This is a genomic window from Saccharococcus thermophilus (assembly GCF_011761475.1).
GTDB classification, from domain to species: Bacteria; Bacillota; Bacilli; order Bacillales; family Anoxybacillaceae; genus Saccharococcus; species Saccharococcus thermophilus.
In genome coordinates this window covers 1,612,389-2,535,134 of the sequence record NZ_JAASRS010000001.1, presented here as the reverse complement: position 1 = coordinate 2,535,134, position 922,746 = coordinate 1,612,389, and the positions used below count along the sequence as shown (strand labels likewise).

912 protein-coding genes, 19 tRNA genes, 2 rRNA genes, 1 other RNA gene, 36 pseudogenes, 8 riboswitches and 8 other annotated features (2 of these 986 running past the window's edge) are annotated in these 922,746 nt (G+C 44.5%); of the genes and pseudogenes, 783 read left to right on the top strand and 187 right to left on the bottom strand.

All coding sequences use genetic code 11. The features are described 5' to 3' along the window. The 8 genes and pseudogenes from BDD39_RS13160 to menC form a co-directional block, all read left to right on the top strand. Positions 1–531: the end of an IS200/IS605 family accessory protein TnpB-related protein gene (locus BDD39_RS13160; protein WP_166911322.1), read on the top strand. 1,038 nt of this gene lie to the left of the window's left edge; 531 of the gene's 1,569 nt are visible here — the last part of the coding sequence; its start codon lies off the left edge, out of view; its stop codon occupies positions 529–531. A gap of 221 nt (positions 532–752) precedes the next feature. Continuing rightward, positions 753–1,151 (top strand): fluoride efflux transporter CrcB, encoded by a 399-nt coding sequence (gene crcB, locus BDD39_RS13155; protein ID WP_341801495.1) that lies wholly within the window; start codon positions 753–755, stop codon positions 1,149–1,151. A 12-nt stretch (positions 1,152–1,163) separates the two neighbouring features. Beyond that, the gene (gene crcB / locus BDD39_RS13150) at positions 1,164–1,523 is read left to right on the top strand and encodes a fluoride efflux transporter CrcB (protein ID WP_166911318.1); all 360 of its coding nucleotides are present in this window, start codon (positions 1,164–1,166) and stop codon (positions 1,521–1,523) included. 71 nt (positions 1,524–1,594) lie between these two features. After that, the gene (locus BDD39_RS13145) at positions 1,595–2,347 is read left to right on the top strand and encodes a threonine/serine exporter family protein (protein ID WP_166911316.1); all 753 of its coding nucleotides are present in this window, start codon (positions 1,595–1,597) and stop codon (positions 2,345–2,347) included. A 19-nt stretch (positions 2,348–2,366) separates the two neighbouring features. After that, positions 2,367–2,795 (top strand): threonine/serine exporter family protein, encoded by a 429-nt coding sequence (locus BDD39_RS13140; protein WP_166911314.1) that lies wholly within the window; start codon positions 2,367–2,369, stop codon positions 2,793–2,795. Between the two features lie 186 nt (positions 2,796–2,981). Continuing rightward, complete coding sequence (locus BDD39_RS13135; RefSeq protein ID WP_166911311.1) at positions 2,982–4,151, top strand: M20 peptidase aminoacylase family protein; 1,170 nt, start codon at positions 2,982–2,984, stop codon at positions 4,149–4,151. Next, positions 4,126–4,272, top strand: a pseudogene (locus tag BDD39_RS13130) (GNAT family N-acetyltransferase); the annotation flags it as partial. The gene BDD39_RS13135 and the pseudogene BDD39_RS13130, both read left to right, overlap by 26 nt. A 136-nt stretch (positions 4,273–4,408) precedes the next feature. Beyond that, positions 4,409–5,527: an o-succinylbenzoate synthase gene (gene menC, locus BDD39_RS13125; protein WP_166911309.1), complete on the top strand. Its 1,119-nt coding sequence runs from the start codon at positions 4,409–4,411 to the stop codon at positions 5,525–5,527. Positions 5,528–5,682: 155 nt separating this feature from the next. Here the strand turns inward: menC and BDD39_RS13120 are convergent, their stop codons facing one another. Continuing rightward, a complete protein-coding gene (locus BDD39_RS13120; RefSeq protein ID WP_166911307.1) occupies positions 5,683–7,218 on the bottom strand; it encodes a solute symporter family protein in 1,536 nt (511 codons plus the stop codon). After that, positions 7,218–7,559: a DUF485 domain-containing protein gene (locus BDD39_RS13115; protein ID WP_166911305.1), complete on the bottom strand. Its 342-nt coding sequence runs from the start codon at positions 7,557–7,559 to the stop codon at positions 7,218–7,220. Before BDD39_RS13115 ends, BDD39_RS13120 begins: the two co-directional genes overlap by 1 nt. Positions 7,560–7,848: 289 nt before the next feature. Here BDD39_RS13115 and bcaP point away from each other — a divergent pair, with 289 nt between their 5' ends. The 3 genes from bcaP (at position 7,849) to BDD39_RS13100 (ending at position 11,170) form a co-directional block, all read left to right on the top strand. Then, complete coding sequence (gene bcaP, locus BDD39_RS13110; protein ID WP_166911303.1) at positions 7,849–9,267, top strand: branched-chain amino acid transporter BcaP; 1,419 nt, start codon at positions 7,849–7,851, stop codon at positions 9,265–9,267. 167 nt (positions 9,268–9,434) lie between these two features. After that, complete coding sequence (sigI, locus tag BDD39_RS13105) at positions 9,435–10,181, top strand: RNA polymerase sigma factor SigI (protein ID WP_341801494.1); 747 nt, start codon at positions 9,435–9,437, stop codon at positions 10,179–10,181. Next, positions 10,178–11,170, top strand: a complete 993-nt coding sequence (locus tag BDD39_RS13100) for an anti-sigma factor domain-containing protein (protein ID WP_341801468.1) — start codon at positions 10,178–10,180, stop codon at positions 11,168–11,170. The genes sigI and BDD39_RS13100 overlap by 4 nt, the downstream gene beginning before the upstream one ends. Before the next feature lie 286 nt (positions 11,171–11,456). Here BDD39_RS13100 and BDD39_RS13095 read toward each other — a convergent pair whose 3' ends face one another. Then, on the bottom strand, positions 11,457–11,666 hold the full coding sequence (locus tag BDD39_RS13095; RefSeq protein ID WP_166911299.1) for an alpha/beta-type small acid-soluble spore protein: 210 nt from the start codon (positions 11,664–11,666) through the stop codon (positions 11,457–11,459). Positions 11,667–11,862: 196 nt separating this feature from the next. Here BDD39_RS13095 and BDD39_RS13090 point away from each other — a divergent pair, with 196 nt between their 5' ends. The 7 genes from BDD39_RS13090 to BDD39_RS13060 all read left to right on the top strand — a co-directional run bounded on the left by BDD39_RS13090 (position 11,863) and on the right by BDD39_RS13060 (position 21,675). Further along, entirely contained in the window at positions 11,863–12,879 is a 1,017-nt protein-coding gene (locus tag BDD39_RS13090) for a substrate-binding domain-containing protein (RefSeq protein ID WP_166911297.1), read from the top strand. Positions 12,880–13,054: 175 nt separating this feature from the next. Next, positions 13,055–15,154: an amylo-alpha-1,6-glucosidase gene (locus BDD39_RS13085; RefSeq protein ID WP_166911295.1), complete on the top strand. Its 2,100-nt coding sequence runs from the start codon at positions 13,055–13,057 to the stop codon at positions 15,152–15,154. Positions 15,155–15,219: 65 nt separating this feature from the next. Beyond that, entirely contained in the window at positions 15,220–16,491 is a 1,272-nt protein-coding gene (locus BDD39_RS13080) for an ABC transporter substrate-binding protein (RefSeq protein ID WP_166911293.1), read from the top strand. A 140-nt stretch (positions 16,492–16,631) separates the two neighbouring features. Beyond that, positions 16,632–17,531, top strand: a complete 900-nt coding sequence (locus tag BDD39_RS13075; protein WP_166911291.1) for a carbohydrate ABC transporter permease — start codon at positions 16,632–16,634, stop codon at positions 17,529–17,531. A gap of 15 nt (positions 17,532–17,546) precedes the next feature. Next, positions 17,547–18,374, top strand: coding sequence for a carbohydrate ABC transporter permease (locus BDD39_RS13070; RefSeq protein ID WP_166911289.1), 828 nt, complete (start codon positions 17,547–17,549; stop codon positions 18,372–18,374). 171 nt (positions 18,375–18,545) lie between these two features. After that, positions 18,546–20,162 (top strand): glycoside hydrolase family 13 protein, encoded by a 1,617-nt coding sequence (locus BDD39_RS13065; RefSeq protein WP_166911287.1) that lies wholly within the window; start codon positions 18,546–18,548, stop codon positions 20,160–20,162. A gap of 277 nt (positions 20,163–20,439) precedes the next feature. Further along, positions 20,440–21,675 (top strand): MFS transporter, encoded by a 1,236-nt coding sequence (locus tag BDD39_RS13060; protein ID WP_166911285.1) that lies wholly within the window; start codon positions 20,440–20,442, stop codon positions 21,673–21,675. A 208-nt stretch (positions 21,676–21,883) separates the two neighbouring features. On the opposite strand, the gene BDD39_RS13055 is transcribed toward BDD39_RS13060, so the two are convergent. After that, the gene (locus BDD39_RS13055; protein WP_166911283.1) at positions 21,884–22,228 is read right to left on the bottom strand and encodes a DUF3905 domain-containing protein; all 345 of its coding nucleotides are present in this window, start codon (positions 22,226–22,228) and stop codon (positions 21,884–21,886) included. A 101-nt stretch (positions 22,229–22,329) separates the two neighbouring features. Here BDD39_RS13055 and BDD39_RS13050 point away from each other — a divergent pair, with 101 nt between their 5' ends. From BDD39_RS13050 to BDD39_RS13040, 3 genes are read left to right on the top strand one after another with little or no spacing between them, the layout of a single operon-like run. After that, complete coding sequence (locus BDD39_RS13050; protein WP_166911281.1) at positions 22,330–22,476, top strand: hypothetical protein; 147 nt, start codon at positions 22,330–22,332, stop codon at positions 22,474–22,476. A 3-nt stretch (positions 22,477–22,479) separates the two neighbouring features. Next, complete coding sequence (locus tag BDD39_RS13045; protein WP_166911279.1) at positions 22,480–22,641, top strand: hypothetical protein; 162 nt, start codon at positions 22,480–22,482, stop codon at positions 22,639–22,641. Next, positions 22,638–22,784: a hypothetical protein gene (locus BDD39_RS13040; RefSeq protein ID WP_166911277.1), complete on the top strand. Its 147-nt coding sequence runs from the start codon at positions 22,638–22,640 to the stop codon at positions 22,782–22,784. Before BDD39_RS13045 ends, BDD39_RS13040 begins: the two co-directional genes overlap by 4 nt. Before the next feature lie 10 nt (positions 22,785–22,794). Here the strand turns inward: BDD39_RS13040 and BDD39_RS13035 are convergent, their stop codons facing one another. Beyond that, a complete protein-coding gene (locus tag BDD39_RS13035; RefSeq protein WP_166911275.1) occupies positions 22,795–24,567 on the bottom strand; it encodes a B12-binding domain-containing radical SAM protein in 1,773 nt (590 codons plus the stop codon). Positions 24,568–24,763: 196 nt separating this feature from the next. Here BDD39_RS13035 and BDD39_RS13030 point away from each other — a divergent pair, with 196 nt between their 5' ends. Next, positions 24,764–26,983: a PAS domain-containing sensor histidine kinase gene (locus tag BDD39_RS13030; protein WP_166911273.1), complete on the top strand. Its 2,220-nt coding sequence runs from the start codon at positions 24,764–24,766 to the stop codon at positions 26,981–26,983. Beyond that, positions 26,973–27,470: a methylated-DNA--[protein]-cysteine S-methyltransferase gene (locus BDD39_RS13025; protein WP_166911271.1), complete on the top strand. Its 498-nt coding sequence runs from the start codon at positions 26,973–26,975 to the stop codon at positions 27,468–27,470. The genes BDD39_RS13030 and BDD39_RS13025 overlap by 11 nt, the downstream gene beginning before the upstream one ends. 122 nt (positions 27,471–27,592) lie before the next feature. On the opposite strand, the gene BDD39_RS13020 is transcribed toward BDD39_RS13025, so the two are convergent. The 6 genes from BDD39_RS13020 to BDD39_RS12995 all read right to left on the bottom strand — a co-directional run bounded on the left by BDD39_RS13020 (position 27,593) and on the right by BDD39_RS12995 (position 34,675). Beyond that, entirely contained in the window at positions 27,593–28,603 is a 1,011-nt protein-coding gene (locus BDD39_RS13020; protein ID WP_166911269.1) for an ABC transporter permease, read from the bottom strand. After that, positions 28,548–30,095: a sugar ABC transporter ATP-binding protein gene (locus tag BDD39_RS13015; protein WP_166911267.1), complete on the bottom strand. Its 1,548-nt coding sequence runs from the start codon at positions 30,093–30,095 to the stop codon at positions 28,548–28,550. Before BDD39_RS13015 ends, BDD39_RS13020 begins: the two co-directional genes overlap by 56 nt. After that, entirely contained in the window at positions 30,092–31,237 is a 1,146-nt protein-coding gene (locus tag BDD39_RS13010; protein ID WP_166911265.1) for a sugar ABC transporter substrate-binding protein, read from the bottom strand. The genes BDD39_RS13015 and BDD39_RS13010 overlap by 4 nt, the downstream gene beginning before the upstream one ends. Further along, positions 31,224–32,294 carry an S-methyl-5-thioribose-1-phosphate isomerase gene (gene mtnA, locus BDD39_RS13005; RefSeq protein WP_166911263.1) on the bottom strand — a complete coding sequence of 357 codons (1,071 nt, stop codon included), beginning with the start codon at positions 32,292–32,294 and terminating at the stop codon, positions 31,224–31,226. Before mtnA ends, BDD39_RS13010 begins: the two co-directional genes overlap by 14 nt. Positions 32,295–32,315: 21 nt before the next feature. Beyond that, positions 32,316–33,518 carry an S-methyl-5-thioribose kinase gene (gene mtnK, locus BDD39_RS13000; RefSeq protein ID WP_166911261.1) on the bottom strand — a complete coding sequence of 401 codons (1,203 nt, stop codon included), beginning with the start codon at positions 33,516–33,518 and terminating at the stop codon, positions 32,316–32,318. An 84-nt stretch (positions 33,519–33,602) separates the two neighbouring features. Then, positions 33,603–33,768, bottom strand: a riboswitch (SAM riboswitch). 91 nt (positions 33,769–33,859) lie between these two features. Then, on the bottom strand, positions 33,860–34,675 hold the full coding sequence (locus BDD39_RS12995; RefSeq protein ID WP_166911259.1) for a carbon-nitrogen family hydrolase: 816 nt from the start codon (positions 34,673–34,675) through the stop codon (positions 33,860–33,862). Between the two features lie 96 nt (positions 34,676–34,771). On the opposite strand from BDD39_RS12995, the gene BDD39_RS12990 reads away from it, so the two are divergent. The 7 genes from BDD39_RS12990 to BDD39_RS12960 all read left to right on the top strand — a co-directional run bounded on the left by BDD39_RS12990 (position 34,772) and on the right by BDD39_RS12960 (position 40,717). Then, on the top strand, positions 34,772–35,965 hold the full coding sequence (locus tag BDD39_RS12990) for a pyridoxal phosphate-dependent aminotransferase (RefSeq protein WP_166911257.1): 1,194 nt from the start codon (positions 34,772–34,774) through the stop codon (positions 35,963–35,965). Between the two features lie 81 nt (positions 35,966–36,046). Then, positions 36,047–36,158: riboswitch (SAM riboswitch) on the top strand. A 65-nt stretch (positions 36,159–36,223) separates the two neighbouring features. After that, positions 36,224–37,465, top strand: coding sequence for a 2,3-diketo-5-methylthiopentyl-1-phosphate enolase (mtnW, locus tag BDD39_RS12985; RefSeq protein ID WP_166911255.1), 1,242 nt, complete (start codon positions 36,224–36,226; stop codon positions 37,463–37,465). Then, positions 37,462–38,121, top strand: coding sequence for a 2-hydroxy-3-keto-5-methylthiopentenyl-1-phosphate phosphatase (gene mtnX / locus BDD39_RS12980; RefSeq protein ID WP_166911253.1), 660 nt, complete (start codon positions 37,462–37,464; stop codon positions 38,119–38,121). Before mtnW ends, mtnX begins: the two co-directional genes overlap by 4 nt. Then, the gene (locus tag BDD39_RS12975) at positions 38,118–38,753 is read left to right on the top strand and encodes a methylthioribulose 1-phosphate dehydratase (protein WP_166911251.1); all 636 of its coding nucleotides are present in this window, start codon (positions 38,118–38,120) and stop codon (positions 38,751–38,753) included. Before mtnX ends, BDD39_RS12975 begins: the two co-directional genes overlap by 4 nt. A gap of 28 nt (positions 38,754–38,781) precedes the next feature. Continuing rightward, positions 38,782–39,324 carry a 1,2-dihydroxy-3-keto-5-methylthiopentene dioxygenase gene (locus BDD39_RS12970; RefSeq protein WP_166911249.1) on the top strand — a complete coding sequence of 181 codons (543 nt, stop codon included), beginning with the start codon at positions 38,782–38,784 and terminating at the stop codon, positions 39,322–39,324. 296 nt (positions 39,325–39,620) lie between these two features. Continuing rightward, positions 39,621–40,064, top strand: coding sequence for a MarR family winged helix-turn-helix transcriptional regulator (locus BDD39_RS12965; RefSeq protein WP_166911247.1), 444 nt, complete (start codon positions 39,621–39,623; stop codon positions 40,062–40,064). An 86-nt stretch (positions 40,065–40,150) separates the two neighbouring features. Next, positions 40,151–40,717: a phosphate propanoyltransferase gene (locus BDD39_RS12960; protein ID WP_208404397.1), complete on the top strand. Its 567-nt coding sequence runs from the start codon at positions 40,151–40,153 to the stop codon at positions 40,715–40,717. A 42-nt stretch (positions 40,718–40,759) separates the two neighbouring features. On the opposite strand, the pseudogene BDD39_RS16795 reads toward BDD39_RS12960, so the two are convergent. Then, positions 40,760–40,941 (bottom strand): annotated as a pseudogene (locus BDD39_RS16795) (alpha/beta hydrolase family protein); the annotation flags it as partial. A 308-nt stretch (positions 40,942–41,249) separates the two neighbouring features. Here BDD39_RS16795 and BDD39_RS12955 point away from each other — a divergent pair. Next, complete coding sequence (locus BDD39_RS12955) at positions 41,250–41,975, top strand: CAP domain-containing protein (RefSeq protein ID WP_166911245.1); 726 nt, start codon at positions 41,250–41,252, stop codon at positions 41,973–41,975. A 182-nt stretch (positions 41,976–42,157) separates the two neighbouring features. Then, positions 42,158–42,372, top strand: a pseudogene (locus tag BDD39_RS16790) (group II intron reverse transcriptase/maturase); the annotation flags it as partial. A gap of 60 nt (positions 42,373–42,432) precedes the next feature. Here BDD39_RS16790 and BDD39_RS12945 read toward each other — a convergent pair. After that, a complete protein-coding gene (locus tag BDD39_RS12945; RefSeq protein ID WP_166911243.1) occupies positions 42,433–44,448 on the bottom strand; it encodes a S9 family peptidase in 2,016 nt (671 codons plus the stop codon). Between the two features lie 115 nt (positions 44,449–44,563). On the opposite strand from BDD39_RS12945, the gene BDD39_RS12940 reads away from it, so the two are divergent. Next, complete coding sequence (locus tag BDD39_RS12940; protein ID WP_166911241.1) at positions 44,564–44,812, top strand: hypothetical protein; 249 nt, start codon at positions 44,564–44,566, stop codon at positions 44,810–44,812. Positions 44,813–44,848: 36 nt separating this feature from the next. Here BDD39_RS12940 and BDD39_RS12935 read toward each other — a convergent pair whose 3' ends face one another. Continuing rightward, a complete protein-coding gene (locus tag BDD39_RS12935; RefSeq protein WP_166911239.1) occupies positions 44,849–46,273 on the bottom strand; it encodes an amino acid permease in 1,425 nt (474 codons plus the stop codon). A gap of 91 nt (positions 46,274–46,364) precedes the next feature. Next, a riboswitch (Lysine riboswitch) is annotated at positions 46,365–46,542 on the bottom strand. A gap of 157 nt (positions 46,543–46,699) precedes the next feature. Here BDD39_RS12935 and BDD39_RS12930 point away from each other — a divergent pair. The 8 genes from BDD39_RS12930 to BDD39_RS12895 all read left to right on the top strand — a co-directional run bounded on the left by BDD39_RS12930 (position 46,700) and on the right by BDD39_RS12895 (position 52,817). After that, complete coding sequence (locus tag BDD39_RS12930; protein WP_166911237.1) at positions 46,700–48,394, top strand: M3 family oligoendopeptidase; 1,695 nt, start codon at positions 46,700–46,702, stop codon at positions 48,392–48,394. Continuing rightward, a complete protein-coding gene (locus BDD39_RS12925; protein ID WP_243846034.1) occupies positions 48,378–48,806 on the top strand; it encodes a GNAT family N-acetyltransferase in 429 nt (142 codons plus the stop codon). The genes BDD39_RS12930 and BDD39_RS12925 overlap by 17 nt, the downstream gene beginning before the upstream one ends. Positions 48,807–48,965: 159 nt before the next feature. Then, a complete protein-coding gene (locus tag BDD39_RS12920) occupies positions 48,966–49,670 on the top strand; it encodes an ABC transporter ATP-binding protein (protein WP_208404546.1) in 705 nt (234 codons plus the stop codon). After that, a complete protein-coding gene (locus BDD39_RS12915) occupies positions 49,667–50,695 on the top strand; it encodes an ABC transporter permease (RefSeq protein WP_166911233.1) in 1,029 nt (342 codons plus the stop codon). The genes BDD39_RS12920 and BDD39_RS12915 overlap by 4 nt, the downstream gene beginning before the upstream one ends. Before the next feature lie 12 nt (positions 50,696–50,707). Then, positions 50,708–51,379, top strand: coding sequence for a TetR/AcrR family transcriptional regulator (locus BDD39_RS12910; protein ID WP_166911231.1), 672 nt, complete (start codon positions 50,708–50,710; stop codon positions 51,377–51,379). 455 nt (positions 51,380–51,834) lie between these two features. Continuing rightward, on the top strand, positions 51,835–51,960 hold the full coding sequence (locus tag BDD39_RS12905) for a YjcZ family sporulation protein (protein WP_166911229.1): 126 nt from the start codon (positions 51,835–51,837) through the stop codon (positions 51,958–51,960). Positions 51,961–52,051: 91 nt separating this feature from the next. After that, positions 52,052–52,156 (top strand): YjcZ family sporulation protein, encoded by a 105-nt coding sequence (locus BDD39_RS16785; RefSeq protein WP_166911227.1) that lies wholly within the window; start codon positions 52,052–52,054, stop codon positions 52,154–52,156. 424 nt (positions 52,157–52,580) lie between these two features. Further along, a complete protein-coding gene (locus BDD39_RS12895; protein WP_166911225.1) occupies positions 52,581–52,817 on the top strand; it encodes a GNAT family N-acetyltransferase in 237 nt (78 codons plus the stop codon). Between the two features lie 359 nt (positions 52,818–53,176). Here the strand turns inward: BDD39_RS12895 and helD are convergent, their stop codons facing one another. Beyond that, positions 53,177–55,516 carry an RNA polymerase recycling motor HelD gene (helD, locus tag BDD39_RS12890; RefSeq protein ID WP_166911223.1) on the bottom strand — a complete coding sequence of 780 codons (2,340 nt, stop codon included), beginning with the start codon at positions 55,514–55,516 and terminating at the stop codon, positions 53,177–53,179. Between the two features lie 200 nt (positions 55,517–55,716). On the opposite strand from helD, the pseudogene BDD39_RS12885 reads away from it, so the two are divergent. Next, positions 55,717–56,160: pseudogene (locus tag BDD39_RS12885) on the top strand (zinc-binding dehydrogenase); the annotation flags it as partial. A 60-nt stretch (positions 56,161–56,220) separates the two neighbouring features. Here BDD39_RS12885 and BDD39_RS12880 read toward each other — a convergent pair. Next, positions 56,221–56,766, bottom strand: coding sequence for a hypothetical protein (locus tag BDD39_RS12880; RefSeq protein ID WP_166911221.1), 546 nt, complete (start codon positions 56,764–56,766; stop codon positions 56,221–56,223). A 707-nt stretch (positions 56,767–57,473) separates the two neighbouring features. Beyond that, complete coding sequence (locus tag BDD39_RS12875) at positions 57,474–59,654, bottom strand: ATP-dependent Clp protease ATP-binding subunit (protein WP_166911219.1); 2,181 nt, start codon at positions 59,652–59,654, stop codon at positions 57,474–57,476. A 212-nt stretch (positions 59,655–59,866) separates the two neighbouring features. Between BDD39_RS12875 and BDD39_RS12870 the strand changes: the two are divergent. Next, positions 59,867–60,187, top strand: a pseudogene (locus BDD39_RS12870) (FixH family protein); the annotation flags it as partial. Between the two features lie 155 nt (positions 60,188–60,342). Here the strand turns inward: BDD39_RS12870 and BDD39_RS12865 are convergent. Continuing rightward, positions 60,343–61,512 carry an IS256 family transposase gene (locus tag BDD39_RS12865; protein WP_166911217.1) on the bottom strand — a complete coding sequence of 390 codons (1,170 nt, stop codon included), beginning with the start codon at positions 61,510–61,512 and terminating at the stop codon, positions 60,343–60,345. A gap of 147 nt (positions 61,513–61,659) precedes the next feature. On the opposite strand from BDD39_RS12865, the gene BDD39_RS12860 reads away from it, so the two are divergent. Both BDD39_RS12860 and BDD39_RS12855 read left to right on the top strand, forming a co-directional pair. Next, positions 61,660–62,031 (top strand): FixH family protein, encoded by a 372-nt coding sequence (locus BDD39_RS12860; protein WP_243846033.1) that lies wholly within the window; start codon positions 61,660–61,662, stop codon positions 62,029–62,031. Between the two features lie 314 nt (positions 62,032–62,345). Then, a complete protein-coding gene (locus tag BDD39_RS12855; protein ID WP_166911215.1) occupies positions 62,346–63,389 on the top strand; it encodes a YkvI family membrane protein in 1,044 nt (347 codons plus the stop codon). A 51-nt stretch (positions 63,390–63,440) separates the two neighbouring features. Here the strand turns inward: BDD39_RS12855 and BDD39_RS12850 are convergent, their stop codons facing one another. After that, positions 63,441–65,051, bottom strand: coding sequence for a methyl-accepting chemotaxis protein (locus BDD39_RS12850; RefSeq protein ID WP_166911213.1), 1,611 nt, complete (start codon positions 65,049–65,051; stop codon positions 63,441–63,443). Positions 65,052–65,191: 140 nt separating this feature from the next. On the opposite strand from BDD39_RS12850, the gene BDD39_RS12845 reads away from it, so the two are divergent. The 9 genes and pseudogenes from BDD39_RS12845 to queF form a co-directional block, all read left to right on the top strand. Continuing rightward, complete coding sequence (locus tag BDD39_RS12845) at positions 65,192–66,703, top strand: spore germination protein (RefSeq protein WP_166911211.1); 1,512 nt, start codon at positions 65,192–65,194, stop codon at positions 66,701–66,703. A 14-nt stretch (positions 66,704–66,717) separates the two neighbouring features. Then, positions 66,718–67,803, top strand: coding sequence for a Ger(x)C family spore germination protein (locus BDD39_RS12840; protein WP_166911209.1), 1,086 nt, complete (start codon positions 66,718–66,720; stop codon positions 67,801–67,803). Positions 67,804–67,829: 26 nt separating this feature from the next. Then, positions 67,830–68,942, top strand: a complete 1,113-nt coding sequence (locus tag BDD39_RS12835) for a GerAB/ArcD/ProY family transporter (protein ID WP_166911207.1) — start codon at positions 67,830–67,832, stop codon at positions 68,940–68,942. Positions 68,943–69,117: 175 nt separating this feature from the next. Beyond that, positions 69,118–69,783, top strand: a complete 666-nt coding sequence (gene queC, locus BDD39_RS12830; RefSeq protein ID WP_166911205.1) for a 7-cyano-7-deazaguanine synthase QueC — start codon at positions 69,118–69,120, stop codon at positions 69,781–69,783. Continuing rightward, the gene (gene queD, locus BDD39_RS12825; RefSeq protein WP_166911203.1) at positions 69,780–70,217 is read left to right on the top strand and encodes a 6-carboxytetrahydropterin synthase QueD; all 438 of its coding nucleotides are present in this window, start codon (positions 69,780–69,782) and stop codon (positions 70,215–70,217) included. The genes queC and queD overlap by 4 nt, the downstream gene beginning before the upstream one ends. Further along, on the top strand, positions 70,217–70,948 hold the full coding sequence (gene queE, locus BDD39_RS12820; RefSeq protein WP_166911201.1) for a 7-carboxy-7-deazaguanine synthase QueE: 732 nt from the start codon (positions 70,217–70,219) through the stop codon (positions 70,946–70,948). Before queD ends, queE begins: the two co-directional genes overlap by 1 nt. Positions 70,949–70,980: 32 nt before the next feature. Continuing rightward, a pseudogene (locus tag BDD39_RS12815) lies at positions 70,981–71,148 on the top strand (preQ(1) synthase); the annotation flags it as partial. A gap of 145 nt (positions 71,149–71,293) precedes the next feature. Then, positions 71,294–72,139 (top strand): hypothetical protein, encoded by an 846-nt coding sequence (locus BDD39_RS12810; RefSeq protein WP_166911199.1) that lies wholly within the window; start codon positions 71,294–71,296, stop codon positions 72,137–72,139. Between the two features lie 210 nt (positions 72,140–72,349). Continuing rightward, positions 72,350–72,679 (top strand): annotated as a pseudogene (gene queF, locus BDD39_RS12805) (preQ(1) synthase); the annotation flags it as partial. A 147-nt stretch (positions 72,680–72,826) separates the two neighbouring features. Here queF and BDD39_RS12800 read toward each other — a convergent pair. The 3 genes from BDD39_RS12800 to BDD39_RS12790 form a co-directional block, all read right to left on the bottom strand. After that, positions 72,827–73,003 (bottom strand): YkvS family protein, encoded by a 177-nt coding sequence (locus BDD39_RS12800; protein WP_166911197.1) that lies wholly within the window; start codon positions 73,001–73,003, stop codon positions 72,827–72,829. A 121-nt stretch (positions 73,004–73,124) separates the two neighbouring features. Beyond that, positions 73,125–73,715, bottom strand: coding sequence for a cell wall hydrolase (locus tag BDD39_RS12795; protein ID WP_166911195.1), 591 nt, complete (start codon positions 73,713–73,715; stop codon positions 73,125–73,127). Between the two features lie 192 nt (positions 73,716–73,907). Next, on the bottom strand, positions 73,908–74,102 hold the full coding sequence (locus tag BDD39_RS12790) for a hypothetical protein (RefSeq protein ID WP_017434575.1): 195 nt from the start codon (positions 74,100–74,102) through the stop codon (positions 73,908–73,910). Between the two features lie 172 nt (positions 74,103–74,274). Between BDD39_RS12790 and BDD39_RS12785 the strand changes: the two genes are divergently transcribed. The 4 genes from BDD39_RS12785 (at position 74,275) to BDD39_RS12770 (ending at position 77,498) form a co-directional block, all read left to right on the top strand. After that, positions 74,275–74,913 (top strand): hypothetical protein, encoded by a 639-nt coding sequence (locus BDD39_RS12785; protein ID WP_166911193.1) that lies wholly within the window; start codon positions 74,275–74,277, stop codon positions 74,911–74,913. Between the two features lie 155 nt (positions 74,914–75,068). Beyond that, on the top strand, positions 75,069–75,818 hold the full coding sequence (locus BDD39_RS12780; protein WP_166911191.1) for a glucose 1-dehydrogenase: 750 nt from the start codon (positions 75,069–75,071) through the stop codon (positions 75,816–75,818). Positions 75,819–75,877: 59 nt separating this feature from the next. Next, the gene (locus tag BDD39_RS12775) at positions 75,878–76,123 is read left to right on the top strand and encodes a YueH family protein (RefSeq protein WP_166911189.1); all 246 of its coding nucleotides are present in this window, start codon (positions 75,878–75,880) and stop codon (positions 76,121–76,123) included. Between the two features lie 112 nt (positions 76,124–76,235). Continuing rightward, a complete protein-coding gene (locus BDD39_RS12770; protein WP_166911187.1) occupies positions 76,236–77,498 on the top strand; it encodes an ATP-binding protein in 1,263 nt (420 codons plus the stop codon). Positions 77,499–77,534: 36 nt separating this feature from the next. Here the strand turns inward: BDD39_RS12770 and BDD39_RS12765 are convergent, their stop codons facing one another. Continuing rightward, positions 77,535–78,173, bottom strand: coding sequence for a nitroreductase family protein (locus BDD39_RS12765; protein WP_166911185.1), 639 nt, complete (start codon positions 78,171–78,173; stop codon positions 77,535–77,537). Between the two features lie 319 nt (positions 78,174–78,492). Here BDD39_RS12765 and BDD39_RS12760 point away from each other — a divergent pair, with 319 nt between their 5' ends. Beyond that, the gene (locus tag BDD39_RS12760; RefSeq protein WP_166911183.1) at positions 78,493–80,904 is read left to right on the top strand and encodes a GGDEF domain-containing phosphodiesterase; all 2,412 of its coding nucleotides are present in this window, start codon (positions 78,493–78,495) and stop codon (positions 80,902–80,904) included. 149 nt (positions 80,905–81,053) lie between these two features. Here BDD39_RS12760 and BDD39_RS16620 read toward each other — a convergent pair whose 3' ends face one another. The 3 genes from BDD39_RS16620 to BDD39_RS12750 all read right to left on the bottom strand — a co-directional run bounded on the left by BDD39_RS16620 (position 81,054) and on the right by BDD39_RS12750 (position 82,872). Then, positions 81,054–81,182, bottom strand: a complete 129-nt coding sequence (locus BDD39_RS16620) for a hypothetical protein (RefSeq protein ID WP_008878800.1) — start codon at positions 81,180–81,182, stop codon at positions 81,054–81,056. Between the two features lie 23 nt (positions 81,183–81,205). Beyond that, positions 81,206–81,970 carry an alpha/beta fold hydrolase gene (locus BDD39_RS12755; RefSeq protein ID WP_166911181.1) on the bottom strand — a complete coding sequence of 255 codons (765 nt, stop codon included), beginning with the start codon at positions 81,968–81,970 and terminating at the stop codon, positions 81,206–81,208. 95 nt (positions 81,971–82,065) lie between these two features. Then, complete coding sequence (locus BDD39_RS12750) at positions 82,066–82,872, bottom strand: HAD family hydrolase (protein WP_166911179.1); 807 nt, start codon at positions 82,870–82,872, stop codon at positions 82,066–82,068. A 181-nt stretch (positions 82,873–83,053) separates the two neighbouring features. Between BDD39_RS12750 and glcT the strand changes: the two genes are divergently transcribed. From glcT to ptsP, 4 genes are all read left to right on the top strand, one after another. Next, positions 83,054–83,911 carry a glucose PTS transporter transcription antiterminator GlcT gene (glcT, locus tag BDD39_RS12745; RefSeq protein WP_166911177.1) on the top strand — a complete coding sequence of 286 codons (858 nt, stop codon included), beginning with the start codon at positions 83,054–83,056 and terminating at the stop codon, positions 83,909–83,911. 277 nt (positions 83,912–84,188) lie between these two features. Next, complete coding sequence (gene ptsG / locus BDD39_RS12740) at positions 84,189–86,213, top strand: glucose-specific PTS transporter subunit IIBC (RefSeq protein WP_166911175.1); 2,025 nt, start codon at positions 84,189–84,191, stop codon at positions 86,211–86,213. A gap of 113 nt (positions 86,214–86,326) precedes the next feature. Next, positions 86,327–86,593, top strand: coding sequence for a phosphocarrier protein HPr (locus tag BDD39_RS12735; protein ID WP_043903928.1), 267 nt, complete (start codon positions 86,327–86,329; stop codon positions 86,591–86,593). Further along, the gene (ptsP, locus tag BDD39_RS12730) at positions 86,593–88,314 is read left to right on the top strand and encodes a phosphoenolpyruvate--protein phosphotransferase (protein ID WP_166911173.1); all 1,722 of its coding nucleotides are present in this window, start codon (positions 86,593–86,595) and stop codon (positions 88,312–88,314) included. The genes BDD39_RS12735 and ptsP overlap by 1 nt, the downstream gene beginning before the upstream one ends. Positions 88,315–88,504: 190 nt before the next feature. Here the strand turns inward: ptsP and BDD39_RS12725 are convergent, their stop codons facing one another. Together BDD39_RS12725 and BDD39_RS12720 are read right to left on the bottom strand one after the other, a co-directional pair. Next, a complete protein-coding gene (locus BDD39_RS12725) occupies positions 88,505–89,176 on the bottom strand; it encodes a GNAT family N-acetyltransferase (RefSeq protein WP_166911171.1) in 672 nt (223 codons plus the stop codon). A 92-nt stretch (positions 89,177–89,268) separates the two neighbouring features. After that, entirely contained in the window at positions 89,269–89,451 is a 183-nt protein-coding gene (locus BDD39_RS12720; RefSeq protein WP_166912409.1) for a DUF5370 family protein, read from the bottom strand. A 172-nt stretch (positions 89,452–89,623) separates the two neighbouring features. On the opposite strand from BDD39_RS12720, the gene BDD39_RS12715 reads away from it, so the two are divergent. The 4 genes from BDD39_RS12715 to BDD39_RS12700 all read left to right on the top strand — a co-directional run bounded on the left by BDD39_RS12715 (position 89,624) and on the right by BDD39_RS12700 (position 96,381). Beyond that, entirely contained in the window at positions 89,624–91,600 is a 1,977-nt protein-coding gene (locus tag BDD39_RS12715; protein WP_166911169.1) for a methyl-accepting chemotaxis protein, read from the top strand. Between the two features lie 262 nt (positions 91,601–91,862). Further along, complete coding sequence (locus BDD39_RS12710; protein ID WP_166911167.1) at positions 91,863–94,721, top strand: 2-oxoglutarate dehydrogenase E1 component; 2,859 nt, start codon at positions 91,863–91,865, stop codon at positions 94,719–94,721. A 25-nt stretch (positions 94,722–94,746) separates the two neighbouring features. Continuing rightward, on the top strand, positions 94,747–96,015 hold the full coding sequence (odhB, locus tag BDD39_RS12705; RefSeq protein WP_166911165.1) for a 2-oxoglutarate dehydrogenase complex dihydrolipoyllysine-residue succinyltransferase: 1,269 nt from the start codon (positions 94,747–94,749) through the stop codon (positions 96,013–96,015). A 135-nt stretch (positions 96,016–96,150) separates the two neighbouring features. Continuing rightward, the gene (locus BDD39_RS12700; RefSeq protein ID WP_166911163.1) at positions 96,151–96,381 is read left to right on the top strand and encodes a hypothetical protein; all 231 of its coding nucleotides are present in this window, start codon (positions 96,151–96,153) and stop codon (positions 96,379–96,381) included. Between the two features lie 86 nt (positions 96,382–96,467). On the opposite strand, the gene BDD39_RS12695 is transcribed toward BDD39_RS12700, so the two are convergent. From BDD39_RS12695 to BDD39_RS12685, 3 genes are read right to left on the bottom strand one after another with little or no spacing between them, the layout of a single operon-like run. Continuing rightward, positions 96,468–98,168 carry a b(o/a)3-type cytochrome-c oxidase subunit 1 gene (locus BDD39_RS12695; RefSeq protein WP_166911161.1) on the bottom strand — a complete coding sequence of 567 codons (1,701 nt, stop codon included), beginning with the start codon at positions 98,166–98,168 and terminating at the stop codon, positions 96,468–96,470. A gap of 16 nt (positions 98,169–98,184) precedes the next feature. Continuing rightward, positions 98,185–98,667 carry a cytochrome c oxidase subunit II gene (locus BDD39_RS12690; RefSeq protein WP_166911159.1) on the bottom strand — a complete coding sequence of 161 codons (483 nt, stop codon included), beginning with the start codon at positions 98,665–98,667 and terminating at the stop codon, positions 98,185–98,187. 17 nt (positions 98,668–98,684) lie between these two features. Further along, positions 98,685–98,825, bottom strand: coding sequence for a cytochrome c oxidase subunit 2A (locus tag BDD39_RS12685; RefSeq protein ID WP_166911157.1), 141 nt, complete (start codon positions 98,823–98,825; stop codon positions 98,685–98,687). A gap of 358 nt (positions 98,826–99,183) precedes the next feature. Here BDD39_RS12685 and BDD39_RS12680 point away from each other — a divergent pair, with 358 nt between their 5' ends. From BDD39_RS12680 to BDD39_RS12645, 8 genes and pseudogenes are all read left to right on the top strand, one after another. Further along, entirely contained in the window at positions 99,184–99,969 is a 786-nt protein-coding gene (locus tag BDD39_RS12680; RefSeq protein WP_166911155.1) for an SDR family oxidoreductase, read from the top strand. A gap of 120 nt (positions 99,970–100,089) precedes the next feature. Next, positions 100,090–100,956 (top strand): NAD(P)-dependent oxidoreductase, encoded by an 867-nt coding sequence (locus tag BDD39_RS12675; RefSeq protein WP_166911153.1) that lies wholly within the window; start codon positions 100,090–100,092, stop codon positions 100,954–100,956. Between the two features lie 128 nt (positions 100,957–101,084). After that, positions 101,085–102,293, top strand: coding sequence for an acyl-CoA dehydrogenase (locus tag BDD39_RS12670; protein ID WP_166911151.1), 1,209 nt, complete (start codon positions 101,085–101,087; stop codon positions 102,291–102,293). 17 nt (positions 102,294–102,310) lie between these two features. Continuing rightward, positions 102,311–103,090 (top strand): SDR family oxidoreductase, encoded by a 780-nt coding sequence (locus BDD39_RS12665; RefSeq protein WP_166911149.1) that lies wholly within the window; start codon positions 102,311–102,313, stop codon positions 103,088–103,090. Between the two features lie 19 nt (positions 103,091–103,109). Next, positions 103,110–103,298 (top strand): annotated as a pseudogene (locus BDD39_RS12660) (AMP-binding enzyme); the annotation flags it as partial. A 109-nt stretch (positions 103,299–103,407) separates the two neighbouring features. Continuing rightward, complete coding sequence (locus BDD39_RS12655; protein ID WP_481886301.1) at positions 103,408–103,974, top strand: TetR/AcrR family transcriptional regulator; 567 nt, start codon at positions 103,408–103,410, stop codon at positions 103,972–103,974. Positions 103,975–104,095: 121 nt separating this feature from the next. Next, positions 104,096–105,151, top strand: a complete 1,056-nt coding sequence (locus tag BDD39_RS12650) for a phosphotransferase family protein (protein ID WP_166911146.1) — start codon at positions 104,096–104,098, stop codon at positions 105,149–105,151. Positions 105,152–105,160: 9 nt separating this feature from the next. Further along, positions 105,161–105,928 carry a 2-phosphosulfolactate phosphatase gene (locus BDD39_RS12645; RefSeq protein WP_166911144.1) on the top strand — a complete coding sequence of 256 codons (768 nt, stop codon included), beginning with the start codon at positions 105,161–105,163 and terminating at the stop codon, positions 105,926–105,928. Positions 105,929–105,975: 47 nt separating this feature from the next. Here the strand turns inward: BDD39_RS12645 and BDD39_RS12640 are convergent, their stop codons facing one another. Together BDD39_RS12640 and BDD39_RS12635 are read right to left on the bottom strand one after the other, a co-directional pair. Beyond that, positions 105,976–107,133 carry an aminotransferase A gene (locus tag BDD39_RS12640; protein ID WP_166911142.1) on the bottom strand — a complete coding sequence of 386 codons (1,158 nt, stop codon included), beginning with the start codon at positions 107,131–107,133 and terminating at the stop codon, positions 105,976–105,978. A gap of 177 nt (positions 107,134–107,310) precedes the next feature. Then, a complete protein-coding gene (locus BDD39_RS12635) occupies positions 107,311–107,538 on the bottom strand; it encodes an IDEAL domain-containing protein (protein WP_166911140.1) in 228 nt (75 codons plus the stop codon). A 208-nt stretch (positions 107,539–107,746) separates the two neighbouring features. On the opposite strand from BDD39_RS12635, the gene corA reads away from it, so the two are divergent. The 5 genes from corA (at position 107,747) to BDD39_RS12610 (ending at position 112,517) form a co-directional block, all read left to right on the top strand. Then, positions 107,747–108,721, top strand: a complete 975-nt coding sequence (gene corA / locus BDD39_RS12630) for a magnesium/cobalt transporter CorA (RefSeq protein ID WP_166911138.1) — start codon at positions 107,747–107,749, stop codon at positions 108,719–108,721. 74 nt (positions 108,722–108,795) lie between these two features. Then, a complete protein-coding gene (locus tag BDD39_RS12625) occupies positions 108,796–109,350 on the top strand; it encodes a TIGR00725 family protein (RefSeq protein ID WP_166911136.1) in 555 nt (184 codons plus the stop codon). A gap of 80 nt (positions 109,351–109,430) precedes the next feature. Continuing rightward, entirely contained in the window at positions 109,431–110,081 is a 651-nt protein-coding gene (locus BDD39_RS12620; RefSeq protein WP_166911134.1) for a glycoside hydrolase domain-containing protein, read from the top strand. Between the two features lie 242 nt (positions 110,082–110,323). Beyond that, positions 110,324–111,229, top strand: coding sequence for a chemotaxis protein (locus tag BDD39_RS12615; protein WP_166911132.1), 906 nt, complete (start codon positions 110,324–110,326; stop codon positions 111,227–111,229). Between the two features lie 79 nt (positions 111,230–111,308). Continuing rightward, a complete protein-coding gene (locus BDD39_RS12610) occupies positions 111,309–112,517 on the top strand; it encodes a GGDEF domain-containing response regulator (RefSeq protein WP_166911130.1) in 1,209 nt (402 codons plus the stop codon). Positions 112,518–112,606: 89 nt separating this feature from the next. On the opposite strand, the gene BDD39_RS12605 is transcribed toward BDD39_RS12610, so the two are convergent. Continuing rightward, complete coding sequence (locus BDD39_RS12605) at positions 112,607–113,041, bottom strand: YkyB family protein (protein WP_166911128.1); 435 nt, start codon at positions 113,039–113,041, stop codon at positions 112,607–112,609. Between the two features lie 146 nt (positions 113,042–113,187). Then, complete coding sequence (locus tag BDD39_RS12600; RefSeq protein WP_166911126.1) at positions 113,188–114,063, bottom strand: metallophosphoesterase; 876 nt, start codon at positions 114,061–114,063, stop codon at positions 113,188–113,190. Between the two features lie 154 nt (positions 114,064–114,217). On the opposite strand from BDD39_RS12600, the gene fadH reads away from it, so the two are divergent. The 5 genes from fadH (at position 114,218) to cbpB (ending at position 117,743) form a co-directional block, all read left to right on the top strand. Next, positions 114,218–114,982 carry a 2,4-dienoyl-CoA reductase gene (fadH, locus tag BDD39_RS12595; protein ID WP_166911124.1) on the top strand — a complete coding sequence of 255 codons (765 nt, stop codon included), beginning with the start codon at positions 114,218–114,220 and terminating at the stop codon, positions 114,980–114,982. Positions 114,983–115,265: 283 nt separating this feature from the next. Continuing rightward, a complete protein-coding gene (locus BDD39_RS12590; RefSeq protein WP_166911123.1) occupies positions 115,266–116,483 on the top strand; it encodes an EAL-associated domain-containing protein in 1,218 nt (405 codons plus the stop codon). Positions 116,484–116,537: 54 nt separating this feature from the next. After that, positions 116,538–116,780 carry a hypothetical protein gene (locus BDD39_RS12585; protein WP_166911122.1) on the top strand — a complete coding sequence of 81 codons (243 nt, stop codon included), beginning with the start codon at positions 116,538–116,540 and terminating at the stop codon, positions 116,778–116,780. A gap of 198 nt (positions 116,781–116,978) precedes the next feature. Further along, positions 116,979–117,173 (top strand): antirepressor AbbA, encoded by a 195-nt coding sequence (gene abbA, locus BDD39_RS12580; protein ID WP_166911121.1) that lies wholly within the window; start codon positions 116,979–116,981, stop codon positions 117,171–117,173. Between the two features lie 117 nt (positions 117,174–117,290). After that, positions 117,291–117,743: a cyclic-di-AMP-binding protein CbpB gene (cbpB, locus tag BDD39_RS12575; protein ID WP_166911120.1), complete on the top strand. Its 453-nt coding sequence runs from the start codon at positions 117,291–117,293 to the stop codon at positions 117,741–117,743. On the opposite strand, the gene BDD39_RS12570 is transcribed toward cbpB, so the two are convergent. Next, complete coding sequence (locus BDD39_RS12570; RefSeq protein WP_166912405.1) at positions 117,724–118,458, bottom strand: TSUP family transporter; 735 nt, start codon at positions 118,456–118,458, stop codon at positions 117,724–117,726. The two genes, cbpB and BDD39_RS12570, sit on opposite strands and share 20 nt — an antisense overlap. A 173-nt stretch (positions 118,459–118,631) precedes the next feature. On the opposite strand from BDD39_RS12570, the gene dapD reads away from it, so the two are divergent. The 5 genes from dapD to BDD39_RS12540 all read left to right on the top strand — a co-directional run bounded on the left by dapD (position 118,632) and on the right by BDD39_RS12540 (position 122,200). Beyond that, positions 118,632–119,342 (top strand): 2,3,4,5-tetrahydropyridine-2,6-dicarboxylate N-acetyltransferase, encoded by a 711-nt coding sequence (gene dapD / locus BDD39_RS12560; protein WP_166911118.1) that lies wholly within the window; start codon positions 118,632–118,634, stop codon positions 119,340–119,342. Positions 119,343–119,410: 68 nt separating this feature from the next. After that, the gene (locus BDD39_RS12555; protein ID WP_166911116.1) at positions 119,411–120,544 is read left to right on the top strand and encodes an N-acetyldiaminopimelate deacetylase; all 1,134 of its coding nucleotides are present in this window, start codon (positions 119,411–119,413) and stop codon (positions 120,542–120,544) included. A 55-nt stretch (positions 120,545–120,599) separates the two neighbouring features. Then, positions 120,600–120,842, top strand: coding sequence for a YkuS family protein (locus tag BDD39_RS12550; RefSeq protein WP_166911113.1), 243 nt, complete (start codon positions 120,600–120,602; stop codon positions 120,840–120,842). A gap of 284 nt (positions 120,843–121,126) precedes the next feature. After that, positions 121,127–121,675 (top strand): peroxiredoxin, encoded by a 549-nt coding sequence (locus BDD39_RS12545; protein ID WP_166911111.1) that lies wholly within the window; start codon positions 121,127–121,129, stop codon positions 121,673–121,675. Positions 121,676–121,741: 66 nt separating this feature from the next. Next, entirely contained in the window at positions 121,742–122,200 is a 459-nt protein-coding gene (locus BDD39_RS12540; RefSeq protein ID WP_166911109.1) for a TlpA disulfide reductase family protein, read from the top strand. A gap of 46 nt (positions 122,201–122,246) precedes the next feature. Here BDD39_RS12540 and rnjA read toward each other — a convergent pair whose 3' ends face one another. Beyond that, complete coding sequence (rnjA, locus tag BDD39_RS12535; protein WP_166911107.1) at positions 122,247–123,914, bottom strand: ribonuclease J1; 1,668 nt, start codon at positions 123,912–123,914, stop codon at positions 122,247–122,249. A 2-nt stretch (positions 123,915–123,916) separates the two neighbouring features. Next, entirely contained in the window at positions 123,917–124,126 is a 210-nt protein-coding gene (locus BDD39_RS12530) for a DNA-dependent RNA polymerase subunit epsilon (RefSeq protein WP_166911106.1), read from the bottom strand. A 491-nt stretch (positions 124,127–124,617) separates the two neighbouring features. Here BDD39_RS12530 and BDD39_RS12525 point away from each other — a divergent pair, with 491 nt between their 5' ends. Then, the gene (locus BDD39_RS12525; protein WP_166911104.1) at positions 124,618–125,394 is read left to right on the top strand and encodes a Cof-type HAD-IIB family hydrolase; all 777 of its coding nucleotides are present in this window, start codon (positions 124,618–124,620) and stop codon (positions 125,392–125,394) included. Between the two features lie 44 nt (positions 125,395–125,438). On the opposite strand, the gene def is transcribed toward BDD39_RS12525, so the two are convergent. Further along, positions 125,439–125,993 (bottom strand): peptide deformylase, encoded by a 555-nt coding sequence (def, locus tag BDD39_RS12520; protein ID WP_166912403.1) that lies wholly within the window; start codon positions 125,991–125,993, stop codon positions 125,439–125,441. 542 nt (positions 125,994–126,535) lie between these two features. On the opposite strand from def, the gene pdhA reads away from it, so the two are divergent. From pdhA to BDD39_RS12495, 5 genes are all read left to right on the top strand, one after another. Continuing rightward, positions 126,536–127,645: a pyruvate dehydrogenase (acetyl-transferring) E1 component subunit alpha gene (gene pdhA / locus BDD39_RS12515; protein WP_166911102.1), complete on the top strand. Its 1,110-nt coding sequence runs from the start codon at positions 126,536–126,538 to the stop codon at positions 127,643–127,645. Positions 127,646–127,648: 3 nt separating this feature from the next. After that, the gene (gene pdhB / locus BDD39_RS12510) at positions 127,649–128,626 is read left to right on the top strand and encodes a pyruvate dehydrogenase complex E1 component subunit beta (protein WP_166911100.1); all 978 of its coding nucleotides are present in this window, start codon (positions 127,649–127,651) and stop codon (positions 128,624–128,626) included. Positions 128,627–128,713: 87 nt separating this feature from the next. Then, complete coding sequence (locus tag BDD39_RS12505; RefSeq protein WP_166911098.1) at positions 128,714–130,021, top strand: 2-oxo acid dehydrogenase subunit E2; 1,308 nt, start codon at positions 128,714–128,716, stop codon at positions 130,019–130,021. Between the two features lie 4 nt (positions 130,022–130,025). Then, entirely contained in the window at positions 130,026–131,438 is a 1,413-nt protein-coding gene (lpdA, locus tag BDD39_RS12500) for a dihydrolipoyl dehydrogenase (RefSeq protein WP_166911096.1), read from the top strand. A 133-nt stretch (positions 131,439–131,571) separates the two neighbouring features. Beyond that, complete coding sequence (locus BDD39_RS12495; protein ID WP_166911094.1) at positions 131,572–131,814, top strand: hypothetical protein; 243 nt, start codon at positions 131,572–131,574, stop codon at positions 131,812–131,814. Between the two features lie 25 nt (positions 131,815–131,839). Here BDD39_RS12495 and BDD39_RS12490 read toward each other — a convergent pair whose 3' ends face one another. Further along, complete coding sequence (locus tag BDD39_RS12490; protein ID WP_166911092.1) at positions 131,840–132,262, bottom strand: DUF1885 family protein; 423 nt, start codon at positions 132,260–132,262, stop codon at positions 131,840–131,842. Between the two features lie 124 nt (positions 132,263–132,386). Here BDD39_RS12490 and BDD39_RS12485 point away from each other — a divergent pair, with 124 nt between their 5' ends. Further along, the gene (locus BDD39_RS12485) at positions 132,387–132,689 is read left to right on the top strand and encodes a DUF3055 domain-containing protein (protein WP_166911090.1); all 303 of its coding nucleotides are present in this window, start codon (positions 132,387–132,389) and stop codon (positions 132,687–132,689) included. 136 nt (positions 132,690–132,825) lie between these two features. Then, positions 132,826–132,951, top strand: coding sequence for a GapA-binding peptide SR1P (locus BDD39_RS12480; protein ID WP_166911088.1), 126 nt, complete (start codon positions 132,826–132,828; stop codon positions 132,949–132,951). 151 nt (positions 132,952–133,102) lie between these two features. Here BDD39_RS12480 and BDD39_RS12475 read toward each other — a convergent pair whose 3' ends face one another. Continuing rightward, positions 133,103–134,575, bottom strand: a complete 1,473-nt coding sequence (locus BDD39_RS12475) for an aminotransferase class I/II-fold pyridoxal phosphate-dependent enzyme (RefSeq protein WP_166911086.1) — start codon at positions 134,573–134,575, stop codon at positions 133,103–133,105. Positions 134,576–134,753: 178 nt separating this feature from the next. Here BDD39_RS12475 and BDD39_RS12470 point away from each other — a divergent pair, with 178 nt between their 5' ends. The 4 genes from BDD39_RS12470 (at position 134,754) to BDD39_RS12455 (ending at position 137,255) form a co-directional block, all read left to right on the top strand. Then, positions 134,754–135,713 carry an NAD(P)H-dependent flavin oxidoreductase gene (locus tag BDD39_RS12470; RefSeq protein WP_166911084.1) on the top strand — a complete coding sequence of 320 codons (960 nt, stop codon included), beginning with the start codon at positions 134,754–134,756 and terminating at the stop codon, positions 135,711–135,713. A 17-nt stretch (positions 135,714–135,730) separates the two neighbouring features. Continuing rightward, positions 135,731–135,952 (top strand): UPF0223 family protein, encoded by a 222-nt coding sequence (locus tag BDD39_RS12465; protein ID WP_380741354.1) that lies wholly within the window; start codon positions 135,731–135,733, stop codon positions 135,950–135,952. A 199-nt stretch (positions 135,953–136,151) separates the two neighbouring features. Beyond that, on the top strand, positions 136,152–136,340 hold the full coding sequence (locus tag BDD39_RS12460; RefSeq protein WP_017434648.1) for a hypothetical protein: 189 nt from the start codon (positions 136,152–136,154) through the stop codon (positions 136,338–136,340). Between the two features lie 120 nt (positions 136,341–136,460). Then, a complete protein-coding gene (locus tag BDD39_RS12455; protein ID WP_166911082.1) occupies positions 136,461–137,255 on the top strand; it encodes an inositol monophosphatase family protein in 795 nt (264 codons plus the stop codon). Positions 137,256–137,286: 31 nt separating this feature from the next. Here BDD39_RS12455 and BDD39_RS12450 read toward each other — a convergent pair whose 3' ends face one another. After that, entirely contained in the window at positions 137,287–137,472 is a 186-nt protein-coding gene (locus tag BDD39_RS12450) for a YlaF family protein (RefSeq protein WP_166911080.1), read from the bottom strand. Positions 137,473–137,601: 129 nt separating this feature from the next. On the opposite strand from BDD39_RS12450, the gene typA reads away from it, so the two are divergent. From typA to BDD39_RS12435, 3 genes are read left to right on the top strand one after another with little or no spacing between them, the layout of a single operon-like run. Next, a complete protein-coding gene (typA, locus tag BDD39_RS12445; RefSeq protein ID WP_166911078.1) occupies positions 137,602–139,446 on the top strand; it encodes a translational GTPase TypA in 1,845 nt (614 codons plus the stop codon). 13 nt (positions 139,447–139,459) lie between these two features. Beyond that, on the top strand, positions 139,460–139,762 hold the full coding sequence (locus BDD39_RS12440; RefSeq protein ID WP_166911076.1) for a YlaH-like family protein: 303 nt from the start codon (positions 139,460–139,462) through the stop codon (positions 139,760–139,762). 26 nt (positions 139,763–139,788) lie between these two features. Next, positions 139,789–140,082 (top strand): hypothetical protein, encoded by a 294-nt coding sequence (locus tag BDD39_RS12435; RefSeq protein ID WP_166911074.1) that lies wholly within the window; start codon positions 139,789–139,791, stop codon positions 140,080–140,082. Between the two features lie 95 nt (positions 140,083–140,177). Here BDD39_RS12435 and BDD39_RS12430 read toward each other — a convergent pair whose 3' ends face one another. Both BDD39_RS12430 and BDD39_RS12425 read right to left on the bottom strand, forming a co-directional pair. Next, positions 140,178–140,378 carry a YlaI family protein gene (locus tag BDD39_RS12430; protein ID WP_166911072.1) on the bottom strand — a complete coding sequence of 67 codons (201 nt, stop codon included), beginning with the start codon at positions 140,376–140,378 and terminating at the stop codon, positions 140,178–140,180. Between the two features lie 186 nt (positions 140,379–140,564). After that, a complete protein-coding gene (locus BDD39_RS12425) occupies positions 140,565–141,164 on the bottom strand; it encodes a YhcN/YlaJ family sporulation lipoprotein (protein ID WP_166911070.1) in 600 nt (199 codons plus the stop codon). Positions 141,165–141,305: 141 nt separating this feature from the next. On the opposite strand from BDD39_RS12425, the gene BDD39_RS12420 reads away from it, so the two are divergent. After that, positions 141,306–142,637, top strand: a complete 1,332-nt coding sequence (locus tag BDD39_RS12420; RefSeq protein WP_166911068.1) for a PhoH family protein — start codon at positions 141,306–141,308, stop codon at positions 142,635–142,637. Between the two features lie 37 nt (positions 142,638–142,674). Here BDD39_RS12420 and BDD39_RS12415 read toward each other — a convergent pair whose 3' ends face one another. Continuing rightward, on the bottom strand, positions 142,675–143,184 hold the full coding sequence (locus BDD39_RS12415; protein WP_166911066.1) for a peptidyl-prolyl cis-trans isomerase: 510 nt from the start codon (positions 143,182–143,184) through the stop codon (positions 142,675–142,677). A gap of 224 nt (positions 143,185–143,408) precedes the next feature. Here BDD39_RS12415 and BDD39_RS16465 point away from each other — a divergent pair, with 224 nt between their 5' ends. The 3 genes from BDD39_RS16465 (at position 143,409) to pyc (ending at position 148,539) form a co-directional block, all read left to right on the top strand. Beyond that, positions 143,409–143,696, top strand: coding sequence for a DUF1507 family protein (locus BDD39_RS16465; RefSeq protein WP_166911064.1), 288 nt, complete (start codon positions 143,409–143,411; stop codon positions 143,694–143,696). A 124-nt stretch (positions 143,697–143,820) separates the two neighbouring features. Continuing rightward, positions 143,821–145,032 (top strand): FtsW/RodA/SpoVE family cell cycle protein, encoded by a 1,212-nt coding sequence (locus BDD39_RS12405; protein ID WP_166911063.1) that lies wholly within the window; start codon positions 143,821–143,823, stop codon positions 145,030–145,032. 63 nt (positions 145,033–145,095) lie between these two features. Further along, entirely contained in the window at positions 145,096–148,539 is a 3,444-nt protein-coding gene (pyc, locus tag BDD39_RS12400) for a pyruvate carboxylase (protein ID WP_166911061.1), read from the top strand. A 30-nt stretch (positions 148,540–148,569) separates the two neighbouring features. On the opposite strand, the gene BDD39_RS12395 is transcribed toward pyc, so the two are convergent. Beyond that, positions 148,570–149,529, bottom strand: coding sequence for a COX15/CtaA family protein (locus BDD39_RS12395; RefSeq protein WP_166911059.1), 960 nt, complete (start codon positions 149,527–149,529; stop codon positions 148,570–148,572). A 462-nt stretch (positions 149,530–149,991) separates the two neighbouring features. On the opposite strand from BDD39_RS12395, the gene cyoE reads away from it, so the two are divergent. From cyoE to BDD39_RS12355, 8 genes are all read left to right on the top strand, one after another. Beyond that, positions 149,992–150,921 carry a heme o synthase gene (gene cyoE, locus BDD39_RS12390; protein ID WP_166911057.1) on the top strand — a complete coding sequence of 310 codons (930 nt, stop codon included), beginning with the start codon at positions 149,992–149,994 and terminating at the stop codon, positions 150,919–150,921. Between the two features lie 87 nt (positions 150,922–151,008). Then, positions 151,009–152,079 carry a cytochrome c oxidase subunit II gene (gene coxB, locus BDD39_RS12385; protein ID WP_166911055.1) on the top strand — a complete coding sequence of 357 codons (1,071 nt, stop codon included), beginning with the start codon at positions 151,009–151,011 and terminating at the stop codon, positions 152,077–152,079. 34 nt (positions 152,080–152,113) lie between these two features. Further along, positions 152,114–153,973, top strand: coding sequence for a cytochrome c oxidase subunit I (gene ctaD / locus BDD39_RS12380; protein ID WP_166911053.1), 1,860 nt, complete (start codon positions 152,114–152,116; stop codon positions 153,971–153,973). Then, positions 153,973–154,593 carry a cytochrome (ubi)quinol oxidase subunit III gene (locus tag BDD39_RS12375; RefSeq protein WP_166911051.1) on the top strand — a complete coding sequence of 207 codons (621 nt, stop codon included), beginning with the start codon at positions 153,973–153,975 and terminating at the stop codon, positions 154,591–154,593. The genes ctaD and BDD39_RS12375 overlap by 1 nt, the downstream gene beginning before the upstream one ends. Positions 154,594–154,597: 4 nt before the next feature. Beyond that, positions 154,598–154,930 carry a cytochrome c oxidase subunit IVB gene (ctaF, locus tag BDD39_RS12370; RefSeq protein ID WP_166911049.1) on the top strand — a complete coding sequence of 111 codons (333 nt, stop codon included), beginning with the start codon at positions 154,598–154,600 and terminating at the stop codon, positions 154,928–154,930. Between the two features lie 183 nt (positions 154,931–155,113). Further along, positions 155,114–156,016, top strand: coding sequence for a cytochrome c oxidase assembly factor CtaG (gene ctaG / locus BDD39_RS12365; protein WP_166911047.1), 903 nt, complete (start codon positions 155,114–155,116; stop codon positions 156,014–156,016). A gap of 114 nt (positions 156,017–156,130) precedes the next feature. Further along, a complete protein-coding gene (locus tag BDD39_RS12360; protein WP_166911044.1) occupies positions 156,131–156,598 on the top strand; it encodes a DUF420 domain-containing protein in 468 nt (155 codons plus the stop codon). A 118-nt stretch (positions 156,599–156,716) separates the two neighbouring features. Then, the gene (locus BDD39_RS12355; RefSeq protein WP_166911042.1) at positions 156,717–157,013 is read left to right on the top strand and encodes an Asp23/Gls24 family envelope stress response protein; all 297 of its coding nucleotides are present in this window, start codon (positions 156,717–156,719) and stop codon (positions 157,011–157,013) included. 82 nt (positions 157,014–157,095) lie between these two features. Here the strand turns inward: BDD39_RS12355 and BDD39_RS12350 are convergent, their stop codons facing one another. Continuing rightward, complete coding sequence (locus BDD39_RS12350) at positions 157,096–157,455, bottom strand: YugN family protein (protein ID WP_166911040.1); 360 nt, start codon at positions 157,453–157,455, stop codon at positions 157,096–157,098. Between the two features lie 245 nt (positions 157,456–157,700). Between BDD39_RS12350 and safA (BDD39_RS12345) the strand changes: the two genes are divergently transcribed. The 8 genes from safA (BDD39_RS12345) to BDD39_RS12310 all read left to right on the top strand — a co-directional run bounded on the left by safA (BDD39_RS12345) (position 157,701) and on the right by BDD39_RS12310 (position 161,878). Next, the gene (gene safA / locus BDD39_RS12345) at positions 157,701–158,270 is read left to right on the top strand and encodes a SafA/ExsA family spore coat assembly protein (RefSeq protein ID WP_166911038.1); all 570 of its coding nucleotides are present in this window, start codon (positions 157,701–157,703) and stop codon (positions 158,268–158,270) included. A 19-nt stretch (positions 158,271–158,289) separates the two neighbouring features. After that, on the top strand, positions 158,290–158,715 hold the full coding sequence (locus BDD39_RS12340; protein WP_166911036.1) for a CBS domain-containing protein: 426 nt from the start codon (positions 158,290–158,292) through the stop codon (positions 158,713–158,715). A gap of 116 nt (positions 158,716–158,831) precedes the next feature. Continuing rightward, a complete protein-coding gene (locus BDD39_RS12335; RefSeq protein WP_166911034.1) occupies positions 158,832–159,839 on the top strand; it encodes a CAP-associated domain-containing protein in 1,008 nt (335 codons plus the stop codon). 106 nt (positions 159,840–159,945) lie between these two features. Beyond that, positions 159,946–160,335 (top strand): YlbD family protein, encoded by a 390-nt coding sequence (locus BDD39_RS12330; protein ID WP_166911032.1) that lies wholly within the window; start codon positions 159,946–159,948, stop codon positions 160,333–160,335. Positions 160,336–160,346: 11 nt separating this feature from the next. Then, a complete protein-coding gene (locus BDD39_RS12325; protein WP_166911030.1) occupies positions 160,347–160,580 on the top strand; it encodes a YlbE-like family protein in 234 nt (77 codons plus the stop codon). A 39-nt stretch (positions 160,581–160,619) separates the two neighbouring features. Then, positions 160,620–161,009, top strand: coding sequence for a hypothetical protein (locus BDD39_RS12320; protein WP_166911028.1), 390 nt, complete (start codon positions 160,620–160,622; stop codon positions 161,007–161,009). Positions 161,010–161,126: 117 nt separating this feature from the next. Further along, on the top strand, positions 161,127–161,573 hold the full coding sequence (locus BDD39_RS12315) for a YlbF family regulator (RefSeq protein ID WP_166911026.1): 447 nt from the start codon (positions 161,127–161,129) through the stop codon (positions 161,571–161,573). A gap of 20 nt (positions 161,574–161,593) precedes the next feature. Then, positions 161,594–161,878: a YlbG family protein gene (locus tag BDD39_RS12310; protein WP_166911024.1), complete on the top strand. Its 285-nt coding sequence runs from the start codon at positions 161,594–161,596 to the stop codon at positions 161,876–161,878. Between the two features lie 120 nt (positions 161,879–161,998). Here the strand turns inward: BDD39_RS12310 and BDD39_RS12305 are convergent, their stop codons facing one another. The 5 genes from BDD39_RS12305 to BDD39_RS12285 form a co-directional block, all read right to left on the bottom strand. Then, the gene (locus tag BDD39_RS12305; RefSeq protein WP_166909013.1) at positions 161,999–163,567 is read right to left on the bottom strand and encodes an IS1182 family transposase; all 1,569 of its coding nucleotides are present in this window, start codon (positions 163,565–163,567) and stop codon (positions 161,999–162,001) included. A gap of 143 nt (positions 163,568–163,710) precedes the next feature. Then, on the bottom strand, positions 163,711–164,100 hold the full coding sequence (locus tag BDD39_RS12300; protein WP_166911022.1) for a DUF7147 family protein: 390 nt from the start codon (positions 164,098–164,100) through the stop codon (positions 163,711–163,713). Between the two features lie 191 nt (positions 164,101–164,291). Next, a complete protein-coding gene (locus tag BDD39_RS12295; protein WP_015863777.1) occupies positions 164,292–165,950 on the bottom strand; it encodes an IS1634 family transposase in 1,659 nt (552 codons plus the stop codon). A gap of 278 nt (positions 165,951–166,228) precedes the next feature. Further along, positions 166,229–166,301 (bottom strand) — tRNA-Ala (locus BDD39_RS12290). 100 nt (positions 166,302–166,401) lie between these two features. After that, the gene (locus BDD39_RS12285) at positions 166,402–167,079 is read right to left on the bottom strand and encodes an MgtC/SapB family protein (protein WP_341801467.1); all 678 of its coding nucleotides are present in this window, start codon (positions 167,077–167,079) and stop codon (positions 166,402–166,404) included. Positions 167,080–167,145: 66 nt separating this feature from the next. Between BDD39_RS12285 and BDD39_RS12280 the strand changes: the two genes are divergently transcribed. Then, positions 167,146–168,048 (top strand): DMT family transporter, encoded by a 903-nt coding sequence (locus BDD39_RS12280; protein WP_166911018.1) that lies wholly within the window; start codon positions 167,146–167,148, stop codon positions 168,046–168,048. On the opposite strand, the gene BDD39_RS12275 is transcribed toward BDD39_RS12280, so the two are convergent. Beyond that, the gene (locus BDD39_RS12275) at positions 168,025–168,843 is read right to left on the bottom strand and encodes a protein-glutamine gamma-glutamyltransferase (RefSeq protein WP_166911016.1); all 819 of its coding nucleotides are present in this window, start codon (positions 168,841–168,843) and stop codon (positions 168,025–168,027) included. The two genes, BDD39_RS12280 and BDD39_RS12275, sit on opposite strands and share 24 nt — an antisense overlap. 119 nt (positions 168,844–168,962) lie before the next feature. On the opposite strand from BDD39_RS12275, the pseudogene BDD39_RS12270 reads away from it, so the two are divergent. From BDD39_RS12270 to BDD39_RS12145, 26 genes and pseudogenes are all read left to right on the top strand, one after another. Continuing rightward, a pseudogene (locus BDD39_RS12270) lies at positions 168,963–169,277 on the top strand (dTDP-4-dehydrorhamnose 3,5-epimerase family protein); the annotation flags it as partial. An 11-nt stretch (positions 169,278–169,288) separates the two neighbouring features. Continuing rightward, the gene (gene rfbB / locus BDD39_RS12265; RefSeq protein ID WP_166911014.1) at positions 169,289–170,302 is read left to right on the top strand and encodes a dTDP-glucose 4,6-dehydratase; all 1,014 of its coding nucleotides are present in this window, start codon (positions 169,289–169,291) and stop codon (positions 170,300–170,302) included. Then, entirely contained in the window at positions 170,299–171,159 is an 861-nt protein-coding gene (gene rfbD / locus BDD39_RS12260; protein WP_166911013.1) for a dTDP-4-dehydrorhamnose reductase, read from the top strand. The genes rfbB and rfbD overlap by 4 nt, the downstream gene beginning before the upstream one ends. After that, positions 171,156–172,223 carry a glycosyltransferase family 2 protein gene (locus BDD39_RS12255; protein ID WP_243846032.1) on the top strand — a complete coding sequence of 356 codons (1,068 nt, stop codon included), beginning with the start codon at positions 171,156–171,158 and terminating at the stop codon, positions 172,221–172,223. Before rfbD ends, BDD39_RS12255 begins: the two co-directional genes overlap by 4 nt. Before the next feature lie 299 nt (positions 172,224–172,522). Continuing rightward, positions 172,523–173,401: an IS982 family transposase gene (locus tag BDD39_RS12250; RefSeq protein ID WP_166907142.1), complete on the top strand. Its 879-nt coding sequence runs from the start codon at positions 172,523–172,525 to the stop codon at positions 173,399–173,401. Positions 173,402–173,956: 555 nt separating this feature from the next. Then, a 16S ribosomal RNA gene (locus BDD39_RS12245) occupies positions 173,957–175,513 on the top strand. Positions 175,514–175,781: 268 nt separating this feature from the next. Next, positions 175,782–178,712, top strand: a 23S ribosomal RNA gene (locus BDD39_RS12240). Together the 16S and 23S rRNA genes form the textbook arrangement of a ribosomal RNA operon. A gap of 574 nt (positions 178,713–179,286) precedes the next feature. Beyond that, positions 179,287–179,361: transfer RNA gene (locus tag BDD39_RS12235), tRNA-Asn, on the top strand. Between the two features lie 4 nt (positions 179,362–179,365). Then, positions 179,366–179,456, top strand: a tRNA-Ser gene (locus tag BDD39_RS12230). Positions 179,457–179,471: 15 nt separating this feature from the next. Next, positions 179,472–179,543 (top strand) — tRNA-Glu (locus tag BDD39_RS12225). A gap of 13 nt (positions 179,544–179,556) precedes the next feature. Further along, a tRNA-Val gene (locus BDD39_RS12220) sits at positions 179,557–179,632 on the top strand. 10 nt (positions 179,633–179,642) lie between these two features. Beyond that, positions 179,643–179,716: transfer RNA gene (locus BDD39_RS12215), tRNA-Met, on the top strand. An 8-nt stretch (positions 179,717–179,724) separates the two neighbouring features. Then, a tRNA-Asp gene (locus BDD39_RS12210) sits at positions 179,725–179,800 on the top strand. Between the two features lie 12 nt (positions 179,801–179,812). Then, a tRNA-Phe gene (locus BDD39_RS12205) sits at positions 179,813–179,888 on the top strand. A gap of 35 nt (positions 179,889–179,923) precedes the next feature. Beyond that, a tRNA-Thr gene (locus BDD39_RS12200) sits at positions 179,924–179,999 on the top strand. An 8-nt stretch (positions 180,000–180,007) separates the two neighbouring features. Next, positions 180,008–180,089 (top strand) — tRNA-Tyr (locus BDD39_RS12195). A 10-nt stretch (positions 180,090–180,099) separates the two neighbouring features. Further along, positions 180,100–180,173 (top strand) — tRNA-Trp (locus BDD39_RS12190). 21 nt (positions 180,174–180,194) lie between these two features. Further along, a tRNA-His gene (locus BDD39_RS12185) sits at positions 180,195–180,267 on the top strand. 15 nt (positions 180,268–180,282) lie between these two features. Continuing rightward, a tRNA-Gln gene (locus BDD39_RS12180) sits at positions 180,283–180,357 on the top strand. Between the two features lie 4 nt (positions 180,358–180,361). Continuing rightward, positions 180,362–180,433, top strand: a tRNA-Gly gene (locus BDD39_RS12175). Positions 180,434–180,439: 6 nt separating this feature from the next. Beyond that, positions 180,440–180,513 (top strand) — tRNA-Cys (locus BDD39_RS12170). 9 nt (positions 180,514–180,522) lie between these two features. After that, positions 180,523–180,608: transfer RNA gene (locus tag BDD39_RS12165), tRNA-Leu, on the top strand. A gap of 65 nt (positions 180,609–180,673) precedes the next feature. Further along, positions 180,674–180,758: transfer RNA gene (locus BDD39_RS12160), tRNA-Leu, on the top strand. A gap of 141 nt (positions 180,759–180,899) precedes the next feature. Next, positions 180,900–181,904: a tyrosine-type recombinase/integrase gene (locus tag BDD39_RS12155; protein ID WP_208404539.1), complete on the top strand. Its 1,005-nt coding sequence runs from the start codon at positions 180,900–180,902 to the stop codon at positions 181,902–181,904. Between the two features lie 678 nt (positions 181,905–182,582). After that, a complete protein-coding gene (locus tag BDD39_RS12150; RefSeq protein ID WP_166911009.1) occupies positions 182,583–183,602 on the top strand; it encodes a patatin-like phospholipase family protein in 1,020 nt (339 codons plus the stop codon). After that, positions 183,571–185,064 (top strand): hypothetical protein, encoded by a 1,494-nt coding sequence (locus tag BDD39_RS12145; RefSeq protein ID WP_166911007.1) that lies wholly within the window; start codon positions 183,571–183,573, stop codon positions 185,062–185,064. The genes BDD39_RS12150 and BDD39_RS12145 overlap by 32 nt, the downstream gene beginning before the upstream one ends. Positions 185,065–185,967: 903 nt before the next feature. On the opposite strand, the pseudogene BDD39_RS12140 reads toward BDD39_RS12145, so the two are convergent. Next, positions 185,968–186,705: pseudogene (locus BDD39_RS12140) on the bottom strand (Fic family protein); the annotation flags it as partial. A 130-nt stretch (positions 186,706–186,835) separates the two neighbouring features. Here BDD39_RS12140 and BDD39_RS12135 point away from each other — a divergent pair. From BDD39_RS12135 to BDD39_RS12120, 4 genes are all read left to right on the top strand, one after another. Next, entirely contained in the window at positions 186,836–187,219 is a 384-nt protein-coding gene (locus BDD39_RS12135; protein WP_166911003.1) for a type II toxin-antitoxin system SpoIISB family antitoxin, read from the top strand. A gap of 639 nt (positions 187,220–187,858) precedes the next feature. Next, entirely contained in the window at positions 187,859–188,047 is a 189-nt protein-coding gene (locus BDD39_RS12130; RefSeq protein WP_166911001.1) for a hypothetical protein, read from the top strand. A 557-nt stretch (positions 188,048–188,604) separates the two neighbouring features. Continuing rightward, positions 188,605–188,874 (top strand): helix-turn-helix domain-containing protein, encoded by a 270-nt coding sequence (locus BDD39_RS12125; protein WP_166910999.1) that lies wholly within the window; start codon positions 188,605–188,607, stop codon positions 188,872–188,874. A 606-nt stretch (positions 188,875–189,480) separates the two neighbouring features. After that, positions 189,481–191,451 carry a site-specific DNA-methyltransferase gene (locus BDD39_RS12120; protein WP_166910997.1) on the top strand — a complete coding sequence of 657 codons (1,971 nt, stop codon included), beginning with the start codon at positions 189,481–189,483 and terminating at the stop codon, positions 191,449–191,451. Here the strand turns inward: BDD39_RS12120 and BDD39_RS12115 are convergent. Beyond that, positions 191,442–193,100, bottom strand: coding sequence for an IS1634 family transposase (locus BDD39_RS12115; RefSeq protein WP_015863777.1), 1,659 nt, complete (start codon positions 193,098–193,100; stop codon positions 191,442–191,444). The genes BDD39_RS12120 and BDD39_RS12115 overlap by 10 nt on opposite strands. Positions 193,101–193,333: 233 nt before the next feature. On the opposite strand from BDD39_RS12115, the gene BDD39_RS12110 reads away from it, so the two are divergent. Continuing rightward, complete coding sequence (locus BDD39_RS12110) at positions 193,334–195,643, top strand: DEAD/DEAH box helicase (RefSeq protein WP_208404390.1); 2,310 nt, start codon at positions 193,334–193,336, stop codon at positions 195,641–195,643. Positions 195,644–196,507: 864 nt separating this feature from the next. Here BDD39_RS12110 and BDD39_RS12105 read toward each other — a convergent pair. The 3 genes from BDD39_RS12105 to BDD39_RS12090 form a co-directional block, all read right to left on the bottom strand. Beyond that, the gene (locus BDD39_RS12105) at positions 196,508–197,674 is read right to left on the bottom strand and encodes an IS256 family transposase (protein ID WP_166907797.1); all 1,167 of its coding nucleotides are present in this window, start codon (positions 197,672–197,674) and stop codon (positions 196,508–196,510) included. Between the two features lie 1,144 nt (positions 197,675–198,818). Next, complete coding sequence (locus BDD39_RS12095) at positions 198,819–199,103, bottom strand: hypothetical protein (protein ID WP_166910993.1); 285 nt, start codon at positions 199,101–199,103, stop codon at positions 198,819–198,821. A gap of 231 nt (positions 199,104–199,334) precedes the next feature. Beyond that, positions 199,335–199,826 (bottom strand): hypothetical protein, encoded by a 492-nt coding sequence (locus BDD39_RS12090; RefSeq protein ID WP_166910991.1) that lies wholly within the window; start codon positions 199,824–199,826, stop codon positions 199,335–199,337. Between the two features lie 209 nt (positions 199,827–200,035). Between BDD39_RS12090 and BDD39_RS12085 the strand changes: the two genes are divergently transcribed. The 4 genes from BDD39_RS12085 (at position 200,036) to BDD39_RS12070 (ending at position 204,848) form a co-directional block, all read left to right on the top strand. Continuing rightward, entirely contained in the window at positions 200,036–200,797 is a 762-nt protein-coding gene (locus tag BDD39_RS12085; protein WP_166910989.1) for a helix-turn-helix domain-containing protein, read from the top strand. A 926-nt stretch (positions 200,798–201,723) separates the two neighbouring features. Further along, a complete protein-coding gene (locus tag BDD39_RS12080; RefSeq protein WP_166910987.1) occupies positions 201,724–202,617 on the top strand; it encodes a hypothetical protein in 894 nt (297 codons plus the stop codon). Positions 202,618–202,871: 254 nt separating this feature from the next. Beyond that, positions 202,872–203,135 (top strand): CHC2 zinc finger domain-containing protein, encoded by a 264-nt coding sequence (locus BDD39_RS12075; RefSeq protein ID WP_166910985.1) that lies wholly within the window; start codon positions 202,872–202,874, stop codon positions 203,133–203,135. Between the two features lie 99 nt (positions 203,136–203,234). Beyond that, the gene (locus BDD39_RS12070) at positions 203,235–204,848 is read left to right on the top strand and encodes a DnaB-like helicase C-terminal domain-containing protein (protein WP_166910983.1); all 1,614 of its coding nucleotides are present in this window, start codon (positions 203,235–203,237) and stop codon (positions 204,846–204,848) included. Between the two features lie 46 nt (positions 204,849–204,894). Here the strand turns inward: BDD39_RS12070 and BDD39_RS12065 are convergent, their stop codons facing one another. Beyond that, on the bottom strand, positions 204,895–205,434 hold the full coding sequence (locus tag BDD39_RS12065; protein WP_166910981.1) for a hypothetical protein: 540 nt from the start codon (positions 205,432–205,434) through the stop codon (positions 204,895–204,897). 240 nt (positions 205,435–205,674) lie between these two features. Here BDD39_RS12065 and BDD39_RS12060 point away from each other — a divergent pair, with 240 nt between their 5' ends. From BDD39_RS12060 to BDD39_RS12010, 11 genes and pseudogenes are all read left to right on the top strand, one after another. Then, entirely contained in the window at positions 205,675–206,952 is a 1,278-nt protein-coding gene (locus BDD39_RS12060) for an IS110 family RNA-guided transposase (RefSeq protein WP_166910266.1), read from the top strand. 385 nt (positions 206,953–207,337) lie between these two features. Beyond that, positions 207,338–207,595, top strand: a complete 258-nt coding sequence (locus tag BDD39_RS12055) for a hypothetical protein (protein ID WP_166910979.1) — start codon at positions 207,338–207,340, stop codon at positions 207,593–207,595. Positions 207,596–207,794: 199 nt separating this feature from the next. Then, positions 207,795–208,415: a LysE family translocator gene (locus BDD39_RS12050; RefSeq protein WP_208404389.1), complete on the top strand. Its 621-nt coding sequence runs from the start codon at positions 207,795–207,797 to the stop codon at positions 208,413–208,415. 248 nt (positions 208,416–208,663) lie between these two features. Further along, entirely contained in the window at positions 208,664–208,909 is a 246-nt protein-coding gene (locus tag BDD39_RS12045) for a cytoplasmic protein (protein ID WP_166910975.1), read from the top strand. Positions 208,910–209,075: 166 nt separating this feature from the next. After that, complete coding sequence (locus tag BDD39_RS12040; RefSeq protein ID WP_166910972.1) at positions 209,076–209,510, top strand: RrF2 family transcriptional regulator; 435 nt, start codon at positions 209,076–209,078, stop codon at positions 209,508–209,510. A gap of 31 nt (positions 209,511–209,541) precedes the next feature. Further along, positions 209,542–211,200 carry an IS1634 family transposase gene (locus BDD39_RS12035; RefSeq protein WP_015863777.1) on the top strand — a complete coding sequence of 553 codons (1,659 nt, stop codon included), beginning with the start codon at positions 209,542–209,544 and terminating at the stop codon, positions 211,198–211,200. Positions 211,201–211,330: 130 nt separating this feature from the next. Next, positions 211,331–211,834: pseudogene (locus BDD39_RS12030) on the top strand (tRNA methyl transferase PRC-barrel domain-containing protein); the annotation flags it as partial. A 243-nt stretch (positions 211,835–212,077) separates the two neighbouring features. Beyond that, entirely contained in the window at positions 212,078–213,022 is a 945-nt protein-coding gene (locus tag BDD39_RS12025; RefSeq protein ID WP_166910970.1) for an LLM class oxidoreductase, read from the top strand. 63 nt (positions 213,023–213,085) lie between these two features. Next, entirely contained in the window at positions 213,086–213,730 is a 645-nt protein-coding gene (locus BDD39_RS12020; RefSeq protein WP_166910968.1) for an SDR family oxidoreductase, read from the top strand. A gap of 767 nt (positions 213,731–214,497) precedes the next feature. Continuing rightward, on the top strand, positions 214,498–215,724 hold the full coding sequence (locus BDD39_RS12015) for a threonine synthase (RefSeq protein ID WP_166912399.1): 1,227 nt from the start codon (positions 214,498–214,500) through the stop codon (positions 215,722–215,724). Between the two features lie 281 nt (positions 215,725–216,005). Beyond that, entirely contained in the window at positions 216,006–217,316 is a 1,311-nt protein-coding gene (locus BDD39_RS12010; protein ID WP_166910966.1) for a homocysteine synthase, read from the top strand. A gap of 85 nt (positions 217,317–217,401) precedes the next feature. On the opposite strand, the gene BDD39_RS12005 is transcribed toward BDD39_RS12010, so the two are convergent. Both BDD39_RS12005 and BDD39_RS12000 read right to left on the bottom strand, forming a co-directional pair. Further along, positions 217,402–218,352: a cation diffusion facilitator family transporter gene (locus tag BDD39_RS12005; protein WP_166910964.1), complete on the bottom strand. Its 951-nt coding sequence runs from the start codon at positions 218,350–218,352 to the stop codon at positions 217,402–217,404. 47 nt (positions 218,353–218,399) lie between these two features. Next, on the bottom strand, positions 218,400–219,278 hold the full coding sequence (locus BDD39_RS12000; protein ID WP_166907142.1) for an IS982 family transposase: 879 nt from the start codon (positions 219,276–219,278) through the stop codon (positions 218,400–218,402). A 274-nt stretch (positions 219,279–219,552) separates the two neighbouring features. On the opposite strand from BDD39_RS12000, the gene glgB reads away from it, so the two are divergent. From glgB to BDD39_RS11975, 5 genes are read left to right on the top strand one after another with little or no spacing between them, the layout of a single operon-like run. After that, positions 219,553–221,484 (top strand): 1,4-alpha-glucan branching enzyme, encoded by a 1,932-nt coding sequence (gene glgB / locus BDD39_RS11995; RefSeq protein ID WP_166910962.1) that lies wholly within the window; start codon positions 219,553–219,555, stop codon positions 221,482–221,484. Continuing rightward, on the top strand, positions 221,435–222,586 hold the full coding sequence (locus tag BDD39_RS11990; protein ID WP_166910960.1) for a glucose-1-phosphate adenylyltransferase: 1,152 nt from the start codon (positions 221,435–221,437) through the stop codon (positions 222,584–222,586). The genes glgB and BDD39_RS11990 overlap by 50 nt, the downstream gene beginning before the upstream one ends. 6 nt (positions 222,587–222,592) lie before the next feature. After that, positions 222,593–223,624: a glucose-1-phosphate adenylyltransferase subunit GlgD gene (gene glgD / locus BDD39_RS11985; protein ID WP_166910958.1), complete on the top strand. Its 1,032-nt coding sequence runs from the start codon at positions 222,593–222,595 to the stop codon at positions 223,622–223,624. After that, positions 223,621–225,057, top strand: coding sequence for a glycogen synthase GlgA (glgA, locus tag BDD39_RS11980; RefSeq protein WP_166910956.1), 1,437 nt, complete (start codon positions 223,621–223,623; stop codon positions 225,055–225,057). The genes glgD and glgA overlap by 4 nt, the downstream gene beginning before the upstream one ends. Positions 225,058–225,061: 4 nt before the next feature. Continuing rightward, positions 225,062–227,461, top strand: a complete 2,400-nt coding sequence (locus tag BDD39_RS11975; RefSeq protein WP_166910954.1) for a glycogen/starch/alpha-glucan phosphorylase — start codon at positions 225,062–225,064, stop codon at positions 227,459–227,461. 33 nt (positions 227,462–227,494) lie between these two features. Here BDD39_RS11975 and BDD39_RS11970 read toward each other — a convergent pair whose 3' ends face one another. The 3 genes from BDD39_RS11970 to BDD39_RS11960 all read right to left on the bottom strand — a co-directional run bounded on the left by BDD39_RS11970 (position 227,495) and on the right by BDD39_RS11960 (position 230,157). Then, on the bottom strand, positions 227,495–228,289 hold the full coding sequence (locus BDD39_RS11970) for a TIGR00266 family protein (protein WP_166910952.1): 795 nt from the start codon (positions 228,287–228,289) through the stop codon (positions 227,495–227,497). Between the two features lie 84 nt (positions 228,290–228,373). After that, positions 228,374–229,138 (bottom strand): yteA family sporulation protein, encoded by a 765-nt coding sequence (locus BDD39_RS11965; RefSeq protein WP_166910951.1) that lies wholly within the window; start codon positions 229,136–229,138, stop codon positions 228,374–228,376. 86 nt (positions 229,139–229,224) lie between these two features. Continuing rightward, positions 229,225–230,157 (bottom strand): 1,4-dihydroxy-2-naphthoate polyprenyltransferase, encoded by a 933-nt coding sequence (locus tag BDD39_RS11960; protein WP_166910948.1) that lies wholly within the window; start codon positions 230,155–230,157, stop codon positions 229,225–229,227. A gap of 168 nt (positions 230,158–230,325) precedes the next feature. On the opposite strand from BDD39_RS11960, the gene BDD39_RS11955 reads away from it, so the two are divergent. The 5 genes from BDD39_RS11955 to BDD39_RS11935 all read left to right on the top strand — a co-directional run bounded on the left by BDD39_RS11955 (position 230,326) and on the right by BDD39_RS11935 (position 236,703). After that, positions 230,326–231,705: an isochorismate synthase gene (locus BDD39_RS11955; RefSeq protein WP_166910946.1), complete on the top strand. Its 1,380-nt coding sequence runs from the start codon at positions 230,326–230,328 to the stop codon at positions 231,703–231,705. Beyond that, complete coding sequence (menD, locus tag BDD39_RS11950) at positions 231,698–233,452, top strand: 2-succinyl-5-enolpyruvyl-6-hydroxy-3-cyclohexene-1-carboxylic-acid synthase (protein WP_166910944.1); 1,755 nt, start codon at positions 231,698–231,700, stop codon at positions 233,450–233,452. The genes BDD39_RS11955 and menD overlap by 8 nt, the downstream gene beginning before the upstream one ends. Then, complete coding sequence (menH, locus tag BDD39_RS11945) at positions 233,449–234,258, top strand: 2-succinyl-6-hydroxy-2,4-cyclohexadiene-1-carboxylate synthase (protein WP_166910942.1); 810 nt, start codon at positions 233,449–233,451, stop codon at positions 234,256–234,258. The genes menD and menH overlap by 4 nt, the downstream gene beginning before the upstream one ends. A 1-nt stretch (position 234,259) precedes the next feature. Next, positions 234,260–235,078, top strand: coding sequence for a 1,4-dihydroxy-2-naphthoyl-CoA synthase (menB, locus tag BDD39_RS11940; protein ID WP_166910940.1), 819 nt, complete (start codon positions 234,260–234,262; stop codon positions 235,076–235,078). 149 nt (positions 235,079–235,227) lie between these two features. Beyond that, positions 235,228–236,703 carry an o-succinylbenzoate--CoA ligase gene (locus tag BDD39_RS11935; protein ID WP_166910938.1) on the top strand — a complete coding sequence of 492 codons (1,476 nt, stop codon included), beginning with the start codon at positions 235,228–235,230 and terminating at the stop codon, positions 236,701–236,703. Between the two features lie 18 nt (positions 236,704–236,721). Here the strand turns inward: BDD39_RS11935 and BDD39_RS11930 are convergent, their stop codons facing one another. Continuing rightward, positions 236,722–236,988, bottom strand: a complete 267-nt coding sequence (locus BDD39_RS11930) for a hypothetical protein (RefSeq protein WP_208404569.1) — start codon at positions 236,986–236,988, stop codon at positions 236,722–236,724. A gap of 21 nt (positions 236,989–237,009) precedes the next feature. Continuing rightward, positions 237,010–237,171, bottom strand: coding sequence for a DUF1540 domain-containing protein (locus tag BDD39_RS11925; RefSeq protein WP_166910936.1), 162 nt, complete (start codon positions 237,169–237,171; stop codon positions 237,010–237,012). 174 nt (positions 237,172–237,345) lie between these two features. Between BDD39_RS11925 and BDD39_RS11920 the strand changes: the two are divergent. Both BDD39_RS11920 and BDD39_RS11915 read left to right on the top strand, forming a co-directional pair. Then, positions 237,346–237,635, top strand: a pseudogene (locus BDD39_RS11920) (DUF2325 domain-containing protein). 51 nt (positions 237,636–237,686) lie between these two features. Continuing rightward, positions 237,687–238,034 carry a hypothetical protein gene (locus BDD39_RS11915; RefSeq protein WP_166910934.1) on the top strand — a complete coding sequence of 116 codons (348 nt, stop codon included), beginning with the start codon at positions 237,687–237,689 and terminating at the stop codon, positions 238,032–238,034. Here the strand turns inward: BDD39_RS11915 and BDD39_RS11910 are convergent. Then, positions 237,980–238,924 carry a metal ABC transporter substrate-binding protein gene (locus BDD39_RS11910; protein WP_166910932.1) on the bottom strand — a complete coding sequence of 315 codons (945 nt, stop codon included), beginning with the start codon at positions 238,922–238,924 and terminating at the stop codon, positions 237,980–237,982. The genes BDD39_RS11915 and BDD39_RS11910 overlap by 55 nt on opposite strands. 434 nt (positions 238,925–239,358) lie before the next feature. Next, positions 239,359–239,595 carry a membrane protein insertion efficiency factor YidD gene (gene yidD / locus BDD39_RS11905; RefSeq protein ID WP_166910929.1) on the bottom strand — a complete coding sequence of 79 codons (237 nt, stop codon included), beginning with the start codon at positions 239,593–239,595 and terminating at the stop codon, positions 239,359–239,361. 160 nt (positions 239,596–239,755) lie between these two features. Here yidD and BDD39_RS11900 point away from each other — a divergent pair, with 160 nt between their 5' ends. Continuing rightward, positions 239,756–240,229: an S-ribosylhomocysteine lyase gene (locus BDD39_RS11900; protein WP_166910927.1), complete on the top strand. Its 474-nt coding sequence runs from the start codon at positions 239,756–239,758 to the stop codon at positions 240,227–240,229. Positions 240,230–240,262: 33 nt separating this feature from the next. Here BDD39_RS11900 and ytzI read toward each other — a convergent pair whose 3' ends face one another. Together ytzI and BDD39_RS11890 are read right to left on the bottom strand one after the other, a co-directional pair. Further along, positions 240,263–240,400, bottom strand: a complete 138-nt coding sequence (gene ytzI / locus BDD39_RS11895) for a YtzI protein (RefSeq protein WP_166910925.1) — start codon at positions 240,398–240,400, stop codon at positions 240,263–240,265. A 479-nt stretch (positions 240,401–240,879) separates the two neighbouring features. Next, positions 240,880–242,055, bottom strand: a complete 1,176-nt coding sequence (locus BDD39_RS11890; RefSeq protein ID WP_166910923.1) for an RNA-guided endonuclease InsQ/TnpB family protein — start codon at positions 242,053–242,055, stop codon at positions 240,880–240,882. Between the two features lie 248 nt (positions 242,056–242,303). Between BDD39_RS11890 and BDD39_RS11885 the strand changes: the two genes are divergently transcribed. From BDD39_RS11885 to ytkD, 3 genes are all read left to right on the top strand, one after another. Then, the gene (locus BDD39_RS11885; protein ID WP_166910916.1) at positions 242,304–242,699 is read left to right on the top strand and encodes a phage holin family protein; all 396 of its coding nucleotides are present in this window, start codon (positions 242,304–242,306) and stop codon (positions 242,697–242,699) included. Between the two features lie 73 nt (positions 242,700–242,772). Continuing rightward, on the top strand, positions 242,773–243,108 hold the full coding sequence (locus tag BDD39_RS11880) for a hydrolase (RefSeq protein ID WP_166910914.1): 336 nt from the start codon (positions 242,773–242,775) through the stop codon (positions 243,106–243,108). An 87-nt stretch (positions 243,109–243,195) separates the two neighbouring features. Next, a complete protein-coding gene (gene ytkD, locus BDD39_RS11875; protein WP_166912395.1) occupies positions 243,196–243,675 on the top strand; it encodes an RNA deprotection pyrophosphohydrolase in 480 nt (159 codons plus the stop codon). Here ytkD and BDD39_RS11870 read toward each other — a convergent pair. From BDD39_RS11870 to BDD39_RS11860, 3 genes are read right to left on the bottom strand one after another with little or no spacing between them, the layout of a single operon-like run. Next, positions 243,672–244,481: an ABC transporter permease gene (locus BDD39_RS11870; protein ID WP_166910912.1), complete on the bottom strand. Its 810-nt coding sequence runs from the start codon at positions 244,479–244,481 to the stop codon at positions 243,672–243,674. The two genes, ytkD and BDD39_RS11870, sit on opposite strands and share 4 nt — an antisense overlap. Then, positions 244,465–245,238 (bottom strand): ABC transporter ATP-binding protein, encoded by a 774-nt coding sequence (locus tag BDD39_RS11865; RefSeq protein WP_166910909.1) that lies wholly within the window; start codon positions 245,236–245,238, stop codon positions 244,465–244,467. The genes BDD39_RS11870 and BDD39_RS11865 overlap by 17 nt, the downstream gene beginning before the upstream one ends. Positions 245,239–245,255: 17 nt before the next feature. After that, positions 245,256–246,254 (bottom strand): ABC transporter substrate-binding protein, encoded by a 999-nt coding sequence (locus tag BDD39_RS11860; RefSeq protein ID WP_166910907.1) that lies wholly within the window; start codon positions 246,252–246,254, stop codon positions 245,256–245,258. A gap of 91 nt (positions 246,255–246,345) precedes the next feature. On the opposite strand from BDD39_RS11860, the gene BDD39_RS11855 reads away from it, so the two are divergent. Further along, on the top strand, positions 246,346–247,134 hold the full coding sequence (locus tag BDD39_RS11855; RefSeq protein ID WP_166910905.1) for an alpha/beta hydrolase family protein: 789 nt from the start codon (positions 246,346–246,348) through the stop codon (positions 247,132–247,134). A 29-nt stretch (positions 247,135–247,163) separates the two neighbouring features. Beyond that, positions 247,164–247,406 carry a DUF2584 domain-containing protein gene (locus BDD39_RS11850; RefSeq protein WP_166910903.1) on the top strand — a complete coding sequence of 81 codons (243 nt, stop codon included), beginning with the start codon at positions 247,164–247,166 and terminating at the stop codon, positions 247,404–247,406. A gap of 31 nt (positions 247,407–247,437) precedes the next feature. Here BDD39_RS11850 and pckA read toward each other — a convergent pair whose 3' ends face one another. Beyond that, positions 247,438–249,024 (bottom strand): phosphoenolpyruvate carboxykinase (ATP), encoded by a 1,587-nt coding sequence (gene pckA / locus BDD39_RS11845; protein WP_166910901.1) that lies wholly within the window; start codon positions 249,022–249,024, stop codon positions 247,438–247,440. A 184-nt stretch (positions 249,025–249,208) separates the two neighbouring features. Next, positions 249,209–249,323, top strand: a riboswitch (SAM riboswitch). 161 nt (positions 249,324–249,484) lie between these two features. Here pckA and metK point away from each other — a divergent pair. The 5 genes and pseudogenes from metK to asnB all read left to right on the top strand — a co-directional run bounded on the left by metK (position 249,485) and on the right by asnB (position 256,158). Further along, positions 249,485–250,696: a methionine adenosyltransferase gene (metK, locus tag BDD39_RS11840; RefSeq protein WP_166910899.1), complete on the top strand. Its 1,212-nt coding sequence runs from the start codon at positions 249,485–249,487 to the stop codon at positions 250,694–250,696. 207 nt (positions 250,697–250,903) lie between these two features. Further along, positions 250,904–252,259, top strand: a pseudogene (locus tag BDD39_RS11835) (IS1634 family transposase); the annotation flags it as partial. A gap of 106 nt (positions 252,260–252,365) precedes the next feature. Then, positions 252,366–253,532, top strand: a complete 1,167-nt coding sequence (locus tag BDD39_RS11830; protein WP_166907797.1) for an IS256 family transposase — start codon at positions 252,366–252,368, stop codon at positions 253,530–253,532. A gap of 159 nt (positions 253,533–253,691) precedes the next feature. Then, positions 253,692–254,003, top strand: a pseudogene (locus BDD39_RS11825) (IS1634 family transposase); the annotation flags it as partial. A 256-nt stretch (positions 254,004–254,259) separates the two neighbouring features. After that, a complete protein-coding gene (gene asnB / locus BDD39_RS11820; RefSeq protein WP_166910895.1) occupies positions 254,260–256,158 on the top strand; it encodes an asparagine synthase (glutamine-hydrolyzing) in 1,899 nt (632 codons plus the stop codon). Here the strand turns inward: asnB and BDD39_RS11815 are convergent. Next, positions 256,155–256,996: pseudogene (locus tag BDD39_RS11815) on the bottom strand (C39 family peptidase). The gene asnB and the pseudogene BDD39_RS11815 overlap by 4 nt on opposite strands. A 417-nt stretch (positions 256,997–257,413) precedes the next feature. Further along, positions 257,414–257,932, bottom strand: coding sequence for a gamma carbonic anhydrase (locus BDD39_RS11810; protein ID WP_166910893.1), 519 nt, complete (start codon positions 257,930–257,932; stop codon positions 257,414–257,416). Positions 257,933–258,014: 82 nt separating this feature from the next. Between BDD39_RS11810 and BDD39_RS11805 the strand changes: the two genes are divergently transcribed. Beyond that, positions 258,015–258,809 (top strand): alpha/beta hydrolase, encoded by a 795-nt coding sequence (locus BDD39_RS11805; protein ID WP_166910891.1) that lies wholly within the window; start codon positions 258,015–258,017, stop codon positions 258,807–258,809. Positions 258,810–258,841: 32 nt separating this feature from the next. Next, positions 258,842–259,942 (top strand): tetraprenyl-beta-curcumene synthase family protein, encoded by a 1,101-nt coding sequence (locus BDD39_RS11800; RefSeq protein WP_166910890.1) that lies wholly within the window; start codon positions 258,842–258,844, stop codon positions 259,940–259,942. Between the two features lie 16 nt (positions 259,943–259,958). On the opposite strand, the gene mnmM is transcribed toward BDD39_RS11800, so the two are convergent. Then, positions 259,959–260,531, bottom strand: a complete 573-nt coding sequence (mnmM, locus tag BDD39_RS11795; RefSeq protein WP_166910888.1) for a tRNA 5-(aminomethyl)-2-thiouridylate-methyltransferase MnmM — start codon at positions 260,529–260,531, stop codon at positions 259,959–259,961. After that, a complete protein-coding gene (gene mnmL / locus BDD39_RS11790; protein ID WP_166910886.1) occupies positions 260,528–261,490 on the bottom strand; it encodes a tRNA modification radical SAM protein MnmL/YtqA in 963 nt (320 codons plus the stop codon). The genes mnmM and mnmL overlap by 4 nt, the downstream gene beginning before the upstream one ends. 157 nt (positions 261,491–261,647) lie before the next feature. On the opposite strand from mnmL, the gene BDD39_RS11785 reads away from it, so the two are divergent. From BDD39_RS11785 to BDD39_RS11745, 10 genes are all read left to right on the top strand, one after another. After that, positions 261,648–261,911: a YtzC family protein gene (locus tag BDD39_RS11785; protein ID WP_166910884.1), complete on the top strand. Its 264-nt coding sequence runs from the start codon at positions 261,648–261,650 to the stop codon at positions 261,909–261,911. A 14-nt stretch (positions 261,912–261,925) separates the two neighbouring features. After that, the gene (locus BDD39_RS11780; protein WP_380630376.1) at positions 261,926–262,090 is read left to right on the top strand and encodes a glycogen biosynthesis protein GlgD; all 165 of its coding nucleotides are present in this window, start codon (positions 261,926–261,928) and stop codon (positions 262,088–262,090) included. A gap of 101 nt (positions 262,091–262,191) precedes the next feature. Next, on the top strand, positions 262,192–263,391 hold the full coding sequence (locus BDD39_RS11775) for an MDR family MFS transporter (protein ID WP_166910879.1): 1,200 nt from the start codon (positions 262,192–262,194) through the stop codon (positions 263,389–263,391). A gap of 240 nt (positions 263,392–263,631) precedes the next feature. After that, positions 263,632–263,856 (top strand) — a binding site (T-box leader). 72 nt (positions 263,857–263,928) lie between these two features. Continuing rightward, positions 263,929–266,346, top strand: coding sequence for a leucine--tRNA ligase (leuS, locus tag BDD39_RS11770; protein WP_166910877.1), 2,418 nt, complete (start codon positions 263,929–263,931; stop codon positions 266,344–266,346). 50 nt (positions 266,347–266,396) lie between these two features. After that, the gene (locus BDD39_RS11765) at positions 266,397–266,711 is read left to right on the top strand and encodes a rhodanese-like domain-containing protein (protein WP_166910875.1); all 315 of its coding nucleotides are present in this window, start codon (positions 266,397–266,399) and stop codon (positions 266,709–266,711) included. Positions 266,712–267,080: 369 nt separating this feature from the next. Further along, positions 267,081–267,440, top strand: a complete 360-nt coding sequence (locus BDD39_RS11760; protein WP_243846031.1) for a helix-turn-helix domain-containing protein — start codon at positions 267,081–267,083, stop codon at positions 267,438–267,440. Positions 267,441–267,479: 39 nt separating this feature from the next. Then, positions 267,480–269,138 (top strand): IS1634 family transposase, encoded by a 1,659-nt coding sequence (locus BDD39_RS11755; protein ID WP_015863777.1) that lies wholly within the window; start codon positions 267,480–267,482, stop codon positions 269,136–269,138. A gap of 123 nt (positions 269,139–269,261) precedes the next feature. Then, positions 269,262–270,248, top strand: coding sequence for an XRE family transcriptional regulator (locus tag BDD39_RS11750; protein WP_208404386.1), 987 nt, complete (start codon positions 269,262–269,264; stop codon positions 270,246–270,248). 8 nt (positions 270,249–270,256) lie between these two features. Beyond that, positions 270,257–270,388: a hypothetical protein gene (locus BDD39_RS16615; RefSeq protein WP_279587944.1), complete on the top strand. Its 132-nt coding sequence runs from the start codon at positions 270,257–270,259 to the stop codon at positions 270,386–270,388. Positions 270,389–270,586: 198 nt separating this feature from the next. Then, a complete protein-coding gene (locus BDD39_RS11745) occupies positions 270,587–270,766 on the top strand; it encodes a sporulation protein Cse60 (RefSeq protein ID WP_166910873.1) in 180 nt (59 codons plus the stop codon). Between the two features lie 9 nt (positions 270,767–270,775). Here the strand turns inward: BDD39_RS11745 and BDD39_RS11740 are convergent, their stop codons facing one another. Next, positions 270,776–272,050, bottom strand: a complete 1,275-nt coding sequence (locus tag BDD39_RS11740) for a BaiN/RdsA family NAD(P)/FAD-dependent oxidoreductase (protein ID WP_166912393.1) — start codon at positions 272,048–272,050, stop codon at positions 270,776–270,778. Between the two features lie 123 nt (positions 272,051–272,173). Here BDD39_RS11740 and BDD39_RS11735 point away from each other — a divergent pair, with 123 nt between their 5' ends. Beyond that, on the top strand, positions 272,174–273,802 hold the full coding sequence (locus BDD39_RS11735) for a putative polysaccharide biosynthesis protein (RefSeq protein ID WP_166910871.1): 1,629 nt from the start codon (positions 272,174–272,176) through the stop codon (positions 273,800–273,802). Between the two features lie 20 nt (positions 273,803–273,822). Here BDD39_RS11735 and BDD39_RS11730 read toward each other — a convergent pair whose 3' ends face one another. Then, positions 273,823–274,059, bottom strand: coding sequence for a hypothetical protein (locus tag BDD39_RS11730; RefSeq protein ID WP_166910869.1), 237 nt, complete (start codon positions 274,057–274,059; stop codon positions 273,823–273,825). 105 nt (positions 274,060–274,164) lie between these two features. Here BDD39_RS11730 and BDD39_RS11725 point away from each other — a divergent pair, with 105 nt between their 5' ends. Then, entirely contained in the window at positions 274,165–274,887 is a 723-nt protein-coding gene (locus BDD39_RS11725) for a pseudouridine synthase (protein ID WP_166910867.1), read from the top strand. A 183-nt stretch (positions 274,888–275,070) separates the two neighbouring features. On the opposite strand, the gene BDD39_RS11720 is transcribed toward BDD39_RS11725, so the two are convergent. Continuing rightward, positions 275,071–275,292: a DeoR family transcriptional regulator gene (locus BDD39_RS11720; protein WP_015864852.1), complete on the bottom strand. Its 222-nt coding sequence runs from the start codon at positions 275,290–275,292 to the stop codon at positions 275,071–275,073. A gap of 261 nt (positions 275,293–275,553) precedes the next feature. Here BDD39_RS11720 and pepV point away from each other — a divergent pair, with 261 nt between their 5' ends. From pepV to BDD39_RS11690, 6 genes are all read left to right on the top strand, one after another. Beyond that, a complete protein-coding gene (gene pepV, locus BDD39_RS11715; protein ID WP_166910865.1) occupies positions 275,554–276,966 on the top strand; it encodes a dipeptidase PepV in 1,413 nt (470 codons plus the stop codon). 86 nt (positions 276,967–277,052) lie between these two features. Next, positions 277,053–278,243, top strand: a complete 1,191-nt coding sequence (locus BDD39_RS11710; RefSeq protein ID WP_166910863.1) for an MFS transporter — start codon at positions 277,053–277,055, stop codon at positions 278,241–278,243. Further along, on the top strand, positions 278,240–278,800 hold the full coding sequence (gene thpR / locus BDD39_RS11705) for an RNA 2',3'-cyclic phosphodiesterase (RefSeq protein WP_166910861.1): 561 nt from the start codon (positions 278,240–278,242) through the stop codon (positions 278,798–278,800). Before BDD39_RS11710 ends, thpR begins: the two co-directional genes overlap by 4 nt. Positions 278,801–278,827: 27 nt before the next feature. Beyond that, positions 278,828–279,763, top strand: coding sequence for an NERD domain-containing protein (locus tag BDD39_RS11700; RefSeq protein WP_166910859.1), 936 nt, complete (start codon positions 278,828–278,830; stop codon positions 279,761–279,763). Between the two features lie 119 nt (positions 279,764–279,882). Then, the gene (pulA, locus tag BDD39_RS11695; protein ID WP_166910857.1) at positions 279,883–282,024 is read left to right on the top strand and encodes a type I pullulanase; all 2,142 of its coding nucleotides are present in this window, start codon (positions 279,883–279,885) and stop codon (positions 282,022–282,024) included. 215 nt (positions 282,025–282,239) lie between these two features. Continuing rightward, the gene (locus BDD39_RS11690) at positions 282,240–283,025 is read left to right on the top strand and encodes a phosphotransferase family protein (protein ID WP_166910855.1); all 786 of its coding nucleotides are present in this window, start codon (positions 282,240–282,242) and stop codon (positions 283,023–283,025) included. Here BDD39_RS11690 and BDD39_RS11685 read toward each other — a convergent pair. After that, positions 282,996–283,265 (bottom strand): YtzH-like family protein, encoded by a 270-nt coding sequence (locus BDD39_RS11685; RefSeq protein WP_166910853.1) that lies wholly within the window; start codon positions 283,263–283,265, stop codon positions 282,996–282,998. The genes BDD39_RS11690 and BDD39_RS11685 overlap by 30 nt on opposite strands. Positions 283,266–283,457: 192 nt before the next feature. On the opposite strand from BDD39_RS11685, the gene trmB reads away from it, so the two are divergent. Together trmB and BDD39_RS11675 are read left to right on the top strand one after the other, a co-directional pair. Continuing rightward, positions 283,458–284,114, top strand: a complete 657-nt coding sequence (trmB, locus tag BDD39_RS11680; protein ID WP_166910851.1) for a tRNA (guanosine(46)-N7)-methyltransferase TrmB — start codon at positions 283,458–283,460, stop codon at positions 284,112–284,114. 76 nt (positions 284,115–284,190) lie between these two features. Next, positions 284,191–285,036, top strand: coding sequence for a YtnP family quorum-quenching lactonase (locus BDD39_RS11675; protein WP_166910849.1), 846 nt, complete (start codon positions 284,191–284,193; stop codon positions 285,034–285,036). 41 nt (positions 285,037–285,077) lie between these two features. Here the strand turns inward: BDD39_RS11675 and BDD39_RS11670 are convergent, their stop codons facing one another. After that, positions 285,078–285,374, bottom strand: coding sequence for a PepSY domain-containing protein (locus BDD39_RS11670; RefSeq protein WP_166910847.1), 297 nt, complete (start codon positions 285,372–285,374; stop codon positions 285,078–285,080). Positions 285,375–285,502: 128 nt separating this feature from the next. Between BDD39_RS11670 and BDD39_RS11665 the strand changes: the two genes are divergently transcribed. From BDD39_RS11665 to ccpA, 12 genes are all read left to right on the top strand, one after another. Beyond that, positions 285,503–286,579, top strand: coding sequence for a M42 family metallopeptidase (locus BDD39_RS11665; protein WP_166910845.1), 1,077 nt, complete (start codon positions 285,503–285,505; stop codon positions 286,577–286,579). 60 nt (positions 286,580–286,639) lie between these two features. Beyond that, a complete protein-coding gene (locus BDD39_RS11660) occupies positions 286,640–287,182 on the top strand; it encodes a DUF84 family protein (RefSeq protein ID WP_166910843.1) in 543 nt (180 codons plus the stop codon). Between the two features lie 15 nt (positions 287,183–287,197). Next, positions 287,198–287,512, top strand: coding sequence for a thioredoxin family protein (locus BDD39_RS11655; protein ID WP_166910841.1), 315 nt, complete (start codon positions 287,198–287,200; stop codon positions 287,510–287,512). 15 nt (positions 287,513–287,527) lie between these two features. Then, positions 287,528–288,328 (top strand): DUF1444 domain-containing protein, encoded by an 801-nt coding sequence (locus BDD39_RS11650; protein WP_166910839.1) that lies wholly within the window; start codon positions 287,528–287,530, stop codon positions 288,326–288,328. A gap of 20 nt (positions 288,329–288,348) precedes the next feature. Beyond that, entirely contained in the window at positions 288,349–288,954 is a 606-nt protein-coding gene (ytpR, locus tag BDD39_RS11645) for a YtpR family tRNA-binding protein (protein WP_166910837.1), read from the top strand. A gap of 77 nt (positions 288,955–289,031) precedes the next feature. After that, complete coding sequence (locus BDD39_RS11640; protein ID WP_166910835.1) at positions 289,032–291,206, top strand: DNA translocase FtsK; 2,175 nt, start codon at positions 289,032–289,034, stop codon at positions 291,204–291,206. 194 nt (positions 291,207–291,400) lie between these two features. Next, the gene (murC, locus tag BDD39_RS11635; protein ID WP_166910833.1) at positions 291,401–292,702 is read left to right on the top strand and encodes a UDP-N-acetylmuramate--L-alanine ligase; all 1,302 of its coding nucleotides are present in this window, start codon (positions 291,401–291,403) and stop codon (positions 292,700–292,702) included. Between the two features lie 157 nt (positions 292,703–292,859). Then, a complete protein-coding gene (locus BDD39_RS11630; RefSeq protein WP_166910831.1) occupies positions 292,860–293,309 on the top strand; it encodes a DUF948 domain-containing protein in 450 nt (149 codons plus the stop codon). After that, complete coding sequence (locus tag BDD39_RS11625) at positions 293,296–293,691, top strand: YtxH domain-containing protein (protein ID WP_166910829.1); 396 nt, start codon at positions 293,296–293,298, stop codon at positions 293,689–293,691. Before BDD39_RS11630 ends, BDD39_RS11625 begins: the two co-directional genes overlap by 14 nt. A gap of 5 nt (positions 293,692–293,696) precedes the next feature. After that, positions 293,697–294,029 (top strand): bacillithiol system redox-active protein YtxJ, encoded by a 333-nt coding sequence (gene ytxJ, locus BDD39_RS11620; protein ID WP_166910827.1) that lies wholly within the window; start codon positions 293,697–293,699, stop codon positions 294,027–294,029. Positions 294,030–294,220: 191 nt separating this feature from the next. Next, a complete protein-coding gene (locus BDD39_RS11615) occupies positions 294,221–295,303 on the top strand; it encodes a bifunctional 3-deoxy-7-phosphoheptulonate synthase/chorismate mutase (RefSeq protein ID WP_166910825.1) in 1,083 nt (360 codons plus the stop codon). 260 nt (positions 295,304–295,563) lie between these two features. Further along, positions 295,564–296,559, top strand: a complete 996-nt coding sequence (ccpA, locus tag BDD39_RS11610) for a catabolite control protein A (RefSeq protein ID WP_166910822.1) — start codon at positions 295,564–295,566, stop codon at positions 296,557–296,559. 36 nt (positions 296,560–296,595) lie between these two features. Here the strand turns inward: ccpA and BDD39_RS11605 are convergent. The 3 genes and pseudogenes from BDD39_RS11605 to BDD39_RS11595 all read right to left on the bottom strand — a co-directional run bounded on the left by BDD39_RS11605 (position 296,596) and on the right by BDD39_RS11595 (position 299,073). Continuing rightward, positions 296,596–297,766: pseudogene (locus tag BDD39_RS11605) on the bottom strand (acetoin utilization protein AcuC). Beyond that, positions 297,763–298,407: an acetoin utilization AcuB family protein gene (locus BDD39_RS11600; RefSeq protein WP_166910820.1), complete on the bottom strand. Its 645-nt coding sequence runs from the start codon at positions 298,405–298,407 to the stop codon at positions 297,763–297,765. Before BDD39_RS11600 ends, BDD39_RS11605 begins: the two are co-directional and overlap by 4 nt. A 33-nt stretch (positions 298,408–298,440) precedes the next feature. After that, positions 298,441–299,073, bottom strand: a complete 633-nt coding sequence (locus BDD39_RS11595; RefSeq protein ID WP_166910818.1) for a GNAT family N-acetyltransferase — start codon at positions 299,071–299,073, stop codon at positions 298,441–298,443. Between the two features lie 234 nt (positions 299,074–299,307). Between BDD39_RS11595 and BDD39_RS11590 the strand changes: the two genes are divergently transcribed. Then, positions 299,308–300,474, top strand: coding sequence for an IS256 family transposase (locus tag BDD39_RS11590; protein ID WP_166907797.1), 1,167 nt, complete (start codon positions 299,308–299,310; stop codon positions 300,472–300,474). Positions 300,475–300,693: 219 nt separating this feature from the next. Further along, positions 300,694–302,409 (top strand): acetate--CoA ligase, encoded by a 1,716-nt coding sequence (gene acsA, locus BDD39_RS11585; protein WP_166910816.1) that lies wholly within the window; start codon positions 300,694–300,696, stop codon positions 302,407–302,409. 42 nt (positions 302,410–302,451) lie between these two features. Here acsA and BDD39_RS11580 read toward each other — a convergent pair whose 3' ends face one another. Beyond that, on the bottom strand, positions 302,452–305,205 hold the full coding sequence (locus BDD39_RS11580) for a transglycosylase domain-containing protein (protein ID WP_166910814.1): 2,754 nt from the start codon (positions 305,203–305,205) through the stop codon (positions 302,452–302,454). Between the two features lie 162 nt (positions 305,206–305,367). Further along, positions 305,368–305,590: a binding site (T-box leader), on the top strand. A 45-nt stretch (positions 305,591–305,635) separates the two neighbouring features. Between BDD39_RS11580 and tyrS the strand changes: the two genes are divergently transcribed. Beyond that, on the top strand, positions 305,636–306,895 hold the full coding sequence (gene tyrS / locus BDD39_RS11575) for a tyrosine--tRNA ligase (protein ID WP_166910812.1): 1,260 nt from the start codon (positions 305,636–305,638) through the stop codon (positions 306,893–306,895). 69 nt (positions 306,896–306,964) lie between these two features. On the opposite strand, the gene rpsD is transcribed toward tyrS, so the two are convergent. Next, on the bottom strand, positions 306,965–307,567 hold the full coding sequence (gene rpsD, locus BDD39_RS11570; RefSeq protein ID WP_166910810.1) for a 30S ribosomal protein S4: 603 nt from the start codon (positions 307,565–307,567) through the stop codon (positions 306,965–306,967). Positions 307,568–307,901: 334 nt separating this feature from the next. Here rpsD and BDD39_RS11565 point away from each other — a divergent pair, with 334 nt between their 5' ends. Further along, positions 307,902–309,416: a sensor domain-containing diguanylate cyclase gene (locus BDD39_RS11565; protein WP_243846030.1), complete on the top strand. Its 1,515-nt coding sequence runs from the start codon at positions 307,902–307,904 to the stop codon at positions 309,414–309,416. 66 nt (positions 309,417–309,482) lie between these two features. Here BDD39_RS11565 and BDD39_RS11560 read toward each other — a convergent pair whose 3' ends face one another. Beyond that, the gene (locus BDD39_RS11560) at positions 309,483–311,141 is read right to left on the bottom strand and encodes an IS1634 family transposase (protein WP_015863777.1); all 1,659 of its coding nucleotides are present in this window, start codon (positions 311,139–311,141) and stop codon (positions 309,483–309,485) included. Between the two features lie 99 nt (positions 311,142–311,240). Here BDD39_RS11560 and BDD39_RS11555 point away from each other — a divergent pair. Further along, positions 311,241–311,672: pseudogene (locus BDD39_RS11555) on the top strand (GGDEF domain-containing protein); the annotation flags it as partial. 50 nt (positions 311,673–311,722) lie between these two features. On the opposite strand, the gene BDD39_RS11550 reads toward BDD39_RS11555, so the two are convergent. Next, entirely contained in the window at positions 311,723–312,202 is a 480-nt protein-coding gene (locus tag BDD39_RS11550; protein WP_166910808.1) for a GAF domain-containing protein, read from the bottom strand. Between the two features lie 41 nt (positions 312,203–312,243). Beyond that, positions 312,244–313,062, bottom strand: coding sequence for a histidinol-phosphatase HisJ (gene hisJ, locus BDD39_RS11545; protein ID WP_166910806.1), 819 nt, complete (start codon positions 313,060–313,062; stop codon positions 312,244–312,246). A gap of 196 nt (positions 313,063–313,258) precedes the next feature. Between hisJ and BDD39_RS11540 the strand changes: the two genes are divergently transcribed. The 5 genes from BDD39_RS11540 (at position 313,259) to mbcS (ending at position 319,224) form a co-directional block, all read left to right on the top strand. Then, the gene (locus BDD39_RS11540) at positions 313,259–314,677 is read left to right on the top strand and encodes a septation ring formation regulator EzrA (protein WP_166912391.1); all 1,419 of its coding nucleotides are present in this window, start codon (positions 313,259–313,261) and stop codon (positions 314,675–314,677) included. Positions 314,678–314,832: 155 nt separating this feature from the next. After that, entirely contained in the window at positions 314,833–315,978 is a 1,146-nt protein-coding gene (locus tag BDD39_RS11535; protein ID WP_166910803.1) for a cysteine desulfurase family protein, read from the top strand. A gap of 5 nt (positions 315,979–315,983) precedes the next feature. Beyond that, a complete protein-coding gene (thiI, locus tag BDD39_RS11530; protein WP_166910801.1) occupies positions 315,984–317,189 on the top strand; it encodes a tRNA uracil 4-sulfurtransferase ThiI in 1,206 nt (401 codons plus the stop codon). 80 nt (positions 317,190–317,269) lie between these two features. After that, entirely contained in the window at positions 317,270–317,479 is a 210-nt protein-coding gene (locus tag BDD39_RS11525; RefSeq protein WP_042407640.1) for an alpha/beta-type small acid-soluble spore protein, read from the top strand. Between the two features lie 155 nt (positions 317,480–317,634). Next, positions 317,635–319,224, top strand: coding sequence for an acyl-CoA synthetase MbcS (mbcS, locus tag BDD39_RS11520; RefSeq protein WP_166910799.1), 1,590 nt, complete (start codon positions 317,635–317,637; stop codon positions 319,222–319,224). Between the two features lie 81 nt (positions 319,225–319,305). On the opposite strand, the gene BDD39_RS11515 is transcribed toward mbcS, so the two are convergent. After that, on the bottom strand, positions 319,306–320,109 hold the full coding sequence (locus tag BDD39_RS11515; RefSeq protein ID WP_166910797.1) for an NAD kinase: 804 nt from the start codon (positions 320,107–320,109) through the stop codon (positions 319,306–319,308). Positions 320,110–320,237: 128 nt separating this feature from the next. Between BDD39_RS11515 and sppA the strand changes: the two genes are divergently transcribed. From sppA to BDD39_RS11455, 12 genes are all read left to right on the top strand, one after another. Continuing rightward, entirely contained in the window at positions 320,238–321,248 is a 1,011-nt protein-coding gene (gene sppA, locus BDD39_RS11510) for a signal peptide peptidase SppA (protein WP_166910795.1), read from the top strand. A 15-nt stretch (positions 321,249–321,263) separates the two neighbouring features. Beyond that, positions 321,264–321,743 carry an RDD family protein gene (locus BDD39_RS11505; protein ID WP_166910793.1) on the top strand — a complete coding sequence of 160 codons (480 nt, stop codon included), beginning with the start codon at positions 321,264–321,266 and terminating at the stop codon, positions 321,741–321,743. 68 nt (positions 321,744–321,811) lie between these two features. Beyond that, positions 321,812–322,495 carry a DUF2953 domain-containing protein gene (locus BDD39_RS11500; protein ID WP_166910791.1) on the top strand — a complete coding sequence of 228 codons (684 nt, stop codon included), beginning with the start codon at positions 321,812–321,814 and terminating at the stop codon, positions 322,493–322,495. A gap of 11 nt (positions 322,496–322,506) precedes the next feature. Continuing rightward, positions 322,507–322,965, top strand: coding sequence for a GerW family sporulation protein (ytfJ, locus tag BDD39_RS11495; protein WP_166910789.1), 459 nt, complete (start codon positions 322,507–322,509; stop codon positions 322,963–322,965). Between the two features lie 77 nt (positions 322,966–323,042). Next, entirely contained in the window at positions 323,043–323,543 is a 501-nt protein-coding gene (gene tpx / locus BDD39_RS11490) for a thiol peroxidase (protein ID WP_166910786.1), read from the top strand. A 121-nt stretch (positions 323,544–323,664) separates the two neighbouring features. Next, positions 323,665–324,654, top strand: coding sequence for a class I SAM-dependent methyltransferase (locus BDD39_RS11485; protein ID WP_166910784.1), 990 nt, complete (start codon positions 323,665–323,667; stop codon positions 324,652–324,654). A 227-nt stretch (positions 324,655–324,881) separates the two neighbouring features. Further along, complete coding sequence (locus BDD39_RS11480; protein WP_166910782.1) at positions 324,882–326,075, top strand: acetate kinase; 1,194 nt, start codon at positions 324,882–324,884, stop codon at positions 326,073–326,075. Between the two features lie 107 nt (positions 326,076–326,182). Continuing rightward, positions 326,183–327,214, top strand: a complete 1,032-nt coding sequence (locus tag BDD39_RS11475) for a tyrosine-type recombinase/integrase (RefSeq protein ID WP_166910780.1) — start codon at positions 326,183–326,185, stop codon at positions 327,212–327,214. After that, complete coding sequence (locus BDD39_RS11470) at positions 327,198–327,482, top strand: hypothetical protein (protein ID WP_166910778.1); 285 nt, start codon at positions 327,198–327,200, stop codon at positions 327,480–327,482. The genes BDD39_RS11475 and BDD39_RS11470 overlap by 17 nt, the downstream gene beginning before the upstream one ends. Continuing rightward, positions 327,483–327,665 carry a hypothetical protein gene (locus BDD39_RS11465; protein WP_166910776.1) on the top strand — a complete coding sequence of 61 codons (183 nt, stop codon included), beginning with the start codon at positions 327,483–327,485 and terminating at the stop codon, positions 327,663–327,665. Between the two features lie 40 nt (positions 327,666–327,705). Next, positions 327,706–327,936 carry a hypothetical protein gene (locus BDD39_RS11460; protein WP_166910774.1) on the top strand — a complete coding sequence of 77 codons (231 nt, stop codon included), beginning with the start codon at positions 327,706–327,708 and terminating at the stop codon, positions 327,934–327,936. Positions 327,937–328,321: 385 nt separating this feature from the next. Then, entirely contained in the window at positions 328,322–329,098 is a 777-nt protein-coding gene (locus BDD39_RS11455; protein ID WP_166910772.1) for a hypothetical protein, read from the top strand. Between the two features lie 130 nt (positions 329,099–329,228). Here the strand turns inward: BDD39_RS11455 and BDD39_RS11450 are convergent, their stop codons facing one another. Beyond that, the gene (locus BDD39_RS11450; protein ID WP_166907073.1) at positions 329,229–330,398 is read right to left on the bottom strand and encodes an IS256 family transposase; all 1,170 of its coding nucleotides are present in this window, start codon (positions 330,396–330,398) and stop codon (positions 329,229–329,231) included. A 300-nt stretch (positions 330,399–330,698) separates the two neighbouring features. Between BDD39_RS11450 and BDD39_RS11445 the strand changes: the two genes are divergently transcribed. From BDD39_RS11445 to BDD39_RS11425, 5 genes are all read left to right on the top strand, one after another. Beyond that, positions 330,699–330,860, top strand: coding sequence for a hypothetical protein (locus BDD39_RS11445; protein WP_166910770.1), 162 nt, complete (start codon positions 330,699–330,701; stop codon positions 330,858–330,860). A gap of 59 nt (positions 330,861–330,919) precedes the next feature. After that, the gene (locus BDD39_RS11440) at positions 330,920–331,645 is read left to right on the top strand and encodes a helix-turn-helix domain-containing protein (protein ID WP_166910768.1); all 726 of its coding nucleotides are present in this window, start codon (positions 330,920–330,922) and stop codon (positions 331,643–331,645) included. An 841-nt stretch (positions 331,646–332,486) separates the two neighbouring features. After that, entirely contained in the window at positions 332,487–333,311 is an 825-nt protein-coding gene (locus tag BDD39_RS11435) for a recombinase family protein (protein ID WP_013400173.1), read from the top strand. Positions 333,312–333,687: 376 nt separating this feature from the next. Beyond that, the gene (locus BDD39_RS11430; RefSeq protein WP_166910766.1) at positions 333,688–334,293 is read left to right on the top strand and encodes a tetratricopeptide repeat protein; all 606 of its coding nucleotides are present in this window, start codon (positions 333,688–333,690) and stop codon (positions 334,291–334,293) included. 523 nt (positions 334,294–334,816) lie between these two features. After that, positions 334,817–335,332: a MogA/MoaB family molybdenum cofactor biosynthesis protein gene (locus tag BDD39_RS11425; RefSeq protein ID WP_166910764.1), complete on the top strand. Its 516-nt coding sequence runs from the start codon at positions 334,817–334,819 to the stop codon at positions 335,330–335,332. A gap of 45 nt (positions 335,333–335,377) precedes the next feature. On the opposite strand, the gene BDD39_RS11420 is transcribed toward BDD39_RS11425, so the two are convergent. Beyond that, the gene (locus BDD39_RS11420; protein ID WP_166910762.1) at positions 335,378–337,036 is read right to left on the bottom strand and encodes an AMP-binding protein; all 1,659 of its coding nucleotides are present in this window, start codon (positions 337,034–337,036) and stop codon (positions 335,378–335,380) included. A 253-nt stretch (positions 337,037–337,289) separates the two neighbouring features. Beyond that, the gene (locus BDD39_RS11415; RefSeq protein ID WP_166910760.1) at positions 337,290–337,604 is read right to left on the bottom strand and encodes a hypothetical protein; all 315 of its coding nucleotides are present in this window, start codon (positions 337,602–337,604) and stop codon (positions 337,290–337,292) included. A 187-nt stretch (positions 337,605–337,791) separates the two neighbouring features. On the opposite strand from BDD39_RS11415, the gene BDD39_RS11410 reads away from it, so the two are divergent. Both BDD39_RS11410 and argH read left to right on the top strand, forming a co-directional pair. Continuing rightward, positions 337,792–339,000 (top strand): argininosuccinate synthase, encoded by a 1,209-nt coding sequence (locus BDD39_RS11410; RefSeq protein ID WP_166910758.1) that lies wholly within the window; start codon positions 337,792–337,794, stop codon positions 338,998–339,000. After that, positions 338,997–340,376: an argininosuccinate lyase gene (gene argH / locus BDD39_RS11405; protein ID WP_166910756.1), complete on the top strand. Its 1,380-nt coding sequence runs from the start codon at positions 338,997–338,999 to the stop codon at positions 340,374–340,376. The genes BDD39_RS11410 and argH overlap by 4 nt, the downstream gene beginning before the upstream one ends. A gap of 23 nt (positions 340,377–340,399) precedes the next feature. On the opposite strand, the gene BDD39_RS11400 is transcribed toward argH, so the two are convergent. Continuing rightward, positions 340,400–340,846: a universal stress protein gene (locus tag BDD39_RS11400; protein ID WP_166910754.1), complete on the bottom strand. Its 447-nt coding sequence runs from the start codon at positions 340,844–340,846 to the stop codon at positions 340,400–340,402. 112 nt (positions 340,847–340,958) lie between these two features. Between BDD39_RS11400 and BDD39_RS11395 the strand changes: the two genes are divergently transcribed. The 3 genes from BDD39_RS11395 (at position 340,959) to ald (ending at position 343,337) form a co-directional block, all read left to right on the top strand. Beyond that, positions 340,959–341,102 (top strand): hypothetical protein, encoded by a 144-nt coding sequence (locus tag BDD39_RS11395; RefSeq protein ID WP_166910752.1) that lies wholly within the window; start codon positions 340,959–340,961, stop codon positions 341,100–341,102. Between the two features lie 121 nt (positions 341,103–341,223). Then, a complete protein-coding gene (locus tag BDD39_RS11390; RefSeq protein ID WP_166910750.1) occupies positions 341,224–341,985 on the top strand; it encodes an SDR family oxidoreductase in 762 nt (253 codons plus the stop codon). A 233-nt stretch (positions 341,986–342,218) separates the two neighbouring features. Beyond that, complete coding sequence (gene ald / locus BDD39_RS11385; RefSeq protein ID WP_166910748.1) at positions 342,219–343,337, top strand: alanine dehydrogenase; 1,119 nt, start codon at positions 342,219–342,221, stop codon at positions 343,335–343,337. A gap of 60 nt (positions 343,338–343,397) precedes the next feature. Here the strand turns inward: ald and BDD39_RS11380 are convergent, their stop codons facing one another. Further along, on the bottom strand, positions 343,398–344,492 hold the full coding sequence (locus tag BDD39_RS11380; RefSeq protein ID WP_166910746.1) for a M24 family metallopeptidase: 1,095 nt from the start codon (positions 344,490–344,492) through the stop codon (positions 343,398–343,400). Between the two features lie 132 nt (positions 344,493–344,624). Here BDD39_RS11380 and BDD39_RS11375 point away from each other — a divergent pair, with 132 nt between their 5' ends. Continuing rightward, a complete protein-coding gene (locus tag BDD39_RS11375) occupies positions 344,625–345,305 on the top strand; it encodes a metal-dependent hydrolase (RefSeq protein ID WP_166910744.1) in 681 nt (226 codons plus the stop codon). 127 nt (positions 345,306–345,432) lie between these two features. Then, positions 345,433–346,746 carry a CBS domain-containing protein gene (locus BDD39_RS11370; RefSeq protein ID WP_166910742.1) on the top strand — a complete coding sequence of 438 codons (1,314 nt, stop codon included), beginning with the start codon at positions 345,433–345,435 and terminating at the stop codon, positions 346,744–346,746. A gap of 19 nt (positions 346,747–346,765) precedes the next feature. Here the strand turns inward: BDD39_RS11370 and BDD39_RS11365 are convergent, their stop codons facing one another. Then, positions 346,766–347,077, bottom strand: coding sequence for a YtpI family protein (locus tag BDD39_RS11365; RefSeq protein WP_166910732.1), 312 nt, complete (start codon positions 347,075–347,077; stop codon positions 346,766–346,768). Positions 347,078–347,197: 120 nt separating this feature from the next. Between BDD39_RS11365 and BDD39_RS11360 the strand changes: the two genes are divergently transcribed. After that, positions 347,198–348,145, top strand: coding sequence for a DHH family phosphoesterase (locus BDD39_RS11360; RefSeq protein ID WP_166910729.1), 948 nt, complete (start codon positions 347,198–347,200; stop codon positions 348,143–348,145). 43 nt (positions 348,146–348,188) lie between these two features. Here the strand turns inward: BDD39_RS11360 and ytrI are convergent, their stop codons facing one another. Continuing rightward, positions 348,189–348,698 carry a sporulation membrane protein YtrI gene (gene ytrI / locus BDD39_RS11355; RefSeq protein ID WP_166910727.1) on the bottom strand — a complete coding sequence of 170 codons (510 nt, stop codon included), beginning with the start codon at positions 348,696–348,698 and terminating at the stop codon, positions 348,189–348,191. Beyond that, positions 348,695–349,036 carry a sporulation membrane protein YtrH gene (ytrH, locus tag BDD39_RS11350; RefSeq protein ID WP_166910724.1) on the bottom strand — a complete coding sequence of 114 codons (342 nt, stop codon included), beginning with the start codon at positions 349,034–349,036 and terminating at the stop codon, positions 348,695–348,697. The genes ytrI and ytrH overlap by 4 nt, the downstream gene beginning before the upstream one ends. A gap of 106 nt (positions 349,037–349,142) precedes the next feature. On the opposite strand from ytrH, the gene dnaE reads away from it, so the two are divergent. The 7 genes from dnaE to BDD39_RS11315 all read left to right on the top strand — a co-directional run bounded on the left by dnaE (position 349,143) and on the right by BDD39_RS11315 (position 358,488). After that, the gene (dnaE, locus tag BDD39_RS11345) at positions 349,143–352,451 is read left to right on the top strand and encodes a DNA polymerase III subunit alpha (RefSeq protein ID WP_166910722.1); all 3,309 of its coding nucleotides are present in this window, start codon (positions 349,143–349,145) and stop codon (positions 352,449–352,451) included. 85 nt (positions 352,452–352,536) lie between these two features. Continuing rightward, a complete protein-coding gene (locus BDD39_RS11340) occupies positions 352,537–353,184 on the top strand; it encodes a FadR/GntR family transcriptional regulator (protein ID WP_279587943.1) in 648 nt (215 codons plus the stop codon). Between the two features lie 75 nt (positions 353,185–353,259). Next, positions 353,260–354,132, top strand: coding sequence for an acetyl-CoA carboxylase, carboxyltransferase subunit beta (accD, locus tag BDD39_RS11335; RefSeq protein WP_166910718.1), 873 nt, complete (start codon positions 353,260–353,262; stop codon positions 354,130–354,132). Then, positions 354,117–355,094, top strand: coding sequence for an acetyl-CoA carboxylase carboxyl transferase subunit alpha (gene accA, locus BDD39_RS11330; protein ID WP_166910716.1), 978 nt, complete (start codon positions 354,117–354,119; stop codon positions 355,092–355,094). The genes accD and accA overlap by 16 nt, the downstream gene beginning before the upstream one ends. Positions 355,095–355,271: 177 nt before the next feature. Next, on the top strand, positions 355,272–356,231 hold the full coding sequence (gene pfkA / locus BDD39_RS11325; RefSeq protein ID WP_166910714.1) for a 6-phosphofructokinase: 960 nt from the start codon (positions 355,272–355,274) through the stop codon (positions 356,229–356,231). Positions 356,232–356,258: 27 nt separating this feature from the next. Then, positions 356,259–358,022 (top strand): pyruvate kinase, encoded by a 1,764-nt coding sequence (pyk, locus tag BDD39_RS11320; protein ID WP_166910712.1) that lies wholly within the window; start codon positions 356,259–356,261, stop codon positions 358,020–358,022. A gap of 67 nt (positions 358,023–358,089) precedes the next feature. Then, entirely contained in the window at positions 358,090–358,488 is a 399-nt protein-coding gene (locus tag BDD39_RS11315; protein ID WP_166910709.1) for an FxsA family protein, read from the top strand. Positions 358,489–358,543: 55 nt separating this feature from the next. On the opposite strand, the gene ytvI is transcribed toward BDD39_RS11315, so the two are convergent. After that, positions 358,544–359,662, bottom strand: a complete 1,119-nt coding sequence (gene ytvI / locus BDD39_RS11310; protein ID WP_166910707.1) for a sporulation integral membrane protein YtvI — start codon at positions 359,660–359,662, stop codon at positions 358,544–358,546. 114 nt (positions 359,663–359,776) lie between these two features. Between ytvI and BDD39_RS11305 the strand changes: the two genes are divergently transcribed. The 5 genes and pseudogenes from BDD39_RS11305 to BDD39_RS11285 all read left to right on the top strand — a co-directional run. Then, positions 359,777–360,232, top strand: a complete 456-nt coding sequence (locus BDD39_RS11305; RefSeq protein WP_166910705.1) for a DUF441 domain-containing protein — start codon at positions 359,777–359,779, stop codon at positions 360,230–360,232. Between the two features lie 265 nt (positions 360,233–360,497). Then, complete coding sequence (gene citZ, locus BDD39_RS11300; protein WP_166910703.1) at positions 360,498–361,616, top strand: citrate synthase; 1,119 nt, start codon at positions 360,498–360,500, stop codon at positions 361,614–361,616. A gap of 77 nt (positions 361,617–361,693) precedes the next feature. Then, positions 361,694–362,965: an NADP-dependent isocitrate dehydrogenase gene (gene icd / locus BDD39_RS11295; protein ID WP_166910701.1), complete on the top strand. Its 1,272-nt coding sequence runs from the start codon at positions 361,694–361,696 to the stop codon at positions 362,963–362,965. Positions 362,966–362,989: 24 nt separating this feature from the next. After that, complete coding sequence (gene mdh / locus BDD39_RS11290; RefSeq protein ID WP_166910689.1) at positions 362,990–363,928, top strand: malate dehydrogenase; 939 nt, start codon at positions 362,990–362,992, stop codon at positions 363,926–363,928. 90 nt (positions 363,929–364,018) lie between these two features. After that, positions 364,019–364,276: pseudogene (locus BDD39_RS11285) on the top strand (hotdog family protein); the annotation flags it as partial. A gap of 63 nt (positions 364,277–364,339) precedes the next feature. Here the strand turns inward: BDD39_RS11285 and BDD39_RS11280 are convergent. Beyond that, a complete protein-coding gene (locus tag BDD39_RS11280; protein ID WP_166907872.1) occupies positions 364,340–365,521 on the bottom strand; it encodes an IS701 family transposase in 1,182 nt (393 codons plus the stop codon). A gap of 432 nt (positions 365,522–365,953) precedes the next feature. Here BDD39_RS11280 and BDD39_RS11275 point away from each other — a divergent pair, with 432 nt between their 5' ends. From BDD39_RS11275 to BDD39_RS11180, 20 genes are all read left to right on the top strand, one after another. After that, a complete protein-coding gene (locus BDD39_RS11275) occupies positions 365,954–366,661 on the top strand; it encodes a response regulator transcription factor (RefSeq protein WP_166910687.1) in 708 nt (235 codons plus the stop codon). Continuing rightward, the gene (gene pnpS / locus BDD39_RS11270) at positions 366,654–368,408 is read left to right on the top strand and encodes a two-component system histidine kinase PnpS (RefSeq protein WP_166910685.1); all 1,755 of its coding nucleotides are present in this window, start codon (positions 366,654–366,656) and stop codon (positions 368,406–368,408) included. Before BDD39_RS11275 ends, pnpS begins: the two co-directional genes overlap by 8 nt. Before the next feature lie 86 nt (positions 368,409–368,494). After that, on the top strand, positions 368,495–371,125 hold the full coding sequence (polA, locus tag BDD39_RS11265; protein WP_166910683.1) for a DNA polymerase I: 2,631 nt from the start codon (positions 368,495–368,497) through the stop codon (positions 371,123–371,125). A gap of 16 nt (positions 371,126–371,141) precedes the next feature. Further along, entirely contained in the window at positions 371,142–371,966 is an 825-nt protein-coding gene (gene mutM, locus BDD39_RS11260; protein WP_166910681.1) for a DNA-formamidopyrimidine glycosylase, read from the top strand. Between the two features lie 139 nt (positions 371,967–372,105). After that, positions 372,106–372,705 (top strand): dephospho-CoA kinase, encoded by a 600-nt coding sequence (gene coaE / locus BDD39_RS11255; RefSeq protein ID WP_166910679.1) that lies wholly within the window; start codon positions 372,106–372,108, stop codon positions 372,703–372,705. Positions 372,706–372,826: 121 nt separating this feature from the next. Next, the gene (locus BDD39_RS11250; protein WP_166910677.1) at positions 372,827–373,858 is read left to right on the top strand and encodes a glyceraldehyde-3-phosphate dehydrogenase; all 1,032 of its coding nucleotides are present in this window, start codon (positions 372,827–372,829) and stop codon (positions 373,856–373,858) included. A 270-nt stretch (positions 373,859–374,128) separates the two neighbouring features. Then, positions 374,129–374,503 carry an adenosylmethionine decarboxylase gene (gene speD / locus BDD39_RS11245; protein WP_003248680.1) on the top strand — a complete coding sequence of 125 codons (375 nt, stop codon included), beginning with the start codon at positions 374,129–374,131 and terminating at the stop codon, positions 374,501–374,503. A gap of 129 nt (positions 374,504–374,632) precedes the next feature. Continuing rightward, entirely contained in the window at positions 374,633–375,031 is a 399-nt protein-coding gene (locus tag BDD39_RS11240) for a cytosolic protein (protein ID WP_166910675.1), read from the top strand. A gap of 71 nt (positions 375,032–375,102) precedes the next feature. Continuing rightward, positions 375,103–375,564: a transcriptional regulator NrdR gene (nrdR, locus tag BDD39_RS11235; protein WP_017437237.1), complete on the top strand. Its 462-nt coding sequence runs from the start codon at positions 375,103–375,105 to the stop codon at positions 375,562–375,564. A 61-nt stretch (positions 375,565–375,625) separates the two neighbouring features. Beyond that, positions 375,626–377,014 (top strand): replication initiation and membrane attachment family protein, encoded by a 1,389-nt coding sequence (locus BDD39_RS11230; RefSeq protein WP_166910672.1) that lies wholly within the window; start codon positions 375,626–375,628, stop codon positions 377,012–377,014. A gap of 15 nt (positions 377,015–377,029) precedes the next feature. Further along, the gene (gene dnaI / locus BDD39_RS11225) at positions 377,030–377,965 is read left to right on the top strand and encodes a primosomal protein DnaI (protein ID WP_166910670.1); all 936 of its coding nucleotides are present in this window, start codon (positions 377,030–377,032) and stop codon (positions 377,963–377,965) included. A 100-nt stretch (positions 377,966–378,065) separates the two neighbouring features. Further along, positions 378,066–378,935, top strand: coding sequence for a putative sporulation protein YtxC (gene ytxC / locus BDD39_RS11220; RefSeq protein ID WP_166910668.1), 870 nt, complete (start codon positions 378,066–378,068; stop codon positions 378,933–378,935). A 345-nt stretch (positions 378,936–379,280) separates the two neighbouring features. Then, the gene (thrS, locus tag BDD39_RS11215; RefSeq protein ID WP_166910666.1) at positions 379,281–381,215 is read left to right on the top strand and encodes a threonine--tRNA ligase; all 1,935 of its coding nucleotides are present in this window, start codon (positions 379,281–379,283) and stop codon (positions 381,213–381,215) included. A 168-nt stretch (positions 381,216–381,383) separates the two neighbouring features. Continuing rightward, positions 381,384–381,516 (top strand) — a sequence feature (ribosomal protein L20 leader region). Positions 381,517–381,566: 50 nt separating this feature from the next. After that, a complete protein-coding gene (gene infC, locus BDD39_RS11210) occupies positions 381,567–382,133 on the top strand; it encodes a translation initiation factor IF-3 (RefSeq protein WP_341801466.1) in 567 nt (188 codons plus the stop codon). A gap of 20 nt (positions 382,134–382,153) precedes the next feature. Beyond that, on the top strand, positions 382,154–382,354 hold the full coding sequence (rpmI, locus tag BDD39_RS11205) for a 50S ribosomal protein L35 (protein WP_166910664.1): 201 nt from the start codon (positions 382,154–382,156) through the stop codon (positions 382,352–382,354). Between the two features lie 25 nt (positions 382,355–382,379). After that, positions 382,380–382,739, top strand: coding sequence for a 50S ribosomal protein L20 (gene rplT, locus BDD39_RS11200; protein WP_017437227.1), 360 nt, complete (start codon positions 382,380–382,382; stop codon positions 382,737–382,739). 63 nt (positions 382,740–382,802) lie between these two features. Further along, positions 382,803–383,060: a DUF1294 domain-containing protein gene (locus BDD39_RS11195; protein WP_166910662.1), complete on the top strand. Its 258-nt coding sequence runs from the start codon at positions 382,803–382,805 to the stop codon at positions 383,058–383,060. A gap of 11 nt (positions 383,061–383,071) precedes the next feature. After that, the gene (locus BDD39_RS11190; RefSeq protein WP_166910660.1) at positions 383,072–383,557 is read left to right on the top strand and encodes a dUTP diphosphatase; all 486 of its coding nucleotides are present in this window, start codon (positions 383,072–383,074) and stop codon (positions 383,555–383,557) included. 69 nt (positions 383,558–383,626) lie between these two features. Then, on the top strand, positions 383,627–384,712 hold the full coding sequence (locus tag BDD39_RS11185; protein WP_166910658.1) for a M42 family metallopeptidase: 1,086 nt from the start codon (positions 383,627–383,629) through the stop codon (positions 384,710–384,712). 135 nt (positions 384,713–384,847) lie between these two features. Continuing rightward, a complete protein-coding gene (locus BDD39_RS11180) occupies positions 384,848–385,621 on the top strand; it encodes a methyltransferase domain-containing protein (protein ID WP_166912387.1) in 774 nt (257 codons plus the stop codon). A 10-nt stretch (positions 385,622–385,631) separates the two neighbouring features. Here the strand turns inward: BDD39_RS11180 and sspI are convergent, their stop codons facing one another. After that, entirely contained in the window at positions 385,632–385,847 is a 216-nt protein-coding gene (gene sspI, locus BDD39_RS11175; protein ID WP_166910656.1) for a small acid-soluble spore protein SspI, read from the bottom strand. 97 nt (positions 385,848–385,944) lie between these two features. Here sspI and BDD39_RS11170 point away from each other — a divergent pair, with 97 nt between their 5' ends. From BDD39_RS11170 to BDD39_RS16460, 6 genes are all read left to right on the top strand, one after another. After that, the gene (locus BDD39_RS11170) at positions 385,945–386,706 is read left to right on the top strand and encodes a TrmH family RNA methyltransferase (RefSeq protein ID WP_166910654.1); all 762 of its coding nucleotides are present in this window, start codon (positions 385,945–385,947) and stop codon (positions 386,704–386,706) included. 107 nt (positions 386,707–386,813) lie between these two features. After that, positions 386,814–387,051: a binding site (T-box leader), on the top strand. A gap of 142 nt (positions 387,052–387,193) precedes the next feature. Continuing rightward, positions 387,194–388,228, top strand: coding sequence for a phenylalanine--tRNA ligase subunit alpha (pheS, locus tag BDD39_RS11160; RefSeq protein WP_166910652.1), 1,035 nt, complete (start codon positions 387,194–387,196; stop codon positions 388,226–388,228). A gap of 16 nt (positions 388,229–388,244) precedes the next feature. After that, a complete protein-coding gene (pheT, locus tag BDD39_RS11155) occupies positions 388,245–390,659 on the top strand; it encodes a phenylalanine--tRNA ligase subunit beta (protein WP_166910650.1) in 2,415 nt (804 codons plus the stop codon). A gap of 75 nt (positions 390,660–390,734) precedes the next feature. After that, on the top strand, positions 390,735–391,469 hold the full coding sequence (locus BDD39_RS11150; RefSeq protein ID WP_243846029.1) for an ABC transporter permease: 735 nt from the start codon (positions 390,735–390,737) through the stop codon (positions 391,467–391,469). Positions 391,470–391,621: 152 nt separating this feature from the next. Next, positions 391,622–391,858, top strand: a complete 237-nt coding sequence (locus BDD39_RS11145; protein WP_243846028.1) for a hypothetical protein — start codon at positions 391,622–391,624, stop codon at positions 391,856–391,858. Positions 391,859–392,114: 256 nt separating this feature from the next. Next, positions 392,115–392,483: a DUF5946 family protein gene (locus tag BDD39_RS16460; protein WP_243846027.1), complete on the top strand. Its 369-nt coding sequence runs from the start codon at positions 392,115–392,117 to the stop codon at positions 392,481–392,483. Here BDD39_RS16460 and BDD39_RS11140 read toward each other — a convergent pair. Continuing rightward, positions 392,471–392,659 (bottom strand): annotated as a pseudogene (locus BDD39_RS11140) (Uma2 family endonuclease); the annotation flags it as partial. The gene BDD39_RS16460 and the pseudogene BDD39_RS11140 overlap by 13 nt on opposite strands. Positions 392,660–392,805: 146 nt before the next feature. On the opposite strand from BDD39_RS11140, the gene BDD39_RS11135 reads away from it, so the two are divergent. From BDD39_RS11135 to BDD39_RS11125, 3 genes are all read left to right on the top strand, one after another. Beyond that, positions 392,806–393,258 carry a MarR family winged helix-turn-helix transcriptional regulator gene (locus BDD39_RS11135; protein WP_166910648.1) on the top strand — a complete coding sequence of 151 codons (453 nt, stop codon included), beginning with the start codon at positions 392,806–392,808 and terminating at the stop codon, positions 393,256–393,258. Continuing rightward, the gene (locus BDD39_RS11130; RefSeq protein WP_166910646.1) at positions 393,255–396,377 is read left to right on the top strand and encodes an MMPL family transporter; all 3,123 of its coding nucleotides are present in this window, start codon (positions 393,255–393,257) and stop codon (positions 396,375–396,377) included. Before BDD39_RS11135 ends, BDD39_RS11130 begins: the two co-directional genes overlap by 4 nt. Positions 396,378–396,486: 109 nt before the next feature. After that, complete coding sequence (locus tag BDD39_RS11125) at positions 396,487–397,149, top strand: type 1 glutamine amidotransferase domain-containing protein (protein ID WP_166910644.1); 663 nt, start codon at positions 396,487–396,489, stop codon at positions 397,147–397,149. 42 nt (positions 397,150–397,191) lie between these two features. On the opposite strand, the gene rnhC is transcribed toward BDD39_RS11125, so the two are convergent. Next, entirely contained in the window at positions 397,192–398,097 is a 906-nt protein-coding gene (rnhC, locus tag BDD39_RS11120) for a ribonuclease HIII (protein WP_166910642.1), read from the bottom strand. A gap of 119 nt (positions 398,098–398,216) precedes the next feature. Here rnhC and zapA point away from each other — a divergent pair, with 119 nt between their 5' ends. The 13 genes from zapA to BDD39_RS11050 all read left to right on the top strand — a co-directional run bounded on the left by zapA (position 398,217) and on the right by BDD39_RS11050 (position 410,061). After that, positions 398,217–398,480, top strand: a complete 264-nt coding sequence (zapA, locus tag BDD39_RS11115; protein ID WP_166910640.1) for a cell division protein ZapA — start codon at positions 398,217–398,219, stop codon at positions 398,478–398,480. 4 nt (positions 398,481–398,484) lie between these two features. Continuing rightward, positions 398,485–399,024, top strand: coding sequence for a CvpA family protein (locus BDD39_RS11110; RefSeq protein ID WP_166910638.1), 540 nt, complete (start codon positions 398,485–398,487; stop codon positions 399,022–399,024). Positions 399,025–399,113: 89 nt separating this feature from the next. Further along, a complete protein-coding gene (gene polX / locus BDD39_RS16455; RefSeq protein ID WP_166910636.1) occupies positions 399,114–400,841 on the top strand; it encodes a DNA polymerase/3'-5' exonuclease PolX in 1,728 nt (575 codons plus the stop codon). A 25-nt stretch (positions 400,842–400,866) separates the two neighbouring features. Continuing rightward, the gene (locus BDD39_RS11100; protein WP_166910634.1) at positions 400,867–403,221 is read left to right on the top strand and encodes an endonuclease MutS2; all 2,355 of its coding nucleotides are present in this window, start codon (positions 400,867–400,869) and stop codon (positions 403,219–403,221) included. A 15-nt stretch (positions 403,222–403,236) separates the two neighbouring features. Beyond that, complete coding sequence (locus tag BDD39_RS11095) at positions 403,237–403,644, top strand: DUF350 domain-containing protein (RefSeq protein WP_166910632.1); 408 nt, start codon at positions 403,237–403,239, stop codon at positions 403,642–403,644. Between the two features lie 14 nt (positions 403,645–403,658). After that, positions 403,659–403,823 (top strand): hypothetical protein, encoded by a 165-nt coding sequence (locus tag BDD39_RS11090; protein ID WP_166910630.1) that lies wholly within the window; start codon positions 403,659–403,661, stop codon positions 403,821–403,823. Between the two features lie 112 nt (positions 403,824–403,935). Next, positions 403,936–405,609, top strand: coding sequence for a long-chain-fatty-acid--CoA ligase (locus tag BDD39_RS11085; RefSeq protein ID WP_166910628.1), 1,674 nt, complete (start codon positions 403,936–403,938; stop codon positions 405,607–405,609). A 101-nt stretch (positions 405,610–405,710) separates the two neighbouring features. After that, complete coding sequence (locus BDD39_RS11080) at positions 405,711–406,295, top strand: TetR/AcrR family transcriptional regulator (RefSeq protein WP_166910626.1); 585 nt, start codon at positions 405,711–405,713, stop codon at positions 406,293–406,295. Between the two features lie 29 nt (positions 406,296–406,324). Beyond that, positions 406,325–407,095 (top strand): enoyl-CoA hydratase, encoded by a 771-nt coding sequence (locus BDD39_RS11075; protein ID WP_166910624.1) that lies wholly within the window; start codon positions 406,325–406,327, stop codon positions 407,093–407,095. A 64-nt stretch (positions 407,096–407,159) separates the two neighbouring features. After that, positions 407,160–407,933, top strand: coding sequence for an electron transfer flavoprotein subunit beta/FixA family protein (locus tag BDD39_RS11070; RefSeq protein ID WP_166910621.1), 774 nt, complete (start codon positions 407,160–407,162; stop codon positions 407,931–407,933). 29 nt (positions 407,934–407,962) lie between these two features. Further along, complete coding sequence (locus BDD39_RS11065; RefSeq protein WP_166910619.1) at positions 407,963–408,940, top strand: electron transfer flavoprotein subunit alpha/FixB family protein; 978 nt, start codon at positions 407,963–407,965, stop codon at positions 408,938–408,940. Positions 408,941–409,114: 174 nt separating this feature from the next. Beyond that, complete coding sequence (gene trxA, locus BDD39_RS11060) at positions 409,115–409,429, top strand: thioredoxin (protein ID WP_166910617.1); 315 nt, start codon at positions 409,115–409,117, stop codon at positions 409,427–409,429. 350 nt (positions 409,430–409,779) lie between these two features. After that, the gene (locus tag BDD39_RS11050; protein ID WP_243846026.1) at positions 409,780–410,061 is read left to right on the top strand and encodes a hypothetical protein; all 282 of its coding nucleotides are present in this window, start codon (positions 409,780–409,782) and stop codon (positions 410,059–410,061) included. A 246-nt stretch (positions 410,062–410,307) separates the two neighbouring features. Here BDD39_RS11050 and BDD39_RS11045 read toward each other — a convergent pair whose 3' ends face one another. Continuing rightward, on the bottom strand, positions 410,308–411,966 hold the full coding sequence (locus BDD39_RS11045) for an IS1634 family transposase (RefSeq protein ID WP_015863777.1): 1,659 nt from the start codon (positions 411,964–411,966) through the stop codon (positions 410,308–410,310). Positions 411,967–412,081: 115 nt separating this feature from the next. On the opposite strand from BDD39_RS11045, the gene BDD39_RS16450 reads away from it, so the two are divergent. The 4 genes from BDD39_RS16450 (at position 412,082) to BDD39_RS11030 (ending at position 416,818) form a co-directional block, all read left to right on the top strand. Further along, complete coding sequence (locus tag BDD39_RS16450) at positions 412,082–412,786, top strand: hypothetical protein (protein ID WP_243846025.1); 705 nt, start codon at positions 412,082–412,084, stop codon at positions 412,784–412,786. Positions 412,787–412,836: 50 nt separating this feature from the next. Next, complete coding sequence (locus BDD39_RS16445) at positions 412,837–413,451, top strand: hypothetical protein (RefSeq protein ID WP_243846024.1); 615 nt, start codon at positions 412,837–412,839, stop codon at positions 413,449–413,451. A gap of 18 nt (positions 413,452–413,469) precedes the next feature. Further along, positions 413,470–415,242 carry an excinuclease ABC subunit UvrC gene (uvrC, locus tag BDD39_RS11035; protein ID WP_166910615.1) on the top strand — a complete coding sequence of 591 codons (1,773 nt, stop codon included), beginning with the start codon at positions 413,470–413,472 and terminating at the stop codon, positions 415,240–415,242. A gap of 69 nt (positions 415,243–415,311) precedes the next feature. Beyond that, a riboswitch (Lysine riboswitch) is annotated at positions 415,312–415,492 on the top strand. 102 nt (positions 415,493–415,594) lie between these two features. Next, positions 415,595–416,818 carry an aspartate kinase gene (locus tag BDD39_RS11030; protein WP_166910613.1) on the top strand — a complete coding sequence of 408 codons (1,224 nt, stop codon included), beginning with the start codon at positions 415,595–415,597 and terminating at the stop codon, positions 416,816–416,818. Between the two features lie 35 nt (positions 416,819–416,853). Here BDD39_RS11030 and BDD39_RS11025 read toward each other — a convergent pair whose 3' ends face one another. Then, entirely contained in the window at positions 416,854–417,306 is a 453-nt protein-coding gene (locus BDD39_RS11025; protein ID WP_166910611.1) for a DUF2507 domain-containing protein, read from the bottom strand. Between the two features lie 260 nt (positions 417,307–417,566). On the opposite strand from BDD39_RS11025, the gene BDD39_RS11020 reads away from it, so the two are divergent. The 25 genes from BDD39_RS11020 to yihA all read left to right on the top strand — a co-directional run bounded on the left by BDD39_RS11020 (position 417,567) and on the right by yihA (position 444,743). Continuing rightward, complete coding sequence (locus tag BDD39_RS11020) at positions 417,567–418,175, top strand: succinate dehydrogenase cytochrome b558 subunit (RefSeq protein WP_166910609.1); 609 nt, start codon at positions 417,567–417,569, stop codon at positions 418,173–418,175. A 35-nt stretch (positions 418,176–418,210) separates the two neighbouring features. Next, positions 418,211–419,968 (top strand): succinate dehydrogenase flavoprotein subunit, encoded by a 1,758-nt coding sequence (gene sdhA / locus BDD39_RS11015; protein WP_166910607.1) that lies wholly within the window; start codon positions 418,211–418,213, stop codon positions 419,966–419,968. 3 nt (positions 419,969–419,971) lie between these two features. Further along, positions 419,972–420,733: a succinate dehydrogenase iron-sulfur subunit gene (gene sdhB, locus BDD39_RS11010; RefSeq protein WP_166910605.1), complete on the top strand. Its 762-nt coding sequence runs from the start codon at positions 419,972–419,974 to the stop codon at positions 420,731–420,733. 185 nt (positions 420,734–420,918) lie between these two features. Further along, positions 420,919–421,143, top strand: a complete 225-nt coding sequence (locus tag BDD39_RS11005) for a helix-turn-helix domain-containing protein (protein ID WP_166910603.1) — start codon at positions 420,919–420,921, stop codon at positions 421,141–421,143. Between the two features lie 246 nt (positions 421,144–421,389). Beyond that, positions 421,390–421,833, top strand: coding sequence for a MarR family winged helix-turn-helix transcriptional regulator (locus tag BDD39_RS11000; protein WP_166910601.1), 444 nt, complete (start codon positions 421,390–421,392; stop codon positions 421,831–421,833). Between the two features lie 10 nt (positions 421,834–421,843). Continuing rightward, positions 421,844–422,638 (top strand): glutamate racemase, encoded by a 795-nt coding sequence (racE, locus tag BDD39_RS10995; RefSeq protein WP_166910599.1) that lies wholly within the window; start codon positions 421,844–421,846, stop codon positions 422,636–422,638. 99 nt (positions 422,639–422,737) lie between these two features. After that, a complete protein-coding gene (locus BDD39_RS10990) occupies positions 422,738–423,814 on the top strand; it encodes a GerMN domain-containing protein (protein WP_166910597.1) in 1,077 nt (358 codons plus the stop codon). A 142-nt stretch (positions 423,815–423,956) separates the two neighbouring features. Continuing rightward, positions 423,957–424,727 carry a ribonuclease PH gene (gene rph, locus BDD39_RS10985; protein ID WP_166910595.1) on the top strand — a complete coding sequence of 257 codons (771 nt, stop codon included), beginning with the start codon at positions 423,957–423,959 and terminating at the stop codon, positions 424,725–424,727. Continuing rightward, the gene (locus BDD39_RS10980; protein WP_166910594.1) at positions 424,724–425,329 is read left to right on the top strand and encodes an XTP/dITP diphosphatase; all 606 of its coding nucleotides are present in this window, start codon (positions 424,724–424,726) and stop codon (positions 425,327–425,329) included. The genes rph and BDD39_RS10980 overlap by 4 nt, the downstream gene beginning before the upstream one ends. Before the next feature lie 6 nt (positions 425,330–425,335). Beyond that, positions 425,336–425,845 carry a metallophosphoesterase family protein gene (locus tag BDD39_RS10975; RefSeq protein ID WP_166910592.1) on the top strand — a complete coding sequence of 170 codons (510 nt, stop codon included), beginning with the start codon at positions 425,336–425,338 and terminating at the stop codon, positions 425,843–425,845. 217 nt (positions 425,846–426,062) lie between these two features. Next, positions 426,063–426,136 (top strand) — tRNA-Arg (locus tag BDD39_RS10970). A gap of 266 nt (positions 426,137–426,402) precedes the next feature. Then, complete coding sequence (ilvE, locus tag BDD39_RS10965) at positions 426,403–427,302, top strand: branched-chain-amino-acid transaminase (protein ID WP_166910590.1); 900 nt, start codon at positions 426,403–426,405, stop codon at positions 427,300–427,302. Positions 427,303–427,323: 21 nt separating this feature from the next. After that, positions 427,324–427,593 (top strand) — a binding site (T-box leader). 75 nt (positions 427,594–427,668) lie between these two features. Beyond that, positions 427,669–429,402, top strand: a complete 1,734-nt coding sequence (ilvB, locus tag BDD39_RS10960) for an acetolactate synthase large subunit (protein WP_166910588.1) — start codon at positions 427,669–427,671, stop codon at positions 429,400–429,402. After that, complete coding sequence (gene ilvN / locus BDD39_RS10955) at positions 429,381–429,899, top strand: acetolactate synthase small subunit (RefSeq protein WP_341801465.1); 519 nt, start codon at positions 429,381–429,383, stop codon at positions 429,897–429,899. Before ilvB ends, ilvN begins: the two co-directional genes overlap by 22 nt. A 27-nt stretch (positions 429,900–429,926) precedes the next feature. Then, complete coding sequence (gene ilvC / locus BDD39_RS10950) at positions 429,927–430,952, top strand: ketol-acid reductoisomerase (protein ID WP_166910586.1); 1,026 nt, start codon at positions 429,927–429,929, stop codon at positions 430,950–430,952. Further along, a complete protein-coding gene (locus tag BDD39_RS10945) occupies positions 430,939–432,486 on the top strand; it encodes a 2-isopropylmalate synthase (RefSeq protein ID WP_166910584.1) in 1,548 nt (515 codons plus the stop codon). Before ilvC ends, BDD39_RS10945 begins: the two co-directional genes overlap by 14 nt. Before the next feature lie 17 nt (positions 432,487–432,503). Then, positions 432,504–433,619, top strand: a complete 1,116-nt coding sequence (leuB, locus tag BDD39_RS10940; protein ID WP_166910582.1) for a 3-isopropylmalate dehydrogenase — start codon at positions 432,504–432,506, stop codon at positions 433,617–433,619. A 19-nt stretch (positions 433,620–433,638) separates the two neighbouring features. Further along, entirely contained in the window at positions 433,639–435,054 is a 1,416-nt protein-coding gene (leuC, locus tag BDD39_RS10935; RefSeq protein WP_166910580.1) for a 3-isopropylmalate dehydratase large subunit, read from the top strand. A gap of 12 nt (positions 435,055–435,066) precedes the next feature. Next, positions 435,067–435,660, top strand: coding sequence for a 3-isopropylmalate dehydratase small subunit (gene leuD, locus BDD39_RS10930; protein ID WP_166910578.1), 594 nt, complete (start codon positions 435,067–435,069; stop codon positions 435,658–435,660). Between the two features lie 114 nt (positions 435,661–435,774). Beyond that, positions 435,775–436,758, top strand: coding sequence for a tetratricopeptide repeat protein (locus BDD39_RS10925; RefSeq protein ID WP_166910576.1), 984 nt, complete (start codon positions 435,775–435,777; stop codon positions 436,756–436,758). Positions 436,759–436,940: 182 nt separating this feature from the next. Beyond that, complete coding sequence (gene tig, locus BDD39_RS10920) at positions 436,941–438,227, top strand: trigger factor (RefSeq protein ID WP_166910574.1); 1,287 nt, start codon at positions 436,941–436,943, stop codon at positions 438,225–438,227. A 226-nt stretch (positions 438,228–438,453) separates the two neighbouring features. Then, positions 438,454–439,719 carry an ATP-dependent protease ATP-binding subunit ClpX gene (clpX, locus tag BDD39_RS10915; RefSeq protein WP_043905664.1) on the top strand — a complete coding sequence of 422 codons (1,266 nt, stop codon included), beginning with the start codon at positions 438,454–438,456 and terminating at the stop codon, positions 439,717–439,719. Between the two features lie 112 nt (positions 439,720–439,831). Next, positions 439,832–441,502 (top strand): ATP-dependent protease LonB, encoded by a 1,671-nt coding sequence (gene lonB, locus BDD39_RS10910; protein ID WP_166910572.1) that lies wholly within the window; start codon positions 439,832–439,834, stop codon positions 441,500–441,502. A 326-nt stretch (positions 441,503–441,828) separates the two neighbouring features. Further along, complete coding sequence (gene lon / locus BDD39_RS10905) at positions 441,829–444,165, top strand: endopeptidase La (protein WP_166910570.1); 2,337 nt, start codon at positions 441,829–441,831, stop codon at positions 444,163–444,165. Continuing rightward, entirely contained in the window at positions 444,162–444,743 is a 582-nt protein-coding gene (gene yihA, locus BDD39_RS10900) for a ribosome biogenesis GTP-binding protein YihA/YsxC (protein ID WP_166910568.1), read from the top strand. The genes lon and yihA overlap by 4 nt, the downstream gene beginning before the upstream one ends. 43 nt (positions 444,744–444,786) lie before the next feature. Here the strand turns inward: yihA and BDD39_RS10895 are convergent, their stop codons facing one another. Beyond that, positions 444,787–445,272 carry a LiaI-LiaF-like domain-containing protein gene (locus tag BDD39_RS10895; RefSeq protein ID WP_166910566.1) on the bottom strand — a complete coding sequence of 162 codons (486 nt, stop codon included), beginning with the start codon at positions 445,270–445,272 and terminating at the stop codon, positions 444,787–444,789. A 177-nt stretch (positions 445,273–445,449) separates the two neighbouring features. On the opposite strand from BDD39_RS10895, the gene hemA reads away from it, so the two are divergent. The 8 genes from hemA to ysxE all read left to right on the top strand — a co-directional run bounded on the left by hemA (position 445,450) and on the right by ysxE (position 454,097). Beyond that, complete coding sequence (gene hemA / locus BDD39_RS10890) at positions 445,450–446,781, top strand: glutamyl-tRNA reductase (RefSeq protein ID WP_166910564.1); 1,332 nt, start codon at positions 445,450–445,452, stop codon at positions 446,779–446,781. Positions 446,782–446,797: 16 nt separating this feature from the next. Beyond that, positions 446,798–447,631, top strand: a complete 834-nt coding sequence (ccsA, locus tag BDD39_RS10885; protein WP_166910563.1) for a cytochrome c biogenesis protein — start codon at positions 446,798–446,800, stop codon at positions 447,629–447,631. A 14-nt stretch (positions 447,632–447,645) separates the two neighbouring features. Further along, a complete protein-coding gene (gene hemC / locus BDD39_RS10880) occupies positions 447,646–448,578 on the top strand; it encodes a hydroxymethylbilane synthase (RefSeq protein ID WP_166910562.1) in 933 nt (310 codons plus the stop codon). Continuing rightward, positions 448,578–449,360: a uroporphyrinogen-III synthase gene (locus BDD39_RS10875; RefSeq protein ID WP_208404378.1), complete on the top strand. Its 783-nt coding sequence runs from the start codon at positions 448,578–448,580 to the stop codon at positions 449,358–449,360. The genes hemC and BDD39_RS10875 overlap by 1 nt, the downstream gene beginning before the upstream one ends. Further along, positions 449,361–450,338 (top strand): porphobilinogen synthase, encoded by a 978-nt coding sequence (gene hemB, locus BDD39_RS10870; RefSeq protein ID WP_166910561.1) that lies wholly within the window; start codon positions 449,361–449,363, stop codon positions 450,336–450,338. It abuts the gene before it with no gap. An 18-nt stretch (positions 450,339–450,356) separates the two neighbouring features. Further along, positions 450,357–451,652 carry a glutamate-1-semialdehyde 2,1-aminomutase gene (hemL, locus tag BDD39_RS10865; RefSeq protein ID WP_166912381.1) on the top strand — a complete coding sequence of 432 codons (1,296 nt, stop codon included), beginning with the start codon at positions 450,357–450,359 and terminating at the stop codon, positions 451,650–451,652. A 124-nt stretch (positions 451,653–451,776) separates the two neighbouring features. After that, positions 451,777–453,030: a stage VI sporulation protein D gene (spoVID, locus tag BDD39_RS10860; protein ID WP_166910560.1), complete on the top strand. Its 1,254-nt coding sequence runs from the start codon at positions 451,777–451,779 to the stop codon at positions 453,028–453,030. A gap of 50 nt (positions 453,031–453,080) precedes the next feature. After that, on the top strand, positions 453,081–454,097 hold the full coding sequence (gene ysxE, locus BDD39_RS10855; RefSeq protein WP_166910559.1) for a spore coat protein YsxE: 1,017 nt from the start codon (positions 453,081–453,083) through the stop codon (positions 454,095–454,097). On the opposite strand, the gene BDD39_RS10850 is transcribed toward ysxE, so the two are convergent. Next, positions 454,063–454,251 (bottom strand): hypothetical protein, encoded by a 189-nt coding sequence (locus BDD39_RS10850; RefSeq protein ID WP_166910558.1) that lies wholly within the window; start codon positions 454,249–454,251, stop codon positions 454,063–454,065. The two genes, ysxE and BDD39_RS10850, sit on opposite strands and share 35 nt — an antisense overlap. 162 nt (positions 454,252–454,413) lie before the next feature. Beyond that, positions 454,414–454,654 (top strand) — a binding site (T-box leader). A 44-nt stretch (positions 454,655–454,698) separates the two neighbouring features. Between BDD39_RS10850 and BDD39_RS10845 the strand changes: the two genes are divergently transcribed. The 3 genes from BDD39_RS10845 to BDD39_RS10835 all read left to right on the top strand — a co-directional run bounded on the left by BDD39_RS10845 (position 454,699) and on the right by BDD39_RS10835 (position 461,947). After that, positions 454,699–457,341, top strand: coding sequence for a valine--tRNA ligase (locus BDD39_RS10845; RefSeq protein WP_166910557.1), 2,643 nt, complete (start codon positions 454,699–454,701; stop codon positions 457,339–457,341). A gap of 98 nt (positions 457,342–457,439) precedes the next feature. Continuing rightward, complete coding sequence (locus tag BDD39_RS10840; RefSeq protein WP_166910556.1) at positions 457,440–458,735, top strand: bifunctional folylpolyglutamate synthase/dihydrofolate synthase; 1,296 nt, start codon at positions 457,440–457,442, stop codon at positions 458,733–458,735. Between the two features lie 110 nt (positions 458,736–458,845). After that, complete coding sequence (locus BDD39_RS10835; RefSeq protein ID WP_166912379.1) at positions 458,846–461,947, top strand: VWA domain-containing protein; 3,102 nt, start codon at positions 458,846–458,848, stop codon at positions 461,945–461,947. 91 nt (positions 461,948–462,038) lie between these two features. Here the strand turns inward: BDD39_RS10835 and BDD39_RS10830 are convergent. The 3 genes and pseudogenes from BDD39_RS10830 to BDD39_RS10820 all read right to left on the bottom strand — a co-directional run bounded on the left by BDD39_RS10830 (position 462,039) and on the right by BDD39_RS10820 (position 464,816). Next, positions 462,039–463,644: pseudogene (locus tag BDD39_RS10830) on the bottom strand (hypothetical protein). A 13-nt stretch (positions 463,645–463,657) separates the two neighbouring features. Continuing rightward, complete coding sequence (locus BDD39_RS10825; RefSeq protein WP_166910555.1) at positions 463,658–464,224, bottom strand: PulJ/GspJ family protein; 567 nt, start codon at positions 464,222–464,224, stop codon at positions 463,658–463,660. After that, positions 464,208–464,816: a type IV pilus modification PilV family protein gene (locus BDD39_RS10820; protein ID WP_166910554.1), complete on the bottom strand. Its 609-nt coding sequence runs from the start codon at positions 464,814–464,816 to the stop codon at positions 464,208–464,210. The genes BDD39_RS10825 and BDD39_RS10820 overlap by 17 nt, the downstream gene beginning before the upstream one ends. A gap of 303 nt (positions 464,817–465,119) precedes the next feature. Between BDD39_RS10820 and BDD39_RS10815 the strand changes: the two genes are divergently transcribed. From BDD39_RS10815 to BDD39_RS10790, 6 genes are read left to right on the top strand one after another with little or no spacing between them, the layout of a single operon-like run. Continuing rightward, complete coding sequence (locus BDD39_RS10815; protein ID WP_243846023.1) at positions 465,120–466,340, top strand: hypothetical protein; 1,221 nt, start codon at positions 465,120–465,122, stop codon at positions 466,338–466,340. Beyond that, the gene (locus BDD39_RS10810; RefSeq protein ID WP_166910552.1) at positions 466,330–467,142 is read left to right on the top strand and encodes a PRC-barrel domain-containing protein; all 813 of its coding nucleotides are present in this window, start codon (positions 466,330–466,332) and stop codon (positions 467,140–467,142) included. The genes BDD39_RS10815 and BDD39_RS10810 overlap by 11 nt, the downstream gene beginning before the upstream one ends. 21 nt (positions 467,143–467,163) lie before the next feature. Continuing rightward, on the top strand, positions 467,164–468,516 hold the full coding sequence (locus BDD39_RS10805; RefSeq protein ID WP_166910551.1) for a hypothetical protein: 1,353 nt from the start codon (positions 467,164–467,166) through the stop codon (positions 468,514–468,516). A gap of 8 nt (positions 468,517–468,524) precedes the next feature. Continuing rightward, positions 468,525–470,192, top strand: a complete 1,668-nt coding sequence (locus BDD39_RS10800) for a GspE/PulE family protein (RefSeq protein ID WP_166910550.1) — start codon at positions 468,525–468,527, stop codon at positions 470,190–470,192. A 12-nt stretch (positions 470,193–470,204) separates the two neighbouring features. Beyond that, a complete protein-coding gene (locus tag BDD39_RS10795) occupies positions 470,205–471,263 on the top strand; it encodes a type IV pilus twitching motility protein PilT (protein WP_166910549.1) in 1,059 nt (352 codons plus the stop codon). After that, positions 471,250–472,461 carry a type II secretion system F family protein gene (locus BDD39_RS10790; RefSeq protein ID WP_166910548.1) on the top strand — a complete coding sequence of 404 codons (1,212 nt, stop codon included), beginning with the start codon at positions 471,250–471,252 and terminating at the stop codon, positions 472,459–472,461. Before BDD39_RS10795 ends, BDD39_RS10790 begins: the two co-directional genes overlap by 14 nt. A 332-nt stretch (positions 472,462–472,793) precedes the next feature. On the opposite strand, the gene BDD39_RS10785 is transcribed toward BDD39_RS10790, so the two are convergent. Then, positions 472,794–474,467, bottom strand: a complete 1,674-nt coding sequence (locus tag BDD39_RS10785; RefSeq protein WP_166910547.1) for an IS200/IS605 family accessory protein TnpB-related protein — start codon at positions 474,465–474,467, stop codon at positions 472,794–472,796. 266 nt (positions 474,468–474,733) lie between these two features. Between BDD39_RS10785 and BDD39_RS10780 the strand changes: the two genes are divergently transcribed. From BDD39_RS10780 to BDD39_RS10625, 32 genes are all read left to right on the top strand, one after another. After that, complete coding sequence (locus BDD39_RS10780; RefSeq protein ID WP_166910546.1) at positions 474,734–475,189, top strand: prepilin-type N-terminal cleavage/methylation domain-containing protein; 456 nt, start codon at positions 474,734–474,736, stop codon at positions 475,187–475,189. A 7-nt stretch (positions 475,190–475,196) separates the two neighbouring features. Next, positions 475,197–475,943 (top strand): prepilin peptidase, encoded by a 747-nt coding sequence (locus BDD39_RS10775; protein WP_166912377.1) that lies wholly within the window; start codon positions 475,197–475,199, stop codon positions 475,941–475,943. 19 nt (positions 475,944–475,962) lie between these two features. Continuing rightward, a complete protein-coding gene (pilM, locus tag BDD39_RS10770) occupies positions 475,963–476,910 on the top strand; it encodes a type IV pilus biogenesis protein PilM (protein ID WP_166910545.1) in 948 nt (315 codons plus the stop codon). Next, a complete protein-coding gene (locus tag BDD39_RS10765) occupies positions 476,900–477,493 on the top strand; it encodes a PilN domain-containing protein (protein ID WP_166910544.1) in 594 nt (197 codons plus the stop codon). Before pilM ends, BDD39_RS10765 begins: the two co-directional genes overlap by 11 nt. After that, positions 477,490–478,227, top strand: coding sequence for a pilus assembly protein PilO (locus tag BDD39_RS10760; RefSeq protein WP_166910543.1), 738 nt, complete (start codon positions 477,490–477,492; stop codon positions 478,225–478,227). The genes BDD39_RS10765 and BDD39_RS10760 overlap by 4 nt, the downstream gene beginning before the upstream one ends. Positions 478,228–478,231: 4 nt before the next feature. Continuing rightward, positions 478,232–478,693: a type II secretion system protein gene (locus BDD39_RS10755; protein ID WP_166910542.1), complete on the top strand. Its 462-nt coding sequence runs from the start codon at positions 478,232–478,234 to the stop codon at positions 478,691–478,693. Positions 478,694–478,803: 110 nt separating this feature from the next. Then, positions 478,804–479,760, top strand: coding sequence for a stage II sporulation protein B (locus BDD39_RS10750; protein ID WP_166910541.1), 957 nt, complete (start codon positions 478,804–478,806; stop codon positions 479,758–479,760). Positions 479,761–479,874: 114 nt separating this feature from the next. After that, positions 479,875–480,435, top strand: coding sequence for a Maf family nucleotide pyrophosphatase (locus tag BDD39_RS10745; RefSeq protein WP_166910540.1), 561 nt, complete (start codon positions 479,875–479,877; stop codon positions 480,433–480,435). Positions 480,436–480,480: 45 nt separating this feature from the next. Continuing rightward, positions 480,481–481,161: a RadC family protein gene (radC, locus tag BDD39_RS10740; protein WP_166910539.1), complete on the top strand. Its 681-nt coding sequence runs from the start codon at positions 480,481–480,483 to the stop codon at positions 481,159–481,161. Positions 481,162–481,334: 173 nt separating this feature from the next. Further along, a complete protein-coding gene (locus tag BDD39_RS10735) occupies positions 481,335–482,357 on the top strand; it encodes a rod shape-determining protein (protein ID WP_166910538.1) in 1,023 nt (340 codons plus the stop codon). A 21-nt stretch (positions 482,358–482,378) separates the two neighbouring features. Further along, positions 482,379–483,245 (top strand): rod shape-determining protein MreC, encoded by an 867-nt coding sequence (gene mreC / locus BDD39_RS10730; protein ID WP_166910537.1) that lies wholly within the window; start codon positions 482,379–482,381, stop codon positions 483,243–483,245. Then, a complete protein-coding gene (mreD, locus tag BDD39_RS10725) occupies positions 483,242–483,760 on the top strand; it encodes a rod shape-determining protein MreD (protein WP_166910536.1) in 519 nt (172 codons plus the stop codon). The genes mreC and mreD overlap by 4 nt, the downstream gene beginning before the upstream one ends. Positions 483,761–483,808: 48 nt before the next feature. After that, complete coding sequence (minC, locus tag BDD39_RS10720) at positions 483,809–484,480, top strand: septum site-determining protein MinC (protein ID WP_166910535.1); 672 nt, start codon at positions 483,809–483,811, stop codon at positions 484,478–484,480. Between the two features lie 16 nt (positions 484,481–484,496). Continuing rightward, entirely contained in the window at positions 484,497–485,300 is an 804-nt protein-coding gene (gene minD / locus BDD39_RS10715; RefSeq protein WP_166910534.1) for a septum site-determining protein MinD, read from the top strand. Between the two features lie 114 nt (positions 485,301–485,414). Then, positions 485,415–486,185 carry a M23 family metallopeptidase gene (locus BDD39_RS10710; protein WP_166910533.1) on the top strand — a complete coding sequence of 257 codons (771 nt, stop codon included), beginning with the start codon at positions 485,415–485,417 and terminating at the stop codon, positions 486,183–486,185. Next, positions 486,178–487,041, top strand: a complete 864-nt coding sequence (locus tag BDD39_RS10705) for a M50 family metallopeptidase (RefSeq protein ID WP_166910532.1) — start codon at positions 486,178–486,180, stop codon at positions 487,039–487,041. Before BDD39_RS10710 ends, BDD39_RS10705 begins: the two co-directional genes overlap by 8 nt. Positions 487,042–487,155: 114 nt before the next feature. After that, positions 487,156–487,236, top strand: a sequence feature (ribosomal protein L21 leader region). 16 nt (positions 487,237–487,252) lie between these two features. Continuing rightward, positions 487,253–487,561, top strand: coding sequence for a 50S ribosomal protein L21 (rplU, locus tag BDD39_RS10700; RefSeq protein ID WP_166910531.1), 309 nt, complete (start codon positions 487,253–487,255; stop codon positions 487,559–487,561). An 11-nt stretch (positions 487,562–487,572) separates the two neighbouring features. Beyond that, entirely contained in the window at positions 487,573–487,905 is a 333-nt protein-coding gene (locus BDD39_RS10695) for a ribosomal-processing cysteine protease Prp (RefSeq protein WP_166910530.1), read from the top strand. Positions 487,906–487,921: 16 nt separating this feature from the next. Then, the gene (gene rpmA / locus BDD39_RS10690) at positions 487,922–488,212 is read left to right on the top strand and encodes a 50S ribosomal protein L27 (protein WP_017435526.1); all 291 of its coding nucleotides are present in this window, start codon (positions 487,922–487,924) and stop codon (positions 488,210–488,212) included. Positions 488,213–488,364: 152 nt separating this feature from the next. Continuing rightward, complete coding sequence (locus BDD39_RS10685; RefSeq protein WP_166910529.1) at positions 488,365–488,907, top strand: sporulation initiation phosphotransferase B; 543 nt, start codon at positions 488,365–488,367, stop codon at positions 488,905–488,907. A gap of 309 nt (positions 488,908–489,216) precedes the next feature. After that, positions 489,217–490,503: a GTPase ObgE gene (obgE, locus tag BDD39_RS10680; protein WP_166910528.1), complete on the top strand. Its 1,287-nt coding sequence runs from the start codon at positions 489,217–489,219 to the stop codon at positions 490,501–490,503. 25 nt (positions 490,504–490,528) lie between these two features. Then, positions 490,529–490,972 (top strand): ACT domain-containing protein, encoded by a 444-nt coding sequence (locus BDD39_RS10675; protein WP_166910527.1) that lies wholly within the window; start codon positions 490,529–490,531, stop codon positions 490,970–490,972. Between the two features lie 21 nt (positions 490,973–490,993). Continuing rightward, on the top strand, positions 490,994–491,866 hold the full coding sequence (pheA, locus tag BDD39_RS10670) for a prephenate dehydratase (RefSeq protein ID WP_166910526.1): 873 nt from the start codon (positions 490,994–490,996) through the stop codon (positions 491,864–491,866). Between the two features lie 577 nt (positions 491,867–492,443). Next, positions 492,444–494,210, top strand: coding sequence for a sigma-54-dependent Fis family transcriptional regulator (locus tag BDD39_RS10665; protein ID WP_243846022.1), 1,767 nt, complete (start codon positions 492,444–492,446; stop codon positions 494,208–494,210). A 287-nt stretch (positions 494,211–494,497) separates the two neighbouring features. Further along, positions 494,498–496,438 (top strand): hydantoinase/oxoprolinase family protein, encoded by a 1,941-nt coding sequence (locus tag BDD39_RS10660; RefSeq protein ID WP_208404374.1) that lies wholly within the window; start codon positions 494,498–494,500, stop codon positions 496,436–496,438. Further along, positions 496,438–496,785 carry an acetone carboxylase subunit gamma gene (locus BDD39_RS10655; RefSeq protein ID WP_166910524.1) on the top strand — a complete coding sequence of 116 codons (348 nt, stop codon included), beginning with the start codon at positions 496,438–496,440 and terminating at the stop codon, positions 496,783–496,785. Before BDD39_RS10660 ends, BDD39_RS10655 begins: the two co-directional genes overlap by 1 nt. A gap of 3 nt (positions 496,786–496,788) precedes the next feature. Beyond that, positions 496,789–498,963 carry a hydantoinase/oxoprolinase family protein gene (locus tag BDD39_RS10650; RefSeq protein ID WP_166910523.1) on the top strand — a complete coding sequence of 725 codons (2,175 nt, stop codon included), beginning with the start codon at positions 496,789–496,791 and terminating at the stop codon, positions 498,961–498,963. Between the two features lie 18 nt (positions 498,964–498,981). Further along, positions 498,982–501,222, top strand: a complete 2,241-nt coding sequence (locus BDD39_RS10645; RefSeq protein WP_166910522.1) for a hydantoinase B/oxoprolinase family protein — start codon at positions 498,982–498,984, stop codon at positions 501,220–501,222. Positions 501,223–501,252: 30 nt separating this feature from the next. Beyond that, positions 501,253–502,104 carry a hypothetical protein gene (locus BDD39_RS10640; RefSeq protein ID WP_166910521.1) on the top strand — a complete coding sequence of 284 codons (852 nt, stop codon included), beginning with the start codon at positions 501,253–501,255 and terminating at the stop codon, positions 502,102–502,104. A gap of 111 nt (positions 502,105–502,215) precedes the next feature. Next, on the top strand, positions 502,216–503,787 hold the full coding sequence (locus tag BDD39_RS10635; protein ID WP_166910520.1) for a class I adenylate-forming enzyme family protein: 1,572 nt from the start codon (positions 502,216–502,218) through the stop codon (positions 503,785–503,787). A 21-nt stretch (positions 503,788–503,808) separates the two neighbouring features. Further along, a complete protein-coding gene (locus tag BDD39_RS10630) occupies positions 503,809–505,359 on the top strand; it encodes a long-chain-fatty-acid--CoA ligase (RefSeq protein ID WP_166910519.1) in 1,551 nt (516 codons plus the stop codon). A 17-nt stretch (positions 505,360–505,376) separates the two neighbouring features. Then, positions 505,377–506,564, top strand: a complete 1,188-nt coding sequence (locus BDD39_RS10625) for a thiolase family protein (RefSeq protein ID WP_166910518.1) — start codon at positions 505,377–505,379, stop codon at positions 506,562–506,564. Between the two features lie 180 nt (positions 506,565–506,744). Here the strand turns inward: BDD39_RS10625 and BDD39_RS10620 are convergent, their stop codons facing one another. The 3 genes from BDD39_RS10620 to BDD39_RS10610 all read right to left on the bottom strand — a co-directional run bounded on the left by BDD39_RS10620 (position 506,745) and on the right by BDD39_RS10610 (position 508,963). Then, complete coding sequence (locus tag BDD39_RS10620) at positions 506,745–507,206, bottom strand: NUDIX hydrolase (protein ID WP_166910517.1); 462 nt, start codon at positions 507,204–507,206, stop codon at positions 506,745–506,747. A gap of 76 nt (positions 507,207–507,282) precedes the next feature. Next, positions 507,283–507,822 carry a transcription repressor NadR gene (locus BDD39_RS10615; protein ID WP_166910516.1) on the bottom strand — a complete coding sequence of 180 codons (540 nt, stop codon included), beginning with the start codon at positions 507,820–507,822 and terminating at the stop codon, positions 507,283–507,285. Position 507,823: 1 nt separating this feature from the next. Continuing rightward, a complete protein-coding gene (locus BDD39_RS10610; RefSeq protein WP_166910515.1) occupies positions 507,824–508,963 on the bottom strand; it encodes an IscS subfamily cysteine desulfurase in 1,140 nt (379 codons plus the stop codon). Positions 508,964–509,068: 105 nt separating this feature from the next. On the opposite strand from BDD39_RS10610, the gene nadB reads away from it, so the two are divergent. The 15 genes from nadB to yajC all read left to right on the top strand — a co-directional run bounded on the left by nadB (position 509,069) and on the right by yajC (position 522,851). Beyond that, positions 509,069–510,622, top strand: coding sequence for an L-aspartate oxidase (gene nadB / locus BDD39_RS10605; protein ID WP_166910514.1), 1,554 nt, complete (start codon positions 509,069–509,071; stop codon positions 510,620–510,622). A gap of 36 nt (positions 510,623–510,658) precedes the next feature. Further along, positions 510,659–511,489: a carboxylating nicotinate-nucleotide diphosphorylase gene (gene nadC / locus BDD39_RS10600; protein ID WP_166910513.1), complete on the top strand. Its 831-nt coding sequence runs from the start codon at positions 510,659–510,661 to the stop codon at positions 511,487–511,489. 20 nt (positions 511,490–511,509) lie between these two features. Then, positions 511,510–512,613 carry a quinolinate synthase NadA gene (gene nadA, locus BDD39_RS10595; RefSeq protein WP_166910512.1) on the top strand — a complete coding sequence of 368 codons (1,104 nt, stop codon included), beginning with the start codon at positions 511,510–511,512 and terminating at the stop codon, positions 512,611–512,613. A 150-nt stretch (positions 512,614–512,763) separates the two neighbouring features. Continuing rightward, on the top strand, positions 512,764–514,245 hold the full coding sequence (gene safA, locus BDD39_RS10590; protein WP_166910511.1) for a SafA/ExsA family spore coat assembly protein: 1,482 nt from the start codon (positions 512,764–512,766) through the stop codon (positions 514,243–514,245). Next, positions 514,235–515,176, top strand: a complete 942-nt coding sequence (locus BDD39_RS10585; RefSeq protein WP_243846021.1) for a phosphotransferase — start codon at positions 514,235–514,237, stop codon at positions 515,174–515,176. Before safA (BDD39_RS10590) ends, BDD39_RS10585 begins: the two co-directional genes overlap by 11 nt. A gap of 37 nt (positions 515,177–515,213) precedes the next feature. After that, on the top strand, positions 515,214–515,954 hold the full coding sequence (gene nadE, locus BDD39_RS10580) for an NAD(+) synthase (protein WP_166912372.1): 741 nt from the start codon (positions 515,214–515,216) through the stop codon (positions 515,952–515,954). 106 nt (positions 515,955–516,060) lie between these two features. After that, positions 516,061–516,789 carry a YhcN/YlaJ family sporulation lipoprotein gene (locus BDD39_RS10575; RefSeq protein ID WP_166910509.1) on the top strand — a complete coding sequence of 243 codons (729 nt, stop codon included), beginning with the start codon at positions 516,061–516,063 and terminating at the stop codon, positions 516,787–516,789. A 186-nt stretch (positions 516,790–516,975) separates the two neighbouring features. Next, positions 516,976–517,719, top strand: a complete 744-nt coding sequence (locus BDD39_RS10570; protein WP_166910508.1) for a YebC/PmpR family DNA-binding transcriptional regulator — start codon at positions 516,976–516,978, stop codon at positions 517,717–517,719. A gap of 195 nt (positions 517,720–517,914) precedes the next feature. Next, positions 517,915–518,400 (top strand): intercompartmental signaling factor BofC, encoded by a 486-nt coding sequence (locus BDD39_RS10565; protein ID WP_166910507.1) that lies wholly within the window; start codon positions 517,915–517,917, stop codon positions 518,398–518,400. Between the two features lie 122 nt (positions 518,401–518,522). Then, positions 518,523–519,128 carry a Holliday junction branch migration protein RuvA gene (ruvA, locus tag BDD39_RS10560; protein WP_166910506.1) on the top strand — a complete coding sequence of 202 codons (606 nt, stop codon included), beginning with the start codon at positions 518,523–518,525 and terminating at the stop codon, positions 519,126–519,128. Between the two features lie 15 nt (positions 519,129–519,143). Then, entirely contained in the window at positions 519,144–520,145 is a 1,002-nt protein-coding gene (gene ruvB, locus BDD39_RS10555; RefSeq protein ID WP_166910505.1) for a Holliday junction branch migration DNA helicase RuvB, read from the top strand. Beyond that, on the top strand, positions 520,142–520,348 hold the full coding sequence (locus tag BDD39_RS10550; RefSeq protein WP_166910504.1) for a DUF2905 domain-containing protein: 207 nt from the start codon (positions 520,142–520,144) through the stop codon (positions 520,346–520,348). Before ruvB ends, BDD39_RS10550 begins: the two co-directional genes overlap by 4 nt. A 15-nt stretch (positions 520,349–520,363) precedes the next feature. After that, positions 520,364–521,392, top strand: a complete 1,029-nt coding sequence (gene queA, locus BDD39_RS10545; RefSeq protein WP_166910503.1) for a tRNA preQ1(34) S-adenosylmethionine ribosyltransferase-isomerase QueA — start codon at positions 520,364–520,366, stop codon at positions 521,390–521,392. 17 nt (positions 521,393–521,409) lie between these two features. After that, positions 521,410–522,552, top strand: coding sequence for a tRNA guanosine(34) transglycosylase Tgt (gene tgt / locus BDD39_RS10540; protein ID WP_166910502.1), 1,143 nt, complete (start codon positions 521,410–521,412; stop codon positions 522,550–522,552). A 23-nt stretch (positions 522,553–522,575) separates the two neighbouring features. Further along, positions 522,576–522,851 (top strand): preprotein translocase subunit YajC, encoded by a 276-nt coding sequence (gene yajC / locus BDD39_RS10535; RefSeq protein WP_166910501.1) that lies wholly within the window; start codon positions 522,576–522,578, stop codon positions 522,849–522,851. A 41-nt stretch (positions 522,852–522,892) separates the two neighbouring features. Here the strand turns inward: yajC and BDD39_RS10530 are convergent, their stop codons facing one another. Together BDD39_RS10530 and spoVB are read right to left on the bottom strand one after the other, a co-directional pair. Beyond that, the gene (locus BDD39_RS10530; protein ID WP_166910500.1) at positions 522,893–523,267 is read right to left on the bottom strand and encodes a TIGR04086 family membrane protein; all 375 of its coding nucleotides are present in this window, start codon (positions 523,265–523,267) and stop codon (positions 522,893–522,895) included. A gap of 67 nt (positions 523,268–523,334) precedes the next feature. After that, the gene (spoVB, locus tag BDD39_RS10525; RefSeq protein ID WP_166910499.1) at positions 523,335–524,897 is read right to left on the bottom strand and encodes a stage V sporulation protein B; all 1,563 of its coding nucleotides are present in this window, start codon (positions 524,895–524,897) and stop codon (positions 523,335–523,337) included. A 116-nt stretch (positions 524,898–525,013) separates the two neighbouring features. Here spoVB and BDD39_RS10520 point away from each other — a divergent pair, with 116 nt between their 5' ends. From BDD39_RS10520 to BDD39_RS10465, 12 genes are all read left to right on the top strand, one after another. After that, positions 525,014–525,307, top strand: coding sequence for a post-transcriptional regulator (locus tag BDD39_RS10520; RefSeq protein ID WP_166910498.1), 294 nt, complete (start codon positions 525,014–525,016; stop codon positions 525,305–525,307). A gap of 187 nt (positions 525,308–525,494) precedes the next feature. Next, positions 525,495–527,747, top strand: a complete 2,253-nt coding sequence (gene secDF / locus BDD39_RS10515; protein ID WP_166910497.1) for a protein translocase subunit SecDF — start codon at positions 525,495–525,497, stop codon at positions 527,745–527,747. A 173-nt stretch (positions 527,748–527,920) separates the two neighbouring features. Further along, a complete protein-coding gene (locus BDD39_RS10510; RefSeq protein WP_166910496.1) occupies positions 527,921–528,823 on the top strand; it encodes a cation diffusion facilitator family transporter in 903 nt (300 codons plus the stop codon). A gap of 57 nt (positions 528,824–528,880) precedes the next feature. Then, on the top strand, positions 528,881–531,238 hold the full coding sequence (gene recJ, locus BDD39_RS10505; protein ID WP_166910495.1) for a single-stranded-DNA-specific exonuclease RecJ: 2,358 nt from the start codon (positions 528,881–528,883) through the stop codon (positions 531,236–531,238). After that, a complete protein-coding gene (locus BDD39_RS10500; RefSeq protein ID WP_166910494.1) occupies positions 531,238–531,759 on the top strand; it encodes an adenine phosphoribosyltransferase in 522 nt (173 codons plus the stop codon). The genes recJ and BDD39_RS10500 overlap by 1 nt, the downstream gene beginning before the upstream one ends. A 190-nt stretch (positions 531,760–531,949) precedes the next feature. Then, complete coding sequence (locus tag BDD39_RS10495; RefSeq protein WP_166910493.1) at positions 531,950–534,148, top strand: RelA/SpoT family protein; 2,199 nt, start codon at positions 531,950–531,952, stop codon at positions 534,146–534,148. 14 nt (positions 534,149–534,162) lie between these two features. Beyond that, positions 534,163–534,618 carry a D-aminoacyl-tRNA deacylase gene (gene dtd / locus BDD39_RS10490; protein ID WP_166910492.1) on the top strand — a complete coding sequence of 152 codons (456 nt, stop codon included), beginning with the start codon at positions 534,163–534,165 and terminating at the stop codon, positions 534,616–534,618. Positions 534,619–534,705: 87 nt separating this feature from the next. Continuing rightward, a complete protein-coding gene (locus BDD39_RS10485) occupies positions 534,706–534,891 on the top strand; it encodes a hypothetical protein (protein ID WP_166907061.1) in 186 nt (61 codons plus the stop codon). Between the two features lie 68 nt (positions 534,892–534,959). Next, positions 534,960–535,191, top strand: a binding site (T-box leader). A gap of 47 nt (positions 535,192–535,238) precedes the next feature. Next, positions 535,239–536,510: a histidine--tRNA ligase gene (hisS, locus tag BDD39_RS10480; RefSeq protein ID WP_166910491.1), complete on the top strand. Its 1,272-nt coding sequence runs from the start codon at positions 535,239–535,241 to the stop codon at positions 536,508–536,510. A gap of 13 nt (positions 536,511–536,523) precedes the next feature. Continuing rightward, a complete protein-coding gene (aspS, locus tag BDD39_RS10475) occupies positions 536,524–538,299 on the top strand; it encodes an aspartate--tRNA ligase (RefSeq protein WP_166910490.1) in 1,776 nt (591 codons plus the stop codon). A 93-nt stretch (positions 538,300–538,392) separates the two neighbouring features. Beyond that, positions 538,393–538,576: non-coding RNA, 6S RNA (gene ssrS / locus BDD39_RS10470), on the top strand. 165 nt (positions 538,577–538,741) lie between these two features. After that, entirely contained in the window at positions 538,742–539,506 is a 765-nt protein-coding gene (locus BDD39_RS10465) for a tRNA threonylcarbamoyladenosine dehydratase (protein ID WP_166910489.1), read from the top strand. Positions 539,507–539,539: 33 nt separating this feature from the next. Here the strand turns inward: BDD39_RS10465 and BDD39_RS10460 are convergent, their stop codons facing one another. Further along, on the bottom strand, positions 539,540–540,175 hold the full coding sequence (locus tag BDD39_RS10460; RefSeq protein ID WP_166910488.1) for an RsfA family transcriptional regulator: 636 nt from the start codon (positions 540,173–540,175) through the stop codon (positions 539,540–539,542). 191 nt (positions 540,176–540,366) lie between these two features. Here BDD39_RS10460 and BDD39_RS10455 point away from each other — a divergent pair, with 191 nt between their 5' ends. The 27 genes from BDD39_RS10455 to BDD39_RS10320 all read left to right on the top strand — a co-directional run bounded on the left by BDD39_RS10455 (position 540,367) and on the right by BDD39_RS10320 (position 569,634). Further along, the gene (locus tag BDD39_RS10455; protein WP_166910487.1) at positions 540,367–543,417 is read left to right on the top strand and encodes an efflux RND transporter permease subunit; all 3,051 of its coding nucleotides are present in this window, start codon (positions 540,367–540,369) and stop codon (positions 543,415–543,417) included. 102 nt (positions 543,418–543,519) lie between these two features. Continuing rightward, a complete protein-coding gene (locus BDD39_RS10450; protein WP_166910486.1) occupies positions 543,520–544,392 on the top strand; it encodes a TetR/AcrR family transcriptional regulator in 873 nt (290 codons plus the stop codon). A 99-nt stretch (positions 544,393–544,491) separates the two neighbouring features. Continuing rightward, on the top strand, positions 544,492–545,781 hold the full coding sequence (locus tag BDD39_RS10445) for a replication-associated recombination protein A (protein ID WP_166910485.1): 1,290 nt from the start codon (positions 544,492–544,494) through the stop codon (positions 545,779–545,781). Between the two features lie 72 nt (positions 545,782–545,853). Next, entirely contained in the window at positions 545,854–546,513 is a 660-nt protein-coding gene (locus BDD39_RS10440; protein ID WP_166910484.1) for a YczE/YyaS/YitT family protein, read from the top strand. A 10-nt stretch (positions 546,514–546,523) separates the two neighbouring features. Further along, positions 546,524–546,940 (top strand): cysteine metabolism transcriptional regulator CymR, encoded by a 417-nt coding sequence (gene cymR, locus BDD39_RS10435; RefSeq protein WP_166910483.1) that lies wholly within the window; start codon positions 546,524–546,526, stop codon positions 546,938–546,940. An 18-nt stretch (positions 546,941–546,958) separates the two neighbouring features. Next, complete coding sequence (locus BDD39_RS10430) at positions 546,959–548,113, top strand: cysteine desulfurase family protein (protein WP_166910482.1); 1,155 nt, start codon at positions 546,959–546,961, stop codon at positions 548,111–548,113. 6 nt (positions 548,114–548,119) lie between these two features. Beyond that, entirely contained in the window at positions 548,120–549,235 is a 1,116-nt protein-coding gene (mnmA, locus tag BDD39_RS10425) for a tRNA 2-thiouridine(34) synthase MnmA (RefSeq protein ID WP_166910481.1), read from the top strand. A 133-nt stretch (positions 549,236–549,368) separates the two neighbouring features. Then, a complete protein-coding gene (locus BDD39_RS10420) occupies positions 549,369–550,031 on the top strand; it encodes a tetratricopeptide repeat protein (RefSeq protein WP_166910480.1) in 663 nt (220 codons plus the stop codon). Positions 550,032–550,049: 18 nt separating this feature from the next. After that, entirely contained in the window at positions 550,050–552,404 is a 2,355-nt protein-coding gene (gene recD2 / locus BDD39_RS10415) for an SF1B family DNA helicase RecD2 (RefSeq protein ID WP_166910479.1), read from the top strand. Between the two features lie 35 nt (positions 552,405–552,439). Next, positions 552,440–552,913: a PRC-barrel domain-containing protein gene (locus BDD39_RS10410; RefSeq protein ID WP_166910478.1), complete on the top strand. Its 474-nt coding sequence runs from the start codon at positions 552,440–552,442 to the stop codon at positions 552,911–552,913. Between the two features lie 15 nt (positions 552,914–552,928). Continuing rightward, positions 552,929–553,120: a hypothetical protein gene (locus BDD39_RS10405; RefSeq protein ID WP_043905574.1), complete on the top strand. Its 192-nt coding sequence runs from the start codon at positions 552,929–552,931 to the stop codon at positions 553,118–553,120. Between the two features lie 12 nt (positions 553,121–553,132). Continuing rightward, positions 553,133–553,267 (top strand): YrzQ family protein, encoded by a 135-nt coding sequence (locus tag BDD39_RS10400; protein WP_166910477.1) that lies wholly within the window; start codon positions 553,133–553,135, stop codon positions 553,265–553,267. A gap of 93 nt (positions 553,268–553,360) precedes the next feature. Further along, the gene (locus BDD39_RS10395; RefSeq protein WP_166910476.1) at positions 553,361–554,422 is read left to right on the top strand and encodes an AI-2E family transporter; all 1,062 of its coding nucleotides are present in this window, start codon (positions 553,361–553,363) and stop codon (positions 554,420–554,422) included. Positions 554,423–554,753: 331 nt separating this feature from the next. Next, positions 554,754–557,390, top strand: a complete 2,637-nt coding sequence (gene alaS, locus BDD39_RS10385; protein ID WP_166910475.1) for an alanine--tRNA ligase — start codon at positions 554,754–554,756, stop codon at positions 557,388–557,390. 65 nt (positions 557,391–557,455) lie between these two features. After that, positions 557,456–557,722: an IreB family regulatory phosphoprotein gene (locus BDD39_RS10380; protein WP_166910474.1), complete on the top strand. Its 267-nt coding sequence runs from the start codon at positions 557,456–557,458 to the stop codon at positions 557,720–557,722. 3 nt (positions 557,723–557,725) lie between these two features. Next, complete coding sequence (ruvX, locus tag BDD39_RS10375; RefSeq protein WP_166910473.1) at positions 557,726–558,142, top strand: Holliday junction resolvase RuvX; 417 nt, start codon at positions 557,726–557,728, stop codon at positions 558,140–558,142. A 15-nt stretch (positions 558,143–558,157) separates the two neighbouring features. Continuing rightward, on the top strand, positions 558,158–558,454 hold the full coding sequence (locus BDD39_RS10370; RefSeq protein ID WP_166910472.1) for a DUF1292 domain-containing protein: 297 nt from the start codon (positions 558,158–558,160) through the stop codon (positions 558,452–558,454). 113 nt (positions 558,455–558,567) lie between these two features. Further along, positions 558,568–559,662 (top strand): endolytic transglycosylase MltG, encoded by a 1,095-nt coding sequence (gene mltG, locus BDD39_RS10365; RefSeq protein WP_166910471.1) that lies wholly within the window; start codon positions 558,568–558,570, stop codon positions 559,660–559,662. A gap of 139 nt (positions 559,663–559,801) precedes the next feature. Further along, the gene (locus tag BDD39_RS10360) at positions 559,802–560,455 is read left to right on the top strand and encodes an O-methyltransferase (RefSeq protein ID WP_166910470.1); all 654 of its coding nucleotides are present in this window, start codon (positions 559,802–559,804) and stop codon (positions 560,453–560,455) included. Next, positions 560,452–561,381: a peptidase U32 family protein gene (locus tag BDD39_RS10355; protein ID WP_166910469.1), complete on the top strand. Its 930-nt coding sequence runs from the start codon at positions 560,452–560,454 to the stop codon at positions 561,379–561,381. Before BDD39_RS10360 ends, BDD39_RS10355 begins: the two co-directional genes overlap by 4 nt. Positions 561,382–561,545: 164 nt before the next feature. Further along, entirely contained in the window at positions 561,546–562,823 is a 1,278-nt protein-coding gene (locus tag BDD39_RS10350) for an IS110 family RNA-guided transposase (protein ID WP_166910266.1), read from the top strand. Positions 562,824–563,209: 386 nt separating this feature from the next. Further along, positions 563,210–564,478: a peptidase U32 family protein gene (locus BDD39_RS10345; protein ID WP_166910468.1), complete on the top strand. Its 1,269-nt coding sequence runs from the start codon at positions 563,210–563,212 to the stop codon at positions 564,476–564,478. A 1-nt stretch (position 564,479) separates the two neighbouring features. Continuing rightward, positions 564,480–565,115, top strand: a complete 636-nt coding sequence (udk, locus tag BDD39_RS10340; RefSeq protein WP_166910467.1) for a uridine kinase — start codon at positions 564,480–564,482, stop codon at positions 565,113–565,115. A gap of 142 nt (positions 565,116–565,257) precedes the next feature. Further along, positions 565,258–566,439, top strand: coding sequence for an IS701 family transposase (locus tag BDD39_RS10335; protein WP_166907872.1), 1,182 nt, complete (start codon positions 565,258–565,260; stop codon positions 566,437–566,439). Between the two features lie 173 nt (positions 566,440–566,612). Further along, positions 566,613–567,089 carry a transcription elongation factor GreA gene (greA, locus tag BDD39_RS10330; RefSeq protein ID WP_166910466.1) on the top strand — a complete coding sequence of 159 codons (477 nt, stop codon included), beginning with the start codon at positions 566,613–566,615 and terminating at the stop codon, positions 567,087–567,089. Between the two features lie 49 nt (positions 567,090–567,138). After that, a complete protein-coding gene (locus BDD39_RS10325; RefSeq protein WP_166910465.1) occupies positions 567,139–568,917 on the top strand; it encodes a peptidoglycan D,D-transpeptidase FtsI family protein in 1,779 nt (592 codons plus the stop codon). A 72-nt stretch (positions 568,918–568,989) separates the two neighbouring features. Next, positions 568,990–569,634: a YrrS family protein gene (locus BDD39_RS10320; protein WP_166910464.1), complete on the top strand. Its 645-nt coding sequence runs from the start codon at positions 568,990–568,992 to the stop codon at positions 569,632–569,634. 28 nt (positions 569,635–569,662) lie between these two features. Here the strand turns inward: BDD39_RS10320 and BDD39_RS10315 are convergent, their stop codons facing one another. Beyond that, a complete protein-coding gene (locus BDD39_RS10315) occupies positions 569,663–569,869 on the bottom strand; it encodes a YrzA family protein (RefSeq protein WP_013400339.1) in 207 nt (68 codons plus the stop codon). Between the two features lie 229 nt (positions 569,870–570,098). Here BDD39_RS10315 and BDD39_RS10310 point away from each other — a divergent pair, with 229 nt between their 5' ends. The 7 genes from BDD39_RS10310 (at position 570,099) to BDD39_RS10280 (ending at position 575,459) form a co-directional block, all read left to right on the top strand. Further along, positions 570,099–570,746, top strand: coding sequence for a class I SAM-dependent methyltransferase (locus tag BDD39_RS10310; protein WP_166910463.1), 648 nt, complete (start codon positions 570,099–570,101; stop codon positions 570,744–570,746). 14 nt (positions 570,747–570,760) lie between these two features. Continuing rightward, entirely contained in the window at positions 570,761–571,459 is a 699-nt protein-coding gene (gene mtnN, locus BDD39_RS10305) for a 5'-methylthioadenosine/S-adenosylhomocysteine nucleosidase (RefSeq protein ID WP_166910462.1), read from the top strand. Positions 571,460–571,512: 53 nt separating this feature from the next. Continuing rightward, positions 571,513–572,436 carry a PLP-dependent cysteine synthase family protein gene (locus BDD39_RS10300; RefSeq protein WP_166910461.1) on the top strand — a complete coding sequence of 308 codons (924 nt, stop codon included), beginning with the start codon at positions 571,513–571,515 and terminating at the stop codon, positions 572,434–572,436. After that, positions 572,437–573,573, top strand: a complete 1,137-nt coding sequence (locus BDD39_RS10295) for a bifunctional cystathionine gamma-lyase/homocysteine desulfhydrase (RefSeq protein ID WP_166910460.1) — start codon at positions 572,437–572,439, stop codon at positions 573,571–573,573. 61 nt (positions 573,574–573,634) lie between these two features. Then, a complete protein-coding gene (locus BDD39_RS10290) occupies positions 573,635–573,865 on the top strand; it encodes a YrhC family protein (protein WP_166910459.1) in 231 nt (76 codons plus the stop codon). A 457-nt stretch (positions 573,866–574,322) separates the two neighbouring features. After that, the gene (locus tag BDD39_RS10285) at positions 574,323–574,811 is read left to right on the top strand and encodes a DinB family protein (protein WP_166910458.1); all 489 of its coding nucleotides are present in this window, start codon (positions 574,323–574,325) and stop codon (positions 574,809–574,811) included. A 114-nt stretch (positions 574,812–574,925) separates the two neighbouring features. Further along, entirely contained in the window at positions 574,926–575,459 is a 534-nt protein-coding gene (locus tag BDD39_RS10280; protein WP_166910457.1) for a YjdJ family protein, read from the top strand. Positions 575,460–575,835: 376 nt separating this feature from the next. Here the strand turns inward: BDD39_RS10280 and BDD39_RS10275 are convergent, their stop codons facing one another. Beyond that, positions 575,836–577,002: an IS256 family transposase gene (locus tag BDD39_RS10275; protein WP_166907797.1), complete on the bottom strand. Its 1,167-nt coding sequence runs from the start codon at positions 577,000–577,002 to the stop codon at positions 575,836–575,838. 299 nt (positions 577,003–577,301) lie between these two features. Between BDD39_RS10275 and BDD39_RS10270 the strand changes: the two genes are divergently transcribed. Then, a complete protein-coding gene (locus tag BDD39_RS10270) occupies positions 577,302–579,050 on the top strand; it encodes a methyl-accepting chemotaxis protein (RefSeq protein ID WP_166910456.1) in 1,749 nt (582 codons plus the stop codon). Between the two features lie 102 nt (positions 579,051–579,152). Here the strand turns inward: BDD39_RS10270 and sigK are convergent, their stop codons facing one another. Beyond that, a complete protein-coding gene (gene sigK, locus BDD39_RS10265) occupies positions 579,153–579,863 on the bottom strand; it encodes an RNA polymerase sporulation sigma factor SigK (protein ID WP_166910455.1) in 711 nt (236 codons plus the stop codon). Positions 579,864–580,065: 202 nt separating this feature from the next. On the opposite strand from sigK, the gene BDD39_RS10260 reads away from it, so the two are divergent. The 3 genes from BDD39_RS10260 (at position 580,066) to BDD39_RS10250 (ending at position 582,569) form a co-directional block, all read left to right on the top strand. Then, positions 580,066–581,331 carry a cation:dicarboxylate symporter family transporter gene (locus BDD39_RS10260; RefSeq protein WP_166910454.1) on the top strand — a complete coding sequence of 422 codons (1,266 nt, stop codon included), beginning with the start codon at positions 580,066–580,068 and terminating at the stop codon, positions 581,329–581,331. 276 nt (positions 581,332–581,607) lie between these two features. Beyond that, the gene (gene uptA / locus BDD39_RS10255; RefSeq protein ID WP_166910453.1) at positions 581,608–582,201 is read left to right on the top strand and encodes an undecaprenyl phosphate transporter UptA; all 594 of its coding nucleotides are present in this window, start codon (positions 581,608–581,610) and stop codon (positions 582,199–582,201) included. Between the two features lie 206 nt (positions 582,202–582,407). Continuing rightward, positions 582,408–582,569 carry a hypothetical protein gene (locus tag BDD39_RS10250; RefSeq protein ID WP_208404568.1) on the top strand — a complete coding sequence of 54 codons (162 nt, stop codon included), beginning with the start codon at positions 582,408–582,410 and terminating at the stop codon, positions 582,567–582,569. Positions 582,570–582,669: 100 nt separating this feature from the next. Here BDD39_RS10250 and motB read toward each other — a convergent pair whose 3' ends face one another. The 3 genes from motB to pssA all read right to left on the bottom strand — a co-directional run bounded on the left by motB (position 582,670) and on the right by pssA (position 584,934). Continuing rightward, positions 582,670–583,434, bottom strand: a complete 765-nt coding sequence (gene motB, locus BDD39_RS10245) for a flagellar motor protein MotB (RefSeq protein WP_166910452.1) — start codon at positions 583,432–583,434, stop codon at positions 582,670–582,672. After that, positions 583,427–584,218, bottom strand: a complete 792-nt coding sequence (motA, locus tag BDD39_RS10240; RefSeq protein ID WP_166910451.1) for a flagellar motor stator protein MotA — start codon at positions 584,216–584,218, stop codon at positions 583,427–583,429. The genes motB and motA overlap by 8 nt, the downstream gene beginning before the upstream one ends. 176 nt (positions 584,219–584,394) lie before the next feature. After that, on the bottom strand, positions 584,395–584,934 hold the full coding sequence (gene pssA, locus BDD39_RS10235) for a CDP-diacylglycerol--serine O-phosphatidyltransferase (RefSeq protein ID WP_166910450.1): 540 nt from the start codon (positions 584,932–584,934) through the stop codon (positions 584,395–584,397). Positions 584,935–585,055: 121 nt separating this feature from the next. On the opposite strand from pssA, the gene BDD39_RS10230 reads away from it, so the two are divergent. Beyond that, entirely contained in the window at positions 585,056–585,835 is a 780-nt protein-coding gene (locus tag BDD39_RS10230; protein ID WP_166910449.1) for a phosphatidylserine decarboxylase, read from the top strand. An 18-nt stretch (positions 585,836–585,853) separates the two neighbouring features. On the opposite strand, the gene BDD39_RS10225 is transcribed toward BDD39_RS10230, so the two are convergent. Beyond that, positions 585,854–585,994: a sporulation histidine kinase inhibitor Sda gene (locus BDD39_RS10225; protein WP_166910447.1), complete on the bottom strand. Its 141-nt coding sequence runs from the start codon at positions 585,992–585,994 to the stop codon at positions 585,854–585,856. A 353-nt stretch (positions 585,995–586,347) separates the two neighbouring features. Between BDD39_RS10225 and BDD39_RS10220 the strand changes: the two genes are divergently transcribed. The 8 genes from BDD39_RS10220 to BDD39_RS10185 are packed head-to-tail and all read left to right on the top strand — an operon-like array spanning position 586,348 to position 591,409. Further along, entirely contained in the window at positions 586,348–586,863 is a 516-nt protein-coding gene (locus tag BDD39_RS10220; RefSeq protein WP_166910445.1) for a YqeG family HAD IIIA-type phosphatase, read from the top strand. After that, positions 586,863–587,969 (top strand): ribosome biogenesis GTPase YqeH, encoded by a 1,107-nt coding sequence (yqeH, locus tag BDD39_RS10215; protein WP_208404372.1) that lies wholly within the window; start codon positions 586,863–586,865, stop codon positions 587,967–587,969. The genes BDD39_RS10220 and yqeH overlap by 1 nt, the downstream gene beginning before the upstream one ends. 34 nt (positions 587,970–588,003) lie before the next feature. Next, positions 588,004–588,837 carry a shikimate dehydrogenase gene (gene aroE, locus BDD39_RS10210; protein WP_166910441.1) on the top strand — a complete coding sequence of 278 codons (834 nt, stop codon included), beginning with the start codon at positions 588,004–588,006 and terminating at the stop codon, positions 588,835–588,837. 3 nt (positions 588,838–588,840) lie between these two features. Next, entirely contained in the window at positions 588,841–589,134 is a 294-nt protein-coding gene (gene yhbY, locus BDD39_RS10205; RefSeq protein WP_166910439.1) for a ribosome assembly RNA-binding protein YhbY, read from the top strand. Between the two features lie 38 nt (positions 589,135–589,172). After that, on the top strand, positions 589,173–589,763 hold the full coding sequence (locus BDD39_RS10200) for a nicotinate-nucleotide adenylyltransferase (RefSeq protein WP_166910437.1): 591 nt from the start codon (positions 589,173–589,175) through the stop codon (positions 589,761–589,763). After that, positions 589,732–590,310 (top strand): bis(5'-nucleosyl)-tetraphosphatase (symmetrical) YqeK, encoded by a 579-nt coding sequence (gene yqeK, locus BDD39_RS10195; protein ID WP_166910434.1) that lies wholly within the window; start codon positions 589,732–589,734, stop codon positions 590,308–590,310. The genes BDD39_RS10200 and yqeK overlap by 32 nt, the downstream gene beginning before the upstream one ends. Continuing rightward, entirely contained in the window at positions 590,307–590,663 is a 357-nt protein-coding gene (rsfS, locus tag BDD39_RS10190; protein ID WP_166910432.1) for a ribosome silencing factor, read from the top strand. Before yqeK ends, rsfS begins: the two co-directional genes overlap by 4 nt. After that, a complete protein-coding gene (locus tag BDD39_RS10185) occupies positions 590,660–591,409 on the top strand; it encodes a class I SAM-dependent DNA methyltransferase (RefSeq protein WP_166910430.1) in 750 nt (249 codons plus the stop codon). The genes rsfS and BDD39_RS10185 overlap by 4 nt, the downstream gene beginning before the upstream one ends. Before the next feature lie 154 nt (positions 591,410–591,563). Here the strand turns inward: BDD39_RS10185 and comER are convergent, their stop codons facing one another. Then, complete coding sequence (comER, locus tag BDD39_RS10180) at positions 591,564–592,385, bottom strand: late competence protein ComER (RefSeq protein WP_166910428.1); 822 nt, start codon at positions 592,383–592,385, stop codon at positions 591,564–591,566. 99 nt (positions 592,386–592,484) lie between these two features. Here comER and BDD39_RS10175 point away from each other — a divergent pair. The 3 genes and pseudogenes from BDD39_RS10175 (at position 592,485) to BDD39_RS10165 (ending at position 595,984) form a co-directional block, all read left to right on the top strand. Continuing rightward, positions 592,485–593,115: pseudogene (locus BDD39_RS10175) on the top strand (helix-hairpin-helix domain-containing protein). 97 nt (positions 593,116–593,212) lie between these two features. Continuing rightward, entirely contained in the window at positions 593,213–593,668 is a 456-nt protein-coding gene (locus tag BDD39_RS10170; protein WP_166910426.1) for a ComE operon protein 2, read from the top strand. 33 nt (positions 593,669–593,701) lie between these two features. Further along, a complete protein-coding gene (locus BDD39_RS10165) occupies positions 593,702–595,984 on the top strand; it encodes a DNA internalization-related competence protein ComEC/Rec2 (protein ID WP_166910424.1) in 2,283 nt (760 codons plus the stop codon). A 46-nt stretch (positions 595,985–596,030) separates the two neighbouring features. On the opposite strand, the gene BDD39_RS10160 is transcribed toward BDD39_RS10165, so the two are convergent. Beyond that, positions 596,031–596,165, bottom strand: coding sequence for a YqzM family protein (locus tag BDD39_RS10160; protein WP_166910422.1), 135 nt, complete (start codon positions 596,163–596,165; stop codon positions 596,031–596,033). 284 nt (positions 596,166–596,449) lie between these two features. On the opposite strand from BDD39_RS10160, the gene holA reads away from it, so the two are divergent. Then, positions 596,450–597,484 (top strand): DNA polymerase III subunit delta, encoded by a 1,035-nt coding sequence (holA, locus tag BDD39_RS10155; protein ID WP_166910420.1) that lies wholly within the window; start codon positions 596,450–596,452, stop codon positions 597,482–597,484. 47 nt (positions 597,485–597,531) lie between these two features. Here holA and rpsT read toward each other — a convergent pair whose 3' ends face one another. After that, positions 597,532–597,801 (bottom strand): 30S ribosomal protein S20, encoded by a 270-nt coding sequence (gene rpsT, locus BDD39_RS10150; protein ID WP_166910418.1) that lies wholly within the window; start codon positions 597,799–597,801, stop codon positions 597,532–597,534. 204 nt (positions 597,802–598,005) lie between these two features. Here rpsT and gpr point away from each other — a divergent pair, with 204 nt between their 5' ends. The 13 genes from gpr (at position 598,006) to deoC (ending at position 612,873) form a co-directional block, all read left to right on the top strand. Next, positions 598,006–599,124 carry a GPR endopeptidase gene (gene gpr / locus BDD39_RS10145; RefSeq protein ID WP_166910416.1) on the top strand — a complete coding sequence of 373 codons (1,119 nt, stop codon included), beginning with the start codon at positions 598,006–598,008 and terminating at the stop codon, positions 599,122–599,124. 77 nt (positions 599,125–599,201) lie between these two features. Beyond that, positions 599,202–600,401, top strand: coding sequence for a stage II sporulation protein P (gene spoIIP, locus BDD39_RS10140; protein ID WP_166910414.1), 1,200 nt, complete (start codon positions 599,202–599,204; stop codon positions 600,399–600,401). A 14-nt stretch (positions 600,402–600,415) separates the two neighbouring features. Further along, positions 600,416–600,757, top strand: a complete 342-nt coding sequence (locus BDD39_RS10135; RefSeq protein ID WP_166910412.1) for a DUF3679 domain-containing protein — start codon at positions 600,416–600,418, stop codon at positions 600,755–600,757. A 173-nt stretch (positions 600,758–600,930) separates the two neighbouring features. After that, positions 600,931–602,760, top strand: a complete 1,830-nt coding sequence (lepA, locus tag BDD39_RS10130) for a translation elongation factor 4 (protein WP_166910410.1) — start codon at positions 600,931–600,933, stop codon at positions 602,758–602,760. 71 nt (positions 602,761–602,831) lie between these two features. After that, positions 602,832–603,974: a radical SAM family heme chaperone HemW gene (gene hemW / locus BDD39_RS10125; RefSeq protein ID WP_166910408.1), complete on the top strand. Its 1,143-nt coding sequence runs from the start codon at positions 602,832–602,834 to the stop codon at positions 603,972–603,974. Between the two features lie 83 nt (positions 603,975–604,057). Next, positions 604,058–605,092: a heat-inducible transcriptional repressor HrcA gene (gene hrcA / locus BDD39_RS10120; protein ID WP_166912370.1), complete on the top strand. Its 1,035-nt coding sequence runs from the start codon at positions 604,058–604,060 to the stop codon at positions 605,090–605,092. 97 nt (positions 605,093–605,189) lie between these two features. Next, positions 605,190–605,861: a nucleotide exchange factor GrpE gene (gene grpE, locus BDD39_RS10115; protein ID WP_166910406.1), complete on the top strand. Its 672-nt coding sequence runs from the start codon at positions 605,190–605,192 to the stop codon at positions 605,859–605,861. Between the two features lie 23 nt (positions 605,862–605,884). Then, positions 605,885–607,711: a molecular chaperone DnaK gene (gene dnaK, locus BDD39_RS10110; RefSeq protein WP_166912368.1), complete on the top strand. Its 1,827-nt coding sequence runs from the start codon at positions 605,885–605,887 to the stop codon at positions 607,709–607,711. A 147-nt stretch (positions 607,712–607,858) separates the two neighbouring features. Beyond that, the gene (gene dnaJ, locus BDD39_RS10105; RefSeq protein ID WP_166910404.1) at positions 607,859–609,001 is read left to right on the top strand and encodes a molecular chaperone DnaJ; all 1,143 of its coding nucleotides are present in this window, start codon (positions 607,859–607,861) and stop codon (positions 608,999–609,001) included. Positions 609,002–609,006: 5 nt separating this feature from the next. Next, positions 609,007–609,945: a 50S ribosomal protein L11 methyltransferase gene (prmA, locus tag BDD39_RS10100; RefSeq protein ID WP_166910402.1), complete on the top strand. Its 939-nt coding sequence runs from the start codon at positions 609,007–609,009 to the stop codon at positions 609,943–609,945. A 15-nt stretch (positions 609,946–609,960) separates the two neighbouring features. After that, the gene (locus BDD39_RS10095; RefSeq protein WP_166910400.1) at positions 609,961–610,710 is read left to right on the top strand and encodes a 16S rRNA (uracil(1498)-N(3))-methyltransferase; all 750 of its coding nucleotides are present in this window, start codon (positions 609,961–609,963) and stop codon (positions 610,708–610,710) included. 10 nt (positions 610,711–610,720) lie between these two features. Further along, positions 610,721–612,076 (top strand): tRNA (N(6)-L-threonylcarbamoyladenosine(37)-C(2))-methylthiotransferase MtaB, encoded by a 1,356-nt coding sequence (gene mtaB, locus BDD39_RS10090; protein WP_166910398.1) that lies wholly within the window; start codon positions 610,721–610,723, stop codon positions 612,074–612,076. A gap of 125 nt (positions 612,077–612,201) precedes the next feature. Continuing rightward, entirely contained in the window at positions 612,202–612,873 is a 672-nt protein-coding gene (gene deoC / locus BDD39_RS10085) for a deoxyribose-phosphate aldolase (protein WP_166910396.1), read from the top strand. Here deoC and BDD39_RS10080 read toward each other — a convergent pair. Next, entirely contained in the window at positions 612,870–613,802 is a 933-nt protein-coding gene (locus tag BDD39_RS10080) for a Na/Pi symporter (protein WP_166910394.1), read from the bottom strand. The two genes, deoC and BDD39_RS10080, sit on opposite strands and share 4 nt — an antisense overlap. 152 nt (positions 613,803–613,954) lie before the next feature. Between BDD39_RS10080 and rpsU the strand changes: the two genes are divergently transcribed. The 14 genes and pseudogenes from rpsU (at position 613,955) to BDD39_RS10010 (ending at position 624,307) form a co-directional block, all read left to right on the top strand. Continuing rightward, positions 613,955–614,128 carry a 30S ribosomal protein S21 gene (gene rpsU, locus BDD39_RS10075; protein WP_008879912.1) on the top strand — a complete coding sequence of 58 codons (174 nt, stop codon included), beginning with the start codon at positions 613,955–613,957 and terminating at the stop codon, positions 614,126–614,128. A gap of 14 nt (positions 614,129–614,142) precedes the next feature. Then, positions 614,143–614,592, top strand: coding sequence for a GatB/YqeY domain-containing protein (locus BDD39_RS10070; protein WP_166910392.1), 450 nt, complete (start codon positions 614,143–614,145; stop codon positions 614,590–614,592). Between the two features lie 103 nt (positions 614,593–614,695). Beyond that, the gene (gene yqfC / locus BDD39_RS10065; RefSeq protein ID WP_166910390.1) at positions 614,696–614,980 is read left to right on the top strand and encodes a sporulation protein YqfC; all 285 of its coding nucleotides are present in this window, start codon (positions 614,696–614,698) and stop codon (positions 614,978–614,980) included. Positions 614,981–615,001: 21 nt separating this feature from the next. Continuing rightward, a complete protein-coding gene (yqfD, locus tag BDD39_RS10060; protein WP_166910388.1) occupies positions 615,002–616,189 on the top strand; it encodes a sporulation protein YqfD in 1,188 nt (395 codons plus the stop codon). Between the two features lie 2 nt (positions 616,190–616,191). After that, on the top strand, positions 616,192–617,154 hold the full coding sequence (locus BDD39_RS10055; RefSeq protein WP_166910386.1) for a PhoH family protein: 963 nt from the start codon (positions 616,192–616,194) through the stop codon (positions 617,152–617,154). 55 nt (positions 617,155–617,209) lie between these two features. Further along, complete coding sequence (locus BDD39_RS10050; RefSeq protein ID WP_166910384.1) at positions 617,210–619,315, top strand: HDIG domain-containing metalloprotein; 2,106 nt, start codon at positions 617,210–617,212, stop codon at positions 619,313–619,315. Further along, complete coding sequence (gene ybeY, locus BDD39_RS10045) at positions 619,312–619,782, top strand: rRNA maturation RNase YbeY (protein WP_166910382.1); 471 nt, start codon at positions 619,312–619,314, stop codon at positions 619,780–619,782. Before BDD39_RS10050 ends, ybeY begins: the two co-directional genes overlap by 4 nt. Before the next feature lie 2 nt (positions 619,783–619,784). Further along, positions 619,785–620,138: a diacylglycerol kinase family protein gene (locus BDD39_RS10040; RefSeq protein WP_166910380.1), complete on the top strand. Its 354-nt coding sequence runs from the start codon at positions 619,785–619,787 to the stop codon at positions 620,136–620,138. 121 nt (positions 620,139–620,259) lie between these two features. Further along, positions 620,260–620,661 (top strand): cytidine deaminase, encoded by a 402-nt coding sequence (locus tag BDD39_RS10035; RefSeq protein ID WP_380630437.1) that lies wholly within the window; start codon positions 620,260–620,262, stop codon positions 620,659–620,661. Then, positions 620,654–621,562, top strand: a complete 909-nt coding sequence (gene era / locus BDD39_RS10030) for a GTPase Era (protein WP_166910376.1) — start codon at positions 620,654–620,656, stop codon at positions 621,560–621,562. The genes BDD39_RS10035 and era overlap by 8 nt, the downstream gene beginning before the upstream one ends. Positions 621,563–621,661: 99 nt before the next feature. Next, entirely contained in the window at positions 621,662–621,805 is a 144-nt protein-coding gene (locus BDD39_RS10025; protein ID WP_166910374.1) for a YqzL family protein, read from the top strand. A 31-nt stretch (positions 621,806–621,836) separates the two neighbouring features. After that, positions 621,837–622,646, top strand: coding sequence for a DNA repair protein RecO (gene recO / locus BDD39_RS10020; protein ID WP_166910372.1), 810 nt, complete (start codon positions 621,837–621,839; stop codon positions 622,644–622,646). Positions 622,647–622,857: 211 nt separating this feature from the next. Then, a complete protein-coding gene (gene ccpN, locus BDD39_RS10015) occupies positions 622,858–623,487 on the top strand; it encodes a transcriptional regulator CcpN (protein WP_341801493.1) in 630 nt (209 codons plus the stop codon). 19 nt (positions 623,488–623,506) lie between these two features. After that, positions 623,507–624,307, top strand: a pseudogene (locus BDD39_RS10010) (pyruvate, water dikinase regulatory protein). Between the two features lie 196 nt (positions 624,308–624,503). Here BDD39_RS10010 and BDD39_RS10005 read toward each other — a convergent pair. Next, positions 624,504–625,685, bottom strand: a complete 1,182-nt coding sequence (locus tag BDD39_RS10005; RefSeq protein WP_166910368.1) for an IS701 family transposase — start codon at positions 625,683–625,685, stop codon at positions 624,504–624,506. 302 nt (positions 625,686–625,987) lie between these two features. Between BDD39_RS10005 and BDD39_RS10000 the strand changes: the two genes are divergently transcribed. The 7 genes from BDD39_RS10000 to BDD39_RS09970 all read left to right on the top strand — a co-directional run bounded on the left by BDD39_RS10000 (position 625,988) and on the right by BDD39_RS09970 (position 632,465). After that, a complete protein-coding gene (locus BDD39_RS10000; RefSeq protein ID WP_166910366.1) occupies positions 625,988–626,437 on the top strand; it encodes a YaiI/YqxD family protein in 450 nt (149 codons plus the stop codon). 38 nt (positions 626,438–626,475) lie between these two features. Next, positions 626,476–628,278: a DNA primase gene (dnaG, locus tag BDD39_RS09995; protein ID WP_166910363.1), complete on the top strand. Its 1,803-nt coding sequence runs from the start codon at positions 626,476–626,478 to the stop codon at positions 628,276–628,278. A gap of 35 nt (positions 628,279–628,313) precedes the next feature. Continuing rightward, positions 628,314–629,438 (top strand): RNA polymerase sigma factor RpoD, encoded by a 1,125-nt coding sequence (gene rpoD / locus BDD39_RS09990; RefSeq protein ID WP_166910361.1) that lies wholly within the window; start codon positions 628,314–628,316, stop codon positions 629,436–629,438. Between the two features lie 82 nt (positions 629,439–629,520). Further along, positions 629,521–630,060 carry a hypothetical protein gene (locus BDD39_RS09985; RefSeq protein WP_166910359.1) on the top strand — a complete coding sequence of 180 codons (540 nt, stop codon included), beginning with the start codon at positions 629,521–629,523 and terminating at the stop codon, positions 630,058–630,060. A 134-nt stretch (positions 630,061–630,194) separates the two neighbouring features. Then, entirely contained in the window at positions 630,195–630,557 is a 363-nt protein-coding gene (gene cccA / locus BDD39_RS09980) for a cytochrome c550 (RefSeq protein ID WP_166910357.1), read from the top strand. Between the two features lie 85 nt (positions 630,558–630,642). Beyond that, entirely contained in the window at positions 630,643–631,347 is a 705-nt protein-coding gene (locus tag BDD39_RS09975) for a tRNA (adenine(22)-N(1))-methyltransferase (protein ID WP_166910355.1), read from the top strand. Continuing rightward, entirely contained in the window at positions 631,344–632,465 is a 1,122-nt protein-coding gene (locus tag BDD39_RS09970) for a Nif3-like dinuclear metal center hexameric protein (RefSeq protein ID WP_166910353.1), read from the top strand. The genes BDD39_RS09975 and BDD39_RS09970 overlap by 4 nt, the downstream gene beginning before the upstream one ends. A 43-nt stretch (positions 632,466–632,508) precedes the next feature. Here BDD39_RS09970 and BDD39_RS09965 read toward each other — a convergent pair whose 3' ends face one another. Both BDD39_RS09965 and vrrA read right to left on the bottom strand, forming a co-directional pair. Continuing rightward, positions 632,509–633,465 carry a 4-hydroxy-3-methylbut-2-enyl diphosphate reductase gene (locus BDD39_RS09965; protein ID WP_166910351.1) on the bottom strand — a complete coding sequence of 319 codons (957 nt, stop codon included), beginning with the start codon at positions 633,463–633,465 and terminating at the stop codon, positions 632,509–632,511. 208 nt (positions 633,466–633,673) lie between these two features. Next, positions 633,674–634,222 carry a VrrA/YqfQ family protein gene (vrrA, locus tag BDD39_RS09960; RefSeq protein WP_166910349.1) on the bottom strand — a complete coding sequence of 183 codons (549 nt, stop codon included), beginning with the start codon at positions 634,220–634,222 and terminating at the stop codon, positions 633,674–633,676. Between the two features lie 186 nt (positions 634,223–634,408). Here vrrA and BDD39_RS09955 point away from each other — a divergent pair, with 186 nt between their 5' ends. Beyond that, the gene (locus tag BDD39_RS09955; RefSeq protein ID WP_166910347.1) at positions 634,409–635,716 is read left to right on the top strand and encodes a DEAD/DEAH box helicase; all 1,308 of its coding nucleotides are present in this window, start codon (positions 634,409–634,411) and stop codon (positions 635,714–635,716) included. A gap of 22 nt (positions 635,717–635,738) precedes the next feature. Next, a complete protein-coding gene (locus BDD39_RS09950) occupies positions 635,739–636,635 on the top strand; it encodes a deoxyribonuclease IV (RefSeq protein WP_166910345.1) in 897 nt (298 codons plus the stop codon). A 21-nt stretch (positions 636,636–636,656) separates the two neighbouring features. Here BDD39_RS09950 and BDD39_RS09945 read toward each other — a convergent pair whose 3' ends face one another. Further along, on the bottom strand, positions 636,657–636,917 hold the full coding sequence (locus tag BDD39_RS09945; protein WP_166910343.1) for a DUF2624 domain-containing protein: 261 nt from the start codon (positions 636,915–636,917) through the stop codon (positions 636,657–636,659). Between the two features lie 89 nt (positions 636,918–637,006). On the opposite strand from BDD39_RS09945, the gene BDD39_RS09940 reads away from it, so the two are divergent. The 4 genes from BDD39_RS09940 to zur all read left to right on the top strand — a co-directional run bounded on the left by BDD39_RS09940 (position 637,007) and on the right by zur (position 640,007). Continuing rightward, positions 637,007–637,888 carry a YitT family protein gene (locus tag BDD39_RS09940; RefSeq protein WP_166910341.1) on the top strand — a complete coding sequence of 294 codons (882 nt, stop codon included), beginning with the start codon at positions 637,007–637,009 and terminating at the stop codon, positions 637,886–637,888. Between the two features lie 79 nt (positions 637,889–637,967). Next, positions 637,968–638,726: a metal ABC transporter ATP-binding protein gene (locus BDD39_RS09935; RefSeq protein ID WP_166910339.1), complete on the top strand. Its 759-nt coding sequence runs from the start codon at positions 637,968–637,970 to the stop codon at positions 638,724–638,726. A gap of 15 nt (positions 638,727–638,741) precedes the next feature. Further along, positions 638,742–639,575, top strand: a complete 834-nt coding sequence (locus BDD39_RS09930) for a metal ABC transporter permease (protein WP_166910337.1) — start codon at positions 638,742–638,744, stop codon at positions 639,573–639,575. A gap of 6 nt (positions 639,576–639,581) precedes the next feature. Further along, the gene (zur, locus tag BDD39_RS09925) at positions 639,582–640,007 is read left to right on the top strand and encodes a zinc uptake transcriptional repressor Zur (protein ID WP_166910334.1); all 426 of its coding nucleotides are present in this window, start codon (positions 639,582–639,584) and stop codon (positions 640,005–640,007) included. A 20-nt stretch (positions 640,008–640,027) separates the two neighbouring features. Here the strand turns inward: zur and BDD39_RS09920 are convergent, their stop codons facing one another. Next, a complete protein-coding gene (locus tag BDD39_RS09920) occupies positions 640,028–640,594 on the bottom strand; it encodes a hypothetical protein (protein ID WP_166910333.1) in 567 nt (188 codons plus the stop codon). 240 nt (positions 640,595–640,834) lie between these two features. Between BDD39_RS09920 and BDD39_RS09915 the strand changes: the two genes are divergently transcribed. Next, on the top strand, positions 640,835–641,179 hold the full coding sequence (locus BDD39_RS09915) for a DUF4190 domain-containing protein (RefSeq protein ID WP_166910332.1): 345 nt from the start codon (positions 640,835–640,837) through the stop codon (positions 641,177–641,179). Positions 641,180–641,202: 23 nt separating this feature from the next. Here the strand turns inward: BDD39_RS09915 and ispG are convergent, their stop codons facing one another. Together ispG and BDD39_RS09905 are read right to left on the bottom strand one after the other, a co-directional pair. Next, entirely contained in the window at positions 641,203–642,300 is a 1,098-nt protein-coding gene (gene ispG / locus BDD39_RS09910; protein ID WP_166910330.1) for a flavodoxin-dependent (E)-4-hydroxy-3-methylbut-2-enyl-diphosphate synthase, read from the bottom strand. An 87-nt stretch (positions 642,301–642,387) separates the two neighbouring features. Beyond that, positions 642,388–642,705: a LysM peptidoglycan-binding domain-containing protein gene (locus BDD39_RS09905; RefSeq protein WP_166910328.1), complete on the bottom strand. Its 318-nt coding sequence runs from the start codon at positions 642,703–642,705 to the stop codon at positions 642,388–642,390. A 171-nt stretch (positions 642,706–642,876) separates the two neighbouring features. Here BDD39_RS09905 and BDD39_RS09900 point away from each other — a divergent pair, with 171 nt between their 5' ends. The 3 genes from BDD39_RS09900 to pstA all read left to right on the top strand — a co-directional run bounded on the left by BDD39_RS09900 (position 642,877) and on the right by pstA (position 645,657). Further along, complete coding sequence (locus tag BDD39_RS09900; protein ID WP_341801492.1) at positions 642,877–643,782, top strand: phosphate ABC transporter substrate-binding protein PstS family protein; 906 nt, start codon at positions 642,877–642,879, stop codon at positions 643,780–643,782. A 65-nt stretch (positions 643,783–643,847) separates the two neighbouring features. Next, the gene (pstC, locus tag BDD39_RS09895; RefSeq protein ID WP_166910323.1) at positions 643,848–644,738 is read left to right on the top strand and encodes a phosphate ABC transporter permease subunit PstC; all 891 of its coding nucleotides are present in this window, start codon (positions 643,848–643,850) and stop codon (positions 644,736–644,738) included. A gap of 1 nt (position 644,739) precedes the next feature. Further along, positions 644,740–645,657 (top strand): phosphate ABC transporter permease PstA, encoded by a 918-nt coding sequence (gene pstA, locus BDD39_RS09890; protein WP_166910321.1) that lies wholly within the window; start codon positions 644,740–644,742, stop codon positions 645,655–645,657. A gap of 30 nt (positions 645,658–645,687) precedes the next feature. Here the strand turns inward: pstA and BDD39_RS09885 are convergent, their stop codons facing one another. Together BDD39_RS09885 and BDD39_RS09880 are read right to left on the bottom strand one after the other, a co-directional pair. Beyond that, positions 645,688–646,464, bottom strand: coding sequence for a DUF1189 domain-containing protein (locus BDD39_RS09885; RefSeq protein ID WP_166910319.1), 777 nt, complete (start codon positions 646,462–646,464; stop codon positions 645,688–645,690). 227 nt (positions 646,465–646,691) lie between these two features. Further along, on the bottom strand, positions 646,692–647,372 hold the full coding sequence (locus BDD39_RS09880) for a hypothetical protein (protein ID WP_243846020.1): 681 nt from the start codon (positions 647,370–647,372) through the stop codon (positions 646,692–646,694). A gap of 224 nt (positions 647,373–647,596) precedes the next feature. Here BDD39_RS09880 and sodA point away from each other — a divergent pair, with 224 nt between their 5' ends. From sodA to pstB, 7 genes and pseudogenes are all read left to right on the top strand, one after another. Then, positions 647,597–648,211, top strand: a complete 615-nt coding sequence (sodA, locus tag BDD39_RS09875) for a superoxide dismutase SodA (protein ID WP_166910317.1) — start codon at positions 647,597–647,599, stop codon at positions 648,209–648,211. Positions 648,212–648,370: 159 nt separating this feature from the next. Further along, positions 648,371–649,657, top strand: coding sequence for an MFS transporter (locus BDD39_RS09870; RefSeq protein WP_166910315.1), 1,287 nt, complete (start codon positions 648,371–648,373; stop codon positions 649,655–649,657). 86 nt (positions 649,658–649,743) lie between these two features. Continuing rightward, complete coding sequence (locus BDD39_RS09865) at positions 649,744–651,879, top strand: peptidoglycan D,D-transpeptidase FtsI family protein (protein ID WP_166910313.1); 2,136 nt, start codon at positions 649,744–649,746, stop codon at positions 651,877–651,879. A gap of 202 nt (positions 651,880–652,081) precedes the next feature. Continuing rightward, positions 652,082–652,768: pseudogene (locus BDD39_RS09860) on the top strand (IS1634 family transposase); the annotation flags it as partial. A gap of 106 nt (positions 652,769–652,874) precedes the next feature. Beyond that, the gene (locus BDD39_RS09855) at positions 652,875–654,041 is read left to right on the top strand and encodes an IS256 family transposase (RefSeq protein ID WP_166907797.1); all 1,167 of its coding nucleotides are present in this window, start codon (positions 652,875–652,877) and stop codon (positions 654,039–654,041) included. Positions 654,042–654,200: 159 nt separating this feature from the next. Continuing rightward, positions 654,201–655,181, top strand: a pseudogene (locus BDD39_RS09850) (IS1634 family transposase); the annotation flags it as partial. Between the two features lie 231 nt (positions 655,182–655,412). Continuing rightward, on the top strand, positions 655,413–656,228 hold the full coding sequence (pstB, locus tag BDD39_RS09845) for a phosphate ABC transporter ATP-binding protein PstB (RefSeq protein WP_166910308.1): 816 nt from the start codon (positions 655,413–655,415) through the stop codon (positions 656,226–656,228). A gap of 40 nt (positions 656,229–656,268) precedes the next feature. On the opposite strand, the gene BDD39_RS09840 is transcribed toward pstB, so the two are convergent. Together BDD39_RS09840 and BDD39_RS09835 are read right to left on the bottom strand one after the other, a co-directional pair. Further along, entirely contained in the window at positions 656,269–656,718 is a 450-nt protein-coding gene (locus tag BDD39_RS09840; RefSeq protein ID WP_166910305.1) for an MltG/YceG/YrrL family protein, read from the bottom strand. Continuing rightward, positions 656,715–657,071: a hypothetical protein gene (locus tag BDD39_RS09835; RefSeq protein WP_166910302.1), complete on the bottom strand. Its 357-nt coding sequence runs from the start codon at positions 657,069–657,071 to the stop codon at positions 656,715–656,717. The genes BDD39_RS09840 and BDD39_RS09835 overlap by 4 nt, the downstream gene beginning before the upstream one ends. A 157-nt stretch (positions 657,072–657,228) precedes the next feature. On the opposite strand from BDD39_RS09835, the gene rpmG reads away from it, so the two are divergent. The 6 genes from rpmG (at position 657,229) to BDD39_RS09805 (ending at position 661,043) form a co-directional block, all read left to right on the top strand. Next, the gene (gene rpmG, locus BDD39_RS09830) at positions 657,229–657,378 is read left to right on the top strand and encodes a 50S ribosomal protein L33 (protein WP_166910300.1); all 150 of its coding nucleotides are present in this window, start codon (positions 657,229–657,231) and stop codon (positions 657,376–657,378) included. A 76-nt stretch (positions 657,379–657,454) separates the two neighbouring features. After that, complete coding sequence (locus BDD39_RS09825) at positions 657,455–658,024, top strand: 5-formyltetrahydrofolate cyclo-ligase (protein WP_166910297.1); 570 nt, start codon at positions 657,455–657,457, stop codon at positions 658,022–658,024. Next, entirely contained in the window at positions 658,017–658,790 is a 774-nt protein-coding gene (locus BDD39_RS09820) for a DUF92 domain-containing protein (RefSeq protein ID WP_166910296.1), read from the top strand. Before BDD39_RS09825 ends, BDD39_RS09820 begins: the two co-directional genes overlap by 8 nt. Before the next feature lie 153 nt (positions 658,791–658,943). Further along, positions 658,944–659,120, top strand: coding sequence for a hypothetical protein (locus BDD39_RS09815; protein WP_166910293.1), 177 nt, complete (start codon positions 658,944–658,946; stop codon positions 659,118–659,120). A gap of 10 nt (positions 659,121–659,130) precedes the next feature. Next, entirely contained in the window at positions 659,131–659,877 is a 747-nt protein-coding gene (locus BDD39_RS09810) for an HAD family hydrolase (RefSeq protein WP_166910291.1), read from the top strand. Next, positions 659,874–661,043 carry a rhomboid family intramembrane serine protease gene (locus tag BDD39_RS09805; RefSeq protein WP_166910289.1) on the top strand — a complete coding sequence of 390 codons (1,170 nt, stop codon included), beginning with the start codon at positions 659,874–659,876 and terminating at the stop codon, positions 661,041–661,043. Before BDD39_RS09810 ends, BDD39_RS09805 begins: the two co-directional genes overlap by 4 nt. Here BDD39_RS09805 and BDD39_RS09800 read toward each other — a convergent pair. Further along, positions 661,040–661,903 carry a hypothetical protein gene (locus BDD39_RS09800; RefSeq protein ID WP_166910287.1) on the bottom strand — a complete coding sequence of 288 codons (864 nt, stop codon included), beginning with the start codon at positions 661,901–661,903 and terminating at the stop codon, positions 661,040–661,042. The genes BDD39_RS09805 and BDD39_RS09800 overlap by 4 nt on opposite strands. A gap of 129 nt (positions 661,904–662,032) precedes the next feature. On the opposite strand from BDD39_RS09800, the gene BDD39_RS09795 reads away from it, so the two are divergent. The 4 genes from BDD39_RS09795 (at position 662,033) to BDD39_RS09780 (ending at position 666,078) form a co-directional block, all read left to right on the top strand. Beyond that, positions 662,033–663,496, top strand: coding sequence for a spore germination protein (locus tag BDD39_RS09795; RefSeq protein WP_166910284.1), 1,464 nt, complete (start codon positions 662,033–662,035; stop codon positions 663,494–663,496). Between the two features lie 115 nt (positions 663,497–663,611). Next, positions 663,612–663,824 (top strand): YqgQ family protein, encoded by a 213-nt coding sequence (locus tag BDD39_RS09790; protein WP_017435093.1) that lies wholly within the window; start codon positions 663,612–663,614, stop codon positions 663,822–663,824. 8 nt (positions 663,825–663,832) lie between these two features. Next, complete coding sequence (locus BDD39_RS09785; protein WP_166910282.1) at positions 663,833–664,789, top strand: ROK family glucokinase; 957 nt, start codon at positions 663,833–663,835, stop codon at positions 664,787–664,789. A 125-nt stretch (positions 664,790–664,914) separates the two neighbouring features. Then, complete coding sequence (locus BDD39_RS09780; RefSeq protein WP_166910279.1) at positions 664,915–666,078, top strand: M14 family metallopeptidase; 1,164 nt, start codon at positions 664,915–664,917, stop codon at positions 666,076–666,078. 44 nt (positions 666,079–666,122) lie between these two features. On the opposite strand, the gene BDD39_RS09775 is transcribed toward BDD39_RS09780, so the two are convergent. After that, entirely contained in the window at positions 666,123–666,299 is a 177-nt protein-coding gene (locus tag BDD39_RS09775) for a DUF2759 domain-containing protein (protein ID WP_166910277.1), read from the bottom strand. A gap of 452 nt (positions 666,300–666,751) precedes the next feature. Here BDD39_RS09775 and BDD39_RS09770 point away from each other — a divergent pair, with 452 nt between their 5' ends. Together BDD39_RS09770 and BDD39_RS09765 are read left to right on the top strand one after the other, a co-directional pair. Beyond that, complete coding sequence (locus BDD39_RS09770) at positions 666,752–667,381, top strand: MBL fold metallo-hydrolase (RefSeq protein WP_166910274.1); 630 nt, start codon at positions 666,752–666,754, stop codon at positions 667,379–667,381. A 214-nt stretch (positions 667,382–667,595) separates the two neighbouring features. Further along, positions 667,596–668,732 carry a class I SAM-dependent methyltransferase gene (locus BDD39_RS09765; protein ID WP_166910271.1) on the top strand — a complete coding sequence of 379 codons (1,137 nt, stop codon included), beginning with the start codon at positions 667,596–667,598 and terminating at the stop codon, positions 668,730–668,732. 38 nt (positions 668,733–668,770) lie between these two features. Here BDD39_RS09765 and BDD39_RS09760 read toward each other — a convergent pair whose 3' ends face one another. The 3 genes from BDD39_RS09760 to BDD39_RS09750 form a co-directional block, all read right to left on the bottom strand. After that, entirely contained in the window at positions 668,771–669,013 is a 243-nt protein-coding gene (locus BDD39_RS09760) for a DUF2626 domain-containing protein (protein ID WP_166910269.1), read from the bottom strand. A 385-nt stretch (positions 669,014–669,398) separates the two neighbouring features. Further along, entirely contained in the window at positions 669,399–670,676 is a 1,278-nt protein-coding gene (locus BDD39_RS09755; protein ID WP_166910266.1) for an IS110 family RNA-guided transposase, read from the bottom strand. A gap of 404 nt (positions 670,677–671,080) precedes the next feature. Further along, positions 671,081–671,779 (bottom strand): helix-turn-helix transcriptional regulator, encoded by a 699-nt coding sequence (locus BDD39_RS09750; protein WP_166910263.1) that lies wholly within the window; start codon positions 671,777–671,779, stop codon positions 671,081–671,083. 198 nt (positions 671,780–671,977) lie between these two features. On the opposite strand from BDD39_RS09750, the gene comGA reads away from it, so the two are divergent. The 8 genes from comGA to BDD39_RS09710 are packed head-to-tail and all read left to right on the top strand — an operon-like array spanning position 671,978 to position 676,167. Continuing rightward, positions 671,978–673,042: a competence type IV pilus ATPase ComGA gene (gene comGA, locus BDD39_RS09745; RefSeq protein WP_166910261.1), complete on the top strand. Its 1,065-nt coding sequence runs from the start codon at positions 671,978–671,980 to the stop codon at positions 673,040–673,042. Then, on the top strand, positions 673,039–674,070 hold the full coding sequence (comGB, locus tag BDD39_RS09740) for a competence type IV pilus assembly protein ComGB (protein WP_166910259.1): 1,032 nt from the start codon (positions 673,039–673,041) through the stop codon (positions 674,068–674,070). Before comGA ends, comGB begins: the two co-directional genes overlap by 4 nt. Before the next feature lie 12 nt (positions 674,071–674,082). Next, on the top strand, positions 674,083–674,379 hold the full coding sequence (comGC, locus tag BDD39_RS09735; protein WP_166910257.1) for a competence type IV pilus major pilin ComGC: 297 nt from the start codon (positions 674,083–674,085) through the stop codon (positions 674,377–674,379). Continuing rightward, positions 674,369–674,806: a competence type IV pilus minor pilin ComGD gene (comGD, locus tag BDD39_RS09730; RefSeq protein WP_166910255.1), complete on the top strand. Its 438-nt coding sequence runs from the start codon at positions 674,369–674,371 to the stop codon at positions 674,804–674,806. Before comGC ends, comGD begins: the two co-directional genes overlap by 11 nt. After that, positions 674,790–675,113 carry a competence type IV pilus minor pilin ComGE gene (gene comGE, locus BDD39_RS09725; RefSeq protein ID WP_166910253.1) on the top strand — a complete coding sequence of 108 codons (324 nt, stop codon included), beginning with the start codon at positions 674,790–674,792 and terminating at the stop codon, positions 675,111–675,113. Before comGD ends, comGE begins: the two co-directional genes overlap by 17 nt. Continuing rightward, positions 675,110–675,532 carry a competence type IV pilus minor pilin ComGF gene (comGF, locus tag BDD39_RS09720; protein ID WP_166910251.1) on the top strand — a complete coding sequence of 141 codons (423 nt, stop codon included), beginning with the start codon at positions 675,110–675,112 and terminating at the stop codon, positions 675,530–675,532. Before comGE ends, comGF begins: the two co-directional genes overlap by 4 nt. A gap of 16 nt (positions 675,533–675,548) precedes the next feature. Next, positions 675,549–675,938 (top strand): competence type IV pilus minor pilin ComGG, encoded by a 390-nt coding sequence (comGG, locus tag BDD39_RS09715; RefSeq protein WP_166910248.1) that lies wholly within the window; start codon positions 675,549–675,551, stop codon positions 675,936–675,938. Positions 675,939–675,987: 49 nt separating this feature from the next. After that, on the top strand, positions 675,988–676,167 hold the full coding sequence (locus BDD39_RS09710) for a YqzE family protein (protein ID WP_166910246.1): 180 nt from the start codon (positions 675,988–675,990) through the stop codon (positions 676,165–676,167). A gap of 47 nt (positions 676,168–676,214) precedes the next feature. Here the strand turns inward: BDD39_RS09710 and BDD39_RS09705 are convergent, their stop codons facing one another. Both BDD39_RS09705 and BDD39_RS09700 read right to left on the bottom strand, forming a co-directional pair. Beyond that, entirely contained in the window at positions 676,215–677,006 is a 792-nt protein-coding gene (locus BDD39_RS09705; RefSeq protein ID WP_166910243.1) for a YqhG family protein, read from the bottom strand. Next, the gene (locus BDD39_RS09700) at positions 676,993–678,660 is read right to left on the bottom strand and encodes a DEAD/DEAH box helicase (RefSeq protein WP_380630386.1); all 1,668 of its coding nucleotides are present in this window, start codon (positions 678,658–678,660) and stop codon (positions 676,993–676,995) included. Before BDD39_RS09700 ends, BDD39_RS09705 begins: the two co-directional genes overlap by 14 nt. Before the next feature lie 224 nt (positions 678,661–678,884). After that, positions 678,885–678,973, top strand: a riboswitch (glycine riboswitch). 155 nt (positions 678,974–679,128) lie between these two features. Here BDD39_RS09700 and gcvT point away from each other — a divergent pair. The 4 genes from gcvT (at position 679,129) to BDD39_RS09680 (ending at position 684,634) form a co-directional block, all read left to right on the top strand. Next, the gene (gene gcvT, locus BDD39_RS09695) at positions 679,129–680,223 is read left to right on the top strand and encodes a glycine cleavage system aminomethyltransferase GcvT (protein WP_166910239.1); all 1,095 of its coding nucleotides are present in this window, start codon (positions 679,129–679,131) and stop codon (positions 680,221–680,223) included. 21 nt (positions 680,224–680,244) lie between these two features. Then, entirely contained in the window at positions 680,245–681,591 is a 1,347-nt protein-coding gene (gcvPA, locus tag BDD39_RS09690; protein ID WP_166910237.1) for an aminomethyl-transferring glycine dehydrogenase subunit GcvPA, read from the top strand. After that, positions 681,584–683,041 (top strand): aminomethyl-transferring glycine dehydrogenase subunit GcvPB, encoded by a 1,458-nt coding sequence (gcvPB, locus tag BDD39_RS09685; RefSeq protein ID WP_166910235.1) that lies wholly within the window; start codon positions 681,584–681,586, stop codon positions 683,039–683,041. The genes gcvPA and gcvPB overlap by 8 nt, the downstream gene beginning before the upstream one ends. A gap of 399 nt (positions 683,042–683,440) precedes the next feature. After that, positions 683,441–684,634 (top strand): ROK family transcriptional regulator, encoded by a 1,194-nt coding sequence (locus tag BDD39_RS09680; RefSeq protein WP_166910232.1) that lies wholly within the window; start codon positions 683,441–683,443, stop codon positions 684,632–684,634. Between the two features lie 166 nt (positions 684,635–684,800). Here BDD39_RS09680 and BDD39_RS09675 read toward each other — a convergent pair whose 3' ends face one another. After that, entirely contained in the window at positions 684,801–685,175 is a 375-nt protein-coding gene (locus tag BDD39_RS09675) for a rhodanese-like domain-containing protein (protein WP_166910230.1), read from the bottom strand. Positions 685,176–685,366: 191 nt separating this feature from the next. On the opposite strand from BDD39_RS09675, the gene BDD39_RS09670 reads away from it, so the two are divergent. From BDD39_RS09670 to BDD39_RS09640, 6 genes and pseudogenes are all read left to right on the top strand, one after another. Then, complete coding sequence (locus BDD39_RS09670) at positions 685,367–686,203, top strand: lipoate--protein ligase family protein (protein ID WP_166910228.1); 837 nt, start codon at positions 685,367–685,369, stop codon at positions 686,201–686,203. A 258-nt stretch (positions 686,204–686,461) separates the two neighbouring features. Then, a pseudogene (locus BDD39_RS09665) lies at positions 686,462–687,247 on the top strand (ribonucleotide reductase N-terminal alpha domain-containing protein); the annotation flags it as partial. 414 nt (positions 687,248–687,661) lie between these two features. Continuing rightward, positions 687,662–688,315, top strand: a pseudogene (locus BDD39_RS09655) (vitamin B12-dependent ribonucleotide reductase); the annotation flags it as partial. 202 nt (positions 688,316–688,517) lie between these two features. After that, positions 688,518–689,453 carry a PDDEXK family nuclease gene (locus BDD39_RS09650; protein ID WP_166912366.1) on the top strand — a complete coding sequence of 312 codons (936 nt, stop codon included), beginning with the start codon at positions 688,518–688,520 and terminating at the stop codon, positions 689,451–689,453. A 60-nt stretch (positions 689,454–689,513) separates the two neighbouring features. After that, positions 689,514–690,650 (top strand): annotated as a pseudogene (locus BDD39_RS09645) (vitamin B12-dependent ribonucleotide reductase); the annotation flags it as partial. 120 nt (positions 690,651–690,770) lie between these two features. Further along, positions 690,771–692,180 carry a glycoside hydrolase family 18 protein gene (locus BDD39_RS09640; RefSeq protein ID WP_166910224.1) on the top strand — a complete coding sequence of 470 codons (1,410 nt, stop codon included), beginning with the start codon at positions 690,771–690,773 and terminating at the stop codon, positions 692,178–692,180. Positions 692,181–692,260: 80 nt separating this feature from the next. On the opposite strand, the gene BDD39_RS09635 is transcribed toward BDD39_RS09640, so the two are convergent. Next, positions 692,261–692,635, bottom strand: coding sequence for a hypothetical protein (locus tag BDD39_RS09635; RefSeq protein WP_166910222.1), 375 nt, complete (start codon positions 692,633–692,635; stop codon positions 692,261–692,263). Positions 692,636–692,745: 110 nt separating this feature from the next. On the opposite strand from BDD39_RS09635, the pseudogene BDD39_RS09630 reads away from it, so the two are divergent. Beyond that, positions 692,746–693,062 (top strand): annotated as a pseudogene (locus BDD39_RS09630) (ASCH domain-containing protein). A gap of 51 nt (positions 693,063–693,113) precedes the next feature. Then, entirely contained in the window at positions 693,114–694,145 is a 1,032-nt protein-coding gene (locus tag BDD39_RS09625; RefSeq protein WP_166910220.1) for a DUF2332 domain-containing protein, read from the top strand. Between the two features lie 40 nt (positions 694,146–694,185). On the opposite strand, the gene BDD39_RS09620 is transcribed toward BDD39_RS09625, so the two are convergent. Next, positions 694,186–694,773, bottom strand: coding sequence for an ABC transporter transmembrane domain-containing protein (locus BDD39_RS09620; RefSeq protein ID WP_166910218.1), 588 nt, complete (start codon positions 694,771–694,773; stop codon positions 694,186–694,188). Positions 694,774–694,901: 128 nt separating this feature from the next. Here BDD39_RS09620 and BDD39_RS09615 point away from each other — a divergent pair. Continuing rightward, a pseudogene (locus BDD39_RS09615) lies at positions 694,902–695,024 on the top strand (spore photoproduct lyase family protein); the annotation flags it as partial. A 228-nt stretch (positions 695,025–695,252) separates the two neighbouring features. Here BDD39_RS09615 and BDD39_RS09610 read toward each other — a convergent pair. Then, positions 695,253–696,422, bottom strand: coding sequence for an IS256 family transposase (locus tag BDD39_RS09610; RefSeq protein WP_166907073.1), 1,170 nt, complete (start codon positions 696,420–696,422; stop codon positions 695,253–695,255). Between the two features lie 126 nt (positions 696,423–696,548). Here BDD39_RS09610 and mntR point away from each other — a divergent pair, with 126 nt between their 5' ends. After that, entirely contained in the window at positions 696,549–696,974 is a 426-nt protein-coding gene (gene mntR / locus BDD39_RS09605) for a transcriptional regulator MntR (protein ID WP_166910216.1), read from the top strand. 89 nt (positions 696,975–697,063) lie between these two features. After that, complete coding sequence (locus BDD39_RS09600) at positions 697,064–697,948, top strand: patatin-like phospholipase family protein (RefSeq protein WP_166910214.1); 885 nt, start codon at positions 697,064–697,066, stop codon at positions 697,946–697,948. 267 nt (positions 697,949–698,215) lie between these two features. Here the strand turns inward: BDD39_RS09600 and BDD39_RS09595 are convergent, their stop codons facing one another. The 3 genes from BDD39_RS09595 to BDD39_RS09585 are packed head-to-tail and all read right to left on the bottom strand — an operon-like array spanning position 698,216 to position 701,256. After that, a complete protein-coding gene (locus BDD39_RS09595; protein ID WP_015863777.1) occupies positions 698,216–699,874 on the bottom strand; it encodes an IS1634 family transposase in 1,659 nt (552 codons plus the stop codon). Between the two features lie 39 nt (positions 699,875–699,913). Further along, positions 699,914–700,291, bottom strand: a complete 378-nt coding sequence (locus tag BDD39_RS09590; RefSeq protein WP_166910212.1) for an SA1362 family protein — start codon at positions 700,289–700,291, stop codon at positions 699,914–699,916. Positions 700,292–700,311: 20 nt separating this feature from the next. Continuing rightward, positions 700,312–701,256: a DUF1385 domain-containing protein gene (locus BDD39_RS09585; protein ID WP_166910210.1), complete on the bottom strand. Its 945-nt coding sequence runs from the start codon at positions 701,254–701,256 to the stop codon at positions 700,312–700,314. Positions 701,257–701,449: 193 nt separating this feature from the next. Here BDD39_RS09585 and BDD39_RS09580 point away from each other — a divergent pair, with 193 nt between their 5' ends. From BDD39_RS09580 to spoIVB, 26 genes are all read left to right on the top strand, one after another. Beyond that, entirely contained in the window at positions 701,450–701,962 is a 513-nt protein-coding gene (locus tag BDD39_RS09580) for a YqhR family membrane protein (protein WP_166910208.1), read from the top strand. A gap of 74 nt (positions 701,963–702,036) precedes the next feature. Beyond that, a complete protein-coding gene (aroQ, locus tag BDD39_RS09575) occupies positions 702,037–702,483 on the top strand; it encodes a type II 3-dehydroquinate dehydratase (protein WP_166910206.1) in 447 nt (148 codons plus the stop codon). Positions 702,484–702,642: 159 nt separating this feature from the next. Next, positions 702,643–703,704: a Xaa-Pro dipeptidase gene (gene pepQ / locus BDD39_RS09570; protein ID WP_166910204.1), complete on the top strand. Its 1,062-nt coding sequence runs from the start codon at positions 702,643–702,645 to the stop codon at positions 703,702–703,704. Between the two features lie 27 nt (positions 703,705–703,731). Continuing rightward, complete coding sequence (efp, locus tag BDD39_RS09565; RefSeq protein WP_166910202.1) at positions 703,732–704,289, top strand: elongation factor P; 558 nt, start codon at positions 703,732–703,734, stop codon at positions 704,287–704,289. A 429-nt stretch (positions 704,290–704,718) separates the two neighbouring features. Further along, positions 704,719–705,000: a YqhV family protein gene (locus BDD39_RS09560; protein WP_166910200.1), complete on the top strand. Its 282-nt coding sequence runs from the start codon at positions 704,719–704,721 to the stop codon at positions 704,998–705,000. A gap of 60 nt (positions 705,001–705,060) precedes the next feature. Next, on the top strand, positions 705,061–705,993 hold the full coding sequence (gene spoIIIAA / locus BDD39_RS09555; RefSeq protein ID WP_166910198.1) for a stage III sporulation protein AA: 933 nt from the start codon (positions 705,061–705,063) through the stop codon (positions 705,991–705,993). Beyond that, positions 705,990–706,502, top strand: coding sequence for a stage III sporulation protein SpoIIIAB (gene spoIIIAB / locus BDD39_RS09550; RefSeq protein ID WP_166910196.1), 513 nt, complete (start codon positions 705,990–705,992; stop codon positions 706,500–706,502). Before spoIIIAA ends, spoIIIAB begins: the two co-directional genes overlap by 4 nt. A 17-nt stretch (positions 706,503–706,519) precedes the next feature. Further along, the gene (spoIIIAC, locus tag BDD39_RS09545; RefSeq protein ID WP_166910193.1) at positions 706,520–706,726 is read left to right on the top strand and encodes a stage III sporulation protein AC; all 207 of its coding nucleotides are present in this window, start codon (positions 706,520–706,522) and stop codon (positions 706,724–706,726) included. A gap of 18 nt (positions 706,727–706,744) precedes the next feature. Then, on the top strand, positions 706,745–707,131 hold the full coding sequence (gene spoIIIAD, locus BDD39_RS09540) for a stage III sporulation protein AD (protein WP_166912362.1): 387 nt from the start codon (positions 706,745–706,747) through the stop codon (positions 707,129–707,131). A 22-nt stretch (positions 707,132–707,153) separates the two neighbouring features. Beyond that, positions 707,154–708,320 (top strand): stage III sporulation protein AE, encoded by a 1,167-nt coding sequence (gene spoIIIAE / locus BDD39_RS09535; protein ID WP_166910191.1) that lies wholly within the window; start codon positions 707,154–707,156, stop codon positions 708,318–708,320. 10 nt (positions 708,321–708,330) lie between these two features. After that, positions 708,331–708,966 (top strand): stage III sporulation protein AF, encoded by a 636-nt coding sequence (gene spoIIIAF / locus BDD39_RS09530; protein ID WP_166910189.1) that lies wholly within the window; start codon positions 708,331–708,333, stop codon positions 708,964–708,966. Then, a complete protein-coding gene (gene spoIIIAG / locus BDD39_RS09525; protein WP_166910187.1) occupies positions 708,950–709,585 on the top strand; it encodes a stage III sporulation protein AG in 636 nt (211 codons plus the stop codon). Before spoIIIAF ends, spoIIIAG begins: the two co-directional genes overlap by 17 nt. Before the next feature lie 24 nt (positions 709,586–709,609). Then, complete coding sequence (locus BDD39_RS09520) at positions 709,610–710,182, top strand: SpoIIIAH-like family protein (protein ID WP_166910185.1); 573 nt, start codon at positions 709,610–709,612, stop codon at positions 710,180–710,182. 148 nt (positions 710,183–710,330) lie between these two features. Next, positions 710,331–710,849, top strand: coding sequence for an acetyl-CoA carboxylase biotin carboxyl carrier protein (accB, locus tag BDD39_RS09515; RefSeq protein WP_166910183.1), 519 nt, complete (start codon positions 710,331–710,333; stop codon positions 710,847–710,849). 15 nt (positions 710,850–710,864) lie between these two features. After that, positions 710,865–712,217 (top strand): acetyl-CoA carboxylase biotin carboxylase subunit, encoded by a 1,353-nt coding sequence (gene accC / locus BDD39_RS09510; protein ID WP_166910181.1) that lies wholly within the window; start codon positions 710,865–710,867, stop codon positions 712,215–712,217. A 15-nt stretch (positions 712,218–712,232) separates the two neighbouring features. Beyond that, the gene (locus BDD39_RS09505; protein ID WP_166910179.1) at positions 712,233–712,634 is read left to right on the top strand and encodes an Asp23/Gls24 family envelope stress response protein; all 402 of its coding nucleotides are present in this window, start codon (positions 712,233–712,235) and stop codon (positions 712,632–712,634) included. A 238-nt stretch (positions 712,635–712,872) separates the two neighbouring features. Continuing rightward, complete coding sequence (gene nusB / locus BDD39_RS09500; RefSeq protein ID WP_166910177.1) at positions 712,873–713,271, top strand: transcription antitermination factor NusB; 399 nt, start codon at positions 712,873–712,875, stop codon at positions 713,269–713,271. 19 nt (positions 713,272–713,290) lie between these two features. Beyond that, the gene (gene folD, locus BDD39_RS09495) at positions 713,291–714,145 is read left to right on the top strand and encodes a bifunctional methylenetetrahydrofolate dehydrogenase/methenyltetrahydrofolate cyclohydrolase FolD (RefSeq protein WP_166910175.1); all 855 of its coding nucleotides are present in this window, start codon (positions 713,291–713,293) and stop codon (positions 714,143–714,145) included. A gap of 29 nt (positions 714,146–714,174) precedes the next feature. Further along, positions 714,175–715,530, top strand: coding sequence for an exodeoxyribonuclease VII large subunit (gene xseA / locus BDD39_RS09490; protein WP_166910173.1), 1,356 nt, complete (start codon positions 714,175–714,177; stop codon positions 715,528–715,530). After that, positions 715,523–715,756 (top strand): exodeoxyribonuclease VII small subunit, encoded by a 234-nt coding sequence (locus BDD39_RS09485; protein ID WP_015864442.1) that lies wholly within the window; start codon positions 715,523–715,525, stop codon positions 715,754–715,756. The genes xseA and BDD39_RS09485 overlap by 8 nt, the downstream gene beginning before the upstream one ends. A gap of 3 nt (positions 715,757–715,759) precedes the next feature. After that, on the top strand, positions 715,760–716,653 hold the full coding sequence (locus BDD39_RS09480) for a polyprenyl synthetase family protein (RefSeq protein WP_166910171.1): 894 nt from the start codon (positions 715,760–715,762) through the stop codon (positions 716,651–716,653). A 210-nt stretch (positions 716,654–716,863) separates the two neighbouring features. Further along, positions 716,864–718,756, top strand: a complete 1,893-nt coding sequence (gene dxs, locus BDD39_RS09475; protein ID WP_166910169.1) for a 1-deoxy-D-xylulose-5-phosphate synthase — start codon at positions 716,864–716,866, stop codon at positions 718,754–718,756. A 3-nt stretch (positions 718,757–718,759) separates the two neighbouring features. Next, on the top strand, positions 718,760–719,593 hold the full coding sequence (locus BDD39_RS09470; protein ID WP_166910167.1) for a TlyA family RNA methyltransferase: 834 nt from the start codon (positions 718,760–718,762) through the stop codon (positions 719,591–719,593). Between the two features lie 67 nt (positions 719,594–719,660). Continuing rightward, a complete protein-coding gene (gene ahrC / locus BDD39_RS09465; protein WP_166910165.1) occupies positions 719,661–720,110 on the top strand; it encodes a transcriptional regulator AhrC/ArgR in 450 nt (149 codons plus the stop codon). A gap of 19 nt (positions 720,111–720,129) precedes the next feature. Continuing rightward, positions 720,130–721,851, top strand: coding sequence for a DNA repair protein RecN (gene recN / locus BDD39_RS09460; protein ID WP_166910163.1), 1,722 nt, complete (start codon positions 720,130–720,132; stop codon positions 721,849–721,851). Between the two features lie 126 nt (positions 721,852–721,977). Then, positions 721,978–723,267, top strand: coding sequence for a SpoIVB peptidase (gene spoIVB / locus BDD39_RS09455; protein ID WP_166910161.1), 1,290 nt, complete (start codon positions 721,978–721,980; stop codon positions 723,265–723,267). Positions 723,268–723,394: 127 nt separating this feature from the next. Here the strand turns inward: spoIVB and BDD39_RS09450 are convergent, their stop codons facing one another. After that, positions 723,395–724,273, bottom strand: coding sequence for an IS982 family transposase (locus tag BDD39_RS09450; protein WP_166907142.1), 879 nt, complete (start codon positions 724,271–724,273; stop codon positions 723,395–723,397). Between the two features lie 213 nt (positions 724,274–724,486). Here BDD39_RS09450 and BDD39_RS09445 point away from each other — a divergent pair, with 213 nt between their 5' ends. The 6 genes from BDD39_RS09445 (at position 724,487) to BDD39_RS09420 (ending at position 730,770) form a co-directional block, all read left to right on the top strand. After that, entirely contained in the window at positions 724,487–725,656 is a 1,170-nt protein-coding gene (locus tag BDD39_RS09445; RefSeq protein ID WP_166910159.1) for an IS256 family transposase, read from the top strand. A 358-nt stretch (positions 725,657–726,014) separates the two neighbouring features. Next, positions 726,015–726,797 carry a sporulation transcription factor Spo0A gene (gene spo0A / locus BDD39_RS09440; RefSeq protein ID WP_166910156.1) on the top strand — a complete coding sequence of 261 codons (783 nt, stop codon included), beginning with the start codon at positions 726,015–726,017 and terminating at the stop codon, positions 726,795–726,797. A 401-nt stretch (positions 726,798–727,198) separates the two neighbouring features. Further along, entirely contained in the window at positions 727,199–728,857 is a 1,659-nt protein-coding gene (locus BDD39_RS09435) for an IS1634 family transposase (RefSeq protein WP_015863777.1), read from the top strand. A gap of 123 nt (positions 728,858–728,980) precedes the next feature. Next, positions 728,981–729,829, top strand: coding sequence for a tyrosine-type recombinase/integrase (locus BDD39_RS09430; RefSeq protein ID WP_341801463.1), 849 nt, complete (start codon positions 728,981–728,983; stop codon positions 729,827–729,829). Between the two features lie 13 nt (positions 729,830–729,842). Beyond that, complete coding sequence (locus tag BDD39_RS09425; RefSeq protein ID WP_166910152.1) at positions 729,843–730,040, top strand: hypothetical protein; 198 nt, start codon at positions 729,843–729,845, stop codon at positions 730,038–730,040. Between the two features lie 178 nt (positions 730,041–730,218). Further along, a complete protein-coding gene (locus tag BDD39_RS09420) occupies positions 730,219–730,770 on the top strand; it encodes a hypothetical protein (RefSeq protein ID WP_166910150.1) in 552 nt (183 codons plus the stop codon). 109 nt (positions 730,771–730,879) lie between these two features. Here BDD39_RS09420 and BDD39_RS09415 read toward each other — a convergent pair whose 3' ends face one another. After that, positions 730,880–732,538, bottom strand: a complete 1,659-nt coding sequence (locus BDD39_RS09415; protein WP_015863777.1) for an IS1634 family transposase — start codon at positions 732,536–732,538, stop codon at positions 730,880–730,882. A 177-nt stretch (positions 732,539–732,715) separates the two neighbouring features. Here BDD39_RS09415 and BDD39_RS09410 point away from each other — a divergent pair, with 177 nt between their 5' ends. The 4 genes from BDD39_RS09410 to BDD39_RS09395 all read left to right on the top strand — a co-directional run bounded on the left by BDD39_RS09410 (position 732,716) and on the right by BDD39_RS09395 (position 736,207). Beyond that, complete coding sequence (locus BDD39_RS09410; RefSeq protein ID WP_208404369.1) at positions 732,716–733,144, top strand: hypothetical protein; 429 nt, start codon at positions 732,716–732,718, stop codon at positions 733,142–733,144. Positions 733,145–733,363: 219 nt separating this feature from the next. Next, positions 733,364–733,552 carry a helix-turn-helix domain-containing protein gene (locus tag BDD39_RS09405; protein ID WP_166910146.1) on the top strand — a complete coding sequence of 63 codons (189 nt, stop codon included), beginning with the start codon at positions 733,364–733,366 and terminating at the stop codon, positions 733,550–733,552. A gap of 114 nt (positions 733,553–733,666) precedes the next feature. Next, positions 733,667–734,848: an IS701 family transposase gene (locus BDD39_RS09400; protein WP_166907872.1), complete on the top strand. Its 1,182-nt coding sequence runs from the start codon at positions 733,667–733,669 to the stop codon at positions 734,846–734,848. 192 nt (positions 734,849–735,040) lie between these two features. Next, complete coding sequence (locus tag BDD39_RS09395; RefSeq protein WP_166910144.1) at positions 735,041–736,207, top strand: iron-containing alcohol dehydrogenase; 1,167 nt, start codon at positions 735,041–735,043, stop codon at positions 736,205–736,207. Positions 736,208–736,384: 177 nt separating this feature from the next. Here BDD39_RS09395 and BDD39_RS09390 read toward each other — a convergent pair whose 3' ends face one another. Next, positions 736,385–737,566 carry an IS701 family transposase gene (locus tag BDD39_RS09390; protein ID WP_166907872.1) on the bottom strand — a complete coding sequence of 394 codons (1,182 nt, stop codon included), beginning with the start codon at positions 737,564–737,566 and terminating at the stop codon, positions 736,385–736,387. A gap of 615 nt (positions 737,567–738,181) precedes the next feature. Between BDD39_RS09390 and BDD39_RS09385 the strand changes: the two genes are divergently transcribed. From BDD39_RS09385 to BDD39_RS09290, 20 genes are all read left to right on the top strand, one after another. Further along, positions 738,182–738,448 (top strand): hypothetical protein, encoded by a 267-nt coding sequence (locus BDD39_RS09385; RefSeq protein WP_166910142.1) that lies wholly within the window; start codon positions 738,182–738,184, stop codon positions 738,446–738,448. A 23-nt stretch (positions 738,449–738,471) separates the two neighbouring features. Then, positions 738,472–738,663: a hypothetical protein gene (locus tag BDD39_RS09380; protein ID WP_166910140.1), complete on the top strand. Its 192-nt coding sequence runs from the start codon at positions 738,472–738,474 to the stop codon at positions 738,661–738,663. A gap of 13 nt (positions 738,664–738,676) precedes the next feature. Further along, positions 738,677–738,937 (top strand): Mlp family lipoprotein, encoded by a 261-nt coding sequence (locus BDD39_RS09375; RefSeq protein ID WP_166910138.1) that lies wholly within the window; start codon positions 738,677–738,679, stop codon positions 738,935–738,937. Positions 738,938–739,071: 134 nt separating this feature from the next. Beyond that, positions 739,072–741,060, top strand: coding sequence for a hypothetical protein (locus tag BDD39_RS09370; protein WP_166910136.1), 1,989 nt, complete (start codon positions 739,072–739,074; stop codon positions 741,058–741,060). A gap of 585 nt (positions 741,061–741,645) precedes the next feature. Next, complete coding sequence (locus tag BDD39_RS09365) at positions 741,646–744,300, top strand: TraR/DksA C4-type zinc finger protein (protein ID WP_380630389.1); 2,655 nt, start codon at positions 741,646–741,648, stop codon at positions 744,298–744,300. 457 nt (positions 744,301–744,757) lie between these two features. Further along, the gene (locus BDD39_RS09360) at positions 744,758–744,937 is read left to right on the top strand and encodes a helix-turn-helix domain-containing protein (protein ID WP_166910134.1); all 180 of its coding nucleotides are present in this window, start codon (positions 744,758–744,760) and stop codon (positions 744,935–744,937) included. A 302-nt stretch (positions 744,938–745,239) separates the two neighbouring features. Further along, on the top strand, positions 745,240–745,680 hold the full coding sequence (locus BDD39_RS09355; protein WP_166910132.1) for a hypothetical protein: 441 nt from the start codon (positions 745,240–745,242) through the stop codon (positions 745,678–745,680). Further along, on the top strand, positions 745,677–746,153 hold the full coding sequence (locus BDD39_RS09350; protein WP_166910130.1) for a hypothetical protein: 477 nt from the start codon (positions 745,677–745,679) through the stop codon (positions 746,151–746,153). Before BDD39_RS09355 ends, BDD39_RS09350 begins: the two co-directional genes overlap by 4 nt. Next, a complete protein-coding gene (locus BDD39_RS09345; protein ID WP_166910128.1) occupies positions 746,150–746,290 on the top strand; it encodes a hypothetical protein in 141 nt (46 codons plus the stop codon). The genes BDD39_RS09350 and BDD39_RS09345 overlap by 4 nt, the downstream gene beginning before the upstream one ends. A gap of 101 nt (positions 746,291–746,391) precedes the next feature. Further along, positions 746,392–746,586, top strand: coding sequence for a hypothetical protein (locus tag BDD39_RS09340; RefSeq protein WP_166910126.1), 195 nt, complete (start codon positions 746,392–746,394; stop codon positions 746,584–746,586). A gap of 2 nt (positions 746,587–746,588) precedes the next feature. After that, the gene (locus BDD39_RS09335) at positions 746,589–746,756 is read left to right on the top strand and encodes a hypothetical protein (RefSeq protein WP_166910124.1); all 168 of its coding nucleotides are present in this window, start codon (positions 746,589–746,591) and stop codon (positions 746,754–746,756) included. Between the two features lie 46 nt (positions 746,757–746,802). Then, the gene (locus BDD39_RS09330; RefSeq protein WP_166910122.1) at positions 746,803–747,252 is read left to right on the top strand and encodes an HNH endonuclease; all 450 of its coding nucleotides are present in this window, start codon (positions 746,803–746,805) and stop codon (positions 747,250–747,252) included. Continuing rightward, on the top strand, positions 747,227–747,463 hold the full coding sequence (locus BDD39_RS09325; protein ID WP_166910120.1) for a hypothetical protein: 237 nt from the start codon (positions 747,227–747,229) through the stop codon (positions 747,461–747,463). The genes BDD39_RS09330 and BDD39_RS09325 overlap by 26 nt, the downstream gene beginning before the upstream one ends. A 31-nt stretch (positions 747,464–747,494) precedes the next feature. Further along, positions 747,495–747,568, top strand: a tRNA-Ile gene (locus tag BDD39_RS09320). Positions 747,569–747,642: 74 nt separating this feature from the next. After that, on the top strand, positions 747,643–747,858 hold the full coding sequence (locus BDD39_RS09315) for a DUF4177 domain-containing protein (RefSeq protein WP_166910118.1): 216 nt from the start codon (positions 747,643–747,645) through the stop codon (positions 747,856–747,858). A gap of 56 nt (positions 747,859–747,914) precedes the next feature. Beyond that, on the top strand, positions 747,915–748,277 hold the full coding sequence (locus BDD39_RS09310) for a hypothetical protein (RefSeq protein ID WP_166910116.1): 363 nt from the start codon (positions 747,915–747,917) through the stop codon (positions 748,275–748,277). A gap of 1 nt (position 748,278) precedes the next feature. Further along, positions 748,279–748,503, top strand: coding sequence for a hypothetical protein (locus BDD39_RS09305; RefSeq protein ID WP_166910113.1), 225 nt, complete (start codon positions 748,279–748,281; stop codon positions 748,501–748,503). Continuing rightward, positions 748,490–748,693 carry a hypothetical protein gene (locus tag BDD39_RS09300; RefSeq protein ID WP_166910111.1) on the top strand — a complete coding sequence of 68 codons (204 nt, stop codon included), beginning with the start codon at positions 748,490–748,492 and terminating at the stop codon, positions 748,691–748,693. Before BDD39_RS09305 ends, BDD39_RS09300 begins: the two co-directional genes overlap by 14 nt. A gap of 60 nt (positions 748,694–748,753) precedes the next feature. After that, positions 748,754–749,080 (top strand): hypothetical protein, encoded by a 327-nt coding sequence (locus BDD39_RS09295; RefSeq protein WP_166910109.1) that lies wholly within the window; start codon positions 748,754–748,756, stop codon positions 749,078–749,080. Between the two features lie 62 nt (positions 749,081–749,142). Further along, on the top strand, positions 749,143–749,562 hold the full coding sequence (locus BDD39_RS09290) for a phBC6A51 family helix-turn-helix protein (protein WP_166910107.1): 420 nt from the start codon (positions 749,143–749,145) through the stop codon (positions 749,560–749,562). Between the two features lie 16 nt (positions 749,563–749,578). Here BDD39_RS09290 and BDD39_RS09285 read toward each other — a convergent pair whose 3' ends face one another. After that, positions 749,579–750,463 (bottom strand): tyrosine-type recombinase/integrase, encoded by an 885-nt coding sequence (locus tag BDD39_RS09285; protein WP_208404368.1) that lies wholly within the window; start codon positions 750,461–750,463, stop codon positions 749,579–749,581. 222 nt (positions 750,464–750,685) lie between these two features. Between BDD39_RS09285 and BDD39_RS09280 the strand changes: the two genes are divergently transcribed. From BDD39_RS09280 to BDD39_RS09205, 16 genes are all read left to right on the top strand, one after another. After that, positions 750,686–752,464: a terminase large subunit gene (locus BDD39_RS09280; protein WP_208404367.1), complete on the top strand. Its 1,779-nt coding sequence runs from the start codon at positions 750,686–750,688 to the stop codon at positions 752,462–752,464. Positions 752,465–752,481: 17 nt separating this feature from the next. Continuing rightward, complete coding sequence (locus BDD39_RS09275) at positions 752,482–753,750, top strand: phage portal protein (protein WP_166910104.1); 1,269 nt, start codon at positions 752,482–752,484, stop codon at positions 753,748–753,750. Next, positions 753,743–754,600 carry a minor capsid protein gene (locus BDD39_RS09270; protein ID WP_166910102.1) on the top strand — a complete coding sequence of 286 codons (858 nt, stop codon included), beginning with the start codon at positions 753,743–753,745 and terminating at the stop codon, positions 754,598–754,600. Before BDD39_RS09275 ends, BDD39_RS09270 begins: the two co-directional genes overlap by 8 nt. Positions 754,601–754,716: 116 nt before the next feature. Then, complete coding sequence (locus BDD39_RS09265; RefSeq protein ID WP_166910100.1) at positions 754,717–755,334, top strand: DUF4355 domain-containing protein; 618 nt, start codon at positions 754,717–754,719, stop codon at positions 755,332–755,334. A 78-nt stretch (positions 755,335–755,412) separates the two neighbouring features. Further along, positions 755,413–756,225 carry a phage major capsid protein gene (locus tag BDD39_RS09260; RefSeq protein ID WP_166910091.1) on the top strand — a complete coding sequence of 271 codons (813 nt, stop codon included), beginning with the start codon at positions 755,413–755,415 and terminating at the stop codon, positions 756,223–756,225. Positions 756,226–756,290: 65 nt separating this feature from the next. Further along, positions 756,291–756,446 carry a hypothetical protein gene (locus BDD39_RS09255; RefSeq protein WP_166910089.1) on the top strand — a complete coding sequence of 52 codons (156 nt, stop codon included), beginning with the start codon at positions 756,291–756,293 and terminating at the stop codon, positions 756,444–756,446. Positions 756,447–756,450: 4 nt separating this feature from the next. Next, positions 756,451–756,750 carry a phage head-tail connector protein gene (locus BDD39_RS09250; protein WP_166910087.1) on the top strand — a complete coding sequence of 100 codons (300 nt, stop codon included), beginning with the start codon at positions 756,451–756,453 and terminating at the stop codon, positions 756,748–756,750. Beyond that, complete coding sequence (locus BDD39_RS09245) at positions 756,747–757,064, top strand: hypothetical protein (protein ID WP_166910085.1); 318 nt, start codon at positions 756,747–756,749, stop codon at positions 757,062–757,064. The genes BDD39_RS09250 and BDD39_RS09245 overlap by 4 nt, the downstream gene beginning before the upstream one ends. Continuing rightward, positions 757,064–757,387: an HK97-gp10 family putative phage morphogenesis protein gene (locus BDD39_RS09240; protein WP_166910083.1), complete on the top strand. Its 324-nt coding sequence runs from the start codon at positions 757,064–757,066 to the stop codon at positions 757,385–757,387. The genes BDD39_RS09245 and BDD39_RS09240 overlap by 1 nt, the downstream gene beginning before the upstream one ends. After that, positions 757,384–757,785, top strand: a complete 402-nt coding sequence (locus BDD39_RS09235; RefSeq protein ID WP_166910080.1) for a hypothetical protein — start codon at positions 757,384–757,386, stop codon at positions 757,783–757,785. The genes BDD39_RS09240 and BDD39_RS09235 overlap by 4 nt, the downstream gene beginning before the upstream one ends. A gap of 1 nt (position 757,786) precedes the next feature. Continuing rightward, positions 757,787–758,326 (top strand): hypothetical protein, encoded by a 540-nt coding sequence (locus tag BDD39_RS09230; protein WP_166910078.1) that lies wholly within the window; start codon positions 757,787–757,789, stop codon positions 758,324–758,326. A gap of 76 nt (positions 758,327–758,402) precedes the next feature. After that, a complete protein-coding gene (locus tag BDD39_RS09225; protein ID WP_061912172.1) occupies positions 758,403–758,720 on the top strand; it encodes a hypothetical protein in 318 nt (105 codons plus the stop codon). A 53-nt stretch (positions 758,721–758,773) separates the two neighbouring features. Continuing rightward, entirely contained in the window at positions 758,774–759,004 is a 231-nt protein-coding gene (locus BDD39_RS09220) for a hypothetical protein (RefSeq protein WP_166910076.1), read from the top strand. Then, positions 759,004–762,567 carry a tape measure protein gene (locus BDD39_RS09215; protein ID WP_166910074.1) on the top strand — a complete coding sequence of 1,188 codons (3,564 nt, stop codon included), beginning with the start codon at positions 759,004–759,006 and terminating at the stop codon, positions 762,565–762,567. Before BDD39_RS09220 ends, BDD39_RS09215 begins: the two co-directional genes overlap by 1 nt. 56 nt (positions 762,568–762,623) lie before the next feature. Continuing rightward, complete coding sequence (locus tag BDD39_RS09210) at positions 762,624–762,830, top strand: hypothetical protein (protein ID WP_166910072.1); 207 nt, start codon at positions 762,624–762,626, stop codon at positions 762,828–762,830. Positions 762,831–763,175: 345 nt separating this feature from the next. Further along, complete coding sequence (locus BDD39_RS09205) at positions 763,176–764,342, top strand: IS256 family transposase (protein ID WP_166907797.1); 1,167 nt, start codon at positions 763,176–763,178, stop codon at positions 764,340–764,342. A 136-nt stretch (positions 764,343–764,478) separates the two neighbouring features. Here the strand turns inward: BDD39_RS09205 and BDD39_RS09200 are convergent, their stop codons facing one another. Continuing rightward, positions 764,479–764,712 carry a helix-turn-helix transcriptional regulator gene (locus BDD39_RS09200; RefSeq protein ID WP_166910070.1) on the bottom strand — a complete coding sequence of 78 codons (234 nt, stop codon included), beginning with the start codon at positions 764,710–764,712 and terminating at the stop codon, positions 764,479–764,481. Between the two features lie 289 nt (positions 764,713–765,001). Here BDD39_RS09200 and BDD39_RS09195 point away from each other — a divergent pair, with 289 nt between their 5' ends. From BDD39_RS09195 to BDD39_RS09185, 3 genes are read left to right on the top strand one after another with little or no spacing between them, the layout of a single operon-like run. Beyond that, complete coding sequence (locus BDD39_RS09195; RefSeq protein WP_166910068.1) at positions 765,002–766,294, top strand: FtsK/SpoIIIE domain-containing protein; 1,293 nt, start codon at positions 765,002–765,004, stop codon at positions 766,292–766,294. Next, the gene (locus BDD39_RS09190) at positions 766,221–766,817 is read left to right on the top strand and encodes a replication-relaxation family protein (RefSeq protein WP_166910066.1); all 597 of its coding nucleotides are present in this window, start codon (positions 766,221–766,223) and stop codon (positions 766,815–766,817) included. Before BDD39_RS09195 ends, BDD39_RS09190 begins: the two co-directional genes overlap by 74 nt. Positions 766,818–766,832: 15 nt before the next feature. Further along, positions 766,833–767,285: a hypothetical protein gene (locus BDD39_RS09185; protein WP_166910064.1), complete on the top strand. Its 453-nt coding sequence runs from the start codon at positions 766,833–766,835 to the stop codon at positions 767,283–767,285. A 4-nt stretch (positions 767,286–767,289) separates the two neighbouring features. Here BDD39_RS09185 and BDD39_RS09180 read toward each other — a convergent pair whose 3' ends face one another. Continuing rightward, positions 767,290–767,532, bottom strand: a complete 243-nt coding sequence (locus tag BDD39_RS09180) for a helix-turn-helix domain-containing protein (RefSeq protein ID WP_166910062.1) — start codon at positions 767,530–767,532, stop codon at positions 767,290–767,292. Positions 767,533–767,656: 124 nt separating this feature from the next. On the opposite strand from BDD39_RS09180, the gene BDD39_RS16610 reads away from it, so the two are divergent. The 4 genes and pseudogenes from BDD39_RS16610 to BDD39_RS09165 all read left to right on the top strand — a co-directional run. Continuing rightward, positions 767,657–767,779, top strand: coding sequence for a hypothetical protein (locus BDD39_RS16610; RefSeq protein WP_279587940.1), 123 nt, complete (start codon positions 767,657–767,659; stop codon positions 767,777–767,779). 31 nt (positions 767,780–767,810) lie between these two features. After that, positions 767,811–767,963 carry a hypothetical protein gene (locus tag BDD39_RS09175; protein WP_166910060.1) on the top strand — a complete coding sequence of 51 codons (153 nt, stop codon included), beginning with the start codon at positions 767,811–767,813 and terminating at the stop codon, positions 767,961–767,963. 19 nt (positions 767,964–767,982) lie between these two features. Then, on the top strand, positions 767,983–768,207 hold the full coding sequence (locus tag BDD39_RS09170) for a hypothetical protein (RefSeq protein ID WP_166910058.1): 225 nt from the start codon (positions 767,983–767,985) through the stop codon (positions 768,205–768,207). 191 nt (positions 768,208–768,398) lie between these two features. After that, positions 768,399–768,491, top strand: a pseudogene (locus BDD39_RS09165) (sporulation transcription factor Spo0A); the annotation flags it as partial. A gap of 202 nt (positions 768,492–768,693) precedes the next feature. On the opposite strand, the gene BDD39_RS09160 reads toward BDD39_RS09165, so the two are convergent. After that, a complete protein-coding gene (locus BDD39_RS09160) occupies positions 768,694–769,116 on the bottom strand; it encodes a hypothetical protein (RefSeq protein WP_166910056.1) in 423 nt (140 codons plus the stop codon). Between the two features lie 153 nt (positions 769,117–769,269). Next, on the bottom strand, positions 769,270–769,416 hold the full coding sequence (locus BDD39_RS09155) for a YycC family protein (protein ID WP_070104534.1): 147 nt from the start codon (positions 769,414–769,416) through the stop codon (positions 769,270–769,272). Between the two features lie 112 nt (positions 769,417–769,528). Here BDD39_RS09155 and BDD39_RS09150 point away from each other — a divergent pair, with 112 nt between their 5' ends. Continuing rightward, positions 769,529–770,257 carry a glycerophosphodiester phosphodiesterase gene (locus tag BDD39_RS09150; RefSeq protein WP_166910054.1) on the top strand — a complete coding sequence of 243 codons (729 nt, stop codon included), beginning with the start codon at positions 769,529–769,531 and terminating at the stop codon, positions 770,255–770,257. Positions 770,258–770,265: 8 nt separating this feature from the next. Here BDD39_RS09150 and BDD39_RS09145 read toward each other — a convergent pair whose 3' ends face one another. Further along, complete coding sequence (locus BDD39_RS09145; protein WP_166910052.1) at positions 770,266–770,514, bottom strand: DUF2627 domain-containing protein; 249 nt, start codon at positions 770,512–770,514, stop codon at positions 770,266–770,268. A 138-nt stretch (positions 770,515–770,652) separates the two neighbouring features. On the opposite strand from BDD39_RS09145, the pseudogene BDD39_RS09140 reads away from it, so the two are divergent. The 17 genes and pseudogenes from BDD39_RS09140 to BDD39_RS09060 form a co-directional block, all read left to right on the top strand. Next, a pseudogene (locus BDD39_RS09140) lies at positions 770,653–771,900 on the top strand (PAS domain S-box protein); the annotation flags it as partial. A 2-nt stretch (positions 771,901–771,902) separates the two neighbouring features. Beyond that, positions 771,903–772,502, top strand: a pseudogene (locus BDD39_RS09135) (bifunctional enoyl-CoA hydratase/phosphate acetyltransferase); the annotation flags it as partial. A gap of 21 nt (positions 772,503–772,523) precedes the next feature. After that, positions 772,524–773,627, top strand: coding sequence for a leucine dehydrogenase (locus BDD39_RS09130; RefSeq protein WP_166910050.1), 1,104 nt, complete (start codon positions 772,524–772,526; stop codon positions 773,625–773,627). 74 nt (positions 773,628–773,701) lie between these two features. Further along, positions 773,702–774,814 (top strand): butyrate kinase, encoded by a 1,113-nt coding sequence (gene buk, locus BDD39_RS09125; RefSeq protein ID WP_166910047.1) that lies wholly within the window; start codon positions 773,702–773,704, stop codon positions 774,812–774,814. Between the two features lie 15 nt (positions 774,815–774,829). Beyond that, positions 774,830–776,251, top strand: coding sequence for a dihydrolipoyl dehydrogenase (lpdA, locus tag BDD39_RS09120; protein ID WP_166910045.1), 1,422 nt, complete (start codon positions 774,830–774,832; stop codon positions 776,249–776,251). A gap of 24 nt (positions 776,252–776,275) precedes the next feature. Next, a complete protein-coding gene (locus BDD39_RS09115) occupies positions 776,276–777,271 on the top strand; it encodes a thiamine pyrophosphate-dependent dehydrogenase E1 component subunit alpha (protein WP_166910043.1) in 996 nt (331 codons plus the stop codon). A gap of 13 nt (positions 777,272–777,284) precedes the next feature. Continuing rightward, positions 777,285–778,268, top strand: coding sequence for an alpha-ketoacid dehydrogenase subunit beta (locus BDD39_RS09110; protein ID WP_166910040.1), 984 nt, complete (start codon positions 777,285–777,287; stop codon positions 778,266–778,268). Between the two features lie 59 nt (positions 778,269–778,327). After that, the gene (locus tag BDD39_RS09105) at positions 778,328–779,632 is read left to right on the top strand and encodes a 2-oxo acid dehydrogenase subunit E2 (protein WP_166910038.1); all 1,305 of its coding nucleotides are present in this window, start codon (positions 778,328–778,330) and stop codon (positions 779,630–779,632) included. A 224-nt stretch (positions 779,633–779,856) separates the two neighbouring features. Continuing rightward, positions 779,857–781,902, top strand: coding sequence for a methylmalonyl-CoA mutase family protein (locus BDD39_RS09100; RefSeq protein ID WP_166910036.1), 2,046 nt, complete (start codon positions 779,857–779,859; stop codon positions 781,900–781,902). Then, positions 781,895–784,090 carry a methylmalonyl-CoA mutase gene (gene scpA / locus BDD39_RS09095; RefSeq protein ID WP_166910034.1) on the top strand — a complete coding sequence of 732 codons (2,196 nt, stop codon included), beginning with the start codon at positions 781,895–781,897 and terminating at the stop codon, positions 784,088–784,090. The genes BDD39_RS09100 and scpA overlap by 8 nt, the downstream gene beginning before the upstream one ends. Continuing rightward, positions 784,087–785,190: a methylmalonyl Co-A mutase-associated GTPase MeaB gene (gene meaB / locus BDD39_RS09090; protein ID WP_166910032.1), complete on the top strand. Its 1,104-nt coding sequence runs from the start codon at positions 784,087–784,089 to the stop codon at positions 785,188–785,190. Before scpA ends, meaB begins: the two co-directional genes overlap by 4 nt. A gap of 37 nt (positions 785,191–785,227) precedes the next feature. Beyond that, entirely contained in the window at positions 785,228–785,659 is a 432-nt protein-coding gene (locus BDD39_RS09085) for a BrxA/BrxB family bacilliredoxin (RefSeq protein WP_166910030.1), read from the top strand. A 232-nt stretch (positions 785,660–785,891) separates the two neighbouring features. Then, the gene (locus BDD39_RS09080; RefSeq protein ID WP_166910028.1) at positions 785,892–786,674 is read left to right on the top strand and encodes a transporter substrate-binding domain-containing protein; all 783 of its coding nucleotides are present in this window, start codon (positions 785,892–785,894) and stop codon (positions 786,672–786,674) included. 70 nt (positions 786,675–786,744) lie between these two features. Next, complete coding sequence (locus BDD39_RS09075; protein ID WP_166910026.1) at positions 786,745–787,404, top strand: ABC transporter permease subunit; 660 nt, start codon at positions 786,745–786,747, stop codon at positions 787,402–787,404. Further along, the gene (locus BDD39_RS09070) at positions 787,397–788,119 is read left to right on the top strand and encodes an ATP-binding cassette domain-containing protein (protein ID WP_166910024.1); all 723 of its coding nucleotides are present in this window, start codon (positions 787,397–787,399) and stop codon (positions 788,117–788,119) included. Before BDD39_RS09075 ends, BDD39_RS09070 begins: the two co-directional genes overlap by 8 nt. Before the next feature lie 67 nt (positions 788,120–788,186). Further along, entirely contained in the window at positions 788,187–789,152 is a 966-nt protein-coding gene (locus BDD39_RS09065) for an aromatic acid exporter family protein (RefSeq protein ID WP_166910022.1), read from the top strand. 89 nt (positions 789,153–789,241) lie between these two features. After that, the gene (locus tag BDD39_RS09060; RefSeq protein WP_166912354.1) at positions 789,242–789,745 is read left to right on the top strand and encodes a L,D-transpeptidase family protein; all 504 of its coding nucleotides are present in this window, start codon (positions 789,242–789,244) and stop codon (positions 789,743–789,745) included. A gap of 143 nt (positions 789,746–789,888) precedes the next feature. Here BDD39_RS09060 and prli42 read toward each other — a convergent pair whose 3' ends face one another. Beyond that, positions 789,889–789,981 (bottom strand): stressosome-associated protein Prli42, encoded by a 93-nt coding sequence (gene prli42 / locus BDD39_RS09055; RefSeq protein WP_166910019.1) that lies wholly within the window; start codon positions 789,979–789,981, stop codon positions 789,889–789,891. Between the two features lie 173 nt (positions 789,982–790,154). Here prli42 and mce point away from each other — a divergent pair, with 173 nt between their 5' ends. The 4 genes from mce to BDD39_RS09035 all read left to right on the top strand — a co-directional run bounded on the left by mce (position 790,155) and on the right by BDD39_RS09035 (position 794,043). Then, positions 790,155–790,571 carry a methylmalonyl-CoA epimerase gene (mce, locus tag BDD39_RS09050; RefSeq protein WP_166910017.1) on the top strand — a complete coding sequence of 139 codons (417 nt, stop codon included), beginning with the start codon at positions 790,155–790,157 and terminating at the stop codon, positions 790,569–790,571. A 3-nt stretch (positions 790,572–790,574) separates the two neighbouring features. Next, positions 790,575–792,125 (top strand): acyl-CoA carboxylase subunit beta, encoded by a 1,551-nt coding sequence (locus tag BDD39_RS09045; protein ID WP_166910015.1) that lies wholly within the window; start codon positions 790,575–790,577, stop codon positions 792,123–792,125. Positions 792,126–792,392: 267 nt separating this feature from the next. After that, a complete protein-coding gene (locus tag BDD39_RS09040) occupies positions 792,393–793,511 on the top strand; it encodes a tripeptidase T (protein ID WP_166910013.1) in 1,119 nt (372 codons plus the stop codon). 73 nt (positions 793,512–793,584) lie between these two features. After that, entirely contained in the window at positions 793,585–794,043 is a 459-nt protein-coding gene (locus tag BDD39_RS09035; RefSeq protein WP_166910011.1) for a chemotaxis protein CheW, read from the top strand. A gap of 291 nt (positions 794,044–794,334) precedes the next feature. Here BDD39_RS09035 and BDD39_RS09030 read toward each other — a convergent pair whose 3' ends face one another. Then, complete coding sequence (locus tag BDD39_RS09030) at positions 794,335–795,504, bottom strand: IS256 family transposase (RefSeq protein ID WP_166907073.1); 1,170 nt, start codon at positions 795,502–795,504, stop codon at positions 794,335–794,337. A 236-nt stretch (positions 795,505–795,740) separates the two neighbouring features. Here BDD39_RS09030 and dltX point away from each other — a divergent pair, with 236 nt between their 5' ends. From dltX to gndA, 8 genes are all read left to right on the top strand, one after another. Then, a complete protein-coding gene (gene dltX, locus BDD39_RS16605) occupies positions 795,741–795,887 on the top strand; it encodes a teichoic acid D-Ala incorporation-associated protein DltX (RefSeq protein WP_166912352.1) in 147 nt (48 codons plus the stop codon). Between the two features lie 15 nt (positions 795,888–795,902). Beyond that, entirely contained in the window at positions 795,903–797,423 is a 1,521-nt protein-coding gene (gene dltA, locus BDD39_RS09020) for a D-alanine--poly(phosphoribitol) ligase subunit DltA (protein ID WP_166910008.1), read from the top strand. Beyond that, a complete protein-coding gene (gene dltB, locus BDD39_RS09015) occupies positions 797,420–798,568 on the top strand; it encodes a D-alanyl-lipoteichoic acid biosynthesis protein DltB (protein ID WP_166910006.1) in 1,149 nt (382 codons plus the stop codon). The genes dltA and dltB overlap by 4 nt, the downstream gene beginning before the upstream one ends. Positions 798,569–798,594: 26 nt before the next feature. Then, the gene (gene dltC, locus BDD39_RS09010) at positions 798,595–798,831 is read left to right on the top strand and encodes a D-alanine--poly(phosphoribitol) ligase subunit DltC (RefSeq protein ID WP_166910004.1); all 237 of its coding nucleotides are present in this window, start codon (positions 798,595–798,597) and stop codon (positions 798,829–798,831) included. After that, the gene (dltD, locus tag BDD39_RS09005) at positions 798,828–800,006 is read left to right on the top strand and encodes a D-alanyl-lipoteichoic acid biosynthesis protein DltD (RefSeq protein ID WP_166910002.1); all 1,179 of its coding nucleotides are present in this window, start codon (positions 798,828–798,830) and stop codon (positions 800,004–800,006) included. The genes dltC and dltD overlap by 4 nt, the downstream gene beginning before the upstream one ends. A gap of 378 nt (positions 800,007–800,384) precedes the next feature. Then, entirely contained in the window at positions 800,385–800,552 is a 168-nt protein-coding gene (locus BDD39_RS09000) for a hypothetical protein (protein ID WP_166909999.1), read from the top strand. A 252-nt stretch (positions 800,553–800,804) separates the two neighbouring features. Next, complete coding sequence (locus tag BDD39_RS08995) at positions 800,805–801,974, top strand: IS256 family transposase (protein ID WP_166907073.1); 1,170 nt, start codon at positions 800,805–800,807, stop codon at positions 801,972–801,974. Between the two features lie 221 nt (positions 801,975–802,195). Further along, positions 802,196–803,608, top strand: a complete 1,413-nt coding sequence (gene gndA, locus BDD39_RS08990; RefSeq protein ID WP_166908021.1) for an NADP-dependent phosphogluconate dehydrogenase — start codon at positions 802,196–802,198, stop codon at positions 803,606–803,608. A 121-nt stretch (positions 803,609–803,729) separates the two neighbouring features. Here the strand turns inward: gndA and BDD39_RS08985 are convergent, their stop codons facing one another. After that, positions 803,730–804,347 (bottom strand): cyclase family protein, encoded by a 618-nt coding sequence (locus tag BDD39_RS08985; RefSeq protein WP_166908023.1) that lies wholly within the window; start codon positions 804,345–804,347, stop codon positions 803,730–803,732. Between the two features lie 20 nt (positions 804,348–804,367). Then, positions 804,368–805,849 (bottom strand): glucose-6-phosphate dehydrogenase, encoded by a 1,482-nt coding sequence (gene zwf / locus BDD39_RS08980; RefSeq protein WP_208404451.1) that lies wholly within the window; start codon positions 805,847–805,849, stop codon positions 804,368–804,370. Positions 805,850–806,037: 188 nt separating this feature from the next. Here zwf and rnz point away from each other — a divergent pair, with 188 nt between their 5' ends. Next, positions 806,038–806,964 carry a ribonuclease Z gene (gene rnz / locus BDD39_RS08975; RefSeq protein WP_166909997.1) on the top strand — a complete coding sequence of 309 codons (927 nt, stop codon included), beginning with the start codon at positions 806,038–806,040 and terminating at the stop codon, positions 806,962–806,964. A 21-nt stretch (positions 806,965–806,985) separates the two neighbouring features. Here the strand turns inward: rnz and namA are convergent, their stop codons facing one another. After that, positions 806,986–808,008: an NADPH dehydrogenase NamA gene (gene namA, locus BDD39_RS08970; RefSeq protein WP_166909995.1), complete on the bottom strand. Its 1,023-nt coding sequence runs from the start codon at positions 808,006–808,008 to the stop codon at positions 806,986–806,988. 87 nt (positions 808,009–808,095) lie between these two features. Beyond that, positions 808,096–808,950 carry a pyrroline-5-carboxylate reductase ProI gene (proI, locus tag BDD39_RS08965; RefSeq protein ID WP_166909993.1) on the bottom strand — a complete coding sequence of 285 codons (855 nt, stop codon included), beginning with the start codon at positions 808,948–808,950 and terminating at the stop codon, positions 808,096–808,098. A 463-nt stretch (positions 808,951–809,413) separates the two neighbouring features. Between proI and BDD39_RS08960 the strand changes: the two genes are divergently transcribed. Then, positions 809,414–810,379, top strand: a complete 966-nt coding sequence (locus BDD39_RS08960) for an MBL fold metallo-hydrolase (protein WP_166909991.1) — start codon at positions 809,414–809,416, stop codon at positions 810,377–810,379. Further along, positions 810,376–811,164, top strand: a complete 789-nt coding sequence (locus tag BDD39_RS08955; RefSeq protein WP_166909989.1) for an SDR family NAD(P)-dependent oxidoreductase — start codon at positions 810,376–810,378, stop codon at positions 811,162–811,164. Before BDD39_RS08960 ends, BDD39_RS08955 begins: the two co-directional genes overlap by 4 nt. Before the next feature lie 26 nt (positions 811,165–811,190). Here the strand turns inward: BDD39_RS08955 and BDD39_RS08950 are convergent, their stop codons facing one another. Both BDD39_RS08950 and BDD39_RS08945 read right to left on the bottom strand, forming a co-directional pair. Continuing rightward, positions 811,191–811,397 carry a YqzH family protein gene (locus tag BDD39_RS08950; RefSeq protein ID WP_341801462.1) on the bottom strand — a complete coding sequence of 69 codons (207 nt, stop codon included), beginning with the start codon at positions 811,395–811,397 and terminating at the stop codon, positions 811,191–811,193. Between the two features lie 9 nt (positions 811,398–811,406). Continuing rightward, complete coding sequence (locus BDD39_RS08945; RefSeq protein WP_166909985.1) at positions 811,407–811,625, bottom strand: CDGSH iron-sulfur domain-containing protein; 219 nt, start codon at positions 811,623–811,625, stop codon at positions 811,407–811,409. 96 nt (positions 811,626–811,721) lie between these two features. Here BDD39_RS08945 and BDD39_RS08940 point away from each other — a divergent pair, with 96 nt between their 5' ends. The 3 genes from BDD39_RS08940 to BDD39_RS08930 all read left to right on the top strand — a co-directional run bounded on the left by BDD39_RS08940 (position 811,722) and on the right by BDD39_RS08930 (position 813,013). Continuing rightward, positions 811,722–812,060 carry an iron-sulfur cluster biosynthesis family protein gene (locus BDD39_RS08940; protein WP_166909983.1) on the top strand — a complete coding sequence of 113 codons (339 nt, stop codon included), beginning with the start codon at positions 811,722–811,724 and terminating at the stop codon, positions 812,058–812,060. After that, the gene (locus tag BDD39_RS08935) at positions 812,050–812,289 is read left to right on the top strand and encodes a YqkC family protein (protein WP_166909980.1); all 240 of its coding nucleotides are present in this window, start codon (positions 812,050–812,052) and stop codon (positions 812,287–812,289) included. Before BDD39_RS08940 ends, BDD39_RS08935 begins: the two co-directional genes overlap by 11 nt. Positions 812,290–812,779: 490 nt before the next feature. After that, positions 812,780–813,013 (top strand): DUF3886 domain-containing protein, encoded by a 234-nt coding sequence (locus BDD39_RS08930; protein WP_166909978.1) that lies wholly within the window; start codon positions 812,780–812,782, stop codon positions 813,011–813,013. 219 nt (positions 813,014–813,232) lie between these two features. On the opposite strand, the gene BDD39_RS08925 is transcribed toward BDD39_RS08930, so the two are convergent. After that, the gene (locus tag BDD39_RS08925; RefSeq protein ID WP_166909976.1) at positions 813,233–814,153 is read right to left on the bottom strand and encodes an aldo/keto reductase; all 921 of its coding nucleotides are present in this window, start codon (positions 814,151–814,153) and stop codon (positions 813,233–813,235) included. A 118-nt stretch (positions 814,154–814,271) separates the two neighbouring features. Between BDD39_RS08925 and BDD39_RS08920 the strand changes: the two genes are divergently transcribed. From BDD39_RS08920 to BDD39_RS08825, 20 genes are all read left to right on the top strand, one after another. Further along, positions 814,272–814,832: an NUDIX domain-containing protein gene (locus tag BDD39_RS08920; RefSeq protein WP_166909974.1), complete on the top strand. Its 561-nt coding sequence runs from the start codon at positions 814,272–814,274 to the stop codon at positions 814,830–814,832. After that, complete coding sequence (locus BDD39_RS08915) at positions 814,825–815,988, top strand: TIGR00375 family protein (protein ID WP_166909972.1); 1,164 nt, start codon at positions 814,825–814,827, stop codon at positions 815,986–815,988. The genes BDD39_RS08920 and BDD39_RS08915 overlap by 8 nt, the downstream gene beginning before the upstream one ends. 128 nt (positions 815,989–816,116) lie before the next feature. Continuing rightward, a complete protein-coding gene (spoIIM, locus tag BDD39_RS08910; protein ID WP_166909970.1) occupies positions 816,117–816,761 on the top strand; it encodes a stage II sporulation protein M in 645 nt (214 codons plus the stop codon). A gap of 118 nt (positions 816,762–816,879) precedes the next feature. Beyond that, positions 816,880–817,344: a ferric iron uptake transcriptional regulator gene (gene fur, locus BDD39_RS08905; protein ID WP_166909968.1), complete on the top strand. Its 465-nt coding sequence runs from the start codon at positions 816,880–816,882 to the stop codon at positions 817,342–817,344. Between the two features lie 97 nt (positions 817,345–817,441). Further along, a complete protein-coding gene (locus BDD39_RS08900) occupies positions 817,442–817,654 on the top strand; it encodes a YqzK family protein (protein ID WP_166909966.1) in 213 nt (70 codons plus the stop codon). Positions 817,655–817,660: 6 nt separating this feature from the next. Next, on the top strand, positions 817,661–818,557 hold the full coding sequence (xerD, locus tag BDD39_RS08895) for a site-specific tyrosine recombinase XerD (RefSeq protein WP_166909964.1): 897 nt from the start codon (positions 817,661–817,663) through the stop codon (positions 818,555–818,557). Positions 818,558–818,787: 230 nt separating this feature from the next. Further along, a complete protein-coding gene (gene deoB, locus BDD39_RS08890; protein WP_166909962.1) occupies positions 818,788–819,969 on the top strand; it encodes a phosphopentomutase in 1,182 nt (393 codons plus the stop codon). A gap of 12 nt (positions 819,970–819,981) precedes the next feature. Then, on the top strand, positions 819,982–820,806 hold the full coding sequence (locus BDD39_RS08885) for a purine-nucleoside phosphorylase (RefSeq protein ID WP_166909960.1): 825 nt from the start codon (positions 819,982–819,984) through the stop codon (positions 820,804–820,806). Between the two features lie 16 nt (positions 820,807–820,822). Then, complete coding sequence (locus BDD39_RS08880) at positions 820,823–822,124, top strand: pyrimidine-nucleoside phosphorylase (protein WP_166909958.1); 1,302 nt, start codon at positions 820,823–820,825, stop codon at positions 822,122–822,124. A gap of 123 nt (positions 822,125–822,247) precedes the next feature. After that, positions 822,248–823,432 (top strand): D-alanyl-D-alanine carboxypeptidase family protein, encoded by a 1,185-nt coding sequence (locus tag BDD39_RS08875; RefSeq protein WP_166909956.1) that lies wholly within the window; start codon positions 822,248–822,250, stop codon positions 823,430–823,432. Positions 823,433–823,568: 136 nt separating this feature from the next. Then, positions 823,569–823,910 (top strand): anti-sigma F factor antagonist, encoded by a 342-nt coding sequence (gene spoIIAA / locus BDD39_RS08870; protein ID WP_380630395.1) that lies wholly within the window; start codon positions 823,569–823,571, stop codon positions 823,908–823,910. Then, the gene (gene spoIIAB, locus BDD39_RS08865; RefSeq protein WP_166909951.1) at positions 823,910–824,350 is read left to right on the top strand and encodes an anti-sigma F factor; all 441 of its coding nucleotides are present in this window, start codon (positions 823,910–823,912) and stop codon (positions 824,348–824,350) included. Before spoIIAA ends, spoIIAB begins: the two co-directional genes overlap by 1 nt. A gap of 13 nt (positions 824,351–824,363) precedes the next feature. Next, the gene (sigF, locus tag BDD39_RS08860; protein WP_166909949.1) at positions 824,364–825,116 is read left to right on the top strand and encodes an RNA polymerase sporulation sigma factor SigF; all 753 of its coding nucleotides are present in this window, start codon (positions 824,364–824,366) and stop codon (positions 825,114–825,116) included. A 298-nt stretch (positions 825,117–825,414) separates the two neighbouring features. Further along, positions 825,415–826,038 (top strand): stage V sporulation protein AA, encoded by a 624-nt coding sequence (locus BDD39_RS08855; RefSeq protein ID WP_166909947.1) that lies wholly within the window; start codon positions 825,415–825,417, stop codon positions 826,036–826,038. Continuing rightward, the gene (locus BDD39_RS08850; protein ID WP_166909945.1) at positions 826,025–826,456 is read left to right on the top strand and encodes a stage V sporulation protein AB; all 432 of its coding nucleotides are present in this window, start codon (positions 826,025–826,027) and stop codon (positions 826,454–826,456) included. Before BDD39_RS08855 ends, BDD39_RS08850 begins: the two co-directional genes overlap by 14 nt. A 14-nt stretch (positions 826,457–826,470) precedes the next feature. Continuing rightward, on the top strand, positions 826,471–826,908 hold the full coding sequence (locus BDD39_RS08845; RefSeq protein ID WP_166909943.1) for a SpoVA/SpoVAEb family sporulation membrane protein: 438 nt from the start codon (positions 826,471–826,473) through the stop codon (positions 826,906–826,908). An 18-nt stretch (positions 826,909–826,926) separates the two neighbouring features. After that, positions 826,927–827,940, top strand: coding sequence for a stage V sporulation protein AD (gene spoVAD / locus BDD39_RS08840; protein WP_166909940.1), 1,014 nt, complete (start codon positions 826,927–826,929; stop codon positions 827,938–827,940). 3 nt (positions 827,941–827,943) lie between these two features. Then, positions 827,944–828,294 (top strand): SpoVA/SpoVAEb family sporulation membrane protein, encoded by a 351-nt coding sequence (locus tag BDD39_RS08835; RefSeq protein ID WP_166909938.1) that lies wholly within the window; start codon positions 827,944–827,946, stop codon positions 828,292–828,294. 5 nt (positions 828,295–828,299) lie between these two features. Continuing rightward, positions 828,300–828,878, top strand: a complete 579-nt coding sequence (gene spoVAEA / locus BDD39_RS08830) for a stage V sporulation protein SpoVABEA (RefSeq protein ID WP_166909936.1) — start codon at positions 828,300–828,302, stop codon at positions 828,876–828,878. After that, positions 828,859–830,331, top strand: a complete 1,473-nt coding sequence (locus BDD39_RS08825) for a spore germination protein (protein ID WP_166909934.1) — start codon at positions 828,859–828,861, stop codon at positions 830,329–830,331. Before spoVAEA ends, BDD39_RS08825 begins: the two co-directional genes overlap by 20 nt. 345 nt (positions 830,332–830,676) lie before the next feature. On the opposite strand, the gene BDD39_RS08820 is transcribed toward BDD39_RS08825, so the two are convergent. Further along, the gene (locus BDD39_RS08820; RefSeq protein WP_166907073.1) at positions 830,677–831,846 is read right to left on the bottom strand and encodes an IS256 family transposase; all 1,170 of its coding nucleotides are present in this window, start codon (positions 831,844–831,846) and stop codon (positions 830,677–830,679) included. 187 nt (positions 831,847–832,033) lie between these two features. On the opposite strand from BDD39_RS08820, the gene lysA reads away from it, so the two are divergent. Further along, positions 832,034–833,353, top strand: a complete 1,320-nt coding sequence (gene lysA, locus BDD39_RS08815) for a diaminopimelate decarboxylase (RefSeq protein ID WP_166909932.1) — start codon at positions 832,034–832,036, stop codon at positions 833,351–833,353. A gap of 43 nt (positions 833,354–833,396) precedes the next feature. On the opposite strand, the gene BDD39_RS08810 is transcribed toward lysA, so the two are convergent. Next, positions 833,397–834,302 carry a DUF1002 domain-containing protein gene (locus BDD39_RS08810; protein ID WP_166909930.1) on the bottom strand — a complete coding sequence of 302 codons (906 nt, stop codon included), beginning with the start codon at positions 834,300–834,302 and terminating at the stop codon, positions 833,397–833,399. Positions 834,303–834,655: 353 nt separating this feature from the next. After that, positions 834,656–835,084, bottom strand: coding sequence for a peptidylprolyl isomerase (locus BDD39_RS08805; protein ID WP_166909927.1), 429 nt, complete (start codon positions 835,082–835,084; stop codon positions 834,656–834,658). Positions 835,085–835,588: 504 nt separating this feature from the next. Between BDD39_RS08805 and BDD39_RS16430 the strand changes: the two are divergent. From BDD39_RS16430 to BDD39_RS08770, 7 genes and pseudogenes are all read left to right on the top strand, one after another. After that, positions 835,589–835,801, top strand: a pseudogene (locus BDD39_RS16430) (recombinase zinc ribbon domain-containing protein); the annotation flags it as partial. Positions 835,802–836,341: 540 nt separating this feature from the next. After that, positions 836,342–836,606 (top strand): annotated as a pseudogene (locus BDD39_RS08795) (peptidylprolyl isomerase); the annotation flags it as partial. Between the two features lie 244 nt (positions 836,607–836,850). Then, positions 836,851–836,984: riboswitch (FMN riboswitch) on the top strand. Positions 836,985–837,488: 504 nt separating this feature from the next. Then, positions 837,489–838,583, top strand: coding sequence for a bifunctional diaminohydroxyphosphoribosylaminopyrimidine deaminase/5-amino-6-(5-phosphoribosylamino)uracil reductase RibD (gene ribD / locus BDD39_RS08790; protein WP_166909923.1), 1,095 nt, complete (start codon positions 837,489–837,491; stop codon positions 838,581–838,583). Between the two features lie 7 nt (positions 838,584–838,590). After that, the gene (gene ribE, locus BDD39_RS08785) at positions 838,591–839,238 is read left to right on the top strand and encodes a riboflavin synthase (RefSeq protein WP_166909921.1); all 648 of its coding nucleotides are present in this window, start codon (positions 838,591–838,593) and stop codon (positions 839,236–839,238) included. Positions 839,239–839,262: 24 nt separating this feature from the next. Then, positions 839,263–840,456, top strand: a complete 1,194-nt coding sequence (locus BDD39_RS08780) for a bifunctional 3,4-dihydroxy-2-butanone-4-phosphate synthase/GTP cyclohydrolase II (RefSeq protein ID WP_166909919.1) — start codon at positions 839,263–839,265, stop codon at positions 840,454–840,456. A gap of 73 nt (positions 840,457–840,529) precedes the next feature. Next, the gene (ribH, locus tag BDD39_RS08775) at positions 840,530–840,994 is read left to right on the top strand and encodes a 6,7-dimethyl-8-ribityllumazine synthase (RefSeq protein WP_166909917.1); all 465 of its coding nucleotides are present in this window, start codon (positions 840,530–840,532) and stop codon (positions 840,992–840,994) included. A 121-nt stretch (positions 840,995–841,115) separates the two neighbouring features. Next, positions 841,116–841,463 carry a GNAT family N-acetyltransferase gene (locus tag BDD39_RS08770; protein WP_166909915.1) on the top strand — a complete coding sequence of 116 codons (348 nt, stop codon included), beginning with the start codon at positions 841,116–841,118 and terminating at the stop codon, positions 841,461–841,463. Positions 841,464–841,486: 23 nt separating this feature from the next. Here the strand turns inward: BDD39_RS08770 and BDD39_RS08765 are convergent, their stop codons facing one another. Next, positions 841,487–842,002, bottom strand: coding sequence for a DUF309 domain-containing protein (locus BDD39_RS08765; protein ID WP_166909913.1), 516 nt, complete (start codon positions 842,000–842,002; stop codon positions 841,487–841,489). A 128-nt stretch (positions 842,003–842,130) separates the two neighbouring features. Here BDD39_RS08765 and BDD39_RS08760 point away from each other — a divergent pair, with 128 nt between their 5' ends. The 4 genes from BDD39_RS08760 to BDD39_RS08745 all read left to right on the top strand — a co-directional run bounded on the left by BDD39_RS08760 (position 842,131) and on the right by BDD39_RS08745 (position 844,472). Further along, positions 842,131–842,886, top strand: coding sequence for a segregation/condensation protein A (locus BDD39_RS08760; RefSeq protein WP_166909911.1), 756 nt, complete (start codon positions 842,131–842,133; stop codon positions 842,884–842,886). A 1-nt stretch (position 842,887) separates the two neighbouring features. Further along, positions 842,888–843,478, top strand: coding sequence for an SMC-Scp complex subunit ScpB (gene scpB / locus BDD39_RS08755; RefSeq protein ID WP_166909909.1), 591 nt, complete (start codon positions 842,888–842,890; stop codon positions 843,476–843,478). Positions 843,479–843,539: 61 nt separating this feature from the next. Then, positions 843,540–843,959, top strand: coding sequence for a hypothetical protein (locus BDD39_RS08750; protein ID WP_166909907.1), 420 nt, complete (start codon positions 843,540–843,542; stop codon positions 843,957–843,959). Between the two features lie 21 nt (positions 843,960–843,980). Then, positions 843,981–844,472, top strand: coding sequence for a YpuI family protein (locus BDD39_RS08745; RefSeq protein WP_208404362.1), 492 nt, complete (start codon positions 843,981–843,983; stop codon positions 844,470–844,472). Positions 844,473–844,511: 39 nt separating this feature from the next. Here the strand turns inward: BDD39_RS08745 and BDD39_RS08740 are convergent. Next, positions 844,512–844,682, bottom strand: a pseudogene (locus tag BDD39_RS08740) (DUF2935 domain-containing protein); the annotation flags it as partial. 102 nt (positions 844,683–844,784) lie between these two features. Here BDD39_RS08740 and BDD39_RS08735 point away from each other — a divergent pair. Beyond that, positions 844,785–846,443, top strand: a complete 1,659-nt coding sequence (locus tag BDD39_RS08735; RefSeq protein WP_015863777.1) for an IS1634 family transposase — start codon at positions 844,785–844,787, stop codon at positions 846,441–846,443. Between the two features lie 66 nt (positions 846,444–846,509). Here BDD39_RS08735 and BDD39_RS08730 read toward each other — a convergent pair whose 3' ends face one another. After that, the gene (locus BDD39_RS08730) at positions 846,510–847,211 is read right to left on the bottom strand and encodes a DUF2935 domain-containing protein (RefSeq protein WP_166909905.1); all 702 of its coding nucleotides are present in this window, start codon (positions 847,209–847,211) and stop codon (positions 846,510–846,512) included. 118 nt (positions 847,212–847,329) lie between these two features. Between BDD39_RS08730 and BDD39_RS08725 the strand changes: the two genes are divergently transcribed. The 29 genes and pseudogenes from BDD39_RS08725 (at position 847,330) to BDD39_RS08575 (ending at position 876,070) form a co-directional block, all read left to right on the top strand. Next, on the top strand, positions 847,330–848,307 hold the full coding sequence (locus BDD39_RS08725; protein ID WP_166909903.1) for a superoxide dismutase: 978 nt from the start codon (positions 847,330–847,332) through the stop codon (positions 848,305–848,307). A gap of 140 nt (positions 848,308–848,447) precedes the next feature. Further along, positions 848,448–849,590, top strand: coding sequence for a D-alanyl-D-alanine carboxypeptidase family protein (locus BDD39_RS08720; protein ID WP_166909901.1), 1,143 nt, complete (start codon positions 848,448–848,450; stop codon positions 849,588–849,590). Continuing rightward, positions 849,583–850,179 (top strand): nucleoside recognition domain-containing protein, encoded by a 597-nt coding sequence (locus BDD39_RS08715; RefSeq protein WP_166909899.1) that lies wholly within the window; start codon positions 849,583–849,585, stop codon positions 850,177–850,179. The genes BDD39_RS08720 and BDD39_RS08715 overlap by 8 nt, the downstream gene beginning before the upstream one ends. Further along, positions 850,179–850,712, top strand: coding sequence for a spore maturation protein (locus BDD39_RS08710; protein ID WP_166909897.1), 534 nt, complete (start codon positions 850,179–850,181; stop codon positions 850,710–850,712). The genes BDD39_RS08715 and BDD39_RS08710 overlap by 1 nt, the downstream gene beginning before the upstream one ends. Positions 850,713–850,865: 153 nt before the next feature. After that, complete coding sequence (gene rluB, locus BDD39_RS08705; RefSeq protein WP_166909895.1) at positions 850,866–851,597, top strand: 23S rRNA pseudouridine(2605) synthase RluB; 732 nt, start codon at positions 850,866–850,868, stop codon at positions 851,595–851,597. A gap of 97 nt (positions 851,598–851,694) precedes the next feature. Then, entirely contained in the window at positions 851,695–852,219 is a 525-nt protein-coding gene (gene resA, locus BDD39_RS08700; RefSeq protein ID WP_166909893.1) for a thiol-disulfide oxidoreductase ResA, read from the top strand. Between the two features lie 12 nt (positions 852,220–852,231). After that, positions 852,232–853,893, top strand: a complete 1,662-nt coding sequence (locus BDD39_RS08695) for a cytochrome c biogenesis ResB family protein (RefSeq protein ID WP_166909891.1) — start codon at positions 852,232–852,234, stop codon at positions 853,891–853,893. Then, positions 853,877–855,067 carry a c-type cytochrome biogenesis protein CcsB gene (gene ccsB / locus BDD39_RS08690; RefSeq protein ID WP_166909889.1) on the top strand — a complete coding sequence of 397 codons (1,191 nt, stop codon included), beginning with the start codon at positions 853,877–853,879 and terminating at the stop codon, positions 855,065–855,067. Before BDD39_RS08695 ends, ccsB begins: the two co-directional genes overlap by 17 nt. Before the next feature lie 116 nt (positions 855,068–855,183). Further along, positions 855,184–855,900 carry a response regulator transcription factor gene (locus BDD39_RS08685; protein ID WP_166909887.1) on the top strand — a complete coding sequence of 239 codons (717 nt, stop codon included), beginning with the start codon at positions 855,184–855,186 and terminating at the stop codon, positions 855,898–855,900. Continuing rightward, positions 855,900–857,690 carry an ATP-binding protein gene (locus tag BDD39_RS08680; RefSeq protein WP_166909885.1) on the top strand — a complete coding sequence of 597 codons (1,791 nt, stop codon included), beginning with the start codon at positions 855,900–855,902 and terminating at the stop codon, positions 857,688–857,690. The genes BDD39_RS08685 and BDD39_RS08680 overlap by 1 nt, the downstream gene beginning before the upstream one ends. A 311-nt stretch (positions 857,691–858,001) precedes the next feature. Beyond that, on the top strand, positions 858,002–859,174 hold the full coding sequence (nagA, locus tag BDD39_RS08675; RefSeq protein WP_166909883.1) for an N-acetylglucosamine-6-phosphate deacetylase: 1,173 nt from the start codon (positions 858,002–858,004) through the stop codon (positions 859,172–859,174). Positions 859,175–859,190: 16 nt separating this feature from the next. Continuing rightward, the gene (gene nagB, locus BDD39_RS08670; RefSeq protein WP_166909881.1) at positions 859,191–859,946 is read left to right on the top strand and encodes a glucosamine-6-phosphate deaminase; all 756 of its coding nucleotides are present in this window, start codon (positions 859,191–859,193) and stop codon (positions 859,944–859,946) included. Beyond that, positions 859,943–860,671, top strand: a complete 729-nt coding sequence (gene phnF / locus BDD39_RS08665) for a phosphonate metabolism transcriptional regulator PhnF (protein WP_166909879.1) — start codon at positions 859,943–859,945, stop codon at positions 860,669–860,671. Before nagB ends, phnF begins: the two co-directional genes overlap by 4 nt. A gap of 18 nt (positions 860,672–860,689) precedes the next feature. Further along, complete coding sequence (nagE, locus tag BDD39_RS08660; RefSeq protein ID WP_166909877.1) at positions 860,690–862,054, top strand: N-acetylglucosamine-specific PTS transporter subunit IIBC; 1,365 nt, start codon at positions 860,690–860,692, stop codon at positions 862,052–862,054. Between the two features lie 486 nt (positions 862,055–862,540). Next, the gene (locus BDD39_RS08650; RefSeq protein ID WP_166909873.1) at positions 862,541–863,155 is read left to right on the top strand and encodes a PH domain-containing protein; all 615 of its coding nucleotides are present in this window, start codon (positions 862,541–862,543) and stop codon (positions 863,153–863,155) included. A 125-nt stretch (positions 863,156–863,280) separates the two neighbouring features. Continuing rightward, positions 863,281–863,494, top strand: a riboswitch (cobalamin riboswitch). A gap of 130 nt (positions 863,495–863,624) precedes the next feature. Continuing rightward, positions 863,625–864,587 carry an ABC transporter substrate-binding protein gene (locus tag BDD39_RS08645; protein WP_166909870.1) on the top strand — a complete coding sequence of 321 codons (963 nt, stop codon included), beginning with the start codon at positions 863,625–863,627 and terminating at the stop codon, positions 864,585–864,587. Continuing rightward, complete coding sequence (locus BDD39_RS08640) at positions 864,553–865,605, top strand: FecCD family ABC transporter permease (protein ID WP_380630620.1); 1,053 nt, start codon at positions 864,553–864,555, stop codon at positions 865,603–865,605. Before BDD39_RS08645 ends, BDD39_RS08640 begins: the two co-directional genes overlap by 35 nt. Next, positions 865,605–867,089 carry an adenosylcobinamide amidohydrolase gene (locus tag BDD39_RS08635; RefSeq protein ID WP_166912346.1) on the top strand — a complete coding sequence of 495 codons (1,485 nt, stop codon included), beginning with the start codon at positions 865,605–865,607 and terminating at the stop codon, positions 867,087–867,089. The genes BDD39_RS08640 and BDD39_RS08635 overlap by 1 nt, the downstream gene beginning before the upstream one ends. Continuing rightward, positions 867,086–868,057, top strand: a complete 972-nt coding sequence (gene cbiB / locus BDD39_RS08630) for an adenosylcobinamide-phosphate synthase CbiB (RefSeq protein WP_166909868.1) — start codon at positions 867,086–867,088, stop codon at positions 868,055–868,057. The genes BDD39_RS08635 and cbiB overlap by 4 nt, the downstream gene beginning before the upstream one ends. After that, on the top strand, positions 868,014–869,084 hold the full coding sequence (cobD, locus tag BDD39_RS08625) for a threonine-phosphate decarboxylase CobD (RefSeq protein WP_166909866.1): 1,071 nt from the start codon (positions 868,014–868,016) through the stop codon (positions 869,082–869,084). The genes cbiB and cobD overlap by 44 nt, the downstream gene beginning before the upstream one ends. Beyond that, positions 869,081–869,641 carry a bifunctional adenosylcobinamide kinase/adenosylcobinamide-phosphate guanylyltransferase gene (locus BDD39_RS08620; RefSeq protein WP_166909864.1) on the top strand — a complete coding sequence of 187 codons (561 nt, stop codon included), beginning with the start codon at positions 869,081–869,083 and terminating at the stop codon, positions 869,639–869,641. Before cobD ends, BDD39_RS08620 begins: the two co-directional genes overlap by 4 nt. Continuing rightward, positions 869,638–870,426 carry an adenosylcobinamide-GDP ribazoletransferase gene (locus BDD39_RS08615; protein ID WP_166909862.1) on the top strand — a complete coding sequence of 263 codons (789 nt, stop codon included), beginning with the start codon at positions 869,638–869,640 and terminating at the stop codon, positions 870,424–870,426. Before BDD39_RS08620 ends, BDD39_RS08615 begins: the two co-directional genes overlap by 4 nt. Continuing rightward, complete coding sequence (locus BDD39_RS08610) at positions 870,384–871,037, top strand: histidine phosphatase family protein (RefSeq protein WP_166912348.1); 654 nt, start codon at positions 870,384–870,386, stop codon at positions 871,035–871,037. The genes BDD39_RS08615 and BDD39_RS08610 overlap by 43 nt, the downstream gene beginning before the upstream one ends. Next, the gene (locus BDD39_RS08605; protein WP_166909860.1) at positions 870,971–871,387 is read left to right on the top strand and encodes a bifunctional adenosylcobinamide kinase/adenosylcobinamide-phosphate guanylyltransferase; all 417 of its coding nucleotides are present in this window, start codon (positions 870,971–870,973) and stop codon (positions 871,385–871,387) included. The genes BDD39_RS08610 and BDD39_RS08605 overlap by 67 nt, the downstream gene beginning before the upstream one ends. Positions 871,388–871,401: 14 nt before the next feature. Then, positions 871,402–871,977, top strand: coding sequence for a cob(I)yrinic acid a,c-diamide adenosyltransferase (locus BDD39_RS08600; RefSeq protein ID WP_166909858.1), 576 nt, complete (start codon positions 871,402–871,404; stop codon positions 871,975–871,977). Continuing rightward, entirely contained in the window at positions 871,974–872,471 is a 498-nt protein-coding gene (locus tag BDD39_RS08595) for an ECF transporter S component (RefSeq protein WP_166909856.1), read from the top strand. The genes BDD39_RS08600 and BDD39_RS08595 overlap by 4 nt, the downstream gene beginning before the upstream one ends. After that, on the top strand, positions 872,464–873,180 hold the full coding sequence (locus tag BDD39_RS08590) for an AIR synthase related protein (RefSeq protein WP_166909853.1): 717 nt from the start codon (positions 872,464–872,466) through the stop codon (positions 873,178–873,180). Before BDD39_RS08595 ends, BDD39_RS08590 begins: the two co-directional genes overlap by 8 nt. A 124-nt stretch (positions 873,181–873,304) precedes the next feature. Continuing rightward, positions 873,305–873,838: pseudogene (gene sigX, locus BDD39_RS16425) on the top strand (RNA polymerase sigma factor SigX); the annotation flags it as partial. Positions 873,839–875,257: 1,419 nt separating this feature from the next. Continuing rightward, entirely contained in the window at positions 875,258–876,070 is an 813-nt protein-coding gene (locus BDD39_RS08575) for a histidinol-phosphatase (RefSeq protein WP_166909849.1), read from the top strand. 52 nt (positions 876,071–876,122) lie between these two features. Here the strand turns inward: BDD39_RS08575 and serA are convergent, their stop codons facing one another. From serA to BDD39_RS08560, 3 genes are all read right to left on the bottom strand, one after another. Then, complete coding sequence (gene serA, locus BDD39_RS08570; RefSeq protein ID WP_166909847.1) at positions 876,123–877,697, bottom strand: phosphoglycerate dehydrogenase; 1,575 nt, start codon at positions 877,695–877,697, stop codon at positions 876,123–876,125. 180 nt (positions 877,698–877,877) lie between these two features. Further along, entirely contained in the window at positions 877,878–878,381 is a 504-nt protein-coding gene (locus tag BDD39_RS08565; protein ID WP_166909845.1) for an inorganic diphosphatase, read from the bottom strand. 238 nt (positions 878,382–878,619) lie between these two features. After that, positions 878,620–878,868 carry a ferredoxin gene (locus BDD39_RS08560; RefSeq protein WP_166909843.1) on the bottom strand — a complete coding sequence of 83 codons (249 nt, stop codon included), beginning with the start codon at positions 878,866–878,868 and terminating at the stop codon, positions 878,620–878,622. Between the two features lie 245 nt (positions 878,869–879,113). On the opposite strand from BDD39_RS08560, the gene BDD39_RS08555 reads away from it, so the two are divergent. The 5 genes from BDD39_RS08555 (at position 879,114) to BDD39_RS08535 (ending at position 883,403) form a co-directional block, all read left to right on the top strand. Next, on the top strand, positions 879,114–880,166 hold the full coding sequence (locus BDD39_RS08555) for a YpbB family protein (protein ID WP_166909841.1): 1,053 nt from the start codon (positions 879,114–879,116) through the stop codon (positions 880,164–880,166). Then, positions 880,160–881,653, top strand: coding sequence for a RecQ family ATP-dependent DNA helicase (locus BDD39_RS08550; RefSeq protein WP_166909839.1), 1,494 nt, complete (start codon positions 880,160–880,162; stop codon positions 881,651–881,653). The genes BDD39_RS08555 and BDD39_RS08550 overlap by 7 nt, the downstream gene beginning before the upstream one ends. Positions 881,654–881,669: 16 nt before the next feature. Beyond that, positions 881,670–882,272, top strand: a complete 603-nt coding sequence (locus tag BDD39_RS08545) for a CPBP family intramembrane glutamic endopeptidase (RefSeq protein WP_166909837.1) — start codon at positions 881,670–881,672, stop codon at positions 882,270–882,272. Then, positions 882,269–882,859 (top strand): LysM peptidoglycan-binding domain-containing protein, encoded by a 591-nt coding sequence (locus BDD39_RS08540; RefSeq protein WP_166909835.1) that lies wholly within the window; start codon positions 882,269–882,271, stop codon positions 882,857–882,859. The genes BDD39_RS08545 and BDD39_RS08540 overlap by 4 nt, the downstream gene beginning before the upstream one ends. Before the next feature lie 94 nt (positions 882,860–882,953). Further along, complete coding sequence (locus BDD39_RS08535; RefSeq protein WP_166909833.1) at positions 882,954–883,403, top strand: YpbF family protein; 450 nt, start codon at positions 882,954–882,956, stop codon at positions 883,401–883,403. A 28-nt stretch (positions 883,404–883,431) separates the two neighbouring features. Here BDD39_RS08535 and BDD39_RS08530 read toward each other — a convergent pair whose 3' ends face one another. From BDD39_RS08530 to BDD39_RS08520, 3 genes are read right to left on the bottom strand one after another with little or no spacing between them, the layout of a single operon-like run. Next, positions 883,432–884,001, bottom strand: coding sequence for a manganese catalase family protein (locus BDD39_RS08530; RefSeq protein ID WP_166909831.1), 570 nt, complete (start codon positions 883,999–884,001; stop codon positions 883,432–883,434). Positions 884,002–884,034: 33 nt separating this feature from the next. Next, positions 884,035–884,295 carry a spore coat protein CotJB gene (locus tag BDD39_RS08525; protein WP_166909829.1) on the bottom strand — a complete coding sequence of 87 codons (261 nt, stop codon included), beginning with the start codon at positions 884,293–884,295 and terminating at the stop codon, positions 884,035–884,037. Further along, positions 884,292–884,522, bottom strand: coding sequence for a spore coat associated protein CotJA (locus BDD39_RS08520; protein ID WP_166909827.1), 231 nt, complete (start codon positions 884,520–884,522; stop codon positions 884,292–884,294). The genes BDD39_RS08525 and BDD39_RS08520 overlap by 4 nt, the downstream gene beginning before the upstream one ends. Before the next feature lie 107 nt (positions 884,523–884,629). Here BDD39_RS08520 and BDD39_RS08515 point away from each other — a divergent pair, with 107 nt between their 5' ends. From BDD39_RS08515 to BDD39_RS08495, 5 genes are all read left to right on the top strand, one after another. Beyond that, positions 884,630–885,007 (top strand): hypothetical protein, encoded by a 378-nt coding sequence (locus tag BDD39_RS08515; protein WP_166909824.1) that lies wholly within the window; start codon positions 884,630–884,632, stop codon positions 885,005–885,007. 31 nt (positions 885,008–885,038) lie between these two features. Further along, positions 885,039–885,824 (top strand): metallophosphoesterase, encoded by a 786-nt coding sequence (locus tag BDD39_RS08510; RefSeq protein WP_208404361.1) that lies wholly within the window; start codon positions 885,039–885,041, stop codon positions 885,822–885,824. A 106-nt stretch (positions 885,825–885,930) separates the two neighbouring features. Further along, positions 885,931–886,521, top strand: coding sequence for a genetic competence negative regulator (locus BDD39_RS08505; RefSeq protein WP_166909822.1), 591 nt, complete (start codon positions 885,931–885,933; stop codon positions 886,519–886,521). 248 nt (positions 886,522–886,769) lie between these two features. Continuing rightward, a complete protein-coding gene (locus BDD39_RS08500) occupies positions 886,770–888,047 on the top strand; it encodes a Glu/Leu/Phe/Val family dehydrogenase (protein ID WP_166909820.1) in 1,278 nt (425 codons plus the stop codon). Between the two features lie 87 nt (positions 888,048–888,134). Further along, entirely contained in the window at positions 888,135–889,118 is a 984-nt protein-coding gene (locus BDD39_RS08495) for a YpdA family putative bacillithiol disulfide reductase (protein ID WP_166909818.1), read from the top strand. A gap of 34 nt (positions 889,119–889,152) precedes the next feature. On the opposite strand, the gene BDD39_RS08490 is transcribed toward BDD39_RS08495, so the two are convergent. Continuing rightward, the gene (locus BDD39_RS08490) at positions 889,153–890,124 is read right to left on the bottom strand and encodes an asparaginase (protein WP_166909816.1); all 972 of its coding nucleotides are present in this window, start codon (positions 890,122–890,124) and stop codon (positions 889,153–889,155) included. Positions 890,125–890,233: 109 nt separating this feature from the next. Between BDD39_RS08490 and prsW the strand changes: the two genes are divergently transcribed. From prsW to BDD39_RS08420, 15 genes are all read left to right on the top strand, one after another. After that, positions 890,234–890,908: a glutamic-type intramembrane protease PrsW gene (gene prsW, locus BDD39_RS08485; RefSeq protein WP_166909814.1), complete on the top strand. Its 675-nt coding sequence runs from the start codon at positions 890,234–890,236 to the stop codon at positions 890,906–890,908. Between the two features lie 93 nt (positions 890,909–891,001). Further along, positions 891,002–891,820, top strand: coding sequence for a spore cortex-lytic enzyme (gene sleB, locus BDD39_RS08480; protein WP_166909812.1), 819 nt, complete (start codon positions 891,002–891,004; stop codon positions 891,818–891,820). Positions 891,821–891,839: 19 nt separating this feature from the next. Continuing rightward, a complete protein-coding gene (gene ypeB / locus BDD39_RS08475) occupies positions 891,840–893,183 on the top strand; it encodes a germination protein YpeB (protein WP_166909810.1) in 1,344 nt (447 codons plus the stop codon). 85 nt (positions 893,184–893,268) lie between these two features. Then, a complete protein-coding gene (locus BDD39_RS08470) occupies positions 893,269–893,955 on the top strand; it encodes a flagellar brake protein (RefSeq protein ID WP_166909808.1) in 687 nt (228 codons plus the stop codon). 43 nt (positions 893,956–893,998) lie between these two features. Continuing rightward, positions 893,999–894,178 (top strand): YpfB family protein, encoded by a 180-nt coding sequence (locus BDD39_RS08465; protein ID WP_166909806.1) that lies wholly within the window; start codon positions 893,999–894,001, stop codon positions 894,176–894,178. A gap of 283 nt (positions 894,179–894,461) precedes the next feature. Next, on the top strand, positions 894,462–896,099 hold the full coding sequence (locus tag BDD39_RS08460; RefSeq protein ID WP_243846018.1) for an IS200/IS605 family accessory protein TnpB-related protein: 1,638 nt from the start codon (positions 894,462–894,464) through the stop codon (positions 896,097–896,099). A 147-nt stretch (positions 896,100–896,246) separates the two neighbouring features. Next, positions 896,247–896,921 carry a (d)CMP kinase gene (cmk, locus tag BDD39_RS08455; protein ID WP_166909804.1) on the top strand — a complete coding sequence of 225 codons (675 nt, stop codon included), beginning with the start codon at positions 896,247–896,249 and terminating at the stop codon, positions 896,919–896,921. Then, positions 896,918–897,505 carry a 1-acyl-sn-glycerol-3-phosphate acyltransferase gene (locus tag BDD39_RS08450; RefSeq protein WP_166909802.1) on the top strand — a complete coding sequence of 196 codons (588 nt, stop codon included), beginning with the start codon at positions 896,918–896,920 and terminating at the stop codon, positions 897,503–897,505. The genes cmk and BDD39_RS08450 overlap by 4 nt, the downstream gene beginning before the upstream one ends. 151 nt (positions 897,506–897,656) lie before the next feature. Beyond that, complete coding sequence (rpsA, locus tag BDD39_RS08445; RefSeq protein WP_166909800.1) at positions 897,657–898,820, top strand: 30S ribosomal protein S1; 1,164 nt, start codon at positions 897,657–897,659, stop codon at positions 898,818–898,820. 13 nt (positions 898,821–898,833) lie between these two features. Beyond that, complete coding sequence (gene fni / locus BDD39_RS08440; protein WP_166909798.1) at positions 898,834–899,883, top strand: type 2 isopentenyl-diphosphate Delta-isomerase; 1,050 nt, start codon at positions 898,834–898,836, stop codon at positions 899,881–899,883. 290 nt (positions 899,884–900,173) lie between these two features. Then, a complete protein-coding gene (locus tag BDD39_RS08435) occupies positions 900,174–901,784 on the top strand; it encodes a spore germination protein (RefSeq protein WP_166909796.1) in 1,611 nt (536 codons plus the stop codon). 1 nt (position 901,785) lies between these two features. Beyond that, complete coding sequence (locus tag BDD39_RS08430; RefSeq protein ID WP_208404359.1) at positions 901,786–902,889, top strand: GerAB/ArcD/ProY family transporter; 1,104 nt, start codon at positions 901,786–901,788, stop codon at positions 902,887–902,889. A 34-nt stretch (positions 902,890–902,923) separates the two neighbouring features. Next, on the top strand, positions 902,924–903,892 hold the full coding sequence (locus BDD39_RS08425; RefSeq protein WP_380630635.1) for a Ger(x)C family spore germination protein: 969 nt from the start codon (positions 902,924–902,926) through the stop codon (positions 903,890–903,892). Next, the gene (locus tag BDD39_RS16780) at positions 903,879–904,121 is read left to right on the top strand and encodes a Ger(x)C family spore germination C-terminal domain-containing protein (RefSeq protein ID WP_380630637.1); all 243 of its coding nucleotides are present in this window, start codon (positions 903,879–903,881) and stop codon (positions 904,119–904,121) included. The genes BDD39_RS08425 and BDD39_RS16780 overlap by 14 nt, the downstream gene beginning before the upstream one ends. Then, positions 904,121–904,348 (top strand): hypothetical protein, encoded by a 228-nt coding sequence (locus BDD39_RS08420; protein WP_166909794.1) that lies wholly within the window; start codon positions 904,121–904,123, stop codon positions 904,346–904,348. The genes BDD39_RS16780 and BDD39_RS08420 overlap by 1 nt, the downstream gene beginning before the upstream one ends. A 328-nt stretch (positions 904,349–904,676) precedes the next feature. Here the strand turns inward: BDD39_RS08420 and BDD39_RS08415 are convergent, their stop codons facing one another. Continuing rightward, complete coding sequence (locus BDD39_RS08415) at positions 904,677–904,811, bottom strand: YpzI family protein (RefSeq protein WP_166909792.1); 135 nt, start codon at positions 904,809–904,811, stop codon at positions 904,677–904,679. Between the two features lie 115 nt (positions 904,812–904,926). Between BDD39_RS08415 and BDD39_RS16775 the strand changes: the two genes are divergently transcribed. The 21 genes from BDD39_RS16775 to trpD all read left to right on the top strand — a co-directional run. After that, entirely contained in the window at positions 904,927–905,139 is a 213-nt protein-coding gene (locus BDD39_RS16775; protein ID WP_425057546.1) for a YphA family membrane protein, read from the top strand. A 96-nt stretch (positions 905,140–905,235) separates the two neighbouring features. Next, on the top strand, positions 905,236–906,417 hold the full coding sequence (locus tag BDD39_RS08405) for an IS701 family transposase (protein ID WP_081189990.1): 1,182 nt from the start codon (positions 905,236–905,238) through the stop codon (positions 906,415–906,417). A gap of 41 nt (positions 906,418–906,458) precedes the next feature. Beyond that, a complete protein-coding gene (locus tag BDD39_RS08400; protein WP_243846017.1) occupies positions 906,459–906,893 on the top strand; it encodes a YphA family membrane protein in 435 nt (144 codons plus the stop codon). A gap of 112 nt (positions 906,894–907,005) precedes the next feature. Next, on the top strand, positions 907,006–908,316 hold the full coding sequence (der, locus tag BDD39_RS08395; protein WP_166909789.1) for a ribosome biogenesis GTPase Der: 1,311 nt from the start codon (positions 907,006–907,008) through the stop codon (positions 908,314–908,316). Between the two features lie 209 nt (positions 908,317–908,525). After that, a complete protein-coding gene (locus BDD39_RS08390; RefSeq protein WP_166909787.1) occupies positions 908,526–909,569 on the top strand; it encodes an NAD(P)H-dependent glycerol-3-phosphate dehydrogenase in 1,044 nt (347 codons plus the stop codon). A gap of 220 nt (positions 909,570–909,789) precedes the next feature. Continuing rightward, a complete protein-coding gene (locus BDD39_RS08385; RefSeq protein ID WP_166909785.1) occupies positions 909,790–909,993 on the top strand; it encodes a DUF2768 domain-containing protein in 204 nt (67 codons plus the stop codon). A 27-nt stretch (positions 909,994–910,020) separates the two neighbouring features. After that, positions 910,021–910,743 (top strand): hypothetical protein, encoded by a 723-nt coding sequence (locus BDD39_RS08380; RefSeq protein WP_166909783.1) that lies wholly within the window; start codon positions 910,021–910,023, stop codon positions 910,741–910,743. Between the two features lie 163 nt (positions 910,744–910,906). Beyond that, positions 910,907–912,385: a stage IV sporulation protein A gene (gene spoIVA / locus BDD39_RS08375; protein ID WP_166909781.1), complete on the top strand. Its 1,479-nt coding sequence runs from the start codon at positions 910,907–910,909 to the stop codon at positions 912,383–912,385. Between the two features lie 495 nt (positions 912,386–912,880). After that, complete coding sequence (locus BDD39_RS08370) at positions 912,881–913,153, top strand: HU family DNA-binding protein (protein WP_017436779.1); 273 nt, start codon at positions 912,881–912,883, stop codon at positions 913,151–913,153. A gap of 126 nt (positions 913,154–913,279) precedes the next feature. Next, complete coding sequence (gene folE, locus BDD39_RS08365; protein WP_166909779.1) at positions 913,280–913,846, top strand: GTP cyclohydrolase I FolE; 567 nt, start codon at positions 913,280–913,282, stop codon at positions 913,844–913,846. Positions 913,847–913,878: 32 nt separating this feature from the next. After that, positions 913,879–914,103 carry a trp RNA-binding attenuation protein MtrB gene (gene mtrB, locus BDD39_RS08360; RefSeq protein WP_017436781.1) on the top strand — a complete coding sequence of 75 codons (225 nt, stop codon included), beginning with the start codon at positions 913,879–913,881 and terminating at the stop codon, positions 914,101–914,103. Between the two features lie 93 nt (positions 914,104–914,196). Further along, on the top strand, positions 914,197–915,003 hold the full coding sequence (locus BDD39_RS08355; protein WP_208404358.1) for a heptaprenyl diphosphate synthase component 1: 807 nt from the start codon (positions 914,197–914,199) through the stop codon (positions 915,001–915,003). A 4-nt stretch (positions 915,004–915,007) separates the two neighbouring features. Next, complete coding sequence (gene menG, locus BDD39_RS08350) at positions 915,008–915,712, top strand: demethylmenaquinone methyltransferase (RefSeq protein ID WP_166909775.1); 705 nt, start codon at positions 915,008–915,010, stop codon at positions 915,710–915,712. A 17-nt stretch (positions 915,713–915,729) separates the two neighbouring features. Continuing rightward, positions 915,730–916,695 carry a heptaprenyl diphosphate synthase component II gene (gene hepT, locus BDD39_RS08345; protein ID WP_166909772.1) on the top strand — a complete coding sequence of 322 codons (966 nt, stop codon included), beginning with the start codon at positions 915,730–915,732 and terminating at the stop codon, positions 916,693–916,695. 99 nt (positions 916,696–916,794) lie between these two features. Then, a complete protein-coding gene (gene ndk / locus BDD39_RS08340) occupies positions 916,795–917,244 on the top strand; it encodes a nucleoside-diphosphate kinase (RefSeq protein ID WP_208404357.1) in 450 nt (149 codons plus the stop codon). Positions 917,245–917,380: 136 nt separating this feature from the next. Then, the gene (locus tag BDD39_RS08335; protein WP_166909770.1) at positions 917,381–918,151 is read left to right on the top strand and encodes a CheR family methyltransferase; all 771 of its coding nucleotides are present in this window, start codon (positions 917,381–917,383) and stop codon (positions 918,149–918,151) included. A 119-nt stretch (positions 918,152–918,270) separates the two neighbouring features. Further along, positions 918,271–919,437 (top strand): chorismate synthase, encoded by a 1,167-nt coding sequence (aroC, locus tag BDD39_RS08330; protein WP_166909768.1) that lies wholly within the window; start codon positions 918,271–918,273, stop codon positions 919,435–919,437. Between the two features lie 2 nt (positions 919,438–919,439). Further along, positions 919,440–920,540 carry a 3-dehydroquinate synthase gene (gene aroB, locus BDD39_RS08325; protein WP_166909766.1) on the top strand — a complete coding sequence of 367 codons (1,101 nt, stop codon included), beginning with the start codon at positions 919,440–919,442 and terminating at the stop codon, positions 920,538–920,540. Further along, positions 920,537–920,917, top strand: a complete 381-nt coding sequence (gene aroH / locus BDD39_RS08320) for a chorismate mutase (protein WP_166909764.1) — start codon at positions 920,537–920,539, stop codon at positions 920,915–920,917. Before aroB ends, aroH begins: the two co-directional genes overlap by 4 nt. A gap of 202 nt (positions 920,918–921,119) precedes the next feature. After that, positions 921,120–922,661: an anthranilate synthase component I gene (trpE, locus tag BDD39_RS08315; protein ID WP_166909762.1), complete on the top strand. Its 1,542-nt coding sequence runs from the start codon at positions 921,120–921,122 to the stop codon at positions 922,659–922,661. Continuing rightward, positions 922,639–922,746 carry the 5' portion of an anthranilate phosphoribosyltransferase gene (trpD, locus tag BDD39_RS08310; RefSeq protein ID WP_166909760.1) on the top strand. Its footprint extends 912 nt past the window's final position, so only the first 108 of its 1,020 coding nucleotides appear in the window; its start codon is at positions 922,639–922,641; its stop codon lies beyond the right edge, outside the window. Before trpE ends, trpD begins: the two co-directional genes overlap by 23 nt.

Sequence of the window (922,746 nt, the reverse complement as noted above, 5' to 3'; positions counted from 1 at the left end):
GACTGGCTGCTTCAAGAAAATGTCGGGGCAGTGGTCATCGAAAACATCCAACTAAGACAGCGGCACGATACGGACAAACGATTCAATCGCTTCACTCATAATTTCAAAAAGAAAAAACTGACTGACACCATCATTCGCCGGGGCTTACGGCTTGGGTTTCGCATCAAAAAAGTGAATCCGGCGTACACCAGCGTCATCGGACGTTTCAAGTATATGAAAAAGTATGGGTTATCCGTCCATGAAAGTGCCGCTTTGGTGATTGGAAGACGGGGATTAGGGTATCAGGAACGATTGCCAAAAGAACTCATCGACATCATAAAGACGAAAGTGAAACGCCATTTGATTGCGGTGTTAGGGTCGATGGAAGAATCCTACAAGCAATCGAAAAGCGGCAAGAAACAACGCCAATATATCGCGATGATGTTACGCAAAATTGAAAATTTCAAACAAGAGCATGAATGGTCATTATGGAATATCTTGCACAAATTCTGCTGGTTGAACCAGTATCAAATTCAACTGAGGGAGGTGTAGACCTGGTTACTAAAATCGTTGTCGTGTACTGACCGAGGGAAGGAATGGTGCACGACAGGTGCCGTCGCTAACAGCGAGCCACGGGGTGTCTTTCACAGCAGGTGAATGACAAGGGAATTCCCTTCCTGATGGAACTCGGTGAGAATCCGAGCGGCAGGCGATGTTTCCTGGTTCCATCGCGATGAGTCGATTTTTATAGATTTTAGTAACCAGGGATCTTGGTGGTTTATGTTGTCGTTGGTTTCGCTGGAATTGTCGGCGCGCTGCTTCGCTATTATTTAGGGTTATTTGTGGGCGATTGGTGGAACGGTTTATTTCCTTTGGCGACATGGCTGACTAACATGATTGGCTGTTTTGCGTTAGGATGGATGACTACGTATTTACCGCGGCTAAGCAATCTGCCTCCTTATGTAGCAACAGCGCTAGGAACGGGATTAGTAGGTTCGTTTACGACGTTTTCTACGTTCAGCGTGGAAACCGTTCAGTTGCTGCGCGCGTCCCATTGGGGAATGGCGTTGTTTTATGTTTTCCTCAGCCTATGCGGAGGATTGGCAATGTCATGGCTGGGATTTCGTTTTGGACAGGGCGGCTTGCGTACCCAAAAAGAAACGGCGAAGTAAGGAGGGAGACTTATGTTATGGAATAGCGCGCTCGTAGCGGTCGGCGGGTTTTTCGGCGCGATCGCGCGCTTCGGCATCAGCAATTGGATCAAACAGAAATATCCTTCTTCCTTTCCGCTCGCTACGTTATTGATCAACTTAGTGGGATCTTTTTTGCTTGGATATATTGTCGGAAAAGGATGGAGAGCTTCATGGAACCTTCTTTTCGGAACGGGATTTATGGGGGCATTTACGACCTTTTCCACATTTAAGCTTGAGAATATTACATTGCATTTGAATAAGCAGTGGAAATTGCTCATTCTCTATCTTGGGGTCAGTTATACGTTTGGGATATTGCTCGCATTTCTTGGCATGAAAGCGGCAGAAATGTAAAAGAAGGGCACACTATTGTGTAACGATCTATTTTTATGTAATATCTCAAGTATGGACGGAGAGGGTGAAATATGCCAACTTATTCAGACCGGACGAATGATATTGTCGATGTTTGCCTGTTGGCGGGAAAAATTATACTCGAAAGCGGTGGGGAAACATATCGTGTGGAAGATACGATGATGCGCATTGCCGCTTCCTTTGGCATTCCCCGTTCGCATAGCTATGTGACGCCGACAGGGATTATTTTTTCGATTGATAAAAAGAATTCGACGCAGTTTATCCGCATTTCCGAGCGCTCGACCGATTTGCAGAAAGTAGCAATGGTGAACAGCATTTCTCGCCGGATTAGCAAAGGAGAGTTGACGCTCGAAGAAGCGTATGAACAGTTAAAAGAAGTAGAAGCGCAAAAATTCGCCTACCCTCTTTGGCTGCAAGTAATCGCCTCGGCGATAGGGAGCGGTTGTTTTGCTGTTATGCTTGGTGGATGGAATAACTTTCTTCCTTCGCTTCTTTCCGGAGGAGCGGGATTTTATTGCTTTGAAATGGTTCATCGCCTTGTGAAAATTCGCTTTTTCGCCGAGTTTTTCGCTTCGTTTGTCGCCGGTGGATTGGCGCTGCTAATGATGATGGCGGGGTTAGGAACGGATTTAGGAAAAATGATGATCGGGTCGGTGATGCCGCTCGTGCCCGGATTGGCGATTACGAATGCGGTGCGCGACTTAATGGCGGGGCATCTTATTGCAGGGCTGTCCCGGGGGGCAGAGGCGTTTTTGACGGCGTTTGCCATCGGAACGGGTATTGCTCTTATTTTATCGATTCGTTAACGAGTAAGGGGAAACGTTGATGATTGTTCAGCAATTATTGCTCAGTTTTATTGCTTCGGCTTTGTTTGGGATGATTTTTAACATTCCAAAAAAATTACTAATCAATAGCGGGTTTGTCGGAATGGTCGGCTGGACGGTCTATTTTTTCTTGGCAGAACACCATTTAAACAACGTGATGGCGACGTTTGTTGCCGCTTTTTTCGTGGCCATGCTCAGCAATTTGTTCGCGCGGCTTTATAAGACGCCAGCTACCATTTTCAGCGTTTCCGGGATCATTCCGCTCGTGCCGGGAGGAACGGCGTTTGAAGCGATGCGCCATGTCGTTCTCAATGACTACAATGCGGCGATATCGCTTGCGGCCAAAGCGTTTATGATTTCTGGAGCGATTGCAATGGGATTGATTTTTTCCGAAGTCTTCAATCAGCTGATCAAACGGTGGCGGTCATGACGCATCCTAAACTTCGAATAGCGAAGTTTAGGATTTTTATTGGATTGCCAATAGTTTTTCTTGATTAATCAGTATGCCTAAGGTTGCAACATTTATTTCGAATATTATAATTATGTGTAATAACCATTTTCGAAACGCGTCCAATGTTTCGAAATGTTGACTATGATATCAGCGGGGGAGAGCATAATGAGGAATATCATCAACGAAATGAAGTCGGAAATATTAGAAATTTTTGACTACCTCCATCGCCATCCGGAAATTAGCTGGGAAGAGTGGAAAACGACACAGTTTATTAAGCAGCAGTTGCTAAAAGAAGGGTACCGCGTTCAAACGTTTGCGGATTGTCCTGGTGTGGTTGGGGAAATCGGAAGTGGAGCGTTGACGGTTGGACTGCGCAGCGATATGGATGCTCTTTGGCAGGAAGTGAACGGTGTCTGGCAGGCAAATCATGCGTGCGGACATGATGCCCACATGACAATGGTGCTAGGGGTGGCAAAGCTGTTTCACCGCATTGGCTATAAGCCGCCTGGGAAGTTAAAGCTTCTTTTCCAGCCAGCAGAAGAAAAAGGGGCAGGAGCGTTAAAATTTGTAGAAAAAGGCGTAGTCGATGACATTGAGTTTCTATATGGCGTCCATTTGCGGCCAATTCAAGAAGTGAAAAGCGGTTATGCGGCACCGGCCATTTTGCATGGGGCAGCGCAATGCATTGAAGGGCGGATTAGAGGAGTGGCGGCGCATGCGGCAAGGCCGCATCTTGGCGTGAACGTCATTGAAGTGGGGAGCGCGATTGTACAAGAACTAAGCAAAATTCATATCGATCCGCAAGTTCCGGCGTCCATTAAAATGACGAAGTTTCATGCCGGGGAAAAGAGTGCGAACGTCATACCGGATTACGCCGAGTTTACCCTTGATTTACGCGCGCAGACAAACGAAGCGATGGATCAGTTAGTGGAAGGATTGAATCACGTTGTGAAAGGGATTGCCGCTATCTATGACGCTGAGATCGAGCTGAGTGCCAATGCTCGCATTGTCGCCGCCAATCCTGATCCGCAGGCACAGCAATTCATGGAGCATGCGATTATCGACACGTTAGGAAAAGACAAATGCCTGCCTCCGGTCGTGACGTCAGGAGGAGAAGATTTTCACTTTTATTCCTTTAAAAAACCAGCGCTAAAAACGACGATGTTGGGGCTTGGCTGCGATTTAAAACCGGGATTGCACCATCCGCAAATGACATTCCGGCGCGAGGATTTATTAGTAGGCATTGAAATATTGGCAAAAACCATTATGGAAACATTTGAACATTTCCCGTTGCAAGGAGAGGCAGAAGGTGAATATCTCGCTGCGAAAAATTGAGACGATGGAAGAGCTGAATGAAATGGCGCGATTAGAAGCGGAAATATGGGGGGTATCTCCAATTCCGACCCATCAGACGGTGACGGCGGCGAAAAACGGCGGCATTATCATCGGCGCCTTTAAATCCGTGCTGTTTTCACCCGCCTCTTTCGCGATGGATGGGCGGTGGCGCATGTCATTCGCCGCGAACGTGAACCGGTCTTATATTATGGTGTGTAAGGCGTGACCAATTGCCGTTATAAGTAGGAGGATTACGGATGGGGATCAATGTAAAATATGTTGTATTACGCCATTTGCAGATGGAGCTGAAATCACCGTTTACGACAAGTTTTGGAACGTTTCGAAACAAAGAATTTATTTTAGTAGAGGCAATCGACGAAGATGGAGTGTCTGGATGGGGCGAATCGGTTGCCTTTTCGTCCCCTTGGTATAATGAGGAAACGGTAAAAACGAATTGGCATATGTTAGAGGACTTTTTATTACCACTATTGTTTCAAACTTCTTTGGAGCATCCTGACGAGCTGGGACAACGGTTTTCCGTCATTCGCAAAAACCAAATGGCAAAAGCAGCCATCGAAGGAGCGGTATGGGATTTATTTGCCAAAAAACAGCAGTTGCCGTTACATAAAGCTCTCGGCGGAACAAAAAGCAGCATTGAAGTCGGAGTAAGCATCGGTATTCAAAAGAATGTGGATGATTTATTACGGGTTATCGAACGATACGTACAGGAAGGATATCGCCGCATTAAAATTAAAATTAAGCCTGGATGGGATGTCGATATCATTCGCGAAGTCCGCCGCCGCTTTCCTGATGTTCCGCTGATGGCGGATGCGAATTCGGCCTATTCTTTGCAAGACATCGACCGTTTAAGAGCGCTGGACGAGTTTCAGCTGATGATGATCGAACAGCCGCTTGCCGCCGATGATATTGTTGACCATGCGACATTGCAGCGCCATATTAATACCCCTATTTGCTTAGACGAAAGCATTCATTCGATAGAAGACGTTCGAAAAGCGATTCAGCTTGGCAGCTGCCAAATTGTAAACATAAAAATTGGACGGGTCGGCGGTTTGACCGAGGCAAAGCGGATTCACGACCTTTGTCAGGCAAACGGCATTCCCGTCTGGTGCGGCGGCATGCTTGAAGCGGGGGTCGGCCGGGCGCATAATATCGCGATAACGACGTTAGAAAATTTCGCGATGCCGGGGGATACCGCTGCTTCTTCCCACTATTGGGAAAAAGACATTATTGTTCCGGAAGTGGTTGTGCATAACGGAACCATTGTGGTACCAGAGGCGCCTGGAATCGGCTATGAAGTCGATCGTCGGCAAGTGGACCGTTATACTGTGTTTGCGAAAACGTACCGTGCGCAATAAAGAAAAAAGGGCTGAACCGTCTATGTTCCATCAGCCCTTTTTACGTCTGTAGGGTGCATCTGCATATGGATGATCAACGCTCCTTTGGGTGTTGCGGGGAACTGCCATTTCATGCGGGAAGCGCTTCTAGATGCGCACCCATTTTTCTTAGTCTGTCATTTGATTGATACTCCTGTATTCGCTTTGACAAGAATTTCTTCGAATTTCTTGCTGTCCGCCTTTTGTGATGAAAGAAGCGTACCGACGATCGAAGCGATGAACCCTAACGGAATGGAAATAATTCCTGGATTGGCTAGTTTAAAGAGCGGTTCACCGACTAAAATAGCAGCGCCCGGTTCCGGCGACCAAACGTTAGGACCAAAGAAGACGAGCAACAGCGCGCTGAATAAGCCGACGAGCATCCCAGTGATCGCTCCGGTTGTATTAAAGCGGCGCCAGAAAATAGTTAAGACAATAATTGGTAAGTTGGCGCTTGCGGCAACGGCGAATGCTAGCGAGACCAGGAAGGCGACGTTCATTTTTTGCGCGAATAACGCTAGCAAAATCGATAAAATCGATACGCCGACGGACGCCCAGCGGGCCGCAACCATTTGTTCTTTTTCCGTTGCTTGGCCGCGGCGGAGAATATGACTGTAAAAGTCATGGGCAAAGGCGGATGCCGCTGATAAGACAAGCCCGGCAACAACCGCCAAAATCGTCGCAAATGCGACCGCGGAAACAAACGCGAAGAGGAAATCTCCACCAAGTGCTTGCGCCAATAATGGTGCGGCCATATTTCCCGCCGGATTGGCAGCGACAATTTTGTCGTAACCAACGAATGCGGCGGCGCCAAATCCTAAGAAGATTGTCAATACGTAGAAAATGCCGATAACCCATGTCGCATAGACGACCGATTTGCGTGCGGTTGGTGCGTCTTTTACGGTAAAGAAGCGAATTAAAATGTGCGGAAGCCCAGCTGTTCCTAAAATGAGCGCTAAATTGAGCGAGATGGTGTCAAGCGGGTCTTTGAATTTGTTGCCTGGATTAAGAAACGCTTCGCCAAGCGGCGTAGCCGTTTTTACTTCATTAAACATTTTGAAGAGGTTGAAATCGAATTTCGCAAAGACAATAATGGAGATGATAAAGGTGCCAATCATTAACAATAGTGCCTTTACGATTTGCACCCAGCTCGTTGCCGTCATGCCGCCAAAAACGACATAAATGGTCATCAGAATGCCAACAATAAGAACGGAATAGACGTAATCAAGCCCTAATAATAACTTAATGAGCCCCCCGGCTCCAACAAGCTGGGCAATCATGTAGAAAATGGAAATTGCAATCGTGTTCAGGGCGGCGACGCCGCGCACTTTTTTGTCATCAAACCGGGCGGCGATCATATCAGCCATCGTATATTTTCCGAGGTTGCGCAGCGGCTCGGCGACAATATAAAGGACGACTAAATAAGCAACGAGAAATCCAATACTGTAAAAGAAACCATCAAAACCGGCTAGTGCAATCATCCCTGCAATGCCTAGAAATGAAGCGGCGGACATGTAATCTCCAGCGATCGCCAGGCCGTTTTGCCAGCCGGTTAAGCTGCTGTCGGCTGTATAAAACTCGCTTGTCGTTCTTGTTCGTTTCGAAGCGAAGTAAGTGATCACAAGCGTCAGAGCCACAATGATTAAAAAGAGGAAAAAGGCTAATCCGTGCATTATGCGCTTCCTCCTTCCTTCGCTTCTTGTCTAATCTGTTCAACGATTTCGTCAAATTTTGCTGCGCGTTTAGAATAAAGGATGCATAATGCCCATGTCATAATGAATTGCGCAAACGCGAACAGCCATGCCCAGCTGATCGGACCGATTGCTGGTGAATTCAACGCTTTAGAATAGGACGTTAAAACAGGAAGCGCAAAGTAGAAAACTAAAAAGAATAGCGTGGCCGACAAAATGAAGTTTTTCTTTATCCGCATCAGTTGTTGAAATGATGGAGATTGAGCAATTTGGCTGTAATCGATTTGTGAGTGCTTTTCGAAAGACTGCTTTTGGATAGCCATAAAAATCCCCCTTTATTTTTTATTGGATAATGTGGATAATGGATAAAACAGTTTTCCTCCTTTCTTTGTTCACAAAATTGTCACAATTTTATTATATATTTGTCTGAAAAATTTGTAAATTATAAATTATTTTGTCACAGAAAAATAATTTCATAACTTTAACGCATAAAACGAAAAAAATTTTGTTGTTTTTATTATTTTCTAACTTTACAAAAATTAATGAATCATGTAAAATTGTTAATGTATTATTCGACAAATTTCTACAAAAAATGACAAGGAGAGATATCCTATGAGTTTGTTACGTAAAAAGCCGATACAAATGCTTTTAAGTGAATCTGGTAAGAAAGGTGCCTCCTTAAGAAAAGATTTAGGTGCATTTGATTTAACGATGCTCGGCATTGGGGCGATTATCGGTACAGGGATTTTTGTGTTGACCGGAGTTGCCGCGGCGGAACATGCGGGCCCGGCATTAGTTCTTTCCTTTATTCTTTCTGGTCTTGCTTGTGTATTTGCGGCGCTTTGCTATGCGGAGTTTGCTTCGATGGTTCCAGTATCGGGAAGCGCCTACACTTATAGCTATGCGGCGTTTGGCGAATTAATTGCTTGGATTTTAGGCTGGGACTTAATTTTAGAGTATGGTGTCGCTTCTTCTGCCGTTGCGGTCGGTTGGTCCGGCTACTTTCAAGGGCTGCTGTCCGGATTCGGCATCGAACTTCCGAAGGTGCTGACGAACGCCTATGATCCGGCGAAGGGAACGTTTATTGATCTACCGGCTATTTTGATTGTCCTTTTTATTACCTTCTTGTTAAACCTTGGTGTAAAAAAATCAGCTCGTTTTAATTCCATTATTGTTGTGATTAAAGTAGCTGTTGTACTACTTTTTCTTGCTGTCGGCGTATGGTACGTGAAGCCGGAAAACTGGTCGCCATTTATGCCGTTTGGCTTTTCGGGAGTAGCGACTGGTGCGGCGACTGTCTTCTTTGCGTACATTGGGTTTGACGCGGTTTCCACCGCGGCAGAAGAAGTGCGCAATCCACAGCGGAATATGCCGATCGGAATCATTGTTTCGCTCCTTGTTTGTACGTTATTATATATTACGGTCTCGTTAGTGCTGACTGGAATTGTTCCATATGAACAATTGAATGTGAAAAATCCGGTTGCGTTTGCGTTAAACTACATTCACCAAGATTGGGTCGCAGGCTTTATTTCGCTAGGAGCTATTGCGGGAATTACCACCGTGTTGCTTGTGATGATGTATGGGCAAACCCGTCTGTTTTACGCCATTAGCCGCGACGGTTTGCTGCCAAAAGTGTTCTCGAAAATAAATCCAATTCGTCAAGTGCCGTTTGTCAATACTTGGATTACAGGGGTCGTTGTTTCGATATTTGCAGGAGTAATTCCTTTGAGCAAACTGGCAGAACTGACAAACATCGGCACATTGTTTGCGTTCATCACTGTTTCGATTGGTGTGCTTGTATTACGAAAAACGCAGCCAAATTTAAAACGCGCATTCCGTGTACCGTTTGTTCCAGTGATCCCATTATTGGCTGTCGCCTTTTGCGGGTATCTAGTTCTCCAGCTTCCGCGAATGACATGGATTGGTTTCGTATCATGGCTTGCAATCGGTCTTGTCATTTACTTTGTATACGGGCACAAGCACAGCACGCTTCATCAAATCGAGAAAGCGACGGAAGAAAAAGTAGGATAATGGATCAGTCAAAGGGCCTTTGCTCTACGGCAAAGGTCTTTTTTTATGCATAGAGTCGCGCGGATAATAAAAATGTAACATTTTCCGATTGAATGACGGTCAGATTTTCGCTATGATGTACGAATAATATTCCTTAGGAGCGCTAGTTCGTCTCTTTGATAAATGGGGTGAAATCCATGTTTAGCATATTATTTTCATTAAAAAAGGAGAGAACGATCGAACAGCAGGTAAGTGAAATTCAACAAGGCAATCAAACGCTGCATAATCAGCTTATTCAGCAATATAAACCGTTTATTATAAAAACCGTTTCCAACGTGTGCAAGCGATTTATTCGCGAGGAGGATGATGAGCTGAGTATTGGGTTGATCGCGTTTAATGAAGCGATTGAAAAATACGCACCGCATAAAGGTAGTTCTTTTATTTCCTTCGCAGAGCTGCTCATTAAAAGACGTTTAATTGATTATATCCGCAAAGAAGCAAGGGTTAGGGAGGTTATATTACATACGGATGAGGATGATGAAAATGCTGTACAAACATATTTAGACACAAAATTGTCGATAGACGAATTTTACAAACAAATCGAGCAAGAGCAGCGCCGCGAGGAAATTATTCATTACCAACAAGTGCTAAAGGAATTCGGTATTCATTTTCACGATCTTGTTGAACAATCGCCGAAACATAAAGATGCCCGCATTAATGCGATCAAGGTAGCTAAATTGTTAGTTGAAGATGAGAAATTGCTAAAGCTGCTTTTTCAAAAAAAACAACTGCCCATTAAGCAATTGCAAAATATGGCCGAAGTAAGCCGCAAAACGATAGAGAGAAATAGAAAATACATTATTGCGGTGGCCATTATTTTAGCGGGGGATTACGTTTATTTAAAGGATTATATAAAAGGGGTGCTTCCATCGTGAAAAAAGGGATTGTATTAGAACTAGACGAAGAATTTGTGACATTATTGACGCCTGAAGGGGAGTTTATTCAAGTGAAAGAGGATGAGTATGAAATAGGGGAAGAAATCGAAGCGAGGCTGGTGAAAAAACCCTATGTTCGTCGTCGTTCGTTTCGATATGCTGCGGTGAGCCTCATTGCGGCGGCGGTGCTTTTCATCGCGACATTGCTCCACTTGCCTTCCGATGAAGTATATGCCTATATGTCTATTGATATTAACCCAAGCATTGAAGTAGGGGTAGACGATCAATTGAATGTGCTAACATTAAAAGCATATAACGAGGAAGGAAAAAAGATCGTCTCACAGCTGTCTAACTGGAAGAAAGTAGCGTTTGTCGATATTGCCACGGAAATCATTGAATTGAGCAGGAAGCAAGGATATTTGCAGAAAGGCGGCCAAGTATTGATTACAACCGTCGAGAAAAAACATCTCGCTGCCTCTTCACGAAAGCTTTCAGAAGAATTAAGCGAAATTCAGCATTCCTATCAACAGAAAAACATTATCGTGAAGATGGAAAAAAGCACGATGGAAGTACGAAATAAGGCGTTAAAAAAGGGAATGACAACGGGGAAACTGTTGCAAATGGAACAACAAATGAAGGAAGTTTCACCGAAGGAGCCCAAAGCGAAAAAACTACAGAAACCGTTGAAACAAAACGATGGGGATAAAAAGAATGAGCAGCAGATGAACAATCATTCATTAAATGAAAAAAATAAAAATAGTGGTCGTGAAAACAATGAACAGCAGACGAACAATGATTTATTAAACGAAAAAGATGAGCAGAATCACAAAAAAAAGAAAAATAATGGTAATGAAAAGAATGAGATTAACCATTCATTACAAAAGGAAGATAAACGGAAACGAGAGGAAAATAATAACGAACAGAAAGAAATGCAAAAAAATTATTATCCATCCGAGGAGAGAGATGAACAGGACCAAAAAAAAAAGTGACAATAAGAAATTAAATAAAAATAGAGAAAATTACAAATTATTCACGGAAAATAGTAAATATCATAACAGTCATCGGTCGCATGATCATTATTGGAAACGCCATCAAAAAAAGAACAATAAACAGGACGAACATCATGGAAAACAAAACTATGATAAGGACTCCCGAAAATCATTTGAACATGATGATGACGAAAATGACCATGAAAAGGAAAATAAACAAATCCACGAATATGTTCACTGAGACGTATTAAAAGCCGAGTGAATTCACTCGGCTTCAAATACCATGTTATTCAGTTTTTTGGAAAGTAGATCCAGAAAGCTGGCTTTGTGCTTGAGCGACTAATCGTTTTGTAATTTCTCCGCCAACCGATCCGTTTGCACGGGAAACCGTATTTGCTCCTAATTGTACGCCAAATTCTTGGGCGATTTCATATTTTATTTGTTCCAACGCCTGTTCAATTCCTGGAACAAGCAGTTTATTGCTTGATCTTGCCATTGTTTTCAGCCTCCTAACATAATCTAATTTGTTTGGCAAGTTTAGTATATGTAGATTGTGTATCCTTATAGATGGGAATTGAAGAGGTTAATGTGAGTTTTTGACATGAACTGAGAAAAAATGTATTGCAAACGCTTTCGATGATGGATTATAATTTTATCGACGAAGCAATCCAAAACATTTTGGAGGAAGAACTGTGACGACGATAAAAGATATTGCCAAAGTTGCTGGAGTGTCCATTACCACAGTTTCGCGTGCATTAAATGGATATTCGGATGTCAACGAAAAAACCAGGCAAAAAATCATTGAAATTGCCAAACAGCTAAACTATAGTCCAAATACACTTGCCCGTGGGCTTGTAATGAATAAGTCCAAAACGATTGGTTTGCTTGTATCAGGATTAGCAAGAGAAAACACAAAGGATAACTTTACGTTTGAAGTGTTGGCTGGTGTAAATGAATACGTTAGTGAAGTTGATTACGACATGGTGTTATTTAGTACGACTTCAACGAAACAGCGTGAGAAAACGTATACCCAGCTATGTCGGGAACGGCGTGTAGATGGGGCCATTTTACAAGGAATTCGCAGTGACGATCCATATTTACAAGAAGTAGTAGAAAGCGATATTCCGTGTGTTTTAATCGATATTCCGATTGAGTCAGAAACGGTTGGATACGTGACAACCGACAATGTTCTTGGTGCGAAAAAAGCGGTAGAGCATTTAATATCATTAGGGCATAGACATATTGCAATGATTAATGGTTATAGATACGCCTTTGTTAGCGAACAGAGGCTAAAAGGATTTAAAGAGGCACTGTTGGAAGCAGGATTGCCAGTTCATGAAGAATGGATTGCCGACGGGGCGTTTCGCGAAGACATTGCGGAACGGGAAGCACTGCGTTTGTTAACGAATTATCCGCATATTACCGCGTTCTTTTGTGCGAGCGATTTAATGGCCCTAGGTGTGATAAAAGCGGTAAAGCGGCTTGGAAAGCGGATCCCGGATGATGTTGCAATCATCGGATATGATGATATAATTCTTGCTTCATATGCTACCCCGACATTATCAACGATCGCTCAAAATAAATTTGCCATGGGATATGAAGCGGCGAAACTGCTTATTCATATGCTTGAGGGGAAAGCGACATCTCATGTAAAAATTTTAGAAACAGAATTAAAAATACGTGAGTCGACTGTGAAGAACCACGATTAATTTAATTGTGGTTTTTCACTGCGCATAATCGAAAACGTTTTGGATCCAGAACATATCTATTATATCTTCGGAGCGATATAAAGAAACGTTTTGGATATACTAATCGTTTTCTCCAAAATGGTTTCTGTTCAACGCGTAAAATCCAAAACGTTTCGGATCAAGCAGGAGGATTGTTATGGACTATCGAGTGATTAAGGAAAACGACGTATTTTTTTTGACAGATGAAAAAGGGAATATTCCTAAATCCCATCCTTATGGGTTAGGGCTATATACAAAAGACACAAGATTTTTAAGCGAGTTTTCACTGCGAATCAATGGGGAAGAGCCTGTATTGCTTTTTTCCGATGCAGCGGAGAACTATGTAGGGACTATTTTATTAACAAATCCGCCGATCGAAAAAGAAAATCAATTAGTCTTATGGCGGGAATCGGTTCAGATTGAACGAAAGCGCTTTATTTATAACGGTGTGTTGTATGAAACGATCAAATTAAAAAATTACTTTCCAAAACCAATCACATGTGAAATTAGTGTTTCTTTTGATGTCGACTTCGCGGATATGTTTATTGTCCGCGGATTCCAAACGGGCAAAGTCGGTAATCGTACGGGCCAAACCATTGATGGGAATTCATTGACGTTCCATTATGAAGGAGCGGATGGTATTCATCGGGCGACAGTTATCACATGGGATCGCCCTGCCGTATCAGTTGATGCAAATGGACAAGTAGTCTTTTCTTTTTCACTTCATTATGACGAAGAACAGGCGGTTACTTTCATGATTCAACCGCAAATTGGTGAGCAAACTGCCCAAAAAATCATGATAGATAAAGACAATGCTTTGCGCCGGCTTGAGGCTTCCTACAATGAGTGGCACCAAAACATTACGAGAGTAGCAACGGATTATAAACCGCTTCAACGCTTGATAGACCGTGGTATTGCTGATTTGCGGGTATTATTAACCGATTTGGGATATGGACCGTTTCCTGTCGCCGGACTCCCATGGTTTGGCGTTCCGTTTGGTCGTGATAGTCTAATCGCCGCATTGCAAATGCTGCCATTTTATCCGCAAGTGGCAAAAGGAACATTAATAACGATGGCACAGTATCAAGGAAAAAAATTAGATCCTTGGCGTGATGAACAGCCGGGGAAAATTATGCATGAACTGCGTTTCGGTGAACTGGCAAACACCAATCAAATTCCGTTTACGCCGTATTATGGCACGGTTGATGCGACTCCGCTATTTTTAGTTCTTCTTACGGAGTACGTCAAATGGACGGGAGATTATAATATGGTTCACCAGTTGAAATCCCATATTGAGGCGGCACTTCAATGGATTGATGAATACGGAGACCGCGACGGAGACGGATTTGTCGAATATCATCAAGAATCAAGCAAAGGAATCGCCAACCAAGGGTGGAAGGATTCCGGGGATTCGATTGTGCACCGAAATGGGGAGTATGCAAAATCTCCGATTGCGCTTGTGGAAGTCCAAGGATACGTGTATCAGGCAAAAATGGGATTAGCTGATATTTTTGAAAAGCTTGGTGAGCCGAATCGAGCGACTCTGCTTCGCCGACAGGCAGCGGAATTAAAAGAAAAGTTTGATGCTGCATTTTGGATGGAAGATGTGCAATTTTACGCAATTGCATTAGATAGAAAAAAACAACAAGTTGGCACGATCACTTCGAACCCGGGTCATGTATTGTTTGCTGGTATGTTAGATACGGATCGACAAAATGCTGTTATTCAAATGCTTCTCTCACCGAAAATGTTTTCCGGATATGGGATTCGGACGATGGCGGAAGGAGAAGCAGGTTACAATCCGATGAGTTATCACGACGGTAGCGTCTGGCCACATGACAACAGCATTATTTTATTAGGACTAAGCAAACTAGGAAAATCAAGGGAAGCGCTGACGATAATGGAAGGGTTAATCGAAGCGGCGGCCCATTTTGAATATGATCGCCTTCCTGAATTATTTTGCGGATATAGTCGTTCGTTTGGAAAACCAGTTCCGTACCCGGTTGCTTGTTCACCGCAAGCATGGGCGGCAGGAACACCACTCGTCTTTATTCAAGCAATGCTAGGTCTGTTTCCGAATAGTTTGCGTGAGGAGATTCGTCTTTCTCCAATGTTACTTGACTCCATGAATGTTCTCAAAGTAGAAAATATGGCGATTGGGCATGGTAGGTTGTCATTAACTGTTTTTCGGGAAGGAAAAGATATAAAGGTGAACATTCATGAAAACACAACGGGATACGATGTAATCGTTTTATAGCAGGGGTGGAAATTCCGTCCCTGTCTATATAGAAATCAAAAATTTAAGGAAGGGAGTAGGAAGAAATGAAAGGGAAAAAGTGGTTAACCATCCTAGGTATGACGTCCGTATTGATGGGAAGCATATTGTCTGGCTGTGGTGGAGGAGATGAAAAAGCCGCAAATCAAGATGCCAGCGGGAACAGCGGGAAAAAAGTAGAGGTTACGCTTGCCGGATGGGGCGGCAATCCGGTTGAACAAAAACTGTTGCAACAAACGCTAGACGAATTTGAAAAGAAACATCCGAACATCAAAGTGAAGCTAGAAGTCATTTCGGACCAGTATATGGATGTCATTAAAACACGTTTAATGGGCGGCGAAGGTCCAGACGTTTTCTATCTTGACGCCTTTGAAGCCCCTGCCTTAATTGAAACAGGAGCGTTAGAACCGCTTGATAAATATGTTACCAATGATTTTGATATTAACGATTTCGAAAAACCGTTACTTGACGCGTTTAAAGGAAAAGATGGACATATTTACGGATTCCCTAAAGATTATTCCACATTAGCGTTATTTTATAACAAAAAAATGTTTAAAGAAGCAGGCGTAGAAGTGCCAAAAACATGGGATGAGTTGCGCGAGGTAGCAAAAAAATTAACAAAAGGAACAAAAGTATACGGTTTTGGCGTAGCTCCGGAGCTAGCGCGTCTTTACTATATCGCTGAATCAAAAGGCGGAAAAGTTGTTACAAATGACAAAGCAAGTTTTGCTGATCCGAAAGTAGTAGAGGCTTTACAGCCAATTGTCGATATGCATTTAAAAGATAAATCGGCGGCACAACCTAGCGAAGTCGGCGCGAATTGGGGAGGAGAGATGTTTGGACAAGGAAAGGCAGCAATGGTGATTGAAGGAAACTGGGCGATTCCGTTTTTACAAGAAACGTTCCCAAAATTAGAATTTGGAACGGCTGAAGTGCCAACCATCAACGGCAAAAAAGCAACGATGGCCTATACGGTGGCGTACGTCATGAATAAAGATTCGAAAAATAAAAAGGCGGCTTGGGAACTCATCTCTTATTTGACGGGAAAAGAAGGTATGAAAATATGGACGAGTAAAGGATATGCGCTGCCGACACGCAAATCTGTTGCTGCAGAATTGGGATATGATAAAGATCCATTGCGTGCGCCATTGGTAGCAGGTGCTTCTTACGCAACTGTATGGCAAAAAGGGAAGAATTTGCCGATTATCACCAACAACTTTAATAACCAGTTTGTCAGCGCCTTTTTAGGTCAACGGCCGTTGGATGAAGCGCTAAAAGAGGCAGAAAAAACAGCGAATAAAGAAATCGAAGGCAAATAATCAAGAAGTTCTGGTAGAAGGTATTCCCTTCTACCAGAATCAATACTATTGAGCTGTTCCCTTCTTTCTAGTAATGACAGTTTGCTGTGCTAGAAAGAGGGGGATAGCTTAATAGATTCTCTGTAAGGAGAGGAAACAAGATGAAACGAACATTTTCAAAGAAAATGTGGAGAGAAACAGGAGCAGGCTATTTACTAATGTCACCGACATTGTTTGTATTGCTTTTATTTATTATCGGCCCGATTGTGTTTGCCATTTTCCTTGCGTTTCACAAAGTACAATTGCTCGGGACAACAACGTTTGAATTTGTCGGATTGGATAACTTTCAGCGCATTGCCCATGATACGCGAGCGAAAATCGCGTTTTGGAACACACTTAAGTATGTTGTAATTGTAGTGCCGTGTCAGACCATATTAGCGCTCGTGTTAGCTGCAACATTAAACGCAGGATTGAAAGGACAAAAGTTTTTTCGAATCGTATACTTTTTGCCGACGCTTACCTCTTCCGCGGTATTAACCCTTATTTTTATGTGGATGTATAATGAGAACGGACTTATTAATCATGTCTTAAAAGTATTGGGATTGCCAACTTATAACTGGATAGGCGATCCAGATGTGGCATTGAACGCAATTATGATCATGAACATTTGGTCTACTGCTCCATACTTCATGGTAATTTACTTGGCGGCACTGCAAGATATTCCAGATTCACTTTATGAAGCCGCAGAGCTTGATGGAGCTAATGCGTTACAAAAATTTTGGTACGTAACTGTACCATATTTGCGCCCAGTGACATCATTTGTTATTATCGTGGGGCTCATTGGTACGTTCCAATTATTTGATCAGTCTTATATTTTCTCGGCCGGTTCGGGAGGGCCAAACAACTCTACCCTTACCGTCGTTCTTCTCATTTATCAATACGCTTTTAAAACGTTAGGAACGATGGGATATGCGGCAGCATTAGCAGTTGTTCTAGCGATTATTATTTTAATCGCGACGTTATTGCAGCGAAAATTTTCGAAAGAAGAGTCTCTCTATTAAGGAGGGGGAAGAGGAATGAAAAAGAAAATCGGAATTGGAAAAGCGCTTTTGTACGTGTTCCTTGTTGCATATGCCATTATTACATTAATTCCATTTTTATGGGCGCTATCTTCTTCATTTAAAACGCTGGAGGAAATTGTTAGCGGAACGATTTCCTTTATTCCGAAACATTTTACGCTTGATAATTACAAACAGATTTTCATTGAACAAAAAATGTTTCCACGCTGGCTTTTTAACAGTGTCATCATTGCAGTGACAGTGACAATATTGAATTTATTGTTCAATTCGATGGCGGGTTATGCGTTAGCACGGTTGCAATTTCCAGGGAAGAAGCCGTTGTTTATCATTATTTTGGCGGTATTAATGATTCCGGCGCAAGTAACGATGATTCCAAACTATTTGATTTTAAAACAGCTTGGTTGGTTGAATTCCTATCAAGGAATGATTGTGCCAACGATGATTAACGCCACATTTATTTTCATGATGCGTCAATTTTTTATTAATTTCCCGAAAGAATTAGAAGAAGCAGCAGCATTAGATGGGCTTAGCCGGCTCGGTATTTTTTTCCGGATTGTTTTGCCGCTTGCCCGTCCTGCCTTGGCGGCACAAGCGATTTTTGTCTTTATGGGCTCGTGGAACGATTTTATGCGGCCGCTGATTATTTTGTCGGATCCACAGCTTTTCACCTTGCCGCTCGGTTTAAACAGCTTTAAAGGCCAGTACATCAGTTATTGGAATTATATTATGGCGGCATCGATGGTATTTACATTGCCCGTGTTAGTAATTTATGTGTTTTTCAATCGTTATTTTATTAAAGGTATTTCATTTACAGGAGGAAAATAATTCATATAGTCTTGTACGCTAATGGAAAAGGATTTTGTTTCGTCTGCAAAGCCGACAAGATGTATAGTTATCCCGATGCCAGCATTACCTCTTACTTGTTTCCATTATTTCGATGGAAAAGGCAGGGAAACATATTTCAAATGTAAAGTGTTTAGTGCGGGGGGAAAGAAGATGAAACGGACATGGTGGAAAGAAGCGGTTGTATATCAGGTATATTGGCGCAGTTTTTATGATTCGAACGGAGATGGCGTCGGCGATTTGCAGGGAGTTATCGAAAAGCTTGATTATATCCAGCATCTTGGCGTCGATGTTATTTGGCTCAATCCTTGCTACGAGTCGCCAGATAAAGATAATGGGTACGATATTTCCAACTATTATGCGATTATGGAAAAGGCCGGGACAATGAAAACATGGGAAACGCTGCTTGACGAAGTGCATAAGCGCGATATGAAACTTATCATGGATCTTGTTGTCAATCATACGTCTGACCAGCATCCTTGGTTCATCGAATCACGTTCATCCCGGGATAACCCGAAGCGCGACTGGTACATCTGGCGCGACAAGCCGAACAATTGGCGCTCATATTTTACTCCGTCTGCGTGGGAATACGATGAATTAACCGGACAATATTATTTTCATTCTTTTGCTGTCGAGCAGCCGGATTTAAACTGGAAAAATCCTGAAGTACGTCAGGAAATTTATAAAATGATGCGTTTTTGGCTCGATAAAGGCATTGATGGATTCCGTTTAGACGCGATTGCTTTGCTGGCTAAGCCGGAAGGGTTTCCTGATGCCGCTGATCCCAACGATATCCGCTACTTAACGAATAATCCCGGTCTTCACGAGTATTTGCGCGAAATGCATGAACAAGTATTTCAATACTATGATATTTTTACGGTTGGCGAAGTCGCCTTCGTATCGCCGGAAGAAGGTCTTAAATACGTCGCTGAAGACCGTCGCGAACTGAATGCGCTATTCCATTTTGAAGTGTGCGACGAAATGCCAAACTGGGAACCGCTTCGATTTAAAAATATTCAAAGGCGTTGGTATGACGTATTATGGGGAAAGGGATGGAATTCCCAGTTTCTAAACAACCATGACCATACACGACAAGTGACACGCTACGGCAATGACAAAGAATATCGCGTTGAATCTGCTAAACTGCTGGGAACGATGCTGCATACATTGCCAGGAACTCCATATATTTATCAGGGAGAAGAAATTGGCATGACTGGAGTTCGTTTTCCCTCGATTGATGACTATAACGATATTGCTATGAAAAATAAGTATGAAGAAGAAATTGCGAAAGGCCGAGACCCGCAAGAAGTGCTCGAAAGTTTGCAGCCATTAAGCCGCGACAACTCGCGAACGCCAATGCAATGGGATGACAGCCCTAACGCTGGATTCACAACAGGAACGCCATGGATCAAAGTCAATCCAAATTATAAAGAAATTAACGTAAAACAAGCGTTGCAAGATCAAAATTCCGTGTATTATTATTATCAAAAGCTTATTCAGCTGCGCAAAGAAAATCCTGTTATGGTTTATGGCACGTTCCACGACTATACGGAAAACGAACCGTATATTTATGCGTACACACGTGAACTAGATGACGTTCGCTGGCTTATCGTCCTTAATCATTGCGACCATGCAAATGACTATGAGCTTCCGGTATCGCTCGCTGCATACAAGCGGGAAGTAGTGCTTGGTAATTATCCGGATATCCAAGAAAATGGCAGTGTGTTGCACATGCGACCGCATGAGGCGCGTATTTACCGGCTTATATAAGGCGATTTTCCTTAAAAAACGATTTTTTGAGCTAGATGGTTGCTTTGTTTTTCTTTCTATTTGCTTCTGTTTCGCATTGCGTTGCATTTAATTGAATTTTTCAGGGTTCTCAACAAGGGAAAGGTTTCCCCAATTTGAAAAAAACGCTCTGAAAGCTGATTTCTGCACTAAATATCCTTGTCCGATAACGGGCAAGGCTTTTTTATTTGTATGATTCATGAAAAAACGGAAATGATAAGCATGTAACATGAATTGAAATAAGAGGCAGGAATGAACAATGGAATGGATAGAGCAAGTGCCGAAACAGGCAAGAAAATCGGCAGGAAAAGGATGGATGATTGCGTCGCTCGCATCGATACCGTTAGTGATGACGCTTGGAAATTCGATGTTAATACCAGTGTTGCCAACGATCGAAAAGCAATTACATATTACTTTATTCCAATCGAGTCTACTCATTACGATGTATTCGGTTGTGGCGATTATTTTTATCCCGATTTCTGGATATATCAGTGACCGGATTGGGAGAAAGAAAGTGATTATTCCAAGTTTATTACTAGCGGCTATTGGCGGGCTTATTTCTGGATGGGCGTCATGGAAAATGAATGAACCGTATGGGATGATTGTAGCAGGAAGGATGTTGCAAGGACTTGGGGCAGCGGGGGCGTTTCCGATTGTTCTGCCGCTTGTTGGCGATTTATTTCCAAATGATAGCGAGGCAAGCAGTTGTTTAGGAATCATTGAAACAGCAAATACGTTTGGAAAAGTGTTAAGTCCGATTTTAGGTGCTATGTTTGCAAGCATCGCCTGGTTTTTGCCGTTTTTCACTTTTCCGTTGTTTTGTGCGATTTCGCTTGCGATGATGCTTTTTTTTGTAAAATCTCCTTCGAAACAGGACCATCCTCTTCCATTTCGGCAATTTTTACAAAATGTAAAAACGATTTTTCAAAGGGAAGGGCGTTGGCTATATGCGATTTTTGCTATTGGAGGTTTATTAATGCTCGTTTTATTTGCGTTTCTGTTTTTCTTATCAAGCCGTCTTGAAGATTACGGCATCGATGGAATAAAAAAAGGATGGGTGCTCGCCATTCCGCTTGGTACGCTTTGCGCGGCATCGTTTATGACAGGAAAGAAAATTGGCGAAAATAAAACGTTAATGAAATGGATAATTGCCGCTGGTGGTATACTTGCTGGAGCAGCGATCATTGCCATCAAATTCTTTCCGTCTCTTTGGTGGATGGTTGCACTTTTTTCCATTGTCGGCATCGGCATTGGCGTGATGCTGCCGTGTTTGGATGCACTCATTACAGAGGGAATTGAAAAAAAAGAACGGGGAACGGTGACATCGTTTTATAGCTCGTTAAGATTTATTGGGGTCGCTATGGGACCGCCGCTTGCTGCGCTGCTGATGAAAAGGGAGACATCCGTGCTATTGTTTCTGTTAGTGGCATTGTGTTTTCTGGCAAGTGCCATCGCATTTGCAGCGATTAAACCAGAAAAAGAGAAAGTAACATGAAAACAGTCATATTTCGAAGTAAAAGCAGTGTCTTGATACCATTACTTATCGACTTCCTTTACATGATGAAAAAGCACGATGTAAAACCGTAAACTTGCTAAATGCAGCATCACAAGCAAAGGAAAAGGGATATCACAATAATGTGGATATCCCTTTTTGCGTCAATAAATTTTGTTTCGGCACGAGGAAAGGAAAGTGAGACTTTAAGCTAATCTTGCCCATAGCTTGTATCAATGCTTGGATGCATAAATGGAGCGCCTTGGGACCGCCGTTTTGCTTCGAGAAGCTCGCGGTTTTCTTCTGTATTCCAGCCGATGTCGTTTGTCGGGTGCACCCATTCATCGCCTGCCATCATGCTCGGATCGATCTCATCACTCCAGTGATTCAGCGGCGAATTTGGCGAGTTATATTTGCTGTCACCGATCACAACCCCATATTTATTGAAAAATGGAGGCTGTGTTTTTATGCCAGTTCCCTTAAATGATGGAGCATGGATTTGATGAGGCATTGTTTCATCAAGCATTGGCGATTCGGCTTTTTTCTCTTTATCCATGTGGATCACCTCAATGGTAGTGTGAGCAAAAATATATATGGTTATGAATAAACCGTAAAGTGTTTAAGGAAAAATAAGAAAAATGGCAAAGGGGGATATCTGTGAAAATCAGTTCATTTCCGGTTGCTGATCTGAAAGAGCAGACATTAAAAAAAGTACAAGAGCTGGAAAAACGGTTGCGTGAAGAAACAGGAGAAGAAATCGTTCTGATCGCTTATAAACACGAAAAAACTTCACAGGAGGATTAAGCAATGAAGCGGAAAGTGAAATTTGATGCGGCGAAAAATAATAACAAAACGCCGACAGAAAGCTTGCCGGATACGGAATTTGCGGCCCAATACGCCGGCGAAGAAGACATGATCCGCGGTGCGAACCGAAATTCGAAAAAAGGACGCCAGGGAGGCGGGCAATGAAGCCGAAAGAAGAAAAACGAGAGCGCCAACATAACGAAACACGCGAGGAAATGGCGTTTGAATTTGGAGATTTTAACGCCCATCAGCCGTTTCAGCTAATGGAAGAGAGAAAACAACAGAAAAAGGCGAAAAAGCAAAAGTAGGGGATTTCCCCTACTTTTTTATTGTAATATTTGGAAAAGAGGATAGTGGCGCAGAAAAAATCATGGTTTGCCAGTGAATCGGGTCAAAATAAGCGATCATGACAGTTGGGACGAGACGTATTTCTTTCGTTTCTTTATAGTGGGTGATATCGATTGGGATAATTTCCATGACCGTATGTTTAAATAAATCTTTTTCATCTAGTTCGAGCGTGATAAATTTACGGCCGAGCAGATCAGGCTGCTCGAGCAGCTGGCGATACAATGCAGCTCGCAGCGATTTGTCCGTTTTTTCTTCCCACCATGGTTTGCGCGGCTTATGTTTTTGATTGCGCAAATAATCGTACTTCATTAACGCTTCAATGACTGGAAGTTCATCCAGTTTTTTTGTCTGCAAAAATTCATACAGACGGCGGAATAAGTCTTCGAGCTGATGTCCGATTTTCGCCCAGCCGCGTTCGTCCCAGTATGTGCCGAATTCTTGGAAGAAATCAAACGGCGATGGGAATATGTTGGTGACTAAATATTCGATCGTCTCATCCATCCGATGCGCGTTCCAATATTTCTCTAACACATCTTCCACTTGTTTAATGCGGACGATATCGTCAAAAGAGAGCACGTTGTTTTGCAATACTTCATACGGTGCGTGGTCCATAAATACGTAGCCGTAGTCTTTCGCTCGCAGGCGAAGACCGGTGCCGCGCAGCATTTTTAAAAAGCCGAGCTGCAGTTCTTCCGGACGTAGGGCGAAAACGTCGTTAAACGTTTTGCGGAACGACGTATAGTCTTCTTCCGGAAGACCGGCAATTAAGTCGAGGTGCTGCGCAATCTTTCCGCCTTCTTTAATCATCGTGACCGTGCGCGTGAGCTTGGCAAAATTTTGTTTGCGCATAATCAGCCGGTTGACTTCATCGTTGGTCGACTGTACGCCGATCTCAAAGCGGAACAGCCCCGGCGGCGCTTCCTTATTTAAAAACTCGATGACTTCAGGACGCATAATATCGGCGGTAATTTCAAATTGAAATACGGTTCCAGGAACATGTTCGTCAATAAGAAATTGGAACATATCCATCGCGTAGCTGCGGCTGATGTTGAACGTGCGGTCGACAAATTTAATCGTGCGCGCGCCGTGTTTCATTAAATAGCGGATATCTTCTTTAATTTTTTCGCGGTCGAAATAGCGCACGCCGACCTCGATGGAAGATAGGCAAAACTGGCAGCTGAACGGGCAGCCGCGGCTTGTTTCGACATAGACGATGCGTTTCGGCAAATGAGGGATATCCTCCGGAAAACGAAACGGCGAAGGCATATCCGTTAAGCGAATCTTATTTCGCTGCGGGTTGATCACGATGTTTCCATTGTCGCGGAACGCAAGTCCATGAATATGACGGAAATCGCGGTTTCCTTGCATCTCCAGCAAAAACTGTTTAAACGTTTCTTCCCCTTCGCCAATGACAATAAAATCAAATTCCGGCACGGTCTCCATCCATTCGCGCACATCATAGGATACTTCCGGTCCGCCCACGACGATTGCAATGTCGGGGGCGACTTTTTTCAGCATTTTTACTACTTTAATCGTTTCTTCAATGTTCCAAATGTAGCAGCTGAATCCGATAACATCTGGTTTTCGCTGATAAAGATCCGTGACGATATTCATTGCCGGATCTTTAATCGTATATTCAACAAGCTCTATATCAAATTCCGGCTGGGCATACGCTTTCAAATAACGAATCGCCAAATTCATATGAATATATTTCGCGTTTAGTGTCGTACAAATAATTTTCATCGGAACAAACTCCTTTATCAAATCTTAGAAAAATAACATTTTAATATAACATATTTTAGACAAAAGAAAAAGAAGAAAAACTTGTCGAACATTGCCTAAATTATTTTCATAGAATTTTTTAAAAATACAGAAGGAGTAAAATTTTACATAGAGAATATATATTAATTTGATATGGTATGGAGAAGGAGAGATCATGATGAACCATAATCTTTCTCCCCGTGAAGAACAAAACGTAGTAGCGGACGTAAGATTGTTGGAAGAAGAAAATAGACGGCTAAAAGAACGGTTAAACAGCTATTCGATCATTTTTGAACGTTCTTTAGATGCGATTGTCATTTTTAATAAACACGGTGAGTTTGTAGATATGAACGAAGCAGCCTGTAAACTATTTGAAATGGATAAACGTGAGCTGATTGGAAAAAAATTATCCATGTTTCTTGAATTGGTCCCACCAGATATTTTAATGTTCCAGAAGTCGATGTTGCATAAATTTGGTTCATTCAGCGACGAGCTGTTGATCAAGCTGGCAAACGGAAAAGTGAAACATATTGAGTTTTCCATCAAAAAAGATGCGTTTAACGAATACGACTTGGTGATTATGCGCGATATTTCCGCCCATAAAGCGCTGGAGCGGGAGCGGATTATTCATGAGTTTTTGTTTAAAGATGTGTTTAACCGGGCGGTGGACAGCATTGTCATTTTCGATGAATTCGGCCGGTTTATCGATGTGAATCCCGCTTTTTGCATGAGTTTAAATCTTGAGAAAGCGAAATTGCTAAATCTATCGTTTCAGCAGTTCATCGCCAAAGAATATGTCGATGATTTTGTCCGCCTGCTTGCCGAGCTGAAAGAAAAAGGAACGGCAAAAGGGGAGCTGTCGCTCGTCCGTTTGGACGGTACGGTCAAAATGTTTGAACTGACAACGACATCCAATGTATATAGCGGTTTTTATATGGCGATTATGCGCGATGTGACCGAGCGAAAAAATATGGAAATTAAACTGCAAAAAAGCGAAGAAAGGTTTCGTGCCATTTTCGAGCAGGCGCACGAGGCGATTTTAATATGGGATGACTATGGGTATATTTTGAATGCCAACCGTGCCGCAAGCCGGACGTTCGAGCTGCCGTTGAACTTGCTTGTGCGGAAAAACCTGCTTGATTTCCTTGATTATGACGATGAGAAAGTAAAACGCATTTTTGCGGAGTTTCGCAAAAAAGGGGAAATCCGCGATGAACTGACGTTTCATATGCCGAACGGAGAAGACAAGCAGCTGGAATTTACGATGAAAAAAGGGGCAATTGATGGGTACCATTTGACGATTTTCCGCAATGTGGCGGAACGGAGAAAAATAGAAAGAGAACTGCGCGAAAGCGAGCAAAAATTCCGCAGCATTTTTGATCACGCGATGAATGGAATATTGTTATGGGGCCAAGGGTATCGCATTTTGGATGTAAACCCGATCGCCTGTGAAATATTCCAAGCAGGGAAAGAACAACTGCTTCACCGGCCGATTACAGAATTTATCCCGGAAAAGGCGCGCAAGCATTTTCAGCGGCTGATCCAACAAAGCGAGCGCGTTGGCGAAGCGTATGCCGAGGTCGATTTTTCTAATGATGGCAAACAGAAAATTATTGAATTCGCGCTCAAAAAGGAAATCATCCCTGGCGTCGGAATGATGATGCTCCGGGATATTACCGAAAGAAAGGAGATGGAGCTGCAGCTAAGAAAATCAGACACCTTGAACGTAGTAGGAGAGCTGGCCGCGGGCATCGCTCATGAAATCCGCAATCCGATGACAGCGTTGAAAGGATTTATTCAGTTATTGCAAGGAAGCATTAAAGAAGATTATTCGATGTATTTTAACGTCATTATGTCTGAATTAAAGCGGATTGAATCCATTATTACCGAATTTCTCGTTCTTGCCAAGCCGCAGGCGATTCAATATCAGCAAAACGACATATGCAAAATCATGCAGGATACCATCGATTTGATCAACGTGCAAGCGATGATGCACAACGTGCAGATTGTCGCGGACTTCGCCCCACAGCTTCCGTTTATTTATTGCGAGCCAAACCAACTAAAGCAAGTGTTTATCAATATATTAAAAAATGCGATTGAAGTGATGCCAAAAGGTGGAGATATTACGGTTCGCATCCGGCAGATCGACGGCAACCACATTCGCATCTCCATTACCGACCAAGGATGCGGCATTCCGCACGATAAAATTAAAAAGCTCGGCGAGCCGTTTTATACGACAAAAGAGCGCGGCACTGGACTAGGATTGATGGTTAGCTATAAAATTATTGAGGAACACCAAGGAAAAATTGACGTAGAAAGTGAAGTCGGCGTCGGTACGACGTTCCATATTACACTCCCGATAAAAAGGGTGGAGAAAGAGGACGATCATGAAGCTTGAATTCAGTATCTATCCATCTGATTTGCTCGGAAACATCTATGTAGTTTCCGACGGCGAAGCGATCGTCAGCGTCCAGCTGTTTGAGGATGATTGGCGCGAGCTTTGCCAGCAGCATGAAATGATAAAAAGCCGTTCTCCTTTATTAGAAAATGCTGTGTCGCAGCTCGATGAATATTTTCGCGGCCGACGGAAAGCGTTTGACCTGCCTTTGAAATGGAAAGGAACGAACTTCCAAGAACAAGTATGGCAGGCGCTTTGTGAAATTCCGTACGGAACGACAGTCAGCTACAGTGATATTGCTGAAAAAATCGGCCGCCCGAAAGCGGTGCGGGCGGTTGGACAAGCAAACCGCGCCAACGAGCTGGCCATTCTCGTTCCTTGCCATCGGGTGATCGGGAAAAACCGCTCGCTGACGGGATACGCTGGCAGCCGCATCGATGTCAAGGCGCAGCTGCTCGAGCTCGAGCAACGGTATAGTATGACATAAAAAAACTAGAAGCTGCGGTCCGCTTCTAGTTTTTTATGTGTATGGATGACGCCGTGGATTTTATTACGTAACAATCGTGATCGGCTTGTGTATTTAGCATGCTATACGGAAGAAAAATATTCCTATTTTTTTTGTATATGCGATAAAGCGAGAGCCCCTACCAAAATAGCCCCTTTAATAATATCCTGGGCGTAATATGGAACGTTCATCATCGTCAAGCCGTTAAGAAGGACCCCCATCAAAATCGAGCCAAACAGCGTGCCGATGACATTCGGCTTTCCGGCGCCAAACACGGAAAAGCCGATATAGGCGGCCGCTACGCCATCCATTAAAAAGGAAGCTCCGGCCGATACTTGTCCCGTTCCGATGCGGGAGGCGAGAACAATGCCGCCAAGCGCCGCGAAAAAGCCGCTGATGACGTAGGCATACGTGCGATAGCGGTTGACAGGAATGCCCGAAAGCCGCGCTGCTTCACGATTTTCCCCCGTCATATAAAACAATCTCCCTGGTTTGGTGTACGTCAAAAACAAGTGGGAAGCAATCACAACGATTAACATAAGCAAAACGGAAAACGGAATGCCAAACACTTCCCCTTGACCGATAAATAAAAAGGAAGGAATGAATTTGCCCGGCGCCGTTCCTCCGTTTGGAAGCGGCATGTCGTTGTAGATGGAAAATCCTTTCGTATACGTCAGCTGCACGCCGTTAATCGCATACATTGTCGCCAGTGTAGCCAATAAATCCGGCAATTTCAGTTTCACAATTAATAACGAGTTTAATAAGCCGACGGCGACTCCCAGTAAAAGCGGAACAAGCAATGTAACGAGAATTTCCTGGCGGTATAAAACGAGCGCCGCGGCGCTGGCGATAGTTGCTAGGCTGACGGTTGATCCGACGGACAAATCAAATCCATCGACAATAAGAGAAAACGTAATGCCAATCGCAACCAGCGTGACGATGGAAATCGAGCGCAAAATATCGCTGAAATTTTCGTACGTAAAAAAGCGGTCTTGCGTGATGCCAAAATAAGCGATGATAACGAGAATAGCAAGAAGGGTGCCATGCTTATATAAAAATTCAAGAAGAGATGGCGCTTGCTTTTTCTTGGCGACTGAAACGGCTGGCTGTGCCATCCACTTCACCTCCGCTGCAGTAATAAATGAGTTGCTCATAAGTGATATCATGGGCGGGCACGCGTTGGATCAGCTTGCCGTCCACCATGATGTAAATTGTATCGGCAATATCTAGCAGTTCTTGAAATTCGCTTGTTAAATACAAAATCGCTTTCCCTTCGTCGGCAAGGGAACGGATGATCGAAAATACTTCTTGCTTGGCGTTGATGTCAATTCCTTTTGTCGGTTCGTCAAAAATGAATACGCGCGCATCGGTTTTTAACCATTTCCCGATCACGACTTTTTGCTGGTTTCCTCCGCTTAATTGCCGCACGCTCTCCGACAGGAAAGGCGGATGGATTTGCAAGGAATCGACAAGCTGCTTGGCGACGGCTGTTTCTTTCTTTTGCAGCACCCACTGCCATTTCGTCAGTGAGGATAGCAGCCGGACGGTAAGATTGGCGCGAACCGATTCCTGCAGAAAAAGCCCTTGTTTTCTCCGTTCTTCCGGAATTAAGCAAATGCCGGCGGCAATCGCTTCTTTTGGGGAAGAAAACGCATATCGTTTTCCGTCTATCCACCATTCGCCTGTTGCTTTGCTGCTGGCAATTAAACTTTCCGCCAATTCCGTTTTTCCCGCTCCGACAAGCCCGGCGATGCCGACAATTTCCCCCTTATGAACGTGCAGGTCGACCGCTGTTCCCGTTTTTTCGATGTGCAGCTGCTTTACCGCAAAAAGAATGTCGCTGCTGTACGTCCGCGCGTTTTTATGCGAGGCGGTATAAGATTGCCCGACCATATGCTGGATCATTTCTTCTAAGGAAAGGCTGGAAACATTCCCGTGATGTACGACGTTTCCGTCGCGCAAAATCGTGACGCGGTCGCAAATTTCTTTAATCTCCTTCAATTTGTGAGAAATATAGATAAAGGAAACGCCCTGAGCTTTGAGCTCATTGATAATCGCAAACAGCCGCTTTGTTTCCGTCTCGCTCAGCGCCGCGGTCGGTTCATCCAAAATGATGTAGCGAGCCGAAGAAGACAGGACTTTTGCCAGAACAATCAGCTGTTTTTCATGCAGGGAACATTCGCGAATGAGTTTGTCCGGCGAAATCGACAGGCCGACTCGGCGCAACAGCTCCGCAGCCCGCTCTTTTTGTTGTTTCCGTGAAAGAAACGGCTTTTGTTTCGTCTTTGCGATCTCATCGGCGGCAATATTTTCATAGACGGCCAGCGCGGGAAAGAGAGCGGTATCAACTTCCTGAACCACTAAACCAATGCCCGCCTTTTTGGCATCGGCAGGCGAGGAGAACTGATACTCTTTTCCATCAATGGTAATTGTGCCTTGATCCGGGGAAAGATCGCCCGCCAGAATTTTCATTAATGTGCTTTTTCCAGCGCCATTCATCCCTAAAAGGGCGTGAACTTCCCCACGTTGGACATGGAGGTTCACGCCGTTTAATACGTTGACAGTGCCAAACGATTTATAAATATGATTCATATAAAGCCCGCTCATTTGTTTTTCACCTGTGCTTCCAGCGTTTTCATCCAAGGGGAAATTGCCACATTCGACTGTCCCCAGCCGGCGATGTATTGATGAAGGTCTTTCATCGACACTTGTTGGTTAGGCAAATCGGATCGTTTGACTAAATGCGGTTCTAATGAGTAAATGTTTGGCGTTTTTTCCCCGGCGATTTTTTGATAAGCAAAGCGGACTTGAACACGGCCGACTTCCGCCGGGTCTGTTGCGGTCGTAGCAACCCATGGGCTGTTTGGCTTTTGCATCATTTGCAAATCTTCATCGCTTAAATCGATGCCATATACTTTAATTTCATTGCGTCCTGCCTGCTCGATCGCGCGCGTTGCTCCTTTGGCGAATTCGTCCCAAGTCGCAAACACCGCATCAATATCGCCTTTATTCGGATATTTTTTCAAAATCGCTTCCATTTGCGCTTGCGTGTCCAAGGCGGTATTGGCGCTGGCTGTACCGAATTTCGCCACTTCTTTGATGTTCGGATAGCGCTTTTTAAACGCATCGTAAATCACGTGGCGCCGCTCCATCGGTGTAAATCCGCCGACCCAGATCGTGACAATGTTTCCTTCGCCGTTTAAGTCTTCAGCCAACGTTTTTAACGTTTTCCAGGCGAGGCTGTAGTCGTCTTGGTCAATGACCGTTACGCCTGGGATGTTTAAATCGTTGTCAAACGCGACGACAGGAATGCCTTTCGCTACTGCCTTTTTCACCGGTCCTTCGAGCGCATCCGCCCGGCCATGGTCTAAAAGAATCGCATCCACGTTTTGCGTAATCGCTGTTTCGACATAGGAAGCCATTTTCGTTAAATCGTTGTCCGCGTTGTAAATTTGCACTTCGCCACCGAATTTTTGCACTTGTTCTTTCACGCCGGCGATATATTGCGAAGAAAAGGTGCCGATTGACATTTGCATAATGGCGGCGATTTTAATCGGCTTCTTTAATTTGGCAGGGATTTCTGCTTGTTCGGTTGTTGCCGCCGTCGTGTCGGCTGTTTTCTCAGCCGTGCCGTTTTCTTGCTTGGCCGGTTTCGAACTGACGGCATCTTGTTCATTCATGCAGCCGCTAAGGATGATGATAACGGAAAAAAGAAATGCGAATAAATAGTTCAGCCTAAATCGCTTCATGGTGTGCCTCCTTTGCAAATAGTGCTGGCAGTTCCGTTTCATAATTGCCGCGAATGATGCCTTGTTCGGTAATGATAGCCGTGATGAGATGATGCGGCGTGACGTCAAAGGCCGGATTATAGACGTTTACTCCTTCAGGGGCGATCCGCGTTCCGGCAAGGTGGGTCACTTCTTCTGGATTGCGCTCCTCAATCGGAATTTCATCGCCTGTTTTTGTCGCTAAATCAATCGTCGACAGCGGCGCGGCTACATAAAACGGAATGCCGAACGCTTTGGCCAGCAAGGCAAGGCCAAACGTGCCGATTTTATTGGCCGTATCGCCGTTGGCGGCAATGCGGTCAGCACCGACGATGACGGCGGTAATGTTTTTTGCTTTGATCGTCTGCGCTGCCATATTGTCGGTAATAAGCGTCACGTCTACGCCGGCCTGCATCAATTCCCACGTCGTCAATCTTGCCCCTTGCAGGACAGGGCGTGTTTCCGACGCGTAGACGTGGAGATTCATTCCCTTTTCTTTCGCCAAATAGAACGGGGCAAGCGCCGTGCCGTAACGGGCGGTGGCGATCGAGCCGGCGTTGCAAATCGTTAAAATGCGATCGCCGTTTTGAAACAAAGAAAGCGCATGTTCCCCGATCCGTCGGCAAACGTCTTCATCTTCAATTTGAATGCGAATCGCTTCATGGACGAGCGTCGTTTTTGCTTCATTGACAGAGGAAACATGGGAGACGCTCGTAACGAGGCGGTCTAGCGCCCAAAACAGATTGACCGCCGTTGGCCGGGCGCTTGCTAAGTAGTCACGGTCTTTTTGCAGTTGTTTTTTAAAAATTTCCACTGATTCTGTTTCATATTGCTGAGCGGCAAGCGCGAGGCCGTAAGCGGCGGTAATGCCGATTGCCGGTGCGCCGCGCACTTTCAGCGACGCAATCGCCTCCCAAACGTCTTTAATATTTTTCAATTGCAAATATTCCGTCACTAAAGGCAGCTTTTGCTGATTTAAAATCGTAATATGCGTGTCGTTCCACTCTACAGAGCGAGGAATGGCGAATGGCTCGGTCATGTTCGTCTTCCTTTCATTCGGTTAATTTGCTGTTAATGAGACAGATTCGGTAAAGAGAGAACGGATTTCTTCTGTGCTTGCCAGGTTTTGGCGTTGCAAGATAAGGCTGCGGCCAAGACGAAGCGCATGGCGTTTTGCTTGCAAACGTTCCTCTTTATTTTCGATGCCGTCTAGGTCGGCGACATGTGCCAAACCGATTGTACGGCGGATCACTTCGCAGCCGGCAAAACCGATCGCATCGACAAAGGTGTGGTGCAGCACCTCTTCTAATAGTCCTTTTGTTTTCGCATACGGTTCGACGTTGTTCGTATGCCAAAGTTCGGAAAAGATAGTTGTAAATACTTTCCATGTGCTGTCAATATGAGCGAATAACGGCTCTTGTTGTGGTTCTGGGCGGGACAACGCATTTAACAATAAGTTTGCGAAAAACTGACCGATATCAAAGCCGAACGGGCCGTAAAACGCAAATTCCGGATCGATGATTTTCGTTTCTTCGTCGCTGGCGAAAATGCTGCCTGTATGTAAGTCGCCGTGGATAAGCGCATCCCCTTCGGTTAAAAACTTGCGCTTTAATTTCGCAACTTCTAAGTGAAGTTTGTCATCGTTCCAAAGCGCTTCGACATCGTCGCGCAGTTCTTCTTCAAAGTTGTTCGTTTCATGATTGAAAAACGGATCGGTAAATACGAGATCTTCCGTGATTTTGCACAGTTCCGGATTGACAAAGCTTTGCGCCAGCTGTTTTTTTTCTTGCTGATTCATGCCGAAATCCGACGTGTAAAATAACGTTTTTGCGATAAATTCACCGATATGCTGAGATAGAAGCGGGTATGTTTTCCCTTCGATTAAGCCTTTGCGGGCAATTTGCAAATGCGACAAATCTTCCATCACGGTAATGGCTAAAGATTCATCGGAATAGTAAACTTTTGGCACATATTGCGGTACATAGCCGGCGAATGTGCGCAGCGCATTGCTTTCGATTACCGCACGTTTTAAGGTAAGCGGCCAGCTTTCCCCAACTACTTTCGCATATGGAAGGGCTTGTTTGACGATAATGCCTTTTTTCGCTTCTTTATCGACGATGCGGAACACGAGATTAAGGTTGCCGTCACCGATTTCCCTGCAGACAAGCGGCGCTCCTTCGCGGAAGAGACCGAGGCGCACAGTTAAAGAAATGGCTCCTTGCTCTGTTAACGGTTCATAAACGGATGAATATGAGATCGACATTGGAATAAAATCCCCCTTTGTTCAAATAAATTAAAAAGCCTCTTTCTGCGTAGAAAGAGGCTTGAAGATTCCAGTTCTTCGCACCTCTTATCTTCCAGAAAGAACAAGTCTTTCTGTTGGACTTAGCACCGTGCCTTGCGGAAGTTGGAACTTCCGGCGCCGAAAAAACGTGCGCCCTATCTCACGATAGTATTACGGTCGGTTGCTGGGCTTCATTGGGCCAATTCCCTCAGCCAACTCTTGATAAGAGTATTTTTGGCATATTCATTTTTCGAATTTTTGTTATGTTGGCAAATATTTGTGCGTTTGATTGGAATCATACACGCTGACGAATTCATTTGTCAATACTTTTTGTGAAATTTTTTTTCTGCAGCCTGATAATATTCGGGACGTCGGTCAGCAAAAATGGGGATGCGCGCCCGCACCTCCTGCACCTTTTGCAAATCGATTTGCGCGGTGAGTGCGCAAGGCTCCTCGCCTGCCTCGGCAATGATTTCTCCCCATGGATCGATGATCATGGAATGGCCGGCAAACACGTTGTTCGGGTCGCTGCCGGCGCGGTTGCAAGCGACGACGTAGCATTGATTTTCAATGGCACGCGCCGCAAGCAGCGTGCGCCAATGGGCAAGGCGGGGGAGCGGCCATTGGGCAACGACAAACAACACTTCCGCCCCCTGGACCGCATGGACGCGGATCCATTCCGGAAAGCGGATGTCATAGCAAATGACACCGGCGCATAAGGTGTTTTCGAGCGTAAATAAGCCGGTATCTTCCCCAGGCTGGAGGTACAGATGCTCATCCATCAGCTGGAAGAGGTGCAGTTTGCTGTATTCGTTAACGACCGTGCCGTTTCGGTCGACGACGTACATCGTGTTTGTCACGCCTTTTGCCGTTTTTTTGGCGACCGAGCCGGCAACGAGATGGACTTGGTACGATTTTGCCAGTTTGGTAATGAACACTTTTGCACGTTCGCCGTTTTCATCGGCGATTTCATCGAGGCGGGTTAAGTCATAGCCGGTCGTCCATAGTTCAGGAAGAACGATGACATCGGGACGTTCCTTTATAACTTTTTCTATTTCTCTTTCTACAAGCTGTTCGTTTTCGTGTGGGCTGCCGAAGAAAATATCCAGCTGAAGGCAGGCGATTTTGAATGTCATTCGTATTCACCTCGAAAAAATTTACTTTACATTTTGATTTTTACGATATATGATGTTGCACTAGAATTTCAAGAAATTTTTGAGAAGGTGTTTAGCATGACAAAACAATTTCCGTTATCCGACCTGTTAGAAGGGCTTCCAAAGCAGTTTTTCGCCTCATTAGTCGCGAAAGTGGCCAAAAAAATTCGAGAAGGATACGATGTTATCAATTTAGGGCAAGGAAATCCGGATCAGCCGACACCGCCGCATATCGTCGAAGCGATGCAAAAGGCGGTGGCAAACCCGAAATATCACAAATATTCGCCATTTCAAGGGTATTCTTTTTTGAAACAGGCGGTTGCCGTGTTTTATGAACGGGAATACGGCGTGACCGTTGACCCGGAAAAAGAAGTCGCCATTTTGTTCGGCGGCAAAGCGGGGCTTGTCGAGATTCCGCAATGCCTCGTGAATCCTGGCGATATCGTGCTCGTTCCTGACCCTGGGTATCCTGACTATTGGTCAGGGATTGCGCTGGCGCGTGCAGAAATGGTGATGATGCCATTGCGCGCCGAACATGAATTTTTGCCTGATTATAGTGAAATTCCCCGCCATATTGCAGAAAAAGCCAAACTTATGTTTTTAAATTATCCAAATAATCCGACCGGGGCAATTGCTTCGCAGGAATTTTTCGAGGAAACGGTGTCGTTTGCCGCCAAGCACGGGATTTGCGTCATCCATGATTTTGCGTATGGAGCGATTGGTTTTGATGGAAAAAAACCGGTTAGCTTTCTTCAGGCGGAAGGGGCAAAAGACATCGGCGTGGAAATTTATACGTTTTCGAAAACGTATAATATGGCGGGCTGGCGCGTCGCATTTGCCGTCGGCAATGAAAGCGTGATTGCGGCGATTAATTTGCTTCAGGACCATTTATACGTCAGCCTGTTTGGCGCGGTTCAAGAAGCGGCAGCAACCGCCCTTCTTTCCTCGCAGCGCTGCGTCGAAGAGCTTGTCGCCTTGTATGAATCGCGGCGTAATACGCTTATAGCGGCATTGCGGCAAATCGGCTGGGATGTTGCGCCGCCAAAAGGCTCGTTTTTCGCGTGGCTGCCGGTGCCGCGCGGCTGGACGTCGGAACGTTTTGCCGATTATTTACTAGAAAAAGCGCATGTGGCTGTCGCACCGGGAATCGGATTTGGCGAGCATGGGGAAGGTTATGTGCGCGTAGGCTTATTGACGAGCGAAGCCCGTTTGCAAGAAGCAGCGGAGCGGATTGGCAAGCTCTGTCTTTTCGAAAATGAAAAAAATGATTGACAACGTCAAAAAATACTGTCATAATTCAAATTAAATTTGCGAGCGCGAATTATTTGAAAAGTGAATATAATATTGCGAGCATTCTTATCAAGAGCAGGCGGAGGGACAAGCCCAATGAAGCCCGGCAACCGGCTTGGCGGTGATCGCGAAGCACGGTGCTAATTCTTGCAGCGGTAACGCTGAGAGATAAGAAGAGTGTCCATTTCCATGCCTCTTCTTATGAAGAGGCTTTTTTGATGAAGAGAAAGAGGGATGATCATGAGCCAAATCATTGCCACATACGTTATTCACGATGAGAAAGACATAAAGAAAAAAGCAGAAGGCATCGCCCTTGGCTTAACGGTCGGCACGTGGACCAACCTGCCTCTGCTGGAACAAGAGCAGCTGCGCAAACATAAAGGGGAAGTCGTCCATATACAAGAGCTGGAAGAAAGCGAACGGGTCAATCAGTATTTTGGCAAACGGTTGAAGCGAGCGATCGTGCAAATCGCCTATCCAACCGTTAACTTCAGTGCCGACATCCCGGCGCTTTTGACAACGGTGTTTGGCAAGCTGTCTTTAGATGGAGAAGTAAGATTGCTAGATATAACGTTCCCTGATGAATGGAAAAGACAGTTTCCGGGGCCGCGCTTCGGCATCGATGGGATTCGCCAAAAAGTCCATGTATATGACCGCCCGCTTCTCATGAGCATTTTTAAAGGCATTATTGGCCGCGATATCGCGTATTTAACCGAACAGCTGAAGCAGCAGGCGCTTGGCGGAGTAGATCTTGTCAAGGATGATGAAATTGTATTTGACAGCGACTCGCTGTCGTTTGAAAAACGGATTACGGCAGGAAAAGCGGCGCTCAACGAAGTGTACGAACAGACGGGAAAACGGGCGTTATATGCCGTCAATTTAACTGGCAAAACGTTCGAATTGAAAGAAAAGGCAAAGCGCGCGGTGGAGCTGGGCGCCGATGTATTGCTGTTTAACGTCTTTGCTTACGGGTTGGACGTATTGCAAGGATTGCGCGAGGATGAAGAGATTACCATTCCGATTATGGCTCATCCGGCATTCAGCGGCGCGCTTACCCCGTCGGAATTTTACGGTGTTAAAGCGTCCTTGTTGCTTGGCAAGCTGCTTCGTCTTGCCGGTGCCGACTTTGTCCTGTTTCCATCGCCGTATGGAAGCGTTGCGCTCGATAAGGAAGAAGCGCTTGGCATCGCCAAAGTATTAACGGATGAGAACGATCCGTTGAAACAGGCGTTTCCGGTGCCATCGGCAGGCATTCACCCAGGTCTCGTGCCGCTTCTGTTCCGCGATTTTGGCGTCAATAGCGTCGTCAATGCCGGCGGCGGCATCCATGGCCATCCGGACGGGGCGGCCGGCGGCGGCAAAGCGTTCCGCGCTGCTATCGATGCAGCGCTTGCCGGAAGATCTTTACACGAGGCAGCCCGTGAAAATGAAGCGTTGCAAAAAGCGATCGACTTATGGGGCGCAGTAGAGGTGACATCATGACCAAACGAGTGATCTTTTGTGATTTTGACGGAACGATTACGGACAATGACAACATTATCGCGATTATGAAGCAGTTTGCGCCGCCCGAGTGGGAATCGTTAAAAGACGATATATTGGCGCAGCGCATCTCCGTGCAGGAAGGAGTGGGGAAAATGTTTTCCCTGCTCCCATCGAGCCGGAAGGAGGAAATCACGGATTTCATTTTGCAGACTGCCCGCCTTCGCGATGGGTTTCGCGAATTTGTCGCATTTACGAAAGAGCACGACATTCCGCTTTATATTGTCAGCGGTGGCATCGACTTTTTTGTCTATCCGCTGTTAGAAGGGCTGGTCGACAAAGAGCGCATCTTTTGCAACGGCTCTGATTTCAGCGGCGAGACGATCCGAATCACATGGCCGCATGCGTGTGATGACCAGTGTCAAAACGGCTGCGGCTGCTGCAAGCCGTCTTTGCTGAGAAAACTGGCGGTGCCGGATGCATTTCACATCGTGATCGGCGATTCGATTACGGATTTGGAAGTGGCGAAACGGGCTGACCACGTCCTCGCCCGCGACTTCCTGCTGCAAAAGTGTCAAGAGCTCGGTCTTCCGCACACGCCGTTTACAACGTTTTTCGATGTCATTCATTTTTTGCAGACGATGGAGGTAAACGTATGAGCATCGTTGTGAAAAAATGGAGGGAGCTGGCCGAAGTCAAAGCAGAGCTGGCGGCGCGCGATTGGTTTTTCGCTACGAGCGGCAACTTGTCCATCAAGGTGACGGAGGATCCGCTTACTTTCCTCGTCACCGCAAGCGGCAAGGACAAACGCAAGCAAACAGAGGAAGATTTTTTGCTTGTCGACGCTTTTGGAAAGCCGATCGAGGATACAAATTTAAAGCCGTCCGCGGAAACGCTGCTGCACGTGGAAATTTACAATCGGACAAATGCCGGTTGCTGCCTCCACGTCCATACGATCGACAATAATATTATTTCCGAGCTGTACGGGGATAAAGGAGAGGTCGCGTTTTCTGGGCAGGAAATCATTAAAGCGTTCGGGCTGTGGGAAGAAGATGCGCCGGTCCGCATCCCAATTATTCCAAATTACGCGCACATTCCGGCGCTGGCTAAAGAATTCGCCAAGCATGTCAACGGAGATGCTGGCGCGGTGTTGATCCGCAACCACGGCATTACCGTATGGGGGCGGGACGCGTTTGAGGCAAAGAAGTTTTTAGAAGCGTGGGAGTTTTTATTCAGCTGGCACGTCAAGTGTCTGCTGCTGAAGCAGGCCGCTGTGCTGCCGGTTGATTAAACCATAAAATTGATAGGGGGAAATTCCAATGGCAGTAATCAAAGTGAGAAAAACAGGAGAAGTGATTGAAGGGGATGAAAATGTCCGCAGCTTTTTAAACAAACAAGGTGTGTTGTATGAGCATTGGGACATTAACAAACTGCCGGAACATTTGCGCGACAAATATGTATTGACCGACGAAGAAAAAGAGGAAATTTTGGCGACGTTTAAAGAAGAAATTGAAGATTTAGCGGCGAGAAGAGGCTACAAAACGTGGGATATCGTCGCCTTATCGGATGCGACGCCAAATTTGGATGAACTGTTGAAAAAGTTTGAACAAGTGCACATTCATACGGAAGACGAAGTGCGCGCTATTACTGCTGGCCATGGCATTTTTATCATCAAAGGAGACAGCGAAACCGGCTATTTTGATGTCGAACTTGAAGCAGGCGATGTCATTTCCGTGCCGGAAGGTAACCCGCATTATTTCACCTTAATGGACGACCGCCAAGTCGTCGCTGTCCGCCTGTTTATCGACCCGTCCGGCTGGGTCGCCCATCCGTATGAAGAAAAAGAAGAAGTAGGCCAATAATGGCGATAACCCCCTGTCTCCTTCGGGCAGGGGGTTGTTTTATAAATATATGCCGATGATAAACGAATAGGTGGATGTCCGCTCCTTTCTGCCTCCCTCCTTGGTATTCCAGAAACTATTCTTTATAATAATAAACCGCATCGCTCCTGCGGAAAAATCGCCAAATGACGAGTATGACGTCGCCCATGTTGCTTGAAAAAACATTTGCGCCGTATCAAATAGTTAAAGTATAATGCAAGTAAGAAAGCGGTGTTTTGCGAGTTTATAAATTTAGCGACAAAAGGGTTTGATTGTGAATGGAGAAGGAGAAGGACATTAAACAATCATTAAAATTGTTTATCGTTTTATCAAGAGCATATCGGTCTGTCAGTGACCAAGTGAATAAATCGATTCAATCGTTCGGCGTCAATCCAACCGAATTTGCCGTGTTAGAGCTGCTTTACCATAAAGGGGATCAGCCGCTGCAGCAAATCGGGGAGAAAATTTTGCTCGCGAGCGGAAGCATTACCTATGTGGTCGATAAGCTCGAAAATAAAGGATTGATTGTACGAAGGGCATGCGAGAAAGACCGCCGCGTCACGTATGCTTCGATCACGGAAAAGGGAAGAACGTTTATCGAAAAGGTTTTTCCGGAGCATGCGCAGACGATTCACGAAATCGTTTCCGGCTTAACTGCCGAGGAAAAGGAACAGGCTATTTCGTTATTGAAAAAATTGGGATACGGAGCAAAAAAGGAATAGTTTGCGATCGTCGAACATAAGTGGCTGCCATAAGCAGCCACTTATTTTTTTAAAAAATGGATAATCTATAAAAGGAGGAGGTGCTGATGATGATTCCTATTGGAGTATCGAATCGCCATATTCATTTATCGAATGAGCATCTAGCGCAATTGTTTGGCGAAGGTGCGGAATTAACGTTGCTGAAGCCATTGTCGCAACCAGGGCAGTTTGCTGCCAATGAAACGGTGACCGTCGAAGGGCCGAAAGGAAAAATCGAAAATGTCCGCGTGTTAGGCCCTGTCCGTTCGATGACACAGCTGGAAATTTCCAAGACGGACAGTTTTAAGCTAGGGGTGCAGCCACCTATTCGCCTTTCCGGAGACATTGAAGGAACTCCTGGGATTACGATCCATGGTCCAAAAGGGACGGTGACCGTTGATAAAGGCGTGATTATTGCCAAGCGCCATATCCATATGACTCCAAAAGATGCGGAAACGTTCGGAGTAAAAGACAAACAAGTCGTAAAAGTGAAAACAGAAGGGGAGCGCGCCTTAATTTTCGATGAGGTCATCGTCCGCGTCAGTGAAAACTTCGCGCTCGATATGCATATTGATACAGACGAAGCGAACGCGGCAGGGCTGAAGACAGGCGATTACGTCGAGTTAATTCCATAAATATCTATCGCAACAAGAGCCCTGATTACGGGGACTCTTGTTTTATGCCAAATATTGTTCAAACCACCCAACAATAGGATAGAGCCGCTCAGAGAGAAGAGCCAGCGGGCCGCTGCGGGACAAATTATGGCTCCGTTTCCCGCTTCAAATGTTTCGGCACGATGTTCGATCGGGCAGCGGTAATCTTTTTCGCTATGGAGAATCAATAATGGAGTTGGAATGCTGTATTGTAACATGATCGTAAAAAATGTTAATTTTTATCCTTTTCTTAAACTTTGTCAACCTTTATTTTTAAGTAATATATAGCAGAGATATATATTAATAGAAAAATAGTATTTAATACCCATGAAAGATGTTTTTTTACAATCCTAGTTTTCGTCAGGGATCAGCCTGGATTTTTTTCCTGAAAAAAATCTTTTTTTCAGGAACGAATGGTAAACAAATCCAATTTCCATATTTATACAGAAATATTACAAAAAACTCGTGTTATGATGTATGTGCAAGCAAGGTTGAGATTGGAGGAGGAGAAACCATGAACAAAAAAGTCGTATTTTCACTTGCTGCATCTTTAGCGATTTTAGGAGCATCTTTTACAGCGAATACAGCGAAAACGGAAGCGGCTGGGCCTGCTCCATGTCCAGCGATGAAAAACTATGAAGTTAACTATACTGTCTATCCATCTAGCATTCAAGATATCGAAAAATGGTTGCAGTTTATTTTAGATCAAACAGGAAATGCGGAAGTGGCAAAACTGGTGCAGCAAAAGCCAGCCACAACTACTGTCCAAACACCATCAGCGAATGTACATGCTCCTGTAAGCAAGCCAGCAGTGCAGGCGCCTGCACCAAGTCAAACCCAAAAAGTAAATAATGAAGCAGGATTAAATGCTTATGAACAACAAGTAGTAGATTTAACGAACAAAGAAAGAGCGAAATATGGTTTGCCGTCTTTAAAGGTCGATTTAGCGTTAAGCAAGGTGGCCCGTGAAAAATCAAGAGACATGGCCGTGAACCATTATTTCTCCCATAACAGTCCGACATATGGCTCTCCGTTTGACATGATGAAAAAATTCGGCATTTCTTATACAGCCGCTGGAGAAAATATTGCAATGGGACAACGGACTCCGCAAGAAGTAGTGGCAGCTTGGATGAATAGCGAAGGCCATCGGGCAAATATTTTGAACAGAAACTACACTCATATCGGAGTAGGTTTTGAAGAAAACGGGTACATCTGGACACAACAATTTATCAGAAAATAAGGACCAACGTTTCTGCGCCACACCACTAAGGAAGGCATTAGTGGTGTGGTTTTTTCGTGCGCCCGGCATGGGGTTAGTCTATAGGGTGAAAGTCGCGAGCTGCGAAGGCAGAAGTAGCAGTTAGCTCAAAGGTGTCCGTGGTGACGCGAAAGCTGATGTTGCGGGCGGCAAACTTTCGGTCCATGTGCCAATGGAAGAGTGGAAACTCCCAAGAAGAGTCCGAAAACTGCAAAGTTTAGGAGTGCCAAGCAGATGGCATATGAATGGGGAAACACTCAGAAGAAATATTTGGAGAGTAGCCGCTAGTCCCATCTTGCATAAAGCCCTTGGAAACTCTTATTGGGAGCGCCAAGGGCTGAAGAGTCTTCGTCAACGGACGTCAGACTTAATGGAACCGCTGTATACCGAACGGTACGTACGGTGGTGTGAGAGAACGAGGGTTAGTTCCCTTCTCTTACTAGATTGACAAATATTGTTCAAACCACCCGACAATATGATGGAGCCGTTCAAGGCGAAGAGTCGGCGGACCGCTGCGGGAAAGATCATGGTTTGCTTCTGGGAAGCGGACGAGCTTCGTTTCCCGTTTTAAATGTTTCAGCGCGATAAACAGCTGTTCTGCTTGTTCGATCGGGCAGCGGTAATCCTTTTCGCTATGGAGAATCAATAATGGAGTTTGAATGTTCTTTACATATTTCAGCGGAGAATGATGCCAAAGCCGTTCCGGATCTTCCCACACATTGCAGCCGACTTCCCATTCTGTGAAGAAATAACCGATGTCACTTACGCCGTAAAAGCTGAGCCAGTTCGAAATCGAGCGCTGCGTTACTGCTGCTTTAAAGCGGTCCGTATGTCCGACGATCCAGTTTGTCATAAATCCGCCGTAGCTTCCGCCAGTAACGCCAAGGCGCGTTTCATCGATAAAATCAAAATGTTCGAGCACATAATCGACACCGCTCATAATGTCTTCATAGTCCATCCCGCCATAATCGCCGCGCACCGCGTTGACAAACGTTTGGCCGTAGCCGTGGCTACCGCGCGGATTTGTAAACAGCACCGCATATCCTTTGCCCGCGAGCACCTGCATTTCATGGAAAAAAGTAAAACCGTACATCGCGTGTGGACCGCCGTGAATTTCGACGATGAGCGGCACTTTTTGTCCTTGTTCGAGATGAGGGGGCTTCATCAGCCAGCCCTGAATGGTCCAGCCATCACGGGATGGATAGGTGAATGCCTCCGGTTCGGAAAGGTCAATCTCGTCTTCCAACTCCTTATTCACATTTGTCAGTTTGTTTCGTTTTCCATCGTGAAGAGAAACGGTATATAAGTCACCGATACAGGTTGGTTTGCTAATTGCCGCAATCGCTATATGTTGATGCGGGTGAATCGTTAATCCATACAGATGGAAATCGCCGACTACAGATGGTGTAATTGTTCCGTCCAATGCTACATGATAAAGGTTGACGCGCCCTCGTTCGGAAGCAAGAAAATACATACCGTTTCCTTCTTTATCCCAAATGAGTCCAGGACTTGGCGCATCGGAATGCATGTCACCTACCATCGCATCACCGACATGCATATCCCAATCGGCGGTAAGCGCCCGTTTTTCTCCGCCAGCGAGATCAAAAATCCAAACTCGATTTAACGTAGCGGCTAAATATTCGAGCTCATGCCCAATCGCCGCAAGCGTTTTTCCGTCCGGAGACCAAGACAGCGAAGTGAAAAAACCTTTTCCATCGGTGATTTTTGTCGTTTTTCCGCTGTCGATATCAAGGAGAAATATATCGCGCGTAAACGTAAAATCAGGCTCATCGCTTCGATTGGCGATAAATGCGACTGTTTTGCTGTCAGGGGATATGGCAAATGAGCCGATTTCGTCATCGCCGTCTGTCAGAGCTTGAATCTCGCCTGTTTCTACATTGATGCGAATGAGTACATCTTGTTTATCATCGCGAAATCCCGCTGCATCGGATTTGTATTGTAGCCGATCTACGATAAGCGGTGTCAGTTTGCGTTTTTCTTTCTCTTTTTTGTTTTGCTCCTCGCGCTCTTCTAGCGTTTCTTCCTTGCCAAGAGAAGTGAGTGCTACGAGAAACCGCCCATCCGGCGACCAGCACGGATGGCGCACTCCGTTTTTTAATGCGGTTAACTGGCGCGCTTCCCCGCCATCTGTCGGAAGAAGCCAAATTTGTGTTTTGTCGGAGCGGTTGGAAAGAAACGCGATCGTTTTTCCATCCGGGGACCAACGCGGGAAAGCGTCTTTTCCTTTTCCAAACGTCCATTGTTTTACTTTGCCATCCGCTAATGTCAAGAGAAAAAGATGAGAGCGATATTCCTGCTCGTCATCAATCGTTTTTTGTACAAAGATAACTTTCTCGCCATCTGGGGAGAATTGAGGGTCGCTCACAAAGCGGATGCGAAACAAATCTTCTGAGGTGATGCCGCGCAATTTTTTCTTTGCATTCTGTAAATTCATCCAACCCACTTCCTTCATTAAAAATTTTTCTATAGTATTTCGATAAATGAATTACCTTTCCCTCTAAAACTTGGTAAAATAACGGCAATGATCATGTCACGACGAAAGGGGGGAGATGGCGAAATTGCTATTGATGTCAGCTGGCTTTTATAGTGAACGAATGAAAACAGCGTTTATCCGCTTATGCGATCAGAACTTTGACAAGATGAAAACGGCTATTATCACAACTGCTGCTGAACAAAAATCAAACAATCGCTTTGCTAGAAAGGCGAAAGAAGATTTTCAGTCGATGGGGATTCAGCCCGTTGATTTTATCGATGTGGAGGCAATGGTGATTGATGGGGAGGAAAAGAGAAAAATATAAAAACGAACGTCCGCGGCTTTCGGACGTTCGTTTTCGTTATGCCGACATTTTTTGTTTTTCTGCTGTTTGCTGTGCCGCTTTTTTCACTAGCGGGTAGAAGAAAATGCCGCTTAAAAGCAGGACAACCCCAAGCATAAACGTTTTGATATCGGCGGTGCCGGCGATGATGACCCAGACGGAATAAATGGTAGCCAGAGCGGCAACGATTCCATCGATCATGCGGCCCTGTGCCGCACCCTTGTATGTTTCGCCGGTCAGCGTCAGCTTTAATTGGAAGACAGAAGCGATAAAATATGGGACGAGATACGCTAATGTCGCGATGTAAATGACAAAGTCAAACGCCGCTGACATCGAGTTGGAAACCGTCGAAAAAATAAAGATTTGCGCCAATCCATTCGAAAGAACTAAAGAAAAGCTTGGTACTTTCTTTTTGTTTTCCTTTAAAAATGCTGGAATAAACAAACCTTGTTTTGCCGCCTGATACGGTACTTCGGCGCTTAACAGCACCCAGCCAAGTGTCGAGCCGAGCAAGCTGATTAAGCCGAGTCCCGCAAGAACGTAGCCGCCGCTTGGGCCTAAAATCGCAACAATCGCATCAACAAGCGGTTTTTCCGAATGAATGAGTTCTTTTTGCGGCAATACTCCCATGACAAGCACACTAATGCCGATATAAATTGCAAGGGCAATCAACAAGCCAAGGATTGTTGCGCGTTTGACATCGGCTTGTTTGCGCGCGCGCGATGCAAACACAATCGCCGATTCGACGCCGATAAACGCCCACAATGTCGACACCGCCGCATTCTTGATTTGACTTAATAATCCAATCGAATGTCCTGCACCATCATAGCGCGGTGCAACAAACGAACCGATGTTGCTTTTGTCAAACGCAAATAAAGCAATGACGATGAATAGGAAAAATCCAAGCACTTTTGCCGCTGTAGCGAGAAAGTTCAGCTTTCCCGCACTTTCAATGCCGCGCAAAATGATGAAATGCATGCCCCAAAGCAACACTGTGCAAACGGTAAAGGTGAGGAAGTTTCCTAGTTTTACGTCAAGCGAACCGATCGTAAATAATGTTTGTTTGCTTGTTAAAATGGGGAAAAACGTCGATAAATAGCTGGCGAATGTCGTAATAATTGCCACGTTGCCGGCGAAGTTGCCGATCCAATATCCCCATGAGGACATAAAGCCAGATAGAATCGAGACGTTCGATCCTTTTGGAAACAATTCTTTTGCATAAATTTGCGGCCCACCGTTTAATTCCGGCTTGCGAATCGCCAAGTTGCCAAAGACAAGCGCCGTCATTAAGACGCCAGCGCCCGTTAACAGCCACGCGAAAATAACGCCGAGCGGGCTTGCCGCTTCCGCGAGCGAGCGCGGAAGCATAAAAATTCCTGAACCGACCATATTGCCAAAGACAAGCGCCGTTAATAGCCATAATCCTAGCTTTGGTTGCTGCATGAAAATGAGCTCCTTTCCTGTTGCTTTCTTTATCTCCAAAAAAAATACACCCTTGCGTTTTCAACGGGTGTAAAACATCCGTTTCCAACTGCCAATCGAAGCGCTCCACCGTTTTTAACGGCGGCAGTGCTGCTCTTGTTCAGATGCAGACTCAGCCTGCGGCGCCAGAGAACACCGCAAACTTCGGCAACGAACCTTTTCAGCGAAATTCGTCGACCCTCTGTATCTCCTTCCGCTTGCTATTGTTCATTGCGGCCTCTATCTCGGAGACATGACGAGAAAGAAAAAATATTCAATGGATGTCATTATTATACGAATTTCGACAAAGTTCGTCAACGAGCTTTTTTATTAGAAAAAAAGGATTTTCCGTGTGAGAATGGAATAGAATCTAAGATAAGGAAAGCAAGAGAAAAGGAAGGGATCGCATTGAAGTTTTCTGAGTTTCGTTACGAACGGCCGAATATCGAGAAGATGCAAGCATCATTTCAACAGGCGCTGCAATCGTTTCGCAAGGCAACGAGTGTCGAAGAGCAGCATGAAGCGATGAAAGAAATCAATCAGCTTCGCAATGATTTCAGCACGATGGCAAACATTTGCCATATCCGGCATACGATTGATACGAATGATGAATTTTATAAACAGGAACAAGATTTTTTTGATGAAACGGAACCAATTGTCAAAGGACTTGTGAACGATTACTACCGTGCGCTTGTTTCCTCGCCGTTTCGCGCGCAGCTGGAGGAAAAATGGGGAAAACAGTTGTTTGCGCTTGCCGAAACGCAGTTAAAAACATATTCGCCGGATATTGTGGAAGATTTGCAGCAAGAAAATAAACTGACGAGCGAGTATACAAAATTAATCGCTTCGGCGAAAATTTTCTTTGAAGGGGAAGAACGGACGCTCGCCCAGCTTCAACCGTTTGTCGAATCGCCGGACCGCGAGATGCGCAAGCGGGCGAGTGAGGCGCGTTTTGCCTTTTTCCAAGAACATGAGCAAAAGCTTGATGAAATTTACGATCAGCTTGTGAAAGTGCGCACTGCCATCGCTCGAAAACTTGGCTTTAAAAATTTCGTGGAACTCGGCTATGCACGTCTTGGACGAACCGATTACAACGCCGAGATGGTCGCGAAATTCCGCAAGCAAGTGGAAGGGTATATCGTTCCCATTGCCGTGAAGCTGCGCGAGCGGCAGCGGAAACGCATCGGCGTCGAGAAGCTGAAATATTATGATGAAGCGTTTGTGTTCCCAACCGGCAACCCGACGCCAAAAGGGGATGCAGACTGGATTATCGAAAACGGGAAAAAGATGTATGAAGAACTGTCGCCGGAAACGGGAGAATTTTTCCGTTACATGATAGAAAATGAGCTGATGGATTTGATCGCGAAAAAAGGAAAAGCGAGCGGCGGCTATTGCACCTATATCGAAAATTATAAAGCGCCATTTATTTTCTCCAACTTTACCGGCACATCGGGAGATATTGATGTGCTCACCCATGAAGCGGGGCACGCGTTTCAAGTGTATGAAAGCCGCCATTACGAAATTCCGGAATACAACTGGCCAACGTTAGAAGCATGCGAAATTCATTCGATGAGCATGGAATTTTTCACCTGGCCGTGGATGGAACTGTTTTTCCAGGAAGACGCAGAAAAATATCGGTTTTATCATTTAAGCGATGCACTCTTATTTTTGCCGTACGGCGTGGCGGTCGACGAATTCCAGCATTTCGTCTATGAAAACCCGAACGCAACGCCAGAGGAGCGGAAACAAGCGTGGAGGAAAATCGAACGGAAATATATGCCGACACGAGACTATGACGGCAACGCTTATTTAGAGCGCGGCGGCTTTTGGCAGCGGCAAGCCCATATTTACACAGACGCATTTTACTACATTGACTACACGCTCGCGCAAATTTGCGCGTTCCAATTTTGGAAACGTTCGCGTGAAAACTATGAAGAGGCGTGGAACGACTATTTAACTTTATGCCGTCAAGGCGGAAGCAAGCCGTTTACCGAATTGGTCCGCGTCGCTAACCTTGTTTCGCCGTTTGAAGACGGCTGCGTCCAATCGGTAGTCGGTGAGATTGAGGGATGGCTGAATAGCATCGATGACAAACAACTTTAACAACAAAAAAGGAAGAAGTCAACGAAGGATTTCTTCCTTTTTTGTTGAATGGAATAGTTTTAGTTTTTCAAAGAAGGGAGAACAACGAAATGTATGTGGGGTTATTTCCGGCGGCAAAAACCGCGCCACACAGGGAAAAGAAGCGGAGTATGAAGGAGAAATATACGCGGTTTATTTGTTGAAAGAAGTCCAAGGGAAAGGATACGGAACGAAGCTTGTCAAAGCGCTAGTCGATGATTTTCAACATAAGCGGATTCGTTCTATGGTTGTGTGGGTGCTTGCCGATAATCCGTCGCGCCTGTTTTACGAGCGGCTAGGAGGCGAGAAAATCGCAGAGGAGGTTGTCGATATTGGTGGGAAAAAGCTGGTGGAATGGTGCTATGGATGGAAAAGCATCGAATATTTCGCATAAATAAGTAGCTGCCTAGGCGAAAGGCAGCTTAAAAAAAATATGTAATGAGTGATTACTTACTTTAAAATATAATTGGTATCGTGTAAAATATAAGTGAGTAATCACTCACTATAAAATAAAAAGGGGGAAGGATTTGTGTCCGAGAAGTCGTGTATTCGTATGGAACATGTATCAAAACGTTTTGGAAAAAAGACGGTTATTGAAGATGTATCGCTTGACGTATACAGAGGGGAAATTTTTGGGATGCTTGGACCTTCTGGAGCGGGAAAAACGACGATTGTGAAGATGATCGCTGGAATTGACGAGGCCACCAGTGGAACGATTTATGTATTAAATACAAAAATGCCTGATTTACACGCCATGCAACGCATCGGTTTTATGGCGCAGTCTGACGCCTTATACGGGGAATTAACGGCATTTGAGAATTTGCAGTTTTTCGCTTCGATTTATGGACTAAAAGGAAAAAAGCAAAGGGAACGTATTTATGACGTGATGGATCTTGTCAATCTGACTGACCATATTAAAAAGCCTGTCCATCAATATTCGGGAGGAATGAAACGACGGTTGTCATTGGCGATATCTTTGCTGCATGAACCGGAGGTACTGCTTTTAGATGAGCCGACGGTTGGCATTGATCCTGTGCTTCGCCAAGCAGTTTGGGAGGAACTGGAGAGAATCCGCCAAAACGGAACGACGATTGTCGTCACGACCCATGTCATGGATGAAGCGGAAAAATGCCAGCGCCTTGCCATGATTCGCGATGGCCGTCTTATTGCCGTCGGAAGTCCGGCAGAGTTAAAGGCAGAAACGAATTCACAAACCATTGAGCAAGCATTTTTATATTTTGGAGGTGCACGGCAATGAGAGTTTGGGCCATCGTAATACGCATCATCCGCCAGTTTTTCCGCGATAAACGGACACTTGCGCTCATGATTGTCGCGCCGATGTTTGTATTATTTTTAATGAATCTCGTCTTTAATGGAAAAGACTATCAACCGACGATCGCTGTTGATTCGAGTGTTCCGTCCATAATTGTTGACAAGTTGGAAAAACAAGATGCTACTGTCAAAAAACTTACGGACAAAGCGGCCCGCAAACAGTTGGAAAAACAGCAAATTGACGCGTTTATCAAAATGGATGGAGGAACCCCGAAAATTACGTTAGAAGGCAGCGATCCTACTGTTAATAAAGCGGTGCTGATGTCTGTGCAAAAAGCGTTTCAAGAGCTGGTCCCGCCAACATCGTCGTCTAAATTCAAAACGACCTACTTGCACGGTTCGGAAGATATGAAGCTATTTGATTATTTCGGTCCTGTGCTCATCGGCTTTTTTGTGTTCTTTTTCGTTTTCCTAATTGCTGGCGTTTCGTTCCTGCGCGAGCGTACAAGCGGAACGCTCGAACGATTGCTTTCGACACCGCTTCGACGCTGGGAAATCGTGGCTGGCTACATTATTGGATTTGGTTTATTTACGACATTGCAGGCGAGCTTGATTGCTTGGTTTGCTGTTGATATCCTTGACATGATGATGGAAGGTTCTTTCTTTTATGTGTTATTGATTACGTTTTTATTGGCGATGACCGCTTTAACATTAGGAACATTGCTGTCCGCGTTTGCCAACAATGAACTGCAAATGATGCAGTTTATCCCGCTTGTTGTCGTACCGCAAATTTTCTTCTCTGGCTTGTTTAATTTAGATACGATGGCCGAATGGCTTCGTTCGTTAAGCGTGATTATGCCGCTGACGTACGGAGCGGACGCGCTGCGGGAAATCATGGTTCGCGGCAACGGTTGGAACGAGATCGCCAAAGACGTATATGTTTTACTTGGTTTTGCTCTATTGTTTATGATATTAAATGTAGTAGCATTAAAAAAATACCGAAAATTGTAAGGAGTACAAAGAATGAACGAGCAGCAGTGGCTGAAAGAACTGTTGAAACTAAATGGAGAAGATGTGAAGCTTAGCGAAAAACAAGTCAAAATTTTAGAAGCGGCGATTGAAATGTTCGCGGAGAAAGGCTATGCGGCTACTTCGACGAGTGAAATCGCCAAGAAGGCGGGCGTGGCGGAAGGGACGATTTTTCGCCATTATAAAACGAAAAAGGATTTGCTGCTGGCGATTGTCACTCCAACGCTATTTAAATCTGTCGCCCCATTTTTAGCGAAGGAGTTTGTCAAAGAAGTGTTTGAAAGCCAGTATCAAAGCTATGAAGACTTCATCCGCGCTCTTTTGAAAAACCGCTATGAATTTGTGAAAAAATATTTGCCGGCGATTCGCGTTTTCTGGCAGGAAATCGCGTTTCATGCGGAAATTAAGGAGCAATTTCAGCGCATTTTTACGGCACACGTATATCAAAAATTTAAGCGAATCGTGGAACATTTTCAAACGAAAGGAGAAATTGCCGCGATTCCCGTTGATTCGGTCATTCGCATGACAATAACGGCGATTGTCGGATTTTTGGTGGCGCGGTTTATCGTGTTGCCGGATTACGAGTGGGATGATGAAGCGGAAATGGAACGGACGGTTCAGTTTTTAATGAACGGTCTTGCGAAAAAAACGCCTAATTCGCAATGAACATAAACCTTCATTTTGCAACACTAGTGTTAATCATGTATATACAAAGAGAGTCCATATAAATAAAATAAGACCGAAGTGCTGCAGCACCCTCGGTCATGCATAAAAGGTTCCCTTCAAGGGGGGATCGGCAGTAGGAAGGAAATCATCCACCCACCGCGTCAACTCAGGGTGGATGATTTCTTTTTTAGCGATGTTCACTTTTGCGTCGGCACTCGTCTATTCTTTTTTCCCTTGTATAAGATTATCTCCGCGTATCCAGGCCTGAATCCCTCCCATAGCATAATAGTTACCTCAACAGAAGCTTGTGCTTATTGCATACGCTTTTTCTTTTAAAAGCAGATCTTTTTCAACAAAACCTACGAGTTCTCCTATCTACTAGGATATTTGTCCAAACTGTTCTTTTAACAGTTACATAAGATAAAAATGAAGACAACAGTTGGAGGTGAATGAATATGTGTTTCTTTGGTTGTGGATATGGTAGATACTACGGTGGTTACGGCTATGGTGGTTTTAACTTTGCATTGATCGTCGTATTGTTCATTCTATTGATAATTGTGGGTGCGTCTATTTGGAGCTAATTAATTAAAAAGAAGCCCAAAGGTTGCGCTTTTGGGCTTCTAATAAAGATTTATTAAAAATCGATCATTATTGTGAAAGGTGGTGTTAATTATGAGTGATGGATACAGAAATAACGCTTTTGCTCTAGTCGTTGTTTTATTCGTTCTACTTATCATTGTAGGATGTTCTTGTTTTGGCGGCTATGGAGTTTACTAATTGTTTTTGGCAATTAAAAAATGTACCAAATGGCAAATAAGAGTATGCGTTTGATTGAATATTAACTCATCCGTCACGTTACTTGACATGGAGCCTCTGCGGTCATGATTCTATGCAAAGGGGCAAAGTTATATGGTTTTGCAGGCAAAAGAGCTTATCATGACCGCCACTTCAGGCGAACAGTGCTTAGCGCTGTTCGCCTACTTGCTTTAGCAACTAAAAAGGACCTATCTATCATGCCCGCCTTTCCAAATAAAGTGCACGTCTCTACTGGAAAAAAGTGTTCAGTCTTATTCAGCATTTTTGGGTAAGAAAGTGTTCATTTCTACTTGGCGGTTACACGATAGCCAATAGCTAAAGTACAAACCGCTTTTTAGAATCGGAATGTACTGAATATGATATTAGAGAGTAAGGGGGTGAAACCATGAATCTCTTTCCTTTAAGTGAAGAGCAAACTCCTTTTGGTTGGATAATAGCCGTTTATACTCTACCGCAACATAGAGGTAACGGGTTAGCTTATCAACTGGTAGATGAAGTTTGTTCATGGTTAAAAGATAATAAGGCAAAGCGAGCTAGATTATGGTCTAGTTCTAGAGCGAGAAAATTATATGAAAGTCTAGGCTTTAAATCAATGTTAGATATGGAGAAACCGTTAGCTTAATTGGGAGGACAATATAAATGTCAATTTCAAAAAGTTCCAAGTTACCTCTAACACAAGAGGAGAAAAGCCTGCTTAGAAGATTGAAAAAGTTTGTTCTGGCGCATTTTTAGGCCGTTGCATTTAAAAAAATGCAACAGGCCAAAAATGCGTTTTATTTTTTTACCTCCTTCCCAAGGACGCTCCTTCCTTTGTCTCACCCCATTATCATTTTTGCTTGTTAGGCGCGTAAAGGGTCTGCGCTCTTCGGACGGCTTGGGGAAGCCAAGTAAAAAGCATAGCTTTTAAGGCTTGCTAAGTCATTGGGCTTCCCACAAGCTTTAATTACAGTGATACATTTAAGACTCCAGACCAGTACCGTATTAACTCTGGATCAGAAGTAAACTCCCCGGCTCAACATTGCGCAAAAAGGGGCTCGGTTCGCCTACACTGTAAAGCTGCAAGTAATGCATAGCCCGGGTGCAGGCGGTGTAGAACAATCTGCGCAGGCTCTCATCGCCATATACTTGCGCCGATGCGTTATAAATGATGACGGCGTCGAATTCGATTCCCTTGGCCAAATACGCCGGTATGACGACAACACCTTGTACATATTCGGTAGATCCGCTCTTCACGAGCTTAATTTCTTCGACGTTGCTCAGTGCTTCGTATGCGGCGGTACTTTCCGCGGCAGATTTGCATATAATCGCGATCGTATTATACCCCCGATTCCGCAATTCTGAGACTTTGGAAGCAATGCAGCGGTGCAGTTCGGCTTGATCGGACACTCTCGTCAGCACAGGCCTATCGCCGTCGCGTTCAAAAGCAGTAATCCGTTCGCCACCGGGCACGAGTCCGCGCGTAAATTCGACGATCTGTCTTGTGGATCTGTAGCTGCGGGTCAAGGTGATCACATCCGTTTCATCAGGCCCGTATAAGCTGGTAAGTGTGTGAAAACCCGTCGTTTCGCTGGCATGGGCAAAGATCGACTGGTTAAAGTCGCCGAGCACGGTCATCCTTGCCGAGGGAAACAAACATTTCAAATACTCGAATTGAAACGGAGAATAATCTTGCGCTTCGTCTACAAGCACGTGTTTGATCGAGACGTTCTTCTGAAAGCTTTGAATCAGATCTTTCAAAAATAAAAACGGAGTTGCATCTTCATAAAACAGTTTGCCTTCGTCTAGCATTTTCACAGTCAATCGGCAAATATCCTCCCACTCCTCAGGTGTTTCCCCCTCCATCCACAGTTTGATCCGCGTTGGATCGGCGAAAAGCTGTTTGTATATTCCCTTAAAGTCGATGAAACGGAGCGACCGGATCCGTTTACGCAACGGCTTCAACTTTTGGCGGACGATCAATTGGCCTAGCGCTTCGATCTCGTTCTCATAATTGTTTAACGATTCTCCTTTGAAGCGGCGTTTTTTCCGTAAATGGGTATAAGCCTTATAGTAATCCTCGTTGCTAAGCAGCTCGATTTCTTCCTGCACCCATGGCTTGGTCCGTTCAAGTTTTTCAGCTTCATCGATTTGCTTGTTTAGCCAATCCGTCAGCTTTTCAAGTCTGTTGTGAAAGCGGAGCGAGGTGTCGCTGCTATAAAACCTTTCCGCGATTTGTTGGGCGGTGACGATCGGTTTTCCTCTAAATAGAATATCTTTGAATAGCATGCCAGAGGATTCCAGCGACTTCCAGTATGTTTTGATCGCCTCGAAAAAACGTGTCGATGCCTTGAATCGAATGCTCGCAATCCTAGTCCGGTATGAAGGGTTATCCGCTGCAGTCAGCACATATTCCAATTGTTCGTATGGACCCTCGACTTGAAATTCTTTGCTCAGCCGATGCTCCAAGTATTCCTGGAATGTGACCTGATGCATATTCTCTTCGCCAAGTTCAGGCAACACATTGGATACGTAGCTATTAAACATCGAATTAGGTGAAAATAGAATGATTTGATCGGCTCTCAGACTGTCCCGATACTTGTAGAGCAAGTAAGCGATCCGCTGCAGGGCAGCAGACGTCTTGCCGCTGCCAGCGGGGCCTTGCACAATGAGCATCCGCCCGCGATCATGCCGGATGATCCGGTTTTGTTCCTGTTGAATGGTGGCCACGATGTTGTGCATATGTTTGTCTGTGGCTCTGCCAAGCACCTGTTTTAAAATCTCATCTCCAATGGTGAGACTGGTATCGAACATCGATTTGATAACACCGCCGCGGATGATATATTGCCATTTTTTCTCCAGCATGCCACGGATTACGCCTCCGGGCGTAGCATATTCGGCCGGACCGGGAGGGTAATCGTAGTAGATACTCGAGATCGGCGCCCGCCAGTCGTAGATAAGGATGTTCTCTCCGCTTGTATCCGTGAGCGTGGAGATGCCGATATAGATTCGTTCAGCAACGGAAGCCCCTTCTTCAGTGAAATCGATTCGGCCGAAATAAGGCACCTCCTGCATGCGGCGCAGCGTGGACAACCTCTTGAATGCTTGTCTGTGGGTGCTTTGGCTTACGGATAGGGCCTGAGCCTGTTGTCTCAAGCTGATGATCGTTTCAAGAAAATCGTCGAAAGTATCTATATTAACCTTGACGTCATCCCAAAAGTGTTTGCGGATATCAATCACTTCTTTCCGACGCCGGAAGGTTTCGTCTTCCAGCATGCGGATTTGCTCCGTAATAATCTCCATTATGCTGTCCAATCGTTCTTGCTCCTGCCGAAGTTCTGTCATTTCAATCACTCCTTTAAAAAAATAAAAAATTGGGGTTGACTGAAGGAGAATTATGTTGTACAATTATAATCGGGATATTATTTTTATATATGGATAAAATGTGTTTCAATATTAATTTATCATAGTTTCTCTATTTTATCAATGTATTTAACACTACAGCCGCTATGATGGATCGTACTTGTTGCAAATTTACTTCTCATCAAAAACTTGAAATCGCAAAGCAGGAAGGCGCCGTTGCGGTCGCCAATGCCAGAAAAGAAAATGTTGTCGAAGCAATTAAAGAAATCACAAAAGGAGGCGCACATGTCGGACTGGATGCTTTAGGCATCAAGGATACCGTTCTTAATTCGGTTCTGTCCTTAAGAAAAGGAGGAAGACATGTTCAAGTAGGTTTAACCACATCAGAAGAAGGAGGTTTTGTATCCCTCCCTGTTGACCTGATTACGGCATCTGAAATTGAGTTTGTAGGAAGCATCGGCAATCCTCATCCTGACTATCGCGGCCTAATGAGCTTGATTTCTTCCGGACGGTTGAATCCGAAGCGCTTGGTGGAGCGTGAAATCAAATTGGAAGATGTAAACGCTGTATTTGAAAATATGTCACAATATAATACGAAAGGGTTTAACGTAATCACTAAATTTTAATCAAAGAGTGTGTCCCAAAAGTGACTGCTTTTGGGACACACTCTTTTCTGTGTACAGTATTTAGTAGGATTTGATTTTTGCTTCGAATTGTCTAAGCGTTAATTGATTTAACTCTGGAAAACCTTCTTCTTTCAAGGAAATGGTTTTTCCTTCGTAAACAGGGTAGACTCCTTGCCATCCCCCGACAATGGTATACAATTCTGTTCCTTTAACAGGTTTTAGAAAGCAAACATATCGACCCTCAGCCATCGGTCCTGGATAAACTCTGTTGAGAGGATGTAAAGGATCAGGAAGGGGTTCAATACCGGTTGATAACACGTTGATGATTTTGTCGCCGGTTCCCTTTAAATATTTGTCGACATGAAGGCGTTGTACAAAATTAACGAGCTTCCCACCTTGTACAGACTTATTTAACGGCTGCTTCTGAAAAGAAGTATCGAACCAGCCATAAGCAATGAATGTTGAGCCGCTTACTAAATTCTTTAAGTTTGCGGCGCGCTTGATATTTACTGCCTGTTTTGGAATGGCAATATTATGCGCCTGAACAGGTAAATGAAACGTAAATAGCAGACATATACAGATTAAAAACTTAGACCATGTTTTCATTCCATCACCTCCTGATATCTTTGTTGAGCGTTACTATTGTTTAACCATCTTTCCTGTTTTATGCGTGTTTCCTTTGCTCACATCAGTAAAGTATTTTTCCTTTTTACCCCTGAAGGAAAAACAAATCTGCACAGCAAACGAGCTTATGTATTGTTCCACTATTGGTGCTTCGACGTTCGATAGCGAAACGAGACAAAAACATTTTAATTCCGAATTAAATATAATAGCCATCATGTTGCATCAAAAAAGCCTATAGAATCTAAAGCTTTTTATTGCTGATAAGAATGGTTGCGTGAACAAGTAACTACAAATAAAAAAGAGTCACTTCTTGTTAGAGAGTGACTTTGTATGAGTATAATTATTACATGTTACAGGGCTAGTATGTAAGTGGATTAATTACTTCATGCATATTGCTTCATCTAAGGAAGCAGAACCGTGTTTTACTTTATTATTTGCCCATCAGTCTCGTTAAAGCCATCCCAAGAAATCCAACACCCATTCCTATGAGCCACCCGGTTTGGGGGCTTCCTAACCAAGCTCCCAATCCTCCACCAAGAAACATGCAGCCAACAATACTAATCCTCCAACGCCCCAATTTTGCTGCTTCATAAATTCAATCCTTCTTTATTAAAACATATGCTATTAGCTAAATAATCTTTCTTGCACATGATAATAGGCAAAAAAGAACCGCCTTTCCCATTAAGGGATTAGGCGGTTTGTTTATGCAGAGGTTTGGCGACAATCGCATTGTTTTCGATATCGATGCGAATCGCTTTGACTTGGTCGTTTTCGTCCAGCAGCACATCGGCGATTTTGTCTTCGACGTGTTCTTGGATGACGCGGCGGAGCGGACGAGCGCCGAATGCTGGATGGTAGCCGAGTTCCGCTAATTTTTCTTTTGCCGCTTGCGAAACGTCAAGGTCGATGTGCTGTTCGTGCATTGCTGTTTTTACCTCGTTAAGCATGAGATCAACAATTTGCAGCATATGTTCTTTTTTCAGAGATTTGAATTCGATAATCGCATCGAAACGGTTGAGAAACTCTGGCTTGAAGTAGGCGTTTAACGACTCAAGAACGCTTGTATGTGTTGGGCCTTGTTTTTCAAATCCGACCGTAATTTTTTTGTCCGTCACGCCGGCGTTGCTTGTTGCGATAATAACTGTATCTTTAAAGCTTACCGTACGCCCTTGGCTGTCAGTGAGACGGCCGTCTTCTAAAATTTGCAGGAAGATGTGCTGAACATCCGGGTGCGCTTTTTCAATCTCGTCAAGCAAGATAATGCTGTATGGATTGCGGCGCACTTTTTCTGTAAGTTGGCCGGCTTCTTCGTGACCGACATAGCCAGGAGGCGAACCGATTAATTTCGATACCGAATGTTTTTCCATGTATTCGCTCATGTCGAGGCGAATCATTGCGTCTTTCGAGCCGAATAGCTCTTCTGCCAACGTTTTCGCCAGCTCTGTTTTTCCGACGCCAGTCGGACCGACGAATAAGAACGAACCGATCGGGCGGTGTTTTGCTTTTAATCCCGCGCGGCTGCGGCGGATTGCTTTTGCGACTTTTTTCACTGCTTCTTCTTGGCCGATTACTTTTTTCGCGAGATTTTCTTCGAGATGTTTCATTTTTTCTTTTTCATCGGCTTGCAGTTTGCCGACAGGAATACCTGTTTTCTCTTCGATGATACGTTGAATGTCGGCAACATCGACGACTGGGCGTTCTTGGTTTACGCCATTTTGTAATTGTTTTTCCAGTTTCAACTCTTCGCTGCGCAATTTCGCTGCCAGTTCGAAATTTTCTTCTTCTACTGCTTTTGCTTTTTCTTTGGCGATTTGCGCAAGGCGCTCTTGAATTTGTTTTTCATCTGTCGGGCCGATGCGCAAGTTCGCTTTAGAGCCGGCTTCGTCTAGCAAGTCGATCGCCTTGTCCGGCAAGAAGCGGTCTTGAATGTAGCGATGCGACAATTTAACGCACGCTTCAATCGCTTCATCCGTATATTTGACGTGATGGAATTGTTCATATTTCGGCTGAATGCCTTTCAAAATCGTAATCGCTTCTTCGACCGTCGGTTCATGGACGATGACCGGTTGGAAACGGCGTTCAAGCGCGGCGTCTTTTTCAATTTGTCGATATTCTTTTAATGTGGTAGCGCCGACGACTTGCAATTCGCCGCGGGCAAGGGCCGGTTTTAAAATGTTGCCGGCGTCCATGGAACCTTCCGCCGAACCAGCGCCGACGAGCAAATGAATTTCGTCGATAAACAGAATGACGTTTTTCCGGCGCTGCAATTCAGAAATGAGACGTTTCATGCGTTCTTCAAATTGCCCGCGAATGCCTGTATTGGCGACAAGAGAGGCGACATCCAGCAAATATACTTCTTTATTTAATAGTTTTTCCGGAACTTGTCCTTCCGCGATTTTTAAGGCAAGCCCTTCGACAATCGCCGTTTTTCCGACACCAGGTTCCCCGATTAATACCGGGTTGTTTTTATTGCGGCGGTTTAAAATTTCGATGACGCGTTCAATTTCTTTATCGCGTCCGATGACCGGGTCGATCAAGCCGGCTTTTGCAAGCTGCGTTAAGTTGCGGCCGAATTGGTCCAAGAAACCGCCGCCTCTTTTACCGTTTCTGTTCCATTTGGATGGTTTGGATGGTTGTGCCATATTTGCTGATGGCGTATCCATTTCCGAAATTGGCGAAAATCCGTTCATAAAGAAATCATCAAATGGGAACGGCGAGAAATTATCGAAACCGAAATTGATCGGAATAGTCAGCTCTTGTTTTTGTTTTTCATAACATTCGTGGCAAAGATGCAATTGCTTTTTCTCATGATTGAATTGCAAATTGACAAATACCGTAGCTTCGTTTTGATGGCATACTTGGCAAAGCATGAGGCATAACCTCCTTTTTCGTCAATTGACTTTGACTAACTTTGACTTTCTGACTTTATTATACTTTGACCTTTTTTGACTTTCAAGTGTTTTTTTACAAAAAATTTGTTGTAACCGTGAAATGTTTTTGAAGGAATAGTGAATAATGTACGGATAAGAAAAAGTTATGGTATAGTTAAGTCTAGAAAATAGAGCAAAGGGGAAGTAAAAAAATGAAAAAGCTTTCGCTGTTTTTGTCATTGATGTTAATATTACTTTTATTTGCCGCCTGCGGCCAGCAAAAGCAAGAGGAAAAACCGGCAATACTTGAAGTTCAACTTCAAACACCGAATCATGTTGAATTAAATAAGGACACGACGCTTTCTTGTATTGTGACATACGGCGGGGAAAAAGTGAATGACGCGGATGAAGTGAAATTTGAAGTATGGAAGCATGGCAGTGAACAGCATGAGATGTTAACCGCCAAAAATGATGGAGATGGCAAATATTCTGTGAAAAAAACGTTTACCGAGCCTGGGACGTATTCCGTGGTACCGTCAAGAATTTTGTGTAATGTAAATGGGGTAGGGTTTCTCTGAAATGGATTTGAATTGATAGGGGACTGATTTTCTCCACACAGGAGACTGAATATTCAGTCTCTTGTGTGGAAAGGGAGAATCCCCTTATTTTGTTTATTTACAATATTTGGTTAACAATAACGTTCTTCAAACATTCGTTGAAGGGCTTCCTGCGCTTCGGCAAATCCTCTTAACTTTCGCCCTGCCCATTTCTCATTAAAATCTTGGATGGTCAAATACACGACTTTTTCCGCGGCTTCTAAACTGCTCAAACTGTTCATCGGCTTTAGACGTTTCCGAATCTCTTTGATCGTTCGTTCGATGACATTCGTCGTGTAAATCACACTTCGAATACTGCTTGGATAATCCATAAATGTAAGGAGGACATCCAACTCATTGGCCCAAGATTGAACTTCTCTTGGATATTTGCTGGACCATTTCGACTCAAACTGTTGAAACATTTGTAACGCCATCTCCTTATTCGGCGCGCGATAAATCAGCTTGAGATCCTCGGCCACTTCGAATTGGTCTTTTTTCCGAACACGGCTGAGGGTGTTGCGGACTTTGTGCACGACACAGCGCTGCACATCGGCTTTCGGATACACCGCCTTAAAGGCTTCCTCCAGCCCCGGAAGGCCATCGAAGACGCCAAGAAGCACTTCCTTGACGCCTCTTTGGTAGAGGTGTTGAAGAATTTCCTGCCATCCATAGGCGCTTTCTTGTCCTCCCACGAAGAAATCCAGAATTTCTCGATACCCTTCTTCATTCACTCCTAACACCACATAAATGACTTCTTTCTCTACCGTATCGCGGCGAAGTTTCACGTACAAGCCGTCCAAATATAAGACAGAATAACGTTTGGATAGTGGACGATGGTGCCATTTCTCGATGTCTTCTTTCACGACATCGGTAATACGGCTGATCGTCGCTGGAGAATAAGCATTTCCTAGAATTCGTTCGATAAACTTGCCAATTTCCCGTGTACTCATGCCACTTTGATACATCCTAATGATGGCTTCCTCCAGCCAGTCGGTGTGGCGTTGATAAGGGGCAAACAACTGTGTTTGAAATTCCCCGTTTCGGTCTCTTGGAACCAAAAGACCCTCAATCCGGCCATATTGCGTATCTAGATTTCGCTGATAGTAGCCGTTTCTCATATTCGGCGTTCCAGCCTGTTCGATTTCGAGGAAATGTTTGATTTCTTCCCGCATAATCAGCTCTAATTTTTCCTTCACAAACTGACGAATGACACTTTCCAGTTGATTTGCCCAGTCGACATTCGGTATACTTCTTTTAGACATAGGTAGGGTACTCCTTTCTCTAAGATTTTTGGTCCAATCAGAGAATACCCTACCTTTTTTCTTTTGTTCTAGCAAAATGCTTTACACAAACTTTTATACATCATCTATTCCGTCATTAGCCACGTGACAGCACGAAATATGCATAATATGCCGAAAAAAGATATCGTTGTTGGCACGCCGAGCGATCAGCCGCAAAATCATGCAGAGGAACATCACGGCGATGAACACCATCATGCCGATGTCATGATCATGCTTCATGAAAAACAATTTTCCGTAAATAAAGAGGCACATTTAGTGGCACATATTACTCATGACGGCAAGCCGCTGACAAAAGCGAAAGTTCATTTTGAAGTTTGGCAAGGAAACGGCAAACACGAGTTTATCGAGGCAAGCGAAAAACAAGCGGGCCAATACGAAGCAGTAACTTCGTTTCAAGAAAAAGGGACATATTCTGTAAAAACTCATGTGGAAACGGAACAACTTCACGAACATCAAGTAGAGCAAATTACGGTGCATTGAACTCCCCCCACTTACCGGCTCATGCCGGTTGAAGTGGGGGATTCTTGTTCCCTCTGGCCGTAGTTGCTCAAAGGTCCCAAGAACCCCCTCCGTTCATTTATGACAGAAGAAGAACGTTTTTCAACTATTAAGATTACTAAAAAAACAAAAAATGCCGATTCATCCCCCACCTACGCTCCGCTTAGAGGTGGAGGTCTTCTCGGCAAAAAAGATAAAGAGATGCCCTATAGTGGCATCCTTTTTTACTGCCATCTCTTCTTTATTGGGCCAAGCCGACATATATATGGGAGTAAATAGTGGACAAGGAGAGGGAGATGGCAGAAGTGGCTGGAAAATGGTCGGATGCTTGGCAAATTGCCGCCGTTTACGTCGGCACTGTCGTCGGCGCGGGATTTGCCACAGGAAAAGAGATTATTGAATTTTTTACGCAATATGGAACGTATGGAACGATCGGCATTATCATTAGCGGCAGCTTGTTTACGTGGGGTGGCGCGCGCATGATGGTAATGGCGCGGAAAGTGGAAGCCGCCTCTTATCAACAATTTAACCGCTATTTATTTGGCAAGGCAATGAGCCCGGTTATTTCTATCATTATGACGTTGATGATTGTTGGAGTCACCGCCGTGATGATCGCTGGGGCAGGGGCGGTATTTGAGGAACAACTCGGGCTGCCGCGACAAGTCGGAATTGTAGCGACGTTATGTTTATCGTTGTTGGTCATGATGTACGATATAAAAGGGCTATTTGGCGTAAACACCTTGATTGTCCCCATGATGGTGCTATTTAGCGCCATTGCGCTTGGAAAGCTGATCACCATGGACGAATGGTGCGGAACGAAGCTGGAAACGGCAGACTATTCATTAAAAACATTTCTTTCCCCATTTTCATATGCGGCGTTTAATTTGGCGATGGCGCAGCCTGTGCTCGTGCCGCTGGCTTGCGAGGCGGCGGATGAGCGGACGGTACGGCGCGGAGCGGTGCTTGGCGGGCTGCTGCTTACCGGCATTTTATTGAGCAGCCATTTGGTGCTCTTATCGTTTCCGTATGTAATGAATTATGATATTCCGATGGCAGAAGTCATCCGCACATTTTTTTCTGCTTTTTACTGGGTGTATATCGTTGTGATTTACGGGGAAATTTTTACATCCATTATCGGCGGAATTTTTGGCCTGCAGCGGCAGGCGCGCACGATCGTTTCCGTTCCAAACATCTTGTTTCTTGTCGTGCTGTTTATCGTTCTGTATGTTGTTAGCTTATTTCGCTACAGTGCGCTTTTGTCATTTTTATATCCGCTATTTGGCTACATCAGTTTTGCGTTTCTTTTTCTATTATGGATGCGAAAAGTGCCGCGTTCGTAACAGCAGCCGTTTTCCCGCATTGGCGCGGAAAAATGGCTGTTTTTTCGATGATTAGTGAAAGCGTTGTACGATTTTTTCTAGCTCATGGACGGATGCAAGCAAAACATCTGCTTCTTTAGCTAGTTCGTGAATGGCTATTGTTTGCTGTTCTAATCCGGCGGTAGTTTCTTGCACCATGTTTGTAAAATCGCTGGCAATCGCGTTAATATCGCCAATGAGCCGCTGAAGGTTTTGTCCGTTCACCGTTACCGATTCGACATGTATTTTATTTTGTTGCAGCAGCTCATTTAATTGGGTGAACATATGCTGGAATAATGTAAACGTTTCTCCCGTTTTCCATAAGGAAAGTTTTGTTTTCTCGACATGCTGCTCATTTTCTTGCACCGCCTGCACGGCATCTTGGAGTACTGACGCCATCGTTTGCAACGAAGCTAAAATTTGAGCGGCAAATGTGTTCGTATCTTCGGCGAGCTTGCGAACTTCCTGGGCGACGATGGCAAAGCCTTTTCCTGCTTCTCCTGCACGCGAGGCTTCAATCGACGCATTTAATGCCAGCAAGTTCGTCTGTTTTGTAATCGTACGAATGGACGAAATCATGTCTTGGGCGTTGGCTGCTTCTTGCGCTGCAGCATGGATTAATGCGGTTGTTTTGTTTATTTCTTGTTGCATGGTATCCATTTTTTGTTTTGTTTCTTCAATAAGACGGTTGCCTTCGTTCATCGATGTGAGAGCGCTTTTCGCCTGTGAAACGACGCGTTCTACTTCTTCTTGCATGTTTTGCACCCGTTTTACCATCTGCATGACGAAATGATTTGCCTGTTCTACTGATACCGTTTGCTGTTTTGTGCCTTCACGAAATGTTTCCATCGCTGCCGCGATTTCATCAAACGATTCAGAAAGCCGTTTTGTTTCCAATTGCTGTTTTTCGCTGACTTGATTGACCGTTTTGACCGCCTTTGCTAGCTCGGTAATAATCGTACGGATGCCTAAAATCATTTTATTAAGTTCGTAAGCGATTTGATGAAATTCGTTTCGTTTTCGCTTTGTCCGCACTTCTGTCTGCAAGTTTCCAGAGGAAACGGAGCGGGTGGCGCTATACCAATGGCGCAGTTCAATGATGAGTGAACGATAAAAATAAAAACTGAAGATAAGGCCAATGGTAATGGTCATAGTGCACATCCATAGAGCGGATAAGGAAAAAATAATAGTGAAAAGCAGGCTGAGAACAGCCGGGACGATGGAGAGAAGGGAAAAATATATCGGCAAATAAGGGTGGTGCATTAATCGTCCCATCCGCAAATTAAAGCGCTTTCCACTAGGATCTGTCCATAACGGACAGCTTGCATCGATCAGCACTTCCCCGGTATCCCGTTCATACACTTGCAAAAGCGGTTTTGTTGTTTTTGCCGCCTTCTGTCCTACTTCATCCGAAAAAATCCTGCCTTCCCGCAAGCGGTTCGTATGAACGAGACTGTATCCCGTTTCATCTACGATAAGAAAATACTCATCCTGTCCAAGCTGCTTGTCCAAAAACGAACGAATATGATCTAACTGCGCCTCTAACGGACGGGTGTTGTCTATGTATTGTTGCAGCTTTTCTGCCACCTCTACCGCTTTTTTTAGCGCTTGTTTCGCTCGCCGTTGTTTTGTCAGATGTCTCATTATTGCTTCCCTCCTATGTATTTGTTCCTTTTTTCAATATATACACAATATTTAGATATATCAACACCTAATAGGAAGCGAATAAAACCAACAGTCGATTGAAAGACTATCCCTTAAACGGCAAGTACGAGGGGATCATTATGTCCATCTTTTCCTTTTTTAAAAAGAAGACAAGCGGTGAGGAAAAAACGCTGCAACAATTATTGAATAAGTTGCGGCAATCGAGCGATTTTATTAAAGTCGAATTTGCCGTAAACGGTCATTTGCTTGCCATTTACTATTTTGACTCGTTAGTCGACCCGAAAATACTGCAGCAACACGTCCTCTGTCATCTGCAAAATGATGCGCCGAAAAATCCAGATATAAAGCTGGAAGATTTGCAAAAAATCATACCGATTCAGCGGATTGAAGTAACGAACGATGTGCAGATGATCGAAGAAAAAATATTAAAAGGGTTTGTGGCTGTTCAGTTTCAAAAGACAGATACCTATGTCGCACTCATTAATGTAGCGAATGAAAGTTTAGGGCTGCGGCCAAACAATGATTCAGAAAATGAATTTAGTGTCGTCGGACCGAAAGTGGGATTTATCGAAAACATTGGTACTAACTTACATTTAATCAGAAGGCAAATCGTAACGCCCAATTTAGTGTTTCGGGAAATGACGCTTGGTACAATGTCAAAGACAAAAGTGGTTGTCGCGTATATCGATGGCATTACGAATAAGCAGACGATCGAAACCGTGATCCAGCGACTCGAAAATATCCATTTTGACATTATTTTTGACAATTCGCTGATTGGTCAATTGCTTTCCGATAACTCGAATTCTCCGTTTCCGCTTTTTATCTCAACGGAACGGATTGACCGTGCCGTTTCTGCGCTTGCGTCTGGTCAAGTTGTTGTTCTTTGCGACGGTTCGCCATATGTTGTCATCGGCCCGTCGACTTTTTTCGATTTTTTTACTTCACCGGAAGATTATTATTTACCATGGATTCTTGGATCATTTGTCCGGCTGATCCGCGTTTTTGGCGTTATGATTTCCGTGCTGGCCTCGCCGATTTATATTGCGGTATTAACGTACCATTACGAAATGATTCCGAAAGATTTGCTTGGACCGATTATCTATTCCCGTTCTAACGTACCGTTTCCGCCGGTATTGGAAGTGTTATTTTTAGAAATCACCATTGAACTGCTTCGCGAAGCGGGCGCGCGCCTGCCGACAAAAGTGGCGCAGTCGCTTGGGGTCGTCGGCGGTATTGTTATCGGACAAGCTGCGGTGGACGCAGGGCTGACAAGCACCATCATGCTTATTATTGTTGCGCTCGCCGCTTTAGCTTCTTTTACGACACCGATTTTTAAAATGTCCAATACAATCCGCTTCCTTCGCTTTCCCATTATTTTATTTGCGGCATTTTGGGGTGGAGTCGGAATTGTTTTCGCCGTCTGTTTCCTATTAATTCATTTAGGAAGGCTGCAATCATTTGGCAATCCGTATTTAGTTCCGTTTTATCCGCTGCGCATTCGCAATTTCAAAGATAGTATTATCCGTTTCTCATACAGCCAAACAGCAGAGCGTCCGACGTTTCTTCGCCCGCTTTCCTTGTTCCGCTATAATCCGGCGAAAGCGAAACAAAAAGACGATATTGACGAGTAAGAAAGGGGTCGAATATGAAGCCGCTTCTGGTTATTGCCGCATCGTTCTTTTTACTTGCCGGCTGCAAAAGCTCGCGCGTTATTGATGAAATTCAAATTATTCAAGAAATGGGCTATGACTTTCATAACGGAAAATATGTGGGAACGGCAGTATACCCAACTTTTAAACAAGGACCGATGACGAAGCCGAATTTATTAACGACGTCTTCACCAACGGTTTATGATTTAATTCCCCGCCTTTCTTCGAAGTCAGCATTGCCGATTGAGGAAGGACAGCTTCGTTTGATTTTATTTGGCAAAGAATTTGCCAAAAGGGGCATTACGCAAATCACCCATAGTTTGGCCCGCAACAATAAAGTGGGAAGCCATTTGCTGTTGGGCGTGTCGGCAGGAAGCGCGCATGAGCTATTGGATATTACGGCGAGCACCACTTTAAGCGATACGCTCTACTTGCCTAATCTAGTTGAACAAAATGTCCGTTCGATGAATTTGCCAAAAACAAATTTACATTTGTTTTTATATAACTATTTTTCAAAAGGAAGCGATCCGTTCCTGCCTTATTTTGGGAAAAAGGGGAATTTTGTGAAACTAGAAGGGCTCGCGTTGTTTAAAGATGGGAAATATGTGGGGAAAGTGAGTTTGCGTGATTCATTTTTGGTAAAAATTTTATTAAATGAAACAAAAAATGGAGTATATCAGTTAAAGGTAGGAAATCGTGGGAAGCAAGGCGAAGACCAGGTGATGCTCGAAAATTTATTTGCGACATCCGAATATAAGTGGAAAAGGAAAGGGCATCGCCATGTTCTTCATATTTTTGTTCATATTCACGCTTCTGTCAAAGATTATCCGTCTTGGCTCGAAATGTCGCATAAAAATATTTCATCTATGGTGAAAAAGAAGATGGAAAACGAAATGGAACATAATATTCGCTGCCTGCTCCGCTATTTTCAAGAAAAAGAGATTGATCCGCTTGGCATTGGCGAATTTGTCCGCAGCAAAACAAGGAATTGGAATGCAGATGAGTTTTATCGTGAATATAAAAATTTAGAAATCAAGCCGCATGTAACTGTCGACATTATACAAACAGGGATCGGTGAGTGATGCGAACGGATGGGGGAGGTATTTGCATGAGTCAGACAACGAAAGAACAATTCCTTATCTCGCCCTTTTTGGTGTTTTTTCTCATCAATGGCACCCAAGTGGGAATTGGAATGCTTAGTTTTCAACGCTTGGTGATGAAAGAGGCGGGACACGATGCATGGATAGCTGTTATCATAACGGGAATTATTGCCCATTTATTAATTTGGATCATGTATAAACTTTTCGCTCATTCCCCTAACGCTGAAGATATCGTTTCCATACATAAACACTATTTTGGCAAATGGATCGGCTTTGTCTTTAGTTTCGCTTTGCTTGTTTATTTCGCTTTATTAGCGTTTACGGTATTGCAAACCTATATTGAAATTATCAAAATCTGGATGTTCCCCTTAATCGGGGCATGGCAGTTCAGCCTTCTTTTTTTGGCGCTGGCTTATTACGCCGTATTAGGAGGATTTCGCGTTGTCACGGGGTTATGTTTTTGGGGCGTTGTGCTTCCGTTGCTCACCATTTTCCCGATGTTGTTTTTTCCGCTTGAATACGCCCATTATCGCAATTTGCTGCCAATATTTGATCATTCGGTTGGTGAGATTTTTTCAGCTACCAAAGCAATGTCACTGCAATATTTAGGAATGGAAATGCTGATCGTATATTACCCGTTTATCAAACAGCCAGAAAAGTCGCATAAGTGGGCACAGTGGGGCAATGCGTTTACGACCCTCTTCTATTTAATCGTTATGCTGATCGCGATTGTTTTTTATAATGAGGAACAAATCCAGCATATCACTTGGCCCACATTAACGCTGGCGAAAGTTCCAGAAGTGCCGTTTATTGAAAGAATGGAGTACATCATCCTTTCCATTTATGTGCTGGTAGTATTTCCGATTATTTGCATCGCGGTATGGTCGGCTTCGCGCATTGCGAAAAAATTGTTTTCCATCAAGCAGCGCCGTTTTGTTCCTGTGATTTTGTTATTATTATTTATCGGGACGTTGTGGTTCGAAGAAAAAGAACAAATTGAACGGCTAAACAGATGGACCTCTACGATCGGCCTGTATATCGTCATTTTCTATATTCCTGCTTTATATATATATGTGAAGGCGGCTAATAAAATAAAAAAAATAGTGCAACAAAAAAGCTGAATGTGGTATAGTTTAAGAGGAAAAAACAGAAGAAAATTCCGTACGAACGTACGGGAGAGGTTTCTAGAACAACCCTCTATAAAAAACTAGGGACGGCTATATCCTTAGGGGGTATAGCTTTTTTGTTTTAGAACGCCTCTTCTTCTGGAAAAAACGGAAGGGAGTGCAACGAAAAATGAAAAAGGAAAAAGCAGTTGTCGTCTTTAGCGGCGGCCAGGATAGCACGACATGTTTATTTTGGGCGCTAAAGCAATTTGCTGAGGTAGAAGCGGTGACGTTTGATTACGGTCAGCGCCACCGGTTGGAAATTGAAGTGGCAACTTCCATTGCGAAGGAACTTGGTGTTCCACATACGATTTTGGATATGTCGCTGTTAAATCAATTAGCACCAAACGCGCTTACGCGGAGCGACATTGCCATTGAACAAAAAGAGGGGCAATTGCCGTCTACGTTTGTCGATGGGCGAAATTTATTGTTTTTGTCGTTTGCCGCGGTGCTCGCTAAGCAAAAAGGAGCGCGCCATCTTGTCACAGGTGTATGCGAAACGGATTTCAGCGGCTATCCGGATTGCCGCGATATATTTATTAAGTCATTGAATGTAACGTTGAATTTAGCGATGGACTACCAATTTATCATCCATACGCCGCTGATGTGGCTGTCCAAGGCGGAAACGTGGAAGCTCGCCGATGAGCTCGGAGCGTTTGAATTTGTGCGAACGAAAACGTTAACTTGTTATAACGGGATCATTGCCGACGGCTGCGGCGAATGCCCGGCTTGCGTGTTGCGAAGACGCGGGCTCGAAGAATATATAAAAGAAAAGGAAGGGACAAATCAATTATGATACATCAACTTTATCCGCAAGTATTTCACAATTACCAATACGAATTGAATAAAGATATGCATATTGCTGCGGCTCACTTTATTCCACATGAAAAAGCGGGAAAATGCGCAAACATGCATGGCCATATATACACCGTGAACATTACGGTGGCAGGTGACGAACTCGACGATGCCGGCTTTTTGGTTAATTTTCAAAAATTGAAAGAGATTGTTCACGACAAACTTGATCATACGCTAATGAACGATCATCAAGATTGGTTCAATGATCAAAACAGCAACGATTTTCCGACAAGCGAGGTCATCGCTCGAAAAATCTATGAAACGGTGCAAGCGTATCTTGATACAATGCCAAACAAGCCAAAGTGTTTGCAAGTGTTCGTGCGGGAAACGCCGACAAGCTATGTTGTTTATCGGCCAAAAGTGGGGGAACGATAATGGCGAAAACGATTCCCGTCCTTGAAATTTTCGGACCGACGATCCAAGGGGAAGGGATGGTGATCGGGCAAAAAACGATGTTTGTCCGCACCGCCGGCTGCGACTACCGCTGCCGTTGGTGCGATTCCGCTTTTACATGGGATGGGTCGGCAAAAGAGGAAATTCGGCCAATGACGGCGGAGCAAATTTGGGAGCGGCTGTATGAACTTGGCGGCGACCGTTTCAGCCATGTGACCATCTCGGGAGGAAATCCAGTTCTCATCCAAGCGCTTGAAGAGCTTGTATTATTATTAAAAAATAAAGGAATCCGCATTGCGGTTGAAACGCAAGGAAGCCGCTGGCAAGAATGGCTGTACCATATCGATGAGGTAACCATTTCGCCAAAACCGCCAAGTTCAGGCATGGATACCGATTTTGCCATGCTCGATCACATCGTGAAAAAGTTGGCGGACGCGGGACGGGCGTCTCATATGAGCTTAAAGGTCGTCGTGTTCGATGACATCGATTTCGACTATGCAAAAAGGGTGCACCGGCGCTATCCGGGCATCCCGTTTTATTTGCAAGTCGGCAATGCCGATACAACAGAAGCGGACGATGCCACGCTGCGCACGCAGCTTTTAGCAAGGCTGGAGTGGCTCGTGGAAAAAGTGGCGCAGTCGAACGAGCTGAATGACGTGCGCGTCTTGCCGCAGCTGCACACCCTGTTGTGGGGGAACAAGCGCGGCGTATAAATTCAAAAACGATGAGGAAAGGGGAAAAAACGATGGCAGGTAGAAAAGATGAAGAGTTAAAAAATCTTACGTTATTGGGGAATCAAGGGACAAAATATTTATTCGAGTACAGTCCAGAGGTGTTGGAAGTATTCGAAAACAAACACCCTGACCGCGATTATTTCGTGAAGTTCAATTGTCCGGAGTTTACGAGCTTGTGTCAATGAGGGCACACTTCAGTGGTGACACTGTCGGCTAAACCTTGTGAATTCAGGGGAAGAGAATAAGGGAGAAAATAGTAGAAATAGTATGGGAGTTGGTATACAATACAAGCAATAAGAACTTATGTTCGTGGAGGTGCTTGTATTGTCGCAAACTCCTTGGAGAGATAAAGAGTGGTTTATAAGCCAGTTTATTTATGAGGGGAAAAGTATTAATGAATTATCGAAAGAATGGGGGCTTGATTGGTCTAGTGTTGACAGATGGCGTCAAATTCATGGGCTTCCCAAACATTCTGAAAAAGAAAAAATTATTCAGTGGTATGGCATTGAAATTTGGAACAATATTGTAGAAAGAAAAAAGCACAGGTATTCCGTTGCTAATAAGAGGAAAGCGGAGATCATGTATAAAAATAAACGGTATGAAGAAATCCATGGGGTGGAAAAAGCACAAAAAATCAAAAATAAGATTTCGCTTTCCAATAAAAATGTGAAGAGGTCGACCAGTTTTAAGGAAAATTTGTCTGCTAGGCAAAAAGGACGAAAAAATTCAAATTGGAAAGGCGGATTTTATAGCTCACATGTTTATAAGGAAGTTGATCGTATATATGTAAAACAATATGTATTGGATACATGGAATAAGCATATTGTTATTGAAAGAGATTATACATGTGAATCTTGTGGTAAAAAGACAATAGCCTGCAATGGCCATCATGTCTTGTCTTTTACTAAAATTTTTGACGCCATTTGCTTTTATTTAAGCCAAGTTAATCAATTAAATACGATGTCCGTAATAACTCAAATGCATATTTTTCACAAACAACATCATGATAAAATTTATAAATGCCTATGTCCTTCCTGCCATCAACATATTCATAAGCAAGATAACTTTGCTATTAGAAACTGGGAAGAAAACCAACTTCTTTATCTCTTAGAACCTTATTTCTCCAACCCTGAGCCAAGCCTCAAATTTAGGGGGAATGCAGGAGACTAGGAAATCCAAATGTTCTCTAAATTTGAGGAAGGTGCAGAGACTATCGAAATCACTCCAACATGAAGCGAGTAAGAGTAGTGTTGGAGGAAGAGAGTAGAGTACACCATGATGATGTAATATACATCATTATGGTGGAAGCGCAAGGGTTCTTATTCAATATCGCAGTTGAATAAGAATAAGATATAGTCCACCTGTTTGTTAAAACAGAGGCCAAAAACCGGACAACCGGACTTCGCGACGATTTACATTAGCTATATTCCCGATAAAAAATGCGTCGAAAGCAAATCACTAAAGCTGTATTTATTCAGCTTCCGCAATCATGGCGATTTCCATGAAGACTGCGTCAATATTATTATGAACGATTTAATTAAAGTGATGGAGCCGCGTTATATTGAAGTATGGGGAAAATTTACGCCGCGCGGCGGCATTTCGATCGATCCGTACTGCAACTGGGGCCGTCCTGGAACAAAGTATGAGAAAATGGCAGAATATCGCTTAATGAACCACGATTTGTATCCGGAAAAAGTCGATAACCGTTAATCGGTATTTTTCCTAAAAGCATTTTTCCGATTCATTTTACAGCGCTACTTTTTTGCCAAGCCAGTACGGTCAGATCAGCCAGCGTGTATTTCTTTGCTAAAAACGAAAAGAGGCTGTTTTAGAAAGCAGCCTCTTCTTCTTTTCTTTTTATTCAACAATTTTGTAATTCTTATGATTGACGACGGTTCGTTCTTGTAAATCTAATTCTCGATAATTTTCCATATACGTTAAATCCACGATGACAGAGTTTTCATTCACCTTTTCCACAATTCCGCGCAATCCGTTTTTAAACTCGATAATATCGCCGATTTTTGCTTTTTTCATCATCCATATTCTCCTTTTTGCATTTTTTCTTTTGTTATAGTTTGCCTCATTTTCTTGTTTAAGTAAAGGGCTTTGCTGTTTTTTATTAAAAAAGAAAGGAGCTGTTCTCAAGCTCCTTTCTTTACTTGGCAAATACGTGGTTTCCAATTACAACAGTGACTTGTCTTGTGCTCACCCATTTGCTTTTCGCCGTTTTTGGATTATAAAAGTACAAGGAGCCATTTCCTAAACCGCGAAAAGCAAGGGCTTCTTCAACGGCGCAATATGATTCACGGTCGGCTGGTTCATTAATCGTTCCATTTTGCACCGGTGTGAATGCATAATGACCGCCAGAGCGCTCATAAATGACCCCGCGAATTGTATCTGGAAAATCCGGATGATCGACACGGTTTAATACAACGGTTGCTACGGCAACCTTTCCTGCATACGGCTCTCCTTTCGCCTCAGCGTGAACAAGGCGGGCCAATAAATCTTTTTCACTTGCAGAAATAGTGGAATTCGGAATCACTAGCTTTTCGCCAGGGAATAGCAAATCGGTATACTTATTATTCTGCTTTTGCAACTGTTTTAGTGAAACCCCATGTTGTTTGGCAATTTTCCAGAGCGTTTCCCCTGGTTTTACTATATGTGTAGTCGCTGCATCCGCATGGCCTCCAAATAGAAAGGCGCTGCAGAGAACGGAAGCTAACATCCATTTCCTTATATTTTTCATAAAATTCCCTCCTTCTTGTGAACTCGTTACTAGAGTAACAAGGATTTTCGATTCTATCATTATCTAAATGTTGGAAAATCGCGTCATCCATTGATATTGCTAGTTTGATAGACATGCTGGAAATTTCTCCGTCACGAAAAAATGCCGATTTCCACATAAGGAAATCAGCATTCATTGGAAATGGATGAACAGTTAGCTTCGTGGGGTTTGAAGATAGTGATAAATAACGTCTCCCCCCCGCTGGGCAATGCCGCGGAAATGTTTAAAGTCGCTTTGTCTTACAAGAACGTTGCGAAAGGTAAGAAAATCTTCTTTTTTTACTAGCAGCTCGGAAATCTTCCCATGACGCAATTCATCAAGAAGCTTAGCTGCTAATGCTTCATCCATCGTTTGCCCACCTCAATCGATGAATGTTGTGACAAACATTATAGTAACGCAATAACGCTTCAGGATAAATACCCATTTTTGTTTAGGTAAACACCCTTTGCTTGTTCTCACATACAATATGGATGGGTATGTATCATAGGCATGCCTGAAGAAAAATGAAGGGGAGAGGAATATGAATCACTGGGATTCGTATATGAATGATCCGTTTTTTTCTGAACAAGGCTATGATGGGGGACAAAGAATAGATGATGAAATAGAGAGGGTAGACAACAATGTCCCGCCGGCATCGATGCCGATTGCTTCCGAGAATGTTCCGCCTAATGTTCCGCCGCCGGCACCAATGCCGATTGTTTCTTATCCGATGATGCCGATGTACGGTTGCCCGCCAATCGATTGGTGCTATCCAGCTGCACATAGCATGCCGCTCGTTACACATGACGATGGTTATGATATGGCTCCGCCGGCGATGCAGTTTGACCCGGGAACGATGCCACATACGGCTGTCGGCGGTGCTAGCTTACCGATGAGCGATAACAATGCCCCTGCACCGCCGCTGATGCAGGATGGGGAAATGGCTGTCCCGTATACAGGGCAAATGCCGGGAACCGTTAGTGGGATGGCAAGCCCTGCTGCTCCGGCACCAATGTTTCCAACAGCAGGAATGGCTCCGCCTGTTTCGTATCCTATGTACGGTCCAATGATGCCGTTTGGGGGAATGCCGGTAGGCGGCTATTATGGCCCAACTTCCTATTATGGAGGGATGGCGCCGTACGGAGCGTTTTATCCAGCTCCTTATATGCCATACCGTTAACCTTTATAAGAAGGCCGCTACTGCTGCGGTCTTTTTTTCTTGTCAAATGAATTCTCGTCGTATAGATGATATACTTATTGTTAGTAGGTGAATCGCCAATGAACGCAACTGTTCTCAAAAGGTAAAAAAATGAACAGGGAAGAGGTTGGGAAGCAGTGAATTTCTCTAGAAAAGTCGTCATCATAACTGGTGGGGCGAATGGAATTGGAAAAGCCATTGCCACTATGTTTGCCGAAAAAGGAGCGAAGGTTGTCATTGCTGATATTGCGGAAGAAAAAGGAGAACAGCTTGCTCTAGCGCTGCGGGAAAAAGGATGGGAAACCCGTTTCGTTCCAACGGATGTTCGAAAAGTTGACGAAATTGAACGTCTCATGAAAGTAACGTTTGAAACATATGGATGCTTGCATTATTTGATTAATAATGCCGGTGTGTCAAGATGGAAGTCCCCATACGAACTGACGGTGGAAGAATGGGAGGATGTGCTTCACACTAATTTGCGCAGCGTCTTTTTTGCCTCGCGTGAGGCGGCGAAATATATGCGAAAAAACGCAAAAGGCGGAGCGATTGTCAACATTGCGTCTACAAGGGCGCTCATGTCTGAGCCAAATTCGGAAGCATACGCTGCTTCGAAAGGCGGAATTTTATCCCTGACCCATGCTTTAGCCGTTTCGCTTGCCGGCGATCATATTCGGGTTAACGCGATTAGTCCGGGGTGGATTGAAACAGGGGATTATGGGAAGTTGCGGCAAATAGATCATGCGCAACATCCAGCCGGGCGTGTCGGCAAGCCGGAAGACATTGCGCGCGCTTGTCTTTATTTATGCCATGATGAAAACGATTTTATTACTGGGGCAAATATCGTCATTGACGGGGGAATGACGAGGAAAATGATTTATGTTGAGTAGATGGCATCCGTTTGTTAAAATATACAAAACATAAGATGCTGCAAAGGACGGGGATTGCAATGAAAATTCGCAAAGCAGTAATATCGGACGAGCAAACGCCGACAAAAGTTTACATTTATGAAAATAAAAAAGAGGAATACATGGTGGTAGCGATTCCAGATCTGGAATGGTCCTTTTTCATTCCTTATGAAGAAGAGCCGGAAACATTAAGGGAACGTTTAGCTTTATCGTTAAAAAGGGTAGTTGCACAAGAACAAACCGAAATGCTTGTCAATAAATTGCTATATTGGGTGCACGAAATGTAAATGCAACAGAAGAACCGCGAGAGAGGGAGAGGCGGTGGAGCGTTTTTAGCTTCGCCGTTTTTCACTATTTTATCATGTATTTCATTTTGCGAGTTAGGAGTTCGATGATACGGTGTTCTCAAAATCAAAAGTGATTGTAGGCTATTCAGTATTTAGCATTTGCTGGTTGGTCGTAACGGACGGAATTCTTCAATTTTCGAATATTAGCCATGATTTGTATGCCATCATTAGCACGGCAAAGGGAGCTGTTTTTATCCTTCTTTCTATTATTTTCCTTTATCAGCTGTTGAAGAAACGCGAACAACTAGAAAAGGTAACGGAAAATGAACAGCAGCTTTCCACGTTAATTAACTCGATGCCGGACTTTGTTTGTTTTAAAGACAGCGAAGGGCGTTGGCTTCGCGTCAACGATTTTGGAAGGCGGCTTTACTGCTTAGAAAACGTGGAGTATAAAGGAAAAACGGACCGTGAACTTGGCGAGCTGGTACCGTTTTTTAAAGAGGCGTTTGAACAATGCGTCCAATCCGATCAAGAAGCATGGGAAAAAGGAAAGCTGACCCGCTGTGAGGAGTCGCTTCAAACCGTTGACGGTGAGATCAAAACATTTGATGTCATCAAAGTGCCGCTTTTTGAAGAAAACGGAGCCAGAAAAGGGATGTTGACGATCGGCCGCGATATTACGCAGCAAAAGCTGGCTGAATCGCTGTTATTAAAAAAGGAAAAGTTGTCTGTATTAGGAGAACTTGCCGCGGGAATCGCCCATGAGATTCGCAATCCGTTGACCTCGATGAAAGGATTTATTCAAGTCATGCAGGAAACTCGACAAATAAACGACACCTATATGGATATTATATTAAGCGAGCTGGAACGGATCAATCAAATTGTCAGTGAGCTGTTAGTATTAGCAAAGCCGCAAAGCCATAACTATAAGCCGTTTTTTCTTAGCGATGTGATCGGATATGTCATTAATTTAATTGGACATGAGGCGACATTAAATAATGTTTCTATTTCCGTCCACAACAACGTGCCGAAAGCGTGCATGTATGGCGATCAGAATCAAATTATTCAAGTGTTTATCAATATCATGAAAAATGCGATTGAAGCGATGCCAAATGGAGGAGATATGCGTTTACGCGTATGGAAGGAAGAAAAAGTTATTCATATCACCATTTCTGATACTGGCATCGGCATTTCGAAAGAACGGCTGCAAAAAATTGGCGAACCATTTTTTACACTGAAAGAAAAAGGAATGGGGCTTGGGTTAACGACCAGTATGAAGATTGTTCAAGAACATAAAGGGACGTTGGAAATAGAAAGTGAAATGGGCAAAGGCACAACCGTTCATTTATCCTTTCCATTTTACCAAAAAAGATGACCTGTTTTTTTGCAGGTCATCTTTTTACTAACGCGATCATTGCTCCACCCATGTCGTAATGGCCTCAACTGGCAGCCGTGTTGTGCGGTGGGCAGGGGAAATGCTTTTTCCGATCGTAATAAGCATAATTGGAATATAGCGGTCGGAAATAGGAAACGCCTGTTTAAATTGGTTGACGTCAAAGCCGCCGATCGGGCATGTTGCCCATCCTTTTGCCGTCGCGGCCAGCATCAGCTGCATGGCGGCAAGCGAAGCGTTCTCGAATGCCGCGTCGCGTGCATACTGCTTATTTGTATATGCCATTTCAATTTGTTGAGCAATCCGTTCTTTCGTCTCCTTCGCCATTTGTCCTTCCTGCACTAATGGATCATATACCGCGTCGGTGTTTCGATTTGCTTCTAAGTCGCCTAACACCGCAATCACAGCAGAGGCATCAAGAATTTGCTGCTGATGGTAGGCGATTGGATATAAGCGTTGTTGCGCTGCTTTTCCGTGAATAACGACAAAATGCCAATGTTGCAAATTCCACGCTGACGGTGCTTTTCCCGCCATCTCAATAATATCGCGCAGTTCTTCTTTGCTAATGGAAACGTTAGGATCATATTTCCGCACAGATTTCCGTTCGTTAATAACGGTAAAAAAATCTTTTCCGGATGTAGTAGTCATGCTGGTCATTTTTACTGCCTCCATTGCTGTCTAGTTGTAAAATTATAATAAAATAACATTTTGTAACAAAAAAGACTTATTATCAACATATCTCTAACTTTTACTGTTGTCAATTTTTTTACTCGAAGACACTTTAGGAATAACGTTTCCACGTTTACTGACCGCTGCCCTGAAAAATTAGGTCAAAAAGCATATTAACGACACAGGCTTTTTGACCGAAAAAATAAATGAACGGCACGTTTAAGAATAAAATTCCGTCTTCTGAATAGTATCGACAAACCACATTGTAAAAATGCTGTTATTTTTATTGCATAAAGGAATGAATAAAATGAATAACAATCGCTTTTTTCATGATGTCATCGTCGATGAACAGCTATTGTTTACGATCATGAACAGATTATTTGATATTGTGTATTTAATGAAAGTAGAGGAAGGGCCAAGATTCCGCTATGTGCGTGTGAGCGAGGGCGCGCTTCCTTTAGCGAATTTAACGGAACAAGATATCGGAAAATGCATTGAGGATGTTTATCCGAAGGAAATTGCCGATCATTTAAACAAACAATACAAAAAGGCATTGGCGACTAGAGAAGTCGTTACATACCGCGATCAAATGAATGTAAAAGGCGAACTACGGATGGCCGAATCGATGATTGTTCCGATTGTGAAAGATGATGGAACGATTCCTTACATGATTTGTTTTACCCGTGATATTACGGAACAAATTACTCGTGAACAACAGTTTGCGGAAATTCACCAGCTATTTCATTTGTTTCTTGAACAGTCACATGACGCGGTCGTCATGTTTGATTTGACTGGGCGACTGTTGCGGATAAATAAGGAAGTTGAGCGTCTGTTCGGTTGGAGTGAAAACGAGGTGATGGTAAAGAACATCGCTCATTTTTTACCAAAATATCGCGCCCAGTTGCTCAAAAGTCTGCAAAAGCTTAGCCTTGGTCAAAGTCTAAAATCCGTTCGTTTATCGTTGCGCCGAAAAGATGGGAAACGTGCCTATGTTTTTGCTAATATTACCCCCGTTTTTGGAAAAGATGGTACGGTGGTGGCGGGATTGTCACTGCTTCGAGATATTACCGATGTTATCCATGCACAAAAACAACAGCGGCGGAGTGAAGAATTATATCGAAAAGTCATTGAATTTTTCCCCGATCCGATCATCATCCAAGTAGATGGTATCGTTCGTTATACGAATACAGCCGGGCTGACAATGTTGGAAGCAACAGGAATGGATTGCGTAAAAGGCAAAAGGGTAAGTGATTTTTTAACACCGTATAACGAGCAGACGAACGAATGGATATTAACTTCATTATCTGGGGCGAAAAAGGAGGTTACGGTGAAAGAGACAACAATTGATTACCACGGTCAAAACGCACAGTTTCTTATTATTCGCGATTTAACAGAACAAAAAAAGAAAGAGAGAAAAATTAAATTTATGTCGCAATATGATCCGCTGACCGCGCTTCCGAACCGAAGTTATTTAAGAGAAATATTAAACGACTTGTTGCTTCGTGTCGACAATATTGTTTTGCTGTTAATTGATATTCATCGTTTTCAGTTTATTAACGATTTTCTCGGTCATGAAAATGGCGATCAGCTGCTAAAGGAAGTGGCGCGGCGGTTGAAAAAATTACAGTCGGAACAGATGTTTTTAGCAAGAGTCGGCGATGATGAATTTGCGGCGGTTTATAGATATGAAAAAAAGGAAGAAGCAGAATGGCTGCTAACAACGCTTGATCGCTCTTTAAATGAACCGTATTTCATCGCTGGAGAAAAGCTCAATGTTACGGTTCATATTGGCGTAAGCTATGCGTGTGATGCCAATCGTTCCGCTGAAGGGCTGCTAAATAACGCGGGTAAAGCAGTGTATTATGCAAAAACCAACGGAATCAACCGGGTTGTCGAATATGAATCGAAGTTGCGAGATATTTTTGTTAAACGAATCCGCTTGGAAAATGACTTGAAAACAGCAGTGGGGAATAACGAATTTTCTCTTTATTATCAACCAAAAGTAAATCTCCGCACGGGCGAGATCAGTGTAGAAGCGCTTATTCGTTGGAAGCATCCACAACTTGGAATGGTGAGTCCGGCGGAGTTTATTCCGATTGCCGAGGAAACAAGTGTCATTGAGGAAATTGGAAAATGGGTGCTGCAGCAGTCATGCCACGATTTTAGATGGCTGCATAGCAGCGGATTTTCAACGCTGAAAATTGCTGTCAATTTATCGGCGCGGCAATTTATCGATAGTTCTTTAAAAACGACAGTGGCTAATATTTTCGCTAACACGAATGTTCCACCATCCTCGTTTGTGTTCGAAATTACGGAAACAACGATTATGAAAGAACCAAATGAAGTCATTCGTATTTTAAAGTCACTAAAAGAGCAAGGAATTACGATTGCGATTGACGATTTTGGCGTTAGCTACTCTTCGTTAAATTATTTAAACCGATTTCCGATCGATGCTGTAAAAATAGACCGATCGTTTATAAGGGATTTTCATAAAAACGAAAAAGGAGCGGAAATCGTTGAAGCGATTATTTCACTTGCCCATCGTTTAAACTTAAGCGTTACGGCCGAAGGTGTTGAAACGGAAGACCAAGTTCGTCTTTTGGCGGAAAAAGGCTGTGATGAGATGCAAGGATATTATTTCAGTCCCCCGGTGCCGCTTGAGAAATTGCCGAATGTATTGACGAAGCTTTATTCATGGGTTCGAAGCTGGAAATCATGAATCAACGATAGATATTGCTTTCACAGGAAAACGTACTAGGCGTTTTCCTGTTTTTTTATTTTGAAGGCGATTTTCAAGCGAAAGCAAGCTGCCACACGGGCGGCGTAACAAAATCGAAGGAGGCGAATGGTGGGCCTCCTTCACTTTTTTCACGAACGATTTTTTTTCGCTTGTTTTGCCGTATCAATACTATCTTTTGCCATCTCTGCTTCTGCTTTAGAAACGGTTGGGTTAGCAACTTCTTGGCTTACTTTATTTTGCCGTCCTTTTTTTGACATTCTTTTTTCCTCCTTTCTTCCATTTATGTTATACAGTATGTCTTCAAAATTCCATTTAATTCACAGTGATGTTTGGTTGGAATTTGATGGCGTGCGTTTTCAATATAGACTATTTTTGCATGAGGCACATTTTTCCTGAACAGCTTCTCATATGGACGCATATAGTAATCAGAGGCACCATAAATAAGAAGAATTGGCATACGCAACAATCTAAGACGCTCCGTACAGGAATAGGCTAATCCTTTTTCGTACATATTTGCTAAGTCTTTTTTATTGACTAATCGCACATATTGTTTTAGTTCCTGTTGTTCTTTTTTATTTTTTTCATGCGATTTGGCTAATACGTTCGCAAGTAAAGAAACGACGCCGACTTTTGCCGCATAAATGCCAAGCAAAAATTCATAACGCAATATAGTGGTACATACTTCAGAGAACCCGCCAATTAAAATGAGCATTTTTACTTTATCAGGATAGCGCAACGCAAATTCTAATGCGATCGAACCGCCGTTTGAATAGCCGCAAATCACCGCCTGTTTTATATGAAGCGCATCAAGCAAAACATGTACATCATCGGCCAATAGCGGAATCGTAATCGGACGATCCGACGGGCTGCTTTTCCCGTTACCACGCATATCGTACATGATGACGCGGAAGTGGTTCGATAAAGATTGTTGATGGCGGAAAACGATATGACCCATTCCAGGTGGATGAATGAATAAAATTGGTGTACCGCTCCCTATCTCTTCATAGTAAAGGCGAACACCGTCTTCTACCAAAATATGTGGCATAGTAACTTCCTCCCATTTGCACGCCCACTCATAGTATGAATATGTATGGAGAAAAACATGAAAAAAAGAGCTGGCATTTCTTACTCAGCCAGCTCTTATGGCATCATATTTGGCGCGGGAATGTTTTTAAGAATCATGTGTATCCCTTCACTTACCGAGTTTATCACATATTGTGCTTCTTTTTTTACATCAGGATGGGCATGAGACATGGCAAAGCTGTAAGGGGTTAGGCGAAACATTGGAATATCGTTAAACGCGTCGCCGAAACAAGCGATTTCATTAGGCTGCAAACGAAGATGTTCCATTAAAGTGCGAACCGCATTTCCTTTGCTAATATTTTTGGGCATAATATCAAGGCAGCGTGGTTCGGAAATAAACGTATCGATGTGATCGCCGAACTGATTGGTTATTTTTTGTTCGAATTCGACAATTAGTTCATTTGCTGCCAATACAGTAATTTTCGACGTATGAATATCTTTGCCAATGGAATCAAGGATGTTTGGACGTTCATATAGCCCATAAAATAGACGATTCTCTATTTCCGATGTATTTTCGTTCATTTCTTCAATAAAATATGTATTTTCATTGCAAACGAGCACAATTGCTTCCAATTCTTTTGCTTGCTGATAAATTTGTTGTGCTAGTTGTGGGGAAAAAGTAGTTGCATGAAGCGGCAAATTCGTTTTTGTGTAAATAAACGCACCATTTTGACTAATACGATGCGCTTTTTGTTCCAATTTTTGCAACACCTCTAAAATTTCATTATCCATTCGGCCAGAGGCAATAGCCAAATCAATTCCTTGTCCCATCGCCAATTGAATGGCATGTTTATCTTCTTTTTTAATGCTTTTATCCAATCTAAGCAGCGTTCCGTCTAAATCGCTAACAATCAGTTTAATCATGTTGTTCCCACCTTTCCTTCCCACATTGTAACATGCTTTTCATTATAGGGGGGAGAAAAAAGAGCACGAATATACGCGCATTTCGTTTTTAAGAAAAAATCAATATTTATTCATTGACGATTGGTAGATCGTTGCGTAAGATGATAATATTGCAAACGTTTTATTAAGGGAGTGGGGCTTTGTGACAGAGTCCTTTCGTGTGGAAAAAGTGTTAAATAATAACGTTTTAATTGCTTCACATCCAGCGTACGATGAAGTAGTATTGCTTGGAAAAGGGATTGGGTTTGGAAAGAAAAAAGGGGATTGTATTGGGCAGAGTGCCGTTGAAAAATGGTTCATTTTAAAAAATGAGCGGGAACAAGAACAATATAAAAAATTGCTGCCAGAGCTTGATGAAGAATTTATCGGGCTGATGAACGAAGTGATCCAACATATTAAACAGCGAGTCAATGCCCCGTTAAATGAGCATATTCACGTTGCACTGACGGATCATATTTCGTTTACACTAAAGCGGTTAGAGCAAGGGATTGATTTAAAAAATCCGTTTTTAGTGGAAACGAAAAGCTTGTACCCGCTAGAATATGAAATTGCATGTGAAGTTGTCGACATGATTAACCGAAAATTAGGAGTCGAGCTTCCGGAAGGAGAGGCGGGGTTTATTGCGCTGCATATTCATAGCGCAATTTCAAAACAAAGTTTGTCCGAAGTAAATCAACACTCTCAATTGATCGCCAGACTGATTCAAATTGTCGAACAACAACTTGATATTACGATTGATCGCAACAGTATTCATTATTTACGATTTGTTCGCCATTTGCGCTACGCGATTGAACGCATAAAAAAAGGAGAAAAAGTCGAAGAACCAAAAAAATTGTCGAAAATCTTGAAAGAGGCCTACCCGCTATGTTATAATCTTGCTTGGAAATTGATTAAAGTGATGCAACAAACGTTGCAAATGCCAGTGGACGACGCAGAAGCGGTATATTTGACAATGCATCTGCAAAGACTTGCCAAAAAGGAAACAGAGACAATTGAATAAATTTGTCTCGCTTTACGTGTTACTGATTCGATCAGGCATGAGTAAAGAAGACAAAGTAGGATGGCAAACAAATGGGTTTTTATTTATCCCATTTGTTGTAAGCGTTCTATTTTTGTCGTTCTTTGCTCATGCCTTTCGTTTTTATTATTTGCATATTGTAAATGTCTGACGTCTAGCATGTTCTTTTTCAAGAAAACCGTAAGGCAATTTCTCATTTGTCGTATATGAATGTAACGTTTGTTGCAAAACTTATATACAGAAAAAGGAGGGCATTAAAATGAAAAGAGCATTTGGGACGCTGCAAAAAGTCGGTAAAGCGCTTATGTTACCAGTGGCGATTTTACCGGCGGCAGGAATTTTGCTTGCTTTTGGCAATGCTTTGAAAAATCCGGCTTTAACGGATAAAATTCCTGCCTTAAAAGCACATTGGGTCGTGCTTGTTTCCAATGTGATGGAACAAGCAGGCGGCATTGTGTTTTCGAACTTGTCGCTCCTCTTTGCCGTTGGGGTAGCGATTGGATTAGCAGGCGGTGATGGTGTTGCTGGGCTTGCTGCGATCATCGGTTATTTAATTATGAATATCACGATGAGTGTCATCTTAGGCGTTACACCGGATATGATCGGCTCGAATCCGGCATTTGCCAACATATTAGGAATTCCGACATTGCAGACTGGTGTATTCGGCGGGATTATTGTCGGTATATTAGCTGCTTATATGTATAATAAATATTTCAACATTGAATTGCCACAGTATCTTGGCTTTTTTGCCGGAAAACGTTTCGTACCAATTATTACAGCGGCATCCGCGGTATTGCTTGGAATTGTTATGACATGGGTATGGCCGCCGATTCAACATGGTTTAAATGCGTTTTCCCATAATATGATTGATACTAATAAGACACTAGCAGCGTTTATTTTTGGGGTTATTGAGCGGTCGTTGATTCCGTTTGGTTTGCATCATATTTTCTATGCGCCATTCTGGTTTGAATTTGGCGAATATGTGAATAAAGCTGGACAAGTGGTGCACGGTGACCAAAAAATCTTTTTCGAGCAATTAAAAGATGGGGTGCCATTAACAGCGGGAACATTTATGACAGGAAAATTCCCGTTTATGATGTTCGGTCTTCCAGCGGCGGCGCTGGCGATTTACCATGAAGCGCGTCCGGAAAACAAAAAAGTCGTTGCCGGCATTATGGGTTCAGCGGCGCTTACTTCGTTTTTAACTGGGATTACGGAACCAATTGAGTTCTCGTTCCTGTTCGTCGCGCCAGGACTGTTTGCGATCCATGCGATTTTTGCCGGACTATCGTTTATGATTATGCACTTATTAAATGTAAAAATTGGAATGACTTTCTCCGGTGGGGTTATTGACTTCTTGCTATTCGGGGTGCTGCCGAACCGGACAAGATGGTGGCTTGTTATTCCAGTCGGATTAGTGTTTGCGGTCATCTATTACTTCGGATTCCGTTTTGCGATCCGCAAATGGGATTTAGCAACACCAGGTCGTGAAAAAGTAACAGAAGAAACGCCAACAACGGTGAAGGCGGAAGCGAATGATCTTCCATACGAAGTATTGGCGGCACTTGGCGGTAAAGAAAATATTGCTCATTTAGATGCATGTATTACACGTTTGCGTGTTTCTGTCAACGATATTAAACAAGTCGATAAAGATCGCTTAAAAGCGTTAGGCGCAGCGGGCGTTTTGGAAGTTGGAAACAATGTACAAGCGATTTTCGGACCAAAATCTGATATATTAAAAGGGCAAATCAAAGATATTATGGAAGGGAAAGTTCCAGCCCGGACGAAAGAGGAGCCGGCGGCAGCGGAGAAGGCAAAAGACGCCGTGAAAGTGGAAGCGATCGCTTCGCCGATGACAGGGGAAATCGTTCCGCTTGCGGAAGTGCCAGACCAAGTCTTTTCGCAAAAAATGATGGGGGATGGCTTTGCCATTATGCCGACAGATGGGATGGTAGTGTCTCCGGTTGACGGAAAAATTATCAATGTATTCCCGACAAAACACGCGATCGGCATCGAGTCGGCCGCAGGTCATGAAATTTTAATTCACGTTGGAATCGACACCGTCAAGCTGAACGGTCAAGGTTTTGAAGCATTGGTAAAACAAGGCGACGAAGTGAAAAAAGGCCAACCTATTTTACAGGTGGATTTAGAATACGTGAAAAACAATGCTCCTTCGATTGTAACGCCGATTATTTTTACGAATTTACAGGAGCAGGAAGCGATTCGTGTAACAAAACAAGGAGCGGTCACAAAAGGAGAAGACCGCATCGCTGAAATCGGTTAAAATTAACGGTGCGATTTTTTTTCGACAAATTTCGTTGTTCTTCATTTGAAGAAAGGCAATATTATTTGGTATGATGACAAAGAAAAAATATAAGGAAAAGGGGAATGACGACAATGGCTGAAAAAGTGTTTAAAGTAACTTCAGAATCGGGAATTCACGCTCGTCCGGCAACGATTCTTGTTCAAACAGCGAGTAGATTCAACAGTGACATTCATTTAGAGTACAATGGCAAAACGGTAAACTTAAAATCGATTATGGGCGTCATGTCTTTGGGTATTCCAAAAGGTGCCGAAATTAAAATTACTGTGGAAGGGGCAGATGCAGCAGAAGCGATGGCAGCATTAACGGAAACATTATCTAAAGAAGGTCTTGCACAGTAATGACAAAGACAATTCAAGGAATTGCTGCATCTGGCGGTATTGCCATTGCGAAGGCATACCGCTTAGAAACCCCTAACCTTGTTGTAGAGAAAAAAGCTGTTTCCGATCCGCAGGCGGAAGTTGCGCGTTTCGAAGCAGCGGTGGCAAAAGCAAAAGAAGAGCTGGAAATCATCAAACAACACGCTTTGCAACAATTAGGGGAAGATAAAGCTGCGATTTTTGCTGCGCACCTGCTTGTATTAAATGATCCGGAATTATTAAATCCGATCAAAGAAAAAATCGAAACAGAGCGAGTAAATGCGGAATACGCATTGAACGAAACGGCGACGATGTTTGTTTCCATGTTTGAAGCAATGGATAATGAGTATATGAAAGAACGCGCCGCCGATATTCGCGATGTGACAAAACGGGTACTTGCTCACTTACTTGGAGTTACGATTTCTAATCCAAGCCTTATTTCCGAGGAAGTTGTGATTATTGCCGAAGACTTAACTCCGTCCGATACAGCGCAATTAAACCGTCAATATGTAAAAGGTTTTGCGACCGATATCGGAGGACGTACATCTCATTCTGCCATCATGGCGAGATCCATGGAAATTCCGGCTGTTGTCGGTACGAAGCAAGTGACAACAGAAATTCAAAATGGTGATATCGTTATTATCGATGGATTAGATGGACATGTTATTGTAAATCCATCGGAAGATGTGCTCGCACAATATGAAGAAAAGCGTGCCCGCTATGAAGCGCAAAAAGCGGAATGGGCGAAGCTCGTTCATGAAAAAACGGTAACAAGCGACGGTTATCATGTCGAACTGGCCGCAAATATCGGTACGCCGGATGATGTGAAAGGAGTACTGGAAAACGGGGCGGAAGGAATCGGGCTGTACCGTACGGAATTTTTGTACATGGGACGTTCCGAGCTGCCGACAGAGGAAGAACAATTTGAAGCGTATAAAACGGTGCTGGAGCGAATGGAAGGAAAACCGGTTGTCGTGCGCACGCTTGACATCGGCGGTGATAAGGAATTGCCATATTTAGATCTGCCAAAAGAAATGAACCCGTTTTTAGGATTCCGTGCCATCCGCCTTTGTTTAGAAATGCAGGATATGTTCCGTACGCAGCTTCGCGCCTTGTTGCGAGCAAGCGTATACGGAAATTTAAAAATTATGTTCCCGATGATTGCGACGCTTGATGAATTCCGTCAAGCGAAGGCGATTCTTTTAGAGGAAAAAGAAAAGTTGCAGCGCGAGGGTGTACCGGTGGCTGACGATATTGAAGTCGGCATGATGGTAGAAATTCCGGCTGCTGCCGTGCTTGCCGACCAATTTGCGAAAGAAGTCGATTTCTTTAGCATCGGCACCAATGACTTAATTCAGTATACGATGGCGGCAGACCGCATGAATGAACGGGTTTCCTACCTTTACCAACCGTACAACCCAGCGATTTTACGGCTGATTAGCAACGTCATTGATGCAGCGCATAAAGAAGGAAAATGGGCTGGAATGTGCGGGGAAATGGCGGGCGATGCGATCGCCATTCCGATTTTGCTCGGCTTAGGATTGGACGAGTTTAGTATGAGTGCAACTTCTATTTTGCGCGCACGTTCGCAAATGAAAAAATTATCAAAAGAAGAAGCGGCAAGCTTTAAAGAAACCGTCCTTTCGATGAGCACGGCCGAAGAGGTTGTGGCGTTTGTAAAACAAAAATTCCATATTGAATAATAGACTAGCGGTGAAGCAGCACTTCACCGCTAGTTTTTTAAGCAAGAATGGAAGAGGCCGGTTCATAGCCAAACCGCTGCCGTACGGTAAGAGAAATTCCTAAAGCGATTGCTTTTGCCATTTGAATCCTTTCCCTTCTTATTCGCGGCGCCCGCAATGAAACCCTTCCTTATAATAAACTATTCATTTTTTACAAATAGCGCTTAAACGGATTGCGCCATTCCATGAGCACGGCATAATTGTGAGACTCTTCATCTTCTAAATAATTTTCGATGACTTGAAGCGGGGTGCGGCCGCATCGCAATAAAAAGGTGATGACAGGATCCTTCAGCTCTCCTTTTACTACTTTTTCAAGATATTGCGCTGCCGATAGGCGATCGGCATGACGATGATAGCCCGGCATTCTCCCTCCGCCGAGGAGACGGTCCACATTCAAGCGAACGACCACCTCATACATCGATTGCATTAACCATTTTCCAAGGCCTAGTTTTCGGTAAGGAGGGGAAACACAAATATCGACGACATATAATGTGTTCCCATCAGGACGGTGATTGCGGATATAGCCGCCATCTGTAATTTCTTCCCACGTATGCGCCGGGTGGCTCGGGTCAAAATCGACAAGCAGGCCGGTCATCGACCCGACAACGCGTCCGTCTACTTCCACGCAAAGCGCTCCTTCGGGAAAAAGTGAAACATGATTGGTAAGCTGCTCTTCATTCCACCATAGCTCGGATGGAAACGGAGGAGGAAAACTTTCTTGCTGGACGCGGATTAATTGCGAAAAATCTTTTTTCGTATAGTTGCGAATAATGGCTTTATGTGGGACATCGCCGTCAAACACATACAACTCTTTCCAATACATCCTTCTTCCCCCCGCTTATCATGTATCGTTGTTTCCATCATATAAGAATAGTGGCAAAATTAGCAAGAAAAAACTGCTGTTTATACAGCAGTTTAGCCGTTATGTTGCTCGATATAATGGTCAATTAATGATTCAATTTGCTGTTCGTTCAGCTTTTTTCCAGTGAAACGGAACGTTACTTCATCCATCAGCACTCCGTCTCGGTATACATGCAGCGCCCCTTTTTGCTGGATGACGCTATATTCGATATCAAAAATATATCCATCCCGTTCAATAGCCCCATATCGTTTTTCACCTGCCTGTCCGTTAAGATTCCTTTCTTATTGTTTCGTTTTTGCCTTTGTTTCATGCGATGAATAAGAAGCTGCTCCTATAGACGTATAACGAAAGTCCTTTATATAATGAAGACAAAGTTCGACAAAAAAGCAAAAGGGGAGAAACAAGGCTGTGTTTAAAACATTGCGGACAAAGTTGATCATCTTAATGGCATTGTTAATGATTGTTTCCTTGACCGCTATTCAGATTGTCGGGGTGGTCGAAACGAAAAAAATGATCCGCCAGGACGTCGAAAAACGCGCCCAGTCCACTTTAAACGGGGTGCTACGAGATATTCGCGGCAGTTTTCAAAGCGAGGAAAATAGCCTGCTTCAATTTAGCGAATCGCCTATCGTCGACGAAATGCTCAAAAAGGAAAAAGCGTGGCCGTTGCTTGACCGGCAGTTTCACACCTTTTTGAAAATCCACAAAAACGTCCAACTTGCCTATATTGGCACGGCCGAGAAAAAAATGTATACGACGCCGGTGGCGCAATTGCCTGACGGCTATGACCCAACGGCGCGACCATGGTATAAAAAAGCGGAAGAAAACCCGGACCGGGTCGTTTGGACTGAACCATACATCGATGCGATAACAGGGAAACATATTGTCACATTGGCGAAAGCGGTAACAGAAAATGGCCGCGTCGTCGCTGTGATTGGGATCGACATGACGCTTGATGCAGTGACGAAAATTGTCGACAATAGTGATGTTGGTTATCATGGGTATCCTGTGCTATTTGACGACAAGGGAGTCGCGATCGTCCATCCGCAATATAAGGGGAAAAACATGTCGAAAAATGCGGTGGTCCAATACATGTTAAAAAATAAAAGCGGCTTTTATACATATACATCCGAGAACGAAAAGCGGGTGATGTATTTTGCCACGATTCCTGAGCTGGGATGGAAAGTCGGCACCGTATATAAAGAAAGAGATTTGTTGGCGATGAGCAATTCCCTTGCCATGAAAATGTTCATCATCACCGTGGCTGCATTATTGCTTGCTATTGTTATTATTTATTTCCTTGCCCGTTCGATTGCGAAACCGGTCATTGCGCTTCAGCACCAAGTGGAAAAAGTTGCAGAAGGCGATTTAACGGTGCATGTGCGGGTAAATTCAAAAGACGAAATAGGCCAGCTGGCCGATCATTTCAATCATATGATTGCGCAAATGCGGGCGCTCATTCAGCAAGTCAACGAATCGGTAGACGAGCTCGCGGCCTCCGCCGACCATCTTAGCGCCGTTTCCGAGGAAACGATGGCGACGAGCGAACAAGTGGCCAGCGCCATTAACGATATTGCCAAAGGAACGACAGAGCAAGCAGGCGATTTAGATACGATCAATGAACGGACGGCGGCGTTGTCCGCACAAATCGAAACGGTAACCCAGTCGACGGCCAACATGCAAACGTTGTCAAATGAAACGAAAACGGCAAGTTATGACGGCCTTGAAAATTTAAATGTGCTGCAGTTAAAGTCAGATGAGGCAAAAAAAGAATTAGTTGCGGTGGAAAAAGTAATGAAAGATTTAGTGAAAAAGATGGAAGAAATTGATGGGGTGATTCAAACAATCACAGCCATTTCCGGACAGACGAATTTGCTTGCCTTAAATGCGAGCATTGAAGCGGCCCGAGCGGGGGAACATGGAAAAGGATTTGCCGTCGTTGCGGACGAGGTGCGTAAATTAGCAGAGCAGTCCGCAAGAGCAACCGAGCTGATCCGCCAAACGATCGCCATGATTCAGCAGCAAGTGAATCTGGCAATGCAGGCGGTTAATCATTCGAAAGACATGTACGAACAGCAGCAACAAGCTGTCCATACAACAGGTGATTCATTTGTCAAGATTGTCACGATGATGGAAGAGTTAACAACAGCGATTGCCGAGATTACAGAGGAAGCGAAGCGGATGAACGAAAGCAAAGATGACGTCATTGGAGCGATGCAAAATATTTCCGCCGTCGCCCAGCAGTCCGCGGCAGCGGCGGAAGAAGTAGCGGCATCTGCCGATGATCAGCTGCAGGCGTTAGGAACGGTGACGGAATCAGCAGAAAAATTAAGCGAAATGAGCCGGCAGCTGCAAAAGCTAGTTGAAAAATTTAAAATATCATGATTATTGATTGTTGCGCGCGTTCTATCGTTGCCGCGTTTTTTCTCTTTTTTCAAAAAAAAAATAAATTATTGGAGATTTTTATGTTTAATCATCGATTTTAATGAATGATAGTGCTACAATATACATTGAAAACGTTTATAAAGTTATTTCTTTGTTTATTTGGGGATAATGGAAGGCAAGCGGGTCCTGTTCGCATTTTTCTTGATGCGTATGGGGCGCCAAACGATCCCAAATAAACGAAAACTAGTTGGAGGTTTTCATAATGGCAAAGCAGACGATCAACGATGCACAACCATGGAGTCAATTTTATGGGCCAAACCTCGGATATGTCATCGAAATGTATGAACAGTATCAAGAGGATCCAGACAGCGTTGATCCCGGGTTGAGGCAATTATTCGAACAGTGGGGGGCACCGACAACGGAAGCAGAACCGTTTGAGCAAAACGAGGAGATCGCCAGAACGCATCAGACGTTCCGCCTTCCGGAAAACCCAACGATATTCAGCAAGCTTGTTGCTGCTGTAAAACTAGCGGACAATATCCGCCATTACGGCCATCTGGCAGCCGATATTAACCCATTACACAAACAAAATAAAGACACGCGCCGCATCGAATTAAGTGAATACGATTTGACGGAAGAAGATTTAAAACAAATTCCTGTCGCGTTTATTTGCCCGCATGCACCGGCGCATGTCAAAAATGGACTGGATGCCATTAATCATTTACGGAAAGTATATACAGATAAAATTGCGTTTGAATTTTCGCAAGTACATAATTTGGAAGAAAAAAACTGGTTGATTCAACAAATTGAATCAGGGGCATATTATCCAAGTTTAACAAATGATGAAAGAGTGGCATTGCTCCGCCGCCTTACGGAAGTGGAAGGATTTGAAAAATTTATTCATCGTACATTTGTCGGACAAAAGCGGTTTTCGATTGAAGGCTTAGATGCCATGGTGCCGCTATTGGACGAACTGGTTCGCCAGTCGATTGAAAAGGAAATCAAAGCAGTAAATATTGGCATGGCGCACCGCGGCCGTTTAAATGTGCTTGCCCACGTCCTTGGCAAGCCGTATGAAATGATTTTTGCCGAATTCCAGCACGCGGAAAGCAAAGATTTTATTCCTTCGGAAGGATCGGTAGCGATCACATACGGCTGGACGGGGGATGTGAAATACCATTTAGGGGCAGCCCGCCGTCTGCGCAATGAAAATGAGCATACAATGAGAATTACGCTGGCAAACAATCCAAGCCATCTGGAAGTCGTGAATCCGGTTGTGTTAGGCTTTACGCGCGCCGCTCAGGAAAATCGCGCAAACGCCGGCATGCCGCTGCAAAATACGGATTCGTCGTTTGCGATTATGATTCACGGAGATGCGGCATTCCCTGGGCAAGGAATTGTGGCCGAAACATTGAATTTGAGCCAATTGCGAGGATATCAGACGGGCGGATCGATTCATATTATTGCCAATAATATGATCGGTTTCACGACAGAAAGCTATGATTCCCGTTCGACAAAATATGCGTCCGATATTGCCAAAGGATTTGAAGTGCCAATTGTGCATGTGAACGCCGATGATCCGGAAGCATGCCTGGCGGCGGCCAACCTTGCTTTTGCCTACCGTCAGCGCTTCAAAAAAGATTTTGTCATCGATTTAATCGGGTATCGCCGTTTTGGCCATAACGAAATGGATGAACCGATGGCGACAAACCCGACGATGTACAGTGTCATTCAGCAACATCCAACCGTTCGCCAGCTTTATGCGCAAAAGCTGATCGAAAAAGGCATTGTTACAAAAGAAGCGGTAGAAGAAATGGAACAAGAAGTAGCGGAAAGACTGAAAATCGCGTATGAGAAAGTTCCAAAAGATGAGTCGAAACTCGATTTTATTATGGATCCGCCGAAAACGGTTGCATGCAAATTGCCGGTTGTCAGAACGTCCGTGGAAAAAGATATATTGCAGCGGTTAAACAAAGAATTGCTGCAGTTTCCTGCTGATTTTCACGTGTTTAATAAGTTAGAGCGCATCTTAAAACGGCGTGAAGGGGTGTTTGATGGCAACGGGAAAGTGGACTGGGCGCACGCGGAAATTCTTGCTTTTGCGACGATTTTACGCGACGGCGTGCCGATCCGTCTCACCGGCCAAGATTCGCAACGCGGTACGTTCGCTCAGCGCCATCTCGTGCTTCATGATATAAAAACGGGCAAGGAGTTTGTTCCACTGCACCACATTAGCGATGCGAAAGCTTCCTTTGTCGTCTACAACAGCCCGTTGACAGAAGCAGCGGTGCTTGGTTACGAATACGGCTATAACGTCTTTGCGCCGGAAACGCTGGTACTGTGGGAAGCGCAATTTGGCGATTTTGCCAACATGGCGCAAGTGATGTTCGACCAGTTTATTTCATCCGGGCGCGCGAAATGGGGGCAAAAATCCGGTCTCGTCATGTTGCTGCCGCACGGCTATGAAGGGCAAGGACCAGAACATTCGAGCGGCCGTTTAGAACGGTTCTTGCAACTCGCGGCGGAAAACAACTGGACGGTAGCAAACTTGTCTACCGCTGCGCAATATTTCCATATTTTGCGCCGGCAAGCGGGCATTTTGCGAAGAGAGGAAGTCCGTCCGTTAGTGCTGATGACGCCAAAAAGCTTGTTGCGTCACCCGTTGGCGGCGTCGGAGGTAGAAGAGTTTACAAACGGTCAGTTCCGTCCAGTCCTTGAACAACCAGGGCTTGGCAAAGACCGTGAAAAAGTCGAAAGAATTATTTTAGGCACTGGAAAACTGATGATTGATTTAGCGGAGCAAATCAATAAAATGGAAGGGCTCGATTGGCTCCATGTCGTACGCGTCGAAGAATTATATCCATTCCCGAAAGAAGAGCTGCAAGCGATTTTCTTGCGTTATCCAAATGTCAAAGAAATCGTCTGGGTGCAAGAAGAACCGAAAAACATGGGAAGCTGGTGTTATATGGAGCCAAGACTGCGGGAAATCGCGCCGGAGGGAGTAGACGTCAGCTACATCGGCCGACGCAGACGGGCAAGCCCGGCAGAAGGCGATCCTGTTGTTCACCGGAAAGAGCAAGAACGCATTATTCACTGTGCATTAACGAAAAAAGAACAATAACGCAAGATTTGAGGAGGGCATCAACGTGGCTGAAGTCAAAGTTCCAGAATTAGCAGAGTCTATCACGGAAGGAACCATTGCGCAATGGTTGAAAAAACCTGGTGACTACGTCGAAAAAGGCGAATCGATTTGTGAGTTGGAAACGGATAAAGTCAACGTCGAAATCATGGCGGAAGAATCCGGAGTATTACAACAAGTTTTAGCAAACGAAGGGGACACGGTCGCCGTCGGGCAAGCGATCGCTGTTATTGGCCAAGGACAGGCTGCGCAAGAACCAGCAATCCAAGCGGCGCCGGAAGCGGTGCAAGAAACAAATGAAACAGCGGTAAAAGTGGAAGAAAAACAAGAACAGCCGGTCATGGCCGGCAATCATTCAGCGCAGCGTCCGATTGCTTCGCCTGCAGCGCGGAAAATCGCACGCGAAAAAGGCATTGATTTAACGCAAGTTCCTACGGTCGATCCGCTAGGACGCGTTCGCAAACAAGATGTCGAATCCTTTGCCCAGCAACAAGTGCAGCCGCAAGTGCAACCGGCCGCAGTTACCCCATCTGTTCAGCAGCCCGCTCCAGCGGTATCCAAACAAGATGACGGCAAACCGGTTGTCCGCGAGAAAATGTCGCGCCGCCGTCAGACGATTGCGAAGCGCCTGCTAGAAGTAACGCAGTCAACGGCGATGTTGACAACGTTCAACGAAATTGATATGTCCGCCGTCATCGAACTGCGCAAACGGAAAAAAGATAAATTTTTCGAAGAACATGACGTCCGTCTCGGATTTATGTCTTTCTTCGTGAAAGCGGCGGTAGCGGCGCTGAAAAAATACCCTTATGTGAATGCGGAAATTCAAGGCGATGAAATTATTTTGAAAAAATACTATGATATCGGTGTCGCCGTTTCTACCGACGAGGGCTTAGTCGTTTCGGTGGTGCGCGATTGCGATCGGAAAAACTTCGCCGAAATCGAACGTGATATCGCCGAGTTGGCAGCGAAAGCGCGCAGCAATAAACTATCGCTAAGCGATTTGCAAGGTGGAACGTTTACGATCACCAACGGAGGAGTGTTCGGTTCGCTCTTCTCTACGCCGCTATTGAATGGTCCGCAAGTCGGGATTTTAGGCATGCATGCGATCAAGCTTCGCCCGGTTGCGATTGACGAAGAACGAATCGAAAACCGTCCGATGATGTATGTCGCATTATCTTATGACCACCGAATTATTGACGGAAAAGAAGCGGTTGGCTTCTTAAAAACAATAAAAGACTTGATCGAAAATCCGGAAGACCTTCTATTAGAAAGCTGATGAAAAAAGAGGCAGACTCCAAAAAATTATTTTTGGGGTCGCCTCTTTTTTCGTTTTATGGAAAACAACGCGCTACCGCAAAAAGGAATGATTTGTTCGATTTGAACGAAAAATAGCAGAAAAGGAGGGGTGACAATGCTAGAGCGCGGAAGAAACGATCATCCTCATGATTTTCATTTCGATGGGGAGCGAGAGGGAATCCTAAATGACGCACTCGCGACAGAAGGGGATACATTAGGAGTTCGGAGCGATATAGACCCGTTGCAGTTGGACAAACAAAAAAATCCATTTCATGTAGCAGAAGTGAATATAGACGAAGAAATGAAACAATTTCGTTCTATAATGGATAGAGAAAAAAGAGGCTGATTCAAAAGCAAGGGTGTCCCAAATGCGATCACTTTTGGGACACCCTCTTTTGACCGAAATCAGGTTATGAAACACCACACTATTTTTTACCAAGTCCGGTACGGAAGTGATCCAGGTGAGTGGTGCATCACGATCTGATAGATCGGAACGGCATACGCTATCACAGAAAGGGCGATGGAGACACCGATCCAGAATGACCATCTTTCCAGAATCCGGGGTGGATGTTCCGCCTGTTCGTTGACAACGCCAATCGGGTATTCGATTGTTTTTTCGGATTTCGGCGCCAAGAACAACAAATTGAACCAGATATACAGTACCAGTAAGATGGCTACAAACAGGATGACGCCTCCTGTAGCGATTACTTGTTCGTAAGAAAGCCATGTAACAGCAAGTTCATGTCCACCGTAAGTGGAGTAACTGGTGCGCCGAGGTGCACCAAGGAGTCCGACAATATGCATAATAACCGCCATCAGGAACATGCCGATGGCCCACAGGACTGCTTGGATGATGGCAAGCCTGTTCAATTGCTTCGTGAAAACTCGTCCGGTCAAGACTGGAATCAGCCAGTAGGAAATAGCAAAGAATGTCAATAATACTGTAGATGCGATTGTCAGATGGAAATGGCCTGTGACAAACCACGTATTATGCACCATCTGGTTCAATTGGTAACTCGCATTAATGATGCCGCCGGCCCCGGCCGGTATGAAGATGATCATGCCCATTACGGCAGTGAAAAAGCGGGCATCCTTCCACGGCAGTTTTTTCACCCATCCGAACAGTCCTTTTCCGCCGCGGGATCTCCCAGCCAGTTCAAATGTGGCTAAAATTGCGAATGCCGTCATCAAAGACGGGATGACAACCATCATCGTCAAAACGACCTGAAGAAATTTCCATAATGATCCAATTCCCGGTTCGTTTAATTGGTGATGGAAGCCGACTGGCACTGAGAATAAAATAAACAGAATAAAGGTCAGCCTTGGAAGCGAGTTGCTGAAAATTTTACCACCTACGACCTGCGGAATGTTGACATACCAATAAATATAAGCAGGCAGTAGCCAAAAGTAAACGAGTGCATGGCCAAAGTACCAGAACAATGTCCGGCTCAAGCTGACATCCACCCGATCAACGATGCCGAATGACCACGGAATAAGCTGGAAGACTACTTCGATGGCGACAAACAAACTGGCGTGAAGCCACATGATCAACGTAGCCACAGCCATATAAGCGAATAACGGAGATGATTGGTTTTTATGATTCTTGCGCCAGCGAATGTATGTTGCAAAGATTCCGAAAGCGCCGAACCAGCTTCCCACGATCAGCAGTGCAGTACCTATGTAAAACCACGGTGAGGCTTTCATTGGTGCGTAAAACGTATACAGCACGGTACTCTGGTTCGTTAAAATAGTAATCGTGGCCATAATGGTTCCGACAGCCATCAAGTAAAATCCGATCCAGCCGAGTATCCTTGCGGCAGGCGTAAGTTTACCGCCAAGTGTGCGCGCAACCCCTGAATATAGATAACCAATAATGAAAAATGTTGTAAAAACTAGTGCAAGCAGCACGCCATGTGCGGTGAGCAATTGATAATAGTTCAGCCAATTCGGTAATTGAATCCAGCCGCTCCGTTGCGCGACCTGCAGCAATCCGGCAATCGCACCAAGAAAAACAGCGAAAAAAGAAAATCCAATATGCGCTAGAATTAGATTAGAATCCTTCTTTTCAAATCGGAAATCGGTAAAAGCGTTGTTATGTCCGCCTGTTTCGGTGGTAGTAACGTTCGTACTCATGCTCCATTCCCCTTTCCTACACCGTATTTTTCACAATGACTCTTCCGTACATCGCCTGATGGCCGATTCCGCAATACTCATGGCACAAAAATAGGAACTCTCCCGGCTCGTTGAATGTCTGTGTATATTCCGCAACATGTCCCGGTATGAGCATCAAGTTGGTGGTTGTGCCTGGTATCATGAAGCCGTGGACAACATCCTTGCTTGTGATCTGAAAATGGACTGTAGCCCCTTTAGGAACAGTAATGGTATTAGGTTTATAGCCGAATGTGTAGGAGATGATCGTCGCCCTGTATTCGTTCGGGCCGATTTTCTTCAGTCCGGGGCTGTTAAATGGAGCAGTCGCTTCCACGTTTTCCGGTTTTATTGCCATGTTCATGCCGTTAGGCGGATTAAGACACATCGAGACGGCCATGATCCCTGTGACAGCGAGAAACACGACCAAGGCTCCTGTTCCGATGGCCAGCCAGATCTTTTCGTATTTAGGCATATTCAGCATACTGTTTCCCCTCGCTTCTAAACTTTAGTGATATAGAGATAAAAAACAATCAGCCATAACAGTAAGATGGAAGCTCCAATAATAGAAACGCCTGCAAACGTCCCTTTTAATCTTTCATCATAAGCGGCTGCTTCCTTATCTTTTGTACGATTATCCATTCAAACCTCTCCTTTTCTGTAGATCAAATAGCAGACTACTCAACAGTATGGACAGGACAGGATTTTTTATGCATCCCAAACGCTGAATTTGGAGCCCTTCCTTCTTTTTTGAAAAAAATGACGCATATCAGCGTTTCAATATCTTAATAGACAAAATATTCTATCCCTACAGGTAGGCAGCGAAAAAAGAGAACATCTGATATGATGTTCTTAGGAGTCTACTTAGGAGGGGATTTTTATGGCGAAGAAAGGACAAACTTTTGCGATACCCTCTTTTCATCTAATAGAAGAAAGAAGGAAAAGCAATAAAATGTAGCGAATAACTTTTAAATAAAAACATTTATAAGGAGGAAAAGTTATGGAGTTGCGCTTGTCAGGGAAAACTGCAATTGTTGTCGCATCCAGTCAAGGTCTTGGTAAAGCAATTGCCCGTCAGCTTGTGCTTGAAGGGGCAAATGTCATGATTACAAGCCGAAATGAGGAGAAACTGCAAGAGGTGGAGAAAGAATTACGTGATTTACATAAAGGAAAAGTGTCACATGTTCAAGCAGATATTACGAAGGTAGAAGATATTCATCGTCTTGTGCAAAAAACGGTAGACACTTATGGAACCATTGATTTATTAGTGAACAACGCTGGAGGACCTCCTGCGGGAACGTTTGAAACGATTAGCGACGAAGATTGGTATCATGCGTTTGAATTGAATTTGCTTAGCTATATCCGCATTATTCGTGAAGCGCTGCCATACTTAAAGGAAAAAGGAGGAAAAATTGTCAACATCGCTTCTTCCTCCATAAAAGAGCCGATTCCGGGGTTGCTTTTATCCAATACATTCCGTCTTGGCATCGTCGGTTTAACCAAAACATTAGCCGCAGAATTTGCGCCGTACAATATTTTAATTAATACGGTAGCGCCAGGACGAATTGCAACAGAGCGGGTCGCATTTTTAGACAAAATCAATGCGGAAAAACTAGGAATTTCGAAAGAGGAAATGGAAGCACGTATGAAAAGCACGATTCCTCTCGGCCGTTACGGTACACCGGAGGAATTTGCCAACGTCGTTACATTCCTTCTTTCAGAGGCAAACACATATATCACAGGTCAGTCTCTCATTGTTGACGGCGGGATGGTAAAAGCGATTTAACATAGTCCGAAAATACAACCGCTTTTGAAAAAAGAAAGATAGCGCCTTGGTTTATTTCCAAGGTACTTTTTTATGTTATGATAAACATGAATAAAATCCATGTAGGGAGGGGAAGAAAACATGAAAACAATCGGCTTTATCGGTCTAGGTGTAATGGGGAAAAGCATGGCGCGCAATTTGCTAAAAGCAGGCTATCCACTGCTTGTTTACACTCGGACAAAAGAGAAAGCGAAGGATCTGATTGAAGAGGGTGCAGTTTGGAAAGAAACAGTTGCTCAACTTGCAAAAGAATCGGATATTGTCATTACAATGGTTGGATATCCAAAAGATGTGGAGGAAGTATATTTTGGAGAAGAAGGCATACTGGCAAACGTGAAAGAAGGTACATATGTGATTGATATGACAACATCGACTCCATCGTTAGCTGAAAAAATTTATCAGGCGGCGAAAGAGCGAAATGTTCATGCGCTTGATGCTCCCGTTTCAGGTGGAGATATTGGTGCAAAAGAAGGAAAATTGACGATTATGGTTGGCGGAGATGAAGAAGTATTTTCTGCGTGCAAGCCGATTTTAGAAAGATTGGGAACGAACATTGTTCATCAAGGGAAAGCAGGAGCCGGTCAGCACACAAAAATGTGCAACCAAATTGCGATCGCATCCAACATGATCGGCGTTTGCGAAGCGCTTGCCTATGCGAAGCGTTCAGGATTGGATCCATTTAAAGTGCTAGAAAGCATCTCCCAGGGAGCGGCGGGAAGCTGGTCGCTGAGCAATTTAGCCCCTCGCATGCTTTCCGGCGATTTCAAGCCGGGCTTTTATGTGAAGCATTTTATTAAGGATATGAAAATTGCGTTAGAAGAAGCGGAAAAAATGAATTTGCAGCTGCCAGGGCTGGCGCTGGCAAAATCAATGTATGAGGAGCTGGCGAATGCCGGGGAAGAAAACAGCGGCACGCAAGCTTTATATAAACGCTACATCCAAGAATAAAGCGGCATCATCTTTGCGATGCCGCTTTATTGTTATTTATCTAAAAATATTGAATATTTATTTAAATGGGAGTATAGTAAAAATAAGGTTACATACTAACCGGTTAGTATAAAAGGGAGGGGGAAACGATGGATTTTTCCTATTCGCCTAAAGTCAAAGAGTTGATCAAAAAATTAAGCGCTTTTATGGAAGACTATATTTATCCAAATGAAAAGGTATATGAGGAGCAGCTAAATGCACAAGAATCCAGATGGTCCGGCGTTCCGCCAATTATGGAGGAATTGAAGGCAAAAGCGAAAAAAGAAGGGCTTTGGAATTTATTTTTGCCGGACAGCGAATACGGGGCAGGGCTGACGAACGTGGAGTACGCGCCGCTTTGCGAGATCATGGGGCGCTCTCTTATTGCACCGGAAGTGTTCAATTGCAGCGCTCCGGATACCGGAAATATGGAAGTGCTCGTCCGCTACGGCACAGAAGAGCAGAAACAAAAATGGCTCATTCCCCTTTTAAATGGGGAAATCCGCTCCTGTTTTTCCATGACGGAACCGGATGTAGCCTCGAGTGATGCGACAAACATCCGTGCGAGCATTGTTCGGGATGGCGACGAATATGTTATTACTGGACGAAAGTGGTGGTCATCAGGCGCTGGCGATCCGCGCTGCAAAATTGCCATTGTCATGGGAAAAACCAACCCGGACGCTCCAAAATATGAGCAACAATCGATGATTCTTGTACCGCTTGATACTCCAGGTGTGAAAATTGAGCGGATGCTTCCGGTATTTGGATATGACCATGCTCCGCACGGCCATGCGGAAATTACGTATGACCATGTCCGCGTTCCGAAAGAAAACATTATTTGGGGAGAAGGAAAAGGTTTTGCCATTGCCCAAGGACGTCTTGGTCCGGGAAGAATTCACCATTGCATGCGGCTGATCGGCGCGGCCGAACGGGCGCTTGAGTTGATGTGCCGGCGCGTGCAAAAGCGGGTTGCGTTTGGGAAACCGCTTGCAGAACACGGGGGCATTCGCGATTGGATTGCCCAGTCGCGTGTAGAAATTGAACAAGCGCGGCTGCTTACATTGAAGGCGGCATACATGATGGATACAGTCGGCAATAAAGCGGCGAAAAAAGAAATTGCCATGATTAAAGTGGTGGCGCCAAACGTTGCGTTAAAAGTGATTGACCGTGCGATTCAGGCATTTGGAGCAGCAGGAATCAGCAATGACTTCCCGCTTGCCGCGCAATGGGCGAATGCGCGCACATTGCGGCTTGCGGATGGGCCGGATGAGGTGCATAAAGAGCAAATCGCCAAATTAGAATTACGACAATATGAATAAAAAGGGAGAGAAGTAGAATGCATGTACTAGATTTGTTTAAAATACCTGGAAAAACGGCGATCGTTACCGGAGGAGGACGCGGATTGGGGGAACAAATTGCCATCGGCTTGGCGGAAGCAGGGGCTAACGTTGTCGTATGTTCCCGGAGAGTGGAAGCGTGCGAACAAGTAAAAGAGAAATTGGAACAGCTCGGCGTAAAATCGCTTGCATTAAAATGTGATGTCACGAATCCGAAAGATGTGAAGCGCGTTGTGCAAGCGACAGTCGATGAGTTTGGACGAATTGATATTTTGGTCAACAACAGCGGTGCGACGTGGGGCGCTCCCGCCGAAGAAATGCCGCTTGAAGCATGGCAGAAAGTCATTAACGTCAATGTGACCGGAACGTTTCTCATGAGCCAAGCGGTAGGCAAAGTGATGATTGAGCAAAAGAGCGGCAAAATTATTAACATTGCATCCGTTGCCGGACTGGGCGGAACAAATCCAGAAATATTAAACACGATCGGCTATAACACAAGCAAAGGGGCCGTTATTACATTTACGAAAGATTTAGCGGTCAAATGGGGGAAATACGGAATTCACGTCAATGCGGTCGCACCAGGTTTTTTCCCGACCAAAATGTCAAAGGCCATCCTCGATCGGGTCGGCGAAAAAATATTAGAAAATACACCGTTAAAACGATTCGGAGGGGAGGATGATTTAAAAGGCGCGGTATTGTTTTTAGCATCTCCTGCCTCTGATTTTGTGACCGGAGCGTTAATTGTTGTCGACGGCGGTAGCCATGCCTCAGGCGCTTAAAAAAGGGGGAAGGGGAAAAATTAAAGCGATTATCGTATTAAAAGACAGCAAGCAGGCGAGCGAAGAGGAGATTATTGCGCATTGCCGCCAAAATTTAGCCGCCTATAAAGTACCTCGCATTGTCGAATTCCGAGCCGAATTGCCAAAAACAAACGTCGGCGAGATTTTGCGCCGCGCTCTCCGCGAAGAGACGCTCCGTTCGAAATAAAAAATGCGCTCTTCCCAAACGGTCAAGCCCCATTGCCTGTTGTCAGACGGGCTTGACCGTTTTATGATAGAATGGCAATAAAACATGATAGAGGGAAAGGTGGAAGAGCGTGAAAGAAAAAATTATGGTGGCAAGCATCGCGCTATTTGAACAAAAAGGGTTTAGCGAAACTTCCATTCAAGATATTGTGGATATGCTTGGCGTGACAAAGGGAACGTTTTACTACTATTTTAAAAGCAAAGAAGAATTATTAATGGATATTCATCTTCGCTATATTGAAGGGCTGCTCGAAAAACAAAAAAACATTATGGATGATTCCACAAAAACGGTTAAAGAAAAAGTGTTTGAAATCGTCTACATGCTCATCCATAGCATCGAGAAACAAGGAAGACAGGCGCGCATTTTTTTCCGGGAAATGAAACATTTAAATGAAGAACATTTAAAGAAAATTGTGGAAAAGCGGGACTTGTTTCGTTACAACCTGCAATCGTTAATAGAAGAAGGAATGAGAAACGGCGAGCTCCGTGACGATTTTCCTCCTTCCATCGCAACGCTGACCGTTTTAGGAGCGGCAAACTGGAGCTACCAATGGTTTCGGCCTGATAGGGAATTGAGCGATTTCGAGGTAGCGAAACAGATGGTTGCGATCTTGCTGGAAGGAATGGCGAAAAAGTGAAAAGTACGGCTGCTTGGTGTTTGCATGCCAAGTAGCTTATTTGGAACATACTAACCAGTCGGTTGAAAAGAGGATAAAGGATGAATATGCCAAACGCTCGTAATGGAAAGGAGAAATTGCCATGACGGCGATCATTCCTGTACGTAAAGGAGAAGAGCTGCCTGTTGAAAAATTGACCGATTTTTTAAGAAAAACACTGCCGGATTTCCCAGAGGGCACGTTGCAAGTCAGACAGTTTTCTGCCGGACGTTCCAATTTAACGTATTTGCTCTCATGCGGAGAGTGGGAAGCCGTTTTGCGGCGGCCGCCGTTTGGCCCCGTTCCGCCGAAAGCGCATGATATGAAGCGGGAAAGCACATGGCTGACGGAAATTCATCCAATTTTTCCGCTGGCGCCGAAACCGTTATTATTTTGCGAGGATGAATCGATTATTGGCAGCCCATTTTTTGTGATGGAGCGGCGCCGTGGCGTCGTGCTAGATACGGAGTTCCCGGCGCACATCGCTCCTACAGAAGAACGATGCCGGAAAATCTCGGAAACGATGGTTGATACGCTTGTACAAGTACATCAGCTTGATTATACAAAAACTCGTCTCATCGAGATGGTGAAGCCAGAAGGATTTATGGAACGGCAAGTACATGGCTGGATTCAGCGCTATGAACGGGCAAAAACGGATGAAATTAAAGAAGTGGAAGCGCTGACGAAATGGCTTGTGAGTCACATTCCGGAAAACAACGAAGCGACGATTATCCACTATGATTATAAATTAAACAACGCGCTGTTTGCCGAAGATGATGTCACGCAAATGGCCGGCTTGTTTGACTGGGAAATGTCCACCGTCGGTGATCCGCTTGCCGATCTGGCTGTGGCGATGAGCTACTGGATGGAAAAGGACGATCCGCCGCAGTTGAAAAACGGATTTGGCAAAGCGCCGGTCACCGTTTATCCCGGCTTTTATACGCGCGAGGAATTTATTCAGGCATACGCAGAAAAAAGCGGACGGGATATTTCGAATATGCACTTTTATTTGACTTTTGCTTATTTTAAACTCGCTGTCATCGCCCAGCAGATTTATTATCGCTACCGCCGCGGGCAGACGAATGATGAACGCTTCCGCGATTTTGGGAAGTTTGTTCAGTCACTCGTCCAACACGCATGGCAGTTAGCAATGCGCTGAGGTGAATCCATGGCAAAAGTACATGTCGTCTTTCGCAAAGAAGATATTGATGAAACAGCTTTAACAGACGGAAAAATAGCGGTCGTGTTCGACATTTTGCTCGCTACTTCCACGATTACCGCAGCCCTGTCGTTTGGCGCTGCTTCTGTCATTCCGGTGCGAAATGCAGAGGAAGCGCGGGAAAAAGCCCGTCTCCTTCCAAACGGGAGCTATGAGCTTGTCGGCGAATACGAAGGCCGGACGATTGACGGTTTTCGTTCTCCGGCTCCGCTTTTTTTGCAAAAGTTCTGTCCGGGAAAAACGATTATTTTATCAACGACAAATGGCACGGTGGCGATCCGCAAGGCGATGCATGCCAATCATCTTTACGTCGGGAGCCTAATGAACGGACCAGCGCTCAGCGAGCATATTTGCCGACGGCATGCGTCGGAAACGATTGTCGCGATCTGTTCCGGTTCATCGGGGCGATTTTGTTTAGAAGATTTTTACGGGGCAGGCTATTTTCTTTCCTGCCTACTGCAAAACGGTGTTTCTGCCCGCGACTTGTCCGACAGCGCCATGGCGGCGTGGCTCTTTTATGAAAAATACAAGACGGAAAACGTGGGGAAAACGGTGCTTGCCTCTTCGCGGGTCGGGCAGTGGATGACGGCGCACGGCCTGGAACGGGATATCGATTATATTAATCAGCACGGCGCACTTTCCGTTGTTCCCGTATTTGAAAAAACAGAATTGGGGGGAGAAATTCATGATGCAATGAGGCGGTCATTTTCTATATGAAGAGGCTCGTTGCCCATTCAAGCAAAGAAAAACAGTGGGTGTTTTGTTTATCGCACCCACTGTTTTTCCTTTATGTATCGCTCTAAACGGTTGAGTCCTTCTTTCAGCACATCAAAGGAATACGCGTACGAAAGGCGCACATATCCTTCGCCATATTCGGAAAAAGCGCTGCCGGGAACGAGCGCAACGCCGGCTTTATGGACCACATCAAGGGCAAAATCAAAAGATGAGAGACCGAACGAAGCGATCGATGGAAATAAGTAAAAGGCGCCATCAGGCTTTTCCACTTGAAGCCCCATGCCGACAAGGCGATCGTACGCATATTCCATCCGCTGTTTATATTGGTTGCGCATCGCCTCCGCGTCATTTTTTCCTGCCGTTAAAGCGGCCAGCGCCGCCTTTTGCGACACTGAAGAGGTGCAGGAAACGCTATATTGGTGCACTTTAATCATATGTTTCGTTACAAAAGAAGGAGCGAATACGAACCCGATGCGCCAGCCTGTCATCGAGTGTGATTTGCTCAACCCATTGATCACAATCGTTTGGTCGCGCAGCCATTTAGCGATGGAATGGTGTCTGCCATGGTATACAAGCTCGCTATAAATTTCATCGGAAACAATCCAAATCGGCCGCCCTTTTACTAATTCGGCGATTTCCCGCAGCGCTTGTTCCGATAAAGTGACCCCTGTCGGGTTTGAAGGGTACGGGAGCACAATGCAGCGGGTCCGCTCATTTAAATAAGGAGCGATTAATTCTGCCGATAGGCGAAATCCATTGGAACGTGTATCGACATATATTGGTTTTGCCCCGCATAGTTGAATGAGCGGTCCGTATCCGGGATAGACGGGACCAGGTAAAATTACTTCCGTACCTTCTTCTAAAATGGTGCGGAAGGTAATGTCAATCGCTTGGCTTGCCCCGACGGTCGCAATCACCTCATCCGGTTCATACGATAATCCGTACTTTTCAGCAACAAAACGGCATGCAGCTTGCCGCAGTTCGAGAAAACCAGCATTATGGGTGTAGGCGGTAAAATTGGCGGCAATCGCTTCTTTTCCTGCTTCTTTGACATGTTCCGGCGTCGGAAAATCAGGTTGTCCAATCGTTAATGAAATTAAATCAGGATGGTCTGCCACCATGTTAAAAAATTTTCGTATTCCTGATATTTCTATATTTTTTACGCGAGAATGAATCAAATGTTCCACTCATCGTCATCCTTCCGTTGTGATCGTTTGTTCTCATTTTACCATGTTTGTGGATGAAGGTGAAAAATAAAAGTGAGTCCCCTTCGTTTCTTATTAGAACATTGACGAGAAAGGGACTCACCTTATTTGACGATATGACTCTGGCGTTTCACACTCCAACATGTTTCTCTCCTTTAATTACGCACCGTATTTTTTTAGAAGCTCATTATATTGGGTGGAAAGTTCGAAAAAGAGGGCCTTGTTTCGTGCGATAAGAGCTTCATCAATTTTTTCCATTAACTTTTGTTTTTGAAACTGAAAGATTGCCTGCTCTAGCACTTTCTCGGCCAGCGGACCATAGCTGTTTTTCTCCTCCGTTTGGTTAAATAAAATGGCGCCTTCGTGAGGATACTGTTTTTCATACATATGTGATTCCTCCCTATTTGGGAACTGATAAGTCCCCTTTTTTATATTATCATCATTTTTTACAAAAAAAGTAAAGAAAATTTTGATAAATATTTTTTGTCAATTTTTTTCTTTACGCCATATACATATCCCTTTTTTAGTTGGGATATAACCGTTTTTCGGTTATCATAAGTAAAGGAAGCAAACTATGGACAATAAGGTGGTTTCTATGATCCGAACGTGCGTTGTTACAAAAGATTTTGAGGTTATATATGATGTTGCGCTTCCATTTGTAAACAGTGCCGATGTTTCCTGGTATTGGGTGGATTTTCATGAACCAACAGAAGACGAGGCAAAGTTGCTTGCCGATTTCTTTCACTTCCACCCGCTGGCGATTGAGGACTGTTTGGAGTATGTGCAGCGGCCAAAACTCGATTTTTATGATCGGTATTTGTTTGTTGTGTTGCATGCCATTGAAGGAAACTCTCTTGAAGCAGAGGAAGTGGATTTGTTTGTCGGGCAAAATTTTATCGTTTCGTTTCATAAGCAATCGATTCACGCCGTAAACGAAGTATGGACGCGAATTCAACACGAGGATGACTTCCAGCAGGGCCCTTTTCATATCATGTACCGCATTATCGATAAGCTTGTCGATGACTATTTTCCGCCGATTTACCATATTGAAGATGTATTGAATGAATTAGAGGAAAATACGAATGATGAGACGATTGAAGAAATTATTGAAAAAGTGTTTGATATTCGCAGCGACTTATCGAAGCTGCGCAGAACGATTGTGCCGATGCGCGATTTATTGTATCGAATTATTCATTCTGACCGCCTGCAGAGGATGAAAGAGCGGCAATTGTATTTTCATGACATTTACGACCATTTATTGAAACTATCAGAAATGATTGAAACGAACCGCGAGATTACGTCAGATATTCGCGATAGCTATTTGTCGTTAAACTCAAACAGAATGAATACGATCATGATGACATTAACCGTCATTACGACGATTTTTATGCCTTTGACGTTTATTTCCGGCATTTACGGAATGAATTTTGATTATATGCCGGAACTACATTGGAAATACGGTTATTTTGCCGTTCTCGGGGTGATGGCCTTCATTGCGATTTCGATGTCTTTCTGGTTTAAACGGAACGGCTGGTTCCGGTTTCATAAGGGCATGAAAGATAAGCGGTGATGGAAGCGTCTGATGGCAGTGCTTCTTGAGTATATTATGATATAAAAAAGAAAAGTACATAAAGGAGAGGGAAAATGAAACGGATTGCGGTTATCGGACAGTCAGGGGATATTCCTGACGAGGTGCGACATATCGCAGAAGAAGTGGGAGCAGAAATCGCCAAGCGCAACGCTGTTTTATTGACAGGCGGAGGGAGCGGTGTCATGGAGGCGGCATCGAAAGGAGCGAAAGAAGCAGGGGGGCTTGTCGTCGGCATTTTAGCGGGCGATCGCGTCGATGTCGCAAATGATTATATCGACATTCCCATTACAACAGGCCTTTATTTTGACTTTCGCAGCCTCATTCTTGTTCATTCCGCCGATGCACTCATTATGATCCGCGGCGGAAACGGAACGCTGGGCGAATTATCGGCGGCCTATATGAATAAAAAACCAGTGGTGATTATCGAAACGACTGGGGGATGGGCCGCTAGAATAAAAGAGGTTGCTTATGAAGGCGGTTATTTAGACGAGCGTCGTACGGTGGAAATCGCCTTTTGCCGCTCGGCAAAAGAAGCAGTAGAACTGGCATTTCAGCGAATGGAAGAGCCGATCGATGTGATGAAAAATACGGGACGAATCGGTGATTAATCAGCAGGAACGGTTGTATGAAACAGGCCGTCAGTTTCATATATATGTATGGTAGAAGAGCGTCAGAAAGGGGGAAGCTGATGGCCAAAGGCATCTGGGGAGTAGATTCGTCTCAGGTTGTAACTGAACAACTGTTTCAATGCGTAAAAAACGAACTTGGCTACCCAAAATTTTGGGGGCGTTATTTATCGGATGTCCCGAATGTTTCCGATGGCTTGACGAAAGAAGAAATTACACGTATTAGAAACTATGGGATAAAAGTGCTGCCTATTTATAATGCGTTCCGTGAAGCAGTTGGATATGTCAACGGACAAGTGGCGGCGCGCAACGCAATATTTCATGCGAGACGCCTCGGCATTCCAAAAAATAAGGTGTTATTTGCAAATATTGAAGATTTTTTTGCCGTTGATGCATCTTGGATTGCCGCCTGGGTGGAAACGCTGTATCCGACAGGGTATCGCCCAGGATTGTATGCCGATCCGACGAAAGGGAATTTCGCGGCTGCTTATTGTGAGGCGGTACAAAGAAACAATCAAGTGGCCGTGCAAGCGATTATTTGGAGTTCGGCGCCAAGACCGGGGACGACAAAAGAACAAAAAGCGCCAAGATATCAGCCGGCCTCACCGAATTGCAGTGCAAACGTTTGGGCTTGGCAATACGGCCGCGATGCCGGAGAGTGTCCGGTGGATACCAATTTGGCGGATCGCCGCCTCCTTGATTTTTTGTATTGAACCAAAGCCCTCGCCGCATTCTCCTATAATATGCGAAGCATTTAGGAGGGGAGGTTCACTTGCCGGATAGTTGTGGCTGTTTCGCTGCAACTATTTTTTATGCTATTTCTTATTGCCACAGGGAAGCAGGGGAGGAGCGGATGATATCGAAGCGTTGAAAAGTATTTTTTATTTTATGTCTTCAACGCTATAATGATTATAGGTTATATCGACTATTTAAATTAGGAAGGAAGTATGAACCAATGCCGGAAAAATCACCTATTTTGCTGGAAAGTGGGACGAATGAATTAGAAATTATTGAGTTTTTACTTGGTGATCAGCGTTTCGCCATCAATGTGATGAAAGTAAGAGAAATTGTGACTCCCCTTCCAATTACGAAAATTCCTCATTCCCATCCTTATATGGAAGGGATTATTGAGCTTCGCGGGGAAGTGTTGCCGGTTATCGATTTAGCAAAAGCGCTTCATTTTCCTGCTTCCGTCCACCCTGAGAATGACAAGTTTATCGTGGCAGAATTCAATAAACAAAAGATTGTATTTCACGTGCATAATGTAACGCGCATTTATCGCATTTCCTGGACGCAGATCGAAAAGCCGTCGCAAATGTACCAAGGCTTAGAAGGGCAAGTGATCGGCATTGTCAAAGTGGAAGGGCAAATGCTTTTGTTTTTGGATTTTGAAAAAATCATGGTTGATATGAATCCGGATTTAGGCGTAAACATGCAGCAAGTCAAAAAACTTGGAAAGCGGGAGCGTTCACAAAAAAAGATCATCGTCGCTGAAGATTCTCCATTATTGCGAAAGTTGCTTCACGAAACATTATCGGAAGCTGGCTATGAACGCGTCGAATTTTTTGAGAACGGGGCAGAAGCGCTTGATTATTTGCAATCGGTTGTGGCCAACGGAAAAGATATTACAGAAGAAGTGCAACTTGTCATTACTGATATTGAAATGCCGCAAATGGATGGTCATCATTTTACAAAACGGATTCGGGAAGATGATAGGTTAAAGAAACTTCCTGTCATCATTTTCTCTTCTCTTATTACTGACGATCTTCGCCATAAAGGAGCGAAAGTCGGCGCAACAGCCCAAGTAAGCAAGCCGGAAATTGGTGAGCTGATCGAGATGATTGACAGCTATATTTTATAACGCCGCTGTGAGATGAAAAGTGTTAATCCTTACCATTACCAAACTCGCTGTCTGGCAGAAAAATAAGGAGGGGGAGCGGATGAATCAGTATGTAGCGCAATTTGTAAATAACATTCGGGAACAGCTAAAGCGGTGGAAAACAGAGCAATCTGTTTCCCGCGAGGAGCTGCTCCGCTTCCTCCATTCCGCGGCAAGAACAGCAACCATTATCGGAGGGGATGATATTGAGGAAAAGGCGCGTCAGCTTTTCAATGAATTGAAAGAGCAGCTGCAACAAAAGTGGACGGTAGACGAGGTAGCCTCCTATATTTTTCCCGTAATGAAACTTTGTTACGTGAAGGAGGAAGAACCTTTTGCTGTTGCGGGTATTGCCGAGGAAACTAGTTCAGGCGATGCCCCGACGATCTGGCTTGTTGGAGACGACATCCTATTTTTTATGTACATCAAAGAAGGTCTTAAGCAAGTGGGATGGCAAGTTGCTGAAGTGCCACAAATCGAGAAAGCACTTTCCTTTGTCTACGAGGAGCCTCCGGACTGCATGGTGATCGATGTTTGCGAGAAGGAACTGCAAAACCTTCATCTGCTTCAGCTGTTGGAAAATGCACAAAAACAACTGTTTATACCGATCGTGATGATTAGTGACGACCACCGGAAAGAAATGCGGTTAAAAAGTTATCAGCTGGGAGCGAACGATTTTATTGCTAAACCGTTTGCCATCGATGAATTGATCGTGCGAATGTACCGCTTATGGAAGAAGAAAAAAAGGATCGACCAATTGGTGTTGGTAGATGAACTGACACAAGTATATAATCGTAAATATTTAAAAAAAGCGTATGAAAGCTTAAGCAGCGATTTGGAGAGGTTTCATGAACTAAGTTGCATAGCGATGCTCGATTTAGATCATTTTAAACAAATTAATGACCGTTTTGGTCATCTCGTCGGCGATATCGTGCTCCAGGAATTTGCCCGCTTTCTTTGCCGTAAGACGCGGATAGGGGATACCGTCGTCCGCTTTGGCGGCGAGGAGTTTATTGTTTTATTGCCAAAAACAGCGGTCGGCGATGCTTTACGCGTGGTCGAGCGATTGCGGAATGATTTTAGCACGCATTTGATTGAAACAGAAGGCCGGCAAATTTCTTGCACGTTCTCAGGCGGGATTGTTGAAATCAATGATCCTTCTAAGCCGCTGGAATATTGGCTGGAGTTGGTGGATCAAGCTCTATATGCCGCAAAGCAACAAGGAGGAAACTGCATAACGGTCGCTAAGCCTGCGGATGAGCGCTGCTGAAAAAGGATCGAAATGTAGTAGATGAATCTAATATTTAAGCTTCGCTTTGTCAAGACAGAAAAACGGCTCCCGACTTTCGGAAGCCGTTTTTAGTAGCTTTCGCCAAGCCGTTTAAATACTGGTTTTTGCTGTGGTTGTTTTCGTTTCGGAGGAGTTTCGCTGATCCCGGTGTAGGCTTGCAGCAACGCTTTCGCTTGGGATAGAGGCATTCTTGTGACAGGATTGCGGTAGGAATCATCCAGTGCTCCAAGATGCGGAAGTGTCGAAAAGTCTATTTTTGTCGGAGGAATATGAAAATAGTAATCACCGACAGAAACAAGCACGTCGGATTGCTGTTGGCTATATTTTGGATTGCGGGAAAAGTGAAGGCCGATTTTTTTTGCCTTTCCTTCTTGCAGCAGCTTTTCAATCGCTTTTTTCTTCAAAAGGTAGAGAAAAGAAGGATTTAATGCCGTTTTGGCATGACGATTGACGGTAAAAATGGCTTTTGCTATGTTGTCCACCGTCAGTTCTAACGGTTTCATCAACCTATCTCCTTTTTATTTATTTTATTTTTTATTATACAAAATGAACATATGTTTACAACAGGTGAGAAGGGAATGCCGCCATGAGCTCATGAAACAACCTCTATAGCGGTGCTGGACGGTTGTTTCCGCTGCTGATTCATCTTTTATGTGCGATGCTGCAATGTAAAAACGGTCAGTTCCGGCGGCGACAAAAAGCGGAGCGGTACCCTTGTTGTTCCAAGCCCACGGTTTACATATAACGTTAAATGGCGAATACGGTAAAATCCTTCATAATATTTTTCCGACAGCGGCGGGGTGATTAACGGACCGATAAACGGAAGCTGGATTTGCCCGCCGTGGCTATGCCCGGATAGTTGCAAATGAACAGGATAGCGGCTTGTTTGTATGGCACCGTCCGGCTCATGCAACAGCACGATCGTATAAGTAGAGTCGGGAATCGACTCGACCATCTTCGCGAAGTTTGGCCTGCCAAGCATCATATCATCGCTGCCGGCGATGGCGATGAACCGCCCATGCTGTCGCCGAATGAGAACGTGCTCATTGACAAGCATGTGAAAACCGGCTTTCTCCATAATATGGCGATATATATCGGTTCCATATCCACCGTGGTCATGGTTTCCGTAAATGCTAAATTTTCCGAGCGGAGCGCGAATGTGGGAAAGTGCGTCGGTAATCGCACCAATGTGTGGATACTTGTTTGGCTCATGCAGCAAATCTCCGGTAAACACTACGATATCGGGCTGTAATTCGTTTATTTTCGCGATCGTATGGTGAAAGCGTTGCAATCCGTAATAATGCCCTAAATGAACATCGCTAAATTGCAACAGTTTTGTCCCGGTAAACTCTTTTGGGATCAGCGAATGGGAAATAATATGGTGGGTAACGGTTAATTGCGCCGGCTCAATAAAACGGGCGTAACCATAGCTGGATGTCGTTGACAATATTCCGCCGACGCCGGTAAGAATCATTTTTTTTAAAAATGTGCGCCTGTTCATTTTTACGGTTTCCAAATGTTCCATCATCATGCCGTCCTTTCACAATTAGTTTTATTATAGCGGAAAATAAAAGAAAAGAACAATAGGATAAAAATAATGTTAGAAAATTCGCTACTTTTATAGTAAGATGAAGATGAATGAATAATCAGTCATTTTATATTTATAAAGGAGGAGAAACATGAACGGAAAAGTCATTATTATCACCGGCGGTTCGAGCGGGATGGGGAAGTATATGGCAAAGCGATTTGCCGCAGACGGCGCCAATGTCGTTATTACCGGAAGACGGCTCGAAGCGCTTGAAGAAGCGAAAAAAGAGATTGAATCGCCGAACGGAAAAGTGCTGCCGATACAAATGGATGTGCGCGATCCGGAGTTAGTGGCGGAAATGGTCAAACGGACGGATGCGGAGTTTGGCAGAATTGACGCACTCATCAATAACGCGGCGGGCAATTTTATTTGTCCGGCGGAAAAGCTATCGATTAATGGCTGGAATAGCGTCATCAACATTGTATTAAACGGTACATTTTATTGCAGCCGCGAGGTCGGGAACTACTGGATTCAACGAGGCCAAAAGGGCTCGATCATCAACATTGTTGCTACATATGCTTGGCATGCCGGCGCAGGGGTGATTCATTCCGCAAGTGCGAAAGCGGGAGTATTGGCGATGACAAGAACGCTAGCTGTTGAATGGGGGAAAAAATACGGATTCCGCGTTAATGCGATTGCTCCTGGACCGATTGAGCGGACGGGAGGAGCAGAGAAGCTGTGGGAATCAGAGGAAGCGGAAAGGCTGACGATTGAAAGCGTTCCGTTAGGGCGTCTTGGCACACCGGAAGAAGTCGCCGCTCTTGCTGCTTTTCTGCTCTCGGATGATGCGGCTTATATCAATGGGGAATGCATTACGATCGATGGAGGGCAATGGCTCAATCGGCGCCCGTTTTAACATAAAGGTAGGAAAACGAACGCCTTCGAAATGAGAAGAAGCGTAAAGTAGTTCTTGCGTGTCGCTTCTACCCCCACACTTTAAACGAAGCGAAGTGGAGGGCAGTTCACATGGAAAAGCGGTTTCCTAAGGGCAGGGAACCGCTTTTTGTTTTGGCGACATGGACGAATGCTTATTTCATGCAAACATTTTTTAGATAGGATAGTCTTCACGATGCAGTTATCGAAGGTGGACGTATGATATAATGAAGACAAAGAGGGTGTATGCAAAAGAGGTGAGCAAGGTGGACGCGTTGGATGTAATGGCGAATTTGCAGCAAGTTTTTCCATACTATCAGGCAATTTTTAGCGCTGATGAACATTGTGTCATTGGCTATGAAGTATTAGGAAGATATCAGTCTGAAACAGAAGTTGTCAGCTTAGGTTCGTTTTTTCACGATGATACAATACCGGAAGAATTCCGTTTAGAAGTAGATGAAGTGGTAACCAAAAAAGCGCTTGATTATTTTCTCTCCCTCGATGATTACACACCGCTTATTTTTTTGAATCGTGATGCGAATTTATTGATGCTTGACCGTGCCGATTCATTTTTGCAGCTGCTTCTTCAATATGAAACAAGAGGGTTGTCGCTGGAACGCGTTGTGCTCGAAATTAATGAGCAGCATTTTAAAGGAGATTTAGATCAGTTAAGCCATTTATTAACCTATATCCGTACATATGGAGTAAAAGTTGCGGTAGACAATATCGGAGAGCATAGCAGCAATTTAGAAAGAATCGGCGTGCTGTCACCAGATATTTTGAAAATTGATTTGCGTCAATTGCGAAAAACTTCTGTTCATCAAGCGTATCAGGACATTGTGTATTCTATTTCGCTGCTAGCCCGCAAAATCGGCGCTACGCTTTTATACGAAGATATCGAAACCTCTTTTCAATTGCAATACGCGTGGCGAAACGGCGGCCGTTATTACCAAGGGTACTATTTGGCGAAACCTTCTCCGGAATTGGTGCCGCGCGATATGTTAAAGGAACGTCTGCGTCAGGAATGCCATCATTTTATCCAGCAGGAAAAGAAAAAGCTAGAAACGCTTTATCATATTTCCGAGCAGTTTCAGCAGCGGCTGACGGCGCTTTTGGCCAAATATAAGAAAGTCGCTGATTTTAATGAGCTGATTTCACTTTTGGCGAATGAGCTGAATGACGTTTGTTTCCGCATTTATGTTTGCGACGAGGATGGTTTTCAGCAGTCCGCCAATATGTTTAAGCGCAACGGCCGCTGGGAGCTTGAGCCGCAATATTATATGAAAAATTGGAGCTGGCGGCCGTACTTTTTAGAAAATATTATTCGCATGCGCTCCCGCAAACGGGGAATTTTATCCGATTTATACGCCGACATCGAAACCGGGGAAACGATCCGCACGTATTCGTATCCAATTGACGATCGGCACTACTTGTTTATTGATTTATCGTATGATTACTTATTCGAACACGACGCTCATTATTAAAGGTGGGTATAAAATTTTTTCCTCGTGGCAAAGTAAGCATGAGGTGAAGAAACAATGGCACAACTGATGTTTGTATTGTCCATCCTTGTCGTTTTTATTGCCGTTATCGGATTTGTCTACACGTACCGTCTCGGCCGCCAGCAAAAATGGCAGGAAGAACTCGATGGCCCGATCCCAAAGGGCGTGCAGCAGCATATCTTTTTGCGCAATCCTGTTTTCTTAGCGTATTTGCTTCCGATTTTGCTGGCGGTAATTGTCATTTTTTATTTGGCGATACGCTACGGGTATGGCAAATAAGCAATGGAGCAGTCCTATTAAGGAGTGCTCTTTTTTTGTTTATCGTTATATAAATGGCTATGCGTAAGTGAATAAAACCAAATGTGCTCGGGCGGCGGACAATAAAACCTTTTACGAGGAAGGAAGGGTTTTTTTCATGACTTTTTTCCGTTTTCATGGAATATATATGAAATAAAGATTGCAAAGGGGGAATAAAAAATGGCAAAGCCGGTGCAGGAAACATTATCGCATGAAGAGCAACGATTGCTTTTGGAACTTTTGTTTGCACAACGATATGCATTAGAGCTTGTTTGCTGTGAGCTGGCTGATATCGAAAATGGGGATAAGCAGGTAGATGCAAAGCGATATCAACAGCTTTTGCGTTTATATGACCGTCTTCTTCAGGAAACATAGAATTTTACATAGGACTATCGCTTCGTTAGTAAGCGATAGTATTTTTTTTATGGGAGGCAATAAAATATGATAAACTGAAGAGGGGAAACGCTAAAAAGAGAAAGGCGGAAGACAAGCATGACAGTTTTGGAAAACAAAGAATTTGCCAAGATGACGGTGGCGCAGTTTCTTATTCCTTCCGATAAAGTAGCGCACGTCCAGCTTGGGAACTATTTAGACCACGCGTTATTAGTATTAACAAAAACCGGTTACTCCGCTATTCCTGTATTAGACACTTCCTATAAACTCCACGGATTAATTAGCATGACGATGATTATGGATGCGATTTTAGGATTGGAACGCATTGAATTTGAGCGGCTCGAAACGATGAAAGTCGAAGAAGTGATGAATAAGGACATTCCGCGTCTTTTATTGGATGATGATATCGTTAAAGGAATTGGACTGATTGTCAACTATCCGTTTGTTTGTGTAGAAAATAAAGATGGCTATTTTGAAGGGATTTTTACGAGACGAGAAATACTGAAACGATTGAGTAAACAACTGCGGAAGCTTAATGATAAACCATATTAAAAATAAGCTGGACGATAAGCAGAAAGGTAATGGTGTGCAATAAAAATTGCAGCTGTTTTTGATTCATCTTTTGCGCGACTCGTACCGATAATTGTGCGCCGATGAATGATCCAACCGCTAGGAACGGAGCGATATGCCAGTTGACATGACCATTGTATAAGTAGGATGTCAGCGCTCCGAAGCAGCTAATAAAAGTTTGAAATCTTGTAAACGCAATGGCAGATAGGTAATCCATGCCGATGCGCAAATAAGCATACATGAGCATTGTTGCTTGGCCTGGTCCAAACATTCCGTCATAGACGCTAATGCCGTAAAGAATAGGATATAAGGTTTTAGGGAGAGCAGGAGCCGATGCTGCTTGCTCAGGCTGTTTTTTGAAAGCTTGCAAGCATAGTGCGAACATTAACAAAATAATAGCGATGATGGTCATCGTTCGTTCAGACAGCAATGAGGCGATGGCTCCTCCTGTTGCTCCTCCACCGAGACTAATAGGAATGATGAGCAACAACTGTTTCCAACGAATGCTTTGCTGGCGAAATAGGATGAAGAAGCTGGAAAACGAGCTGATTGTATTGGAAAACTTGGCGGCGGAAATGGCCTGATGGATAGGAACACCGATCATAAGCAGAACGGGCATTCCAATAAGGCCGCCGCCAGCTAATGTACCAACGAATGAAGTAGCAAACCCAACGAGGAATAAGCATGGCGAACCGATGACGAGAGATACATGGCTTATCAGCTCGGAAGCAGCATGGCACCTTCCACAAGTACAAGCCTTCCAGAAGGTGCTGCAAAATTTTGTTCCATGAATTTATGCTTATGCTTGTCACGATGATCTCTGTTTTGCTAAAGTAAAAAAGAATACAGATGTAAAGGAGGATGTCGCCCATGAAGATGATGGATGCAAATGAAATTATTTCTTTTATTCAAAACAGCAAAAAATCAACGCCTGTTAAAGTATACATAAAGGGAGACCTAGAAGGAATCGATTTTGGTCCAAGCGCGAAAACATTTATTACAGGGAATACCGGCGTTATTTTTGGCGAATGGCAAGAAATTCAAGCGGTGCTGGAAGCCAATAAAGAAAAAATTGAGGACTATGTCATTGAAAATGATCGCCGCAATTCCGCGATTCCGCTTCTTGATTTGAAAGGAGTAAAAGCGCGCATTGAGCCGGGCGCCATTATTCGCGATCAAGTTGAAATTGGCGATAACGCGGTTATTATGATGGGAGCTGTCATTAACATCGGCGCCGTTGTCGGTGAAGGAACGATGATTGATATGAATGCGGTGCTTGGCGGCCGCGCAACGGTCGGAAAGAACTGCCATGTTGGCGCTGGCGCCGTTTTGGCAGGGGTCATTGAGCCGCCTTCCGCTAAGCCGGTTGTTGTGGAGGACGACGTTCTTATTGGCGCAAACGCCGTTATTTTAGAAGGCGTCACGGTTGGCAAAGGTGCGGTCGTGGCTGCCGGCGCTGTTGTCGTTGAAGATGTGCCGCCGTATACGGTGGTGGCTGGGGTGCCGGCGCGCGTGATTAAGCAAATTGATGAAAAAACAAGAGCAAAAACAGAAATTAAACAAGAACTTCGCCAGTTATAAACATAACCAAACATGAAAGCTGTCCCATCTTTGGGTCAGCTCTTTTTGCAAATGAAGGGGGATTCTATATGTCATCCATTAGTCCGTTTGTCGCGATTCGCCGCGATCTGCATAAAATTCCGGAGCTAGGGTTTCAAGAATTTAAGACGCAGCAATATTTATTGCGTTATATTCATACGTTGCCGCAAGAACGTTTGGAGATCAAAACGTGGAAAACCGGGATTTTTGTAAAAGTAAAGGGGACAGCGCCGCGAAAAATGATCGGCTACCGCACTGATATCGACGGCCTGCCGATTAAAGAGGAAACGGGGTTGCCATACAGCTCGGAGCACGAGGGAAATATGCATGCGTGCGGTCATGATATGCATATGAGCATCGCACTCGGAGTGCTCACCTATTTCGCAAACCACCCGATCCAAGACGACCTATTATTTATTTTCCAGCCGGCAGAGGAAGGACCAGGCGGGGCAAAACCGATGCTCGAAAGCGATATCATGCAAACGTGGAAGCCGGATATGATTATCGCGCTGCATATCGCCCCGGAATATCCGGTCGGCACGATTGCAACGAAAGAAGGTTTGCTGTTTGCCAATACATCGGAACTATTTATTGATTTAAAAGGGAAAGGAGGACACGCCGCGTTTCCACACTTAGCGAACGATATGGTCGTGGCCGCCTGCGCGCTTGTCACGCAGCTTCAGTCTATCGTCGCCCGGAATGTCGATCCTCTTGATAGCGCGGTGATTACGATAGGCAAAATTTCCGGCGGGACAGTGCAAAATGTGATTGCCGAGCGCGCCCGTTTAGAAGGAACGATCCGCACCTTGTCGGTCGATGCGATGAAAAAAGTGAAAGAGCGAATTGAAGCGATGGTTAATGGAATAAAAATCGCATATCAATGCGAGACGGAAATTGACTATGGTGCGATGTACCATCAAGTGTATAACGATCCGCAGCTGACGGCGGAATTTATCCAGTTTGCCGAAAGTTATCCAGAGATGCAGTTGATCCGCTGCAAAGAAGCCATGACAGGCGAAGATTTTGGCTATATGCTTGCGGAAATCCCGGGGTTTATGTTTTGGCTTGGTGTTGATTCGCCTTATGGACTGCATCATGCGAAACTGGCGCCAAATGAAGCGGCGATCGATCGGGCCATTGCCTTTTTGACATCGTATATTTCGTGGAAAGGAAACAACGGTTAATGGTATAGTTCCACCTTCATTAAGGCACATTATGTATGTGAGGAGGTGGAGTGCTATGGCAAAAATTGGGGTAGAGCATTCGCTAACGGCTGTCCAAGAAGCGTTAAAAGCGAGAGGACATGAAATCGTTCCGCTTCGCGGGGAAAATGATGTGAAGGGCTGCGACTGTTGCGTCATTACAGGCCAAGATGCCAATGTAATGGGAATTCAAAATGCGATGACTGCTGGTCCTGTCATCGAAGCAAGCGGCCTGACAGCAGAAGAAATTTGTCAAAAAGTAGAAGAAAAATTGCGTTAATCGTTGACGGGCTGTCCGTACCAACAGCCCGTTTTTTAGAGCAAATAATTTTTATTTTTATCGTAACTAATAATATACTGAAAATAAAATAAGGTTGTTTAAACGGAACAATATTAGGGTATACCAAATTTGGATATACAAGGTAATGAAGAATAACTTTCTTTTTAAATTAATTATCATTTAATATTGACTAAAAATAATAATATCATTATAATATTACTTGGTGGCAGGTTAGGTTGCTCCACTGAAAACACTATTGAAAAAAAGAAAATGGAGGGATACATATGGCAGAGCGTATGGTAGGAAAACAAGCACCTCGCTTCGAAATGCAAGCAGTATTGCCAAACGGCGACTTCGGACGTGTCAGCCTTGAAGAAAATATGAAAAACGGCAAATGGACTGTGCTCTTCTTCTATCCAATGGATTTCACGTTCGTATGCCCGACAGAAATCACGGCAATTTCTGACCGCTATGATGAGTTTGAAGATTTAGATGCCGTTGTGATCGGCGTATCAACAGACTCTGTATATTCTCATAAAGCTTGGATGAATGTACCTCGCGAAGAAAACGGTATTGGAGAAATTAAATATCCATTAGCAGCAGACCCTACTCACCAAGTTTCTCGCGACTACGGCGTTCTTATTGAAGAAGAAGGTGTTGCGCTTCGCGGTCTATTCATCATTGACCCAGAAGGTGAATTAAAATACGCAGTTGTTCACCATAACAACATTGGCCGCAGCGTAGACGAAGTATTGCGTGTGCTACAAGCTTTACAAACTGGCGGTCTTTGCCCAGCAAACTGGAAACCAGGTCAAAAAACATTGGAAGTATAATGGATCATGTAATTAGAAAGGTCTAACTCGACGTTAGACCTTTCTTTAACAATGGAGGGATGAATATTGAAACTACGTGAACCAATGCCCGAATTAACGGGAGCTACCGCAACGCTCAACGGCGAAGTAACAAGAGACCAATTGATTGGGGAAAAACCAACATTAATTCATTTTTGGTCAGTAAGCTGCCATCTTTGCAAAGAAGCAATGCCACAAGTAAATGAGTTTCGCGACCGCTATAAGGATAAACTGAACGTCATTGCCGTTCACATGCCGCGTTCAGAAAAAGACTTGGATATCGAATTGGTCAAAAAAGTTGCCGAAGAACATGGCATTACGCAGCCGATTTTAGTGGATAACGAACATAAAATTACCGATGCTTTTGAAAATCAATACGTGCCTGCTTACTACGTATTTGATGCGGAAGGCAAACTGCGTCATTTCCAAGCAGGCGGAAGCGGCATGAAAATGCTCGAAAAACGGGTAAACCGCGTATTGGATGAAACGGAAAAGGCACAGCAGTAATAATAGGAAAAAAAACAGCTGTTCCTGCTTAGGAACAGCTGTTTTTTTATACTTCCATAATAATCGGTAAAATCATCGGTCTCCGTTTTGTTTTTTCATATAGGAACGGAGCGAGGGTATCCGTAATTTCGTTTTTAATTTCCGACCATTGATTTGTTTTGCGCTCAAGCACTTTTTCAAGATGTTTCGTAATGAGGGCCTGCGCTTCATTGATTAAATCGCTCGATTCGCGCATATAGACGAACCCGCGTGAAATAATATCCGGACCGGCCGCGATTTTAAACTCTTTCATGTTAATGCTGACAACGACGATGACAAGGCCTTCTTCCGATAGAATGCGGCGGTCGCGCAAGACGATATTCCCGATATCGCCGACTCCGCTACCGTCAATGTAGACGGAGCCGGATGGAATTTTGCCGACGATACGTGCGTCATTTTCGCCTAACCCAAGCACTTCGCCGTTATCCATAATAAAGCAGTTTTCTTCCGGAACTCCGCAATCGATTGCAAGATTGGCATGCATTTTTTGCATGCGATATTCGCCGTGAATCGGCATAAAATATTTCGGCTTCATTAAACGGATCATTAGCTTTTGCTCTTCTTGTCCGCCGTGTCCGGAGGTATGAATATCGTTCAGTGGTCCATGGATAACTTCAGCCCCGGCGCGGTACAGCATATTAATCGTTCGATTGACACTTACCGTATTGCCCGGAATTGGCGAAGAAGAGAAAACAACCGTATCGCCAGGCATAATTTGGATTTGGCGATGGGTGCCATTGGCGATGCGCGACAGCGCCGCCATTGGTTCTCCTTGACTGCCAGTACATAAAATCGTTACCCGGTTGGCAGGAAGACGGTTGATTTCATTGGCATCAACAAATGTATCTTTCGGGCATTTAATATATCCAAGCTCTTGGCCGATTTCAATCGCGGCCTCCATGCTTCTTCCGAACACAGCAATTTTCCGATTGTTCATCACGGCCGCTTCCGTTACTTGCTGCAGCCGATGAATGTTGGAGGCAAATGTCGCAAAAATAATGCGTCCTTGCACTTTGCGGAAAATATCATGAATGCTTTCGCCGACGCGGCGTTCTGACATTGTGAAATGCGGAATTTCGCTGTTCGTGCTGTCAGAAAGCAAACAAAGAACCCCTTCTTTTCCTATCTCCGCCATTTTTGTCAAGTTTGCTGGTTCGCCAACTGGGGTAAAGTCAAACTTAAAGTCACCTGTATGAACGATTTGACCGACTGGAGTTTTAACGACAATTCCGTAGCTGTCAGGAATGCTGTGCGTCGTCCGGAAAAACGTCACCGCTGTTTTATGAAAACGAATGACATCGTCTTCGCGAATTTCAATTAGTTTTGCCCGGCGCAGCAACCCATGCTCTTCTAGCTTGTTGCGGATTAATCCAAGCGCTAATTTTCCACCGTAAATAGGAATATTGACTTGCTTGAGCAAGTATGGAATTCCACCGATATGATCCTCATGCCCGTGAGTGATGAACAGTCCTTTTACCTTTTCTGCGTTTTTTACTAAATACGTATAGTCAGGAATGACATAGTCGATTCCAAGCAACTCATCTTCCGGAAACTTAATTCCCGCGTCAATGACAATAATTTCATCTTGAAATTGTACGCCATATGTATTTTTTCCGATTTCCCCTAATCCGCCGAGAGCAAATACGCCAACTTGTTGATCACTTAAAAATTTCATATTCAAATCTCCAATACTTTAAAATCAGGATTTTTCTTTTCATATTCTAGATGAGCTCCCTCTAACGGCTGAATGTATTCGATGTTCATCGTGCGTCCTTGCAGTTTTTGGCGTACTTCCCGTTCCGACTTTGCTTCAATATAGATGGTTTTTGTTTTTTCCCTCACAGGCACTTCATCAGGATTCTCCTGGTAAAACACTTTAAAAATCATTGCCAAATCTCTCCTTATTGAACGATTATTTCTTTAACTTTTTTATTATATATAAAATAAGGGTAGTTTTCATGTTTTTTCGCTATTGTGATGGCAAATGGTAAATGAAAATGGGATAAGTTGAGAGGAAAAACATGATATGTACCATCTTTGACGAATTTTTATATTTTCATTCGCTTCTTTTAGAAAGAAGCCCTTCTTAGGGAAGGGCTGTTATCGTAAAGGTTAGGCGATCGATTTTTTCCGGAGCAAATCTTTCCATTGTTGAAGCAGCTTTTTTTTCAGCTTTTTCAACATTTTCATCACTCCTTACTTTTTATTGTACTCATTTCTTGGTGAATGTAAATGTCCTTTCTATTATATATTATATGTGAACAAAGGCTTGTTTTTCATGGATAAAAGTGGAACGGGGATACGACTGTTGTTTGACATTTTCAGTTTTTTTCAGTACGATAAAGAATGAAGAAATTAAGCATTAAGGGGAAGAGACTGTGAAGAGAAAAATCGTGTTTTTTGACATTGATGGAACGCTGCTTGATGATGAAAAGCAACTCCCGCCGTCGACGATAAGAGCGGTTCAGGAATTGAAAAAGGCGAATGTTTATGTAGCGATTGCCACAGGCAGAGCGCCGTTTATGTTTGCTAACTTGCGAAAGCAGTTAGGAATTGATTCTTTCGTCAGTTTCAACGGACAATACGTAGTATTCGAAGGAGACGTTATTTATAAGCATCCCCTTGAGCGGCAAAAATTGCATGAATTAAAGGAAGATGCGCACCAAAACGGTCATCCGCTCGTTTTTATGAACGCGAATGAGATGAGAGCGAGCATGGAGAATCATCCGTATATCCATGTCAGTATGGGAAGCCTGAAATTTCCTCATCCTCCGTTTGATCCGCTTTATTATGAAAATGAAGACATTTATCAAGCGCTTTTATTTTGCAAGGCAGAAGAAGAACAAATGTATATAAAAGCATATCCGCAGTTTCGCTTTGTCCGCTGGCATAATGTATCGACCGACGTATTGCCGGTAGGAGGATCGAAGGCCGAGGGAATCCGAAGAATGATTGAGAAACTCGGCATTGCGAAAGAGGATGTGTACGCGTTCGGCGACGGGTTGAATGATATCGAAATGTTAAAATTCGTGGGAACTGGCGTTGCGATGGGCAACGCACGGGAGGAAGTGAAAAAAGCAGCCGATTTCATTACAAAACCGGTTGGGGAAGAAGGAATATTATACGGATTAAAACAGCTCGAATTAATTCCGTAAAAAGGGCATATATCCAGATGTGGGGATATATGCCCTTTTTGCGTTTAACGTTCGATGGGAATGGCATTATCCGGCACTTTAAAAGGATTTTGCGGATCGATATGGTCATAAAACATAATGCCGTTTAAATGATCGATCTCATGTTGAAAGACAATGGCAGGCAATCCTTTTAAGCGCAAGGTTACTTCTTCGCCATCGATCGTCGTCCCTGTTACGGTAATGCGGGCATAGCGCGGCACATATCCTGGAACGTCGCGGTCGACGGACAAACATCCTTCTCCGCTCGTTAAGTAGCATTGTTGAACAGAATGGCTGACGATTTTCGGATTAAATAACGCATAGCTATATAACGTGCCTTTCTCGTCGGTGACATGAACGGCAATCATTCGCTTCGATACATTAATTTGCGGCGCGGCTAATCCAATTCCCGGACGCAATCCATATTTTTCGGCAAGTTCGGGATTTTGGCTCATTTTTACGTAATCAAGAAGGCTTTGCAAAATTTGCTTATCTTCTTCCGACGGAGGAAGAGAAACGGGTTCGGCTATTTTTCGCAGCGTTGGATGTCCCTCTTTAATAATATCTTTCATTGTAATCATCATATCTTCACTCCCCGTATGGCGTTGATGTCTGAATTAAGTCTAACAAAAATGTATTTTGGACGTAAACTAAAATGAAAAAGATGGATCAGGAAGGAAGAGAAATAAAAGGCGACAGACAAAAGAAGTGATTGTATGATATATGGAAATAATATATTTGCGTGATGGAGGCCGATTTTTTATAGCCTCCTTATATTTTGAGAAAATATAAAACAGAATTAATACAGGTTTATGATTTGTAATATAACAGATTACATACAAATACTCTTGTTATATCATTTAATTATTAAAAAATCACGATAAATCAAAGTAATTGACGGATAATAAAATAAAGTGTAAACTTAAATCTGTAGACAAAGTTGTACTAATTTCGTTAATTAAATAATTAATACAGATGTTTTCTATCTTTTTTCGTCCCTTTACGCCGTGGAACAAGGGCAACTGTTTTTTATTTATCCACGATTTGGGGTAAATTAATGCTATATGAATCAATGTTGACTGATCCTTATTTTTTAAATTTACGAAAGGTAGAGGTGAACAGAATGGGTGTAAAAACATCCCAATTTAATTTTACAGAGCAGCTTGAAAAAATTGCTGAGCAATTCCCGACATTTCAAATTTTAAACGAAGAAGGAGAGGTAGTAAACGAAGCGGCAATGCCGGACTTAAGCGACGATCAGCTTAAAGAATTAATGCGCCGCATGGTATACACCCGCATTCTTGACCAACGCTCCATTTCGTTAAACCGTCAAGGGCGTTTAGGCTTCTATGCGCCAACAGCAGGACAAGAGGCAAGCCAAATTGCGAGCCATTTCGCATTGGAAAAAGAAGATTTTATTTTGCCTGGATACCGTGACGTTCCACAAATTATTTGGCACGGTCTTCCGCTTTATCAAGCGTTCTTGTTCTCACGCGGTCACTTCCACGGCAATCAAATTCCGGAAGGGGTAAACGTACTGCCGCCGCAAATTATTATCGGTGCCCAATACATTCAAGCAGCAGGCGTGGCGTTAGGATTGAAAAAACGCGGCAAAAAAGCAGTAGCCATTACATATACAGGTGATGGCGGCACATCGCAAGGAGATTTCTACGAAGGAATCAACTTTGCGGGAGCGTTTAAAGCACCGGCAATTTTCGTTGTGCAAAACAACCGCTTTGCTATTTCTACTCCTGTTGAAAAACAATCGGCAGCAAAAACGCTCGCGCAAAAAGCGGCAGCGGCAGGAATTCCAGGCATTCAAGTTGATGGAATGGATCCATTAGCCGTATATGCTGCCGTACGTGCTGCTCGTGAGCGCGCGATTAATGGCGAAGGGCCGACGCTCATTGAAACATTATGCTTCCGCTACGGTCCGCATACGATGTCAGGGGACGACCCAACTCGCTATCGTACGAAAGAATTGGAAAATGAATGGGAGAAAAAAGATCCGCTTGTCCGTTTCCGTAAGTTTTTGGAAAACAAAGGCTTATGGAGCGAGGAAGAAGAAAACAAAGTAATTGAACAAGCGAAAGAAGAAATTAAAGAAGCCATTAAAAAAGCGGATGAAACGCCAAAACAAAAAGTAACGGATTTAATTAGCATCATGTATGAAGATCTCCCATTTAACTTAAAAGAACAGTATGAAATTTATAAAGAGAAGGAGTCGAAGTAAGCCATGGCGCAAATGACAATGATTCAAGCGATCACGGATGCGTTGCGCATCGAATTAAAAAACGATCCGAACGTGTTAATATTTGGGGAAGACGTTGGGGTCAACGGCGGTGTATTCCGGGCGACAGAAGGATTGCAAGCGGAGTTTGGCGAAGACCGGGTATTTGACACGCCTCTTGCTGAATCAGGAATCGGTGGGCTTGCGATTGGACTAGCCCTGCAAGGATTCCGTCCGGTTCCGGAAATTCAATTCTTTGGCTTTGTCTATGAGGCAATGGATGCTATTTGCGGGCAAATGGCGCGCATCCGCTATCGTACCGGCGGTCGCTACAACGTTCCGATTACGATTCGTTCTCCGTTTGGCGGCGGCGTGCATACACCGGAATTGCACTCTGACAGCTTGGAAGGATTAGTCGCGCAACAGCCTGGATTAAAAGTAGTCATTCCTTCCACTCCGTACGATGCAAAAGGCTTGCTTATTTCTGCTATTCGTGACAACGATCCAGTTATTTTCTTGGAACATTTAAAATTATATCGTTCGTTCCGTCAGGAAGTGCCAGAAGGAGAATACACGATTCCAATCGGCAAAGCGGACATCAAGCGGGAAGGAAAAGATATTACGATCATCGCTTATGGCGCGATGGTGCATGAATCGTTAAAAGCAGCGGCAGAATTAGAAAAAGAAGGCATTTCTGCGGAAGTAGTCGACTTGCGCACCGTTCAGCCGTTGGATATTGAAACGATTATTGGTTCCGTCGAAAAAACCGGACGGGCGATCGTTGTGCAAGAAGCGCAAAGACAAGCGGGAATTGCAGCCAATGTGGTGGCAGAAATTAATGAACGGGCAATTTTAAGCCTCAAGGCTCCTGTGTTGCGCGTCACCGCTCCAGATACGGTCTATCCGTTCTCTCAAGCGGAATCGGTATGGCTGCCTAACTTTAAAGATGTCATGGAAACAGCGAAAAAAGTTATTAACTTCTAAACGATCATAGGTGAGAAGAGGGAGAATTTACCTTCTCCCCTCTTTCCCTACATTTTCTTGAAAAGACAATTAGGAGGTCGACAAACAGTGGCATTTGAATTTAAGCTGCCGGATATCGGCGAAGGCATTCATGAAGGAGAAATCGTCAAATGGTTTGTCAAACCTGGCGATGAAGTCAATGAAGACGATGTTTTGTGCGAAGTGCAAAACGATAAAGCGGTCGTAGAAATCCCTTCTCCTGTCAAAGGGAAAGTATTAGAAATTTTAGTAGAAGAAGGAACGGTAGCGACCGTTGGCCAAACATTAATTACGTTTGATGCGCCTGGATATGAAAATATGACGTTTAAAGGCCAAGAACAAGATGAGCCGAAAGAGCAGGAAAAAACGCAAGAAGTGTCGAAAGAAGAAAAGGGCGAAGCGGCAGCCCCACAAGCAGAACCGGCTAAACAGCAGGAAGTGGATCCGAACCGTCGCGTCGTCGCAATGCCTTCTGTGCGTAAATATGCCCGTGAAAAAGGTGTCGATATTCGCCTTGTGCAAGGAACCGGAAAAAATGGCCGCGTGTTAAAAAGCGATATTGACGCATTCCTTGCCGGCGGTGCGGCAGCGGCGCAAACACAAGAAGCACCAGCCGCAAAAGAAGAGAAAACAGCGGCTGCAGCAGCCCAACAACCTGTTGTGCTAGAAGGCGAGTTCCCAGAAACTCGCGAGAAAATGAGTGGCATCCGCCGCGCGATTGCCAAGGCGATGGTCAATTCGAAACATACAGCGCCACATGTTACTTTAATGGACGAGGTGGATGTGACAAAACTGGTTGCGCATCGCAAAAAATTCAAAGAAATTGCAGCGGAAAAAGGCGTCAAGCTTACATTCTTGCCATATGTGGTAAAAGCATTGACATCAGCGCTGCGTGAGTTCCCAGTTTTAAATACATCCATTGATGACGAAACGGAAGAAATCATTCATAAACATTATTACAACATCGGTATTGCTGCCGATACGGACCGCGGATTGCTCGTTCCTGTCATCAAACATGCGGACCGCAAGCCGATTTTTGCTCTTGCAAAAGAAATTAATGAACTTGCGACAAAAGCACGCGAAGGAAAACTAATGCCTAACGAAATGAAAGGTGCTTCTTGCACGATTACCAATATCGGTTCTGCCGGCGGTCAATGGTTTACTCCAGTCATTAACCATCCGGAAGTAGCAATTCTTGGAATCGGACGCATTGCCGAAAAACCAATTGTCCGTGACGGCGAGATCGTAGTCGCTCCGGTATTGGCGCTGTCGTTAAGCTTTGACCATCGCATGATTGATGGCGCTACAGCGCAAAAAGCGTTGAATCACATTAAACGTTTATTAAATGATCCTGAATTATTATTAATGGAGGCGTAAAACAATGGTAGTTGGCGATTTTGCAATTGAAACAGAAACGCTCGTTGTCGGTGCAGGTCCTGGCGGTTATGTGGCTGCGATTCGCGCGGCCCAGCTAGGCCAAAAAGTAACCATTGTAGAAAAAGGCAACCTTGGCGGTGTATGCTTAAACGTCGGATGTATCCCGTCTAAAGCGCTTATTTCCGCAAGCCATCGCTATGAAACAGCGAAACATTCCGAAGACATCGGAATTAAAGCGGAAAACGTGACCGTTGATTTTTCGAAAGTGCAACAATGGAAAGCAAGCGTCGTGAAAAAATTAACAGGCGGCGTCGAAAGCTTGTTGAAAGGGAATAAAGTAGAAATTGTGCAAGGCGAAGCATATTTTGTCGACGCCAATACGGTGCGTGTCGTCAATGGGGACAAGGCGCAAACATATACATTTAAAAATGCTATTATTGCAACAGGCTCCCGTCCGATCGAACTTCCAAGCTTTAAGTTTTCCAATCGTGTGCTTGATTCCACAGGTGCGCTCAGCCTGCAAGAAATTCCAAAATCGCTTGTCGTCATCGGCGGCGGGTATATTGGCGTGGAATTAGGTACAGCGTATGCAAACTTTGGAACAAAAGTAACGATCGTCGAAGGTGCGGATGAAATTTTATCTGGTTTTGAAAAACAAATGACGTCTATTGTGAAACGTCGCTTAAAGAAAAAAGGCGTCGAAATCTTCACCAATGCGCTTGCTAAAGGTGTGGAAGAGCGGGAAGACGGCGTGACGGTTACTTTTGAAGTAAAAGGAGAAACGAAAACAATTGACGCAGACTATGTGCTTGTAACGGTAGGGCGTCGTCCGAATACCGATGAGCTTGGTTTAGAACAAATCGGTATCAAAATGACGGATCGCGGTTTAATTGAAGTGGATAAACAATGTCGGACAAGCGTGCCGAATATTTTTGCCATCGGCGACATCGTTCCGGGACCGGCGCTTGCCCATAAGGCGTCCTATGAAGGAAAAATCGCTGCCGAAGTAATCTCCGGAAAACCGTCTGAAGTGGATTACATCGCGATTCCAGCCGTTGTATTCTCTGATCCGGAATGCGCTTCTGTCGGCTATTTTGAACAACAAGCAAAAGATGAAGGAATCGATGTCGTAACGGCAAAATTCCCGTTTGCCGCAAATGGCCGCGCGCTTTCTTTGAACGATACTGACGGATTTGTGAAGCTTGTCACCCGTAAAGAAGACGGTGTCATCATCGGCGCGCAAATTATCGGTCCGAACGCTTCCGATATGATTGCCGAACTCGGGTTTGCCATCGAAGCGGGAATGACGGCGGAAGATATCGCATTAACGATTCACGCTCATCCAACGTTAGGCGAAATCGCAATGGAAGCAGCAGAAGCTGTTCTTGGCACTCCAATTCATATTATCACTAAATAAGTGGATAAATGGGTTTCAGACGAATGTCTGAAGCCCATTTTGTGTTATAAATGACCTTTCTTGTCCACTGATCAATAATATTTTCCCTTGCTTGTTCATATTGTTATGGTAGAGAAGATGCGGGGGATGATCAATGAAAGAATATGTGGCATTTTTACTGCAAATGATGATTTGGAGCAGCTTTTCCCTGATCGAATGGCTGTCAGGGCGGGATCGGCCATTTTTTAAAGGAATGATGCTTTGCGTATTTTTATATATTGCCTTTTTATTGGCGCGAAAACTCGGTTTGCGCACCCGCAAAGCGTTTTGGACGACGACATTGACGGCTGTTGCGTACTTTACTTGTCAGCATTTTGTCTGGGAGGCGTTTCAGTAAAGAATAAAAAATGATAGCGGAACCGCTATCGTTTGTAAAAGTACATCACTTTTCCGTTAAACAGATGGAGTTCTCCCTCTAGTTTTTTGGCGAGAAACTTGCAAAACTCGTTCGCTTTTCCTTTATCGCCGTATGTCGCCTCATTAGGTAGTGTAATTTGAATAAATGTTCGTTCACTTTCCCCGCTTGATTTCGTATGCGGACCGACGCTGACGATCATCGCTCGATAACGGTGACCGTCTCCTTTTAAATAAAACCACTTTCCCTTTCCTTCATCCGTCTCCACCAGCTGATATGGAAAAGCGGCTTGTTCGTACCTCCATCCGAGCTGTTCTCCTGTTTTGCTTAAGATATCCCGGTAATAGCGAAACAATTGCTTCACTTCTTCTAATGTAATCGTTTTCTGTTTCGACGCGGGAACGAGCTTTATGTATGCATGTGTCGCCATATACATCACCTCTATCGTTAACATCCCATTTTTTATTGTATCATGTTTATGTAAGAGAAAACTATTGATTTTAATATATTTTGGAATTATAATAATATTCAAAATATTTATAAGGGGGGAGTTTATGATTTTATTTGAAAAGCTATATGATGAGCATGAAAAAGTAAAAGTTCGGTTTGTTGGATTTACGTCAAAGGATAACCGCTACGATTTTGGAATTGTGTATACGAATATGTTTTTTGGAAAACCTCTTGTTATTTGCATGCAAACCGGCCGCTCTACCCTCCTCGATCCAAAAGACGCAGAAAACCACGAGTATTTACAGCAAATTTTCCGCATCGACACGGAAGAGCAAGCTGCTGATTTAGCGGAGTTCTTCTCTGCTGTCCTTCCATTCACATCCGTTCATCCCGAATATGAATATTAATAAGCGAGTATTGTTACTCGCTTATTTTGATGAGTAAAAATTAAATGTGACATACAAATTGAGTGTTGACAACATAAATGTGATATATTATTATTGAATTAGCTAATGAATATATCATCATAAAGGAGTTTTGGGGATGGGCACAATTGTATGTCAAACATGTGGTGCGACGATTGCACACTTTGAAGATGAAAAAGTGACAACGCTTTACGGAAAATGTTGCGGATGCAATTGCGACGAGACTGAAGAAGAAGGAGAATAAAGAAAAGGTCAAACGATGGGGGAAGGTTTGCACATAGCGCGCATGTGAAAGGGGCACATGCGCGCCTTTATTTTTGATAACAAAAAAGCGTAAGCTAACTTGCTTACGCTTTTTTAACTTTCTCCCGCTCTTAAATGAAGGTGGGAGAAGTTCATCGGATTGGCTTATGTTCTTTAATGACACGCAATGTTTGCAGGGTATCGTCTTCCGGACCTTGCACCGGCAGACCGACTTCCAAATTCTTTTTGATATAGTTTAAATTTTCTTGGGTAATAATTTCCCCAGGAATGAAAATCGGAATTCCTGGCGGATACACCATGACAAATTCCGCGATGATCCGTCCTACCGATTCGTCAAACGGCACAACTTCCGTTTCCGCGTAAAAGGCATCACGCGGAGTTAACGCAAGAGCAGGGATGTCCGGCAATAATACTTTCGGTTTTACTCCTTCCGCCGCCTGATGGCGGAATTGTTCAGATAAATGGCGAAGGGCATTAACAAGCGCGTTCGTTTCCCGCTCCGTATCTCCAGGGGTAATAAGGCATAAAATGTTGTACAAATCGGATAACTCTACTTCAATGTTGTACATTTCCCGCAGCCATTTCTCGACGTCGTATCCCGTTAAGCCTAGTTCTTTGACAGAGATAGTAAGCTTGGTTGGATCGTAATCATATGTTGCTTCCGTTCCTAAAATTTCTTTTCCAACACAATAAAGATAAGGGATTTCGTTTATTTGTTGCCGAGTCTTTTCGGCAAGCTGAATAGTTTTTTCAAATTGTTCCCGTCCTTGTGTAGCCAGCCATTTGCGCGCAACATCTAAAGAGGCTAGCAACAAATAAGAAGTAGATGTTGTCGTGAGCATGCTTAAAATAGCTTGTACGTGTTTTGCGGATACGAGCCCTTCACGCACGTTTAAAATAGAACTTTGCGTCAAAGAACCGCCTAGTTTATGAACGCTTGTTGCAGCCATATCCGCTCCGGCCTGCATAGCGGAAAGCGGAAGATCTTCATGAAAATGAATATGGACACCATGCGCTTCATCAACGAGAACAGGAACGTGGTAGGAATGTGCGATTTCCACAATTTTTTTCAAATCTCCGGCGATACCAAAATATGTCGGATTAATAACGAGAACTCCTTTTGCATCGGGATGTTGTTGAAGTGCTTTTTCTACCGAGTCCGGTGTAATTCCATGTGAAATCCCGAGTTCCTTATCAATTTCCGGATGAATGAAAATCGGTGTTGCGCCAGAAAAGACAATGGCAGACATGATCGATTTATGCACGTTGCGCGGAACGATAATTTTGTCGCCAGGCCCAACTACCGACATCACCATTGCCATAATGGCACCGCTTGTTCCTTGGACAGAAAAAAATGTATAATCAGCCCCAAATGCCTCAGCGGCTAACTCTTGAGCGCGCTTGATAATGCCTTTTGGGTGGTGAAGATCATCGAGAGGACCGATATTAATCAAATCCATCGATAGCGCATTTTCTCCGATAAAATCACGAAACTCAGGGTCCATCCCTGCGCCTTTTTTATGGCCAGGAATATGAAATTGAATAGGATTTTTCTTAATATGCTCCAATAGTCCGGTAAACAATGGTGTTTCAAACTGTGACAATGTTTTTTCACACCTCTTTTTGCATAAAAATAAAACAAGTGCATTATAGCATGTATTTTTTTGTTTGCAAAGCATAAATCGATGATAAAAATTTTCTATCACATAGATTGAGAATAAAAGAGGAAAATAGCCATGTCAACAAGAAACATAGTATACTTAATAAGAAGGAGGGATAAGCATGATTTGGAAAACAAGAGTGACAGAGTTGCTTGGCATTACATATCCGATTATTCAAGGAGGGCTTGCTTATTTAGCGTACGCCGATTTGGCGGCCGCGGTCTCTAACGCCGGAGGCCTGGGACAAATTACGGCGATGTCGCTGGAAAGCCCGGAGCGATTGCGCGAGGAAATTCGCAAAGTAAAAGAAAAAACCGATCGTCCATTTGGCGTCAATTTTGCCATTGGACAGCACGGCCGTCCGTTTCAGCATATGCTCGAAGCCGCATTGGAAGAAGGGGTGCCCGTTGTTTCCGTAACGGGAGGAAATCCGGCTCCATTTTTTGAGCAACTAAAAGGGACAAGCGTGAAAAAACTGGTGTTGGTTGCCGCTGTTCGTCAAGCGGTTAAAGCGGAAGAACTCGGTGCCGATGCAGTGATGGTAGTCGGCCAAGAAGGGGGCGGCCATTTAGGAAAATATGATACAGGAACGTTCGTTCTTATTCCGAAAGTAGTCGATTCGGTGTCGATTCCGGTTATCGCTTCAGGCGGCATCGGCGATGGGCGCGGCTTGATGGCGGCATTGGCGCTTGGGGCGGAAGGCATTGAAATGGGCACGAGATTTATTGCGACAAAAGAATGCGTTCACGCCCATCCGATCTATAAAGAAATGCTGGTGAAAGGATCGGAGAATGATACGGTCGTCATTAAACGGACGTTAGGAGCGCCGGGGCGTGCGATTGCCAATGAGTGGACGCAAAAAATATTAGAAATCGAGGAAGAAGGAGGAACCTACGAGCAGCTGAAAGAATATATCAGCGGCGAAGCAAACCGGCGCTTTATTTATGAAGGAAAAGTAAGCGAAGGGTTTGCCTGGGCCGGACAAGTGATGGGATTAATTAAAGACATCCCAACGGTGGCGGAATTGTTTGCGCGCATGATTAGCGAAGCGGAACAAATCCGGCGCAGATGGGCAAACTAACGTTGGAGGTGCCGGCGATGAATTATTCCTACCCGTTTTCCTACGACTGGTCCACGCAAGAAATTATTGATGTCATCAAATTTTTTGAAGCGATTGAAACCGTCTATGAAAAAGGAATGGAGCGGGAAAAATTGATGAACGTATACCGCCGTTTTAAAGAAATTGTTCCAAGCAAAAGTGAAGAAAAAAATTATGTGATGAATTTGAACAGGCAAGCGGCTATTCATCCTATCAAGTAATGAAAAAAGCAAAAGAAGCAAAAAATGGCGACTGGATTCACATGGAATGAATGAACCGCATAGATGTAGGTGAATACACAAATTTGTTGCATACACTCCTTTTTTCACATAATATATATAAAACAAAATAACTATCAGAAAATTCCGTTATTTATGCTAATGGTTTTTCGGGATCATAGCGAAAGGGGTGCTTATGCACATGAAAAAAACAATGAATTCGGTGAAGCGTACGGACGGAGAGAAGCGCATGGCGGTATTGCGATTGGAATTAGATTATGAGTTAGCGACGCTGTATGAAGCGATGATGGAAAACGATGAAGAAAAGAAAAAAGAGTGCAAACGAAGATTGGAAAAACTGCGTCAAGAATTAATGCGCCTTCAAGTATGACAACACATTTAAGGCGAACCATATCCACGGTTCGTTTTTTTCTTGAATCGTGCCGGCGCCCCTTTCGTTTATGAAATATTTTTTATGCGTACATACTTCGCAGAAAGCAGGAGGATAGATATGCAAAAAACATGGGAAGAAATCGATCATTATGCCAGACAATGGATAAAAGAAGCAGGGACAAGAATCCGCGCTACATTTGCAGAAAAGCTGACGGTGGAAACGAAATCGCATCGTAACGATCTCGTCACCAATGTCGATCGCGAAACAGAACGCTTTTTTATTGAAAACATAAGAAAAACATTCCCCCACCATCACGTACTAGGAGAAGAGGGGTTTGGCGATAACATCACCACCCTCGAAGGCGTTGTCTGGATTATTGATCCGATCGATGGGACGATGAATTTTGTTCATCAGCAACGAAACTTTGCGATTTCTATCGGTGTGTTTGAAAATGGAGTCGGAATGTTGGGATACGTGTACGACGTCGTGCAGGATGAACTGTATGCTGCGCGCAAAGGGGAAGGGGCTTTTTTGAACGAGAAGCCGCTGGCCCCTTTAGAACCGGTATCTGTTTCCGAAGCGATCATTTCGCTCAATGCCACATGGGTCACCGAAAATAAACGAATTGATCCGAGCGTATTGGCTCCGCTTGTCAAAGATGCGAGAGGGACGCGTTCGTACGGATCGGCGGCGCTCGAAATGGCATATGTTGCCGCAGGTCGTTTGGACGCCTATATTACGATGCGATTGTCACCGTGGGATTTTGCTGGTGGGCTTGTGCTGGTGCAAGAAGTCGGCGGCATTGTGACAAATCTGTATGGCGAGCCGCTTCGTCTTCTGGAAAAAAACTCCGTATTTGTGTCGAAGCCGGGATTGCATGAAGAAATTTTACAAAAATATATCCATAGTTAGAACGGGACAAACTGGAAGATTGTCCCGTTTTCTATAGCATTCCTTTTTCGCGCATTCGTTTTTTGCGGGCGAATCCGATGCCGACAATAACCAATAAAGCGACCACCGATAAAATAACGCCGATAATGCTTTGTTCCGCGATAAAAATGCCGATGGCCATAATAGCGATGACCGCGAATATCGCTAATAAAAGCGGGATTGGTTGAACCTGCTTCATTTGTTTATGATTCTCCCTTCCTGTGCAACGTTAAAATTTTGCGTTTTTCTTTAGTGTACAGGAAAATATGCTGCTTTTCTATCTTTATGATATAATAAACAAGCAGTTTACACATAGGAGTGACACACCTTGACGAAAAGAAGAGAAGATCTTCGCAATATTGCAATTATCGCACATGTGGACCATGGCAAAACAACGTTAGTCGATCAATTATTGCGGCAATCAGGAACGTTCCGTGAAAACGAACATGTAGAAGAGCGTGCTTTGGATCGGAACGATTTAGAAAGAGAACGTGGGATTACCATTTTAGCCAAAAATACTGCCGTTCAGTATAAAGGAACGCGCATTAATATTTTAGATACGCCAGGTCATGCTGATTTCGGCGGGGAAGTAGAACGGATCATGCGGCTCGTTGATGGTGTTTTATTGGTCGTAGACGCCTATGAAGGCTGCATGCCGCAGACGCGCTTTGTGTTGAAAAAGGCGCTTGAGCAACAGCTGACACCTATTGTCGTCGTCAATAAAATCGATCGTGAGTTCGCGCGGCCGGAAGAAGTCGTCGACGAAGTGATTGACTTATTTATTGAATTAGGAGCATCGGAAGACCAGCTCGAGTTTCCGGTTGTCTATACTTCGGCGTTGCACGGAACGGCCAGCTTGGATCCTCACAAACAAGAGAAAGATATGAGCGTATTATTTGAAACGATTATCGATCATATTCCAGCGCCGATGGACAATCGCGAGGAACCGCTGCAATTTCAGGTGGCGTTGCTGGATTATAACGAATACGTCGGCCGGATTGGCATTGGCCGGATCTTTCGCGGTACGATGAAAGTCGGGCAACAAGTGGCGCTAATGAAATTGGATGGTTCGGTGAAAACGTTCCGCGTTACCAAACTGTTTGGGTTTATCGGCTTAAAACGGATAGAAATTACCGAGGCAGAAGCGGGAGATATTGTTGCGGTGGCAGGAATGGAAGATATTAACGTCGGGGAAACGGTATGCCCGCTTGATCATCAAGAAGCATTGCCGCCGCTTCGCATTGATGAACCGACTTTGAAAATGACGTTTTTAGTGAACAATAGCCCGTTTGCCGGACGCGAAGGCAAGTATGTGACGGCAAGAAAGCTGGAAGAACGCCTGCGCACCCAGCTTGAAACGGATGTCAGCCTGCGCGTGGAAAACACCGATTCTCCGGATGCGTGGATCGTTTCCGGTCGTGGCGAGCTCCATTTATCGATTTTGATCGAAAACATGCGCCGCGAGGGATATGAGCTGCAAGTGTCCAAGCCGGAAGTGATTATGAAAGAAATCGATGGGGTGCTATGCGAACCGGTGGAACGGGTCATCATTGATATTCCTGAAGAATATACCGGGGCAATTATGGAATCGATCGGGGCACGCAAAGGTGAGATGGTGGATATGGTCCATAATGAAAATGGACAAGTGCGCCTCGTCTTTATGGTACCTTCGCGCGGATTGATTGGTTATCGAACAGAATTTATGTCATTGACACGTGGATATGGAATTTTAAACCATTCGTTTGACCATTATGCGCCGGCGCAAAGCGGACAAGTAGGCGGCCGCCGCCAAGGAGTGCTCGTTTCCATGGAAACCGGTAAAGCAACGGCATATGGCATTATGCAGCTAGAAGACCGCGGAACGATTTTTGTTGAACCTGGAACAGAGGTATATGAAGGAATGATTGTCGGCGAGCACAATCGCGAAAACGATTTGGTCGTCAATATTTGCAGGGAAAAACATATGACGAACATGCGCTCGTCGACCAAAGAGCAAACGGTTACGATGAAAAAGCCGCGTTTAATGACGCTTGAAGAAGCGCTTGAATACTTAAATGACGATGAATATTGTGAAGTAACGCCAAAGTCGATTCGCCTGCGCAAGAAAATATTAAATAAAAGCGAGCGCGAAAAGCTGGAAAAGAAAAAGAAATCGGCACAGCAGGCGAAATAAGGGAGGGGATTTGGTGAATGTTTTAGAACGCCTGACATTTTTCGCGTCCTTATATAAAGTGAACACAAATCCGGAGAAAGGGATGTGGCTCCTTTACATTACGATCTTTCTTTTGGCTGCCATTGTGTACCGCCTTGGTTTTGCCAAAAAACTTCCTTTGCTCAAAAACGTCATTATCTATGTACTGTTAGCGTTAGGTTGTACGATTTTAACATTTTTTGCTGTATTTTTGCCAATTGCAGAAGGATTGGTGATCGCCTCCCTCGTATTAATTATTTATAAAGTCCGCCTATACCAATCCAAAAAAACAAGATGAAAGAAGAAAAGCGAGGCGGTAAAACGATGAAATCGCTGCAAGATGCCCTTTATAACTGGCTGACGATTGATGTGGTGGCCAAGGCGCGTCCGGACGATATGGCGGCGCAAGAGACAGCTTCCTTTTTTTACGAAATACTAAGAAATGATTTTCAAATTACTGAACTGGAAGCAAATAAAGATGGAGCCGGGGAAATGTATATCGTCCACTACAAGCGAAACGGGGAAGAGCAAGTGGCGCGATTTCCGGCGGAGTTAATTGAAGTGATGCTGAAGCAAATGGAAATGAATCCAGAAAAATATCGCAACTATCTTTCCTAGAAAAAGCCGGGGTTGGTTGTTCCCGGCTTTTTGATGTAAAACCTAGGATAACGCCGCTGGCAAGCCTGAAAAGAAGGACGGTTACAATCGACAAATTACCATTCATCATCAGACAATGTGGAACGATATATACGGAATTTTCCGGTTGCCAGCCGCGCCTTCGTTTTTTCGGCGATGCGATCGTAGCACTCCTGACACATATAGGTGTGAATAGGGCGGTTGCGCAGCCGTTTTGCCAGCAGTGATTCATCATCAATCGTATCAATTCGGTCGCAAAGAACGCATTTTACTCTCATTGTCCACCTCGTTGGTTCATGAAAATTTTTACCAGAAAATAGTCGGAAAGACTTCCACTTCAACCGTGGGCAAGCGAAAGACGAGTTGGCTTCATTAATTATATCACGAATCCAAACATAGATGATACATATGCGGCAGCGCGATGGCATTCATAAATAAAGAGCTTAGCTTTGCGGCTAGGCTCTTTATTTATTTAAGTATTCATTCGATTGTTTTTCTTGGCGGTGATGGAGCTGCCGCTCTTCTTTCTTGTTTAGCTGCGAATCATTTTCACCGGTTGGCTCCGGTGGCGTCGTTTCCAATAAATCACTAGGCACTTCCGGCATCACTCGTCCGACAATATCGGCGATTTCGTTCATAAACGCCTGAACGGGACGGCCGTTATTCACTTGTCTGGCGATGTTTTTCAAGCGGGCATACAGATCAGGATCAGCGATGATAATGGCGTTGGCTCCATAAGGATCTTTTTGCAGCGCTTCGGCAACGGAATATTTAATCGTTCCCACCCGCGAAGCATCAATATTGGCACCGATATCGATGCCAACAATGGCATATTTTCCAACCACAAGCACGGTCGCATCGTTTACGTTTGGCACGCGATTGGCTAAATCAGCGAGGTGGTGGGCAATATCTTGGCCAGCCTCATTCGTTATTTTTTCATTTGTCGAGTTTTTGACGCGAACAAGCGAGCGTTCTGTATCGTTGGCACGCTCATCATTTCCTATATTACATCCCCCCAATAAGCAAATGCATAAGGCAATCAACCAATATCGGCTCCAGTTCATCGTTTACACACCTCTGTCTCATTTTTTACTTTATTTTGCAAACATCCTTCTATCTTTATACATTTTTTCATATCTTATATAACAACCATTCCTGTCCAGATATTAGGAAAGTAAAAAATGCAAAATGGGGAGAGTGGTAACTTGGGGAATAAAATATATGTATTAGATACAAATGTGCTGTTGCAAGATCCGTATTCCATCTTTTCATTTAAAGACAATGAGGTGGTTATTCCGGCGGTCGTGCTCGAGGAAGTTGATTCAAAAAAAAGGTACATGGATGAAGTCGGCAGAAACGCCCGGCAAGTATCGAAGCTGATCGACCGCTTACGCGAAAATGGGAAGCTGCATGAAAAAATTCCCCTCGAAAACGGCGGGGTGTTGCGCATTGAGTTAAATCACCGTTCTTTTCAGCAGCTGCAGGAAATTTTTGTGGAAAAAACGAATGATAATCGTATTTTGGCGGTTGCCAAAAATTTATCGCTTGAGGAACAGGCGAAGGAAAATGGCCGCTCTGTTATTTTAGTCAGCAAGGACGCGCTTGTGCGCGTCAAAGCAGATGCGATCGGACTGCAAGCAGAAGATTTTTTAAGCGATCGTGTTGTTGATGTCGACCACATTTACACTGGGATTCTTGAACTATACATAGGGAAAGAGTACCTGCAGCGGTTTTACGACAAGGGAGAACTAGTTTTAGCCGACATTGCCAATCATCCGTTTTATCCAAATCAATTTATCATTATGAAAGACGCATTTGGCAGTTCTGCTTCGGCCATCGGCATCGTTGACCATAGCGGCAAAAAAGTGAAAAAGCTTGTGTTTCATCATGAGCATGTATGGGGGATTCGCCCGCGCAACGTACAGCAAACGATGGCGTTTGAACTGCTTATGCGCGATGACATCCAGCTTGTCACTTTGATTGGCAAAGCGGGAACAGGAAAAACGTTGCTTGCTCTTGCGGCAGGATTGATGCAGACGGAAGATTTACGCACGTATAAAAAGCTGCTTGTCGCCAGACCAATTGTCCCAATGGGAAAAGATATCGGCTTTTTGCCGGGGGAAAAAGAAGAAAAATTGCGCCCGTGGATGCAGCCGATCTTTGACAATCTCGAATATTTATTTAACACAAATAAACCTGGGGAATTGGACGCGATTTTAGCAGGAATGGGCTCGATTGAAGTAGAAGCGCTCACCTATATACGCGGACGCAGCCTACCAGAACAGTTCATCATTATTGATGAGGCGCAAAACTTAACGAAGCACGAAGTAAAAACGATTTTAACGCGTGTCGGCGAGAAAAGCAAAATTATTTTGATGGGCGATCCGGAGCAAATCGATCACCCGTATTTAGATGAATATAATAACGGCTTGACGTATGTCGTGGAGAAATTTAAAGATCAAAAAATTGCCGGGCATGTTCGCCTGATCAAAGGGGAGCGTTCCGCATTGGCGCAACTTGCTGCGGATATATTGTAAAAAAAACCGGATGTCCCTCCATACGGGACATCCGGCTTTAACGGATGACAAAGCGACGGACATGGGTAATTGGTGCTTCACGGTTGGAACCGTCGCCAAAATAAAAATGTACAGGCCCATCTTCTCGCAGCGGTTTCCCGTCTTTAGAAAAACCGAGAATCGCTTCATAAGCTTGTTCAAGCGGAATCGTTACCTCGTTATGTTCGGTCACAATCGTCAGTTCTTTTGCATCCGGAAGCGGTTGCGCGTTGCGCAGAAAAGGAGCGAGCGGCATCGCAAACGTCCCCGTAATGATTTTTTCCTTCAAAAAGCGTTTTTCTGTCTTTAACGTTGGTGGAAAAACGGCCCCTTCTTGAATTTCCCGGTCCCAAAAAGCAGACAGCTTTTTAATTTCTTCCTCTTCGTCTTGTTGTTCATGTTGCTGTCCATGAGAAGGGTTTAAAAAATAAGTATTTAAATCTATTTTACGGTCGTCAAAAATCCATACTCCTGGGTCCAACGTAATAGTAAATTTTACATTTCCCGTTATAAGAATAATATCATTCATTTTCGATCCTCTCCTCTACATCAGCTGCTGTTTTTAGTATAATGGTAAATGGACAGTTTGTCATGCGCAAGTCATGTTTATATCACTTTTTTCTGAAACGGAAGATGTCTACGCCGATGGCGGTTTCATTTCTATCGCCACAATTGACAAGTGTTTCAACTTGCAAAATTGCACGTTTCACGTTAAGATTTAAAGAAGGATTAGGGGAGAACGGAGGGATCGATGTGACAGACGAGGTCATTAACTATCGTGACAAAGCGTACGCGCTCCTGCAAGCGGATGCAGATAAAATTGTCAAGCTCATTCAAGTGCAAATGGATCATCTGACGATGCCGCAATGTCCACTCTATGAGGAAGTGCTCGATACGCAAATGTTCGGCCTATCACGGGAAATTGATTTTGCCGTGCGTCTTGGCCTAGTTGACGAGAAAGAAGGAAAAGCGTTGCTCGACCGGCTCGAGCGCGAACTTTCCGCGCTTCATGAGGCGGTAATAAAAAAGCGCGTACGATAAAAATAAATTTTTAGCTCAAACGGTTGGAAAACGCAATCGTTTGAGTTTTTCTGTTTTTAAGAAGGAAAACGAACAATGGTTACGAATGATTTAATGTACATACTAGCAATAAGGAAGAGGAACGATGGATAAGGAGCTTATCAAAAAGGTTTTAAAATGTTACGACTATCCGTTGATTATCGCAATCGTGATCCTTTCACTATTTGGATTGATCATGGTTTATAGTTCGAGTATGATCGCAGCTGTTATTCGCTTTAACGTGCCGAGCGACTATTTTTACCAACGGCAAAAGCTATGGCTTATCGTCGCGTTTATTGGTTTTTTCATTACGATAATCGTTCCGTATAAAGTATGGGCGAATGAAAAGTTGATTAAATTTATCTTTGTTGTCTCTCCGATTATATTAATCGCGGTAGCATTTCTTGGACATACGGCGAACAACGCAACAAGCTGGTTTCGGTTTGGTGGGTTAAGCATACAGCCGGCCGAGCTGGTGAAGCTCGGGTTGATCGTTTATTTAGCGGCGGTATTTGCCAATAAACAAAAACGGCTGGCCGATCCTGTGAAAAGCAATTTATTCCCGATTTATTATACATTGTTTATTTGTTTTTTAATTGCGATCCAGCCCGACTTTGGCACGGCGATGATCGTGTTGGTGATCGCCTCGAGTTTAATTTTGTCATCAGGGTTGCGGCTTCGGCTGCTGTTTAAGCAGCTGCTGTTCTTTATGCTTATGTTTCTTATGATGTCTCCGATTATTTTCCCTCTCTTTGGCGATAAAATTTTTTCTAAGGAGCGGATGTCCCGAATTTATAGCTTTTTAGATCCGTTTAAATATGCCGATAACGAAGGGTTTCAGCTCGTTAATTCGTATTTGGCGATTGGATTAGGAGGAATAAAAGGACTAGGGCTGGGAAAAAGCATTCAAAAATACGGATATTTGCCTGAATCTCATACCGATTTCATCATGTCGATTATCGCGGAAGAATTAGGCCTTTTTGGCGTAACGTTTACCCTGGGGATTTTAGCGTTTATCGTATTGCGGGGATTCTGGATTGCGCGAAAATGCAACGACGCGTTTGGCAGCCTGCTTGCTATTGGAATTTCGGTGATGATCGGGTTTCAAACATTTATTAATGTCGGCGGTGTAGTCGGGATCATTCCGATTACGGGAGTTCCGTTGCCGCTTGTTAGTTATGGTGGCTCCTCGCTTATCTTATTTATGACTTCGCTTGGAATGCTCGTCAATGTCTCGATGTTTACCAAATACGAAGAACGTTACAAAAAAAAGGTAAAGACGGTGCAAAAATTGCAAAAAAAAGGTCTGACTTTTTAGAGAACGTATTTACAAAAAACGAAAACCGTTATAGTTTTATTAGAAAGGAGGAGAGGAGAAACTATGAAAACGCGTCGAATTAACAAAGTACTTGTGGCAAATCGTGGAGAAATTGCCATTCGTGTCTTCCGTGCCTGCACAGAGCTAGGCATCCGCACTGTCGCTATTTATTCGAAGGAAGATACAGGTTCATATCATCGCTATAAAGCGGATGAAGCGTATTTAGTCGGCGAAGGGAAAAAGCCGATTGAAGCTTATTTAGATATTGAGGGCATTATTGAAATTGCTAAAGCACACGATGTCGATGCGATTCATCCGGGTTACGGATTTCTTTCGGAAAATATTCAATTTGCCAAACGGTGCCGAGAAGAGGGGATTATTTTTATCGGCCCGAATGAAGAGCATTTAGATATGTTTGGCGATAAAGTAAAAGCCCGCCATCAGGCGGAATTAGCAGGGATTCCGGTCATTCCGGGAAGCGACGGGCCGGTACACAGTTTGGAAGAGGTCATGCGCTTTGCGGAAACGCATGGCTATCCGATTATTATTAAAGCGGCGTTGGGCGGCGGTGGCCGCGGCATGCGCATCGTCCGCTCGAAATCGGAAGTAAAAGAGGCATTCGAACGTGCTAAATCCGAAGCGAAAGCCGCATTTGGCAGCGACGATGTGTACGTGGAAAAACTCATTGAAAGGCCAAAACATATTGAAGTGCAAATTTTAGGAGACTATGAAGGGAATATCGTCCATCTTTATGAACGGGACTGTTCCGTGCAGCGCCGACATCAAAAAGTGGTGGAGGTAGCGCCGAGCGTCTCGTTATCGGATGAATTGCGGCAAAGAATATGTGAAGCCGCGGTCAAACTGATGAAAAACGTCGGATATGTGAACGCAGGAACGGTAGAGTTTCTCGTATCCGGAAATGATTTTTATTTCATCGAAGTCAACCCGCGCATTCAAGTGGAACATACGATTACGGAAATGATCACTGGAATTGATATCGTTCAATCGCAAATTTTGATTGCCGACGGATATTCGCTTCATAGCAAAGAAGTCGGCATTCCGAAGCAAGAAGATATTCGCATTAACGGGTATGCGATTCAGTCGCGCGTCACGACGGAAGATCCGCTCAACAACTTCATGCCGGATACAGGAAAAATTATGGCATACCGTTCCGGCGGGGGATTTGGCGTGCGCCTTGACGCAGGCAACGGCTTCCAAGGAGCGGTTATTACACCGTATTACGACTCTTTGCTTGTGAAACTGTCCACATGGGCGCTCACGTTTGAGCAAGCCGCAAGAAAAATGTTGCGAAACTTGCGGGAATTCCGAATCCGCGGAATTAAGACGAACATTCCGTTTTTAGAAAACGTCGTACAGCATCCGAAGTTTTTATCAGGAGAATATGATACGTCGTTTATCGATACGACACCGGAGCTGTTTATCTTCCCGCGCCGGAAAGACCGCGGCACGAAGATGCTGACCTATATTGGAACCGTTACCGTAAATGGCTTCCCTGGAATCGGGAAAAAGAAAAAACCGGTATTTGATAAACCACGCATTCCGAAAGTAAGCTATGCAGAGCCGTTTCCTAGCGGGACGAAGCAAATTCTTGATGAAAAAGGCGCAGAAGGGCTTGTTAAATGGATTAAGGAACAAGACCGTGTATTATTGACGGATACGACATTCCGCGATGCCCATCAATCGCTGCTTGCAACCCGTGTGCGCACGATTGATTTGGTCCGTATTGCTGAACCAACGGCGCGCTTATTGCCAAACTTATTCTCGCTAGAGATGTGGGGAGGAGCGACGTTTGACGTTGCTTACCGCTTTTTAAAAGAAGATCCGTGGGACCGCTTGCTAAAATTGCGCGAACGAATTCCAAATATTTTGTTTCAAATGTTGTTGCGCTCCGCCAACGCTGTCGGCTACAAAAACTACCCGGATAATGTCATTCGTGAATTTGTTGAAAAATCAGCGCAAACAGGCATTGACGTGTTCCGTATTTTTGACAGCCTAAACTGGGTAAAAGGGATGACGGTAGCGATTGACGCCGTGCGGCAGACAGGCAAAATCGCCGAAGCGGCTGTCTGCTATACAGGGGATATTTTAGATCCAAGCCGTCCGAAATATAATCTGGATTACTACAAAACGATTGCGAAAGAGCTCGAGCAGGCAGGCGCGCATATTTTAGCGATTAAAGACATGGCTGGCCTGTTGAAGCCGGAAGCGGCTTATGTGCTTATTTCCGCGTTGAAAGAAACGGTGGATATTCCGATTCATCTTCATACGCACGATACGAGCGGCAACGGTATTTATATGTATGCAAAAGCGATTGAAGCGGGCGTCGATATTGTCGATGTCGCCGTCAGCTCGATGGCGGGCTTGACATCGCAGCCGAGCGCCAATACGCTTTATTACGCATTAGAAGGAACAAGACGGGCGCCGGAGATCAACATTCAAGGGCTCGAGCAGCTTTCCCGTTATTGGGAAGACGTGCGGAAGTATTATCAAGAGTTTGAAAGCGGCATGAATTCTCCGCATACGGAAGTGTATATGCATGAAATGCCGGGCGGACAATACAGCAATTTGCAGCAGCAGGCCAAAGCGGTTGGACTTGGCGACCGCTGGGATGAAGTGAAAGAAATGTACCGCCGTGTCAATGACTTGTTTGGCGATATCGTCAAAGTTACTCCATCTTCCAAAGTCGTCGGCGATATGGCGCTTTATATGGTGCAAAATAATTTAACGGAGCAAGATATTTTCGAGCGCGGTGAAACGCTTGACTTCCCGGATTCGGTCGTGGAGTTTTTCGAGGGATATTTAGGGCAGCCGCACGGCGGATTCCCAAAAGAATTGCAGCGCATTATTCTAAAAGGGCGAGAGCCGATTACCGTTCGGCCTGGGGAATTGCTAGAGCCGGTAGATTTTGATCGATTAAGAGAAGAATTATACCATGCTCTTGATCGTGAAGTGACTGATTTTGATGTGCTGGCCTATGCCCTTTACCCGAAAGTATTTTTAGAATATGCAGAAACGGTCAAAAAATATGGCGATATTTCGGTGTTGGACACGCCGACCTTCCTATATGGAATGCGCCTTGGCGAAGAAATCGAAGTAGAAATCGAAAAAGGAAAAACGCTGATTGTCAAGCTCGTTTCGATCGGGCAGCCGCAGGCGGACGGAACGCGCGTCGTCTATTTTGAATTAAACGGACAACCGCGCGAAGTGATTATCCGCGATGAAAGCATTAAATCGGCAGTCGTCGAGCGCATTAAAGCAGACCGCACCAATCCGAATCATATTGCGGCGACGATGCCGGGCACAGTGGTCAAAGTGTTGGTAGAAAAGGGCGAAAAAGTGAATAAAGGCGATCATTTAATGATTACGGAAGCGATGAAGATGGAAACGACGGTGCAGGCACCATTCTCGGGCATTGTCAAAGATATTTATGTGAAAAATGGCGATGCTATTCAAGCGGGAGATTTATTAGTTGAATTGACGAAATAAAATAAAGCGCTTGGGTCAATCCCAAGCGCTTTATTTTAACAATATCGATGCAACCGTGTTGACCTGCCGGTTTGTTTCTTCCACTTTCTGCCCACGGTTTCTGCTTCGGAAGGCAATCATCGTTAAATAGCTGAGCACTCCAAACAAGCAGGAAATGAAGAAAGCGTGCGCCAACGCAATAAACAAATTTAACTCCGTAAATACAATTAGCGCTCCTGTTGCCATTTGCGCTAAAACGAGAACAAAAGCAATCAACCATCCGTAGTAAATGGCGCGTTGATGTTTATAATATTTTACTGCCCGTACGGTCGCAATTGCAATCCAAATAATGATGAGCGCCGCAGCAAGGCGATGTCCCATTTGCACCCATTCATGAAGCTGCACAGGGATGATGCGTGCTTTCGTGCAAATCGGCCAGCTTGGACATGCCAAACTCGCATGCATATGACGTACCAATGCACCAGTATAAACAACGATATAGGAGTAAATGATGACGCCGTAAATATGAAATTTCATTTTTCGATCCAATACAATCGACTCGGCATCAAATTTTTTGTCGATTTCAAAAATAAGCAACATCAGCAAAAAAACGGCTGCGAAGGAAATAAGAGAGATTCCGAAATGCAGCGCAAGGATAAAATCGGATTGCCCCCAGACGACGGCGGCAGCGCCGATTAATCCTTGCAACACGAGAAAGACAAAGGAAACGATCGCTAAGAACTTTGTTTCGCGAATATGCCCGATTGCACGCCATGCCCAGACAGATAAAACAAGCACCATGATTCCTGCTAAACCGGATACGAGACGGTGGCTCAGTTCAATGATGAGTTCGGGCGTAATGTGCGACGGAATTAGTTGGCCGTGGCAAAGGGGCCATGACCGTCCGCATCCCATGCCAGAACCTGTTTTGGTCACTAGCGCTCCTCCAATAAGGACAAATAACATCGCCAATGTTGTAACAGATGCAAACCACTTTAAAGAACGCTGCAAAATCTTCACCTTCTTGTATTGAGAAATCATTATTTTGTCAATAATTTAGTAAAGTATACATCTATCTTACAAGAAAGAAGCAAAAACGGCAATTTCGCCAAATACATTTTACATGATGATGCGTTAAAAAACAAAATAACGTTTACATATTGAATAAGTTTAATAAGTTTGCTAGAAATATTAATGGGGCATGCAATGAAATGATTTCTCCTTTGTAATCCGAAAATTTGACACAAATTATTCAAAAAAAGTTCACAATATGCAAAAAAAATGTGATTTAATATAAAGAGAAAACAGTTTTTTTATTCTAAGAGTAGCAATTTTTTGTTATATAACCAATACTTTCCTGTCAAGTCGAATGTTAGTAGTGGCAGAATAGAGTAAATACTTGTAACATGGCACCGTTTGCAGTCGATAAATCCCTAATAGAATATGGGCGGTGCAGCGAGGAGGAACAGGAGAATGTCGAATTTAAAAACAATGCAGGAACATGCTGCCCATGCGGGAGACCGCCCGCGTGTCAATATAGCAACTATTTGGAAAGAACTTTCCTCCGTCATCAAAATAGGAATCGTCAACTCAAATTTAATCACTACTTTTACTGGACTATGGTTGGCGCTCTATTTTACGGGGGAACGTTTTTTGGAAAACCTTCATATTGTGTTTTTTACGTTGTTTGGGGCTGGACTCGTTATTGCCGGTTCGTGCAGCATTAATAACTTTATCGACCGCGATATCGACCAGTTTATGGAGCGGACAAAAACGCGGCCGACCGTAACGGGAACGATGGAACCAAAGCGGGTGCTTTGGCTTGGAATCGCCCTAGTAACGGTAGGAACGATGAGCCTGCTAATGACGACGGTCACGGCTGCTGTTGTCGGGTTAATCGGCATGATCACATACGTATTTTTGTATACGATGTGGTCGAAGCGAAACTATACGCTTAATACCGTTATCGGCAGCATTTCCGGCGCTGTGCCGCCGGTAATCGGCTGGACGGCAGTAGACCCAAGCTTCCACGTTTTTCCGATCATTTTATTTTTAATTATGTTCCTATGGCAGCCGCCGCACTTTTTGGCGCTGGCAATGAAACGGTGCGAAGAGTACCGTGCTGCAGGCATCCCAATGCTTCCTGTTGTCCATGGTTTTGCGATGACAAAGCGGCAGATCGTTGTCTGGGTTGCGTGCTTATTGCCACTGCCATTTTATATGTTCTCATTAGGCGTGCCGTTTTTAACGGTTGCTACGTTATTAAACGTGGGATGGCTTGCATTAGGGCTTTATGGATTTAAAATGAAAGATGACTTAAAATGGGCAAAGTGGATGTTTATTTATTCGCTTAACTATTTAACCATTTTATTCGTGGCGATGGTCATCGCTACCCTTTGGTAAACAAAAGCGGTTTAAAATTCTTTCCATTAAGCGAAAGAATTCATATATATTTTATTTCATCAATAGAAAGAGGGGTTTGATTAGGCTATGAAGAAATGGCTACATAACTGGCGCTTATTTTCTCTTTTTAGTATGATGGCGCTTCTGTTAGCTGGCTGCGGCAAGCCGTTTTTGTCGACGCTTCAGCCGGCAGGCGAAGTAGCAGACATGCAATATTCGCTGATGCTGCTTAGCACGGCCATTATGGTGCTCGTTGTTGTGGTTGTAACGATTATCTTTGTGTACGTTGTCATTCGTTATCGGCAACGTAAAGGCGAGGAAAACAAAATTCCAAAACAAGTGGAAGGGAACCATAAGCTTGAAGTGATTTGGACTGTTATTCCGATTATTCTATTGCTTATTTTGGCAGTTCCAACGGTTTATGCAACCTTTAAACTTGCGGACGTCAAACCAATGAACAAAGAAAAACGCGATAAACATACCGTTGTTGTTAACGTTCGCGCTAATCTTTATTGGTGGGAATTTGAATATCCGGACTATGGAGTGATTACAAGCCAAGAACTAGTTGTCCCAACCAATGAGCGAGTATATTTCAATTTAAAATCTTCCGATGTCAAACACTCGTTCTGGATTCCAGCTGCCGGTGGAAAAATGGATACAAACATAGAAAACAAAAACCAATTTTGGCTTGAATTTGACCAAAAAGCGGCTGACAAAGCTGGGGGCATTTTCTATGGGAAATGTGCGGAGCTTTGCGGTCCATCCCATGCATTAATGGACTTTAAAGTTAGAGCGCTTCCACGCGCTGAGTTTGACGCTTGGATCAAAAAGATGCAAAATGCGAAAAAACCAGTTGTCACAGATCCGGTTGCCAAACAAGGGGAAGCAATTTTCAATAAAAGCTGTATTGGCTGCCATGCGGTTACCCCGTTGGACAAACGCCCAGAACAAGCACGTACAGCGCCAAACTTGGCAAACTTCGGCGATCGCACGCGTATTGCCGGTGTTTTAGCACATAATGAGGAGAACCTAAAGAAATGGCTGAAAGATCCTGAAAGTGTAAAACCTGGCAACAAAATGACAGGCAAATATGGCCAATTAACGGATGAGCAAATTAATGCTTTAACGAAATACTTAATGAGTCTAAAAGTTGAATAACAAGTGGAATTTCTATAAAAAGGAGGTTAAATCCGTGAGTACAACAGCTCGCAAAAAGAGCATTATATGGGACTACCTTACAACGGTCGACCATAAAAAAATTGCCATCCTTTACTTAATTGCTGGCGGTATTTTCTTCGTCGCGGGTGGCGTTGAAGCACTTCTTATTCGTATCCAGCTTGCAAAGCCGAATAATGATTTCCTAGTCGGCGGTTTATATAACCAAGTATTAACTATGCATGGTACAACAATGATTTTCTTGGCAGCGACACCGCTGTTATTCGCATTGATGAATGCGGCTGTGCCAATTCAAATTGGTGCGCGTGACGTTGCGTTTCCGTTCTTAAACGCATTAGGTTTTTGGTTGTTCTTTTTCGGGGGACTTTTCCTAAACTGTTCTTGGTTTTTAGGCGGAGCTCCTGATGCGGGTTGGACGTCTTATGCTTCGCTGTCATTGGAATCACCAGGACACGGAATTGACTTTTTCTTATTGGGTTTACAAATTTCCGGTTTCGGTACATTAATTAGCGGTATTAACTTCCTAGTAACCATCGTTAATATGCGTGCTCCAGGCATGACATTCATGCGTATGCCAATGTTTACTTGGGCAACATTCGTTGCTTCTGCGTTAATCTTATTTGCGTTCCCGCCATTAACGATTGGGTTGCTTTTGCTGATGTTGGACCGCTTATTTGGCAGTAACTTCTTCCATGCGGCGTTAGGCGGTAATACCATTATTTATGAACACTTATTCTGGATTTTCGGCCATCCAGAAGTATATATCTTAGTATTGCCGGCATTCGGTATTTTCTCTGAAATTATTCCGACTTTCTCTAAAAAACGTTTATTCGGATACTCTTCCATGGTATTTGCGATTGTATTAATCGGTTTTTTAGGATTCATGGTGTGGGCGCACCACATGTTTACAGTTGGTATGGGACCAGTTGCGAACGCAATTTTTGCGGTTGCGACAATGGCTATTGCTGTTCCGACAGGTATTAAAATCTTTAACTGGTTATTCACGATGTGGGGCGGAAACATTCGCTTTACAACACCAATGTTATACGCTGTTGCGTTTATTCCTTCTTTCGTTATGGGTGGAGTAACTGGAGTTATGAATGCGACAGCACCGGCTGACTATCAATATCATGACAGCTACTTCGTCGTTGCTCACTTCCACTATGTCATTGTTGGTGGAGTAGTATTTGCTATCTTAGCTGGTACACATTATTGGTGGCCAAAAATGTTCGGCCGAATGTTAAGTGAAACACTTGGCAAAATTACATTCTGGTTATTCCTTATCGGCTTCCATTTAACGTTCTTTATTCAACATTTCCTTGGATTAATGGGGATGCCGCGCCGCGTATTTACTTACTTACCAGGTCAAGGTTTGGAAACTGGAAACTTAATTAGTACAATTGGTGCATTCTTTATGGCTGCCGCTACGGTTGTTCTTGTAATTAATATTATTATTACAACAGTTAAAGGCAAAAAAGCGGAAGCAGATGCTTGGGGAGTCGGACGTACGCTTGAATGGGCGGTTTCTTCGCCAGCACCTGAATACAACTTTGCGCAAATTCCGCTTGTTCGCGGTTTAGATGCTTTTTGGCTAGAGAAAATGGAAGGGAAAAAAGGATTAACTCCGGCAGAACCGCTTGGAGACATCCATATGCCGAACCCTTCATTCTTGCCGTTTGTCATTTCACTTGGACTGTTTATCGCTGCGTTTGGTTTCTTGTATCATAACGACCGCTCTTGGGGTTTGCCGGTAGCAATTCTTGGATTAGCGATTACCTTTGGTTCTATGTTCTTGCGTTCGATCATTGACGACCATGGTTTCCACATACCTAAAGACGAGATTATCGAAGCAGAGAAAAAGGGGGTTAAGGCATAATGCACGCAGAGGAAAAATTAACGGCGGAAACATTCCCAGCATCGCCTGAAAGAGCCACCCTCGAAGGGAAAAATAAATTTTTAGGATTTTGGTTTTTCTTAGGGGGGGAGACAGTTCTCTTCGCCTCCCTCTTTGGCACTTTCATCGCGCTGAGAGATAAGACGGCTCAGGGACCGACATCGCATGATTTGTTTGAATTGCCGCTCGTGTTTGTTGCTACCATGCTCTTATTAACAAGTAGCTTAACGAGTGTTTACGCTATATATCACATGAAAAACTTTGACTTTAAGAAAATGCAGCTTTGGTTTGGCATTACTGTATTGCTAGGTCTAGGCTTTCTGGGATTGGAAATTTTCGAGTTCAATCATTATGTGCATGAAGGTTTAAAATATTCAACAAGCGCATTTTCATCTGCTTTTTATACGCTAGTCGGTCTGCACGGAAGCCACGTTGCATTTGGTTTATCGTGGATTTTAACCCTTATGATCCGCAACGCAAAGCGTGGTTTGAACCTTTACAATGCGCCAAAGTTTTATGTGGCAAGCCTTTACTGGCACTTTATTGACGTCGTATGGGTATTCATTTTTACCGTCGTATACCTAATGGGAATGGTGGGGTGAATATATGGTGAATCAAACAAATTCCGGAAATGAGCGTGTTGATTTAGCATATCGTCGCAGAAAAAATGCAGAGGAAATGAAACACCAAGTTATTTCCTTTGTATTAATGATTTTGTTAACGTTGATTGCATTTTTTGCGGTCGGTTATGACAAATTTTCGCATTGGTTTTCCGTTCCATTTATTTTCCTTCTTGCTGTTGTGCAAGTGATGTTCCAATTGTATTATTTTATGCATATGAGCCATAAAGGACATGAAATGCCAGCGGTGTTCCTGTATGGTGGTGTATTTGTAGCCTTCTTGACCATTTGGGCGTTTGCGACCGTTGTTTGGTGGTAATAAAAAAGGAAATCAGCGTTTGCTGATTTCCTTTTTTTCATAAAACAAAAAAGACTTTATTATCTAAATTGAAAACAAGAATGGACTGGCCCATTCCAAACAGGTTGGTTGATAGCGCTTAACAATAGACAAACGATAGGAGTGTAGTATAATGAAAAGAGAACGAATTGAGGTGAGATGAAGATGGCATCATTAAGCATGTTTGGTTTTGTCGCGCTATGGAGTCCCTATTTTCTTGCGTTTCTATTGTTGATTACGTGTCTTTATTTTATGATCGTCGGGCCGTGGAGAACTCGCTTTACAAAGGAAGGGCCGCCGACACGCAAGCAGAAAGCATATTTTGTCGCGGGTATCGTGTTGCTTTATATTTGTGTAGGTTCGCCGATTGATTTGCTAGGGCATTTGATATTTAGCGCTCATATGATACAAATGGCGATATTAAGTTTTATGGTTCCACAATTGTTTATTTTAGGAATACCAAATTGGCTGTTTGAGCGGGTTTTCCAAATTCGCCCATTAAAGGCAGCAGTAACGTTTTTGACAAAGCCGCTTATTGCGATCGTTTTATTTAATGGCTTGTTCTCGTTTTATCACGTCCCATTTATTTTTGACTTAGCGAACAGCCATGCGCTTTATCATGCGGTAATTACCACGATGATTTTTATCGCTGCATGGATGATGTGGTGGCCTCTCCTTAATAAAATGCCAGGCTGGCAGTCTCTTAGCGGCCTCAAGAAGATAGGCTACATTTTTGCAGACGGCGTTTTATTAACTCCGGCGTGTGCCTTAATTATTTTCGCGAATAAGCCGCTATATGCGACTTATTACGATCCGCAAATGTGGATGAAGTCGCTTGCTCTTTGCGTTCCCGCTGGGACATTAGCTTCTCTTGATTTATCAGGACCACAGATGTTCTTTTCAATTCCGCTTCTTTATGACCAGCAGCTTGGCGGAGTATTAATGAAAATCATTCAAGAAATTGTTTACGGTACAGTGCTCTTTTTCGTCTTTGTGGATTGGTACCGAAAAGAGAGGGAAAAGGAAAAATTGGAAACTGCCGTATCGCCATACCCTTCTGAATCATAATGTTTGATCGAAACATTGTTGTTCATTTAAACTGCAAACTGCTGGATCATTAACAATATAATAATAATAAAAATTAGGTTAATAAGATTAAAATGACACAGAGAGGAACGGGATATGAAATATTCATTGCCAATTTTGCCGACTATTAGTACGAGCTGTATCGTCATTAGCGCAGCATTAGTAGCGTACGGCTGGTATTTAATACGCAAAAGAAACATTGAAGCGCATAAAAAGGTGATGCTGACAGCGGCGGCATTTGCTTTATTGTTTTTTATCATTTATCTATTGCGGACTGTTTTCATTGGCAATACAAGTTTTGGCGGTCCTGATGATGTCAAAGTGTATTATACCATCTTTCTAGTGTTTCATATCGTTTTGGCAACCGTGGGGGCTATCTTTGGCATCGTCACCATTTGGACGGGATTAAAAGATATTCGTGCCCGTCATAAGCGGCTCGGGCCGGTTACAAGCATCGTATGGTTTTTTACGGCGGTGACAGGGGTTGCTGTCTATTTGCTTCTTTACGTATTTTATAAAGGCGGGGAAACAACATCGATGATTAAAGCGATCTTAGGTTTTTAAACCCGGCAGCTATGTTGTCGGGTTTTTTCTTCATGGTGGCAGCTTGGCGAAAAACGGCATATATTTATAAAACATCCTATGATTGGTGTGAGGCAAGGGAATAGGAGGGGAGATAGGGATGAAAACGGGTGCCATCCGCCTTCGCAAACGGAGTGTTGCACAAGCTACGCTGCACACGGTTGTGATGATGTGTTTGCAGGGCCGAAATGAAATCATCGCTGATGATTGTGAAGTTCATATCGTTGTTGCCGATGATGGCCACTGTACGGTTACCGTATCGTTAGTAATGAAGCCGGAAGCACCGCTTCTTTTATTGTGCCAGCAAATACAAAAGCATATCGCAGAGGAAATCGCGTTCATGACTCCTTTTACCGTGGACGCGGTACATGTAGTGGTGAAACGCTTGGATATATAAAAAACGCATGAGAAAAATCACTCATGCGTTTTTTATATGGACATAGGCTAGGCAGCAGTGTTTCTTCCTAGAAACTAGCCGTTTAGTCTTGAATTTTGTCAAGCTCTGCTTTTACTTGCGCTAAAATGGTTTGACATTGACTGACGAGGGAAGAAGGGAAATGCTCGTCCTCCCCGTATTCAACGCCGTGCGGGTAGTAATATTTTCCTAAAATAGGCGTAAGCAATTTAATCAAGGCATAACGGGAATCGACGTCTCCCTCAACCGCATATCCTTGCACGCGCAGATAAAAAGTATCTCCTTTGATTTGGAATTTGCGGTCGTATGTAACTCTTTCATAGTCCCATTGAGAGGCTCTGACGAACCCAAAATGTTCCATGACGTCATCTAAGCGGGAAAGCTCTACTGTTTGATTTTCAATGCCAGTATTTTCAAATTTCATGTTTCTTCCTCCTAACAACACGATATGCTAGTACACGAAAAAGAAAATGTTCCTTCATTTATAATAGTATGAAAGTGACTGGATTTTCAATGAATTGTTTACTATTTTGTCCGTTGGAATAAATTTTTTTGTTTTGCGTTTGTTATTTTTTTTTATTTGGTGAGAATAAAAGCGGAAAGGAGGCAGCACAAGATGAAAAACTCCTGCTTGTTTTTTTATTAGCTGTGGGAATATGGGGAGGAAGCATGCCAAGTATCGCCCATGGTCAAGGAACAACTACATATATTGTTCGACCGGGGGATACGCTGTGGAAAATTTCCGTCCGCTATCAAGTCGGATTATCGGAAATTATTAGGGCGAATCCGCAATTTCCCAATCCCAACTTAATTTATCCAGGACAAAAAGTATACGTCCCTATTTTAGATGATGTGAAACAAATTGAAAATGAAGTTGTCCGTCTTACGAATGAACAGCGGGCAAAATATGGCCTTCCCCCGCTGAAAATTGATTGGCAGCTCGCGCGGGTAGCACGTTACAAATCTGCTGATATGCGCGATAAAAACTATTTTCAACATAACTCGCCGACATACGGCTCGCCATTTACGATGATGGAAAATTTTGGAATTAGTTACCGTTCAGCAGGAGAAAATATTGCCGCCGGTCAGCGAACCCCGCAGGAAGTGGTTAACGCATGGATGAATAGCCCAGGGCATCGTGCCAATATTTTAAACAAAGGATTTACTCATATTGGAGTCGGTTATGCCAAAGGTGGTTCTTATGGACATTATTGGACGCAAATGTTTATTGGTAAATAAATAAAAGGAGAGACGGACGATGCAAACAGTGCGCGATGTCATGTCTACAAACGTTGAATATTGCACACCTGTTGATAATGTGTACGAAGTGGCCGTAAAAATGCGTGATTTAAACGTCGGAGCGGTCCCGATTGTGGATCACGGGAGATTAGTCGGAATGATTACCGACCGTGATATAGTTGTACGCGGCATTGCGGAAAAACGTCCCGGCTCCACCCAAGTAACAGAAATCATGAGCGATCAATTAATTATGGTAACTCCTGATACTTCTGTACAAGAGGCAGCAGAGCAAATGGCGCGGCACCAAATCCGCCGTCTTCCGGTGGTGGAAAACGGCCGGCTCATAGGCATCGTTTCTCTTGGTGATCTAGCGACTAATCGCTATTCTGACGAAAGTGCCGGCCGAGCCTTAACAGAAATTTCAGAAACTGAGTTCTTTCATTAAGTAGCATGTACGGATTCCTCTAAAATGCAGGGGAATCCGTTTTTGCGTTTTTTTGCGCACGAAAAATGGCTATAATGGCAATAAGATATCTATTTTCGGAAAGCGAGAGTTGCTATGTGAAATGGTTTTTTCTTGTTTTACTGCTGCTAATTGGATTTTACTATTTTACCCCGAGTCCGCCGCCACTTAGTCCACCGCAAGAAACGAAACTGAAGGACTATATAGTGAAAGAACCAAAAATCCAAAACGGCATCATTGCCATGATTGGAAAGACGGAGCAAGAGGTAAAAAAGAAATTCGGCGCGCCGACACGCAAAGATGCTTCTGCTTATGATTACGAATGGTGGATTTACAATCGAGGAGCAGGCACCTATTTTCAAATCGGAATCATGGCCGGACGCGTTGTTACAGCGTTGATATGTGGAGAGCATGTGAATGTAAAGCCATTTTACATCGGCCAACCGCTGCAGGAAGTATTTAAAACGATGCCCGTTTTGTCGAATGTAGAAATAAAATTAAGCACAGGAACATACCGCTTTGAGTTATCGGAGCAGGACTATGCTTCCCGGCCGATTGTCAAAATCGGCAGCATCTATGCACAATTATATGTCGATCGTTTTACTGGGAAGATTTCAAGCATTCGCCTTATGACGGGAGAAACGTTCGTAAAAATGAGACCCTATGAGCTGGTGTACCGCGGCAGTTTACCTAATCCAGCCCCTTTATCCGCAAAAAAACAACGGGAAGTAGAATTGGCGAATGCAAGACAAATTTTTGATATGACGAATATCATTCGCCAACGCTACCATGTGAATCCAGTTCGTTGGAATGAAAAAGCGGCAAATGTCGCCTATTTGCACAGCAAGGATATGTGGGACCATCACTTTTTTTCCCATGAATCGCCGCGGTACGGCGGTCTGCAAGATCGGCTGGCAGCGGCAAATATAAAATTTCACATAGCCGGAGAAAATATTGCCGCACATCAGGTGGATGGTATTGAAGCAGTAGAAGGGTGGCTGAACAGCAAAAACCATCGCGAAGCATTATTAAACGGGCAATTTACTGATCTTGGTGTCGGCGTTTCTGGTGATTATTATACGCAAGACTTTTTGCGGCCATGGTAATAAAGATGATGTTGCTGATGGGGAAAAAATGGGCGCACGTTAATCCGCCATCTACGATAGTATATGGTAGATAGGCATGAGTGGATAAAGGGGGAGTAGGTAGTCGATGGCCAAACATCTACATCCTTCGGTAGAAAAGTTTAAACAATTTGTAAAAAAACACCCGAAAATCATTCAAGAAGTGCGCAGCGGAAAAAAGACGTGGAAAGAGTTTTACGAAGATTGGTATTTATTTGGCGAGGATGATGAAATATGGGAACCGTATAAACAAGACAGGTCATCGGTGAAACAAACGGGAAAAGGAAACAAAAAGTGGTTTGAAAAAATTGCTAATATGCTGCAAAATATCGAATCAGATGAAGTACAAAAACATTTGGAAAGCGTTCAGCAAGCGATTGTTGCCATCCAAAATATTATTGCTCAATTTCAAGGGGCGGAAAAACAGCATACGCGTGCGGCAAAAGATGAGCATCCGTTTTCGTTCCGCAAAGATTAAGGGGGGAGCCAATGAGGAAAGAAGTAATGCAATATATTCGCACAAAAAAAATGTTGCAATCGTTTATTCGCGAACAGCCGCGTTGGTATCGCCTTCTCTCCCGCTACCCGCACAAGTTGCAGTCATTTGAACTAGAAGCGATGCATTACTATGAGCAGACGATTCCGCATAAAGTAGAGAAAATTGCTAATTCTTTGCAGATGGCTTCATTGATGCTTCATATGTTTCAAGCGATGCGCGACTAATTTTTTGACAAAAGGCAAAGACTATTTCTCAAAGGAGTGATGTCTTTGCCAAAACGAATGATGATGTTATGTTTGTTTTTTGTTGGTTTGTTAGGAGCGTGCGGGAATGATAAACCGGCACCGCAGACAAATATGCACAATGTCGCGCACGCGATGGCAAGCGACAGCAAATGGCTCCATGTGAAACACCTTGTGAAAGGGAACGATGTTTTTATTGAATGCGTGGCCGCTAATTTTCCGTTTCAAAAAGGGAAAAATGGAGGGCATATTAATGTCTATTTAAACGGCCAGAAAATCAATGAAGTATATACGGCAGCGTTTATGTTGCGGGGGGTACCGACCGGAAAACATGCGATTCGGCTTGAGCTTGTGTATAATGATGGAAAAATCACCGGAATGTCGCATGAATTTACCGTAACGATCCCGTAAAGAAAGGTCTGACAAAGAAGTCAGACTTTTTTTATGTTTACTGTCTGGCCGTTTGGCCTTCCTCACTTCCCATTTTCCTTCTTCTCGTGGTATCATTACATTGGAGGTGCCAATAACGTGATCATTGCTACTCTCGAACGTATCGAGATTTTAGATAAAGCAGAAGCATTAGCGAAAATGATTGTACAATCAGAAGTGGCGGAAGAATATCGCCGCTGTTTGCGACGTCTGAAGGAAGACCGCGCTGCCCAAGATATTATTGCTCGTTTTGCGAAAGCGAAGGAGCGTTATGAAGAGGTGCAGCGCTTTGGAAAATATCATCCCGATTACCATAATGTAATAAAAGAAGTGCGTGATGCAAAGCGTGAACTCGATTTTCATGAGACGATTGCCGCTTTTAAAAAAGCGGAAAACAATGTTCAGGAATTGTTGGATGAGATTAGTGTATTAATTGGCAAGGCAGTATCTGAGCAAATTAAAGTCCCGACAGGAAATCCGTATTTTTTGTCTACAAGCTGTTCCGGCGGTTGCGGAGCGGGAGGAAGCTGCGGCTGCCGCACATAGCAGAAAAGGGGAATGATGGTATGTTTCCAAAACGACAAGGAATTATCGTTTGGCTTCATTCGTTAAAGCATAGCAAGCATTTGCGAAAATTCGGCAACATTCACTATATTTCTAAGCGGCTAAAATATGTGGTTTTATATTGCGATATGGAGCAAGTCGATGAAATGATGAAAAAGCTTGCTTCCTTGCCATTTGTAAAACGGGTTGAACCATCTTACCGCCCATTTTTAAAGTTGGAGTTCGAATCTAAAGGAGAAAAGGAAAAAGAAAACTCCTCTTATCCATTAGGGTATTCCACAGACTAAAAGAGGCTGTCCCAAAAGGTCGGTAAAACGACCTTTTGAGGACAGCCTCCTGCTTTTGTTTTTACATTATTTGTCTATTTTTTACTTTCTCAAAGGATCTGCTTCTTCTTATCCCCGTATTTATCCCCGTATGTTCTCCCTTTTTCTTTTTATTGGGTGGACGGTGGCCGCCCACTTTCTCAAATTGTGGGCAGCACAAATAAGCCCCCATTCCACGGTAATTTTTGGGAGCCCTCTTAACAAAAAGCGCTGGAATTGCTGGTTATGCTTGATTTGCCCAAACACCGGCTCGTTTTCGATTTGCCGTCTTCGATATGTCGCCGCCCCTTCTTCCGTGGACAGCCGTTCCCGAATCTCCTGCCGTTGTTGTTGATTCTTCAAAGAAACGCGGATGGTTTTCGTGTCTTTGCCTTTGGCGCATGCCGTTTGAAACGGGCATCCGGCACATGCCGTACAACGATACGTCCGTTTGACGGTAACGTACCCGTTGTCGGTCGTTTCCTTCCGTTCATACACAAACACCAACCGTTCCCCTTTGGCGCAAATCCACTCATCCAGCTCCTCATCATACGTCATGTTCTCGATTCGGCCGATCTCTCTCGCCCACGCTTTCGTTTGTTCCCGGTCCAGCGTGTTGTACTTGATCAGGGCGACGATCTTCTTTTTCTCGCAGTACGTGTAGTTCTCCTCACTCCCATAGGCGGAATCCGCAATGGCCCGTTTGGGCATTGGTCGTCCATAGGCGGCCAATTGCTCCAAATGTGGAATGAAACATCCGGCATCCCCCGCCCGTTGATGCACGCTAAACCCAACGATAAATTGGTTTTCTGTTCCTATTTGTACATTGTATCCCGGTTTTAGCTGCCCATTTTTCATATGGTCGTCTTTCATCCGCATGAATGTCGCATCCGGATCCGTTTTCGAAAAGCTGTTCCGTTCGCCCAACACTTCTTTGTATTCTTCATACTTCTTCTTACGGGGGAGAAGATCTTGCTCCAATTGCCGTTTTGCTTTCTTTAACGTGCGATTCTTCGGCTCTTTCTTTAGGCGTTCTTCCACTTGTTCGATTACGGCTTCGATCTTTTCGGACGTAATCGGTGAAGCTTCCAGTTTTTCTTGAAAATCCCCTTCTTGTTCCGCCTCTTCATCTTCTTTCGCCACCTGTTCGATCGAGGCAACGATTTGCCGGAATTTCTCCTCCAGCTTCTGATCGTACTTTTCCGTTGATTTGCGCCAAACGAACGTGTATTTGTTGGCATTGGCCTCGATTTTCGTTCCATCCAGAAAGTAATCCTCTAGTTTGACGAACCCTTCTTGACGCAGAAGATCAACAATGGAGAAAAACGTTTCGTAAATGACGTCCTTCATCCGTTCCGAGCGAAATCGGTTGATCGTGCGGAAATCCGGTGTTTGATGGCCGGATAGCCACATAAAGTAAATGTTTTCTTTCAACTGCTTGGCGATTTGGCGAGAGGAGTAGATCCGATTGGCGTAGGCATACAGGATGACTTTCAACATCATTTTCGGATGATAGGCTGGGCGGCCTCCACCAGGATAGAGGGAAACGAGCAGAGCCGGATCCATTTTTTCCACTGCCAGATCCACGATCCGGCAAAGATGATGTTCCGGAATGAGAATTTCAAGATCCATTGGCAAAATGAGTTGATCTCGGTTATAATAAATGTACATAAGAAAACCGTCCTTTCTTGGTAGGGTTGTGGTGACTTTATTATACCAAAAGAGGAACGGTTTTCTTATTTTTTTTCGAAAAAAAGGAGGGTGTCCGAAAAGCGAACGCTATGCGAACACTTTTGGGACACCCTCTTTTTTCGTTATTGGAGAGGAGGGATAAAGCGGTTCATTCGCATAATGCCGATTAAATGTTGATAATATAAATCCAATTCCGCGAAAAAGGTGGAAGGTTTTACTTCCAAATGAATAATTTCCGTTCCTAGCTCCTTTGCCAGTTGGGCAAATAGCTCATAGCGCTTGTTCGGCTTTACGTACGGATTTGGGATTCCTTCGCGACAAATGTAGAGAGGCTGGAAATCCCCAGGATCGGTCGGATGCAATACGACGACGCAGGACGTTACCGGTTTTCCATTTTTCACTGTATGAAAAGCAAAAAGCCCAGATAAACGGTGGCGATTTGCTCTAGCAAGCTCGATTAATTCGTATATATCCGAATATCCTTCCCCTAGCTCGATAAAACGCTGAATCATCGATATCCCCCTTATGATATGGTCCATACATAACTTTAATTGTTGTTTGACAAAATTTCAAATCTCACATTTCGCACCCTAACAAGGTCAAAACAAAGGATTTTTTATTTAGTTTTTCAGAATAACTTTTTGACCAACACAACGAGCGATGGCAATCCTTTTTTTACCATCGCTGGTCGTTCCGTATCACGTTACACGTAGATGCTCTCATCCATGCCCAATCCCTGCAGAATCCTTCGCTGATCAGGGGTAAGGGAGCGATCCAGTGAGCGTTGGATGCGCCCATCCGGCAGCTTGAACAGGACGACGTTCACATATTGAAACAGCTGAAAAATCGCCTGTCCCGTCGGCCGGGTCAGCTTGCGGCCTCCAGGACCCTTCAACGGGTGTTCTGGAGTAATAAACTGACGCACTCGGCGCTGAAAAACGCGGTAAATAGCCAAGGCCAACAGAAACAAATAGCCTAATACTGCGACCCGTTCTGGTTTTTTGACGTAAATCTCATCCGTGAAAAACGGATCTTTCAAAAAAGCGAAGTTCATTTCCACCGAGATCTGCCCTTTATACAGCTTCAAGATCTCTTGGGCATCCATGGGTTGGCCCTTCCATTCCTTCGGAACGGTCGTGACAAGGACAAACCGGGACGCTTTCCGTCTCGCCTGTTCCCACGCGTCTTGGTCGAATTCGACGTCAAGGTGCAAGAAATACAGCGTCTCCACCTCGGGTTCCGCCCCTTTTTTCGGCCGTCCGCGCCGTTTTTTCAGGCGTACGATCTCTTCGACCGCGGCCTCAACCCGATGAAACCGGGGGCGAAGGGACGCCTTGAGGGACGCCAAGGCTTGTTCGGCATCTTCCCGGCAGGAGAAGGGGTGACGCTCCCAACGGGCTTGTTCCTCGCGAAGAAGCTCCGCTTCTTTGGTTCGTTCTTTTTCAAGCGTCTTTCCTTTTCGCTGGTCGAGCGCGCTCGATTCAACAACGATCAGCCGAACGGGGTGGCCTTCATACGTCGAGGCCGTTTCCCATACCCGGTACGTGGCGCCGTTTCTCTCCGCCAACGTAAAGGGATCGCTCCACGTCGTGTCCTCAGCATCCGCTTCGGCCAGCGCGGTTTTCACGATCCGGAGCGACGAAGGGCCTCTGGTGATCAAAAAGGCGTTGGCCGCTTTGGTTTGCGCCAGGGTCTCTTTCGTCATCGCGGCGGAATCGGCCACGTAAATCCATTCGTCTTCGATTTTGGCCTGCTTCAGCTGTTCATGGACACGAGACAGCACCTCGGGATTCCATGTTTTATCGGGCAGGTTGCCATCGTGCACATCGCCGTAAAACGGGATGCCGTCCTCGTTGCCGACCAGTCCGAAACCGATCTGTTTTTGCCAACGATGATGGCGGTTGTAGCCATGTGTGATTTGTAAGGCCTCTAACGAGGCCGATTCATACGCGCCGTAAACGGTCTTGTCCGTCGTATCGGCGTGGAAGGCTCGGAGGGAAAGGCCTTCTTTTCGATAAATATGAATCAAGCAAGTGCTGATGACGTTGTGAATGCCAGCCTCATACAGGCGATCGAGATGACGGGCCAACGCATCGTCGTTCAACCAGGAAGGATGGAGATCGGGACGGATGAGTTTCTCACAATCGACCTCCTGAGCCCAATGTTCCAAGTGAACAAGGGCTTGCCGGCCGTCAAACACATTGTAGAGGATGGCCTGAACGGCATCGCTGACTCGCGTTTGGCACTGCGGATCGACGGGCACGAGATGGTCAATCAATTGAGGCAGACCCAGTTTCTTGAATAGGGCACTTATTATATTCAAATAAGAATTGCGATAGACCTTTTTGACTTGAACGTTCATAAGTGAAAAACTCCTTTACGTTCCTTGTGTGTCAAGGATTCATTCGACATCGGAACGAAAAAATCCTCCCGATTTTCGTCGAGAGGGTGCGAAATGTGAGTCGCAAGGTGACATTCTCCCTTCTTAAATTCCTCATTTCATCGGAATGGGAGGCGTGTATTGAAAAACCAAAGGGCAGATTGTTAATGATCTGCCCTTTTTCAAAATATCTACTTTAAAACGAACGATCCCTTCCGGATAAAAAAGAAAAAACCCTTGCATGGCAAGGGCTTTCTGAATGGAGCATACCGGGTTCGAACCGGTGACCTTCGCGCTGCCAGCACGACGCTCTCCCAACTGAGCTAATGCCCCATTTCATCAATTATTTCCTGTCCGTTTTTAATTATATATATGCTTTTTTGGAAATGCAATAGTATTTTATGCAGCTTTTTATTGGAAAAGGTGAAACAGATCAGCCGCTCTCAATATCAATATGGACGATTGAATCGACGCTGCGGATCGCATAATAGATGTCGGCGGCAGCCCGCTTTTGATCGATAACGGCTTTTAATTTAATTAAGTGCTGATTGTTGTCTAAATCTTTAATACGCATCGTCTTAATATCGATGTGTTGCAGCCTTATTTTTTCGATGACATCAGCAATATTTTTTGTATCTGCCACGGTGATTTGCAATAGAATTTCTTTTTCCCGCAGTTGTTTCGGTCCGAAAAAGTTGATGAGAAAAGGAATAAGTTCTACGCTTACAATTAATAATGCCACCCCGAAGGCCGACTCCCAATAAAATCCGGCACCGACGGCAACTCCGATGCCAGCCGCTCCCCAAATGATCGCGGCGGTAGTTAATCCTGTAATACTATCATTTCCCCGCCGTAAAATAACCCCAGCTCCTAAAAAACCAACGCCTGATACAATTTGTGCGGCAAGACGGAGTGGATCCATCGTAATATGGTCTTTTAGTGGGAATACATAGGCAGATTCGATCGAGACAATCGTTAACAAACAGCTGGAAATGGAAATAACTAAGCAAGTTTTTAAGCCAACAGGTTTTCGTTTTAATTCCCTTTCCAGCCCGATGATTAATCCTAATACAGCAGATATCCCCAATTTAATGAATGGATCGAACATCACGGCAATCACCTCTTTTGTTTCGATATTGGTATAATAATGATAAAACATTGATTAAGGGGATGAATAATGAAGCCATCAAGCATGTTCAAACCATATTTAGCCCTATTTGTAGGAGCGCTTTCCGTTTCTACTTCTGCTATTCTTGTAAAATGGGCGCATGCTCCTGCTTCCGTTATCGCTTTTTATCGACTTTTTTTTACGATATTGTTGATGACACCGTTTTTCCTCAAATATATTAGCGAATTAAAAGAAATCTCCTGTCGCGATTGGGCGTTTTCGGTCTTCTCCGGAATTTTATTAGCATTCCATTTTATTCTTTGGTTTGAGTCGCTGAACTATACTTCCGTAACCAGTTCTGTTGTACTTGTAACATTGCAGCCGTTATTTGCGTTTGTTGGCGGGTATGTGTTTTTTAAAGAACGTCTCACTGCAGGAGCATTGTTTAGCGCGCTATTAGCAATCGCCGGAAGCGTGATCATCAGCTGGGGCGATTTTCAAGTCAGCGGCAAAGCATTATTTGGTGATATGTTGGCACTGTTGGCATGTGCCATGGTAACAGGATATTGGCTATTTGGTCAAGAATTGCGCAAACGTCTATCATTGATGACATATACGTATATTGTATACGGGATTAGTTCTTTCGTGCTTTTTCTTTACGTAATTGCGTTTCGTCTTCCACTGCTTTCCTATAGAAAAATAGACTGGCTCTGCTTTGTCTTATTAGCCATTGTGCCGACCCTGCTAGGCCATTCCTTAATGAATTGGTCGGTAAAATGGGTAAGCGCAGCAACCGTTTCGATGAGCATTTTATTTGAACCAGTGGGAGCTTCTATATTAGCCTACTTTTTACTTGGGGAGATGATTCAGCCATCCCAATGGATCGGAGGTATTTTCATTTTAACAGGAATCGGGATATATTTGTGGGGAGAAAATCGAAAAGGGACGCTACCAATACAAGAAAGTAGCTGACCCCATCGTCCCTGTAATTAATTTATTGTTCATTGGAAGACGATAGTGTTCTAAATTGCTCGCGAACTTCGATAAGTAAGTAAAACCAACTCTTGTTGTTTGTGGAAGCAGATATGCTGATTTGGTCGCGGATTTTTTTCTCTTTTTATTCAGAGCGGCGATGATTTCTGCCGTCGTTTTAATTCCGATTCCATGTCCGTAATGAAGGTCGTCGCCTAAATAAATTGTATTTTCTCCTTGCCATTGCGGCGTTTGCGGATCGAATTCAGGATTTTTAAAATAAAGACAGTCACCAGGAAGATAATCTTCTCCCTTTTTTGTTCTTATCCCTAAATCTTGATCCACATGCCAGTCGTATAATAAGAGATCGGAAAATAACGTATTAAACGTCTGCTGATCAATAACATCCAGCACGGCCTTGTAAAATACGATCACAATGGCGGTCGCGCACTCAAAGGCGTACAAATGGCTGTTGACGAAAATATCGTTTATTGCATCTGCAGGAGGTACTCCTTTTCTCAATTGAAAGCCGCCTAATTCATTTCGTATCCAAAATTGTTCATTGCATCTGGAAAAGCGGAAAATGGCGAATCTCACTCTGCTTTTGTTGAGTGCAACAGCGGAATGAACGATGCGGTCGCGAAGGACGATCTCGAATAAAAGCTGATGTTTATTTTCGTATACATACTTTTTCGGCGATTTTAATAACGCTTCAAATATTTTTTCTTGACTTTTGGAAAGAGAAGAGGGGCCGAATAAACTGCTGTCGACGGCTGATTGTTGAATTTGAATCATATTTTCCTCCTTCAAAACAAATGATCTGCTTACTGGTGTAACTTGAATTATATTTAGAAAGTGGTTGTCCGGCTTCGTTTATTTTTGAGGATAAAGTATATTTTAATATGTATACTCGTGGTGCTATTTATGATGTGATCGTTGATATTCGTAAAGACTCACCGACGTTTGGAAAATGGCAAGGATTTATTTTGAGTGCGGACAATAAGCGACAATTGTTAGTTCCTAAAGGATTCGCACACGGTTTTTGTACATTGGTAGAGAACACAGAAGTTCAATACAAAGTTGACGAATATTATTCTCCTGAGCATGACCGGGGAATTCTTTGGAATGATCCAGCGTTAAGCATTGATTGGCCAGTAACGAATCCTGTTCTTTCGGAAAAAGATGCAAATCATCCATTGTTAGCGGATGCAGAAATTAATTTTGTGTAGGAGAGAACTCTATGAATCTTTTAGTAACCGGTGGAGCAGGCTTTATCGGTAGTAATTTTGTGCGTTATATGTTGAACAAATATCCTGAATATAAAATCGTTAATTACGACTTATTAACTTATGCTGGTAATTTGGAAAATTTAAAGGATATTCAAGAAAGTCCACGGTATGTCTTTGTTAAAGGAGATATTCGAAACTATCAACTCGTTGATTATATTGTAAAGTCTCATCATATTGATGTGATTGTTAATTTCGCTGCTGAATCGCATGTGGATCGCAGTATTTCTGATCCCAGTGTTTTCGTTAAAACGAACGTATTGGGGACTCAGGTATTGTTAGATGTCGCAAAGGAGAACAATATTCAAAAGTATGTCCAAATTTCTACTGATGAAGTGTATGGCAGTTTAGGAGATACAGGGTATTTTACGGAAGAGACGCCACTTGCTCCAAACAGCCCTTACTCAGCAAGTAAGGCCAGTGCGGATTTACTTGTAAGAGCATATCATGAAACATATGGATTAAATGTGAATATTACGCGTTGCTCTAATAATTATGGACCATATCATTTTCCTGAAAAGCTAATCCCATTAATGATAACAAATGCATTAGAAGGTAAAGAGCTTCCTATTTATGGTGATGGTCAAAATATTCGTGATTGGCTTCATGTTAAAGACCACTGTGCCGCTATTGATTTAGTTATTCATAAAGGCAAACCAGGAGAAGTATATAATATCGGCGGACATAATGAACGGACAAATAACGAAATCGTCCATTTAATTGTTGAAAAACTTGGAGTTTCAAAGTCGTTAATTAAATATGTATCGGATCGCCCAGGACATGATCGTCGCTATGCAATCGATCCTACAAAAATTATGACAGAACTCGGATGGAAACCACAATATACGTTTGACAAGGGAATTGAGGAAACTATTCAATGGTACATCAATAATCCAGATTGGTGGAAACGTGTTAAATCCGGAGAGTACATGGTTTATTATCAAAAGCAATATGGTGAAAGAGAATGAGTAGACAAAAAATATTAGTTACTGGTGCGAAAGGGCAACTCGGTACAGAGATGGTCAAATTGTTAGAAGACATGGAATATGAAGTATATGGATATGGACGAGCAGAACTCGATATAACGAATTTTGAGCAAGTGAAAAATGTTATTGACCATATCCATCCTAATGTCGTTATTCACGCTGCTGCTTATACAAAGGTGGATGCAGCAGAGTCCGAACCAGATCAAGCTTTTTTAGTTAATGCATACGGAACAAGAAACATAGTCGTAGCGTCAGAACATATAGGTGCTAAGTTTGTTTATATAAGCACCGATTATGTGTTTGATGGCACCGCAAACGCGCCTTATAACGAGTTTGCTTTTACGAATCCGATAAACGTATATGGAAAAAGTAAACTAGCCGGTGAGCAGTTTGTAAGAGACCTTCACTCTAAATTTTTTATTATTCGAACATCGTGGGTTTATGGAAAATATGGAAATAATTTTGTGAAAACAATGTTAAAGCTTGCACAGGAACAAAAAGAAGTGTTCGTGGTTGATGATCAAATCGGATGTCCAACTTATGCGGTTGATTTAGCTAGCTGTATTTTTCAACTTATTCGGACTGGAAAATATGGAGTCTACCATATTTCTAATTCCGGTCGTTGCTCTTGGTATGAATTTGCAAAAGCCATTTTCGAAGAGGCTAATGTTAATATAGTGGTTAATCCATGTAAAACAAAAGACTGTCCAAGACCTGCTCAACGCCCTATGTATTCTGTATTGGATCATATGGCTCTGCGATTAAATGGCTTTAAGGAATTAAGGCATTGGCGAGAGGCGTTAAAGGAATTTATTAAAGTTTATGGGGTGAAATCTTGACAACATTAGCGTTAGTCATGATTGTAAAAAATGAAGAGCGGCATCTTAGTCGTTGTCTGCAAAGTGTCAAAGATATTGTCGATGAGATGGTTATTGTCGATACAGGATCTACAGATCGTACAAAGGAAATAGCTTATGCATTTGGTGCGAAAGTATTCGATTTTGAATGGATGAATGATTTTTCCGCTGCTCGGAATTACGCACTTGAGAAATCCACAAGTGATTGGAACTTAGTGTTGGATGCAGACGAATATATTATTAATGACTGTGGAAGCATTATACGTAACTTTATAGAAAAAAATGACAAAGTAATTGGTCGGATTAAAAGGATGGATGAGTTTATTCAAGATGGCGAGAAGAGATATGCACAGTCTTATCTATCTCGATTACTGCCTAAAGGGGTAAAGTATACTGGAAGAATTCACGAACAGGTAGAGTCTGATTTACCGAGGGAGAACTTGGATATAGAAGTGTATCATGACGGATATGTTTATACAGACAAAACGGATCGAAACCTCAAATTGTTGTTGCTAGAATTGGAACGAGATCCTCTTAATGATTATGTTCTGTATCAAGTAGGAAAACAATACAAGTTGCAGCAGCAACTACAACAAGCAGAATTATATTTTGAAAAGAGTTACCATCTTGTCCCATTGAAATCATGGTACCGCCATAGTCTAATCATTGATTATTTATATACAATTATAGGAAATAAATCGTTCGAGAAAGGCTTAAAATTGATTGAAACCGAGCGGGACAGATTTGCTGATTCTCCAGATTTCCATTTCGCATGCGGTTTATTTTATATGGACCTGATTTTTAGCAACGTTAATAAATATGTTCATTTATTTCCGCTCATTGAAAAATCTTTTCTTCGATGTTTAGAAATAGGGGATACCGATAAGTATGACAGTGTGAAAGGGACAGGGAGTTTCCTTGCTTCTTACAATTTAGGAGTATTCCATGAGGTTCTTGGTAATACGGATAAAGCCATTTCATTCTATCAACAAGCAGCCAATGAACAATATGAAAGAGCTATAAAACGCTTAGAACTTTTAAGGTAGTTCTTATGAGGCTGGCTTATAATGTCACAAGCAGTCTCAAAATTATTCTTGCTATTTGATTCCTAGAAAATAAAATAACGAAATAATAAATCAAAGAGTCTACCATTCTTAGGCTCTATTTTTTTAGAGTTTAACAGAACATACATTCGTGTTTGTGTTATAATGAAATAGAGGTGATCATATGGATTATATAAATTAACCCGTGGTGCTAGATAAAATCAGACAAGCATAAAAATAGCCCTTGCATGAGGATCTCCTTAAAATGAAAGTGCAACCAAACATCAAAAGGAGAAGTTCCCATGCAAGAGCACTTTCATTTTACAACAGATCGTGTCAAACTTCAAAAACAATATGCATCGATTTTGCTTTTTGTATCGGCTCAACTATCGAGTATCCAGATTCATCTTCAACGTCGAAATCGTCATTTGTTGAAACAGAAAGACGAAGTCATCATCACCATCCATGTCCTTGGAAAGTTGTTGGGCTTCACTTCCGAACGGGCTTGGCACCGGTTTGTGATTGGGAATTTGTTTCCCAAGGCCTTGTTCCCTGAGCGTTCTCGGTACAACCGTCGCTGCCGAGCGCTTAGCTTTGCGATCAAGTGGATTCGACACCAGTTGGCCAAGCGCGGGCAACACCATGCGTATGCGGTCGTGGACAGCTTGCCGATCGAGCTGTGTCATTCAGCTCGAATGCATCGCGTCAAACGATTCCGTGGAATTGCCGATATTGGCTATTGTGCTTCCAAAAGGATCACTTTCTATGGGTTGAAACTTCACCTGCAGGTCACCGACCAAGGGCTTCCGATGGGATATGTTGTCACCGAAGCGTCTTGTCACGACCGGGTGGCCGCTGAAACCGTCATGACGCAAATTCCACATCCGTATAACCTCGGTGACAAAGGGTATATCAGCCAAAAGCTGCAAAAGAAGCTGTACGAAGAGCACCGGGTCGCTTTTTGGACGCCCGTTCGAAAAAATCAGCGAATTCGCCAATCGGACGCATGGAAACAGTGGATGAAGCGAAAACGTAAAGTGGTGGAAACCGTGTTTTCGATTTTAGTCGATTCGTATCGGATCACCGAGATTCGAGCGAACTCGGTTTCTGGATTTGAAACGGCGCTGGATGGTATTTTACTGGCTTACTCCCTTGTTGTTCTTGGGCTAGTTGAGTGTTAAAACTCAACTAGCACCACGGGTATGTATGTAGTGCGTAATTTTATTATGCGGGAAGTAGCAAGGTTGATTTCTAACACCTGCTCGATTAAATTGTAAGTATAAGCGGTAAAAAGAGCTCTGTAGCGGTTATGTTGATGATTTGTACAAAGCTTTCGGGGAAATACAAAAAAAATAAAAAAAGGGGGTTGCATTTTTAAAAAGAAGGTGTTATATTAAGTAGCGTCGCTAATCGATCGATAAAACTCGATCGCTAAGCGGTATAATGATCATAAAAAACATGGTTGACAATAAAAAAACGCCGTGTTATTATTAAGAAGCTGCTTTGATAAAGAAATGTTCCTTGAAAACTGAACAAAACGAAGCGTCCACATAGAAAAGCGAAGGCGACTGATTAGCCCCGGCAGGCGCTGGAGGGCTCGCGAGGAGGCTGTTGCCGCCACAGCGAGACCGAAGCGGCCCGAGGGGCTAGGAGCCGGAGCTGGACAATAAGAAAAGCGAAGGCGACTCGACACCTTGCGGTGTTGGTGCTGAAGCTAAAAATAAGCCAATCAACTTTCTATGGAGAGTTTGATCCTGGCTCAGGACGAACGCTGGCGGCGTGCCTAATACATGCAAGTCGAGCGGACCGAATAGGAGCTTGCTCTTGTTCGGTTAGCGGCGGACGGGTGAGTAACACGTGGGCAACCTACCCGTAAGACCGGGATAACTCCGGGAAACCGGAGCTAATACCGGATAACACCGAAGACCGCATGGTCTTCGGTTGAAAGGCGGCTTTGGCTGTCACTTACGGATGGGCCCGCGGCGCATTAGCTAGTTGGTGAGGTAACGGCTCACCAAGGCGACGATGCGTAGCCGGCCTGAGAGGGTGACCGGCCACACTGGGACTGAGACACGGCCCAGACTCCTACGGGAGGCAGCAGTAGGGAATCTTCCGCAATGGACGAAAGTCTGACGGAGCGACGCCGCGTGAGCGAAGAAGGTCTTCGGATCGTAAAGCTCTGTTGTTAGGGAAGAAGAAGTACCGTTCGAATAGGGCGGTACGGTGACGGTACCTAACGAGAAAGCCCCGGCTAACTACGTGCCAGCAGCCGCGGTAATACGTAGGAGGCGAGCGTTGTCCGGAATTATTGGGCGTAAAGCGCGCGCAGGCGGTCCCTTAAGTCTGATGTGAAAGCCCACGGCTCAACCGTGGAGGGTCATTGGAAACTGGGGGACTTGAGTGCAGAAGAGGAGAGCGGAATTCCACGTGTAGCGGTGAAATGCGTAGAGATGTGGAGGAACACCAGTGGCGAAGGCGGCTCTCTGGTCTGTAACTGACGCTGAGGCGCGAAAGCGTGGGGAGCAAACAGGATTAGATACCCTGGTAGTCCACGCCGTAAACGATGAGTGCTAAGTGTTAGAGGGGTCAAACCCTTTAGTGCTGCAGCTAACGCGTTAAGCACTCCGCCTGGGGAGTACGGCCGCAAGGCTGAAACTCAAAGGAATTGACGGGGGCCCGCACAAGCGGTGGAGCATGTGGTTTAATTCGAAGCAACGCGAAGAACCTTACCAGGTCTTGACATCCCCTGACAACCCTAGAGATAGGGCGTTCCCCCTTCGGGGGGACAGGGTGACAGGTGGTGCATGGTTGTCGTCAGCTCGTGTCGTGAGATGTTGGGTTAAGTCCCGCAACGAGCGCAACCCTCGACCTTAGTTGCCAGCATTCAGTTGGGCACTCTAAGGTGACTGCCGGTGACAAACCGGAGGAAGGTGGGGATGACGTCAAATCATCATGCCCCTTATGACCTGGGCTACACACGTGCTACAATGGGCGGTACAAAGGGCTGCGAACCCGCGAGGGGGAGCCAATCCCAAAAAGCCGCTCTCAGTTCGGATTGCAGGCTGCAACTCGCCTGCATGAAGCCGGAATCGCTAGTAATCGCGGATCAGCATGCCGCGGTGAATACGTTCCCGGGCCTTGTACACACCGCCCGTCACACCACGAGAGCTTGCAACACCCGAAGTCGGTGAGGTAACCCTTTCGGGAGCCAGCCGCCGAAGGTGGGGCAAGTGATTGGGGTGAAGTCGTAACAAGGTAGCCGTACCGGAAGGTGCGGCTGGATCACCTCCTTTCTAAGGATGATATGTGTGTGAAATAAGAGGGACGCTTACGTTTTGTTCGGTTTTGAGGGAACATATTTATGTTCTCTTCAATTAATCCGTTTTGCGTCTGCGTCTTCTAGTGAATTCAGAGAAGCTGGATTCCTCGACGCAAAGCTGCAAAGAAGCGAATGCAATGAAGTAGCTTCGTTCCTTGAAAACTAGATAACCGAAAAGAAAAGCGGAGGCGCCGCGGTTAGGCGCCGAAGCTAGACAAAGGAAGAAGCCGAGAAGCGCTATTGGTTAAGTTAGAAAGGGCGCACGGTGGATGCCTTGGCACTAGGAGCCGATGAAGGACGGGGCAAACGCCGAAACGCTTCGGGGAGCTGTAAGCAAGCGTTGATCCGGAGATGTCCGAATGGGGGAACCCACTGTCCGTAATGGGACAGTATCCATACCTGAATCCATAGGGTATGGAGGGCACACCCGGGGAACTGAAACATCTTAGTACCCGGAGGAGAAGAAAGCAAAAGCGATTCCCTGAGTAGCGGCGAGCGAAACGGGAACAGCCCAAACCAAGAGGCTTGCCTCTTGGGGTTGTAGGACCACTCATATGGGAGTGACAAAGGAACGGGGTAGACGAAGCGGTCTGGAAAGGCCCGCCAGAGAAGGTGACAGCCCTGTAGTCGAAACTTCGTTCCCTCCCGAGTGGCTCCTGAGTACGGCGGGACACGGGGAATCCCGTCGGAAGCTGGGAGGACCATCTCCCAAGGCTAAATACTCCCTAGTGACCGATAGTGAACCAGTACCGTGAGGGAAAGGTGAAAAGCACCCCGGAAGGGGAGTGAAAGAGAACCTGAAACCGTGTGCCTACAAGTAGTCAGAGCCCGTTGATGGGTGATGGCGTGCCTTTTGTAGAATGAACCGGCGAGTTACGATGACGTGCGAGGTTAAGTCGAAGAGACGGAGCCGCAGCGAAAGCGAGTCTGAATAGGGCGTTCAGTACGTCGTCGTAGACCCGAAACCAGGTGATCTACCCATGTCCAGGGTGAAGGTAGGGTAACACCTACTGGAGGCCCGAACCCACGCACGTTGAAAAGTGCGGGGATGAGGTGTGGGTAGGGGTGAAATGCCAATCGAACTTGGAGATAGCTGGTTCTCCCCGAAATAGCTTTAGGGCTAGCCTCAAGGGAAGAGTCTTGGAGGTAGAGCACTGATTGAGCTAGGGGCCCTCATCGGGTTACCGAACTCAGTCAAACTCCGAATGCCAATGACTTATCCTTGGGAGTCAGACTACGAGTGATAAGATCCGTGGTCGAGAGGGAAACAGCCCAGATCACCAGCTAAGGTCCCTAAGTGCACGTTAAGTGGAAAAGGATGTGGAGTTGCCCAGACAACCAGGATGTTGGCTTAGAAGCAGCCATCATTTAAAGAGTGCGTAATAGCTCACTGGTCGAGTGACTCTGCGCCGAAAATGTACCGGGGCTAAACGTGCCACCGAAGCTGTGGGATGACCTTCGGTCATCGGTAGGGGAGCGTTCTAAGGGCGTCGAAGCGAGACCGGAAGGACTCGTGGAGCGCTTAGAAGTGAGAATGCCGGTATGAGTAGCGAAAACAGAGGTGAGAATCCTCTGCACCGAAAGCCTAAGGGTTCCTGAGGAAGGTTCGTCCGCTCAGGGTTAGTCGGGACCTAAGCCGAGGCCGAAAGGCGTAGGTGATGGGCAACAGGTAGAGATTCCTGTACCACCTCCTCACCGTTTGAGCGATGGGGGGACGCAGGAAGGTAGGGCGAGCAGGCTGCTGGAATAGCCTGTCCAAGCGGTTAGGCTGCCAGATAGGCAAATCCGTCTGGCGCAAAGGCGGAGCCGTGATGGCGAAGGGACCATCGGTCCCGAAGTCCCCGATCCTACACTGCCAAGAAAAGCCTCTAGCGAGGTGAGAGGTGCCCGTACCGCAAACCGACACAGGTAGGCGAGGAGAGAATCCTAAGGTGCGCGGGAGAACTCTCGTTAAGGAACTCGGCAAAATGACCCCGTAACTTCGGGAGAAGGGGTGCTCTCTTGGGTGAATAGCCCGAGGGAGCCGCAGTGAAAAGGCCCAAGCGACTGTTTATCAAAAACACAGGTCTCTGCGAAGCCGAAAGGCGAAGTATAGGGGCTGACACCTGCCCGGTGCTGGAAGGTTAAGGGGAGCGCTTAGCGCAAGCGAAGGTGCGAACCGAAGCCCCAGTAAACGGCGGCCGTAACTATAACGGTCCTAAGGTAGCGAAATTCCTTGTCGGGTAAGTTCCGACCCGCACGAAAGGTGTAACGACTTGGGCACTGTCTCAACGAGAGACCCGGTGAAATTATACTACCTGTGAAGATGCAGGTTACCCGCGACAGGACGGAAAGACCCCGTGGAGCTTTACTGCAGCCTGATATGGAATTTTGGTATCGCTTGTACAGGATAGGTGGGAGCCTGGGAAGCCGGAGCGCCAGCTTCGGTGGAGGCGCCGGTGGGATACCACCCTGGCGGTATTGAAATTCTAACCCGCACCCCTGATCGGGGTGGGAGACAGTGTCAGGTGGGCAGTTTGACTGGGGCGGTCGCCTCCCAAAAGGTAACGGAGGCGCCCAAAGGTTCCCTCAGAATGGTTGGAAATCATTCGTAGAGTGCAAAGGCACAAGGGAGCTTGACTGCGAGACGGACAGGTCGAGCAGGGACGAAAGTCGGGCTTAGTGATCCGGTGGTTCCGTATGGAAGGGCCATCGCTCAACGGATAAAAGCTACCCCGGGGATAACAGGCTGATCTCCCCCAAGAGTCCACATCGACGGGGAGGTTTGGCACCTCGATGTCGGCTCATCGCATCCTGGGGCTGTAGTCGGTCCCAAGGGTTGGGCTGTTCGCCCATTAAAGCGGTACGCGAGCTGGGTTCAGAACGTCGTGAGACAGTTCGGTCCCTATCCGTCGCGGGCGCAGGAAATTTGAGAGGAGCTGTCCTTAGTACGAGAGGACCGGGATGGACGCACCGCTGGTGTACCAGTTGTCCCGCCAGGGGCACCGCTGGGTAGCTATGTGCGGAAGGGATAAGCGCTGAAAGCATCTAAGCGTGAAGCCCCCCTCAAGATGAGATTTCCCATCGCGTTAAGCGAGTAAGATCCCTCGAAGATGACGAGGTCGATAGGTCCGAGGTGGAAGCGTGGCGACACGTGCAGCTGACGGATACTAATCGATCGAGGACTTAACCAAGAAAAGCGCACGAAAAGCGGAGGCGACTGCTTAGCCCCGATGGGCGCTGGAAGACCTGCGAGGAGGCTGTCGCCGCCACAGCAGGTCTGAAGCGACCCAAGGGGCTAGGAGCCGGAGCTAGACACCACGAAAAGCGGAGGACGCCCGCCTATCGGCGACACGCGCTGGAGGGCCCGTGAGGAGGCTGTTGCCGCCGCAACGGGACCGAAGCGTCGCGAGCCGATGGCGTCCGGAGCTAGACAGCAAAGGCGGCCGGCTTCTTCCAAGTAAACGGTTATCTAGTTTTGAAGGAATGAAATAAAAAAACTCTTGACACAACAATATCGGTCATTATAATAATACTTGTCCAAATTATTCCGCAGCAACTCAGTGGGGAGCAACGAGCCTAGGCTTCTGTGGATTTGCTTCGAGTTGTCCCGACGCATATAACATCGTTGAATAAACTAGAAGAGGAAGGGACAACGATTAGGAAAATTTAGGCGAGTTGCCTCGACGCATCCTGCTTCTTTGAAAAAGCTTGTAGAGGAAGAGGCAATATAAAATAAAATCGAGTATAGATGAATCATTACCTCATTCCGCAGTAGCTCAGTGGTAGAGCAATCGGCTGTTAACCGATTGGTCGCAGGTTCGAATCCTGCCTGCGGAGCCATCTTGGAGAGCTGTCCGAGTGGTCGAAGGAGCACGATTGGAAATCGTGTAGGCGTGAATAGCGCCTCAAGGGTTCGAATCCCTTGCTCTCCGCCACTACTTAACTCACATGGCCCGTTGGTCAAGTGGTTAAGACACCGCCCTTTCACGGCGGTAACACGGGTTCGAATCCCGTACGGGTCACTTTCTTTTTGTCGGAGGATTAGCTCAGCTGGGAGAGCACTTGCCTTACAAGCAAGGGGTCGGCGGTTCGATCCCGTCATCCTCCACCACTAATATCGTCGCGGGGTGGAGCAGTCCGGTAGCTCGTCGGGCTCATAACCCGAAGGTCGCAGGTTCAAATCCTGCCCCCGCAATCCATATAGGTCCCGTAGTGTAGTGGTTAACATGCCTGCCTGTCACGCAGGAGATCGCGGGTTCGAGTCCCGTCGGGACCGCCATTACAATATATTGGCTCGGTAGCTCAGTCGGTAGAGCAAAGGACTGAAAATCCTTGTGTCGGCGGTTCGATTCCGTCCCGAGCCACCACTTAATTCTCAACGCAATAATATCAATCCTCATATGCCGACTTAGCTCAATTGGTAGAGCAACTGAATCGTAATCAGTAGGTTGCGGGTTCAAGTCCTGCAGTCGGCACCATCCATTACGGAGGGGTAGCGAAGTGGCTAAACGCGGCGGACTGTAAATCCGCTCCCTTTGGGTTCGGCGGTTCGAATCCGTCCCCCTCCATTTTTCACTTAGGGGCATAGTTTAATGGTAGAACAGAGGTCTCCAAAACCTCCGGTGTGGGTTCGATTCCTACTGCCCCTGCCATTAAATTGATAAATATGCATGGCGACTATGGCGAAGTGGTTAACGCACCAGATTGTGGCTCTGGCATGCGTGGGTTCGATTCCCACTAGTCGCCCTTTTCTTCTACTGTTGGGGTATAGCCAAGCGGTAAGGCAACGGACTTTGACTCCGTGATGCGTTGGTTCGAATCCAGCTACCCCAGCCATGTTGCGGAAGTAGTTCAGTGGTAGAACACCACCTTGCCAAGGTGGGGGTCGCGGGTTCGAGTCCCGTCTTCCGCTCTTTGTGGCGGCATAGCCAAGTGGTAAGGCAGAGGTCTGCAAAACCTTTATCCCCGGTTCGAATCCGGGTGCCGCCTCCATGTTATGGCGCCGGGGTGGCGGAATTGGCAGACGCACAGGACTTAAAATCCTGGGGTAGGTAACTACCGTGCCGGTTCGAGTCCGGCCCTCGGCATAAAAGCATGAAATAAGTTGTTGACTTTCTACTTTTGATATTGTATAATTAAATATGTGTTTTACGCCGATGTGGCGGAATTGGCAGACGCGCACGACTCAAAATCGTGTGGGGTAGCCCCCCGTGTGGGTTCGACTCCCACCATCGGCATCGAAAATAGGGAAAAGGCTTTAGGATCAAGGGTTCTCACAAATGTGGGAACCCTTTCTTTATTTTTACCGAATACGATTCGAGCAAGAAAAATCGTGTGCGGCTAATCGTGTTCGGTGAGGTGAATTGAAAGTGAGAAAAATGAGAGATGAGGGGACATTGCAGAGAAATAGCAAGAAGGGAAGGAGAGGTGAACTGAGTCGTGAGGAACTATTGCTAATATCTGATAACAACACAGAAATTGAATACACATTTGAGGAATTGTTAGAAATATTTATTGAGGATTGCAAACTAAGAAATTTGCGGGAACATACGATTAAATATTATCGCAGTGAGTTAAATGCGTTTATAAAACTGCTGAAAGAGCAAAAAATCGAGTTGCGTGTAAGTGAATGGACAGGAGAAACCATTAAGCGAAATGTCATTATGTACATGAAAGAAAAAGGTCTTAAGACAGTCAGTATCAATTCCCGTTTGCGAGCCATGAGGGCGTTTTTTAACTTTTTAGAAGGACGAAATCTCATAAAAAGCAATCCGATGAAAGACATCAAATTGCTGCGGGATAGAAAAAGGATTGTAGAAACGTTTGACAACCAGCAGATAAAGGCGTTATTTAAAGCATGCGACCTTCGCACGTTTGTAGGTTTAAGGGATTATACGATTATGATGTTACTGTTGGAAACGGGAGTTCGAGTAAATGAACTGGTGGGTATAAAAACAACAGATATCATTTGGGAACAAAAAGTCATACGCATTCGAAACACAAAAGGTGGCTTTGAACGCTTTGTTCCTATTCAAGATAAAATGATTAGCCAATTAAAAAAATATTTAGTTGTAAGAGGAAATGTGGATACAGATTACTTATTTATTACTCGGGACAACACTCCATTGAGTAAAAAGCAAGTACAAGATAGAATTAAAGAATATGGGAAAAAAGCGGGGATAAAGAATGTTCGTTGTTCCCCACACACATTCCGTCATACATTTGCTAAATTATGTGTGTTAAATGGGGCGAATGCATTTCAATTGCAAGCAATACTAGGACATACGTCATTGGAAGTAACAAAAGTATATGTAAATCTTTTCAGCAGCGAAGTGCAGCAAGGGCATGCGAAATTCAGTCCAATAAATAACTTGTTTAAGTAATTTCTCATATTGTTTCTCTTGAAAAATTTTGATGATACACAAAAAAGTCTGGTGATTGTTGAGGAAATAAAAAGAGGGAAGAAGAGAATTCAAGGGAATCGGGAAAAGTGCCTTTAGTACATTTCTCGATTCCTTTTTATTTGGAGCAAAAAGAGGGGAAAGGGATAAGGGAGAAGGGAATCCTTTTCCCTTGGTCCTTTTCCCTTTTTTCGTCATCCTTTTTTGTTATTTCCCGAAGGGAATGCTTCCTTGTCCCTTCCCCCTATCTCCTTTTTCCCTATCTTTTTCTCGTCAAACTTTTTTGTATGGTATTTTCATCCAAATGACCTTCCATCCCTTGTGGGACAAGGCTTCGAGCAGACGTGAGGCGAAGAAGGGAAATCGTCAAGGTTTTTTGTAAGGGAATATGGTAGGGGGAAAGGATGCAAGGGATAAAGGAAATGTCCACATAAGATAAATTATTTGTCTAATTATGTTAAAATATAGTAAATATATGCCGTAAAATAATAATATAGAAGTGGAAGAAAGATATGAATCGGTTTCTGGTATGAATTGGTTATGGTATGCTCTACATTTGTCGAAAACTATCTAATTAAATCAGTTTCGCTTAAGATTTACTTATACATGTCTATACTCAAATTAAAACTGAAGTTGAATGTTGAACAGAGGGTGAGATAAATGTCAAAGTTGGCGTTAGTCTTGGCTGGTGGGGGAGGAAAAGGTGCTTATCAAATAGGCGTATGGAAAGCCTTGAGAGAATATGGAGTGGACAGAAATATTGGTGCGGTAGCAGGAACATCTGTAGGAGCCTTGAATGCAGTTGCCTTTGTACAAGGTGATTACGAATTAGCAGAAAGAATTTGGTTGAACATTTCACATAATCAAATACTTAAAGTAGATGTTTGGAAGTTACTTAAAAATTTCATTTTAGAAATTGGTTCTAATTTAAATGAAACAATGATAAAGACGTTTATACAAAATAAAACAATGATAGAAACGTTTATAAAAAGAAAAATATTCAATGGTATTTTTTCAAAGGATGGCTTATTGAATATAATTCATCAATATATAAATCTTTCAAGTGTATCGACATCCGAAATCGAATGCTATGTCACTTGTTGTCATATTCCATCATTTAAAGCCAAGTATTTTTGTTTGTCTGACCAAAGCGATGAAAAGATTACATCCATTTTGTTAGCTTCCTCCGCATTGCCTATTGTGTTTGATGTTGAAACCATCGAAGGTGAACAGTATATAGACGGTGGTTTGGTTGATAATGTTCCGATAAGACCGCTATATGAGAAGGGGTATCGAAAGTTTTTAATTGTACATCTTAGTAGGGATAGTGTCGTTGAAATAAATAAATATCCAGATGCAAAGATTGTTCAAATCGTACCGAAAGAGCACCAAGGAGCACTTGTCGGTGGAACATTGGATTTTAGTGCTTCTAATGCAATAAAAAGAATTCAGCAAGGATATGAAGATACAATACAAGTTCTTCGACCTTTATATGAAATGGGAATGATCCAGTCGAAAATTTATCAATCTCTCCACGTGCTAAAAAAAGATAACGCTCATTCATTTCAACGTAGAACAAAAATTTTACATAATCGTCAACTTCTTAAAGATGAGTTAGGCAGGTTACTGAATGAGAGGGGTTACAACAATGAATCTTCGGCTTCCGTTGAATGGGATTAGTAATCTATCACAAGATTATTTAGCAGAAATCGATCAATTTGTAGATGAAATCATTGAGAAACATAAGTCTAACACAAATGTAATTAATACACTTGTGTTAGATAGTGTAGCATGTCTTTCTGTTGCGGAAGCGAGGAGCAATGAATTTGCAAGTCAAGGGAAAATCAAAAAAATATGGAACGGTCTTACAGGGAAAAACAAAAAAATTAGAGCTGAAATTGATCGGAATTTAGTATCAGCTCAATATGCTTCTCAACAAATGATACAGAAGCTGGCAGAACAAAACTTGCTTACTTTTGAACTCATTACAACGGTTAATAACAAGCTAAATACAATGATAACAGAAGTGGAAGAAGAAATTAATCGAATATATGAACTACTTCTTGTGTTTTTTAAACAAGTAAGGAGTAACATGGTGCAATTAGAAAGTAGAGTTGAAAAGTTAGAACAAAACGTAAATCTACTACATTGGCACAATACGATTGAATATCAAATGTTTGATGGGGTCGAGTATTTTGAGCTCCCAGAAATAGAAAAAATTATTTGTTTAGCGAATGATTTTTATCATTTAACCAAGGGAAAATGGTCAACGGCAGATTTAATGTTGTTGAAATCGACCATGTCAGAGATTGGACTGAATGTAAAGAAAAAAATAACGTATAGGGAATTTTTTGAATATATCATTTCTAAACCGAAATTGCTTGATAAGTTGCTTGGTGGATTGAGTATAGAGACAGCTATAAACATTGAACCTTATCAAGCTTCTCTTATTAAAGGCATTGAAAAATATTACCTTTTGCAGACAGAAGAAAGTTATATTGTGGATGCGGTTGCATCTATATCAAATGTGATTGATTATGAAAGTATTCGATTATCGTTGGTATACAACTATTTAAAAACGCAAGCTATTTTCAATATGGATAAATGTGTAAATGTGTTTGAATTTATGAATGAATTACTATTAAATCTGTCTATCTTTTTTAATACCTCTCCCACTGAGGTAGCCATATATGATGAATACGAGAAGAAAATTTCTGAATTGGAAAAGGTGGTAGAAAATCAACAAAAGGAGATTACAAAATACAAAGAACTGATTGGAAAAATAATCAGAGAAGAGTGGTTTTTTGTAAGAGCCTCTTATTTTCCTGGATGGTTTATTCCTACGGTTAAGTCCGTGCTGCTATTAAAATCAGACGATGATTTAGTTGAGAAAAAGCATGTTCAGCCTTTTATTGAATGGAAAGTATCAGACAGGGATTTAGTTAAGAAGGGGGATATATTAGGTTGGATTAAAAGTAGTACCAGCTCGTCTCGTGTTTTCAGTATTAACAGTCCAAAAGATGGTCGCCTACATATTATAAAGAAAAGTGGAGAAGTGGAGGAAGGTGAAATTATTGCTGTGATAACAACCCCAGTTGATGAAATTAGGGATATGGATGAATGGTTAAAATGGTTTCAATAATGAATTGTTGTATGAGATATTTTTGGAGAAATGATTACCGAGTTTTTTGCAATTTAATTTTTACCATGTCCCAACACCGAACACTTCGTCCTTAAATAAAAAAACATGACTTGAAATAAAAAATCGTGTCCAAGATCGAAGGAAAATCAGACATGGTTCTGATCGTCCTTCGGTCTTTTTTAAGAGTTATAAGAGGAATAGTGGTGTTATGTCAAGAAAATGGACACGATAAACAGGAGAGAAATAGCTGAACTTAGGCAGCTACTTTTCCCTGATTAGCGTAGTAAGCAGCCTCAAATTCACATGGCGATACATAGCCGAGGGCGGAATGACTTCGTTTTTGATTGTAAAAACATTCAATGTTGTCTGAACCCACAAAGCTCATGCCATTACTTTCTTTGTATTCGACTATTCAACAGTTGAAGAGGATGTTTAAGCTAGCCTTAGTTCCTAGTAAAAGAACACAAAAACAAGATATAGAGTGGTTGAAGAATAAAGATGTTTGAAAGCTGCACATGTTTTGTACAGCTTTTCGTTATCTCGAGACATTAATGAAAAGACGGACATATGCTCAAAATATAACAAAGAATCAGTTTTTTTGCTAGTTACATTGAAGGAATATACGGGAAAATACTAGATTACTTGCATCGCTCTACTTTGACAAAAACTGGAGGTTGATCGAATAGATCTAAAGACAATTCGATTCTATTTTAGTTATTTGTGATGCAGTGAAGATAAAACTTTGTTTATTTCATCAAGAATAGGCTGAAAACCTTCTAAGACATTTATTTTTGTATGTGGGCGCAAATCTGAACGAACAGTGTTTCTTAAAATTCTTCGTTTTGGTCTCGATAAGTTTTGAATTGGTTTCTGAATATTTGTGTCCGTTCTACACTCCTTTTTTTCATCATACCCTAATGCGTAAAGATATTGTTTTAAACTCTCTTCAACACATGATATGATGAGCAAAATAAATGACTCCTCATTTCCTTCCACCATTGCTTTTTCTAATGCTTCGTAGTAATCTAGACGGGAATCAGTTTTTACAATAGCTGGCGGGTAACCATGTTGCATCAGGATAAGGTTCATAACCAATCGAGCTGTTCTACCGTTCCCGTCTGCAAACGGATGGATAGATACTAACTGAAAATGAAAGCGTGCTGCTAATTCCACAGGATGGAGGACAGCTTTATTCTTTTCATACCACTCCAACAATTGATTCATTTTTTCTTGAACATGCAGAAAATGCACGGGCTGATGCACACTACCAGAGATCCGAACATTATAACTTCTGTATCGTCCAGCGTTTCCGTCGTTGATACCTTTTAATACCAAATAATGAAGTTGTTTGATTACAGACTCAGTCAAAGGTTCTTGTTTAGCAACCAATTCCTCCACAAAATCAATCGCTTCCGCATGGTTGACTGCTTCTAAATGCTCGTTAAGTTTCTTTCCTCCGATGGTAATTCTCTCTTCGACTACCACTTTTGTTTCTAACAGACTCAATGTATTCCCTTCTATAGCGTTCGAATGATAAATCCATTCAATCCGAAAAAAATCCCTTAAATTTTTTACTAGTCCTGCAGGTAATGGGCGATGAGCATCTAATTTTTCTTTTAACTGATCTACTGTATCAAACATCGTTATGTTTTCTCCTTTTTACATTTATTTATTATTTTACATTATCGATTAGCTACTTTAAAAGTGACGAGGAAAAAGGGGAACAATGAATATGTATCGAAAAGATATTATACGTATGGAGGTGTGCCATATGTCGAAGCTAATCCCGAGACGGGAAGGACAAAAATTAACATATAAAAGTATGGAAAAACTTCCAGAAAAAATAGAACTGATTAATGGAAACCTCTCTTTTACGGAAAATGAGAAAAAAGCTTTATTGTTAGCGCTTCTTACAAACACGGGGTTAGAGTTTCTAATTAACGTGTTGCCAGAGCAATCATTGTTGGCACTTAAAAATTTAATTTGTGCGACGAATGAAACAAAAAATGATAAAAGTGTTGAAAAGATGGTGAAAAGAGTGTCGAAAGTAAGAGTGCCCGAGATTTCATTATCTCCTCATACCGAAAGATTAATGAAGCAAAATCAGGATGTTATTGAGTTTTTGCAGAGTTTGAAAGGGAAGCATTTTTTATAGACAGCATTTTTTGGTTTGAAACAACTTTCAGGAAACATAAAACCTTTATATATGGGAGAAAATTTTTTCTCAGGTGTACCACTTCTCTCTGGAAGAGGATGTATCCCCAAGATATTTCTCATGGGAAGAAAGCTAATCTAGGGAAGGGGAGATTTTCCTTAGAAAGAACATTTCTCTCGGAAAGAAGGATCCTATGACAAAAATAAATGTTCTTCCCATGGGAGGAAAGCCACATCTCCAGTTAGTATGCCACATCAGGGAAGAACCACACTTCTAATGAGGAACAAGGATTTGTTAGAAGGTAATTTTCATTGGACTAGAATGACTGTTTTTGTCAATTATATAAAAACGTTTTCAAATGTGTCGGTGTTTTTGCTTTAATCACTCTCATTTAAAATAGGTATTCGGATTTTATGTTTAAGTAAGTATAGAAAAATGCATAAAAATAACTTGGTCTTCTTATTGACTAACGGACAGTTTATTTAGATAAATTCAACTAAAAAATTCATCATATGAGTAGGTCTGGCTCTTTGGAGCACTTTTTTCTCATCCAATGCTATACACTTCCAAATTCAAAAACACCAAGCTTCCAACATGTTGAAAAATCAAGTTTGACTTATATAGGTAGGGGAGAAAATAGTGAATATTGGTGCAGGATTACTCTTATTACCAATTGCAGCTTTAAGTTTAGTCATTGGAATCATACTGCTAAAGATCGAGAAAAAAGTTGTTGGTACAGGAATAATCATTGCAGGATTATTAATAACAGCATTAATTGTATTATTGTTAACAGGATTATATGACCCTTATTCGAGTCATATAAGGTAAAACATTATTGTGTTGATGAGTGCATTAGTTCAAGAAAATTTTTATTAACACAATAAATTCGAATGTCATTCCACCATATAATCCGAAGAACCTTTAAGGAAATGCATTATTAACATGTATGAAAAACATGTGTATAAAATGTACAAAAAAGACTATGCAAAAATGCAAAGTTTATTTCTACCAAGCCATTAATAATTTTCCGATTCGTTTATGGGAAGAGTACATCAAACATTTAATTGATCAACAACAATGCAATATTTCGCCTAAAATTCATGAATTTGATTAATAAACTATATGATAATTGTCATAATGTTTATTAATAAATTTAGTAGATATTGTGCAAATGATAAGAAAAATGTATGAATTTTATCATCAGCTTTCATAATTAATAAGAACACAGCACTTGGTAAATAAAGCGAAAACCAAGTGCTTTTTTATTTGTTTGCAGTTATGAATGCATGTCGAAAAATCTATAATGCAATGTAACAAATAAAAACAGGATTCATTTGTTGAAGTCTGTCGAAAGGAAAAACATTCAAGAAGGGGAGAAATGGGAAATGAGTAGAGATAAGCAGATCGGTGAGAATTTTGCAGCTTTAATGAGACACTACCGAGCTAAGAGTGGGCTCACTTTAGCAGAACTTTCCGAAATGACGGATATCTCTATTTCTTATCTTAGCCGCATTGAGAAAGCGGAAAGATTATGCATATCTGTACAAGTTATGACTGAAATAGTGAAGGCGCTAAACATTCCCAACGATCAAGTTTTAGAAGTGTTAGGATTGAAGGATGGAGAAACATATGAAAGGTGTGAGGAAAACAAGTGAATACATCACTGTTTGAAAAGAGGCAGAAATTATTTAGGTCTGCCTCTTTGTTTTTAATGAAAAAGATACAGAGAAAAATTTCCGAAAACTATATTTTTCGGAATACCACTTATTTATTTATCAATTATTTGATAAGATGATAGTGAAATAATAAGTAAGAACTACAGAGGGATAAAGAGCGATAAGAAGAAAATTGACTTTACCAAAAATTGAATCGAAACTTTTAGAAGCATGTGACGTATTAAGGGGGAACGGATACCTTCTGAATACAAAGAATATATTTTTTGAATGCTCTTTTTGAATGAGCTTCTGATCAATTGGATTATGAACGTATGATATTACGTCAAGACTTTCTGCACAAAACAACTATTATTACCGAATCAGTGAGAAAAATAGATATACCTTTTTTAATGTCTGAACAAGCTCTCTAATTAGACATACAGAAGAAAGATGTTGATTGTAAGCTCAATAAAGCTTTACAAGATGTTTTAAAAATAGATTGTTTATCAAATAAATAAGCATAATGTGATATAACTTATATAATTCTTTGTTAATAACTTATTGTAGAATAAGAATTAGTTATTATTTAATGATAGGAGGTAAATGATGAGTCTGAATTTTGACGAGATGACCAAAGAAGAATTAATAAATTATATAAAGAAATTAAAACGAGAACACAAGTACGGTTTGGTTTGGGAAGAAAAACAAGAAGATTTGGATGAATTATTAAAGGATAATTATCCTATTTTGGAAAATGTTTCTTCAAAAGATATTCTTGACTATGATGGGCAACCCAATCTATTTATTGAAGGAGAGAATCTCCATGCATTGGAGCTATTATATATTACCCATAAAGGTAGTATTGATGTGATTTATATTGATCCACCTTATAACACCAAAAATAAAGATTTTAAATATAACGATAAATTTGTAGATATAGATGATAGTTATAGACATTCAAAGTGGATTTCATTTATGCACAGACGCTTAAAAATAGCAAGGAAACTCTTGAAAAAAGATGGGGTAATATTCATTAGTATTGATGATAATGAGGTTTCACAACTTAAGTTGCTTTGTGACGAAATCTTTGATGAGAAAAATTTTTTGGGAATGTTTACATGGGTACGAAAAAAGAAAGGCAGTTTCCTCTCAGAAAGTGTAAGAAAAATGACAGAATATATTTTATGCTATAGAGCTGATAAGGATGCAAAAATTAAATTTTACGGCGAGAAAGCTTACGATAATAAATGGCAACCATTATTAAAAAGGACAAATAGTTTAAAAACATTAGAGCTGAAAGGAAATGTAGTGGAAGCTACGATACCTGATGGTATCTATAAAAAGGGGGAATATGGTAAAGGGGGGACAATGGTAAGACTTGAAAATGATATAGAAATAAAGAACGGAAAAGTAATCACGCCTTTTAAAGTTACTGGAAGATATGTATGGACACAAGAGAAACTAGACAACGAGTTAAAAATGGGAACCCGAATAGCAATAAACTCATTAGGATTTGGTTTTAATGTTTTTAGATGGGATCAATCATTCAAAATAAAACCTCCTTCCACCCTTATAAATGAGGATGTTGGTGTAGGAACTAATGAGGATGCTAATGAAGAAATAAAAACAATATTTAACATAAGCACTGGAGATAATGATTTATTTACCTATGCAAAACCTGTTAGCTTAATTAAGTATTTGATTAAAATGGCTACATATAGCAAAAAAGATGCATTAATACTTGATTTTTTTGCAGGTAGTGGAACTACAGGACAAGCGGTATTGGAATTAAATGAAGAAGATGGAGGAAATAGGAGATTTATTTTAGTAACCAATAATGAAGTAGATGAGAAAACTGAAAGAAAACTAAAAAAAATGGGAATTGAAAAAGGAAGCGAAGAGTTTGAATCATACGGTGTTTGTAGGAGAGTTACTTATCCAAGGATTAGGAAGATAATTAAAGGCTTTTATGTTAATAAGAAGACAAAAGAAATCTTAGATGAGGAAAAACTAACTGTCACCAAACTGAAAAATATTGATGTAATTTTGCAAAGAATGGAAAAAATCAAAAACGAGAAAGCAAACGAATTTTCTAAAATTAAATACGAGCTTAAAAATGATATTTTGAAGTTAATTGGCGAAAATGAAGAAGGTGCTTTTATTAAGGGCTACAAAGTTAACTTAAAATATTACCAAACTTCTCTTCTTCCTAAAAATAAAAATAAAGATCAAATGGCACTTCAAATGGCTAAGGTAGTAGATGATTTGCTATGTATAAAAGAAGATTGTTACGAATTAGTAAAAACACATGAATCCTATAGAATTTATAAACAAGGTAATAAGAAAATTATGGGTGTATACTCAGATTTTCTTAATACAAATATTGATGCTTTCATAGAGGATGTAAACTCGTTAGAAAGTCACGAAAAAATTATATATCTCACATTTCGCACCCTAACAAGGTCAAAACAAAGGATTTTTTATTTAGTTTTTCAGAATAACTTTTTGACCAACACAACGAGCGATGGCAATCCTTTTTTTACCATCGCTGGTCGTTCCGTATCACGTTACACGTAGATGCTCTCATCCATGCCCAATCCCTGCAGAATCCTTCGCTGATCAGGGGTAAGGGAGCGATCCAGTGAGCGTTGGATGCGCCCATCCGGCAGCTTGAACAGGACGACGTTCACATATTGAAACAGCTGAAAAATCGCCTGTCCCGTCGGCCGGGTCAGCTTGCGGCCTCCAGGACCCTTCAACGGGTGTTCTGGAGTAATAAACTGACGCACTCGGCGCTGAAAAACGCGGTAAATAGCCAAGGCCAACAGAAACAAATAGCCTAATACTGCGACCCGTTCTGGTTTTTTGACGTAAATCTCATCCGTGAAAAACGGATCTTTCAAAAAAGCGAAGTTCATTTCCACCGAGATCTGCCCTTTATACAGCTTCAAGATCTCTTGGGCATCCATGGGTTGGCCCTTCCATTCCTTCGGAACGGTCGTGACAAGGACAAACCGGGACGCTTTCCGTCTCGCCTGTTCCCACGCGTCTTGGTCGAATTCGACGTCAAGGTGCAAGAAATACAGCGTCTCCACCTCGGGTTCCGCCCCTTTTTTCGGCCGTCCGCGCCGTTTTTTCAGGCGTACGATCTCTTCGACCGCGGCCTCAACCCGATGAAACCGGGGGCGAAGGGACGCCTTGAGGGACGCCAAGGCTTGTTCGGCATCTTCCCGGCAGGAGAAGGGGTGACGCTCCCAACGGGCTTGTTCCTCGCGAAGAAGCTCCGCTTCTTTGGTTCGTTCTTTTTCAAGCGTCTTTCCTTTTCGCTGGTCGAGCGCGCTCGATTCAACAACGATCAGCCGAACGGGGTGGCCTTCATACGTCGAGGCCGTTTCCCATACCCGGTACGTGGCGCCGTTTCTCTCCGCCAACGTAAAGGGATCGCTCCACGTCGTGTCCTCAGCATCCGCTTCGGCCAGCGCGGTTTTCACGATCCGGAGCGACGAAGGGCCTCTGGTGATCAAAAAGGCGTTGGCCGCTTTGGTTTGCGCCAGGGTCTCTTTCGTCATCGCGGCGGAATCGGCCACGTAAATCCATTCGTCTTCGATTTTGGCCTGCTTCAGCTGTTCATGGACACGAGACAGCACCTCGGGATTCCATGTTTTATCGGGCAGGTTGCCATCGTGCACATCGCCGTAAAACGGGATGCCGTCCTCGTTGCCGACCAGTCCGAAACCGATCTGTTTTTGCCAACGATGATGGCGGTTGTAGCCATGTGTGATTTGTAAGGCCTCTAACGAGGCCGATTCATACGCGCCGTAAACGGTCTTGTCCGTCGTATCGGCGTGGAAGGCTCGGAGGGAAAGGCCTTCTTTTCGATAAATATGAATCAAGCAAGTGCTGATGACGTTGTGAATGCCAGCCTCATACAGGCGATCGAGATGACGGGCCAACGCATCGTCGTTCAACCAGGAAGGATGGAGATCGGGACGGATGAGTTTCTCACAATCGACCTCCTGAGCCCAATGTTCCAAGTGAACAAGGGCTTGCCGGCCGTCAAACACATTGTAGAGGATGGCCTGAACGGCATCGCTGACTCGCGTTTGGCACTGCGGATCGACGGGCACGAGATGGTCAATCAATTGAGGCAGACCCAGTTTCTTGAATAGGGCACTTATTATATTCAAATAAGAATTGCGATAGACCTTTTTGACTTGAACGTTCATAAGTGAAAAACTCCTTTACGTTCCTTGTGTGTCAAGGATTCATTCGACATCGGAACGAAAAAATCCTCCCGATTTTCGTCGAGAGGGTGCGAAATGTGAGATATATAGTTTCAGTTTTACAGATGGTGTTGACAGTAGTATCTTTAACAAGTTAGGAAAAGAAACAAAAATAGAAGCAATACCTATGAAAATATTGGAAATGTTCGATGATTTGAGAAAACGTGGGTGATGCTATGTTGATAAAAGATGTATGGTATCAAAATGTTGCGGTGAATGAATTATTAAGCTATACAAAGCAACTTTTGAATAACGGGGAAAAGAATTCACTAATTATATTTAAAGCACCTACGGGATCTGGCAAGACCGTTATGGCAGCAAAATTTATTAAAAAATGTTTAAAAGAATTAGAGGGCGATTATTGTTTTATTTGGATCAGTATAGGTAAAGGTGATTTACATCTCCAATCTAAAGCTAAGCTTGAAAAGATTTTTCAAGGATACCCTATGGTGTCGTTGTTAGAGAAAGATTATTTTGGATGGAAAAAGGAAATTGATAATAAAGAAATAGTTGTTGTTAATTGGGAGAAAATTAGAGATAAAGATAGTGAAACAGACGAGTGGGCAAATATTCTAATGAGAGATGGAGAAAAGTTAAATTTTCGAGATGTACTTGCTAATACCCGTGAAACAGGTAGAAAGATTATTTTAATTATCGATGAGAGCCACATTGGTAAGGGGACTACAAGAACTGAAGAAATAAAAAAAGAAGTGAATCCTGACATTATATTAGAGATGAGTGCTACTCCTAAAATACCTTCTGGTTTTAAGGAACATGTGGCTAATGGAAAAGCAGGTTATGTAGAAGTCGATATTAAAGATGTCATTGATGCGGGAATGATTAAGAAAAAATTAGTTGTAAATGAGGGTCTAAACAAACGAGATGATATGGTAATGGATTTGGAATTATTAGAACTTGCTTTTGCGAAGAGAAATGAGCTTAAAAAAGCTCTGGAGCAAGAGGATAGTGATGTAAATCCACTTGTTATTATCCAATTGCCAAACAGCGAAGAAGGGAACATAAAAAAGGAATTTGTTATACAATCATTAAGAGAGAAAGGTATAACAATCGAAAACAGAAAGCTTGCAATATGGCTATCGGATGAGGAAGACAAAGTTAATCTTGAGACGATAACCAGTAACACAGATACTGTAGAGTTCTTGCTATTTAAGCAGGCGATTGATACAGGTTGGGATTGTCCAAGAGCATCGATTTTACTTAAGTATAGAGAGACATCTTCAGAAACATTTGAGAGACAAACTTTGGGTAGAATTTTAAGAATGCCAGAGCAAAAACACTATGAAAATGACGTTTTGAATAAAGCGTATGTTTATACTGACTACATCGGTAGTGTTTTGAACATTATAGACGAAGATTTTGATTTTCCTGATGAAAATATAAACGATATACCTTTGATTGCAAAAGGGTATGAAAACATAACATTAGTTACTCAAAAAATAAAACGTAAGAAAAAAGATGTTGTTAAGGAAGCGTTAGTTAAAGCTTTTAATGAAATCATAAATGAAAAAGGATTAGTAAAGTTAGATTATTCGTTAAATAAAGAATTACTCAAAATCAATGATGATTTAAGTCAATTGACAGAAAAAATCATTGCCCAAATAGAAATCGAAACTGAGGACATATTACAAAAAGAACAAATTAAGGGAACTGAAGTAGAGTTTCAGTTAGATGATTTTCGAACACAAAGACTATTTGATAAGTTATTGAAGAAACATTCTAATGCGATTGGAAATGACAAGAATTATATGTTCAATCTATTGAAGGAAAATATTTATTCCCTAATTGCATACTACGTTACTGACATTTACAAACTAAGAAATATGCTTATAGACGCCCAAAGAATTTTCATCCTTAATTATGAAAGTGTATTTAGTAAACTTATTTCAGACGTGTTAGCCAAATACAAGGAATTAAAAGAAGATGACCAAATCGAAACTACCTTTGGTGAACCGTTTATTTACACAATACCTGAACGAGATAACGTAAATAGTATTACATATGAGAAGGTAGATATTGGAAAATATTTTTATTCAGAATGTTACTTAGAAAAAGGAAGATCCAAGCCCGAAAGAAGTTTCGAAAAATATCTAAAAAATAATCTTAATATTATTAGGTATTGGGTGAAGAATGGCGATAATGGCAGTAAATATTTCTCGATTCCTTACCAAATAAAAGGTAAATATAGCGATTTCTATCCTGACTATATTGTTGTGTTTGAAGATGGACGAATAGGTTTGTTTGAAACAAAAGATAAATTAGATGATTCCCAACAAACAAAAGCAAAAGCAGAGGCGTTATACGAATATATACATTCGGTAAATTCAAAGGGTGATGTAGAATTGGTTGGTGGAATAGTAGCAAATTTTGGAACGGAAGAGATTCCTTATTTAAAAATTAACCGAAATAAAAATTATTCAACAAAACAAAATGAGTGGGATGATTTGGATAATGTTTTCATGGTGTAAAAAATATCTGTTTTAGATATGAGCCTAAATATTCAAGAAAATGTTTTATTAGCACTTCGTTGTAATAGGCGAAGTGCTTTTTTTATGATTATATCTTCGTTTGCTTAATTGATAAAAATTTTAAAGGAGATGGAATCACGATTATATTTGAAAATTATGAATTAGAATTGAAAACAACGAGCTTCTATGATGTATATGATAAAAGTTGATCTTCAAAATCAGTCATGAACAATAGACAAGCTTATGGAAATCGTAAAGGGAAGTGTAAAAACGTGCTATCATTGTGTGATCCTGATAAAGAGTGTTTTTGCTCACATAAAATTGAGCGACTTTGCTCATGAAAACGTGAGCCACTCCATTTCCATCGAAAAACACCGTCTTGATATGGAGTGAGAGGCATGATAGGCTTGTTGCCTATCGAAACACTTTGATGTTTCGCCTTTCGAGTGAAATCATGCCTCTGGAGGCTCCATGTCAAGACACCCCAGATTTACCATTTGCCAATTTCGAAGTGGCTCACAAGGATGTAATCGGAGTGGCTCAAAATTCAATTATCAAATACAAAAGAGAGCTACCTTCTCTAAAATATCCTTATAAGGGGTTATGAGGACATTAGAAACCAAAATGAATAGCCTTACAACAGTTTACACATATGATGTGACTGCTAAATAAAACTGGTTCTTACGCATATTTGGTGAAACATCGGTACCGTCAAGAATTTTGTGTAATATAATGGGGGTAGGGTTTCTCTGAAATGGATTTGGAATGAATAGGGAACTAGTTTCCTCCACACAGGAGACTGAATATTCAGTCTCCTGTGTGGAAAGGGAGAATCCCCCTATTTTGTTTATTTACAGTATTTGGTTAATGATAACGTTCTTCAAACATTCGCTCGAGGGCTTCCTGTGCTTCGGCAAATCCTCGCAACTTTCGCCCTGCCCATTTCTCATTAAAATCTTGAATGGTCAAATATACGATTTTTTCAGCGGCTTCTAAACTATTCAAACTGTTCATCGGCTTTAGACGTTTCCGAATCTCCTTGATCGTTCGTTCAATGGCATTCGTCGTGTAAATCACACTTCGAATACTGCTTGGATAATCCATAAATGTAAGGAGGACATCCAACTCATTGGCCCAAGATTGAACTTCTCTCGGATACTTGCTTGACCATTTCGACTCAAACTGTTGAAACATCTGTAACGCCATCTCCTTATTCGGCGCGCGATAAATCAGCCTGAGATCCTCGGCCACTTCAAATTGGTCTTTTTTCCGAACACGATGGAGCGTGTTACGGACTTTGTGAACGACACAACGCTGCACATCGGCTTTCGGATAAACCGCCTTAAAGGCTTCCTCCAACCCTGGTAGTCCATCGAATATGCCCAGAAGCACTTCCTTGGCGCCTCTTTGGTAGAGGTGTTGAAGAATTTCCTGCCATACATAGGCGCTTTCTTGTCCTCCCACAAAGAAATCAAGAATTTCGCGATATCCTTCTTCGTTCACCCCTAACACCACATAAATGACTTCTTTCTCCACGGTTTCGCGACGAAGTTTTACGTATAAACCATCCAAATATAAGACGGAATAACGCTTGTGCAGTGGACGAGTGTGCCATTTCTCGATGTCTTCCTTCACGACATCGGTAATACGGCTGATCGTCGCAGGAGAATAGGTGCTTCCTAGAATTCGTTCGATAAACTTGCCAATTTCCCGTGTACTCATGCCACTTTGGTACATCCTAATGATTGCTTCCTCCAGCCAGCCGGTGTGCCGTTGGTAAGGGGCAAACAACTGTGTTTGAAATTCTCCGTTTCGGTCTCTAGGGACCAAAAGACCTTCAATCCGGCCATATTGCGTATCTAGATTTCGTTGATAGTAGCCGTTTCTCATATTTGATGTTCCGGCCTGTTCTATTTCGAGGAAATTCTTGATTTCTTCCCGCATGATCAGTTCTAATTTTTCCTTTACAAACTGACGAATGACACTTTCCAGTTGATTTGCCCAGTCGACATTCGGTATACTTTTAGACATAGGTAGGGTTCTCCTTTCTCTGGAATGTTTGGGTTCAATCAGAGAATACCCTACCTTTTTTATTTTGATCTAGTAAAATGCTTTACACAAAATTTTATACATCATCGAAACATCGAATTATAGTTTAAATTATTGAATTATTGTTTGTCTCTTATTGTTAGTGGTAATCAAAAAATATACAGTTTGGCAATTAAGCATATGCATCTATTTCTGTATAATTATAACTTGATATGGAGTGGCGGTCGTGATAGGCTCTCCTGTCTGCAAAACGATATGGCTTGCTCTTTTGCGTAGAATCATGACCGCAGAGACTCCATGTCAAGTAACGTGGTGTATGAGTTAATATTCAGTCAAATGGATACTCTTATTTGCCATTTGGTACATTTTTTAATTGCCAAAAAAACATCTTATTATTATCCGAAACTAAATCTTTGACAATTCCATTCATTATTTATTACGAACATTTTTTGAACTATCACCTAAAGAACATAAGGACTATAAAACTGAACAGAATTCGATTGATAAAAGTGAACAGTTTTTTATCAGTTAGAAGTTAGAAATGGGCGCTTTGTATGGAGTGGTGTACACAATAGCCTCGTTTCATACGGTTAACTCTTATTGTTTTCCTCTTTTTCGTAAAAATCTTGTACGCAGAGGCTTCATGTTAAGTGATAATGATTTACGCTGAAATTTCTAGAAAAGTGTTCAATTTTATTTAGCGAAAACTGTTAAATTCCTATCACCAAGATTGCATAAGAACAAAATTTTCTTTGTCGATTACACAGGAGTTGATTCATTTTAAGTACAATGACCACAGCGAGAGTTTTTATAAAATGTTATACTCGCTATGCCCGACTGGAAACAAAGTAAAGCGATTTTAGGTGAAGAGATCTTTAGGGATTTATTGTTGCGTAAAAAATGAGTGGACGGATTAATCAAAATCGCAAAAGGTAGCTTCCAGCTTATAGTAGGAGAACTGTCTTTTAATTACATAAGACGGTGTTGCAAGAACAAAGTAAGTACTTGAATTTATACATAAGGATAAGATATAGCAATATACATTAAATACCGATCAAATCCATATGATATAGCTGTTTAAATTCATCATCTTGAACAATTTATACTCAAGTTTATAATGAACTAATTAGAATAAATTGTTAATTAATTCTATGTCTTCATCAGAAAGTCGGTTATCAATCTGATGTGAAGAATAATGGGGATTATTTAAAGGAAATTTATTGGATTGAAGAGTGTCTATCACGATTTTTCTTACTTCCTCTTGCCAATTTGAGGATCCCTCCATATCCGCTTTTATTAATCTGCAGATATATTCGCTGATGTTCTCTTTACGTTTTTTCATTTCTATTAAATAGAGATAAACATCTTCGTATTTTTCCTTGAAACTGATGGAAATCTTACGCTTTGCCATTTGTCTTCGCCTCTAATATCGTTAGGAATGTAACAACAACATTAGCAAATTGAGCGTCAGGAGCAATCATTGCGAATGGGAGATATTGCTTAATAGCTTCTTTCAACAGAAGGCTTCCTTCGCCCAAGAAATGACAAACTTATTAGCAAATGAAATATAATTTCGAAAAAAAGCAGTTCCTTTATTTGCTATATGCAAACAAAGGGACTGCTTTTTGTTTAACTGCGCATGTTATGAATATCGATTTACAAAGTTAAAAATTAATTGAGAAAGAATATCCTGTATCTTCAGGTGGGGGAATTTCTGTTGACATATTTTAACGAACTGATTGTACAGATCATCGGAAATTCGGAAATTTTTCGTCGAAATTTTGGAAGACGTGTTGAAAATACGTTTATCGATAAAGAAATCCTCTTTATTTTCGTATTGTTCAATTATCGACTTTAGTGTATGAAAGTGATCTTTAATATATGTGAGTTCGTTATTGTCAGTGTTGATTGAATTAGGAGAAATTTGGCTTTCGTCCCTTATAAATTTGTAGTATTGATTTTCACGCTTGATATAGACGTAATCATCTTCCTGCATCAATTTCGTAAAAGTAGAGTAGTTTATATTGAAGTAATCTGCAACTTTTTGTAAATCAAAACCTTCCTTTTTGAGTAGTTCGTTGACGATTTTTACACGTTCTTTGCTACTCATTGCTAATAAGTTGTCTTTGTTCATGTATACGCCTCCTTTCTTTTTGTGTTGCTATATTATAGATTTTTATTTTATGTTTATAACTCTATTAATGTTATATAATCAATTTATTTTTCGGTAAAAAATAATTGACAGATATCTTACTCAAGAGTTATAATAAAATTTTTATTTACTTATAAAATCAGGTGTGGTATATTTGTGGTATATTAACTTGGAAGGAGACTTTACAATCAATGAAACAAAATAAAAATGAAAGTAAGGGAATATATGCATTTGCAAACAAAATTTATGAACTTCGAAATGAGAAACAGATGGACTACTTTGAATTGTCACGAATTACAGGCATTAATGATGTGGAATATTTATCGAAGTTAGAAAGTGCCAGCATAATAAATCCATCTGCTGGTAAAATAATCAGAATTGGACAGGCGTTAGAAGCAGATATTTTCGAGTTATTGAGTTTGGCAAAAAACTGTGAAGAAAATGAAGGAATTCAATTAAGAATCGAAGTAGATAACGGAACGATTTCCTTCATACTAGATTTTGGGGATGATATAAATGGGTTTAATGTCTTTACAAGAAGTGTTAGAAATGCGTTGTTTTTGGTAAAACGAGGTGAAACCATTTTTGCAAATAGCACAGATGTATTTCTTAAAAGGAATGTACACGAAGAAGTTTACGATGATTATCACGAACAAATTGCTGTCAATGTGGTTGAATACCGTGAAAAAGATTATTTAATTCTCGACTTTAATAGTTTTTTTGTAGTTTTCCCTCTTTCTTCCGCTTATAAAGACGAAATAATAAAAGCAGTTCAACAGAATGACATACAAGTACATATTCAATTTACAGTAATGATGCAAGAAAAAACGGAAACCTTGGCGGAACGCCTTTGTCTGTATTCGCAAGGTGAAGTAGTTGGATCAAGGGTATTTAGAGTAGAAAGTATATATAAAATCAATGATCATATTAACGTTAATACAGTTACAATGTAATATTGGACAGAAAACGAGTAAAGAATAGAAAAAGGAGATAAATTTGTTAGATTTACAGGAGGTTTTGTGTTATCTGGTTATTTCAAAAAAGGGAACGTCTAAAACATTTAATAGGGATACAAATTTCAACAAAATTGAGTCCTGTACTGTTGTAAAGTTAATTAGCTGCCTCTCCCTAGGCAATGTAGTACGCAGTTTGAATTAGTAAGGTAATACTAGGCTAAAGACTGAAAGGTTTCTTTTTAGTTGTAGTAACATTCAATGTATCTCAAGAAAATCGCTTGTGTGTCACTTCTTTTCATGTAAGGTTGATACAGATAAGGTATGTAACGATTCGATATAAATGTCGTCGGAACAGTTCTTCTTGTCTTGGCATGCTGAATTGAAAGTGACACTTTTGTAACATTTATTGATAATCATTGGATGTATGTTGACTTCTATGATCCGAAAGGTGAGTAAATTCTCTCTACTGGATTGTTACTGTTTAACATTTTCATGACTAACTCTTTTGCTATTAAGTATCGTCAAATGAACTTTGGAAAGAGATGTTCTTCATGAAAGAAGCATACTCACACTTTCTCATTTATTACGTTGGTGACTCAAGCTAAGTTTTGGAATAATCTGTGAAACCGATAGAAATGAGTCGGTTTCTTTTTATTTATTAAAGAAACGCTAATATAATGTAGAATCATTTGCATATATGATCTTTTTTGTTTAACGAAGCAGGTTATCAAATAATCTATGTTCTAGTAGGGAACCTGAAAGTGAAATGTAAAGTAAAGGCTTTGGAATAAAACAAGCTCGAACCGTTTTTCTGTTAAATAAAAAAATACAATAAAGTGACTTGGCAGGTCACCAAATTTTTTTATTGGGTTTTATATAATGGAAATCGAATTGAAAAGCAAAAGTGAAGGGAGGTATCTATTATGATGGTAACGGCTATGAAAAGCAAAATCGGCTTGGTTACGAACTCATTTATTCCAGTGCCCCTGAATGACGTTGTCATGGAGATCGTGGAGGGAATAGGTAATCTAAGAAATGCAGCTGAACCGTCTTCGCAACTATTTTTCAATGAATTAGTGGTTTGTACGCAAAAGAATAACAAAATTTCTATCGCTGTGACAGACAAACTTAACGTAAATGATATTACAGAGATTAAAAAACTCATTCGTCCTTCTCAAATTCAATTGCTTATATATATTTTGTTTTCATGGAGAAGACATCAAAACAAAGAATTCATATTCAACGTAGGGGAGTATTTCTCACTAAAAGGGATAAGAAGAAGGGCGGAGAACATGAAACGCCTGCGAGAAGATTTAAGTATTTTATCATCCATAAACATTGAAATAGTTGGAAGAAAAAAGGGAAAAGAATATCAGGTATATGGAAATTTGTTAACCTTCGATATGATAGGACGAGATATTTACATTCAATTAGGTACATGGATTGATAACTTGGATCCCCACCCTTTCACCCTCATTAACCAAAACTTCTTCATTCCTCATTACAAAAACCACATTCCACTAGTTATGCTTTCTCTGAAATTTGCTCAGTTGTGTAAGTTAAATGCAAAAAAAGCATCTGGCGAACTAGTTGTACATCACGACACATTATTGAAATTTTTGGGTATTACCCATCAACAAATTAAAAAGCAAGGTTATTCTTACTATGTAGAAATGTTTTCTTCCATGTTTTATCAATTAGCGTTTGAGGGATATGAAATATATTTTTTAACCGATATTCATGATTATTTCTCGTTTTTAAATGCCAAAGTGGCATATAAAAATACTAGACTAAAAGAATACTATGAATCGATGTAAACCATTTTTCCTAATGCAATGGTTTATACACTTTATTAGGAATTTCTATACACTCCTCTAGGAAATGGATACACTGTGATAGGAGATATTTTCAGGAAATACAGTATTTATCAATACCTTTAGGGAATATTTTCTTCTTAATAGATTTAATAAAAAATAATAGAATGGCAAGAGCATTTTAAAATAGCTCTTGCCATTCAGAAAAAACATTAAATTCATTTAGAACAATTAAGAAAGGGAGGTTTCCTTGCTTAATGAGTTTTTTTGATCCATCCCTAATCGAAGAAGCGAAACATAGAGTAGACATTCTTAGCTACATCGAGAATGCTACATGTACAAAAGCTAAAAAAGTGGGGAAACAGTATTTTATTAATCCTTGTCCTTTCTGTGGTAGAAGGGATCACTTTGTTATTCGTCCTGATGAGCGTTATTTTAAATCGTTTAGTTGTGATCACAAAGGGGATATTATTAATTTCATGGAACAGTATGAAAATCTTTCTACAGCTGATGCAATATAAAAATTAATGAACATGGCAGGTATATCATCTTATCTCTCCTATACGGGAGAAAAAAATTCATTGACTAAGAAAAATAAAACGAAAGGAGATGTATCATCCATGACGGTAGAGATCAATTTTAATGAATTAATTAATCATCTACATCGAAATGTTGAACAAACAGATTATTTCCGTAAACGTGGACTTTCAGAAAACATTGTTAAAAAGTATAAGCTTGGGTACTCAGCAAATGGAATGAATGATGCGATCCAGCTCAGTACAGCACTAAATGAGAGACCTAGTGATGTAATGAAGGCATTTAAATATTTTTTACCGATTTGGGATGAAGACAATGTTTGCCGATATTTTATTTCAAGAGTGGATGAACAAAGCGTACCAGAAGGAAAAAAAGTAAACAAAACACACAATCTGAAAGGATATCGTGTTAAGTTATTTAATGAACGTTATCTCAAATCTTGCAATTCTAATCTCATTTTTGTTGTAGAAGGTATTTTTGACGCACTATCTATTGAAGAATTTGGATTTTATGCTATTGCGTTGAATAGCGTTAGTAATGCAGATATGTTGATGAAAAAGATAGTCGAACAACGCAATAGTATAGAGGACAAGGCATTTGTGCTAATTCCTGACAATGATACCTCAGGAGAGAAGCTTGCTACTTTTATGAAGAAAAAAGCGGAGGAAGAAGGCATTGAACTTCGAGTGTTCCATTTACCTTCTAAATATAAGGATGTGAATGAATTCCTTGTTGACGATAGAAAAGGATTGGAAAGTTTTCTTAAAGAAATTGAGAAGCGGATTAAGAGTGAATGGGAAAAGCACTTTGTTGCGGCTTATTTAGATGATTTCGTTAAGGAAATAACGGAAAATTCATTGAAACCCATCTCAACAGGTTTTCAGGAGTTAGATAAGGTGTTGGGGGGAGGGCTTGTACCAGGTCTTTATGTATTGGGAGCAGCAACTTCTTTGGGAAAGACCGCATTTGTACAACAAATTAGCGATTATATTGCCTCCACTCATATTCCTGTTCTCTATTTCTCACTCGAAATGAGTAAAAAAGAATTAATTAGTAGAAGCCTCTCACGACAAACATTCCTCATTTCTCCTCGTAAAGCTTACACTTCACAAGATATTCTGCTTGGGAAGATTCCTCAAGAAGTTCTTATGGAAGCTTTAAGTAACTACAAAATTATCTCACATAATATGGCTATTATTGAAAGCCCATTTGATTCAGATGTGTTATCTATTCGCAACATCGTTAAGGAATATAAGACAAAATGTGACCGATTGGTTGTAGTGGTTGATTATTTGCAAATATTAATGTCCCCCAAAGGAAAAAGCTTAAGCGATAAGCAATTAGTAGATTATAACGTAACTCAGTTAAAAAAGATTAGCCGAGATTTCGATGTTCCCCTTATTGTTATTTCATCTTTCAATAGAGCACATTATGTACATTCTGTTAGCTTTGAAAGTTTTAAAGAAAGCGGAGGAATTGAGTATTCTGCGGATGTGGTGTGTGGCTTGCAGTTTAAAGATATTGATAAAGCTGCAAAAAACGAAGAAGCAAGGAGGGATTTAATTAATCAATGGAAAGCCAAAGAAATACGAGATATGGAACTCGTGATTTTGAAGCAGCGAAATGGAATTGGATATGCCAAAATTCCATTTTACTATCAATCGAAATTTAACTATTATATTCCTGCTGTAAAATAAAGGGAAGGATTTGCTTCCCCTTCCCTTCAAACACGTCAAGTCATATTTATTCGATGGAGAAAAGAGTAGGTTGATTATAGTTTACTAAGTATTCATCTATTGTAGTGATGCAATAAATCCCCTTTTCAATGAAAAATCCTATAATAGATTCAAATACAGATACGTCTCTAGCAAGACTATAACCAGCTTTTCTCAGCAGCTTTTCCGTTTCTTCCAAGTTTAGTTTTAAAGCTATAGCTATACAAAGGAGTTTGGCTTTGGATGGCTGCTTGATTTTCCCTCTAACAAGTTTATGCCAATATTCCTTCGAAATTCCTGCATCTTGAAGATCTTTGTGGCTTGCTTGCTTTTTTTCGAACATTGATTGGACAAATTCCTCAAGAGTTTCTGCATTTTCAGCTTTCTTAACACTTTTTTCTAATTCAAATATTTCCATGCTACTAAGTGAATGTCCAAAAACGATAGAGGGGCGATCTTTTGTTAGGGTGTCGGAGTCATCAGGAATATGTAATGCTTTAACTAGCTGAATAATGGTATTGTTCTTTAAGAACAAATCTAATTCTCTTTCTAGGGAAAGTTTATCCATTAGATTTGTCCCTCCTACATTTTTAAAAAATAATGCTAAAGTGACCTGTCAGGCAACCCGAAAAGGGTTGTTGTCTATATACAATAAAATCGTAAAACGAAATAACTAAATTTTCAATATAAGGAGCATTCCTGTTAGAAGTTTTTTCGGGGACTTGAATAAAAAAAGCCCTCTTGGTATGATTCGGGGGTGTCAATCGCACGAATTGACCCCTAATTTGGATACCAAGGAGGACTATACATGAATTCTATCTCAAACAAGAAGATTAATCAAGTCACCGATCAAACGCTGGTGGTTGGGATGGATATTGCAAAGAAAAAACATTATGCCTGCTTTGTGGATGAGCGAGGGAGGGTGTTAAAAAAGCCGTTTCCCGTTCTGCAATCGAGAGAAGGATTGGAATGGTTGTACCAGTGCATCGTGGAAGCCATGAAGGAATTTGGAAAAACCGAGGTGATCGTTGGCATCGAGCCAACGGGACATTATTGGCTGAATCTCGCCTATTTTCTTGATGAGAAAGGCATCCCTCTCGTCATGACAAACCCGATGCACGTGAAGCGATCCAAAGAGCTGGACGATAACCTTCCAACCAAGCATGATGCGAAAGACGCGCTCGTCATTGCCCGGTTAGTGAAAGACGGCCGATTCAGCTATCCGCGTATTCTGAAAGGGATGGAGGCGGATCTGCGCGTGGGAGCGACATTTCGCTCCAAATTGGTGGAAGAACAGGGAGCGATTCGAAATCAAATGATTCGCTGGCTTGATCGATATTTTCCGGAGTTTTCCCAAGTCTTCCCGTCATTTGGGAAAATGGCGCTCGCGGTGCTGGAATATACGCCATTTCCGGGTGATCTGGCAGGAAAAGAACTAGAAGAGGTGCTGGCCCTTTACCGGCAAAGTGAGGGATTACAATCGCCACAAAAGCCGAAAGCGAAGAAGTTGATGGAATTGGCCCAACACTCCATTGGCGTAACGGAAGGACAACAGATGGCCCGTATCGAAATTGCCACGCTTGTCCGCCGGTACCGCCAGCTGGAAAAAGAGATCGAGGCATTGACAGAACAGCTGATTGAACTAGTTCAAACCTCCGTCGAATACGAATGGCTGAAGACCGTTCCGGGCTTAGGCGATGCGACCATCGTAGAACTGTTATCAGAGATCGGGAGTTTCTCCCATTATCAGGATCCGCGGCAGCTTATCAAATTAGCGGGCCTGACGCTGCGGGAACATTCCTCCGGCCAACACAAAGGGCAAAAACGGATCTCCAAGCGTGGAAGAAGGCGGTTGCGCGCCCTTCTGTTCCGGGTGATGATGCCGATGATCCGTCACAACGAAGCGTTTCGGCAGCTGCACGACTATTACACGACACGTCCTGATAATCCGTTGCGGAAGAAGCAATCCATTGTAGTGTTATGCGGAAAATTACTGAAGGTACTGCATGCGGTGTGTACGAAACGACAGGCGTTTGACGTGAAGCGAATGATGCAGGACATCTTTGGCCTCGAAACGGCTGCTTGATGCCTATAGTCTGGATTCTCTAGACAACAAGGATGACACGGAGAAGCTGGCGCGATATCATCCATTCGACCTTGAGTCCCTAAAGGAGCTTAGCCGGCCTCTGCCTGATGACTAGACCGAACGAAGGAATGTAGGCACAAGGATGCCAAGAGACATGGGAGGGTTCGTCATCATCAGCGATGCAGAGATCCACGGTGCATCCCATACGCTTCCTCTACTACAACCAAATTTAACCAGTAGTGGCCGCGAAGCGTACCCAGTCAATGTAAGATATACACATATTTAAGAAATAATGTTAGAAACTTTGTCGAAAAATATTTTTTTGACACCCCTGAAACGGCTACAACCGTTGATATATCAACATTTATAGAGGGAGGTTTATACCATGGAGAATAAGAAAAGATGGTGGATGAATGGACTCAATCAATATAGTAAAACTGTAAGAAAATATGCTTTCTTATGTTTGTTTTCAATGATTTTTGGCAGTAATTTAACGTTCTATACATACTTTAATCTCACTGATAAAACAATAAGTTATTTAGTTGGTTTGCTAAGTGTCGTTATTTTTAGCTGGTCTTTTTTAAAATATAGGAACAATGCTGTTACTGAATTTAATCAAAAAACATTAGTAATTAACGGTTAATGTTATTGAAGCAGTGAAAGCGATACTTCAATACTGGTATCGTTTTTCTTGTTCCGCTAACAGGCAGCATTTAATCTTCGTTTCATGAGTGTTAAACTAACAGTCAGGTTGGCTGAAAAAGGCAAAGTTTAGTTCCTGAACGACTTCATTGATGATATGCTGTTGATAAATGAAATAAATGGAAAAGAAGGTGTGCGAATTGCTTGGAATAACTGGTTACGGAGTTTATTTACTTATGGCCATATTAAGCACTGACACTATGTATATTATTAGCCGAAGTATATCACAAGGCAGAAAAGCAGGCATTTACTCTGTACTTGGAATTTCAACGGGTTCTTTCATCCATACTTTATTAGCTGCCTTTGGTTTATCTATTATTTTGAAACAATCTATTGTGTTATTTACCGCAATTAAAATAATGGGTGCTGCTTACTTGATTTATCTTGGTATAAAAATGTTGTTTCAAAAATCATTACTAAAATTCGAACCCTCTGCATTACAGCATTTGGAATTAAGAAAGATATATATGCAGGGAGTCATAACCAATGTTACAAATCCAAAAGTAGCTTTATTCTTTATTTCTTTTCTTCCACAATTTATTATTACAAACAATCCTTACGGTCCCATTCCCTTTATTATTTTAGGAATTTCATTTATTACTACAGGTACTCTTTGGTGTTTAATCATTGCATATTTTGCTTCACTCGCTACCGAAAAACTAAGAGAAAATACAAAGATAGCAGACCTATTGAACAAATTAACGGGGATTATTTTTATAGGGTTAGGTATAAAATTACTTCAAACAAAAGCGTCTCAATAAACTTTAAGCAGGATTACTTTTATTATAAGGCTCCCCTGAAAACAAGCGGTATACAAAGATATGAACCGAATAGTATGGGCAATACAGCTTATTTTAATGCATCGCTGTACCAAAAAGCTGTCATGAGTGTCTCTGTTAAAGAATGTTGTTTTTCTTATTAAACTAACGAGGCGGTTTAGTTTAATAAAAGAAAAAGATAATCCAAGTGAAAATAGAATACAGGCATAAGGAAAGGAATGGGATATAGTGTGGAAAAGCACTTTAAAGAAGCGCATCGCTTTAGCAGCCATAATAGAAAAGATTTAGAAAAGGATACTATATGTGGTTGCTTTTATTGTTTAAAAATTTTTAGCCCTACTGAAATTACGGAGTGGTGGGATGATGAAGACACTGCAGTTTGTCCTCATTGTGGAATTGATTCTGTTATAGGGGAGAGTTCTGGATTTCCAATTACAAGAACGTTTTTAAAAGGGATGTATGATGAATGGTTTTAGTATACAGACTTGTTAATAAATAATAATCAAAGGGCGGTACTTTTTGAAAAACACACAAGAATCAGTATATATCAACAGTACTTTATTCACAGTAGGTCAACAATTATTTACCAATTGACAATATAAACTGTAATAATTATTATTACAGTTAGGAGGAAGGTTCATTATGAATAGCGACTTTTCGATTGCCGTTCACTGCGTTGCTTACCTGGCCCAAAAACAAAGCCAACGAGTGACCAGTGAAGACATTGCCCAAAGTGTTTCTGTCCATCCAGCAAGATTAAGGAAAATTTTGAGCATATTAAGGAAAGAAAATATTATTACTTCTAAAGAAGGGGCAAAAGGCGGATTCACTTTAAACGATCTGCCTGAACATATTACGTTAGACAAAATATTTAAAATCACTAGTGAGGAAACGCTTGTACCGAAGTGCCCTGATTCCAATGAGAATTGTCCAATAGGTAGAAACCTATCGAATATACTCATTCGCGTTTTTCACAATGCGGAAGAACACTTTTTAAACTATTTAAAACTCACATTTCGCACCCTCTCGACGAAAATCGGGAGGATTTTTTCGTTCCGATGTCGAATGAATCCTTGACACACAAGGAACGTAAAGGAGTTTTTCACTTATGAACGTTCAAGTCAAAAAGGTCTATCGCAATTCTTATTTGAATATAATAAGTGCCCTATTCAAGAAACTGGGTCTGCCTCAATTGATTGACCATCTCGTGCCCGTCGATCCGCAGTGCCAAACGCGAGTCAGCGATGCCGTTCAGGCCATCCTCTACAATGTGTTTGACGGCCGGCAAGCCCTTGTTCACTTGGAACATTGGGCTCAGGAGGTCGATTGTGAGAAACTCATCCGTCCCGATCTCCATCCTTCCTGGTTGAACGACGATGCGTTGGCCCGTCATCTCGATCGCCTGTATGAGGCTGGCATTCACAACGTCATCAGCACTTGCTTGATTCATATTTATCGAAAAGAAGGCCTTTCCCTCCGAGCCTTCCACGCCGATACGACGGACAAGACCGTTTACGGCGCGTATGAATCGGCCTCGTTAGAGGCCTTACAAATCACACATGGCTACAACCGCCATCATCGTTGGCAAAAACAGATCGGTTTCGGACTGGTCGGCAACGAGGACGGCATCCCGTTTTACGGCGATGTGCACGATGGCAACCTGCCCGATAAAACATGGAATCCCGAGGTGCTGTCTCGTGTCCATGAACAGCTGAAGCAGGCCAAAATCGAAGACGAATGGATTTACGTGGCCGATTCCGCCGCGATGACGAAAGAGACCCTGGCGCAAACCAAAGCGGCCAACGCCTTTTTGATCACCAGAGGCCCTTCGTCGCTCCGGATCGTGAAAACCGCGCTGGCCGAAGCGGATGCTGAGGACACGACGTGGAGCGATCCCTTTACGTTGGCGGAGAGAAACGGCGCCACGTACCGGGTATGGGAAACGGCCTCGACGTATGAAGGCCACCCCGTTCGGCTGATCGTTGTTGAATCGAGCGCGCTCGACCAGCGAAAAGGAAAGACGCTTGAAAAAGAACGAACCAAAGAAGCGGAGCTTCTTCGCGAGGAACAAGCCCGTTGGGAGCGTCACCCCTTCTCCTGCCGGGAAGATGCCGAACAAGCCTTGGCGTCCCTCAAGGCGTCCCTTCGCCCCCGGTTTCATCGGGTTGAGGCCGCGGTCGAAGAGATCGTACGCCTGAAAAAACGGCGCGGACGGCCGAAAAAAGGGGCGGAACCCGAGGTGGAGACGCTGTATTTCTTGCACCTTGACGTCGAATTCGACCAAGACGCGTGGGAACAGGCGAGACGGAAAGCGTCCCGGTTTGTCCTTGTCACGACCGTTCCGAAGGAATGGAAGGGCCAACCCATGGATGCCCAAGAGATCTTGAAGCTGTATAAAGGGCAGATCTCGGTGGAAATGAACTTCGCTTTTTTGAAAGATCCGTTTTTCACGGATGAGATTTACGTCAAAAAACCAGAACGGGTCGCAGTATTAGGCTATTTGTTTCTGTTGGCCTTGGCTATTTACCGCGTTTTTCAGCGCCGAGTGCGTCAGTTTATTACTCCAGAACACCCGTTGAAGGGTCCTGGAGGCCGCAAGCTGACCCGGCCGACGGGACAGGCGATTTTTCAGCTGTTTCAATATGTGAACGTCGTCCTGTTCAAGCTGCCGGATGGGCGCATCCAACGCTCACTGGATCGCTCCCTTACCCCTGATCAGCGAAGGATTCTGCAGGGATTGGGCATGGATGAGAGCATCTACGTGTAACGTGATACGGAACGACCAGCGATGGTAAAAAAAGGATTGCCATCGCTCGTTGTGTTGGTCAAAAAGTTATTCTGAAAAACTAAATAAAAAATCCTTTGTTTTGACCTTGTTAGGGTGCGAAATGTGAGTCAAAAACTTTTTGAAGAATTATTTACCGGCACAGCCCGGGGAAATTCGTTCACTCAATGGAGAAGTGCTAGGTACTCATGATGGGTTGATGTACTACACGATTGGCCAACGAAAAGGACTTGGAATCGGTGGCAGAGGAACAGGTGAACCTTGGTATGTCGTCGATAAAGATTTAGAAAACAACGTTTTACTCGTCGCTCAAGGCAAGAATCATCCTGCACTGTTTTCTACCGGTCTTATTGCATCCAACATTAGCTTTATTAATGGGGATGTTCGTCCATGTACATTTGCATGTACAGCTAAATTTAGATACCGTCAAGAAGATCAGAAGGTAACCGTTCATATTCGTCCGAATGGAACGGCTTTTGTGGAATTCGAAAAACCAGTTAAAGCCGTTACTCCAGGACAAGTAGCGGTATTTTATGACAATGATGTTTGTCTTGGCAGTGCGATTATTGACGAAGTGATAAAAATGGATGTTTCCACTGCCACTGTTACATCTTAAAACGATATAGACAACTACACTATTTGATAGATATGGGATGACCCTCTGTATACACGCTATCTTGTCAGGAATAATCAGTGTTGCGATGAGTAATAAATCTAGGGTATTTTTATTGGCTATCAATACAAAGAATAACTACAAAACATCATACTGAATCATCTTTAAGATATTTTACGTTTTAATAGCAGGTAGGCTTTTCTAGATGAAACAGAATTAAAAAACAATTGGAAGGTAGATGTCGAAATGGAAAAATTCAAAAATCACAAAGGGTATTCACGCATGTATCAAGAAAACAAACTAACTTTGGGATTGTTCTTTCCGATTGAATCGTATATGGGTGACGTCCCTGAGATGAATATAGAAAAGCAAATGAAGTTAGCAAAGCGAGCAGAAGAACTCAATTTCGCTTCATTATTTGTGAGAGATGTACCGTTACGTGATCCCAATTTCGGTGATGTCGGGCAAATGTATGATCCGTTTACGTATTTAGGGTATGTTGCTGCGAACACAGAAAAGATTGCCTTAGGAACGGGAAGTATTATTTTAACGTTGCGCCATCCTCTTCATGTCGCTAAAGCGGCAGCTTCTGTAGACAGATTATCTGGTGAAAGACTTATTCTCGGTGTCGCAACAGGTGACCGTCCAATCGAGTTCCCAGCATTCTCTGTGAATCCAGAAGATCGGAGCGAATTATTCCGAGAATCAGTGTCTGTTATGAGAAAAGTATGGCGCGAGCATTTTCCTGCCATTGACTCTTTACGAGTGCATATGACAAGTGGAGATCTTTTGCCAAAACCGAAATTGTCAGACATACCAGTAATGGTGACAGGTCACAGTGGACAGTCTCCAGAATGGATTGCTGAACATAGTGATGGCTGGATTTACTATCCACGTGCACTCAAATTTCAAAGAGCATTAATCGAGAATTGGCGTTCGTTAACAGAGGAATTTAAGCCATTTACCCAATCGCTTTATGTGGATTTAGCGGAAGACCCATATCATGTGCCAATACCGATTCATCTTGGATTCCGTACGGGGCGCGTTTTCCTTATCGAATTTCTTGAAGCTTTACAAGATGCAGGTGTGAACCATGTCATCATCAACTTAAAATATGGCCAACGTCCAGTAGAGGAAGTGATCGAAGAATTAGGTGAATTTGTGCTTCCACATTTTCCGGCTTTATCATGATGAGAGACAATCCATTTGGTTGATAACCTTTAAAACCGTAAACATAAGAAAGGGAGGATATGGATGAAAGTTTTGGTCATTGGCGCTAATGGACAAGTAGGTCAACAAGTGGTGAACATGCTTCATGCGCATGAACGACACACCGTTCGTGCGATGGTTCGAAAACAAGAGCAATTGGAGGTTTTTCAGAAAAAAGGAATTGAAGCGGTACTCGCTGATCTTGAGGGTACTGTCGATGAAATTGCCGAAGCAGCCAAAGGTTGTGACGCGATCGTATTCTCCGCTGGTTCAGGTGGACACACAGGTCCAGATAAAACGTTGCTTGTCGATTTAGACGGTGCTGTAAAAGCGATGGAAGCTGCAGAAAAAGTCGGAATTAAACGATTTGTCATGGTGAGCTCGTTCCAAGCCCACAACCGTGAGAACTGGCAGGAAAACCTTAAGCCTTATTATGTCGCCAAACATTATGCTGATCGTATGTTAATGAATAGCGGTTTAAATTATACGATTATTCGTCCTGGTTATCTTCGTAATGAAAAAGGTACTGGGTTGGTTACTATAGCAGAAAACTTAAATGGTGGGAGCATTCCACGTGAAGATGTAGCAAGAACAATCGTTCAATCTCTTGATGAACCAAATACGTATAAAAAAGCATTCGATTTAATGTCAGGGGATACAGAGATTGCTGAAGCATTGAAATCATTGTAATGAAGCATTCATTGAGAGGGGGAATTTGGAAATAAAGCGTTCCGTGATATGGAACGTAGACTTGAGGCACACCCACATTGGGCGGATTTAAAATTAACTCCATAAAAGATAATTACGGGTATCTTACGTTAAAATGACCACTTTTTTAGGTGGTCTTTTTTTATTCGATGAACGTATAAATTATTTCTATAATCTTACAATTACCAACAACTTGCTCGCCAATTTATGAAAAGGATTATAAAAATGGAGTGTCAAAAATGTAGTCAGTTTACACTCCATTTCGCATATCATTTCACTGTTTTGTACCTGAAATTTGTATTTCAAAAACTTAGCAAAGCAAATGAATGAAGGTTTGAAGAAAATATAAATAAAATCCCCTTCAAAAGCGCAGCTTTGAAGGGGATTTTTTATTTTGCTTAAAATAAATAAACTGGGAAGACCCCCGTTTTCACGAAGTAAGCGGGAGATGAATCGGCAACGTCCTTGGAGGGTGATGTCTCTCGAATGTACAATGAGGATCCATAAAGCATGCCGATTTCGCTGCTATTACTTGACTCACACCCTTTCAGTTCAGGAATTGACAGTAAATAAATATGGTGATATATTACGTTCATAAAACATATTAATCCAATATGATTTATATGTTTTATATCATTATAGATTCATTCAATCTATCTAAGGAACTGAATCAATGAATCTTCAGCAGCTGTGTTTATTCTTAAAAAAAGTAGGTTTGGAACAAATTTAACATAAGGAGAAAGTGTATGATGCCATTCAGTTATGTATCCCATTTGTACTGTCCGAAGTGCAAAAAAACATATGGCACAAATGAAAAGCATCAGCTATGCGAGTGCGGTTCGCCTCTGCTTGTCGCGTACAATCTTGACGCATTACGTAAAGACCTGAAGCCTGAAATTATCGCAAACAGAGAGCCTAACTTATGGCGGTACCACGAGTTATTGCCCGTAGAAAATCCTGAGCATATCGTTTCTTTAGGAGAAGGCATGACTCCGCTTGTTCCTATGCCTCGACTTGGTAAAGACATGGATATCGAGCAGTTATATATGAAAGACGAAGGGATAATTCCGACAGGCACCTTTAAAGCGAGGGGAGCAGCTGTTGGCATATCAAAAGCAAAAGAACTGGGAGTCAAAAAGTTGGCTATGCCGACGAATGGAAATGCAGGAGCAGCATGGTCGCTTTATGCAGCTAGGGCAGGAATTCAGGTGACTGTTGTCATGCCAGTGGACGCTCCTGCGATTACAAGGAACGAATGCGCTATCGCTGGAGCCGAGCTTTACTTGGTAAACGGTTTAATCAGTGATGCGGGAGCCATAGTCAGCAAAGCAATCCAGGAGCGAAACATGTATGACGCCTCTACGCTCAAAGAGCCTTACCGTATTGAGGGAAAGAAAACGATGGGATTGGAGATAGCGGAGCAATTCTCCTGGGAACTCCCTGATGTGATTTTATATCCGACCGGAGGAGGTGTCGGGCTAATAGGAATTTATAAGGCACTGAAAGAATTGCAGGCTCTTGGATGGGTGCAAGGAAAGATGCCAAGGCTGGTGGCTGTACAGGCGCAAAATTGTGCTCCAATTGTAAAAGCCTGGAACGAAAAGAAACAGGTATCGGAATTTTGGCCAAACTCTTCGACTGTTGCTTTTGGGATTAATGTGCCGAAAGCTTTGGGGGACTTCCTCGTATTGGATGCTCTGTATAAGACAGATGGGTGCGCGATTGCTGTAGAAGACGATGCCATCATTCATGAGCAACGAAACGTTGCTCGTCTCGAGGGGGCTTTTATTTGTCCGGAAGGGGCTGCTGCGTTTGTAGCTGCACGTCGTCTGCGCGAGAGGGGATGGATTCGCAAGGGAGAAAGAGTTGTCGTTCTTAATACGGGAATTGGATTGAAATATACGCATACCGTGGATATCGAGGTGCCAATTCTGCAACCAGGTGATCATTTACCTGAGAGGAGAGATTATTCTTGAAAATTAAAAGGAGAAAGGGTTGAACTAGACTTCTTAAGTTTTTACTCTAGTTTTGCAACACTATCTTTTTTAGAAAGTTTAGAAAAGTGAATTGACATTTATAGATTTTAGGAGTAAATTTTTTGTATATAGAACTAAACCTATTAGTTTAGTAGGTAAAATAAAATCTGGCACACTTCAACTAAAGGTATCTTCATCTTTATTCTTTATGCCAAGAAAATAGATGTCTCTTCTTTTGAAAAATTTTTATCAAGATTACATTTAGAAGGGAGAAAATGATTATGTCAAATGAAAGAAAGCTTCAACCTGAAACGTTAGCGGTGCATGCGGGGCAAGTGCCAGATCCTACAACTTTATCAAGAGCAGTACCGATTTATCAAACAAGCTCGTTTGTATTTAATGACAGTCAGCATGCTGCCGATTTGTTTAGCTTAAAAGAAGAAGGTTATATTTATACGAGAATTATTAATCCAACGACCGATGTATTTGAAAAACGGGTTGCTGCTCTTGAAGGCGGTGTGGGGGCGCTTGCGCTTTCATCCGGTCAAGCAGCTGTTTTTTATTCCATCATCAATATTGCTTCAGCTGGAGATGAAATTGTTTCTTCGTCAAGCATTTATGGCGGAACGTATAATTTGTTTGCTCATACGCTGCCTAAATTCGGAATTACCGTTAAATTTGTGGATTCCACCGATCCGAAAAACTTTGAACGGGCGATTACAAACAAAACAAAAGCCTTGTTTGCTGAAACAATCGGAAATCCAAAATGTGACGTATTAGATATCGAAGCCGTTGCGGAAATTGCTCATCATCACTCTATTCCGCTAATTGTGGATAACACCATTCCTAGCCCGTATTTACTTCGTCCAATTGACTTTGGCGCGGATATTGTTGTGCATTCTGCAACAAAGTTTATTGGAGGGCATGGAAATTCAATCGGTGGAATTATTGTCGATAGTGGAAAGTTTGACTGGGAGAAGAGCGGAAAGTTTCCGGAATTCACCAAACCAGATCCAAGCTATCATGGCCTAATTTATACAGAAGCTGCCGGAGAAGCTGCCTATATTACGAAAGCACGCGTCCAACTGCTTAGAGATCTTGGTGCGGCATTGTCACCATTCAATTCATTCTTATTCTTACAGGGAATTGAAACTTTACATTTGCGTTTAGAACGTCATAGCCAAAATGCTTTAGAGGTAGCGAAGTTTTTAGAAAAAGAGGAAGCCGTTGAATCAGTAAGCTACCCTGGTTTAGAAAGCCATCCTTCTTATGAGTTAGCGAAAAAGTATTTACCAAAAGGGCAAGGTGCTATCGTAACATTTGAAATTAAAGGCGGCGTTGAAGCAGGGAAAAAATTAATTGATTCTGTTCAACTATTCTCACACTTAGCCAATATTGGCGATTCTAAATCATTAATTATTCATCCTGCTAGCACTACGCATCAGCAATTGAGCAGTGAGGAACAATTAGCTGCTGGCGTTACGCCAGGACTTATTCGTTTATCTGTTGGTACAGAGGCAATTGATGATATTATATATGATCTAAAGCAAGCGATCAAAGCTAGCCAAACTGTAACTTCCATTGTGAAGTAGGCTTTTTCAGTTTTATAAATATACCTATTTTGAGTTCAATCGAGTGACGATTAGACCGCCTTTGCCAATGGCATGGCGGTCTTTGTCATTGTCCGTTGTTCTTTTTGTGAAGAAACGCCTTTCCATAGCTGCCGTGGTCATGAAACATGGCGTGTTCCACTTGGATGGTGGTATGCTTAATGCCGTATTTTTCGTTTAGCATATCATTGATGGCTAAGATGACGCAAAACGGCTGAATGTGTTCGTTGATAAAAACGTGCGCGGTTAGCGAATAATGGTCGGTGGAAACGGCCCATAAATGCATGTCATGCACATCTTCGACGCCTTCGACTTGGTGAATGTCCTTGCGAATTTGTTCAAGGTCAAACTGATCAGGGACGGCTTCCATTAAAATGAGATAGGATTCGCGAATAATCTTCGCCCCGCCTGTAAAAATGATGCCAGCGATAATAATGCTGATGAGCGGATCGAAGAAATAAAAGCCGGTCAAGTAAATGAGCACTGCCGAAATAATCACGCCGATCGAGCTGAGTAAATCGCCGATAAAGTGCCATAAGGCGCTTTTAATATTTAAATTTTCTTCTTCTTTTGTGCTGCGGCTCAGGACGATGGTCAATACGAGATTTACGATGAGTCCAATCGTTGAAATCGTCAACATCAAGCGAAAGTCGATTGGCTCAGGAGAAATAAACCGCTGAATCCCTTCCCAGAGAATTCCAATAGCAATAACGGTTAACGTAAGTCCGTTTAAAAAGGACGTAATGATCTCAAAGCGCAAATAACCAAAGGTAAAACGTTGATTGGGCGGACGTGTCGCGAGGTAAAGGGCGACCATACTAAGTCCGAGCGCCAATACGTCGGATGCCATATGAGCGGAGTCGGAAAGCAGCGCTAAAGAATTGGACAGCAGTCCCCCGACAATTTCCACAATCGTAAAAAACAATGTTAATCCAAGAGTAATCCAAAGTGTTTTTTTCGATTGGTTTTGTGTTTTGACATGTGGAAGATGATGGTAATCGTATTGGATTGGTGGCATAGTACACCTCTTTTTTTATAATAATTACCCGTGGTGCTAGTTGAGTTTTAACACTCAACTAGCCCAAGAACAACAAGGGAGTAAGCCAGTAAAATACCATCCAGCGCCGTTTCAAATCCAGAAACCGAGTTCGCTCGAATCTCGGTGATCCGATACGAATCGACTAAAATCGAAAACACGGTTTCCACCACTTTACGTTTTCGCTTCATCCACTGTTTCCATGCGTCCGATTGGCGAATTCGCTGATTTTTTCGAACGGGCGTCCAAAAAGCGACCCGGTGCTCTTCGTACAGCTTCTTTTGCAGCTTTTGGCTGATATACCCTTTGTCACCGAGGTTATACGGATGTGGAATTTGCGTCATGACGGTTTCAGCGGCCACCCGGTCGTGACAAGACGCTTCGGTGACAACATATCCCATCGGAAGCCCTTGGTCGGTGACCTGCAGGTGAAGTTTCAACCCATAGAAAGTGATCCTTTTGGAAGCACAATAGCCAATATCGGCAATTCCACGGAATCGTTTGACGCGATGCATTCGAGCTGAATGACACAGCTCGATCGGCAAGCTGTCCACGACCGCATACGCATGGTGTTGCCCGCGCTTGGCCAACTGGTGTCGAATCCACTTGATCGCAAAGCTAAGCGCTCGGCAGCGACGGTTGTACCGAGAACGCTCAGGGAACAAGGCCTTGGGAAACAAATTCCCAATCACAAACCGGTGCCAAGCCCGTTCGGAAGTGAAGCCCAACAACTTTCCAAGGACATGGATGGTGATGATGACTTCGTCTTTCTGTTTCAACAAATGACGATTTCGACGTTGAAGATGAATCTGGATACTCGATAGTTGAGCCGATACAAAAAGCAAAATCGATGCATATTGTTTTTGAAGTTTGACACGATCTGTTGTAAAATGAAAGTGCTCTTGCATGGGAACTTCTCCTTTTGATGTTTGGTTGCACTTTCATTTTAAGGAGATCCTCATGCAAGGGCTATTTTTATGCTTGTCTGATTTTATCTAGCACCACGGGTATATATTATAATATAGTTCTTAGCAATGGTGCAAAAAATTTTTTTGTCGAATGGAAAATATCAAATGTTGAATATTGTCAAAAAGTATAAAATTCTTTATCAAGGAATTTATCCACGTTTGTAGAATATAAGTAACATACTGTAAGAACCTTTAGGAAAGGATGCGATACTAATTGATTGCCGTCAGCCCTACTGATTTAGAAATTTACTTGTTTCATGAAGGCAGCTTATATAAAAGTTATGAACTGTTTGGCGCCCATGTCATTAAACAGGATGGAATGGTTGGAACGCGTTTTTGCGTATGGGCTCCAAATGCCCGTGAAGTGCGATTAGTCGGCAGTTTTAACGAATGGAACGGAACTAATTTTCATTTTATCAAAATCAGCGATCAAGGTGTATGGACCATTTTTATTCCCGAAAATTTAGAAGGGCATTTATATAAATATGAGATCATTACTAAGAATGGGAATGTTTTGTTAAAATCCGACCCTTACGCATTTTACTCCGAATTGCGTCCTCACACCGCCTCCATTGTCTACAATATGAAAGGATATCGATGGAAAGATCAGGCCTGGCAGCGGAAAAAGCAGCGAAAGCGAATTTATGAACAGCCTTTGTTCATTTATGAGCTCCACTTTGGTTCATGGAAAAAGAAAGCGGACAGCAGTTTTTATACATATCAAGAGATGGCGGATGAGTTAATCCCGTATGTGTTGGAACATGGATTTACTCATATTGAGTTGCTTCCGCTTGTTGAGCATCCGCTCGACCGTTCTTGGGGGTACCAAGGAACGGGGTATTATTCGGCAACGAGCCGCTACGGGACTCCGCACGATTTGATGCATTTTATCGATCGTTGCCATCAAGCGGGGATTGGTGTCATTCTTGATTGGGTTCCTGGCCATTTTTGCAAAGATGCCCACGGGCTATATATGTTTGACGGTGCTCCCGCCTATGAATATGCCAACATGCAGGACCGGGAAAATTACGTATGGGGAACGGCAAACTTTGACCTTGGCAGGCCGGAAGTCCGCAGTTTTTTGATTTCCAATGCGTTATTTTGGATGGAATATTTCCATGTGGACGGATTTCGCGTAGATGCCGTCGCCAATATGTTATATTGGCCAAACAGTGATGTGCTATACAAAAATACGTATGCCGTGGAGTTTTTGCAAAAATTAAATGAAACGGTATTCGCCTATGATCCGAACATATTAATGATTGCCGAAGATTCAACAGACTGGCCTCGTGTGACGGCTCCGACGTATGACGGCGGATTAGGGTTCAACTACAAATGGAACATGGGCTGGATGAACGATATTTTGACATACATGGAAACTCCGCCGGAACAGCGCAAATATGTGCACAATAAAGTAACGTTTTCCCTTTTGTACGCGTATTCGGAAAATTTCATTTTGCCTTTTTCCCACGATGAAGTGGTGCACGGCAAGAAGTCGCTCTTAAATAAAATGCCGGGATCCTATGAGGAAAAGTTTGCGCAGCTGCGGTTATTGTATGGGTATTTGTTGGCGCACCCTGGCAAGAAACTGCTGTTTATGGGCGGGGAATTCGCGCAATTTGATGAATGGAAGGACCTCGAGCAGCTTGATTGGATGCTTTTTGACTTTGATATGCACCGCAATATGAATCATTATATGCAGCAATTGTTAAAATGCTATAAGCGTTATAAGCCTCTCTATGAACTAGATCATTCTCCAGACGGATTTGAGTGGATTGATGTGCATAATGCCGAACAGAGCATTTTTTCCTTCATTCGACGCGGAAAAAAAGAGAACGATTTGCTTGTCATTGTTTGTAATTTCACAAATAAAACATACCACGATTATAAAGTTGGTGTCCCGTTGTTTACGACATATCGGGAAATCCTCAACAGCGATGCCGCCGAGTTTGGGGGATGGGGAAACGTCAATACAAAACGGGTTGCAGCGATCAACGAGCCGTTTCATGGAAAACCGTATCACGTTCGGATGACGATTCCGCCGTTTGGCATTTCTATTTTACGGCCAGTGAAAAAACGAGGGGAGAGAAAAAAGAATGAGGAAGAAAAAATGCATCGCCATGTTATTGGCCGGAGGGCAAGGTAGCCGTTTATGTTCTTTGACGAAAAACATTGCGAAACCAGCCGTTCCGTTTGGCGGCAAATATCGGATTATTGATTTTACCTTGAGCAACTGTACCAATTCAGGCATTGATACGGTCGGAGTGTTAACACAGTACCAGCCGCTTCTTCTCCACTCTTATATCGGCATCGGCAGCGCTTGGGATTTGGACCGGAGAAATGGCGGCGTTACCGTTCTTCCACCGTACTCGGTATCATCTGGTGTGAAGTGGTATGAGGGAACGGCCAATGCGATTTATCAAAATATCAATTATATTGAACAATATGATCCTGATTACGTGCTAGTGTTATCAGGAGACCATATTTATAAAATGGATTATCGCAAAATGCTGGACTATCATATTGCGAAACAAGCGGATGTAACCATTTCCGTCATCGAAGTGCCGTGGTCGGAAGCAAGCCGGTTCGGCATTATGAACACAAATGAACAAATGGAAATTATCGAATTTGAGGAGAAACCGGCGAATCCAAAAAGCAATCTCGCTTCGATGGGGATTTATATTTTTAATTGGCCGCTTTTAAAGAAATATTTGCGAATTGACAACGCCAATCCGCATTCGAGCCATGATTTCGGCAAAGATGTGATTCCGTTATTGCTTCGTGAGAAAAAGCGGCTTGTTGCTTATCCGTTTAAAGGCTACTGGAAAGATGTCGGCACAGTGAAAAGTTTATGGGAAGCGAATATGGATTTGCTGGACGAAGGAAATCAACTAAATTTATTTGATCGTTCATGGCGGATTTATTCTGTCAATCCGAATCAGCCGCCACAATACATTTCCGATGAAGCCATTGTCATTCATTCGCTTGTGAACGAGGGATGTATGGTAGAAGGGAATGTCGAACACTCCGTATTGTTTCAAGGTGTTCATATTCGCAAGGGAGCGGTGGTGAAAGATTGCGTGATTATGCCGGACGCGGTGATTGGCGAAGGGGTATATATCGAAAGAGCGATCGTGCCGCCGAATATCGAAATTCCGCCGCACTCGGTTATTTGCCCGGATGATGTTCTCCTTGTTACAGAGGAATGGTTAAAAGAACAGAACGTGGAAAATATGCAGAAAGGATGAGCAGCTATGAATAACGAATGGATGCTGGGAGTTATTGATGCAACGACGTATATCGAGCCGCTTCAGCCGCTGGCGCTGCATCGTTCTGTAGCGGCGGTGCCGTTTGCGGGGAGGTACCGATTGATTGATTTTGTATTGTCGAGCATGGTGAACTCCGGGATCGAAAGTGTGGCCATTTTTCCAAAATATCAATACCGTTCGTTAATGGATCATCTAAATTCGGGAAAAAACTGGGATTTAAACCGCAAACGTGACGGATTATTTTTCTTTCCATCTCCCGATTTGTCCATTTCAACCCATCATGTCGGGGCGTTTGCCCATTTTGAACAACATATCGACTATTTTTTGCGCAGCAGGCAAAAATACGCGGTTATTTGCAATAGCCATACCGTTTGCAATATCGATTATGAAGCGGTGCTTGAGCGTCATATTGCGAACGAATGCGATATTACCGAAATCCGTTATCAAGGGCGTTCGCTGGAGATGTACGTGTTAGAAACGTCATTGCTGCTTGATTTAATTGCTAATTATAAGCAGACGGGATATTGCAGCATTGTTGATGTTGTACGCGATTATCGCCATTCTTACAAAATTTGCACTTATGAACATAACGGATATGCAGCTGTCATCGATTCGGTGGAGAGCTATTTTCGGCATAGTATGGAATTGCTAAATAGGGATATTTGGCGGCAGTTATTTCTTCCTGAGCGGCCAATTTATACGAAAGTGAAAGATGAGCCGCCGACGAAATATACGGAAAAAGCGGTTGTAAAAAATTCGTTCGTTGCCAACGGCTGCATTGTTGAAGGACATGTAGAAAACAGCATTATTTTCCGTTCGGTTAAAATTGGAAAGGGTGCAGTGATCAAAAACAGCATCATTATGCAAAAAAGTCAAATTGGCGAGCAATGTTACCTTGATTCAGTCATTGTGGATAAAGATGCAAAAATTGAAAACGGAGTTTCTTTACGAGGAACAGATCGGCATCCGTTTGTGATTCGCAAAGGAACCGTACAAGGAGAGCTGATGAATCAGTGAAGGTGCTATTTGTTGTATCGGAATGCGTCCCATTTGCCAAATCGGGGGGGCTGGCGGATGTCGCGGGAGCGTTGCCGAAACAATTGCGCAAATTGGGGACGGATGTTGGTGTCATCATGCCTAAATATGAAACCATTCCGACAGAATTTAAAAAAGCGATGAAAAAAATTGCCGAGATGGTCGTCAGAGTCGGGTGGCGTCGGCAGTATTGCGGAATCGAAATGCTGGAGCATGAAGGGATTGTTTACTATTTTATCGATAATGAATACTACTTTAAGCGCCATCAGTTATACGGCCATTATGACGATGGGGAGCGGTTTTCTTATTTCTGCCGCGCGGTTTTAGACGCTCTCCCTATAATTCCGTTCCGTCCCGACATTATTCATTGCCATGACTGGCATACGGGGATGATCCCGTTTTTATTGCGGGAAGAATATCGGCAAGATCCCTTTTATGCACCAATCCGCACGGTGTTTACGATTCATAATTTGCAGTTTCAAGGCATTTTTCCACGTGAAATTTTAGGGGATCTATTAAATTTAAGCGACCGTTATTTTACCATCGAACACTTGGAATTTTACGGGAATGTCAGCTTTATGAAAGGAGCGCTTGTTTCTGCCGATGTCATTACGACAGTCAGTCCTACATATAGGGAAGAAATTCAGACCGAATATTATGGGGAGCGGCTTGATGGGCTGTTGCGAGCGCGGCAGCGTGATTTTATCGGAATTTTAAACGGCATTGATGAGGAAATATATAACCCGCAAACCGACCCCTTTATTGCAAGAAAATATGACATACAGACGATTTCGAAAAAACGATTCAACAAACGCGCGCTACAGCAATATTTTGGCTTGCCCATGCAGGAAGACATTCCGATCATTGCGATGGTCACTAGGCTGACAGCGCAAAAAGGGCTCGATTTAGTAAAGTGCGTTTTTCATGAAATAATGGCCGAGGACGTTCAATTTATTTTGCTTGGGACAGGGGATTGGCATTTTGAACAGTTTTTCTCTCAAATGGCAGCAGTGTACCCCGATAAAGTAAAAGCATATATTGGGTTTAACGAACCGTTGGCTCATCAAATTTACGCGGGGGCTGATCTGTTTTTAATGCCTTCCCTATTCGAACCATGCGGCCTCAGCCAGCTTATTGCGCTCCGCTATGGAACAATCCCGATCGTGCGGGAAACAGGAGGATTAAACGATACGGTGCAATCGTACAATGAGGTGACGGGAGAAGGAAACGGATTTAGTTTTACGAACTTTAACGCCCACGATATGTTATATACGATTCGCCGCGCGCTTTCGTTTTATAACGATAAGCCAATATGGGAAAAACTGATGAAGGAGGCGATGAGCCGCGATTATAGCTGGGCACAATCGGCGGCTAAGTACAACGAAGTATATGCGGATTTAGTAAACAGGAGGTAAAACCATGTTCTCGAATAAAGACGAGTTTAAAAAAACGTTTTTAAAACGGCTGGAGACGTTGTGCGGCAAACGGTTTGAAGAGTCAACATTGCGCGATCAATACAACACGCTGGGGAACATGGTCCGCGAATATATCAGCCAAAACTGGATTCAAACGAACGAGCGAAATCGCGAACGCAAGCAGAAACAAGTTTATTATTTGTCGATTGAATTTTTATTAGGGCGGCTTCTTGGCAGCAACTTGTTGAATCTCGGAATTCGTGACGTCGTCGAAGAAGGGTTGCGCGATTTAGGAATTTCCCTAGAGGATATCGAAGAAAGCGAGGCGGATGCAGGGCTAGGCAATGGCGGGCTCGGCCGCCTTGCTGCCTGTTTTTTAGATTCGCTTGCTTCGCTCGATTTGCCCGGACATGGCTGCGGGATTCGTTATAAGCATGGATTGTTTGACCAAAAAATTGTCGACGGATATCAAGTAGAACTCCCGGAACAATGGTTGCGCCATGGAAATGTTTGGGAGATCCGCAAGGAAGAATTGGCAGTAGAAGTGAACTTTTGGGGTAAAGTGGAAATATCGCAACAAAACGGCAGGCTGACGTTCCGCCATGTTGACAGCGAAAAAGTCATGGCCGTTCCTTATGATATGCCGATCATCGGCTACCATACAAAAACGGTCAATACCTTGCGGCTTTGGAGCGCGGAGCCTGCGAAAACATTTCCGATCCATAAAGATGTGATGCAATATAAACGGGAAACGGAGGCGATCTCTGAGTTCTTATATCCCGATGATACCCATGAAGAAGGGAAGATTTTGCGGCTAAAACAACAATATTTTCTCGTCGCCGCCAGCATTGGCAGCATTGTCCGCGCTCATCGCCGCCAGCACGGGCATCTGCGTGAACTGCATAAATATGTCGCCATTCATGTCAACGATACGCATCCGGTTTTGGCGATTCCTGAGTTGATGAGGATTTTATTAGATGAAGAAGGAATGAGCTGGGAAGACGCTTGGCATATTACAACGAACACGATTTCGTATACAAACCATACGACGCTATCCGAGGCGCTGGAAAAATGGCCGATTCACATTTTTCAGCCGCTATTGCCGCGCATTTACATGATTGTCGAGGAGATTAACGAACGATTTTGCCGCGACCTTTGGAATCATTATCCTGGCGACTGGAAACGAATTGAAGAAATGGCGATTATCGCTCACGGACTTGTCAAAATGGCGCATTTGGCGATTGTCGGCAGCCATAGTGTTAACGGCGTTGCCAAACTGCATACAGAGATTTTAAAAAAACGGGAAATGAGGCTGTTTTACGAATTCGAACCGCAAAAATTTAATAACAAAACAAACGGAGTGACCCATCGCCGCTGGTTGCTAAAGGCAAATCCTGAGCTTTCTGCATTAATTACCGATGCCATTGGCGATCGATGGATGAAAGAGCCACAGGCGCTGATCGAGTTGAAACCGTATGCTTCCGATCCCGCTTTTCAGCAGACGCTTGCGAAAGTCAAACTGCAGCGAAAAGCAAAATTAGCGAAGCGCATTGATGAAAAGATGGGGATTGCTGTGGATGAATCATCGATTTTTGATGTGCAAGTGAAGCGTCTCCATGCTTATAAGCGGCAGTTGTTAAATGTTCTTCACATCATGTATTTGTATAACCGGTTGAAAGAAGATGCGAGCTTTTCCATTTACCCGCGCACTTTTATTTTCGGAGCCAAAGCTTCGCCAGGATATTATTATGCGAAGCGCATTATTAAGCTGATCCACTCCGTCGCTGAAAAGGTTAATAAGGACAAACAGACAAACGAACAGTTGAAAGTTATTTTTTTGGAAAATTATCGTGTTTCACTAGCGGAAGAAATTTTCCCCGCGGCGGATGTAAGCGAACAAATTTCCACCGCCAGCAAAGAAGCGTCCGGCACTGGCAATATGAAGTTTATGATGAATGGAGCGATTACGCTTGGCACGCTAGACGGCGCCAACGTCGAGATTTTGGAAGCGGTTGGCGCAGAAAATATGTTTCTGTTTGGACTTACGGCGGATGAAGTGCTAAGCTACTATGAAAACGGAGGCTATCGCTCCCATGAATATTACCATCATGACAAGCGGACTAAACAAGTCGTCGATCAGCTCATCAGTGGGTTTTTCCAAGATGCCCATGACCATTTCGAGCCGATTTACGATTCGCTTTTAGCACAGAACGATGAATATTTTGTTTTACGCGATTTCGCCGCTTATGTCGAGGCGCAGGAAAAAGTAGAACAAGTGTATCAAGAGCGGGAACGGTGGCTGAAAATGAGCGCAATCAATATCGCCCATTCCGGTTATTTTGCAAGCGATCGGACCGTTCAGGAGTATGCGAATGAAATATGGGACATTCATCCAGTCCGATAAAAAAAGAGAGAGGTTTTGCCCTCTCTCTTCATCTTAATCATCACCATCCAACCAGTCGCCAATGCTTCCGAGGATGCTGCCTTCTCCAACAGAACGGCCCCCCGCGCTTGGCGCGGCGGCGATAATTCGGTCAGCAAGCCGGCTGAACGGAAGCGACTGCACCCAGACGGTTCCTGGCCCAGTCAATGTCGCGAAAAACAAACCTTCGCCGCCAAAAAAGGCGGTTTTAATTTTGCCGACATATTCGATATCGTAATCAACTTCTTTTGTCATCGCTACAAGGCAACCGGTGTCAATGCGCAATTTCTCGCCAGGCTGCAGCTCGCGCTTGTAAATGGTTCCGCCGGCATGCAAAAAGGCGAGCCCGTCCCCTTCGAGTTTTTGCATAATAAATCCTTCACCGCCGAAAAAGCCGGTGCCAAGTTTGCGCTGAAAATCGATGCCGACCGAAACGCCTTTGGCTGCGCAAAGAAAGGCATCTTTTTGGCAAATCACTTTGCCGCCAAGCTCGCTTAAGTCCATCGGAATAATTTTTCCAGGGTATGGGGCGGCAAACGAAACGCGGCGTTTTCCAGAGCCGGTGTTCGTAAACACCGTCATAAATAAACTTTCTCCTGTCAATAATCGTTTCCCCGCACCAACCAATTTGTTCAAAAACCCTTTTCCGGAATCAGATCCATCTCCAAATACCGTCTCCATCGTGATTCCGTCTTCCATCATCATCATTCCGCCTGCTTCGGCGATGACGCTTTCCTGTGGATCTAGTTCAATTTCTACAAATTGCATGTCATCGCCGTATAATTTGTAGTCAATTTCATGCGCGTTCATGTTTTTCTCCTCCATCTCATCATTTCTACACTATATACTTCTTTATACGGACCGGGATTCCTTTCCGTTTCAAAAAAAAGACCATCAACGGTGATGGTCTTCTTTTTCTGTATAAGGGTCTTTTTCATAGGCTGGCAAATCACCAATATTGGACATGATTCCTTCATCATCTAAAATATTTTCAAGTTGCTCATGTTCTTTCGTTGGATATACTTTGACATTTTTTCCGTATAAGTCGACTGCCGCAAAATTTTCCAAATCTTCGACATATCCAACATTTTCCTCTGATTCGGCATATGCTTCGCCATAATAATCAACGTTTTTTCCTAAATCGGAGGGGGTATCAGAGGTGCCGTAGCGCGCCACTTCCTGCCAGGCATCTTCTGCGTCATATGCCACCGATTCATGGCGGCCATCCAAATCAAACTTTCCAAACGGAGGCATCAACACGCCTTCCTCGAGCGGCCGTTTTTGCGAAACGGTTTGGTCAGGGCTATGCTCTTTGCAGAAGGTTGTAGTTGGAATCGCTTGCAGCCGCTCATAAGGAATCGGCTTTCCGCAAACTTCACAAATGCCGTATGTGCCGTTGTCCATCGCCTCAAGTGCGCGCTCAATCTCTTTTAGTTCCCGTTCCGTATGTTCATTCAGCGCGATATCTTTTTCCCGTTCATACAGCTCGGTTGCATCGTCTGCAGGGTGGTTGTCATAGCTTGCAAGTTCACCAACCGCATCGTGGGCATGGCTTCGTCGTTTGCCAAAATGATCGTTATTTTGCAGCCGTTCTTGAATTTCTTGCTTTGCTTGAAGCAGTTCTTTGCGGAAGGCGGCTAGTTGTTCATTGGTTAACATCATGATTAACTCCTTCCTAAAAATAAACCGTTTACCTTGTAGTATGAACCAAAAATAAAAAAAAACACGGCTTATTTCCAACCGTGTTACAGCCAGTGGTTGATCAGCAGACCAATGGCCAACAGAAACCCGAATTGTGTATTCGTTTGTGCCGTTGCTTTCATTGCTGGCATCATTTCAATTGGCTTCGTTTTTCCGATAAATCCTTTCGCTGCAGCTACTGCTTTTGGGATACTCAAAAAGACAAGCAGCGTCCAAAAAGAAACAATATGGGAAAAAGCGAGCACTGCCATCCAAATAAACGAAATGGCAAACTTACCGGCAAGAATGCGGATCGCATTATCACGTCCGACTAAAATTGCCAGCGTTTTTCTTCCTTTTTCTTTATCCCCATCAAGGTCGCGAATGTTATTGGCCAGCAAAATCGCACCGACTAAAATAGCAATTGGAATAGCAATGAGAATCGCCGTTTTTGTTACTTCTCCCGTTTGAATGAAAAAGGAAATAAGAATAATTAACAGCCCCATGAAAAATCCGGCTGCAAGTTCGCCAAACGGAGTATATGCAATCGGCACCGGACCGCCTGTATAGAAATATCCCGCTGCCATACAGATGGAGCCGATCAATGCAAGCCACCAGCTGCTATTCATACAGATATAGACACCGATGAGCGTCGAGACAGCAAATAAAGCAATGGCTAAATATAAAACGGTTTTTGGATGCATTCCTTCACGGACAATCGCCCCGCCAATTCCTACCGATTCTGGGGAATCGAGCCCGCGCTTGTAGTCATAATATTCATTGAACATATTGGTGGCCGCCTGAATCAACAAAGAAGCGACCAGCATGGCGATAAATAAAGAGATGCGAATGGTTGTTTCATGAAGCGCCAATACAGTGCCGATACAAACAGGCACAAATCCAGCAGTCAATGTATGTGGACGGGTAAGCCTCCACCAAACTCGCCAATCGTGGCGGCGAACCGATGAACAGCGATCTGTTTGCAATGATGGTTGCATAATCATACCCCTCATATCGGATAAAATAACGTTCAATAAACGTTCACAATAAGTGTAGGAAAACGTTTATAGCGTGTCAACCCCTTTCGAATAGATAAATTATTTCCTATTATATATAATGGGAAATAGGAGATAAGCAATAAACTTAGTGAAGAAAGCGGGATTACAGTGGCAATTTTATACCAGCATAAAATTCGCGAACAATTGCATCTCATCGAAAAAAAAGAAAAACGGCCGTTTATTAGTTGGACAGAGGAATGGAACAATGTAGATCCGGTTTATTTTTTTTCATTAGGACCAATATGCTCTTTTCGTGAGCGGTTTTTTTGGGCCGATCGCACCAATGAGACCGTTTACGTTGGACTTGGCTGCACGTATGTAATTGAAACAGAGGAAAAAGAAGATCGGTTTCATACGGTTGAAACGAAATGGAAACAATGGATTGGACAAACAGCATTTTATTCCAATAAAACAGAAACGGTTCCTATCCTATTTGGAGGCTTTTCGTTTGATCCGTACAAACCGCGCACGGAAAAATGGCGTGCTTTTCCGCATGCGAAAATGGTCGTGCCAGCCGTTCTTTTAACGAGCAAGGGTGGAAAAGCAACGTTAACCGTGACGGTGCGTTCCGGACAGAGTGCGGAAACCATGGAAAAAATAGAAATGTTGTTTCATTTGTTGCATGAAGAGCGGGCGCCGCTCCATTCTTTGCCTTCTTTGATGAAATATGAAGAAATACAAACGGAACAATGGCTCAATGCGGTGAAACAAACGATCGCCAAGATTCGCGTCGGGAAGTTCGATAAAGTGGTGCTGGCGCGGGAGGCGCGTTTATCGTTTGCGGATTGGGTGGAGGCAAGTGCAGTGCTTGGGCAACTGCGTGAGCAGCAGCCGTTTAGCTATCTGTTTGCGTTTGAACAAGAAGGGCAATGCTTTATTGGCGCTTCTCCGGAGCAATTGGTGAAAAAGGAAGGCGACGCATGTTACTCTACTTGTTTAGCGGGATCGATCCGCCGCGGAAAAACTGTTCAGGAAGACGAACAGTTTGGAGAATGGCTGTTGCGTGATGGAAAAAACCTTCACGAACATCGATTTGTTGTCCAAATGATTAAAGAAGCGATGGAAGCGGTTTGCGAGCGCGTTGACATGCCGCCTTCTCCACAACTGTTAAAATTGCCGAACATTCAACACTTATATACGCCGGTTGTTGGGGAGCATTGCCGCGTTTCCTCTATTTTATCGCTGGTTGAGAAAATGCATCCAACCCCTGCGTTAGGTGGAACCCCTCGGGAAGCGGCAGTCAAAGAAATCCGCAAGGTGGAGCCATTAGACAGAGGATGGTATGCCGCTCCAATCGGCTGGATGGATACGAAAGGGAACGGAGAATTTGCCGTCGCTATTCGTTCAGGATTGCTGCAAGGACAAGACGTATCGATTTTTGCTGGTTGCGGTATCGTCGGTGATTCCGATCCAATCAGTGAATATGAGGAAACGAAAGTGAAATTTACACCGATGTTATCAGCGCTGGGAGTGGGGCAAGATGAATGAGTCACTAACCTTATATATTGCCGCGTTTGTCGATGAGTTAGCAAAAACAGGAATACAAGACGTTGTCGTCAGTCCGGGATCACGCTCGACCCCGCTGGCGATCGTGATGGCAGAGCATCCGGAAATGCGCATACATATGAACTTAGATGAACGTTCTGCCGCCTTTTTTGCCCTTGGGATGGCGAAAGCAAAACGGCATCCGGTCGCCCTTCTTTGTACGTCAGGAACGGCGGTTGCTAACTATTTTCCAGCTCTAGTGGAAGCGTATTACTCAAGGATCCCGCTTATCGTCATTACGGCGGACCGTCCGCACGAATTGCGCGATGTTGGCGCGCCGCAGGCTATCGATCAATTAAACATATATGGAAAGTACGCAAAATGGTTTGTCGAAATGGCTCTTCCGGAAAGAACCTCAGAGATGCTTCGCTATGCACGGACGGTGGCGGCAAGGGCGGCAGGTATAGCGATGAGCGCTCCGGCGGGGCCTGTTCATCTGAACTTTCCTCTTCGTGAGCCGCTTATGCCGGCGATCCAGAAGGAAACATGGCAGCAAATCGAAGCGAAAGAGCCATCTTATACAAAGGTTATTGCCGGAAAAGTAACGGTCGATAGACAACAGCTGGAAGAATTATATGACCAATTTGCTTCCGTCGAAAAAGGATTAATCGTCTGCGGGCCAATGGACTATCCAGAATTTGCCGGGGCGGTTACCGAGTTAGCAGAAATGCTGGACTATCCGATTTTAGCGGACCCGCTTTCCCAGCTGCGCAGCGGACCTCATTCCAAAGAGTATATTATTGATTGCTATGATGCGATATTAAAAGATGAAAAGACGGCTGCTGCATTCGTGCCGGATGTCGTGATTCGTTTTGGCGCCATGCCAGTTTCCAAACCGTTATTTCTGCTATTGAAACGATACCCATCCATCCGTCAAATTGTAGTAGATGGCGGCGGAGGATGGCGGGAACCAACATTGATGGCATCATATATGGTTCACTGTGATGAAGTGGAATTTTGCCGCCAACTCATCGAAATGGCGGAGCGAAAATCGGCAAAAAGCGAATGGTCCGCAACTTGGAAAGCGGTCAACGATATTGCGAAATCCGTTCTCTTAGAGAAACCAGAGGAAAGCGAATTGTTTGAAGGAAAAGTGTTTACCGAACTTTCGCAGCTGCTGCCAAGCGGTGCTACTTTATTTGTCGGCAACAGTATGCCGATTCGCGATGCCGATACCTTTTTCTTTACGACAGACAAGCAGATCCGCATTTTGGCGAATCGCGGCGCCAACGGGATTGATGGTGTCGTGTCGAGCGCGCTAGGGGTCAGCGCCGTTGCCGAACCGCTCGTGCTTGTCATCGGCGATCTTTCTTTTTATCATGACTTAAACGGATTGTTGGCAGCAAAAATGCATGGATTGCATGCGACGATTATCGTTCTCAATAATAATGGCGGCGGGATTTTCTCGTTCTTGCCGCAAGCAAACCATAAAAAACATTTCGAAATGCTGTTTGGCACGCCAACCGATTTACAATTTGAGCACGCTGTTCACATGTACGAAGGGAATTACCAAAACAGCAAAACATGGGACGAATTTCGCCATCATGTTGCCCATTCGCTTACAACGGATGGCCTTCATGTGATTGAGGTATGTACATCCAGGGAGACAAATGTAAAAACCCATCGCTTTTTGTGGGAAAGGGTTTCCCAGGAAATAGCAGAATTTCTCGGAAAAAGGAGAATGGCATGAACATTTTGGTGAATGGTGTTTCCTATCATGTCGAACAATATGGGAATGGCGATCCGCTTTTGCTCTTGCATGGATTTACTGGGAGCATGGAGACGTGGAAACCGTTTCTCCCATATTGGCAGGAATTTCGTTTGATTCTTGTCGATCTTATCGGCCATGGTCTTACCGATTCGCCGCATGACTCAGAGCGGTATGAGATCGAGCAAGCAGCCGCGGATCTGGATGAACTATTACGTCATCTTCATGTAGAGGACGCCCATGTGTTAGGGTATTCGATGGGAGGACGGCTTGCATTAACGTTTGCGATCCTTTACCCTCACCGTGTTCGCAAGTTGGTACTCGAGAGCAGTTCCCCTGGTTTAAAGACGGAGCAGGAAAGATGGCAGCGGCGAGAAAACGACGAGGCGCTCGCACGGGAGATCGAACAATATGGGGTTGCAGCATTTGTGGAAAAATGGGAAAAGCTGCCCCTGTTTGCGTCGCAAAAGCGTCTGCCATCTAGCGTACAGGAGGAAATACGTAAGGAACGGTTAAAAAATAATCAAACCGGACTAGCTAATAGCCTGCGCGGAATGGGGACAGGAAGACAGCCTTCATGGTGGAATCGGTTGTCAGAAGTGAACATGCCGACGTTACTGGTATGCGGAGAGTGGGATGAAAAGTTTTGTCGAATTGCCGAAGAAATGAAAGAACACCTCCCGGATTGCGAACTGGTCAACGTTCCCCAAGCGGGGCATGCAATTCATGTGGAACAACGGGAGATTTTTGCTAAAATAGTAAGTGAGTTCATTAGAGGAGGAGAGTAAAATGGCTATCGAATGGGTGAAGGAACGCGAGTACGAGGATATTATCTATGAAACGTATAACGGCATTGCCAAAATCACCATTAATCGTCCGGAAGTACATAACGCGTTCCGTCCAAAAACAGTTGCGGAAATGATCGACGCCTTTTCGTATGCACGCGATGACTCCAAAATCGGTGTCATTATTTTAACGGGAGCAGGCGGAAAAGCGTTTTGTTCCGGCGGGGACCAAAAGGTTCGCGGCCACGGCGGCTATGTCGGCGACGATCATATTCCACGCTTAAATGTATTGGATTTGCAACGGTTGATTCGCGTGATTCCAAAACCAGTCATCGCGATGGTGGCAGGGTATGCAATCGGCGGCGGCCATGTGTTGCATGTCGTATGTGATTTAACGATTGCGGCAGACAACGCGATTTTTGGACAAACTGGTCCAAAAGTAGGAAGCTTTGACGGCGGATATGGCGCTGGCTATTTAGCGCGGATTGTCGGCCATAAAAAAGCGCGTGAAATTTGGTATTTATGCCGCCAATATACGGCTCAGGAAGCGCTGGAAATGGGGCTCGTCAATAAAGTAGTGCCGCTCGAGCAATTGGAAGAAGAAACCGTCAAGTGGGCGCAAGAAATTTTAGAAAAAAGCCCGACGGCGATCCGCTTCTTAAAAGCAGCGTTTAACGCCGATTCTGATGGTTTAGCCGGCATTCAGCAACTGGCCGGTGACGCGACATTATTGTTCTATACAACCGATGAAGCCAAAGAAGGACGAGATGCGTTTAAAGAAAAACGCAAACCAAACTTCCAACAATTTCCGCGTTTTCCGTAAGAAAAGCGGAGGGCGCCTGAAGCTAGACAACGAGAAAAGTGGAAGGCGCCTGGAGCTAGACAATAAGAAAAGCGGAAGGCAAGTTTTGCCAAAACAGCTTGATGTATTCCATCAAGCTGTTTCTTTATGGAAAGAAGGAGAGTGCCATCATGCAAACAGCCGTACCAAACTGGTTGATGCAACGAGCTTTTTTAACGCCACAGCGCCTTGCTGTCAATGATGGGCGACAGAAAAAGACGTTTGCCGAACTTCACGAATCTGTAGTAAAACGGGCGCGGCAATTGGCAAGCATAGGGGTGCGCCAAGGGGATATCATCGCGGTGCTGATGAAAAACAGCATCGCGATGGTGGAAACGATTCATGCGCTCCATTATATCGGTGCCATCGCGCTATTGCAAAATATACGTTTAACTCCCCACGAACTTGCGTGGCAATTAAACGATAGCGGTGCCGTATGCGTGATTGCCGACGAGGAACTGGCAGGCCTTGTTGAGGCAGACATTCGCGTGGTTACAATAAAAGAATTGTCGGCATTGCCGGAGACAGACGTGAAATTTCAATCGCATTATCATTTCGATGATGTCGCCACCATTATGTATACGTCAGGAACGACGGGAAAGCCAAAAGGAGTATTGCAAACGTACGGCAATCATTGGTGGAGCGCCATCGGCTCAGCCTTAAATTTAGGGTTGCATGAAAATGATTGCTGGCTTGCCGCTGTTCCACTGTTTCATATTAGCGGTTTGTCGATTATGATGAGAAGCGTCATATATGGGATGGGCATGTATGTGATGCCTTCCTTTGATGCGCGAAAAGCAAATGATTTAATCATGGGCGGGAAAGTGACGATCATGTCCGTCGTCGCAGCGATGCTGCAAAGAATGCTTGCCGATCTTGGCGAAAGGCGGTATCCAGAAACGTTTCGCTGCATGCTGCTCGGCGGCGGGCCGGCGCCAAAGCCGCTGCTAGAGGCATGCAAAGAAAAGGCGATTCCCGTTTATCAGACGTACGGCATGACGGAAACGGCATCGCAAATTGTCACATTGGCGCCGGAATATAGTTTAACGAAACTTGGCTCCGCAGGAAAACCACTTTTTCCCGCGCAGCTTCGCATTGAAAAAGATGGGCAAACGGCCCGTCCGTATGAGGCGGGGGAAATTGTCGTAAAGGGGCCAAATGTGACGAAAGGATATTTGCATCGGGAAGAGGCAACAAAAGAAGCGATTCGGGACGGCTGGTTTTACACCGGAGATATCGGATATGTCGATGAAGACGGGTTTCTATACGTATTAGACCGCCGCTCCGATTTGATTATTTCCGGTGGGGAGAATGTGTATCCAGCGGAAGTCGAAGCGGTGCTTCTTTCCCATGAGGCCGTGGAAGAAGCGGGAGTAACCGGAATTGACGATGAAACATGGGGACAAGTGCCATGTGCGTTTGTCAAACAAAAAAGCGGTTATTCCATCACTGCCGAACAGTTAAAACAGTTTTGCCAGGAACGTTTGGCCAAGTATAAAGTTCCAAAACAAATTTATTTTGTCGACCAGCTTCCGCGTAACGCGTCGCAGAAATTGTTGCGCCGTCAGTTAAAATCGCTCATCCCTAACGATAACAACGGGGCTTGATAAGGACAAGCCCCGTTGTTAAAATCCGTCTTCGTCCATTAAACCTAATTCAATTGCGCGATAGGCGATCAGTTTTTCCACTTCCGGCGGCAAATCTTCCAAAGAATCAAATTCGTATTGCCATAAATTTGTAAATGAGTCGACGCAGGTTGGAAATGTCATTGAATTTGTCCGTTTTACTTCTTCTTTAAATGCTTTAATTAAGCTGTCTCTTTTCACCACAATACGTCGCCTCTCTTCCAATAAATATGTAAGCGCCACCTTTTTGGCAGTTAAAAAAGCCAAAAAGACAGCGCATCCAATTGGTTATGCGTTGTCCGCAGGGGTAAATGTTTTACAGTCTGTTTCCTTGGAATCAGACGCCATTTTCCCCGTATGGCTGACGACATAAATCGATTCCGCACTGCATCGGTTTCCTTGAGCCCAATAACTACAGTTTTTTACTTCACAAAGAACATCTTTTGCCATCTCTATTCCTCCCCGTTAGTAAGAAAATAAACTACACCTTTAGTTTGCCGGTTTGCGAAAAAGTTATGAAGGAAACAATCGACAGTTTTATTGAAAATATTTATCATTGTAATTGATATAGAAAATTATTATCAATTAGAATAAAAGCAAGAAAAGGAAGATAGGGGGAAAACGATGGCATCGTTATTAGTAGTAGGTGCGGACCATTTAGGAAACATTTCCGATAAACTGATGAACTTCGGATTTCAGAAATCATCCATCTTGACGGCAGAAAAGTGAATATGGTAAAACGCGACATTCCCGAACATGTCGATATCGTGTTTGTTATGACGGATTACATAAATCATAATTTGGCCAAGAAGATAAAGGAAAAAGCGAAAAACAAAGAAAAACCGATTTATTTTGTCAAACGTTCGTGGAGCTCGATTTATTCCGTTGTTCAACAACTAGAGAAAAGAAAATGAAAGGAATGCAACAACGATGAAAGCGATCGTTCACCGTGAAGCAATGGCGACGTGGCAACAAGCCGCAGAGAGGTTTATTCGCAACGCGTGATGTGGGAATATTACCTTGCTGCTCCCAGCATTGCGTTCCTCTCTCTATATGCTAAAATGGCTCCATTCCTGCCGCTTATTGCTTTCCGCTCAGTTATTGAGTCACCGGGTCATAGTTATATGATTTTGGCGAAAATCGCCGATCATTTACTGCAATTTTGTATTTCACGCGAAGAAGTGACACAGTCTCTTTTTCTTTTGATTACAATAGCGAAACAAAAGGATAGCGCTTTGGGAAGAGCGCTATCCTTTCTTTATCGCAACGCTTTTTTGAGTACAGCAATATTTTCTTCCATTAAGGCAAAATAATCTTTCTTTTCTTTTATGTTTTGATTTGTTAGCGTTTCTAAGTTATTTAAGCGAAGGGCATCGGCTCCGATTTCATTTTTGACGATTTCCGTCATTTTGGATGTGATGTTTTGTTCAAAAATGACATATTTAATATGATGCTGTTTTGCTGTTTTAATCAATTCAGCTAGTTCTTTTTGCGAAGGTTCGTTTGTCGGCGAAAGCCCAGAAACACTAAGTTGCTTAATTCCATAGCGGTTTTCCCAATAACCATAGGCGGCGTGAGAAACAAGAATTTCTTTTTTTGGAGATTGATTAACGACCGTTCGGAATTGCCGGTCAAGATTTTCTAATTTTGCTTTCAATGTTTCAAAGTTTTTCATAAATATTTCTTTCTTTTCTGGTTTTAGTTCAATGAGCAGATCACGGATATTTTCTGCTATGGTGATGGAGCGGATCGGGTCAAGCCAGACGTGTGGGTCTTTATCGCCGTGATTTCCATGTTCGTGCTCATCGTCGTGCTCTTTATGAGTGGAAGCTAGCAAGTCGATCCCTTTCGTAGCAGCGAGAAAATGAACCGGTTCATCCTTCAATGTTTCTTTTATTTTATCGGCGAAGCTTTCCATCCCTTGTCCAATATAAATAAACGCGTCAGCATCGGCCAATTGCTTCATCGTTTTGGTTGTGGGTTCAAATGTATGCGCTTCGACACCTGGAGGATAAATGCTTTGTACATGTACATATTTTCCGCCAATTTTTTCTGTAAAGTCTTGAAGCGGATAAACGGTCGTATAAATTGTTAAAACGTCTTTTTCTTTTTTGCCTTGCTGCTCCTGCGTTTCTCCGCTGCAACCATATAAAAGGCCAGAGATAACAAGCAGTAGCGACAAAAGAAGTGATTTTATTTTCATAACAATTCCCTTCCTTACTAAAATTGATGTAGGGCAATGAAGCCATTGTTATTATATCGTAATCATTACGATTTGGGAACTAAAATATGATCATGATGTCAAAGAAGTGGATGCGTAGATAATCGTAATCATTACGATTTTATATAGGTAATCATACAAGAAAATGGACCAAACAGCAACTGCTATGTTGACCTTTTTTAAAAATTTTTAAGCAGTGGGACTTCTGTTTTTGGGGGATAATGGAAATAGGAGACAGGGCGTTCATGAACAGCTCAAATTCAGTTTGTGCATTCAAAATAGTTTTTTGGTGGAATCAAACGAAAAAACGGATCAGGAAGAATAAATGTTATGTAATGTTTTTCCTTGTTCTCGTATGACGGCGAAAGGGAGCGCCACGAAAGGCAAAGATTTCATGCTATGTCTATAATTGTTGTTTACGACTTCCTGTTTTCCGGCTTTTCTGGAACAGGATCAAATCCGCCGGGGTGGAATGGATGACATTTTAAAATTCGCTTGATCGTCAGCCAGCCGCCTTTGATGGCGCCAAACCGTTTCACCGCTTCTAAACCATATTGCGAGCATGTTGGATAAAATCGGCATGTCGGTGGTTTTAACGGAGAAATAAAAATTTGATAAAAACGGATTAACCAAATCAATAATTTTTTTGCCATTTGCCACACACCTAACGAATAAATGATTCTATTCATAATGTATCATAAATAAGGAATAAATGCCGTATCATAGTGTTTGGTGACAATCTATACAAAAAGGATGAAAAAAATCGGATTTCGGTGTATGATGAAAAGAGAAAACAGAGTAGGAGTGATATACATGCCTTCAGTGGAAAGCTTTGAGTTGGATCACTGTGCGGTAAAAGCGCCGTATGTGAGACATTGTGGCATTCATAAAGTCGGAAGCGATGGTGTCGTCAATAAATTCGATATTCGTTTTTGCCAACCAAATAAGCAGGCGATGCAGCCAGCTGCGATTCATACACTCGAACATTTGCTTGCTTATACGATGCGTAAACATGCAGAAAAGTACGATCACTTTGATATCATCGATATTTCGCCGATGGGCTGCCAAACAGGATTTTATCTTGTTGTGAGCGGATCTCCGACGGTGGATGAAATCATTGATTTGCTTGAGGAAACGATGAAAGATGCGCTAAACGCAACGGAAGTCCCAGCGGCGACAGAGCGGCAATGCGGGCAAGCGAAGCTGCATGACCTAGAAGGGGCAAAGCGGCTCATGCGCTTCTGGCTGGAGCAAGATAAGGAAGAGTTAAAGAAAGTATTTGGATAAAGTGGAAAGGCTATCATCATATCGATGATAGCCTTACTTATTTTGCGAATGATTGTCTTCAGGAGGCGGGTCGACCGTATGCTTGTATTGGTATGCTTTTAATGTGGTAATCACCGTCAAAGCAAGAATGATCGCAGCAATGATCAATGATACTGCTAAAGTAACATACATCGCTAATTCACCTTTTTTCTTTCTATTGTAACACATGATCATCGCATGATGAGATGGCACTTTGCACGAATGGATGAACAAATGACATAAATTTTTCGAATGTGGGAATGAAACGGTTTGGTGATGTCGTTTACAGCATGAGAAATGAATTAGTGGGTAATGTACATTAGGTAATAGGAAACAATATAGTTCGATTATAAATGTTTCGTCATTGTCTAATAGATATATCCATAGAAGTAATTAACGGACATTGTAAACAAACAAATTGCCAACTGGAGCGTTCTTTACAATGAACCTCTCCCACCTACACTTCATTGAGAGGTGGGAGTTTCTTACCATCTCCATCAAAGAAGCTTCTGCGCAGAAGAAGGTGGTCTCCTTCCACTCGATGCTTGGCATCGGAAGCCTTCTTGATGGGTCCAGTAAGCAACATCGGCACCACACCGATGGGGCGGTCCAACCCTTCTACTACTTCTTGCTTACGCAATCCGTAGATACGTCAGCTTCGTTTGTACGTCCCAATGAACAAAGGTACCATGCAGCGCCTTGCTTAAGATATTTCTCGCGCCGTGAACGTCACGATGCTCCTCATACCCACACCGGCACACAAACAGGCGGGAAGACACTTTTTTTCTCTTTTGGCAGACAGGACATGTTTGGCTTGTATACGACTCCTCGATTTCATGCAAGCGAATGCCATGGTGGGCCAGCTTATAAGAGAGATACTGCTTCACTTTCCCGAATGACCAATTCGAGAGTCTTTGCGCTTGTTTGCGGCTCGTACGTTTTTTCTTTCTCTTGTTGCGCTGCACTCCTTCGACGTTTCCGATATACACATCGGAGGCGGACTGCTTCAAACACCAGTCCACAAACTGTTTGGTCGTTTTATGCAACGCATCCCGCAGCTGTCTTTCGGATTTCAATAACACATATTGTTTCGCCCGCTCATACTTTTTCCACCGGCGTGATCCTTTTTGACATTTCGATTGGCGCCGCTGGATCTCCGCCAGTTTTTTATTCCGCAGCCGGTGAAGGGAGCGTATTTTTCTTCCCGTGATGAGGAGGGCTTGCCCGGTTTCGCAAAACGCACCGATGGTGTGTACTTCTCCAAGATCGACTCCGACGGAGAAGTTCGGTTTGTACGCTGTTGCCTTTTGTCCATCTTCATACGTCACCGCAAGATAGAGACCATGATCAAAGCAGCATTCGATTTCTTTGATCGTTCCTTTTGGCAGATGCGACGCATACACGACGATCGGCTTTTCCCGTTTTCCGTGATGAATGCCCATGGAGAGTTCAATTTTTCCGTTTTCATACACTTTGAAACCGTCTTTCGCCCATTTCGTTGGGAAGTACTTCTTTTTCTTGTAAGGGTAGCGAGCAGGATATCCTTGCTGAATCGCGTGGTGAGAAGATTGTCTTGCGAAGAGGTATTTGTGGCAGACAGCTTGAATCGATTGGCTGTGAAGATGGAACTTTCTTTTCGTTTGTTTTTGCAGTTCGCTTTTGGTAATCCAACGGCCGTATTGGAGAAAATGTTCCTTCGCCAATCGAAGACATTCATTCCAAACACGGGCGGATTCCCGATTGCAGGCATACAATCGGTCCAAATCCGCTTTCGATGCCCGGAAGAATACTTTTTGGCCACGAAGCATGAGAATCCCTTCTTTCCTTACCTGATAGGATAGTTTGATTATAGCACATATGTTCGTTTTTGAGAATCAAAAACTTCCCGATTCATCTCCCTCTTTCCCTCCGTTTAGAGGAAGGGAGATTTCTCGGGAAAAATGTTAAAAATAGACACTGACCGACCGCCCCTTCGCTGATGAAGGAATGATTTTGTCTATACCTCTTTCCCTCTTTACGCATACGATAGTAGTACTATTCGTAAGGAGGGGGGAGCATGCACAAGTACGCGTCGATGCTGGGATTTTCGTTAGCTGGCTCCGTTGTTTCGTTTCTTATCGGAGGAATGGACTCATTGATCATTATTTTGCTTTGTTTGGTCGTCGGAGATTATATAACAGGAATCATTGCAAGTGCGATGGTGGGAAAGCTATCCAGTCAAGTCGGCTTCCGCGGCATTGTCCGCAAGCTGCTTATTTTTGTTTTAGTCGCTGTTTCGCATTTATTAGATATTGCCATTGGCTGGGGCAATCATTTTATTCGTAATATCATCATTTTTTTCTATATTGCGAATGAATTTATTTCCATTGTGGAAAACACCGGGCGTGCGGGGGTTCCGATTCCCACGGTTTTGCGAAAGGCGATTGAATTGCTCAAAGACGAAGTAAAGTGATTTTTCGAGCATAATTTTTTTTGCCTTCATCCACACTAAACAATAAAGGAAAGATCATAAGGAGATGACGACTGTGGCGGAGCAGCAAAAAAAGACGTATTATGTGTCCCTTGCATCGGGAGAAATCTCGCAAGTAAAAACCGCTTCCCCATGGGATTTTCAAATTGAAGCGACAGATGATGAAATTATTCAATTGCGGGAGTATTTCGATCAAAACTATTCTACAGACTTGCAAGCGTTTTTTCGCGCCCACGTTCCATATGTGCAATACCATTATGACCGTGAGAATGATGCCTATGACAGGACATTAATGAAAATTTATCAGCTGATTTACAAGCTTGGGAATGAAGAAGCGAAAGCACATATCCGTTCGCTTGGCATCATTCCAGAAGAGAAGCTTGATTCATAAAAGTCGCCATTCGTATTGGCGGCTTTTTTGATGAATATTTTGTCGTATAATGAAAAAGAGAGACAAGCAGGAGCGGGGTTGGAAATTATGTATACGTTTTATGACTATTATGGTAATCGAGTGCGGCTGTCGTTTACGGATCATCCGTTTTCTGTGCATCCGGGCCACGTATGGATTATTTGCCGCTACCATGGACAATGGCTTTTAACGGACCATCCGAGACGCGGATTAGAATTCCCGGGCGGGAAAGTAGAAAGTGGGGAAACGCCGGAACAAGCGGCGATTCGGGAAGTGAAGGAAGAAACAGGGGGACTGATTCGTTCGCTCACTTATATCGGCCAATATAAAGTCGAACCGGATATGGTAAAAAACATTTATTTTGCGGAAATCGCCGCGATGGTGAAGCAGTCTTCCTATTTAGAAACAAACGGCCCGGTACTGCTTCCGGCACTGCCGGAAAACATCCGTACGGATGAGCGGTTTAGTTTTATGATGAAAGATGAGGTGCTTCCGCGGGCATTAGAAGAAATAAAGAGACGTTCCTTATCGTGCCATGAACGTCTCTAACGATGTTTCATCAATTTTTTTTCGATGATGGTGACGACCTGATACATTACGGTTGACAATATGGCAATGACAAGCAAACTCATTAACACCAATGTAAAGTTGAACACTTGGAATCCGTAAATAATCAAATAGCCGAGCCCTTGCTTGGAAACGAGAAATTCGCCGGTAATGACGCCGACCCAAGACAGGCCGACATTGACTTTTAGCGTCGAAATAATCGTCGGGAACGAGGATGGCAGCACCGCTTCTTTGAAGCATTGATAGCGGGTGGCGCCGAATGTTTGTAATACTTTCAAGTAGTTCGCATCGACTTCCTGGAAGGAAGAGTAAACAACAATCGTGGTGATGATGACAGAGATAATCACACCCATCGCAATGATAGAAGTAAATCCGGGACCGAGTGCGACGATGAGAATAGGACCGAGCGCCACTTTTGGCATTGCATTAAAGACGACTAAATACGGATCGAGCGTTTTTGATAGGCGTGGAAACCACCAGAGCAGGGCGCCTAACAATGCTCCGGCTACCGTGCCGATAATAAATCCCAATATGGTTTCAAACAGTGTAACGAACGTATGGGTCAAAAGCGAGTTGTCGCCGAGTTTTTCTACAAATAGGTTCCAAATCGCCGATGGGGAGCTAAACAATAACGGATCGACCCAATGAAAGCGGCTGGCTGTCTCCCATAAGAGGAAAAAGGCGATAAAGATCACGATTTGAAACAGGCGAATGACTCGTTTTTCTTTTTTCAGTGAAGCGATGTATTGCTGATGAAGAGACTGGATGCGCTCATTGGTTTGTTTCAAGTTCCTCCAGCTCCTTCCAAATGGATTGGAATAGCACGGAAAAGGCGGGATGTTGACGGACGTCAAATGGCGATAAGCTCCGCAATTCATCGGGAACCATAAATGTGTGCATAATGCGTCCCGGCTTTGCCGAGAACAGAAAAATACGGTCGCTCATCGCAATGGCTTCCCCGATATCATGAGTGACAAGCACCGCTGTCTTTCCATACTCTTTTAATGTTTTCCATACCAACTCTTCCAGTTTTAATTTCGTTTGCTGGTCAAGGGCGGAAAACGGCTCATCTAACAAGAGCATTTTTGGATCTGTCGCCAACGTGCGCACGAGTGCGACCCGCTGGCGCATGCCGCCAGACAGCTGGTTAGGGTAATACGATTCGACTCCTTTTAAACCGATGTAGGCAAGCAAATCAAGGGCTCGCTTTTTTGTTTCTTCCGTTAATGTCCCCATGATTTTTAAACCGAGCAAAATATTTTCTTCGATGGTTTTCCAAGGAAACAAATAATCTTGCTGTAGCATATACCCTGCGGTTGGACGGACGCGATCTAATTTTTCTCCTTCGACAAACACCGATCCCTCTGTTGGCTCAATTAAAGCGGCGATAATCGAAAGGAGCGTCGTTTTGCCACAGCCGCTAGGGCCGAGAAAGGAGACAAACTCTCCTTTCTCTACGGTCAGCGAGATATTTTCAAGGGCCGTCACGGCAGTTTTTTCGGTAAAATAAGTGTGGGAAACGCGGTCGACGACTAAAAAGCTCATCCTTTCACCCGCTTTCGTTATTTAGCCATTGCTTTTTCCGCAAATGAATTATCGACAAGCGTCTGGTGATCAATATGTTTCGGCAGCTCGCCTGCTTCGTCCATAATATTTTGCAGGTTATTCCATTCTTCCTCATCAAGAATCGGATTGGTGGCATACGTGCCTTGGCTTTTATAGCGGTTAACGACTTTTTCAATGATGGAAAGATCCGTATCTTTGAAGTAAGGTTGAATCACTTTCGCCACTTCTGCTGCGCTATGCGACTCTACCCATTGCTGGGCTTTATAGATCGCGCGTGTAAATTTTTCAATCGCATCTTTATTTTTATGAATAAAGCTTTGCTTTGCCATATAAGTGGTATATGGCACGTGGCCGGACTCTGTGCCAAACGAGGCGACAATGTATCCTTTTCCTTCCCGTTCAAAAATGCTTGCCGTTGGTTCAAAAAGCTGGACGAAATCGCCTGTGCCTCCGGCAAACGCATTGGCGATATTAGCGAAATCAACATTTTGAATAAGTTTTAAATCTTTATGCGGATCAATGCCGTGCTTTTTCAGCACAAATTCGCCAACCATTTGCGGCATGCCGCCTTTGCGCTGGCCGAGAAAGGTGCTGCCTTTCAGCTGATCCCAAGTAAAGTTATCAATTTTATGGCGGGAGACGAGGAACGTCCCGTCTGTCTGAGTGAGCTGCGCGAAGTTAATGACCGGATCGTTTGTGCCTTGGCTGTAGACATAAATGGATGTTTCCGAGCCGACAAGGGCGATATCGGCTCCGCCGGAAAGAAGGGCAGTCATCGTTTTATCGCCGCCCCACGTAGTGGTGAGTTCGACGTTTAATCCTTCTTCTTTAAAAAACCCTTTTGCTAGGGCGACATATTGCGGAGCATAGAAGATAGAGCGAGTCACTTCCGCAAGCCTTATCTTTTTTACTTTCTCCTCTTTTTGTTGGCCGCAGGCGGCTAGAGGAATAATAAGGAGAAAGAGAAAAAGCGACATCATGGCGATTTTTTTCATGCTGGTAGCCTCCTTAACAAGTAACTTACTTCACCTTATCGTATGCAAGTGAAAAAAATGTGTGAATGCCTATGGAAAGGAGAAAATGATCATGGATGGATATATTGTCGAGCAATATCGCTTTCCTTCCCCCAATCCGCACATTGATGTATTTCTTGTCACGTATTTATGCCAAGGGCTAAAAATGAAAGGATTTTTGGCCATACCAAAAGCTCCTGGAGTGTATGACGGTTTTTTATATTTGCGCGGCGGCATTAAAAGCGTCGGGCAAGTGCGCTTAGCGCGCATTACCCAATTTGCCTCGTATGGATTTGTCGTGATGGCGCCGTTTTACCGCGGCAACCAAGGTGGGGAAGGAAATGAAGATTTTGCCGGGGAAGACCGATATGATGCGCTTGCCGCGTTTCGGCTGCTGCAGCAGCATCCGAACGTGAATGAAAAACGGATTCATATCTTTGGATTTTCCCGTGGGGGAGCGATGGCGCTGCATACGGCGATTTTAGAGCCGCGGGTTTGCTCTGTTGCGGTGTGGGGCGGAGTTTCCGATGTAGCGCTTACCTACTGGGAGAGGGAAGATTTGCGAAGAATGATGAAGCGGGTCATCGGAGGGACGCCGACAAAATATCCAGAGCGATACCGCTGGCGGACGCCATTATATGAAATCGAGAAAATTCATGCTCCTGTCCTAATCATTCATGGGGAAAAAGACCGCAATGTTTCGGTTGAGCATGCATATCGGCTTGAGAAAAGACTGAAAGAATTAAATAAGCAAGTGACAACATGGTATTTTCCACAGTTTACGCATTATTTTCCGCCAAAAGAAAATCGCGAGACTGTCCGGAGGTTGACAGAATGGATGAAAAGACAGCCAAATGTATGATACGATAAAAAGAAAAGGGGTGTGTTGTAATGGGCATGCCGCTGGAGCTGCAAACGCTGATTGTCACAAAAGGGAAAGAAAAGCGCGTAAAAGATAATTTGTTTATTTTAGAAAAAGACGGATATCGCCTTTATCCTCTTGATATTCCGCTAGAGGTTAGAAGAACGTTGCAAAGCGAGGCGAGCGGTCAAGCGGTGGTGAAAAAGCTGGAACTTGCCGATAATCGGACGATTGTCACGTATGAGCTTATCGCCTTGCATTCAACGAATTAAAAAAAGGAGGGAATCGTTCCCTCCTTTTCGATTATACGAGCGGACCGCCAAGTGCTTCAATTTCCGGTGCAATATGCTTAAATTTTTGGAAGTTTTCGCGGAATTTTGCGGCCAGTTCTTTTGCTTTTTGTTCATATGCGTTTTTATCAGCCCAAGTATTTTGCGGCTGCAGCACTTCATCTGGCACTCCTGGAATATGAAGTGGAATGGCCAAGCCAAAAATAGGGTCTTTCACTGTTTCAACATTGTCCAGTTCTCCTTCGACAGCTGCTTGCACCATCGCACGGGTGTAGGCAAGCTTCATGCGGCTGCCGACTCCGTACTCCCCGCCGGTCCAACCAGTGTTGACAAGGAATACCCGCACGTTATGTTCCGTGATTTTTTTGCCGAGCATTTCCGCATAGCGCACGGCTGGAAGCGGCAAAAACGGAGCGCCAAAGCAAGTAGAGAATGTCGCTTGCGGAGAAGTGATTCCTCGTTCGGTGCCGGCGAGCTTGCTCGTATAGCCGCTTAAGAAATGGTACATTGCTTGTTCACGCGTCAGTTTGCTAATTGGCGGCAATACGCCAAACGCGTCTGCGGTTAAGAAAATAATCGTCGATGGGTGGCCGGCAATGCTTGGATCCACGATGTTGGCAATGGCCTGAATCGGGTAAGCCGCACGCGTATTTTCCGTTAATGTCGCATCATCGTAATTTGGTATTCTTGTATGCTCATCGATTACCACGTTTTCGAGCACCGCTCCGAACCCGATGGCGTCAAAGATTTGCGGTTCTTTTTCGCGGGATAGGTTAATGCATTTCGCATAACATCCGCCTTCGATATTAAAGATGCCGCGGTTTGACCAACCGTGTTCGTCATCACCGATTAAGCGGCGGTTTGGATCAGCGGAAAGCGTCGTTTTTCCTGTTCCCGACAGTCCGAAGAATAATGCAACGTCTCCTTCTTTGCCGACGTTGGCTGAGCAATGCATTGAAAGAATCCCTTGCTCTGGAAGCAAATAGTTCATCACCGAGAAAATCGATTTTTTCATTTCGCCGGCATATTCCGTTCCGCCGATTAACACGATGCGGCGCTCAAAAGAGATGATAATAAACGCTTCTGATCTTGTTCCGTCCACCGCCGGATCTGCTTTGAAATTTGGAGCAGAGATCACCGTAAATTGCGCTTCATGTGTTTGTAATTCCTCTGCGCTTGGGCGAATAAATAATTGATGGGCAAATAAATTATGCCAAGCGAATTCGTTAATCACTTGAATCGGCAAACGATATTTAGGATCAGCACCGGCAAATCCTTTAAAGACAAAAACTTCATCTTGTTTCATTAAATGATCAAGCACTTTATTATATAAATTTTCAAACACTTCTTCCGAAATCGGCTGGTTGACTGTTCCCCAATCGATTTTTGCTTTTGTCGATGCTTCTTCGACAATGTATTTATCCTTTGGCGAGCGGCCTGTATATTTTCCTGTCGTTACCGCCACCGCCCCAGTAGCTGTTAAGTGACCTTCCTTACGCTGCAGCACTTTTTCCACCAGCTGTGCTACCGATAAATTGTGAAATACGTTTGGTTTTTGCAATAATAAAGAAAGTTTATTGGTCATTTTTGCGATCCCCATTTTCAAAACCTACCTTTTTTTATTTAATAATCCTTATAAAATAGTATAACACATTTTTATTATTAGTCCATACTATTTGTGACGATTTCTTTTGTTTATTTTTCCTGTTTTTTTCATAAAAAATTCGCCGCATTTTGTTGACTTTTCGAGCTTCATTACGATATGATAAGTCATTGAACGGATACTCTTATCCCGAGTTGGCGGAGGGACAGGCCCAATGAAGCCCAGCAACCGTCACAACTGGAAACATGTGAAATGGTGCTAACCTGTGGCAAGGCGGTGTCCTTGAACGATAAGAGTGAAAGGAGCAATTACGATTGCAATGACCTTTCCTCACCGTTACAGGAAAGGTTTTTTTATATGAGAAAATGAAACAAGGGAAATGAGTACCGTATCGCCCCGCCGTTTACGGCATTATCATTTTCGATGTTTGATTATATAAAGAGGAGGAAAATGCCGAATGTCATCAAAAAGACGTTTATTTACTTCAGAGTCTGTAACAGAAGGCCATCCGGATAAAATTTGCGACCAAATTTCCGATGCAATTTTAGATGCGATCCTAGAAAAAGACCCGAACGCTCGCGTTGCCTGCGAAACGAGTGTGACAACAGGGCTCGTGCTCGTAAGCGGAGAAATTACGACATCAACATATGTCGACATTCCAAGAATCGTTCGCGATACGGTTCGCGAAATTGGCTATACGCGTGCTAAATTCGGTTTTGATGCGGATACATGCGCCGTGTTGACATCGATTGACGAGCAGTCGCCAGATATCGCGATGGGAGTCGATCGGGCGTTAGAAGCTCGTGAAGGTCAGATGACTGACGAGGAAATCGAAGCGATCGGCGCCGGTGACCAAGGGCTTATGTTTGGCTTTGCCTGCAATGAAACAGAAGAGTTAATGCCGCTTCCGATTTCATTGGCGCACCGTTTGGCACGCCGCTTGGCGGAAGTGCGTAAGGAAGATGTTTTGCCATATTTACGTCCAGACGGTAAGACACAAGTAACGGTGGAATATGATGAAAATGGCAAACCTGTTCGCGTCGATACGATTGTCGTGTCCGCGCAGCATCATCCAGAAGTTACGCAAGAACAAATTGAACGCGATATTAAAGAACATGTCATTAAGCCGGTAGTGCCAGCCGGGCTCATCGATGAAAATACGAAATATTTTATTAACCCAACAGGTCGCTTTGTTATCGGCGGGCCTCAAGGCGACGCGGGATTAACGGGACGGAAAATTATTGTGGACACATACGGCGGCTACGCACGTCACGGCGGCGGTGCGTTCTCCGGAAAAGATCCAACAAAAGTAGACCGTTCTGCTGCGTATGCGGCCCGTTATGTCGCGAAAAATATCGTGGCGGCAGGACTTGCCGATAAGTGTGAAGTGCAATTGGCCTATGCGATTGGGGTGGCAAGACCGGTCTCGATTTCGATTGACACATTTGGCACGGGAAAAGTATCCGAAGACATTTTAATCGAAGTCGTGCGCAACAACTTCGACCTGCGCCCGGCAGGAATTATTAAAATGTTGGATTTGCGCCGTCCGATTTACAAGCAAACGGCTGCTTACGGCCATTTTGGACGTACGGATATCGACCTGCCATGGGAGCGTACGGATAAAGCAGAAGCATTGAAAGAGCAAGCTTTTGCGTTAGCGAAGCAATAATAAAACAGAAAAGGGAGTTACATTCGTTTATGTAGCTCTCTCTTTTTTTTACGATAATAAAGTTTTTTTGCAAAATAAAAAAATAAAGGATAGACGTAACGACAAGACTCACATTTCGCACCCTCTCGACGAAAATCGGGAGGATTTTTTCGTTCCGATGTCGAATGAATCCTTGACACACAAGGAACGTAAAGGAGTTTTTCACTTATGAACGTTCAAGTCAAAAAGGTCTATCGCAATTCTTATTTGAATATAATAAGTGCCCTATTCAAGAAACTGGGTCTGCCTCAATTGATTGACCATCTCGTGCCCGTCGATCCGCAGTGCCAAACGCGAGTCAGCGATGCCGTTCAGGCCATCCTCTACAATGTGTTTGACGGCCGGCAAGCCCTTGTTCACTTGGAACATTGGGCTCAGGAGGTCGATTGTGAGAAACTCATCCGTCCCGATCTCCATCCTTCCTGGTTGAACGACGATGCGTTGGCCCGTCATCTCGATCGCCTGTATGAGGCTGGCATTCACAACGTCATCAGCACTTGCTTGATTCATATTTATCGAAAAGAAGGCCTTTCCCTCCGAGCCTTCCACGCCGATACGACGGACAAGACCGTTTACGGCGCGTATGAATCGGCCTCGTTAGAGGCCTTACAAATCACACATGGCTACAACCGCCATCATCGTTGGCAAAAACAGATCGGTTTCGGACTGGTCGGCAACGAGGACGGCATCCCGTTTTACGGCGATGTGCACGATGGCAACCTGCCCGATAAAACATGGAATCCCGAGGTGCTGTCTCGTGTCCATGAACAGCTGAAGCAGGCCAAAATCGAAGACGAATGGATTTACGTGGCCGATTCCGCCGCGATGACGAAAGAGACCCTGGCGCAAACCAAAGCGGCCAACGCCTTTTTGATCACCAGAGGCCCTTCGTCGCTCCGGATCGTGAAAACCGCGCTGGCCGAAGCGGATGCTGAGGACACGACGTGGAGCGATCCCTTTACGTTGGCGGAGAGAAACGGCGCCACGTACCGGGTATGGGAAACGGCCTCGACGTATGAAGGCCACCCCGTTCGGCTGATCGTTGTTGAATCGAGCGCGCTCGACCAGCGAAAAGGAAAGACGCTTGAAAAAGAACGAACCAAAGAAGCGGAGCTTCTTCGCGAGGAACAAGCCCGTTGGGAGCGTCACCCCTTCTCCTGCCGGGAAGATGCCGAACAAGCCTTGGCGTCCCTCAAGGCGTCCCTTCGCCCCCGGTTTCATCGGGTTGAGGCCGCGGTCGAAGAGATCGTACGCCTGAAAAAACGGCGCGGACGGCCGAAAAAAGGGGCGGAACCCGAGGTGGAGACGCTGTATTTCTTGCACCTTGACGTCGAATTCGACCAAGACGCGTGGGAACAGGCGAGACGGAAAGCGTCCCGGTTTGTCCTTGTCACGACCGTTCCGAAGGAATGGAAGGGCCAACCCATGGATGCCCAAGAGATCTTGAAGCTGTATAAAGGGCAGATCTCGGTGGAAATGAACTTCGCTTTTTTGAAAGATCCGTTTTTCACGGATGAGATTTACGATGATGTATAAAATTTTGTGTAAAGCATTTTACTAGATCAAAATAAAAAAGGTAGGGTATTCTCTGATTGAACCCAAACATTCCAGAGAAAGGAGAACCCTACCTATGTCTAAAAGTATACCGAATGTCGACTGGGCAAATCAACTGGAAAGTGTCATTCGTCAGTTTGTAAAGGAAAAATTAGAACTGATCATGCGGGAAGAAATCAAGAATTTCCTCGAAATAGAACAGGCCGGAACATCAAATATGAGAAACGGCTACTATCAACGAAATCTAGATACGCAATATGGCCGGATTGAAGGTCTTTTGGTCCCTAGAGACCGAAACGGAGAATTTCAAACACAGTTGTTTGCCCCTTACCAACGGCACACCGGCTGGCTGGAGGAAGCAATCATTAGGATGTACCAAAGTGGCATGAGTACACGGGAAATTGGCAAGTTTATCGAACGAATTCTAGGAAGCACCTATTCTCCTGCGACGATCAGCCGTATTACCGATGTCGTGAAGGAAGACATCGAGAAATGGCACACTCGTCCACTGCACAAGCGTTATTCCGTCTTATATTTGGATGGTTTATACGTAAAACTTCGTCGCGAAACCGTGGAGAAAGAAGTCATTTATGTGGTGTTAGGGGTGAACGAAGAAGGATATCGCGAAATTCTTGATTTCTTTGTGGGAGGACAAGAAAGCGCCTATGTATGGCAGGAAATTCTTCAACACCTCTACCAAAGAGGCGCCAAGGAAGTGCTTCTGGGCATATTCGATGGACTACCAGGGTTGGAGGAAGCCTTTAAGGCGGTTTATCCGAAAGCCGATGTGCAGCGTTGTGTCGTTCACAAAGTCCGTAACACGCTCCATCGTGTTCGGAAAAAAGACCAATTTGAAGTGGCCGAGGATCTCAGGCTGATTTATCGCGCGCCGAATAAGGAGATGGCGTTACAGATGTTTCAACAGTTTGAGTCGAAATGGTCAAGCAAGTATCCGAGAGAAGTTCAATCTTGGGCCAATGAGTTGGATGTCCTCCTTACATTTATGGATTATCCAAGCAGTATTCGAAGTGTGATTTACACGACGAATGCCATTGAACGAACGATCAAGGAGATTCGGAAACGTCTAAAGCCGATGAACAGTTTGAATAGTTTAGAAGCCGCTGAAAAAATCGTATATTTGACCATTCAAGATTTTAATGAGAAATGGGCAGGGCGAAAGTTGCGAGGATTTGCCGAAGCACAGGAAGCCCTCGAGCGAATGTTTGAAGAACGTTATCATTAACCAAATACTGTAAATAAACAAAATAGGGGGATTCTCCCTTTCCACACAGGAGACTGAATATTCAGTCTCCTGTGTGGAGGAAACTAGTTCCCTATTCATTCCAAATCCATTTCAGAGAAACCCTACCCCCATTATATTACACAAAATTCTTGACGGTACCAGATTTACGTCAAAAAACCAGAACGGGTCGCAGTATTAGGCTATTTGTTTCTGTTGGCCTTGGCTATTTACCGCGTTTTTCAGCGCCGAGTGCGTCAGTTTATTACTCCAGAACACCCGTTGAAGGGTCCTGGAGGCCGCAAGCTGACCCGGCCGACGGGACAGGCGATTTTTCAGCTGTTTCAATATGTGAACGTCGTCCTGTTCAAGCTGCCGGATGGGCGCATCCAACGCTCACTGGATCGCTCCCTTACCCCTGATCAGCGAAGGATTCTGCAGGGATTGGGCATGGATGAGAGCATCTACGTGTAACGTGATACGGAACGACCAGCGATGGTAAAAAAAGGATTGCCATCGCTCGTTGTGTTGGTCAAAAAGTTATTCTGAAAAACTAAATAAAAAATCCTTTGTTTTGACCTTGTTAGGGTGCGAAATGTGAGACAAGAGCATCTGTTTCGACTGATTTAAAGAAAAGATTGTTGATAATTTGTTTTGAAAAATGTTATAGTCCTATTGTTCCAACGTAAGGTATAACCAATCGGTTGAAGAAGGAGTAGGTGAAACAAACATGTGCGGGTTTATTGGATGCATTCATGATGAGCCGAAAATGTTAGAGGAGCAATGGAAGAAAACATTCGAAGAAATGAATGATATGATTATACATCGTGGTCCCGATGATAGTGGATATTATTTTGATGAATATGTCCGTTTCGGGTTCCGACGCTTAAGCATCATTGATTTAGAAGCAGGCCACCAGCCGCTTTCTTACGAAAATGAGCGGTATTGGATTATTTTTAATGGCGAAATTTACAATTACCTTGAGCTGCGGGATGAATTAGTGGAAAAAGGATATGAATTTGCAACCAACTCGGATACGGAAGTTATTATCGCGCTTTACAGCGCTGAAAAAGAAAAAGCGGTAGAAAAGCTTCGCGGCATGTTTGCGTTTGTCATTTGGGATAAAGAAGAAAAAACGATTTTTGCCGCGCGTGACCCATTCGGCATTAAGCCGTTTTTCTACTTGGAAGAAGCGGGTCGTACGTTTTTTGCATCGGAAAAGAAAAGTATTTTGCATGCGATGGAAAACGACGTTCTTGATTATAATGCGCTGCAGCACTATTTAACATTCCAATATGTGCCTGAGCCAATGACCATGTCCGCTGGGATTAAAAAATTGGAGCCGGGCCACTATATCAAAAAGAAAGTCGGTGAAAAATTAACGGTACACCGCTATTGGAAAGCGCGGTTCCAGCCTGTATGGAAATCGGAAGACGAATTTGTGAAAGAAATTCGCGATGTTTTATTCGATTCTGTACGCGTACATATGCGCAGTGATGTGCCGGTTGGTTCATTTTTATCGGGCGGAATCGATTCTTCGCTGATTGCTTCGATTGCGAAGCAGTTTCATCCGAACATCAAAACTTTTTCGGTCGGTTTTGAACGGGAAGGATTTAGCGAAATTGATGTTGCGAAAGAAACGGCAGAAAAATTAGGTGTCGAAAACATTAGCTATGTTATTTCGCCGGAAGAGTATATGGAAGAATTGCCAAAAATTATGTGGCATATGGATGATCCGCTTGCCGACCCGGCAGCTGTTCCGCTTTATTTTGTCGCCCGCGAAGCGAGAAAGCATGTAACGGTTGTCCTTTCCGGAGAAGGAGCGGATGAGTTATTTGGCGGGTATAACATTTATCGCGAACCGCAATCATTGGAAATGTTTGAACGGATCCCTAACCCGGTAAAATCCGCATTACGCGTCATTGCTCATATGCTTCCAGAAGGCGTCAAAGGAAAAAGCTTTATCGAACGCGGATTAACTCCGATGGAAGAACGTTACATTGGAAATGCGAAAATGTATAGTGAAGAAGAAAAGCAAGGTTTGTTGAAATCTTACAAACATGGGTTGGAATATACGAAGATTACTCGTCCGTTTTATGAAGAGACAACCCATTATCCACCGGTGAATCGGATGCAATATATTGATATTCACACATGGTTGCGAGGAGATATTTTGTTAAAGGCCGACAAAATGACGATGGCCCATTCGTTGGAATTGCGCGTCCCATTTTTAGACAAGGCCGTCTTTGAAGTGGCGGCAAAAATTCCGCCGGAAATGAAAACGGCTAATAATACGACGAAATACATTTTGCGCAAAGCGGCAGAAGGCATTGTTCCGGATCATGTTCTTCATCGCAAAAAGCTTGGCTTCCCAGTGCCGATTCGCCATTGGCTTAAAAATGAAATGCATGATTGGGCAAAAACAATCATCAAGGAAAGTGAAACCGATCATTTATTCCATAAAGATGTGTTATATCGCTTGTTAGAAGAGCATTGTGCCAATAAAGCGGATCATAGCCGCAAAATTTGGACGGTGCTAGTATTTATGATTTGGCATCAAGTGTATATCGAAAGAAAGTACGATTTTTCCCATCTATATAAAAAAGACAGACAACCCCTATCCATCTAATCAGGTTGATAGGTGATTGCCTGTCTTCCCATTTGCGCCCAGGCGTCTAAAAAATCGTCCTTGGGCGCTTTTTTATTTTTTCGCCTGTAAGCGGATCATTGAAATAAATATAATCTTCGTCATATCCCGTAATAACGACGGAATGTTCGTAATACGTAATTTTAATCGGTCCGCTCGGTGTTTCCCATTCGCGAAAGGCTGATTCCGGCAGTTTTTTATACGTGCTGTTGGTGATAACCCAAATTGGTGCCCCTTTGGAAAGATATTGCTGCAGTACGGAAAATTCGCTGCCGGTTATGTCCATGATTTTGCCGGGTAAATATATTTCGGCAAGCTGTTTAATTGGTTTGTGATACACGCCTAAGCCTGGCGTGGTGAGCGAGTGCATGTCGCCAACAAAACCGTCATTTGGATTGCCAAAATATACTTTTCCATTCTTTCGTTGAAACGGAGTTGGGTCTTTTTTAACTTGTTTAGCAAGCGTTACTTTGTCCGCCTGAACACCGGCATCTTGTAGAAGCATCGCCAAGCTCGTGACCTCGCAGCCGCGCGGCAATTCGGGAAGTTGGCGAATGGCTGGCACATCAAGCAGCACAGAAGGTTTGATTTCCTTCTCTACAGAGGGAGAAATAACATCCTCTATCAGTGCTTCTTCCTTTGCTAAAAGAGATTGTTTTAAACGCGCGATCGTTGTTTCTATTTTTTGGTTGAACAACAGTGCTGCGAGAAGACAAAACATAAAAAGAGAAATAAGTGCCGGTTTCGATAATGCTTTTATTAGTGAAAATACAATAAACAATGCGATCACAATGATGAAAAGAACCAAGATGGTAGACATAACATTACTCCTTATAATCGGAATGTCTGTAAACTACTCGCTACTTAGCTAACGCTTGAAGTGTGAGCTTCTCAGTTCCACGACGAAAGCAGCCTTTCGTCTCCCTGAGCGTAACTTCGGGTCGTTCCAACCCTAGATATCCGATCATTCGGAGATTCTTTTGTACCTTGGATATTTTACGCATGTATTTTACGCATGGAAGGCATTCGCTTGGTTTTCGCATTGTGCTCCATGCAACCACATATATCCAGTTAGCAAAGAATACATTATAAAATAATAACATATGTTCGATAGAAAAAGCAATTTTAGGTACACTTAACCGAATTTCATCTCCCACTTTCATTGGTGCTATCGCATCTTCGCGTTTAGAAGTGGGAGACTTTTTTCGGGAATATGTCAAAATTACGGGAACGATGATCATTGTTTTAGCTGCAAGACTTTATAGTATTGCCCCTTTTCCACATATTCGCGGCGAATTCGCTCCATCTCGCGGACATCTTCTTCGGTCAGTTCGCGAATAACTTTAGCGGGACGGCCAAACGCGAGCGTGTGCGGCGGAATTTTTTTTCCTTGTGGAACGAGGCTGCCGGCGCCGATAAATGCTCCTTCGCCGATTTCCGCCCCATCAAGGATAATCGAACCCATGCCAATTAGTGCGTTTTTGCGGATGATGGCGCTATGCAAGATGACTTGATGGCCGACGGTGACGCCATCTTCAATGATAAGCGGATTATTTGGACTTTGATGCAAAATTGAGTTATCTTGAATATTGACGCGATTGCCGATGATTGTTGGGGCGACATCGCCGCGAATGACGGTATTAAACCAAATACTCGTTTCTTCCCCAATGATCACGTCGCCGGTAATGGTGACATAATCGGCAATAAAGGCAGATTCAGCAATCTTCGGAACCTTTCCTTTGTACGGGTAAATCATACGTTTCTTTCCTTTCGTTAAATGTTTCGGTATTATTATTGTACAAATAATGGCACGATTCGTAAACGGAGGAGATTTAGCAATGTGGAAATGGGAGGCAAACGACGGAAAAGGAACGGTGGTGATTGTCCACAGAGCAGCCGAACATCATGGACGGTACCAATGGCTGATCGAGCGCTTGGTGAAAAGCGGATATCATGTTGTCGCCGGAGATTTGCCGGGGCAGGGACGGACAACGCGGCGAAAACGTGGACATATTCAATCGTTTGATGAATATATTAATGAAGTAGCCGATTGGATCGAAGAGGCACAGTCATTTCATAAGCCGATATTTCTTATCGGCCACAGCATGGGAGGGCTGGTAGTCATCCGCACCTTGCAGGAGAAAAAACGCCTTCCTGTCCGCGGAGTTATTTTATCTTCACCTTGTTTGGGGCTTGTGTCGTATCCATCCAAGGGGCTTGATATGCTCTCTAGAGTATTGAATTATATTGCCCCCTCTCTTTTATTTGATTCAGGACTGTCTGTTGCACTGGCAACAAGAAATAAAGAAGTGCATGAGGCGGATCAACAGGATGAGCTGTATGTGACGAAAGTATCTGTCCGCTGGTATCGCGAACTGGTGAAGGCGATGGAATTGGCGTTTCGCCGCGTTGCGAAATTTCCTGATATTCCGTTGCTGCTCATGCAGGGCGGCGACGATAAAATTGTCGACAAAACGAAGGTAAAAGAATGGTTTGATCATTTATCCATTTCGGAAAAAATGTATAAAGAATGGAATCAATTATACCATGAAATTTTTAATGAACCGGAGCGGGAAGATGTTTTCTTATATGCCAAATCGTTTTTAGATACGCAATGCCAGCTATATCGTTAAACCATGTCATTTTTGCATCTGAGGTGAGCCTATTGAAAATACCAACGCATCCGATCACACTAATGAAAAAAGTATATCGTGACGTTTTTCCCGTTGTACACCGCGAATTGGCTTATTGGAAACAAAAGGCGGAGCGAATTCCCGACCCGGAGCTGCGCAGACAAGCATTGGCCAGCATTGCAACAAAAACGTTTCATTGCGAGGGCGGCGCCATTTTATCGCTGCTTGCTGGAGAAGATATGGAAGAGTGCATTCGTTTTATCGTCGCGTATCAAACGATCAGCGATTACTTGGATAATTTATGTGACCGAAGCACATCACTAGATCCGCTTGACTTCCGCGCTCTTCATGAATCGATGCCGGATGCCCTGTCGATTGATGCCGATGTGGCAAATTATTACCGCCACCGACAGGAACAAGATGATGGCGGCTATTTGCATGACCTTGTCCGCACGTGTCAAAACGTTTTGCAAAAAGTAGCCCATTACGATAAAATTATGCCGTTTTTGCATGAACTAGCGGGATATTATTGTGATTTGCAAGTACATAAACATGTGCATGTCGAGGAGCGCGTGCCGCGCCTGGAAAAATGGTTTAAACAATACAAAGACCAGCTTCCGCCGATGGAATGGTATGAGTTTTCCGCTTGCTCCGGCTCTACGCTAGGTATTTTTTGTTTAGTTGCTTACGCTTTCAGCGAAACATTTCAAACGGAAATGGCCAAACAAATACGCGACGGTTATTTTCCGTATATACAAGGGCTGCATATTTTGCTTGATTATTTAATTGACCAGGAAGAAGATCGGTTAGGCGGAGACTTGAATTTCTGTTTTTACTACCCAAGCCAGTCCGTTTTATTGGAACGGTTATGCCATTTTATTGAAGAGGCCGACCGGCATGTGAGTGCGTTGCCGCATGGAGAGTTTCACCGCCTTATTCACCGCGGCCTTCTCGGTCTATATTTATCGGATGAAAAAGTGAAAAAACAGCGCGAGCTTCGCCGCCTTGCGAGAAAGCTTGTCCGTGCAGGCGGGGCGGTTTCTTGGTTTTTTTACTGGAACGGAAAAGCGTATCGCTTATGGCAGAACAAGCTTTCATCGTCTTTTAAACAAAAAAGGCTGTCTCTTTCCTAAACGAGGGACAGCCTTTTTATCGTTTTTCGATGGCAATAATAAAAGGGGGATTGTTTTTTTGGTTGATGAATGCATATTTTAATACATGAACGCGTTTTTGGTCCATTTCTCTTACATAATCAAGAAGCGCGTCCCGTTCGATGACGCCTTCCGGATGGCCATGATAGACGACGAGGACGATGATGCCTTCTTTTTTCATGATTTGCAGCAATTGTTCAATGGCGCGGATCGTTGACTCCGGTTTCGTCACAATCCGTTTATCGCCGCCGGGCAGGTAGCCGAGGTTAAATATCGCGCCGGTGATGCGGCCATGATAGACATCAGGGATTTTTTCAATTAATTGGTCATGGCTGGCCTGAAATAATGTCACCCGCTCTAGCAAATGATGCTCTTGAAGGCGGGCGGATGTCGCCGCAATTGCTTCCTGTTGAATGTCAAAACCGAATACGCGGCCTTTCTCTCCGACGCGCTCTGCCAAATAAAGCGTATCATGTCCGTTTCCGACCGTGGCATCGACGGCGATATCGCCTTCTTTCACCGCCATGTCCATTAATACGCGCGTAAACGGAAGAATTTTCGCCAATTTCATCGCTGGACCACTTCTTTTTTGTAATATTTCCCTTGATAGCTGTCGCGGCGTTCGAGTTCGGCGTCAATGGCGTTTAACACTTCCCATTTATTGACGCTCCACATTGGACCGATCATGAGATCGATCGGGCCATCGCCGGTGATGCGATGTACGACCATTTCCGGAGGCAATACTTCCAATTGGTCGCAGACAAGGTTTACATATTCTTCAAAGGATAGAAATTGCACCAACCCTTTTTCATATTGCTTTACCATCGGCGTTCCTTTTAATAAATGAAGCAAATGGATTTTGATTCCTTGTATATCCATGCTGGCTACCGTTTTTGCCGTTTCCATCATCATATCATAATCTTCCAGCGGCAGCCCGTTAATAATATGCGCACAGACACGGATTCCGTGTTTGCGCAATTTTTCGACTCCATCGACAAAGCATTGAAAATCGTGGGCTCGGTTAATCAGCAGGGCCGTCCGCTCGTGAACCGTCTGCAAACCAAGCTCGACCCATAAATACGTGCGCTCATTCAGCTCCGCCAAATATTCCACAACATCGTCAGGAAGGCAGTCCGGTCGCGTGGCAATGGACAACCCGACTACCCCGTCTAAGTTTAAGACGGTTTCGTATTTCTCCCGCAACACTTCTACCGGCGCATGTGTGTTTGTGAATGCCTGGAAGTAAGCTAAATATTTTCCATCTTTCCATTTTTGATGCATTTTTTCCTTAATGGTATGAAACTGTGTCACTAAATCATCGGCGCGATTGCCGGCAAAATCGCCTGATCCCGCCGCACTGCAAAACGTACAGCCGCCATACGCCACCGTTCCATCGCGGTTCGGGCAGTCAAAGCCGCCGTCAAGCGCGACTTTAAACACTTTATGTCCGAACGTTTGCCGCAGATGATAATTCCACGTATGGTAACGCTTATGGTCATTTGTATATGGAAATGGGTTGAACTGTGCCAACACAGCTCCCTCCTTGTTTGTAAAATCATATCATTTCAGCATTGTATCACGATTGGCGGAAAAAATCGACTATTACCAATCATTAACGTGATAGGCGGAAAATAAAATGCGCACATTAAAAAATGAGACAAACGATTAATGGTTGGAGGGAAAATAAATGGCAACGCGGCAATCGGTCGAAGAATTTTTACAGCATTGCGAAGATGTCATTCGTTATGCGAAAGAGCAATACACGGAATCACAAAAGCAAGAGCATTATAACATAACGGAATATACAGAGGCGCAGCAAATGCTGGAGAGCGCCGTCAATGATTTGGCACATTTAGCGCGCAGCTGCAACGCCCAGCAACGCGAACAATTGCATCGGATGCGCCTGCAGCTTGAGCAACTGCAAAATCAAATGATTTTACTTGATCGTTAAAGGGAGTGTATGTCGTGAAAAAGTCGAAACAAAACAATCCGGAACAAAAAACGAGAAACGGAATTCATCATAACGATCTCGAGCTCGGCAAAGATTTCGATCCGGTAAAGCAGGCGAAAAAAGCGTATGAACAAACGGGCGGGCAGCCGCAAAAATCGAAGCAGCATATCGAAGAATAAAAAGCTTGTCGAATCGCCGGCAAGCTTATTTTTTATTGCTTTTATTTCATAAAATCCATACAATTATTTTGGCACTCGAAATATCGAAGGAGGATGCACATATGCCCCGTGAGCTTTGGATATTAATGGTAGGCATGGCCATGAACGTGACAGGGGCTTCTTTTTTGTGGCCGATGAATACGATTTACGTTCATGAGCAGCTTGGCAAGTCACTCTCTGTCGCTGGAATGGTGCTCATGCTCAATTCCGGGGCAAGCGTGGTTGGAAACTTAGCCGGAGGGCTATTGTTTGATAAAATTGGCGGTTTTAAGTCGATGATGATCGGAATTGTCGCGACGATGGCTGCGCTCGTTGGCCTTGTTTTCTTTCACGGATGGCCGCATTATGCCATCTTTTTAACGATCATCGGGATGGGAAGCGGAATTGTATTCCCAGTAGCGGCTGCGTATGCGGGGGCGATTTGGCCGGAGGGTGGAAGACGAGCGTTTAACAGGCTGTATGTCGCGCAAAACATCGGTGTGGCGGTTGGCTCGGCGCTTGGCGGCGTAGTTGCGTCATATTCGTTTACGCTTATTTTCTTGGCCAATTTATTGCTATATATTTCCTTTTTCTTGCTTATTGTATTTGGGCTCCGTCATGTCCACGTCGCCAAAGCGGCAAAACCACAGGCTGCAGCGGCGGAAGCGGTAAAAGTAGAGGCGCGCGCCAATTGGTACGCGCTAGTGACGCTTTGTATCGGCTATTTTTTATGCTGGATCAGCTATGTGCAATGGTCGACGACGATTGCCGCTTATACGCAGGCCCTTCATATTCCGCTACGGAAATATAGTCTCCTTTGGACGATCAACGGCGCGCTGATTGTATTGGCGCAGCCGCTCTTGTCAGCCGCGATCCGGCGCTGGATGCCTTATATCAAGCGGCAAATGCTGGTCGGGTTTGCGATTTTTGTCGTTTCCTTTGCCTTATTAAACGGCGCGGATTCATTCGTGGAATTTGCCGTCGCGATGGTCGTTTTGACAATAGCGGAGATGATCGTCTGGCCAGCGATTCCGACGGTGGCAAGCGAGCTTGCGCCGCCGGGCAAAGGCGGTTTTTACCAAGGATTTGTCAACAGCACGGCTACGGCAGGACGAATGATCGGACCCGTGCTAGGCGGCTTTATTGCTGATTGTGTAGGCATGAAATCGCTGTTTGCCGCGCTTGTTTTCTTTTCCACACTTTCGCTTGTCACGACGTTCTTCTATGATCGGAACTTGCCGAAGAAGCAAAACAAGGAGAAACAAACGGTTATAGTGGGGTAGACATGTTTTCTACTCCATTTTTTTAAATTCCATGAGGATTGCGCAACCATTCGCCGCGAACTATATGTAATTGCGAAGACGGCATCTATGAGCTAAATCCGCGGAAAATGTGGTATAAAAATAGATAAATAACACAGTCACGCGTGGATATGAACGGCATATATAGCATATAAGCTCCATTTTTCCCTACTTGCAATAAACCGACAAATTTTTTAAAATATTATACATCAACAATATTGGCCAATAACGGTGAAGAGGAGTAGTAGTGAACAAATGGGCGACAGAGAGTTGACGGTCGGTGCGAGTCAACCGAAGTTTGTTCACGAACTCGCCTCGGAGTTGCGGGCATGAGCGGCTTTTGCCTCGTAATGTCCGCCGTGAATCTGCGTTAATGATGAAAGTGAGCATGCGGTTTTGCATGCTAATAAGGGTGGTACCGCGGGAATGGCACCTCTCGTCCCTTTTGGGATGGGAGGTTTTTTTATTCTCGCTTTTGTTAACAATGTTTACTAGAAAAAAAGATAGGAGGAAAGGCAAATGAGCTTCAACCATCGAGAAATAGAGAAAAAATGGCAGGATTATTGGGAAAAAAATAAAACGTTTAAAACGGTTGATGACGACGACAAACCGAAATTTTACGTATTGGATATGTTCCCGTATCCGTCGGGAGCAGGGTTGCACGTCGGCCATCCGGAAGGCTACACCGCCACCGATATTTTGGCGCGCATGAAGCGGATGCAAGGCTATAACGTGCTTCATCCGATGGGATGGGACGCCTTCGGATTGCCGGCGGAGCAATACGCGCTTGATACCGGAAACGACCCGGCGGAGTTTACCGAGAAAAACATTAATACGTTCCGGCGCCAAATTAAATCGCTAGGGTTTTCGTATGACTGGGACCGGGAAATCAACACGACCGATCCGAATTACTACAAATGGACGCAATGGATTTTCTTAAAGCTGTATGAAAAAGGATTAGCTTATATGGATGAGGTCCCGGTCAACTGGTGCCCGGCGTTAGGCACGGTGCTTGCTAATGAAGAAGTCATTAATGGCAGAAGTGAACGCGGCGGCCACCCGGTGATCCGCAAGCCGATGCGGCAATGGATGCTCCGCATTACCGCCTACGCGGACCGTTTGCTTGAAGACTTGGAAGAGTTAGATTGGCCGGAAAGCATTAAAGAAATGCAGCGTAACTGGATTGGCCGCTCAGAAGGCGCGGAAATCCGTTTTGAAGTCGATGGCCACGATGAAACATTCACTGTCTTTACGACGCGCCCAGATACGCTGTTTGGTGCGACATATACCGTGTTGGCACCTGAACATCCGCTTGTCGAAAAAATTACGACTCCAGAGCAAAAAGAGGCAGTGGAAGCGTATTTAGATGCGATTAAAAGCAAAAGCGACCTCGAGCGCACCGATTTGGCGAAAGAAAAAACAGGGGTATTCACCGGCGCATACGCGATTCACCCAGTCACTGGCGAGAAGCTGCCGATTTGGATTGCCGACTACGTGCTGATGAGCTACGGCACTGGCGCAATTATGGCCGTGCCGGCACACGATGAGCGCGACTATGAATTTGCGGAAAAATTTAATTTGCCAATCAAAGAAGTGGTCGCCGGCGGCAATATTACGAAAGAAGCGTATACTGGCGACGGCGAGCATATTAACTCCGATTTCTTAAACGGTCTAAACAAAGAAGAAGCGATTAAGAAAATGATTGAATGGCTAGAAGCCAATGGAAAAGGACAAAAGAAAGTCACATACCGCCTCCGCGACTGGCTGTTCAGCCGCCAACGCTACTGGGGCGAACCGATCCCGATCATCCACTGGGAAGATGGAACGATGACGCCGGTGCCGGAAGAAGAACTGCCATTAAAGCTGCCAAAAACCGATCAAATTAAACCATCCGGCACGGGAGAGTCGCCACTTGCCAACATTGAAGAATGGGTGAACGTCGTCGATCCGAAAACAGGAAAAAAAGGACGCCGCGAAACGAATACAATGCCGCAATGGGCCGGAAGCTGCTGGTATTATTTGCGCTACATCGATCCGCACAATGACAAGCAGCTCGCCGATCCGGAAAAATTGAAAAAATGGCTGCCGGTCGATGTCTATATCGGCGGGGCGGAGCATGCTGTACTTCACTTATTGTACGCGCGTTTCTGGCATAAATTTTTATACGACATCGGCGTCGTGCCGACAAAAGAGCCGTTCCAAAAACTGTTTAACCAAGGCATGATTCTTGGGGAAAATAATGAAAAAATGAGCAAATCAAGAGGAAATGTCGTCAACCCGGACGATATTGTCGAAAGCCACGGCGCTGATACGCTGCGGTTATACGAGATGTTTATGGGACCGCTCGAAGCGTCGATCGCCTGGTCGACAAAAGGGCTGGACGGAGCGCGCCGCTTCTTGGACCGCGTCTGGCGCTTGTTTGTCGAAGAAAATGGCGAGTTGAACCCGAAAATCGTCGACAATCCGGAAACGGATACACTTGAGCGCGTATACCATCAAACGGTGAAAAAAGTAACCGAAGATTATGAAGCGCTTCGCTTTAATACAGCGATTTCGCAACTGATGGTGTTTATTAACGAAGCATATAAAGCGCCGCAACTGCCAAAAGCCTATATGGAAGGATTTGTGAAACTATTATCGCCGGTTTGCCCGCATATTGGGGAAGAATTATGGCAAAAACTTGGCCATAACGACACGATTGCGTACGAGCCATGGCCAACGTACGACGAATCGAAACTGGTGGAAGAGGAAGTCGAAATCGTCATCCAAGTGAATGGAAAAGTAAGAGCAAAACTGCATGTGCGCGCGGATTTGTCGAAAGACGAACTCGAACAAATCGCGCTGCAAGAAGAAAAAGTGCAAGAACATCTTGCCGGCAAAACGGTGCGCAAAGTCATTACCGTTCCTGGAAAACTGGTGAATATCGTAGCGAACTAATATAGCGCCCCTCCTTTGCGAGGGGCATATGATAGAAAGGAGACGACGTGATGAACGAAATTAAAGAAATCACCGCGGCGGAAGTAAAAGAAAAGCTCGAACGCGGGGAGAAGCTAAACATTGTCGACGTGCGCGAAGATGAGGAGGTCGCGCTCGGCATGATTCCTGGCGCCAAGCATATCAAAATGGGGGAAATTCCAAGCCGGCTCGATGAATTCAATAAAGAAGAAGAGTATATTTTCGTCTGCCGCTCCGGCCGGCGCAGCGAAAATGTTTGCTATTATTTACAGGAACTAGGATATCGCGTCCGCAATATGGTCGGCGGGATGCTTGAATGGGAAGGAGATACGGTGCCGAAAAAATAGCCTATTGTTTTAGGTGGTTGACATCAGAAAATCATCCTAGTACTTTTTTAACGTTCGGTTGTTTCTTGACGAAAAATGACCGAGCGTTTTTTTTTCAAGATGGTGCCATTTTTGCAACTCGTTTTTCGTCAACACGGCGATATTTTCCCAAATGAAATATGGAAACATAGAATTATTGCACTTGTAACCCGTTGATTTTCTCAATAAACGAAAGAGCATTATTTAGTATAATAAAAGATATAAAAGCGATGACGTCTTTTTTTTCTATCCCTTTAGCACTATTAGCTACTTCCCAATCTGACAAAAATATTGTATAATTTTCATTAAATTTAAACTATTCAGACTAATAGATAAAGGGGTAGATATTTATTGAAGATTGGCGATCGCTTAAAACTCACCCGTCTCAAAAAAGAAATGACTCAAGAGGAAGTGGCGGAAGGAATTATTTCCGTATCGTATTTGTCGAAAATTGAAAACAACCAGGTAACGCCGAGTGAAGAAGTGCTGCATTTGCTTTATCAGCGGCTTGGGATTGACAACTTATTTAACGAACGGATGAATGAACTGATGAAGCAAATGATGTTATGGCATAAGGCAATAACGGATAAAAATGAATGGAAAGCAGTGGAAATGTATGAAAACCTAAAGAAAATGATAGAGTATTTTAACTCACATTTCGCACCCTCTCGACGAAAATCGGGAGGATTTTTTCGTTCCGATGTCGAATGAATCCTTGACACACAAGGAACGTAAAGGAGTTTTTCACTTATGAACGTTCAAGTCAAAAAGGTCTATCGCAATTCTTATTTGAATATAATAAGTGCCCTATTCAAGAAACTGGGTCTGCCTCAATTGATTGACCATCTCGTGCCCGTCGATCCGCAGTGCCAAACGCGAGTCAGCGATGCCGTTCAGGCCATCCTCTACAATGTGTTTGACGGCCGGCAAGCCCTTGTTCACTTGGAACATTGGGCTCAGGAGGTCGATTGTGAGAAACTCATCCGTCCCGATCTCCATCCTTCCTGGTTGAACGACGATGCGTTGGCCCGTCATCTCGATCGCCTGTATGAGGCTGGCATTCACAACGTCATCAGCACTTGCTTGATTCATATTTATCGAAAAGAAGGCCTTTCCCTCCGAGCCTTCCACGCCGATACGACGGACAAGACCGTTTACGGCGCGTATGAATCGGCCTCGTTAGAGGCCTTACAAATCACACATGGCTACAACCGCCATCATCGTTGGCAAAAACAGATCGGTTTCGGACTGGTCGGCAACGAGGACGGCATCCCGTTTTACGGCGATGTGCACGATGGCAACCTGCCCGATAAAACATGGAATCCCGAGGTGCTGTCTCGTGTCCATGAACAGCTGAAGCAGGCCAAAATCGAAGACGAATGGATTTACGTGGCCGATTCCGCCGCGATGACGAAAGAGACCCTGGCGCAAACCAAAGCGGCCAACGCCTTTTTGATCACCAGAGGCCCTTCGTCGCTCCGGATCGTGAAAACCGCGCTGGCCGAAGCGGATGCTGAGGACACGACGTGGAGCGATCCCTTTACGTTGGCGGAGAGAAACGGCGCCACGTACCGGGTATGGGAAACGGCCTCGACGTATGAAGGCCACCCCGTTCGGCTGATCGTTGTTGAATCGAGCGCGCTCGACCAGCGAAAAGGAAAGACGCTTGAAAAAGAACGAACCAAAGAAGCGGAGCTTCTTCGCGAGGAACAAGCCCGTTGGGAGCGTCACCCCTTCTCCTGCCGGGAAGATGCCGAACAAGCCTTGGCGTCCCTCAAGGCGTCCCTTCGCCCCCGGTTTCATCGGGTTGAGGCCGCGGTCGAAGAGATCGTACGCCTGAAAAAACGGCGCGGACGGCCGAAAAAAGGGGCGGAACCCGAGGTGGAGACGCTGTATTTCTTGCACCTTGACGTCGAATTCGACCAAGACGCGTGGGAACAGGCGAGACGGAAAGCGTCCCGGTTTGTCCTTGTCACGACCGTTCCGAAGGAATGGAAGGGCCAACCCATGGATGCCCAAGAGATCTTGAAGCTGTATAAAGGGCAGATCTCGGTGGAAATGAACTTCGCTTTTTTGAAAGATCCGTTTTTCACGGATGAGATTTACGTCAAAAAACCAGAACGGGTCGCAGTATTAGGCTATTTGTTTCTGTTGGCCTTGGCTATTTACCGCGTTTTTCAGCGCCGAGTGCGTCAGTTTATTACTCCAGAACACCCGTTGAAGGGTCCTGGAGGCCGCAAGCTGACCCGGCCGACGGGACAGGCGATTTTTCAGCTGTTTCAATATGTGAACGTCGTCCTGTTCAAGCTGCCGGATGGGCGCATCCAACGCTCACTGGATCGCTCCCTTACCCCTGATCAGCGAAGGATTCTGCAGGGATTGGGCATGGATGAGAGCATCTACGTGTAACGTGATACGGAACGACCAGCGATGGTAAAAAAAGGATTGCCATCGCTCGTTGTGTTGGTCAAAAAGTTATTCTGAAAAACTAAATAAAAAATCCTTTGTTTTGACCTTGTTAGGGTGCGAAATGTGAGTTTTAACGATGCGGAAGCAAATACCTATTTTCTGCTAATGGAGATGCGCTATTATTTGTTCATAAAAAATATTTCCGCCACCGAAGCTGCGATGATGCAGATTCGTGAATTGTACAATACATTTGACCATGAAATGAAATACTACTATTACAAATTTGCCGGGCTTTTATATTATTGCATAGAAAAATATGAAGAAGCGCTCGAATATTATAAAAAGGCAGAGGAGCTGTTTCGGCTTCAATCGTTTCCAAAGTGGGAAGAAGCGGATCTGTATTATTTATTAGCGCTTGCATACAGTCGGTTATGGAAAATGTTAGGCTGCATCAACTATGTGCAGCGCGCGCTAGCCATTTACCAAGCAGATTATAACTTAAAGCGAAGCGCGGAATGTCATGTGCTGCTAGGAATTTGCTATCGAAGGTATGGCGAGGTGGACAAAGCGATCGAATATTACTCCCTTGCGCAAAAGGCGGCGCAAATGGTCAACGATATTGAACTGCTGGGCATTATTGAGCATAATTTAGGATATTTAAAATCGATGATGAAGGAGCATCGGGAAGCAATTCAACACTATGAAAATAGTTTAGTATATAAAAGACAAGCTATGCTTGCAGATCGTTTTATCACCTTGTTTTCCCTCATCAAAGAATACTATAGTTCGCAAAATTATCGCAAGGCACTGGCAATTGTGGAAGAAAGCTTACAGCTTTTGAGACAGCATTCCGACTATACTTCATCTGAATATTACTTTCATTTTACTGTCTATCAATATTTATTGTCGAATAACGTTTCTGAGCGAGACTTTGAAATGTTTATGAAAAATGAGGTTCTCCCTTATTTTCAAAAACATAAAAAATATGAAGACGTGGCACAATATGCTGAATATTTAGCGGACTACTACGAACGGTGTCGCAAGTATAAGCTAGCAAGCAAATACTATAAAATGAGCTATGAGTTTTTAAAAAAAATTATTCATATATAGGAGGAATTATGTTGAAAAAAGTGATTGTTAGCGTATTGTCGGTGGTGGTATTAGGGGCGCTTGTTCTTATTGGCCATGACCAAGAGACGAAAGAAGTTGCCAAAGACCAGTTTCCACCGCCAACCGTGATTGTAGAATAATAATAAAAATCAGCTGGCACAAATGTCGCCAGCTGATTTTTATTTTAGATAAGTATTATTTCTCATAAGGAAATGGGGTTTGTTTGAAGAAAATAAGAAAAATATCTTTTATTTGTTGCTTTCTAAAAATAAAGGAATTCACACAATAGCCGGTGAAAATGATGAATGAAAGAAAAGAGCTGGGAGAGGAGAAGCAAAATGTACAAAGTCAAAGTATTTGATAAGGAACATGAGAAAGATTTGGAAACAGCAGTGAACGATTTTTTATCGCGATTAAAAGATGGACAGTTAATCGACGTTAAATACAGCGTGGCGGTGATGGAATCGGAAGGGGAGCAAATTTATTGCTTTTCTGCAATGATTATTTACCGGACCTAACGCTGCTCGTTAGGTCCGGCAGGAGGTGGCGTATGCTGCCGCGTTGACGCCGGCGAGCCTGCCGGTCACCAGCGCCGCCGTGATGTTATAACCGCCTGTATAGCCGTGAATGTCTAAAATTTCCCCGCAAAAATAGAGTCCTTCCATCCGTTTGGAGGCCATTGTTTTTGGATGAATTTCTTTCACCGAAACGCCTCCGCCGGTGACAAACGCTTTTTCTAGCGGCAATGTGCCGTGAACGTGGAATGTAAACTGTTTACAATGATGGACAAATGTCCGAATCGCCTCGTGTGATACCGTTCCAGCCGGTGTCTGCGGATCGATGCCGCTTTGTTCTAGCAAAAATAAGACATATCGCTCCGGAAGCAAGCCTTTGACGACATTTTTTATTGCCTTCTTTGGTTCCGCTTTGCACGCGTTAGCAAGTTGCTGAAACAGTTCTTCCTTATTTTGGTCGGGAAGCGCGTCAATGCTCATTGTGACGGAGTTTGTTCCGTATTTTTTTAGTGCTTTAACGACAAATTGGCTGCAGCGAAGGGCGGCGGGGCCAGAAATGCCGAAATGGGTGAACAGCATGTCCATTCGATGGGTAATGATCGGTTTTCCGTTTGGTTTCAGAACGCTTAAAGCAACATCGCGCAGCGATAAGCCTTGCAAAACCCGTTCCTGAATAAACGGTTCTTTGGATGTAATCGGTACTTCGGTTGGAAACAGTTCGGTAATCGTATGCCCTGCTTTTTCCGCCCAAGCGTAGCCGTCCCCGGTGGAACCGGTCTGTGGAACCGATTTGCCGCCCACTGCGACCACGATTGCTTTCGCACCAATAAATTCGCCAGTTTTTAGCGTTACGCCTATCGTTTTTCCATGCTCGTATTCGACATCGGCAACTGGTGTGCTGAGCCGAACATCAACATGCAGCCGTCTTAACTCGTTCACTAACGCTTGTACAACAGACTGCGCATTATCGGTTACCGGAAACATGCGGCCGTGGTCCTCTTCTTTCAATTGCACGCCCAACCGTTCAAAAAAGCGGATAATATCTTCATTATTAAATTCAGAAAACGCGCTGTACAAAAAGCGGCCATTTCCGGGGATATGCTTAATGATTTCATCAACCGGAAGACGGTTGGTAACGTTGCATCGTCCGCCGCCGGAAATGGCAAGTTTCCGCCCAAGCTTGTTCCCTTTTTCAACAAGAAGCACTTTTGCGCCCTGTTCCGCAGCACCAATTGCCGCCATTAATCCCGATGGCCCTCCCCCGATGACAATAATTTCATATGTCATTTTCTTCACTATCCTTTCCTTCTAGATTATAATGGAGCGGGGGAAATTTCTTGACTTTATCAAAGATATGATAAAATACTGTAGTTACCATTTTCAATGTCATCAAGTTAGGGAAGGGATCGTATGTCTACTTCGAAATTATTACGTGGGACGTTTATTCTTACAGTTGGTGTCATGCTGTCACGCGTTCTCGGTTTAATTTACGTAATCCCATTTTATCATCTTGTAGGGGAACAAGGCGGCGCGCTTTACGGGTATGGATATGTGCCGTATCAAATTTTCATCAGTTTCGCTACAGGAGGACTGCCATTGGCGGTTTCCAAGTTTGTGTCCAAATATAATGCGTTGGGAGAGTATCGTATCGGTTATGTGCTATTTCGGTCGGGATTACGATTAATGATGGTTACCGGCATCGTTGCTTGTGTTGTTTTATATACCATTGCCCCATGGCTTGCTCCGTTTGTTATTGATGAACGAGCGAATGTCAATTCTATCAATGACGTCGTAACCGTTATTCGCGCAGTGAGTTTTGCGCTTATTATCGTTCCTGTCATGAGTTTAATTCGCGGTTTTTTCCAAGGGCATGAATCGATGGGGCCGACAGCTCTATCACAAGTGATCGAACAAATTGTCCGAATCGCCTTTTTGCTGATCGGTTGTTACATTGTGTTGCGTGTATTGAAAGGATCTCTCGTTACTGCTGTCAGCGTGGCAACATTTGCCGCTTTTGTCGGCGCGCTCGGTGGGCTCGCTATTCTCATTTGGTATTGGTGGAAGCGAAAAGATTATCTGGATGATTTATTAGAGAGAGATCGTGGACAAGTTACGCTTTCTTTGAAAGAAATGTACAAAGAATTATTGCTGTATGCAGCACCGTTCGTTTTTGTTGGACTAGCTATGCCGCTTTACCAGTTAATTGACCAGTTTACATTTAACCATGCGATGGCGAGCATAGGACTTGGAAAAATGTCTGAGCATGCTTATTCCATTTTTAATATGTGGGCGCAGAAAATTGTCATTATTCCTGTAACGCTGGCGACATCATTTAGTTTGACGCTAATTCCGACCATTACAAAGGCGTATGTAGAAAGAGACCAGAAATCATTGCGAAAATATTTAAACCAAACGTTTCAAGTATTAATGTTTTTAACATTGCCTGCGGTTGTTGGCATGGCGCTTCTTGCTGAACCGGTATATACCGCGTTTTACAGCCATGATCCGCTTGGAGAGCAAGTGTTGCGTTGGTATGCGCCAACTGCCATTTTGTTTGCATTGTTTTCCGTGACAGCGGCGATGCTGCAAGGCATTAATCAGCAACGCTTTTCAGCTGTCAGCTTAACGTTGGGACTTTCCGTGAAACTTTTGCTCAATACGTTTCTTATTACAAAATTTGCGACGATTGGTGCGATACTGGCGACGATGTCTGGTTATTTTGTTTCCGTTGTATTTAATTTATGGATTATTAAAAAATACACAAACTACCGATATCAGTTTGTCATACGCCGCATCATTTTTATTGGAATATTAACGGCGCTGATGTCCGTATTTGTTGCAATTGTACAGCTGCTTTTGAAATCGATGCTTCATTATCATGGCGGAACAGTGAAATCCATCGTGATCGTCGCAATTAGCGGGCTTGTCGGCGCGGGGGTGTATTTCTTTTTCAGCGACCGGTCTGGATTGCTTGCTTCGCTATTTGGAAATCGGTTTGCATTTTTGCAACGTAGAAAGGAAAAGAAGGCGGTCTCTTAGCCGCCTTCTTTTCTAAAAGATTAAAATTCTTCAAAAGGAAGCCCAAGCCGGCGCTCAACGCGTTGCAAGCGACGGTTAAGACGATTGAGACGATCGGTATGGCGCTCTAACGTCCGTTCGATCTGATTCAATTGTTGCTGAATGTTTCCGAAACCTCCCGGAAAACCTCCTGGGAACCCTCCTGGAGTGCCTGGAAAACCAGGACCATAAGGTTGAGTAGGCTGTTGACGATAATCGTTTGTCAGATAATAATTCATCAGCAAATCTCCTTTCTGTTTTTTCTTTTACAGTGTATGGGAATAGGTCAAGTACGGACTAGACAAACGCCTAATTGAATCAATTTTTTTAAGGTGGTGAAAACATTGGGGCTGCGTATTGATAAAATGCTGGCCAACATGGGATATGGAACAAGGAAAGAAGTAAAAAAATTATTAAAATCAGGCGTTGTAAAAATTGATGGTATGCCTGTCAAAGATCCGAAAACACAAGTCAATCCAGGTGAACAAGTAGTGACGGTATGGGGGGAAGAAGTCGAGTATAAGGAATTTATTTATCTGATGATGAACAAACCGCCGGGAGTCATTTCGGCGACGGAAGATGTGTTGGAAGAAACGGTCGTTGACTTGCTAGAAGAGGAAGACCGCGTGTTTTCGCCATTTCCAGTTGGGCGATTGGATAAAGATACGGAAGGGCTTTTATTGTTAACGAATGACGGCCAATTAGCACATCAGCTGCTTTCGCCAAAAAAACATGTGCCAAAAACGTATTTTGCCGTCATTGACGGTGAAGTAACGGAAAAAGATGTAGCGGTATTTCGCCGCGGCGTTGTGCTAGATGACGGTTACGAAACGAAACCGGCCGAACTGGTGATTTTAAAATCGGGGCTGCGCTCCGATGTAGAGGTAACGATTACAGAAGGAAAGTTTCACCAAGTGAAGCGGATGTTTCAGGCAGTCGGTAAAAGAGTCATTTATTTAAAACGGATTCAAATGGGGCCTCTTGTTCTTGATCCATCGTTACAGGTTGGGGAATATCGCGAATTAACCGATGAAGAGGTGGAAAAGTTAAAGAATTTTCGTCCATGAACCTCTTTCACCTTCATTCCATTTAGAGGCCGAAGGCTTTACGGGAAAATGTTTAAAGCGAAAAAAAAGGAACCGTGGTTAGGTTCCTTTTTATATGCAAACTAATCAACATTCTTTTTTGGCATGTTGAGGCTAATTGTTATCTCGCTATAACCTCTCACCTTTCTCTTTTCTCTGCACCCATTAAGAAGATATGCGCACCTTCTTATTGGTTGTCGTCCATTTGCCTTTGCTAGGGCTGCGAACTAAGTCGTTATACGCTAACACGTTTAAATCACGTTGAATCGTTCTTGGGGTAGTGCCAAACTCATCAACAAGCTCCTGTGTCGTTACGGTTCCCTTCTCGCTAATGTACATGTACACCGATTTAATCCGTGTTAGCATACGATGTGTTGAAGGTTTCAAAAGACCACTCCCTATCTTTGCATAATTCGCATGGTACAACACGCTATTTCCAAGATGAGAGATTATATCTTGTTGCCTTTTACTATCATTTTACACGAAAATAGATGAAAAATGCTACCGATTCGCCAATATTAACAAAATATTTAAATACTTTGTGAAGAAACTGTAATATCGGTGCAAAAAAAAGAAAACTTTGACTTTCATCATGAGTTTGTGTTACGTTGACAACAAAGAGCAATGAAAAAGAAAGGAAGAATGGGTGTGGGCATTAACTGGATGGAAGAAGTATTAAAGCGGAAAGAGGAGCTGATTCAAGATACGCAGGCGCTTTTGCGCATTCCGAGCGTTCTGGACGAAGAGGATGCTACAGCGGAGGCACCGCTTGGACGTGCGGTGTACGAGGCTTTGCAGTTTTTATTGCGGCGCGGTCAGGAAGAAGGATTTACAGCCAAAAATCTCGATGGCCTGGCTGGACATTTAGAAATGGGACAAGGCGATGAGCTCATCGGCATATTATGCCATGTCGATGTCGTGCCGCCCGGGGACGGTTGGTCAAGTGATCCGTTTGCGGCGGAAATTCGCGATGGGAAAATATACGCGCGCGGCGCTATCGATGATAAAGGACCGACGATGGCTGCGTTTTATGCGATGAAAATTGTGAAAGAGCTCGGGTTGCCGCTCAAAAAACGGGTGCGCATGATTATCGGGACAGATGAAGAAAGCAACTGGCGCTGCGTCGACCATTATTTCAAGCATGAAGAAATGCCGACGATGGGATTTGCTCCTGATGCGGATTTCCCGATTATTTATGCAGAAAAAGGAATTGTCGACCTCGATTTGCGTCAGATGTTTACCGAAACGAGTGAACAAGGCGGAATTCAGCTTGTGTCATTTCACGCCGGCCGCCGTTACAATATGGTTCCCGATTTTGCCAAGGCGGTGCTAAAGGTGACAAAAGAGCAAAAAGAACGAATGATACAGCAATATCGCCGTTTTCTGCAAGAAGCCGATATGAAAGGGGAGGCGGCGGTAGAAGAGAATACCATCACTTTTCAACTAGAAGGAATTTCCGCCCATGCGATGGAGCCGGAAAATGGGAAAAACGCCGGCTTATGGCTGGCGAAATGGCTTTCGAGTGTCGAGCTGGATGCGCCGGCAGCGTCATTTATCCGTTTTGTGATCGACTATTTCTTTGCCGATTCGCGTGGAAACAAGCTAGGTATTGCCTACCGCGATGAGATTACTGGTGATTTAACGGTGAACGTCGGCATTTTGTCGTATGAGGGGCAAGGCGGTGCGAAAATTGGTTTAAACATCCGCTATCCGGTTACAAATGAAATAGAACAAACAAAGCAAAAACTAAAATCCGTTGCCGAGCAGCACGGTTTTACGATCGCGCATTTCAGCGACTCGAAACCGCATTACGTGGAGCAAAACCATGAGCTTGTACGGACGCTGCAACGCGTGTATGAAGAACAAACTGGTGAACATGCTACATTGCTTTCCATTGGCGGCGGTACCTATGCCCGTTCTTTAAAAGCGGGAGTCGCGTTTGGTCCGCTGTTCCCAGGCCGGCCAGACGTCGCACACCAAAAAGATGAATATATCATCATTGATGATTTGCTGAAAGCAACGGCGATTTATGCACAGGCTATTTATGAATTGGCAAAATGAAAAGCCTATATTACAGAAAAGTAAGAAGAATACGTACCGCTCTTTTTTTGAGCGGTGCTTTTTCATGAAAGGATGGGAGAGGCAACATGGAGGTAACGTTAAAACGTGGTGCATCAACTGGAAAGATGTTGTTTCCGCTTTTTTATTTCCTTATATTTTTTGCGTTTGGGGCATTATTTCCGCTTTTGTCTGTCTATTTACAAGAAGAAGTAGGGCTTTCCGGGACGGAAATCGGCGCCATTATGTCGATTAGTCCGGTAACGATGATTTTTATCCAGCCGCTCTGGGGAATGATTACCGATTATACACGCAAGCCGGTTTTTATCCTAACGGTCGCGTTATTGGCCACCGCATTGATCGGATTTGCTTATTCCTTCGCAGAAGACTATCGCTGGCTTATTGTGATTGCTGCATTGCTCGCGTCCGTGCAAAGCGCCATCGTTCCGATTTCCGATAGCATTGCCCTTCATTATGTGCAGCAGGACGGCGGCAGTTACGGATCCATCCGTTTATGGGGATCGATCGGCTTTGCCGCCGCTGTATTCATTGGCGGCTGGCTATCTGATCATTTTGTCTTTGTTGTGATTTTTTATTTGTTTTCGTTTATGCTAATAGTAGCCGCTTTTCTTGCTTGGCGGCTTCCAAAACAGAGCCAGGCGGTAAATGCGGGAACGCTTCGCGGAGTCAGACAGCTGCTTGCCATCCCCCGCTTTTTGCTCTTGATGCTCGCTACGTTTCTCATTTTTGGCCCGATTTTAGCGAATAATTCTTATTTTGGCATCTTCATTAAACAGCTTGTCGGGACACTGACAGGGATTGGACTTGCGTTTTTGCTGGCGGCGGGAAGCGAAGCGCCGTTTATGAAAATGACCGATGGGCTGATCCGCCGCTTTGGCATGATTCCGCTCTTCATCTTTGCTGCGGCAGTGTCAGGATTACGCTGGTTGTTGTATTTTTGGGAACCTCCGCTTGTTTTCGTATATGTGACGACGGTTGTCCAAGGGTTGTCCGTTGGTTTGTCGATCCCGGTGGCGTTGCAATATGTACGCGATATCGCCCCAAAGCATGTGCGGGCGACGGCAGTATCCCTTTATTCGGCTGTCGGAAACGGACTGGGCACCTGGTTTTGCACTTTTATCGGCGGATATATTCTTGACCATTATCATATCGGGGCCGTATATTTATTTTTTAGCATTTGTACATTTTTAGGGATTCTCGCATTAGTTGGCATACATATTCTAAATAAGAAAAATCGTTCTGCAGGTGAAGAAGGATGAAGCAAACACATTATTTTATCGCTGTTCCGATTGTAGCTGCGGTGAAAAAACAAATTGCCCAATGGAAAGAGCAAATCGTTTCCTCCTTTCCATTCCGCACGTGGGTGCACGAAGAAGATTACCATATTACATTAGCGTTTTTAGGGCATGTTCCAGCGACGAAAGTAGAAGAAGTGCGGGAAAAGATGATCGAGGTGGCGGCGCGCCATGCTCCGTTTTCCTTATCGTTATCGGAAATACATACGTTTGGCGATCGGACAGCGCCGCGTATTTTATGGCAGGGGGTAGAAAAAGAAGAGAAGCTATGGGCGTTGCAACGCGATGTGCATACGGCTTGCATCGACATCGGCTTTTCTTTGGATAAGCGGCCGTTTACGCCGCATATTACCATTGCCCGCAAATGGCAAGGAAATGAGGCGTTTCGCCTAGAGGCGCTGAAGCAGAAACCAAGGATAGCGGCAACTTTTTCCGTTCACGACATCGTTTTATACCAAACACATTTAGATCGAACCCCGAAGTACGAGGAAATCGCTTCGTTTCCGCTTTTGGGAAAATAACTTCTTTGTAAAGGAAGTGTGGCAAGTGTGGGTCAATTAATCAAGTTGCAAGACTATATTTCCCGGTATGAAAACGATGTGTATCACTATGCGACTGAATTTATTCGATTAAAGAAAAAACAGTGGGAGCAAACAAAAGAACAGTGGAAAACCAGCAGAAAAAACGATGCTTCCCCTGTGCTAGAGGAAACGTGGGAGTGGTTAGTGGAAAAGCCGACGTTGTTGGAGCGGGTGAAAAAATGGTTTCGCCGTTCTTCTGTATCGGAAGACGATGCGGACATTCTGATCGATGATAAGAACGATATTGTAATGGAAGCCGCCAATATCGATGAACTAAAAGTTTTATTTTTAGAAGACATATTTCATATGCAGCTGAAGTGGGCGAGTTCTACCGTTTGGTATGAATCCAATGTACATCCAAAGTTTTACCATGAAGAAACATTGAAATATTTTTTGCAGCGTTTTCCTGACACGTACTTATGCTTATATAAGCCGGTATTTTTAGTGAAAAGCGCTCCGGTCGAATTGGATGTCCTGTTATTGAGCCCGACGACGACATGGTGCCTCACCTTTGTCGAAGGAGAAGCGGATAATATTATCATTGCGTCCGCAGACCGCTTTTGGACGGAGATGACGAAAAAAGGGGAAAAGAAGCGAATCAATCCAGTCATTTCACTGCAACGGATGGAAAAGATTGTTGTTGGTATATACAAACAATATGATATCGATTTTCCCGTGAAAAAAGCGGTGATCAATCGCTACGGCTATATTGATGGCCATCCTTCGCTTCACCATGTTCAATGCATTGATAAACGAAATTATGAGCGCTGGTTTTCAATGTTAAGGGGATTAACACTCCCGCTAAAGCATGTCCAATTAAAAGCAGCTGCTTCGCTGTTGCGTCATTGCTACAGCCATTACGATATACGAACGGCTTGGAATACGGATGAGGAAAAGGTGTAAAGCTAATTACACCTTTTTTATTGTTGAAATGGATACAGTTGCCATCCGCTTCCCTGACACCGCATTTCTTCTTTTACGTATGATAATAATACAACCTACATTAAAGGGGATGGGCAGATTTGCTTGATATAAACCGGAAATTTGCCGCATATTTAGATGCGATGAATATGGTGACGGTGTTAGTGCCGAAATCGCATTGCAATGGAGAAATGCAAACATTTACGTTAGAAACGCCATACGGGGAGCGGCATCCTTTAGCCATAGAGAGAAAAACAGATTTAGGGGAAAACGTGAAATACGAATGTTTATGTACGATTCCGATTGAAATAGGAAGGGAATATCTTCTTTATGATGATCAAGGAGAAGCGACCGATTTACAAATTGGCGCGGTCGTGCGGACAGCGGCGTTTGATGACCGATTTTTTTATGACGGCGATTTAGGCGTAGTGTATACCAAGGAGAAAACGACTTTCCGCGTTTGGGCGCCGACGGCGACAGATGTAAAAGTAAAGCTAGTCAACCCGAAAACAAGCGAAGTGGATGATATGCCGCTAGAACGAATGGAAAAAGGGGTATGGACGACAACTGTATACGGCGATTTGGAAGGGACGTATTACACTTATGCCGTATGTGTAAACAAAATTTGGCGCGAAGCGGTGGATCCGTATGCGGTGGCCGTCTCTATCAACGGGGAGTATGGAGTGATTGTCGATTTAGAGAAGACACGAACGGAAAAGCCGCCTCTCCCTCCGCTTTCTTCACCGGCTGACGCGATTATTTACGAAATGCATATTCGCGATTTTACCATTCATCCGGACAGCGGCGTAGTTCATAAAGGAAAATATTTAGGATTGACCGAATCCGATACAAAGGGGCCAAATCATACGACAACCGGACTTTCTTATTTAAAAGAGTTGGGAATCACGCATGTCGAACTGCTTCCATTTAACGATTTTGCCGGGGTAGATGAACGCGACCCGCTGCGGCAATATAACTGGGGCTACAATCCGGTTCATCATAATGCACCGGAAGGAAGCTATGCGACCGATCCAACGGACCCGTATGCGCGCATCTGCGAGTTGAAACGAGCGATTCATACGCTGCAGGAATACGGCATCCGCGTCATTATGGATGTGGTCTACAACCATGTTTATATGCGGGAGCAGTCTTCCTTCGAGAAAATCGTTCCCGGATATTACTTCCGTTATGATGAGTACGGCAATCCTACTAATGGCACTGGAGTTGGAAATGATATTGCTTCTGAACGGAAAATGGTGCGAAAATGGATCGTCGACTCGGTTCGTTTTTGGGCAGAGGAGTACCATGTCGATGGATTCCGTTTCGATTTGATGGGAATTTTAGATGTAGAAACAATGAAAACGGTTCGCGAAACGCTCGATGCGCTAGACCCGTCCATTCTCGTATTTGGAGAAGGCTGGGATTTGCCGACACCGCTTCCGTCCGAGCAAAAAGCAACGATGTATAATGCCGAACGGCTGCCGCGCATCGGCTATTTTAACGATTATTTTCGCGATAGTGTCAAAGGAAACACATTTCAGCTGCTTGACAGAGGATTCGCCCTTGGCAATTGCGATGATCGCGAAAAGGTGAAAGTGGCAATTAGCGGAAGCATCCGCAAAAAAGGTGGAATGTTTCTTCATCCATTGCAAACCGTTAATTATGTCGAATGTCATGATAACCATACGTTTTGGGATAAAATGGAGGCGGCGAACAGCCATGAAAATGAACAAACGCGGAAGAAACGGCAAAAATTAGCGACCGCGATCGTTCTGCTCTCGCAAGGAATTCCATTTTTGCATAGCGGACAGGAGTTTTACCGAACGAAACAAGGAATAGACAACAGCTATAACGCTCCTGATTCGATTAATCAAATCGACTGGGTCCGAAAGAGCGAGCATGAAGATGATATTCGCTATATTCAAGGATTGATTCAACTGCGGAAATCCCATCGCGCATTTCGATTTTCTACTGACGCGGAAGTAAACCATCATCTTTTTTTTCTGGAACCGATGCCTTTATCTGTAATCGCTTATCATCTTCGCGGTGTGGAGCAATATGGGCCTTGGCGTGATATTATTGTCATTCACCATAACCAAGAGGAAAAGCAAGATGTGTTTCTCCCCGATGAAGATAAATGGCATGTGCTTTGCGGCGGGGTTCGCAGTGGAACGGCGCCGATGTTTTCCGTGCAGAAAAAAATAAGCGTCGATGGGATCGGAACGTGGGTGCTTGTGAAATAAATATAATTTTCCTGTTTTTTACAATTTGCATAAAATATTTGCAAGAAGTGACTATATTTCAGTATAATACAAGTAAAATGAACGGATAAGGACGTGGTTCAGCCGTCCTTTTTATTTGCAGAAATTGTATAAAATCTAGTAGGACAGCTATTGTCTGAAAATACGGAATCAGGTGATCGCTGTCTCTTATTTTTTAAGTCGAAGGTGAACATGCTTTGGAACAGTTACTAGGGAAGGAGTGGGACATCACTCCGGCTGGCGGCGCAACGGGAGATGCATATTTTGCGGAATATGAAGGGAGAAAGTTATTTTTAAAACGGAATTCTTCCCCATTTCTTGCGGTTTTGTCAGCGGAGGGAATCGTCCCGAAATTAGTTTGGACGAAACGATTGGAAAATGGGGATGTGTTTACCGCTCAACAGTGGCTGAACGGCAGAGAATTAAAGCCGCATGAGATGGGAAGTGAACAAGTGGCGAGCTTATTGCGCAAAATTCACCGTTCCAAAGACTTAGTGATCATGCTGAAGCGGCTCGGCAAAACTCCGTTGCGGCCAGAAATGATGTTGGAGACAATAAAAGAATACTTTGTTCGTCATACGTTTGCCAATCCATTCATCGATCAAGCGTTCCATTGGCTCGAACAGCACCTATCTTCCTTGCAATGTGATGAATATGTGGTGTGTCACTGCGATATTAACCATAACAATTGGCTGCTTGCCGAAGATGGCAAACTGTATTTAATTGATTGGGATGGCGCGATGATCGCCGATCCCGCCATTGATATAGGCATGCTCCTTTACTCCTATATTTCGGAAGAAAAATGGGAAGAATGGCTGGAGCTTTATGGATTGGAACTAACCGATAGCCTACGTCTGCGCATGAAATGGTATACGATCGCGCAAACGCTTTATTCGCTTATATGGCAAAAGAAAAAAAATGCGGAAAAGGAAATGCAACAGTCGCTGCATTTCCTACGTAAGCTGGTTGACCCAGTCCGATAATTGTTGCTGATGGGATAAAATGTGCGAGTTTAAATCAGCGCTGTATTTTCCGTTTTGCCCATATGTGTAAATATCAGGAAGGATGCTTTTGATTTGCGGATGCACTTGTTCATTTCCCAGCAATGATTTGACAAGCCTCTCAATTTGTTCGCATTCGGAAACGGTGCCGCAGCAGTCGGCTTGGTGTTCCGATAAAATGTCTTTTAATATGGTGATCTGATGCTGATGATCTAGTGGCAATTGGTACCACCATCCTTTAAAAAATATGCGATACATTTTATAATATGTACTGATACAACAGATTTTATGATTGTCACCTTTTGCAGTCGTGTGTGCGGCTGTGTTTTTTTATGTTTTCCGATTATTAACTTGCACAGGAATGCGCATTCGTGGTATTGTTGACAACGATGAACAAAAAATAGAGGTGTCAGTATGCGTTTACGTAACAAACCATGGGCCAAAGAAAAAATTGCTTCTTATCCACATTATGTGATTCCTCATCCGGAACAATATAAAGGGAGATGGAAAGAAGTATTTGGAAATGATCAACCCATCCATATTGAAATTGGTACTGGCAAAGGGAAATTTATCACTGAAATGGCCAAATTACATCCCCATATTAATTATATCGGCATTGAGTTATATCCGAGCGTGCTTGTCTCCGCACTCGATAAACTCATCGAAAATGAACTGCCCAATGTACGGTTATTAAATGTCAATGCGAAAGATTTGACGAATTTTTTTGCCGAAGGGGAAATCGAGCGCATTTATTTAAACTTTTCCGATCCATGGCCGAAGAAACGGCATGAAAAACGACGGCTAACTTATCGGGCTTTTTTGGAACTGTATGAAAGAATATTGGTGGATGAGGGAGAAATTCATTTAAAAACGGATAATCAAGGCTTTTTTGAATATTCGCTTGTAAGCTTTTCCCAATATGGCTTAGTGCTGACATATGTCAGTTTAGATTTGCATCATAGTGATTTTACTGGAAATGTGATGACCGAATACGAAGAAAAATTTGCGGCAAAAGGGAACCGTATTTACCGATGTGAAGCAAAATATCCGCCGAAGCATCGCTTGACGTAAAAGGCTTTCTAAGCCTTTTATTTTTTGTTTTCGAAATATTTGCAGAAGTGTTACACTAATAGGGAGGTGATGGGAAATGGAACAATTAAAAGTAGGAAAAATCACATTGACATGGCTAAACGGAGGGGTAACTCATTTAGATGGCGGTGCAATGTTCGGGGTCGTTCCAAAGCCTCTTTGGTCGAAAAAGTATCCATGCAACGAGAACAATCAAATTGAATTGCGCACCGATCCTATTCTTGTGCAGGTGGATGGAAAAAATATGCTGATTGAGTCCGGCATCGGCAATGGAAAATTGTCGGACAAGCAAAAGCGCAATTTTGGTGTTACCGAGGAATCGGCGCTGGAGCAGTCTCTTCACGAGCTCGGCTTAACAACCGATGATATTGATATCGTGATGGTGACGCACATGCATTTTGACCATGCATGCGGTTTAACTAAATGGGAAGGAGACCGGCTCGTTCCGACGTTTCCGCGCGCGCAAATTATAACGTCACAAGTGGAATGGGATGAAATGAGACATCCAAACATCCGCTCACGCAATACATATTGGAAAGAAAATTGGGAGCCGATTGTCGAGCAAGTCGTTCCGTTTGAAAAGGAAAAGGAAGTGGCAAATGGCATTAAAATGGTATATACAGGAGGACATAGCGACGGACACTCGATTATCGTGATGGAATCAGACGGGGAAATGGCGATTCATATGGCTGATTTGCTAGGGACACACGCCCATCAAAACGTACTATGGGTGATGGCATACGACGATTATCCGATGACGTCTATTTTTGCGAAACAAAAATGGATTCCATATGCCATAGAAAAGCAAGCATGGTTTACGTTTTATCACGATGCGTACTATCGCGCTCTAAAGTGGGATGAAAACGGAAACATCACCGCACACGTAAAGCGGAATCACCCGTAAACGCGAGTGCGGGCCGATGCTTTCGAAGCAGCATCCCCCGCTTATATCGTTCTGGTGTCAATAATCGTTCCCGTATAGGCATCGATCACAAATTCGTACTGGGCGTCGTCGCGGCAAACTCCACCTTTATAAACGGTGTAGTGGACATGATTTTTTTCATATGTTTCCGGTGTTGTTTGAATCCAGGAACCGTTGATTGGCTCTAATTGCCGAAACGCTGCTTTTGCTAAAGAAAGTGCTTTTTCCGAAGAAAGCATCTGTTGCTCCAGCTTTGTTTTGATGGCGTAGGCGGCGGCAAAACCAAGCGCGGCGCCGGTGATAAACTTTTTCCAACTCATGGCATGATACCTCCCCTATCGGCTTTTATACCGTTTAGTATATCTTATTTTGGCGGAGAATGTAAGGAAAGTGGAAAAACATTTCATGATTCGCTACAATAAATTACGAAGAAAAGGGGTTAGTGAAGATGAATGTGGAGACGCTTCAATTGTTTCAAACGCTGACAGAGCTGCCGGGAGCACCGGGCAATGAACACGCCGTCCGCCATTTTATGCGAAAAGAGCTGGAAAAATATGCGGATGAGGTGGTGCAGGACCGGCTTGGCAGCATTTTTGGCGTCAAGCGCGGGGATGAAAACGGCCCTACCGTCATGGTGGCAGGACATATGGATGAAGTCGGATTTATGGTCACGGCTATTACCGACAACGGCATGGTTCGCTTTCAACCGCTTGGCGGCTGGTGGAATCAAGTATTATTAGCGCAGCGCGTGCAAATTATTACCGACCACGGTCCGGTCGTCGGTGTCATCAGCTCGATCCCGCCTCATTTATTAAGCGAAGAACAGCGCAACAAGCCGATGGAAATCAAAAACATGCTCATTGACGTCGGCGCCGATGACCGCGAGGACGCGAAACAAATGGGCATTAAACCAGGACAGCAAATCGTGCCGATTTGTCCGTTCACCCCGATGGCCAATCCAAAAAAAATTTTGGCCAAAGCGTGGGACAACCGCTACGGATGCGGGCTTGCCATTGAATTGCTGAAAGAGCTGAAAAACGAGAAGCTGCCAAACGTATTATACTCCGGGGCTACGGTTCAGGAAGAAGTCGGTCTGCGCGGGGCGCAGACGGCGGCGACAATGATTCAGCCCGATATCTTTTTTGCCTTAGACGCAAGCCCGGCCAACGATATGACGGGGGATGAAAAGGGATTTGGCCATCTTGGCAAAGGGGCGCTTGTCCGCATTTATGACCGCTCGATGGTCACCCATCGCGGCATGCGTGAATTTGTACTAGATACGGCAGAGACGCACGGCATTCCGTATCAATTTTTCGTTTCACCTGGAGGTGGAACGGACGCCGGGCGCGTACATATCGCGAACAGCGGCGTGCCATCAGCTGTCATCGGCATTTGTGCCCGCTATATTCATACGCATGCGTCCATCATCCACGTCGATGATTACGCAGCGGCAAAAAAACTGCTTATTGAGCTTGTCAAGTGCTGCGACCGCGCAACGGTGGATGCGATTAAGAAAAATAGCTAAACAAATTGAGAAGTCTTGCGCCACAAGACTTCTCTTTTTCCGTACAAAGGAGTGAATACGTTGGAAATCATTGCAATCGGCACCACGAATCAAGCGAAAGTAGCAGCAGTTCGAAACGTTTTTGCTTCAGATCGTTATACGCTTATCCCAACGAATGTGCCATCGGGCGTTTCCGCCCAACCGCTTTCCGATGCGGAAACGCGTCAAGGCGCGATTAATCGCGCCAAACGTGCGCTAGAAAAAGAGCGGGCCGATATCGGCATCGGTTTGGAGGGCGGCGTGATGGAAGTGGGTGAAGAGTTATGGCTATGCAACTGGGGGGCGCTTGTTGATCGGAATGGCATCGTTATTACCGCCGGCGGAGCGCGCATTCCCCTTCCTGTGGAGGTAGCAGAAGGCATTCGCGACGGCAGGGAGCTTGGCGATGTGATGGCGGAATATACGGGCAATCGAAACATTCGCCACCATGAGGGGGCGATCGGCGTGTTTACGAACGGTTACGTCGACAGGGCAGGAATGTTTGGCCATATCGTCCAGCTTCTTGCAGGTCAATACGATTTTTTTGTCAAAACTGCTGATTCGCGATATGATAAAAGGGTATAGAAAGGAGTTTCACGGATGAAAACCATTGAAACAGCAGCACAATATGAAAAGGTAAAAAATACAGCAAAAGCGATTTTTGTATTTTCAGCAGATTGGTGTCCGGACTGCCGCTTTATTCAGCCGTTTCTGCCGGAAATCGAAAAATCTTTTTCCGATTATGAGTTTTATTATGTCGATCGTGACCAATTGCTCGAAGTATGCCAGCAAGAAAATGTGTTTGGCATTCCAAGCTTTATCGCCTATGACCATGGAAAAGAACTCGGCAGATTTGTCAGCAAAGACCGCAAAACGAAAGAGGAAGTCGAGCAATTCATCCGCGGCTTGTCATAGCTAGGGGGCGCGGCGATGGACAGCAAGCAAATGTATGAGGAAATTAAAAAGCGGCTTGCCCATCATCACGATTGGGCATTTCAATTGGACCGAAAGAACGACACGCTCCGTATAGAAGAGAAAAAAACGAAAAAAGGAGTAACCATCTCGCTTCCCGGCGTCATTGCGAAATGGCACGAACAAAAAGAGGAAGCGATTAACGAAATGGTATATTACGTGGAACAAACATTAAATACGATGCATGAGAAACATACGCTTTCCGGCAAAGAAAAAGAGATTTATCCGGTGATCCGTTCCACCTCGTTTCCGACGAAAACGAAAGAAGGCATTCCCCTTCTTTATGACGACCATACGGCGGAAACGCGCATTTATTATGCGCTCGATTTAGGCAATACATATCGCCTCATTGACGAGAAGATGGTGGAGCAGGAACAATGGAATAAGGAACGAATAAAGCAAATCGCCCGCTTTAACGTTCGTTCGCTCGATGCAAGCGTCAAAGAAGACAAGGTCGCCGGAAACACGTTTTATTTTGTGAATACAAATGACGGCTATGACGCAAGCCGGATTTTAAACGATGCCTTTTTGGCGAAAATGAGAAAGAAAATCACAGGAACGATGGCGCTCGCCGTGCCCCATCAGGATGTGCTCATTATTGCCGATTTGCAAAATGAAGTCGGATATGATGTGCTGGCGCAAATGACGATGAGCTTTTTTGCCAATGGACGAGTGCCGATTACTGCATTATCATTTCTATACGAGGACGGAAAATTAGAGCCGATTTTTATTTTAGGGAAAAATTATCGCAAAAAATAACAGAAAGAAGGTGGCTTACTGTGAACGTATTTTACAATCGAGAAGGCGTCGGTGATGTACTGCTTGTTTCTGTAAAACCGATTCAGCCGGAGCAGCGGGCGTTCGAGAAAAAAGGCGATGTTGTCCGCATCTTTGATGAACAAACAGGAGAAACGGCAGGCTATAATATTTTCCGGGCTTCCACCTATCATCCTTTTGCTGGCAACGGTTTGTTGGAGCTGAATGAAGAGCTCGTTTCGGTCATTAACGAGATATTGAAAAAAAATGGATGGAACGAAACGATCGAAGCTGATCTTTCGCCAAAGTTTGTCGTTGGTTATGTTAAAGAGAAAAAGAAACATCCAAATGCCGATAAGCTGAGCGTATGCCAAGTGGATGTCGGAACGGAAGTGTTGCAAATTGTATGCGGGGCGCCAAACGTGGCGGAAGGCCAAAAAGTCGTTGTCGCTAAAATCGGCGCCGTCATGCCGAGTGGGCTTGTCATTCAGGAAGCGGAATTGCGCGGAGTCCCGTCGTACGGAATGATTTGTTCGGCAAGGGAGTTGGAATTGCCAAACGCTCCGCAAGAAAAAGGAATTTTAGTATTATCTGATGAGTACGAAGTGGGGCAGCCGTTTACTTGGTAACGACGCAATAGTCACTAGAGGAGATTCTAGTGACTTTTTTTCCGAAAACGAATGGGAACAGAAAGAGTGATAGAACGATGAAATGGTTTAAACGGTTTATTCACTATTGGTTGGAATCAGACGACGAGGAACCATCTGCTTCGCCTGATCGGCAACACCGCCACCAACCAATGCCTCCGAAGTTGGATGCAAAAGTGGTATATCAGTATCCAAAAGGGAACTTTCGCTTTCCGCTTATTCCGGATGATCGACCAGCAGAACGGCATTTCCGGTCGTTTCGACAGGAATATGAGGAAAACAATCAAGCTATCTCGTCCCGCAGCTATGTACCGAAATACGATCAAAGCGGGCGGGTCGATGACAAAAAGCCATTTCGCCCTTCTGATGTGCCGTCGCCTATTTATGGATATAATAGAAAAGTAACAAAAAAGAGTGATGTGGTGATCGAGTGGGAGCTGCCATCCTATACCAAAGATGATAAGTTGTCCATCTCCGTATCAGAAGAGGAGGAAACAGGCGGACGTTTGGCGGCGCCGGAATGCTTACACACAAGCGAAAAGGAGATAAACAGCGACGCACCTCGAAAAGAGGAAGGAGACATCGATTTACCAAACAGCAGCGAAGAACAACACGAAACGACAGATGGGGAAAAAGAAGAGCTTTTCCTAGAAGCAGAACAGCCTAAAAAAGAAGAGGAAAATGATGGTGAACGCGCTCACGAAACAAAACAGCAACCTTCCCAGCCGCGTTCTCGCATTCCTTACAATGTCATCATGCTAAAGCAAGACCGGAAAAAGTGGGAAGAAAAAAGGCAATCCGTTAAAAACGGGTATCAGTTTCCGTCTCTGTCGTTATTAGAGAGCCCAAAACAGCGCCACGAAAGCGACGAACAATGGATTCGCGAGCAATGTGAGCGGTTGAACCGGACGTTTGCCAGTTTTCACATCGGCGCGAAAGTCGTCCATACGACACAAGGACCGACGGTGACGCGGTTTGAAGTGCAGCCGGATTTAGGAGTGAAAGTGAGCAAAATTACAAATTTAGCCGATGATATTAAATTGAATTTGGCGGCAAAAGATATTCGCATCGAAGCGCCGATTCCGGGCAAGCGCACGATCGGCATTGAAGTTCCAAACCTAAAAAGCCGCCCCGTACTGATTCGCGAAATTTTAGAAAGCGAGGCATTTCGCAATAGTCCATCGCCGCTGACGGTCGCGCTTGGGCTTGATATATCGGGGGCGCCGATAGTCACCGATTTAAAAAAGATGCCGCACGGATTGATTGCCGGAGCGACCGGTTCGGGAAAAAGCGTATGTATTAATACGATGCTTGTCAGTTTGTTGTACAAAGCCGCCCCACATGAAGTGAAATTGCTGTTGATTGATCCGAAGATGGTCGAGCTTGCGCCATACAATGACATCCCCCATCTTGTCAGCCCGGTTATTACCGATTCGAAAGCGGCGACAGGAGCGCTGAAATGGGCGGTGGAAGAAATGGAGCGGCGCTATGAACTGTTCGCTCATGCAGGTGTGAGGGATATCCAAAAATATAATGAGTTGGTGAAACAAAAAGGCAGCCTAGAGCACCATCTTCCATATATCGTGATTATCATCGACGAGTTGGCCGATTTGATGATGGTGGCTCCGGCCGATGTCGAAGAAGCGATTTGCCGCCTCGCGCAAAAGGCAAGGGCGTGCGGAATTCATTTAGTTGTCGCCACCCAGCGCCCGTCTGTTGATGTGATCACTGGTTTAATTAAAGCAAACATTCCGACGCGAATCGCTTTTTCTGTTTCTTCCCAAGTCGATTCGCGCACGATTATTGATGTAAACGGCGCCGAAAAATTGCTTGGACGCGGCGACATGCTGTTTTTGGAAAACGGCTCATCGAAAACGGTTCGGTTGCAAGGAAGTTTTGTATCAGGCGAAGAAATTGAACGGGTTGTTGCCCATGTGAAAGCGCAGATGGCGCCTTCTTATTTGTTTCAACAGGACGATTTTGTAAAAAAGACGGCGATCGGACAGGAAGAAGATGAACTTTTTTATGAGGCGTGCCACTTTGTCGTTCAGCAAGGCGGAGCTTCCACATCCAGTTTGCAGCGGCATTTCCGCATCGGCTATAACCGCGCCGCCCGTTTAATTGAAATGATGGAGCAGCAAGGAATTATTTCCGAGGCGCGCGGCAGCAAGCCGCGAGAGGTGTTAATTACGGAAGAGGAATTGGCGAATTGGCAAGAGAATAGTATGATATGATCATAAGTATATGGATCCTATTACGGATGAATAGAAGGAGAGCCCCCGCATCCGGTACGCGATAGTGTTTAATAAGGCTGGACCGTGTTATAATGATAAAATGTAGTGCTCTAATCGCAAAATGAGATAAATGGCAAAACTAGATGAATATCATATACTGTCTTACAGATAGACGATTGTTGGAGGGCTTAGCGATGACAGTTTATCATTTTGTTGGCATTAAAGGAACGGGAATGAGCGCATTGGCGCAAATTCTTCACGATATGAACTATACGGTACAAGGTTCGGACGTCGAGAAGCGCTTTTTTACGCAAAAGGCTTTAGAGGAGCGGGGAATTCCGATTTTTCTTTTTAGCAAGGAAAATATTCAGCCAGGATATACGGTGATTGCAGGGAACGCGTTTCCCGATACACACGAGGAAATACAGGCTGCGTATGAATTAGGAGTGCCTGTCATCCGGTATCATCGTTTTTTAGGGGAATTTATTCAAAAGTTTACCAGCATTGCAGTTACTGGTTCGCACGGAAAAACAACGACGAGTGGTTTACTCGCCCATGTGATGCAAGGGGCGCATCCAACATCGTATTTAATTGGCGATGGAACAGGAAAAGGAATTGCAGGAAGCAAATATTTTGTTTTTGAGGCATGTGAATATCGCCGCCATTTCTTATCCTATTTTCCAGATTATGCAATTATGACAAACATTGATTTTGATCACCCCGACTATTTTGCCAATATTGATGATGTGTTTTCTGCATTTCAAGAAATGGCACTGCAAGTGAAAAAAGGGATCATCGCTTGCGGGGATGATGAATACTTACAAAAGATTCAAGCAAAAGTTCCGGTTTTGTTTTACGGATTTGGCGATGATAATGATTTCCAAGCGCGCAATGTTGTTAAAACAACGGAAGGCACGTCATTTGATGTGTTTGTCCGTCATACGTTTTATGCGTCGTTTGACATCCCTCGTTTTGGCGACCATAACGTCTTAAATGCGCTTGCCGTCATTGCCCTTTGCCATTATGAAGGAATTGACGTCAGCATCATTCAAGAGCGGTTGAAAACATTCCAAGGAGTAAAGCGCCGTTTTAGTGAAAAGGTGCTTGGCAGTCAAATTTTAATTGATGATTATGCCCATCACCCGCGGGAAATTATTGCGACGATTGAGGCGGCAAGACAAAAATATCCAGGCCGCGAAATCGTGGCGATTTTCCAGCCGCATACGTATTCGCGAACACAGACGTTTTTGCGGGAGTTTGCCGAAAGTTTGCAACAGGCCGATCAAGTGTATTTATGTGACATATTTGGCTCGGCGCGCGAGCATCACGGCAAACTGTCGATTCACGATTTGCAGGCGCAAATTCCAAACTCCCGCCTCATTCAGGAGGATAATACATCGGTATTAAAGCAACATGCCAACGCGGTGCTCATTTTTATGGGTGCGGGCGATATTCAAAAGTTCCAAGAAGCGTATGAACGTCTTGTTCATTCGTAATATGATAAGGGTGACTGGAAAAGAACAAACGAGCTTGGCATCCCATTAGCCGGCTCGTTTTTTGTCCGCCTTGATGTCGAATTTGAAGGAATTTACCTTATGGACGTCGAAAGTTTGAAAAGGAGAGATACAGCGAAACTAGCAAGGAGGAAGTTGGGTGAAAATTATTTTATACGCCAGCATCGCGCTCATTGCCGTTTCTTTTTTCATATTAGTCATTTATATTGCCAAAACATTGACGGTATTGCAGGAAACAATCCGCCGCTTGACGGCAACCATCGACCATTTAGACAAGGAAGTGCAGGGCATTACCACGGAAACAACGCAGCTTTTGAAGAAAACGAACGCGCTTGCTGACGAGGTACAGAAAAAAGTGGAAGGCTTGAATTCACTCGTCCATGCTGTCAGCGATGTCGGTGCCACCGTCCAGTCGTTCAACCGTTCCTTGCGACAAATTTCGTCCACGGTAACGGCGAAAGTAGAAAACCACCGGGAAAAAGTAACAAAAGTCATGCAATGGGGAAATGCTTTTATCGAAATATGGGAAAAATGGAGAGAAAGGAAACAAAAAAAGACAAAGGAGGTTGTACTGGATGGCAAAAAATAATGGAGGATTTTTGTTAGGAGCGATTGTCGGCGGAATTGTCGGTGCGGCAGCAGCCGTGTTTTTGACAAGTGAAAAGGGGAAGCAGTGGCTTGCGGAAATGAATGAAGCAGGAAAATTGGATCCGGTGAAAACGACCGCGACGGAATGGCTGGAAGTAGCGAAAGAAAAAACAAAAGAGGTAACAAAATTTATTCCGCTTGGAAAAACGGACGAACAGCCGCTCTCGACAGCGGCAGAAACGACGACGGAAGCACCGTCAATTCCAATCCCGCCATCGGCAGGTGAAAAGGATAAAGAAAATATCGAAAAGCTGTTAAAAGAGGCAGAGGAAGCTTTTCATGATGCCGAACAAAAAATTCAAAAACAAAACGAAGCGGAGTGATTTTCATGGGAATGGAGAAACTGGAGACGGCGGAGCAATTTGATAAAGTTGCCAAAGCAAAGAAACGATTTTTATTGATCAAACATAGCCTCACATGCCCAATCAGCAAAGCGGCGTTTCGGGAATATGAGAAGTTTGTTTCCGATCATCCGGAAGTGGATACATATTATTTGTACGTGCAAGAAGCACGTCCACTTTCGAACTATATTGCCGAAACGTTTGGCGTCAAACACGAATCGCCGCAAGCGCTTTTGTTTGAAAACGGAACTGCCGTATGGCACACATCCCACTGGAATATTACGTATGATTCGTTAAAAAAAGAAGTGATCAAGGCATAAAATGGCGCCTTCAATCGAAGGCGCCATAGTTTTTTTTCTTGCGGCGGCTAATTCGTTTTCCATAAAATACTTTATTACTTAAAAGCGTTTAATGAATAAAGCATTTTTTTGGTGACAATCGCTCCTCTATCCATTATAATAATGACTAATTACAAAAACTGTATTAAACTTTGGCGAAAGGATGAGGAAGCATGAGCAATGAGAGATTAGATGAGCTGCGGGCGAAGGTCGATGAGATTAACTTGCAAATTTTAAAATTGATCAACGAGCGGGGGAGACTTGTTCAGGAAATCGGGAAAATTAAAGAAGCGCAAGGGACGTATCGTTATGACCCGGTGCGTGAGCGGAAAATGCTGGATTTAATTTCCGAGCACAATGATGGGCCGTTTGAAACGTCAACGTTGCAACATATTTTTAAAGAAATTTTTAAAGCCGGCCTAGAACTGCAAGAAGATGATCACCGCAAAGCATTGCTTGTATCGCGGAAAAAACATCCGGAAAACACGATTGTTGAAGTAAAAGGAGAAAGAATCGGTGACGGCAAGCAATATTTCGTCATGGGACCATGTGCGGTAGAAAGCTATGAACAAGTTGCGGCGGTTGCAGAAGCGGTGAAAAAGCAAGGATTAAAACTGCTCCGCGGCGGCGCATACAAACCACGGACATCGCCATATGACTTCCAAGGACTCGGTGTGGAAGGATTAAAAATCTTGAAGCGAATTGCCGATGAGTTTGACTTGGCGGTGATCAGTGAAATCGTGACCCCTGCCGATATTGAAATCGCTCTGGACTATATTGACGTCATTCAAATCGGCGCGCGCAACATGCAAAACTTTGAACTGCTAAAAGCGGCCGGTCAAGTGAATAAGCCGATTTTATTAAAACGCGGGCTGGCGGCGACAATCGAAGAGTTTATTAATGCGGCGGAATACATTATGTCGCGAGGAAACAGCCAAATCATCCTATGTGAGCGCGGCATTCGCACGTATGAACGGGCGACAAGAAATACGTTAGACATTTCGGCGGTGCCGATCTTAAAGAAAGAAACACACTTGCCGGTATTTGTCGATGTCACGCATTCGACAGGACGCCGTGACTTGTTGATCCCTTGTGCAAAAGCCGCGTTGGCGATCGGTGCCGATGGAATAATGGCCGAAGTGCATCCAGATCCGGCAGTGGCGCTTTCCGATTCGGCGCAGCAAATGGATATTGCCCAATTTAACGAATTTATGGAAGAAGTAAGAGCGTTTCAGCAGCAATTAGTAAAGGCGTAAGACGAATAGCCCCTTTTGGCGACTTGCCTGAAGGGGCCATTTTTTGTTTTCGGGGAAAATATGTGCTACATATGAAAATAGGACGCAGGAGAAAGGGTAACATATACATAGTGCTATTCATGAATTGTTTGTGAACACAGCAGCAAAATAGTTGCCAATTCGTTGCGATTTAGCGATAATGTATCGTATGATATTTTTACATACGGTGAAGAAATAACAATCGATGTGGATGTTGATTCATAAAAAGAGGAGTGAAGCCAATGAACGTAACCATTTACGATGTGGCACGGGAAGCAAACGTATCGATGGCGACGGTCTCCCGTGTCGTAAACGGAAACCCAAACGTAAAGCCATCGACAAGAAAAAAGGTATTGGAAGCGATTGAACGTCTAGGATATCGTCCGAATGCGGTGGCGCGCGGACTGGCCAGCAAAAAAACGACGACTGTCGGGGTGATTATTCCTGATATTTCTAGCATCTTTTTCGCTGAGCTGGCACGCGGAATCGAAGATATTGCCACCATGTATAAATACAATATTATTTTAAGCAACTCAGACCAAAATAAGGAAAAAGAGTTGCATTTGCTCAATACGATGCTGGCTAAACAAGTCGACGGCATTTTATTTATGGGCGGAACGATTACGGAAGAGCACGTCAATGAGTTTCAAAAATCGCCAGTACCGATCGTGCTTGCGGCTACGATTGAATCGAACAACACGATTCCATCCGTGAACATCAATTATGAACAAGCTGCCTTTGAAGCGGTTACTTATCTTGTAGAAAAAGGCAACAAGCGGGTCGCCTACGTGACAGGACCAACGGACGATCCGATTAACCAAAAGAAACTAGCAGGATATCGCCGCGCTTTAGAAACGCATGGAATAGCTTATGATGAAGAGCTTGTAATTGAAGGCGACAACTCCTATGATTCCGGCATTGAAGCGTATGAAAAAATTGCCGAATTGGCGGAGCAGCCAACGGCCGTTTTCGCCGGAACCGATGAGATGGCGCTCGGCATTATCCATAGCGCGCAGGATCACGGCGTGCGCGTTCCGGATCAGTTGGAAGTGGTCGGTTTTGATAATACTCGGCTGGCGACGATGGTACGTCCGCGTTTAACGACGGTAGTGCAGCCAATGTATGATATCGGTGCGGTGGCGATGCGGTTATTGACCAAATATATGAATAAAGAACAGGTAGAAAACCATATTGTCGTCTTGCCGCATCGCATCGAATATCGGGAATCGACGAAATAACGATAAAGCAAGCCTATGAGTGTTCATAGGCTTGCTTTATTTTAGGTGTTGCCGCTGATTGCGAATCGGATATAACGCTTTTTCCACCGTTTGTGCATTTTTTTTCGGTAATTTCCATCTTGCGTGGAATCGGCGGGTATAGGGATTCCGGGTCATCCCATGTTTGCGGCAATGGAACGGGTGAAAACGCTTGCCATTTGTCGAGCCATGATTTTGGCAAACTGCCGGAAATATTTGATTGTTCGGTCATTTCCAGCCAAATAAGAGCCCATGCCCGCGGAACGACGCGCCAAATATCATAACCGCCACCGCCAACGGCGATCCAGCGCCCATCACAATATTCGTGGGCGATTTGATGAGCGAGCTTTGGAATAATACGGTACGTTTTCATCGTTACGGATAAATGAGTAAGCGGATCGTAATAATGGGCGTCCACGCCATTTTGCGTTAAAATCACATCGGGACGGAAAAAGTCGGCAATTTCCCGCAACGCCTGCGTGTAGGCATCGATCCACGATTCATCTTCGGTGAAGGCATCGACAGGAATGTTAAACGAATATCCGTATCCCGCCCCGTGTCCGCGTTCATTCACATTTCCTGTCCCCGGAAATAAGTAGCGGCCTGTTTCATGAATCGAAAACGTGCATACGTTTGGGTCGTCGTAAAAGGCCCATTGCACGCCGTCTCCATGATGGGCGTCGGTATCGACATACAGCACGCGAAGCCCATATTTTTCTTGAATGTATTTAATGGCGACTGCGCTGTCATTGTAAACGCAAAAGCCGGACGCTTTTCCGCGAAAACCATGATGAAGGCCGCCGCCGAGGTTTAGCGCATGCGTTGCTTTTCCCGACAGCACATAGTCAACCGCCGTTAAAGTGCTTCCGACTAAGAGGGCGCTTGCTTCATGCATGTTCGGAAAAATAGGTGTGTCTTCTGTTCCCAGCCCGTAATTTAGGGCGGTTTGTTCAGGCAGCTCTCCTCTTCCCGCCGCCTTGACCGCTTCAATATAGGAGCGGTCATGGATTAAGGCAAGCTCTTCCTCCGTTGCGATTCTAGGCGCCACAATTTGTTCATCGTCTAAAGCGTTCATCGCGCGCAACAAATCATACGTAAGTTTGACCCGCAGCTGGTTAAACGGGTGCTCGTCATGAAATTTATATTGGAGAAAATCACTGCTGTAAACAAATACGCAGTCTTTTTTCATGACGAAACCCCCGGCAAATTCGGCCATAACACGGTATAGCCGGCATTTTTTAAATCGTTGATGATTCCGATCGGATTCATCGTTTGCACGCGAAACACAAGGATTTGGTAATTTTCATCTTGATCTGGATATAAAAGAACGCTGGCGATATTCGTATTTCGTTTCGCGATAATCGCTGCCGCTTTGCTTAACATCCCGCTTTCATTCGGAACTTTAATTTCAATTTGCGAGCCAGGTTGATGGGCGCCTGTAAGTTGAATGAGCGTGTATAATAAATCGGTTTCGGTAACGATGCCGACCAGTTTGCGGTCTTTGACGATCGGCAGGCAGCTGATTTTATGCTCGTAAAACAGCGACGCTACTTCCTCGACAAAATCGAGCGGATGTCCGACGATAACGTCGGTTTTCATAATTGTGCTGATCGGTTTTTGCAAATCTTCGAGGTGTTCATGGATATGAAAAATAGAAGGGCTTACATCGCGGATGTCGCGATCGGTCACAATGCCGACAACATGGTTTTCGCCATCCACAATTGGAATGTGGCGAATGCGGAATTGTCGCACTAGCTGAATCGCTTCTGTGATCGTATTGGTCGGTTGAAGCGTGATAACAGGCGTTTTCATAATTTGCTCGACAATCATTTCCTCTTCTCCCCTTTGTTGTCAAAAACAATATTAATACATATAACGGTTCATAAAGCGAAGGCGGTCAAATTTTTGAATCGACTCTTGATCGACCCGTTTGCCGATGCGGGCCATTAAGCAGTTGGCCGGATGGGAACAAATTTCTGGGTCATCGGTAGCGTACCAGACAAGCCCGCCGGCGTTCATCATTTTCTCCATCACTTTCCGGTATTCCCACACGTTTAATCCGGTTCCCTTTAAGTCCCAATGCCAATAATATTCGGTGGTAATGATGATATAATCTTCCATCGCATCATCCATCATTGATACAATGAGCAGGTTTTTCCCTACTCCATAGCCGCGAAACTCCGGAATGACTTCAATGGCGCCCAGCTCGATTAAGTTTTCCATGTTTCCTTCTGACCATCGTTCAAGCGGGTCAGGATACAGAAAAGTCACATAGCCGACGATCGTGTGATGATGACGGGCGATAATGATTCTTCCTTCAGGAAGTTTGGCGATTTCGATCAATGCTTGATGCTGCTGCGGCGGTTGGCGGAAGGATGTCAAGTCATGGTGAAATTCATAGCTTGCTAGTTTTTCCGCCGATATGGGACCTTCAATAATCAGCGTCCCTTTCGGCGTTTTTAATTCTTTGGCATTATATGTTTTTTTATGTTCCATTCGGTCACCACCTGGCTTTTATCTTTCTTCTTCCATTATACATAAAACAGTAGTTGATAGCCGGATTTCAAAAAAATTTCAAGAAAAATGACATAAAAATATTTAAAAAATTGAGAATTCATTTATCCGATGATGTATAAAATTTTGTGTAAAGCATTTTACTAGATCAAAATAAAAAAGGTAGGGTATTCTCTGATTGAACCCAAACATTCCAGAGAAAGGAGAACCCTACCTATGTCTAAAAGTATACCGAATGTCGACTGGGCAAATCAACTGGAAAGTGTCATTCGTCAGTTTGTAAAGGAAAAATTAGAACTGATCATGCGGGAAGAAATCAAGAATTTCCTCGAAATAGAACAGGCCGGAACATCAAATATGAGAAACGGCTACTATCAACGAAATCTAGATACGCAATATGGCCGGATTGAAGGTCTTTTGGTCCCTAGAGACCGAAACGGAGAATTTCAAACACAGTTGTTTGCCCCTTACCAACGGCACACCGGCTGGCTGGAGGAAGCAATCATTAGGATGTACCAAAGTGGCATGAGTACACGGGAAATTGGCAAGTTTATCGAACGAATTCTAGGAAGCACCTATTCTCCTGCGACGATCAGCCGTATTACCGATGTCGTGAAGGAAGACATCGAGAAATGGCACACTCGTCCACTGCACAAGCGTTATTCCGTCTTATATTTGGATGGTTTATACGTAAAACTTCGTCGCGAAACCGTGGAGAAAGAAGTCATTTATGTGGTGTTAGGGGTGAACGAAGAAGGATATCGCGAAATTCTTGATTTCTTTGTGGGAGGACAAGAAAGCGCCTATGTATGGCAGGAAATTCTTCAACACCTCTACCAAAGAGGCGCCAAGGAAGTGCTTCTGGGCATATTCGATGGACTACCAGGGTTGGAGGAAGCCTTTAAGGCGGTTTATCCGAAAGCCGATGTGCAGCGTTGTGTCGTTCACAAAGTCCGTAACACGCTCCATCGTGTTCGGAAAAAAGACCAATTTGAAGTGGCCGAGGATCTCAGGCTGATTTATCGCGCGCCGAATAAGGAGATGGCGTTACAGATGTTTCAACAGTTTGAGTCGAAATGGTCAAGCAAGTATCCGAGAGAAGTTCAATCTTGGGCCAATGAGTTGGATGTCCTCCTTACATTTATGGATTATCCAAGCAGTATTCGAAGTGTGATTTACACGACGAATGCCATTGAACGAACGATCAAGGAGATTCGGAAACGTCTAAAGCCGATGAACAGTTTGAATAGTTTAGAAGCCGCTGAAAAAATCGTATATTTGACCATTCAAGATTTTAATGAGAAATGGGCAGGGCGAAAGTTGCGAGGATTTGCCGAAGCACAGGAAGCCCTCGAGCGAATGTTTGAAGAACGTTATCATTAACCAAATACTGTAAATAAACAAAATAGGGGGATTCTCCCTTTCCACACAGGAGACTGAATATTCAGTCTCCTGTGTGGAGGAAACTAGTTCCCTATTCATTCCAAATCCATTTCAGAGAAACCCTACCCCCATTATATTACACAAAATTCTTGACGGTACCATTTATCCTGTACTATAATAGAATTGTAACCACTTACATAATAAGGGGGATTCGGGAGAATGAAAACTGAAGTACTACCAGTCGTACAAGGGGACTATAATTTAAAAAGTTATGAAGACACATATAAACATTTTGATTGGGAAGAAGTAGAGAAAGAGTTTTCCTGGTTTGAAACCGGCAGGGTCAATATGGCGTATGAAGCGATTGACCGTCATGCGGAATCGTTCCGGAAGAATAAAGTAGCCCTTTATTACCGCGATGCATCACGAAATGAAAAATATACTTTTAAAGAAATGAAGGAAATGTCCAATAAAGTAGCCAATGTGCTGAAGCAAGTAGCGGAAATTGAAAAAGGAGACCGTGTATTTGTATTTATGCCGCGTTCTCCGGAATTGTATTTTGCTGTATTAGGAATTATTAAAACAGGGGCGATTGCCGGCCCGCTGTTTGAAGCGTTTATGGAAGGAGCAGTTCGCGATCGCCTCGAAGACAGCGGGGCGAAGGCGATCGTCACAACGCCAGAACTGCTGCCGCGCGTTCCAGTTAACGATCTCCCGGAATTAAAATATGTGTTCCTTGTCGGAGACAATATTGTGGAAGAAGGACCATATATCGACTTAAAGAAACGGATGAATGAGGCGAGCAAGCACTTTGATATCGAATGGGTCGACCGTCAAGATGGATTGATTTTGCATTATACTTCCGGATCTACCGGAAAGCCAAAAGGGGTTTTGCACGTTCATAATGCGATGATTCAGCACTATCAAACGGCAAAATGGGTGCTGGATTTAAAAGAAGACGATATTTATTGGTGCACGGCTGACCCAGGCTGGGTGACAGGCACTTCCTACGGTATTTTCGGTCCATGGTTATGCGGAGCATCGAACGTGGTTGTCGGCGGCCGTTTCAGCCCGGATGCCTGGTATCAGACGATCCAAGACTTCGGGGTGACGGTATGGTACAGCGCACCGACGGCGTTCCGCATGTTGATGGGAGCCGGGGATGAAATTGTGAAAAAATATGATTTAAGCTCTCTCCGCCACATCCTTAGTGTTGGCGAGCCGTTAAACCCAGAGGTAATTCGCTGGGGAATGAAAGTATTTGGGCGACGCATTCATGATACGTGGTGGATGACAGAAACTGGAGCGCATCTTATTTGCAACTATCCATGCATGGAAATCAAGCCAGGTTCGATGGGCAAACCGATTCCTGGCGTCAAAGCCGCCATTATTGATGATCAAGGAAATGAACTGCCGCCATATCGGATGGGGAATTTGGCGATCAAAAAAGGCTGGCCGTCGATGATGAAAACGATTTGGAACAACCCGCAAAAATATGAATCGTATTTCATCGGCGATTGGTATGTTTCCGGTGACTCCGCCTATATGGATGAAGACGGCTACTTCTGGTTCCAAGGACGTGTCGATGACGTCATTAACACGTCGGGGGAACGCGTCGGTCCGTTTGAAGTCGAAAGCAAGCTAGTCGAACACCCAGCGGTAGCAGAAGCGGGCGTCATCGGCAAGCCGGACCCAGTGCGCGGGGAAATTATTAAAGCATTTATTTCGCTTCGGGAAGGATATGAACCATCAGAGGAATTGAAAGAAGATATTCGCCAGTTTGTCAAAAAAGGGTTGGCGGCACATGCGGCGCCGCGGGAAATCGAATTCCGTGACAAGCTGCCAAAAACGCGAAGCGGGAAAATTATGCGCCGCGTCCTAAAAGCGTGGGAGCTTAACTTGCCGACAGGCGATTTATCGACCATGGAAGACTAAGAAAAAAGCTGATCGTTTTCGATTAGCTTTTTTTTCGCTATTTTAATGTTTTTGTCCTTCCGGCGTTTTTGTTTCTTTGGCTTGGTCCGCCGCACTAGGCAATGGCATGGAAACCGTATTGGATGGCGTTGACTCTTTGCCGCCAATATCCACGGCTGTGACGTAATAGGTTGCTCCAGGCTGCAGATTTGCAAAGGATAACGTCTTTCCAGCTTTGACGATCGCAACAACTCGAGGCGGCGAACCGTCTTGTCCGGCGCGATATACGCGATAGCCAATGACATCGTTTTCTGAATGCGGCTGCCAAGTAATGATTCCATTTGTTAGATGGATGGATGGCGGTGCCGGGATTTTTCCGTTTTCTTTCAACTCATTAACAAACAGCTCTCCATTCCATCCACTAGCGCTTGAACCATTAATTCCCCATTTTTTTAATATTTCTCTATTTAATATAACTCCACTGGAAACAAATTCGCTTGGTGTTGTATCGAGCGCAGCGTACCGCTTGCCATTTACTTCGACGAAGCGTCCTTCGATCAAATACGGTTCTTTCCCTTGCTTTGGCGTAAACTTAGTGTTGTATAAGTCATAGCTGACTAATCCAGCTTTTTGGCATATATTGGACGGAGCAAGCCCTGAAACGGTGCAATAGGTGCGCCGGACGATGCCACCCGGCATATTGAAGCGCGTGTTTGGCGCGACAAGCTGCGGCTTTACATCATAAGCGGCATTGATTAATTGCGCCCATAATAGCTGAGTTCGTTTGCCATAAGACAGCCCTTTGTACATAGATTGCAACGGTGCAGGCGTATCGTATCCCATCCAGACGCCAAATGTCACGTTCGGGTTTGTTGCCACAAACCATGAGTCTTGGTTCTTCTGGCTCGTCCCTGTTTTTCCGGCCCAATCTGCCTGGAATTTTAGATAAAATGGCAGAGAGGATGCTGTACCGTGGCGAATGACATCTCTCATCATATCAATCATTAAATAGGACGTCTGTGGGGAAAAGACAGGAACAGGATTGCTTTTATGTTCGTAAATAACTTTTCCATCTTTTGATACGATTTTTTCGATTAAATAGGCGTCGATAAACGTTCCGTAATTAGCAAATGTGGCGTAAGCGTTGACGTTTTCTTCTACTGTCACTCCTTTATCCGTTCCACCGATCGCCAAGGCGATGTGGTTTTCTTCTGTATTTGCCACGCTGGTAATGCCCATTTTATGCAAATATTCTACTGGATGTTGGTTCATGATTTTCATATAGGTTTGGATCGCAGGAATATTATAGGAATACTGCAAGGCACGCCGGGCTGTGACGAGACCGTGCGTTTTCCGATCTGCGTTTTCGGGCGTATAATACCCCTTTGCTGTTTTTATACGCAGCGGCGTATCCGGAATAATAGAACCAGGCTGAATGACACCCATTTCCATCGCTGGCGCGTATACGAGCAGCGGCTTCATTGTCGAACCGTTCGACCGATATGCTTGCGTCGCGTGATTGAGTTGCTGCCGCTTGTAATCTCTGCCGCCGACAAAGCTGATGATTTTCCCTGTTTTATTTTCAATCAACATCGCACCGACTTCGACAGGCTCGCGTTTGGCAATTGTTTTGCCTGTCTGTTTATCTTTTACGTATTGAATGATGTCATCACCGTAATAGCGGTAATCAGCCACTACTTTTTGCATGCGGTCGTAAATCGTTTTGTCGATCGTTGTGTAAATATTGTATCCGTTTTGGCGCAGCTGTTTTTCCGCTTTTGCTACATACCGTTCGTGAAGGGATGCATTTTGCAACAGTTGCTCTTTTGTATAACCGTCTTTTTGGGCCAATACCTCGGCCAATACTTCTTTAGCGCGTTTTTCGATTTCCATCGTCAGCCACGGATATTTTTCAAATGGCGACGGCTTTGGCGGTGCAAAATGTTTGGTGACATCGTATTGCAACGCTTCTTCATATTGTTTTTCGGAAATATATCCCGCCTGCTTCATTCGTTTCAACACCGTCTTCATCCGGTTCAACGCCGGAGATAAGTCTTTTTTCACTTTGCCATCGCTTGTAAACGGTGTATACACAAACGGGCTTTGCGGGAGGCCGGCTAAAAATGCCGCTTGGGCTAGATTTAAATCTTTGGCGTTTACGCCAAATACCCCTTGAGCAGCCGCCTGGATGCCGGCAATATTGCGCCCTGATGCGTTTCGTCCGAATGGAACGACGTTTAAATAGGCTTCTAGAATTTCATCTTTGCTAAAAAACTTTTCAAGGCGAAGGGCGAGCAATATTTCTTTTGCCTTTCGTTCAAATGACACTTCATTTGTCAATATTTGATTTTTGACAAGCTGCTGCGTCAGCGTGCTTCCGCCTGTTTTTACTGGCGAGTTTGTCGCTTCCTGAAACAGCGCGCGAATGATCGCTTTTGGAACAACCCCGTGATGTTCATAAAAGTATTCGTCTTCCGTCGCTGTAATCGCTTTAATCACGTACGGAGAAATATCTTGTAATTTGACTTCTTCTCTTTCTAGATCAGAGCGGAAATTGCCGAGATAAACATTATTGGCGAAGTAAATATGCGTCGTTTCTTCATAGTCGTAAATATCCTTTTTCATTTCCTCATAGGAAGGGATGGGCATGTCTTTTACTAAAGAAGCGAAATACCCAGTGCCAAGACCGACGGCAAAGCAAATGAGGCAAAGAATAAGAATGAGAAAAATAAGGAAAAGATTCCAAACTACTTCATATATAATAAAAAAATAGCGCCATGCCTTCTCCAGGGAAAGCGTTTGCTTTTTATGCTCCATGAGCATCCCCCTATACAACCGATCAATATAAATCAGTATATCATATTTTTGTTAAATATTGCGGCATTTTGTCATTTTTTCCCCCTTTTGTATACCGAGAAAAACTTAATTTGACAAACAAGGCAAAGTTGTGGTAAAAAAGGGTATAGCAAAATGGCATAGGAGAAAGCGATGACAGGAACAAGTAGTGTTTATCTCCCTGTTTCAGAGAGCTAGTGGCCGGTGCGAACTAGCACATAGATAAACGCGAATTACCTCCTCGAGCAGCTTTTGCGAACGGCAGCAGCCAAGTAGCAAAAGACGGCGTGCGCCGTTATCCAAATGAGGTGAGAAAGCGTAAAGCTTTCTAAGTAGGGTGGTACCGCGATTGTCACTCGTCCCTTCGCTTTGGGGCGAGTTTTTTATTTTATAAAAAAGAGGTGGGATCAAAGTGGATTTACTGCATGAGCTTGAGTGGCGCGGACTCATTAACCAAGTTACCGATATGGAAGGGCTGCGCCAGCTGTTAAATGAGGAAAAGGTAACATTATATTGTGGATTTGATCCAACTGCTGACAGTTTGCATATCGGGAGTTTATTACCGATTTTGACGCTGCGCCGCTTTCAGCTGGCGGGGCATCGGCCAATTGCGCTTGTTGGCGGTGCAACGGGGCTAATTGGAGACCCAAGCGGAAAAAAAAGCGAACGCACTTTAAACCCAAAAGAAACGGTGCAACAGTGGAGCAATCGGATTAAAGAACAATTGTCAAGATTTTTAGATTTTGACGCGAAAGACAATCCTGCCAAAATCGCCAACAACTATGACTGGATTGGCTCGCTTGACGTTATTACTTTTTTGCGCGATGTTGGAAAGAACTTTGGGCTAAACTACATGCTGGCGAAAGAGTCGGTACAATCGCGCATCGAAACAGGCATTTCGTTTACCGAATTTAGCTATATGATTTTACAAGCTTTTGATTTTCTCCAATTATACCAAACAGAAAATTGCCGTTTGCAAATTGGCGGCAGCGACCAATGGGGAAATATTACGGCGGGATTGGAATTGATTCGCAAAACAGAAGGAGAGGCAAAAGCGTTCGGATTGACGATTCCGCTCGTGACGAAAGCAGATGGAACGAAATTCGGAAAAACGGAGAGCGGAACAATTTGGCTCGATAAAGAAAAAACATCCCCATATGAGTTTTATCAATTTTGGATTAACACCGATGACCGAGATGTTATTAAATACTTAAAATACTTTACGTTCTTATCCAAAGACGAAATCGAGGAACTTGAGCGGAAACTGCAGGAGGCTCCGGAGCAGCGGGCGGCGCAAAAAGCGCTGGCGGAAGAAATGACCAAACTGGTCCATGGCGAAGACGCGCTCAAACAAGCAATTCGTATTTCCGAGGCGCTCTTTAGTGGCTCTGTGTCTGAATTGACCGCGGAGGAAATTGAACAAGGGTTTAAAGATGTGCCTTCATTTGAATATGAAGGGGAAGAAGTTCCGTTAGTAGAGCTGCTTGTCATGGCGAAAATTGTGCCATCAAAACGGCAAGCGCGGGAAGACATTTCCAATGGTGCAATTTATGTCAATGGCGACCGCGTGCAAGACATCAATGCCGTCATCACCAAAGAAAACCGCATCGAAGGGCGCTTTACGATCATTCGCCGCGGAAAGAAAAAGTATTATTTAATCCGCTACAATTAATCCTGGCATTGCCAGGATTTTTTTCATAAAAATATCCCTTCAGAGATTTCTCTGAAGGGATATCGTTCATTAACGAGAGTAGAACTCAACGATCAATGCTTCGTTAATTTCCGCCGGTAATTCGGAGCGCTCAGGTAAACGAGTATACGTGCCTTCCATTTTGTCCGCATCTAATGTTAAATAATCAGGAACAAAGTTGTTTACTTCTAACGCTTCTTTAATGACTTGAAGGTTGCGTGATTTTTCGCGAACCGCAATCGTTTGGCCAGGTTTAACGCGATAGGACGGGATGTCCACACGATTTCCATCGACTAAAATGTGGCCGTGCGTGACAAGCTGGCGAGCTTGACGACGAGTGCGCGCAAAGCCTAAACGGTAAACGAGGTTATCTAAGCGGGACTCTAACAAAATCATAAAGTTTTCCCCGTGTTTACCAGGCATTTTGCCAGCTTCTTCAAACGTTTTACGGAATTGGCGTTCGTTTACGCCATACATATGACGAAGTTTTTGTTTTTCTTGCAATTGAAGGCCATATTCGGAAAGTTTTCTGCGTTGACCTGGGCCATGTTGACCTGGTGGATAAGGACGTTTTTGCAACTCTTTACCTGTGCCGCTTAACGAGATTCCAAGGCGGCGGGAAATTTTCCACGTTGGACCTGTATAACGAGCCATTTATTGCTCCTCCTTTTGCTTTTATTCGGGTAAAATAAAAGCAGACGTGCGTCAACAATTATGGCCATTTTGTTTTCATGTATCCTCGCTCTAGCAGCTAAGAGTTACACGATACACCTCGAGATTCGAGGAACAAAATGGAACCATAAAGGTGAGCACTAAGGCTGCTATATTTTACACAAAGGGTATTATATGATTTTTATAAGATAAAGTCAACATTTTATTTCCCTTATTTCGAGATAATATGCTATAATAAAAGATGTAATTTTTAGAAAAGTTTTGTTATCACTCCATTCTAGCTGGAATGAGAACGTCAGTCTAGGTGAAAAGGGCTATGAAACTAGAAGAAGAAAGAGTATATGAGGCCTTTAAGCAAAAATTTTTTCATTGGTTTTTATCGTATGAGGATTATGATAATTTTTCCGGTGTGATGAAAGAGTTGCTGTTGCTGCTGAAACGGGAACTTAAGATGGAACAAGTCTCTTTTTTTATGTTTGATCCTTTAAGCAAAACATTTTATCCGGAAGCAATGACAGGGCTGGAAACAAGCCGCTCTCCTTTCGATCCCTCTGATTTGTCGGTTGATATAGCGGCGATCGCAGATAATGAACAACGAGCGATTCAAATTGGTAGGGATGGAGAATATACCACCGCGCGCATTTTTCTTCACCCTTCGGAAGAAACAATCGGAATGTTGCAATTTGTGTATCCTCGCCACTTGCCTATAAGTGAACAACTGTTAAAGAAAATCAAGCAAGATTTTTCTGTACTGTTCCAAAAATTTCGCCTGATCTCCCAAGGGCTTAGTGATGAAAAACGTTATGAACAGTTGCATCGGTTTGCGGCAAAAATTCATTCTTCGATGCAAATTGATGACGTATTAGAAGAAATTGTTAATACGCTCAAACAAGTATATCCGTCATTTACATACCACTTGCTTTTATCACACGATAATCAGCACTGTGACTATTTGCCGATCAAAACGCTTGTATTTGATGAAAGTGCAGAAAATACGGCGGCATTGCGGGCATTTTTAACAGGGAGAATTCAGCTTGAGGACTCCATTTCGCTGCGTCGCTCCATTTTATATGCACCAATTAAAGGGGGGCAAGGTGTTTACGGTGTGATCCAAATTACAGCCCCCTACATTATGGAATTTCCAAAAAAGGAAATTAATTTTATTTCGCTGTTAGCGAATACAGCTGGAAGCGCTCTTGAAAATGCAAAGCTGTATGAACAGTCGCGCCGTCTTGTGGCTGATTTGCAGCTGATTAATGAGACGATGCACCGGCTTAACGCTAATTTGCGCCTTCAAGATGCGATTGAATTTATGGTAAACCAAATTAAACAATCTTTTTGTGCCGATGAAGTCGGTTTTTTCATGTTTGAGGGAAAAAAGCGGAAATTGCTTCCTGGAAGCACACCATTTTTCCAATCCCGGCAAGCGAAAAAGTATGTGAAGTTTGTTGAAAAGAAAATGAAAACAGAAAGCGACATTATTTTTGTTGGGGATGTGCATATTCAATGGTATCCCGCCGCTCCCATCTATCGCTCTTTAATGGCTGCGCCTATGGTGCAAAATGGGGAGATTAAAGGGTTTTCTATTGTGTTGCATCATCAACCGTACCATTTCACCTTTGACATGTTTAAATTACTGCAATCCCTTATTCAACATTCTACGCTTGCATTTGCGAACGCGATATTGAGAGAAGAGCTGGAAAAGCTGGTGGTCACTGATTATTTGACGAAGTTATATACACGGCGGTATTTAGATGAACAGCTTAAAACTCACATTTCGCACCCTAACAAGGTCAAAACAAAGGATTTTTTATTTAGTTTTTCAGAATAACTTTTTGACCAACACAACGAGCGATGGCAATCCTTTTTTTACCATCGCTGGTCGTTCCGTATCACGTTACACGTAGATGCTCTCATCCATGCCCAATCCCTGCAGAATCCTTCGCTGATCAGGGGTAAGGGAGCGATCCAGTGAGCGTTGGATGCGCCCATCCGGCAGCTTGAACAGGACGACGTTCACATATTGAAACAGCTGAAAAATCGCCTGTCCCGTCGGCCGGGTCAGCTTGCGGCCTCCAGGACCCTTCAACGGGTGTTCTGGAGTAATAAACTGACGCACTCGGCGCTGAAAAACGCGGTAAATAGCCAAGGCCAACAGAAACAAATAGCCTAATACTGCGACCCGTTCTGGTTTTTTGACGTAAATCTCATCCGTGAAAAACGGATCTTTCAAAAAAGCGAAGTTCATTTCCACCGAGATCTGCCCTTTATACAGCTTCAAGATCTCTTGGGCATCCATGGGTTGGCCCTTCCATTCCTTCGGAACGGTCGTGACAAGGACAAACCGGGACGCTTTCCGTCTCGCCTGTTCCCACGCGTCTTGGTCGAATTCGACGTCAAGGTGCAAGAAATACAGCGTCTCCACCTCGGGTTCCGCCCCTTTTTTCGGCCGTCCGCGCCGTTTTTTCAGGCGTACGATCTCTTCGACCGCGGCCTCAACCCGATGAAACCGGGGGCGAAGGGACGCCTTGAGGGACGCCAAGGCTTGTTCGGCATCTTCCCGGCAGGAGAAGGGGTGACGCTCCCAACGGGCTTGTTCCTCGCGAAGAAGCTCCGCTTCTTTGGTTCGTTCTTTTTCAAGCGTCTTTCCTTTTCGCTGGTCGAGCGCGCTCGATTCAACAACGATCAGCCGAACGGGGTGGCCTTCATACGTCGAGGCCGTTTCCCATACCCGGTACGTGGCGCCGTTTCTCTCCGCCAACGTAAAGGGATCGCTCCACGTCGTGTCCTCAGCATCCGCTTCGGCCAGCGCGGTTTTCACGATCCGGAGCGACGAAGGGCCTCTGGTGATCAAAAAGGCGTTGGCCGCTTTGGTTTGCGCCAGGGTCTCTTTCGTCATCGCGGCGGAATCGGCCACGTAAATCCATTCGTCTTCGATTTTGGCCTGCTTCAGCTGTTCATGGACACGAGACAGCACCTCGGGATTCCATGTTTTATCGGGCAGGTTGCCATCGTGCACATCGCCGTAAAACGGGATGCCGTCCTCGTTGCCGACCAGTCCGAAACCGATCTGTTTTTGCCAACGATGATGGCGGTTGTAGCCATGTGTGATTTGTAAGGCCTCTAACGAGGCCGATTCATACGCGCCGTAAACGGTCTTGTCCGTCGTATCGGCGTGGAAGGCTCGGAGGGAAAGGCCTTCTTTTCGATAAATATGAATCAAGCAAGTGCTGATGACGTTGTGAATGCCAGCCTCATACAGGCGATCGAGATGACGGGCCAACGCATCGTCGTTCAACCAGGAAGGATGGAGATCGGGACGGATGAGTTTCTCACAATCGACCTCCTGAGCCCAATGTTCCAAGTGAACAAGGGCTTGCCGGCCGTCAAACACATTGTAGAGGATGGCCTGAACGGCATCGCTGACTCGCGTTTGGCACTGCGGATCGACGGGCACGAGATGGTCAATCAATTGAGGCAGACCCAGTTTCTTGAATAGGGCACTTATTATATTCAAATAAGAATTGCGATAGACCTTTTTGACTTGAACGTTCATAAGTGAAAAACTCCTTTACGTTCCTTGTGTGTCAAGGATTCATTCGACATCGGAACGAAAAAATCCTCCCGATTTTCGTCGAGAGGGTGCGAAATGTGAGTTAAAAAATCGATGCACCACGATGCATTTGGCACGTTTATTTTAGTGGATATTGACAATTTTAAACAGATTAATGACACGTACGGGCATCAAACAGGAGATGAGGTGCTCGTGCAAGTGGCCAACATTATTCGCACCAATATTCGTTCGAGCGACATCGGCGCACGCTGGGGAGGGGAGGAGCTCGCCGTTTATTTGCCAAAAGTGTCATTAGCTACCGGCATTTCGGTTGCCCATCGTCTTGCGGAAAAAGTAAGGGTGGAGACGTATCCTTCCGTAACCATTTCGTGCGGTATTTCCTATTGGAAAAAAAATCGCCGCGAAGAAGCGGACAGTTTATTTAAACGGGCGGATGAGGCGCTTTATATGGCAAAAAGGGCAGGAAAAAACTGCATCTTTGTCAAGGATTATGTCCATCAATATAAAGCATAGAAAGGAATCCGAACAGGCGGATTCCTTTCTTCACGCTCGTTATTCCCCGTCTATAATGTGGAAATAATTGTCTCAACGAACTTCTCTAAATATTGTCCGTCTGTTTCATCAAAGCGGTTTTTGATCGGGCTGTCAATATCAAGGACGCCGATGACATTTCCATCTTTCATCATTGGTACGACGATCTCTGACTGGGATGCGGCATCGCATGCGATATGCCCCGGAAAAAGATGGACATCCGGCACGATAATCGTTTTTTTGTTTTTGGCAGCGGTGCCGCATACGCCTTTGCCGAACGGAATGCGAACGCAGGCGGGGAGGCCTTGGAAAGGTCCTAACACAAGCTCATCGCCTTCGGTTAAATAAAAGCCAACCCAATTAATTTCTTGCAAGAAATGATTTAATAAGGCGGCAGCATTGGCCAGATTGGCGATAAAGTTTGTTTCTCCGTCGATTAATGAGCGCAGTTGCTGAATAACAAGCTCATAATTTTCTTCCCGAGTTCCGTTGTAAGCAGTAACGTGAAACAACGTTGTTCCGCCTCCTTTATTATATGGAGTTAATTTTATGATCATGATGAAAACTTGTCAAACGAAAACGCCTCTTTGATCATCTCGTCCGTGCCCTGGTGCAAATCATCTGCACGATGCGCGTCTGAACCATAGATGATGCGGATGTTCCGCTTCATCGCTTCGCGAATAAGTTCATTTGGAGGATAAGGCTGCAAACAGAGCGGCTTTCTGACGCCCGCCCCGTTGTAGTCGATTTCATAATCGTGTCCTTTTATTTCATCGAGAATCTGTAGCACGGGTTCGTCCATCGAAATCGGGCACGGAAACTGTCTTTGGAACTTGCGGACGAGCGTGAGATGGCCGATGCGTTTCGGCTTATATGGGCCAAGATCGGCGCGGATGGACTGTAAAACGGTATGGTAATATGTTTTATATACATTGTCGATGGTGCCAAATAATTGGACAATCTCGCCAAACATTTCCGGACTGTAATCGATGCAGACATACTGACCTTTACAGTAGAGGAAATGGACCGATAAAATGCTGTCATCTAAGAAAGGACCGACGTCTTCTAAAAACCGTGCCGTTTTTTCTTCAAACCCAGGAATAAAGTCGACTTCGAGTCCGGTGTGGATGATAATGTCATTTCGATAACTCGCTTTTACATCTGCAAGCGCTGCTAAATAATGATCAAGTTGTTCGCGGCGCATCGCGCTATCTTGGTATGGCGTCGGATCGGCAAATCCTTCTGGGAGCGGTGCATGTTCGGTAAAGGAAATTTCCTTGTAGCCAAGCGCAATGGCTCTTTCCACGTAACGTTCTAGCGGATCGCTGCTTCCATGCGGACAAAATGGGGTATGGATGTGCCCGTCGCGCACAACGTTTCCCTCCTTCATTAGTGATGGTAGAAAGAAAAATGAAGATTTCTGTAAAAAAAATAAAAATTTTGGTCAAAAAATGTCGTTAACATGGTATCATAAAAACATTGAAAAAACATTATGTAAATATGTTTGCCTTCTCAAATCATCTCATTTTTGCTTATGAGTAACTCGAGTGCAAGGAGGCTACTGATTGATGGAAATAGCAGTTATCGTTTTGCTCCTTCTTGCAGGAGCAATGATATATAACCATATGTACCGAAAAAAAATGTATCGCGAAATTGACCGTTTGGAAGCATGGAAAATAGCGCTGATGAATCGGCCGGTGACCGATGAGCTTTCAAAAGTGAAGCAGCTGAACATGACTGGAGAAACAGAGCAGTTGTTTGAACGGTGGCGGCAAAAATGGGATGATATCGTCGCTGTTCAACTGCCGGATGTGGAAGAAAAATTATTCGATGCGGAGACAATGCTTGATAAATACCGCTATACGAAGGCGAGAGAGCTGTTGCATGAGATCAATCAACTGCTGCGTCAGATCGAAGAAGAAGTGCAACTGATGATTAATGAAGTAAATGAATTAATCGGCAGTGAAGAACAAAACCGCGTTGAAATAGAAGAGTTGCGGACGATGTATCGGGAGGCGAAGAAAATGCTGCTCGCTTACCGGTACACGTTTGGCATTGCGGCGGCAAAGCTCGATGAAAAATTGGAAGAAGCGGAGACTTTATTTAAAAAATTTGAAGAATTAACCGAAACGGGAAACTATTTAGCCGCAAGAGAAGTCGTTCTTTCCTTAAAAAAAGAGCTAAGCGAAATTACAGTGATGATGGACGATATTCCTGAATTGTTGGCAGAGTGCCAAACGGCGATTCCCGCACAGTTGGAAGAGCTTTTCGACGGATATAAGGAAATGGAGCAAGAAGGCTATATTCTTGACCATTTACAAATGGAGAAAGAAATCAAAGAGAAGCGGGAAAAAATCGAACAATATGTGCAAATGATTGGCGATTTGCGGATTGAAGAGGCAAAACAAGGAATTGCCGAATTAAAAGAAGAAATCGATACTTTATATGATTTGTTGGAAAATGAAGTGCTTTCCCATCAATATATAAAGACAGAAGTTCCTCGTATTGAAGAAATGTTGGTTGCCCGCGAAAAATTAGAGGAGATGAAGAAAAAATTGTCCGAAGCGCTGCGGCTCGTGCAAAAAAGCCGGTTGCCAGGGCTTCCGGAATCGTATACGATGCAGTTGTCCGAGGCAAAAGATCATTTGACAAAAGTGGCGTTGCGTCTTGAAGAGAAACCGCTCAACATGCCTGCTGTCAACGAAGCGCTTGAAGAGGCAAAAACAATCGTTCAGCGCGTATACGAACGGACGGAGGAAATGATTGAGCAAGCCTCGCTTGTGGAAAGAGTGATTCAGTACGGAAACCGCTATCGCCGCCGTTATCCGGCTGTGAAAGAGGGATTGGAGGAAGCAGAATTTTTGTTTCGCCATTACGATTATGAGCAGGCGCTAGAGCAAGCGGTAGCCACTATAGAAAAAGTAGAGCCTGGCGCATTTCAACGCGTTCAGCAAATGTTTCAGGAAGATCGATCGAACGAGAAATAGTAAAGTAAACCGATGAATATCGCTGTATGCAAGTAGATATTTATCGGTTTTTTTGTGAATAATGTAAGTAAAAATATATTTTAGTTGATGTTTCATTGCTTTCTTTATTATATTTACTAGTGTATTATGATGGACCATATCGGAGGATGGACGTGATGATTTATTTAGATAATAGCGCAACAACAAAACCGTTTCCTGAAGTGATCGATTCGTTTGTCACTGTCGCAACAAAATATTTTGGAAATCCGTCCTCTCTGCATGAGTTAGGGATGAAGTCGGAGCGGCTATTAACGCAGGCGCGTGAACAAATTGCCGCCGCTTTAGAGGTAAAACCAAGTGAAATCATTTTTACATCCGGGGGAACGGAAGCGAATAACTTTGCAATCAAAGGGGTGGCGTTTCAATACCGCCATCGCGGCAAGCATATTATCACGACGGCCATCGAGCATCCTTCCGTATCGGAGCCTTGTCAGCAACTGGAACAATTAGGGTTTGAAGTGACGTATTTGCCGGTAAACGAACATGGGTTAGTCACGGTCGAGCAAGTGAAAAAGGCGCTTCGCGAAGATACGATTCTCGTTTCGATCATGCACGTCAACAATGAGGTTGGCGCGATTCAGCCTGTCGAAGAAATCGGCGCGCTGCTGGCGCATTATCCGAAAACGATTTTCCATGTCGACCGTGTGCAAGGCATTAGCAAAGTGCCACTTGATATGAAAAAAGCGCGGATTGATCTGTGCACGATGTCAGCCCATAAATTTCATGGGTTGCGAGGGGCAGGCATTTTATACGTTCGTCAAGGGATCCGGCTCTCGCCGCTACTCGCCGGCGGGGGACAGGAAATGCAGCTTCGTTCCGGAACGGAAAATGTTCCGGCTATCGTGGCCATGGCAAAAGCGCTGCGAATCGCGCTGGAAAAATACGATAAACAAATCGATTATCTTTGGGAAGTAAAGCAAACATGGCTGAATGAGCTAAAAGCAATTCCAGAAATTCAAATCAATACCCCTGTGGAGCATTCTGCTCCTCATATCATTAATTTTTCATTAAAACACGGCATGAAGCCGGAAGTGTTTGTCCATGAGTTAGCGAAAAGCGATATTTTTGTTTCGACGACATCAGCATGTTCCTCAAAAAAGAAAGCGCCAAGCAAAACGTTGTTGGCGATGGGAGTGGGGGACGAACGGGCAGAAAGCGGAATTCGCATCAGCCTTTCTTTTGAAAATACGCTCGAAGAAATTCCGCTTGCCGTTGCCGCAATGAAAAAAGCCATTGAAAAATTAAGTGAGGTAACGAGGTAATTGCTATGAAATATGACCGCATTTTGATTCGCTATGGTGAAATGACGACAAAAGGCCGAAATCGCAACGTGTTTGTTCGTCGTCTAAAAAATAATGTTTCTAAAAAACTCCATATGTTTCCTAATATTCAAATCGAATATATGCGCGATCGCATGTATATTTTATTAAACGGGGAACCGTACGAACCAATTATTGAAAAGCTAAAAACCGTATTTGGCATTCATTCCTTTAGTTTGGCGATGAAGTGCCATAATGAATTAAACGAAATAAAAGAAACGGCGTTGGCTGCGGTGAAGCAGCTTCCATACGAAGGAAAAACGTTTAAAGTGAGCGCGAGAAGAGTAGATAAGCAATTTCCATATGGAAGTGACGAATTAAACCATGAAATCGGTGCCTATATTTTGCGCAACACGGATGGATTAACTGTCGATGTCCATGATCCTGATATTAACGTTCGCATTGAGGTTCGCCAAGATGGGACTTATGTGACATGCCGCGATATTTTCGGCGCCGGCGGTCTGCCGGTCGGGACAAGCGGCAAGGCGATGTTGATGCTTTCGGGCGGAATCGACAGCCCTGTTGCCGGATACTTGGCGATGAAGCGCGGCCTCGAGATTGAAGCGGTTCACTTTTTCAGCCCTCCGTTTACAAGCGAGCGGGCGAAACAAAAAGTGATTGATTTAGTGAAAAAATTAACGACGTACGGCGGGAAAATTAAACTTCATATCGTTCCATTTACCGAAGTGCAGCAGGAGATTTACAAACAAGTACCGGATGAATATTCGCTTATTTCCACAAGAAGGGCAATGTTAAAAATCACGGATGCTTTGCGCTGGCGCCAGCGAGCGCTAGCGATTGTCACGGGAGAAAGCCTCGGCCAAGTGGCAAGCCAAACGCTAGAAAGCATGTTTGTCATTAATGAAGTGACAACAACCCCGATTCTCCGCCCGCTTGTGTCGATGGATAAAGTTGAAATTATCGAGATCGCGAAACAAATTGATACACACGATATTTCCATTCTTCCATATGAAGATTGCTGTACCATTTTTACACCAAAATCGCCAAAAACAAAACCAAAAAAAGAGAAAGTGCTTCGATATGAAAGTGCTGTCGATTTAAATCCGTTAATAGAAAAGGCGATTGCCGACACGGAAACGATCGTGATTGATGAACATTTTGCGGCGGAAGACGAATTTGAACAGTTATTCTAAATCTCAAAATTTACCAAAACGATGGATGCATGAAGCCATATGTTTTCACACATTCTATAGGTACAAGGAGGTGAAAACATATGGCACGCAGCAACAATTCGAATCAATTGCTTGTTCCAGGAGCGCAACAAGCTCTTGAACAAATGAAATATGAAATCGCGCAAGAATTTGGCGTCAAATTAGGCGCTGACACTACTTCTCGCGCTAACGGTTCTGTTGGTGGAGAAATTACAAAACGCCTTGTTGCAATGGCGCAACAACAATTAGGCGGTACTCAACAAACATTCTAATTGAATAGTAATGGCTACAGAGGCGGGTTTTTCCCGCCTTTTATTATTTTAAAAAAATATTCAAAAAATAATAACTATTTTGTATAATGGAGGTGGCAAGCATGAGCTGGCGTCTTTTCATTGCTTAACGATGACATTAAGGGGGTTGGGAGAAAATGAAGCGGGAAGATTTCATCGCGCCGGAACGCTACAATTTAACGTCCGAGATTGAAAAACACGCAATCACTAATCCGAATAAGCTCGCGTTAAGATGGGAAAGCGAACAAGGGGAAACACGGGAAATTACATACGGCGATTTAATCAAACACGCCAATCAAATTGGAAACGCTTTATTAAGCCACGGTCTTGAAAAAGGCGACAAAGTGCTCATTATGGTGCCTCGCTTAATTGAAGCGTATGAAGTATATTTAGGGACGCTCAAAGCGGGGCTGGTAGTCATTCCAAGTTCGGAGATGCTTCGCACCAAAGATTTGCAATACCGCATTTCCCATGGCGAAGTCAAAGCGATTATCGCTTATGAGCTGTATGTCGATCAATTTGGGCCGATCGAAAACATCGATCATATCGTGAAATTCGTCGTGGGGAAAACGGAGCCAAACGGCTGGATCCATTTAGAAAAAGCGATGCGGGCGGAAAGCGATGTGCTTGTCGCGACGGATACATCCCGTGACGATATGGCGTTTTTATCGTATACATCGGGAACGACGGGAAATCCAAAAGGGGTCGTTCATTCGCACGGATGGGGGTATGCGCATTTGCGCATCGCCGCGAAAAACTGGTTATGCATTGAAGAAAACGATCTCGTGTGGGCGACTGCCGGCCCAGGATGGCAAAAATGGATTTGGAGCCCGTTTTTATCGACGCTTGGCTCCGGAGCCACAGGATTTGTGTATTATGGCCGTTTCGATCCGGAAAAATATTTGCAGCTGTTAAGCAAGTACGAAGTAAATGTGCTTTGCTGCACGCCGACGGAGTATCGGCTGATGGCAAAAGTGCCAAACATCGGCGACTATAAGCTTCCGCATCTCCGCAGCGCCGTATCAGCCGGAGAGCCGCTTAACCGGGAAGTGATTGATACGTTTGAAAAATATTTCAACATTCAAGTTCGCGATGGGTATGGACAAACGGAAAATACATTGCTTGTCGGCGTTATGAAAGGAATGAAAATAAAGCCAGGCTCCATGGGCAAACCGACGCCAGGAAACATCGTTGAGATTATTAATGAAAATGGAGAGCCTTGCGCTGTCGGTGAAGTTGGCGATATCGCCGTCCATGTCGACACTCCAACGCTGTTTAAGTATTATTATAAAGATCCGGAAAGAACGGCGATGCAATTCCGCGGCGATTATTACATTACAGGGGATAAAGCGAGAAAGGATGAAGACGGCTACTTCTGGTTTGAGGGGCGCGGGGATGATATTATCATCAGCTCCGGCTATACGATCGGGCCGTTTGAAGTAGAGGATGCCCTTGTCAAGCATCCGGCTGTCAAAGAATGCGCGGTGGTGGCGAGCCCGGATGAAATTCGCGGCCACGTCGTGAAGGCGTTTGTCGTTCTCCGTGAGGGAGTGGACAAGAATGATCTTTCGCTGGTTCCACAGCTGCAGGAGCATGTCAAACAGCTGACCGCACCGTATAAATACCCGCGTAAAATTGAATTTGTCGACGATTTGCCAAAAACGCCGTCGGGAAAAATACGCCGCGTCGAACTGCGCGAACGGGAAATGCGCCTTGCGAAGCAATAATCAAGCAAAAAGGACTGTTTCGGGCACGAAACAGTCTCCTTTTATTTAGGCAACACATTTTTCGCGATCAACAGGAATCTCTTATAAAAACACTCTTTTGACTTTGTCCCAGAATGAATTGTCTCTCAAGCGGACCGTTTTGATTACTCGGTCACTCAGCTTAATATCGATTTTCTCTACATGTTGAATGCTTAACGCTTCGTTATCGAGGCCGATAATTGGAAAATGGCTAGTTTCTTCTGACATTTTTAATGTCAATTTCCGCGCTCCGCTTAAAATAAACGGTGATCCAAGCGTCCGGTAACGATGGTTGTTCAGCGAAGCTAATTCGCTTACTTGGAAGCAAGGGAGAAGCGGGTCGACGACAGCGCCGTTAACCGATTTATTGTATGCCGTGCTGCCTGTCGGGGTCGAAACGATGATTCCATCGCCGCGGAACGTTTCAAAATGCAAATCATCAATAAATACTTCCATCGCTAATGTTTTGATGATTTGCGAACGGATGGAGCATTCATTTAAACAGAAAAAGGAAGCGGTATCATCAATCGTTACTTCAATAATCGGATATTTTCTTACTTCGAGTTGCAAGTTTTTCGTTGCTTCCACCATATGATCAATGTCATCAATTTGAAAATCACAGTAAAATCCTCGTGAAGGAAGCGTAGAAATGCCAACATATAGACAATCATTGCGGAACCCTGTCTGGCGCACCGCCTGCAAAAACGCTCCGTCATCTCCCACACTTACGATGATATTCGCTTTCCGGTGGTCATCTATAACGATGAACGGACCTTGCTTAGCCAGCGTGATAAGCGGCTCTACTCGCTGGATCAACTGTTCATCCCGTTTATAAAAAAAATAAAGATGATTGCGCTCCTCTGCCATTGCGAAGCCCTCCCATTGGCATATTTTAGTGAACATGTAATTATGGTACAATAAAAAAGTATACATTATAGTGTAACACTTTTGCAGTCAATCTATAAAATATCGTTGTTTTCATAGGGGGAAGAAGAATGAACCGAAAGCGATGGGTCGCGCTGTCAATTGCCGCTGTATTATTTGTGATTTCTGTGCTCGTCAACGTTATTACCACACTATTGAACAAAGATGTGGAAACATGGTCGGGAAGCTGGCTGGCGCTAGCTGATCAGAAATTTAACGAAGAAGTCGTCGAAGACGGGGATGCATCGAAAAAAATTGTCATTCTTGAAGTAAACGGGGTGATTCAAGATACGGGGGATACGGAAACGCTATTTTCCACATCGGGATATAATCATTCCTCTTTTTTGCGGATGATTGAGCAGGCCAAAAATGATGATACGGTAAAGGCGATTGTCCTAAGGGTGAATTCGCCAGGAGGCGGTGTGGTTGAAAGCGCGGAAATACACGACCAGCTGGTAAGGCTGAAAAAAGAGACGAAAAAGCCGATTTACGTTTCAATGGGATCGATGGCAGCTTCGGGAGGATACTACATTTCGACGGCAGGCGACAAAATTTTTGCGAGCCCGGAAACGATTACCGGTTCGCTGGGTGTGATTATGCAAAGTTTAAACTATGAAGGACTTGCTAAAAAGTATGGGGTAAAGCTTGTCACGATCAAAAGCGGACCGTATAAAGATATCATGAACCCGACAAGGGAAATGACGGAAGAAGAAAAGAAAATATTGCAGCAACTAATTCAAAATTCTTATGAGGGATTTGTGAAAGTGATTTCCGAAGGCCGGCATCTTCCGGAAAGCGAAGTGCGAAAAATTGCCGATGGGCGAATTTATGATGGAAGACAGGCAAAACAATTGCATTTGATTGACGAATTTGGTTATTTGGACGATACGATCGCCGCGCTGAAAAAAGACTATCATTTAGCCAATGCGCAAGTGGTGAAATATACGAGTGATTTTTCATTCGGCTCCCTATTTCAAATGGCGCTAAGCCGAAACGCAATGCCAAAACATGAAGCGAGCGAATTAATTCAATTGCTTTCTAAACCATCTTCGCCGCGTTTGATGTACTTATACGCCGAGTAAAGGAAGTGTGGACATATGACCGGAGAATATTTGCCTGTTCCTGTGGAAATGGGAAAGGAAGCTTGTGCGAATATCCCTTCTAGCATACGGTATGCTGGGTTTTGGATGCGCTTTTGGGCGTATCTGCTTGATTTGATCGTTGTCGGGAGCCTCAATCGTTTGCTTGTTTTTCCTCTTTTTCATCTGCTTGGCATTTCGGCAGAACGGACGAATATGTTTGCACCGGCGACAATCGCCACGACCGTCGTGTTTTATGCATATTTTGTATTAATGACAAAGTTTTTTCAACAAACATTAGGAAAAATGGTGTTTGGGCTAAAGGTCGTCGATGAGTCAGGCCAGCCATTGACATGGTTGACAGTGCTGTTTCGCGAAGTAATCGGGAAATTTATTGCGAAAACGATTTTATTTATTGGTTTTTTGTTCGTTGCATTTTCGGAAAAGAAAAAAGGGATGCATGACCAATTTGCCGATACGATTGTCGTTCATGAATAAATCTGCCTTTACGGCAGGTTTATTTTTTTTCGTACATGGTGACAATGGTATGTTGAAAGGGAGTGCGAATGTTGAAAATCGTAGCAGCGGCCATTGTGGTTTTATTTTTATTCTTGATGTTGGCGATGATGAAATTGTCGGTGACTATTTTTTTTCAACATGCTCAAGATGATGATGAATGGAAAATTACATTTCGTACGTTGTTCGGAATTGTTCGCTATACGATCCACATCCCGCTGGTAAAAGTAGAAATAACATCTCCAGGTATCGTTATTGCCCATAAGAAAAGTATGGAGAATACAGCGAACAGCAAGGAAAAACGAAGCAAATATACACCAAAGGAAATCATGAATATTTTTCGCAAAGCAAGAGAATTTACAGAACGGGTTGTGCACTTGTATGACGTTATGAAAAAATTTTTCCGTCATGTATCAATCACGAAATTCGAATGGCAGACGAAAATCGGAATAGGGGACGCGGCAGCGACAGGGATGATTGTCGGGTTAGGATGGTCGTTAAAATATAGCGTGCTGGCAATATGCAGTAAATATATGAAATTAAAAGCGACTCCGATGATCACGATTATTCCATCTTTTCATCAAGCCGTTTCGGAAACAAAATTTATATGTATGATTCATTTTCGAATCGGGCATGCTATGTTAGCAGGAATACGAGTTGTTAAACATTGGCGTGGCAACCGCTTGTCGGAAATCAAAACGTTTGCCACCCAGAAAGCAAATGAAGGCTACTAGGAGGAATTTGCATGAGCAATCATCCGATTCAAGGGCTTATGACAACCGCAATGGAAAACTTAAAACAAATGATTGACGTCAATACGATTATCGGCGATCCTGTGGAAACACCGGATGGAAGCGTCATTTTAACCGTTTCGAAAGTAGGATTTGGATTTGCCGCGGGCGGAAGTGAATTTATGATGGACGGAAAAGGCAATGGCACCGGATCGCAGCCAGGAATAAGCCAAAACCAAGCGGGTGAACATCCGTTTGGCGGCGGAAGCGGCGGTGGTGTGTCCATTACTCCAATTGCGTTTTTAGTTGTCAATTCATCCGGGGTCAAGCTGCTTCATCTTGACGAGAGCACACATTTGTATGAAAAAATTCTTGATGTCGCACCGCAGGCGATTGAAAAGATTCAAGCAATGTTAAAGAAAAATAAAAATGACACAGAAAAATCATCGCCAATTAATGATTTTGACATTTAAATAAATCGAAATCATTGAAATTTTTTGGCACCCCCTTTATGATGACAGTAGTACATAATTTTTAAGGGGGAAAATCAATGGCACAAGTGACATTTAAAGGAAAACCGGTAACGTTAGTCGGTAATGAAGTAAAAGTGGGGGATAAAGCACCTGATTTTACCGTATTGGATCAAAACTTATCCGAAGTGACGCTTGCGGATACGAAGGGGCATGTCCGTTTGATCAGCGTGGTGCCGTCGCTCGATACAGGGGTTTGCGATGCGCAAACACGCCGGTTTAACGAAGAGGCAGCGAAATTAGACAACGTAAAAGTATTAACGATCAGCGTTGACTTACCGTTTGCGCAAAAACGCTGGTGCGGGGCAGCCGGAATAGAAAACGTGCAAGTGCTTTCCGACCACCGCGATGTTTCCTTTGGGCAAGCATACGGCGTGCTGATTAAAGAATTGCGTTTGTTGGCACGCGCGGTATTTGTCATTGACAGCAATGACACCATCACCTACGTCGAGTATGTGCCGGAAGTGACGAACCATCCAAATTACGAAGCGGCGATCGAAGCGGCAAAAGCGGCAAAATAACCGAAAGACCTCGACTCGTTCGAGGTCTTTTCCTGTTTATTGCATTTATTTCATTACTTGCGATCCGATTGCGTCCATCGTAAAATAAAATATCGGACATTTGCAGAAAGGTGGAGCGGAAATGGCAACTCCAGTAGAACGATTGTTTGCCTTGTTTGATGAGACAGCGAAAATTTTGCAAGATGAATTGCAATGTACATATTTAGAAGCGGTAGCGGAAACCGGAGAGAATGTCTTTCACGGCGACGTGCTTCAGGAGGAAGTAAGCGAACTTAACGCCAAACGCTTAAAAAAACAATATACGGGCATACAGCTAGAACGTTTTACAAATGAAGAGATTCGCAAAGCGTTTCAGCTAGCGGTGTTAAAAGGGATGAAGGAGCACGTACAGCCGCATCATCAAATGACCCCGGATGCGGTTAGTTTATTTATAAGCTATTTAGTCAATCAATTTACTCGCAAACATCTTGCGCTTACCATTCTTGATCCTGCCGTTGGTACCGCAAATTTGCTGACAACGGTGCTTAACCATCTTAAAGGAAAGCAAACGAAAAGTTACGGTGTGGATGTGGACGATGTATTGATCAAGCTAGCATATGTGAACGCGAATTTGCAAAAACACGCGATTCATCTTTTTAATCAAGATGGGCTGCAGCCGCTATTTGTAGAGCTTGCCGATGTAGTCGTGTGCGATTTGCCTGTCGGTTATTATCCACATAAAGAAAACGCTTCTCGCTTTGTATTAAAAGCGGAAGAAGGGCATTCATACGCCCATCATTTGTTCATTGAGCAAAGCTTGTATTATACAAAAGAAGGAGGTTACTTGTTTTTCTTAATTCCAAATACATTATTTTCAAGTGACCAGGCGGCAAAGTTGCATGAATTTATTAAAGAACATGCGGTTATTCAAGGACTGTTGCAACTACCGCTATCGATGTTCAAAACAGAAAAGGCAGCAAAAAGCATTTTTATTTTGCAAAAGAAAGGGGAAAACGTAAAAGCGCCGAAAAAAGCGTTGTTAGCGGAACTTCCTCGTTTCTCCAATAAACAGGCGATGCAGGCGATGATGAGAAAAATCGATGAATGGATTGCAGAAGAAAAAGGAAAGTAAAACAGTTCCCGATACATGACGGGAACTTTTTTTTATTTTTAAAAGATAGCAACTATTTTTATTTTCAAAAGATAAAAACATAAATTTGTAACCGATTACCGGTAAAGAACTTGCTTGAAAAGGGAGGAGGAACAATCATACAATGAAAAAGTATAGTGGGATAATTAAAAATCGAACAAAATAACGATAGCGATAAATGTTAAAAGATTAAAGGAGTTGTTTGAAATATGTCTAAAATTTTAGCAATTAACGCCGGTAGTTCGTCTTTAAAGTTTCAATTATTTGAAATGCCGAGCGAAACGGTGCTAACCAAAGGGGTCGTGGAACGAATCGGTTTTGACGATGCGATTTTTACGATTACCGTGAACGGTGAAAAAATTCAAGAAGTGACAGCGATTCCGAACCACTCGGTAGCTGTCAAAATGTTGCTTGACAAACTAATTAGCCACGGTATTATTCGTTCGTTTGAAGAAATTGACGGAATCGGCCATCGCGTGGTGCATGGCGGGGAAAAATTCAGCGATTCGGTGCTGATTACCGATGAGGTATTAAAACAAATCGAAGAAGTATCCGAGCTTGCCCCGCTTCATAACCCGGCAAACATCGTTGGCATTAAGGCATTTCAAGAAGTGTTGCCAAATGTGCCTGCCGTGGCGGTATTCGATACGGCGTTTCATCAAACGATGCCGGAGCAATCGTTTTTATACAGCCTTCCATATGAGTACTATACGAAATTTGGCATTCGCAAATACGGGTTCCATGGTACGTCCCATAAGTATGTGACACAACGTGCTGCCGAATTGCTTGGCCGTCCGATTGAACAGCTTCGTCTCATTTCCTGCCATCTTGGAAATGGGGCCAGCATCGCTGCGGTTGAGGGCGGAAAATCGATCGATACGTCCATGGGCTTTACGCCGCTCGCCGGTGTAGCGATGGGAACGCGTTCAGGGAACATTGACCCAGCCCTTATCCCTTACATTATGCAAAAAACGGGAATGACTGTGGAGGAAGTGCTTGAAGTATTAAATAAGAAAAGCGGAATGCTTGGAATTTCCGGTCTTTCAAGCGATTTACGCGATTTGGAAAAAGCGGCGGCGGAAGGAAACGAGCGTGCTGAGCTAGCGCTTGAAGTATTTGCTAATCGCATTCATAAATATATCGGTTCTTATGCGGCGCGCATGTGCGGTGTGGATGCCATCATTTTCACCGCTGGAATTGGCGAAAACAGTGAATTAATCCGCGCGAAAGTATTGCATGGCCTCGAATTTATGGGAGTGTACTGGGACCCGGTATTAAATAAAGTGCGCGGCAAAGAAGCGTTCATTAACTATCCACATTCCCCGGTGAAAGTATTAGTCATTCCGACAAACGAAGAAGTCATGATCGCGCGGGATGTGATGCGGTTGGCGAACTTACAATGATTTGAAGGGTTTTGCAAACCAAAACCTAAACTCGTAACTAACGAAAACCTGCTAAAGCAACCTTTTTCATATTCTAAAGTGGATATGAAAGGAGGTTGCTTTTTTCTTTGCCGTTAAAAAAGCGGAAACATGTTAATAAAAAGAAAGTTTATACGATTAACGATGCAAGGAAAATCGTTTTACAAATTAAAAAGATTGAAGGACTTTCAAAAAATTCACTTGATAACTATGAGAAGGTATTTAATGATTTTGATCGCTTTTGGGGAGAAGAAACAGATATTTCTTCACTTACAACAGATGACGTAAGACAATTCATTGACTGGCAACTCAATAAGAAAATTCAATTTTTAAATCAGAAAACGAAAAAGGTTAAAAAAATTGGTGTTTCAGTTTCAACAGTAAATACCTATCTCACGTATGCAAAAGCAATTTTTTCCGTTCTTAAAAACGAGGAAATTGTAGAAGAAAATATTTTTCAACACGTTAAAAAAGTGAAAGAACATCAGAAGAAAATTGACATACTAACCATTCCAGAAATTAAAAAGATACTCCGTACACTCAAGAAAGATGAAATATACAGTGAATTTCGCATGTACGTTTTGATTCATGTGCTTCTTGATAGTTTTGGACGCATAGGAGAAGTTCTTTCACTTACGTGGAATGACGTTGATTTTGAACATCATTGCATTACATTCACAAATACCAAAAACAAGAAGATTCGGACTATACCTATTACGAAAAAGACGGTAAAACTTCTCCAAGAACTAAAAGAAGAAAACGCTGATTTTAAAAGTGAATATGTATTTCTGACGAATCATGGAAAACCATTAGGGCAAAGTGCATTTAGGAAGCATTTAAAAACGATAATCGAACGAGCAGGAATTAAAAAACGTGTTCATGCACATTTATTTCGCCATACGGCTTCAGCAATGTTTATCCAACAGAACGGTTCGGTACGGGTGCTTCAAAAAATTTTAGACCATAGTGACCTTTCTACAACACAACGATATGCACATGTGCTTGATTCAACGATTCGAGAACAACATGAACGATTTTCACCTATTCATCTTTTGGAAGAACATAAGCAAAGAAAAGTGAAGCGAACTAAAGGAGGTAATCAAAATGAATATCCTTTCTGAAAACATTAAATACACTACACGCAAAATAGACGCTTTTCTCGATAATTACACGCTTGGCACATTAGTAATCGAAAATGGACAAGCATTTTTACAACTGGAAATCGGGGAATATATTGCATTAAATGATTCGTTCATTGTTGAAGTGTTTGTTAATGGAAAATATCATCGTATTTCATATCAAGAAGCTATAAGCACATTTTGCGCTGATATGCTCGATTGCCCACTTTTCGCAGGGCTTGAAGCAAGAGTAAAGAAAGGGGTGGCTTGAATGAAAACTGTAAAATTGACCGATGAAGAACTAGCAATAATAAAAACAGTCCTCACGATGCAAATCAAAGACATTGATCGTGAAATTCGTTTTGCACAAGCAGGAGGAAAAAATATTGAATCGTTGATTGAGATTCAGCAACAATACAAAAACGTATTTGAAATATTGAATTATGCAGAATAAAAAGGGAACAATATTAAAAAATGAAAGGGGAATCATAGATATGAATACAGTAACTGAAAATAAATATCTAGTGCTTGCAGACATTAAAGCTACAGTTTCAATAGAAGTAAAGGCGAAAAATCAGCAAGAAGCGGAAATGATTGTACAACGCCAACTAAATGATTTATCGGTAGCGAATGTTGAAATGAAATTGGAGCATTTAAACGGTGAAGTTTTGAAACCTAGTATCGAGGATTTTGAAATAGAAATCAATAGTATCGAAGAGGAATAATTAAAAAAATATAAATCCGCTATCCAGTTAGGAAGCGGATTTATTTTTTACTGAAAAGTTAAAAAAAAGATGTTGAAAAATTTCATAAGGTTGATTATTATGAAATTACAAAGTTCGGATATTAATCATATAAATTATTTTATTTTTATTTTTTTCGTCGATTTATAATTAAATGACGAACATTTTTTATAAAAGTAATATAAAACGTTCATAAATTACAAAATGTATTGCCATGATAACATACGTTATATAGGTAATTCCAAAAACTTACATTAGTGTTTTCTTAATTTAAAGGAGGTGAGAGGGGTGTAGCGGTAGAGTGGTTGTTGTCGGTTGGTGGTTTAGAGGGATTAAAAAATAAATTAAGCAAAGGGGTAATGAGTGTATGAAGAACAGAAAACGAAAAGGAAATCGAATCGAGATTGTTGGACAGGTAGCATATGTTTATGCGAGTAATAAACCAGATAAATGTTTTATCATTGATGCACACAATGTTGAGAAAGTAAGACCCTTCACGTGGTATTACGAAAATGGTTACGCAGTTGCTGATATTTATCCAAATGGACAGCGTGTTCATATTTACATGCACAGATTAATCATGAATGTTTTAGATGATAAAGACAGCAGAGATATTGACCATATTAACCATTGTAGAAATGACAATAGAGAAGCTAATTTACGCATATGTGATGATGAAGCACCTAATCAAGCTAATAAAAAAATTTTCTTCTACAATCATGAGCAAATTTATATTGAGAGAACAAGAGATGATAAATATGTAATGACCGTTGGAAATGGTATATACAATGATATCAAAATACTATATCCATCTTTTCAACAATTATTAAAGGACAGACAGTTTTTCTATGAGAACGGATTAGATGTAATCGGTATATATTTAAGAAATATAGAAAATCAATGCCGAGAACAGTTAAAGTATTTAGACGTAAATAGTGAAGAATACAAACATTGTTTAGCAACCATTCGTTATATTGAAGGTAAACATGCAGAAGCTCAAGCTAATATGAATGAAATAAATAAGATTATGAACGAATTAAAAGAAAAAGGGATAGAATTAGGGGATACGCCTTTTCTCTATACTAAAGAAAATGGAGAAGTAGTAATACTTTTTCGGTACCGTCAAGAATTTTGTGTAATGTAAATGGGGTAGGGTTTCTCTGAAATGGATTTGAATTGATAGGGGACTGATTTTCTCCACACAGGAGACTGAATATTCAGTCTCTTGTGTGGAAAGGGAGAATCCCCTTATTTTGTTTATTTACAATATTTGGTTAACAATAACGTTCTTCAAACATTCGTTGAAGGGCTTCCTGCGCTTCGGCAAATCCTCTTAACTTTCGCCCTGCCCATTTCTCATTAAAATCTTGGATGGTCAAATACACGACTTTTTCCGCGGCTTCTAAACTGCTCAAACTGTTCATCGGCTTTAGACGTTTCCGAATCTCTTTGATCGTTCGTTCGATGACATTCGTCGTGTAAATCACACTTCGAATACTGCTTGGATAATCCATAAATGTAAGGAGGACATCCAACTCATTGGCCCAAGATTGAACTTCTCTTGGATATTTGCTGGACCATTTCGACTCAAACTGTTGAAACATTTGTAACGCCATCTCCTTATTCGGCGCGCGATAAATCAGCTTGAGATCCTCGGCCACTTCGAATTGGTCTTTTTTCCGAACACGGCTGAGGGTGTTGCGGACTTTGTGCACGACACAGCGCTGCACATCGGCTTTCGGATACACCGCCTTAAAGGCTTCCTCCAGCCCCGGAAGGCCATCGAAGACGCCAAGAAGCACTTCCTTGACGCCTCTTTGGTAGAGGTGTTGAAGAATTTCCTGCCATCCATAGGCGCTTTCTTGTCCTCCCACGAAGAAATCCAGAATTTCTCGATACCCTTCTTCATTCACTCCTAACACCACATAAATGACTTCTTTCTCTACCGTATCGCGGCGAAGTTTCACGTACAAGCCGTCCAAATATAAGACAGAATAACGTTTGGATAGTGGACGATGGTGCCATTTCTCGATGTCTTCTTTCACGACATCGGTAATACGGCTGATCGTCGCTGGAGAATAAGCATTTCCTAGAATTCGTTCGATAAACTTGCCAATTTCCCGTGTACTCATGCCACTTTGATACATCCTAATGATGGCTTCCTCCAGCCAGCCGGTGTGGCGTTGATAAGGGGCAAACAACTGTGTTTGAAATTCCCCGTTTCGGTCTCTTGGAACCAAAAGACCCTCAATCCGGCCATATTGCGTATCTAGATTTCGCTGATAGTAGCCGTTTCTCATATTCGGCGTTCCAGCCTGTTCGATTTCGAGGAAATGTTTGATTTCTTCCCGCATAATCAGCTCTAATTTTTCCTTCACAAACTGACGAATGACACTTTCCAGTTGATTTGCCCAGTCGACATTCGGTATACTTCTTTTAGACATAGGTAGGGTACTCCTTTCTCTAAGATTTTTGGTCCAATCAGAGAATACCCTACCTTTTTTCTTTTGTTCTAGCAAAATGCTTTACACAAACTTTTATACATCATCACTTTTTCCGAATCCACAAAAATCAAAAGATGTTGCAGGTACAGAAAGAGCGGCTTTTCGCTTTTTAGGTAAATATTAATACATAATTGTTTTGCTTTAATACATAATCAGTTTTCTATCTAGTGAATGAATGAGAAGCGGGAGCGGTTGAATAAGCCGCTTCCCTTCCAAAATTAAGCAAGGGAGTAGATAATTATGAATAAATTAAAATATTTCTTTTGCTATGATTTAGCATTGAAACGAAAAATTGATACATATGGAATTCGATATATAACAACGGCGATTTCAAACAAAGGGCATCGTTTTTGGCTTTATGAGAAAACGGAAGAATTGCAACAAATTTTAAACAAACGATGAACGGTTGAACGATTTAATAAGCACTTAATCAAAAATTAAACAAAAGGGGTAGGTATGATATGAGTAAAGTTAAAACTAAAACAAATAAAACATTTCAAATACAGATTCCGCATAAAATTATCAGAAGTTCAAAAATGGATTGCACGACATTTTTTGTATATGCAAAGTTAGTACAACTATACAGATGGAGAGGAAGTAAATCAGAGGTTTTAGCTTTTGACCATACGAACTTTAAATATTATACGAATATCAAGAGCAACCAAAAATTAAAAAAATCATTGAACAAACTTTATGAAATGAAACTCATTAGAACGAAAGTCGATGAATTACCTAGAAATCAACTACTTGAAATTGAAATTAATCCATTTTTTGATTTGAATAAGGTCGGTAAAGAAAAAGAAGATCGTTTTTCATATACTCAATTGCCTTATATTCTCCTAGACAAATGTATGATTGATGAAATTGGTCATACTGGGGTAAGGTTATTATATTATTATGAATCCTATACAAATCGAAAAAAGACATTTCCATTTTGTTTTACTTCCATGCAAACAATACAAAAGGAAACAGGGCTTTCTGAAAATACAATTATACGGTATAACAAGATATTAGAAAAAAATAAGTTAATTGATATTAAGAGACACAAGTTAGAAATGGATGGATATATAGAAGATGAGTTTGGGAATGAAAGAGCATATTTTCAACGATACAATAATCATTATCATGTAAATATTGAACGGATATATACATTACATGAAAAATTAAGTCAAAAAAATAAAATTTAATCATTTCAACGCAAACTTGCTTTGCGTTGAAATACTTAATCTTTATTAATCTTTACTAATCTATAATAATCTATCTAATCTATATGATATTATATCTACGCTTCAATTTATCTTATTTATTTTGAGGTTACATATTAAATAATTTGAGGTAGTATATTAAATAAATTGAGGTACATATTAAATAAAATGAGGTAGAAGGGTATTAATTTTGAGGTTAGGCAAGAACGTTGATTCACAAGTGTTTTAAGAAACGAAAAGTGCATAACTGTTAGGGGTATTTTTGGTAATGGACTAGCATTTCTGCTAGTCTTTTTTATTGTCACATAATTTATTGTGTTAAAGTGCTAAAATGTCATCGAGCCGATTAACAATGTTATCGACACGATGATCGAGAAATTGAAAAAATGCAGTAATGGTACGGGTTTTTTAAATATCATTATGTTGTCGTTATTGCTTATCGAAAAACGCTTATTTCTCAAGGCTTTTCGATGGTTTGAAGTCGATTTTTTAATTAGGTACAGCGGTGGAAGTGTAGAAAATGCTTATTTCTCAATGGTTTTACGATAGCGGATGCGATAGCAGAAAAAATGACTGGATTGTCGTATCCAGTCAGATGAGATGGTGAATATTTACCTTACTTACTTATATTTTACCATGTAATTTATTGGAATGTCATCTAGTTTTCTAATGGATAGTTTACATTAATAGATAAATATCGAATGGATTAAGTAAAATAAATGCATTAAGCATATTTTAGTCAAATCTTTTAAAAAAGAATTGACTATATAACAATTTGCCTTTACAATTAAATTAACAATAATTGGTAAAGGTGGTCGGTATCATGTGTAAAGCGGTTGCTTATGTTCGTGTTTCTACAGAAGAACAGGTAAAAAACGGAAGCGGATTGGATATTCAAAAGAGAGAGATTGAAGAATATGTCAAAGCGAATAATATTAAATTGGTTGCTATATTCGAGGATAAAGGGGTATCGGGTGCGAATGATGTTAGCAAGCGTAAAGGATTAAAAGATTTAATCCAGTATTGCAGAGAGAATGAAGTCAATAAAGTATTAGTTACTAAAATGGACAGATTGGCAAGAGACGTTTATATTCAATTGTGGATTGAAAAAGAATTGAAAGTCTATGACATTGAGATTGAAAGTATAAACGAGGATAATTTAAACGGTAACGACTATATGACAGTAGCAATGAGGCAGATGGTCGCCGTCTTTGCTGAACTTGAAAAAAATCGGATTGCAGATCGGTTGGTTAGTGGTAGACGTGAAAAAGCGGAGAAAAAAGGACAAAAAGCAAGTGGAAATTGTCCGTTTGGATATAAATATAAGTATAACGAACAAGGTAAAAATCCGGTGGTTGTAATTGATGAAGAAAAGGCGAAGATAGTAAAAGAGATATTCAGTGACTATTTGAAAGGATTATCTTTAAAACAGATTGCCGACAAGTTGAATGATAAGGGCATAACGACACAAAGAGGAAATAAATGGTCAAAACAAGCGGTTCAAACAATATTGAAAAATGATTTTTATACTGGAATTGTCCGTTTTGATGATATTGTTAAAGAAGGAAATCATGAAGCGATTATAAATAAAATCACGTTCGGTAAAGTACAATCTAAACTAAACAGAAATAGACGTAATAAAGGGTAGCGAGCCGCTATCCTTTTTATTTTTTGCTGATTTTCTCAATATTTATTTTGAAATTTTTCAATGGATAGCGGTGATTAGTGTAGTAGCATGTTGAATTATTTCTCTTTGAGTTTTTCATTATTTTAAATAAAAAATTCAGAGGAAAAACGATGATATGATCGGACAATATAAAACAGGAATTTTATTGAGAGTATAGGGGGGTATTAAATATCCATCAAAAAATTTTCGTTTGTCTGTACGGGGCGAGCACAGTCAGACGATTACACTGACTATTTTTCGAACGATAACTTATTTAATGACCTAAAAAATATTTCCAAGTTACTATAACTTTTATATTATTTTATTGTAAAACATTACTTTTTCGGGAGGGATTGGCTTGAAGAAATTTTTATTTTTACTCATATTTACCGCTTTAATTTTAAGTGGTTGCAATAAAGAAGCACAGATACAAGATTATGTAAGCCAAGCAGACAAGTATAGAAAAGAAGGAAGATTAGAGGATGCTATTTCTTTATACAATAAAGCGTTAGATATTAAAGAAGATAATAAGATTAGAAATAAATTAAGAGATACAGAAGCAGAAAAAGAAACTGTGGAAAAAGTTAAGTCGGTATTAGATACATTTACTGAAGTAGAAAAATACTATTTGCAGGACACTGATTACATAAGCCCAACAACAATTGAAGAAGCCACTGACAAACTTCGTCCAGCGATTGATGAACTTGAACAATTAGATGGTTCTGGAAGTACCGATATTGATTCGTTTGTTCAGCAAATAAAGGATAGTTATGATTATAAGATTGTAAAAGAATATGTTGAAAGTCCTGTCACTAATGACAGTCAAACTATGGAAGATTTAGGGTTTGTATTCAGTGATTTTCAAAAATTAAATGAGGTAGGAGCAGGTTTGTTTAAAATAATCGGTACACATATCGAGAATATAGCTAATATGAAAATTCCAGATAAATATCAAAAGAATTAACTTAAACTACCTACTTTTTTGTAGGTGGTTTTTATTTTAAACGTAATAGCACTAGAAATCATTTCATTTTGATTTTTTCATTCTATACAATTAAAAATTCAGCGGAAAATTGACAATGAAAGTGATTATTTAAAACGACGATTTTATTTAGGGTGGGGGATATTTACAAATTCCGTATTTTGAGTAATGGTGCGGATGGTTCGAGCTATTCTGTGAACAGACATTGACTTTTTCCGACACGATTAGGTTTTACTCATTGTGACAGCGGAGGTAATTTTATAGAAAATACTTGAAAAAATTGCAACTTCAATAGTAAAATGTAAAAAAAGGAATATGAAAAAGGTTAATTTAGTAGCGTTTTCGTGAGTTTTTCTAATATTAGTCATTCCGACAAACGAAGAAGTCATGATCGCGCGGGATGTTGTCAGATTGGCGAATATTGCTTAATATGGAGTAAAAAGCAGCCTTTTATGATGAAAAGAAGGCTGCTTTTTTATAAAAAATTTTAAAATAGGTGATCAATATGAGCGTAGCCGAACACAAAAAAGAAGCCCCGCATACGGTCCACTGCAAGGTCATTACCATCAGTGACACAAGAACAAAAGATACAGATAAAAGCGGAAAATTAATGATCGATTTATTAAAAGAAGCTGGTCATGAAGTCGTTGATTATGAAATCGTGAAAGATGAAAAAGAAGCGATTCGCGACGCGGTTTTGCGTGGATGCGAGCGGGCGGATATCGATGTGGTGCTAACCAATGGCGGCACCGGCATCGCCAAAAGAGATGTAACGATTGAAACGATCAAAGAAATCATCGAAAAAGAGATCGTCGGTTTTGGCGAGCTGTTTCGCATGCTGAGCTATACGGAAGATATCGGCTCGGCGGCAATCTTGTCGCGGGCGATTGCCGGAGTGGCGAATGACACCGCCATCTTTTCCACCCCTGGGTCATCTGGAGCGGTGCGTTTGGCGATGACGAAGCTGATTTTGCCGGAGCTTGGCCACGTCGTGCGGGAAATCAGAAAAGATTTACAATAAAAGCAAAAAGTGTCCGTTCAAGGAGTCGGACACTTTTTTGTCTGATTAGGCATTTTTCTGTTTTTCGATTTCTTGGCTGCGAAGAATAAAACGCTGAATTTTCCCACTAGGCGTTTTAGGCAGCTCCGTTACAAATTCTACTTCACGAGGATATTCGTGTTTGGATAAATGATTTTTGACAAACAAAGATAATTCTTGCGCCAATTCTTCCGATGGAGTATAGCCATCCGCCAACACGACGAAAGCTTTCACGATTTCCCCTTTTAATGGATCCGGCTTTCCAACGGCCGCTGCTTCCACCACTGCTGGATGTTCAATGAGACAGCTCTCGATTTCAAAAGGTCCAATACGGTAACCGGCGCTGGAGATAATATCATCGGCCCTACCTTGGAACCAAAAGTATCCGTCTGCATCTTTCGTTGCCAGGTCACCAGTGAGAAACCAACTTCCCATCAATCTCTCCGCCGTTTTTTCAGGCTCTTTCCAATAACCTTTGAACACGTTTGGAATAGAATCGGTGTTAAAAGCAATTTGTCCAACTTCTCCGTCTTCTACCGGGGTTCCTTCATCGCTAAGCAGTGCGATTTCAAATCCCGGCAATACCCATCCCATGGAGCCTGGTCGTATTTCCATATTCACCGCGTTGAAATTGCCGATCAGCATTAATGTTTCCGACAGGCCGTAGTGATCATGGACAGTTACCCCTAAATGCTTTTGGAAAAAGCGAATCACTTCCGGGTTAAGTGGTTCGCCCGCGGAGCTCATCGCGCGCACGCCGATATGGTATTTACCGATTAATTCCGCACCTGCCGCAGCCATCGCGCGATAAGCGGTTGGGGCATACGTAAAGTTGGTTACGTGATATTTTTCCATCAGCGAGTAATAGGTTTCCGGTTTAAAAGGGCCTTCATAAAAGACGATCGGCACACCGAAGCACATTGGAGCAAATGTGCAAAAGATCAATCCATAAGCCCATCCTGGGTCAGCTCCTCCTAAAAAGACATCGTCATCTCGCAAATCGATCGCATATCGCATATAAGGATAAATGTTAATAAGCAAGTTGTGTGACCACATTGCTCCTTTCGGCATCCCCGTTGAGCCTGATGTATATTGGATTGCCAGCAAATCGTCTACCGTTGTTTCTTCAATCTTATGATCGACAGGTTCTTTTGAAAGCGTTTCCCAAAAAGGTAAATCGTTATCATTATTCGACCCGTCAATGATAAAAACATGTTCCAATGTTGGCGTTTTTTCTCTTGAAGGTAATTTTGAACGTTGTTCTTTATTCGTTAATATCACTTTTGCTTCGGAATGGTTAATCCGATATTCGATCGCTTGCGGACCAAACGCTGTAAATAGCGGTACATAAACGGCGCCAACCTTCCAAGCAGCCAGAGCATAGACGATCAGCGCAGGATTTTTAGGCAGAAGAGCGCAGACTCTATCCCCTTTTTTCACCCCAAGTTTGCGAAATACATTGGCCATTTGGTTCGACCAATCCCGTAATTCTCGATAGGTAATGGCTCTCTTTTCTCCTAAATGGTTTTCATAGAATAAGGCGATGCGTTGCGGGTCATCCGCATAACGGTCGCACACTTCATGGGCAACATTGAAACGTTCATACGGATTCCAATCGTAATGTGCGAATACGTTATCCCAGGAAAAAGAATCGATGACCGAAGTATAAGTTGCTAGGTTTGTCACAAGTATCCCTCCGCGGCATAAAGTAGAATCAATATAAATAATAATATTAATAAAAAAAATATTCAATATATTTTAGAAAAATAAAAATTGGAATAAAAAAGAAGGAGAGTTTACGCTGTCTCTCCTTCTTTTTTATTAAGTCCCGGAAATTGTGTAAAAAGAAAACGGCAAAAAGCGATTTTGTTTTCCGGTGATCCAAGTTTACTGGACTGAGGGTAGAATCTTAAACAGTAATTAGGACTTGCTCCTTTTTTTATTGATGCATGCGCCCGGATACTGTTTGATTCATCCGATACCAAATCCATAAATCATTAATGATCGAGGCGAGCTCGGCGATTTCCGCATTTAATTGGCAGGAGCGTTCGAAATCATTTTCGTTCCCGAGCTCGTCTTGCTTTTCGTTGATGATTTTCTCCAATTTGGCAATACGGTCGGGAATGGTGCCGCGAATCGTTTCCCAGCGCAGCAAAATGGCGTTCTGCTCTTTTTCGCTATAATCCTCCCAATCTTTTTCTAACTTCGGCAAAGGAATGCCAAGCCGTTGATTATAAACAAAATATTGCTCCATCCTTTTCCCATCCTTTCCCTTATCGTTTATTGTACAAAAAAGGGAAAGAGCCAACAATTAGTATTTTTATACTTTCTGATGAATAACTATTGAAAAACAGCGCAAAAGCTGATAAAGTGGTAATAGATTGTTCTGAATATTTATTTATATTAAAGTATATTTATGTAATCGGAAAGGGGAATAAAAAATGGCTAATCCGAAGCTGGTGCTGGCGTATTCCGGAGGTTTAGATACATCGGTTGCAATTAAATGGCTGCAGGAGCGGGGCTATGATGTCATCGCCTGCTGTTTAGATCTTGGCGAAGGAAAAGATCTCGATTTCGTAAAGGAAAAAGCATTAAAAGTCGGAGCGATTAAATCGTATGTCATTGATGTGAAGGAAGAATTCGCAAATGAGTACGCGCTCATCGCTTTGCAGGCGCATGCGCTTTATGAAGGAAAATATCCGCTTGTATCCGCCTTATCGCGTCCGCTGATCGCGAAAAAATTGGTGGAGATCGCGGAACTGGAAGGTGCGGTTGCCGTTGCCCACGGCTGCACCGGAAAAGGAAATGACCAAGTCCGTTTTGAAGTATCGATTAAAGCGTTAAATCCAAACTTGGATGTTATCGCTCCGGTACGGGAATGGAGCTGGTCGCGCGAAGAGGAGATCGAATATGCGAAAAAACACGGCATTCCGATTCCAGTCGACCTTGACAGCCCGTTTTCCATTGACCAAAACTTATGGGGCAGAAGCAATGAGTGCGGCATTTTAGAGGATCCGTGGGCGGCTCCTCCGGAGGAGGCGTACGAACTGACGGCAGCGCTCGAGAATACGCCGGACGTGCCGGAAATCATTGAAATCGGTTTTGAACAAGGCGTGCCGACAACGCTAAACGGTCAATCGTATTCGCTTGCACAGTTAATTTTGAAACTGAACGCGCTTGCCGGAAAACATGGCGTCGGGCGCATTGATCATGTCGAAAACCGCCTTGTCGGCATTAAGTCGCGGGAAGTATATGAATGTCCAGGTGCAATGACGCTAATTAAGGCGCACAAAGAGCTGGAAGATTTAACGCTCGTCAAAGAAGTCGCCCATTTTAAGCCGATTATCGAGCAAAAATTGACGGAAGTCATTTATAACGGTTTATGGTTCTCTCCAATTAAAGACGCGCTTGTCGCTTTCTTAAAAGAAACGCAAAAAAACGTCACCGGCGTCGTGCGTGTGAAATTGTTTAAGGGGCATGCCATCATCGAAGGACGCAAATCGGAATTTTCTTTATATGATGAAAAGCTGGCGACCTATACAGCGGAAGATCAATTTGATCATCAAGCAGCCGTCGGGTTTATTTCCTTATACGGATTGCCAACGAAAGTATACAGCATTGTGAACAATCAAAAGAAGGTGACCATGTGAAAAAACTTTGGGGAGGACGGTTTACGAAAACAGCGGAAGAATGGGTCGACGAGTTTGGCGCGTCGATCCCGTTTGACCAAGAGCTGGTCGAAGAAGATATCGAAGGCAGCATCGCCCACGTGACGATGCTCGGGAAATGCGGAATTTTGCCAAATGAAGACGTAGAAAAAATCAAAAATGGGCTGCTTACCCTGCTGGAAAAAGCGAAGAAAGGGAAGCTGGAATTTTCTGTTGCCTACGAAGATATTCATTTAAACATTGAAAAAATGCTTATCGATGAAATTGGTCCTGTCGGCGGGAAGCTGCATACGGGAAGAAGCCGCAACGACCAAGTGGCGACCGATATGCATTTATATTTGCGCAAGCGCGTTACCGAAATTATCGCGCTGATTGGGCAATTGCAGAAAGTACTTTTGGAAAAAGCGGAAAAGCATGTCGAGACGATTGTGCCGGGATATACGCATTTGCAGCGGGCGCAGCCGATCTCGTTCGCCCATCATTTGCTCGCCTATTTTTGGATGTTAGAGCGCGATCGCGAGCGGTTCCGCGAATCATTAAAGCGCATTAATAAGTCGCCGCTTGGCGCAGGAGCGCTTGCCGGCACGACGTTTCCGATTGACCGCCATATGACCGCGGAACTGCTTGGATTTGACGACATTTACGAAAACAGCATCGATGCGGTGAGCGACCGCGATTTTATCATTGAGTTTTTAAGCAACAGCGCCATGTTGATGATGCATTTATCCCGTTTTTGCGAGGAGCTCATTCTTTGGTCGAGCCAGGAATTTCAATTCGTTGAAATCGATGATGCGTTTGCGACAGGAAGCAGCATTATGCCGCAAAAGAAAAATCCCGATATGGCCGAGTTAATCCGCGGCAAAACGGGACGGGTATACGGAAATTTGTTTGGGCTGTTGACCGTGATGAAAGGAACGCCGCTCGCGTACAACAAAGATATGCAGGAAGATAAAGAAGGCATGTTTGACACAGTAAAAACGGTAATCGGTTCGCTGAAAATTTTCGCCGGCATGATCGAAACGATGAAAGTCAATGTGGACGTGATGGAAAAAGCGACAAAACAAGATTTTTCAAACGCGACCGAGCTTGCTGATTATTTGGCCAATAAAGGAGTGCCGTTCCGCGAAGCGCACGAAATCGTGGGCAAGCTCGTGCTGACATGCATTGAAAAAGGCGTATTTTTAGCCGATTTGCCGCTTGATGTCTATAAAGAAGCGTCACCATTGTTTGAAGAAGATATATATGAAGCGCTTAAGCCGTACACCGCTGTTAACCGCCGCAACAGCGCGGGCGGAACAGGGTTTTCCGAAGTAAGAAAAGCGTTGGAAAAAGCCAAAAAAATAGTGAACACTCCGTAGCGGATGCCGCGGAGTGTTTTTCTTTATTCTTTTTCGGTTCGCACGACAAGCACATCGCATTTCGCATAGCGGGTGATATGTTCGGAAACGCTTCCAATGAGGAGACGCTCCATTGCGTTTAACCCGGTTGCTCCGCAAATAATTAAATCCGCTTTGTATTTTGGCGCCACTTCTTTTGCGATTTTAACTTTTGGCGAACCAAATGCAATATCGATGACCACGTCGTTTAACCCGGCGGCAAGCGCTTGCTGCTGGTAGCCGCTAAGCAGTTCTTTCGCATATTGTTCCGATCGTTCTACGACAGTGTGATCGTGTACTTCCACTGTTGCAAATCCGCGCAAGTCAATGATGTGCGACAAAATTAATTTTGCATTGTTGCGTTTGGCAATTTGGACCGCTTTTTTGAATGCCCATTCCGCTTCTTTCGAACCGTCTACCGCAACGACAATCGTTTTGTACGTCATCGCCATGGTTCTCCACTCCCTTTGGATAAAAATGCTATCTCTATGATTAGTATATCCTCATGCAAGCGATGAGACACTACCGTATATATGGCATTTTGATGAACAAGGGGTGAAAGAAATGGAAAAAAAGCATAACGAAAATTTGTATTATGATGAAGAGGAAATCAAAACCATTAGCGAACAAATTATGGATGCGTATCATAGCGGTGTAGTGGATCATGATGAGCTTTATTATGATCCAAAGCGCGAAGTTGGCGAATAAATGTCATCATGGTGAGGTTTCACCATGATGATTTTTTTGAAGCGGAATGGATGCGCGTTCACATATATTTATAGTAAATTAAAGTAAAGACAAGCAGTAGTGAAGGTGAGGAGGAGTAGATGTGCGACATGCCCTCATCACAGCCGGAGCGAAAGGGCTGGGGAGAAAAGTAACAGAACTGTTGTTGGAAAGAGGATATTCGGTAACGGTCAATTATCGAAGTGACGAGGCAGCGGTGCGGTCGCTGCAAGAAAAGTACGCGCATGTCAAAGACCGGCTTCAGTTTGTCCGTGGGGATGTCACGAAAAAAGATGATTTATCCGCACTTGTCGATGCGGCATTGCAGCGCTTTGGCCGGATTGATTGTTTGATCAATAATGCCGGGCCGTATATTTTTGAGAGGAAAAAATTGATTGATTATACCGATGAAGAGTGGTATGAGATGATTGAAGGAAATTTAAGCGCTGTCTTCCACCTATTAAAAAAAACGATTCCGGTGATGAGAAAACAACGGTTTGGACGCATTATTACATACGGTTTCCAGGGGGCGGCGGATGCCCCGGGCTGGGTGCATCGGTCCGCATTTAGCGCGGCAAAAGTTGGTTTAGTATCTTTGACGAAAACGATCGCGCTCGAGGAAGCGGAGTATGGCATTACGGCAAATATGGTTTGCCCAGGCAATATCGTTGGAGAAATGAAAGAAGCAACGATTGCCTATGCGCGGACGAGAAAGGATGTGGAAACTCCTATCGGGCGTTCGGGAACAGGCGAGGATATTGCCCGTGTGATCGCTTTCTTATGTGAAGAAGATTCAGATATGATTACAGGGGCAGTGATTGATGTCACCGGAGGGGTCAATGTTCTCCATCGCTACCGTCCTTAAGCAGTGTTTTAGAAGAAAATCACCTCGTTTGCTTTCATGAGGTGATTTTTTATTTTAAAAAAATGGCCTGTTTACGAAAACATTTTTCTACCTTCGTTTTGCCATGGATCGTGTGAGGAAAACGCTCGTTTATTTGTACGGAAATGGGAGAAAGATAAATAATGGCGGTTTCACATTTGCTGGACAAATGGATATGGTATAGTAAGCAAATCAATTAGGAGGAATTCATGGCAATGAAAATCGGTATCCCAAAAGAGATTAAAAACAATGAGAACCGGGTGGCAATTACACCGGCAGGAGTCATGACATTAGTAAAAGCCGGGCATGAAGTATATGTGGAAAAAGAAGCGGGTATTGGCTCTGGTTTTTTCGATGAAGAGTATGAAAAAGCAGGCGCGACGATCGTTCCATCCGCTCAAGATGCATGGGCGGCGGAAATGGTGTTAAAAGTAAAAGAGCCGCTTCCAGAAGAGTACGCTTATTTCCGCGAAGGCCTTATTTTGTTTACTTATTTGCATTTAGCGGCCGAGGAAGCCTTGACGAAGGAATTAATGAACAAAAAAGTAATCGGCATTGCCTATGAAACGGTACAATTGGCAAACGGTGCGCTTCCGTTATTAACGCCAATGAGCGAAGTAGCAGGGAGAATGTCTGTGCAAGTAGGCGCGCAGTTTCTCGAAAAGCCGCACGGAGGAAAAGGAATTTTATTAGGAGGCGTTCCTGGGGTGCGCCGCGGAAAAGTAACGGTTATCGGCGGCGGGACGGCTGGAACGAACGCGGCAAAAATAGCGGTGGGGCTTGGAGCGGAAGTGACGATTTTAGATATTAATGCCGAACGGCTGCGCGAGCTTGACGATCTGTTTGGCGATCGTGTGACGACGTTAATGTCCAACCCGTATAACATCGCTGAAGCGGTGCAGCAGTCGGATCTTGTTATCGGCGCCGTATTAATTCCCGGCGCGAAAGCACCAAAGCTTGTGACGGAAGAAATGGTGCGTTCGATGTCGCCAGGTTCCGTGCTTGTCGATATTGCTATCGATCAAGGCGGAATTTTTGAAACGACCGACCGTGTTACGACTCATGATGATCCAACCTATGTCAAACATGGAGTCGTCCATTATGCTGTTGCCAATATGCCGGGTGCGGTGCCGCGAACATCTACTTTGGCGCTCACAAACGTCACCATCCCTTATGCGCTGCAAATCGCCAATAAAGGATATCGTGACGCCTGCCTGCAAAATGAGGCATTGCTAAAAGGAATCAATACGTTAAACGGTTCGGTTACGTATGAAGCGGTAGCGAAGGCGCACGGATTGTCGTATACCGATGCGAGAGCGTTGCTTGAGCAATAGGGAGAACGTCCATTGTTGTAAAAAAGAGCGGCATTACTTTAAAGCCGCTCTTTTTTACCGTTAAACAACAATAAGCTCTTTTGGATAGGCAGTTAAAATGCCAACGCCATCATCAGCAATAAATACGTCGTCTTCAATACGAACTCCGCCAATAGACGGGACGTAGATGCCCGGTTCAATCGTGAACGTCATGCCGCGCTCTAATGGCATTGTATTGGTGGCGTTCATGGACGGATATTCGTGTATTTCAATGCCTAATCCGTGACCGACGCGGTGTGTAAAATATGGACCATATCCTGCCTGTTCAATCACCGTTCTGGCCGCTCGGTCGACAGCGCCGATTGGTGCGCCCGGCTTGCATGCGTCAATGGCGGCCAGCTGCGCGCGCAAAACGGTATTATAAATCGCCTTTTGCTCTTCCGTCGCCGAACCGAAAACGACGGTTCTAGTAATATCGGAGCAGTAGCCATCGACAATGACGCCTAAATCAAACAAAACAAAGTCGCCGCGCTGAATAGGCGTCTGTCCTGGCACACCGTGAGGGTTGGCGGTGTTTTTGCCGGTGAGAACCATGGTGGCAAACGACATTTCACGGACGCCTTTCCGCTTCATTTCGTATTCGATCGTCGCAATAATATCTAATTCTGTTTTTCCTTCACGGATGGCGCTTACACCTACTTCAACGGCATAATCGGCAAGTTGCGCCGCTTGCCGAAGTATAGCAATTTCTTTTTCATCTTTGATCATCCGCAATTGCCGTAATTTTTCTTCGGCGTTGAGCCATGTATGCGCTTGGAAATAAGTATGAAGCTGTTCGTAGCGTTCTAAAGAAAGATGGCTTTTTTCAACCGCAATTTGCTCGACAGCGATATTTCTTGCCTGGACATGCCGTGCGATCAATTCCCATGGGTTGGCTGTATCATCATAATCGATAATTTCATATTCCCATCCAGTTTGTCGGGCGCGCGCCGTTTCCATTTGCGGGCAAATCAACGCCGGCTCTCCTTCCGGGAAAGCAAGCAGTGCTAACAGCCGCTCATGCGGATCGCACCAAAACCCACTTAAATAGAAAACATTTGGGCTTGACGTAATGAGCGCCAATGAAATATGTTGTTCTTGAAGCCAATCGGAAAATAATTGAAGCCGTTTGTTCATGCTCATCCTTCCTTTCTTGCTTCTCTCTATTTGAGAGTAGCAGGAATAAATCAAAATGTAAATGTTTATAAAGGATGCAGCAGGGAAATAAAAAAACATCAAGAAATAATACTATGAAAGGAGAGGATGATCGTGAAAATCACTTACCATGGCCATTCTGTCGTAAAAATCGAAACAAACGGGAAAACGATTTTGATTGATCCGTTTATTACTGGAAACAGCACAACCGATTTAAAACTAGAAGAAGTAAAAGCGGATGCCATTTTGCTTACCCACGGCCATAGTGACCATGTTGGGGACACGGTGCAATTGGCGAAGAAAAACAATGCGCTTGTTGTCGCCACCTTTGAGCTAGCTACATATTTAGGATGGCAGGGAGTTAATACTTACGGCATGAATATCGGCGGGGCGCATGAATTTGATTTCGGAAAAGTGAAATTGACGCAGGCGTTCCACAGCTCTGGTTATGTCACAGAGGATAATCAAATTATTTACTTGGGGATGCCGACAGGAATTTTATTTACGGCTGAAGGAAAAACGATTTACCATGCCGGAGATACCGGGTTGTTCTCCGATATGAAGCTCATCGGTGAGCGCAATCAAATTGATGTGGCGTTTTTACCGATTGGGGACAGCTTTACGATGGGACCGGAAGATGCCGCTATTGCCGCTGAGTGGCTGCGCGCGAAAACGGTAGTGCCGATTCATTATAATACATTCCCGCCGATTGTCCAAGACCCTGAGAAATTTGTTGCATTGCTTCCTGACGGGGTCGGCCGTGCCTTAAAACCTGGTGAAAGCATTGAATTATAAAACAAAAAAAGAAAGCGTCTCATATTGAGGCGCTTTTTTTGGGAACAAATGTGCCAGGCCGCTTCATTGAATTGAATTTGGTTCGCCCGTATAATGAAAATAAGACATCGGTAAAGGGTGAAGAAACTTGGCGACGAAACATGAACAAATTTTGCAATACATTAATAGTTTGCCGATCGGCGAAAAAATTTCCGTACGGCAAATTGCCAAAGAAATGGGCGTCAGCGAAGGAACTGCGTATCGCGCCATTAAAGATGCGGAAAATAAAGGCTATGTCAGCACAATTGAACGCGTCGGCACCATTCGCATTGAGAAGAAGCGGAAAGAAAATATTGAAAAACTGACATATGCGGAAGTGGTAAACATTGTGGATGGGCAGGTGCTCGGCGGGCGCGAAGGATTGCATAAAACGCTGAATCGATTTGTGATTGGCGCCATGCAGTTAGAGGCGATGATGCGCTATATTGGGGCAGGCGACTTATTAATTGTCGGAAACCGCACGAAGGCGCACCAACTCGCTCTCGAAGCCGGGGCAGCCGTGTTAATCACCGGTGGATTTGACACGGAAGACCATGTAAAAAAATTAGCGGATGAATTGCAGCTTCCGATCATTTCGACCAGCTATGATACGTTTACGGTCGCGACGATGATCAACCGCGCGATTTATGACCAGTTAATTAAAAAGGAAATCGTTCTTGTCGAAGACATTTTGATTCCGCTCGAAAAAGCCGTCTATTTATATACAACAGATCCAATTGAACGTTGGTATACGTTGAATCGCGAAACGCGACATAGCCGCTTTCCGGTTGTCGATGAACAACTAAAAGTGCAAGGAATTGTAACGGCAAAAGACGTGCTTGATTTTGACCGGCAATTACCAATTGAAAAGGCGATGACAAAGCAGCCGATTACCGTAAAAGGAAAGACATCGGTCGCTTTCGCCTCCCATATCATGGTATGGGAAGGCATTGAATTGTTGCCAGTTGTGGACGAACATAACCGGCTTCAGGGAATTATTAGCCGCCAGGACGTATTAAAAGCGCTGCAAATGATTCAACGCCAGCCGCAAGTCGGCGAAACGATCGATGATATTATTACAAGCCAGTTCCGGGCAGTGGATAACGACGGCAAAGAAGAGGTGTTTCGCTGCACGATTACACCGCAAATGACAAATCATTTAGGAACGCTCTCATACGGGGTGTTTACGACGATTGTCACCGAAGCGGCTACACGCGCGCTTCGTTCCTATAAACGTGGGGATTTGGTCGTTGAAAATCTTACCATTTATTTTATTAAACCGGTGCAAATTGACAGCACGGTTGAGGTAAAAGCGAAACTGCTAGAAATCGGGCGGAAGTTCGGGAAAGTGGATGTAGAAGTATATAACGAAGGCGCTGTCGTCGGCAAAGCGATGATGATGTGCCAGCTCATGGATCGCTAGCCAAAAAACGGGACGCAGATTACGCCCCGTTTTTTGCTGTTTGTTTTGCTTCTTCAATGACGAGCGGCAAATAATATTTGTAGGCGCGATAGCCTGCCCATGCGCTTCCGGCGCCCATCAGCAAGAAAACGGTCCCGACGATATAGGCGACAGTAGAAGAATGAATAAAAAACTGATTCAGGCCAAACAGAAAGACAAACAATCCGAGCGCAATGCTCGATTTGGCGGAGAGCCAGCGCCGTTCCAGCGGGCGACGGGAACGAAAATATTTGATTTTATAATAGACGTAAAACGAAAAGGAAAATATAATGAAAATTACAAGTGTTGGCATAAATCAAACCCTCCATGTTGTTTTTCTATCTTATTGTACATAGAAATGAGCAAGAATTCTAGCAAGGATCTTGCTTGTTTACGTATAATGAAAAAATACAGGCGCAAAAGGGGAAGAAAAATGAAAGAAAAATGTTTGGAAATTTTAAAAGCGATACAACAGTTTGATACGATTGTCATTCACCGCCACGTGCGGCCAGACCCCGACGCGTACGGGTCACAAGGGGGATTAGCGGAGATTTTGCGGGCTTCATTTCCGGAAAAAACGGTGTATACGGTTGGGCAGGATGAAGAGTCATTGCAATTTTTACGGCGGATGGATGTCATCGACGACGAGGCTTATGATAATGCTCTTGTGATCGTTTGTGACACAGCGAATCAGGAGCGGATTTGCGACGGACGTTACCGTCTTGGCAAAAAGTTGATTAAGATTGACCATCATCCGAACGAGGATCCATACGGGGATATAGTATGGGTGGATACAAACGCCAGTTCCACGAGTGAAATGATTTATGAATTTTATTTGGCCGGTAAAGAAGATGGATTGGTGATGACAAAAGAGGCCGCGCGTTTAATTTATGCAGGAATTGTCGGCGATACCGGACGGTTTCTTTTTCCGCGCACGAGCGAAAAAACGTTCCGCTATGCGAGCGAACTCATCCAATATGGATTCTCCTTAACGGAGCTATATGACGGCTTGTATCGCACGAAACTAAACGTCGCACATTTAAGTGGATATGTGCTGCAAAACTTTACCGTCTCGGAAGAGGGAGTGGCGGCGGTAAAAATGCCAAAAGCCCTGCTGGAACAATATGGCGTTACCGCTTCCGAGGCTTCTCAGCTTGTCAGCCTTCTTGGCAATATCGAAGGAATTGTCGCGTGGGTATTTTTTATTGAGGAAGAAAAGGAAATTCGCGTCCGCTTTCGTTCCAAAGGACCGATCGTCAATGAAGTAGCAAAAAAATATCATGGCGGCGGGCATCCGCTCGCTGCGGGTGCTTCCATTTACTCTTGGGAAGATGCGGAATATGTCATTGCCGATTTGAAAGCGGCGTGCCGGTCCCGATAAAACGCGGAAATGTCCCGGTTGGCTGAGTCCGGGACATTTCTTTTTATGAGGAAGGCAGCGGCTTTAATTTTAGTTCAATCGACAAGGTAGTAAAGACAAACAGCTGATGAATTTCCAGCTTATACGGTTGCTCGTTAATGATGTATGTTTTATTTTCAATCGCTCGCTTTAATAATTCCCGGCTGTTATAAACGGTTTCGATATCTTTTGCGATAAGGTTGGAAATATCTTCCTTTACACTTTCTTCAATGCGAAATGTCGTATAAGAGTCGAGTTTATATTGCTTCGCGTTGCCGAGATGGACAGAAATTTCTTGTACTGTCAACTTTTTTTTGTTCTCTTTATTTATTTTGACGTAGTCTTCCTGCCAAATACGAACTTCGTTTTCCAAATCGGCAATTTTATCTTGGAGCTCGGTTATTTTTCGGACTTGTTTTTCCTGCAGGACGCCGAATAAATGCAAAAAAACGACCCAGCTGATGAGCGCTCCGATCGCAACGCCGGCAAAAAAGCGCTGCCACGTTGGATAGCGATAATAGGAAGGGATCCTCATGAAGAAATATGCTCCTGTGTCAGCCAAGTAATGATGGTAACGCCTGTCTGCGCGCCTCCCATCGCTGCAAGAATAAGAAGAAACTGCCTCACAATATCGCGCGTCTCTCCAAAAAAGAATCCCCGTTCCACCATATAAAACGTATCAAACGTTCCACCGATGGCAGCGACAACAGCCCAGATCCGCAAATCACCAGCAAAACGATACATGGCGGTGAGCGGCTGCTCTCCGCTTAAAAACGCGCCAAGCGCCCCGATCATCGCTCCACCTAACAGCACGCCGACAGCGATAAAATAACTTTGAATAAAAGCAGGCAAAAATGCGATTTTTTCGTTCATGCTTCTCCCACCTTTCCTTTAACTATGTATATGGACGAGTAGGAAAGAGTATGTTTTGCCAAGAGAAAGTTTTGTCTTCTATAATGAAGAAAAAGGAGGGAGAGCATTGTCGTTTGTTCACCTTCACGTTCGCAGCTGCTACAGCTTGCTGACAAGCCCGACGAAAATCAGCGATTTAGTCAAAAAGGCGAAAGAGTTGCAATTTTCCGCTCTTGCGTTGACGGATGAAAATGTATTGTATGGGGCGATTCCTTTTTATATCGAATGCAAACGCTACGGCATTCAGCCGATTATCGGAATGATCACAGACATTGCGCTGGAGGGGGAAAGCGCATATCCGCTCGTTTTATTAGCAAAAAATGAAACAGGTTACCGCCATTTAATGAAAATAAGCAGTACGATTCAAACAAAAACACAAGAAGGAATTCCAGAAAAATTCCTATGGCATTATCGCAATGGATTAATTGCGCTAACCCCAGGAAAAAGCGGGCAAATTGAAACATTGCTCGCTGATAACGAAATAGAAAAAGCAAAACAAGTGTTAGAACGGTATAAGCAAATATTTGGGACGGATGTTTATCTTTCGGTACAGCGCAGGGAACAGGAGCGCGAACCGTATGAAGCGGAGCTAATCCGTTTAGGAGAAGAAACTAGCACCCCGCTGGTGGCAACGAACGATGTCCAATATATCGAAAAAGAAGACGTGTTTGTGCAGCGCTGTTTATTGGCAATTAAACATGGAACGGAAATGAAAGAAGAAAAAAACGTTATCGGAGAACGATATTTCACATCGTCGGAGGAGATGGAACAGCGGTTTTCTGATTTGCCGGAGGCGCTAGCAAACAGCAAGAAAATCGCCGATCAATGCCATCTTCATCTCGAATTCGACACATTAAAACTGCCGAAATACCCGGTTCCGGAAAAGGAAAGCGCCGGCAGCTATTTGCGGCGGCTTTGCCTAAAAGGGCTAAATGAACGGGTTTCGTCCCCTTCCGATGTTTACAGAAAACGGCTTGAGTACGAACTCCATATCATCGAGCAAATGCATTTCAGCGATTATTTTTTGATCGTTTGGGATTTAATGAATTTCGCGCGCAAAAAAGGGATTACGACGGGACCGGGAAGGGGATCGGCGGCCGGATCGCTTGTTGCGTATACCCTTTATATTACCGATGTGGATCCGATCCAGTACGGCCTTCTTTTTGAACGTTTTTTAAACCCAGAACGGGTGTCGATGCCCGATATCGATATTGATTTTCCTGATGACCGCCGCGAAGAAGTGATCCAATATGTCGCCGCCAAATATGGACAACAGCATGTCGCGCAAATCATTACCTTTGGTACATTCGGCGCCAAAGCGGCTCTCCGCGATGTTGGCAAGGCGATGGGAATTCATTCGCAAGAGGTGGAACCTATCATCAAATCTATTCCGAATAAGCCGGGAGTAACGATTCAAGAAGTATATGAGCAATCCCCCGCTTTCCGTCAAGCGGTGCAAGCTTCTTCTTTATTACAAAAGTGGATGGCGACGGCGATGAAAATAGAAGGGTTGCCGCGTCATACATCCACCCATGCGGCTGGCGTGATTATCAGCAGCGAGCCGCTGGCGGAAATGATTCCGCTACAGCAAGGCCATGGCGAATGGTATTTAACGCAATATCCGATGGATGTGCTGGAGCGGCTTGGTTTGTTGAAAATGGATTTTCTCGGTTTGCGCACGTTAACATTCCTAGAACATATATGCCGCCTTATCGAGCGGCAAACAGGAAAATCGATAAACATCCGCTCGCTTCCGCTAGATGATCGGAAAACATACGAATTATTAAGCAATGGAGATACGAACGGCATTTTCCAATTAGAGTCGGAGGGAATGAAGCATGTACTAAGGGAGCTGAAACCGTCGCAGTTTGAAGATATCGTGGCTGTCAATGCGCTCTACCGTCCCGGTCCAATGAGTTATATTCCCGTTTATATCAAAAGAAAGCACGGCGAAGAACATGTTTCCTATCTTCATCCTGATTTGGAGCCCATTTTGGCGCCTACATACGGCGTTCTCATTTACCAAGAGCAAATTATGCAAATCGCCGCCAACATTGCCGGCTTTTCATTAGGAAAAGCGGATTTGCTGCGCCGCGCCGTTGCCAAAAAGAAAAAGGAGCTGCTTGACGAGCAACGCCGTGAATTCGTGCAAGGATGTCTCCAGAACGGCTATGAGGAAACTTTCGCTAATGAACTATACGATATGATCGTCCGTTTCGCCAACTACGGGTTTAATCGCAGCCATGCGGTCAGCTATGCCTTGCTTTCTTACCAGCTCGCCTATTTGAAGGCCCACTATCCCCTTTGTTTTTATGCTGCTCTATTGACGAGCGTCATCGGCGATGAGGAGAAACTGTCTTTGTACATTTATGAAGCAAGGCAAAAACAGACTACATTGCTGCCGCCTGCGATTAATCGCAGCCGCTACGCTTTTTCAGTAGAACAGGGAAAAATCCGCTATAGTTTAGCTGCCATTAAGCATGTCGGGACAGTCGCGGTCAAGGCAATTATTCAAGAACGGCAAAGAGGGGAATTTGCTGACTTTTTTGATTTCTGCGTGCGCCTATTTGGAAAAGGCATTAATCGAAAAACGATCGAGTCGCTTATTTTGTCAGGCTGTTTTGATGAGTTCGGAGTGGAAAGAGCGTCATTATTAGCAAGTGTGGATGTCGCGTTAGAGCACGCCCAGCTCATGGGCCCGTATATGGAAGAAGGTTTGCTTGCCGATTTGTCCTTAAAGCCAAAATATGTGGAAGCCCCTGCACTGTCGTTGGAAGAGAAGCTGGAGTATGAAAAAGAATTGCTCGGCGTGTACATTTCCCCGCATCCGACATCGGCGTATCAAAAGGCATTTCGCTTGGCTGGCGCCAAACCAATTTTGAGCGTATGCAAAAGCAAGGCGGGTTCCTTGACGAAGGTGGGTGTATATATTGCCGAAAAAAGAAAAACGCGGACGAAAAGGGGAGAAGAAATGGCTTTTTTCACTATTAGCGATGAGAGCGGGGAGATGGTTGCGGTAGCGTTTCCAGAAGTGTATTCTCGTTATTCTTCCGCTTTAGAGAAAGGAAACGTACAGCTATTGGAAGGAAAATTAGATGTCCGCGCCGGGAAGCCGCAGCTGGTGATTCGTCAAGTGCTTCCTCTTGATACGAAAGCACTTTATATAAAAATTCGCCCAGAACATATGGCCGCTGGGAAATTGTTTACTTTAAAAGCGTTATTGCGAAAATATCATGGAAACACTCCTGTTTTTCTTTATTACGAACAAGAGCAAAAGATGGTGAAATTGGCGGAAGAGTACAATGTCTCTTTAACCGATGAAAGCATAGCGGCGTTCAAGGAGCTCTTTGGGCATGAACATATTGTAGTAAAATAATTACTTCTTTACTATTTTGCGATTTTGTTATATCGTATAGACATTAGGTGGTCAGACCAGTGATGGGAATATGAGGAAAATATGGTTGCGATGGCATGTTAGGGAGGGATCACCGGTAAAAGACGCAAAAGTATATATCGAAACGTTGGAACAAATCCGCCAGATCATCCACGATGACGGGCTTGTCGCCGGCGATAAGCTTCCTTCTGAACGCGAATTATCAGAACGCCTGCAAGTTGGCCGCTCTTCGGTGCGCGAGGCGCTAAGGGCGCTCGAATTTCTGGGCTTAATTGAAACGCGGCGGGGGGAAGGAACGTACATTACAGACGTAGGCAATCATCAGTTCATTGACTTGCTCGGCACGTTTATTTTGCAAAATAAGCGGGCAAAAGAAGATTTGGCGGAAACGAAATGGCTTATAGAACAGCTTTGTCTGCAGCTTGCCTGCCAGCGTTGGCAAGAAAAAGATTTGGCGTGGCTTGAAAAAAACGTTCGACAAAAATCAATGAATTATGAGCTGTTTTTTCAGTGGGCGACAGCGGCGGCGCGCAACTATTTACTCGAACGAATTTGGCGTGTGCTGCACAGCTTTTCCGCCACGATCGGCGGCATTGTTTCATTGCCGGATGTATTTTATGAACAGATGCTAGAAGCATTGGCGAAGCGGGATGAGGCTGTTGTAACGGAAATGTGGAAAACATATGCGCAGCCTCCTTTGTCGAAAGAGAAATGACATCGTTTTACAAAAAATATGATTCATTTTCGATACAGTAGTACATAGAGTCAAAGTGAAGGAGGGAAATGCCTCATGTGGAAAGACATATTTATCAAAAAGAAGAAATATGCGTCGATTCCTTCCGAGCAAGTGAGGCACGAAGTTCCAGAGGGGATTATGACGAAATGTCCGAAATGCAAAAAAATTATGTATACAAAAGAATTGGTGAAAAATTTGCGTGTTTGCATGAGCTGCGGCTATCACCATACGATGCCGTCGCGGGAGCGAATTGATAGTTTGTTAGATGAAGGCAGCTTTCGCGAATATGACGCCGATATGATTTCCGTCAATCCGTTGCAGTTCCCGGGATATATGGAAAAGCTTGAAGAAGATCGCCGTAAATCAAACTTAAATGAAGCGGTTGTCACCGGGGAAGGCACGTTAAATGGACATCCACTGGTGATCGCCGTCATGGATTCGGCATTCCGGATGGGTAGCATGGGCTCTGTCGTCGGGGAAAAAATTACAAGGGCCATTGAAAAAGCGAGAGAACTCCACGTCCCGTTTCTTATTTTCACCGCTTCCGGCGGCGCGCGCATGCAGGAAGGGGTATTAAGTTTAATGCAGATGGCAAAAACGAGCGCGGCGTTAAAATTATTCAGCGATGAAGGCGGTCTGATTATTTCGGTGATGACGCACCCGACTACCGGGGGGGTATCGGCAAGCTTTGCTTCGCTTGGAGATTATAATTTTGCCGAACCGGGGGCGCTCATAGGCTTTGCTGGCCGCCGTGTGATTGAGCAAACGGTGCGCGAGGAGCTTCCTGAAGATTTTCAGACGGCGGAATTTTTGTTGAAACATGGCCAGCTAGATGCCGTCATTCACCGTCATGACCTAAAAGAGACGTTGACGACGGTGCTGGATATTCATCAAGGAGGAGGGGAACACGGATGGTGGCAGAGTTAGAGTTTGAAAAGCCGCTCATTGAATTGCGCAAAAAAATCAGCGAGTTAAAAGAGTTTACGAAAACCGCCGAGGTCGACTTTTCCGCGGAAATTGAAAAATTGGAAGCGCGCCTTGCCAAATTGGAAAACGATATATATTCGAACTTAACTCCGTGGGATCGTGTGCAAATCGCCCGTCATCCCCAGCGCCCGACAACACTTGACTACATCGCGCGGCTGTTTACGCATTTTTTAGAATGCCATGGGGACCGCTGCTTTGGCGATGACGAGGCGATTGTTGGCGGAATTGCCAAATACGATGGCTTGCCTGTGACGGTGATTGGCCACCAACGCGGAAAAGATACGAAAGAAAACATTCGCCGCAATTTCGGCATGCCGCATCCAGAAGGGTATCGCAAGGCATTGCGCCTCATGAAACAGGCGGAAAAATTCCAGCGCCCAATCATTTGTTTTATTGATACAAAAGGGGCCTATCCGGGAAAAGCAGCGGAGGAGCGCGGCCAAAGCGAAGCGATTGCCAGAAATTTGTTTGAAATGGCAGGGCTTACCGTGCCGATTGTTTGTGTTGTAATCGGCGAAGGTGGAAGCGGCGGTGCGCTGGCGCTTGGGGTTGGAAACCATATTCATATGCTTGAAAACTCGACGTACTCTGTCATTTCCCCGGAAGGGGCGGCGGCGATTTTATGGAAAGATGCGGCGCTTGCTCAGCGTGCGGCGGAAACGATGAAAATTACCGCGCGCGACCTAAAAGAACTAGGGGTGATTGATGAAATTATTCCAGAAGTTCGCGGCGGCGCCCATCGCGATGTCGATCAACAGGCGGCAGAGATCGATAAGGTGTTGAAGCGATCGCTACAGCAGCTCCTAAAGCTGGATGGCGAAACATTAGTCCAGCAGCGATATGAAAAATTTAAACAAATCGGGCAATTTGCGTTTTCCCGCGATGACCTTCGGGTAAGATAACAACAGGGCTGTCTCCGTCAAAGGGACAGCTTTGTTAATATTGCAAGCCGTTTTAACAAATATGTAACAGCTTGTCTATTGTGTTCTTCCCCACCTTCATGTTATTTTATAGATGTTAAAGTATTGTAGAGGTATGAGGTCAGACGTTTGTCAATAATGAATAAACGAGGTGACAACATGAAACGTATTGGTGTGTTAACAAGCGGCGGAGATTCGCCGGGCATGAATGCGGCTATTCGCGCCGTTGTGCGCAAAGCGATTTATCATGGTGTGGAAGTATTTGGAATTTATCATGGGTATGCTGGCTTGATTACTGGGAAAATTAAAAAATTAGAAGTGGGTGATGTCGGCGACATTATCCATCGTGGAGGTACAATACTATATACGGCGCGCTGTCCGGAATTTAAAACAGAAGAAGGCCAGCTGAAAGGAATTGAGCAATTGAAAAAGCATGGGATTGAAGGGCTGGTCGTCATCGGCGGTGACGGTTCCTATCAAGGCGCAAAAAAATTAACGGAGCACGGATTTCCATGTGTCGGAGTGCCGGGAACGATCGATAATGACATTCCTGGAACGGATTTTACCATTGGGTTTGATACGGCATTAAACACGGTGATTGACGCCATTGACAAGATCCGCGATACCGCAACATCGCACGAGCGGACATATGTGATTGAGGTAATGGGACGCCATGTCGGGGATATTGCGTTATGGTCCGGACTTGCCGGAGGAGCGGAAACGATTTTGATTCCAGAAGCAGAGTATGACATGGACGATATTATTGCGCGGCTAAAGCGCGGGCATGATCGCGGCAAAAAACATAGCATTATTATCGTTGCTGAAGGAGTTGGAAGCGGCGTTGAGTTCGGCAAGAAAATTCAAGAAGCAACGGGATTTGAGACGCGCGTTACGGTGTTAGGGCATGTGCAGCGTGGCGGTTCTCCAACCGCGTTTGACCGTGTGCTCGCCAGCCGTTTAGGTGCCCGGGCTGTCGAACTATTGCTAGAAGGAAAAGGCGGCCGTTGCGTTGGCATTCAAAACAATCAGCTTGTCGATCATGATATTGTCGAAGCATTGGCAAACAAGCATACCGTGGATCAAAGAATGTATATGTTGTCCAAAGAGCTATCCATTTAATTCCCCAGTGGAAAGGAAGAAGAAATGATGATGCGAAAAACGAAAATCGTCTGTACGATCGGTCCTGCCAGTGAGAGTGTAGACAAGCTCGTGCAGCTGATCGAAGCGGGGATGAATGTCGCGCGTTTAAATTTTTCGCATGGCGACCATATGGAACACGGACGGCGCATCCAAAACATTCGCGAAGCGGCGAAGCGAACGGGAAAAACGGTGGCGATTTTGTTAGATACAAAAGGTCCGGAAATCCGCACTCATGACATGGAAAACGGCGCTGTCGAATTAAAAGAAGGCTCGCAGCTCGTTATTTCGATGAAGGAAGTTCTCGGAACGTCGGAGAAAATTTCGGTGACCTATGAAGGATTGATTGACGATGTCGTCCCTGGTTCCAAAATTCTTTTAGATGATGGCTTAATCGGATTAGAAGTTGTTTCCATTGACAAGCAAGCGCGCGAAATTGTCACGAGAGTGCTCAATGAAGGCGTCTTAAAAAACAAAAAAGGGGTTAATGTACCGGGCGTTCGTCTCAACCTGCCGGGGATTACAGACAAAGATCGCCAAGACATTTTATTCGGCATCGAGCAAGGAATTGATTTTATCGCTGCTTCCTTTGTGCGGAGAGCTTCCGACGTATTGGAAATTCGCGAGGTGCTCGAGGCAAATGACGCGCTACATATTCAAATCATCGCCAAAATCGAAAATCAAGAAGGCGTTGATAATATTGACGAAATTTTGGAAGTCGTCGATGGATTGATGGTGGCGCGCGGCGACCTTGGCGTCGAAATCCCGGCAGAAGAAGTGCCATTGATCCAAAAAGTGCTCATTAAAAAATGCAACATGCTTGGCAAACCGGTTATTACGGCGACACAAATGCTCGATTCGATGCAGCGCAACCCAAGACCTACGAGAGCAGAAGCAAGCGATGTCGCCAATGCGATTTTCGACGGCACTGATGCGGTGATGCTATCTGGGGAAACAGCGGCAGGGCATTATCCAGTCGAAGCAGTAAAAACGATGCATCGAATTGCGCTGCGTACCGAACAGGCGTTGCAATACCGCGACATATTAGAGCAGCGGACAAAAGAAAGCGCAACGACGATTACCGATGCGATTGGACAATCGGTGGCGCATACGGCGCTAAACTTAGACGTGGCGGCGATTGTCACGCCAACCGTCAGTGGAAGAACGGCGTATATGGTATCGAAATATCGTCCGAAAGCCCCGATTGTCGCTGTTACTTCCAGCGAATCCGTATCGCGCAAATTAGCGCTTGTCTGGGGAGTATATTCGCAAGTGGCGCCACAAGCAAACACAACGGACGAAATGCTTGATATTGCCGTCGATGCTGCGATAAAATCAGGAGTAGTCAAACACGGTGATTTAGTCGTCATCACCGCGGGAGTTCCGGTTGGAGAAACGGGGTCGACGAACTTGATGAAAGTGCATGTGATCGGCGACATTATTGCAAAAGGGCAAGGCATCGGCCGCAAGTCGGCTTTCGGAAAAGCGGTAATTGCGAAAACGGCAGAAGAAGCGCTCCAAAAAATGGTAGAAGGCGGAATTTTAGTAACAAACAGTACCGATGCAGACATGATGGCGGCGTTAGAAAAAGCGGCGGCCATCATTACCGAGGAAGGCGGATTAACGAGCCATGCCGCCGTCGTTGGTCTAAGCCTTGGCATTCCGGTCGTTGTCGGTGTGGAAAATGCGACATCGATTTTAAAAGATGGGCAGGAAATTACGGTGGACGCCGGATTCGGCGCGATTTATCAAGGGCATGCGAGCGTGTTGTAAGGTATAATAAAAACAGAGAATTATTTCTCTGTTTTTATTTTTTCTTTCGAAAGGAAGATGGAGAAGCATGAAATGGATAGTCGGGATATTTATCGTGATTCCAGCCTTGGAGATCGCTCTGTTTATTCTTTCCGGCAAATTGATCGGGATATGGCCTACGCTTGCTTTCCTTATGCTAACGGGGATGATAGGAATATGGCTTGTGAAACAACAAGGACTGGCAGTGATCGAAAAAGCAAGACGGGAAGTGTCATACGGACGTCTTCCGAGTGAAGCGATTCTTGATGGGATTTGTGTGCTCATTGGCGGAGTGCTGTTGTTAACACCAGGCTTTTTTACCGATATACTTGGGGTGTTTCTTCTTCTTCCTTTTACGCGTGCGCTGATGAAACCGTATATCGCCCGCTGGCTGAAATCGTTTTTTCGCACTAAAACGTTTTTCCATTTTTATCGATTTTATCGATAAAAAGAGCCTTTCCTTTGTTCGAAAGGCTCTTTCTTTGCTGCATTTGTTTTGCAGGCTACGATGTCGGCTTTCCGATGATAAAATTCCAAATATCGCGAAATACGTTGGCGCTGTGCAGCGTCCGGATGATGACGAGCACAACCGGCCCTGCAATTAATCCGAGGAAACCAATTAATTTAAATCCGACAAATAATGCTACTAACGTAGCGAGCGGATCAAGGCCGATCGATGAGGAAAGCACTTTTGGCTCCATAATTTGCCGTTGGACAAGAACGACGATATAAAGCACACCCAACCCGATGGCAAACGGAATATCGCCGCTTACGGCCGTATAAATAATCCAAGGAACGAAGACAATACCCGTGCCTAAATACGGTAAAATGTCGACAAGCCCGATAATGAGGGCGATTGTAATCGCATAATCAACGCGAAGAATAAGCAAGCCGATTAAAACGATGACCGTCGTGATGGAAATCAGTGTCGCTTGCGCTTTAATAAAACCGAATAATGCTTTCTTTAAATCGCGAAATACCGTTTTTCCACTTCTGTGCGCTTTTGCTGGCAAAATCGTTTGGGCGATGCCTGTGAGCCGGCGCCAATCTTTGCTAATAAAAAACGTAGCCAACAGTGAGAAAATAAAAACGGTAGCTGCGTTCGGAAGCCAGGCGAGCAGTCGTGGGATGTTTTGCAACACGTGTTGAATAAATTGCCCGACGGTGGTGGTGATTTGTGTGCCCACGGCTTGAATATTATTCATAATCGTATTTTGCTGATCAGCGTCCAAATTTTTAAATAAGACCGCCAAATCTTGATAAAGAGGAATAATTTGCTGGGCAAAAAGTGTCTCGATATAGGCAACTAATGTTTGAAAATTCTCTGGTACGACATTGGCTAAGTATTGCGTTCCCGAAACGATTTCGGCAATCAGCAGCGTCACCAGACCGACCACGATCGCAAACAATACGACCAGTGTCACAATCACCGCCAGCCATCTTGGCATCTTTGCCTTTTCTTCAAGAAAGTCGACGAGCGGGTTGATTAAAAAGGCAATAAAAAATGCGATAATAAACGGATATGTAACGGTTGATACATAATATAAGGCAATAGCTCCAAAAACAACGACGGCGATGACAAACAAAAAACGAAGAAAACTATATACGTGATAGCGGGACAATGTTTCACCTCCGTACATTTTCCATATTTATATATTACATGTTTGCTTACGTATAAGCAAAGGGCAAGGTTTCATGTTGGAAAGGGCGAAATGAATAAGAAAGGAAGAACAACAATGAGCGAACCAGTATTGTTTTTGCTTATTTTATTGATCATCGGGTTTATTGCGAAAAACCAATCGCTAATAATTGCGGTGGCGGCATTGCTTATCATTAAAATGATCGGTCTGGAAGACAAATGGCTGCCTGCGATCCACGCAAAAGGGATTAATTGGGGAATTACGATCATTACGATTGCCGTGTTGGCACCGATTGCCACAGGGGAGATCGGCTTTAAGCAACTCACTGCTTCTTTGCAGTCGTTGTCGGCTTGGATTGCGCTTTTATCTGGAATTTTTGTCGCCTTAATCGCGAAGGGTGGAGTTACATTATTGTCGACAGATCCGCATATGACCGCCGCGCTTGTACTAGGAACGGTTATAGCTGTATCGCTCTTTCACGGTGTTGCCGTCGGTCCTCTTATCGGCGCGGGAATTGCTTACATGATTATGAAAATGGTAAAATATTTTTAAGGTAGGAAATTATTTTTTTGTGATAATATTTAAAAATAATGAGGATATTTCGATTCACAAAAGTCAGATAATTGTTTATAATATAAGCATAAGCCTACTTTATTTTTTAGGCGGGGAGATGGCTTGTCCTTTGTTCTATCAAAGGACGGTAAAATGTAAGCACTTTCGACTCCAATTTTTTGCTTCTATTTCGAGCAAGCGCTCACTCTTCTATATCGTTTGCAATGGGAGAAGGGAATTATTTTAAAGAAAAGGAGAGATCACGATGACAGTTACACGCGGTCTAGAAGGGGTTGTCGCAACCACTTCAAGCATCAGCTCCATTATTGATGACACGCTAACATATGTAGGCTATAATATTGATGATTTGGCAGAAAACGCTTCCTTTGAAGAAGTAGTTTATTTGCTTTGGCATCGTGAGCTTCCGACAAAAGAACAGTTGGAAGAACTAAAACAACAGTTAGCCGAAAATGCGGCTATTCCAAAAGAGATTATTGAACATTTTAAAATGTATCCAATCGATAAAGTTCATCCGATGGCGGCATTGCGGACGGCAGTTTCCATGTTGGGGCTTTACGATGAAGAAGCGGATGTAATGACAAAAGAAGCAAACTATCGTAAAGCGATTCGTCTGCAAGCGAAAATCCCTACTATTGTGACAGCGTTTGCTCGCGTCCGAAAAGGATTGGAGCCTGTCGAACCAAGAAAAGATTTAGGATTTGCGGCCAACTTCCTTTATATGTTAACTGGGAAAGAGCCAAATGAAATTGCCGTGGAAGCGTTTAATAAAGCGCTTGTATTGCATGCCGACCATGAATTAAACGCATCCACCTTTACAGCGCGCGTTTGTGTGGCGACATTATCTGACATTTACTCCGGCATTACGGCAGCGATTGGCGCGCTCAAAGGTCCGCTTCATGGCGGCGCAAACGAAGCAGTGATGAAAATGTTGAAGGAAATCGGAACGGTGGATAATGTCGAGCTATACATTCACAAGAAACTAGAAAATAAGGAAAAAATTATGGGATTTGGCCATCGTGTTTACCGTAAAGGCGATCCGCGTGCGAAGCATTTGAAAAAAATGTCGGAAAAACTAACGAAACTAGTTGGTGAACCACATTGGTATGAAATGTCGGCAAAAATTGAAGACATTGTTACTTCGGAAAAGGGGCTGCCGCCAAATGTTGATTTTTATTCGGCGTCGGTTTATCATTGCTTAGGAATTGACCATGACTTATTCACGCCGATTTTTGCAGTAAGCCGTATGTCAGGATGGCTCGCACATATTTTGGAACAATACGATAATAACCGTCTCATTCGCCCACGGGCAGAATATACCGGTCCGGCAAGACGGGCATACGTGCCGATTGAACAGCGCGGCTAATGATGTTGGGAATAAGGTGAGAAACAAGTTGACTTCTCACCTTTTTCATAAAAAACTTACAGTTGGGGGTTTTGATCGTGACGCAAGGGGAAAAAATTACGGTAACGAATGGTGTGTTGAATGTTCCAAACAACCCGATCATTCCATTTATTGAAGGGGATGGAACAGGACCGGACATTTGGGCAGCGGCATCCCGCGTGTTAGAAGCCGCGGTGGAAAAAGCGTATAAAGGCGAGAAAAAAATTGTTTGGAAAGAAGTGCTTGCCGGGGAAAAAGCGTATAAACTGACCGGAGAGTGGCTTCCGCAAGAAACGCTCGATACGATTCGCGAATACATAATTGCCATTAAAGGACCGTTAACGACGCCGGTTGGTGGAGGAATTCGCTCTTTAAACGTGGCGCTCCGCCAAGAATTGGATTTATTTGTGTGCTTGCGTCCAGTCCGTTATTTTAAAGGCGTGCCTTCGCCGGTAAAACGTCCGGAAGATACAGATATGGTAATTTTCCGCGAGAACACTGAAGATATTTATGCGGGAATTGAATACGCCAAAGGAACGCCAGAAGTGAAAAAAGTGATTGATTTCTTGCAAAATGAAATGGGCGTCCGCAAAATCCGCTTCCCAGAAACATCGGGCATCGGCATTAAGCCAATTTCCGAACAAGGAACAAAACGGTTAGTGCGCGCCGCCATTAACTATGCCATTGAACATGGCCGGAAATCGGTGACGCTTGTCCATAAAGGAAACATTATGAAGTTTACGGAAGGTGCGTTTAAAAATTGGGGCTATGAATTAGCGGAAGAAGAATTTGCTGACAAAGTATTTACATGGGCGCAATACGACCGCATCGTCGAAGCGGAAGGAAAAGAAGCGGCCAATAAAGCGCTTGCTGAAGCGGAAGAGTCCGGAAAAATCATTATTAAAGATGTCATTGCTGATATTTTCTTGCAACAAATTTTGACGCGTCCACGCGAATTTGATGTTGTTGCCACGATGAACTTAAACGGCGACTACATTTCTGATGCGCTCGCGGCACAAGTCGGTGGCATCGGTATCGCGCCAGGGGCAAACATCAACTATGAAACAGGACATGCTATTTTTGAAGCGACGCACGGAACCGCGCCAAAATATGCAGGTTTGGATAAAGTGAACCCGTCGTCCGTCATTTTATCCGGGGTAATGATGTTTGAACATCTTGGCTGGAATGAAGCAGCAAAATTGATTATTAAAGCGATGGAAAAAACGATCGCAGCCAAAATCGTCACCTACGATTTTGCCCGTCTGATGGACGATGCAACGGAAGTGAAATGCTCCGAATTTGCTGATGCGCTGATCCGCAATATGGAATAAATATAAGAGAGAGGATGAGGGAGCATGACAATGAAACGCAAAAAAATCTCCATCATCGGTGCGGGATTTACAGGTGCGACCACTGCGTTTATTTTAGCTCAAAAAGAATTAGGGGATATCGTCCTTGTCGATATTCCGCAGTTGGAAAACCCGACAAAAGGAAAGTCGCTTGATATGCTTGAATCCAGCCCGGTGCTGGGATTCGACGCAAATATTATCGGCACTTCTAACTATGAAGACACGGCTGAATCCGATGTCGTGATCATTACGGCAGGCATTGCGCGCAAGCCGGGCATGAGCCGCGATGATCTTGTCACTACGAACCAAAAAATTATGAAACAAGTAACAAAAGAAGTGGTGAAATATTCGCCAAACTGCTACATTATCGTCTTAACAAACCCTGTTGATGCGATGACTTACACGGTATTTAAAGAATCGGGATTCCCGAAAAACCGTGTCATCGGTCAATCTGGCGTATTGGATACCGCCCGCTTCCGCACGTTTGTCGCACAGGAATTAAACATTTCTGTAAAAGATGTGACCGGCTTTGTGTTGGGTGGACATGGTGACGATATGGTGCCGCTTGTTCGCTACTCATATGCCGGAGGCATTCCGCTTGAAAAATTAATTCCGAAAGACCGGCTTGATGCGATTGTCGAACGCACCCGCAAAGGCGGCGGCGAAATTGTGAACTTGCTTGGCAGCGGCAGCGCTTATTATGCACCAGCTGCTTCACTTGCCGAAATGGTGGAAGCCATTATTAAAGACCAACGCCGCATCCTTCCAGCGATCGCTTACCTTGAAGGCGAATACGGCTACGAAGGCATTTATTTAGGGGTGCCGACGATTTTAGGCGGCAATGGTATCGAAAAAGTGATCGAACTAGAGCTGACAGAAGAAGAAAAAGCAGCGCTTGCCAAATCAGTAGAATCCGTGAAAAGCGTCATGAGCGTATTAGAATAAAATAGGGGCAAAGACAAAAATTCGGGAGTCATCCCGAATTTTTGTCACCTATTGATTGAAAGCGCTTCCGAAAACAAAGGGGTGTTTGACATGCTGAAAAAGCGCAAACTTGGGAGAAATATATCGGAAATTTCGGTCGGGGAAAAATTAGTGATCAACGAGAAAATGGAAGATAAAGATTTGCTACTTTATCTCGGGCTGACGGATGATGCCAATCCGCTGTACATTCAGCATGATTACGCATCCCAGACGCCGCTGAAAAAGCCGATTGTTCCAGCAGTCATGTTAACGGGAATGATTACTTCGGCCATTTCAAAATATTTGCCAGGTCCGGGAAGCCATATTACTAACTGTAGTTGAGCAATTTTAATTACAATAATTACCATGTAAAAGAGACAAACAGGGTACCCCTTATGCCACGTGGAGCTGTTTTTTCACGGTATCAATGGGAATATTTTGTTTCGCTGCACGGTAAATGAACTCCACGAGGCTATGTCCTTTTCTCTTGCGCAGAAGATCGAGCCCATCAGAAAAATCGCTGTTCGACTCGAACATGCTGTACACGTAAGCAAGCTGCACCAAGATCCAGTAGCGTTTCACCGCCCGACGTCCGCGAACGCGGTATCCATCGAGTTTCAGCTGGTCTTTCGCTTGACGGAAAAAACATTCGATCGACCAACGCTGGGCATAGTAGCGCAAGATCTCTTCATCGCTTAGATCCCGGTCGGTGCTCAAGACGCAGTGAAGATGTTCCGATGTCATCGGCTGATCGGCTTTCCAAGCGAGCAGCACCACGGCATCATCGAGACCTTTGAGAGAGCCTTCGTAGCGATAAACCCGATAACGCTCTTCTCCCACCGTGACGAGGTGAGTGTCTTTCGGTTCGATGTAGCGGGCAAACTCCCTCACCTGAACCGCAATGCCTTTTGGATAAAGAAGCCGATTGGCCTTGAGCATTGCGATTACGTGGAATCCCTTTTTCAGACAAGCTTCCACGAGCGTTTGCGATGGATACCAAGAGTCCATCAGCACATAAACAGGACGGTGTACATCCAAAGAAGAAAGCATCTCGATCGCGAGTTCCCCCTTGCTTTTCCCAGCCGCCTTGTCGTAGAGGCGGAACGCAAAGGGAAAAGCCTGGGTCATCGTATGAACCATGAGCCAAACGAGAGAATGTCCCCAGATCGACTTTTTCTCTGTGTGAGAATAGTGCCAATCACACCCTTGAATGGCGTGCGTTGCCTGTGACGAAGGCTTGGTTTTTTGGCAAATCGTATCATCGATCGAAACAAAAAGGGGTTGACTCTCCTGTTTGGCGATGCGTTCGACACGACGAAGCATCCACTGTTGAAGTTTGCGAAGCAGCGTCTCTTCATCCCAAGGGCTTTTCGTGAAAAAATGGCTGAGTGTCGTGCGGTGGTTCGGATGAAAGCTCCAATGATGAAGATCGGTCAATGTTCCCGCAAATCCTTTGGTGGTCAGCGCATCCACGATATGAACGAGATGCTTCATGACAGGTTTTGAAAAATAAAGGGCCAACCCCAACATCGTGAAAAACTTGTGGATTCCTTGATGATGTGCTAATCTATTCATGAGACATGAACCTCCTTGTGAATAGTTTTGGTGACACATCTATTCTAATCAAGGAATCGGGTTCATGTCTCTTTTTTTGTTTGGTTGTAAATTTATGTTAGCGAATTTGCTCATCTACAGTTACTAAGCAGGAAATCCATTTTCTGAAGCCAGTCTATCATTACGAGCAATTACAGTTTTTATTTGAGGTAACAGAAGTAAATGAAGATGATCATATCATTGCGATTTCCGTGAAAGCGACGCGGAACGAAGAAAAAGTGCTCGAAGGGGTGTTGTCCGTCTGTCCGCCGTATGTCTTATCTCCGCTCGATGGCCGGGTGTTAGAAAATTTTTAAATGAAAAACCGTCTGCTTCATAAGGCGGTTTTTTTTAGTTTTATGGTATGATAAACATGGATAAACTTAATTCTAAATAGCAGAGCGGAGGAGAAGGATGGGCAAAAAAGTGTTAGTTGTCGACGACGAACAATCGATTGTCACGCTGTTAACATACAATTTGGAACAAGCAGGATTTACGGTCGTGACGGCAAATGATGGCGAGGAAGCGATCGAGAAAGTAGCTAGTGAACAGCCGGCGTTAATCATTTTGGACTTGATGCTTCCAAAGCTCGACGGGGTCGAAGTGTGCAAACAATTGCGACAGCAAAAAGTGATGACACCGATTTTAATGTTGACGGCGAAAGACGACGAATTCGACAAAGTGCTCGGGCTCGAGCTTGGCGCAGATGACTACATGACCAAGCCGTTTAGCCCCCGTGAAGTCATCGCGCGGGTGAAGGCGATCTTGCGGCGCACGCAGCTTTCCAATCCTGCCGAGGAAGACGATGAACGAATCGTCATTGGTGAATTAGAAATTTTCCCAGACAGCTATGAAGCATATTTTGATGGAAAGCAGCTCGAGCTTACTCCGAAAGAATTTGAGTTGCTTCTTTATCTAGCCAAAAATAAAGGCCGGGTGTTAACGAGAGATCAACTGCTTAGCGCGGTATGGAATTATGATTTTGCCGGCGATACTCGTATTGTCGATGTTCATATTAGCCATTTGCGGGAAAAAATTGAACATGATACGAAAAAACCTTTATATATTAAAACGATACGGGGGCTTGGATATAAATTAGAGGAGCCAAAACGGAATGACTAGTTTCCGCACACGTCTGTTGTTCTGGATGGTGACATTGATTGTCACGGTATTGATATGCCTTGGATTTTTGCTTGGGCAATTATTTAAAGACTTTTATGTGGAAACGATGAATGAACGGCTGGAAAAAGAAGCAAAAGCGGTTGCCATTTTGCTAAAAAATGAATCATTGGCGCAAATTCGCCCCGATTTACAAGAAATGAGCGCAGAGCTGTCCTCGCGCATCACGATATTAAACCGCAATGAAAAAGTGCTGTTTGACACCGGGCATGTTGCCGATATTAGCGATCAAGTTCATGAACAGATTATTCACGGCATTTTGCACAAAAAACGATTTCATCAGTTTTCAATCGTCGAAAAAACGAATGATGTGTATTATTATATTGTTCCTTACACAAAAGAAGGAACAAACGCAGGATATGTCATTTTAAGCTCTCCGACCAATTCGTTGAAAAAGGTGAATCAGCAAATTTGGGGAGTGTTAATCAGCAGTCTAGGCACCGCGCTCATTGTCATTATTTTGCTCGGATTGAAAATTGCCAATCAATATATGAGGCCGATCGAAGCGGCAACAGAAGTAGCTGTTGAGCTGGCAAAAGGAAATTATGAAGCAAGAGTGCCAAACGGGGAATACAATGAAGCAGGGATGCTCGTTCAATCCATTAACCGGCTTGCCCGCAATTTGCAGGAAATCAGCAAATCTCGGGAAATGCAAACCGATCGCCTTCATACACTGATTGAAAACGTCGGAAGCGGGCTTATTTTGATTGACAGCCGCGGCTACATTAATTTAATCAACCGCGCCTTTAAGGAATGCTTTCATATTCAATCATCCAATTATTTGTACCGGCCGTATACGGAAGCATTTGCTCATAAAGAAATCGTCCAGCTTGTGAATGAAATTTTTATTAAAGAGACAAAAATTCGCAAACAGTTGCTACTGACGATTGGCATCGAGCGAAAGCATTTTGAAGTGTACGGCGCCCCGATTATTGGTACGAATGACGAATGGCAAGGCATTGTGCTCGTTTTCCATGATATTACCGAGCTAAAAAGGCTGGAGCAAGTCCGGAAAGATTTTGTCGCTAACGTTTCTCATGAGTTAAAAACGCCGATTACCTCAATTAAGGGATTTACCGAAACGCTTCTTGACGGGGCGATGAAAGATGAGCAGGCGCTGCAGCATTTTTTGTCGATTATTTTAAAAGAAAGCGAACGTCTGCAAACATTAGTGCAAGAGTTGCTTGATTTATCGAAAATTGAGCAGCACGGGTTTCAGCTTCAGATGGAAACGGTCGATTTAGCAGCGGTGTTAAAAGAAACGGCCACGATCTTTCAAAGCAAAGCGGAAGAAAAAGAAATCGATTTTTATTGGCAAGTTCCTGCTGCGGCATATATAAAAGGTGATGTCAACCGACTGAAACAAATTTTCATTAATTTGATTACAAACGCGTTGACGTATACGCCAAAAGGTGGAAAAGTGGAGGCCGTCATTGAGGAACAAGCGGAGGAAATTCTTCTTCACGTCAAAGATACAGGCATTGGCATTGAGGAAAAAGAGATCCCGCGTATCTTCGAACGCTTTTACCGGGTCGATAAAGCGCGCAGCCGCAACTCGGGCGGAACGGGTTTAGGACTGGCGATTGTCAAACATTTAGTGGAAGCGCACCACGGCTACATTACGGTCAAAAGCAAAGTCGGGCATGGTACGACCTTTACGGTGCATTTTCCAAAGCGATTCCAAAAGTAAACGAGAACGAAAAAACGTTCTCGTTTTTTTATTTATAGAGGCAATCATGGTACAATAGGAACAAGAGTGCTAGAGGAGGGAATACGTTGAAAAAGAAACTAGTATTGATTGATGGAAACAGCGTTGCCTATCGCGCTTTTTTTGCGCTGCCGCTTTTACATAACGATAAAGGGATTCATACGAATGCCGTATATGGCTTTACGATGATGCTGATGAAAATTTTGGAAGAAGAAAAACCGACGCATATGCTTGTTGCCTTTGATGCCGGGAAAACGACGTTCCGCCACAAAACGTTTACCGAATATAAAGGAGGGCGGCAGCAAACGCCTCCGGAATTATCGGAGCAATTTCCGCTGCTTAGAGAGCTGCTTCAGGCATACCAAATCCGCTCCTATGAACTAGAAAATTATGAAGCGGACGATATTATCGGCACGCTGTCGGCAAAGGCCGAAAAAGAAGGATTTGAGGTCAAAGTGATCTCTGGCGACCGCGATTTGACACAGCTTGTCTCTGATCATGTGACGGTAGACATTACGAAAAAAGGCATTACCGATGTCGAATCATATACGCCGAAAACAGTGCAGGAGAAATATGGACTGACACCGGAACAAATTATTGATTTAAAAGGATTAATGGGCGACAAATCCGATAATATTCCAGGAGTGCCTGGCATTGGCGAGAAAACGGCGGTAAAGCTGTTAAAACAATTCGGTTCGGTGGAAAACATATTGGCTTCCACTGAGCAAATAAATGGCAACAAACTAAAGGAAAATTTAGAGAAATACCGCGATTTGGCGCTGATGAGCAAGCAGCTGGCGACCATTTCCCGCGACGCGCCGGTCGAGCTTTCATTGGAAGATATCGAATACCACGGACAAGATGCCGATAAGGTTGTCGCCTTATTTAAAGAGCTTGGGTTTAATTCTCTCCTTAACAAGGTAGCTCCGCAAACGAAAAAAGAGGAAGCTGTACTGCCAAACATCGATTATACGATCGTTGAGGAAGTGAGCGAGTCGATACTTGCCGATCGGTCGTCGCTCGTTGTCGAGGTTTTGGAATCCAATTACCATAAGGCGCCGATTTTAGGGTTTGCGCTAGCGAATGAGCACGGTCATTTCTTTATTCGCACCGATACCGCCTTGTCGTCGCCGTTATTTACCGCTTGGCTCGAAGATGAAACAAAGAAAAAAAGCGTTTTTGACGGGAAGCGGGCGATCGTTGCGCTAAAATGGAAAGGTATCGAGCTGCGTGGAATTGAGTTTGATTTATTAATCGCCTCGTATTTATTAAATCCATCACAATCGACAGAAGATGTCGCTTCGGTGGCAAAAACGAAGCAATATATGGCTGTGCAATCCGATGAGACGGTATACGGCAAGGGCGCTAAACAAACCGTACCAGACGAAAACGTGCTGGCCGAGCATCTTGTTCGCAAAGCGGCGGCAATCCGCGCTTTAGAGAAAGAGTTTATACAAGATTTGCAAGAAAATGAACAATATGCTTTATTTACCGATTTGGAATTGCCGCTGTCTTCGATTCTCGCTGAGATGGAATTTACCGGCGTAAAAGTCGATGTCGAGCGCTTAAAAGAAATGGGCGAAGAATTGACAGAACAGCTCCATGCAGTGGAGCAGGAAATTTATGAACTGGCGGGACAAGAGTTTAACATTAATTCGCCAAAACAATTGGGAGTTATTTTATTTGAAAAGCTGCAGCTACCTGTATTGAAAAAAACGAAAACAGGATATTCCACATCGGCGGATGTATTAGAGAAACTGGCGCCGCAGCACGAAATTGTCGAGAAAATTTTGCATTACCGCCAGTTAGGAAAGCTGCAGTCCACCTATATTGAAGGATTGCTAAAAGTGGTGCATCGCGACACCCACAAAGTGCACACCATTTTTAATCAGGCGCTGACGCAAACAGGGCGGTTAAGTTCCACGGAACCGAACTTGCAAAACATTCCGATTCGTTTAGAGGAAGGGCGGAAAATTCGCCAGGCGTTCGTGCCGTCCAAGCCGGACTGGGTTATTTTTTCCGCCGATTATTCGCAAATCGAGCTGCGCGTGCTTGCCCACATTGCCAATGATGAAAATTTAATCGATGCGTTTCGACACGATTTAGACATTCATACAAAAACGGCGATGGATATTTTCCACGTCACAGCCGATGAAGTGACGCCAAACATGCGCAGGCAGGCGAAAGCGGTGAACTTTGGCATCGTTTACGGCATCAGCGATTATGGCCTGTCGCAAAATTTAAATATTCCAAGAAAAGAGGCAGCGGAATTTATCCGCCGGTATTTTGAAATTTTTCCGGGTGTTAAGCAGTATATGGAAAACATCGTCCAAGAAGCGAAACAAAAAGGATATGTCACGACGCTATTGCACCGCCGCCGCTATTTGCCGGACATTACGAGCCGAAACTTCAACCTGCGCAGCTTTGCCGAGCGGACGGCAATGAATACGCCGATTCAAGGAAGCGCCGCCGATATTATTAAAAAGGCGATGATTGATTTGGCGGACCGTCTAAAGCAAGAAAAACTGCAAGCGCGGATGCTTCTGCAAGTGCATGACGAATTGATTTTGGAAGCGCCGAAAGAAGAAGTGGAACGGTTGCAGCAAATCGTTCCTGAAGTGATGGAAAACGCGATACAATTAAAAGTGCCGCTTAAAGTCGATTATCATTATGGACCAACATGGTATGACGCAAAGTAAAAGGAAGGGATAACGGATGCCGGAACTGCCGGAAGTGGAAATAATTCGCCGCACTCTCATTCCGTTAACCGTTGGCAAAACGATCGAAGAAGTGCAAGTGTTTTGGCCAAAGATCGTTCAATATCCAGCGGATGTGACGGAATTTGCCGAAACGCTCAAAGGACAAACGATCCATGATGTGGAGCGGCGAGGGAAATTTTTAAAATTGATGCTCGATACACATGTGCTCATTTCCCATTTGCGCATGGAAGGGCGCTATGTGGTTTGGCGCAAGGAAGACCCTATCGAACCGCATACCCATGTTATTTTCCGCTTTACCGATGGCACAGAACTTCGCTATCGCGATGTAAGAAAGTTTGGGACGATGCATCTTTATCGAAAAGGAGAAGAAGATGCCCGGCTGCCTTTGTCCCAGCTAGGCCCTGAACCGTTTTCTGAAACATTTACCGCAAACTTTCTTGCAAAACGGCTGCGAAAAACGAACCGTACGATCAAAACGGTACTTCTTGACCAAACGGTTGTCGTTGGGCTCGGCAACATTTATGTAGATGAGTCACTATTCCGTGCTGGAATCCACCCTGAACGTATCGCGTCGTCATTAACCGATGAGGAAGTTGCGCGCTTACATCGCGAAATGGTGACAATATTACAAGAAGCGATCGAAAAAGGAGGAAGCACGGTAAGGTCGTACGTCAACACACAAGGAGAAAGCGGAACGTTTCAACTGCAGCTATTCGTGTACGGGCGAAAAGGAGAACCGTGCAAACGCTGCGGGCAACCGATTCAAAAAACGGTTGTCGCCGGACGCGGCACCCATTATTGCCCGAGTTGCCAACGATAATAAGTGGGAATGACTCGATCATAGAAATAAAAAATGCAAGGAGACAAATCGATGCGCTCTTCTGGTGCTTTTCGCTTATAGATCATCATATCGGAAAGCATAGATTAGACGAATCGATGTGCATAAGGGAGAGGAAATCATGGCACTGACGATTGGATTGACCGGCGGCATCGCAAGCGGAAAAAGTACGGTGACCGGGATGATTCGCGAGCTGGGGATTCCGGTGATTGATGCGGACCAAGTCGCGCGCGATGTCGTCAAAGTGGGAGAGGAAGCATACGCGCAAATTGTCGCAACGTTTGGCCAGGATATTTTGCAGGCAAACGGGGAAATTGACCGGGCCAAACTAGGAGCGATTGTCTTCCATAATGAGCGGGAGCGGAAAAAGCTGAATGCCATCGTTCATCCGGCGGTCCGCCGGCGCATGATGGCGGAAAAAGAAGCGTACGTTCAAAACGGGGCGAAAACGATCGTCCTCGATATTCCGCTTTTATTTGAAAGCGAGCTGACCCATTTTATCGATAAAGTCATTGTCGTATACGTCGATGATGAGGTGCAGCTCGAACGGCTAATGAAACGGAACGGTTTTTCGAAAGAAGAGGCGCTGGCGCGAATTCGTTCGCAACTGCCGCTTCGAGAAAAAGTCAAAAAAGCAGATGCCGTCATCAATAATAACGGAACGGTGGAAGAAACAAAACAACAGCTTTTGCAAATTTTAACGGAATGGGACGCCCTTTAAAAACGGGCGTCTTTTTTTATCATTTCGTTGAATTTTTTCTCCACATTCCCCAAAAATATGATATACTATTTATGCGTAGACTTGTTTATTAGTATAACATATATGTGAGAGGAGAACATAAATGAAAGCAAAAATAGCGATTAATGGATTCGGACGAATTGGAAGAATGGTATTTCGCAACGCCATCCATTCTCCATACCTAGATATCGTGGCGATTAATGCAAGCTATCCATCCGAAACGTTAGCGCATTTAATAAAATATGATTCCAATCACGGTAAATTTGACGGAGAAGTGATTCCGCGCGAAGATGGTCTTCTTGTCAACGGCAAAAAGGTAAAACTGCTCAGTTCGCGCGATCCGAAAGAGCTGCCTTGGAAAGAGCTCGATATTGATATTGTTATCGAAGCGACAGGAAAATTTAATTCCCGCGAAAAAGCGAGCCTTCACCTTGAAGCGGGAGCGAAGCGTGTTATTTTAACTGCGCCGGGGAAAAATGAGGATGTCACGATTGTCGTTGGCGTCAATGAGCATGTGCTTGACATCGATCAACATTTCATCATTTCCAACGCTTCCTGCACGACAAACTGCCTTGCTCCTGTGGTAAAAGTGCTTGATGAAGCGTTTGGGATTGAAAATGGGTTAATGACAACGGTCCATGCTTATACGAACGACCAAAAAAATATCGACAATCCGCACAAAGATTTGCGCCGCGCCCGCTCTTGCGCGCAGTCGATCATCCCGACAACAACGGGAGCGGCAAAAGCGCTAGGATTAGTATTGCCACATTTAAAAGGAAAGCTGCATGGAATGGCGCTTCGTGTTCCGACGCCAAACGTATCGCTCGTTGACTTAGTCGTGGATGTGAAAAAAGAGGTTACGGTGGAAGAAGTCAATGAAGTGTTTATTCGTGCCGCGAACGGCCCATTAAAAGGCATTCTCGATTTTACGATGGAGCCGCTTGTTTCGATAGATTTTAATACGAATCCGCACTCGGCGATTATTGACGGTCTTTCGACGATGGTGATGGAAGGTCGGAAAGTAAAAGTATTAGCATGGTATGATAATGAATGGGGCTATTCTTGCCGCGTTGTCGATTTAGCGAACATGGTCGCCGTCAAAATGATCGAAAAACTAAGCGTAAATGCAGGATAAAAAGTGCTGGCCTTAACGACCAGCACTTTTTTTATGTGATCGGCAAAGGGTGGTTTGCATTCTTTGTAAAAAATTTAAAAAGCATGTTGCAAAAACAACGTAAACAAAGTATACTATGTCTCGTGAACTTCTTAACGGCAGGTAATGTGACTACTTAAAGGGTTAGGACCTCTTAGGACTAACTTTCCCCCGTGGTAGTTATACATGCCATTATTGCAAAGAATTTCATGTTTTTATGTTAAGAAAATTTGTTCAAAGGGGGATTATGGAATGGACACAATGGGTCGTCACGTTATCTCAGAATTATGGGGATGCGATTTTGATAAGCTGAACGATATCGAATTTATTGAAAAAACGTTTGTTGATGCCGCACTGAAATCGGGTGCGGAAATCCGCGAAGTAGCATTTCATAAGTTTGCACCACAAGGTGTTAGCGGAGTAGTCATTATTTCCGAGTCCCATTTGACGATTCACACATTTCCAGAGCATGGCTATGCGAGCATTGACGTCTACACATGTGGACATTTAGATCCGACGATTGCGGCGGATTATATCGCCGATAAACTTGGGGCTCAAACGCGGGAAACGATTGAACTTCCGCGCGGCATGCGCCCAATTGAAGTGAAAAAAGCGCAAGCATTATAATCGTAACGAGCGTAAGAAAAGAGGTGCGAAACGTGGCGCCTCTTTTTTATTTTTCAATAGTGTACCATTCTTGTCCAAAATAATGGTATGATAATATTTAAGTAAGGAGAAGAATGAGGAGAAATCGCAATGGGTGCCTGGAAAAAATGGAAATATGCGCTAACCAATCATTGTGAAACAAGGGACAACCATGAAGATGAAGAATTGCGGAGCCATTACTATAAGGCGACAAACAATGCGGTGATGAAAGCGGTAAAGGAGCTATTTGCTTCTTCCCCGGATTACGAATTACTATCCGTTTCAGAGGAAAGGGGAGAATTTAGCGCGCAAACCCGCCGTGGCAAAAAGGTGTTTATTGTCGCTACGGTGATCTCCGTCCGGCCACTGGAAACCGCGGTGGACTTTTCCGTCACTACAGAAACAACGTTGCTGCCGTTTGATTTCGGTCGGAGCCGCAACGTCATTATTGATTTATACCGGAAACTAAATCAGCGTCTCCCGTATATCGGATCAGGGCTAAACGCCTAATGAAACGGCTTGTCCGCGCTTTGTTGTTCCGTTATTATAAAAGATAAGAATGAAAAAACGGAGTTGGTTTTATGAGATGCCCATCATGTCAGCATCACGGCACAAGAGTTCTCGATTCGCGGCCAGTGGATGAAGGGCGTTCGATCCGGCGCAGGCGGGAATGCGAACAGTGCCACTATCGCTTTACCACGTTTGAAAGAGTGGAAGAAATGCCGCTCATTGTTGTGAAAAAGGAAGGAACGCGTGAAGAATTCAGCCGCGATAAGATTTTGCGCGGCTTAATTAAAGCGTGTGAAAAACGGCCGGTTGCGTTAGAAGAGTTGGAAAAAATTACGCAGGATATCGAACGGGAGCTGCGCAATCAGGGCGTCGCTGAAGTAAAAAGTGAAACGATCGGCGAAATGGTAATGGAGCGGTTGTCGAAAGTCGATGAGGTGGCGTATGTTCGTTTCGCCTCCGTATATCGCCAATTTAAAGATATAAACGTATTTATCGAAGAGTTAAAAGAACTAATTAAAAAAGGACAACGCTAAAGGGCTTATTTGCATATCGGTAACAAGCCCTTTTTTTCATCGTTAAAGGAAGGTCGAGAATATGGAACATCATTGGAAAGAGTTAATTCCGGTTGACCGTTATACGGTACGAAGCAATGGAGTGCTGCATGACTTTGACCGAAAAGTGCTGACGCTTCTTTATCAACCGCTAATCGGTTATCGCGCCTTATGTTTATATATGACGCTATGGAGCGAATTAGAGCTGCTTTCGGAGAAGGAAACGACCCATCATAGCCTGATGGTGCTGATGCAGTGCAATTTAAAAGAAATCTATGAGGAGCGTCTAAAATTAGAAGGGATTGGACTGTTAAAGACGTATGTAAATATCAAGCATGGCGACGAACCGAAGTTGTTCATTTACGAATTGCAACCGCCGCTAGCACCGGAACAATTTTTCACCGACGGGATGCTGAACGTTTTCCTCTATAATCGCATTGGCAAACATAAGTTTCAGCAATTAAAACAATTTTTTTCTACCTCCGCGATCGACCAAACGAAATTTTCTCCCATTACCCGTTCGTTTCATGATGTTTTTGCTTCTGTTCATATCGAGCAGATGGTGGCAAACATTCATGGGGAAGTGCAAGAAGATTTGCAACTGGCCGATGGGTATGAGTATGTTGGCCGAAAAGAAAACACCTATCAACTCGACGATGATGTATTTGATTTCGAGTTATTTTTTGCCGGTTTGTCGAAACATATGGTGCCAAGGCGGGCGATTACGGCGAAAGTAAAAGAAGCGATCAAAAAATTGGCGTTTTTGTATGGCGTTGGACCGCTTGATATGCAAAAAATTGTCATGAGCGTCATTGACCCGTCTTATCATATTGATATCGATGCGCTGCGCAAAGCCGTCCATGAATGGTACGAATTTGAACGCGGCCATGCTTTGCCAAACCTGAGTTCACGAGTGCAGCCGCTCCCATATCGAACGATGGAGAATGTCGAGCCCAAAACGAAAGAAGAACAGCTGATGAAACAGCTGGAAACGATTTCTCCCCGCCAGCTGTTAATCGAAATTTCCGGCGGGGCCGAGCCGTCGATGAGCGACTTGCAGCTGATTGAAGATATTATGTTTCAACAGAAACTGCTTCCCGGCGTGGTGAACGTATTAATCTATTATGTTATGTTGCGAACCAATATGAAATTATCCAAAAAGTATGTCGAGAAAATCGCCAGCCACTGGGCGCGCAAAAAAGTGCGCACCGTCAAGGAGGCAATGGAGCTGGCAAAGCAAGAAGCGAAAACGTACCAAAGCTGGGCGGATGAAAAAAGCAAAAGAACAAATAGAAAAACAGTGCGAAAAGAACTGTTGCCAGAATGGCTTAATATGGATTATAGTCAAAGCGATGAGCAAAGTAATGAGATCGATATTGAGGAAAAACGGCGTGAGCTGGAAGAACGGCTAAAAAAATACCGCGACGAATAATAGGATGTGAAAGCAATGGAACGAGTCAATCAATTATTACATCGGCTGCTAGGCAGAAAAGACTTTCAGCAACGTTATGAACAAATGAAGCGGCAAATTTTGGCGCATCCGGACGTACAAGCGTTTTTGCGGGCGCATGAGCGGGAAATTACAAAAGAGATGGTAGACCGCAGTTTAATGAAACTGTACGAGTTTATCGAGCAAAGCAAAAACTGCGACCAGTGTCCAAGTTTAGAGCAATGCAAAAACTTTTTGAAAGGATATCATCCCCATCTCGTTATAAAAGGGACGGTCATTGATGTTAAGTATGACCGCTGCCCGGCGAAAATAAAGCATGATGAACGGAAACAGCAGGAATCGCTCATTCAAAGCTTATTTGTGCCGCGCGAGATTTTGCAGGCGTCGCTGTCTCATATTGATCTAGATGACGAAGGACGAATGAAGGCGATTGAGCTTGCCGACCGTTTTGTTTCCGAGTATGAACCTGGAAAAAAGATGAAGGGCCTTTATTTATACGGATCGTTTGGTGTCGGAAAAACGTACATCCTTGGCGCGATTGCCAACGCGCTGGCGAAAAAGAACGTCCAGTCGTTGATCGTGTATGTTCCTGAATTTTTCCGTGAGCTGAAAAGTTCACTGCAAGATCAAACGGTGAACGAAAAACTCGATTACGTCAAAAAAGTACCGATTTTAATGCTCGATGATATCGGCGCTGAATCGATGTCAAGCTGGGTGCGCGACGACTTGCTGGGACCGATTTTGCAATATCGGATGTTCGAAAACTTGCCGACGTTTTTTACCTCGAACTTTGATTTGCAGCAGCTTGCCCATCATTTGACGTATTCGCAGCGCGGCGAGGAGGAACAGGTGAAAGCAGCGCGCATTATGGAGCGGATTCGTTATTTGGCGCAGCCGGTAGAAGTAAAAGGCAAAAACCGACGTCTTGAATAGGGTATTTCCGAAAACGGAAATATCCTTTTTTTATTCTAAATGACTGTTTGTCCCCATATATATAGAAACAAGCATTGACTCGTAAAAGGGGGGACAGCGCTTGATCGAAATTTATTTGGACCAAGCAAGCGATGCGGAAAAGTTGTTTTCCATATTGAAGGAGAGAGAGAAAAAAGCGGTTCATCCGCTCTTTTGCACAACATATAGTGGAAATTCCCTCGTTGCGATTTACATATATGGCCATAACGAAGATGTCATCTTCTCTGATATCATGCCGGCCATCACGGAATTTATTTTGCGTTTTGTGGAAGACCGGTTGTTATTATCGATCATTTCCGGTACGTTTTATTTTCAAGACAAGGAAGAACAGCAGCAAATTTTACAGATCGCCCATTCGTTTCTCGATGGCGAACGATATGACTACCGCAAAGGAAAACAGCTTTCCGTTTCCCGAGAAACATTGATTCGCCAAGCGTTAGAGCAATTTTTAACAGATGGGCTTTCTTTTTCCTTCTCCTCCTTTATCACGTTTCGCCTGAAATCGTATATGGAGCGGCTGCAACATTACGTCGAGCTGGCGATCGATGAATATAAGCTGGAACAGGAATATCAAAATTTCGTGCAAACACTTCGTGACTGTGTTGCGGCAAGACCGCCGAAACTGCCACGAATCTATTTAGTTCACCAACCGCCGTCTTTTCTTTTTTATGATGAGAAGCTGCGGGAAATTACCGCGGGAGAATTAAAACAATGGATTGATCGCAATTTGATCGTCAGCCAGCCGATGTACATCGATTCTTCCGTGCTGGCGCCGCTTGTGTCCATCGCTCCAAGCGAAATTTATTTGTATACTGACCATGAAGATGACGGAATGATCCAAACGATTCAAAATGTGTTTCAAGAACGCATCCGCCTTCGGAAGCAAAGCGATTTTGCGAAATGCCATATTTCCGCACAACAAGATGGATGAACTTGATTTTTTCCTGCACTCATTCTATAATAACGTACATAAAGAATATGGAAAAGTGATGATGAGGACACGGGTGTATTTTTACGGTTTCCAGAGAGGGAAGGCATCGGCTGAAACCTTCCTAACACGAAAAATACACTTACCACCTCGGAGCTGCGGCAGTGAACGACGCACGTCCAGTAATTGCCGTCGGTACGTTCAACCGTTATGACTTTCGAGCCATTGCCTAGGATCGGTATGCCTTTTTTTGGCAATGGGAAGAAGGGTGGAACCACGACGCAAACTCGTCCCTTTGTTATGGAGGGAGGAGTTTTTTTATTTTCAAAACAGAAGGAGGAGAAGCGTATGTCGGAAGTGATTCGCATTACATTCCCGGACGGGGCGGTAAAGGAGTTTCCGAAAGGAACGACAACGGAAGAGATCGCCGCTTCGATCAGCCCGGGATTAAAGAAAAAAGCGATTGCTGGAAAATTAAATGATCGTTTTATTGATTTGCGCACGCCGATTCAAGAAGACGGCGCGATTTCGATCATTACGCAAGACATGCCGGAAGCGCTCGATATTTTGCGCCACAGCACGGCCCATTTGATGGCGCAGGCGATTAAGCGTCTGTACAAAAACGTGAAACTTGGCGTCGGGCCAGTGATTGAAAATGGATTTTATTATGACATTGATATGGAACACGCTTTAACACCGGAAGACTTGCCGAAAATCGAACAAGAAATGCGGAAAATTGTCAAAGAAAACTTGGAAATCGTCCGCAAAGAAGTAAGTCGGGAAGAGGCAATCCGCCTTTATGAGGAAATCGGCGATAACTTAAAGCTTGAGCTGATCAACGATATTCCAGAAGGAGAAACGATTTCCATTTACGAGCAAGGCGAGTTTTTCGACCTTTGCCGAGGGGTACACGTTCCATCGACTGGAAAAATTAAAGAGTTTAAGCTGTTGAATATTTCCGGAGCGTACTGGCGCGGCGACAGCAACAACAAAATGCTGCAGCGCATTTACGGAACGGCGTTTTTCAAAAAAGAAGATTTGGATGAATACTTGCGCCTGTTGCAGGAAGCGAAAGAGCGCGACCATCGCAAATTAGGAAAAGAGCTGGAATTGTTTACAACGTCGCAAAAAGTCGGACAAGGCCTGCCGCTCTGGCTGCCAAAAGGGGCGACGATTCGCCGCATTATCGAGCGCTATATTGTCGATAAGGAAATTGAACTCGGCTATCAGCACGTTTATACGCCGGTGCTTGGCAGCGTCGAATTGTATAAAACTTCCGGACACTGGGACCATTACAAAGATAACATGTTCCCGCCAATGGAAATGGACAACGAACAACTTGTGCTGCGCCCAATGAACTGTCCGCATCATATGATGATTTATAAAAACAAAATTCATAGCTATCGGGAACTTCCAATTCGTATCGCCGAGCTGGGCACGATGCACCGCTATGAAATGTCCGGGGCGCTTTCCGGATTGCAGCGCGTCCGCGGCATGACGCTGAATGATGCCCATATCTTTGTTCGTCCGGACCAGATTAAAGACGAATTTAAGCGCGTAGTGAACTTAATTTTGGAAGTATACAAAGATTTTGGCCTAAATGACTATTCGTTCCGCCTTTCTTATCGCGATCCGCATGACAAAGAAAAATATTACGATGATGATGAAATGTGGGAAAAAGCGCAACGGATGCTGCGTGAGGCGATGGATGAATTAGGATTGGAGTATTATGAAGCGGAAGGGGAAGCGGCGTTTTACGGTCCGAAGCTGGATGTGCAAGTGCGCACCGCGCTTGGCAAAGACGAAACATTATCGACGGTGCAGCTCGATTTCTTGCTTCCGGAACGATTTGACTTAACATACATTGGCGAAGACGGAAAACCGCATCGCCCGGTTGTCATCCACCGCGGCGTCGTTTCGACGATGGAACGATTCGTTGCGTTCCTCATTGAAGAATATAAAGGAGCGTTCCCAACTTGGCTCGCGCCTGTGCAAGTAAAAGTCATTCCGGTATCGCCGGAGGCGCATCTCGACTATGCGTACGAAGTAAAAGAAGCGCTGCAAGCGAAAGGATTCCGCGTCGAAGTCGACGAGCGCGACGAAAAAATCGGCTATAAAATCCGCGAAGCGCAAATACAAAAAATTCCTTACATGCTTGTTGTCGGCGACAAAGAAATCGCGGAAAACGCCGTGAACGTCCGCAAATACGGTGAACAAAAAAGCGAAACAATGCCGCTCGATGACTTTATTGCTTCCTTGCAGGAGGAAGTGCGGCGAAAATAGATAAAAACACGCCCGTGAAGTTTTGCTTCACGGGTTTTTTCTTTTTTACTTGTCAAACCTTGAACGATTCGCTATAATGAAAACCGTTGTTTGTTCAATCAAGAAAAGCGCCTTGACATGCCACTTCCAAGGTGATATATTGTATAGAGTGAATAGAATACTTGTTTGTAACAAAAGCAGAAGCACCCCGCTTCTCACCTGGTTGACGCCATGTGGCTGTTGACAGGTCGTTACGGTTCGAGATATTGTTTTCGGACGTAAGCAGTGTGGGTGTCGTATGCATCCACACTTTTTTATTAGCAGGAAAAGGTCGATGATCGGCTGTTTTTCCGGAACCGCTCGATGTAGGGTGTGCGATGCGACAAACAAGTAATTCGTAAAAAACCTTGGAGGTGGCTGGTTATTAGCAAAGATTTCATTATCAACGAAAACATTCGTGCCCGTGAAGTCCGCTTAATCGATCCAAACGGCGAACAGCTGGGGATCAAATCGAAACAAGAAGCGCTCGAAATTGCGGCGAGATTAAACCTCGACTTAGTGATGGTGGCGCCAAATGCGAAACCGCCGGTATGCCGCATCATGGATTACGGCAAATTCCGCTTCGAGCAGCAGAAGAAAGAAAAAGAAGCGCGCAAAAAGCAAAAAGTGATCAACGTCAAAGAAGTGCGCTTAAGCCCGACGATCGAGGAGCACGACTTTAACACGAAGCTCCGCAACGCGCGCAAGTTCCTTGAAAAAGGCGATAAAGTAAAAGCGACAATCCGCTTTAAAGGACGGGCGATTACGCATAAGGAAATTGGTCAACGCGTCCTTGAACGGTTCTCCGAGGCATGTTCGGATATCGGCGTCGTCGAGACGGCACCGAAAATGGACGGGCGCAATATGTTTTTAGTGCTAGCACCGAAAAACGATAAATAATCGAGTGAGGAGGAACACCTATGCCAAAAATGAAAACTCATCGTGGCGCTGCAAAGCGTTTCAAAAAAACTGGTACCGGTAAATTAAAACGCGGTCATGCTTATACAAGCCACTTATTTTCCAGCAAAACGCAAAAACAAAAACGCAAACTTCGCAAAGCAACGCTTGTATCTCCTGGCGACTTCAAACGCATTCGCCAACTGCTTGACAACTTGAAATAATGGAGAAATATAGGAGGGAATATTTATGCCACGTGTTAAAGGTGGAACGGTAACGCGCAGACGTCGCAAAAAAGTGCTGAAATTAGCAAAAGGTTATTTCGGAGCGAAACATGCTTTATATAGAGTCGCAAACCAACAAGTAATGAAATCGTTAATGTACGCGTATCGCGACCGTCGTCAACGGAAACGCGATTTCCGCAAACTTTGGATTACGCGCATTAACGCTGCTGCACGCATGCACGGTCTTTCCTACAGCCGCTTCATGCACGGTTTAAAATTAGCGGGTGTAGAAGTGAACCGCAAAATGTTAGCGGACTTAGCGGTCAATGACCAAGCTGCGTTCGCACAGCTCGCTGACTTAGCGAAAGCAAATTTAAACAAGTAAGGAAGCAGTGACCATTCTCGCTGACGGAGAATGGTCTTTTTTTCTTATAGAAAGGAAATGACCATGGTACAATATAGTTTGGTGATGAATATTATCGGTCTTTTCATCATGGCGATCGATAAGTATAAAGCGAAGCGCCATCAATGGCGCATCGCCGAAAAAACGCTTTGGCTCGTTTCCTTCATCGGCGGGGCGGTTGGTGCGGCAGTTGGCATGTATTGGTTTCATCATAAAACGCGCCATCGTGCTTTCCGCTATGGCTTGCCGCTTCTGGCGGTGATGGAGATTGTGGCATATGTTTGGCTTTTTAACTTTTTGTAGGGGGTGAAAGAATGGATTTTGCAGCGCTTTACTCGCTGCAGCGCCAGCTCGATGAGCGGATTGAGGCGCAGCACGGCCTTATGGAAGAAGATCTGTTTGCAAAAAAACTGCTCGCTTTGCTTGTCGAAATCGGCGAGCTGGCCAATGAAACGCGCTGTTTTAAATTTTGGAGCGTGAAACCGCCGTCTCCACAAGAAAAAGTGCTCGAAGAATATGTCGACGGACTGCATTTTATTTTATCGCTCGGCTTGGAATGCGATTTTCTCTATTCCGAGATTCCGCCGCAATCGGCCGCTTTGCCGCTTGTCGAGCAGTTTCTCGCCGTTTTTCAAGCCGCGGATGAGTTTGGAAAAACGAAATCGCGGCAAAGCTATAACCGGTTGTTTACCGAATATTTGCGGCTCGGCGGGCAGCTCGGTTTTTCTACGAAACAAATCGAACAAGCCTATAAGCAAAAAAATCAAGTCAATCATGAACGGCAAAATCAGAATTATTAACAAATTTTGTACATTATTGGCGATTTTGGGTATAATAAAGGATGGATAAAAACGGAAAGGGGTTCCATCATGGCGAAATACGATGAAACGTTGACGATGCTGAAGGATTTAACCGATGCGAGAGGCGTCCCTGGAAATGAACGGGAAGCGCGCGAAGTAATGAAAAAGTACATAACTCCTTATGCCGATGAAGTAACGACAGACGGTCTCGGCAGTTTAATCGCGAAAAAGAAAGGAGCTGCCGACGGTCCGAAAATTATGATTGCCGGCCACTTGGACGAAGTCGGCTTTATGGTGACGCAAATCGATGACAAAGGATTTATCCGTTTCCAAACGCTAGGCGGTTGGTGGAGCCAAGTTATGCTGGCGCAACGCGTCACCATTTTAACGCGCAAGGGAGAAATCACCGGTGTCATCGGTTCGAAACCGCCGCACATTTTGCCGCCGGAAGCGCGCAAAAAACCGGTCGACATTAAAGATATGTTTATTGACATTGGCGCAACAAGCCGTGAGGAAGCAATGGAATGGGGCGTGCGTCCGGGCGACTCGATTGTTCCGTATTTTGAATTTACCGTATTGAATAATGAAAAAATGCTGCTTGCGAAAGCTTGGGACAACCGGATCGGTTGCGCGATCGCGATTGACGTGCTCAAGCAATTAAAAGATGTCGATCATCCAAACGTCGTGTATGGCGTTGGCACGGTGCAGGAAGAAGTTGGTTTGCGCGGGGCAAGAACAGCGGCGCATTTCATTCAGCCGGATATCGCGTTTGCTGTGGACGTCGGCATTGCCGGCGATACGCCAGGAGTTTCCGAAAAAGAAGCGATGGGCAAGCTTGGTGCGGGACCGCACATCGTTCTGTATGATGCGACCATGGTATCGCATCGCGGTTTGCGCGAGTTTGTCATCGATGTCGCCGAAGAACTCAACATTCCTTATCATTTTGACGCAATGCCAGGCGGCGGCACCGACGCAGGCGCGATTCATTTAACGGCAAGCGGCGTGCCGTCGCTGACGATCGCGATTCCAACGCGCTACATCCATTCCCATGCGGCGATTTTGCACCGTGACGATTATGAAAATACGGTAAAATTGCTTGTCGAAGTCATCAAGCGCTTAGACGCGGAAAAGGTAAAACAAATTACATTTGAATAATCAGCGGAGAGAAGCCGGCAAATCAATGTCGGCTTTTCTTTTTAGCGAAGGGATAATAGAAGCGAAAGACAAAGATGCGAGATGAAAAAACATATATTAGCATAACAAACTTAGGGGGAAGAGAAATTGGTTTCTGTGAATGTATGGAATGCGGATGCATATGATGAAAAGTTATCGTTTGTGTCTGAGTTAGGGAAAAGTTTGGTAGAGATGTTAGGCCCGAAACAAGGAGAAAAAATTCTTGATTTAGGATGCGGGACAGGAGATCTTGCAAATGAAATTGCAAAAATGGGAGCCAAAGTTGTCGGGATGGATGTATCCCCTGATATGATCGAAAAAGCACGAAAAAAATATCCGCATCTTTCTTTTCTTGTAGATAATGGTGAATCATTTCGAACTGAAGAACGCTATGACGCTATTTTCTCCAATGCCGCTTTGCATTGGATGAAGCGGGCTGAAAGTGTTGTGCAATCGATGGCTCTTGCTTTGCGAGAGGGCGGCCGGTTGGTCGCTGAATTTGGCGGAAAAGGAAACGTGGACGCTATTGTGAAAGCAATAGAAGAAGTTTTATTCACAAACTATGGCATTGATGCAAAAGAAAGAAATCCATGGTATTTTCCGAGCATTGGGGAATACAGCAGTTTGCTTGAAAAGCACGGATTTCGTGTGATCTATGCCAGCCATTTTGATCGCCCTACTCCTTTGCCTGATGGAGATCAAGGATTAGATCATTGGCTGGACGGCTTTGCTGGCGGCTTTTTTGCTGGTTTGGAATCGTCTGAAAAAGACCTGGTTTATCGGCAAATAAAAGAACGATTAAGAGCATACTTATGGAAGGATGGCGCATGGATTGCGGATTATAAACGGATTCGAATGATAGCGGTGAAGGAGGAAAGGGAAGCGAAATAAAGCTTCCCTTTTATGCATGTTGCTTGACCGCTTGTTCCAGTGTTGTGAGCATTTCCTCTTTTTGCTGCTCGCTCGAATGTTTCCAAATCTCTTCAAAGAGGACGCCGAGCCCCGGCAAATATTTTTCCTCTCCACGTTGAATCGCGTCAACAATCGTATCTTCCAATTGCTCCTTCGTGTTGTTGGCCACATTTTGTATAACTGCATGGCGCAAGTTTAAATCCATCTCGTTCACCTCACTATTATGTAGTTACATGCTTATTTTTTACGTGGATTTCGTTTATTATGTATATGGATACGCAAAACGTAAAGGAGAATCAGCATTGAAACGAATTGAGTCGGTAAAAAATCCGCAAGTGAAGCAGTGGAAAAAGCTGCTGACGAAAAAGGAACGAGAAAAAACAGGGCATTTTCTTATCGAAGGATTTCATTTAGTGGAAGAAGCGTTGAAAAGCAACATATCCATTATCCAATTGATTGTTGATGAAAATAAAGCGATTCCGGCAACATGGGATGTGAGCGGCATCCCGCTGGCCATCGTCACGGAAGACGTGATGAAAGCGATCAGCGCCACGGAAACGCCGCAAGGCATCGCGGCCGTATGCGAACAGTTTTCCTATGACGATATGGACTGGACGCAGGCGAATGTGCTTCTGATTGACGCCGTGCAAGATCCAGGCAACATCGGCACGATGATCCGCACCGCTGATGCGGCGGGAATGGATGCGGTGATTCTTGGGGAAGGATGTGCTGATCTATACAATCCGAAAGTTATCCGCGCGACGCAAGGTTCACTTTTTCATCTGCCAATTATGCGCGGAAATCTCCGTGAATGGATCGAGCGTCTGCGCGAGAAAAATGTCGCGGTTTACGGAACGGCGCTGGAAAATGGGGAAGATTATCGCCATATTGAGCCGACGCGACCGTTCGCTTTGCTTGTCGGCAACGAAGGAAGCGGGGTTCAGAAGGAATTGCTGCAAATGACAACGAAAAACTTATACATTCCGATTTATGGACAGGCCGAGTCGTTAAACGTCGCCGTCGCCGCCGGAATTTTGCTTTATCATTTACGCGGGACGTTGTAAAAATTATAGATAAAAGCTAGAAAATGAAGCCATTTTTGCATGCAGGTGGTTGCATCGCACCTGCCTGTTGCCTATAATATAAAAATAGTTAAATAAGTTAAATACGGAAAACAACGATGAAAGAGAAGAGTAGCTTGCCACTCGCCATCCAGGGAGAAAACGCCGTAGACTGGGAGCGTTTTTATGGTAGAAGCAAGTGAATTCACCTCTGGAGTTGACACTTGGACCATTCCGCGCTTGCGGAATGTAAAGGTGTTCCGGCCGATGCCGTTATCGCAATGAAGCGAACAGCGCGTTTTTTGCGCTGTTAACAAGGGTGGTACCGCGAGTGCACTCGTCCCTTATGGCAAGGGGCGAGTTTTTTTATGGAACATACTAGTGTGGATTTCACGTAAAGATATTCCAAAAGTATTGCTTCATGAACATCAAGCATGGGCAGTGGAAGAGGCATTTCGTTTATTCAAGTGAAGAAAAGGAGGAATTTTCCATGAAAGAACGGTTGCAGCAGCTTCAACAAGAAGCGCTCGAAAAAATTGAACAAGCTAGTGACTTAAAAGCACTTAATGAGGTGCGCGTCGCTTATCTTGGCAAAAAAGGCCCGATTACCGAAGTGCTCCGCGGCATGGGGTCATTATCGCCGGAAGAGCGTCCGGTCATAGGCGCGCTCGCCAACGAAGTACGGCAAGCGATTCAAAGCGCGCTAGAAGCAAAACAAGCAAAGCTCGAACAAGAGGAAGTCGAAAAAAAATTAGCGGCGGAAGCGATTGATGTCACGCTTCCAGGCCGCCCGGTCAGAAGAGGAAATCATCATCCGCTCACGCGCGTCATTGAAGAAATCGAAGACTTATTCATCGGCATGGGCTATACGATTGCCGAAGGGCCGGAAGTCGAGAAAGACTACTACAATTTTGAAGCGTTGAACTTGCCAAAAGGCCACCCGGCGCGCGATATGCAAGATTCGTTCTACATTACCGAAGAAATTTTGCTTCGCACTCATACATCACCGGTGCAAGCGCGCACGATGGAAAAACATCAAGGGCGCGGTCCGGTCAAAATCATCTGCCCGGGAAAAGTGTACCGCCGCGACAATGATGACGCGACTCACTCGCATCAATTTACGCAAATCGAAGGGCTTGTTGTCGATGAAAACATTCGCATGAGCGACCTGAAAGGAACGCTGCGCGAGTTTGCCCGCAAAATGTTTGGCGAAGACCGCGAAATCCGCTTCCGTCCAAGCTTTTTCCCATTCACCGAGCCGTCGGTCGAAGTCGATGTATCCTGCTTCCATTGCGGCGGACATGGCTGCAGCGTATGTAAAGGGACTGGATGGATTGAAATTTTAGGCGCCGGCATGGTCCATCCAAACGTCTTAGAAATGGCTGGATTTGATTCGAAAAAATATACCGGTTTCGCGTTCGGCATGGGGCCGGAGCGCATCGCGATGCTTAAATACGGCATTGATGACATCCGTCATTTCTATCAAAATGACATTCGTTTCTTACAACAATTCCACCGTGTGTAAAAGGGAGGTTTGACCGATGTTTGTTTCTTATAAATGGCTGCAAGAATATGTAGACCTTACGGGAATAACGGCAAAAGAACTAGCCGACCGCATCACCAAAAGCGGCATTGAAGTCGAAAGTGTGGAAGTATTGAATAAAGGGGCAAAAGGCGTTGTCGTCGGGCATGTGCTTGAGCGCGAGCAGCATCCAAACGCCGATAAATTAAGCAAATGCCTCGTCGATATCGGCGAAGGCGAGCCGGTGCAAATTATTTGCGGCGCCCCAAACGTCGCCAAAGGGCAAAAAGTAGCGGTTGCCAAAGTCGGTGCCGTTTTGCCAGGCAATTTGAAAATTAAACGGGCGAAACTGCGCGGCGAAGAATCAAACGGTATGATTTGCTCCTTGCAAGAGCTCGGCGTTGAATCGAAATTAGTGCCGAAAGAATACACCGATGGCATTTTCGTCTTTCCAAGCGACGCTCCAGTTGGCGCGGATGCGTTGGAATTATTAAATTTAGACGATGAAGTATTAGAACTTGGACTTACGCCAAACCGCGCCGATTGCTTAAGCATGATTGGCGTCGCGTATGAAGTGGCGGCGATTTTAGGCCGGGACGTGAAGCTGCCAGCCATTGAGCTTCAAGAAAATGCCGAAAATGTTCATGATTATATTTCTGTACGCGTCGATGCGCCGGAGGACAATCCGTTATATGCAGGACGCATTGTGAAAAATGTGAAAATCGGCCCATCGCCGCTTTGGATGCAAACGCGTTTGATGGCGGCAGGAATCCGTCCACACAACAACGTAGTCGATATTACGAACTACATTTTGCTGGAGTACGGCCAGCCGCTCCATGCGTTTGACTATGACCGTCTCGGCTCGAAAGAAATTGTCGTGCGCCGCGCGAAAGCAGGCGAAACAATTGTCACGTTGGATGATACGAAACGCACGTTAACGGAAGACCATCTTGTCATTACGAATGGAACGGAACCGGTTGCCTTAGCTGGCGTGATGGGCGGAGCGAATTCTGAAGTACGAAATGACACAACGACCGTATTTATTGAATCAGCCTATTTCACCAGCCCTGTCATTCGCAAAGCGTCGAAAGACCACGGCTTGCGCAGTGAAGCAAGCACGCGTTTTGAAAAAGGCATTGACCCGGCGCGGACAAAAGAAGCGCTTGACCGCGCGGCCGCGTTAATGGCTGAGTACGCTGGCGGCGAAGTCGTTGGCGGCGTTGTCGAAGTCAATACGTTAAAAGAACAAGAAGTGACGATTACAATTACGCTAGACCGCATTAACCGCGTGCTTGGCACGACGATTACAAATGACGAAGTCGCCACGATTTTAACGAACTTACAATTTGCGTTTACCGAAGATAACGGAACGTTTACGATTACTGTTCCATCACGCCGCCGTGACATTACGATTGAAGAAGATATTATTGAAGAAGTAGCGAGATTATATGGCTATGACCGATTGCCGGCAACATTGCCAGTCGCGGAAGCGAAGCCGGGCAAATTGACGCCGTATCAAGCAAAACGCCGGCAAGTGCGCCGTTATTTAGAAGACGTTGGCCTGTTCCAAGCGATTACGTATTCTCTGACAAGCGAGGAAAAAGCGACGATGTTCTCGTTAGAAACGGCGGAACCGATCCGCTTGGCGCTGCCGATGAGCGAAGAACGCAGCGTCCTTCGCCAAAGCTTGCTGCCGCATTTGCTGGAAGTAGCGAGCTATAACCGCGCGCGCCAAGTCGAAAACGTCGCTGTCTATGAAACAGGCGCGGTATATCTCACAAGCGGCGAAAACGAACTGCCAAGCGAAAAAGAACGTCTCGCCGGAGTCGTGACAGGTGTATGGCACGCCCACTTATGGCAAGGTGAGAAAAAAGCGGTTGATTTCTATGTAGTCAAGGGAGTTTTAGACGGATTGTTTGAGTTGCTAGGCTTAACGAATCGCGTTGAATATAAGCAGGCAAAGCGCGAGCATATGCATCCGGGGCGAACCGCTGATATTTTGCTAGATGGCAAGACGATCGGCTTTGTCGGCCAGCTCCATCCGGTCGTGCAAAAAGAATATGATTTAAAAGAAACATATGTCTTTGAACTTGCCTTGACCGACTTGTTAAACGCGGAAGTGGAGGATATCCGCTACTCGCCGATTCCGCGCTTCCCGTCGATCACCCGCGACATCGCCCTTGTCGTCGATGAAAACGTCGTCGCCGGTGAGCTGCAAAAAACGATTACCGAAGCGGGCGGCGAGCTATTAAAAGAAGTGTCCATTTTTGATGTATACAAAGGCGACCGCCTTCCAGAAGGCAAAAAATCGATCGCCTTCTCGCTCCGTTACTACGATCCGGAACGTACATTAACGGACGAAGAAGTAACAGCCGTTCACGAAAAAGTGATTCAAGCGGTAGAACAGCAATTCGGCGCCACATTGCGCGGATAAATAGAATCCCTCGTCTTATGCGGAAGCATAAGGCGGGGGATTTTTTAGTAAATTTCTGAGAAAAAGGTGCCGAAAATGTATAAAAATCATCTCGAACAGCAGCTGAAAATTAATGAATATCGCCTAGAGCATAATATAAAACCTGTGGCGCTCAATACGTTTTGGGGGTATTTAGTGAATTCTGCCGATATCATTTCTCTGATCACGCTGTTTACGATTATTGTGGCGGCAGGTAGCGTAGCGAGCGAATTTTCTTGGGGAACAATCAAGCTGCTTCTCATTCGTCCTGCCAGCCGCACGAAAATTTTGCTTTCGAAATACATTGCCGCCTTGTTGTTTGCGCTTTGTATGTTGCTATTGTTATTTGTTTTCTCAGCGGTCATCGGCGCGATTATTTTTGGAATCGAAGAAATCCGCGAACCATATTTAGCGTACCAAAATGGAACGGTTGTTGAGAAAAGCATGCTTCTTCACGTTATGCAAGTATATGCACTCAATTGCGTTGATCTTGTCATGATGACGACCTTTGCGTTTATGATATCCGCGGTGTTTCGCAATCACTCGCTTGCGATTGGACTGGCGACTTTTGCCTTGTTTGTTGGGCCGCAGATTACGACGCTTCTTGCGATGAAATTTGACTGGGCAAAATATTTATTATTTGCCAATACAAACTTAGCGCAATACATTGATGGAACGCCGCTTGTCGAAGGAATGACGATGGCATTTTCCATTATGATGCTGCTTGTTTATTTTGTTATATTTAATACACTTACATTGCTTATTTTTCGGAAGCGCGATATTGCGGCGTAATGCTTCTTATCGTGGATTACGAAACGAAAAAGGATGTCACTCTTGCCAAAGAGATGACATCCTTCATTATATTTTTTGGATAGAGATGACCGTGGGCAGAACATGGGATAAAAAGGTATAATAAAAATATATAAGCGATTCGGAGTGATGACATGATGAAAGAAATGGATTTTTCTGAATTGAGTGAGTGGATTTTGGAGAAAAAAAGCGATGTGGAGCGGGACATATTGCAGACAAAAGGAAAAGAGCGCAATATCCGTACACGGGCTCGTGATGAAAATGAAGCCAAAATATTAGATGATCTATGTAGAAAACGATGGAAAAAGGCAGAAGCAGAAGGAAAAGTAAAATATTTGAGCAAGCGGGTGTGGTATTATGAATTCGATTGAAGAAGCAAAGCAAAAACTTCGTGCGCTTCGTTCCAAAACCTCGTTTGAAAAAATGGTGCAAGTGACGGCGATGAGGCGATAATTTTATTTTGTAAAATGAAAAAGAACGTACGGAGGTGTTTTCGAATGGGAAATCTTCTTGTAGAATGCCCAGGATGCAAACGGAAACTTCCTAGTAAAAATTTAGAGCCTTGCGACCGTTTATCACGCATCTGGCGAGTGCTGGCAGCTTTACGGAGAATTAACCGTATATAACATGTCCAAAAATGATCCTGACTTCATCCATCAACTAGCCGTCGACGCCTATGGCGCGCAACATACAGGAGGGGTGACGCGCAGCATCACAACAGCATTTGCGCTCATCGGCTTATATTTATCCATTGAATGCGGATACACAGGGAGACAAGTCCAGAAAGCACACATGAAATTAGCCGAGCGGCGGTACGATTGGCCTCGCTTCGAACCACCTCATCAAACATATTCGCTGACGGTATTCGATGTGTTGCGTGCGGAACCGGGAAAGAAAAGAGACGAGATGCTTAAAGCTTGGGCAGAAGAGGTCTGGAAGAGCTGGGAACACTACTATGATTGGGTCAGAACGTTCTGCCATCCAATTGCCACATAGCAATTTTTATTTTGAAAATAGGAACGCAATGTAAACGACAGCTCTACTATGGCGAATTGATGCTCCCACGTCGGAGATGGGCTCATGTTATACGCTACGCCGTCAATGAGTTCCCAACGCCCTTCCCACTGAAGGTAGTCTTGATACGAATACGGTTTGGACGGTTCTTGTTTCATTTTTGATTCCTCCCGTACTTTCCTTCATTATATCATTCTTATTTGGAAAAAAGAAAATCTTCTCGGTTGACTTTTTTTTGGGGGAATTGTTACATTGTTTAATAGTTAAATAATTAAACTATTTTTTCATAAAAAGGAGTGATATCTTGCGGTACGGAAACATTCATGATTTAGTAGAACGATATTTGTCTGTTTCCTTTATCGTGATGAGAAAAGCGGCGGCGCTCGTCAAGTGCGAGCTCGATGAAGATATGACGAATGATCAATATTACTTGCTTCGTTACATAAAAAAGAAAGCGAAATGTACATCAACTGAGCTTGCGTCCATGTTTGGCGTCAACAAAAGCGCGATTACGGCGATGACGAACCGCCTTGTCGATAAAGGATTGCTTCAGCGCACGCGCGATGAAAACGACCGGCGTGTTGTCTATTTAACGTTAACAGAAAAAGGAAAAGGATGGATTGCGAAAGCAGAAGAAAAAATTCATAAATTAGTAGAATCGTTCATAACCAAATTTTCGGAGAGGGAAATTGAATCATTTATCCAAACGTATGAAAAGCTTGCCCGCATTTTGCAAGAGATGGAGGGAACATCGTGAGAGGAATAGTCAAAGGAAAGTGGTTCGTGCTGTTGGCGTGGATTGTCGCTGCTGTCGTTCTCATTGTGACGGCGCCGAACATGGCCGATCTTGTCCGTGAGAAAGGGCAGCTGAGCGTGCCGAAAGGATACTCGTCATCGTTAGCGACGGAGATTTTAAAGGAAGTGCAGCAGCGGGAAAACAAGGGCAGCGAACTGTCAACGGTGCTTGTGTTTTACCATAAGGGCGGCCTGACGGATCACGATTGGAAGGAAGCCGAGCACGCCGTCAGCGAGCTGGAGAAAAATAAAAAAAGGCTGGGAATTACTGAGATTGTTTCCCCGTTTAAAGAAAAAGAATTGAAAGACCAGCTCGTCTCCAAAGATGGAACAACGATGCTGATATCGGTCAAAGTCGAAAGAAACGGCCGAAGCGCGCAAGAAATGACAAAAGCGCTATACAAAGCGATCGATGACGTTTCTGTCAAGCATTATTATACGGGAAGCTGGATGATTGACGAAGATGTCATCGTCAGCTCCCAACGCGGGTTGAAAAAGACAGAAGGCATTACCATTGTGTTTATTTTAGTGGTGCTGTTTGTCGTATTCCGTTCGTTTGTCGCGCCGCTCATTCCGCTTGTCACCGTTGGGATGACGTATTTAGTGTCGCAGTCGATTGTTGCTTTTCTTGTGGATCAAGTCAATTTTCCGCTGTCCACGTTTACGCAAGTCTTTTTGGTGGCGGTGCTGTTTGGAATCGGGACGGACTATTGTATTTTGCTGTTAAGCCGGTTTAAAGAGGAGCTTCCAAAACATGAAAATCGCACCGATGCGATCGTTGCAACGTACCGTACCGCTGGAAAAACGGTATTATTCAGTGGAATTGCGGTGATGATTGGATTTGCCGCAATTGGATTATCAACGTTTAAGTTGTATCAGTCCGCTGCCGCGGTAGCGGTCGGCGTGGCGGTGTTGCTGGTGGCGTTGATGACGTTGGTGCCGTTTTTTATGGCCGCGCTCGGTCCAAATCTGTTTTGGCCGGCTAAAGGAAATTTAGAGCATAAACAAAGCCGCTTGTGGGATGCTGCTGGCCGTTTTGCGTTTGCCAGACCGCTAGTCGCTTTAGGAATCGTTGCGGTCATTACCGTTCCGGTATTGGCGACGTATGATGGCGATTTATCGTTTGATTCGCTTGAAGAAATTGGGGATAATTACGCATCTGTAAAGGCGTTTCACATTATCGCCAAAAGCTTTAATCCTGGCGAAGCGATGCCGACGCAAATCGTCATGAAAAACGATGAAGCGATGAACTCGCAGGAGTATTTTGCACTCATTGAAAAAATCAGCCGCGAAGTCGAAAAAGTCGATGGGGTGGATAAAGTTCGTTCCGTTACGCGCCCGACCGGAGAGCCAATTGAACAATTGTTTGTCACAAAACAGGCCGAAAACTTAAAAAACGGACTTGGCCAAGGGAAAAACGGCATCGAGAAAATCAGTTCAGGCCTTAATCAAGCGAGCGGGCAGCTTTCCGCTTCCGCGCCAAAATTAAAGCAGGCGACAAGCGGCATCGAACAGCTTGTATCGGGAACGGAACGGCTACAGACGGGCGTTGGCGACCTGCAAAAAGGACTGGTGCAGATTGAGCAAGGCATTCGCAGCGGCTCCATGGGAGCAGGGGAGATTAAAAAAGGATTAGCGACGATGCAAGAAAATGCGAAAAAGCTGCAACAAGGCGCTGAACAGTTGCTGCAAGGATACGAAAAGGCGGGCGCCGGGCTCTCTTCGCTTGCCAGCCAGTATGAACAGCTGCAAAGCGGCATGAACGCCTTATCGGAGCAATTATCCTCGGTAAGCGCGTCGTTGAATCATATGGGGCAAACACATTCAGAACTGCAGCAGGATCCAGAATATCAGCGAACAAAAATGATGGTAGCGGGATTAGCAAAACAATCACAACAAATGACTGCTGGTTTTACGCAATTAAATACCGCACTCAAACAGGTAAGCGCTGGGGTGCGCCAAGCGAACGGCTCGTTTGCGCAGCTGATTGGTGGCCAGAAAGCGCTGATCGGTGGAATGACAAAACTCATCGCTGGGCTTGACAAGCTGCAAAAAGGCATGGACAAAGCGGCAAACGGGCAGCATCAAGTGATTGAGCGTCTTCCAAAGCTCTCGAATGGATTAAACCAAGTGAACGCCGGGCAAGAACAGCTGTTGCGAGGATTTTCCCAGTTAGACGGACAAATGAATCAATTGATTACAGGACTGGATCAAAGCGCCGACGGTCTTCGAAAAGTATCGAAAGGCCTCGGTTCCGCGGAAAACTATTTATCCGAGCTTTCATCGGCGCCAAATAAAGAAATGACAGGCTGGTATTTGCCAAAACAAGTGTTAGAGAGCAAGGAATTTGCCAAAGCGCAAGACGAGTATATGTCCAAAGACAGAAAAGTCGTGACGTTTGACGTCATTTTTGATGAAAACCCATATTCGACATCAGCGTTAAATAAAATCGACGACATTAAACAGGCGGTCGCAAGGGCAGTGAAAGATACGAAGCTCGAAAACGCAAAAGTTGCTGTTGGCGGTGTAACAAGCATTTACTCTGATTTGCATACGATTTCGTCCAATGACTATTCACGCACCGTCGTGTTGATGCTTGCCGGAATTGCCCTTATTTTAGCGATTTTGCTCCGTTCGTTCATCATGCCGGCGTACTTGATTTTGTCGCTTGTGTTGACGTACTACACTTCCATGGCCGTCACGGAGTTGATTTTCGTCAACGGGCTTGGCTACGCCGGTTTGAACTGGGCGGTATCGTTTTTCGCGTTTGTTATCTTGATCGCGCTTGGCATCGACTACAGCATTTTCTTGATGGATCGTTTCAACGAATACCGCGACAAGCCGGTGCAGGAGGCGATGCTGATTGCCATGCGCAACATGGGAACGGTCATTATCTCGGCGGCTGTCATTTTAGGCGGAACGTTTGCGGCGATGTATCCGTCCGGCGTCTTGTCGCTCTTGCAAATCGCGACAATCGTCCTTACTGGGTTAATTTTATACGCGCTCGTTGTGCTGCCGCTATTTGTGCCGGTGATGGTCAAAACGTTCGGCAAGGCAAACTGGTGGCCGTTTATGAAGTAAAGGCGGGGCTCTGGCAAGGAGCCCGCTTTTTTTGAGCATATTTATTGGTGCTTTTGTGAAAGGTAATCTATGATAAAAGTACGAATTCGATAAAAGGGGGAATAGCCAAATGACCAAGCGCGTGCTGATGGTGGTTACCAACCACACAACGATTACCGACGACCATAAAACAGGGCTTTGGCTCGAAGAATTTGCTGTTCCGTATCTTGTCTTTAAAGAAAAAGGATATGACGTGAAAGTAGCCAGCATTCAAGGAGGCGACGTGCCGCTTGATCCGCGCAGCATAAAAGAAAAGGATCCAGCGTGGGCGGAAGCGGAAAAAGCGTTAAAAAATACGGCGCGTTTAAGCAAAGACGACGCAACTGGATTTGATGCGATTTTCCTTCCTGGCGGTCATGGGACGATGTTCGATTTTCCGGATAATGAAACATTGCAATACGTTTTGCAGCAATTCGCTGAAGATGGAAGAGTCATAGGCGCTGTTTGCCATGGTCCGTCCGGTCTTGTCAATGTGACATATAAGGACGGAACGCCGCTTGTCAAAGGAAAAACGGTAACGTCGTTTACAGATGAAGAAGAAAAAGAAGTGCAGTTAGATCAATATATGCCGTTTTTACTTGAGTCTACGTTACGCTTAAGAGGTGCTAATTTTGTCCGCGGTGAAAAATGGACCGACTTTTCCGTGCGCGACGGCAATTTAATTACAGGGCAAAACCCGCAATCAAGCCGAAGCACGGCGGAAAAAGTGGTTGAAGCCTTAGAAGAAAAATAGGAAAGAAAGCTGCCGCACAGAAAGCGTTTGGTGCGGCAGTGTTTATTGTTCGGCCAGCCGTATTGCCTTTTTCGTATTCGCAAAGTGGAGTTTGGCACACATCTCTAAAATCGCTGGGCCGTGTTTTTGGATCAGTATTGCGGCGGCTTGATCGACTTGTGCTCCCGCTCCTTTTGGCAATGTCATGCCAACTTCTTTGCTTAACCGCTCCATTTCCTGCAAAAATACGTAGCGGGCGATGATGGATGCGGCGGCGACGGCAATATGCATTTCTTCCGCTTTTGGATAACAATATACACGGTCGCGGATGACATTTGTTTCACTTGCCAGATAGCGGAAATATAAGTCGCGTTCAATAAATTGGTCAATAATAATCGCCTCCGGCTTTATTGGCGAGAGCTGTTTGACCAGTTTGCCAATCGCTTTGTTGTGCAATAACGCCTTTATTTTCGTTTGCGGCATGCCGCTTCGTTGCCAGTCGTTGTACTTTGGGTTTGCCAGTATGACCGTTTGGTGCGCGACGTTGTCCATCAGCGTTGGAGCCAGGCGGCCAATCGCTTCATCGGTTAATTGCTTCGAATCCTTTACCCCCATTGCCCCAATTGTCTCGATTTGCTCTTTGTCGACATAAGCGGCAACAACGACAACTGGTCCGAAGTAATCACCGGTTCCGACTTCATCGGAACCGATTGCTGATGCAGCAGTCAAGTGAGGTTGGGAGACTGGCGCTTTCCTTTGATCCGATTCTTTTATCCATTTCGCTACTTCTTCTTCCGCCGCTTTTCCTTGAAACAGCACTTTGCCCGAACGGTATGCGGTAATGGTGCAGCCGGACCGTTTGGCAACGAACAAAGCGCCTGCGGGGAGGTGTCCGGTTATATCGGTAGCGTAATGATTCCGCATTTTTTCAAGCATCGTTGCAGTCGCTGTAATGACGTGATTTGCCATAGCCATCACTCCTAATCACCATCGTTTTTCTTCTACATATCATCATCGTCGTATCTTTCCATTATACCAGCATTCATGGTATGATAAACAATAGGATTTTGCAGAATGGGGGAAATCATTTGGCGGAGCAACAAAAAACGCGGGTGACAGTCGATATATATGGTCAGCAATATACGATCGTCGGTACGGAGAGCTCAAGCCATATTCGGCTCGTCGCGTCGATTGTCGATGATAAAATGCGGGAGATCAGTGAGAAAAACCCGACATTGGATACAAGTAAATTGGCGGTATTGACCGCGGTGAATATCGTTCACGATTATCTTAAACTGAAAGAAGAGTATGATCGGCTTTTGCAAAAACTACAGAAAGAAAAGGATGAGTGACACCATGGTCGATCTTCTTTTGCTTTTTATCCTTTTAATGGGATTTATGATCGGGCTGAAGCGGGGGTTTATTCTCCAATTTATTCATATGACCGGCTTTATCATCGCCTTTGTCGTTGCCTATCTTTATTATGAAAAATTAGTGCCGTCGCTTCGTCTATGGATTCCGTATCCGACGTTTGGCGATCCGCAAACGGTGAAACTGCTGTTTGAAAGCACGCATTTGGATGAGGCATACTATCGGGCGATTGCGTTTGCCATTTTGTTTTTCGCGACAAAAATCGTGCTGCAAATTATCGGTTCGATGCTCGATTTTGTGGCGCAGCTGCCGATTTTGCGCAGCATTAACCGCTGGGCCGGCGCCGCGCTCGGCTTTGTCGAAGTGTACTTAATCGTATTTCTATTTTTATATATTGGCGCTCTTATCCCGATGGAAAGTTTGCAAACGCAAATTCAACATTCGTTTATGGCGACGATTATTGTCAAGCATACCCCGTTTTTATCGGATATGCTAAATAAAATGTGGATTCATTATGCCACATAAAAACTTCCCATCGGGAAGTTTTTTTGTACTTTTTCCGCAAAAACTTGTATGATGTTTCGTAGTGGATGGTACGGATAGGTGGGGATCAAATGAAGGGCAATAAAAAAGATGTTATTCGTCTGCTTGAAACGATTGCGTTATATATGGAAATAAAAGGAGAAAATCCGTTTAAAATCGCGGCGTTCCGCAAGGCGGCGAATGCATTGGAAACCGATGAGCGCAGCATTGCGGAAATAGACGATTTCACGGCCATCCCTGGAATCGGAAAGGGGACGTCGAGCGTCATCAGCGAATTTTTGGAAACGGGGACGTCCAGCGTTCTTGAAGAATTAAAGAAGGAAATTCCGGAAAGCCTGCTTACGCTGCTTCGGCTTCCCGGGCTTGGCGGAAAGAAAATCGCCAAACTGTATCAAGAGCTAGGGGTTGTCGATCTTGCCACTTTGAAAGAAGCTTGTCTCGCTCAGAAAGTGCAGAAACTGCCGGGCTTTGGAAAAAAAACAGAAGAAAAATTATTGGTGGCGATCGAAGAAAGCGGCGCCCGCCCGGAGCGGCTGCCGCTGGCGGTGGTGCTGCCGATTGCCGCGGAAATTGAAGAACAGTTGAAGACGATGAAAGGAATCATCCGTTTTTCGCGAGCCGGCAGTTTGCGGCGCATGAAAGAGACCGTAAAAGATTTGGACTTCATTGTTGCCACGAATGACCCGCAGCTGGTGCGGGAACAGCTGCTACAGCTGAACCATATTTCCAATGTGATTGCCAGCGGGGATACGAAAGTGTCGTTGCAGCTTTCTTATGAGTACGACATTGCCGTTGATTTTCGGTTAGTGACAGAAGAACAGTTTGCGACGACGCTCCACCATTTTACAGGCTCGAAGGAGCATAATGTGCGCATGCGGCAGCTCGCCAAAGAGCGCGGGGAAAAAATTAGCGAATATGGAGTAGAAAATGGGAAAACGGGAGAAGTAAAAACGTTTCCGAGCGAGCAAGCGTTTTTTGCTTATTTCCAGCTGCCGTACATTCCGCCGGAGTTAAGAGAAGATGGCACAGAAGTCGATCGTTACCGTGACGATTATCCGCTTCTTCGTCTTTCCGATATTCAAGCAGATTTGCATATGCATTCGACTTGGAGCGACGGGGCGTGCTCGATCGAAGAGATGGCGGAAGCGTGTCGGAAAAAAGGTTACCGCTATATGGCGATCACCGACCATTCCCAATATTTAAAAGTCGCCAACGGGCTGACGGTCGAACGGTTAAAGCGGCAGCGAGAAGAAATCGAACGGTTAAACGCGAAATATGATGATTTTACGATTTTGGCTGGCGTTGAAATGGATATTTTGCCGGACGGGACGTTTGATTACGATGATGACGTGCTGGCAGAACTGGACTTTGTCATTGCGGCGATTCACTCGAGCTTCTCGCAGCCGCGCGATGTCATTATGAAGCGGCTTACGGCTGCGCTTTGCAATCGCTACGTGGACGTCATCGCCCATCCGACAGGACGGCTGATCGGCAGACGGGACGGATATGACGTCGATATCGATATGCTTATAGAGCTGGCGAGTAAGACGGATACCGTGCTGGAATTAAACGCGAATCCGAACCGTCTTGACTTATCGTACGTTTATTTGAAAAAAGCGCAAGACGCCGGTGTGAAAATCGCTATTAATACAGACGCCCATCATTTGGACATGCTTGAGGATATGGAAATTGGAGTGGCGGCGGCGCGCAAAGGCTGGATTCGTAAAGATACGGTCATCAACACATGGACGCTGGAGGAATTACGGCATTTTTTGCGACGAAAACGTTCCACTAAATAAAATTGGGCATGGAGGTTTTGCATCAGTGCAGACAAAAGTTCTTCACGTATTGGAATTTGATAAAGTAAAAGAGCAATTGTTAAAGCATGCGGCATCGTCGTTAGGAAAAGAAAAAATTGAAACATTGCTCCCGTCTTCCGATTTTGCCGAAGTAGTTCATTGGCTTGAGGAAACGGACGAAGCGGCAGCGGTGCTTCGTTTGCGCGGACATGTGCCGCTCGGCGGCATTTTTGACATTCGCGCAAGCCTCAAGCGGGCGAAAATCGGAGGCACGCTTCATCCGCATGAGTTGTTAGAGATCGCGAGTACCATTTCTGCGAGCCGCCAGCTAAAACAGTTTATTGAATCGCTGCATGAAGAAAAAGGGGAATTTCCGCAATTGGCGGCCTATGCGGAAAAACTGGTTTCCCTTTCGGAAGTCGAGCGGGAGATTGAGCGCTGTATTGATGACCATGGGGAAGTGCTCGATCATGCGAGCGAACGATTGCGCTCGCTCCGCCAGCAGCTGCGGACAACGGAAGCGCGCATTCGGGAAAAGCTAGAAAGCATCATCCGCTCGCCATCGGCGCAAAAAATGCTGTCCGATGCGATTATTACGATCCGCAACGACCGCTACGTCATTCCGGTCAAACAGGAATACCGCGGGGCATACGGCGGCATCGTCCACGATCAATCGGCTTCCGGGGCGACGCTGTTTATCGAGCCGCAGTCGGTAGTGGAACTGAACAACCAGCTGCGAGAAGCGCGGGTGAAAGAAAAACAGGAAATCGAGCGGATTTTAATCGAACTGACAAAAGTCGTCGCTAACCACGCAGAAGCATTGCTAGAAACGGTCGGTATATTGGCGCAGCTCGATTTTATTTTTGCCAAAGCAAAATACGCGAACCAGTTGAAAGCGACAAAGCCGACAATGAACGACCGCGGCTATATTCGCATGCTGCAGGCGCGCCATCCGCTCATTGACCAAGATGTGGTCGTTCCAAACGATATTGTGCTTGGCAAAGACTATACAACCATTGTCATTACCGGTCCGAACACTGGCGGAAAGACCGTCACCTTAAAAACGATCGGGTTATTAACATTGATGGCACAGGCCGGTTTGTTCATTCCGGCGCTCGATGGTTCGGAACTGGCCGTGTTTCGCGCCATCTACGCCGATATCGGCGATGAGCAATCGATTGAACAAAGTTTGAGTACGTTTTCTTCGCATATGGTCAATATTGTTGATATTTTACGCAGCGTTGACGAAAAAAGCCTTGTTTTATTTGATGAGTTAGGTGCAGGAACCGATCCGCAAGAAGGAGCGGCGCTCGCGATTGCCATTTTAGACGAGGTGCATGGCCGCGGAGCGCGGACAGTGGCCACCACCCACTATCCGGAATTAAAAGCGTACGGATACAATCGCGATGGCGTCATTAATGCCAGCGTTGAATTTGACACCGAAACGCTTCGTCCGACGTATAAATTATTGATCGGTGTCCCGGGGCGGAGCAATGCCTTTGAAATTTCGAAGCGACTTGGCCTTGACGAGCGCATTATTGAGCGGGCAAAATCGCATATTAGCGCTGAGAGCAATAAAGTGGAAAACATGATCGCCTCGCTAGAGCAAAGCAAAAAACAAGCGGAAGAGGAAGAAAAACGGGCGAAAGAAGCGCGGATGGAAGTGGAAAAACTGCGCCAGGAATGGCGGCAAAAATGGGAAGCGCTTGAAGAAAAGCAGGATGAGATCATCGATGAGGCAAAACGGAAAGCAGCTGACATTATCCGCTCTTCCCAGCAAGAGGCAGAGCGGATTATTCAGGAACTTCGCCGCATGCAAAAAGAAAAACAAGCGGAAATAAAAGAACATGAGCTGATTGCGGCGAAAAAGCGCCTTGCCGAAGCGCTTCCGACTTTAGAGAAGAAGAAAAAAGAACGCAAAAAAGCGGCACGGCATGTCTTTCAGCCAGGGGACGAGGTAAAAGTGACAAGCCTGAATCAAAAAGGTTATCTCGTTGAAAAAGTTTCCGATGAAGAGTGGCAAGTTCAGCTCGGCATTTTAAAAATGAAAATTAACGAACGGGACTTGGAATATATTGGCAGCGCTCCGAAAACGGAGACAAAGCCGATCGCGACCGTCAAAGGCAAAGACTACCACGTCGGCTTAGAGCTTGACTTGCGCGGTGAACGGTATGAAGACGCACTTGCCCGACTCGAAAAATATATCGATGATGCGCTATTGGCTGGATACCCGCGTGTCTCCATTATTCATGGAAAAGGAACGGGCGCGCTCCGCAAAGGGGTGCAGGAGTTTTTGAAAAAACACCGAGCTGTGAAAAACTTCTATTTTGGCGAAGCGAATGAAGGAGGAACAGGGGTAACGATTGTCGAATTGAAGTGATGGGGAGAGAGCCGGATGAAGGCGTTTTGGGAAAATGAAATTGTAAAAATTGCCGCCAATTTCAGCGTGGCGGTTTTATGCATCGTCATCTTTTTGACGATATTTGAGCTAGTGACCCAGTATAAAAATTGGGAAGAAATTCAAAAAGGAAATGTCGCAGTGGCGATGGCGACCGGCGGAAAAATTTTCGGCATCGCCAATATTTTCCGCTATGCCCTCCGCCATCACGATTCATTGCCGGCAGTGATCGGCTGGGGCGTATATGGTTTTCTGTTGCTGCTGATCGCGTATTTTATTTATGAATTTCTTACCCCGAAATTTAACATTGACGAAGAAATTGCCAAGGATAATCGGGCTGTCGGCTTGATTTCCATGGTTATTTCCGTCGGTTTGTCTTTTGTCATTGGCGAAGGAATTCACTAAAGGGAGATCAAGACATGGAAACATTGGTGAGAGTGCTGCTTATTTTTGGCGGAATTTTTCTCATCGGCAGTATCGTATATTTAGCCGTGAAAAATAAAACGATGGAAACATTATCGAAAATATTGTTTATTTTATGTGCCTTTTTTGTATTGATCGGTCTTCTTTATCTCTTTTTATAGAAAAGGCGTCCCCAAAAGGTAACTTTTGGGGCTTCTTTTTTGATGTAAAATTCACAAAAGTGTAATAAAATAAAAATAAATCATCTGAACATTCCGGATATGGGGGGATACGATGGAAAAGCCGTGGCTTGCACATTATCCACCAGAAATTCCGCATCGCCTTGACTATCCTAATAAAACATTGCCTGATTACTTACGGGAAACGGCAGCGGAATTTGGAGAGAATGATGCGATTTATTTTCTTGGGAAAACGCTTACGTTCCGTGAAGTATATGAACAGGCGCTCACGTTAGCCAATTATTTAAAACAAATCGGCCTGCAAAAAGGCGACCGCGTGTCGATTATGCTGCCAAATTGTCCGCAGGCGGTCATCAGCTATTATGGCGTGCTGTTTGCGGGCGGCATTGTCGTGCAGACGAATCCGCTTTATACGGAGCATGAATTGGAATACCAGCTAAACGACAGCGGCGCAACGGTGCTGATCACGCTTGACATGCTTTATCCGAAAGCGGCCAAAGCGAAAGTGAAGTCAAATGTGAAACATCTCATTATTACAAGTATGAAAGACTATTTGCCGACGGTGAAAAAATGGCTTTATCCTCTCGTGCAGCGGAAGCAGCAGCCGGTTATTGTCAAAGTGAAAGAGCAGAGCGACCAGCATTTATTCTCAAAAATTATGCTTCAGCGAAACACAGCGGAGCCAAATGTGGAGATCGATCCAGTGGAAGATGTCGCGCTTTTGCAATATACGGGCGGAACGACCGGCGTGCCGAAAGCGGCGATGCTGACGCACCGAAATTTAATCGCCAATACGTTAATGTGCGTCCATTGGATGTACCGTTGTGATAAAGCAACGGAATCGATTTTAGGCATCTTGCCGTTTTTCCACGTATACGGCATGACGACCGTAATGAATTTAGCGATCATGCAGGCGTATAAAATGATTCTGTTGCCGAAGTTTGATGCGGAAACGACATTAAAAACGATTGAAAAGTTAAGACCGACGATGTTTCCAGGAGCGCCGACGATGTATATTGCGCTGCTCAACCATCCCGATTTGGCGCGCTATGACTTGTCCTCCATTAAAGTGTGCATTAGCGGTTCGGCTCCTTTGCCGGTCGAAGTGCAAGAAAAATTCGAAAAAGCAACTGGTGGAAAACTGATTGAAGGATACGGACTGACTGAAGCCTCGCCTGTTACCCACAGCAATTTCGTCTGGGATGGAGAACGGATAAAAGGGAGCATCGGTGTGCCGTGGCCGGATACGGAAGCAAAAATTATTTCTTTAGAAACAGGAGAAGAAGCAAAAGTCAACGAAATCGGCGAACTGGTTGTCCGCGGACCGCAAGTAATGAAAGGCTATTGGAATCAGCCTCACGAAACAGAAAGCGTGTTGCGCGACGGCTGGCTGTATACGGGCGATGTCGGCTATATGGATGAACGCGGCTATTTTTACATCGTCGATCGCAAAAAAGATATGATTATTGCGAGTGGATACAATATTTATCCGCGCGAAGTCGAAGAAGTACTATATCAGCATCCGAAAGTACAGGAAGCGGTAGTTATCGGTGTGCCGCATGAGTATCGTGGGGAAACGGTGAAGGCGTTTGTGGTGCTGAAACAAGGGGAACAGTGCACAGAAGAAGAATTGGACCAATTTATGCGCAGCCGTCTGGCAGCGTATAAAGTGCCGCGCATTTATGAGTTCCGCCCGGCGCTTCCAAAAACAGCAGTGGGGAAAATTTTGCGCCGTACCTTGCTCGAGCAAGAACGAAAAAAAGAATAACTTCTTCTTGTCCAACTTAGGCTTGACAAAATAAATCAACAGTTCGTAAAATGAAAATATGAATGAACCATCATTCATATTTTCGTAAAGGAGAATGAGTATTGAGGAGAGATAAGCCAAAATTTAAACAAATTATTGACGCTGCAGTGGTCGTTATTGCTGAACATGGCTACCACCAGGCGCAAGTATCGAAAATCGCAAAACAAGCGGGGGTCGCGGACGGAACCATTTACCTTTACTTCAAAAATAAAGAAGATATTCTTATATCGCTGTTTCAAGAAAAAATGGGCTCCTTTATCGAGAAAATTGAACAACAAATAGCAGGAATTTCGAGCCCTTTGGAGAAATTGTACGTATTAGTGGAAAAACATTTTGAGTCGCTGGCCGCAGATCATCATCTAGCCATCGTCACACAATTGGAATTGCGTCAATCGAATAAAGAATTACGGCATCGCATTAATGAGGTATTAAAAGGTTATTTACAGATTATTGATGAAATTGTAAAAGAAGGAATCGAAAAGGGCGAATTTCGCCGTGATTTAGATATCCGTTTAGCAAGGCAAATGATTTTTGGAACGATTGACGAAACGGTGACGACATGGGTCATGAATGACCAAAAGTATGATCTCGTTGCCTTGGCGAAACCAGTGTATGAACTGTTAACAAAAGGTTGTGCTGCTTCTTAGTTTCGCATTGTGGAAAGGGGAGAGGACATATGGAATTTTTTCATATTCATAAAGAGGAGTTTGTCGCGGACGTCACCTTTTCTCGTCCTCCGGCAAACGCTCTTTCATCCGCCGTATTGAAAGAGCTTTCAGCCGTACTCGATGAGCTGGAAGCGGATGATAACGTCCGTGTTGTGCTTCTTCACGGTGAAGGAAGATTTTTCTCCGCAGGAGCAGATATTAAAGAGTTTACTTCCTTATCGAGCGACGAAGCGAGAGCGCTGTCACAAAATGGCCAGCAAGTATTGGAACGCATCGAGCGCTTTCCAAAACCAGTGATTGCAGCTATCCATGGCGCAGCGCTAGGCGGTGGATTAGAGCTGGCGATGAGCTGCCATATCCGCATTGTTTCGGAAAACGCCAAACTCGGCCTGCCAGAGCTGCAGCTTGGCATTATCCCTGGTTTTGCCGGGACGCAGCGGCTTCCTCGCTATGTCGGCTTCGGCAAAGCGGCTGAGATGATGTGGACGAGCGAACCGATTACTGGAACTGAAGCAGTTCAGTGGGGATTGGCGAACAAAGCGGTGCCGGAAGAGCAATTGTTGGAGGAAGCAAAAAGATTGGCTAAAAAAATTGCGCAAAAAAGCCCGATTTCGATTCGCGCCACTTTGCAGCTTTTAAATTCATTTAAAGAAAAACCATTCCAGGAAGCGGTGCGTGAGGAAGCGGAGCTGTTTGGAAGCATGTTTACAACAGAAGATGCAAAAGAAGGCGTACAAGCTTTCATTGAAAAGCGGGCGCCCGTCTTTCGAGGAAAATAATGTTTAAAATTAACAGAATCTTTCAAACTGAAGTAATGTTTGATCAAAACAAGGAGGGGCTCACATGAACATTTTCGTCTTGATGAAACGCACGTTTGACACAGAAGAAAAAATCACGATTGCCAATGGCAGAGTAAACGAAGAAGGGGCAGAGTTTATTATTAACCCGTACGATGAATACGCCATCGAAGAAGCGATTCAAGTGCGCGATAAACATGGCGGCGAAGTAACGGTTGTGACGGTAGGCAATGAGGATGCGGAAAAAGAATTGCGCACGGCGCTTGCGATGGGTTGCGATAAAGCGGTGCTCATTAATATTGAAGACGATGTCGAAGAACAAGACCAATACACGACGGCGAAAGTTCTTGCCGAATATTTGAAAGACAAAAATCCGGATTTGATTTTGGCTGGAAATGTGGCTATTGACGGCGGTTCGGGACAAGTCGGTCCGCGCGTTGCCGAGTTGCTTGGCATTCCGTATGTCACAACGATTACGAAATTAGATATTGACGGCAATAAAGTAACGGTTGTCCGCGATGTGGAAGGAGACGAAGAAATTATCGAAACGTCGTTGCCGTTGCTAGTCACTGCACAGCAAGGATTAAACGAGCCGCGCTATCCATCGCTTCCAGGTATTATGAAAGCGAAAAAGAAACCGCTTGAAGAATTGGAATTGGATGACTTAGATCTTGAGGAAGAAGATGTCGAAGCGAAAACGAAAACGATCGAAGTATTCTTGCCGCCGAAACGGGAAGCTGGAAAAATTCTCGAAGGCGACATTGCAGATCAAGTGAAAGAGCTTGTCCGGCTGTTGCGTTCCGAAGCAAAAGTAGTCTGATTTTATCAATAAAGTAGGGGGACTGAAAAATGGCACGCAAAGTACTTACATTAGCAGAAGTTCGTGACGGATCATTAAGAAACGTATCGTTCGAGGCAATTGCTGCGGCAAAAACGATCGCTCAAGGCGGGGAAGTCGTTTCTGTCCTTGTCGGCGAAAGCGTCCAATCGTATGCCAATGAGTTATTTTTCCACGGCGCCGATCGCGTGGTGGTCGTTGAGCATCCGAATTTGAAAAATTATACATCCGATGGTTATTCTCAAGCATTGAAAGCGGTCATTGAAGAGGAAAAACCGGAAGGAATCGTATTCGGCCATACTGCATTAGGGAAAGATTTGTCGCCAAAATTGGCCATTAAATTAAACTCCGGCCTTGTATCTGACGTGGTGGCGCTTGAAGAAGCAGGCGGGAATCTTGTCTTTACGCGCCCGATTTATTCCGGAAAAGCGTTTGAAAAGAAAATCGTTACAGACGGCATTATCTTTGTGACGGTACGTCCAAACAACATCCAGCCGCTAGAGCGTGATGAATCCCGTTCTGGAGAAGTAAAAACGGTTTCCGTCGACATTAAAGATTTGCGCGCAATCGTGAAAGAAGTCGTCCGCAAAACCGCGGAAGGCGTCGATTTGTCTGAGGCAAAAGTCATCGTTGCCGGCGGCCGCGGCGTGAAAAGCGCCGAAGGATTTAAACCGCTGCAAGAGCTTGCTGAAGTGCTAGGCGGTGCCGTTGGCGCATCGCGCGGTGCGTGCGACGCAGGGTATTGCGATTATTCGTTGCAAATCGGGCAAACAGGAAAAGTCGTCACGCCAGACCTTTATATCGCATGCGGCATTTCAGGAGCGATTCAACATTTAGCTGGTATGTCAAACTCGAAAGTCATCGTAGCGATTAACAAAGACCCGGAAGCAAACATTTTCAAAGTGGCTGATTACGGTATTGTCGGAGATTTATTCGAAGTTGTTCCGTTGTTAACAGAAGAATTCAAAAAATTAAAAGTGCATTCGTAAACCTTTTCGGAAGCGGGTGAAGCAAATTTGCTTTGCTCGTTTTCTGCTGTCTGCCAGACGGCATAATTCCTGCCAAAAAGCGAATATTAGAAACGAAGCAAAACATTCGCACTAAACTCCATTACGTGATATACTTTGCTTAAAACATCAATAGCGAAATAGGAGGAATTCAAAATGGCGATTGTAAGCGCGACAGATCAAACGTTTGCGACAGAAACGAAAGATGGCGTAACATTAGTCGATTTCTGGGCACCTTGGTGCGGACCTTGCCGCATGATCGCGCCGGTTCTTGAAGAATTAGATCAAGAAATGGGCGACAAAGTAAAAATCGTCAAAGTAAACGTCGACGAAAACCCAGAAACAGCTTCCAAATTCGGTGTGATGAGCATCCCAACATTGCTCGTTTTTAAAAATGGAGAGCTTGTTGATAAAACGATTGGCTATCAGCCGAAAGATGCGCTTGTTCAACTATTGGGAAAACACGTATAATTCCTTTCTCTTCAAGGGGATTCGGGCAATATATTGTCTGAATCTCTTTTTTATTTCCGACACTTTGTTTATCCGGTACCCGTATTTAGAAGAAGTGCGCCGGGTAGCTGAACTGCTATTTCCGCGTTAAATCACGGAAAACAAGCCGCACCATCTCTCCAAGGAGAAGTTGTCGGGAATGAGTTTTTCCCTTCATTTATCAAAGTATAATGCATAACAGAGCTTGCCAAAACAATGGCAGGCTCTTTTATTTGATGAAAAACATTATTAACTTTGATAATCATTATCTATTATATAATCAACTCATGCTGATGAAAATCATTATCAAAAAGGTGTCAGTGGGATACATAATGTCAGTCAAATGGAAGCTGCTTTCTATGTTTGCCGCGGTCGCGGTGATGATGGGGGCTTGCTCGAACAACGAAGGAACAGCAACGATGAAAACAGAGGAAAGCGAGCAAACTGACGCTAAACCAAAAGAAGAGAAACGGGGGGAAAAAGCGGCGGAAATAGAGAAAGAAGAAGCGAATTACGCCGATGTATTTAAACAGGCGCTTGCGGAGCTAGAAAAAGCAAAGCAAGGGCAAAAAGTTGACTTTGATAAAGTAACAAAACTATATGAAGAAGAGTAAAAAAGTGCAAGACAGGTTTGTCTTGTGCTTTTTCTTATTTGTTAAGGTGAGAAAGACGATGAAACATTTTCTAGGAAATAATCGATTTTTGTCATATTTTAGTTTCGTTATGTTAGCACTCACATTTCGCACCCTAACAAGGTCAAAACAAAGGATTTTTTATTTAGTTTTTCAGAATAACTTTTTGACCAACACAACGAGCGATGGCAATCCTTTTTTTACCATCGCTGGTCGTTCCGTATCACGTTACACGTAGATGCTCTCATCCATGCCCAATCCCTGCAGAATCCTTCGCTGATCAGGGGTAAGGGAGCGATCCAGTGAGCGTTGGATGCGCCCATCCGGCAGCTTGAACAGGACGACGTTCACATATTGAAACAGCTGAAAAATCGCCTGTCCCGTCGGCCGGGTCAGCTTGCGGCCTCCAGGACCCTTCAACGGGTGTTCTGGAGTAATAAACTGACGCACTCGGCGCTGAAAAACGCGGTAAATAGCCAAGGCCAACAGAAACAAATAGCCTAATACTGCGACCCGTTCTGGTTTTTTGACGTAAATCTCATCCGTGAAAAACGGATCTTTCAAAAAAGCGAAGTTCATTTCCACCGAGATCTGCCCTTTATACAGCTTCAAGATCTCTTGGGCATCCATGGGTTGGCCCTTCCATTCCTTCGGAACGGTCGTGACAAGGACAAACCGGGACGCTTTCCGTCTCGCCTGTTCCCACGCGTCTTGGTCGAATTCGACGTCAAGGTGCAAGAAATACAGCGTCTCCACCTCGGGTTCCGCCCCTTTTTTCGGCCGTCCGCGCCGTTTTTTCAGGCGTACGATCTCTTCGACCGCGGCCTCAACCCGATGAAACCGGGGGCGAAGGGACGCCTTGAGGGACGCCAAGGCTTGTTCGGCATCTTCCCGGCAGGAGAAGGGGTGACGCTCCCAACGGGCTTGTTCCTCGCGAAGAAGCTCCGCTTCTTTGGTTCGTTCTTTTTCAAGCGTCTTTCCTTTTCGCTGGTCGAGCGCGCTCGATTCAACAACGATCAGCCGAACGGGGTGGCCTTCATACGTCGAGGCCGTTTCCCATACCCGGTACGTGGCGCCGTTTCTCTCCGCCAACGTAAAGGGATCGCTCCACGTCGTGTCCTCAGCATCCGCTTCGGCCAGCGCGGTTTTCACGATCCGGAGCGACGAAGGGCCTCTGGTGATCAAAAAGGCGTTGGCCGCTTTGGTTTGCGCCAGGGTCTCTTTCGTCATCGCGGCGGAATCGGCCACGTAAATCCATTCGTCTTCGATTTTGGCCTGCTTCAGCTGTTCATGGACACGAGACAGCACCTCGGGATTCCATGTTTTATCGGGCAGGTTGCCATCGTGCACATCGCCGTAAAACGGGATGCCGTCCTCGTTGCCGACCAGTCCGAAACCGATCTGTTTTTGCCAACGATGATGGCGGTTGTAGCCATGTGTGATTTGTAAGGCCTCTAACGAGGCCGATTCATACGCGCCGTAAACGGTCTTGTCCGTCGTATCGGCGTGGAAGGCTCGGAGGGAAAGGCCTTCTTTTCGATAAATATGAATCAAGCAAGTGCTGATGACGTTGTGAATGCCAGCCTCATACAGGCGATCGAGATGACGGGCCAACGCATCGTCGTTCAACCAGGAAGGATGGAGATCGGGACGGATGAGTTTCTCACAATCGACCTCCTGAGCCCAATGTTCCAAGTGAACAAGGGCTTGCCGGCCGTCAAACACATTGTAGAGGATGGCCTGAACGGCATCGCTGACTCGCGTTTGGCACTGCGGATCGACGGGCACGAGATGGTCAATCAATTGAGGCAGACCCAGTTTCTTGAATAGGGCACTTATTATATTCAAATAAGAATTGCGATAGACCTTTTTGACTTGAACGTTCATAAGTGAAAAACTCCTTTACGTTCCTTGTGTGTCAAGGATTCATTCGACATCGGAACGAAAAAATCCTCCCGATTTTCGTCGAGAGGGTGCGAAATGTGAGTTAGCAAGTTTGTTCTTGCTGGAAATATACTATGCGAGTCCTTATGCGGCGACATGGGATCAGGTCGATTTTGCTTTGGCGTTAGACCGCTATGATTTATTGGCCATGCAGCCGCATTTTCCGGGCTATCCATATTTCGTGCTGGGCGGCATGCTTATTCATGCGTTTGTTGACAATCCGGCAAAAGCACTATCCATCTTTAATGTCATTGCTTTGTTTTCGGCAACCATTCCGATGGTTTTCCTGTTAAAAAAGCATCATTCAACGGTTATGTCCTTATTCATTAGCGCGCTCCTTCAATCGGCAAGCTATATCATGGTGATTGCGGGCCAGCCGATGTCGGACGGCGCGGCGTTAGGGGCGCTGTGGTGGTACTTTTGGTCCATCGAACTGGCAAGAAAGCATGATGCATGGTGGATGCAGCTTCTCCCGCTTGCCTTGTTTAGTCTGTTAATGGGTATCCGCCTGTCATACGCCCCGTTTGCTGTAGCGATTTTGTTTTTATGGCACGAAGATTGGAAAAAACATCGCAGTGTCCTTCGAATCTGCTGCTTTTTGACGCGACTGCTTTTTTCCAATTTATTTGGATTGCCGCGGTCGCGGCGACGGAAGGAAGTTTCCAATCTTTTTTCAAACTGGCTCTCTCATTTACGAGCGGCCATTTCGAGAAGTGGGGAGGAACGGCAGCAAGCGACGGGCAGCCGTTATGGGAGCGAGTGATTTATTTTTTCTTTTATAATATTTTATGGACAGGGATAGCAAGTCAAAACGTGATCCTGCTTTTTTTGTATATGGTTGCATGGACGGCGATATGGCGGTCAAGGAAATCCCCGTTTCCGAGCTGGCTTCTTGTTTCTGGATTTGTTTATTTTCTTTGGGTGTTATTTGCGCAAAATATTGAGAAACCGCGGCACATTCTCCCGCTTGTTCATCTTGTTTTGTTGTATGGCTGGATTTGCTTTGTCCGCAATCATATGTCTATGTACCGATGGAGCCTAGCGATGGTGGTGTTAGCCGTGCAATTCGTAACGGGGACATGGCATATGCGCGAGCAAGCATTACAGTTGCCGGCAACCTATCAGTTAGCGTATGATTTACAAAACAGCAAAGAGAAATTCGTTCTGTACACATGGGAAGAAACGCGTGTGCTACAATACTTAGATGTGGATTTTCCCCATAAGGACGTTTTGCACTTTTCATTTTTTTTACAAGACAAAGAGAACTATCAACATGCTAAAATTTATATGACTGGCCATGTTGTGAAAGGATTTCGGGCGCGAGGAGTTCCCCTTGCCGGCCATTTGCGGAGGGTGAAAACATATCGTTCCAGCACGCTGGCAGATCCAGTGTACGGAAACATTACGCTGTATGAATGGATGAATTAACTTGATGGAGTGATTATGATGCATGATCACTTAAAAGAAAAATTAGCCGTGCTTCCGGAGCAGCCGGGATGTTATTTGATGAAGGATAAAAACGGCACAGTAATATACGTTGGCAAAGCAAAAGTGCTGAAAAACCGTGTGCGTTCCTATTTTACCGGCACGCATGACGGAAAAACGCTGCGGCTTGTCAACGAAATTGCCGATTTCGAATATATTGTCACTTCTTCGAACATCGAAGCGCTCATTTTGGAAATGAACTTAATTAAAAAGTACGATCCGAAATATAATGTGATGCTCAAGGGCGACAATAGTTATCCGTTTATCAAGATTACCGCGGAGCAGCATCCTCGCCTAATCATTACACGAAAAGTGAAAAAAGATGGTGGAAAATATTTTGGACCGTATCCGCATGTACAGGCGGCAAATGAAACGAAGAAACTGTTAGACCGCATTTATCCGCTGCGCAAATGTTCAACCATGCCGAACCGAGTTTGTTTATATTACCATATGGGACAATGTCTAGCGCCGTGCGTGCATCCGGTGTCCGAACAGCAAAATAAAGAAATTGTCGAACAAATCGTTCGCTTTTTAAACGGTGGGTATAAAGAAGTAAAAGAAGAGCTCACGAAAAAGATGATGAAAGCAGCCGAAGCGCTCGAATTTGAGCGGGCGAAAGAATACCGCGATCTAATTGCCCATATTGAAGCAACGATGGAAAAGCAGAAGATGACCATGAACGATTTCGTTGATCGCGATGTGTTCGGTTATGCCTATGACAAAGGATGGATGTGCGTACAAGTATTTTTCATTCGTCAAGGCAAGCTGATTGAGCGCGATGCATCGATGTTTCCGATGTATCAAGACCCAGATGAGGAATTGCTGACGTTTTTGGGACAGTTTTATACAAAAGCGAACCACTTTAAGCCGAAAGAAGTCATTTTGCCTGCTGACATTGACGGCGAGCTTGCCGAGCAGCTGCTGGAAGTAACGGTTGTTCAGCCGAAAAGGGGAAAGAAAAAAGAACTTGTTGATTTGGCCAATAAAAACGCGGCAATTGCGTTGAAAGAAAAATTTTATTTAATCGAGCGGGACGAAGAGCGAACGATTAAAGCGGTAGAAAACTTAGGGAAAATATTGGGAATACCTGTGCCACACCGTATTGAGGCGTTTGACAATTCCAACATTCATGGCACCGATCCTGTTTCGGCGATGGTTGTCTTTATCGATGGAAAACCGGAGAAAAAAGAGTACCGCAAATATAAAATCAAAACGGTAGAAGGACCGGATGACTATGAATCGATGCGCGAAGTGGTAAGAAGGCGCTATACTCGCGTGCTAAAAGAAGGTCTTCCGCTTCCTGATTTGATTATTATTGACGGAGGAAAAGGGCATTTAGCTGCGGTAAGGGATGTGCTTGAAAACGAATTAGGACTTGATATTCCGCTCGCTGGGCTTGCAAAAGACGACAAGCATCGCACATCCGAGCTAATCATGGGGAATCCTCCGCAAATCGTTCCATTAGAACGAAACAGCCAAGAGTTTTATTTATTGCAGCGCATTCAAGATGAGGTGCATCGGTTTGCGGTTACATTTCATCGGCAAACGCGCGGAAAAACGATGTTTCACTCTGTGTTAGATGATATTCCTGGAGTTGGGGAAAAGCGGAAAAAAGCATTATTGAAGCATTTCGGATCCATTAAAAACATGAAAGAAGCAACGGTGGAAGAATTGCAACAAGCAAACATTCCGCGCTCCGTTGCCGAAAAAATTTATGAGAAATTGCGAGAATAATATTGTCAACAACATGAAAGTTTGATATGATTGCAATAAATTTCATATTTATACACTTTCAAACGCCGAAGTGAAGATAGAGGTGCGAACTTCAAGAGTACACATCCGGAGGAAAATGAGTTCCGATGACGGATGTGGAAAGGGGAGCGTCGCCGAAGTGGAAAAAGTCTCATTGCTTTTTCCGCTGGTCCTGCGTTTAAGAAATGTAGGACTGTCAAGATGTGATTCATCTTGGAGAGCTATCTCACTGTGCGAGGCGAATTCGCTTTTTTCGTGTTCGTGATGCACAGCAATGAGATTTCTCTCATTGCTGTTTTTTATTTATAAACAATAGGCAAAAGGGTGAAACGTAATGGGAATCATCGTACAAAAATTTGGTGGAACGTCCGTCGGTTCCACCGAAAGAATTCAACATGTCGCTAATCGCGTAATAGAGGAGGTTGAAAAAGGAAATAAAGTTGTCGTTGTTGTTTCGGCTATGGGGAAGACAACCGATAAACTTGTCGATCTGGCCAAACAAATTTCCGCACAGCCGAGCAAGCGGGAAATGGATATGCTGCTTGCAACTGGGGAACAAGTGAGCATTGCCCTTCTTGCCATGGCATTGCATGAAAAGGGATATAAAGCTATTTCATTAACGGGATGGCAGGCCGGGATTACAACGGAAGAAATGCACGGAAACGCCCGCATTACGGGTATCGATACGGCAAGAATCTGCAAGCATCTTGGTGAAGGGGCCATTGTCATTGTCGCCGGATTTCAAGGGGTGACGGAAACAGGGGAAATCACGACGCTCGGTCGCGGCGGTTCCGATACGACGGCGGTGGCGCTGGCGGCGGCGTTAAAAGCGGATAAGTGTGATATTTACACGGATGTAACTGGCGTGTTTACGACCGACCCGCGCTACGTAAAGACAGCACGGAAAATAAAAGAAATTTCCTATGATGAAATGCTAGAATTAGCTAATTTAGGAGCGGGGGTGCTGCACCCGCGCGCGGTGGAATTTGCGAAAAACTATGAAGTGCTGCTTGAGGTGCGCTCAAGTATGGAAAATGAAAGTGGCACAATCGTGAAAGGGGAAGTTTCGATGGAACAGCATTTAATCGTACGGGGAATCGCTTTTGAAGATCAAGTTACTCGAATTACAGTAAATGGAATTGGAAACAGCTTACATGCATTGCCGACTATTTTTACGGCACTCGCAAAGCGCGGCATTAATGTGGACATCATCATTCAAAGCGCGGAGAAGGCAGACACTACGTCTGTTTCTTTTTCGATTCGCACGGAGGATTTGCCGGAAACGCTTCAAGTGTTGCAATCGCTTGAAGGGGTAAACGTACAATATGAAAGCGGATTGGCCAAAGTATCGATCGTCGGTTCCGGCATGATTTCGAATCCGGGAGTGGCGGCGCGCATGTTTGAAGTGCTAGCGGGCCAGAATATTGAAATCAAAATGGTTAGCACGTCGGAAATTAAAATTTCTACTGTCATCGATGAGAAAAATATGGTTCGAGCAGTCGAAGCGCTCCATGAAGCGTTTGGGCTTGCCGAAGAAGCAGCGGCAGCGCGCGCATAAAATGAAAGAAGCCTGCTCCGGACAGGCTTCTTTCATTATTCTATCTCCTGTTTAAGGTCCCATTTAATGATGATAAGCACTTTATTTTCCCGCTTTTTTTGTTGTTCGAACGCTTCGGTGACAAAGCGCTTTTGTTGCTCAATTTGCTGGGCAAGAAAACCTGCTTCTAACTGGAAGGTGCAATGCTCATGAAGAGCAAGCCGCGCGGCAATAATGGTGCCGGACAGTTCGACGTGAAGTTCATCTTTGTGTTCTTCGACAACAGAAAGCGTTCCCCATCCGGCCTTTTCAAAAAAAGTGATCACATCGGACAATGTCGCGAGCGGGTAATGGCGCGCTAAACTTTTTCCGGCCCAATATAAAATGCTGGCCGTTTCTTTTCCCAGCAATTCCGGAAGGACAACTTGCCGGAGAAGTTCCGCGCCGAACGCGGAAATAGAAATGTCTTCTAATGCCTTATATTGTTCTTCTAGCGTTGGCAGTTTCACATGATTCCCCTCTTTCTATCCATTCATCATTATAGCGAAATAGAAGGGGACGTGCATTATCTTTCTCGTTGTTTTTCGTTGCGATTTTCATATGAAAATGTTTGAACATTTTATGAATTTGTTTTCTTGACGCTTGTACAATGTGGGGGTACAATGAATGTGACACAATGATTCATGGAAATGGAAGCCGTTACATTTCACTCATTGTGGATGGGGAGCACACGATTTTTTCACTGTTATTCGTTAAAGGGGGTTTACATATGGCAGGAAATCGCGAATTTTATTACCGTCGGCTTCATTCGCTGTTAGGAGTCATTCCAGTAGGAGTCTTTTTAGTACAACATTTAGTCGTAAACCATTTTGCGACGAAAGGACCGGAGGCCTTTAACCGGGCGGCTTCTTTTATGGAGAATTTACCATTCCGCTACTTTCTAGAAATATTCGTTATTTTCCTTCCGCTGCTGTTCCATGCCATTTATGGTCTTTATATCGCTTTTACAGCGAAATTTAATGTCGGAAATTACGGATATTTCCGTAACTGGATGTTTGTATTACAACGGGTCACGGGAATTATCACATTGATTTTTATTACATGGCATGTGTACGAAACGCGCGTCCAAGCCGCGCTCGGAGCGAAAGTAAACTATGAAATGATGGCCAATATTGTGGACAATCCGGTTATGCTTGGCTTTTATATTGTCGGAATTTTGTCAACGGTGTTTCACTTTGCCAATGGTTTATGGTCTTTCTGCGTAAGCTGGGGTTTAACGGTGTCTCCTCGTTCGCAACAAGTTTTCACTTATTTAACGATGATCATTTTTGTCGCGCTTTCCATTGTTGGCATTCGTGCCATTTTAGCATTTGCTTAATCCACAACTAGCAATCTTTTAGGGAGTGAGTAGCAATGAAAAAAGGAAAAATCATAGTAGTTGGCGGCGGTCTAGCTGGTCTAATGGCAACGATCAAAATCGCGGAAGCAGGGGTACCTGTAGAATTGTTCTCGCTCGTTCCTGTAAAGCGTTCTCACTCTGTCTGCGCGCAAGGTGGGATTAACGGCGCGGTCAATACAAAAGGGGAAGGAGATTCTCCTTGGGAACATTTTGACGACACCGTATATGGCGGCGACTTTTTAGCGAACCAGCCTCCGGTAAAAGCGATGTGTGAGGCAGCGCCGAGCATCATTTATATGCTTGACCGCATGGGGGTCATGTTCAACCGTACTCCTGAAGGGTTGCTTGATTTCCGTCGCTTCGGTGGAACACAGCATCACCGTACCGCATACGCAGGAGCGACAACAGGCCAGCAAATATTGTATGCGCTCGATGAACAAGTGCGGCGCCATGAAGTAGCCGGGCTTGTAACGAAATATGAAGGATGGGAATTTTTAGGTGTTGTTTTAGATGATGAACAAATTTGCCGCGGGATTGTTGCACAAGATTTGAAATCGATGGAAATTAAAGCGTTTCCTGCGGATGCAGTCATCATGGCGACAGGCGGACCGGGAGTCATTTTCGGCAAATCGACCAACTCGATTATCAACATCGGTTCGGCGGCATCGATTGTCTATCAGCAAGGTGCTTATTATGCAAACGGGGAGTTTATCCAAATTCACCCGACGGCGATTCCTGGCGACGATAAATTGCGTTTGATGAGTGAATCGGCCCGCGGGGAAGGTGGAAGAGTCTGGACATATAAAGATGGGAAACCATGGTACTTCCTTGAAGAAAAATATCCAGCCTACGGAAACCTTGTTCCTCGTGATATTGCAGCACGGGAAATTTTCCATGTTTGCGTTGACTTGAAGCTTGGCATCAATGGCGAAAACATGGTATATCTAGATCTTTCTCATAAAGATCCAAAAGAACTCGATGTAAAACTTGGCGGAATTATCGAAATTTATGAGAAATTTATGGGCGAAGACCCTCGCAAAGTACCGATGAAAGTATTCCCAGCTGTGCACTATTCGATGGGCGGTCTATGGGTCGATTATGATCAAATGACAAACATTAAAGGATTATTTGCCGCTGGTGAGTGCGATTACTCGATCCACGGGGCGAACCGACTCGGAGCAAACTCCTTATTATCAGCGATTTATGGTGGTATGATTGCTGGTCCAAATGCTGTCCGCTACATTCGCGGACTCGAGAAATCGGCAGACGCGATGCCGTCATCATTGTACGATCGCTATGTCAAACAAGAAGAAGAACGCTGGAACAACATTTTATCGATGGATGGAACAGAGAACGCATATGTGTTGCATAAAGAGCTTGGCGAATGGATGACCGCAAACGTGACAATCGTCCGCTACAATGACAAGCTGTTGAAAACAGATGAAAAAATTCAAGAATTGCTCGAACGCTATAAAAATATCAGCGTAACGGATACATCCAAATGGAGCAACCAAGGAGCGACATTTATCCGTCAGCTATACAATATGCTTCAACTTGCTCGCGTTATTACATTAGGGGCATACAATCGCAATGAAAGCCGTGGCGCGCACTATAAACCAGAGTTTCCAGAGCGCAATGACGAAGAATGGCTCAAAACAACGATGGCGCGTTATACTCCGGATGGACCAGCGTTCCATTATGAAGATGTCGATGTATCGCTGATTAAACCACGTAAACGCGACTACACGAAAAAGAAAGAGGAAGTGAAATAAACCATGAGCGAGAAAAAAACGATTCGACTCATTATAACACGCCAGGATCGTCCTGATTCTGCGCCATATGAAGAGGAATTTGAAATTCCGTACCGTCCGAATATGAACGTCATTTCTGCGCTGATGGAAATTCGCCGTAATCCTGTTAACGCGAAAGGGCAAAAAACAACCCCAGTTGTATGGGAAATGAACTGTCTTGAAGAAGTATGCGGCGCTTGTTCAATGGTCATTAACGGCAAACCGCGGCAAGCATGTACGGCGTTGATTGATAAATTAGAACAGCCAATCCGTTTGGAACCAATGCGGACGTTCCCAGTCGTGCGTGACTTGCAAGTCGACCGCAGCCGCATGTTTGACTCATTGAAAAAAGTAAAAGCATGGATTCCAATTGACGGAACGTACGACTTAGGTCCTGGTCCGCGCATGCCGGAACGGAAACGGCAATGGGCATACGAACTTTCGAAATGTATGACATGCGGCGTATGTTTAGAAGCATGTCCAAACGTCAACAGCAAATCCAACTTTATCGGCCCAGCACCGCTGTCACAAGTTCGTCTCTTTAATGCCCATCCAACAGGCGCGATGCATAAAGCAGAGCGGCTGAGAGCGATCATGGGAGACGGCGGTTTGGCAAACTGCGGCAACTCGCAAAACTGTGTGCAATCTTGTCCAAAAGGCATTCCACTGACGACGTCCATTGCCGCGCTAAACCGCGAAACAACAATTCAAATGTTCCGCGATTTCTTTGGAAGCGACGAAGTGTAATAATAAAAATCCTCTTCATGGTTTTCATGAGGAGGATTTTTTTCGTGATTGTTTAGAAAAAATACCTATTTTTCTATTAGATAAGCGAAATTCCATCACCGCAACCCTTGCTTTCACATACTATATGGTGAGTAAATACCCATCCGGTAGTTCAGGTCTAGTGAAAGCAAGGAGGGTTACAACACTTGAAGGACAAACCATTTCAACCAAAGCCATTGCTAACCAAGAGAGAAAAAGAGGTATTTGAATTATTAGTTCAAGACAAGACGACGAAAGAAATCGCGAAAGAATTGTTTATTAGCGAAAAAACGGTTCGCAACCATATTTCGAACGCAATGCAAAAGCTTGGAGTAAAGGGGCGCTCGCAAGCAGTTATTGAACTGCTTCGAATGGGGGAGCTTGAACTATAAACAATGCCGGCTAACCTTATTTTTAAGGTAGCCGGTTTGTTATTTTTTAATCGCAAAGTGGTTCTTTCTTCGTTATGTTGGTGAACGGACATGAATTTTTATATTGATTATGGGGAAAAGTGGTGTAAAATGAAATATATCGAATTATGTCGAACGACATAAAAGGATTTGGTTGTCTGACATCGTTCTTGCATTTTTTTAGAAAAACGTTAAAAATAATAAATGTAGTTTTGTAGGGGAGATCGTATGCCGCTTTCGATGGATGAAAAGACTGTTGCAGAATTGGAAAAGTTGCTTCGATATATTGCAGCTAATTTAAAGCAACGCGGCCGTGAAATTTTAACGCAATATCCAATTACGCCGCCGCAATTTGTCGCGCTGCAATGGTTATTGGAAGAAGGGGACTTGACGATCGGCGAATTATCGAACAAAATGTATTTGGCATGCAGCACAACAACCGATCTGGTAGACAGAATGGAGCGGAACGGGCTCGTTGCTAGAGTAAAAGATAAGCATGATCGGCGAGTTGTGCGCATTCATCTCCTTGAAAAAGGAGAACGCATTATTGAGGAAGTCATTGCAAAGCGCCAACACGACTTGGCGCAAATGTTGCAAAATTTTTCTGAAGAAGAAATTGCTTTTTTGAAAAAATGCTTACGCAAATTACATCAAGAAATGAAGAAAGAATGAGGGCGATCACTTGGAAAGACCAATCGGTGTTATTGATTCAGGAGTCGGTGGATTAACGGTTGCAAAAGAAATTATGCGACAATTACCAAAAGAACGGATTATTTATCTTGGAGATACGGCGCGCTGTCCATATGGACCGCGTCCGGAGGAAGAAATTCGTCAATTCACATGGGAAATGACGAATTATTTATTGCAGTATAATATTAAAATGCTGGTGATTGCTTGCAATACAGCAACGGCGATCGTTTTGGACGAAATTCGCAAACAACTCGATATTCCGGTATTAGGCGTCATCCACCCCGGAGCACGTGCCGCGCTGAAAGTAACAAAAAATGGGAACATCGGCGTCATTGGCACCGTTGGTACGGTAAAAAGCGGTGCTTACGAACAGGCATTAAAGTCGATTAATCCCCGTGTCCATGTCGAAAGTTTAGCATGTCCAAAATTTGTGCCGCTTGTAGAGAGCGGAAATTTTGAAGGGGAAGAAGCGCGAAACGTTGTCGCCGAATCCCTGCAGCCGTTCCGATCTAGCAATATCGATGTTCTTATTTTAGGCTGTACTCATTATCCATTGCTAAGCCCGTTGATTCGGGAGTATATGGGAAAACGCGTCAAGCTGATTTGCTCCGGGGTTGAAACGGCCCGTGAAGTTAGTGCAATTTTGCATCATAGCCATCTTCTTTATACGGGACAGCGAGAAGTAGAACATTTATTCTTCACCACAGGGTCAAAGGAGCTGTTCGAAAAAATTGCTTCCAAATGGTTTGGAAAGCCAATTGAACGCGTTCAGACGATTGAATTATAAAAAAATCCTTTAGCCACAAGGCTAAAGGATTTTTTTATTCTATTTTCCCAAAAAGCTCGTATACATAGTAGTACAAACTATGAGTAGGAGGGAATTTTTATGTTCAATCGGGGAACGTGGAAATTAGTCGCATCCGTTGTGACATCGCTGTTATTGCTTAGTGGCTGTGGATTATTTGGAAAGGACGAAGCTGTAAAAGAAATCGATCCACCGCAAGATGTCAGTTACTTAAAAGATGGTAAATCATTGCAAGAAGTAACAAAAGATAAAGCGGGAAAACAAGATGGAGAAAAAGCGGTGGAAACCGTCAAACGAGAACTTTACTTAATTGATAAAAATGGTTTTGTGGTACCGCAAACGGTAGAATTGCCAAAAACAAAGGCGGTAGCGAAGCAAGTGCTCGAATACTTAGTGGAAGACGGTCCTGTTTCAGAAATATTGCCAAACGGATTTCGCGCTGTCTTGCCGGCAGGTACAACAGTGTTAGGGACTAAGTTAGAGAAGGATGGGACGCTTATTGCCGATTTTTCTCCAGAGTTTGCTCATTATAAACCAGAAGACGAGAAAAAAATTTTGCAAGCTATTACATGGACACTGACACAGTTTGATAATGTAAAAAGAGTCAAAATTCGTATTAACGGCTATGACCAAGACGTGATGCCAGTCAACAAAACCCCTATCCAAGGTGGGGTCAGCCGTGAGGATGGGATTAATATGGATGACAGCGGTGTCAATGATATTACAAACACCCATCCAGTTACGGTCTATTTTGTTGAACAGCAAGGAAATGAAACGTACTACGTTCCAGTGACACGGCGCGTGTCCAATAAAGAAAAAGACGATATTACCGCTGCTGTGAACGAGTTAATAAAAGGGCCAAGCTATGGCAGCGGGCTTGTCAGCGAGTTTCAGCCAGATACAAAGCTATTGGAAAAACCAAAATATGAAAACGGAAAGGTGACATTAAACTTTAACGAAGGGATTTACGGCAGCAATAAGAAAAATGTCATTGCTGACGATGTATTAAACTGTCTTGTTTTGTCGCTAACGGAGCAAAAAGGAGTGGAAAGCGTCGCCATTACGGTAAATGGAAAAGCCAATCTAGTAAGGGAAGACGGCAAACCGTTATCCAAACCTGTAACAAGACCAGTAAATATAAATACCGGAAAATTCTAACTGAATGGTAAAAGGATTTATATTATTTCAGAAAAATATGTAATATAGATGGAGTGACTGGCAGTTCCATACAATATTATGATATAAAAAAGAGGTAGACGATGTTCTACCTCTTTCTTTTTATGGCAAAGGAGGCTTTCTCATGAGGATCGATGGCAGAGATAATAAGCAACTGCGCCCTGTACATATGGAGAAACATTTCATTAAGCATGCGGAAGGATCCGTATTGATTACCGTTGGCGATACGAAAGTCATTTGTACGGCGAGCATTGATGATAAAGTGCCTCCGTTTATGCGCGGCGGCGGGAAAGGATGGATTACGGCGGAATATGCAATGCTGCCGAGAGCGACAGAGCAGCGGAATGTGAGGGAGTCCAGCAAAGGAAAAGTGTCAGGACGCACGATGGAAATCCAGCGCCTGATCGGACGAGCGCTTCGTTCCGTTGTGCAATTGGACAAACTGGGCGAAAAAACGGTATGGATTGACTGCGACGTCATTCAAGCAGACGGGGGAACGAGGACCGCATCGATTACAGGAGCATACGTAGCAATGGTATTGGCATTTGCGAAATTAGTCGAGGAAAAGAAAATAGACGAACTTCCTGTCCATGATTTCCTCGCGGCAACATCCGTCGGAATCGATCCGGAACACGGTATTATTCTTGATTTAAACTACAGCGAAGACGCACGAGCCGAAGTTGATATGAACGTGGTGATGACAGGAGAGGGACGCTTTGTTGAAATTCAAGGGACAGGGGAAGAAGCGACGTTTTCCCGCGAACAATTAAATGAGCTATTAGATATGGCGCAATTCGGAATTCAACAGCTGATTGAAATTCAGCGGAGTACGTTAGGGGAGCTTGCTCTGCAAATTGACATGAAACGAAACGGAGAAAGTGGGAGTGCATCATGAAACAAGTCATTATCGCGACAAAAAACGCCGGAAAAACGCGAGAGTTTCAGGCGCTTCTTGGAAAAAGAGGGGTCGAAGTAAAATCGCTTCTTGACTTTCCTGATTGCCCTGATGTAGAAGAAACAGGCAGCACGTTTGCCGAAAATGCGATACTAAAAGCAGAAGCGATGGCACGCTATTTCAACACGATGGTCATTGCCGACGATTCTGGACTGTCGATTGACGCGTTAGGCGGAAGGCCAGGTGTATATTCCGCCCGCTACGCCGGAGAAGAAAAGAACGATCAAAAAAACATCGCCAAAGTGTTATCAGAGTTAGAAGGGGTTCCTTTCGCAAAGCGAACCGCCCGTTTCCATTGCGCACTTGCCGTCGCCGCCCCAGGCCGGCGCACCACGGTTGTCGAGGGAACGTGTGAAGGATACATTACCGAAAAACCGCAAGGAGAAAACGGGTTTGGCTATGATCCGATTTTTTACATCCCACAAAAAGGAAAAACGATGGCACAATTATCGGCGGAAGAGAAAAATCAAATCAGCCATCGGGCCAAAGCGTTAGAAAAATTAGATAAACAGTGGGATGAAATTATAAACGGCAAGGAGTAAGCGAACATGAAAGCATTGATTGTCAGCGATAGCCATGGGTTAACGAACGAGCTAGAAGAAATCGCGGCGCGCCACCGACATGAAGCAAACGTGTTCATTCATTGCGGAGATTCGGAATTGTCCCCTGATCAGAAAGAAATCGCCCATTTCCTCATCGTGCGCGGAAATTGCGATTTCACCGCCGCCTTTCCAAACGAGCGGATCGAAGAGGTGGAAGGCGTCCGCTTTTTCATCACCCACGGCCACCTTTATAACGTCAAAATGTCGTTGCTGAACTTGTACTATCGGGCCAAAGAGGCAAAGGCCAACGTCGTATGTTTCGGCCATTCCCATATTGCGGGAGCTGAAAAAATCGATGATATTTTGTTTATCAATCCAGGCAGCATCTTATTGCCAAGAGGACGAAAAGAAAAGACATACGCACTATTGCAAATAGAAAACGGAAACGCAACCGTGCAATTTTACGGCCTTGATGGAAAAGAAATACCATCGCTTGCCAAAACATTTGCCATGTGAGCGGGGGAGTTCCCCCGCTCTTTCCATCTTGACTTTACTAAAAAAATTTTTTATAATATACACTGTCTTTGACAATAGCAAATTTTTCATGGTTGGAGTGACGAGCTCTACATCCATGAATCTGCTTCGAGTTGTCCCGACGCATCTCGCTTCCTCGAATTAGCTAGCAGAGGAAGGGACAACGAGCCAAAGATGTCCTTAATAACATGAATACCATGTCCCAGTAGCTCAGCTGGATAGAGCAGCGGCCTTCTAAGCCGTCGGTCGGGAGTTCGAATCTCTCCTGGGACGCTGAACAAAACCCTCCTTTTCGGTTTGCCGAAAAGGAGGGTTTCGCTTTTATGCGGACAAAAATTTTTTATGGGCGGAAAACCATTGATTCTATCAATATGTAAGCGCATACAAATAGTCTAACGAATCGAAATATTCAAAAAAATAGTATTGACTCCCTCTTATTTTCGGATTATTATAATTTTCAAACAAATGAAACGAATTCATCATTACCAAGATGCTGAACAATAGAAGCGTCGCACTTATCAAGGAAGAGGGGAACAAAATTGAGTGAACAATGGATCTTTTTAAACGGCGAATTTGTGACAAAAGAAAACGCAAAAATTTCCGTATACGATCACGGCTTTTTATATGGCGACGGTGTATTTGAGGGCATTCGCGTCTATAGCGGCAACGTATTTCGATTGCATGAGCATATAGATCGCCTATACAATTCCGCTAAATCAATTTTACTCACCATTCCTTATACCAAAGAAGAAATAATCGATTATATTGTCGAAACGATACGAAGAAACCAATATCAAGATGCCTACATTCGCCTTGTTGTTTCACGCGGAGTCGGCGACTTAGGACTCGACCCGTATAATTGCAAAACACCGCAAGTAGTGATCATTGCCGAACCGTTAGCATTGTTCCCAAAACAATTATATGAAACAGGGATTGAAGTGGTGACGGTTGCAACGCGAAGAAACCGCTCAGATGTACTCAGTCCGAAAGTAAAATCGCTGAACTATTTGAACAACATCCTTGTCAAAATCGAAGCCCATCTTGCGAATGTAAGCGAAGCACTAATTTTAAACGATCAAGGGTATGTCGCCGAAGGTTCAGGAGATAACGTTTTTATCATTAAAGACAACGTCGTCTATACACCGCCTGGATATGTCGGGGCGCTCGAAGGAATTACACGCCAAGCGATTATCGAGATTGCCCAAGATCTTGGCTATGTCGTAAAAGAAGAGCCGTTTACGCGCCATGACGTTTATGTGGCTGATGAAGTCTTTTTAACCGGAACGGCCGCAGAAGTGATCGCTGTGGTGAAGGTTGATGGACGCGTCATCGGCGAAGGAGTACCAGGACCGCATACAAAGCGGCTGCTAGAAGAATTTAGACGTCGCGTTGTTTCCGAAGGGGTAAAAGTATATCCAACGAATGCGAATGTCGGGTAATGAACCATGATAATTGGATAAGAAAAAGCGTTGAAGAGGATAAGTAGTCAGCGGGGACAACATCCACAGAGAGCCGGGGGAGCTGAAAACCGGTGATGTTGCCGCTTGATGAACTCACCTCTGAGCGCCAGCCTGAACGTCATGCGACTAGTAGGGTTGGACGGGTGGGGCAGCATTTGCTTCACTCGTTACTAAAAAGAGCAATTGAACTTTTTTCAATTGCTCCTGAGGTGGTCGATATGGCCACGAAGAAGGGTGGTACCGCGGAAAGGAAACCTTTTCGCCCCTTTGACCGAAGCAAAGTAGGTCATAGTGGGTGAAAAGGTTTTTTTCATATGTGACGAAAAAGACAGGGGAGGATGGCGCATGACGAGGATGAAAGTAGAGGAAAAGGTAAAAGAAAAAACGAAAATGAGCGGGGCGCTGATGCTCATTGAAGCATTAAAGGCGGAAAAGGTAGAAGTGATTTTCGGATATCCGGGCGGCGCGGTGCTGCCGCTTTATGACAAATTATATCAATCGGGAGTATTCCATGTATTAACAAGACATGAGCAAGGAGCGATTCATGCGGCTGAAGGGTATGCGCGCATTTCCGGAAAGCCGGGGGTGGTGATTGCCACATCGGGGCCGGGAGCAACGAACATTGTGACAGGCTTAACAGACGCAATGATGGATTCGCTGCCGCTTGTCGTGTTTACCGGCCAGGTGGCAACCAGCGTCATTGGATCAGATGCGTTTCAAGAGGCGGATGTCGTCGGGATTACGATGCCAATCACGAAACATAATTACCAAGTGCGGGATATTAGCGAGCTCCCAAAAATTATTAAAGAGGCGTTCCACATTGCTACAACAGGAAGACCCGGCCCGGTGCTTATCGATATTCCAAAAGACATTACGACAGCGGAGGGAGAATTCGATTACGAAGAGGAAGTTCATTTGCCGGGCTATCAGCCGACAACCCAGCCGAACCACTTGCAAATCCGCCGTCTTGTCGAAGCGGTCAGCCAATCGAAAAAACCGGTTATTTTAGCGGGGGCGGGAGTACTGCACGCCAACGCCGCGGACGAATTGCGGCAATATGCGGAACAGCAAAACATCCCAGTTGTTCATACATTGCTAGGATTGGGCGGCTTCCCAGCCGATCATCCGTTGTTTTTAGGCATGGCTGGCATGCATGGAACCTATACAGCAAACATGGCGTTATATGAATGCGATTTGCTTATTAATATCGGAGCAAGATTCGATGATCGCGTAACAGGAAACTTGAAATACTTCGCGCCAAAGGCGACGGTGGCTCACATTGATATTGATCCGGCGGAAATCGGGAAAAACGTGCCGACAAAAATCCCGATCGTCAGCGATGCGAAAGCAGCTTTGCAAGAATTAATTCAGCAGCAAGGAAAGCCAGCGGACACAAGCGCATGGCTGAGCCAGTTAAATGAATGGAAACGGCGGTTTCCGCTTTATTACGAAGAAGACGGACAAACAATTAAACCGCAAAAACTAGTGGAAATGATTTATGAATTAACGGACGGGGAAGCCATTATTACTACCGACGTCGGCCAGCATCAAATGTGGGCGGCGCAATACTACAAGTTTAATAAACCGCATCGCTGGGTGACTTCCGGCGGGCTCGGAACGATGGGATTCGGCCTCCCAGCGGCGATCGGCGCTCAATTGGCGGATCGAAACGCTACGGTTGTTTCCATTGTCGGCGATGGCGGTTTTCAAATGACATTCCAAGAGTTATCGGTTATTCAAGAGCTGCAATTGCCAATTAAAGTGGTCATCGTCAATAATCAAGCGCTCGGCATGGTTCGCCAATGGCAGGAACTTTTTTACGAAAAACGATATTCTCATTCTCTCATTCCAAATCAGCCGGATTTCGTAAAACTAGCAGAGGCATACAATATGCCTGGCTTCCGAGCGAAAACGGAGGCGGAAGCAATGGAGGTACTGAAAAAAGCATTTGCGATCGACGGTCCGGTTTTACTTGATTTCCATGTGAAAGCGGATGAAAACGTCTATCCAATGGTCGCGCCTGGAAAAGGATTGCATGAAATGGTGGGGGTGAAAGCGTGCGGAGAATCATCACAATGACTGTCAATAATCGTCCTGGTGTTCTCAACCGCATTACCGGGTTATTTACAAAGCGGCATTATAACATTGAAAGCATTACGGTTGGCCATACAGAAATCGAAGGAATTTCCCGCATGACTTTTGTCGTCAATGTCGAAGATGAGCGGACGGCCGAGCAAATTATTAAGCAGCTGAATAAGCAAATTGATGTGCTCAAAGTCAACGATATTACCGACCAAGCGATCGTCGCGCGCGAGCTGGCGCTGGTGAAAGTATCGGTGACTCCTGCGCTTCGCCAAGAAATTTATACATTGATTGAACCGTTTCGCGCTTCAGTCGTTGACGTTAGTAAAGATAGCCTTGTGATTCAAGTTACAGGTGAGTCGGAAAAAGTCGAAGCGCTGATTGAACTGTTACGGCCTTATGGCATCAAAGAAGTGGCAAGAACTGGAACAACGGCGTTTACACGCGGCTCTCAAAAAACAGCCGCTACCTATAAAACTGCTTTCATTATCTAAAAAACTACAAAAAAGGAGAGATGAACAGTGGCAAAAGTTTACTATAACGGAGATGCAAATGAAAAATATTTACAATCAAAAACGGTGGCGATTATCGGCTATGGTTCGCAAGGCCACGCCCATGCACAAAACCTGCGTGACAGTGGAGTGAATGTAGTTGTCGGTCTTCGCCGAGGAAAGTCGTGGGAGCAGGCAGAAAAAGACGGCTTTGCCGTATATAGCGTCCGCGAAGCGGCAAAACGAGCAGATATTGTGATGGTGCTGCTGCCGGATGAAAAACAGCCAAGTGTGTACAAAGAAGAGATCGAACCAGAGCTTCAGCCGGGAAATGCGCTAGTCTTTGCGCACGGATTTAACATTCACTTTAGCCAAATTGTTCCTCCTGAACATGTTGATGTCTTTTTAGTCGCGCCGAAAGGTCCAGGACATTTAGTGCGCCGCACCTATACAGAAGGAGCAGGCGTGCCGGCATTAATTGCGGTACATCAAGATGTAACGGGAGAAGCAAAAGAAACGGCGCTCGCCTACGCAAAAGCAATCGGCGCGACAAGAGCGGGAGTTCTGGAAACAACGTTTAAAGAAGAAACAGAAACGGATTTGTTCGGTGAACAAGCGGTATTGTGCGGAGGATTAACCGCTCTCATTAAAGCCGGATTTGAAACGCTTGTTGAAGCAGGGTATCAGCCAGAAGTAGCCTACTTTGAATGTCTGCACGAAATGAAATTAATTGTCGATTTGCTCTACGAAGGCGGCCTTGCGTGGATGCGCCATTCGATTTCCGATACGGCGCAGTGGGGAGATTTCATTTCTGGGCCACGAATCATCAATGATGCGGTGAAAGCAGAAATGAAAAACGTTCTTCATGACATTCAAACAGGCAAATTCGCCAAAGGCTGGATTTTGGAAAATCAAGCGAACCGTCCAGAGTTTAACGCGATCAACCGGCGTGAAAACGAACACCTCATTGAAATTGTCGGACGCCAATTGCGCAGCATGATGCCGTTTGTCAAATCAAAACAGAAAGATGTGGTGGTCACGAGTGCGAAAAATTAATATTTTCGATACGACATTGCGTGACGGTGAGCAGTCGGCTGGAGTGAATTTGAATTTGCAAGAAAAACTGGAGATCGCCCGCCAGCTTGAACGGCTTCGCGTTGACATCATTGAAGCGGGCTTTCCTGCCGCTTCAAAGGGGGATTTCCAAGCGGTCAAACAAATTGCGGAAACGATCAAAACATGCTCTGTCACCGGGCTTTCCCGCTTGGTACAGAGCGATATTGATACGGCGTGGGAAGCGTTAAAAGGCGGAGCGGAGCCGCGACTCCATCTCTTCATTGCCACATCTCCGATTCATATGATTCATAAATTGCGGATGACGCCGGAACAAGTCATTGAAGCGGCGGTAGAATCAGTCAAATATGCGAAACGCTATTTTCCGATTGTACAATGGTCGGCGGAAGACGCCTGCCGCAGTGAACTTCCGTTTTTGGCCAAGATTGTTACAGAAGTGATCAAAGCGGGGGCGACGGTCATTAATATCCCAGATACAGTAGGGTATATTACTCCGAAAGAATACGGAAATATTTTCACTTTTTTACGAAATAATGTTCCGAATATTGAAAAAGTATCTCTTTCAGCCCATTGCCATGATGATTTAGGAATGGCGGTCGTCAACTCTTTATCCGCTATTGAGCACGGGGCAACGCAAGTGGAAGGAACGATCAACGGAATCGGTGAACGGGCAGGAAACGCGGCGCTCGAGGAAATTGCGGTCGCGCTTTACATCCGCAAAGATTACTACCAGGCGGAAACACGTCTGAACCTGCAAGAGATTAAGCGGACGAGCAATTTAGTGAGCAAATTGACCGGCATGGTCATTCCGCCAAATAAAGCGGTCGTCGGCAAAAATGCGTTTGCCCACGAATCGGGAATCCATCAGGATGGCGTGCTAAAAGAAAAAACAACGTACGAAATTATTTCGCCGGAACTTGTCGGTGTTCAATCGAACTCGATGGTGCTTGGCAAACATTCCGGACGGCACGCATTGCGCAACCGTGTGGAAGAGCTCGGTTATACCTTGTCCGATGAAGAAATTAATCAATTGTTCGTACGCTTTAAAGAGCTTGCCGATAAGAAAAAGGACATTACCGATGATGATTTAGTCGCACTGATTTTTGAAGAAAAATTTGACCACTTTAAAGATTTTTATCAATTATCTTCGATTCAAGTCCAATATGGCACGAAGCAAATTCCGACTGCGGTGGTTGTGCTAAAAGACGGACAAGGAAACGAGATTCAAGAAGCGGCTACGGGAGCGGGCAGCGTCGAAGCATTGTATAACACGTTAGAACGCTGTTTTAAAACGTCGGTTACATTGCTTGACTATCGGATTGAATCGGTCGGCGGCGGACGCGATGCGCTTGCGCAGGTGTTTGTGAAAGTGCGGGTGAACGACATCGAAACAAGCGGACGTGGCACGGCTCAGGATGTGCTCGAAGCATCCGCAAAAGCCTATATTAACGCTGTTAACCGTGTATTTATGATTGAAACGATGCGTACGGAAAACCAAAAAGTCGCTATGCAATAAAACGGAGGGGAAACAGCATGGGAAATTATCGGATTGCCGTATTGCCGGGAGACGGAATCGGTAAAGAAGTAACAAAGGGAGCTGTTGAAGTTTTAAAGGCGATTGAAACTCGTTTTGGGCATCATTTTGAGTTTGCATATGGATGGATTGGTGGGGCTGCCGTTGACCAAAAAGGTACGCCGCTTCCAGAGGAAACGCTTGCTCTTTGCCGGAAAAGCGACGCGGTATTGCTCGGGGCAGTCGGCGGTCCGAAATGGGATCAACATCCTCCACATCTGCGTCCGGAAAAAGGATTATTGCAAATTCGCAAAGAGATGAATTTGTTTGCCAATTTGCGTCCCGTCAAATTTTACGATAGTTTAACGGATTCTTCGCCATTAAAACAGGAAGTCATTCAAGGAGTCGACTTCGTCATCGTCCGCGAATTGACTGGAGGGCTCTATTTCGGCAAGCCAAGCGGACGAATGGTCGAAAATGGAGAAGAAAAAGCAGTAGATACGCTTCTATATAAAAAGGAAGAAATTAAACGAATTGTGAAAGTAGCGTTTGAACTGGCGCGCAAACGGAAGAAGAAAGTGACATCGGTCGATAAAGCGAATGTGCTGGCGTCGAGCAGAATGTGGCGGGAGATTGCCGAAGAAGTAGCGCAAGAGTTTCCAGACGTCACGCTTGAGCATATGCTTGTCGACAATGCGGCCATGCAGCTGATCCGTTCTCCGCAGCAATTTGATGTGGTCGTGACGGAAAACATGTTTGGCGATATTTTAAGCGATGAGGCATCGATGCTGACCGGTTCGCTTGGCATGCTTCCGTCGGCAAGTTTGTCAGCTTCAGGACCGAGTTTGTATGAGCCGATTCATGGTTCTGCACCGGATATTGCCGGGCAAAATAAAGCAAATCCGATTGCGACCATTTTATCGGCCGCGATGATGCTCCGTCTTTCTTTCGGGCTTTCCAAAGAAGCGGAGGCGGTGGAAAAAGCGGTGCAGCAAGTATTGGCGGCGGGATTGCGGACGGCGGATATCGCGCAGAAAGGGCAACGAGCGGTTTCTACCGATGAAATGGTAAATGAAATTAAAGCGACAATTTTAGACCATCAAACGATTTCCCACATCATGGCTGTATACGCATAAAACATGCGAGGTGAAAGCAGTGAAGCCGAAAACGATTATTGATAAGATTTGGGAAAACCATGTCGTCTACCGGGAAGACGGAAAGCCGGATTTGCTTTATATCGACTTGCATTTAGTGCACGAAGTCACCTCTCCGCAGGCGTTTGAGGGATTGCGGCAAAAAGGGCGGAAAGTGCGCCGCCCTGATTTGACTTTCGCCACCATGGATCATAACGTTCCAACGGTGAATCGCTTTGTTATTGCCGATGAAGTGGCGAGAAATCAAATTGCCGCACTAGAACGCAACTGCCGCGAATTTTTGATTCCGCTTGCCGATTTGTATAGTGAAGAACAAGGAATTGTCCACGTCATCGGTCCGGAGCTTGGTTTGACACAGCCAGGCAAAACGATTGTTTGCGGGGACAGCCACACATCCACACATGGAGCGTTTGGGGCGCTCGCTTTCGGAATTGGAACGAGCGAAGTCGAACATGTGCTTGCCACACAGACGCTCTGGCAGCATAAGCCAAAAACGCTGCAAATCCGTATCGACGGAAAATTAGGTGAAGGGGTTACGGCAAAAGATGTTATTCTGGCGATTATCGGGCGTTATGGGGTTGGCGTCGGCACCGGATATATCATCGAATTTACCGGTGAAGTCATTCGCAATATGTCGATGGAAGAAAGAATGACGATTTGCAACATGTCGATTGAAGCGGGAGCGCGCGCCGGCCTAGTAAGTCCGGATGAAACGACATTCGCGTATTTGCGTGGCCGAAAATACGCACCGAAGGGGGAAGAGTTTGAAAAAGCGGTGGAACGCTGGCGCGCTTTGGCAACCGATGAAGGAGCCGAATACGATAAAACGATTAAAATAGATGCCTCCACGATTGCGCCAATGGTCACGTGGGGAACCAATCCGTCGATGAGCACCTCTGTCGATGGAACGGTGCCATATCCGGAAGAGTTTGCGAGCGAAACGGAACAAAAAGCCGTGCGCCGCGCGTTAGAATATATGGGGTTAAAGCCGGGGACCCCGATTACGGAAATTCCGGTGCAGCACGTTTTCATCGGTTCCTGTACGAACTCGCGCATCAGCGACTTGCGCGAAGCCGCAAAAATCGTGAAAGGGAAAAAAGTGGCGAAAGGAGTGCGCGCCCTCGTCGTGCCGGGATCGCAGCAAGTGAAAAAACAGGCGGAAGAAGAAGGATTGGCGCAAATTTTCATCGATGCGGGATTCGAATGGCGTGACTCCGGCTGCAGCGCCTGTTTAGGGATGAACCCGGATATTATTCCGGAAGGGGAGCATTGCGCTTCCACATCGAACCGAAACTTTGAAGGACGGCAAGGAAAAGGAGCAAGAACGCATTTAGTCAGCCCAGCGATGGCGGCGGCTGCAGCGGTTTACGGACATTTTGTCGATGTGCGCAAATTGGAGAAGGAACCGGTCCATTAAGGAGGGAAAAAAGTGAAGCCATTTACTGTTCATAAAGGGAAAGTAGCCGGCATCGACCGCGCCAATATTGATACAGACCAAATTATTCCGAAGCAATTTTTAAAACGAATCGAACGGACAGGATTTGGCAAGTTTCTCTTTTACGATTGGCGCTATATCGACGGGGAAAAACCCAATCCTGATTTTGAGCTAAACCGTCCGGAAAACGAAGGAGCTACGATTCTAGTCGCTAATGAAAACTTTGGCTGCGGTTCTTCGCGCGAACATGCGCCATGGGCGCTGCAAGATTACGGATTTCAGGCGATTATTGCCCCATCGTTTGCCGACATTTTTTATAACAACTGTTTAAAAAACGGGTTGCTGCCGATTCGATTAGAGAAAGAGGATGTGGAATATTTATTACAGGAGAGCAAAAAGGCGGATTACGAATTAACGATTTCGCTAGAAGAACAGCGGGTATACGACGATCATGGGTTTGTTCGGACGTTTGCTATTGATCCATACCGCAAACAGCTTCTATTAAAAGGCTGGGATGAGATCGATTTAACCTTCGTTTATGAGCCGTATATTGTTGAATATGAAAGAAAGCATTGTCCGCTGCCGTAACGGTGGGAAGCTGTTCCGACAAAAACGTTGGGACAGCTTTTTTGCATGTTTTGCTTGTATCTTGCCGGAAAACTTGTTACACTTGTGTCAAAAATTTTATTGGAGCGGGCGAGGATGAATAGGGATAAGAATGGAAAAGTTATTTTGTTTCCGCGCGTAAAGGAACGGCTTGTGGAAGAAGGATTGGAGGCATTGGAGGCGAAACGGTACGAGGAAGCCCTTTATTTTTTCAGCGAGGCGGAGCAACTTGGGGAACGCCGTTTTTCCGTCCAGCTTAGCATGGCCCTCTGCCATTATGAACTAGGGAATTTCCATGAAGCCGAGCGCCGCTTGCGTGTATTGTTGCAGGAAAATGAAGGGAATACGGATTTATTGCAAATGTATTTGTCCATCTTAATGCAAACGCAGCGGTATGAACAAGCAGAAGCGGTTATCCGTGACGCGTTGCGCCATCATCCTCTTCCTACATCTTTTCGGGAAAATTTGCTACACTTGTTTCGTTTCGTCCAAAAAATGAACAAACGTCCGTTGCCTCCTGCCGAACAAGAAAAAGTGCAGAGATTGTTCGAGTCGAACGATATAGCGGAACATATGCATGTAATCAAGCAGCTGGAGAAAGAAGACATTGCTCCTGTACTTCCCTTATTAAAGCAATATTTAATCAATGAAACAAACAGCCCGATCGTCAAAACGATGCTGCTGCGTTTGCTTACGTTAAAAAATATTGATGATGTCGTGACGGTTGAGAAATTTGGAAAAAGAATCGAAGTGATACCGGCGATGTTAAACGAACAGGCGGAAACAGCGTTTGCCGCAGAGCTGCTAGAGCGTCTGGAACGTTGTCTCGCAAACGAAAATCCAAGTTTGTATGATGTTGCGGCAGAGATTTGGCTTCGTTACACGTATGTTCTTTATCCATTTTCCCCGGAGCCTGCCGCAAGCCATGCGTGGATGGCGGCGCTTCATTTTGTTGCCTGCCAATTTCAAGGAGCGCCAGTGACGATGGAGAAAATTGCTGCTCGATACGGTGTTTCAGTGGAAGAAATCGCAGCACTTTGCGACAAACTTTGCGATATAGAGAATTTTTCCTACTTTTAATCGTTTACTCTATGTTGAAACATTATCGTTGTATGTTATAATATAATGGCTGTATTGCGTATATGTTTTTGTATGTTTCACTACATATATGGAAATCATAACAAGATAATGAAAAATGGTTTCGCTTCATTATCTTCCTCTTTTTTTATTACCATGAATGATTTTTGGTTGGAGGGAATATTATGTCAGTCAAATGGGAAAAACTTGAAGGAAACGAGGGCGTTCTTACGGTTGAAGTGGACGCGGAAAAAGTAAATGAAGGCTTGGATGCGGCATTTAAAAAGGTAGTGAAAAATATTGCGCTTCCAGGATTCCGCAAAGGCAAAGTGCCGCGCGTGATTTTTGAAAAACGCTTTGGTGTCGAAGCTTTGTATCAAGACGCATTGGACATTTTATTGCCGGAAGCATATGCCAAAGCGGTCGAGGAAGCAGGAATTGAGCCTGTCGATATTCCGGAGATTGATATTGAGCAAATGGAAAAAGGGAAAAACCTTATTTTTAAAGCAAAAGTAACAGTGAAGCCGGAAGTGAAATTAGGCCAATATAAAGGACTAGAAGTAGAAAGAATGGATACGACAGTGACCGATGAAGATGTAGAAAATGAATTAAAACGTCTGCAAGAAAATTATGCAGAGCTTGTCGTCAAAGAGGATGGCAAAATTGAAAACGGAGACACCGCAGTGATCGACTTCGAAGGATTTGTTGACGGCGAGCCATTTGAAGGCGGCAAAGCGGAAAACTACTCGCTTGAAATCGGTTCCGGCACATTCATTCCGGGATTTGAAGATCAATTAATCGGCATGCAAGCAGGAGAAGAAAAAGAAATTGAAGTAACATTCCCGGAAGAATATCATGCGAAAGAGTTGGCGGGCAAGCCGGCAACATTTAAGGTGAAAGTGCATGAAATAAAAGAAAAACGTCTTCCAGCATTAGACGACGAATTTGCCAAAGATGTAGACGATGAAGTAGAAACGCTGGAACAATTAAAAGAAAAAATCCGTACAAGACTGGAAGAAGCGAAAAAGAATGAAGCAGAAGCAGCGCTGCGCGACGCATTGGTCGAAAAGGCGGCGGAAAATGCCGAAATTGATATTCCAGAAGTAATGGTAAAAAATGAAACGGACCGTATGTTGCGTGAGTTTGATCAACGTTTGCAAATGCAAGGGCTTAACCTTGACCTTTACTATCAATTCTCGGGTCAAGACGAAGCAGCTTTGCGTGAGCAAATGAAAGAGGATGCTGAAAAACGCGTCCGCGTTGCCTTGACTCTCGAAGCGATCGCAAAAGCAGAAAATATTGAAGTAACGGAAGAAGAAATCAACGAAGAATTGGAAAAAATGGCGAAAGCCTATAATTTGGAAGTTGAAAAATTAAAAGAGCTATTAGGAAGCCTAGAAGGCGTTAAAGAAGATTTAAAATGGCGGAAAACGGTTGATTTTCTTGTAGAGAACAGCAAAGTTGCGGCATAATATATTATAAAGAACAAGGCGCGAGACGTTCGTGCCTTGTTCTTTATAACAAAAAATGGGATGTGATAAAAAATTTTCTAATTTTTCTAACACATTATATTTTTTTCATTAGCTTTTTGGGGATCATTTATGATAAAATGACCAATACATAAGTTTTGTCGGCGAAGGTTTGTGGGGAAAACAAAGTACATACAAGTGTGCGATTTCAGACTAAGGGGTGAAACAGATGTTTAAATTTAATGATGAGAAAGGACAGCTAAAGTGTTCATTTTGCGGGAAAACGCAGGATCAAGTCCGCAAGCTCGTTGCCGGTCCAGGCGTATACATATGTGACGAGTGCATCGAGCTTTGTACCGAAATTGTGGAAGAAGAGCTGGGCAATGAAGAAGAATTTGAATTTAAAGATGTGCCGAAGCCAATGGAAATTCGCGAAATTTTAGATGAATATGTCATTGGTCAGGATGAGGCGAAAAAATCATTGGCGGTGGCCGTGTATAACCACTATAAACGCATTAATTCCGGCAGTAAAATCGATGATGTCGAATTATCGAAAAGCAACATTTTAATGATCGGACCGACAGGAAGCGGAAAAACGCTGCTTGCGCAAACATTGGCGCGCATTTTGAACGTGCCGTTTGCGATTGCCGACGCGACATCATTGACAGAAGCTGGATATGTTGGGGAAGACGTGGAAAATATTTTGCTGAAACTGATCCAGGCAGCTGACTACGATGTAGAGCGGGCGGAAAAAGGCATCATTTATATTGATGAGATCGATAAAATCGCCCGTAAATCGGAAAACCCATCCATTACTCGCGATGTATCTGGCGAAGGGGTGCAGCAGGCGCTGTTGAAAATTTTAGAGGGGACGATTGCAAGCGTTCCTCCGCAAGGCGGCCGCAAGCATCCGCATCAAGAGTTCATTCAAATTGATACGACGAACATTTTATTTATTTGCGGCGGTGCGTTTGATGGGATTGAGCCGATTATTAAACGCCGTCTAGGGAAAAAAGTAATTGGATTCGGCGCTGATATGCAACAGTCAGAAGTGGATGAAAAGAATTTATTGTCCAAAGTGCTTCCAGAAGACTTATTAAAGTTTGGACTGATTCCAGAATTTATTGGCCGTCTTCCGGTAATTACCACATTGGAGCCGCTTGATGAACAAGCGCTAGTCGATATATTGACAAAACCGAAAAACGCGATTGTCAAACAGTACCAAAAAATGCTGGAGCTTGATGGAGTGGAACTCGAATTTGAAGAAGAGGCGTTGCGGGAAATCGCGAAAAAAGCGATTGAGCGAAAAACAGGGGCACGCGGCCTTCGCTCGATTATTGAAGGCATTATGCTCGATGTCATGTTCGAGCTTCCGTCCCGTGAAGATGTGCAAAAATGCATTATTACGCTCGAAACGGTCCGTGATAATAAGCCGCCAAAACTGATTCGCCACGATGGCACCGTTGTGGAACAAGAACGGAAAACATCGGCATAATCAGAGGGAAACTGCCTTATGATAAGGCGGTTTCTTTTTTTGTTTATTCCTGCCTGTTCGCGGAGATACTATCATTACTACATACTATTTGAAGGCAGGAGGATTTCAGAAAATGAATTGGACAAATGTCGTGTTATTGATACAACTGTTTTTCGGGATTATTATCGGCCTTTATTTTTGGAATCTGCTAAAAAGCCAGCGGGTGCAAAAAATTTCTATTGATAAGGAATCCCGAAAAGAAATGGAGCAGCTGCAGAAACTGCGGTCCATTTCGCTGACCGAGCCGTTGGCGGAAAAAGTGCGGCCGAAAAGTTTTGACGATATTGTCGGACAGGAAGATGGGATTAAAGCGCTTAAAGCAGCATTATGCGGCCCAAACCCGCAACATGTCATTATCTACGGACCTCCTGGCGTTGGAAAAACGGCGGCCGCCCGCCTTGTTTTGGAAGAAGCGAAAAAAAATCCGCTTTCCCCATTTAAGAAAAACGCCGTATTTGTCGAGTTAGATGCCACAACAGCACGGTTTGACGAACGCGGCATCGCCGACCCGTTAATCGGCTCAGTGCATGATCCGATTTATCAAGGTGCCGGGGCTATGGGCCAAGCAGGGATTCCCCAGCCGAAACAGGGGGCGGTCACCAACGCGCACGGCGGAGTTTTGTTTATTGACGAAATTGGCGAGCTTCATCCGATACAGATGAACAAATTGTTAAAAGTATTGGAAGATAGAAAAGTATTTTTCGAAAGCGCCTATTACAGCAAGGAAAATCCGCAAATTCCGAGCCACATCCACGACATTTTCCAAAACGGCCTTCCGGCGGACTTCCGACTTGTAGGAGCGACGACAAGAACGCCGAATGAAATTCCGCCAGCGATTCGCTCGCGCTGTTTAGAAGTGTTTTTCCGCGAATTGGACCAAGATGAAATTGCGCTTATTGCGAAAAAAGCGGCGGAAAAAATCCGTTTAAAGGTGTCAGAAAGCGGAATCCGCATTCTTGCGTCTTATGCGCGCAACGGCCGGGAAGCGGTCAATATTATGCAAATTGCCGCGGGGATTGCCATTTCCGAAAACCGCGAAAAGATTTTAGATAAAGATATTGAATGGGTCATTCATTCGAGTCAATTGTCACCGCGTTATGAAAAGAAAATTACAGGAACGCCGTCGGTCGGGCTTGTTAATGGTTTGGCGGTATATGGCCCGAATACCGGCGCGCTCTTGGAAATTGAAGTCACTGCGCTGCCGGCAAAAGAAAAAGGAACGATCAATATTACCGGCATCGTCGAAGAAGAAAGCATCGGAAGCCGGGAAAAATCGATTCGCCGCAAAAGCATGGCAAGAGGGTCGGTGGAAAACGTCATCACCGTATTGCGGGCGATAGGCGTACCGGCGGACCGCTATGATATTCATGTGAATTTCCCAGGCGGAGTTCCTATTGACGGACCGTCGGCGGGAATTGCCATTGCGACTGGAATTTATTCCGCGATTTATCAGCTCCCTGTCGATTGTGCCGTAGCCATGACAGGTGAGATCAGCATTCGCGGTTATGTCAAGCCGGTCGGAGGAATCTTTCCGAAAATTAAAACGGCGAAACAGGCAGGGGCGAAAAAGGTAATTATTCCGGCCGAAAATATGCAGTCGATTTTACGTGAAGTAGAAGGGATTGAGATTATCCCGGTGCGTCGTCTAGAGGAAGTATTTTTGCACGTATTTGGCGAAGAAGCCGCCTTGCCCAACAATGCTGTTCCTGCGGCCGCCGATCATTCTGAAAAGAAGACCGTGTGACCGTAATGTTACGACTTCGACGAAACAAAAAAGATGTCGAAGTCGGTTTTTCTTTGTTATTATATTTAAAATAAAAGGCCTATCGGAAAAAGCATGTTTTTCCACGATTTGCTTGGATAGTGAATGGGCTGTTTTGTTGAGAGTGGGAGAGTCTATACTTAACCGTCTCTGGCCATAGGCTAGGTATGGTCCGTCTAAATCCAACAAGTCGTTTTTTGGGCGAAAACAGCCGGCAATGATGGCGAAAGGGAGATGCCATCGATTTGCAACATGGCATTTTACAAATTGTGCCGCGGTGCTATACAATAGACGAATAGAAGTGAGATATGGAGGTGTTCGTGGTGAAGAAAAAAGAGCTTGTCGTTCCCCTTTTGCCGCTAAGGGGATTGCTTGTTTTTCCAACGATGGTGCTGCATTTGGATGTCGGACGGGAGAAATCGGTAAAAGCGTTGGAGCAGGCGATGGTCGAGGATCACATCATTTTGCTGACGTCACAAAGAGACGTTTCCATTGATGAACCGGAAATGGATGATTTGTATAAAATGGGGACGCTTGCTCGCGTAAAGCAGCTGCTGAAGCTTCCAAACGGAACGTTTCGCGTGCTGGTCGAAGGAATCGCGCGGGCGCTCATTACCGAGGCAGTCAGCGAAGAACCATATTTTGTTGTGAAAGTGGAAAAATTTGTAGACCGCGCCGCGAAAGATTTAGAAGATGAAGCATTAAGACGGACAATGCTCGAATATTTTGAACAGTACATAAACTTATCGAAGCGATTATCCGCGGATATTTATGCTTCGATTGTCGATATTGATGAACCGGGGCGGATGGCCGATATTATCGCTTCCCATTTGCCGCTGAAGCTCGAAGAAAAGCAGCGCATCCTTGAGATGATTGACGTGAAAGAGCGGGTGAATAAAATTATTCAAATCCTGCATAATGAAAGAGAAGTGCTTCAGCTGGAGAAAAAAATCAGCATGCGCGTCAAACAATCGATGGAGCGCACGCAAAAAGAATATTATTTGCGTGAGCAAATGAAGGCGATTCAAAAGGAGCTTGGCGAAAAAGAAGGCAAAGCAGGAGAAGTAGAGGCATTAAAGGAAAAAATTGAAGCGGCCGGCATGCCAAGCCATGTGAAAGAAACGGCGCTCAAAGAGCTCGACCGCTATGAAAAAATACCAGCGACCTCAGCGGAAAGCGCGGTGATCCGCAACTATTTAGACTGGCTGATCGCCCTTCCTTGGTCGAAACAGACGGAAGACATACACGACATTAAACGGGCGGAAGCGATATTAAACGAAGATCACTACGGTCTTGAAAAAGTCAAAGAGCGGGTGCTGGAGTTTTTATCCGTGCAGCAGCTAACAAAATCGCTAAAAGGACCAATTCTTTGTTTGGCAGGACCTCCGGGGGTCGGAAAAACATCGCTGGCCCGTTCCATAGCGAAGGCGCTTAACCGCCGCTTTGTCCGCATTTCCTTAGGCGGAGTTCGCGATGAATCGGAAATTCGCGGCCATCGCCGCACCTACGTCGGCGCAATGCCTGGACGTATTATTCAAGGGATGAAAAAGGCGGGGACGATTAATCCGGTATTTTTGCTCGATGAAATTGACAAAATGTCGAGCGATTTTCGCGGCGACCCATCCGCAGCGCTGCTTGAAGTGCTCGATCCGGAACAAAACCATACGTTCAGCGACCATTACATTGAAGAACCTTATGATTTATCGAAAGTGATGTTTATTGCAACGGCGAACAATTTAGCGACGATTCCGCAGCCGCTGTTAGACCGGATGGAAATCATTCATATTCCTGGTTATACGGAAGTGGAAAAGCTGCAAATCGCGAAACGGCATTTGCTGCCAAAACAGCTGAAAGAGCATGGCTTAAAAAAATCTTCTTTGCAAATACGGGACGATGCGATGCTTCATATCATCCGCCATTATACGCGGGAAGCAGGGGTGCGCGAATTGGAGCGGCAGCTGGCCGCGATTTGCCGGAAAGCGGCGCGCCTCATCGTTGCCGAGGAGAAGAAACGTGTCATTATCACCGAAAAGAATATCGAAGAATTTTTAGGCAAAAGAAAATACCGTTACGGGCAGGCGGAATTGGAAGATCAAGTCGGCGTGGCGACAGGACTTGCCTACACAGCGTTTGGCGGCGATACGCTATCGATTGAAGTGTCGCTGGCTCCGGGAAAAGGAAAGTTGGTGCTGACGGGAAAATTAGGCGATGTCATGAAAGAATCCGCCCAAGCAGCGTTTAGCTATGTGCGCTCGCGGGCTGAACAGCTTGGCATTGATCCGGATTTTCATGAAAAATACGATATTCATATTCACGTTCCCGAAGGAGCAGTGCCGAAAGACGGACCATCCGCGGGGATTACCATCGCAACCGCGCTGATTTCCGCTCTAACAGGCCGTTCGGTAAGCCGCTTTGTTGGCATGACGGGAGAAATCACGCTGCGCGGCCGCGTTCTCCCAATCGGCGGATTGAAAGAAAAAACGTTAAGCGCCCATCGCGCCGGCTTGAAAAAAGTCATTTTACCAAAGGACAATGAAAAAGATTTAGAGGATATTCCTGATGTGGTAAAAAAAGATTTGCAATTTGTGCTCGTTTCTCATTTAGATGAAGTTCTACAACATGCATTGGTAGGGGATCAGCAATGAACGTGACAAAAGCGGAAATTGTCATCAGCGCCGTAAAGCCGGAACAATACCCGGACGGCAACTTGCCGGAGTTTGCGCTGGCCGGCCGCTCGAACGTCGGCAAATCTTCGTTTATTAATAAAATGGTGAACCGGAAAAATTTAGCGCGGACATCATCGAAGCCGGGAAAGACGCAAACGTTAAACTTTTATTTGATTAATGAATCGCTCTACTTTGTCGATGTCCCGGGATATGGATTTGCGAGAGTGTCGAAAAAAGAGCGGGAAGCATGGGGAAAAATGATGGAAACGTATTTTACGACAAGAGAACAGCTGCGTGCGGTTGCTCTCATTGTTGACTTGCGCCATCCGCCGACAAAAGATGATGTCATGATGTATGAGTTTTTGAAGCATTATGATATTCCAACGATCATTATTGCGACGAAAGCAGATAAAGTTCCAAAAGGAAAATGGCAGAAGCACGGAAAAATAGTACGTGAAACGTTGAAGATGGCAGACGGCGATAAATTGATCTTGTTTTCGGCGGAAACAGGCCAGGGGAAAGAAGAGGCATGGGCGGCATTAGAGCGATTTCTTTGAGAAAAAACACCAGCTTGATAAACGCTGGTGTTTTTTGTATGGATTATCTTCGTTTTACCAATAATATGTATATACCAACAAAGATTAGCCCGAGAGGCCAAAGCTTCCAAATCAATGAAATGCTTGTTTCGACGATATGAAACAGCGGCTGAAATTGTTCGGAAAACAACATAATAAAGGCCAATGCTAAAAAAAAGATGCTTTGGCCAAGTCCGCTTTTTACTTTTCGGGAGCTAATGAAAAACGCTATCGCAATGATAAAGAAAAAGACGCCGATATGATTTGGCCATTGCTTGAACCAGTGTGCAAACAAAAAATGCAGGCCAAATCCAAGTAGAATGATGCCCGGAAAAAGATGTTGGTATTCACGGGCGGAATACGCCTGGCCGATTAGCGCCGCTCCGAAAATGATCAACAGCGCTGGCCAGTCTTGAAAAAGATGCAGCAATGGGGAGTGAAGCTGATTGGCTAAAAAGTAAACGCCCAGTCCAACGAGAATAATGCCAGAGAACGTCGCGTGTTTTTTCATCGGTTCCTCCCAGTTTTTCGACAAACTTTTTTATTTTATGATACAATGACTACTGTATCAAGTTTATCATATGCTTTCTACTATGTTCACACTTTTTTCACAAAGATGAAAGACACATGTGTGTTATAATAGGGAGAGATATTTTATGTACTTGACGAATAAGGGGGGATCAAGAACGTGCATGTAGTTGTCGTTGGCATAAACTATAAAACGGCCCCTGTTGAAATCCGTGAAAAACTCACGTTTAGCGAGCCGGAATTGGCTGATGCGATGAAGCAATTGCAGCAGCAAAAAAGCATTTTGGAAAATGTAATCGTTTCTACATGCAATCGTACAGAAATTTATGCGGTTGTCGACCAGTTGCATACTGGGCGTTATTATATAAAAGCATTTTTAGCGGATTGGTTTCATATCGGAATTGACACGTTTGCGCCGTATTTAAATGTGCTTGAAAACGAAGCGGCGGTGGAGCATTTATTCCGCGTTGCTTCCGGCCTCGATTCAATGATTTTAGGAGAAACGCAAATTTTAGGACAAGTGAAAACAAGCTATCTTCTTGCTCAAGAAGCAGGAACGACTGGCACGATTTTTAACCATTTATTCAAACAGGCGGTGACGTTTGCCAAACGCGCCCATTCGGAAACAGAAATCGGCGCAAACGCCGTGTCTGTAAGTTATGCAGCGGTCGAGCTTGCGAAAAAGATTTTTGGCGATTTATCCTCGAAACATGTGTTAATTATCGGTGCCGGCAAAATGGGAGAGCTGGCGGCACAAAATTTATATGGCAATGGCGTGAAAAAAGTAACCGTTGTCAACCGCACGCTCGAGAAAGCGAAGCAGTTGGCGGAAAAATTTTCTGGAACGGCAAAATCGCTTGGTGAGCTGTCATGCGCGCTTCTGGAAGCGGACATTGTCATTAGCTCTACTGGTGCAAAAGATTATATCATCACGAAAGAAATGATGGTTCATATAGAGAAAATGCGGAAAGGTCGTCCGCTATTTATGGTCGATATCGCTGTTCCGCGCGACTTAGACCCAGCGATTGCCGAGTTAGAAAGCGTCTTTTTATATGATATTGACGATTTAGAAGGAATTGTGCAAGCGAATTTAGCAGAGCGCGAAAAAGCGGCAAGACAAATCGAGAATATGATCGGGTCGGAGATTGTTGCCTTCCAGCAATGGCTGCAGACGCTCGGCGTTGTGCCAGTGATTGCCGCGCTTCGTGAAAAAGCGCTGACGATTCAAGCGGAAACGATGCGAAGTATTGAACGGAAGTTGCCGCACTTATCGGAACATGACCGAAAAGTTTTAAATAAACATACAAAAAGCATTATTAACCAATTGCTGCGCGATCCGATTTTGCGGGCAAAAGAGCTGGCAGCAGAGCCAAATGCCGAAGAAGCGTTGCAATTGTTTATGAGAATTTTCAATATCGAAGATGCCGTTGAGGCGCAAAAGCAAGAAAAAGCAGATGGTCAGCGCGCTGCTATGCCATCCCTACAGTCCTAAGAGAGGATTTTGGCATATGTTTGAGATGACCGTGACTCGTTTATATGAGCTTTCTATTCTTTTTTATGTCCTGTCCATCCTTCTATATTTTGTCGATTTTCTTCAACGTAACCGGAAGGCGAATCAAATCGCTTTCTGGTTACTTTCTATTGTTTGGATGTTTCAAACGTTTTTTTTCTTGTTTCGTATCATACAGACAGGGCGTTTTCCGGTTTTAACGATGTCGGAAGGCCTTTATTTTTACGCATGGTTGCTCATTACGTTATCTCTTATCATTAACCGGTTGATGTGCGTTGATTTTATCGTTTTTTTTACGAACGTGCTGGCGTTTTTAATTTTGGCGATACATACGTTTGCACCGAGTCACCACCAGTCACCGGCCGCTGCCGAACGGCTCATTTCCGAACTGCTTATCATCCACATTACCATGACACTGCTCGCGTACGCGGCGTTTTCGCTTTCGTTTATTTTTTCGGTTTTATACATGCTGCAATATAGCTTGTTAAAGCGGAAAAAATGGGGAGAACGGTTGTGGCGGATGGCTGATTTGACGAAATTAGATTTTATGTCATATGTTTTAAATTTAATTGGATTGCCTATGTTGTTATTAGGATTAATTCTTGGAATGATTTGGGCATATATCAAAGTGGAAGATTTTCATTGGTATGATGTGAAAGTGTTAGGTTCGTTTGTTGTACTTGCAGTGTACAGTATTTATTTTTACAAGCGCATTGTCCAGCAAGTGCAAGGAAAAACGATTGCATTATGGAATATCGGCTCGTTTTTATTTTTATTGGTAAACTTTTTCTTATTCGGTAGTTTATCGAAATTTCATTTTTGGTATTCGTAGTGGAGGAATGAAAGATGCGAAAAATCATCGTCGGGTCGCGGCGCAGCAAACTTGCGCTCACCCAGACAAACTGGGTCATCGAACAGCTGAAGCAATTAGGAGCACCGTTTGAATTTGAAGTAAAAGAAATTGTCACAAAAGGAGATAAAATTGTCGATGTGACGCTCTCTAAAGTCGGAGGCAAGGGGCTGTTTGTCAAAGAGATTGAACAATCGATGTTAAATAGCGAAATTGATATGGCCGTACATAGCATGAAAGATATGCCTGCTTTGCTGCCAGAGGGCCTGACTATTGGCTGCGTGCCGCTAAGAGAAGATCCTCGCGATGTACTCATCAGCAAACAGAACAAAACGTTTTCCGAACTGCCGGATGGGGCAATCATTGGGACAAGCAGTTTGCGACGGTCCTCGCAAATACTCGCCAAGCGGCCGGATGTAAACATCAAATGGATTCGCGGCAACATTGATACGAGACTGGCGAAGCTGCAAAACGAAGATTATGACGCCATTATTCTTGCGGCGGCCGGGTTAGTGCGCATGGGCTGGGCGAGCGATATGGTCACCGAATATTTATCGCCGGACATATGTGTTCCCGCTGTTGGACAAGGAGCGCTGGCGGTGGAATGCCGTGAAAATGATGACGAGCTGCGCGAATGGCTGCAAAAATTAAACGACGTCAATACCGAACGGGCGGTGCGGGCGGAACGCGCCTTTTTGCAGCAGATGGAAGGAGGCTGTCAAGTGCCGATCGCCGGCTATGCGTATATCGATGAACAGAATGACATTGTGTTAACCGCGCTTGTCGCGTCGCCCGATGGAAAAGAAATGTATAAAGAAATGGTAAGCGGAACGAATCCAGAGGAAGTTGGAATCCAAGCGGCAGCCCTATTAAGCGAACAAGGAGCGAAGGCATTAATCGAGCGAGTGAAAGAGGAGATGAATCGGTAATGGAAGGCGGTCCGTTAGCGGGGAAAACGGTACTGGTGACAAGAGGGAAAGAACAAGCGAAAACGTTCGCGGAGAAGTTGCGCGCAGTGGGAGCAACGCCGATTGAAATTCCGCTTATTTCGATTTCTCCTTCTTCCCATCGTGAAGAAATTGAACAGTGTGTGCGCCAGCTTTCCGATTATGATTGGCTCGTTTTTACAAGCGCGAACGGCGTCCGGTTTTTCTTTCCGTTTGTAAAAAAGGAAACGCCGCTTCCAAAAGTGGTGGTAGTCGGAAAGAAAACGGCGGCGGCTTTAAAAGCGTATGGCGTCTCTCCTGCCGTCGTCCCTGACGAATTTGTTGCCGAAGGGGTGATCGAGGCGCTAAAACCGCTTGTGAAGCCGCGCGACCGTGTTCTTTTAGTGAAAGGAAATTTAGCAAGACCGGTATTGCGAGATGCGCTGATGGACATGGAAGCAGACGTAACGGACCTTATTGTGTATGAAACGTCGATGAACGAATCAGGAAAAGAGCAATTGCTATATCTATTGCGGGAAAGAAAACTGGATGTGATCACGTTTACCAGTTCCTCTACCGTACAAAGCTTTATACGGATGATGGAAGGAGAAGATATCGATTCATTACTTAGCGGCTGCGCGGTTGCCTGCATCGGTCCCGTTACGAAGGAAACAGCGGAAAAAGCGGGACTTTCCGTGCATATTTGTCCAGATCAGTATACGATTGATGATATGATAAAAGAGATGGAATTTTATTTTGCAAAACGAACGATGGAGGGAAAATAAATGGCAACATTACAATTTGATCGCCACCGCCGCTTGCGGCAAAGTGCGAATTTGCGGGCGATGGTAAGAGAAACACGTCTTCATGTAGACGATCTTATTTATCCGATTTTTGTCGTCGAAGAAAAAGGGGTAAAACGGGAAATACCGTCCATGCCAGGAATATATCAATTTTCGCTTGACCGTTTAAATGAGGAAATGGATGAGGTCGTCCAGCTAGGCATTAAATCGGTCATCGTTTTCGGAGTGCCAGCCGAAAAAGATGAAGTCGGCTCACAAGCATATTGCGAACATGGTATCGTCCAGCAGGCGATCCGCCAAATCAAAGCAAATTATCCAGATATCGTTGTCATTGCTGATACATGTTTATGTGAATATACAAGCCATGGACATTGCGGCGTGGTCGAAAACGAACAAGTATTAAACGATCCGTCGCTTGAATTGCTGGTAAAAACAGCCGTCAGCCAGGCGCAGGCAGGCGCGGATATTATCGCTCCTTCGAACATGATGGACGGGTTTGTTGCGGCGATTCGCCAAGGACTCGATGAAGCCGGATTTACGAATGTGCCGATTATGTCGTATGCGATTAAATATGCGTCCGCATTTTACGGTCCGTTCCGTGATGCTGCGGATAGCGCGCCGCAATTCGGCGACCGCAAAACATATCAAATGGATCCGGCCAATCGCCTCGAGGCGTTCCGCGAAGCGGAATCGGATGTGCGGGAAGGCGCGGACTTTTTAATGGTAAAACCAGCGCTCGCTTATATGGATATTATCCGTGACATTAAAAACCATTTCCACCTTCCGCTTGTTGCCTATAATGTCAGCGGCGAATACTCGATGGTGAAAGCAGCGGCGCAAAACGGCTGGATTAATGAAAAAGAAATTGTCATGGAAATGCTTACTGGCATGAAGCGGGCGGGCGCCGATTTAATTATGACGTATTTTGCTAAAGATGCGGCTCGCTGGCTAAATGAATAGAAAGGAGAACCGTAAATGGTGCGAAGCTATGAACGTTCGAAAGCAGCGTATGAGGAAGCGGTCCGGCTGTTGCCTGGCGGGGTGAACAGCCCGGTGCGCGCGTTTAAATCCGTAAAAATGACGCCAATTTTTATGGCGCGCGGCAAAGGTTCGAAAATTTACGATATCGATGGCAATGAATATATCGATTATGTGCTGTCATGGGGTCCGCTTATTTTAGGTCATGCGAATCCTCGTGTTGTCGAGGCGTTAAAAAAAGTAACGGAAAACGGCACAAGCTTTGGCGCACCGACATTGATTGAAAACGAGTTAGCGAAATTAGTGATTGAACGGGTGCCGTCCGTCGAAATAGTTCGTATGGTGAACTCCGGAACGGAAGCAACGATGAGTGCGATTCGGTTGGCACGCGGCTACACAGGACGCAATAAAATTGTTAAATTTGAAGGAAGCTATCACGGCCATGGCGACTCGCTATTGATCAAAGCTGGTTCAGGAGTAGCGACACTTGGGTTGCCGGATAGCCCTGGTGTTCCAGAAGCAGTGGCGCAAAATACGATCACTGTTCCTTACAACGATTTAGAAAGCGTCCGCTACGCATTTGAACGATTTGGCGAAGATATCGCTGCCGTGATCGTTGAGCCGGTTGCCGGCAATATGGGAGTCGTTCCGCCGGTCCCGGGCTTTTTGCAAGGATTAAGAGACATTACGAAACAGTATGGGGCGCTGCTTATTTTCGACGAAGTCATGACCGGCTTCCGCGTTGATTATCATTGCGCTCAAGGCTATTTTGGCATTGAGCCGGATTTAACGTGTCTTGGAAAAGTCATCGGCGGCGGGCTGCCGGTTGGAGCGTACGGTGGAAAAGCGGAAATTATGGAAAAAGTCGCGCCGAGCGGTCCGGTTTATCAAGCCGGCACTTTATCAGGAAATCCGCTCGCCATGACGGCCGGATATGAAACATTGATTCAGCTGACGCCGGAAACATACGATGAATTCCGCAAAAAAGCGGATCGATTGGAAGAAGGATTACGCAAAGCGGCGGAAAAATACGAAATTCCGCATGCGATTAACCGCGCTGGTTCGATGATCGGCTTTTTCTTTACCAACGAGAAAGTCATCAACTACGAAAAAGCGAAAACGTCCGATTTAGATATGTTCGCGACCTATTATCGCGAAATGGCGGAACAAGGCATTTTCCTGCCGCCGTCCCAATTTGAAGGATTGTTTTTATCGACCGAACATACCGATGAAGACATTGAAAAAACGATTGCGGCGGCAGAGCGCGCGTTTGCGAAAATTCGCGAAGGAAAATAAAGGAACGGGTTGTCCACTTTCGGATGGACAACCCGATTTTTTTATTCATACTGCTTCTTTTTCCTTCATACAATGGATAATGTCATAGAAAACTTTTGCAAAGGGACGGAAGGAGGAAACACGGTTGGAGCAATCGTATTTGCGTTTTTCCCTCGAGGAATCGGTTTGGTTTAAAAAGGGACAGGAAGTCGCTGAATTTCTTTCTATTTCGCTTGATCCAGTCGTCTCGGTCGATGAATACGAGCAATATATTACGATTCGCGGGGCTTTGCAATTAAACGGGGAATTTCGCCTGGCGGAAGGGGAAGTAAACGATACAGATATAGATACAGATTCTTTTGATTTTGTCAGCCATCGTTTTATTCAGCGCGTTTCTACGCGTGAGGACGGCATTAGTGAATTGTCGCACCGCTTTCCTATCGATATTACGATTCCGAAAAATCGCATTCACCATTTAGAAGATGTGTACGTAACGGTGGAATCGTTTGATTATGATTTAGATGAAGATGGGAGATTGCTAGTGACGGCAGATATTTCGATCAGCGGCATTAGCGAAGCGCCGCTTCACGAGGAGTTTTCGGCCATCGAGGAAGAAGATGACGAGCTTTTGTTTGAGCCGTTTGAAGTGATCGCGCGCAAAGAAGCATATGAAGAAGAGCAGCAAGAGCAGCGAGACGAGCAAGCGGAAGAAACGGTTTCTCCTATTATCGATAATGTGTTTGCGCAATCGGACGAAGAGCAGGAAGAAACGGCTGCCGATCGAAAAGAAAAGAAAGAAAAGAAATTAGCGGAAAATGTGGTGCCGCTAGAGCGCGATGAACAAATGATTGAAAGGCAAGAGGTGGCGCCATCGCCTGCAAACAATGAAGCGAACGAAGAGAAAGAAGAAGCGATTGCCGATCGAAAAGAAAAGAAAGAAAAGAAATTAGTGGAAAATGTAGTGCCGCTAGAGCACGATGAAAAAACGATCAAAAAGCAAGAAACAGCGGCATCGTCTGCAGACAATGAACCGGTAAAAGCGGTTGAAGAAAATGAAGAAGCAGAAGAAAAAACCGCTGTTTTGCAGCAAGAGGCAAAAGTATCCATTGGGGCCGTCAAAGAAAACGATGAAGACGAAACGAAGGAAGAGGAAAAACCAAAAGTGAAGAGCGAAAATGCGCTATATTTAACGAAACTATTTGCCAAAAACCAGGTGGAGGAATTTACGAAAGTAAAAATCTGCATCGTCCAGCAAGGAGATTCGTTGGACAAGATTGCCGAACGGTACGATCTCACCGTGCAACAATTGCTGCGCGTCAACGAATTGGAAAGTGCGGAAGACATTCATGAAGGGCAATTGTTATATATCCCGGCGCTGGCGGGAAGCCGCTCTTCGTAGTGAGGGACTGATTTTTCCTCACTTCTTTTTATGGAGAGGGGGGAATTTCTTTGAAGGAGTATGTACCCATTTTGCAGCAATACGGGTTAAAGCCGTTTCGCGTCGATGATTACGGGAAAGTCAAAAAAGTCTATACGAACGCCGGATTATTCGCCTTAAAAGAAATAACAAACGCACAGGAAATGGCGGCCGTTCAACAATCGTACATGCTGTATGGAAAACAATTGGTTCCCCTTTATTTATCAAGGCAAGGTTTGCCGTTTGTCTCGCATGGCCGGCATTATTATTTAATGCCGTGGATTTCGCTGGAAGAAAGAAAAGAAAATCACGAACAAATTCGTTCTTTTTTCCGCACTCTCGCTGATTTGCACCAAACATCGCTAAAACAGATCGATGTTCGCGAAGAAGAGATCAATGCCTATTATGAGCAAAAAAAGAAGGAATGGGAACAGCAGCGTTCCTTTTTGCAAGCTTATATAGAAAAATGCGAAAATACATGGTATATGTCGCCGTTTCAGCTGCAATGCTGCGCCTATTTTCATGAAATCATGCAGGCGTATTGGTTTGCCGAAACGGAGCTAGAGAAATGGTATGAAAAGATAAAGGAAACAAAAAAATGGAGAATCGCTTGGATTCACGGAAAAGCACGGCTTTCTCATTATATCGAAACAGGAAAGGAACAGCGCTATTTTTTTAGCTGGGAACGGGCCAACTGGAACTCTCCGCTTTTCGATATCACCATGGCTCTTCGCTATCATATGCGCACATTCCCGCCAGTCGGTGATGAATGGGAGGAAGGAATAAAGGAGTATGAAGAAACGTTGCCGTTATTGGAAGAGGAGCGCGCTTTTCTTTACAGCCAGCTTGCCCAGCCGCACTTTTTTTATCGCTGTATTCATGAATATGAAACAAAACGGCAACACGAAAAAAGCGAACGTGAATATGTTGCCGAATTGCAGCGCCATTATTTGGCGATGAAAAATATGGAATACACCGTTATGCGACTTGTCCAGCAAAAAGAGACAGAAAACGCTAAATCCATTCCAGATGAAGCGCCACCGCAATAAGCACAAAGATGGCCAATAAAATGACATCAAATGTCGTCGGTAAAAAAATCGTGCGGACTGCTTGAAAAATGGTAAGCGGGATAATCAATTGCGCACAGATGGCACGCAATTGGCGAAGCCACGGCGGCCACGAGTACGGATTAAATCGTCTCATCTTTTCGTCCCTCCTCCTTCTTTTCGTTACTATTAAAATATGATTGGACGGTGTTTTTGTCACCAAAAACGAAGGAATGGAATAAATAAATAAAAACTTGGAAAAGATGATTGACGGAAGAATTCTTTTTTCGCTAGTATAATAATCAGAGAATCACATAGCAAAAAGGCGAAGATAGGGAGGAGTACAACGGATAACGCCTTCAGAGAGGGAAATCAGTAGCTGCGAGATTTCCTAGGACGGTTATCGTTGGAAGGTCGCCCTGGAGCTGCTTCTTTGAACGGCTTTACGCCCAGTAAAAGGAGCCGGTTTTATTGCCGTTACTGCAATGAAGTGCTTAAGCAAGGCAAAGTTGCTTAAGAAAAAAGGTGGTACCGCGAAAGCATCTCCTTTCGTCCTTTTTCGGATGAAAGGAGTTTTTTATTGGAAAAAGGAGGGAATGGAAAGATGGAACAAAAAGAAATTACGATGTCCACCAAATATGATCATAAAGCGGTGGAAGCGAATCGCTATCAATGGTGGCTTGACGGAAAATTTTTTGAAGCGACGGGCGATCCCGATAAAAAGCCGTTTACGATCGTGATCCCACCGCCAAACGTAACAGGGAAACTACATTTAGGACATGCGTGGGACACAACGCTGCAAGACATTATTACGCGCATGAAACGGATGCAAGGCTATGATGTGCTGTGGCTTCCGGGAATGGACCATGCCGGTATCGCCACGCAGGCAAAGGTCGAAGAAAAACTGCGCAAGCAAGGGCTGTCGCGCTACGATTTAGGGCGTGAAAAATTCGTCGAAGAAACGTGGAAGTGGAAAGAAGAATATGCGAACCACATCCGCCAGCAATGGGCAAAATTAGGGCTTGGACTCGACTATACGCGCGAGCGCTTTACGTTAGATGAAGGCTTATCGAAAGCGGTGCGCGAAGTGTTCGTGTCGCTTTACCGAAAAGGGCTTATTTATCGCGGCGAATACATTATTAACTGGGATCCGGTAACAAAAACGGCGTTATCGGATATTGAAGTGATTTATAAAGAAGTAAAGGGCGCGCTTTATCATATGCGTTATCCGCTTGCCGACGGCTCGGGCTACATCGAAGTGGCGACGACCCGTCCGGAAACGATGCTTGGCGATACGGCGGTAGCCGTTCATCCAGATGATGAACGCTATAAACACCTCATCGGCAAAACGGTCATTTTGCCGATTGTCGGCCGTGAAATTCCGATTATCGCCGATGAATATGTCGATATGGAATTTGGTTCCGGAGCGGTGAAAATTACGCCGGCGCATGACCCGAACGACTTTGAAGTCGGAAACCGCCACAACTTGCCGCGCATCCTTGTCATGAACGAAGACGGCACGATGAACGAAAATGCCTTGCAATACCAAGGATTGGACCGTTTCGAGTGCCGCAAGCAAATCGTCAAAGACCTGCAAGAACAAGGTGTGCTGTTTAAAATCGAAGAGCATGTGCATTCTGTCGGCCATAGCGAACGCAGCGGCGCGGTCGTCGAACCGTATTTGTCGACGCAATGGTTTGTGAAAATGAAGCCGCTTGCGGAAGCGGCGATTGAGCTGCAAAAAACGGAAGGAAAAGTGCATTTTGTTCCGGAGCGTTTCGAAAAAACGTATTTGCATTGGCTGGAAAACATTCGCGACTGGTGCATTTCCCGTCAATTATGGTGGGGACACCGCATTCCGGCCTGGTACCATAAAGAAACAGGTGAAATTTACGTCGACCATGAACCGCCGGCGGATATTGAAAACTGGGAACAAGACCCGGATGTACTAGATACATGGTTTAGCTCAGCACTGTGGCCGTTTTCGACGATGGGCTGGCCGGATACCGACGCAGCCGACTACAAACGGTATTATCCAACCGATGTACTTGTCACTGGATATGACATCATTTTCTTCTGGGTATCGCGCATGATTTTCCAAGGCCTTGAATTTACAGGGAAACGGCCATTTAAAGATGTGCTCATCCACGGCCTTGTCCGCGACGCGCAAGGAAGAAAAATGAGCAAATCGCTCGGCAACGGTGTTGATCCGATGGATGTCATCGACCAGTACGGCGCCGATTCGCTCCGCTTCTTCTTGGCAACCGGAAGCGCGCCTGGACAAGATTTGCGTTTTAGCACTGAGAAAGTGGAAGCAACGTGGAATTTTGCCAATAAAATTTGGAATGCGTCCCGCTTCGCACTGATGAACATGGGCGGAATGACGTACGACCAGCTAGATTTAAGCGGCGAAAAATCGGTTGCCGACCATTGGATTTTGACACGCTTAAATGAAACGATCGAAACAGTGACAAAACTCGCTGAAAAATACGAGTTTGGCGAGGTCGGCCGCGTGCTGTATAACTTCATTTGGGATGATTTATGCGATTGGTATATTGAAATGGCGAAGCTTCCGCTTTATGGCGATGACGAAGCAGCGAAGAAAACGACGCGTTCTGTATTGGCATATGTGCTTGATAATACAATGCGCTTGCTTCATCCATTCATGCCGTTCATTACCGAGGAAATTTGGCAGCACCTTCCTCACGAAGGCAAGTCGATTACGGTAGCGAAATGGCCGGAAGTTCGCCCAGAGCTTTCGAATGAGGAAGCGGCGGAGGAAATGCGTTTGCTTGTTGACATTATCCGCTCGGTTCGCAACATTCGCGCCGAAGTAAACACACCGTTAAGCAAACCGATCAAGCTGCACATTAAAGCAAAAGACGAGCACATTCAAGCGACATTGGAAAAGAACCGCGCGTATTTAGAGCGGTTCTGCAATCCGAGCGAGCTCATTATCGCAACGGACATCGCGACGACGGAAAAGGCGATGACGGCGGTCGTCACCGGTGCGGAATTGATTTTGCCGCTTGAAGGGCTCATTAACATCGAAGAAGAAATCAAACGGCTCGAAAAAGAACTCGAAAAACTTAATAAAGAAGTCGAGCGGGTGCAAAAGAAACTAAGCAACGAAGGGTTCCTCTCAAAAGCTCCGGCGCATGTGGTGGAAGAAGAGCGGAGAAAAGAAAAAGACTATTTAGAGAAACGGGAAGCGGTTCGCGCCCGCCTGGAGGAATTAAAAAAATAGACAAGGGAATATTGCTTCTTTTATCATGAAGACGAATCCGTTATTTTGGATTCGTCTTTTCTTATCATCATGGTTGCTAGTATAAGGAGGAATAGGTGATGGTTCGTACCTATGAAGAAGCGCTAGAGTGGATTCACGGACGTTTGCGTTTGGGAATAAAACCGGGATTAAAACGAATGGAATGGTTTATGGAAAAACTCGGGCATCCAGAACGCCGCGTGAGAGCGATTCATGTTGCTGGAACCAACGGAAAAGGTTCGACTGTTAGTTACTTGCGTCATATTTTACAAGCGGCCGGTTATTCCGTTGGAACGTTCACTTCTCCGTATGTGGAACAATTTAATGAACGAATAAGCGTGAATGGAAAACCAATTCGTGACAAAGAAATGGTGGAACTCGTGCAAGTGATCCAACCGCTTGCGGAAGAACTGGAAGAAACTGACCTTGGTGCGCCAACGGAGTTTGAAGTCATCACGGCGATGATGTTTTATTATTTCGGGAAAAAGAACGTTCAGGACGTTGTACTTATTGAAACCGGGCTTGGCGGCCGTTTTGATTCAACGAACGTCATTTATCCGCTTCTTTCCATAATCACCAACATTGGCTATGACCATATGAATATTTTGGGAGAAACATTAGATAAAATCGCGTTGGAAAAAGCGGGCATTATTAAATCAGGCATACCGTTGATTACCGGCGTCAAGCAGCCGGAAGCCTGGACGGTGATTTCGGAAAAAGCGGCGTCACTGAAAGCAAAAACGTACCGGCTTGGAGAGGACTTTTTTATTGTTCAGCACGAGTCGGTCCATGATGGAGAACGTTTTTCGCTGGAAACGCCGTTTTCACAATATCCTGATTTAAAAATTACGATGTTTGGAGCACATCAAGTGCAAAATGCGGCGCTGGCGGTGATGGCGGCGGAGTATTTGCGGTTGTGCTATTCGTTTTTGATTGAAAAAGAACATATTTATGAAGGACTGGAAAAAACGAAATGGATCGGCCGTTTTGAACAGGTAAGCAAAAAGCCGCTGATCATTGTTGACGGCGCTCATAACGAAGAGGGAATTCGCAGCCTTGTCGATACGGTGCGCTCCCACTATCCGGATAAAGAGGTACATGTGTTATTCGCCGCGCTCAACGATAAGCCGCTTGGCCAAATGATCCCTCCTCTTGCCGACATGGCGACAACGATGACATTTACGACGTTTGATTTTGCGCGCGCTGCATCTCCTGAGCAGCTTGCTGAGTTGTGCGACCATCCGCGCAAAGCGACGACGGACGACTGGAAAGGCTGGATCAAAGAAAAGAAAAAGCAAAAACGAAGCGATGCCCTTTTCTTGATTACCGGATCGCTTTACTTTATCGCGGAAGTAAGAAATTTTATGAAAAAGTGATATTCATGTCGAAAAAGTTGCTGGTATAATAAAGAAAAATAGTACTTTTGAAGGGGGAGGGGAGGAGTGTGGTGCTTGGACGGAAGTGCGTGGCATTAGTTGTTACGTTTATGATCATTACAAGCTTTTTCTATGTCAGGCCTCGGTTCGTACAGGCGGATACGAAAAAAGACGGAAATATTACTTTAGTCACAGAGGAAAGAATTGAAGGATGGGCTACATCCCCGGGAGAAGGGGACGGAAAAGGAAACACGATCAGCTATTTTCTCGTTCACATTCAGGTAAAGGGACAAGATAGTACAGAAGTCCGTTATCGTGCAGATGCCATTGAGGTGCCAGCGGACCGAAACGGCGAGAAAAAATATACGTTTTCGCTTGATATGGCGGGAAAATGGCCAGCGGCAGGAAAATCAGCGGCATATGAAATTGTTGTCGACGCATATCGGACGCTTGGGAACGGTCAGGAGGAACTTTATTTTACCTTTCCATCTACCCCTTATGAGTACATAAAAGACAGCACCACCAACAACGCAGCTTTAGATTTCACTTTTACCGCTTCGCAAGACGAGTATGCGAAGCCGCCAAATGGGGATGCGCAAGGCAGGTTGGACGTTACATTAATTCCAAAAGGAAAGATCGACAGCCTCGTTCGTCCGCCGATCGATGTCGTGTTTGTGTTTGATGTGTCAGGGTCGATGTCGTTTATGAAGCTCCAAAGCGCAAAATATGCGCTTCAGTCCGCCGTCGACTATTTTAAGACAAACGCCAATCCAAATGACCGCTTTGCGCTGATTCCGTTTTCTGATACAGTAAAAAACGTCGTGCCTTTTTCGGCAAAACAGGACGTGAAGGCGCAATTAGATCTTATTGCCAGCACGGCGAATAGCCTCACTGCCGGCGGAGGCACGAACTATTCGGCGGCATTGCAAACAGCGCAATCATTTTTTAATGATCCATCGAGGAAAAAATATATCATTTTTTTAACAGATGGAATGCCAACGGTTTTAAGAACTAAAGAAAAAGTTACGTTTAATTTTTTGGGAATTACATGGACAGAAACGGCAGATGTTGAGTATACACTATTTGCTGATGGACGAACTGCAATGCGAACAGCTTATTCGCAATATGGAATTAGACAATCGTGGTATGTGAATTATCAAGATACAGAGACAAAAATTCGTACGGATGCAATCAATGTTGCCAAGAATCTCGGTATGAACAATATAACGCTCTATTCCATCGGCTTTGGCGACAATCAAGATGTGGATATGAATTATTTGGAAAAACTGTCCGCGACGACAGGCGGGCAGGCGAAGCAAGGGACGCCGCAAAATTTAACGGAAATTTTCCAACAGTTTTCGAAGCTCGCTACCGATCCGGTATTAAGCGGAACGATAAAAATTCCGCTAACCTCGTTTGGCGGAAACGTGCAAATCGTCGAGACGGATCAAGTTTGGCTCGATGATAAGAAAGAAAACGCCTATATCACGTTTTCGATTCCATATAAAGTAGGACAACCGACACCGCCTCCTGTTACTATTTCGATTCCGGTGCTGTTTAAAGCGAAAGGGACATATACGTTTAACGCGGAATTGACGTATCGCAACGTTTACGGGGAATTGCAGCCGCCAATGACGAAATCGGTGACCGTTGTCGTGAAAGACGAGGTGCCGCCGTCATTTGACGGAACGGTGACGCTGCAAGGAATCACAAGGGATGTCGGCGATTTAGTGAAATTCGGCAACGCAGACGGGGATACGAATCAATTCAAGGCAACCTACTCGCTGATGGCGACGGGTTACGTCGGAAACGCATCCGGGAACATCAGCAACATCAAGCTGATTCAACCGCTTCCGGACGGAATTACAGCTATTCCGTCACAAAACGTGACCGTATATACAAAAAACGGCGTCCAATATGCCGAGATTGCGTTTCCGAATACGGTCATCGACTATAAGAAACTAAATAACAACCAGATTACCGCCGAATTGACGCTTCAAGCGAATTGGGCGATGGAAGGGGTGCAATTGCCGCCGGCTACCGTTTCTTTTCAAGATAGCAAATATGGGGCGCAGACGGCATCTTTAACTCCCCCTTCGCAGCGGATCGCAATGAAAGTCCGCTTGGGTGAATTTCCTGATATGTATTACGAAGGAGACAGCCGCGGCCTTATTACAAAATGGCAAGAGCTTGATTCGGCAACCAATTTGCTTGGAACGACGAAACATCCGAACAATTATGGGTTGCTTATGCTTCCGGTAAAGGCGCTGCAATATAAGGATGACGATGATTCGGTTCTTTTGGTGACGTACAATAATGACCAAACCGTATCCCTCTCCTTAAAACCGCATGTCGCGATTGTAACGGCAAGCGGTCAGTCTGTCGCAAGCGGCGCGACGGTGACGGAACAGCCGACCGCCAAAATGACGGATGTCGTGGCCGGAGAAGGAGTTACGTATGAGTATAAAGTGGAGAATCCAAAGCAAGACAACAGCTGGAGGCCGCTGGATTCCCCGTATGAAATTCCAATCACTTGGGACGGCGTTTCGACGATATCCATTAGGTCAAAAGGCGGATTAACAAAAGGAGACGGCATTACCACTGTATCGCTTACGTATATAAAGCTGATTCGTCAATTAACATTAGGAGACTATAAACAAGCGATGGAAATTGGCGAAACGCAGACGATTCCGGTTACGATCTTGCCGGACGATGCGACGAATAAAACATTGCAATGGACTTCAAGCAATCCGGACGTCGCGACGGTGGAGGACGGAACAGTCACGGCCGTTCATCCGGGGACGGCAGAGATTACGGTGAAAGCGACAGACGGCAGCAACGTGGCGGCAAAAGCGATCATTACGGTCATTGACCCGTTCGTGCCGCTCAAAGCGATCCATTTCCAACAGCCCGTTTTATATATGACGGTAGGCCAAGAGCTGGACGTTCAATCTCAACTAACTTTTGATCCAGAAAATGCTACCGATAAGCGTCTCTACTCCGTACAATCGACCGCTCCGGAATATGTCGAAGCGCGCCAGCAGCAAGGCAAATGGTATATCGTTGCCAAAGATGTCGGATATTCAACGATTACCGCGATTGCCAATGCAAAAACGAAGGATGGGCAAGAAATCAAAGATTCGATCATAGTGGTTGTCCAAGAGAAATCGTCTTCAGGAGGCGATGGAGAAAGCGGAAAGAATAGATGGTAAAACAAAAAGGGAGCCTAAAAACATTCGCTTTTAGGCCCCTTTCTTTTTAACTCCAAAAAGATGGCATCCGATTATTCATTCCTGTGTCATTTTATTTTACGATTAGCTTGTCAACGACGAGAGACAGCTTTTTCACAAACGGCAAACCTTCGCCGCGGTCGATCAAGACATTCGGGTCGTGGCGGATGACAAGCCGGGATTCTTCTGTTTGATCCGGCGATGAAGGAGGAATGAAGGAAATAAGTCCGCCTTGTTTTGTCGCCGCGCCCCGATAAGCGTTGATGACGAGTCCGGAAACGTCCGAATCGGGCGCGCTTTCAAGCTCGTTGCCGCGCGCGAACAATCCGCCTTGAATATTGATATAAGATCCGACTGCATACAGCACCGCGTTGCTGTCGGTATAAAAGTATCCTTTTAAGTTCGGCTGCTCAAAAGAAAAGTTGTTTTCAAACTCATTGATTCGCGCGATTTCCAACGGTCCTTTGGAAAGAAGCACGACTTCTTTATTGTTCCATCCAGCGATATTAGCGTTATAAACGAGTGTGCGCCCAAGGACGTAAATCGTCGAATCAAGCTGAATATCGCCGCTGATCGTCAAATTGCCGAGCACAATAATATTTCCTTGCACTTTTGTTGGCTCGTTGACGCTGTTTCCTAAAAAGAGATCGCCGTTGACAATCAGCCATTTGTCTTGCAAATCAAGTTCCCCACGGTCAAGGAAAAATAATGACGAATCGTTCGATTGCAGAAGGACGGATTGATTCGTTGAATCGATATGCGCAAGCAGCGATGGCATGCTATCGAAAATGGTAAAACGGTTTTCGAGATCGTTGATAAGCTGTTCGACGCTTTTCTGAATGTGGCTCTCGTATTCATCGCTAAACGTTCGTATTCCCGCCGCGTTTAACAGTTTATCTTTTACCGTCCATTCAAAATCCACATCTATAAACTCTTCTTTTTCTTTTTGAACGGAAGGAGATTGCGACTGAAAACGGAAGCCCGGGGAAAAATTAGCCTTCACGCGCTCGAATGTATGATTGGAAAACGTATAGCAGGCGCTCGCCCCGTTTTGATGGTCGCACGAGTAACTATTTCCGTTGACAAAGAACACACTTGTTTTGCTTGCCGTTGGAAAGGATGTTTGCTCTATATATTTTTGCGAGTTGTCAATGTAGTTGGCGACGTTGGTGATATATGCATTTTCCCCGGCATACATATTTCCGTCTATATACGCGCCGCCATTTAAAATCACGTCTTTTGTCGACCCGATCGCATATTTTAAAAAGCTTGGCGTATTCGTCAAAATCACCCGTCTTTCCATCGTTTTGCTGCCGTATGGTTTGGAAAGTAAAAAAACGCGGGTGAACAATTTATCGCGATCGATCTGATAGTCTGTTGTTACGTCCTGAATCTTTACCCCATAGCGCTGCTCTAAAGCAGGAAGCAGCGTAGCCAATTGTGTATCCAAATTTCTAGGAGTAGACAGTTCAAAAGAAGGTTTCGAAATAGCTACCTTTATTTCCGCAATCGTTTCCTCGATAGCTTTTGTCGCTTCATGAAGCGATTCAATGTCTTGCACGCGCACTTCTGTAAATCTTGCCTGATAAATGGAGACAGATAAAATCGTTAAACCGAGCAAAAAAAAAGATAGTAATCATCAAGAGGGTGACGACTAAACTATATCCTTTTTCGTCCATGCGCCCACTCCCTTTAAAATCCGAATTCGGTTTTTAATGTAAACGGTTTGATATACAGCAAATCGTTTGGATCGTCGTGATCTCGGTCTTGGACGGTAAGCATAATGGTAACGACGCCGCTTCGGCAAATATTTTCTTCTTGTTTCGCACAGCGATATGAAAGCTCGGACTGGCTGGAAACAATTTTTAAATGCGCGGACGAAAGCTGTTCTCCATTGAGCAGCACTGTATCCTGCTGCAAAGAAACAGTGAGCGTTTCACCGCTCGTTTTTTGCTCTTCGACCATGCCGACGGACGGATTAATCACTTTTTGGCGATCGGTTACAAACTGCAGCTGCTGATTCGTTGTTTCTTCCATGTTGAGGCCATCGGGAGAAAATTGATACAGTCTATTCATAATCGTCGCCACGAGATAATCAGCTTCGCTGCGCAGCTCATTTTCGATATAAATTCGCTTATACGCATTCAATCCGCTGAAAAACACGCCATAAATAGAGACGAGGATAAAGGAAGAAATGGTAATGGCGGCTAACAGTTCGACAAGAGATAGTCCGTTTGAATTATTAACGTATCGTCTCATTAGCAATGACCCCTTCTACCCATTCCGACTCATCGGCTCGGTCGCCCCAGCGCACGATCACATAAATTTTTAGCAAATAGTTTTGCAAATCCGTGTCCAGATTTTCGATATTTTCGTTGCGAATCTCCTCTTTTAATGAAGCTGGAAACTCCTCTGGCGGGGATGCTTTCAGCTTGTCCCACGCTTCTTTATCGTTATATGGAATAAGAAATACATGAATGCGAGTTTCATCATATGTAACATTATTGATCGTGGGGCGGAGTAGCGCCTCGCACACTTGCTTTTCTTCAAACAGCGGAAGATTGCAGCTAGAAGCGTTTAGTTTAACAAACGGCATGTTGGAATCGTGCAGTTCCTTATCCACATACTGTTTTAATGTTGTAAAATCAAGGCGTTCCATATAGGCCAACACGCCGCGGGCGATGTTGATCGCCACCGTTTTTCCTTGATTATATGTCGTATATTTCATGGCGTTAGTAAAGAAATAGAACATACCGATCGCGACGGTAGATAAAATCGTAATGGACAATAGCACTTCGAGCAACGTAAATCCGTTCGCGCGGTGGATGATAGGAAATTTCTTTTGCGCCATTTGCTATACCCTTCTTTCAAAATATGTAACTTTATTATACAATATGTTAGAGTCCGATATTGCAGTTTTTTAGGAAAATAGTCTTGTCATGCTATCGGGAAACGGGGTGACATATTGAAGCACGCTATTTTTATGGTTATTGCTTTTGTTCTGGCGCTCCCGCTTTTACTGGTTCTCCCTGTTGGACTAAGCAGTGTTGGGAAAATTGTAGTGCTGCTGATTGCCATGTTGCTCTCTTTTCTTTCTTTCATTGCAAAACCCTTTTTTTCTATGTGGCAGCTTGTTTTATTAGTAGGATTACTCATGATCGCTGTGACCTATTTACTTCATCGGCAATTTGCCCATGTTTTTTACAAAGAAAAACAAGTGGATGATGATGAATTTGAAGCACAAGATGAACAGGCAGGCAAAACTTTCGATGCTGTTAGTAAAAATATAGATGTTTTACGTGAGAGAGAGGCAATAGCAGATGAAACACCGCTAGAAGAAATAGCAATGCAGGTCGAAACGGCGGGCGACGTTTCGCAAAAAAGTTTAACGGCAGATGAAGAAGAGGAAATCATCATGGTCGATGAATTGCCGTTCGAAGCGGCTGCGGATGTCGAACGCATCGAAGCAACGGTGGAAAATGCCGAGGAAAAGCAAAAGGAAACGCCGGCATTGGACGAGCTGCTTTCAGAAGTGGCCGTGGAGGAAAAACAGCCGGAACATGGCAGTGAAGGCGAAATGGTTTGGGAAACAATGGAAATCGCCGATCCGCACGAAGAAGAAAGCGTTGAGCCGCTATTGCCTGCGGCCGCTCCGTATGCAGAGCTGCTGGATGAATTGCCTGTTGCGGTGACGCCAGAGCTGGAAGAACAGATGACCGTCATTCCTGCGGCGACGCAAGAAGCAGAAGCGGACGGCGAAGAGAAACTGTCGAATTTACATACTTGGGACGTGCTTACCGACCATTTATCGCTTAACGAAAACGGTTTAGAGGCAGAAGAAGAGAGTGGCGTGGAATGGGAGGAAATTATTCCGGAAGAAATAGAAGTTCGGGAAGCGAATCTTAGAGAAGCGGTATGGCGTGAAACAATAGAAGAAGGAACGGAAATAGCCGACGGATATCAGCTGGCGGAGCAGGAGCACGATGTAGGCGAAAAAGAGCAATCCGTTGTGGAACAGGAAGCCGGCAAAAAGGCGCCAGAAAATGGTTCTCTTATTTCGCAAGTGCGGTCGGAAGTGATTCGAACCGTGGCCGATGAGCTTCGCTTAAACCGTAAGCATATGGATCCGTTGCGATATGAACAATATCTGACGCAATGTTTGCAAGCCCCGTTGCCTGATGAAAATTATTATGTATTTGCCCGTCTATTAATGGAACATTATGTAATAGAAAAACAATACGACCGACTTGCCACATGGCTTGTCCAGCTTGAGGAAAAATTCCGTTCCTATCCAATCATACATGCGGAAATTCAATTTCTTCAGCAAATGGTAGAGAAATTACAAAATGGGTGTGGTGAAAAGCATGAAAAATAGTGCACAAATCATTGGTCTTCCGATTATTAGCATTTCTGACGGCGCACAAATCGGGAAAGTCAAAACGCTCGTCATTAATCCGGAAAAAGGTTCGCTCGATTTTTTGACCGTGGAGCAAGAAGATGTGCAGCTAAGCTTAAAAGCGATCCCGTTTAAAAAAGTAGTCGGCATCGGCGAATTCGCCGTAACGGTAGAAAATGTTCACGATGTCATTGATTTGTCGGAAATTCCGATTGCCAACCAGCTTGTCAACAAACAAATTCGCATTAAAAATACGAAAGCGATGACGAGAAAAGGACAGCTGCTAGGCGAGGTAACCGAGTTTTTTGTCGATGAAGAAACAGGGGAAATTATTGGCGTCGAATTGCGTGTTGGCGACCGCCAGGCGGTGTTGCCATCTGCATCGATATTGACGTACGGAAAAGATATTTTAGTGGTCAGCGAAGATGCGCCGCAATCTTTGCTTGACGAAGCCCGTTCGCTTATTTCGCGGCAGGAAGGGGAAGCAGCGGCGGAGGATGCTTTTGATGAACAGACAGCTCCTGAACAGGAAGAGGTGTCTGCGTGGCATTCCAATATTGAAGCGATGGTAGAGGAAGCGGAAAACATCGAAGCGCTGCAAGCATTGCGGGAAAAGCAAATTGCCCTTTTAAGAGGAAAGCGGGTTACGAAAGATATTTTCGATAAAAATGGAAACGTGCTGATTGCGGCTGGCACCGTATTGACGGAAGAGCATATTCAAAAAGCGCAGGATGAAGGACCAAGCGTGATTGTCGATCTGTCGATGAACGTGGAAGCATAAAGAAAAGGGGAGAGGTAGGCGGTGAGAAGCATTGCTGCGGTAAAATTGTTTGCCATCACGGCCATTTGCACGATTTATTTCATTAGTTTTTCGCAAATAGGGGTGTTAGCTTACGAAACGTTTTTCGCTGACACCGACCGTCTGCCTGCAGGAACTATGATTGGCCCGATTTCGCTGGCAGGAAAAACGAAGCAGGAAGCGCTGCAAACGGTGGAGAACAAAGTCAACGAATGGAAAGCGAGTGCTTCCATCCCCGTGATGTACCAGGAAAAGAAAGATGTCATTCCTGCATCGCTATTTACGTTTCAAACGGAACAAAGCCTAGCGCAAATGGTTTCTGGACGACCAGCGCCGCTTTTCGTGCTCGTGGATATGCAAGCGTGTTCGGCCATCATCCAAAAGCTGCTGCCTCCCTCGCTCGTTTCATCTATCAATCTCAAAAAGTTAGAAAACGACTTAGTCGATCTCGCTGCTCGCTTACAAATGCCAACGCAGCCGCTTGATCTCGCTGTCTACGTTTCACGCGGCAGGGAAGCGCTGCAGCCAGTGAGCTCTGCCACGATACAAACAAGCAATAGCGAACTATCGGAGTGGCTTTCTACGAATCCAGCGATTGTAATAAAAGGAAAACAAATTTTTTCTCTTGTTTCCTATATGAAAGAAGCAGGAAAATCCTTTTCTTCGGAAGCGATGAGCACCATCGCCTCGGCGATTTATCAAACGATTTTGCCGACTAATTTTATGATCATCGAACGGAATACAAGCCGTGAACTGCCTGATGGAATTGAGATTGGATATGAAGCAAAGGTCGACGACCGCCGCGACTTGCAATTTTATAATCCAAACACCACCGCTTATACGCTCGTGTTTCAAAAAGCCAAAGCCGGCCTGCGCGTAACGCTTGTTGGGCTGCCGTTTGCTTATCAATATGTTGTCAAAGTAGGAGATATCGAATATTTCGAACCGAGAACGGTCGTTCAATATAGCCCGCTCCTTCGTCCCGGGGAACGTCAATTAAAACAAAGCGGCAAACGGGGAATGCTCGTGAAAGTAACGAGGGAAACGTACGATGGACAGCATCATCTTGTACGAGCCGAGACCATTGCTGAAGACTTTTATCCTCCAACGTATACGATCGAACTCCGTGGTTTAGAGGTAGGGGACACGCAATCCAATATGAGCGAAAATCCAACTTCTCCACAACAGCCGGCCAATAACGAGCAACAAGCGAACAATGAGACGAAAAACAGCGAGCAAGCGGGCGAAAAGCAAGAGAATCAGCAGAGCCCATCTACAGACGGACAATCGGAAAATGGCCAAACGCCTTCCACAAACGTTTCTAACAGCCAAGTGAACGATAACCGTGAAAAGTAGGGATGAGGATGAAGAAAAAACAAGAGCGAAAACGGTTGGGCGATTTATTAGTGGAAGCTGGTTTAATTACCGAGGCGCAGCTGCAAGAAGCGTTAAAGGAAAAAGCGCCTGGGCAAAAGCTGGGCGATGCGCTTTTGCAGCTGGGATATATTACGGAGCAGCAGTTAATCGAGGTGCTCGAATTTCAATTAGGCATTCCGCATGTCAGCTTATATCGCTATCCGATCGATCCAAAAGCGACCAACTTGATCTCTAAAGAATTTGCGAAGCGGCATATGGTGATGCCGTTAAAAATTGAGGGCGACCGTCTGCTTGTCGCGATGGCGGACCCGATGGACTTTTTTGTCATTGATGATTTGCGTCTTTCGACAGGATTTCACATTGAAACGGCGATCGCTTCAAAAGACGATATTTTGCGTACGATTAACAAATATTATGACATGGATGAATCTGTCGAAGATTTTTTGCAAATGGCACCGGCGCCGGAGACGAGGGAAGAGGAACGAATTCCCGAAGAGGATTCTCCGATTGTCCGCCTGGTCAATCAAATTTTGCAGCTGGCCGTCGAACAGCGGGCGAGCGATATCCATATTGATCCGCAAGAAACGAAAGTGTTAATCCGCTACCGCGTTGACGGCGTATTGCGGACCGACCGCGCGCTGCCAAAACATATGCAAAGCATGCTGACGGCCAGAATTAAAATTTTAGCCAACATGGATATTACGGAACATCGCATTCCACAAGACGGCCGGATTAAAATGGACATCGATTTTCACCCGGTCGATTTGCGCGTTTCTACATTGCCGACCATCTACGGTGAAAAAATCGTGATGCGCGTGCTCGATTTGGGAGCGGCGCTGAACGATATTCATAAACTTGGCTTTAATCAACTAAACTTGCAGCGGTTTATCGAGCTGATTGAACGGCCGACAGGAATCGTCTTGATTACCGGACCGACCGGGTCGGGAAAATCATCGACGCTCTATGCGGCTCTCAACCATTTAAACAGTGAAGAAGTCAACATTATTACGATCGAAGATCCTGTCGAATACCAGATAGAAGGAATCAATCAAATTCAAGTCAACCCGAACGTTGGCTTGACGTTTGCCCAAGGGTTGCGTTCGATTTTGCGCCAAGACCCGAACATTATTATGGTCGGGGAGATTCGCGACCGCGAGACGGCGGAAGTGGCGATTCGCGCTTCTTTGACTGGCCATTTAGTGCTAAGCACCCTGCATACGAACGATGCTTTAAGCACGATCACCCGCCTCATCGATATGGGAATTGAGCCGTTTTTAGTGGCGACATCGCTCGCTGGGGTTGTTTCGCAGCGGCTCGTTCGCCGTGTCTGCCGCGACTGCCAGGAAGAGCAGGAACCGACAAAGCGGGAAATCGAAATTTTCGCCCGCCGCGGCATGAAAATCGATAAGCTTATTCGCGGCCGCGGCTGTCCAACGTGCAATATGACGGGCTATCGCGGACGGATGGCGATTCACGAGCTCCTTGTCATGACGGAAGAAATGCGGCGCGTCATTTTAAACAAAGAGCCGTTTTCGAAACTGCGCGAGCTTGCCATTAAAAATCGGATGATTTTTTTGATCGATGACGGATTGTTAAAAGTCAAGCAAGGATTAACGACGCTCGAAGAAGTGTTGAAAGTGGCGATTTTAAGTTAAAAGGTGAGAAACATGAAAGAGAAGCTCGACGCTTTGCTGCGTGCTGCCTTTGAAGTGAAAGCTTCCGATGTTCATTTAACGGTTGGCGTTCCACCGATTTTCCGCATTCATGGCGAATTAAAAAAATATGGACAAGATGTGCTTCGTCCGGAAGATACGGAAGGAATGGCGAAGGCGATCATTCCGCAGGAGCTGTGGCTCCAGTTTCAGCAAAAAGGAGAATTGGATTTTTCCTACGGGATACCAGGCGTTTCCCGCTTCCGTATCAATGTGTTTAAACAGCGGTCATGCATTTCGCTTGCCATCCGGATTATACCGACAAAAATCCCGACGATCGATGAATTAAGGCTTCCGGAAGTGATCAAGCGCATTGCCGAAAAGCCGCAAGGGCTCGTGCTGGTGACTGGACCGACCGGAAGCGGAAAATCGACGACGCTGGCGGCAATGATTGATTATATGAACAAAACGATGCGCAAGCACATTATTACGCTCGAAGACCCGATTGAATATTTGCATAAACACGGCGGCTGCATTATCGATCAACGGGAAGTCGGCTTTGATACAAACAACTTTGCCAACGGCCTGCGCGCCGCGTTGAGACAGGCCCCTGATGTCATTTTAGTTGGAGAAATGCGCGATTTAGAAACGATTCATACGGCGATTACCGCCGCGGAAACCGGGCATCTTGTGCTTGGCACATTGCATACGGCGAGCGCCCCGGCCACGATTGACCGCATCATTGACGTGTTTCCGCCCGCCCAGCAAGCGCAAATCCGCATCCAGCTTGCTTCCGTGCTTGTTGCAATTATCGCGCAGCGCCTTTTTCCAACACCGCAAAAAACGGGGCGGGTAGCGGCGACAGAAATTTTAATCAACAACGCTGCGGTGGCGAACTTAATCCGCAACGAGAAAGTGCATCAAATTGTCAACGTCATGCAGACGAGCCGCGCGCTCGGCATGCATACGCTGGCAATGAGCATAAAAGAGCTGATGCAGGCGGGATTGATCGATCTTGAAGTGGCCGAAATGTATCTTGCACAGGAGCGTGGCAACGAACATGCCTCAATTTAAATATGAAGGCCGGGATATGAAAGGACGATGGCAGCGCGGTACGATTACAAGCGAGTCCAAGCGGGATGCGGTGCTGAAATTGCGGCAAAAAGGCGTAAGAGTCATGGAAATCTCCGAAGCGCCGCAAACGTTATTAAACAAGGAAATTACGTTTGGCAAAGCGGTAAAGCTGCAAGATTTCGTCATTTACTTGCGCCAGTTTGCGACGCTGATCCGCGCGGGTGTACCGATTGTCGATTCGACTCGCATTTTGGCGAGCCAGACGGAAAGCAAAGCGCTTAAAAAAGCGCTCATCGATATTGAAGAATCGCTTCGCTCCGGAAATTCTCTTTCCGCTGCCGCGGCGAAACATCCGCGCATATTTCCACCGCTGTTTGTCAACATGGTAAGGGCAGGAGAAGCAAGCGGCAGCATGGATGAAACGTTGGAGCGGCTCGCCGACCATTTTGAAAAAGTGCATCGCACGCGGCAAAAAATCGTATCGGCTCTGGCTTATCCGACAGCGGTCGCGATCATTGCCGTTGCCGTCGTTATCTTCTTATTAGTCGCTGTCGTCCCAACCTTTGTCCAAATGTTTGCCGATTTCCATGCCGAATTGCCGGCAATCACTAGGTTTATTTTAAAAGCAAGCGAAGTGATGCAAACATACTGGTGGCTCGTCATCATTGCGTTCATAGCGATATATGTCTTGTTTTCATTGATGAAAAAACAAAAGAAAACAAAATATTATCTTGACTACGTCGCAATGCGCATCCCTATTTTCGGAAAGCTCGTGCAAAAGGCGGCGCTGGCGTGGATGACGCGGACGCTAAGCTCGCTGTTTTCCAGCTCTGTTCCGATTTTGCAGGCGCTGGCGATTGTCGAAAATGTTGTCGAAAACGAAGTGATTGCGAAAGTGATGAAGCAGGCGCGCGACTCGCTCGAGCGTGGCGGATCGCTCGCGGAGCCGATGAAGCGGCATTGGGCGTTTCCTCCGCTGGTGACGCAAATGATCGCGATTGGCGAAGAAACGGGGTCGCTAGACGCGATGCTGGCAAAAGTCGCCGATTTTTACGAGGCGGAAGTCGACGCCGGCACCGACCGGCTTAAATCGCTTATCGAACCGCTGATGATCGTGATGCTTTCGGGTGTTGTCGGGACGATTGTCACCTCGATTATCGTGCCGATGTACGATATTTTCAACCATATTCAACATTGAACTACCCCCACTTACCGGCTAATGCCGGTGGAAGTGGGGGATTCTTGTTTCCTCTGGCCATAGTTGCTCAAAGGTTCCAAGACCCCCCTCCGTTCAACGAGAGGAGTAGCCATACAAGATGTCCGAAGTATCCTTTCGGGACGACCAGCTATATGCCTATGAAAGCACATATAGAAGGTACACCATCTTCCATTCGTATGGCATCCAAAGAACGCATTGCAATGCACCCAGCTCCTAGAATCGCCATCTGCTCCGGTGACGAGAGTAAGAGACTGGTACAATGCGTTCTTCTGTTCTAAAACTTCAAGAAATAATGATATTCTAATAGTTTATTACGATAAAGCTTTTATTAATTGACGTTTTTCTTCTTCTAACAACGATGGGTGAAATACATCTATTCCTTGGTGTGGTTGGTTCACATTGAAAAGATGATACAGCGTATGTGTTCGAACAGAAAACTTTTTATCTAAAATAGACCAATGCTTCCAATGATGCGAAGTATTTTTCGGGATATATTTTTTCAGCACCTTTGGAGTTTTTTCTTTATATCCTAATCCTCGACGGCCAATCGTAAATGCAGCTGCTTGGTGGATAGAGATACCGAATTTGCGCATATATTTCAGTTTCCCAGAGACAGAAGTAAAAGCCGGATTCACTTCTATAACAGCAACTCCCATTTTGTCGGCACGGCTTTTGATCGCTTGTATCATTTTTCGATACGCGAACATACTCTTCATTCGATTTGCTTTTTTGTTGCCGTATCGATTCCCTGTTTTGGATAAGGTGGTATCCAACTTTTCCAAAACAATAGGTTTTTTCTTTCGAACCGCAATATCCACTAAAGCAATGGCTTCTGCTTCCATGATTTTTGTAATCTGGCCCGAAGTTTTCCCTTCTATCGAAAACGTTAATTTTCCACTTTCCAAAAAGTTTCCGTCTTTCGAAACATTTGTCCAAGCAATGTGATTGTAATTGCAATCTACTCCGATCACTCCGTCAGAGGTAGAAAAATGAATATATGGATTCGATTCTACATCCACCAAACATTTGATAATATAGTATTCCCCGTGATCTTCGATCGACCAAGAAATCGGTTTACCATACTCTTTTTTGTTTTTACATTGGATTTGATCTGTCACCGCTTTATTTACGATCTCTTGCCCGTATGGAAACACAACTTCAGGAAAAATCACCCCCCTGCCTCCTATGGAGGTCATATGAAGTTCATTGGTTGCTGGATTGTAATGGAATACAAAGTTTCCAGAACCGGCATCTTTCCGGCCGGAGATGATCATTTCTTTATTTCGCGCAGCTAAAAAGAGTTTTCTCCAAGATTCGTGGTCCTTTATAAATTCTTCTTTCGTAAATTGCTGTTTAAACAACTTTTTGCCTCCGAACACGACACTTGGGATATACTCTTTTAATTTCGTTTTCTTTTGTTCTAATCGATACAAACGATGGGTTAAACGGCCAATTTTGGCTTTGGTTCGTTTGATTTCTACATCGAGATAGCAATGTTCAAAAAGATATGTGTTCATCCAAATGAAAGAACGGTCTTTTAATCCTAAAGAAATGATTCCGCTTTTATGCAAAACAAAGTTTGTGTTTTTTGGAAAACGTAAGTTTCCTTTGATACAACTTTCTTTGATTTTGCGTAATTTCGTAAGTTTGGTTCGTTCTGTTTTCCGTTTTTTCTTCACGTCTTTTATTTTTTCTTCTGTCTGTTGAACATGTATTTTATTTAATTCCATTAGAGAGGAGAAAAGAGCATTTGCTTCTCGGACGGCACTGTTGGCAAAATAGTCATTCAGTCCGTATTTTTTCTTCACAACGATATGCAGGCTTTCTTCATTTAATTTTCGTCCCCATCGCTTTTCCCGGATCAGTGTTTGAAAGGCGAAACGTTTCGCTTGATGGAATAACTCTAATGCATAAGATGTTTCCGTCACATGAAGAATATCCATTTCGGATTTATACAATCTTCTTGAAAAATACGCTTTTTTCATCTTTTCTCCACCTCTAACGGAACATAAGTTCGGTATATTTATTTATATTTTATGACAGAAGAAGAACGTTTTTCAACTATTAAGATTACTAAAAAACAAAAAACGCCGATTCATCCCCCACCTATGCTACGCTTAGAGGTGAGTGTCTTCTAGGCAAAAAAGATAAATTGTAAGGAATATATTCTCATAGACCTATAAATCGTGGTAAAATAATTAGGAAAAAAGTGTGATAAACACGAAAAATAGGGAGAGGGGTTATTACAATAATGATGAAACGGTTTTTGAAAAACGAACGAGGGCTCACATTAATCGAATTGCTCGCCGTCATCGTCATTTTAGGAATTATCGCGGCGATTGCGATTCCGGCGATCGGCGCCATCATCGACAACTCGAAAAAGGATGCGCATATTGCGAACGCTAAGCAACTAGCAAATGCTGCGAGAATGGCGATTTCTGCAGAAGGATTTGATACTACAGTTAAAACATCATTTACAATGCAAGAACTATATGACAAGGGATATCTTGACAAAATTCCAAAATCGCCAGGAAAAAAATCAAACGCGTATGACCCAAACAAGAGCGAAGTGTTGATTGAGAAAAAAACCGGTGGAGAAAATATAACTTATAAAGTTAAGCTAGTAGATTCAGATGGAAGTTTTGTTTACATTGATAGCAACAAAGATGTTGAAGATCTAACAAGAAGTGATGTAAATCTTGAATAGTAATATTATATTTGTTGCTATTTTCCTATACTCCCTCCTCCTCGGCTCCTTTTTTAACGTCGTCGGCCTGCGCGTGCCGGTTGGAGAGTCGATTGTGTTCCCTCGTTCGCATTGCCCACGCTGCAAGCGGCAGCTTACGGCGCGGGAATTGATTCCGGTTGTGTCGTATGTGGTGCAAGGCGGAAAGTGCCGGGGATGCGGGGAGAAAATATCGCCGTTATATCCGTTTGTCGAGCTATCGGCGGCGATTCTTTTTACGATTTCGCCGCTTTTGGCGGGATGGTCAAAAGAATTGCTCGTCAGTTGGACGCTCATTTCGCTATTAATGATTCTATTTGTGTCTGATGTTCGCTATATGATCATTCCTGATAAAGTGCTGCTTTTTTTCGCCTTTCTGTTTCTCATCGAGCGGCTGTTTATTCCGTTCATTCCGTGGCGGGACGCGCTGATCGGCGCGGCCGTTGGCTTTTCGCTGCTTTTTCTCATTGCCGTCATCTCCAAAGGCGGCATGGGCGGCGGCGATATCAAACTATTTGCCTTGCTTGGGTTTGTGTTAGGGTGGAAATTGGTGCTGCTTGCTTTCTTTTTCTCTACCTTTTATGGGACGATCATCGGATTAGCCGGCATGGCGTTAGGCAAAGTGCGGCGCCGCAAGCCGATGCCGTTCGCTCCAGCTATTGTGATTGGCACATTAACCGCGTATTTCTTCGGTTACGATATCATTCAATGGTATAAGGGATTTATTTTCTTTTAATATAAGGGGAAACATAAGAATGGTTGCGCTGTGGAAACGAAAGCATAAAGTTGCTAATCTAGTAATTAAAGATCATGTCATCCGCTATGTCGAGACAAAGCCGAGCGACCCGTTATCGGTGCAGAAATGGGGCGAACGTCCTCTTCCAAAAGGAATCATTCAAGACGGCAAAATCATCGACAGCGAGACGTTGGAAATGATTTTGGAAGAATGCGTGGAAGAATGGAAATTAAAAGGACGCCGCGTCCGTTTTATCGTTCCGGATTCTTTCGTGATGATTCGGCGCATCCCGCTTCCAGGCAATCTTGAAGAGGAGGAAATCCGCGGCTATTTATTTATGGAGTTAGGGGCGACGATTCCAATGCCGTTTTCCGATCCGGTATTTGATTATGTTGTGGTAGAAAGGAAGGAAGAGGAAACGGTCATTTTGCTGTTTGCCGCTCCGGAAGAAGCGGTTTCTCATTATACCGAATTGCTCGAAAATGTAAAACTGCGTCCGATTGCCGCCGATGTTTCTCCTCTATGTGCATACCGGCTTTTTTATATCGCTCGCCAAATGAAACGCGATGACCATATTTTGCTCATTCAGTTTGATCAAACTTCCGTGAATGTGAGCGCGTTTCATGAACATAAACCCGCTTTTATGCGCCATTTTCCGCTCGAGCCGTATGAGGAAATGGATATGGACAAAGCATCACCGTTTATCGATCCATTTGAAGATATATATAAAGAGATCGAGCGGATGATGAACTTTTATTCGTTTTCGTTGCAGCAAGGAAAGCAGCAAATTACGCGTGTCTTTCTCATCGGAGATCATCCTCTGCTGCCTCACGTTGATGAAGCATTGCAAGAACGGTTAGAGGCGCCTGTGGAGCAGCTTTCCGCTTCTGTGGCAGGCGTGGTCGACGCACGCTATTATCTCGCATGGGGACTTGCGTTAAAAGAGGGAACAGACGATGATCATTGAAATTAACTTATTGCCGAAAAAAGAACCGAAAAACATGGCCGTTATGGTGAGTGTTGCCGTTTTCGCCCTGCTTCTCATCGCGGCTGCCATCATTTTTTATCTTTTAGCTGCAAGGGCGGATGAACAAATTAACGCGCTAACGGGCGAGCTCAAACAGATTAGGGCAATGCAGGCGATCGAGCAGCAAAAACAAAAAGATGCCCAATCGATGCAGGAAATAAAAGAGCTTCATGAAGCGGTGCAATGGTCGAAAAAATACCCGTTGAAAATGGTGCCGCTGTTGCGCAATATGACGAAGCTGCTGCCGGAGCGCGGATTTGTGATGAATTTTTCCTATGCCGACAACGGAACGGTGACCGTAGCCGTTCAATTTGACACAAGCGAGCAAGCGGCCTATTATTTAAAACGGCTTGAGGACGCCAAATTTGTAAAAGATGTACAGCTGAAAAGCGTTTCGGCGGTGAATATAACGGAAACAAACGCGGAAGAGGGAACGGAACAGCAAGTGGTCCCTCGCTATCTCGCGCAATATGAAATGCATATTCGCAAACAAGCGCTAACGGAAAAGGAGAAACAAGGATGACCGTACGTTTCTCGAAACATCAAGTTCTTATTTTGCTGCTATTGTTGGTTTTATTTGTCGCCGTTTTTGCGGGATTGTATTTTTATTTGCTTTATCCGCGGTATCAACAAATGGAACAGTTAACCGACACCGTTATTAGCGAGAAAAAATTATTAGCGTCCATCAAAGCAGACGCTGCTAAACAACGGGACGGCCTGCCGGAAAGCATTGTAGCGCTGCAAAAAAAAATTCCGGTTAAGCCGCTGACAGAGCAGCTTTTGCTTGATTTAGAGAAAGCGGAAGTCGTGTCTGACAGCACCATTACCAGCATGAGTTTTTCTGAAGGGGAGAACGGCGCGGCAGAAAACAATGCATCATCGAATGGGGCATCGGCCCCCTCCTCTTCTTCCGCATTGCCGGACGGGTTAAAAAAAGTGACCGTGCAGCTAACCGTGCAATCACCGTCCTATTATCAGCTGGAACGCTTTTTACAGACGCTTGAAAATTTGGACCGCATTGTGTCCATCGAATCGCTTTCTTTTGCCGGCAATCCGGAGCTGACATCGGTCGATACAAAAGTGAATCCGCTGACCTATTCGTTAACCGTTAGCGCTTTTTATTATCCAAAACTAGCAGATTTACAAAAGCTGCTGCCGCAACTGGACGTTCCCCCTCCGAGCGAAAAGGACAACCCGCTGACAGAAGTGATTCCTCGGGGACAATCGCCAGCGCAGCAGGAACAAACGGCGGAGTGATGATATGCTGCTGCGGGACAATCGTGGAATGACGCTCATCGAGCTCTTGGCTGTCATCGTTATTTTAGGAATTATATCCTCTATCGCGGTGGTTGCGGTGCTTCAGCTGATTGAAAAATCAAAGGAGAGGGCGTTTGTATCGGACGCCTATATGCTTTACGAAGCGGCGCGGCTTTATGTTGGAGCGGAAAAAGTGGAGTTTTTGCCAGCGCGCTCTTCGGCAGCATTGACATACCGCCAGCTTGTCGATGAAGAATTGCTTCATCCGCTCCAAGATCCGTTTACCGGCAATGTGCTGCCACCGGAAACGAATCCGTCTTATGTGCTCATCACCAAAGGTGAAGACGGATCGCTTAACTATTCTATTTGCTTAAAAGGAGAAACGAAGCAAATATGCACTTATTCCGACACGTCTCCGGAAGTTCCTGTCGAAGCATTGTCTGTGGAACAAATTCGTGACCGATAAGCGCAAAATTTGCCGAAATGATTCGAGAGCAAGACGACAAATGTCTTGTTCTTTTTTTCTTTGTTTATGGTAAGATAGGCGAAAAATAGAGAAATAAGGATGGTGTCACAATGGACAAGCATCGGCAGGAAATTACGGTGAGAATTAACGGAAGAGAGAGTCCGTTTACCATGGATAAACCAAAACAACTAGATAAAGCGGAAATTCCGGAAAATAGGATCGATGAAAATGCGAATCGTGTAGAATCATCCGGATTGAGCCCCTCCTTGCCATCCATCAACAAGAAACGCAACAAGAGCAATATCTGGAATGCCCGCGCAAAATCAGCGGTCATTTCCATTGTCATCGCTATTATGGTTGGGACAAGCTTCGGTTTCATTGTATTAAATATGATTCCAAAACAAAAAACTCATTCGCTGCCTGTGGAGGAAGCAGGGCTATCTGCTTCCATCGAAACGGAAACTTCAACGCAGCCGGAAGCCAATCGAGTTAATGAAAATGAGTCCGTTTCTTCTCCATTTACCATCAGCGTCATTCAAGCAGGAGTATTTTCGGATGCCAAAGCGGCAGCTGACTATGCCAAACAGCTGAAGTCTTCATCTATCCCTGTTGTGACGGTGGGGGATCAACCGGTCGCCTTGTTGATCGGCGTCGGGCAGGACAAAGAAACGTTGCGGAAAGTCAGTCAGCAGTATGGAGGCGAAGTGCGAAGCACATATATCAAATCATTGTCGTTCGACAATACGGATAGCGGCAAACGCACTTCCGTTATTGAGGCAGGCGAAACGTTATATATGCACATGGCGGCTGTTTCCACCGTTTTATTAGGGAAAAGCGACGTAAAAGCCGATGTGTGGAAGGAATTAGAAAACGATTATAAGCAGTTTGCCGCAAAACCGATTCCGAATGATAAAAATGTAAAACGATATGTTTCCGCGATAAAAGATGCTTATCTCGCCTTAGTTGCGTATAAAACGAACCAGCAGGAAGAGCTATTGCGGAAAACGCAACAGGAGCTGCTCGAAGCGCTGCGATCATACATGACCATTTTTCCATTGCGAAGCTAGACAGCTTCTTTTTTTTTCGGGTTATTTCGACTTTGAAAAATTGTGCTGCGTCGTAAAATTTGGTACGATACATGTGTATCTTCCAATCTGAAGCGAGTGCAAAGGGTGATATTAGTGAAACAGTTAATTTTAGCGTCCAGTTCCCCGCGCCGGAAAGAGCTTCTTGAATTAGCGAACCTCTCATTTCAAGTCCTCGTGAGCCACATTGAAGAACACATTCATGAAGCGGAAACTCCAGAGCAAACGGTGCAGTCGCTTGCATACCAAAAGGCGAAAGCGATTGCTTCCCAACATCCTGATGCGTACGTCATCGGGGCGGATACCATCGTCGTCTATCAAAACAACAGGCTTGGAAAGCCGAAAACGAAAGAAGAAGCAGCGCAGATGCTGCGCATGCTGTCGGGACAAGAGCATGAAGTATTGACAGGTGTGGCGATTCTATCTCCGAATGGACAAGCATTGTTTGTCGAAAAAACAAAAGTATTTTTTTGGGATTTAACCGAAGAAGAAATTGCTAATTACATCGAGTCGGGAGAACCGATGGACAAGGCGGGGGCATATGGCATTCAAGGACGCGCCGCTTTGTTTGTGAAACGGATTGAAGGTGATTATTTTAACGTCGTCGGCCTTCCGCTGTCGCGAACGGTGCGCGAACTAAAGAAGCTTGGCTGGTAATTGGCCTTGATCTGGGGAAAATAAAAAGGGGGGATATACCATTCCATGACATGGATGATACGCGACGTGCCAAAGGATATTCGTCCGCGCGAACGCCTTCTTTCTTCTGGGCCGGAAAGTTTGGCGGACCATGAGCTGCTTGCGATTTTGCTGCGGACAGGAACGAAAGAAGAATCGGTATTGCAGCTAGCCCATCGCCTTCTTCAGTGTTTTGAAGGGCTTCGGCTGTTGAAAGACGCGACAGTTGAAGAAATAACAAGCATCAAAGGAATCGGAACGACAAAGGCGATCCAAATTTTAGCGGCGATTGAGCTTGGCAGGAGGATTCACAGCCTCGGCTCCCATGACCGCTATGTGATTCGTTCTCCTGAAGATGGCGCAAAATATGTTATGGAAGATATGCGTTTTTTGTCGCAAGAACATTTTGTCGCCATTTATTTAAATACAAAAAATCAAGTGATTCATCGAAAAACGATATTTATTGGCAGTCTAAACGCCTCCATCGTTCATCCGCGTGAAGTGTTTAAAGAAGCCATTAAGCGATCAGCTGCCTCGATCATTTGCGTGCACAATCATCCCTCCGGCGACCCAACTCCAAGTCGAGAAGATATTGATGTAACGAAGCGGCTTGCCGAATGCGGCCGGATCATTGGCATTGAACTCCTAGATCATCTAATTATTGGCGATCAAAAATTCGTCAGTTTGAAAGAAAAAGGGTATGTGTAGCAGTTCTCATTTTTTGTCGAATCAGTTATAATATCAATTATGAGTTTTTATGAATGTTGTGGGCGGTGTTGTACGAAATGTTGTACGAAATATAGAAAATAAGTGAGCAAAATCGACAAATTTAGCGAATTCATTTTATAAAAGCATTTCGTTTCAGAAAGGAAGATATCAATATGTTGGGATTTGGAACAAAAGATCTTGGTATTGACTTAGGTACAGCGAATACCCTTGTATACGTAAAAGGAAAAGGAATTGTGGTGAGAGAACCGTCTGTTGTGGCCATTCAAAAGGATACGAAGCAGATTGTCGCGGTCGGCAACGAAGCGAAAAATATGATCGGCCGCACCCCTGGAAACGTCGTAGCACTAAGGCCGATGAAAGATGGGGTCATCGCCGACTATGAGACGACAGCTACCATGATGAAATATTACATTAAACAAGCGATCAAAAATAAAGGGTTTTTTGCTGGGAAACCGTATGTGATGGTATGTGTGCCATACGGGATCACCGCGGTGGAAGAGCGCGCCGTGATCGATGCGACGCGCCAGGCAGGGGCGCGCGACGCTTATACGATCGAAGAGCCGTTTGCCGCTGCCATCGGGGCGAACCTTCCTGTATGGGAGCCAACGGGAAGCATGGTCGTTGACATCGGCGGCGGTACGACAGAAGTGGCCGTCATTTCGCTTGGCGGCATTGTCACGAGCCAGTCGATCCGCATCGCTGGTGATGAAATGGATGAAGCCATTATTCAATACATTCGCAAAACATACAATTTAATGATTGGCGAACGGACGGCCGAAGCGATTAAAGTCGAAATTGGCTCGGCCGGCAATCCAGAAGGAATTGGCAAAATGGAAATCCGCGGTCGTGATTTATTGACAGGACTTCCAAAAACGATTGAAATCAGCGCCGAAGAAATTGCTGAAGCGCTGCGTGATACCGTTTATGCGATTGTGGATTCCGTCAAAAATACGTTGGAAAAAACACCGCCGGAATTGGCGGCGGATATTATGGACCGCGGCATTGTCCTAACAGGCGGCGGTGCATTGTTGCGCAATCTCGACAAAGTGATCAGCCGGGAAACAGACATGCCGGTGATCGTTGCCGAAAATCCGCTCGATTGTGTAGCCATCGGAATCGGAAAAGCGCTTGATCATATCGATTTATTTAAAAATAAAGCGAAAGACCATTGCTGACAGTAAGAGGGTGTCAACATCATGCCACAGTTCTTTTTAAACAAACGACTTATTTTACTGCTCGTCAGCATGATTATCCTCGTGGCATTGATTGGTTTTTCTTTAAAAGATCGCAAGGAATTGACATGGCCCGAGCAGTTTTTGAAAGATACAACCGGTCTTGTACAAATGTTTTTCCATAAGCCCGCACAACTCGTTGCGGGCTTCTTTGAGAATATTAACGACATTAGAAATACATATAACGAAAACAAGCTGCTCAAGGAACGACTTGAGGAATATGTCACGTTGGAAGCCCAAGTGCAAGCATTGAAAAAGGAAAATGAAAAATTGCGCGCTCTGCTGGATAAAAAAGAGAGCCTTCGCGATTTTATTCCAATCCAAGCTACTGTGATCGGAAGAAATCCAGACCGTTGGCAGGAAACGATCATCGTGAATAAAGGGGAGCAGCAAGGAGTCAAAAAGGATATGGCAGTAATTACCCCGGAAGGACTGGTTGGCAAAGTGCAGCACGCTTCCCAATTCACGTCAACCGTTCAACTATTAAGCGCGCTCGACCAAAATAATCGCATCTCGGCGTACGTGCAGGGGAAAGAAAACGTCTTTGGCTTAATCGAAGGGTATGATGAAAAACGGCGAGAATTATTGTTGAAGGAAATTCCTTTTGATGCAAAAGTGGAGAAAAAGCAAAAAGTGCTGACATCCGGTCTTGGCGGTATTTTCCCAAAAGATCTCCCTATTGGGGAAGTGACGAAAGTAGAACCGGATCAATATGGCCTTACAAAAATCGTTTACGTAAAGCCATTCGCCAATTTATATGACATTGATGATGTCATTATCGTCAAAAGGAAAATTGATGAGACGCTCCAAGGAAGGGAGGAAGCAAAGTGAAAAAATCACTGCTTCCTTTCCTTGCGATTTTGTGCTTTGTCAGTGAAAGCATTTTTGTCGATTTATGGCCAAAGAATGATTTATATATCGATTATTTTTTTGTGCCGCGTTTTTTTCTTGTTTTTCTTGTGTTTACGGCGATCTATATTGGCGGAACGCGCGCGATGATTTACGGGTTTATTTTTGGACTTTTGTATGATTGCGTCTATACCGAATTGCTTGGCGTTTATGCGTTTGCGTTTACATTAATCGCTTATCTCGCTGCAAAAGCGATGAAAGTGCTTTACCAGCATTGGCTTATTGCCTGCTTGCTTGCGCTCTTTTTTATCACCGTTCTTGAATTTTATGTGTACGGCATCCAACTTCTCATTGGAAGAACCAATATGTCATTGCAAACGTTTTGTTCCCATCGGCTATGGCCGACGTTATTGCTCAATATAGTGTTTTTGTTTGTCCTTTCCTATCCGTTGAAGCAACGGCTCGTAAAAATCAAGCGCCTTGAACAGGAAGATTAAAAAGGAAAATGAACGTTTTTTGTAGAATTATTCGTTGAGGTGAACGTTGTGACGAAAAAAAAACAATCATACGTAACGATTAAAGGAACGAAAGATGGGCTAACGTTGCATCTCGATGACAATTGTTCCTACGATGATTTGTTAAAAGAATTAGAGGAAAAATTAACCGTTAGCGCAAAAATAGAACCGGATAGTCCGCTCGTTTCTGTTCATCTCAGAGTAGGAAACCGTTATTTGACGCCAGAGCAAGAAGAAGAGTTGCGCACGTTAATCCGCCGCCAAAAAAACTTGGTCGTTGCTTCCATTGAAAGCAATGTGGTGACAAAAGAAGAGGCGCTCGAGTGGAAACGGAAAACGGAGATTGTGTCCGTTTCCCGAATCGTTCGCTCCGGCCAAGTCTTGCATGTACAAGGAGATCTTTTATTAATCGGCGATGTCAATCCAGGGGGGACGGTGATTGCTGGCGGAAATATTTTTATACTTGGAGCATTGCGGGGAATTGCCCACGCCGGGTATTATGGAAATAAAGAAGCGGTTATTGCTGCATCGGTGATGAAACCAACACAGCTGCGAATTAGTGATGTAATGAATCGGGCTCCCGATTATAAAATCGATGAAGGAAACGAAATGGAGTGCGCATATATCGATGAACATAACCAAATCGTTGTCGATCGCTTGCAGTTGCTGATGCATTTGCGGCCGAATTTGACGCGGTTATAGAAAGGAGAATGTGACAGTGGGAGAAGCTATCGTCATTACATCCGGAAAAGGCGGCGTCGGAAAGACGACGACAACCGCCAACGTCGGAACTGCGCTCGCTATACTCGGAAAGAGGGTTTGTCTTGTCGATACGGATATCGGGTTGCGCAACCTTGATGTCGTCATGGGGCTCGAGAACCGCATTATTTATGACTTGGTGGATGTTGTCGAAGGTCGCTGCACTGTACAAAAGGCGCTAGTAAAAGACAAGCGGTTTGACAATCATCTTTATTTATTGCCTGCCGCGCAGACAAGCGATAAATCTGCCGTCACTCCAGAGCAGATGAAACAGTTAGTAGACGAATTAAAACAAGATTATGATTATGTGTTAATTGACTGCCCGGCAGGCATTGAACAAGGCTACCGCAATGCGGTGGCCGGAGCGGATGAAGCGATTGTCGTAACGACGCCGGAAGTATCATCTGTACGTGACGCTGACCGCATCATCGGTCTGCTCGAAAGCGAGGAACATATCAAACCGCCTCGCCTGATCATTAACCGCATTCGCAGCCATATGGTCAAAAATGGCGATATGCTCGATGTGGACGAAATCGTCATGCACTTATCGATTGATTTGTTAGGAATTATTGCTGATGATGAAAACGTCATCAAAGCTTCCAATAAAGGGGAGCCAATCGTTTTAGATCCGAACAGCAAAGCGTCGATTGCCTACCGCAACATCGCCCGAAGAATTCTTGGCGAATCCGTTCCGCTGCAGCCGTTAGAAGAGGAGCAAAAAGGATTATTCTCGAAAATTAAAAAACTATTTGGCGTGCATTAATCGCTGTCATGAATCCCTGCAAATGAATAAGCAGGGATTTTTTTATCGAAATCATATCTAACAAGGTTGTCTAATAAACTAGTACAAACAATATTAGAAGGGATGGTGAGAGTAATGAATCGACGTGCCCACGAAATTCGTAAGCAGATTGAAAAACGAAGAAAGGCGCGGCAGAACCGCTACGAGGCGCAGCGGCAGGCAATATGGGACTTGACCGACGAAGAGCGGTATGGTCAGCCTGTCGTGACGTATGACCGTTATTCATTAGAAGAATCGTCGCATCCTCTTTTTCCAAAAGAAACGTTTATTTTTAAAACGCTTCTTTCCGCTTGCCTTGTTTTGGTGACTGCTATTTTATTTAAAAATCCAGCTGATTCGTTAGAGCCGGCCCGTCAGTTTGTCAAAAACACAATGGAGCAAGAATTTCAATTTGCTGCTGTTTCTAAATGGTATGAAAAGCAGTTCGGCGAGCCGCTTGCCTTTCTGGCGCCAAAACCGGAAAGCGAAACAAAAACAGTGGGGAAGCAATACGCCGTTCCTGCTTCAGGGCGCGTATTAGAAAGCTTTCAGAAAAACGGCCAAGGCGTGATGATTGAAACAACGAGCAATGCGAAAGTCGAAGCGATGAATGAGGGGATTGTGACATTTGCCGGCACAAAAGAGAAGCTGGGGAAAACGGTCATCATTCAACACGCGGATGGAAGCGAATCTTGGTATGGAAATTTAGGCACGATTTCTGTCAAATTGTATGATTTTGTTGAAACGGGCAAACCAATTGGGACAGCAATGGCGAGCACTGACGATCAAACAAAAGGGGTATTTTATTTTGCGATTAAAAAAGGAGACCATTTCATTGATCCAATTCAGGTGATTTCCTTTGAATAAGTATATTGCGTTATGGACAAAAATTCATGTGCATCCGCTATTATGGCTGTTTTGCGGCATTGCTGTCATCACCGCCCGTTTCCAGCAATTATTTCTGTTATTTATGATCGTGTTGATCCATGAGCTGGGACATGCTGCCGCCGCTGCTTTTTTTTCCTGGCGGATTAAGCAAATTTTGCTTTTGCCGTTTGGAGGTGTGGCGGAAGTCGAGGAGTATGGAAACCGCCCGTTTCGCGAAGAGCTGATTGTGACGCTGGCCGGACCAGCGCAGCATCTATGGCTGATGGCTGTTGCGTTTTTTTTATGGAAGATTGGCTTTATTTCGGATGAAGGATTAGGAATGTTTATCCATTACAACACCGCCATTTTGCTCATTAATTTATTGCCGATTTGGCCTTTAGACGGCGGCAAGCTAGTGTTTTTGTTTTTCACTTATTATTTTCCGTTTAGCGAAGCACATCAAAAAACGATCATGTTTTCTGCTGCCGCACTTGTTTTTTTGGTCATCGGCATTTTGCTTATCGAGCCGAAACAGCTGGATTTATGGATCATTGCCGCCTTTTTAACGATTTCCTTGCAGCAGGAGTGGAGGCATCATCCTTATATCGTCATGCGCTTTTTGCTCGAGCGCTATTACGGGAAACGGAGCGATTATACGAAGTTGCGGACGATTACTGCTTCGGAAGAAGAACGAATTTCCAATGTCTTGCAAAAATTTTACCGCGGACAAAAACATTCCGTGATTGTCGCGAGAGCGAATCATGAGCGGGTGACATTGGATGAAAACGAGCTTTTACATGCCTTTTTTACTGAAAAACAAACCGATGCCCCGTTAAGCCTGCTTATCTATGCGTGAGGAAATGTATTGACATTTTTTATTTTATTATGATACCATATTCTACGTTGTAGAATTTTTGTTCCGCCGGCATGGAGGCGGACAAAAATGGTGCGGCTAATATACTTTACAGCACCCGTACTACAACCGCTCAGCGCGGGTACAAAGCGTTCTGTCACGAGAACCGCCTTGTCGCTGGCGAGTCTGAGTCTATATAAGGAGGTGCAGTTTGATGTACGCAATTATTGAAACTGGCGGTAAACAAATTAAAGTAGAAGAAGGGCAAGAAATTTACATTGAAAAAATCGATGCCCAAGAAGGCGAAACAGTAACCTTTGATAAAGTGTTATTGGTCGGCGGTGAAACGGTAAAAATCGGAAACCCTACAGTTGAAGGGGCAACGGTAACGGCGAAAGTGCAAAAACATGGCCGTCAAAAGAAAATTATCGTGTTCAAATATAAGCCGAAAAAGAACTATCGCCGCAAACAAGGTCATCGCCAACCTTATACGAAAGTAGTTATCGAAAAAATTAATGCATAAAGGCGTTGCCGATGATCAAAGTAGAAATTGAACGCACGAAGGAAGGCAAAATTCGCGCGTTTACGATGAAAGGGCATGCGAATTTTGCCGAACGCGGACAAGATATTGTTTGTGCAGGCGCGTCGGCCGTATCGTTCGGCATCGTCAATGCGATCGAAGCGCTGACAAAGACTCGGCCGTATATTACGCAAGGTGAAGAAGGCGGCTATCTTCGCTGTGAGCTTCCTGAAATGGAAGATGCAGCGACGGCAGAGAAAGTTCAGCTTCTCTTAGAAGCAATGCTCGTTTCCCTGCAAACGATCGAGCGTGATTACGGAAAGTACATTCGCATTATTCAGCGATAGCCAGGAGGTGACACGGATGTTAAGACTAGATCTCCAATTTTTCGCTTCGAAAAAAGGGGTAGGTTCGACGAAAAACGGTCGCGATTCCATCGCGAAACGCCTTGGGGCAAAACGCGCTGACGGCCAATTCGTTACTGGCGGTTCGATTCTTTATCGTCAACGCGGTACGAAAGTTCATCCAGGTTTGAACGTAGGACGCGGCGGCGATGATACGCTTTACGCAAAAATCGACGGCATCGTTCGTTTTGAACGTCTTGGCCGCGACCGCAAAAAAGTGAGCGTCTATCCTGTCAGCAAAGAAGCATAAGTAAACGTGAAAAAACTCTAACCTTTTGGTTAGAGTTTTTTGTTTTTCCGAAAAAGATGAAAAACCATTCACGATTGTTGTAAAAAAATGCTATAGTAAAGATAAACAGTAAAGTGATGAAGTTTTGTAATTTAGGAATAGGAGCGCTTTAGATGGAGAAGCAATGGAGAATCGTCGATGTATTGCGCCATTCTCGCCATGACTGGCTAAATAAAATTCAGCTCATTAAAGGAAATTTGGCGCTAAATAAAATAGAGCGGGTTTACGAAATTATCAATGACATTATTTGCGAGATGCAGCACGAAACAAAGCTGACCAATTTAAAAGCGGTGCAATTTGCCGAGCTGCTTATGACTTATAACTGGCAGCCGCGACTTATTTCCTTGGAGTATGAAGTGCTTGGCGAGGAACGTGATTTGTCGCTTTATGATGAAGATTTAACGCAATGGAGCAGCAGCTTTTTAGCGTTTATGGAGAGGCAGGCGGATGCGCGGCGGGAAAATCATATGAGCATTTCCATTGAAGTAATGCCGGAAGAGGTAAACATATTTTTTGATTATAGCGGGGCGATGGAAGATACCAATGCGATTAGAGACTGGCTTTATCGCCATCCACCATCCCCTTCCATTTATCTTGACTCTTTTGACATACATACGGACGAAATGACTGTATTGATCAAAATTGCATTTAGCTAAGTATGGACATAATAGAAAAATTATTTATTTTTCGTGTGCAGCGTTAAAAGTTCCATTCTGATGAAATAAAAAGTTTGCCACACGGTTTTTCGGCTGACGGAGGCAAGTCATGGACTTGCCTTCGTTACGCTAATGCGTGGCAGTTGGCCGAGCTTGGCAGGTAAATATGCTGTTGCCCGGTACTTTTTCCTATTTGCATCTTTTTTGCTTTTTCTTTATGAAGCAATATACTATTGACAGCCTTTTCTTTGCTTTTGTATACAATAATAAACAGTGATAGCATTTCAACAACAGATCGGAGGAACGAAGATGTTTGTCGACCAAGTGAAAATTTATGTAAAAGGAGGCGACGGCGGCAACGGAATGGTTGCGTTTCGCCGTGAAAAATACGTGCCAAAAGGCGGTCCTGCCGGCGGTGATGGCGGAAAAGGCGGAGATGTTGTCTTCGTCGTCGACGAAGGATTAAGGACGCTGATGGATTTCCGCTATCAGCGCCATTTTAAGGCGGCGCGAGGGGAAAATGGCATGTCGAAAAATCAGCACGGAAAAAACGGGGAAGATTTGATCGTAAAAGTTCCGCCGGGTACGGTTGTCATCGATGCGGATACGAGTCAAGTGCTGGCCGATTTAACGGAAAACGGCCAACGGTTTGTCGTCGCAAAAGGAGGGCGCGGCGGACGGGGAAATACACGTTTTGCCACCCCAGCAAACCCGGCGCCGGAAATTGCCGAAAATGGGGAGCCGGGAGAAGAACGCAACGTCATTCTGGAATTGAAGCTGCTTGCCGATGTCGGCTTAGTCGGTTTTCCAAGTGTCGGAAAATCGACGCTTCTTTCTGTCGTTTCCGCGGCGAAGCCAAAAATTGCCGAATACCATTTTACTACGCTCGTTCCTAATTTAGGCGTCGTCGAAACGGATGACGGCAGAAGCTTTGTCATGGCCGATCTTCCTGGACTGATTGAAGGCGCCCATCAAGGAGTCGGGTTAGGCCATCAGTTTTTGCGCCATATCGAACGGACGCGCGTCATCGTCCATGTCATTGATATGGCGGCGACGGAAGGGCGGGATCCGTACGAAGATTATTTAGTGATCAATGAGGAGTTAAAACAATACAATCTGCGCCTGACGGAACGCCCGCAAATTATTGCCGCCAATAAAATGGACATGCCGAATGCCGAAGAAAACTTGCAAAAGTTTAAAGAAAAAATCGGAGACAACGTGCCGATTTTTCCAATTTCTGCGGTAACAAGACAAGGGGTGCGCGAGATGCTATTTGCCATCGCCGACCTGTTAGAAACGACGCCGGAATTCCCGCTTCACGAAGTGGAAGAGCCAGCGGTGCAGCGCGTCGTCTACAAGTATGAAAAAGAGGCGCCGCCGTTTACGATTACAAGAGGCAGCGATGGTGCGTTTATTTTATCCGGAGAAAAAGTAGAAAAACTATTTAAAATGACCGACTTTTCAAGGGAAGAATCCGTCCGCCGCTTTGCGCGGCAGCTGCGGGCAATGGGAGTGGATGACGCGCTGCGCGAACGAGGAGCGAAAGATGGCGACATTGTAAGGCTGCTCGATTATGAATTTGAATTTGTCGATTAATGTGAAGGGGGCAGGGGAGGCTTCATTGGATAAAAAATTTTACTTAGTTCGCGAGGACGTATTGCCGGAAGCGATGAAAAAAGTGCTGTTGGCCAAAGAATTGATCGAGCGCAAAAAAGTCGATTCGGTGGCTGAGGCGGTGCAGCTCGTTGATATTAGCAGGAGCGTATTTTATAAATACCGTGACGCGGTATTTCCGTTCCAAGCCGTAATCAAGGAAAATATTGTTACGTTATTTTTTCATTTAGAAGACCGTTCCGGCACGCTTTCCCAACTGCTTGGCGTTGTCGCCGCCGCCGGCTGCAACGTGCTGACGATTCATCAGACGATTCCGCTCCAAGGCCGTGCCAATGTTACGTTATCCATCAGCACCAATGAAATGAAAGAAGATATCAATGAGCTGCTTTCGAAATTGCGGCGGCTCGAATTTGTCGAAAAGGTAGAGATTGTCGGTTCAGGAGTGTATTAACGCAAGGGGAGAGGCAAGATAATGAAAATAGGCTATTTAGGACCAAAAGCGACATTTACGGACTTAGCGGTAACGACGATGTTTCCGCATAGTGAAAAAATTCCATACGATACGATTCCAGAATGCATCGATGCCGTCAGTGAGGGAAAGGTCGATGCCGGCGTCGTGCCGCTGGAAAATGCGTTAGAAGGATCCGTGAATTTAACGTTGGACTATTTAATTCATGAACAATTGCTGCCGATCGTCGGAGAAATTATCGCCCCGATTCAGCAGCATTTAATGGTGCATCCGTACCACGCCCATCATTGGAGGGAGATAAAAGAAGTTTATTCGCACTCCCACGCGATCGCCCAATGTCATAAATTTTTGCATACGTCTTTGAAAAACGCCAAACAGGTGTATATGACATCGACAAGCGCGGCGGCCAAATTTGTCAGTGAGCACCCGCACCTTCCGATTGCAGCGATCGCCAACCGATTAGCGGCACAAGAGTACGGGCTGACGATCGTGCGCGAAAACATTCACGACTACGATTATAACCATACGCGCTTTATCGTCGTCCGCAAACAAAATAAGCCGCTGGATATCGATTCGCCGCTTTACGCGGGCGATAAAACGACGATTGTCGTCATGCTTCCAAAAGATCAGCCCGGCGCGCTGCACCAGGTGCTGTCCGCGTTTGCGTGGCGCAAATTAAACTTGACGAAAATTGAGTCGCGCCCTGCCAAAACGGGATTAGGAAACTACTTTTTTATCATTGATATTGACCAAAAGATGGATGAGGTGCTCATCCCCGGAGCCATCGCGGAAATCGAAGCGCTCGGATGCTCTGTGCAAGTGTTAGGAAGTTATCCGTATTATTCGATTACAAAGGAAGCGAAAAACGTAAAATAGCTCAATATGTTATTTATTATGATACCTGTTTTTCAGGTGTCATTTTTTTTTGCCTCGTTTTTATTTGCTAGTATTTTCAGACTAATTTAAATACAGAACTTTCAATTTATTTTTAATTATTATAATATTTAATACATATACAATCGTTTAGCATTGATAACTTTCAGGAATGGGAGGTGTTATGTTTCTTTTTGTTCAAGTTGATCGAAAAACGAAAGGGTGGTTTCGACAAGATGAGAGATTGTTCCAGTCTCATCATCGCATTTGTTTTCGTTGCAAGACCGGCATTGGCCTCGACTGAATTACGGTGCGACTGTTTCTGACAAAAGAGAAATAGGATAATTGTCTTATAGCAGATGAGGGGGGGAGGACTTGTATGCCTGAAAGGGTTTTGAGCCGGTTTGATGATTTTAACCATTTGGAGAAAACTCTCAAAAAAAATTGGGAGCGCTTTTTTGTAGACGGCGTATTGCCATATGGTTACCGACCTATCATTACATCTTCTTGGGAGCGCTGCGTACGAAACCAGGTAGATCCCTTGAAAAAAGAAGCGAGGATGGTTTACGAGAACTCCTCCTTGCTTGCAAAAAAGGAACAGCACCGATTTTTGCTTGATCTTGCACGACCTTATATAGAAGAGATGTTTCGTTATTTCAATGATGAAGACATCATGGTGGTATTGTGTGATCATGATGGAATCATTCTTGAAGGAAAAGCCAATGAGAATACGAAGCGCATGTTAGAGCGTATCCGATTTCAACCGGGTGCGGACTGGAACGAGCAAGTAGCGGGAACGAATGCCATTGGAACAGCGCTGATGGAGAAAAAGCCGGTGCAGATTTTTTCGGCTGAACATTTCTGCCAAGGTTGGCATCCGTGGGTTTGCTCTGCCGCTCCTATCCGTGACCCGTTTACAGAGCAGATTATTGGTGTATTAAATATGACAGGAAAGAAAAAGCTGGTACAAGCCCACGATATCTTTTGGGTCGTCAGCCAGGCGCAAAAGATCGAGCAAGCTATCGGATTCCATCTCATGCAGCAAAATATTTTCTCGTTTAAATCTGTGTTGGATACCATTCATGACCCTTTCGTTATTTTTGACATGGATGGAAGGATCACCCGGCATAATGATGCTGCTAAATTTTTGCTCGGAATTAAAATAGGAGAACGTATAGAAAGTTACATGGATGCCCCGATTTACCAGAAAGATTTGAAGGATCTGTCGAACAAAGGAATGCAGGCGTTGTTTCGCGGAAAAGATGGAACGGATTGGCGGATCCGCATCCAACCGTATAAAATGGGGACCTATTTGTTTGGGGGAATGGCCATTTTTCAGAAGATCGGCAGCAAAACGTCCATACACGTCCGCCCAAAGGGCAATAGCACCAGGTATTGCTTTAACCATCTGCTGACGAAGGAACCGTCGATGATCAGATTGATCAAGTTGGCAGGAAAAGCATCATTCAGCGATAAAACGGTGTTGATTACCGGTGAAACGGGAACGGGCAAGGAGGTTCTGGCACAGTCCATCCACGCCTATGGCCCCCGACGGCAAGGTCCGTTTGTTGGAGTTAACTGTGGCGCGATCCCCAAGGAACTGGTGGCAAGCGAATTATTCGGTTATGAGGGAGGAGCGTTTACTGGGGCAAAATCACAAGGAAAGAAGGGAAAATTTCTTCTCGCTGACAAAGGAACTATTTTTCTGGATGAGATTGGGGATCTCCCGTTGGATGCGCAAGTGTGTCTTCTCCGGGTACTAGAGGAACGCGCGGTTTTCCCTATTGGCGGAACGGAGCCGATTCCTATTGATGTAAGGGTTATTGCCGCTACGCATAAGGATTTGAAAAAAGAGATCAAAAAAGGTAATTTCCGAGAAGATCTTTACCATAGGCTGAATGTCATTTCCTTATCGGTTCCTCCATTAAGAGAGCGGCGCGGCGACATTTCTTTGTTGGTTGAATCTTTTCTTCGCGACGCCTGTGAAGGGAAGACTTGTCCGCAAATCGAGGATGAGGTATGGGGGATTTTCCATTCTTACCAGTGGCCGGGGAATATCAGGCAGTTGAAAAATGTAGTGGAACAAGCCATTTTTCATTCCGATGGCCAGGTCATCACGATCAATGATCTTCCACAGGAACTGCTGATGGGAATGGAAAAACCATCAACGGATTTAAACAAAACCTACGAATCCAGCCAATGGGCAGGGCGAAAAAAGAAGCTGACCCGGGAAATTTTGATCGAAGTTCTGAAGAAAACAAATGGATGTGTATCGGAAGCAGCGCGGCTGCTAAACGTGTCCCGGATGACGATTTACCGCAAACTGAAAGAATTTGGTTTGGAATAAGGTTCATCGGATATTCAAATTGTCACAAATATTTTAATTGTCACAAATTTAAAAAATGTTACATGTGTCACATTTGTCACAAAAGTAACAAAAAGGATGATAAAAAGACAAAAAGGGGCAGAAATGCCTCTTTTTTTGTTATTTTCAGACAATTTAATCATCATTCTAAGTTGGCACACTTCTTGCAATATAAAAAAGCAGAAATGAGAAAAAGGGGGGAATCAAGCGTTAGCAACCATTAGCAGGCTATTGCGCACAAAAAACAGAAAAAGAAAGGAGAATCCAATGTGGGAATATTAATCAACATCGACAACGGCGGAACCTTCACGGACGTTTGCCTCGTGGCCGGAGAGCAAGTAGTCCGCACCAAGACATTGACAACACCTTATGATTTGACCAAATGTTTCATTGAAGTTTTGAAAGCGGGTTCAAAGGAGCTGTACGGACAGGAAAACCTGCAAAAGCTTTTAGCAGAGACAGACTATATCCGCTATTCCACTACGGCGGGCACGAATGCTATCGTCCAGAAAAAAGGCCCACGTCTTGGCTTGATTTTGCGCGAAGGGGTGGACCCGGCCTTTCTCCTCGAGGGTCAGGAAGAGAGAGAGATGTTTGCGGCCATGGTGGATGATCGGGTGGTGGGAATCGACGTCAACGAAGAGCAAAGCAAACTGGAAGCGAGAGTCGTAGAGGCCGTCAACCGATTGCTGTCACAGGGTGCCAACCGGCTGGTGGTCAGTCTGGGCGGGCCTACAATGGTGGAAGACGAAGGGAAAATTCGCAATATCATTCTGCGCAAGTATCCACGCCACTTGCTAGGAGCGGTTCCAGTCCTGTTTTCCCATGAACTGGTGGAAGACCAAGATGACGTTAAGCGGACATGGGGAGCCTTGATCAATTCCTTCCTTCACCCGGGGATGGAACGCTTTTTGTATAATGCGGAAAACTTTTTGCGGGAATACCGCGTGAAAAACCCGATGCTTATTTTTCACAATGATGGAAACTCGGCGAGAGTGGCCAAAACCACAGCGATCAAAACCTATGGGTCGGGTCCGCGTGGAGGAATGGAAGGGACGAAGGCTTTAGCCCAACACTACAAGATCCCGGCATTATTGACCTTGGATATTGGAGGAACGACATCCGATATTGGTTTGGTAAAGGCAGGCCAGATTAAGGAGGATGTATACGGAAGGATCGAAGGGATTTCCACACCATTCTCGTTATGCGACCTGATTAGCGTAGGTGCAGGAGGAAGCTCGATCTTTAAGGTGGTCGACGGAGAGATTGTGGTGGGGCCGGAAAGTGTAGGGGCAGCACCTGGGCCAGCATGCTTCGGGCGTGGAGGTACGGAACCTACGATTACGGATGCTTATCTTCTCATGGGAGTATTGGATTCCCGTTCTTATTTCCGCGGCAGCATGGTTCTCGATGAATCCCGTGCCAAGTCGGCAATTGAGGAAAAAATCGCGAAGCCGTTGGGGATCGGCCTGGAAGATGCTCTTTTAAAAATGGAACAGGCATATGTGAAGAAAATCGCTGACGGATTGAGGGTCTATCAAAATCAAGCGGATGAAGTGACCTTGCTGGCTTTTGGCGGTGCCGGACCGATGAGCGCTTGCGGTGTGGCGAGAGCGGCAGGAATCAAACAGATTATCGTACCTCGCTTGGCTGCAGTTTTCAGTGCTTTCGGAATTACCTTCAGTGATATTGCACATGAATATCAAGCGAACATTGTCGAACTGAACCGTCAGGTATTGCAAGAAAAACTCGACCAGTTGGAAGAACGTGCAAAACGGGATATGTTTGCCGAAGGGTTTGACATTTCCGAGTGTACGATTCACACCCATCTCAGCTTTTTCCGTGAAGGCGAGTACCAAACCATAGATTTTGATAAGAAGGACGGATTGAATGTCGCTTTGGAAGGTGTGTCGGATATTCGACTTCATCTGAAGGTGGTCAAGCCAATCTCTCACTTTAAGTTGGAAGAGAACAAGGAACTGAAAGACTACAAGCCGCAACCGGCTTATCAGAAATCGATCCTTCATGCAGTCAATCAAGCGGTTGAGGTTCCTGTTTACCGCTTCGATGACTTGCAGCCAGGTGCTGCCGGTGTTGGCCCGGCCTTGATTGAAGATGAATATTTCACGTGCCGCATATTGGAAGGCTGGACATTCCGGATTAACGAGAACAAGGACATCTTTCTCCATGATGAAGGGAGGAAATCGTAATGAAAATCAATATGACTGAGTATTTGGCAATCGATCTGGAAAAAGAGTTGTGGTGCTGCCGCAAGTGCAATCACGAGATAGCGCCGGCACGCGAAAACTATAAAGAAGGTCTGCTTGTGTACAATCGCGACCCGCGGGAAATTCATCGACCGATTATTAATCCGGACTGGTATGAATTTACCTTCGCCCCGGATCCGACTTGGTGCCAAATCCTCGAGTATTATTGCCCGAATTGCGCTACCCAAGTTGAAGTGGAGTATCTGCCGCCGGGCCATCCGCCGATTCATGACATGGAATTTGATATCGATGCCTTAAAAGAGCGCTATTTAACAAGAAAGGGGAAATGAGCCATGAAGCAAGTAAGTGTGGATATTGGTGGAACCTTTACCGACTGCTTTTTGGTATGGGATGACATTTATCTGGAAACGAAAGCGTTAACAACTCACCACAATTTGGCGCTTGGTTTTATGGACGCACTTGAGCAAGCGTGCAACGAGCTCGGGAAAGACATTCGTACCGTGCTTTCCCAATTGGATTCCGTCCGATATGCAACGACACTGGGAACGAACGCCCTCATCGAACGTAAAGGACCGAAAATCGGTTTATTGACCACAGCGGGGTATGAGAGTCAGGTTCCTTTAAGCCGCGGCCGTGGATATGGCGATGGCTTGACCCCCCTGGAGCAGCAGGATTTGCCCGCCGCTCGGCGTCCGGAACCGATCGTGCCGATTCCCATGATCGCAGGGGTTCGCGAGCGGATCGACTATAAAGGGGAGATCGTGATGCCGCTCGATGAAGAACACCTTCGCAAGCAGATCCGCCTGCTTGTTGACCGCGGGGCCCAGGCGTTCGTCATCGGTCTGATGAATTCCGTCGTCAATCCGGTGCACGAACGCCGCGTGGAAGAAATTATTCTCGAAGAATATCCAACACATATGTTAGGCGCGATTCCGGTTATTTTGTCCCATCAGGTTGCTGAACGCAAAGGGGAGTATGTGCGCATCACCTCCGCGATTTTGGATGCCTACCTGCATGACCAAATGTATCACGCGTTGAGCTCGCTGGAAATGACGCTGAAAGAATACGGCTATAACAAACCGATGCTGGTCGTACACAATATCGGCGGTATGGCTCAGCTGAACTCCACCCATGCCCTGCAAACTATCCATTCCGGTCCGACTGCGGGGATCAATGCGGCTGAACACCTTTCGGAGGAATTTGAGGTTGGGCACCTGGTGGCCATGGATATGGGGGGAACAAGCTGCGATATCGGGATCGTTGTCGGCGGCGGGATCCGCTTCTATGATTTCAACCCGGTCATTGACCGCTGGCTGGTCAGCGTCCCGATGCTCCATTTGGGGATTATCGGTGCCGGCGGAGGTTCCATCGCGCGTTATGATAAAACATTGAAACACATTGAAGTAGGACCAGCCAGCGCCGGTTCCGATCCCGGTCCGGCATGCTTCGACCGCGGCGGAACGAATCCGACGGTTACGGATGCCGACCTGATTTTAGGTTATCTGGATCCGGGGTATTACGCCGAAGGCCATATCAGCTTGAACAAAAAACGCGCTGAATTTGCCATTCGCGAAGCGATTTGCGAAGAGCTGGATATCGATGTGGTGGAGGCGGCTCGTCAGATCAAGAAGAAAGTAGACACCAATATGGCCCATGCCATTTTCAAGGAACTCGGCGTAAAAGGATATGACCCGAAAAACTTCACGTTGCTGGCGTATGGCGGTAACGGTCCGCTGCACTGCTGCGGTATTGCCAAAGTACTTGAGATGGAGAAGATTCTCATTCCGCCTTTCTCTCCGATCTTCTCGGCAGTGGGAGCGGGGATCATGAATCTCGTCAATATTCATGAAAAATCCGTTTTCATGAACATTTATGATTCCAATACGCGCAGTCTCTTTAGCGAATTTGACTGCTTCAATCAATATGTAAAGGAATTGGAAGAGGCAGGAAAAGAAGAGCTGCTGCGCCAGGGTATTCCAGCGGAAGCCATCCAGCACCGTTTGGAATTGGACATGCGGTACGGAAACCAATTGACCCAGACCTCCGTTATCTCACCCGTCAACCGCTTGAATAACATGTCCGATGTGCTGCAACTGGTTGAGGCTTTCAGCGTCAACTATGGTGAACGTTTTGGGGAAGGCAGCCAGCAGCCTGAAGCGGGGATTCGCATCAATACGATTCGTGTCCTGTCCTACGTCGAGCTAGATCGGGTCAAATTCAAAAAGCCGGTGGAAGGCCCAGCGAAAACACCGAAGCCGCATAGCCAACGTAAATGCTACTTTGTCGATATCGAAGGTCCCGTATTGACCAATGTGTATCGCACGCAAACGATTGAACCTGGTTCGGTGATCGAAGGACCTGCGCTGGTCGAATCGCCGCGCACGACGTATTTGATTGAGCTGGGTTGGAAATTGGTGATGGGTGAACAAAACTCGGCCTGGATCGTCAGAACCCGGAAGGACAGTCTTGGGGAAAAAATGGAACTCGAATCGCTGTCCAAAAATTAAAAAAGGGAGTGTGAAACGATGGCTATTGATGTGAACAAACGCGAACAAGAGCTGGTAGAGAAATTTTTAAAAGAAACCACCCTTTTCCTTGGTCCAACGCCGGAATTGATGCAAGACCATACTCTGGCTCCGATTACGGAAAGGGAAATTGAAGCCATCCGCAAGGTCAACAATCCTTCCGTGCTTAGTGTGGCGCGCAGCAAGATGCAGGCCGGAACCAACGAAGCTTTCGAAATGCTCGAGCAAATCGGGGCCGCACCCGGCGCGAAATGGGGTGATTTGGTTTGCGGGATCTTTACGGCGAAAGGGGATTTGTCCATCGTCAGCTCTGGCGGGGTTCTCATCTTCGCCGGATGTACCCAATACGGGGTTAAATATATTGTGCAAAACTGGTTGAACGATCCTGAGGTAGGCGTCAAACCAGGCGATATCTTTTATTACAACGACGCCCGCTATGGCGGGGTCCACAATACCGACCAAAACCTGATTTTGCCGGTTTTCCACGAAGGAGAGTTAATCGCTTGGATCGTTACGGTTGTCCATGAAGGGGAAAACGGAGCGATTGAACCGGGAGGGATGCCATCCGCTGCCGAACAGGTGTATGACCAAGGGCTGATGATTTCACCGGTTAAGGTCGGAGAAAATTATAAGTTTTACAAAGACCTTGTTACGTATTTCCAAAACTCGGTACGTGAGCCGAAATTGCAATTGGTGGATATGAAAGCCAAGCTTCATGCCGCCCTCCGGATTGAACAGCGCATTAAGGAAACGATTGAGGAATACGGCGTGGATGCGGTGATTGCGGTATTGAGAAAAACCTTGGACGATACGGTCGAAGAAGTCAAGCGCCGCATTTCCCAATGGCCAGATGGAAAAGTGCGGATGATGGGAATTGCGGACAGCACCTTGCGTGAAAACCTGATGATTAAGGTGAATCTCGAGCTGACCAAAAAAGGAGATGAACTCACGCTTGATTTCCGTGGCTCATCCCCCGAGTTCGCCAACCGCCCCAACAACTCGGTCACCAGTGCGATGAAGGGGATGCTCGCCCAGTTGTTCCTTTCCTTTGTCTGGCCGGATCTTCCAAGAAACCAAGCGGTATTGGCTCCGATGAAGTTTATCATTGATGAACATTCGATCTACAATGCTTCCTACGACGTTCCGAACGCGCAAAGTATGATGACCTTCTTCCCGGCGTTTACGGTAACGCAGGCGGCTTTGGCCAAATTCTTGTACAGCAGCCCGGAAAAAGCGACGAAGGTTGTGGCTCCTTGGTACAACATGATTCGAACTTGTATCTATGGTGGGGTCACCCAACATGGGGAAACCGTGGGGAATCTGTGCGCAGACTTGAACGGGATGCCGGGCGGAGCAAGGGAAGGCCTCGACGGCGAGCATGCCATTGCGCCGATCTTTGCCCCGATGGCGGAGCAAGGGGAGCAAGAGCTGATTGAGGAAGAAGTGCCGATTATGCAGCTTTCCCGCCGCTTGATGAAAGACAACCAAGGATTCGGGAAGTATCGCGGCGGACAGGGTTATCAGATGTTTATCACGCAAAAGGATTCCGATTTCTTCGGGTTCATGTCAACGACCATCGGTTCCAAATATCCGTCCACATATGGGATTTTTGGAGGTTATGGCTGCCCGACATACCCGCTGTGCAAAATCAAGGGCGTCAATATTTTCGAGATTATGAAAAATGAACCGGAAAAGATGGTCTATACAACCGAAGAGATCATGAACAATCGTCCGTTCGAAAACGCCACCTACACCACGCATCACTTCGGAATGCAGTTTGAACTGGCCGAAGAAGGCGAAATCTATATCTATACGCAAGGGGCAGGCGGCGGATACGGAGACGTGCTCGACCGTGATCCGAAATTGGTGATTAAGGACGTGGAGGAAGATCTGATCTCGCAAGAAACCGCCAATAACATTTACAAGGTATTCTATGATCCGGAAACACTGGTACTGGACGTAGAAAAAACCGAAGAAGCACGGAGGCAGGAGAGAGAAGCACGGAAAAAACGCGGTGTTCCTTATCGTGAATTCGTGAAGAATTGGGTAACGGATGAACCGCCTGCCCATCTTCCGTTCTATGGCTGCTGGAAGGAGAGAGAAGTGATCTATGCCGGATCGCCTGACAACAAAATGACGGAAGGCAACCTGAAGGCCGTATGGCTGCCGAATCCGAAGGATGTGCGAATCGCTCAATTGGAGGCGGAACTGGAGGCCTTGAAAAACAAACAAAAACAATAACGAACAAGTCAGCAAGGGGGGAGTATTCAAATGGATTTAAAAAGAAAGGTGTGGCTGGATTTTATTCCCTACGCAAAACGCCTGTTTTCCGGTGGAAGAAATGATATTTGGCAAAATCCGGATACCTTTTTATCTGTCTATAGCCAAGGTCAGGGATTGCTGCGGTCGGACGTACTGAATATTCCTGTAGGTGAAGTATATGTAAGACTATTGGAGCGGGAATCCGGTTTAGTTGAAGAATGGGCAGGAAAGAGACCGACATTCTCCTTGAAAAAGCTTCTTGCCCTTGACGAACCACGGGAGTTTTTGAGGGAAGTGTTAGCCGGATTGCAAAATCTTTACCGGGGAGTTCAGCCCATTGTCTTAACGCTCCCCTCTCCCCAAAAATGGCTTCAATGGCTGCACACAAAGGTTCGTCCGGGACAAGAGATCTCTATAAACAGCGATGATGTGGAAGCTGCGGCCATGTATTTAGCGGAATATGTACGCGCTTTTTCCACCTCAGGTTTGGCGGCCGTTGTGTTGGAAGAACCTGCTGATCCGGTTATTCAGCACAAGGAAGCGATCCCCCTGTATCAGCCGATTGTAAATCTGGCAAACCATTATCAATGGTCGGTGGGAATATCCCTAAGCGGAGCGACGGTAGAGTTTTCTGAAGGGGACAATGAAGTCGATTTCTATCTCATGTCAAATGCAGACCCAGCAGCAATAAGCGGTTATTGGGAGAAGGGGTTCAATATCGGTGGGGGATTAAACAGGGACTTCTGGTCGGGTGAGCAAAATGTGCCCCCACTCTCCGATAGTGGGTTTGCTTATGGGGAAATTCCGGAAGAGGCTGAACCGGAAATGGTTCTGTCCCAGTTGCAAAAGCTGCGGTCATAATGAATTTTGAAACCATCCATAATCTCGTGACCTATCTGGGTCACGAGGTTCTTTTCTAAAACGAATGGCATAGGGATTGGTTTGTGGACGATACCAGAAGGAGGTACAACTATGTTCAACCCCTATTTAACTTTGAAAAGTCTCTATCGAAAAGCGCTCTATCAACATGGCGAAAAGATAGCCGTAGTATTTGAAGGGAAATCGGTTACCTATAGAGAACTGCTGAAATCCGCCAACCGTGTGGCCCGGGCATTGATTCGCTGCGGGGTGAAACCGGATACCCGGGTGGCATTGCTGATGTCGAACTGCTTGGAGTACGTCATGAGTGATATGGGCATCATTCAAGCTGGTGCTGCAAAAGTTCCTTTGAATGATATGTTGGGAGAAAAAGAAATTTCTTATATATTAAAGGACTCGAATGCGGAAGTCGTGATCGTGGGCAGGAACTTTTTCGATGTTGTGAACAAAATCAAGGATGATTTACCGGAACTTAAAAAGATCGTGGGGATTGCTCCGGCGGAACAGTGCCCGGACGGTTTTGTTTCGTGGGAAGACTTTCAAGCCAATGAACCGGAAACCAACGTGGATGTCAACGTTTCTTCGAAAAACTTGGCCGTGATTATGTATACCGGGGGGACAACCGGTTTGCCCAAGGGGGTTGTACATACCCAAGAGAACATTGTGATAAATCTGTTTTCACATATCATTGAGCTTGGTTTGCAGGATGATGAAAGAATACTGTTAACATCTCCTTTGCCGCATAGTGCAGGTTTTATTCTATCGGCTGGCTTGATCAAAGGGACCGTCAATTTCATTGAACGCAAATTCGATCCGCAAGGGGTCCTCGATCATCTGGAAAAGAACAGGATTACCTTAACATTTATGGTGCCAACTATGATTTATCGCGTCATGGACCAAATCCAGGGGCGGGAATATGATTTCAGTTCGCTTCGAACCATTCTCTACGGTGCAGCGCCGATTACAGTGGAACGGCTAAAACAGGGGTTTGAAATCTTTGGGCCCGTTTTTATGCAGCTGTTTGGACAATCCGAAGCGCCGAATTTCATTACCCGCTTGAAAAAATCAGATCACACGATGGATCCCTCTTATGAAAGACGGTTAAGAAGCTGCGGACAACCGGTAGCGATGGCCCAGGTCAAAATTGTGGATGAAGAAGGCAATGAAGTTCCGCGCGGAGAGAAGGGCGAAATCGTCGCATGGACTCCGTACAATATGATCGGGTATCACAAGCAGCCAGATAAGACTGCTGAAACATTGAAAGACGGTTGGCTGCATACGGGGGACGTGGGAATGATGGATGAAGACGGGTATGTCTATCTCTTGGACCGCAAGAAAGACATGATCATTACCGGCGGAATGAACGTGTATACGACCGAAGTCGAGAATGCCATTCAAAAGCATCCCGGAGTAAGCCAGGTTGCCGTAATTGGAGTTCCCCACCCGGACTGGGGAGAAGCGGTAATGGCTATCATTGTGCCAAAAGAAGGCCATTCCCTGACGGAGGAAAGCATTCGGGAACTGTGCGCCAAGGAACTATCCAAATACAAGTGGCCGAAGGAAATCCGACTTGTCGATGCACTGCCTTTAACCCCGTATGGAAAAATCGACAAAAAAGCGCTGCGCAAGCCTTACTGGGATTTGGCAAGCCGGAATATCAATTAGACAGGGAGGGGAGAAACGGTGTTGGAAACGACAATCGGCGAATTGTTCGATAAAGCGGTGAAACAATATCCGGACAAAATCGCGGTAAAAGACCAACGCCGCCGCATCACGTACGCGGAAATCGGGGAAGAAGTCAACCGTTGTGCAAACGCTCTTTTTCAAAAGGGGATACAGCCCGGAGATCGTGTAGCCTTATGGATGCAAAACTGCATTGAATACATTGTTTGCGATTTTGCCATTGCCAAACTTGGGGCTGTCCGCGTGCCGCTGAACACCTTTTTAAGTGATGCGGAAGTGGCTTACCGGCTGGAGGATGCCGGGGCCAAAGCGGTGATATGTGACAGTGAATACATGGAGCGTGTGCAAAATATCCTGCAACAAACCTCCGCGCAGCCGATGGTAATCACGGTGGGAAACGAAGGGGAACACAGCCTGGAGTCTTTGATCGAGAAGGCCTCTCCTGAGCCTCCGAAGATTGCGGTTGGATACGAAGATTTGGCAGCAATCATGTACACGGGAGGCACGACCGGCCGTTCTAAAGGGGTCATGCATACGCACAAATCAACGATTTCCCTCATGTATAGTGAAATCGTTGAGTTTGAACTGGAACGCGGGGTGGTGATGCTGCATGTGGCGCCGCTGCCCCATGCGGTTGGTTTCATGATCCTGCCAGGTCTGCTGCGCGGAGGGACGCATATTCTCCAGCAAGGTTTTCATCCGAAGAAGTTCTGCGAGACTGTGGAAAAGGAAAAAGTGACATTTGCTTTCCTCGTTCCCACCATGATTTATTCACTGCTCGATTTTCCGGATCTTCCATCATATGATTTATCCAGTCTTCGTACCTTGATTTACGGTGCTGCGCCGATGGCTCCGTCCCGCATCAAACAGGCATTAGAAACTTGGGGGCCCATTTTGATTCAGGTATATTCACAAATGGAAGTGGCTAACCAAACAACGATCTTAACTAAGTCGGATCATCTGACTTATTCTGTGGATGAAGAAAAGCGGCTGTCTTCCTGTGGCCGTCCGATCATCATGTCCCAGGTGAAAATTGTTGACGAGGAAGGCAGGGAGGTACCAACGGGAATGGTCGGAGAAATCGTTACTCGGGGTCCGCATATGATGAAAGGTTATTGGAGGATGGAAGAAGAAACCGAAAAAACGATCCGCAATGGCTGGCTGCATACCGGAGACATGGCATATCAGGATGAGGAAGGTTACATTTACTTAGTGGACCGCAAGAAAGATATGATTATCAGCGGTGGATTCAACGTCTACACCACGGTGGTGGAGAAAGCCCTGTTTGAACATCCGAGCGTTCGTCAGGCGACGGTGATCGGGGTTCCTGACGAAAAATGGGGGGAAGCGGTAAAAGCATTTGTGGTGGCAGATCCGGCCAGCCGACTGAGTGAAGAAGAGCTGATTCAATTTTGTAAACAACGTTTAGCCAAATATGAAGTGCCAAAATCGATTGAATTTGTCGACTCGCTTCCTTTGACCGCCTATGGAAAAATTGACAAAAAGGCATTGCGGGCACCTTTCTGGGGCAGTAAGGAGCGGCAAATAAACTAATTGTGGGAGGGAGCAAAATGCAAAAAGTTGTTGTGCTGGGAGTGGGCATGACCCGGTTCGGCAAATATCCAGACCGAAGTTTGAAAGAATTGGCACGGGAAGCGCTTCATGGTGCGTTAACAGAAGCAAGGATCAGCCTTTCGAAGATTGAAGCGGCCTATGTAGGAAATGCGGTGGCCGGTATCATTACAGGACAAGAATGCATCCGCGGACAAGTAATGTTGTCAGGAACAGGCTTGGAAGGGATTCCTATTTTTAATGTTGAAAATGCTTGTGCCAGCGGTTCTTCCGCTTTCCATATGGCGTGGATGTCTGTTGCTTCTGGGATGTATGATGTGGTACTGGCTTTGGGTGCCGAAAAAATGATTCATCCCGATCGTACGAGAGCCTTTCAGGCTTTGAAAGGGGCCGCAGACGTGGAAGAGCTTGACAAGTTCCCAGGAGGCGGTAAGGATAGGAACAATCAGAGTTTGTTTATGGATTACTATGCGATGGAAGCTCGTAAACATATGGAACTATATGGAACGAGTATGGAAACCTTCGCCAAAATCGCGGTGAAAAACAGCCGTAACGGAAGCTTGAATCCCAATGCTCAGTATCAAAAACAACAAACGCTCGAGGATGTTCTGGGGTCGCGGATCATTAGCGATCCCTTGCGCCTTCTCATGTGTTCGCCGTTAAGTGACGGAGCGGCTGCTGCCATCCTTTGCAGTGAGAAAATTTCCAGACAGCTGACTAACGATCCGGTGTTTGTCGCAAGCTCTGTGGTTTATTCGAGTAACTCCAGCGGTGATATGGGTCCTTCCAACACCGAAAGGGCAGCGGCTAAAGCTTATGCGTTGGCTGGAATCCAGCCATCGGATGTACAGGTGGCGGAAGTCCACGATGCTGCGGCTCCCGGCGAGCTTTGGGCGTATGAACATTTAGGGTTTTGCGCTCCAGGGGATGGGGCACGGCTGGTGGAGTCCGGAGCCACCGAAATCGGGGGACGGATTCCTGTCAATCCCAGCGGCGGGTTGATTGCCAAGGGTCATCCAGTAGGGGCCACGGGGATTGCCCAGATTGCCGAAATAGTATGGCAACTGCGGGGGCATGCGGGAAAAAGACAAATTCCAGGACGAGTTAAGATCGGATTGACGCACAATGCGGGCGGTTTTCTAAATGGCGGAAGCGCTGCGGTGGCCATTCATATTCTGACTCGTTAACGTATTTACTTCGGAAAACTCGACATGGAAGATTTTGTTTCATCTCGATTGCTTTCTGCTTTGTCTCTTTTGGATAATGCACTCTTGTCCTTATATGACAAACACCTCCAAAAATCGAGCGGAGTTATACATTCGATTCAGGAGGTGTTTTTTCTTGTCTTAATTTTATTGGTCACTTCACTATAGCGGTGAGGATGGTTTTATATGTTTCTTTATGACGCGGTAATGGCTTTGAATCATTTGTTCTGGAAGCCGATTGATTGGAAAGAACTTCACATCTAATGATTCCTCTGGATTTGCGAGGATTTCACCGGAGAATTCATCCGTTTCATATACGATCGTAACGGCGTAAAATTCGTCTCCATTAGGAACTTTCACGTACGTGCCTGGTCCGGAAAGGACATCGAGAAGCCGGCAACTACCGATGGTGAGTCCTGTTTCTTCCCATACTTCCCGTCTCGCTGTTTCTTCAGCTGATTCCCCAAGCTCCATTAATCCGCCGGGAAGTCCCCAATATCCATGCGGTTGTTTGCGTTTTTGCAGCAATACTTCGTTTTTTTCGTTTTTGATGATTGCCAGTGCGCCGACTAAAATGACAGGGCGATGGCCGACAAGGGCGCGCAGTTCTTCAATGTAACCCATACATTTTTTCCTTTCTGTTGTGTTGTTTCGAAAAATAAAAAAAGAGCCCTTACCATCTATTGTAAGGGACGAATCTCTACGATTCAATGAGCAGCCCAGCTTTTTTGAGAGCATGACAAGCGGCATCAAGCTTGGCGACGGAGTCCGCTTCAATCGTATGAAGATGGGTGCCGTCTGTCAGCTGCAGCAAATACGATGCCTTCGTTTCTTCAATTTTTTGAATAAATTGATCGACTTCCAGCCGGTTGCTGACCATCACAGAAGCGGTTAAATCTCCATATACGGGATGCTCGATTTTCACATCTTTAACGGTGACGCCGTGGTCGACGAGAATATATAATTCTTCTTTTGTTTGTTCGGGCGTATGGAAACAGGCGATCGTGCGCGTATACGTCTGTGCCGGAATGTTTGGCGTCAAATATAAATAGCCTTGGCTTGTGGCGATAATCGGTTCATTGCGCGCTTTTAAGAGCGAAATATCCTGCACGATCACCTGGCGGCTGACGTTCGTTTTTGCCGCGAGTTCGGCGCCGGTGATCGGCTTTTTGTTTTCTTTCAGCCATTGCAAAATGAGCTGGCGCCGCTGTTCTCCAAGAATTTTTTTCTCTTCTTTCAACTCATTCAAACTCCTTTCTGTGCTGACTGATTCGCTCAAGGGAAGATACGAGTTGGTCAATGTCTTTTTCCGTCGTCCATTTCCCAAATGAAACACGTATAAACTGTTTTGCTTCCTCTGCGGATCTTCCAACTGCCAGCATCGTCCGCGACGGAGCCTGTTTTCCAATTTGACACGCACTTCCAGTTGAAATGGCGATGTTATCGCGGTTGCATTCCAACATGACATATTGCCCTTCGATCCCGTGAACGGAAAGCCCGATAATATGCGGCAGGCAAACATTAGGATGTCCTTCCACCGTAACAGGCAAGCCTTTTTCACGAATAAGCGCCAGCAAGTAACGGCGCAGCTGCTCGAAACGAGTTTGTTCGTCATCTATATTTTCACAAATGTGCTGTGCCGCGGTGATGAAAGAAGCGATTCCAGGCACGTTGACTGTCCCTGGACGAAATCCATATTCATGGGTGGCATTAGGAAAACATGGTTGCCAATTGATGCGCGGGTCAATATATACCGCCCCGACCCCTTTTGGTCCGTAAATTTTATGAGCAGAAATGGAAAGGCTGTCGATAAACATCTTTTTCACATCAATTCGTATTTTACCAAAAGTTTGGACACAATCGCTATGAAAGATTACTCCGTGACGCCGCAGTAGCTGTCCAATTTCGGCAATTGGCTGTATTGTTCCGATTTCTGAATTAGCGTGTTGAATCGAAGCGAGAATCGTTTTTGGCGTAATCGCCCGTTGTAAATCACCGATATCAATCTGTCCAAAACGGTTAACCGGTAAATAAGTGACCTCAAATCCTTCTTTTTCTAATTGCTGGAATAGATGATAAAGAGAAGCATGTTCAATCTCGGTTGTGATGAGATGATTGCCGCGATGGCGATGCGCGTTAATGAGCGAACGAATGGCAAGAATATTGGATTCTGTTCCTCCGCTTGTAAAATAAATCCCCCGTTCCTCCCCGCCAATAAGCGCGGCAAGTTCTTTTCGGCAAATGGTTAAAAGCCGTTCGGCATTGCTTCCGACATCGTGTAAACTGCTTGCGTTTCCAAAACAAGTGGTAGCTGCTTCTACGTAGGCATTTAGCGCTTCTTTGCTCATCGGTGTTGTAGCGGCATAATCAAGATAAATCATCAAAATCATTCCTTTTATTCACAAAATGTTAACAAAACCCTTGTCATTAGTTTAAATATATGTCAATATATGTGTCAAGACACATGAAATTAGGAGGCGCTTGTCATGGTGGAAAATGAGGTCATTATTGTCGGCAGCGGCATCGCAGCCTTAACTACCGCTTATTATTTGCATGAGCATAAAAATGTGATAATTTTCACAAAAAGGAAGAAAGAAGAGAGCAACTCATGGCTGGCACAAGGTGGAGTGGCATCTGCCATTTCCACGGAAGATCATTGGCAATGCCATTTTCATGATACGATTGCGGCTGGCTGCTGCCATAACGATGAAAAAATGGTGGAACTGCTTGTCCGCGAAGGGCCAAAACGAATTCGCGAATGGATAGAGGCGGGGCTGCGGTTTGATACAAAGGAAGATGGAAGCCTCCACTTCGGGCGTGAAGGGGGGCATGGAAAACGGCGCATCTTGCACGCGGGAGGCGACCAAACAGGGAGAGAGATTGTTGCGTTTTTGTTCAAAAAGCTAGCGGGACGAGTGCCGATCATTGAAGATGAATATGTAATGGAACTGCTTGTTGAACAGGGGCGGTGCGTCGGGATAAAAACGAAAAACCGTTCAGGGCAAATCGCGTTCCATTACGCGAGCGCTGTCGTGCTTGCTGCTGGCGGATGTGCGGGCATCTATGCTTTTTCTTCTAATTCCCAGACGGTGACGGGCGATGGAGTTGCGTTGGCGTACCGGGCAGGCGCGAAAATTGCCGATATGGAATTCATTCAGTTTCATCCAACGATGTTATTGGCTGATGGAAAAGCGGTCGGCTTAATTTCGGAAGCGGTGCGTGGCGAAGGAGCAGTGTTAGTGACGGAAGACGGGCGAAAGGTGATGGAGTCCGTTCATCCATTACGGGATCTAGCGCCGCGCGACATTGTCGCACGCGCGATTTACACTGAAATCCAGCGCGGCCATCGCGTTTATTTAGATGTTTCGATGATTGCCCATTTTCGTGAACGTTTCCCAACAATTGCGAAACGATGCCAATCATACGGGATAGATATCGATAAAGGGAGGATTCCGATCGTTCCAGGCGCCCATTTCTTGATGGGCGGCATCCATGTGAATGATCGCGGGCAGACATCGATCGAAGGGTTATATGCCGTCGGGGAAGTGGCATGTACTGGCGTCCACGGCGCCAACCGGCTGGCGAGCAATTCTCTCCTTGAAGGAATGGTATTCGGAGAACGAGCAGCAAAGGCGATTCAAAACGAAACTGCATCTTTCACGCCGTTTCGGCAAAAAGGGCATCACGCACTGGCCGATGAAAAAAGGGATGCAAACGGCTTGCCGGATATATCGGAGATTCAAACGATCATGTCAACATATGTCGGCATCGTTCGTGATGAACAAGGATTGCAATATGCAAAAAAATGGTTCGAACAATTTCCGTTGTCATATTTTGCGAACAGCTCTCTTGATCATTTTTCCATTCATGAAATTGCAATTATTCATATGTTGCTAACGGGCTGGCTGGTAACGACATCAGCACTGCAACGTACGGAAAGCCGAGGAGGACATTACCGTTCCGATTATCCATTTGAGCGGAAGCAATGGGAACGGCGGCGGATTTGGCGGACAAAGAGCGAGCTAAATGTAATAGTGTAGCGAAAGTATCCACACCGGAAGAACGGGGGAAAGACGATGAACCAACTCAAATTACAACAGCTGTTGCAACAATTTTTCATTGAAGATATTGGCGAACGCGATATTACGAGTGAAGCGATTTTTCCAGACAATGAATGGGCGACAGGAACATTTACTGTAAAAGAAGATGGAGTGTTGGCGGGTACGGATGTTATTACGGCAGGTTACCGTCTTTTGCATTCACACATCAATGTAACGCTTTATAAACGTGATGGCGAACAAGTAAAAAAAGGGGAAACGATTGCCGTTGCGTCCGGACCGGTTGCCTCATTACTGACAGGAGAGCGCGTGATTTTAAACCTTCTCCAGCGCATGAGCGGCATCGCCACTTTAACACATCGGGCGGTTACGATTTTAAACAACAGCCATACTCGCATCTGCGACACGCGAAAAACAACACCAGGGCTGCGAATGCTAGAAAAGTATGCCGTTGTCTGCGGGGGCGGATACAACCACCGCTTTGGCTTATATGACGGCGTCATGATTAAAGATAACCATATTGCGTTTTGCGGTTCGATCACGAAAGCAGTGCAGGCGGTGCGCGAGAAGCTTGGGCATATGGTCAAAATTGAAGTGGAAACGGAGACGAAAGAGCAAGTATTAGAAGCCGTTCGTGCGGGGGCAGATGTGATTATGTTCGACAACCGCACTCCGGATGAAGTGCGCGAGTTTGTTTCACTCGTCCCGAAACCAATCATAACGGAAGCGTCCGGCGGTATTACGCTTGAAAATCTTGCGGAATACGGAACAACAGGGGTGGATTATATTTCGCTCGGCATGCTGACGCATTCGGCCGCCGCGCTGGATATTAGCTTCAATTTACAATAACGGAAACGGGGGAAGAGTAAATGGGCATTTTAGAACAAATGAAACGGCTTGATGATATGCCAGAAAGTTATAAAACAATGAGCATGGAAGAGATGGAAGCGCGCGTGCGCGCCATCAAGGAGCGATTTGGAAAAAGACTATTTATTCCGGGGCACCATTATCAAAAAGACGAAGTGATTCAATTTGCCGATGCGACAGGCGATTCGCTGCGGCTTGCGCAAGTAGCGGCGCAAAACACGGAAGCCGAGTACATCGTTTTTTGCGGCGTGCATTTTATGGCCGAAACAGCCGATATTTTAACAAGTGATCGGCAAAAGGTAATTTTGCCGGATATGCGCGCCGGATGCTCAATGGCGGATATGGCGGACATTACACAAGTGGAGCGAGCGTGGCCGATATTACAAGATCTGTTTGGCAGCACGATTTTGCCGTTAACATACGTGAATTCGACAGCGGCCATTAAAGCGTTCGTTGGACGCCACGGCGGCGCGACCGTTACTTCCTCGAACGCGAAAAAGATGGTCGAATGGGCGTTTACGCAAAAAGAGCGAATTTTCTTTTTGCCAGATCAGCATTTAGGCAGAAATACGGCGTATGAGCTTGGGGTTTCGTTAGACGAGATGGCGATATGGGATCCGCATGCCGATCGTCTGTATTACGAAGGGGATATGAGCGAAATCAAGGTTATTCTCTGGAAAGGGCATTGCTCTGTCCATGAAAATTTTACTGTCCGCCAGATTGAGCATATTCGCAAAACAAAGCCGGATATGAATATTATTGTGCATCCAGAGTGCAGCTGGGACGTTGTGCAAAAGGCGGATTATGCCGGTTCGACGAAATATATTATCGAAACGATCCGCAATGCCCCTTCCGGCAGCAAATGGGCGATCGGTACGGAAATGAATTTGGTGAATCGCCTGATGCGTGAACATCCAGACAAAGAAATCATTTCGCTTAATCCGTATATGTGCCCATGTCTTACGATGAATCGCATCGATTTGCCGCATTTATTATGGGCGCTTGAAGCGCTCGAAAAAGGAATCGTCGTCAATCCAATTACTGTTCCCGAAGCAATTGCCAAAGATGCAAAGCAGGCGCTTGACCGCATGCTGGCGCTTGCATAAAAACTGTCCTGCAGCATTGGGCTGCAGGGCAGAATGATTTTTTTATCATAAAACAATGAGATGGATCATAGATTGTGTTGAAGGATGATGGTGACAACAAGCAGCGGCTGAAATAGAATGCGAACAGTTTCGGGTTAGGAGGGGAACGGAGTGAAAATCCACATTGTTCAAAAGGGCGATACGCTTTGGAAAATCGCCCAAAAATACGGAGTAGATTTTGAACAATTGAAAAAGATAAACGGGCATTTAAGCGATCCGAATATGATTATGCCAGGAATGAAAATTAAAGTGCCGACAGCAGGAGTTCCCGTAAAAAAAGAAGCGCCGAAAAAAGAGACAAAAATTAATCTGGCTCCCAAAAAAGAAGAAAATATAGAGCACCCGTATGCCAATACAAAGCCGTTTGTATCGGTGAACATTGAAGCGGAGTTTAACGAAGCCCCAAAAGCGCCGGTAAATGAAGGGCCAAAAGCGCCAGTGAAAGAAGCCCCGAAAACGCCGGTGAACAAAGAGCCGAATGTGCCGATCAATGAAGGACCGAAAGCGCCGGTGAACAAAGGGCCGAATGTGCCGATCAATGAAGCACCGAAAGCGCCGGCGAAAGAAGCACCGAAAGCACCGGTGGAAGAAGCACCGAAAGCGCCGGTGAACAAAGGGCCGAATGTACCGATCAATGAGGCGCCAAAAGTACCGATCAATGAGGCGCCAAAAGTACCGATCAATGAGGCACCAAAAGTACCGATCAATGAGGCCCCAAAAGTGCCGATCAATGAAGCACCGAATGTGCCGATCAACGAAGCACCAAAAGCACCAGAAAAACAGATCAACATTCCGCCATTATCACATACGATCCCTCCGGTAACGCCAAATGTCAATATTAACTTTTCAAATGTTCTTCCTAATGTTCCGCCGATTCCACCAAAACCAAAAAATATTTTGCCGGGGATTATGAAACAAGAGTTCGAAAGTCCTGCCGAGACAGAAAAAGAAAAAGCGTTCAAAGATGATAATACACCGCCAGAGCTGCCAAAAGTTCCGTATGTTCCAATCATGCAACAGCCGTATTCGCCAGGGGCATTTCCGACTGCGCCAATATCGCAGCAGCATTACGTACCGGTAGCACCGATATTCCTAGATCCTGGATGTTATTTCCCGTCCATGCCAGCTGTTCCGATTCATTATCCTCCTTACACCCAGCCGCTTACTAGCGGGTGGATGGAAAGCAGTTCCCATGTGTTTCCGGGAATCGAAGAAAGCGGCATCGAATCAGGTGAAGCACCTCCAATGCCGGGATATACCGGAGAAAGCAGCGAAGAAAATCCGGCAGCGGCCCATATTCCACCTGCTGGTTATTCGCCGGCTCCAACATATGCGCCTGCCTCCTATCCTGGACCGTATGCGCCGCAGCCAATGGTACAAGGATACGGATGGTGTCCGCCGGTCTACCCATCGTTGCCGCCAGTTGCGCATCATTACTATGCGCCAGCTCCAGCCGCTTATTATCCGTATTCGCCGCAACCATATATGCCAGGATCAATATACCCGTTCACACCAACGGCAGCTCCATTTCCGCATGCAGAAGGGTGGAGGTTTACCGAACCGCAAGACGAGGAGAATTATGATGAGCAATAAACAAGCAAGAGACGATATCATTGGTCGTCTCTTTTTTCTTCTGAAAGGCGAGTATGGCTTGGATGTAAAAAGGATAGACAGGATCAAACATAACGTGTGGATGGTCGAAGCACGCGAAGGGTGCTGGGTGGTAAAAAAATACCACACCTTTTTGGAAGCGACAAAGCAAGCGATGCTTATGCAATCGTTAAGACAAATGGGATTTCACCATGTTCCTGCGGTATATACGGCTATAGGGCAGCATGGTGTATTTTTCTTTGGCGGACATTTTTGGCTTATGCAAACTTATATTTTCAATGCGAAAGCACTAGCTTTTACAGAAAAACAGGATATTGCCGCCGGACTGCAATTATTGCAAACATATCATTCCATTACAGACAAGCTTCTTTACCACCCTTTATGGCGAACGATGCTCCCGTATTACCATTTATATAGAAAATGGCAGCGCCATTATCATGATTTTTACATTCATTTGCCGCTTATTGAGCAAATTATGGAGAAAGAAGATATCGCCTTTACGATGCAATATGCCGAATATTGCCTTTCCACTTGCGCCAACTATATATCACGGTTGGCAAAGGAAAGAGTAGCGATCATTCATGGTGATGTTGCCGCCCATAATTTTTTGCGAACGAAAAAGGGAAAAGTATACTTAATCGACTATGATGCTGCTGCCATTGCTTCTCCAGGCATCGACTATTTGCAGTATGCGAGCCGGATTTTGCCGCATTTGCAATGGTCTTTTTCTGATTTGTCCCGTTTTTCTCCTTTTTCCGATTGGCTTGCCAAACCGTGGTTTTTACACGCGCTTTTATTTCCAGCCGATATTTTCCGGGAATGGCGTTTGGCGTTGAAATACAAAAGAATGCTTTTGATTGAGCGTAAGAAACGGGAACAGTTTGTCCGTAATATTGGAAATATGCTAAAATAAACATATGTCATTTTTGGAGAAAGGAAGTCGAAAAATGATGGAAGAAAAGATTGAAAAACTGATTCAATGGCTGCGCGAACAAGTAGCGAATGCCGGATTGAACGGAGCGATTGTCGGAATTAGCGGCGGCATTGATTCCGCGGTGGTCGCCCATTTAATTAAACGCGCGTTTCCCGATAACTCGCTTGGGCTGATTATGCCGTGCAAAAGCAACCCAAAAGATGTGGAAGACGCATTAAAAGTAGTGGAAAGCTGCGGCATTAAACATTTTATTATTGATTTAACGGAAACGCACAATACGTTATTTGGGGAAGTGGAAAAACAACTGAAAGAAAAAGGGGAATGGAATGAAGAAACGGCGCGGTTAGGAGATGCCAACACGAGAGCGCGCTTGCGCATGACAACGTTGTATGCCGTCGCCAATAATTATGGCTATATCGTTGTCGGAACGGATAATGCCGCAGAGTGGCATACCGGGTACTTTACCAAATACGGGGACGGCGGAGTCGATTTAGTGCCGCTCATTCATTTTACAAAAGGCGAAGTACGCGAAATGGGACGCATTCTTGGCGTTCCTGAGGAAATTATTACAAAAGCGCCAAGCGCGGGATTATGGGAAGGACAGACAGACGAAAACGAGATGGGCACGACATACGAAATGATTGATAAGTATCTAAAAGGGGAAGAAATTCCGGAAAAAGACCGGCAAATTATTGAACGGCTACATAAACGCTCACATCATAAACGGCAATTGGCGATTGCGCCACCAAAATTTTGATTTTGCCGCTAACTGACAGCCATAAAACCCCCATTCCTTCGCCAAGCTAATGATAAGGCCGAGAGTTTTTTGGCCTGGTGCGAAGGAAAATAAGGGGGTTTTTCCATTGAGAAACGCAATGAAAATTATCGGGGCTGTTTCTGTTTTAAGCGTGATGGCCGCATGCGCCAATTACGCGGACAACGATAATAGACGCTACAATGACACGACGCGTCCGATCGGCTATTATTCCACGGAGCGTTTTGCTGATGATTTCCGTTACGGCCGCTATGGGACCAATGTAAATAATTATGACAATAATTATATATTCAGCCGCCGCGGACCGGTAACGGACTACTTTGCTACAGACAACAACCGCACAGGCATTCCGGGAGTTACCCGTTTTGACACGGATGTGCCTGCACTTCCGCGCAATACAGATTTCGGCGATGCGGACCGCAACTACCATGGCCATTTAAATTCGATGGAAAGCAAAACATATCCTTCTTACTATAGAGCCTATGATGGGAAATTAGCCGAGACGGTTTCCCGCCGCGCCAATGCAGTAAGAGGAGTCAACGATGCGCGGACGCTTGTGTACCGTGACCAGGTGCTTGTTGCGATTTCGACCAATTCCAAATACGCAGATCACGTGGAGCGCCTTGTCGCCCAAGCGGTAGCGCCATATACGAAAGGCAAACAGGTGCGCGTCGTTTCCAACCCGAGCATGTACCACCGTGTCCGTACCATCGATAACGATATCCGCCGTGGCCGTCCGATGGAAGTAATCGAACGCGATTTAAAAACGATTTTTATTGATGGAAAAATTAATGAACGTCCGGCCAACACCCGCTAATAGTGAAAAAATGGGAACAACCGAAAAGGTGTTCCCATTTTTAGCGAAACATAGCCGATATTTCCGGTTCAACGAGCAAAGCAGCTGGGCGGGAGAAGAATCGGTTATTTTTTGTTATATGACATTTTCCTCTTTTTTTGGTATAGTAGTATCGGAAATTTCGTTGCGATGAGAGGAGAAATTTCGATGGCTGGACATTCGAAGTGGAAGAATATTCAACGCCGTAAAAACGCGCAAGACGCAAAGCGCGGCAAATTATTTATGAAATTGGCGAAAGAAATTTATGTAGCGGCAAAAACGGGCGGAGGCGACCCAGCGTCGAATTCGGCCTTGCGCCTGGTGATCGAAAAAGCAAAAGCCGCCAATATGCCAAGCGAAAATATTGAACGCGCGATTAAAAAAGCAACGGGAAACCAAGAACATACAAATTATGAAGAAATTCGCTATGAAGGATACGGACCTGGCGGCGTTGCCGTGATGGTCGTTTGCTTAACGGATAATAAAAATCGTACCGCTTCGAACGTACGCGTGGCCTTTTCGAAAAACGGCGGCAATTTAGGCGAAACCGGCTGCGTTTCTTATTTGTTTGAGCGCAAAGGGCTGCTCGTTATCGCCCGCGAAGGGCTGGACATTGACGAAGATGAGATGCTTCTGCAGGCGATCGAAGCGGGAGCGGAAGAAATGGAAACGACGGAAGATTCGTTTGAAATTTATACAACGCCGGAAACATTTGAAGAAGTAAAGGAACAATTAGAGCAACAAGGTTTTACGTTTGCCAGCGCGGAAATTACGATGATTCCGCAAACGTATACGACGCTTGCCGGTGATGATTTGAAGAAAATGTTAAAACTGATCGATACGCTGGAAGATGACGATGATGTCCAGGAAGTGTATCATAATTTAGACGAGTCCGTATTGGAGGACGAATAAACAATGAAACCCAATCCCGATGTCTTGAGACATCGGGATTTTTTTCGCCATTATTCGATAAATGCTACATAGAAATGCCAATTCGCGAAAATAATAACGGCAGAATGGAGGGGAGAAAATGGATAAAATTGCTCATATAGGCGAAAATAGAAATAGACATATGGTTCATTTTATCTTGAAAGAGAGGAAAAGGAGATGCGAATTCTTGCCGCTTTCTTCATGGTGATGTTGTTATCGGCGCTGCCTATTGGCAATGTTGCTGCCGCATCAGATTCCGTAAAAATGACGGTGGTTTTGCAACAGCAATACCTTGATGGAGAGGTGAGCCAAGAAACGAAAGAAGAAACGGTTGTTTCGCTGAAAGAGATATGGAAAAAATATAAGGACTGGCAGCTGATTAATATGGATGATCGAACGATTGTATTCCGCAAAACGGTAAACGATATTTCCCCGCTCTTAAAGGCAAACGGCTATTTCGGAATTACGGAAGATGGGACGTTGTCGATTTTTAACGGAAAACCGACCCGTTCCAATAAGATTATCCAATCTTTCTTTCAAATTGATGTGAAAAAGCTGGAAAGCCGTCAGCAAGAACAATTGAAAAAAGGAATTCGCGTCCTCTCCAAATCGCAATATCAAGACGTGATTGAAACATATCGCCATTTTGCGGTGATCCGATAGAAAGACTTATCTTAAGGTAAGTCTTTTTTTATGTTTGAAACAGGAATATACATTCGCTTTTTGCTATAATGTAATGGTATGATACAATGAGAAGGCAGAAGGAAAAGGAGAGGAGCAAAGCGTTGATTGAATTTGTCCGCGGGTATGTGGATTACGTTTGTCCGGAATATATTGTCATCGACAACAATGGCGTTGGATACCAAATCTTTACGCCCAATCCGTTTTCTTTTCAAGAAAACCGCGATACGATCGTAACGGTTTATACATATCAATACGTACGTGAAGATCTCATTGCTTTGTACGGTTTTCGCACCCGCGAGGAGCGAATGCTGTTTGCCAAACTATTGCAAGTGTCCGGAATTGGCCCTAAAGGAGGGCTGGCGATTTTAGCCGTGGGACAGCCAGAGCAGCTGATTGAAGCGATCGAACAAGAAAATGAAGCGTTTTTATGCAAGTTTCCTGGGGTCGGAAAAAAAACGGCCCGGCAAATGATTCTCGATTTAAAAGGAAAGCTGGCGGCGATTGCGCCTACGCCGCGTGCTGGCCTCGCTCCCCATCAGGAGGGGGCGGAATCGCTTTATGCCGCTGCGCTTGAGGAGGCCATCGAGGCATTAAAGGCGCTCGGCTACGGGGAACGGGAAATTCAAAAAGTGATACCGGCGCTAAGGAAAGAAAGTTTATCTACCGAGCAGTATGTGAAGCGCGCGCTGCAGCAGCTGCTGAAATAAAGGGAGGGGTGGAAGATGGAAGAACGCCTCGTCTCCGGTGACGTCCACTGTGAAGACGTTTCACTTGAATACAGCCTCCGCCCAAAGTTTTTGCATGAATATATTGGACAAGATAAAGTGAAAGGAAATTTAAAAGTATTTATTGAAGCGGCGAAAATGCGTGAAGAAACGCTGGACCATGTCCTATTATACGGCCCTCCCGGCCTGGGCAAGACGACGCTGGCGGCGATTATTGCCAATGAGATGGGCGTCCATTTGCGCACCACTTCCGGCCCGGCGATTGAACGCCCCGGCGATTTAGCGGCCATTTTAACATCGTTAGAGCCAGGAGATGTATTATTTATTGATGAGATTCACCGGCTGCACCGTACGGTGGAAGAAGTGCTGTATCCGGCGATGGAAGACTATTGTTTAGATATTGTCATCGGCAAAGGGCAGACGGCCCGGTCCATTCGCATTGACTTGCCGCCGTTTACCCTTGTCGGCGCCACGACAAGGGCGGGGGCTTTATCTGCTCCGCTTCGCGACCGGTTTGGCGTCATCAGCCGCTTAGAGTATTATAATGTAGAGCACCTTAGCCAAATTGTGATGCGGACAGCGGAAATTTTGCAGGTCGGGATCGCGCCGGAAGCAGCGGCGGAAATCGCGCGGCGCTCGCGCGGCACGCCGCGCATCGCCAACCGCCTATTGCGGCGGGTTCGCGATTTTGCGCAAGTGCGGGGGAACGGGACGATTACGTTTCCGCTGGCGGAAGAAGCGCTCGAGCTGCTGCAAGTCGACCGATTGGGCCTTGATCATATCGATCATAAGCTCTTGAAAGCGATTATCGAAAAATTCGCCGGCGGGCCGGTCGGCCTTGAGACCATTGCCGCGACGATCGGCGAAGAGACGCAGACGATTGAAGACGTGTATGAACCGTATTTGCTGCAGATCGGCTTTTTGCAGCGAACGCCGCGCGGCCGCGTTGTGACGCCGATTGCCTATGAACATTTTGGAATGGAGGTTCCGAAGCGATGAACAGCCTGCCTAAATTCATTATGACAATTGGCGTGGTGTTGATTATCATCGGCTTTGTCATGCAGTTTATTAAACTAGGCCGGCTTCCTGGAGACATTGTGATCCGTAAAGGAAATGTGACGTTTTATTTTCCGGTTGTCACGTCAATTTTGCTAAGCGTGGTGCTGTCGCTTATTTTCTATGTGCTAGGAAGGTTTCGCTAAAGAAAGGAGAGCAGCATGAAAATCGACTTGTTTGACTTTGAACTTCCAGAAGAATTGATTGCGCAAACGCCGCTATCAAACCGCGACGCTTCGCGGCTGATGGTGTTAAATAAAAAAACGGGAGAAATCCGTCATGAAACTTTCCGCAATATTATCTCGTATTTACGCAAAGGGGACTGCCTGGTTCTGAATGATACGCGTGTCATGCCGGCGCGGCTTTATGGCGAAAAAACAGATACGGGCGCCAATATTGAAGTATTGCTTTTGAAACAATTGAAAGGGGACCGTTGGGAAACGTTAGTGAAGCCGGCGAAACGCGTAAAAATCGGCACGGAAATTACGTTTGGCGACGGCCGGCTGAAAGCGGTATGCATCGATACGTTAGAGCATGGCGGCCGCGTCTTGGAATTTTCCTATCAAGGCATTTTTTACGAAGTGCTCGAACAGCTTGGGGAAATGCCGCTGCCCCCGTATATTAAAGAAAAATTGGAGGACCCGGAACGTTATCAAACCGTCTATGCCCGGGAAGTCGGCTCGGCAGCGGCGCCGACAGCCGGCCTTCACTTTACGGAACAACTTTTGGACGATATCCGCGCCAAAGGGGTGCATATCGCCTTTATTACCCTTCATGTCGGGCTTGGCACGTTCCGTCCGGTAAGCGTTGAAAACATTGAAGAGCATGATATGCATGCGGAATTTTATCAAATGTCCGAGGAGACCGCACAGCTGTTAAATGAGGTGAAACAGCAAGGAGGACGTATTATCGCTGTCGGCACGACATCAACGCGTACGCTAGAGACGGTTGCGACAAGACATGACGGCAAATTTGTCGCGGAAAGCGGCTGGACCGATATTTTTATTTATCCAGGCTATGAATTTAAAGGAATTGATGGGCTGGTGACCAACTTCCATTTGCCAAAATCCACGCTCATCATGCTTGTCAGTGCGCTCGCCGGCCGCGAAAATATTTTGCATGCCTATAATGTGGCGGTAAAAGAGCGCTATCGTTTCTTTAGCTTTGGCGATGCGATGCTGATTATTTAAGAAAGGGGAACGTTCGATTGACATCACCGATTCGTTTCGAGCTTATCAAAACATGCAAGCAAACGGGCGCGCGCCTGGGGATTCTCCATACGCCGCACGGTTCGTTTGAAACGCCGATGTTTATGCCGGTCGGGACGTTGGCGACCGTAAAAACGTTATCACCGGAAGAATTAAAGGAAATGGGCGCCGGCGTGATTTTAAGCAACACGTATCATCTCTGGCTGCGCCCAGGGCCGGATATCGTGAAAGAAGCGGGCGGCCTCCATTCGTTTATGAACTGGGACCGCGGCATTCTTACCGACTCCGGCGGCTTTCAAGTGTTTAGTTTAAGCGAGTTTCGCCGCATCGAGGAAGAAGGGGTATACTTCCGCAACCATTTAAACGGCGATAAGCTGTTTCTGTCACCAGAAAAGGCGGTGGAAATCCAAAACGCGCTTGGCTCAGATATTATGATGGCGTTTGACGAATGCCCGCCGTATCCGTCTACGTATGAATATATGAAGAAGTCCGTAGAGCGGACAAGCCGTTGGGCGGAACGCTGTTTAAAAGCGCATAAGCGTCCGAATGAACAAGGCTTGTTCGCGATTGTGCAGGGCGGGGAATTTGAAGATTTACGGAGACAGAGCGCGCAAGACTTGGTGTCGTTAGATTTTCCAGGGTATGCGGTTGGAGGCCTGTCCGTCGGCGAGCCGAAAGAAGTAATGAACCGGGTGCTCGAGTTTACGACGCCGCTCTTGCCGGCGAATAAGCCGCGTTATTTGATGGGAGTCGGCTCGCCGGATTCGCTCATCGATGGGGCGATTCGCGGCATCGATATGTTTGACTGCGTGCTTCCGACGCGGATCGGCCGCAACGGAACCGTGATGACAAGCGAAGGAAGGGTCGTCATTAAAAACGCGCAATACGCCCGCGATTTTTCGCCGCTTGATCCGAACTGCGACTGCTACACTTGCCGCAATTATACACGCGCGTACATTCGCCATCTCATCAAATGTGAAGAAACGTTTGGCATTCGTTTAACTTCTTACCATAACGTCTATTTTTTGATAAAATTAATGGAGCAAGTGAGACAGGCGATTCGCGAAGACCGTCTCGGTGATTTCCGCGAGGAATTTTTCGAACGTTACGGTTTCAATAAACCAAACGCGAAAAACTTTTAACGATCGGGAAAGGAGGGAAACGGATGAATCCAGTGATTGCAAATTTATTGCCGATTATCCTGTTTTTTGTCATTTTTTACTTCTTGTTGCTTCGGCCGCAGCAAAAACGGCAGCGTGCGGTTCAGCAAATGCAGGCGAACTTGAAAAAAGGAGATAAAATCATCACGATTGGCGGTTTGCATGGGATCATCGATTCCGTCGATGAAGACAAAGTCGTGATTCGGGCAGGCGATGGCACCCGTCTTACATATGACCGCTCAGCGGTGCGCGAAGTAGTGGCGGAAAGTAATAAAAAATAAAAGAAAAACGGCTACCAATAGGAGAGGTAGCCGTTTTTCTTTTAGCCGCGCGATGCTTTCAGATTGACGCCAACGATGCCGCCGAGTGCCGCCGCGACGAAAAAGATGAGATGATAGATCCATTGTTCCAAGGTGAAAGATTTTTCCAATCCTAAAAATTGAAAAAGAAATACGATGACGGTAAATAATAAACTAGTAATCCCGCCGGTTAGCCAGCCTCTTTCTTTTCCTTTTCCGCCGGCTACCACCCCGCCGATGAACATGGAAAGAAGCGATCCAGCAAAAATAACCCACGTTAGCGAAGATTCTTGTATGTCGGTCCATTTGAGTATAAGGGATAAAAAGAAGCTAATAAAAGCTGCCAATATGAAAATAGTTACGATGCCGTAAACAACAGCCGTTCCTAACCTTGACATCTTTCTCCCCCCGTCGCCGATAATCCATTTCACCAAAGTATATTCTGCTGCGGACATGTTTAGAAGTCTATTTGCGGTTTTTTTTCGCAACGAAAAGGCTGACTCCCGGAATATAGGCAAGCTCTTCCCGCTTAATTAATTGAAAAATGATTAATAGAAGCAAGTAAACGATAATGGTAACGATGATAGATGCCGATGTTTGCAGCGAAAGCGGGAGGGAAGCGAAAGAATAGTGAAAGGATACATATCCGATAACCCCTGCGGCAATAATCGATAAAAATGCTTTCATATATTCCATGACATAAATGGAGTAGGACACCACCTTCATCATTGTTGCAAAATGAAGCAGAGTGACAAGCACCGTATTGATGGCAATCGCTAACGCCACCCCCATAATTCCTAAACGAGGCTGGGTGGCGAGTGCGAAAATGCAAGCGAGCTTTACCACCGCACCGATCAGGCTGTTGATCATCGCTGCATTGGCTAAATCAAGACCTTGCAACACGGCTTGCAGCGGACCTTGAAAATAATAGAAAAGGAAAAGCGGTGCCATCACTTTGACAAACATCGTCGCTTCGCTTGTTCCATACATCAATTGCATCAGCGGTTCGGCAAATACGTATAAAACGGCGACAGAAAGACCGCCTGTCACAAGCGAAAGGCGCATAGCCTGCTGAATGCGGTGCTCCATTAGCAGCATCTGCCTTTGCGCCATCGCTTCACTGATGGCGGGGACGAGCGAAGTCGACAACGAATACGTAATAAAGGAAGGCAGCATTAATAACGGGAGCGCGTAACCGGTCAGCTGGCCGTATTGTTTTGTCGCCAGGCTCGTTGCCACCCCGGCAATGGCCAGGCTGTTGGCGACGGCGATCGGCTCGAAAAACCAGGAAAGCGAACCGATGAGGCGGCTTCCTGTCGTTGGTAAAGCAATGCGCATTAAACTGGCAAACGTCTCTTTTTCGGCTTTTACATAATGGAAAAATTTTGTCCGCAGTTTCATCGATTTCTTCAATCGAAACATACAAAGCAAATATACTAGCGACATCAATTCGCCGATTACCGAGGAGAACATGGCGCCGGCAGCGGCGTATTCAATGCCGTACGGCAATAACGCTTTCGTACATATGGCGATTAAGCTGATGCGGACGATTTGTTCCAAAACCTGGGAATAGGCGTATGGTTTCATTTGCTGTTTCCCTTGGAAATACCCGCGCAAAACGGAAGAAATGGCGACGATTGGGACGACTGGAGCGATGGCGATTAATGGATAATAGGTGCGCGGGTCGGTGAATAACGTTCGTGCTAACAACGGGGCGAGCAAGATCATCGCAGGGAAGAAGACTACACTAAGCGCACCGGTAATCGTTAACGAGACGACGAGAATTTTTTTCACCTTTTCTCGGTCACCGATGGCTTCCGCTTCCGCGACGAGTTTGGAAATGGCAACAGGGAGCCCCATTTGCGTAATAGTAATGGCAAGCACTAATGTCGGCATCGCCATCATATATAAGCCGACGCCTTCTCCGCCGATGACGCGTGCAACAACAATGCGATTGACAAAGCCAAGTATTCTTGTAATGAAGCCGGCAACAATTAAAATCATCGTTCCTTGTAAAAATTTAGACATCGCCTCTCCCTACCTTCTCAAATGCCATAATCTTTTATACAATTAACTATATGCAGTACATATAAACAAGCATGACAAGTATTGTGGGCGATTGCGCAGGGGGAGAAAAGGAGAAAATGGAAAAGGAAAAACAAAAGGAATTGCGTGAACTGCTGATGCCGGCGTTGCAATGCAAGTATGACGAATTTCGCTTGCTTGGCTACAAGCAAGTGACCATGGAACAAATATGGGAATGCCTATTGCAAAAAAAGTGGAAAAATGGGGAAGAAAGAAAATTATATGAGCTTGTCAGTGATATTTTATCGCTACAAATCGGCGAATATATGTCATTTATTACGATGCAATCCTATAAAGAACAGCGTTTGGCGGGTGATGATGATTTAGAAGCCATGTTGAAGGAATTATTATAGTGATGTAGGAAATTGACAGTTTTCGTTTGCTGTTTCATAATGGGGATATTGAGAGATATCTTGATGCCGGCGGATACAAAACTAGCTGTCGCAAACGAAACAGATAATCTGTAACAATGATTTTTCCCGTTGGCGGAGTGAGACGGGCCCTTAGTGGGAAGATGAGCTGAAGGAGGATTTTTTCACGATGGTGAAACGCAGTCGCATTGTCGCGTTTTTCCTGTTGCTTTTGCTTTTTGTAGGAGTGATGGGGCCGACGATTCAAGGAATTGTACATAACATGAAATTAGGCCTTGATTTGCAAGGCGGTTTTGAAGTGCTTTATGAAGTAAAGCCGGCAAAAAAGGGCGATAAGATCGACCAAGAAACGCTAAAAAGCACGGTCAGCGCGTTAAACAAGCGGATTAACGTGCTCGGTGTAAGCGAGCCTAACATTCAAATCGAAGGAAAAAACCGCATTCGCGTTCAGCTTGCTGGGGTTAAGGACCAAAATCAAGCGCGCGAAATTTTATCGACGCAAGCCAAATTAACGTTCCGCGACGTCAATGACAACGTGTTAATGGATGGAAGCGATCTTGTCCAAGGCGGAGCAAAGCTGTCGTTCGATGAAAACGGAAAACCAAGTGTCGCGATTAAATTAAAAGATGCGAATAAATTTAAACAAGTGACAGAAAAAGTATATAAAATGGGACCGCCAAACAACTTGTTGGTCATTTGGCTTGATTTTAAAGAGGGAAAAGACTCCTATCGAAAAGAGGCCGGAAAGGCCCATCCAAAATTTATTTCTGCAGCAGCGGTAAACCAGGTATTTGACCAAACCGATGTCTCCATCGTAGGCAATTTCACCGTTAAGGAGGCGCAACAATTAGCCGATTTGCTTAATGCTGGCGCGCTTCCAGTCGAGTTAAAAGAAATTTACTCGACATCGGTCGGAGCACAGTTTGGCCAAAACGCCCTGCAAAAAACGATTTTAGCCGGCATTATCGGTGTTGTTGCTATTTTCCTGTTTATGATTTTATTTTACCGCCTGCCGGGGGTTATCGCAGTCATCACGTTGTTGGTGTATATTTACTTGATTCTTCTTATTTTTGATTGGATGAACGGCGTGTTGACGCTGCCGGGAATCGCCGCGCTTATTTTAGGTGTCGGAATGGCGGTAGACGCCAACATCATTACGTATGAGCGGATTAAAGAGGAGATTAAGCTCGGCAAGTCAATTATGTCGGCGTTCCGTTCAGGAAATAGAGGGGCGTTTAGGACGATTTTGGACGCGAACGTCACGACGATTATTGCTGGTGTCGTTCTTTTCATTTACGGGACAAGCTCGGTCAAAGGGTTTGCGACGATGCTCATCATCAGCATTTTAGCCAGCTTTATCACGGCGGTGTATGGCACGCGCCTGCTGCTCGGCCTGCTTGTTCACAGCCGTTGGCTGAACAATAAACCAGGCTATTTTGGCGTAAAAAAATCGGAAATCTTAAATATCGCGGAAACCACAGATGATACGGAAGTGCCGACCAAATTCGACCGCTGGGATTTTGTCAAACATAGCAAAAAATTTTTCCTGTTTTCCGGATTGTTAACGGTAGCCGGAATTGTTGCGTTGCTGACGATGAAGCTGAATCTTGGCATTGATTTTACGAGCGGGACGCGCGTCGAAGTGATGAGCGACAAGCCGATCAATGCGGAACAGCTAAAAGGAGAATTCCAGCAGCTGGGGCTGAAACCGGAGGATGTTGTGTTGTCCGGCGACCGCAATAACATTGGCGTGGCTCGTTTTATCGGCGTATTAAACAAAAAAGAGATTGCCGAGCTGAAAACGCATTTTAAACAAAAGTACGGCTCTGAGCCGAACGTAAGCACGGTGTCGCCGGTCGTTGGAAAAGAATTGGCGCGCAACGCGTTTATTGCTGTGCTGATTTCCTCGCTTGGAATTATTATTTACGTGACGATCCGCTTTGAGCTATATATGGCGCTGGCGGCGATTATCGCGCTGCTTCACGATGCGTTTTTCATCATCACCTTTTTCAGCCTGACTCGGTTGGAGGTGGATTTGACGTTTATCGCCGCGGTGCTGACGATCATCGGTTACTCGATCAACGATACGATCGTTACGTTTGACCGCATCCGCGATTTGATGAAAAAGCGGAAAGTGAAAACGGTAGACGATTTGAAACATATTGTCAACAGAGCGCTGCAACAAACGCTTACCCGCTCGATTAATACGGTATTAACGGTTATCTTTACCGTTGTCGCTCTTTTAATCTTTGGCAGCGAAGCGATTTTCAACTTTAATATCGCCCTGCTTGTCGGGCTTGTATGCGGTGTTTACTCTTCGCTATGCATTGCGTCGCAATTATGGGTAGTTTGGAAAGGAAACCAGCTGAAAAAAGGAAAAGGGAAAAAGAGCTCCGCGAAAGAGCTGGAACCGCAAGTATAAGCTTGAAATCATTGGCGGGATTCATTAAAAAGTGCTCCGTAAAGAAGCGGAGCACTTTTTCGTTTATAGAGGGAATGTTCGCGGATAAAATATCCTTTCTTTATTGAGGGGGCGAAAAAACGGATAAACTATAAACTATAGAAAGCAGACATGGAATAGAAAGGAGTGGGGGCGTGAAAAAGGAAGAACGTTTTCATCAAGCGGAATTTGCCGCCATCGTTGGAATCGTCGGCAATGTTGCGCTGGCCGTTGTTAAAGGAGTGGCGGGAGTGTTAGGCAGCAGCAAGGCGCTGCTTGCCGATGCCGTCCATTCCGCCTCCGATGTCGCCGGATCGCTCGCGGTATGGATTGGTTTGCGCGCGGCGAGGCGGCCGCCGGATGAGGATCATCCATATGGTCACGGGAAAGCCGAGTCCATTGCGGCGATTGTTGTCGCGGTGCTTTTATTTATCATTGGGATAGAAATCGGACGATCGGCCGTGCTTGCTTTTTTTCAGCCGCTCAGGCCGCCGGAAATGATCGCGGTATATGTGTTAGTCATCTCAATTGTGGTAAAGGAAGCGATGTTTCGCTATAAATATCGCCTAGGAAAAAAATTAAACAGCGACGCCATTATCGTCAACGCTTATGAACATCGTTCGGACGTTTTCTCCTCGATTGCCGCCCTCATCGGCGTTGGCGCGGCGATCACAGGCGGAAGATGGGGGATCGGCTGGCTGATATATGCCGATCCGATTGCCGGTTTGTTCGTTTCTCTTCTCGTATTAAAAATGGCATGGGAGTTAGGAAAGGAATCGACTCATACGGCGATCGACCATGTATTGCATGAAGAGGAAACGGAATATTTGCGCAAGGCCGTATTGTCGTTCCCCGATGTCAAACAAATTCATGAATTGCATGCGCGCGAACATGGGCATTACGTCATTGTCGATTTAAAAATTGCTGTCGATCCTTTTATTACCGTTGAAGAAGGGCACCGCATCGGCAAAAAAGTGAAGGAAAAACTGCTGGCGCTTCCGCGCGTGGAAAATGTGATGGTGCACATCAATCCTTATCGTCCGGAAAAAAACTCGTAACTTCATTGCCCACCCTTTTTTCCTTTTTGTATAATAGGAAGAGTTGAGGTGGGATACATGCTAACAGCAAAAACGCGTTGGGATGTGAAGCATCCTGACGAACAGATCGTTAAACATTTAGCAGAACAGTTGCACATCGATCCGCTGATTGCCAAGCTTCTTGTGCATCGCGGCGTTTGTACGGCGAAAGAGGCAGACGCCTTTTTGCATCCGCTCAAGCAGCCGTTTCATGATCCATTTTTGCTCGATGGAATGGAACGAGCGATTGCGAGGATAGAGCAGGCAATACGGCAAGGCGAGTCTATTTTAGTATACGGTGACTATGATGCAGATGGTGTATGCAGCACAACGGTCATGCTTAGCGCTTTAAAAGAAGCCGGAGCTGTCGTTGACTTTTACATTCCCAATCGCTTTACCGAAGGATACGGTCCGAATGAAAACGCTTTTCGCCGCGCGAAGGAGCAAGGTGTTTCTCTTATTGTTACGGTGGATAATGGCATCGCGGCGGCGAAGGAAGTGGCTCTTGCCAATGAGCTTGGCATGGACGTTATTATTACTGACCATCATGAGCCGGGGCCGGTGTTGCCGGAAGCGTACGAAATTATTCATCCAAAAAAACCTGGAAGTACATATCCGTTTCGTGAGCTAGCCGGTGTAGGGGTAGCGTTTAAAGTTGCCCATGCATTGCTAGGGGATGTCCCGCGTCATTTATTGGATGTCGTCGCAATTGGGACGATCGCTGATTTGGTGCCTCTAACTGGAGAAAACCGCTTGCTGGCTGCGCAAGGACTTGACGAACTGCGTCGCACAAAGCGCATTGGCTTGCGCGCCTTATGGCAGCAATGCAGGATAGAAGCGAAGGAAATCAACGAACAGACGGTTGGCTTTGTGATTGCGCCGCGGATGAATGCAGTTGGACGTTTAGGCGGGGCGGATCCAGCTGTAAGGCTGCTCATGACCGAGGATGAAGCGGAAGCGAAAAGGCTTGCGAAAGAAATGGATGACCTTAATCGCGAACGACAGCAGCTAGTAGCGGAAATAGCGGAAGAAGCGACGCAAATCGTCCGCAAACAGTTTCCGCCGGCCAAGAATAAAGTGCTTGTCGTGGCGAAAGAAGGATGGAATCCGGGGGTCATTGGCATCGTTGCTTCCCGGTTAGTCGAACAATTTTACCGGCCAACGATCGTTTTAAGCATTGATGCTGAAAAAGGAATGGCGAAAGGCTCGGCGCGAAGCATCCATGGTTTTGACCTCTTTGCCAGCTTATCGACATGCCGTGATATTTTGCCGCATTTTGGCGGCCACCCAATGGCAGCCGGAATGACATTATCGATCGATCATATTGACGAATTGCGGCAGCGTCTGAACGCTCTTGCCGATAAAACGTTGTCTGACGATGATTTCACCCCGATTACGGTCATCGATGCGGTTTGTTCCGTCTCTGATTTAACGCTGTCAGCAGCCGAGCAGCTGGAAAAATTCGCGCCGTTTGGCGTTGGCAATGCGAAGCCGCTTTTTTTAATTGAAAATGTTTCCGTGGAAATGATGCGCCGCATTGGCGCCGATCAATCTCATTTAAAGGCGGTTTTTGCCCAAAATGGCGCCACTGTGGATGGCATAGGGTTTGGCTTTGGTCATCTATATAATGAAATCGCTCCAGATGCAAAAGTATCTGTTGTCGGCGAATTAGCTGTGAATGAATGGAATGGGTTGCGCAAGCCGCAGCTGATGATTTATGACGCCGCTGTAAGTGAATGCCAATTATTTGACGTTCGCGGCCAAAGGGATATTCGTTCCCTCATTGCATCGCTTCCAAAAGAAAAACGGCTGCTTATTACGTTTCGCAAAGAAACGGAGCAAATTTCCGATATTGCATCATTTAAGGACGAATTGCATTATATTCATTCCGGCGAAGAAGCAGAAACTCTTTGTTTGGACGGCTGCTACGTCGTGCTATTGGATCTGCCTCCGTCATTACAAATGTTAAAAATGTTGTTACGTTCTAGTTTACCTGCGCGCATTTATGCTGTATTCTATCAAAGGGAGATTCATTTTTTCCGCACGCTGCCGACGCGCGACCATTTTAAATGGTTTTATGCATTTTTACGAAAGCAAGGAGTGTTTCATATCGCCAAACATGGCGGCCAACTGGCACGTGCACGTGGATGGACGGAAGAAACTGTCCACTTTATGGCAAAAGTATTTTTAGAGCTCGGATTTATTACCGAGCATAACGGCGTGATATCGCTTGTTCCGCAGCCGGCAAAGCGTGACTTAAACGAATCGCCGACATATCGTCTGAAACAAGCTCAGCTGGAGCTGGAAAACGTGCTTTTATATTCAACTTACGAACAATTAAAGCGTTGTCTTTTCGAAATGAAAGGGTCGCAAACATACGAGGAGGCAAATGTGTAATGGACTTAAAACAATTAAAACAATATATTACGATTGTTCCTGACTTCCCAAAACCGGGGATTATGTTTAAAGATATTACGACGTTAATGGATAAAGGCGAAGCGTATAAATATGCGACAGACCAAATTGTGGAGTATGCGCGCGAAAAGAAAATCGATATTGTTGTCGGTCCGGAAGCACGCGGATTTATTATCGGCTGTCCGGTTGCGTACGCCCTTGGAGTCGGATTTGCCCCAGTGCGCAAGGAAGGCAAATTGCCGCGGGAGGTAGTTCGTGTCGAATACGGTCTAGAATATGGAAAAGATGTGCTGACCATGCATAAAGACGCAATTAAGCCGGGGCAGCGGGTGCTGATTACCGATGACCTATTGGCGACAGGCGGAACAATTCGCGCCACGATTCAGCTTGTTGAACAGCTTGGCGGCATCGTAGCAGGCATTGCCTTTTTAATCGAGCTTACCGAGCTAGGCGGACGCAAAAAGCTAGAAGGCTATGATGTTTTAACGCTCATGCAATTCTAGCCATCGACATGATTGGCTTCTTTCGCTACAATAAATAAAAAGGGCACTCTCTGAGTGCTCTTTCTTATTAGACGTTTTTTCCTATATATGGAAACGGACGGTACTGCATAACTCTTTACATAAAAAAAATTTTTCATGATAATAGTAATCAATACATGATTTTTATTATACGTAAAGGTGATAGGATCCTATGGCCAATGAACAAGTATTGACAGCGGAGCAAGTCTTTGAACAAGCGGGCTGTTATTTATCGGAAAAAGATGTCGAATTTATTAAAAAGGCGTATGAATTTGCGAAACATGCCCATCGCGATCAATATCGCAAATCGGGGGAACCGTATATTATTCACCCGATTCAAGTCGCAGGGATCTTAGTGGATCTAAAAATGGATCCTGCCACGATCGCTGCTGGATTTCTCCATGACGTCGTCGAGGATACAGAGGCGACAAAAGAGGATTTGGAACAGGAATTCGGCGCTGAAGTGGCGATGCTTGTCAACGGGGTGACAAAGCTAGGAAAAATTAAATATAAATCTCAGGAAGAACAGCAAGCGGAAAACCATCGCAAAATGTTTTTAGCAATGGCGCAAGATATCCGCGTCATTTTAATTAAATTAGCGGACCGCCTTCACAATATGCGGACGTTGAAACATTTGCCGGCGGAAAAACAGCGGCGCATCGCCAATGAAACGCTGGAAATTTTCGCACCGTTGGCCCATCGCCTTGGAATTTCCAAAATTAAATGGGAACTGGAAGATACCGCTCTTCGCTACTTAAATCCGCAGCAATACTACCGCATCGTGAACTTAATGAAGAAAAAGCGGGCCGAACGCGAGCAATATTTGGAAGAAGTGATTCAGGAAGTACGTGAACGGTTGAACGAGGTTCAGATTCCGTGTGAAATTTCCGGCCGGCCGAAGCATATTTACAGCATCTACCGCAAAATGGTCATGCAAAACAAACAGTTTAACGAAATTTACGATTTGCTTGCCGTCCGCATTATTGTCAACAGCATTAAAGACTGCTACGCCGTACTAGGCATTATCCATACTTGCTGGAAGCCGATGCCGGGTCGTTTCAAAGATTATATTGCGATGCCAAAACCGAATATGTACCAATCGCTCCATACGACCGTGATCGGTCCAAAAGGCGAGCCGCTTGAAGTGCAAATTCGCACATTTGAGATGCATCAAATCGCGGAGTTTGGGATTGCCGCTCACTGGGCATATAAAGAAGGGAAGACAATCAAACCAAATTCGTTCGAAGAAAAGCTTTCCTGGTTCCGGGAAATTTTAGAGTGGCAAAACGATGCAAGCAACGCGGAAGAATTTATGGAATCGCTGAAGATGGATTTATTCTCCGACATGGTGTTTGTGTTTACGCCAAAAGGAGATGTCATCGAATTGCCGGCCGGCTCGGTGCCGATTGATTTTGCTTACCGCATCCATTCGGAAATTGGCAATAAAACGATCGGCGCCAAAGTCAACGGCAAAATGGTGCCGCTTGATTACAAGTTGCAGACAGGCGATATTGTCGAGATTCTGACTTCGAAGCACTCATACGGACCAAGTCAAGATTGGCTGAAGCTGGCGCAGACATCCCATGCGAAAAATAAAATCCGTCAGTTTTTCAAAAAGCAAAGACGGGAAGAAAATATTGAAAAAGGAAGAGAGCTTGTCGAAAAAGAAGTCCGCAGCCTTGGGTTTGATGTAAAAGAAATTTTAACGGCAGAAAATGTCAAGCGCGTTGCGGAGAAATTCAATTTTTCCAACGAAGAGGATATGTACGCCGCTGTCGGTTATCACGGGATTACCGCGGCGCAAATTGCTCACCGTTTAACAGATAAATGGCGGAAGCAGCGTGATTTAGAAGAACAGCAAAAAAAATTGGCGGAGACGATATTGGAAACAAAAGTGCCGGCCGGAAAGAAACGTGATTTCGGCATCCGCGTTCAAGGGATGGACAATTTGCTGATCCGCCTGTCGCGCTGTTGCAACCCGGTTCCCGGCGACGAAATTATCGGTTTTATTACAAGAGGACGGGGCGTTTCCGTCCATCGCGTCGATTGTCCTAACGTGCAGACGGAAGAAGCGGCCGACCGCTTAATTTCGGTCGAATGGGAAAGCGACGCAAACACAAGCCGCGAATATAACGTGGACATTGAAATTACCGGTTTTGACCGCCGCGGCCTGCTCAATGAAGTGTTGCAGGCGGTGAATGAAACAAAAACAGATATTTCGGCTGTTTCCGGCAGATCCGATCACCGCAATAAAATCGCCACGATTAATATGACGATTGCGATTCGCAATGTCAGCCATTTGCAAAAGGTGGTCGACCGTATTAAACAAATACCAGATATTTACTCGGTACAGCGAATCATGAATAACTAGAAAGGAAACGGTTTATGAAAGTAGTCGTGCAGCGAGCGAAGAAAGCAAAAGTAACGGTGAATGGAGAAGTGGTCGGGGCGATCGGGCACGGTCTTGTCCTGCTTGTCGGCGTCACCCATAGCGATACGATCGAAGATGTCGCCTTTATCGCCGATAAAATCGCCCATTTGCGTATTTTTGAAGATGAAACGGGAAAAATGAATCTTTCTGTGTTGGATATCGGCGGCGATATTTTATCTGTTTCGCAGTTTACGTTATACGGCGATTGCCGAAAAGGGCGGCGGCCGAATTTTATGGAAGCCGCAAGACCAGATCATGCGCTGCCGTTGTACGAAGCACTGAACGAGGCGCTGCGGCAGAAAGGGATTCGCGTCGAAACAGGAAAATTTGGTGCAATGATGGAAGTAGAACTCATTAATGACGGTCCGGTGACACTCATTGTCGAAAGCAAGGAAAAAACGGGGAACTAATAATGTTCACCCGTTTTTTTATTTTATTTTTTGCCGAAATAGGAAAGAATAAAACAAACGGACGCGACGAATTTCCAATGAGGAAGGATGAAGAAAATGCGGCATAGCGCGAAAGGAGAGTTTGCCCATCGCAAGGCAAGCGAATTATTTCATGTCGATTTTCACGAATTTATGAGAAAGGAGGCGGAATATACCGCCTTTGAATTAGCGTCTGAGTTTGGTTTGACGCTAAGAGACGTACAAAAACTTAAAAAACAAATTTTTCGTTCCTAAGAACAATGAATTTCTCCTTGACAAAATGCCGTTTCATTCGTAACATAAGTTATAAAAATTATACATATGAACAACCAATGACGGAGAAAAGTAGTTAAGAATACACATGGCCAGAGAGGAAATGCCTGAGGCTGGAAGCATTTCTCCATGATGACTTAACGAAAGACACTCCGTAGGTTTCCCTTTGAACGTGCATGGCGCCAGTAAAAGGGAACGCGATCTCGCGTTATCGGTAACAAGTGGAAGCTTTTTTTGCTTCAATTAGGGTGGCACCACGGGAACAACGCTCTCGTCCCTATCGTTTATAGGGAACAAGGGCGTTTTTATTTTGGCAAAGGAGGTTTGTTATGGCTTTTCAAATTCCTAGAGGAACGCAAGATATTTTGCCTGGTCAAGTTGAAAAGTGGCAGTATATTGAAAAGATCGCCCGCGATATTTGCGAGCGTTACAATTATCATGAAATCCGCACGCCGATTTTTGAACATACGGAGCTGTTTTTGCGCGGGGTCGGCGATACGACCGATATTGTGCAAAAAGAAATGTATACGTTTGAAGATAAAGGCGGAAGAAGCTTGACGCTTCGTCCGGAAGGCACGGCGCCGGTTGTACGTTCATTTGTGGAACATAAAATGTATGGCGATCCAAATCAGCCGGTGAAGCTGTATTACATAGGGCCGATGTTCCGCTATGAACGGCCGCAGGCTGGACGGTTCCGCCAATTTGTACAATTCGGCGTCGAGGCGCTCGGCAGCAATGATCCGGCGATGGACGCGGAAGTGATTGCGTTGGCGATGGAACTATACCAAACATTAGGATTAAAGCAATTAAAATTAGTGATTAACAGCCTTGGGGATGCCGAAAGCCGCAAAGCGCACCGCCAAGCGTTAATCGATCATTTCCAAAGCCGGATTCATGAACTTTGCGAAGACTGCCAAGTGCGTCTCGAGAAAAATCCGCTTCGCATCCTTGACTGCAAAAAAGACCGAGATCATGAGTTGATGGCGACAGCACCGTCCATCCTTGATTATTTAAACGAGGAATCGCGCCAGTATTTTGAAAAAGTAAAATCGTACTTGACGAAATTGGGCATTCCGTTTGAAGTAGACGCGCGCCTTGTGCGCGGGTTGGATTATTACAACCATACGACATTTGAAATTATGAGCGATGCCGAAGGGTTCGGCGCCATTACGACATTATGCGGCGGCGGCCGTTACAATGGGCTCGTGCAGGAAATCGGCGGACCGGAAACGCCGGGCATTGGCTTTGCCCTTAGCATCGAGCGGCTTCTGGCCGCGTTGGCGGCGGAAGGAATCGCTTTGCCGGTTCGTGAAGGAATTGATTGTTATGTCGTGGCTGTTGGCGAAAAGGCAAAAGGAGAGTCTGTATTATTAGTAAATCAACTGCGCAAAGCGGGAATGATCGCCGATAAAGACTACCAAGACCGGAAAGTAAAGGGGCAGCTGAAAGCGGCTGACCGGTTAAACGCAAAATTTGTGGCGATTCTTGGCGACGATGAGCTCGCCAAAAATGTCATCAATATAAAAGAAATGAGTACAGGGGAACAAACGGAAGTACCGTTGCCGTCATTGATCGATTTCTTAAAAGAACGATTAGCATAGGAGGGGCATGAGCATGTTTGGCAGGACCTATTATTGCGGGGAAATCACGGAAAAAGCGATTGGCGAAAAAGTGGTGCTCAAAGGCTGGGTGCAAAAGCGCCGCGACCTTGGCGGGCTCATTTTCATTGATCTTCGTGACCGAACGGGCATCGTGCAAGTCGTCTTCAGCCCGGAAGTATCGCCGGAAGCGCTGGCTGTTGCGGAAAAAGTGCGGAACGAATATGTATTGAGCATAGAGGGCACCGTCGTCGCCCGCGCGGAAGGAACCGTCAACCCGAACATTCCAACCGGCAAAATTGAAATTCAAGCAGAGCGAATTACGGTCATTAACGAAGCGAAAACACCGCCGTTTGTTATTTCTGACCAAACAGACGTTGCTGAAGAAGTGCGCTTGAAGTATCGCTATTTAGATTTGCGCCGCCCGGTGATGTTCCGCACGTTGCAGCTTCGCCATCGGGTGACGAAAGCGATCCGCGACTTTTTAGACAGCGAAGGGTTTTTAGAAGTGGAAACGCCGATTTTAACGAAAAGCACGCCAGAAGGCGCACGCGACTACTTAGTGCCAAGCCGCGTTCATCCAGGCGAATTTTATGCGCTGCCGCAGTCGCCGCAAATATTTAAGCAATTGTTAATGGTTGCCGGATTTGAGCGGTATTATCAAATTGCCCGTTGTTTCCGCGATGAAGATTTGCGCGCCGACCGGCAGCCGGAGTTTACGCAGATCGATATCGAAACATCGTTTATGAGCCAAGAAGAGATTATGGATTTAACGGAACGAATGATGGCCCACGTTGTCAAAACGGCAAAAGGAATCGATGTTTCTCTTCCGTTCCCGCGCATGTCGTATGATGAGGCGATGAGCCGTTACGGTTCGGACAAGCCGGATACACGTTTTGGTTTAGAGCTTGTCGATGTATCAGAAATTGTGAAGAATTCTTCATTCAAAGTGTTTGCTGGAGCTGTCGCTAACGGCGGACAAGTAAAGGCGATCAATGTAAAAGGCGCGGCAGATCAGTATTCCCGAAAGGATATTGATGGGTTGGCCGAATTTGTCGCCCGCTACGGCGCAAAAGGGCTGGCATGGTTGAAAGTGGAGGAAGACGGACTGAAAGGGCCGATTGCGAAATTTTTCACCGAAGAAGAGCAAGCAGGACTTACAAAAACACTAGAAGCGGAAAAAGGAGATTTATTGCTGTTTGTCGCCGATCAAAAAGCGGTGGTTGCCGATGCGCTTGGCGCCCTGCGGCTGAAGCTTGGCAAAGATTTAAATTTAATTGATGAAACGAAGCTCCATTTCCTTTGGATTACGGATTGGCCGCTTCTTGAGTATGACGAGGAAGAAGGGCGTTATTACGCAGCCCATCATCCGTTTACGATGCCGGTGCGGGAAGACTTGCCGAAACTTGAAACGAATCCAGAAAAAGTAAGAGCACAGGCGTATGACCTTGTTCTCAACGGCTATGAGCTTGGCGGCGGTTCGATGCGGATTTTTGAGCGCGAAGTGCAAGAAAAGATGTTCCGCGCCTTAGGATTTACTGAAGAGGAAGCGCGCGCGCAGTTTGGCTTCTTGCTTGAAGCGTTTGAATACGGCACCCCGCCGCATGGCGGCATTGCGCTCGGCTTAGACCGCCTTGTCATGCTGCTGGCGGGACGGTCCAACTTGCGCGATACAATCGCGTTTCCAAAAACGGCGAGCGCTAGCTGTCTGCTTACCGAAGCGCCTAGCCCAGTCAGCGAGCAGCAGCTAGAAGAATTGCATTTAGCGGTCCAATGGAAAAAAGAAGAGTAAGCAGCGGCTGTTTTATTGCTCTAATTATAAAAAAGCGTGTAGGCGGGAAGGTTCACAAGTGATAAAATATATGATACAATGAAAGAAATAAAAATAGTCCTGATGTGTTCGTCGTATAACCTATTGTTTTGACCGAACAATAAGTTATACGGGAGCCCGGGGTTTCCAAGCGGCGTACATGCCTCCCCGTGCGAGGAAGTGCAAACCTTGGGACAGGGCACCCACCTGCTTGGAGCGGGTTCAAAACGAAGGCATCGACGGCACGATTGGGACTGACATAACAAGCTTTGCTATATATGCTCGACTACTTCCCTATGTAAAGGCTGTTCTTTACATAGGGTTTTGTTTTGCTGGCATAAAAATGTGATTGAAAATAAAGCGCCGATTATTGTAGGATAAAAAGCGGTATGGAAATCACATTAAAGCGACGGAGAGGATATCGATGCTACACCAGTTTTCACGCAATGAATTGGCAATCGGCAAAGAAGGGCTTGAAAAGTTAAAACAAGCAACAGTGGCGGTTCTAGGCGTTGGGGGAGTCGGCTCTTTTGCGGTGGAGGCGCTGGCCCGTTCCGGCATCGGACGTCTCGTTCTTGTTGACCGGGACAATGTCGATATCACGAATATTAACCGGCAGATTCATGCACTTCTTTCGACGATCGGCCGTCCGAAAGTTGAATTGATGAAAGAGCGGATCGCCGATATTAATCCGGAATGTGAAGTGATTGCACTGCAAATGTTTTATACGGAAGAGACGTATGAGCAATTTTTTAGCTATGATCTCGATTTTGTCATCGATGCTTCCGATACGATTATCTATAAAGTGCACTTAATGAAAGAATGCTTAAAGCGCAATATTCCGATTATTTCTAGCATGGGAGCGGCCAATAAAATGGATCCGACGCGCTTTCGCATCGTGGATATCTCGAAAACGCACACGGACCCGATCGCGAAAGTCATCCGCGCCAAATTGCGCAAAGAAGGCATTCGCCGCGGCATTCCTGTTGTGTTTTCCGATGAGAAGCCGATTGTTATTCGCGAAGATGTCCGCAAAGTGGTAGGCAATGATCAATCTCCGATCCGCAAGGCGCAAATGCCGCCGTCTTCCAACGCGTTTGTGCCGTCGGTGGCAGGGCTGATCATGGCGTCATACGTTGTGCGGGAACTTTTAAAAGATATTAAAATTTACCGGGTCGGAGAAGATTGAAAAACGTCGCAGCCCATAGTCTGCGACGTTTTTTTAAGAACGGGCAATATGTTCTAAATTTCCGTTTTTATCCATACGGAAAATATGGGCTGGTGGTCCCCCGTACTCTTCTTCCACAACGAGTTTGCGGGCACGTTCCATAATTTTTACTAATGCCTCATAATCTTCTTTAATAGTGGATTGATGCGCTTCGAGACGTTCCAATTTTTGTTGCAATTCTTCCCGCTGTTTTTGCAGTTGTACTTGTTCTTGTTTTAACCGTTCATTTTCTTTTTTCATTGCTTCGACCTGTTCGTAGTCATGTTTTAGCGTTTGCAAAAAAACGATGCACTGCTCAAGGGTGAGCGGCGAAGCAGGGAGAAATGGCGACGACCCTTGATAAGAAATGTTTGCTGATGGTGAAATACTTTCTTTCTGTAGTTTTTTGGCCATTTCTAGTGCGCGCTTCCGCTCTTTACGCTGCTTTTTCGCCAGTTCAATCGCTTCAACATATCGTTTTCGCACTTCGGCGTTCCAGCGGAACCCGCATGCGGCTGCCGTCCGGTTCAAGCGATTGCCGACTTCTTCAAATGCGGCAAGCTGCGTCCCCCCCTCGCGAATATATCGTAGCACTGTTTCCGCCAACACGACATCTTCCTCGTGAGACCAAGCATCTTGTCTTATTTTCATGTTGTCACACCCCGCAAATAAATTTAGATAGATGATAGTTTTTCCTCTTATTAGCAAATTTAAACTTTCTATTTTTCATTTCATTGAAAGTTTGCCAATAATCTTCTATAATGAATCTATATTTGTTACGACCAGTCGGTTGTAAAAATTCCTGAACGATTGGTTAAAAACGACCGGAAAGAGGTGGAAAGATGAGTTTTTTAACAAAGTTTAGCCTAAAAAATGCAGTTGCCGTATTCATTATTTCTTTTTTGCTGATTATTTTAGGAGCATACTCGTTTTCATCGTTGAAAGTCGATTTGCTTCCAAACATTGAGTTTCCGCAATTATCGATTGAAATCGTTTATCCGGGGGCATCGCCGCAAGATATAAACGACCAAGTAACGACGAAGTTGGAAGAAAAATTCAAATCTCTCGAAGGACTAAAACAAATGCAAAGTTCTTCATACGAAAATATGGCGGTGATTAATCTAGAGTTTCCGTTTCATACCGATATGGATGAAGTGGAACGTCAAGTTCATACACTGATTAACGACACCGACCTTCCGGAAAATGTACAGACGAAAGTCAACCGGTTTTCGTTTGGAACGATCCCTATTTTTAATATTTCTTTATTCGCCAAGAAAGACGTTGATTTACAAAAAATATTAGAAACACAAGTCATTCCTGAGTTAAATAAAATTGACGGAATTAACTCCATCTCTGTCGGCGGAGGAAAGGAAGAAATTATAAAAATAACGGTCGATAAACAAAAAGCGCTGCGGGCAGGATTGACGCTATCACAGATTAAAGATCAAATCAATGAAAAATACATGTCTTTTCCAGTTGGCAATATCCATACCGATACGTTGCAAATTCCTGTTCGTGTGCAGGAAAAGTTAAAAACGGTGAAAGATCTAGAAAATATGACGCTGACATCGCCATCACAGCAATCCATGCCTGCCGCAACACAAACAAAGCCGGCGATTAAGTTAAAAGACATCGCCAACATCGAAACGGTCACCGATCAAAGCGAGTTTACGCGCTATAACTTGAAAGAAGCGCTATCGATGGCAGTGACGAAAAAGCAAGATGCAAACACGGTAGAAGTGGCGGACAAAGTGATCAAAGTATTGGATTCGTATAAGGACAAATTCGATTACTCGATCGGTTTTGATTCCGCGAAAGGAATTAAAAAATCGGTCGAATCGCTCGTGCGTGAAGGATTGCTGGGGGCGCTGTTCGCTTCGGTCGCGGTGCTTCTCTTCTTGCGGAATGTGCGCGCGACGGTTATTGCGATCGTTTCTATTCCGCTTTCGCTATTGGTCGCTTCCATTTTTCTCAATCGAATGGATATTTCGCTAAATGTGATGACACTTGGCGGGATGGCCGTGGCGGTAGGTCGTGTCGTGGATGACAGCATCGTCGTGATCGAAAATATTTTCCGCCGTGTGCGCAAGGCGAAAACGGGAATAACAGACGAACTCATTCAAGATTCGACGAAAGAAATTCTCAAGGCGATTACTTCATCGACGATTACGACAGTGGTTGTCTTTTTACCGCTCGGTTTCGTCGGCGGAATTACCGGTGAATTTTTCCTGCCGTTTGCTTTAACGATTGTGTTCGCGCTGTTAGTTTCTTTGGTTGTTGCCGTTACGGTGGTACCAATTTTGGCGAAATTCTCCTTTAAAAAAGTTCCGCCGGAAGAAAAAGAAGGCGCGCTGCAGCGTGTTTACGGACGCATCATTGCCTGGGCGCTTCGCCATAAAGCGATTGTTTTGCTGCTGTCGGTTGCATTGCTTGTCGGTTCATTTGCCCTCTCTCCGGCACTAGGGTTTACTTTTTTGCCGAATGAAGAGCAAAAAACGTTGGTTGCCAGCATTGAACTTCCGCCTTCGACATCGCTGGAAAAAACAAATGATGTATCACTAGCATTGGAAAATATGTTCGCCAAGCAGAAAGAAATTAAAAACGTCACCGCAGCCGTCGGCAGCCGTGATTATCGCAGCGGGCTAAAACGCCAAAACCAGGCAAACTATTTTATTAATTTAAAAGAAGATGTTGCTGTTGCACCATTAATCAAAAAGCTAGAGAAAAAGATGGAACAAATCGTCAATGAAAAAGCACCAGGGACAACGATCGGCGTTCGTGAGATGGACAGCGGCGGCCCGCCGACAAATAACAACATCGATATTGACTTGTATTCCAACAATTTATCTGCCTTGCAAAAAGCGGCAAAACAAGTAGAAACCTATTTAAATAAACGCCATGATTTGAAAGATGTAACGAACAACTTTTCCGACAAGCAAAAACAAATCGTCGTCGATATTGATCCGGAAAAAGCGGCCGCTTATGGCGTTTCTGGATTTCAAATTTTAGGGACGATTGCCGATGCCACGAAGCCGGTAGACGTCGGAACATTGACGCTAAACGGAAAAGAGCGGACCGTTCAATTATCGTACAATCAGCATCTGCAATCGGTAGATGAGCTAAAAAATACGATGATTTTTACAAAGAGAGGACTTGTTCCTGTCTCCAAACTGGCATCTGTCAACGAAGTAGATACGTATACATCGATCCAAAAGCTGGACGGAAAAGTGTTTGCCCGTGTATCCGCGCAAATCGTTGGCGATAACATCCAAAAAGTGACCAACGATGTCATCCGCCATGTAAAAAATGATCTGAACCTTCCGGATGATGTGTCACTAGAGGGAGGAGGCGGCAGCGATGAGACGGTGCAAACGTTCCAGGAGCTTGGCATCGCGATGCTTGTTGCCATTGGCCTTGTCTATATTACGATGCTTGTCACATTTGGAAAAGCGCGCATTCCGTTTGTCATTCTGTCTTCGCTCATTTTCGTGCCGATCGGCTCGCTCCTCGGGTTATACATCGCAAAAGAGCCGTTATCTATCAGCGTCATGATCGGGCTATTAATGCTAATTGGAATTGTCACGACCAACGCCATCGTTCTTGTCGACCGCATTGGACAAAACCGTGAACAAAAAGGAATGACGATTCGCGACGCGATTATGGAAGCAGGCAAAACACGGCTGCGGCCGATTTTAATGACGGCATTTGCGACGGTGACAGCGCTGATCCCATTGGCGCTGACAAAAGAGTCAGGTACATTGATTTCCAAAGGATTGGCGATTACCGTGATCGGCGGTCTTACCTCTTCCACTTTGTTAACACTTATTCTCATTCCTGTGATGTATGAGTTATTCTTTATTCGTCAGGCGAAGGCAGAACGGATGAAACAGTAAATGAAAGGATGGCCCGTGCTGCAATGGGCCATCCATCGTTTTTGTTTCGTCCAAAGAATCTATTATAATAGTCATAAACAAGGAATAAGGAAGGAGAAGACATTGAATCGGAAAGAAGAAATTCTTCGGTCGGCAATGAAGCTGTTTGCGCAAAAAGGATATTATGCCACATCGATGCAAGAAATTGCCGAGCAGAGCGGGATGGCGAAAGGTTCGATTTATAATTATTTTAAATCGAAGGAAGAAGTGGCGGTGTCGATTTTTCGTTATCATTACGATATTCTCTTTCGCAAAATGAAAGATATTGCCGATGATGGCGATTTGTCAGCGCGGGAAAAGTTTGAAAAACAGCTGTCTGTGCAAATCGAGGAATTCTCCCGCCATAAAGAACTAGTCCAAATGCTTATGGGCGAACAAACGGTAAAAGCCAATGATGAAGTCCATCGGCTCGTGTTTCGCATTCGCGCGAAAACACTCAACTGGTACCGCCGGGCCATCGAAGAAATATACGGAGAAAAGGTGCGCCGTTTTTCGCTAGATTGTGCGACGATGCTCAATGGCATGCTCAAAGAATATTTGTTTTATATGGCGATTGACCGAAAACAGCTGCCTTTAGCTAAGCTGGCGTCTTTTTTGCTCCGGAGGCTCGATGCGATAGTGGCTAGCATGGCCGGACAGGAGGAACCGTTATTAACGATGGAAACGATGTATGATTATCTTTCTGCGGAACAAACCGATCAGCAGGAGAGGCAGAAACAAATTCTCACCTATCTTGACCAAATGATCGCCACCCTGCCGGCAAATGGGGACGTGGAAGAGAATGTACGTCACTCATTAGAAACGTTAAAACAAGAGATGAAAAAAGGAGAAGAAGCACGGCCGTTTATGGTAGAAGCGCTGCTGCTTTACTTAGAAAAATGGGATTTGCCTTTCTATGATGAATTAAAGGCAGCAATAGATCGTTATTTTGATTAGGTAGAAGTTCTCTGTCGGCTGCAGAGAACTTTTGTTGCAACCTTTGTTACGCTGCCGGCTTAAAGAACAAGGATATTTTCATAAGCGAGGGATCGTTTCATGCTTTTTACGGCGGAACCGCTTGCTGTTCGCATGAGACCGCGGAACATTGATGAGATCGTCGGACAAAAACATATTATTGGACCGCATACCGCCTTGTACAAAATGATTCAAAAAGGGTATGTGCCTTCGTTATTGCTGTACGGGGAGCCGGGGACAGGAAAAACGTCGCTTGCCTATGCGATTGCTGGGACGGCTGAGCGCGAGTTTTTTGCCATTAACGCGACGACGTCGGGAAAAAAGGACATTGAAGAAGTAGTGGCGACGGCGAAGCTTATCGGCAACGTCATCTTATTTATCGATGAAATCCACCGTTTTAATAAGGCACAGCAAGACTATTTGCTTCCCCATGTGGAAAATGGTTTGATTACGCTGATCGGCGCTACGACGGAAAATCCGTTTCACGAAGTAAATCCAGCGATCCGCAGCCGCTGTGGGCAAATTCAACAATTGAAGCGCCTTATGCCTGATGATATCGTTATCCTCTTGCGGCGTGCCCTAAAAGATCCAGACAGAGGGTTAGGGAATTTCCGCATCGTGATTGAAGAACAGTTGCTTTTCCGCATTGCCCGCGCGTCCGGTGGGGATGCGCGCGTTGCGCTAAACTTGTTAGAAGCGGCTGTCTATGCTTCGCGCGAAGTGGATGGGCAAATTTATGTCGAAGAGGAGACGATAGCGGAGTGTACAGCAAACCGGGGGTTTACTCACGATAAAAACGGGGATGCGTACTATTCACTCCTATCGGCTTTTCAAAAAAGCGTGCGAGGAAGCGATGTCGATGCGGCGCTTCATTATTTGGCGCGACTGCTCGAGGGCGGGGATTTGGCCGCCGTTTGTCGGAGATTGCTTGTCATCGCCTATGAAGATATCGGACTTGCCAATCCGATGATGGGAGTGAAAGTGCAAGCAGCGGTCAACGCGGTAGAACGATTAGGGCTTCCGGAGGCAAGAATTCCGCTTTCGGTCGTCACGATCGAGCTGTGTTTAAGCGCGAAATCAAACTCTGCCTATAAAGCGCTCGATGCGGCAATTGCCGATGTGCGAGCCGGAAAGATCGGCGATATTCCCGATCATTTAAAAGATGCCCATTATCATGGTGCAAGCGTGCTTGGACACGGAAAGGGATATCGGTATCCCCACGATTATCCAAACGGCTGGGTAGCACAGCAATATTTGCCAGAGGAGTTGGCAGATGTAAAATATTATGTGCCGAAAGAACACGGGGAGGAAAAGTATTACGCGAAAGTATATGAGAGGCTGGAACAATTAAAAAAGCAACACGATATTTAAAAATGAAGGAAACAAAATTTTATGATATAATGACAATCGATTTGTTTACTTTGTTCATAATGGAGGGAGCCTATGTCCCATTCTCACTATAAATACGCGTCTTTGTTCCGCTGGGCAGTTTATTTTATTGGCTTATTAGTGATGTCCTTCGGAATTGTATTGACGATTAAGGCCAATGTTGGCTGTGCGCCGTGGGATGTATTGCATATCGGATTGTACCGGAAATTCGGGTTGACGATTGGGACATGGTCGATTATTGTCGGCATTGTGATTTTGACGTTGTCTTCCCTGCTTGTCAAACAGCGGCCGAAACTCGGCGCTTTTTTGAATATGCTTTTTGTCGGCATATTTATCGATATGTATATGATGATTCCGTATTTGCAAACTCCTGCTACAATAGTAGGAAGATTTGCGATGCTACTGATTGGCATTGTTATTGCCGGTTATGGAATGGGGCTGTATATTTCTGCAAATGTTGGCGCTGGTCCTCGCGATAGTTTGATGCTTGCCCTGATGGATTTAACCGGCTGGAAAGTGCAGTATATTCGCATTGCGATGGAAGCCTTTGTTTTATTGACTGGTTGGCTGCTAGGCGGGCCGGTATCGATTGGGACGCTCATTTTTTGCGTGACGATCGGATCGGTGGCTGGCATTGCCCTCCCGCAATGCCGAAGAATCACCGAGCGTATCATGGAACCAATTCATGTAGAAACGCATGGTTTAAGACGATAGGAGGAATAGTATGAAAATTTCGACAAAGGGCAGATATGGGTTGACGATTATGATTGAGTTAGCAAAAAAGTATGGCGATCGCCCGATTTCGCTGCGCTCGATTGCCAAAGCGAATAATTTGTCCGAACATTATTTGGAGCAGCTTGTCACACCGCTTAGAAATGCCGGGCTTGTCAAAAGCATCCGCGGGGCATATGGCGGCTACGTGCTTGCGGATCATCCGGCGAAAATTACTGCCGGGGATGTCATCCGCGTGCTAGAAGGGCCGATCACGCCTGTCGAAGAACTCGAGGAAGAAGAGCCGGCCAAGCGGGAGTTATGGGTTCGTATTCGCGATGCGGTCGAAGAAGTGCTCGACAGCACGACACTGGAAGATTTGGCGAAATATAGCGAAGGTGATAATGAGGCATATATGTTTTACATTTGATGGAAAGGAGAATGATCATTGGAACGGATTTATTTGGATCATGCCGCTACGTCGCCGGTTCATCCGGAAGTGGTCGAGCGCATGATTCCGTTTATGACCGAAGTATTTGGGAACCCGTCCAGCATTCATTATTTTGGCAGACAAAGCCGCCATGCCGTGGATGAAGCAAGAGCTTTGGTGGCAAAAAGCATTGGAGCGAAAGAAACGGAAATCATTTTCACCAGCGGCGGAACGGAAGCGGATAATATGGCACTCTTCGGCACGGCGATGGCAAACCGTAACCGCGGCCGCCATATCATTACAACAACGATTGAACATCATGCCGTATTGCGCGCATGTCAATATCTAGAAAAACAAGGGTTTGATGTCACCTATCTTCCGGTAGATGAGCAAGGAAAAGTTTCACCAGCCGATGTGAAAGCGGCGCTTCGCGATGACACCATTCTTGTTTCCGTGATGTTTGCCAATAATGAAGTAGGGGTGCTGCAGCCGATCCGCGAAATCGGGGAACTATTAAAAGAGCATCAAGCCTATTTTCATACGGATGCGGTGCAGGCTTACGGACTCGTGCCAATTGACATCAATGAGTACCATATTGATTTGCTGTCTATTTCGGGCCATAAAATAAACGGGCCGAAAGGGGTTGGCGTTTTATATGCCCGCGAAACGGTCAAGCTGTCTCCGCTTTTTTACGGTGGGGAGCAGGAGCGGAAACGCCGCGCCGGAACGGAAAATGTCGCCGGCATTGTCGGGCTCGCAAAAGCAGTGGAAATTGCCCAAGAAACGATGAAGCAGAAACAGGAAGAGTATCGTCTGCTGCGGAATACGATGCTGTCTATTTTTGCTGAATCAGGCATTGACTATGCGGTAAATGGAAGCGAAGACGGACTGCCACATATCGTCAATGTGGCGTTTCCGGGCACAAACGTGGAATCGATGTTAGTGAATCTTGATTTGGCAGGAATCGCCGCTTCGAGTGGTTCGGCATGCACCGCCGGTTCGATTGATCCATCCCATGTGCTCGTTGCCATGTTCGGAAAAGAGTCGGAACGAATTCGTTCCTCAATTCGCTTTAGCTTTGGGTTCGGTACGACGAAAGAACAAATTGAGCGGGCGGCAACGGAAACGGTAAAAATCGTGAAAAGATTAACAAATAAATCAACTAGGTGGTGAAACAACATGAACAAAGCACCAAAAGATACACGCGTTGTTGTCGGCATGTCCGGCGGCGTGGATTCTTCCGTCGCTGCTCTGCTTTTAAAACAACAAGGCTATGACGTCATCGGGATTTTTATGAAAAACTGGGATGATACGGACGAAAACGGTGTCTGCACGGCGACGGAAGATTACGAAGATGTGGTGCGCGTCTGCAATCAAATCGGCATTCCATATTACGCTGTCAATTTTGAAAAACAATATTGGGATAAAGTGTTTACGTATTTTTTGGACGAGTATAAAGCCGGACGCACTCCAAATCCGGATGTGATGTGCAACAAAGAAATTAAGTTTAAAGCGTTTTTAGAGCATGCGCTATCGATTGGTGCCGACTACGTAGCGACCGGGCATTATGCGCGCGTGGCGTATCGCGACGGCGAATATAAAATGCTGCGCGGCGTCGACCCAAATAAAGATCAAACGTACTTTTTAAATCAACTCGGACAAGAGCAGCTGTCGAAAGTAATGTTTCCGATCGGGCATCTCGAAAAAGCGCAAGTGCGGCAAATTGCGAAGGAAGCGGGGCTTGCAACGGCTGGCAAAAAAGACAGCACGGGAATTTGCTTTATTGGAGAACGGGATTTTAAAGAGTTTTTAAGCAATTATTTGCCTGCCCAGCCAGGTGTAATGAAAACGCTGGATGGTGAAGTAAAAGGAAAACACGACGGAGTGATGTATTACACGATCGGGCAGCGCCACGGCCTTGGCATTGGCGGAAGCGGCGAGCCGTGGTTCGTCGTCGGCAAAGATGTCAAGGAAAATATTTTGTATGTGGCGCAAGGATTTAACAACGAATATTTGTATTCCACTTCCCTTATTGCCACCAACGTCAATTGGGTGTCAGACCGCAAACCGGCGCAATCGTTCCATTGCACGGCAAAATTCCGCTATCGCCAGCCGGATACCGGCGTTACCGTTCATCTGATGGATGACGGAAGAGTCGAAGTGGTGTTTGACGAACCAGTTCGTGCCGTGACGCCGGGGCAAGCAGTTGTCTTCTACAACGGCGAGGAGTGCCTTGGCGGCGGAACCATCGATGAAGTGTTCCGCGATGGCGAAAAGCTTTGGTACGTCGGTTAAAGAATAACTTGGAAAATGAAAAAGCGACGGCAAACAGGAAACACCTCAACTCTTGCGGGAGTTGAGGTGTTTCTGTAAATGATAGAAAATTGCGAACATATGTGCTAAAATTAGGATAAGGAGTGACAAAACAGTGGGAGATAAAAATCAACAAGGAATTGCCTATATGCAGCAAGGAGATTACGAGAAAGCGATCCAATGTTTCCATGATGCGATCGAAGAAAACCCGGAAGATCCAGTCGGCTACATTAATTTTGGAACAGTGTTAGCCGCAGCCGGAGAAGAGGAAAAAGCACTGCAGTTTTTCCAAAAAGCGCTCGAGCTGGATGGACATGCCGCCGCCGCTTATTACGGAATGGGCTCCGTCTATTACAAACGCCAGCAATTTGCCCAGGCAAAGAACATGTTTGAACAGGCGATTCAAAAAGGGTTACATGATGCCGACGCCTTTTTTATGCTCGGCATGTCGCTCATCCACCTGGAGATGCCACGGCTGGCGCTTCCGTATTTACAAAGGGCCGTGGAATTGAAAGAAAACGACGTGGAGGCTGTGTTTCAACTAGGATTATGCCTTGCCCATCTCGAATTGGTCGACGAAGCGATGAATTATTTCCAAAAAACGATTCAGCTAGATTCCCGTCATGCTGACGCCTATTATAATTTAGGCGTGATATATGCCTACAAAGAGGATATCCAAACCGCCCACGACATGTTTGCGACCGCTTTGGAAATCCAGCCGGACCATCTGTTGGCGGGATATGGAAAAAAGATGATGGAAAAGAAGCTACAACAATAAAAAGGCAGGGGATTCCCATTGCAACAACAGGAATCGTTTGCATTAGACGAGGCGTCATTTATTAAAGGAACGTGTGTTGCTACCATTTTCCATAATGAAGAAAATTTTTATTCCGTCATCCGCGTCCGTGTCGAAGAAACGAATGAAGCCTGCGAAGAACAAGAAGTAGTAGTGACCGGATATTTTCCGAAAATGAACGAACAGGATACGTATATTTTTTATGGAAAATTTCATAACCATCCGAGGTTCGGCCGGCAGTATGTGGTCGAACATTTTCGCAAACAGTTCCCGAATACGAAAGAGGGCCTCATTCATTATTTAGCGAGCGATTTATTTAAAGGAATCGGAAAAAAAACGGCAACGGCCATCGTCGAAACGCTTGGGGAAAATGCGATTTCTAAAATTTTGGAGGACCCAAGCGTATTAGACGGCGTTCCGAAATTAACGAAGCAAAAGGCAAAAGAATTGTATGAAACGCTGCGTACCCACGAAGGATTAGAGCAAACGATGATCGCCCTTTCGCAATTTGGGTTTGGGCCGCAGTTAGCGATGAAAATTTATCAAGTGTATCAAGAAGAAACGCTTTCCATTATTCAGCAAAACCCATACCAGCTTGTTGAAGATGTTGAAGGGATTGGATTTGGCCGAGCCGATGAGCTAGGATACCAGCTTGGCATTTCCGGAAGCCACCCGGCGCGGATTCGCGCCGCCTGTTTATTTGCGCTAGAACATGACTGCCTGCAAGAGGGACATGTGTATGTGACGAAAGATCAACTGACGGCATATGTGAAGCAGCTTTTAGAAGCAAAGCGCAGCGAAACGATCCGTGTCGAAACAATTGAGCAAATGTTGGTCATGCTTGCCGAGGAAGGCAAGCTCATTGAAGAGGAGGAAAGGTTTTATATTCCGTCACTTTATTTTGCCGAAAAAGGAATTGTGACAAACGTAAAACGTTTGCTGCAGCAAAAGGAAGCGGTCATGACGTTTCCTGAATCGGAATTTTTGCTGGCGCTCGGCAGATTGGAGGAGCGTTTGTCCGTACAATACGCTCCGCTGCAAAAAGAAGCGATTCGCCAGGCGCTTTCTTCTTCGCTTTTTATTTTAACCGGCGGTCCCGGCACAGGGAAAACGACGGTCATTAAAGGAATCGTGGAAATATTTGCTGACTTGCATGGCCTTTCCCTTGATCCGAAAGACTATACGAAAGACCATCCGTTTCCGATCTTGCTTGCCGCACCAACGGGAAGAGCGGCAAAGCGAATGAGCGAGGCGACGGGGCTTCCTGCTGTGACGATTCACCGGCTGCTTGGCTGGAACGGTGCGGAAGGTTTTACTCATGATGAGGATGAACCGATTAGCGGCAAGCTTTTAATTGTTGATGAAATGTCAATGGTCGATACGTGGCTGGCGAATCAGCTGTTTAAATCGATCCCTGACGGCATGCAAGTGATTCTTGTTGGTGATGAAGACCAGCTCCCATCGGTCGGGCCGGGGCAAGTGTTAAAGGATTTGCTGAGGGCAGGAGTGGTACCGACCGTTCGCCTGACCGAAGTGTACCGGCAGGCGGAAGGATCATCGATTATTGAATTGGCCCACCAGATGAAAAACGGCCTCGTTCCTTCCGATTTAACGGCGCAAAAAGCGGATCGCTCCTTTATCCGCTGCCAGACAGGACAAGTCGCCGAAGTAGTGCGGCAAATTGCCGATAACGCGCGCAAAAAAGGCTTTGCCGTAAAAGATATTCAAGTGCTTGCCCCAATGTACCGCGGACCTGCCGGAATTGACCGGATGAACCAAGTGCTGCAAGAATTGTTTAATCCGAAGTCTGAAAAAAAGCGGGAGCTTTCTGTCGGCGATGTCGTGTACAGGGTCGGCGACAAAGTGCTGCAGCTTGTCAATCAGCCGGACGATAACGTGTTTAACGGAGATATCGGTGAAATTGTCGCCATTTTTTACGCGAAAGAAAACACGGAAAAGCAGGATTTAGTCGTTGTTTCGTTTGATGGCGTCGAGGTCACGTATTCGCGGCAAGACTTGTCGCAAATCACCCATGCTTATTGCTGCTCGATTCATAAAGCGCAAGGAAGCGAATTTCCTATTGTTATTTTGCCTGTTGTCAAAAGCTATTACCGCATGCTGAAGCGAAATTTGCTATATACCGCCGTGACAAGAAGCAAGAAGTTTTTAATTTTATGCGGGGAGGAAGAAGCGTTTCGGCTCGGAGTCAACCGCAGCGATGACGGGGCGCGGCAGACGACGCTGACGGAGAAATTGCAACGGTCTCTTGCTCCATTTACCGAAGGAGAGCTGCCGATGGAAGATGCGAACGTAGGGATGGAAAACGTTTCACCGTATGATTTTATGAACAACTAGCCAAGCTAAGCGTGGCTGGAAAGGTGGGGAGATCTTTGCGGACGTTTTCCCATATGAAAGGCCTTCCCGTATATGAACAAAAAACGGGAAAGACAATTGGAAAAATCAGCGATATTTGTTTTACCAATAATGGAACAGTGCAAGGATTCGCGTTGGAAAGCAAAGGGTGGTTTGCCCGCCAGCGCTATCTCCCGTTTTCCGCCGTGCAAGCAGTTGGAACAGATGGGGTTATCATAAAGGACGCTGCGTGTTTACAGCCATTTTCCTCGGTTCAAACCGGCTACTCTCTTTACAGCGAACGCGGAATCGCCGGCAAACCGGTGATTACAGCGGATGGAAAAAAGCTGGGATTATTAGAGGATGTATATTTTCACGGGCAATTGGGCATAATCGGAGGATATGAGATTACAGACGGTTTTTTTGCCGATTTGACGGAAGGAAAAAAACGAATCGGCGCTGCCCCTTTTACCGTTGGGGAAGAAGCGATTATTGTAAACACAACAATGTAAGGAGAGTGGCTGTTCGTGCTCATTTGCCCGAATTGTAAAAGCAAAAATTTAGGAAAAATTGGTGTGAACCAATACTATTGTTGGGATTGCTTTATTGAATTGTCCGTGTCAAAAGGGATTATTCATACCCATCAAGTCGAGGAAGACGGGACGTTAAGTTCGTTGGATGATTTATTTGATGAACATGAGCGCACGATCCAATTTTAGGAGGAAACGAGCATGAATCGGACAATGACCTCGCTGTTGGCGTTAGGATTAGGCATTGCCGCCTATCGAGCAGCACAGCGCAATGACTGGATGAACAACCGCACAATGAAAAGAATGCGCCGTCGTTTGGCCCGAGCCATTCGCTAAAAGCTGGTGCCAATTCCCGCAAACTGACGGGGATTGGCACTTTTTTGTATAATTCCGCCCTCTTCTCCTACACTAACGGTAGGGGGTGTTACGATGGGGGAACAGCAGTGGCTGTCGATTGTCCGGATTGGCAAATGGCTGCTTATTACGGTTATTATCTATTTAGTGATCCGCATGAAAGAAGTATGGCTGCCTGCCGTCGATTTATTGATTACCGCATTGATTCCATTTATCATTGCCGCTTTTATTACCTATTTATTGCATCCGTTGGTGGAATACATTCATGAAAAGGGAATCCCACGCTGGATAGCCATATTATTGATCTATTTTCTTTTTTTCGGAGGCATCGGCTACGGACTTTATAAAGGCATTCCGCTGTTTATTCAACAGCTAAAGCAATTGAGCGAAAGCCTGCCGGCGTTAATCGAAACATACCGGAATTGGGCGAAGGGCATTCATAATCAGACATCGACATGGCCGATGGAAATTCATACGCGAATCGAAACGATGTTGGTACAAGTGGAACGAGCAGCTGCTGATGCCGTAACGATGGTGATGAACGGCGTAAAATGGTTTGTGAATTCCGCCATGCTGTTTTTGCTTATTCCGTTTATTGTATTTTACATGCTAAAGGATATTGAGTTGTTGAAAAAAGCGGTATGGTATATGACGCCGAAACGGTGGCGGGAGCCGGGGATGGCCTTTTTGAAAGATGTCGACGAATCGCTTGGCAACTATATTCGTGGGCAATTGTTGGTAGGAGCCGTGATCGGCTCTGTTGCCGCGCTTGCTTTGTGGCTTGTCGGAATGGATTATCCGCTTTTGCTTGGCTGCATTATTGGCGTCACCAATATTATCCCTTATTTTGGCCCGGTGATTGGCGCCATTCCCGCCATCATTCTGGCGGTGACGGTTTCCTTGAAAATGGTGTTGATCGTTGCTGCTATTATTTTTCTTCTTCAATTTTTGGAAGGAAATATTTTATCGCCGATGATTGTCGGGAAGAGTTTGCATATGCATCCGCTCGTGATTATGTTTGCCTTGTTTTTTGGCGGGGAAATTGCCGGAGTGATTGGCCTTATTATTGCTGTTCCGCTTCTTGCGGTATTGAAGGTGGCCTTGCTTCATTGGAAAGAACATTACCAGTCGCGTTGACAAATCGATAAGGCTTGTCTATAATCATACAATGAAAAAGTGAATACATAATGCGATGACGGATCGAGTATGTTACAGTCCATCTTAAAGCGCGAATTCGCGCACAGAGAGGAATTTCCGCGGCTGAAAGAAATTCCAGATGAAGGGTAACAGAACGCTAATCCGGAGCGCAGGCGAAACCTGACGTCCAAGCCACGTTACGGCCAATGAGGTGATGAACGCCTTGCCGTTCATAAACAGGGTGGTACCGCGAGCATAACTCTCGTCCCTGAAGGGGGATGAGAGTTTTTTATATTCAACCATAAAACGATGCTAGAAAGGGAGGATCATCATGAAGAAGCTTACTTCTGCACAAGTAAGGAGAATGTTTTTAGAGTTTTTTAAGGAGAAAGGCCATTCCGTTGAACCAAGCGCGTCACTCATTCCTGTCGATGATCCATCATTGTTGTGGATTAATAGCGGTGTTGCAACATTAAAGAAATATTTTGATGGTCGTGTCGTTCCGGATAATCCACGCATTTGTAACGCGCAAAAATCCATCCGTACCAATGACATTGAAAATGTCGGAAAAACGGCACGTCACCATACATTTTTCGAAATGCTCGGAAACTTTTCGATTGGCGATTATTTTAAGAGAGAGGCAATTCATTGGGCATGGGAATTTTTAACAAGCGAAAAATGGATTGGTTTTGATCCGGACCGATTGTCGGTAACCATTCATCCGGAAGACAATGAGGCGTTTGAAATTTGGCATAAAGAAATCGGCATTCCGGAAGAACGAATCATTCGGTTGGAAGGAAATTTTTGGGATATTGGCGAAGGACCGAGCGGACCAAATACGGAAATTTTCTATGACCGCGGCGAAGAATTCGGAAACGATCCGAATGACCCGGAATTGTATCCGGGCGGGGAAAACGACCGCTATTTAGAAGTGTGGAACTTGGTGTTTTCGCAATTCAACCATAATCCAGACGGCACGTATACTCCGCTTCCAAAGAAAAATATTGATACAGGCATGGGATTAGAGCGGATGTGCTCGATTTTGCAGGGAGTGCCGACAAACTTTGAAACCGATTTATTCATGCCGATCATTCGCGCGACCGAGCAAATTTCCGGACAAAAATATGGCGTGGACAAGGAGAAAGACGTGGCGTTTAAAGTGATCGCTGACCATATTCGCGCGGTCACGTTCGCGATTGGCGATGGCGCGCTGCCGTCGAACGAAGGGCGCGGATATGTATTGCGCCGGTTATTGCGCCGCGCGGTTCGCTATGCTAAGCAACTTGGTATCGAGCGACCGTTTATGTACGAATTGGTGCCGGTTGTCGGCGAAATCATGAACGATTTCTACCCGGAAGTAAAAGAAAAAGCCGAATTCATTCAGAAAGTGATCAAAAATGAAGAAGAGCGCTTCCATGAAACGCTTCATGAAGGTTTGGCGATTTTAGCGAGCGTCATTCAAAAAGAAAAAGAGCGCGGAAGCGATGTCATTTCCGGAGAAGATGTGTTCCGCCTTTACGATACCTACGGTTTTCCAATTGAACTGACGGAAGAATACGCGCAAGAAGAAGGAATGAAAGTCGATCACGACGGATTTGAACGGGAAATGGAACGGCAACGTGAGCGCGCTCGCGCTGCTAGACAGGACGTCGACTCGATGCAGGTACAAGGCGGTGTGCTTGGCGATATCAAAGTAGAAAGCCAGTTTGTTGGTTACGATCAGCTTCATACACAATCTACTGTCTCCGTTATCGTCAAAGACGGCCAGCTTGTGGATGAAGTGAAAGAAGGAGAAGAAGCGCAAATTATATTAGATGTAACCCCGTTCTATGCGGAAAGCGGCGGTCAAATCGCTGACCAAGGCTGGATGGAAAACGAAATGACGAAAGCGTTTGTGAAAGACGTGCAAAAAGCGCCAAACGGGCAGCATCTGCATCACGTCGTCGTCGAAAAAGGAACATTGAGAAAAGGAGAAACATATACAGCGCAAATTGATGAGGCAAAACGGGCCAATATTATTAAAAACCATACAGCGACCCATTTGTTGCATCAAGCGTTAAAAGATGTGCTCGGGCCTCATGTCAACCAGGCAGGGTCGTTAGTCGCCCCAGACCGCTTGCGCTTTGACTTTTCGCATTTCGGACAAGTAAAACCGGAGGAGTTAGAACGAATTGAAGCGATTGTCAACGAAAAAATTTGGCGCAGCATTCCTGTCGATATTTTCTATAAGCCGCTTGCGGAAGCGAAAGCGATGGGGGCGATGGCTTTATTCGGTGAAAAATATGGGGATATCGTCCGCGTCGTGAAAGTAGGCGATTATAGTTTAGAGCTTTGTGGAGGCTGCCATGTGCCAAACACCTCGGCGATCGGCTTGTTTAAAATCGTCTCCGAGTCCGGAATCGGTGCCGGCACCCGCCGGATTGAAGCCGTTACAGGCGAAGCGGCGTACCGCTTTATGAATGAGCAAATCGCCCTCTTGCAAGAAGTGGCGCAAAAATTAAAAACGAACCCGAGAGAAATAGTGGGGCGTTTGGACGCGTTAATGAATGAGATCCGTCAATTGCAGCGTGAGAATGAATCGCTCGCGGCCCGTCTTGGCAATTTAGAAGCGTCTAATCTTGTCCATAAAGTCAAAGAAGTAAACGGCATTCCGGTATTGGCTAGCAAAGTCAATGCAACGGATATGAATCATTTGCGGACGATGGTGGACGATCTGAAACAAAAACTAGGATCGGCGATTATCGTATTAGCCGCTGTGCAAGAGGAAAAAGTAAACTTGATCGCCGGTGTCACGAACGATTTAGTGGAAAAAGGATACCATGCTGGCAAGTTAATTAAAGAAGTAGCGGCCCGCTGCGGCGGCGGTGGCGGCGGTCGCCCTGACATGGCGCAGGCGGGAGGAAAAGATCCAAGCAAAGTGGGCGAAGCGCTGCAATATGTCGAAAAATGGATAAAATCCATTTCATAATCGATAAAGATAGTGTACAATGGATGTAAGATAGGGATGCCAGAACGGAGAGCGAGGTGGAGACGGTGAGCTCGTTTGATCAAACGATGCAGTTTCATTTTTCGGAAGAGCCAGCCGAGACGAATATTCGCGAAGTGTTGCTGACGGTGTATGACGCTCTGAAAGAAAAAGGATATAATCCGATCAATCAAATTGTCGGATACTTATTATCTGGCGACCCTGCTTACATCCCTCGCCATAAAGATGCTCGGGCGCTGATACGAAAAGTGGAACGCGATGAATTAATTGAAGAATTGGTGAAATTCTATTTACAGGGGCAACGAAAGGATTAACCGATGCGAATACTAGGGCTTGATTTAGGCACAAAGACGCTTGGTGTCGCGGTCAGCGATGAACTTGGCTGGACGGCGCAAGGGCTGGAAACGATCGCGATCGACGAAGAACGCGGAGAATACGGGTTAGAGCGGCTTCGCGAAATTATTGACGACTATGAAGTCGATACGATCGTCGTCGGATTTCCGAAAAACATGAATGGAACTGTTGGTCCGCGGGCGGAGGCGAGCCAGCGCTTCGCCAAACTGCTGGAGCGCGAATTTTCGCTTCCTGTCGTACTATGGGATGAACGCTTATCCACCATGGCAGCGGAGCGGATGTTAATCGCTGCTGATCTTAGCCGCAAAAAGCGCAAACAAGTCATCGATAAAATGGCGGCTGTCGTCATTTTGCAGTCATATTTGGATAGTAAACAGTGAATTGGAGGAGAGAATATGGAGCACGGCGATCGACATATTACCGTTGTCGATGAAAACGGCAATGAGCAATTATGTGAAATATTGTTTACGTTTGAATCAGAGGACTTTGGAAAATCATATGTGTTTTATTATCCGGTAGGCGCGGAATTTGAGGATGATGACGAAGAAACAGAAATTCACGTGTCGGCATTTATTCCCGGCGAAGGAGAGAAAGAAGGGGAATTGCTGCCAATTGAATCCGAAGAAGAATGGGAAATGATTGAAGAAGTATGGAATACGTTCTGCGCCGAACAAGAGGAATTAGAGGAATAGGATGAAAAAGATGGCCGGTATAGCGGGCCATCTTTTTTATTGAAAAAAGATAAACGAATAGCGAAAAATGCAAAAATTTGTAGTATAATATCACGAGTGAAAGGAGGTTTCTGATGAACAATAACCAATTTTTACAAAAAGATACACAAATTGTGCGAAAAATCGTGTTGCTCGTTTGCGCTGCTATATTGATTGCTTGTATAGCGATAGGAGCTGGAAGCTATTTCTATATCAAATCGGCATTACAGCCAGTCGATCCTCAGGATAAAACGCCTGTTCATATATCGATTCCTATCGGTTCTTCCGTGAATGAGATTGCCGATCTGCTGGAAAAAAAGAGGCTAATTAAAAGCGCGACCGTGTTCCGCTATTATGTAAAATTTAAAAACCATGTCAATTTTCAGGCGGGAGAATATGATTTAAATCGGTCCATGCCGATGGAAAATATCATTGAAGTTCTAAAAACAGGGAAAGTAACGGAAAAAGGCGGACTAAAGCTGACGATTCCGAAAGGGACGCAAATTACGCAAATCGCCGCCATCATTGCCAAAAAAACGGGATATAAGAAAGAAGATGTACTGAAGCAGTTAAATGACCGGGCCTATCTTGAGCATTTGATGCAAAAATATCCTAAGGTGCTGTCAAAGGACATTTTCAATAAAAACATTCGCTATCCGCTCGAAGGCTATTTGTTTCCAGCTACGTATTCATTTAAGGAAAGAAAGCCTCCTCTTTCCGATATTATTGAGGAGATGCTGAAAAAAACAGAAGAAGTATTAGCGAAATATGAACGGGACAGAAAGACGAACAACATGCCTGTGCATCAGCTATTAACCATGTCTTCCTTAATCGAGGAGGAGGCGACGGAAAAAGCGGATCGCGAAAAAATTGCGAGCGTGTTTTACAATCGGCTGCGCGCAGGCATGCCGCTGCAGACGGATCCGACTGTCTTATATGCGCTTGGCAAGCATAAAGATCGCGTTTCGTACAAAGACTTGGAAGTACAATCTCCTTATAATACGTATATTCATAAAGGGCTTCCGCCGGGGCCAATCGCCAACAGCGGCGAAATGTCTATTAAGGCGGCGCTCGAACCGGCGAAAACCGATTATTTCTATTTTCTTGCCACTCCGGCTGGGGATGTCATTTTTACCAAAACATTAGCGGAACATAACCAGCAAAAGGAGAAATATATTGGAAAACAATAGAATCGGATATGAATTGCTGGGCGGCAGGCAAAAATATTTCGCATTTCGCATGTTTTATGGTAGTATATATAAAGTTATCAACTGCCATCCTGTAATAAGAGTCCTTCAGTGACTCTTATTTTTGCGAGGAGGAGCTCTTTTGATCTCGAAAGAAGTAGCCCAATATATTAAGCAGCTTATTCCCGAGCGGGATGAACAAATAAAAGAGATGGAACGTTACGCGCAAGCATATGATATCCCCATTATGGAAACGACGGGAATAGAAGCGATGCTGCAGCTATTAAAAATCGCTCGGCCAAAGCGGATTTTGGAAATCGGCACCGCGATAGGATATTCGGCGATCCGCATGGCTAAAGCGCTTCCCAATGCTGAAATTGTTACGATTGAAAGAGACAAGGAGCGATATGAACGCGCCCTTTTTTATATAAAGAAAACGGGGACAAGCGGGCAAATCCGCGTCATTTTCGGAGATGCGCTCCACGTCTATAGCGATGTTGCGGAAGCTGCCCCATTTGATGTTTTGTTTATTGATGCGGCAAAAGGACAATACCAGCGCTTTTTTGAACTGTATGAGCCGCTGCTTGCAGAAAACGGCCTGATCATTACCGATAACGTACTATTTAAAGGGCTTGTCGCAAGCGAAGAGCCGATTGAAAATAAACGGCTTCGCCAGTTAGTGGCGAAAATTCGCCGCTATAATGAATGGCTTGCCAGCCGGGACGATTACGAAACGATCATTCTTCCGGTTGGGGACGGGGTGGCAATATCAAGAAAACGAGGTGAAAAGCAATGAAGAAACCAGAATTGTTAGTGACGCCAACGAGCGTTTCCCATATACATGATTTAGCTAAAGCCGGCGCCGATGCGGTGATGATCGGCGAACAGCGCTACGGTCTTCGTTTAGCCGGGGAGTTTTCCCGCACGGATGTAGCAGAAGCGGTGAAAGCGGCGCATCAATACGGCATGAACGTATATGTGGCCATGAATGCGATTTTTCACAACGATAAAGTGGATGAGCTAGGAGATTACATTCGCTTTCTTGCCGAGGTCGGCGCCGATGCGATCGAGTTTGGCGATCCGGCTGTGTTAATGACCGTGCGCGAAGTCGCTCCACATATGAAGCTGCACTGGAATACGGAAACGACGGCGACAAACTGGTATACGTGCAACTACTGGGGAAGAAAGGGAGCAAAGCGCGCCGTTCTCGCACGCGAATTAAATATGGAGGCGATTTTGGAAATTAAAGAACACGCCGAAGTAGAAATCGAAGTACAAGTGCACGGGATGACGTGCATGTACCAGTCGAAACGTTCGCTGATCGGCAACTATTTTGAATATCAAGGAAAAGTGATGGAAATCGAACGAAAAAAATATGAAAAAGGCATGTTTTTATACGATAAAGAACGCGACAATAAATACCCGATTTTCGAAGACGAAAACGGCACACATATTATGAGTCCAAACGATATTTGCATCATTGATGAATTGAGCGAGATGGTAGACGCGGGGATTGACAGCTTTAAAATCGATGGAGTGCTGCATGAACAAAACTACATTACCGAAGTGACAAAACTATATCGCCGCGCCGTTGATTTATGCGCGGAAAACCGTGCGCAATATGAAAAAGAAAAGGACGAGCTGCTGGCGAAAATCGAAGCGATTCAGCCGAAACATCGTCCATTGGATACGGGATTTTTCTTTAAAGAAACGGTTTACTAACAACAATAACGCCCGGTGCGTTGCATTTCGCTAGACAATAAGAAAAGGAGCATTCCTGTTAGAAGTTTTTTCGGGGACTTGAATAAAAAAAGCCCTCTTGGTATGATTCGGGGGTGTCAATCGCACGAATTGACCCCTAATTTGGATACCAAGGAGGACTATACATGAATTCTATCTCAAACAAGAAGATTAATCAAGTCACCGATCAAACGCTGGTGGTTGGGATGGATATTGCAAAGAAAAAACATTATGCCTGCTTTGTGGATGAGCGAGGGAGGGTGTTAAAAAAGCCGTTTCCCGTTCTGCAATCGAGAGAAGGATTGGAATGGTTGTACCAGTGCATCGTGGAAGCCATGAAGGAATTTGGAAAAACCGAGGTGATCGTTGGCATCGAGCCAACGGGACATTATTGGCTGAATCTCGCCTATTTTCTTGATGAGAAAGGCATCCCTCTCGTCATGACAAACCCGATGCACGTGAAGCGATCCAAAGAGCTGGACGATAACCTTCCAACCAAGCATGATGCGAAAGACGCGCTCGTCATTGCCCGGTTAGTGAAAGACGGCCGATTCAGCTATCCGCGTATTCTGAAAGGGATGGAGGCGGATCTGCGCGTGGGAGCGACATTTCGCTCCAAATTGGTGGAAGAACAGGGAGCGATTCGAAATCAAATGATTCGCTGGCTTGATCGATATTTTCCGGAGTTTTCCCAAGTCTTCCCGTCATTTGGGAAAATGGCGCTCGCGGTGCTGGAATATACGCCATTTCCGGGTGATCTGGCAGGAAAAGAACTAGAAGAGGTGCTGGCCCTTTACCGGCAAAGTGAGGGATTACAATCGCCACAAAAGCCGAAAGCGAAGAAGTTGATGGAATTGGCCCAACACTCCATTGGCGTAACGGAAGGACAACAGATGGCCCGTATCGAAATTGCCACGCTTGTCCGCCGGTACCGCCAGCTGGAAAAAGAGATCGAGGCATTGACAGAACAGCTGATTGAACTAGTTCAAACCTCCGTCGAATACGAATGGCTGAAGACCGTTCCGGGCTTAGGCGATGCGACCATCGTAGAACTGTTATCAGAGATCGGGAGTTTCTCCCATTATCAGGATCCGCGGCAGCTTATCAAATTAGCGGGCCTGACGCTGCGGGAACATTCCTCCGGCCAACACAAAGGGCAAAAACGGATCTCCAAGCGTGGAAGAAGGCGGTTGCGCGCCCTTCTGTTCCGGGTGATGATGCCGATGATCCGTCACAACGAAGCGTTTCGGCAGCTGCACGACTATTACACGACACGTCCTGATAATCCGTTGCGGAAGAAGCAATCCATTGTAGTGTTATGCGGAAAATTACTGAAGGTACTGCATGCGGTGTGTACGAAACGACAGGCGTTTGACGTGAAGCGAATGATGCAGGACATCTTTGGCCTCGAAACGGCTGCTTGATGCCTATAGTCTGGATTCTCTAGACAACAAGGATGACACGGAGAAGCTGGCGCGATATCATCCATTCGACCTTGAGTCCCTAAAGGAGCTTAGCCGGCCTCTGCCTGATGACTAGACCGAACGAAGGAATGTAGGCACAAGGATGCCAAGAGACATGGGAGGGTTCGTCATCATCAGCGATGCAGAGATCCACGGTGCATCCCATACGCTTCCCCCACTACAACCAAATTTAACCAGTAGTGGCCGCGAAGCGTACCCAGTCAATGTAAGATATACACATATTTAAGAAATAATGTTAGAAACTTTGTCGAAAAATATTTTTTTGACACCCCTGAAACGGCTACAACCGTTGATATATCAACATTTATAGAGGGAGGAATGAGCGGATGCTGCTAAAAAATGATAAAATTTCCGAAATCATTGACGGCAAACGCGTAATTGTGAAAAAACCCGAACTTCTTGCTCCGGCCGGCAACTTGGAAAAGCTAAAAATCGCCGTGCATTACGGCGCGGATGCGGTGTTTATCGGCGGTCAAGAATACAGCTTGCGCGCGAACGCTGACAACTTTACGATCGAGGAAATTAGAGAAGGTGTTCAGTTTGCCAATCAATACGGCGCGAAAATCTATGTGACGGCCAACATTTATGCCCATAATGAAAACATTCCCGGCCTTGAGGAGTATTTACAGGCGTTAGAGCAGGCTGGCGTTCACGGCATTATTGTCGCCGACCCGCTTATTATCGAAACAGCGCGCCGCGTGGCGCCAAAGCTAGAAGTGCATTTGAGCACGCAGCAATCGATCGCAAACTGGAAAGCGGTGCAATTTTGGAAAGAAGAAGGGCTGGAGCGCGTCGTGCTTGCCCGCGAAACGAGCGCGCAAGAAATCCGCGAAATTAAGGAAAAAGTCGATATTGAGATTGAAGCGTTTATTCATGGAGCGATGTGTTCGGCATATTCAGGGCGCTGCGTATTAAGCAACCATATGACGGCGCGTGATTCCAACCGCGGAGGCTGCTGCCAGTCATGCCGTTGGGATTACGACTTATATCAATTAGACGGAGATAAAGAAGTGCCGCTGTTTGATGAAAACGATGCTCCGTTTGCGATGAGCGCCAAAGACTTAAATTTAATTCGCGCCATTCCAGCCATGATTGAATTAGGGGTGGATAGCTTAAAAATTGAAGGGCGAATGAAATCGATCCACTACGTGGCGACGGTCGTAAGCGTGTATCGCAAAGTGATTGACGCGTATTGTGCGGACCCTGACCATTTCGTCATTCGCGAGGAGTGGATTAAAGAACTGGATAAATGTGCCAACCGTGATACAGCTCCGTCTTTCTTTACCGGAATGCCAGGGTATAGCGATCATATGTATGGTTCGCACAGCCGCAAAACGACTCATGAATTTGCTGGCCTTGTTCTCGATTATGATAAAGAGACGCAAATGGTGACATTGCAGCAGCGCAATTTCTTTAAGCCGGGCGATGAAGTGGAATTTTTCGGACCGGAAATTGAAAATTTCACGCAAGTAGTAGAAAAAATTTGGGATGAGGATGGAAATGAATTGGATGCGGCGCGGCACCCGCTACAAATCGTCAAATTTAAAGTAGAGCGCGAAGTCTTCCCGTACAACATGATGAGAAAGGAGAACTAATATGGGGAAGAAGCCTGTTGTCATCGGCGTGGCCGGCGGATCCGGCTCGGGGAAAACGAGCGTGGCAAGGGCAATTTACGAGCACTTTGGCGACCGCTCGATTTTAGTGCTCGAGCAAGATTATTACTATAAGGATCAGAGCCATCTCCCGCTTGCAGAGCGGTTGAAGACGAATTACGACCATCCTCTTGCGTTTGATAATGATTTGTTAATTGAGCATATTCATAAATTATTGCGGTATGAGCCGATTGAAAAACCGGTATACGACTACAAACTACACACGCGATCAAATAAAGTCATCCATGTGGAGCCAAAAGATGTTATTATTTTAGAAGGGATTCTTGTCTTAGAGGATGAACGTTTGCGCAATTTAATGGATATTAAAGTATATGTCGATACGGACGCCGACATTCGCATTATCCGCCGCCTGCTCCGTGATATTAAGGAACGTGGCCGTACGCTTGAGTCGGTGATCGAACAGTACGTTTCCGTCGTCCGCCCGATGCATAATCAATTTGTGGAACCGACGAAGCGTTATGCCGATATCATTATTCCAGAAGGCGGGCAAAATCATGTCGCCATTGATTTAATGGTCACAAAAATTCGCACAATTCTTGAACAAAAATCGTTTTTATAATAGCATAGCGTAAATAAAACAACTGTAGATGAGCAAATTCGCTAACATAAATTTACAACCAAACAAAAAAAGAGACATGAACCCGATTCCTTGATTAGAATAGATGTGTCACCAAAACTATTCACAAGGAGGTTCATGTCTCATGAATAGATTAGCACATCATCAAGGAATCCACAAGTTTTTCACGATGTTGGGGTTGGCCCTTTATTTTTCAAAACCTGTCATGAAGCATCTCGTTCATATCGTGGATGCGCTGACCACCAAAGGATTTGCGGGAACATTGACCGATCTTCATCATTGGAGCTTTCATCCGAACCACCGCACGACACTCAGCCATTTTTTCACGAAAAGCCCTTGGGATGAAGAGACGCTGCTTCGCAAACTTCAACAGTGGATGCTTCGTCGTGTCGAACGCATCGCCAAACAGGAGAGTCAACCCCTTTTTGTTTCGATCGATGATACGATTTGCCAAAAAACCAAGCCTTCGTCACAGGCAACGCACGCCATTCAAGGGTGTGATTGGCACTATTCTCACACAGAGAAAAAGTCGATCTGGGGACATTCTCTCGTTTGGCTCATGGTTCATACGATGACCCAGGCTTTTCCCTTTGCGTTCCGCCTCTACGACAAGGCGGCTGGGAAAAGCAAGGGGGAACTCGCGATCGAGATGCTTTCTTCTTTGGATGTACACCGTCCTGTTTATGTGCTGATGGACTCTTGGTATCCATCGCAAACGCTCGTGGAAGCTTGTCTGAAAAAGGGATTCCACGTAATCGCAATGCTCAAGGCCAATCGGCTTCTTTATCCAAAAGGCATTGCGGTTCAGGTGAGGGAGTTTGCCCGCTACATCGAACCGAAAGACACTCACCTCGTCACGGTGGGAGAAGAGCGTTATCGGGTTTATCGCTACGAAGGCTCTCTCAAAGGTCTCGATGATGCCGTGGTGCTGCTCGCTTGGAAAGCCGATCAGCCGATGACATCGGAACATCTTCACTGCGTCTTGAGCACCGACCGGGATCTAAGCGATGAAGAGATCTTGCGCTACTATGCCCAGCGTTGGTCGATCGAATGTTTTTTCCGTCAAGCGAAAGACCAGCTGAAACTCGATGGATACCGCGTTCGCGGACGTCGGGCGGTGAAACGCTACTGGATCTTGGTGCAGCTTGCTTACGTGTACAGCATGTTCGAGTCGAACAGCGATTTTTCTGATGGGCTCGATCTTCTGCGCAAGAGAAAAGGACATAGCCTCGTGGAGTTCATTTACCGTGCAGCGAAACAAAATATTCCCATTGATACCGTGAAAAAACAGCTCCACGTGGCATAAGGGGTACCCTGTTTGTCTCTTTTACATGGTAATTATTGTAATTAAAATTGCTCAACTACAGTAAAACAATATAAATATTATTAAACAAGTAAGCGTACGAACAACTTTTCTTGTTGTTCGTACGTTTTACATACCTAAAAAAAATAAAGAAACAGATAGAGGAGTGAAAGATGATGGCAAATGAAAAGCAATATCCAATGACAAAAGAGGGAAAAGAGAAACTGGAACAAGAGCTTGAATATTTAAAAACAGTAAAACGGAAGGAAGTAGTCGAACGCATTAAAATTGCCCGCGGGTTCGGGGACCTGTCGGAGAACTCCGAGTACGACGCAGCAAAAGATGAACAAGCATTTGTTGAGTCTCGCATCCAAACATTAGAAAATATGATTCGCAATGCGGTGATCATTGAAGAAGACAAGGAAAATCCTGATGTTGTTTCCTTAGGAAAATCGGTGACGTTTATTGAACTGCCAGATGGAGAAGAAGAAACGTATACGATTGTTGGCAGTGCCGAAGCCGATCCGTTTGAAGGAAAAATTTCCAACGACTCCCCAATTGCCAAATCGTTGCTTGGAAGAAAAGTTGGCGAAGAAGTCACTGTGCAAACGCCAGGCGGAGAAATGGTTGTAAAAATTGTTGCTGTCAAATAGGTTTCAAAATAAAACACCTCGTCGAAAATGAAGATGAGGTGTTTTATTTATGTGGAAAAAACGAGTAATAGTAGTGCTTGCTCTCATTCAAACCGGCATTTTTCTTCTGATTGGCAGGCTTGTTCAAGTTCAACTGGTTAGCACCGAGTCGTTTTCCGAAAAACACGTCAATTTGATTGAAGAGAGTGTCAAACAGCGGACACAAGAGTTAATGATTGATGACGGAAGGGGAATATTTATAGACCGGAGTGGGAAACCGCTAACGAAACAATATATCCCATCGCTTGTGCTATTTCCGTTTTTAAAAACGATGAAGTGGCCGGTAGAACAAGTGGCAAACATTCTTCACATTTCGGCGCATGCGATCATCGATCAACTGCAAAAAGCAAAAGAACCGTTTACGTTGACCATGGATGGCCATCCATTTGTGTTGAGCGAAGAACAAATGCAAGAAATCAATCAATTACATATTCCCGGCGTCTTTGCGGTAAAGAAACAATATCCGCTTGAAAAAGTATATGCGCCGCATTTAATCGGATTTACCCGCGCGGACAGCAGCCTTTTACATTCCCGCTACCCGGAACGCCATCTTTCTCCGCATACGGAAGTAGGCGTTCAAGGCTTGCAAAAGGCATTTGATGAATTTTTAATTCCGGAAGGAGAAACAAAGCTGTTGTATCATGTTGATGCGACAGGCGGTCCTTTATTTGGCCTTGATGTCAAGTATAGTGACCCAAGCAACCCATTTTATCCTGTTTCTGTAAAAACGACGATAGACCGCGATTTGCAAAAAATTGCCGAAACGGTCGTTGATGAGCACCATTTAAAAAAAGGTGGCATTGTATTATTAGATATTCCAACAAACAGCGTTCTTGCGATGGTCAGCCGTCCTGATATGGATCCAAGCGACCCATATAAAAACCACGGCGCGGAAAACCAGATGGTGTTGCCACAAATCCCGGGCTCCGTATTTAAGACAGTCGTTGCCGCCGCTGCGTTGGAAAAAGGGATAGTTTCGTCAACAACAACGTTTGATTGCAGCAAAAAAATTGATGGCATCACACCGGACCGAAATCATGATTACGGAACGCTAGGTTTTGAAGAGAGTTTTGCTGTCAGCTGCAACAATGCGTTTGCGACGCTTGGCAAAAAGCTTGTCGAGCAAGAACCGGACATTTTAGAAACGTATGCGAAAAAATTGGGTTTATATCCGCTCGCCGGATGGCAAGGAGATGTCTACCATGAAAAGGATTTTAAACAATTTCCGGAGGAACGGAAAGGAACGATATGGCATGATGAGCGCGATAAACGTGTTCCACTTGCCGTTGCGCAAACATCGATTGGACAAAAAGACGTGCGTGTATCGCCGCTGGCAGTGGCCAACATGATGGCAACGATCGCCCGCAATGGGGAGGCAAGGCAAGTAAGGGCGGTAAGCGAAATTTTATATAAAAACGGCACCACCTTTTTTACATTCCCGCAGAAGCCGATTTCCGAAGAACAGCCAATTTCGCCGCATACCGCTCATCGATTGCAGGAGCTATTGCGAAAAGTAGTGACGGATGAAAAGGGGACGGGACGGCGCTTTCAATCGCTTCCGTATGCGGTTGCCGGAAAATCGGGTACGGCAGAAACCGGAAAAAAACTTGCCAATGAAGAACTTGTGAATAAATGGTTTGCTGGCTATTTCCCTGCCGATGCCCCGAAATACGCGCTTGTCGTCGTCGAGCTGGACTGCCACAGTTCACGGACGGTAACGAACGATATCTTTTTCGATCTCGTACAAAAAATATATGAGTTTGACAAACAGGACAAAAAATCGGAATAACGACGAAACAGTTTATTAGAAAGGGTCGCCATGATACAATAGAAGCAGCTAAATGAGGGAGGTTGTCAACGGTTGGCAAAAGAAATTGGACCGCGTTTCGCACAACGGGCAAAGCGCCGGAAAATCAATCGCATTCTCAATACAGCCATTGCTGTAGTCATCTTGCTGATTGTCGTCGTTGCCTGGAATCTGTTCTCCGGCGGCGGGTCAGGCAGCGAGGCAGCTGACGCCCCGGTAAAAACAGAAGCAAAAAAAGGCAACAGTAAGAAAAAAGGCGACAACGAGAAAAAAGTGGAAGTAGAAATTGGCAATAAACAGCAAGAGAAAGAAAGCAATCCATCAGATAATGGTGATGAAGCGAATAATAGCGATGAAGCGAAACAAAAAGTGATCGAAACGCCAGGCCCCCCTGGTTCCAACATCGAGAAAGAAATCGTGAATCCGGCATGGCAACCGATTGGCACGACACAGTCGGAGCCGCATGTCACCCAATTTAAAGAAGATTCGGTGGATTGGAAGGAAATGCTCGACGCGGTTAGTTACGCGACCGGCCTTTCCCAATCGGATATGATCGTGTGGTTTATCGGCAATAACGGACCGAACAAAGCGGTGGCCACCATTTCTACGAAAGATCGAACACAACGATACAAGGTATATATCGAATGGGTCGAAAATCAAGGCTGGAAACCGACGAAAGTGCAAAAGCTAAGAAGGTAGCGGATTTCCTATGTTTATGGAAATCCGCCTATTTTTTTGCTTTAAAGTGGACGACAGCGCTGTAAAACCGTTTGCCGTTTTCCGCTACATGCATTTGGTGGGAAACGTGGTGAACGTGAAGCAAAAGCGCCTTATTATGTTCGATTTGTTCGTTAATTTTTTTCTCGAGCGTCTGCAAATCGTCAGCTTCAAAAAATTCGATTTTATCTTCAATGAGATCGAGAGAAATGTTCATGGTTCCATCCTCCTTTCATCGCCAAGTGTAGCAGATTTTTGCGCTATCATCTATTCAGAAGCACAGAAAACATTTGCGATTTTTGGCGCAAGCTGGGTTTCTTTGTCTATGTAAAGCGAAAATAATTTTATCGTTGAAGAAAATAAAAACTTATGATACATTGAGAACAGATTTGAGGCAAAAACATACTATATTTATAGGAATTATAAAAATTATGGAGCGTGACATCATGGGCAGAGAGTTTCTTGATTTATTTGAAGAATGGGCGGATTCATATGACCAATTTGTCGAAGGATATGATGAAGAATACCGTGAAGTGTTTGCGAATTATGACGATATTTTAAATACAGTCGCCGACAAAGCGGGGAATGTCGTGCTCGAATTCGGCGTCGGCACGGGAAATTTAACGAAAAAGTTGTTGGAACAAGGAAAAACGGTATACGGTATTGAGCCGTCTGAACCGATGCGGAAAAAAGCGCAAGAAAAGCTAGGGGCGCATGTGGCGATTGTGGACGGGGACTTTTTGCAGTTTCCACTCCCTCCGGAGCCGGTCGATACGATTGTCAGCACATATGCTTTTCACCATCTTACCGATGAGGAAAAAGGAGAAGCGATTGCTAAGTATGGCGAGTTATTGAAAAAAGGTGATAAAATAGTGTTTGCTGACACGGCGTTTCGTGACAAACAGTCGTTTCAGCGAGCCGTACAGGAGGCAAGAGCGCGCGGTTTCCATAACTTGGCCGACGACCTCGAACGCGAGTATTATACAACCTTGGACGTATTGACGAAACTATTTACAGAACACGGCTTTTCCGTCACATTTACACAAAAAAATGCATTTGTATGGGTGATGGAAGCAGTGAAACAGGAAAAATAGAAAGAGGGAGAAACATGAAAGTAGCGATTATAGGGGCAATGGAAGAGGAAGTAACCATTTTACGGGACCAAATGGAGGGACGGGAAGAAACGGTCATCGCCAATTGCGAATTTTCGACGGGCCGGCTTAACGGCATCGATGTCATTTTATTGAAATCGGGCATCGGCAAGGTAAATGCGGCAATGGCAACGGCGATTTTGCTGGAACGGTTCCGTCCGAATTACGTCATTAATACCGGCTCAGCGGGAGGATTTTTAGCGACGTTGAACGTTGGCGACATCGTTATTTCCAGTGAAGTCGTGCATCATGATGTCGATGTGACGGCTTTTGGCTATGAGTATGGGCAAGTGCCGGGAATGCCGGCGCGTTATCAAGCGGATCAAACATTAATAGACATTGCCAAACGCGCTGCACAGCAAATTAACGGTGTACAAGTCGTGACGGGACTCATCGCCACCGGTGACTCATTTATGAACGACCCGGCGCGTGTTGAGTTTGTCCGCGGCAAGTTTCCAGAACTTTGCGCTGTCGAGATGGAAGCGGCGGCGATTGCCCAAGTATGCACACAATTTGCCGTGCCGTTTGTCATTATTCGTGCACTCTCTGACATTGCCGGAAAAGAATCGGATGTATCATTTGAACAATTTTTAGATACGGCGGCGAAACATTCCGCAGACTTAGTCGTATCGATGCTGTCATTATTGCAAAAATAAACGAGGAAGGCGTCCCTTCCTCTTTCTATGTTTGTAGAAATGGAGTGACAAGAATGCGAGTGGCCAAAAATGTGCACGAGCTGATTGGACATACGCCAGTTGTGGAAATTACGCAATTTTCGCTGCCGGAAGGTGTTCGCGTATTTGCGAAATTGGAATATTTCAACCCGGGAGGAAGCATTAAAGACCGGCTTGGCCAAGAGTTATTGCGCGACGCGTTAGAAACAGGAAAGCTAAAAGAAGGCGGAACGATCATTGAGCCGACGGCAGGAAATACCGGTATTGGGCTGGCGCTGGCGGCGATTGGCAAAAACATCAACGTGATTTTTTGCGTTCCGGAGAAATTCAGTATCGAAAAGCAGCAAATCATGAAAGCGCTCGGCGCGACGATTATTCATACGCCAACAAGCGAAGGAATGCAAGGAGCGATCCGCAAGGCGCAAGAGCTTGCCCGGGAAATTCCAAATGCTTATTGCCCACAGCAGTTTGCCAACCCTGCCAATCCAAGAACATATTATAAAACGCTCGGTCCGGAATTGTGGGAAGACCTTGACGGACAAATCGATGTATTTGTCGCCGGAGCCGGTTCGGGCGGAACGTTTATGGGGACGGCGACGTTTTTGAAAGAGAAAAATCCAAAGATTAAAACGGTGATTGTCGAGCCGGAAGGATCAATTTTAAACGGCGGGGAGCCAGGACCGCATAAAACGGAAGGAATCGGAATGGAATTTTTGCCGGATTATATGGACCGAAGTTATTTTGATGCGATTCATACGATTAGCGATGAAGATGCGTTTAAGCGGGTAAAAGAACTTGCCAAAAAAGAAGGGCTGCTTGTCGGGAGCTCTTCAGGCGCTGCGTTTCATGCCGCATTGCTGGAGGCGGAAAAGGCGAAACCGGGAACGAATATTGTTGTTGTTTTTCCTGACAGCAGCGAGCGATATTTAAGTAAAAATATTTATGAAGGTGGGATTTAAATGAGACGAAAAACGAAACTCATTCACGGTGGCATCTCAGGCGATCCGCATACGGGAGCGGTTTCTGTTCCGATTTATCAAGTCAGCACGTATAAACAAGAAGGAATTGGCGGCCATAAAGGCTTTGAATATTCGCGTACCGGCAACCCGACCCGTCATGCACTCGAAGAACTTATTAAAGATTTAGAGGAAGGTTATGCTGGATTTGCGTTTGGCTCCGGAATGGCGGCGATCACAGCGGTCATGATGTTATTTAACAGCGGGGATCACGTCATTTTAACGGACGATGTGTATGGCGGCACCTATCGCGTCATGACGAAAGTGCTCAACCGTCTAGGAATCCAAGCAACGTTTATCGATACGAGCAACCTTGCAAATATTGAAAAACATATCCAGCCAAATACGAAAGCCCTTTACATTGAAACGCCAACCAATCCGCTTTTAAAAATTACGGACATTCAGGCTGCTTCCGCCATCGCCAAGGAGCATGGCTTGCTTACGATCGTCGATAACACGTTCAGCACCCCGTATTGGCAAACGCCGCTTGCCCTTGGCGCCGACATTGTTGTCCATAGCGCGACGAAATATTTAGGCGGCCACAGCGATGTTGTCGCTGGTTTAGCGGTTGTCAATTCGGAAGAGTTGGCAGAAAAACTACATTTCATTCAAAACTCTACCGGAGGAATTCTAGGCCCGCACGATTCATGGCTGCTTATGCGCGGCATCAAGACGCTTGGCGTGCGCATGGAGGAGCATGAAGAAAACACGAGAAAAATCGTTGAATTTTTAGCGAACCATCCAGCGGTCCAAAAAGTGTATTATCCAGGATTGGAAACACATCCAAACTATGAGATTGCCAAAAAACAAATGCGCGGTTTCGGCGGCATGGTCTCCTTTGATGTCGGAAGCGCGGAGAAAGCCGATCAAGTGTTAAACCGCGTCCGCTATTTTACACTCGCGGAAAGCTTGGGGGCAGTCGAAAGCTTAATTTCGCTGCCGGCGAAAATGACGCATGCATCCATTCCGAAAGAACGCCGCGAACAATTAGGAATTACCGATGGGCTGATCCGCATTTCTGTTGGCTTGGAAGATGTGGAAGATTTAATCGAAGATTTAGCACAAGCATTGCATGGTTAAAATTACATCCCCACCGATTCCATCCACTATGGTACAGTTAAGGATGGAGAGGGGGATAACGATGGAACGGCAAAAGAAAGAGTGGAAGGAAAAAGCGGCCGATTATAAAATGTTTGCCGGTGTATTGCTGGCGGTAAGTGTCTTTTTGTATATTGGCACGCTTCTTCCTACGGCTGCACCGGAGAAAAAGGTGTATTTGCTTTATTTCATTGTGATATTGTTAATAGGCGCGTTTTACTTTTTTCAACGTGCGGTCAAATATATCCGCTTATTGCGGGAAGCGGAAGAATAAACCTGCCTCTTCTTGCTGGAGAGGCAGGTTTTTGACTATTTTGCCGAAAAGCGGTTTACGAACATGTTGCGCGTTTTGCGATGGAGTTTCATAAATTGTTCAAAACCATGCGAAGAAATCGCTTGTTCCTTCGTGTAAAATAAAGATGAAGAATGACAAGGAGGGAACAAGGGATGTTCGCCATGGTGATGGGGATTGTGATTACTGCATCTATAGCATTGATTATAACAGCGGAAGTAAGCGTGGAAGCGCAAAATTAACATAAGAACAAGGAAAGGTGTCCCAACCGTAGTCTTGGGGCACCTTTTGCATATTTATCTCCGCTTTTTTTATATCTCCTCTAGAGATAAGCTGCTACAGGCAGTTTTACTTGAGCAAAATAATAGGGATATGTAGCAGGAAATTTCGTAAAATTAAGTGAATTGTTGTATATCGCAAAAATTAGGGGGGATAAAAAATGAAAAAGTTAACATTGCGATTTTTTTATTATCACTCGTGGGCAAACAAACAACTTATGGAACATCTAAGTAAGTTGCCAAAAGAAATCATTAATAAGGAAATAAATAGCGTTTTTCCTTCCATTTCACAAACCTTTGTACATATGTATGCCGTGGATGAATTATGGTTTTTAAGGATAAAAGGAAAAAGTGTGAATTCCATCGAATCGAAGCAATTTAAGACAATACAAGAAATTAATGATGCATTTACCCATTTGCATAAGGAGATTTTAGAATTTCTCAATCTTGAAGATGATTTGGAACGAACGGTCGTTTATAGTAACACGAAAGGGCAACGTTTTAGTAACAGTATCCGTGAAATTATTTACCATATAGTTAACCATGGAACTTATCATCGTGGTAATATTTCAGCTATGATCAGACAATTGGGTTATCAGGGAATATCTACAGACTATATTTACTATTTAAGGAACGCGAACAAGGAATAATGGATACTGTTAAAGAATGATGTTCATTTTCTTGTTCGGCAAACAGAGCAGGTTTATTGAATAAGACCTATGTGATAAAATTAAAAAAAACAGGAAAAAAGAGGTAAAAATGGGATGAACAGAATGTTATTTATATTTCAATATGTATTAGCGTTTATGCTTTTAGCTTTCTCTACATTTGCTTCATGGTATGAAGGAAGTGAATTAAGAGATATACCATGGGAATGGAAATATTCCGCATTTTTCTCAAAAATGTTCAATGGTGAAGTAACGGAAAGTTCCGATATCTCACAATTGGACCACTTTATATATGCGGCAAAATTTAAACCAATATTTCCTATGTTGATGATGTTTAGCCTTATTTATATTTTCATTTTAAGTGGCTATTTACTTTTAAAATACAATACAAAAAAGCTAATGGTTTTTCATTTTTGCCTAGGTATTATGTTTCTTTTATTGGAGACAATGGTTTCTAATTCTCCGACAGTAGGAGGCAAATATTTCACTTCTCTTTTTATAATTAGTTGCGTGTTAAACTTTATTATTTCGCTCATTCTCTTCTTAAAGTTAAGAAAAAGAAATGGGGAGTTTCAAAACAATGTTTTTAAGCTCCCATGGAAAATATTTAGAATCGCGTTTTCCAGTTGATTAGCCCGGTCTCGGTTAGACATAGGTAGGGTTCTCTTTTCTCTAAGATTTTTGGTCTAGAGAATACCCTACTTTTTTATTTGTCCTAGTTCAATACTTCAAAATTTTATACATCATCAAGATTTAAGTAATAAGAAGGTATTTATATTCCATTGAGGAATATTAAGGTGATTTTGGTATTTTCTTTTATAAAAATTGTTATATACTTGAAAGTGTGGTACCGTCAAGAATTTTGTGTAATATAATGGGGGTAGGGTTTCTCTGAAATGGATTTGGAATGAATAGGGAACTAGTTTCCTCCACACAGGAGACTGAATATTCAGTCTCCTGTGTGGAAAGGGAGAATCCCCCTATTTTGTTTATTTACAGTATTTGGTTAATGATAACGTTCTTCAAACATTCGCTCGAGGGCTTCCTGTGCTTCGGCAAATCCTCGCAACTTTCGCCCTGCCCATTTCTCATTAAAATCTTGAATGGTCAAATATACGATTTTTTCAGCGGCTTCTAAACTATTCAAACTGTTCATCGGCTTTAGACGTTTCCGAATCTCCTTGATCGTTCGTTCAATGGCATTCGTCGTGTAAATCACACTTCGAATACTGCTTGGATAATCCATAAATGTAAGGAGGACATCCAACTCATTGGCCCAAGATTGAACTTCTCTCGGATACTTGCTTGACCATTTCGACTCAAACTGTTGAAACATCTGTAACGCCATCTCCTTATTCGGCGCGCGATAAATCAGCCTGAGATCCTCGGCCACTTCAAATTGGTCTTTTTTCCGAACACGATGGAGCGTGTTACGGACTTTGTGAACGACACAACGCTGCACATCGGCTTTCGGATAAACCGCCTTAAAGGCTTCCTCCAACCCTGGTAGTCCATCGAATATGCCCAGAAGCACTTCCTTGGCGCCTCTTTGGTAGAGGTGTTGAAGAATTTCCTGCCATACATAGGCGCTTTCTTGTCCTCCCACAAAGAAATCAAGAATTTCGCGATATCCTTCTTCGTTCACCCCTAACACCACATAAATGACTTCTTTCTCCACGGTTTCGCGACGAAGTTTTACGTATAAACCATCCAAATATAAGACGGAATAACGCTTGTGCAGTGGACGAGTGTGCCATTTCTCGATGTCTTCCTTCACGACATCGGTAATACGGCTGATCGTCGCAGGAGAATAGGTGCTTCCTAGAATTCGTTCGATAAACTTGCCAATTTCCCGTGTACTCATGCCACTTTGGTACATCCTAATGATTGCTTCCTCCAGCCAGCCGGTGTGCCGTTGGTAAGGGGCAAACAACTGTGTTTGAAATTCTCCGTTTCGGTCTCTAGGGACCAAAAGACCTTCAATCCGGCCATATTGCGTATCTAGATTTCGTTGATAGTAGCCGTTTCTCATATTTGATGTTCCGGCCTGTTCTATTTCGAGGAAATTCTTGATTTCTTCCCGCATGATCAGTTCTAATTTTTCCTTTACAAACTGACGAATGACACTTTCCAGTTGATTTGCCCAGTCGACATTCGGTATACTTTTAGACATAGGTAGGGTTCTCCTTTCTCTGGAATGTTTGGGTTCAATCAGAGAATACCCTACCTTTTTTATTTTGATCTAGTAAAATGCTTTACACAAAATTTTATACATCATCGAAAGTGTTGCAAAACACATAACGAATGAACAAATGTACATAAAAAATCCACCACCTTGGGAGTTATATACAGTTTTTACTTTAGTTTTGCAACACCATCTATATAATATAAAGTTTTTGTAAGAAAATATAAAATTTTCTTTTGATATCGTATATGAGTGTTTATACCTTTATATCACAAGGGAGGATTTATATGAAAACAAAATTTCAAAGTTTAAGTATGAAAATCTCTTTGTTAATTGTTAGTTTAATGATTATTTTATTAACTTTTAGCGTTGTTCTATTTTTGGAAATGATGAGACTTTCTGTAGAAAATACCATTTCCTCATACAGCATTGAAACTGCGAAAAATATTGCGAAACAAATAGATGTTGCGGAGTATCAAAAATTCTTAAAGGAAAAGTCAGAAAACGATACATATTGGGCTTTGCGAAATGAATTAAATGATTTCAGAGAGAAAACGGGAGCGCTTTATGTTTATACGGTAGAAGTTGACGAAAAAGAAAAGCACCCAAAAATTTTAATTGACGGACAACCGAAAGGATCGGATGCCGCGTCTGAACTTGGGCAACCGACTAGCACCACGACTTATGATGACGTGTTTCCGGTGTTAAAAGGAGGTACAAACAGCACGAAAATTCTACATGATTCCGAATATGGAGATTATCTCTCTGCTTTTGCTCCGATCAAGAATAACGGAAAAGTAATCGGGATTCTTGGAGTGGATATTGACGCGAAAAAGGTTGGTTCTATTCAACAAAAAGTAATAAAAGAACAATTGATGAATTTTATATTGTTATTTGTGATGGGTATCGGAATCATTAGCTGTATTTCCTTTTTCTACATTCGCAAACGATTAAAATCTCTAGAGACATTAAACGAAGTGGCTGAAAAAATCGCTACAGGGGAGTTAAACGAAGCGCAAAATCTATTAGGGAAAATACGAATAAAGGGGAAAGATGAGATTGCTAGCCTATCTCAATCGTTTAAGCAAATGATGACGGGAATGCGCGAGATGGTGACAGATATTACGAAAAGTGCATACGAAATGCTGGAAACCTTTAAAGCATTAAGTCAAAATATTGAGAGTGCCAAACATTCCAGTGAGCAAATTACAATGGCGATTAGGACGGTGTCTTCGAGCGCACAGCAACAGGAGACAAGCATGAATGAAACAGCTAATGCGATTGAGGAAATGGCTATTGGCGTTCAAAAAATTGCCGAGTCATCGTCTCTTATTGCGGAATCATCAAATGATGTGATGAAACAAGTGGAAAGAGGAAACGAAGAAATTGAGAAAGCAATAAAGCAAATCGATGACATGCGACAGGCTGTTATGGAAACATCCATTAAAATCACGGAGTTAGGCAACCGGATTGAAGAGGTTGAACAAATTCTTACGACCATTACGGAGATTTCTGAACGAACCAACTTGCTTGCGTTAAATGCAAACATTGAAGCGGCACGAGCTGGAGAGCATGGAAAAGGATTTGCCGTCGTTGCCAACGAAGTGAGAAAGCTTGCTGAGCAGGCAAAGCATTCGGCACAAAAAATTGCTGAATTGATTCAACAGTTCCAAGTCATGACGAAAAATGTGGTTCGCGAAATGGAGTCGGGGACCCAAGAAGTTGAAAAAGGGACAAAAGCTGTCCATAAAGTAGAAGAAGTGTTCCGATCTATTTTTCAGGCGGTTCACCAATCCAATAATGAGATTCAAGAGGTTTCTGCGATTACGGAGGAAATGGCTGCTGGATCTGAACAAATTTCTGCTTCCGTTGAGCAATCGGCCTTCTTAACTAAAGAGGCTGCATCAAACGCCATGAAAGTCGCGGAATCTGTGGAAAAACAAATGAAAGCAATGGAAGGAATCGCCGCTTCGACGGAATTGTTAGGGAAAATATCGGAAAAACTTGAACAAGCGGTAAGGAAATTTAATTTATAAATATAAAGTTGTCCGAAGTTTTCCGGACAACTCAGTTTGTCGACAAAGTCGGAAAGGAGCAATTACCTAAAATTGCTCCTTTTATTTTGCAAAGGTATGAGGCTATCTCCGCTTTTCTTTTTCATGGCGATAAAACTCATGAAACATTTTCATTAATGCGCGCTTTTCAATCCGCGATACATAGCTTCTGGAAATGCCGAGCTCTTTCGCGATTTCACGCTGTGTTTTTTCTTGCTGCATGTCGAGGCCGAAGCGGCTAATAATTACTTCCTTTTCCCTCTCATCTAACACATCGATGTATTTTTTTATTTGTTCAAGTTCCATGTTTAGGTGAATTTCATCCACAATATCGTTTCCTTCTGATTTTAAAATATCGATTAAGCTAATTTCGTTTCCTTCTTTATCCTGCCCGATCGGCTCGTGCAAAGAGACGTCCTTTCGCGTTTTTTTTAATGAGCGCAAATGCATTAAAATTTCGTTTTCAATGCAGCGCGCGGCATATGTCGCTAATTTTGTCCCTTTGCCAGGGGAATAGCTTTCGATTGCCTTAATCAGGCCGATGGTGCCGATGGAAATCAAATCCTCTACATCCTCGCCCGTATTTTCAAACTTTTTTACAATATGGGCAACAAGGCGTAAATTATGCTCAATTAAAATATTGCGGGCTTGTTCATCTCCTTTCGCCATCAGTTCTAAGTATTTTTCTTCTTCTTTAGCGCTTAACGGTTGGGGAAATGCGTTGTTCTTAATATATGATACTAAAAACGCTAATTCTTTAATGAGGAATGTGAACGCGGATAAAATACCGGACATTTTGTTACCCCCACCCTTTATGGTTTTAGGCAATCGCCTATTACTCATGTATATGCTGAAGCGGGGTTGTACGTGTTTGGACATAAAAAAAATGGAATTAAATGACAATATTATATGAATATTCTTGACATAACGAAAATATATATAGTAAAATAACTTTGTCACTTTTTGTCTAAAAATGTCATGAAAAGGGGGCGAATGAATGAGAAAGATCGGATTAGCTTGGCAAATTTTCATCGGTCTCATTCTTGGGGTTGTCGTGGGAGCAATTTTTTATGGGGATCCGAAGGTTACCACTTATTTGCAGCCAATTGGAGATATTTTTCTCCGTTTAATAAAAATGATTGTTATTCCAATTGTTATTTCTAGCCTTGTTGTTGGAGTCGCCAATGTAGGGGATTTGAAGAAACTTGGAAAACTAGGCGGAAAAACAATTATTTATTTCGAAATTATCACGACGATCGCCATTGTCGTCGGTTTATTGGCGGCGAATATTTTCCAGCCGGGAGCCGGCGTGAACATGAAATCGTTGGAGAAAACAGATATTCAAAGCTATATTGACACAACCAACGAAGTGAAGCACCACTCGATGATTGAAACGGTCGTCAACATTGTCCCAAAAAATATTTTTGAATCTCTCTCAACGGGAGATATGTTGCCGATTATTTTCTTCTCGGTTATGTTCGGTTTAGGGGTAGCGGCAATTGGCGAGAAGGGAAAACCGGTATTGCAATTTTTCCAAGGCACCGCGGAAGCGATGTTTTATGTGACAAACCAAATTATGAAGTTTGCGCCGTTTGGCGTGTTTGCGCTGATCGGTGTAACGGTTTCGAAATTTGGGGTAGAGTCGCTTATTCCGCTCAGCAAGCTTGTTATAGTTGTTTACGGTACGATGATCTTCTTTATTCTTGTAGTACTTGGCGGAGTTGCTAAACTGGCCGGTATAAATATTTTTAATATTATAAAGATTTTGAAAGATGAATTGATTTTGGCGTACAGTACGGCAAGTTCCGAAACCGTTCTTCCAAAAATCATGGAGAAAATGGAGAAGTTCGGGTGTCCGAAAGCAATTACATCATTTGTCATTCCGACAGGCTATTCGTTTAACCTAGACGGTTCTACTCTATATCAGGCACTGGCTGCCATTTTTATCGCGCAGATGTACGGCATTCATATGCCGATTTCGCAACAAATTTCGCTTTTGCTTGTGTTAATGGTAACATCGAAAGGAATCGCTGGTGTGCCGGGCGTCTCGTTTGTCGTGTTGCTCGCAACGTTAGGAACGGTTGGCATCCCGGTAGAAGGATTGGCGTTTATCGCCGGAATCGACCGCATTTTGGATATGGCCCGCACGGTTGTCAACGTCGTTGGCAACTCGCTGGCGGCGGTCATTATGTCCAAATGGGAAGGACAATATAACGAAGAAAAAGGAAAACAATATATTTCTGAACTGCAACAAAGTGCATAATGGAAAAAAGCTGTCCGATCCAAACGGGCAGCTTTTCTATTAGATAAATTCAGGCGTGTGGATGACCAATAAAAACATCAGATCTTGAGCCGCTTTTCTGCCGATGTCTACTATCCAAAAGCTTAGCGGACTGTGCATGCGAATACTATTCATGGATTTTTTAGTAAAATAACATGGATAATTTATTTTTTTTCTTTCGAACAGTATAGTATAATTTTTTGCGGAATAAGGTTGTAATGAATAGCTTGGCAAATATATATACATAGGAGGAGAGCCATGCACGATTTGGTACAGACGATTTTTACCTTCTTGGTTAATTTAGGATATTTTGGAGTTGCCTTAGCATTAATGATTGAAATTATTCCAAGCGAAATTGTACTTGCGTATGCCGGATATTTAGTATCGCGTGGAGAAATATCCTTTGTTGGGGCGGTGATAGCGGGAACGATCGGCGGAACGATCGCCCAGCTGTTTCTTTATTGGATTGGACATTATGGCGGCAGACCGTTTCTTGACAAATACGGAAAATATTTGTTGATTAAAAAGAAACATCTTAATGTAGCAGAACAATGGTTTGAAAAATACGGTCCAGGCGTCATATTTACTGCAAGGTTCATTCCGGTTGTTCGCCATGCTATTTCGATCCCGGCAGGCATTGCGAAAATGTCGTGGAAAAAATTCACTTTCTATACAACGTGCGCGATTATTCCGTGGTCGATTTTCTTTATTTTTTTAGGAGAACGGTTAGGAAGCCACTGGCAAAAAATTAATGAAATGGCCCACCCGTATTTGCGGCCGATTATCTTTGCCGCGGTTGCCGCTACCATCGTTTATATCGGCATACAAGTATATCGGCGCAGACGGACGTAATGATCCGGAAAGGGAAATAAGAAGCATTTATTTTAGGGGTGATTCAAGATTGATCGAGTTTTTGCCAGTCAGCATCACAGGGCATTGTGCTATAATAAAAAGAACGCCCTCGGAACGAGGGGAAGCGTAAAGAGGCTCCTAATAGCGTTTAGCGAAAACATATGATAGGGACTGCGCAGTAAAATCCAATTGAATGGGGTAAGATAGTGAAAAAGTTTATTATCATTGCTTTTATTCTTGCTATAGTGTTATTTTTGCTGCCATATAGCGTGCCGCTTGTCTTGGCGTTAGCGACGGCCTTAATCTTGGAGCCGGCCGTTCAGCATTTGCAAGTGAATTATCGTCTAAAGCGGACGCGGAAACGATGATAAAGGCCGGAGTGATTAAATTTTCTTTTAAGCTGTAACAACAACAGGCTGGCTCTATGCCAGCCTGTTTCATTTCACGGGAAACAGCACGTTAAATGGGCTATCGGGAAGTTTCCGTACGCGGCAAAATTAAAATTTCGACGCGCCGGTTTTTCATTCGCCCTTCGGGAGTGGCATTTGACGCCACTGGTTTAAATTCCCCATATCCTTTTGCGCTAAAGGAGCGTGGATCAAGCTTTGGATTTTCCAGCAATACTTTCATAAAGTTTACTGCCCGCATGACGCTTAGCTCCCAGTTGGAAGCAAACTTTGCATTATGAATTGGCACGTTATCCGTATGCCCGCTAACAATAATATTGTGAGGCGGATTCATCACGAGCAGCTCGGAAATTTCTTTTGCGAGGCGCCGGTCTTTTACCCGAACTTCCGCACTCCCTGAATCAAATAAAATATCGTTTAAGATCGTGATCGCCAATCCTTCGTCCGTTAGAGAAGTTTGCAATTTCCCGTTTAAATGTTTTTGCATGATATACCCATCAATTTTTTCTTTTACATCCTGCAGTTCTTCTTGGTCTTGTTTATCAAGCGCTTCTTTCTTTTTCTCTTGTAGTTGCTTGTTTTCCTGTTTTGTCTGCGCAGGCGGCTGCTTTGGTTCGATTGGGCTTTCGAAATCAAGCACCCCTGTTCCACCGACGAACGCTGTGTTAAAGGAACGAGCAATTTGCTGGAACTTTTTTTGGTCGATTTGGCTGCTTGCAAACAAAACGATAAACAGAGCGAGCAATAACGTTAATAAATCCGAGTACGGAATTAGCCACGATTCGTTAATACGTTCTTCCTGTTTTTGCTTTTTTTTCTTACTCATTGCTTTGTTCTCCCTGTTCTGCAAGTTTCTTGCGCTCTGTTTTCGGCAGATAGGAAGCAAGTTTTTGTTCAATCGTTCGCGGTGCTTGTCCTTCCAAAATAGAAAGCACCCCTTCAATCATCACTTGGCGTATTTTTGCCTCTTCTTTGGATTTTCTTCTTAATTTGTTGGCAAACGGGTGCCATAGTACATATCCAGTGAAAATCCCGAGTAAGGTCGCGACAAACGCCGCGCTAATTGCCTTGCCGAGTTCGCTGATGTTATCAATATTGCCCAACGCCGCAATAAGCCCAATGACCGCTCCAAGCACCCCAAGCGTCGGCGCATATGTACCTGCTTGTGAAAAGATAGCTGCATTTGCTTCATGGCGTTCTTGCATCGCTTCAATTTCTTCGGTCATGACATCGCGGATAAAATCTTGCGTTTGTCCGTCGATCGCCATGCTTAAGCCGTTCCGCAAAAACGGGTCGTCGATTTCCTCCAGTTTTGCTTCCAAAGCGAGCAATCCTTCGCGGCGGGCCACGTTCGCCCAGTCGACAAACAAAGGAATCAGCTCTTCAATCGTTGGAATATTTTGCTCTTTAAAAATGACCCCCAATAGTTTAGGCACTTTTTTAATTTCGCGGGTTGGAAACGCGATGGTAACAGAAGCGATCGTTCCGACGATAATAATTAAAATCGCCGCCGGGTTAATTAATACGCTTGGATGGACGCCTTTAAAGTACATTCCAACGCCAATCGCGATAATGCCAAGAAGAATGCCAATAATAGATGTTTTATCCAAATGAAATCCCCCCGTTACATCTAAGAAAGCTATATCGATTTGTGCTTTATAATAAATCCACATTTATCATATAATTAATAACAAAGATTGAAAAGGGAAAATGGTGTGATAAGGAAATAAAAAGGCTGCCCAATCCGTTTATTACTTCGCCATTGGAAAGGACAGCCTTGTATGTGTTATATTTTTTTCAATTTAAACGTTCCGACCATTAAAAACGATAAGGTGATCATGAGGAAAATAAAAAATTGTGGGGGGAAGTAATCAATTGTTAAATAGCTTAACGTCAACAGCACTCCTGCTGCCGTAATGGGAAGTCCGGAAAAATAGCCGTTATTTTCTGTAATATTGAACCGCGCAAGACGGAAGGCACCGCAGCCGATATATAGAATCGTGAAAAACGCACCAGGTGCGCCAAATTCGTACAGCAAGCCTTGATACATTAACAAAGCGGGAGCTACGCCAAAGGATATGATATCGCTCATCGAGTCCAATTGCTTGCCAAGTTCGGATTCGATGTTCAGCTTGCGGGCGACAGCTCCATCAAAGCGATCAACGAAAGCTGCTAAAAAAACAAGCAGCAGGCTGACATGAAGCTGTCCTTTCAACGTCGTTAGGACAGAGAAGCCCCCAAGCGATAAATTCGTCAGCGTTAAAATGTTTGCCATATTTGCTTTTAATTTTTTTAATGTGTAATCTAAATAATCCGATAAAAACATTCTCCTCACTCCTTTTTGACGGAAAACGCAGCAAACAAAATCTACTACCATTATACTCATTTTATTTATAATATGAAAGGTAGCAAAAAACTTGATCGCCATAAACTGGAGGGAATATATTTTGTTAAAATGGTTGTATCGATTGATGATTGAATTAACGAATCATTGGCTTTCGTCAAAAATAATTGCCATTTTTACGAAGTCCCGTTTTAGTGCGGTACTTATTCCATCGTATGCAAAAATTTATAATATTAATCAAGAAGAAATGGAAAAAAACTTAAAAAATTATAAAACATTGCAACAATTGTTTGTTCGCAGGCTAAAAGCAGGGACAAGACCGATTGACGAAACCGAAAACAGTGTGATTAGCCCAGTGGATGCCATTATTGAAGACATTGGCACCATTCATGAAAATAGCGAGATCGTTGTGAAAGACAAAACGTATTCGATTGCCGAAATGCTTGGCAGCAGCGAAGCCGCCAAAAAATATTTAAATGGATTATTTATTATTTTGTATTTAAGCCCTAGCCATTATCATCGCATTCACAGTCCAATATCTGGAATCGTGCAAAAGCAATGGACGCTCGGAAAAAAATCGTATCCCGTTAATCGTCTCGGTATGAAATACGGGAAGCGGCCGTTATCAAAAAACTACCGCGTAATTACAGAAGTATGTGCAAACGGGAAGCACATCGCAATTGTAAAAATAGGAGCGATGTTTGTGAATAGTATTGAGCTTACTCATGTAAGCAAACAGCTGACGAAAGGACAGGAAATTGCCTACTTTTCTTTTGGCTCTACCGTCGTTTTATTATTTGAAAAAGACAGCATTGAGCTTGATGAACGAATTGTCGTGCCAATGGGAATTAAAGTTGGGGAACGGCTTGGGTACCTAAAATAAAAAAATCCTGAGGTGAAATCAGGATGAAAGCTTGATTTTATGACTTAACGCGCGGCGCTGGATTTCTTTTTCAATGAGCTCAATAAATTCAGGGCTTAAATTTAGCTCTTTTGCCTTATAATACGATTCGATTAACAACTCATCGGATAGATGTTTCATGCTGAAAACCTCCTTCAGCAATGGAATATAATTTGTAATCGATACATATAATGGTAAGTTACTTTAACTGTACCATGATTTGTGGAATAGAACAACCGTTCTGTTATCCACAATGAACAGTGGATAACATGTGGAAAACATGTTTATAAGATTGTGGAAGTATGATGATAAGCTTGTGTATGATGTGGGTAAAATTTATCCACAATTTTGCGGACAACGAATTTTGTCGAAAAAATTTTTTCTCTTGTATATATTTGTCAAAGTTTGTTTTGAACCGTGCGCAAAAATTAGGTATGATGAGAAAAGGCAGAAAAAAGGTCCAAAAACAGCGGCCAAAAGGTAAGGTGATCGTTGTGCTTCATTATTTTTTGCCAAGTCAATTTGCCAAGCGGGTCTTGGACATTACTCCTAGCGAGCTAAAAGAGAAGGGAATTAAAGGAATCATTACGGATTTAGATAATACGCTTGTGGAATGGGACAGACCAAGCGCTACTCCTGAGCTAACGGAATGGTTTGAAAAAATGAAGCGGGAAGGCATTAAGGTCATGATTGTATCGAATAATAACCAAAAACGAGTGCAATCTTTTGCCGAGCCGCTCGGCATTCCTTTTATTTTCGAAGCGCGCAAGCCGTTAACGCGTGCTTTTCAAAAGGCGTTGGCGATGATGCAATTAGGCAAAGACGAAGTGGTTGTCATTGGCGATCAATTGCTGACAGACGTATTGGGCGGCAATCGCCTAGGATTAAATACGATTTTAGTCGTTCCTGTCGCGCAGACAGACGGGCTGTGGACTCGATTCAACCGTAAGATGGAACGGAAAATTTTAAATATGATGCGAAAAAAAGGCATGATTTACTGGGAGGAATGATGGTGGAACAACAAATTCGCTGCATTGGCTGTGGTGCGATTATCCAGTCGGAAGATGAAACAAAACCTGGATATGCTCCAAAAAGCGTGCTGGAAAAGGAAGAAATTATTTGCCAGCGGTGTTTTCGTCTGAAACATTATAATGAGGTACAGGACATTCCGTTGACTGATGACGATTTTTTAAAAATTTTGCACCGCATCGGGCAATCGGAAGCACTAGTCGTCAAAATTGTTGATATTTTTGACTTTAACGGTAGCTGGCTTCCAGGATTGCATCGATTTGCGGTCAACAATCCGATTTTGCTTGTTGGTAATAAAGTGGATTTGCTACCAAAATCAGTAAAATATCCAAAATTGATTCACTGGATGAAGCAGACGGCAAACGATCTTGGCTTGAAGCCGGTTGATATTTGTTTAGTGAGCGCGGTAAAAGGAATCGGAATGGCGAAAGTAATGGAAGCGATCGAAACGTATCGGTTCGGCAAAGATGTGTATGTCGTTGGGTGCACGAATGTAGGAAAATCAACGTTTATTAATCGCCTTATTGAAGAGGCGACAGGAAAAGGAAATGTTATTACTACTTCTTATTTTCCGGGAACGACGTTAGATATCATCGAAATCCCGTTCGACGATGGGGCGACGCTTTATGATACGCCAGGAATTATCAACCATCACCAAATGGCGCATTTTGTAGATAAAAAAGATTTAAAAATCATTACTCCAAAACGGGAAATCCATCCGCGAGTATACCAGTTGAATGAACGGCAAACGCTGTTTTTTGGCGGTCTTGCTCGCCTTGATTACATCAAAGGAGGGCGGCGATCTTTCGTCTGTTATTTTTCCAATGAATTACTCATCCATCGGACAAAATTGGAAAAGGCGGATGCCTTATATGCGAGCCAATTGGGTGAACTTCTTTCGCCGCCAAACAGACATTACGCCGAGCAATTCCCGCCGTTAGAGGCCCACACTTTTACCATCAAAGAAAGAAAAACCGATATTGTATTTTCCGGGCTCGGCTGGGTGACTTGCAATGAGCCAGGGGCGCAAGTGACTGCCTACGCTCCAAAAGGAGTTGACATTTTAATCAGAAAATCATTGATTTAGTGCTGCACAAGAAACATAGAGGGGAGAGGGGAAAATGGAGAAATTATACGCGTTATTTGGCTGTCCGGTCCATCATTCCTTGTCGCCGCTTATGCATAACGATGCATTCCAGCGCCTGAACATCGCTGCTCATTATCATGCCTTCCATGTAGAACCGGAGCGCTTAAAGGATGCGATCGCCGGAGTGAGGGCTCTCGGGATTGCCGGGTTAAATGTAACGATCCCTCATAAAACAGCTGTTATGGCATTGCTTGATGATATCGATGCAGAGGCGCGCCGCATCGGCGCCGTGAACACGATCGTCAATGAAAATGGGCGCTTAATCGGTTATAATACAGATGGCTCCGGATACGTCCGGGCGCTCGAAGAAGAAACAAACGTCGAAATCAAGGACAAGCGTATCTTGCTCATCGGCGCCGGTGGAGCGGCAAGAGGAATTTATTTTTCCCTTATCGATCGGGGGGCCAAACAGATCGATATTTGCAACCGCACGGTATCCAGAGCAAAACAGCTTATTGAGGAAGGCGATGCTGCGGTTCCATCGGGCGTTTACTCTTTAAATGAAGCGGAACAACGTTTAGGGGAATATGATATTGTAATTAATACAACGTCGGTCGGTATGTATCCAAACACGGAAGAAATGCCGCTATCGCTTGCCAATCTGAAAGAAGGAACGATTGTTTCCGACATTATTTATAATCCGCTAGAAACAAAATGGCTAAAGGAAGCACGAGAGCGCAATGCCATTGTGCAAAACGGCGTCGGTATGTTTATTTATCAAGGCGCGTTGGCGTTTGAAAAATGGACAGGAGTATTTCCGGATGTGGAGCGGATGAAAAAAATTGTGATGGAACAGCTTAGGAGGTAGCTTATGTTAACAGGAAAACAAAAGCGTTTTTTGCGGGCGAAAGCTCATCATTTGAAACCAATTTTCCAAGTCGGAAAAGGCGGAGTAAACGAAAATATGATTAAACAAATTGTCGATGCGCTGGAAGCGCGCGAACTAATTAAAGTAAGCGTGCTGCAAAACTGCGAAGAGGACCGCCATGTTGTTGCCGGCCAGCTCGCACAAGGGGCGGAAGCGGAACTTGTACAAGTAATTGGGAATACAATTGTATTGTATAAAGAATCAAAAGAAAACAAGCAAATTGTGTTACCGAGCTAATGGCAAAGCCGCGTATAGATACGGCGGAGGGAAGGACGATGAGAAAAATAGGCATTTTCGGAGGGACGTTTGACCCACCTCACTGCGGGCATTTATTAATGGCGAACGAAGTATTGCACGCCCTTCAGTTGTCGGAAATTTGGTTTATGCCAAACCACATCCCTCCTCATAAACAACATGAACAAGTGACAAGAAGCGAAGATCGTTTACGCATGTTGGAATTAGCAATTGCCGGTCATCCGCGTTTTCATATTGAAACGATCGAGCTGGAAAGAGAAGGACCTTCTTATACGTATGATACGGTGCGTCAACTTCTTTCTATGCATCCGGATGATGAGTTTTATTTTATTATTGGTGCAGATATGGTCGAATATTTGCCAAACTGGTATAAAATCGACGAACTGATCGAATTGGTGACATTTGTCGGCGTCAAACGTCCGGGTTTTTCCATGGAAACATCTTACCCAATTATTGAGGTAGAAGTGCCGCAGTTCTCTGTCTCTTCTTCCTTAATCCGCGAACGGGTAAGGAACGGACAAACCATTCGCTACTTAGTGCCGGAGTGTGTAAGACTTTATATTGAGGAGAGGAAGTTATATGGAGCGACAAGAAGCGTTAACTATCGTTAAGAAGCAATTGACCGAACACCGCTATCAGCATACTGTTGGCGTCATGGAAACAGCAATCGCGCTGGCGAAACGGTATGGGGCTGATGTAAAAAAAGCAGAATTGGCGGCGATTTTTCATGATTATGCCAAGTTCCGTCCAAAAGAAGAAATGAAACAAATCATTTTGGAGCAAAATATGCCAAAAGACTTGCTTTCTTATAATGCCGAACTATGGCACGCGCCAGTCGGCGCCTATTTGGTAAAAACGGAAGTTGGCATTGACGATGAAGAAATATTAAATGCGATTCGTTATCATACATCTGGACGCGCTAATATGACAGTATTGGAAAAAGTTATTTACCTTGCCGATTATATTGAACCTGGACGCGTATTCCCGGGAGTGGAGGAAGTTCGCGAACTTGCCAAGCAAGATTTGAATCAAGCATTAATCAAAGCACTGCAAAACACGATTCAATTTTTGCTGAAAAAAAATCAGCTTGTTTACCCAGATACGATTCATACTTATAATTCTTTAATCATGGAAATAAAGGGGGAATGGGAAAAATGACAGAGCAGGAAATATTGCACTTAGTCGTTCGGGCAGCAGATGATAAAAAAGCGGAAAATATCGTTGTCCTTAATATGAAAGGAATTTCTCTTGTCGCAGATTATTTTGTTATTTGCCATGGTAATTCGGAAAAACAAGTACAGGCGATTGCGCGGGAAATAAAAGAAAAAGCAGAAGAACACGATATCCCGGTGAAACGAATCGAAGGGTTTCATGAGGCGAAATGGGTATTAGTGGACTTAGGAGATATCGTTGTCCATATTTTTGATAAGGAAGAGCGCAGTTATTATAATTTAGAGCGCTTATGGGGAGACGCACCGCTCGAAGATGTGGCGAGCGTGTTGCAGCAATGACATATGAGTCATTTGCGTATTGGTATGATCTGTTAATGGAAGAAGCGCCATACGATGCGTGGCAATCATTTGTGCAACGTAAACTTCAGCAGTATGGGCGTCGCGGTGCAACGCGTATTCTTGATATTGGGTGCGGCACTGGGGAGTTGGCGGTCCGGTTGGCAAAAGCGGGATTTGTCGTTGCTGGTGTTGATTTGTCGGAAAATATGCTCTCGATTGCACAAGCAAAAGCGGAAGCGCAGCAGGTAACAGTTGAATTTTTTCAGCAAAACATGACGGAGCTACGAGGATTTTCCGACTTTGACTGTGCGACGATTTTTTGTGATTCTCTTAACTATTTATTGGAAGAAAAGGAAGTGCAGCAAACGTTTTCCTGCGTTTATGAACTGCTGCGCAAAGACGGATTGCTGTTATTTGACGTCCATTCGCCGTATAAGATGGATCGCGTTTTTCGCGATGCCGTGTTTACTAGCAATGATGAAGAAATCAGTTATATTTGGTCGTGCTATCCGCTTTCCTTTCCGCATAGTGTGGAGCATGAACTAACGTTTTTTGTCCGCGGCGGAGATGGAAAATATGAACGATATGATGAATGGCATCAGCAGCGCACTTATGAGATGATTCAGTATCAACAATGGTTAACGGAAGCGGGGTTTACGGTGCTCGAAATCACAGCGGATTTTACCGACGAAGCGCCGACCGAAATGTCTGAACGCATTTTCTTTGTTGCGCAAAAAAATGCATGATGGAGAGAACGCATCCTGTCCCTAGAAAACTATAGCTTTTCTGTCAAAGCTCTATACCGAAATGGTGCTCGGGCATTGACAGAAAAGCTTATTTTTTCATTTTCATAAAACATTTTTCGCGGTTAAGCAGGATTTTTTTTGTTTCTTGGCGAATTCAAGGATTAAATTGATTTTTTATTTTTTCGATGTCATCTTTAAATTTTTCATGCGTTTTCGCAAATACGCGTTCAAACACTTCATCCATTTCCTTTTCAAGCACCGCAATTCCTTCCCCGGTAATGCCGCCTTTCACGCAAACTTTCTCCTGCAGCGTCGGAAGTGTGTAAAGATTACGTTTCAACAATTCTCCTAATCCAATGATCATATCCGTGGTCAATGCTGTCGCTTGCTCTTTTGTGATCGCGGTTTTTGCAACGGCCGCATCGATAAAACGCTGCAACAAATAGCTAAAAAAGGCGGGGCCACAGCTTGCGATATCAGAAGCGACCCGTGTAATTTCATCGTCAATATAAGAAGGTGTAGAAATGTGGCGGAATAGCGTTTCAATATAGTTTCGATAGTGCAAAGAGCAGCGTTTTCCGAATGTGATCAGCGTACTGCCGGCAAACGCGCGGTTTGTAATGCTCGGAATTACACGAACAACTTGGCAAGGCACGACCGCTTCAAGCTGCTCTACGCTAATCGGACTTGTGATCGATACGAGACAATGTTGCTTTGTCCAAAAGGAAGACAATTGTTGCAAAAGGGGGTGAATATCTAATGGTTTTACACATAAAAATACGATTGTTGCCTTCTGCACGACCTCTTCGGCGCTGGCAACAACGCATACGCCTGGATAAGTCCGCTTTATATTTAACGCCTTTTCCAACGTGCGGTTCGTAATAATCAGCTCATCTTCCTTGATGGCACCCGCTTCCAGAAATGCCTCAATTAAAATCCTTCCCATATTTCCCGTGCCAATAACGCCAATTTTCATGCTTCACTTCCCCCCTCCCTAGCATTACCTATATATCTCTTCAACGATATGTATGAGCGCTTTATCTATTTTATGACTAATTCGAAAGGATGATGTCCGTTGTGGGAAACGATCAAAAAGTATGATAAAAGATGGTATGTTCTGCTTTTTGTTGTGTTGGCCGCTGTGATCATGATATTGCTTAGAAATAATGAAATAACAGAAAAAGAGCAAGTACCGATCGTAGAAGTAGAAAGCGTTCCGAAAGCAGCAAGCGTTCAGAAAACAGCAGAAGAAAGGAAAGTAGAAGGAGAAAAAAAGACGGTTATGGTCGATATAAAAGGGGCCGTTGTTCACCCGGGGGTATATGGAAATAAGAGATGCGGCGCGGGTCAATGATGTCGTTGCCATGGCTGGGGGGTTTACAAAAGAAGCGGATGAGACAAAGGTGAATTTAGCGGCGAAAATATATGATGAAATGATGATTTATGTACCGGCACGTGGGGAAACGAACGTTCCTTCCGCCGCTGCATCATCGATCCAAGCGAATGATTCAAATAAAGTTTATATTAATACCGCATCGGAGCAAGAAATATTGCAGCTTCCCGGGATTGGAAAAACGAAAGCACAGGCGATTATTGCGTACCGCCAAGAGCACGGGCCTTTCCAAAGAGTAGAAGATTTATTAAACGTGACGGGCATTGGCGAAAAGACGCTGGAAAAAATAAAAGAGCATATTGTTGTACCATAATGTCGTTGACGTGTTGCCAGCTGTGCCATTACACTAAAAATATGCTTATATAGAAAAACAAAGAATTGACTTGCAATGGACAAGCGGAGGAGAGAATATGGAGCGGATTACATGGGATCAATATTTTATGGCGCAAAGCCATTTGTTAGCATTGCGCAGCACATGTACACGGCTGGCGGTGGGCGCTACGATCGTTCGCGATAAACGGATTATTGCCGGGGGATACAATGGTTCCATCGCTGGCGGCGCCCATTGCATTGATGAGGGATGCTACGTGATTGATGGGCATTGCGTTCGCACTATCCATGCGGAAATGAACGCGATTTTGCAATGCGCCAAATTTGGCGTCCCGACCGAGGGAGCGGAAATGTACGTCACGCATTTTCCATGCTTGCATTGTTGCAAGGCGATCATTCAAAGCGGCATTCGCGCCGTATATTATGCGCAGGATTATAAAAATCATCCGTATGCGCTCGAGCTGTTTGAACAAGCAAAAGTCCACGTACAACAGGTGCCGTTTGCCAAAGAAATATTGTCGCTGCTGCAAAAGTGACAGTTCGAAGCTTAGCTAGAGAGGGGCGCACTCATGAGGGGAAATGTTGTTTATATAGCGGTAGCCGCTATTTTCGCCATAACGGCTGCCTATGCGCAGTCCAGCGCCGCTTTCGTGTTTCTGGCTCTTTACGTTTTATTCCTTTTCGTCCGCAAAAGGCGCCTCTTTTTTATTTCTGTCATCACCGCTTGTTTTTTCTATCCATATTTCACCTACGTGGATCAGCATAATAAGACGCGATTATCAAGCGCCATGACAGAATTTTTGTTTCGCTTGGCCACACCGGTTGCGGTAGATGGAGATCGGCTGCAAGCCGTCGTTAACGTGGATGGAGAAAAGCTTCAGCTTGTATATTACATCAAGTCGCAGGAAGAAAAACAAGCACTTGCCCTGCATCTGGCTCCTGGGGCTGTATGCAAAGTAAAGGGAACATTGAAGCGCCCGGCGTTGCCACGCAATCCAAATGCTTTTGATTACCGTCGTTATTTACGATTTCATCATATTCACTGGATTTTAACCCCACAATCCATCTCATTGCAAGACTGCCATCCGTCCTCCCTTACCATATACGAACGGCTTCTTTCCCTTCGTGAAAAAGGAATCCGCCAAATTGCAACCCATTTTCCTGCAGAATCGATTGGTATTGTGCAGGCGCTGTTATATGGGGAACGTGCACAATTGGATGAGCCGCTGCTGGAAGGATATCAGAAGCTTGGTTTAATCCATTTATTAGCTATTTCCGGGTTGCACGTCACTTTACTTGTCGGTGCGCTATTTTCCTTATTGATTCGCTTTTGGACGAAGGAAGCGGCGACGATGATGATGTTGATCTTTTTGCCTGTCTATATAGTGCTAACAGGGGCTTCTCCTTCTGTCATCCGCGCCTGTTTGACAGCGATGCTCTTTTTGGCGGCGAATTACGGAAAGGCGACATTGCCGCCGCTTGACGGGCTAAGTATAGCGTTTGTCATCATGTTAATCGCCGATCCTTATATGCTGTGGGATGTCGGCTTTCAATTATCGTTTGCGGTGACGTTCGCCTTAATTTTATCTTCACCGTTCATCATGTCGCATCATTCCCCGTTATGGCGCCTATTTTTTACCACGTTCATTGCCCAATTGAGCGCATTGCCATTTCTCATCTACTATTTTTTTGAAATTTCACTGTGGAGCATGGTGCTTAATATGATTTTTGTGCCGCTTTATTCTTTTCTTTTGCCGCTTTCGTTTATATCGGTTGCCGCATGTGCCATTCATCCGCTTCTTTCTGCTCCTTTTATTTGGCTGTTGCAAAAAGTAATCGTGCTGTCGAGCAAGGCCGTTCTCTTTTTTTCTTCTGCCTTTCCGCTCTCCCTTGTGCTCGGGCGCCCTTCGTTCTGGCTGATTATTGCTTATACGGCAGCAATTTGTGCCGCCTTTGTACAAATGGAGAAGCGGTGCTACTGGGGCATAGGGTGGGTTGTTGCCGTAATCACGTTCCACGCGTTAAGTCCGTATGTCGACCGTTACGGCGAGGTTGTTTTTTTGGATGTCGGCCAAGGAGACTGCATTTATATCGAATTGCCCTATCGCCAAGCGGTGTATCTAATTGATACCGGGGGAACATTGCCACAGCAAAAAGAACCGTGGCAGCAACGCAATCGAAACTGGGATGTCGGCAAAAACGTTGTCATTCCCTTTTTAAAATCGAACGGAGTGAGAACGATTGACAAGCTGATTGCTACCCATGAAGATGTCGATCATATTGGCGCGGCAGAGGAAATTGTGCGCGGGTTTACCGTCAAGCAGTTGTTGGTCAGCAATGGAATGAAAAAAAATTCGGTAATATATGAACAACTAATGCAAATCGCCCGGCAAAGCCAAGTCAGCGTGCGGGAAATCGCAAGAGGCAGCCGATGGAGCAAAGCAGGAATCTCTTTTTATGTGCTTCATCCATCTACGGCGCATCCGGATGATAATAATAATTCGGTTGTGTTGTATACGAAAATAGGCGGTTTGTCGTGGCTGTTCACGGGAGATTTGGAAGAAGCCGGGGAAAAAGAGCTGATCGGCGCGTTCCCGCGGTTAAAAGCGGACGTATTAAAAGTTGCGCACCATGGGAGCGCCACTTCGACAACCGAATTATTTTTGGACAAAATACAGCCGAAAATAGCGGTCATTTCGGTAGGCGAACATAATCGTTACCACCATCCTTCTCCGTCCGTGATCGAACGTTTGCAAAAGAGAAATACGCTTATTTTACGGACGGATCAGCATGGTGCCGTGCGCTTTACTTATGTGAAAAATCACGGAACCTTTTCTGTCATGTTGCCATAACATATAGTACGAAAAAGAAAAGAGACTGCTTATGTAAGCAATCTCTTTACGATCCGAAAAATTTAATTAATGTGGCAATAATGAAGAGCGTTGCAAAAAAACCAAATGAAACCATAAAACCAACAGCAGAGTCAACGGCATCATTGCGTTTGCTTTGTACGTCTTTTTCAAATACGTTCATCTTCTACCCCTCCTCGTGCAATCATTTTTAGTATAGACGAAAAAAAGAAAAAAATCTATATCCTCTTGTCCATTTCCTTCGCTGACAACAGTTAACACAAATACTTTTTTTCACTCGGGAAAATATAAAGATAACCCGTTGACAAATAAGGTCCTAGGACTTATTTGTCAACGTTTATATAAAGGGGAATCGGTTTTCCCGCTAACCGATTCCCTTGTAAAAATAAGAAAAACATTGTATCTTTGCAACAGGGAATACTGTCGACAGAAATGGAGAAGAGAAAAATGGTGGTTGACTTTTGGGGAAAAATCAAAAAACGACGTTTGTCTTCCCTTTACTTATTATACGGAACAGAATCATTTTTATTAACGGAGACGTGCGAACTTTTAATTCGCACCGTATTGACGGAAGAAGAACGGGAATGGAACGTGGCGGTGTACGATTGTGAAGAGACTCCGGTGCAAACGGCATTAGAAGATGCAGAAACGTTTCCATTTCTAGGGGAAAGGCGCATCATTATCATTAAAAATCCTTACTTTTTTACGGCAGAGAAAGAAAAAGAGGTGGAGCATGACTTAAAAAAATTAGAATCGTACATAATGTCGCCTTCCCCTTTTTCAATTGTCGTTTTCATGGGACTGTATGAAAAATTAGATGAACGGAAAAAAGTAACAAAATTAATCAAAGAACATGCGGAAGTGCTTGTCGCCGCGCCGCTCGCTGAAAAAGAGCTGCATGAATGGATTGCCGAGAGAGCGGGACAAAGCGGCGTCACGTTCGAAGAAAACGCCGTTGATGTTTTGTTAAAGCTGGCGGGAACGAATTTAACAACGCTCGCCAACGAATTGGACAAGCTTATTTTATTTGTTGGCCCGGGGGGAACGATTAAGCAGGAGACGGTAGAAATGCTCGTTGCCCGCACGTTGGAGCAAAATGTGTTTGTGCTAGTGGAAAAAGTGACGAAGCGGCAAATCGCCGAGGCGCTGCAGGTGTTTTACGATTTGCTCGAAAATAACGAGGAGCCGTTGAAAATTTTGGCGCTCCTTGCCACCCAATTCCGTCTTCTATATCAAGTGAAATGGCTGATGTCGAGAGGATATGGCCAGCAGCAAATCGCTTCTATTTTAAAAGTGCATCCGTTTCGCATCAAACTGGCAATGGGGCAAGCGGCGATGTTTTCCGAACAAGAGCTGGCGGCGGTCATGCGCCAAATCGCCGAGGCGGACTATAAGATGAAAAGCGGAGCGATGGACCGGCAGCTGGTAATGGAGCTGCTGTTAATGCGCTGGAAAGAAGGAATGTTTCGTAAAGCCGAATAATCCATTTTTACCAACAAAAAAACGACCTGCCATCAGGTCGTTTTTTATTACGATGCGATAATGCTGTTTAGCTTTTTCGCTAGACGGGATTTTTGACGGCTAGCTGCATTTTTATGAATGAGGCCTTTGCTTGCCGCTTTGTCTAGCTTTTTGGAAGCAATAACAAATGCTTCTTGAGCTTTTTCTACATCTTTTAATTCAACCAACGCCTCAAATTTTTTGATCGCTGTGCGCATGGCCGATTTCATCGAAGCGTTGTGAGCGCGGCGCTTTTCACTTGTTTTTGCACGTTTAATGGCCGATTTAATATTTGCCACGTTCTTTCACCTCCGTCAATTCTGCCATCTCTGTCCTTAATTTCCGATAAAAGAACAGTAAGAACAAGTGTAATTCTATCAAACGAGATTTAATTATGCAAGAGTATTCAAGCAAAAATACTTTACTCACGGTGCAAAAAACGAATGAGAAATAAAAAAAGCGGCGACAATAAAAGAAAAACGATATGTTTTAGGAGGAGCGATATGAACCAACCATTGGATTTAAGCATGTATTCCGTGCGGACGGATTTGGCGATTGAAGCCCACCAAATAGCTGTTGAGGAACGCCTGCAGCAGAAAAAGGAAAGCGCCTCCCCGATTGAGGGCGTCGTTATTCAAGACCGCGAAATAGATGGGATTAAATTATCGTATGTGCAAGTATCGGAAGAAGGAGCAAAATCGATTGGAAAAAAGCCGGGAAATTATGTAACGATTGAAGCGCAAGGCATCCGCGAACATAATACGGAACTACAGCAGAAAGTGCAAGAAATATTCGCCAAGGAGTTAATCCAATTTTTGCAACGATTAAATATTGCGAAAAAAGCGAGTTGTCTCGTTGTTGGCCTGGGCAATTCAAACGTGACTCCGGATGCGTTAGGGCCGTTGACAGTAGAAAATTTGCTGATTACAAGACATTTGTTTCATCTTCAGCCAGAAAGCGTGGAAGAAGGGTTCCGTCCGGTAAGTGCGATCGCTCCGGGGGTAATGGGAACAACAGGAATTGAGACGAGCGACATTATCGATGGAGTTGTCCAAAAAACAAAGCCGGACTTTGTCATTGTGATCGATGCTTTAGCTTCCCGCTCCATTGAACGTGTCAATGCAACGATTCAAATTTCTGATACGGGAATCCATCCAGGCTCAGGGGTGGGAAATAAACGAAAAGAATTAAGCAAAGAAACATTGGGCATCCCTGTTATTTCCATCGGTGTGCCGACTGTGGTTGATGCGGTATCGATTACAAGCGATACGATTGATTTTATTTTGAAGCATTTTGGCAGAGAAATGCGCGAAGGAAATCGTCCGTCTAGCGCTCTTGCCATAGCTGGATGGACTTTCGGCAAGAAAAAGAGGCTTACTGAAGAGGATATGCCGTCATCGGAGCAGCGTTCGACATTTCTTGGCATGATTGGAACGCTCGAGGAAGAAGAAAAGCGCCGCTTGATTTATGAAGTGCTTGCCCCGCTTGGCCATAATTTAATGGTGACGCCAAAGGAAGTCGATATGTTTATCGGCGATATGGCTAATTTATTGGCGAGCGGGCTGAATGCGGCATTGCACGAGCAGGTGGATCAACACAATACCGGTTCTTACACCCATTAGTAGGGAAAAAAGAAGTTCTATCTTTTCCCGCTTGGCCATAGGTTAAATTAGTAGACAAGCTGGGAAAGGGTGAGAACATGAAGAAGTGGCGTTCCCCGCAAATGATCGTTGCAGTTCCAGGCGCCAGTCTAAAAAAAATCATGATTTTAGTAGTATTGGGATGCATGATGATGTTTATGCTAGTAGGAGCGATTACTTCCTTAAAGCCGGAATACCGTATTTCCTCTTCGTCTGTGAACAATGTAACGAATCATTTTCCGCATGAGACGTTTGTCCGCTTATTTGGTTTTGAAAACCATTATTTTACGCAAATGCTGCCAAAGGAGCGGCAACGGGTGAATTACTCCGCTCTGTTGTTTCGCATGGCAACAAGCGTGAATCCGGATGACCCGCGCAGTTTGCTTGGCAGCGAGCTTCCGGGATTTGCGCTCTATGACAGCAAAATTATCGTTGCTGGGGAAGGCACTGATTACACGAACATGCCGTACGAATCTGCTCCGCCGCTGGACGTAATGCTTGCAGAACGGCAGGCTTCTTTAGAGAGCTTGGAAGAATCAGACAAACAGAATGAAGAAAAACAAGTTCCTCCGCCGTCACAAACGACAGGGGGAAGAAAAGTCGTCTATATTTACTTTACGCATACACGTGAATCATACTTGCCTGCTTTAAAAGGAGTTACTGATCCTGATTTAGCGTTCCATCGTACGGTGAATGTTACGAAAGTGGGAGAAAAACTTGCGGAAGAATTGAAAAAACGGGGGATTGGCGCGGAAGTAAGTACGACCGATATAGTAGAAGAGCTACAGAAAAAAGGCATGAAATATTACCAAGCGTACGATATGTCAAGACAATTTGTTGTCGAAGCGATGAACCATGATCGTGATTTGCAATATTTTATCGACATTCATCGCGATTCGCGCCGACGAAAATACACAACTGTCACGATTAACGGCGTCGATTATGCCCGCGTTGCCTTTATTATTGGCGGCGAAAATGCAAAGTATGAAAAAAATTTGCAGCTTGCTGCGCAATTACACCATTTACTGCAAAAAAAATACCCAGGACTTAGTCGAGGCGTGATTGAGAAAATGGGAGCGGGAACAAACGGAAAGTTTAATCAGGATTTATCGGAAAATGCGATTTTAATTGAAATCGGTGGAGTGGACAATACATTTGAAGAACTGTTCCGGTCTGCATCCGCGCTTGCCGATGTGTTTAGCGAATATTATTGGCAGGCACAAAAAGTTCAGGCACCCGCACCGGCAGAAAAACGGTAAAGGAGCAAAGTGGCATGGTCAAGTTGCTTGTTCGGTTCTGCTTTGCCGTGCTGCTTCTCTTTTTTGGCGTATTGCTTGGCATGCAGCAGGCAAATGAGGGACTGCAAAAGATGAGGGGATATGATGATGCATCACTCCCGTCGGTATTTCATGTTTCTAAAGACAAAAGCGGATCCATCGAGGCTTCAGTGTTAGGAAAAAAAGTAGCGGTAGATGATCTCGAGAAGAAAAAGGAGAAAATCGAAAATATTAAGACATTCAACTTATTTTCCGAGCTTGGAAAGCAATTTGCCAACGCCGTCGAGACGTTGATGAAACAGATGCTTTCATTTTTAGCAAAACTGTTCGAGAAGTGACGATCGGTCTCAAACCGGGAAGCAAAAGGACATTGGCGAAACGTAGGAAAGCGGTTTGCCAATGTTTTTTTCTTTCTAGGGGGAGCTTTGCAAAACTATGTCATTGAATCTTGTCTGCTCTGTTGCTATAATCAAAGCTAGTGTAGTTTCGGGAAATAGTAGGAGTGAGAGAGATGAATCGGGAAGAAAGATTAAAACGACGCGAGCGAATTCGCAATTTTTCCATTATTGCTCATATCGACCATGGAAAATCGACGTTAGCGGACCGTATTTTAGAAAAAACAGGCGCGCTTTCCGAACGGGAAATGCGAGAGCAAATGCTAGACTCGATGGATTTGGAGCGGGAGCGCGGCATTACCATTAAGCTAAATGCGGTTCAGTTAAAGTATAAAGCAAAAGATGGAGAAGAATATATTTTCCATTTAATCGATACGCCTGGCCATGTCGATTTTACGTATGAAGTGTCGCGAAGCCTTGCCGCTTGCGAAGGAGCGATTCTCGTTGTCGATGCGGCCCAAGGCATTGAGGCACAGACGTTGGCTAACGTCTATTTAGCGATCGATAATAATTTAGAAATTTTACCGGTCATTAATAAAATCGATTTGCCAAGCGCCGAACCGGAACGCGTTCGCCAAGAGATCGAAGAAGTGATCGGGCTTGACGCATCGGATGCGGTGCTGGCTTCGGCGAAAGTCGGCATTGGCATTGAAGAAATTTTAGAAAAAATTGTAGAGAAAATTCCAGCGCCATCCGGCGACCCAGACGCACCGTTAAAGGCGCTTATTTTTGATTCGCTGTACGACTCCTATCGCGGCGTTGTCGCTTATATTCGCGTTGTTGACGGAACGGTAAAGCCGGGGCAGCGAATTAAAATGATGTCCACCGGCAAAGAGTTTGAGGTCGTCGAAGTCGGTGTGTTTACACCAAAGCCAAAGCTTGTCGACGAATTAACGGTCGGCGATGTCGGCTATTTGACAGCTTCCATTAAAAATGTAAGCGATACGCGCGTCGGCGATACGATCACCGATGCAGAAAATCCGGCTTCCGAGCCGCTGCCAGGATACCGCAAGCTAAACCCAATGGTCTTTTGCGGTATGTATCCGATCGATACAGCACGCTATAACGATTTGCGCGAAGCATTAGAAAAGCTGCAATTAAATGATGCGGCACTTCATTTTGAGCCGGAAACGTCGCAAGCGCTCGGGTTTGGCTTCCGCTGCGGCTTCCTCGGATTATTGCATATGGAAATTGTTCAAGAGCGCATTGAACGTGAATTTAATATTGATTTAATCACAACGGCGCCGAGCGTCGTCTACAAAGTGTACTTAACAGATGGAACGGAAGTAGAAGTGGATAATCCGTCCAATATGCCGGAACCGCAAAGAATTGACCATGTCGAGGAGCCGTACGTCAAAGCGACCATTATGGTGCCGAATGATTATGTGGGGCCAGTGATGGAGCTATGTCAAGCGAAACGCGGCAACTTTGTCGATATGCAATATTTAGATGAAAAACGGGTTACGTTAATTTATGACATTCCGCTTTCGGAAATTGTGTATGACTTCTTTGATACGCTGAAGTCAAGCACGAAAGGATATGCATCGTTTGATTATGAACTGATTGGCTATAAGCCGTCAAAATTGGTGAAAATGGATATTCTTTTAAACGGTGAAAAAATTGACGCGCTATCGTTCATTGTTCACCGCGATGCCGCGTACGAGCGGGGGAAAGTGATTGTCGAAAAATTAAAAGACTTAATCCCGCGCCAGCAGTTTGAAGTGCCGGTGCAAGCGGCCATCGGCAATAAAATTATCGCCCGTTCGACCATCAAAGCGTTGCGGAAAAATGTGTTAGCGAAATGTTACGGCGGGGACGTGTCACGGAAGCGCAAACTGTTGGAAAAGCAAAAAGAAGGGAAAAAACGGATGAAGCAAATCGGTTCGGTCGAAGTTCCGCAAGAGGCGTTTATGGCGGTCTTAAAAATCGATGATAATAAAAAATAATCTGTATGATACAAGGCTGTCTCTTCCTTTTTTGGGATAGCCTTGTTTATTTATAAGAAAGGATGTTGAAGTTGGTTAAATCCGCGTATTTCCACATCCCGTTTTGTGCGCAAATCTGCTACTATTGCGATTTTAATAAAGTGTTTTTCCAAGGACAACCGGTGGATGAATATTTGCAGGCGATGGAGCAAGAAATGAAAAAAACGGTGGAAGCCTTCCCTGCCGAGCGGCTTGACACTTTGTTTGTCGGCGGCGGGACGCCGACTGTTTTAGAAATGAAGCAGCTTGATTTTTTTCTGGAAAGCATTTATAAACACTTTCGTTTTTCCAAAGACGAAGTGGAATTTACATTTGAAGCGAATCCAAATGAACTTACAAGGGAAAAGCTGCAACTGCTAAAAGGTGCGGGAGTCAACCGCCTAAGTTTCGGGGTACAAACGTTTCATGATTCCTTATTAAAGACAATAGGAAGAACACATCGCTATGATGATGTCATACGTACGATTTCATTAGCGAAAGAAGTCGGCTTTGACAATATTAGCATTGATTTAATGTATGGTTTGCCCAATCAGACGCTACAGCAGTTTCAGGCGGACTTGGACATTGCCTTTTCCCTTGATATTCAGCATATTTCTGCTTACTCTCTCATCATTGAACCGAAAACGATTTTTTACAATTTGTGGAGAAAAGGAACGCTTCCGTTACCGAGTGAAGAGGAAGAAGCGGAAATGTATGAGGAAGCGATGCGGCAGATGGAACTTCACGGATATCAGCAATATGAAATCAGCAACTATGCGCGTCCCGGCTTTCAAAGCCGACATAATTTGACGTATTGGAATAATGAAGAATATTACGGCATCGGTGCAGGAGCCCACAGCTATGTGAACGGCGTTCGCCGCGCCAATATCGGTCCGATCAAACAATATATCGCCAAAGTACAGGAAACAGGGCTGCCGTATCGCGAGATTCATCGGGTCACACGGATGGAACAAATGGAAGAAGAAATGTTTTTGGGATTGAGAAAAACAGAAGGAGTATCCAAACAACGCTTTTCCGAAAAGTTTGGAAGAGACGTGCATAAGGTGTTCGGGGCAGCCATTCGTTCCGAACGGCAAAAGGGGCTGCTTGAGGAAACAGATACGCACGTGCGCCTGACCCGCCGAGGACGTCTCCTTGGCAATGAGGTGTTTCAAGCGTTTCTCACCGGAATGTAAACATTGACATTAGCATATGGATTTGATACCTTAATAATAGATTTAGCACTCGGGGTATTTGAGTGCTAACAGAGGTGATGAGCGTGTTAACGGAGCGCCAATTGCTTATTTTGCAAGTGATTATTGATGATTTTATCCGCTCCGGACAGCCTGTCGGGTCGCGGACGTTATCAAAAAAACATGAAATTGCCTTAAGTTCGGCGACGATTCGCAATGAAATGGCTGATTTAGAGGAGCTTGGATATATTGAAAAAACGCATGTGTCCTCCGGCAGGGTGCCATCGGAAAAAGGATACCGTTATTACGTCGATCATTTGTTATCGCCGCAGCGTTTGACGAAAGAGGATATTCAAAAAATCAAGTCTATTTTTGCCGAGCGAATTTATGAATTGGAGAAAGTGGTGCAAAAATCAGCGCAAATTTTATCCGATTTGACGAATTATACGTCGATTGCTCTTGGGCCGGCGGTGAAAGAGAACAAATTAAAACGAATCCAAATCATTCCGTTGAATCAGCAAACCGCTGTGGCGATTATTGTTACCGATACAGGACATGTAGAAGACCATGTCATTACCGTTCCTGCTTCGGTGAATCCGTCGGATCTAGAAAAAATGGTGAATATTTTAAATGAACGGCTAATTGGCGTCCCGCTGATTGATTTAAAGGATAAAATTTATAAAGAAGTGGCCGATGTGCTGCGCAAGCATATTCATAACTACGATAGCATGTTGAAAACGATTGTCGAAACGCTGGACATCCCGCAGGAAGAAAAAATGTTTTTTGCCGGGAAAATGAATATGCTGAACCAGCCGGAGTTTAGCGACATTCAAAAAATTCGGCCGCTCATGAAAATGATTGAGCAGGAAAAAGATTTTTACCGTTTGTTGCGCAAACACAACCGTAAAGGCATTCAAGTGACGATCGGCCGTGAAAATCAATTAAGCGGAATGGAGAACTGCAGCCTGATTACAGCGACGTATTCGATTGGCGATGAGCAGTTGGGTACCATTGCGATTCTTGGACCGACACGAATGGAGTATTCGCGCGTCATTACTATTTTAAACAGGATGGCTTCCGATTTATCCACCGCGTTAACAAAATGGTATCAAAATAGTTAGCAATGGTCATATTGGATAATGGATGGATGGGTGCAATCCATCCTTTCCTTGTGGCTATTTATACATAGACAGGCTGCTTTAAAGGGAGGTGAAACCGATGGAACAAGAACAAAAAGCAACTCAAGAAAAAGCTACATATGAACAAGAGTGGAAAGAGCCAGAGCCGCAAGAGGAAAAAGCAGAAGAGCGCGGCGGAAATGAACCGCAGGAAGGAAACGCGGAAAACACGCAGCAGGATAATACGCAAGAGCAGCAAGAAGCACCTAAAGAAGAACAGCCAAAAGCGGAGCAGGAACAAAACGATGAGCTGGCGGTGGCAAACGCAAAAATTGCGGAACTTGAAGCGAAGATAAAAGAAATGGAAAACCGCTATCTTCGTTTATATGCCGATTTTGAAAACTTCCGTCGCCGCACACGTCAGGAAATGGAAGCGGCAGAAAAGTACCGCGCCCAAAGTTTAGTGAGCGATCTATTGCCGGCTTTGGACAACTTTGAGCGCGCGTTAAAAATAGAGGCGGATAACGAACAGGCGAAATCTATTTTACAAGGAATGGAAATGGTCTACCGTTCCGTATTAGACGCCTTAAAAAAAGAAGGGGTCGAGGCGATCGAAGCGGTTGGCAAACCGTTCGACCCGCATTTGCATCAAGCGGTGATGCAAGTAGAAGACAGCAATTATGAGCCGAACACGGTCGTGGAAGAATTTCAAAAAGGCTATAAACTGAAAGACCGTGTCATTCGTCCGGCAATGGTGAAAGTAAGTCAATAAATGAGTATAGGAGGGTGATCATGATGAGCAAAATTATCGGTATTGACTTAGGAACGACCAACTCCTGCGTTGCCGTATTAGAAGGCGGTGAACCGAAAGTCATTCCAAATCCGGAAGGAAGCCGCACTACTCCTTCTGTTGTGGCGTTTAAAAACGGAGAACGTTTAGTCGGCGAAGTAGCGAAACGGCAAGCAATTACGAACCCAAATACCGTCATCTCTATTAAACGCCATATGGGAACAGACTATAAAGTAGAAATCGAAGGCAAAAAATATACTCCACAAGAAATTTCGGCAATTATTTTGCAATACTTAAAATCGTATGCGGAAGAGTATTTGGGAGAACCGGTGACAAGAGCTGTCATTACCGTTCCGGCTTACTTTAATGATGCACAACGTCAAGCGACAAAAGATGCCGGACGTATTGCGGGTTTACAAGTAGAACGCATCATTAACGAACCGACGGCTGCCGCGCTTGCGTACGGTTTGGATAAAGAAGAAGATCAAACGATCCTCGTCTACGACTTAGGGGGCGGTACGTTTGACGTATCGATTCTTGAACTTGGAGACGGCGTGTTTGAAGTAAAAGCGACAGCCGGCGATAACCATCTTGGTGGGGACGATTTTGACCAAGTCATTATCGATTATTTAGTCGACCAATTTAAGCAGGAGCACGGCATCGATTTATCCAAAGATAAAATGGCGCTGCAACGGTTGAAAGACGCTGCGGAAAAAGCGAAAAAAGAACTTTCCGGCGTCACGCAAACGCAAATTTCCTTGCCGTTTATCAGCGCTAATGAAAGCGGCCCACTCCATTTAGAAACGACATTAACAAGAGCAAAATTTGAAGAGTTGTCCGCCCACCTTGTCGAACGCACGATGGGACCGGTTCGCCAAGCATTGCAAGATGCGGGCTTGACACCAGCGGATATTGACAAAATCATTCTTGTCGGCGGTTCTACGCGCATTCCGGCTGTACAGGAAGCGATTAAACGCGAACTCGGAAAAGAGCCGCATAAAGGGGTCAACCCGGATGAAGTGGTAGCGATTGGTGCGGCGATTCAAGGCGGTGTAATCGCTGGCGAAGTGAAAGACGTCGTTCTTCTTGACGTTACTCCACTGTCGCTCGGAATTGAAACGATGGGCGGCGTATTTACAAAATTAATTGAACGCAACACAACGATCCCAACAAGCAAATCGCAAATTTTCACGACGGCCGCAGATAACCAGACAACGGTCGACATTCACGTGCTGCAAGGGGAACGCCCGATGGCGGCCGATAACAAAACGCTTGGCCGTTTCCAATTGACGGATATTCCGCCTGCACCGCGCGGCGTACCGCAAATTGAGGTAACGTTTGATATCGACGCGAACGGTATTGTCCATGTCCGCGCAAAAGATTTAGGCACGAACAAAGAACAATCGATTACGATTAAATCGTCATCCGGTCTTTCCGAAGAAGAAATTCAACGCATGATTAAAGAGGCGGAAGAAAACGCCGAAGCGGACAGAAAGCGGAAAGAAGCGGCCGAATTGCGCAACGAGGCCGACCACCTAATATTTACGACGGAGAAAACGTTAAAAGAAGTGGAAGGAAAAGTAGACGAAGCAGAAGTGAAAAAAGCGCGTGAAGCAAAAGACGCGCTGAAAGCGGCGCTCGAGAAAAACGATCTCGATGAAATCCGCAAAAAGAAAGAAGCGTTGCAAGAAGCAGTGCAGCAGCTATCGATTAAGCTATACGAACAAGCGGCCAAGCAAGCGCAAAATCAGCAAGCGGGAGCTGACAGCACGACGAAGAAAGATGATAATGTAGTTGATGCAGAATTCGAAGAAGTAAAAGATGATAAATAATACATTGGTGAAAAAAGTCAAAGTCAGGCCTGTCTTGGCTTTGACTTTTTTGCTAATAAGAAGATGCCAGTTTAAATCTATTGCAATCAAAAAGAGAGAAATGCTAAAATTACCTTTATGTGAGTGAATCGGGAGTGGATGATCATCATGGCGAAGCGAGATTATTATGAAATTCTCGGAGTCAGCAAAAACGCGACAAAAGAAGAGATTAAAAAAGCGTATCGGAAGCTTTCGAAAAAGTATCATCCAGATGTGAATAAAGAGCCCGATGCGGCGGAGAAATTTAAAGAAATTAAAGAAGCCTACGAAGTGTTAAGCGATGATCAAAAGCGAGCCCATTACGATCAATTTGGCCACACCGATCCAAATCAAGGCTTCGGTGGATTCCGCAGCGATGATTTTGATTTTGGCGGTTTTAGCGGCTTTGGCGGTTTTGAGGATATTTTCAACACTTTTTTTGGCGGCGGTCGCCGGCGTAATCCGAATGCTCCTAGAGCCGGAGCCGATTTGCAATATACGATGACATTAACATTTGAAGAAGCGGCGTTTGGCAAAGAGACCGATATTGAGATTCCGAGTGAAGAAACGTGCCACACTTGCCATGGCACCGGAGCAAAACCAGGCACAAAGCCGGAAACATGTCCGCATTGTCATGGGGCAGGACAAATCAGCACGGAGCAGTCCACTCCGTTTGGGCGCATTGTCAATCGCCGCACATGTCCATATTGCGGTGGAACAGGGCAATATATTAAAGAAAAATGCACGACATGCGGCGGGACAGGCCGCGTAAAACGACGGAAAAAAATCCATGTGAAAATCCCGGCTGGAATTGATGAAGGACAACAATTGCGCGTCGCCGGTCAAGGAGAGCCGGGGATTAACGGTGGACCGCCAGGAGATTTATATATCGTCTTTCATGTGGAGCCGCATGAATTTTTTGAACGTGACGGCGATGATATTTATTGTGAAGTGCCGCTTACCTTCGCTCAAGCCGCGCTTGGGGATGAGATCGAAGTCCCAACCCTTCACGGGAACGTGAAGTTGAAAATCCCGGCAGGTACGCAAACAGGAACGAGATTCCGCTTAAAAGGAAAAGGAGTGCCGAATGTGCGCGGCTACGGCTATGGTGATCAGCATGTCATTGTCCGTGTTGTGACACCGACGAAACTGACGGAGAAGCAAAAGCAATTATTGCGTGAATTTGACCAATTAGGCGGTTCGAGCATGCATCATGAACCACATGACCGCTTTTTTGATAAGGTAAAAAAAGCGTTTAAAGGAGAATCATGAATTTTATGAAATGGTCAGAAATCAGCATTCATACGACGCATGAGGCAGTCGAGGCGATTTCGAATATTTTGCACGAAGCAGGTGCGGGAGGGGTCGTGATCGAAGACCCGTATGATTTAATCAAAGAAAGAGAAGATTGGTTTGGGGAAATATATGAGCTGAATCCGGACGATTATCCGGAAGAAGGCGTCATTATTAAAGCGTATTTGCCGGTCAACAGCTTTCTCGGCGAAACGGTGGAAGAAATTAAACAGGCGATTAACAATTTATTATTGTACGACATTGATATTGGAAAAAATAAGATTACGATCAGCGAAGTAAATGAAGAGGAATGGGCAACCGCCTGGAAAAAATATTATAATCCTGTGAAAATATCAGAGAAATTTACGATTGTTCCGACGTGGGAAGTTTATGAGCCAGTGTCGAGCGACGAATTGATTATTGAATTGGACCCAGGCATGGCGTTTGGCACGGGGACCCACCCGACGACAGTCATGTGTATTCAGGCGCTGGAGAAATATGTAAGACCTGGAGATATGGTCATTGATGTCGGCACTGGTTCCGGCATTTTAAGCATCGCCGCGGCAATGCTAGGCGCCAAATCCGTCCGCGCTCTTGACTTGGATCCAGTGGCCGTCGATAGTGCAAAGCTTAATGTGAAGCTAAATAAGGTGCAGCATATCGTGACTGTTTCGCAAAACAATTTGCTTGACCACATCGACGAACGGGCAAACATTATTGTTGCCAATATTTTGGCGGAAATTATTTTGCGCTTCGTTGATGATGCGTATCGCCTTCTTGAAAAAGACGGATATTTTATTACGTCTGGAATTATTCAAGCGAAGAAGCAGGAAGTCAAAGACGGCTTAACAGCGGCAGGGTTTGTCATTGAGGAAACGTTAGTGATGGAAGATTGGGTGGCATTTATCGCCAAAAAACGATGAAAAGAAGGGATTGTGTTGCAGCGATATTTTGTTCCCGATAATCAACAGACAAGCGACCGGATTGCCATTGGCGGCGATGACTACCACCATATTGTCCGCGTGATGCGCATGGGAAAGGGAAGCCAATTGATTTGCGTCCTTTCGAGCGGCAAAACAGCTCGGTGCGAAATTGAACAAATTACCAGTGAGAATGTAATAGCTCGTGTTGTAGAATGGATAGAAGAACAAACGGAACTGCCGATTCACATCTATATTGCCCACGGGCTGCCGAAAGGAGATAAATGGGAGTTTGTGATTCAGAAAGGAACGGAGCTTGGTGCTTTCGCTTTTCTTCCTTTTCTGGCGGCTCGCTCTGTTGTCAAATGGGACGCAAAAAAGATGGAGAAAAAAATAGACCGCTGGAAAAAAATCGCAAAAGAGGCGGCAGAGCAAGCGCATCGCAGCCAAATTCCCGATGTGCACGCTCCGCTAACGATCCATGAGCTGATTGAGTTTGCGAAAACGATAGATTACCGAATGGTTGCCTATGAAGAGGAGGCGAAGCAAGGCAATCATCAAACGCTTGCTGCTATTTTTCAACAGATGAAGCGTGGCCAATCTCTCCTTGCCGTGTTTGGACCAGAAGGAGGCTTTGCCGACGAAGAAGTTGAACTTCTGAAGCAGCATGGCTTTTTTTCCTGCAGCCTTGGCCCGCGGATTTTGCGGACCGAAACGGCGCCGCTTTATTTGTTAGCGGTCGCTTCGTACCAATTTGAACTACAGTGAGGTGAGAGCAATGCCAACGGTTGCATTTCATACGCTTGGATGTAAAGTAAATCATTATGAAACGGAAGCGATTTGGCAATTGTTTAAAAAAGCGGGCTATGAACGGAAAGATTTTGAAAGCCGTGCCGACGTGTATGTCATCAATACTTGCACGGTAACGAACACAGGCGATAAAAAAAGCCGCCAAGTCATCCGCCGCGCCATTCGCCGGAATCCGGATGCGGTTGTATGCGTAACGGGATGCTACGCGCAAACGTCACCGGCAGAAGTAATGGCGATTCCGGGGGTAGATATTGTCATCGGCACGCAAGACCGCGGAAAAATTTTAGAATATGTGGAACAGTTTCAACGTGAACGCCAGCCGATTAATGCCGTTCACAACATTATGAGAACACGCGTGTTTGAAGAAATGGACGTTCCAGAGTTTAGCGACCGGACGCGTGCCTCTTTAAAAATTCAAGAAGGATGCAATAACTTTTGCACGTTTTGCATTATTCCATGGGCGCGCGGATTAATGCGTTCCCGCGATCCGAAAGAAATCATCCGCCAGGCACAGCAGCTGGTCGACGCCGGTTATAAAGAAATTGTGTTAACGGGCATTCATACAGGCGGTTACGGTACCGATTTGAAAGACTACAGCTTCGCTGCGCTGCTCCGCGATTTGGACGAGCAAGTTGTCGGTCTGAAACGGCTTCGCATTTCATCGATTGAAGCGAGCCAAATTACCGACGAAGTGATCGACGTGCTCCGCCGTTCCGATAAGATCGTGCGCCATTTGCATATTCCGCTTCAATCGGGCTCCAATACCGTATTAAAACGGATGCGCCGCAAATACACAACCGAATTTTTTGCCGAGCGGCTAGCACGTCTGCGTGAAGTGTTCCCTGAACTGGCGATTACATCGGACGTGATCGTCGGATTCCCGGGCGAAACGGAAGAAGAGTTTATGGAAACATACAACTTTGTGCGCGAACAGCGTTTTTCCGAACTCCACGTCTTCCCGTATTCCAAACGGACAGGCACGCCGGCCGCGCGCATGCCAAATCAAGTGGACGAGGAAGTAAAACATGACCGCGTCCGCCGCTTAATTGCGCTGTCCGACCAATTGGCGAAAGAATACGCCTCGCAATTTGAAGGGCAAGTGCTGGAAGTGATTCCGGAAGAGCGCGACAAAGAAAATCCGGAAAGCGACCTGTATATGGGCTACACCGATAACTATCTAAAAGTGAAATTCCCGGCTACCGAAGAAATGATCGGCGAAATCGTCAAAGTAAAAATTACAAAAGCCGGATATCCGTATAATGAAGGGGAATTTGTCCGCGTTGTTACCGACGGCGCCCCTCAATCCGTAAAATTAAGCTCATAACCCAGCTATTGCAGCTGGGTTTTTTGTTTATAATAAAAGTGGTGTAAACTAGCTTTTTTGAGGAAGTAATGGTATGATGATAGATGTCAGACTTCTATATGGCTTGTGAAGGGAGATTTGTTAAGATGGAAAAAAACATTGCAAAAATGATTGATCATACGTTGCTGAAAGCGGATACAACAAGGGAGCAAATTGTGAAGTTGTGCGAGGAGGCAAAACAATACGGATTTGCTTCCGTCTGCGTCAATCCAACATGGGTGGCAACCGCGGCCGAATTGTTAAAAGGCACGGATGTGAAAGTATGTACGGTAATCGGCTTTCCGCTCGGAGCCAATACGCCGGAAACAAAAGCGTTCGAAGCAAAAAACGCGATTGAAAATGGGGCGGCAGAAGTCGATATGGTGATCAATATCGGCGCGCTGAAAGATGGAAACGATGAGCTTGTGGAACGAGATATCCGCGCCGTTGTCGACGCAGCAAAAGGAAAAGCGCTTGTGAAAGTGATTATTGAAGCGTGTCTCCTTACCGAAGAAGAAAAAGTCCGCGCCTGCCAGCTCGCCGTTAAAGCAGGCGCGGATTATGTCAAAACGTCGACCGGTTTTTCTACCGGCGGTGCGACAGTCGAAGATGTGGCTTTAATGCGCAAAACAGTCGGACCAAACATCGGTGTGAAAGCCTCCGGTGGCGTCCGTGACGTGCAAAGCGCAAACGCCATGATACAAGCAGGGGCCACGCGCATCGGGACAAGTTCCGGCGTAGCGATCGTCGAAGGAAAAACGACACGCACTGATTATTAAGGACGCCTGCCGTGGAAAAATAATATAGCCGCTTCGATCCAACGGGTAAATGGCAGCGCCGCTAGCGAACAAATGACGTTAAACAGGACGCTGATATGGGCCAACTGTACGTCTGGAGAAGTGCTCAACCTGCTTGCTATGGAGGCGAGCGGGCCGATAAAAAAAGAAAAGATGACAACGCCAACGACATTAAACCATAAATGAGTATACGCGGTTAATTTCGCTTCATAGGTGGAGCCGATGCTGGCAAGAAGGCCGGTTACACAGGAGCCGATATTCGCGCCAAGCAAAATGGCAATGCCGGCTGGCAAGGTTAATAAATGCTCATTTAAAAAACCCATTGCAATGCCGATCGTTGCCGCACTTGAATGGATCATGGCTGTAAAAATGATGCCGATCATTATTCCGATAAAAGGAGAATGGGCAGTCTTTTTCAGCCATTCGTCAATGATCGGATAAGCGGCTAGAGGCTTTGCCAATTGGCTAAACCCGTTCATGGCAAAAAATAAAGAAGCGAGTCCGACCAGAATCATTCCTATGCTATAGGCAGGACGGTAACGCCCAAAAAAGACAAGAATCACGCCAATGAAAAGCAATGGAATGGCGTTGTCGCCGACGTGAAGCGTCATGATTTCTGTCGTGATGGTAGAGCCGATATTGCTCCCCAAAATGATGCCGATCGATTGCCGGAATGTAAGGTATCCGGTGGAGACGAGCCCCACTGTAATGACCATCACGGCAGAGCTGCTTTGCATAAGGCCGGTAGTCACTGTCCCGGTAAGAAATCCTTGCCATGGGGTGTTTGTAAAGCGTAATAGCCACCGCTTCAGACGGTGTCCGGATAAAGCGTAGAATCCCGCTTTCATCATAAACATGCCAAGAAGAAAAATACCGGTATATACAGAGAACCAAATGAGTATTTGCACCACTTGTCCTTCCCCCTTTCATCTTATTTGTATGGGCAAGGAAGGATAACAATGACAGTTTTTTATTGACCTTTGGCGCGAGCATGTATTATAATTGACAAGTACACGCATAGTAACAAAATGTAATGGTTGTTGCTCGGAGGGAGGGAAGTAGGATGTCAAAAACCATCGTTCGCAAAAACGAATCGATTGACGACGCTCTTCGTCGCTTCAAGCGTGCCGTTTCCAAAACAGGTACACTGCAAGAAGTAAGAAAGCGCGAATTTTATGAAAAGCCAAGCGTCAGACGGAAGAAAAAGTCTGAAGCGGCTAGAAAGCGCAAACATTAAAAGAGGGTGTATATATGAGTCTTCTCGATCGTTTAAATAACGATATGAAGCAGGCGATGAAAAACAGAGAAAAAGAGAAACTCTCCGTTCTTCGCATGTTGAAAGCGGCGTTGCAAAACGAAGCGATTAAACTTAACAAAGGCGAATTATCGGAAGACGAAGAGCTAACCGTTCTTTCTCGCGAATTAAAGCAGCGTAAAGACTCCCTCCAAGAATTCGAAAACGCTGGCCGTGCCGACCTTGTGGAAAAAACAAAGGTGGAACTGGAAATTGTTCAATCATATATGCCAAAGCCATTCACAGAGGAAGAGCTCTTGGAAATCATCAAGCAGACGATTGCCGAAGTAGGGGCTTCCTCAAAAGCGGATATGGGGAAAGTGATGGGAGCGATCATGCCGAAAGTAAAAGGAAAAGCGGATGGCTCTCTCGTCAATAAACTTGTCCAACAACAACTTTCGCAATGATGAACAGGGTGCTCCGTATGGCGGAGCACCCTTTGTTTTTTCAAAACAGGTGCTATAACCCCTTTTCATCTCATACATATGAGATGAAAGGGGGTTCTTTTTTATGGTGAAAAAGTGGCGCCAGCAGATGAAAAGATGGATAACCGATAAATTGGAGCTTCCCGCTGATATTATGATGGATCTTCCCCGCATTACAATGGTTGGGCAAATACATATTTATATTGAAAATCACCAGGGACTATTGACGTTTAGCGATAAAGAACTGCGCCTCCTTTTAAAGCAAGGGCAACTCCTCGTCCGCGGCGAAAAGTTTGTCATCAAAACGATTTTGCCAGAAGAAATTTTATTGGAAGGGAAAATCAGCCAAGTGATTTATATAGATGAATAACGGTTCATGGGAGGAAAGGCGATGAAAAACCAATGGATGAACGTACTGATCGGCAGCGTAAGGGTGAAAGCCAAAGGCAAAGGTGTGGAACGATTGCTTAACGCGTGTGTGCGCAATGATATTGCCATTTGGAATGTGAAAAAGCATAGCGATCATATTGCGACGTTTTTTATTAAGCTAAGCGATGTGAAGCGTTTGCGCATTGTCGCCCGAAGAAGCGAGTGCAAACTTTATTTTGTAGAAAAAACAGGTTTTCCATTTTTTTTGCGGAAAGCAGTAACGAACACGGGGTTTTTAGTCGGCATGTGTCTATTTTTCACTATTGTCTTTTTGCTTTCCAATATGATATGGAGGATTGAAATCAAAGGAGCAAAGCCGGAAACAGAATATCGCATATCGAAAGAATTGAAACAAATGGGAGTGGAAGAAGGAGCGTTTCAATTTCTTATCGATGACCCGGAAACGATCCAAAAAAAGCTAACCGACCGCATTGATGCAATTACATGGGTCGGCGTAGAGCTGAAAGGGACGACGCTTTATTTTCGGGTGGCGGAAAAAGAACAGCCCGACGAGCCTAAACCAATAGGGGCGCGTCATTTAGTGGCGAAAAAGAAGGCGATTATTACAGATATGTTTGTCGAAGAAGGGCAACCGATCGTTTCCGTTCATGACCATGTTACGAAAGGACAGCTGCTTGTGTCCGGAATGATCGGAAAAGAGGGGAAAACAAAATTAGTGCCGGCGAGGGGAAAAGTTTTTGGCGAAACATGGTACAAGTCTACCGTTGTCCTGCCGCTTCATGCGACATTTCGCGTATTAACGGGAAAATATATGGAAAAACATTATATAACGATCGGGAATATTTCCATTCCAATATGGGGATGGCAAAAGCCGAAGTTTACGAATTATGAAATCGATGTGCAGAAAAGGCCGTTTCGTTTTTTGCGATGGGACTTGCCCTTATATTACGAGCGCGTCATTTTCCGGGAGACAGCGGAAGTAAAGCGACGCTATACGTGGGACGAAGCGTTTGCGAAGGCGAAGGAACTTGCCCGTGAGGAATTAAAAGAAAAACTGCCCGATGATGCTTCCATAAAAGGTGAAAAAGTTTTGCATCAGACGAAAGAGAATGATAAAGTAAGGGTAGAATTGCATTATCAAGTGATTGAAAATATTGCAATACCACAACCTATCGTTCAAGGAGATTGAGGATGTCAGAGGAGTTTGTAACGATTAGTCAACAATTGGAAAACGCAAACGAAGCAATTGCCCTGTTCGGTATTCATGATGCCCATCTCAAACGATTGGAAGAGGAATTAGGGGTTTCCATTGTCACAAGAGGGGAAACTGTGAGCGTTTCCGGTACTCCCGAGCAGGTACAGCTTGTTGACGACCTGTTGCGCCACTTATTGATCATCATCCGCAAAGGAATTGCAGTTAGCGAACGGGATGTGATGTATGCGGTGCAGTTAGCGAAAAAAGGAGCGCTCGACTATTTGATCAGCTTATATGAGGAAGAAATAACGAAAAATGTAAAAGGAAAATCGATTCGCGTCAAAACGTTAGGACAGCGGCACTACGTAACCGCCATCAAGCAGCACGATCTTGTGTTCGGAATCGGTCCAGCCGGAACCGGGAAAACATATCTGGCGGTGGTCATGGCTGTTCGTGCGCTAAAAAATGGGCAAGTGAAACGCATTATTCTGACCCGTCCGGCGGTGGAGGCGGGAGAAAGTTTAGGATTTTTACCGGGAGATTTAAAAGAAAAAGTAGATCCATATTTGCGCCCGCTTTATGATGCGCTGCATGATGTATTAGGAGTAGACCACACGCAGCGCCTCATTGAGCGCGGAACGATCGAGATTGCCCCGCTTGCTTACATGCGCGGGAGAACGTTGGAAGATGCTTTTGTCATTTTAGACGAAGCGCAAAACACAACCCCGGCACAGATGAAAATGTTCCTAACAAGGTTGGGATTTGGTTCAAAAATGGTGATTACCGGCGATATTTCGCAAGTGGATTTGCCGAAGGGAGTAAAATCAGGACTTGCCGTAGCCAAAGAAATATTGTCTACCGTTAATGGCGTTTCATTTGTTTTTCTCGAGCAATCGGATGTAGTGCGCCATCCGCTCGTGGCGAAAATTATTGAAGCGTATGACCAAGCAGGCATATAGAGTGAAAAGACCCGTTTTCCGCAGGGTCTTTTCTTTAAAGTGAGGGGAAAAACCGGTGGAAAGGATTCGTTTTTTTCTAGAGCATACGAGCCATGTTCGTTTTGTCCGCTATCTTTTATTTTTGTTTTTAGGGCTGATGCTGTTTGCGGTTCTTTACTGGCAAGTGAAGCCGCACCAATATGAACTGCGCCTATTTGACATCGCAAAAGAAACAATTCGGTCGCCGATTACGATCGAAGATAAGGAGGCGACGGAAAAACTAAAAAGGGAAGCGGCAGATAAAGTAGCCGATGTTTATACATTAAAGAAGGAATACGCGGAAAATCGCGTCGATTTAATTTCTTCCTTATTTACGACGATTATGGACATACAAGCCAAGGCCAAAGAAGAGAGCGAAGCGCAAACGGACATGGTGGATGCGTTGCAGAAGCGGCTGCCGCCGGAATGGTTTTCTTATTTGTCGGTCAATGAGTGGAAAACGTTGCTTCATGCAGCCCCAGAAGATATAAAAAACGCGAAAGAAGCAGCGGTAACGGCCGTCCATTCGATTATGGCGGAGCGGATTACGCAATCGGAGTTAGACAAGGCAAGAGAGAAAGTAACGGATGAATTGAAGTACGTTATGCTTTCGCAGCCATTAAAAGAAATTGTTACAAAGCTTACCAAACAGGCGATCATTCCAAACGTGATTTACGACCGGACGGCTACGGAAGAAAAGCGGAGACAGGCGATGGATGAAATCAAGCCGGTAAGAATTTTGCAAGGACAAGTGATTGCTGAGGAAGGGCAGTTTATTACGAATGAAATTTATCACCAGCTGCAGCTTGTCGGTTTATTGCAAAACGACCGTTCTTTCCAGCCGCTGATCGGCTTTTTCCTTTTGGTGTTACTTTTGCTTTCTCCGATTGTTTATTACTTTGGACGCGAACGGACAAACAAGGATTTATTTCTATTCACTACAATATTTACGATCACTATGCTGATGATGGTGTTTGTCCGTCTTTTGCCGCAAGGGAATACGATTTCCACGGGCTATTTGGTGCCGGTCGCTTTCGCTGCCATGCTCGTCCGCATCTTGCTTGGGGAGCGAATAGCGGTGATGACAGCCATTCTTTGCGCTGTATGCGGAAGCTTGATGTTTAATGAAGAAATAGGGGCAAACGGCACGATACAAGTCTCGTTGGCGATTTACTTACTAACAGGCGGATTGGCAGGCAGTTTCTTTTTGTCTAGCCAGTTGCGCAAGGCAAAAATTTGGCAGGCGGGGGTATTTGTCGCATTTATCAATATCGTTGTGATGCTAGCCATGGTTTTGCTGAAAAATGGCCATTATTCGTTTTCGGAGATGGGAATGTTTCTGTTAATGGCGCTTGCCTCTGGCGTTTTTTCGTCAATTTTAACGATTGGGCTGTTGCCGGTGTTGGAAGCAGGATTCGGCATTTTGTCGCCAATGAAATTAATCGAGTTATCCAATCCGAACCACCCGCTGCTTCGCAAAATTTTAACCGAAGCGCCGGGAACGTACCATCATAGTATCATGGTTGCCAATTTAGCGGAAGCTGCTTGCGAAGCGATCGGAGCGAACGGGCTTTTGGCGCGTGTCGCCTGCTACTACCATGACATCGGAAAAACGAAACGGCCGCGCTATTTTATTGAAAACCAAATCGGCGGCAATCCCCATGATCATTTATCGCCGCAGTTAAGCAAAAATATTATCCTTGCCCATGTGGCGGATGGAGTAGCGATGTTAAAGAAGCATCGCATGCCGAGAGAAATCATTGATATTGCCGAACAGCATCATGGTACGACACTATTAAAATATTTTTACCATAAAGCGCTACAGCAAACAGGTGATGCATCACCGGAGGAATTTCGCTACCCGGGGCCGAAGCCGCAAACGAAAGAAGCAGCGATTGTTAGCATTGCCGATAGCGTCGAGGCGGCGGTACGTTCGCTTTCCAATCCATCGAAGGAGAAAATCGAAAAAATTGTCCGCTCGATTATTGCGGATCGATTGCAAGACAATCAATTGAATGAATGTGATATTACATTAAAAGAATTAGAAATCGTTGCCCGCACGCTTTGTGAGACGCTAAATGGTGTATTTCATTCGCGCATCGAATATCCAGAGATACGAAAGGAAAAGGTGAAGCACGCATGATTCTCTACATTGATTTTATCGACGAAACGAATGAAGTGACGGAAGAACAAATAACGATGATTGAGCAGTTGCTAAACTATGCGGCGGAAATGGAAGGAGTCCCTCAAGGGGCAGAAGTGAGCATTTCCTTTGTCGACAATGAGCGAATTCGCATCATCAACCGCGACTACCGAGGAAAAGACCAGCCGACCGATGTGATTTCCTTCGCGCTTGAGGAAAAAGGAGAAGGGGAAATTGACATTATCGGCGCTGATGTTCCGCCATTGCTTGGCGATATTATTATTTCGATTCCAAAGGCAAAAGAACAAGCGGAGGAATATGGGCATTCGTTCATGCGCGAGCTCGGCTTTTTGGCGGTGCATGGCTTTTTGCATCTGTTAGGGTATGATCATAAAACGGTGGAAGAAGAGAAAACGATGTTTTCCAAACAAGAAGAGATTTTAAATCGATTTGGGTTAACAAGATAGCTATGAATTGGCAAAGGGAAAGAAAACGCTTTGCTTGCGCATGGGAAGGAATGATGACGGCGATGAAAGAAGAGGCGCATATGCGTGTTCATATCGCCTTAGCTGTTATTGTCATTGTTGCCGCTGTCATCGTTCACATTTCCAAATGGGAATGGCTTGTTCTTTTACTGACCATCGGGAGCGTAATTACATTAGAGCTTATCAACACGGCGATCGAGCGTGCCGTCAATTTAGTGACAACCGACTTCCATCCGCTGGCCAAAGCGGCAAAAGATATTGCAGCGGCTGCTGTTTTGTTCGCCGCTATTGTCGCGGTTATCATTGGAATCATCATCTTTCTGCCGCATGTGATATAGATAAGTAGGAAAATTCTAATTTTTCTGTTATATTTTTATGTAAGATGATGAAATTTATAAAGATTTTTTGTAAAATAAAAGAAAGAGGTAAATTGTCTCCCAAGTCGAGAAAGGAAGAGAAATGTTGAAAATGAATGAACTCATCGAAGAAGCAAAAAAAGCACGAGAATATGCCTACGTTCCTTATTCGAAATTTAAAGTTGGCGCCGCTTTATTAACCAAAGACGGAAAAGTGTACCGCGGTTGCAATATTGAAAACGCTGCTTACAGCATGTGCAATTGTGCGGAACGAACGGCGCTTTTTAAGGCGTATTCGGAAGGGGATAAGGAATTCGCCGCTCTGGCGGTGATTGCCGATACGCCCCGGCCAGTCCCCCCTTGTGGCGCCTGTCGTCAAGTTATTTCTGAGCTATGTCCAAGCGATATGAAAGTAATCTTGGCTAATTTAAACGGCGATATCATGGAGCTAACGGTGAAAGAACTATTACCACAAGCTTTTTCAGCGGAGGATATGTATGAATAAGGAAGGATATAAATCAGGATTCGTAGCGATTGTCGGAAGACCAAACGTAGGAAAATCCACGTTTTTAAACCGTGTCATTGGTCAAAAAATCGCAATTATGAGCGATAAGCCGCAAACGACACGAAATAAAATTCAAGGTGTTTACACGACGGATGATGCGCAAATTATTTTTATTGATACGCCAGGAGTGCATAAGCCGAAACATAAGCTTGGCGACTTTATGATGAAGGTGGCGTTGAACGCGTTAAGGGAAGTCGACCTTATCTTGTTTATGGTTAATGTCGAAGAAGGATTTGGACGCGGCGACGCATTTATTATTGAACGGCTTAAAGAAGTGAATACCCCAGTGTTTCTAGTAATGAATAAAATTGATAAAGTTCATCCGGATGATTTATTGCCGCTTATCGATCAATATAAAAACCTTTATCCGTTCGCCGAGATTGTTCCGATTTCCGCATTGCAAGGAAACAATGTAGAGAACTTGGTTCTGCAAATTAAAAAATATTTGCCGGAAGGTCCACAATATTATCCGCCTGACCAAATCACCGATCATCCGGAACAGTTTATTATCGCGGAGTTGATTCGTGAGAAAGCGCTTCACTTAACGCGTGAAGAAGTTCCGCATTCCATTGCTGTCGTAGTGGAAAGAATTGAGCGGCGCGAGGATAGTGACACCGTCTATGTCGGTGCCGTCATTATCGTAGAGCGCGATTCGCAAAAAGGGATCATCATTGGAAAGCAAGGACGGATGTTAAAAGAAATTGGACAGCGGGCGCGCATGGATATTGAAGCTCTTCTTGGATCAAAAGTATTTTTGGAGCTATGGGTCAAAGTGCAAAAAGATTGGCGCAATCGTCTCGCCCAGTTGCGTGACTTCGGATTCCGGGAAGAGGAGTATTAATTAGAAAATTTTACGCAACATAAACATTTGATGTCGGAGTCAATCTATGATTAGACGGGAAAACAAGCAATGCTGCAAGGCGGAAAGAGGTGTGGTTCCATGATTGAATTTACTTGGAAATTATTTAGCCAAACGGGCAATATTGACACATATCTTCTTTTTAAAGAACTGGAAAGAGAGCAACAGCCTAGCGGCGATAAACAGGAAACGGAACTAGAGGAAGTCGATCAGCCTATTTTTTGATGGGTGTTCTCGTAAATCGGTGGTGATACGCTTGTTTGAAAAATGTGAAGCAATTGTTATCCGTACAGTCGATTATGGCGAAACAAATAAAATCGTTACCTTCTTCACGAGAGAATGGGGAAAGGTGGCTGCGATGGCGCGTGGAGCGAAAAAGCCAAGCAGCCGCCTTTCTGCTGTTACACAACCGTTTACATATGGCCACTACTTAATCCGCAGAAGCCGCGGGGTTGGAGTGCTGCATCAAGGGGAGATCATTGATTCGATGCGCACCATCCGCGAAGATATTTTCACTGCAGCATATGCATCCTATATTGTAGAGCTGACTGATAAAATCACCGAGGAGCAAAAGCGCAATCCGTATTTATTTGAGCTGCTCCTGCAGACATTACAATATATGAACGAAGGGCGCGATTTAGAGATTCTCACTTGTATTTATGAGGTGAAAATGTTATCAGTGATGGGGATTCCCCCGACATTAGATCGTTGTGCAATATGCAACCGAACGGAAGGAAATTTTTCTTTTTCAGTGAGGGAAGCCGGTTTTCTTTGCCATCGTTGCGAGGCTGCCGATCCGCACCGCATTCCGCTTTCTGCAGCCGCTGTCCGACTGTTGCGCTTGTTTTATTACATCGATATATCAAGGCTAGGAACTATTTCTGTAAAAGAAAGAACGAAGCGAGAACTTCGTACCGTCATTTCTTCCTATTATGACGAATATTCCGGATTGTCGCTGAAAACGAAACGTTTTTTAAAGCAAATTGATGAATTAAAAGTGATAAGTTCATCTGGCCCAAACACGGGAAACCGTAATGAAAACAACGAAAATACAAGCGATCATTAGTTATCTTTCCGCATACAAAATTTTCTCCTTAGAAACGGAGTGTAGTATAATAATGATGTAACCTGGCGTTCCATCCTTTGCGCTTTTATCAAAGGATCATCGACTGTCACGCATTAGCGTGACAGTCGAAAATCTATGACAACTTCTTATGATCAGAGGTCTAATCTTCGAGTTAAACTGATATAGCTTTTGCGTAAGGTGGTGAGCAACGATCGAACTGAATAAACGCCAAGAGCAAATTTTGCAGATTGTGAAAGATCATGGCCCGATTACGGGAGAGAGCATTGCCGAGAAATTGAATTTAACGAGGGCCACATTGCGTCCGGATCTGGCGATCTTAACGATGGCGGGCTATTTGGAAGCACGGCCTCGGGTGGGGTATTTTTATACAGGAAAAACAGGATCTCAGTTACTGGCCGATAAAATAAAAAAGATAAAGGTCGCTGATTACCAGTCGATTCCAGTTGTTGTCAATGAAAATGTAAGCGTATATGATGCGATTGTGACGATGTTTCTCGAAGATGTTGGCACATTGTTTGTCGTTGACGATGAATCACTGCTAGTGGGTGTACTATCACGGAAAGACTTGCTTCGTGCAAGCATTGGCAAACAGGAGTTGACGACGATACCTGTCAATATCATTATGACGAGAATGCCAAATATAGCGGTTTGTTATAAAGACGATCCTCTTATTGAAGTAGCGGAGCGGCTAATTGAAAAGCAAATCGACGCTATGCCGGTCGTGCGGAAAACGGAGAAAGGTTATGAAGTCATTGGGCGAATAACGAAAACAAATATGACAAAGGCGTTTGTTGCGCTAGCAAAAGACGATTTGTTATAGGAGAAAAAGGAGGAGAAAGATGGATCAACGCCTTGTTTATGTTGTTTCCGATTCAGGAGGGGAAACGGCGGAACTTGTAGTAAGAGCGGCAGCAAGCCAGTTTTATAGCACCCATATTCAGATCAAACGTGTACCGTATGTAGAAGATAAAACGACGCTGGCCGACGTGGTGGCGCTAGCGAAAATGAATCAAGGAATTATCGCCTTTACCCTCGTTGTTCCGGAGATGCGCCAGTTTCTTATTGAGGAAGCGGCGCGCGAAGGAGTGATGGCATATGATATTATCGGACCGCTAATTGAAAAAATGAGCGATTTGTTTCAATTGACACCAAGATATGAGCCGGGACAAGTGCGTGTATTGGATGAGGATTATTTCAAGAAAATTGAAGCGATTGAATTTGCAGTCAAATATGATGACGGGCGCGACCCACGGGGAATTTTGCGTGCTGACATCGTTTTAATTGGCGTATCGCGCACTTCGAAAACGCCGCTATCGCAATATTTGGCCCACAAACGGCTAAAGGTGGCCAATGTGCCGATCGTACCGGAAGTCGAGCCGCCGGAGCAGCTTTTCCAAGTGCCGAGCGAAAAATGTTTTGGTTTAAAAATTAGTCCGGAAAAGTTGCTTTCGATTCGTCGCGAGCGTCTAAAATCGCTTGGATTAAACGACTAGGCTATTTATGCCAATATGGACCGCATTAAAGAAGAACTGGCTTATTTTGATGAGATCATCGCGAAAATCGGCTGCGATGTAATCGATGTGACGAATAAAGCAGTGGAAGAGACAGCAAGCATTATTATGAAAAAAAGAAAACTATAGCACATTCACAGTCATGTGAACTGTGCTTTTACTTTTTTATAGCGTATTTTCACCATTTGTATTATAATAAAAAATTGCGGGAAAATGCACAATATAGGTTTAGAGCGAGTAAAAGACGATTAAACTATTTATAACTGTAGTTGAGCAATTTTCATTACAATAATTACCATGTAAAAAGAGACAAACGGAGTACCCCTTATGCCACATGAAGCTGTTTTTTAACGACATCAATGGGAATATCTTGTTTGGCTGCATCGTAAATAAACTCCACGAGGCTATGTCCTTTCTTCTTTCGAAGGAAGTCAAGCCCGGTAGAGAAATCGCTGTTGGATTCGACCATACTGTACACATAAGCGAGTTGCACCAAGATCCAATACCGTTTCACCGCCCGACGTTGACGAACGCGGTACCCATCGAGCTTCAGCTGGTCTTTCGCTTGTCGAAAAAAGCATTCGATCGACCAACGCTGGGCATAGTAGCGCAAGATCTCTTCATCGCTTAGCTCCCGGTCGGTGCTCAAGACGCAGTGAAGATGTTCAGGTGTCATCGGCTGATCGGCTTTCCAAGCCAACAACACAACGGCATCATCGAGACCTTTCAGCGCTCCCTCGTAGCGATACACGCGATAACGCTCTTCTCCCACCGTGACGAGATGGGTGTCTTTCGGTTCGATGTAGCGTGCAAACTGCTTGGCTTGGATCGCAATGCCTTTTGGATAGAGAACCCGATTCGTCTTGAGCATCGCAATGACGTGGAATCCTTTTTTCAGGCAGGCTTCCACGAGTGTTTTCGATGGGTACCAAGAATCCATCAGCACATAAACAGAACCGTGCACATCCAAAGAAGAAAGCATCTCGATGGCCCATTGACCCTTGCTTTTCCCATCCGCCTTGTCGTAGAGGCGAAACGCAAAGGGAAAGGCTTGCGTCATCGTATGAACCATGAGCCAGACGAGAGAGTGTCCCCAAATCGACTTTTTGTCCGCGTGAGAATAATGCCAATTACACCCTTCAATAGCGTGTTTCGCCTGTGACGAAGGCTTCGTTTTTCGGCAGATCGTATCATCGATCGAAACAAAAATGGGGTGATTCTCTCGCTTGGCCGTTCGTTCCACATGACGAAGCATCCACTGCTGGAGTTTGCGAAGCAAGATTTCTTCATCCCAAGGGCTTTTCGTGAAAAAATGGCTCAGTGTCGTTCGATGGTTGGGATGAAAGCTCTCGTGATGCAGATCGGTCAAGGTTCCCGCAAATCCTTTCGTTGTCAGCGCATCGATAATATGAATGAGATGCTTCATGACCGGCTTAGAGAAATAAAGGGCCAGCCCCAACATTGCGAAAAACTTGTCGATTCCTTGGTGATGTGGTAGTCTATTCATGAGACATGAACCTCCTTGAGAATGGTTTGGTGACACATCTATTCTAATCAAGGAATCGGGTTCATGTCTCCTTTTTTGTATGGATGTAAATTTATGTTAGTGAATTTGCTCATCTACAGTTTATAAGTTGTTTGTCAAGAGAAAGTGCAAAATCTTTTTCGACAAAATTCGTTCATTATATGGGGGGAAAAGAAGGATTTTCAAGAACGGTGTAGAATAATAGGAGGTGTAAGTCTGGTTGCTCGATTAGCCCTATCCAAGTCAGGAACGCGACTGATGGCGATAGCAGTCAGATAGAGACAGTGGGACCAACTGTTTTTGTAGATGCGGATGCTTGCCCAATAAAAAGTGAAATTTTCTCCATTGCTTCGCAATATAATGTACCAAGTGTATTTATTTCTTCGTACAACCACTTTTCTCCGTTGCAGCAGATGAAGTGGGTATATGTCGATGCCGAAAAGGAAGCGGTGGATTTGTATATTTTAAACCATGCGGCAAGCGGAGATGTGGTGGTGACGCAAGATATCGGGTTGGCAAGCATGCTGGTGAACCGCGGTGTGCATGTCATCTCTCCACGCGGAAAGGTGTATAAAGAGGAAGAGATGGAAAATGCCCTTCATCATCGTTATCTTCATGCCAAAATGCGAAAGCAAGGGGTGTACCCGAAAGGAATGAAGCAGTTTTCCGATCGTGATCGTCGTCTCTTTCGGCAAAATTTCGAAAAAATTTTGTCGAAACTCAAAGGAAAATAGACGCAGATCCGAGAATAATAAGATACGGAGTTGTTCATATGGGGTATCGTATTCCCGAAGAAACGATTGAAGAAATTCGCCGTAACGTCGACATCGTGGATGTGATTAGCGATTACGTCCAGTTAAAAAAACAAGGACGTAATTACTTTGGATTATGTCCGTTTCATGGGGAGAAAACCCCATCGTTTTCGGTTTCTCCAGAAAAACAAATTTTTCATTGTTTCGGTTGCGGTGCCGGAGGAAATGTATTCTCGTTTTTAATGGATATAGAAGGTCTCACCTTTATCGAAGCGGTTCAACGGCTGGCCGTGAGGGCAAACGTGGATTTGTCCGCTTTCAAGCTGGACGATGGCGATAAACCCCATCGTACCGACGCAGGCGAAACAAAAATGATGATCGAAGCGCATGCGCTTTTGAAAAAATTTTACCATCATTTGCTTGTAAATACAAAGGAAGGGCAGGAAGCATTTGATTATTTGCAGGCGCGCGGATGGACAAGGGAGATGATCGATCAGTTTGAAATCGGCTATGCGCCTGACTCATGGGATTTTGCCGCCAAACTTTTGTTAGGGCGCGGCTTTTCGCCTAGCCTGATGGAAAAAGCCGGGTTGATCATCCGCAAAGAAAACGGCGGCTATGTCGATCGTTTTCGCCATCGTATCATGTTTCCCATTCATAATCATCATGGGGATGCAGTCGGTTTTTCAGGCAGACTGCTCGGAGAAGGTCAGCCGAAATATTTAAACAGCCCAGAAACACCCATTTTTCATAAGGGAACCATTTTATACAATTTTCATCAAGCGCGCCTACATATTCGAAAGCATCAAGAAGCCGTCCTATTAGAGGGGTTTGCGGATGTTATTTCCGCCGTACAGGCAGGTGTAGCCCATTCGGTGGCAACGATGGGCACGGCATTGACAGAAGAGCATGCGCGCATCCTTCGACGCAATGTCGATACAGTCATTATTTGCTATGATGGCGATGCTTCGGGAATAGAAGCGACATTCCGGGCCGCAAAGCTGTTAGCGGATGCAGGCTGTCATGTGAAAGTCGCCACAATTCCCGATGGACTCGACCCGGATGAATATATAAGGAAATATGGTGCGGCGCGGTTTCAGCGTGATATTATTGATGCTAGCAGCTCGCTGATGACGTTTAAAATGATGTATTTTCGCAAGGGAAAAAACTTGCAGAATGAAAATGATAAAATCCGTTATATCGAGGAAGTGCTTCGTGAAATCAGCAAGCTGCCGAATCCGATTGAATGGGACTACTATTTACGGCAGTTGGCCGATGAGTTTTCCCTTTCGCTGACCGCCTTGCAGGAGCAGTTAAACCGCTATAGAGATGCAGTCAAGCATTCTGATCCTATAGACCGGGAAGCAGCACCAAAACCGCTGCTGCAAAAAAAGCTTCTTCCTGCATTTCAAAATGCGGAGAGAATGTTGCTTGCCCATATGCTGCAAAATCGTGATGTCGCGATGGTTGTTCAGGAAAAGATCGCAGGCAGATTCAATCTCGAAGAACATCGAGCGATTGCTGCTTATATTTACGCTTTTTACGAAGAAGGAAATGAACCGAATGTCAGCTTGTTGCTTTCGCGTCTGCCTGATGACTTGAAGCCGCTGGCAACCGAGCTTTCGCTATTATTGATTACTGACGAAATTTCGGATCAGGAGCTGAATGATTATATAAGGCATGTGTTGAATTATCCGAAATGGTTAATGCTAAAAGAAAAAGAGCAAGAAAAGGCAGAAGCAGAACGAAAAAAAGACTTTCTAACTGCTGCGCGCATTGCGAAAGAAATTATTGATATGAAGAAGATGTTATCTTCTTCATAACATGGTGATATAAGTTTTAAAAAGGAGGTAGTGAAATGGCTGAAAAACCAGCTCGTTCGAAACAAGCCGATGCAGACGCAACCCTTGAACAAGTAAAGGAACAGCTAACCGAGCTTGGCAAAAAACGCGGTATCTTAACGTATGAAGAAATCGCTGAACGTTTGTCCGGCTTTGATCTTGATTCGGATCAAATGGACGAATATTACGAATACTTGGCTGACCAAGGAATTGAGGTTATTAGTGAATCTGATTTAGAAGCAGATCCTGACATTGACGATTTAACAAAAGAAGAAGAATTTGATTTAAATGATTTATCGGTTCCTCCTGGCGTCAAAATTAACGACCCGGTGCACATGTATTTAAAAGAAATTGGTCGTGTTCCGCTCTTGTCTGCCGAAGAAGAAATCGAGCTGGCGAAACGAATTGAGCAAGGCGACGAAGAAGCGAAACGCCGCTTAACAGAGGCCAACCTCCGCCTTGTTGTCAGCATCGCGAAACGTTACGTCGGCCGCGGGATGCTGTTTCTTGATTTAATTCAAGAAGGAAACATGGGGCTGATCAAAGCAGTTGAAAAGTTTGACTATCGTAAAGGGTATAAATTCAGCACTTATGCGACATGGTGGATTCGTCAGGCGATTACGCGCGCCATTGCCGATCAAGCACGGACGATCCGCATCCCTGTGCATATGGTCGAAACGATTAACAAACTGATCCGCGTGCAGCGGCAACTGCTCCAAGATCTTGGACGTGAACCAACCCCGGAAGAAATCGCCGAAGAAATGGATTTAACTCCAGAAAAAGTGCGCGAAATTTTAAAAATTGCTCAAGAGCCAGTGTCTCTGGAAACGCCGATTGGCGAAGAAGACGATTCGCATTTAGGCGATTTCATTGAAGACCAAGACGCGACATCGCCATCTGAGCACGCCGCGTACGAGCTGTTAAAAGAACAGCTAGAAGATGTATTAGATACGCTGACTGACCGTGAAGAGAACGTTTTGCGCTTGCGTTTCGGATTAGATGACGGCCGAACACGAACATTGGAAGAGGTTGGAAAAGTTTTCGGCGTCACACGCGAACGCATTCGGCAAATTGAAGCAAAAGCGCTTCGCAAGTTGCGTCACCCAAGCCGCAGCAAACGGCTGAAAGACTTTTTAGAGTAATCTTTTTTACAATAGTTTACTTCTTCATATTCCTTGAGAAGTAAACTATTTTTTCTTTTTTCTTTTTGAAAGGCGGATGAGTATGGATGAACGAAGACGTGAAATAATTGTGCGGGAAATTGAGTATTGGAAGCGTTCTCGCCTCCTTCCAGAAAAATATTGTAATTATTTGCTGGCGTTATATACGGAAGGCGATGATAAAAAACGTCCGCATGATCGCGTTTCAGGCCGCCGACGAACGGTGTTCACCATTCTTCTTGCGGGAATAATTTGTCTATTGTTGCCAGCAAGTGCTCTTGTCATTTATTTTACTGAATTGTCATTCGTTTTGCAAATGCTCCTTTTCGCCCTTTTTTTTCTTATATGTCTTATTGCGATATGGAGGTGGAAGGAAAGACGAAATATGTTTCATATTCCGCTTATTAGCGGTGCATGGATTTTTCTTCTTTCAACCATGGAAGTCAGCGAATATTATTTTCCCAAACAAAAAGCAATTACGGCCTTAACGGTTTTCGCCAATTGCTTATTATGGATATTCATGGGAAAACGATTCCATTTACTTTATTTCCTTTTATCAGGTATAATTGGGACAGGAATTTTAATTGTTTTTCTTTTACGCTAGCCCGTTTGCGCGGCGATTTTGCCTAGAGCATCAGATTTTGGGGCTTTTCCTTCACAACAATTTACAGTAAAATAAAATTGTTTGCAGCGGTTCTATTTTTTGAACAATGGTCATACATAAGGGAGGTAAAAAAGATGAATCGAAACCCGTTGGTCCCGTTTTTTATCATTATGGTGTTCGGGATCGGACTTACTCTAGCCCTTTCATTTAAAGGGCTCGGCGACGCGAAGGAGCTCGCGAAAGAGAAAAAAGGCGGCGCGAAAACCGAACAAACTGCCGAGTTCACACCAGAAAAATTCTATCAACAAACCTGCAGCGGCTGTCATGGGCAAAATTATGAAGGCGGGGTTGGTCCATCATTAAAAGGAGTAGGTAAACAGCTTTCGCTTGACCAAATTAAAGACATTATTCAACATGGCCGCGGCAATATGCCTTCAGGTCTTGTCCCGCCGGATAAAGCCGATGCAATGGCGAAATGGCTCTCTCAATTGAAATAACATGAAAATCCCTTTGCCTTCGGTGAAGGGATTTTTTGTTTATGATACAATAGACAGAAGAAGAAAAGGGATGTGAATAGAAGCGATGAATGAGTTCCATCTATCGAAGCGCCTAGAAACCGTCGCTTCTTTTATTCCAAGAGGGGCGGCGCTTGCCGATATTGGCTCTGATCATGCGTATTTGCCGTGCTATGCTTATTTGCATGGATATATTACGAGAGCAATAGCAGGAGAAGTGGCAGATGGTCCGCTCCGTTCGGCGAAACAGCAGGTCGAAAAAGCGGGGCTTTCACATGTCATTTCCGTTCGCAAAGGTGACGGCTTGGCAGTCCTCTCTCCTGGAGAAGTCGACTGTATTACGATTGCCGGAATGGGAGGAACATTGATTACGAATATTTTAGAGGCTGGAAAGGACAAGCTCTCGGGTGTCCAAAGGCTTATTTTGCAGCCAAACGTTGGGGCGGATGTCGTGCGTAAATGGCTGATGAATAACGGCTGGGAATTAATTGCGGAACGAATATTGAAAGAGGATGGGAAAATTTATGAAGTGCTGGTCGCCGAAAAAGGCGATGGGAAAAAGCCGTATGCTAATATCGAGGCAGAACTGTTATTAGGTCCATTTTTATTAAAGGAAAAGAATGATGTGTTTCTCGAAAAATGGAATAATGAACTCGCCCATTGGAAGCAAATTGTCCGCCAATTAACGGAAAAAGCAGAAACGGAGTCTGCAGCGGCAAAAAAACGAGAGCTAGAAGAAAAAATCAAGCTTGTGGAGGAGGCATTGCAGTGAGCAAAATTCCATACGGTTACGAAATCATTCAGCTGTTGGAACAGTTTGCCCCGAAACATTTGGCAATGGAAGGTGACAGAATCGGTCTGCAAATTGGGACGTTAAATAAACCGGTTCAAAAAGTGATGATTGCGTTAGATGTTTTAGAGGATGTCATCGATGAAGCGATCGCCGAAGGAGTCGATTTCATTATCGCTCATCACCCGCCGCTTTACCGTCCGTTAAAGCAGCTCGTTACCGATCAGGCGCAAGGGCGCATGATAGAAAAATGCCTAAAACATAATATTGCTATTTATGCCGCCCATACGAATTTAGATATTGCCGATGGAGGAGTCAATGACTGGCTAGCGGAAGCGCTAGGATTGGAGCAAGTAGAAGTACTCGTTCCAACATATGAAGAACCACTGAAAAAATTGGTCGTTTATGTTCCGGAAACACACGCCGATCTTGTGCGGGAGGCAATCGGAAACGCGGGGGCGGGCCACATCGGCAACTACAGCCATTGCACGTTTAACGGTCGTGGCATCGGTACGTTTTTGCCTTTAGAAGGAGCCAATCCGTTTATCGGAAAGGCGGGGGCGCTGGAAAAAGTAGAAGAAGTCCGTATTGAAACCATTGTGCCCGCTTCTTTGCAAAACAAGGTGATTGCTGCAATGTTGCATGCGCATCCATATGAAGAAGTAGCGTATGATATATACCCGCTTGAAAATAAAGGGAAAATATTTGGACTAGGAAGAATTGGCCGCTTGCCACGGGCAATGACGCTTGATGAGTTTGCCGAGCATGTAAAAAAATCGTTGGACGTACCAGCTGTCCGTGTTGTCGGCAATTTGCAAGATACGGTACAAAAAGTCGCGGTAGTGGGCGGAGACGGAAACAAATACATTTCACAGGCCAAATCGGTTGGAGCGGACGTGTATGTCACCGGAGATGTTTATTACCATGTTGCACATGACGCCATGATGCTGGGGCTAAATATAGTGGACCCAGGGCATAACGTAGAGAAAGTCATGAAACAAGGTCTCGCCCGCTTTTTAGAAGCTGAATTGGAAAAGCGGCAGTTTGCAGCGTCCATTTATGTCTCGAAAGTGCATACCGACCCGTTTACATTTGTATAAAACAGAAGGCTGGCCCCGTGCCGATGGGGTCAGCCTTGTTTTGTCATTTTTTTGTTTCTTTCTTTGCCTTTACTTTCGGCAATATTTTTTGCAATGGTACGTTTCGTTCACGTTTCCATGTTGTCGGATCGTTTGGATCAAACTGCTCTAAAAAGTCGATGACTTCCTTCGTTATAGGAGTAGGAGTCGAGGCTCCTGCCGTGACGGCCACTTTTTTTGCATCTTTAATCCAGTTAATGTCAATTTCCGTTACATCGGCAACGCGATATGCTTTCGTGCCGGCGATTTCTTCCGATACTTGGGCGAGGCGGTTAGAGTTATTGCTGCGCGGGTCGCCGACGACAATCGTCACGTCGGCTTCTTTCGCCTGTTCCGCCACCGCTTCTTGACGGAGCTGGGTAGCGAGGCAAATTTCTTTATGCATTTCGACATGCGGATATTTTTCTTTTACTTTTTCCATAATATCGGCAACGTCCCATTGGCTCATCGTCGTTTGGTTTGTGACCATGACGCGGTCGCTTTGAATCGCCAGACATTCTACATCTTCAACCGTTTCGACAAGATGAATGCGTGTTGGATCAATGCCGACCGCTCCCTCCGGTTCGGGATGGCCTTTTTTGCCGATGTAAATAATTTCGTATCCGTCGGCTAGCTTTTCCTGGATCAAATTGTGCGTTTTTGTTACATCCGGACAGGTCGCATCAATCGTAACAAGCCCTTTTTCGCGCGCCCGTTTTTTCACTTCAGGAGATACGCCGTGCGCGGTAAAGATGACGGTTCCTTTGTCGATTTTTTCGAGAATCTCTAGCCGGTTTTCCCCGTCTAGCGTGATAATTCCTTCTTCGGCAAATGCATCGGTAACATGTTTATTGTGAACGATCATTCCAAGAATATAAATCGGTCGTGGCAATGTAGGATCTAAGGCGGCATTTCTTGCGATAACCATCGCATCGACAACCCCGTAGCAGTAGCCGCGCGGGGTAATTTTAATCACTTCCATTTTGTTTCCTCCTAAACTCCGACATGTAAAAAGCAATTGCTTTCCTTTACATTATATCGGAGAAAAAGGGGGAATACAAAGAATAACCATGCGATGAATCTTGATAGGTGGGAGACTCTTATCATCTCTAGCAAAGAAGCTGACGCGTAGAAGAAGACGGTTTCCTTCTATTTGACGCGCTGCACCGGAAGCCTTCTTGGGAAAAATGTCAAATATATAGCTTTGGTGTGGATGGCTTTGGCGTTTTTGCGGCTGCCGCCTCTTTATTTTCGTCGCTTTTTGCTTTCGGTATCGTTCGTTTTTTTGCCGAAGACGCTGTTTTTTTCTTGTTTTCTTGACCAGCTTTTTTCTCCTTGTTTTCTGTTTTTTCGTTCTCTTCTTCATCCGCTGGTTTTAATTCTCTCCATATGCGGATCATGGCGGGAAGGTTTTTAATTAGCGGGCCGTATTGCTGCACCATTGGCATGACGTTTTGTGCAACGCCAACCATTTTTTGCACGTTCGTCAACAGACCAAGAAATCCCCCACCTGTGTTGGTGGCGGCGCCAGCGCTAGCGGCGGTGTTTTGCACCATTGGCGTTATCCATGGGGATGGCGAAGCGATCGGCTGCCCCCTTGAAAACAAACGGGATAAGAAGCCGCCAAGTCCTGGACGAGGAGCGGGTGCCCTCATGGCAGGAAAGGAAGAAGGCGGCATCCTTAAAAAAGAGCGCGGCATCGGGGAAGAAGGAAACATCGGTGGCCGGTTGTAGATCATCGTATTTTCCTCCTTTCTAGGCTAAAGTAAGAGAATATCTCTTTCATAAAGTATGCGACAAAAATGGGAAATGTTTTTCTCTTCTTCTTATCGTCTGAAGTTGCAGCACCACGCAAAAATTAGATATAATGATGAATCGAGCTATTCGGCTTTCGGCAAAGTCGGAGCAGAAGGGAGTAATGGGGAATGAAAGAAACGTTATTTGAACGGTTTGACTTTCAGCCGTTTATTATGGAAGCAATTAAAGAGCTTCGTTTTTATAAACCGACAGAAATTCAAGAACGAGTTATTCCAAGCGTCCTTCGCGGGGAAAGCGTCATTGGCCAGTCGCAAACTGGAACAGGGAAAACCCATGCTTATTTACTGCCTATAATCGAAAAAATTGATCCGGAGCGCGAGGCGGTGCAGGCGGTGATTACGGCGCCAACGCGCGAACTTGCCACGCAAATTTATCATGAAGTGTTAAAAATTATAAAATTTTGTCCGGCCGAACGGCAAATTGCGGCGCGTTGTTTTATCGGCGGAACCGATAAGCAAAAAGCACTAGAAAAACTGAAAATACAGCCGCATATTGTTGTCGGAACGCCGGGAAGAATCAATGATCTTATTCGCGAGCAAGCCTTAAATGTGCACACGGCGACGATGCTGGTCGTTGATGAGGCTGATTTAATGCTTGATATGGGGTTTATCGTCGATGTGGACCAAATTGCGGCACGCATGCCGAAAGAATTGCAAATGCTCGTTTTTTCGGCGACGATTCCGGAAAAATTAAAGCCGTTTTTGAAAAAATACATGGAAAATCCGAAATATATTCATGTTGCGCCAAAGCAGGTGGCGGCAGAAAAGATTGAACATGTCCTCGTGCCGCTTCGCAGCCGTGACAAAGTGAAGCTGCTGCACGATATGCTCGTTGCCTATAACCCGTATTTAGCAATTGTATTTACGAATACGAAAAAAATGGCCGACGAATTGGCGGACAGCCTGGCGGAAAAGGGATTAAAAATCGGGATTTTACATGGCGATCTGTCGCCGCGCGAACGGAAAAAAATGATGAAACAAATTCGCGATTTAGAATTTCAATATATTGTCGCGACCGACTTAGCGGCGCGCGGCATTGATATTGAAGGGGTAAGCCACGTCATCAACTATGAGCTGCCTCGCGATTTGCAGTTTTACATTCACCGTGTCGGACGCACGGCACGCGCCGGCTACACTGGTATCGCGGCAACCATTTATGAACCGTCCGATCAGGATGCGATTACAAAATTAGAAAAAATGGGGATTGAGTTTTTGCATCGCGATCTTGTGCGCGGCGAATGGGTTGATTTGCCGCCTTGGAACCGGCGCAGCAAACGGGCCAAACAAGATGAGGAGATCGCGCCGCTGCTTGCGAAAATGAAAAAGCCGAAACAAGTGAAGCCGGGATATAAGAAAAAATTGCTCGCCGAAATAGAAAAACAAAAAAAGCGGTTGCGCCGCTTAAAGAAACAGTAATTAACGGAAAGGGAGAAGAGAAATGCTAAAAATCGGCTCACACGTATCGATGAGCGGAAAAAAAATGCTGCTTGCCGCCAGCGAAGAAGCTGTTTCTTACGGAGCGAATACGTTTATGATTTATACCGGGGCGCCGCAAAACACAAAGCGCAAAAAAATTGAAGAGCTCAATATTGAAGCAGGCGTTGCCCATATGCAAGCGCATGGCATTGAAGAAATCGTCGTTCATGCTCCGTACATCATTAATATCGGCAATACGAAAAATCCTGATACATTTCGTCTTGGCGTAGAATTTTTGCGTTCAGAAATTGAACGGACAGAAGCGATTGGCGCCAAGCAAATCGTTCTGCATCCAGGCGCGCATGTCGGAGCGGGGCCGGAAGCCGGCATCCGCAAAATTATCGAAGGGTTAAACGAAGTGTTGACGCGTGAGCAAACAGTGCAAATTGCGCTAGAAACAATGGCGGGAAAAGGTTCGGAATGCGGCCGCAGCTTTGAAGAGCTGGCGCAAATTATCGACGGCGTGGCCTATAACGAAAAATTATCTGTCTGTTTTGATACATGCCATACGCATGATGCCGGCTATAACATTGTTGAGGATTTTGACGGCGTATTGGAGGAATTTGACCGCATTATCGGACTAGATCGGCTCAAAGTGCTGCATATTAACGACAGCAAAAATCCGCGTGGAAGCCGGAAGGACCGTCATGAAAACATTGGTTTTGGGCATATCGGCTTTGCTGCGTTAAACTATATCGTTCATCATCCGCAGCTTGACGATATTCCGAAAATTTTAGAGACGCCATATGTCGGTGAGGACAAAAATCATAAAAAACCGCCGTACAAGCACGAAATTGCCATGTTGCGCGCACAAACATTTGATGAAGATGTGCTAAGCAAAATTATAGAAGAAAAGTAAAAGGGCAGAAATAATGCCCTTTTATTTCTTATTGATGAATTTTAAGAATAATTCATTTGCTTTTTTCGCCACTTGCGGCGATGTAATTTTCGCCAGCTCTTTTACCCATTTTTTTCTTTCCTGAGGATCAAACACATTGATTTTATTGGTTCGCGCAATGTGGAGAATTTTTTTTGCCTGCTCGACGGTGATCGGAATGTTATAGTCATGGCTGTATGACACGAGTTCCTCGGGGGTAATGGTTTTCAGTTTTTGTTGAATGAGCTGTTGATAAAGGTTCATATTGTGACCCCTCCTCTTTGCTATGCATCATATGAAATGAAGGATGGAAAAGTGTATGGTATAATGAAATAAAAAGAAAGGGTGGTATTTTGGCGCAGAAACAGCATAAAAAGGAGCGACTTAGCCGTGTTATTTATCGCCTCTTTTTTATTTTATTGGGCGCTTCACTGGCCGCGTTTTCCATTGAACGGCTTTTAATACCAAATCAAATGATTGACGGTGGAATAATCGGAGTTTCGCTGATCTTGGATTATTTAATCCCGGATAAATGGTCGTTTTTAAATTTTGCCACGCTTGTTATTCTCCTTAATGCCCCTTTTATGTACTTCGGCTACAAGCAAATCGGCAAGACGTTCATGCTTTCATCGATTATCGGCATTATCTTTCTGGCAGTGGCGGAACGGTTTTTTCACCATTTTGCGCCGTTGACAAAAGAGCCGATCTTAGCCACGGTTTTTGGCGGGTTGGCGCTAGGGCTTGGCGTCGGTCTTGTCATTCGGCATGGCGGATCGTTGGATGGAACGGAGATTTTAGGAATTTTGCTTACGAAAAAGCTTCCATTTTCTGTCGGAGAATTTGTCATGTTTATTAACGTCTTTATTTTTGGATGGGCGGCATTCGTGTTCGGCATAGAACAAGCGATGTATTCGGTGATGACCTATTATATTGCCTTTAAAACGATCGACGCGGTCATTGAAGGATTAGATGAAACGAGGGCGGCTTTAATCGTTTCCGACCATTATGAAGAGATCTCGGATGCGATTTTACACCGGCTAGGACGCGGGACGACCAAACTGCTTGGCAAAGGCGGCTATACGGATGAGCAGAAAGAAGTCATTTACGCCGTAGTGACGCGTTTGGAAGTAACGAAGCTTAAGTCGATCGTCAATGAAATTGATCCTGAGGCCTTTATTACGATTATGGATACCCATGAAGTAAGAGGAGCACGGTTTAAATCGGCGATTCATTAATGTTTACAAATGGCGTTCAATCCGCTATACTACGTTCGTAGCTAAATCGTAATTATTCTGATTAACAGGAGAGAACGCGATGGAAACAGAATACGTTCTGGAAATGGAACATGTATCGTTTCGTTATGAAAAAGAAAATGTATTAGAGGATATTCATTTAGCCGTACCAAAGGGTGCGTTTTTAGGACTAGTCGGCCCAAACGGTTCGGGGAAATCGACGCTATTAAAATGCGTATTAGGCTTGTTAAAGCCGCAGCAAGGCCATATTTCTTTGTTCGGAACACCGATTGAATCGTTTAAAGAGTGGTATCGGATCGGCTTTGTCTCGCAAAAGGCCAACAGTTTTAACAGTGGATTTCCTGCCACTGTTTATGAAGTAGTGGCAAGCGGGCTGACCGCGAAGCGAGGAATGTTTCGTTTCTTTACGAAAAACGATAAACAAGCGGTATTAGAAGCGATTGAGGCAGTTGGCATGAGCGCATTTGCCAAGCGGAATATTGGCGAATTATCGGGCGGCCAGCAGCAGCGCGTCTTTATTGCCCGAGCGATTGTCAGCAAGCCGGAGCTGCTTATTTTAGATGAACCGACGGTTGGCGTTGATATTCACCATGTGCAAAATTTTTACAACATGCTTGATGAATTGAATCAACGTCTTGGCATCACGCTCATTCTTGTCACACACGATGTTGGAACGATCACCGAAAAAGTGACACATGTTGCCTGTTTAAATAAACATTTATATTTCCATGGGAAAGCCGAAGAATTTGAAAAGCTCGGGGAAGACGCATTATCGCAATTTTACGGGCATTCGCTTCATGTGCTTTCTCATCAACACTGATGGGGGAATGAGACAATGCTCGAAGCAATTTGGCAATATGAATTTTTGCGCAACGCGTTTATCGCCGGAATATTAATTGGATTTGCCGCTCCGCTTCTCGGCGTATTTATTGTAGTGCGCCGTTTGTCGCTTATTGCCGACGCGCTCAGCCATGTGACGCTTGCCGGGATTGCCGCAAGTTTGCTGCTTGGCAAAAATTTCGCTTACTTTGCAAGTTGGAATCCGCTTTATATCGGAATGGGGTTTTCTGTCCTTGGCTCGCTCTTTATTGAAAAGTTGCGGGCAGTCTATAAACATTATCAAGAGCTGGCAATTCCGATCATTCTTTCTGGCGGCATTGGCCTTAGCGTCATTTTTATTTCTCTCGCAGACGGCTTTAATACGGATTTGTTTTCCTACTTGTTCGGCAGTGTCAGCGCCGTTAGCCGCCAGGATGTATGGACGGTACTTGCCATCGCCTGCATTGTAACCGGCATGATTTTATTGTTGTATAAAGAACTGTTTCTTCTTTCTTTTGATGAAGAATATGCGATCATTTCTGGGATTCGTGCCAAGTTGATCCATTTTGTATTTATCGTGTTAGTCGCGCTGGTGATCGCCGCGTCGATGCGGATCGTTGGCGTTTTGCTTATTTCTTCGTTGATGACGCTTCCGGTGGCGGCGAGCATTCGCATTGCCAAAGGATTTAAGCAGGCGATCGCTTACTCTGTTTTATTTGGAGAAATATCGGTCGTTGTCGGATTGGTGCTTTCCTATCAGCTCGACTTGGCTCCTGGTGGCACGATTGTGATGCTTGCCGTGGTCATTTTGCTTTCCGTAATAATATGGAAAAAATGGAGAAGGGGATAAGAAAGAATGAATGTCGCAGAAGCCATTCGCTTGATGAAGGAAAAAGGATTTAAACATACAGATAAGCGAAAAGATATGCTGCAGTTATTTGCAAACACCGATAAATATTTAACGGCCAAAGATGTACTAGAAGCGCTGCGCGATGATTATCCGGGATTAAGCTTTGACACGATTTACCGCAATTTATCGCTGTTTGTGGAGCTTGGCATTTTAGAAATGACGGAGTTGGCAGGGGAAAAACATTTTCGTTTCGCGTGCGATGCTTATCATCATCACCATCATTTTATTTGTATACAATGCGGAAAAACAAAGGAAATTTCTGCATGCCCGATGGATGGGCTGGCAGAGCAGCTGCAAGGTTATCAAATATCTGATCATAAATTTGAAATATATGGAAAATGTCCAGAATGTCAAAGGGATATCTCTATATAAAACAGAGATATCCCTTTCCTTTATGTTGATAAAAGCCGTTCTACATGCTGTTTTGCTTCCAGCCAGTTTTGGACGCGGATGACTTGTTTTGGAAGCGGACCTTGGTTATATGGCGTATCAAATAAAATGACGGGGATATGACATTCCTCGGCAATATCGCAGGCGTTATCGTATTTGTCTTCAAAAAAGGCGGAAATGCCATATGTTTTTACTGCTTCAATCTTGTTATGAGAGCCGACTAATTCGATGTGATGATAATGGACGCCGTTTTTTTGAAACCATTGTTCAGTTATGTCATATAAATGCCGACCGCGCGCGCTGATATAAAACAATTCGTATTTGTTTTTCCAGCTGTTGATCACTTCCAGCGCGTGCTCGGCCAACGGGGCGCATTCGTAAATCATGGCTTCATATTTCTCCATCCAGCGATCCATTTCCTCTTCGGTCGTATCGTACAGCGGAGCTAAATTATATTGGGTGATATCCTTTAGCGTCAAATTTTTTCGGAAAGACTCGTTTAAATATGGAATAAATGTACTCGGACAGGTAACGGTTCCATCGATATCAATTCCAAGCCGTTTTTTCATGTTTGTTTCCGCACTCCTTAGGTAAAACTTTAGAAATATCGATAAACCAATAATATATGCAACGTTTTGACTGAAATCAGCCAAGCACAACGCTTTAAGCGTGATCAAGGCATACCAAAGGCTTGCCATCCAATTAGTTGCCATCATCTTCACATCTATAGAAAATATTCACATCTATAATTTCGCATAAGATTTGCATACTAATAAATGCTCCTTACTTAAGGAAAGCGAGGGAAGCACATGGTGGATGATCGCAACCGCACATATAACGAAAGCTACGTGCAACCGATAAGAAAAGATGAACCAGAACACGACTTTATGGAAGAAACGGCGGGAGAAATTGCCGAGCCAGTCCGCCGTTATGATGAACGGGACGAAGAAGCAAATGGAGCAGGGTTAGGCTGGCTAGCACTTGCCCTTTCCATTATTTCCTTATTTATTTGGCCTGTCTTATTAGGAGCAGCAGGCATTATTGTCGGTTTTATCGCCCGCCGGCGCGGCGCCGAAACACTCGGTGCGTGGGCGATCGGCATTGGGATTGTAGCGATTATCGTCCGCCTGTTCATCATGCCGTTTTATCGCTAATAAAAAGCTTGGCGCTTCAAGCGTCAAGCTTTTTGTTTTTGTTTGGCAAAGTATTCTTCGGCTAGCTTGTCGACTTCTTTTTTCAATTCTTCCACCATTTTTTCTTCTGGAACTTTGCGGACGATTTTGCCATGACGGAATAACAATCCTTCGCCGCGTGCCCCAGCGATGCCAATATCCGCTTCACGTGCCTCACCAGGTCCGTTGACAGCGCACCCTAGCACTGCGACTTTAATTGGTGCTTTAATTTTGGAAATATATTCTTCAATTTCGTTAGCGATACTGATTAAATCAATTTCAATGCGTCCGCATGTTGGACAAGAAATTAATGTCGCCGCATTGGATGCTAAACCGAACGACTTTAATATTTCTCTTGCCACTTTTACTTCCTCAACCGGGTCGGCGCTAAGCGATACGCGAATCGTATTGCCGATTCCTTTGCTTAAAATGGCACCGAGCCCAGCCGCACTTTTTACCGTTCCGGCAAATAGCGTACCTGATTCAGTAATGCCAAGATGAAGCGGATAATCAAATGTCCGTGCTGCTTTTTCATATGCTTCAATCGCCAAACGGACATCGGATGCTTTTAACGATACGATAATATCGTGGAAATCAAGCTCCTCTAAGATGCGGATATGATATAATGCGCTTTCGACCATGCCGTCTGCAGTAGGATAGCCGTATTTCTCCAAAATCCGCTTTTCCAATGATCCGGCATTCACGCCGATGCGAATTGGCACTCCGCGTTCTTTTGCTGCCTTTACGACCGCTTCGACTTTTTCGCGGCGTCCGATATTGCCGGGATTGATTCGGATTTTATCGACTCCACCTTCAATCGCTTTAAGGGCTAGTTTATAGTCAAAATGAATATCGGCAACGAGTGGAATATTAATGCGCTTTTTAATTTCCGGAATAGCGTTGGCCGCGCGTTCGTCCGGGCAGGCGACACGGACGATTTGGCATCCCGCTTCCTCAAGCCGCTTTATTTGAGCGACTGTCGCTTCTACGTCATGTGTTTTGGTTGTTGTCATGCTTTGGATAATAACTTCATTATTTCCGCCAATCGTTAAATTGCCAACGCGAACAGGACGAGTTTTTGAACGATGAATAATTTCACCCACGGAAATTCGCTCCTTTAAGAAACAAGTTCATGTCGCTTTCTGAACTATTGTAACAATGTTTATCGTCACTTGACAAGAAATTCGCTACTAACGTTTATATAACGGTATTTTATATGTTTTTCCAATTCTTAATGTTTGCGCTTTTTCTCCCGGATTTAGTTTTTCAAAATCGGCGATCGCTTTGTCAATCGAAACAGGAATTGGTCCCTTTTGCTGTGCTTCAATAATCGATAATAGGGTATCTCCCGGATGCACGGTTACCATCTGATACGGGATGTGAGCATCGGTGACTTCAGGTGAAACGGTTGTTGCTTTTGTCGGATGAATGAACGTTCCTGTCGTTATGTCACGGTAAATGATATAGATGGAAAGACATAGGATGAAGGCGCTGATTACTTTTTTCACTATTATTCCTCCAATGAACGTTGTTAGTAACTATGTATGCTTATCCCAAAAAAATATGTAAAATATGTCTGCCTGATTTACGGAAACTTAACATTTGATTAATAAAGACATAAAACTCCTTCTTTACAATGAACTTGTACGTGATCACAAAAATATCAGGAGGGTCAAACAATAATGTGGAAAAAACCAATGAAATTCGGAATTGCTGCATTATTAATAACAGGGATGCTTGCGGGGTGCGGAAAATCGAATAACACAACAGATAACGCAACAGGACAAAATGCCGGAAAAACAGAAACGAAACAGGAATCGTATTCGGGAACGATTACGTTAGCTGGATCGACCGCTCTTCAACCGCTTGCAGAAGAAGCAGCAAATGAATTTATGCAAAAATACCCTAATGTCTCGATTACTGTACAAGGTGGAGGCAGCGGAACAGGTGTTAACCAAGTTGCCGCTGGCGCTGTACAAATCGGAAACTCGGATGTTCCATCCGCAGAAAAATTAGAAGATAAATCGAAAGCAGGAGAGCTTGTTGATAATAAAGTAGCAGGAATTGCTTTTGCACTTGTAGTGAACAAAGATGTCGCTGTAGATTCTTTAACACTTAAACAAATTCAAGATATTTTCGCTGGAAAAATTACAAACTGGAAAGATGTTGGCGGAAAAGACGAAAAAATTAATGTCATTAACCGTCCTGCTTCCTCTGGGACACGTGCTACGTTTGAAAAAACAGTGATGAAAGGCGTAAAAATCAATGATTCTGTTGGAACAGTCCAAGATTCCAATGGCGCTGTCGAACAAGCGATTAACTCGACACCAGGATCGATTAGTTATGTTGCAATGTCATACTTAATCGGCGAAAAGAAAAATTTAAAAACGTTAAAAATCGATGGATTAGAACCAACGATCGAAAATATCAAAGCGGGAAAATATCCTTTCTGGTCTTATGAATACATGATTACAAAAGGCGAGCCGAAAGATGCAGTGCGCGGATTTATCGATTACGTGAAAGGCAACGAATTTGCTTCGAAAGTAAAAGAAATGGGTTATATTCCTATTTCCGAATTAGAATAATTCCATTATAGTATGGGCTGGCTACATCATTTAGCCAGTCCCATTCTTTATGAGGTGATGGAAGAATGAACGAAAAAAGAAAGCTCAATTATTGGAAAAGCGAATATATCGGCAGGATTCTAGTAACTTTTTGCGGCCTGCTGATCGTTATTATTACTCTTTCTATTATTGCGTTTATTTGCGGCAAAGGAATCCAGTCATTTACAGAAAGCGGAATTTCTTTAAAGGATATGCTGTTTTCAACAGAATGGAGGCCAGGTGATTCGCACCCGAAATATGGCGCGGTTATTTTTATCGTCGGGTCAACGCTCGTATCCATCGGCGCTGTGTTGTTAAGCACGCCGATTGCGATCGCTCTTGCCATTTTTATGCATTTTATTTCTCCAAAATTTGGTTCGTCCGTGTTAAAACCTGTTTTGGAGCTGCTTGTCGGCATTCCGTCCGTCGTTTACGGATGGTTAGGCGTTACGATTCTTATTCCGCTTCTCCGTGAATGGTTCGGCGGTGTAGGATTTAGTTTACTCGCTGGAATTCTCGTATTAAGCGTGATGATTTTACCGACTATCACAAGCATCGCGTCAGATGCGCTTAGCGGTGTTCCGGATTCTTACTTAGAAGCGTCATACGGGCTTGGTTCAACGAGATGGCAGGCGATTAGCCGGGTGATCGTTCCTGCTGCACGAACAGGAATTTTAACTGGTATCGTCCTTGGGTTAGCGAGAGCGTTTGGCGAAGCGTTAGCTGTTCAAATGGTAATCGGAAACACGGTAAAACTTCCTTCAGGATTATATAGTCCAACAGCGACACTAACAGGGATTTTAACGATGGATATGGCTAATACAATAAACGGTACTGCTTGGAACAATGCGTTGTGGACGTTGGCAATGGTTTTGTTGTTTATTTCCTTTTTCTTCATTGTGCTTATACGAATGATCGGACAAAAAGGGGAACGATGAGATGAAATCGAGAGTGGTCGATAAAGTATGGACAAGTGTCTTTTATGTCGTAGCCGCATTTGTTATTAGTTTGCTTCTTTTATTTTTGATAGTGATTTTCGCCAAAGGATGGGGATTTTGGCAACCTGATTTTCTGTTTGGAAAACCGAGCAACACGCAGGCAGGAGGAGGAGTAGGTCCGCAGCTTATTAACTCCCTGTATATGCTTGTCATTACGTTATTGATTTCTGTGCCATTGGGATTAGGAGCGGGAATATATTTGGCGGAATACGCCAAACAAGGAAGAATGCTTAACTTTATTCGATTGTGCATCGAAACGATGGCGTCTCTCCCATCGATTGTCGTTGGATTGTTTGGATTATTGGCGTTTGTGACGCTGACAGGATGGGGCTACACGTTAATTGGCGGTGCGTTGGCGATTACCATCTTAAACTTGCCAGGTTTGACACGTATATGTGAGAATGCGATTTTAGATGTTCCTGCGAACATAAAGGAAGCTAGTCTCGGGTTGGGAGCGACACGGTGGCAGACATTAATGAAAGTCATTGTTCCCGCCGCTTTGCCGCAAATCATCACAGGTATTATTTTGGCGGCAGGGAGAATTTTTGGCGAAGCGGCTGCGTTAATTTATACGGCAGGATTAACGACGCCGATATTGAACTTTGCTGCCGATTTATCGAGCCAGGCACACCCATTAAATGTTTTTCGACCGGCAGAAACGTTAACCGTGCACATTTGGAAATTAAATTCAGAGGGAATTGTACCGGATGCAAAAATAATCGCGGCGAAATCTGCAGCTGTATTAGTTATTATTGTTCTTTTGTTTAATATTATCGCTCGTTTTGCATCTGTTGCATTGCAACGCTATTTTTCAGGGAGCCGACGAACAACAAAAAAGAAGATGAGTAACGTTGCATAAAAAGAGCCACTATCGGCAACGATAGTGGCTTTATTCGTTTTGCGGATTCGCCGACGGGACTTCTTTGATCGCTAAAAAAAGCACGACAATCGAGACGAACCAATGAATAAACGGGGGATACGGCACCGCGGTTTGCAGTGCTTCCATGATCGTAAAGAATACCGTTGATAAAGTGACGGAGTACGCCGACATAATCCAAGTATGGCGGTATTGTAATTTTTTCTCGAGCACGCCGCGCAAAATTAATCCAAAGAAGGCGAGAATACAAATGCCAATCAATTTACTTGCGCTCGCAAATAAATAAATCATGAGAAATAACAGCGGGATGAAGACAGGCAATAGCGACTGTATCGTTGCGATAAAGGAGCGCACATCTTTATTGGTGATTTTCATATCCGGAAAGGCAGAATAATTATAATACTGCACTTGGTGATTGGCGACGAATACCGCCTCATGCTTTAAAAGACCGATTGCGTTGTTAAAGCGTTCTACATCCACTGGTGCGACTTGGCCAGTGCTGTCAAAAATGATGGTAAAACCGTGTTGATCAATATGAATCGGTTTGTTGGCAGAGGAATGCAATTGTCCGTTTTCGATCGTGAACGGCGGAAGGTCATTTTCCAAAAGAGCGTTTGTGTTGCGGATCCCATCAATAAAAGAAGTCGTTAAGTAATAGGTCATCGGCAAGACGGAAAGAAACGTTAATAAAAATACATAGCCGATTGTTTTCCCGATTCCTTGAAAGCGAAAGCGAGCAATATCTTTTGGCGAGTATAAACTTTTCCATAGTTGCACAAACACATTCATCCTTGACACATCCTTCCTAATTCTCCATTGTATATTGTGCGCGTTTATAATTCAACTAAAGACCCAGGCAATAAAAAATTTCCTAGGAACGTTTTGGTTCCTAGGACAAATAGGTCATACTTTAAATGTTTGTAGAAGTCCATTTAATTGATCGACGAGTTGGGTTAATGATTGGGAAGCATGTAAAACCTCATTCATTGAAGCGCTTTGCTGCTGAGTAACGGCCGCTACATGTTCCATGTTTCCAGCGATTTGTTGAGCGATGGAAGCACAATAAAGCTAGTGAGCAATATGGTGAGCAACGAAACTTGAATACTAATCCGTCTATATTCCAAAACAGACTGCAAATAGTCTTCTTTTTGGAGAGCTAAAACATATATTTGATTGTTTAAATCAACAGAAGGTGCAAATGATAAAGTCAATCCTTGAAAATGGAGGATTCCATGCTTCTGTTTTTCTATTTGCTCGATGACTGAACGAGGTAAAGATGGCAATGGGCTTGAAAAATCCCCTAACTTTTCAACTCCTTTTTCTTTTGTAATGACAAATTGCATCGGCTGCAAGCCGAGGGAATTAAACTTACGCTGATTCAGCGTTAGTACGTAGGATAGCTTTTTATAAAATTCCTCATTGGTGGTTGAAGATTTTAACATTGAGATTTTTTCAATCATTACCTCGGTTGACAGTTGCATTTGTTGTTCGATGGAGCGGATGACAACTTGCGTGTTTTTTTCATAACCGATATACGCAATCGTCGAGGAAGAGATGCACGTAATAAAAATAATGACAAATACTAAGATGGTCTGTAAGTTCCAGCTGCTGATCAAAGAAAACGGTGTAAAACGCACGGTATTTATCTTGGATGGGAGTGAAAATAACTTCGGCCAGGTCCGCTTATGTCGCTTCATTTTTTATACGCTCCTTCGTCCATATGAAATCTGATCATCCCCCAATGTAACGGATTATTTTTAATATTTTGTTAAGATAATGTATAAAGTGTGTTAAGCAATGAGGGTTATAAGCAAATAAATTGAAACATTGTGGCAATTTTGGTAAGCTAGTTTTAAACGAACGCATAGTGGTTATGCTAATTTGCGTTCGGGTACATAAAAATAAAAAAGGAGGAGTTAGTATGGCTTTTGAATTACCGCAATTACCTTATGCTTATGATGCCTTAGAACCACACATTGACAAAGAAACAATGAACATTCACCACACAAAACACCATAACACTTATGTCACAAACTTGAATGCTGCTTTAGAAGGACATGCGGATTTACAAAATAAATCGCTTGAAGAATTGCTTAGCAATTTGGAAGCACTTCCAGAAAGCATTCGCACAGCAGTGCGCAATAATGGCGGTGGGCATGCGAACCACTCTTTATTCTGGACAATCCTTTCTCCAAATGGCGGCGGCGAGCCAACAGGCGAATTAGCAGATGCTATTAACAAAAAATTTGGCAGCTTTGCGGCGTTTAAAGAAGAATTTACAAAAGCAGCGGCAGGCCGCTTTGGTTCTGGTTGGGCTTGGCTTGTTGTCAATAACGGCGAACTTGAAGTAACAAGCACGCCAAACCAAGATTCTCCATTAATGGAAGGAAAAACTCCAATTCTTGGTTTAGACGTTTGGGAGCATGCATATTATTTAAAATATCAAAACCGCCGTCCGGAATACATTGCGGCATTCTGGAACATTGTCAACTGGGATGAAGTAGCAAGACGCTACAGCGAAGCAAAAGCAAAATAATTAACTGCTATGAGAAGACTGGGCTAAAAGCGGAGGAAGCTTTTAGCCCAGTCTTTTTTGTTTCGCAAAGGATAGTGATTTTTTCCTTTCTCGATCACCGATGCATAGAACAGTGAAAAATTGAAACACTACCCTTTAGACGAAAAAGGGGAGTTTACTATGGCATTCATCAAAAAAATTACTGGTCAAGAACAAATTAGCCGAGATTTAGTGTTGCTGTTGTGCGTTGGCGGGTTTTATGCATTAGGTGTTTCTCTGTCCAATACGTTTGTGAATGTGTACTTATGGAAACAGTCTGGGGAATTTCGTGATTTGGCGTTATACAACTTATCCGTTGTCACATTGCAGCCGCTGACCTTTATTTTAGCGGGAAAATTAGCGAAAAAGATGGATCGCGTTATTGTCTTAAGGTTAGGCGTATCGTTCTTGGCAATTTTTTTTATTACCGTTTTGCTTGTCGGCAATCGTGCTCATCATTACTTGATTTTGCTGGGCGCCCTTTTAGGGATCGGGTATGGATTTTACTGGCTTGCCTTTAACGTATTAACATTTGAAATTACCGAACCGGAAACGCGTGATTTTTTTAATGGTTTTTTCGGTATTCTCACTTCGATGGCCGGAATGATTGGACCAATCGTTGCCGGTTATATTATTTCTTCCTTGGCCGACACGGGAGGATATACGCTCATCTTTTCGATTTCCCTTGGCCTGTTTATCGTTGCTGTCATATTAAGCTTTTTTCTGCACCGGCGTCCTGCGGATGGAAACTATTTGTTTCTTCGCATTTTAAAGGAGAGGAGTTATAATAAAAACTGGCGGTTAATTACGAACGCTCATTTTTTTCAAGGACTGCGCGAAGGAACGTTTGTTTTTGTCATTTCCGTATTGGTATATATTACTTCCAAAAGCGAGCTGGCGTTAGGAAAATTTGGCTTGGTGAACTCGCTTACTTCATTTATTGCTTATTATTTCGTCTCCAGGCTAATGAAGCGGGAATATCGAAAAAAAGCGATTTTATGCGGCGGCCTGCTGCTTTATGGCGCTATTTTCCTTATCGCTTTTCATGTTACGTATCCGCGTCTTATTATGTATGCGATCACCATCGCCATTGCTTATCCGTTATTGCTTGTCCCATATTCTTCATTAACGTTTGATGTAATAGGTAGAAGCTGGAGATCGGCGGAAATGCGAATCGAGTATATTGTCGTTCGGGAGCTGTTCTTAAATGGCGGCCGTATCGTATCCATTCTCGCTTTTTTAGCGGCGATTACTTTTTTAGAAGAAAAAATTGGAATTCCAATATTAATGTTAATAGTTGGCGCCGGGCATTCCGTCATTTACTTATTTATACGGCATATTCATTTTCATGATGGTGAGACATACGAAGAAGGACGTTCGTTTATTCAGACGAAGTTGGCAAACGAAGAAGGGGGCTCTCCTGCATAGGCAGCCCCTTTTCCGTGTTTTTTTCTAGAAAAGTTGGCCTCTTTCTTTTACAATAAAGAAATGAACGAAGAAAAGGAGGGAGCGGGTTGAAAAAGAAAAAACGAGCACAAGTGCCGTTTCGTTTAAATATTCTTTTTTTTGTTGTATTTTTACTATTTTCGGCCCTTATTTTACGACTCGGTGTCGTACAAATTGTTTATGGTGAGGATTATCGGAAAGAGGCCGAGCGTACGGCAGATGAGGTGGTCAGTACGCCGGTGCCGCGCGGGAAAATTTACGATCGCTTTCATCACGTTATTGTAGATAATATTCCGAAAAAAGCGATTACCTATACGCATTCAAAAACAACGACGCCGGAAGATACGTTGAAAGTGGCGCAGAAGCTGGCGCAATATATCGTTGTCGATAAATCGATGATTGATAAAGTGACCGAACGCGATATGAAAGACTATTGGATTTTAACACGAAAAGACAAAGCAGAAAAAAAAGTAAGCAAAGAAGAGCGGAAAAAACTCGAAAAGCAGGGGCTATCGCAGAAGGAAATCGACAAAAAAATATATGAGCTGACATTAAAGCGCATTACGCCAGCTGACTTGGCTGAAATTTCCAAGAAGGAATTGGAAGTTATCGCGATTAAACATCAAATGGATAGCGGCTATGCGCTAACGCCGCAGATAGTGAAAAACGATGGTGTAACGGACAAAGAATATGCGGTGGTGAGCGAGCATTTAGAGGAATTGCCGGGTGTAAATACGACCGTCGACTGGGAGCGCCGTTATGTATATGGAAATACGTTTCGTTCTGTGCTTGGCAATGTGACGAAAGATGGTGAAGGGATTCCGCGCGAACTGCTCGATTATTTTTTAGCACGTGATTACAGCCGCAACGACCGTGTAGGAAAAAGTTATTTGGAGGCGCAATATGAGGATGTGCTGCACGGCAAAAAAGCAAAAATCAAAAATGTGGTCGATCAGTCCGGCAATGTTACTTCGATAGAGAAAATATATGACGGAGAGCGTGGAAAGGACCTCATTTTAACGATTGATATGGATCTTCAACAGCGGGTAGAAAAAATTATCGAACAAGAAATCATGGCAACAAAGCGCAAGGGAAGATCCCCGCTGCTTGACCGGGCGTTTGTGGTGATGATGAACCCGAAAACGGGAGAAGTTTTATCGATGGCTGGAAAACTGCTCACAAGAGATGAAAATGGAAAAACAAAATTTGTTGATTTTGCTATTGGCAACCTCACCTCAGCTTATGCCATGGGATCGGCCGTAAAGGGAGCGATGGTCCTGACGGGCTTTCAAACAGGAGTATTGCATCCGAATACTTACATCGTTGACGAACCATTATATATCAAAGGCACGCCACCTAAAAAATCGTGGCAGACGATGGGGACGATCAATGAGTTGACTGCGCTGCAGCGTTCCTCGAACGTATATATGTTTAAAACGGCGATCGCCATCGGTGGCGGGAAGTATCGCCCACACCGGTCATTAAGCATTAATCCCGAAGCGTTCACGACCATTCGCAAGTATTTTAGCGAATTTGGGCTGGGAGTGAAGACGGGAATTGATTTGCCAAACGAGCTTAGCGGCTTTCAGGGAACAGAAACGGGTACCGCCGGGAAATTGCTAGACCTAGCCATAGGCCAATACGATATGTACACCCCGATGCAAATGGCGCAATATGTATCAACAATTGCCAACGGCGGCTATCGGATGAAGCCGCAAATTGTCAAGGAAATTCGCACTCCAAGCGATAATAATAAAGAACTCGGACCGATTGTCCAAAGCTTTGAACCGGTTGTATTGAACCGGATCGATATGAAGACAGAATATATTAAACGGGTGCAGGAAGGATTCCGCCGGGTGATGCAGATGCCGAAAGGAACCGCGTATGCGTATTTCGCCAATGCGCCTTATAAACCAGCAGGAAAGACAGGTACCGCCCAAGCGTTCTATGACGGTCCGATCAAAAGCATGCGCAATAAGCCAACTTATAACTTAACACTGGTTGGATACGCGCCGTACAACGATCCGGAAGTGGCGTTTGCCGTTGTCGTCCCTTGGGCGACGCAAGGAGAGAGCGACGGCATTAACAACAGAATCGGCAGACGAATCTTAGACGCGTATTTTGAGCTGAAAGCGGAGCGAGCAAGAGGACATGTCACCGATCAGGCTCAAAATGCAACAGCAAGTAGCGGACAAAATCAATAACGATATATGAAGCACGTAGCAAAGGCGCCTTTTTTGGCGCCTTCTCTATTATTTATTAAAGTTTAACATAGAATTAACATTCCGTTAAAAAAAGTATTATACCTCACATTTCGCACCCTCTCGACGAAAATCGGGAGGATTTTTTCGTTCCGATGTCGAATGAATCCTTGACACACAAGGAACGTAAAGGAGTTTTTCACTTATGAACGTTCAAGTCAAAAAGGTCTATCGCAATTCTTATTTGAATATAATAAGTGCCCTATTCAAGAAACTGGGTCTGCCTCAATTGATTGACCATCTCGTGCCCGTCGATCCGCAGTGCCAAACGCGAGTCAGCGATGCCGTTCAGGCCATCCTCTACAATGTGTTTGACGGCCGGCAAGCCCTTGTTCACTTGGAACATTGGGCTCAGGAGGTCGATTGTGAGAAACTCATCCGTCCCGATCTCCATCCTTCCTGGTTGAACGACGATGCGTTGGCCCGTCATCTCGATCGCCTGTATGAGGCTGGCATTCACAACGTCATCAGCACTTGCTTGATTCATATTTATCGAAAAGAAGGCCTTTCCCTCCGAGCCTTCCACGCCGATACGACGGACAAGACCGTTTACGGCGCGTATGAATCGGCCTCGTTAGAGGCCTTACAAATCACACATGGCTACAACCGCCATCATCGTTGGCAAAAACAGATCGGTTTCGGACTGGTCGGCAACGAGGACGGCATCCCGTTTTACGGCGATGTGCACGATGGCAACCTGCCCGATAAAACATGGAATCCCGAGGTGCTGTCTCGTGTCCATGAACAGCTGAAGCAGGCCAAAATCGAAGACGAATGGATTTACGTGGCCGATTCCGCCGCGATGACGAAAGAGACCCTGGCGCAAACCAAAGATGATGTATAAAATTTTGTGTAAAGCATTTTACTAGATCAAAATAAAAAAGGTAGGGTATTCTCTGATTGAACCCAAACATTCCAGAGAAAGGAGAACCCTACCTATGTCTAAAAGTATACCGAATGTCGACTGGGCAAATCAACTGGAAAGTGTCATTCGTCAGTTTGTAAAGGAAAAATTAGAACTGATCATGCGGGAAGAAATCAAGAATTTCCTCGAAATAGAACAGGCCGGAACATCAAATATGAGAAACGGCTACTATCAACGAAATCTAGATACGCAATATGGCCGGATTGAAGGTCTTTTGGTCCCTAGAGACCGAAACGGAGAATTTCAAACACAGTTGTTTGCCCCTTACCAACGGCACACCGGCTGGCTGGAGGAAGCAATCATTAGGATGTACCAAAGTGGCATGAGTACACGGGAAATTGGCAAGTTTATCGAACGAATTCTAGGAAGCACCTATTCTCCTGCGACGATCAGCCGTATTACCGATGTCGTGAAGGAAGACATCGAGAAATGGCACACTCGTCCACTGCACAAGCGTTATTCCGTCTTATATTTGGATGGTTTATACGTAAAACTTCGTCGCGAAACCGTGGAGAAAGAAGTCATTTATGTGGTGTTAGGGGTGAACGAAGAAGGATATCGCGAAATTCTTGATTTCTTTGTGGGAGGACAAGAAAGCGCCTATGTATGGCAGGAAATTCTTCAACACCTCTACCAAAGAGGCGCCAAGGAAGTGCTTCTGGGCATATTCGATGGACTACCAGGGTTGGAGGAAGCCTTTAAGGCGGTTTATCCGAAAGCCGATGTGCAGCGTTGTGTCGTTCACAAAGTCCGTAACACGCTCCATCGTGTTCGGAAAAAAGACCAATTTGAAGTGGCCGAGGATCTCAGGCTGATTTATCGCGCGCCGAATAAGGAGATGGCGTTACAGATGTTTCAACAGTTTGAGTCGAAATGGTCAAGCAAGTATCCGAGAGAAGTTCAATCTTGGGCCAATGAGTTGGATGTCCTCCTTACATTTATGGATTATCCAAGCAGTATTCGAAGTGTGATTTACACGACGAATGCCATTGAACGAACGATCAAGGAGATTCGGAAACGTCTAAAGCCGATGAACAGTTTGAATAGTTTAGAAGCCGCTGAAAAAATCGTATATTTGACCATTCAAGATTTTAATGAGAAATGGGCAGGGCGAAAGTTGCGAGGATTTGCCGAAGCACAGGAAGCCCTCGAGCGAATGTTTGAAGAACGTTATCATTAACCAAATACTGTAAATAAACAAAATAGGGGGATTCTCCCTTTCCACACAGGAGACTGAATATTCAGTCTCCTGTGTGGAGGAAACTAGTTCCCTATTCATTCCAAATCCATTTCAGAGAAACCCTACCCCCATTATATTACACAAAATTCTTGACGGTACCAAACCAAAGCGGCCAACGCCTTTTTGATCACCAGAGGCCCTTCGTCGCTCCGGATCGTGAAAACCGCGCTGGCCGAAGCGGATGCTGAGGACACGACGTGGAGCGATCCCTTTACGTTGGCGGAGAGAAACGGCGCCACGTACCGGGTATGGGAAACGGCCTCGACGTATGAAGGCCACCCCGTTCGGCTGATCGTTGTTGAATCGAGCGCGCTCGACCAGCGAAAAGGAAAGACGCTTGAAAAAGAACGAACCAAAGAAGCGGAGCTTCTTCGCGAGGAACAAGCCCGTTGGGAGCGTCACCCCTTCTCCTGCCGGGAAGATGCCGAACAAGCCTTGGCGTCCCTCAAGGCGTCCCTTCGCCCCCGGTTTCATCGGGTTGAGGCCGCGGTCGAAGAGATCGTACGCCTGAAAAAACGGCGCGGACGGCCGAAAAAAGGGGCGGAACCCGAGGTGGAGACGCTGTATTTCTTGCACCTTGACGTCGAATTCGACCAAGACGCGTGGGAACAGGCGAGACGGAAAGCGTCCCGGTTTGTCCTTGTCACGACCGTTCCGAAGGAATGGAAGGGCCAACCCATGGATGCCCAAGAGATCTTGAAGCTGTATAAAGGGCAGATCTCGGTGGAAATGAACTTCGCTTTTTTGAAAGATCCGTTTTTCACGGATGAGATTTACGTCAAAAAACCAGAACGGGTCGCAGTATTAGGCTATTTGTTTCTGTTGGCCTTGGCTATTTACCGCGTTTTTCAGCGCCGAGTGCGTCAGTTTATTACTCCAGAACACCCGTTGAAGGGTCCTGGAGGCCGCAAGCTGACCCGGCCGACGGGACAGGCGATTTTTCAGCTGTTTCAATATGTGAACGTCGTCCTGTTCAAGCTGCCGGATGGGCGCATCCAACGCTCACTGGATCGCTCCCTTACCCCTGATCAGCGAAGGATTCTGCAGGGATTGGGCATGGATGAGAGCATCTACGTGTAACGTGATACGGAACGACCAGCGATGGTAAAAAAAGGATTGCCATCGCTCGTTGTGTTGGTCAAAAAGTTATTCTGAAAAACTAAATAAAAAATCCTTTGTTTTGACCTTGTTAGGGTGCGAAATGTGAGTTATACAGTAATACTGAAGAAAGAATGAAAGCAATAGACAAGAACGCGCTTCAGAAAGGCATGTGCCCTTTCTTTTCATCATAAATCAAAGGAGAGACATTTTATGGCGATTACAGCGGTACTGGAACGGGAGGATGTACGTCCGCTTCATGAAAGTGTAAAAAAAGAGGAAGTATATCGTACACGCCAGCTTAATGTTTGGTATGGCAGCCATCATGCTTTAAAAAACATCGATTTATCTTTTGCGGAAAAAGAAATTACGGCGATCATCGGCCCTTCTGGCTGCGGCAAGTCTACTTATATCAAAACATTAAACCGCATGATTGAATTATCCCCTCAGGTTCGCATTACCGGCGAAATCACTTATCGCGGGCGAAACATTTTTGATCGTCCCTATCACGTAGAGCAATTGCGTACAAATGTCGGGATGGTTTTTCAAAAGCCAAATCCGTTTCCAAAATCGATTTACGATAATGTTGCTTACGGTCCGCGCATACATGGGATTCGCAAAAAAAGCGTGTTGGATGATATTGTTGAAAAAAGCTTGCGTGCCGCCGCGCTTTGGGACGAAGTGAAAGATCGGCTGCATGAACATGCTTATCGTCTATCAGGAGGACAACAGCAGCGGCTGTGCATCGCCCGTTGCCTTGCGGTGGAGCCGGACGTGATTTTAATGGATGAGCCGACTTCGGCATTAGATCCAATCTCGACCGCCAAAGTGGAAGAACTGCTGCAACAGCTGAAACAACATTACACCATTATTATTGTTACGCATAATATGCAGCAAGCGGCTCGTATTTCTGATAAAACGGCATTTTTCTTGAACGGAGAAGTGGTTGAGTACGGCGATACGAACCAATTGTTTTCCAATCCAAGAGATAAACGGACAGAAGATTATATTTCAGGGAGATTTGGATAAAAATAAAGGGCTATTCCTGCATTCGGGAATGCCCTTTTGTTTATTTGGATTTGTTTGTAATTAGTTTGCCAATCTCTTCATAACTCATATCGCTATGTACTTGATAAGTGCCAGGACGGATATAGCGGGTGAGTCCATGTGTTTGCAAATAAGCGACAAGCGTATCGGCATCGCTAATAATATGGGCATTTTCTAATTTTTGCGCGAAATCGTTCGGTACATCGCCTTTTTGAATGGTAAGGGAGTAAACAAACACCGTTTTTGGCGAAGAAGGATGAGTTGGGGCCAAAGTGGATTGCTTTTTCTTTGCTGCTTCTATTAATTTTTTATATTCCGATTCACGGATGGCAACAAGCCCTTCTTTTTCCAGGACGTCGTCAAGTTTTGCCTTAGTCAGTGTCTTGGGCTCTATATAGTAAGCGGTCCCCATGACCGAAGTGGCGAATAACATCCCTAACGCAGCAGCACGAATGGTTTGTTTTGTCCTCATGTTCCGATTCCCCTTAGCATCATGCGCACTTCTTCGGTAGTAAGGGCGGTTTCGCGGGCGATTTGCTCATAAGAGAGCCCTTGCTTATAAAGAAAAAGCACGCGCTTTTGCAAAGAAGAAAGAGAGTCGTCATGACGAGCCGGCGCGATGCTTGCCCCGCCCTCATGCGGAATAAGCAATTCTTCTTCCAATACTTGCAGGCGCTTTTTGATTTGATAGGTTTCTTGCGCCAGTGAAATGGCAAGATGGTCGATTTGTTCTTCCAGCTGTTTCATCTCGTCCTTGCCAAAAAAAGAAATAATGAGAAGAAAAACGGATAAAGCCGCCAAAACGATCATCGTGTATTCGATCATCATTATCACCCTATTTCACTATATCATAGGTTTGTTTTTTCGATAAATACGTAATTTGCAAAAAGCGTAAATTTAGATGTGGAAATCACCAAAAAAAAATGCTATCATAGAAAGGTCTGATTATAAGTTTAACTATAGTAGTTTGGAGGGAAGAAGCATGCGCGTAAATATTACACTAGCTTGTACAGAATGCGGTGAACGTAACTATATTACGTCCAAAAATAAACGCAATAATCCTGATCGCCTTGAATTAAAAAAATATTGCCCAAGAGACAAAAAAGTAACGCTTCATCGCGAAACGAAGTAAGCAGTAGGAAATGGATTCCTGCTGCTTTTTTATATTGTTCGTCTGATTAGCGGGCGGAACCAAAGGGGGAAAAAGAATGGAAACAAAAAAGCAAATCCGCAAGACGATGCAGGCGAAGCTGCAGCAATTAACAGACGAAGAAAAACAAGCATATGATAAACAAATCGCAGAAAATCTATATCGGCTGCCACAGTGGAAAAATGCGGATACCATTGCCATTACTATTTCGAAAGGAAAAGAAATAGATACAACACCTATTATTAAACGGGCTTGGAGCGAAGGAAAAACGGTAAGCGTACCAAAATGCGATCCGGCGACAAAGACGATGGTATTTCGGCAAATCACATCGTTTTCCCAGCTAGAATCGTCATACTTTGGTCTGCTCGAGCCAATTGAAGCGTTGACAAGCGAAATAAAAAAAAGTGATATGGATATGATCATCGTTCCGGGAATATGCTTTTCCAAGAACGGTTATCGCATTGGATATGGCGGGGGATATTATGATCGCTATTTGCGAAACGTATCCGCGCCAACGGTTTCGTTAGCTTATTCCTTTCAAGTCGTCGACTTCCTCCCCATAGAAGAGCATGACGTTCCTGTACAAATGATTATTACAAACGAAGGAGTTATACAATGTAATGAATGAATGGTTCTATATCGTCGCTTCCGCTGTTGTGGCGATCGGAGGGTGGTTTATTCGGTCGCTTTCCCTTTCCGGAGCAATTGCGACCATTATTGTCGGCACGGTCGTTGGAATGGGATTTTCATGGAGAGGATTAATACTGCTAGGAATCTTTTTCGTTAGTTCTAGCGCTTGGAGCAAAATCGGCAAAAAGAAAAAACAGAAGCTGGCAGAAAAAGTAGAAAAAGGAGGGTGCCGCGACTATATACAAGTGTTTGCCAATGGAGGAGTTCCCGCTTTGATCAGTTTGCTTTCGCTGTTGCGTTCATCGCCGCTGTTTCTTTCTTTGTTTATCATTTCCATCGCTGCTGCAAATGCGGATACGTGGGCGTCGGAAATCGGCAGTTTAAGCAAGCAGCCGCCAAGATTGTTGACAAATTTTAAAAAAGTAGAAGCGGGAACATCAGGAGCGGTGACGCTGCTTGGCACGGCCGCCGCTTTTTTCGGAGCCGCTCTGATTGGGGCTGCAGGCGCCCTCCAATGGGAAAATATCCCGGTTATGACGGTTGCGTTTTTCGGCTGGCTTGGCAGTTTGTTTGATACGTGGTTTGGCGCGGTTTGGCAGGCGGTTTACCGCTGCCCAATATGCGGGATGCAAACGGAACGTAAGGAACATTGTGGGCAGAAAACGGTGCATATCAAAGGATATCGTTTTATCAACAATGATGTGGTGAACGTTTTGTCTATTGCCTGTTCGGCGTTGGTTTACGTCGTTTTATCCATTTTTTGATAAAGAAGCAGTTTAAACGACGAAAGTTTTTCGCTAAAAACGGCCCATTTTTGGTCCGTTTTTTCTTTTTTGCCGTTGACTATGGTCTTTTATAATTTATCAACAAATGGGAAAAAGAATAAAGAAGACTTCGTATGAAAGGGAGATGGAAGGATGAACAAACTTGCCTATTCTATATTAGCCATTATTGCTAGTATAGTGGTATATCGTTATCGTTACCGAATGTTGAATGCTCTATTACGCATTCGATTTTTGCAAAAATGGCTTGTCCGCTCTGCCATGAACGTTCCATTTGTCCGCAATGCAATGATTTCCCAGATGTTACGCTAAGTGTGGTACAATGAAACAGTGGGATGTTATTTGGTTTGATCTTGACGATACGCTTATTGATTATGAGCGGACATTCCGTGCTGCCGCTTACCATTGTTTTATATCGCTTTTTCCAAATAAAGATGTTTCTTTTTCGTTATGGTTTCGTATATTTAAATGGTACTGTGATCGCTACTGGCCGGATTATGCGAGCGGGCGCTTGACGAAGAAGGAGTACCGGCGGCTTCGCTTTCTTGAGGCGATGCACTATTTCCGTATAAAGGCAAACGAAAAAGCAGCAGATGAGTTTCACGCCTATTTTGACGAGACGGTCGGCCGTTTTGCGACAGCGCTGCCGGGAGTCATTTCTTTACTCGAACGACTGCAAAGCTTTGCTATTCCGCTTGGCATTATAACCAATGGGGAAAGTGTGATTCAGCGAGCGAAAATTGCTTATGCCGGGTTGCGGCGCTTTTTTCCTGACGATGCGGTGATTATTTCCGAGGAGGTTGGGTGTGAAAAACCCGATGCGGCGATTTTCCGTTGCGCCCAACGTCGACTGGCGGCTGGAAAACAGCCGGTATATATCGGGGATTCTTGGGAACTGGATGTCATGGGGGCGCTTCATGCGGGATGGCAGGCGATTTATTTCCAGCAGAGGCAACCTGTTTTCGCCGTTCTGTCACCATCTGTCGTTACCTGCCATAGTGTGGAGCAATTAGCTTCCATGTTGCTGAGGGAGCTTTATGTTATGGAGAAAAGGGGGAGGAGACGTTGAACGGGAAAATGGAATGGTTGTTTTGGCAGCTTGTTTATTTTTTTATAAAGCAACGTTACCATATCATTCAATTGTCCCAGCGCACCAATGAAATTTGGCTGGAGTCATTCGAAAATCGGCACGCTCCGATTGTGCGGATCGTGCGCGATGATATCGATTGGAGCCAGTGGCTAAAACGGGACATGGAATATGCTTGGCATGTCGTCCGGCAAATGCCAAAGTGGAAAATAGGAAGGGCGGGCCAAGTCGTAAATATTTATGTTTCCACTTATCCCCCTGTCGATGATTGGGAATTTCTAATTCAAAAGCCGCTGCCGCTTTCGCAACGAAATGGCGTATTTCGGACGTTTTTGATTCATGCAGGGAGTATCGATCGTTCGTTGCAGCAGTTAACAGAGGCGATCAAAATGCCTGTTGCTCTTTCCCCGATCCGTGATGACAGCGATCTGTTTTTGGAAGCGGAACGAGTAAGACAGCGTGTTTTCGGAGAAGTAAGGGAGCAACAAGAAAGAGAAAGACGGCTATTTGAATACGGCAAGCCCGTGTTTACCTATATTTTTATCGTCTTGCAAGTGGCTGTGTTTCTGTTGATGGAGTGGAGCGGCGGCAGCACGAACCCGGATGTTTTGATTCGCTACGGTGCAAAATTTAATCCCCTTATTCAGGCGGGGGAATGGTGGCGCTTTTTTACGCCGATTTTTTTGCATATCGGCTTTTTGCATTTACTGATGAATACGCTTGCCCTCTATTATCTAGGTACAGCGGTGGAGCGTCTTTATGGCTCGTGGCGCTTTTTCTGCATCTATATGATTGCCGGATTTTTTGGGACGCTCGGCAGCTTTTTATTTACGTCGTCTCTTTCCGCAGGAGCATCTGGCGCCATTTTTGGTCTATTTGGAGCGCTTCTTTATTTTGGCACCGTATATCGGCACTTGTTTTTCCAAACGATTGGAATGAATATTATCGGTTTGGTTATTATTAATTTGCTCTTTGGCATCCTTGTGCCTGGAATTGATAACGCCGGGCATATTGGCGGGTTGATTGGCGGGTATCTTGCCGCTGGTATTGTTCACTTGCCAAACCATGTTGCTTGGAAACGGCAAGCGCGTTCTTTGTTAGTTACGGCAGGCATTGCCGCTGCGGGCTTATTGATCGGATTCCATTAATTGATTTTCTGGATTAGCTGAATTTTTTCCCCGTTTTTCGCCTCGATCAACACGATTAAATGGGAATAGTCTTTGCTGATTAAAATAAGCGGTACGGTACTGCCGATTGGGGAGAGGATGGAACCATCCTCTTTTTTTATGCCAAGGAAATAAGATTTGTATATTCCTTCCCAAAATTTTCCGATAATTTCTTGTGTTTTTTTCATCGAAAGGTCAGGAAGCGGCTGTTCATTATACATAATTAAATCAGGCAAATACAAGGAATAATATTGTTGTTTTCGGATAGAGAAGTGCGATACAAGCGCCTGTGCTTTATACCGCAGAAATTCGTTAGTTGTTTTGTTTAATATCCGTTGCCACTCTTTTTCGTTTGTGTTGGTTGGACGGCGAAAGGAGGCAAGCGGGCTGTATGGCGAATCGACCACATATAAATAAGCGCTTGTCATCGTTTGGCTGCTCGTGATGGCATTTCCTTCATGAAGTTCGCCATGGTGAAATGAAATCGCCTGAAAAAAGTGGCTGTCTTTGTCTTCTATTTTCTTCCGCTGTGTTAGCGTCTGCCTGTTGCGCTCCCATTTAGAAAGGAGATCAACCAGGCGGCCGTCGGCAAAAAGCAAAGAAATATCTTGGCGCAAATAGGCGGATCTATCTAAGGAAGAGGTTGTCGACCAAAGCAATGAATATTTTTCTTCCCGTTTTTGCGGATGCAGCTGCAATGTCGTTTTTGCTTCCTTAAACGTTGCGCGTGGATCGATCGGGAAAAAGATAATCGTTTCTTTTGTCAAATGGTGAAAATAAAACGGAACGCTGCATAAAAACGCTGCAACGATGATAACGATTGGGATGATTATTTTTCTCATAAATACCCCCTATAAATGGACAAGGTTGTCACCAATATATGCGCGCAAAGGGAGTTTTATGTATGAATTTGTTTTGCGTTGTCAATGATGAATGGTATCATGGGTGGAATGGAATGCAGGTGAACGGCAATGGAAAAGAGCAGGAACAAACGGTTGGTTTCCCGCAACATGCAAGACAATATCGCCTATTTACAGCGGAGGCTTGGCGTCGGCAAGAGCTTTGACGTCATACAGCTTGATGTCGAGTACGCGGGAAGGGCAATGTCTTTTTTTATGATTGATGGATTTGTCAAAGATGATATTTTACATTATTTAATGAGAAGATTATCGTTTCTTGACAAAGAAGAATTGCAGATACGTCCGCTCGAACAACTATTAAAAACATATATTCCGTACGTAGAGTTAAGTAAAACCAATGATCTGGAAGAAGCGGTGAATATGGTTCTCGCCGGGCCGACCGCGCTGGTGGTCGACGGCGTCGATTATATTATTTTGATTGATGCCCGCACCTATCCGGTTCGCGGTCCACAAGAGCCGGATAATGAACGGGTCGTACGCGGGGCGCGCGATGGCTTTGTCGAAACGCTTGTATTCAATACGGCGCTGATTCGCCGCCGTGTCCGCGATCCATCTTTGCGCATGGAATATTTGCAAGTGGGGCGCCGCTCGAAGACCGATATTTGTATTTGCTATATTGAAGAAATCGCCGATCCGGAATTGGTCGAGCGCGTGAAACAATCCATTGCCAAAATCGATACCGATGGGCTCGTAATGGCGGAGAAAACGGTGGAAGAGTTTATTTCAGGGAGATATTGGAACCCATATCCAGTAGTTCGTTATACGGAACGTCCGGATACGGCGGCGGAGCATTTATATGAAGGCCATGTGCTCGTCATTGTCGACGGTTCGCCAAGTGTGTTAATTACGCCTGCGACGTTTTGGCATCATCTTCAGCATGCGGAGGAATACCGCAACAAGCCGATTGTTGGCGCCTATTTGCGGCTTGTGCGTTTTTTAGCGGTTTGGGCTTCTATTTTTCTATTACCGCTTTGGTATTTAATGATGACAGAACCGCAGCTGTTGCCGTCGTCTCTATCTTTTTTAGCAAAAGCAAAACTTGGAGATATTCCGTTATTTGCGCAAATTATGATGATTGAAATTGGCCTTGATATGCTGCGGATGGCCGCTATCCATACTCCTTCATCTTTAGGGACAGCGTTAGGGCTTGTCGCTGCGCTGATGATTGGCGGAATTGCGGTAGAAGTCGGTCTGTTTTCGAACGAAGTAATTTTATATTTTTCCATTGCGGCCATCGGAACCTTCGCGACACCAAGCTATGAATTGGGGCTTGCCAATCGCCTTGTTAGAATTGGGTTGTTAGTTTTGAGCGGAGTATTTGATTTATACGGCTATGTGGTTGGCATCGCGGTGTGGGTCATCGGCCTTGCGCGCATGAACTCGTTCGGCGTGCCGTATTTATGGCCGTTTATTCCATTTTCCTACCGAGCGATGCGCGATGTGCTCATCCGCTCTCCGATGCCGCTAAAAAACCGGCGCCCGGCCGTGCTGCATCCGCGCGATCCGGACCGGTAAAACAGGCTACGCGGGCGTTTTGCTCAAATAGCCTGTTTTTCTTTTTTTCTTGCTTGACGGAAGCAGTGGTTTATTTATACATTTATATTGGGCAAAAAGAGGTGCAGGTGAAATAATGAAAACGGTTTATGATGTACAGCAACTTTTAAAACGGTTTGGGACGATCATCTATGTAGGAGACCGTCTAGCCGACTTAGAGTTGATGGAAGAAGAGTTAAAAGAGCTATACCAATCGCAGCTTATTGATGTAAAGGATTTTCAAATGGCACTTTTTATATTAAGACATGAGGCACAGATCGAAAGAGAAAAACGAATGAAAAAGGAATGAAACGAACGATGGCAGAAAAATGGTTGGTTGGCATCGACTTAGGCGGCACAACGACAAAAATGGCGTTTGTAACGACAGACGGGGATATTGTACATAAATGGGAAATAGATACCGATCTTTCTAATCAAGGACAACACATTGTTAAACATATCTCCCAATCGCTGCAAGAAACATTGCGCCGTTTAGGGGAAAACAAAGACCGGCTTTTAGCCATTGGCATCGGCGCGCCAGGACCGGTGCATATGGAAACAGGAATGCTTTATGAAGCAGTGAACTTAAGATGGAAAAATTACCCATTGAAAGAAGAATTAGAGCGAGAAACATCTCTCCCCGTCGCGGTAGATAATGATGCGAATATTGCTGCCCTTGGCGAAATGTGGAAGGGAGCTGGAAGTGGAGCGCGCGATTTGATTTGCGTCACGCTTGGCACCGGCGTCGGAGGCGGAGTGATTGCCAATGGCCGGATTGTGCATGGTGTCAACGGGGCCGGCGGTGAAATCGGCCATATGACGATGATTCCAGACGGCGGAGCACCGTGCAATTGCGGGAAAAGCGGCTGTCTGGAAACGATTGCTTCGGCCACGGGAATTGTAAGGATCGCGAGAGAAAAATTAGCAACATCGGATCGGCCGACGTTGCTTCGACCTGGCGACGTAACGGCTAAAGCGGTGTTTGACGCCGCGAAAGCAGGAGATGCATTGGCTCTGGAGATTGTGGAGGAAGTGGCGTTCTACCTTGGCTTGGCGTTAGCGAATGCCGCCAATGTTTCCAATCCGGAAAAAATTGTGATTGGCGGCGGAGTTTCGAAAGCAGGGAATATATTAGCAGAACGTGTCACCACCCATTTTCGCCGCTTTGCGTTTCCGCGCGTTGCCGAAGGCGCAACGATTGTATTGGCGACGCTTGGCAATGATGCGGGAGTCATTGGTGGTGCATGGCTGGCTAAAACGTCATTTCTGGCATAAAAGGAGACCTATGTCTAAAACGGTTCATCGAAGGGTTGGTCATTCGATGAACCGTTTTTTATTTTTCATTTTCCGTCGCGCCGTCTCATATGTTGAAGGTAGAATAGGAGGAAGGAGAGACGGCATTGAATATATATGCTTCCTTAGGAGATACGCTCGCCATGTACAGCGAATGGTTTTCTGTTCCTTACGAGTTATTGGTGGACGCAAATCCGCATATAAAAAACGAATACTTGGAGCTGGGGGAGGTTGTTTGCATTCCTGGATACGATACGGTCTGGGCGTGGGAAGAGTTGGCCTCTTTGTGTTCTGTAAACGAAATGGCATTGCAGCGCATGAAAGGCACAGAGGAAATCATAAGCGGGGCGGTACAGCTGCCAAAGCGGATTGTTTCCCGCGTGGTTCAGGGGCAAAAAGCGTACGATTTTTTGGCGTTGCAACAGGATATTGAGACGCTTTGCCGTTATTATCCGTTTGTACGAACAAGAACGATTGGATATAGCGTGCTCGGGTTGCCGTTAATCGAACTGCAGATTGGCCGCGGGCCGATTCGCGTCCATTTTAATGGATCGTTTCATGCCAACGAATGGATTACGACCGCGGTGATTATGACATTTTTAAATGACTATTTGCTGGCGTTGACAAACGGGAAAACGCTTTGTGGCAATCGCATGCTTGATTACTATAAAAAGGTGACGCTGTCAATTGTGCCGATGGTCAATCCCGATGGGGTCAATCTTGTGTTGCACGGCCCGCCTGAACAAGAGCCGTATCGGAGCGAAGTGGTGCGCATCAACGGCGGATCTTGCGATTTTTCACAGTGGAAGGCAAATATTCGCGGCATTGATTTAAATAATCAATTTCCAGCCAAATGGGAGGTGGAGCAGGCCCGCAAAGTTCCAAAAGCACCGGCGCCTCGCGATTTTCCAGGGTTCGCGCCGCTGACGGAGCCGGAAACCAAAGCGATGGCCGCGTTAACAGAGGAAAGCGACTTTGCCATGGTTTTGGCCTTCCATACGCAAGGAAAAGAAATATATTGGGGATACGAAGGACTTGAGCCGCCGGAAGCGGAAGAAACCGTAAAAGAATTTGCCAAAGCGAGCGGCTATCAGGCCGTACGGTATATCGACAGCCATGCCGGGTATCGCGATTGGTTTATTCAAACGTGGAAACGAAGAGGATATACGGTAGAATTAGGAGAAGGGGTAAATCCGTTGCCAATTGAACAATTCACCGAGATATATAAAGATAGTCTTGGCATTTTTCTAGCGGCATTGTATATGGCATAAAGCAAAAAATAAACGCAAGAGGCTTTATAAAGGCCTCTTGCGTTTTAGTGGGTACCTGTCGGAATCCCGTGATGCAATATCGTCATGACCACGAACCAGCCGAATACGGCAAAGGCGCCAAGCCCAAAAATAAATCCAAGTATATTTTTGCTACGCAATGTGCGTACCACTCCGTAAAGCGCTAATAACGCTATTAACGCAAAAATAATGACTGTTCCCATCGTCTTACCCCCTTTGTGAAATAATCAGCATGGCGAAATTATGTAGGAAACCGACTAACTCTTTTTCATTGTAATCTTTTTTTATTTATTTGTCGAGGTCAAAAATGTGAATCGTAACGCGATACGCATTTGCATGTTTTAAGAATCGGCTCGTAGCGACGGCCGGTTGGTTATGCGTTTCTTCGGGATAGGAAAAGAGAACGAAGAGATGACATATTTACCATCATTGTATCCCTCTTTCTTCTATTTATTCTTGCCTTGTTTCACATAATTTTGAAAGGGGCATCAGCGAAATGACAAATCTGGTAATGTTGCGGTAAAATAAGTAGTAATTAGTAGATATTTTTATCGGTTTGGAAATGCAGCAAGGAAATAGGGAGTTTGCCAGTCAGCATATTTGTGCGAATAAACCCAGTTGATTGATAATGACTGACAATGAAGGAGGGGTCATCATGAAGTGGGAGCGCATTCCAGTCGGGCCAATCCAGGCCAATGCCTACATACTATCTCATACAGATGGAAGTTGTGTCATTTTCGATCCGGGCGCGGAGGGAGATAGAATCGTCCAGCATATTGAAAAACAGCAGCTCACCCCGCTGGCGATTTTATTAACCCATGCCCATTTTGACCATATTGGCGGCATTCATGAAGTGAGAGCGAAATGGGATCTGCCGATTTATCTCCATCAACAGGAAAAAGAGTGGCTAACCGATCCTACTTTAAACGGATCGGCGTATTTCGGCGGCCAAGTCATCGTCCGCCATGAGCCGACATGCATAGCGGGAGAACAAACATTACAAATTGGAGCGTTTACGTTTGATTTATTGGAAACACCAGGCCACTCACCGGGCAGCATTTCTTACTATTGTAAAGAGGTCGAAGCGGTGTTTTCCGGAGATGTGCTTTTTGCCGGAAGCATTGGACGCACCGATTTGCCTGGAGGAAATTATGAACAGCTATTGCGAAGCATCCACGATAAGCTCCTTGCATTGCCGGAGGAAACGATTGTATTATCCGGACATGGACGGGAAACGACAATCGGGGCGGAAATGGATACAAACCCGTTTTTGCATGGGTTTTAAAAGAAATCAACGCAAAAAGCAAACGTGCCAGCCGCCGTTGGCAAATGACACGTTTGCTTTTATGCAAACAAAAAACCCTTCTTCGTCAAGAAGGGTTTTTGGGGGATGTTCTATCCATATAATGGGAGGGGATATAGTTAAACTACTACTATAACAATATAACAACATTTTTACTATGTCAATAGTGAAAATAAAAACAGGAAAGGAGATAGATATGGCAAACGCGGTTTGTGAAGCGATCCAATCCTCGCCGCTTGGGCGCATCTCGTATGCTGACTACATGAAGCTCGCTTTATATGACGAGCGGTGTGGGTATTATATGCGCGAAGGAACGAAAATTGGAAAAGATGGAGACTTTTTCACGAACAGCCATGTTTCCGACATATTTGGCAAGCTGTTTGCTTCTTTTTTTCTTCGTTTAGTAGAAAAGGGCGGCGTGTCGCCGCATATTTGTGAGTTTGGCGGCGGGGACGGCCAATTTGCGCGCGCGGTGTTAGAAGAATGGAAGCGGAAAAGTCCGCACACATACGAGCAACTATCTTATATCATTGTCGAAACAAGCCCTGATCAGCGGGCAAAACAGCTTCAAACGCTTGGCGATGCCGCCAAGAAAGTAACGCAGTATAAAGACGTACACGCATTGAAGCAGCATTTGCCATCGTTTTCGGGAATCGTTTTTAGCAACGAATTTTTTGATGCTTTTCCGGTGCACGTCATCACCAAAGAAAATGGAATGATATACGAATGTTTCGTCGCCCAAAACGGTAGCGAGTTGATGGAGGAAAAGTATCCGCTAGACAATGAAGATATTCTTCAATATTTACAGGAGCGGCAGCTTGCTTTGGCGGATGGGCAGCGTTTAGAAGTACCGCTCGCGATGAAGGCGTTTCTTTTGCAGACTTCTTCGTTCTTTCGCAATTGTGTAATGGTGACAGTGGATTACGGTTATACCGATGAGGAGTTGCAATTGCCGGCAAGGCGGCAAGGAAGCTTGCGCGGATATTATCGCCACCATCTCATCGCCAATCCGCTCATGCACCCTGGGGAGATGGATATAACGTCGCATATTCAATGGGATGCGTTGCGAATGTATGGGGAACAGGCGGGATGGGAATATGTTTCGCTGCTTAGGCAGGATCGCTTTTTGCTTGCGGCTGGAATATTGGAATATTTAGTGGCGCACGACGATATAAGTCCATTTTCCTCAAAAAACAGACAAAACCGGGCGCTTCGGTCATTGATCATGGACGAAGGAATAAGCAGCGCCTTTCATGTGATGATCCAACAAAAAGGTGTACAGCTTTGCTGGGACGATATATGGGCGCAGCGGGAGTTTTTGCTGTTTTCCTAATGAAAAACGAGCAGGAGAAACAGGCTCCTGCTCATTTTTCATTCTCCCATGCCAGGGACCATCATAAATGTTGTCCAATACGTAAAGGCGGCGAAGAAAATGGTTAAGTATGCCCCGAAAATATAAATGTACATTCTTTCCGTTAATTTTAAGTAGCCGAGAAAGAGGAAAAATACCGTTTGGCCAAAGAAAATAAGCGAAGTAGTGTGCATATGTCCAAGATAAAACATGACTGCGAAAATCCCCGTCCAAAACGCTAAGACGCGGAACATGCGATCCATTATGTATCCCTCCCTCTATAAATGTTGATATATCAACGGTTGTAGCCGTTTCAGGGGTGTCAAAAAAATATTTTTCGACAAAGTTTCTAACATTATTTCTTAAATATGTGTATATCTTACATTGACTGGGTACGCTTCGCGGCCACTACTGGTTAAATTTGGTTGTAGTGGGGGAAGCGTATGGGATGCACCGTGGATCTCTGCATCGCTGATGATGACGAACCCTCCCATGTCTCTTGGCATCCTTGTGCCTACATTCCTTCGTTCGGTCTAGTCATCAGGCAGAGGCCGGCTAAGCTCCTTTAGGGACTCAAGGTCGAATGGATGATATCGCGCCAGCTTCTCCGTGTCATCCTTGTTGTCTAGAGAATCCAGACTATAGGCATCAAGCAGCCGTTTCGAGGCCAAAGATGTCCTGCATCATTCGCTTCACGTCAAACGCCTGTCGTTTCGTACACACCGCATGCAGTACCTTCAGTAATTTTCCGCATAACACTACAATGGATTGCTTCTTCCGCAACGGATTATCAGGACGTGTCGTGTAATAGTCGTGCAGCTGCCGAAACGCTTCGTTGTGACGGATCATCGGCATCATCACCCGGAACAGAAGGGCGCGCAACCGCCTTCTTCCACGCTTGGAGATCCGTTTTTGCCCTTTGTGTTGGCCGGAGGAATGTTCCCGCAGCGTCAGGCCCGCTAATTTGATAAGCTGCCGCGGATCCTGATAATGGGAGAAACTCCCGATCTCTGATAACAGTTCTACGATGGTCGCATCGCCTAAGCCCGGAACGGTCTTCAGCCATTCGTATTCGACGGAGGTTTGAACTAGTTCAATCAGCTGTTCTGTCAATGCCTCGATCTCTTTTTCCAGCTGGCGGTACCGGCGGACAAGCGTGGCAATTTCGATACGGGCCATCTGTTGTCCTTCCGTTACGCCAATGGAGTGTTGGGCCAATTCCATCAACTTCTTCGCTTTCGGCTTTTGTGGCGATTGTAATCCCTCACTTTGCCGGTAAAGGGCCAGCACCTCTTCTAGTTCTTTTCCTGCCAGATCACCCGGAAATGGCGTATATTCCAGCACCGCGAGCGCCATTTTCCCAAATGACGGGAAGACTTGGGAAAACTCCGGAAAATATCGATCAAGCCAGCGAATCATTTGATTTCGAATCGCTCCCTGTTCTTCCACCAATTTGGAGCGAAATGTCGCTCCCACGCGCAGATCCGCCTCCATCCCTTTCAGAATACGCGGATAGCTGAATCGGCCGTCTTTCACTAACCGGGCAATGACGAGCGCGTCTTTCGCATCATGCTTGGTTGGAAGGTTATCGTCCAGCTCTTTGGATCGCTTCACGTGCATCGGGTTTGTCATGACGAGAGGGATGCCTTTCTCATCAAGAAAATAGGCGAGATTCAGCCAATAATGTCCCGTTGGCTCGATGCCAACGATCACCTCGGTTTTTCCAAATTCCTTCATGGCTTCCACGATGCACTGGTACAACCATTCCAATCCTTCTCTCGATTGCAGAACGGGAAACGGCTTTTTTAACACCCTCCCTCGCTCATCCACAAAGCAGGCATAATGTTTTTTCTTTGCAATATCCATCCCAACCACCAGCGTTTGATCGGTGACTTGATTAATCTTCTTGTTTGAGATAGAATTCATGTATAGTCCTCCTTGGTATCCAAATTAGGGGTCAATTCGTGCGATTGACACCCCCGAATCATACCAAGAGGGCTTTTTTTATTCAAGTCCCCGAAAAAACTTCTAACAGGAATGCTCCTTTTTATGTGCAAGTCCCTGCCTTTACTTATTATAATGTACAATTATAGCGAATGTAAATAATGCTTTCCATATGTGTGCTCATCTTGTGCCATTGTGTTATCGAAAAACGGGCGGGGGTGCACAAAATTTATCTGCAAAGCGGGCTGCTATTCGGTCGCCGACAGCCGAAAAACGCCACTTTCCTTGGATCCAAAGCTCAAAAGACAAGCTATCAAGTTGCATTTGCATAGAACATAAAAGTGCTTTTCTGCCGAGACAGACAGAAAAGCGTTCATGCCTTTGTTTTATTGTGCCCAACTTGCCCGATACGAACAATAATCACAGCCGTTTGTCATGTTTTCCATTTCTACTAGTTCTACGTTTGGGAAAAGCACTTCAAACATTCCACGCAAAAATGCCTGATGCATTTGACAAACGACTTCTGGCGCTTGCAAGGCGATTTCCTTGAACGGACAGTTAAAAATTTGCAAATAAATTCTTTCTTCTTTTTCATTATATTCAAACGTCGGGTAAAATCCGGCCATTTCTGCCGCTTCTTTCACGATGGCTGCTTTTTCGGCAAACGTTAACTGCTGCGGGGATCGATCGTGTGGAATACGCTGGGCAACAAGTTCTTTTCCAAAGTTTTTTCCTGTTTCGTAAAGCGCCTGTTTGCCCGCATCACCAAGCTTCATCATCGTTTGGATCGCGATTCTGGCAAGGAGCTGATAATCGCGAAACGGAAAATGAAGCTGAATGACTTCATCCGAAAGACGGTAAAGTCGGCTTGGCCGCCCGCCTTTTCCGGTTTTTTGCGTTTCAGAAACAATCATACGGACATCTTCTAGCTTTGTTAAATGCAGACGGGCGACATTCGGGTGGATGTTAAATGCGTCGGCAATTTCTTGAACAGATACTTCTTTATGTTTTTTGGCGATATACTCGTAAATATGATAGCGTGTCGGGTCCGCCAATACGTTTGTAATTTTTAATGTTTGTTCCATAACGGTTCCTCCTAAAATAATAATTCCTATGATCATTATAATAAAATGATTTTCGGCAAGGAATGATATTTCTCACTGCCAACATAAATATCGTAAAAAATTCATAAAATGTTCATGAAATTTTTTTATTTGCCATGCAGGAAACAGGAGAAAGCAAGTCGAATAATAGTATGGCGAAAGGGGGAATGGCATGAACGAATGAATGAGATTGAATATTTGGCGGATCGTCTTCTCACGGAAGCGGGGTTGCTCCGCGTCTCGGATATTCATATCGTTCCGAGAAAGAACGATGCGGTGGTGCGTTTCCGCTTAGATGGACTACTGATGGAAAAAGCAACACTGACAAAAGAAACATGCGAGCGCCTGATTACTCATTTTAAATTTTTAGCAGGCATGGATATTGGCGAACGCCGCAGGCCGCAAAGCGGAGCGATGGAGACAAACCAGCAAGGGGAAATCCTTCATTTACGACTTTCCACATTGCCGACATCTTACGACGAAAGCCTCGTCATTCGACTGCTTCCACAAAACTTTTTTCTGCCGCAGTCACAGCTTTCCTTATTTACCCACTCTACTAACCTATTGCTTTCCCTATTTCAACAGCCGCAAGGATTAATCCTTTTTACCGGACCGACCGGATCAGGAAAAACGACGACTTTATATACGCTGTTGCGAGTTTGCCAAGAGGAATGGAACCGCAATGTCATCACCTTGGAAGACCCGGTCGAAAAACGAATCGACAATTTATTGCAAGTGCAGATTAACGAGAAAGCTGGAATTACGTATGCTGCCGGTTTAAAGGCGGCTTTGCGTCATGATCCGGACGTAATTATGGTCGGCGAAATTCGCGATGTCGAAACGGCAAAAATTGCGGTGCGTTCCGCCATGACAGGACATTTGATTGTCTCGACGATGCATACGAAAAATGCGGTTGGTGCGATTTACCGTTTGCGCGAATTCGGCATTCCGCTCGAAGATATTGAGCAAACATTGCTCGCCGTAACGGCGCAGCGGCTTGTCGATTTATTCTGTCCGTTTTGTGGCGAACATTGTTCGCTTTTTTGCCGCCAATATCGAAAAGTGCGCCGCGTCGCTGTGCATGAACTGCTGTATGGCAACGCATTATCGGATGCTATTCAATCCGTGCAAACAAAAAACAAATTGTGCCGCTACTATTCGTTGGAAAATATGATTCGCAAAGGGGTGGCGCTTGGGTTTTTGCCGGCATACACTCTCGCGGTCGTTAAGGGAGGGGGAAAATGAGGAAACGAAAATGGCCGCTACATCAGCAAGGAACGTTTTTAGTGCGGTTAGGAAGCCTATTAGAAAGAGGGTATTCGCTGTCACAAGCGCTCGAATTTTTAGAAATTCAACAGCCGCTTTCCCGCCGCCATGATTTGCAGCAATGCCTTTCTAGGCTTCGTTCGGGACTGTCTTTTTACCAATCGATTGCTTCGCTTCCTTTCCATCGCGAAGCAATCGGCTATTTGTTTTTCGCAGAGCAGCACGGAGATTTGCCGAACGGCATTATCGAAGCGGGAAGAATGCTAATGCAGAAGGCGGAATATATGCAAAGGCTGCGCAAAACGTGCAGCTACCCGCTAATGTTGCTGTTTTTTATGGTATTGATGTTGTCTGCCGTTGGACATCTGTTGCTGCCGCGGTTTTCTCAAGTTTCTTCCACTCTATCCTCCTCGCCATCTTCTGCATCCACCGTTTTTATGCACATCGTTTCCATTGTCCCCAATGTGTTTGCTGTTGTTTTTGTTTTCTGTATCGTTTGTTTTCTTTTTTATATCGGCTCATTTCGAAAATGGCCGGTGACCGCCAAGATCAACGTCGCGATGAAAATCCCGCTTCTTCGTTCTTTTGTCAGGCTTTATGTCACCCATCTGCTCGCACTGCAGCTAGGCCATTTACTGCAAGGAGGAATGTCGATATATGAGGCGCTCCAAGTTTTTGAACGGCAAGAATCGCTGCCGTTTTTACGGGCGGAAGGAAAACGGATGAAAGACGAGCTGGCGAAGGGACTTCCACTAGATGGCATTATCGCTATCTGCAATTATTACGAACAAGAGCTGGCGCTCGTGATCCGTCATGGCCAGTCTAATGGGGAATTGGGCAAAGAATTAAATCATTATAGCGAAATATTGTTTCAGATGTTCGAGGAACGACTCGAAGCGCTATTGAAATTCATTCAGCCACTGCTGTTGTCTTTTGTCGGCATGCTTGTTGTTTGCATGTATTTGGCAATTTTGCTGCCGATGTTTTCCATGATGAATCATTTATAGGAGGAAGGGACCATGAATGAAAGGGGATTTACGTTAATCGAAATGTTAATCGTATTGATGGTTATTTCTGTCTTATTGCTGATTGTCATTCCAAATATAACAAAACATAACGGAATGATTAACAACAAAGGATGTGCGGCGTTTGTCAACACCGTCCAAGCGCAAGTCAAGGCGTATGAGATGGAGAATAACAAAATTCCGACGATACAGGAGCTAATCGATGGAAAGTACATTAAGTCCGATAAATGTCCGAACGGCCGTTCCATTCAAATTAACAGCAATGGGGAAGTAAGCGAAAGTGGAACGTGATCGCGGTTTTACCTTTACCGAAATGCTTCTCGTTTTATCCGCCATCACCGTGCTGATGGCGGTTTCTCTCCCTTCTTTAAGCAACTTGGCGCGCCAGAAAACAGAAACGTATATCATTACACAACTGCGCGATGATTTACTATACGCGCAGCAATATGCGATGACGCATAAAACGCCGGTGGCCGTGACATTTTCGGAAAGCCGTCCCGAGTATCGGACGGTGGAAATAAAAACCGGGAAAACGATTGTCACCCGCACGCTTCCGAATCCATGGAAGTTTCAGCTGACGACGCTGACGCTACCGCTTCTCTTTTTGGAAAACGGAAATGTGAATAAAGCGGGAGCGCTTTTATTAAAAAGAAAAGACATTGCTTATAAAATTACATTTTTGCTTGGAAAAGGGAGGTTTTATGTGCAGAAAATGTAGCGGATTTACGTTAGTGGAAGCGGTTTTTGCCCTCGCGCTTCTGCTTGTTGTAACAACGGCATTGTTACCGATGTTTACGCAAATCATGCTGGAAAGGAAAAATATAGATTTAAAAGAAAAGGCGCAGCAACTGTTGTCTGTCGCCCTGCATGAAGAACAGATGAAGCCGGAAACAACGGTAGTGGATGGAAGGACGACGTTTGTCCTTCATTCGTACTATGAAGAAAATGATATGTGGAAAGTATGTGTGCGCTGGAACGATTACGCCGGACGCAGTTTAGAAAGGTGTGGATACGGGAAGCGATGAACGATGCCACAAAAGGTTTTACGTTTTTAGAAATGCTTGTCGTCTTGTCTGTCGTTTTGCTAGTTACCTCGCTGCTGCCGCTTTTTTTCGATGCGCGTTTATTTACGTATGATAATGTGAACGGATTTCACCGTACGGAGTGGCAGATTTTCCTGCAGCAACTTCAATCGGAGCTGAATGAATCGAAACAATGGAAAAGCAGCGGGACGGTGTTATATTTACAAAAGTTTACCGGGGAGCAAGTCAGTTTTGAATTATACAAATCGTCCATCCGCCGGCAAGTAGACGGCGCCGGTAACGAAACGGCGTTGCAGTACGTAAAGAGTGTCGCCTATACCACGACAAATAACGGAATTTTTCTCCATGTTACGGCAACGGACGGAAAAACGTACGAGGCGTTTCTTTCCCGACTTTTTTAACAAGGTGGCGGTGTGCATGTACAAGCAAAGTGGTGTCATTTTTCCGCTGACAGTCGTGGTTTCGTTTTTCTTTCTTCTGATGCTTGCCCACGTTCTCGCGCTGTATGAGGTGGAAATGGAAACGATGCGGTACGAACAACAGTCTTCTGAAGTGGAATCGATTATGCAGATGGCCGTTTTTGACGTCAAAAAACAGATAGCGTCCTCCCCTTTACAGCAAGGAAAGGAAGGGACGTTTTTATATCCAATTGGAAAAGCGGATTATGAGTGGAAAAAGATAGATGAAACAACCATCCAAGCAACGATTTCCGCTTATTCCGACACTGGAATTCGCTATAGTGCCACTTTTCTCATATCGCTTCCGTCGCTCGACATTATCCAGTGGACGGAAAATGGCGCGCCATGATTAAAAGATGAAAGCAATGGAAAAGATAATAAAAAAGGGGGTGGCATCGATGGCGGCAAACGATTATGTAAAGTTTGTCACCCAACAATTGGTCGCATATATGGATTTGCCGAAGGAAGAGCGAAAAAAGAAACGAATGCAGCGAAAACAAGAAAAACCGCCGCTAGCGTATCGCTGGTTTGGGATGATTCCCCTTTCCCTTCGCCTTCTGTTTCGGCGTCATTCCTAAAGGAGCACTCTCGCATAGAGAGACGCTCCTTTTTTCCATGAACACTGTTAAGAGCGAGGAAGTAAATAAAATATTCCTCCGTTAATGACGGAAACGATAATGCGTGGTTTGTATTGCTGTTCCAACGCCTCTTTTTCGATATAATAACATTCCGGCTTCTCTTCGATTTCTTCATAAAAGTGGTCGAGAAGCGCCAAATCTTCCGCCCATCGTTCTTCTGCTTTTTCCGCCCATGTATGGTCGTCCGCGGCAATGCGGCTGCGAATATATTGTTCTAAACGGCCAATCCCACTTTTCGGTTTGATGAGCGGCGAAATCGTAAAACAGTAATCAGGAATTTTCGGCGTGAGCTTCCGTTTTAGCAGGAACTCATGAAATTGTTCGATGATCGTTCCGCTAATTAAGTGCAAGCCGAGCGATAAAATTTGATCTTTCTTGCGGTCGCATTGATACGAAATTTTTACGTTCAAGCCAAGCCAAGGATGGAGCGGGATATGCGTGTGCTGGGAGGCATCGGGTTCTTCATAAAGGCGGATGAAGCTGCCGCGCTTTTGCGCGGAGCGAAAAATTTGGTGCAATCGCGGCGAGCCGAAATGCAGCCGCTCCCCCTGCAAAGCTTTTGTCTTTTCTGTTGATTTTGTAATCAGCGTCAGCTGCATCGGCTGCGGCGTGCCGCCGGTCCGTTCGATATAATGCCAATAAAACGGCCGATTCATTAACTCTTTGTCCATTTCGATCGTCAGCTGCACCGTCATATATTCGTCATTTGCCTCAAGAATCGCGCATTCATTGGCGCGGAAATATCGCTCGACAAAATGGCGGATTTCATGTTGCTGCATACTGTTCTCCTCCTTTGGCAAGCTGGCCAGCTAATTCAATCATGGCTGTGATATTTTCCATTTTGATTTTCATTTCGCCTTCGCTTCTAGAGTGAACTAGCGCATCTTGCAAATAATGCTCCAAGTTGGCAAAGTTCATTTTCGCCAAGATGTCGTCGAGTTCGCCGATGACCCGTTCAAACAGGCGGATTTTTTCATACAGGAGCGTTAAAATATGTTCTTCGACCGTATTTTTGACCGCAAAATTATAGATGTAGACGTCGTCCGTCTGGCCGAGGCGGTGGACGCGGCCAATCCGTTGTTCAAGCCGCATCGGATTCCAAGGTAGGTCATAGTTGATGACATGGCGGCAAAACTGCAAGTTGATTCCCTCTCCGCCCGCCTCGGTGGCGATAAAGACTTGGGCGTGGTTTTTAAATAGTTCTTTCATCCAGTCTTTCTTTCCGCGTTTAAATCCGCCGCGAAACGGGACGGAAGAAATGCCGTTCTGTTTTAAAAACCATTGCAGATACAGTTGAGTCGCCCGGTATTCGGTAAAAATAATGACTTTGTCATTAATGGAGCGAATCAGCTCCAGCGCTTTTTCCGCTTTTGAGTTGGTGGTGACGGCATTGATTTTTTCCATCAGCTGCCCGAACGAAGCGGGAACATCGCCTTCGTATTTGTCCATCATATTTTTGACGGTGAGAAATAGGGCTTCCCGGCTGCTGCATGCTTCCCTTAGCATCGTGATCAAGGAAAATTGGCTGCCGAACAATACTTCTCCGTCTCGTTTTAACGCTTGCACCGCCTCGTACAGTTCACGTTCTTCTTTTGTAAATTCGATGAGCACGGGCTCTACATGGCGTTTCGACCATTCGATGCCGGTATCGGCGCGGCGGTTGCGGATCATCACTTTATTGACCAGTGCTTTTAAATGCTCGTTCGTTTGCAAGGAGCGCGTTTTGCCGTACGTTTTCGCAAAATATTCAGCGTTCCCTAAATGGCCGGGCTTTAGCAAAGAAACAAGATTGAAAATTTCCTCAATCCGATTTTGAATCGGGGTGGCGGTCAGCAATAAACAAAACTTCTTTTTTAAATTTTGCACGAATTCATAGTTTTTGGTTTTATTATTTTTCAGCTTATGCGCCTCATCAATGATGATCATGTCGTATTGCTGCTTGTAAATGATTTCACGGTGCGGGCTTTTTTTAGCGGTGTCGATCGAGGAAACGACGACATCGCATTGTTCCCATACATAGCTTTTTTTCTGCTGCACGGCGGGAATAAAGAACTTTTCATTCAGTTCTGTCACCCATTGCGATACGAGGGAGGCGGGAACGAGAATGAGCACCTTCTTTACTAGCCCGCGGATCATATATTCTTTTAAAATAAGCCCGGCTTCAATCGTTTTGCCAAGTCCGACCTCATCGGCAAGGATCGCTTTTCCGTTCATGTTTTCGACGACCTGTCTTGCGACTTCGAGCTGATGCGGAAGCGGTGTTAAGTGCGGCAAATGCTTTGGCGCCTGCAAGCCGTCAAATTCAGGCACGCTTAAATGCATTGCCGCCTCCAATGCGAGCTGGTACATTTCCCAGCTCGCCCATGGACCGTCTTTTTCAAACCGCTCGATAAATTCCTCCTTCCATGCCTCATCCATTTCGATGTTCAGCATCACATTCATCTCCTTCCCTTACTACGAATATTTATTTTTTTTATTACTGTAAACACCCCAATAATTACTAACATTTATTATTTATTAATATTTAAAAGTTCGTTATTTTCCTATTGCCCTTCTTTGTTTGTTAATGGTAGTATAAAGTTAGAAAGTTAAAAGTTATTTTTCGATTTTTACCTTCATTAGTTTGCCCGTTTTCTTGAAAATTATATATGCAGCGGATGAGAACAAGGGGAGAGACTACGTGATGTAGCGCCGAAGGAGCAAGCGGAAACGCGAATCTCTCAGGCAAAAAGACTCTTGTTTGACGCAGCTCTGGAGAGCGTTCACCATCCGTGAACCACCCAAGAGGAAACCTATTTACAATAGGGAAACTTTCAGGTGCCAGGACAGAGCCCACCACTCATGATGATGAGGGGGGAGTCTGTCCTTTTTGTGTTGATGGAAAAACGAGGAGGGAACAAAATGTTAAAACGCACGCCGCTATTTCCTGTTTACGAGCGCTATGGCGCCAAAACGATTGATTTTGGCGGATGGGAACTTCCTGTCCAATTTTCGAGCATTAAAGAAGAGCATGAAGCGGTGCGCACACGCGCAGGTCTATTTGATGTATCACATATGGGCGAGTTTGTCGTCAAGGGGAGCGGGAGCCTCGCGTTTTTGCAAAAAATGATGACGAACGATATCGCGAAATTAACAGACGGCCGTGCGCAATATACGTTGATGTGCTATGAAGACGGCGGCACCGTTGATGATTTATTAATTTATAAAAAAGCGGATGGGAAATATCTTCTCGTTGTCAATGCCGCAAATATAGAGAAAGATTTTGCTTGGTTGAATAATCACGCATTCGGTGACGTGCAGCTGGAAAACGTTTCAGCGGAAATTGCCCAGCTTGCGCTGCAAGGACCACTTGCGGAACAAGTGCTGCAAAAATTAACCAATATTGATTTATCCGCGCTTAAGTTTTTTGCGTTTCAAGATCATGTCGACCTTCAAGGAGTGAAAGCGCTTGTTTCCCGCACTGGATATACAGGGGAAGACGGATTTGAGATTTATTGCCACGCCGAAGATGCGATTGCCCTTTGGGAAGCGATTTTAGAAGCAGGAAAAGAAGAAGGCGTTATTCCATGCGGGCTTGGCGCGCGCGATACGCTTCGTTTTGAAGCGACATTGCCGCTTTACGGCCAAGAGCTGTCAAAAGATATTACGCCAATCGAGGCAGGGCTTGGATTTGCGGTGAAAACAAACAAAGAGATGGATTTTATCGGAAAAGATGTGCTGAAAAAACAAAAAGAAGAAGGAACCGCACGAAAACTGGTCGGTATCGAAATGATTGACAAAGGCATTCCGCGCCACGGCTATAAAGTGTTTGCCAATGGCGAAGAAATCGGTTTTATTACGACAGGAACACAATCACCGACATTAAAGAAAAATATCGGCTTGGCGCTGATGAAAACGGAGTTTGCCGGGCTTGGCAGCGAAGTAGAAGTGGAAATTCGCGGAAAACGCCTAAAAGCAAAAGTCATTGCGACGCCGTTTTATAAGCGGGCAAAGTAATAGAAAAGGGGAGAATGGAACGTGCTGCATCGATATTTGCCAATGACGGAAGAAGATAAGAAGGAAATGCTGAAGGCAATTGGCGTTGACTCGATTGATGATTTGTTTGCCGATATTCCGGAAAGCGTGCGTTTCCATGGCGAATTAAACATAAAAAAGGCGAAGTCGGAGCCGGAGCTGTTCAAAGAGTTGGCCGGACTTGCCGCAAAGAATGCCGATGCGAAAAAATATGTCTCCTTTTTAGGAGCGGGAGTATATGACCATTATATTCCGGCCATTGTCGATCATGTTATTTCCCGTTCTGAGTTTTATACGGCATATACCCCGTATCAGCCGGAAATTTCGCAAGGCGAACTGCAGGCGATTTTTGAATTTCAAACGATGATTTGCGAGCTGACCGGCATGGACGTGGCTAACTCGTCGATGTATGACGGCGGAACGGCGCTGGCGGAAGCGATGCTGTTAAGCGCCGCACATACGAAACGGAAAAAAATATTGCTGTCGAAAGCCGTCCATCCGGAATATCGCGATGTCGTGAAAACGTATGCGAAAGGACAGCATCTTGAGGTAGTTGAAATTCCGTTTGCAGGCGGCATTACTGATTTAGAAGCGCTAAAGGCGGAAATGGCCGACGATGTCGCTTGCGTTATCGTTCAATATCCGAACTTTTTCGGGCAAATTGAACCGCTAAAAGACATCGAGCCGATTGCGCACGGTGAAAAAAGCATGTTTGTCGTTGCCAGCAATCCGCTCGCACTCGGCGTGCTCACCCCGCCGGGGCAGTTTGGTGCCGACATTGTCGTCGGTGATGCGCAGCCATTTGGCATTCCGATGCAATTTGGCGGACCACATTGCGGCTATTTTGCCGTCAAATCGGCACTGATGCGGAAAATTCCGGGACGGCTTGTCGGGCAGACGACCGATGAAGAAGGACGGAGAGGGTTCGTATTGACGCTGCAGGCGCGCGAGCAGCACATTCGCCGCGATAAAGCGACGTCCAACATTTGCTCGAACCAGGCGCTAAACGCGCTTGCCGCGTCGGTGGCGATGACGGCGCTCGGCAAAAAAGGCGTCAAAGAGATGGCGATGATGAACATTCAAAAAGCGCAATATGCGAAAAATGAATTGGCAAAACGCGGGTTTACCGTGCCGTTTACCGGTCCATTCTTTAACGAATTTGTCATCCGCCTGTCCAAACCGGCAGGAGAAGTCAATAAGCACCTTTTGGAAAAAGGCATCATTGGCGGATACGACCTCGGCCGCGATTATCCAGAATTGGCAAACCATATGCTTATCGCGGTCACAGAATTGCGGACAAAAGAGGAAATCGACACGCTTGTGAAAGAATTGGGGGATTGCCATGCATAAAGATCAGCCGCTTATTTTTGAAATCAGTAAACCAGGTCGCATCGGATACAGCTTGCCGGAGTTGGACGTTCCGGCTGTCGATATCGATGAAGTTGTGCCGGCGGATTATATCCGCACGCAAGAACCGGAGCTTCCGGAAGTATCGGAACTCGATATTATGCGCCATTACACCGCTTTATCAAAACGAAACCATGGCGTTGATTCCGGTTTTTATCCGCTCGGTTCGTGCACGATGAAATACAATCCGAAAATCAATGAAAACGTCGCCCGTTTGCCAGGATTCGCCCATATCCACCCGCTTCAGCCGGAAGAAATGGTACAAGGGGCGCTGGAATTAATGTACGATCTGCAGGAGCATTTAAAGGAAATTACCGGCATGGACGCCGTGACATTGCAGCCGGCCGCGGGCGCCCACGGCGAATGGACGGGGCTGATGATGATTCGCGCCTATCATGAGGCAAACGGCGATTTCCAGCGGACGAAAGTAATCGTTCCTGACTCGGCGCACGGCACCAATCCGGCTTCGGCGAAGGTCGCCGGCTTTGAAACCATCACTGTCAAATCGACGGAAGACGGGCTAGTTGACTTAGAAGATTTAAAACGCGTCGTCGGTCCGGATACAGCGGCGTTGATGCTGACAAACCCAAACACGCTCGGCTTGTTTGAAGAAAACATTTTAGAAATGGCGGAAATCGTCCACGAAGCCGGCGGAAAGCTGTATTATGATGGAGCGAACTTAAACGCGGTGTTAGGCAAAGCAAGACCGGGGGATATGGGTTTTGATGTCGTCCATCTCAACTTGCATAAAACGTTTACCGGTCCGCACGGTGGCGGCGGTCCAGGCTCTGGTCCAGTCGGGGTCAAAGCCGACCTCATTCCGTTTTTGCCGAAGCCGGTCGTGGAAAAAGGCGAAAACGGCTATTATCTCGACTATGACCGCCCGCAGTCCATCGGTCGTGTAAAACCTTTCTATGGCAACTTCGGCATAAACGTCCGCGCCTACACATATATTCGTTCGATGGGGCCAGATGGTTTAAAAGCGGTGACGGAATATGCCGTGTTAAATGCCAACTACATGATGCGCCGTCTCGCGGAATATTACGATTTGCCGTATGACCGCCATTGCAAGCACGAATTTGTCTTGTCCGGCAAACGGCAAAAGAAACTTGGCGTCCGCACGCTTGATATCGCGAAGCGTTTGCTAGATTTCGGCTTCCATCCGCCGACGGTTTATTTCCCGCTTATTGTCGAGGAATGCATGATGATCGAGCCGACAGAAACGGAATCCAAAGAAACGCTCGATGCGTTTATCGACGCGATGATTCAAATCGCCAAAGAAGCGGAAGAAAATCCGGAAATCGTGCAAGAGGCGCCTCATACAACCGTTGTCAAACGCCTTGACGAAACGACAGCGGCGCGCAAGCCGATTTTGCGCTACCAAAAACAATAAAGAGAATGCCACAGGCGATTCATTCTGCTGGGAATGGATCGCTTGTTTTTGTATATTAATGATAGACAGAAAAATGGGAAATCATCTGTTTTTTATTGACATAAAAATTATGTTAGTTTAGTATATAAACTAATGTTATTAAACAGAAACAGTAAGCCGTTTTTATTTGTACGTCACAGAGGAAAGAAATAGAAGACTAAGGAGCGGAATCAGCTTTGGCCGTAGGCGATCGGCGGATTGTGGAAAAAATAAACAACAAAGAATTGCTGCGTGCGTTTATATGTCATGGATCACGGGATAAATTTTTTTAATATAGCCGATATCGATGATATTGGCCAGAGGCTTATCCGCCTATTTGCGCGGCATGCTAAATCAAGTTTGCAGAAGGAATGACTGTATATGGTGCGAACAGGAAATATAGGACTTGTCAAAAAAATCAATAAACATATCGTATTAAAGCTAATTCGTGAAAAAAATAATATTTCGCGGGCGGAGATCGCCAAAATCACCGGATTAAACAAGGCGACGGTATCAGCGTTAGTCGATGAATTAATTTCCGAACATTTTGTCAGCGAAAGCGGAATTGGCGTTTCCACCGGCGGCCGCCGGCCGCTCATGCTCCGCTTTAACGAAGCGGCTGGCTCATTAATTGGCATAGAGTTAGGGGTCAACTACATTTATGCTGTGTTAACTGACTTAAACGCCGAGATCATTTGGGAAAAGATGTCCCATTTCCGCGCCAATGAAAAGCAGGAAGCAATCATTGAAAAAATGATCGCGATGATTCACGAAGCCATTCGCCATGCGCCAACGACTCCGTATGGAATAATGGGCATCGGCATTGGCGTGCCGGGGATTGTGAATACAGAGGAAGGACTTGTCATATTTGCCCCAAACCTTCATTGGGATCATGTTGCTCTCGCTTCCATTCTTCAAAAGCAATGGCCAAATTATCCGATTATTATCGAAAACGAAGCAAAACTGGCAGCGCTTGGCGAGAAATGGTTTGGCGCCGGCAAAGAGTTTGCGAATTTTGTATATGTCAGCGCCGGAATCGGGATCGGCGCCGGAATCATCATTCACAACCAGCTATACCGCGGAATTGATGGCATTGCCGGCGAAATCGGCCATCATGTCATTGACATTCACGGCGTTCGTTGCAACTGCGGCAATAACGGATGCTGGGAGATGTACGCGTCAGAAAAGTATATTCAGCGTCGGCTCGAGCAGGAACATTATCATTCCATGTTAGAAGGCTTTTCCGTAGAGAAAGTACGCGCATTAGCTGAACGCGGCGACAAGCAAATGGCGCAAATATTGGCGGAGGTCGGCCATTACCTGGGGATTGGCATTTTACATATCATTTATGCGTATAACCCGGAAGCCGTTATTGTCGGCAGTACGATTGGCAAGGCGGGCAAATGGGTGCTGGAGCCGGCACGGGAAGAAGTCGAAAAAAGGATATTAGTGAAAAATGGGAACGGTCCGTTCATTATTCCATCACAGTTATTGGAAAAAAGCTGTGCGATCGGCGCCGTGGCTTCTGTACTAGAAAAAGTAGTGATGCCTTCGGAGTTAGAAGTCATTTCCTAGCAGTCTAAACTGGGTGCCCTAAACGTTTTTTGGGCACCTTATTGCATAATAAATCCTTCACTTTGGCAGAAAGTAAAGCGGAGCCTACTGTTTTCTTTATAATTGACATGAGAAAAAAGGATAGATGAAAGCGTTTCGCGGCTTCCATCTATCCTTTCTAGCTGCCTTAAGCTTTTTTCTTGATTTTTCCTGTCCACGTTTTAAAACCGCCTTTTAAATGGTACAAATCGCGGTAGCCTTTGCGGTACAGCATTTGCGCGGCGCGGCCGCTGCGCAGCCCGTTTTGGCAATATAAATAAATCGGCTGATCTTTTCGCAGCTCTTTCATGCGCATGCGCAGTTGGGTCAAAGGAATATTGCGCGCCCCTAAAATATGTCCAGCCGCAAACTCATCCGGTTCGCGGACGTCAATTAATTGCGCTTTGCGGTAACCGGCGCGGAATTCTTCTTCCGTCAACGCTTTCACCATTTTTCGCTGCATCAAGTAGGTGACGACCGAATAAATGATAATCGCGCCGAGAAGGATCAATAGTACTTTCACAAGCCAGTCCTCCTTTTTGTACATTCGCTAACATCTATTATATAAAGGTTGCTATTCGGAAGCAAAGCATTTTCATAGTAACGCCATGAAAGGAAAGAGGAACTTTTTTCACGATATAGCGTTTTTCTTTCCATGTTCCGTTTTGTTTGCTAAACTAGTAAACGCGAACTTAAAAAAAGAAGGGTTGAAAGATGGCAAAAGAAGTATGGCGCTTTATTGACTCTGGCTATTGTTCCCCGTCGTTTAATATGGCGCTTGATGAAGCGCTGCTCGATTGGCATAGCGAAGGAAAAATTCCGCCGACGATTCGCTTTTACGGCTGGAATCCGCCGACGCTATCGATCGGTTACTTTCAAAAAGTCGAAAAGGAAATTGATTTAGAAGCGGTAAAACGCCATGGCCTCGGGTTTGTGAGACGGCCGACAGGAGGGCGCGGCGTTCTCCATGATAAAGAGCTGACGTATAGTGTGATTGTTTCCGAAGAACATCCGGATATGCCAAAAACGGTGACCGAGGCGTATCGGGTGATTTCGCAAGGAATTTTAGAAGGATTTCGTTTTCTCGGCTTAAATGCCTATTTTGCCGTGCCAAGAACGGAAGAGGAAAAAGCGGATTTAAGAAGCCCAAGATCTGCCGTCTGTTTTGATGCGCCGTCATGGTACGAGCTTGTTGTCGAAGGCCGCAAAATTGCCGGCAGCGCGCAGACGCGGCAAAAAGGGGTTATTTTGCAGCACGGCTCGATTTTGCTTGACTTGGATGAAGATTTGCTTTTCAGCTTGTTTAAATATCCAAACGAACGGGTAAAAGAGCGCCTGCAACGCAATTTTAAAAACAAGGCGGTGGCGATTAACGAATTGACCGACCGCAAGATTACGATCGAAGAAGCGAAAGAGGCGTTTTATAAAGGATTTGAAAAAGGGCTCGATATCGTTTTAGAACCGTATACGTTATCGTCGGAAGAGCTCGAATATGTTCATGAATTAGCGCGTACGAAATATGAAAGTGATGAATGGAATTTCAAACGCTGATTGGCAACATGGAAAATCATTCATTTATCGGCAAAAAAGGCGGGATTTTTCCGTTTCTCTCCTTTTTTCGCCGTTTTCTATTGTTTTTTTTATTTGACAAAATGAAAAACAGTTGACCTAAACACAATATATAGTATGTTTTTTATTAAAAACCATACTATATATTGTTTTTTTATGGTTAATATGGTAAGGTAGAATGGACAGAACACGCAGGCAGAAAAGTGATAAAGAAATAGAAAGAAGAGGAGAGATTGGAGAATGACGGTCGCGTCTTCGGAAAAAATGAAAATTAATATCGAAAAGCTAAACGAGGATATTCGCCTTTTTCCGCAAGTGCATCCGATTACGGAGGAGATGAAAATTACGCATAAAGGTGTTTCCCGTTTAGTGATGTTGGATCGCTACTCATTTAAAGATACGGAAAAATTGACGCTGGGAGTCGGCGATTTTGTCGTATTGACGATTAAGGAAGATCCGAAATTCCCGGCTCGCGGCTTAGGTTTTATCGTCGATATCGATTGGGAAACGAAAAAAGCGAAAGTGCTCGTGGAGGAAGAATATCAGCACGTGCTTGAAGGAGAAGAAGCAGAGACGGGAATCGTCGTCCGCTCGCTTGATGTGATCGACAAACCGCTAGAAATCTTTTATGAACAAATCGCCAAACGCAATGCGACAGGTTTGGCAGCGGTAGAGAAAACAGAAGAAAAACGGAAAGAGTGGTTTGAAAAGTTTTATCAAGAGCTTGTCAGCTTAAACTTTGTGCCGGCAGGACGGGTATTGTACGGCGCAGGGTCCGGCAAAGAGGTAACGTATTTTAACTGCTATGTTATGCCGTTTATAAAAGATTCGCGCGAAGGCATTTCCGAACATCGCAAACAAGTGATGGAGATTATGAGCCGCGGGGGCGGCGTCGGCACAAACGGTTCGACATTGCGTCCGCGCAACACGCTAGCGCGCGGGGTGAACGGCAAATCGTCCGGGTCGGTTTCCTGGCTTGATGATATTGCGAAATTGACCCACCTGGTTGAACAAGGTGGCTCCCGTTAAACACGCGCCAAACGGCGGGAGTAAAATCTCGCGAATTGCTGGAACCCCCTAAAGCCAACTTGACCACAACGTAGCCGGCGACGGCAAGCGTGATGGTTTAAAAACAAGTTGGATGCAACAATGGGCAACCAGCAGCCAAGCATCTCTGGAAACGGAGATGAAGGTTCAACGACTATTGAAACTTCCTACAGCTCCCCATACAATGAATATAATTATAAAAATGTTTGGAGTGAGGGAGCCATGGAAGGAGTAAATCGTAACACTCGGCAACGGGGTTACGAGGTGCGAGACAAAGAAGAGATGTTGAAGCATTCTCTTCTTTGATGATATAGTCTGACCTCCGCTCGAAAGACGGAGAGCTAGGCAGAAATGACCTAGCCCACTCCATCATATGGAGTGAGTAACAAATAGCGTGGCGCGCAGATGATCATGCTTGCCGACTGGCACCCGGACATTATCGAATTTATCGTATCGAAAATGCAAAACCCGCGCATTTTGCGCTACTTGATTGAAAATATGGAAGACGAAGGCATTAAAAAAGCGGCGCAAGATAAACTGAAATTCACGCCGCTTACCGAGCGGGAACGCGCGATGTACCAAGCCATCGTCAATTATAAAAACGCACCGGACTACGGCGGCTTCAGTGAAGAAATTATTAAAGAGGCCGAAGAAAAATTGCGTACAGGCGGCACATACACGGTGCATAACCCGGACTTTTTAACGGGCGCCAACATTTCCGTCTGCCTGACGAAAGAGTTTATGGAAGCCGTCGAAAAAGATGAAGAGTACGAACTGCGCTTCCCGGATGTCGAAACTTATTCAGAAGAAGAAATGCGGATTTACAATGAAAAATGGCACGAAGTCGGCGATGTGCGCGAATGGGAGAAAATGGGATACCGCGTGCGCGTGTACCGCAAAATTCGCGCCCGCGAGCTTTGGAAGCTGATTAATATTTGCGCGACGTACTCCGCGGAACCAGGCATTTTCTTCATCGATAACGCCAATGACATGACGAACGCCCGAGCGTACGGTCAAAAAGTGGTTGCGACCAACCCGTGTGGTGAATAATCGCCTCACGTAAAAAACTGCGGAATTAAGCGGGGAGGCTGAGATGCTAACCCGAACCGAAGGCTGAGCCTAAAAACTCAGTCAGGGGCAACGCATAGGTGGTGAACCTGCGAAAGCAGAATATAATCCACCCACGAGGCCGCAGCATTGCACACGCTTTAATTATTATTCGTATTTAAAGAGAATTAAGGTGGCGTTAATGAACAGGGGATATGCAGGTTTTTATAAAGGACATTATTTACGAAGCTCATATGAATATGCGTATGCCAAATATCTTGATCATCACTCAATTCCTTGGAGCTACGAAGATTGTGTATTTGATATTGGATATAAATTGTATAAACCCGACTTCTTCTTATATGATCAAAAAGGAAAACTTGTTAAAATAGTGGAAATTAAATCGAGAAGTAAAGACGCAAAAATGAATGCGAGAGAAGCATTGAATATTATTGAGGAACAGCATCATATAAAGTGTGAACTAATCTCTTATGAAGAGCTGCTTGACTTGTATAAAACATTGCCTTTTTCTTTAACATCAACTATTGAGGAATGGATAAAATCAGAAAATACCACTATTAGTAAAGTCGCTTATGGTGAACTTAATGGTCATTATAATTTAAAACATGATGAGGAAACTAAAAAGAAAATAGGAGAGCATACTAGAAGCTTATGGCTATCTAATGGTATAGCAAAACAAAGAATGTTGGAAGGATTAAAAAAGTCAGGTTTAGCTCAGAAAGGAAAAATAAAAAAGCCAAGAGAAAACAGAACTTGTGAAGAGTGTGGAAAGATATTTAAAGTTATCATTACTTCAAAACAAAAGTTTTGCAGTCGAACTTGTGCAGGTCATCGGGCAATTAGGCATGCCACAAACACATATGTTGAAATAAGAAATGAGGTACACCATAATATACGGGAATATATTATTAAATGGTCAAGAGAAAACTCAGATATAGTTGTTAAAACACCTTTAAACAAAATCAAAACTACTATTCAATCCTTAATTAGGGATATTGAAAGGGAATTTCAAGTTAAGGATCTCAGAGTCATCTCAAAATCAGTATTTGGAGAAGATCGGGGAAGGAAAGAGTTAATTAAATTTATGAAAAGCGTGTGCAATGAAGATGTATGCTGAGCTAACGGGAAATGAACCGTTAGAACTAGGGGATAAAAAGCCCCTAGGGTAACATAACTGGAACAACCTCTCGCACCATATTCCGTCTGCAACTTGGCAGCCATCAACTTAGCGAATATGGTCGATAAAGAAAAGAAAGTCGTCGACTATGAAAAATTAAAACGCACCGTCGAAATCGGCGTGAGAATGCAGGACAACGTCATTGACGCAACGCCGTATTTCCTGGAAGAAAACAAAAAACAAGCGCTCGGGGAGCGCCGCATCGGCCTTGGCGTCATGGGATTGGCTGATTTGCTCATTTACTGCGAAAAAGAGTACGGTTCCGAAGAAGGAAACAAGCTTGTCGATGAATTGTTCAAAACGATTGCCACGACCGCTTATCGCGCGTCGATTGAACTGGCGAAAGAAAAAGGCAGCTTCCCATTCCTTGTCGGAAAAACGGAAGAAGAAACGCAAAAACTGCGGGAAGCGTTTATTAACACCGGCTATATGAAACGGATGCCGGAAGATATTCGCCAAGATATTTTGAAATACGGCATTCGCAATTCGCATTTGCTGACCGTGGCTCCGACGGGATCCACTGGGACGATGGTTGGGGTCTCCACAGGACTTGAACCATATTTTTCCTTCTCTTACTACCGCAGCGGCCGCCTCGGCAAGTTTATTGAGGTGAAGGCCGATATCGTTCAAGAATATTTGGACAAGCATCCGGATGCGGATCCGAACAACTTGCCGCACTGGTTTGTCACGGCGATGGATCTATCGCCGGAAGCGCATGCGGATGTGCAATGCATCATTCAGCGCTGGGTTGATTCGAGTCTGTCAAAAACGGTGAATGCGCCGAAAGGATATACCGTTGAGCAAGTGCAAAAGGTGTACGAACGTTTATGGCGCGGCGGCGCGAAAGGCGGCACGGTGTATGTGGACGGAAGCCGCGACGCGCAAGTATTGACGCTGAAAGCGGAAGAAAATACGATCGAAGAGCAGCTCGAACTGCTCCCGGAAGAGGGAGAGGACAAAGAAACAAAACGAGCCGTTGTTCTCGTCGATACGATTCAAGACTTGCGCGCAACCGATGTAACGATCGGCTCCGAAGTCGGCAACATTTGTCCCGTTTGCCGCGAGGGTACGGTCGAAGAAATCGGCGGCTGCAACACATGCACGAGCTGCGGTGCGCAGCTAAAATGCGGACTGTAAGAAAATAAATAAGCAGAGAAAGCTGGCTTCAACCATGAGGCCAGCTTTTTTCATTCATAAAAACATGAAAAAGAAAATATAGTAGTATAAGGCGTAATTTACTGACTAAGGGGGATAACAATGCTGATCCATATTGTGCAGCGAGGGGAAACGCTTTGGGAGATTGCCCAGCGCTACAGGGTGCCAATCGAGCGAATTGTCGCGGCCAATGGTCTGAAAGATGCCAACCGCCTCGCGGTCGGGCAGGCGCTCGTCATTCCGGTTCCATATCGCTATCACACCGTTCGTCCAGGAGAAACATTATGGACGATCGCCAGGAGATATGGCGTTTCGCTGAGTGCGATTGTTCAGGCCAACCGAATCAGCAATCCTTCTGTCCTTTACATAGGAACGGTTCTTCTTATTCCGCCAAGAACCCACACGGTGCAGCGGGAAGAAACGTTGGGGCAAATCGCCGCGCGGTATGGGACGACCGTGCAAGAGATCCTGCGAGTCAATCGGATTGCCGATCCAAACGTAATTTCCCCCGGCATGGTATTAACGATTCCTCATTCTAAGCAGATCATTGAAACGAATGCGTTTACGATTGATCCAGGAGAAAAAGGAGCGCAGCAAGTCAGGGAAGTAGGCCGCCATTTAACGTACGCATCTCCGTTTGCGTATACAATCAGAGCAGATGGCGGGCTCAATCCGTTCAATGATGCAGCCATCATTCAGGCTATAGCGGCAGAAAGGGTCGTTCCAATGATGGCGATCACCAATTTTACGTATAAAGATCCGGGATCCAGATTGGCGCAAACGGTCCTTTCCGATACACAATTGCAAAACCGGCTGCTTGACAATGTTGTCCGTACGATGCGGGAAAAAGGATATCGCGGGTTGAACATTGATTTTGAAAACGTCTATCCGTCTGATCGTGAGAGGTATAATCAATTTTTGCAGCGCGCTGTGGAGCGGCTTCATCGCGAAGGATACTTTGTTTCGACTTCTCTCGCTCCAAAAACAAGCGGAGAGCAAAAAGGACTGTTATATGAGGCGCATGACTACCCAGCCCATGGGAGAATTGTCGACTTTGTCGTGCTGATGACGTATGAATGGGGATACCGGCTTGGCCCGCCGCAGGCGATTTCCCCGATTCATCAAATTAGAAGAGTGCTTGATTATGCGGTCAGCGTGATACCAAGAAACAAAATTTTTATGGGGTTTCAAGTTTACGCGCGCGATTGGGTGCTTCCACACGTACAGGGGCAAGAAGCGGAAACGTTCAGTCCGCAGGAAGCAGTAGAACGTGCGATCCGTTATGGCGCGGTGATTCAATACGATCCAATCGCAGCATCCCCGTTTTACCGCTATGTCGACAGCCAAGGGCGGACGCATGAAGTTTGGTTTGAAGACGCCCGCAGCGCCCAGGCGAAATTGGATCTGGTAAAAGAATATCAGCTAAGAGGAATTAGCTATTGGGTGCTTGGTTATTCTTACCCGGAAAATTGGACATTATTGGAAGGTAATTTTCGCATTCGCAAGTTATGATCAATGGTCTTTTCAGGCGAGGTGCGTGTAAGCGGGTTACTCCGACAGCACGCGCTTTTTTTCGTTTGTGGGGAGGTTGTTTATAGCTGCTGCAATTCGAGCCGTTTCTTTATTTGATGAATTTCCACGTCATGCTTTCCAGTTTTTGCGCTTAAATAGTCGATGTCGATTTTCGCGTTTCTCCAGTCATTGGAAAGCAGCTCAAACATCCGGCGGTGCCCGGCCAGTTCATCATCAATTTTTTTGAAATGGCTTCTTGTTTCCATCATGAAATTGTCTAGTTTTTCTTCCCAACGTTGCTGCCGCTCTTCCAACCGCTGCTGTCGTTCTTCCAAGCGAAGTTGATTTTCTTCGAGCCGCTGTTGTCCCTCTTCGAGACGAGCGAGTTGCTCATGAACCGGCTGCCGCTCTTCTTTTAAAACGGTGCGAAGCAATTCGATTAATTCTTGCGCCATTTTGTGCCCCTTCTTTCTATTGACTCCATTGTACCATTGCTGGAATGGAACGTCATGATAGATAATGGGAGAAAAGGGGAGTTTTTTTAAAAGAGGCGGAGGAGAAATGAATGATTCATCAAATGGGATTGTATAAGAGACCTTTCCGCTCCATCCAATCTGGAAAGAAAACGGTGGAAGTGCGGTTATATGACGGAAAGCGCCGCGGCATCAAGTCGGGGATATCATCGAATTTGTAAAAGTGCCTGATGAAAAGAAAACTGTGAAAGTAAAAGTGATGGCATTGCAGCCGTATGAAACGTTTGGCGATATGTATCGCGAGATTCCGTTTTCCTTTTTTGACTGTGAAGGGTGGACGATGGAGGAAATGCTCGAGGTGACATACGCCATTTATACGAAAGAACAGGAGCGTCAATGGGGGCGTTAGTCATCTATATCCAATTACTGGAGAATTAGAAGGCGAGAGGAGAAGATAAAGATGTCGTTAGAGATGATTTCTGAACGGTTTCGCCGCTTTGCCATTCACGAATGCCGTGGGTCTAGTGAACTGTACGAACAGCTGTCATTAAACATCGCCGAAGATGAGGAAATGTTGCGCCTTGCTTCAGCCGCTCGAAGCGGTCAGCCGATTCCGAACTTGTTATTTGGAGCGGTGCATTATTTATTGCTCAAAGGATATATGCATGAGCTGCGCGATTTTTATGGAAGTATAGTCGATCGGCCGCGAAACCCGCAGCACGCTTTCCCTTATTTCCGTGATTTCTGCATCCATTATCAAGAAGACATTACAGCAATTTTGGCAAGTAAACTCGTGCAGACGAATGAAGTTCGGCGTTGTGCGTATTTGTATCCGAGTTTTTGTTTTATTTATGATATGGTCAAAAAGCCTTTATCGCTTATTGAAATTGGCACAAGCGCCGGTTTGCAGCTGGCGTGGGACAAGTACCGGTACGATTACGGCCTGCATGAAACATACGGAAACCCGCATTCCAATGTTTTAATCACCTCCGAAATTCGCGGAGAGCGCTTTCCATTTTTGCTGCCGAAAAGTCCTCCGGTTGCGGAACGGGTGGGAGTTGATTTGCATGTGAATGACTTGGAAAACGAAGAAGACCGGTTATGGATGCAAGCGCTTATTTGGCCGGAGCATAAAGAGCGGCGAGAATTGTTTCAAAAAGCCGCCCGCTGCCTGCAGCAAACGCCTGTCCGCTTCGTAGAAGGAGATGGAATAGCGCTCTTGCCTAATATCGCGGCGACGATTCCGGAAGATACCGCTATATGCGTTTTTCATACACATGTGGCCAATCAAATTCCAGACGATGCGAAACATATGTTGCTAGAGCGGATTAAGGAAATCGGCCAAACGAGAAATATCTTTCATTTGTATAACAATATGTGGGATATGAAGCTGCATCTTGACTGCTTTGTTGATGGCAAGGAATACAACAAAATCATAGGGGAAGCAGATGGGCACGCCCGTTGGTTTCGCTGGGAGCTTGATCGCAGTTAATTTAGTGAAAAGGCAGAAACTCGATCTTAAAAATTATGGATCAATCGTTGTCAGACAAATTGTTCAACAAACAATGGATGAAAAAAGTTTTGCTGATTATTGCGGTGGAAGCAAAATGAACATCATCAGCGTCATTTTCCAGTCTAAATATAAAAGCAAAACGATCCGAGCCAATCATGGAAATGACGCCGTTCAAAAAGTTTGCCACCTGCTCGGTAATCAAGCTTTTGACAATAGCTGTGTCATTCGTCACGCGGCTGACCGTTTCACCGGTGCGATAACGATCGTAATAAGAGATGGGAAGTGCTAATAATTTTTTCCATAGTCGTTCTCGAAGGCGAGAAACGATGGTTCTGCCCGTATGATTGATGAAATAAATAGAAAATCCGCTCGCAAACGTTTGCGCCACAAACGCCTCGATGAGCAACGCGATAGTGGTTTTATGTAACGTAGCTAGCGTAAAACCGTCGACTAAATGTTTGGTAAACATCGGAACCGCTAAGTTTACCAGTGTCGCCATCAAACTTAAAGAAAGCGCGGTAACCATCACTACCTTTGAGGGTTGGGTCGTTTGAATGAGTCGAAAAAAGGCACGAAAATCAAGTTTTTCTTGTTGTCGTTTTTCCACTTTATCACCACCTCTAATTTACATATCGATATATATATATGTTACATCATTTTTATGAATGAAATATGAACAAAAGTTTGCAGTTGTAAGGCAACATCATACGATATTTTTGTTCTACGCAAGTATAATGGGGAAGGTACGGAATCGGCAAATACGTGTACCCGGATGACGATGCCCAGCGGCTGGAGATGACGATGCGCCGCTATGTCGCCGAATTTTTTCCGGGAGCAGCGGTGCAATATTTTACGTAATCCTTGTCATTTTAAGACTCCATGATATAATAATACTGATTGTTATTTTTTTCTTACAATGGTTTACTGGGTACCGTCAAGAATTTTGTGTAATGTAAATGGGGTAGGGTTTCTCTGAAATGGATTTGAATTGATAGGGGACTGATTTTCTCCACACAGGAGACTGAATATTCAGTCTCTTGTGTGGAAAGGGAGAATCCCCTTATTTTGTTTATTTACAATATTTGGTTAACAATAACGTTCTTCAAACATTCGTTGAAGGGCTTCCTGCGCTTCGGCAAATCCTCTTAACTTTCGCCCTGCCCATTTCTCATTAAAATCTTGGATGGTCAAATACACGACTTTTTCCGCGGCTTCTAAACTGCTCAAACTGTTCATCGGCTTTAGACGTTTCCGAATCTCTTTGATCGTTCGTTCGATGACATTCGTCGTGTAAATCACACTTCGAATACTGCTTGGATAATCCATAAATGTAAGGAGGACATCCAACTCATTGGCCCAAGATTGAACTTCTCTTGGATATTTGCTGGACCATTTCGACTCAAACTGTTGAAACATTTGTAACGCCATCTCCTTATTCGGCGCGCGATAAATCAGCTTGAGATCCTCGGCCACTTCGAATTGGTCTTTTTTCCGAACACGGCTGAGGGTGTTGCGGACTTTGTGCACGACACAGCGCTGCACATCGGCTTTCGGATACACCGCCTTAAAGGCTTCCTCCAGCCCCGGAAGGCCATCGAAGACGCCAAGAAGCACTTCCTTGACGCCTCTTTGGTAGAGGTGTTGAAGAATTTCCTGCCATCCATAGGCGCTTTCTTGTCCTCCCACGAAGAAATCCAGAATTTCTCGATACCCTTCTTCATTCACTCCTAACACCACATAAATGACTTCTTTCTCTACCGTATCGCGGCGAAGTTTCACGTACAAGCCGTCCAAATATAAGACAGAATAACGTTTGGATAGTGGACGATGGTGCCATTTCTCGATGTCTTCTTTCACGACATCGGTAATACGGCTGATCGTCGCTGGAGAATAAGCATTTCCTAGAATTCGTTCGATAAACTTGCCAATTTCCCGTGTACTCATGCCACTTTGATACATCCTAATGATGGCTTCCTCCAGCCAGCCGGTGTGGCGTTGATAAGGGGCAAACAACTGTGTTTGAAATTCCCCGTTTCGGTCTCTTGGAACCAAAAGACCCTCAATCCGGCCATATTGCGTATCTAGATTTCGCTGATAGTAGCCGTTTCTCATATTCGGCGTTCCAGCCTGTTCGATTTCGAGGAAATGTTTGATTTCTTCCCGCATAATCAGCTCTAATTTTTCCTTCACAAACTGACGAATGACACTTTCCAGTTGATTTGCCCAGTCGACATTCGGTATACTTCTTTTAGACATAGGTAGGGTACTCCTTTCTCTAAGATTTTTGGTCCAATCAGAGAATACCCTACCTTTTTTCTTTTGTTCTAGCAAAATGCTTTACACAAACTTTTATACATCATCGTTTACTGGAGGGGACAGAAATTGCCGACACCAAGCATGGAAGATTATATTGAACAAATATATAATTTAATTGAAGAAAAAGGATATGCCCGCGTATCTGATATCGCGGAGGCATTGTCCGTACATCCCTCCTCGGTGACAAAAATGGTGCAAAAATTGGACAAGGACGAATATTTAGTTTATGAAAAATACCGCGGTTTAGTGTTGACGGCGAAAGGAAAGAAAATCGGCAAGCGGCTTGTATATCGCCACGAACTGCTCGAGCAGTTTCTGCGCATTATCGGCGTGGATGAGGAGAATATTTACCGCGACGTTGAGGGAATTGAACACCATTTAAGCTGGAACGCAATCGACCGCATCGGCGATTTAGTGCAATATTTTCAGGAAGATCCAAACCGCATTGAGGCGCTTCGAAACATTCAAAAACGTAACGAACAAGAAGAGTAAGGAAAGGCTTACTCTTTTTTGTTTTTCGTACTAAATCGCTTTTCTCCTTCTTACATATATATAAACGGGCAAGTAAGGGGGAGACAGCGTTGGATATTGACATCGTATTTTCTGGCGGTGGTATGAAAGGACTTGCATTCCTTGGTGCCTATGAAGCGATTGAAGCGAAAGGACTGCGCTGGAAACGGCTTGCTGGGACGAGCGCGGGATCGCTTATTGCTGCGTTGATCGCCGCGGGTTACACAAGCAAGGAAATGATTGAGTTGCTGGATGGATTGGAACTGCAGTGTTTTCTGGATGAGCGGAAATATCTGTTGCCATTTTCCGTATGGAAATGGGTACGAATTTATTGGCGAATGGGATTGTATAAAGGTGAAGCGTTGCAACAATGGCTAGAAGAGATATTGGCGGCACGGGGCATAAAAACGTTTGCCGATTTGCCAAAAGAAAGTTTATATATTGTTGCATCGGATGTAACAAATGGACGAATGCTAATTTTGCCGGATGATTTGCCGCAATACGGGATGGATCCGGCATCGTTTCCTGTCGCAAAGGCGGTGCGGATGAGCATTAGCATTCCATATTTTTTCGAACCGGTCAAATTGCAGACAAAGGAAGGAAAATGCGTTATCGTCGACGGAGGCGTGCTCAGCAATTTCCCGCTTTTTTTATTCGATGAGGAAAAGAAAGTAAAAAAACGACCTGTTCTTGGCATACAGTTAAGCGCGAAGCTGGTGGAAAGGCCAAAGCGGAAAATTAACAATGCGATTGATTTATATGAAGCGCTGTTTGTCGCCATGAAAGAAGCTCATGACGCCCGTTACATCTCGCGGCGCCATGAAAAAAATATTGTGTTTCTTCCTGTTAAAAATGTTTTATCCACGGAATTTTCCATCACCCCTGAAGCGAGAGACAGCTTAATTCGATATGGAAGAGAAAGAACGGAACAATTTTTAAAAAATTGGACGTATTGAAACAGGAAGCAAGCATGATAGCTTCTTAGCATCGTGTTGCTGCCCAAAAAAGAGCGATTGGTTTTATGAAAAAAAAGAATCAAGCTAAAAAGACGCTCGATTCTTTTTTTTGCTTTTTTTTCCATCGATGACCGTTAAACTCACATTTCGCACCCTAACAAGGTCAAAACAAAGGATTTTTTATTTAGTTTTTCAGAATAACTTTTTGACCAACACAACGAGCGATGGCAATCCTTTTTTTACCATCGCTGGTCGTTCCGTATCACGTTACACGTAGATGCTCTCATCCATGCCCAATCCCTGCAGAATCCTTCGCTGATCAGGGGTAAGGGAGCGATCCAGTGAGCGTTGGATGCGCCCATCCGGCAGCTTGAACAGGACGACGTTCACATATTGAAACAGCTGAAAAATCGCCTGTCCCGTCGGCCGGGTCAGCTTGCGGCCTCCAGGACCCTTCAACGGGTGTTCTGGAGTAATAAACTGACGCACTCGGCGCTGAAAAACGCGGTAAATAGCCAAGGCCAACAGAAACAAATAGCCTAATACTGCGACCCGTTCTGGTTTTTTGACGTAAATCTCATCCGTGAAAAACGGATCTTTCAAAAAAGCGAAGTTCATTTCCACCGAGATCTGCCCTTTATACAGCTTCAAGATCTCTTGGGCATCCATGGGTTGGCCCTTCCATTCCTTCGGAACGGTCGTGACAAGGACAAACCGGGACGCTTTCCGTCTCGCCTGTTCCCACGCGTCTTGGTCGAATTCGACGTCAAGGTGCAAGAAATACAGCGTCTCCACCTCGGGTTCCGCCCCTTTTTTCGGCCGTCCGCGCCGTTTTTTCAGGCGTACGATCTCTTCGACCGCGGCCTCAACCCGATGAAACCGGGGGCGAAGGGACGCCTTGAGGGACGCCAAGGCTTGTTCGGCATCTTCCCGGCAGGAGAAGGGGTGACGCTCCCAACGGGCTTGTTCCTCGCGAAGAAGCTCCGCTTCTTTGGTTCGTTCTTTTTCAAGCGTCTTTCCTTTTCGCTGGTCGAGCGCGCTCGATTCAACAACGATCAGCCGAACGGGGTGGCCTTCATACGTCGAGGCCGTTTCCCATACCCGGTACGTGGCGCCGTTTCTCTCCGCCAACGTAAAGGGATCGCTCCACGTCGTGTCCTCAGCATCCGCTTCGGCCAGCGCGGTTTTCACGATCCGGAGCGACGAAGGGCCTCTGGTGATCAAAAAGGCGTTGGCCGCTTTGGTTTGCGCCAGGGTCTCTTTCGTCATCGCGGCGGAATCGGCCACGTAAATCCATTCGTCTTCGATTTTGGCCTGCTTCAGCTGTTCATGGACACGAGACAGCACCTCGGGATTCCATGTTTTATCGGGCAGGTTGCCATCGTGCACATCGCCGTAAAACGGGATGCCGTCCTCGTTGCCGACCAGTCCGAAACCGATCTGTTTTTGCCAACGATGATGGCGGTTGTAGCCATGTGTGATTTGTAAGGCCTCTAACGAGGCCGATTCATACGCGCCGTAAACGGTCTTGTCCGTCGTATCGGCGTGGAAGGCTCGGAGGGAAAGGCCTTCTTTTCGATAAATATGAATCAAGCAAGTGCTGATGACGTTGTGAATGCCAGCCTCATACAGGCGATCGAGATGACGGGCCAACGCATCGTCGTTCAACCAGGAAGGATGGAGATCGGGACGGATGAGTTTCTCACAATCGACCTCCTGAGCCCAATGTTCCAAGTGAACAAGGGCTTGCCGGCCGTCAAACACATTGTAGAGGATGGCCTGAACGGCATCGCTGACTCGCGTTTGGCACTGCGGATCGACGGGCACGAGATGGTCAATCAATTGAGGCAGACCCAGTTTCTTGAATAGGGCACTTATTATATTCAAATAAGAATTGCGATAGACCTTTTTGACTTGAACGTTCATAAGTGAAAAACTCCTTTACGTTCCTTGTGTGTCAAGGATTCATTCGACATCGGAACGAAAAAATCCTCCCGATTTTCGTCGAGAGGGTGCGAAATGTGAGGTTAAATGGGTCGTTGACGCCCGTTTTCTCGGCGGCCGTTTCATCTTTAGATGAGCATTGGATGTTTTTTGTTTTCTCGCCGCTTGGGGATGGAGTTTTTTCGATTGACGCACCGCTTTTAAATAGGCAAGATGGTCTTTGTTTGTACGGCGTTGATACATAAAATGATAGAAAACGTATATTGCTGCGATGACGAGCATCACGAACAAAATTTTGCGAAACAGAGCAGTCGGATGGGAGAAAAGCGTGTATAGAATGCCGAGCACTCCGAGAAAAAGGGTAATCCCGACAAGCGGATGAATGGTACCGCGCCGCAATGAGTCCACCCCCTTACATGTTACTGGACAACTTTCGTTTCCATTTCGATGTTTTCTTCTAAACGGAGCAGCTCTTGGAAGGAAGCGATCGCCACTTCCACTTGATCATCGGTCGGCTCTTTGGTTGTCAAAAGCTGCAGCCATAACCCCGGATAGCCGAACCAGCGTAAAACGGGGATATCTCTCAATTTATTTGTAAACTGCAACACTTCAAATGAGACGCCAAGCACAACCGGAATGAGAGCGAGCCGGTTGACGATTCTTAGCCAAAGCGGATCTGTTGGTACAAACATATAGATAAAGATGCCGACGATGACGGTGAATAGAATAAAGCTGCTGCCGCAGCGGTAGTGAAGCCGTGATGAACGCTGGACATTTTCCACCGTAAGCGGCAGTCCCGCTTCATAGGCATTGATGACTTTATGTTCTGCGCCATGATATTGGAAAACGCGTTTAATAAGCGGCGTCATCGAAATAAAGTAAATGTACGCGAGAAGCAAAACAAGCTTAAACGCTCCTTCAATCAAAATTTGTGCCATTTTCCCCGGGAACAGCGGCTTAAAACATGCTGCTAAAAAGACGGGAACGAGCGTAAAAATCGTTTTAGCAAATAGAAAGGACAACACTCCGACGACCGCCACACCAAGAACGAGAGAAAGTTTGGGCGAATCCGTTTTCGCTGGTTGTAATGCTTCCTCTTCACCTGGATCGAGATCATAGCGTTCGCTAGCAAACTGCAAATGTTTTGCTCCGCTTGCGCTCGCTTCAATAATCGCGACAATGCCGCGAACAAACGGAATTTTTTTGAGAAACGCGAGCGTCGGATTTGCCTGGCGCGGCAAACGGAAGTATTCAATGGTGCGATCTTTGCGGCGAACGGCAGTGACAGAGTGTGTTTTTCCAGCAAACATGACCCCTTCGATCACCGCTTGACCGCCGTACATTGGTTTTGTGACTTTTTCCATTGTTGACACCAACCCATTTTTTATCTTTATAATTTTATTCTACAAAAAACATTTAGAAACCTCTAGGTTGATGTTATTATTATCATTTCCAAAAATTTCAACGTTTACACCTATGGCTGTTGCACTTTTTTGCCGTTCTATTCATGACTTTGCGAATAACCGGTCATACTACGTACAAGGGGGTGAAAACAAAATGGCGGAAAATCAAGAACAGCTCGAACAAAATAAGAAAGAACGGCCGATGTCCCTTTTGCTGAAAACAGTCATTACTGGATTTGTTGGTGGTGTGTTTTGGAGCTTGATTGGATATTTAGGGTATTTCTTTCATTTCAGCGAAATAAGTCCGAATATGATTTTGACCCCATGGGTGGCCGGTGATTGGAAATATGGAAAGCTTGGCAATTATGTCGCCATTTTGCTCATTGGATTATTATCCATATTAGTCGCTCTCATTTATTATGCTACATTAAGGAAAATAAAAGGAATGTGGGCGGGTATATTGTATGGCGTTGCATGGTGGCTGATTGTATTTTACGTATTAAATCCTCTCTTCCCTAATTTAGAAACCGTTTCTCATTTGCAGCGGAATACCATCATTACGACGCTTTGTTTGTACATTTTATATGGAGTTTTTATCGGGTATTCGATTTCATTTGAAACGCAAGAAATGAATCGACAAACACAAGAAACATCAACAAATCAGTAGTGAGAAGCGCCGACTTTATGGTAAAATAAAGAATGTTTCAATATTTCTTTCGCTGGATTAAAGGAGTTAAGAATATGGCGCATTTTCTTCTCATTAACGGTCCGAACTTGAATCTTCTCGGCAAGCGGGAACCGCATATTTACGGAAGCACAACGCTTCAAGAGTTAGAGCAAGAACTGATATCGTTTGCGGGCGAACATGGAGCGAAACTGACCTGTTTTCAAAGCAATCACGAAGGCGCGATTATCGACCGCATTCATGAGGCGGAAGGAAAATACGACGGCATTGTTTTAAATGCTGGCGCGCTTACGCATTATAGTTATGCGATTCGCGACGCGATTGCCAGTGTCAGCGTCCCGGTGGTGGAAGTACATATTTCCAATATTCATGCGCGCGAGCCGTTTCGCCATCAGTCTGTGATTGCCCCGGTTGTTGCCGGACAAATTGTCGGCTTTGGATTAATGGGCTATCGGCTAGCCATTTTAGCATTATTACAAAAGTATAAATCACATAAGCCATGATTTGAGTTATTGGAATTAAGTAGAAAACGGTTTTGAACAAAGCCGACAAACAAGAGTGAGTGCCTGCACGCAGGTGTAGGAAAAATTCTTTCGTACGTCAGAACCCACCGACTTTAGTCGTGTGGAGGTTCTGAAATACAGGGAAGAGGAGATTGAAGGATGGAAAAACTCGAAAAATTACGTGCATTGTTTGATGAACATCATATCGACGGCCTACTTGTCACCAATCCGTACAACCGCCGCTATATTACCGGTTTTACCGGAACGGCCGGCGTCGCGGTCATTAGCCGGGATAAAGCGGTGTTTATTACTGATTTCCGCTATGTCGAGCAAGCATCTAAACAAGTGCAAGGCTTTGAAATTGTCCAACATACCGGACCGATTGTTGAGGAGGCTGCGAAGCAAGTTGCCCGCCTTGGCATTCAAAAGCTTGGCTTCGAGCAGGAAGACGTTTCGTACGCAACGTTTAAGGCGTATGAAAGCGCCGTAAAGGCGGAGCTCGTCCCAACTTCGCATGTCATTGAAAAGTTGCGCTTGATTAAGTCGGAATCAGAGATTAAGATATTAAAGGAAGCGGCGGAAATTGCTGATGCGGCATTTGAGCACATCCTTTCGTTTATTCGCCCGGGTGTAAAAGAAATTGATGTGGCGAATGAGCTGGAATTTTTTATGCGAAAACAAGGGGCAACTTCCTCATCGTTTGACACGATCGTTGCATCTGGCTATCGCTCCGCATTGCCGCACGGAGTGGCGACCGAGAAAGTGATTGAAAAAGGCGAGCTCGTCACCCTTGATTTTGGCGCTTATTACAAAGGATATTGTTCCGACATCACAAGAACGATTGCCGTCGGCGCCATTAGCGACGAGTTAAAAACGATTTATGACATTGTGCTTCAAGCGCAATTGCGCGGCATGAACGGCATTAAGCCGGGAATGACCGGAAAAGAAGCGGATGCGCTGACACGCGATTACATTAGCGAAAAAGGCTATGGCGAGTATTTCGGGCATTCTACCGGCCACGGAATCGGCCTGGAGATTCACGAAGGGCCAGCGTTGTCCGTCCGTTCCGATGTCGTGCTGGCGCCTGGCATGGTGGTCACCGTGGAACCGGGGATTTATATCCCAGGACTTGGCGGCGTGCGCATTGAAGATGATACGGTTGTCACGGAAAACGGCAATGAACCGCTGACTCATTCGCCAAAAGAGCTGATCATTTTATAAATTTATCGTGTGGGAGGATTTTAACGGATGATTTCAGTGAACGATTTTCGCACAGGATTAACGATTGAAGTAGATGGCGATATTTGGCGCGTCATCGAATTCCAGCACGTCAAACCTGGAAAAGGTGCGGCGTTCGTCCGCTCGAAGCTTCGCAACCTTCGCACAGGAGCTATTCAAGAAAAAACGTTCCGCGCCGGCGAAAAAGTAAACCGCGCCCAAATCGATACGCGCAAAATGCAATATTTATATGCCAACGGCGATCAACACGTATTTATGGATATGGAAACATATGAACAAATCGAACTTCCAGCGAAACAAATCGAACATGAATTGAAATTTTTAAAAGAAAATATGGAAGTTTACATCATGATGTACCAAGGCGAAACGATCGGGGTAGAACTTCCAAATACTGTTGAATTAAAAGTAGTAGAAACAGAACCGGGCATTAAAGGCGATACCGCTTCTGGCGGCTCGAAGCCAGCGAAGTTAGAAACCGGTCTTGTCGTACAAGTTCCGTTCTTTGTCAACGAAGGCGATACGCTCATTATCAACACAGCAGACGGCACATACGTGTCCCGTGCCTGACGCGATTTGCTCCTTGCGCTTGACGCAGGGGGCTTTTTTGTCGTTTCAGCTAAGGTTTCTCTGACCCTTTTTTCTTTTCGTATAAAAACGATGTACTGATGAGCATGATGCCAATCAAGACATAACTAATCGATGTATTTCTTGCTAGCAAAAAAGCATGGAACAGACCAAGAACTCCGGAAACTGCAAATATACACCCAACCCAAAAGGTAATTTTCCCGAACGTAGAAAGCTTCCTCATAATTTCCCCCATTGTTTTCGATATTATTTATCATCCGCCTCTACTTCCATTATTAAACTATTTTTTTAAATATGTCCATATATCTCTTCTTAAGGAGCCATGTCACAAAAGAAAAAAATCTCTTCTGAAATTCCCTGTTCCGGCATACGTTTGTACTAACCATCTCAATTTTATATTAGGAGGAACATATGAAACGATGGCTACTATTCGTCGAACCAGCCGTTTTGTCAATGGCAGGAATGCGGCTATTGTCGGCGACGATGGAGATGATCGCTGCTCTTGCCATGCTGCTGTTCAACGATGTCAAAAAAGCATTGGCCGTCAATGCGCTCCTTGCAGTGATCGGACCGACTATTTTTATCGTCACGATGATGATTGGCCTGCTTTCTTTAGCGGACGAGCTTTCTTTTTCGAAGTTAGGTTTTATCGCTTTAGGGGTCACTCTTATTCTCATCGGCATTTATAAGTAAGTCATAAATTCGTTTTCCGTCCCATACATATGAACTAGTCCAGCAGGGGAGGGGAATGAAATGCAAGCGATATGGGATATACTTCCGAAAACGATTGCCGCCATACTGCAGCAACAGCCCCCTTTATGGCATGAACAGATGGAAGAAATTCGCATAAGGGTTCTTCGGCCATTAGAAATTATTGTGAAAGGAAAGGCACAATTTCTTCCATATGAAGTGACTTGCGAAGATGGAATGCATTTGCTTAATAAATTGAGTCAATATTCGATTTATGCAATAGAAGAGGAATTGAAACGCGGATTTATTACCATACAGGGAGGACATCGTGTTGGACTAGCAGGGAAAGTCGTAACTGAGGCCGGAAGCGTGAAAGCAATTCGTCATGTGACTTCTTTCAATATCCGCATTGCGAAACAGAAAATCGGCATCGCCGAACCGCTCGTCCCGTATGTGTATAACGGCCGCTGGCATAATACGATGATCATCGGTTCGCCACAGACAGGGAAAACGACGCTGCTGCGCGACGCGGCACGAATGATCAGCACCGGGATTCGCGCGAAACATATTCCATCACAAAAAGTAGGAATTGTCGATGAACGTTCGGAAATTGCCGGATGTGTAAAAGGCATTCCGCAATTTGAATTAGGAAACCGCGTCGATGTGCTTGACGCATGCCCGAAAGCAGAAGGAATGATGATGATGATCCGCTCGATGAGCCCGGATGTGCTGATTGTCGATGAGATTGGACGCGCCGAAGATAGCGAAGCGATTTTAGAGGCGGTGAACGCTGGGGTATGCATATGGACGACAGTCCACGGAAGAAATTGGAAAGATGTACTGCAGCGCCCGACATTGCGCCCCATCATCGAACAAGGAGTATTTGCGCGGTTTGTTGAACTGACGAACGAATTCGGTCCGGGCACGGTAAGACGCATTACGGATACGCACGGAACGGCCCTGTATGAGCGAAGCGGGGTGGTGAAAAGCAGATGAAGCTGATCGGCGCAATGTTGATTCTCCTTACGACAACGTGGTTTGGATTTGAAGCGGCGCGAATGCTGCAAGAGCGTCCGAGACAGCTTCGCCAGTTGAAAGCAGCGCTCAAAGTGCTAGAAGCGGAAATTATGTATGCGCACACCCCACTATCTGAAGCCGCGTTGCATATTAGCAAGCAAATATCGCCACCGCTTTCCAAACTGTTCGAGCAATTCGCCGCCAAGCTGCAAAAAGGAGAAACGAGCGTTCAACAAGCATGGGAAGAAAGCTTGCAAACGGTATGGAGTTCGACGGCGCTCAAACAAGGGGAATTAGATATTATGAGGCAATTCGGGGAAACGCTCGGGCAGTACGACCTCCTGACACAGCAGAAGCAAATCGCGCTGGCGCTCGTCCATTTGGAGCGGGAAGAGGCCGATGCGCTCGAAAGGCAGTCACGCTATGAAAAAATGGCGAAAAGCTTAGGGGTTCTTACAGGATTGTTACTCGTGATTTTATTGATTTGAACAGGAGGCAGAACAAAATGAGCATTGATGTTGATATTATTTTTAAAATCGCTGGCGTCGGAATCGTCGTGGCTTTTTTGCATACGGTGCTCGATCAAATGGGGAAAAAGGAGTATGCCCAATGGGTCACGCTGCTTGGTTTTATTTACATTTTGTTTATGGTCGCCTCGATTGTCAGCGATTTGTTTCAAAAAATTAAAGACGTATTTTTGTTCCGCGGTTAGGAGGGATGGGCGATTGAGATTTTACAAATTGTCGGTCTTGGTTTGATTGCGACGTTTTTAGTCGTGCTGCTTAAAGAACATAAATCGAGTATTGCCTTTTTGCTAACGGTATTTGTCGGCTGTATCATTTTCCTGTTTCTTGTCGACAAAATCAGCGAGATTTTAAATATGCTGCAAAAAATGGCGTCTAGCGCCAAAATCAATATGGTTTATTTGGAAACGATTTTGAAAATTATTGGCATTGCCTATATTGCCGAATTTGCTGCGCAAGTTTCCAAAGACGCCGGCCAGGGAGCGATTGCCTCGAAAATTGAATTAGGGGGAAAAATTATTATTTTGGCGCTGGCGATCCCGATTTTAACAGCGATCATTGAAGCGGTCATCGGCTTGATTCCTGCGTCATGAAGGGAGAATAGGGGGTGATGAATTGATCCGAAAAATCATAACAGCGGCAAGTTTCTTTTTCTTCTTTTTATCACCGTTTGTTGTACAAGCTTCCTCTTCTAATGGGCAATTGGTGCAAAAGCAAATTGAACAGCTGGATGTCAACGGAATTCGCCAATTTTGGGAAGATATTGTCACGAAATACGGCGGCTTTTTGCCGGAAAGCCAAAAAGGGTCGCTTACGGATTTTTTAAGCGGCGAAAATAAATTATCGTTAAAAGAATGGCTGGGCGCGTTGATGAAATTTCTCTTTTACGAATTGCAAGTAAACGGAAAATTGCTAGGAACGTTAATTTTATTAACGGTATTTAGCATGGTGCTGCAATCATTGCAAAACGCGTTTGCGCAACAAACCGTCAGCAAAGTCGCCTATGCCGTCGTTTATCTGGTGCTTCTTATTATTGCGCTAAACAGTTTTCGCGTTGCAATGGATTATGCGCTCGACGCTGTAAGGACGATGAGCCATTTTATGATCGCGATGCTTCCTCTGCTGCTGGCGCTGCTGGCGTCTTCCGGAGGAGTGATATCGGCGGCGTTTTTTCATCCGATTATTCTATTTCTGATGAATATGACAGGAATGATTGTTGAATATGTAACGTTGCCGCTTTTGTTTTTAGCCGCGCTTTTAAGCATTGTCAGCACGCTCACCGATCATTATAAAGTTACACATCTGGCGGAGCTGCTGACAAAAATCGGCGTCGGGATACTCGGAGTTATTTTGACGGTTTTTCTTGGAGTCATGTCGGTAAAAGGAACGACATCGGCGATTGCCGATGGGATTGCGCTGCGGACGGCGAAATTTGTGACGGGAAACTTTATTCCTGTTGTCGGCAAAATGTTTACGGATGCGGCCGACAGCGTTGTGAGCGCTTCGATGTTATTGAAAAATACGGTCGGCATTGTCGGCGTTGCGATTTTATTGATGATTGCCGCGTTTCCAGCGCTGAAAATTTTTGCGATTGCGTTTATATATAAAGTTTCTGCGGCGATCATGCAGCCGTTAGGAGGAGGGCCGGTCATTTCTTGCCTTAGCATTATGAGCAAAAGCATTGCCTATGTACTTGCGGCGCTGGCCATCGTCTCGCTGATGTTTTTCCTCAGTTTGACCATTATTATTACGGCGGGAAATATTACGATGATGGTTCGATAGGGGGAAAACTATGCAATTTGTAACAGAATGGATCACCAATATTCTTATTTTTATTTTATTTGCGATCATCATTGATTTTCTGCTTCCCTCTAGCAATATGCAAAAGTATGTAAAAATGGTAGTGGGACTCATTTTGCTGTTATTAATGTTATCGCCGATTTTGCAGCTGCTCTCCATCCATCCTGACCGTCTCGTCGCTTCGGCCATATCCAGCTTATCAGAAAGGGGGAATGAACAAGAGATGATAAAAAATGAAATAGAAATGAAGAAAAAAGAAATACAAGCCTCGCAACGCGCATATATTTTAGAACAAATGGCTGTCCAGATGAAAAAAAAGGTAGACGGGGAGTTGATGAAAGAGTATGGATTAAGCGTGGAAGACGTCTCTTTACAAACAAAAGAAAAAGAGGATTTACAAATTCCAAGAGATATTAAAAAGATTGCGGTAGTGCTTTCCAAACAGGAGACGCCAGAAGGGATTGAGCCTGTTGTGATTGATGCATCGGAACCGGCCCATTCACAAAATAGCGATCATCAACTAGAAAATGAGCTGCGCGCTTTTTTAGCCAGCAAATGGGAAGTCGATGAAAATAAAATTGTGGTGCAAGTAAAGGGGAGGGAATGGGGGGATGCTCGAGCTCATTAAACGTTTTCTTTCATCGCCAAAAAATGAAGGCACGGAGAAACAGAAGAAACCACCTTTTTCGTATGTCGTTTTGCTGCTATTAGCTGGAATTGGGCTTATGGTGATGAGCCATTTTTCAAAGGGTGCGGAAGTGTCAACCGTTCAAAAAGAAACAGCCGCACCATCATCGCAACAAGCAGAGCCGGCCTTTGGAATCAAGCAAGACACAAAGTCGAAAGTGATCGATGCTTATGAAGAACGTTACGAAAAAGAGTTAAAAGCGGCGCTTGAAGCGATTGAAGGAGTGGAAGATGTGACCGTTGTCGTCAATCTCGATACAACGGAAATGAAAATATTAGAGAAAAATCGCGTTTCTCAGCAACAAACGACTGAAGAAACGGACCGTGAAGGCGGCAAGCGGAAGATCGAAAATCACTCTACAAATGAAGAAGTCGTCGTCGTCCGTGATGGCGATAACGAAACACCGATTGTATTAACAACGAAAAAACCGGAAATTCGCGGGGTGTTGGTCGTTGCGAAAGGCGCAGATAACTTGCAAATAAAGAAATGGATTGTTGAGGCAGTGACGCGCGTGTTAAACGTTCCAAGCTACCGTGTTGCCGTATTGCCGAAAAAATAAGAGGCTGTGGGGGAGGATGGTTATATGTTAAAGAAACAAACGGTTTGGTTATTAACGATGTTGAGCTTGGTTGTTGTTTTGTCGGTGTATTATGTAACGGCGCCGAAAGATATGAATGATAATATTGCATTTACGAGCCATAAAGAGGCAACGAAACAAAAAGGAAGCGATAAAGGCCAAGCGGATGTAGCGGTAGACGAAATGCAAGCAAAGGGTGGAAAAGTCACTTCAAGCGTTTCTAGCGATGATATGTTTACTGCGCTTCGCATGCAAATTGAGGATGAGCGCAGCCGTCTGCGTGACCAATATAACGCTATCGTTGCTTCCTCTAATGCCACTGCACAAGAAAAAAGCGAAGCGATGGATAAAATTGAAAAACTCGAAGCGTTAGCAGAAAAAGAGGCAACACTAGAAACATTGATCAAATCGAAAGGCGGCTATGAAGACGTATTGGTGCGCGCGGAAGATGACCAAGTGCAAGTAACGATTAAAGCGAAAAAACATTCCAAAAAATCAGCCAACGAAGTAATTCATATGGTAAAAAACGAAATTCCGGAAGCGGATTATGTATCGGTGGAATTTGAACCGGCTGGATAATGATAAGCTGCTCTTACCAAGGGCAGCTTCTTTTTTATGATAAAAAACCTTTTTATGTATAATCATTATGTGTATAATCGTTATGAGTAGATTTTAAAATAGCATACAAAAGCTTAAACACTTTGTATCGTAGAAAGGTGTGAGGAAGATGAAAATCCAAGAAATCCGTGAACTGATCCGTTTAATTGATCAATCAAGCATTGATGAATTTGTTTATGAACAAGATGGAACGAAAGTACATATGAAAAAAGCCGCGGCAGGAGCACCGGTTCAGGCAGTGGTTGCGGCACCGCCGGCAGAGCCGATAGCGAAGCCAGCAGTAGAAGAAGCAAAACCGCAGGTACAGGCGCCAGTGCAAGCGGCTAATGTGCAAACGGAAACAAAACAACAAGAAGCGCCGAAGCCAAAGGCGGAAAATACGGAAAACTTGCACAAAATCACTTCACCGATGGTCGGTACGTTTTACGCTGCGCCATCCCCAGATGCTCCTCCATACGTTAAAGTGGGAGATAAAGTGCAAAAAGATACGGTCGTCTGCATTATTGAAGCGATGAAGCTGTTTAATGAAATTGAGGCAGAGGTCAACGGGGAGATTGTCGAAGTGCTTGTCCAAAATGGACAGCTTGTTGAGTATGGACAACCTCTATTTTTGGTAAAGCCTGAATAAGGGAGAGAACCAGCGATGATCAAAAAAGTATTAATTGCCAACCGCGGGGAAATCGCCGTTCGCATTATTCGCGCCTGTAAAGAGCTCGGAATTGAAACGGTGGCCGTTTTTTCTGAGGCGGACCGCGAGGCGTTGCACGTCCAACTCGCCGATGAAGCGTACTGCATCGGACCGACTGCTTCCAAGGACAGCTATTTAAATTTCACCAACATCATGAGTGTCGCCACATTAACAGGGTGTGATGCGATTCATCCAGGATACGGATTTTTAGCGGAAAACGCGGCGTTTGCCGAACTTTGCCGTGAATGCAATATCACGTTTATCGGTCCAAGTCCGGAAGCGATTACAAAAATGGGGATTAAAGATATCGCCCGCGAGACGATGCGGGAAGCAGGGGTGCCGATCGTCCCTGGTTCAAAGGGCGTTATTGAAAATATCGATGAGGCGATTGCCATTGCCAATGAAATCGGCTATCCTGTCATTATTAAAGCAACGGCGGGCGGCGGTGGTAAAGGAATTCGCGTAGCCAGAAATGAGCAAGAGCTCATTAAAGGCATTAACATTACACAGCAGGAAGCAGCTACTGCGTTTGGCAATCCAGGGGTATATATTGAAAAATATATTGAAGACTTCCGCCATGTGGAAATTCAAGTGCTGGCTGACTCATACGGAAACGTGATTCATCTTGGCGAGCGGGACTGCTCGATTCAACGCCGCTTGCAAAAGCTTGTGGAAGAGGCTCCATCGCCGGCACTTGATGAAGAAACGCGCAAGAAGATGGGGGAAGCGGCGGTACAGGCGGCCCGTGCGGTGAATTATACCGGTGCTGGCACGGTGGAATTTATTTTTGACCATAATGCGAAAAAATTTTATTTCATGGAAATGAATACGCGCATTCAAGTAGAGCATCCGGTGACGGAATTAATTACTGGGGTGGATTTAGTAAAAGAACAAATCCGCATTGCCTCCGGCGAAAAACTGTCGCTGACCCAAGAGGAAGTCACCTTTAATGGCTGGGCGATCGAGTGTCGGATTAACGCGGAAAATCCGGAGAAAAATTTCATGCCATCGCCGGGAAAAATCCAGATGTATTTACCGCCGGGTGGTCTAGGAGTGCGGGTTGATTCCGCTGCTTATCCTGGTTATACGATCCCGCCTTATTACGACTCGATGATTGCGAAACTGATTGTGCACGCCCCTACGCGCGAGGAAGCAATTGCCCGTATGAAGCGTGCGTTAAGCGAGTTTATCATCGATGGCATTCATACAACGATTCCGTTTCACATAAAATTATTTGAACACGAAAAATTTGTGAAAGGCGAGTTTAATACGAAGTTTTTGGAGTTATATGATATTATGAAGTCATGACGGGAGGTGGGTACCATGTCAGAGCATATTTTTGAAATGGAGCAAGATCATGGCACACTAGGAAAAGTGGAAATTGCTCCGGAGGTGATTGAAGTGATCGCCGGGATCGCCGCCAGCGAAGTGGAGGGGATCGCGCAAATGCGCGGCAATTTTGCCGCTGGTGTTGTCGAGCGGTTCGGCAAGAAAAATCATGGAAAAGGCGTCAAAGTCGATTTACGGGACGACGGCGTCGCCATTGATATTTACTGCCTTGTCCAATTTGGTGCGTCGATTCCGAATGTAGCCAAAAAAGTGCAGGAAAACGTCCGTCAAGCATTGTTTAACATGACAGGGCTGGAAACGAGCGAAATCAACGTTCATATTGTCGGTATTCAGTTTGAAACGGCAAAGCAGGAACAGGAAGTAGAGCAAGGATAAAGCGGAAGAGGGCGCATTCGCTTCAGGCGATCGTGCCCTTTTGTATTTTTGCTGAAAGTTTGTTATTGTAATGAACGGGCCTTTTTTATGAAGAGGCGTCAAAGAATAAGGAGGCGAATAGGCGTTCCAAAATAAACAAAAATCAAGGCTAATGATTTGTGCACAGGGGAGTGCCTTTTATCCGAAAAATATGTTATGATTCTAATATAAATGTTCGTGTTTAGAAAGGGGGAGCAAAATGAAACGGCATGAAGCGCGGGAAAAGGCGTTACAGGCATTGTTCCAAGTTGATGTAGGTCGCATCCCTCCATCGGAAGCATTGCAAAACGTGACGGAAGGGAAAGCTGCGGATCCGTTTTTACAGCAGCTTGTGTATGGTGTGGTGGAACATCAGCAAGAAATTGACGAATTGCTGCGCGCCAACTTGGAAAAATGGACGTTAGAGCGGGTGGCGAATGTCGATCGCGCGATTTTGCGGATGGCTACCTATGAAATGAAATATGTCGATGATGTTCCTGTCAATGTGAGCCTAGATGAGGCCGTTGAATTAGCTAAAAAATTTGGCGATACGAAATCTGGGAGTTTTGTCAACGGTGTGCTTTCGAAAGTAAAAGATGCATTGCATATTCAAGAATAAGAGAGGAGAAAAGTTACCCATGACAGCACAAATCATTAGCGGCGCCGAGCTGGCAAAGGAAATACGAGGACAATTGGCAAAAGAAGTAGAGGAGCTAAAGCAAAAAGGAATCGAGCCGGGGCTTGCAGTCATTCTTGTCGGTGATGACCCTGCTTCCCATTCTTACGTAAAAGGAAAGCAAAAAGCGTGTGCGGAAGTTGGCATTCGTTCGACATTGCTGATGTTTCCGGCGACGATTACAGAGGAGTTTTTATTGGAGAAAATAAGAGACTTGAACGCTGACCCATCCGTGCACGGCATTTTAGTACAGCTCCCGCTTCCAAAACATATTAATGAGTTAAAAGTGATTGAAACGATTTCGCCGGCAAAAGATGTCGATGGCTTCCATCCGATCAATGTCGGCAGAATGATGGTCGGACAAAAAGCGTTTCTTCCTTGTACACCATATGGTATTTTAGTAATGGTGAAATCGATCGGTGTGGATATCGCAGGGAAACATGTGGTTGTTGTCGGCCGCAGCAATATTGTCGGCAAACCGGTTGGGCAGCTGTTTTTGCGCGAACATGCGACGGTGACGTATTGTCATTCCAAAACCAACGATTTAGCTTCCATTACGCGGCAGGCTGACATTTTAATCGTTGCCGTTGGCAAAGCACGGTTGATTGGTGCCGATTATGTTAAACCAGGGGCGGTTGTCATTGATGTCGGCGTGAACCGACTAGAAAACGGCAAGCTGTGCGGGGATGTAAATTTCGATGAAGTAAAGGAAGTAGCAAGCTACATTACGCCGGTTCCAAAAGGGGTTGGACCGATGACGATCACGATGCTGCTTCACAATACGATCGAGGCGGCGAAGGAGCTTATGTATCAGTAAAGTTCATTCCATAAGAGAGGGTTAAAGTGGTGGCAGAGATAAAATATGTAACCGTCGGAGCGCTGACAAAATACATTAAACGGAAGTTTGATGTCGATCCTCATTTGCGTGATTTATGGATTAAAGGGGAAATTTCCAATTTTAAATATCATTCGCGCGGCCATATGTATTTTACGCTGAAAGATGAACAAGCCCGCATTCAGGCGGTCATGTTCGCCGGTTACAATCAATATTTGCATTTTCGCCCAGAAGATGGCATGAAAGTGCTCGTCCGCGGCGAAATTTCGGTTTATGAACCGAGCGGAAACTACCAAATTTATGTGAAAGAAATGCAGCCAGAAGGAATTGGAAATTTATATTTAGCGTACGAGCAGTTAAAAAAACGGCTGGAAGCGGAAGGTTTGTTTTCGCCGCAGCATAAAAAGCCGCTTCCGGCTTTCCCTCGCTACATCGGTGTCGTCACTTCGCCGACCGGCGCGGCGATTCGCGATATTATTACGACGATCCGTCGCCGTTATCCGATTGCTACGGTCATTTTGTTTCCGACGCTCGTCCAAGGAGAGCATGCGGCGGAATCGATCGTCCGTTCCATTGAAAAAGCGAATAAACTTGGCTATATTGATGTGCTGATTGTCGGGCGTGGAGGCGGTTCGATCGAAGAATTATGGGCGTTTAATGAGGAAATTGTCGCCCGCGCCATTTTTGCCTCCGAAGTGCCGATTATCTCCGCGGTTGGTCACGAAACAGATTTTACGATTGCCGATTTTGTTGCCGACTTGCGAGCGCCAACCCCAACTGGTGCGGCGGAATTGGCCGTTCCGCATATGACCGAGCTGATGGAGCGGATTTCCCAGCGAAAAGTGCGGCTCATGCGCGCGATGAAAGAAAAAATAGCGATGGAATCAGAGCGGCTATCGCGTTTGCAAAAGTCGTACGCATTTCGATATCCGGAAAAACTGTATGAACAAAAAGAACAGCAGTTAGATGCTTTGCTTGAACGATTGCAGCGCCAAACCGAGCGGATGTTCGATAAACAGCGCGAGCGGCTCGAGCAGCTTCGGCTGACATTGCTACGCTATCACCCGGCTGAACAGCTTTCGAGAATGAAAGAAAAACAGCAAGCATTGGCGAAAACGCTGGAAAAAGAGATGCGAACGATCGTGCATCAACACGAGCTTCGCTTTACATCGCTTGTTTCCCATTTGCATGCGCTCAGTCCACTGAAAATTATGGAGCGGGGCTATAGTTTAGTTTATAATGAAAAGAAAGAATTAGTAAAAAGCATTCATCAGCTTCAGCTAGGAGATACAATTCAAGTGCGTCTGCAAGATGGACAAATTGACTGCCACGTATGGGGAATGGAGGAGAAGCGGCTACATGAGTGAGGAAAAAGAATTAACGTTTGAAGAAGCAATGCAAAAATTAGAAGAGATCGTCGAAAAATTAGAAGAAGGAAACGTGCCGTTGGAACAGGCGATTTCTTTTTTTCAAGAAGGAATGAAACTTTCCAAGCTTTGCCACGATAAATTGCAGCATGTCGAAAAGCAGATGGAATATATTTTGCGTGAGGATGGACAGCTCGCTCCTTTCTCGATTCAGGAGGAGGAATAACGCTTGAACCGGATGGAAGTAGAACAATTTTTGCAGCGGCAAAAACAGCGTTTGGAAGCAACGCTGCCGCGTTATATCGGGAGGCTGCAGGCGCCTGACACACTGAAACAGGCGATGGCTTACTCGCTGGAAGCAGGTGGGAAGCGAATTCGACCGTTACTTCTGTTTGCCACTTTGCATTCGTTTGGGAAAGATCCTAATATCGGACTTCCCGTCGCTTGTGCGATCGAGATGATCCATACATATTCATTAATTCACGATGACCTGCCGAGCATGGATAACGATGATTTACGGCGCGGCAAGCCGACAAACCATAAAGTGTTTGGCGAGGCGATGGCAATCTTGGCCGGAGACGGATTGCTGACGTACGCGTTTCAAGTCATTGCCGAAATGAATGAGGAATGCATCGCCCCAGAGGTAAAAATTCGGCTCATTGCCGAGCTGGCGAAAGCGGCGGGACCGGAAGGAATGGTGGCGGGGCAAGTTTCCGATATCGAAGGAGAAGGAAAGGAACTGTCGCTTGCACAGCTCGAATATATCCATCGCCATAAAACCGGGAAAATGCTGCAATACAGCGTATTGGCAGGAGCGCTGCTTGCAGGGGCTAGTGAAAGACAGCAACACGATTTATATGAATTTGCCTCCCATCTTGGCCTTGCTTTTCAAATTCGCGATGATATTCTCGATATTGAAGGATCGGAAGACAAGATTGGCAAACGCGTTGGCAGCGATATAGAGAACCAAAAGGTGACATATCCGTCGTTATTGACGATGGAGGGAGCGAAGGAGAAATTGCGTTTTCATATTGCCGAAGCAAAACGATATTTGCAAAAAGCCGAGGTAATAGATGACGTATTGCAATATATTTGTGATTTAGTCGCTACACGCGACCATTAACGCATTGTTCATTGCTGACTGTCCGCAAGTATGTTATATTGAAATAATGGAGGTTTTTTCTTTTGTGCCGTTATCACATTCGTGTTAGCGGCTCTTTTTCTCTTGGCAGAAATCGATTTTTTATGTCTAATCATGTATAATAATAACTAACTTCTGTATTATAGCAACGTGGCTAGAGGGAATGATAAAGACGAAAGCGAGTGATCTCGTTTGGACGTTACGAAAATCAAAAATCCGCGCTTTTTAAAAAATATGTCAACAAAACAACTCATCGAGCTAAGCGCCAATATTCGCAAATTTTTAATTGAAAAGCTGTCGAAAACTGGAGGGCATATTGGGCCAAACTTAGGGGTTGTCGAGCTGACGATTGCGCTTCATAAAGAGTTTGACAGCCCGAAGGACAAGTTAATTTGGGATGTCGGACACCAGTCATACGTTCATAAAATTTTGACAGGCCGCGCCGCTGAATTTGATACGCTTCGGCAATATAAAGGGTTATCCGGATTTCCAAAACGAAGCGAAAGCGAACATGACGTATGGGAAACTGGCCATAGTTCTACATCGCTATCCGCGGCGATGGGAATGGCAATTGCCCGCGATTTGAAAGGGACGGATGAATATATCGTTCCGATTATCGGCGATGGGGCATTGACAGGCGGCATGGCGCTTGAGGCACTCAATCATATTGGGCATGAGAAAAAAGATATCATTGTCGTTTTAAATGATAATGAAATGTCGATTGCGCCGAATGTCGGAGCGCTTCACAACGTGCTGGGACGGCTGCGGACAGCGGGCAAATATCAATGGGTGAAAGACGAACTAGAGCTTTTATTAAAACGGATCCCAGCTGTCGGCGGCAAGTTGGCGGCAACGGCGGAGCGCATTAAAGACAGCCTGAAATATTTGCTTGTTTCCGGTGTTTTTTTTGAGGAATTAGGATTTACGTATCTTGGTCCTGTTGACGGCCATAATTTTGATGATTTGCTCGAGAATTTGCGTTACGCGAAAAAAACAAAAGGTCCGGTGCTTCTCCATGTGATTACGAAAAAAGGAAAAGGGTATAGTCCGGCAGAAAATGATAAAGTCGGAACATGGCACGGCACTGGCCCTTATAAAATCGAAACTGGCGATTTTCTAAAACCGGTGGAGACGGCTCCATCGTGGAGCGAACTTGTCAGTGAAACGGTACGGAAATTGGCGCGCACCGATAAGCGAATTGTCGCGATTACACCGGCGATGCCGGTCGGCTCGAAATTAGAAGGGTTTGCGAGCGAGTTTCCGGACCGTATGTTTGATGTCGGAATTGCCGAGCAGCATGCGACAACGCTCGCGGCAGGGCTGGCGACGCAAGGAATGAAGCCGTTTTTAGCGATTTATTCGACATTTTTGCAGCGTGCATATGACCAAGTCGTTCATGATGTGTGCCGGCAAAATTTAAATGTCTTCTTTGCGATTGATCGGGCCGGGCTGGTCGGTGCGGACGGTGAAACGCACCAAGGCGTGTTTGATATCGCCTTTTTGCGCCACATCCCGAACCTTGTCATTATGATGCCAAAGGACGAAAACGAAGGCCAGCATATGGTATATACGGCCATCCAATATGATGACGGACCGATCGCGCTTCGCTTCCCGCGTGGCAATGGACTTGGCGTAAAATTAGATGAAGAATTCAAGGAAATTCCAATTGGCACATGGGAAGTATTGCGCGAAGGCAGCGATCTGGCGATTTTAACATTCGGCACGACGATTTCCATGGCGCTCGAGGCAGCGGAGAAGCTGGCGAAAGAAAAAGTTTCTGTAAAGGTTGTCAACGCCCGCTTCATTAAACCGATGGATGAAAAAATGCTGCACGATTTGCTGGAGAGCAATATGCCGATTTTAACGATTGAAGAAGCGGTACTACAGGGCGGATTTGGCAGCGCCGTTTTGGAATTTGCCCATGATCATGGCTATCATCAAGCGGTGATTAACCGCATGGGCATTCCTGATCGCTTTATTGAACATGGCAGCGTCAAAGAGCTATTAAATGAAATTGGCCTAACCGCTTCCCATATTATCGAACGCGTTAAAACGATCATACCAAAAAAACAAAAAAGGGCATGAGAAATGAAAGCAAAAAAGGAACGTCTAGATGTGCTGTTGGTGGAACGCGGCTTAATGGAAACGCGGGAAAAAGCCAAACGCGCGATTATGGCTGGGCTTGTCTATTCCAATGAAATCCGCTTAGACAAGCCAGGGGAAAAGGTACCCGTAGACATCCCGCTAACGGTGAAAGGAAACGCCATTCCATATGTCAGCCGCGGCGGCTTAAAATTAGAAAAAGCGCTGCGCACGTTTGATGTCAGCGTCAAAGATAAAATTGTTTTAGATATTGGGGCATCTACCGGCGGGTTTACCGATTGCGCCTTGCAGCACGGCGCGAAACTATCTTACGCGCTGGATGTCGGCTATAATCAATTGGCGTGGAAATTGCGCCAGGACGATCGGGTCGTCGTGATGGAGCGGACAAATTTCCGCTACGTTACGCCGGATTATTTCACGAAAGGGCTTCCACAATTTGCGACGATCGATGTTTCCTTTATTTCTTTGAAATTGATATTGCCGGTATTAAAGACGGTGTTGGTACCCGATAGCGACGTCATCGCGCTGGTGAAGCCGCAATTTGAAGCGGGCCGGGAAAAAGTCGGCAAAAAAGGGATCGTTCGCGACCCGGCCGTGCATGAAGAAGTATTAAAATCGGTGATCGAATTTGCCCTTCACGAAGGGTTTGACGTCATGAATGTATCGTATTCCCCGATTACCGGCGGTGATGGAAATATTGAATTTTTGCTGCACCTTCATTTTTCAGGGGCGACCCAAGTCGGGGAAAACCATTTATCCATATCGGTCGCTGAGGTAGTAAAAGAAGCCCATTCACAGCTAAAAAACAGCGCCGTTTAAGAAAGGGAATAACGCTTATGGTTATTCCCGTTTTTACCGTGAAATTATTTTGGTGAGGTGGCAGAATTTGAACAAAGGACAAAGGCATATTAAAATCCGCGAAATTATTATGAGTCACGACATCGAAACGCAAGACGAATTGGTCGATATGCTGAAAAAAGCGGGATTTAACGTGACGCAGGCAACGATCTCAAGAGATATAAAAGAAATGCAGCTCGTCAAGGTGCCGATGGCAAACGGGCGCTATAAATATAGCCTGCCTTCTGATCAGCGTTTCAATCCGGTGCAAAAACTCAAACGCGTTTTAGTGGACGTGTTTGTCAAATTGGACGGAGCGGGGAATTTGCTCGTTTTAAAAACGTTGCCAGGCAATGCGCATGCCATCGGTGTCTTATTGGATAATTTGGACTGGAACGAAATCGTCGGCACCATTTGCGGGGATGATACGTGCCTGATTATTTGCCGCACGGCGAAAGATGCGAACAAGGTGTCAAAACAGTTGCTGGAAATGCTTTAAATAAAGGTGGTGATTCCCATTGCTTGCGGAATTATCCATAAAAAATTTCGCCATTATCGAATCGCTGTCGATTTCGTTTGAAAAAGGATTGACGGTATTAACTGGCGAAACAGGGGCGGGAAAATCGATTATTATTGATGCGATCCATTTGCTGATCGGTGGGCGCGGTTCGGCGGAATTTGTCCGTTTTGGTGAAGAGAAGGCGGAAATAGAGGGACTTTTTTTATTAGACGACGAAACCCATCCGTGTTACGGCAAATGTGCCGAATTCGGCATCGATATTAGCGAGGGAATGGTTGTTCTGCGCCGTGAAATTTTTGCGACAGGGAAAAGCGTATGCCGCGTAAACGGGAAATTAGTAACGACAGCGATATTGCGAGAGATTGGTTCAACGCTTGTCGATATCCACGGCCAGCATGAACATCAAGAATTAATGGATCCATCCCGGCATCTTCCGTTGTTGGACGAATACGGCGGTGCGGAAATTGCGGAAGCGCTTGCCGAATACCGCTCTGTTTATGAGAAATACGAACAATTGCGGAAAAAGCTGAAAAAATTAAATGAAAATGAGCAGCAAATGGCCCACCGCCTTGATTTATTGACGTTTCAGCTCAATGAGATTCAGCAGGCAAACTTACAGCCAAACGAAGAAGAACAATTAATGGAAGAAAGGGTAAAAATCATAAATTTCCAAAAAATTTACGAGGCCTTGAAACATAGTTATGAGGCATTATCCGGAGAACAGCGCGGCCTTGATTGGATAGGGCTGGCGATGAGCCATTTAGACGATGTTGCTTCCATTGATCCATCCTTAAAAGAAGCGTATGAAACGATTGCGAATAGTTATTATTTATTAGAAGATATTACGTATAAATTGCGCGATGAACTCGAACAATTAGAATATGATCCATACCGTCTTGATTTTATCGAAAGCCGCCTTAGCGAGATTAATCAATTAAAACGAAAATACGGATCGACAATCGAGGAGATTTTGCAATACGCTGAAAAAATTGGGGAAGAAATCGATACGATTCAAAACCGGGAAACGCATATTCACGAACTGCAGAAAGAATTAAAGTCAGTGACGGAAGATTTATTAATTGAAGCCAAAAATGTAACGAATGTTCGCAAAAAGTATGCCAAAATGTTGATTGACCATATTCACCAAGAATTAAAAGACCTATATATGGAAAAAACGCAGTTTGACATCGTGTTTTCCAAACGAGAAGGAACACTCGATGCGCCGCTTTTAGATGGGGTGCCAGTCAAATTCCATGAGGATGGCGTAGATGTGGTTGAGTTTTATATTTCCACGAATGTCGGCGAACCGTTAAAACCGCTTGCCAAAATCGCTTCCGGCGGTGAACTGTCGCGCATTATGCTGGCGTTAAAAAGCATTTTTTCTAAACACCAAGGAGTGACATCGATCATTTTTGATGAAGTCGATACCGGTGTCAGCGGCCGCGTGGCTCAGGCGATAGCAGAAAAAATTTACCGCATCTCCATTGATTCGCAAGTGCTTTGCATTTCTCATCTGCCGCAAGTAGCGGCAATGGCGGATACGCATTTGTTTATTGCCAAAGAAACGGACGGAAATCGAACGAAAACATCCGTAAAAGCATTGACAGAGGAAGAAAAAGTAAAGGAAATCGGACGGATGATTTCTGGGGTGGAAATTACCGAGCTGACAAAAAAGCATGCAAAAGAACTGCTCGAGCTAGCAACAAAGCTCAAAGAATGAAACGCTGCCCATTATGGGTAGCTTTTTTTTATAGGCTCAGCGATTATATTTCCACGGTTTAAGGCAAAATTAAAACTGTAGCCGCTTTTTGAAAGGTGTAGGTGGGAGCGAGGAGAGTGAACAAGATTGAATACAGAAGCAATCCGAAAAATCGTTGGGGTTTTTCTCCTTATATCGCTAATACTCATCGGCATGTCCAAACCGATGAAGGAATATTTGCAAATTCCAAAACAAATTATGCTATTTGAAGGAGAAGCGGTACGATTTCCTATCGTAGCGCTTCCAGTTCAGGCAATGGTAAAAGACGCTCCCAAATCGATAGAAGTTTATGAACAGAATCATTCGCTTTCTGTAAAAGCAAAACAAAGTGGAGAAAAGAAAATGGTATTAGAAGTTGCCGGAATGCCGATTAAACAAGTGGATGTAAAAGTACTGCCAACGTTGAAAGTCATTCCTGGAGGGCAATCGATTGGCGTTAAGTTAAATACGGTAGGGGTTCTCGTTGTTGGCTATCATCTCGTCGAAACAGAAAAGGGAAAAAAATCGCCGGGAGAAATCGCCGGAATTCAAGTAGGGGATATAATTACAGGCATTAATGGCAAAAAAATCGAAAAGATGAGCGACCTCTCTCCTTTCATTGAGGAAGCAGGAAAAACAGGAAAACCGCTCCATCTTCAAGTTCTGCGCGATCAACATTCCTTTACGACCAAACTGGTTCCGCTCAAAGACAAGCATGACCACGCTTACCGCATCGGCTTGTACATCCGGGACTCTGCCGCTGGAATTGGCACGATGACGTTTTATGACCCTGTTTCTAAAAAATACGGAGCACTTGGTCATGTCATTTCCGATATGGATACGAAAAAACCAATTGTTGTGCAAAATGGGCAAATTATGAGATCAACGGTTACCTCGATTGAAAAAGGAAGCAGCGGCAATCCAGGGGAGAAATTAGCACGATTTTCCGAGGACGAAGAGGTAATTGGAAATATCACGGAAAATAGTCCGTTTGGCATTTTTGGGACATTGACAAAACCGGTGGAAAACAGAATTTTTACTAAACCGATTCCTGTTGCTTTAGCGAACCAAGTAAAAGAGGGACCGGCAAAAATGTTGACGGTGGTCGAAGACGATAAAGTTGAACAATTTGATATCGAAATTGTCAGCACCATTCCACAAAAATTCCCAGCCACTAAAGGGCTAGTCATCCGTGTTACCGACCCGCGCTTATTAAAGAAAACAGGCGGAATCGTTCAAGGAATGAGCGGAAGCCCGATTATTCAAAATGGGAAATTAGTTGGCGCTGTTACACACGTATTTGTGAACGATCCGACTTCAGGATATGGTGTTCATATTGAATGGATGTTAAACGAAGCAGGCATTGATATATATGGCAAACAGAAAAAGGCGAGCTGATCGATTCAGCCCGCCTTTTTAAGCAAAAAATTTTGTAAAAAACGTCAAGAAATTTACCTTTTTTGCATAGATATTTGGTGAAACATCATATAAAATGAATATATAAACCCGTGGTGCTAGTTGAGTTTTAACACTCAACTAGCCCAAGAACAACAAGGGAGTAAGCCAGTAAAATACCATCCAGCGCCGTTTCAAATCCAGAAACCGAGTTCGCTCGAATCTCGGTGATCCGATACGAATCGACTAAAATCGAAAACACGGTTTCCACCACTTTACGTTTTCGCTTCATCCACTGTTTCCATGCGTCCGATTGGCGAATTCGCTGATTTTTTCGAACGGGCGTCCAAAAAGCGACCCGGTGCTCTTCGTACAGCTTCTTTTGCAGCTTTTGGCTGATATACCCTTTGTCACCGAGGTTATACGGATGTGGAATTTGCGTCATGACGGTTTCAGCGGCCACCCGGTCGTGACAAGACGCTTCGGTGACAACATATCCCATCGGAAGCCCTTGGTCGGTGACCTGCAGGTGAAGTTTCAACCCATAGAAAGTGATCCTTTTGGAAGCACAATAGCCAATATCGGCAATTCCACGGAATCGTTTGACGCGATGCATTCGAGCTGAATGACACAGCTCGATCGGCAAGCTGTCCACGACCGCATACGCATGGTGTTGCCCGCGCTTGGCCAACTGGTGTCGAATCCACTTGATCGCAAAGCTAAGCGCTCGGCAGCGACGGTTGTACCGAGAACGCTCAGGGAACAAGGCCTTGGGAAACAAATTCCCAATCACAAACCGGTGCCAAGCCCGTTCGGAAGTGAAGCCCAACAACTTTCCAAGGACATGGATGGTGATGATGACTTCGTCTTTCTGTTTCAACAAATGACGATTTCGACGTTGAAGATGAATCTGGATACTCGATAGTTGAGCCGATACAAAAAGCAAAATCGATGCATATTGTTTTTGAAGTTTGACACGATCTGTTGTAAAATGAAAGTGCTCTTGCATGGGAACTTCTCCTTTTGATGTTTGGTTGCACTTTCATTTTAAGGAGATCCTCATGCAAGGGCTATTTTTATGCTTGTCTGATTTTATCTAGCACCACGGGTTATATAAGATGATGTATAAAAGTTTGTGTAAAGCATTTTGCTAGAACAAAAGAAAAAAGGTAGGGTATTCTCTGATTGGACCAAAAATCTTAGAGAAAGGAGTACCCTACCTATGTCTAAAAGAAGTATACCGAATGTCGACTGGGCAAATCAACTGGAAAGTGTCATTCGTCAGTTTGTGAAGGAAAAATTAGAGCTGATTATGCGGGAAGAAATCAAACATTTCCTCGAAATCGAACAGGCTGGAACGCCGAATATGAGAAACGGCTACTATCAGCGAAATCTAGATACGCAATATGGCCGGATTGAGGGTCTTTTGGTTCCAAGAGACCGAAACGGGGAATTTCAAACACAGTTGTTTGCCCCTTATCAACGCCACACCGGCTGGCTGGAGGAAGCCATCATTAGGATGTATCAAAGTGGCATGAGTACACGGGAAATTGGCAAGTTTATCGAACGAATTCTAGGAAATGCTTATTCTCCAGCGACGATCAGCCGTATTACCGATGTCGTGAAAGAAGACATCGAGAAATGGCACCATCGTCCACTATCCAAACGTTATTCTGTCTTATATTTGGACGGCTTGTACGTGAAACTTCGCCGCGATACGGTAGAGAAAGAAGTCATTTATGTGGTGTTAGGAGTGAATGAAGAAGGGTATCGAGAAATTCTGGATTTCTTCGTGGGAGGACAAGAAAGCGCCTATGTATGGCAGGAAATTCTTCAACACCTCTACCAAAGAGGCGTCAAGGAAGTGCTTCTTGGCGTCTTCGATGGCCTTCCGGGGCTGGAGGAAGCCTTTAAGGCGGTGTATCCGAAAGCCGATGTGCAGCGCTGTGTCGTGCACAAAGTCCGCAACACCCTCAGCCGTGTTCGGAAAAAAGACCAATTCGAAGTGGCCGAGGATCTCAAGCTGATTTATCGCGCGCCGAATAAGGAGATGGCGTTACAAATGTTTCAACAGTTTGAGTCGAAATGGTCCAGCAAATATCCAAGAGAAGTTCAATCTTGGGCCAATGAGTTGGATGTCCTCCTTACATTTATGGATTATCCAAGCAGTATTCGAAGTGTGATTTACACGACGAATGTCATCGAACGAACGATCAAAGAGATTCGGAAACGTCTAAAGCCGATGAACAGTTTGAGCAGTTTAGAAGCCGCGGAAAAAGTCGTGTATTTGACCATCCAAGATTTTAATGAGAAATGGGCAGGGCGAAAGTTAAGAGGATTTGCCGAAGCGCAGGAAGCCCTTCAACGAATGTTTGAAGAACGTTATTGTTAACCAAATATTGTAAATAAACAAAATAAGGGGATTCTCCCTTTCCACACAAGAGACTGAATATTCAGTCTCCTGTGTGGAGAAAATCAGTCCCCTATCAATTCAAATCCATTTCAGAGAAACCCTACCCCATTTACATTACACAAAATTCTTGACGGTACCATATATAAAGATTTTTCGACAAAAATGTAACAATTCCCATCTGCGAATTGTCAAATTTGCTCTATTTTTGTTATAATCTTAAGAATCATTTATTTTTCGGTATTTTGCAAAAAATAAAAGGATTTTGTCATCCTATTGTCGAATTTATCTAAATGGATTTTTCTACATAGAAAAAAGGGAATAGGGAGGAAGATGTTTCTTGAAAATTAAAGTATGTATCGCAGATGATAATCGCGAATTAGTAAGCCTGCTCGAAGAATATATTTCTAGCCAAAGCGACATGGAAGTCATTGGAACGGCTTATAACGGCCAAGATTGCTTATATATGCTCGAAGAAAAGCAGCCGGATATTTTGTTGTTAGACATTATTATGCCGCATTTAGATGGTTTAGCGGTGCTGGAAAAAATTCGGACGAAGCGGCAGCAGCAGCCGCCGAACGTCATTATGTTAACGGCATTTGGCCAGGAAGATGTAACAAAGAAAGCGGTCGAACTTGGCGCTTCTTACTTTATTTTAAAACCGTTTGATATGGAAAATTTGGTGCATCATATCCGGCAAATTTATGGAAAAACAACGCCGATTATGAAAAAAACGGTTCCATCTTATCAAGCGCGCGACAACAAACCGAAAAATTTGGATGCCAGCATCACGAGCATCATTCATGAGATCGGCGTTCCGGCTCATATCAAAGGATATTTATATTTACGCGAAGCGATTGCCATGGTATATCATGATATCGAATTGCTCGGTTCGATTACGAAAGTGCTTTATCCGGATATCGCTAAAAAATACAACACAACCGCTAGCCGTGTTGAGCGGGCGATTCGCCATGCGATCGAAGTTGCCTGGAGCCGCGGCAATCTCGAATCCATTTCTTCCTTATTCGGCTATACTGTAAGCATGTCGAAAGCCAAACCGATGAACAGCGAATTCATCGCGATGGTGGCAGATAAGTTAAGATTAGAGCATAAGGCGTCTTAAGAGCAAGTGTATCAAGGGCTTAAGGGTATAGTAAAAATCTTCCATATTCACGCCGCTGACCAATAAATTTCTTATCTATACCCATAAATTCAGAATTAAATATCAACTAATAAAAAACACTTTCAGATTTTATTGACCAACAATAAAATCTGGAGGTGTTTTTTATTTTGAATGATCTTCAGATGCATTTAGATAATTTCCTACTGTATTGTGATTCAAAAAATTTATCTCGAAAAACACTTGCCAGTTATCAGCAAACTTTACAACTGTTCCTTATTTTCCTTGAACGTGAATGTAAAATCTCACATTTCGCACCCTCTCGACGAAAATCGGGAGGATTTTTTCGTTCCGATGTCGAATGAATCCTTGACACACAAGGAACGTAAAGGAGTTTTTCACTTATGAACGTTCAAGTCAAAAAGGTCTATCGCAATTCTTATTTGAATATAATAAGTGCCCTATTCAAGAAACTGGGTCTGCCTCAATTGATTGACCATCTCGTGCCCGTCGATCCGCAGTGCCAAACGCGAGTCAGCGATGCCGTTCAGGCCATCCTCTACAATGTGTTTGACGGCCGGCAAGCCCTTGTTCACTTGGAACATTGGGCTCAGGAGGTCGATTGTGAGAAACTCATCCGTCCCGATCTCCATCCTTCCTGGTTGAACGACGATGCGTTGGCCCGTCATCTCGATCGCCTGTATGAGGCTGGCATTCACAACGTCATCAGCACTTGCTTGATTCATATTTATCGAAAAGAAGGCCTTTCCCTCCGAGCCTTCCACGCCGATACGACGGACAAGACCGTTTACGGCGCGTATGAATCGGCCTCGTTAGAGGCCTTACAAATCACACATGGCTACAACCGCCATCATCGTTGGCAAAAACAGATCGGTTTCGGACTGGTCGGCAACGAGGACGGCATCCCGTTTTACGGCGATGTGCACGATGGCAACCTGCCCGATAAAACATGGAATCCCGAGGTGCTGTCTCGTGTCCATGAACAGCTGAAGCAGGCCAAAATCGAAGACGAATGGATTTACGTGGCCGATTCCGCCGCGATGACGAAAGAGACCCTGGCGCAAACCAAAGCGGCCAACGCCTTTTTGATCACCAGAGGCCCTTCGTCGCTCCGGATCGTGAAAACCGCGCTGGCCGAAGCGGATGCTGAGGACACGACGTGGAGCGATCCCTTTACGTTGGCGGAGAGAAACGGCGCCACGTACCGGGTATGGGAAACGGCCTCGACGTATGAAGGCCACCCCGTTCGGCTGATCGTTGTTGAATCGAGCGCGCTCGACCAGCGAAAAGGAAAGACGCTTGAAAAAGAACGAACCAAAGAAGCGGAGCTTCTTCGCGAGGAACAAGCCCGTTGGGAGCGTCACCCCTTCTCCTGCCGGGAAGATGCCGAACAAGCCTTGGCGTCCCTCAAGGCGTCCCTTCGCCCCCGGTTTCATCGGGTTGAGGCCGCGGTCGAAGAGATCGTACGCCTGAAAAAACGGCGCGGACGGCCGAAAAAAGGGGCGGAACCCGAGGTGGAGACGCTGTATTTCTTGCACCTTGACGTCGAATTCGACCAAGACGCGTGGGAACAGGCGAGACGGAAAGCGTCCCGGTTTGTCCTTGTCACGACCGTTCCGAAGGAATGGAAGGGCCAACCCATGGATGCCCAAGAGATCTTGAAGCTGTATAAAGGGCAGATCTCGGTGGAAATGAACTTCGCTTTTTTGAAAGATCCGTTTTTCACGGATGAGATTTACGTCAAAAAACCAGAACGGGTCGCAGTATTAGGCTATTTGTTTCTGTTGGCCTTGGCTATTTACCGCGTTTTTCAGCGCCGAGTGCGTCAGTTTATTACTCCAGAACACCCGTTGAAGGGTCCTGGAGGCCGCAAGCTGACCCGGCCGACGGGACAGGCGATTTTTCAGCTGTTTCAATATGTGAACGTCGTCCTGTTCAAGCTGCCGGATGGGCGCATCCAACGCTCACTGGATCGCTCCCTTACCCCTGATCAGCGAAGGATTCTGCAGGGATTGGGCATGGATGAGAGCATCTACGTGTAACGTGATACGGAACGACCAGCGATGGTAAAAAAAGGATTGCCATCGCTCGTTGTGTTGGTCAAAAAGTTATTCTGAAAAACTAAATAAAAAATCCTTTGTTTTGACCTTGTTAGGGTGCGAAATGTGAGTAAAATCACGAATATTGACAAGGTGAAGTCGGTTCATATTCGGCAATACATTAGATATTTACGGGAGCGTGGAAAATACACAGTCGTTGCAAATGAAAAAAGCAAAGAAATTAATTATCCCGACAGGCGAAATGATGTAGGGAAAAAAATAAGTGACACGACTATTGCAAATTATCTAAGAAACATCAAAGTATTTTTCAACTTTTTGTATAGAGAACGTGAAATAAAAACTAATCCGTGCGAAAACATCGAGAATATTAAACCGCAGCGGAAGAAAAAACCTTTGCTGACGAGAGAAGAGATAAAAAAGGTACTTAACGCAATGGACATCACAACATTTCACGGCTATCGTACATGGATTCAAACAAGGTTAATACTCGACACAGGAATTCGGGCAAGCGAATGCTGTGCATTGCGCCCTGAACACGTTGATTTTGATACAAAATCAATACTAATCGAAAATCCAAAGAACAAGCAACAACGGTACGTGTATTTCTCATACAAAATGTCTACTGATTTAAAACGTTGGATGAAATATCGAGATCGTTTCTCTGATAGTCCATATCTTTTTCCAACAACGAGAGGAACTCAATTAGACGTTAGAAATTTTGAACGTGCTTTACGTCAAGCAGGAAGAAAAGTTGGTGTTGAAATACATCCACATCAACTAAGAAATAATTTTGCCAAATATTACCTATTAAATGGCGGAGATTGGGTTTCACTATCTCGGATTTTAGGACATTCAAGCGTTGAAGTTACGCAAAAGGCTTATCTTGATTTTACGGATCAAGAAATTGGAAGGAAATATCAAAAACATTCACCTTTAAATAATTTGGATATTTAGGAGGTCATAAACAATGAAAACAATCGAAATGAAAACAGTAAAGTTGAGCGATAAAGAACTTGCAACGTTAAAATCAGCGATTTGGGGACAACTTCAAAACATCAATCGTGACATCCGTATCGCAAGCGAAGCAGGAAAAGATACATCTATTCTTCTTGAAATTAAACGTGATCTTGAGCAAGCATTTGAAGCACTATCTTTTGCAAATTAAGCATTAAAAGAAAAATCGGTAGGGTGCTGGGAACACTCTACCGATTCATGAATGGACACACTCCAAATATTCACTTGCTTTAAGTGTACAACAATTTTCAAAAAAATACAAGTTGTATGCTTAATATTCTGTGTGTCCATTCTCCGAACATATGTTTGTTAAAGGGAGAATGGGGAAAATGAGAAAGCACACCATCATCGAACATCAACAATTCAAACAAATCCTTCAATATCGCCCAGCCGTCACAAGTGAAGCAGATCGTAATCGCCTCAAAATGGACATGCTTCACAGCATCATTTCCGCACTCGGGGAAAAATGGCACAGAATGAAGCAGGAAACAAAATCTGCGCTTGAATATCTTTGCTTTTTATCCATCGAGCGCGGATTCGTTTACGCTGGCTCATATCATGTTGGAGAACGTTATGACATTGATTCAAGTACGGTCAGACGCTATATATCTTTTCTCGAAAAGAAAGGCGTAATTAAACGTTTATGGCGTTCAAGTATCCGTCAAAATGGTCGAGGTAAAGCTGTCATTTTCTTCACATCACATCCTTACTATACAAAATATTGGCAGACATTATTTTTTTCGCATGATGGTGAACAAGCACATGCACAAGCTGAAAGTGTCGAAAATGATAGAAATGACGAGGATTTAAGCAATCAAAATGGGGCTTTACCTAAAAATCTACCGAATTCAGATATTAATAACTCACATTTCGCACCCTAACAAGGTCAAAACAAAGGATTTTTTATTTAGTTTTTCAGAATAACTTTTTGACCAACACAACGAGCGATGGCAATCCTTTTTTTACCATCGCTGGTCGTTCCGTATCACGTTACACGTAGATGCTCTCATCCATGCCCAATCCCTGCAGAATCCTTCGCTGATCAGGGGTAAGGGAGCGATCCAGTGAGCGTTGGATGCGCCCATCCGGCAGCTTGAACAGGACGACGTTCACATATTGAAACAGCTGAAAAATCGCCTGTCCCGTCGGCCGGGTCAGCTTGCGGCCTCCAGGACCCTTCAACGGGTGTTCTGGAGTAATAAACTGACGCACTCGGCGCTGAAAAACGCGGTAAATAGCCAAGGCCAACAGAAACAAATAGCCTAATACTGCGACCCGTTCTGGTTTTTTGACGTAAATCTCATCCGTGAAAAACGGATCTTTCAAAAAAGCGAAGTTCATTTCCACCGAGATCTGCCCTTTATACAGCTTCAAGATCTCTTGGGCATCCATGGGTTGGCCCTTCCATTCCTTCGGAACGGTCGTGACAAGGACAAACCGGGACGCTTTCCGTCTCGCCTGTTCCCACGCGTCTTGGTCGAATTCGACGTCAAGGTGCAAGAAATACAGCGTCTCCACCTCGGGTTCCGCCCCTTTTTTCGGCCGTCCGCGCCGTTTTTTCAGGCGTACGATCTCTTCGACCGCGGCCTCAACCCGATGAAACCGGGGGCGAAGGGACGCCTTGAGGGACGCCAAGGCTTGTTCGGCATCTTCCCGGCAGGAGAAGGGGTGACGCTCCCAACGGGCTTGTTCCTCGCGAAGAAGCTCCGCTTCTTTGGTTCGTTCTTTTTCAAGCGTCTTTCCTTTTCGCTGGTCGAGCGCGCTCGATTCAACAACGATCAGCCGAACGGGGTGGCCTTCATACGTCGAGGCCGTTTCCCATACCCGGTACGTGGCGCCGTTTCTCTCCGCCAACGTAAAGGGATCGCTCCACGTCGTGTCCTCAGCATCCGCTTCGGCCAGCGCGGTTTTCACGATCCGGAGCGACGAAGGGCCTCTGGTGATCAAAAAGGCGTTGGCCGCTTTGGTTTGCGCCAGGGTCTCTTTCGTCATCGCGGCGGAATCGGCCACGTAAATCCATTCGTCTTCGATTTTGGCCTGCTTCAGCTGTTCATGGACACGAGACAGCACCTCGGGATTCCATGTTTTATCGGGCAGGTTGCCATCGTGCACATCGCCGTAAAACGGGATGCCGTCCTCGTTGCCGACCAGTCCGAAACCGATCTGTTTTTGCCAACGATGATGGCGGTTGTAGCCATGTGTGATTTGTAAGGCCTCTAACGAGGCCGATTCATACGCGCCGTAAACGGTCTTGTCCGTCGTATCGGCGTGGAAGGCTCGGAGGGAAAGGCCTTCTTTTCGATAAATATGAATCAAGCAAGTGCTGATGACGTTGTGAATGCCAGCCTCATACAGGCGATCGAGATGACGGGCCAACGCATCGTCGTTCAACCAGGAAGGATGGAGATCGGGACGGATGAGTTTCTCACAATCGACCTCCTGAGCCCAATGTTCCAAGTGAACAAGGGCTTGCCGGCCGTCAAACACATTGTAGAGGATGGCCTGAACGGCATCGCTGACTCGCGTTTGGCACTGCGGATCGACGGGCACGAGATGGTCAATCAATTGAGGCAGACCCAGTTTCTTGAATAGGGCACTTATTATATTCAAATAAGAATTGCGATAGACCTTTTTGACTTGAACGTTCATAAGTGAAAAACTCCTTTACGTTCCTTGTGTGTCAAGGATTCATTCGACATCGGAACGAAAAAATCCTCCCGATTTTCGTCGAGAGGGTGCGAAATGTGAGTTAATAAAAGTATTAATCATCTAAATGTAAGTCATACCAACAGAAAAGGCTCTTTTGTCAAATTCGTTTCTAAAGAAGTGAATCGAATTGCAAGTGGACTATTTGATGCCAAAACAATAAAAGAGGCTTGGACTCGTGTGAATAGAGCTTTTAGAAACGCAATCAAAAAATTCGGTGAGATAATCACACAAGTTGATCGCAGAAAAATTGCAATTGTTACCTTTACAGCATTGAAGGATTATTTTGTACGGGCTAAAGGACAAATGCAATTAGATAACATTCGTGCCCTTGCTTATACGATTGCAGAAAACCAGTTCGAACAATTGTATTACATCCGAAAAGGTGAAGAACCGCAGCAAAAACAAATCATCAGACGTGAAATGCTACCGGATTGGTTTGCAGAACACCAGAAACAATTCGTGCAATCGTGCCAGCCAGTTGAAGAGGTATATGATGAAGAACGAATTCAAAAACTCCGTGAACGGCTGGCACGATATCGAGAATAGCTGTCAAACGCTCATATTTGCCCTGTATGGCTTTTTAGGTGAAGGGGGAATGTTTTTATATCTCTTCGTCATTTCCGTTCATTGCAGGGCAAAATAAGGCGGTCTTGTTCTTTGGAAATTTTATAAAAAATTTTTGGAAATTATCTTGACTAATAATTAGTCATTGTATTATATTTTACTTAAGCAGGATGACTAATAATTAGTCAAAGGGGTTTTTGTATGCACGCATTAGATTATTTTTTCTCGCTTTGGAAATTAAAAAATAAAGATGTCGCTGAATATTTAGGAATACCAGCTCCGCAAATCAACGATTGGAAAAAGGGCAGAAGACCGATTCCTAAACATCATTTAGAAAAACTTTGCAAACTGTTAAATGTTCCTGAGGAAAAAAGTTATTTATTACTGTAGATGAGCAAATTCGCTAACATAAATTTACAACCAAACAAAAAAAGAGACATGAACCCGATTCCTTGATTAGAATAGATGTGTCACCAAAACTATTCACAAGGAGGTTCATGTCTCATGAATAGATTAGCACATCATCAAGGAATCCACAAGTTTTTCACGATGTTGGGGTTGGCCCTTTATTTTTCAAAACCTGTCATGAAGCATCTCGTTCATATCGTGGATGCGCTGACCACCAAAGGATTTGCGGGAACATTGACCGATCTTCATCATTGGAGCTTTCATCCGAACCACCGCACGACACTCAGCCATTTTTTCACGAAAAGCCCTTGGGATGAAGAGACGCTGCTTCGCAAACTTCAACAGTGGATGCTTCGTCGTGTCGAACGCATCGCCAAACAGGAGAGTCAACCCCTTTTTGTTTCGATCGATGATACGATTTGCCAAAAAACCAAGCCTTCGTCACAGGCAACGCACGCCATTCAAGGGTGTGATTGGCACTATTCTCACACAGAGAAAAAGTCGATCTGGGGACATTCTCTCGTTTGGCTCATGGTTCATACGATGACCCAGGCTTTTCCCTTTGCGTTCCGCCTCTACGACAAGGCGGCTGGGAAAAGCAAGGGGGAACTCGCGATCGAGATGCTTTCTTCTTTGGATGTACACCGTCCTGTTTATGTGCTGATGGACTCTTGGTATCCATCGCAAACGCTCGTGGAAGCTTGTCTGAAAAAGGGATTCCACGTAATCGCAATGCTCAAGGCCAATCGGCTTCTTTATCCAAAAGGCATTGCGGTTCAGGTGAGGGAGTTTGCCCGCTACATCGAACCGAAAGACACTCACCTCGTCACGGTGGGAGAAGAGCGTTATCGGGTTTATCGCTACGAAGGCTCTCTCAAAGGTCTCGATGATGCCGTGGTGCTGCTCGCTTGGAAAGCCGATCAGCCGATGACATCGGAACATCTTCACTGCGTCTTGAGCACCGACCGGGATCTAAGCGATGAAGAGATCTTGCGCTACTATGCCCAGCGTTGGTCGATCGAATGTTTTTTCCGTCAAGCGAAAGACCAGCTGAAACTCGATGGATACCGCGTTCGCGGACGTCGGGCGGTGAAACGCTACTGGATCTTGGTGCAGCTTGCTTACGTGTACAGCATGTTCGAGTCGAACAGCGATTTTTCTGATGGGCTCGATCTTCTGCGCAAGAGAAAAGGACATAGCCTCGTGGAGTTCATTTACCGTGCAGCGAAACAAAATATTCCCATTGATACCGTGAAAAAACAGCTCCACGTGGCATAAGGGGTACCCTGTTTGTCTCTTTTACATGGTAATTATTGTAATTAAAATTGCTCAACTACAGTCATTAAGTATATTTTTTTACACTATATTATATTTTTATCACTACATGATAATAAAGTGCGTACTTCTCAATAAGTTTTATACACATTATACTAGCATCTGTAAACAATCACGAGTACTGGAGGGAGCAGCATGAATCGTTTTACTATTCCTCGCGATATTTATTTTGGAGAGAATGCTCTCGATGTTTTAAAAACACTGGAAGGAACAAAAGCTGCCCTCGTCATTGGCGGCAGCTCCGTCAAGAAAAACGGAAATCTTGATAAAATTCAGCAACTTCTTTCAGAGGCCAATATAGAAACAAAAGTGATTGATGGAATTACGACAGAACCAACAACCCAAATGGTAAAAAAAGGAGTGCGCATTCTTAATGATTTTCAGCCAGATTGGGTGATCGGGATTGGCGGCGGGTCAGTAATGGATGCGGCAAAAGCGATGTGGTTGTTCTACGAACATCCAGAATTGACATTTGAAGAAGCGACACGTCCATTTAGCCTGCCACGCTTACGCACAAGGGCAAAGTTCGTGGGGATCCCAACGACAAGCGGAAGTGCATCAGAAATATCCAATTTATCGGTTATTACTGATGCAGAAACAGGGGTCAAATATCCACTGGCTGATTTTGAACTGACGCCAGACATGGCGATTATTGATCCGATTATGGTCCAATCCATGCCGAAGCACGTTACAGCCTACAGCGGGATGGACGCAATCACACATAGTATTGAAGCATACGTAGCAAAGCCTCGTACGATTTTCACAGATTCCTTGGCTATTGAAGCAGCTCAAGTACTGAAAGAAAATCTTCTTGCTTCTTACCACGGAGATGCTAAAGCCCGCGAACAAGTTCATTACGCTCAGGCGATGGCTGGAATGGCATTTGCTAACGCGGTGCTAGGAAATGTGCACAGTCTTTCACACAAAAGCGGCCCAATATTTAACATTCCGCATGGATGTGCCAATGCGATTTATTTACCATATGTAATCCAATTTAATCGCACGGTAGTCGAGGAACGTTATGCAGCAATTGCCAAACGGCTCGGTCTGAATGGGGAAAACAACAAAGAATTGGTGGATTCACTCATTGCTTGGATTCGTGACTTGAATAATAAGATGAATATTCCAAATACACTTCAAGAATACGGAGTGTCCGAAGAAACGTTCACCGCACACGTGGATGAAATGGCGGCCAATGCCGTAAAAGATCCTTGTACAAGCACAAATCCGCGTGAAACTTCTGTAGAAGAAATGAAAAAATTATATATCGCAGCGTTTTATGGTCTAGATGTCGACTTCTAAACAAATAAAAAAAAGCAAAGCCTGTCACTAACATTCTTACCAGCGATAAAAAGATCGGATTCCATTGAATCTGATCTTTTTATCCCACCGTTTGCTTTTATATTTATATTACCATACTGTAGTTGAGCAATTTTAATTACAATAATTACCATGTAAAAGAGACAAACAGGGTACCCCTTATGCCACGTGGAGCTGTTTTTTCACGGTATCAATGGGAATATTTTGTTTCGCTGCACGGTAAATGAACTCCACGAGGCTATGTCCTTTTCTCTTGCGCAGAAGATCGAGCCCATCAGAAAAATCGCTGTTCGACTCGAACATGCTGTACACGTAAGCAAGCTGCACCAAGATCCAGTAGCGTTTCACCGCCCGACGTCCGCGAACGCGGTATCCATCGAGTTTCAGCTGGTCTTTCGCTTGACGGAAAAAACATTCGATCGACCAACGCTGGGCATAGTAGCGCAAGATCTCTTCATCGCTTAGATCCCGGTCGGTGCTCAAGACGCAGTGAAGATGTTCCGATGTCATCGGCTGATCGGCTTTCCAAGCGAGCAGCACCACGGCATCATCGAGACCTTTGAGAGAGCCTTCGTAGCGATAAACCCGATAACGCTCTTCTCCCACCGTGACGAGGTGAGTGTCTTTCGGTTCGATGTAGCGGGCAAACTCCCTCACCTGAACCGCAATGCCTTTTGGATAAAGAAGCCGATTGGCCTTGAGCATTGCGATTACGTGGAATCCCTTTTTCAGACAAGCTTCCACGAGCGTTTGCGATGGATACCAAGAGTCCATCAGCACATAAACAGGACGGTGTACATCCAAAGAAGAAAGCATCTCGATCGCGAGTTCCCCCTTGCTTTTCCCAGCCGCCTTGTCGTAGAGGCGGAACGCAAAGGGAAAAGCCTGGGTCATCGTATGAACCATGAGCCAAACGAGAGAATGTCCCCAGATCGACTTTTTCTCTGTGTGAGAATAGTGCCAATCACACCCTTGAATGGCGTGCGTTGCCTGTGACGAAGGCTTGGTTTTTTGGCAAATCGTATCATCGATCGAAACAAAAAGGGGTTGACTCTCCTGTTTGGCGATGCGTTCGACACGACGAAGCATCCACTGTTGAAGTTTGCGAAGCAGCGTCTCTTCATCCCAAGGGCTTTTCGTGAAAAAATGGCTGAGTGTCGTGCGGTGGTTCGGATGAAAGCTCCAATGATGAAGATCGGTCAATGTTCCCGCAAATCCTTTGGTGGTCAGCGCATCCACGATATGAACGAGATGCTTCATGACAGGTTTTGAAAAATAAAGGGCCAACCCCAACATCGTGAAAAACTTGTGGATTCCTTGATGATGTGCTAATCTATTCATGAGACATGAACCTCCTTGTGAATAGTTTTGGTGACACATCTATTCTAATCAAGGAATCGGGTTCATGTCTCTTTTTTTGTTTGGTTGTAAATTTATGTTAGCGAATTTGCTCATCTACAGTTATTACAAAAGGAATCGCTGACGAAAATAGATCGCCTTGAAATTGAAATCATTTTGTACAAAGCAAAACTAAAAAATTTTGTTGAAGGGGACGATAAGCAGATAAACAATGCTATTCGCATGAATTTTGAAGCGTATATTGCCACTTGTGAAAGAAACATTGAGGCATTAAAGGTTCTTAAACAATTAGAAGATGAATTATTCGGATGTTCCCATGTTCCGCAATTGTTTTACAAAAATCTTGAAAAAGTTAAATGTTTAATTGAGGAAATTAAAAATGGAATATAGGATTTTTCACGCTCCTTGACAACCAAATAATAATTTTAAAAAAAATTTAAAAACTACTTGAAAGTCAAAAAAGGTCAAACTATAATAAGGTTAGTTCTAACGTCAAAGAAGGTCAAACTTTAAGGAGGTGGTGCGATTGATTGCGTGAGTGTGGCGATTGTCGATCTGATTTTCGGTTAAAAAATTAATTCGGGGGAGGAAAATAAATTGAGTTTAAATTTACTTAATGAACTTCTTCAAAATAAGGAGATTAGAAAACAAGTTTTAATCGAATTTGGCTTTGGAAGTGCAAATCCTAAAAAAGTTTTAAAGTTTATTCAGGAAAAATTCCCGACTGAATATGCTGAATTGTCATCTAGGGAAACACTTAATAATCCTAAAGTGGCTCAGTTCATGCCTAAAGAAATTGAATTATCCAGCAGAGCCGAGAGAGATGCAATTCTCGATAATTTTGAAAGAAAGTTTAATTCATAAGAAATTTAAGGAGGGAATGAAAAATGGAAAGTGTAAAACCTCTTACAATTGAAGATTTAAAGCAGTATCCGAATGATTTGTTGATGGATGAGATTGAAGAAATGATAAGTTATATTGTTTGTGTAGAAGAAGATGGGGACAAACAAGATGCTCTTTTGGGCATTTTAGACAGCATGCTTGATATTGTTAGAGAACGGTTGAACAAAACTAATTAAGGAGGTATATGAAATGGAAAAAGAACATTACATCAAAATTAAACAAGACGAGCTTATTAAATTTAAAGAGTTATTTTTCAATTTTCAATACGAATCAGAAAGATTAGAAAATGTTCTATGTGGTTTTCTTAACGATCACAACTTAGGAACACTTTTTCTTAATTGGCTAATGCAACAGAAAAAACAATCTGAATCTGATGATATGATAAATGAAGTGTACGGTGATATTGACGAGTTAATTACACGATTTAATTACTATTTTCTAAATAATTGAAGAGTACGTAAATACATAAATTTGGATATTCTTATACATATACTTTGACTTTGATTAACTTTAACCTTTGAGGGTGAAGAACTTTTCACCCTCAAATAAAAACTTGATTTTATAGAAATAAAGGGAGGAATTGCATGACATTTAGACTTGAAGATTTAAAGTCTTATATTGATCCGAATCAATTTAATCATTTGCATCCAGAGGCGTTTCTTGAAACATTTAATCATATATCCGATTTTGTGCAACAATCCCAAGCAATCTATACATATTTACAGAAACATCCTGAATCCGAAATGAAATACATAAAACGAGTGCTTAATTCACCACCCGGACAAGGAAAAACGACAGCTTTACAAACGATCATAAAGATGAATATTACGGATGCGTATCAAAAACATCCGTTCTTACTGGTATTTAATAATGGGGATACGATGAACGCTTTTGTCCAGAACATCTACATATATACCAATATTCCAAAAACTATTCTTGCTGTTGATGATGAAAATATACATGCCGTCAAGCCCGTGATTCAAGAGTATCAAATTCTCTGTATTACACAGCAACGTTTTAGGGATCTTGCATTGAATTACGGAAATCGCGAACTCTTCACTAAATATGCACAAAAAGCATATTGGGGTAGATTACCGTCAGACATAAAACTGAAGTATAAATACATACCTAGAACCATTATTGCAGACGAAATGCCTATTTTCTTTGACACGGCAGTATTTGATATCTCATCTGAAAATAACTCGGTGGATTGGTTCGATGCGCTTGCAGAAAACACCGACAACGGAAAACTGATTTCCTTTTACAAAGCGAAAGGAAGGGGGCTCATCAACGAATTAATTAACTACGAACTACTCCATTCAGTCGGCAAAACAACGAAAAAACTAATCCGCAAATACGAAGGGACAGATACTGAAAGCGTCTTACGATACATTTTAGATTCATTAAACGTTCACGGTGTAGAAATGGAACACTTAAATAAATTCAAATGGTTCAAGCGATTGCTGTTTGAAGATGATGTTGGGGCAATTGATCGGAATGGCAAGAAAACAGTTATCCTTTGCTCAAAATACATAGATTACAGTTCATTTGGAAACGTACTTGTGCTCGATGGAACGGCTATACATACATCTGAAGTTTATCGTCATGGAGGATATGACATCGTAGAGGTTAAAAATTACCACAATTACAAAGATCGGTTGACAATTGAATGGTGCAAAATTAATACTTCCAGTTCAGCAAGAAACGATAAAGAGAAGGAAATCAAAGAAAAAATCGCATCCGATATCATATCGAAAAGAAAAAATGGAATAGACGTTTTGCCTATTCCGTCTAAAGAAGATACGAATTTTTACATACAATCCGGTGCCATTACACCTGAACAATATGAACGGTTTTTTAAAGAGAAAATCAATGAAAATGATCAGTTAGCGATCAATATACGTAATCTAACGGGGAAAAATGATTTGAGTCAATACAATCACATAGCTCTTTTGAATTTACCTGTACTGCCACCGCAAGCATACAAATTACAAGCTATTGCACTGTATGGAACAGATATTGATTTACGATTAGTTCGTGATGTGACTGATAAAGAAGAACAGAAACTTTACAAAGAACAATGGTTTGTTGATCCGAGATTACAAAGGCTATTTGAACAACAAATGAAAGCCGATCTTTCGCAAATTATACATAGAACAAGCATCCGAAACATTAATTCGGACGCAAAAGTAATAGTCACGTTATATCATAATAAACCAAAAACAAATAAGCTGCTGCAAGAAGTATTTCATATACCAAATGAAAACATTATTAAAGTTCCGTTGCAACAGAATGAAAAGTTCAAAGAAAAATGTTACGAGTGGGCTGAACGGGTATATGAATATTTACGGGGTGAGCCGAACAGAGAATTTACAGCAAAAAAGGTAGGTGGTCAACCTTTTAAAGACTTTATTAATAAAAACTGGGAACAGCATAAAACGGAAATTATAACCATATTTTCAAAGTTTAATATAAAAATTATTATCAAAAAGAATGGATATAAATATTTCATGTTAGTTGATGATGGAGTTTTTGAGAATGTATCAGAAAAAGTGAAGAAAATTTCTATATAAATATTTTTTATAGAAAAATTCTCCACTTTTAATAATTGTATGTAAATATTTTACAATTTGTGTGTTTCTGGATTAATCATTAAAGTTGATATTTGCCGATGTGAGGGGGTGTGGGGGTGGTGCATCGGCAGGTTCTACAACTTTTGTGAAGTGACGCAAGGAACGGAACAAAAGTTGTAGAAGATGGTTGGGTAGCACCCCCACAACATGAATTTGAAAGGGGTGATGAATTATGAGGGTAAATAATTCGCTTTCTTCTTGTTGTTGTTGTTGATAAAGAGTTTCCGCAAAGCTGAGGACACTAGTCGCAGGTTTCAAGTCCAGCATAGGACTAGCAAACAATATTCAGATAAGAGCAAAACACAAGGACAATGATAATCAATCAGCAGTTACAATGATAAATTCAAATGCAAAATGAACAATTATAAATAGTCAGCAGCCAGCAATCGATTCGTTCATGCACAATGCAAGTATGAATACATAATGCAAACAAAAACAATTAGCAAAGGAGAAGATGAGAAATGGCAATGACAAATGCAATCGGAATGACGATGACAACGACAGGAAGAAAGCAGATGTTTGTTGGTGGTGTTGTATGGACTTTTGGGGACAGAAAGAGAAAAATTAAAAGAAAATGGAGGAATGAAAATGACAGTAAAACCAGAAAAATTGGTACGTATCTATTCTGTCGATACTTCTGCGTTTTATAATGATAACGAGGTTAAAATACATAAGAAGATTTTGAAATTGTATCAACATAGGGATATTTTGAAAAAAAGGCTTTCTGATAAAAAATATAAGAATAATGAAGAAAGATATAAATACTATAAAAAATACATAAGTAAACGTATTACAAAATTAAAAAATGAATTACATAAATCTTTTTCAGAAAACAAATCTATCCGCACACTTAGACCAAAAGCTTTAAAAGAAAACAAAGTAATCGGTTTGTTTGAATCCGTACTCACAAGAACACTTGGAATTAAAGAAAACGAATTATCCGAGGACATCATAGTCGTACAAGTGTATTACTTCCAAGTTTTAGAGGACATTATTAAAAATGGATTTATACATAATGGTGAAAAATACATATATTTCAGTAGCTCAGCAGGTCAGATTCGGACGAAGAAGGCAGTGTTTCTTCGTGAATCCTTATGGGAAAGACATAAAAATTCTTTAACTTGTGGGTTGAGTGTTGATGAAATCAATCAAAAAGGCGGAGTTAATATCAATAAATATCAAGCATACTTAGCTTTAACAAACAGCGCTACAGAAGTATGGAAGGATTTTAATATTCATAAAGCTATTGTTGTAGATGATCTAGAGACAAATGTACATAGCTTATTTGATTATATTAATCGGGATACATATGAAATTACAAGAAAAGAAATGGATATACCTATTACGCATACTGATGGCTGCGGGATGATTTTACCTAAAAAGAGTAAAAAATCTTTCATGGTCAGATTGCCGTGGATTAAAGGGTTATTAGTCCCGTTCCCTTTTGATAAGTTTGCAAAAGAACATGGCTCATTTATTGTCAAAGATATTTATGGCAAGGAATGGGACATTATTAAAGACGATATACAGGTGATTTTCACTAAATCGCAGTTTAAAATGTGGAAGTATTATGATAGTTGGGAAGATTACAAGGATAGATTTATCAAGTACAATTGCCAAGCAGCAAAGTTAAATGAAGAAGATACGTCTGGTGAGGCAAAATTGAATTATCAGATGTTGCAGACTTTAACTGATATTTCTGATGAGGAATTAAAAAAGATTGCAGAAAGTACGATTCAAGATATTCTAAATGTGGGTAGCGATAAAGAAACAATGTTGAGAGTGTTGGGAGCAACAAAAGAAAATAAAAAGAAAAATTGGTTTCAGCAGGCTTTATTGCTGTACCCTGAATTGTTGAATGATTCGCATTCAAGACAAGTTATTAAAGATAAAAAGAGAAAGTTAGTTAAAGAAGCTAGAGCCGGGAAATTAAATGTGAATGGCAAATACACTTTTCTATGCCCAGACCTATATGCGTTCTGTGAGAAGTTGTTTTTAGGAAAAGAAAATCCAAAAGGCTTGCTTGCCAATGGTGAAGTTTATTGCAGATTATTTGAAGAAGGTAAAGTTGATGTGTTACGCTCCCCTCACCTATATCGTGAACATGCCATTAGAAATAACGTAATTGATGATGAAAAGAAAAAATGGTTTATTACAGAAGGTATTTATACAAGTATTCATGATCCGATTAGTAAAATGCTACAATTTGATAATGATGGTGATAAAGCTCTTGTGATTCAAGATGAGACATTGGTAAAAGTTGCAGAAAGAAATATGCAAGGTATTGTTCCTTTGTATTATGAAATGGCTAAAGCAGGTGCAGAAGAAATTAATTCAGAGAATATTTATAAAAGTTTAATCTTAGCTTATAAAGCGAATATCGGTGTAATCAGTAATGACATTACGAAGATTTGGAATAGTGAAAATGTGGATTTGGATGCCATTAAGTGGTTAACGATGTACAACAATTTTGTGATTGATTATGCGAAGACTTTGTTTATGCCTGAGCCGCCTGACTATGTAAAGCAGAAGTTGAAATCTTATGCAAAGGGCAAAATGCCACATTTCTTTAAGTACGTGAAAGAAGAAACTAAAAAAGTTCAAATAATGAAAGACGGCAAAAAAAGAACGCTCACATTTAAGAAGGAAAAGAAAGTTGAACCAATCAACAATAGCACGGTGAACAGATTGTATGAGATTATCCCCGACAAGAGAATTAATTTCACAAAAATTGCTGGTAAGTTTGATTACAAAATGTTGATGAAGAACAAAAGAGTGAAATTGGATGAAGAGATTATCAGTAAATATGAAGAATTAAACAAAAACAAAAAGCAGCTGATGAACGATCAAGAAGAACATGAATCTCATAAAATGCCGTACATATATCAACGTATCAGAGAAGAGCTGTTAAAGGTTAATAACGATGTGCAATATGTAACAGATGTATTAGTGAAATATTTGAAAGACAGTCCGTTTAAGACAACTCTTTGGTCAAGTTTTGGCGATATAATATTGAAAAACTTAGAACGCAACTTAAAGGGAACGAAACAATGTGAAATGTGTGGCGAACGGATTGAGAAGAAACGAGCGAAAAAGTACTGTGAAAAGTGTGCCAAGAAGCGTGAACGTGAGAGGGTAAAACGGTTGAGACAGAAACAGAAAAAAGTTGAACGAAAATAAAAGTGCAAAAAATCATTATTTTTCAATAGTTTTTATTAATTTTTTTCAAAGGTAAATAAATAATTATACCCTAAATTCCTTAGAGTAGCAAGGGATTTGGGGTTATTTTTTATAAATTGCGATAAGAGTCTTTAAGGGTAACAGAAGCACGAGTAGGTTATAAAAGTTAACTTATTTGTGCTTTTTGTTTCAACTTTTTGTTTGGCAACTTCTTCAACAATACGAGATTCTTTTGTTGCAAGTTTAATTAATGCTTTACGAATAACTTTATCAGCTTCATTTCTCTGTATCCTTTAGCCATTTCACGAATATCAGAAGCATCAGCAACGATTGTCATTTAAAATTCCTCCTGTATTTTTATAATTTATTTAATGGCAGCCGGAACACTCGGCTGTCTTATTTTTTAGGTTATATTTCATAACTTTACGATAGATATGTAGGGCAGGTGAGAGAGGTGATGAGCAAAATCAAGAAAATAAGAATCATGTTAGGTTTGACGCAAAAAGATGTAGCAGAAAAGATCGGAATTACACAAGCAATGTACAGTTATATTGAGAATGGAAAGAAAATGCCATCGAAGAAGACAGCGAAGAAAATCGAGGAATTGTTCGGAGTATCATTATTTTTCATGGATTAATTGCTTGACCGCATCGCTAGTGGAATAAATGCTAGTGCCTGTCTATTGCTCGGTCGTAAAACATAAGCATAGACAACCCAAACCCATTTGATTACCTCTTATTATTGTTTTTAAATCATTATTCATTTTTACACCCCTTTTAAAGGCAGGATTCGTTTCCTGCCTCATCTTTTTAAACGGAGTGATTGAATGAAATTTGAGCGTAAGAAAAGGAAAAAGACATTTGAACAGCTTATGAGGGAGTACCAAAAGCAATATGAAGAAAAGCAACAACAAATTAAAAAACGAAAGGAGAAAAAGCGATGAGAGATTATAAACGGTTGGAACAAAAACAAGTCACTGAAATGAATGGACACGAAATTGAAGAATTGATGTTTCATGCTTGCCGTGGAGCGAGTGACCAACTCTTTTACGGACTGGCAAAACGGTTTTTGTTTGGAATTGAAGAGGAAATTAGACAAATGCATGAGCGATTAGAGAAGCTGGAATTGCTCGTAAAGATGCTAATTGAATCGAAGCAGGAAGCTAAAAAAGAGGTTAATGTTGAGGAGTGGAAGCCGACAGATAAGTCGTTGGTTGAAGCATGGAAACCGAATCCAGAGTTACAGAAGGCTCTTGAAAAAGTTGATAAAGATGCTTTGAAAAAGTCACTTGAAGAAGCTATGAAAGTAAATACATTGCGGACGATTCCAATGCCAAAAGTGGAAGTGCCGGAGTTTAAGAAAGGAGCGAATGAAGAGTGATCGTTGCTCCTCCTGAACACCATGTATTTATTGTTAATGGTGAATATGTGTTTGTACCGTATTCAGAAACAGATGTTGAGGGATTTATAGAAAATGAAATGGCTGTGAGGATTGCACAGAATGAAAAGTTTCGTGAATTTGTAAACGCCTTGACAGCTTGGGGCGATTTTTTAGAGCGATTTTTCTACATGAACGATATCTATTTTTGGGATAAAGAAACACATGAATGGAATCCAGATTTTCGAAAGCATTTTGATACAGAAACAGAAGCTTTGCTATTTGCAGACCGAATTTTCAAGATGAATGTGGAGAACTATTTTGTTGGTTATCCCGAATATTCAAAAGCGTATATTGAATATGTTCTCAGATGTGATGAGGATGATGTGCCGTTTGATGATGGGTTTTATCAATTTGTGGCAAAGAAAATGATTGAAGATGGGGAAATTCGAATTGAATGGGAAAAGGTGATGTGATGATACAGATTCCTGATTATTTTCGTTGTACGAAATGCGGATTAAGAATTCTATATGAAGAAGCTGGACAAATGGAATGTGGGAAGTGCGTGTTTGATGATTGGGAGCCGAAATATGATGATGAAAGCGACATTTAGAAATGTAGCTTTTTTACTTTTCTGTAAAGAATCAATGATTGATCCCCTCTTTTGTTTTTTGTACATTAAAGTGGGTTAAACAGGATGAAAGAGGGATCAATATGGGAAGAAAACCAAAGAATGTGCCATATATTGGTGAAGTAAAAGTAAATATAACTGCAACAAGCAAAGAACGATATGAGCGTTTCATAGAAGTGGTTAAACAGATAATAATTTATAACATCGAAAAAGAATTAGAAGAGAAACGAAAACAAAAGAATTTAAGTAATGCAAATAACGAAACACAAGGAGATTAAAAATGGAGAAGAAACCGAGAAGAAGACAGAGACCTGAAGATTTTAAAGTAACATTTAAATATGTTGAAATCGATGAAAAAGAAGCAGAAGAATTAAAGAAAAAATTAGAACAATGGTTCTATAAAGTTTTGATTACTGGAGAAGGTCGAAAAAGTACTAAGAAGAATTAAAACATCCTGAAAAAGGATGTTTTTTATTTTGTAGGAGTTGAAGTGAATGAAACAAAAGACACGAAAGGATAAGAAATCAAATGGATACATACTTGTTTACATGCCAAATCATCCGAGAGCGATTAAGCGTGGTCAATGGGCTGGATATGTCTATGAACATGTTATTGTTGCTGAGAAGATGTTAGGACGGTCATTAAGACCGAATGAAGAAGTACATCATTTGAATATGAATGTTGCTGATAATCGTCCAGAAAATTTATTGGTGCTTGAGAAAGGGCAGCATACCAAAATACATAATTTCATGCGGAGATATGATTTGTATCCGATATTTGAGCAGATTGCAACCGATGGACATATCGTGAAGAAGTGTCTGAATTGTGATGAATACATAGTTAATGAAAATAAAAAGTTCTGTAATAAAAGCTGTCAGAAACAATACGAACGAATGAAGAAGGAGGAACAACAAAACAATGATGAACAAGATGCAATTGCTTGATAAATTAAAAACTGTTGTTGAAACTGGAGATACAGAAAAAATCAGACAATTTCTTGATTCTGAAGAAGGGAAAGAAATAAGACAGGAGTTGGAGAAGGTAGTTAGCAAAGTATGTGAAAGTATAAGGGAAATCGTTGCATACCTTTATAAGGTCTTTAAAGAAAATGAGGAGCCGACATTGAGTTTGCTTGAAGAAAATAAGAAAGATTGAAATTACTTTAAATAAAGCAGTTTTTCTTTTTGGACTCGTAGCTCAGTTGGTTAGAGCAGCGGACTCATAATCCGAAGGTCGCAGGTTCAAGTCCTGCCGAGTCCACCGTATTTATTATGTGATTTGCAGGAATTCCTTTCCTTTTCGTTGAATTGAGTAGACGGAAGGGAGGGAATAGGATGCGTAAACGTAAAGTTTATAAAGTTATAGAAGTTGAATCTCTTCTTGATAAGACACCAAAATATGATTTTGAAGTATTACTACATGAGCAATCTGAAGATGGTTGGGAACTTCATAGTTTAGTGCCTCAAAATGATGAGAACGGTACTTATTGTAATGTAGCGATATTTGTTAGAGAAATTGAAGAAAATGATGAAGATGAACAGGAAGAATAAGATTGTAGTTAAAGCATCCTTCGGGGTGCTTTTTTATTTGGAGGGAATAAAGTGAAGTGTATTTTGGCAAGAGAATTGCATTATTTAGTGAATGGATAATTAAAGGCTTTGGAGGGAAAACGGTGAAGGACTTTAACAAAATGATTGGTACAATTATGAAGGAAACGGGATTTAATTATGAGTTTATTGTGAATGGGTTAAGTTTAGAGGAATTTGAAGATTTGTATCTTAAATGTCGCTTAAAAGAAAAATTAGACAAAAAAAGTTCAGACACGGATAAGTTGATTACAAAAATAAAAAACCAGCTTGGTTGTAGTCATGATTTTGCTGTTAAGGTTGTACGTGATGTTGAGGCAAGAAAAATGGTGATTGATGGGTTATTGGATTTGGTAAATGAACTGAAGGCGTTGGAGGGATAAGATGAAAAATTTTCGTATTGAACGAATTGAGTTTTTTAGCGATGAAATGAAAAAGGAAAAAGGATTGGATGGTGATTTTGGGATTGTGGCTACATTTGAACAGGATGGGAAAAAGAAATACTTTGCAATGCAGCTTGGCGGAGAAAATTTTGAAAAGAGCATCAATGAATTGATGGAGATTGCAAGACAAGAATGTGAGTGGGTGAGTATGAATGAAATTGCATGATGAAAGACAAGAGCAGATTACTTATATTAAAGATGATGAAATTGTGGAAGTGCCTAAAAATGCATCGATTTTTATTGTGAAGGATAATTTAGATGAGGAATGTTTGAAAAGGATGATGAACGAAGGGGTAATAATGATTCCTGAAGATACAGAAGTAAAGTGGATTAGTGAGGATGAGTTAGGTGATTAATTTTTTATTATATAAGTAAATTGTTATATGTTTATATAATATGTGGCTGGTGACAAATGAATGGCATTCAAATTTGTTGAATGTGAACGATGCCCTACAACGTTTAAGGTAAAGAAAATTAAGAAGGATATGGTTGGTTTTTATTATGGTGATCCTGTGTATCATCGGTACTATGAATGCGTTAGATGTAAACACAAACATACTGTGAAGATTGATACGCCTGCGGTTAATAAGTGGACTGATCGAATGTTCATGCTTCGATGGTATATGAGAATATATAGAAATGATAAAAGGAAGTGTGAAGAGTTGGCGAGGGAATATGAGATTGCTAAGAGGGGAGCTGAGAAGGTGATTAAGGATGTGAAGAAGGTAGTTGGGATTGAGTGAGTGTAAACATACAGACAACTTGTTAAATAAAATGTTAAGTGTAAAGGTGGTGAGCTTGACATATGAATAGAGAAATTTTAGACGATAGAAAATTATTAGCGATTCAATTATTGGTTGATGGAGAGTTGCCGAAAACGGAAATTGCGAAAAAAGTAGGAGTGTCGAGGCAAGCAATATATAATTGGCTAGATGATCCTGAATTTAAGGCTGAGCTTGACAGGCGAATACAGCAAAGAAAAGTCCTCGTTGAAAAAATTATTGATAGCAAGTTAGAAGATGCAGTAACAAAATTATGGGAACTTGCTGAAACGACAAACAACAGTCGTGTAAAAGCACAGGTTTTACAGTACATCATTGATCGTGGATTAGGAAAACCAGTAAGTAAACATTCAATTGAGGCAGCAATGAAGCAAGAACAAGAAGTGGATAGAGATGTATTAGAGGCTGAGTTTGAAGAATGGGATAGCGAATTAGAGGAATAAGAAAAACCTTCTCACATTAATCTAATGAGAAGGCTTTTGCAATTGCTTCCGCTTTTTGTTTTTCAGTTGGTGTTGTGTAGCGTTGAGCAACAGTGATTGAATGACCAGCAAGTGAAGCGATCATAGATAAATCGTATTGGTTAGAACGTGCTAAACGAGTACAGAATGTATGGCGAAGCATATGCGGTGTTATTCCATATTCCTTCAGCATCATTTGAATAGAGCGTGTTGTTAATTGCTTTTGTCTTTGAGAAATGAATACATACGGGACATTATCACGTCTTGAATCTAAATAACGTTTAATGTATTTGAATTTATCTTTTTGTATTGGAATGGAACGTGCCTTTTTATTTTTTGAATCACGAACATGAACTCTATAAACTTTTTCGATTTCGTCATATTCAAGATCGTCTTTTGTAAGGTTAACCAATTCACTCACACGGACACCAGTCAAATAAAGCATATCAAATATAGCTAAATCACGTTGAGCAGATGGCTTTCGGCTATTTGATATTCGTAAACGAATAGTTTCAATTTCATCTGTTTCAATTGATTTTGGCGATAATTTTGAAATGTGTTCCGTTTGATTAATATCAATATCTTTAACTGCATCATGTTGATTTGTGTAATTACAGAAAGTGCGGATTGCTGCATAAATACGATTGATTGTAGAAGGACTATATTTTTTGCCATCTTTATTTCTAATTGAACCTTGTTCTAAAGCATCAATAAACATTTGAACAGTATTGTTGTTTAATTCATTAATTGAAATGTTTGTCTTTGATAAGTAACGATTGAATAACTCAAGATCACGTTTGTAACTTGCTTTTGTGTTCTCTGCTTTTTTGAGTTGAAAAATAAAATCGTCAATCAACTGTGAGTTTTGCTCTTGGATATTCATGGTACTTCCTCCTTTATTTTAGTTATGCGAAGTTAAGACTCCTTAATAAATGTATAATATTGGTAAAATACAATAAGAAAATATCAACCTTTTAACTATATATTACCATTTTACTTCGCATAAGTAAATAATTAATTTCGCATAAGTTAAGTTATGCGAAGTAGTTTCTGTATGGCTGAGGCACTCTACCCCTACCATTCTGTCTTGAAAATGTGAGGGGCGGTGGCAGCAGGCTCTACAATTTTTTATAAAATTTCACAGGTCTCGGAGGTGATTACTATTGACCTCATAAATACAAAAGAAAACCGTCAATTGCTCTATAAATACCTTTCCAAATTTTACGGCTCTGATAAAGCAAAGGAATTAATGATAAAACATAAAAATAACTTATTCGGATTCAATGGGCTTGCTTATTCTCTAGGTAAACGCTCCATTGAATTTTTTTGTTTGTATTTTCTTCAAGACTTCTTTGTACCTAAACCAAACAATCAAGTAAGACCTTTAGCATCTGTTCATTATGAGATATGGCGAGAATTAGAAGCCATGTTTATAGAAAATAAACATGATAAACAAGTTTTCATTTTACCTCGTGGTTGTGCGAAGACAACCATCATCGATATGGCACTAAGTGTCTTTTTGCATTGTTATGGTTATAGTGTATATACAATTGTGTTAGCCAATAGGGAATTGGATGCTATAAACTTTGTAGACCAAACAAAAAAAGCTTTAAAAAATCCTTACATCGTTCATGCTTTTGGAAATTTGGTCAATCCAAACAAGCGAACAGTCAATAAACTTGAATTGGAATTAGACAATGATACGAAGATTCAAGCTTATTCATCCGGTTCGAGTGTTCGGGGAGCATCCTATATTAGTAAAAAAGGAATTTTCAGACCTACGTGCTATATAGCAGATGACTACATTTCCGAGCAAGATATTTTATCTGACGAAAGCAAACAGAAAAAGTATCAAAAATGGCTTAAAGAGATTGAAGAAGGTGGAGATGAAGCTGTCATTCGTGATGGTAAAATCATTAAGCAAGCGACCAAGTTTATTGTGTTAGGTACCCCTTTAGCGCGAGGAGATTTTATAGATCAAATTAGAAAAAATCCTGAATATAAAGTATTTCATCGTAGTGTAGTGAACTTTGATGTTGATGAGTATTTCAAGAACAATGAGTATTGGCAAGAATTTAAACGGATTTTATTTGATGATACAAGAGATGATCCGACTGAGGATGCAAAACAATATTATTTAGCCAATATAGAACACATGAAATTCCCGACGATATGGGAAAAGTACGATTGTTGCAAACTGGCAATAAAATATTTTAATAAACGTTTAGCATTCATGCAGGAACTCATGTGTAATATCGAAAATATTGGTGACAAATGGTTTCATTCAAATAGAACTCAACCAAAAGAGGAAATTGAAAACCACAACTTTATAAAAACAATGATGGCTATAGATACAGCAGGAGTAAAAAATAAAGATAAAAGACGTTCAGATTATTTTGCTTTTGTTGTCGGATCACTTGCTGATAATGGATTTAAATATGTTCGAAAAGGACAACTGAGAAAATTTGATGAGTTTGAGGATTACATAAAACATGTCATTAATCTTTTGAAGGAATTTGAGGATATCACTCACGTCTTTATCGAAAAAAATACATATAATGGTTTAGATGTTGAACGGATTCAACAAGAAATCGAAAAAGATGGTTCATTAAGAAAAAGAAATATCACATTTATTAATGAAATGCAGCGGAAAAATAAAGATGATAAAATTTCAACTATTGTTTCAGATGTAAATAATGGGCGAATTATTTTTTGTGAAGAAAGAGTAGAAAAAGATTTTCTTTCACAAGTCATGGAATTTTCAGGGCAACAATTCAGTCTTCACGATGATGCGTGTGACGCACTTAGTGAGTTTGCTAACAGAATCGATGAAATTGAAATACGAAGAGAAATTAAGTCCATCCCACGAGGATGGCTTTTTTAATTTGAGGAGGTGAAAAAGTGGTAAAAGATGAACTAATACTTAAATTACTTCAAGAGTTAAACCTACAACGTCCAAAATACCAAAAACTCTTGGACTATTACGAAGGAAATCACAAAATACTTTATGAAAAGCCTAAAGTTGATGAAACACGAGCCGATGAACGGGCATACTTCAACTATTGCAGAAAGACAGTGCAAAACTATACAGGATACCTATTAGGAAAGCCTGTGAACTATTCCTCTAAGTCAGGTAATAAAGAATTTCTTGATATGATTGATTATTATTTTAGTCACTGGGAAAAAGAACATAATATTAATTTAAAGCAACAAACAGAAATCTTCGGTGTAGCGTATGAGGTGGCATATATCAATACGGATGGAGAATTCCAGTGTACACACTTCTCTCCTCTTGAAATGATTGTTTTACATGATGGAAGTGTTGACCGAAATGTTTCTGTTGCGGTACGTCATTACAAAGTGGAATATGATGATGCTGAATATGTAGATGTTTGGGACGATGTGCATTATTCCCATTATACGAAAGATGGAAATAAACTAACACTTATTGAACAGAAAAACCACTTCTTTTCACGCTGTCCGGTAATTGAGGTACCAAACAATGATTTAAAGAAATCTGCATTTGAAGATATTATTCGAATCGTTGATATGTACAACAAAATTCACAGTACAGCCGGAAACGAAATCATTGACCATCGACAAGCATATTTAGTGATTGAAAATGCAGATTTATCTTTTGAAGAAGCACAAAAGATGAAGGAAAATGGAATCCTTTTAGTTCCACAAGGTTCGAAAGTGTATTGGGCAACAAAAGATATCAATGGTGCTTTTGTCAAAGATATGTTGAAAGATTGGCAAGATGAAATTTACATTCAAACAAATCAAGTAAATCTAAATGAAAATTTCCAAAGCAATACCAGCGGAATTTCTATTCGTCTAAAATTACAGGAATTAGAAAATATCTCAGCAATTAAAGAATCCATCTTTGAGAAAGTCTTAAAGAAACGCTTGAAATTCTTCTGTGAATGGCTCAAGTTAGCTAAAAATAAAGAGTATGATTGGAGAGACATTAGCATAAGTTTTTCCAGAAATATTCCAGTTGATGAGAAAATGATTGCAGATATGGTTAAAGAGCTATACGGTTTACTTCCGCATGAGGAATTAATTAGTTGGCTTCCTCGTGTAACAAACCCTGCAGCATCTATTCAGAAACTTAAAGAAGAACAAGACACAATGAATCTTGACCAAATAGGTGACAGCAATGGATGAAAAAGAATTTTTAAAGATGGTTGATGAATTCTTCAACCTTTCAGAAAAGGAACATCGTGAAGTTTTAAAACTGTATCGAAAACATCGTGACAATATTAAACAATTAGTTGCCGAATTGTTCATGCGATACGGAAATGATGGCAAAGTAAACGTTTCTGACATTCCGAAAATTGAACGACAAATGCAAGAAGAAGTCAGAAATATCGCCGTTTCTGAAGTCGCAATAGTAACATCTATTCTTGCGACTGTTTTTGCTTATGCGTATTATCGTACAGCATATGAGATTGAAAAAAATATTGGAGTGGCTATTTCATTTTCATTGCTGCGAAAAGAAGTGATTGATGAGATTGTTAATTTTAACTGGAGTGGCATTCCATTCAGTGAGCGCATATGGGACAACACGAATGCACTTGTAAAGGCTTTAAGAACTGAACTTTATCTAGGCATTCAACAAGGTGAAAGTATTGATAAAATTGCAAAACGAATCGATCAGCAATTTAATTCTAAAGCATATCAATCCCAACGACTGATTCGAACAGAGACAGCTCGCATCATTTCATCAGCACAAGAAAAAATCTATCGAGATAGCGGTGTCGTTCAGAAAGTGCAATGGGTTGCAACTCTCGAAGGAAATACGTGTGAGCAATGCGCTCATCTCGATGGAAAACAATTTAATCTTGACGATGAAACAAAGCCAACTCCACCGAAACATCCTAATTGTCGCTGCTGTTTTATTGGTGTTGTTGATGATTATACACCTTCTAAACGAAAAGACAATGAAACGAAGCAAGTCATTGAATATCAAAGTTATGATGAATGGGCTAAAAGTAAGGGAATTCAGTCACCTTAAATGGTGGCTTTTTATATTGTCTTTTTCTCGATTGCAGACGTTAAAGAACAATCGAAAAATAAAAATACTGCACTTCTAGGACTATCGGTGTTAGAAGGGCAAAGGAGGTAATTTTCATGAATTTAGAAGATGTTAAAAAGTTTTTTGAGCAAAACAAAGATAATGAGGAAGTAAAGGCATATCTTGCGGGCTTAAAACAAATTAGCGTGCAAGAGGTGCAACAAATGCTTACGGAAAATGAAGAGTTGAAGAAATTCTTCGATTCCGAAAAAGACAAGCATTTTTCGAAAGGGCTTGAAACTTGGAAACGTAATAATCTTCAAAAACTGATTGACGAAGAAATTAAAAAACGTTTCCCTGAAGCTGATCCAAAAGATGTGAAATTGAAAGAATTGGAAGCGAAAATTCAACAAATGGAACAAGAAAAACTGCGTGAAGCATTGAAAAATAAAGCACTCACGCTTGCAACAGAGAAAAAGCTTCCAGTTCAACTCATTGATTTTCTAATTGGTCAAGACGAGGAGTCTACACTTCAAAATCTTGCTACATTTGAGGAAGTGTGGACACAAAATCTTCAAGCACTTGTCGAAGAAAAACTCAAAACAAACGGTGTGAACCCGAAAGATTCAAATGTCAAAACTCAAACATTTACCCGCGAACAACTTCTGGCGATGACACCAGAAGAAATTCAGAAAAATTGGGATTTAATTAAGGATCAATTAAAAAATATCTAGTTTATTCAAGGACTTGCAAATGCAAGTTCTTTTTATTTTCCATTAAAAAATTTAAAAAATCAGAAAGGATGATGTTAAATGTCAGTACAATCTTTCATTCCATCTATTTGGGAAGCTCGTTTATTAGCTAACTTCCACAAAACTTCCGTTGCGGAGGTAATTGCAACAAAACCGACTGAAATCAAAGGAAACAAAGTTATTTTCAACCGTGTTGGCGCAGTAACGGTAAAAGATTACACTGGAACAATTACGTGGGATGAAGTCAACACTACACCAGTTGAATTAAATCTCGATCAGAAAAAATATTTTGCCTTCACTGTTGATGATGTAGACAAAGCACAAGCCGCAGGTGATCTTGTTGACGCTCACACAGCAGAAGCAGCCGCAACGCTTCAAGAAACAATCGATAAATACGTTCTTTCTTTCTACACTGATGTTCAAGTAGGCAACACTATTGGTGATGATACAACTCCAGTTACATTAGATAAAACGAATGTATATGATTACATCGTCGATTTAGGGACAAAACTTTCCAACAAAAAAGTGCCTATGACAAACCGTTTCGTTGTTGTGAATGCTCAAGTTCTCGGATTATTGTCTAAAGATGCTCGCTTCACTGCAAATCCGACAGTTCTTGAAAATGGTGTTGTGGAAGGACAAAAAATTAATGGTATGCAAGTTGTCGTATCTGAAGAAATTGCAAATGTAAGTGGTAAGTATAAAATCCTAGCACTCCATCAATCTGCAATCGGATACGGAAAGCAAATTGATAACGTTGAAGCAATGCGTTTGCAAGATTCGTTTAGCGATGGTGTACGTGGGTTGGCTGTTTATGGTGCTACTGTGCTTCGTCCAGAGGCATTAGCAGTACTTACTGCTACAATTGCTTAATACATACTCCTTTGACGGGCAGGACTTTCCTGCTCGTTTTTTATTTTGAAATGAGGTGATGAGTTTTGCTATTTCGTAACAAGAAAACAGGTCTTGTTTGGGAAATTGTAGACGAAGACCACATTAAACGGCTTCATAATGATGATGATTATGAGGAAGTTAAAGAAGAAAAAGAGCAATCAAAGCAAACTTCTAAGAAATCCCCGGCTAAAAAGGGGTGATTAGATGGCTTCATTAGAAAATGTAAAAACATTGCTAGGCATTTTTGATACTTCTCAAGATTCCTTGCTCAATCTATACCTTTCTCGTGCAGAAAAGTTCGTGAAAAATTATTGCAATATCGATGAAATTCCTGTTGAACTCGATGAAGTGATTGAAGATATTGCCGTTTATCGTTATCGAATGAACGGTGTAGAAAATGTGAAAAGCGAATCAAAAGGCTCTCTTTCCGAAACGTATCGTGAATCCTTGCCCGATGATATTCTCGCTCAATTGAATCGGTATCGAAGGGTGAAAGTCGTATGAGACTAACAAAAACAGTGTATCTTCACGGTGAAGGAGAAGAAGTATTAGTTGGCTGGAATGACTTCGGAGAGCCGATTTATGAAACGATTCCTGCAAAAATCCCTATTCAATGCGAAATTGAACCTTATTCATCAAAATTAGCTGAAAATCGTTACGGAATTATAGTCGATGTACAATATAGACTTTTCACAAAGCCGGATGAACGCTTAAAACTCGGTGAAAAAATCGAGTATAAGGATAAAAATTACACAATCACTGGCGTAATGGATTTTGACCGTCACTATGAAGTGCTAATTAAAAAGGATGATGCTTAATGAGTCGCTTTCAAGAAGAAATTCAAAAAATGAGGGAAAGACGTGAGAAAACAATACAGCAAATTGCTGTTTTTGTGGAAGCAGAAGCAAAACTTCGTGCACCAGTGGATACAGGACATTTGCGAAGATCAATCACACATCAAACCGAAAACAGTGAAACACAATCAAAAGCGTATATCGGCACAAATGTTGAATACGCTCCGTATGTCGAATTTGGCGTGGCGAGTAAGAATATCAAACCGCAGCCATATTTGCGCCCTGCAATTGAGGAAAACAAGGATAAAATCAAAGAAATTATCGAGAAGGGAATGAATGTTCAATGACGATTTCACAAATCATTCATTCCCTTCTTGTGTCTGATGAACAATTAGTTTCGCTTGTTGGTTATACACCAAAAAACAAGCGCATTTCTGCAATGATTCCGAACAATCGTGAAGATTATCCATACATTGTATTCGAGATTTCACCATATGAAGCAGGAGAAGTCGATACATACAGATGCGATATTCGCATCGTCTCTAAAAATGTAGTTGAGATGGAGAAAATCGCTAAAAGAGTGATAGATTTATTGCATTTTCGTGCAAAAGATAAGCCATTCACTGTCAATGATGTAGCGATATACTACGCAAAACACATTGGCGGTGGCGTTTTGTATGTTGATGATTTAAACGTATATGAGCAATTGCTTATTTTTCATATAAAAGTAAAGGAGATGATTTAATATGGCAACTGTACAAGAAAATACGATTCTTCTAGGTTCGGGTGATCTTTTCTTAGGTCAAGTTGATCCAAACGCTACAGAGCAAGAAATTCAAACTGCACTTGTAAACGTTGGAGCTATTTCGGGCGGAGCCACATTGACGTATAAACCAACGTTTCATGACGTGGAAAGTGCCAATAGAGGAACCATAATGAGTTTTCTAACAAAAGAAGAAGTAACGTTCAAATCAGGAATTTTGACGTGGAATCTTGAGAATTTATCGAAATTAAGTGCCGCAAGTTATTCTGAAGATACAACAGCTGGTACAAGACGCATTGGTATTGGTGGACTTAAAAATGTACCTGTTAACTACCTTCGTTTTGTACATACAAAACCGGATGGTAAAACATTAACAGTAAACATCTTCCGTGCGCAAGCTCAATCAGGATTTGAAATTACTTTTGATCCTGAAAAAGAAGTCGTACTTGATGCTGAGTTTAAGGCGTTGGCAGTTACAGGAAGAAATGATGGCAACCTTGTTGAAATTATCGAGGAAATTTAATTCTTTCTATAAGGAAGGGAGTATTATATTCCCTTCCTTTTTTATGTCTGACGAAAAAATAGGAGGTTGAAAATATATGAACATTATTGATTTAGATTTACTCGTTTCTGAACCGATTCAATTCAAAATTGGTGGTGAAGTTTTCGAAACACCTTCGTCACCATCTACCCAACTTGTTTTACAAATGGTTGCTATTGAAAACAAAGTGAAAAAAGCAAAAAATGCAGAAGAACAAATTCACCTTCTTGCAGAAATGGTATCTTTGCTCCTTTCTCAAGGCGAACGGAAAGTTACAATTGATGAAGTACTTGAAAAATTTTCACCTGTACAGATGAAAAAAGTAGTTGAAGTATATCAACAAAAAATGACGGAGATTAACACTAACCCAAACTGATGATGCCATCGCTTCCGGGGGAAGAGAGAAAAGGAAGCGATGGAATTGAGTTCATGGAGAAAATAGCATATCTCAATATGAAAACTCGAATGTCGCATGCGGAAATTATGAACCTTCCGTATGCGATTTTTTTGTCTTATCTGAAGCATTATCAAATGTTTGACCTTATGAGTACGCCAGAGGGACGAGAATATCTCGAAAAAGTGGAGCGATTGAAACAGACAACACCAGATTTTAACAAACTTCGTAAGGTATCCGGCTATAAGAAGGCAGGTGATAACTGATGGCAACAGTTGATCTAGGAACCTATAAAGCTGAAATAGTGCTTGATGATTCGAAATTTACATCGAAAATGAGTGCTGCGGAAAGAGATATACGAAATTTTGAGTCAGGAGCAGGAAGATGGGGAAGCCGATTGGGCGCACTTGCAACTGGTACAATTGCAGGACTTGGTGCATCCATCGCGGCCGTTGGAACGATGGCAGCGAAAACAGGAATTGACTTCAATGCAATGATGGAGCAATCGCAAATTGCGTGGACTACTTTGCTTGGTAGTGCTGATGAGGCAAAGAAAACAATAAACGATCTCGTCCAATTGGGGGCAAAAACGCCATTCGAATTTGAAGGATTGGACAAGTCGGCAAAGCTTCTTAATATGGCTGGATTTGAAGGAGAAAAACGCAAAGAAACATTGATTGCAGTCGGTGATGCTGTTTCTGCAGTTGGTGGAGGACAGGAAGAACTTGAGGGTGTCTCAATGGCACTCTTTCAGATGAGTGCAAAAGGAAAAGCGTCAGCAGAAGAAATGAACCAACTGGCGGAGCGAGGAATCCCTGCATGGGAAATTCTTTCAAAAACAATGCATAAATCAATCCCTGAGCTAATGCAAATGTCCCAACAAGGCAAGCTCATGGCGAAAGATGTAATTCCAGCGCTTGTCAAAGGTATGGGAGAGCGTTTTGGCGGAGCAATGCAGAAACAATCGCAAACGTTCAACGGTTTGATGTCAACGCTAAAGGACAATCTTAAATCCTTCACTGCAATGCTGACAAGTGACCTATTCGAGAGAATAAAATCATTCCTTCCGACTATCATCGATTTCGTAAACCGCATTTCAGATGCCTTCAAGAACGCTGGTTGGAAAGGTGTTATTCAAGAAATTCTTCCGCCACAAGTCACCTCATCTATTACCCAAAACATCGGAATTATAAAACAAATCATTTCCGATTTTATTACATTCGGAAAAAACATTTGGAAGCAATACGGTGATGAAATTTCCGCAACAGCAAAAGTAGCGTGGGAAGCAGCATCTCAAACAATTAAAGGACTGCTTGAAATTTTGCGTGGCGTTATCAAAACCGTTCTTTCCCTCATTTCCGGTGACTGGAAGGGTGCATGGGAAGGCATAAAAAATATCGCAAAAGGTGTTTGGGATACAATAGGTGGATTCATTAAAAACGCCACAAACGGAATTCAAAATATCATCAAAGCATCGCTTGAGATTGTAAAGAACATCTTTTCAACCGTTTGGAATGGGATTAAAACGTTAGTTAGTACAATATGGAACAGTATAAAAAGTACAATTTCTACAACTCTTAATGGCATAAGCTCAAATATCCAAAGCATTTGGAACAATATTAAAAATGCTATTTCCAACACTCTTAATTCGATAAAAACTACAGTGAGCAATATTTGGAATGGAATTAAATCATCAATTTCTTCTACAATACATAGTATTTCCAGCATTGTTTCCTCAGTCTTTAACTCAGTAAAATCAAATGTATCAAGTATTTTCAATAGCATCAAATCAACTGCTTTATCCGTTTGGAATGGAATCAAATCGTCTATTTCAACAGCGGTAAACACAGCAAAATCAGCGGTAAGTAGCGCATTTTCCTCTATGAAAAGCGCTGTTTCTTCCATCATGAGCGGTATCAAATCGATAATAACAAGCATGTGGAATAGCGCTGTGAGTTTCTTAAAAGGGATTAATTTGTTTTCTATCGGGAAAGACATCATACAAGGTCTTATTAACGGAATCAGTTCAATGGTTGGATCAATTAAGAAAAGGGTCGAAGAAATTGCAAGAAATATTCCAGCATGGGCGAAGAAAATTCTCGGCATTCGCTCTCCATCAAGAGTAATGATGGAAGTCGGACAATGGACAACCATCGGTTTTGCAAAAGGTATTGAATCGAAAAAGAAAGACGTTGAAAAATCGGCGAAAAAGGTAGCAGAATCGGCGAAAAAAGCGTTTGAAGAGCAGTTTAAAGCGGCTCAGTACAACTTTAAAATCGGAAAAATTGATGAAAGTCAGTATGTCTCTAAACTGCGTGCAATTTCAAAAGAATACGCCAAAACATCTGACCAAATTCGTAAGATCAATTTAGAAATCAAAAAGGTTCAAGATGAACAGGCTAAGAAAACAGCGGAAATCGCTAGGAAAACTTTTGAACAAGGGAAACAAGCCATCGAGTATCAAAAGCAAATCCGTAATGTTTCCCTTGAGCAAGAATTACAGTGGTGGAACAATCTCGCTAAACAGTTCAAAAAAGGTACCAAAGAGCGCATGGAAGCCGAAAAAGAATATGCTCGTGTGAAAGACGAAATCACAAAACGCAATTTCGAAAATGAAAAACGCTGGTTCGAAGAAAAGAAATACTACAACCAGCTTTCGCTAATGCAAGAACTAGAGTCGCTTAATACGGTTGCAAAACGATACAAACAAGGAACAGAGGAACGAATTTATTGGGAGAAAGAAATATATAGAGTCAAGAAAGAAATCAGTGACCAAATTGCACAAATCAATGATGAATATGTTTCTAAAATCGAAGAAGCAAACAAGAGATTGGCGGAAAGTGAGAAGCAACTAACAGACGAATATAATCGCGCGGTTGAGGAACGGACAAAATCGTTGTATAGTTTTGCGGGTTTGTTTGATGAAATCAAAACAGAATCAGACGTGACAGGGGAACAATTGCTTAAAAACCTTGAAAATCAAGTGAAGGCTTTTGAAGAATGGCAAAGAAACATTCAAATATTAGTCAGCCGTGGGCTTGACAAAGGATTAATCGAAGAACTACAAGATTTGGGACCTAAAGCATATGCTGAAATTCAAGCATTAACCACATTATCCGATTCACAATTGCAGGAATATGCAAAACTTTGGAAAGAAAAACACGAATTAGCTAAAGATGAAGCAACAAAAGAGTTAGAAGGGCTAAAAATTGAAACACAAAACAAAATTCAGGAATTGCGAAAAGAAACAGCAAAAGAACTAGAGCAATATAAGGCTGAATGGATTAAGAAAATCCAAGAAATCAAAACCGGCACACAAACGGGTCTCAAAGACTGGAAAACGTCAATGAAAACAATTGGTACGGATACCATTCAAGGTTTGATTGATGGCATGAAGTCCATGACGGGGTCACTTCAAACACAAGCAAAAGAAATCGCCAATGTTGTTTCAAAAACGATAAAAGACGCACTCAAAATCAAGTCCCCTTCCCGTGTCATGATGGAAGTGGGTAATTTTATTAGCGAAGGTTTGGCAATCGGAATGAACTCACAATCTAATTTAGTTGAAAAGGCATCAAATAACTTAGCCAATAAAGTTTTTGCTATTCCTAATACATTGAGCTTTTCACTTTCAACCCAAAGGGGTTCTTTAGGGTTATTAATGGGTGGAAATTCTCAAACAAATTCTACTGTACATAACGAAATCAATCTATCCCCAATATTCCAATTTTCCGTAAATGGTACTCTCGATAAAGCACAAGCTGAAAAAATTGCTGATATAACGATTGAAAGAATGATACATAAATTAAAACCTTATGGCTTCGTGTGATTCGATAAACCTCTCCATCTTAGGAGAGGTCTTTTTTTATTTTTGGAGGTGTTAAAATGACTGAAGTTTGGAAACTCGATAATGAATATTATTGCCTTTATACAGAAAGTAAAGATATCATGAAACGTATTAGACGATATTATCCTGATTTTGAAATCATGGCTGAATACTTTAAATTCGATAAACTCATCGGTATTCAATACAAAGTACCAATCAAGCGTAAACGATCTGCTTTCCGACTAGCAAAGGTTGACCAAAAATGAAAAAATGTTGCACAGTATAAAGAAAATTAGCCGATTTGAGAGTAGGGGATATAAAGGTATAGGGATGGTATTTACTGCTTGAAAAACTCATTATAAATCGGCTAATTTTTTTATAAAACGTGCAAAATACACACCTTTTAGTTCTCCTCTTCTGCAACTCCTCTTTACATCGTTTGTTTCCATCAAGTATCATTTCTATATTTTCATTTTTCAAAAAATCATTTCCTTTTTGTTACAATGATGATGTATAAAAGTTTGTGTAAAGCATTTTACTAGATCAAAATAAAAAAGGTAGGGTATTCTCTGATTGAACCCAAACATTCCAGAGAAAGGAGAACCCTACCTATGTCTAAAAGTATACCGAATGTCGACTGGGCAAATCAACTGGAAAGTGTCATTCGTCAGTTTGTAAAGGAAAAATTAGAACTGATCATGCGGGAAGAAATCAAGAATTTCCTCGAAATAGAACAGGCCGGAACATCAAATATGAGAAACGGCTACTATCAACGAAATCTAGATACGCAATATGGCCGGATTGAAGGTCTTTTGGTCCCTAGAGACCGAAACGGAGAATTTCAAACACAGTTGTTTGCCCCTTACCAACGGCACACCGGCTGGCTGGAGGAAGCAATCATTAGGATGTACCAAAGTGGCATGAGTACACGGGAAATTGGCAAGTTTATCGAACGAATTCTAGGAAGCACCTATTCTCCTGCGACGATCAGCCGTATTACCGATGTCGTGAAGGAAGACATCGAGAAATGGCACACTCGTCCACTGCACAAGCGTTATTCCGTCTTATATTTGGATGGTTTATACGTAAAACTTCGTCGCGAAACCGTGGAGAAAGAAGTCATTTATGTGGTGTTAGGGGTGAACGAAGAAGGATATCGCGAAATTCTTGATTTCTTTGTGGGAGGACAAGAAAGCGCCTATGTATGGCAGGAAATTCTTCAACACCTCTACCAAAGAGGCGCCAAGGAAGTGCTTCTGGGCATATTCGATGGACTACCAGGGTTGGAGGAAGCCTTTAAGGCGGTTTATCCGAAAGCCGATGTGCAGCGTTGTGTCGTTCACAAAGTCCGTAACACGCTCCATCGTGTTCGGAAAAAAGACCAATTTGAAGTGGCCGAGGATCTCAGGCTGATTTATCGCGCGCCGAATAAGGAGATGGCGTTACAGATGTTTCAACAGTTTGAGTCGAAATGGTCAAGCAAGTATCCGAGAGAAGTTCAATCTTGGGCCAATGAGTTGGATGTCCTCCTTACATTTATGGATTATCCAAGCAGTATTCGAAGTGTGATTTACACGACGAATGCCATTGAACGAACGATCAAGGAGATTCGGAAACGTCTAAAGCCGATGAACAGTTTGAATAGTTTAGAAGCCGCTGAAAAAATCGTATATTTGACCATTCAAGATTTTAATGAGAAATGGGCAGGGCGAAAGTTGCGAGGATTTGCCGAAGCACAGGAAGCCCTCGAGCGAATGTTTGAAGAACGTTATCATTAACCAAATACTGTAAATAAACAAAATAGGGGGATTCTCCCTTTCCACACAGGAGACTGAATATTCAGTCTCCTGTGTGGAGGAAACTAGTTCCCTATTCATTCCAAATCCATTTCAGAGAAACCCTACCCCCATTATATTACACAAAATTCTTGACGGTACCAGCATTCTTATCCTCGTCTTTTTCTTTTTCGTATAACTCATCAACGGTACAATTTAAAATTTCAGCTAACTTAAACAGTTTTGGTACAGTGGGATAATTTCTGTTTGTACACCAATTGGACAACTGTTTCTGCGTAACCCCTAATTTTTCCGCAATATATTTCCGTTTAAATCCTCTTGCGTCAATCAATTCACCAATACGACTTTTCATTGTATCCACTCCCTAGAAAAATAACAGGGTTGTTTATAGAAATTTAACTGGAATAAATAAATGGATTTGAAAATACTATTTAACATACCAAACAAAATTCCGATGCAACGTAACGACTTGTACAAAACTATTCCAACGTTTCTACCAACGGTTTATTCCTCTAAAAATTCCAGTCCAGTAATTTAATTCGCAATAAAAAATCCCTACTTATCATTACTTCAAAACTTGTCTTATTCCTTCTTTTTGTGTGGGATTATCTTACAGATATATAAGGGTGGGGTGGTGAGCTTTGATATTTGAAATTCTTACATCGGCTGTCATGGGTGGTGTATTTGTTGCTACAAAATTTTTTGAATCTGGTGGGGGAAATGATGCGAAAAAGATTCAAAAAATATGTGACAATACAGGACTCTATGTGAAAGAAAATGGAGTAAAAAAATCTATTCGGATTCATCGGAAAAGCAAAATTGAAGGAGGGAACGAATACGTTTTTCAAATTCCTTTAGGGCTTAGTTTTAAGGATTTTGAAGTAAAGAAAGATGTTTTGCAGGATGGATTGAATATAAAACGTTTTGTATTTGATGTTTCCCTTGATGATTTAAAATCGCTAAAGCTAAACAAGGATATTTTGAAACAAATTCAATCTTTACTGGAGAAAAAGAAAAGGTTAAACAAAGAAATTGACCTTTCTTTTGATGGAATGTTAAAAATTCAAGTTTATGACGAACCACTGCCAACAATGTTTCCACTTAATGAATCAGTATTTAATAAATGCAAAGGATGGGAAGTGCCAATTGGTACAAGTAGAAGTGAGTTTATTACCCATGATTTTGAGAAGGTTTCACATTTGATTGTTGCAGGGGCTACAAACACAGGAAAGAGTAACTTTATCAAAATGATGATAACTTGTTTGGTTCACAGAAAGCCTGATGATGTGAAATTAACAATTATTGATTTAAAAAATGGTCTGAGTTTAGGGCGTTTCAAAGATTTAAGGCAAACAGAAAACTTTGCAATCAATCCTGAACAAGCAAAAGAAGCGTTGAAAAAGGTTCAAGAGCAAATGTCAAAAACAATGGATTACTTATTTGAAAATGGATATGAGGACGTTAAAGAAGCAGGATTTAAAGAACGGCATTTTGTGATAATTGATGAGGCAGCCGATATAGCTGATGATAAAGATTGTGTTGAAATTCTTGAAGATATAGCACGCAGAGGTAGAGCAAGCGGATTTTACCTTGTGTACGCAACACAGTACCCAACGACACAAACCGTTTCTTCGCAGGTAAAAAGGAATTGTATGGGGAGACTTTGTTTTGTGGTTGATTCTGCTATTGCCTCAAATGTGGTGTTAGATCAAAGTGGTGCAGAAGATTTACCATTGATACAAGGTAGAGCAATCTATAAAACGGTTAAATGTAAAACAGTTCAAGTTCCTTATGCCGATAATAAGTTCATTCAAAAGACTATTCAGCCGCAAATAAATATTCGTTCAAGAGGTGAAAAGAATGAACAGAGCGATTCTCAAGGAGCAGAGAATAGAAAATATACTCTTATCCTTGAAGAAACTGAATTATCTTAGCACGTCACAAATTATGATACTTCATGATTTGAAATCAAAAAGGAATACAAGCAGAGTCCTTCAAGAAATGAGTGAATATCTTCACCATTTTCGAGATGGAGAAAATATTTATTACCTTTCCGCAAAAGGTCGTGAAAGAGTAAATTGCAAAAAAGTATGCAAAAAAACTCCACAGGCTCGACACTATATTATGCGAAACTCAATATATATTGCGTTTGGTTCGCCAGATACGTGGAGAAATGAAATAAAACTTGGTGTGAAAGAAGATAGGAAAACACACATTATCGCTGATGCTTTATTCATCAAAGATGGACGCTATCACATTGTAGAGGTTGACTATACACAAAAAATGATTACAAATAAGCAAAAAATCGAGAAGTATAAGAAATTAATTGAGTGTGGAGTATTTCAACAAAAACCGTTTTTCATTTGGATTACTACAACAGAGTATAGAAGAAGAGAATTACAGAAGTTAATGGAAGGGCTTGATTGTCAAATTTTTATGGTTTCTGATTTCATTTAAGGGGAGAGGATAAGCATGATTTTTCAACAAAAAGTACAAACAATGAGTATTAAAGAATTTCTTAATAACGACAAGGATTCTATTGTACTAAAGAAAGATGAAAAGAAGTTACTAAAGAAGTTTCAAATGGAATTACAAAAAGTAGGGATATATTGTAAATTAGGTTTTACAACTGTAACTGGTGCGCTTGTTTTAACTGTATCAGATATTAAATATGCTTCTGCTGCGACAGTTTCGGGAATGGTGCATGAGAAAATTACTAATGCGTTTATGCCACTTGTTGAATTAATTAAGGGACTTAGCTATCCAATTGCACTTATCATCATGTCTGGTGGTGCGCTCATGCTAATGATTGGTAATAAGGAAAAAGGATATTCCATGATTCAAAATGCCTCGATTGGATATATTCTTGTTCAAATGATGCCATTACTTATGAAATTATTAGTTGAGATTGCAAAAGCAATGTGACCACTCATTTCGAGTGGTCTTTTTCATCTTCAATAAACTCAAGTACATCCTCAATTCTACATTCTAAAGCTTTACAAATTTTGTCCAAAGTTTCCACATTAATTTCCTTCACTTTTTTATCTTCATCCAACTCCTCATTATTTACCCATTGGCTAATTGTATTAGGTCTAATTCCTGTGTTTTTAGAAAGCCAATACATTGTTTTTTCTTTTTGTTCCAATAATTGCTTTAATTTAAACTTAATCATCCTTTATCACCTCTTTTTATTTTTTATTATAACATATTATTAACTATTGACGATAATAACTATAAGTGTTAATATTAACTTAAATAGTTAATAACGATTTAAGTTAACAAAAGGTGGTGAAATCATGATTATCAAAGCGTCTGAATGGCTACAAATGTCTGATCGGCAAAAATTTTACTTACTTGCAGGAATTTCATTTGTTCAACAACAACAAAAGAAAAGGGTTTTATCGAAATTTGTCGTATAAGTATCAAAAAATGGCAAAAAGGGGAAGAGGAATGACGATTAATCAATTCCGTAAGTTTTTGTATTCGTTGGCTAAGTTTCTCGGTGATGTTAATGCGATTCAGAAAGGAAAAATCGGCAAACGCATCGGTCGCAGAATTGCAGGGAAAATAACAGGTAAATTGTTGCAGAAATTATTTAAATAAAAATGGGGGAGAGGGAAGTATGCCAAAATTTTTTATAGCTGGTAAGGTTGAATTGAATGTATCAAAAATTGTTGAGGCTGCAAATGAAGAGGAAGCAATTAGAAAAGCACATGAAATGCTTTGCAATATAAATGCTGATATTCGAGAAGTGGAGTTTGCACGAATTGACGATAGTACAGTCCAAGTTAATGTTGATGATTTTCACATTGAATGGAATCATGTGAATGAAGCAGATGAAGAATGAAACTGCACTCGAATGAGTGCGGTTTTTAAAAATACGGTTTTTTAATAAAAAGGAACTTGTCCAGAGCAATATGAAATGATAGGATAATGTTAGTGACACTATTGGTCAATAAATATCTGAAAGTGATACCTATAAATACGGTTGATATTTAATTATCTGAAAATTTTCCAACCCTTGATACATAAAGGATTTATACTGTAAGCATGTCGAAAGCCAAACCGACGAACAGCGAATTCATCGCGATGGTGGCAGATAAGTTAAGATTAGAGCATAAGGCGTCTTAAGATTAGGTTTGATAAGGCTTTAGGTGTAAAGGCTAAGCAAACCAATTAAAAACTCGGATTTTAAGCCAATAAACTTTTTCCATCTCGAGGCTGGCTTCAAAAGGTCGGTTCAGCGACCTTTTGAGTCAGCCTCATATGTTTTGCATTTAGTTGACGGGATCATTATCCCGCTCATTCGTACGTTCTACCCTGATAATAGGTCCTATATAAAAAGGTCAACCAGCAAAAACTGGGGATCCTTATAATGCGAAAGCCCAGTTAGGTGAAGAAGACAACGAATGATTATTATTCCTATACCATAGAGAAAGCCAGCATTATTTGCTGACTTAAAAATTTTAATTTCAATTTCTTTGATACCACGATAATTAACGTTGGAAGCTGTCATGACCATGATGATATCCGTGACCCGGATAATACCCACCGTGACCATGATGATATCCGTGACCCGGATAATACCCACCGTGACCATGATGATATCCGTGACCCGGATAATACCCACCGTGACCATGATGATATCCGTGACCCGGATAATACCCACCGTGACCATGATGATATCCGTGACCCGGATAATACCCACCATGACCATGATGATAACCATAACCAGAATAACCGTCGTAACTTCCAATGAATTGTCTTTCCATTTTGTATCTCCTCCTTAACTGTTTTTAAAATAGTGTATGAGTCCATATTCAAAGAGGTATAGATTCTTGCCCATTATGACGCTTGCGAAATTGCTGTTTTGATTACGTAAAAAGGCAGTCCGGTGTGGACTGCCTTTTTACGATTGTTCGTTTTGCTTTTTTTCCAGTTCGAGTAATTTTTGCACTAAAATGTGCTGTGGCATGTGCATAATGCGTTCGATCGGCATCCCTAGCGCTTTTGCCAGCTTTTGCGCTGTTTCTAACGAAATTTTTAGCGGTTGCATTTTATCACCTCGTCTGTTTATAACAAAAGTAGTATAGCAAATTTTTTTCTTTTTACGCATATATTTTTATGATCGCTTTTTGCAGCGGGAATAGAAAGGAGTTAGCAAACAGATGACAAAAATTTTCGCGCACCGCGGTTCCGCCGGCACGCATCCGGAAAATACGATGATCGCTTTTTATGAAGCGGAGCGGGTGGGAGCAGACGGCATTGAGTTAGATGTGCAATTGACGAAAGACGGACAAATTGTCGTCATTCATGATGAAACGATCGATCGAACGACAGATGGAACGGGATGGGTCAAAGACTTTACGTATCGTGAACTGAAACAATTTAATGCCGTGTACAAATTTGTCGACCAATACGACGTTTGTCGCATCCCGTTATTGGAAGAGGTGCTGGCCTGGATTCACCCGACATCATTATTGTTAAATATTGAGTTAAAAAATGGTCTTATTGCTTATGAGGGGCTGGAACAAAAAGTGATTGACATGATTCGCCATTATGGGCTTGAGGAGCGGACAGTGCTGTCATCCTTTAATCATAACAGCATGCTATTTTGTCATCATTTGGCGCCAAATATCGAGACGGGATTATTGTATATGGAACCTTTATACGATCCGTGGAAATACGTTCGTGTCATGAAAGCAAAGGGATTGCACCCGTATCACCGGACAGTGACGGAATCGTTTTTGCATCAAGCGCGTCACCACGGAATTGCTATTCGCCCATTTACCATTAACAAAGAATCTTTAATGAAAAAAATGTTTGCATACGAAGTCGACGCCATTTTTACTGATTATCCGCGCCTAGCGAAGGAAATATTAAAAAAAACGCCTTAAACAAACGTTTAAGGTGTTTTTTTCTGTTTTTGAAACCGCGGCTGCACTTTATTGCGCTTGCGGTCGCGATGCAAAATAAATCCCCCGATAAATGCCAGACCGCCTGCAAACAAAAGGAACCCCGCTAAAAACTGCAGGGAAAGAAACGGAAACGGTGAATGCAAAATACCGAATAAGGTGTCGCGCATCCATTTAATTCCAAGCGCCGCCAATAAGCCGGGAATCACTAAAATAAGAAGAGCGATCATTCGTACCATCGTTATCGTGATCCTTTCGCAAAAAGGTAGCTTCATGAACCATCTTAACCGTTTCACTGCGTTTGTCAAGCAAAGAAAAAATCGTTATGATAAAAATACCTGCAAAAAATTGCATATGCCAAAGCGTGGTGAAGAACGATGAAAAAAGTATTAATCGTTGGCGCTGGAACTGGTGGAACGGCGCTGCTAAAGCTGCTACAGAAAACGACGGTGTTTCAAGTAACAGCCGTAATAGATATCGATGAGACGGCACCCGGAATAAAACTGGCGCGAGAAATGAATATTGCTGTTGGCACGGATTGGCGTGTTTTTGTTAATGAGGAAATCGACCTCGTTATTGAAGCGACAGGAAAGCAGGAAGTGTTGGATGACATTCGCGCGCAGTGCGCGCCGAATACGAACGTCGTTCCCGGAGCCGTCGCCCATATGCTGGCGGAGCTGATGGAAGAAAAAGAAATGTTGATTGCAAAGCTGAAAAGCGAAACAACAAGACGCGGTTTAATTTTTAACTCGTCTCATGATGGCATGATTGTCGTGGATGAATATGCTTACATTACCGATATTAATAACAGCGCCGCCGAAATGATTGAAGTGGATAAGGAAAAAGTAATTGGGAAACACATTTTAGAAGTTTTGCCGACAAGCGGACTGCCGCGGGTATTAAAAACGAAACAGACGGAATTTCACCAAGAAGTAAAACTAGCCAACGGAAAAAAAATTATAACGACAAGAATTCCAATGATCGATGAGACTGGGAAGCTGTTCGGCGCAATGGCGATTTTTAAAGATATTACTGAATTAGTGAAACTGGCAGAGGAAATTACCGACTTAAAAGAAATGCGCATGATGCTTGAAGCGATTATTCATTCGTCAGAGGAAGCGATTTCTGTTGTCGATGAGCATGGAAATGGCATTTTAATTAACCCGGCGTATACGCGCATTACCGGCCTGTCGGAAGAAGAAGTAATCGGTAAGCCGGCCACAGCCGATATCGCGGAAGGGGAAAGCATGCACATGCAAGTGTTAAAAACGCGCCGTCCCGTCCGCGGGGTGCGTATGAAAGTCGGCCCGAAAAACCGCGACGTGGTTGTGAATGTGGCGCCGATTATTGTTGACGGGGTGCTAAAAGGCAGTGTCGGGGTGATTCATGACGTATCTGAGATTCAGCGTCTGACAGCGGAGCTCAACCGGGCAAGGCAAATTATCCGCACGCTCGAAGCGAAATATTCGTTTGCCGATATTATCGGTACATCGGAGGAAATCAAAATAGCAATTGAACAGGCGAAAGTAGCCGCAAAAACGCCAGTGACGATATTGTTGCGCGGCGAATCCGGCACGGGAAAAGAATTATTTGCTCACGCGATTCATAATGCAAGTGATAGAAAACAACCGCTGCGTTGTTAAAAGCGGTGTTAAACAAAGAGTACGGCTTGCGGACGGGAAAGGTGCTTTCCCATGTGGCTGTATTTGAAGTCCCTGGATATGACCGTTTCATTATTGTGACGGATGCGGCGATGAACATTGTGCCGGATTTGGAACAAAAAGCTCAGATTGTGGCGAATGCCGTTGCCGTAGCCCGGTCAATTGGCATTGACATGCCGAAAGTGGCGCCGCTGGCGGCGGTGGAAGTAGTCAACCCGGCGATGCCAGCCACCGTTGATGCGGCAGCGTTGACCATGATGCAAAAACGCGGACAAATAAAAGATTGCATCATTGATGGACCGCTTGCCCTCGACAATGCGGTTTCAGCTATAGCGGCGGAACATAAGCGCATTGACAGCGAAGTGGCGGGAAGGGCAGATATTTTGCTCGTTCCTGACATTGAAGCGGGAAACATGCTATATAAATCGCTTGTTTATTTTGCCAATGCCAAAGTCGGGGCCGTCATCGCTGGAGCGAAGGCACCGATTGTCCTTACATCACGCGCCGATTCGGCGGAAAGCAAACTGTATTCGTTAGCGCTCGCGGTTTGTTCCGCATCCAAATAAACAATTAGGGAGGAATTTATCATGGAACTGTTTAAATACATGGAAAAATACGATTATGAACAATTGTTGTTTTGCCAAGATAAAGAATCGGGATTGAAAGCGATTATCGCTATTCACGATACAACGCTCGGCCCAGCATTAGGCGGTACGCGCATGTGGATGTATAACTCGGAAGAAGAAGCGATTGAAGATGCGCTTCGCTTAGCACGCGGCATGACGTATAAAAACGCTGCGGCAGGGCTCAACCTTGGCGGCGGGAAAACGGTCATTATCGGCGACCCGCGCAAAGATAAAAATGAAGCGATGTTCCGCGCGTTCGGCCGCTTTATTCAAGGATTAAACGGCCGCTATATCACCGCGGAAGACGTCGGCACCACCGTTGCCGATATGGATATTATCTACCAAGAAACAGATTATGTGACAGGCATCTCGCCGGAGTTCGGCTCATCGGGAAATCCGTCTCCAGCAACGGCATATGGGGTGTATCGCGGCATGAAAGCGGCGGCAAAAGAAGCGTTTGGCAGCGATTCATTAGAAGGAAAAGTCATCGCCGTGCAAGGGGTCGGCAATGTCGCCTATCATTTATGCCGTCATCTTCATGAAGAAGGGGCGCAACTTATCGTTACTGACATTAACAAAGAAGCGGTGCAGCGCGCCGTTGAAGAATTTGGCGCCAAAGCGGTAGATCCGAACGATATTTACGGCGTTGATTGCGATATTTTTGCTCCATGTGCGCTTGGCGGCATTATTAACGACCAAACGATTCCGCAATTAAAAGCGAAAGTCATTGCCGGTTCGGCGAACAACCAGCTAAAAGAACCGAAACATGGCGATATCATTCATGAAATGGGCATCGTGTACGCACCGGATTACGTCATCAATGCCGGCGGTGTCATTAACGTTGCCGATGAGCTGTACGGCTATAATCGCGAACGCGCAATGAAAAAAATCGAACAAATTTACGACAACATTGAAAAAGTATTTGCCATTGCGAAACGCGACAGCATCCCGACATATAAAGCGGCAGACCGTCTTGCCGAGGAACGCATTGAAACAATGCGCAAGTCCCGCAGTCAATTTTTGCAAAACGGCCATCATATTTTAAGCCGCCGTCGCGGTCGTTAAGGACAATCAAAGCGGAAGCGGAAAAGCAGGAAAATATTTTCCGCTTCCATACCAAGAAATGGAGGTAGCAACTGTTGCAAGAGCAGAAGTTTCGCATTTTAACCATTAATCCTGGATCGACCTCGACAAAAATAGGCGTGTTTGAAGACGAACACTCCATTTTTGAAAAAACGATTCGCCATGATGCAGAAACGCTGCAGCGCTATCCATCGATTATTGATCAATATGAATTTCGCAAACAAACGATTTTAGACGCGCTTGATGAAGAAGGCATCAATCTTTCCAAATTAAGCGCTGTTTGCGGCCGCGGCGGGCTGTTGCGTCCGATCGAAGGCGGCACGTACCGCGTCAATGAACAGATGCTCAAGGATTTGCGTAAAGGCTATTCCGGCCAGCACGCTTCGAACCTTGGCGGCATTTTGGCGTATGAAATTGCTTCAGCGTTAAATATCCCCGCGTTTATTGTTGACCCGGTTGTCGTTGATGAACTTGAGCCAATCGCCCGTATTTCTGGATTTGCGCTCATTGAGCGGAGAAGCATTTTCCATGCTCTCAATCAAAAGGCGGTGGCTCGCCGCGTTGCCAAGCAGCTCGGGAAACGGTATGAAGAGCTGAACCTTATTGTCGCCCATATGGGCGGCGGAATTACCGTCGGCGCCCATAAAAAAGGCCGGGTAGTCGATGTTAATAACGGATTGGACGGCGAAGGTCCGTTTAGCCCGGAACGCGCTGGCACCGTGCCCGCTGGCGACCTCGTTTCTTTATGTTTCTCCGGTGAATACTTCCGAGATGAAGTAATGAGCATGATTGTCGGCAAAGGCGGGCTAGTCGGTTACCTTGGCACCAATGATGCGGTAAAAGTGGAAAAAATGATTGAAGAGGGCGATGAAAAGGCGAAGCTAGTATATAGCGCAATGGCCTATCAAGTGGCAAAAGAAATCGGAGCGGCAAGCGCTGTATTGGCGGGAAAAGTCGACGCGATTATTTTAACGGGCGGCCTTGCCTACGGAAAACAGTTTGTGAAGGAAATCAGCGATCGCGTTCACTGGATTGCCGATGTGATTGTTCACCCTGGTGAAAACGAGTTGCGAGCGCTTGCGGAAGGGGCGTTGCGCGTGTTGCGCGGCGAAGAAAAAGACAAAGTATATCCGGGCGGGAATGTGGCACACACAACCGTTTTGCGATAGAAAGGAGAAAACGATATGGCAAAAGAATATGATCTCGTCATCCTTGGCGGCGGCACGGGAGGATATGTGGCGGCGATTCGCGCTTCCCAGCTAGGGTTAAAAACAGCCGTTGTCGAAAAAGGCAAGCTGGGCGGAACGTGTCTGCATGCCGGCTGTATTCCAAGCAAGGCGCTGCTTCGGAGCGCGGAAGTATACGCGCAAACGAAAAACAGCGAAACGTTTGGCGTCGTGGCAAGCGATGTACGCCTTGACTTCGCCAAAGTGCAGGCGCGCAAAGCAGCCATTATCGAGCAGCTCCATAAAGGCGTCCAGCACTTAATGAAAAAAGGAAAAATTGACGTCTATGCCGGAACTGGGCGCATTTTAGGTCCATCCATTTTCTCGCCGATGCCGGGGACGATTTCCGTGGAAATGAATGACGGTTCGGAAAACGAAATGCTCGTGCCGAAAAACGTCATCATCGCCACAGGTTCGCGCCCGCGAACGCTGCCAGGCCTTGACATTGACGGCAAATTGGTCATGACATCCGATGAAGCGCTGCAAATGGAAACACTTCCTTCTTCGATTATTATCGTCGGCGGCGGTGTCATTGGCATTGAATGGGCATCGATGCTGAATGATTTTGGCGTCGACGTGACGGTATTGGAATACGCCGAGCGCATTTTGCCGACGGAAGATCATGACGTCTCCAAAGAAGTGGAAAAGCTTTTAAAACGCCGCGGCATTACGATTGTCACAGGGGCAAAAGTCTTGCCGGAAACGTTGGAAAAAGGAAATGGTGTGACAATTCAAGCGGAGCATAATGGCGAGCAAAAAACGTTTACCGCCGAAAAAATGCTCGTCTCTGTTGGCCGTCAAGCAAACATTGAAGGAATCGGCATCGAAAATACCGATATTGTCGTCGAAAAAGGATTTATTCAAACGAACGAGTTTTACCAAACGAAAGAGTCGCATATTTATGCGATTGGCGATGTCATCGGCGGCTTGCAGCTAGCACATGTAGCGTCCCATGAAGGAATTGTTGCTGTCGAGCATATTGCCGGCCAAAATCCATCGCCGATCGACTATACCATGATTTCAAAATGCGTCTACAGCCGTCCGGAAGTCGCAAGCGTCGGCTTAACGGAAGAAGAAGCGAAAGCAAAAGGGTATGATGTCAAAGTCGGAAAATTTCCGTTTAAAGCGATCGGCAAAGCGCTCGTGTTCGGCGAAGCGGAAGGGTTCGTGAAAATCGTAGCCGATCAAAAAACGAACGACTTGCTTGGTGTTCATATGGTTGGCCCTCACGTCACCGATATGATTTCTGAAGCGGGATTAGCGCGCGTCCTGGATGCGACTCCGTGGGAAGTGGCGCATACGATTCATCCGCATCCAACGCTATCGGAAGCAATGGCGGAAGCGGTGCTCGCTGTTGATGGAAAAGCGATTCATTTTTAAGCGAATAAAAGGGAGGTTTTTTCGATGGCAGAAAATCGTCACCAAGCGTTAGGCTTAAGCGATGAGACGGTATTGCAAATGTATGAAACGATGTTGTTGGCCCGTAAAATCGACGAGCGTATGTGGTTATTAAACCGCGCTGGAAAAATTCCGTTCGTTATCTCTTGCCAAGGACAGGAAGCGGCACAAGTCGGCGCGGCGTTCGCCCTTGACCGTACGAAAGATTATGTATTGCCTTATTATCGCGATATGGGCGTCGTATTAACTTTTGGCATGACGCCAAGAGAACTGATGCTATCGGCCTTTGCGAAAGCGGAAGATCCAAACTCCGGCGGCCGGCAAATGCCAGGTCACTTCGGGAAAAAGAAAAACCGTATTGTAACCGGCTCATCTCCCGTAACGACGCAAGTGCCGCATGCAGTTGGCATCGCGCTAGCGGCGAAAATGGAAAAGAAAGATTTTGTTGCGTTTGTGACGTTCGGAGAAGGATCATCGAACCAAGGCGATTTCCATGAAGGTGCCAACTTTGCCGGCGTGCATAAATTACCTGTTATTTTCATGTGCGAAAATAACAAATACGCGATTTCCGTGCCAATTTCCAAACAATTGGCGTGCGAAAAAGTATCGGACCGGGCCATCGGCTACGGCATGCCGGGCTATACGGTAGACGGAAACGATCCGCTTGAAGTGTACAGAGTTGTCAAAGAAGCAGCAGACCGCGCCCGCCGCGGCGAAGGACCGACATTGATTGAAACGGTTTCCTATCGTTTAACCTCTCATTCTTCCGATGACGACCAACGAGCATACCGTTCCGAAGAAGAGTTAGAAGAAGCGCGTGCCAAAGACCCGATTATTTCCTTCGCGAAATATTTGAAAGAAGTCGGTGTATTGACAGATGAATTGGAGAAAGAAATTCACGACCGCGTCATGAAGCAGGTGAACGAAGCGACGGATTATGCAGAAAAAGCGCCGTATGCGGAACCAGAACATGCCTTAAAGTACGTATACGCAGAGAAGTAAGGGGGAATGGACGATGCCAGTGATTTCCTATATTGATGCTGTGACGATGGCGATTCGTGAAGAAATGGAACGCGACCCGCGCGTTTTCGTATTAGGGGAAGACGTGGGCAAAAAGGGCGGAGTATTTAAAGCGACGAAAGGATTGTATGAACAGTTCGGCGAAGAGCGCGTCATTGACACTCCATTGGCCGAATCCGCGATCGTTGGCGTCGGAATTGGCGCGGCGATGTACGGACTGCGTCCGATTGCCGAAATTCAATTTGCCGATTTCATCATGCCGGCGGTCAACCAAATTATTTCCGAAGCGGCGCGCATTCGCTACCGCTCGAACAACGACTGGAACTGCCCGATTGTCATTCGCGCCCCGTATGGCGGCGGCGTTCACGGCGCATTATACCATTCGCAATCGGTGGAAGCGATTTTTGCGAACCAGCCAGGTTTAAAAATTGTCATGCCATCGACGCCATATGATGTCAAAGGATTGTTAAAAGCGGCAATCCGTGATGAAGACCCGGTTCTTTTCTTTGAACATAAACGCGCGTATCGTTTAATTAAAGGTGAGGTGCCAGAAGACGATTACGTATTGCCAATCGGCAAAGCCGACGTTAAACGCGAAGGCGACGATATTACCGTCATCACGTACGGATTATGCGTTCATTTTGCGCTGCAGGCGGCAGAACGAGTAGCGCAAGACGGCATTTCCGCGCACATTCTTGATTTGCGTACGGTATATCCGTTAGATAAAGAAGCAATTATCGAAGCGGCAAGCAAAACGGGAAAAGTGCTGCTGATTACGGAAGATAACAAAGAAGGAAGCGTTATGAGCGAAGTGGCCGCCATTATCGCCGAACATTGCTTGTTTGATTTAGACGCGCCAATTATGCGCCTTGCCGGCCCGGACGTCCCGGCGATGCCATACGCGCCGACGATGGAAAAATTCTTTATGGTCAATCCGGATAAAGTCGAAAAAGCGATGCGCGAGCTAGCGGCGTTTTAAGCAGCGGGATTTTTGTGATTCAAAACGCAGATTTGAACGGAGATAGGAGGTTATCCCACGTGGCAATTGAACAACTTACCATGCCCCAGCTCGGGGAAAGCGTCACCGAAGGCACGATTAGCAAATGGCTCGTTTCCGTCGGCGACAGAGTCAATAAATACGATCCGATCGCCGAAGTCATGACCGATAAAGTAAACGCCGAAATTCCTTCCTCCTTTACGGGCGTGATCAAAGAAATCATCGCCAATGAAGGGGAAACGCTGCCGGTTGGCGCCGTGATTTGTACGATCGAAGTGGAAGGCGAAGGTACAGCAACGGAAACGAAACAAGAGGAAACACCGAAAGCAGAAGAGACAAAAGGAGAAGCCGTCCAAGCGCCGAAAAAAGCGGATCGGGCCAATAAAGGCCGCTATTCGCCAGCCGTTCTTCGCCTCGCTCAAGAACATAATATTGATTTGGAGCAAGTGCAAGGAACGGGATTGGGCGGACGGATTACACGCAAAGATTTGTTAAAACTTATCGAATCCGGAAATATTCCGAAAGCCGGTGGGCAGCCAGCTGCTTCGGCCCAGCCTGCACCGCAGCCAACACCTATGCAAGAAGCGCCGAAAGCAGAACCCGCAGCTGTTCCAAAACAGGCGGCGACAAGCGTTCCTGTTCATGCAGGCGACATCGAAATTCCAGTCACCCCTGTGCGCAAAGCGATCGCCACGAACATGCTTCGCAGCAAACACGAAGCGCCGCACGCCTGGACGATGGTCGAAGTCGATGTGACGAACTTAGTGGCATACCGCGACTCAATCAAAGACGAATTCAAAAAACGCGAAGGTTTCAATTTAACATATTTTGCCTTCTTCGTCAAAGCGGTCGCGCAAGCATTGAAAGAATTCCCACAAATCAATTCGATGTGGGCAGGCGACAAAATTGTCCAGAAAAAAGACATCAACATCTCCATTGCGGTCGCGACAGACGATGCGTTATTCGTGCCAGTCATTAAGCACGCCGACGAAAAATCGATCAAAGGCATCGCACGCGAAATCGCCGAGCTGGCCGCAAAGGCGCGCGCCGGCAAACTCCGCCCGGAAGACATGCAAGGCGGCACGTTTACGGTAAACAACACCGGCTCGTTCGGCTCGGTGCAATCGATGGGCATCATCAACTATCCGCAAGCGGCGATTTTGCAAGTCGAATCGATCGTCAAACGCCCGGTTGTCAAAGACGGCATGATCGCGATTCGCGACATGGTGAACTTGTGTTTGTCGCTTGACCATCGCGTCTTAGACGGCTTAATTTGTGGCCGCTTCCTGGCGCGTGTCAAAGAGATTTTGGAAAACGTATCGAAAGACAATACGCCGATTTATTAATGGAAGAACCCCACCGCAAATTTGTTTGTGGTGGGGTTTTTCGTGCTATAATATTTTTTAAATGAAATTTGATGAGTTTAGGCTTTGTCTTCTCGCAAACGTTTTTGTTCATTGCTAGAATGATGCACATATACTACAATAAAAATATCAGTAATATTTTTAAAAGTGCAAAAGAAAGCGATTTCTTATGGATGGGGGAAAGCGCTGAAAAGGGGGAAAGCATAGTGAGTGACATTTCGACGATGAAAAACGAGACATTTCCCATTCCGAGCTTCGAGGAGTGGAAACAGGAAGTTGAAAAATCATTAAAAGGAAAACCGTTTGAAAAATTGTATTCGACTACATATGAAAATATCACGATTCAGCCTATTTATACGCGCCATGACGTAGAGAAGCTTGCCTACACCGAACAGTATCCGGGCTTTGCCAACTACGTCCGCAGCACCAGACCGAACGGCTATATCAAAGAGCCTTGGAAAGTAAGCCAGGAGATTTCTGCAAGCAGTCCGACCGAGTGGAACGAGATCGTCAAGCATGATTTGGAAAAAGGGCAAACAGAAATCCATATCGTGTTGGAGCGGCTAGGGTTTCCAGTAACATCGCTTGACGATATCGAAGCCATGTTTTCCGATATTTCTTTGGATAAATATTCGCTTCGCGTCGATGCGGGGGCACAATCGCTTTCGTTTTTGGCGCTGTTTGCCGCTTATTTGCAACAACGGCAAATACCGTCTGATGCGGTGCACGGAACGATTGGGATGGATCCTATCGGTACACTGGCGGAAAAAGGACAGCTTCCGATTTCACTTGCGGCATTGTACGACGTGATGGCCGCTGTGACGAAGTGGGCGCAAGAACATATGCCAAACGTAAAGACGGTCATTGTTCGCGGCGAGCCGTATCATAACGGCGGAGCAAACGCGGTGCAAGAGCTGGCCTTTGCCTTTGCGACCGCGGTGGAATATATCCGTGCCTGCTTGGATAGAGGATTTGCGATTGATGCCATTGCGCAGCGTATCCAGTTTTCGTTCTCTGTCGGCTCCAACTTTTTTATGGAAATCGCCAAGCTCCGCGCGGCAAGGCTTATTTGGTCCAATATTGCCAAAGCGTTTGGCGGCAGTGAGTCATCACAAAAAATCGCGATGCATGCACGTACGTCCTATTTTACGAAAACGGTATACGATCCGTATGTCAACATGCTTCGCGCGGCGGCCGAGGCGTTCGCGGCAACGGTCGGCGGTGCGGACAGCCTGCACGTTTCTCCGTTTGACGAGGCGATCGGACCGTCAGACGAATTTTCGCGGAGAATCGCCCGCAACACACAGCTGATTTTGTTGGAAGAAGCGCATATCGCCAATGTCATTGACCCGGCCGGCGGTTCGTACTATGTAGAAACGTTGACGGCGCAAGTGGCAGAAGAAGCGTGGAAGCTGTTCCAGCAAATCGAAGCAAAAGGCGGCATTGTTCAGGCGCTCGTGGACGGCTTTGTGCAAGAGCAAGTGGAAGCAGTCGCAAGGAAGCGCAAGAAAAACGTTGAAACGCGAAAAGAAAAAATTGTCGGCACCAATTTTTACGCGAACTTGGCGGAAGCACCGGTAGAAAAAACGAAGATAAGCAATGAACATCATCGGTCTTCTTCCGTCATCAACAAAGAGCATGTCGCCGTGCTGCAAGCGGGCTTTGCCAATCAGCAATGGATCGAAACGGCAATGGACATGGCTTTGCGTCGAGCAACCGCTCGGGAAATCGAAGCGGCATTAAAAGCAGAGGAAGCGTCCATCCATGTCCAGCCGATTGCACAATGGCGCCTTGCCGAACCGTTCGAACGGCTGCGCCAAGCTGCCGAAGTGCATCTGGAAAAATACGGAACGCGTCCTGCCGTTCATCTCATCAATATCGGGAACATTCCAAACTATAAAGCGCGCGCGGATTTTATTACTGGCTTTTTTGAAGCCGGCGGCATGGCGGTTGAAAAAAGCGAAGGCGTTCATAGCGCAGAGGAAGCGGTATCCAAAGCAATCAACGCAAACGGGACGCATTATGTTATTTGCGGCTCGGATGAAAGCTATATCGATATGGTTCCTGCGATCGCCAAAGCGTTCAAGCAAGCACAACCAAACGCCAAGCTGTATGTCGCCGGAAAACAGCCGGCCGATGTCGAACAGACTTTTATCGAGGCCGGGGTCGATGGCTTTATCCATATCGGTTCGAACTGTTATGAAACGATTGTATCGTTTATGAAAGAGATGGGGGTGGCCCTCAATGAGTAAACATGTCGATTTTGCAAACCTTTCGCTCGAAATCACAAAACAAACGGCAGATGAGCAACAATGGAAACAGGCGATTGAAGAAAAGGTGCGGGCATCGATCGATGACCTGCTGTTTCAAACGAATGAGCACATTGCCGTCAAGCCGCTTTATACGAAAAAAGATATCGAAGGTTTTGATTTTCTTGATTATATGCCGGGAATTCCGCCGTATTTGCGCGGGCCGTATCCGTCGATGTATGTGAATCGGCCGTGGACGATCCGGCAATACGCGGGATTTTCGACAGCGGAAGAAAGCAATGCCTTTTACCGCCGCAATTTGGCGATGGGGCAAAAAGGGCTGTCCGTTGCCTTTGACCTTGCCACCCACCGCGGCTATGACTCCGACCATCCGCGCGTCGTCGGCGATGTCGGCAAAGCGGGGGTGGCGATCGATTCAGTTTTAGATATGAAAATTTTGTTTGACGGCATTCCGCTTGACCAAATGTCGGTGTCGATGACGATGAACGGGGCGGTGCTGCCGATTATGGCGTTTTATATTGTCACGGCCGAAGAGCAAGGAGTCACGCAAGATAAACTTTCTGGGACGATTCAAAACGATATTTTAAAAGAATATATGGTGCGCAACACTTACATTTATCCTCCGGAAACGTCGATGCGCATCATCGCGGACATTTTTGAATACACTTCAAAATACATGCCAAAGTTTAACAGCATCAGCATTTCCGGCTACCATATGCAAGAAGCGGGAGCGCCGGCCGATATTGAATTGGCGTATACGCTCGCAGACGGATTGGAGTACGTGCGCACTGGCTTAAAAGCAGGAATTGACATCGACTCCTTTGCGCCACGGCTTTCCTTCTTCTGGGCGATCGGCATGAACTATTTCATGGAAGTGGCGAAAATGCGCGCGGCGCGCATCATGTGGGCGAAAATGATGAAAACGTTCAATCCGAAAAACCCGAAATCGCTCGCATTGCGGACGCACTCGCAAACATCGGGGTGGAGCTTGACCGAGCAAGATCCGTTTAACAATGTCGTACGCACGTTGATTGAGGCACATGCGGCGGCGCTCGGCCATACGCAGTCGCTCCATACGAACGCGCTCGATGAAGCGATCGCGCTTCCAACCGATTTCTCGGCGCGCATTGCCCGCAATACACAGCTGTATTTGCAGGATGAAACAGGCATCTGCAATGTCATCGATCCGTGGGCCGGCTCCTACTACGTAGAGACGTTAACGAACGAATTAATGAACCGCGCGTGGAAGCATATTGAAGAAATCGAAAGCCTTGGCGGCATGGCGAAAGCGATTGAAACGGGAATCCCGAAAATGCGCATTGAAGAAGCGGCGGCAAGACGCCAAGCACGCATCGACTCCGGTGTGGAAACGATTATCGGCGTCAATAAATATCGTCCGGAAAAAGAAGAACCGATTGAAATTTTAGAAGTGGACAATACGGCGGTGCGGATGCGCCAGATTGAAAGATTAAAACAGCTTCGCGCCTCGCGCGACGAGCAAAAAGTACAAGAGGCGCTTGACGCGATCACGAAAGCGACGGAAACAGGAGAAGGAAACTTGCTTGAATTGGCCGTACAGGCAGCGCGCGTCCGCGCGACATTAGGCGAAATTTCATATGCGATTGAAAAAGTGGCGAAGCGCCATAAAGCGATGATCCGCTCGGTCAGCGGCGTGTACAGCTCCGAATTCCAAAATGAAGAGCAATTTGAACGCGTCAAAAAAATGACCGCTGAATTTTATGAATTGGAAGGGCGCCGCCCGCGGATTATGATCGCGAAAATGGGACAGGACGGCCACGACCGCGGGGCGAAAGTGATCGCGACGGCGTTTGCCGATTTAGGATTTGACGTTGACATCGGCCCGTTGTTCCAGACGCCGGAAGAAACGGCGCGCCAAGCGGTCGAAAACGATGTCCATGTCGTCGGCATCAGCTCGCTTGCCGGCGGGCATAAAACGTTGCTGCCGCAACTGGTAGAAGAACTGCGCAAGCTTGGCCGCGAAGATATTATCGTTGTCGTCGGCGGCGTCATTCCGCCGCAAGATTATGAGTTTTTATACCAACACGGCGCGTCTGCGATTTTCGGACCTGGTACAGTCATTCCAGTTGCCGCCGAAAAAGTGCTAGAAGAAATTTATAAACGTCTCGGTTACGAGGAAGTGAGCCAATGAGCGACGAACGAACACATCGTCCCGAATGGGTGGAAGAGGATAGGAAAGGCGAATTTGCCACCATGTATGTGAAAGCGGCCCCTCCGTCCGCCCCAAAGCGGTGGGTGAAACGAAAAGAGCGATCCGTCGAGGAATATGTCAACGGCGTGTTAAACAATGACCGCACGATTTTGGCGCAGGCGATCACTTTGGTGGAAAGCAACGCATCAAAGCATATGGACATCGCCCAGCAAGTGCTAAATAAACTTTTGCCGCATGTCGGCAAGTCGGTCCGCATCGGCATCACCGGCGTGCCGGGAGCGGGGAAAAGCACGTTCATCGAAGCGTTCGGCACGTTTTTATGCGAAAAAGGCCATCGCGTCGCCGTGCTGGCAGTTGACCCAAGCAGCTCCATTACCGGCGGCAGCATTCTTGGCGATAAAACGAGGATGGAAACGCTGGCCCGCCATCCGCGCGCCTTTATCCGCCCGTCGCCATCAGGCGGAGCGCTTGGCGGCGTGCACCGCAAAACGCGGGAAACGATGATGCTTTGCGAAGCGGCGGGCTATGACATTATTTTGGTGGAAACGGTCGGCGTCGGACAAAGCGAGTTTGTCGTCCGCGGCATGGTCGATTTCTTTTTAATGCTGGTGCTGACCGGAGCAGGTGACGAACTGCAAGGAATGAAGCGTGGAATTATGGAATTGACCGATGCGATTGTGATTAACAAAGCAGACGGAGACAATAAGCCGAAAGCGCTGGCTACGCAAAAAGAGTATAATCAGATTCTTCATTATTTGCGTCCCGCAACGCCGGGGTGGGAGACAAAAGCATATACATGCTCGGCGCTTTTCGGAGAAGGCATCGAAGAGATTTGGAACGTGATTGAGAAGTTTGTGGAAACGACGAAACGGTCGGGCGTGTTTGACATGCGCCGCCGCCATCAGCAAAAAGACTGGATTTATTCGATGATTAAAGATTATCTTGAGACGAGCTTCTTTTCCCACCCGGCAGTCAAAGAGAAGCTTCCGATAATCGAAAATAATGTCATTTCCGGAACGCAATCCGTCACTTCCGCGGTGCGGGAGCTTATCCAAGTGTATGAAAGTAGGGAATCGTAAAAAAATGTGATACGATATAAAGAAGGAGGTGCATGTGATGTTCCAATTCCCGCTTTACAATGATATTGTCGAACAATCCCGCCGCGAAATCGTCGAAGCGGGGTTTGAAGAATTGCGGACCCCAGAAGAAGTTGATGCCGCATTTAAGCGTCCAGGCACAACGCTTGTCATGATCAACTCGGTGTGCGGCTGTGCCGGCGGCATCGCGCGTCCGGCCGCGGCGCATGCGATTCATTATGATAAGCGCCCTGACCATCTCGTCACCGTCTTTGCCGGGCAAGATAAAGAAGCGACGGCAAGGGCGCGCGAATATTTTGAAGGACAGCCGCCTTCTTCGCCATCGTTCGCGCTTTTAAAAGACGGCAAGTTTTGCATGATGATTCACCGTCATGAAATTGAAGGCCATGAACCAATTGAAGTCGTGCAAAAGCTGCAGGCGGCGTTTGATCAATATTGTGATGAAGTATAACGGAGCTGAATTTTTCAGCTCCGTTATTTATTTTATTTGTTTGTTATTTTCAAAAAGTAAAAATGGTTTATTTATAATTAAAAAATTAATTGCATAATTATTACTTCGTGTGTTAATATACAAAACATAGAATATTATTCAAAAACAAGATTTGTATTTCCAATCTTCAAATCTATTTCACAATATTATAAAAATTATTTAAATTTTTTGAGCAGAGAGGGAGAGACATCGTATGAAAAAATCGTTGATGCTTTTTATTGCTAGCATTCTATTCATTGGTTTGCTCTCGGCATGTGGCACAGGGGGAGAGCAGAAAAACGGAAGCGAAGAACAGAAAAAAGTACTAAAAATGGGCACTTCCGCCGACTATGCGCCATTTGAATATATTGATACGACGAAAGGGAATGACATTATTGGCTTTGATGTCGATTTGGCGAAAATGATCGCGAAAGAATTGGGATATGAAATTCAAATCGTTGATATGGACTTTAGCGGTCTTATCCCAGCACTGCAGTCAGGAAAAGTAGATTTTGTGTTAGCGGGAATGACGCCGACGGAAAAACGCAAGAAAAGTGTTGATTTCTCGGATGTGTATTATGTAGCGCGAAACATGATCGTTTCCAAGAAAGGAAGCGGCATTAAAACGGTCGAAGATTTAAAAGGAAAAACGGTTGGTGTTCAAACGGGCTCGATTCAAGAAGAAGAAGCAAATAAAATTGCAAAGACAGTTGACATGAAAATTGAAAGCCGCAACCGCATTCCAGAGTTAATTCAGGAGATTCAAGCAGGGCGCTTCGATGCAGCGATTATTGAAAATACAGTCGCAAAAGGGTATTTGAAAAATAGCAATGGCAAATTAGAAGGTCACACGATTCCAACAAGCGAACAAGAAGCAGGCTCCGCTATCGCCTTCCCGAAAGGCAGCAAGCTTCGCGATGAATTTAACAAAGTGTTGCAAGAAAAAATGAAAAACGGCGAAGTGGACAAGTTGATTAAAAAATGGTTTGACCAATAAAGTTATACGTTCAAAAAGGATTTCCTTTTTGAACGTTTTCACTATGTTGCAAGGAAGGATGAAGGCTCACGTGAACTTAGATTTTTCGCAAATTATTCCATCAATTCCATATATATTGAAAGGAATCGCAGTTACATTAAAAATTGTCGTTTTTGCGGTGTTGTTAGGATTTGTGCTTGGAGTTATTTTAGCGTTAATGAAGATTGGCAAAATGAAGGTTTTGACATGGTTTGCCGACGCGTATACATCCGTATTTCGCGGCACGCCGCTTGTATTGCAGCTTGTGCTCATTTATTTTGGCATTCCACAGCTCACTGGTGTAGATATCGGACCGTTTCCCTCAGCGGTTATCGCGTTCGGGTTAAACTCTGCCGCCTATGTCTCGGAAATCATCCGCGCCGGCATTTTAGCCGTTGATAAAGGGCAGCGGGAAGCGGCGCTGGCGCTTGGTGTTCCGTACAAGCTAATGATGCGTGATATTATTTTGCCGCAAGCGTTGAAAAATATTTTGCCGGCACTGATGAATGAATTGATTACATTAACGAAAGAATCTGCGGTCGTAACGGTAATTGGAGAGATGGATGTCATGCGGCGTGCTTACATCGTTGGCGGACAAGTTTATCGGTATATTGAGCCGCTATTGATTGCTGGATGTATTTACTACGTTTTAGTCATGCTTCTTACGCTGCTTGGCAAAGCGTTAGAAGGGAGATTGAGAAAAAGTGATTAAAGTCGAGGATTTGCATAAATCGTTTGGAAAATTAGAAGTATTAAAAGGAATTACGACAACGATTAAGCAAGGCGAAGTAGTGGCGATTATCGGTCCATCCGGGTCAGGAAAATCCACGTTTTTACGCTGCTTAAACTTGTTGGAAGAACCGACGCGGGGAAGAATTTGGATCGGTGACGAGGAAATTACGGATAAAAAAACAAACATTATGAAAGTGCGACAGCATGTCGGCATGGTGTTTCAACATTTTCATCTGTTTCCTCATATGACCGTGCTTGAAAATGTCACGTATGCGCCAACTAAAGTAAAGGGAATGACAAAAGCCGAAGCGGAAGCGAAAGGCATCGAACTGTTGAAAAAGGTCGGATTGGAACAAAAGGCAAACGAATATCCAAGCCGGCTGTCGGGAGGCCAAAAACAGCGCGTAGCGATTGCGAGGGCGCTTGCCATGTCGCCGGATGTAATGTTGTTTGACGAACCAACGTCAGCGTTGGATCCGGAAATGGTCAAAGAAGTGCTTGAAGTCATGAAGTCGCTTGCCCATACGGGAATGACGATGGCGATTGTTACGCACGAAATGGGCTTTGCCCGCGAAGTTGCCGACCGGGTGTTGTTTTTAGACGGCGGCCAGCTCATCGAGGACGCGCCTCCGCAAGAATTTTTCACATCTCCGAAAAGCAAGCGGGCTCAAGAATTTCTTGAAAAGATGCTATAATAAAGTACAATAAAAAGATGGTCCCTTGGATCATCTTTTTTACTTTTTTAAGCAGGAGAATGAAAAAATGGTGAAGATTGGATATCGCACAGCGAAAACAGCAATAGGCACCGCGCTTTCAATTAGCATCGCTCAGCTAGTGGGATTACATAATTTTGCCTCTGCCGGCATTATTACGATTTTATGCATTCAAGTCACGAAAAAACGATCGATGCAAACGGCATGGGCGCGATTTGTCGCCTGTGTCGTAGCGATGTTGTTTTCTTATATCTTTTTCCAGGGAATCGGCTATTATCCGTTTACGGTCGGACTAATGCTTCTCTTTTTTATTCCGACGACCGTATGGCTAAAAGTAAATGAGGGGATCGTCACCAGCTCGGTCATTATTCTCCATTTGTACGCAGCGAGGCAATTTACATGGCCCATCCTTCTTAATGAACTGCTGCTGATTATCATCGGTATTAGCGTGGCGCTGTTGATGAATATGTATATGCCGAGCGCAGAAAAGAAGCTAAAGGAATATCAGCGCATTGTTGAAGATTTATTTCGCATTATTTTAAAAGAGATTGTCCGCTATTTGCGCACGAATGAAATGGATTGGGACGGAAAAGAATTGCCGCTCGCGGCCGAGATGCTGCAGCAGGCAAAGTTATTGGCGCTGCGCAATGTTGAAAACCGCATGCTGCGGAATGAGGACGAAGACGAATATGTTCATTATTTTCGCATGCGGGAAAGGCAGCTCGAAATTATAGAAAGGGTGCTGCCGCTTGTCACTTCGCTGACGTATACGGTAGAGCAGCGCATGATGATCGCCGATTTTATCGACAAATTAAGCGATGCCATTCATCCGGGCAATACGGCCGACCGTTTTCTCCGCGAGCTTTATGATATGCGAAAACGGTTTGAAACGATGCCGCTTCCAAAAACACGCGAAGAATTTGAAGAACGAGCCGCGCTATTGCATTTGGTAAAAGAGTTAGAGCAATATTTAATTATTAAAAGTCAATTTCGCGTATCGGAAAGGAAAAATTAAGCTTCCGCTGCAATGGGAGAGCGATGCATGCTTGCGCCGCTTTTGTTTCACACTATAACAAAATAACGGAAAAAGGGTGAAACAAAATGATACGCCTTCTGCTAGCAGCCATGTTGTTCGTTTCTTCGTTCTTGTCGTTTCTTGACTCTTTTGCAGCGGAAACTACTCCGTTTATTATTATCAATAAGACAACAAATAAACTGGCCTTTATCCGTAACGGGAAAATTGAAGCGGTATATCCGGTGGCGACTGGCTTCAATGCGTCATTAACGCCGGAAGGGCTGTTCACCGTGACGGTAAAAGCGAAAAATCCGTATTACCGCAAGAAAAACATTCCAGGTGGTGCGCCGAACAACCCGCTTGGAACAAGGTGGATCGGTTTTAATGCGCGAGGAACGGATGGCCGCGTATACGGAATTCACGGCACCAATAACCCGGCATCGATTGGCAAATACGTATCGCAAGGCTGTGTGCGCATGTACAATGGCGACGTGGAGCAACTATATGAAAAGGGGCCGATTGGCACAAAAGTGCTGATTATCCGCAGCAATGAATCGTTTTATACCATTGCCAAGCGATACGGCGCGCTTTGACGAAAAGGCAAGCTTCCTCATCACGGAGCTTGCCTTTTTTGTTCGGACAAAGCGACCGATGAGCCAGGATGGCGACATTTCGCCGTTGCCCACAGGACGTGGGCAGCCTTTAGGCGAAATTGGGGCGCCCTGCGCTTTTCTTATTAAAACCACATGCTAATGCCGGCTAAAATCGTTGTAATGAGCATGGAAATCAGCATTAAATAAACGACCCATTTTTGTGTTTTTCGGGACATTGTGCTTCCTCCCTTTTGCAAGACAAACATTTCTCCTTTTCATTGTACAGTGGCGGAAAAAGAGGGACAAGGGAAAAACTTGTCCATGATTGTCATGAAAAAGCAGGATTTTTTGTCGAAAGCGCGAAATATATTTAATGTTTGTACTATTTTAACAGCAAAGGGGATTGACGATGAACGTAAAAAAAGTGGATCATGTCGGCATTGCCGTTAAGTCGCTCGAGAAAGCGCTGCCATTTTATGTCGATGTACTGCAGTTGCCATTTCTAGGCATAGAGGAAGTCGAATCGGAAAAAGTAAAAGTTGCTTTTTTAAAAGCAGGAGAAACGAAAATCGAACTGCTCGAGCCGACATCGCCGGAAAGCGCGATTGCGAAATTTATTGAAAAGCGCGGCGAAGGGATTCATCATGTCGCACTTGGAGTGGATGATATACAGGAGCGGATCAATGAACTGAAGGAAAAGGGAATCCGCATGATTCAAGAGACGCCAAAACGCGGCGCCGGCGGGGCGCTTGTCGCTTTTATGCATCCGAAATCGACCGAAGGAGTTTTGTACGAACTTTGCGAGAGAAAGGATGCGGAGGTGTAAGCGATGGCTGATATGTACGACAAAATTAATGAACTCTATGACCGGCGCCGCGAAATCGAGCTTGGCGGCGGCGACGATAAAATCGAAAAGCAGCACGCCAAAGGAAAACTGACCGCGCGCGAACGCATTGATTTGCTTCTCGACGAAGGGACGTTTGTCGAGTTGAATCCGTTTATTGAACATCGTTGCACCGATTTTGGTCTTGACGGAAAAAAAGGCCCGGGAGACGGCGTTGTGACCGGATACGGGAAAATCAACGGACGCACCGTATTTGTCTTTTCGCAAGATTTCACGGTATTCGGCGGTGCGCTTGGGGAGATGCACGCGAAAAAAATCGCCAACATTATGGATTTAGCCGCAAAAACAGGAGCGCCAGTCATCGGACTGAATGATTCCGGCGGCGCGCGCATTCAAGAAGGGGTATTATCGTTAGATGGATATGGGCATATCTTTTACCGCAACGCCATTTATTCCGGAGTTATTCCGCAAATTTCTGTCATTATGGGGCCGTGCGCCGGCGGAGCCGTCTACTCGCCGGCGATTACCGATTTTGTATTCATGGTCGAAAAGACGAGCCAAATGTTTATTACAGGACCGAAAGTGATCGAAGCGGTGACGGGGGAAAAAATTAGCGCCGAAGATTTAGGTGGTGCCCGCGTCCATAATACGATTAGCGGCAACGCTCACTTTTCCGGGGCAACCGAGGAAGAAGTGCTCCATCAAGTGCGGCAGCTATTAAGCTATTTGCCGCAAAACAGTCAAGAGAAGCCGCCGTTTGGTCCGATTCCAGGCGAAGACGACTATCGTCCCGATTTAGCCGATGTCGTGCCGATTGATGCGGTCCGGCCGTATGACGTACGCAACGTCATTTTGCAGGTCGTCGATGAAGGCTCGTTTATGGAAGTGCAAAAAAATTTCGCCAAAAACATCGTCATTGGCTTTGCCCGCATCAAAGGCGAGGTCGTCGGGTTGGTGTGCAACCAGCCGAAATTTATGGCCGGCGGGCTTGACATCGATTCGTCCGACAAAGCGGCGCGCTTTATCCGCTTCTGCGATTCGTTTAACATCCCGATTATTACGTTTGAAGATGTCACCGGCTTTTTCCCGGGCGTCAAGCAGGAGCACGGCGGCATCATCCGCCACGGCGCGAAAATTTTGTACGCGTATTCCGAAGCGACGGTTCCGAAAATTACCGTCATTTTGCGGAAAGCATACGGAGGCGCGTACGTGGCGCTCAACAGCAAGTCGATCGGCGCCGATGTCGTCTACGCGTGGCCGAACGCCGAAATCGCCGTGATGGGGCCGCAAGGAGCTGCGAACATTATTTTTGCCAGCGAAATCGAAAACAGCCCGAATCCGGAAGAAACGCGGGCACAAAAGATTGAAGAATACCGGCAAAAGTTTGCCAACCCATATATCGCCGCCAAATACGGCATGATCGATGACGTCATCGACCCACGCGACACAAGAATTAAACTGATCCAAGCGCTCGAGATGCTTCGCAATAAACATGAAGAACGTCCGAAGAAAAAGCATGGCAATATACCGTTGTAAGACGATGAAACCCGCTGCCACCAGCATTGTGGCGGCGGGTTTGATTCATTCATGCTCAAATGTGATTTTTCACTTTGTCTATTTAGTTCGTGAATTTCTCTCGATAATATTATGATTCAGGAGTTAAACCCATAAAAACCCCTTGGTTTAGGGAATTTATGAAAAACCAACATTCCTTTTTCTTATTCTTTCATAACAATTTTTCGCAATCATTGACAAAATCGGGTATACTTTTAGGTGAGTACATAAGCAGGAGGAAGAACGAAGATGATCAATCAACAACGCTTAGTCGACGAATTTTTGGAACTCGTGCAAATCGATTCGGAAACAAAGCATGAGGGCGAAATCGCCAAAGTATTAAAGCAAAAATTTGAAGCGCTTGGACTGCATGTCATTGAAGACGACGCAGCGGCGAAAACCGGACACGGCGCCGGCAACTTAATTTGTACGTTAGAGGCGACAAAAGAAGGAGTAGACCCAATTTATTTCACGTCCCATATGGATACGGTCGTGCCGGGAAAAGGAGTAAAGCCGTCGATTCAAGACGGATATGTTGTCACTGATGGCACAACGATTTTGGGAGCGGACGATAAAGCGGGCCTGGCGGCGATGTTCGAAGCGATTCGTGTCTTAAAAGAGCAAAACATCCCGCACGGCACGATTCAATTTATTATTACGGTCGGGGAAGAATCCGGTCTTGTCGGAGCGAAAGCGCTTGATCCGTCATTGATTCAAGCGAAATTTGGCTATGCGCTAGACAGCGATGGCAAAGTTGGCAACATTGTCGTTGCCGCCCCGACGCAGGCAAAATTGAAAGTTGTCGTGCACGGAAAAACAGCGCATGCCGGTGTCGCACCGGAAAAAGGGGTATCGGCGATTACGATCGCTGCAAAAGCGATTGCAAAAATGCCGCTTGGACGCATTGATGAAGAAACGACGGCAAATATCGGCCGTTTTGAAGGCGGAACACAAACAAATATCGTTTGCGACCGCGTTGATATTTTAGCGGAAGCGCGCTCCTTAGTGCCGGAAAAAATGAAAGCGCAAGTCGCGAAAATGAAAGAAGCGTTTGAAACGGTTGCGGCAGAAATGGGCGGACGCGCTGAAGTGGATGTGGAAGTGATGTATCCGGGCTTTAAGTTCGGCGACGGCGACCACGTTGTCGAAGTCGCGAAACGCGCCGCGGCAAAAATCGGACGTCCATGTGAATTGCAGCGGAGCGGCGGCGGCAGCGACGCGAACGTCATTGCCGGTTTTGGCATTCCGACGGTGAACTTAGCGGTTGGTTATGAAGACATTCATACGACGAACGAACGCATGCCGATTGAAGAGCTTGTCAAATTAACGGAAATGGTTGTCGCAATCGTGGAAGAAGTAGCAAAATAATAACGGGGCATCCATGTTTGGATGCTCCTCTATATAAGAAATAGAGTTGTAGGCAATGAGGGGAGACGGTGGAATGAACAAGTTTGTCGTTTTTCAGCTTGAGCGTGAGCAATACGCTGTTCCGATTGAGTATGTGATTTCGATTGAAAAAATGACTGAACCGACCGTGATTCCGCAAATGCCCGATTATATGGTAGGGGTCGTCCGTATTCGCGGTGAATTAGTCCCGGTGTTGGATACACGCAAACTGCTGTACGAACGCCCATTTGAAGAAACGGACAAGACACGGCTTGTTGTCACCATGGTCGAAGATGTTTCAGTTGCCTTTATTGTCGACGAGGCGAAAGAGATTCTCGATATTCCAGAAGAAGCGATCAAGCAAGTAAATATGCTCGCCTATCGGCAAACGCCTTATTTCATAGGTGTAGCCAACTTGCCAGAGCGATTGATTACACTCATTGATCCGAACCAATTATTTGAAAGCTTAGAAGGAGCCAAGGCCATTAAGGAGCATGTACAAAACCACCGGTGACGGTGGCTTTTTTGTGTTGGATGTTTACTTCCAATAATCTTTTTTATTTCTAAGTTTATGGTTATGTTTTTATTGAGTTGTAAAAATATAACATACCGTATTATACAAAGAAATGATATATTCAGATATGAAGGTACCGTCAAGAATTTTGTGTAATGTAAATGGGGTAGGGTTTCTCTGAAATGGATTTGAATTGATAGGGGACTGATTTTCTCCACACAGGAGACTGAATATTCAGTCTCTTGTGTGGAAAGGGAGAATCCCCTTATTTTGTTTATTTACAATATTTGGTTAACAATAACGTTCTTCAAACATTCGTTGAAGGGCTTCCTGCGCTTCGGCAAATCCTCTTAACTTTCGCCCTGCCCATTTCTCATTAAAATCTTGGATGGTCAAATACACGACTTTTTCCGCGGCTTCTAAACTGCTCAAACTGTTCATCGGCTTTAGACGTTTCCGAATCTCTTTGATCGTTCGTTCGATGACATTCGTCGTGTAAATCACACTTCGAATACTGCTTGGATAATCCATAAATGTAAGGAGGACATCCAACTCATTGGCCCAAGATTGAACTTCTCTTGGATATTTGCTGGACCATTTCGACTCAAACTGTTGAAACATTTGTAACGCCATCTCCTTATTCGGCGCGCGATAAATCAGCTTGAGATCCTCGGCCACTTCGAATTGGTCTTTTTTCCGAACACGGCTGAGGGTGTTGCGGACTTTGTGCACGACACAGCGCTGCACATCGGCTTTCGGATACACCGCCTTAAAGGCTTCCTCCAGCCCCGGAAGGCCATCGAAGACGCCAAGAAGCACTTCCTTGACGCCTCTTTGGTAGAGGTGTTGAAGAATTTCCTGCCATCCATAGGCGCTTTCTTGTCCTCCCACGAAGAAATCCAGAATTTCTCGATACCCTTCTTCATTCACTCCTAACACCACATAAATGACTTCTTTCTCTACCGTATCGCGGCGAAGTTTCACGTACAAGCCGTCCAAATATAAGACAGAATAACGTTTGGATAGTGGACGATGGTGCCATTTCTCGATGTCTTCTTTCACGACATCGGTAATACGGCTGATCGTCGCTGGAGAATAAGCATTTCCTAGAATTCGTTCGATAAACTTGCCAATTTCCCGTGTACTCATGCCACTTTGATACATCCTAATGATGGCTTCCTCCAGCCAGCCGGTGTGGCGTTGATAAGGGGCAAACAACTGTGTTTGAAATTCCCCGTTTCGGTCTCTTGGAACCAAAAGACCCTCAATCCGGCCATATTGCGTATCTAGATTTCGCTGATAGTAGCCGTTTCTCATATTCGGCGTTCCAGCCTGTTCGATTTCGAGGAAATGTTTGATTTCTTCCCGCATAATCAGCTCTAATTTTTCCTTCACAAACTGACGAATGACACTTTCCAGTTGATTTGCCCAGTCGACATTCGGTATACTTCTTTTAGACATAGGTAGGGTACTCCTTTCTCTAAGATTTTTGGTCCAATCAGAGAATACCCTACCTTTTTTCTTTTGTTCTAGCAAAATGCTTTACACAAACTTTTATACATCATCGATATGAATGATTCAAAAATTTTTTGTAAAAATAAGGAAATAAATAAACTTCTATTTTATTTTAATGTATTTTTAATTTTAATATATGTATATTATTTTTTTGAGATAGGAGGGGCAGTATGGAATTTTTAATAAAAAAATTAAAAATATTTTTCAACTTACCTTATGTACTTTGGGTAACGAGAATGATGTATTATTTGCTCATATTGTTAGGTTTGTTAATGATTTATGGTTTTAAAATGACGAGTTCAAGCACTTATATTTATAACGAATTTTAAATAAGGGGGATGCAAATGGAATTATATGAAAAAATAAAAAGATGGGCACAATTAAACCCTGACCGTGTCGCCATTTCTTCTGGTGGAAGCGATTTAACGTATAGAGAAATTGAAGAATATTCAAACTCACTATCCATTTTTATATCAGAAAAAATGAAAGGAAATGAGCCAGTCATTGTATATGGACATATGGAACCGCTAATGGTAGTATGTTTTTTGGCATCGGTGAAATCTGGCCGGGCTTATATTCCGATCGATGCGAGCATTCCAGAAGAAAGAGTCAAAAAAATTATCGATGATTCGGGAGCAAAATTATTTTTATCGCCTGGCAGCATTCCGGCAAATCTAAAATTATACGATCATTTATTAATGCTAGAACATAATGAAATAGAAGATGCGATCGCTTCATATAAAGGAAAGCAGCCATCTAGTGAGCTATTTGTAAAAGGGGATCAAAACTTTTATATTATTTATACATCGGGCAGCACTGGAAATCCAAAAGGGGTTCAAATCACCTATAACAATTTAGCCAGCTTTGTGGAATGGATGGTTTCCGATTTCGGATTAAAAGAAAATCAAAGATTCTTAAATCAGGCACCTTTTTCTTTTGATCTGTCTGTAATGGATTTGTATCCTTGTCTATATTTAGGAGGAACATTATGGACCATTTCGAAGGATTTAATTGCCAATCCTAAATGGTTGTTCCAATCTTTAAAGGAATCCAATATCAATGTTTGGACTTCTACCCCTTCATTTGTTGAAATGTGTCTAATGGACCAACAATTTTCGGAGAAAATGATGCCGCACATGGAAACATTTTTATTTTGCGGAGAAATGTTGCCAAACGAAACAGCCCGCAAACTAAAAACAAGATTTCCAAATGCGGTTATTTATAACACATATGGACCAACCGAAGCAACGGTTGCAGTTACTAGCATCGAAATAACCGAAGCGATTTTAAATGAGTATCCATCACTGCCTGTTGGAACGCCAAAAAAAGATGTTGAAATACTGGTGATGGATGAAAACGGGAATGCGGTAAGCGAAGGTGAAAAAGGGGAAATCGTCATTATAGGTAAAAGCGTAAGCAAAGGATATTTTAATAATGAAAAATTAACGAAAAAATCATTCTTCCTCTATCATAATCAACCGGCATATAGAACAGGTGATATCGGTTATATAAAAAGTGGATGGCTGTTTTGTGCCGGAAGACTCGATTTTCAGATCAAACTCAATGGTTATAGAATGGAATTAGAAGAAATCGAAGTGCAATTAAGAAAACTTTCTTTAGTGGAAAGTGCGGTGATTGTGCCGATCTATAAAGATAACAAATGTCAATATTTAATGGCAGTAGTGGTGCCAAGGGAACACGAATTTGAAAAAGAATACCAATTAACAGCACATTTAAAGAAAGAACTGCAAAAACTGTTGCCAACGTATATGATTCCGAAAAAATTTGTATACGTATCTTCTTTGCCTATGACAAACAATGGGAAAGTAGACAGGAAAAAAATAGCGAATGAGGTCGGAGTATGATACCATATTCATCGTTTTACTTTTTTATCATACTTGGTGTTTTACTTATTCCAATTATCGTATTGGGATATAAAGAGAAAAGAAGCATGATATATTATTCGTTTGTTCATTGTATCATTCTTCTTTTAGTTTTTATATCTGACATCCATCAATTGATTTCTTTGGTGGTGTATATTTTTTGGCAAGTCCTATTAGTCCAATGGTATGTATCTTACCGAAAAGAAAAAAATGAAAGCTATGTATTTTATTTAGTCACTTTACTTTCGATTGTTCCTTTATTCTTGACAAAAATACTTCCGGTGTTTGAAATAAAAAATTTGGTGGGATTTTTAGGAATCTCGTATCTCACATTTAAAACGGTGCAAATGATCATCGATATACGGGATGGAGTCCTTAAAACATTGACAGTAAAGGAACAATTGGCCTTTCTATTATTTTTTCCAACGATATCATCAGGGCCAATCGATCGTTTTAAACGATTCAAAAAAGATATGGATACCATCCCAACAAAAGAAGAATACCGCCTTCTGTTATATCAAGGGATCAACAAAATCTTTTTAGGATTTTTATATAAGTTTATCATTGCTTACATGATCAACGAACGGATCATACAAACGCCTTTTATTCAAGATCATACACCACTTGCAAATTTTCTCTATATGTATGCATATAGTTTGTATTTATTCTTCGACTTTGCCGGATATAGTGCATTTGCAATTGGTGTAAGCTATATAATGGGGATCAAAACACCTGAAAACTTCAATCTTCCATTTATTAGTAAAAATATTAAAGATTTTTGGAATAGATGGCATATGTCGTTATCATTTTGGTTTAGAGATTATGTATATATGCGATTTGTATTATTCATGACAAAGAAAAAATGGATCAAAAATCGCTATGCCATTTCTTACATGGGATATTTCTTATTATTTTTATTAATGGGACTTTGGCATGGAATGGAACTTCACTATATCGCATATGGACTTTATCATGCATTGTTGATTATTTCTTTTGATTATTTCGAAAGGAAGAATAAACAATTTAAATTTTGGAAGAAAAATAAGATGACCAATATCATTTCGATCATCATAACGTTCCATGCTGTATGTTTTGGTTTCTTAATTTTTTCAGGCCGATTATTCTAAAAATGATGGATATGGAGGAAGATCAAATGAATATCAAAAATACGGTTCTTGAATTATTGGAAGAAATTTGCCAAACCGATGTTGTAAAAGAAAATTTGGATGTTGAATTATTCGAAGAAGGTTTGCTTGATTCATTTGGAACAGTATCTTTATTAGTTGGGATCGAAGAAAAGTTAGGAATCACAGTCGGAATATCTGAATTTGATCGCGAGCAATGGTCTACTCCTAATAAGATTATTGCCATATTGGAGAATTGGAAATGAAACAACCATCATTTAGCCCTTTAATAGCGGCTGTTTTGATTTTTTGTTTCATCATATTCATACCAAATCAATATTTGCTACCGATGGTCAATGACAAAACGATCGAACAAGCGGCAGTAGACCTAGATTTTGAAATGTTTCAAGGGGAAATTATACAGAAGAAAATGCTTGAAAATCCTAAATATTTACCGATATATGGTTCATCAGAATTATCAAGGCTTGATACATTTCATCCATCCAATTACTTTAAAGTAAATCCGATCGGAGTCACTCCTTTTCTAGTGGGAAGAGGGGGAACCCAATCATTTTTTCATTTTCTGAATTTCGCTAACCAAAAAGAAGGGTTAAAAAATAAAAAGATTATATTTATCCTTTCACCGCAATGGTTTGATAAACATGGAGTCAAGCAAGAAGTTTTCAGCTCTAACTTTTCTGCATTGCAGGCTTATAAGTTCGCCTTGGAACCAAAAGTGAGTGAAAGGCTGCAAATCGAAGGGGCTAAACGTCTGTTAACATTTGATGTTGTCAACAATGATAAAATGTTAAAGACTTTGTTGGAGGCAAAAATTCATAAAGATAAAAAGACGCAAATGAAGGCATTCATGATCAAACCATTTGCGTTTGCTTTCATGAAGATATTAGAAAAAAGGGATTTGTTAGACTCTATTTTTGGTGTGCACGTTACAAAACTTCATCCCCAACCTTCATTAATCAAAAATAAAACATGGGGAGAATTGGAAAAGAATGCATATGAAATGGCGAAACGCAATAGCACAAACAATCCATTTTACATCGACGATTTTTATTACAATCACAAAATTAAACCGAAAATAAATTGGTTAAAGGGTTATAAGAGACATGCAAGCTATTTAGTTTCTCCTGAATATCAAGATTTTCAAATGGTGTTAGATGTTTTAAAAGAAGCAAAAGCTAAACCTTTATTTGTATCTGTGCCTTTTAATGGTTATTGGTATGATTACATGGGATTAAGCAAAAAGGAACGAGAAGGTTATTACAAAAAAATAAAACAACAAATTGAAAAAGAAGGATTTCCGGTACTTGATTTAACCAATCATGAATATGATCCATACTTTTTAAAAGATACAATGCATTTAGGGTATAAAGGCTGGCTGCCGATTGATAAAGCAATCATTGAATTTGTCAAACATCCTTAAAATAACGGGATTCTGCTTCGAGGTGCAGTTGCTTTAACGTTTCAACAAATATGGGGTGCTATGTGTTGATAAAAAGAATGAAAAAGTAAGCAGCTGGATTTCAAGAAGCAAAATTCCCCTTAACGATGTATCATCGTTAAGGGGCTCTTTTTTGTAATGGAATATTGTCACTTTTCGTGATGTAACGGGCTAGTCAGACGATGAAGTACCATATATTTGATGTTTCGTTATTATTTTTGAGTTTTTCATCAAAAGATTACAATATGGTTTTTTGCCCATACATTTTTTTATTCCGCACATATCCTAAAACTAGGAAAGAGATAAACCCATTCTTTCCTAAATTGATGATCACATGGAAACCAAAAGGAGGAATTTTTCATGGACAGACAATTTGAAATGTATCCGGGCGGCGGATACTACCCGCATCATCATTATCCGTACCATCATTATCCGTACCATCATTATCCGTATCATCATTATCCGTATTATCATCACCACTATCACTACCCGCACTATCCGTATGGCCATCACTACGGCGAATATTAAGATGATTTTACAGAGTCCTGGGTTCAGGACTCTTTTTTACGAAACATCATGTTACGTTAAATTGAACCAAAACCTTCGACGCATTCCCCTTCTCTAGCGCGTAGTATTTAGGCGATGAGGTTTACAACTTGATATGATAAAATGAACGATGATGTATAAAAGTTTGTGTAAAGCATTTTGCTAGAACAAAAGAAAAAAGGTAGGGTATTCTCTGATTGGACCAAAAATCTTAGAGAAAGGAGTACCCTACCTATGTCTAAAAGAAGTATACCGAATGTCGACTGGGCAAATCAACTGGAAAGTGTCATTCGTCAGTTTGTGAAGGAAAAATTAGAGCTGATTATGCGGGAAGAAATCAAACATTTCCTCGAAATCGAACAGGCTGGAACGCCGAATATGAGAAACGGCTACTATCAGCGAAATCTAGATACGCAATATGGCCGGATTGAGGGTCTTTTGGTTCCAAGAGACCGAAACGGGGAATTTCAAACACAGTTGTTTGCCCCTTATCAACGCCACACCGGCTGGCTGGAGGAAGCCATCATTAGGATGTATCAAAGTGGCATGAGTACACGGGAAATTGGCAAGTTTATCGAACGAATTCTAGGAAATGCTTATTCTCCAGCGACGATCAGCCGTATTACCGATGTCGTGAAAGAAGACATCGAGAAATGGCACCATCGTCCACTATCCAAACGTTATTCTGTCTTATATTTGGACGGCTTGTACGTGAAACTTCGCCGCGATACGGTAGAGAAAGAAGTCATTTATGTGGTGTTAGGAGTGAATGAAGAAGGGTATCGAGAAATTCTGGATTTCTTCGTGGGAGGACAAGAAAGCGCCTATGGATGGCAGGAAATTCTTCAACACCTCTACCAAAGAGGCGTCAAGGAAGTGCTTCTTGGCGTCTTCGATGGCCTTCCGGGGCTGGAGGAAGCCTTTAAGGCGGTGTATCCGAAAGCCGATGTGCAGCGCTGTGTCGTGCACAAAGTCCGCAACACCCTCAGCCGTGTTCGGAAAAAAGACCAATTCGAAGTGGCCGAGGATCTCAAGCTGATTTATCGCGCGCCGAATAAGGAGATGGCGTTACAAATGTTTCAACAGTTTGAGTCGAAATGGTCCAGCAAATATCCAAGAGAAGTTCAATCTTGGGCCAATGAGTTGGATGTCCTCCTTACATTTATGGATTATCCAAGCAGTATTCGAAGTGTGATTTACACGACGAATGTCATCGAACGAACGATCAAAGAGATTCGGAAACGTCTAAAGCCGATGAACAGTTTGAGCAGTTTAGAAGCCGCGGAAAAAGTCGTGTATTTGACCATCCAAGATTTTAATGAGAAATGGGCAGGGCGAAAGTTAAGAGGATTTGCCGAAGCGCAGGAAGCCCTTCAACGAATGTTTGAAGAACGTTATTGTTAACCAAATATTGTAAATAAACAAAATAAGGGGATTCTCCCTTTCCACACAAGAGACTGAATATTCAGTCTCCTGTGTGGAGAAAATCAGTCCCCTATCAATTCAAATCCATTTCAGAGAAACCCTACCCCATTTACATTACACAAAATTCTTGACGGTACCAAATGAACTGTGGTATGTTCTTTCATGAACAAATAAAAAGTTATAGAAAGGAACGTTTGACGATGGCAAAACAACAAATTGGCGTCATTGGGTTAGCAGTAATGGGAAAAAACCTTGCGTTAAATATCGAAAGCAAGGGATATTCCGTTGCCGTGTACAACCGTTCTCGGGAAAAAACGGACGAATTTTTGCAAGAAGCGCAAGGAAAAAATATTGTCGGTACATATAGCATCGAAGAATTTGTCAATGCGCTTGAAAAGCCGCGTAAAATTTTGTTAATGGTGAAAGCAGGCGCACCAACGGATGCAACAATTGAACAATTAAAGCCATATCTAGAAAAAGGCGATATTTTAATCGACGGCGGCAATACGTATTTCAAAGATACACAACGCCGCAATAAAGAATTAGCGGAACTTGGCATTCATTTTATCGGTACGGGCGTTTCCGGCGGCGAAGAAGGCGCGTTAAAAGGTCCGTCGATTATGCCTGGTGGCCAAAAAGAAGCACATGAGCTTGTGCGCCCAATTTTTGAAGCGATCGCCGCGAAAGTGGACGGCGAGCCATGCACGACGTACATCGGTCCGGATGGCGCCGGCCACTATGTAAAAATGGTGCATAATGGCATTGAATACGGGGATATGCAGCTTATTGCCGAAGCGTACTTTTTATTAAAGCATGTTCTTGGTTTAAACGCGCAAGAATTGCATGAAGTATTTGCTGAATGGAATAAAGGCGAATTAAACAGCTATTTAATTGAAATTACGGCTGATATTTTCACGAAAATCGATGAAGAAACAGGCAAGCCGCTTGTCGATGTCATTTTGGACAAGGCGGGTCAAAAAGGCACGGGAAAATGGACAAGCCAAAATGCGCTTGATTTAGGAGTGCCGCTTCCAATCATCACAGAATCGGTGTTTGCCCGCTTTATTTCAGCGATGAAAGATGAACGCGTGAAAGCAAGCAAGCTCCTTTCCGGTCCGGCGGTGAAGCCGTTTGAAGGCGACCGCGATCACTTTATCGAAGCGGTGCGCCGCGCGCTGTACATGAGCAAAATTTGTTCGTATGCCCAAGGCTTTGCGCAAATGAAAGCAGCGTCTGAGGAATATAACTGGAACTTGCAGTACGGCAATATCGCGATGATTTTCCGCGGCGGCTGCATCATTCGCGCGCAATTTTTGCAAAAAATTAAAGAGGCGTACGACCGCGATCCGCAGCTGCCAAACTTATTGCTCGACCCGTATTTCAAAGACATCGTTGAAAATTATCAGGAAGCGCTGCGCGAAATTATTGCGGTGGCCGTGATGCGCGGGATTCCGGTTCCGGCATTCTCAAGCGCATTAGCTTATTACGACAGCTACCGGACGGAAACATTGCCGGCAAACTTAATTCAGGCACAGCGCGACTATTTTGGTGCGCATACGTATGAGCGCATTGATAAAGAAGGCATTTTCCATACAGAGTGGCTGAAAAAATAATAGAGGAAAACCCCAACCGTTTGGCGGTTGGGGTTATGTTTTTTGTAAAGACGTTTTAGCGTCATTGCGGCCAAAAAGAGAAAGCACCCTTGGCTCAGGCTAAGGGTGCTTCATGTTTCTTTTATAAACTTTCCGTAAATAATAGTACACGCGCTGGCGCGGCGTCCGTGCCGACGAGTTTGAGCGGGGCGGCGACCATAAAGTACGAACCTTCTGGTACATCTTTTAGCCGCAGCCCTTCAATGACGATCACTCCCGCGGAAAATAACGTTTTATGCGTCGGGTGCCCCTGCTGGCTCCGTTCAATGCCTAAGGCGTCGATGCCAACTCCGCGTACCTTTTGATCGGCAAGGTATCGCGCTGCATCTTCGGCAACGTAAATGAATTCAAAATTAAACGCGTCTTCTAGCGAGTTTTTCGTCTTGAATAAGACAAAATCGTTTTCTTGAATATCTAACGCTGCGATGTCGTCTTTTGTAATTTTGTCGTTCACATGCGTCAAATCAAACAATTTGCATGGACCGACGAGGCGGTCGAGGGAAATCGTTTCAAACGTGTCGCCGCCTTTGACCATATGGAGCGGCGCGTCAATGTGCGTGCCGGTATGCACATCCATGTCGATGCGCGATTCGGTCACATAATCATTAGTCACGCTCGTCAGTTTCGGCTGTTTTTCCGTTTTGTTTTTATACACCGGCATTCCTTCAAAAATCGGTGCGGTCACGTCATAAAATTTCATCGTTTTATTAGCTCCCTTCGTTATTGTTTAGGGTGGTAAATCGGCCACCAATGAAATCCGTCTTTTGCTAGAAGCATATCGGATGCTTTCGGTCCCATCGAGCCAGCTTCATAGTTTGGAAAATCATCGGCTTTTGTGTTTTCCCATACTTCGGAAATCGGATCGACAAACTGCCACGACGCGGCTACTTCGTCCCAGTGCGTAAAGTTGGTGGCGTCGCCGCGCATGCAGTCATACAACAGTTTTTCATACGCTTCCGGCGTGTTAATGCCATCGATGCAGTTGTAGCAGTAGTCTAATTCAATCGGAGCTGTTTTCATGATTTCGCCGCTTTTTTTGCCGTTTAAATGAAGGGTGATGCCTTCATCCGGCTGAATGTGAATAATCAATAAGTTTGGCTGGATTTTTTCATTTGTTCGATAATACAAGTTCATAGGTATATCTTTAAATTGAACAACAATTTTCGTTGATTTTTCCGCCATCCGTTTGCCGGTGCGAATGTAAAATGGCACGCCGGCCCAGCGGAAATTGTCGATCATCAGCTTTCCAGCAACAAATGTTTCGGTGTTGGAGTTTGGATCGACGTTGTTCTCTTCGCGATAGCCGATGACTTCTTTTCCGTTCACCACGCCTCTGCCGTATTGACCGCGCACAAAATATTGATCTACTTCGTCATGGGAAATCGGGCGAAGCGCGCGCAGCACTTTCACTTTTTCGTTGCGGATGTCATCGGTCGTCAGTTTAATCGGCGGCTCCATCGCCAAGAGCGCGACCATCTGCAGCATATGGTTTTGCACCATATCGCGCAGCGCCCCTGAATGGTCGTAATAGCGACCGCGGTCCTCGACGCCAAGCGTTTCGCTTGAGGTAATTTGAATGTTGGAAATAAAACGGTTGTTCCAAAGCGGTTCGAAAATCGCGTTCGAAAAACGGATGACTTCAATGTTTTGCACCATTTCTTTGCCAAGATAATGGTCGATCCGGTAAATTTCGTTTTCCGAAAATGCTTGGCGAATTTCTTCATTCAGTTTGCGGGCGCTTTCGAAATCATGACCAAACGGTTTTTCAATGACGAGGCGCTTCCAGCCGTTGGTTGCCGTGAGGCCTTCCGATTTTAGACGCGATGTAACCGTACCGAAAAATTCGGGCGCCATCGCCAAATAAAAAATGCGGTTTCCATCGCTATGGTATATGCCATCAAGCTCCTCAAGCAGCGACTTTAGCTGTTGATAGGAGGCGGTATCGGTCACATCAAACGGATGATAATAAAAATGGGATACGAATTGCTCATGGTTTAGCTCTTGCTGGAGCGCGTTTTCTATCGATTCGCGGACATAGTTGCGAAATTCGTCATTGGACAGCGGTCGGCGTGCGACTCCGACAACCGCAAACTCCTCAGACAAATTTCCTTTTTCGTATAAGCGGTAAATGGAGGGGAATAGTTTGCGCTTTGCCAAATCCCCCGTAGCGCCAAAAATCACGATTAATGATTTCGGATTCATGTTGTTCACGGTATGTACCTCGCTTTAGCCAAATTTGTTTCTTCAAATAAATAATTATAGAGATTTATGGCGGTGAACGCAAACATTTTAGTGTTTTATTATAAAAGAGTGTTGAAATAGACCGGCAAACATTGGTACGCTAACAACAGGTAGCAATAATCGATCGTTTTGCATAAGGAGTGGGTATTTTGGAGCTATTGTTTTTAGGTACAGGAGCGGGAGTACCGGCAAAGGAACGAAATGTCACAGCAATTGCGCTGCAGCTGTTGGAAGAACGCAGAGCGACATGGCTGTTTGACTGCGGCGAGGCGACACAGCACCAAATTTTGCGTACGTCCATTCGTCCGCGCCGCATTGAAAATATTTTTATTACCCATCTTCACGGCGATCATATTTTCGGTTTGCCGGGGCTGCTTGGCAGCCGTTCTTTTCAAGGAGGGGAAACGCCGTTAACGGTGTACGGACCGAAAGGAATTCGTGCGTTTTTGGAAACGGCGATTTCCGTTAGCTCCACCCGGCTGAAATATGATTTGCAAGTGATAGAAATCGAGGAAGGAACGGTGTTTGAAGATGAAAGGTTTGCGGTCATCGCCAAACAGCTTGATCACGGGATTCCTTCCTATGGTTTTCGCATCGTGGAAAAAGATTTGCCTGGTACGCTTTTAGTCGATAAATTAAAGGCGCTCGGCGTTCGACCGGGTCCGATTTATCAGGAAATTAAGCTTGGGAAAACGGTGCAGCTAGAGAACGGGATGGTCATTGACGGCCGCGAGTTTGTCGGCCCGCCGCAAAAAGGAAGGATTATCACAATTCTTGGCGACACGCGCTATTGCGAAGCAAGCATCGAGCTGGCCAAAGAGGCGGATGTGCTGGTGCATGAAGCGACGTTTGCCGCGGAAGAAAGCGACTTGGCGCACGATTATTTTCATTCCACCGCCGTGCAGGCGGCGGAAGTGGCGGTGCGCGCCGGTGCCAAAAAACTGATTTTAACGCATATTAGTTCGCGTTATCAAGGAATGTTAAGCGAACAGCTGCTCGTAGAGGCGAGAAACGTGTTTCCAAACACACAATTGGCTGCCGATTTTTCTTCCTTTCCCATAGCACGCAAAAAATAAAGCTGCCGAACATCGGCAGCTTTAAAAATGCCATCCTCGTTCATATTGGACTGGCGCAGGGATCGTCGTTCCCAGTTCTTTGGCTGCGGTATATGGCCAATACGGATTGCGCAGCAATTCGCGGGCGAGAAACACTAAATCGGCGCGCCCGTTGCGCAAAATTTCTTCCGCCTGCCATCCGAAAGTAATCAAGCCGACCGCTCCAGTAGCGATTTCCGCTTCGCGCCGAATCAATTCGGCAAACGGAACTTGGTACCCTGGATATGCGTTAATCGTTGCCGGAACGACCGCACCAGAGCTGACGTCGATCAAATCGACACCTTGTTCTTTCATGCGCTTGGCGTATGGAATGTAATCTTTTGCCGTCAATCCCTCCGGATGATAATCGGAAGCGGAAATGCGGACAAAGAGCGGTCCGTCCCATACTTCTCTTACCGCATTGATCACTTCGCCTAAAAAGCGGTAGCGGTTTTCCGGGGAGCCGCCGTATTCGTCCTGACGTTTGTTGGCGAGCGGCGATAAAAATTCATTAATCAAATAGCCGTGAGCACCATGAATTTCAATGATGTCAAAGCCGGCCTCTTTCGCGCGGCGCGCTCCGTTTTGAAACGCTTGAATCGTTTCTTCAATGTCCACTTTTGTCATTTCTTTTGGCGTCCGCGTTTTTTCGCTAAACGGAATCGCCGAAGGAGCGATAATTTCTCCTTCTACTTCTGCTTTGCGTCCGGCATGGGCAAGCTGGATGCCGATTTTCGCGCCGTGTTCTTTCACGAGCGAAACTAATTCGCGCAAGCCGTCTACATGTTCATCGCTCCAAATGCCTAAGTCGCGGGAAGAAATTCTTCCTTGTGCGGTAACGGCGGTCGCCTCGACGATAATCAGCCCGACTTGGCCGACTGCGCGCGTTGGGTAGTGGATTTTATGCCAAGCACGCACCTTTCCATCTTCCGTATCGCACGAATACATGCACATTGGGGACATAACAATCCGGTTTTTCAGCGTCACTCCACGGATTGTATACGGTGAGAAGAGCATCGTTTCCATGGTGGTTTTCCCTCCAATCGTGTATCATTCTTCCAATTGAATGATAGCATGTTTTCTGGAGGAGATAAAATGAAACGCCTTATCATGTTATGATTGCATAGCAGCGGAAGGAAAAGAGGAAGAAGGCAGCGCTTTTCCTAATTCCTCGGACCGTTCAGTCGCCCGTTTAATACAAGCGGTGACCGCCTCCTGAAAGCGGTATTGCTCTAGCACTTGAATGCCGGCTTCCGTCGTTCCGCCAGGGCTTGTAACTTCTTTGCGCAAGACGGACGGATGCTTGGTGGTCGATTGCAGCATGTGCGCGGCGCCGATAATCGTTTGCAAAATTAATGGCTTCGCTACGGAGCGGTCGAGTCCAATTTCTTCCGCTGCTTTTTCCATTGCTTCGACTAAATAATATACGTAGGCAGGACCGCTTCCGGAAAGACCGGTAACGGCATGCAGGTCATGCTCTGGAACGATCGTAACGATGCCAACGGTCTCAAACAGTTTTTTGGCAATCGCTACGTGGGCGGCTGTCGCAAAGCGGCCTTGGGAAATGGCCGTAGCTGATTGGCCGATGGCGGCCGATGTATTCGGCATTGCCCGAATGACGGCCACATTTTTGCCGGCTAAAGAAACGATCGTGTCGGTAGTGACGCCGGCTAGCAAGGAAATGATGAGATGATGTTCGTGAATCATCGGTGCGATAGCGCCCATTGATTCCGATAAATCTTTTGGTTTCATTGCTAAAATAATGATATCCGCCTCTTTGACTGCTTTTCTTTTATCCGTTTCGCATCGAACTCTGTACGTTTTGTTCATATATTCGAGCCGTGTTCGGTTGCAGCGGTTAGTCACGATAATTTGTTCAGGCACATACAGCGTCTTTGTCATCCCGGAAATAAGCGCCTCCGCCATGGAGCCGGCTCCGATAAACGCAATGGTTGGTCTGTTTTTCATCGCTGTATTCCTCCTCCTTGGTTATTAAATAAAAAAGACCTTACATCCTATAAAAGGACGGAAGGTCTTTCGTTCCGCGGTACCACCTTTTTTGGCTCTGCCGGCACATGTTCCGGAAAAGAGCCCATCTCTGCACCGATAACGCCGGTGATGCGTTTAGGTTTGCCTAACAGCTCATAGGGTAGGTTCAACCATAAAGAGGGTAATGAAACCTTCCAGCCGCTGGGTTTCACTCTCTGGCTACCATTCATGGTTTACTGGCCCTACTCATCGCCCGTTTGCAATATTAATTTGTTTGCAATTATGCAATGAAACAAAGGGTGTTGTCAATAGAAAAAGACAAAATTTTTTATATTTTTCGCGAATTATTCGAAAAAAATGACAAACAGCGAAAATCGGTGTAAACTGTAAAATAATGAATAATGGTTCATTTTTTATACTGGAGAGAAGGAGAATGGCAAACATGAATGAACATGTGTACCGTATTACTGTACCGACACCATTTCCGGTTGGAGATGTAAACATGTATGTGATTAAAGGGGACAGCTTGACGCTGATTGATGCCGGTGTGAAAACAGAAGAGGCGTGGCAGTCGTTTCAACAGCAGCTTCGCGAATTAGGCTACACCCCTGCGGACATTGATCAAGTCGTGCTTACGCACCATCATCCCGATCATGTCGGGCTTATTGATTATTTGCCCGAGGAAATTCCAGTCATCGGGCATAAAAAAGCGGATCGCTGGGTTCGTCAGGACAAGGAATTTTTTCAGCAGCACCAGCAGTTTTTTAAACAGTTTTTGATGGAATGCGGCGTTGATCCTTCGTTTCTTGCCCAACTGCCCGAGTCGAGCGGCTCTTTTCGCTATGCGTGCCACCGTCCGCTTGCCGATACGGTTCAAGAAGGAGATTCGCTGCCGGGACTGCCGCATTGGAAAGTGATCGAAACACCTGGACACGCGCAAAGCCATATCGTGTTTTATCGGGAAACGGATGGGGTGATGATCGGCGGAGATCATTTATTGCTCCATATTTCGCCGAATCCGTTGATAGAGCCACCTTTTGCCGGGGAAACAGAGCGGCCGAAGCCGCTATTGCAGTATAACGACTCTTTGCGGAAAATGCTCCGTTACGATATTGCCTTGTGCATGACGGGGCACGGAGAAGATGTGACCGACGTACCCGCTTTAGTGGAAAAGCGGCTTCGCAAACAGCGGGAGCGCGCCGAGCAAGTGCTCGAAATGGTGAAGCAAGGTCCGCACACCGTATTTCAAGTTTGCCAAAAGCTATTTCCGACCGTCTACCAGCAAGAGTTTATGCTGACAATGTCGGAAACGATCGGACAGCTCGATTATTTGGAGGCAAACGGCGCGGTGAAAAAGAAACAAGCAGGGGATTATTACGTGTATGAAGCGGTGGAGGTGTCTGTTTGAGATTAGAGGGAAAACATATTGTCATCACTGGAGCGTCGGGCGGCATCGGCGAGCAAATTGCGTATGAGGCGGCGCGGCAAAAAGCCGTTCCAATTCTCCTGGCCAGAAATGAGGAAAAATTGCGAACGATCGCGCAACAAATTGAACGTACATATCGCGTGCCATGCCATTATTTCCGTCTGGACGTAAGCGACATAGCCGCGGTGGAAGCCGTGTTTCAACAGTTGTTCGATCAGTTCGGCGCCGTCGATGTATTGGTGAACAATGCTGGTTTTGGCGTGTTCCGCTACGTGGAGGATATCGATTTCGAGGAAATGGAGGCAATGTTTGCCGTCAACGTGTTTGGCTTAATTGCCTGTACGAAAGCGGTATATTCCCATATGAAAGAGCGGCGCAGCGGCCATATTATTAATATTGCTTCGCAGGCGGGAAAATTAGCGACGCCAAAATCAAGCGTATATGCCGCCACCAAGCATGCCGTGCTTGGATTTACGGACAGTCTGCGCATGGAAGCGGAACGATATGGAATTTTTGTGACAGCGGTCAATCCTGGGCCGATCCGTACGAATTTTTTTCAAGTGGCCGACCAATCAGGGGAATACGTGAAAAATGTGGAGCGCTGGATGCTTGCTCCGGAACAAGTAGCGAAACGGGTGGTGTCCGTCATGATGACGCCGACACGAGAAGTCAATATGCCGCGCTGGATGAATGCAGGAAGCCAGTTGCATCGATTATTTCCATCATTCGTTGAAAAAGTGGCGAAACGGGCGTTTTTCAAAAAATAGCACTCCTTGCTTTTTGGGAAGGAGTGCTATTTCGTAATATAGTCGTAAATGACATCGTGGACGATTTCGTACAGATCCATGTCGCCGTCATCGGATGTTTTTTTCGCTAAAATTTTCGCGCATAACTGCTTCCATTCCTGCTCCTTTAAAGGCAGGGAGTCGTTGTCATATCCGTATTGCAAAAAGCAGTTACGAACGAGTTTCCGCAGCCATTTTTCTTCCAATCGCGCCACTTCCCGAGCTTATTGCGATTCAGATTCAGAAGGAGTGGCGCGGACAACGGAATGGAATTTTCCTTTATGCGCGCCGTCGCAAAATGGTTTGTTATTCGACAGTCCGCAGCGGCAGAGGGAAAACGTTTGTTTCGTTACGAATTTATTTCCTTCCGCATCAATCAGTTCGACCTCACCTGTCACCCGATACGATCCGTTGTCATTGACTTTAATTTGCACTTTGGCCATGTTCATTCCTCCTTTTATTTTTGTTATTTTTGACAGCATCTTGCTTAAGTAGGTACAATAAAAGCAAAAACGAGAAGGAAAAGGAGCATCTATAGCGTGAACATTACATTCACAGAGAAAGCGATTCAGCAACTTACTCCTATTTTAACGCAATCGAAGCGAATGTTAAAGCTAAAATATGACACAGATGGATGCGGCTGCCTTGTTGACGGCGTCATTGCCTTATGGCTCGTCGATGGGGCGGATGAGGATGATCTTGTCATCGAAACGAACTTTGTTCCTGTTTTCATCGAAAAATCCCGTCTAGTCTTTTATGATGACGTGATGACAATTGACGCCGGGCAAGGGACGAACGTATTTCAGCTGAAAAGCCCTGGGCAAATTTTAAACCCACGCATGAACCTTGTCGAAGTGAGTGAACAGCATGAACGATAAGTTAAATCAGCTAAAAAATGTGGCAAAGCAAAAAACATGGGTATCGTTTTTGCATGAAAACGACCCGTACAGTTTGTTGCATTGGTCGATCGCTGGCCCTTATCACGAGCCAAAAGACGTTTGGCTTTTGCAGAATGAGATGACGTTTGAAACGAAAGAATTCGCCACGCTCGACGAGGCGGTGGCGTGGATGGATGAACATATGCCGCATATTACGGAAATCTTATAAAAAAACCGTAACCATTCCGGTTACGGTTTTTCTGCTCGCCTCCGCTTTTCTTTTTGTCAAGCTCCAGTGGCTATCCTTCTTCTGCCATAACCTTCCCTCTCGGGGTGACTAGCACCCCTGTGGGTGAAGAAAATTTGGCTTCGAAGGCTAATCTCGCCGCTTTCGCTTTTCTTTATTGTCTAGCTCCAGGCGCCATCGGCTCGCGACGCTTCGGCCCCGCTGCGGCGGCGACAGCCTCCTCGCGGGTCCTCCAGCGCGTGTCGCCGATAAGCGGGCGCCTTTCGCTTTTCTTTATTGCTGAGCGTTTTGGCGTTTGGTTGGGTGGATCGCTTTTTCTAGTTCTTCTTTAGCGATTGTTTGTTTGACGGTATCAGCAGTCGGTTTTCCTTTTTGTGCGCCGGTTTTTGCCATTTCGTTTAACCCCTTTTCTTTGAAGTGTTTGTTTTTATCATGGAAGAATGAGCAACGTTTTATACATGGAGGGATAGGTGTGAACAAGAGACAAAAAAATCAAGTAGACGAATTGCTGACGCTGAAGGATCGCTTAAATGAGGAATTGTTTGCTAAGCTGAAGGAGAAAAAACGAGAATTGGAACAACAAGAACAGCGCCGAAAAGAGGAAGAAGAAGCACGGAGACGCGAGGAGCAGCGTAAACGTGAAAAACAAAAAACATTTGAAGAGCTGCTGAATGAGAGCAATTTGGATTGGCGGAATTTTAAGTAAATGGTTGAATGAGAGATATTATAGATTTGTTGCGATGAAATTTTTGGGAGAACGGAGAAATCCACATACAAAACGGTCTTTATGATCAGCGTGATTTTTCTTGCAGCGAATTTCCGAACGCCGATTCACGCTGTTCGTTGCCGGAATGGGAGCAGGGCGGAATCAATATGTGTATTGCGGAAAGAGAATGGTTCTCTTTCCGCATAATGGTAAGTATCCTTATCGATGCATTTCATATACCGAGGCTTTCGTATGCTGACGAAGCCATTCATATTCTTCCTCTGTTAAGAGTGGGGCGGAAGCGGCGTTTATGTTTTCGACGAGCTGCTCAACGCTGCTCGCTCCTGGAATGACGGCGGCGACAATCGGGTCATACAAGCAAAACTGCAGCGCCGTTGCCGTAAATGAACGGCGTTCGGCAGTTTTTTCCTTCAGTTTTGGGAGCAGTGTCTTCAATTCGTCATATGTATAGTCAAGATAGCCGTTTTCTTTGACGGAATCGCTTGCCGCCTCTAATGGCCGCTCCGTCAGCAGCCCTTTTGCGACAGGCCCGCGGGCGATGACGCTAATATGATGTTCGCGCAGCAGCGGAAACCACTCTTCCGGGCGGCGGTCAAGCAAGCTGTACTGCATCATGACGCTGACGATGTTCGAGCGCTTAGCATATTCACGGATGACATTGGGACGAATCGAGGAAATACCGTAGTAGCGGATCACTCCTTCTTGTTTTAATTCTTCAAACGCTTCAATCGTTTCGTCGATCGGATCGTCGATCGTGCCGCCATGGAGCTGGTATAAATCGATGTAATCCGTTTGCAGGCGGCGCAAGCTTTCTTTTACTTCCGCTTTAATGTATTGTTTTGACGGGTCCCAAAACCAGCCGTCTTTTCCTTCTTCCCAGCGGTTGCCGACTTTTGTCGCGATGATGACTTGGTCTCGTTTCCCTTTCACCGCTTTGCCGACAAATTCTTCGTTAAGTCCGCGGTCATACAAATCCGCCGTATCCAAATAGTTAATGCCCCGTTCGAGCGCCTCGTGAATAATGCGGATCGCTTTTTTCTCATCCGTGCCAAGCGACATGCAGCCGAGCCCGATTTCGCTGACATATAAATCGGATAAACCGATGCGGCGTTTTTTCATGATCAGCATCCTCCCTTAATGATTTGTTTTTTTCATTGTATACCGCAAAATAAAACTTTCTCAAATGATGTAGTACAATAAATGGGAAAATAATTATTTTAGACGGGAGAGAAGAACAATGGACCATTTAGTGGAAAAAACGATTCGCAAAGAAAAAATATTTAGCGGCAAAGTTGTTCAATTGTATGTAGAAGACGTACAACTGCCAAACGGGAAAACGAGCAAGCGGGAAGTTATTAAACATCCGGGAGCGGTGGCGGTGATTCCGATTACAAAAGACGGGAAGCTCGTGCTTGTCCGCCAATACCGTAAAGCGCTTGAACGCGTATTAGTGGAAATTCCGGCGGGCAAGTTAGAAAAAGGGGAAGAGCCGTTTGCCACGGCACAGCGTGAATTAGAAGAGGAAACAGGCTATTGCGCTCAGTCGATGCGCCATATCGTGTCATTTTATACGTCGCCGGGATTTGCCGATGAGCTGATTCATTTATATATGGCGGAGGGGCTGGAGAAATTGGAAGATGCCGCATCACTCGATGAAGATGAATTTGTCGATGTTTTGGAAGTGACGTTGGAGGAGGCGCTGGAAATGATGGAAAAACAAGAAATTTATGATGCGAAAACGGCGTATGCCCTGCAATATTTGCAGCTACGCCGTGTCATGGGAGAAAACCATGCATAACTATTATGTCGATTTACATATTCATATCGGCCGCACTGCTTCCGGCCGGCCTGTAAAAATTACCGGCGCGAAATCATTAAAGTTGATGAACATTTTGTACGAGGCGGCGCATGTCAAAGGACTGAATATGGTCGGCATCATTGACTGCCATGTTCCTGAAGTGCTCGATGAATTAGAACGAGGAATGAACAAAAAAGGCTGGTACGAGCATAAGGACGGTGGTGTCATCGCCGGTGAGGTGACGCTTTTATTAGGAAGCGAAATCGAGGTTTATGACGAACATTGCCAAGGACCGATTCATGTACTTGCCTTTTTGCCGACGATTCAGGCGATGCGCGCGTTTTCCGGGTGGCTGAAGGAGCGGATAAAAAACATTTCACTCAGCTCGCAGCGCATGTACGGCACGGGGCGCGAGCTGCAGGCGGCCGTTAAACAATTAGGAGGATTGTTTATTCCCGCCCATGCGTTTACGCCGTTTAAAAGCTTGTACGGCAAAGGAGTGAAGAAAAGCTTAACGGAAGTGTTTGATCCCGATTGGATTGACGCCATCGAATTGGGGTTAAGCGCGGATACAGAGATGGCGGACCAAATTGCCGAATTGCACCGCTACCCATACCTTTCCAATTCCGATGCTCATTCGCTACGGAAAATCGCGCGCGAGTACCAAGCTGTAAGCATGAGCGACCCGACATTTGCCGAGCTGGAAAAAGCGCTCAAGCGGCAGAATGGACGTGGAATCATCGCCAATTATGGACTAAATCCAAAACTTGGAAAATATCACCAAACAACATGCGAGCGCTGTTTCCAACCGATGAATCCCGAGGATGAACGCTGCCCGGCCTGCGGCCATCATCGGCAAGTGAAAGGGGTATTTGACCGGCTGCAAGAGCTGAAAACAGGCGGCGTTCCGCCAAAGCGTCCACCGTATATTCATCAAGTGCCGCTGGAGTTTATCCCTGGCCTTGGTCCGAAAACATATAAAAAACTGCTCGACCGCTTCGGCACGGAAATGTACGTGCTTCATCAAGCGACAGAGGAAGAACTGGAGCAGGCCGTCGGAGAAAAGCTAGCAAAATCTATTATTTTGGCGCGCCGGGGAGAACTCCCGATTCAAGCTGGGGGCGGCGGAAAATATGGAAAAGTTTTTTCCGAATAGTACAAGTTTCGCACTTTCTACAAGGCTCGTCTTTGTCAGACGGGCTTTTTCTTTTTGCCGAAAATGTGTCATACATACAAGACTTGCACATACAATCTACTAAGAGAAAAATAGGAGGACGAAAAAAGATGAGAAGACATACGCTGAAATCAATCGTTGCCGCACATATGCGCGAGCATGCGTCCATGTATTTATTTGTCATCGTCCTATTTTTAATGGGAGTTATTTTTGGAGCAATTGTCGTTAACAGCCTCAATTTCAGCCAAAAGCAAGATTTGTACTATTATTTGACGCAATTTTTTGGACAAGTGTCCAAAGGAAATCTTGCCAGCGCGCAAGATATGTTTCAACAAAGTTATTTTGATAATTTAAAATATGTCGGTTTAATGTGGGTGTTGGGCATTTCCATTATCGGCCTTCCGATCATTTTAATTTTGCTATTTTTAAAAGGGATCGTCGTCGGGTTTACAGTTGGATTTTTAGTCAACCAGATGGGGTGGCAAGGCTTTTTATTATCCTTTGTCTCGGTCATGCCGCAAAATTTAATTATCATTCCTGCTTTTATTGTCATGGGAGTCATTTCGGTGTCGTTCTCTCTGCAGATGGTGCGCAACCAGTTTATGAAGCGGACGCATGAGCCGGTCTTCCCAATGATCATGCGCTATACGATGACAATGCTCGTCATTAGTGTCAGTTTGCTTGTTTCCTCTTCGTTAGAAGCGTATGTTTCCCCATTTTTCATGAAGCAAATTATTCAGTTAGTTAGCAATTAATAATTATTTTTATATAATAACCATTTTTGTTCTTTTATAATAATAATTTTTTTTACTTTGATACTTCCCTCTTTCTTTTGTTATAATGGTAGTTGAATGGCGAGGGAGGGAATGAAGCATGGAAGATCGAGTTGAACGAATTAAGAAGCAGTTGCATACGGCTGGTTACAAGCTAACGCCGCAGCGGGAAGCGACGGTGCGTGTTTTATTAGAGCATGAGGAAGATCATTTAAGTGCGGAAGATGTCTACCTCCTCGTTAAAGAGAAATCCCCGGAAATCGGGTTAGCTACTGTGTATCGGACGCTTGAGCTATTAACCGAGCTGAAAATTGTCGATAAAATTAATTTTGGAGATGGAGTGTCTCGCTACGACCTTCGCAAAGAAGGGGCGGCGCACTTTCATCATCACTTAGTGTGCATCGAATGCGGTTCGGTAGCGGAAATTCAAGAGGATTTATTAGAGGAAGTAGAAGCGATTGTAGAGCGAGATTGGAAGTTTAAAATTAAAGATCATCGCTTGACATTCCATGGCATTTGCTATCGCTGCCAGCAAAAACATGAGGAAGAACAAAACGAAAAGTAAAAAACCTTTTCCAGCGGGAAAGGTTTTTTATGTATAAATAGGAAAAATCATGGCATATCCTCATAGTAAGCATATATTCGAAATGAGGAGGAGCGCCATGAAAGCGTTATGGCAGATGGTGAAAGTATTTCTTTTGTTTACGGGGTGTACGATTTTATTTTATTATAGTCTTGTATGGTTTAACCGCGAATATGACAATTACCACCGTTACGATGAACCACAAGGATCGGCCATAAAAGTTTCGACTGTTGAAAGCCCGTCATTCGACTGGTTTAGTCGGCTACTATTTTTTTATCGCGATGGGGAGTAGAGAGCGTTGGAACATGAATTGAAAGATTTTCTTCATTATTTAACAGTAGAACGGAATTTGGCGAACAATACGATCGTTTCCTATGAAAGAGATTTAAAGAAGTACGCGCACTATTTGCGCCACGTCGAGCAAATTCATTCATGGAACGACGTATCACGCCTGCATATTATGCAGTTTTTAAAGTTTTTAAAAGAAAAGGGGAATTCGGCGAAAACGATTGCCCGTCATATCGCTTCCATCCGCTCGTTCCATCAGTTTCTGCTCCGCGAAAAAATAGCGGAGCAAGATCCGTCGGTACATATTGAATCACCGCAAATGGAGCGGACGTTGCCAAAGGTGTTGTCCATGGAGGAAGTAGAGGCGTTGCTAGAGGCGCCGAAGACGAATACACCGTTTGGCATTCGCGACAAGGCGATGCTCGAGCTGTTGTATGCGACCGGTATGCGCGTCAGTGAGCTAGTAAACTTAAATCTTTCCGATGTGCATTTGACGATGGGGTTTGTCCGCTGCTACGGAAAAGGAAATAAAGAGCGCATCGTGCCGATCGGCAGCATGGCGATTAAAGCCTTAAAAGAATATTTGGAACGTGCCCGCCCGCAGCTTATCGATCCAAAAAAACGGACAACCGATGCCTTGTTTTTAAACCATCATGGGCAACGTTTGACACGGCAAGGGTTTTGGAAAATTTTGAAGAGACTTGCGAAAGAAGCAAACATCGAAAAAGAGCTGACGCCGCATACGCTAAGGCATTCGTTTGCCACCCATCTCCTTGAAAACGGCGCCGATTTGCGCGCCGTGCAAGAGCTGTTAGGACATGCCGATATTTCCACGACGCAAATTTATACGCATGTCACAAAGACACGCTTAAAAGATGTGTATAAGCAATATCATCCGCGCGCATAGCTTTCCGTCGCCTGTAAGAAATGCCCGCTTATGACGAGCGGGTTTTTACGTTTGATAAGAAGAGTGCGGCAACTTCTGCCTTTTTTGCTGTTTTTTTATTGCGTATATGATTGAAAACGTTTTATAATATAGTTGTCAGACTTCTGACCAATATAATGTACATGTGTTTCTTATCGCTGTTTCGGGAATGATAAGAAAAACAGTTGCTATAATGCTAGGAGGCGTAGTAAATGGTTCGTACATATAAACGCGTTTTTTTAATCGTGATGGATTCGGTCGGGATTGGCGAGGCACCCGACGCCGAAAAATATAACGACAAAGGCGCGGATACGCTCGGTCATATCGCCGAGCATCGCGGCGGCCTGCACATGCCGAACATGGCGAAGCTTGGCTTAAGCAACATCCGCGAGATTAAAGGAGTACCGAAAGCGGAAAAACCACTTGCTTATTATACAAAAATGCAGGAAGCATCTGCTGGGAAAGATACGATGACAGGTCATTGGGAAATTATGGGGCTCCGTATTGACAAACCGTTTCGCGTATTTCCAAACGGCTTTCCGAAAGAGCTGATTGACGAGTTAGAAAAACGGACAGGGCGCAAAGTGATCGGCAACAAGCCGGCCAGCGGAACGGCGATTATTGAGGAGCTTGGCAAAGAACATATGGAAACAGGAGCGATCATCGTTTATACGTCAGCGGACTCAGTGCTGCAAATCGCCGCTCATGAAGAAATTGTGCCGCTTGAAGAGCTATATAACATTTGTAAAATTGCTCGCGAATTGACGCTGGATGAAAAATATATGGTCGGCCGTGTCATCGCGCGTCCGTTTATCGGCACGCCGGGCAATTTTCAGCGTACCGCCAACCGTCATGATTATGCGTTAAAGCCGTTCGGCCGCACGGTGATGAACGAGCTGAAAGACGCGGGGTATGAAGTGATTGCGATCGGGAAAATTTCCGATATTTACGATAACGAAGGAGTGACGCAGTCGCTCCGCACCAAATCGAATATGGATGGCATGGATAAATTAGTGGATACGCTGAAAATGGATTTTACCGGACTCAGTTTCGTCAATCTCGTTGATTTTGACGCCATGTACGGCCATCGCCGCGATCCAAAAGGATACGGAGATGCGCTAGAGGAATTTGACGCCCGTCTTTCCGATGTGTTTCCGCTTTTAAAAGACGATGATTTATTAATCATTACGGCGGACCATGGAAACGATCCGATTCACCATGGGACTGATCATACGCGCGAATACGTTCCGCTTCTTGTTTACAGTCCAAGCATGAACGGTGGCAAAGAACTGCCGATCCGCAAAACGTTTGCTGATGTCGGCGCGACGATTGCGGATAATTTCCAAGTGAAGATGCCACCAAACGGAACAAGCTTTTTAGCCGATCTAAGGTAGGAGGAAGAAGCGATGAACAAGCAAGCGATTGAAAAAGCAGCGAGCTATTTGCGAGAAAAAATTTCGACGCCGCCGCGCATCGGCCTAATTCTTGGCTCTGGTCTCGGCGTGCTCGCCGATGAAATCGAAGAAGCAGTGAAAATTCCGTACGAACAAATTCCAGAGTTTCCTGTTTCCACAGTGGAAGGTCATGCTGGTCAACTAGTGTATGGCCGGCTAGAAGGGGCCGCCGTTATTGCGATGCAAGGACGGTTTCATTATTATGAAGGATATCGGCTTGATCAAGTGACATTCCCAGTCCGGGTTATGAAAGCGCTTGGCGTTAAAGAGTTAATCGTAACAAACGCGGCAGGAGGGGTTAATGAACGTTTTCAGCCGGGAGATTTAATGATTATAACGGACCATATCAATAATATGGGCAACAACCCGTTAATCGGTCCGAACGATCCGGAACTTGGCGTCCGTTTTCCCGATATGACGGAAGCATACAGCAAACGGCTGCGCAACATTGCAAAAGAAGTAGCAGCGAATCTCCGCATTCCGATTCAAGAAGGAGTGTATGTCGCCAACACCGGTCCTTCTTACGAAACGCCGGCGGAAATCCGCATGATTCGCGCAATTGGCGGTGACGCGGTCGGCATGTCAACCGTTCCCGAAGTCATTGTCGCGCGCCATGCGCAAATCGAAGTGTTAGGGATTTCGTGCATATCGAATATGGCGGCCGGAATGTTAGACCAGCCGCTTACCCACGATGAAGTCATGGAAACGACGGAACGAGTGAAAGCCAACTTTTTGCGGCTTGTCAAGGGAATTATCGCGGAAATGGCGAAACAGTAGAAAGAAGGTGATAAAGATGAGAATGGTCGATTTAATTGCGAAAAAACGGGACGGCCACGCGCTTTCAAAAGAAGAAATTGATTTTATCATCCATGGCTATACGAATGGCGACATTCCTGATTATCAAATGAGTGCCTTTGCGATGGCGGTGTTTTTCCGCGGCATGAATGAAGAAGAAACAGCGGCGCTGACGATGGCGATGGTTCATTCCGGCGATGTCATTGATTTATCAAGAATCGAAGGGATCAAAGTTGATAAGCATTCGACTGGCGGCGTTGGCGATACGACGACACTTGTGTTAGGCCCGCTTGTCGCCTCCGTCGGCGTTCCGGTCGCGAAAATGTCCGGCCGTGGGCTTGGGCATACAGGCGGGACGATCGATAAGTTGGAGTCTGTTCCCGGGTTTCATGTCGAAATCGATAATGATCAATTTATCGAGCTTGTCAATAAAAACAAAATCGCCATCATCGGCCAGACTGGCAATTTGACGCCGGCGGATAAAAAGTTATACGCGCTTCGCGATGTAACCGCTACGGTCAACAGCATTCCCCTCATTGCTTCTTCCATCATGAGCAAAAAAATCGCCGCTGGCGCTGATGCGATCGTCTTAGATGTCAAAACGGGCGCCGGCGCGTTTATGAAAGATTTAGAGGGGGCGAAACAGCTGGCAAAAGCGATGGTGGACATCGGCAAGCGTGTCGGCCGGAAAACGATGGCGGTCATTTCCGATATGAGCCAGCCGCTTGGCTATGCCATCGGCAACGCGCTTGAGGTGAAAGAAGCGATCGATACATTGAAAGGAAAAGGACCGGAAGATTTACAAGAGCTATGTTTAACGCTTGGAAGTTATATGGTATTTTTAGCGGAAAAAGCATCTTCTTTAGAAGAAGCGCGCGCGATGCTGGAGGAATCGATACGAGAAGGAAAAGCGCTGGACAAGCTGAAAACCTTTTTGCAGGCGCAAGGCGGCGATGCTACCGTTGTCGATAACCCAGCGAAACTGCCGCAGGCGGAATATCAATGGGAGTTGGAAGCGACAGAAGCTGGATATGTGGCGGAAATCGTCGCCGACGAAGTTGGAACGGCGGCGATGCTGCTTGGTGCGGGACGGGCGACAAAAGAATCGACGATCGATCTTTCCGTCGGGCTTGTCTTGCGCAAAAAAGTCGGGGACCGCGTAGAAAAAGGAGAATCGCTCGTTACGATTCACAGCAATACGGAAAATATTGAAGAAGTAAAAGAAAAGCTGCAAAAAAGCATCCGCATCTCTCCAACCCCTGTTCGCAAGCCGACGCTCATTTACGAAACGATTTCCTAGTAAAGAGGCTGAATTCCAGCCTCTTTTTTTTATGGCTTAAAATGGTTGGATTTCACCATCCCGATTGTATAAAAATATCTCTTTTGGAAAAAATGGCATGTATAAAGAATGGAGGTTTGGGAGATGAAAAAGACACTGACTCGCTTACTACTATTTTTCCTTGTTTCCCTCGTTCCTTTTTCCGCAAACGCCCATGCGGAAGAAAAGAAAACAACAAAGACAAAAGGTGTTGAACTTGCCGACGACGCAAAATCTGCCATTGTCATCGAAAGGGATACCGGAGCGATATTGTATGAAAAAAACGCCCATGAAAAATTGCCGCCGGCTAGCATGACGAAAATCATGACCATGCTGCTGATTATGGAGGCGATTGATAAAGGAGAGCTTTCCTATAAGGACAAAGTGCGGGCAAGTGAATACGCCGCATCGATGGGCGGATCACAAATCTTTTTAGAGCCTGGAGAAGAGATGACGGTAGACGAGATGCTGCGCGGCATTGCCATTGGCTCTGCGAATGACGCTTCTGTCGCCATGGCGGAACGAATCGCGGGGTCAGAAGAAGCTTTTGTAGACATGATGAATAAAAAAGCAAAAGAACTGGGCTTAAAGGACACGATGTTTAAAAACGCGACAGGATTGCCTGCCAAGGGGCACTACAGCAGTGCGTATGACATGGCAATGATGGCGCGTGAATTGCTGAAATATGACGATATTACGAAGTATACCAGAAAATATGAAGATTATTTGCGGAAAAACACCGATAAAGAGTTTTGGCTTGTCAATACAAATCGTCTTGTGAAATTTTATCCGGGCGTCGATGGGCTAAAAACTGGATTTACTAGTGAAGCGAAATACTGTTTAACTGCGACGGCGAAAAAGAATGGCATGCGTGTCATTGCCGTTGTCTTCGGGGCGTCGACGCCAAAGACGCGTAACGCGCAAATTACGAAAATGCTTGATTACGCGTTTAGCCAATATAAAACCCATCCTGTTTATAAACGGAACGAAGTGATCACCCATGTTCATGTAAATAAAGGGAATAAAAGAACGGTGGCATTGGTTACTTCGGAGCCGATTTCTGTATTAACGAAAAAAGGGCAGTCAGTTGAGCAAATGAAAAAGGTAGTGAAAGTAAAAGACAACGTAAAAGCACCGATTCGAAAAGGCGACGAACTAGGGGTGCTGATTTTAAAAGAGAATGGAAAAGAAGTATTGCGCAGCCCAATTGTCGCCAAAGAAAATGTTGCTGAAGCTAGCTGGTGGGATTTGTTTAAGCGGATGTTGCAAAATTTTACGAAATCCGCATGAACGTTGTCATTTTTTGCAACAAGCGTTCTACATTGAACGAATCGGCACTAGTTTTGTCGTAAAGCAGGATTTCTAGCAGGCTGCAGCGAAAATTTTCCCTATCCGAATGAACAAGGGGGAAAACGCTGTGAGTCTAATGATGGACTTTGAAGTAAAACGCGATGTGTTAATCATTCGACTTTCAGGAGAGCTGGACCATCATACAGCGGAAGAGCTCCGGGAAAAAGTCACAGATACGATCGAAAGAGAATCGATTCGTCACATTGTGCTGAATTTGGAACATTTAACATTTATGGATAGCTCGGGGCTTGGCGTCATTTTAGGACGCTACAAACAAATTAAAAATCTCGGCGGAGAAATGATCATTTGTTCCGTTTCGCCGACGGTAAAACGTTTGTTTGACATGTCAGGGCTGTTTAAAATTGTTCGGTTAGAAAACAACGAACAATTTGCATTACAAACATTGGGGGTGGCATAATGCGAAACGAAATGCACCTCCAATTCTCCGCCCTCAGCCAAAATGAATCGTTTGCCCGCGTTACGGTTGCCGCATTTGTCGCGCAGCTGGATCCGACGATGGATGAATTAACGGAAATTAAAACGGTTGTTTCCGAGGCGGTAACGAACGCGATTATTCACGGCTACAATAACGATCCGAACGGAATCGTCTACATCTCTGTCGTCATTGAAGATGGGGTCGTCCATTTGACGATTAAAGATGAAGGAGTTGGCATTGCTAATATTGAGGAGGCGCGTCAGCCGCTGTTTACGACAAAGCCGGAGTTGGAACGGTCCGGAATGGGATTTACCATCATGGAAAATTTTATGGACGAAGTTGTCATTCAATCCGAAGTCAACAAAGGCACAACCGTTTACTTAAAGAAGTATATAACGAAGAGCAAAGCCTTGTGTAACTAAGGGAGACATGCCTATGGATGTCGATGTCAAGCAAGATCAGCCGCAAATGAAAGATCATGAAATGAAGGAGCTGATTCGCCGCAGCCAACAAGGGGACCAAGAGGCACGTGATGAGATTATTGAAAAAAACATGCGCCTTGTTTGGTCGGTCGTCCAGCGTTTTTTAAACCGTGGTTACGAGCCGGACGATTTATTTCAAATTGGCTGTATCGGCTTGCTAAAGTCCGTCGATAAGTTTGATTTATCGTATGATGTAAAGTTTTCCACCTACGCGGTACCGATGATTATCGGCGAAATCCAGCGTTTTATTCGCGATGACGGAACGGTAAAAGTGAGCCGTTCTTTAAAAGAGATGGGCAATAAAATTCGCAAAGCGAAAGACGAGCTTTCGAAAAAGCATGGACGGGCACCGACAGTGACGGAAATCGCCGATTATTTGGCGATTTCCCCAGAGGAGGTCGTTCTCGCCCAAGAGGCGGTGCGCTCCCCTGCTTCGATTCATGAAACGGTGTACGAAAATGACGGCGATCCGATTACGCTTCTTGATCAAATCGCTGACTCCGACGAAATGTCATGGTTTGATAAAATCGCATTGAAAAAAGCGATCGAGGAACTCGATGAACGGGAACGGCTCATCGTCTATTTGCGTTATTACAAAGACCAAACTCAATCAGAAGTGGCATCTAGATTAGGCATCTCTCAAGTGCAAGTATCCCGGCTAGAGAAAAAAATTTTGCAGCAAATAAAAGAAAGAATGGATGGATAGCCATCCATTCTTTTCTATTTTTATGAAATTGATGGCGAACATTGCTAAACTGCATGATTCCTTTTTTGACCAAACATACTAAAGAAAAGCGGAGGGCGCCCGGAGCTAGACAATAACGAAATGCGGAGGCGGCGAGATTAGCCTTCGAAGCCAAATGTTCTTCACCCGCAGGGGTGCTTGTCACCCCGAGGGGGAAGGTTATTTGGGAGAAGAAGGCTAGCCGCTGGAGCTAGACAAAGAAGAAAAGCGAAGGGACTACTTAAATATCCAAAAAATCACAAATCAAGGTGTGAGGCAGATGGGAAAAACCGTCTTTATCAAGTTGCGGCATCGCGTTCAAGTAAGGCCGAATGCCGTTGTCACCGTTGGCGATGTCGCTCAAATCATCGCCATGGATGGCAGCATCGTGGAGCAATTAAAAATGATACCGCTATATCAAATTCAACCGAGAGATAAAAATATCGTCATTATTGATGTCATGAAAGTAGTGAGAGCTATATTGCAAGCCGATCATTCTTTTGATGTGCAAACGGTCGGACCATCGCAGACGATCATTGAGGTCGTCTATGAAAAACGGCGTTTTTCCACTGCGTATTTTCTATTGATATGGTTGCTGCTTTTTGTTGGCTCGGCAATGGCCATTATGAATTTTCATGAGGATGTCAGCATGCCGGAAGTCCATCAACATCTTTATGAGATGATTACCGGAAAAAAAGTCGATAAACCGTTGCTGCTGCAAATTCCATATTCGCTTGGATTAGGCATCGGCATGATTTTATTTTTTAACCATGTGTTCCGCAAACGGATTAATGAGGAGCCCAGCCCTCTTGAAGTCGAGATGTTTAATTATCAACAGTCGCTCGATCAGTACGTTATTTTGCATGAAAACAAAGAAAGTATGAGAAACATTGACGACGATTGAAATTTTAACGGTGATCTTTGTCGGCTTCGCAGGAGGGCTGTCCGTTGGCACAGGATTTGTCGCCTTTTTGGTCGTCCTTGGTGTCATTCCCCGCTTAACACAATTAACGAAAACGATGAAGCACATTCATGCTTATGAATGGAGCGCAGTAGCTGGCGCGATGGTAGGCGGATGGATGAGCCTGCGTCACTCCGTTTTATATATATCTAAATATTGGCTTATTCCAATCGGTTTATTGCATGGGGTATTTATTGGCATGCTGGCCGCCGCGCTAACGGAAGTATTGAACGTATGGCCGATTTTAGCGAAGCGAATCGGCGTGGCGGATAAAATTGTTATTTTATTGATGGCGATTGCTTTTGGCAAAGTTATCGGCTCGCTATTTCATTGGATTTATTTTGTTGATTATTTTCAATAAAGGGGGAAAGAAAGATGGGGTTAAAAACGAATTATCGTCAGGCGGTAAAAGCGTTCCAGCCTGCTCCCCCGTATTTGTTTAACGGCGTGAAAGCGTTTGTTGTCGGCGGTTTGCTTTGTGCGCTGGCACAATGGCTGGCAAAATGGTACAGCATTTTCTTCTCTCTTTCTGACATTTCCGCACAGCAGTTGGCCGTGATGACGATGATGTTTTTCGCGATTGTCCTCACGGGAGCAGGAAAATATGACGATTTCAGCCAGTTTGCCGGCGCAGGGGCGACGATGCTGATGATGGGGTTGGCGAACGCGCTGGCAAGCGCGGCGCTCGAGCATCGCAGTGAAGGATGGACGGCAGGAATTGCCAGCCAAATGTTTAAGTCAGGCGGTGCGGCGATTGTCTATGGTATTGTTGCTGCTTATCTGCTAGGTCTTTTCTATTATATCGTGTCTTAAGGGGAAAGAGGGACGTTTATGAAGCTTGTTGGAAAGCAAACATGGGTATTCGAACATGGCATTTATATTCAAGAAGCGGGAACGGCAGTCGGGCCGTTAGAAGCAGAAGGACCGCTACGCGCCGATTTTGATATCGCGCATGATGACTTGTATTGTGGGGAGAAAACGTGGGAGCTGGCTGAGCGGCGCTTAATGCAGGAAGCGATCCAAATTTGCCTGAAAAAAGGAGGCTTTTCCTTCGCTGATATTGATTTGTTTCTCGCCGGGGATTTGCTGAATCAAAACGTAACTGCCAACTACGTCGCTCGGGAGATCCCTATCCCGTTTTTATGTATGTTCGGTGCTTGTTCGACTTCCATGCAAACCATGGCGGCGGCCGCTGCTTTCATTGATGGCGGTTTTGCTGAATCAGTGCTGGCGGCGACAAGCAGCCACAATGCCACGGCAGAACGGCAATTTCGTTACCCGACAGAATTAGGAATCCAAAAGCCGAAGACGGCGACGTTTACGGTGACCGGCGCAGGAGCGGTGGTGCTTGGACGCAAGCCGGGACGATGGCGCATCACCGCAGCGACGATCGGCAAAGTCGTTGACGCCGGAATGACGAACCCTTTAGATATGGGCTCAGCGATGGCTCCCGCTGCGGCAAGCACGATAGAACAGCATTTTATCGATTTAGGCGTTTCTCCTAGTGATTATGACTTGATTGTCACCGGTGATTTGTCTAGGGTCGGAAGCGTGATCGTCAGACAACTGCTTGCCGAATCAGGATATGATGTCACAAGCAACTACAATGACTGCGGTTTAATGATTTACCAGCCCGACCAAATAGTATTTGCCGGTGGAAGCGGATGTGCTTGCTGTGCAGTCGTCACCTATGGGCATTTGTTGAAAGAAATGGAACGCGGGGCGTTTCGCAAAATTTTCGTCGTCGCAACTGGGGCGCTATTAAGCCAGACGATGGTGCAGCAAAAGCAGTCCATCCCGGCGATTGCTCATGGCGTTGTCATTGAAACAGCGAAAGGGGAATGAAACATGGAGTATGCAATCACATTTATCGTTGGCGGTGCGATTTGTGCCCTCGCTCAGTTAGCGATGGATGCAGGCAAGCTGTCACCGTTGCATGTCGCCAGTTTGTTGGTGTTCATCGGTGTCATTCTAGGCATCAGCGGGATTTACGACCGCATCGTTGCAGTTGCCGGCGCAGGAGCGACGCTGCCGATTAGCGGTTTCGGTTATTTTCTTGCGAAAGGAATATTGGTGCAAAAAGAGCTGGACGGATGGATAGCCGTTGGTGCGGCGATGTTTCAGTTTGCTGGCGCCATTCTTTCCTTCGCCGTTGTGCTTTCCTTTTTCACTGCCCTTATATGCAAGCCGAAAGGGTAATGGATATGAAAAAAAGACGGGTCATCTTAGTAACGGACGGGGACGAGTTCGCTTACCGGACGATTCAGTACATCGCCGGGCAAATTGGCGGACGATGTATTTCCCGCTCTCATGGCAATCCAACCAAACTAACAGGCGAAGAACTGGTGGAACTGATTTTACAAACCCCGCATGATCCTGTGTTCGTCATGTTTGACGACTGCGGGGCCATTGGCGAGGGAGCAGGGGAGCAGGCGCTCCAATACGTCGCAACCCATGAACAAATTGAGGTGTTGGGAGCGCTTGCCGTCGCTTCCAATACGCATAAACATGAATGGACAAAAGTGCATGTCAGCATCGACCGCGATGGAAATGTGACGGAGTATGGAGTGGATAAAGAAGGAATTCGCGAGCTGGAGATCGGGCGAATTAACGGAGATACCGTCTATTGCTTGGATCAATTAAATATCCCGATCATCGTTGGAATCGGCGATATCGGCAAAATGGGCTACCGCGACCATATTAAACACGGTTCACCGATTACACGAAAAGCGGTGGAGTTCATCCTTGAAAGGAGTGGTTATCATGCCGGCCAAAACGAATAACATTCCCATTTCCGAAAAACTAGTCGACAACGAAAAATTTTTAAAGGAAAAAATCGGTATTGGAACGAGTTTTGATTTAGGAGTACGGAAAGTTCATGTATTGAACCGCGAAGTACATATTTACTATTGCACGGGTTTATGTGACACGCAATATTTAGTTGAACTGCTCAAACAAATTGTCCTTATTAACGACAATGAACGGCAGACGGAGCAGGCAAAGCAAATTATTAGAAATCGCCTTGTTCACCATCAGGTAAGTCCGGTTACTAATTTAGACGAAGCGGTGGACAAGCTCCTATCCGGTTTAATTGTCATTTTCATCGAAGGGGAATCAACTGGTTTTATCGTTGACGTGCGCAGCTATCCGGGGCGGCAGCCGGAGGAGCCGGATACAGAAAAAGTGGTGCGCGGGGCGCGGGATGGCTATGTCGAAAATATTATCGTCAATACTGCGCTGACGCGGCGGCGCATCCGTGATGAGCGGCTGCGTTTTGAAATCTTGCAGGTTGGCGAGCGTTCAAAAACCGATATTTGCATCGCTTATATTAAAGATGTGGCCGATCCGGGGCTGGTGGAGTTAGTAAAACAGGAGCTGCAGCAAATTAATATTGACGGACTGACAATGGGGGATAAAACGGTAGAAGAGTTTTTAGTGAAGCAAGGATATAATCCGTATCCGCTCGTGCGGTATACGGAACGGCCGGACGTGGCCGCTACCCATTTGCTTGAGGGGCACGTTTTGATTATGGTTGATACATCGCCAAGCGTCATTATTACTCCGACGACGTTTTTCCACCATGTGCAGCATGCCGAAGAATATCGGCAGTCCCCTGCGGTTGGAACATTCGTGCGCTGGGTACGTTTTTTAGGAATCTTGACATCGCTGTTTTTGCTTCCGCTTTGGGTGTTGTTTGTCCTTGAACCATCTTTATTGCCGGATTCATGGGCATTTATTGGACCAAACAAACAGACGAATATCCCGACTATTATTCAAATTTTATTGGCCGATTTTGGGATTGAGTTTTTGCGAATGGCTGCGATTCATACGCCAACGCCGCTTTCTACCGCGATGGGGTTAATCGCTGCCGTGTTGATCGGGCAAATTGCGATCGATGTCGGCCTGTTCGTTCCGGAAGTAATTTTATATGTTTCTGTCGCCGCCATTGGTTCGTTTGCGACACCAAGCTACGAATTAAGCATTGCGAATAAAATATCACGCCTAATTCTTGTCATTCTGGTGGCGCTATTTAAAGTACCGGGGCTTGTGATTGGCACAACGGTGTATTTGCTTTGGCTCATTCATATTCGTTCCTTAAACACGCCGTATTTATGGCCGTTTATTCCGTTTGACCCGGCAGCGTTCATGCAAATTGTTGTCCGTCGTTCTGTTGCAGGAGCAAAAGTAAGGCCAAGCATCGTTCATCCGCAAGATCTCCGTAAGCAGCCGTCATAAATGGACGAAAGATGATCATTCGCATTTGCGGCGGTTCAGCCAGCAAAGCACAAAGCTTAGCAGACTTCGGCGTGATTGAACTGGTTTTTATTGATTCATCCATACACCTGTTGCAACTTTTTTATAATTATGATAAGTTATACGTAATCTTTTTTCTGCAAAAAGGCAGTTATCCTCCATGTTAACGGTACCGTCAAGAATTTTGTGTAATGTAAATGGGGTAGGGTTTCTCTGAAATGGATTTGAATTGATAGGGGACTGATTTTCTCCACACAGGAGACTGAATATTCAGTCTCTTGTGTGGAAAGGGAGAATCCCCTTATTTTGTTTATTTACAATATTTGGTTAACAATAACGTTCTTCAAACATTCGTTGAAGGGCTTCCTGCGCTTCGGCAAATCCTCTTAACTTTCGCCCTGCCCATTTCTCATTAAAATCTTGGATGGTCAAATACACGACTTTTTCCGCGGCTTCTAAACTGCTCAAACTGTTCATCGGCTTTAGACGTTTCCGAATCTCTTTGATCGTTCGTTCGATGACATTCGTCGTGTAAATCACACTTCGAATACTGCTTGGATAATCCATAAATGTAAGGAGGACATCCAACTCATTGGCCCAAGATTGAACTTCTCTTGGATATTTGCTGGACCATTTCGACTCAAACTGTTGAAACATTTGTAACGCCATCTCCTTATTCGGCGCGCGATAAATCAGCTTGAGATCCTCGGCCACTTCGAATTGGTCTTTTTTCCGAACACGGCTGAGGGTGTTGCGGACTTTGTGCACGACACAGCGCTGCACATCGGCTTTCGGATACACCGCCTTAAAGGCTTCCTCCAGCCCCGGAAGGCCATCGAAGACGCCAAGAAGCACTTCCTTGACGCCTCTTTGGTAGAGGTGTTGAAGAATTTCCTGCCATCCATAGGCGCTTTCTTGTCCTCCCACGAAGAAATCCAGAATTTCTCGATACCCTTCTTCATTCACTCCTAACACCACATAAATGACTTCTTTCTCTACCGTATCGCGGCGAAGTTTCACGTACAAGCCGTCCAAATATAAGACAGAATAACGTTTGGATAGTGGACGATGGTGCCATTTCTCGATGTCTTCTTTCACGACATCGGTAATACGGCTGATCGTCGCTGGAGAATAAGCATTTCCTAGAATTCGTTCGATAAACTTGCCAATTTCCCGTGTACTCATGCCACTTTGATACATCCTAATGATGGCTTCCTCCAGCCAGCCGGTGTGGCGTTGATAAGGGGCAAACAACTGTGTTTGAAATTCCCCGTTTCGGTCTCTTGGAACCAAAAGACCCTCAATCCGGCCATATTGCGTATCTAGATTTCGCTGATAGTAGCCGTTTCTCATATTCGGCGTTCCAGCCTGTTCGATTTCGAGGAAATGTTTGATTTCTTCCCGCATAATCAGCTCTAATTTTTCCTTCACAAACTGACGAATGACACTTTCCAGTTGATTTGCCCAGTCGACATTCGGTATACTTCTTTTAGACATAGGTAGGGTACTCCTTTCTCTAAGATTTTTGGTCCAATCAGAGAATACCCTACCTTTTTTCTTTTGTTCTAGCAAAATGCTTTACACAAACTTTTATACATCATCATGTTAACTGTCTTTTTTGCTTTCGGTATGCATAAAAATTTCTTATATTGAATTATTTTATTTTGGGGAATGAGGGATTTGTATGTTCTTTCATGGGACAAGCCGAGTCAATGACAAAGGGCATTTGGAAATCGGCGGCGTCGATACGGTTGAGTTGGCAAAAGAATACGGAACGCCGCTATATATTTATGATGTAGCTTTAATCCGTGCGCGGGCGCGCGCGTTTAAAGATGCATTTCGCAGGCACGGCGTCAAGGCGCAAGTCGCTTACGCAAGCAAGGCATTTTCTTCGATTGCAATGGTTCAGCTGGCGGAAGAAGAAGGGTTATCGCTCGATGTCGTATCAGGCGGGGAATTGTACACGGCGATACAGGCGGGATTTCCGCCCGAACGCATCCATTTTCATGGAAACAATAAAAGCCGCGAAGAGTTAATGATGGCGCTGGACCATGGAGTCGGCTGCATCGTTGTCGATAACTTTTACGAACTGGAATTGCTAGAACAGCTCGGAAAACAATACGGAAAAACGATTGCTGTTTTGATACGCGTTACTCCTGGAGTCGAAGCCCATACACACGATTATATTTTAACCGGTCAAGAAGATTCGAAATTTGGTTTTGATTTAAACAACGGCCAAGCGGAGCAGGCGCTGGAGAGAGCATTATCTTCTTCCTCTTTTTCTGTATTAGGCATTCACTGCCACATTGGTTCGCAAATTTTTGAAACGACGGGGTTTGTGTTAGCAGCGCAGAAAATTTTCAAAAAAATTGCTGCTTGGAAGGAAGCATACGGATTTGTCCCAGCCGTTGTCAATCTCGGCGGCGGCTTTGGCATCCGTTATACGAAGGAAGATGATCCGATTCCGGTTTCCGAATATGTGGATCAAATCGTCAGCGAAGTCAAAAAACAAGTGAGCGAACAAAACATCGCGATGCCGGAAATTTGGATTGAGCCGGGCCGTTCCCTTGTCGGTGATGCCGGGACGACGATTTATTCCATCGGTTCGCGCAAAGACGTACCGAACGTTCGGCATTATGTGGCCGTCGACGGCGGCATGAGCGACAATATCCGCCCGGCGCTGTATGAGGCGAAGTATGAAGCGGTGCTAGCGAACCGGGTGCTCGATGAAGAAAATGAAATTGTCTCTATTGCTGGGAAGTGCTGCGAATCAGGAGATATGTTGATTTGGGATTTGCCGCTTCCGAAAGCCAAGCCAGGGGACTATTTAGCCGTTTTTTGCACGGGGGCGTACGGCTATTCGATGGCGAACAACTATAACCGCATTCCCCGTCCGGCCGTCGTGTTTGTCGAAAACGGCGAAGCGCAGCTTGTGGTGAAGCGGGAAACGTATGAGGATTTAGTGCGGCTGGACTTGCCGCTAAAGACAAAAGTGAATAAGTAAGCAGATCACGAAAAAGGCGCCCTCTTTCTGGGCACCTTTTTCTTTACTGACTATTTTGCTGCTGGTTATTTTGCGGTTCAGAAGAAGAAAAGGCTGATTTAATGGCGTTCCAAATTTCCTTTAAAATGTCGATAATGTTTTGGATAAACGTTTTTCCTTCTTTCGATTGCAGAAAAGCGGACAATTTATCTTTCGCTTTGCTTAATTGGTCATTTACTTGATCCCAGTTGATATTCGCGTTTTTCATTTTATGAAAGAGGGACACTAAGCTATTGATTTCGTCTTCGCTTAAAGTAATTCCTAGATCTTTTGCTACTTTTTCAATCAGTGCGCGCAAATCCGCATCTGTTTGCGGTGGGTTGTTGGCGATTTCCTTTTTTATTTTGGCAAGGAGAGCCACTGCCTTATCCGGCCCGATGGAATCACCAAGCTTTGCGGTTTGTACCATTTCTTCCGTTGCTACTTTTTTCACCTCATCCGGAATCACTTTATCCGAAGAAATTTCATATGCCTTCATTAATCCGGTTAACGCCGCCGTACCGGATACTGGAAACGGAGCGGTAACATAAATTTTCGCATCTTTCACCCCGGCTGTAATCAACGCGTTCGTATACATCTCTTTCGTTACCCATGTAATGTTATGCGTTTCCACGTCCAGTCCAGATCCTTTGGCGCCGATCGTAATCATCGATGAGGAAATCGCTCGCGTTCCGATTTGCCCTTTCGGGATTAAGCCGTCGAGATATTTATGTTCTTCTGCGTTGGAAACGGTGATGATTTGCGCGTTATCCGGCGCGTTCATCTCTTCTAATACTTTTTGTTTTTGCTGCTCGGTTAAGTTTGCACCCAACGTAATAATGACATCGCCTTCCGCGGTATCCGCTGCTGCCATGGCTGGAAGCGTAAATAGTAGCGATGTAAGCAGACATCCTATCAACAGTCGTTTCACAATGTCAGCCTCCTTCGTAAAGGTAACTTGATTATAGCGCGTCGATTTGCTTTTTTCTACTCAGAAGATGCTTTTTCTTATCTACCTTCTTTTTTCAGGATGTCCGTACATTATATTACTTTTTTTATATGAACAACAATGATATGATAGTGATGCGCAATCATGAAAAAGGAGCTGTTGATGGCCCGGTTGAATGCTTTGATCACTAACTCCTTTGTCATGCGCTCGGAAAGATACTAGCCTACAATTTTACGAGAAAACAAATCCATGATGGATGCTAAGTAAAGCTGTAAACAAAAAACAGAGACAGAGCTTTCTGCTCCTTTCCCTGCTATTACCTCTGCTATCTACAATTACTTTACTCTAATTTCTTTGATGCCTGTACCTTGCTCCATTCCAGTAACATACTCCAAGCCTTTAGTAACTTGTCCAAAGACTGTATGGAGTCCATCAAGATGTGGTTGTGGCTCATGGACAATAAAGAATTGACAAGAGCCTGTGTTTTTCCCTCTGTGAGCCATTGAAATAGCACCAGCTATATGCTTATGAGGATTTCCTTCTGTCTCACATGGAATAGTATAGCCTGCTGTCCCTGTCCCATCCCTGTTAGGGCAGCCTCCTTGGCTAACGAAGCCTTTAATAACCCTGTGAAAGTTTAACCCATCATAAAAGCCTGAGTTAGCTAGCTGCTCAAAGTTTTTCACAGTAATTGGAGCCTCATTTGGGAAAAGCTCAAATTCAATCTTATTGCCATTTTCTAACAGTATGTATCCAGTTTTCATAAAACCCACTCCTTTCTTAGCTTATATTAACACAAACAACTCTCTTTCTGCTAACCTGTCACAATCTGCATCTTCCTCTCTAATCAAAGTCTTAGGGAGGTATTACAGCATGCAAATACTATACAGAGGCAAACCATATATTGATGAAACAAACGATGTTGTTAGGCTTACATCTGTAGAGAAAAAGAATGGTAGATATATAATCCTAGAATTTAGCAAAGATTTGAGCAGTGAATCCTTTAAACAGAAGCTTAGACAGTATATATAGCTAACCATTTTCAAGGAGTGAGCTAATGAGGTTTACTCTTTTTACTATTTTTATACAAATTGTTGTGCTAAATACCACTATTCTATATAATCATAGTTACATACTTAACCCTATGGTAAAGAGTCAAAATACACCCATAAGCACATAAATCATAGAGAGAGGAGTGGCTTTTGCAGCCTTTTAATCCTGACCTTGTAATCATTCCTGAGGAGAAATTTAGGAAAGTTCAGGACATCATGGACAAGAGAAATAAAAAATCAGGAGCAACCTCTGAGAGCAGAGTCCCTCTCTCCTCCAAGGTGTTATTATCAGGACTGGCTGTCTGTGGGTACTGTGGGAAAAAGCTAAAAGCCTCCTATTCACCAAAGAAAAATATCAGGAAAGATGGGTCTGTTCACAAGTATATAAATTATAAATATGAATGTCATCATGCTAAGAATAATCCAGAGGGACACAAACAGAGACAGTTTGGGGCTGTGTCTATTGACAGGCAGGTAGAGGAGGTGGTGTTAGAGGCTATTAAATCCATTAAACTGGATGCCTTTAATGCTGAGAAAGATGCTTTTGACTTTGAGCAATTGGATGCAAGAAAAATACAGCTTAAGGAGCTAGAGAAACAATATGAGGAGGCTAGTAAGGCTCTAGCCAATGTAGAAAAGCTGTTTGATGATGTTATGGCAGGCAAGTCTAGTATGAGCCTAGACTTTGTAGCTAAAAAAATGGATGAGTATGGAGCTAGAAAGATTGAGCTACTGTCTAAGATTGATCAGCTCAAAGAAGAGATTAAAGAGGCTGAGGTTACAAGCTCTGATTTGGACAAGCTAAAACACATGCTAGAGGATTGGGTGGATACTTATAAAAACGCCACTACCATAGAGCAGAAAAAGGCTATGATGGCTCAAGTACTGAGGGAGGTAGTTGTTAGCAAAGAGGCTATTGTCATCAAGTTTAACATTACAGTTGAGAGAGCTTTGGAGGGGTCTTTTGAACCAGATGACAATAGAACGGGGGATGCTGTATACGATTCCGTGTGAAACCGGTCACAATCCGCATAAATATGTGACCGGTGCGATTTCGATGGCACACCGCGGGCGCGATACAGGCAGCTGCCAGTTTTTTATTGTACATGAACCGCAGCCGCACCTTGATGGCGTCCATACCGTGTTCGGTCAAGTGACATCGGGAATGGATGTAGTAAAATCCATGAAAAACGGCGATGTCATGAAAGAAGTGAAAGTGTTTGATGAGGAATAAACGGGCGGAAAAAGACTTAGCAGACGGCGGGCTGTTAAGTCTTTTCTCCATATCGTTGCCGCATAGCAAGAGGTGAAAGAATGAAGCGAAGCAATTGGCTTTTATTTTTTCTTCTGCTTGGAGCAAGCCTATTATGGGGAGCTATTTACTGGATATTCATTGCCAAATAACGACAACGCCATGGAAGAATGGACAAATGTTTATCGTGTGATATAATAATTAAAAACTTTCAATTTCATAACGGTGTATCCTTCGGGGCAGGGTGAAATTCCCGACCGGCGGTGATGAAGCGATCCGCTTCTCAGCCCGCGAGCCGTATAGGCATGATCCGGTGCGATTCCGGAGCCGACAGTATAGTCTGGATGGGAGAAGGATCACAGCGCATAAATGACTGCCCGTTCGTGTTGCGTAGGCATTTTCTCTTTGTGTTTCCTGCCTTTGCAGCGTTTCGAACGGAGGTTGTTTGAGCGGGGAAGCATTGCTTTTCGCAGTTCCTTTTTCATTCAAAAGTGTATACCACGAGAGCCCGTGACTTAAGTCTTGGGATGAAGTGGAAAACGGTTTTGAACCGAGCCGACAGGGCAATAAACCCCAGTGAGGTGTTTGTCCATGAAAGTTTGTTGGGACAAGAGTGAGTATCTGCACGCAGGTGTAGGAAAAACTCTTTAGTACGCCAGAACCCACCGACTTAGTCATGCGGAGGTTTTAGGGATAGGCAGCAACCAGTTTGTTGATAATATCCATTTATGCCGGCCGGTTGATTGAAAAAAGGAAACGAGCCCCGCTTTACGGTTTTTACATACGCTGCTGGTGATTCTACATAACTTTGCCCCAGGATGTTTCGCCTGGGGCTTTTCTTTATGGAAAAAGGAGGCGAATAGGATGCGAAGCGATGAACAATATATGCGCATGGCCCTTGAAATCGCCAAAGCAGGGATCGGACAAACGTCTCCTAATCCAGTTGTCGGGGCGGTGGTCGTGAAAGATGGCGAAGTGGTCGGATTGGGCGCCCATTTGAAAGCAGGGGAGCCGCACGCTGAAGTGCACGCGATCCGCATGGCCGGCGAAAAGGCGAAGGGCGCGACGGTTTATGTCACATTGGAGCCGTGCAGTCATTATGGGAAGACGCCGCCATGCGCCGATTTACTGATCGAAACGGGCGTCCGCCGCGTCGTCATCGCTACGACGGATCCGAATCCGCTTGTGGCCGGAAAGGGAATCGCAAAGCTACAAAAGGCGGGAATTGAGGTACAGCTTGGCGTGATGAAAGAAGAAGCGGATGAATTAAACCGCGTATTTTTCCATTATATTGCAACGAAAACGCCGTTTGTGACGCTCAAATATGCGAGCAGTCTGGATGGGAAAATCGCGACGTCGACCGGGGAAAGCAAATGGATTACATCGGAAGCTGCCCGGGAAGACGTGCATCGCTACCGTGCGGTGCATGATGCGATTCTTGTCGGTGTCAATACGGTGATCGCCGACAATCCGAGCTTGACGGTAAGACTTCCAGAAGGCGGAAAAAACCCAATCCGCATCGTTTTGGATACGCATTTGCGCACCCCGCTCGATGCCAATGTGATCCGTGACGGCACAGCGGAAACATGGATCGTTGTCGGCAGTGAGGTCAGCGGCGAAAAAAAGAAGCGGTATGAGAATGAAAAAGTGCAGATTATTTCATTAGGCACACCTTATATCGATATAAAAGAATTATTGCGCGTGCTTGGCGAAAAACGAGTTACTTCGCTTTTTGTCGAAGGCGGGTCACATGTGCATGATAGTTTTATCCAGGCGGGGGCAGTAAATGAAATTGTTGCCTATTTTGCGCCGAAAATCATCGGCGGAAAACAAGCACCGACGCCAATCGGCGGGGTCGGTTTTGCCAATATGGCGGATGTGATGGAACTTCAAATTCGCCAAGTGGAAAGGATCGGCCCCGATATAAAAATCGTTGCCATACCAAACAATAAAGGGTGAATAGAGGATGTTTACCGGAATTATTGAAGAAATCGGCACGATCGAGCAAATAAGACAGTTGGGTGAAGCGATTGTGATGACGATCGGCGCCCAAAAAATTTTAGCGGATGTTCATCTTGGGGACAGCATCGCGGTCAATGGGGTTTGTTTGACAGTCACGTCCTTTACCGACCGTGCGTTTACGGTCGATGTAATGCCGGAAACGGTCAAAGCGACGTCGCTCCGTACGTTAACGAAAGGTTCGAAAGTGAATTTAGAGCGGGCGATGGCGGCAAACGGACGTTTCGGCGGCCATTTCGTTTCCGGGCATGTGGACGGCATCGGCCGGATCATCCGCAAATGGCCGTCGGCCAATGCCGTATACTACGAAATTGAGATTCCAAAGGAACTGCGCCAATATATGATTTTAAAAGGGTCCGTCGCGGTCGATGGCACAAGTTTGACGATATTTGGACTGACGGATAACACGTTTACGATTTCCCTCATCCCCCATACGCGTGCGGAAACGATTTTAGGGGAAAAACAGCCAGGGGATATCGTCAACATTGAGTGCGATATGATCGGGAAATATGTTGCCCAGTTTATGGAAGGAAAAAAAGAAACGGCGCAATCGACGATTACGCTCGAATTTTTGGAACGACACGGCTATAAATGAAGCAAAAAAAGGGGGCACAAGAAGATGTTTGATACGATTGAAGCAGCGCTTGAGGCATTGAAGCAAGGAGAAGTAGTTATCGTATGCGATGATGAGGAACGGGAAAATGAAGGGGATTTCGTGGCACTGGCGGAAAAAGCGACCCCGGAAGTGATCAATTTTATGATTAAATATGGGCGCGGGCTTGTTTGCGTGCCAATTACGGAAGAATTGGCGGACAAGCTGGACCTTGCGCCGATGGTGAACCATAATACCGATTCCCATGGAACGGCGTTTACCGTCAGTATTGATCATAAATCAACGACAACGGGAATCAGTGCCTATGAACGTTCGATGACGATTCAGGCGCTGCTGGATCCTGACGCCAAAGCAAGCGATTTTAAACGACCAGGACATGTGTTTCCGCTTGTCGCGAAAAAGGGCGGCGTATTGCGGCGCGCCGGCCATACGGAAGCGGCGGTTGATTTGGCACGGTTATGCGGAGCAAAGCCGGCAGGGGTGATTTGCGAAATTATTAAAGAAGACGGCACGATGGCACGCGTTCCGGATTTGCGCAACATCGCGGATGAATTCGGATTGAAAATGATTACGATTAAAGATTTAATTCAATATCGCAGCCAGAGAGAAAAGCTTGTAAAGCGCGAAGTAGAAGTGATGCTGCCGACAGAATTCGGCCAGTTTAAAGCGGTCGGCTATACAAGTGTAGTCGACGGAAAAGAGCATGTGGCGCTCGTAAAAGGCGAAATTGTTCCGGGAGAGCCGATTCTTGTCCGTGTGCATTCGGAATGTTTAACGGGCGATGTGTTTGGTTCGTACCGCTGCGATTGCGGACCGCAGCTTCATGCAGCCCTTCGCCAAATTGAAGAAGAAGGGCGCGGCGTTCTATTATATATGCGCCAAGAAGGGCGCGGCATTGGATTAATGAATAAGCTACGCGCGTATAAGCTGCAAGAGCAAGGCTATGATACGGTAGAAGCCAATGAAAAGCTCGGGTTTCCTGCCGATTTGCGCGATTATGGAATCGGCGCGCAAATTTTAAAAGACCTTGGTGTGACGAAAATGCGTTTATTGACAAATAATCCGCGCAAAATCGCCGGCTTAAAAGGGCATGGCCTTGAGGTAGTCGAGCGTGTTCCACTGCAAATGCCAGTTAAAAAAGAAAACGAAAAATATTTGCGCACCAAGTATGAAAAGTTAGGGCATATGCTCCATTTTTAAACAATATGTTCGCGTCTTTTGCTGTTTTGTATTATGATGAAACCGATGGATGGAAAAGATAGGAGGACTAGCAATGAGAGTAATGGAAGGCAATTTGGTTGGCACAGGATTGAAAATCGCGATCGTCGTTTCCCGCTTTAATGAATTTATTACAAGCAAATTGCTGTCTGGAGCGCTTGACGGCCTGAAGCGGCACGGGGTCAATGAAGACGATGTGACCGTCACATGGGTGCCGGGGGCGTTTGAAATTCCACTGTTGGCGAAAAAATTGGCAGAATCGAAGCAATATGACGCAGTGATTGCGCTTGGCGCGGTCATCCGCGGCGCGACAAGCCATTATGATTACGTATGCAATGAAGTGGCAAAAGGAGTTTCGCACGCGGCGTTGTCGACCGGAACACCAGTTATATTTGGCGTGCTGACGACGGATACGATTGAGCAGGCGATTGAACGGGCTGGTACGAAAGCAGGAAACAAAGGCTGGGAGGCAGCGGTAAGCGCGATTGAAATGGCGAACTTGCTGCGGACGCTTGCATAAGTTGTGTAAAAATGCACGAAATAGTTCACAATATCATTAAGAACGTTTATAATACGTAATGAGAAAATGACAAAAACTTTTCTAATTGGGAAAAGCCTTTGTCGATAATGAGGGATTTTTTATGCTGATTCGTTATCGGAAAAATTATGAAAAGATTGCCATGGGGCTTCTGTCGTTCATGCCGACAGAAAAAGATTTAAAAAAGCTACAGCAAACGATCAAACAGTATGAAACAAATGACGACTGGCAACTGTTTTTGTGGAAAGAAGACGATGACATTGTCGGCATTATCGGAGTACTGTTGCGCGATAAAGACGTTGTCGAAATCCAGCATATTAGCGTCAACCCTTCGCACCGCCATCAGGGGATTGGAAAGCAAATGGTCAAAGCTGTAAAAGATATGTATCCAAATTGTCGATTGCAGGGAAATGAATTTACCGCGTCTTTTTTCGATAAATGCGAGTGTTAGCACCGATGTGAAAGAGCTGCCGCTTAACGGTCCGGCAGCTCTTTGCTCTTTCTTTTTCTTTCCCGGGCCGCGATTACTTCCGTGCGGTCGCGCAATTTATGCTTATGCATTAAATAAGCGTTGTTTAAGTCGCTCGCTTGTCCCCAAGTAAGCCCCTGTTTTTCGCATCTCGTTTGACATATTTTCCGCAATGCTTCATCGCGAATTGGCAGTTCGATGCTTTCATATGCTTTCTTTTGCGCGATCCGTTCCATATAGCGCTCAAGCTGCCGGAAAAGCTGCTCCGCATCCAATCCTAACTTGCCCGCTGCTTCTTTTTCTTTCTGCAATAGCGATAACGCCTTTTGCATCATGCGCAGCGCCCCCTGGTTATTGCCACGGCGATGATGATACAGCGCGACCGCAATCTGAATAAGCACCACCCATACTTTTTTGTAGCCATCTTTTTTCCAATATTCTTCTAATATTTCATGACATTCAAAATAATCGCGGTCGGTATGAAAATGGATTAAATAGCGGATGTAAGCTTCAGGATACATCGTTTCACAACCTTTCCACATGGTTGTATCCATATGTTATCCATTGTATCATATTAGTCGTAAAAAATTGCTTGGACAATGATAGGTTATCGTCTATACTTAACGATAGTGTTTGTAAAAATGGTGGGATGAACGTGCAATATAACGTGAAAATCGATGCGTTTGAAGGTCCTCTTGACCTTTTATTGCATTTAATTAATCGCTATGAAATTGATATTTATGATATTCCGGTCGCGCAAATTACGGAGCAGTATATGGCATATATCCATACGATGCAAGAATTGCAACTCGATATTGCCAGCGAATATTTAGTCATGGCGGCGACGCTGTTGGCGATCAAAAGCAAAATGCTGCTGCCGAAACATGAGGAAGAAATATTGGACGAAGGAATGGAACTGCCGGAAAGTGACCCGCGTGAAGAACTGATGCAGCGGCTGCTGGAATATAAAAAATATAAAGAAGCCGCTCAGGAGCTAAAAAAGAGGGAAGAAGAACGCGCGCTTTTATTTACGAAGCCGCCGAGCGATTTAAGCATGTACGCGGACGAAAAGGAGCTGATGCAGCGGCCGCTTCAAGTCAATGTGTACGATATGCTCGGCGCGCTGTCCAAGCTGTTGCGACGTAAGAAATTGCAAAAGCCGCTGCGGACAAAAATCGCCCGGCAAGACATTTCCATTGAAAAGCGCATGGAAGAAATTTTGCAAGAGTTAAAGCGCACGAAAACGCGCAAAAACTTTTATGATTTATTTCCGTATTATGACCGTGGATATATTGTCGTCACGTTTTTAGCGATTTTAGAGCTGATGAAAAAAAACGCGATTATTATTGAACAAGAGCGGAATTTTGCCGACATTTTCATCTCTAGCAAGGAAAGGATGGAATAATATGGAGATGAACGAGTATAAAGCGATCGTCGAAGGGCTGCTGTTTGCAGCAGGCGACGAGGGGCTGTCCCTTGAGCAAATCGCTTCCGTATTGGAAATCAAGGAGGAGCAGGCGCAAGAGATTGTTTCTGCTTTAAAAGAAGAGTATGAGCGCGGGCAGCGCGGCATTCAACTGGTGGAATTGGCTGGGGTGTTTCAGCTGGCGACAAGAAAGGAACATGCCCCTTATTTAAAAAAGCTTGTTGAATCGCCTGGTTCAACCTCCTTGTCGCAAGCGGCGCTCGAGACGCTGGCCATTATTGCATACCGCCAGCCGATTACAAGGGCGGAAATCGAAGAAATTCGTGGGGTGAAAAGCGACAAGCCGATTCAAACGTTAATGGCAAAGGCGCTCATTAAGGAAGTTGGGCGCGCGGAAGGAACAGGGCGCCCGATTTTATATGGCACGACAAAGGAATTTTTAGACTATTTCGGACTAAAAACGTTAGAGGAACTGCCTCCGCTTCCCGAATTACAGGAAGAGGAAGAAATCGAGAAAGAAGCGGATTTATTTTTCGAAAAATTTGAAGAAAATTTTAACGAATCAACGTGATTATGATAAGATAGGAGTAAGCGGATGCGATCGATTTTGACGTCGATAAGGGGGCCGATTTATGCACATTTGCCGCTTGCGCGGGTATGAGCTGGAAAAATCGCAATCGAATACGTTCGAGGATTACTTCAACCGTTCGGAAGTAACGTTTCGCGAAGACGGAGCGGAAAAGACGCTTCATGTCTTATATTTGCGCTATTTTGAGGAATCCATTTCCGCGTACACGCCATATGAACGCAATCCGATTTTTACCGTTCCAGGGCGTGATGTCTATTTCCGCGATGTCGTTGCTTTCGTCTGTTTATTGCAAAACCCAGGCTTCCGTCATCGCAAACGAGTATATATAAACGAGGAAGAAGAATTTCGCGGCTATTTTGCGCACATGGATTTTACGAAACTGCCGGAACTATTTGCAGAGCTGGAAGCGAAGGGAGAATACCACTTATCATCACCGTTTCTTTTCATTCGCCAGCCATCTTAAATGAAGCACGGGGGTTTTTGTATGGCAAACACGATGGTCTTTAACCAGACGAAACAAGTAGAAGCCTTTTTGCAAAAAACGGTGCAGACGTTGTCGGATTATTTAAACGAGACGACGCTGTCCAAACTATTGGAAGAGCAGGGAGATGGAGATAAAGCGTATTGTCAATTGCTGCTTGCGAATTTGCGCCGCCTTGTTGTCTATTGCGAAGAGGGGCTTGAGGCCTGCCGCATCGTATTGAGCGAAGAGCCATTTCGCAAAACGGCGGCGGAAAAGACGCTGTATCGCGTTTATCATTTATGCGTCGCGGAATATTTTTCGCCGAAAAGCGATGCCTGGTACGAAGACAGCCGTTCCGCTTATACTGGGCGCAACTCACTGAAATTTCGCCAAACTCCTCCGCCTTCGTTCAAGAAGCTGTTACTGTCGCTAGAAAGCGAATTTCAGGTGATTCGCGAAGAGCTGGAATTTTATGAAACGGACTATCGCACGAAGGCGATTCAATCCAAATAGGCAAGCTGTCCCATATCTGGGGCAGCTTTTTTATGCTTATTATTCGGTCCGGGGTTTTGTCGGATCGCAGGCAGGCTGCTTCACATCGTTCGTCGTCTCTGCTAATTTTTGTAAATAATAACATTCTTCCCGTGCCATATGGTCCGCCATCAGCGGAGTGAGGACGCCAAGCACTTCTTTGTTCAGCTCCATCTCTTCCAATTCATTCAGAACTCACATTTCGCACCCTCTCGACGAAAATCGGGAGGATTTTTTCGTTCCGATGTCGAATGAATCCTTGACACACAAGGAACGTAAAGGAGTTTTTCACTTATGAACGTTCAAGTCAAAAAGGTCTATCGCAATTCTTATTTGAATATAATAAGTGCCCTATTCAAGAAACTGGGTCTGCCTCAATTGATTGACCATCTCGTGCCCGTCGATCCGCAGTGCCAAACGCGAGTCAGCGATGCCGTTCAGGCCATCCTCTACAATGTGTTTGACGGCCGGCAAGCCCTTGTTCACTTGGAACATTGGGCTCAGGAGGTCGATTGTGAGAAACTCATCCGTCCCGATCTCCATCCTTCCTGGTTGAACGACGATGCGTTGGCCCGTCATCTCGATCGCCTGTATGAGGCTGGCATTCACAACGTCATCAGCACTTGCTTGATTCATATTTATCGAAAAGAAGGCCTTTCCCTCCGAGCCTTCCACGCCGATACGACGGACAAGACCGTTTACGGCGCGTATGAATCGGCCTCGTTAGAGGCCTTACAAATCACACATGGCTACAACCGCCATCATCGTTGGCAAAAACAGATCGGTTTCGGACTGGTCGGCAACGAGGACGGCATCCCGTTTTACGGCGATGTGCACGATGGCAACCTGCCCGATAAAACATGGAATCCCGAGGTGCTGTCTCGTGTCCATGAACAGCTGAAGCAGGCCAAAATCGAAGACGAATGGATTTACGTGGCCGATTCCGCCGCGATGACGAAAGAGACCCTGGCGCAAACCAAAGCGGCCAACGCCTTTTTGATCACCAGAGGCCCTTCGTCGCTCCGGATCGTGAAAACCGCGCTGGCCGAAGCGGATGCTGAGGACACGACGTGGAGCGATCCCTTTACGTTGGCGGAGAGAAACGGCGCCACGTACCGGGTATGGGAAACGGCCTCGACGTATGAAGGCCACCCCGTTCGGCTGATCGTTGTTGAATCGAGCGCGCTCGACCAGCGAAAAGGAAAGACGCTTGAAAAAGAACGAACCAAAGAAGCGGAGCTTCTTCGCGAGGAACAAGCCCGTTGGGAGCGTCACCCCTTCTCCTGCCGGGAAGATGCCGAACAAGCCTTGGCGTCCCTCAAGGCGTCCCTTCGCCCCCGGTTTCATCGGGTTGAGGCCGCGGTCGAAGAGATCGTACGCCTGAAAAAACGGCGCGGACGGCCGAAAAAAGGGGCGGAACCCGAGGTGGAGACGCTGTATTTCTTGCACCTTGACGTCGAATTCGACCAAGACGCGTGGGAACAGGCGAGACGGAAAGCGTCCCGGTTTGTCCTTGTCACGACCGTTCCGAAGGAATGGAAGGGCCAACCCATGGATGCCCAAGAGATCTTGAAGCTGTATAAAGGGCAGATCTCGGTGGAAATGAACTTCGCTTTTTTGAAAGATCCGTTTTTCACGGATGAGATTTACGTCAAAAAACCAGAACGGGTCGCAGTATTAGGCTATTTGTTTCTGTTGGCCTTGGCTATTTACCGCGTTTTTCAGCGCCGAGTGCGTCAGTTTATTACTCCAGAACACCCGTTGAAGGGTCCTGGAGGCCGCAAGCTGACCCGGCCGACGGGACAGGCGATTTTTCAGCTGTTTCAATATGTGAACGTCGTCCTGTTCAAGCTGCCGGATGGGCGCATCCAACGCTCACTGGATCGCTCCCTTACCCCTGATCAGCGAAGGATTCTGCAGGGATTGGGCATGGATGAGAGCATCTACGTGTAACGTGATACGGAACGACCAGCGATGGTAAAAAAAGGATTGCCATCGCTCGTTGTGTTGGTCAAAAAGTTATTCTGAAAAACTAAATAAAAAATCCTTTGTTTTGACCTTGTTAGGGTGCGAAATGTGAGTCAGAAAGCATTGGAAAATAACCATTTCCAATTGAATATCGCGGTGAAAGCGATGTAAAGCAGGAAAATCGTATACGTTTGTCCGTAAATATCCTGCCATTTCAACCGCTTTTAAATAAAAATCTTCCCATTCTTTTGTAAACGTATGGCTTTGCTGTTTCAAATCCTTTTCCACATGATCGAGGCGGTCGTGGATCGCGCCGGCGTGGCCAGCCGCGTCGAGAAGCCATAACAAATCATGGTGAAGCGGGTGGACGCTAGGAGGCCGTTTTCCTTGAACGTAATAGCCAGCAAGCCGCAGCCATTCTTCTAATTCATTTACCATATGGTTGAGAAAAGTAGGAGGAAGGGAAAAGCTGATTTTTTCTGTCAAAAGCCGTTTCAACAAATGAAGTTTAAATGCCCGCAGCTGTTCCCCTGCCTCTTTTCCGCGTTGAATAAGCGCAGTCCAAGATCCTGCTGGCGGTCGGCGCGCTTCTTCCAACAGTTCATCAAATACATGAATGAATCGTTTCGCCTGATCTATTTCCGTCTTTTCTTTTTCCGATAAAGCTTGAAGAATAAATCGGTTATGGTCGCCAAGAATTTGCATCCAAAAACACGTTTCCCATAATGCTTCTTGTTCCAATGTTTTGTTCACTTGTTCCTCACCTCGATTTTATATGTATGAACGTGAAAGAAATGGGTGAATGCGGACAAGAACGACTTTTAGGCAGTTGACATACGATATGGTGATAAAAATAAGGGAGGTTTTTAAGATGAATGATCAAGAACTGCTTCAACAAAATGACCAAGAACTATTTCAACAATATGTAAAGGAAGTAAGAGAATGGGGAAAACAAGTGGAACAAATTTTGCTGCAGCGGGGAGAGGGCAGCGACGATTGCCACGTTGATTCATTGTTTTCCTACATCGAAAACCATGGCGACGAATGGACGGAAGACGCCATTTATGAACTTCAGCGCATGGTGGATGAAGTATATGAAAGGGCGCTAGCGCTTCAGCAAAATGGACAGTCGGCCAGAGAACAGGAGGGAAGCGAGACAGAAGAAAGACACCAAGAGTCCGGCGGACAGGAGGGAAGTGAAACAGAAGAAAGACAACAAACGTATGTGGCAGCAGGCGGACATGTTCTGCCTCCGCTTCCGTATCGTTACGATGCGCTTGAGCCGCATATTTCCAAAGACATTATGCAGCTGCATCATACCAAGCATCACCAAAGCTATGTAGATGGATTAAATAAAGCGGAAAAAATGATGAAAAAAGCGCGCGAAACGAATGACTATGAACTGTTGAAGCATTGGGAGCGGGAGGCGGCGTTCCACGGTTCCGGACATTATTTGCACACGATCTTTTGGAATAATATGCATCCGGAAGGCGGGGGAGAGCCGCATGGGGAGCTGTTAGAACAAATCAAGCGGGATTTTGGCAGCTTTGAAAAATTTAAGCGGCAATTTACAGAAGCGGCAAAAAGCGTGGAAGGCGTTGGCTGGGCGCTGCTTGTTTGGTCGCCGCGGGCGCATCGCTTAGAAATTTTACAGACAGAAAAGCATCAGCTGATGACGCAATGGGATACGATTCCGCTTTTAGTGCTGGACGTGTGGGAACATGCTTATTATTTACAATATAAAAACGACCGTGCTGCATATATTAATAGCTGGTGGAATGTCGTCAACTGGCGCAATGTGGAAGAACGGTTTGCGCAGGCGCGCAAGTTGCGTTGGAAGCCATTTTAATAAAGGCGGGGCGACCGTTTCCCCGCCTTCATAACGGTTAATAACAGATGGCTGCGTGAGGCGGACTTGTACATTTTCTAATCATATCTGTCCACTTTGCGCATAAACTTGTACAAAACAGCAAAAGGGATGGGGATTACATGAAGATACGGAAACAAATTGCACTGTTCATCGCTGCGGTGATGATGCTTTTTTCATGTATTCCGGATCGAGCAAAAGCAATGAGCGAAGTCAGCGCGCAAAGCGCGATTTTGATGGAGCAACATTCTGGGCGCATATTATTTGAAAAAGATGCGCATACGAAGCGGCGCATTGCCAGCATTACAAAAATTATGACGGCGATTTTAGCAATTGAATCAGGAAAAATGGATGACATGGTAACGGTAAGCGCCCGTGCCGTACATACGGATGGGTCATCTATTTATTTGCGCGAAGGGGAAAAAATAAAGCTTCGCGATCTTGTTTATGGGTTGATGCTGCGCTCGGGAAATGACGCGGCTGTGGCGATTGCCGAGCACGTTGGCGGCAGTGTAGAAGGATTTGTTTTTTTAATGAATCAAAAAGCGGCGGAAATCGGTATGCGCGATACTCATTTTGCCAATCCACACGGATTGGATGATGCGGAAAACCATTATTCTACTGCTTATGACATGGCGCTTCTTATGCAATATGCGATGAGAAATAAAGAGTTTCGAAAAATCGCGGGAACGAAAGTATATCGCGCGCCTAATCCAGGAGAGGAATGGGATCGGGTGTGGCGGAATAAAAATAAGCTGCTTACGAATTTGTATGAGTATTGTACAGGAGGGAAAACCGGTTATACAAAACGAGCAAAACGAACGCTTGTAACAACAGCTTCCAAGGGCGGTTTAGATTTAATTGCGGTAACATTGAATGCGCCGGATGATTGGAATGACCATATTGCCATGTACGAATATGGTTTTACCCATTATATGATCGCAAAAGTAGATCGAGATCGAATGGTGAAAAAAATTCGTGATTCCTTTTACCGTAAAAACATTGAAGCAATCCGTGACTTACGATATCCTGTGACGGAAGACGAAATAAAAGAACTGCACGTAAAAATTTATCTTCTGCGTCCAAAAAAGGAATGGAACAATGACAAAAGCAGCATCCCAGCGATCGTTGGGAAAGCGGTGCTATATTTAGGGGATCAAGCGGTGGATGAAGTTCCGCTTTTGTATAAAAAGAGTATAAGCAAGGAAACGGACCATTCTATTTGGCATGTATTTCATTTTCTAGGTGTGGGGAACGATGGTTAATTTCATTTGGGTGTTGATGGCGCTTGTCGGCATTATATTTGCGATGTTTCACGGCACGATGAATATGGTCAATGAAGCCATTTTTAAAAGCGCCAAAGAAGCAGTCACGATCAGCATCGGCATGATCAGCATCTTGGTGTTTTGGCTTGGCTTGATGAGAATCGCTGAAGAAGCAGGTCTGCTAGAAAGATTGGCGCGTTTTTGCAAGCCATTCGTCCGCCGCCTTTTTCCAGAAGTGCCGCCTAACCATCCTGCGCTCGGCTATATCGTTTCCAACATGATTGCCAATATGTTTGGCCTCGGCAATGCCGCCACGCCAATGGGAATTAAGGCGATGGAAGAATTAAAAAAACTCAACGGCCATAAAGATGAAGCAAGCCGCTCCATGGTGACGTTTTTGGCGATAAATACATCAAGCATCACCCTAATTCCAGCGACGGTCATTTCGATCCGCATGACATACGGTTCGGTATCGCCGGGAGAAATTATCGGCACGACGCTTGTCGCTTCGACGATTTCAACTATCGGTGCCGTGCTGATTGATCGTTATTATTATTGGAAACATACGCGGAAGGGCGGGAAGCGGTAATGGCGTTTATTCAAATTCTTTCTACTTGGCTGATTCCAATAACGGTGGCATTTATTCTTTTATATGGAACGGTAAAAAAAGTGCCAACTTACGAAGCGTTCGTCGAAGGCGGAAAAGAAGGGATACAAATCGCGTTTTCACTTATCCCATATTTAGTCGGCATGCTTGTTTCGATTGCCATTTTCCGTGCGTCCGGAGCGCTCGATTATATGATGAACGGAATAAAGCCGCTTGCCGACGCGATCGGTCTTCCGGCTGAGGTAGTGCCGCTAGCGATGATCCGCACCATTTCCGGCACCGCCGCGCTTGGGATGACAACCGATTTAATTGCTACATATGGACCTGATTCGTTTATCGGCCGATTAGCCTCTACGATCCAAGGGAGTACAGAAACGACGCTGTATGTGTTAACTGTGTATTTCGGCGCCGTTGGGATTAAAAAGATGGGAGATGCATTGAAAGTCGGAATTTTAGCTGATATTCTCAGTTTTATCGTTTCTTTTTTTATCGTATTGCTTGTCTTTGGCCAATAATCCGCCTCTGATCAGGCGGATTTTTAATTTTGTCGTTTTTTGTTACGTAGTTTTTGTATTTGTCGAAAAAAGCGAGTATGATAAAAATATTGAGGGGGCGTGCTTGTATCTTTTTTACGGAAAGAGTAAGATGTTGAAAGAGGTGAAACGAGAATGGAACGATTGCAAAAAGTGATTGCCCATGCGGGAATCGCGTCAAGGCGAAAAGCGGAACAGCTTATTCGGCAAGGAAAAGTAAAAGTAAACGGCAAAGTCGTTACCGAACTTGGCGTTAAAGTAGGCCCGCAAGATAAAGTCGAAGTGGATGGCATACCGGTTGAACGGGAGGAGCCGGTATATTACCTTCTTTATAAGCCGCGCGGAGTCATTTCGAGCGTGAAAGACGACAAAGGCCGCAAAGTGGTGACTGATTTTTTTAAAGAGCTTGATAAACGTATTTATCCGATTGGACGTCTCGATTACGATACGTCAGGACTGCTTTTGCTTACGAACGATGGCGATTTTGCCAATCTATTAATGCACCCACGCTATGAAATTGAGAAAGTGTATATTGCAAAAGTGAAAGGCATCCCGACGCGGGAGCAATTAAAACAGCTCGAAAAAGGGATTATGCTGGAAGACGGCATGACGGCGCCGGCAAAAGTAAAAATGCTTTCCCTCAACAAACAAAAGCAGACCGCAATTATTGAAATCCACATTCATGAAGGGCGCAATCGTCAAGTGCGTCGCATGTTTGAAGCGATCGGATGCAAAGTGATGAAATTGAAGCGCGAACGGTATGCGTTTCTTGATTTAAAAGGGCTAAACCCTGGCGAATATCGGGAACTGACGCCGCACGAAGTAAAACGGCTGCGAGCGCTCGCATTATCAGGCGGCGGAAAGTAAAACATTGTCACATAACGTTCATATAATGCCGATTTGGATGATGAAAAACATTGCTATAATGGAAAATGGGATATTACGATTTCAAGGGGTTTGAAAGATGAAAAAACAACAACGGCTTATCATGCGAACGGTAATTTTATTGCTGTTACTAGCGGCGGTAGGGTATACGATTTACGCGAACTTCTTTACAGAAAAAACTCATGTCACTGTCGGTTCGACGGCGCCGGATTTTGTTTTGACTGATTTACATGGAAAAAAACATCGCTTGTCTGACTATCGAGGCAAAGGCGTATTTTTAAACTTCTGGGGAACATGGTGCAAGCCGTGCGAACGGGAAATGCCGTACATCAACGAACAGTATGGCATCTATAAAAACAAAGGAGTCGAAGTGCTCGCGGTCAACGTCGGCGAGACGCAACTGAGCGTGCAAAAATTTGCCGATCGTTTTGGTCTGACGTTTCCGATTATGATTGACAATGAAGATCAAGTGATGAACGCTTATGAGGTTGACCAGTTGCCGGCCACGTTTTTGATCGATAAAAACGGCAAGGTAAAAAAAATCATCACTGGAACGATGACAGAAGAAATGGTCAAACAATATATGGAAAGCATTAAACCGTAAGGAGTTTTGCCAATGGAACATGTAAAGTGTGAATGCGGCCATGTTAATCCGCACGGAACCGCTTTTTGCGAATCGTGCGGGAAGCCGCTGGAAGAACATACAGAGAAACGGCTTTTAGATATGCGCTATGAAGGAAGCGCGCGTCGTTCCCAAACGTACAATAAAACAATTATTGATAAAATTTGGGCTTTTTTCTCTTCGGTGAAGGTCGGAGTGGCGCTTATTGTCATTACGCTCATCGCCTCAGCGATCGGAACGATTTTTCCGCAGGAAATGTACATTCCGCCAAATGTAAGTCCGGCGGAATATTACGAGAATCAATACGGCTGGCTAGGAAAGTTATATTATCAGCTTGGATTTAATGATTTGTACGGTTCATGGTGGTATATGCTTTTAATCGCGTCGATCGGCGTATCGCTCGTTATTTGCAGTTTAGACCGCGTCATTCCGCTTTATCGCGCTTTAAAACGGCAAGGGGTTACGCGACATCCTAACTTTTTGCGGCGGCAACGGCTGTTTAGCGTTTCGCAAGTTGCCGATATGGACGGCGTGTTAAAGCGGGTAAAAGAGAAATTGACGGAGCGCCGCTATCATGTTCGCGAAGAAAACGGCAATATTTTAGCGGAAAAAGGCCGTTTTTCCCGCTGGGGTCCATATGTCAATCATATCGGATTGATTATTTTTTTAATCGGGGCGATGCTTCGCTTTGTTCCGGGCATGTATGTCGATAAAGTGATGTGGATTCGTGAAGGGGAAACGAAAGAAATTCCGGGAACCCATGGGAAATATTTTTTAAAGAGCGAAAAATTTATTTTTGAAACATATCAAAAAGGAAAAGATAATGAAGTGTTCAACGCGGCCATCGACCAAGTCGGCAACGGCATGGTGGCGAAAAACTACCAGACGAACGTCGTTCTTTACAAACGCGTCGGTCCGGTAATTGCCGGCGAAGAGCCGAAGTTGAAAAAAATCAAAGAGTATAAGATTCGTGTCAACGAACCATTAGAATATGACCATTACGCGTTGTATCAATCCGATTTTAAACAAGGCGAGCCGTATAAAATGGCGTTTCAATTAATGGATAAAACATCGGGGAAAACCTTTGGCACGGTCGTTATTAATTTGCAAAATCCGAAAGCTTCCTATAACCTTGGGCACGGTTATCGCGTCGAACTATTAAGCTATTTTCCTGATTTTTATTTCGATGAAGACGGAAATCCATCAACAAAATCGAAAATCCCGAATAACCCGGCGTTTGTGTTTAAAATGTTTGCGCCGGACAAGCCAAAAGGGGAAGTCAGCTTTGTGGCGATTCGCCAGACGATCGAACCGTTTGGAAACAACAAGTATAAGATGGCGTTTGCCGGATTGGAAACGCGAAACGTATCCGGTCTTACCGTGCGACGTGATTTTACGCTTTGGATTTTAGGACTGGGCGGCGTGATTTTCATGATTGGGGTCATTCAAGGCATGTATTGGAATCATCGCCGCATATGGGTGCAACGTGTCAATGGTGAAGTATGGTTCGCCGCGCATACGAATAAAAACTGGTTTGGCTTGAAAAATGAAATTCGTCGCATCATTGACGGAACTGGGTTAACGATGCCAGTCGATCAAGCGGACGAGGGGAAAAAGGTCGAACAAGGAGGACAAGTGGATGGTACAGCTCAGTAGTACGCTATTATATATCGCGTTTATTCTTTACTTGATCGGGACGTTTTTTTTCGGCGGCGCCATTCGCGATAAAAGAGGAAAAGAGCATACAGGAAAAGACCGCTGGTCGCAGCTTGGGATTGCAACAACGATCATCGGCTTCGCTTGCCAATTAGGTTACTTTATTACGCGGTGGATCGCGGCGGGGCACGCGCCAGTCAGCAATTTATTTGAGTTTACTACCTTTTTCGGAATGATGTTGGTCGCTGCTTTTATCATTATTTATTTCATCTATAGAATAAGTGTTCTCGGTTTATTTGCTTTGCCAATTGCCTTATTGATAATTGCTTACGCTAGCATGTTCCCACGCGAGATTACACCGCTGATTCCTGCATTGCAAAGCGACTGGCTACATATCCATGTTACAACGGCGGCAGCGGGGGAAGCGATATTGTCGATCAGCTTTGTGGCCGGGCTTATTTATTTAATCCGTGTCGTCGACCAAACAAAGCCAAGCAAGCGTACGTTCTGGCTTGAAGTGGTGATGTTCTGTTTAATCACGACGCTTGGCTTTGTGCTTGTATCCACATCATTTAGCCTGGCGGGTTATGAAGCAAAATTTACATGGATTGATAAAAACAAGCAACAGGCGGAAGTCGTTTATGATATGCCTGCATTAGTCGGCCCGCACGAAGGAAAATTGGAAAAAGAAAGCGTCGGCCGTTTCGAGCCTTTTGTTTACATGCCGGCCATTATCAATGCGAAAAAATTAAATACCGTCATTTGGTCGTTGATTGGAGGCACGGTGCTATACGTACTGCTCCGCCTTGTGTTGCGGAAGCGCATTGCCGCTGTGCTGCAGCCGCTCGTGAAAAACGTCAATTTAGATTTAACGGATGAAATCAGCTATCGCGCGGTGGCGATCGGCTTTCCAGTATTCACGCTCGGAGCGCTTATTTTTGCGATGATCTGGGCGCAAATCGCGTGGACACGCCCTTGGGGCTGGGACCCGAAAGAAGTATGGGCATTGATTACGTGGCTGTTTTACGCCGCATTTTTGCATCTTCGTTTATCAAAAGGGTGGCACGGCGAAAAATCGGCATGGCTTGCCGTGATCGGTTTTGCGATCATTATGTTTAATCTCGTAGCGGTAAACTTAGTGATCGCGGGGCTGCATTCTTATGCTGGAACATAATGGAAAAGATGATTTGCTTTATAAAAGGGTGTCCCAATATTGGCGAGGGCATCCTTTTTTACAGTAAAATAGATGAGGGGAATTTTGTATTAATAGCGAACAAGGGAGGATGTTCTATGGACAAAGAAGTAAAGATTTTGGTGGTAGACGATGAAGAACGAATTCGCCGCTTGTTGAAAATGTATTTAGAGCGGGAAAATTATGTCATTGATGAGGCAGACAACGGGGACGATGCGCTCGAAAAAGCGCTTGAAAATGACTACGACGTCATTTTGCTTGACTTGATGCTGCCGGGGAGGGACGGCATCGAGGTTTGCAAAGAAATCCGCGAAAAGAAAGCAACCCCGATTATTATGTTGACGGCAAAAGGGGAAGAATCGAACCGTGTTCAAGGATTCGAAGCGGGAACAGACGATTATATCGTAAAGCCGTTTAGCCCGCGCGAGGTCGTATTGCGCGTAAAGGCGCTGTTGCGGCGAGCGGCAAATACTGCGTATGTTCTCACAGATACGTCAGCAAAAGATGTGATTGTGTTCCCGCATTTAACGATTGATAATGATGCCCATCGCGTCACCGCCGATGGAAAAGAAGTGAACTTAACGCCGAAAGAATATGAGCTGCTTTTGTTTTTAGCAAAGTCGCCAGATAAAGTATTTGACCGCGAGCAGCTGTTAAAAGAAGTATGGCATTATGAATTTTTCGGCGATTTGCGCACGGTTGATACCCATATTAAACGATTGCGGGAAAAGTTAAATAAAGTTTCCCCGACTGCGGCAAAAATGATTGTCACCGTGTGGGGAGTCGGTTATAAATTTGAGGTAGTGAATGACTAATGTGGCTGTTTCGCAGCGTCGTCGGGAAATTATGGTTTACGATTCTCTTGCTTGTGTCGTGTGTATTGTTCATTCTAACGATTCTTCTTTTAAAGTTTTTTGAAAACTATTATGTACAGGAAGCAGAAAAAGAGCTAACACGGTTGGCAACGAAAGTATCGGAAGTGATGTATGATTACGAAGATGAAAAACTAGCTCGTTCCATTGCGTGGACGCTTGTCGGCAATACGTCCAAAGCGGTTATTATCGTTGATTCATCGCATTACTGGTATTCGCCGGCAAACGATGAATTGCACGATTTGCCGGTATCCTTAATTAAGCAAGATAAAGACTTGCGAAAAGTATTGACAGAAGGAAAAAGGGTAAAAAAGAAAACATATTTGCCAAACCTACAAACCGGCAAAAGTCAATATAGTGATGTGATTATTGTCGGCGTGCCGCTTGAGATGGCAGATGGAAAACGGGGCGCGGTATTTATTTACCAATCGTTGCGGGCAATTGAAGATACGACAGAACAAACAAAAAAATTAATTTTTCTTGCGGCATTTATCGCGATTGTGTTGACAACCTTCTTCGCATTTTTCTTATCGACCCGCGTTACCGCGCCGCTGCGGAAAATGCGGCAGGCGGCGTTTGAAGTGGCGCGCGGCAAATTTGATACAAAAGTGCCGATTTTGACGCACGATGAAATCGGTGAATTGGCGATGGCGTTCAACCAGATGGGGAGACGGCTGCAGTTTAATATCAACGCCTTAAACCAGGAAAAAGAACAGCTGACAAGCATTTTAAGCAGCATGGCCGACGGTGTCATCACCTTTAACCGCGAAGGAGAAATATTAATTACGAATCCGCCGGCAGAACGGTTTTTGCAAGCGTGGTATTTTGAGCAAGGAAACGACGCGGAAACGATGGCACCGCTGCCGCCGCAAGCAAAAGAGCTGTTTGTCCGCGTCGTCCGCGAGGAAAAAGAGCAGTCGATCGAATTGACGCTCCAAGGACGGACATGGGTCATTTTAATGACCCCGCTTTACAGCAAGACAACTGTGCGCGGTGCGGTGGCGGTGCTTCGTGATATGACAGAAGAACGCCGTTTAGACAAGCTGCGAAAAGACTTCATCGCCAACGTTTCCCATGAGCTGCGCACGCCGATTGCGATGCTTCAGGGATACAGCGAAGCGATTATCGACGATATTGCCGCCACCGACGAAGAAAAAAAAGAAATGGCAAAAGTCATTTACGACGAGTCGCTTCGCATGGGCCGCCTTGTCAACGACTTATTGGATTTGGCGCGCATGGAAGCAGGCCACATTACATTAAACTACGAAACCGTTCAGCTCGCCCCGTATATTGGGCGGATTATTCGCAAATTCCAAGGGTTAGCGAAAGAAAAGCAAATTGATTTGTCGGCGGAGTGTAAAAATGAGGATATTAAAATTGCGATTGACCCAGACCGAATTGAGCAAGTTTTGACGAATTTAATTGATAACGCGATTCGTCATACGGATAAAAACGGAATGGTCAAGATCATCGCCGAACGGAGCGGTGACGGTGTCACGATTCATGTGCAAGATTCCGGCTCCGGCATCCCGGAAGAAGATTTGCCGTTTGTGTTTGAGCGCTTCTACAAAGCGGATAAGGCGCGTACGCGCGGCCGTTCGGGGACAGGATTAGGCCTTGCGATCGCGAAAAATATCGTCGAGGCGCATAAAGGGACGATTTCCGTTCATAGCAAGCTTCATGAAGGCACGACGTTTACGTTTTATTTGCCAAACGGCCCGCATGAAGCGTAATATGCCCCTTGCGTTACAGCGGGGGGCTGTTTTTTGGGAGGCAGAACGAAAAAGAAAACGTCCGAGTACCGTTTGCGCCAACGCCGGCCATTGTTGGGGCGGCCATATTTCATGTGATTTTCGCATCATGGCGGAGCAAGGAGGCGAGCCGCCGGCTTGGATGAGCGGAAACATTTCCGAGGGAAAAAACATCATCCAAAATGGATCGAGCGATACAAAGGACGGACTCCTTTTCATGAAAAAATATATAGTGGTATAGATAACTAGATAATATGATGTTAATATAATGATAGAAAGAAGGTGCAATAATAGTGAAACGATGGTTGCTAAAAAACGCGGCTATATATGCAGAAACAGGGAAAATAGAGCAAGGATATGTACTGACAGAAGGGAACAAAGTGATCGAAGTAGGGCCGATGTCCTCATGCCCAGCTTCTAGTGAAGCGGAGGTGATAGAGCTTGCCCCAAGCTTCTCCGTTGTGCCAGGATTTATTGATGTCCATATCCATGGCGCATCTGGAGCTGATGTAATGGATGGGACAGATGAAGCGTTGCGCACAATGGCAAAAACATTGCCAAAGGAAGGCACAACCAGTTTTTTAGCGACGACGATGACCGCGCCTATCGAGCAGATTGAACGTGCTTTGCAAAATGTTGCGCAATATATAGATAGCGGCAATCCGCCTGGAGAAGCGGAGGTGCTTGGGATTCATTTAGAAGGTCCGTTTATTTCGCCGAAACGCGCGGGGGCGCAACATCCTAAAAATATTATCGAACCGAATATCGAACTATTTCAAAAATGGCAGAACATCGCGAATGGACATATTCGTCTTGTCACGCTGGCGCCGGAAGAAAAGAATGGCTTGGCGCTCACCGCTTACTTAAAAGAACATGGTGTTGTTGCTTCGATCGGCCATTCCGATGCGGTTTACAAACAAGTAAAAGCGGCGATTGACGCAGGGGTGACGCATGCGACCCATCTATTTAACGGCATGCGCGGCATCCACCACCGCGAGCCGGGAGTCGCCGGAGCGGTGCTGATGCACGAGGAAGTAATATGTGAGCTGATTGCCGACGGCATTCATGTGGCGCCGGAAATGGTTCGCTTTGCCTACCGGAATAAAGGAAGCGCTGGGCTTATATTAATTACCGACGCAATGCGCGCCAAATGCCTTGGGGAGGGAATCTATGAGCTCGGCGGCCAGGAAGTGACGGTGGAAGGGGAAAAAGCAACATTGCGTGACGGTACGTTGGCGGGAAGCATTTTAAAATTAGGCGATGCGGTGAAAAACACGATGGCGTATACCGGCTGCACGTTGGAAGATATCATCCGCATGGCGAGCTGGAATCCGGCAAAGCAGTTAGGCGTTTCAGACCAAAAAGGAAGCATCCGTGTTGGGAAAGATGCGGATCTTGTCGTATTAGATGAACAGTATCATGTTGTGATGACGATATGCCGTGGTCAACTTGCCTATGCAAAATAAAAAAGGGGGTCGGACGATGAAATTAATCGAAGTGGCAAACTATGAAGAGATGAGCCAAAAAGCGGCTGACATCATTATTTCCCAAGTAAAGAAAAAACCTGATTCCGTTCTTGGCCTTGCTACGGGGTCGACAATGCTCGGCACCTATCAACAATTAGTCCAAGACCATCAACAAAACGGAACATCGTACCGAAACGTTCGGACGGTCAATTTAGACGAATATATTGGTTTGTCGCTCGATCACCCGAACAGCTATCGTTACTATATGAATCAACATTTATTTTTCCATATTGACATTCCGCTTTCGCAAACGTATATTCCAAATGGAGCGAGCGATGATGTGGAAGCGGAATGCAAGCGTTATGAACAGCTAATTGAAAACCTAGGAGGAATTGACTTACAGATTTTAGGGATTGGAAGAAACGGGCATATCGGTTTTAACGAGCCAGGGACATCATTTTCGGCCCCGACGCATGTCGTTGAGTTGGCTCCTTCGACACGGCAAGCGAACGCCCGCTTTTTCCCATCTTTAGAGGATGTACCGCGCCAGGCGATCACAATGGGAATCGCGACGATTATGAAAAGCCGCCATATAGTGCTATTAGCGTCGGGAACGGCGAAGGCGCCAATTATGGTGAAGTTGTTCGAAGGAACTGTGACTGCAGATGTGCCGGCATCGGTGCTTCATACCCATCCAAACGTAACCGTCATCGCCGATGAGGAGGCATTGTCGCTTGTTGCCAATGAACGACGAAAGGTGTATGCGCGATGATTAACAAAAACTCGCCGCTCCCGATCTACTACCAGCTGGAACAAGGAATTAAAGAAATGATCGAAAAAGGACAGCTCAAGCCGGGAGAAATGATTCCATCCGAGCGCGAGCTGGCGGAAACGTACGATATCAGCCGCATGACCGTTCGCCAGGCAATCAATAACTTAGTCAATGACGGATATTTAGTCAGAAAGCGGGGCAAAGGCACGTTCGTCGCCGCGATGAAAATCGAACAGCCGCTGAAAGGATTGACGAGCTTTTCCGAAGATATGCGCGTGCGCGGCATGGAACCGGGAACAACCTTGCTAGATTTCCATATCGTTCCTGCCAGCCCGTCGCTAGCGCAGCTGCTCGACGTCCGCAAAGGGGCGGATCTTTATGAAATTCGCCGCGTCCGCCTTGCCGATGGGCTGCCGATGGCGCTCGAAACATTATACATTCCATGCGCGCTTGTTCCTGATTTAACCCGCGAAGTGGTAAGCGGTTCTGTTTATGAATTTATTGAAAATGAATTAGGATTGTCGATTCAGTCCGGCATTCAAGTCATCGAAGCGTCCGTCGCCCGCAAAATGGAGTCCGAGCTGCTGCAAATCAAAGAAGGCGCTCCGGTGCTAGTGATGCAGCGGCGCAGTTATTTAAATGACGGCCGACCGTTAGAAATCGTCAAATCGGTTTACCGTGGTGACCGCTACAAATTCACGATTGAGATGGAACGCTCCAAATAATAAAGAGGGGGAATTTTAATGTTAGGATTTTTACAGAGGCTCGGAAAAGCGTTAATGTTGCCGATTGCCGTCCTGCCGGCAGCGGGGTTATTGCTTCGTTTAGGACAGCCAGATTTATTCAATATTCCATTTATCGCCGCGACGGGGAATGCTGTTTTTGCGAACTTGCCTCTCATTTTTGCGATTGGGGTTGCCGTCGGGTTCGCGAAAGATGGAAACGGCGCGGCGGCGCTGGCCGGGGCGATTGGCTACTATGTGTTAACCCAAGGGGCCACTGCCATTGATAAACATATTAATATGTCCGTGCTAGGCGGAATCATTTCGGGTGTCATTGCTGGGTTGCTGTATAACCGCTATCATAATATCAAACTGCCGGATTGGCTTGGATTTTTCGGAGGCAGACGGTTTGTCCCGATTGTGACCTCGTTTGTCATGCTTATATTGGCACTTATCTTTGGATATGTATGGCCGCCGATCCAAGATATGATTAACGCAATCGGCAAATGGATTGTCGGTGCCGGGGCGATTGGAGCTGGTATTTTTGGTTTGTTAAACCGCTTGTTAATTCCGCTTGGGTTGCACCATGTACTGAACAACTTTGTCTGGTTTGTTTTTGGCGAGTATAACGGCAAAACAGGGGACTTAAGCCGCTTTTTTGCCGGGGACCCGAATGCCGGCATTTTCATGGCGGGATTTTTCCCGATTATGATGTTTGGCCTTCCAGCCGCGGCTATTGCGATGATTGCGGCTGCGAAAAAAGAGCGGCGGAAAGAAGTGGCAGGGGCGCTTCTTGGCGTGGCGCTGACCTCGTTTTTAACGGGAATTACCGAACCGATTGAGTTTTTGTTTATGTTTTTATCGCCATTGCTTTATGTCGTTCACGCTGTATTAACGGGCCTTTCGTTGGCGATCGCAACAGCGCTCGGCGTCCACCACGGGTTTACGTTTTCGGCCGGTGCGATTGACTTTTTCTTAAACTATGGAATTGCGAAAAAACCGTATCTATTAATCGTGCAAGGAATTATTTATGCCATCATTTATTTCGTTGTGTTCTATTTCTTGATTGTCAAATTAGATTTAAAAACGCCGGGCCGTGAAGAAATCGCAGGAGAGTTTACGGAAAGCGGCGCAGCGAAAACAGGCGGCAGCTATAATGATGTTGCGGTGAAGTATATGGAAGCGCTGGGAGGTAAAGATAACCTCATCCAGATCGACAACTGTGTGACCCGCCTGCGTTTAAAAGTGAATGACATATCCAAAGTCAATGAGGAGGAGCTGAAACGTTTAGGGGCAAAAGGAGTCATCCGCCTCAATCAAACGGATGTGCAGGTCGTTGTCGGCACGGATGTCGAGTTTGTCGCCAACGAGCTGAGAAAGCTATAACCAAGAGAAAAGTGTTCCAGCTCTTTTCGTTCGCAGAGAAGAGCTGGAACTTTTATTCTATATATATGGTAGATCAAGGGGGGAATTCACTAATGAAACGGTTGCTAGACTTCACTTCGCTGTCAAAAGGAAGAATGGCGACACAAGAATCATTACAGGAGGCAAAACGGATTCGCATGGCGAGATCGCCGCTGCGATAAAATGAGCGACATTTTTATGCCATAAATGAAACTTGTCATTCCTTGGTTACGTATATCTTTATAGAAAGGAGATAGAAAGGAGAAAATCATATGTTTTCCCGGCCCCCAACTTGTTCCGTCTGCGGGAAGCCGATTGAAAAAAATGAGCCGATCTATGTGCGCATGAGGTACCCGTCGTACAGAGGAATGGTAGAAATACAGGCTTTCCTTAGGCAAGAAGGGACAATCATTTGCGAGGTTTGTTTCTCGCAAAAAAATAATCATGAAAAATGAGAGGAGTTATGCGATGTTCGGAAAAGTCGCCGCCGATGTGCTTGGATTAAGCGATATCGGCTCGGTCATTAAGCCGGAAAACTACGATAAAGCTGATGCCGATGATTACGTAATGCATGAAGATGGGGAAAAGATTTATTTCTTAATTAAATCGAAGTCGGATGAGTATTGCTTTACCAATAAAGCGCTGATTCATTTGGATGGCACGAGCGCGACCAGCAAAAAGCGCGTATTGCGCCGCTATGATTATTACAAACATCCGATTTCCGACGTGTCGCTCGAGACAGCGGGCACGGTCGATTTAGACGTGGAGATTAAGTTTAAAATCGGCGCCCATGACTATTCGATTGACGTCCATAAAAAGCATTTAGAAGAGCTGAAAGATTTATATAAATCGCTGCTCGCCATCGCCGAGCTTTGCCATGAAAACGAAACGAAGCTGGAGTACGCGCATAAAAGTTTGGAATTGACCGCGAACGTATTCGGGCGCGTGAAAAGTGACACCAATAATTTCTTTGCCGATTTCAAGGCGGTGAACGAACTCGCGTTTCAATGGCTTGTTGACGCGAAAACAAAATATACGGTAAAAGACTTCGGCTTTGTGTTTGAACGCTATATTAACAATTGAGCTGTTCCTTTGTCTCCCGCTATCGGGGGATTTTTATATACCTTAAAATCAATGAAACTTTCATTTTTTTATTGCCAAAGTTTTTCTAATCCTTTAATATTATAACTGTCAATTGTTCGACAATTTCATACATTCGCAGCAAGGTGCCAATGGAGCGATTCGCTCCGCACGGCTTAATAGGGAATCTGGTGAAAGTCCAGAACTGTCCCCGCAACTGTAAATGCGGACGAAATGAAATCGCCACTGTACGGTACGATGGCAAGCGCCGTTTGCCGTATGGGAAGGTTCAGAGTAGGATGAAGCATGAGTCAGTAGACCTGCCTTGCCTGCTTGTGCGTTTCCTAATCTTCGGGGGGTGAGAGTAGGAAGCGGCAACGGTGGCTGCCTTTGTGCATACATATTGCCGTTTCTTACTCATTCCAATTTGGAATGAGTTTTTTTATTTCTATTGTAAAAAGGGGGAACAGCAATGAGAAAGTGGAAACAGTACATCGCGCTGCTTGTCGTCGTCCTCACATTCGGCCTATTGTTCGGATGCAATGGGGCAAACGAAAGCAAAGCGCCTGCGAAAAAAGAAGCAACAAAAACGGAACAAACGCAAGCCGCGTTTCCGGTAACGGTGAAAGATGGATTAGGGGAAGAAGTGACGATTAAGTCCAGACCGCAAAAAATCGTTTCCTTAATCCCAAGCAACACGGAAATTGCCTATGCGTTAGGATTAGGCGACAAAATCGTTGGCGTCAGCGATTTTGACAACTATCCGGAGGATGTGAAAAAGAAAGCAAAAATCGGCGGCATGGAGTTTAATGTAGAAAAAGTTATTTCGTTGAAGCCGGATTTAGTACTTGCCCATGCGTCTAGCGTACATAGCTCGAAAGATGGAATTCAGCAATTAAAAGATGCGGGCATTACGGTGCTTGTGGTCAATGACGCGAAATCGTTTGCTGATGTATACCATTCGATCGAATTGGTTGGTAAGGCAACCGGAACCGCCGATAAAGCGCAAGAAATTATCAACAATATGAAAACGAAACTCGAAGAAATAAAAGAGAAGGCTAAACAAATTAAGCCGGAAGAACAAGTGAAAGTATGGGTGGAAGTATCGCCTCCGCCGCAAATTTATACGGCCGGAAAAGGAACGTTTATGGATGAGATGCTTCAGACCATTTCGGCGAAAAACGTCGCCGGCGGCCTGGAAGGATGGCCGATGGTGACGGAGGAAAAAGCGGTGGCATACAAGCCGGATGTGATTATTACTACCTACGGCGGAGCGAAACAGGTGTTAGGGCGCGCAGCGTGGAAAGATGTTCCAGCGGTAAAAAACAAGCGGGTATATGATGTCAATACCGATTTAGTCAGCCGTCCGGGCCCGCGTCTCGTTGAAGGAGTAGAGGAACTTGCAAAAGTCATTTACCCGAAAATCTTTAAGTAATGCATCGATGTATATCATTGCTGTAACGATTGCGGCGGTCTCGCTTTTATTAGGGATATCGATAGGTTCGTTATCGATTCCCTTTTCTACTATTATCAAGATCCTTTTTTCGGCCTGGTTTGGGTTGCCGCTGCCCGGCGATGTTCCCGATGATCTCGTGCAGATCGTGATGGCGATCCGCCTTCCGCGTGTGGTGCTCGCATTTCTTGTCGGCGCGTCGCTAGCGGTTGCGGGCGCGGCGTTTCAAGGGCTGTTAAAAAATGCGCTTGCCGATCCGTATACGCTCGGCGTGTCATCCGGCGCTTCCGTCGGTGCGGTGATCGTTATTTTTTTCGGTATTCAACTGCCGCTCTTTGGCACGTTTACTTTGCCGATTGTCAGCATTTTATTCGGTCTGGCGACGCTCGCGCTTGTGCTTTTATTTACAAGGGCAGTGGAGCGACAAATGTCGGTGGAGACGATCATTTTGGCCGGGATTATCTTTGGCGCGTTTTTCAGCGCCCTTATTTCTTTGATGATTGCGCTGACCGGGGAAGAATTGCGGCAAATTATTGACTGGCTGATGGGAAGCGTCGCGATGCGGGGCTGGAAATATACGATGCTTCTCCTTCCGTTTTTTTTGTTCGGCGTCGTCTTGCTTCTTCTGAATGCGCGCGAGCTTAATGCGTTCGCCTTTGGCGAAGCGGCGGCACTTCATGTCGGGGTGAACGTGATGCGCCGCAAAATCATGATTTTAACAGGAGCCTCGTTATTGACAGGGGCGGCCGTATCGGTGTCTGGGACGATTGGATTTGTCGGGCTTGTCGTTCCCCATATGGTCCGCCTTGTCTGCGGTCCGAACCACCGCTTGTTGCTGCCGCTGTCTTTGCTATACGGAGGGGCCTTTCTCGTCCTTACTGATTTGCTGGCGCGCACGATCATTTCGCCGCGCGAATTGCCGATTGGCGTCATTACTTCTTTGATTGGCGCCCCGCTGTTTGCGTTATTGTTTTTCCGAAGAATGAAAAGAAAGATGTGATCGATGTGCTCGAAGTAAACAACGTGTCTTACCGCTATCAGCGCAAACAAGTGCTTCATGATATCACCTTTACGGTAGAAAAAGGGGAAATATTTGGAATTTTAGGGCCGAATGGCAGTGGGAAAACGACATTGTTGAGATTATTAAGCAAAGAGCTATCCGTGCAAAGCGGCAGCATCACCGTGAACGGACGGCCGCTCGCTTCTTTTTCGCATAAAGAGTGGGCGCGTTTTGCCGCGGTGCTTCCGCAAACGATCGATGCGGTGTTCGGCTATACGGTCAAGGAAACGGTGGAGCTCGGACGGTACGCCCATCAGCATCGCTTTTTTCCGGTGTGGACGGAAGAAGATGAGCAGGCGGTTGATGCGGCGATTCATGAAGTCGGTCTCGCCGAAAAAGCGGAAGAAAGCATTGAACGCTTAAGCGGGGGAGAACGCCAGCGCGCCTATTTGGCGCGGGCGCTGGCGCAAAATCCCGAGCTGCTGCTGCTCGATGAGCCGACGAATCATATGGATATTACCCAGCAGCTCCATCTATTAAATCAGCTCGTTCGTGCGTCAAAAGAGAAAAAACTGACCGTGATTGCCATTTTTCATGATATGAATATCGCCAGTTTATTTTGCGATCGGCTTTTAATGCTAAAAGAAGGGAAAGCGGTCGCGCTTGGCACGCCGGAAGAGCTGATGGAGCCGGCGCTTCTCCGTTCCGTGTTTCATGCTCCGGTCAGCAGACAGGTGCATCCAACCGTTTCCAAGCCGCTGCTCGCCTTTTTGCCAGAACGGGGATTGCCAACCGCCGAAGAGCGGGACCTGCCTGAACATCTTACATGGGCAACGATGGACGACTGCATCGTCATCACTGCCGCAAAGCCGCTCAAAGTGTTGTCCTCCGCGCTTGTTGGCTCGGGGTTTCAATGGGCGGCCCATTTTGTCAACCGGCAAGTTTCCAAAGACTATCACTGCGAAGATGCGGAATTAGAGATGAAGCAATATTTACAGAAACGCGGGATTCCCGTCTCCAGTACGATTGGAATGATGACAGCAGTCGACATACACGATGCCGTTTGCATGTATGAAAAACAAGACGCGTTTTCGCTCTGGGCGGTGGTGACGGCGGGGGTAGGAAACGCCGTCGATGCCGCGCGCTCGTGGGAACGGACGCGATTCGTGCAAAAAATCGGCACCATTAATATGATGATTTTTATCGATGGGACGTTAACCGATGCTGCCTATGTGCAAGCGATGATGACAGCGACGGAAGCAAAGGTAAAGGCGCTGTATGAGGAAAACGTCCTTGATCCTGAGACGAACACGCACGCAACGGGTACTTCGACCGATTGCATCGCTATTGCCGCGACGCAGACGGGCACCACTTTTTCGTATGCGGGAACGATCACCCCGATTGGCAAAGCGCTCGGCCGCGTCGTTTATGAAGCAACAAGGGAAGCGCTGCGCCGATACCGGAAGCAGAGGGGTTCCTCATGAGCCATCTGTTGGCGCTTGCACTGGCGCTGATGCTTGATTTTTGGCTCGGTGATCCGCGTTGGCTGCCGCATCCGGTACGGGGTATGGGAGCGTTTATCGCTTTTTTGGACCGGCGGCTAAACAAAGGAGCATATCGGCGCGTAAAAGGAATCGTGACGGTAACGGCGGTAACGGGAACGGTGTATATCATTTCGTTGCTTGCCGTCAAAATTAGTTATTCGCTTTCTTGGCTCTTTGGAGTCGTCGTCGAAGCGATACTGATTTTTACCACGATTGCAACGAAAAGCCTGCAAGAAGCGGCATGGAATGTGCTGCTGCCGCTCGAACGGGGGGATATGGAGCAGGCGCGCCGAGAGTTAAGCATGATTGTCGGCCGCGATACGGAAAACTTGGATGAACCGGAAATTGTTCGTGCCTGCGTGGAAACGGTGGCGGAAAATACGAGCGACGGCATTACCGCGCCTCTGTTTTACGCGTGGATCGGCGGCGCGCCATTGGCGCTTTTTTATCGCGCTGTCAATACGTGCGATTCGATGCTCGGCTATAAAAATGATATGTACCGCGCGTTCGGCTGGGCGTCGGCAAGACTGGATGATGTCATGAATTATATACCGGCGCGTCTGACAGCGGTCATCATGGTGCTCGTTCATAGCGGCAAGCGATTTCGCTACTGCTGGCGCGTGCTGTTTCGCGATGCCCGTAAGCATCCAAGCCCGAACAGCGGCTGGCCGGAGGCGGCGATGGCGGCGCTTTTAGGCGTGCAGCTTGGCGGCGTGAATACGTATCACGGCATCGTTTCCAGACGGCCGACGCTCGGTGACCCGCTCGTTCCTTTGCAAACCAAACATATTCGTCAAGCGCTCCGAATGATGGTCGTGACCGTTTTATCGTTTGCGCTGCTATTGTTGATAGGAGGGATGATGATTGCGTTTACCGGCGCATGGGGCGAATCCTCGCAAGCTATATGAATCCTGCAATCTTCCGCTTCCAGAAAGGTATATCGATTTTAGCGTCAATACGAACCCGTATATGCTTCCGCCATCGCTTTGGCCTTCACAAACGGAATTTTGCCAATGGGCGATGGAGTATCCCGATCCCGAGGCGCGTCAGTTGGCCGAGCTGATTGCTGAAATGGAAGGGGTATCGCCCAAGCAATTGCTTATCGCCAACGGTGCTTCCGAGTGCATTTATTTGCTCGCTAAATGGTTTGCCAATAAGCGTGTCGGCATTCTCGAACCGACGTTTTCCGAGTATCGTCGCGCCTGTCAGGCGCATGACTGTGACATTGTCTCGCTTGTTGCAACGGAAGAGCGAAATTGGAAATACGAGCAACAGGAGTTAATGAAATTAATAGAAGAGGTCGATGTTCTCTTTTTATGCCATCCAAACAATCCAACGGGAACGGTGATGAAAGAAGATGAACTGTATGCGTTGCTTACCGCGGCGGAGAAAGCAGGGACGTTTGTGGTAATTGACGAGGCGTTTTACCCTTTTTGGCCTGAAGGCTTTACGGCAATGCGGTGGATGAATGAATTTTCCCGCTTAATCGTGTTGCGCTCCTTAACGAAAATCCATCATTTAGCAGGAGCGCGCCTTGGCTATATAGCCGCAAATGAAACGGTCATGGAAAAAGTAAAGACGTTGCAGCCGCCATGGAGCGTAAGCCGGATTGCCCAGCAGCTGGCGCTTCGTTTTTTGCCGCTCGAGGAGTTTGTCGAGCAAACGAAGCAGATGATTGCCGAAGAGAGGAAAAGAATCACAAACACATTGCGCGCATGTGGCTATTCTGTTTCTCCGTCTGTCGTTAACTTTTATTTATTGCGGCGGCCGGGGTGTTCAACAGAAGAACTGTTCTTTTCTTTATTAAAGGAAGGAATCGTGCCGCGCCATACCATGAATTTCCCTGGTCTTGACGGTCGTTATTTGCGCTTTGCCGTGAAAACGAAAGAAGAAAATGACGAATTATTGCATGTGTTAAAGCGGTGGGGAACATGATGGTGTTTATTAGCGGCGGTGTCCGCAGCGGAAAAAGCAAAGTGGCTGAAAGATACGCGAGAAAGCTGGCCGTCCCGGAATCCTCCTTCCACTATATTGCGACGGCAAGCGCTGATGACGAAGAAATGAAGCAACGAATCACCCATCACCAAAAGCGGCGGGAGAAACAGCCGATGCCATGGACAACATGGGAGCATCCTGCTTGTCTTGACGAGCTGGTCGGATCGTTTAAGAAAGCGGATGTTGTGCTGCTCGACTGTTTGACAAATTGGCTTGCCAATGAGCTGTTTCGTGATGACAGTTGGAAAGAGGAAAAATTATGTTTCCGTAAAGCGGCGTACATGTGGGAAACGCTACAGCGGCTGGCGGGAGCGTGCAAAGCGTTGATTATTGTTTCCAATGAATTATTTTGCGGGGGAGTACCCGATGATATCGGGACATATCACTATATGAAAATGCTTGGCTGGCTTCACCAGCAAATTGTCGAGAAAGCAGAGGTTGCCGTTTTAGTCCAGCACGGGTTGGCAACGGTCAAAAAAGGAGAGTTGTTCCGATGAAAGCAGCTTGGAGCGGTTTGTTATTATCGATGCAATTTTTAACGGTGATTCCAGTGCGGAGGCAAATCGATTGGAACGGTGACGTAGCGCGCTGGTCCGTCCGTTTTTTCCCGCTTATCGGTGCCATCATCGGAACTGTCGCGGCCATAATGTACGACCTGTTTTCTGCTTTTTCTTCCTTTTCCCCGCTGTTTTTGGCGCTGTTTCTCATGTGGCTGTCGGTTTGGCTTGCTGGCGGTTTGCACGCGGATGGCTGGATGGATGTCAGCGATGCCTTTTTTTCATACCGTGACATCAAGCGCCGCCAGGAAATCATGAGTGATTCCCGCGTCGGGGCGTTTGCCGTTTTATCGATTTTCTGTTTGCTTTCGTTCCGCCTTTTGTTTTTGTTGGAAACGATACGCACTGGGCTGAACGCGCTTCTTCTTATTGTCGTCCCGCTGCTGTCAAGAACGGGAGCGGCTTGGCTTCTTGTTTGCGGAAAACCAGCAAAGCCAACCGGAATGGCGGTTGCTTTTCGTGAATATACTAGCCGCATGGATGGCTATGTGGCGATGGCGATCAGCATCGTGCTGCTTGCATGCATTTGCATCATGGATGCTTCCGTGATCAAAAACGCTGGCTTATTGGCAACCGGAACGATTGCGGCGGCTTGGCTGGCGAGAGCTTCGTTTGAAAAGCAGTTTGGCGGGATTACCGGCGATACGATCGGAGCGTTTGTGGAAGGAGCGGAAACGTGGCTATGGTGTCTCATTTGGCTATTACGTTCATCCGCCATGGGCTGACGCCGGAAAATGCGGAGCGGCGATATATCGGGCATACGGACGTCCCGCTTGCCGAACAGGAAAAAATGCGGCTTCGCCGCGTGGCATTAAGATTGGAACAGCCGGTTGATCTGCTCGTTTCAAGTGACTTATTGCGCTGCCGGCAAACGTGCGAACTGTTGTTTCGAAATGATGGCGGTCAAAAATACGAAATGGCGCAATGGCGGGAAATAAATTTTGGCGACTGGGAAGGAAAAACTTTTCCAGAGCTGAAAGAAATAAAAGAGTATCAGCAATGGCTGCATTCTCCGCTTTCCGTAGCGCCGCCGAATGGGGAAAGCTATCAAGCTTTTTGCCAGCGGGTGGAAGAAGCGCTGGCACAAACCATACTACTTGCCGAACAAACAAACGCGAAGCATGTTGCCGTTGTCACGCATGGCGGACCGATTCGTTATGTATTAGAGCGTTTTGCGCCGATCGAAAGGCCTTTTTGGGAATGGGCGGTGCCGTTTGGCAGCGGGTATACGTTGCAATCGACGCTAGAGAGGTGGAAGGAGAAAAAACGATGCATTTCATTGTCGGAGGTGCTTTTCAAGGAAAACGAAAATGGGTGTGCAAACATTACGGAATAAGGGAACGAAAGGATATCATATGGTATAACGGATATGAAGGGACATATGGCGAACCTGATGAAAGTATATCAGAACGAATCGTAGTGTTTGAAGGGCTGGAAGCGGCGATTCGCCGCCTGCCTGACCTCGGTTATTGGGGACAATTGTTTTGGCGGTGGCAGGAATGGGAGCGGCAATGCCCTGGGCGCACAGTAGTATGGATTGGCACCGATATTACCCAGGGAATCGTGCCGATAGAGCAAGAGGACCGGTTATGGCGTGATGTAACCGGTTGGTGTTACCAGCGGTTGGCAGAGTTTTGCGACCGTGTGGATCGCATTTGGTGCGGATTGGCAGAACGAATCAAATAAAGGGGAGAAACGATATGAGACTATATACAAGAACCGGGGATAAAGGAAAAACAAGTTTAATTGGCGGACGGGTGGATAAAGATCATTTGCGCGTCGAAGCGTATGGAACGCTCGATGAAGTCAATTCATTTGTCGGACAGGCGATGACGTTGCTACATGATGAGAAGTTTCAAGATATATATACAGAGCTGCAAAAAATTCAACATGAATTATTTGATTGCGGCGGCGATTTGGCTATTGTGAATGGGAAACTTCCATATAAAGTAACAGCGGATATGGTGACATTTTTAGAAACACGCATCGATGAATATGTGAAAGAAGCACCGCCGCTCGAAAAGTTTATTTTGCCTGGTGGTTCTCCTGCAGCAGCGGCGCTTCATGTTGCCCGCACGGTAACAAGAAGAGCGGAACGGTGCATCGTCTCATTGAGCAAAGCGGAGCCGATTAATGAAATTGTATTGCAGTATGTGAACCGCTTATCCGATTACTTTTTTGCTGTTGCCCGCGTCATTAACGCGCGTTTAGGAGTAAAAGACGTCGAATATGAACGAAGCGCCATTGTGTTTCGCGATCGGGAGGAGAAACAATGATAGAAGGTAGAAAACGATTTGCGACCGCAATTGTTTTCCTTAGTTTATCGGTCATCGGCTCGCTATTAAAGCTGCCGACATCTGTCGGCAGCATTGCGTTAGATAGCGCCCCGGCGCTTGTTGCCGCGGCTCTGCTTGGCGCCGGTCCCGGGGCGCTTGTCGCCGCATTTGGCCACATGATTTCCGCGTTTTTTGCCGGATTTCCGCTCGGGCCATTTCATCTGCTCGTCGCCGGCGAAATGGCCGCACTCGTCTTCGGATTTGCCATCTTATATCGCCGCAAATGGAAAAAGACGGCCTTTTTTGCCTTCTTTGTCGGAAATGCATTTTTATCACCGCTTCCGTTTGCGTTATGGATGGGAAAAGCGTTTGTGATGGCGATTATTCCTGCTTTAGCGATCGCTACCGCTGCGAATCTTGCCATTGCTGCTGTCGTCACTCCCGTGCTGGTGAAAAGGGTAACGAAGGAAGCGGAGAAGGTGCCTTATGCGTGATGTATTGTTTGTACCGTTTGCCAATGGGATGGAGCTTGTGGTTGCCGCCGACGGCTCGGCGGCCATTGGAGAAAAGGAGAAAGATCTCGTAAATGTTCCATATGATATCGTTGCTTATTTTGCGGCGCGCGTCGCTTTCATGGAGCTATTAAGTGTGGGAGCGGAACCGTATGCCATCGTTTTGCAAAATTTCGTCGCTGATCAAGCATGGGAACTTCTCTGCCGCGGCATTCGTCAAACGTGTGAGGAGCTGCGGATAGACATCCCGATAACGGGAAGCAGCGAGTCGAATTTTTCTACCATCCAATCTGCCGTTGGCGTTACGGCGATTGGCACCATTGAAAGAGACAAAAAACGGATCGCCATCACACCAAAAGGAGCGAAATTTGCCGTCATCGGGGAGCCGCTTGTTGGGGATGAAGTGTTGAAGCGGAAAGAGCGAATTGTCCCGCTCGCGTTATTTTCGCAATTATTAAAGCAACCGCATATTTATGAGATTGTACCAATCGGATCGAAAGGGATTTATTACGAACTGCAGCAACTGCTGCAGGCAAACGGGCTAGCTTTTTCATCATGTTCCTGCGCTCTGCCGCTTTTTGCATCCTCAGGTCCGTCTACCTCTATATTAATTAGTTACCATCCTTGTGTAGAAGGGGAAGTCAAAAAGCTTGCCAAGGATTTATTTTTTCCGCTTCAATTCGATGAATAAAAGGAAGAATATTCTGTAAATATTCTTCCTTTTTTTACTTCCTTTTTTTGCGAGGAAATTTTAAGATGGTTGTAACGAATCCATTTGTCGCGGCGACAAATGGAGTAGAATGGGAGGAGAAAGGATGGACTCCGTCTTTGAGGAGTTGTATGAGAAGTATCATCATGACATTTTTAATTTCCTATTTTATATGGTGAGAAATCGCGAACAGGCGGAAGATCTCGTTCAGGAAGTATACATAAAAGTATTGCGTTCATATAAACGGTTTAAGGGAGAAAGCAGCGAAAAAACATGGCTGTTGTCGATTGCGCGCCATGTGGCAATCGATTTTTTTCGCAAACAAAAAAGCCGGCGGCGCAAAATATCGGGAAATTTGGATTGGGACGAGGAGCAGCTTTGCGATGTACAGCCGCTACCGGAGGAAATTGCGATTCAAAAAGAGGAGATTCAGCTGCTGTATCGTTGTTTAGAACGCTGTACGATCGATCAGCAGCTTGTCATCGTGCTTCGCTTTATTCAATCGTTATCCATTACCGAAACAGCAGAAGCGTTAGGATGGACGGAAAGCAAAGTCAAAACGACGCAGCACCGGGCGTTGAAAGTGTTGAAAAAGTATATGGAAGAAGAGATGGAGAAAGGGGGGAGCAGCGTGAAAAAGTTTCGGTGGAATGATGAATGCCTTGAGCATGCGCTACAGCAGATGCCGATGATTAAAGACCATCGTTCGAAGGAAGAAATATATCAACAATTAATCGAAGCAAGAAAAACGGCACGCCGGAAATCTTGGTTTCTTCCATCGTTGATTTCCGTCGTTGCGGTGATGTTGGTGACGGCGATCTATGCGCCTAGCCTTCCATTGACACAACATTCAGAAAAAAGAACCGAGAAGTTAGATCAGCATATGATAACGTTACAGGCAAAACAGCCGGCGAAGGAGAGCCAAACGCTTTTATCTGCGGAGGAGCGCGATTCGTCTTTATCGCGCATTGTGACAAAAGAAGCATTGAATGATCAAGATATTGCCGTCGTAGGGGTCCCTGATCAACAATCGCACATTATCATCCCTATTAGCGTTCCAGTAAAAAAATATGAACCAGCGGCTGAGCAGCTCGAAATGGCCACATCAAAAATTGACGAACAAAAATGGGGGGTATCCAAGCGGCTGCTTGATGGCGTCACGATCGCGCCTTCTCGTGAAAGCAAGGTCTGGTTGGTTCGCGTGCCAAAACAACATCCCATTTTTTCCGAAGGATCCACAAGTGAGTCGATGTTTCTCGCCAGTATTGAAGAAACGATTCGCTGGATGGGCGGAAAGAAAGTCTGCTTTTTTACCGAAAAGAAGGAAGGAATGGCGCTTCATCATATAGGATATGTGAAGGCGTTGGAAATTCCGCATAAGAAGCGGGTGTATTATTTATATCGGCCTGGTCCGACGCATCCTGTATTTCTTGTTCCATCACCGCAGCATGTTCCGACGTTTTTAGAGGCATTAAAACAAATGAAAAAAGACGGCGATGGGCCGTTGCGCTCCACTGTTCCAAAAGGAGTTCACATTAAGAAGGTGAGCATGCAGCACGATAATGTCGTGATCGAGTTTACGGAAGATTCCAAGCTAAATGAATTGCCATCGATTCAATGGATGATGGAGGCGATTTTGCTTACGGCAAAAGAGTTTGGCTTTCACACCGTCACCTTTAAAGGCGGGGGCGTCAAACGAATTGGCCCATATATGTTTGAGAAAAAAATTGCGGTGCCCGTTGGCCCCAATCCGATTATGGTGTATGCATCTGCACGATAAACGTTTTTTATTACAGTTTTGTTAATGTAGCATCCGCAATGTTCTATTTGCCGCATTTTTCACATAATACATATATGGCGAAACGATAACGAAATGGAGGAATGAATGATGGAAGATGTGCTGAGACGTTTGCTTGTTGTGGCAGGAATGGCTGTTTGTATTCGATTGCTATTTATGGTTGGGCTGACGGGATGACGTGTGAAAATTCGCAAAATCGTTGTCCTCCCCCATTTTGATGCGATATAATGATAGAAACGCGCAGTGGGAGGAGAGAGAAATATGTTAACCGATTACCATAATCATCTGGAGCGGGGGACGCTGACCCTCGACTATTTACGGCAATTTACCGATGAAGCAGCAAGAAAGGGGATCCAGCATTTCGGCATATCGGAACATGCCTACCATTTTTACCAAACAAAAAATATTTTATCCAATCCATGGGTTGACGCACGCCGTTATTACGATATGGCTGACTATGTCCGGCTGTTCCATGAAGCGTGGGATGCTGGAATTGACGTAAAAATGTCGATCGAAATGGACTATACGCCGGGAAAACATGAAGAAATGGCCCAATTTATTCGGTCTTACGAGTTTGACTATGTGATCGGTTCGATTCATTGGGTCGATGATTTTGGCATTGACCTGGCAGAGTATCGCCAAGAGTGGGAACGACGCGACCTGTACGATACATACCGCAAATATTTTGATCAAGTTGTCACCTTGGCCGAGTCCAACTTATTTGATATTGTCGGCCATCTTGATTTGGTCAAAATATTCAAATATGTTCCGGAAGATGAAGAATTTTTGCTAGAGCAATATGATCGTGCGACAACTGCACTAGCAAACTCGAAAACATGCGTTGAAATCAGCACGGCTGGGCTCCGCAAGCCGGTCGGCGAGCTATATCCGGATCAACGGTTATTGCAAATGTGCTATGATAAAGGCATTCCGATTGTGCTTTCCTCGGATGCGCATGTTCCTGAACATGTAGGCGCGGATTACGACAAGGCGATTGCGCTTGCGAGAAGCGTCGGCTATACGGAGTTGATGACGTTTCATAAAGGAGAGCGAAAAGCGGTGCCGCTAGGATAAAAGCGGTGGCCGCGCAAAAAAAGGAATGGGGCGTGCCCATTCCTTTTTTGCTTTACACTTCTAATCTTTTTACGGCGTCAATATCTTCGATTTCCGTTAATTTTTGCGTCACGGCATCATCAATTGGCTTATCTAACGAAAGCAGCATGATCGCTTTGCCACCTGCTTCTTGCCGTCCGACTTGCATGGTGGCGATGTTTACTTGATGTTCGCCGAGCACGTTTCCGACTTTTCCGATCATACCCGGTCGGTCTTGATGCTGGATGTAAAGGAGATGGCCTTCCGGCGCAAAGTCAATCGCAAATCCGTCAAAGTGAACGATGCGGTCGCCGTAGTTTGGAATGTGTGAACCTTTGATCGTAAACGTTTTATTTTCGCCATGGACGGTAAGGGAGATGCAGTTGGCATAGCCATGTGTTTCATCGGAAAATTTTTCCCCGTACGTAATGCCTCGCTCTTTAGCGATCATCGTAGCATTTACTTCGTTGACGGTCGAAGCGACACGCGGACGCAAAAAACCAGCGAGCAGACTGCGCGTGATGTAGGTTGTTTCTAAATCAGCGACGGTTCCTGCATACGTAACGGACAGTTCTTGAACCGGAATGTTCATATATTGAGAGGCTATCATTCCCATTTTTTTCGCTAGATGATAGAATGCTTGAATTTTGTCGTATACGTCTTTGGACAAAGCTGGAAGATTAATAGAAGATGTAACCGGTTTTCCTTCAAAAAACTGCAATATCTCCTCAGCGACTTGGGTAGCGACATTTAACTGCGCTTCTACCGTGGAAGCGCCAAGATGAGGAGTGACAATCACATTATCAAATTTCAACAACGGATGGTCGCCTGGCGGTTCTTGCTCAAATACATCGAGGGCTACTCCTGCCACATGGCCGTTTTGCAAAAATGGAATGAGCGCCTGTTCGTCAATAATGCCGCCGCGGGCACAGTTGATGAGGTATACGCCTTTTTTTGTTTTTGCTAAATTTTTCTCGCCAAGAAGCCCTTTCGTTTCTTTTGTCAGCGGAGTATGCACGGTAATAATGTCGGAGCAAGCCAGTACTTCATCGAGCGTATGAATCGATACGCCGAGCTTTTCCGCCCGCTCCTTCGTTAAAAACGGATCATATACATGCACGGTCATGCCAAAAGCGCGTGCGCGTTTCGCCACTTCGGAGCCGATGCGGCCGAATCCGATAATGCCTAAATGTTTTCCTTGCAGTTCTGTTCCAACAAACGCGGAGCGATTCCATTCCCTTGATTTGACCGAAATATGAGCTTGCGGAATATGGCGCACGAGCGCAGCCATCATCGCAAAGGTGTGTTCGGCGGCGGAAATCGTATTTCCGTTTGGTGCATTAATGACGACAATTCCGCGTTTCGTCGCTGCTTCCACATCAATATTGTCTACTCCTACGCCGGCGCGGCCAATAATTTTTAAATTTGTCATTTTCGAAAGCAGTTCTTCTGTCACCTTTGTCGCGCTGCGGACGAGCAAGGCGTCAAACTGATGCAGCTCTGCTTCCGCTTCGCTGACCTTTTTTTGCACGATTTCCATTTGTTCGGATTTTCGTAGTGGGGTTAATCCTTCTTCGCTAATTGCGTCGGAAACTAAAATGCGAAACACGTCGATGTGCTCCTTTCTTATTCAGGAATTTTAAATTTCTGATAATTTAACATATTAAAACGCTTTCTGTCAATGTGATGAAAAGAAGTCATACCAATGTAAACGTTTTTACCATTGAATGTTCGGATTTTACTTAATAAAAACGCCCAAGCCATTATGGAGACTTGAGCGCTGTTTCCATTATTTATTTTTTTGTTCGTTGTAGCGGGCAATGCATTCTTCAATTAATTTCGCAGCGGCTTCCGGCCCTTCCCATGCGCCGATTTCCGTCCGTTTTCCTTGCAAATCTTTATAGCGTTCAAAGAAATGGGCGATTTCTTTTAATTTATGTTGCGGAAGGTCTTCAATGCTGCGAACTTCGTCAAAACGAGGATCTTCAACCGGAACGCCGATCAGCTTTGCGTCTTCTTCGCCGCTGTCGATCATGTTTAAATAACCGATGACACGCGTGTCAATGACGCAGCCAGGGAACGTTGGGTTGGTGGTGATGACTAAAATATCGAGCGGGTCGCCGTCTAAAGCGAGCGTGTTTTGCAAATATCCGTATTCTGCTGGATAAAACATCGGCGAGTACAGGACGCGGTCTAGTTTGAAAATGCCCCGTTCTTTGTCAAATTCGTACTTGTTTTGGCTTCCTGTCGGAATTTCGATAAATGCTTCAACCACTTTATTTTCGAATGCCACAACACGTTCCTCCTTTAAATTATGTATGCGTTTCTATTATAGAATAGATGGTAAAGGGTAGCAACTACAGAGATAGGCAATTCGCAAACATCATGAATGTGGATTTATCTATGATTGGTAAATATCTTCTGCATACTCGTTAATGTTACGGCATATTTATACATCTAACTGAATTTTATTGATTGATAGGAAATAAATAAATCCCTCTTGCGTTTTTTGGCAAGAGGGTGTTTGTTCATTATTCAAATTTATTTGGGTCTCCGTCAAATGGCTCATCGGCAACTTTAATCGATTCGGTTGGGCAGCCTTCAAAGGCGTCCATCATGTCGTCGATCAGAATTTCCGGAACTTCTACGATGCCTTGGTTATCGTCTAAAGTAACATAGGCGATGCCGTCTTCATCGTAGTCGTAAATGTCTGGAGCCGCCGCACCGCACGCCCCGCAGGCAATACATGTTTCTTTATCCACAATCGTATATTTTGGCATGATAAAAACCTCCCTAAGTTCTATTTGAAACGGACGAGTCATCTCCGTGTTACATACTCGGAAATGAACTTCAATTTTATAATAAGGCTGTTTTGGCAACTTTTCAACATAAAAATGTTACATCTGTATTTTTAAACATATAAACATTGTTTACTCGAAACGGAAAAACTTTATGCGCGAAACAGGGCGGGTATTTTTGTTACAATGAATGTAGACGAAAGTGTTTGCATAAAGGAGCAGCTGGCATGAGAGACGGATATGCTGCGTTTTTGCTATTGTTTTGTCTGCGCCGCTTCAACGGTGAAAGATCGTTGGCGGCGGTCTATCACTTATTTTCCGGAAAAAAATCGGCGCAAACGTTGCAGGACAGTAAATGGTTTCAGCTTGAACCGTTTTTTGGCGTATGGAAGGATATTACGCTCAGCGAGGTCGAGACAGCAGCACGGTTGTTGTTAGAAAACGGCTGGATTATCCCTGTACAAAACCGCTCTTATTTATTGACAGAAGCCGGAAAAAGATGGCTCGATGAGCAGCTGCAGCGAACATTTTTTCCTACGCATCTTAATGGATGGCGGTATCATGCTTCGGAAAAATGGTTTTGGTACCGTTTGTCTTTGCTTGTGCAAACGGTATCGAACATTCTTCATCATACCCGTTTTGAACCGATCCACCGTCATGAAAAAACGTTGATGTGGGTGAAGCGTTATTTATTCTCACAGCGAAGAACGGTGCGGAAACTGGCGGAATTGCTTTATGAAGAAATGTACCGCCTGCTTGATGCCGTTTCCGAGGAAGAGGCGACGGTGTTTACCTTGCGTTTGACGAGTTTTGAGCGAATTGGCTGGACGAACGAGCAAATTGCTTCGTACTTGCAAACAGATCCGCTATACGTTCGGTTTCAATTCCAAAACGTGCTCCATTATATGATGGCAGCAGCGGAGGCGAAACGTTCCTCCATCTTATATGAAATGATGGATGGATTATCATTGCCGGTGCCATTGACGCTGTCTGCGCAAAAAACGTATGAATGGCTATTGCATGGAAAATCGATTGCGGAAATCGCGCGGCTGCGCCGTTTAAAACAGAATACGATTGAAGATCATGTGGTGGAGATTGCGGCTAATATTCCGCAGTTTTCGATCGAACCGTTTGTACATGAAAAAAAGGCGGCAAAAATTGTGGAAACAGCCCGAAAATTACGGACTCGCAAGTTAAAGTTGATTCGCGATGCGATCGATGATGATGTCAGCTATTTTGAAATCCGCCTTGTATTGGCAAAGGAAGGGAAAATGTGGTGACATTAACGCAATTGCTTCGGGAAAAGTTCGGATATTCCTCGTTTCGCAAAGGACAGCGGGAGATTATCGAGGACATTTTGCGCGGGTATGATGTGTTGGCGATGCTGCCGACGGGCGGGGGAAAATCGCTCTGCTATCAGCTGCCGGCCTATTTGTTGACGGGTAGTGTATTAATCATTTCCCCGCTTGTTTCGCTCATGGAAGATCAAGTGCAGCAGCTTCGGCAGCGCGGTGAAAAGCAGGTTATTGCGTTCAATAGTTTTTTAGAAGCAAAGGAGAAGTGGAGGGCGCTTGAGCGGCTTCATCAATTTCGCTTTATTTATGTCTCTCCGGAGATGCTGCAGTCGGAGCGCCTGCTTGCCGCTCTAACGCATACCCCCATTTCCTTATTTGTCGTCGATGAAGCTCACTGCATTTCTCAGTGGGGGTACGATTTTCGCCCTGATTTTTTAAAGTTAGGGGAAATCCGGCGGCAACTCGGGTCGCCGCCTTGTCTTGCGTTGACAGCTACAGCGCCGCCTGAGGTGATGAATGATATTATCCATATTTTGCAGCTTTCTCCGTTGCGCCGCCATATTCATTCTGTTGACCGTCCGAATATTGCCATCAAGGTGGAAAAAGCGAATTCGCTTTCCGAGAAAGTAAGCCGGTTGCTGGATTATGTCAAGCTTCTTCAAGGTCCTGGGATCATTTATTTCTCGAGCAGGCAATGGGCGGAAACGATGGCGCATAAGCTGCGGCAAGGAGGAATTGAGCGGGTGGCGTATTATCATGGAGGCATGGATGCCGAACAGCGGATGCTCGTGCAGCAGCAGTTTTTACGCGACCAATTAGATATTGTATGCTGCACGAATGCGTTTGGCATGGGAGTCAATAAGGAAAATATCCGCTTCGTCATCCATTTTCATATGCCCGGCCAAATGGAAGCATACCTTCAGGAAATTGGCAGGGCGGGACGCGACGGGAAAAAAAGTGTTGCGATTTTATTATATACCAATGGGGACGAGGGCATGGTACAATCTCTAATGGAAGCGGAATTGCCGGACGACGCGCAGGTGAAACAATTATGCGAGCGGTTATTAAATGGCGTTGATCGTGATGATGTAGAGCAGTGGATGGACGCTTGTTCATTTACGGACGTGCAGAAACGGATTCTTATGTACTTTTTGGAAAAGGAAGGAGCCTTTTCTTCCGCACGACTGCTCAACAAACAAGAAGCCGCCAGCCTATACGAAAAAGTAACAAAGCACATTGAGTTGCGCAGGCAATGGAAACGAAAAAAACTACAAGAAATGGAAACATGGCTTTTTCGCCGTTCTTGCCGGCGGGAGGCAATTGTTCAAACTTTCGGGCAGACACTAACGGAAAAGCCAGACCGCTGCTGTGATTGTTGCGGGCTGAAATTAGACGCCTACTTGCGCACGGAAGAAAAACGTCCTATCCGCATTTTGGGCTGGAGAGACGAATTACAACGCCTGTTCTTTTAAGCGAGGAGTAGCAATGATGAAACGGCAAAGTGAACAAATTCAAATGATGAGCGACCGCGAAGTGCTTATCCATTTATACTTGACACAATTATTATTGATCGTTATATCTGTCATTATCGCTTTTTTTCTTTTTGATTTTTCGACATTGCGGCGTATCTGGCAGTTTGATGCTGCTACGGTGTTCACCTATGGCGGAGGGAGCGCTCTCCTCGTATTAGCCGTTGATTTTTTGGCGATGCGCTATCTGCCGGATCAATGGTATGATGACGGGGGAATTAATGAAAGAATTTTCCAAAGCCGCTCGATTCCGCATATCTTTTTTTTATGTTTATTGATCGCTTTTAGTGAAGAATGGCTGTTCCGCGGCGTCATCCAGACGCATTTTGGCTTGTTTATTGCCAGCACGGTATTTGCTTTGCTGCACATCCGTTATTTAGAGAAATGGTTTTTGTTTATCATGGTAGTACTATTAAGCTTTTTTCTTGGATCTATTTATGAGTGGACCAATAGCCTGTGGGTAACGATTTTTGCCCACTTTCTGATCGATTTTATTTTAGCGGTAGATATTCGTCTCGATTATGTGCGCGAAAGGAAACAAAACGGGGGTAATCAGGAGTGAGCCAGCAGCGTATCGAAGACCAAGCAGAAGCATTGCGGGAATTAGTGCAGCAAAAAAATAAGCCGGCAAAAGAGGAAGGGCTATCGCTTCCACCACGCAGCGAGGTGCATCGGCGGAAGAAGTCAAAAAAGCGGGAAAAGAAAAAGAAGTGGAAGCTGAAGTATCCGCTCATACGTTTGTTAGTACTGTTTTTCATTTTGCTGCCGATTTCGATGTTAAGCATTTATTATGCAAATCGAGATTCAAAGATTGTGACGGTTGTCACCCGCAGCGACACGGACAGCTATGAACCGATCGACATCGCTCCTGTTGAAGAAAAGGTTGAGACAAAATCAAGCGAAACAAATGGGCAAAAACAGCATCACTCTAAATTAAGTGTGCACAAAAAAGAGGATGTTGCTTCCGCAAAGGGGCAAAAAGTGATCACACATGTCGTGCAGGGAAACGAAACGCTATACAGCATTGCGATGAAATATTATCGGAGCGATCGAGGAATGGAAATCATAAAAAAATGGAATCATTTACAAAATGCTCAGCTTCATCAAGGACAAGTATTGCAAATTCCGGCAATCGATGTGAAAAAATAGAGGGATAAGCACGTGTTTTTTCGTTCTAATGAAGCGGGCTCGTACATACGTTTATAAATAGAAAGGGTGGAGGAAAAAACAAGGGGATGGAAAGATGGGAAAGTTTCTCGAGCATCTGCCGATCGATGAAGTGACAAGGCAAATGCTGCTTGGAGTGATTGAAAAAAAGCAAAAATGGGAACGGCTGAAGAAAAACGTTCTTTCCTTGCAGGTCGTCACTTTCGGAGGATTTGCGATCTTTTTCATTTATGTTTTATTTGCGCTGATTTTTCCAAGCGGCACATGGAAGGAGTTTATCGACGGGTTTTTTGGAAAAACGGTGCACTTGTATATATTGTTGTTGCTGTTTTCTGCGTATTGGGCGATTGTATACTACAAAAGAAAATGTGATAAAGCAGAGGCGGAATTTCATTCCCTTCGCTGTGAAATCATCCAAAAAAGCGCTGATTTATGGAAAGAAGAACAGCAATGGAAGGAGCGCCATAAACTGTTTGAAATCATGAAAAAGGAGTACGATATTAATTTATATTATGAAAATAGCTGAATGGCACTCCCATTCAGCTATTGCCGGGTTAGAAAAATTTTTTCTGGTCGCGCTCTTCTTTTAAAATTTCTACTGCTTCACGGAAGCGTTGGGCGTGGATGATTTCCCGCTCGCGCAAAAAGCGGAGTCCGTCGTTTAAATCCGGGTCATCGCTCATATTAATAATCCATTGGTAAGTTGCCCGCGCTTTTTCCTCCGCCGCAATGTCTTCGTATAAATCGGTAATCGGGTCTCCTTTCGCCTGAATGTATGTTGCTGTAAACGGAACGCCCGCGGCATTATGATAAAATAAAGCGCGTTCGTGATCGACATAGTGCGCGTCAAGCCCCGCCTCTTTCAATTGTTCGGGAGTGGCATCTTTCGTTAGTTTGTACACCATGGTCGCGATCATTTCCAAATGGGCAAACTCTTCCGTTCCGATATCAGTAAGCAGCCCAATGACCTTATCAGGGATCGTATAACGTTGGTTTAAATAACGAAGCGCAGCGGCAAGTTCTCCGTCTGCCCCGCCATATTGCTCAATTAAATATTTTGCCAATTTCGGGTTGCACGTGCTGACACGAACAGGATATTGCAATTTTTTTTCATAAATCCACATCGCCCTTTCCTCCCTTTATACGATGTCGCTCTGTTACACTTGCCAAGGCCATGGGCAATCATTCCAGTTCCACGGGTAGTTGGAATAACTGTTTCCATATTGCTGCAGCGGGCCGTAAGCGGATTCGAATTGTTTCTTTAATTGTTTCCGTTTTTGGGCGAGCTGATTAAATTGCTGAATGGCTTGGTAATCGGTAGGATGAGTATCCAGATATAACGTGAGATCGACAAGGGCAAAATCAACCGCTTGCAGCTGCTCTAACAGTTCATAATATTCGTTTGGTACTTGTCTCATAGCGGCTCACCTTTGGTTTTCATTTCATAGGGACCGTAATATGGATCATAAAAAATTTTCCAGAGGGTTCCTTTTCTCAATGCTTCATGCAAAGGAAATTGTGGCAAGTTAGGCGGCTGAAATCCGACATATTGGTTTGGAGCGGTGACATATGTTTTGACGCGGATTGGCGGGCAAGGGTCAAATGGGCTTACATAAGGTTCGTATTGCTTTCGGGTTGTAAACATAAGAAACCTCCTTTTGGCAGAGTTTCAGTCTATATTTATGACCATTACGTTTTATTCATGACTCCCTTTTTCGGTGAATACATGTAAGAAAAAAGGGAGGAAACAGGATGTGGTTTCATCTGTTTTGTATTGCTGTCGGATTTTTTGCGGGATATTTAATGATTCATTGGATGCCGCCATTGACTCCGTTTGATTTCACCCGTTTTACCACCGAGCTTATTTTTAATCCTTTGCGGACGTTTTTGGCGCTGACTTGCTTTTTTATTGGCTTTTTGGCAAATGCGGTGGTGATTCGCACCGTCATCGAAGGAATTGTTTTCTGCTTGCGGCGAAAGCGGGTGCGTTGGATGGAATGGTTTGTTTGCTGCGGAGGGATGGGAAGCTTTTATTGGCTATTTCAATGGGAAGTGAGGCTAACTGCTTTATTTTTTATTTTCTCTTTGATTTATGGTATGATATCGGTGAATTTGGATCGTTCTCGGTAGCATAATCGAAACTTATAGGGGGCATTATATATTGGTTTGGGTCGCCTTTTTTGTTTTTATCTGCATATTGGCTTATATGTGGTGGGAAGCGCATCGAAACCGTGTTGTTCGCATTGAATTGACCTTTCCCCAGTTTCCAAGTAGTTTTCGGGCGTTTTCCATTTTTTTTATTTCTGATCTTCATCGGCGAATATTGGCGAAAAAAATTGTGAAGGAAATAAAAGGAAAGGCGGATATTGTTTTAGTTGGCGGGGACCTTACGGAAAAAGGGGTGCCCGCCGCGCGCGTCAAGGAAAATATCCGCCGTTTAAAAATGATTGGACCGGTTTATTTTATTTGGGGAAATAATGATTACGAAGCGGAATATGATTTGCGCTCGCTTTTAGTGGAGGAGGGAGTGCATATATTGGAAAATAGTGCTGTTATGTTGCAATCCCCTGACGGAGAGAAGCTTGCTCTCATTGGAGTAGAGGATATGAGCAAACGGCGTGCAAGGCTAGACAAAGCGCTTCAGGGGGTGGATGAGGAGGCATTCCGCATCCTTGCTTCGCATAATCCAAAAATTGTCGGGCGCCTTCGTCCTGAACATCGTATTTCGCTTGTGATCAGCGGTCATACGCATGGAGGGCAAATTCGTTTCTTTTCGTTTGGACTCTATGAAAAAGGCGGTTTAAAAAGCGTGAACGGCACCGCTGTTTATGTCAGTAACGGATACGGAACGACAACCATTCCGCTTCGCCTTGGAGCGCCGGCGGAAACGAATTTGATCACCATTCGTTCAAGGAAAGAAGAAGATAAAGAAAAAATGCTTGTCTAAATGACTGCAAACGATGTAAACTCATTAATAATAACAAACGAACCATTTATGAATTGTTTCATACAATAAACATAAGAGATGGCTGTGTAGGTAAGGAGGGGTGTTGATGCGTCTTGAACGCTTAACCCACAATAAAATTAAAATTTTCCTTACGTTTGATGATTTAATGGATCGCGGTTTAACGAAAGACGATTTATGGAAAGATACGTTTAAAGTTCATCAATTATTTCGGGAGATGATTGAGGAGGCAAGCGAAGAGCTTGGCTTTGAAGTAAACGGGTCGATCGCAGTGGAAGTATACTCTTTACCGGCACAGGGGATGGTTGTTATCGTAACAAGCGAGGGCGAATACGATGAAATGGAGGAAGAATTTGCCGACGATTACATTGAAATGCAAGTAACGCTCGATGAGAGCGATGATATATTTTACGAATTTCAAACATTTGAAGATGTCATTCAGCTTGCTCATCGTCTATATGCAATCGGTTGCTTAGACGGAACCCTCTATTCTTACCAAAACCGGTTCTACTTGCATGTTGCGGAAGAACCTCCAATTCCGGTCGATAATTTTATCGCTTTACTGGCGGAGTTCGGTAGCCCTTCGACGATAACGATACATCGTGTGCAAGAATATGGTAAAAAACTAATCGAGCATCGAGCGATTGAACAACTCGTTCATTATTTTCCGGCACGTTAACGCACGACCAGACTCCTCTATGTGGACAAGGAGTCTGGTTTTTTATGGGGGTGTTAAAAGGCAAGAAAAATCAATATACAATAAGGAAAAACTAGCATATAAACATAAAAAAAATGTAAATGGTTATAAATAGTCATAAATCGTTTGCCATTTTATTTTTTTTTCTTTGCATAAATAGTAATAAGGTGTATACTATGACATGAAAGGCGACAATATCATATCATTGCGAGCTTATAGGAGGTTTACGTATGGTAGCCGATAAGCATACCAGCGAAGAAAAAGAACAAAAAGAATATGATGTATTAGCAGCAACGCAAATCGTTATACATAGAGCTCTGGAAAAGCTGGGATATCCGGAAGAAGTATACGAGTTGCTTAAAGAACCGATTCGCATGCTGACAGTAAGAATTCCGGTCCGCATGGATGACGGTACCGTCAAAATTTTTACCGGCTACCGCGCCCAGCATAACGATGCGGTTGGTCCAACTAAGGGGGGCGTTCGCTTCCATCCTAACGTAACGGAGCGCGAAGTGAAAGCGCTATCTATTTGGATGAGCCTAAAATGTGGCATTGTCGATTTGCCGTATGGCGGTGGGAAAGGCGGAATTGTCTGTGATCCGCGTACGATGTCATTCCGTGAATTGGAGCGGTTAAGCCGCGGCTATGTGCGCGCGATTAGCCAAATCGTTGGTCCGACAAAAGATATTCCTGCTCCAGATGTCTTTACGAACTCGCAAATTATGGCATGGATGATGGACGAATATAGCCGTATTGACGAATTTAACTCTCCTGGATTTATTACAGGAAAACCGCTAGTGCTAGGTGGATCGCACGGTCGTGAAACAGCGACAGCAAAAGGGGTTACGATCTGCATTCGTGAAGCGGCGAAAAAACGCGGCATTGATTTAAAAGGCGCCCGCGTCGTCATCCAAGGCTTTGGAAATGCGGGCAGCTTTTTAGCGAAATTCATGCATGATGCTGGCGCAAAAGTCATCGGTATTTCCGATGTATATGGAGCGCTTTATGACCCAAACGGTTTAGATATCGATTATTTATTGGAGCGCCGCGACAGCTTTGGAACGGTAACAAAATTGTTTAAAAATACGATTACAAATAAAGAGTTGTTGGAGCTCGACTGCGATATTTTAGTGCCAGCAGCGATTGAAAACCAAATTACGGAAGAGAATGCACCAAATATTAAAGCAAGCATTGTCGTGGAAGCGGCAAACGGCCCGACGACGCTAGAGGCGACGGAAATTTTAACAAAACGCGGCATTTTGCTTGTTCCGGACGTATTAGCGAGCGCGGGCGGCGTAACGGTCTCGTATTTCGAATGGGTGCAAAACAACCAAGGATATTATTGGACAGAAGAAGAAGTGGAAGAACGGTTAGAAAAAGTAATGGTGAAAGCGTTCAATAACGTATATGAAATGGCGCAAACACGCCGCGTTGATATGCGCTTGGCCGCTTATATGGTCGGCGTCCGCAAAATGGCGGAAGCGTGCCGTTTCCGCGGCTGGGTATAAAAAGGACAAATTAACTTATTTACAACACGCCAAAAAATCCCCTATCATATGATAGGGGATTTTTTTGATATTAAAGGAGTGAAGGGCATGGCGAAAGAAGAAAAAATTATTATTGTCGGCGGAGGGCCTTGCGGGCTTGCTGCGGCAATCGCTTTGCAAGATGTCGGTTATCGTCCGTTAGTGATAGAAAAAGGGAATATTGTCCATTCCATTTATCGATTTCCAACCCATCAAACCTTTTTTAGCACGAGCGACCGCCTCGAAATCGGCGGAGTGCCGTTTATTACCGAAAATCCAAAGCCAAAGCGCAACCAAGCGCTCGCTTATTATCGCGAAGTAGTTACGAGAAAACAAGTGCGTGTACAAACGTTTGAAAAAGTGGAACAAGTAAAAAAACAAGATGATGGAACATTTCTTGTTCAAACGACAAAAGGACAATATCGTGCCGAATATGTCATTGTTGCGACCGGATATTATGATCACCCAAACTATATGAACATACCGGGAGAAGATTTACCAAAAGTAATGCACTATTTTAAAGAAGCGCACCCGTATTACAACACCGATTGTGTCGTCATTGGCGGAAAAAACTCCAGTGTGGATGCGGCGCTAGAACTTGTCAGAGCAGGAGCTCGCGTCACGGTGTTGTACCGGGGGAGTGGATACTCGCCAAGCATTAAACCATGGATTTTGCCGGAATTTGACTCGCTAGTACGCAAAGGCATTATTAAAATGGAGTTTAACGCCCATGTAAAAGAAATTACGGAGAATGCCGTCGTTTATGAAGTAGGAGGCGAAATCAAAAAAATAAAAAATGATTTTGTCTTTGCGATGACAGGATATCATCCTGACCATGAGTTTTTGAAAAAAATGGGAGTGGAAGTCGACCCTGAAACGGGGCGGCCGCTTTACAATCCAGAAACGATGGAAACGAATGTGCGCGGCATTTTTATCGCAGGCGTTATTGCGGCAGGAAATGATGCCAATGAAATTTTTATTGAAAACGGTCGCTTTCACGGCGGACAAATTGCTGCCTGCATTGTAAAACGGGAAGAGGAAAAACGGCAATAATAGAAGGAGGCTGGAAAAAGACCGGCCTCCTTGATTATTCCATAAACATTTCTTGCAGCTTCTGTGGGTCGCTCGTTATTTCTAGCGCGACAAGCAGTTTGATGCGCGCTTTTTGTCCGTTTAGCCCATTCGAAAAAATGACTCCCATTTCTTTTAGCTGCTTTCCGCCGCCTTCATATCCGTAAATATCTTGCACAATTCCGTTAAAGCAGCGGGAAACAAGAACGACCGGGATGCCGGCATCAATGAGGGAGCGAACCCCTTTAGCGGCACGCGGCGGCAGATTTCCTTGTCCTAACGCTTCAATGACGACTCCGTCAAGTTGAAGCGTTTGAATCGCATGAAAAATCGCTTCATCCATACCGGCATACGCTTTTAATAAAATCACGTTTTTCGATATATTTTGAATTGGATATGTCGTACGTTTTGTTGGAGCGTGGTGGAAAAACACCCCCCGTTTTGTGACGATCCCAATCGGGCCGTACTGCGGACTTTGAAATGTTGCAATATTCGACGTATGTGTTTTTGTCACGTTTTTTGCCGTATGAATTTCATCATTCAGAACAACCAATACCCCTTTTCCGCGCGCTTCCTCGCTTCCTGCTACTTTTACAGACGAGATTAAGTTGTACAGCCCGTCGGCGCCGATTTCGTTGCTAGAGCGCATGGCGCCGGTAACGACAATCGGTATGTCGGTTCGAACGGTTAAATCTAAAAAATACGCCGTTTCTTCGAGGGTGTCTGTTCCATGTGTAACAACAATGCCTTCCATTTGTTCGTTGGCGATTTTTTCTTCAATGCGATTGCGCAACTGCAACATTTCCTGCGGCGTGATGTGCGGCGACGGTAAGTGAAATAATTCTTCGATGTGAATATCACCGAGGCTTGCTAATGGCGGAGCGACATCGTGAAACGGATGCGTGTCCTCCGGACGAACGGCGCCCGTTTCTTCATCTTCTCTCATCGAAATGGTGCCGCCTGTATGAATAATAAGAATTTTTTTCATTATTTTCCCTCCGTTTGAAAATTCTATGATGTTGAAATACGAGAAGACCATTTTCAAATATCCCATTCTCATGTTACCATAAAGAAAACGAATGGAAACGGGGATTTGTATGTTCACGTTAATTTCCGCTGGCATTGCTTCAGGGGTTGCACTACTTAGTTATTTTTATTTAAAAGACGAATATGAAACGGAACCGTTGTCTTTTGTGCTGCGAATATTTCTTATCGGAGCGCTGCTTGTGTTTCCGATTATGTTTATTCAATATGTGTTTCGTGTCGAGGGAGTTGCAGATTCTACGGTTGTTCACGCCTTTTTTTTGTCCGGATTATTGGAAGAGTTTGTAAAATGGTTTATCGTTTATTTCTTTGTTTATGATCATCATGAGTTTGATGAGCCATACGACGGCATTGTTTACAGCGCCAGCGTGTCGCTTGGGTTTGCGACGATGGAAAATATTTTGTATCTATTGGCAAATGGAGTGAAATTTGCTGTAACAAGAGCGCTTTTGCCTGTTTCCAGCCATGCTTTATTTGCTGTCATTATGGGCTTTTATTTTGGCAAAGCAAAATTTACGAGGAAGAAACGGCTTTACTTGTTTCTTGCGTTTTTGCTGTCTTTTCTGTTGCATGGAATGTATGATTTCATTTTGTTAACGCAGGAGAAATGGGGATATTACATGGTTCCGTTCATGCTGCTATTATGGTGGTCTGCGCTTCGCAAAGTGAAACAAGCAAAAGGCCTGCACGATTACGAAAGAATCCCTTCGGCAAAAAGCCAAGCATAATGAAGCTTGGCTTTTTGCTTTTTTTTGTATAAAAAGGCAAATTCGAAAGAAAATAGGGATAAAACAACAGTCGCAATACGGGAGGGTTCACGTATGGTTAGGAAGATGCAGCGATATTTATGGCTTGGCGTCATTGTTGCTTGTCTATTTATTTTCATAAAACCGGCTGAAGAAGCAAAAGCATTCTCCAATCAAGTCATTCAACGCGGGGCAGTTGGCGATGATGTTCTCGAACTGCAGGCACGGCTGCAATATATCGGATTTTACACTGGAAAAATTGATGGCGTTTATGGCTGGAGAACGTACTGGGCGGTGCGCAATTTCCAATATGAGTATGGACTCCCGGTGGACGGGCTTGTCGGTGCGAGCACAAAAGCAAAGCTAGTAAGGGTATCAAAATACCATGAGCGATTTGTGAAAGAGCAAATTCGTAAAGGCAATGATTTTACCCATTACGGAGGCAGGCCGTTAAGCCAGCAAGTAAAGGGAAACAATAGAAGCGGCTTTGCAAACAGATCATCGGTAAAAGCGACAGCTTCCAATGTGCCAAAAGGTTTCTCGCAAAACGATATTCAACTGATGGCAAACGCCGTTTATGGAGAAGCGCGCGGAGAGCCTTATATCGGTAAAGTCGCGGTGGCGGCCGTCATTTTAAACCGTCTTGAGCATCCTGCGTTCCCGCATACAGTGGCGGGCGTAATTTTTCAACCTGGGGCATTCACGGCGGTAGCCGATGGACAAATTTGGCTGACGCCGGATGAAACATCGAAAAAGGCGGTGCTCGATGCGATTAACGGTTGGGATCCTACCGATGGAGCGATTTATTATTTCAACCCGGCGACGGCAACGAGTGCATGGATTTGGAATCGGCCGCAAATTAAGCAGATCGGTAAACATATTTTTTGTAAATAATGCCAGGAGGTGAACAGGAATGGTACGAAATTTATTAATCGGCGTATTATCGCTTGCCGTAATGGGAACGGCGTATTGGGGGTACAGGGAACATAAGGAAAAAAACGCGATTTTAATTCACGCGGAAAACAACTACCAGCGTGCATTCCACGACTTAACCTATCAAATTGATTTATTGCATGATAAAATCGGCGCCACGCTCGCCATGAATTCGCGCGTCTCTCTGTCTCCGGCTTTGGCGGAAGTATGGAAAATCGCTTCGGAAGCTCACTCTGATGTCGGACAATTGCCACTCTCCTTGCTTCCGTTTAACAAAACGCAAGAGTTCCTTGCAAAAATAGGAGAATTCAGCTATCGGACAGCGATTCGCGATTTGGAAAAAGAACCGCTCACCAATGGGGAATATCGTACGCTACAGGCGCTATATAAAAATGCGGCAACCATTCAACAAGAACTGCGCAATGTCCAGCATTTAGTATTAAAAAACAACTTGCGCTGGATGGATGTCGAATTGGCGCTCGCCACGAACGATCGTTCCGGCGATAACGTCATTATCGACGGATTCAAAACGGTGGAAAAAAATGTAGATACTTTTACGAAGTCGTCCGAATTTGGCCCGACTTTTATTGGCCTCGAAAATGTGGAAAAAGGTTTTGTTCACGCGCAAGGAAAACCGATTTCTAAACATGAAGCAAAGCGCATTGCCCGTTCTTTTCTTGGGCTAAAGGGTACGGAAAGCATCAAAGTAACGGCGAGCGGAAAAGGAGCGGATGAACGCTTTTACAGTTTGACGATACACGATCCGAAAACAAAAGGCGATATTTATATGGATATTACGGAAAAAGGCGGCTATCCGATCTGGGTCATCAATAGCCGGCCAATCGGAAAACAGACGATCAGTCTGTATGAAGCGGCAAATAGAGGAATGAGATTTTTAGAGCGGCATCAGTTTAAAAACTTAGAGCTTTATGACAGCGCTCAATATGATAATGTCGCTGTATTAACATTTGTGACAAATGAAAACGGGATTCGCATCTATCCGGAAGCGATTAAAATGAAGATAGCTCTTGATGACGGCACGATTGTCGGCTTTTCCGCACGCGATTACTTATCTTCTCCGGTCAAACGCCCGCTGGCAAAGCCGAAATTGACGGCCGAACAAGCGAAGCAAAAAGTAAACCCAAACTTAAAAATCATGGAACAGCGCCAGGCGGTCATTACAAACGACCTGAACAAACCAGTGCATTGCTATGAATTTTTAGGAACACTTGGAGAGGATACGTATCAAATTTTTATTAATGCAAACACAGGAATGGAAGAAAAGGTGGAAAAACTGCAAAGCGCCGAACAAAGCTATAGTTAGGAATGCCGTTTTACAGGAAAAGCTTGCTGAAAGCTTTTCCTTTTTGCTTTAATAAATAGGGAGAGGAAAACGAGAGGGAGAGACGATGTTGAAAATAGGGGATGCGTTAATGTTAGAACCGTTGGACGGCGGGGGAGAAAAGTATAAAAGCAAAGTGTTAGAAATAGGGGATCATTATATACACATTAGTTACCCGATTTATGAAAAGACGGGAAAAACAGTATTTTTGCTAAACGGAATGCAATTTAAAGCAAGTTTTGTCGGACAAGATGATTGCCTTTATTTGTTTGAAACAGAAATAACCGGGAAGGTGCGGCAGCCGGTGCCGATGGTTGTCCTCGCTTATCCGGGTGCAGACAAGCTCGTGCGCATTCAGCGCCGGCGGTATGTGAGAGTCAAAGTCAATACCGATGTGGCGATTCACCCGCTTCATCAGGAATTTACACCGTTTGCGACCATGACGAGCGATATTAGCGCCGGCGGAGCGGCGGTCGTTTTGCCGCCGCGATATGAGCGGCAACTGCTGCCTGGAATGGTCGTCGAGGCATGGTTAGTGCTCACCATGAGGTCGGGTGAATATCATTATTTAAAAATAAAAGCGAAAATCGTCCGGATATTTCAAGGTGAAAATGGCATCAACAAGGCATCGCTGCAATTTTTAGACGTAGCGCCGCAGGATCGAGTGCGATTAATTCGCTATAGTTTTGAACGGCAGCTGGAGGCAAGGAAAGCGGAGAATATGGGGAATAAACGAGGAGAAAGCGTGGAATAATGGCTATATAAAAAATCATGAAAGGCAGGCTGCGTGCGCGCAAATGAAACGAATCGAATCTCTTTTATGGAAGCTTGTGATCATTCAGTTTATTTTTTTAATCATTGCGCAGTGGCTTATTTTATACACTCCGCTTCCTCCTTATTTAGGAAAAGTTTATGAATATGAAGGAGTCAGCAAACAAGAAAAAACAAAAACAATCGAAACAATCGTCGACCGTTGACGGTCAATATGATAAAATGACATCGAAGCGTGCAGGGATTTCCTGCTTTTTTCTTTGATAAAAATATTAAGTGAGCAGGAGGTATAAGCAGTTTGTTAAACACTTATAAAATCATGTAATATCTCCTGTTATTGAACGTAAAGAGATGGATGTTCTTCATCTTTTCCATCGTCCCCTGTCTTTTGATAAAAAATCCTCTCCCCCTTTCTCATGTAAAAAGGAAATAAAGAAGATTTAGCGAATATATGTTCTTAAGGATCCAAACAAGGGGAACGGCAAGGGGATGAAAACGGTTCGGATGATGAAAATCGTTTCCGATGATGAAACACAACTTCACTCATTAGATGAGTTGATGCGCGTCTTTGGTTCCGCGAAGCGATACGCGTTCAACCGTTTGCTGGAGGGAAGGAACGCAAAAGACATCATCAAGCACCTTCCGCGCCAATTTCCGCTCAACAAACGGTTTGCCGAAGATGCGGTCTTGCTTGTTCAATCACTGATTTCTTCCCAACGTGGGTTGCTTCCAATGCGCTTAGAGGATGTACGGGCGAAAATCGAAAAAACCGAAAAGAAAATCGATGAATATCAACATGGACGAAAAACACCAAAGAATGTCGATCTTCCAACATGTTTAGCCGGATTACAGCGACGATTAGAAAAACTGAAATCCAAAGAAGAGGAGCTAAAGCACCATCTCGCCCAAGGAACGATTCCACGTGTGATTTTTGGTGGGAAACAAAATTTTTATAAGCGTTTGAAAGGAAAAATCACGAACGAAGAATGGAAAGACTTGCGCTCGAATCAATTGTACGCCAGAGGCGATAAAAGCAAAAAAGGAAATTTGAATATTCGTCTCACCTATGACGACAAGACGTACCAATGTTATGTAGAAATCGCCAATCCACTTGGACAACCAAAAGGGAAACACGCTCCCCGTTTACGATTTCCTGTATCTGTTCCTGAAAAATATGAAGAGGAAATCATCGATCTCGTCATGGGAGAACCAGTCGGAGTGAATGCAAAAGGAAAGCCGATCATCGAATATCAAACTTACACCGTCGAAATCAAACGCAAAAACGGGGAATATTATGTCTATCTTATCTATGAAGAAGAGGTATATGGCAGGGAACTTGCCTACGATGAACCGATTGAAGCGGAACGAATCGCTGGGATGGATATCAACATTGACCGCATCGCCGTAAGCATCGTTTCAAAACAAGGAAACTTTCTTCAATCAAAGGTGTTTTACTGCCATGAACTCGAATATGTGAAAGCGAATAAGCGAAACAACATCATTGGAGAAACCGTACGAGATGTGTATGACTGGCTGCTTCAAGAGAATGTTGGGGCAGTGGTCATCGAAAACATTCAACTAAGACAGCGGCACGATACGGACAAACGATTCAATCGCTTTACCCATAATTTCAAAAAGAAAAAACTGACTGACACCATCATTCGCCGGGGCTTATGGCTTGGGTTTCGCGTCAAAAAAGTGAATCCGGCGTATACCAGCGTCATCGGACGTTTCAAGTATATGAAGAAATACGGGTTATCCGTTCATGAAAGTGCCGCTTTGGTGATTGGCAGACGGGGATTAGGGTATCAGGAACGATTGCCAAAAGAACTCATTCACATCATAAAAACGAAAGTGAAACGCCATTTGATTGCGGTGTTAGGGTCGATGGAAGAATCCTACAAGCAATCGAAAAGCGGAACGAAACAGCTCCAATATATCGCGATGATGTTACGCAAAATCGAGAATTTCAAACAAGATCATGAATGGTCATTATGGAACATCTTGCATATGTTGTTGGCTGAACCAGGGCCAAATTCAACTGAGGGAGGTGTAGACCTGGTTGCTAAAATCGCTGTCGTGTACGGAACGATGGAAGGAATGGTGCACGACAAGTGCCGTCGCTAACAGTGAGCCACGGGATGTCTTTCACAGCAGGTGAATGACAAGGGGATTCCCTTCCTGATGGAACTCGGTGAGAATCCGAGCGGCAAGTGGTGTTTCCTGGTTCCATCGCGATGAGTCGATTTTTATAGATTTTAGTAACCAGGAGTTATGAGAAAAAGAATCAATATTGCCATTGACGGACCAGCTGCAGCAGGGAAAAGCACTGTGGCGAAAATGATTGCAAAGCGGCTCTCTTATATTTATATTGATACAGGCGCCATGTACCGGGCGCTCACATACCGGGCGCTGCAACAAGGGATCGCGCTTGACGATGAACAAGCGTTAATTTCTTTATTAAAGGATACATATATTGAATTAAGGACGTCACCGAAAGGACAGCTTGTGCTAGTCAATGGAGAAGATGTTACGAATATTATTCGGGGAGAAGAGGTAACAAATGCTGTATCTCTTGTCGCCAAGCATCCGTTAGTGCGCGAGGAAATGGTGGCACGCCAACGCAGCCTTGCGAAAAACGGCGGTGTTGTCATGGATGGACGCGATATTGGCACCCATGTGCTTCCTAATGCAGAAGTGAAAATTTTTTTAAAAGCGTCCGTAGAAGAAAGGGCGAAACGCCGTCATGCGGAGAACATTGCTAGAGGATTTCCGTCTGACTTGGAAACGTTAAAAGAGGAAATCGCACGGCGTGATCGAATCGATTCCGAACGTGAAGTAGCCCCCCTTAAAAAAGCGGAAGATGCGGTCGAAATCGATACTACCTCGCTGTCAGTGGAAGAAGTTGTCGAGCGCATCATGGAAATTGTAAACGAAAGGATTGGGTGACGTTGGATTTTTATTCGTTTGCCAAGGGAATTGTAAAAAACATTTTAACGCCTCTGTATCGCATTAAAGTAATAGGGGTGGAGCAGTTCCCGCAAGAAGGAGGAGTACTTCTTTGTGCAAACCACATTAGCAATCTCGACCCGCCAATCCTTGGCATTACCGCGCCAAGGCCGATTCACTTTATGGCGAAAGAAGAATTGTTTCGCGTTCCAATTTTAAAAAACTTGATCAACCATTTGCACGCGTTTCCAGTCAAACGGGGGATGAGCGACCGCCAAGCGTTGCGGACCGGGCTGGAAGTGTTAAAACAAGGGCATGTGTTAGGCATTTTTCCTGAGGGAACGAGAAGCAAAGATGGAAAATTAAAAAAAGGATTGCCTGGTGTCGGCTTTTTTGCGCTGCGGACAAACGCCGCCGTGGTTCCTTGCGCCATTATCGGTCCATATCGCCCGTTTGTGCCGCTGAAAGTGATTTACGGCGCGCCAATTGATATGGCGCCGCTGCGCGAGCGAAAAGCATCTCCGGAAGAAGCGACAGATTATATTATGCAACATATTCAGGCACTGTTCGATCAACATCATTAAGCATTCGATTACATGTGTATTGAGAAAATATGGTATAATAGATAGAAAGGCGTTCTATCATCCGTTATCATCAACGTTAGTTCGATGGTGCGGCGTTGATAAAGAAAACACGCTTTTTATAGGATCGTCAGTTGATGAAGGAGGGTTAACGATGACAGAAGACATGAATTTGCAAGTAAACGTATATAAAGTGGGTGATATCGTTCGAGGGAAAGTCGTAAAACTAGAAGATAAGCAAGTGCTTGTCGATATTGAAGACAGCAAACAAAGCGGAATCATCCCGATCAGTGAATTATCCAATTTGCATATTGAAAAAACAAGCGACGCTGTTTCCGTCGGGGATGAAGTGACAGCGAAAGTGAAAAAAGTAGAGGAAGGCAAAGAGGGAGAAGAGGATTTGCTGATTTTATCGAAGAAAGCGGTTGACGCAGACCGTGCTTGGGAAGAATTGGAGAGAAAATTTGCTAGCGGTGAAACGTTTACGGCGGTCGTAAAAGACCTTGTCAAAGGGGGGCTTGTCGCTGATGTTGGAGTGCGCGGCTTTATCCCTGCTTCCCTTGTGGAACCGCATTATGTTGAGGATTTTTCCGACTATAAAGGAAAGGCGCTTGCCGTAAAAGTGGTGGAGCTGGATCGCGAAAAAAATCGCGTCATTTTATCGCATCGCGCGGTTGTGGAAGAAGAGCAGCAACGCCAACGGAAAGAAGCGTTACAGCGTTTGCAACCAGGGCAAGTGCTTGAGGGGATCGTGCGCCGCATTACCGATTTTGGTGTGTTTGTCGATGTCGGCGGTTTTGATGGCCTTGTACATATTTCACAGCTTTCCCATACCCGTGTCGACCATCCGTCTGATGTCGTAAAAGAAGGAGAAACGGTAAAAGTAAAAGTGCTTGCAGTGGATGAAGAGAATGGCCGCGTTTCCCTGTCGATCAAAGAGGCAATGCCAGGTCCTTGGGAAGGAATTGCCGAAAAAATTGCCCCTGGCGATATTGTTACAGGCATAGTGAAACGGCTTGTGCCGTTTGGCGCGTTTATTGAAATTTTCCCAGGTGTGGAAGGCCTTGTCCATATTTCCCAAATCTCCAATAAGCGGATCGGCACGCCGCATGAAGTGTTAAAAGAAGGTGAGGAAGTCAAAGCGAAAGTGCTCGATGTCAATGAAGCGGAGCACCGCATTTCGCTAAGCATGCGCGAGCTTATTGAAGAAGAGACCGCATCGGAAGAAGACTATAGCCAATATACAAAACCATCTAGTGAAGTAAGAGGATTCCAAATTGGCGAAGTGATCGGAGAACAGCTGAAAAAATTAAAATAATGAGGATGATGCAATGAATCGAGCAAAGCGAAAGATAGAACATATTCAGCATGCGCTCGCTACCTTTGATCATGGCGCACATGGATTTGACGACATTACGTTTGTGCACCAAAGCCTGCCTGATGTGCGCATTCGCGATATCCAGCTGCATACCGCTTTAGGCGAACTTTCCTTAAGTTCGCCTTTCTTTATCAATGCCATGACCGGCGGCGGAGGAGAAAAAACACTCGAGATCAATAAAGGATTGGCAGAGGCGGCAAAGCATTGCCGAATTGCAATGGCGGTCGGTTCCCAAACATCAGCGCTAAAAGACGACAAACAGCGAAAAACGTTTGAGATTGTACGAAAAGTAAATAAAGACGGTATTATTTTTGCGAACGTTGGCAGCGAAGCAACGGTGGATGATGCGAAGCGTGCTGTAGATATGATTGAGGCGGATGGCCTGCAAATTCATTTAAATGTGGTGCAGGAACTTGTGATGCCGGAAGGAGATCGTGATTTTACCGGAGCGTTGCTTCGCATCGAACAAATTGTTCAAAACGTCCAAGTCCCTGTCATCGTAAAAGAAGTAGGATTTGGCATGAGCAAGGAAACGGCAGTGCGCCTACAGGAGGCGGGAGTAAAAATTGTCGATGTTGGCGGTTTTGGCGGAACCAACTTTGCCCGGATCGAAAATAAACGCCGTTCGAACGTGATGGCGTATTTTAATGATTGGGGGATTTCGACGGCGGCGTCGATTGTAGAGGTAGTGCAATCCTCTCCTTCCTTAACGGTGATTGGCAGCGGCGGCGTTCGCACAGCGCTTGATGCCGCGAAAGCGATTGCATTAGGGGCAGCGGCGGTAGGAATGGCGGGACCGCTTTTGCGGACGCTTGTTGAACAAGGGTTGGAAGCATTAATCGCCTTTATGGAGGAGCTTCACCATGATTTCACGTTCATTATGGGAGCGTTGGGGACAAAGACGATCGCCGAACTGCAGCGCGCGCCGCTTGTCATTCGCGGCGATACGCATCATTGGTTAACGGAAAGAGGCTTTGATACAAAGGCATATAGCTGTCGATAAACTCACCCTTCACCCCGATGGTGGAAATCACGGGGCGAAGGGGTTTTCATTTTTTCTGAGAAGCCTCCCCACCCCCACTAAGCATAAAAACGGAAAAATTGAGCGGTTGATGGTCATCCATAAACGGGAAAGCCTATGATCGTCTATGCTTCCTGTCATTTTTTGAATTCGGCTTTTCGCGGAAATGAGAAACCCCCGCTTTTTATTTATTCCCCGAAAAGGGATGATATCATTTAAAAATGGAAAAAATAGAGGCAGAGAATGTCGATCGTTAGAAAGAAGGTAATTGTATGTTTTTTTTTAAAGAAAGCAAGAAAAAAAAACAAATAGTGAAGAACCAGCAAGGGCAAAACCAAAATCAGCAACAACAGGACTTTCTTTCTACCGATTTGGAGCAAAATCTGCAAGAACTGCAAAACATCTATCAAAATTGTATGGATATCGTTTTTCGCCCATTTAAAATTGAGGGAAAAACAAAAGCTGCTCTTATCTATTTCGACGGTTTGTCTAACATCGAAGAAATCGATGCGGGCGTACTCACCCCTTTGATGAAAGAAAATAATGCCAAGGAGAATACCGATCAGTTCATTCATGTCAATCACATATTAGAACAAAGATTGACGGTTTCAAAGGTAAAGAAGGTACAAACAATTACAGAGTGCATGGAACATATCTCTAGTGGAAACCCGGTTTTGCTTATCGACCAACAAAGCGAAGGATTCGCATTAGGTTTGGCAAATTGGGAAAAACGTTCCATAGACGAACCAACGGGGGAAGCGGTGATAAGAGGGCCGCGGGAGGGCTTCACCGAATCATTAGGGACTAACCTTGCTTTATTGCGCAGAAAAATAAGAAGCCCGCAGCTAAAAATGAAATCAATGAAAATTGGGGAATATACCCAGACCGAAGTAGTCATCTCTTATATTGAAGGAATTGCCGATCAAGCATTAATTCAAGAAGTAGAGACCCGGCTTAGCCGCATCAAGGTAGACGGCATTTTGGAAACGAGCTATATTGAAGAGTTCATTGAGGACAATCCTTACTCCCCGTTTCCTCAAGTCTTGGATACCGAACGGCCTGATGTTGTAGCGGCAAGCCTGCTTGAAGGGCGAGTAGCGATTCTTCAAGACGGCACTCCTTTCGTTTTGATTGTGCCGGTTTCTTTTTATTCTTTGCTGCAATCAAATGAAGATTACTACCAACGATCCTTAATAGGCACGGCAACCCGCTGGCTGCGTTACATATTTCTTTTGATATCTCTTTTACTGCCGTCGTTGTATGTGGCGCTCCTTACCTTTCATCAGGAAATGCTTCCTACTACACTTTTGATAACCATTGCTGCTTCTCGGGAGAAGATTCCCTTTCCGGCACTGGTCGAAGCGTTGCTCATGGAAATTGTATTTGAGGCCCTGCGTGAAGCGGGGTTAAGGCTCCCAAGACAAGCGGGTTCTGCGGTTAGTATCGTTGGCGCGCTGGTGATTGGGCAAGCTGCGGTTCAAGCAGGCCTCGTTTCTAGTCCTCTGATCATGGTGGTCGCCTTGACAGGGATTGCCTCTTTTACCGTTCCCCGTTATGCCGCTGGAATCGCATTAAGGATGCTGCGCTTTCCGATGATCTTGCTGGCAGGGACGTTAGGGCTTCTCGGGATTGTGCTTGGGCTGATTATGATTGTTACTCATATGGCGACGCTTCGTTCTTTTGGCGTTCCCTATTTATCTCCGATGGCTCCAATACAAAGGGGCGAAATGAAAGACGTGCTGCTGCGCGCGCCTTTTTGGAAGTTCAATACACGCCCTCATTTAACGGGAAAGGATAATAACATTGAGCGGCAAAGTCCGGATCAGAAACCGAATCCTAATCACGGAGATGACGAGACGAGTAAAGGGAAAGGAGGATCATGATATGATCGAAAAAGGAAAAATATCTGCGGCGCAAATGGCGATGATGATGTATCCTACCATTATCGCCACCGCCATTCTTTTAGTTCCCGCGATCACCGCCCGGCACGCAAATCAGGATATGTGGCTCTCTCCTCTTTGGGCTTCTCTCGTTGGTTTTTTGACGGTCCATATTGCCGTTCGGCTGCATCAGCTCTATCCACAGAAAACCATTATCGAGTACAGCGGGGATATTCTCGGCAAATTTTTAGGGAAAGCGGTTGGGTTGATCTTTTTATTGTTCTATTTGCATATAACTGGAATTATTATCCGAGAGTATGGTGAATTTGTTGTAGGCAACTTTCTTATGCATACTCCATTAGTTTTTGTAATGGGAAGTATGATCCTAGTGTGCTCCTTTGCCGTCCGCGGCGGTGTGGAAGTGGTAGGCAGGCTTGCGGAATTGTCCGTACCTATTGTGGTGATGTTTATATTGATCATTATTATCCTTTTGATTCCGGATATGGAAGTAAGGAATATGTTTCCAATTATGGAAAAGGGAATAATGCCCTCGCTCATGGGTGCGATGGTCCCGCAAGGCTGGTTCAGTGAGTTTCTTCTTATCGCTTTTCTCCTTCCTTATGTAGCCGATCAAAATAAAGGAAAGAAATGGGGCATGATTTCGGTCGTGGCGGTCATGTTGACTTTAACTCTCATCAACATTGCCATCCTTTTCGTCCTAGGAGGAATCACCGACCATTTTGCTTATCCCGTAGCGAGCGCCGTCCGTTACATTAGCATCGCGGATTTCCTTGAACACCTTGAAGCCTTCTTAACGGCTCTTTGGGTAGTGGGTGTATTTTTGAAAATTTCTGTTTTTTATTATGCTTTGGTGTTGGGAACAGCGCAATGGTTGAATTTGTCGGATTATCGCCCGATCGTTTTTCCCATGGGATTTTTCATGCTGTTATTTGCCGTCTGGTCGGCGCCGAATTTAATGGAATTGACCCGCTTTCTAGGAGGTTCTTCCTTGTTTTACCAGTTTACGATTCAAACGGGACTTCCTCTCCTTCTCCTATTTATCGCAAAATGGCGCAAAAGAACCAATAACCAAAAATTAACAGAATAGCGATGAAACAAGGGGAGAAAGGAGATAAACAAAAATGGGCATCTTGCAAAAAGCAGCAAAACTTCTTTTCGTTTGTGTTCATCTTATTTTGCTAAGCGGCTGTTGGGACAGGAAGGAAGTCAACGATTTAGCGCTAATCGTAGGATTAGGGATTGATCAAACAAAAGATGGGAAAATCATGCTTACAGTGGAACTAATCGTCCCGAAAGCAGTCGGTGGAGGAGGTCAGATGATAGGTGGTGGCGATGGCGGTGGCGGGGCTGAAACGATAGTAAGATCGGGAACGGGTACCACCGTGGCTGATGCGATCTCAAACCTGCAAGAGAAGCTTCCTCGACGTATTTTCTGGGGACACACGGAGGTGATCGTGTTCGGGGAGAAAGCGGCAAGAGCAGGGATTCGCCAGCATCTCGACTTTCTGGGCCGCAATCCGCAAGCCCGCCTTCGTGCCAATGTATTGGTGAGTAAAGGAACTGCGAAAAGTGTGCTTGAATTGTCCCCCCTAATAGAGCAAAGCTCAGCAGAGGTGCTGCGGGAATTGTCAGAATCGCAGCTTTTACTGCGAGTAACGGTAAAAGACGCTCTGCAAATGCTAAGTGGCGATGCCGGCGCAGCGGCTCTTCCCATGGTGAAGATTTTGCCCCCGGAAAAAGGGAAACAAGAGTTGCAGACCATTGCGTTTATCCAACGTACCGCCATTTTTAAGAAGGATAAAATGGTCGGGGATATTAATGATAAATTGACTCGAGGGGTGCTTTGGCTCAGAAATGAGATCAAACAGGCGAATGTTACGATTACGCCAAAAGGGGAAAAAGGAAATGTCACGGCCACGCTGATCAGAGCGCATACGGAATTCATCCCCAAATATCAGAAAGGCAAGTGGAAGATGATCGTGAAAGCGACCGCGGAAGACGATATTATATTAAACGGAACGAAATGGAACTTGATGAATCCTAAGTATACGAAAATGATCGAAAAAGAATTGGCAAATGGAGACGAATAAGCGTATTCAAGCCGCATTGAAAAAAGTACAAAAAAAGATGAAGGCTGATATTTTTGGCTTTGCAGAGATTTTTCATCGAAAATATCCAAGAGAATGGAATCGGGTAAAGGATCGTTGGGAGGAAATCTTCCCTACCGTTGAAGTGACCGTGAAGACGAAGGTATACGTCCGCAGGCCGGGAATAGGCACGGCTCCGCAAGGATTGCCTGAACAAGAGGTGAAAGAATAATGAAGGCTGTTTTTATACTGGGCACTCTTGTTCTGGTTACGTTTATCTTTCTATACGAGTGGCCGCGAATCAACCGGACGCAGAAAAAAGAAAAAGTTGCTTTTATTGTGCTGTTAAGCTTGGGAACGATTCTTGCGATGGTGTTAATATGGAATCCTGATCTTCCGGGCCCGACGCAGATGATCGACTACCTGTATAAACCTCTCGGACGAATGCTTGAAAAATAGCTGACTCAATTTACAACCATTGAGTCAGCTTTTTTGATTCCATCTTTCCAAGTCCTCCAGCGCGTGTCGCGGAGCCGGGATGGCGACATTTCGCCGTTGCTCACAGGACGTGGGCTGCCCTTAGGCGAAATTGCGGCGCCCTCCGCTTTTCTTTTTTGTCTAGCTTCGGCGGCTAGCTCCCTTGTGCAAAATAACCTTCGCCCTTGAAGTGCAAGCACTTCCGTGGGCGAAGAACATTTCGCTTCGGGGGAGCCAGGATGGCGACATTTCGCCGTTGCCCGCAGGACGCGGGCCGCCTTTAGGCGAAATTGGGCCGCCTCCGCTTTTCTTAGTGCTGGTTTCGTTTTCTCGCTGCTTCTGAGTCTTCCAGTCTCGTCGCGCCTTTGTATTCGAGAGATTGATCACGGTCAGATTCGACGCGGTGTGATTGTTTTAACTTTTTTTCTTGTCGGTCTTTGCCCATTTTGTTTTTGCTCCTTTCTTCTATGTCATTCTTTACTATAACTATTTTTTATTTTTCTTATGCACGAATGAATATTCACAAAAGATGAAATAATGAAATCATAAGGGGTGGAAATATGGAAGGTATTTATTTTTATTCTTTTTTTTGGATAATATGGATTATAGCGACTTTCTTTATGAAAAAAAGCGCTTGGCGGACAATGCTGGCAGCGGCGTCATTGATTACGATTATTCTTTCATCTATATCGTTATATATAGATGGGTTTCGCATAACGCTTTCTTTTTTCTTTCTTTTTTTCTTATCTTCTGTAGATGAGCAAATTCACTAACATAAATTTACATCCATACAAAAAAGGAGACATGAACCCGATTCCTTGATTAGAATAGATGTGTCACCAAACCATTCTCAAGGAGGTTCATGTCTCATGAATAGACTACCACATCACCAAGGAATCGACAAGTTTTTCGCAATGTTGGGGCTGGCCCTTTATTTCTCTAAGCCGGTCATGAAGCATCTCATTCATATTATCGATGCGCTGACAACGAAAGGATTTGCGGGAACCTTGACCGATCTGCATCACGAGAGCTTTCATCCCAACCATCGAACGACACTGAGCCATTTTTTCACGAAAAGCCCTTGGGATGAAGAAATCTTGCTTCGCAAACTCCAGCAGTGGATGCTTCGTCATGTGGAACGAACGGCCAAGCGAGAGAATCACCCCATTTTTGTTTCGATCGATGATACGATCTGCCGAAAAACGAAGCCTTCGTCACAGGCGAAACACGCTATTGAAGGGTGTAATTGGCATTATTCTCACGCGGACAAAAAGTCGATTTGGGGACACTCTCTCGTCTGGCTCATGGTTCATACGATGACGCAAGCCTTTCCCTTTGCGTTTCGCCTCTACGACAAGGCGGATGGGAAAAGCAAGGGTCAATGGGCCATCGAGATGCTTTCTTCTTTGGATGTGCACGGTTCTGTTTATGTGCTGATGGATTCTTGGTACCCATCGAAAACACTCGTGGAAGCCTGCCTGAAAAAAGGATTCCACGTCATTGCGATGCTCAAGACGAATCGGGTTCTCTATCCAAAAGGCATTGCGATCCAAGCCAAGCAGTTTGCACGCTACATCGAACCGGAAGACACCCATCTCGTCACGGTGGGAGAAGAGCGTTATCGCGTGTATCGCTACGAGGGAGCGCTGAAAGGTCTCGATGATGCCGTTGTGTTGTTGGCTTGGAAAGCCGATCAGCCGATGACACCTGAACATCTTCACTGCGTCTTGAGCACCGACCGGGAGCTAAGCGATGAAGAGATCTTGCGCTACTATGCCCAGCGTTGGTCGATCGAATGCTTTTTTCGACAAGCGAAAGACCAGCTGAAGCTCGATGGGTACCGCGTTCGTCAACGTCGGGCGGTGAAACGGTATTGGATCTTGGTGCAACTCGCTTATGTGTACAGTATGGTCGAATCCAACAGCGATTTCTCTACCGGGCTTGACTTCCTTCGAAAGAAGAAAGGACATAGCCTCGTGGAGTTTATTTACGATGCAGCCAAACAAGATATTCCCATTGATGTCGTTAAAAAACAGCTTCATGTGGCATAAGGGGTACTCCGTTTGTCTCTTTTTACATGGTAATTATTGTAATGAAAATTGCTCAACTACAGTTATCTTGTTATTTTGTCGCAAAACAAACTCGCTGGCAGCTTTTATATATGGTGATCGCCTCTCTAACCATTGCCTTTGCCTACACATCTTTTCAATTGCTCGTTCTCTTTGATCCGGTGTGGATATGGATGGATCGCACATGGATGCTGGCAATGGTGTTAGTCATCCTATGCTTTTTATTTTACGAAAATATTCGTTCACGTTTACTATGTTTAGTTATTGGCGGCTGCCAAGGAGAGATGTTATATTCCATTATTTCTCAAAAAATATCATTGTCATCTATCATTGGCTCTTTTTCTTTTTTAGACACCATGTCCGTCAGTGCTTCCTGCATATTGATTTGGGCGCTTTTCGAACAGATTCCGGTGTATGTCGATAGCAAAAAACAAATAAAGGGAACAAGACAGCCATAAATATAGCTTATTGTTGACCAATGGTGTTTTTGATAAAATAAAACAGTTGTAGCCATGCCCTTTGGAAAAGGGCGTTTTTTACCGTCGCGATTCGTAAAGAAAGGGTGATAGCATGACCAATCCAGTCGTGGCCATTGTTGGCCGTCCGAATGTCGGAAAATCAACGATTTTTAACCGCATTGTCGGTGAACGTATTTCCATCGTCGAGGATGTGCCCGGGGTAACTCGCGACAGAATTTACAGCAGTGCAGAATGGCTGAACCATCAATTTTATTTAATTGATACAGGCGGAATCGATATTGGCGATGAGCCGCTTTTAGTGCAAATTCGCCAACAGGCGGAAATTGCGATCGATGAAGCGGATGTCATTATTTTTATGACAAACGGCCGCGACGGCGTAACGGCAGCGGATGAAGAAGTGGCGAAAATTTTGCATCGTTCGAACAAGCCAGTCGTTCTTGCCGTCAATAAAATTGATAACCCGGAAATGCGCGATTTGATTTACGATTTTTATGTGCTCGGGTTTGGCGACCCATATCCGATTTCCGGCTCGCACGGAACAGGGCTTGGCGATTTATTGGACGCAGTCGTCCGCCATTTTCCGAAACGAAGCCAAGAAGAATATGAAGAAGACGTGATCAAGTTTTGTTTAATTGGGAGACCGAACGTCGGGAAATCGTCGCTTGTTAACGCGATTTTAGGGGAAGAGCGCGTTATTGTCAGCGATATTGCGGGGACGACAAGAGATGCTGTCGACACAACATTTGTGCGCGAAGGACAAGAATATGTTATTATTGACACAGCAGGAATGAGAAAAAGAGGGAAAATTTATGAAAGCACCGAAAAATACAGTGTGTTGCGCGCGCTGAAAGCGATTGAACGTTCGGATGTCGTTCTTGTCGTCTTAAACGCGGAAGAAGGCATTATCGAGCAAGATAAAAAGATTGCCGGATACGCTCATGAAGCAGGACGCGGTGTCATTATTGTCGTCAATAAATGGGACGCCATTGAAAAAGATGACAAAACGTTGATTGAATTTGAACGGAAAATCCGTGACCACTTTCCGTTTTTGGACTATGCCCCGATCCTTTTCGTTTCGGCCAAAACAAAGCAGCGGTTGCATAAACTGTTGCCGCTTGTCCGCATGGTAAGCGAAAATCACGCGCTGCGCGTGCAAACAAACGTGCTGAACGAAGTGATTATGGATGCCGTGGCGATGAATCCAACTCCAACGCATAACGGGCGGCGCTTAAAAATTTATTACATGACGCAAGTAGCTGTAAAACCGCCAACGTTTGTCGTTTTTGTCAACGATCCGGAACTGATGCATTTCTCCTACGAACGCTTTTTAGAAAACCGCATCCGCGACGCATTCGGTTTTGAAGGGACGCCGATCAAAATCATCGCCAGACCAAGGAAATAAGAAAAGCGGAGGGCGCCTGCTCATCGGCGACACGCGCTGGAGGACCCGCGAGGAGGCTGTCGCCGCAGCAGCGGGGCCGAAGCGTCGCGAGCCGATGGCGCCCGGAGCTAGACAAATAAGAAAAGCGGAGGGCGCCGAAGCTAGACAGTCCGAAAAGCGGAGGCGGCGCGATAGACGACAGATCATTGGATAAAAGGAAGTGAGAAACGGTGGAACAAATTGCAGTGTTAGGAGCGGGAAGCTGGGGGACAGCGCTTGCTCTTGTTCTCGCTGATAATGGGCATCAAGTGCGGCTTTGGGGACACCGTGCAGAACAAATCGAAGAAATAAATCAAAAACGAACGAATGAAAAATATTTGCCAGGCATTCAACTGCCGGAAGGAATCGTTGGGTATGCTGATCTTTGCCAGGCGTTAGACCATATTCAAACAGTGGTGCTGGCTGTGCCGACAAAGGCGATCCGCGAAGTGTTGCGAAAAGTGCGCGATTGTATTCATGAAGCGATTACGATCGTCTCAGTCAGTAAAGGAATTGAACCGGATACGCATAAGCGCGTTTCCGAAATTGTCGAAGAAGAACTGGGCGGGCTCTTAAAAGATGTTGTCGTTTTATCCGGACCGAGCCATGCTGAAGAAGTAAGCCTGCGCCATCCGACGACCGTAACCGTTTCTGCGAAAAACCTGGAGGCGGCGAAACGAATTCAAGATTTGTTTATGAACCATCAATACTTTCGGGTTTATACGAACCCTGATTTAATTGGGGTTGAACTAGGCGGAGCGCTGAAAAATATTATTGCGCTGGCAGCCGGCATTACGGATGGATTAGGATATGGGGATAATGCAAAAGCGGCCCTTATTACAAGAGGACTGGCCGAAATTGCCCGCTTAGGCTGCACGCTCGGCGCCAATCCGCTGACATTTGCCGGATTAACAGGCGTCGGCGACTTAATTGTCACCTGCACAAGCGTTCATTCGCGCAACTGGCGTGCCGGGCATTTGCTAGGAAAAGGGAAAAAGCTTGATGAAGTGCTAGAAAGTATGGGAATGGTTGTAGAAGGGGTTAGAACGACGAAAGCAGCCTATCAGCTGGCGAAAAAGCTCGGGGTAAAAATGCCGATTACGGAAGTGCTTTATGAAGTGCTATTTGACGGAAAAGATCCAAAAGACGCAGTGGATTCGTTAATGTCGCGCGGAAAGACGCAAGAGCTGGATGATTTAATGAATATTTTGCTGGAACCGAAACAGGAAAAATAAAGAAAATAGGCAATTCGATGATACAAGTTGTTCGCGCACTGCATACAATATCACGAACAATTATAGACCTTGAGCTTCCGGATAAAGGGTATTTATGGTTACGCTGAAGTAAAGAAAGCCCCGCTTTACTTCAGCTTTTTTTGCGTGGCGGAGAAGACAACCTTAGGTGCAATGAAATGCATTTGCTGTTATAATTAGTGTCGAAAAAGGAGGAAAAGCGATGTCACCTGGCTTAGCAAAAATGTGGATTGCCATTACATCGATGGTATTTATGTTTATTTCCGTCGCTTCCATTTACATTAGCCGGTATAAGGCGAAAAATAAGATCATCCGTTTTATTTTGGCTTTCATCGCTTATGTTTTGATGATTTTGGCAGGAATTATTATTATTTTTGTTGTTTTTAGCGGCCCTACACCAAAATAACCATTGCAGTTAAAGGATGGATCACAAATGAGATGGATCATTCGCTGTATTGCCTCATGTTTGATTGTACTATCCCTTTCCGGCTGTTTATACCCACAAGAGCGTCTAAAACAAAATCAAATTCCGTATGAAGACCAGGTTGCGGCGGTACAATCAGCAGTAAACCAGTATCGTAAAGCAACGGGCGGGCTTTTGCCAATTAAAACGCGCGACATGAAAACGCCAATTTACGAGAAATATCCGATTGATTTTAATCGATTAATTCCGCGTTACATGCAGGAACCGCCGGGAAATGCCTATGAAAGCGGCGGCGTCTTCCAATATGTCATTGTCGATGCGGAAAAGAACCCAACCGTGAAATTGCTTGATTTGCGCCTGGCCGAACGGATTCGCGATCTAAAATTGCGCTTGCAAATGTACCAAGACGATCATCACTATCCGCCGTTTAAGGAAATGATCGCACCGGGAGTGTTTACGCTAGATTATAAAAAGCTTGGTTATAAATCGCCGCCGTATGCGGTCAGCCCGTTTTCGGGAAACAATTTGCCGTTTGTCATCGATGGGAGCGGGGAAGTTTATATCGATTATCGCATCGATTTATATAACGCGTTAAAAAAAGAGAAACATCACTATCGCCCGGGCGAGGATATTCGCGACATATTGGTGAAGCATTCGTTATTCGTGCCCGCATACTCCCTTCCATATACGGTTGACGCCAAAACAAACGAACCAATTTTTTTAACGAAATGAGTCATGAACCCTTCTCTAGAACAATACATTCTAGAGAAGGGATTTTTTATATCACTTTTAGTCATAAATGAATAGGACAACATCATATTCATATAGTGTCCTACCATACTAGCAAAAATTTGGTTGTTCATGATAACGACCCAAAAGACTGGAGGGGAGTCATTTGGAAAAAGTCGATATTTTTAAAGATATCGCCGAGCGAACAGGTGGCGATATTTATTTAGGAGTAGTCGGTGCGGTACGAACCGGTAAATCGACTTTTATAAAAAGGTTTATGGAACTTGTCGTCATTCCAAATATTAAAAATGAAGCGGATAAAGCACGCACCCAAGATGAATTGCCACAAAGTGCTGCCGGGAAAACGATTATGACGACAGAGCCGAAATTTGTGCCAAACCAAGCAGTTACGGTAAAAGTTGACGAAGGATTGGAGGTAAATATCCGCCTTGTTGACTGCGTTGGCTATGCCGTCCCTGGCGCGAAAGGATATGAAGATGAAAACGGCCCGCGCATGATTCATACGCCATGGTACGAGGAGCCGATTCCATTCCAAGAAGCGGCGGAAATCGGTACAAGAAAAGTCATTCAAGAACATTCGACGATCGGTGTGGTCATTACGACGGACGGCTCGATCGGCGAGATTCCGCGCCATGATTATGTCGAAGCCGAGGAGCGCGTCATTAATGAATTAAAAGAAGTCGGCAAACCGTTTATTATGATTATTAATACGGTGCGCCCACATCATCCGGAAACAGAAGCGCTCCGTCGCGAGCTCGCGGAAAAATACGATATTCCGGTGCTAGCCATCAGCGTAGAAAGCATGAGAGAATCTGATGTGTATAGCGTGCTCCGTGAAGCATTATATGAATTTCCGGTATTAGAAGTGAATGTGAATTTACCGAGCTGGGTCATGGTGCTTCGCGAAGACCATTGGCTTCGCGAAAGCTATCAAGAAGCCGTTCGCGATACGGTAAAAGATATTAAACGATTGCGCGATGTCGACAGAGTCGTACAGCAATTTAGCGAATATGATTTTATTGAAAAAGCGAGCCTGGCTGGCATTGAAATGGGGCAGGGAATTGCCGAAATCGATTTATACGCGCCGGATGAATTGTATGATCAAATTTTAAAAGAAATTGTCGGCGTGGAAATTCGCGGAAAAGATCATTTATTGCAGCTCATGCAGGATTTTGCCCACGCGAAAGCGGAATACGATCAAATTGCCGATGCGTTAAAAATGGTGAAACAAACTGGTTACGGCATCGCAGCGCCGGCGCTTTCCGATATGAGCTTGGATGAACCGGAAATCATCCGCCAAGGCTCCCGCTTCGGTGTCCGCTTAAAAGCGGTAGCTCCGTCGATTCATATGATCAAAGTAGATGTCGAATCGGAATTTGCTCCAATCATCGGCACAGAAAAACAAAGCGAAGAACTCGTCCGCTATTTAATGCAAGATTTTGAGGATGACCCTCTCTCGATTTGGAATTCCGATATTTTCGGACGTTCACTCAGCTCGATTGTCCGCGAAGGAATTCAGGCAAAACTAGCGCTGATGCCGGAAAATGCTCGCTATAAACTAAAAGAAACGCTAGAGCGCATCATTAACGAAGGCTCCGGTGGATTAATTGCCATTATTTTGTAAGAAGACTCCATGTTTGGAGTCTTTTTTTATGCCGATACCCCTTGCAAATGAACAGAACTCCTTGCAAAATAAGGATTTTATCTTGATAACCTATGATGCATATGATAATCTTTTATCAGAAATACGGTTCATTGGTAGCTTCATCTCGTGGATGAAGTCATCGGAATGAAGCGGAACCGCCTTTGAATCGGGCCGCAGGACGTGAAGCACCAACAAGGTATTTGTCCATGAAAGTCTAGCGGAACAAGAGTGAGCGCCTACACGAAGGGGTAGAAAGCCAAACTTTTTTGTGCGCTAAAACGTGCCGAGATTCAATTTTTTTGGTGAATGTGCCTAAATTTCATCGATTTGCGGAAAAATATGTTGAATTATAGCGATAAATTGGTTAATATTAGGCATGTCACCACATTTTATACGTATAGAAATGCGAGAAAGTGTGAAGAAATGGTATTAAGCAAGCAGTTTTAACAATCCTCTTGGGAGGAGGTGAATGGCATGAATAAGACAGAATTAATTAACGCAGTTGCCGAAACTAGCGGTCTTTCTAAAAAAGATGCAACGAAAGCGGTAGACGCTGTATTTGAATCAATCACAGAAGCGCTAAGAAAAGGTGATAAGGTACAATTAATCGGCTTCGGGAACTTTGAAGTGCGCGAGCGCGCGGCTCGTAAAGGGCGCAACCCGCAAACAGGAGAGGAAATGGAAATCCCTGCGAGCAAAGTTCCTGCATTCAAACCAGGCAAAGCTCTTAAAGATGCTGTAAAATAAGCTTACATAAAGGAGCTTGGAAGGAAGGGTAGGCGATGCACTGCCCTTCTTTTTTGCTTTTTTTTCGCTATCTATGCTAGAATCGGATTACATTCAGCTTTTATGGTGCAGGAGGATGTTGCTTGTATGTCACATGTGAATTATGAACAAATCGAATATGCCGTTCGGTTAATTTTAGAAGCGATTGGCGAAGATCCAAATCGCGAAGGATTGGTCGACACGCCAAAGCGGGTCGCGAAGATGTATGCCGAAGTATTTGCTGGATTGCATGAAGATCCGAAAGAACATTTTCAGACGGTGTTTAGTGAAGACCATGAAGAGCTTGTGCTTGTGAAAGATATCCCGTTTTATTCGATGTGTGAGCATCATTTAGTCCCATTTTTCGGCGTTGCCCATGTCGCCTACATTCCTCGTGAAGGGAAAGTGACAGGATTAAGCAAGCTGGCTCGGGCAGTCGAGGCGGTGGCGCGTCGTCCGCAATTGCAAGAACGCATTACGGCGACAGTAGCCGATTCGATTGTGGAAGCGCTTGACCCCCACGGCGTCATGGTCGTTGTGGAAGCAGAACATATGTGTATGACGATGCGCGGCGTAAAAAAACCGGGAGCCAAAACAGTGACAACGGCGGTGCGCGGCGTGTTTGAGACCGATCCAAACGCCCGGGCAGAAGTATTGTCCCTCATAAAAGCATAAAAAATGCAAATCATTTTAAGGAGGAGAGAATGATGTACGTAAACAGCGATTATGTGGTCATTAAAGCGCTAGAGGACGGAGTGAATGTCATCGGATTAACAAGAGGGGCGGATACACGCTTTCATCATTCGGAAAAGCTCGATAAGGGCGAAGTGTTGATCGCCCAATTTACGGAGCATACATCGGCGATTAAAGTAAGAGGAAAGGCGTATATTCAAACAAGACATGGTGAAATTGAGTCGGAAGGGAAAAAGTAATTGTACTTATTTTCATGAAACTAGAGCGTTTGCAAAAAAATTATGTAATAATTACTCCGTTAATTGTATGCAAATTTTTTGGGGACAAGGGTGATGATTTTGAAACATATCATGAAAAAAATCGCGTTGTTAAAAGAGCAAATTGAACGCTTTCTTCACCATTCTTATTTGTTCGAGCATATACCAGCGAGACAAATTGATGAAGACCGCATTTTGTTGTCTTTATCCGTGTTGGAAGACGCGGCCATTGCTCCAGAAAAAGTCAATCACTATATTATTCCGATGATGCTTGTGCAAATCGCCCTTGATACCCACGATGAAGTAACGAATTCTGTTTCTGAACACGATGATTTAAAAACGAGGCAATTAGTTGTCCTTGCCGGCGATCTATATAGTGGTTTATATTACGATTATTTAGCGAAGTTGAATGAAATACCGCTCATTCGCCTCTTTGCGGAGGCGATTCGCGACATCAACGAGCATAAAGTCCGATTGTATCAAAAAGACATTGAGCGGATCGAAACGTTATTTGACAGCGTCGGAACGATTGAATCCGCATTAATTTGCAAAATGGCCGCCCATTTTTCCACTCCTGTATGGGTGAAGTTTTCCTATTATTATTTGCTGCTAAGGCGTTTAATCACGGAAAAGGAAATGTTCGTCCGCTCCGGTTCTTCCGCGTTGTTTGAACAAATGGGAAATATTCTCTTTCCAAAGTCCAAAATGGTAACGAAAGAGCAGAAGCAATATTTGCTTCATATTTGCAATCGATATATCGATCATTGCAAAGAAGCGTTGCTGAACGCAAAATTACAAGTCAATGAGATGTTGCAAATCCGCATTTCTGAACTGACTGGCGGTTTTTCAACCATCGCGAAAAAGACGGTGGAAGAAGGGTAGAAGTATGCAGCAATCGAAAGAAGAACGAGTTCACCATGTGTTTGAAAAAATTTATCAACATTATGACCGCATGAATTCGGTCATTAGCTTCCGGCGCCATCTTAAATGGCGGGAAGATACAATGAAGCGGATGAATGTACAAAAAGGAAAAAAGGCGCTCGATGTTTGCTGCGGCACGGCTGATTGGACGATTGCGCTCGCTGAAGCGGTCGGACCAAGCGGGGAAGTATATGGACTTGATTTCAGTCAAAACATGTTAAAAGTAGGAGAACAAAAAGTAAAAGAGCGGCAGCTGACGAATGTAAAGCTCATTCACGGCAATGCGATGAATTTGCCGTTTTCTGATAATACGTTTGACTATGTGACGATCGGCTTTGGATTGCGCAACGTGCCTGATTATATGACGGTGCTAAAAGAAATGTACCGTGTCGCAAAGCCGGGCGGAATGGTCGTTTGTCTCGAAACATCTCAACCAACGTTAATCGGTTTTCGTCAGTTATATTATTTTTACTTTCGTTTTATTATGCCTTTATTTGGAAAATTATTGGCGAAAAGTTATGAAGAATACTCGTGGCTTCAAGAATCGGCGCGCGATTTTCCAGGAAGAGACGAACTGGCGCAAATGTTTCGCGAAGCTGGTTTTGTCGATATCGAAGTGAAACCGTACACCTTTGGCGTTGCTGCGATGCACTTAGGTTATAAACGATAATAGTTAAGGTGAACATCATGAAGTTAAAGGCGATGTATTCGTTTTTGAATACAGATTTACGTGCAGTGGAAAAAGAGCTAGAAAAAACAATCCAGTCCGAGTATGCGCAACTTAGCGAGGCGGCGCTGCATTTATTGCAGGCGGGCGGAAAGCGGATCCGTCCCGTTTTTGTATTGCTTGCCGCAAAGTTTGGCGATTATGATATTGAGCGCGTTAAGCATGTGGCTGTGGCGTTAGAGCTCATTCACATGGCTTCCCTTGTGCATGATGATGTGATTGATGATGCCGAACTGCGCCGGGGCAGACAGACGATTAAAGCCAAATGGAGCAACCGTTTTGCCATGTATGCCGGCGACTATATGTTCGCCCGATCCCTCGAGCGGATAACACGTCTTGACAACCCGCTTGCCCATCAAGTGTTAGCGAATACGATTGTCGAAGTGTGCAGAGGCGAAATTGAGCAAATTAAAGATAAATATCGGTTCGATCAAAACCTTCGTTGCTACTTGCGGCGCATTAAACGAAAAACCGCGCTGCTGATTGCCGCTAGCTGCCAGCTTGGCGCGATTGCGGCGAACGCGCCGAAAGAGGTGGCGGAGCGCCTCTACTTATTCGGGTATTATGTTGGCATGTCGTTTCAAATCACCGATGATATTCTTGATTTTACCGGTACGGAAGCGCAGCTTGGCAAACCGGCAGGAAGCGATTTATTGCAAGGAAATGTAACACTGCCGGTCTTGTTTGCGATGGAAAACGAACGGCTTAAAACAAAGATTGCAACGGTCGTGCACCCGGAAACAACACCAGATGAAATGAAAGAAATCATTGCCCTCATTAAACAAACCGATGCGATTAAAAAATCATATGAGCTGAGCGACCGCTATTTGCAAAAAGCGCTGCGCGTGCTAGAAACGCTGCCGAACAATAAAGCGCGTTCGACATTATATGATATAGCGAAGTACATTGGAAAAAGGGATTTTTAGCGCTTTCAAGGATATTATTGCTATTGGCCGAAAACAATGGTACTATTTTGATGGGGAACCCGGTTTCCTAATACATATTACAGTAGGGGTGGAGCATACATGGTGGAAAGAACGTTTATCATGGTCAAGCCTGACGGGGTTCAGCGCAATTTAATCGGCGAGATTGTTTCCCGCTTTGAGAAAAAAGGATTCCAGCTTGTCGGGGCAAAATTGATGCAAGTATCGCGCGAATTAGCAGAACAGCACTACGCGGAGCATAAAGAACGCCCGTTTTTCGGGGAATTAGTTGATTTCATTACATCCGGCCCGGTGTTCGCCATGGTGTGGGAAGGCGAAAACGTCATTGCGACCGCACGGCAAATGATGGGAAAAACCAATCCACAAGAAGCGGCGCCTGGCACGATTCGCGGCGACTATGGATTGACGGTTGGCAAAAATGTAATTCACGGTTCCGATTCGCCACAAAGCGCAGAACGGGAAATCAATCTCTTTTTCAAAGAAGAAGAGCTTGTCAATTATTCGAAGTTGATTAATCAATGGCTATACTAAACAAAAACCGGTCAGCGTCATGGCCGGTTTTTGTTTTACGGTTTTTTCTTCTCTACTTTACCCGCTTTGCGATATACTTATGGCATAGATAGCTATCCTATCATTGGCAAAAGAGAATAAGCGAGGAAAAACGGGGATGAATGACTATCAGCAATTTATCGCAAACATCAAGCGAAAAACGGGCATTGACCTGGCTTTGTATAAAGAAGCGCAAATGAAAAGACGGCTGACGTCGCTTTATGAAAAAAAAGGGCTGAAAAACTTTCAGGAATTTTTCGCGGCGCTCGAAACGGATGAAGCGCTGTTTCATGAGTTTTTGGACCGAATCACAATTAATGTTTCCGAATTTTATCGAAATGCGAAACGGTGGGAAGTGCTAGAGAGAAAAATTTTGCCGAAATTGCTCGCGCAAAACCGCCGTTTAAAAATATGGAGCGCCGCTTGTTCTACCGGTGAAGAGCCGTATACGCTGGCAATGATATTATCGAAATTTGTACCGTTAACGGATGTCACGATTCTTGCCACCGATATTGACGAAAACGCCATTGCCCGCGCGCAAATCGGGCTGTATACGGAGCGCTCCATGCAGGAAGTTCCGGAAGAAATGAAAAAAAAGTTTTTTACGAAAGAAGGAATGTATTATAAAATAGACGAAAAGATAAAAAAAGCAGTAACGTTTAAAAAACATAATTTGCTTGCCGATCCGTTCGGGCGTTTCTTTGATTTAATCGTGTGCCGTAACGTGCTCATTTACTTTACGGAAGAGGCAAAACAAAAGCTTTATCATCGATTTAACGAAGCGCTGCGGCCAGGCGGGATTTTGTTTGTCGGAAGCACGGAACAAATTTTCAATCCGGCTTTGTACGGGTTCGAAATAGAAGATACGTTTTTTTATCGTAAAAAATGATGATTCGCAAAGAGTTCATCGCCAAGATGAATTCTTTTTTTATCGAAACTATTTTCATTTTTCAAATTTATGATATATTTTTACTTAACCGCGTTAAAGAGTTGAAGGGAGAGAAAAACATGCGCTATTTGACAGCAGGGGAATCGCACGGACCGCAATTGACAACGATTCTGGAAGGAGTGCCAGCGGGCTTGCCGCTGCTTGCCGAACATATTAATAAAGAGCTGGCAAGACGGCAAAAAGGATACGGGCGCGGGCGGCGGATGCAAATCGAAAAAGACGAAGTGAAAATTTTAAGCGGCGTCCGCCATGGAAAAACGCTTGGTTCGCCGATTACGCTTGTGGTCGAAAACCGTGACTGGAAACATTGGCAAAGTATTATGGCCATTGAACCGATCGATCATGAGGAAGAAGTAAAGCGAAAAGTGACGCGTCCGCGTCCGGGACATGCCGATTTAAACGGCGCGTTAAAATACGGGCATCGCGATATGCGCAATGTGCTAGAACGTTCGTCAGCGCGCGAGACAACGGTGCGGGTTGCGGCCGGAGCGGTGGCGAAGCGGATTTTAGAGGAGCTTGGCATCCGCGTGGCCGGGCATGTGTTGGAAATCGGCGGGGTCCGCGTCAAGCGGCTTCATTATCAATCGCTCGAGGAACTGCAGGAAGTGACAGAAGCGTCACCAGTGCGCTGTTTTGATGAGGAAGCAGCCGTTAAAATGATGGAAGCGATCGACAACGCCAAGAAAAATGGCGACTCGATCGGCGGCATCGTCGAGGTGATTGTCGAAGGAGTGCCGGCAGGGGTAGGCAGCCATGTTCATTATGACCGCAAGCTCGATGCCAAAATTGCGGCGGCCATCGTCAGCATTAATGCCTTTAAAGGGGTGGAGTTTGGCATCGGCTTTGAAGCGGCGCGCCTCCCTGGAAGCGAAGTGCACGATGAGATTATTTGGAGCAAGGAAAAGGGGTTTACGCGCCGGACGAACCGCGCCGGCGGCTTTGAGGGTGGAATGACAACCGGCATGCCGATTGTCGTGCGCGGGGTGATGAAGCCGATTCCGACGTTGTACAAGCCGCTGCAAAGCGTAGACATTGAAACGAAGGAGCCGTTTGCGGCCAGCATCGAGCGCTCGGACAGCTGCGCCGTGCCGGCGGCCAGCGTCGTGGCTGAAGCGGTGGTGGCCTGGGAAGTGGCAGCCGCCATCGTCGATCAATTTGGCCAAGACCGCATGGACCTCATTAAGGAAAACGTTGAAAAAATGCGCCGTTATGCAAGGGAGTTTTAATCATGAAACAATTGCTTATTGAAACGAAAACAAAACAGTATCCGCTTTTTCTCGGGGAAGGAATTATCCATTCCCTGCCGAAAATTCTTCGTTCTTTATCTTTCCCTGCGGGAACGAAACTGCTGATTGTTACTGATCAAACGCTGGAGACGCTATATGTATCGCAGCTTCAGGCACTGCTTTCCGATGATTACCACGTATACACGCATGTCATTCCGAGCGGGGAAGGGGCAAAATCGTTTGAACAATATTACGCATGCCAAACGGCGGCACTTGAATATGGCCTCGACCGCCATTCCCTTATTCTTGCCTTTGGCGGCGGTGTGGTCGGCGACCTGGCCGGATTTGTCGCGGCCACTTATATGCGCGGCATTCGATATATACAAATCCCAACCACGTTGCTTGCGCATGACAGCGCGGTTGGCGGCAAAGTGGCGATCAACCATCCTCTCGGAAAAAATATGATCGGGGCGTTTCATCAGCCGGAAGCGGTTGTTTATGACACCGCCTTTTTGCGTTCCTTGCCCGAAAAAGAGCTGCGTTCGGGCTTTGCCGAAGTCATTAAGCATGCGCTGATCCGCGACCGCCGTTTTTACGAATGGCTGCGGCAGGAAATCCATACGCTTTGTGATTTAACAGGGGAGCGGCTTGCGCATTGCATTCAAAAAGGCATTGAAATCAAAGCAAGCGTCGTGCGCGAAGATGAGAAAGAGTCAGGGGTACGCGCCCATTTAAATTTCGGTCATACGCTTGGGCACGCGCTAGAAAGCGAACTTGGCTATGGAACAATCACCCATGGCGACGCCGTAGCGCTCGGAATGCTGTTTGCCATTTTTGCTAGCGAGAGGGTATATGGGCGCTCGTTTGCTGATCACCAGTTTTCCGCCTGGTTACGTACATACGGATTCCCTGTCTCCATTCCAGCAACGGTAAAGCTCGACCGCCTGCTCGAAAAAATGAAAGGCGATAAAAAAGCAAGGGCAGGGATGGTGCGCATGGTGCTGTTAAAAGATATTGGCGAAGTAGACATCGAAGCGCTCGACGACGATACCTTGTCCGTCCTGCTTCGTGAATTTGCCCAAACGGGAGGTGGGAGAGCATGATCCGCGGCATTCGGGGAGCGATTACAGTGGAACGCAATGAAGCGAAAGAAATCGTTGACGCCACGGAAACGTTGCTGAGAGAAATGATTCGGGCTAATGACGTCGCAGCAAGCGACGTATCGTTTGTGCTTATTTCGGTGACCGATGATATTACCGCGGCCTTTCCGGCGCAAGCGCTCCGCCGTTTAGAAGGATGGACGTACGTTCCGGTCATGTGCATGCGGGAAATTCCGGTTCCAAATTCTCTGCCGCGCTGCATCCGGGTGATGATGACCGTTCATACGACGAAAAAACAAGAAGAAATCTCCCATGTTTATTTGCGGGATGCGATGATCTTGCGGCCGGATTTGTCGTTGACAAAAAAAACCGAAATGTAATATGATAGGAAACAAAGCAATAAGTAAGCAGAGCAAGAGCAGAGTTTAGGGTAGATGAGAATGAGCGAGTTTAGTTGAGGTGAGCGTTTGTTGAATGAGTGCAAAATCTACCCAAAGGCATCTCTGTCTTTGGGTTTTTTTATTCCCCTATTTCGCCTCACAAACCCTCATTCTCCATCCGAATAAACGGAGGAGGAGAATCATGTCCAACTACACGCTTGCCGCATTTTTGGAGGATGCGCGCCATTTCCGCACGATTCCGATTGTGCGCCGCTTTTTAGCCGATGTATTCGAGCCGCTTAAAATCTTTGAAAATTTGCGCGAGGATGCGGTGTTTTTGCTAGAAAGTAAAGATGACCAGTCGCCGTGGGCTCGCTATTCTTTCATCGGCTTGTCGCCGTTTTTGACGTTAGAAAGTGAAACCGGTCATACGTTTTCTGTCATTGATGGGCACGGTGAAGAAATAGCAAAAACTTCTTCGCTGAAGGAAGCGTTTTGCTCTATCGAACAGAAGCTTTGCGTCAAGCGGCTGAACGAAGCGGTTCCGTTTACCGGCGGCGCGGTTGGTTTTTTGGGATATGACTTTATTTCCGCCATCGAAAAAGTTCCCATTCATCCCAACCGAGACCTTTCCATGAAGATCGGCTATTTCATTTTTTGCGAGTCTTTGATCGTATTGGACCATTATAAACGCGAACTTGTCTTTATTCATTACGTCCGTTTAACGGAGCGAGATACGGAAGAAACAAAGAAGCAAAAGTATGAACAAGGGCTTAAACGGATCGCCGCCTTAATGAAAAAAGCAGCAAGCGGAAGAGCAGAGCGTTTGTTATTGCTTGATCACGCGGACGAAGAAACGGGTGTTTCCTTTCAAGGGGTTATCTCCAATTATGACAAAGCAAGATTTTTACAAGATGTCGAGACGATCAAACGCTATATTTCCAGCGGGGACGTGTTTCAAGCGGTTTTATCGCAGCGGTTTGCCGTCCCGATTCGCGTCAGCGGATTTCAAGTATACCGGATGCTGCGCCATATTAATCCATCGCCGTATATGTTTTATTTTCGCCTCGATGATCTTGAAATTGTCGGCAGCTCTCCAGAAAAGCTCATTCAAGTGTATAACCGTCAAATGGAAATTCACCCGATCGCTGGAACGAGAAGGCGGGGACGGTCGACGGAAGAGGATGAGCGGCTTGCCGACGAGCTTTACCATGACCCAAAAGAACGAGCCGAACATTATATGCTCGTCGATTTAGCCCGCAACGATATCGGGAAAGTGGCCAAATACGGAACGGTTCGGACGCCTGTGTTAATGGAAATTGGCAAGTTTTCGCACGTCATGCATTTAATTTCGAAAGTAACAGGCGAACTAAAGGAAGAGGTGCATCCGATTGACGCCTTGCTTGCCGCGTTTCCGGCCGGGACGGTAAGCGGCGCGCCGAAAGTGAGAGCGATGCAAATTTTACAGGAGTTAGAGCCGACGGCGCGCAGTTTGTACGCCGGCACGATTGCTTATATCGGCTTTGACGGCAATATTGATTCGTGTATTGCGATTCGTACGGCGATTGTCAAAGACGGTTGCGCGTATGTGCAAGCCGGAGCGGGGATTGTCGCCGATTCGGTTCCCGAACTCGAATGGAAAGAAACGCGCAATAAGGCGAGCGCCTTAATGAAGGCGATTGAGCGTGCGGAACAATTATTTATGAGAGGGGAGAGCCTATATGTTGAAACAACTTCTTCATAAATGTGTTGACGGATATGTGCTGACGGAGGAAGAAGCGTATGAAGCGATGATGACGATTATGTCCGGGGAAGCGACGGCGAGCCAA

Coding starts and splice junctions, on each gene's coding strand:
- BDD39_RS08490 (WP_166909816.1), bottom strand. CDS start 890,124: ATGAAAAAAATTCTTATTATTCATACAGGCGGCACCATTTCGATGAGA.
- BDD39_RS09035 (WP_166910011.1), top strand. CDS start 793,585: ATGAACAAGTTTGTCGTTTTTCAGCTTGAGCGTGAGCAATACGCTGTT.
- BDD39_RS08960 (WP_166909991.1), top strand. CDS start 809,414: ATGAATGAACATGTGTACCGTATTACTGTACCGACACCATTTCCGGTT.
- BDD39_RS12835 (WP_166911207.1), top strand. CDS start 67,830: ATGAGTCAGACAACGAAAGAACAATTCCTTATCTCGCCCTTTTTGGTG.
- ybeY (WP_166910382.1), top strand. CDS start 619,312: ATGATTCTCTACATTGATTTTATCGACGAAACGAATGAAGTGACGGAA.
- BDD39_RS09885 (WP_166910319.1), bottom strand. CDS start 646,464: ATGAATGTGTTTGTGCAACTATGGAAAAGTTTATACTCGCCAAAAGAT.
- BDD39_RS09470 (WP_166910167.1), top strand. CDS start 718,760: ATGAAAGCAAAAAAGGAACGTCTAGATGTGCTGTTGGTGGAACGCGGC.
- thrS (WP_166910666.1), top strand. CDS start 379,281: ATGTCGGAAGTGATTCGCATTACATTCCCGGACGGGGCGGTAAAGGAG.
- BDD39_RS12530 (WP_166911106.1), bottom strand. CDS start 124,126: ATGATTTTTAAAGTGTTTTACCAGGAGAATCCTGATGAAGTGCCTGTG.
- BDD39_RS11465 (WP_166910776.1), top strand. CDS start 327,483: ATGAAAACTGTAAAATTGACCGATGAAGAACTAGCAATAATAAAAACA.
- comGA (WP_166910261.1), top strand. CDS start 671,978: ATGAATGAGATTGAATATTTGGCGGATCGTCTTCTCACGGAAGCGGGG.
- cbiB (WP_166909868.1), top strand. CDS start 867,086: ATGAGCCATCTGTTGGCGCTTGCACTGGCGCTGATGCTTGATTTTTGG.
- BDD39_RS11250 (WP_166910677.1), top strand. CDS start 372,827: ATGAAAGCAAAAATAGCGATTAATGGATTCGGACGAATTGGAAGAATG.
- BDD39_RS09030 (WP_166907073.1), bottom strand. CDS start 795,504: ATGTCTAAAAGAAGTATACCGAATGTCGACTGGGCAAATCAACTGGAA.
- BDD39_RS09145 (WP_166910052.1), bottom strand. CDS start 770,514: ATGGTACGAATGATCGCTCTTCTTATTTTAGTGATTCCCGGCTTATTG.
- BDD39_RS13145 (WP_166911316.1), top strand. CDS start 1,595: ATGCCAACTTATTCAGACCGGACGAATGATATTGTCGATGTTTGCCTG.
- aroC (WP_166909768.1), top strand. CDS start 918,271: ATGCGCTATTTGACAGCAGGGGAATCGCACGGACCGCAATTGACAACG.
- coxB (WP_166911055.1), top strand. CDS start 151,009: ATGAAGAAATGGCTACATAACTGGCGCTTATTTTCTCTTTTTAGTATG.
- BDD39_RS09115 (WP_166910043.1), top strand. CDS start 776,276: ATGGCAGAAAATCGTCACCAAGCGTTAGGCTTAAGCGATGAGACGGTA.
- gndA (WP_166908021.1), top strand. CDS start 802,196: ATGGCAAAACAACAAATTGGCGTCATTGGGTTAGCAGTAATGGGAAAA.
- ptsP (WP_166911173.1), top strand. CDS start 86,593: ATGACAAAGACAATTCAAGGAATTGCTGCATCTGGCGGTATTGCCATT.
- BDD39_RS11600 (WP_166910820.1), bottom strand. CDS start 298,407: ATGATTGTCGAGCAAATTATGAAAACGCCTGTTATCACGCTTCAACCG.
- BDD39_RS11890 (WP_166910923.1), bottom strand. CDS start 242,055: ATGCTTCGTGGCCAAAAAGTATTCTTCCGGGCATCGAAAGCGGATTTG.
- BDD39_RS09950 (WP_166910345.1), top strand. CDS start 635,739: ATGCTAAAAATCGGCTCACACGTATCGATGAGCGGAAAAAAAATGCTG.
- BDD39_RS10785 (WP_166910547.1), bottom strand. CDS start 474,467: ATGAAAAAAGCGTATTTTTCAAGAAGATTGTATAAATCCGAAATGGAT.
- BDD39_RS12625 (WP_166911136.1), top strand. CDS start 108,796: ATGAAACGGATTGCGGTTATCGGACAGTCAGGGGATATTCCTGACGAG.
- BDD39_RS08500 (WP_166909820.1), top strand. CDS start 886,770: ATGGTAGCCGATAAGCATACCAGCGAAGAAAAAGAACAAAAAGAATAT.
- BDD39_RS10165 (WP_166910424.1), top strand. CDS start 593,702: ATGAGGGGAAATGTTGTTTATATAGCGGTAGCCGCTATTTTCGCCATA.
- BDD39_RS09975 (WP_166910355.1), top strand. CDS start 630,643: ATGAATGAGTTCCATCTATCGAAGCGCCTAGAAACCGTCGCTTCTTTT.
- grpE (WP_166910406.1), top strand. CDS start 605,190: ATGGAACAAGAACAAAAAGCAACTCAAGAAAAAGCTACATATGAACAA.
- BDD39_RS11050 (WP_243846026.1), top strand. CDS start 409,780: ATGTCAGTCAAATGGAAGCTGCTTTCTATGTTTGCCGCGGTCGCGGTG.
- BDD39_RS11525 (WP_042407640.1), top strand. CDS start 317,270: ATGGCACGCAGCAACAATTCGAATCAATTGCTTGTTCCAGGAGCGCAA.
- BDD39_RS12350 (WP_166911040.1), bottom strand. CDS start 157,455: ATGAAATTTGAAAATACTGGCATTGAAAATCAAACAGTAGAGCTTTCC.
- BDD39_RS11400 (WP_166910754.1), bottom strand. CDS start 340,846: ATGGCGATGACGTACAAAACGATTGTCGTTGCGGTAGACGGTTCGAAA.
- rpmA (WP_017435526.1), top strand. CDS start 487,922: ATGTTAAGACTAGATCTCCAATTTTTCGCTTCGAAAAAAGGGGTAGGT.
- BDD39_RS08465 (WP_166909806.1), top strand. CDS start 893,999: ATGAAACGAATCGAATCTCTTTTATGGAAGCTTGTGATCATTCAGTTT.
- BDD39_RS11535 (WP_166910803.1), top strand. CDS start 314,833: ATGATTTATTTAGATAATAGCGCAACAACAAAACCGTTTCCTGAAGTG.
- BDD39_RS12065 (WP_166910981.1), bottom strand. CDS start 205,434: ATGGATAAACTTTCCCTAGAAAGAGAATTAGATTTGTTCTTAAAGAAC.
- BDD39_RS08935 (WP_166909980.1), top strand. CDS start 812,050: ATGAACGATAAGTTAAATCAGCTAAAAAATGTGGCAAAGCAAAAAACA.
- BDD39_RS12085 (WP_166910989.1), top strand. CDS start 200,036: ATGAAACAAAATAAAAATGAAAGTAAGGGAATATATGCATTTGCAAAC.
- queD (WP_166911203.1), top strand. CDS start 69,780: ATGATACATCAACTTTATCCGCAAGTATTTCACAATTACCAATACGAA.
- yajC (WP_166910501.1), top strand. CDS start 522,576: ATGAATCCAGTGATTGCAAATTTATTGCCGATTATCCTGTTTTTTGTC.
- BDD39_RS08560 (WP_166909843.1), bottom strand. CDS start 878,868: ATGCCAAAATATACGATTGTGGATAAAGAAACATGTATTGCCTGCGGG.
- BDD39_RS11730 (WP_166910869.1), bottom strand. CDS start 274,059: ATGAATTATTATCTGACAAACGATTATCGTCAACAGCCTACTCAACCT.
- BDD39_RS13140 (WP_166911314.1), top strand. CDS start 2,367: ATGATTGTTCAGCAATTATTGCTCAGTTTTATTGCTTCGGCTTTGTTT.
- rpsD (WP_166910810.1), bottom strand. CDS start 307,567: ATGGCTCGTTATACAGGTCCAACGTGGAAAATTTCCCGCCGCCTTGGA.
- BDD39_RS09360 (WP_166910134.1), top strand. CDS start 744,758: ATGAGCAAAATCAAGAAAATAAGAATCATGTTAGGTTTGACGCAAAAA.
- BDD39_RS11275 (WP_166910687.1), top strand. CDS start 365,954: ATGGGCAAAAAAGTGTTAGTTGTCGACGACGAACAATCGATTGTCACG.
- citZ (WP_166910703.1), top strand. CDS start 360,498: ATGACAGTTACACGCGGTCTAGAAGGGGTTGTCGCAACCACTTCAAGC.
- BDD39_RS10370 (WP_166910472.1), top strand. CDS start 558,158: ATGGAGCACGGCGATCGACATATTACCGTTGTCGATGAAAACGGCAAT.
- BDD39_RS10185 (WP_166910430.1), top strand. CDS start 590,660: ATGACATATGAGTCATTTGCGTATTGGTATGATCTGTTAATGGAAGAA.
- BDD39_RS09220 (WP_166910076.1), top strand. CDS start 758,774: ATGGAGAAAATAGCATATCTCAATATGAAAACTCGAATGTCGCATGCG.
- pyc (WP_166911061.1), top strand. CDS start 145,096: ATGAAAACGCGTCGAATTAACAAAGTACTTGTGGCAAATCGTGGAGAA.
- BDD39_RS12310 (WP_166911024.1), top strand. CDS start 161,594: ATGTTTCCAAAACGACAAGGAATTATCGTTTGGCTTCATTCGTTAAAG.
- BDD39_RS09200 (WP_166910070.1), bottom strand. CDS start 764,712: ATGAAAAGTCGTATTGGTGAATTGATTGACGCAAGAGGATTTAAACGG.
- BDD39_RS08855 (WP_166909947.1), top strand. CDS start 825,415: ATGGGAAAAACCGTCTTTATCAAGTTGCGGCATCGCGTTCAAGTAAGG.
- BDD39_RS08505 (WP_166909822.1), top strand. CDS start 885,931: ATGCGTCTTGAACGCTTAACCCACAATAAAATTAAAATTTTCCTTACG.
- recJ (WP_166910495.1), top strand. CDS start 528,881: ATGCTAACAGCAAAAACGCGTTGGGATGTGAAGCATCCTGACGAACAG.
- BDD39_RS08845 (WP_166909943.1), top strand. CDS start 826,471: ATGGGGTTAAAAACGAATTATCGTCAGGCGGTAAAAGCGTTCCAGCCT.
- BDD39_RS11960 (WP_166910948.1), bottom strand. CDS start 230,157: ATGCAACCATCATTGCAAACAGATCGCTGTTCATCGGTTCGCCGCCAC.
- BDD39_RS08370 (WP_017436779.1), top strand. CDS start 912,881: ATGAATAAGACAGAATTAATTAACGCAGTTGCCGAAACTAGCGGTCTT.
- BDD39_RS12035 (WP_015863777.1), top strand. CDS start 209,542: ATGAACGTTCAAGTCAAAAAGGTCTATCGCAATTCTTATTTGAATATA.
- motB (WP_166910452.1), bottom strand. CDS start 583,434: ATGAGTAAGAAAAAAAAGCAAAAACAGGAAGAACGTATTAACGAATCG.
- BDD39_RS13015 (WP_166911267.1), bottom strand. CDS start 30,095: ATGAGCGGGCTTTATATGAATCATATTTATAAATCGTTTGGCACTGTC.
- BDD39_RS09330 (WP_166910122.1), top strand. CDS start 746,803: ATGAAACAAAAGACACGAAAGGATAAGAAATCAAATGGATACATACTT.
- coaE (WP_166910679.1), top strand. CDS start 372,106: ATGGCACTGACGATTGGATTGACCGGCGGCATCGCAAGCGGAAAAAGT.
- pnpS (WP_166910685.1), top strand. CDS start 366,654: ATGACTAGTTTCCGCACACGTCTGTTGTTCTGGATGGTGACATTGATT.
- BDD39_RS12010 (WP_166910966.1), top strand. CDS start 216,006: ATGTCAAATGAAAGAAAGCTTCAACCTGAAACGTTAGCGGTGCATGCG.
- BDD39_RS11910 (WP_166910932.1), bottom strand. CDS start 238,924: ATGAAAATAAAATCACTTCTTTTGTCGCTACTGCTTGTTATCTCTGGC.
- pheS (WP_166910652.1), top strand. CDS start 387,194: ATGAAAGAACGGTTGCAGCAGCTTCAACAAGAAGCGCTCGAAAAAATT.
- BDD39_RS08770 (WP_166909915.1), top strand. CDS start 841,116: ATGCTGATTCGTTATCGGAAAAATTATGAAAAGATTGCCATGGGGCTT.
- BDD39_RS10565 (WP_166910507.1), top strand. CDS start 517,915: ATGCGAATTCTTGCCGCTTTCTTCATGGTGATGTTGTTATCGGCGCTG.
- BDD39_RS11580 (WP_166910814.1), bottom strand. CDS start 305,205: ATGGAGCATAAAAAGCAAACGCTTTCCCTGGAGAAGGCATGGCGCTAT.
- BDD39_RS10710 (WP_166910533.1), top strand. CDS start 485,415: ATGAATCGACGTGCCCACGAAATTCGTAAGCAGATTGAAAAACGAAGA.
- BDD39_RS11485 (WP_166910784.1), top strand. CDS start 323,665: ATGGCAACTCCAGTAGAACGATTGTTTGCCTTGTTTGATGAGACAGCG.
- BDD39_RS09000 (WP_166909999.1), top strand. CDS start 800,385: ATGGACAGACAATTTGAAATGTATCCGGGCGGCGGATACTACCCGCAT.
- BDD39_RS09915 (WP_166910332.1), top strand. CDS start 640,835: ATGGTGGATGATCGCAACCGCACATATAACGAAAGCTACGTGCAACCG.
- BDD39_RS11360 (WP_166910729.1), top strand. CDS start 347,198: ATGAAAGAAAAATGTTTGGAAATTTTAAAAGCGATACAACAGTTTGAT.
- folD (WP_166910175.1), top strand. CDS start 713,291: ATGACAGCACAAATCATTAGCGGCGCCGAGCTGGCAAAGGAAATACGA.
- BDD39_RS11650 (WP_166910839.1), top strand. CDS start 287,528: ATGGACAGCAAGCAAATGTATGAGGAAATTAAAAAGCGGCTTGCCCAT.
- rfbD (WP_166911013.1), top strand. CDS start 170,299: ATGAGTAGACAAAAAATATTAGTTACTGGTGCGAAAGGGCAACTCGGT.
- BDD39_RS10840 (WP_166910556.1), top strand. CDS start 457,440: ATGGTTCGTACCTATGAAGAAGCGCTAGAGTGGATTCACGGACGTTTG.
- BDD39_RS12685 (WP_166911157.1), bottom strand. CDS start 98,825: ATGGATAATCGTACAAAAGATAAGGAAGCAGCCGCTTATGATGAAAGA.
- aroB (WP_166909766.1), top strand. CDS start 919,440: ATGAAACAATTGCTTATTGAAACGAAAACAAAACAGTATCCGCTTTTT.
- BDD39_RS08535 (WP_166909833.1), top strand. CDS start 882,954: ATGGGAAAGTTTCTCGAGCATCTGCCGATCGATGAAGTGACAAGGCAA.
- BDD39_RS10285 (WP_166910458.1), top strand. CDS start 574,323: ATGAAAAAGTTAACATTGCGATTTTTTTATTATCACTCGTGGGCAAAC.
- BDD39_RS11675 (WP_166910849.1), top strand. CDS start 284,191: ATGGAACAATTAAAAGTAGGAAAAATCACATTGACATGGCTAAACGGA.
- BDD39_RS08460 (WP_243846018.1), top strand. CDS start 894,462: ATGAAAACGGTTCGGATGATGAAAATCGTTTCCGATGATGAAACACAA.
- BDD39_RS09415 (WP_015863777.1), bottom strand. CDS start 732,538: ATGAACGTTCAAGTCAAAAAGGTCTATCGCAATTCTTATTTGAATATA.
- hemB (WP_166910561.1), top strand. CDS start 449,361: ATGGCAACATTACAATTTGATCGCCACCGCCGCTTGCGGCAAAGTGCG.
- BDD39_RS11450 (WP_166907073.1), bottom strand. CDS start 330,398: ATGTCTAAAAGAAGTATACCGAATGTCGACTGGGCAAATCAACTGGAA.
- BDD39_RS09390 (WP_166907872.1), bottom strand. CDS start 737,566: ATGAATAGATTAGCACATCATCAAGGAATCCACAAGTTTTTCACGATG.
- BDD39_RS12550 (WP_166911113.1), top strand. CDS start 120,600: ATGGCAAAAATTGGGGTAGAGCATTCGCTAACGGCTGTCCAAGAAGCG.
- BDD39_RS11615 (WP_166910825.1), top strand. CDS start 294,221: ATGAGCAATGAGAGATTAGATGAGCTGCGGGCGAAGGTCGATGAGATT.
- BDD39_RS09305 (WP_166910113.1), top strand. CDS start 748,279: ATGAAAAATTTTCGTATTGAACGAATTGAGTTTTTTAGCGATGAAATG.
- BDD39_RS12880 (WP_166911221.1), bottom strand. CDS start 56,766: ATGAAAACATGGTCTAAGTTTTTAATCTGTATATGTCTGCTATTTACG.
- pckA (WP_166910901.1), bottom strand. CDS start 249,024: ATGGGGATCGCAAAAATGACCAATAAACTTTCTTTATTATTGCAAAAA.
- sdhA (WP_166910607.1), top strand. CDS start 418,211: ATGAAAAAAGGAAAAATCATAGTAGTTGGCGGCGGTCTAGCTGGTCTA.
- BDD39_RS10005 (WP_166910368.1), bottom strand. CDS start 625,685: ATGAATAGACTACCACATCACCAAGGAATCGACAAGTTTTTCGCAATG.
- BDD39_RS12905 (WP_166911229.1), top strand. CDS start 51,835: ATGTGTTTCTTTGGTTGTGGATATGGTAGATACTACGGTGGTTACGGC.
- BDD39_RS10485 (WP_166907061.1), top strand. CDS start 534,706: ATGAAGAAAATGCGGCATAGCGCGAAAGGAGAGTTTGCCCATCGCAAG.
- BDD39_RS08915 (WP_166909972.1), top strand. CDS start 814,825: ATGCATAACTATTATGTCGATTTACATATTCATATCGGCCGCACTGCT.
- ribE (WP_166909921.1), top strand. CDS start 838,591: ATGTTTACCGGAATTATTGAAGAAATCGGCACGATCGAGCAAATAAGA.
- BDD39_RS12490 (WP_166911092.1), bottom strand. CDS start 132,262: ATGGCGACACATGCATACATAAAGCTCGTTCCCGCGTCGAAACAGAAA.
- nusB (WP_166910177.1), top strand. CDS start 712,873: ATGAAACGGCATGAAGCGCGGGAAAAGGCGTTACAGGCATTGTTCCAA.
- proI (WP_166909993.1), bottom strand. CDS start 808,950: ATGAAAAACAGACCAACCATTGCGTTTATCGGAGCCGGCTCCATGGCG.
- BDD39_RS12965 (WP_166911247.1), top strand. CDS start 39,621: ATGGAGAAGGAGAAGGACATTAAACAATCATTAAAATTGTTTATCGTT.
- BDD39_RS11500 (WP_166910791.1), top strand. CDS start 321,812: ATGTTGAAAATCGTAGCAGCGGCCATTGTGGTTTTATTTTTATTCTTG.
- BDD39_RS10325 (WP_166910465.1), top strand. CDS start 567,139: ATGTGGAAAAAACGAGTAATAGTAGTGCTTGCTCTCATTCAAACCGGC.
- BDD39_RS12680 (WP_166911155.1), top strand. CDS start 99,184: ATGGAGTTGCGCTTGTCAGGGAAAACTGCAATTGTTGTCGCATCCAGT.
- sdhB (WP_166910605.1), top strand. CDS start 419,972: ATGAGCGAGAAAAAAACGATTCGACTCATTATAACACGCCAGGATCGT.
- gcvPB (WP_166910235.1), top strand. CDS start 681,584: ATGCATAAAGATCAGCCGCTTATTTTTGAAATCAGTAAACCAGGTCGC.
- scpB (WP_166909909.1), top strand. CDS start 842,888: ATGGAGATGAACGAGTATAAAGCGATCGTCGAAGGGCTGCTGTTTGCA.
- BDD39_RS09955 (WP_166910347.1), top strand. CDS start 634,409: ATGAAAGAAACGTTATTTGAACGGTTTGACTTTCAGCCGTTTATTATG.
- BDD39_RS13075 (WP_166911291.1), top strand. CDS start 16,632: ATGAAACGAACATTTTCAAAGAAAATGTGGAGAGAAACAGGAGCAGGC.
- BDD39_RS09800 (WP_166910287.1), bottom strand. CDS start 661,903: ATGAGAAAAATAATCATCCCAATCGTTATCATCGTTGCAGCGTTTTTA.
- BDD39_RS11745 (WP_166910873.1), top strand. CDS start 270,587: ATGTACAAAGTCAAAGTATTTGATAAGGAACATGAGAAAGATTTGGAA.
- BDD39_RS16460 (WP_243846027.1), top strand. CDS start 392,115: ATGTCCAAAAATGATCCTGACTTCATCCATCAACTAGCCGTCGACGCC.
- BDD39_RS12845 (WP_166911211.1), top strand. CDS start 65,192: ATGTCCATCTTTTCCTTTTTTAAAAAGAAGACAAGCGGTGAGGAAAAA.
- BDD39_RS10055 (WP_166910386.1), top strand. CDS start 616,192: ATGTCAGAGGAGTTTGTAACGATTAGTCAACAATTGGAAAACGCAAAC.
- BDD39_RS10845 (WP_166910557.1), top strand. CDS start 454,699: ATGGAACAAAAAGAAATTACGATGTCCACCAAATATGATCATAAAGCG.
- tpx (WP_166910786.1), top strand. CDS start 323,043: ATGGCACAAGTGACATTTAAAGGAAAACCGGTAACGTTAGTCGGTAAT.
- dtd (WP_166910492.1), top strand. CDS start 534,163: ATGAAAGTAGTCGTGCAGCGAGCGAAGAAAGCAAAAGTAACGGTGAAT.
- pstB (WP_166910308.1), top strand. CDS start 655,413: ATGGCGATTACAGCGGTACTGGAACGGGAGGATGTACGTCCGCTTCAT.
- BDD39_RS12765 (WP_166911185.1), bottom strand. CDS start 78,173: ATGACCAGCATGACTACTACATCCGGAAAAGATTTTTTTACCGTTATT.
- ytrH (WP_166910724.1), bottom strand. CDS start 349,036: ATGAACGAAAAAATCGCATTTTTGCCTGCTTTTATTCAAAGTTATTTT.
- BDD39_RS08685 (WP_166909887.1), top strand. CDS start 855,184: ATGGACAAAGAAGTAAAGATTTTGGTGGTAGACGATGAAGAACGAATT.
- BDD39_RS10270 (WP_166910456.1), top strand. CDS start 577,302: ATGAAAACAAAATTTCAAAGTTTAAGTATGAAAATCTCTTTGTTAATT.
- BDD39_RS10800 (WP_166910550.1), top strand. CDS start 468,525: ATGAAGAAAAAACAAGAGCGAAAACGGTTGGGCGATTTATTAGTGGAA.
- lpdA (WP_166911096.1), top strand. CDS start 130,026: ATGGTAGTTGGCGATTTTGCAATTGAAACAGAAACGCTCGTTGTCGGT.
- ptsG (WP_166911175.1), top strand. CDS start 84,189: ATGAAAAGAGCATTTGGGACGCTGCAAAAAGTCGGTAAAGCGCTTATG.
- BDD39_RS09840 (WP_166910305.1), bottom strand. CDS start 656,718: ATGAGGACAAAACAAACCATTCGTGCTGCTGCGTTAGGGATGTTATTC.
- BDD39_RS09610 (WP_166907073.1), bottom strand. CDS start 696,422: ATGTCTAAAAGAAGTATACCGAATGTCGACTGGGCAAATCAACTGGAA.
- rnjA (WP_166911107.1), bottom strand. CDS start 123,914: ATGAAATTTTTAAGTGATCAACAAGTTGGCGTATTTGCTCTCGGCGGA.
- BDD39_RS11095 (WP_166910632.1), top strand. CDS start 403,237: ATGAAGGCGTTTTGGGAAAATGAAATTGTAAAAATTGCCGCCAATTTC.
- BDD39_RS09315 (WP_166910118.1), top strand. CDS start 747,643: ATGCGTAAACGTAAAGTTTATAAAGTTATAGAAGTTGAATCTCTTCTT.
- BDD39_RS12800 (WP_166911197.1), bottom strand. CDS start 73,003: ATGAAAAAAGCAAAAATCGGCGATATTATCGAGTTTAAAAACGGATTG.
- BDD39_RS09080 (WP_166910028.1), top strand. CDS start 785,892: ATGAAAAAATCGTTGATGCTTTTTATTGCTAGCATTCTATTCATTGGT.
- spoVAEA (WP_166909936.1), top strand. CDS start 828,300: ATGAAAAAAAGACGGGTCATCTTAGTAACGGACGGGGACGAGTTCGCT.
- BDD39_RS10295 (WP_166910460.1), top strand. CDS start 572,437: ATGAGACGAAAAACGAAACTCATTCACGGTGGCATCTCAGGCGATCCG.
- lysA (WP_166909932.1), top strand. CDS start 832,034: ATGTTCTTTCATGGGACAAGCCGAGTCAATGACAAAGGGCATTTGGAA.
- BDD39_RS09290 (WP_166910107.1), top strand. CDS start 749,143: ATGAATAGAGAAATTTTAGACGATAGAAAATTATTAGCGATTCAATTA.
- corA (WP_166911138.1), top strand. CDS start 107,747: ATGATCCGAACGTGCGTTGTTACAAAAGATTTTGAGGTTATATATGAT.
- BDD39_RS10635 (WP_166910520.1), top strand. CDS start 502,216: ATGTTCAACCCCTATTTAACTTTGAAAAGTCTCTATCGAAAAGCGCTC.
- BDD39_RS12430 (WP_166911072.1), bottom strand. CDS start 140,378: ATGAGAGTAAAATGCGTTCTTTGCGACCGAATTGATACGATTGATGAT.
- BDD39_RS09680 (WP_166910232.1), top strand. CDS start 683,441: ATGGTGCGAACAGGAAATATAGGACTTGTCAAAAAAATCAATAAACAT.
- BDD39_RS08400 (WP_243846017.1), top strand. CDS start 906,459: ATGAAAATTGCTCAACTACAGTTATCTTGTTATTTTGTCGCAAAACAA.
- ytrI (WP_166910727.1), bottom strand. CDS start 348,698: ATGAGGATCCCTTCCTATTATCGCTATCCAACGTGGCAGCGCTTTTTT.
- BDD39_RS10925 (WP_166910576.1), top strand. CDS start 435,775: ATGAATAGGGATAAGAATGGAAAAGTTATTTTGTTTCCGCGCGTAAAG.
- ccpA (WP_166910822.1), top strand. CDS start 295,564: ATGAACGTAACCATTTACGATGTGGCACGGGAAGCAAACGTATCGATG.
- BDD39_RS08385 (WP_166909785.1), top strand. CDS start 909,790: ATGTCACCTGGCTTAGCAAAAATGTGGATTGCCATTACATCGATGGTA.
- ypeB (WP_166909810.1), top strand. CDS start 891,840: ATGGTACGAAATTTATTAATCGGCGTATTATCGCTTGCCGTAATGGGA.
- BDD39_RS08415 (WP_166909792.1), bottom strand. CDS start 904,811: ATGGGCAAAGACCGACAAGAAAAAAAGTTAAAACAATCACACCGCGTC.
- BDD39_RS08835 (WP_166909938.1), top strand. CDS start 827,944: ATGGAGTATGCAATCACATTTATCGTTGGCGGTGCGATTTGTGCCCTC.
- prmA (WP_166910402.1), top strand. CDS start 609,007: ATGAAATGGTCAGAAATCAGCATTCATACGACGCATGAGGCAGTCGAG.
- BDD39_RS12895 (WP_166911225.1), top strand. CDS start 52,581: ATGAATCTCTTTCCTTTAAGTGAAGAGCAAACTCCTTTTGGTTGGATA.
- BDD39_RS11440 (WP_166910768.1), top strand. CDS start 330,920: ATGAGTAAAGTTAAAACTAAAACAAATAAAACATTTCAAATACAGATT.
- BDD39_RS09585 (WP_166910210.1), bottom strand. CDS start 701,256: ATGGAAAAAGTCACAAAACCAATGTACGGCGGTCAAGCGGTGATCGAA.
- BDD39_RS08495 (WP_166909818.1), top strand. CDS start 888,135: ATGGCGAAAGAAGAAAAAATTATTATTGTCGGCGGAGGGCCTTGCGGG.
- BDD39_RS13030 (WP_166911273.1), top strand. CDS start 24,764: ATGAACCATAATCTTTCTCCCCGTGAAGAACAAAACGTAGTAGCGGAC.
- dnaJ (WP_166910404.1), top strand. CDS start 607,859: ATGGCGAAGCGAGATTATTATGAAATTCTCGGAGTCAGCAAAAACGCG.
- spoVAD (WP_166909940.1), top strand. CDS start 826,927: ATGAAGCTTGTTGGAAAGCAAACATGGGTATTCGAACATGGCATTTAT.
- nagB (WP_166909881.1), top strand. CDS start 859,191: ATGAAATTAATCGAAGTGGCAAACTATGAAGAGATGAGCCAAAAAGCG.
- BDD39_RS08545 (WP_166909837.1), top strand. CDS start 881,670: ATGAAACGGCAAAGTGAACAAATTCAAATGATGAGCGACCGCGAAGTG.
- BDD39_RS10640 (WP_166910521.1), top strand. CDS start 501,253: ATGGATTTAAAAAGAAAGGTGTGGCTGGATTTTATTCCCTACGCAAAA.
- radC (WP_166910539.1), top strand. CDS start 480,481: ATGACATGGATGATACGCGACGTGCCAAAGGATATTCGTCCGCGCGAA.
- obgE (WP_166910528.1), top strand. CDS start 489,217: ATGTTTGTCGACCAAGTGAAAATTTATGTAAAAGGAGGCGACGGCGGC.
- BDD39_RS12470 (WP_166911084.1), top strand. CDS start 134,754: ATGATTTGGAAAACAAGAGTGACAGAGTTGCTTGGCATTACATATCCG.
- BDD39_RS10350 (WP_166910266.1), top strand. CDS start 561,546: ATGAATTCTATCTCAAACAAGAAGATTAATCAAGTCACCGATCAAACG.
- BDD39_RS11065 (WP_166910619.1), top strand. CDS start 407,963: ATGGCACGCAAAGTACTTACATTAGCAGAAGTTCGTGACGGATCATTA.
- dnaI (WP_166910670.1), top strand. CDS start 377,030: ATGGAACGAGTCAATCAATTATTACATCGGCTGCTAGGCAGAAAAGAC.
- resA (WP_166909893.1), top strand. CDS start 851,695: ATGAAAAAACAACAACGGCTTATCATGCGAACGGTAATTTTATTGCTG.
- BDD39_RS09260 (WP_166910091.1), top strand. CDS start 755,413: ATGTCAGTACAATCTTTCATTCCATCTATTTGGGAAGCTCGTTTATTA.
- BDD39_RS09870 (WP_166910315.1), top strand. CDS start 648,371: ATGGCATTCATCAAAAAAATTACTGGTCAAGAACAAATTAGCCGAGAT.
- BDD39_RS12920 (WP_208404546.1), top strand. CDS start 48,966: ATGGAACATGTATCAAAACGTTTTGGAAAAAAGACGGTTATTGAAGAT.
- BDD39_RS12495 (WP_166911094.1), top strand. CDS start 131,572: ATGAAAGAATATGTGGCATTTTTACTGCAAATGATGATTTGGAGCAGC.
- BDD39_RS11000 (WP_166910601.1), top strand. CDS start 421,390: ATGCCGCTTTCGATGGATGAAAAGACTGTTGCAGAATTGGAAAAGTTG.
- BDD39_RS10200 (WP_166910437.1), top strand. CDS start 589,173: ATGAGAAAAATAGGCATTTTCGGAGGGACGTTTGACCCACCTCACTGC.
- BDD39_RS08575 (WP_166909849.1), top strand. CDS start 875,258: ATGTTAACCGATTACCATAATCATCTGGAGCGGGGGACGCTGACCCTC.
- BDD39_RS11965 (WP_166910951.1), bottom strand. CDS start 229,138: ATGTTAACCAATGAACAACTAGCCGCCTTCCGCAAAGAACTGCTTCAA.
- BDD39_RS10570 (WP_166910508.1), top strand. CDS start 516,976: ATGGCTGGACATTCGAAGTGGAAGAATATTCAACGCCGTAAAAACGCG.
- BDD39_RS08380 (WP_166909783.1), top strand. CDS start 910,021: ATGAGATGGATCATTCGCTGTATTGCCTCATGTTTGATTGTACTATCC.
- def (WP_166912403.1), bottom strand. CDS start 125,993: ATGATTACAATGAAAGATATTATTAAAGAGGGACATCCAACGCTGCGA.
- metK (WP_166910899.1), top strand. CDS start 249,485: ATGTCATCAAAAAGACGTTTATTTACTTCAGAGTCTGTAACAGAAGGC.
- BDD39_RS11470 (WP_166910778.1), top strand. CDS start 327,198: ATGAATATCCTTTCTGAAAACATTAAATACACTACACGCAAAATAGAC.
- BDD39_RS11540 (WP_166912391.1), top strand. CDS start 313,259: ATGGAAATAGCAGTTATCGTTTTGCTCCTTCTTGCAGGAGCAATGATA.
- BDD39_RS10035 (WP_380630437.1), top strand. CDS start 620,260: ATGTTGAAAATGAATGAACTCATCGAAGAAGCAAAAAAAGCACGAGAA.
- BDD39_RS09930 (WP_166910337.1), top strand. CDS start 638,742: ATGCTCGAAGCAATTTGGCAATATGAATTTTTGCGCAACGCGTTTATC.
- BDD39_RS09295 (WP_166910109.1), top strand. CDS start 748,754: ATGGCATTCAAATTTGTTGAATGTGAACGATGCCCTACAACGTTTAAG.
- BDD39_RS11305 (WP_166910705.1), top strand. CDS start 359,777: ATGAGCGAACCAGTATTGTTTTTGCTTATTTTATTGATCATCGGGTTT.
- BDD39_RS12465 (WP_380741354.1), top strand. CDS start 135,731: ATGAATTATTCCTACCCGTTTTCCTACGACTGGTCCACGCAAGAAATT.
- BDD39_RS09130 (WP_166910050.1), top strand. CDS start 772,524: ATGGAACTGTTTAAATACATGGAAAAATACGATTATGAACAATTGTTG.
- BDD39_RS12060 (WP_166910266.1), top strand. CDS start 205,675: ATGAATTCTATCTCAAACAAGAAGATTAATCAAGTCACCGATCAAACG.
- BDD39_RS09065 (WP_166910022.1), top strand. CDS start 788,187: ATGGTGAAGATTGGATATCGCACAGCGAAAACAGCAATAGGCACCGCG.
- BDD39_RS11990 (WP_166910960.1), top strand. CDS start 221,435: ATGAGGAAGAAAAAATGCATCGCCATGTTATTGGCCGGAGGGCAAGGT.
- mtnW (WP_166911255.1), top strand. CDS start 36,224: ATGAGCCAAATCATTGCCACATACGTTATTCACGATGAGAAAGACATA.
- BDD39_RS08335 (WP_166909770.1), top strand. CDS start 917,381: ATGAATGACTATCAGCAATTTATCGCAAACATCAAGCGAAAAACGGGC.
- BDD39_RS09825 (WP_166910297.1), top strand. CDS start 657,455: ATGGAAACAAAAAAGCAAATCCGCAAGACGATGCAGGCGAAGCTGCAG.
- BDD39_RS09815 (WP_166910293.1), top strand. CDS start 658,944: ATGAACAAACTTGCCTATTCTATATTAGCCATTATTGCTAGTATAGTG.
- menH (WP_166910942.1), top strand. CDS start 233,449: ATGAACATTTTGGTGAATGGTGTTTCCTATCATGTCGAACAATATGGG.
- BDD39_RS09880 (WP_243846020.1), bottom strand. CDS start 647,372: ATGAAGCGACATAAGCGGACCTGGCCGAAGTTATTTTCACTCCCATCC.
- BDD39_RS11925 (WP_166910936.1), bottom strand. CDS start 237,171: ATGGCAAAAGATGTTCTTTGTGAAGTAAAAAACTGTAGTTATTGGGCT.
- BDD39_RS10440 (WP_166910484.1), top strand. CDS start 545,854: ATGTCCCATTCTCACTATAAATACGCGTCTTTGTTCCGCTGGGCAGTT.
- BDD39_RS08900 (WP_166909966.1), top strand. CDS start 817,442: ATGAAAGCGTTATGGCAGATGGTGAAAGTATTTCTTTTGTTTACGGGG.
- BDD39_RS08600 (WP_166909858.1), top strand. CDS start 871,402: ATGAGACTATATACAAGAACCGGGGATAAAGGAAAAACAAGTTTAATT.
- comGC (WP_166910257.1), top strand. CDS start 674,083: ATGAATGAAAGGGGATTTACGTTAATCGAAATGTTAATCGTATTGATG.
- BDD39_RS12090 (WP_166910991.1), bottom strand. CDS start 199,826: ATGAACAAAGACAACTTATTAGCAATGAGTAGCAAAGAACGTGTAAAA.
- BDD39_RS08825 (WP_166909934.1), top strand. CDS start 828,859: ATGCCGGCCAAAACGAATAACATTCCCATTTCCGAAAAACTAGTCGAC.
- accA (WP_166910716.1), top strand. CDS start 354,117: ATGGTGGCAGAGTTAGAGTTTGAAAAGCCGCTCATTGAATTGCGCAAA.
- zur (WP_166910334.1), top strand. CDS start 639,582: ATGAATGTCGCAGAAGCCATTCGCTTGATGAAGGAAAAAGGATTTAAA.
- BDD39_RS09835 (WP_166910302.1), bottom strand. CDS start 657,071: ATGATCGAATACACGATGATCGTTTTGGCGGCTTTATCCGTTTTTCTT.
- BDD39_RS08820 (WP_166907073.1), bottom strand. CDS start 831,846: ATGTCTAAAAGAAGTATACCGAATGTCGACTGGGCAAATCAACTGGAA.
- BDD39_RS10445 (WP_166910485.1), top strand. CDS start 544,492: ATGCTTTTTACGGCGGAACCGCTTGCTGTTCGCATGAGACCGCGGAAC.
- BDD39_RS08750 (WP_166909907.1), top strand. CDS start 843,540: ATGCACATTTGCCGCTTGCGCGGGTATGAGCTGGAAAAATCGCAATCG.
- BDD39_RS12125 (WP_166910999.1), top strand. CDS start 188,605: ATGAGTAGAGATAAGCAGATCGGTGAGAATTTTGCAGCTTTAATGAGA.
- BDD39_RS16785 (WP_166911227.1), top strand. CDS start 52,052: ATGAGTGATGGATACAGAAATAACGCTTTTGCTCTAGTCGTTGTTTTA.
- comER (WP_166910428.1), bottom strand. CDS start 592,385: ATGAAAATTGGCGTTATTGGCACGGGAAATATGGGAAGGATTTTAATT.
- yqfC (WP_166910390.1), top strand. CDS start 614,696: ATGGTGAAAAAGTGGCGCCAGCAGATGAAAAGATGGATAACCGATAAA.
- BDD39_RS09170 (WP_166910058.1), top strand. CDS start 767,983: ATGCCAAAATTTTTTATAGCTGGTAAGGTTGAATTGAATGTATCAAAA.
- cccA (WP_166910357.1), top strand. CDS start 630,195: ATGAATCGAAACCCGTTGGTCCCGTTTTTTATCATTATGGTGTTCGGG.
- pssA (WP_166910450.1), bottom strand. CDS start 584,934: ATGTTTTTATCGGATTATTTAGATTACACATTAAAAAAATTAAAAGCA.
- BDD39_RS12095 (WP_166910993.1), bottom strand. CDS start 199,103: ATGGCAAAGCGTAAGATTTCCATCAGTTTCAAGGAAAAATACGAAGAT.
- BDD39_RS10395 (WP_166910476.1), top strand. CDS start 553,361: ATGGGGGAACAGCAGTGGCTGTCGATTGTCCGGATTGGCAAATGGCTG.
- BDD39_RS10990 (WP_166910597.1), top strand. CDS start 422,738: ATGTTCAATCGGGGAACGTGGAAATTAGTCGCATCCGTTGTGACATCG.
- speD (WP_003248680.1), top strand. CDS start 374,129: ATGGACACAATGGGTCGTCACGTTATCTCAGAATTATGGGGATGCGAT.
- BDD39_RS08745 (WP_208404362.1), top strand. CDS start 843,981: ATGGCAAACACGATGGTCTTTAACCAGACGAAACAAGTAGAAGCCTTT.
- BDD39_RS12620 (WP_166911134.1), top strand. CDS start 109,431: ATGGCCAAAGGCATCTGGGGAGTAGATTCGTCTCAGGTTGTAACTGAA.
- BDD39_RS11075 (WP_166910624.1), top strand. CDS start 406,325: ATGGAATTTTTTCATATTCATAAAGAGGAGTTTGTCGCGGACGTCACC.
- BDD39_RS10335 (WP_166907872.1), top strand. CDS start 565,258: ATGAATAGATTAGCACATCATCAAGGAATCCACAAGTTTTTCACGATG.
- BDD39_RS08470 (WP_166909808.1), top strand. CDS start 893,269: ATGTTGAAAATAGGGGATGCGTTAATGTTAGAACCGTTGGACGGCGGG.
- BDD39_RS12425 (WP_166911070.1), bottom strand. CDS start 141,164: ATGAACTGGAGCCGATATTGGTTGATTGCCTTATGCATTTGCTTATTG.
- thiI (WP_166910801.1), top strand. CDS start 315,984: ATGAAATATGACCGCATTTTGATTCGCTATGGTGAAATGACGACAAAA.
- sppA (WP_166910795.1), top strand. CDS start 320,238: ATGAACCGAAAGCGATGGGTCGCGCTGTCAATTGCCGCTGTATTATTT.
- dltD (WP_166910002.1), top strand. CDS start 798,828: ATGAAACAACCATCATTTAGCCCTTTAATAGCGGCTGTTTTGATTTTT.
- BDD39_RS12960 (WP_208404397.1), top strand. CDS start 40,151: ATGATGATTCCTATTGGAGTATCGAATCGCCATATTCATTTATCGAAT.
- BDD39_RS11185 (WP_166910658.1), top strand. CDS start 383,627: ATGGCGAAATACGATGAAACGTTGACGATGCTGAAGGATTTAACCGAT.
- accD (WP_166910718.1), top strand. CDS start 353,260: ATGTGGAAAGACATATTTATCAAAAAGAAGAAATATGCGTCGATTCCT.
- queA (WP_166910503.1), top strand. CDS start 520,364: ATGAAAATCGACTTGTTTGACTTTGAACTTCCAGAAGAATTGATTGCG.
- pheT (WP_166910650.1), top strand. CDS start 388,245: ATGTTTGTTTCTTATAAATGGCTGCAAGAATATGTAGACCTTACGGGA.
- BDD39_RS12075 (WP_166910985.1), top strand. CDS start 202,872: ATGAGTTTTTTTGATCCATCCCTAATCGAAGAAGCGAAACATAGAGTA.
- BDD39_RS12340 (WP_166911036.1), top strand. CDS start 158,290: ATGCAAACAGTGCGCGATGTCATGTCTACAAACGTTGAATATTGCACA.
- dltC (WP_166910004.1), top strand. CDS start 798,595: ATGAATATCAAAAATACGGTTCTTGAATTATTGGAAGAAATTTGCCAA.
- BDD39_RS10460 (WP_166910488.1), bottom strand. CDS start 540,175: ATGAAAATAAGACAAGATGCTTGGTCTCACGAGGAAGATGTCGTGTTG.
- BDD39_RS12975 (WP_166911251.1), top strand. CDS start 38,118: ATGAGCATCGTTGTGAAAAAATGGAGGGAGCTGGCCGAAGTCAAAGCA.
- BDD39_RS12275 (WP_166911016.1), bottom strand. CDS start 168,843: ATGATTCAAATTCAACAATCAGCCGTCGACAGCAGTTTATTCGGCCCC.
- BDD39_RS09205 (WP_166907797.1), top strand. CDS start 763,176: ATGTCTAAAAGTATACCGAATGTCGACTGGGCAAATCAACTGGAAAGT.
- BDD39_RS12435 (WP_166911074.1), top strand. CDS start 139,789: ATGAAATCGCTGCAAGATGCCCTTTATAACTGGCTGACGATTGATGTG.
- BDD39_RS11030 (WP_166910613.1), top strand. CDS start 415,595: ATGGGAATCATCGTACAAAAATTTGGTGGAACGTCCGTCGGTTCCACC.
- BDD39_RS10225 (WP_166910447.1), bottom strand. CDS start 585,994: ATGAAACATCTATCCGATGAGTTGTTAATCGAATCGTATTATAAGGCA.
- ribH (WP_166909917.1), top strand. CDS start 840,530: ATGAGAGTAATGGAAGGCAATTTGGTTGGCACAGGATTGAAAATCGCG.
- ctaG (WP_166911047.1), top strand. CDS start 155,114: ATGGCATCATTAAGCATGTTTGGTTTTGTCGCGCTATGGAGTCCCTAT.
- BDD39_RS10070 (WP_166910392.1), top strand. CDS start 614,143: ATGAGTCTTCTCGATCGTTTAAATAACGATATGAAGCAGGCGATGAAA.
- BDD39_RS11315 (WP_166910709.1), top strand. CDS start 358,090: ATGAAATGGATAGTCGGGATATTTATCGTGATTCCAGCCTTGGAGATC.
- BDD39_RS10835 (WP_166912379.1), top strand. CDS start 458,846: ATGATCATTACAAGCTTTTTCTATGTCAGGCCTCGGTTCGTACAGGCG.
- BDD39_RS11625 (WP_166910829.1), top strand. CDS start 293,296: ATGGCAAAAAATAATGGAGGATTTTTGTTAGGAGCGATTGTCGGCGGA.
- BDD39_RS11090 (WP_166910630.1), top strand. CDS start 403,659: ATGGAAACATTGGTGAGAGTGCTGCTTATTTTTGGCGGAATTTTTCTC.
- glgD (WP_166910958.1), top strand. CDS start 222,593: ATGAATAACGAATGGATGCTGGGAGTTATTGATGCAACGACGTATATC.
- dapD (WP_166911118.1), top strand. CDS start 118,632: ATGAAGATGATGGATGCAAATGAAATTATTTCTTTTATTCAAAACAGC.
- BDD39_RS12915 (WP_166911233.1), top strand. CDS start 49,667: ATGAGAGTTTGGGCCATCGTAATACGCATCATCCGCCAGTTTTTCCGC.
- spoIIIAC (WP_166910193.1), top strand. CDS start 706,520: ATGAGCATTGATGTTGATATTATTTTTAAAATCGCTGGCGTCGGAATC.
- ndk (WP_208404357.1), top strand. CDS start 916,795: ATGGTGGAAAGAACGTTTATCATGGTCAAGCCTGACGGGGTTCAGCGC.
- trxA (WP_166910617.1), top strand. CDS start 409,115: ATGGCGATTGTAAGCGCGACAGATCAAACGTTTGCGACAGAAACGAAA.
- menB (WP_166910940.1), top strand. CDS start 234,260: ATGGCTATCGAATGGGTGAAGGAACGCGAGTACGAGGATATTATCTAT.
- BDD39_RS12860 (WP_243846033.1), top strand. CDS start 61,660: ATGCCGAAAAAAGATATCGTTGTTGGCACGCCGAGCGATCAGCCGCAA.
- folE (WP_166909779.1), top strand. CDS start 913,280: ATGTCACATGTGAATTATGAACAAATCGAATATGCCGTTCGGTTAATT.
- BDD39_RS09760 (WP_166910269.1), bottom strand. CDS start 669,013: ATGGATCGCATGTTCCGCGTCTTAGCGTTTTGGACGGGGATTTTCGCA.
- BDD39_RS11480 (WP_166910782.1), top strand. CDS start 324,882: ATGTCTAAAATTTTAGCAATTAACGCCGGTAGTTCGTCTTTAAAGTTT.
- BDD39_RS12295 (WP_015863777.1), bottom strand. CDS start 165,950: ATGAACGTTCAAGTCAAAAAGGTCTATCGCAATTCTTATTTGAATATA.
- BDD39_RS08925 (WP_166909976.1), bottom strand. CDS start 814,153: ATGAAAAAACGCCGCATCGGTTTATCCGATTTATATGTCAGCGAAATC.
- BDD39_RS12250 (WP_166907142.1), top strand. CDS start 172,523: ATGCAAGAGCACTTTCATTTTACAACAGATCGTGTCAAACTTCAAAAA.
- rluB (WP_166909895.1), top strand. CDS start 850,866: ATGGAACGATTGCAAAAAGTGATTGCCCATGCGGGAATCGCGTCAAGG.
- BDD39_RS11410 (WP_166910758.1), top strand. CDS start 337,792: ATGGCTAATCCGAAGCTGGTGCTGGCGTATTCCGGAGGTTTAGATACA.
- BDD39_RS13045 (WP_166911279.1), top strand. CDS start 22,480: ATGAAGCGGAAAGTGAAATTTGATGCGGCGAAAAATAATAACAAAACG.
- BDD39_RS10655 (WP_166910524.1), top strand. CDS start 496,438: ATGAAAATCAATATGACTGAGTATTTGGCAATCGATCTGGAAAAAGAG.
- BDD39_RS11655 (WP_166910841.1), top strand. CDS start 287,198: ATGAAAACCATTGAAACAGCAGCACAATATGAAAAGGTAAAAAATACA.
- BDD39_RS09400 (WP_166907872.1), top strand. CDS start 733,667: ATGAATAGATTAGCACATCATCAAGGAATCCACAAGTTTTTCACGATG.
- BDD39_RS16610 (WP_279587940.1), top strand. CDS start 767,657: ATGATTATCAAAGCGTCTGAATGGCTACAAATGTCTGATCGGCAAAAA.
- BDD39_RS12155 (WP_208404539.1), top strand. CDS start 180,900: ATGAGAGATGAGGGGACATTGCAGAGAAATAGCAAGAAGGGAAGGAGA.
- greA (WP_166910466.1), top strand. CDS start 566,613: ATGGCAAATGAAAAGCAATATCCAATGACAAAAGAGGGAAAAGAGAAA.
- BDD39_RS12460 (WP_017434648.1), top strand. CDS start 136,152: ATGAAAAAAACAATGAATTCGGTGAAGCGTACGGACGGAGAGAAGCGC.
- BDD39_RS11110 (WP_166910638.1), top strand. CDS start 398,485: ATGGTCGATCTTCTTTTGCTTTTTATCCTTTTAATGGGATTTATGATC.
- BDD39_RS11805 (WP_166910891.1), top strand. CDS start 258,015: ATGTGGAAATGGGAGGCAAACGACGGAAAAGGAACGGTGGTGATTGTC.
- BDD39_RS12055 (WP_166910979.1), top strand. CDS start 207,338: ATGGAGAATAAGAAAAGATGGTGGATGAATGGACTCAATCAATATAGT.
- BDD39_RS10345 (WP_166910468.1), top strand. CDS start 563,210: ATGCTGCTAAAAAATGATAAAATTTCCGAAATCATTGACGGCAAACGC.
- BDD39_RS12750 (WP_166911179.1), bottom strand. CDS start 82,872: ATGATTAAACTGATTGTTAGCGATTTAGACGGAACGCTGCTTAGATTG.
- BDD39_RS12585 (WP_166911122.1), top strand. CDS start 116,538: ATGGCACAACTGATGTTTGTATTGTCCATCCTTGTCGTTTTTATTGCC.
- BDD39_RS12995 (WP_166911259.1), bottom strand. CDS start 34,675: ATGACATTCAAAATCGCCTGCCTTCAGCTGGATATTTTCTTCGGCAGC.
- BDD39_RS08615 (WP_166909862.1), top strand. CDS start 869,638: ATGAAAGCAGCTTGGAGCGGTTTGTTATTATCGATGCAATTTTTAACG.
- BDD39_RS12300 (WP_166911022.1), bottom strand. CDS start 164,100: ATGATTCAGCGTTTTATCGAGCTAGGGGAAGGATATTCGGATATATAC.
- BDD39_RS10025 (WP_166910374.1), top strand. CDS start 621,662: ATGATTGAATTTACTTGGAAATTATTTAGCCAAACGGGCAATATTGAC.
- BDD39_RS13070 (WP_166911289.1), top strand. CDS start 17,547: ATGAAAAAGAAAATCGGAATTGGAAAAGCGCTTTTGTACGTGTTCCTT.
- BDD39_RS10875 (WP_208404378.1), top strand. CDS start 448,578: ATGGAAGGCGGTCCGTTAGCGGGGAAAACGGTACTGGTGACAAGAGGG.
- BDD39_RS12645 (WP_166911144.1), top strand. CDS start 105,161: ATGGCAAAAGTACATGTCGTCTTTCGCAAAGAAGATATTGATGAAACA.
- BDD39_RS08680 (WP_166909885.1), top strand. CDS start 855,900: ATGTGGCTGTTTCGCAGCGTCGTCGGGAAATTATGGTTTACGATTCTC.
- BDD39_RS10455 (WP_166910487.1), top strand. CDS start 540,367: ATGAGTTTTTTAACAAAGTTTAGCCTAAAAAATGCAGTTGCCGTATTC.
- BDD39_RS12110 (WP_208404390.1), top strand. CDS start 193,334: ATGTTGATAAAAGATGTATGGTATCAAAATGTTGCGGTGAATGAATTA.
- BDD39_RS10355 (WP_166910469.1), top strand. CDS start 560,452: ATGAAGAAACCAGAATTGTTAGTGACGCCAACGAGCGTTTCCCATATA.
- rplU (WP_166910531.1), top strand. CDS start 487,253: ATGTACGCAATTATTGAAACTGGCGGTAAACAAATTAAAGTAGAAGAA.
- rpsU (WP_008879912.1), top strand. CDS start 613,955: ATGTCAAAAACCATCGTTCGCAAAAACGAATCGATTGACGACGCTCTT.
- BDD39_RS11590 (WP_166907797.1), top strand. CDS start 299,308: ATGTCTAAAAGTATACCGAATGTCGACTGGGCAAATCAACTGGAAAGT.
- BDD39_RS10530 (WP_166910500.1), bottom strand. CDS start 523,267: ATGTCAAGGTTAGGAACGGCTGTTGTTTACGGCATCGTAACTATTTTC.
- BDD39_RS11865 (WP_166910909.1), bottom strand. CDS start 245,238: ATGAGCTTTTTAGTCGTCGACCGCGTTTCCCACACTTATTTTACCGAA.
- yqeK (WP_166910434.1), top strand. CDS start 589,732: ATGGAGCGACAAGAAGCGTTAACTATCGTTAAGAAGCAATTGACCGAA.
- BDD39_RS13095 (WP_166911299.1), bottom strand. CDS start 11,666: ATGGCAAGATCAAGCAATAAACTGCTTGTTCCAGGAATTGAACAGGCG.
- BDD39_RS11710 (WP_166910863.1), top strand. CDS start 277,053: ATGGAGGTAACGTTAAAACGTGGTGCATCAACTGGAAAGATGTTGTTT.
- BDD39_RS09935 (WP_166910339.1), top strand. CDS start 637,968: ATGGAAACAGAATACGTTCTGGAAATGGAACATGTATCGTTTCGTTAT.
- BDD39_RS09635 (WP_166910222.1), bottom strand. CDS start 692,635: ATGGCGCAAGAATTAATCGAATTGCTTCGCACCGTTTTAAAAGAAGAG.
- BDD39_RS12070 (WP_166910983.1), top strand. CDS start 203,235: ATGACGGTAGAGATCAATTTTAATGAATTAATTAATCATCTACATCGA.
- rfbB (WP_166911014.1), top strand. CDS start 169,289: ATGAATCTTTTAGTAACCGGTGGAGCAGGCTTTATCGGTAGTAATTTT.
- sigK (WP_166910455.1), bottom strand. CDS start 579,863: ATGTCCGGTATTTTATCCGCGTTCACATTCCTCATTAAAGAATTAGCG.
- BDD39_RS09150 (WP_166910054.1), top strand. CDS start 769,529: ATGACAAAAATTTTCGCGCACCGCGGTTCCGCCGGCACGCATCCGGAA.
- mtrB (WP_017436781.1), top strand. CDS start 913,879: ATGTACGTAAACAGCGATTATGTGGTCATTAAAGCGCTAGAGGACGGA.
- BDD39_RS09965 (WP_166910351.1), bottom strand. CDS start 633,465: ATGGAAGTGATTAAAATTACCCCGCGCGGCTACTGCTACGGGGTTGTC.
- clpX (WP_043905664.1), top strand. CDS start 438,454: ATGTTTAAATTTAATGATGAGAAAGGACAGCTAAAGTGTTCATTTTGC.
- ctaF (WP_166911049.1), top strand. CDS start 154,598: ATGGTGAATCAAACAAATTCCGGAAATGAGCGTGTTGATTTAGCATAT.
- BDD39_RS11230 (WP_166910672.1), top strand. CDS start 375,626: ATGGAACATCATTGGAAAGAGTTAATTCCGGTTGACCGTTATACGGTA.
- BDD39_RS09210 (WP_166910072.1), top strand. CDS start 762,624: ATGACTGAAGTTTGGAAACTCGATAATGAATATTATTGCCTTTATACA.
- lpdA (WP_166910045.1), top strand. CDS start 774,830: ATGGCAAAAGAATATGATCTCGTCATCCTTGGCGGCGGCACGGGAGGA.
- BDD39_RS10750 (WP_166910541.1), top strand. CDS start 478,804: ATGGACAAGCATCGGCAGGAAATTACGGTGAGAATTAACGGAAGAGAG.
- rplT (WP_017437227.1), top strand. CDS start 382,380: ATGCCACGTGTTAAAGGTGGAACGGTAACGCGCAGACGTCGCAAAAAA.
- BDD39_RS08735 (WP_015863777.1), top strand. CDS start 844,785: ATGAACGTTCAAGTCAAAAAGGTCTATCGCAATTCTTATTTGAATATA.
- BDD39_RS09770 (WP_166910274.1), top strand. CDS start 666,752: ATGAAGTGGGAGCGCATTCCAGTCGGGCCAATCCAGGCCAATGCCTAC.
- BDD39_RS08515 (WP_166909824.1), top strand. CDS start 884,630: ATGTGGTTTCATCTGTTTTGTATTGCTGTCGGATTTTTTGCGGGATAT.
- mtaB (WP_166910398.1), top strand. CDS start 610,721: ATGCCAACGGTTGCATTTCATACGCTTGGATGTAAAGTAAATCATTAT.
- BDD39_RS09785 (WP_166910282.1), top strand. CDS start 663,833: ATGGCAGAAAAATGGTTGGTTGGCATCGACTTAGGCGGCACAACGACA.
- BDD39_RS13080 (WP_166911293.1), top strand. CDS start 15,220: ATGAAAGGGAAAAAGTGGTTAACCATCCTAGGTATGACGTCCGTATTG.
- BDD39_RS09625 (WP_166910220.1), top strand. CDS start 693,114: ATGTCGTTAGAGATGATTTCTGAACGGTTTCGCCGCTTTGCCATTCAC.
- BDD39_RS12105 (WP_166907797.1), bottom strand. CDS start 197,674: ATGTCTAAAAGTATACCGAATGTCGACTGGGCAAATCAACTGGAAAGT.
- BDD39_RS12115 (WP_015863777.1), bottom strand. CDS start 193,100: ATGAACGTTCAAGTCAAAAAGGTCTATCGCAATTCTTATTTGAATATA.
- asnB (WP_166910895.1), top strand. CDS start 254,260: ATGTGCGGGTTTATTGGATGCATTCATGATGAGCCGAAAATGTTAGAG.
- ytzI (WP_166910925.1), bottom strand. CDS start 240,400: ATGTATGTTACTTTAGCAGTATCATTGATCATTGCTGCGATCATTCTT.
- BDD39_RS09710 (WP_166910246.1), top strand. CDS start 675,988: ATGGCGGCAAACGATTATGTAAAGTTTGTCACCCAACAATTGGTCGCA.
- BDD39_RS11900 (WP_166910927.1), top strand. CDS start 239,756: ATGCCTTCAGTGGAAAGCTTTGAGTTGGATCACTGTGCGGTAAAAGCG.
- comGB (WP_166910259.1), top strand. CDS start 673,039: ATGAGGAAACGAAAATGGCCGCTACATCAGCAAGGAACGTTTTTAGTG.
- uptA (WP_166910453.1), top strand. CDS start 581,608: ATGCACGATTTGGTACAGACGATTTTTACCTTCTTGGTTAATTTAGGA.
- abbA (WP_166911121.1), top strand. CDS start 116,979: ATGGCAAAGCCGGTGCAGGAAACATTATCGCATGAAGAGCAACGATTG.
- BDD39_RS10790 (WP_166910548.1), top strand. CDS start 471,250: ATGCCTCAATTTAAATATGAAGGCCGGGATATGAAAGGACGATGGCAG.
- BDD39_RS12405 (WP_166911063.1), top strand. CDS start 143,821: ATGGATAAGGAGCTTATCAAAAAGGTTTTAAAATGTTACGACTATCCG.
- mreC (WP_166910537.1), top strand. CDS start 482,379: ATGCCACAGTTCTTTTTAAACAAACGACTTATTTTACTGCTCGTCAGC.
- BDD39_RS10465 (WP_166910489.1), top strand. CDS start 538,742: ATGCTACACCAGTTTTCACGCAATGAATTGGCAATCGGCAAAGAAGGG.
- BDD39_RS11395 (WP_166910752.1), top strand. CDS start 340,959: ATGGAAAAAAAGCATAACGAAAATTTGTATTATGATGAAGAGGAAATC.
- BDD39_RS09700 (WP_380630386.1), bottom strand. CDS start 678,660: ATGCTGAACATCGAAATGGATGAGGCATGGAAGGAGGAATTTATCGAG.
- BDD39_RS08555 (WP_166909841.1), top strand. CDS start 879,114: ATGAGAGACGGATATGCTGCGTTTTTGCTATTGTTTTGTCTGCGCCGC.
- BDD39_RS11775 (WP_166910879.1), top strand. CDS start 262,192: ATGCCCCGTGAGCTTTGGATATTAATGGTAGGCATGGCCATGAACGTG.
- BDD39_RS11145 (WP_243846028.1), top strand. CDS start 391,622: ATGATGAAAGAAATGGATTTTTCTGAATTGAGTGAGTGGATTTTGGAG.
- uvrC (WP_166910615.1), top strand. CDS start 413,470: ATGCATGATCACTTAAAAGAAAAATTAGCCGTGCTTCCGGAGCAGCCG.
- BDD39_RS12610 (WP_166911130.1), top strand. CDS start 111,309: ATGAATCAGTATGTAGCGCAATTTGTAAATAACATTCGGGAACAGCTA.
- mtnK (WP_166911261.1), bottom strand. CDS start 33,518: ATGTCGATCTCATATTCATCCGTTTATGAACCGTTAACAGAGCAAGGA.
- BDD39_RS11735 (WP_166910871.1), top strand. CDS start 272,174: ATGTCTACTTCGAAATTATTACGTGGGACGTTTATTCTTACAGTTGGT.
- BDD39_RS10810 (WP_166910552.1), top strand. CDS start 466,330: ATGAAAAATAGTGCACAAATCATTGGTCTTCCGATTATTAGCATTTCT.
- BDD39_RS09580 (WP_166910208.1), top strand. CDS start 701,450: ATGGCGGAAAATCAAGAACAGCTCGAACAAAATAAGAAAGAACGGCCG.
- BDD39_RS09505 (WP_166910179.1), top strand. CDS start 712,233: ATGTCAGAGCATATTTTTGAAATGGAGCAAGATCATGGCACACTAGGA.
- BDD39_RS12355 (WP_166911042.1), top strand. CDS start 156,717: ATGAAAACGGGTGCCATCCGCCTTCGCAAACGGAGTGTTGCACAAGCT.
- BDD39_RS11830 (WP_166907797.1), top strand. CDS start 252,366: ATGTCTAAAAGTATACCGAATGTCGACTGGGCAAATCAACTGGAAAGT.
- BDD39_RS09185 (WP_166910064.1), top strand. CDS start 766,833: ATGATTTTTCAACAAAAAGTACAAACAATGAGTATTAAAGAATTTCTT.
- BDD39_RS11455 (WP_166910772.1), top strand. CDS start 328,322: ATGAAGAACAGAAAACGAAAAGGAAATCGAATCGAGATTGTTGGACAG.
- rnhC (WP_166910642.1), bottom strand. CDS start 398,097: ATGGCAAATCACGTCATTACAGCGACTGCAACGATGCTTGAAAAAATG.
- BDD39_RS12970 (WP_166911249.1), top strand. CDS start 38,782: ATGGCAGTAATCAAAGTGAGAAAAACAGGAGAAGTGATTGAAGGGGAT.
- ccsB (WP_166909889.1), top strand. CDS start 853,877: ATGGTACAGCTCAGTAGTACGCTATTATATATCGCGTTTATTCTTTAC.
- BDD39_RS09855 (WP_166907797.1), top strand. CDS start 652,875: ATGTCTAAAAGTATACCGAATGTCGACTGGGCAAATCAACTGGAAAGT.
- BDD39_RS10610 (WP_166910515.1), bottom strand. CDS start 508,963: ATGATTTATCTTGATTATGCCGCTACAACACCGATGAGCAAAGAAGCG.
- BDD39_RS11415 (WP_166910760.1), bottom strand. CDS start 337,604: ATGGAGCAATATTTTGTTTATAATCAACGGCTTGGCATTCCTTTGCCG.
- BDD39_RS13115 (WP_166911305.1), bottom strand. CDS start 7,559: ATGGCTATCCAAAAGCAGTCTTTCGAAAAGCACTCACAAATCGATTAC.
- BDD39_RS08355 (WP_208404358.1), top strand. CDS start 914,197: ATGATTTTGAAACATATCATGAAAAAAATCGCGTTGTTAAAAGAGCAA.
- rpsA (WP_166909800.1), top strand. CDS start 897,657: ATGACAGAAGACATGAATTTGCAAGTAAACGTATATAAAGTGGGTGAT.
- BDD39_RS10280 (WP_166910457.1), top strand. CDS start 574,926: ATGAACAGAATGTTATTTATATTTCAATATGTATTAGCGTTTATGCTT.
- BDD39_RS09325 (WP_166910120.1), top strand. CDS start 747,227: ATGATGAACAAGATGCAATTGCTTGATAAATTAAAAACTGTTGTTGAA.
- BDD39_RS08920 (WP_166909974.1), top strand. CDS start 814,272: ATGGACCATTTAGTGGAAAAAACGATTCGCAAAGAAAAAATATTTAGC.
- BDD39_RS16775 (WP_425057546.1), top strand. CDS start 904,927: ATGGAAGGTATTTATTTTTATTCTTTTTTTTGGATAATATGGATTATA.
- cbpB (WP_166911120.1), top strand. CDS start 117,291: ATGACAGTTTTGGAAAACAAAGAATTTGCCAAGATGACGGTGGCGCAG.
- BDD39_RS12545 (WP_166911111.1), top strand. CDS start 121,127: ATGGCAGAGCGTATGGTAGGAAAACAAGCACCTCGCTTCGAAATGCAA.
- BDD39_RS10895 (WP_166910566.1), bottom strand. CDS start 445,272: ATGAAAAAACACGCGACGTTCTCTGGCATTATTCTCGTTGGACTGGGC.
- lepA (WP_166910410.1), top strand. CDS start 600,931: ATGAATCGGGAAGAAAGATTAAAACGACGCGAGCGAATTCGCAATTTT.
- BDD39_RS12840 (WP_166911209.1), top strand. CDS start 66,718: ATGAAGCCGCTTCTGGTTATTGCCGCATCGTTCTTTTTACTTGCCGGC.
- sspI (WP_166910656.1), bottom strand. CDS start 385,847: ATGGATTTAAACTTGCGCCATGCAGTTATACAAAATGTGGCCAACAAC.
- safA (WP_166911038.1), top strand. CDS start 157,701: ATGCCAAGTATCGCCCATGGTCAAGGAACAACTACATATATTGTTCGA.
- ccsA (WP_166910563.1), top strand. CDS start 446,798: ATGTTTGAGATGACCGTGACTCGTTTATATGAGCTTTCTATTCTTTTT.
- BDD39_RS08780 (WP_166909919.1), top strand. CDS start 839,263: ATGTTTGATACGATTGAAGCAGCGCTTGAGGCATTGAAGCAAGGAGAA.
- BDD39_RS16615 (WP_279587944.1), top strand. CDS start 270,257: ATGTTGAAAAAAGTGATTGTTAGCGTATTGTCGGTGGTGGTATTAGGG.
- BDD39_RS08645 (WP_166909870.1), top strand. CDS start 863,625: ATGAGAAAGTGGAAACAGTACATCGCGCTGCTTGTCGTCGTCCTCACA.
- comGF (WP_166910251.1), top strand. CDS start 675,110: ATGAACGATGCCACAAAAGGTTTTACGTTTTTAGAAATGCTTGTCGTC.
- phnF (WP_166909879.1), top strand. CDS start 859,943: ATGATTAACAAAAACTCGCCGCTCCCGATCTACTACCAGCTGGAACAA.
- BDD39_RS09045 (WP_166910015.1), top strand. CDS start 790,575: ATGGCTGATATGTACGACAAAATTAATGAACTCTATGACCGGCGCCGC.
- spoIIIAB (WP_166910196.1), top strand. CDS start 705,990: ATGAAGCTGATCGGCGCAATGTTGATTCTCCTTACGACAACGTGGTTT.
- sodA (WP_166910317.1), top strand. CDS start 647,597: ATGGCTTTTGAATTACCGCAATTACCTTATGCTTATGATGCCTTAGAA.
- namA (WP_166909995.1), bottom strand. CDS start 808,008: ATGGAAACGATGCTCTTCTCACCGTATACAATCCGTGGAGTGACGCTG.
- BDD39_RS10820 (WP_166910554.1), bottom strand. CDS start 464,816: ATGGCGCAAAAGAAATTTCCTATCATCCACCGCGCGAACGGATTTACG.
- BDD39_RS09215 (WP_166910074.1), top strand. CDS start 759,004: ATGGCAACAGTTGATCTAGGAACCTATAAAGCTGAAATAGTGCTTGAT.
- acsA (WP_166910816.1), top strand. CDS start 300,694: ATGAAAACTGAAGTACTACCAGTCGTACAAGGGGACTATAATTTAAAA.
- BDD39_RS11195 (WP_166910662.1), top strand. CDS start 382,803: ATGGTACAATATAGTTTGGTGATGAATATTATCGGTCTTTTCATCATG.
- spoIIIAA (WP_166910198.1), top strand. CDS start 705,061: ATGCAAGCGATATGGGATATACTTCCGAAAACGATTGCCGCCATACTG.
- BDD39_RS12710 (WP_166911167.1), top strand. CDS start 91,863: ATGGCAAAGCAGACGATCAACGATGCACAACCATGGAGTCAATTTTAT.
- BDD39_RS09375 (WP_166910138.1), top strand. CDS start 738,677: ATGGAAAAAGAACATTACATCAAAATTAAACAAGACGAGCTTATTAAA.
- BDD39_RS10735 (WP_166910538.1), top strand. CDS start 481,335: ATGTTGGGATTTGGAACAAAAGATCTTGGTATTGACTTAGGTACAGCG.
- BDD39_RS09405 (WP_166910146.1), top strand. CDS start 733,364: ATGCACGCATTAGATTATTTTTTCTCGCTTTGGAAATTAAAAAATAAA.
- alaS (WP_166910475.1), top strand. CDS start 554,754: ATGAAGAAGCTTACTTCTGCACAAGTAAGGAGAATGTTTTTAGAGTTT.
- BDD39_RS12855 (WP_166911215.1), top strand. CDS start 62,346: ATGGCAGAAGTGGCTGGAAAATGGTCGGATGCTTGGCAAATTGCCGCC.
- secDF (WP_166910497.1), top strand. CDS start 525,495: ATGGTGAAACGCAGTCGCATTGTCGCGTTTTTCCTGTTGCTTTTGCTT.
- BDD39_RS09920 (WP_166910333.1), bottom strand. CDS start 640,594: ATGAAAAAACGGCTTGGAATTGATATCGATGGAACCGTTACCTGTCCG.
- efp (WP_166910202.1), top strand. CDS start 703,732: ATGATTTCAGTGAACGATTTTCGCACAGGATTAACGATTGAAGTAGAT.
- BDD39_RS08695 (WP_166909891.1), top strand. CDS start 852,232: ATGGAACATGTAAAGTGTGAATGCGGCCATGTTAATCCGCACGGAACC.
- BDD39_RS09395 (WP_166910144.1), top strand. CDS start 735,041: ATGAATCGTTTTACTATTCCTCGCGATATTTATTTTGGAGAGAATGCT.
- deoB (WP_166909962.1), top strand. CDS start 818,788: ATGGTTCGTACATATAAACGCGTTTTTTTAATCGTGATGGATTCGGTC.
- BDD39_RS12005 (WP_166910964.1), bottom strand. CDS start 218,352: ATGCCACCAATCCAATACGATTACCATCATCTTCCACATGTCAAAACA.
- BDD39_RS11280 (WP_166907872.1), bottom strand. CDS start 365,521: ATGAATAGATTAGCACATCATCAAGGAATCCACAAGTTTTTCACGATG.
- BDD39_RS12325 (WP_166911030.1), top strand. CDS start 160,347: ATGAGGAAAGAAGTAATGCAATATATTCGCACAAAAAAAATGTTGCAA.
- BDD39_RS10275 (WP_166907797.1), bottom strand. CDS start 577,002: ATGTCTAAAAGTATACCGAATGTCGACTGGGCAAATCAACTGGAAAGT.
- BDD39_RS09425 (WP_166910152.1), top strand. CDS start 729,843: ATGAAAACAATCGAAATGAAAACAGTAAAGTTGAGCGATAAAGAACTT.
- BDD39_RS12330 (WP_166911032.1), top strand. CDS start 159,946: ATGGCCAAACATCTACATCCTTCGGTAGAAAAGTTTAAACAATTTGTA.
- yqeH (WP_208404372.1), top strand. CDS start 586,863: ATGGTGGAACAACAAATTCGCTGCATTGGCTGTGGTGCGATTATCCAG.
- mnmM (WP_166910888.1), bottom strand. CDS start 260,531: ATGAAATTGGCGAAAATTCTTCCGTTTACGCGCGTATTAATGGACATG.
- ribD (WP_166909923.1), top strand. CDS start 837,489: ATGCGAAGCGATGAACAATATATGCGCATGGCCCTTGAAATCGCCAAA.
- BDD39_RS13085 (WP_166911295.1), top strand. CDS start 13,055: ATGGACTATCGAGTGATTAAGGAAAACGACGTATTTTTTTTGACAGAT.
- BDD39_RS10650 (WP_166910523.1), top strand. CDS start 496,789: ATGAAGCAAGTAAGTGTGGATATTGGTGGAACCTTTACCGACTGCTTT.
- dnaK (WP_166912368.1), top strand. CDS start 605,885: ATGAGCAAAATTATCGGTATTGACTTAGGAACGACCAACTCCTGCGTT.
- BDD39_RS08620 (WP_166909864.1), top strand. CDS start 869,081: ATGATGGTGTTTATTAGCGGCGGTGTCCGCAGCGGAAAAAGCAAAGTG.
- rpoD (WP_166910361.1), top strand. CDS start 628,314: ATGGCTGAAAAACCAGCTCGTTCGAAACAAGCCGATGCAGACGCAACC.
- BDD39_RS12925 (WP_243846034.1), top strand. CDS start 48,378: ATGACAAACAACTTTAACAACAAAAAAGGAAGAAGTCAACGAAGGATT.
- queC (WP_166911205.1), top strand. CDS start 69,118: ATGAAAAAGGAAAAAGCAGTTGTCGTCTTTAGCGGCGGCCAGGATAGC.
- mdh (WP_166910689.1), top strand. CDS start 362,990: ATGACAATGAAACGCAAAAAAATCTCCATCATCGGTGCGGGATTTACA.
- cyoE (WP_166911057.1), top strand. CDS start 149,992: ATGTCGAATTTAAAAACAATGCAGGAACATGCTGCCCATGCGGGAGAC.
- deoC (WP_166910396.1), top strand. CDS start 612,202: ATGGAAAAAAACATTGCAAAAATGATTGATCATACGTTGCTGAAAGCG.
- BDD39_RS10040 (WP_166910380.1), top strand. CDS start 619,785: ATGAATTGGCAAAGGGAAAGAAAACGCTTTGCTTGCGCATGGGAAGGA.
- BDD39_RS09110 (WP_166910040.1), top strand. CDS start 777,285: ATGCCAGTGATTTCCTATATTGATGCTGTGACGATGGCGATTCGTGAA.
- pstA (WP_166910321.1), top strand. CDS start 644,740: ATGAAATCGAGAGTGGTCGATAAAGTATGGACAAGTGTCTTTTATGTC.
- mtnA (WP_166911263.1), bottom strand. CDS start 32,294: ATGACCGAGCCATTCGCCATTCCTCGCTCTGTAGAGTGGAACGACACG.
- BDD39_RS08760 (WP_166909911.1), top strand. CDS start 842,131: ATGAACGTGCAATATAACGTGAAAATCGATGCGTTTGAAGGTCCTCTT.
- BDD39_RS09420 (WP_166910150.1), top strand. CDS start 730,219: ATGAGAAAGCACACCATCATCGAACATCAACAATTCAAACAAATCCTT.
- BDD39_RS13035 (WP_166911275.1), bottom strand. CDS start 24,567: ATGAAAATTATTTGTACGACACTAAACGCGAAATATATTCATATGAAT.
- BDD39_RS08875 (WP_166909956.1), top strand. CDS start 822,248: ATGAAAAAGACACTGACTCGCTTACTACTATTTTTCCTTGTTTCCCTC.
- BDD39_RS08610 (WP_166912348.1), top strand. CDS start 870,384: ATGGTGTCTCATTTGGCTATTACGTTCATCCGCCATGGGCTGACGCCG.
- sleB (WP_166909812.1), top strand. CDS start 891,002: ATGGTTAGGAAGATGCAGCGATATTTATGGCTTGGCGTCATTGTTGCT.
- spoIIIAF (WP_166910189.1), top strand. CDS start 708,331: ATGCAATTTGTAACAGAATGGATCACCAATATTCTTATTTTTATTTTA.
- yhbY (WP_166910439.1), top strand. CDS start 588,841: ATGTTAACAGGAAAACAAAAGCGTTTTTTGCGGGCGAAAGCTCATCAT.
- mce (WP_166910017.1), top strand. CDS start 790,155: ATGAACGTAAAAAAAGTGGATCATGTCGGCATTGCCGTTAAGTCGCTC.
- BDD39_RS12615 (WP_166911132.1), top strand. CDS start 110,324: ATGCCGGAAAAATCACCTATTTTGCTGGAAAGTGGGACGAATGAATTA.
- meaB (WP_166910032.1), top strand. CDS start 784,087: ATGAGCGACGAACGAACACATCGTCCCGAATGGGTGGAAGAGGATAGG.
- BDD39_RS10825 (WP_166910555.1), bottom strand. CDS start 464,224: ATGAGACGATACGTTAATAATTCAAACGGACTATCTCTTGTCGAACTG.
- BDD39_RS12000 (WP_166907142.1), bottom strand. CDS start 219,278: ATGCAAGAGCACTTTCATTTTACAACAGATCGTGTCAAACTTCAAAAA.
- BDD39_RS12990 (WP_166911257.1), top strand. CDS start 34,772: ATGACAAAACAATTTCCGTTATCCGACCTGTTAGAAGGGCTTCCAAAG.
- pyk (WP_166910712.1), top strand. CDS start 356,259: ATGATGCGAAAAACGAAAATCGTCTGTACGATCGGTCCTGCCAGTGAG.
- BDD39_RS09795 (WP_166910284.1), top strand. CDS start 662,033: ATGGAAAAGAGCAGGAACAAACGGTTGGTTTCCCGCAACATGCAAGAC.
- BDD39_RS09250 (WP_166910087.1), top strand. CDS start 756,451: ATGGCTTCATTAGAAAATGTAAAAACATTGCTAGGCATTTTTGATACT.
- menD (WP_166910944.1), top strand. CDS start 231,698: ATGAATGAGTCACTAACCTTATATATTGCCGCGTTTGTCGATGAGTTA.
- BDD39_RS08725 (WP_166909903.1), top strand. CDS start 847,330: ATGAATGATCAAGAACTGCTTCAACAAAATGACCAAGAACTATTTCAA.
- BDD39_RS08420 (WP_166909794.1), top strand. CDS start 904,121: ATGAAGGCTGTTTTTATACTGGGCACTCTTGTTCTGGTTACGTTTATC.
- rpmI (WP_166910664.1), top strand. CDS start 382,154: ATGCCAAAAATGAAAACTCATCGTGGCGCTGCAAAGCGTTTCAAAAAA.
- BDD39_RS13020 (WP_166911269.1), bottom strand. CDS start 28,603: ATGGCACAGCCAGCCGTTTCAGTCGCCAAGAAAAAGCAAGCGCCATCT.
- rsfS (WP_166910432.1), top strand. CDS start 590,307: ATGACAGAGCAGGAAATATTGCACTTAGTCGTTCGGGCAGCAGATGAT.
- fur (WP_166909968.1), top strand. CDS start 816,880: ATGGAAGATCGAGTTGAACGAATTAAGAAGCAGTTGCATACGGCTGGT.
- BDD39_RS11125 (WP_166910644.1), top strand. CDS start 396,487: ATGACCAAGCGCGTGCTGATGGTGGTTACCAACCACACAACGATTACC.
- BDD39_RS09085 (WP_166910030.1), top strand. CDS start 785,228: ATGTTCCAATTCCCGCTTTACAATGATATTGTCGAACAATCCCGCCGC.
- yqfD (WP_166910388.1), top strand. CDS start 615,002: ATGAAAAACCAATGGATGAACGTACTGATCGGCAGCGTAAGGGTGAAA.
- lon (WP_166910570.1), top strand. CDS start 441,829: ATGGAGGTGTTCGTGGTGAAGAAAAAAGAGCTTGTCGTTCCCCTTTTG.
- BDD39_RS12455 (WP_166911082.1), top strand. CDS start 136,461: ATGCAAAAAACATGGGAAGAAATCGATCATTATGCCAGACAATGGATA.
- nadE (WP_166912372.1), top strand. CDS start 515,214: ATGGAAGAAAAGATTGAAAAACTGATTCAATGGCTGCGCGAACAAGTA.
- BDD39_RS10495 (WP_166910493.1), top strand. CDS start 531,950: ATGGCCAATGAACAAGTATTGACAGCGGAGCAAGTCTTTGAACAAGCG.
- spoVB (WP_166910499.1), bottom strand. CDS start 524,897: ATGTCTAAATTTTTACAAGGAACGATGATTTTAATTGTTGCCGGCTTC.
- BDD39_RS10260 (WP_166910454.1), top strand. CDS start 580,066: ATGAGAAAGATCGGATTAGCTTGGCAAATTTTCATCGGTCTCATTCTT.
- trpE (WP_166909762.1), top strand. CDS start 921,120: ATGTCCAACTACACGCTTGCCGCATTTTTGGAGGATGCGCGCCATTTC.
- BDD39_RS10625 (WP_166910518.1), top strand. CDS start 505,377: ATGCAAAAAGTTGTTGTGCTGGGAGTGGGCATGACCCGGTTCGGCAAA.
- pheA (WP_166910526.1), top strand. CDS start 490,994: ATGAAAATAGGCTATTTAGGACCAAAAGCGACATTTACGGACTTAGCG.
- BDD39_RS10400 (WP_166910477.1), top strand. CDS start 553,133: ATGAATCGGACAATGACCTCGCTGTTGGCGTTAGGATTAGGCATTGCC.
- spoIIIAG (WP_166910187.1), top strand. CDS start 708,950: ATGCTCGAGCTCATTAAACGTTTTCTTTCATCGCCAAAAAATGAAGGC.
- BDD39_RS09245 (WP_166910085.1), top strand. CDS start 756,747: ATGAGACTAACAAAAACAGTGTATCTTCACGGTGAAGGAGAAGAAGTA.
- nadB (WP_166910514.1), top strand. CDS start 509,069: ATGGTGGAAAATGAGGTCATTATTGTCGGCAGCGGCATCGCAGCCTTA.
- BDD39_RS09810 (WP_166910291.1), top strand. CDS start 659,131: ATGAAACAGTGGGATGTTATTTGGTTTGATCTTGACGATACGCTTATT.
- BDD39_RS13135 (WP_166911311.1), top strand. CDS start 2,982: ATGAGGAATATCATCAACGAAATGAAGTCGGAAATATTAGAAATTTTT.
- yihA (WP_166910568.1), top strand. CDS start 444,162: ATGAACGTGACAAAAGCGGAAATTGTCATCAGCGCCGTAAAGCCGGAA.
- BDD39_RS10585 (WP_243846021.1), top strand. CDS start 514,235: ATGAGCAATAAACAAGCAAGAGACGATATCATTGGTCGTCTCTTTTTT.
- BDD39_RS10755 (WP_166910542.1), top strand. CDS start 478,232: ATGCTGCTGCGGGACAATCGTGGAATGACGCTCATCGAGCTCTTGGCT.
- BDD39_RS11810 (WP_166910893.1), bottom strand. CDS start 257,932: ATGATTTACCCGTACAAAGGAAAGGTTCCGAAGATTGCTGAATCTGCC.
- BDD39_RS13120 (WP_166911307.1), bottom strand. CDS start 7,218: ATGCACGGATTAGCCTTTTTCCTCTTTTTAATCATTGTGGCTCTGACG.
- BDD39_RS12135 (WP_166911003.1), top strand. CDS start 186,836: ATGTCGAAGCTAATCCCGAGACGGGAAGGACAAAAATTAACATATAAA.
- BDD39_RS08710 (WP_166909897.1), top strand. CDS start 850,179: ATGGCGTTTATTCAAATTCTTTCTACTTGGCTGATTCCAATAACGGTG.
- tig (WP_166910574.1), top strand. CDS start 436,941: ATGTCAGTCAAATGGGAAAAACTTGAAGGAAACGAGGGCGTTCTTACG.
- BDD39_RS12795 (WP_166911195.1), bottom strand. CDS start 73,715: ATGAAAAATATAAGGAAATGGATGTTAGCTTCCGTTCTCTGCAGCGCC.
- BDD39_RS12015 (WP_166912399.1), top strand. CDS start 214,498: ATGCCATTCAGTTATGTATCCCATTTGTACTGTCCGAAGTGCAAAAAA.
- BDD39_RS09180 (WP_166910062.1), bottom strand. CDS start 767,532: ATGATTAAGTTTAAATTAAAGCAATTATTGGAACAAAAAGAAAAAACA.
- BDD39_RS13065 (WP_166911287.1), top strand. CDS start 18,546: ATGAAACGGACATGGTGGAAAGAAGCGGTTGTATATCAGGTATATTGG.
- BDD39_RS12360 (WP_166911044.1), top strand. CDS start 156,131: ATGAAATATTCATTGCCAATTTTGCCGACTATTAGTACGAGCTGTATC.
- gcvT (WP_166910239.1), top strand. CDS start 679,129: ATGTTAAAACGCACGCCGCTATTTCCTGTTTACGAGCGCTATGGCGCC.
- BDD39_RS09190 (WP_166910066.1), top strand. CDS start 766,221: ATGAACAGAGCGATTCTCAAGGAGCAGAGAATAGAAAATATACTCTTA.
- BDD39_RS08720 (WP_166909901.1), top strand. CDS start 848,448: ATGAAGATACGGAAACAAATTGCACTGTTCATCGCTGCGGTGATGATG.
- mtnN (WP_166910462.1), top strand. CDS start 570,761: ATGAAAGTAGCGATTATAGGGGCAATGGAAGAGGAAGTAACCATTTTA.
- BDD39_RS12955 (WP_166911245.1), top strand. CDS start 41,250: ATGAACAAAAAAGTCGTATTTTCACTTGCTGCATCTTTAGCGATTTTA.
- BDD39_RS11515 (WP_166910797.1), bottom strand. CDS start 320,109: ATGGCAGAGGAGCGCAATCATCTTTATTTTTTTTATAAACGGGATGAA.
- BDD39_RS09155 (WP_070104534.1), bottom strand. CDS start 769,416: ATGCAACCGCTAAAAATTTCGTTAGAAACAGCGCAAAAGCTGGCAAAA.
- BDD39_RS09285 (WP_208404368.1), bottom strand. CDS start 750,463: ATGAATATCCAAGAGCAAAACTCACAGTTGATTGACGATTTTATTTTT.
- BDD39_RS12935 (WP_166911239.1), bottom strand. CDS start 46,273: ATGCAGCAACCAAAGCTAGGATTATGGCTATTAACGGCGCTTGTCTTT.
- BDD39_RS12415 (WP_166911066.1), bottom strand. CDS start 143,184: ATGAATGATATTATTCTTATAACGGGAAATGTAAAATTTACTATTACG.
- pepQ (WP_166910204.1), top strand. CDS start 702,643: ATGGAAAAACTCGAAAAATTACGTGCATTGTTTGATGAACATCATATC.
- BDD39_RS08945 (WP_166909985.1), bottom strand. CDS start 811,625: ATGGCCAAAGTGCAAATTAAAGTCAATGACAACGGATCGTATCGGGTG.
- aroH (WP_166909764.1), top strand. CDS start 920,537: ATGATCCGCGGCATTCGGGGAGCGATTACAGTGGAACGCAATGAAGCG.
- BDD39_RS09450 (WP_166907142.1), bottom strand. CDS start 724,273: ATGCAAGAGCACTTTCATTTTACAACAGATCGTGTCAAACTTCAAAAA.
- BDD39_RS12650 (WP_166911146.1), top strand. CDS start 104,096: ATGACGGCGATCATTCCTGTACGTAAAGGAGAAGAGCTGCCTGTTGAA.
- BDD39_RS12305 (WP_166909013.1), bottom strand. CDS start 163,567: ATGTACATTTATTATAACCGAGATCAACTCATTTTGCCAATGGATCTT.
- leuB (WP_166910582.1), top strand. CDS start 432,504: ATGGGAAATTATCGGATTGCCGTATTGCCGGGAGACGGAATCGGTAAA.
- pfkA (WP_166910714.1), top strand. CDS start 355,272: ATGAAACGTATTGGTGTGTTAACAAGCGGCGGAGATTCGCCGGGCATG.
- BDD39_RS11970 (WP_166910952.1), bottom strand. CDS start 228,289: ATGAACGCGCATGAAATTGACTACAAATTATACGGCGATGACATGCAA.
- trmB (WP_166910851.1), top strand. CDS start 283,458: ATGCGTTTACGTAACAAACCATGGGCCAAAGAAAAAATTGCTTCTTAT.
- BDD39_RS10315 (WP_013400339.1), bottom strand. CDS start 569,869: ATGAACATTTCTCTCGATCTCATTGAAGATAAAATCGAATTTTTTGAA.
- thpR (WP_166910861.1), top strand. CDS start 278,240: ATGAAGCAAACACATTATTTTATCGCTGTTCCGATTGTAGCTGCGGTG.
- mnmA (WP_166910481.1), top strand. CDS start 548,120: ATGAACAAAGCACCAAAAGATACACGCGTTGTTGTCGGCATGTCCGGC.
- BDD39_RS09335 (WP_166910124.1), top strand. CDS start 746,589: ATGGAGAAGAAACCGAGAAGAAGACAGAGACCTGAAGATTTTAAAGTA.
- BDD39_RS09755 (WP_166910266.1), bottom strand. CDS start 670,676: ATGAATTCTATCTCAAACAAGAAGATTAATCAAGTCACCGATCAAACG.
- BDD39_RS09650 (WP_166912366.1), top strand. CDS start 688,518: ATGAACAGGGGATATGCAGGTTTTTATAAAGGACATTATTTACGAAGC.
- BDD39_RS09230 (WP_166910078.1), top strand. CDS start 757,787: ATGGCAACTGTACAAGAAAATACGATTCTTCTAGGTTCGGGTGATCTT.
- BDD39_RS13055 (WP_166911283.1), bottom strand. CDS start 22,228: ATGGATAAAGAGAAAAAAGCCGAATCGCCAATGCTTGATGAAACAATG.
- BDD39_RS11020 (WP_166910609.1), top strand. CDS start 417,567: ATGGCAGGAAATCGCGAATTTTATTACCGTCGGCTTCATTCGCTGTTA.
- cmk (WP_166909804.1), top strand. CDS start 896,247: ATGAGAAAAAGAATCAATATTGCCATTGACGGACCAGCTGCAGCAGGG.
- BDD39_RS10685 (WP_166910529.1), top strand. CDS start 488,365: ATGGAGAAGCAATGGAGAATCGTCGATGTATTGCGCCATTCTCGCCAT.
- dltA (WP_166910008.1), top strand. CDS start 795,903: ATGGAATTATATGAAAAAATAAAAAGATGGGCACAATTAAACCCTGAC.
- BDD39_RS09225 (WP_061912172.1), top strand. CDS start 758,403: ATGAACATTATTGATTTAGATTTACTCGTTTCTGAACCGATTCAATTC.
- BDD39_RS09640 (WP_166910224.1), top strand. CDS start 690,771: ATGCTGATCCATATTGTGCAGCGAGGGGAAACGCTTTGGGAGATTGCC.
- BDD39_RS10795 (WP_166910549.1), top strand. CDS start 470,205: ATGAAAGAGAAGCTCGACGCTTTGCTGCGTGCTGCCTTTGAAGTGAAA.
- crcB (WP_166911318.1), top strand. CDS start 1,164: ATGTTATGGAATAGCGCGCTCGTAGCGGTCGGCGGGTTTTTCGGCGCG.
- BDD39_RS11565 (WP_243846030.1), top strand. CDS start 307,902: ATGAAACTAGAAGAAGAAAGAGTATATGAGGCCTTTAAGCAAAAATTT.
- BDD39_RS11855 (WP_166910905.1), top strand. CDS start 246,346: ATGGATGGATATATTGTCGAGCAATATCGCTTTCCTTCCCCCAATCCG.
- BDD39_RS10765 (WP_166910544.1), top strand. CDS start 476,900: ATGATCATTGAAATTAACTTATTGCCGAAAAAAGAACCGAAAAACATG.
- BDD39_RS12700 (WP_166911163.1), top strand. CDS start 96,151: ATGCTAGAGCGCGGAAGAAACGATCATCCTCATGATTTTCATTTCGAT.
- BDD39_RS11380 (WP_166910746.1), bottom strand. CDS start 344,492: ATGAACAAACGGCTTCAATTATTTTCCGATTGGCTTCAAGAACAACAT.
- BDD39_RS12760 (WP_166911183.1), top strand. CDS start 78,493: ATGAATAACAATCGCTTTTTTCATGATGTCATCGTCGATGAACAGCTA.
- BDD39_RS09705 (WP_166910243.1), bottom strand. CDS start 677,006: ATGCAGCAACATGAAATCCGCCATTTTGTCGAGCGATATTTCCGCGCC.
- BDD39_RS12485 (WP_166911090.1), top strand. CDS start 132,387: ATGATTTTATTTGAAAAGCTATATGATGAGCATGAAAAAGTAAAAGTT.
- gpr (WP_166910416.1), top strand. CDS start 598,006: ATGAACCAACCATTGGATTTAAGCATGTATTCCGTGCGGACGGATTTG.
- BDD39_RS08435 (WP_166909796.1), top strand. CDS start 900,174: ATGTTTTTTTTTAAAGAAAGCAAGAAAAAAAAACAAATAGTGAAGAAC.
- BDD39_RS08995 (WP_166907073.1), top strand. CDS start 800,805: ATGTCTAAAAGAAGTATACCGAATGTCGACTGGGCAAATCAACTGGAA.
- BDD39_RS10760 (WP_166910543.1), top strand. CDS start 477,490: ATGACCGTACGTTTCTCGAAACATCAAGTTCTTATTTTGCTGCTATTG.
- BDD39_RS12320 (WP_166911028.1), top strand. CDS start 160,620: ATGTCTTTGCCAAAACGAATGATGATGTTATGTTTGTTTTTTGTTGGT.
- helD (WP_166911223.1), bottom strand. CDS start 55,516: ATGACAGAACTTCGGCAGGAGCAAGAACGATTGGACAGCATAATGGAG.
- bcaP (WP_166911303.1), top strand. CDS start 7,849: ATGAGTTTGTTACGTAAAAAGCCGATACAAATGCTTTTAAGTGAATCT.
- BDD39_RS09435 (WP_015863777.1), top strand. CDS start 727,199: ATGAACGTTCAAGTCAAAAAGGTCTATCGCAATTCTTATTTGAATATA.
- BDD39_RS11785 (WP_166910884.1), top strand. CDS start 261,648: ATGGCAACGCGGCAATCGGTCGAAGAATTTTTACAGCATTGCGAAGAT.
- BDD39_RS10815 (WP_243846023.1), top strand. CDS start 465,120: ATGATCGCTGTGACCTATTTACTTCATCGGCAATTTGCCCATGTTTTT.
- BDD39_RS11740 (WP_166912393.1), bottom strand. CDS start 272,050: ATGACATATGAAATTATTGTCATCGGGGGAGGGCCATCGGGATTAATG.
- BDD39_RS10300 (WP_166910461.1), top strand. CDS start 571,513: ATGCGAGTGGCCAAAAATGTGCACGAGCTGATTGGACATACGCCAGTT.
- BDD39_RS09040 (WP_166910013.1), top strand. CDS start 792,393: ATGATCAATCAACAACGCTTAGTCGACGAATTTTTGGAACTCGTGCAA.
- BDD39_RS11445 (WP_166910770.1), top strand. CDS start 330,699: ATGAATAAATTAAAATATTTCTTTTGCTATGATTTAGCATTGAAACGA.
- BDD39_RS12945 (WP_166911243.1), bottom strand. CDS start 44,448: ATGAATTTACAGAATGCAAAGAAAAAATTGCGCGGCATCACCTCAGAA.
- BDD39_RS08430 (WP_208404359.1), top strand. CDS start 901,786: ATGATCGAAAAAGGAAAAATATCTGCGGCGCAAATGGCGATGATGATG.
- era (WP_166910376.1), top strand. CDS start 620,654: ATGAATAAGGAAGGATATAAATCAGGATTCGTAGCGATTGTCGGAAGA.
- BDD39_RS11070 (WP_166910621.1), top strand. CDS start 407,160: ATGAACATTTTCGTCTTGATGAAACGCACGTTTGACACAGAAGAAAAA.
- pstC (WP_166910323.1), top strand. CDS start 643,848: ATGAACGAAAAAAGAAAGCTCAATTATTGGAAAAGCGAATATATCGGC.
- BDD39_RS09765 (WP_166910271.1), top strand. CDS start 667,596: ATGGCAAACGCGGTTTGTGAAGCGATCCAATCCTCGCCGCTTGGGCGC.
- BDD39_RS10980 (WP_166910594.1), top strand. CDS start 424,724: ATGAAACAAGTCATTATCGCGACAAAAAACGCCGGAAAAACGCGAGAG.
- BDD39_RS16780 (WP_380630637.1), top strand. CDS start 903,879: ATGGAGACGAATAAGCGTATTCAAGCCGCATTGAAAAAAGTACAAAAA.
- BDD39_RS13025 (WP_166911271.1), top strand. CDS start 26,973: ATGAAGCTTGAATTCAGTATCTATCCATCTGATTTGCTCGGAAACATC.
- pilM (WP_166910545.1), top strand. CDS start 475,963: ATGGTTGCGCTGTGGAAACGAAAGCATAAAGTTGCTAATCTAGTAATT.
- mbcS (WP_166910799.1), top strand. CDS start 317,635: ATGAAGCGGGAAGATTTCATCGCGCCGGAACGCTACAATTTAACGTCC.
- BDD39_RS10170 (WP_166910426.1), top strand. CDS start 593,213: ATGGAGCGGATTACATGGGATCAATATTTTATGGCGCAAAGCCATTTG.
- mutM (WP_166910681.1), top strand. CDS start 371,142: ATGCCGGAACTGCCGGAAGTGGAAATAATTCGCCGCACTCTCATTCCG.
- comGE (WP_166910253.1), top strand. CDS start 674,790: ATGTGCAGAAAATGTAGCGGATTTACGTTAGTGGAAGCGGTTTTTGCC.
- BDD39_RS08595 (WP_166909856.1), top strand. CDS start 871,974: ATGATAGAAGGTAGAAAACGATTTGCGACCGCAATTGTTTTCCTTAGT.
- comGG (WP_166910248.1), top strand. CDS start 675,549: ATGTACAAGCAAAGTGGTGTCATTTTTCCGCTGACAGTCGTGGTTTCG.
- BDD39_RS08605 (WP_166909860.1), top strand. CDS start 870,971: ATGCATTTCATTGTCGGAGGTGCTTTTCAAGGAAAACGAAAATGGGTG.
- BDD39_RS10620 (WP_166910517.1), bottom strand. CDS start 507,206: ATGGGTTACATTGAAGAACTGCGCGCCCTTGTCGGCCATCGCCCTGTC.
- murC (WP_166910833.1), top strand. CDS start 291,401: ATGACAGTTTATCATTTTGTTGGCATTAAAGGAACGGGAATGAGCGCA.
- BDD39_RS08985 (WP_166908023.1), bottom strand. CDS start 804,347: ATGAAATTTTATGACGTGACCGCACCGATTTTTGAAGGAATGCCGGTG.
- BDD39_RS11435 (WP_013400173.1), top strand. CDS start 332,487: ATGTGTAAAGCGGTTGCTTATGTTCGTGTTTCTACAGAAGAACAGGTA.
- BDD39_RS11505 (WP_166910793.1), top strand. CDS start 321,264: ATGACCGGAGAATATTTGCCTGTTCCTGTGGAAATGGGAAAGGAAGCT.
- BDD39_RS13060 (WP_166911285.1), top strand. CDS start 20,440: ATGGAATGGATAGAGCAAGTGCCGAAACAGGCAAGAAAATCGGCAGGA.
- rph (WP_166910595.1), top strand. CDS start 423,957: ATGAGGATCGATGGCAGAGATAATAAGCAACTGCGCCCTGTACATATG.
- BDD39_RS09750 (WP_166910263.1), bottom strand. CDS start 671,779: ATGGAACAAACATTAAAAATTACAAACGTATTGGCGGACCCGACACGC.
- menG (WP_166909775.1), top strand. CDS start 915,008: ATGCAGCAATCGAAAGAAGAACGAGTTCACCATGTGTTTGAAAAAATT.
- BDD39_RS12785 (WP_166911193.1), top strand. CDS start 74,275: ATGAATCACTGGGATTCGTATATGAATGATCCGTTTTTTTCTGAACAA.
- BDD39_RS09445 (WP_166910159.1), top strand. CDS start 724,487: ATGTCTAAAAGAAGTATACCGAATGTCGACTGGGCAAATCAACTGGAA.
- spoIIP (WP_166910414.1), top strand. CDS start 599,202: ATGAAGAAGTGGCGTTCCCCGCAAATGATCGTTGCAGTTCCAGGCGCC.
- BDD39_RS09945 (WP_166910343.1), bottom strand. CDS start 636,917: ATGAACCTTTATCAACAGCTCATTCAACAAAAACTGAAAACCATTACC.
- hepT (WP_166909772.1), top strand. CDS start 915,730: ATGAAGTTAAAGGCGATGTATTCGTTTTTGAATACAGATTTACGTGCA.
- BDD39_RS12020 (WP_166910968.1), top strand. CDS start 213,086: ATGAAAGTTTTGGTCATTGGCGCTAATGGACAAGTAGGTCAACAAGTG.
- BDD39_RS10695 (WP_166910530.1), top strand. CDS start 487,573: ATGATCAAAGTAGAAATTGAACGCACGAAGGAAGGCAAAATTCGCGCG.
- ytfJ (WP_166910789.1), top strand. CDS start 322,507: ATGAGCAATCATCCGATTCAAGGGCTTATGACAACCGCAATGGAAAAC.
- BDD39_RS09560 (WP_166910200.1), top strand. CDS start 704,719: ATGAAACGATGGCTACTATTCGTCGAACCAGCCGTTTTGTCAATGGCA.
- accC (WP_166910181.1), top strand. CDS start 710,865: ATGATCAAAAAAGTATTAATTGCCAACCGCGGGGAAATCGCCGTTCGC.
- BDD39_RS12080 (WP_166910987.1), top strand. CDS start 201,724: ATGATGGTAACGGCTATGAAAAGCAAAATCGGCTTGGTTACGAACTCA.
- BDD39_RS09485 (WP_015864442.1), top strand. CDS start 715,523: ATGAGTGAGGAAAAAGAATTAACGTTTGAAGAAGCAATGCAAAAATTA.
- scpA (WP_166910034.1), top strand. CDS start 781,895: ATGAGTAAACATGTCGATTTTGCAAACCTTTCGCTCGAAATCACAAAA.
- nrdR (WP_017437237.1), top strand. CDS start 375,103: ATGAGATGCCCATCATGTCAGCATCACGGCACAAGAGTTCTCGATTCG.
- BDD39_RS12910 (WP_166911231.1), top strand. CDS start 50,708: ATGAACGAGCAGCAGTGGCTGAAAGAACTGTTGAAACTAAATGGAGAA.
- BDD39_RS11665 (WP_166910845.1), top strand. CDS start 285,503: ATGAATGTGGAGACGCTTCAATTGTTTCAAACGCTGACAGAGCTGCCG.
- hisS (WP_166910491.1), top strand. CDS start 535,239: ATGGCTTTTCAAATTCCTAGAGGAACGCAAGATATTTTGCCTGGTCAA.
- BDD39_RS12600 (WP_166911126.1), bottom strand. CDS start 114,063: ATGGAACATTTGGAAACCGTAAAAATGAACAGGCGCACATTTTTAAAA.
- aspS (WP_166910490.1), top strand. CDS start 536,524: ATGTTTGGCAGGACCTATTATTGCGGGGAAATCACGGAAAAAGCGATT.
- BDD39_RS12690 (WP_166911159.1), bottom strand. CDS start 98,667: ATGCTGAATATGCCTAAATACGAAAAGATCTGGCTGGCCATCGGAACA.
- BDD39_RS09775 (WP_166910277.1), bottom strand. CDS start 666,299: ATGGGAACAGTCATTATTTTTGCGTTAATAGCGTTATTAGCGCTTTAC.
- BDD39_RS11670 (WP_166910847.1), bottom strand. CDS start 285,374: ATGAGTTGGAAAAAGTTTATCACCGGCGCCGCGCTTGGTTTTGCCGCC.
- BDD39_RS11975 (WP_166910954.1), top strand. CDS start 225,062: ATGTTCTCGAATAAAGACGAGTTTAAAAAAACGTTTTTAAAACGGCTG.
- dnaG (WP_166910363.1), top strand. CDS start 626,476: ATGGGGTATCGTATTCCCGAAGAAACGATTGAAGAAATTCGCCGTAAC.
- BDD39_RS09340 (WP_166910126.1), top strand. CDS start 746,392: ATGGGAAGAAAACCAAAGAATGTGCCATATATTGGTGAAGTAAAAGTA.
- BDD39_RS12025 (WP_166910970.1), top strand. CDS start 212,078: ATGGAAAAATTCAAAAATCACAAAGGGTATTCACGCATGTATCAAGAA.
- hemC (WP_166910562.1), top strand. CDS start 447,646: ATGCGAAAAATCATCGTCGGGTCGCGGCGCAGCAAACTTGCGCTCACC.
- BDD39_RS09240 (WP_166910083.1), top strand. CDS start 757,064: ATGAGTCGCTTTCAAGAAGAAATTCAAAAAATGAGGGAAAGACGTGAG.
- udk (WP_166910467.1), top strand. CDS start 564,480: ATGGGGAAGAAGCCTGTTGTCATCGGCGTGGCCGGCGGATCCGGCTCG.
- BDD39_RS12850 (WP_166911213.1), bottom strand. CDS start 65,051: ATGAGACATCTGACAAAACAACGGCGAGCGAAACAAGCGCTAAAAAAA.
- BDD39_RS08530 (WP_166909831.1), bottom strand. CDS start 884,001: ATGTGGATTTATGAAAAAAAATTGCAATATCCTGTTCGTGTCAGCACG.
- BDD39_RS09670 (WP_166910228.1), top strand. CDS start 685,367: ATGGCAAAAGAAGTATGGCGCTTTATTGACTCTGGCTATTGTTCCCCG.
- BDD39_RS10850 (WP_166910558.1), bottom strand. CDS start 454,251: ATGAGACGATTTAATCCGTACTCGTGGCCGCCGTGGCTTCGCCAATTG.
- BDD39_RS10520 (WP_166910498.1), top strand. CDS start 525,014: ATGGAAAAGGAAAAACAAAAGGAATTGCGTGAACTGCTGATGCCGGCG.
- BDD39_RS12735 (WP_043903928.1), top strand. CDS start 86,327: ATGGCTGAAAAAGTGTTTAAAGTAACTTCAGAATCGGGAATTCACGCT.
- BDD39_RS12120 (WP_166910997.1), top strand. CDS start 189,481: ATGAGTCTGAATTTTGACGAGATGACCAAAGAAGAATTAATAAATTAT.
- accB (WP_166910183.1), top strand. CDS start 710,331: ATGAAAATCCAAGAAATCCGTGAACTGATCCGTTTAATTGATCAATCA.
- prsW (WP_166909814.1), top strand. CDS start 890,234: ATGTTCACGTTAATTTCCGCTGGCATTGCTTCAGGGGTTGCACTACTT.
- BDD39_RS10645 (WP_166910522.1), top strand. CDS start 498,982: ATGGCTATTGATGTGAACAAACGCGAACAAGAGCTGGTAGAGAAATTT.
- BDD39_RS12790 (WP_017434575.1), bottom strand. CDS start 74,102: ATGGATGAAGCATTAGCAGCTAAGCTTCTTGATGAATTGCGTCATGGG.
- BDD39_RS12865 (WP_166911217.1), bottom strand. CDS start 61,512: ATGTCTAAAAGAAGTATACCGAATGTCGACTGGGCAAATCAACTGGAA.
- nadC (WP_166910513.1), top strand. CDS start 510,659: ATGAACCAACTCAAATTACAACAGCTGTTGCAACAATTTTTCATTGAA.
- BDD39_RS09380 (WP_166910140.1), top strand. CDS start 738,472: ATGGAAAGTGTAAAACCTCTTACAATTGAAGATTTAAAGCAGTATCCG.
- der (WP_166909789.1), top strand. CDS start 907,006: ATGACCAATCCAGTCGTGGCCATTGTTGGCCGTCCGAATGTCGGAAAA.
- BDD39_RS13040 (WP_166911277.1), top strand. CDS start 22,638: ATGAAGCCGAAAGAAGAAAAACGAGAGCGCCAACATAACGAAACACGC.
- menC (WP_166911309.1), top strand. CDS start 4,409: ATGGGGATCAATGTAAAATATGTTGTATTACGCCATTTGCAGATGGAG.
- BDD39_RS12675 (WP_166911153.1), top strand. CDS start 100,090: ATGAAAACAATCGGCTTTATCGGTCTAGGTGTAATGGGGAAAAGCATG.
- BDD39_RS11860 (WP_166910907.1), bottom strand. CDS start 246,254: ATGAAAAAAATCGCCATGATGTCGCTTTTTCTCTTTCTCCTTATTATT.
- BDD39_RS11150 (WP_243846029.1), top strand. CDS start 390,735: ATGTATAAAAATCATCTCGAACAGCAGCTGAAAATTAATGAATATCGC.
- BDD39_RS12875 (WP_166911219.1), bottom strand. CDS start 59,654: ATGCTTTGCCAAGTATGCCATCAAAACGAAGCTACGGTATTTGTCAAT.
- BDD39_RS12940 (WP_166911241.1), top strand. CDS start 44,564: ATGGCGAAATTGCTATTGATGTCAGCTGGCTTTTATAGTGAACGAATG.
- BDD39_RS09790 (WP_017435093.1), top strand. CDS start 663,612: ATGAAAACGGTTTATGATGTACAGCAACTTTTAAAACGGTTTGGGACG.
- sigF (WP_166909949.1), top strand. CDS start 824,364: ATGGATGTCGATGTCAAGCAAGATCAGCCGCAAATGAAAGATCATGAA.
- BDD39_RS12480 (WP_166911088.1), top strand. CDS start 132,826: ATGGGCACAATTGTATGTCAAACATGTGGTGCGACGATTGCACACTTT.
- BDD39_RS08520 (WP_166909827.1), bottom strand. CDS start 884,522: ATGTTTACAACCCGAAAGCAATACGAACCTTATGTAAGCCCATTTGAC.
- pdhA (WP_166911102.1), top strand. CDS start 126,536: ATGGGTGTAAAAACATCCCAATTTAATTTTACAGAGCAGCTTGAAAAA.
- BDD39_RS08425 (WP_380630635.1), top strand. CDS start 902,924: ATGGGCATCTTGCAAAAAGCAGCAAAACTTCTTTTCGTTTGTGTTCAT.
- BDD39_RS16620 (WP_008878800.1), bottom strand. CDS start 81,182: ATGTCAAAAAAAGGACGGCAAAATAAAGTAAGCCAAGAAGTTGCTAAC.
- BDD39_RS09520 (WP_166910185.1), top strand. CDS start 709,610: ATGTTAAAGAAACAAACGGTTTGGTTATTAACGATGTTGAGCTTGGTT.
- BDD39_RS08715 (WP_166909899.1), top strand. CDS start 849,583: ATGGTTAATTTCATTTGGGTGTTGATGGCGCTTGTCGGCATTATATTT.
- BDD39_RS11935 (WP_166910938.1), top strand. CDS start 235,228: ATGCAAACAGCCGTACCAAACTGGTTGATGCAACGAGCTTTTTTAACG.
- BDD39_RS12450 (WP_166911080.1), bottom strand. CDS start 137,472: ATGAAGCAGGTTCAACCAATCCCGCTTTTATTAGCGATATTCGCGGTC.
- BDD39_RS13010 (WP_166911265.1), bottom strand. CDS start 31,237: ATGAAGCGATTTAGGCTGAACTATTTATTCGCATTTCTTTTTTCCGTT.
- ruvX (WP_166910473.1), top strand. CDS start 557,726: ATGCGAATACTAGGGCTTGATTTAGGCACAAAGACGCTTGGTGTCGCG.
- fadH (WP_166911124.1), top strand. CDS start 114,218: ATGAACGGAAAAGTCATTATTATCACCGGCGGTTCGAGCGGGATGGGG.
- BDD39_RS09820 (WP_166910296.1), top strand. CDS start 658,017: ATGAATGAATGGTTCTATATCGTCGCTTCCGCTGTTGTGGCGATCGGA.
- BDD39_RS11595 (WP_166910818.1), bottom strand. CDS start 299,073: ATGGAACATAAAAAAACATATAATGCCAAAGAATTAAAAACGCCGAAA.
- BDD39_RS12755 (WP_166911181.1), bottom strand. CDS start 81,970: ATGCCACATATTTTGGTAGAAGACGGTGTTCGCCTTTACTATGAAGAG.
- BDD39_RS12375 (WP_166911051.1), top strand. CDS start 153,973: ATGCACGCAGAGGAAAAATTAACGGCGGAAACATTCCCAGCATCGCCT.
- BDD39_RS08885 (WP_166909960.1), top strand. CDS start 819,982: ATGAACAAGCAAGCGATTGAAAAAGCAGCGAGCTATTTGCGAGAAAAA.
- BDD39_RS09235 (WP_166910080.1), top strand. CDS start 757,384: ATGACGATTTCACAAATCATTCATTCCCTTCTTGTGTCTGATGAACAA.
- BDD39_RS10135 (WP_166910412.1), top strand. CDS start 600,416: ATGGTCAAGTTGCTTGTTCGGTTCTGCTTTGCCGTGCTGCTTCTCTTT.
- BDD39_RS09985 (WP_166910359.1), top strand. CDS start 629,521: ATGGATGAACGAAGACGTGAAATAATTGTGCGGGAAATTGAGTATTGG.
- BDD39_RS12695 (WP_166911161.1), bottom strand. CDS start 98,168: ATGAGTACGAACGTTACTACCACCGAAACAGGCGGACATAACAACGCT.
- lonB (WP_166910572.1), top strand. CDS start 439,832: ATGAATTGGACAAATGTCGTGTTATTGATACAACTGTTTTTCGGGATT.
- ytxJ (WP_166910827.1), top strand. CDS start 293,697: ATGGGAATGGAGAAACTGGAGACGGCGGAGCAATTTGATAAAGTTGCC.
- ilvB (WP_166910588.1), top strand. CDS start 427,669: ATGACGAGGATGAAAGTAGAGGAAAAGGTAAAAGAAAAAACGAAAATG.
- BDD39_RS12665 (WP_166911149.1), top strand. CDS start 102,311: ATGCATGTACTAGATTTGTTTAAAATACCTGGAAAAACGGCGATCGTT.
- rpmG (WP_166910300.1), top strand. CDS start 657,229: ATGCGCGTAAATATTACACTAGCTTGTACAGAATGCGGTGAACGTAAC.
- holA (WP_166910420.1), top strand. CDS start 596,450: ATGGTGGTTGACTTTTGGGGAAAAATCAAAAAACGACGTTTGTCTTCC.
- BDD39_RS12605 (WP_166911128.1), bottom strand. CDS start 113,041: ATGAAACCGTTAGAACTGACGGTGGACAACATAGCAAAAGCCATTTTT.
- BDD39_RS11765 (WP_166910875.1), top strand. CDS start 266,397: ATGAACGAAATTAAAGAAATCACCGCGGCGGAAGTAAAAGAAAAGCTC.
- BDD39_RS11425 (WP_166910764.1), top strand. CDS start 334,817: ATGAGCGTAGCCGAACACAAAAAAGAAGCCCCGCATACGGTCCACTGC.
- BDD39_RS09300 (WP_166910111.1), top strand. CDS start 748,490: ATGAAATTGCATGATGAAAGACAAGAGCAGATTACTTATATTAAAGAT.
- BDD39_RS09355 (WP_166910132.1), top strand. CDS start 745,240: ATGAGAGATTATAAACGGTTGGAACAAAAACAAGTCACTGAAATGAAT.
- BDD39_RS08805 (WP_166909927.1), bottom strand. CDS start 835,084: ATGAAAACTGGATACATACTGTTAGAAAATGGCAATAAGATTGAATTT.
- ruvB (WP_166910505.1), top strand. CDS start 519,144: ATGGAAGAACGCCTCGTCTCCGGTGACGTCCACTGTGAAGACGTTTCA.
- aroE (WP_166910441.1), top strand. CDS start 588,004: ATGGAGAAATTATACGCGTTATTTGGCTGTCCGGTCCATCATTCCTTG.
- BDD39_RS12670 (WP_166911151.1), top strand. CDS start 101,085: ATGGATTTTTCCTATTCGCCTAAAGTCAAAGAGTTGATCAAAAAATTA.
- BDD39_RS12280 (WP_166911018.1), top strand. CDS start 167,146: ATGAAGCCATCAAGCATGTTCAAACCATATTTAGCCCTATTTGTAGGA.
- BDD39_RS11885 (WP_166910916.1), top strand. CDS start 242,304: ATGCACAAGTACGCGTCGATGCTGGGATTTTCGTTAGCTGGCTCCGTT.
- BDD39_RS08590 (WP_166909853.1), top strand. CDS start 872,464: ATGCGTGATGTATTGTTTGTACCGTTTGCCAATGGGATGGAGCTTGTG.
- dltB (WP_166910006.1), top strand. CDS start 797,420: ATGATACCATATTCATCGTTTTACTTTTTTATCATACTTGGTGTTTTA.
- BDD39_RS11365 (WP_166910732.1), bottom strand. CDS start 347,077: ATGCCAACACTTGTAATTTTCATTATATTTTCCTTTTCGTTTTACGTC.
- BDD39_RS08765 (WP_166909913.1), bottom strand. CDS start 842,002: ATGTATCCTGAAGCTTACATCCGCTATTTAATCCATTTTCATACCGAC.
- BDD39_RS09595 (WP_015863777.1), bottom strand. CDS start 699,874: ATGAACGTTCAAGTCAAAAAGGTCTATCGCAATTCTTATTTGAATATA.
- BDD39_RS12555 (WP_166911116.1), top strand. CDS start 119,411: ATGTCATCCATTAGTCCGTTTGTCGCGATTCGCCGCGATCTGCATAAA.
- nagE (WP_166909877.1), top strand. CDS start 860,690: ATGTTAGGATTTTTACAGAGGCTCGGAAAAGCGTTAATGTTGCCGATT.
- zwf (WP_208404451.1), bottom strand. CDS start 805,849: ATGAATCCGAAATCATTAATCGTGATTTTTGGCGCTACGGGGGATTTG.
- BDD39_RS08405 (WP_081189990.1), top strand. CDS start 905,236: ATGAATAGACTACCACATCACCAAGGAATCGACAAGTTTTTCGCAATG.
- BDD39_RS08525 (WP_166909829.1), bottom strand. CDS start 884,295: ATGAGACAAGTACCAAACGAATATTATGAACTGTTAGAGCAGCTGCAA.
- BDD39_RS11850 (WP_166910903.1), top strand. CDS start 247,164: ATGGGCATGCCGCTGGAGCTGCAAACGCTGATTGTCACAAAAGGGAAA.
- BDD39_RS11085 (WP_166910628.1), top strand. CDS start 403,936: ATGGAAAAGCCGTGGCTTGCACATTATCCACCAGAAATTCCGCATCGC.
- BDD39_RS11190 (WP_166910660.1), top strand. CDS start 383,072: ATGGATTTTGCAGCGCTTTACTCGCTGCAGCGCCAGCTCGATGAGCGG.
- BDD39_RS08880 (WP_166909958.1), top strand. CDS start 820,823: ATGAGAATGGTCGATTTAATTGCGAAAAAACGGGACGGCCACGCGCTT.
- prli42 (WP_166910019.1), bottom strand. CDS start 789,981: ATGTCCCGAAAAACACAAAAATGGGTCGTTTATTTAATGCTGATTTCC.
- BDD39_RS11560 (WP_015863777.1), bottom strand. CDS start 311,141: ATGAACGTTCAAGTCAAAAAGGTCTATCGCAATTCTTATTTGAATATA.
- polX (WP_166910636.1), top strand. CDS start 399,114: ATGAAGGGCAATAAAAAAGATGTTATTCGTCTGCTTGAAACGATTGCG.
- ytkD (WP_166912395.1), top strand. CDS start 243,196: ATGTATACGTTTTATGACTATTATGGTAATCGAGTGCGGCTGTCGTTT.
- BDD39_RS12725 (WP_166911171.1), bottom strand. CDS start 89,176: ATGTATTGGAAAGAGTTGTATGTGTTTGACGGCGATGTCCCACATAAA.
- spoIIAB (WP_166909951.1), top strand. CDS start 823,910: ATGCGAAACGAAATGCACCTCCAATTCTCCGCCCTCAGCCAAAATGAA.
- BDD39_RS10310 (WP_166910463.1), top strand. CDS start 570,099: ATGGGCAGAGAGTTTCTTGATTTATTTGAAGAATGGGCGGATTCATAT.
- BDD39_RS10160 (WP_166910422.1), bottom strand. CDS start 596,165: ATGAACGTATTTGAAAAAGACGTACAAAGCAAACGCAATGATGCCGTT.
- BDD39_RS12145 (WP_166911007.1), top strand. CDS start 183,571: ATGAATCTTCGGCTTCCGTTGAATGGGATTAGTAATCTATCACAAGAT.
- fni (WP_166909798.1), top strand. CDS start 898,834: ATGAATCGAGCAAAGCGAAAGATAGAACATATTCAGCATGCGCTCGCT.
- BDD39_RS11640 (WP_166910835.1), top strand. CDS start 289,032: ATGAAATGGTTTAAACGGTTTATTCACTATTGGTTGGAATCAGACGAC.
- BDD39_RS09370 (WP_166910136.1), top strand. CDS start 739,072: ATGACATTTAGACTTGAAGATTTAAAGTCTTATATTGATCCGAATCAA.
- BDD39_RS11045 (WP_015863777.1), bottom strand. CDS start 411,966: ATGAACGTTCAAGTCAAAAAGGTCTATCGCAATTCTTATTTGAATATA.
- leuS (WP_166910877.1), top strand. CDS start 263,929: ATGAGCTTCAACCATCGAGAAATAGAGAAAAAATGGCAGGATTATTGG.
- BDD39_RS12635 (WP_166911140.1), bottom strand. CDS start 107,538: ATGTATGAAAAACAGTATCCTCACGAAGGCGCCATTTTATTTAACCAA.
- pdhB (WP_166911100.1), top strand. CDS start 127,649: ATGGCGCAAATGACAATGATTCAAGCGATCACGGATGCGTTGCGCATC.
- cymR (WP_166910483.1), top strand. CDS start 546,524: ATGAAAATTTCGACAAAGGGCAGATATGGGTTGACGATTATGATTGAG.
- spoIIAA (WP_380630395.1), top strand. CDS start 823,569: ATGATGGACTTTGAAGTAAAACGCGATGTGTTAATCATTCGACTTTCA.
- BDD39_RS12040 (WP_166910972.1), top strand. CDS start 209,076: ATGAATAGCGACTTTTCGATTGCCGTTCACTGCGTTGCTTACCTGGCC.
- aroQ (WP_166910206.1), top strand. CDS start 702,037: ATGGCGCATTTTCTTCTCATTAACGGTCCGAACTTGAATCTTCTCGGC.
- spoIIM (WP_166909970.1), top strand. CDS start 816,117: ATGAGAAGACATACGCTGAAATCAATCGTTGCCGCACATATGCGCGAG.
- BDD39_RS10290 (WP_166910459.1), top strand. CDS start 573,635: ATGGAACGGCAAAAGAAAGAGTGGAAGGAAAAAGCGGCCGATTATAAA.
- mtnX (WP_166911253.1), top strand. CDS start 37,462: ATGACCAAACGAGTGATCTTTTGTGATTTTGACGGAACGATTACGGAC.
- BDD39_RS12150 (WP_166911009.1), top strand. CDS start 182,583: ATGTCAAAGTTGGCGTTAGTCTTGGCTGGTGGGGGAGGAAAAGGTGCT.
- vrrA (WP_166910349.1), bottom strand. CDS start 634,222: ATGATCTACAACCGGCCACCGATGTTTCCTTCTTCCCCGATGCCGCGC.
- BDD39_RS11755 (WP_015863777.1), top strand. CDS start 267,480: ATGAACGTTCAAGTCAAAAAGGTCTATCGCAATTCTTATTTGAATATA.
- ald (WP_166910748.1), top strand. CDS start 342,219: ATGAAAATCGGTATCCCAAAAGAGATTAAAAACAATGAGAACCGGGTG.
- BDD39_RS09270 (WP_166910102.1), top strand. CDS start 753,743: ATGGATGAAAAAGAATTTTTAAAGATGGTTGATGAATTCTTCAACCTT.
- queE (WP_166911201.1), top strand. CDS start 70,217: ATGGCGAAAACGATTCCCGTCCTTGAAATTTTCGGACCGACGATCCAA.
- BDD39_RS09265 (WP_166910100.1), top strand. CDS start 754,717: ATGAATTTAGAAGATGTTAAAAAGTTTTTTGAGCAAAACAAAGATAAT.
- BDD39_RS08650 (WP_166909873.1), top strand. CDS start 862,541: ATGTTCGGAAAAGTCGCCGCCGATGTGCTTGGATTAAGCGATATCGGC.
- BDD39_RS10550 (WP_166910504.1), top strand. CDS start 520,142: ATGAACAGCCTGCCTAAATTCATTATGACAATTGGCGTGGTGTTGATT.
- mltG (WP_166910471.1), top strand. CDS start 558,568: ATGAACAATAACCAATTTTTACAAAAAGATACACAAATTGTGCGAAAA.
- BDD39_RS09175 (WP_166910060.1), top strand. CDS start 767,811: ATGACGATTAATCAATTCCGTAAGTTTTTGTATTCGTTGGCTAAGTTT.
- nadA (WP_166910512.1), top strand. CDS start 511,510: ATGGGCATTTTAGAACAAATGAAACGGCTTGATGATATGCCAGAAAGT.
- BDD39_RS12775 (WP_166911189.1), top strand. CDS start 75,878: ATGAAAATTCGCAAAGCAGTAATATCGGACGAGCAAACGCCGACAAAA.
- BDD39_RS10500 (WP_166910494.1), top strand. CDS start 531,238: ATGGACTTAAAACAATTAAAACAATATATTACGATTGTTCCTGACTTC.
- BDD39_RS11240 (WP_166910675.1), top strand. CDS start 374,633: ATGGGTGCCTGGAAAAAATGGAAATATGCGCTAACCAATCATTGTGAA.
- BDD39_RS10975 (WP_166910592.1), top strand. CDS start 425,336: ATGAAAGCATTGATTGTCAGCGATAGCCATGGGTTAACGAACGAGCTA.
- yidD (WP_166910929.1), bottom strand. CDS start 239,595: ATGGCAAAAAAATTATTGATTTGGTTAATCCGTTTTTATCAAATTTTT.
- BDD39_RS10780 (WP_166910546.1), top strand. CDS start 474,734: ATGATGAAACGGTTTTTGAAAAACGAACGAGGGCTCACATTAATCGAA.
- BDD39_RS11460 (WP_166910774.1), top strand. CDS start 327,706: ATGAATACAGTAACTGAAAATAAATATCTAGTGCTTGCAGACATTAAA.